This window comes from Paraburkholderia sp. WC7.3g (genome assembly GCF_050436345.1).
Lineage (GTDB): Bacteria > Pseudomonadota > Gammaproteobacteria > Burkholderiales > Burkholderiaceae > Paraburkholderia > Paraburkholderia podalyriae.
Genome location: NZ_JBNDMA010000002.1, coordinates 680884 through 1603629 on the forward strand (window position 1 = coordinate 680884; position 922746 = coordinate 1603629).

808 protein-coding genes, 4 tRNA genes, 1 other RNA gene, 31 pseudogenes and 2 riboswitches (2 of these 846 cut by a window edge) are annotated in these 922746 nt (G+C 63.1%); of the genes and pseudogenes, 424 read left to right on the forward strand and 420 right to left on the reverse strand.

Annotated elements, in window-relative coordinates; genetic code table 11:
* From OKW43_RS14680 to OKW43_RS14695, 4 genes are all read right to left on the reverse strand, one after another.
* Positions 1 to 2984, reverse strand: partial view of a type I restriction endonuclease subunit R gene (locus tag OKW43_RS14680; protein WP_429448097.1) — the 5' portion only. It extends 16 nt beyond the left edge of the window; the window shows 2984 of its 3000 coding nt (coding positions 1–2984); it begins with the start codon at positions 2982 to 2984; its stop codon lies off the left edge, out of view.
* Positions 2968 to 4371 carry a restriction endonuclease subunit S gene (locus OKW43_RS14685; RefSeq protein ID WP_429448099.1) on the reverse strand — a complete coding sequence of 468 codons (1404 nt, stop codon included), beginning with the start codon at positions 4369 to 4371 and terminating at the stop codon, positions 2968 to 2970. The genes OKW43_RS14680 and OKW43_RS14685 overlap by 17 nt, the downstream gene beginning before the upstream one ends.
* Positions 4371 to 6761, reverse strand: coding sequence for a type I restriction-modification system subunit M (locus tag OKW43_RS14690; protein ID WP_429448101.1), 2391 nt, complete (start codon positions 6759 to 6761; stop codon positions 4371 to 4373). Before OKW43_RS14690 ends, OKW43_RS14685 begins: the two co-directional genes overlap by 1 nt.
* 352 nt (positions 6762 to 7113) lie before the next feature.
* Positions 7114 to 7944: a helix-turn-helix transcriptional regulator gene (locus OKW43_RS14695; protein WP_429448103.1), complete on the reverse strand. Its 831-nt coding sequence runs from the start codon at positions 7942 to 7944 to the stop codon at positions 7114 to 7116.
* Between the two features lie 135 nt (positions 7945 to 8079).
* Here OKW43_RS14695 and OKW43_RS14700 point away from each other — a divergent pair, with 135 nt between their 5' ends.
* A complete protein-coding gene (locus OKW43_RS14700; RefSeq protein ID WP_429448105.1) occupies positions 8080 to 8574 on the forward strand; it encodes a CRISPR-associated endonuclease Cas3'' in 495 nt (164 codons plus the stop codon).
* Between the two features lie 14 nt (positions 8575 to 8588).
* Here OKW43_RS14700 and OKW43_RS14705 read toward each other — a convergent pair whose 3' ends face one another.
* The gene (locus OKW43_RS14705) at positions 8589 to 9611 is read right to left on the reverse strand and encodes an IS30 family transposase (RefSeq protein ID WP_429445436.1); all 1023 of its coding nucleotides are present in this window, start codon (positions 9609 to 9611) and stop codon (positions 8589 to 8591) included.
* Positions 9612 to 9743: 132 nt separating this feature from the next.
* On the opposite strand from OKW43_RS14705, the gene cas3 reads away from it, so the two are divergent.
* From cas3 to OKW43_RS14765, 12 genes are all read left to right on the forward strand, one after another.
* Positions 9744 to 11660, forward strand: a complete 1917-nt coding sequence (gene cas3, locus OKW43_RS14710) for a CRISPR-associated helicase Cas3' (protein ID WP_429448107.1) — start codon at positions 9744 to 9746, stop codon at positions 11658 to 11660.
* Between the two features lie 25 nt (positions 11661 to 11685).
* A complete protein-coding gene (gene cas5c / locus OKW43_RS14715) occupies positions 11686 to 12420 on the forward strand; it encodes a type I-C CRISPR-associated protein Cas5c (protein ID WP_429448109.1) in 735 nt (244 codons plus the stop codon).
* Entirely contained in the window at positions 12417 to 14297 is a 1881-nt protein-coding gene (gene cas8c / locus OKW43_RS14720) for a type I-C CRISPR-associated protein Cas8c/Csd1 (RefSeq protein WP_429448111.1), read from the forward strand. Before cas5c ends, cas8c begins: the two co-directional genes overlap by 4 nt.
* A gap of 22 nt (positions 14298 to 14319) precedes the next feature.
* A complete protein-coding gene (locus OKW43_RS14725) occupies positions 14320 to 14526 on the forward strand; it encodes a type I CRISPR-associated protein Cas7 (protein WP_429448113.1) in 207 nt (68 codons plus the stop codon).
* Positions 14526 to 15377, forward strand: a complete 852-nt coding sequence (gene cas7c, locus OKW43_RS14730; protein WP_429448115.1) for a type I-C CRISPR-associated protein Cas7/Csd2 — start codon at positions 14526 to 14528, stop codon at positions 15375 to 15377. The genes OKW43_RS14725 and cas7c overlap by 1 nt, the downstream gene beginning before the upstream one ends.
* Positions 15378 to 16721: 1344 nt before the next feature.
* Complete coding sequence (locus tag OKW43_RS14735; protein WP_429451678.1) at positions 16722 to 17582, forward strand: transporter substrate-binding domain-containing protein; 861 nt, start codon at positions 16722 to 16724, stop codon at positions 17580 to 17582.
* Between the two features lie 88 nt (positions 17583 to 17670).
* Positions 17671 to 18393 (forward strand): ABC transporter permease, encoded by a 723-nt coding sequence (locus OKW43_RS14740; RefSeq protein WP_429448117.1) that lies wholly within the window; start codon positions 17671 to 17673, stop codon positions 18391 to 18393.
* A 13-nt stretch (positions 18394 to 18406) separates the two neighbouring features.
* Positions 18407 to 19162, forward strand: a complete 756-nt coding sequence (locus OKW43_RS14745) for an ABC transporter permease (RefSeq protein ID WP_429448119.1) — start codon at positions 18407 to 18409, stop codon at positions 19160 to 19162.
* Positions 19163 to 19195: 33 nt separating this feature from the next.
* Positions 19196 to 19987: an ABC transporter ATP-binding protein gene (locus OKW43_RS14750; RefSeq protein ID WP_187632267.1), complete on the forward strand. Its 792-nt coding sequence runs from the start codon at positions 19196 to 19198 to the stop codon at positions 19985 to 19987.
* A gap of 61 nt (positions 19988 to 20048) precedes the next feature.
* On the forward strand, positions 20049 to 21695 hold the full coding sequence (locus OKW43_RS14755; protein ID WP_429448121.1) for an HAL/PAL/TAL family ammonia-lyase: 1647 nt from the start codon (positions 20049 to 20051) through the stop codon (positions 21693 to 21695).
* A 47-nt stretch (positions 21696 to 21742) separates the two neighbouring features.
* A complete protein-coding gene (gene hutC / locus OKW43_RS14760; RefSeq protein WP_376776246.1) occupies positions 21743 to 22537 on the forward strand; it encodes a histidine utilization repressor in 795 nt (264 codons plus the stop codon).
* 198 nt (positions 22538 to 22735) lie between these two features.
* A complete protein-coding gene (locus tag OKW43_RS14765; RefSeq protein ID WP_429448124.1) occupies positions 22736 to 23734 on the forward strand; it encodes a helix-turn-helix domain-containing protein in 999 nt (332 codons plus the stop codon).
* Between the two features lie 6 nt (positions 23735 to 23740).
* Here OKW43_RS14765 and antC read toward each other — a convergent pair whose 3' ends face one another.
* The 3 genes from antC to antA are packed head-to-tail and all read right to left on the reverse strand — an operon-like array spanning position 23741 to position 26661.
* Positions 23741 to 24769 (reverse strand): anthranilate 1,2-dioxygenase electron transfer component AntC, encoded by a 1029-nt coding sequence (antC, locus tag OKW43_RS14770; RefSeq protein ID WP_429448126.1) that lies wholly within the window; start codon positions 24767 to 24769, stop codon positions 23741 to 23743.
* Between the two features lie 15 nt (positions 24770 to 24784).
* Positions 24785 to 25273: an anthranilate 1,2-dioxygenase small subunit gene (antB, locus tag OKW43_RS14775; protein WP_429448130.1), complete on the reverse strand. Its 489-nt coding sequence runs from the start codon at positions 25271 to 25273 to the stop codon at positions 24785 to 24787.
* Positions 25270 to 26661 (reverse strand): anthranilate 1,2-dioxygenase large subunit, encoded by a 1392-nt coding sequence (gene antA, locus OKW43_RS14780; protein ID WP_429448134.1) that lies wholly within the window; start codon positions 26659 to 26661, stop codon positions 25270 to 25272. The genes antB and antA overlap by 4 nt, the downstream gene beginning before the upstream one ends.
* A gap of 231 nt (positions 26662 to 26892) precedes the next feature.
* Here antA and OKW43_RS14785 point away from each other — a divergent pair, with 231 nt between their 5' ends.
* Together OKW43_RS14785 and OKW43_RS14790 are read left to right on the forward strand one after the other, a co-directional pair.
* Positions 26893 to 28425, forward strand: coding sequence for a sensor domain-containing diguanylate cyclase (locus OKW43_RS14785; RefSeq protein ID WP_429448136.1), 1533 nt, complete (start codon positions 26893 to 26895; stop codon positions 28423 to 28425).
* A gap of 123 nt (positions 28426 to 28548) precedes the next feature.
* Positions 28549 to 29856 (forward strand): solute carrier family 23 protein, encoded by a 1308-nt coding sequence (locus OKW43_RS14790; RefSeq protein ID WP_429448139.1) that lies wholly within the window; start codon positions 28549 to 28551, stop codon positions 29854 to 29856.
* A gap of 59 nt (positions 29857 to 29915) precedes the next feature.
* On the opposite strand, the gene OKW43_RS14795 is transcribed toward OKW43_RS14790, so the two are convergent.
* Entirely contained in the window at positions 29916 to 31571 is a 1656-nt protein-coding gene (locus OKW43_RS14795; protein WP_429448141.1) for a Na+/H+ antiporter, read from the reverse strand.
* 364 nt (positions 31572 to 31935) lie between these two features.
* Between OKW43_RS14795 and OKW43_RS14800 the strand changes: the two genes are divergently transcribed.
* Positions 31936 to 33225: an EAL domain-containing protein gene (locus tag OKW43_RS14800; protein WP_429448143.1), complete on the forward strand. Its 1290-nt coding sequence runs from the start codon at positions 31936 to 31938 to the stop codon at positions 33223 to 33225.
* A 35-nt stretch (positions 33226 to 33260) separates the two neighbouring features.
* A complete protein-coding gene (locus tag OKW43_RS14805) occupies positions 33261 to 33971 on the forward strand; it encodes a copper homeostasis protein CutC (RefSeq protein ID WP_429448145.1) in 711 nt (236 codons plus the stop codon).
* Between the two features lie 23 nt (positions 33972 to 33994).
* On the opposite strand, the gene OKW43_RS14810 is transcribed toward OKW43_RS14805, so the two are convergent.
* Complete coding sequence (locus tag OKW43_RS14810; RefSeq protein WP_429448147.1) at positions 33995 to 37582, reverse strand: indolepyruvate ferredoxin oxidoreductase family protein; 3588 nt, start codon at positions 37580 to 37582, stop codon at positions 33995 to 33997.
* Between the two features lie 252 nt (positions 37583 to 37834).
* A complete protein-coding gene (locus OKW43_RS14815) occupies positions 37835 to 38812 on the reverse strand; it encodes an ion channel (RefSeq protein ID WP_429448149.1) in 978 nt (325 codons plus the stop codon).
* A gap of 430 nt (positions 38813 to 39242) precedes the next feature.
* Here OKW43_RS14815 and OKW43_RS14820 point away from each other — a divergent pair, with 430 nt between their 5' ends.
* Both OKW43_RS14820 and OKW43_RS14825 read left to right on the forward strand, forming a co-directional pair.
* On the forward strand, positions 39243 to 39494 hold the full coding sequence (locus OKW43_RS14820; RefSeq protein ID WP_429448151.1) for a hypothetical protein: 252 nt from the start codon (positions 39243 to 39245) through the stop codon (positions 39492 to 39494).
* 11 nt (positions 39495 to 39505) lie between these two features.
* Complete coding sequence (locus OKW43_RS14825; protein WP_429448153.1) at positions 39506 to 39967, forward strand: DUF3828 domain-containing protein; 462 nt, start codon at positions 39506 to 39508, stop codon at positions 39965 to 39967.
* A gap of 101 nt (positions 39968 to 40068) precedes the next feature.
* On the opposite strand, the gene OKW43_RS14830 is transcribed toward OKW43_RS14825, so the two are convergent.
* From OKW43_RS14830 to OKW43_RS14860, 7 genes are all read right to left on the reverse strand, one after another.
* The gene (locus OKW43_RS14830) at positions 40069 to 40314 is read right to left on the reverse strand and encodes a hypothetical protein (protein ID WP_187632254.1); all 246 of its coding nucleotides are present in this window, start codon (positions 40312 to 40314) and stop codon (positions 40069 to 40071) included.
* 76 nt (positions 40315 to 40390) lie between these two features.
* The gene (locus OKW43_RS14835) at positions 40391 to 40621 is read right to left on the reverse strand and encodes a hypothetical protein (RefSeq protein WP_429448156.1); all 231 of its coding nucleotides are present in this window, start codon (positions 40619 to 40621) and stop codon (positions 40391 to 40393) included.
* Positions 40622 to 40775: 154 nt separating this feature from the next.
* A complete protein-coding gene (locus OKW43_RS14840) occupies positions 40776 to 41684 on the reverse strand; it encodes a carbohydrate kinase family protein (RefSeq protein WP_429448158.1) in 909 nt (302 codons plus the stop codon).
* Entirely contained in the window at positions 41681 to 42982 is a 1302-nt protein-coding gene (locus OKW43_RS14845; protein WP_429448160.1) for an AGE family epimerase/isomerase, read from the reverse strand. The genes OKW43_RS14840 and OKW43_RS14845 overlap by 4 nt, the downstream gene beginning before the upstream one ends.
* Positions 42979 to 43965, reverse strand: coding sequence for a LacI family DNA-binding transcriptional regulator (locus OKW43_RS14850; RefSeq protein ID WP_187632251.1), 987 nt, complete (start codon positions 43963 to 43965; stop codon positions 42979 to 42981). The genes OKW43_RS14845 and OKW43_RS14850 overlap by 4 nt, the downstream gene beginning before the upstream one ends.
* A gap of 371 nt (positions 43966 to 44336) precedes the next feature.
* Complete coding sequence (locus OKW43_RS14855; RefSeq protein WP_429448162.1) at positions 44337 to 45362, reverse strand: bile acid:sodium symporter family protein; 1026 nt, start codon at positions 45360 to 45362, stop codon at positions 44337 to 44339.
* A 227-nt stretch (positions 45363 to 45589) separates the two neighbouring features.
* The gene (locus tag OKW43_RS14860) at positions 45590 to 45868 is read right to left on the reverse strand and encodes a hypothetical protein (protein ID WP_187632249.1); all 279 of its coding nucleotides are present in this window, start codon (positions 45866 to 45868) and stop codon (positions 45590 to 45592) included.
* 52 nt (positions 45869 to 45920) lie between these two features.
* Here OKW43_RS14860 and OKW43_RS14865 point away from each other — a divergent pair, with 52 nt between their 5' ends.
* From OKW43_RS14865 to icmF, 4 genes are all read left to right on the forward strand, one after another.
* On the forward strand, positions 45921 to 46355 hold the full coding sequence (locus tag OKW43_RS14865) for a hypothetical protein (RefSeq protein ID WP_429451680.1): 435 nt from the start codon (positions 45921 to 45923) through the stop codon (positions 46353 to 46355).
* A 517-nt stretch (positions 46356 to 46872) separates the two neighbouring features.
* Positions 46873 to 47958, forward strand: coding sequence for a porin (locus OKW43_RS14870; protein ID WP_429448164.1), 1086 nt, complete (start codon positions 46873 to 46875; stop codon positions 47956 to 47958).
* A 152-nt stretch (positions 47959 to 48110) separates the two neighbouring features.
* Positions 48111 to 49043 (forward strand): LysR family transcriptional regulator, encoded by a 933-nt coding sequence (locus OKW43_RS14875; protein ID WP_187632247.1) that lies wholly within the window; start codon positions 48111 to 48113, stop codon positions 49041 to 49043.
* A 117-nt stretch (positions 49044 to 49160) separates the two neighbouring features.
* A complete protein-coding gene (gene icmF, locus OKW43_RS14880; protein WP_429448167.1) occupies positions 49161 to 52541 on the forward strand; it encodes a fused isobutyryl-CoA mutase/GTPase IcmF in 3381 nt (1126 codons plus the stop codon).
* A 38-nt stretch (positions 52542 to 52579) separates the two neighbouring features.
* Here icmF and OKW43_RS14885 read toward each other — a convergent pair whose 3' ends face one another.
* Positions 52580 to 53539 (reverse strand): NAD(P)H-dependent flavin oxidoreductase, encoded by a 960-nt coding sequence (locus tag OKW43_RS14885; RefSeq protein ID WP_429448169.1) that lies wholly within the window; start codon positions 53537 to 53539, stop codon positions 52580 to 52582.
* A 358-nt stretch (positions 53540 to 53897) separates the two neighbouring features.
* On the opposite strand from OKW43_RS14885, the gene OKW43_RS14890 reads away from it, so the two are divergent.
* Positions 53898 to 54788, forward strand: a complete 891-nt coding sequence (locus tag OKW43_RS14890) for an alpha/beta fold hydrolase (protein WP_187632244.1) — start codon at positions 53898 to 53900, stop codon at positions 54786 to 54788.
* 49 nt (positions 54789 to 54837) lie between these two features.
* Here OKW43_RS14890 and OKW43_RS14895 read toward each other — a convergent pair whose 3' ends face one another.
* Positions 54838 to 55308: an Lrp/AsnC family transcriptional regulator gene (locus OKW43_RS14895; RefSeq protein ID WP_187632243.1), complete on the reverse strand. Its 471-nt coding sequence runs from the start codon at positions 55306 to 55308 to the stop codon at positions 54838 to 54840.
* 113 nt (positions 55309 to 55421) lie between these two features.
* Between OKW43_RS14895 and OKW43_RS14900 the strand changes: the two genes are divergently transcribed.
* Positions 55422 to 56360: a DMT family transporter gene (locus OKW43_RS14900; protein ID WP_429448172.1), complete on the forward strand. Its 939-nt coding sequence runs from the start codon at positions 55422 to 55424 to the stop codon at positions 56358 to 56360.
* Positions 56361 to 56659: 299 nt separating this feature from the next.
* Here the strand turns inward: OKW43_RS14900 and OKW43_RS14905 are convergent, their stop codons facing one another.
* The 6 genes and pseudogenes from OKW43_RS14905 to OKW43_RS14930 all read right to left on the reverse strand — a co-directional run bounded on the left by OKW43_RS14905 (position 56660) and on the right by OKW43_RS14930 (position 60833).
* Positions 56660 to 57577, reverse strand: coding sequence for an MBL fold metallo-hydrolase (locus OKW43_RS14905; RefSeq protein WP_429451682.1), 918 nt, complete (start codon positions 57575 to 57577; stop codon positions 56660 to 56662).
* 84 nt (positions 57578 to 57661) lie between these two features.
* A pseudogene (locus OKW43_RS14910) lies at positions 57662 to 58039 on the reverse strand (MaoC family dehydratase); the annotation flags it as partial.
* A complete protein-coding gene (locus OKW43_RS14915) occupies positions 58036 to 58281 on the reverse strand; it encodes a DUF1289 domain-containing protein (RefSeq protein ID WP_429448174.1) in 246 nt (81 codons plus the stop codon). The pseudogene OKW43_RS14910 and the gene OKW43_RS14915, both read right to left, overlap by 4 nt.
* Before the next feature lie 5 nt (positions 58282 to 58286).
* A complete protein-coding gene (locus OKW43_RS14920) occupies positions 58287 to 58808 on the reverse strand; it encodes a YbaK/EbsC family protein (RefSeq protein WP_429448176.1) in 522 nt (173 codons plus the stop codon).
* Between the two features lie 34 nt (positions 58809 to 58842).
* Positions 58843 to 59769, reverse strand: a complete 927-nt coding sequence (locus tag OKW43_RS14925) for a hydroxymethylglutaryl-CoA lyase (protein ID WP_429448178.1) — start codon at positions 59767 to 59769, stop codon at positions 58843 to 58845.
* 122 nt (positions 59770 to 59891) lie between these two features.
* On the reverse strand, positions 59892 to 60833 hold the full coding sequence (locus tag OKW43_RS14930; protein WP_187636990.1) for a 2-hydroxyacid dehydrogenase: 942 nt from the start codon (positions 60831 to 60833) through the stop codon (positions 59892 to 59894).
* Between the two features lie 314 nt (positions 60834 to 61147).
* Between OKW43_RS14930 and OKW43_RS14935 the strand changes: the two genes are divergently transcribed.
* Positions 61148 to 61750 (forward strand): RBBP9/YdeN family alpha/beta hydrolase, encoded by a 603-nt coding sequence (locus OKW43_RS14935; protein ID WP_429448180.1) that lies wholly within the window; start codon positions 61148 to 61150, stop codon positions 61748 to 61750.
* 157 nt (positions 61751 to 61907) lie between these two features.
* Here OKW43_RS14935 and bioB read toward each other — a convergent pair whose 3' ends face one another.
* The 11 genes from bioB to OKW43_RS14990 form a co-directional block, all read right to left on the reverse strand.
* Complete coding sequence (gene bioB, locus OKW43_RS14940; protein WP_429448182.1) at positions 61908 to 63008, reverse strand: biotin synthase BioB; 1101 nt, start codon at positions 63006 to 63008, stop codon at positions 61908 to 61910.
* Positions 63009 to 63059: 51 nt separating this feature from the next.
* Positions 63060 to 63800, reverse strand: a complete 741-nt coding sequence (gene bioD, locus OKW43_RS14945) for a dethiobiotin synthase (protein WP_429448184.1) — start codon at positions 63798 to 63800, stop codon at positions 63060 to 63062.
* The gene (gene bioF / locus OKW43_RS14950) at positions 63797 to 64981 is read right to left on the reverse strand and encodes an 8-amino-7-oxononanoate synthase (RefSeq protein ID WP_429448186.1); all 1185 of its coding nucleotides are present in this window, start codon (positions 64979 to 64981) and stop codon (positions 63797 to 63799) included. The genes bioD and bioF overlap by 4 nt, the downstream gene beginning before the upstream one ends.
* Positions 64981 to 66342 carry an adenosylmethionine--8-amino-7-oxononanoate transaminase gene (gene bioA / locus OKW43_RS14955; RefSeq protein WP_429448188.1) on the reverse strand — a complete coding sequence of 454 codons (1362 nt, stop codon included), beginning with the start codon at positions 66340 to 66342 and terminating at the stop codon, positions 64981 to 64983. The genes bioF and bioA overlap by 1 nt, the downstream gene beginning before the upstream one ends.
* Positions 66343 to 66681: 339 nt before the next feature.
* A complete protein-coding gene (locus tag OKW43_RS14960) occupies positions 66682 to 67989 on the reverse strand; it encodes a dienelactone hydrolase family protein (RefSeq protein WP_429448190.1) in 1308 nt (435 codons plus the stop codon).
* Positions 67990 to 68531: 542 nt separating this feature from the next.
* On the reverse strand, positions 68532 to 68987 hold the full coding sequence (locus tag OKW43_RS14965) for a YchJ family protein (RefSeq protein WP_187636983.1): 456 nt from the start codon (positions 68985 to 68987) through the stop codon (positions 68532 to 68534).
* A 7-nt stretch (positions 68988 to 68994) separates the two neighbouring features.
* Positions 68995 to 70125 carry an acyl-CoA dehydrogenase family protein gene (locus OKW43_RS14970; protein ID WP_429448193.1) on the reverse strand — a complete coding sequence of 377 codons (1131 nt, stop codon included), beginning with the start codon at positions 70123 to 70125 and terminating at the stop codon, positions 68995 to 68997.
* Positions 70126 to 70136: 11 nt separating this feature from the next.
* A complete protein-coding gene (locus tag OKW43_RS14975; RefSeq protein ID WP_187636981.1) occupies positions 70137 to 70814 on the reverse strand; it encodes an SDR family oxidoreductase in 678 nt (225 codons plus the stop codon).
* Positions 70815 to 70841: 27 nt separating this feature from the next.
* Positions 70842 to 72050 (reverse strand): acetyl-CoA C-acetyltransferase, encoded by a 1209-nt coding sequence (locus OKW43_RS14980; RefSeq protein ID WP_187636980.1) that lies wholly within the window; start codon positions 72048 to 72050, stop codon positions 70842 to 70844.
* 72 nt (positions 72051 to 72122) lie between these two features.
* On the reverse strand, positions 72123 to 73940 hold the full coding sequence (aceK, locus tag OKW43_RS14985; RefSeq protein WP_187636979.1) for a bifunctional isocitrate dehydrogenase kinase/phosphatase: 1818 nt from the start codon (positions 73938 to 73940) through the stop codon (positions 72123 to 72125).
* 39 nt (positions 73941 to 73979) lie between these two features.
* On the reverse strand, positions 73980 to 74384 hold the full coding sequence (locus tag OKW43_RS14990; protein WP_187636978.1) for a MerR family transcriptional regulator: 405 nt from the start codon (positions 74382 to 74384) through the stop codon (positions 73980 to 73982).
* 159 nt (positions 74385 to 74543) lie between these two features.
* Between OKW43_RS14990 and OKW43_RS14995 the strand changes: the two genes are divergently transcribed.
* A complete protein-coding gene (locus OKW43_RS14995; protein ID WP_429448196.1) occupies positions 74544 to 75617 on the forward strand; it encodes an MBL fold metallo-hydrolase in 1074 nt (357 codons plus the stop codon).
* A 132-nt stretch (positions 75618 to 75749) separates the two neighbouring features.
* Here the strand turns inward: OKW43_RS14995 and OKW43_RS15000 are convergent, their stop codons facing one another.
* The 8 genes from OKW43_RS15000 to argS form a co-directional block, all read right to left on the reverse strand.
* On the reverse strand, positions 75750 to 76193 hold the full coding sequence (locus OKW43_RS15000) for a lysozyme inhibitor LprI family protein (RefSeq protein ID WP_187636976.1): 444 nt from the start codon (positions 76191 to 76193) through the stop codon (positions 75750 to 75752).
* Positions 76175 to 76921: a LysM peptidoglycan-binding domain-containing protein gene (locus tag OKW43_RS15005; RefSeq protein ID WP_429448199.1), complete on the reverse strand. Its 747-nt coding sequence runs from the start codon at positions 76919 to 76921 to the stop codon at positions 76175 to 76177. The genes OKW43_RS15000 and OKW43_RS15005 overlap by 19 nt, the downstream gene beginning before the upstream one ends.
* A 230-nt stretch (positions 76922 to 77151) precedes the next feature.
* Positions 77152 to 78738 (reverse strand): ABC transporter substrate-binding protein, encoded by a 1587-nt coding sequence (locus OKW43_RS15010; RefSeq protein ID WP_429448201.1) that lies wholly within the window; start codon positions 78736 to 78738, stop codon positions 77152 to 77154.
* Between the two features lie 180 nt (positions 78739 to 78918).
* On the reverse strand, positions 78919 to 79737 hold the full coding sequence (locus OKW43_RS15015; protein ID WP_187636974.1) for a cobalamin-binding protein: 819 nt from the start codon (positions 79735 to 79737) through the stop codon (positions 78919 to 78921).
* 3 nt (positions 79738 to 79740) lie between these two features.
* Positions 79741 to 80514, reverse strand: a complete 774-nt coding sequence (locus tag OKW43_RS15020; protein WP_187636973.1) for an SDR family oxidoreductase — start codon at positions 80512 to 80514, stop codon at positions 79741 to 79743.
* 15 nt (positions 80515 to 80529) lie between these two features.
* On the reverse strand, positions 80530 to 81168 hold the full coding sequence (locus OKW43_RS15025; RefSeq protein WP_187636972.1) for a thiol:disulfide interchange protein DsbA/DsbL: 639 nt from the start codon (positions 81166 to 81168) through the stop codon (positions 80530 to 80532).
* 187 nt (positions 81169 to 81355) lie between these two features.
* Complete coding sequence (locus OKW43_RS15030) at positions 81356 to 82159, reverse strand: SPOR domain-containing protein (RefSeq protein ID WP_187636971.1); 804 nt, start codon at positions 82157 to 82159, stop codon at positions 81356 to 81358.
* A gap of 80 nt (positions 82160 to 82239) precedes the next feature.
* Entirely contained in the window at positions 82240 to 84030 is a 1791-nt protein-coding gene (argS, locus tag OKW43_RS15035) for an arginine--tRNA ligase (protein WP_187636970.1), read from the reverse strand.
* A 462-nt stretch (positions 84031 to 84492) separates the two neighbouring features.
* Here argS and OKW43_RS15040 point away from each other — a divergent pair, with 462 nt between their 5' ends.
* Complete coding sequence (locus OKW43_RS15040) at positions 84493 to 84819, forward strand: DUF1840 domain-containing protein (RefSeq protein WP_187636995.1); 327 nt, start codon at positions 84493 to 84495, stop codon at positions 84817 to 84819.
* A gap of 125 nt (positions 84820 to 84944) precedes the next feature.
* Here OKW43_RS15040 and OKW43_RS15045 read toward each other — a convergent pair whose 3' ends face one another.
* The 7 genes and pseudogenes from OKW43_RS15045 to OKW43_RS15075 all read right to left on the reverse strand — a co-directional run bounded on the left by OKW43_RS15045 (position 84945) and on the right by OKW43_RS15075 (position 93077).
* Positions 84945 to 85142: an acid-shock protein gene (locus tag OKW43_RS15045; RefSeq protein ID WP_187636969.1), complete on the reverse strand. Its 198-nt coding sequence runs from the start codon at positions 85140 to 85142 to the stop codon at positions 84945 to 84947.
* 200 nt (positions 85143 to 85342) lie between these two features.
* A pseudogene (gene metH, locus OKW43_RS15050) lies at positions 85343 to 88072 on the reverse strand (methionine synthase); the annotation flags it as partial.
* Positions 88073 to 88130: 58 nt separating this feature from the next.
* The gene (locus OKW43_RS15055; protein WP_429448206.1) at positions 88131 to 89201 is read right to left on the reverse strand and encodes a homocysteine S-methyltransferase family protein; all 1071 of its coding nucleotides are present in this window, start codon (positions 89199 to 89201) and stop codon (positions 88131 to 88133) included.
* A gap of 316 nt (positions 89202 to 89517) precedes the next feature.
* Positions 89518 to 89775 carry a BTH_I0359 family protein gene (locus OKW43_RS15060; RefSeq protein ID WP_062125693.1) on the reverse strand — a complete coding sequence of 86 codons (258 nt, stop codon included), beginning with the start codon at positions 89773 to 89775 and terminating at the stop codon, positions 89518 to 89520.
* A 119-nt stretch (positions 89776 to 89894) separates the two neighbouring features.
* On the reverse strand, positions 89895 to 90683 hold the full coding sequence (locus OKW43_RS15065; protein ID WP_429448208.1) for an alpha/beta fold hydrolase: 789 nt from the start codon (positions 90681 to 90683) through the stop codon (positions 89895 to 89897).
* Between the two features lie 151 nt (positions 90684 to 90834).
* The gene (locus OKW43_RS15070) at positions 90835 to 92109 is read right to left on the reverse strand and encodes a DUF3108 domain-containing protein (protein WP_429448210.1); all 1275 of its coding nucleotides are present in this window, start codon (positions 92107 to 92109) and stop codon (positions 90835 to 90837) included.
* A gap of 41 nt (positions 92110 to 92150) precedes the next feature.
* Positions 92151 to 93077 (reverse strand): IclR family transcriptional regulator, encoded by a 927-nt coding sequence (locus tag OKW43_RS15075; RefSeq protein WP_187636964.1) that lies wholly within the window; start codon positions 93075 to 93077, stop codon positions 92151 to 92153.
* A gap of 187 nt (positions 93078 to 93264) precedes the next feature.
* Here OKW43_RS15075 and OKW43_RS15080 point away from each other — a divergent pair, with 187 nt between their 5' ends.
* The 5 genes from OKW43_RS15080 to rfaE2 all read left to right on the forward strand — a co-directional run bounded on the left by OKW43_RS15080 (position 93265) and on the right by rfaE2 (position 98409).
* Positions 93265 to 94248 (forward strand): fumarylacetoacetate hydrolase family protein, encoded by a 984-nt coding sequence (locus OKW43_RS15080; protein ID WP_429448212.1) that lies wholly within the window; start codon positions 93265 to 93267, stop codon positions 94246 to 94248.
* A gap of 398 nt (positions 94249 to 94646) precedes the next feature.
* The gene (locus OKW43_RS15085; protein WP_429448214.1) at positions 94647 to 95504 is read left to right on the forward strand and encodes an enoyl-CoA hydratase/isomerase family protein; all 858 of its coding nucleotides are present in this window, start codon (positions 94647 to 94649) and stop codon (positions 95502 to 95504) included.
* 82 nt (positions 95505 to 95586) lie between these two features.
* Positions 95587 to 96354 carry a PhaM family polyhydroxyalkanoate granule multifunctional regulatory protein gene (locus OKW43_RS15090; protein ID WP_187636961.1) on the forward strand — a complete coding sequence of 256 codons (768 nt, stop codon included), beginning with the start codon at positions 95587 to 95589 and terminating at the stop codon, positions 96352 to 96354.
* Positions 96355 to 96894: 540 nt separating this feature from the next.
* On the forward strand, positions 96895 to 97773 hold the full coding sequence (locus OKW43_RS15095; protein WP_187636960.1) for a ferritin-like domain-containing protein: 879 nt from the start codon (positions 96895 to 96897) through the stop codon (positions 97771 to 97773).
* A gap of 153 nt (positions 97774 to 97926) precedes the next feature.
* Positions 97927 to 98409 carry a D-glycero-beta-D-manno-heptose 1-phosphate adenylyltransferase gene (rfaE2, locus tag OKW43_RS15100; protein ID WP_429448217.1) on the forward strand — a complete coding sequence of 161 codons (483 nt, stop codon included), beginning with the start codon at positions 97927 to 97929 and terminating at the stop codon, positions 98407 to 98409.
* A gap of 50 nt (positions 98410 to 98459) precedes the next feature.
* On the opposite strand, the gene OKW43_RS15105 is transcribed toward rfaE2, so the two are convergent.
* The 3 genes from OKW43_RS15105 to OKW43_RS15115 form a co-directional block, all read right to left on the reverse strand.
* Positions 98460 to 98699, reverse strand: coding sequence for a hypothetical protein (locus tag OKW43_RS15105; protein WP_187636958.1), 240 nt, complete (start codon positions 98697 to 98699; stop codon positions 98460 to 98462).
* Between the two features lie 93 nt (positions 98700 to 98792).
* The gene (locus OKW43_RS15110) at positions 98793 to 99623 is read right to left on the reverse strand and encodes a type III pantothenate kinase (protein ID WP_429448219.1); all 831 of its coding nucleotides are present in this window, start codon (positions 99621 to 99623) and stop codon (positions 98793 to 98795) included.
* Positions 99620 to 100558, reverse strand: a complete 939-nt coding sequence (locus OKW43_RS15115) for a biotin--[acetyl-CoA-carboxylase] ligase (protein ID WP_429448221.1) — start codon at positions 100556 to 100558, stop codon at positions 99620 to 99622. Before OKW43_RS15115 ends, OKW43_RS15110 begins: the two co-directional genes overlap by 4 nt.
* Positions 100559 to 100704: 146 nt before the next feature.
* Here OKW43_RS15115 and OKW43_RS15120 point away from each other — a divergent pair, with 146 nt between their 5' ends.
* From OKW43_RS15120 to OKW43_RS15165, 10 genes and pseudogenes are all read left to right on the forward strand, one after another.
* Positions 100705 to 101838: an MlaE family ABC transporter permease gene (locus tag OKW43_RS15120; protein ID WP_187636955.1), complete on the forward strand. Its 1134-nt coding sequence runs from the start codon at positions 100705 to 100707 to the stop codon at positions 101836 to 101838.
* Positions 101835 to 102713, forward strand: coding sequence for an ABC transporter ATP-binding protein (locus tag OKW43_RS15125; RefSeq protein WP_187636954.1), 879 nt, complete (start codon positions 101835 to 101837; stop codon positions 102711 to 102713). Before OKW43_RS15120 ends, OKW43_RS15125 begins: the two co-directional genes overlap by 4 nt.
* Before the next feature lie 31 nt (positions 102714 to 102744).
* The gene (locus OKW43_RS15130) at positions 102745 to 103716 is read left to right on the forward strand and encodes an MlaD family protein (RefSeq protein ID WP_429448224.1); all 972 of its coding nucleotides are present in this window, start codon (positions 102745 to 102747) and stop codon (positions 103714 to 103716) included.
* A 29-nt stretch (positions 103717 to 103745) separates the two neighbouring features.
* Entirely contained in the window at positions 103746 to 104372 is a 627-nt protein-coding gene (locus OKW43_RS15135) for an ABC-type transport auxiliary lipoprotein family protein (RefSeq protein ID WP_187636952.1), read from the forward strand.
* 31 nt (positions 104373 to 104403) lie between these two features.
* Positions 104404 to 105561: a VanZ family protein gene (locus OKW43_RS15140; protein ID WP_187636951.1), complete on the forward strand. Its 1158-nt coding sequence runs from the start codon at positions 104404 to 104406 to the stop codon at positions 105559 to 105561.
* Positions 105562 to 105698: 137 nt separating this feature from the next.
* Positions 105699 to 106022: a (2Fe-2S) ferredoxin domain-containing protein gene (locus OKW43_RS15145; protein WP_187636950.1), complete on the forward strand. Its 324-nt coding sequence runs from the start codon at positions 105699 to 105701 to the stop codon at positions 106020 to 106022.
* A gap of 32 nt (positions 106023 to 106054) precedes the next feature.
* A complete protein-coding gene (locus tag OKW43_RS15150; RefSeq protein WP_429448227.1) occupies positions 106055 to 106699 on the forward strand; it encodes an alpha/beta hydrolase in 645 nt (214 codons plus the stop codon).
* Between the two features lie 323 nt (positions 106700 to 107022).
* Positions 107023 to 108252 (forward strand): D-alanyl-D-alanine carboxypeptidase family protein, encoded by a 1230-nt coding sequence (locus tag OKW43_RS15155; RefSeq protein WP_429448229.1) that lies wholly within the window; start codon positions 107023 to 107025, stop codon positions 108250 to 108252.
* Between the two features lie 13 nt (positions 108253 to 108265).
* Positions 108266 to 109226, forward strand: a pseudogene (locus OKW43_RS15160) (D-amino acid aminotransferase).
* On the forward strand, positions 109198 to 109467 hold the full coding sequence (locus OKW43_RS15165; RefSeq protein ID WP_187636946.1) for a DUF493 family protein: 270 nt from the start codon (positions 109198 to 109200) through the stop codon (positions 109465 to 109467). Before OKW43_RS15160 ends, OKW43_RS15165 begins: the two are co-directional and overlap by 29 nt.
* Before the next feature lie 19 nt (positions 109468 to 109486).
* On the opposite strand, the gene OKW43_RS15170 is transcribed toward OKW43_RS15165, so the two are convergent.
* A complete protein-coding gene (locus OKW43_RS15170; RefSeq protein WP_187636945.1) occupies positions 109487 to 110470 on the reverse strand; it encodes a transcriptional regulator GcvA in 984 nt (327 codons plus the stop codon).
* Between the two features lie 98 nt (positions 110471 to 110568).
* Between OKW43_RS15170 and OKW43_RS15175 the strand changes: the two genes are divergently transcribed.
* From OKW43_RS15175 to OKW43_RS15205, 7 genes are all read left to right on the forward strand, one after another.
* Positions 110569 to 110895, forward strand: a complete 327-nt coding sequence (locus tag OKW43_RS15175) for a DUF2917 domain-containing protein (RefSeq protein ID WP_429448232.1) — start codon at positions 110569 to 110571, stop codon at positions 110893 to 110895.
* Between the two features lie 131 nt (positions 110896 to 111026).
* On the forward strand, positions 111027 to 111752 hold the full coding sequence (lipB, locus tag OKW43_RS15180; RefSeq protein ID WP_429448234.1) for a lipoyl(octanoyl) transferase LipB: 726 nt from the start codon (positions 111027 to 111029) through the stop codon (positions 111750 to 111752).
* A 13-nt stretch (positions 111753 to 111765) separates the two neighbouring features.
* Positions 111766 to 112773 (forward strand): lipoyl synthase, encoded by a 1008-nt coding sequence (gene lipA, locus OKW43_RS15185; protein ID WP_429448236.1) that lies wholly within the window; start codon positions 111766 to 111768, stop codon positions 112771 to 112773.
* A 97-nt stretch (positions 112774 to 112870) separates the two neighbouring features.
* Positions 112871 to 113623 carry a glycerophosphodiester phosphodiesterase gene (gene ugpQ / locus OKW43_RS15190; protein WP_429448238.1) on the forward strand — a complete coding sequence of 251 codons (753 nt, stop codon included), beginning with the start codon at positions 112871 to 112873 and terminating at the stop codon, positions 113621 to 113623.
* A gap of 376 nt (positions 113624 to 113999) precedes the next feature.
* A complete protein-coding gene (locus tag OKW43_RS15195) occupies positions 114000 to 115280 on the forward strand; it encodes a dicarboxylate/amino acid:cation symporter (RefSeq protein ID WP_429448240.1) in 1281 nt (426 codons plus the stop codon).
* Positions 115281 to 115325: 45 nt separating this feature from the next.
* Complete coding sequence (locus tag OKW43_RS15200; protein WP_429448242.1) at positions 115326 to 117431, forward strand: sensor histidine kinase; 2106 nt, start codon at positions 115326 to 115328, stop codon at positions 117429 to 117431.
* Positions 117432 to 117462: 31 nt separating this feature from the next.
* Positions 117463 to 118812, forward strand: coding sequence for a sigma-54-dependent transcriptional regulator (locus OKW43_RS15205; protein WP_187636938.1), 1350 nt, complete (start codon positions 117463 to 117465; stop codon positions 118810 to 118812).
* A gap of 60 nt (positions 118813 to 118872) precedes the next feature.
* Here OKW43_RS15205 and OKW43_RS15210 read toward each other — a convergent pair whose 3' ends face one another.
* Entirely contained in the window at positions 118873 to 119409 is a 537-nt protein-coding gene (locus OKW43_RS15210) for a TlpA disulfide reductase family protein (RefSeq protein ID WP_187636937.1), read from the reverse strand.
* A gap of 186 nt (positions 119410 to 119595) precedes the next feature.
* Between OKW43_RS15210 and OKW43_RS15215 the strand changes: the two genes are divergently transcribed.
* Positions 119596 to 120279, forward strand: coding sequence for a hypothetical protein (locus tag OKW43_RS15215; RefSeq protein WP_187636936.1), 684 nt, complete (start codon positions 119596 to 119598; stop codon positions 120277 to 120279).
* 330 nt (positions 120280 to 120609) lie between these two features.
* On the opposite strand, the gene OKW43_RS15220 is transcribed toward OKW43_RS15215, so the two are convergent.
* Positions 120610 to 122226, reverse strand: coding sequence for a YifB family Mg chelatase-like AAA ATPase (locus tag OKW43_RS15220; RefSeq protein ID WP_187636935.1), 1617 nt, complete (start codon positions 122224 to 122226; stop codon positions 120610 to 120612).
* A 116-nt stretch (positions 122227 to 122342) separates the two neighbouring features.
* Positions 122343 to 122597: an accessory factor UbiK family protein gene (locus OKW43_RS15225; protein ID WP_187636934.1), complete on the reverse strand. Its 255-nt coding sequence runs from the start codon at positions 122595 to 122597 to the stop codon at positions 122343 to 122345.
* Between the two features lie 385 nt (positions 122598 to 122982).
* On the opposite strand from OKW43_RS15225, the gene OKW43_RS15230 reads away from it, so the two are divergent.
* The 7 genes from OKW43_RS15230 to ptsP (OKW43_RS15260) all read left to right on the forward strand — a co-directional run bounded on the left by OKW43_RS15230 (position 122983) and on the right by ptsP (OKW43_RS15260) (position 130752).
* A complete protein-coding gene (locus OKW43_RS15230; protein ID WP_006048089.1) occupies positions 122983 to 123321 on the forward strand; it encodes a P-II family nitrogen regulator in 339 nt (112 codons plus the stop codon).
* A 46-nt stretch (positions 123322 to 123367) separates the two neighbouring features.
* Positions 123368 to 124876 (forward strand): ammonium transporter, encoded by a 1509-nt coding sequence (locus OKW43_RS15235; protein WP_429448247.1) that lies wholly within the window; start codon positions 123368 to 123370, stop codon positions 124874 to 124876.
* A 253-nt stretch (positions 124877 to 125129) separates the two neighbouring features.
* Positions 125130 to 126419, forward strand: a complete 1290-nt coding sequence (gene gshA, locus OKW43_RS15240) for a glutamate--cysteine ligase (protein ID WP_018434736.1) — start codon at positions 125130 to 125132, stop codon at positions 126417 to 126419.
* Between the two features lie 103 nt (positions 126420 to 126522).
* Complete coding sequence (gene gshB, locus OKW43_RS15245; protein WP_187636932.1) at positions 126523 to 127479, forward strand: glutathione synthase; 957 nt, start codon at positions 126523 to 126525, stop codon at positions 127477 to 127479.
* Positions 127480 to 127722: 243 nt separating this feature from the next.
* Entirely contained in the window at positions 127723 to 128250 is a 528-nt protein-coding gene (locus tag OKW43_RS15250) for a PTS sugar transporter subunit IIA (protein WP_187636931.1), read from the forward strand.
* A gap of 124 nt (positions 128251 to 128374) precedes the next feature.
* Entirely contained in the window at positions 128375 to 128644 is a 270-nt protein-coding gene (locus OKW43_RS15255; RefSeq protein WP_187636930.1) for an HPr family phosphocarrier protein, read from the forward strand.
* Positions 128645 to 129006: 362 nt separating this feature from the next.
* Complete coding sequence (ptsP, locus tag OKW43_RS15260; protein WP_187636929.1) at positions 129007 to 130752, forward strand: phosphoenolpyruvate--protein phosphotransferase; 1746 nt, start codon at positions 129007 to 129009, stop codon at positions 130750 to 130752.
* Positions 130753 to 130789: 37 nt separating this feature from the next.
* On the opposite strand, the gene OKW43_RS15265 is transcribed toward ptsP (OKW43_RS15260), so the two are convergent.
* The 3 genes from OKW43_RS15265 to gpmA all read right to left on the reverse strand — a co-directional run bounded on the left by OKW43_RS15265 (position 130790) and on the right by gpmA (position 134460).
* Positions 130790 to 131548 carry a HesA/MoeB/ThiF family protein gene (locus OKW43_RS15265; RefSeq protein WP_187636928.1) on the reverse strand — a complete coding sequence of 253 codons (759 nt, stop codon included), beginning with the start codon at positions 131546 to 131548 and terminating at the stop codon, positions 130790 to 130792.
* A 235-nt stretch (positions 131549 to 131783) separates the two neighbouring features.
* Entirely contained in the window at positions 131784 to 133361 is a 1578-nt protein-coding gene (locus OKW43_RS15270; protein ID WP_187636927.1) for a S41 family peptidase, read from the reverse strand.
* A 352-nt stretch (positions 133362 to 133713) separates the two neighbouring features.
* On the reverse strand, positions 133714 to 134460 hold the full coding sequence (gpmA, locus tag OKW43_RS15275; protein ID WP_187636926.1) for a 2,3-diphosphoglycerate-dependent phosphoglycerate mutase: 747 nt from the start codon (positions 134458 to 134460) through the stop codon (positions 133714 to 133716).
* 137 nt (positions 134461 to 134597) lie between these two features.
* Here gpmA and OKW43_RS15280 point away from each other — a divergent pair, with 137 nt between their 5' ends.
* The 5 genes from OKW43_RS15280 to OKW43_RS15300 all read left to right on the forward strand — a co-directional run bounded on the left by OKW43_RS15280 (position 134598) and on the right by OKW43_RS15300 (position 137586).
* Positions 134598 to 135023 (forward strand): rhodanese-like domain-containing protein, encoded by a 426-nt coding sequence (locus tag OKW43_RS15280; protein WP_187636925.1) that lies wholly within the window; start codon positions 134598 to 134600, stop codon positions 135021 to 135023.
* A complete protein-coding gene (gene grxC, locus OKW43_RS15285) occupies positions 135020 to 135280 on the forward strand; it encodes a glutaredoxin 3 (RefSeq protein ID WP_187636924.1) in 261 nt (86 codons plus the stop codon). The genes OKW43_RS15280 and grxC overlap by 4 nt, the downstream gene beginning before the upstream one ends.
* Positions 135281 to 135430: 150 nt before the next feature.
* Complete coding sequence (gene secB / locus OKW43_RS15290; RefSeq protein ID WP_187636923.1) at positions 135431 to 135907, forward strand: protein-export chaperone SecB; 477 nt, start codon at positions 135431 to 135433, stop codon at positions 135905 to 135907.
* Positions 135908 to 135929: 22 nt separating this feature from the next.
* A complete protein-coding gene (locus tag OKW43_RS15295; protein WP_187636922.1) occupies positions 135930 to 136928 on the forward strand; it encodes an NAD(P)H-dependent glycerol-3-phosphate dehydrogenase in 999 nt (332 codons plus the stop codon).
* Between the two features lie 97 nt (positions 136929 to 137025).
* Positions 137026 to 137586 (forward strand): O-acetyl-ADP-ribose deacetylase, encoded by a 561-nt coding sequence (locus OKW43_RS15300; RefSeq protein WP_187636921.1) that lies wholly within the window; start codon positions 137026 to 137028, stop codon positions 137584 to 137586.
* On the opposite strand, the gene trmL is transcribed toward OKW43_RS15300, so the two are convergent.
* The gene (gene trmL / locus OKW43_RS15305; protein ID WP_187636920.1) at positions 137559 to 138029 is read right to left on the reverse strand and encodes a tRNA (uridine(34)/cytosine(34)/5-carboxymethylaminomethyluridine(34)-2'-O)-methyltransferase TrmL; all 471 of its coding nucleotides are present in this window, start codon (positions 138027 to 138029) and stop codon (positions 137559 to 137561) included. The genes OKW43_RS15300 and trmL overlap by 28 nt on opposite strands.
* Positions 138030 to 138047: 18 nt before the next feature.
* Positions 138048 to 138749 carry a ComF family protein gene (locus tag OKW43_RS15310; RefSeq protein ID WP_222945724.1) on the reverse strand — a complete coding sequence of 234 codons (702 nt, stop codon included), beginning with the start codon at positions 138747 to 138749 and terminating at the stop codon, positions 138048 to 138050.
* A 166-nt stretch (positions 138750 to 138915) separates the two neighbouring features.
* Between OKW43_RS15310 and OKW43_RS15315 the strand changes: the two genes are divergently transcribed.
* The 8 genes from OKW43_RS15315 to OKW43_RS15350 all read left to right on the forward strand — a co-directional run bounded on the left by OKW43_RS15315 (position 138916) and on the right by OKW43_RS15350 (position 146278).
* Positions 138916 to 139881, forward strand: a complete 966-nt coding sequence (locus OKW43_RS15315) for a methyltransferase domain-containing protein (protein WP_187636918.1) — start codon at positions 138916 to 138918, stop codon at positions 139879 to 139881.
* Between the two features lie 396 nt (positions 139882 to 140277).
* Entirely contained in the window at positions 140278 to 140754 is a 477-nt protein-coding gene (locus tag OKW43_RS15320) for a DUF2244 domain-containing protein (RefSeq protein ID WP_429448254.1), read from the forward strand.
* Positions 140755 to 140818: 64 nt separating this feature from the next.
* A complete protein-coding gene (gene coxB / locus OKW43_RS15325; RefSeq protein ID WP_429448256.1) occupies positions 140819 to 142453 on the forward strand; it encodes a cytochrome c oxidase subunit II in 1635 nt (544 codons plus the stop codon).
* 43 nt (positions 142454 to 142496) lie between these two features.
* Entirely contained in the window at positions 142497 to 144110 is a 1614-nt protein-coding gene (ctaD, locus tag OKW43_RS15330) for a cytochrome c oxidase subunit I (RefSeq protein WP_187636915.1), read from the forward strand.
* Positions 144111 to 144219: 109 nt separating this feature from the next.
* Entirely contained in the window at positions 144220 to 144354 is a 135-nt protein-coding gene (locus tag OKW43_RS15335) for a cytochrome oxidase small assembly protein (RefSeq protein WP_222945723.1), read from the forward strand.
* 42 nt (positions 144355 to 144396) lie between these two features.
* On the forward strand, positions 144397 to 145035 hold the full coding sequence (locus tag OKW43_RS15340) for a cytochrome c oxidase assembly protein (protein WP_429448258.1): 639 nt from the start codon (positions 144397 to 144399) through the stop codon (positions 145033 to 145035).
* 50 nt (positions 145036 to 145085) lie between these two features.
* Positions 145086 to 145295 carry a DUF2970 domain-containing protein gene (locus OKW43_RS15345; protein WP_429448260.1) on the forward strand — a complete coding sequence of 70 codons (210 nt, stop codon included), beginning with the start codon at positions 145086 to 145088 and terminating at the stop codon, positions 145293 to 145295.
* Between the two features lie 125 nt (positions 145296 to 145420).
* The gene (locus OKW43_RS15350) at positions 145421 to 146278 is read left to right on the forward strand and encodes a cytochrome c oxidase subunit 3 (RefSeq protein ID WP_429448262.1); all 858 of its coding nucleotides are present in this window, start codon (positions 145421 to 145423) and stop codon (positions 146276 to 146278) included.
* 156 nt (positions 146279 to 146434) lie between these two features.
* On the opposite strand, the gene OKW43_RS15355 is transcribed toward OKW43_RS15350, so the two are convergent.
* On the reverse strand, positions 146435 to 146644 hold the full coding sequence (locus tag OKW43_RS15355) for a twin transmembrane helix small protein (RefSeq protein ID WP_008921867.1): 210 nt from the start codon (positions 146642 to 146644) through the stop codon (positions 146435 to 146437).
* 111 nt (positions 146645 to 146755) lie between these two features.
* Between OKW43_RS15355 and OKW43_RS15360 the strand changes: the two genes are divergently transcribed.
* The 6 genes from OKW43_RS15360 (at position 146756) to OKW43_RS15385 (ending at position 152186) form a co-directional block, all read left to right on the forward strand.
* Positions 146756 to 147472, forward strand: coding sequence for an SURF1 family protein (locus OKW43_RS15360; protein WP_429448264.1), 717 nt, complete (start codon positions 146756 to 146758; stop codon positions 147470 to 147472).
* Between the two features lie 51 nt (positions 147473 to 147523).
* The gene (locus tag OKW43_RS15365; protein ID WP_429448266.1) at positions 147524 to 148198 is read left to right on the forward strand and encodes an SCO family protein; all 675 of its coding nucleotides are present in this window, start codon (positions 147524 to 147526) and stop codon (positions 148196 to 148198) included.
* 21 nt (positions 148199 to 148219) lie between these two features.
* Positions 148220 to 149329 (forward strand): COX15/CtaA family protein, encoded by a 1110-nt coding sequence (locus tag OKW43_RS15370; protein WP_187636909.1) that lies wholly within the window; start codon positions 148220 to 148222, stop codon positions 149327 to 149329.
* A 5-nt stretch (positions 149330 to 149334) separates the two neighbouring features.
* A complete protein-coding gene (cyoE, locus tag OKW43_RS15375; RefSeq protein ID WP_187636908.1) occupies positions 149335 to 150240 on the forward strand; it encodes a heme o synthase in 906 nt (301 codons plus the stop codon).
* 4 nt (positions 150241 to 150244) lie between these two features.
* Positions 150245 to 150874 carry an SCO family protein gene (locus OKW43_RS15380; protein ID WP_187636907.1) on the forward strand — a complete coding sequence of 210 codons (630 nt, stop codon included), beginning with the start codon at positions 150245 to 150247 and terminating at the stop codon, positions 150872 to 150874.
* Between the two features lie 181 nt (positions 150875 to 151055).
* Positions 151056 to 152186, forward strand: coding sequence for an IS110 family transposase (locus OKW43_RS15385; protein ID WP_429448269.1), 1131 nt, complete (start codon positions 151056 to 151058; stop codon positions 152184 to 152186).
* Between the two features lie 317 nt (positions 152187 to 152503).
* Here the strand turns inward: OKW43_RS15385 and OKW43_RS15390 are convergent, their stop codons facing one another.
* Entirely contained in the window at positions 152504 to 152794 is a 291-nt protein-coding gene (locus OKW43_RS15390) for a YciI family protein (RefSeq protein ID WP_187634017.1), read from the reverse strand.
* 265 nt (positions 152795 to 153059) lie between these two features.
* Between OKW43_RS15390 and OKW43_RS15395 the strand changes: the two genes are divergently transcribed.
* Positions 153060 to 153872, forward strand: a complete 813-nt coding sequence (locus OKW43_RS15395) for a MetQ/NlpA family ABC transporter substrate-binding protein (RefSeq protein WP_429448271.1) — start codon at positions 153060 to 153062, stop codon at positions 153870 to 153872.
* Between the two features lie 80 nt (positions 153873 to 153952).
* Here OKW43_RS15395 and OKW43_RS15400 read toward each other — a convergent pair whose 3' ends face one another.
* Positions 153953 to 154879 carry a bifunctional helix-turn-helix transcriptional regulator/GNAT family N-acetyltransferase gene (locus OKW43_RS15400; RefSeq protein WP_429448273.1) on the reverse strand — a complete coding sequence of 309 codons (927 nt, stop codon included), beginning with the start codon at positions 154877 to 154879 and terminating at the stop codon, positions 153953 to 153955.
* Between the two features lie 367 nt (positions 154880 to 155246).
* Here OKW43_RS15400 and OKW43_RS15405 point away from each other — a divergent pair, with 367 nt between their 5' ends.
* The 5 genes from OKW43_RS15405 (at position 155247) to nagE (ending at position 162725) form a co-directional block, all read left to right on the forward strand.
* Positions 155247 to 155981 carry a GntR family transcriptional regulator gene (locus OKW43_RS15405; protein WP_187634014.1) on the forward strand — a complete coding sequence of 245 codons (735 nt, stop codon included), beginning with the start codon at positions 155247 to 155249 and terminating at the stop codon, positions 155979 to 155981.
* Positions 155982 to 156056: 75 nt separating this feature from the next.
* Positions 156057 to 157160, forward strand: coding sequence for an N-acetylglucosamine-6-phosphate deacetylase (gene nagA, locus OKW43_RS15410; protein WP_429448276.1), 1104 nt, complete (start codon positions 156057 to 156059; stop codon positions 157158 to 157160).
* Positions 157144 to 158160 carry an SIS domain-containing protein gene (locus tag OKW43_RS15415; protein WP_429448278.1) on the forward strand — a complete coding sequence of 339 codons (1017 nt, stop codon included), beginning with the start codon at positions 157144 to 157146 and terminating at the stop codon, positions 158158 to 158160. The genes nagA and OKW43_RS15415 overlap by 17 nt, the downstream gene beginning before the upstream one ends.
* A 38-nt stretch (positions 158161 to 158198) precedes the next feature.
* Positions 158199 to 160778 carry a phosphoenolpyruvate--protein phosphotransferase gene (ptsP, locus tag OKW43_RS15420; RefSeq protein WP_429448280.1) on the forward strand — a complete coding sequence of 860 codons (2580 nt, stop codon included), beginning with the start codon at positions 158199 to 158201 and terminating at the stop codon, positions 160776 to 160778.
* A 132-nt stretch (positions 160779 to 160910) separates the two neighbouring features.
* Complete coding sequence (nagE, locus tag OKW43_RS15425) at positions 160911 to 162725, forward strand: N-acetylglucosamine-specific PTS transporter subunit IIBC (protein WP_429448282.1); 1815 nt, start codon at positions 160911 to 160913, stop codon at positions 162723 to 162725.
* A 144-nt stretch (positions 162726 to 162869) separates the two neighbouring features.
* Here nagE and cydB read toward each other — a convergent pair whose 3' ends face one another.
* The 4 genes from cydB to rpoH all read right to left on the reverse strand — a co-directional run bounded on the left by cydB (position 162870) and on the right by rpoH (position 167162).
* Positions 162870 to 164006, reverse strand: a complete 1137-nt coding sequence (cydB, locus tag OKW43_RS15430; protein ID WP_429448284.1) for a cytochrome d ubiquinol oxidase subunit II — start codon at positions 164004 to 164006, stop codon at positions 162870 to 162872.
* A 34-nt stretch (positions 164007 to 164040) separates the two neighbouring features.
* The gene (locus OKW43_RS15435) at positions 164041 to 165633 is read right to left on the reverse strand and encodes a cytochrome ubiquinol oxidase subunit I (protein ID WP_429448286.1); all 1593 of its coding nucleotides are present in this window, start codon (positions 165631 to 165633) and stop codon (positions 164041 to 164043) included.
* Positions 165623 to 165883, reverse strand: coding sequence for a cytochrome oxidase putative small subunit CydP (gene cydP, locus OKW43_RS15440; protein WP_429448288.1), 261 nt, complete (start codon positions 165881 to 165883; stop codon positions 165623 to 165625). The genes OKW43_RS15435 and cydP overlap by 11 nt, the downstream gene beginning before the upstream one ends.
* 343 nt (positions 165884 to 166226) lie before the next feature.
* Positions 166227 to 167162: an RNA polymerase sigma factor RpoH gene (gene rpoH, locus OKW43_RS15445; RefSeq protein ID WP_176109632.1), complete on the reverse strand. Its 936-nt coding sequence runs from the start codon at positions 167160 to 167162 to the stop codon at positions 166227 to 166229.
* 383 nt (positions 167163 to 167545) lie between these two features.
* Here rpoH and OKW43_RS15450 point away from each other — a divergent pair.
* A pseudogene (locus OKW43_RS15450) lies at positions 167546 to 167640 on the forward strand (acyloxyacyl hydrolase); the annotation flags it as partial.
* Between the two features lie 41 nt (positions 167641 to 167681).
* The gene (locus OKW43_RS15455) at positions 167682 to 168065 is read left to right on the forward strand and encodes a nuclear transport factor 2 family protein (protein WP_062125919.1); all 384 of its coding nucleotides are present in this window, start codon (positions 167682 to 167684) and stop codon (positions 168063 to 168065) included.
* Positions 168066 to 168279: 214 nt separating this feature from the next.
* Here the strand turns inward: OKW43_RS15455 and OKW43_RS15460 are convergent.
* Positions 168280 to 168462, reverse strand: a pseudogene (locus tag OKW43_RS15460) (2-isopropylmalate synthase); the annotation flags it as partial.
* Positions 168463 to 168679: 217 nt separating this feature from the next.
* Positions 168680 to 169651 carry a DNA-binding protein YbiB gene (gene ybiB, locus OKW43_RS15465; RefSeq protein WP_187634006.1) on the reverse strand — a complete coding sequence of 324 codons (972 nt, stop codon included), beginning with the start codon at positions 169649 to 169651 and terminating at the stop codon, positions 168680 to 168682.
* Between the two features lie 221 nt (positions 169652 to 169872).
* Here ybiB and OKW43_RS15470 point away from each other — a divergent pair, with 221 nt between their 5' ends.
* Entirely contained in the window at positions 169873 to 170571 is a 699-nt protein-coding gene (locus OKW43_RS15470) for a fumarylacetoacetate hydrolase family protein (RefSeq protein ID WP_187634005.1), read from the forward strand.
* Positions 170572 to 170605: 34 nt separating this feature from the next.
* A complete protein-coding gene (maiA, locus tag OKW43_RS15475) occupies positions 170606 to 171250 on the forward strand; it encodes a maleylacetoacetate isomerase (RefSeq protein ID WP_187634004.1) in 645 nt (214 codons plus the stop codon).
* Positions 171251 to 171336: 86 nt separating this feature from the next.
* Here maiA (OKW43_RS15475) and ftsY read toward each other — a convergent pair whose 3' ends face one another.
* Complete coding sequence (gene ftsY, locus OKW43_RS15480) at positions 171337 to 172509, reverse strand: signal recognition particle-docking protein FtsY (protein WP_187634003.1); 1173 nt, start codon at positions 172507 to 172509, stop codon at positions 171337 to 171339.
* 250 nt (positions 172510 to 172759) lie between these two features.
* Between ftsY and rsmD the strand changes: the two genes are divergently transcribed.
* The 3 genes and pseudogenes from rsmD to OKW43_RS15495 all read left to right on the forward strand — a co-directional run.
* Entirely contained in the window at positions 172760 to 173374 is a 615-nt protein-coding gene (rsmD, locus tag OKW43_RS15485; RefSeq protein WP_187634002.1) for a 16S rRNA (guanine(966)-N(2))-methyltransferase RsmD, read from the forward strand.
* A 108-nt stretch (positions 173375 to 173482) separates the two neighbouring features.
* A complete protein-coding gene (gene coaD / locus OKW43_RS15490) occupies positions 173483 to 173992 on the forward strand; it encodes a pantetheine-phosphate adenylyltransferase (RefSeq protein ID WP_027199615.1) in 510 nt (169 codons plus the stop codon).
* Positions 173993 to 174221: 229 nt separating this feature from the next.
* A pseudogene (locus OKW43_RS15495) lies at positions 174222 to 174464 on the forward strand (hypothetical protein); the annotation flags it as partial.
* Between the two features lie 16 nt (positions 174465 to 174480).
* Here OKW43_RS15495 and OKW43_RS15500 read toward each other — a convergent pair.
* The gene (locus OKW43_RS15500; protein WP_187634001.1) at positions 174481 to 174828 is read right to left on the reverse strand and encodes a winged helix-turn-helix domain-containing protein; all 348 of its coding nucleotides are present in this window, start codon (positions 174826 to 174828) and stop codon (positions 174481 to 174483) included.
* A 93-nt stretch (positions 174829 to 174921) separates the two neighbouring features.
* On the opposite strand from OKW43_RS15500, the gene OKW43_RS15505 reads away from it, so the two are divergent.
* Together OKW43_RS15505 and OKW43_RS15510 are read left to right on the forward strand one after the other, a co-directional pair.
* Positions 174922 to 175476 (forward strand): hypothetical protein, encoded by a 555-nt coding sequence (locus tag OKW43_RS15505; RefSeq protein ID WP_187634000.1) that lies wholly within the window; start codon positions 174922 to 174924, stop codon positions 175474 to 175476.
* A gap of 319 nt (positions 175477 to 175795) precedes the next feature.
* Positions 175796 to 176053, forward strand: a complete 258-nt coding sequence (locus tag OKW43_RS15510) for a YfhL family 4Fe-4S dicluster ferredoxin (protein WP_187633999.1) — start codon at positions 175796 to 175798, stop codon at positions 176051 to 176053.
* 74 nt (positions 176054 to 176127) lie between these two features.
* On the opposite strand, the gene hisC is transcribed toward OKW43_RS15510, so the two are convergent.
* From hisC to OKW43_RS15550, 8 genes are all read right to left on the reverse strand, one after another.
* Positions 176128 to 177207, reverse strand: a complete 1080-nt coding sequence (hisC, locus tag OKW43_RS15515; protein WP_429448294.1) for a histidinol-phosphate transaminase — start codon at positions 177205 to 177207, stop codon at positions 176128 to 176130.
* A gap of 50 nt (positions 177208 to 177257) precedes the next feature.
* The gene (pth, locus tag OKW43_RS15520) at positions 177258 to 177863 is read right to left on the reverse strand and encodes an aminoacyl-tRNA hydrolase (protein ID WP_187633997.1); all 606 of its coding nucleotides are present in this window, start codon (positions 177861 to 177863) and stop codon (positions 177258 to 177260) included.
* A 149-nt stretch (positions 177864 to 178012) separates the two neighbouring features.
* Complete coding sequence (locus OKW43_RS15525; protein WP_187633996.1) at positions 178013 to 178630, reverse strand: 50S ribosomal protein L25/general stress protein Ctc; 618 nt, start codon at positions 178628 to 178630, stop codon at positions 178013 to 178015.
* A gap of 163 nt (positions 178631 to 178793) precedes the next feature.
* A complete protein-coding gene (locus OKW43_RS15530) occupies positions 178794 to 179750 on the reverse strand; it encodes a ribose-phosphate pyrophosphokinase (RefSeq protein ID WP_062125957.1) in 957 nt (318 codons plus the stop codon).
* Positions 179751 to 179812: 62 nt separating this feature from the next.
* Positions 179813 to 179889, reverse strand: a tRNA-Gln gene (locus OKW43_RS15535).
* Between the two features lie 52 nt (positions 179890 to 179941).
* On the reverse strand, positions 179942 to 180823 hold the full coding sequence (ispE, locus tag OKW43_RS15540; protein WP_429448297.1) for a 4-(cytidine 5'-diphospho)-2-C-methyl-D-erythritol kinase: 882 nt from the start codon (positions 180821 to 180823) through the stop codon (positions 179942 to 179944).
* A gap of 91 nt (positions 180824 to 180914) precedes the next feature.
* Positions 180915 to 181547, reverse strand: coding sequence for a lipoprotein insertase outer membrane protein LolB (gene lolB, locus OKW43_RS15545; protein WP_187633994.1), 633 nt, complete (start codon positions 181545 to 181547; stop codon positions 180915 to 180917).
* Entirely contained in the window at positions 181547 to 183385 is a 1839-nt protein-coding gene (locus OKW43_RS15550; RefSeq protein WP_429448299.1) for a tetratricopeptide repeat protein, read from the reverse strand. Before OKW43_RS15550 ends, lolB begins: the two co-directional genes overlap by 1 nt.
* A gap of 87 nt (positions 183386 to 183472) precedes the next feature.
* Here OKW43_RS15550 and mutM point away from each other — a divergent pair, with 87 nt between their 5' ends.
* Entirely contained in the window at positions 183473 to 184303 is an 831-nt protein-coding gene (mutM, locus tag OKW43_RS15555; protein WP_187633992.1) for a bifunctional DNA-formamidopyrimidine glycosylase/DNA-(apurinic or apyrimidinic site) lyase, read from the forward strand.
* A 67-nt stretch (positions 184304 to 184370) separates the two neighbouring features.
* Positions 184371 to 185432 carry an A/G-specific adenine glycosylase gene (gene mutY / locus OKW43_RS15560; protein WP_429448302.1) on the forward strand — a complete coding sequence of 354 codons (1062 nt, stop codon included), beginning with the start codon at positions 184371 to 184373 and terminating at the stop codon, positions 185430 to 185432.
* A gap of 68 nt (positions 185433 to 185500) precedes the next feature.
* Here the strand turns inward: mutY and OKW43_RS15565 are convergent, their stop codons facing one another.
* The 11 genes from OKW43_RS15565 to kdsD all read right to left on the reverse strand — a co-directional run bounded on the left by OKW43_RS15565 (position 185501) and on the right by kdsD (position 194940).
* Positions 185501 to 186136, reverse strand: coding sequence for an LON peptidase substrate-binding domain-containing protein (locus OKW43_RS15565; protein WP_187633990.1), 636 nt, complete (start codon positions 186134 to 186136; stop codon positions 185501 to 185503).
* 39 nt (positions 186137 to 186175) lie between these two features.
* Positions 186176 to 187069 (reverse strand): RNase adapter RapZ, encoded by an 894-nt coding sequence (gene rapZ / locus OKW43_RS15570; RefSeq protein ID WP_027199627.1) that lies wholly within the window; start codon positions 187067 to 187069, stop codon positions 186176 to 186178.
* A 97-nt stretch (positions 187070 to 187166) separates the two neighbouring features.
* Entirely contained in the window at positions 187167 to 188135 is a 969-nt protein-coding gene (hprK, locus tag OKW43_RS15575; protein ID WP_008921706.1) for an HPr(Ser) kinase/phosphatase, read from the reverse strand.
* A 76-nt stretch (positions 188136 to 188211) separates the two neighbouring features.
* A complete protein-coding gene (locus OKW43_RS15580) occupies positions 188212 to 188727 on the reverse strand; it encodes a PTS sugar transporter subunit IIA (RefSeq protein WP_083421008.1) in 516 nt (171 codons plus the stop codon).
* Positions 188728 to 189073: 346 nt separating this feature from the next.
* Entirely contained in the window at positions 189074 to 189430 is a 357-nt protein-coding gene (gene hpf, locus OKW43_RS15585; RefSeq protein ID WP_027199628.1) for a ribosome hibernation-promoting factor, HPF/YfiA family, read from the reverse strand.
* Positions 189431 to 189600: 170 nt separating this feature from the next.
* Complete coding sequence (locus tag OKW43_RS15590) at positions 189601 to 191118, reverse strand: RNA polymerase factor sigma-54 (protein WP_187633989.1); 1518 nt, start codon at positions 191116 to 191118, stop codon at positions 189601 to 189603.
* A 189-nt stretch (positions 191119 to 191307) separates the two neighbouring features.
* Positions 191308 to 192084 carry an LPS export ABC transporter ATP-binding protein gene (lptB, locus tag OKW43_RS15595; protein ID WP_187634028.1) on the reverse strand — a complete coding sequence of 259 codons (777 nt, stop codon included), beginning with the start codon at positions 192082 to 192084 and terminating at the stop codon, positions 191308 to 191310.
* Between the two features lie 17 nt (positions 192085 to 192101).
* Positions 192102 to 192773, reverse strand: coding sequence for a lipopolysaccharide transport periplasmic protein LptA (gene lptA / locus OKW43_RS15600; protein ID WP_187633988.1), 672 nt, complete (start codon positions 192771 to 192773; stop codon positions 192102 to 192104).
* 39 nt (positions 192774 to 192812) lie between these two features.
* Positions 192813 to 193400 (reverse strand): LPS export ABC transporter periplasmic protein LptC, encoded by a 588-nt coding sequence (gene lptC, locus OKW43_RS15605; protein ID WP_187633987.1) that lies wholly within the window; start codon positions 193398 to 193400, stop codon positions 192813 to 192815.
* Positions 193397 to 193957, reverse strand: a complete 561-nt coding sequence (locus tag OKW43_RS15610) for a KdsC family phosphatase (protein WP_429448305.1) — start codon at positions 193955 to 193957, stop codon at positions 193397 to 193399. The genes lptC and OKW43_RS15610 overlap by 4 nt, the downstream gene beginning before the upstream one ends.
* A complete protein-coding gene (gene kdsD, locus OKW43_RS15615) occupies positions 193957 to 194940 on the reverse strand; it encodes an arabinose 5-phosphate isomerase KdsD (RefSeq protein ID WP_187633985.1) in 984 nt (327 codons plus the stop codon). Before kdsD ends, OKW43_RS15610 begins: the two co-directional genes overlap by 1 nt.
* A 206-nt stretch (positions 194941 to 195146) precedes the next feature.
* Here kdsD and OKW43_RS15620 point away from each other — a divergent pair, with 206 nt between their 5' ends.
* The 5 genes from OKW43_RS15620 to purU all read left to right on the forward strand — a co-directional run bounded on the left by OKW43_RS15620 (position 195147) and on the right by purU (position 200485).
* Positions 195147 to 197144, forward strand: a complete 1998-nt coding sequence (locus OKW43_RS15620) for a cation:proton antiporter (protein ID WP_187634027.1) — start codon at positions 195147 to 195149, stop codon at positions 197142 to 197144.
* A gap of 82 nt (positions 197145 to 197226) precedes the next feature.
* Positions 197227 to 197793 carry an adenine phosphoribosyltransferase gene (locus tag OKW43_RS15625; protein WP_429448308.1) on the forward strand — a complete coding sequence of 189 codons (567 nt, stop codon included), beginning with the start codon at positions 197227 to 197229 and terminating at the stop codon, positions 197791 to 197793.
* A 172-nt stretch (positions 197794 to 197965) separates the two neighbouring features.
* Positions 197966 to 198580: a LysE family translocator gene (locus OKW43_RS15630; protein WP_187633983.1), complete on the forward strand. Its 615-nt coding sequence runs from the start codon at positions 197966 to 197968 to the stop codon at positions 198578 to 198580.
* Between the two features lie 72 nt (positions 198581 to 198652).
* Positions 198653 to 199549: an NUDIX hydrolase gene (locus OKW43_RS15635; protein WP_429448310.1), complete on the forward strand. Its 897-nt coding sequence runs from the start codon at positions 198653 to 198655 to the stop codon at positions 199547 to 199549.
* A 66-nt stretch (positions 199550 to 199615) separates the two neighbouring features.
* Positions 199616 to 200485 carry a formyltetrahydrofolate deformylase gene (purU, locus tag OKW43_RS15640; RefSeq protein ID WP_187633981.1) on the forward strand — a complete coding sequence of 290 codons (870 nt, stop codon included), beginning with the start codon at positions 199616 to 199618 and terminating at the stop codon, positions 200483 to 200485.
* 52 nt (positions 200486 to 200537) lie between these two features.
* Here the strand turns inward: purU and OKW43_RS15645 are convergent.
* The 3 genes and pseudogenes from OKW43_RS15645 to uvrA form a co-directional block, all read right to left on the reverse strand.
* Positions 200538 to 201047, reverse strand: a pseudogene (locus tag OKW43_RS15645) (PepSY-associated TM helix domain-containing protein); the annotation flags it as partial.
* 272 nt (positions 201048 to 201319) lie between these two features.
* The gene (locus OKW43_RS15650; RefSeq protein ID WP_187633980.1) at positions 201320 to 202405 is read right to left on the reverse strand and encodes an AI-2E family transporter; all 1086 of its coding nucleotides are present in this window, start codon (positions 202403 to 202405) and stop codon (positions 201320 to 201322) included.
* Positions 202406 to 202439: 34 nt separating this feature from the next.
* The gene (uvrA, locus tag OKW43_RS15655) at positions 202440 to 205313 is read right to left on the reverse strand and encodes an excinuclease ABC subunit UvrA (protein WP_187633979.1); all 2874 of its coding nucleotides are present in this window, start codon (positions 205311 to 205313) and stop codon (positions 202440 to 202442) included.
* Positions 205314 to 205614: 301 nt separating this feature from the next.
* Here uvrA and OKW43_RS15660 point away from each other — a divergent pair, with 301 nt between their 5' ends.
* Together OKW43_RS15660 and OKW43_RS15665 are read left to right on the forward strand one after the other, a co-directional pair.
* The gene (locus OKW43_RS15660) at positions 205615 to 206802 is read left to right on the forward strand and encodes an MFS transporter (protein WP_429448313.1); all 1188 of its coding nucleotides are present in this window, start codon (positions 205615 to 205617) and stop codon (positions 206800 to 206802) included.
* Between the two features lie 146 nt (positions 206803 to 206948).
* Positions 206949 to 207491: a single-stranded DNA-binding protein gene (locus tag OKW43_RS15665; RefSeq protein WP_187633977.1), complete on the forward strand. Its 543-nt coding sequence runs from the start codon at positions 206949 to 206951 to the stop codon at positions 207489 to 207491.
* Between the two features lie 109 nt (positions 207492 to 207600).
* Here the strand turns inward: OKW43_RS15665 and OKW43_RS15670 are convergent, their stop codons facing one another.
* Positions 207601 to 208401: a hypothetical protein gene (locus tag OKW43_RS15670; RefSeq protein ID WP_187633976.1), complete on the reverse strand. Its 801-nt coding sequence runs from the start codon at positions 208399 to 208401 to the stop codon at positions 207601 to 207603.
* 265 nt (positions 208402 to 208666) lie between these two features.
* Between OKW43_RS15670 and OKW43_RS15675 the strand changes: the two genes are divergently transcribed.
* Positions 208667 to 210313 carry a methyl-accepting chemotaxis protein gene (locus OKW43_RS15675; protein WP_187633975.1) on the forward strand — a complete coding sequence of 549 codons (1647 nt, stop codon included), beginning with the start codon at positions 208667 to 208669 and terminating at the stop codon, positions 210311 to 210313.
* A 45-nt stretch (positions 210314 to 210358) separates the two neighbouring features.
* Here the strand turns inward: OKW43_RS15675 and OKW43_RS15680 are convergent, their stop codons facing one another.
* The 7 genes from OKW43_RS15680 to OKW43_RS15710 form a co-directional block, all read right to left on the reverse strand.
* Complete coding sequence (locus OKW43_RS15680) at positions 210359 to 211165, reverse strand: c-type cytochrome (protein ID WP_187633974.1); 807 nt, start codon at positions 211163 to 211165, stop codon at positions 210359 to 210361.
* Complete coding sequence (locus OKW43_RS15685) at positions 211162 to 212787, reverse strand: b(o/a)3-type cytochrome-c oxidase subunit 1 (RefSeq protein WP_429448316.1); 1626 nt, start codon at positions 212785 to 212787, stop codon at positions 211162 to 211164. The genes OKW43_RS15680 and OKW43_RS15685 overlap by 4 nt, the downstream gene beginning before the upstream one ends.
* Complete coding sequence (locus OKW43_RS15690) at positions 212774 to 213346, reverse strand: cytochrome C oxidase subunit II (protein WP_187633972.1); 573 nt, start codon at positions 213344 to 213346, stop codon at positions 212774 to 212776. The genes OKW43_RS15685 and OKW43_RS15690 overlap by 14 nt, the downstream gene beginning before the upstream one ends.
* A gap of 2 nt (positions 213347 to 213348) precedes the next feature.
* On the reverse strand, positions 213349 to 213525 hold the full coding sequence (locus OKW43_RS15695; protein ID WP_187633971.1) for a hypothetical protein: 177 nt from the start codon (positions 213523 to 213525) through the stop codon (positions 213349 to 213351).
* Between the two features lie 51 nt (positions 213526 to 213576).
* Positions 213577 to 214926, reverse strand: a complete 1350-nt coding sequence (locus OKW43_RS15700) for a c-type cytochrome (RefSeq protein ID WP_187633970.1) — start codon at positions 214924 to 214926, stop codon at positions 213577 to 213579.
* The gene (locus tag OKW43_RS15705; RefSeq protein ID WP_187633969.1) at positions 214923 to 215648 is read right to left on the reverse strand and encodes a c-type cytochrome; all 726 of its coding nucleotides are present in this window, start codon (positions 215646 to 215648) and stop codon (positions 214923 to 214925) included. Before OKW43_RS15705 ends, OKW43_RS15700 begins: the two co-directional genes overlap by 4 nt.
* A gap of 302 nt (positions 215649 to 215950) precedes the next feature.
* Positions 215951 to 216841 (reverse strand): LysR family transcriptional regulator, encoded by an 891-nt coding sequence (locus OKW43_RS15710; RefSeq protein ID WP_187633968.1) that lies wholly within the window; start codon positions 216839 to 216841, stop codon positions 215951 to 215953.
* Positions 216842 to 216937: 96 nt separating this feature from the next.
* Between OKW43_RS15710 and OKW43_RS15715 the strand changes: the two genes are divergently transcribed.
* The 8 genes from OKW43_RS15715 to OKW43_RS15750 all read left to right on the forward strand — a co-directional run bounded on the left by OKW43_RS15715 (position 216938) and on the right by OKW43_RS15750 (position 228279).
* Positions 216938 to 218302, forward strand: coding sequence for an MFS transporter (locus OKW43_RS15715; RefSeq protein ID WP_187633967.1), 1365 nt, complete (start codon positions 216938 to 216940; stop codon positions 218300 to 218302).
* A gap of 272 nt (positions 218303 to 218574) precedes the next feature.
* Positions 218575 to 219243: a response regulator transcription factor gene (locus OKW43_RS15720; RefSeq protein ID WP_187633966.1), complete on the forward strand. Its 669-nt coding sequence runs from the start codon at positions 218575 to 218577 to the stop codon at positions 219241 to 219243.
* 135 nt (positions 219244 to 219378) lie between these two features.
* The gene (locus OKW43_RS15725; protein ID WP_429448320.1) at positions 219379 to 220068 is read left to right on the forward strand and encodes a response regulator; all 690 of its coding nucleotides are present in this window, start codon (positions 219379 to 219381) and stop codon (positions 220066 to 220068) included.
* Between the two features lie 107 nt (positions 220069 to 220175).
* On the forward strand, positions 220176 to 220820 hold the full coding sequence (locus OKW43_RS15730; protein WP_429448322.1) for a response regulator: 645 nt from the start codon (positions 220176 to 220178) through the stop codon (positions 220818 to 220820).
* Between the two features lie 251 nt (positions 220821 to 221071).
* Positions 221072 to 221818, forward strand: coding sequence for an aquaporin Z (aqpZ, locus tag OKW43_RS15735; protein WP_429448324.1), 747 nt, complete (start codon positions 221072 to 221074; stop codon positions 221816 to 221818).
* Positions 221819 to 221949: 131 nt separating this feature from the next.
* Positions 221950 to 226362, forward strand: coding sequence for an ATP-binding protein (locus OKW43_RS15740; RefSeq protein WP_429448326.1), 4413 nt, complete (start codon positions 221950 to 221952; stop codon positions 226360 to 226362).
* A 382-nt stretch (positions 226363 to 226744) separates the two neighbouring features.
* Positions 226745 to 227179: a CHRD domain-containing protein gene (locus OKW43_RS15745; protein ID WP_187633961.1), complete on the forward strand. Its 435-nt coding sequence runs from the start codon at positions 226745 to 226747 to the stop codon at positions 227177 to 227179.
* Positions 227180 to 227310: 131 nt separating this feature from the next.
* A complete protein-coding gene (locus OKW43_RS15750; RefSeq protein ID WP_429448328.1) occupies positions 227311 to 228279 on the forward strand; it encodes an alpha/beta hydrolase in 969 nt (322 codons plus the stop codon).
* Here OKW43_RS15750 and OKW43_RS15755 read toward each other — a convergent pair.
* Positions 228246 to 229085, reverse strand: coding sequence for an EcsC family protein (locus OKW43_RS15755; RefSeq protein WP_187633959.1), 840 nt, complete (start codon positions 229083 to 229085; stop codon positions 228246 to 228248). The two genes, OKW43_RS15750 and OKW43_RS15755, sit on opposite strands and share 34 nt — an antisense overlap.
* A 139-nt stretch (positions 229086 to 229224) precedes the next feature.
* On the opposite strand from OKW43_RS15755, the gene OKW43_RS15760 reads away from it, so the two are divergent.
* Positions 229225 to 230820: an MDR family MFS transporter gene (locus OKW43_RS15760; protein ID WP_187633958.1), complete on the forward strand. Its 1596-nt coding sequence runs from the start codon at positions 229225 to 229227 to the stop codon at positions 230818 to 230820.
* Between the two features lie 30 nt (positions 230821 to 230850).
* Positions 230851 to 231336 carry a MarR family winged helix-turn-helix transcriptional regulator gene (locus tag OKW43_RS15765; RefSeq protein ID WP_429451685.1) on the forward strand — a complete coding sequence of 162 codons (486 nt, stop codon included), beginning with the start codon at positions 230851 to 230853 and terminating at the stop codon, positions 231334 to 231336.
* A gap of 127 nt (positions 231337 to 231463) precedes the next feature.
* Here OKW43_RS15765 and OKW43_RS15770 read toward each other — a convergent pair whose 3' ends face one another.
* On the reverse strand, positions 231464 to 232741 hold the full coding sequence (locus OKW43_RS15770) for an amino acid deaminase (protein ID WP_429448330.1): 1278 nt from the start codon (positions 232739 to 232741) through the stop codon (positions 231464 to 231466).
* 155 nt (positions 232742 to 232896) lie between these two features.
* Here OKW43_RS15770 and OKW43_RS15775 point away from each other — a divergent pair, with 155 nt between their 5' ends.
* From OKW43_RS15775 to OKW43_RS15785, 3 genes are all read left to right on the forward strand, one after another.
* On the forward strand, positions 232897 to 233787 hold the full coding sequence (locus OKW43_RS15775) for a MurR/RpiR family transcriptional regulator (protein ID WP_429448332.1): 891 nt from the start codon (positions 232897 to 232899) through the stop codon (positions 233785 to 233787).
* A gap of 3 nt (positions 233788 to 233790) precedes the next feature.
* Entirely contained in the window at positions 233791 to 235272 is a 1482-nt protein-coding gene (locus OKW43_RS15780; protein ID WP_429448334.1) for an N-acyl-D-amino-acid deacylase family protein, read from the forward strand.
* Positions 235273 to 235342: 70 nt separating this feature from the next.
* The gene (locus tag OKW43_RS15785) at positions 235343 to 235729 is read left to right on the forward strand and encodes a RidA family protein (RefSeq protein WP_429448336.1); all 387 of its coding nucleotides are present in this window, start codon (positions 235343 to 235345) and stop codon (positions 235727 to 235729) included.
* 92 nt (positions 235730 to 235821) lie between these two features.
* Here the strand turns inward: OKW43_RS15785 and queF are convergent, their stop codons facing one another.
* Genes queF through ilvA form a run of 3 tightly spaced genes read right to left on the reverse strand, consistent with a single transcriptional unit; the run spans position 235822 to position 239092 of the window.
* Entirely contained in the window at positions 235822 to 236646 is an 825-nt protein-coding gene (queF, locus tag OKW43_RS15790) for an NADPH-dependent 7-cyano-7-deazaguanine reductase QueF (RefSeq protein ID WP_187633953.1), read from the reverse strand.
* A complete protein-coding gene (locus OKW43_RS15795; protein ID WP_429448339.1) occupies positions 236643 to 237545 on the reverse strand; it encodes a 5'-nucleotidase in 903 nt (300 codons plus the stop codon). Before OKW43_RS15795 ends, queF begins: the two co-directional genes overlap by 4 nt.
* 23 nt (positions 237546 to 237568) lie before the next feature.
* Entirely contained in the window at positions 237569 to 239092 is a 1524-nt protein-coding gene (gene ilvA, locus OKW43_RS15800) for a threonine ammonia-lyase, biosynthetic (protein ID WP_222945528.1), read from the reverse strand.
* A 546-nt stretch (positions 239093 to 239638) separates the two neighbouring features.
* Between ilvA and OKW43_RS15805 the strand changes: the two genes are divergently transcribed.
* The 18 genes from OKW43_RS15805 (at position 239639) to OKW43_RS15890 (ending at position 261991) form a co-directional block, all read left to right on the forward strand.
* A complete protein-coding gene (locus OKW43_RS15805; RefSeq protein ID WP_429448341.1) occupies positions 239639 to 243745 on the forward strand; it encodes a DUF3683 domain-containing protein in 4107 nt (1368 codons plus the stop codon).
* Between the two features lie 33 nt (positions 243746 to 243778).
* Positions 243779 to 244207 (forward strand): HIT family protein, encoded by a 429-nt coding sequence (locus tag OKW43_RS15810; protein ID WP_187633949.1) that lies wholly within the window; start codon positions 243779 to 243781, stop codon positions 244205 to 244207.
* Positions 244208 to 244305: 98 nt separating this feature from the next.
* On the forward strand, positions 244306 to 244719 hold the full coding sequence (locus OKW43_RS15815; RefSeq protein ID WP_187633948.1) for a gamma-butyrobetaine hydroxylase-like domain-containing protein: 414 nt from the start codon (positions 244306 to 244308) through the stop codon (positions 244717 to 244719).
* A gap of 66 nt (positions 244720 to 244785) precedes the next feature.
* Positions 244786 to 245517, forward strand: a complete 732-nt coding sequence (ubiE, locus tag OKW43_RS15820; protein WP_187633947.1) for a bifunctional demethylmenaquinone methyltransferase/2-methoxy-6-polyprenyl-1,4-benzoquinol methylase UbiE — start codon at positions 244786 to 244788, stop codon at positions 245515 to 245517.
* 37 nt (positions 245518 to 245554) lie between these two features.
* On the forward strand, positions 245555 to 246553 hold the full coding sequence (locus tag OKW43_RS15825) for a Tim44 domain-containing protein (RefSeq protein WP_187633946.1): 999 nt from the start codon (positions 245555 to 245557) through the stop codon (positions 246551 to 246553).
* 174 nt (positions 246554 to 246727) lie between these two features.
* Entirely contained in the window at positions 246728 to 247372 is a 645-nt protein-coding gene (locus OKW43_RS15830) for a ubiquinone biosynthesis accessory factor UbiJ (RefSeq protein WP_429448344.1), read from the forward strand.
* A gap of 15 nt (positions 247373 to 247387) precedes the next feature.
* Positions 247388 to 248965: a ubiquinone biosynthesis regulatory protein kinase UbiB gene (gene ubiB, locus OKW43_RS15835; protein ID WP_429448346.1), complete on the forward strand. Its 1578-nt coding sequence runs from the start codon at positions 247388 to 247390 to the stop codon at positions 248963 to 248965.
* Between the two features lie 6 nt (positions 248966 to 248971).
* Entirely contained in the window at positions 248972 to 249595 is a 624-nt protein-coding gene (locus OKW43_RS15840; RefSeq protein ID WP_429448348.1) for a methyltransferase domain-containing protein, read from the forward strand.
* Between the two features lie 181 nt (positions 249596 to 249776).
* Entirely contained in the window at positions 249777 to 250109 is a 333-nt protein-coding gene (locus OKW43_RS15845) for an FmdB family zinc ribbon protein (protein ID WP_187633942.1), read from the forward strand.
* A gap of 75 nt (positions 250110 to 250184) precedes the next feature.
* Positions 250185 to 250841, forward strand: a complete 657-nt coding sequence (locus OKW43_RS15850) for a DUF502 domain-containing protein (protein WP_187633941.1) — start codon at positions 250185 to 250187, stop codon at positions 250839 to 250841.
* A gap of 75 nt (positions 250842 to 250916) precedes the next feature.
* Positions 250917 to 252716, forward strand: coding sequence for an aspartate--tRNA ligase (aspS, locus tag OKW43_RS15855; RefSeq protein WP_187633940.1), 1800 nt, complete (start codon positions 250917 to 250919; stop codon positions 252714 to 252716).
* 198 nt (positions 252717 to 252914) lie between these two features.
* Positions 252915 to 253430 (forward strand): dihydroneopterin triphosphate diphosphatase, encoded by a 516-nt coding sequence (gene nudB, locus OKW43_RS15860; protein WP_429448351.1) that lies wholly within the window; start codon positions 252915 to 252917, stop codon positions 253428 to 253430.
* A complete protein-coding gene (gene clsB, locus OKW43_RS15865) occupies positions 253427 to 254686 on the forward strand; it encodes a cardiolipin synthase ClsB (protein ID WP_187633938.1) in 1260 nt (419 codons plus the stop codon). Before nudB ends, clsB begins: the two co-directional genes overlap by 4 nt.
* A 180-nt stretch (positions 254687 to 254866) precedes the next feature.
* Positions 254867 to 255466, forward strand: coding sequence for a TetR/AcrR family transcriptional regulator (locus OKW43_RS15870; RefSeq protein WP_429448353.1), 600 nt, complete (start codon positions 254867 to 254869; stop codon positions 255464 to 255466).
* 100 nt (positions 255467 to 255566) lie between these two features.
* Positions 255567 to 257354 (forward strand): acyl-CoA dehydrogenase C-terminal domain-containing protein, encoded by a 1788-nt coding sequence (locus tag OKW43_RS15875; RefSeq protein WP_429448355.1) that lies wholly within the window; start codon positions 255567 to 255569, stop codon positions 257352 to 257354.
* Positions 257355 to 257439: 85 nt separating this feature from the next.
* On the forward strand, positions 257440 to 259875 hold the full coding sequence (locus tag OKW43_RS15880; RefSeq protein WP_429448357.1) for a 3-hydroxyacyl-CoA dehydrogenase/enoyl-CoA hydratase family protein: 2436 nt from the start codon (positions 257440 to 257442) through the stop codon (positions 259873 to 259875).
* A 28-nt stretch (positions 259876 to 259903) separates the two neighbouring features.
* On the forward strand, positions 259904 to 261103 hold the full coding sequence (locus OKW43_RS15885) for an acetyl-CoA C-acyltransferase (protein WP_429448359.1): 1200 nt from the start codon (positions 259904 to 259906) through the stop codon (positions 261101 to 261103).
* A 117-nt stretch (positions 261104 to 261220) separates the two neighbouring features.
* Complete coding sequence (locus OKW43_RS15890) at positions 261221 to 261991, forward strand: enoyl-CoA hydratase (protein WP_429451687.1); 771 nt, start codon at positions 261221 to 261223, stop codon at positions 261989 to 261991.
* Positions 261992 to 262057: 66 nt separating this feature from the next.
* Here OKW43_RS15890 and fdhD read toward each other — a convergent pair whose 3' ends face one another.
* Complete coding sequence (gene fdhD / locus OKW43_RS15895; RefSeq protein WP_429448361.1) at positions 262058 to 262942, reverse strand: formate dehydrogenase accessory sulfurtransferase FdhD; 885 nt, start codon at positions 262940 to 262942, stop codon at positions 262058 to 262060.
* A gap of 158 nt (positions 262943 to 263100) precedes the next feature.
* Between fdhD and OKW43_RS15900 the strand changes: the two genes are divergently transcribed.
* Both OKW43_RS15900 and OKW43_RS15905 read left to right on the forward strand, forming a co-directional pair.
* Complete coding sequence (locus OKW43_RS15900; RefSeq protein ID WP_187633931.1) at positions 263101 to 263577, forward strand: nitrate reductase associated protein; 477 nt, start codon at positions 263101 to 263103, stop codon at positions 263575 to 263577.
* Between the two features lie 225 nt (positions 263578 to 263802).
* Complete coding sequence (locus tag OKW43_RS15905; RefSeq protein WP_429448364.1) at positions 263803 to 266970, forward strand: sensor domain-containing protein; 3168 nt, start codon at positions 263803 to 263805, stop codon at positions 266968 to 266970.
* A gap of 83 nt (positions 266971 to 267053) precedes the next feature.
* Here OKW43_RS15905 and OKW43_RS15910 read toward each other — a convergent pair whose 3' ends face one another.
* Complete coding sequence (locus OKW43_RS15910) at positions 267054 to 267665, reverse strand: glutathione S-transferase family protein (RefSeq protein WP_187633929.1); 612 nt, start codon at positions 267663 to 267665, stop codon at positions 267054 to 267056.
* Positions 267666 to 267787: 122 nt separating this feature from the next.
* Positions 267788 to 268183 carry an acyl-CoA thioesterase gene (locus OKW43_RS15915; RefSeq protein ID WP_429448366.1) on the reverse strand — a complete coding sequence of 132 codons (396 nt, stop codon included), beginning with the start codon at positions 268181 to 268183 and terminating at the stop codon, positions 267788 to 267790.
* A gap of 165 nt (positions 268184 to 268348) precedes the next feature.
* On the opposite strand from OKW43_RS15915, the gene OKW43_RS15920 reads away from it, so the two are divergent.
* Entirely contained in the window at positions 268349 to 270247 is a 1899-nt protein-coding gene (locus tag OKW43_RS15920; protein WP_429448368.1) for an ABCB family ABC transporter ATP-binding protein/permease, read from the forward strand.
* A gap of 3 nt (positions 270248 to 270250) precedes the next feature.
* Here the strand turns inward: OKW43_RS15920 and murU are convergent, their stop codons facing one another.
* Entirely contained in the window at positions 270251 to 270964 is a 714-nt protein-coding gene (murU, locus tag OKW43_RS15925; protein WP_429448370.1) for an N-acetylmuramate alpha-1-phosphate uridylyltransferase MurU, read from the reverse strand.
* A gap of 3 nt (positions 270965 to 270967) precedes the next feature.
* Positions 270968 to 272047, reverse strand: coding sequence for an aminoglycoside phosphotransferase family protein (locus OKW43_RS15930; protein ID WP_429448372.1), 1080 nt, complete (start codon positions 272045 to 272047; stop codon positions 270968 to 270970).
* Positions 272048 to 272271: 224 nt separating this feature from the next.
* On the opposite strand from OKW43_RS15930, the gene OKW43_RS15935 reads away from it, so the two are divergent.
* From OKW43_RS15935 to rsmA, 4 genes are all read left to right on the forward strand, one after another.
* The gene (locus OKW43_RS15935; protein ID WP_187633925.1) at positions 272272 to 274644 is read left to right on the forward strand and encodes an LPS-assembly protein LptD; all 2373 of its coding nucleotides are present in this window, start codon (positions 272272 to 272274) and stop codon (positions 274642 to 274644) included.
* A 65-nt stretch (positions 274645 to 274709) separates the two neighbouring features.
* Positions 274710 to 276074: a peptidylprolyl isomerase gene (locus OKW43_RS15940; RefSeq protein ID WP_429448375.1), complete on the forward strand. Its 1365-nt coding sequence runs from the start codon at positions 274710 to 274712 to the stop codon at positions 276072 to 276074.
* Positions 276075 to 276087: 13 nt separating this feature from the next.
* A complete protein-coding gene (gene pdxA, locus OKW43_RS15945) occupies positions 276088 to 277098 on the forward strand; it encodes a 4-hydroxythreonine-4-phosphate dehydrogenase PdxA (protein WP_429448377.1) in 1011 nt (336 codons plus the stop codon).
* Between the two features lie 108 nt (positions 277099 to 277206).
* Positions 277207 to 278055: a 16S rRNA (adenine(1518)-N(6)/adenine(1519)-N(6))-dimethyltransferase RsmA gene (gene rsmA, locus OKW43_RS15950; protein WP_187633922.1), complete on the forward strand. Its 849-nt coding sequence runs from the start codon at positions 277207 to 277209 to the stop codon at positions 278053 to 278055.
* 14 nt (positions 278056 to 278069) lie between these two features.
* Here rsmA and OKW43_RS15955 read toward each other — a convergent pair whose 3' ends face one another.
* Positions 278070 to 279044 carry a DMT family transporter gene (locus OKW43_RS15955; RefSeq protein WP_187633921.1) on the reverse strand — a complete coding sequence of 325 codons (975 nt, stop codon included), beginning with the start codon at positions 279042 to 279044 and terminating at the stop codon, positions 278070 to 278072.
* 136 nt (positions 279045 to 279180) lie between these two features.
* Positions 279181 to 279576 (reverse strand): lactoylglutathione lyase, encoded by a 396-nt coding sequence (gene gloA / locus OKW43_RS15960; RefSeq protein WP_187633920.1) that lies wholly within the window; start codon positions 279574 to 279576, stop codon positions 279181 to 279183.
* Between the two features lie 354 nt (positions 279577 to 279930).
* Here gloA and OKW43_RS15965 point away from each other — a divergent pair, with 354 nt between their 5' ends.
* The 5 genes from OKW43_RS15965 (at position 279931) to OKW43_RS15985 (ending at position 283799) form a co-directional block, all read left to right on the forward strand.
* Complete coding sequence (locus OKW43_RS15965; protein ID WP_429448380.1) at positions 279931 to 280767, forward strand: transporter substrate-binding domain-containing protein; 837 nt, start codon at positions 279931 to 279933, stop codon at positions 280765 to 280767.
* Between the two features lie 51 nt (positions 280768 to 280818).
* Positions 280819 to 281535, forward strand: a complete 717-nt coding sequence (locus tag OKW43_RS15970) for an amino acid ABC transporter permease (protein ID WP_187633918.1) — start codon at positions 280819 to 280821, stop codon at positions 281533 to 281535.
* A 21-nt stretch (positions 281536 to 281556) separates the two neighbouring features.
* A complete protein-coding gene (locus OKW43_RS15975; protein WP_429448382.1) occupies positions 281557 to 282201 on the forward strand; it encodes an amino acid ABC transporter permease in 645 nt (214 codons plus the stop codon).
* Positions 282198 to 282950 (forward strand): amino acid ABC transporter ATP-binding protein, encoded by a 753-nt coding sequence (locus OKW43_RS15980; RefSeq protein ID WP_312892583.1) that lies wholly within the window; start codon positions 282198 to 282200, stop codon positions 282948 to 282950. Before OKW43_RS15975 ends, OKW43_RS15980 begins: the two co-directional genes overlap by 4 nt.
* Positions 282951 to 283049: 99 nt before the next feature.
* Positions 283050 to 283799, forward strand: a complete 750-nt coding sequence (locus tag OKW43_RS15985; protein WP_187633916.1) for an IclR family transcriptional regulator — start codon at positions 283050 to 283052, stop codon at positions 283797 to 283799.
* Positions 283800 to 283850: 51 nt separating this feature from the next.
* Here OKW43_RS15985 and OKW43_RS15990 read toward each other — a convergent pair whose 3' ends face one another.
* The 8 genes from OKW43_RS15990 to OKW43_RS16025 all read right to left on the reverse strand — a co-directional run bounded on the left by OKW43_RS15990 (position 283851) and on the right by OKW43_RS16025 (position 293136).
* Positions 283851 to 284744, reverse strand: a complete 894-nt coding sequence (locus OKW43_RS15990; protein ID WP_429448385.1) for a M48 family metallopeptidase — start codon at positions 284742 to 284744, stop codon at positions 283851 to 283853.
* 48 nt (positions 284745 to 284792) lie between these two features.
* Complete coding sequence (locus OKW43_RS15995) at positions 284793 to 285551, reverse strand: lysophospholipid acyltransferase family protein (protein WP_187633914.1); 759 nt, start codon at positions 285549 to 285551, stop codon at positions 284793 to 284795.
* A 39-nt stretch (positions 285552 to 285590) separates the two neighbouring features.
* Complete coding sequence (gene gmhB / locus OKW43_RS16000) at positions 285591 to 286145, reverse strand: D-glycero-beta-D-manno-heptose 1,7-bisphosphate 7-phosphatase (protein WP_429448387.1); 555 nt, start codon at positions 286143 to 286145, stop codon at positions 285591 to 285593.
* A gap of 10 nt (positions 286146 to 286155) precedes the next feature.
* Entirely contained in the window at positions 286156 to 288258 is a 2103-nt protein-coding gene (gene glyS / locus OKW43_RS16005) for a glycine--tRNA ligase subunit beta (protein WP_429448389.1), read from the reverse strand.
* A gap of 15 nt (positions 288259 to 288273) precedes the next feature.
* On the reverse strand, positions 288274 to 289281 hold the full coding sequence (gene glyQ / locus OKW43_RS16010) for a glycine--tRNA ligase subunit alpha (RefSeq protein WP_187633911.1): 1008 nt from the start codon (positions 289279 to 289281) through the stop codon (positions 288274 to 288276).
* Positions 289282 to 289462: 181 nt separating this feature from the next.
* Positions 289463 to 291073, reverse strand: coding sequence for an FMN-binding glutamate synthase family protein (locus OKW43_RS16015; RefSeq protein ID WP_187633910.1), 1611 nt, complete (start codon positions 291071 to 291073; stop codon positions 289463 to 289465).
* 271 nt (positions 291074 to 291344) lie between these two features.
* On the reverse strand, positions 291345 to 292598 hold the full coding sequence (gene mnmA / locus OKW43_RS16020) for a tRNA 2-thiouridine(34) synthase MnmA (RefSeq protein ID WP_187633909.1): 1254 nt from the start codon (positions 292596 to 292598) through the stop codon (positions 291345 to 291347).
* Between the two features lie 58 nt (positions 292599 to 292656).
* Complete coding sequence (locus OKW43_RS16025; RefSeq protein WP_187633908.1) at positions 292657 to 293136, reverse strand: NUDIX hydrolase; 480 nt, start codon at positions 293134 to 293136, stop codon at positions 292657 to 292659.
* 340 nt (positions 293137 to 293476) lie between these two features.
* Between OKW43_RS16025 and OKW43_RS16030 the strand changes: the two genes are divergently transcribed.
* The 3 genes from OKW43_RS16030 to OKW43_RS16040 are packed head-to-tail and all read left to right on the forward strand — an operon-like array spanning position 293477 to position 296428.
* Positions 293477 to 294619, forward strand: a complete 1143-nt coding sequence (locus tag OKW43_RS16030; protein WP_187633907.1) for a Re/Si-specific NAD(P)(+) transhydrogenase subunit alpha — start codon at positions 293477 to 293479, stop codon at positions 294617 to 294619.
* 12 nt (positions 294620 to 294631) lie between these two features.
* A complete protein-coding gene (locus OKW43_RS16035) occupies positions 294632 to 294970 on the forward strand; it encodes an NAD(P) transhydrogenase subunit alpha (RefSeq protein ID WP_187633906.1) in 339 nt (112 codons plus the stop codon).
* Positions 294971 to 296428 carry an NAD(P)(+) transhydrogenase (Re/Si-specific) subunit beta gene (locus OKW43_RS16040; protein ID WP_187633905.1) on the forward strand — a complete coding sequence of 486 codons (1458 nt, stop codon included), beginning with the start codon at positions 294971 to 294973 and terminating at the stop codon, positions 296426 to 296428. It abuts the gene before it with no gap.
* Between the two features lie 53 nt (positions 296429 to 296481).
* Here the strand turns inward: OKW43_RS16040 and OKW43_RS16045 are convergent, their stop codons facing one another.
* From OKW43_RS16045 to OKW43_RS16075, 7 genes are all read right to left on the reverse strand, one after another.
* Positions 296482 to 297225, reverse strand: coding sequence for a helix-turn-helix transcriptional regulator (locus OKW43_RS16045; RefSeq protein ID WP_187633904.1), 744 nt, complete (start codon positions 297223 to 297225; stop codon positions 296482 to 296484).
* Positions 297226 to 297263: 38 nt separating this feature from the next.
* Entirely contained in the window at positions 297264 to 297647 is a 384-nt protein-coding gene (locus tag OKW43_RS16050; protein ID WP_187633903.1) for a VOC family protein, read from the reverse strand.
* A 164-nt stretch (positions 297648 to 297811) separates the two neighbouring features.
* Positions 297812 to 299098, reverse strand: coding sequence for a THUMP domain-containing class I SAM-dependent RNA methyltransferase (locus OKW43_RS16055; protein ID WP_429448394.1), 1287 nt, complete (start codon positions 299096 to 299098; stop codon positions 297812 to 297814).
* 145 nt (positions 299099 to 299243) lie between these two features.
* The gene (locus OKW43_RS16060; protein ID WP_429448396.1) at positions 299244 to 300017 is read right to left on the reverse strand and encodes a PqiC family protein; all 774 of its coding nucleotides are present in this window, start codon (positions 300015 to 300017) and stop codon (positions 299244 to 299246) included.
* Positions 300014 to 301675, reverse strand: a complete 1662-nt coding sequence (locus OKW43_RS16065) for an intermembrane transport protein PqiB (protein ID WP_429448397.1) — start codon at positions 301673 to 301675, stop codon at positions 300014 to 300016. The genes OKW43_RS16060 and OKW43_RS16065 overlap by 4 nt, the downstream gene beginning before the upstream one ends.
* A complete protein-coding gene (locus tag OKW43_RS16070) occupies positions 301668 to 302318 on the reverse strand; it encodes a paraquat-inducible protein A (protein WP_187633899.1) in 651 nt (216 codons plus the stop codon). Before OKW43_RS16070 ends, OKW43_RS16065 begins: the two co-directional genes overlap by 8 nt.
* Before the next feature lie 7 nt (positions 302319 to 302325).
* Positions 302326 to 303129, reverse strand: coding sequence for a paraquat-inducible protein A (locus OKW43_RS16075; RefSeq protein ID WP_429448399.1), 804 nt, complete (start codon positions 303127 to 303129; stop codon positions 302326 to 302328).
* Between the two features lie 449 nt (positions 303130 to 303578).
* Here OKW43_RS16075 and OKW43_RS16080 point away from each other — a divergent pair, with 449 nt between their 5' ends.
* From OKW43_RS16080 to OKW43_RS16095, 4 genes are all read left to right on the forward strand, one after another.
* Positions 303579 to 304139: a cytochrome b gene (locus OKW43_RS16080; RefSeq protein WP_187633897.1), complete on the forward strand. Its 561-nt coding sequence runs from the start codon at positions 303579 to 303581 to the stop codon at positions 304137 to 304139.
* Positions 304140 to 304147: 8 nt separating this feature from the next.
* Positions 304148 to 304711, forward strand: a complete 564-nt coding sequence (locus tag OKW43_RS16085) for a YceI family protein (protein WP_429448401.1) — start codon at positions 304148 to 304150, stop codon at positions 304709 to 304711.
* A 111-nt stretch (positions 304712 to 304822) separates the two neighbouring features.
* Positions 304823 to 305392 (forward strand): YceI family protein, encoded by a 570-nt coding sequence (locus OKW43_RS16090; RefSeq protein ID WP_429448403.1) that lies wholly within the window; start codon positions 304823 to 304825, stop codon positions 305390 to 305392.
* A 252-nt stretch (positions 305393 to 305644) separates the two neighbouring features.
* On the forward strand, positions 305645 to 306922 hold the full coding sequence (locus OKW43_RS16095) for an MFS transporter (RefSeq protein WP_429448405.1): 1278 nt from the start codon (positions 305645 to 305647) through the stop codon (positions 306920 to 306922).
* Between the two features lie 97 nt (positions 306923 to 307019).
* Here OKW43_RS16095 and secF read toward each other — a convergent pair whose 3' ends face one another.
* From secF to queA, 5 genes are all read right to left on the reverse strand, one after another.
* The gene (gene secF, locus OKW43_RS16100) at positions 307020 to 307970 is read right to left on the reverse strand and encodes a protein translocase subunit SecF (protein WP_187633894.1); all 951 of its coding nucleotides are present in this window, start codon (positions 307968 to 307970) and stop codon (positions 307020 to 307022) included.
* 18 nt (positions 307971 to 307988) lie between these two features.
* On the reverse strand, positions 307989 to 310082 hold the full coding sequence (gene secD, locus OKW43_RS16105) for a protein translocase subunit SecD (RefSeq protein WP_429448407.1): 2094 nt from the start codon (positions 310080 to 310082) through the stop codon (positions 307989 to 307991).
* Between the two features lie 116 nt (positions 310083 to 310198).
* Positions 310199 to 310528, reverse strand: a complete 330-nt coding sequence (gene yajC / locus OKW43_RS16110; RefSeq protein WP_018419452.1) for a preprotein translocase subunit YajC — start codon at positions 310526 to 310528, stop codon at positions 310199 to 310201.
* 196 nt (positions 310529 to 310724) lie between these two features.
* Entirely contained in the window at positions 310725 to 311924 is a 1200-nt protein-coding gene (tgt, locus tag OKW43_RS16115; RefSeq protein WP_187633892.1) for a tRNA guanosine(34) transglycosylase Tgt, read from the reverse strand.
* A 114-nt stretch (positions 311925 to 312038) separates the two neighbouring features.
* Positions 312039 to 313097 carry a tRNA preQ1(34) S-adenosylmethionine ribosyltransferase-isomerase QueA gene (queA, locus tag OKW43_RS16120; protein ID WP_429448409.1) on the reverse strand — a complete coding sequence of 353 codons (1059 nt, stop codon included), beginning with the start codon at positions 313095 to 313097 and terminating at the stop codon, positions 312039 to 312041.
* A gap of 190 nt (positions 313098 to 313287) precedes the next feature.
* Here queA and recG point away from each other — a divergent pair, with 190 nt between their 5' ends.
* From recG to ubiA, 6 genes are all read left to right on the forward strand, one after another.
* Positions 313288 to 315636: an ATP-dependent DNA helicase RecG gene (gene recG / locus OKW43_RS16125; protein WP_429448411.1), complete on the forward strand. Its 2349-nt coding sequence runs from the start codon at positions 313288 to 313290 to the stop codon at positions 315634 to 315636.
* A 103-nt stretch (positions 315637 to 315739) separates the two neighbouring features.
* Positions 315740 to 316699 (forward strand): LysR substrate-binding domain-containing protein, encoded by a 960-nt coding sequence (locus OKW43_RS16130; RefSeq protein WP_187633889.1) that lies wholly within the window; start codon positions 315740 to 315742, stop codon positions 316697 to 316699.
* 413 nt (positions 316700 to 317112) lie between these two features.
* Complete coding sequence (locus tag OKW43_RS16135; RefSeq protein ID WP_429448413.1) at positions 317113 to 318567, forward strand: catalase; 1455 nt, start codon at positions 317113 to 317115, stop codon at positions 318565 to 318567.
* Between the two features lie 29 nt (positions 318568 to 318596).
* Positions 318597 to 318761 (forward strand): hypothetical protein, encoded by a 165-nt coding sequence (locus OKW43_RS16140; protein ID WP_187633887.1) that lies wholly within the window; start codon positions 318597 to 318599, stop codon positions 318759 to 318761.
* Positions 318762 to 318915: 154 nt separating this feature from the next.
* A complete protein-coding gene (locus OKW43_RS16145; RefSeq protein WP_187633886.1) occupies positions 318916 to 319410 on the forward strand; it encodes a Dps family protein in 495 nt (164 codons plus the stop codon).
* A gap of 186 nt (positions 319411 to 319596) precedes the next feature.
* Positions 319597 to 320460 (forward strand): 4-hydroxybenzoate octaprenyltransferase, encoded by an 864-nt coding sequence (ubiA, locus tag OKW43_RS16150; RefSeq protein ID WP_187633885.1) that lies wholly within the window; start codon positions 319597 to 319599, stop codon positions 320458 to 320460.
* 69 nt (positions 320461 to 320529) lie between these two features.
* Here ubiA and proC read toward each other — a convergent pair whose 3' ends face one another.
* The 6 genes from proC to OKW43_RS16180 form a co-directional block, all read right to left on the reverse strand.
* Entirely contained in the window at positions 320530 to 321345 is an 816-nt protein-coding gene (gene proC / locus OKW43_RS16155) for a pyrroline-5-carboxylate reductase (protein ID WP_187633884.1), read from the reverse strand.
* Between the two features lie 84 nt (positions 321346 to 321429).
* Complete coding sequence (locus OKW43_RS16160) at positions 321430 to 322152, reverse strand: YggS family pyridoxal phosphate-dependent enzyme (protein ID WP_187633883.1); 723 nt, start codon at positions 322150 to 322152, stop codon at positions 321430 to 321432.
* Positions 322153 to 322188: 36 nt separating this feature from the next.
* Entirely contained in the window at positions 322189 to 323415 is a 1227-nt protein-coding gene (glcF, locus tag OKW43_RS16165) for a glycolate oxidase subunit GlcF (protein ID WP_187633882.1), read from the reverse strand.
* 8 nt (positions 323416 to 323423) lie between these two features.
* Positions 323424 to 324512 carry a glycolate oxidase subunit GlcE gene (glcE, locus tag OKW43_RS16170; protein ID WP_429448417.1) on the reverse strand — a complete coding sequence of 363 codons (1089 nt, stop codon included), beginning with the start codon at positions 324510 to 324512 and terminating at the stop codon, positions 323424 to 323426.
* 182 nt (positions 324513 to 324694) lie between these two features.
* The gene (locus tag OKW43_RS16175) at positions 324695 to 326188 is read right to left on the reverse strand and encodes an FAD-linked oxidase C-terminal domain-containing protein (protein ID WP_187633880.1); all 1494 of its coding nucleotides are present in this window, start codon (positions 326186 to 326188) and stop codon (positions 324695 to 324697) included.
* A gap of 48 nt (positions 326189 to 326236) precedes the next feature.
* Entirely contained in the window at positions 326237 to 327655 is a 1419-nt protein-coding gene (locus tag OKW43_RS16180; protein ID WP_429448419.1) for an FAD-linked oxidase C-terminal domain-containing protein, read from the reverse strand.
* 262 nt (positions 327656 to 327917) lie between these two features.
* Between OKW43_RS16180 and OKW43_RS16185 the strand changes: the two genes are divergently transcribed.
* Positions 327918 to 328472 carry a cob(I)yrinic acid a,c-diamide adenosyltransferase gene (locus OKW43_RS16185; RefSeq protein WP_187633878.1) on the forward strand — a complete coding sequence of 185 codons (555 nt, stop codon included), beginning with the start codon at positions 327918 to 327920 and terminating at the stop codon, positions 328470 to 328472.
* 54 nt (positions 328473 to 328526) lie between these two features.
* Here the strand turns inward: OKW43_RS16185 and OKW43_RS16190 are convergent, their stop codons facing one another.
* From OKW43_RS16190 to OKW43_RS16215, 6 genes are all read right to left on the reverse strand, one after another.
* The gene (locus OKW43_RS16190) at positions 328527 to 328859 is read right to left on the reverse strand and encodes a helix-turn-helix domain-containing protein (RefSeq protein WP_187633877.1); all 333 of its coding nucleotides are present in this window, start codon (positions 328857 to 328859) and stop codon (positions 328527 to 328529) included.
* Positions 328856 to 329200, reverse strand: coding sequence for a type II toxin-antitoxin system RelE/ParE family toxin (locus tag OKW43_RS16195; protein ID WP_429448422.1), 345 nt, complete (start codon positions 329198 to 329200; stop codon positions 328856 to 328858). The genes OKW43_RS16190 and OKW43_RS16195 overlap by 4 nt, the downstream gene beginning before the upstream one ends.
* 203 nt (positions 329201 to 329403) lie before the next feature.
* Complete coding sequence (gene aroG, locus OKW43_RS16200; RefSeq protein ID WP_187633875.1) at positions 329404 to 330477, reverse strand: 3-deoxy-7-phosphoheptulonate synthase AroG; 1074 nt, start codon at positions 330475 to 330477, stop codon at positions 329404 to 329406.
* A gap of 324 nt (positions 330478 to 330801) precedes the next feature.
* Positions 330802 to 332268 (reverse strand): metalloprotease TldD, encoded by a 1467-nt coding sequence (gene tldD, locus OKW43_RS16205; protein WP_187633874.1) that lies wholly within the window; start codon positions 332266 to 332268, stop codon positions 330802 to 330804.
* Between the two features lie 87 nt (positions 332269 to 332355).
* Positions 332356 to 333219 carry a carbon-nitrogen hydrolase family protein gene (locus OKW43_RS16210; RefSeq protein ID WP_429448425.1) on the reverse strand — a complete coding sequence of 288 codons (864 nt, stop codon included), beginning with the start codon at positions 333217 to 333219 and terminating at the stop codon, positions 332356 to 332358.
* A gap of 152 nt (positions 333220 to 333371) precedes the next feature.
* Positions 333372 to 337634, reverse strand: coding sequence for a YhdP family protein (locus OKW43_RS16215; RefSeq protein ID WP_429448427.1), 4263 nt, complete (start codon positions 337632 to 337634; stop codon positions 333372 to 333374).
* Positions 337635 to 337902: 268 nt separating this feature from the next.
* Between OKW43_RS16215 and glnE the strand changes: the two genes are divergently transcribed.
* A complete protein-coding gene (glnE, locus tag OKW43_RS16220) occupies positions 337903 to 340698 on the forward strand; it encodes a bifunctional [glutamate--ammonia ligase]-adenylyl-L-tyrosine phosphorylase/[glutamate--ammonia-ligase] adenylyltransferase (protein WP_429448429.1) in 2796 nt (931 codons plus the stop codon).
* A gap of 106 nt (positions 340699 to 340804) precedes the next feature.
* Here the strand turns inward: glnE and recN are convergent, their stop codons facing one another.
* Together recN and OKW43_RS16230 are read right to left on the reverse strand one after the other, a co-directional pair.
* Positions 340805 to 342472, reverse strand: coding sequence for a DNA repair protein RecN (gene recN / locus OKW43_RS16225; RefSeq protein ID WP_187633870.1), 1668 nt, complete (start codon positions 342470 to 342472; stop codon positions 340805 to 340807).
* Positions 342473 to 342539: 67 nt separating this feature from the next.
* Positions 342540 to 343442 (reverse strand): NAD kinase, encoded by a 903-nt coding sequence (locus OKW43_RS16230; protein WP_187633869.1) that lies wholly within the window; start codon positions 343440 to 343442, stop codon positions 342540 to 342542.
* A gap of 211 nt (positions 343443 to 343653) precedes the next feature.
* On the opposite strand from OKW43_RS16230, the gene hrcA reads away from it, so the two are divergent.
* From hrcA to OKW43_RS16245, 3 genes are all read left to right on the forward strand, one after another.
* Positions 343654 to 344673 carry a heat-inducible transcriptional repressor HrcA gene (gene hrcA, locus OKW43_RS16235; RefSeq protein WP_187633868.1) on the forward strand — a complete coding sequence of 340 codons (1020 nt, stop codon included), beginning with the start codon at positions 343654 to 343656 and terminating at the stop codon, positions 344671 to 344673.
* A gap of 178 nt (positions 344674 to 344851) precedes the next feature.
* Entirely contained in the window at positions 344852 to 345916 is a 1065-nt protein-coding gene (hemH, locus tag OKW43_RS16240; protein ID WP_429448432.1) for a ferrochelatase, read from the forward strand.
* Positions 345917 to 345930: 14 nt separating this feature from the next.
* Complete coding sequence (locus OKW43_RS16245; protein WP_429451689.1) at positions 345931 to 346338, forward strand: RNA-binding S4 domain-containing protein; 408 nt, start codon at positions 345931 to 345933, stop codon at positions 346336 to 346338.
* Here the strand turns inward: OKW43_RS16245 and OKW43_RS16250 are convergent.
* Positions 346310 to 346471, reverse strand: coding sequence for a hypothetical protein (locus OKW43_RS16250; protein WP_162842037.1), 162 nt, complete (start codon positions 346469 to 346471; stop codon positions 346310 to 346312). The two genes, OKW43_RS16245 and OKW43_RS16250, sit on opposite strands and share 29 nt — an antisense overlap.
* A gap of 372 nt (positions 346472 to 346843) precedes the next feature.
* On the opposite strand from OKW43_RS16250, the gene grpE reads away from it, so the two are divergent.
* From grpE to pabB, 4 genes are all read left to right on the forward strand, one after another.
* Complete coding sequence (gene grpE, locus OKW43_RS16255; protein WP_429448434.1) at positions 346844 to 347422, forward strand: nucleotide exchange factor GrpE; 579 nt, start codon at positions 346844 to 346846, stop codon at positions 347420 to 347422.
* A gap of 298 nt (positions 347423 to 347720) precedes the next feature.
* Positions 347721 to 349670 (forward strand): molecular chaperone DnaK, encoded by a 1950-nt coding sequence (gene dnaK, locus OKW43_RS16260; protein ID WP_429448436.1) that lies wholly within the window; start codon positions 347721 to 347723, stop codon positions 349668 to 349670.
* A 268-nt stretch (positions 349671 to 349938) separates the two neighbouring features.
* Entirely contained in the window at positions 349939 to 351075 is a 1137-nt protein-coding gene (gene dnaJ, locus OKW43_RS16265) for a molecular chaperone DnaJ (RefSeq protein ID WP_187633864.1), read from the forward strand.
* A gap of 18 nt (positions 351076 to 351093) precedes the next feature.
* Complete coding sequence (gene pabB, locus OKW43_RS16270) at positions 351094 to 352980, forward strand: aminodeoxychorismate synthase component I (RefSeq protein ID WP_429448439.1); 1887 nt, start codon at positions 351094 to 351096, stop codon at positions 352978 to 352980.
* A gap of 48 nt (positions 352981 to 353028) precedes the next feature.
* Here pabB and panB read toward each other — a convergent pair whose 3' ends face one another.
* The 6 genes from panB to hda are packed head-to-tail and all read right to left on the reverse strand — an operon-like array spanning position 353029 to position 358205.
* A complete protein-coding gene (panB, locus tag OKW43_RS16275) occupies positions 353029 to 353844 on the reverse strand; it encodes a 3-methyl-2-oxobutanoate hydroxymethyltransferase (protein ID WP_187633862.1) in 816 nt (271 codons plus the stop codon).
* 36 nt (positions 353845 to 353880) lie between these two features.
* A complete protein-coding gene (locus OKW43_RS16280; RefSeq protein WP_187633861.1) occupies positions 353881 to 354561 on the reverse strand; it encodes a deoxynucleoside kinase in 681 nt (226 codons plus the stop codon).
* Positions 354558 to 355100, reverse strand: a complete 543-nt coding sequence (folK, locus tag OKW43_RS16285) for a 2-amino-4-hydroxy-6-hydroxymethyldihydropteridine diphosphokinase (protein WP_187633860.1) — start codon at positions 355098 to 355100, stop codon at positions 354558 to 354560. Before folK ends, OKW43_RS16280 begins: the two co-directional genes overlap by 4 nt.
* 51 nt (positions 355101 to 355151) lie before the next feature.
* Complete coding sequence (pcnB, locus tag OKW43_RS16290) at positions 355152 to 356777, reverse strand: polynucleotide adenylyltransferase PcnB (protein ID WP_187633859.1); 1626 nt, start codon at positions 356775 to 356777, stop codon at positions 355152 to 355154.
* Positions 356774 to 357460 carry an HAD family hydrolase gene (locus OKW43_RS16295; RefSeq protein ID WP_187633858.1) on the reverse strand — a complete coding sequence of 229 codons (687 nt, stop codon included), beginning with the start codon at positions 357458 to 357460 and terminating at the stop codon, positions 356774 to 356776. The genes pcnB and OKW43_RS16295 overlap by 4 nt, the downstream gene beginning before the upstream one ends.
* Positions 357453 to 358205 (reverse strand): DnaA regulatory inactivator Hda, encoded by a 753-nt coding sequence (gene hda / locus OKW43_RS16300; RefSeq protein WP_187633857.1) that lies wholly within the window; start codon positions 358203 to 358205, stop codon positions 357453 to 357455. Before hda ends, OKW43_RS16295 begins: the two co-directional genes overlap by 8 nt.
* A gap of 275 nt (positions 358206 to 358480) precedes the next feature.
* On the opposite strand from hda, the gene purM reads away from it, so the two are divergent.
* Entirely contained in the window at positions 358481 to 359548 is a 1068-nt protein-coding gene (purM, locus tag OKW43_RS16305; protein WP_429448443.1) for a phosphoribosylformylglycinamidine cyclo-ligase, read from the forward strand.
* Positions 359549 to 359687: 139 nt separating this feature from the next.
* Here the strand turns inward: purM and miaA are convergent, their stop codons facing one another.
* Together miaA and mutL are read right to left on the reverse strand one after the other, a co-directional pair.
* On the reverse strand, positions 359688 to 360629 hold the full coding sequence (gene miaA / locus OKW43_RS16310) for a tRNA (adenosine(37)-N6)-dimethylallyltransferase MiaA (RefSeq protein WP_429448445.1): 942 nt from the start codon (positions 360627 to 360629) through the stop codon (positions 359688 to 359690).
* A gap of 47 nt (positions 360630 to 360676) precedes the next feature.
* On the reverse strand, positions 360677 to 362755 hold the full coding sequence (mutL, locus tag OKW43_RS16315) for a DNA mismatch repair endonuclease MutL (protein WP_429448447.1): 2079 nt from the start codon (positions 362753 to 362755) through the stop codon (positions 360677 to 360679).
* 194 nt (positions 362756 to 362949) lie between these two features.
* Here mutL and OKW43_RS16320 point away from each other — a divergent pair, with 194 nt between their 5' ends.
* Positions 362950 to 363621: a VTT domain-containing protein gene (locus tag OKW43_RS16320; RefSeq protein ID WP_187633853.1), complete on the forward strand. Its 672-nt coding sequence runs from the start codon at positions 362950 to 362952 to the stop codon at positions 363619 to 363621.
* Positions 363622 to 363740: 119 nt separating this feature from the next.
* On the opposite strand, the gene OKW43_RS16325 is transcribed toward OKW43_RS16320, so the two are convergent.
* The 7 genes from OKW43_RS16325 to OKW43_RS16355 form a co-directional block, all read right to left on the reverse strand.
* Positions 363741 to 364559, reverse strand: coding sequence for a mechanosensitive ion channel family protein (locus OKW43_RS16325; RefSeq protein ID WP_429448450.1), 819 nt, complete (start codon positions 364557 to 364559; stop codon positions 363741 to 363743).
* A gap of 153 nt (positions 364560 to 364712) precedes the next feature.
* Entirely contained in the window at positions 364713 to 365669 is a 957-nt protein-coding gene (locus OKW43_RS16330) for an amidohydrolase family protein (protein WP_429448452.1), read from the reverse strand.
* Complete coding sequence (locus OKW43_RS16335; RefSeq protein WP_429448454.1) at positions 365650 to 366594, reverse strand: YncE family protein; 945 nt, start codon at positions 366592 to 366594, stop codon at positions 365650 to 365652. Before OKW43_RS16335 ends, OKW43_RS16330 begins: the two co-directional genes overlap by 20 nt.
* A 91-nt stretch (positions 366595 to 366685) precedes the next feature.
* Positions 366686 to 367978, reverse strand: coding sequence for an MFS transporter (locus tag OKW43_RS16340; protein WP_429448456.1), 1293 nt, complete (start codon positions 367976 to 367978; stop codon positions 366686 to 366688).
* A 100-nt stretch (positions 367979 to 368078) separates the two neighbouring features.
* On the reverse strand, positions 368079 to 369251 hold the full coding sequence (locus tag OKW43_RS16345; protein ID WP_429448458.1) for an L-rhamnonate dehydratase: 1173 nt from the start codon (positions 369249 to 369251) through the stop codon (positions 368079 to 368081).
* A 52-nt stretch (positions 369252 to 369303) separates the two neighbouring features.
* Positions 369304 to 370350: a 4-hydroxythreonine-4-phosphate dehydrogenase PdxA gene (locus OKW43_RS16350; protein WP_429448460.1), complete on the reverse strand. Its 1047-nt coding sequence runs from the start codon at positions 370348 to 370350 to the stop codon at positions 369304 to 369306.
* A 110-nt stretch (positions 370351 to 370460) separates the two neighbouring features.
* Positions 370461 to 370685 carry a hypothetical protein gene (locus tag OKW43_RS16355; RefSeq protein ID WP_429451834.1) on the reverse strand — a complete coding sequence of 75 codons (225 nt, stop codon included), beginning with the start codon at positions 370683 to 370685 and terminating at the stop codon, positions 370461 to 370463.
* On the opposite strand from OKW43_RS16355, the gene OKW43_RS16360 reads away from it, so the two are divergent.
* Positions 370581 to 371459 (forward strand): LysR family transcriptional regulator, encoded by an 879-nt coding sequence (locus OKW43_RS16360; protein WP_429451691.1) that lies wholly within the window; start codon positions 370581 to 370583, stop codon positions 371457 to 371459. The genes OKW43_RS16355 and OKW43_RS16360 overlap by 105 nt on opposite strands.
* 103 nt (positions 371460 to 371562) lie before the next feature.
* Here the strand turns inward: OKW43_RS16360 and OKW43_RS16365 are convergent, their stop codons facing one another.
* A complete protein-coding gene (locus OKW43_RS16365) occupies positions 371563 to 372225 on the reverse strand; it encodes a hypothetical protein (protein WP_187633845.1) in 663 nt (220 codons plus the stop codon).
* A 331-nt stretch (positions 372226 to 372556) separates the two neighbouring features.
* Between OKW43_RS16365 and OKW43_RS16370 the strand changes: the two genes are divergently transcribed.
* Entirely contained in the window at positions 372557 to 372880 is a 324-nt protein-coding gene (locus OKW43_RS16370) for a hypothetical protein (protein ID WP_187633844.1), read from the forward strand.
* A gap of 157 nt (positions 372881 to 373037) precedes the next feature.
* On the opposite strand, the gene OKW43_RS16375 is transcribed toward OKW43_RS16370, so the two are convergent.
* The 10 genes from OKW43_RS16375 to ydfG form a co-directional block, all read right to left on the reverse strand.
* Positions 373038 to 374648, reverse strand: a complete 1611-nt coding sequence (locus OKW43_RS16375) for a hypothetical protein (RefSeq protein ID WP_429448463.1) — start codon at positions 374646 to 374648, stop codon at positions 373038 to 373040.
* A gap of 241 nt (positions 374649 to 374889) precedes the next feature.
* Positions 374890 to 374965 (reverse strand) — tRNA-Lys (locus OKW43_RS16380).
* A gap of 184 nt (positions 374966 to 375149) precedes the next feature.
* A complete protein-coding gene (ybgF, locus tag OKW43_RS16385; RefSeq protein WP_187633842.1) occupies positions 375150 to 375899 on the reverse strand; it encodes a tol-pal system protein YbgF in 750 nt (249 codons plus the stop codon).
* A 20-nt stretch (positions 375900 to 375919) separates the two neighbouring features.
* Positions 375920 to 376426, reverse strand: a complete 507-nt coding sequence (gene pal, locus OKW43_RS16390) for a peptidoglycan-associated lipoprotein Pal (protein ID WP_187633841.1) — start codon at positions 376424 to 376426, stop codon at positions 375920 to 375922.
* 32 nt (positions 376427 to 376458) lie between these two features.
* The gene (tolB, locus tag OKW43_RS16395) at positions 376459 to 377751 is read right to left on the reverse strand and encodes a Tol-Pal system beta propeller repeat protein TolB (RefSeq protein ID WP_187633840.1); all 1293 of its coding nucleotides are present in this window, start codon (positions 377749 to 377751) and stop codon (positions 376459 to 376461) included.
* 137 nt (positions 377752 to 377888) lie between these two features.
* Positions 377889 to 378932, reverse strand: coding sequence for a cell envelope integrity protein TolA (gene tolA, locus OKW43_RS16400; RefSeq protein WP_429448465.1), 1044 nt, complete (start codon positions 378930 to 378932; stop codon positions 377889 to 377891).
* Complete coding sequence (gene tolR / locus OKW43_RS16405; RefSeq protein ID WP_187633838.1) at positions 378929 to 379375, reverse strand: protein TolR; 447 nt, start codon at positions 379373 to 379375, stop codon at positions 378929 to 378931. The genes tolA and tolR overlap by 4 nt, the downstream gene beginning before the upstream one ends.
* A gap of 10 nt (positions 379376 to 379385) precedes the next feature.
* Positions 379386 to 380063, reverse strand: coding sequence for a protein TolQ (gene tolQ / locus OKW43_RS16410; RefSeq protein ID WP_187633837.1), 678 nt, complete (start codon positions 380061 to 380063; stop codon positions 379386 to 379388).
* A gap of 187 nt (positions 380064 to 380250) precedes the next feature.
* Positions 380251 to 380715: a tol-pal system-associated acyl-CoA thioesterase gene (ybgC, locus tag OKW43_RS16415; RefSeq protein WP_187633836.1), complete on the reverse strand. Its 465-nt coding sequence runs from the start codon at positions 380713 to 380715 to the stop codon at positions 380251 to 380253.
* A gap of 117 nt (positions 380716 to 380832) precedes the next feature.
* Positions 380833 to 381579: a bifunctional NADP-dependent 3-hydroxy acid dehydrogenase/3-hydroxypropionate dehydrogenase YdfG gene (gene ydfG / locus OKW43_RS16420; protein ID WP_187633835.1), complete on the reverse strand. Its 747-nt coding sequence runs from the start codon at positions 381577 to 381579 to the stop codon at positions 380833 to 380835.
* 247 nt (positions 381580 to 381826) lie between these two features.
* A riboswitch (ZMP/ZTP riboswitch) is annotated at positions 381827 to 381953 on the forward strand.
* Between the two features lie 178 nt (positions 381954 to 382131).
* Here ydfG and glyA point away from each other — a divergent pair.
* The 7 genes from glyA to OKW43_RS16455 all read left to right on the forward strand — a co-directional run bounded on the left by glyA (position 382132) and on the right by OKW43_RS16455 (position 386950).
* Positions 382132 to 383379 carry a serine hydroxymethyltransferase gene (gene glyA, locus OKW43_RS16425; RefSeq protein WP_429448469.1) on the forward strand — a complete coding sequence of 416 codons (1248 nt, stop codon included), beginning with the start codon at positions 382132 to 382134 and terminating at the stop codon, positions 383377 to 383379.
* 6 nt (positions 383380 to 383385) lie between these two features.
* Positions 383386 to 383868, forward strand: a complete 483-nt coding sequence (gene nrdR / locus OKW43_RS16430; protein WP_008919734.1) for a transcriptional regulator NrdR — start codon at positions 383386 to 383388, stop codon at positions 383866 to 383868.
* A 213-nt stretch (positions 383869 to 384081) separates the two neighbouring features.
* Positions 384082 to 384648, forward strand: coding sequence for a GspH/FimT family pseudopilin (locus OKW43_RS16435; protein ID WP_429448471.1), 567 nt, complete (start codon positions 384082 to 384084; stop codon positions 384646 to 384648).
* A complete protein-coding gene (locus OKW43_RS16440; RefSeq protein ID WP_187633832.1) occupies positions 384645 to 385094 on the forward strand; it encodes a hypothetical protein in 450 nt (149 codons plus the stop codon). The genes OKW43_RS16435 and OKW43_RS16440 overlap by 4 nt, the downstream gene beginning before the upstream one ends.
* Positions 385091 to 385897, forward strand: a complete 807-nt coding sequence (locus tag OKW43_RS16445; RefSeq protein WP_429448473.1) for a PilW family protein — start codon at positions 385091 to 385093, stop codon at positions 385895 to 385897. The genes OKW43_RS16440 and OKW43_RS16445 overlap by 4 nt, the downstream gene beginning before the upstream one ends.
* A 158-nt stretch (positions 385898 to 386055) precedes the next feature.
* Entirely contained in the window at positions 386056 to 386496 is a 441-nt protein-coding gene (locus OKW43_RS16450; protein ID WP_429448475.1) for a pilus assembly PilX family protein, read from the forward strand.
* Between the two features lie 22 nt (positions 386497 to 386518).
* Complete coding sequence (locus OKW43_RS16455; RefSeq protein ID WP_187633830.1) at positions 386519 to 386950, forward strand: type IV pilin protein; 432 nt, start codon at positions 386519 to 386521, stop codon at positions 386948 to 386950.
* Positions 386951 to 387035: 85 nt separating this feature from the next.
* Here OKW43_RS16455 and OKW43_RS16460 read toward each other — a convergent pair whose 3' ends face one another.
* From OKW43_RS16460 to OKW43_RS16470, 3 genes are all read right to left on the reverse strand, one after another.
* On the reverse strand, positions 387036 to 387539 hold the full coding sequence (locus tag OKW43_RS16460; RefSeq protein ID WP_429448477.1) for a DUF3318 domain-containing protein: 504 nt from the start codon (positions 387537 to 387539) through the stop codon (positions 387036 to 387038).
* Positions 387540 to 387596: 57 nt separating this feature from the next.
* The gene (locus OKW43_RS16465) at positions 387597 to 387986 is read right to left on the reverse strand and encodes a phage holin family protein (protein WP_187633828.1); all 390 of its coding nucleotides are present in this window, start codon (positions 387984 to 387986) and stop codon (positions 387597 to 387599) included.
* A 132-nt stretch (positions 387987 to 388118) separates the two neighbouring features.
* Entirely contained in the window at positions 388119 to 388421 is a 303-nt protein-coding gene (locus OKW43_RS16470) for a DUF883 family protein (protein WP_026225611.1), read from the reverse strand.
* 348 nt (positions 388422 to 388769) lie between these two features.
* Here OKW43_RS16470 and OKW43_RS16475 point away from each other — a divergent pair, with 348 nt between their 5' ends.
* Positions 388770 to 389408 carry a peroxiredoxin gene (locus OKW43_RS16475; protein WP_429448480.1) on the forward strand — a complete coding sequence of 213 codons (639 nt, stop codon included), beginning with the start codon at positions 388770 to 388772 and terminating at the stop codon, positions 389406 to 389408.
* 74 nt (positions 389409 to 389482) lie between these two features.
* Here the strand turns inward: OKW43_RS16475 and OKW43_RS16480 are convergent, their stop codons facing one another.
* On the reverse strand, positions 389483 to 390673 hold the full coding sequence (locus OKW43_RS16480) for an acyl-CoA dehydrogenase (RefSeq protein WP_187633825.1): 1191 nt from the start codon (positions 390671 to 390673) through the stop codon (positions 389483 to 389485).
* A 95-nt stretch (positions 390674 to 390768) separates the two neighbouring features.
* On the opposite strand from OKW43_RS16480, the gene OKW43_RS16485 reads away from it, so the two are divergent.
* Positions 390769 to 391554, forward strand: coding sequence for an IclR family transcriptional regulator (locus OKW43_RS16485; RefSeq protein ID WP_187633824.1), 786 nt, complete (start codon positions 390769 to 390771; stop codon positions 391552 to 391554).
* Between the two features lie 41 nt (positions 391555 to 391595).
* Here OKW43_RS16485 and OKW43_RS16490 read toward each other — a convergent pair whose 3' ends face one another.
* Entirely contained in the window at positions 391596 to 392429 is an 834-nt protein-coding gene (locus tag OKW43_RS16490) for an EAL domain-containing protein (protein WP_429448483.1), read from the reverse strand.
* A 301-nt stretch (positions 392430 to 392730) separates the two neighbouring features.
* Here OKW43_RS16490 and hmgA (OKW43_RS16495) point away from each other — a divergent pair, with 301 nt between their 5' ends.
* The gene (gene hmgA / locus OKW43_RS16495; RefSeq protein WP_429448485.1) at positions 392731 to 394077 is read left to right on the forward strand and encodes a homogentisate 1,2-dioxygenase; all 1347 of its coding nucleotides are present in this window, start codon (positions 392731 to 392733) and stop codon (positions 394075 to 394077) included.
* On the forward strand, positions 394074 to 395372 hold the full coding sequence (gene fahA / locus OKW43_RS16500) for a fumarylacetoacetase (RefSeq protein WP_429448487.1): 1299 nt from the start codon (positions 394074 to 394076) through the stop codon (positions 395370 to 395372). Before hmgA (OKW43_RS16495) ends, fahA (OKW43_RS16500) begins: the two co-directional genes overlap by 4 nt.
* Before the next feature lie 63 nt (positions 395373 to 395435).
* Here fahA (OKW43_RS16500) and OKW43_RS16505 read toward each other — a convergent pair whose 3' ends face one another.
* The 3 genes from OKW43_RS16505 to OKW43_RS16515 all read right to left on the reverse strand — a co-directional run bounded on the left by OKW43_RS16505 (position 395436) and on the right by OKW43_RS16515 (position 399816).
* Entirely contained in the window at positions 395436 to 397208 is a 1773-nt protein-coding gene (locus OKW43_RS16505; RefSeq protein WP_429448489.1) for a PQQ-binding-like beta-propeller repeat protein, read from the reverse strand.
* Positions 397209 to 397615: 407 nt separating this feature from the next.
* Positions 397616 to 398773, reverse strand: a complete 1158-nt coding sequence (locus OKW43_RS16510; protein ID WP_429448491.1) for an MFS transporter — start codon at positions 398771 to 398773, stop codon at positions 397616 to 397618.
* A gap of 209 nt (positions 398774 to 398982) precedes the next feature.
* Positions 398983 to 399816: a crotonase/enoyl-CoA hydratase family protein gene (locus OKW43_RS16515; RefSeq protein WP_187634021.1), complete on the reverse strand. Its 834-nt coding sequence runs from the start codon at positions 399814 to 399816 to the stop codon at positions 398983 to 398985.
* 140 nt (positions 399817 to 399956) lie between these two features.
* On the opposite strand from OKW43_RS16515, the gene OKW43_RS16520 reads away from it, so the two are divergent.
* A complete protein-coding gene (locus tag OKW43_RS16520; protein WP_376776341.1) occupies positions 399957 to 400538 on the forward strand; it encodes a plasmid fertility inhibition factor family protein in 582 nt (193 codons plus the stop codon).
* 44 nt (positions 400539 to 400582) lie between these two features.
* Here OKW43_RS16520 and OKW43_RS16525 read toward each other — a convergent pair whose 3' ends face one another.
* Positions 400583 to 401578: a 2-hydroxyacid dehydrogenase gene (locus OKW43_RS16525; RefSeq protein ID WP_429448493.1), complete on the reverse strand. Its 996-nt coding sequence runs from the start codon at positions 401576 to 401578 to the stop codon at positions 400583 to 400585.
* Between the two features lie 270 nt (positions 401579 to 401848).
* On the opposite strand from OKW43_RS16525, the gene OKW43_RS16530 reads away from it, so the two are divergent.
* The 5 genes from OKW43_RS16530 (at position 401849) to OKW43_RS16550 (ending at position 408348) form a co-directional block, all read left to right on the forward strand.
* On the forward strand, positions 401849 to 403072 hold the full coding sequence (locus OKW43_RS16530) for a pyridoxal-phosphate-dependent aminotransferase family protein (RefSeq protein ID WP_187633816.1): 1224 nt from the start codon (positions 401849 to 401851) through the stop codon (positions 403070 to 403072).
* 717 nt (positions 403073 to 403789) lie between these two features.
* Positions 403790 to 404779, forward strand: coding sequence for a carboxylate--amine ligase (locus OKW43_RS16535; protein ID WP_429448495.1), 990 nt, complete (start codon positions 403790 to 403792; stop codon positions 404777 to 404779).
* 38 nt (positions 404780 to 404817) lie between these two features.
* Positions 404818 to 406071, forward strand: coding sequence for an FAD-dependent oxidoreductase (locus OKW43_RS16540; RefSeq protein WP_429448497.1), 1254 nt, complete (start codon positions 404818 to 404820; stop codon positions 406069 to 406071).
* 55 nt (positions 406072 to 406126) lie between these two features.
* Entirely contained in the window at positions 406127 to 407011 is an 885-nt protein-coding gene (locus OKW43_RS16545; protein WP_429451693.1) for a polysaccharide deacetylase family protein, read from the forward strand.
* A gap of 92 nt (positions 407012 to 407103) precedes the next feature.
* Complete coding sequence (locus OKW43_RS16550; protein ID WP_429448499.1) at positions 407104 to 408348, forward strand: glycosyltransferase; 1245 nt, start codon at positions 407104 to 407106, stop codon at positions 408346 to 408348.
* A gap of 454 nt (positions 408349 to 408802) precedes the next feature.
* Here OKW43_RS16550 and OKW43_RS16555 read toward each other — a convergent pair whose 3' ends face one another.
* A complete protein-coding gene (locus OKW43_RS16555; protein WP_429448501.1) occupies positions 408803 to 409186 on the reverse strand; it encodes a hypothetical protein in 384 nt (127 codons plus the stop codon).
* A gap of 218 nt (positions 409187 to 409404) precedes the next feature.
* Here OKW43_RS16555 and OKW43_RS16560 point away from each other — a divergent pair, with 218 nt between their 5' ends.
* The 6 genes from OKW43_RS16560 to OKW43_RS16585 all read left to right on the forward strand — a co-directional run bounded on the left by OKW43_RS16560 (position 409405) and on the right by OKW43_RS16585 (position 418259).
* Positions 409405 to 411624 (forward strand): GNVR domain-containing protein, encoded by a 2220-nt coding sequence (locus OKW43_RS16560; RefSeq protein WP_187633811.1) that lies wholly within the window; start codon positions 409405 to 409407, stop codon positions 411622 to 411624.
* A gap of 141 nt (positions 411625 to 411765) precedes the next feature.
* Positions 411766 to 412866 carry a glycosyltransferase gene (locus OKW43_RS16565; RefSeq protein ID WP_429448503.1) on the forward strand — a complete coding sequence of 367 codons (1101 nt, stop codon included), beginning with the start codon at positions 411766 to 411768 and terminating at the stop codon, positions 412864 to 412866.
* Positions 412863 to 414068, forward strand: coding sequence for a hypothetical protein (locus tag OKW43_RS16570; protein WP_187633809.1), 1206 nt, complete (start codon positions 412863 to 412865; stop codon positions 414066 to 414068). The genes OKW43_RS16565 and OKW43_RS16570 overlap by 4 nt, the downstream gene beginning before the upstream one ends.
* A gap of 156 nt (positions 414069 to 414224) precedes the next feature.
* On the forward strand, positions 414225 to 415139 hold the full coding sequence (locus OKW43_RS16575; RefSeq protein ID WP_187633808.1) for a glycosyltransferase family 2 protein: 915 nt from the start codon (positions 414225 to 414227) through the stop codon (positions 415137 to 415139).
* A gap of 58 nt (positions 415140 to 415197) precedes the next feature.
* The gene (locus tag OKW43_RS16580) at positions 415198 to 416934 is read left to right on the forward strand and encodes a hypothetical protein (RefSeq protein ID WP_429448506.1); all 1737 of its coding nucleotides are present in this window, start codon (positions 415198 to 415200) and stop codon (positions 416932 to 416934) included.
* A gap of 35 nt (positions 416935 to 416969) precedes the next feature.
* The gene (locus tag OKW43_RS16585) at positions 416970 to 418259 is read left to right on the forward strand and encodes an oligosaccharide flippase family protein (RefSeq protein ID WP_187633806.1); all 1290 of its coding nucleotides are present in this window, start codon (positions 416970 to 416972) and stop codon (positions 418257 to 418259) included.
* 101 nt (positions 418260 to 418360) lie between these two features.
* On the opposite strand, the gene OKW43_RS16590 is transcribed toward OKW43_RS16585, so the two are convergent.
* A complete protein-coding gene (locus tag OKW43_RS16590; protein ID WP_429448508.1) occupies positions 418361 to 419572 on the reverse strand; it encodes an MFS transporter in 1212 nt (403 codons plus the stop codon).
* Positions 419573 to 419800: 228 nt separating this feature from the next.
* On the opposite strand from OKW43_RS16590, the gene xdhA reads away from it, so the two are divergent.
* From xdhA to xdhC, 3 genes are read left to right on the forward strand one after another with little or no spacing between them, the layout of a single operon-like run.
* Positions 419801 to 421318: a xanthine dehydrogenase small subunit gene (xdhA, locus tag OKW43_RS16595; RefSeq protein WP_429448510.1), complete on the forward strand. Its 1518-nt coding sequence runs from the start codon at positions 419801 to 419803 to the stop codon at positions 421316 to 421318.
* A gap of 36 nt (positions 421319 to 421354) precedes the next feature.
* The gene (gene xdhB, locus OKW43_RS16600) at positions 421355 to 423724 is read left to right on the forward strand and encodes a xanthine dehydrogenase molybdopterin binding subunit (RefSeq protein WP_429448512.1); all 2370 of its coding nucleotides are present in this window, start codon (positions 421355 to 421357) and stop codon (positions 423722 to 423724) included.
* A gap of 30 nt (positions 423725 to 423754) precedes the next feature.
* Positions 423755 to 424327, forward strand: a complete 573-nt coding sequence (gene xdhC / locus OKW43_RS16605; RefSeq protein ID WP_187633802.1) for a xanthine dehydrogenase accessory protein XdhC — start codon at positions 423755 to 423757, stop codon at positions 424325 to 424327.
* On the opposite strand, the gene OKW43_RS16610 is transcribed toward xdhC, so the two are convergent.
* The 3 genes from OKW43_RS16610 to OKW43_RS16620 all read right to left on the reverse strand — a co-directional run bounded on the left by OKW43_RS16610 (position 424260) and on the right by OKW43_RS16620 (position 427615).
* A complete protein-coding gene (locus OKW43_RS16610; protein WP_429448515.1) occupies positions 424260 to 425207 on the reverse strand; it encodes a LysR substrate-binding domain-containing protein in 948 nt (315 codons plus the stop codon). The genes xdhC and OKW43_RS16610 overlap by 68 nt on opposite strands.
* 198 nt (positions 425208 to 425405) lie before the next feature.
* Positions 425406 to 426056, reverse strand: a complete 651-nt coding sequence (locus tag OKW43_RS16615) for a 2-hydroxychromene-2-carboxylate isomerase (RefSeq protein WP_429448517.1) — start codon at positions 426054 to 426056, stop codon at positions 425406 to 425408.
* Between the two features lie 155 nt (positions 426057 to 426211).
* Positions 426212 to 427615 (reverse strand): TAXI family TRAP transporter solute-binding subunit, encoded by a 1404-nt coding sequence (locus tag OKW43_RS16620; protein ID WP_429448519.1) that lies wholly within the window; start codon positions 427613 to 427615, stop codon positions 426212 to 426214.
* A gap of 510 nt (positions 427616 to 428125) precedes the next feature.
* On the opposite strand from OKW43_RS16620, the gene OKW43_RS16625 reads away from it, so the two are divergent.
* Positions 428126 to 428473, forward strand: coding sequence for a BON domain-containing protein (locus tag OKW43_RS16625; RefSeq protein WP_187633798.1), 348 nt, complete (start codon positions 428126 to 428128; stop codon positions 428471 to 428473).
* A gap of 265 nt (positions 428474 to 428738) precedes the next feature.
* A complete protein-coding gene (locus OKW43_RS16630) occupies positions 428739 to 428987 on the forward strand; it encodes a hypothetical protein (RefSeq protein WP_187633797.1) in 249 nt (82 codons plus the stop codon).
* Positions 428988 to 429036: 49 nt separating this feature from the next.
* On the opposite strand, the gene OKW43_RS16635 is transcribed toward OKW43_RS16630, so the two are convergent.
* On the reverse strand, positions 429037 to 429825 hold the full coding sequence (locus OKW43_RS16635) for a sulfite exporter TauE/SafE family protein (RefSeq protein ID WP_187633796.1): 789 nt from the start codon (positions 429823 to 429825) through the stop codon (positions 429037 to 429039).
* A 255-nt stretch (positions 429826 to 430080) separates the two neighbouring features.
* Positions 430081 to 430728, reverse strand: coding sequence for a LysE family translocator (locus OKW43_RS16640; protein WP_429448523.1), 648 nt, complete (start codon positions 430726 to 430728; stop codon positions 430081 to 430083).
* Between the two features lie 312 nt (positions 430729 to 431040).
* On the opposite strand from OKW43_RS16640, the gene OKW43_RS16645 reads away from it, so the two are divergent.
* The 8 genes from OKW43_RS16645 to OKW43_RS16680 all read left to right on the forward strand — a co-directional run bounded on the left by OKW43_RS16645 (position 431041) and on the right by OKW43_RS16680 (position 439920).
* Positions 431041 to 431472 carry a hypothetical protein gene (locus OKW43_RS16645; protein WP_429448525.1) on the forward strand — a complete coding sequence of 144 codons (432 nt, stop codon included), beginning with the start codon at positions 431041 to 431043 and terminating at the stop codon, positions 431470 to 431472.
* A gap of 2 nt (positions 431473 to 431474) precedes the next feature.
* On the forward strand, positions 431475 to 432422 hold the full coding sequence (locus OKW43_RS16650) for a 3D domain-containing protein (protein ID WP_429448527.1): 948 nt from the start codon (positions 431475 to 431477) through the stop codon (positions 432420 to 432422).
* Positions 432423 to 432905 carry a hypothetical protein gene (locus OKW43_RS16655; RefSeq protein WP_429448529.1) on the forward strand — a complete coding sequence of 161 codons (483 nt, stop codon included), beginning with the start codon at positions 432423 to 432425 and terminating at the stop codon, positions 432903 to 432905.
* A 77-nt stretch (positions 432906 to 432982) separates the two neighbouring features.
* On the forward strand, positions 432983 to 433402 hold the full coding sequence (locus tag OKW43_RS16660) for a hypothetical protein (protein ID WP_187633792.1): 420 nt from the start codon (positions 432983 to 432985) through the stop codon (positions 433400 to 433402).
* Positions 433403 to 434954: 1552 nt separating this feature from the next.
* Positions 434955 to 435848: a LysR family transcriptional regulator gene (locus OKW43_RS16665; RefSeq protein WP_429448531.1), complete on the forward strand. Its 894-nt coding sequence runs from the start codon at positions 434955 to 434957 to the stop codon at positions 435846 to 435848.
* Between the two features lie 245 nt (positions 435849 to 436093).
* The gene (locus tag OKW43_RS16670; protein ID WP_429448533.1) at positions 436094 to 437110 is read left to right on the forward strand and encodes a hydroxymethylglutaryl-CoA lyase; all 1017 of its coding nucleotides are present in this window, start codon (positions 436094 to 436096) and stop codon (positions 437108 to 437110) included.
* Positions 437107 to 438357, forward strand: coding sequence for a CaiB/BaiF CoA transferase family protein (locus OKW43_RS16675; RefSeq protein WP_429448535.1), 1251 nt, complete (start codon positions 437107 to 437109; stop codon positions 438355 to 438357). The genes OKW43_RS16670 and OKW43_RS16675 overlap by 4 nt, the downstream gene beginning before the upstream one ends.
* A 60-nt stretch (positions 438358 to 438417) precedes the next feature.
* The gene (locus tag OKW43_RS16680; RefSeq protein WP_429448537.1) at positions 438418 to 439920 is read left to right on the forward strand and encodes an MFS transporter; all 1503 of its coding nucleotides are present in this window, start codon (positions 438418 to 438420) and stop codon (positions 439918 to 439920) included.
* Positions 439921 to 439936: 16 nt separating this feature from the next.
* Here OKW43_RS16680 and OKW43_RS16685 read toward each other — a convergent pair whose 3' ends face one another.
* Positions 439937 to 440086: a hypothetical protein gene (locus OKW43_RS16685; protein ID WP_429448539.1), complete on the reverse strand. Its 150-nt coding sequence runs from the start codon at positions 440084 to 440086 to the stop codon at positions 439937 to 439939.
* A gap of 880 nt (positions 440087 to 440966) precedes the next feature.
* Here OKW43_RS16685 and OKW43_RS16690 point away from each other — a divergent pair.
* The 5 genes from OKW43_RS16690 (at position 440967) to OKW43_RS16710 (ending at position 448567) form a co-directional block, all read left to right on the forward strand.
* On the forward strand, positions 440967 to 441962 hold the full coding sequence (locus OKW43_RS16690) for a GlxA family transcriptional regulator (RefSeq protein WP_187634018.1): 996 nt from the start codon (positions 440967 to 440969) through the stop codon (positions 441960 to 441962).
* A 91-nt stretch (positions 441963 to 442053) separates the two neighbouring features.
* On the forward strand, positions 442054 to 443655 hold the full coding sequence (locus OKW43_RS16695) for a sugar phosphate nucleotidyltransferase (protein WP_187633785.1): 1602 nt from the start codon (positions 442054 to 442056) through the stop codon (positions 443653 to 443655).
* Between the two features lie 54 nt (positions 443656 to 443709).
* The gene (locus OKW43_RS16700; protein WP_187633784.1) at positions 443710 to 445095 is read left to right on the forward strand and encodes an undecaprenyl-phosphate glucose phosphotransferase; all 1386 of its coding nucleotides are present in this window, start codon (positions 443710 to 443712) and stop codon (positions 445093 to 445095) included.
* 39 nt (positions 445096 to 445134) lie between these two features.
* A complete protein-coding gene (locus OKW43_RS16705) occupies positions 445135 to 446274 on the forward strand; it encodes a polysaccharide biosynthesis/export family protein (protein ID WP_429448541.1) in 1140 nt (379 codons plus the stop codon).
* Positions 446275 to 446323: 49 nt separating this feature from the next.
* Positions 446324 to 448567 carry a polysaccharide biosynthesis tyrosine autokinase gene (locus OKW43_RS16710; protein WP_429448543.1) on the forward strand — a complete coding sequence of 748 codons (2244 nt, stop codon included), beginning with the start codon at positions 446324 to 446326 and terminating at the stop codon, positions 448565 to 448567.
* A gap of 59 nt (positions 448568 to 448626) precedes the next feature.
* Here OKW43_RS16710 and OKW43_RS16715 read toward each other — a convergent pair whose 3' ends face one another.
* Together OKW43_RS16715 and OKW43_RS16720 are read right to left on the reverse strand one after the other, a co-directional pair.
* Positions 448627 to 450027, reverse strand: a complete 1401-nt coding sequence (locus OKW43_RS16715) for a hypothetical protein (RefSeq protein ID WP_429448545.1) — start codon at positions 450025 to 450027, stop codon at positions 448627 to 448629.
* 87 nt (positions 450028 to 450114) lie between these two features.
* Positions 450115 to 450666 carry a hypothetical protein gene (locus OKW43_RS16720; RefSeq protein WP_187633780.1) on the reverse strand — a complete coding sequence of 184 codons (552 nt, stop codon included), beginning with the start codon at positions 450664 to 450666 and terminating at the stop codon, positions 450115 to 450117.
* 281 nt (positions 450667 to 450947) lie between these two features.
* On the opposite strand from OKW43_RS16720, the gene OKW43_RS16725 reads away from it, so the two are divergent.
* Positions 450948 to 451337, forward strand: a complete 390-nt coding sequence (locus tag OKW43_RS16725; RefSeq protein ID WP_187633779.1) for a hypothetical protein — start codon at positions 450948 to 450950, stop codon at positions 451335 to 451337.
* Between the two features lie 464 nt (positions 451338 to 451801).
* Here the strand turns inward: OKW43_RS16725 and OKW43_RS16730 are convergent, their stop codons facing one another.
* A complete protein-coding gene (locus tag OKW43_RS16730; protein ID WP_376776337.1) occupies positions 451802 to 451927 on the reverse strand; it encodes a hypothetical protein in 126 nt (41 codons plus the stop codon).
* A gap of 322 nt (positions 451928 to 452249) precedes the next feature.
* Positions 452250 to 452531, reverse strand: coding sequence for a hypothetical protein (locus tag OKW43_RS16735; protein WP_187633778.1), 282 nt, complete (start codon positions 452529 to 452531; stop codon positions 452250 to 452252).
* Between the two features lie 97 nt (positions 452532 to 452628).
* On the opposite strand from OKW43_RS16735, the gene OKW43_RS16740 reads away from it, so the two are divergent.
* Positions 452629 to 453291: a 4Fe-4S dicluster domain-containing protein gene (locus OKW43_RS16740; RefSeq protein ID WP_429451696.1), complete on the forward strand. Its 663-nt coding sequence runs from the start codon at positions 452629 to 452631 to the stop codon at positions 453289 to 453291.
* Here OKW43_RS16740 and OKW43_RS16745 read toward each other — a convergent pair.
* The 7 genes from OKW43_RS16745 to OKW43_RS16775 form a co-directional block, all read right to left on the reverse strand.
* Positions 453251 to 453682, reverse strand: a complete 432-nt coding sequence (locus OKW43_RS16745; RefSeq protein WP_429448548.1) for a DDE-type integrase/transposase/recombinase — start codon at positions 453680 to 453682, stop codon at positions 453251 to 453253. The two genes, OKW43_RS16740 and OKW43_RS16745, sit on opposite strands and share 41 nt — an antisense overlap.
* A 248-nt stretch (positions 453683 to 453930) precedes the next feature.
* Positions 453931 to 456423, reverse strand: coding sequence for a DUF3772 domain-containing protein (locus OKW43_RS16750; RefSeq protein ID WP_429448550.1), 2493 nt, complete (start codon positions 456421 to 456423; stop codon positions 453931 to 453933).
* Positions 456424 to 456471: 48 nt separating this feature from the next.
* Positions 456472 to 457098, reverse strand: a complete 627-nt coding sequence (locus OKW43_RS16755) for a PqiC family protein (RefSeq protein WP_429448552.1) — start codon at positions 457096 to 457098, stop codon at positions 456472 to 456474.
* Complete coding sequence (locus tag OKW43_RS16760) at positions 457095 to 458756, reverse strand: intermembrane transport protein PqiB (protein ID WP_429448554.1); 1662 nt, start codon at positions 458754 to 458756, stop codon at positions 457095 to 457097. The genes OKW43_RS16755 and OKW43_RS16760 overlap by 4 nt, the downstream gene beginning before the upstream one ends.
* Positions 458753 to 459376, reverse strand: coding sequence for a paraquat-inducible protein A (locus tag OKW43_RS16765; protein ID WP_429448556.1), 624 nt, complete (start codon positions 459374 to 459376; stop codon positions 458753 to 458755). Before OKW43_RS16765 ends, OKW43_RS16760 begins: the two co-directional genes overlap by 4 nt.
* Positions 459373 to 459939, reverse strand: coding sequence for a paraquat-inducible protein A (locus tag OKW43_RS16770; protein WP_429448558.1), 567 nt, complete (start codon positions 459937 to 459939; stop codon positions 459373 to 459375). The genes OKW43_RS16765 and OKW43_RS16770 overlap by 4 nt, the downstream gene beginning before the upstream one ends.
* Positions 459940 to 459997: 58 nt before the next feature.
* Positions 459998 to 460960: a LysR family transcriptional regulator gene (locus OKW43_RS16775; RefSeq protein ID WP_429448560.1), complete on the reverse strand. Its 963-nt coding sequence runs from the start codon at positions 460958 to 460960 to the stop codon at positions 459998 to 460000.
* Between the two features lie 199 nt (positions 460961 to 461159).
* Here OKW43_RS16775 and OKW43_RS16780 point away from each other — a divergent pair, with 199 nt between their 5' ends.
* The gene (locus tag OKW43_RS16780) at positions 461160 to 461783 is read left to right on the forward strand and encodes a TetR/AcrR family transcriptional regulator (protein WP_429448562.1); all 624 of its coding nucleotides are present in this window, start codon (positions 461160 to 461162) and stop codon (positions 461781 to 461783) included.
* Positions 461784 to 461843: 60 nt separating this feature from the next.
* On the opposite strand, the gene OKW43_RS16785 is transcribed toward OKW43_RS16780, so the two are convergent.
* The 4 genes from OKW43_RS16785 to OKW43_RS16800 all read right to left on the reverse strand — a co-directional run bounded on the left by OKW43_RS16785 (position 461844) and on the right by OKW43_RS16800 (position 467329).
* Complete coding sequence (locus OKW43_RS16785) at positions 461844 to 462899, reverse strand: AI-2E family transporter (protein WP_429451698.1); 1056 nt, start codon at positions 462897 to 462899, stop codon at positions 461844 to 461846.
* Between the two features lie 123 nt (positions 462900 to 463022).
* The gene (locus OKW43_RS16790; protein WP_429448564.1) at positions 463023 to 464564 is read right to left on the reverse strand and encodes a DHA2 family efflux MFS transporter permease subunit; all 1542 of its coding nucleotides are present in this window, start codon (positions 464562 to 464564) and stop codon (positions 463023 to 463025) included.
* A gap of 12 nt (positions 464565 to 464576) precedes the next feature.
* The gene (locus OKW43_RS16795; protein ID WP_429448566.1) at positions 464577 to 465800 is read right to left on the reverse strand and encodes an HlyD family efflux transporter periplasmic adaptor subunit; all 1224 of its coding nucleotides are present in this window, start codon (positions 465798 to 465800) and stop codon (positions 464577 to 464579) included.
* A 17-nt stretch (positions 465801 to 465817) separates the two neighbouring features.
* Complete coding sequence (locus OKW43_RS16800; RefSeq protein ID WP_429448568.1) at positions 465818 to 467329, reverse strand: efflux transporter outer membrane subunit; 1512 nt, start codon at positions 467327 to 467329, stop codon at positions 465818 to 465820.
* A 186-nt stretch (positions 467330 to 467515) separates the two neighbouring features.
* Between OKW43_RS16800 and OKW43_RS16805 the strand changes: the two genes are divergently transcribed.
* Positions 467516 to 468136: a TetR/AcrR family transcriptional regulator C-terminal domain-containing protein gene (locus OKW43_RS16805; RefSeq protein WP_429448570.1), complete on the forward strand. Its 621-nt coding sequence runs from the start codon at positions 467516 to 467518 to the stop codon at positions 468134 to 468136.
* A gap of 478 nt (positions 468137 to 468614) precedes the next feature.
* On the opposite strand, the gene OKW43_RS16810 is transcribed toward OKW43_RS16805, so the two are convergent.
* Entirely contained in the window at positions 468615 to 468809 is a 195-nt protein-coding gene (locus tag OKW43_RS16810; protein ID WP_429448572.1) for a hypothetical protein, read from the reverse strand.
* A 58-nt stretch (positions 468810 to 468867) separates the two neighbouring features.
* Positions 468868 to 469239 carry a hypothetical protein gene (locus tag OKW43_RS16815; protein ID WP_429448574.1) on the reverse strand — a complete coding sequence of 124 codons (372 nt, stop codon included), beginning with the start codon at positions 469237 to 469239 and terminating at the stop codon, positions 468868 to 468870.
* 380 nt (positions 469240 to 469619) lie between these two features.
* Between OKW43_RS16815 and OKW43_RS16820 the strand changes: the two genes are divergently transcribed.
* On the forward strand, positions 469620 to 469802 hold the full coding sequence (locus OKW43_RS16820; RefSeq protein ID WP_187638475.1) for a hypothetical protein: 183 nt from the start codon (positions 469620 to 469622) through the stop codon (positions 469800 to 469802).
* Positions 469803 to 470018: 216 nt separating this feature from the next.
* Here the strand turns inward: OKW43_RS16820 and OKW43_RS16825 are convergent.
* The 10 genes and pseudogenes from OKW43_RS16825 to OKW43_RS16870 form a co-directional block, all read right to left on the reverse strand.
* Positions 470019 to 470262, reverse strand: a pseudogene (locus tag OKW43_RS16825) (transposase); the annotation flags it as partial.
* 260 nt (positions 470263 to 470522) lie between these two features.
* Positions 470523 to 471512: a dihydroxyacetone kinase subunit DhaK gene (gene dhaK, locus OKW43_RS16830; RefSeq protein ID WP_187638476.1), complete on the reverse strand. Its 990-nt coding sequence runs from the start codon at positions 471510 to 471512 to the stop codon at positions 470523 to 470525.
* Between the two features lie 2 nt (positions 471513 to 471514).
* Positions 471515 to 472156: a dihydroxyacetone kinase subunit DhaL gene (dhaL, locus tag OKW43_RS16835; protein WP_429448576.1), complete on the reverse strand. Its 642-nt coding sequence runs from the start codon at positions 472154 to 472156 to the stop codon at positions 471515 to 471517.
* Entirely contained in the window at positions 472153 to 473190 is a 1038-nt protein-coding gene (locus OKW43_RS16840) for an ABC transporter ATP-binding protein (protein WP_429448578.1), read from the reverse strand. The genes dhaL and OKW43_RS16840 overlap by 4 nt, the downstream gene beginning before the upstream one ends.
* The gene (locus OKW43_RS16845) at positions 473183 to 474286 is read right to left on the reverse strand and encodes an ABC transporter ATP-binding protein (protein WP_429448580.1); all 1104 of its coding nucleotides are present in this window, start codon (positions 474284 to 474286) and stop codon (positions 473183 to 473185) included. The genes OKW43_RS16840 and OKW43_RS16845 overlap by 8 nt, the downstream gene beginning before the upstream one ends.
* Before the next feature lie 4 nt (positions 474287 to 474290).
* Positions 474291 to 474485 (reverse strand): hypothetical protein, encoded by a 195-nt coding sequence (locus OKW43_RS16850; RefSeq protein ID WP_429448582.1) that lies wholly within the window; start codon positions 474483 to 474485, stop codon positions 474291 to 474293.
* On the reverse strand, positions 474482 to 475435 hold the full coding sequence (locus tag OKW43_RS16855) for a carbohydrate ABC transporter permease (RefSeq protein ID WP_187638497.1): 954 nt from the start codon (positions 475433 to 475435) through the stop codon (positions 474482 to 474484). The genes OKW43_RS16850 and OKW43_RS16855 overlap by 4 nt, the downstream gene beginning before the upstream one ends.
* Positions 475432 to 476388: a carbohydrate ABC transporter permease gene (locus tag OKW43_RS16860; protein WP_429448584.1), complete on the reverse strand. Its 957-nt coding sequence runs from the start codon at positions 476386 to 476388 to the stop codon at positions 475432 to 475434. Before OKW43_RS16860 ends, OKW43_RS16855 begins: the two co-directional genes overlap by 4 nt.
* Positions 476389 to 476454: 66 nt before the next feature.
* Positions 476455 to 477786 carry an ABC transporter substrate-binding protein gene (locus tag OKW43_RS16865; RefSeq protein ID WP_187638482.1) on the reverse strand — a complete coding sequence of 444 codons (1332 nt, stop codon included), beginning with the start codon at positions 477784 to 477786 and terminating at the stop codon, positions 476455 to 476457.
* 113 nt (positions 477787 to 477899) lie between these two features.
* Positions 477900 to 478919: a LacI family DNA-binding transcriptional regulator gene (locus OKW43_RS16870; protein ID WP_187638483.1), complete on the reverse strand. Its 1020-nt coding sequence runs from the start codon at positions 478917 to 478919 to the stop codon at positions 477900 to 477902.
* Positions 478920 to 479705: 786 nt separating this feature from the next.
* On the opposite strand from OKW43_RS16870, the gene OKW43_RS16875 reads away from it, so the two are divergent.
* The 3 genes and pseudogenes from OKW43_RS16875 (at position 479706) to OKW43_RS16885 (ending at position 482487) form a co-directional block, all read left to right on the forward strand.
* Entirely contained in the window at positions 479706 to 480416 is a 711-nt protein-coding gene (locus OKW43_RS16875) for an alpha/beta fold hydrolase (protein WP_429448587.1), read from the forward strand.
* Between the two features lie 357 nt (positions 480417 to 480773).
* On the forward strand, positions 480774 to 481121 hold the full coding sequence (locus OKW43_RS16880) for a hypothetical protein (RefSeq protein WP_429448589.1): 348 nt from the start codon (positions 480774 to 480776) through the stop codon (positions 481119 to 481121).
* A 360-nt stretch (positions 481122 to 481481) separates the two neighbouring features.
* Positions 481482 to 482487 (forward strand): annotated as a pseudogene (locus tag OKW43_RS16885) (CobW family GTP-binding protein).
* Positions 482488 to 482918: 431 nt separating this feature from the next.
* Here the strand turns inward: OKW43_RS16885 and OKW43_RS16890 are convergent.
* Positions 482919 to 483653 (reverse strand): hypothetical protein, encoded by a 735-nt coding sequence (locus OKW43_RS16890; RefSeq protein ID WP_429448591.1) that lies wholly within the window; start codon positions 483651 to 483653, stop codon positions 482919 to 482921.
* Positions 483654 to 484099: 446 nt separating this feature from the next.
* On the opposite strand from OKW43_RS16890, the gene OKW43_RS16895 reads away from it, so the two are divergent.
* Complete coding sequence (locus OKW43_RS16895) at positions 484100 to 484975, forward strand: tyrosine-type recombinase/integrase (RefSeq protein WP_429445530.1); 876 nt, start codon at positions 484100 to 484102, stop codon at positions 484973 to 484975.
* A gap of 23 nt (positions 484976 to 484998) precedes the next feature.
* Positions 484999 to 486168 (forward strand): IS91 family transposase, encoded by a 1170-nt coding sequence (locus OKW43_RS16900; RefSeq protein ID WP_429445528.1) that lies wholly within the window; start codon positions 484999 to 485001, stop codon positions 486166 to 486168.
* Positions 486169 to 486719: 551 nt separating this feature from the next.
* Here the strand turns inward: OKW43_RS16900 and OKW43_RS16905 are convergent.
* From OKW43_RS16905 to OKW43_RS16945, 9 genes and pseudogenes are all read right to left on the reverse strand, one after another.
* The gene (locus OKW43_RS16905) at positions 486720 to 487112 is read right to left on the reverse strand and encodes an SOS response-associated peptidase family protein (RefSeq protein WP_312892971.1); all 393 of its coding nucleotides are present in this window, start codon (positions 487110 to 487112) and stop codon (positions 486720 to 486722) included.
* Positions 487113 to 487182: 70 nt separating this feature from the next.
* The gene (locus tag OKW43_RS16910; protein ID WP_429448593.1) at positions 487183 to 487833 is read right to left on the reverse strand and encodes a hypothetical protein; all 651 of its coding nucleotides are present in this window, start codon (positions 487831 to 487833) and stop codon (positions 487183 to 487185) included.
* 73 nt (positions 487834 to 487906) lie between these two features.
* The gene (locus OKW43_RS16915) at positions 487907 to 488908 is read right to left on the reverse strand and encodes a glycosyltransferase family 2 protein (RefSeq protein ID WP_429448595.1); all 1002 of its coding nucleotides are present in this window, start codon (positions 488906 to 488908) and stop codon (positions 487907 to 487909) included.
* Between the two features lie 59 nt (positions 488909 to 488967).
* On the reverse strand, positions 488968 to 489906 hold the full coding sequence (locus tag OKW43_RS16920) for an ATP-grasp fold amidoligase family protein (RefSeq protein ID WP_187638488.1): 939 nt from the start codon (positions 489904 to 489906) through the stop codon (positions 488968 to 488970).
* A 4-nt stretch (positions 489907 to 489910) separates the two neighbouring features.
* Positions 489911 to 490291 carry a hypothetical protein gene (locus OKW43_RS16925; RefSeq protein ID WP_187638489.1) on the reverse strand — a complete coding sequence of 127 codons (381 nt, stop codon included), beginning with the start codon at positions 490289 to 490291 and terminating at the stop codon, positions 489911 to 489913.
* An 864-nt stretch (positions 490292 to 491155) separates the two neighbouring features.
* The gene (locus OKW43_RS16930; RefSeq protein ID WP_429448598.1) at positions 491156 to 492526 is read right to left on the reverse strand and encodes an FAD-binding oxidoreductase; all 1371 of its coding nucleotides are present in this window, start codon (positions 492524 to 492526) and stop codon (positions 491156 to 491158) included.
* 935 nt (positions 492527 to 493461) lie between these two features.
* A complete protein-coding gene (locus tag OKW43_RS16935; RefSeq protein ID WP_429443877.1) occupies positions 493462 to 494604 on the reverse strand; it encodes a hypothetical protein in 1143 nt (380 codons plus the stop codon).
* 307 nt (positions 494605 to 494911) lie between these two features.
* Positions 494912 to 496178: pseudogene (locus tag OKW43_RS16940) on the reverse strand (IS256 family transposase).
* Between the two features lie 685 nt (positions 496179 to 496863).
* Positions 496864 to 498330: a hypothetical protein gene (locus OKW43_RS16945; protein WP_187637322.1), complete on the reverse strand. Its 1467-nt coding sequence runs from the start codon at positions 498328 to 498330 to the stop codon at positions 496864 to 496866.
* Positions 498331 to 499178: 848 nt separating this feature from the next.
* On the opposite strand from OKW43_RS16945, the gene OKW43_RS16950 reads away from it, so the two are divergent.
* The 3 genes from OKW43_RS16950 to groL all read left to right on the forward strand — a co-directional run bounded on the left by OKW43_RS16950 (position 499179) and on the right by groL (position 501788).
* On the forward strand, positions 499179 to 499307 hold the full coding sequence (locus tag OKW43_RS16950; RefSeq protein ID WP_281394051.1) for a hypothetical protein: 129 nt from the start codon (positions 499179 to 499181) through the stop codon (positions 499305 to 499307).
* 496 nt (positions 499308 to 499803) lie between these two features.
* On the forward strand, positions 499804 to 500094 hold the full coding sequence (gene groES / locus OKW43_RS16955) for a co-chaperone GroES (RefSeq protein ID WP_008923887.1): 291 nt from the start codon (positions 499804 to 499806) through the stop codon (positions 500092 to 500094).
* A 53-nt stretch (positions 500095 to 500147) separates the two neighbouring features.
* Positions 500148 to 501788: a chaperonin GroEL gene (gene groL, locus OKW43_RS16960; protein ID WP_187637323.1), complete on the forward strand. Its 1641-nt coding sequence runs from the start codon at positions 500148 to 500150 to the stop codon at positions 501786 to 501788.
* 200 nt (positions 501789 to 501988) lie between these two features.
* On the opposite strand, the gene cysC is transcribed toward groL, so the two are convergent.
* The 3 genes from cysC to OKW43_RS16975 form a co-directional block, all read right to left on the reverse strand.
* Complete coding sequence (cysC, locus tag OKW43_RS16965) at positions 501989 to 502627, reverse strand: adenylyl-sulfate kinase (protein ID WP_187637324.1); 639 nt, start codon at positions 502625 to 502627, stop codon at positions 501989 to 501991.
* A 26-nt stretch (positions 502628 to 502653) separates the two neighbouring features.
* Positions 502654 to 503865 carry a chondroitin 4-O-sulfotransferase gene (locus OKW43_RS16970; RefSeq protein WP_187637325.1) on the reverse strand — a complete coding sequence of 404 codons (1212 nt, stop codon included), beginning with the start codon at positions 503863 to 503865 and terminating at the stop codon, positions 502654 to 502656.
* Between the two features lie 306 nt (positions 503866 to 504171).
* A complete protein-coding gene (locus OKW43_RS16975) occupies positions 504172 to 505035 on the reverse strand; it encodes a hydroxymethylpyrimidine/phosphomethylpyrimidine kinase (RefSeq protein ID WP_187637326.1) in 864 nt (287 codons plus the stop codon).
* 304 nt (positions 505036 to 505339) lie between these two features.
* Here OKW43_RS16975 and OKW43_RS16980 point away from each other — a divergent pair, with 304 nt between their 5' ends.
* From OKW43_RS16980 to OKW43_RS17015, 8 genes are all read left to right on the forward strand, one after another.
* The gene (locus OKW43_RS16980; RefSeq protein WP_006047743.1) at positions 505340 to 505510 is read left to right on the forward strand and encodes a rubredoxin; all 171 of its coding nucleotides are present in this window, start codon (positions 505340 to 505342) and stop codon (positions 505508 to 505510) included.
* Positions 505511 to 505857: 347 nt separating this feature from the next.
* On the forward strand, positions 505858 to 507264 hold the full coding sequence (locus tag OKW43_RS16985) for a hypothetical protein (protein ID WP_187637327.1): 1407 nt from the start codon (positions 505858 to 505860) through the stop codon (positions 507262 to 507264).
* A gap of 308 nt (positions 507265 to 507572) precedes the next feature.
* Positions 507573 to 508151: a YqgE/AlgH family protein gene (locus tag OKW43_RS16990; protein WP_027196846.1), complete on the forward strand. Its 579-nt coding sequence runs from the start codon at positions 507573 to 507575 to the stop codon at positions 508149 to 508151.
* 10 nt (positions 508152 to 508161) lie between these two features.
* Entirely contained in the window at positions 508162 to 508602 is a 441-nt protein-coding gene (gene ruvX / locus OKW43_RS16995) for a Holliday junction resolvase RuvX (protein WP_187637328.1), read from the forward strand.
* The gene (gene pyrR, locus OKW43_RS17000) at positions 508589 to 509128 is read left to right on the forward strand and encodes a bifunctional pyr operon transcriptional regulator/uracil phosphoribosyltransferase PyrR (RefSeq protein ID WP_187637329.1); all 540 of its coding nucleotides are present in this window, start codon (positions 508589 to 508591) and stop codon (positions 509126 to 509128) included. The genes ruvX and pyrR overlap by 14 nt, the downstream gene beginning before the upstream one ends.
* A 68-nt stretch (positions 509129 to 509196) precedes the next feature.
* Positions 509197 to 510222: an aspartate carbamoyltransferase catalytic subunit gene (locus OKW43_RS17005; protein ID WP_187637330.1), complete on the forward strand. Its 1026-nt coding sequence runs from the start codon at positions 509197 to 509199 to the stop codon at positions 510220 to 510222.
* Positions 510223 to 510281: 59 nt separating this feature from the next.
* Positions 510282 to 511562 carry a dihydroorotase gene (locus OKW43_RS17010; protein WP_187637331.1) on the forward strand — a complete coding sequence of 427 codons (1281 nt, stop codon included), beginning with the start codon at positions 510282 to 510284 and terminating at the stop codon, positions 511560 to 511562.
* 38 nt (positions 511563 to 511600) lie between these two features.
* A complete protein-coding gene (locus tag OKW43_RS17015; protein WP_429448604.1) occupies positions 511601 to 512437 on the forward strand; it encodes a lysophospholipid acyltransferase family protein in 837 nt (278 codons plus the stop codon).
* 33 nt (positions 512438 to 512470) lie between these two features.
* On the opposite strand, the gene OKW43_RS17020 is transcribed toward OKW43_RS17015, so the two are convergent.
* Positions 512471 to 513343, reverse strand: coding sequence for a symmetrical bis(5'-nucleosyl)-tetraphosphatase (locus OKW43_RS17020; protein WP_429448606.1), 873 nt, complete (start codon positions 513341 to 513343; stop codon positions 512471 to 512473).
* A 232-nt stretch (positions 513344 to 513575) separates the two neighbouring features.
* Between OKW43_RS17020 and OKW43_RS17025 the strand changes: the two genes are divergently transcribed.
* The 18 genes from OKW43_RS17025 (at position 513576) to OKW43_RS17110 (ending at position 533682) form a co-directional block, all read left to right on the forward strand.
* Positions 513576 to 514487: a GDP-mannose 4,6-dehydratase gene (locus tag OKW43_RS17025; protein WP_429448608.1), complete on the forward strand. Its 912-nt coding sequence runs from the start codon at positions 513576 to 513578 to the stop codon at positions 514485 to 514487.
* Between the two features lie 296 nt (positions 514488 to 514783).
* A complete protein-coding gene (rfbB, locus tag OKW43_RS17030; RefSeq protein WP_187637335.1) occupies positions 514784 to 515845 on the forward strand; it encodes a dTDP-glucose 4,6-dehydratase in 1062 nt (353 codons plus the stop codon).
* A gap of 10 nt (positions 515846 to 515855) precedes the next feature.
* Positions 515856 to 516749 carry a glucose-1-phosphate thymidylyltransferase RfbA gene (gene rfbA / locus OKW43_RS17035; protein WP_187637336.1) on the forward strand — a complete coding sequence of 298 codons (894 nt, stop codon included), beginning with the start codon at positions 515856 to 515858 and terminating at the stop codon, positions 516747 to 516749.
* Entirely contained in the window at positions 516734 to 517285 is a 552-nt protein-coding gene (gene rfbC / locus OKW43_RS17040) for a dTDP-4-dehydrorhamnose 3,5-epimerase (protein ID WP_187637337.1), read from the forward strand. Before rfbA ends, rfbC begins: the two co-directional genes overlap by 16 nt.
* Positions 517286 to 517294: 9 nt before the next feature.
* Positions 517295 to 518221 carry a dTDP-4-dehydrorhamnose reductase gene (gene rfbD / locus OKW43_RS17045; protein WP_429448611.1) on the forward strand — a complete coding sequence of 309 codons (927 nt, stop codon included), beginning with the start codon at positions 517295 to 517297 and terminating at the stop codon, positions 518219 to 518221.
* Positions 518222 to 518446: 225 nt separating this feature from the next.
* Positions 518447 to 519862, forward strand: a complete 1416-nt coding sequence (locus OKW43_RS17050) for a mannose-1-phosphate guanylyltransferase/mannose-6-phosphate isomerase (protein ID WP_429448613.1) — start codon at positions 518447 to 518449, stop codon at positions 519860 to 519862.
* 1 nt (position 519863) lies between these two features.
* A complete protein-coding gene (locus tag OKW43_RS17055; protein ID WP_429448615.1) occupies positions 519864 to 520682 on the forward strand; it encodes an ABC transporter permease in 819 nt (272 codons plus the stop codon).
* Positions 520683 to 520686: 4 nt separating this feature from the next.
* Positions 520687 to 521463: an ABC transporter ATP-binding protein gene (locus OKW43_RS17060; protein WP_429448617.1), complete on the forward strand. Its 777-nt coding sequence runs from the start codon at positions 520687 to 520689 to the stop codon at positions 521461 to 521463.
* A 96-nt stretch (positions 521464 to 521559) separates the two neighbouring features.
* Complete coding sequence (locus tag OKW43_RS17065; protein WP_429448619.1) at positions 521560 to 522942, forward strand: phenylacetate--CoA ligase family protein; 1383 nt, start codon at positions 521560 to 521562, stop codon at positions 522940 to 522942.
* Positions 522939 to 524516, forward strand: a complete 1578-nt coding sequence (locus OKW43_RS17070; RefSeq protein ID WP_429448621.1) for a polysaccharide deacetylase — start codon at positions 522939 to 522941, stop codon at positions 524514 to 524516. The genes OKW43_RS17065 and OKW43_RS17070 overlap by 4 nt, the downstream gene beginning before the upstream one ends.
* Positions 524513 to 525634 carry a non-hydrolyzing UDP-N-acetylglucosamine 2-epimerase gene (gene wecB / locus OKW43_RS17075; protein WP_187637344.1) on the forward strand — a complete coding sequence of 374 codons (1122 nt, stop codon included), beginning with the start codon at positions 524513 to 524515 and terminating at the stop codon, positions 525632 to 525634. Before OKW43_RS17070 ends, wecB begins: the two co-directional genes overlap by 4 nt.
* On the forward strand, positions 525627 to 526880 hold the full coding sequence (locus OKW43_RS17080; protein WP_429448623.1) for a glycosyltransferase: 1254 nt from the start codon (positions 525627 to 525629) through the stop codon (positions 526878 to 526880). Before wecB ends, OKW43_RS17080 begins: the two co-directional genes overlap by 8 nt.
* Positions 526877 to 528010: a glycosyltransferase gene (locus OKW43_RS17085; protein WP_429448625.1), complete on the forward strand. Its 1134-nt coding sequence runs from the start codon at positions 526877 to 526879 to the stop codon at positions 528008 to 528010. The genes OKW43_RS17080 and OKW43_RS17085 overlap by 4 nt, the downstream gene beginning before the upstream one ends.
* 117 nt (positions 528011 to 528127) lie before the next feature.
* Entirely contained in the window at positions 528128 to 529552 is a 1425-nt protein-coding gene (locus OKW43_RS17090; protein ID WP_187637347.1) for a UbiA family prenyltransferase, read from the forward strand.
* 2 nt (positions 529553 to 529554) lie between these two features.
* On the forward strand, positions 529555 to 530871 hold the full coding sequence (locus tag OKW43_RS17095) for an FAD-binding oxidoreductase (protein WP_187637348.1): 1317 nt from the start codon (positions 529555 to 529557) through the stop codon (positions 530869 to 530871).
* Positions 530868 to 531608, forward strand: a complete 741-nt coding sequence (locus OKW43_RS17100) for an SDR family oxidoreductase (protein WP_187637349.1) — start codon at positions 530868 to 530870, stop codon at positions 531606 to 531608. Before OKW43_RS17095 ends, OKW43_RS17100 begins: the two co-directional genes overlap by 4 nt.
* Before the next feature lie 133 nt (positions 531609 to 531741).
* Positions 531742 to 532140 carry a GtrA family protein gene (locus tag OKW43_RS17105; protein WP_429448628.1) on the forward strand — a complete coding sequence of 133 codons (399 nt, stop codon included), beginning with the start codon at positions 531742 to 531744 and terminating at the stop codon, positions 532138 to 532140.
* 27 nt (positions 532141 to 532167) lie between these two features.
* Positions 532168 to 533682 carry a hypothetical protein gene (locus tag OKW43_RS17110; RefSeq protein WP_429448630.1) on the forward strand — a complete coding sequence of 505 codons (1515 nt, stop codon included), beginning with the start codon at positions 532168 to 532170 and terminating at the stop codon, positions 533680 to 533682.
* An 81-nt stretch (positions 533683 to 533763) separates the two neighbouring features.
* Here OKW43_RS17110 and OKW43_RS17115 read toward each other — a convergent pair whose 3' ends face one another.
* The 3 genes from OKW43_RS17115 to OKW43_RS17125 all read right to left on the reverse strand — a co-directional run bounded on the left by OKW43_RS17115 (position 533764) and on the right by OKW43_RS17125 (position 537090).
* Positions 533764 to 534939 (reverse strand): methyltransferase domain-containing protein, encoded by a 1176-nt coding sequence (locus OKW43_RS17115; RefSeq protein WP_429448632.1) that lies wholly within the window; start codon positions 534937 to 534939, stop codon positions 533764 to 533766.
* A 77-nt stretch (positions 534940 to 535016) separates the two neighbouring features.
* A complete protein-coding gene (locus OKW43_RS17120; protein WP_429448634.1) occupies positions 535017 to 536090 on the reverse strand; it encodes a zinc-dependent alcohol dehydrogenase in 1074 nt (357 codons plus the stop codon).
* Positions 536091 to 536133: 43 nt separating this feature from the next.
* The gene (locus tag OKW43_RS17125; RefSeq protein ID WP_429448636.1) at positions 536134 to 537090 is read right to left on the reverse strand and encodes a class I SAM-dependent methyltransferase; all 957 of its coding nucleotides are present in this window, start codon (positions 537088 to 537090) and stop codon (positions 536134 to 536136) included.
* Positions 537091 to 537601: 511 nt separating this feature from the next.
* Here OKW43_RS17125 and OKW43_RS17130 point away from each other — a divergent pair.
* Genes OKW43_RS17130 through OKW43_RS17145 form a run of 4 tightly spaced genes read left to right on the forward strand, consistent with a single transcriptional unit; the run spans position 537602 to position 541149 of the window.
* Positions 537602 to 538591: a glycosyltransferase family 4 protein gene (locus OKW43_RS17130; protein ID WP_187637354.1), complete on the forward strand. Its 990-nt coding sequence runs from the start codon at positions 537602 to 537604 to the stop codon at positions 538589 to 538591.
* A 49-nt stretch (positions 538592 to 538640) separates the two neighbouring features.
* Complete coding sequence (locus OKW43_RS17135) at positions 538641 to 539651, forward strand: glycosyltransferase (RefSeq protein WP_429448638.1); 1011 nt, start codon at positions 538641 to 538643, stop codon at positions 539649 to 539651.
* A 5-nt stretch (positions 539652 to 539656) separates the two neighbouring features.
* Positions 539657 to 540247, forward strand: coding sequence for a histidine phosphatase family protein (locus OKW43_RS17140; RefSeq protein ID WP_187637356.1), 591 nt, complete (start codon positions 539657 to 539659; stop codon positions 540245 to 540247).
* Positions 540244 to 541149: a hypothetical protein gene (locus OKW43_RS17145; protein ID WP_187637357.1), complete on the forward strand. Its 906-nt coding sequence runs from the start codon at positions 540244 to 540246 to the stop codon at positions 541147 to 541149. Before OKW43_RS17140 ends, OKW43_RS17145 begins: the two co-directional genes overlap by 4 nt.
* A 15-nt stretch (positions 541150 to 541164) precedes the next feature.
* Here the strand turns inward: OKW43_RS17145 and OKW43_RS17150 are convergent, their stop codons facing one another.
* Genes OKW43_RS17150 through OKW43_RS17165 form a run of 4 tightly spaced genes read right to left on the reverse strand, consistent with a single transcriptional unit; the run spans position 541165 to position 548687 of the window.
* Entirely contained in the window at positions 541165 to 542280 is a 1116-nt protein-coding gene (locus OKW43_RS17150) for a glycosyltransferase family 4 protein (protein ID WP_429448640.1), read from the reverse strand.
* Entirely contained in the window at positions 542277 to 545531 is a 3255-nt protein-coding gene (locus OKW43_RS17155) for a glycosyltransferase family 4 protein (RefSeq protein ID WP_429448642.1), read from the reverse strand. The genes OKW43_RS17150 and OKW43_RS17155 overlap by 4 nt, the downstream gene beginning before the upstream one ends.
* The gene (locus OKW43_RS17160) at positions 545524 to 547719 is read right to left on the reverse strand and encodes a glycosyltransferase family 2 protein (RefSeq protein WP_187637360.1); all 2196 of its coding nucleotides are present in this window, start codon (positions 547717 to 547719) and stop codon (positions 545524 to 545526) included. Before OKW43_RS17160 ends, OKW43_RS17155 begins: the two co-directional genes overlap by 8 nt.
* On the reverse strand, positions 547716 to 548687 hold the full coding sequence (locus OKW43_RS17165) for a glycosyltransferase (RefSeq protein WP_187637361.1): 972 nt from the start codon (positions 548685 to 548687) through the stop codon (positions 547716 to 547718). Before OKW43_RS17165 ends, OKW43_RS17160 begins: the two co-directional genes overlap by 4 nt.
* 675 nt (positions 548688 to 549362) lie before the next feature.
* On the opposite strand from OKW43_RS17165, the gene OKW43_RS17170 reads away from it, so the two are divergent.
* From OKW43_RS17170 to OKW43_RS17205, 8 genes and pseudogenes are all read left to right on the forward strand, one after another.
* Entirely contained in the window at positions 549363 to 549494 is a 132-nt protein-coding gene (locus OKW43_RS17170; protein ID WP_281394052.1) for a hypothetical protein, read from the forward strand.
* A pseudogene (locus OKW43_RS17175) lies at positions 549491 to 550452 on the forward strand (UDP-glucose 4-epimerase family protein). The gene OKW43_RS17170 and the pseudogene OKW43_RS17175 overlap by 4 nt, the downstream one beginning before the upstream one ends.
* A 49-nt stretch (positions 550453 to 550501) precedes the next feature.
* On the forward strand, positions 550502 to 551524 hold the full coding sequence (locus OKW43_RS17180; RefSeq protein WP_429448645.1) for an MraY family glycosyltransferase: 1023 nt from the start codon (positions 550502 to 550504) through the stop codon (positions 551522 to 551524).
* Between the two features lie 11 nt (positions 551525 to 551535).
* Positions 551536 to 553416 carry a polysaccharide biosynthesis protein gene (locus OKW43_RS17185; protein WP_187637364.1) on the forward strand — a complete coding sequence of 627 codons (1881 nt, stop codon included), beginning with the start codon at positions 551536 to 551538 and terminating at the stop codon, positions 553414 to 553416.
* A gap of 459 nt (positions 553417 to 553875) precedes the next feature.
* Positions 553876 to 554394, forward strand: a complete 519-nt coding sequence (locus tag OKW43_RS17190; protein ID WP_187637365.1) for a DUF2778 domain-containing protein — start codon at positions 553876 to 553878, stop codon at positions 554392 to 554394.
* Positions 554375 to 554632: a hypothetical protein gene (locus tag OKW43_RS17195; protein ID WP_187637366.1), complete on the forward strand. Its 258-nt coding sequence runs from the start codon at positions 554375 to 554377 to the stop codon at positions 554630 to 554632. Before OKW43_RS17190 ends, OKW43_RS17195 begins: the two co-directional genes overlap by 20 nt.
* Before the next feature lie 365 nt (positions 554633 to 554997).
* Positions 554998 to 555516: a DUF2778 domain-containing protein gene (locus OKW43_RS17200; protein ID WP_187637367.1), complete on the forward strand. Its 519-nt coding sequence runs from the start codon at positions 554998 to 555000 to the stop codon at positions 555514 to 555516.
* Positions 555497 to 555751 (forward strand): hypothetical protein, encoded by a 255-nt coding sequence (locus tag OKW43_RS17205; protein WP_187637368.1) that lies wholly within the window; start codon positions 555497 to 555499, stop codon positions 555749 to 555751. The genes OKW43_RS17200 and OKW43_RS17205 overlap by 20 nt, the downstream gene beginning before the upstream one ends.
* Before the next feature lie 165 nt (positions 555752 to 555916).
* Here OKW43_RS17205 and OKW43_RS17210 read toward each other — a convergent pair whose 3' ends face one another.
* A complete protein-coding gene (locus tag OKW43_RS17210; RefSeq protein ID WP_187637369.1) occupies positions 555917 to 557017 on the reverse strand; it encodes an MraY family glycosyltransferase in 1101 nt (366 codons plus the stop codon).
* Positions 557018 to 557265: 248 nt separating this feature from the next.
* On the opposite strand from OKW43_RS17210, the gene OKW43_RS17215 reads away from it, so the two are divergent.
* Complete coding sequence (locus OKW43_RS17215; protein ID WP_187637370.1) at positions 557266 to 558831, forward strand: methyl-accepting chemotaxis protein; 1566 nt, start codon at positions 557266 to 557268, stop codon at positions 558829 to 558831.
* A gap of 184 nt (positions 558832 to 559015) precedes the next feature.
* The gene (locus tag OKW43_RS17220) at positions 559016 to 560569 is read left to right on the forward strand and encodes a DUF3488 domain-containing protein (protein WP_187637371.1); all 1554 of its coding nucleotides are present in this window, start codon (positions 559016 to 559018) and stop codon (positions 560567 to 560569) included.
* 155 nt (positions 560570 to 560724) lie between these two features.
* Here the strand turns inward: OKW43_RS17220 and galE are convergent, their stop codons facing one another.
* The 4 genes from galE to OKW43_RS17240 all read right to left on the reverse strand — a co-directional run bounded on the left by galE (position 560725) and on the right by OKW43_RS17240 (position 565075).
* Positions 560725 to 561747, reverse strand: a complete 1023-nt coding sequence (galE, locus tag OKW43_RS17225) for a UDP-glucose 4-epimerase GalE (protein WP_187637372.1) — start codon at positions 561745 to 561747, stop codon at positions 560725 to 560727.
* Positions 561748 to 561759: 12 nt separating this feature from the next.
* Positions 561760 to 562908, reverse strand: a complete 1149-nt coding sequence (locus tag OKW43_RS17230) for a glycosyltransferase family 4 protein (RefSeq protein WP_187637373.1) — start codon at positions 562906 to 562908, stop codon at positions 561760 to 561762.
* Positions 562909 to 562985: 77 nt separating this feature from the next.
* Positions 562986 to 563816, reverse strand: a complete 831-nt coding sequence (locus OKW43_RS17235; protein WP_187637374.1) for a glycosyltransferase — start codon at positions 563814 to 563816, stop codon at positions 562986 to 562988.
* Positions 563813 to 565075: an oligosaccharide flippase family protein gene (locus OKW43_RS17240; RefSeq protein WP_429448650.1), complete on the reverse strand. Its 1263-nt coding sequence runs from the start codon at positions 565073 to 565075 to the stop codon at positions 563813 to 563815. Before OKW43_RS17240 ends, OKW43_RS17235 begins: the two co-directional genes overlap by 4 nt.
* A gap of 356 nt (positions 565076 to 565431) precedes the next feature.
* Here OKW43_RS17240 and OKW43_RS17245 point away from each other — a divergent pair, with 356 nt between their 5' ends.
* From OKW43_RS17245 to waaA, 4 genes are all read left to right on the forward strand, one after another.
* A complete protein-coding gene (locus tag OKW43_RS17245) occupies positions 565432 to 566826 on the forward strand; it encodes a phosphomannomutase/phosphoglucomutase (protein ID WP_429448652.1) in 1395 nt (464 codons plus the stop codon).
* Positions 566827 to 567062: 236 nt separating this feature from the next.
* Positions 567063 to 568004, forward strand: a complete 942-nt coding sequence (waaC, locus tag OKW43_RS17250; protein WP_246530257.1) for a lipopolysaccharide heptosyltransferase I — start codon at positions 567063 to 567065, stop codon at positions 568002 to 568004.
* A gap of 96 nt (positions 568005 to 568100) precedes the next feature.
* Entirely contained in the window at positions 568101 to 568985 is an 885-nt protein-coding gene (locus tag OKW43_RS17255; protein ID WP_187637378.1) for a Kdo hydroxylase family protein, read from the forward strand.
* A gap of 97 nt (positions 568986 to 569082) precedes the next feature.
* Positions 569083 to 570396, forward strand: a complete 1314-nt coding sequence (gene waaA, locus OKW43_RS17260; RefSeq protein ID WP_429448654.1) for a lipid IV(A) 3-deoxy-D-manno-octulosonic acid transferase — start codon at positions 569083 to 569085, stop codon at positions 570394 to 570396.
* 1171 nt (positions 570397 to 571567) lie between these two features.
* Here waaA and OKW43_RS17265 read toward each other — a convergent pair.
* The 8 genes and pseudogenes from OKW43_RS17265 to OKW43_RS17300 all read right to left on the reverse strand — a co-directional run.
* A pseudogene (locus OKW43_RS17265) lies at positions 571568 to 572071 on the reverse strand (IS6 family transposase); the annotation flags it as partial.
* A gap of 64 nt (positions 572072 to 572135) precedes the next feature.
* Positions 572136 to 572279 carry a pyrroloquinoline quinone precursor peptide PqqA gene (gene pqqA, locus OKW43_RS17270; protein ID WP_429448588.1) on the reverse strand — a complete coding sequence of 48 codons (144 nt, stop codon included), beginning with the start codon at positions 572277 to 572279 and terminating at the stop codon, positions 572136 to 572138.
* A gap of 187 nt (positions 572280 to 572466) precedes the next feature.
* Positions 572467 to 573797 (reverse strand): annotated as a pseudogene (locus OKW43_RS17275) (IS110 family transposase).
* Positions 573798 to 574324: 527 nt separating this feature from the next.
* A complete protein-coding gene (locus OKW43_RS17280) occupies positions 574325 to 575344 on the reverse strand; it encodes an IS110 family transposase (RefSeq protein ID WP_429448656.1) in 1020 nt (339 codons plus the stop codon).
* Positions 575345 to 575468: 124 nt separating this feature from the next.
* Positions 575469 to 575613: pseudogene (locus OKW43_RS17285) on the reverse strand (IS6 family transposase); the annotation flags it as partial.
* Between the two features lie 323 nt (positions 575614 to 575936).
* Entirely contained in the window at positions 575937 to 577988 is a 2052-nt protein-coding gene (locus tag OKW43_RS17290; RefSeq protein WP_429448658.1) for a hypothetical protein, read from the reverse strand.
* A gap of 333 nt (positions 577989 to 578321) precedes the next feature.
* Positions 578322 to 578789, reverse strand: coding sequence for a transposase (locus tag OKW43_RS17295; protein ID WP_429448660.1), 468 nt, complete (start codon positions 578787 to 578789; stop codon positions 578322 to 578324).
* 119 nt (positions 578790 to 578908) lie between these two features.
* Positions 578909 to 580009, reverse strand: a complete 1101-nt coding sequence (locus OKW43_RS17300; protein ID WP_429448662.1) for an IS630 family transposase — start codon at positions 580007 to 580009, stop codon at positions 578909 to 578911.
* Positions 580010 to 580273: 264 nt separating this feature from the next.
* Between OKW43_RS17300 and OKW43_RS17305 the strand changes: the two are divergent.
* Positions 580274 to 580444: pseudogene (locus OKW43_RS17305) on the forward strand (IS21 family transposase); the annotation flags it as partial.
* A 108-nt stretch (positions 580445 to 580552) separates the two neighbouring features.
* Here the strand turns inward: OKW43_RS17305 and OKW43_RS17310 are convergent.
* Both OKW43_RS17310 and OKW43_RS17315 read right to left on the reverse strand, forming a co-directional pair.
* Positions 580553 to 582577: a hypothetical protein gene (locus tag OKW43_RS17310; RefSeq protein ID WP_187639404.1), complete on the reverse strand. Its 2025-nt coding sequence runs from the start codon at positions 582575 to 582577 to the stop codon at positions 580553 to 580555.
* Between the two features lie 84 nt (positions 582578 to 582661).
* Positions 582662 to 582873: pseudogene (locus tag OKW43_RS17315) on the reverse strand (IS3 family transposase); the annotation flags it as partial.
* Positions 582874 to 583022: 149 nt separating this feature from the next.
* On the opposite strand from OKW43_RS17315, the pseudogene OKW43_RS17320 reads away from it, so the two are divergent.
* A pseudogene (locus OKW43_RS17320) lies at positions 583023 to 583124 on the forward strand (IS6 family transposase); the annotation flags it as partial.
* A 603-nt stretch (positions 583125 to 583727) separates the two neighbouring features.
* On the opposite strand, the gene OKW43_RS17325 reads toward OKW43_RS17320, so the two are convergent.
* Positions 583728 to 584285 (reverse strand): TonB family protein, encoded by a 558-nt coding sequence (locus tag OKW43_RS17325; RefSeq protein WP_312893018.1) that lies wholly within the window; start codon positions 584283 to 584285, stop codon positions 583728 to 583730.
* A gap of 19 nt (positions 584286 to 584304) precedes the next feature.
* Positions 584305 to 585036, reverse strand: coding sequence for an alpha/beta fold hydrolase (locus tag OKW43_RS17330; RefSeq protein WP_187639407.1), 732 nt, complete (start codon positions 585034 to 585036; stop codon positions 584305 to 584307).
* A gap of 269 nt (positions 585037 to 585305) precedes the next feature.
* Here OKW43_RS17330 and OKW43_RS17335 point away from each other — a divergent pair, with 269 nt between their 5' ends.
* From OKW43_RS17335 to OKW43_RS17370, 8 genes are all read left to right on the forward strand, one after another.
* A complete protein-coding gene (locus OKW43_RS17335; RefSeq protein WP_187639408.1) occupies positions 585306 to 585704 on the forward strand; it encodes a VOC family protein in 399 nt (132 codons plus the stop codon).
* Between the two features lie 358 nt (positions 585705 to 586062).
* Complete coding sequence (locus OKW43_RS17340; RefSeq protein WP_187639409.1) at positions 586063 to 586644, forward strand: RNA polymerase sigma factor; 582 nt, start codon at positions 586063 to 586065, stop codon at positions 586642 to 586644.
* Between the two features lie 12 nt (positions 586645 to 586656).
* Positions 586657 to 586965: a hypothetical protein gene (locus OKW43_RS17345; RefSeq protein ID WP_187639410.1), complete on the forward strand. Its 309-nt coding sequence runs from the start codon at positions 586657 to 586659 to the stop codon at positions 586963 to 586965.
* A 2-nt stretch (positions 586966 to 586967) separates the two neighbouring features.
* Entirely contained in the window at positions 586968 to 587264 is a 297-nt protein-coding gene (locus tag OKW43_RS17350; RefSeq protein ID WP_187639411.1) for a 4Fe-4S dicluster domain-containing protein, read from the forward strand.
* A gap of 105 nt (positions 587265 to 587369) precedes the next feature.
* Positions 587370 to 588086 (forward strand): O-methyltransferase, encoded by a 717-nt coding sequence (locus OKW43_RS17355; RefSeq protein ID WP_429448666.1) that lies wholly within the window; start codon positions 587370 to 587372, stop codon positions 588084 to 588086.
* Between the two features lie 389 nt (positions 588087 to 588475).
* Positions 588476 to 591100 (forward strand): glycoside hydrolase family 19 protein, encoded by a 2625-nt coding sequence (locus OKW43_RS17360; RefSeq protein ID WP_429448668.1) that lies wholly within the window; start codon positions 588476 to 588478, stop codon positions 591098 to 591100.
* Between the two features lie 734 nt (positions 591101 to 591834).
* Positions 591835 to 592200 (forward strand): hypothetical protein, encoded by a 366-nt coding sequence (locus OKW43_RS17365; protein WP_429448670.1) that lies wholly within the window; start codon positions 591835 to 591837, stop codon positions 592198 to 592200.
* A gap of 300 nt (positions 592201 to 592500) precedes the next feature.
* Entirely contained in the window at positions 592501 to 593013 is a 513-nt protein-coding gene (locus OKW43_RS17370; protein WP_187639096.1) for a hypothetical protein, read from the forward strand.
* A gap of 322 nt (positions 593014 to 593335) precedes the next feature.
* On the opposite strand, the gene ureG is transcribed toward OKW43_RS17370, so the two are convergent.
* The 15 genes from ureG to urtA form a co-directional block, all read right to left on the reverse strand.
* Positions 593336 to 593992 (reverse strand): urease accessory protein UreG, encoded by a 657-nt coding sequence (gene ureG / locus OKW43_RS17375; RefSeq protein WP_429448672.1) that lies wholly within the window; start codon positions 593990 to 593992, stop codon positions 593336 to 593338.
* Between the two features lie 20 nt (positions 593993 to 594012).
* The gene (locus OKW43_RS17380; RefSeq protein WP_429451701.1) at positions 594013 to 594693 is read right to left on the reverse strand and encodes an urease accessory protein UreF; all 681 of its coding nucleotides are present in this window, start codon (positions 594691 to 594693) and stop codon (positions 594013 to 594015) included.
* Positions 594680 to 595321, reverse strand: coding sequence for an urease accessory protein UreE (gene ureE, locus OKW43_RS17385; protein ID WP_429448674.1), 642 nt, complete (start codon positions 595319 to 595321; stop codon positions 594680 to 594682). Before ureE ends, OKW43_RS17380 begins: the two co-directional genes overlap by 14 nt.
* Positions 595322 to 595323: 2 nt before the next feature.
* A complete protein-coding gene (gene ureC / locus OKW43_RS17390) occupies positions 595324 to 597030 on the reverse strand; it encodes an urease subunit alpha (RefSeq protein WP_429448676.1) in 1707 nt (568 codons plus the stop codon).
* Between the two features lie 76 nt (positions 597031 to 597106).
* On the reverse strand, positions 597107 to 597412 hold the full coding sequence (locus OKW43_RS17395) for an urease subunit beta (protein ID WP_187639092.1): 306 nt from the start codon (positions 597410 to 597412) through the stop codon (positions 597107 to 597109).
* Positions 597413 to 597436: 24 nt separating this feature from the next.
* Positions 597437 to 597739, reverse strand: coding sequence for an urease subunit gamma (gene ureA / locus OKW43_RS17400; protein ID WP_008923043.1), 303 nt, complete (start codon positions 597737 to 597739; stop codon positions 597437 to 597439).
* A gap of 202 nt (positions 597740 to 597941) precedes the next feature.
* On the reverse strand, positions 597942 to 598754 hold the full coding sequence (locus tag OKW43_RS17405) for a transporter substrate-binding domain-containing protein (RefSeq protein ID WP_429448678.1): 813 nt from the start codon (positions 598752 to 598754) through the stop codon (positions 597942 to 597944).
* A 216-nt stretch (positions 598755 to 598970) separates the two neighbouring features.
* Entirely contained in the window at positions 598971 to 599840 is an 870-nt protein-coding gene (locus OKW43_RS17410) for an urease accessory protein UreD (RefSeq protein ID WP_429448680.1), read from the reverse strand.
* A gap of 70 nt (positions 599841 to 599910) precedes the next feature.
* Positions 599911 to 600108, reverse strand: a complete 198-nt coding sequence (locus tag OKW43_RS17415) for a hypothetical protein (protein ID WP_187639089.1) — start codon at positions 600106 to 600108, stop codon at positions 599911 to 599913.
* Between the two features lie 371 nt (positions 600109 to 600479).
* The gene (locus tag OKW43_RS17420) at positions 600480 to 600839 is read right to left on the reverse strand and encodes a hypothetical protein (RefSeq protein WP_246530462.1); all 360 of its coding nucleotides are present in this window, start codon (positions 600837 to 600839) and stop codon (positions 600480 to 600482) included.
* Positions 600840 to 600914: 75 nt separating this feature from the next.
* Positions 600915 to 601607 (reverse strand): urea ABC transporter ATP-binding subunit UrtE, encoded by a 693-nt coding sequence (gene urtE / locus OKW43_RS17425; RefSeq protein WP_187639088.1) that lies wholly within the window; start codon positions 601605 to 601607, stop codon positions 600915 to 600917.
* Between the two features lie 50 nt (positions 601608 to 601657).
* Entirely contained in the window at positions 601658 to 602521 is an 864-nt protein-coding gene (urtD, locus tag OKW43_RS17430; RefSeq protein WP_187639087.1) for an urea ABC transporter ATP-binding protein UrtD, read from the reverse strand.
* The gene (gene urtC / locus OKW43_RS17435) at positions 602521 to 603726 is read right to left on the reverse strand and encodes an urea ABC transporter permease subunit UrtC (protein ID WP_429448684.1); all 1206 of its coding nucleotides are present in this window, start codon (positions 603724 to 603726) and stop codon (positions 602521 to 602523) included. Before urtC ends, urtD begins: the two co-directional genes overlap by 1 nt.
* Before the next feature lies 1 nt (position 603727).
* Positions 603728 to 605371, reverse strand: coding sequence for an urea ABC transporter permease subunit UrtB (gene urtB, locus OKW43_RS17440; protein ID WP_187639085.1), 1644 nt, complete (start codon positions 605369 to 605371; stop codon positions 603728 to 603730).
* A gap of 132 nt (positions 605372 to 605503) precedes the next feature.
* Positions 605504 to 606802, reverse strand: a complete 1299-nt coding sequence (gene urtA / locus OKW43_RS17445; RefSeq protein WP_187639084.1) for an urea ABC transporter substrate-binding protein — start codon at positions 606800 to 606802, stop codon at positions 605504 to 605506.
* Between the two features lie 409 nt (positions 606803 to 607211).
* Between urtA and OKW43_RS17450 the strand changes: the two genes are divergently transcribed.
* The gene (locus tag OKW43_RS17450; protein ID WP_429448687.1) at positions 607212 to 608543 is read left to right on the forward strand and encodes an aspartate aminotransferase family protein; all 1332 of its coding nucleotides are present in this window, start codon (positions 607212 to 607214) and stop codon (positions 608541 to 608543) included.
* Positions 608544 to 608647: 104 nt separating this feature from the next.
* Here OKW43_RS17450 and OKW43_RS17455 read toward each other — a convergent pair whose 3' ends face one another.
* Genes OKW43_RS17455 through OKW43_RS17465 form a run of 3 tightly spaced genes read right to left on the reverse strand, consistent with a single transcriptional unit; the run spans position 608648 to position 610374 of the window.
* Positions 608648 to 609463 carry a BPSL0067 family protein gene (locus OKW43_RS17455; RefSeq protein WP_429448689.1) on the reverse strand — a complete coding sequence of 272 codons (816 nt, stop codon included), beginning with the start codon at positions 609461 to 609463 and terminating at the stop codon, positions 608648 to 608650.
* A gap of 32 nt (positions 609464 to 609495) precedes the next feature.
* A complete protein-coding gene (locus OKW43_RS17460) occupies positions 609496 to 609897 on the reverse strand; it encodes a hypothetical protein (RefSeq protein WP_429448691.1) in 402 nt (133 codons plus the stop codon).
* A gap of 6 nt (positions 609898 to 609903) precedes the next feature.
* On the reverse strand, positions 609904 to 610374 hold the full coding sequence (locus OKW43_RS17465; protein WP_187639080.1) for a hypothetical protein: 471 nt from the start codon (positions 610372 to 610374) through the stop codon (positions 609904 to 609906).
* Between the two features lie 71 nt (positions 610375 to 610445).
* On the opposite strand from OKW43_RS17465, the gene OKW43_RS17470 reads away from it, so the two are divergent.
* The gene (locus tag OKW43_RS17470; protein WP_429448693.1) at positions 610446 to 611252 is read left to right on the forward strand and encodes an IS5 family transposase; all 807 of its coding nucleotides are present in this window, start codon (positions 610446 to 610448) and stop codon (positions 611250 to 611252) included.
* 158 nt (positions 611253 to 611410) lie between these two features.
* On the opposite strand, the gene OKW43_RS17475 is transcribed toward OKW43_RS17470, so the two are convergent.
* The 3 genes from OKW43_RS17475 to OKW43_RS17485 form a co-directional block, all read right to left on the reverse strand.
* On the reverse strand, positions 611411 to 611638 hold the full coding sequence (locus OKW43_RS17475; protein WP_429448695.1) for a hypothetical protein: 228 nt from the start codon (positions 611636 to 611638) through the stop codon (positions 611411 to 611413).
* A gap of 173 nt (positions 611639 to 611811) precedes the next feature.
* Positions 611812 to 612183, reverse strand: a complete 372-nt coding sequence (locus OKW43_RS17480; protein WP_187636670.1) for a hypothetical protein — start codon at positions 612181 to 612183, stop codon at positions 611812 to 611814.
* A 17-nt stretch (positions 612184 to 612200) separates the two neighbouring features.
* A complete protein-coding gene (locus OKW43_RS17485) occupies positions 612201 to 613046 on the reverse strand; it encodes a hypothetical protein (RefSeq protein WP_429448698.1) in 846 nt (281 codons plus the stop codon).
* 189 nt (positions 613047 to 613235) lie between these two features.
* Here OKW43_RS17485 and OKW43_RS17490 point away from each other — a divergent pair, with 189 nt between their 5' ends.
* Complete coding sequence (locus OKW43_RS17490) at positions 613236 to 613376, forward strand: hypothetical protein (protein WP_429448700.1); 141 nt, start codon at positions 613236 to 613238, stop codon at positions 613374 to 613376.
* Between the two features lie 3 nt (positions 613377 to 613379).
* On the opposite strand, the gene OKW43_RS17495 is transcribed toward OKW43_RS17490, so the two are convergent.
* Positions 613380 to 613703: a rhodanese-like domain-containing protein gene (locus tag OKW43_RS17495; RefSeq protein WP_368590219.1), complete on the reverse strand. Its 324-nt coding sequence runs from the start codon at positions 613701 to 613703 to the stop codon at positions 613380 to 613382.
* A 74-nt stretch (positions 613704 to 613777) separates the two neighbouring features.
* Positions 613778 to 614431 (reverse strand): protein-L-isoaspartate O-methyltransferase family protein, encoded by a 654-nt coding sequence (locus OKW43_RS17500; protein WP_429448702.1) that lies wholly within the window; start codon positions 614429 to 614431, stop codon positions 613778 to 613780.
* A gap of 286 nt (positions 614432 to 614717) precedes the next feature.
* Here OKW43_RS17500 and OKW43_RS17505 point away from each other — a divergent pair, with 286 nt between their 5' ends.
* From OKW43_RS17505 to OKW43_RS17530, 6 genes are all read left to right on the forward strand, one after another.
* Positions 614718 to 615806, forward strand: a complete 1089-nt coding sequence (locus OKW43_RS17505; protein ID WP_429448704.1) for a LacI family DNA-binding transcriptional regulator — start codon at positions 614718 to 614720, stop codon at positions 615804 to 615806.
* Between the two features lie 3 nt (positions 615807 to 615809).
* Positions 615810 to 617297, forward strand: a complete 1488-nt coding sequence (locus OKW43_RS17510; RefSeq protein WP_429448706.1) for a sugar ABC transporter ATP-binding protein — start codon at positions 615810 to 615812, stop codon at positions 617295 to 617297.
* The gene (locus tag OKW43_RS17515; RefSeq protein ID WP_429448708.1) at positions 617278 to 618291 is read left to right on the forward strand and encodes an ABC transporter permease; all 1014 of its coding nucleotides are present in this window, start codon (positions 617278 to 617280) and stop codon (positions 618289 to 618291) included. The genes OKW43_RS17510 and OKW43_RS17515 overlap by 20 nt, the downstream gene beginning before the upstream one ends.
* Before the next feature lie 148 nt (positions 618292 to 618439).
* Entirely contained in the window at positions 618440 to 619402 is a 963-nt protein-coding gene (locus OKW43_RS17520; RefSeq protein WP_429448710.1) for a substrate-binding domain-containing protein, read from the forward strand.
* Between the two features lie 67 nt (positions 619403 to 619469).
* Positions 619470 to 620519: a sugar phosphate isomerase/epimerase family protein gene (locus tag OKW43_RS17525; protein ID WP_429448712.1), complete on the forward strand. Its 1050-nt coding sequence runs from the start codon at positions 619470 to 619472 to the stop codon at positions 620517 to 620519.
* 56 nt (positions 620520 to 620575) lie between these two features.
* Complete coding sequence (locus OKW43_RS17530) at positions 620576 to 621727, forward strand: Gfo/Idh/MocA family protein (protein WP_187636661.1); 1152 nt, start codon at positions 620576 to 620578, stop codon at positions 621725 to 621727.
* Between the two features lie 42 nt (positions 621728 to 621769).
* Here OKW43_RS17530 and OKW43_RS17535 read toward each other — a convergent pair whose 3' ends face one another.
* The 4 genes from OKW43_RS17535 to OKW43_RS17550 form a co-directional block, all read right to left on the reverse strand.
* The gene (locus tag OKW43_RS17535) at positions 621770 to 622030 is read right to left on the reverse strand and encodes a hypothetical protein (RefSeq protein ID WP_027196949.1); all 261 of its coding nucleotides are present in this window, start codon (positions 622028 to 622030) and stop codon (positions 621770 to 621772) included.
* A gap of 37 nt (positions 622031 to 622067) precedes the next feature.
* Positions 622068 to 622832, reverse strand: coding sequence for a ParA family protein (locus tag OKW43_RS17540; RefSeq protein ID WP_187636660.1), 765 nt, complete (start codon positions 622830 to 622832; stop codon positions 622068 to 622070).
* A 96-nt stretch (positions 622833 to 622928) separates the two neighbouring features.
* Positions 622929 to 624098 (reverse strand): ABC transporter substrate-binding protein, encoded by a 1170-nt coding sequence (locus tag OKW43_RS17545; protein ID WP_429448714.1) that lies wholly within the window; start codon positions 624096 to 624098, stop codon positions 622929 to 622931.
* Positions 624099 to 624137: 39 nt separating this feature from the next.
* On the reverse strand, positions 624138 to 625079 hold the full coding sequence (locus OKW43_RS17550) for a CysB family HTH-type transcriptional regulator (protein WP_187636658.1): 942 nt from the start codon (positions 625077 to 625079) through the stop codon (positions 624138 to 624140).
* A 225-nt stretch (positions 625080 to 625304) separates the two neighbouring features.
* On the opposite strand from OKW43_RS17550, the gene OKW43_RS17555 reads away from it, so the two are divergent.
* The 6 genes from OKW43_RS17555 to cobA all read left to right on the forward strand — a co-directional run bounded on the left by OKW43_RS17555 (position 625305) and on the right by cobA (position 631533).
* On the forward strand, positions 625305 to 626984 hold the full coding sequence (locus tag OKW43_RS17555; RefSeq protein ID WP_429448716.1) for a nitrite/sulfite reductase: 1680 nt from the start codon (positions 625305 to 625307) through the stop codon (positions 626982 to 626984).
* Between the two features lie 22 nt (positions 626985 to 627006).
* Positions 627007 to 627549 (forward strand): DUF934 domain-containing protein, encoded by a 543-nt coding sequence (locus OKW43_RS17560; RefSeq protein WP_187636656.1) that lies wholly within the window; start codon positions 627007 to 627009, stop codon positions 627547 to 627549.
* Positions 627546 to 628292, forward strand: a complete 747-nt coding sequence (locus OKW43_RS17565; RefSeq protein ID WP_429448719.1) for a phosphoadenylyl-sulfate reductase — start codon at positions 627546 to 627548, stop codon at positions 628290 to 628292. The genes OKW43_RS17560 and OKW43_RS17565 overlap by 4 nt, the downstream gene beginning before the upstream one ends.
* Before the next feature lie 101 nt (positions 628293 to 628393).
* The gene (gene cysD / locus OKW43_RS17570; RefSeq protein WP_429448721.1) at positions 628394 to 629356 is read left to right on the forward strand and encodes a sulfate adenylyltransferase subunit CysD; all 963 of its coding nucleotides are present in this window, start codon (positions 628394 to 628396) and stop codon (positions 629354 to 629356) included.
* Between the two features lie 25 nt (positions 629357 to 629381).
* Entirely contained in the window at positions 629382 to 630698 is a 1317-nt protein-coding gene (locus OKW43_RS17575) for a sulfate adenylyltransferase subunit 1 (protein WP_429448723.1), read from the forward strand.
* 79 nt (positions 630699 to 630777) lie between these two features.
* A complete protein-coding gene (cobA, locus tag OKW43_RS17580) occupies positions 630778 to 631533 on the forward strand; it encodes a uroporphyrinogen-III C-methyltransferase (RefSeq protein WP_429448725.1) in 756 nt (251 codons plus the stop codon).
* A 55-nt stretch (positions 631534 to 631588) separates the two neighbouring features.
* On the opposite strand, the gene OKW43_RS17585 is transcribed toward cobA, so the two are convergent.
* Genes OKW43_RS17585 through lptF form a run of 3 tightly spaced genes read right to left on the reverse strand, consistent with a single transcriptional unit; the run spans position 631589 to position 634257 of the window.
* Complete coding sequence (locus tag OKW43_RS17585; RefSeq protein WP_429448727.1) at positions 631589 to 631969, reverse strand: sirohydrochlorin chelatase; 381 nt, start codon at positions 631967 to 631969, stop codon at positions 631589 to 631591.
* Positions 631970 to 632007: 38 nt separating this feature from the next.
* Positions 632008 to 633156: an LPS export ABC transporter permease LptG gene (lptG, locus tag OKW43_RS17590; protein ID WP_187636650.1), complete on the reverse strand. Its 1149-nt coding sequence runs from the start codon at positions 633154 to 633156 to the stop codon at positions 632008 to 632010.
* 3 nt (positions 633157 to 633159) lie between these two features.
* Positions 633160 to 634257 carry an LPS export ABC transporter permease LptF gene (gene lptF, locus OKW43_RS17595; RefSeq protein ID WP_187636649.1) on the reverse strand — a complete coding sequence of 366 codons (1098 nt, stop codon included), beginning with the start codon at positions 634255 to 634257 and terminating at the stop codon, positions 633160 to 633162.
* A gap of 137 nt (positions 634258 to 634394) precedes the next feature.
* Between lptF and OKW43_RS17600 the strand changes: the two genes are divergently transcribed.
* The 3 genes from OKW43_RS17600 to OKW43_RS17610 all read left to right on the forward strand — a co-directional run bounded on the left by OKW43_RS17600 (position 634395) and on the right by OKW43_RS17610 (position 637274).
* Positions 634395 to 635906: a leucyl aminopeptidase gene (locus OKW43_RS17600; protein WP_187636648.1), complete on the forward strand. Its 1512-nt coding sequence runs from the start codon at positions 634395 to 634397 to the stop codon at positions 635904 to 635906.
* Between the two features lie 52 nt (positions 635907 to 635958).
* Positions 635959 to 636375, forward strand: coding sequence for a DNA polymerase III subunit chi (locus OKW43_RS17605; protein WP_429448730.1), 417 nt, complete (start codon positions 635959 to 635961; stop codon positions 636373 to 636375).
* Positions 636376 to 636455: 80 nt separating this feature from the next.
* Positions 636456 to 637274 carry a DUF2486 family protein gene (locus OKW43_RS17610; RefSeq protein ID WP_429448732.1) on the forward strand — a complete coding sequence of 273 codons (819 nt, stop codon included), beginning with the start codon at positions 636456 to 636458 and terminating at the stop codon, positions 637272 to 637274.
* Positions 637275 to 637298: 24 nt separating this feature from the next.
* Here the strand turns inward: OKW43_RS17610 and OKW43_RS17615 are convergent, their stop codons facing one another.
* Both OKW43_RS17615 and ilvD read right to left on the reverse strand, forming a co-directional pair.
* On the reverse strand, positions 637299 to 637637 hold the full coding sequence (locus OKW43_RS17615; protein ID WP_187636645.1) for a c-type cytochrome: 339 nt from the start codon (positions 637635 to 637637) through the stop codon (positions 637299 to 637301).
* A gap of 148 nt (positions 637638 to 637785) precedes the next feature.
* A complete protein-coding gene (gene ilvD / locus OKW43_RS17620) occupies positions 637786 to 639459 on the reverse strand; it encodes a dihydroxy-acid dehydratase (protein WP_429448734.1) in 1674 nt (557 codons plus the stop codon).
* A gap of 159 nt (positions 639460 to 639618) precedes the next feature.
* On the opposite strand from ilvD, the gene OKW43_RS17625 reads away from it, so the two are divergent.
* Both OKW43_RS17625 and lgt read left to right on the forward strand, forming a co-directional pair.
* Positions 639619 to 640599, forward strand: coding sequence for a LysR family transcriptional regulator (locus tag OKW43_RS17625; RefSeq protein ID WP_429448736.1), 981 nt, complete (start codon positions 639619 to 639621; stop codon positions 640597 to 640599).
* A gap of 47 nt (positions 640600 to 640646) precedes the next feature.
* Positions 640647 to 641552 (forward strand): prolipoprotein diacylglyceryl transferase, encoded by a 906-nt coding sequence (gene lgt / locus OKW43_RS17630; protein WP_429448738.1) that lies wholly within the window; start codon positions 640647 to 640649, stop codon positions 641550 to 641552.
* 100 nt (positions 641553 to 641652) lie between these two features.
* Here the strand turns inward: lgt and OKW43_RS17635 are convergent, their stop codons facing one another.
* The 5 genes from OKW43_RS17635 to OKW43_RS17655 form a co-directional block, all read right to left on the reverse strand.
* A complete protein-coding gene (locus OKW43_RS17635; RefSeq protein ID WP_429448740.1) occupies positions 641653 to 642378 on the reverse strand; it encodes an SIMPL domain-containing protein in 726 nt (241 codons plus the stop codon).
* A gap of 244 nt (positions 642379 to 642622) precedes the next feature.
* Entirely contained in the window at positions 642623 to 643081 is a 459-nt protein-coding gene (locus OKW43_RS17640) for an EVE domain-containing protein (RefSeq protein ID WP_429448742.1), read from the reverse strand.
* A 141-nt stretch (positions 643082 to 643222) separates the two neighbouring features.
* Positions 643223 to 643404, reverse strand: a non-coding RNA gene (gene ssrS, locus OKW43_RS17645) — 6S RNA.
* 81 nt (positions 643405 to 643485) lie between these two features.
* Positions 643486 to 643800, reverse strand: coding sequence for a cell division protein ZapA (locus tag OKW43_RS17650; protein WP_187636639.1), 315 nt, complete (start codon positions 643798 to 643800; stop codon positions 643486 to 643488).
* Positions 643797 to 644156 (reverse strand): ATPase, encoded by a 360-nt coding sequence (locus OKW43_RS17655; protein ID WP_187636638.1) that lies wholly within the window; start codon positions 644154 to 644156, stop codon positions 643797 to 643799. The genes OKW43_RS17650 and OKW43_RS17655 overlap by 4 nt, the downstream gene beginning before the upstream one ends.
* Positions 644157 to 644376: 220 nt before the next feature.
* Positions 644377 to 644641: riboswitch (cobalamin riboswitch) on the forward strand.
* Positions 644642 to 644729: 88 nt separating this feature from the next.
* Between OKW43_RS17655 and OKW43_RS17660 the strand changes: the two genes are divergently transcribed.
* The 6 genes from OKW43_RS17660 to cobC all read left to right on the forward strand — a co-directional run bounded on the left by OKW43_RS17660 (position 644730) and on the right by cobC (position 651137).
* Positions 644730 to 646664, forward strand: a complete 1935-nt coding sequence (locus tag OKW43_RS17660; protein WP_187636637.1) for a TonB-dependent receptor domain-containing protein — start codon at positions 644730 to 644732, stop codon at positions 646662 to 646664.
* Between the two features lie 39 nt (positions 646665 to 646703).
* The gene (locus OKW43_RS17665) at positions 646704 to 647768 is read left to right on the forward strand and encodes a FecCD family ABC transporter permease (RefSeq protein ID WP_187636636.1); all 1065 of its coding nucleotides are present in this window, start codon (positions 646704 to 646706) and stop codon (positions 647766 to 647768) included.
* Positions 647765 to 648607 carry an ABC transporter ATP-binding protein gene (locus OKW43_RS17670; protein ID WP_429451704.1) on the forward strand — a complete coding sequence of 281 codons (843 nt, stop codon included), beginning with the start codon at positions 647765 to 647767 and terminating at the stop codon, positions 648605 to 648607. Before OKW43_RS17665 ends, OKW43_RS17670 begins: the two co-directional genes overlap by 4 nt.
* A 43-nt stretch (positions 648608 to 648650) precedes the next feature.
* Positions 648651 to 649712, forward strand: a complete 1062-nt coding sequence (gene cobT / locus OKW43_RS17675) for a nicotinate-nucleotide--dimethylbenzimidazole phosphoribosyltransferase (RefSeq protein WP_429448745.1) — start codon at positions 648651 to 648653, stop codon at positions 649710 to 649712.
* A gap of 73 nt (positions 649713 to 649785) precedes the next feature.
* Positions 649786 to 650562, forward strand: coding sequence for an adenosylcobinamide-GDP ribazoletransferase (locus OKW43_RS17680; RefSeq protein WP_429448747.1), 777 nt, complete (start codon positions 649786 to 649788; stop codon positions 650560 to 650562).
* Complete coding sequence (cobC, locus tag OKW43_RS17685; protein ID WP_187636633.1) at positions 650547 to 651137, forward strand: alpha-ribazole phosphatase; 591 nt, start codon at positions 650547 to 650549, stop codon at positions 651135 to 651137. The genes OKW43_RS17680 and cobC overlap by 16 nt, the downstream gene beginning before the upstream one ends.
* Positions 651138 to 651188: 51 nt before the next feature.
* Here the strand turns inward: cobC and OKW43_RS17690 are convergent, their stop codons facing one another.
* From OKW43_RS17690 to cobU, 4 genes and pseudogenes are all read right to left on the reverse strand, one after another.
* Positions 651189 to 652139 (reverse strand): cobalamin-binding protein, encoded by a 951-nt coding sequence (locus OKW43_RS17690; RefSeq protein WP_429451706.1) that lies wholly within the window; start codon positions 652137 to 652139, stop codon positions 651189 to 651191.
* Between the two features lie 53 nt (positions 652140 to 652192).
* Positions 652193 to 653270 (reverse strand): annotated as a pseudogene (cobD, locus tag OKW43_RS17695) (threonine-phosphate decarboxylase CobD).
* A gap of 33 nt (positions 653271 to 653303) precedes the next feature.
* Positions 653304 to 654245, reverse strand: a complete 942-nt coding sequence (gene cbiB / locus OKW43_RS17700; protein ID WP_429451708.1) for an adenosylcobinamide-phosphate synthase CbiB — start codon at positions 654243 to 654245, stop codon at positions 653304 to 653306.
* Positions 654245 to 654799: a bifunctional adenosylcobinamide kinase/adenosylcobinamide-phosphate guanylyltransferase gene (gene cobU / locus OKW43_RS17705; protein ID WP_429451710.1), complete on the reverse strand. Its 555-nt coding sequence runs from the start codon at positions 654797 to 654799 to the stop codon at positions 654245 to 654247. Before cobU ends, cbiB begins: the two co-directional genes overlap by 1 nt.
* 118 nt (positions 654800 to 654917) lie before the next feature.
* On the opposite strand from cobU, the gene OKW43_RS17710 reads away from it, so the two are divergent.
* Positions 654918 to 656444 carry a cobyric acid synthase gene (locus OKW43_RS17710; protein ID WP_429451712.1) on the forward strand — a complete coding sequence of 509 codons (1527 nt, stop codon included), beginning with the start codon at positions 654918 to 654920 and terminating at the stop codon, positions 656442 to 656444.
* A gap of 57 nt (positions 656445 to 656501) precedes the next feature.
* Here OKW43_RS17710 and OKW43_RS17715 read toward each other — a convergent pair whose 3' ends face one another.
* Complete coding sequence (locus OKW43_RS17715) at positions 656502 to 656921, reverse strand: PaaI family thioesterase (RefSeq protein WP_187636630.1); 420 nt, start codon at positions 656919 to 656921, stop codon at positions 656502 to 656504.
* 263 nt (positions 656922 to 657184) lie between these two features.
* Here OKW43_RS17715 and OKW43_RS17720 point away from each other — a divergent pair, with 263 nt between their 5' ends.
* The gene (locus OKW43_RS17720) at positions 657185 to 657823 is read left to right on the forward strand and encodes a ParA family protein (protein ID WP_187636629.1); all 639 of its coding nucleotides are present in this window, start codon (positions 657185 to 657187) and stop codon (positions 657821 to 657823) included.
* A gap of 48 nt (positions 657824 to 657871) precedes the next feature.
* Here OKW43_RS17720 and panD read toward each other — a convergent pair whose 3' ends face one another.
* The 4 genes from panD to OKW43_RS17740 form a co-directional block, all read right to left on the reverse strand.
* On the reverse strand, positions 657872 to 658258 hold the full coding sequence (panD, locus tag OKW43_RS17725) for an aspartate 1-decarboxylase (protein WP_018431692.1): 387 nt from the start codon (positions 658256 to 658258) through the stop codon (positions 657872 to 657874).
* A gap of 42 nt (positions 658259 to 658300) precedes the next feature.
* The gene (gene panC, locus OKW43_RS17730) at positions 658301 to 659134 is read right to left on the reverse strand and encodes a pantoate--beta-alanine ligase (RefSeq protein WP_187636628.1); all 834 of its coding nucleotides are present in this window, start codon (positions 659132 to 659134) and stop codon (positions 658301 to 658303) included.
* Between the two features lie 270 nt (positions 659135 to 659404).
* Positions 659405 to 660304: a segregation and condensation protein A gene (locus tag OKW43_RS17735; protein ID WP_429448751.1), complete on the reverse strand. Its 900-nt coding sequence runs from the start codon at positions 660302 to 660304 to the stop codon at positions 659405 to 659407.
* 20 nt (positions 660305 to 660324) lie between these two features.
* Positions 660325 to 660510 carry a DUF3460 family protein gene (locus OKW43_RS17740; RefSeq protein WP_429448753.1) on the reverse strand — a complete coding sequence of 62 codons (186 nt, stop codon included), beginning with the start codon at positions 660508 to 660510 and terminating at the stop codon, positions 660325 to 660327.
* Between the two features lie 264 nt (positions 660511 to 660774).
* Here OKW43_RS17740 and OKW43_RS17745 point away from each other — a divergent pair, with 264 nt between their 5' ends.
* Positions 660775 to 662634: an autotransporter assembly complex protein TamA gene (locus OKW43_RS17745; protein ID WP_429448755.1), complete on the forward strand. Its 1860-nt coding sequence runs from the start codon at positions 660775 to 660777 to the stop codon at positions 662632 to 662634.
* Positions 662635 to 662691: 57 nt separating this feature from the next.
* Complete coding sequence (locus OKW43_RS17750) at positions 662692 to 667059, forward strand: translocation/assembly module TamB domain-containing protein (protein ID WP_429448757.1); 4368 nt, start codon at positions 662692 to 662694, stop codon at positions 667057 to 667059.
* A gap of 110 nt (positions 667060 to 667169) precedes the next feature.
* Here the strand turns inward: OKW43_RS17750 and metG are convergent, their stop codons facing one another.
* Both metG and OKW43_RS17760 read right to left on the reverse strand, forming a co-directional pair.
* The gene (metG, locus tag OKW43_RS17755) at positions 667170 to 669302 is read right to left on the reverse strand and encodes a methionine--tRNA ligase (RefSeq protein ID WP_429448759.1); all 2133 of its coding nucleotides are present in this window, start codon (positions 669300 to 669302) and stop codon (positions 667170 to 667172) included.
* A gap of 394 nt (positions 669303 to 669696) precedes the next feature.
* The gene (locus tag OKW43_RS17760; protein ID WP_429448761.1) at positions 669697 to 670350 is read right to left on the reverse strand and encodes an OmpA family protein; all 654 of its coding nucleotides are present in this window, start codon (positions 670348 to 670350) and stop codon (positions 669697 to 669699) included.
* Between the two features lie 339 nt (positions 670351 to 670689).
* Here OKW43_RS17760 and apbC point away from each other — a divergent pair, with 339 nt between their 5' ends.
* The 5 genes from apbC (at position 670690) to OKW43_RS17785 (ending at position 676302) form a co-directional block, all read left to right on the forward strand.
* A complete protein-coding gene (apbC, locus tag OKW43_RS17765) occupies positions 670690 to 671778 on the forward strand; it encodes an iron-sulfur cluster carrier protein ApbC (protein WP_187636621.1) in 1089 nt (362 codons plus the stop codon).
* A 130-nt stretch (positions 671779 to 671908) separates the two neighbouring features.
* Entirely contained in the window at positions 671909 to 672445 is a 537-nt protein-coding gene (locus tag OKW43_RS17770) for a superoxide dismutase family protein (RefSeq protein ID WP_187636620.1), read from the forward strand.
* A 162-nt stretch (positions 672446 to 672607) separates the two neighbouring features.
* Positions 672608 to 673177, forward strand: a complete 570-nt coding sequence (gene dcd, locus OKW43_RS17775) for a dCTP deaminase (protein WP_187636619.1) — start codon at positions 672608 to 672610, stop codon at positions 673175 to 673177.
* Positions 673178 to 673267: 90 nt separating this feature from the next.
* Positions 673268 to 675553, forward strand: a complete 2286-nt coding sequence (locus OKW43_RS17780) for an arginine/lysine/ornithine decarboxylase (protein WP_187636618.1) — start codon at positions 673268 to 673270, stop codon at positions 675551 to 675553.
* An 11-nt stretch (positions 675554 to 675564) separates the two neighbouring features.
* Positions 675565 to 676302: a lysozyme inhibitor LprI family protein gene (locus OKW43_RS17785; protein ID WP_429448764.1), complete on the forward strand. Its 738-nt coding sequence runs from the start codon at positions 675565 to 675567 to the stop codon at positions 676300 to 676302.
* A 107-nt stretch (positions 676303 to 676409) separates the two neighbouring features.
* On the opposite strand, the gene OKW43_RS17790 is transcribed toward OKW43_RS17785, so the two are convergent.
* The 3 genes from OKW43_RS17790 to zwf form a co-directional block, all read right to left on the reverse strand.
* A complete protein-coding gene (locus tag OKW43_RS17790) occupies positions 676410 to 678326 on the reverse strand; it encodes a bifunctional transcriptional regulator/glucokinase (protein WP_429448766.1) in 1917 nt (638 codons plus the stop codon).
* The gene (gene pgl, locus OKW43_RS17795) at positions 678304 to 679020 is read right to left on the reverse strand and encodes a 6-phosphogluconolactonase (protein ID WP_429451714.1); all 717 of its coding nucleotides are present in this window, start codon (positions 679018 to 679020) and stop codon (positions 678304 to 678306) included. The genes OKW43_RS17790 and pgl overlap by 23 nt, the downstream gene beginning before the upstream one ends.
* 194 nt (positions 679021 to 679214) lie before the next feature.
* A complete protein-coding gene (zwf, locus tag OKW43_RS17800; RefSeq protein WP_187636615.1) occupies positions 679215 to 680678 on the reverse strand; it encodes a glucose-6-phosphate dehydrogenase in 1464 nt (487 codons plus the stop codon).
* A 499-nt stretch (positions 680679 to 681177) separates the two neighbouring features.
* Between zwf and OKW43_RS17805 the strand changes: the two genes are divergently transcribed.
* The 4 genes from OKW43_RS17805 to OKW43_RS17820 all read left to right on the forward strand — a co-directional run bounded on the left by OKW43_RS17805 (position 681178) and on the right by OKW43_RS17820 (position 685637).
* Positions 681178 to 682425, forward strand: a complete 1248-nt coding sequence (locus OKW43_RS17805) for an ABC transporter substrate-binding protein (protein WP_429448769.1) — start codon at positions 681178 to 681180, stop codon at positions 682423 to 682425.
* 217 nt (positions 682426 to 682642) lie between these two features.
* Positions 682643 to 683581: a carbohydrate ABC transporter permease gene (locus OKW43_RS17810; RefSeq protein WP_187636613.1), complete on the forward strand. Its 939-nt coding sequence runs from the start codon at positions 682643 to 682645 to the stop codon at positions 683579 to 683581.
* Complete coding sequence (locus OKW43_RS17815) at positions 683571 to 684428, forward strand: carbohydrate ABC transporter permease (RefSeq protein WP_187636612.1); 858 nt, start codon at positions 683571 to 683573, stop codon at positions 684426 to 684428. Before OKW43_RS17810 ends, OKW43_RS17815 begins: the two co-directional genes overlap by 11 nt.
* Positions 684429 to 684521: 93 nt before the next feature.
* On the forward strand, positions 684522 to 685637 hold the full coding sequence (locus OKW43_RS17820; protein ID WP_187636611.1) for an ABC transporter ATP-binding protein: 1116 nt from the start codon (positions 684522 to 684524) through the stop codon (positions 685635 to 685637).
* A gap of 69 nt (positions 685638 to 685706) precedes the next feature.
* On the opposite strand, the gene OKW43_RS17825 is transcribed toward OKW43_RS17820, so the two are convergent.
* The 4 genes from OKW43_RS17825 to trxB all read right to left on the reverse strand — a co-directional run bounded on the left by OKW43_RS17825 (position 685707) and on the right by trxB (position 689486).
* Entirely contained in the window at positions 685707 to 686627 is a 921-nt protein-coding gene (locus OKW43_RS17825) for a LysR family transcriptional regulator (protein ID WP_187636610.1), read from the reverse strand.
* Positions 686628 to 686760: 133 nt separating this feature from the next.
* Positions 686761 to 687420 carry a glutathione S-transferase family protein gene (locus OKW43_RS17830; RefSeq protein ID WP_187636609.1) on the reverse strand — a complete coding sequence of 220 codons (660 nt, stop codon included), beginning with the start codon at positions 687418 to 687420 and terminating at the stop codon, positions 686761 to 686763.
* 114 nt (positions 687421 to 687534) lie between these two features.
* Complete coding sequence (locus OKW43_RS17835; RefSeq protein WP_187636608.1) at positions 687535 to 688302, reverse strand: Smr/MutS family protein; 768 nt, start codon at positions 688300 to 688302, stop codon at positions 687535 to 687537.
* 182 nt (positions 688303 to 688484) lie between these two features.
* On the reverse strand, positions 688485 to 689486 hold the full coding sequence (gene trxB, locus OKW43_RS17840) for a thioredoxin-disulfide reductase (protein WP_187636607.1): 1002 nt from the start codon (positions 689484 to 689486) through the stop codon (positions 688485 to 688487).
* Positions 689487 to 689875: 389 nt separating this feature from the next.
* Between trxB and OKW43_RS17845 the strand changes: the two genes are divergently transcribed.
* The 3 genes from OKW43_RS17845 (at position 689876) to OKW43_RS17855 (ending at position 693611) form a co-directional block, all read left to right on the forward strand.
* Positions 689876 to 692185: a DNA translocase FtsK gene (locus tag OKW43_RS17845; RefSeq protein WP_187636606.1), complete on the forward strand. Its 2310-nt coding sequence runs from the start codon at positions 689876 to 689878 to the stop codon at positions 692183 to 692185.
* Between the two features lie 135 nt (positions 692186 to 692320).
* Positions 692321 to 693052, forward strand: coding sequence for an outer membrane lipoprotein chaperone LolA (gene lolA, locus OKW43_RS17850; RefSeq protein ID WP_429448774.1), 732 nt, complete (start codon positions 692321 to 692323; stop codon positions 693050 to 693052).
* Positions 693053 to 693380: 328 nt separating this feature from the next.
* Entirely contained in the window at positions 693381 to 693611 is a 231-nt protein-coding gene (locus OKW43_RS17855) for a hypothetical protein (RefSeq protein ID WP_246530205.1), read from the forward strand.
* A gap of 237 nt (positions 693612 to 693848) precedes the next feature.
* Here OKW43_RS17855 and cytX read toward each other — a convergent pair whose 3' ends face one another.
* Positions 693849 to 695165 carry a putative hydroxymethylpyrimidine transporter CytX gene (gene cytX / locus OKW43_RS17860; RefSeq protein WP_429448776.1) on the reverse strand — a complete coding sequence of 439 codons (1317 nt, stop codon included), beginning with the start codon at positions 695163 to 695165 and terminating at the stop codon, positions 693849 to 693851.
* A gap of 245 nt (positions 695166 to 695410) precedes the next feature.
* On the opposite strand from cytX, the gene OKW43_RS17865 reads away from it, so the two are divergent.
* The 4 genes from OKW43_RS17865 to OKW43_RS17880 all read left to right on the forward strand — a co-directional run bounded on the left by OKW43_RS17865 (position 695411) and on the right by OKW43_RS17880 (position 700647).
* Positions 695411 to 696724 carry a replication-associated recombination protein A gene (locus OKW43_RS17865; protein ID WP_187636603.1) on the forward strand — a complete coding sequence of 438 codons (1314 nt, stop codon included), beginning with the start codon at positions 695411 to 695413 and terminating at the stop codon, positions 696722 to 696724.
* Between the two features lie 64 nt (positions 696725 to 696788).
* Positions 696789 to 698102, forward strand: a complete 1314-nt coding sequence (serS, locus tag OKW43_RS17870; protein WP_429448779.1) for a serine--tRNA ligase — start codon at positions 696789 to 696791, stop codon at positions 698100 to 698102.
* Between the two features lie 111 nt (positions 698103 to 698213).
* Positions 698214 to 698303 (forward strand) — tRNA-Ser (locus tag OKW43_RS17875).
* A 736-nt stretch (positions 698304 to 699039) separates the two neighbouring features.
* Positions 699040 to 700647 carry a hypothetical protein gene (locus OKW43_RS17880; protein WP_429448781.1) on the forward strand — a complete coding sequence of 536 codons (1608 nt, stop codon included), beginning with the start codon at positions 699040 to 699042 and terminating at the stop codon, positions 700645 to 700647.
* 132 nt (positions 700648 to 700779) lie between these two features.
* On the opposite strand, the pseudogene OKW43_RS17885 reads toward OKW43_RS17880, so the two are convergent.
* A pseudogene (locus tag OKW43_RS17885) lies at positions 700780 to 700923 on the reverse strand (methyl-accepting chemotaxis protein); the annotation flags it as partial.
* A 172-nt stretch (positions 700924 to 701095) separates the two neighbouring features.
* Here OKW43_RS17885 and map point away from each other — a divergent pair.
* From map to minE, 5 genes are all read left to right on the forward strand, one after another.
* The gene (gene map, locus OKW43_RS17890) at positions 701096 to 701881 is read left to right on the forward strand and encodes a type I methionyl aminopeptidase (RefSeq protein WP_187636599.1); all 786 of its coding nucleotides are present in this window, start codon (positions 701096 to 701098) and stop codon (positions 701879 to 701881) included.
* Positions 701882 to 701972: 91 nt separating this feature from the next.
* Positions 701973 to 702506 (forward strand): GNAT family N-acetyltransferase, encoded by a 534-nt coding sequence (locus OKW43_RS17895; protein WP_429448783.1) that lies wholly within the window; start codon positions 701973 to 701975, stop codon positions 702504 to 702506.
* Positions 702507 to 702712: 206 nt separating this feature from the next.
* On the forward strand, positions 702713 to 703546 hold the full coding sequence (gene minC / locus OKW43_RS17900) for a septum site-determining protein MinC (protein ID WP_187636597.1): 834 nt from the start codon (positions 702713 to 702715) through the stop codon (positions 703544 to 703546).
* A gap of 106 nt (positions 703547 to 703652) precedes the next feature.
* Complete coding sequence (gene minD, locus OKW43_RS17905; RefSeq protein WP_429448785.1) at positions 703653 to 704468, forward strand: septum site-determining protein MinD; 816 nt, start codon at positions 703653 to 703655, stop codon at positions 704466 to 704468.
* A gap of 14 nt (positions 704469 to 704482) precedes the next feature.
* Positions 704483 to 704737, forward strand: coding sequence for a cell division topological specificity factor MinE (minE, locus tag OKW43_RS17910; protein WP_090542927.1), 255 nt, complete (start codon positions 704483 to 704485; stop codon positions 704735 to 704737).
* 345 nt (positions 704738 to 705082) lie between these two features.
* Here the strand turns inward: minE and OKW43_RS17915 are convergent, their stop codons facing one another.
* On the reverse strand, positions 705083 to 706519 hold the full coding sequence (locus OKW43_RS17915; protein WP_429448787.1) for a chloride channel protein: 1437 nt from the start codon (positions 706517 to 706519) through the stop codon (positions 705083 to 705085).
* Between the two features lie 215 nt (positions 706520 to 706734).
* Here OKW43_RS17915 and waaC (OKW43_RS17920) point away from each other — a divergent pair, with 215 nt between their 5' ends.
* Both waaC (OKW43_RS17920) and OKW43_RS17925 read left to right on the forward strand, forming a co-directional pair.
* Positions 706735 to 707739, forward strand: a complete 1005-nt coding sequence (waaC, locus tag OKW43_RS17920; protein WP_429448789.1) for a lipopolysaccharide heptosyltransferase I — start codon at positions 706735 to 706737, stop codon at positions 707737 to 707739.
* Positions 707740 to 708261: 522 nt separating this feature from the next.
* Positions 708262 to 708393, forward strand: a complete 132-nt coding sequence (locus tag OKW43_RS17925; RefSeq protein WP_281394031.1) for a hypothetical protein — start codon at positions 708262 to 708264, stop codon at positions 708391 to 708393.
* A 34-nt stretch (positions 708394 to 708427) separates the two neighbouring features.
* Here the strand turns inward: OKW43_RS17925 and OKW43_RS17930 are convergent, their stop codons facing one another.
* From OKW43_RS17930 to ppc, 6 genes are all read right to left on the reverse strand, one after another.
* The gene (locus tag OKW43_RS17930) at positions 708428 to 708607 is read right to left on the reverse strand and encodes a hypothetical protein (protein WP_429448791.1); all 180 of its coding nucleotides are present in this window, start codon (positions 708605 to 708607) and stop codon (positions 708428 to 708430) included.
* A 181-nt stretch (positions 708608 to 708788) separates the two neighbouring features.
* Entirely contained in the window at positions 708789 to 710096 is a 1308-nt protein-coding gene (locus OKW43_RS17935) for an MFS transporter (protein ID WP_429448793.1), read from the reverse strand.
* Positions 710097 to 710468: 372 nt separating this feature from the next.
* A complete protein-coding gene (locus OKW43_RS17940; RefSeq protein ID WP_429448795.1) occupies positions 710469 to 711002 on the reverse strand; it encodes an energy transducer TonB family protein in 534 nt (177 codons plus the stop codon).
* Positions 711003 to 711320: 318 nt separating this feature from the next.
* Entirely contained in the window at positions 711321 to 712727 is a 1407-nt protein-coding gene (gene argH / locus OKW43_RS17945) for an argininosuccinate lyase (RefSeq protein ID WP_429448797.1), read from the reverse strand.
* A gap of 140 nt (positions 712728 to 712867) precedes the next feature.
* Positions 712868 to 713680 carry a helix-turn-helix transcriptional regulator gene (locus OKW43_RS17950; protein ID WP_429407085.1) on the reverse strand — a complete coding sequence of 271 codons (813 nt, stop codon included), beginning with the start codon at positions 713678 to 713680 and terminating at the stop codon, positions 712868 to 712870.
* Positions 713681 to 713843: 163 nt separating this feature from the next.
* Positions 713844 to 717074, reverse strand: a complete 3231-nt coding sequence (ppc, locus tag OKW43_RS17955; RefSeq protein ID WP_429448799.1) for a phosphoenolpyruvate carboxylase — start codon at positions 717072 to 717074, stop codon at positions 713844 to 713846.
* A 547-nt stretch (positions 717075 to 717621) separates the two neighbouring features.
* Here ppc and hemC point away from each other — a divergent pair.
* From hemC to OKW43_RS17980, 5 genes and pseudogenes are all read left to right on the forward strand, one after another.
* Positions 717622 to 718620: a hydroxymethylbilane synthase gene (hemC, locus tag OKW43_RS17960; RefSeq protein WP_429448801.1), complete on the forward strand. Its 999-nt coding sequence runs from the start codon at positions 717622 to 717624 to the stop codon at positions 718618 to 718620.
* Positions 718620 to 720608, forward strand: coding sequence for a fused uroporphyrinogen-III synthase HemD/membrane protein HemX (gene hemDX / locus OKW43_RS17965; RefSeq protein ID WP_429448803.1), 1989 nt, complete (start codon positions 718620 to 718622; stop codon positions 720606 to 720608). The genes hemC and hemDX overlap by 1 nt, the downstream gene beginning before the upstream one ends.
* Before the next feature lie 2 nt (positions 720609 to 720610).
* Entirely contained in the window at positions 720611 to 721801 is a 1191-nt protein-coding gene (locus OKW43_RS17970) for a heme biosynthesis protein HemY (RefSeq protein WP_429448805.1), read from the forward strand.
* A gap of 201 nt (positions 721802 to 722002) precedes the next feature.
* A pseudogene (locus OKW43_RS17975) lies at positions 722003 to 723036 on the forward strand (SDR family oxidoreductase).
* A gap of 110 nt (positions 723037 to 723146) precedes the next feature.
* Positions 723147 to 724886, forward strand: a complete 1740-nt coding sequence (locus tag OKW43_RS17980) for a SulP family inorganic anion transporter (RefSeq protein WP_429448807.1) — start codon at positions 723147 to 723149, stop codon at positions 724884 to 724886.
* Between the two features lie 41 nt (positions 724887 to 724927).
* On the opposite strand, the gene OKW43_RS17985 is transcribed toward OKW43_RS17980, so the two are convergent.
* The 7 genes from OKW43_RS17985 to exaC all read right to left on the reverse strand — a co-directional run bounded on the left by OKW43_RS17985 (position 724928) and on the right by exaC (position 734358).
* Positions 724928 to 725530 (reverse strand): hypothetical protein, encoded by a 603-nt coding sequence (locus OKW43_RS17985; RefSeq protein WP_187636672.1) that lies wholly within the window; start codon positions 725528 to 725530, stop codon positions 724928 to 724930.
* A 279-nt stretch (positions 725531 to 725809) separates the two neighbouring features.
* A complete protein-coding gene (locus OKW43_RS17990; RefSeq protein WP_429448809.1) occupies positions 725810 to 726412 on the reverse strand; it encodes a hypothetical protein in 603 nt (200 codons plus the stop codon).
* Position 726413: 1 nt separating this feature from the next.
* Positions 726414 to 730274, reverse strand: coding sequence for a type VI secretion system Vgr family protein (locus OKW43_RS17995; protein WP_429448811.1), 3861 nt, complete (start codon positions 730272 to 730274; stop codon positions 726414 to 726416).
* A gap of 41 nt (positions 730275 to 730315) precedes the next feature.
* Positions 730316 to 730543 carry a PAAR domain-containing protein gene (locus OKW43_RS18000; protein ID WP_429448813.1) on the reverse strand — a complete coding sequence of 76 codons (228 nt, stop codon included), beginning with the start codon at positions 730541 to 730543 and terminating at the stop codon, positions 730316 to 730318.
* A gap of 402 nt (positions 730544 to 730945) precedes the next feature.
* Positions 730946 to 731431 (reverse strand): hypothetical protein, encoded by a 486-nt coding sequence (locus tag OKW43_RS18005; protein WP_187636581.1) that lies wholly within the window; start codon positions 731429 to 731431, stop codon positions 730946 to 730948.
* A 23-nt stretch (positions 731432 to 731454) separates the two neighbouring features.
* Complete coding sequence (locus OKW43_RS18010) at positions 731455 to 732306, reverse strand: hypothetical protein (protein WP_429448815.1); 852 nt, start codon at positions 732304 to 732306, stop codon at positions 731455 to 731457.
* Between the two features lie 525 nt (positions 732307 to 732831).
* Complete coding sequence (gene exaC / locus OKW43_RS18015; protein WP_429448817.1) at positions 732832 to 734358, reverse strand: acetaldehyde dehydrogenase ExaC; 1527 nt, start codon at positions 734356 to 734358, stop codon at positions 732832 to 732834.
* A gap of 311 nt (positions 734359 to 734669) precedes the next feature.
* Here exaC and OKW43_RS18020 point away from each other — a divergent pair, with 311 nt between their 5' ends.
* Complete coding sequence (locus tag OKW43_RS18020; RefSeq protein WP_429448819.1) at positions 734670 to 736688, forward strand: sigma-54-dependent Fis family transcriptional regulator; 2019 nt, start codon at positions 734670 to 734672, stop codon at positions 736686 to 736688.
* Positions 736689 to 736892: 204 nt separating this feature from the next.
* On the opposite strand, the gene OKW43_RS18025 is transcribed toward OKW43_RS18020, so the two are convergent.
* The 3 genes from OKW43_RS18025 to OKW43_RS18035 all read right to left on the reverse strand — a co-directional run bounded on the left by OKW43_RS18025 (position 736893) and on the right by OKW43_RS18035 (position 738858).
* Entirely contained in the window at positions 736893 to 737321 is a 429-nt protein-coding gene (locus OKW43_RS18025; RefSeq protein ID WP_187635144.1) for a YciI family protein, read from the reverse strand.
* A gap of 125 nt (positions 737322 to 737446) precedes the next feature.
* On the reverse strand, positions 737447 to 737848 hold the full coding sequence (locus OKW43_RS18030) for a hypothetical protein (protein WP_429448822.1): 402 nt from the start codon (positions 737846 to 737848) through the stop codon (positions 737447 to 737449).
* Between the two features lie 83 nt (positions 737849 to 737931).
* Positions 737932 to 738858: a LysR family transcriptional regulator gene (locus tag OKW43_RS18035; protein WP_429448824.1), complete on the reverse strand. Its 927-nt coding sequence runs from the start codon at positions 738856 to 738858 to the stop codon at positions 737932 to 737934.
* Positions 738859 to 738986: 128 nt separating this feature from the next.
* Between OKW43_RS18035 and OKW43_RS18040 the strand changes: the two genes are divergently transcribed.
* Entirely contained in the window at positions 738987 to 739919 is a 933-nt protein-coding gene (locus OKW43_RS18040) for a DMT family transporter (RefSeq protein WP_187635159.1), read from the forward strand.
* Between the two features lie 164 nt (positions 739920 to 740083).
* Here OKW43_RS18040 and OKW43_RS18045 read toward each other — a convergent pair whose 3' ends face one another.
* From OKW43_RS18045 to OKW43_RS18055, 3 genes are all read right to left on the reverse strand, one after another.
* Positions 740084 to 741403 carry an MFS transporter gene (locus OKW43_RS18045; protein WP_187635141.1) on the reverse strand — a complete coding sequence of 440 codons (1320 nt, stop codon included), beginning with the start codon at positions 741401 to 741403 and terminating at the stop codon, positions 740084 to 740086.
* A gap of 140 nt (positions 741404 to 741543) precedes the next feature.
* On the reverse strand, positions 741544 to 742302 hold the full coding sequence (locus OKW43_RS18050; RefSeq protein ID WP_187635140.1) for an SDR family oxidoreductase: 759 nt from the start codon (positions 742300 to 742302) through the stop codon (positions 741544 to 741546).
* A 49-nt stretch (positions 742303 to 742351) separates the two neighbouring features.
* A complete protein-coding gene (locus OKW43_RS18055) occupies positions 742352 to 743791 on the reverse strand; it encodes an aldehyde dehydrogenase family protein (RefSeq protein ID WP_429448827.1) in 1440 nt (479 codons plus the stop codon).
* A gap of 297 nt (positions 743792 to 744088) precedes the next feature.
* Here OKW43_RS18055 and ppa point away from each other — a divergent pair, with 297 nt between their 5' ends.
* Both ppa and OKW43_RS18065 read left to right on the forward strand, forming a co-directional pair.
* Positions 744089 to 744616: an inorganic diphosphatase gene (ppa, locus tag OKW43_RS18060; protein WP_187635138.1), complete on the forward strand. Its 528-nt coding sequence runs from the start codon at positions 744089 to 744091 to the stop codon at positions 744614 to 744616.
* Between the two features lie 301 nt (positions 744617 to 744917).
* Positions 744918 to 747014, forward strand: a complete 2097-nt coding sequence (locus tag OKW43_RS18065; RefSeq protein WP_187635137.1) for an FUSC family protein — start codon at positions 744918 to 744920, stop codon at positions 747012 to 747014.
* Between the two features lie 6 nt (positions 747015 to 747020).
* Here the strand turns inward: OKW43_RS18065 and OKW43_RS18070 are convergent, their stop codons facing one another.
* From OKW43_RS18070 to OKW43_RS18080, 3 genes and pseudogenes are all read right to left on the reverse strand, one after another.
* On the reverse strand, positions 747021 to 747335 hold the full coding sequence (locus OKW43_RS18070) for a GIY-YIG nuclease family protein (RefSeq protein ID WP_429448830.1): 315 nt from the start codon (positions 747333 to 747335) through the stop codon (positions 747021 to 747023).
* 10 nt (positions 747336 to 747345) lie between these two features.
* Positions 747346 to 748251: pseudogene (locus OKW43_RS18075) on the reverse strand (GNAT family N-acetyltransferase); the annotation flags it as partial.
* A 127-nt stretch (positions 748252 to 748378) separates the two neighbouring features.
* On the reverse strand, positions 748379 to 748714 hold the full coding sequence (locus OKW43_RS18080; RefSeq protein WP_429448832.1) for a helix-turn-helix domain-containing protein: 336 nt from the start codon (positions 748712 to 748714) through the stop codon (positions 748379 to 748381).
* Positions 748715 to 748984: 270 nt separating this feature from the next.
* Between OKW43_RS18080 and OKW43_RS18085 the strand changes: the two genes are divergently transcribed.
* The 4 genes from OKW43_RS18085 to OKW43_RS18100 all read left to right on the forward strand — a co-directional run bounded on the left by OKW43_RS18085 (position 748985) and on the right by OKW43_RS18100 (position 751998).
* Positions 748985 to 749191 carry a hypothetical protein gene (locus tag OKW43_RS18085; protein WP_429448834.1) on the forward strand — a complete coding sequence of 69 codons (207 nt, stop codon included), beginning with the start codon at positions 748985 to 748987 and terminating at the stop codon, positions 749189 to 749191.
* Between the two features lie 667 nt (positions 749192 to 749858).
* On the forward strand, positions 749859 to 750494 hold the full coding sequence (locus tag OKW43_RS18090; protein WP_429448836.1) for a hypothetical protein: 636 nt from the start codon (positions 749859 to 749861) through the stop codon (positions 750492 to 750494).
* A 197-nt stretch (positions 750495 to 750691) separates the two neighbouring features.
* On the forward strand, positions 750692 to 751201 hold the full coding sequence (locus OKW43_RS18095; protein WP_429448838.1) for a hypothetical protein: 510 nt from the start codon (positions 750692 to 750694) through the stop codon (positions 751199 to 751201).
* 176 nt (positions 751202 to 751377) lie between these two features.
* Positions 751378 to 751998 (forward strand): hypothetical protein, encoded by a 621-nt coding sequence (locus OKW43_RS18100; protein WP_429448840.1) that lies wholly within the window; start codon positions 751378 to 751380, stop codon positions 751996 to 751998.
* Between the two features lie 209 nt (positions 751999 to 752207).
* On the opposite strand, the pseudogene OKW43_RS18105 reads toward OKW43_RS18100, so the two are convergent.
* Positions 752208 to 752408 (reverse strand): annotated as a pseudogene (locus tag OKW43_RS18105) (HU family DNA-binding protein); the annotation flags it as partial.
* A gap of 128 nt (positions 752409 to 752536) precedes the next feature.
* Between OKW43_RS18105 and OKW43_RS18110 the strand changes: the two are divergent.
* The 3 genes from OKW43_RS18110 (at position 752537) to OKW43_RS18120 (ending at position 756323) form a co-directional block, all read left to right on the forward strand.
* A complete protein-coding gene (locus OKW43_RS18110) occupies positions 752537 to 752776 on the forward strand; it encodes a hypothetical protein (protein WP_018419007.1) in 240 nt (79 codons plus the stop codon).
* 688 nt (positions 752777 to 753464) lie between these two features.
* A complete protein-coding gene (locus OKW43_RS18115; RefSeq protein WP_429448842.1) occupies positions 753465 to 755342 on the forward strand; it encodes a potassium transporter Kup in 1878 nt (625 codons plus the stop codon).
* Positions 755343 to 756056: 714 nt separating this feature from the next.
* A complete protein-coding gene (locus OKW43_RS18120) occupies positions 756057 to 756323 on the forward strand; it encodes a hypothetical protein (RefSeq protein ID WP_429448844.1) in 267 nt (88 codons plus the stop codon).
* Between the two features lie 238 nt (positions 756324 to 756561).
* Here OKW43_RS18120 and OKW43_RS18125 read toward each other — a convergent pair whose 3' ends face one another.
* From OKW43_RS18125 to OKW43_RS18140, 4 genes and pseudogenes are all read right to left on the reverse strand, one after another.
* Complete coding sequence (locus tag OKW43_RS18125; RefSeq protein ID WP_429448845.1) at positions 756562 to 756897, reverse strand: hypothetical protein; 336 nt, start codon at positions 756895 to 756897, stop codon at positions 756562 to 756564.
* Positions 756898 to 756899: 2 nt separating this feature from the next.
* A complete protein-coding gene (locus tag OKW43_RS18130) occupies positions 756900 to 757070 on the reverse strand; it encodes a hypothetical protein (protein ID WP_429448846.1) in 171 nt (56 codons plus the stop codon).
* Positions 757071 to 757431: 361 nt separating this feature from the next.
* Positions 757432 to 757890 (reverse strand): PRC-barrel domain-containing protein, encoded by a 459-nt coding sequence (locus OKW43_RS18135; RefSeq protein ID WP_429448847.1) that lies wholly within the window; start codon positions 757888 to 757890, stop codon positions 757432 to 757434.
* A 252-nt stretch (positions 757891 to 758142) separates the two neighbouring features.
* Positions 758143 to 758479, reverse strand: a pseudogene (locus OKW43_RS18140) (DUF305 domain-containing protein); the annotation flags it as partial.
* A gap of 1172 nt (positions 758480 to 759651) precedes the next feature.
* Here OKW43_RS18140 and OKW43_RS18145 point away from each other — a divergent pair.
* The 6 genes from OKW43_RS18145 to OKW43_RS18170 all read left to right on the forward strand — a co-directional run bounded on the left by OKW43_RS18145 (position 759652) and on the right by OKW43_RS18170 (position 762850).
* The gene (locus OKW43_RS18145) at positions 759652 to 760029 is read left to right on the forward strand and encodes a response regulator (RefSeq protein WP_429448848.1); all 378 of its coding nucleotides are present in this window, start codon (positions 759652 to 759654) and stop codon (positions 760027 to 760029) included.
* A 323-nt stretch (positions 760030 to 760352) separates the two neighbouring features.
* On the forward strand, positions 760353 to 760625 hold the full coding sequence (locus OKW43_RS18150; protein ID WP_429448849.1) for an XRE family transcriptional regulator: 273 nt from the start codon (positions 760353 to 760355) through the stop codon (positions 760623 to 760625).
* Between the two features lie 165 nt (positions 760626 to 760790).
* Positions 760791 to 761171, forward strand: a complete 381-nt coding sequence (locus OKW43_RS18155; protein ID WP_429448850.1) for a hypothetical protein — start codon at positions 760791 to 760793, stop codon at positions 761169 to 761171.
* Positions 761172 to 761233: 62 nt separating this feature from the next.
* Positions 761234 to 761974 carry an acetoacetyl-CoA reductase gene (gene phbB / locus OKW43_RS18160; protein ID WP_429448852.1) on the forward strand — a complete coding sequence of 247 codons (741 nt, stop codon included), beginning with the start codon at positions 761234 to 761236 and terminating at the stop codon, positions 761972 to 761974.
* A 250-nt stretch (positions 761975 to 762224) separates the two neighbouring features.
* Positions 762225 to 762428 (forward strand): cold-shock protein, encoded by a 204-nt coding sequence (locus tag OKW43_RS18165; RefSeq protein WP_187635655.1) that lies wholly within the window; start codon positions 762225 to 762227, stop codon positions 762426 to 762428.
* Positions 762429 to 762514: 86 nt separating this feature from the next.
* Positions 762515 to 762850 (forward strand): hypothetical protein, encoded by a 336-nt coding sequence (locus OKW43_RS18170; RefSeq protein WP_429448854.1) that lies wholly within the window; start codon positions 762515 to 762517, stop codon positions 762848 to 762850.
* A 343-nt stretch (positions 762851 to 763193) separates the two neighbouring features.
* Here OKW43_RS18170 and hfq read toward each other — a convergent pair whose 3' ends face one another.
* Both hfq and OKW43_RS18180 read right to left on the reverse strand, forming a co-directional pair.
* A complete protein-coding gene (hfq, locus tag OKW43_RS18175) occupies positions 763194 to 763457 on the reverse strand; it encodes an RNA chaperone Hfq (RefSeq protein ID WP_429448856.1) in 264 nt (87 codons plus the stop codon).
* A gap of 76 nt (positions 763458 to 763533) precedes the next feature.
* Entirely contained in the window at positions 763534 to 763743 is a 210-nt protein-coding gene (locus OKW43_RS18180; RefSeq protein WP_429448858.1) for a hypothetical protein, read from the reverse strand.
* Positions 763744 to 764285: 542 nt separating this feature from the next.
* Between OKW43_RS18180 and OKW43_RS18185 the strand changes: the two genes are divergently transcribed.
* From OKW43_RS18185 to OKW43_RS18205, 5 genes and pseudogenes are all read left to right on the forward strand, one after another.
* Positions 764286 to 764975: a Uma2 family endonuclease gene (locus tag OKW43_RS18185; RefSeq protein ID WP_429448860.1), complete on the forward strand. Its 690-nt coding sequence runs from the start codon at positions 764286 to 764288 to the stop codon at positions 764973 to 764975.
* Positions 764976 to 765467: 492 nt separating this feature from the next.
* Positions 765468 to 765692: a dodecin family protein gene (locus OKW43_RS18190; protein ID WP_018419043.1), complete on the forward strand. Its 225-nt coding sequence runs from the start codon at positions 765468 to 765470 to the stop codon at positions 765690 to 765692.
* A gap of 215 nt (positions 765693 to 765907) precedes the next feature.
* Positions 765908 to 766072 (forward strand): DUF2934 domain-containing protein, encoded by a 165-nt coding sequence (locus OKW43_RS18195; RefSeq protein WP_187635659.1) that lies wholly within the window; start codon positions 765908 to 765910, stop codon positions 766070 to 766072.
* 492 nt (positions 766073 to 766564) lie between these two features.
* Positions 766565 to 766948, forward strand: a pseudogene (locus OKW43_RS18200) (Ku protein); the annotation flags it as partial.
* Positions 766949 to 767304: 356 nt separating this feature from the next.
* On the forward strand, positions 767305 to 767499 hold the full coding sequence (locus OKW43_RS18205; RefSeq protein ID WP_429448862.1) for a DUF3562 domain-containing protein: 195 nt from the start codon (positions 767305 to 767307) through the stop codon (positions 767497 to 767499).
* An 89-nt stretch (positions 767500 to 767588) separates the two neighbouring features.
* Here OKW43_RS18205 and OKW43_RS18210 read toward each other — a convergent pair whose 3' ends face one another.
* The 3 genes from OKW43_RS18210 to OKW43_RS18220 all read right to left on the reverse strand — a co-directional run bounded on the left by OKW43_RS18210 (position 767589) and on the right by OKW43_RS18220 (position 769436).
* Positions 767589 to 767807: a hypothetical protein gene (locus OKW43_RS18210; RefSeq protein ID WP_429448864.1), complete on the reverse strand. Its 219-nt coding sequence runs from the start codon at positions 767805 to 767807 to the stop codon at positions 767589 to 767591.
* A gap of 430 nt (positions 767808 to 768237) precedes the next feature.
* The gene (locus OKW43_RS18215; RefSeq protein WP_429448866.1) at positions 768238 to 768711 is read right to left on the reverse strand and encodes a PRC-barrel domain-containing protein; all 474 of its coding nucleotides are present in this window, start codon (positions 768709 to 768711) and stop codon (positions 768238 to 768240) included.
* A gap of 458 nt (positions 768712 to 769169) precedes the next feature.
* Positions 769170 to 769436, reverse strand: coding sequence for a response regulator (locus tag OKW43_RS18220; RefSeq protein WP_429448868.1), 267 nt, complete (start codon positions 769434 to 769436; stop codon positions 769170 to 769172).
* On the opposite strand from OKW43_RS18220, the gene OKW43_RS18225 reads away from it, so the two are divergent.
* Positions 769426 to 769572, forward strand: coding sequence for a hypothetical protein (locus tag OKW43_RS18225; RefSeq protein ID WP_429448870.1), 147 nt, complete (start codon positions 769426 to 769428; stop codon positions 769570 to 769572). The two genes, OKW43_RS18220 and OKW43_RS18225, sit on opposite strands and share 11 nt — an antisense overlap.
* Positions 769573 to 770469: 897 nt before the next feature.
* Here the strand turns inward: OKW43_RS18225 and OKW43_RS18230 are convergent.
* The gene (locus OKW43_RS18230) at positions 770470 to 770727 is read right to left on the reverse strand and encodes a hypothetical protein (RefSeq protein WP_429448872.1); all 258 of its coding nucleotides are present in this window, start codon (positions 770725 to 770727) and stop codon (positions 770470 to 770472) included.
* Positions 770728 to 771143: 416 nt separating this feature from the next.
* On the opposite strand from OKW43_RS18230, the gene OKW43_RS18235 reads away from it, so the two are divergent.
* Together OKW43_RS18235 and OKW43_RS18240 are read left to right on the forward strand one after the other, a co-directional pair.
* Positions 771144 to 772094 carry a Ku protein gene (locus OKW43_RS18235; protein WP_429448874.1) on the forward strand — a complete coding sequence of 317 codons (951 nt, stop codon included), beginning with the start codon at positions 771144 to 771146 and terminating at the stop codon, positions 772092 to 772094.
* Positions 772091 to 772933, forward strand: a complete 843-nt coding sequence (locus OKW43_RS18240; RefSeq protein WP_429448876.1) for a tetratricopeptide repeat protein — start codon at positions 772091 to 772093, stop codon at positions 772931 to 772933. Before OKW43_RS18235 ends, OKW43_RS18240 begins: the two co-directional genes overlap by 4 nt.
* Positions 772934 to 773872: 939 nt before the next feature.
* Here OKW43_RS18240 and OKW43_RS18245 read toward each other — a convergent pair.
* The 7 genes from OKW43_RS18245 to OKW43_RS18275 all read right to left on the reverse strand — a co-directional run bounded on the left by OKW43_RS18245 (position 773873) and on the right by OKW43_RS18275 (position 782078).
* Positions 773873 to 775870 (reverse strand): acyl CoA:acetate/3-ketoacid CoA transferase, encoded by a 1998-nt coding sequence (locus tag OKW43_RS18245; protein ID WP_429448878.1) that lies wholly within the window; start codon positions 775868 to 775870, stop codon positions 773873 to 773875.
* A gap of 273 nt (positions 775871 to 776143) precedes the next feature.
* A complete protein-coding gene (gene maiA / locus OKW43_RS18250; protein WP_429448880.1) occupies positions 776144 to 776791 on the reverse strand; it encodes a maleylacetoacetate isomerase in 648 nt (215 codons plus the stop codon).
* On the reverse strand, positions 776788 to 778170 hold the full coding sequence (fahA, locus tag OKW43_RS18255; protein WP_429448882.1) for a fumarylacetoacetase: 1383 nt from the start codon (positions 778168 to 778170) through the stop codon (positions 776788 to 776790). The genes maiA (OKW43_RS18250) and fahA (OKW43_RS18255) overlap by 4 nt, the downstream gene beginning before the upstream one ends.
* On the reverse strand, positions 778170 to 779504 hold the full coding sequence (hmgA, locus tag OKW43_RS18260) for a homogentisate 1,2-dioxygenase (RefSeq protein WP_429451717.1): 1335 nt from the start codon (positions 779502 to 779504) through the stop codon (positions 778170 to 778172). The genes fahA (OKW43_RS18255) and hmgA (OKW43_RS18260) overlap by 1 nt, the downstream gene beginning before the upstream one ends.
* Before the next feature lie 150 nt (positions 779505 to 779654).
* Positions 779655 to 780611, reverse strand: coding sequence for an MBL fold metallo-hydrolase (locus OKW43_RS18265; protein WP_116117929.1), 957 nt, complete (start codon positions 780609 to 780611; stop codon positions 779655 to 779657).
* A gap of 656 nt (positions 780612 to 781267) precedes the next feature.
* The gene (locus OKW43_RS18270; RefSeq protein WP_429448885.1) at positions 781268 to 781597 is read right to left on the reverse strand and encodes an IclR family transcriptional regulator domain-containing protein; all 330 of its coding nucleotides are present in this window, start codon (positions 781595 to 781597) and stop codon (positions 781268 to 781270) included.
* Entirely contained in the window at positions 781575 to 782078 is a 504-nt protein-coding gene (locus OKW43_RS18275) for an IclR family transcriptional regulator (protein WP_429448887.1), read from the reverse strand. Before OKW43_RS18275 ends, OKW43_RS18270 begins: the two co-directional genes overlap by 23 nt.
* Before the next feature lie 97 nt (positions 782079 to 782175).
* Here OKW43_RS18275 and OKW43_RS18280 point away from each other — a divergent pair, with 97 nt between their 5' ends.
* Positions 782176 to 783009, forward strand: coding sequence for an IclR family transcriptional regulator (locus tag OKW43_RS18280; protein ID WP_429448889.1), 834 nt, complete (start codon positions 782176 to 782178; stop codon positions 783007 to 783009).
* Positions 783010 to 783091: 82 nt separating this feature from the next.
* On the opposite strand, the gene OKW43_RS18285 is transcribed toward OKW43_RS18280, so the two are convergent.
* A complete protein-coding gene (locus OKW43_RS18285) occupies positions 783092 to 784261 on the reverse strand; it encodes an MFS transporter (RefSeq protein ID WP_429448891.1) in 1170 nt (389 codons plus the stop codon).
* 456 nt (positions 784262 to 784717) lie between these two features.
* Between OKW43_RS18285 and OKW43_RS18290 the strand changes: the two genes are divergently transcribed.
* Positions 784718 to 786061, forward strand: coding sequence for an MFS transporter (locus tag OKW43_RS18290; protein WP_429448893.1), 1344 nt, complete (start codon positions 784718 to 784720; stop codon positions 786059 to 786061).
* Positions 786062 to 786269: 208 nt separating this feature from the next.
* On the opposite strand, the gene OKW43_RS18295 is transcribed toward OKW43_RS18290, so the two are convergent.
* Positions 786270 to 787028, reverse strand: coding sequence for an EthD domain-containing protein (locus OKW43_RS18295; RefSeq protein WP_429448895.1), 759 nt, complete (start codon positions 787026 to 787028; stop codon positions 786270 to 786272).
* Positions 787029 to 787237: 209 nt separating this feature from the next.
* Here OKW43_RS18295 and OKW43_RS18300 point away from each other — a divergent pair, with 209 nt between their 5' ends.
* Together OKW43_RS18300 and OKW43_RS18305 are read left to right on the forward strand one after the other, a co-directional pair.
* Complete coding sequence (locus tag OKW43_RS18300) at positions 787238 to 789001, forward strand: FAD-dependent oxidoreductase (protein WP_429448897.1); 1764 nt, start codon at positions 787238 to 787240, stop codon at positions 788999 to 789001.
* Positions 789002 to 789157: 156 nt separating this feature from the next.
* The gene (locus OKW43_RS18305) at positions 789158 to 789946 is read left to right on the forward strand and encodes an IclR family transcriptional regulator (RefSeq protein WP_429448899.1); all 789 of its coding nucleotides are present in this window, start codon (positions 789158 to 789160) and stop codon (positions 789944 to 789946) included.
* Between the two features lie 228 nt (positions 789947 to 790174).
* On the opposite strand, the gene OKW43_RS18310 is transcribed toward OKW43_RS18305, so the two are convergent.
* The gene (locus OKW43_RS18310) at positions 790175 to 790951 is read right to left on the reverse strand and encodes an SDR family NAD(P)-dependent oxidoreductase (protein WP_429448901.1); all 777 of its coding nucleotides are present in this window, start codon (positions 790949 to 790951) and stop codon (positions 790175 to 790177) included.
* Positions 790952 to 791491: 540 nt separating this feature from the next.
* Between OKW43_RS18310 and OKW43_RS18315 the strand changes: the two genes are divergently transcribed.
* The 7 genes from OKW43_RS18315 (at position 791492) to OKW43_RS18345 (ending at position 800193) form a co-directional block, all read left to right on the forward strand.
* Complete coding sequence (locus tag OKW43_RS18315) at positions 791492 to 792703, forward strand: porin (RefSeq protein WP_429448903.1); 1212 nt, start codon at positions 791492 to 791494, stop codon at positions 792701 to 792703.
* Positions 792704 to 792766: 63 nt separating this feature from the next.
* Positions 792767 to 793963 (forward strand): ABC transporter substrate-binding protein, encoded by a 1197-nt coding sequence (locus OKW43_RS18320; protein WP_429448905.1) that lies wholly within the window; start codon positions 792767 to 792769, stop codon positions 793961 to 793963.
* 53 nt (positions 793964 to 794016) lie between these two features.
* Positions 794017 to 794940 carry a branched-chain amino acid ABC transporter permease gene (locus tag OKW43_RS18325; RefSeq protein WP_429451719.1) on the forward strand — a complete coding sequence of 308 codons (924 nt, stop codon included), beginning with the start codon at positions 794017 to 794019 and terminating at the stop codon, positions 794938 to 794940.
* Positions 794937 to 796718: an ABC transporter permease subunit gene (locus OKW43_RS18330; protein WP_429448907.1), complete on the forward strand. Its 1782-nt coding sequence runs from the start codon at positions 794937 to 794939 to the stop codon at positions 796716 to 796718. The genes OKW43_RS18325 and OKW43_RS18330 overlap by 4 nt, the downstream gene beginning before the upstream one ends.
* A gap of 13 nt (positions 796719 to 796731) precedes the next feature.
* Entirely contained in the window at positions 796732 to 797442 is a 711-nt protein-coding gene (locus tag OKW43_RS18335) for an ABC transporter ATP-binding protein (RefSeq protein ID WP_429448909.1), read from the forward strand.
* A 42-nt stretch (positions 797443 to 797484) separates the two neighbouring features.
* A complete protein-coding gene (locus OKW43_RS18340; protein WP_429448911.1) occupies positions 797485 to 798174 on the forward strand; it encodes an EthD domain-containing protein in 690 nt (229 codons plus the stop codon).
* Positions 798175 to 798324: 150 nt separating this feature from the next.
* A complete protein-coding gene (locus tag OKW43_RS18345) occupies positions 798325 to 800193 on the forward strand; it encodes a CocE/NonD family hydrolase (protein WP_429448913.1) in 1869 nt (622 codons plus the stop codon).
* A gap of 209 nt (positions 800194 to 800402) precedes the next feature.
* Here the strand turns inward: OKW43_RS18345 and OKW43_RS18350 are convergent, their stop codons facing one another.
* From OKW43_RS18350 to OKW43_RS18360, 3 genes are all read right to left on the reverse strand, one after another.
* Positions 800403 to 801416 (reverse strand): EthD domain-containing protein, encoded by a 1014-nt coding sequence (locus OKW43_RS18350; RefSeq protein ID WP_429448915.1) that lies wholly within the window; start codon positions 801414 to 801416, stop codon positions 800403 to 800405.
* Positions 801417 to 801685: 269 nt separating this feature from the next.
* Positions 801686 to 802816 carry an alkene reductase gene (locus tag OKW43_RS18355; protein WP_429448917.1) on the reverse strand — a complete coding sequence of 377 codons (1131 nt, stop codon included), beginning with the start codon at positions 802814 to 802816 and terminating at the stop codon, positions 801686 to 801688.
* On the reverse strand, positions 802813 to 803856 hold the full coding sequence (locus OKW43_RS18360; protein WP_429448919.1) for an LLM class oxidoreductase: 1044 nt from the start codon (positions 803854 to 803856) through the stop codon (positions 802813 to 802815). The genes OKW43_RS18355 and OKW43_RS18360 overlap by 4 nt, the downstream gene beginning before the upstream one ends.
* 93 nt (positions 803857 to 803949) lie before the next feature.
* Between OKW43_RS18360 and OKW43_RS18365 the strand changes: the two genes are divergently transcribed.
* The 6 genes and pseudogenes from OKW43_RS18365 (at position 803950) to OKW43_RS18390 (ending at position 809446) form a co-directional block, all read left to right on the forward strand.
* Positions 803950 to 804870 (forward strand): LysR family transcriptional regulator, encoded by a 921-nt coding sequence (locus OKW43_RS18365; protein ID WP_429448921.1) that lies wholly within the window; start codon positions 803950 to 803952, stop codon positions 804868 to 804870.
* A gap of 708 nt (positions 804871 to 805578) precedes the next feature.
* Positions 805579 to 806082, forward strand: a complete 504-nt coding sequence (locus OKW43_RS18370) for a hypothetical protein (RefSeq protein ID WP_429448923.1) — start codon at positions 805579 to 805581, stop codon at positions 806080 to 806082.
* A 181-nt stretch (positions 806083 to 806263) separates the two neighbouring features.
* Positions 806264 to 806802 (forward strand): annotated as a pseudogene (locus OKW43_RS18375) (SOS response-associated peptidase family protein); the annotation flags it as partial.
* Positions 806803 to 806935: 133 nt separating this feature from the next.
* Positions 806936 to 807208: a hypothetical protein gene (locus OKW43_RS18380; protein ID WP_429448925.1), complete on the forward strand. Its 273-nt coding sequence runs from the start codon at positions 806936 to 806938 to the stop codon at positions 807206 to 807208.
* A 571-nt stretch (positions 807209 to 807779) separates the two neighbouring features.
* Entirely contained in the window at positions 807780 to 808697 is a 918-nt protein-coding gene (locus tag OKW43_RS18385; RefSeq protein ID WP_429448927.1) for an H-NS family nucleoid-associated regulatory protein, read from the forward strand.
* A gap of 605 nt (positions 808698 to 809302) precedes the next feature.
* Entirely contained in the window at positions 809303 to 809446 is a 144-nt protein-coding gene (locus OKW43_RS18390; protein WP_429448929.1) for a hypothetical protein, read from the forward strand.
* A 111-nt stretch (positions 809447 to 809557) separates the two neighbouring features.
* Here OKW43_RS18390 and OKW43_RS18395 read toward each other — a convergent pair whose 3' ends face one another.
* A complete protein-coding gene (locus tag OKW43_RS18395) occupies positions 809558 to 811420 on the reverse strand; it encodes a DUF262 domain-containing protein (RefSeq protein WP_429448931.1) in 1863 nt (620 codons plus the stop codon).
* Positions 811421 to 811661: 241 nt separating this feature from the next.
* On the opposite strand from OKW43_RS18395, the gene OKW43_RS18400 reads away from it, so the two are divergent.
* From OKW43_RS18400 to OKW43_RS18415, 4 genes and pseudogenes are all read left to right on the forward strand, one after another.
* On the forward strand, positions 811662 to 814508 hold the full coding sequence (locus tag OKW43_RS18400) for a DUF4011 domain-containing protein (RefSeq protein WP_429448933.1): 2847 nt from the start codon (positions 811662 to 811664) through the stop codon (positions 814506 to 814508).
* A gap of 26 nt (positions 814509 to 814534) precedes the next feature.
* Positions 814535 to 815638, forward strand: a complete 1104-nt coding sequence (locus tag OKW43_RS18405; protein WP_429444494.1) for an IS5 family transposase — start codon at positions 814535 to 814537, stop codon at positions 815636 to 815638.
* Positions 815639 to 815664: 26 nt separating this feature from the next.
* Positions 815665 to 819615 carry a DUF3320 domain-containing protein gene (locus OKW43_RS18410; protein ID WP_429448935.1) on the forward strand — a complete coding sequence of 1317 codons (3951 nt, stop codon included), beginning with the start codon at positions 815665 to 815667 and terminating at the stop codon, positions 819613 to 819615.
* 131 nt (positions 819616 to 819746) lie between these two features.
* Positions 819747 to 819845, forward strand: a pseudogene (locus tag OKW43_RS18415) (DUF4236 domain-containing protein); the annotation flags it as partial.
* A gap of 147 nt (positions 819846 to 819992) precedes the next feature.
* Here the strand turns inward: OKW43_RS18415 and OKW43_RS18420 are convergent.
* The 6 genes from OKW43_RS18420 to OKW43_RS18445 form a co-directional block, all read right to left on the reverse strand.
* A complete protein-coding gene (locus tag OKW43_RS18420) occupies positions 819993 to 820370 on the reverse strand; it encodes a hypothetical protein (protein ID WP_429451836.1) in 378 nt (125 codons plus the stop codon).
* Positions 820371 to 820870: 500 nt separating this feature from the next.
* On the reverse strand, positions 820871 to 822712 hold the full coding sequence (locus OKW43_RS18425) for a KAP family P-loop NTPase fold protein (RefSeq protein WP_429448937.1): 1842 nt from the start codon (positions 822710 to 822712) through the stop codon (positions 820871 to 820873).
* Between the two features lie 335 nt (positions 822713 to 823047).
* Positions 823048 to 823416, reverse strand: coding sequence for a helix-turn-helix domain-containing protein (locus tag OKW43_RS18430; RefSeq protein ID WP_429448939.1), 369 nt, complete (start codon positions 823414 to 823416; stop codon positions 823048 to 823050).
* A 137-nt stretch (positions 823417 to 823553) separates the two neighbouring features.
* Positions 823554 to 824402, reverse strand: coding sequence for a hypothetical protein (locus OKW43_RS18435; protein WP_429448941.1), 849 nt, complete (start codon positions 824400 to 824402; stop codon positions 823554 to 823556).
* Positions 824403 to 824679: 277 nt separating this feature from the next.
* On the reverse strand, positions 824680 to 825717 hold the full coding sequence (locus OKW43_RS18440) for a toll/interleukin-1 receptor domain-containing protein (protein WP_429448943.1): 1038 nt from the start codon (positions 825715 to 825717) through the stop codon (positions 824680 to 824682).
* A 148-nt stretch (positions 825718 to 825865) separates the two neighbouring features.
* Positions 825866 to 826474, reverse strand: a complete 609-nt coding sequence (locus OKW43_RS18445; RefSeq protein WP_429448944.1) for an ImmA/IrrE family metallo-endopeptidase — start codon at positions 826472 to 826474, stop codon at positions 825866 to 825868.
* Between the two features lie 172 nt (positions 826475 to 826646).
* Here OKW43_RS18445 and OKW43_RS18450 point away from each other — a divergent pair, with 172 nt between their 5' ends.
* The 4 genes from OKW43_RS18450 to OKW43_RS18465 all read left to right on the forward strand — a co-directional run bounded on the left by OKW43_RS18450 (position 826647) and on the right by OKW43_RS18465 (position 829372).
* Positions 826647 to 826853, forward strand: a complete 207-nt coding sequence (locus OKW43_RS18450; RefSeq protein WP_429448946.1) for a hypothetical protein — start codon at positions 826647 to 826649, stop codon at positions 826851 to 826853.
* A 135-nt stretch (positions 826854 to 826988) separates the two neighbouring features.
* Complete coding sequence (locus tag OKW43_RS18455; RefSeq protein ID WP_429448948.1) at positions 826989 to 827444, forward strand: hypothetical protein; 456 nt, start codon at positions 826989 to 826991, stop codon at positions 827442 to 827444.
* 257 nt (positions 827445 to 827701) lie between these two features.
* Positions 827702 to 828106, forward strand: coding sequence for a hypothetical protein (locus OKW43_RS18460; RefSeq protein WP_429448950.1), 405 nt, complete (start codon positions 827702 to 827704; stop codon positions 828104 to 828106).
* A gap of 114 nt (positions 828107 to 828220) precedes the next feature.
* Positions 828221 to 829372: a GNAT family N-acetyltransferase gene (locus OKW43_RS18465; RefSeq protein ID WP_429448952.1), complete on the forward strand. Its 1152-nt coding sequence runs from the start codon at positions 828221 to 828223 to the stop codon at positions 829370 to 829372.
* On the opposite strand, the gene OKW43_RS18470 is transcribed toward OKW43_RS18465, so the two are convergent.
* From OKW43_RS18470 to OKW43_RS18490, 5 genes are all read right to left on the reverse strand, one after another.
* Entirely contained in the window at positions 829338 to 830738 is a 1401-nt protein-coding gene (locus OKW43_RS18470; RefSeq protein ID WP_429448954.1) for a hypothetical protein, read from the reverse strand. The genes OKW43_RS18465 and OKW43_RS18470 overlap by 35 nt on opposite strands.
* A complete protein-coding gene (locus OKW43_RS18475) occupies positions 830735 to 832840 on the reverse strand; it encodes a hypothetical protein (protein ID WP_429448956.1) in 2106 nt (701 codons plus the stop codon). The genes OKW43_RS18470 and OKW43_RS18475 overlap by 4 nt, the downstream gene beginning before the upstream one ends.
* A gap of 403 nt (positions 832841 to 833243) precedes the next feature.
* A complete protein-coding gene (locus OKW43_RS18480) occupies positions 833244 to 833855 on the reverse strand; it encodes a hypothetical protein (RefSeq protein ID WP_429448958.1) in 612 nt (203 codons plus the stop codon).
* Entirely contained in the window at positions 833852 to 836227 is a 2376-nt protein-coding gene (locus tag OKW43_RS18485) for a hypothetical protein (protein ID WP_429448960.1), read from the reverse strand. The genes OKW43_RS18480 and OKW43_RS18485 overlap by 4 nt, the downstream gene beginning before the upstream one ends.
* The gene (locus tag OKW43_RS18490) at positions 836175 to 837284 is read right to left on the reverse strand and encodes a hypothetical protein (protein ID WP_429448961.1); all 1110 of its coding nucleotides are present in this window, start codon (positions 837282 to 837284) and stop codon (positions 836175 to 836177) included. The genes OKW43_RS18485 and OKW43_RS18490 overlap by 53 nt, the downstream gene beginning before the upstream one ends.
* Before the next feature lie 178 nt (positions 837285 to 837462).
* Here OKW43_RS18490 and OKW43_RS18495 point away from each other — a divergent pair, with 178 nt between their 5' ends.
* Positions 837463 to 838728: an IS256 family transposase gene (locus tag OKW43_RS18495; protein ID WP_429444807.1), complete on the forward strand. Its 1266-nt coding sequence runs from the start codon at positions 837463 to 837465 to the stop codon at positions 838726 to 838728.
* Here OKW43_RS18495 and OKW43_RS18500 read toward each other — a convergent pair.
* Positions 838707 to 839654: a hypothetical protein gene (locus tag OKW43_RS18500; RefSeq protein ID WP_429448963.1), complete on the reverse strand. Its 948-nt coding sequence runs from the start codon at positions 839652 to 839654 to the stop codon at positions 838707 to 838709. The two genes, OKW43_RS18495 and OKW43_RS18500, sit on opposite strands and share 22 nt — an antisense overlap.
* 151 nt (positions 839655 to 839805) lie before the next feature.
* A pseudogene (locus OKW43_RS18505) lies at positions 839806 to 840072 on the reverse strand (peptidogalycan biosysnthesis protein); the annotation flags it as partial.
* A 149-nt stretch (positions 840073 to 840221) separates the two neighbouring features.
* On the opposite strand from OKW43_RS18505, the gene OKW43_RS18510 reads away from it, so the two are divergent.
* Together OKW43_RS18510 and glnK are read left to right on the forward strand one after the other, a co-directional pair.
* Complete coding sequence (locus OKW43_RS18510; protein ID WP_429448965.1) at positions 840222 to 841922, forward strand: NAD+ synthase; 1701 nt, start codon at positions 840222 to 840224, stop codon at positions 841920 to 841922.
* A 103-nt stretch (positions 841923 to 842025) separates the two neighbouring features.
* Positions 842026 to 842364, forward strand: coding sequence for a P-II family nitrogen regulator (glnK, locus tag OKW43_RS18515; RefSeq protein WP_013088783.1), 339 nt, complete (start codon positions 842026 to 842028; stop codon positions 842362 to 842364).
* Positions 842365 to 842548: 184 nt separating this feature from the next.
* On the opposite strand, the gene OKW43_RS18520 is transcribed toward glnK, so the two are convergent.
* The 5 genes and pseudogenes from OKW43_RS18520 to OKW43_RS18540 form a co-directional block, all read right to left on the reverse strand.
* Entirely contained in the window at positions 842549 to 843706 is a 1158-nt protein-coding gene (locus OKW43_RS18520; protein ID WP_187635132.1) for a porin, read from the reverse strand.
* Positions 843707 to 844321: 615 nt separating this feature from the next.
* A complete protein-coding gene (locus tag OKW43_RS18525; RefSeq protein WP_187635131.1) occupies positions 844322 to 845101 on the reverse strand; it encodes an ABC transporter ATP-binding protein in 780 nt (259 codons plus the stop codon).
* Positions 845102 to 845140: 39 nt separating this feature from the next.
* Complete coding sequence (locus tag OKW43_RS18530) at positions 845141 to 845854, reverse strand: ABC transporter permease (protein ID WP_187635130.1); 714 nt, start codon at positions 845852 to 845854, stop codon at positions 845141 to 845143.
* Entirely contained in the window at positions 845851 to 846540 is a 690-nt protein-coding gene (locus OKW43_RS18535; protein ID WP_187635129.1) for an ABC transporter permease, read from the reverse strand. The genes OKW43_RS18530 and OKW43_RS18535 overlap by 4 nt, the downstream gene beginning before the upstream one ends.
* 280 nt (positions 846541 to 846820) lie before the next feature.
* Positions 846821 to 846922 (reverse strand): annotated as a pseudogene (locus OKW43_RS18540) (ABC transporter substrate-binding protein); the annotation flags it as partial.
* 476 nt (positions 846923 to 847398) lie between these two features.
* On the opposite strand from OKW43_RS18540, the gene OKW43_RS18545 reads away from it, so the two are divergent.
* Positions 847399 to 848109, forward strand: coding sequence for a pirin family protein (locus OKW43_RS18545; protein ID WP_187635128.1), 711 nt, complete (start codon positions 847399 to 847401; stop codon positions 848107 to 848109).
* A gap of 139 nt (positions 848110 to 848248) precedes the next feature.
* On the opposite strand, the gene OKW43_RS18550 is transcribed toward OKW43_RS18545, so the two are convergent.
* Positions 848249 to 848782 carry a periplasmic heavy metal sensor gene (locus tag OKW43_RS18550; protein ID WP_429448969.1) on the reverse strand — a complete coding sequence of 178 codons (534 nt, stop codon included), beginning with the start codon at positions 848780 to 848782 and terminating at the stop codon, positions 848249 to 848251.
* A gap of 218 nt (positions 848783 to 849000) precedes the next feature.
* Between OKW43_RS18550 and OKW43_RS18555 the strand changes: the two genes are divergently transcribed.
* Entirely contained in the window at positions 849001 to 849726 is a 726-nt protein-coding gene (locus tag OKW43_RS18555; RefSeq protein ID WP_008918153.1) for a response regulator, read from the forward strand.
* Positions 849710 to 851026, forward strand: a complete 1317-nt coding sequence (locus OKW43_RS18560; RefSeq protein WP_187635126.1) for an ATP-binding protein — start codon at positions 849710 to 849712, stop codon at positions 851024 to 851026. The genes OKW43_RS18555 and OKW43_RS18560 overlap by 17 nt, the downstream gene beginning before the upstream one ends.
* Before the next feature lie 76 nt (positions 851027 to 851102).
* Here OKW43_RS18560 and OKW43_RS18565 read toward each other — a convergent pair whose 3' ends face one another.
* Both OKW43_RS18565 and OKW43_RS18570 read right to left on the reverse strand, forming a co-directional pair.
* Positions 851103 to 851369, reverse strand: coding sequence for a hypothetical protein (locus OKW43_RS18565; RefSeq protein WP_187635125.1), 267 nt, complete (start codon positions 851367 to 851369; stop codon positions 851103 to 851105).
* Between the two features lie 155 nt (positions 851370 to 851524).
* A complete protein-coding gene (locus OKW43_RS18570) occupies positions 851525 to 853216 on the reverse strand; it encodes a sensor domain-containing diguanylate cyclase (protein ID WP_429448973.1) in 1692 nt (563 codons plus the stop codon).
* A gap of 783 nt (positions 853217 to 853999) precedes the next feature.
* Here OKW43_RS18570 and OKW43_RS18575 point away from each other — a divergent pair.
* The gene (locus OKW43_RS18575) at positions 854000 to 855751 is read left to right on the forward strand and encodes an ABC transporter permease (protein ID WP_429448975.1); all 1752 of its coding nucleotides are present in this window, start codon (positions 854000 to 854002) and stop codon (positions 855749 to 855751) included.
* Positions 855752 to 855770: 19 nt separating this feature from the next.
* The gene (locus OKW43_RS18580) at positions 855771 to 857117 is read left to right on the forward strand and encodes an AAA-associated domain-containing protein (RefSeq protein WP_187635122.1); all 1347 of its coding nucleotides are present in this window, start codon (positions 855771 to 855773) and stop codon (positions 857115 to 857117) included.
* Positions 857118 to 857183: 66 nt separating this feature from the next.
* Here OKW43_RS18580 and OKW43_RS18585 read toward each other — a convergent pair whose 3' ends face one another.
* The 3 genes from OKW43_RS18585 to OKW43_RS18595 form a co-directional block, all read right to left on the reverse strand.
* Positions 857184 to 857720 carry a hypothetical protein gene (locus OKW43_RS18585; RefSeq protein ID WP_429448978.1) on the reverse strand — a complete coding sequence of 179 codons (537 nt, stop codon included), beginning with the start codon at positions 857718 to 857720 and terminating at the stop codon, positions 857184 to 857186.
* Positions 857717 to 858295, reverse strand: a complete 579-nt coding sequence (locus tag OKW43_RS18590; RefSeq protein WP_187635120.1) for a hypothetical protein — start codon at positions 858293 to 858295, stop codon at positions 857717 to 857719. Before OKW43_RS18590 ends, OKW43_RS18585 begins: the two co-directional genes overlap by 4 nt.
* 285 nt (positions 858296 to 858580) lie before the next feature.
* Positions 858581 to 859636, reverse strand: coding sequence for a sigma-54 interaction domain-containing protein (locus tag OKW43_RS18595; protein ID WP_187635119.1), 1056 nt, complete (start codon positions 859634 to 859636; stop codon positions 858581 to 858583).
* A 400-nt stretch (positions 859637 to 860036) separates the two neighbouring features.
* On the opposite strand from OKW43_RS18595, the gene OKW43_RS18600 reads away from it, so the two are divergent.
* The 6 genes from OKW43_RS18600 to otsA all read left to right on the forward strand — a co-directional run bounded on the left by OKW43_RS18600 (position 860037) and on the right by otsA (position 864854).
* Complete coding sequence (locus OKW43_RS18600; RefSeq protein WP_187635118.1) at positions 860037 to 860354, forward strand: DUF883 family protein; 318 nt, start codon at positions 860037 to 860039, stop codon at positions 860352 to 860354.
* A 100-nt stretch (positions 860355 to 860454) separates the two neighbouring features.
* Positions 860455 to 860706: a hypothetical protein gene (locus tag OKW43_RS18605; protein ID WP_187635117.1), complete on the forward strand. Its 252-nt coding sequence runs from the start codon at positions 860455 to 860457 to the stop codon at positions 860704 to 860706.
* A gap of 300 nt (positions 860707 to 861006) precedes the next feature.
* Positions 861007 to 862407 (forward strand): sigma-54-dependent transcriptional regulator, encoded by a 1401-nt coding sequence (locus tag OKW43_RS18610; RefSeq protein WP_429448981.1) that lies wholly within the window; start codon positions 861007 to 861009, stop codon positions 862405 to 862407.
* Between the two features lie 129 nt (positions 862408 to 862536).
* A complete protein-coding gene (locus tag OKW43_RS18615) occupies positions 862537 to 862785 on the forward strand; it encodes a hypothetical protein (RefSeq protein WP_429451721.1) in 249 nt (82 codons plus the stop codon).
* Positions 862786 to 862985: 200 nt separating this feature from the next.
* Positions 862986 to 863198: a hypothetical protein gene (locus tag OKW43_RS18620; RefSeq protein WP_187635115.1), complete on the forward strand. Its 213-nt coding sequence runs from the start codon at positions 862986 to 862988 to the stop codon at positions 863196 to 863198.
* Between the two features lie 228 nt (positions 863199 to 863426).
* Entirely contained in the window at positions 863427 to 864854 is a 1428-nt protein-coding gene (otsA, locus tag OKW43_RS18625) for an alpha,alpha-trehalose-phosphate synthase (UDP-forming) (RefSeq protein WP_187635114.1), read from the forward strand.
* A 146-nt stretch (positions 864855 to 865000) separates the two neighbouring features.
* Here the strand turns inward: otsA and OKW43_RS18630 are convergent, their stop codons facing one another.
* The 5 genes from OKW43_RS18630 to OKW43_RS18650 all read right to left on the reverse strand — a co-directional run bounded on the left by OKW43_RS18630 (position 865001) and on the right by OKW43_RS18650 (position 869706).
* The gene (locus OKW43_RS18630) at positions 865001 to 866419 is read right to left on the reverse strand and encodes an MFS transporter (protein ID WP_429448984.1); all 1419 of its coding nucleotides are present in this window, start codon (positions 866417 to 866419) and stop codon (positions 865001 to 865003) included.
* A 118-nt stretch (positions 866420 to 866537) separates the two neighbouring features.
* Positions 866538 to 867041: a YbhB/YbcL family Raf kinase inhibitor-like protein gene (locus OKW43_RS18635; protein ID WP_187635113.1), complete on the reverse strand. Its 504-nt coding sequence runs from the start codon at positions 867039 to 867041 to the stop codon at positions 866538 to 866540.
* A 243-nt stretch (positions 867042 to 867284) separates the two neighbouring features.
* Entirely contained in the window at positions 867285 to 867731 is a 447-nt protein-coding gene (locus OKW43_RS18640) for a very short patch repair endonuclease (RefSeq protein ID WP_429448986.1), read from the reverse strand.
* 30 nt (positions 867732 to 867761) lie between these two features.
* Positions 867762 to 869066: a DNA (cytosine-5-)-methyltransferase gene (gene dcm / locus OKW43_RS18645; protein WP_429448988.1), complete on the reverse strand. Its 1305-nt coding sequence runs from the start codon at positions 869064 to 869066 to the stop codon at positions 867762 to 867764.
* 313 nt (positions 869067 to 869379) lie between these two features.
* On the reverse strand, positions 869380 to 869706 hold the full coding sequence (locus tag OKW43_RS18650; protein WP_429448990.1) for a hypothetical protein: 327 nt from the start codon (positions 869704 to 869706) through the stop codon (positions 869380 to 869382).
* A gap of 199 nt (positions 869707 to 869905) precedes the next feature.
* On the opposite strand from OKW43_RS18650, the gene OKW43_RS18655 reads away from it, so the two are divergent.
* The 5 genes and pseudogenes from OKW43_RS18655 to OKW43_RS18675 all read left to right on the forward strand — a co-directional run bounded on the left by OKW43_RS18655 (position 869906) and on the right by OKW43_RS18675 (position 873564).
* Positions 869906 to 870097 carry a CsbD family protein gene (locus OKW43_RS18655; protein WP_187635110.1) on the forward strand — a complete coding sequence of 64 codons (192 nt, stop codon included), beginning with the start codon at positions 869906 to 869908 and terminating at the stop codon, positions 870095 to 870097.
* A gap of 230 nt (positions 870098 to 870327) precedes the next feature.
* Positions 870328 to 870549, forward strand: a complete 222-nt coding sequence (locus OKW43_RS18660) for a hypothetical protein (protein ID WP_187635109.1) — start codon at positions 870328 to 870330, stop codon at positions 870547 to 870549.
* 129 nt (positions 870550 to 870678) lie between these two features.
* A pseudogene (locus OKW43_RS18665) lies at positions 870679 to 871387 on the forward strand (glutathione S-transferase C-terminal domain-containing protein).
* A gap of 125 nt (positions 871388 to 871512) precedes the next feature.
* A complete protein-coding gene (locus tag OKW43_RS18670) occupies positions 871513 to 872589 on the forward strand; it encodes an acyltransferase family protein (protein WP_429448993.1) in 1077 nt (358 codons plus the stop codon).
* A 135-nt stretch (positions 872590 to 872724) separates the two neighbouring features.
* A complete protein-coding gene (locus tag OKW43_RS18675) occupies positions 872725 to 873564 on the forward strand; it encodes a hypothetical protein (protein WP_187635106.1) in 840 nt (279 codons plus the stop codon).
* A 61-nt stretch (positions 873565 to 873625) separates the two neighbouring features.
* Here the strand turns inward: OKW43_RS18675 and OKW43_RS18680 are convergent, their stop codons facing one another.
* The 6 genes from OKW43_RS18680 to selD form a co-directional block, all read right to left on the reverse strand.
* A complete protein-coding gene (locus OKW43_RS18680) occupies positions 873626 to 874564 on the reverse strand; it encodes a class I SAM-dependent methyltransferase (protein WP_187635105.1) in 939 nt (312 codons plus the stop codon).
* A gap of 399 nt (positions 874565 to 874963) precedes the next feature.
* On the reverse strand, positions 874964 to 875926 hold the full coding sequence (locus OKW43_RS18685; protein WP_429448996.1) for a DNA adenine methylase: 963 nt from the start codon (positions 875924 to 875926) through the stop codon (positions 874964 to 874966).
* A gap of 6 nt (positions 875927 to 875932) precedes the next feature.
* Positions 875933 to 876490 carry an adenylyltransferase/cytidyltransferase family protein gene (locus tag OKW43_RS18690; RefSeq protein WP_429448998.1) on the reverse strand — a complete coding sequence of 186 codons (558 nt, stop codon included), beginning with the start codon at positions 876488 to 876490 and terminating at the stop codon, positions 875933 to 875935.
* The gene (locus tag OKW43_RS18695; RefSeq protein ID WP_429449000.1) at positions 876480 to 877307 is read right to left on the reverse strand and encodes a hypothetical protein; all 828 of its coding nucleotides are present in this window, start codon (positions 877305 to 877307) and stop codon (positions 876480 to 876482) included. Before OKW43_RS18695 ends, OKW43_RS18690 begins: the two co-directional genes overlap by 11 nt.
* Before the next feature lie 14 nt (positions 877308 to 877321).
* Positions 877322 to 878260: an HTH domain-containing protein gene (locus OKW43_RS18700; protein WP_429449002.1), complete on the reverse strand. Its 939-nt coding sequence runs from the start codon at positions 878258 to 878260 to the stop codon at positions 877322 to 877324.
* Positions 878257 to 879327: a selenide, water dikinase SelD gene (gene selD, locus OKW43_RS18705; protein WP_429449003.1), complete on the reverse strand. Its 1071-nt coding sequence runs from the start codon at positions 879325 to 879327 to the stop codon at positions 878257 to 878259. Before selD ends, OKW43_RS18700 begins: the two co-directional genes overlap by 4 nt.
* Positions 879328 to 879669: 342 nt before the next feature.
* Here selD and OKW43_RS18710 point away from each other — a divergent pair, with 342 nt between their 5' ends.
* The 3 genes and pseudogenes from OKW43_RS18710 (at position 879670) to OKW43_RS18720 (ending at position 882061) form a co-directional block, all read left to right on the forward strand.
* Entirely contained in the window at positions 879670 to 880248 is a 579-nt protein-coding gene (locus OKW43_RS18710; protein ID WP_429449005.1) for a recombinase family protein, read from the forward strand.
* Between the two features lie 407 nt (positions 880249 to 880655).
* Positions 880656 to 880928, forward strand: a pseudogene (locus tag OKW43_RS18715) (VF_A0006 family four-cysteine protein).
* 281 nt (positions 880929 to 881209) lie between these two features.
* Positions 881210 to 882061, forward strand: coding sequence for a hypothetical protein (locus OKW43_RS18720; protein ID WP_429449007.1), 852 nt, complete (start codon positions 881210 to 881212; stop codon positions 882059 to 882061).
* Positions 882062 to 882763: 702 nt separating this feature from the next.
* On the opposite strand, the gene OKW43_RS18725 is transcribed toward OKW43_RS18720, so the two are convergent.
* A complete protein-coding gene (locus OKW43_RS18725; protein ID WP_429449009.1) occupies positions 882764 to 883627 on the reverse strand; it encodes a hypothetical protein in 864 nt (287 codons plus the stop codon).
* Between the two features lie 123 nt (positions 883628 to 883750).
* Between OKW43_RS18725 and OKW43_RS18730 the strand changes: the two genes are divergently transcribed.
* On the forward strand, positions 883751 to 885016 hold the full coding sequence (locus OKW43_RS18730; protein WP_429445585.1) for an IS256 family transposase: 1266 nt from the start codon (positions 883751 to 883753) through the stop codon (positions 885014 to 885016).
* Between the two features lie 12 nt (positions 885017 to 885028).
* Here the strand turns inward: OKW43_RS18730 and OKW43_RS18735 are convergent, their stop codons facing one another.
* From OKW43_RS18735 to OKW43_RS18770, 8 genes are all read right to left on the reverse strand, one after another.
* Positions 885029 to 885280: an NINE protein gene (locus tag OKW43_RS18735; protein ID WP_429449011.1), complete on the reverse strand. Its 252-nt coding sequence runs from the start codon at positions 885278 to 885280 to the stop codon at positions 885029 to 885031.
* Between the two features lie 377 nt (positions 885281 to 885657).
* On the reverse strand, positions 885658 to 886692 hold the full coding sequence (locus tag OKW43_RS18740) for an IS630 family transposase (RefSeq protein WP_187639016.1): 1035 nt from the start codon (positions 886690 to 886692) through the stop codon (positions 885658 to 885660).
* A 303-nt stretch (positions 886693 to 886995) separates the two neighbouring features.
* On the reverse strand, positions 886996 to 887193 hold the full coding sequence (locus OKW43_RS18745; RefSeq protein WP_429449013.1) for a transposase: 198 nt from the start codon (positions 887191 to 887193) through the stop codon (positions 886996 to 886998).
* Positions 887194 to 887525: 332 nt separating this feature from the next.
* Positions 887526 to 889670, reverse strand: coding sequence for a phage/plasmid primase, P4 family (locus tag OKW43_RS18750; protein ID WP_429449015.1), 2145 nt, complete (start codon positions 889668 to 889670; stop codon positions 887526 to 887528).
* Between the two features lie 197 nt (positions 889671 to 889867).
* Positions 889868 to 890134 (reverse strand): helix-turn-helix transcriptional regulator, encoded by a 267-nt coding sequence (locus OKW43_RS18755; protein ID WP_429449017.1) that lies wholly within the window; start codon positions 890132 to 890134, stop codon positions 889868 to 889870.
* Positions 890135 to 890918: 784 nt separating this feature from the next.
* Entirely contained in the window at positions 890919 to 892139 is a 1221-nt protein-coding gene (locus tag OKW43_RS18760; protein WP_429449019.1) for a tyrosine-type recombinase/integrase, read from the reverse strand.
* Between the two features lie 162 nt (positions 892140 to 892301).
* Positions 892302 to 892376: transfer RNA gene (locus tag OKW43_RS18765), tRNA-Arg, on the reverse strand.
* Positions 892377 to 892614: 238 nt separating this feature from the next.
* Positions 892615 to 892806, reverse strand: coding sequence for a rubredoxin (locus OKW43_RS18770; RefSeq protein WP_312892707.1), 192 nt, complete (start codon positions 892804 to 892806; stop codon positions 892615 to 892617).
* Positions 892807 to 893113: 307 nt separating this feature from the next.
* Here OKW43_RS18770 and OKW43_RS18775 point away from each other — a divergent pair, with 307 nt between their 5' ends.
* From OKW43_RS18775 to OKW43_RS18795, 5 genes are all read left to right on the forward strand, one after another.
* On the forward strand, positions 893114 to 893515 hold the full coding sequence (locus OKW43_RS18775; RefSeq protein ID WP_187635104.1) for a DUF4399 domain-containing protein: 402 nt from the start codon (positions 893114 to 893116) through the stop codon (positions 893513 to 893515).
* Positions 893516 to 893674: 159 nt separating this feature from the next.
* A complete protein-coding gene (locus OKW43_RS18780; RefSeq protein ID WP_187635103.1) occupies positions 893675 to 895609 on the forward strand; it encodes an ATP-binding cassette domain-containing protein in 1935 nt (644 codons plus the stop codon).
* A gap of 436 nt (positions 895610 to 896045) precedes the next feature.
* Positions 896046 to 898031, forward strand: a complete 1986-nt coding sequence (locus tag OKW43_RS18785; protein ID WP_187635102.1) for a DNA topoisomerase IV subunit B — start codon at positions 896046 to 896048, stop codon at positions 898029 to 898031.
* A 60-nt stretch (positions 898032 to 898091) separates the two neighbouring features.
* Positions 898092 to 900413, forward strand: a complete 2322-nt coding sequence (parC, locus tag OKW43_RS18790) for a DNA topoisomerase IV subunit A (protein WP_187635101.1) — start codon at positions 898092 to 898094, stop codon at positions 900411 to 900413.
* A 139-nt stretch (positions 900414 to 900552) separates the two neighbouring features.
* Positions 900553 to 901011 carry a CopD family protein gene (locus OKW43_RS18795; protein ID WP_026225677.1) on the forward strand — a complete coding sequence of 153 codons (459 nt, stop codon included), beginning with the start codon at positions 900553 to 900555 and terminating at the stop codon, positions 901009 to 901011.
* A 108-nt stretch (positions 901012 to 901119) separates the two neighbouring features.
* Here OKW43_RS18795 and OKW43_RS18800 read toward each other — a convergent pair whose 3' ends face one another.
* The 5 genes from OKW43_RS18800 to OKW43_RS18820 form a co-directional block, all read right to left on the reverse strand.
* Positions 901120 to 903483, reverse strand: a complete 2364-nt coding sequence (locus OKW43_RS18800) for a bifunctional diguanylate cyclase/phosphodiesterase (RefSeq protein WP_429449023.1) — start codon at positions 903481 to 903483, stop codon at positions 901120 to 901122.
* Positions 903484 to 903924: 441 nt separating this feature from the next.
* On the reverse strand, positions 903925 to 904824 hold the full coding sequence (locus OKW43_RS18805; RefSeq protein ID WP_429449025.1) for a PhzF family phenazine biosynthesis protein: 900 nt from the start codon (positions 904822 to 904824) through the stop codon (positions 903925 to 903927).
* Positions 904825 to 905019: 195 nt separating this feature from the next.
* On the reverse strand, positions 905020 to 905484 hold the full coding sequence (locus OKW43_RS18810) for a RidA family protein (protein WP_429449027.1): 465 nt from the start codon (positions 905482 to 905484) through the stop codon (positions 905020 to 905022).
* A gap of 103 nt (positions 905485 to 905587) precedes the next feature.
* The gene (locus OKW43_RS18815) at positions 905588 to 906784 is read right to left on the reverse strand and encodes a PLP-dependent aminotransferase family protein (RefSeq protein ID WP_429449029.1); all 1197 of its coding nucleotides are present in this window, start codon (positions 906782 to 906784) and stop codon (positions 905588 to 905590) included.
* Between the two features lie 116 nt (positions 906785 to 906900).
* Complete coding sequence (locus tag OKW43_RS18820) at positions 906901 to 907593, reverse strand: VOC family protein (protein WP_429451723.1); 693 nt, start codon at positions 907591 to 907593, stop codon at positions 906901 to 906903.
* A 234-nt stretch (positions 907594 to 907827) separates the two neighbouring features.
* On the opposite strand from OKW43_RS18820, the gene OKW43_RS18825 reads away from it, so the two are divergent.
* The 4 genes from OKW43_RS18825 (at position 907828) to OKW43_RS18840 (ending at position 912710) form a co-directional block, all read left to right on the forward strand.
* The gene (locus OKW43_RS18825; RefSeq protein ID WP_429449031.1) at positions 907828 to 909285 is read left to right on the forward strand and encodes a PLP-dependent aminotransferase family protein; all 1458 of its coding nucleotides are present in this window, start codon (positions 907828 to 907830) and stop codon (positions 909283 to 909285) included.
* Positions 909286 to 909419: 134 nt separating this feature from the next.
* A complete protein-coding gene (htpG, locus tag OKW43_RS18830) occupies positions 909420 to 911318 on the forward strand; it encodes a molecular chaperone HtpG (protein WP_429449033.1) in 1899 nt (632 codons plus the stop codon).
* 199 nt (positions 911319 to 911517) lie between these two features.
* On the forward strand, positions 911518 to 912234 hold the full coding sequence (locus OKW43_RS18835; RefSeq protein ID WP_187635093.1) for a chorismate--pyruvate lyase family protein: 717 nt from the start codon (positions 911518 to 911520) through the stop codon (positions 912232 to 912234).
* Positions 912234 to 912710, forward strand: a complete 477-nt coding sequence (locus OKW43_RS18840; protein ID WP_187635092.1) for a DNA-deoxyinosine glycosylase — start codon at positions 912234 to 912236, stop codon at positions 912708 to 912710. Before OKW43_RS18835 ends, OKW43_RS18840 begins: the two co-directional genes overlap by 1 nt.
* A gap of 63 nt (positions 912711 to 912773) precedes the next feature.
* Here OKW43_RS18840 and OKW43_RS18845 read toward each other — a convergent pair whose 3' ends face one another.
* From OKW43_RS18845 to OKW43_RS18855, 3 genes are all read right to left on the reverse strand, one after another.
* Entirely contained in the window at positions 912774 to 913250 is a 477-nt protein-coding gene (locus OKW43_RS18845) for a GNAT family N-acetyltransferase (RefSeq protein WP_187635154.1), read from the reverse strand.
* A gap of 8 nt (positions 913251 to 913258) precedes the next feature.
* Entirely contained in the window at positions 913259 to 913660 is a 402-nt protein-coding gene (locus OKW43_RS18850; protein WP_429449036.1) for a cupin domain-containing protein, read from the reverse strand.
* Positions 913661 to 913739: 79 nt separating this feature from the next.
* Entirely contained in the window at positions 913740 to 914567 is an 828-nt protein-coding gene (locus OKW43_RS18855) for an AraC family transcriptional regulator (RefSeq protein WP_429449038.1), read from the reverse strand.
* A gap of 316 nt (positions 914568 to 914883) precedes the next feature.
* Here OKW43_RS18855 and OKW43_RS18860 point away from each other — a divergent pair.
* Positions 914884 to 917123, forward strand: a pseudogene (locus OKW43_RS18860) (NADP-dependent isocitrate dehydrogenase).
* A 109-nt stretch (positions 917124 to 917232) separates the two neighbouring features.
* On the opposite strand, the gene OKW43_RS18865 reads toward OKW43_RS18860, so the two are convergent.
* The 3 genes from OKW43_RS18865 to OKW43_RS18875 form a co-directional block, all read right to left on the reverse strand.
* Positions 917233 to 917919, reverse strand: a complete 687-nt coding sequence (locus OKW43_RS18865; protein ID WP_429449040.1) for an OmpA/MotB family protein — start codon at positions 917917 to 917919, stop codon at positions 917233 to 917235.
* Between the two features lie 59 nt (positions 917920 to 917978).
* Positions 917979 to 918743 (reverse strand): flagellar motor protein, encoded by a 765-nt coding sequence (locus tag OKW43_RS18870; RefSeq protein ID WP_429449042.1) that lies wholly within the window; start codon positions 918741 to 918743, stop codon positions 917979 to 917981.
* A 64-nt stretch (positions 918744 to 918807) separates the two neighbouring features.
* Positions 918808 to 920058 carry a Crp/Fnr family transcriptional regulator gene (locus OKW43_RS18875; RefSeq protein WP_187635086.1) on the reverse strand — a complete coding sequence of 417 codons (1251 nt, stop codon included), beginning with the start codon at positions 920056 to 920058 and terminating at the stop codon, positions 918808 to 918810.
* Positions 920059 to 920081: 23 nt separating this feature from the next.
* On the opposite strand from OKW43_RS18875, the gene OKW43_RS18880 reads away from it, so the two are divergent.
* The 4 genes from OKW43_RS18880 to mctP all read left to right on the forward strand — a co-directional run.
* A complete protein-coding gene (locus OKW43_RS18880) occupies positions 920082 to 920354 on the forward strand; it encodes a hypothetical protein (RefSeq protein WP_429449044.1) in 273 nt (90 codons plus the stop codon).
* A 77-nt stretch (positions 920355 to 920431) separates the two neighbouring features.
* Positions 920432 to 921367: a spermidine synthase gene (locus OKW43_RS18885; RefSeq protein WP_429449046.1), complete on the forward strand. Its 936-nt coding sequence runs from the start codon at positions 920432 to 920434 to the stop codon at positions 921365 to 921367.
* A gap of 213 nt (positions 921368 to 921580) precedes the next feature.
* On the forward strand, positions 921581 to 921820 hold the full coding sequence (locus tag OKW43_RS18890) for a DUF3311 domain-containing protein (protein WP_187635083.1): 240 nt from the start codon (positions 921581 to 921583) through the stop codon (positions 921818 to 921820).
* On the forward strand, positions 921820 to 922746 hold the 5' portion of the coding sequence (gene mctP, locus OKW43_RS18895) for a monocarboxylate uptake permease MctP (protein WP_187635082.1). 624 nt of this gene lie beyond the right edge of the window; the window shows 927 of its 1551 coding nt (coding positions 1–927); the start codon lies at positions 921820 to 921822; the stop codon falls past the right edge of the window. The genes OKW43_RS18890 and mctP overlap by 1 nt, the downstream gene beginning before the upstream one ends.

Consider the following 922746-nt stretch of genomic DNA (forward strand, 5'->3'; position numbering starts at 1 on the left):
GCCTGCGGCGGTGTCTTGGGAGGCACGGCTCCTGGATGATACGTCGAGTCGAAAACCATATCTGTCAGCCAGCGCTTAAAGCTGGGGTTATCGCTGAACTGCTTGAATAGTTCCGTATGATCAGAGATCAGTTCCAGCACCACGCGATTCAGTGCCTTGTCGTGTTCCAGCTTTGCGTTTTGCTTGTCGGAGTTGGCCTGCGCGTTTTGGTAGGCCTTGTCCTGCGCCACGCGGGCGGGAATGTCCTCGGTGATGACCTTGCGAATCTTGTCGCCGTCCTTCCACTCGATATTGCCGAACATGTCGTTGAAGGCCTTGATGATATTCGACAGCTTGTCGATATCGGGCGTGCCACCACCGCCACCACTACCAGGCGGCGGCGGTTCGATGAAGGCATCCGCATCGTCCATCGACATCTTCAGCGACGCTTGTGCCTCCACCCGATAGCTGTCCATGTCTATGGCTTCCAGCACGCCCATCGAGAGGTCTTCCTCCTTCGGGGCAGGGAGCTTTGGGATCAGGAGGTTCAGGAAGATCGCGAGCTTCTCCCAAGCCGGGTGACCGTAAGTCAGGATTGCCGCGAGGAAGCCATAGCTGCGCACAAATGCCTTGGCTTTGCCCTTGAACTCAACTTGGTCGTCTTCGTTCAAGTCGTCGATGTACTCGGCAACGCAGGCGTCGAGAATGGGGTCGAGCTCGTCCCGGTCTGAGCCGGTTACGTACAGCGCGACCAAGTCCTCGACCTGCTGCCAACTGTACACCTGTTTCGCATCGAGATCGTTCTTCAGATCGTGCAGTTTGTTGGGGTCTGTTTCGCCAGTCTGGATCGTGGCACGGTAGTAGTCTTGGAATGCCGCTTTGACCGCCTCGGCGTTATCAGCAAAGTCGAGCACGAAGGTATCGCGCTTCTGCGGATGGGCGCGGTTCAGCCTTGAGAGCGTTTGCACCGCCAGCACGCCCGCAAGCGGCTTGTCCACGTACATCGAGTGCAGCAGCGGCTCGTCAAAGCCGGTGACGAACTTGTTAGCAACGATCAGGAAGCGATACGGATCTTGCTTGAGCTTGGACGGAATGTCTTTGCTTGGGAATTCATTAAGGTCGGCCTCGGTCATCTCTACTCCGCCAATTTCGAAATCGCCCGAGTACGCAACGATGGCTTTGCACGGGCTCTTGATCGTGGCGAGGTAATCTGACACCTCGCGGTAGTAGTCGATGGCCCTTGCGATCCCGTTGCATACGATCATCGCTCGCGCCTTCCCACCGATCTTCTGCTTGCCAATTACCTGCGCCACGAAGTGATCGACCATAATCTCGGCCTTCTTGCGGATCGCCTTGTCGTGCGATTCGACGTAGTGGCGAATCTTTTTCAGTGCCTTAACCTTTTCAAAGTCGGGATCGTCCTCGACCGTCTTGGCGACGTGGTAAAAGCTGTCCACCGACGTGTAGTTCGCAATCACGTCGAGAATGAAGCCCTCCTGGATCGCCTGCTTGGTGGTATAGGTCAACTCCTCCGGTGAGCGGAAGCATACTTCGCCACCCTCCACGTAGCGCTCGCCGAATAACTCGAGCGTCCGGTTCTTCGGCGTGGCGGTAAAGGCGAAATAGCTGGCGTTCGGCAACATCTTGCGCGACTCAATCAGTTTGTTGACGGCGTCCTCGACGGATTCTTCGTCACCCCCGCCATTACCCGGAGCTCCCGATAGGGCCATGTGCATCTTGGCCGCGGTCTTGCCGCCTTGGCTGGAGTGCGCCTCATCGATCAGCAGCGCGAATTTCTTGCTCCCCAGATCGCCCAGCTCATCGAGGATAAACGGGAACTTTTGCACCGTCGTCACGATAATCTTTTTGCCTTTGCGCAGGAAGGTACGCAGCTCCGCCGCATCCTCGGAGTGGCCGAAGATGGACGCCACATGGTCGTAACTCTTGATAGTGCGGGCAATCTGGGTGTCGAGCGCACGTCGGTCGGTGATAACGATGACCGAATCGAACTGAGTCAGCATCGCATTAGCGACGGTCTTGAGTTCCACTAACTGATGAGCTAGCCACGCAATGGTGTTGCTCTTGCCGCTGCCCGCCGAATGCTGGATCAGGTAGCGCTTGCCGACCCCATCCTCGCGCGAGCGCCGTAGCAAAGCGCGAACGGTACGCAATTGGTGGAAGCGGGGAAACACTTGCTTGCGCCGCTTCTTTCCCTTTTCGTCGTCCTCTTCCACTACTTGAGTAAAGTTCTCGATGATGTTCGCCAGCGAGTCCCTTAGCAACACCTGCTTCCACAGATAGTCGGTCTTCAAGCCGTATGGGTTAGGGGGATTGCCCGCACCGCTGTTCCAGCCTTGGTTGAACGGCAGGAACCAAGAGGTCTTGCCTGTGAGGTGCGGGCAGAACTGGACCTCGGCATCGTCCACCGCCATATGTGCCACGCACCGCCCGGGCTGGAACAGCAACTCGTTCGGATTGCGGTCAGTCTGGTACTGCGTGATGGCGTCGGCCACGGTTTGTTTCGTCAGCGAGTTTTTCAACTCGAACGTCAGCACCGGCAGGCCGTTGATGAAGATCACCATGTCCAATGAACGCTGCGCCTCGTCGTTGCTATAGCGTAGCTGCCGAGTGACGCTGAAAAGGTTTTTGTCGAAGTTTTCGGCCGCGCTGACGTTGCCCGGCGTCGGCAGCAGCTTGTACAGGTCGACGTGCACCGGGCCGTGGCTGACGCCTTTGCGCAGCACATCCACCACACCGCGCTTGGCAATCTCGCCCTGGATGCGATGCAGGAACTGCGTGCGCTTGATGCCCTCGTTTGCCAACTCCAGTTCCGTGATCACTGTGGGCTGGGTGGCTTGCAGAAACGCCAACAACTGCACCACATCCACCGCTACGTCGGGGTTGTAGTCGGTGGCCCGGCCTTGCATGTAGCCCCCGCTGGTGCAGAGATCACGGACGATCAGGGCTTCCAAACCCTTTTCACTAGTGTCAGTCGTCGCCATCATCTTCCTCTCCAACTGTATCGTCTTCTTCGTCGCTGTCCAGTGCCGCCAGGTCTTCCTCGGAAACGACGTCGTCCGGACTCGGCGCCCAGTCGCGTACATCTATCTGGCCAGTGACAACGTCGGCGATCTGCCGGTCGCGGTACTCGCGAATGAGCTTTATCTCATTCATCGCCTGTTCGATGGCTGTGTCCAAAGGGGCGCTCTCGGACTTGATGTGACTCACGATGGCCTGCTGCTCCGTCACGGTGGAAGGCATTGCTACCGGAAATCGACCGAGCACGGTCTCCGCGATAGCCGGGTACGCAATCCCGATGGAATTGGCTGTTACGCGATTAACGAAACTACTGCTCTGAATGACGTAGCCAAGATATTCCGGTTCAACGTTCCTGCCGGGCGTCAGCACTGCAAAGCCGGTCGAAGCGATCAGGTCGTTTGCATCCTCATCGACGTACCAAATCGCCTTCAAATAGGTCCGCACCGTCGAAATGATGGTGTCTCCGCGTTTCAAGATTCGCCGTGCGCGGGATGGCGCACTCGCGAAACGAATCCGATCCAGTTCCTTTACCAGCCGGCCTGTTTTCACAGAACCGATGTCAACGTAACGGAACTCAAACTCCGGGTCGGTTTTTTCTCCGAGGACGCTGCCGTTGAGACCCACCCAGCGTTTGAGAGGCTTGGCGATCCAATGCTCCGGAATCTCGCCTAGCCATTCGATGCCAGATGGCTGGCGCCTGACAGACGGGTCGAGGCCGCGTGTGACGGCGTGATCGATGATGCGCAGCTTCTGCTCGGTGAGCAAGCCGATGAGTTCGCGCTTGGCCTTGATGAACCGGGCGATGTGGACATCCTTCGACCGCAGGTATGCGACGATCTTGTCTTGTTCAGGGCGCGGCGGTTGCAGCAGCGCAATGTCGAGAAACTGATTTGGGTACAGGCGCAAACGCGAGGATCTGATGCCAGTCGAGCGCCCGATGTATTCCGCAACGTAGGCTCGGGTGCGTAGCAGGTAGTCGAGATACGTAGGGTTGAAGCTGTCGGCGCGGCGCGGGCGGTACACGCCGTAGGCCGGACTGACAATGCCAACGTGCCCGCTCGCGCCAAGGGCCGCCATCCACGCCCATAGCGTGTTGATCACGATGTCACCGGGACGGCACAGCTTGGAACCAACATAGCTTGCAGCCTTGAACATCGTGACTTTCTTCTGGCTACGCGGCGTGACGCCCGTCAGATGCGAAACCGACAGCAGTTCTTCACGTCCCGTCTCGGAGCGCTCGTCCACCTCGCGGAAGAAAATCTTGGCGCGCTCCTCGTTCCAATGTTCCGGCACAGGCGGGAGCCAGCGCATTCTCGCTTTGCGGTACCCCGAATAAACGTTCGCGCCGGTCATCATTCCGCTCCCACGATCTTGTGCAGCAGGCCGTCAGTTTGCTTCTCAAGCTTGAGGATGTCCCTCCGAATTTGATCTAGCGTGCGTAGTGGCGCGGGCTTGTAGAAGTAGCGGGCAAAGGAGATTTCGTAGCCGATTTTGTTTGCGTCCGTCGCAATCCATGCATCCCGAGCGTGCGGCGCCACTTCCCGCGCAAAAAACGCTTCGATGCCACCTTGCTCCTTGAGTGGTATCTGCTCGGTATCACGCAGGTCGGTATCAGCCTCGTATTCGACTATGAAGCGATCCTTGCCCACGGCTTCCAGATATGCGCCGTCGTAGCCTGGTTCGAACTGGTCGGCCGCCTTGAGCTTGCTGCGCTTGGCGATAACAGGGGGTGCCTTTTCATCGCGCCAGCTTACCGCCTTGTAGATGGCTCTTTTCTCGGGCGCGCCCAGCTTCTTGCCGTGTGCCTTCATCGCGCTGTCAAAGCGCGTGCGGAACTCGTTGTGGTTGTCGAACACGCCTTCGCCAAGTTCTTGCTCCGCCAGCCTCGCCAGTTCCATTAGGGTCTTGTCGCGCAGCCACGTTGCGGGGTCAAGCAGCTTCTTTCGCCGCTTTTCCGGCACCGCCTTCTTGGCGGTATTCGCATCATCGTCTGCCTCGTCGTCGGGATCCTCGTCGCCATCGTCACCTTTCAGCCACGCTTCGATTTCGCCCCTGATGGCGTTAAATTCCGTGTACAGCTTGTCGCCGTACCTGACGTAAATCTCACTACGCAGCGCCTCATCGCCCGTGGCAAAGCGCAGGCTCTCGATGGCGCTGCGCTTGAGCTGGCTTTTGAGTCGCAGCGGACGTTCGACCGTGATCTTCCAGTAACCGAAGTCGGCGTTGTCGAACCACTTGCACTCGGGCGCAGCCTCCGGAGTCTCCGCATCGGTGAGCGGCTGTTGGAGGTAATGCTTCAGAATGCGTTCAATGTCTGCGTCCCCCAGTTCACAGTTCTTGTTACCGAGGTTGCGCCGCATCGGCAGGAACCACTGCGAAGCGTCGATCAACTGCACCTTACCCCGCCGGTGTTCGGCCTTGCGGTTTGCCAGAACCCAGATGTAGGTGGCGATGCCAGTGTTGTAGAAGATGTTGAGCGGAAGCGCGATGATGGCTTCGAGCCAGTCGTTCTCCAGCACCCATCGGCGGATATTGCTCTCGCCCTGACCCGCATCGCCGGTGAACAGCGCCGAGCCGTTATGCACCAGCGCAATGCGGCTGCCCAGCGCTGTGTTGTGCTTCATCTTCTGCAGCTTGTTCACCAAAAACATCAGCTGCCCGTCACTGGACCGTGTGATTAGCTTGAACTCCGGATCGCCGCCGTGATTGACGATGAAGCGCGAGTCGCTGAACTCCTTCTTGCCGCCCATCCGGTCGAGGTCGGTCTTCCAACTCTTGCCGTACGGGGGATTAGAAATCATGAAATCGAACTCGCGCGACCCGAACTGATCGGCGGACAGCGTCGACTTGTCCGCGCCGCCGACAATGTGCTCTGCCTCATCGCCTTCGCCCTTGAGCAGCAGGTCGGCCTTGCAGATGGCGTAGGTCTCCGGGTTGATCTCCTGCCCGAACAGGTGAATCGAGACTTCCTTGTCGTGGCTCATTGCCAGTTCGTGCAGCGCTTCCTCGGCCACGGTCAACATGCCGCCCGTGCCGCAACTGCCGTCATACAGCAAGTAGGTGCCGGACTGGATTTGGTTTGCCACCGGCAGGAACAGCAATTTGGCCATCAGTTTGACCACATCGCGCGGGGTGAAGTGTTCACCAGCCTCTTCGTTGTTTTCCTCGTTGAAGCGGCGGATCAGTTCCTCGAACACCGTGCCCATGCCGTGGTTGTCCAGCGCGGGCAGCTTGATCCGGCCGTCGGCGTCCTTGACTGGCAGGGGAGAGATGTTGACCTCGGGGTCGAGGAAGTCCTCGATGAGGTAGCCGAGGACGTGCGCATCAACCAGCGTTTGGATTTGTTCGCGGAATTTGAACTTGGTCAGGATTTCCTGGACGTTGGGCGAGAAGCCGTCGAGGTAGTCGATGAAGTCGTCGCGCAGACGCTGGCCGGCACTGCTGGCTTTAAGCTTTTCGAGCGTGAATTCAGAGGTGTTGTAAAACGCCTGCCCGGCAGCCATCCGCAGCGCGCCATCCTGCTCGGCTACATGGTGCGTATCGAGGAACTTCTTGCGCTCCAGTACAGCCTGCTTGGTCGATTCCAGCACGGCGTCGAGCCGCCGCAGGACCGTGAAGGGAAGGATCACGTCACGGTACTTGCCGCGCACGTACACATCGCGCAGACGATCATCAGCGATGTTCCAGATGAAGTCAGCAACCCACTTCAGGTTACTTTGATCTTGTTGTTTTACGGCTTTCATCAAACCTGCCCTTGCATAGCTGTTGTGGTGTCAGGCGCATTAATGACTGATTCGGTTGGCGACGCGGTTGTTCGGTGGTTCATGAAGTGTGTGGGGTTCTGTTCTGTTCCGTACGGTGACAATCGTAGGGCTAATTCCTGCATTTCGCCGTACTCCGGCCCGGGGCATCGAGCCGCGCTGGCTGAGTTGTGAGCGGGGTTGGATTGAATTGCACGCAGCGTTGTCATCTACGACGAAGCGCAGAAGTGCTACCTTAAACTTCTGTTGCTCGTGTCACCATGCTCGGCCGACTCTCGCGACATTATCGTTGCGGCGTTGTGCGGTGCCGTGTTGCTCGCGGACGATGCATTAATCAACGCCGCTTTTTGGGATTCATGTCTTGGCGCCCAACGACAATCTGGTGCGCAACAGGGTTTGGATCCGTTTCCGGGTCAAATTTCGCTTTCACGTAGAACAGCATCGACTCTCGCAACCCGAGTGTCAGCTTCAGCGTCTTTGGGGGAAGATCGTATTCCGCCGCGATGGCAGCACGCTTGTCCGCGTCGAGACCCGGATTCGGCATCACCGTGACTTCAACTGTGGTGTTCCACTCTCGATCGAACGTGGGGTCCTCGCCGCCGGGCTTCCCGTGGCGTGTCGACAGAATGCGGCCTAGCGCGAAATCCCGGAAGTCGCCATGTGTATGACAGAAAGCCCGCACGTGCCACCGTTCACCATCATTAGCAAACGCGTGCGGCGACAGCCATCGCCAAGTTGGCGTTTCACCGGTCATCGACTGATATTTCACCTCGATCTTTTGCCGTTCCCTGACCGCCGTCACCATTGCAAGCAGCACATGGGGGGTGGCTCGCCTTTTCGGCAGTGGCCATGTGGCGACGGGAATCCGGGGCGACGTCATCGGCACAAACTCGTCAAGCGTTGTCGGCTCAATCAATTGCGGCTGGAAACCAGATAGCGGCAGATAACGTTTCCTGGACTTGTTGTAGTCCATGTTGCCGGGGTGGCGTGCCATGTAAAGTCGGAAATCCATTGCTGCCTGGGCGGGATTGATACCAAACGTATTCACGAGATCGGCGCGCCGCAGTTCCCCTTTCCAGAAGAGACAGCGCTCGATGTGTGCGAGACGCTGCAGGATTGTCGGCGGCAATTCGTCAGGATTGGACTTGTGGGGCTTCTGTGCCATGACACTTCGCAATTATCGATGTTGACAGCCTATCATCCAAGAATTAGGCTGTGCAACATGTCGTACAAGGCGATGTATTGCCGTGCGGAATAGCCGTGATTTGCCGCTGTTCTACACAACTGCACAGAGCCAACTATGGATGGACTGGAAAGCCCCGCCTCTAGCGACCCGCACATCGTCGCGCACTACAGGCAGTCAGACCGCCAATGGCAGCCCCTTGCCGATCATCTATGGGCGGTAGCGTTCTGGGGAAAACTTTTTGGCGGTAAGATCGGTATGCCGTTGCTCGGCGAACTGCTCGGCCTGCTCCATGATCTGGGAAAGTACGGTCACGACTTCCAGAATTATCTGAAATCTGCAACCGGGCACCTAAATTCCGACGAGGACGAAACATGGGTCGATGCCGGCAGGCTCAAAGGCAAGATCGACCATTCCACTGCTGGCGCGCAGTTCGTCTGGCAGCATTCAGCCGGTGCGCGTCATGACATTGACGTAAACTGCGCCGCTCAGTTGGCTGCGCTCTGTATTGCATCCCATCACTCCGGGTTAATAGACTGCGTGGCGCCAGACGGTGACGACAACTTCATGCGCCGTATGGGAAAGGATAATGACCGGCGGTTTCAAAGGTGAAGCGCAACAGCGGGTTAATGAACGGAAGCTGAAGTTATGGAAGCGGTTGCGAGCATACGTTCGAACACCTCGAATGGCGAATGAAATGCATGCGTAGCACGCGGTCGGCTGTTGAGGCTGTCGGCGATGGCATCGAGTTCGTCCTGGCTGTAGATCGAGAGGTCGGTGCCTTTTGGCAAGTACTGACGCAGCAGCCCGTTGGTGTTCTCACAGGTGCCGCGTTGCCAGGGGCTGTGCGGATCGCAGAAGTACACGCGCACGCCGGTGGCGGCGCTGAGCTCCTGATGGCGGGTCATTTCCTTGCCCTGGTCGTAAGTGAAGCTCTGGCGCAGGGGCGCAGCGATCGAATTCAGCTTCGCAGTGAAGCCGGCCAGGGCCGAGGCGGCGGTGGCGTCGTCCATCTTCGCCAGCAGCACCAGGCGACTGGTGCGCTCAACCAGCACGCCGACGGAAGACTGGTTGCCGGCACCCTTGATAAAGTCGCCTTCCCAATGGCCTGGCATCACCCGGTCATCGACCTCAGGCGGGCGCACATGGATGCTCACCATGTCGGGGATCTGGCCGCGCCGGTCAGTGCCCCGCTTGCGTGACATACGCGTGCTGTGGCCGTGGCGCAGACAGGCGATAAGCTGGCGGCGCAGCTCGCCGCGTGGCTGGGCATAGATGGCGGTGTAGATGGTCTCGTGCGAGACATGCTGGGTCGGATCGTTGGGCCACATGCGCTTGAGGGTACCTGAGATCTGCTGGGGCGACCACTTCCATTCCAGCAGGGTGAGTACCACGCGCCACGACACGCTTTGAGGGTGCAGCTTGGGACACGGGCGCGCAGCCTCGCGTCGGCTCGTGCTGAGCGCCTGCGCTGGTGCAGACGCATAGCCCACGGCAGAACACGTGTTCCTGGTCAGCTCGCGGCTCACGGTTGACGCCGCGCGCCCGAGTGTTCGGGCGATGACCTGAACGCTCGAACCCTGCTGCTTCATGCTTGCAATCGTCATGCGTTCTTCAGGCTGCAGTTGTTGGTAACTTCTTTTTTGCATTGGCACACCTTACACGAGCAAGGTGTTGCACTTCAAATTTGATCGCGCCACCTTACCCATCTGGACGAAGTATGCAAGGTCGCAGATGCCAATATCCTCTCGCGCGGTCGAGAAGTACTGAATGATCCTCAATTGCTGGCAGACGTCAGGCGCATAAGGGAGCGCATCAAGAGCGCGAATTCCGGTGCCCTGATTCCGCGTTTCCAGCAATTTGGCCTGCTTGTGCGTTTCCTGTTCAGTTGCCTGATTGCAGGCGATCGCATCGACACCGCCGACTTTGAGAAGCCGGCCCGGATGGGATTGCGCCAGCATGTCGAAGATGCCCGGTGGCCGGACCTGATACGGCGGCTGGAGCGTTATCTTTTCGCGCTCGAAGCGCCACAGCCGATCGATGCGTTGCGTCGCGGCATTTCTGACTGGTGTCTGGATGCGGCGACGAGGGATAGGGGCATTTATCCGCTGACCGTCCCGACCGGCGGCGGGAAGACGCTCGCCAGCCTTCGCTTCGCATTGCATCATGCGCAGCATCGCAAGCTCGATCGCATCATCTACGTCATACCCTTTACTTCGATTATCGAGCAGAACGCGGGCATCGTGCGCCAGGTCCTTGAGCCTGTTGACATGCCGCACGATGAAGGTCGTGTCGTCTTGGAGCACCACAGCAATCTCACGCCGGAACGGCAAACCTGGCGAGAGAAGATTCTGAGCGAAGACTGGGATGCGCCGGTCGTATTTACGACGATGGTGCAGTTTCTCGAAACGCTGTTTGGTTCCGGTACGCGCGGCGCACGGCACATGCACCAGCTCGCCAACAGTGTGCTGGTCTTCGATGAAGTCCAGACGCTGCCCGTGCGCTGCGTGCACCTGTTCAACAACGCGATCAATTTCCTGGTCGAGCAATGCAACAGCACCGCGCTGTTGTGTACGGCCACGCAACCATTGTTGGATAAGGTTGAGCCGGAGAAAGGCGCGGTGCGGATTTCGCCAGAGTCGGATCTGATCCCTGACGTTAGAGCCCTGTTCGACGAGCTCAAGCGTGTGGAGGTCGACGACCTGCGCAAACCCGGCGGATGGGGCGACGAGGAAATTGCCCAGCTTGCGTTAGCTGAATTTCGCAACACCGGACGTTGCCTGGTGATCGTGAACACCAAGGTGCACGCGCGAAGCCTGTTTGACCTGCTAAGCGCGGACGTCGGCGAGGACTGTCTTTACCATCTCAGTACCGACATGTGCCCCGCCCATCGCCAGCTGGAGCTTGGCAAGGTGCGCGAACGGCTCGAGTCCACGAAACGGGCACCGGTGCTGTGTATCAGCACGCAGTTGATCGAGGCTGGTGTCGATGTGGATTTTGACGTCGTGATCCGCAGTCTGGCGGGTCTCGACTCAATCGCGCAGGCAGCCGGCCGGTGTAACCGCAATGGCCGTCTTGAAAAAGGACACGTCTATGTCGTTGATCCCGTCAATGAGCGGCTGGCCATGCTACCGGACATCGCGATTGGTCGGGAGCATGCGAAGCGCGTACTGGACGACTATCGCGCCGATCCAGGCCTGTATGACGGCAACATCCTCGGCACGCAGGCCATGCGCGATTACTACCGCTACTACTTTTTCGAGCGTGCCGCGGACATGAGCTACGCCGTGCCGGGTGACACGGTAGGTTACAGAGGCACGCTGCTGGAGTTGCTTTCCACCAATGAGCGCCTGGTCGATGAGTACAAGCGCCGTCAGGGCAAGCCTCCTCCGTATCTTTTCAGGCAGCCGTTCATGACGGCCAGTCAGCAGTTCAGTGCCATCGATGCGCCGACGCAGGGCATTGTGGTGCCTTACGGGAATCAGGGCATGGCGTTGATAAACGACCTGTGCAGCTCGCCCGACCTGTCCAACGCGTCTTCCTTGTTGCGGTCGGCGCAGCGGTACTCCGTGAATGTCTTTCCGTACGTTTTCGAGAAATTGAACCGGCTGGGTGCCTTGCATCTCGTCAGCAAGGATCTGCGCATTTACAGCGTGAATCGTCGCTACTACAGCGAACGCTTCGGGTTGTCCGTCTAAGCCGTCAAGGTAAGGAGGTCCTGGTATGAGATCACAGGCAATTCCGCGCAATACGATTGAGTTCTCGCTACGTGGACGGTATGCGCTGTTCACGGATCCGCTGACGAAGGTGGGCGGCGAGAAATGCTCATACCACGTTCCGACCTACGAAGCGTTGAAGGGGGTGGTCAAGTCGATTTACTGGAAGCCCACCCTGATCTGGTTTATCGACGAGCTTCGAATCATGAAGCGCATCCGCACCCAGACCAAAGGTGTCAAACCGCGGGTATATGGCGGTGGCAACGACCTTGCAATCTACACGTTCCTGGCCGATGTCGAATATCAGGTGCGCGCGCACTTCGAATGGAATCTGCACCGTCCGGAGCTCGCGAAGGATCGAATCGACGGCAAACATCGCGCGATTGCCTTGCGGAGTTTGGAACGAGGTGGCCGCCAGGACATCTTCCTGGGTATTCGTGACTGCCAGGGCTATGTCGAGCCCTGCGTCTTCGGCGAAGGCGACGGTGCGCTTGATCACGATGGCGAGCTGGCGTTCGGCGTGATGTTTCACGGATTCGATTATCCCGATGAAATCGGGGTTCCGGAGTTTCGTGCACGCTTCTGGCGTCCCGTCATGTGCGACGGCCACATCCGGTTCCCGCGCCCGGAAAAATGCGATGAGCCCAAGCTACTGCGCAGCATGACGTGCAAGCCGTTCGGCCTCGGCAGTAACGTGCTCGACGTTGATGTAGAAGCGGCCGCATTGGGAGTGGGGGCATGAGCTGGCTGCAGAAACTCTATGAGACCTGCGAGATCTGTTATGGCCACGAACCGGATGGCTCGGGTCGTATCCTGCCGACCGGGCATACCACGCAGCAGGCCCAGGTGGAGATCGTTCTCGACGGTCGGGGCCGGCTCCGCCGCGCTTCTATGCTGGAGAAGGAGCACGGCACGACGCTCATACCATGCACCGAGGCCTCGGGCGGTCGCTCAGGTAGCAAGCCGGTCAGTCATCCGCTGTGCGACAAGCTGCAATATCTGGCAGCCGATTTTGTTGCCCACGGCGGGGAAGTCACATCGGGGTTCGCCCACGACCCGGGCGAGCCTCACCGCGATTACCTGTCGCAGCTTTCGGCTTGGGCCGCGTCCGCGTACGGGCATCCGAAGCTCGAAGCGATCCTCCGGTACGTCAGGCGTGGCCGCGTCATGGCGGATCTGGTTGAAGCAAAGATTCTTCCTGTCGATCGTGCCGGCCAGCTTGCCAGGCAATGGGCTGGCGACAAGGATCGTGCTCCGCCGATCTTCAAGGCGCTCTCGCCCGGCCGGTTGCCCGCGGATGCGTTCGTCCGCTGGCGAGTGGAGGACAAAAGCGAGGCTTCCGGTACCTGGGAGGACGTCAGTTTGCGGGATGCGTGGATCGAGTATTACGCGACCACGCCGGCGGTACAGGGTTACTGCATGGTAGCGGGGAAGGTCACCCGGCTTGCTGGGCAGCATCCGGCCAAGCTACGCCATGGCACCGACAAGGCCAAGCTGATTTCTACCAACGGCACGTCCGGCTTCACTTTCCGCGGCCGGTTCACCGATGCTGCGCAGGCGGTCGGAGTAGGGTATGAGGTCACCCAGAAGGCTCACAACGCGTTGCGCTGGCTTATTGAACGCCAGGGCTCTCGCCGGGGTAGTCAGACCATCGTGAGCTGGAGTATCGAGGGGATCGATGTTCCCGACCCAATGATGGACACGTTTCAGGGTCTGGCCGTGTCCGTCACGCCGGCGGGAGATCCCAGTGCCGGCGAGATTTTCGCGAAGCGACTCCGGCTGGCGATCAACGGATACCGTGCGCGCCTTGACGGCTCGGAGGGGGTGCAGATTTTGGCGCTCGATTCAGCCACGCCGGGCCGGATGTCAATTACGTTCTACCGGGAACTGTCCGGGTCTGAATTTCTGCAGCGTCTGGAGGACTGGCACCAGTCGTTCGCCTGGCCGCAAGACTTCGGAAAGGACCTCAAATTTATCGGCGCCCCGTCGCCCCAGAGTATCGCCGAGGCTGCGTATGGGCAGCGCGTCGACGAGAAACTGGAAGCGCTAACGCGCGAGCGGCTATTGCCCTGCATCGTGGAAGGGGTTCCGGTTCATCGAGATCTCGTCGATGCCACCCGACGCCGGTTTGTTGCAAACCGGGTCGCCATGGTGCCTCGCTGGGAGTGGGAAAAATGCCTTGGAATTGCCTGCTCACTGTTCAAAGGCCTATATCGGGAGAGGGCCTACCAGATGACACTCGAAACTGACCGTACCAGCCGCGACTACCTGTTCGGACGTCTGCTTGCTCTCGCGGAGAACATCGAAGGCTTCGCTTTGCGCGACGCGAGTGAACAGCGCGCGACCAATGCCGCCCGGTTAATGCAGCACTTCGCTGACCGGCCGTACACAACGTGGCGCACGCTGGAGCTGCAGCTGTCGCCCTACAAGATTCGGTTGCGCTCCCGTGCGCCAGGCTTTCTGATTAGTCGGGAACGCCAGCTGGATGCCGTTCTCGCGTCATTCGATCCGGAGCAGTTCTGCAGTAATTCCCCGCTCACTGCGGAATTCCTGCTCGGGTATCACTGTCAGCGAAGTCATCTTTATGCTGGTGTCGAGGAAGACGCGCCCCCGAAGTAACCTTGACCTGAGAGCAAACAAAATGACGAAGTTGAGGAAGATTGACTTCGCTGTCGTCTTCCGCATCATGCACGCCAACCCCAACGGCGATCGGCCACGAACGGATTATTCGGGCGGGGGTGAGATTTCCTACGTTTGCCTCAAGCGCATTTTGCGCGACCGTTGGCAGGAAACCGGCCGGACGATCTTCTCCCCGGCAGACGACCGCAAGCCTGAGAGGCAACCATAATGACCACGTTGAAAAACAAGATTGACTTCGCTGTCGTCTTCCGTGTCAGGAACGCCAACCCCAACGGCGATCCGCTTAATGGCAATCGGCCACGAACGGACTATTCGGGCAATGGTGAGATGACCGACGTTTGCATCAAGCGGAAATTGCGAGATCGTTTGCAGGAAACCGGCCACGCGATCTTCGTCCAGGCAGACGACCGCAAGACCGATGGCGAAGTCAGCCTGCGTAGCCGTTTTGAAACCGCGCTCGGAAAGGGCACGCTCAAGCCAGGTTGCAACAGGGATGAAATCGTCCGGCTGGCCTGCGCACGATGGTTTGACGTACGTGCGTTTGGTCAGATCTTCGCTCGCGGCAAAGAGAACGATGCGGATGGTGTTTCGGTCGGTGTCCGTGGGCCGGTCACCATCCATTCAGCCTTCAGCAAGGAGCCCGTGACGATCACGAGTACCCAGATCACAAAAAGTGTGAGCGGCAGTGGTGATGGAACCAAACGCAGTTCCGATACGATGGGCATGAAGCACCGGGTGGATTTCGGCATCTACGAAACCTACGGCAGCATGAATCCGCAACTGGCTGAGCGCACCGGCTTCAGTGATGCGGATGCCGCGCTCATCAAGGCGCAGCTTTCCCGGCTGTTCGAAAATGATGCCGCTTCGGGGCGGCCAGAGGGGAGTATGCATGTGCTCAAGGTCGTATGGTGGAAGCACAGGTCGAAGCTGGGCCAATACTCGTCAGTCAAGGTTCACGACACCTTGCGTAGTCTGCTGCAGCCCGACGGATGTTTTGACGAGAAGGCGCTGTGTAAGGCGCTGCCAGGGCTCAAGCCTGAGATTATCGAGGGGTTTTGAGTACAAGTCGCGCTCCGCCGGAGGCGCGTGGATTGAAACTGCTCGCCACCCGCACCGCCGCCCGAGCCCGTGCCCTACGCGGGCGTGTGGATTGAAACTTGTCGTCGGCCTGGAACAACAGGTTCATGAGGCGTGTCGCGCCCTCCGCGGGCGCGTGGATTGAAGCAACTGCTACCCGGTGGTGAAGAAGAAGCGGTACTAGTTGCGCCCTACGCGGGCGTGTGGATTGAAACATGACGCTGACATCGGAAGGAGGTACGGGCCTTATGTCGCATCCCGCGGGGACGCGTGGATTGAAACCCAATGCTCGACTATATCGACGACGTACGTGAATTGGTCGTGCCCCGTGGCGCATGGATTGAAACATGAACTACCAGCTGCAGACGCTGCAGCAAATCGCGTCGCGCCTTAAGACGGCGCGTGGATTGAAACATCCACACCGACTGCGAATCGGACGTGCGCAACGTTGCGCCCTACGTGGGCGCGTGGATTGAATCACGCGCGAAGGCTATACAGGCGTGGCCGAAGCTGAGTCGCGCCCTATGCGGGCGCGTGGATTGAAACGAGGCCGCAATCGGCTCAACGTCGGGGCACAACCCGTCGCGCCTCACGTGAGGCGCGTGGATTGAAACAGGGCGGGGCGAACCTGATTCATAGTCGACCCGCAGGTCGATCCTCACGGGCGCGTGGATTGAAACCACTGGTGCTTGCACTGGTTAGTGCCGCCAAAAGCAATAGCAACTTGAAGCACGGGGGCAGATGTGCCTACTGGACTGATGACGGTTTAACCGTCCTCGAGACTCTGGGCCAACCTCGCGGCAGGGAGCCGCCGACGCAGATCCACGCGCTACGGCTTTACCGCGCGGAGTCACCTAGCAAATGCAGCCTAGCCGATCGAGGTGGGGGCAACTATGGGGGCAACTTCACCGGCGGAAAACCGTGGAGCTGCGCTGGTTAAGCATCTGTGAGGTTTGTTTGATAGTCCTCCTCGCCGAACAACTCCACAGCTATACCGGCTACATGGCGCGCGTGCGCTTTCGCTTCGTTTCTTTCGTCTGGTAGACGCAACAGCCCTGCACTTTGCGGGGCCTACATCAACCTGTCTAGACATAATGCGCCGTTCGAAGCATCCCGCCTCGCTGACGGAATGCGCACAGTCGTGCGCAACCATCTCCACGAGCCGCGTCGTACAGCCACATCTAGGGGCTTACCCGATAATCGATGCAATTTTTCGCGAATCCGCTTGCGACAGCTTTTTGACTCATGCAGTCTTGTCTATACAAATTGGCGACGGTTAAACATTCGACTCGACGGTTTCCTCAATTAAGGAGTTTCGACGTGAAAATGAAACGCACCACGGCAGCAACAGCATTGATCGGCGCCCTGCTTGGCGCCGCGGCGATTTTCGCGGCACCGGCACCGGCGCAGGCAAGGGACTGGAAGACGGTGACGATCGCGCTCGAAGGCGGCTACGCACCGTGGAACCTGACTTTGCCGGGCGGCAAGCTCGGCGGCTTCGAACCGGAACTGGTCGCCAACCTCTGCGAGCGCATCAAGCTGCAATGCAATCTGGTTGCGCAAGACTGGGACGGCATGATTCCGGGCCTGCAAGCGGGCAAGTTCGACGTGCTGATGGACGCGATCTCGATCACGCCGGAGCGCGAAAAGATCATCGCGTTTTCAAAGCCGTATGCGGCCACGCCGGCCACGTTCGCCGTTTCCGACGCGAAAGTGCTGCCCAAGGCGGCGTCCGGCGCCGCCGTCGTCAGACTCTCGGGCGACCCGAAAGCCGATCAGCCGACTGTCGACGCGTTGCGCAAGCAGTTGAAGGGCAAGACCATCGGCATCCAGTCGGGCACCGTCTATACGAAGTTCATCAACGACGGCTTCAAGGACGTTGCCACGATCCGCGTCTACAAGACCTCGCCGGAGCGCGATCTCGATCTGGCGAACGGCCGCATCGACGCTTCGTTCGACGATGTCACGTACTACGCCGCGAACATCGACAAGAAGGAAACCGCGTCGATCGCGATGGCGGGTCCGAAGATCGGCGGCCCGATCTGGGGCCCGGGCGAAGGCCTCGCGTTCCGCAAGCAGGACGCGGACCTGAAGGCCAAGTTCGACGCGGCGATCAGCGCGGCGCTCGCCGACGGCACCGTCAAGAAGCTGTCCGCCAAGTGGTTCAAGACCGACGTGACGCCTTGATTCGCGAGGCGTTGAACGAATGCGGCACGTGCGGGGCGAGTTCGCGCGTGCAGCAGTTTCATCGGCCGTGGTGAATGAGAGGTAAGGAATGGCTCTGATACAGATGCTCGGCTTCGGGCGGGAAGGCTGGGGCGGCGTAGTGCTGCTCGCGGCGTTGATGACCGTCGCGCTCACGCTGGCCGCGCTCGCGCTCGGCGCGGTGTTCGGCGCGCTGGTCGCGGCGGCCAAGCTGTCGCGCCTGCGCACGCTGCGCGTGATCGGCGATATCTATACGACGGTGTTTCGCGGCGTGCCCGAACTGCTCGTCATCTATCTCTTCTACTTCGGCGGCTCGACGCTCGTGACCACGGTCGGCCAGTGGTTCGGCGCCGAGGGTTTCGTCGGCGTGCCGCCATTCGCGATCGGCGCGCTCGCGGTCGGCATGATTTCCGGTGCGTATCAGGCTGAGGTGTATCGCTCGGCGGTGCTCGCGGTGTCGCGCGGGGAACTGGAAGCAGCCCGTTCCATCGGCATGCCGACCTTGACCATGGCGCGTCGCATCCTCATTCCGCAAGTGCTGCGTTTCGCGCTGCCCGGCATCGGCAACGTATGGCAATTGAGCCTGAAGGACTCCGCGCTGATTTCGGTCACGGGTCTCGCCGAACTTTTGCGCACGAGCCAGGTGGCGGCGAGCTCCACGCATCAGTACTTCACGTTCTTCGTGGTCGGCGGCGCGCTGTATCTGCTGATGACCAGCATCTCGAACCGCGTTTTCAACCACGCCGAGGCGCGCGTGGGCAGGTCCTTCAAGCGCAACTTCGCGCGCAACTGACGGCGACGGCATCATGAACTTCGACTTCGACTTTCTGTTCGATACGGTCAAGCAGCTGCTCGCCGCCGTGCCGACCACGCTTGGCCTCTTCTTTTGTTCGCTGATTCTCGGCGGTCTGCTCTCGCTCGTGATCGTCACGATGCGCGTGTCGCCGCACTGGCTGCCGAACCGCTTCGCACGCGCGTATATCCTCGTATTTCGCGGCTCGCCGCTGTTGATCCAGATGTTCCTCGTGTACTACGGCATGGGCCAGTTCGGCGTGATTCGCGAGAGCTTTCTGTGGCCGGTACTGCGCGAGCCTTATATGTGCGCCGTCTTATCGCTTGCGCTGTGCACCGCCGGCTACACCGCGGAGATTATTCGCGGCGGCTTGATGGCGGTGCCCGTCGGGCAGATCGAGGCCGGCTATTCGATCGGCCTGTCGGGTTTCGCGCTGCTGCGCCGCGTGATCGGCCCGATTGCAGTGCGTCAGTGCCTGCCCGCTTATTCGACGGAAGCCGTGCTGCTCGTCAAGTCGACGGCGCTCGCGAGTCTCGTCACCGTGTGGGAAGTGACCGGCGTCGCGCAGCAGATCATTCAGCAAACATATCGCACGACGGAAGTGTTTATCTGCGCCGCGCTGATCTATCTGTTTCTGAACTTCATTATCGTGCGCGCCCTGAGCCTGCTAGAGACGCGTCTGTCGCGGCATCTGCGCGCGGCGCCGAAGTCGTCCGCGCAGAGCCGCCCGGCGTCCGCCACTACCGAAGCACGCCGCGCCGCGCCCTGAGCGCCGGCCATTTCGGATGAACTGGAGAATTCCATGAACGCTACGGCACCCGTTGCACTGTCGGTCAAGAACATTCATAAATCGTTCGGCGATCATCACGTGCTCAAAGGCATTTCGCTCGACGCCCATCAAGGCGACGTGATCTCGGTTCTCGGCGCGAGCGGCTCGGGCAAGAGCACGTTCCTGCGCTGCCTGAATCTGCTCGAAACGCCGGACGACGGTTCGGTCGCGCTCGCCGGCGAAGAGCTGAAAATGAAACGTCGCGGAGACGGCAAGCTGCAACCGAGCGACCGCCGCCAGGTGGACCGCATTCGCTCGCAACTCGGCATGGTGTTCCAGAACTTCAACCTCTGGTCGCATATGACGGTGCTCGAAAACCTGATCGAAGGGCCGATGCGCGTGCAGAAACGCAGCCGCGCGGAGTCGGTTGAAGAAGCCGAGGCGCTGCTCGCGAAAGTCGGTCTCGCGGAAAAGCGCGGCCACTATCCGGCGCACCTGTCAGGTGGCCAGCAACAGCGCGTGGCGATTGCGCGCGCGCTGGCCATGCATCCGAAAGTGATGCTGTTCGACGAACCGACTTCGGCGCTCGATCCCGAACTGGTCGGCGAAGTGCTGCGCGTGATGCGCTCGCTTGCGGAGGAAGGCCGCACGATGCTGGTCGTCACGCACGAAATGGGTTTTGCGCGTCACGTGTCGAATCGCGTGATGTTCCTGCATCAGGGCCAGGTGGAAGCGGATGGTACGCCCGACGAAGTCTTCGTCGAGTGCAAGTCGGAGCGCTTCCGGCAATTCGTGTCGAGTCACCAGGACCGCACGACGAACTGACGCGCGCAAAGACGCTGCGTCGCCACCTCACATCACGTTACTTACCGCGCAGAGCACTATCATGGCCGTGATCCGTTCCGATCGTCCTCTCAACTGGGCACAGGTGGCGGCGGTCGCCGCCGGCGAGCCGCTCGAACTTTCCGCCGACGCCCGCGCGCGCATCGCAGCGGCACGCGTGCTCGTCGAACAGATCGTCGAGCGCCGCATTCGCGCGTATGGCGTGAATACCGGAGTCGGCGCATTGTGCGACGTGATCGTGTCGCCGACCGAGCAGCGCACGCTGTCGCGCAACATTCTGATGAGTCATGCGGTCGGCGTCGGCGCACCGCTCGGTGTCGCCGAGACGCGCGCGATCATGGCCGCTGCAGTGAACAATTTCGCGCATGGGCATTCGGGCATCCGTCTCGAAGTCGCGGATCAACTCGTAGACTTACTTAACGCCGATTGCTTGCCCGAAGTGCCGGCGTTCGGCTCGGTCGGTTATCTGAGCCATATGGCGCATATCGCGCTGGTGTGCATCGGCGAAGGATATGTGCGGTATCGCGGCGAGCGTCTGAAGGGTCGCGAAGCACTGCGCATGCTTGGCCGCGAACCGCTCGTGCTTGAAGCGAAGGAAGGGCTCAGCCTCATCAACGGCACGCCATGCGTGACCGGACTTGCCGCGTTGGCGCTGGCGCGCGCGGTGCGTCTGCTCGATTGGACCGATGTGGTCGCGGCGATGAGCTTCGAGAATCTGCGCGGCCAACTCGCCGCATTCGACGAAGACTCGCTCGCGTTGCGCATTTCACCGGGCCTCAACCTGGTCGGTGAACGCATGCGCACCGCGCTCGCCGACAGCGGCATTCTCGCGGCAGTGGTCGGCCAGCGCACGCAGGACCCGCTCTCCATGCGCACCATCCCGCATGTACACGGCGCCGCGCGCGATGTGCTCGCCGCGACCGCCGACGTGGTCAACCGCGAACTGGCGTCGATTACCGATAACCCGATCGTCGCCGGCACGCCGGAAGATCCGCGCGTCTATTCCCAGGCGCATGCGGTGGGCGCATCCATCGCGCTGGCCATGGACAGCCTCGCCACCGCGATCGCCCAGCTGGCCGCGATGGCCGAGCGGCGGCTCGACCGTCTCGTCAATCCGCTCGTGAGCGGCTTGCCCGCGTTTCTCGCGGAGCCGGGCGGCACGTGTTCCGGCTTCATGATCGCGCAGTACACGGCGGCCTCGCTCGTCGCGCAGAACCGGCGCCTCGCGCTGCCCGCCAGTCTGGATGGCGGCATCACGTCGGGCTTGCAGGAGGACCACCTGTGCCACGCGACGCCCGCCGCGCTGAAAGCGCTGGAGATCGTCGACAACGCGGGGCGCATCGTCGCGATCGAACTGTTGGCCGCGGCGCAGGCCTACGATCTGCAAGCCACGGACGCGCCGCGCGCGCCGCATACGCAGGCACTGTGGCAACGCGTGCGGCAGATCGTGCCGACTTATCGCGACGACCGTCCGCTCGCCGACGACATGAGCGTCGCCTTCCGGATGATCGCGGGCGAGGCGCCGCCGCTGTTGCCGCGCCCCGGTAAGATGAGGCCGCGCGACGCGACGCCGGGCAGCGGCGCGGAGTTTGGTGCGGGTGCATCCACTGCGAGCCTGGCGGCTGCGGACAAATTTCCTGCAGCCGCGAACAGCGCGAGCAACACACTGGGCGCAGCGCGCGTGGCCTGAGGCAGACATAGCCGGTGCGCGGGCCGCAACCCACCCACGAGGTCGGAATGAACACAATTACAGATAATCAAAAACAAGGGCAAATGCAGGCGCAACCCGGCGCGCAAAGCGCCGGCACCGCGGAGCGCGCCGCTTGCAAGGAGACCCCGGCGAGAGCAATGCCCGCTTACGAGCAGATCAAGCGCTACGTGATCCGGCGCATCAGCGAGGGCGATTGGAAGCCGGGCGGTCTGATCCCATCAGAAGCAGAACTGGTGAAAGAGTTCGGCGTCGCGCGCATGACGGTCTCACGCGCGCTGCGCGAATTGACCGCTGAACGCGTGCTGGCGCGAGTGCAGGGTTCCGGTACGTTTGTCGCGCCGCAGCGGTACGAATCCACCGTGCTCGAAATCCGCAATATCGCCGATGAAATCGCCGCGCGCGGTCATCGTCATTCGGCGCGCGTGTTGACGCTCGAACCGAGCGGCGATCCGCAGGCGCTCGAAGCGCTCGGTCTCTCGAGCGGTCCGGCCTTTCACTCGTGCATCGTGCATAGCGAGGAGGGCGAGCCGATTCAGTACGAGGACCGATACGTCAATCCCAAGGTGTTCCGCGAGTATCTGCAACAAGACTTCACCGTCGAGACGCCGAATCACTACATGGTGCGTCTCGCGCCGATTCAACGCGCGGAGTTCCGCATCTACGCTCAAAAGCCGGATGCGTATGTGCGGCGTCATCTGTCGATGGAAATCGGCGAGCCGTGCTTGCAACTATGGCGCCGTACCTGGGTGGGCGACGACGTCGCGACGTCCGTGCAGTTGTGGCATCCGGCGTCGCGTTTTCATCTGGCGGGGAAAGTCTAGCGGGGAATGCGCAACCAGTACGCGGCGGAAGCCCTTCTCAATGCGAGCGCAACAGCGACTTGTCGGAGGACAACATTTCATTCATCCGCCCGCAGCGCCCACGGTTGATGTAGTCTTAGCGAACCCCACAAATGTCCCCGTTTTGCGCCCCGATGAACGGCCTTGGGGCGCGCATCCTCGGTACTTCGCTTTCTACGTATGCGATCAACTTCGGACCCCGGCAATCGCGATCTCCGCGCCGCATTAAGCGACCTCGACGGCGCGCGCGACTGGATGGCCTCCATCTGCGGCCCGCACGGGCTGCAGGTCAGTCATCCGGAGCGGCTGCGGTTTCATCAGTCCGGCACGGTGCTGCGTTCGATGGCGACGACGATCGGCTACGTCGAGTACGGCACCGACGTGACGGTCGCGGTGAGCGAGAACAGCCCGCTGAACTGCTACAGCGTGAGCCTGCCGATGGTCGGTCATCAGGAACTCGCCGTGCATGGCAAGAGGTGGTTATCGGATCAGGATCGCGGTTTGATCGTCAGTCCGCAGCAATCGCAGGATCTCGCGATCACCGGCAATTGCCGCAAGCTGCACGTCGCGATTCCGCGCTCCGCGCTTCAACAGGTGCTGCAGACAATGCTGCAACGCACCGTCGAAGCGCCGCTCGTGTTCCAGCCCGACATGGATGCGGCCGCCGGCGACCAGGCCTCGTGGTGGCGCATGGTCAAGTTCCTGGCCGGCGAAATCGAACGCTCGGGACCGTCGCTGGGGCAGCTCTACATGTCCAGCGAACTCGAACTGACGTTGCTCAAAGGACTGCTGCTGTCGCAGCCGCACAACTACTCGGAGCTGCTGGCCAACGCGTCCGCGCCGACGCCACCGCATTATCTGACCCGCGCGCGCCAGTTCATTCACGACAACGCGCGCGAGCCCATCGCGCTCGAAGACATCGAGCGCGCCTCAGGTGTGTCGCGCTTCAAGCTGTTCGATGGATTCCGGCAGTACTTCGGCTGTGCGCCCATCGCGTATCTGAAACGCTATCGGCTCGAATCGGTGCGGCGCGATATTCTCGAAGACCGCTCGGTGCGCAATATTTCATCGGTCGCGCTGGGCTGGGGGGTGTCGCATCTCGGCCGTTTCTCGACAGAATACAAGGCGTTGTTCGGAGAGTCGCCATCCGAGACGCTGAAGCGCACGGCGCGGCGTTAGAACGTCCTATCGAGCGTTGCTTTCGCCGAACTTCTCGTAAAACAACCGGTAGTCGTGAATACCCTGCTCGGTGAGCCAGGTCTTGATTGCTTCGACCATCGGCGGCGGTCCGCACACGTACATGTCAAAGCCGTTCGATTCGAGGAACGAGCGGTCGAGATGTTCGGGAATCAGTCCGGTCTTGCCGGACCATTGCGGCGCCGGATTCATCACGACCGTTTCGATCGCGAATTCTTCGATGCTCGCCTTGTAGCCGGTGATGCGCTCGGTCTCGCATAGATCCGCCGCATTCGTGACGCCGTAGTACAGATGCACCGGATGCGCGACATTGCGTTTCGCCGTGATGTCGTCGAGCATGCCGAGGAAGGCGGAGAGTCCCGTGCCGCCCGCGACCATCACGACCGGTCGTTCGACCTGGCGCAGATAGAACGCGCCGAGTGGCGCCTCGAACTCGACCGTGTCGCCGACCTTGCAACGCTCGCGCAGATAGTTGCTCATCACGCCGTCGGGCAGCAGGCGGATCAGGAATTGCAGCGCGTTGCGCGCGTTCGGATGATTCGCGAACGAATACGATCGCCATTCTTCGGTGCCCGGCACTTTCATGCGCGCATACTGGCCCGGCAGAAAATCGAGCTGACGGGCATGCGCGCTCGCATCGATACGCAGGATCGCGGTCGTCGCCGACACCAGCTCGACGCCGGCCACGCTCGCGGATACGGTGTTCGTGCCGGCACCTTCACACAGCGTCGAGTCGAAGTCGAAATAGAACGACGCGTCCGACTTCACGCGGGTCTGGCACGACAGGATCTTGCGCTGCGCGAGGTCTTCTTCGCTGAGCGTTTCCTCGTCGACGTAATCGAGCGTGTAGTCGCCCGATTCGCAGCGCCCCTGGCAGGTGCCGCACACGCCTTCGCGGCAGTCGAGCGGAATGTTGACGCCGTTGCGCAGTGCCGCATCGAGCAGCAGCTCGTTCGGGCTCACATCGACAAACGCGGTTTTGCCATCGGCAAAGCTCAACGCGACTTTATGTTTCATCGTCGTGCTCCCGGCTCACAGATGGTAGAAATCCAGCACCGCGTTGATGTGGTCGTTCAGCAGCAGCACGTGCTTGCGCCTGATCTTCCAGCTATCGCCCGACGGTCGCAGGTCATACACCGCGCGTCCATAGAAGTAGTCGGTCGAGCCGTGACGCGTGTAGAGCGTCGACCAGTTCACGTTCGCTTCGATGCTCGAATCGTTGCGCTCGCTCAGGCGCACGTTGCTGATCTGATGCATCGTGCGCGGCAGCGGTGTCGACGCGGCCGACTTGCCGGTACGCAGCCGGAACACGCGGTCTTCGAGACCGGCGCGATCCGGGTAGTAAATCAGCGACATGCCCTGCTTCGGATCGGTCGTGTACACGTGCTCCGAATCCCACTGCGGCACATGGAACATGCTCTGCGGATCGAACAGGTCGAGATATTCGTCCCATTGCTGCTTGTCGCACAGATCGGCCTTCAGATACAGAAACTGCTCGACGGAGTGTTGGAGTTGGCTCATGCCTGCTCTCCCTGCGATTCGATGGATTTATCCAGTCCCTTGAGGATCGTGTCGCGCCAGGTGCCGTGCTGGTTCACGTAAAGCCCTTCGTGGGTCAGCTCGGTGCCGGTCAGATTCGGCGCGATGCCGAGCAGCGTGGTGTTCGCGGTCGCGCCACTGGCCCACTTGTGATGCCCGCGCGAGATGTCGCTCCAGCGTTCGAGGCGCGCCTGGAAGCCGCGCTGCTGCTCGCGGAATTCGACGAGGTCGTCGGGGTTGCCCATGCCGGACACGTTGAAGAAGTCTTCGAACTGACGGATACGGTTCTCGCGGTCCTTCGCCGCCTCATCCTTCACGCCAATGCACTGGCTGATGATCTCGGTCTTGTTCCACGCGACCGGACGCACGATGCGCAACTGCGAGCTGATCTGGTCCATGAAGAACAGGCTCGGGTAGACATTCAGGTTGCGCAGCCGGTGCATCATCCATTCAGCCTTGTCCTGACCATAGGCTTCGACGAGGCGCGGCATCACGCTTTCGTAGCCGGGACGCACTTGCGGATTCGGCATGTCGCTGAACAGCACGCTGTGGCCGTTCCTGAATGCGAACCAGCCGTCGTCGGTTTCGCCGTCGCCGGCGCCGAGCTTGCTGTAGTCGAGCGTGCCGCTCGGGCTATCACCCTTTTTCGCGTTTGACTCGTGGCGGTGCTGCACGGTCGCCACGTAGTTGTAATGCACGGTGCTCACGTGATAGCCGTCGAGACCGTTTTCGTTCTCCAGCTTCCAGTTGCCGTCGAACGTGTAGGTCGACTTGCCGGGCAGCACTTCGAGCTCGCCGGTCGGCGACTGGGCCACCATCATGTCGAAGAAGATGCGCGCGTCGCCGAGGTAGTCTTCGAGCGTATCCGAGCCGTCGACGTCGAGGCTCACGAACACGAAGCCCTTGTAGCTCGCGATGCGCGCTTTCTTCAGGCCGCGCACCGACTTGTCGAAGTCGTCGCGGTATTCGCCGGGCGCCTTCACCTTCACGAGGCGACCGTCGTTCTTGTAGCACCATGCGTGGAACGGGCACGTGAAGGTCGACTGGTTGCCCTTGGTCATACGTGTGAGCGTCGCGCCGCGGTGCTGGCACGCGTTGATCATCGCGTTCAGGTTGCCGGCGCTGTCGCGCGAGATGATCAGTGGCTGGCGGCCCGCGCGCATCGTCAGGAAATCGTTGTTGTCGGGGATCTCGCTTTCGTGGCACGCGTAGATCCAGGCCTTCTCGAAGATGTGCTCCATCTCGAGCGAGAACAACTCGGGCTCCGTGAACATTTCGCGGGCGATCCGGTACACGCCTTCCGCGGGGCGGAAGTCCAGACAACCGCTAACGAATTCGCGCCATTCGGCGGCGCTGCGCTTGTCGCTCATGTTGTGTCTCTCCTTGTATCCAATCGTTTGAACGTGACAGGTTCGATTGAATACCCAAGTGGCGACGCGAACTATCCAGCCAATTTGCATTCGCTATCCGAATAATTGGGCGGCGGCTGGGGCACCGGGTCTGCTACCCTAGCGTTTCGTAGGTCGCGTTTTTGACGGTTATTTCCGAGGCGTGGCCGTTTTTTCACGCGCGACATTCAGCGCACGTCAAACGAAAAACGCATGGTGACGCGCCGACCGAATACCGTGATTGCGATCAGCATCGTGCTGGCTGGCGCGATCCTCGCGATCGCCGTGGCGCTGCTCGCACAGATGCGCGAGGACGCGTTGCGGCGCGCGCAGGACTCTGTGGGCAACATCTCGCTGCTGGTCGAGCGCGACGTGTCGCGCAATCTCGAGATCTACGACCTGTCGCTGCGCGCGGTGATCGACGGACTGAAGCAGCCGGGCGTGCTCGATCTGCCGCCGCAGATCCGCCAGATGGTGCTGTTCGACGGCTCGGTCAGCGCAAAGGACATGGGCTCGGTGTTCGTGCTCGACGAAAACGGCAACGTGCGTTTCGATTCACGCGCGTGGCCGCCGCGCGCGAATAGCCATGCCGGGCGCGATTACTTCAAGGTGCAGCGCGCTTCGCCCGACGTCGGCCTCTTCATCAGCCATCCTTTCAGCCCGAGCGGCACCGACGAAGACTTGCGCATCGCGCTGAGCCGGCGCATTTCGAGGCCAGACGGCAGCTTCGGCGGCGTGGTGGTCGGCACACTGCGCCTCACGTATTTCCATCGGCTGTTCGACGGCATGAAACTCGGGCCGAGCGGCTCGATGGCGTTGATGCTTAGCGACGGCACGATGTTGATGCGTCGTCCGTACGATCCGAAAACGATCGGCATCAACCTGACCGGCACCGCCAACTACTCGCGCTTCATCACGCAGCCGAGCGGCGAGTTTTTCGGCACCGCGGCAATCGACGGCGTCTTGCGCTGGTACGCGTTCCGCCATATCGACGACTATCCGCTGATCCTCGACGTCGCGCTGTCGACGCACGACATCTACGTCGAATGGCGGCGGCGCGCATGGATCATCGGCACGCTGATCGGCGCGCTCGACGTGACGATCATCGCGCTGGCGTTTCTGTTCTCATATCAGTTGCGCCTGCGCCGCGCGGCCGAGGAAGAACTGCGCGAACTGGCGCGCACGGACGGGCTGACCGGCCTGTACAACCGTCGCGCGTTCGAGGAGCACGCGAACGACGCGTGGCGGCGCGCGCAGCGCAACAGCCGGCCGCTGTCGCTGCTCCTGATCGACGTCGACAACTTCAAGGGCTTCAACGACCTGTACGGCCATTCGGCCGGCGACGAAGCGCTGATCGTCGTCGCGCGCTGCATCGCGCAGAACGTGCGGCGTCCGGGCGACACGGCCGCGCGCTTCGGCGGCGAGGAGTTCGCGGTGCTGCTGCCGGATACCGATGCGACGGGCGCGGGGCGGATCGCCGAGCAGATCCGCGCGGCTGTGCAGGCGCTGCAATGCCGCCATGTGGCAAGCGCGCATCACGTGCTGACGGTGAGCGCCGGCGTGGCGACCGCGCAGGGCGCGGCGATCGCGACGAGCCGCGCGCTGGTCGACGCCGCCGACCAGGCGCTGTATCGCGCGAAGGATGCCGGCCGCAATCGGGTGATCGCGTATGGCGCGACGACGGACACCCCCTCGCGGGACGGCGCCGCGCTGACGCCGGACACGGACTCGCGCGGCGCGAATTGACCCGCTTGCCAGCCCTTATTGCTCTCCGTAAACTCGCGCGTGACTTTGCCGGACCCACGCCGCAGCGCGTGATCGGCACACCTCGCCGCATACACCACGCCGACCCTGAGGAGAATCCCCGCGATGGCCGCATCCTATTTCCCCCGCTGGCGCCGCCAGCCTGCCGCCGCCGAGGGCGGCATCGTCGGCATCGACGAACGGCTCGCGTGGCCGCCGATGTTCGCGATGGGCATCCAGCACGTGGTCGCGATGTTCGGCGCGACCGTGCTCGCGCCGCTGCTGATGGGCTTCGACCCGAACCTTTGCATCTTCATGTCGGGGATCGGCACGCTGCTGTTCTTCGTGCTCGTCGGCGGCCGCGTGCCGAGCTATCTCGGGTCGAGCTTCGCGTTCATCGGCCTCGTCATCGCGGTGACCGGCTACGGCGGACACGGCGCGAATCCGAACATTCCGGTCGCGTTGGGCGGCATCATCGCGTGCGGCGTCGCGTATGGGGTGATCGGCCTGATCGTGTCGGCGGTCGGCACCGGCTGGATCGAAACGCTGATGCCGCCGGTCGTGACCGGCGCGGTCGTCTGCGTGATCGGCCTGAACCTCGCGCCGATTGCCGTGCGTGGCGTGAGCGGCAGTAATTTCGAGTCGTGGATGGCGCTGGTCACAGTGCTGTGCGTCGGCGCGGTCGCGGTGTTCACGCGCGGCATGCTGCAGCGTCTGCTGATCCTGGTCGGCTTGCTGCTCGCCTACGTCATCTATGCGATCGTCACGAACGGCCTCGGCATGGGCAAGCCGATCGATTTCTCGATCGTCGCGAACGCCGCGTGGTTCGGCATGCCGCACTTCATGTCGCCGGTGTTCGAGCCGCACGCGATGACGCTGCTCGCGCCAATCGCGGTGATTCTCGTCGCCGAAAACCTCGGCCACATCAAGGCCGTCAGCGCGATGACGGGCCAGAACCTCGACCGTTACATCGGCCGCGCGTTTCTCGGCGACGCGCTCGCGACGATCGTGTCCGGCTTCGCGGGCGGCACCGGCGTGACCACCTACGCGGAGAACATCGGCGTGATGGCGGTCACGAAAATCTATTCGACGCTGGTGTTCGTGATCGCCGCGTTGATCGCCCTCGTGCTCGGCTTCTCGCCGAAGTTCGGCGCGGTGATCCAGACGATTCCGGGACCGGTGCTGGGCGGCGTGTCGATCGTCGTATTCGGGCTGATCGCGGTGACGGGCGCGCGCATCTGGGTCGTCAACAAGGTCGACTTCTCCGACAACCGCAACCTGATCGTCTCGGCCGTCACGCTCGTGCTCGGCGCCGGCGACTTCTCGCTGAAGCTCGGCGGCTTCGGGCTCGGCGGCATCGGCACCGCGACGTTCGGCGCGATCATCCTGTACGCGCTGTTGAGAAGAAAGCCGACGCAAGGGCCGGTGGCCTGAGCGTCGATCGGCATCGGCGTTTCAGGCGCCGGTGCCGATGTCGATGCAGCAGCCAACTCCTACCCTTTGCGCGCGGTTAGCGCCGTCTCCGACAGATCCACCTCACGCATCAGCTTGTTCAACGTCTCGTCGTTGATCCGCTGCGTGTCGCGCAAATCGAGCAGCGTCTTGCGCTCGGCACGCATCGCCGCGAGCTTCATGCGGAATTCGATCGCATCGGCACGGCGCGCGAGTTCGCGCGGCGCCTGCTCGTCGTCGAGCGTCGCGAGGCGGCGGCGGTACACATCCATCACGCGCGCGGTCACATCGGTCGCATACGCCTGAGCCGATTCATCGAGGTCCGCGCACTCGATGTCGTGCAGATGATCGACCGCGCGAATCGCCGACTGCGCGGCGAGCGTACGCGCAAGTGCTTCCTCGGCCGCGTGCGGGTCCTTGCCGCGCCGCCAACCGCGCAGCAGCAGCGGCAACGCGGCCACCGCCACCAGCAGCGACAGCAGGATCACGCCCGATGCGATGAAGATCGCGAGATCACGTCCCGGCAGCGGCGTGCCGTTGGGCAGCAACTCCGGCAGCGACAGCACGCCCGCGAGCGTCACCGCGCCGCGCACGCCGGCCACCGTCGTCACCGACACCATGCGCAGCCCCGGCACCGCGTTCGCGACGCCGTGCTTCGCCGCGCCACGGCTCGCGAACCAGCGCAGCAGCCACACCCACACGAAGCGCATTGCGTATAGCGCGATCGCCACCGCGACGATATAGCCGATCAACAGCGCAACCTGTGCGTCGTTGGTTTGGTGCGCGTCGAGCAGCGCGCGGCCGAGGATGTGCGGAAACTGCAGCCCGAGCATGATGAACACCATGCCGTTGAACACGAACTCGATCATCGTCCACGTGCTGGTGGCCCGCACGCGCGAGGCGACCTGCCACTTTTCCGCGATGCTCGCGTAGTTCATCATCATGCCGGCGGAGACCGCGGCGAGAATGCCCGACAGTTCGAAGCGCTCGGCGCTCAGATAGGCGGCGAACGGAATCAGTAGCGTCATCACGACGCCGGGCGCGGGATCGCCTTCCTCGGTGAGATTGAGAAACCGCGCGGACACGAAGCTGAACACCGCGCTCACCGCCGCGCCGACCGCGAGGCCGCCCACCGCGATGATCACGAAGCTCACCGACGCTTCACGCAGCGAAAAGGCGCCGGTCAGCGCCGCGGCGATCGCAAACTTCAGCGCGACGAGGCCCGACGCGTCGTTCATCAGCGCCTCGCCTTCGAGGATATGCATCAGCTGCCCCGGAATCTTGCCCTTGCCGGCGATGCCGGACAGCGCGACTGCGTCGGTCGGCGACAGCACCGCGGCGAGCGCGAACGCGACCGGCAACGAGATCTGCGGCACCAGCGCGTGCACGAAGTGACCGACCACCAGCACAGTCATGAACACGAGGCCGAGCGCGAGCATCAGGATCGCGCGGCGCGCCATGAAGAACTCGCGCTTCGGCATGCGCCAGCCATCCGCGAACAGCAGCGGTGGAATGAACAGCAGCATGAAGATTTCCGGATCGAACGCGACGTGCAATTCGAGGCGCGGCCACGCGAGCATCGCGCCGATCGCGATCTGCACGAGCGGCAGTGGCAGCTTGAACGGCAACGCGCGGGTCAGCATGCCGGACGCGGCGACAGCGAGCAGCAGGATCAGGACGGTGAAGACAATTTCCATCGTGTGTTCCGGGTGGATGAAGGGGTGTCCTGGGAAGGGGTGTCCTGGGAAGGGGTGTCCTGGGAAGGGGCGCGATGCGCAGCGTCGAGTGTAGCCCGGCGTCGCGCGCACTTGCGGCGCGCTTCGCAGCGAGGCTCACGGCGAGCATCACTGAAGCGACGCACCGCAACGGTGCGCGCCATGCCCTCGGACGGCGCATCAGCGCTGTCGCCGGTGCAATCTTTCGGGCGAGTTACAGCGCAATGTGCGCCAGCGTGCGCATGGACCTTGCTTAACCGGTAACGATGACGCACATTTTGAGGACCAGCGTCGGTTTCGGCGCTTTTCGCGTTCGGAACGGCTGGCTCTCGCGTGAGAGGACTGGATGAGGATTGCGCAACAACAGGACAGGTCGGCGAGCGTGCCGCACGGCTTCGAGGTCGAGGTGACCTCGGGCCTTCAACGCTATTCGGTGCAGCATGGCGAGGTGACGCTGACGAGCGTGTTCCAGCCGATTTTCAGTCTGTCGCACCTGCGCGCGGTCGGCTATGAGGGCTTGCTGCGCGCGCACGACGCGCTCGATCGCGCGGTGTCGCCGCTCGACGTGTTCGGCGAGGCCGCGCGCCTCGGCGACGCGCTGCAGATCGACCGGCTCGCGCAGACGTTGCATCTGGAGAACTTCAAGATGCTCGGCGCCGAGCACGAATGGCTGTTCCTGAACGTGCATCCAGGCGTGCTGACCGACCCGTATCTCGCGGCGGCGCTGCTCGCGAATCTGCGGCGGCTCGATCTGTCGCCGCGACGCGTCGTGCTCGAAGTGCTCGAGCAGAGCGCCGGCGATCTCGACCGACTCGCCGACGCGGTGCGCGAGTTCCGCGAGCGCGGCTTCCTGATCGCGCTCGACGACTTCGGCGCCGGTCATTCGAACATCGAGCGCATCTGGCAGCTGAATCCCGACATCGTGAAACTCGACCGCATCATGCTGTCGCACGCCGCGCATCGCGCCGACATGGCGACCATCCTGCCGGGGCTCGTGGCGCTGCTGCATGAGGCGGGCAAGCTCGTGCTGATCGAAGGCGTCGAAACCGAGCACGAAGCGCAGATGGCGCTCGCCTGCAATGCCGATTTCGTGCAGGGCTTTTTCTTCGGCCGGCCGAATCCGGGTGTCGTCGATGCGAGCCACGCGGCGGCTTGCATCGGCGAAGTCATCGAACGTTATCGCGAGCAGGCCGAGGCGCGCGAGCGGCGCAACGCGAGCCGGCTCGCGCCGTATCTGCGCGCGTTCGAGCGCGCCGCGGAGCGCCTCGCCGCCGGTGAGCCGCTCGACGAGGTGTGCTGGAATTTCCTCGCGCTCGATCACGTGGCGCGCTGTTTTCTGCTCGATGCGAAGGGCCGCCAGGCGGGCCGCAACATCGTGCTGCGCGCCGATCGCGCGGCGCGCGAAACCCGCTTCTTGCCGCTTGCCGACGCGCAGGGCGCGAACTGGTTGCGTCGGCCGTACTTCAGCGTCGCAATCCATGCGCCGGAGCGTGTGCATGTAACGCGGCCGTATCTGTCGATCAACGAAGCGTTGCCGTGCGTGACGCTGTCGGTGGCGACGCGCGTCGGCAGCGAAACCTGCGTGCTGTGCGGCGATATCGATTGGGTCGAGGACGAACGCGACGCGCGCATCTGACATGATGCCGTTTTCAATGACACCAGGTTGCGCTCATGTCCGTGCTACTCGAAGTGATTGCCACGACCGTCGCGGATGCGCGCGCCGCCGCGCAGGCAGGTGCGGATCGTCTGGAACTCGTGACCGCGATGGGCGAGGGCGGTCTGACGCCGAGTGTGGGATTGATCGAGGCGGTGGTTTCTGCGGCCGGCGTGCCGGCGGCCGGCGTTCCGGTCAACGTGATCGTTCGACCGCATAGCCGCACGTTCGTCTACGACGCCGACGACTATGCGGTGATGCTGCGCGACATCCGTGCGGTGAAGGCGGCCGGCGCGAACGGCATCGTGATCGGCATGCTCGATGCCGAGCGCGCGATCGACCGCGAAGGTCTCGCGCGCGTGTGCGAGGCCGCCGATGGACTCGCGATCACCTTCCATCGCGCGTTCGACGAGGCGCGCGATCTGCGCGAAGCGCTCGATGTATTGCTCGGTTTCGAGGCGGTGACGAATGTGCTGACGTCGGGCGGAAAGCCGTCGGTGCTGGAGGCGCGAGCCGTGGTCAGCGAACTGGTGCAGCAAGCGTCGGGATCGCATTGCACGGTGCTGGCGGGTGCCGGTTTGACGGTCGAAGCGGTCGCGAACTTCGTCATCCAAACGCACGTCGAGGCGGTGCATTTCGGCTCGGGCGTGCGTGTGAACGGCAACGGTCTTGCGCCAGTCGATCCCGCGAAGGTCGCGCAGGTGAGGGCGCTGCTCGATGCGACGTAACGCCGGGCAGCGCAGCGAACGACTTACTTCGCGACCACCACCGGAATGCCGCGCAACTGCCCGGCGCCCTTCAGCTCTTCCAGCGACTTCTTCACCGCCGTACCCGTCGCCGCATCGATGCCGAGACGCGCGGCGAGCTCACGCTCACCACGCTTGACCCCCGCCAGGTTCGCCAGCTTCACGTGTCCATAACCGCGCACGCGCGCATGCAGTTCGGCGAGTTTCGCGGCGTCGTCGAGATGGCTCGCGTCGAGCTTCGCTAGCGCGCGTTGCAGCGTGGTTTCGTAATCGCTCGCGAGCTCGCGCTCCATCTTGCGCTCGAGCGTGCGGCCGAACGGATCGAGCGCCGAGCCGCGCAGACCGCGCCACTTCGCGAGCAGGCCGAGCACCGACCACATCCACTGACCATAAGTTTTCTTCGTGGGTACGGCGCCGGCTTGCGCGCGCGTGAGCGTCGGCGGCGCGAGGTTGAAGCGAATCGTGAAGTCCTTGCCGGCGACGCCCTCGAACTGCGCTTCGAGCGCTTCACGAAACGCGGCATCCGTATGCAGACGCGCGACCTCGTATTCGTCCTTCACCGCGAGCAGCCGATAGAACGTCGTGGCGACCGCGCGCGTCACGGGCTCGCTCGTCGCGTCGACGGCGGCTTCCGCGCGCCGCGCCGCATCGATGAGCGCGCGATAGCGCTTCACATAAGCCGCGCCGCCATACCCGAGCAAGCGTTCTTCGCGATGGGCGATCAACTCATCCAGCGTATCGACGCGCACGCCCGGCTTCGGCGCATGACGCGCCTGCCACAGCGATTCGAGCGCGGTGGGATCGGCCGCGGCCATGCGGCCGATCGAGAACGCGAGCTGGTTCATCTGCACGGCGACGTTGTTCAGTTCGATCGCGCGCATCATCGCGGCGAACGACACCGGCACGAGACCGAGCTGCCACGCGAAACCGAGCATCAGAATGTTCGCGCCGATCGTATCGCCGAGAAAACGCGTCGCGAGCGCTTGCGCGTCGCACGTCGACATGCGCTCGGCGCCCGCCGCGTGACGCATCTTGTCGATCAGCGCATCGGCATGCAGCGTCGCGTCCGGGTTCTGCACGAAGCTCGCGTTCGGAATCGCATGTGTGTTGACGACGATGCGGGTACGGCCGTGGCGGACCGTTTGCAGCGCATCGGCGCTCGCGCCGACCACCATGTCGCAGGCGAGCAGCACGTCGGCCTGCTGCGTGTCGATGCGTACCTGGTTCAGCCATTCGTCACGCGCGGCAAAGCGCACGAACGACAGCACCGCGCCGCCCTTTTGCGCGAAACCCATGAAGTCGAGCACCGACGCGCTCTTGCCTTCGAGATGCGCGGCCATGCTGATCAAAGCGCCGACCGTCACGACGCCGGTGCCGCCCACGCCGGTGACGAGGATGTCATACGGCGCGGCATCGAGATGGGTCGCGGGAATCGGCAACGCATTGACGTACGTGGCGAGCGCCTGCGGATCGAACGCGGCGCCCGCGGCCTTTTTCAGCGTGCCGCCTTCGACGGTGACGAAGCTCGGGCAAAAGCCGTTCACGCACGAGTAGTCCTTGTTGCACGACGACTGATCGATGCGGCGCTTGCGACCGAGCGCGGTTTCCACCGGTTCAACCGACAAACAGTTCGACTGCACGCCGCAATCGCCGCAGCCTTCGCAGACCTCCTCGTTGATGAAGAGCCGCTTGTTCGGATCGGGGAATTCGCCTTTCTTGCGGCGCCGGCGTTTTTCGGCCGCGCAGGTCTGGTCGTAGATCAGCACGGTCACGCCGTCGGTATCGCGCAACTCGCGCTGCACGGTGTCCATCTCGCTGCGATGGTGAAACGTCGTGCCCGGCGGAAACTGGCTATGATTGCCGTCGTATTTCTCGGGCTCGTCGCTGACCACGACGAAGCGCGACACGCCTTCGGCTTCGACCTGACGCGCGATCTGCGGCACCGAGATGCTGCCGTCGACGGGCTGGCCGCCCGTCATCGCGACCGCGTCGTTATAGAGGATCTTGTAGGTGATCGTCGCTTTCGCGGCGACCGCCTGGCGGATCGCGAGAATGCCGGAGTGAAAGTAGGTGCCGTCGCCGAGATTCTGAAACACGTGGCGCGTCCTGGTGAACATCGAATGCGCGGCCCAGTCGACGCCTTCGCCACCCATCTGGATCAGTCCGGTCGTATCGCGCTCCATCCACGACGCCATGAAATGACAGCCGATGCCCGCCTGCGCGATCGAGCCGTCCGGCACTTTCGTCGACGTGTTGTGCGGACAGCCGGAGCAGAAGTACGGCGTGCGCTTCACGCTGTCCGCCGCGTTCGACAGGATCTGCGGCGCGACCAGATCGACGACGCGTTCGCGGCGATCGAGCGCCGGCTTGTGCTTCGCGAGCCAGTTCGCGAACACGGGCAGGATGCGCGACGGCCGCAATTCGCCGAGCGACGACAGCAGCAACGTGCCATCTTCGGCGTGCTTGCCGATCACGACCGGCCGGGTGCCTTGTGTGCGGTTGTACAGATAGTCCTTGATCTGTTGCTCGATGACGGGGCCCTTCTCTTCGATCACGAGCACTTCGGACAGACCCGACACGAACGCATCGATGCGCGTCATCTCCAACGGAAACGACAGCCCGACCTTGTAGATGCGCACGCCGGACGCGTCGAGATCGGCGAGCGTCAGGTCGAGCCGGCGCAGCGCTTCCATCAGATCGAGATGTGCTTTGCCGCACGTGACGATGCCGACGTTCGCGTGCGGGCTCGGCGCGATCCATTTGTCGATGCTGTTCGTTCGCGCGAAGTGACGCACCGCGTCGAGCTTCGCATGCAGACGCGCTTCGATGGTCAGGCTTGGCAGATCGGGCCAGCGGTTATGCAGGCCGCCGGCCGGTGCATCGAACGCGTGAGGGATGGTCCATTCGATTTGCAGCGCGTCGAGATCGACGGTCGAGCCCGATTCGACGGTCTCCGAAATGGCCTTGTAGCCGACCCACGCGCCTGAGAAGCGCGACAACGCCCAGCCGTACAGGCCGAATTCGAGCATGTCTGCGATGTTCGACGGATTTACGACCGGCATATGCCACCCGATCATCGCGAAGTCGCTCTGATGCGGCATCGACGACGACACGCAGCCGTGATCGTCGCCCGCGACGACCAAGACGCCGCCGTGCGGCGACGAGCCGTAGGCGTTGCCGTGCTTCAGCGCATCGCCCGCGCGGTCGACGCCCGGGCCTTTGCCGTACCACATGGCGAATACACCATCGACGGTGCGCTCGGGATCGGCTTCGACGCGCTGGGTGCCGAGCACGGCCGTGCCGCCGAGTTCTTCGTTGATCGCGGGCAGGAAGCGGATGTCACTCGCGTCGAGCAGTTTGTTCGCTTTCCACAACTGCAGGTCGACCATGCCGAGCGGCGAGCCGCGGTAGCCGCTGATGAAGCCGGCGGTGTTCAGGCCGCGGGTCTTATCGAGCGCGCGCTGCATCAGCGCGAGGCGCACCAGCGCCTGGGTGCCGGTCAGAAAGATCCGGCCGCGCGTCGCGGTGAGATTGTCGGACAGCTTGTAGTCGGCGAGAGCGGGCGTGCCGTCGATGGGCAGGCGGGCGGTCATGGGCGAGTCTCCAATGTTCTGGCTTCGCGCGCGGGTGATGGGCTCACCGAGACCACGCAGCGAAAGAGACTCTATTTTTTAGCGCTCGTGAGAGTGATTTATTTCTTCTTTAATCGGGCGTGCGCGAATGAGCGCGAAGAGTTGCGCCTTTTGGCCCGCTTTTGAGCCGGATTTGCCGTGCGGCGGCGCGCTTCGGGTATGCCCTGGGGTGTCGACGAGACGGATGGGGCGGCAAATGGACTGTGGCGATTGCTATTGCGCCGTGTTCGCCGCGATGTCCGGTGCGAGCGGTGCCGCATCGAGCGGCGCGATTTCGTCGAAGTGCGCGTAGTCGATGTGGCTCACGCCGTCGCGCTCGCTCATGATGTCGACGAACCGGTGCTGCCAGACGATCTGGTCGCAGGTCCACATGTGGCGCGCCTGCATGGTCTGCGACGTCGATTCGTCGATGCCTTCGAGCGTCAGCAGCAGCGACACGTCGCGGCCCTTCAACGATTCGGCGGTTTCGCCGAACAGCGGACTCGCTTCGTCGATGATGTGCATCAGCGTCCAGCCGAGCTTGAACACCGGATGCTGGTCGCGCACCAGCGCGAGGTCGTAGAGCTTGCGCAGCGTATAGCCTTCGATCGACGTCTCCTGACGCATGATGCGCAGCCGCGCGCGCGCCTCGGCGATCACGTTCTGACGCGCGTTGGCCGAGCGCACCATCAGCGTCATGCGGCCGTCGATCGGCCGGATCACCGCGTAGCGCGCGAACATGATCTTCGCGTGCGGCCGCGAAAAGCGCGCGAAGATCAGCCCGGTCGCCAACGCGATGCTCGACATCCCGACGAAGATTTCGAGCGTCGCGATCCAGTGCGCGTACGCGGTTTGCGGATGCATGTCGCCGTAGCCGACCGTCGCGAGGGTTTCGACGCTGAAGAAGAACGCGCCGCCGAAGCCCTTCGGAAACTGATTCGCGATCGGTGCGTCGCCGAGCACGTAGAGCGTGGCGAACACGATGTTGAGCAGCAGGAACAGCAGCGCGAGCGACACGAAGAACACCGGCCAGCGCACGCCGAGCGCACGGTGATACAGGTCCTGCCACAGCGGCGTCGGTATGCCGTGCGCGATCACCACGCGATCGTCGAGACGCATCTCGCGGCTGCCGCGCGCGCGGCGCTTCCGCGCGCTCGTGCCGGTGTCGGCATCGTCGAGCGTGGAAAAACGGTCTGACGGTTCGCTTGCCATCACGCGCTCGTGTGGATGAAAACGCGTACAGCGTAGCATGGCGCGTTGCGCGCGCAGAGGGTTCGGAGCGGCGTGGCAGGGCGGGGGGCATTGGCCTTTTAACGTGTTATGACAACGCTCGTGCAATTGACTGGCGCGTGCTGATTACCTTGAATTTTTTGTCTTAAAAATTAGTGCGACGCGGACTGTCTTTTTATTCAAAATAACTATCTCATTTTAGATGATATTCGGATTAGTTAGAAATTAGGTCTTTTGTTTAATTTACTTTTTTCTGTTGTATCATGCCAAAATCAAAACATGGTTGAGATAATTTAATATGCCGTGGGATCAGAACGCTGCCGTAAAGCATCTACAATCACATGCCAAACCAATGAGTCGCGGAGAGTGCGCCCGGTACGTCCGGGAAGCGATTGAAAGAGGCGGAATTATATTGAAACTCACGCGATCCGCGAAAGACTACGGTCTTTCGCTGGCTTACGCTGGCTTTCGCGCGGTCTCGACCACTGATCCGCAACCGGGCGACGTAATCGTGATCGAAGGCATACATCTGCATCCGCACGGACATATGGCGATGTACGATGGAGAATACTGGATCTCCGATTTCAAGCAGTGGCACGGCTTCTATCCCGGTCCGGATTATCGGTCTGCGCGACCGAATTACAAAATCTATCGCCACGACTGAGGGTTGCATCCATGCGCAAATATCTGGCGGTTTTCGTTGCCATGCTGTTGCTGACTTTCAACGGCGTGTCATATGCTGGCAACGCGACGCACGCCCAACAGGCAACTCCCGAGACCCGCGTAAAAGATTTCTATACCTGGTTTATTCCGCGCCTGGCCGCAGATGATGCCTATCCAATCACGGACAAGGAAATATACAGGCACGTTGCAAAAGAAACGGTTCATTTTTTAAGAAGCCAATATCAGGCCAACAAATTACCGGAAGATGCGGAGTACTTCACGAAAGTGCAAGACTTCGACGAGAAAGATTGGGGCGCGCACATTGAAGTGCATCCAGCCGTCATGCTCGGTAGCGTGGCGCTCGTGCCCGTTACCTTCGGCTCGAAAGACAAACAGACCAATATCGTGTTTTTGCGCCAGGAAAATGGCATCTGGAAGATCACTAAGGTCGTGGATACACTCGACTATCGGTAGCTACTCATACTTTGCCTCGCCTGGCGGCGCGCAAAGCTGAACCGCGCCGCGCCGCGTCGCACCGAATCCCGCTGCGCCCGAAAAAGCCCGTCGCCAATCGCTCACGGAAACGCGTGTGGCTTCGGAATTCCCGCGCCGTGCTCGATATCGTCGACTGCCTGGCGGTGCGCGCTGTCCACCGCTTCGGCCTGATCGGCATAGCCCGCGTCGCCGCCGACCGTGGTCCACGCCTTGACCGCTTTCTCGCGATGACGGATTTCGTACTCCGCGTCCCAGCGCGCGCCGCTGAGTTCGAGCGGACGAACGTGAATCGAATACACGCCGTATTGGAACAGCTGTTCAGCCATGATCGCCTCCAGCCGGTCGAGCCGGCAGCGGCGCGCCGATGCGCGAGCGCGCGCGACGCGCTGCCCCAGCTTCGGCCTACAGTTCGATTTCCCCGAGGATACGATGTGCGAGCGCTTTGGCTTCTTCGAGCGCTTCTAGCGGCGTCGACGACGTCGAGTCGACTTCATAGAGCGTGGTTTCCTGTTCGTCGCGGGCTTCGCCTTCGTCGCGCGCGAGAGTGACGACACCCTGCCAGGCGTCCTGTCCGACTTCTCTTATCGACGCAGTAGCCGTGTAAAGCCCTTTGGTGTAGGTGACGTCCTCCATGGCCTCGCTCCTTTTCGCAAAGGTTTCGATGATTTTCATCCTAGCACGGCGTGGCGAGATCGGTTGCCCGATGGGGCGGTTTCGCGCGACGCCATGTGCCAGATATCCGTCACGCTACGCGCGCCCCAAGGCAGCAGAATTACAGCGACGCGGTTTACAGCAGCGCGACCACTTCGTCGAGCGTCGGCGCGTGCGCGCCGGCGTGGCCGCACGCCGCCGCGCCGGCCGCGAGTGCGAACGCGAGATGCTCGGGCCACGCGCGCTGCGGCGCGCTCATCAAGCTGAACAGCAGACCGCCGATCGACGCATCGCCCGCGCCGACCGTATCGACCACTTCGACGCGCGGCGGCTTCGCCTCGATTACCGCGTCGCCCTCGAGCAGCATCGCCGATGCGGGGCCGCGCGTGACGAACACGGTGGCGGCCGGGTTCATCGTGCGCAATTGCGCGAGCGCGGCGGCTTCGTCGCTGGTCTTGAAGATCATGCGCAGGTCTTCGTCCGAGACCTTGATCAGATCCGCAAGCGCGGCCATCTTGCGCAGCGTCGACTCGTAGCCGTGCTCCATCAGGTTGCGATAGTTCGGATCGAAGCTGATCTTCACGCCGTGCGAACGCAATTCGGCGGCGAGCGTCGCGAGCGTATCGCCGAGCGGCTGACGCACGAGGCTGATGCAGCCGAAGTGCGCCCACTTCACCGCGTTCATCCAGCCGGCCGGCAGCCTGGTCGGTTCGAACGCGAGATCGGCGCCGTTTTCACCCATGAAGAAGTACGCGGGTGGATGCGTCTGATGCACGATCGCAAGCAGCGGCGGGCGCGCGACGCGCTGCAGGAAGCGCATGTCGAGACCGGCGGCGACGCTCGCATCCCACAGTTCGTCGGAGAAGTTATCGACGCCGAGCGAGCCCGCGCACGCGGTCGGCAGGCCGAGCCGCGCGACACAGCGCGCGACGTTCCAGCCCGCACCGCCCGGGCGCGACAGCCAGTGCGATGCGCCGGTGCGCACGAGATCGGTGAGGATGTCGCCGGCGGATACGAAAACGGGGAGGTCGGTCGTCGCGTTCATTGTGTTTTCTCCGCGGAAGCCGCTGCGGCGGGAGCGGCCGGTTCTACCGCCGCTTTTTCGCCGAGCGCATGGGCGAGCACTTCGTAGCACGCGCCCATCGTGTGATAGTCGGTCTTGCCGGCCGGGCTCTTTTCGTCGCTGTACTTGCGATTGTCGCAGGTGAGGATGCGATACCAGGCGCCGAACTTGTGGTCGACGAAATGCGTCCAGCTATAGCGCCAGATCTCGTCGTACCAGTCCCAGAAGCGCTCGTTGCCGGTGCGCTTGCCGAGCAGCGCGGCCGCGGCGAACGTCTCGGCCTGCACCCAGAAGTACTTGTCGTGATCGCACACGGTGCCGTCGGGGCCGAAGCCGTAATAGAGGCCGCCGTGGTCTTCGTCCCACGCGTGCGCCATCGCGGCGTCGAACAGTTCGATCGCGCGCGGCAGCAGCCACGGCAGCGGCCGGAAGCGTTCGAGAATCAGCAGCAGCTTCGCCCATTCGGTCTGATGGCCCGGCTGGAAGCCCCACGGACGGAAGATGTTCGAGCTGTCCTCCTCGTTGTAGTGCCAGTCGACCGACCAGTCCGCGTGAAAGTGCTCCCACACGAGCCCTTGCGACAGCTTCGCCTGGCGCAGCGTGATGTTCGACGCGACGCGCTCGGCGCGGTCGAGATACACCAGATGACCGGTCGCCTCGTGCGCGGCGAGCAGCGCCTCGGTGGTATGCATATTCGCGTTCTGCCCGCGATAGGTGCTGACGCGCCATTCGGGCGACGCGTCGTCGGCATAGAGGCCGGCGGCGGCGTCCCAGAAGCGGCGCTCCATCAGCTCGAAGGTCGCGCCGATCATCGGCTTCGCTTCCTCGATGCCGGCCATCGCCGCGTGCGAGTACGCGAGCAGCACGAAGGCGAGGCCGTAGCAGTGGCGCGTCGCGTCGAGCGTGCGCTTTCTGCCGTCGCGCCATTCGATTTCCCAGTCGTAGCCCTCTTGCTGCGAGTCCCAGTGCGCGTCGCGCAGAAAGCGCAGGCCGTGGCGCGCGTATTCGAGGTGCTTCGGGTCGCCGAACTGCCGGTATGCCATCGCGTAGTTGAACACGTAGCGGCAGGTGCTGACCAGGTGGCGGGTGGTGCGGTCGTAGATCGAACCGTCGTCGCGGAAGAAATGGTAGAAGCCGCCGCTCGGGTCGAGCACGTTCGGCGCGTAGAAGCGCAGCGTGTCCTCGATGTGCGAGAGCAGGAACTCGCGATTGCGGAAACTGGCGACAGGCGGCGCCTTCACGGCGTCGACGGAAGAGTTGAGCGGATCGGTTAGCGTCATGGCGTTTTCACCAAAGTACTGGCACGGGCAACAAGTTGAACGGGCAAGCGGACTTCGAGCTCGGCGGGGGAGTCTTCCAGCAGCAGTTCCACGCCGCGTCGGCCGAGCGCTTCCTTGTCGACCGCGATCGTCGATAGGGGCGGGGTGGCGTGGGCGGCGGCGGGGATGTCGTCGAAACCGATGATCGCGATGTCGTCGGGCACGCTGAGGCCGCGCGCGAGGCACACGCGCAGCGCGGCGAGCGCGGCGGCGTCGTTGAACGCGAACACGGCGTCGGGGTGCGGACCCGGCGCGTCGAGCAGGCGCTGCATCGCGCGCGCGGCGCCGGTGTCGGGATCGAGCCCGGCGCCGATGTTCACTTCGAGCGACGGATCGAACAGCAGCCCCGCTTCGAAGAACGCGCGCCGGTAGCCGAGCGCGCGCTCGGCAATGCTGAAATGCGCGAGCGAGCCGCCAATGAACGCGACCCGCTTGCGCTGCTGCTCGAACAGATGGCGCATCGCGAGCGTGGCGCCGGCGGCGTTGTCGAGATTGACCGAGCGCAGGCCCGGCGACCACAGATCGATCAGCACCAGCGGGCGCTGCATCGCGACCAGCGTGGCGAGCGTTTCGGGCTCGACGAAGCCGGCGATCGCCACGGCGTCGGGCGCGTGCAGGCGCATCTGATGAATTACGTCCTCGGTCGGCCCGGCGGTCAGCACCGACGGCACGATGCCGCGCTCGCGGCAGGCGTCTTCGACACCGTGCAGCACATGCGAGAAGAACGGGCTCGCGGCGAAGTTGTTGTGCTGACGATGCAGCAGGAAAGTTAGCCGGCGGATGCGCGGACGCAGCTGCGCCGAGTCGTAGCCGAGCTGGCGCGCCGCTTCGACGACGCGTTCGCGCGTGGCCTCGGAAAGGCCCGGCTGATTTTTGAGCGCGCGCGATACGGTGCCGATCGAAACGCTGGCCGCGCGGGCGACGTCGCGGATGGTTGTGGCCATCGAATAAAGCTGCCGCGCGAGGCGGAGCAGCACGGTTCAGGTCGGGCGATTGTATAGTAAAACGCAGCTAAAACAGCCCGGAAAACGCCTATGTGACACCGGTAAATACCCGTATTTTATGGGATTATTGGCAATCTAATTGTTTAGTAAAAAGACACTAAACAGTAGGCGGGACGCCGTTTTCGAGACATTTCCGGAATCTTCCTATGCCATCCGGCCGAGGCGACAGCGCGAGCGTTTGCGCGTGAAATAACGACAAGGCCAATCACGAGCCGAATGAAACAAGCCGCCCCAAGGCGGCTTGCTCCACTCGATCAAAACGACGCTCAGGGAGGGCGCTTATGAATGTCCTGTTTGCATTGCGCGTGTTGTCAACGGCGCGCGACGGCGGCGGGGGGGCGCCGTGCCGCGGTGTCGCTCTCGCCGCTGAGGTCGCGGGCGCCCCAGCGTTGCGCGAGCGCGGCGCAGACCATCAGCTGGATCTGGTGGAACAGCATCAACGGCAGCACCACGGCGCCGACCGCGTGCGACGCGAAGATCACCTTGGCCATCGGCACGCCGGCGGCAAGGCTCTTCTTCGAGCCGCAGAAGATGATCGTGATCTGGTCCGCGCGGCTGAAGCCGAGCCGCTTGCTCGCGAAGATCGTCGCGGCCAGCGCGAGCGCGAGCAGCACCGCGCTCACCACGACGAGGCCGCCGAGCGCCGACAGCGGAATCGTGTGCCACAGGCCTTCGGTGACGGCCTCGCTGAAGGCGCCGTACACGACGAGCAGGATCGAGCCTTGGTCGACGAACTTCAGCACGCCGCGATTGCGCTCGATCCACTTGCCGATCAGCGGGCGCAGCAACTGGCCGGCGACGAACGGCACCAGCAACTGCAGCACGATGTTGCCGACCGTATGCCACGGCGACGCGCCGCCGCTCGCGGCCTGATTCGTGACGACGACGCTGACGAGTGCTGGGGTGATGAAGATGCCGAGCAGGCTCGAGGCGGACGCGCTGCATACCGCGGCCGGCACGTTGCCCTTGGCAATGGACGTGAACGCAATCGACGACTGGACCGTCGATGGCAGCGTGCAGAGGAACAGGACGCCGGCGTAGAGCGACGGCGTGACCAGCGGCGAAAGGACCGGTTTAAGCGCGAGGCCGAGCAGCGGAAACAGCGCGAACGTGCTGAGCAGCACTACAACGTGAAGGCGCCAGTGCGTCGCGCCCGCAATGATCGCTTCGCGTGACAGCTTGGCGCCGTGCAGGAAGAACAGCAGGCCGACCGCGATGTTCGTCACCCAGTTGAACCCGACGGCGGCTTGCCCGTGAACGGGCAGGAAGCTGGCGAGGATTACGGTGCCCACTAGGGAAAGGGTGAAGTTATCGGGCAGGAATTTCGGGCGAGCCATGTCGGAATCTCGAATTCAATGACGCTGTGTAAGCACGAGACGCGTCTGTTGGGCGCGGTCTGCGGCAATGGAAAACGGCTATTGTTGTCAAAAGTCGATTGAAAAGGCAAATTCATTTACCGAATCGATTAATGATGTTTGCGCATTGACTTGCCAGGTCGTGCGACGTCCATCCACGCGACACCCAGGTTTCAGTATTGGTGACGCAATTCGTCGCGACAAACCGTTTAACCGTTGACGGTGCAAGCGGCGTTTATCTGCAACAAACCGCGCTTGCGCGGTATAGGGGAAAACGCCCGCCAGCAGTCCGCCGCGGCGCGCCCGCGGAGCGGCTCCGGCGTCGAAAAACGCCGCAGTAACAAGGTGTTACATCCGCCGACGAGACCTAACACTTTTTGGCTCGACACCCTCTGCCGGCGACCATAAATTACCTCTTCAAAGGCCGTAGGGATTTCCTGCGCCGCGACAGGAACGCGGTGTTTTTCGTCCTCCCGCAACAGGTCCATCGCAGCTCGAACGGTGGATTTCAGGCAAGTCTTCGGGCGTGAGAGTCACAAGGTGGACGGGTTGTCGAGAACGAAGCACTGGGCGTGGGGCGCGGTCATCGCCGTGCTGTGCTCGTTCGCCTATGCGAAGGGGCTCGGTGCGGGCGGCGTGCCTGATCATCGCGCCTCGCGCAATGAGATGGCTTCTCGTGATGCGCGCGTGCAGCGCGGCAACCCGAATCTCGCGGTTGCCAATTTCGGATATGGCTTCGGCAACTCCAAGTCCGGCATGCGCCGTGTCGGCAATCCATCCGCCTATGCCGGCGCGATCACACGGGTCAGTGCGGAGTCGCGTCCGGTGCCGCATCCCCCGGCCAATATGCCGATGCGCAACGGCTCGATCCGCGCCGACGTGGCCCGCTACAACGAAGAGCGCGGCGCCGCGCGTCCGATGCAACGCCCAACGGATGATCCGCGGCAGCCGGAAGGCTCGCCGTACCGGAATTAGCTGAGCGCGATTTACCTGATCGTTCTGCGTCACGTGGGGCAGGTTCGCCGCCAGCTGAACGATCCCTTCTCCAGTTCCCCTCCCGCGATTCCCGCACGGCTCCCTACGCCTTCCGCTACAGCCGAATCCCGAATCTGACGTTTCGACGCCACACTTTTTTGAAAACGCTCGGCATCGAAGTGTCGGTCAGCGTCAAATCTTGGCATTCCGCCGCGTCGCGTCATCGGCCTGTCATTTGAGGCGTTCATGCGCGCTGCGGCGCGCCGTTCGCCATATCCCGCATTGCGTTCGAGGGGCCGGCGGCAGTCCGGCCGATAGCGCCGTATCAGGCCGATAACCGACCAAACTAATCAGACCGATATACCGGCAATAAGCAGCGATATTTTTGTTTATAAAAATGGTCCGCAAAGATAGACCAGCCCCAGATTGACTCGACGGTCGAACGGATAACAACAACGTTTCGCGCGAGCGCCCCCTTTCGCACAGCCACACCCTTTTGACAAAGATTGGAGAACCCATGAACAAAAGCCTCAGCAGCGCGCTGAAGACTACTCTGAAGGTCACCGCATGCGTCGCCGCGCTGGCGGGTGCATCGTCGGCGCTCGCGCAATCGAGCGTGCAACTCTACGGCCAGGTCGACGAATGGGTCGGCTCGCAAAAGTTTCCTGGCGGCAAGACCGCGGTGGTGGTGTCGGGCGGCGGCATGTCGACGTCGTACTGGGGCTTCAAGGGCACAGAGGATCTGGGCAACGGCTACAAGGCGATCTTCACGATCGAAGGCTTCTTCCGTGCGCAAACCGGCGAGTACGGCCGCTTCACCGGCGACACGACGTTTTCACGCAACGCGTACGTCGGCATCGAATCGCCGTACGGCACGGTGACCGCCGGCCGTCTGACGACGCCGCTGTTCGTGTCGACGATCCTGTTCAACCCGTTCGTCGATTCGTACTGGTTCTCGCCGATGGTCTATCACGTGTACCTCGGCCTCGGCACGTTCCCGACCTACACGACCGACCAGGGCGTGACCGGCGACTCGGGCTGGAACAACGCGGTGTCGTATGCGTCGCCGAACTTCAACGGTCTGTCGGCGACCGCGATGTACGCGCTCGGCAACACGACCCAGAACGGCGCGAAGAAGTGGAGCGGCCAGGTGCTGTACTTCCACGGCCCGTTCGCGGCGACCGCCGTGTACCAGTACGTGAACTTCAACAATGTGCCGGGCGACCTCGGCAGCTTCGAAACGTCGGGCGTGCCGGGCCTGCGCAGCCAGAGCGTCGCGCAGGCGGGCGTGTCGTACGACCTGAAGTTCGTCAAGCTGTACGGCCAGTACATGTACACGTACAACGACCAGCAGGTCACGAGCTGGCACGTGAACACGGGCCAGGGCGGCGTCACGGTGCCGCTCGGGACAGGCTCGGTGATGGCGTCGTACGCGTATTCGCGCAACGGTGGCGGTTCGAACCAGACGCGCCAGACGGCGGCGCTCGGCTACGACTATCCGCTGTCCAAGCGCACCGATGTCTATGCCGCCTACCTGTATGACCATATCACCGGCCAGTCGAGCGGCAACACCTATGGCGCGGGGTTGCGCGCGAAGTTCTGAGCTCGGCCCACGGTGTCACCGCAAAGCCCGCGTTCCGGTCCGGAGCGCGGGCTTTGTCGTTTTCGGGTGCCGTCGAAAACGCGCGTTTGTTGCCGTGTTTTTGATAAACCCGGCAAAATGGCGTCGATTGATTCCCGAAGCGAGCGATCGAGATGGACACCCTCGTCAGCATGAAAGTGTTTCGCCACGTGGTCGAAGCCGGCAGTTTCGTCGGCGCGTCGGAAAAGATGGAGATGTCGGCGGCGATGGCGAGCAAGCACGTGATGCATCTGGAGCAACAGCTCGGCGCGCGGCTCCTGAACCGCACCACGCGCCGCGTCGCGCCGACCGAGGCGGGCCGTGAATACTACGAGCGGCTGAGCCAGGCGCTGACCGAACTCGACGAAGCCGGCCAGGCGGTCGGCGCGGCGAGCGTCGTGCCGCACGGGCGGCTGCGGGTGTCGTCGCTATCGGCGTTCGGCCTGAATCACGTGATGGCCGCGGTCGCGGACTATGCCGCGCAGTATCCGCAAGTAACAGTCGACATGACGCTGTCCGACCGTGTTGTCGAGCTGATCGACGAGGGCTTCGACGTTGCGATCCGCGCGTCGCCGGGCGGCCTCAAGTCGTCGTCGCTGATCGCGCGGCAGATCGCGACCGCGCATCTGGTGCTGTGCGCGTCGCCCGCCTATCTGCGCAAGCATGGCACGCCGAAGCGCGTCGCCGATCTCGCCCGCCACAACTATCTGCAGTACGCGGGCGTGTCCGCGCTCGAAGTCGCGACCGGCGACGCGGGCTCGCGCGTGCGTCTGTCGGGCAACCTGATCGTCAATCAGCTCGAGGCGCAGCGCGTGGTCGTACTGCACGGCGCGGGCATCGCGATGCTGGGCACCGAGGTGATCGGCAGCGATCTCGCCGACGGGCGGCTCGTGCCGCTGCTCGTCGACGAAGTGCCGCCGCGCGAACTGCCGATCCACGTGGTCTACACGAGCCGGCGGCATCTGTCGGCCAAGGTGCGCTCGTTCGTCGATTTTCTGGCGGCGCGGTTCGCGAACGAGTCGCTGTGGCCGTCGCTCGACCAGATCAAGGCGTTGGCGGTGCGCTAGGGTTTCGCGGAGCACCGAACAAACGCCGCCAATCGCCCGCCCCGCGCGGCGCTGCCGTCTTACCCCGTTTCTATATACTGACTGTCACACCCGTCAGTTAAGTGATCTGGGGGAGACATGACCGATCTGTCCACGCCGCAGCGTGCCGGCAGCCACGAACTGCCCGCGGGCCGGCGCCTGCGCTTCGTCACCGCCGCCGCACTGTTCGACGGCCACGACGCGTCGATCAACATCATGCGGCGCATCCTGCAGGCAAGCGGCGTCGAGGTGATCCACCTCGGCCACAACCGCTCCGTCGCTGAAGTCGCGACCGCCGCGCTGAACGAGGACGCCGACGGCGTCGCCGTGTCGAGCTACCAGGGCGGCCACAACGAATACTTCCGCTACCTCGTCGAGCTGCTGCGTGCGCGCGGCGGCGAGCGCATCAAGGTATTCGGCGGCGGCGGCGGCGTGATCGTCCCCGAGGAAATTGCCGCGCTCGAACGCGACGGCGTCGAAAAAATCTACTCGCCTCACGACGGCCAGCGGCTCGGTCTGCAAGGCATGATCGACGACATGATCGCGCGCTGCGTCGATGCCGCGCGCGCGGCCGACGCGGCGCGGCCGACGCCGGTGCGCGAATGGCTCGCCGAACTGGCCGCGCGGCCGTTGCCGCGTTGCGATGAGGCCAATGCTGCGCGCGCCGGCACGGCGCCTGGTTCGCACGCCGCCGATCCTGTCGCGCCGATCTTCCGCCGCCTCGCGCAACTGATCAGCGCGTTCGAAACGAACACCGTCGACGCCGCCGCGCGCGACCAGCTATCGACGCTCGCAGAAGCGTCGCGGGTCCCCGTGCTCGGCATTACCGGCACCGGCGGCGCGGGCAAGTCGTCGCTGACCGACGAGCTGATCCGCCGCTTCCGGCTCGACTACCGCGACACGCTGACCATCGCCGTGCTCGCGATCGATCCGTCGCGCCGCAAGTCCGGTGGCGCGTTGCTCGGCGACCGCATTCGCATGAACGCGATCGGCGATTGGAGAGACGGCGCCCGCATCTATATGCGCTCGATGGCGACGCGCGAGGCATCGAACGAAATTTCCGACTCGCTGCCCGCCGCGCTAATGCTGTGCAAGGCCGCGGGCTTCGATCTGATTGTCGTAGAGACATCGGGGATCGGCCAGGGCGATGCGGCGATCGTGCCGATCGTCGACGAATCGCTGTACGTGATGACGCCCGAGTTCGGCGCCGCGAGTCAGCTCGAGAAGATCGACATGCTCGACTTTGCGAGCTTCGTTGCGATCAACAAGTACGATCGCAAGGGTGCGCAGGATGCGCTGCGCGACGTTGCGAAGCAGGTGCAGCGCAATCGCGGGGACTTCGCGACATCGCCCGACGCGATGCCGGTGTTCGGCACGATCGCGTCGCGCTTCAACGACGACGGCGTGAGCGCGCTGTACCGGTGCATCGCTAATGCGCTGCGTGCGCACGGCCTGCGCGAGGGTGGCGCACGGCTCGGCGCGACCGAAGGTCTGCGCTTTTCGAGCAACCTGCACGCGATCGTCCCACCCGCGCGTGTGCGCTATCTGGCCGACATTGCGCAGACGGTGCGCGGCTATCGCGAGCGGGCCGACGCGCAGGCGCAAATCGCGCGCGAGCGCTGGCAGCTGATCGAGACGCGCCGCATGCTCGGCGAAGCGGGCAACGGCGCGGCCTCGCTCGATGCGCTGATCGACCAGCGCAGCGGCGCGCTCGGCGAGCGCGAACGCAAGCTGCTCGACGCGTGGCCGCAAACGGTGGCCGCGTATTGCGGCGACGAACATGTGGTGCGCATCCGCGAACGTGAAATCCGCACCGCGCTAACGGTCACGACGCTGTCCGGCTCCGCAGTCCGCAAAGTGTCGCTGCCGAAATTCGTCGATCAAGGCGAGATTCTGCGCTGGCTGATGCTCGACAATCTGCCCGGCTATTTCCCGTTCACCGCTGGCGTGTTTCCGTTTCGCCGCGAGACCGAAGACCCGACGCGCATGTTCGCGGGCGAGGGCGACCCGCAGCGGACGAATCGCCGCTTCAGGCTGCTGTCGGAGGGAATGCCGGCCAAGCGGCTATCCACCGCGTTCGACTCGGTGACGCTATACGGCGAGGAGCCGCATGAGCGCCCGGACATCTACGGCAAGGTCGGCAATTCGGGTGTGTCAGTCGCGACGCTCGACGACATGAAGACGCTGTACGACGGCTTCGACCTGTGCTCGCCGAACACGTCGGTCTCGATGACGATCAACGGCCCCGCGCCGACGATCCTCGCGATGTTCTTCAACGTCGCGATCGACCAGCAGATTGCGCGAAAGGAAGCGGAGCAAGGCCGAGCGCTGAACGCAGGCGAACTCGCCGCAACCCGCCGCGCCGCGCTCGAAAACGTGCGCGGCACCGTGCAGGCCGACATCCTGAAGGAAGACCAGGGGCAGAACACCTGCATCTTCTCGACCGAATTTAGCCTGAAGGTGATGGGCGACATCCAGGCGTATTTCGTCGAGCACGGCGTGCGCAATTTCTATTCGGTGTCGATTTCCGGCTATCACATCGCCGAGGCGGGCGCGAACCCGATCTCGCAGCTCGCGTACACGCTCGCGAACGGCTTCACGTACGTCGAGGCGTATCTCGCTCGCGGCATGTCGATCGACGACTTCGCGCCGAATCTGTCGTTTTTCTTTTCGAACGGCATGGACCCGGAGTACACGGTGCTCGGCCGCGTCGCGCGACGCATCTGGGCGATCGCGATGCGTGAGCGCTATGGCGCGAACGAGCGCAGCCAGAAGCTCAAGTATCACGTGCAGACGTCGGGCCGCAGCCTGCACGCGCAGGAGATCGATTTCAACGACATTCGCACGACGCTGCAGGCACTGATCGCGATCTACGACAACTGCAACTCGCTGCACACCAACGCGTTCGACGAAGCGATTACGACGCCGACCGAGGAATCGGTGCGCCGCGCGGTCGCGATCCAGCTGATCATCAATCGCGAATGGGGGCTCGCGAAGAACCAGAATCCGAATCAGGGCAGCTTCGTGATCGACGAACTGACCGATCTGGTCGAGCAAGCGGTGCTCGCCGAGTTCGAGCGGCTCACCGAGCGCGGCGGCGTGCTAGGGGCGATGGAAACCGGCTATCAGCGCGGGCGGATTCAGGACGAGTCGATGCTGTACGAGCATCGCAAGCATGACGGCTCGTATCCGATCGTCGGCGTCAATACGTTCCTGAGCGCGCATCCGCGTGAAGCGCCGCGGCCGTTGGTGCTCGCGCGTTCCACCGACACGGAAAAGCAGAGTCAGCTGCGGCGGTTGCGTGACTTCCAGACGCGCCACCGCGACGCCGCGCCCGAGGCGCTCGAACGCCTCAAGCGCGCGGTGATCGACGACGGCAACGTGTTCGCGGTGCTGATGGACGTGGTGCGTGTGTGTTCGCTCGGGCAGATCACCCACGCGCTATTCGAGGTGGGCGGGCAGTATCGGCGCAATATGTAGGCCGCGAGCGGGCGGCCCGGCCCGCCCCGTTCTTCACCTCAGCGCGCGATGCCGAGCCGCGCCTTCGCGTCGTTGTATTCCTGCTTCAGACGCCGCACGAGTTCCGCGACGTCCGGCACGTCGTCCATCAGGCCGACGCCCTGGCCCGCGCCCCAGATGTCCTTCCACGCCTTGGCCTTATCGCCGCCGAAGTTCATCCTGGTCTTGTCCGATTCGGGCAGCGCATCGGGATCGAGCCCTGCGTTCGTAATGCTCTCGCGGATGTAGTTGCCGTGCACGCCCGTGAACAGATTCGTGTAGATGATGTCCGACGCCTTCGCGTTGATGATCGCCTGCTTGTAGCTGTCGACCGCGTGCGCTTCTTTGGTGGCGATGAAGCGTGTGCCCATGTACGCGAGGTCCGCGCCCATCGCCTGCGCGGCGAGAATCGAGCCGCCGTTCGCGATCGAGCCCGACAGCACGATCGGGCCGTCGAAAATGCGCCGCACCTCACCGACCAGCGCGAACGGCGAGGTCGTGCCCGCATGGCCGCCCGCGCCCGACGCGACGAGAATCAGCCCGTCTACGCCGGCTTCCAGCGCCTTCTGCGCATGGCGCAGATTGATCACGTCGTGCAGCACGATGCCGCCATAGCTATGCACCGCATCGACGATTTCGCGTGCCGGCGCGCGCAGGCTCGTGATGAAGATCGGCACCTTGTGCTCGACGCAGACGCGCACGTCGTGTTCGAGCCGCGCATTCGACTGATGGACGATCTGATTGACCGCGATCGGCCCGATGACCGTATCGGGGTTCGCGGTCTTGTGCTCTGCGAGTTGCGTCTGGATCTGCGTCAGCCACTCGTCGAGTAGCTCTGCCGGGCGCGCGTTGAGGGCCGGAAACGAGCCGACGATACCGGCCTTGCACTGTGCCAGTACGAGTTCGGGATAGCTGACGATGAACATCGGCGAGGCGACGACGGGCAGCGCGAGGTTTTGCAGAGCGGCGGGCAATGCCATGGTGCGGGTCTCCTGTGTCGACCCGAGTCAGCGCCTTAACGCTGACTCGGGTCCCATGAATTTTCAACTTGCCGGTGCGACGCGCGCCCGGCCTGAGGTGAGTTTAGCGGCACGCGGCTTGCGGAATGTGGACCGACGACTGCATCATGCAATCGCACGAAACCGGCATGCCGAAGCCCCGCGAATATTTAAGAACGATCGTTCGATTATAGGCGAAGCGTGAGGCTCGCGAGCGGCAGGCCCGTTTGAAACGGTTCGAAGAAGTATTCAGGTTCCACGTTTGCGTGGGTTATCCCACCTCGCGTGGACTTGTCGGCCTCCTACAATGCACGAACCCTCAAACGACCAACGAGATGTCATGGCCTTCGAGAATTTCACGCCTTTTCGCGTCGCCGTGGGCGATGTCGATATTTTCGGAGTGAAGGGCGGCGCCGGGCCGCCTCTGCTGCTGCTGCACGGCCATCCGCAATCGCATCTGATCTGGGAGCGCTGCGCCGCGCGGCTCGCTCGGCACTTCACCGTGATCGCGACGGATCTGCGCGGCTACGGCGCGTCCGGCAAGCCGCCGAGCGATGCGGCGCACACGCCGTATTCGAAACGCGCGATGGCCGCCGACCAGGTCGCGGTGATGCGCCACTTTGGCTTCGAGCGCTTCCTCGTCTGCGCGCACGATCGCGGCGCGCGGGTCGCGCACCGAATGGCGATCGATCACGCCGACGCGGTCGAGCGTCTGATGCTGCTCGATATCGCGCCGACGCTCGCGATGTACGAGGCCACCGATCGCACGTTCGCGACGCATTACTTCCACTGGTTCTTCCTGATTCAACCTGAACCGCTGCCCGAAACGTTGATCGGCGCCAATCCGGCCGCCTATGTCGACGCGGTGATGGGCGGCCGTCACGCGGGCCTCGCACCGTTCGATCCCGGCGCGCTCGACGCCTACCGGGCGGCGCTCGCACAACCGGGCGCGGTGCATGCGATGTGCGAGGACTATCGTGCGTCGGCGGGCATCGACCTCGAACATGATCGCGCCGATATCGAGCGCGGCAACAAGATCGGCTGTCCGCTGCGGGTGCTGTGGGGGGACAAGGGTGTGATCGAAAAATGCTTCGATGCGCTCGACGAATGGCGACATGTCGCGCGCGACGTGAGTGGCCGCGCGCTGTCGTGCGGGCACTATCTGCCCGAGGAAGCGCCGGACGAACTGGTCGCCGAGATGCTGTCGTTTTTCGAAGCGGTCGAACGATAAGCGACGGGCCGCTTCGCGCGGCCTTCGTTGGACCTTCGATGGATCTTCGCTAGCCGAGCGGCGGCAACCGCCGCGCAACCGGCGTCGACTTGACGATCGCGGTGCTGGTCTCCGCGCGCTCGGTCACTTTCGACAGGATCTCGTCGAGCTGCTCGATCGAATGCAGGTACAGGCGGCAGATGAAACAGTCGTCACCGGTCACCTTGTCGCATTCGACGAACTCCGGAATGCGCCGGATCACCTCCTCCACCAGATGCAACTGGCCGGGCAGCGGCTTCACACGCACGATCGCCTGCAGCGCGAAGCCGAGCGCGCGCGCATCGATTTGCACGGTGAAACGCTCGATCACGCCTTGCGCTTCGAGCCGTCGCACGCGTTCGGCCGTGCTGGGCGCCGATAAGCCGACGATGCGCGCGAGTTCGCTGACCGGTTGGCGCGCGTCCTGCGCGAGCGCGGCGAGCAGCGCACGGTCGGTGTCGTCGAGGGCGATCGGTGCGGTCGACGCAAGGCGTTTGCTCATGATGGCCTTCGTTTATCAGGTGAAAACGCGGAAACGCTTAAGTTTAGCCATGTATTCGCGCGGGCGGATTAATTACACTGCCAGTCATGCAGGCATCAATCCCGGATCGAATCATGGCTTCGAACAAGGCTTCCGCGCCCACCGCAAGCGGTACGTCCAGCGACATCCGCCGCGGCGCGGCGGAGATGAGCATCGCGATGCTGATGTCGGGCACGATCGGCTGGCTCGTCGTGTCGTCACAGCAAAGCCCTTTCAACGTGGTGTTTTTCCGCTGCATCTTCGGTGGCGCGACGCTTGCGCTCGTGTGCGCGGTGCTCGGACTGTTTCGCCGCGAGCTGTTCTCGTGGAAGATGCTCGGCCTCGCTTTACTCGGCGGCGCGGCGATCGTCGTGAATTGGGTGTTGCTGTTCGCCGCGTATTCACGCGCGTCGATTTCGATGGCGACGGCCGTCTACAACACGCAGCCGTTCATGCTGGTCGGGCTCGGCGCGCTGGTGTTTCGCGAGCGCATCAGCGCATCGACGATCGCGTGGCTCGTGGTCGCGTTCGTCGGGCTCGTGTTCGTCGTGAAGGTTGAGCCGGCCGTGCTCGCGGTGCCGGGGCAGTATCTGGTCGGCGTGGCCTACGCGGTCGGTGCGGCGGCGATGTACGCGGTGTCGTCGATCATCACGAAGCGGCTGAAGGGCACGCCGCCGCATCTGCTCGCGCTGATCCAGGTCTCGCTCGGCGTGCTGTTGCTCGCGCCGTTCGTGCGCTTCGATGCGTTGCCGGCAAGCGGCGCGCAGTGGCTCGAACTCGCCGTGCTCGGCGTCGTCCACACCGGGCTCATGTACGTGCTGCTGTATGGCGCGATTCAGAAGCTGCCGACGTCGATGACGGGCGCGTTGTCGTTCATCTATCCGGTGGTCGCGATCATTGTCGACCGGCTTGCGTTCGGACAGACGCTTGCATGGATTCAGGTGCTCGGCGCGGCGCTGATTCTGCTGGCGGCGGCGGGCGTCAATCTCGGGTGGCGGATCGTGCCGCAGAAAAAGCGTTTGCCGTCCACGTGATGCCGATTCGACATTCGATCGTATATTGCTACGGATTCCGGAATAACGTGTACACATTCGAGCGCCTAACGCCGTTCGATGACAGATCGTGTGTGCATTGGTAAAACGTGGCGTCAAATTTCCGTAGGGAAATCACCGATGCGATGCAAAAACCCACACGCGTATCATTGATAGCGACGCTGATCACGTCCAACAGATGTTCCGCCGCTCGCTTCGTCGAGCGGTTTTCTTTTTGGGCGCACGGTTTTGCGTTCCGGTGCGCTGTTCCGCCGCGCCGGCCGAACCGGTCACATCATGGTTCAACGCCGCGCGAGAATGCGCGTGCCGTCCACTTCGAGCGGCCCATCGTTCGCCGCGAGTTCCCCGATCATTCCCTTCAGCAACGCGGGCCATTCGCCGCGCGGCTTCAGCATCGACGCGGCCGCGCGCATCACGGTCGCGTCGTCGAGCATGCGCAGCAGCGCGTCCTCACTCATCTCGCGGACTTCGAGTAGCCTGAATACGATTAGCACTTTCAGCGCATTCTTTGCGTTGCGCGCGGGATCGGCGCGCAACCATGCGACGCGCGACATCGCGCGTTCGAGCGCCGTTTCGACATGCGCGAACGGCGCGCCGTGGCCCGGGATGACGACGCGCACGTCGAGCGTTGCGATCAGGTCGAGCACCGCTTGCTGCTCGGCGAAGCCGCTTTCGCCTTCGAGTTCGGGAAAGATCACGCCGAAGCCGTTTTCCCACAGCGCATCCGCGCTGATCAGCAAGCGTTCGTCCGCGCAATAGAGCATCAGCGAATGCGGATCATGGCCGGGCGCGCCGAGCACCTGCCAGTCGAGCGCGCCCAGCCGCAAGCGTGCGCCGGGTGCCAGCGTGCCGGTGAAGCCGAAGCGCTCGCAGGTTTGACCAGTCGCGCGAAAGCTGAGGCGCGTTTCGTCCCAGTCGCGCACGGCAGCGGCTTCGGATGACGGAATCAGCGTGCGGCACGGCCACGTAGCCTGCAACAGTGCGTTGCCGCCGCAATGATCCGAATGCAGGTGCGTGTTGACGATCAGATCGAGCGGCCGCGTGCGCAACGCATTGCGTACCAGCGCGACCGTTTGCGATGCGTGCGTCGCATAGCCGGTATCAACCAGCGCGGCGCATGTGTCGTCGACGAGCAGCACGTTGTTCGACGACAGCCAGCCGCGCTCGAAAACCCGGATCGATGCGGGCAGCGCGATCATGGCGTGCGCGTGCGCGTTTGCGTCTGCGTCGGGCTTCGGCATCACGAGGATCGTCGACGTGCCCGTCAACATCAGCTCCCCACGCTGATTGACCACCGAGCCTTCGAGGAAGGTCAGGTCGCCGTTCAGGCTCGGCTTCCAGTGAGCGTCGCGCACGCGCCACGTGATCGTCAGCGTGTCGTGCGCGTGCACGGCCTTCTTCAGCTTGATATCGAATTCGAGACCCAGCGGCTGCGCGTAGGTCGAGAAATGCGTGGCGAGCAGCGCCATGAAATACGCGGTGGGTTGCGTGCCCGACGCGATCAAGCCGCCAAAGCGGCTTTGCGCGGCATACGCTTCGTCGTGATGCAGCGGGTTCAGATCGACGACGAGCGTCGCGAACGATTTGATTGAATCCACCGACAACTCGAGCGTCGAGCTGAACGTCTCACCGGGCGTCACGATGCGCGGCGCGGCGTTCATTGCTTGTCCTTCGTCGTCGATGGTGTGCGCGTCGCCATGAATTCCGCGTGGCGCGCTTCGATCGCGTCCCACACCGCGCGCTTCGCGTCGTCGTCGAGCATCGACCAGCCGGCGATTTCGTCGATCGTGCGCAGGCATCCTTCGCACCAGCCCGTCGATGCATCCATTCTGCACACGCTGATGCAAGGCGACGGCACGCAACCGCCGTCGCCCTTGTCATCGTAATCGTTGCAGCTCGCCATCGTGTTCAGGCCGGCTCACGCAACGCGACATCAACGACCGGCGCGCCCGTCAATGCGATCAGCTCCTGCGCGGTCAGATTGAACACCGCATGGGGATGACCGGCGGCGGCCCACAGACTCTGCAGCGCGAGCAGATCGGCATCGATCAGCGTGACGGGCTCGGTCGCATGACCGACTGGGCACACGCCACCAATCGCATAGCCGGTTTTTTCGCGCACGAACTTCGCGTCCGCGCGGCCGATCTCGCCGACCTGCGCGGCCACTTTCTTTTCGTCGACGCGATTCGCACCGCTCGCGATCACGAGCACCGGGGCGTCGTCTTCGCGGCGCCGGAACAGGATCGACTTCGCGATCTGCGCGACCGAGCAGCCGAGTCCGGCGGCCGCTTCGGCGGAAGTCTTGCCGGTGTCCGGCAGCATCACGATCCGCCCCGCGTGACCGCGTTCGCGCAGTAGCAGTGCGACGCGGCGGGCCGAGTCGGGCAGCGCGGCGAGATCGTCGGAGTCGAAGGACGTGAGGTCGTTCATCGTTTGGGACCCTGAATGAAAATGGATGCTGCGGTTATACGCAGGTGTTCGCTTCGCTGCGCGCCTTCGCGAGCAGCGCTTTACCGGCGCGCGACACGTTGGGCCGGCCGATCGCGTTCGAAATGAAGTCGCCGATTTCAACCACTTGCGCGAGGTCGATGCCGGTCTCGATGCCGAGGCCGTTCATCAGATACAGCACGTCTTCGGTCGCGACGTTGCCGGTCGCGCCCTTCGCATACGGACAGCCGCCGAGCCCCGCGACCGATGCATGAAAAATCTCGACTCCTTCGAGCAGCGCTGCATAGATGTTCGCGAGCGCCTGGCCATAGGTGTCGTGAAAGTGCCCCGACAGGCGCTCGCGCGGAAACACCTGGGTCACCGCCTGGAACACTTCGCGGGTGCGCCTGGGCGTGCCGACGCCGATCGTGTCGGCGATATCGATCTCGTCGCAGCCGAGCGCCGCGAAGCGCTTGACGACGTCGACGACCGACGCGACCGGCACCTCGCCCTGATACGGACAGCCGAGCGCGCACGACACGCTGCCGCGAATGCGCAGCTGATGTTCTTTCGCCGCTGCGGCAACCGGCGCGAAGCGCTCGATGCTCTCCGCAATGCTGCAGTTGATGTTCTTCTGCGAGAACGCCTCGCTCGCCGCGCCGAAGATCACGATCTCGTCGGCGCGCGCGGCGAGCGCGCCTTCGAAGCCGCGCAGGTTCGGTGTCAGCACTGAGTAGATGGTGCCAGCGCGGCGCTCGATGCCAGCCATCACGTCGGCGCCGTCGGCCATCTGCGGCACCCATTTCGGCGAGACGAACGACGCCGCTTCGACGTTGCGGAATCCCGCCGTCGACAGTCGGTTGATCAGCTCGATCTTGATCGCCGTCGGCACGAAGTCCTTCTCGTTCTGCAGCCCGTCGCGCGGACCCACTTCGACGATTTTCACTTGCTTCGGTAAGGCCATGATGTGTCTCCGATCCGATGCGGTTTATCGCTGTCCCATCGAGGATGGGCGTTGCCGTGTTGCGGCAATTCAATTCAGCCCGCGCGCGTGCGACGCGCGCGAGCGCGGGGTTCACTCTTCACTCAATAGCCGCGTTCGAGCTGCACTGCGCCGCTCACCTGTTCACCGCGCATCATCGCGCCGATCTTGTCCGCGACCTGCGCGACGCTGTCTTCGCGCAACGTCAGCGCCGACGTATGCGGCGTGATCGTGATGCGCGGCTCGCGCCAGAACGGATGATCGGCGGGCAGGGGTTCTTCGCGGAACACGTCGAGCGTCGCGGCGGCGAGCTGGCCGCTTGCGAGCGCGGCGAGCAGATCCGCTTCGACCAGATGCGCGCCGCGCGCGACGTTGATCAGATACGCGCCGCGCGCGAGCTTCGCGAAGGCTCGCGCGTTCAGCACGCTTTCGGTGTCGGGCGTATGCGGCAGCAGATTGACGAGCACCTTCACGCCGTCGAGAAAGCTATCGAACTGCGCATTGCCGGCGAACGTCGCGATGCCGTCGATCTGCCTGGCGCCGCGGCTATAGCCGCGCACCGGCAGGCCAAACGAAGCGAGCGTTCGAGCGACCTGCGTGCCGAGCACGCCGAGGCCGAGCACGCCCACCGTGAACGTTGCGCGCTGATGCGGCTCGAGCACTTGCCAGCGGCGCTCGTGTTGCAGCATCTGATATTCGTCGAAGCGGCGCAGATAGCGCAGCACCGCATGCGTCACGTATTCGGCCATCTGCGCGCCCATGCCGGTATCTTCGAGGCGAATCAGCGGCACCTTCGGCGGCAACGTGCCTGGGTGCGCGCGTTCGAGCGCGAGAATCGCATCGACGCCCGCGCCGAGATTGAAGATCGCGCGCAGCGCATTGCGGCCGGCCAGCATCTCGCGCGGCGGACGCCAGACCACCGCGAAATCGGCTGGGGCGGTGTCGCCGGGCTGCCATTCGCGCAGCTCGGCCGCGGGCAAGGCGCGCGCGAAGTCGTGCAGCCACGCGGCGGCTTCGGTGTGCGGTGCGTAGAAGAGTATTTTCATGCGGTCCGGAATGCGTCGGCGTCGATGTGAGCATGAGCGGGGCGGACCCGGAGCGCGCCATGGCAATGGGACGACGCGTGCGGCATCGGGACTCCTCCCGTTCTGGATAGGCTTCATTCTACTTTTTCGACGCAAATCGCGTGCGTTTGTGCACGGACATGCGCTTTGAGATGGACTCCGTCGTGGGTGTCGACCCCGCGCGCACCGCGCATGTCTTCGTTTGCCCGATAACTAAAGCACAAAAACTTGGTTCATCGACGCGCGACCGAGCGGGACAATGATTGCCCGAATTCCCTGCGCAGCGAGGCACGCACATGCTTTCATGCACCCGTTCGAACTGGCCGCCGCGGCTCGTCACCGTTCCCGGCCTGCACGGCAGCGAAGGCGCGCATTGGCAAACATGGCTGGAGCGGCAGTTCGCGCACTCGTTGCGCGTCGAGCAGGCCAATTGGGACGCGCCCGATCTCGCGCTATGGGCGAAGTCGATACGCGATCTGCTCGCGCGCGAACGCGGTCCGTTCGTGCTGGCCGCGCATAGCTTCGGCTGCCTCGCGACTGCGCATGCGTTCCAGCAAGGCGCGCTCGTCAGCGACGTGGTCGGCGTGCTGTTCGTCGCGCCGGCAAGTCCGCGCAAGTTCGAATTCGCGGGACCGTTCGACGCGCGACGGCTGGGCGTGCCGTCGATCCTGATCGGCAGCGAAACCGATCCGTGGATGACGCTCGCCGACGCGCGCGATCTCGCGCGGCGCTTCGGCAGCGCGTTCGTCAATCTCGGCGACGCGGGGCATATCAACACGGCGGCGGGCTTCGGTCCGTGGCCGCGTGCGAAGTATTTCGTCGATACGCTCGTGCATTGCGCGGCGCCGCTGCGCTTTCGCGAAGAGGCCATCGAAAGGCCACAGCATGCGCTCGTGTGAGCGCCGTGTGGCGCTGCGCGCGAGGGCAGCAATCGCTAGAATCCCGCTTCACGCCGCGCCTGATGGGGGGACGTTCGATCAGGTTACTGTTGATCGGAAGTAAGCACCAGATTTCTCGTCTGGCGCATGCGACTTGGCGGCGCAGCGATTCCGCGACTCAATTCGCCACGCCATGTTCCCCATGCTCATGAGCACACGCACGCTCGCACCCACTCTGCTCGACCGGCATCTGCTGCGCGGCTTCAGCGTGAATCCCCAGACGCGCGAGCAGCTTGCGATCCGCTTCCGCCTGCGGGTTGCTGGTGGTCAACAACTGGTCGCCGTAGAAAATCGAATTCGCGCCCGCGAGGAAGCACATCGCCTGCAACGCCTCGTCCATCTGCTCGCGGCCGGCCGACAGACGTACCATCGCGCGCGGCATCGTGATGCGCGCAATCGCGATCGTGCGCACGAATTCGAACGGATCGATCGCTTCGGTCCCCGTCAGCGGCGTGCCTTGCACCTGCACCAGATTGTTGATTGGCACCGATTCCGGATACGGTTCCATGTTCGCGAGCTGCGCGATCAGCCCCGCGCGTTCGCGGCGCGATTCGCCCATGCCGACGATGCCGCCGCAGCACACGTTGATGCCCGCGTCGCGTACGCGTTCGAGCGTGTCGAGCCGATCCTGGTACGTGCGCGTCGAAATGATCTGGCCGTAGAACTCTGGCGACGTATCGAGATTGTGGTTGTAGTAGTCGAGGCCCGCATCGCGCAGTGCTTGTGCCTGGTGTGCTTCGAGCATGCCGAGTGTCACGCAGGTTTCGAGGCCCATCGCCTTCACGCCGCGGATCATGTCCTTGATCGGCTCCAGGTGGCGGTCCTTCGGATTGCGCCACGCGGCGCCCATGCAGAAGCGCGTCGCGCCGTTCTGCTTTGCGACCTGCGCGGCGGCGAGCACGTCGTCGACGGCCATCAGCTTGTCGGCCGCGAGACCCGTGTCGTGATGCACCGATTGCGGACAGTACGCGCAATCCTCTTCGCAGCCGCCGGTCTTGATCGACAGCAGCGTCGACAGTTGCACCGCATTGGCGTCGAAATGCTCGCGATGCGTTTGCTGCGCGCGAAACAGCAGGTCGTTGAACGGCAGTTCGTACAGCGCGACGATATCGGCGACGCGCCAGCGCGCGAGCGGCTTCGCTTCGGTAGCGGCTGCGGTCGGATTGCTGTTGGCGGCGCTCGCTTCGGCGGTGCCCGCTGCGATGTTCAGTTTTGTCATGTGATCGATCCTCGTAAACGGATGAATTGGGTTCGGTGCTGCGGGGCAGCGCTATGCCGCGCGCAATTGGCGCAGCGTTTGCAGAAGCCGTCGAATGTCGAGCTGTTGCGCCGCAAGTTCCGGCGACGGCGGGCTGATATGCGGCACGACGCCGAGCAACGGTGCGTCGTACGCTTGCGCAAGATGTGCGCGAATCGACGCGATGTTTTCGTCGGGAAAGGTCATGTCCGGGTCGATGCGATTCGCGACCCAGCCCGCGAGCGTGAGACCGCGCGCGACGATCGCTTCGGCGGTCAGCAGCGCGTGGCTGATGCAGCCGAGCCGCATGCCGACCACCAGCACGACCGGCAGCTTCAGTGCGACGGCGAGATCGGCGGTGTCCCGCGTCGCGGTCAACGGCACGCGAAAACCGCCGACACCTTCGACCACGACAACCTCGGCGAGCTTCAGCGCCTGGCTGTGGCACGCAACGATGTGCTCGAGATCGAACGACACGTTTTCCAACGCGGCCGCGATGTGCGGCGCGGCCGGTTCCTTCAGCAGATACGGCGTGCGCATGGCGGGCGGCAGCAGCACGCTCGACGCGGCATCGAGCAGATCCGCGTCCTCGTTGTGCAGCACGCCGTTCACTTCGAACGCGCCCGCCGCGATCGGCTTCATCGCGGCTGCCTGCAGGCCTTCGCGCACGAAGCCGCGCAATAGCGCCGACGACACGAAGGTCTTGCCGATTTCCGTATCGGTGCCGGTGACGAACAGCGACAGCGTGCCGTCATCGTTATTCAGATTGCTCATGCCGCGCGCGTTCCAACCTGTTGCAGGCCGGCTTCGAGCCGGTCGAGATCCGCATGCGAGTGCGCGGCCGACAGCGAGATACGCAGGCGCGACGTGCCGGTCGGCACGGTCGGCGGACGGATCGCGGGCACCCACAACCCCGCGCGATCGAGCGACGCGGCGATGTCGAGCGTCGCATCGTTCGCGCCGATGATCAGCGGCTGAACGGCCGTATGCGAATCGACGGGTAACCACTGCGTCGCCTTCAGCATCGCGCGCGTGCGTTCGATCAGTTGCTGGAGATGCGCGCGGCGCGCATCGCCTTCCTCGCCACCGATGATGCGCAGACTCGCCGACACCGCATGCGCGGCCGCCGGCACCGACGCGGTCGTGAAGATATACGGACGCGCGCGCTGCACGAGCCATTCGATCACGGTCGCATGCGCGACGACGAACGCGCCGGAGACACCCGCCGCCTTGCCGAGCGTGCCGATCGAGATCAGATGCGGCGAGCGCAGCGCGGCTTGTGCGATCGCGCCACGGCCTTGCGGGCCCAGTACGCCGAAGCCGTGCGCATCGTCGACGATCAGCCATGCGCCGTGCCGCTCGGCGAGTTCAAGCAAACGCGGCAGCGGCGCGATGTCGCCGTCCATGCTGAACACCGTGTCGGACACGATCACCTTGACGTCCGCCTCCGACGCTTCGAGCATCGCGCTCAATGCATCCATGTCGCAGTGCGGATAGATCTGCACATCCGCGCGCGACAGCCGCGCGCCGTCGATCAGCGAAGCGTGATTGAGCGCATCGGAGAACAGCGTCGTGCCGCGGCCCGCGAGCGCGGTCAGCGTCGCGAGATTCGCCATATAGCCGGTGCTGAAATACAACGCGCGCGCATCATCGACGAAGCCGCCGGCAAATTCGGCGAGATCGTCTTCGAGTTGCGCATGCGCACGCGAATGACCGCCGAGCAGATGCGAGCCGCCGCTGCCCGCGCCGTACAGGCGCGCGCCTTCGCCGATCGCGTCGATCAATCGCGGATGCGCGGCAAGGCCCAGATAGTCGTTGCTCGCGAAGCCGATGATGTCACGGCCGTCGACCGTCATGTGCGCGGCGCATGGTGTGTCGGCGGTGCGGCGGCGTCGGCGCAGACCTCGTGCGTCGAGTTCCTTGAGCCCTTCGGCGAGCGTATCGAGCAGATGCATCAGCGGGCCTCCGCGAGCGTGGCGCCGAAGGTGTCGCGCGTGCGTGCGGCGAGCAGCGCGAGTTCTTCGTCGTCGAGGATGTACGGCGGCATCAGGTACACGGTGGTGCCGATCGGGCGCAACAACAGCTCGCGTTGCAGCGCGTTGTCGAAGAAGCGGCGCGAGAACGTTTTGGCTTGCTCGGGATCGTCGATCATCGCGTCGAACGCGAAGATCGTGCCGCGCTGACGCAGATTGCGCACGTGCGCGTGCTCCGCGAGCGGCGCGAGCGCGGCCGCGAGCGTCGCCGATTTGCGTGCGTTGGCGGCGAGCACATCGTCGCTCGTGAACAGATCAAGCGTCGCGAGCGCGGCGCGGCACGCGAGCGGATTGCCGGTGTACGAGTGCGAGTGCAGGAAGCCGCGCGCGGTGTCGTCGTGATAGAAGGCCGCGAAGATCTCGTCGCGCGACAGCACGATCGACAGCGGCAGATAGCCGCCGCTGATGCCTTTCGACAGACACAGGAAGTCGGGCCACACGCCCGCCTGTTCGCATGCGAAGAACGTGCCGGTGCGGCCGCAGCCGACCGCGATTTCGTCGGCGATCAGATGCACGCCGTACTGGTCGCACAACGCGCGCAATCCGGCGACGTACGACGCGTCGTGCATCGCCATGCCGGCCGCGCACTGCACGAGCGGTTCGACGATCAGTGCGGCGATGCGGTTCGCGCGCGCCTCGAACAGCGCGCGCACGTTGTCGAGCGCGCGGCGCGCGACGTCGGCGGCGGTTTCGCCCGCTTGCGCGAGTCGCGCATCGGGCGACGCGACGACGTGCGCGTGACGAATCAGCGGGTCGTATGCGTCCTTGAACAGTGCGACATCGGTCACGCCGAGCGCGCCGATCGTCTCGCCGTGGTAGCTGTTGGCGACACAGACGAATTCCTGTTTGTCGGCGTAGCCCCGGTTGCGCCAGCTGTGAAAGCTCATCTTCAGCGCGATCTCGACGGCGGACGCGCCATCCGAGGCGAAGAACGCGTGGCCGAGCGTGTTGCCGGTCAATGCGTGCAGACGTTCCGCGAGTTCGACGGCGGGCTCGTGCGTGCAGCCGGCGAGCATCGCGTGTTCGAGCGTATCGAGCTGGTCTTTCAGAGCCGCGTTGATGCGCGGGTTCGCGTGACCGAACAGATTGACCCACCACGAGCTGATCGCGTCGAGATAGCGATGACCCGCGCGATCGAACAACCATGCGCCTTGACCGCGAGCGACGGGGATCAGCGGCAGACGTTCGTGGTGCTTCATCTGCGTGCACGGATGCCACACCGCGCGCAGACTGCGGGCGACCCAATCGTCAGGGGCGACGGGGGGAACTGCTGACTTTTCCAAAGAGGTACTCCAGGATGCTTTTTTGCCACGCGCGCAAGCCTCGGCGAGTGCGCGGGGTCGAGATTAGCGGTTTATTGCGTCGCGCGCATCACCCGCGGGACCCGCATTTTTCGCGGTGGCGTCGAGGTTTGGCGCCGTTCGATGCAGCTTGTTCGATTTCGTGAGGGAAGCTCGCCAATCGACGGAGTTAGCGACGTCAAAGTAATGAGCTATTACTGGCCAGAATTTGGGTGACGAGGTGTTTTTTGCGGGGGAACCGAGGGCACAAGAAAAAGCCCGCCGATACGGCGGGCTTGCGGCACATCAAAATCAGCGCGACTTTAAGGCTCTATGCGTACTTCACTCCCGGCTCGCCATTGCTGGCCGGCCGTTGGCATCGGCACCATCCGCATCCGCCGTCTGCGAGCTCTGGTTGCCCCACACGACCGCGTTATCGACCGCATACAGCCGGCACGGATCGGAGCTCTGTTTCTGGCAATTCGCCACCGCCACCGACATCGGATTGTCGCCGCCCTCGGCCCACGACCACGCGCCCGAATCCGACACCGCGAACGCGCGGCTCGGATACTGATGCAGGAAGTTGCGATAGCCATTGCGGCCCTCGTTGTCGAGGTACGGCACCGCATCGACCGCGTCGAGCGCGGCGAAGCCGGTCGCCTTCGGCGCGGCCGGATCGGCGACGTGATATTGCACGGCCGTCGGCATACCGGCGCGCGCCAGGAATGCTTCGACGGTCGGCCACCACACGTGCACGCCGTCGCGGTCGCCGATAAGCCGATGCGCGTCGTTCTTATAGTTGCCGAAATCGATCATCTTGACGCTCGCGCCGTGCGCGCGATACGCGGCGTACATGCTCGCGACGAGCGGCGCGTTCCATACCGAATCGTTATTGCCATAGAGCCACAGCGACGGCACCGTGGTTTTCTCGCCGTATGCGCCGAATGCGCGCGTCAGATTGCCCTGCCAGTCCTCGCAGGCGTCCTGACGCAGGCCGCCCGAGAAATTGATCAGCGCGCGCACGCCGGGCGCCGCTTCGGTGCCGTACGCGATCGTCGCCAGACCGCCATGTGAAGTGCCGGCCACCGCGATGTGCGTCGCGTCGACATAAGGCTGCTTCGACATGTAATCGATCGTCGCGGCAACGTCGCCGGCCTGGCCGAGGCCATTGCGCTCGACGTCGCAGCCGTCCTGCTCGTACACGCCGTCCGAGTGGCCGAAGCCCTGGCGGTTCGGCGCGACGACCACGTAGCCGCGGCGCACGAATTCGCGCGCGAACGGCAGTGGGTCGCTGCGTTCCTGGGTGCGCGGGTCGCCCGGAATCTTGCCGTGGTTGAACACGATCATTGGGAACGGGCCGGGCCCGTCCGGCTTGTAGATCGTGGTTTCGAGCGTGACCGCGCCGGCGGCGTCGACCGGCACGCGGATGACCTTTTCGTTCAGGCGCGCGGTGGGCAGATAGACGTCGTCCTCGAGCGCGAGCCGCGGCACGCGGGCGCGCGACAGCGGCCCTTGGGTGTCGCTTAGCGGCGTCGCATTCTGTGTCGAAGCAGACGTGTAGGTGAGCGAATCGGCGTGCGCGATCGCGACAGCGCACGTGGCCGCGGCGCAGATCACCGCACATTTCGTCAGAACCTTGCTCAACACCATCGACGTACCTTTTTCGACACAAAAAGACCCACTCGCGTACGTTGTGCGGGAAGCGCACGCACGCCAATCGAGATTGCACGGGATGAACCCAACGGCCGGCGCGACCCCACGCGCCGAAGATGAGCGTCACTCGATGCCGCCGGAGTCCGCGGCCCGCATTCGATCGGCGGCCCGTCAGGCTTCCTGCGCATGTTGCGGAGCCGGCATGACCGGCTCTCGCAATGTGACGTCATGAAACAACGGACTCATCCTGGCACGCCAATTTTGTTTTGTGCAATCAAGGAGAACCCGCGAGGAAAAAATTGCTGCATGTGCGAACGAGGCTTCAAAGCCTTGCGGGGCAAAGGCTGCGGACGTATGGCGGCAAGCGGCGGGTAAAGGCCGTGTAAGTGCTGTGGTGCTCGGCCAACAAAGAGCACAGCGGAGAAAAACGAAAAAGGCCCTGTCCAAGGGCCTTTTATGAATCTCGTCGCGAGGGACGAAAGACGTCGGAAAGCTTCGTCGTGCAATGTAGCGACTACTTAATCGCCGCTTGCTCGTCGTCACTCGTTGACGTCGCCATCGACATAACGCCAGCGGCCATCATCGCCGCGCAGGAAGCGGCTCACTTCATGCAACCGTTGCGCACGTCCCCCCACCTTGTAGCGGGCGACGAATTCGACGGTCGCGTGATCGGCATCGCTTTCGGCGAACGCTTTGATCTGCAGTCCGAGCCAACGGGGCGCGTCGGGCGCGGCAGGGTCGGCGTCGAGAGCGGCGGGGCAGGTGCGGGCGTCCCACGTCGCGCGCAGATAGTCCGTTGCACCGAGCACGTACGCGCTATAGCGCGAGCGCATCAGTTCCAGCGCGCGCGGCGCCGCGTCGCCGCCGTCGATATAGCGACCGCAGCATTGCGCGAAACGCGGCGCTTTGGTCGCGGTGCCGCCGCGTGTGTCGGGCGTGGCGCCGCCGCACGGACAGTCGGCGGGTCTTTGCAGTGACAACAATGGTTTGTTCATCGAAATTTCAGTTGAGCGCGCGAGCGATCAGCATCTTCTGAATGTCGCTCGTGCCTTCGTAGATCTGGCACACGCGCACGTCGCGGTAAATCCGCTCGACCGGGAAGTCGCTCAGATAACCGTAGCCGCCGTGAATCTGCAAGGCGGCCGAGCAGATGCGCTCGGCCGCTTCGGAGGCGAACAGTTTTGCCATCGCGGCTTCGGTCAGACACGGCTGGCCTGCGTTCTTCAGTGACGCCGCATGCCAGATCAATTGACGCGCGGCTTCGAGCTGCGTCGCCATGTCGGCGAGACGGAACTGCACCGCCTGATGCGAAAACAGCGGGGCGCCGAAGCTCTCGCGTTCTTTCGCGTAATTCAATGCCGCCTCGAACGCGGCGCGCGCCATGCCGACGCTTTGCGCGGCGATGCCGATGCGCCCGCCTTCGAGACCCGACAACGCGATCCGGTAGCCTTCGCCCGGCGCGCCGATCAGGTTCGCGGCCGGCACGCGGCACGCCTCGAACACGATCTGGGCGGTATCCGACGAATGCTGTCCGAGCTTGTCCTCGACACGCGCGACCACGTAGCCCGGCGTGCTGGTGGGCACGATGAACGCGCTGATGCCGCGCTTGCCGGCGGCCTTGTCGGTGACGGCCATCACGATCGCGACGTCGCCGTTCTTGCCGCTTGTGATGAACTGCTTGACGCCGTTCAGCACGTACGCGTCGCCGTCGCGCGTCGCGGTGGTGCGCAGCGCCGACGCATCCGAGCCCGCCTGCGGCTCCGTCAGGCAGAACGCGCCGAGCATCTCGCCGCGCGCGAGCGGCGTGAGCCAGTCGCGCTTCTGCGCGTCGTTGCCGTAAGTCAGCAGGATGCTGCATACCGGGCAGTTGTTCACCGAGATCGCGGTCGATGTGCCGCCGTCGCCAGCCGCGATTTCTTCGAGGATCAAGGCGAGCGCGAGCGCATCCATGCCGGCGCCACCATACGTTTCGGGCACCAGCACGCCATAGGCGCCCAGCTCGGCGAGCTGCCGGTGCACGTCGCGCGGAAAGGTGCGCTCGCGGTCCCATTGCGCCGCGTACGGCGTGATCGCTTCGCGCACGAAGGTGCGCAGCGCGTCGCGCACCATCAAGTGATCCTGATCAAGCACCATGAACGTATCTCCTACCAGTCGAGCTGCGTACCGTCGTGCTGAAAGAAGCGGCCGTGAAAAGCGTCGCGCGATGCGGCCGCCTGCGCCAGCACTTCGCGCATGCCCGCGACGCTGCGCGCCGGATCGAGCGCGGCCTGCGCGCCGCCCATGTCGGTGCGCACCCAGCCGGGATGCAGCGACACGCAGGTCGCGCGCTGCGCGTCGAGCGACGCGAGCTTCAGCACGTCGTTCAGCGCCGCCTTGCTCGCGCGATACAGCCAGCCGGTCGTGCCGCTCGCATCGGCGATGCTGCCCATGCGGCTCGAAATCACCGCGAACACGCCGTCCGTTTCCTCGACGAGCGGCAGCAGGATCGGTAGCAACTGCATCGGGCCGCGCACGTTCGTGTGCATCACGTGATCGAAGTCCTCGGCGCTGACCGTCTCGATACCTTCGGTGCGCGGGCCGTACACGCCCGACACCAGGATCGCCGCATCGAGGCGTTCGCCGTCGAGCTTCCAGCCGAACGCCGCGATCTCCTCGGGCACGGTGACGTCGAGCGCGAAGGTTTCGGCGCCCAGTTCGTTGAGCGCGTCGAGCGCGGCGCCGTCGCGCGCGGTCGCGAGCACGCGCCAGCCGCTCTTGCTGTACTGCCGCGCGAATTCGCGGCCGAGGCCGCGCGACGCGCCGACGATCAATACTGTTTTCATCGTATGCCTCGAAGTTTTGCCGACGCGTCAGATCAATTCGATACCCATCGCGGTCGCCTCGCCGCCGCCGATACACAGCGTCGCGACGCCGCGCTTCAGACCGCGCTTTCTGAGCGCGCCGATCAGCGTAACGACAATGCGCGCGCCCGAGGCGCCGATCGGATGGCCGAGCGCGCATGCGCCGCCGTTCACGTTGACCTTGTCGTGCGGTAAATCGTGCTCTGTCATCGCGGCCATCGTGACGACCGCGAACGCTTCGTTGATCTCGTACAGGTCGACGTCGCCGGCGCGCCAGCCGTTCTTCACGAACAGCTTGCGGATCGCGCCGATTGGCGCGGTGGTGAACTTCGCGGGCTCCTGCGCGAACGTCGAATGACCGACGACGCGCGCGAGCGCCTTGACCCCGAGCCGCTTCGCGGTGGACTCGCGCATCATCACGAGCGCGGCCGCGCCGTCCGAGATCGACGACGAGTTCGCCGCCGTCACGGTGCCGGTCTTGCTGAACGCGGGTTTCAGCGTGGGGATCTTGTCGAGGTTGGCCTTGAACGGCTGCTCGTCGCGCGCGATCGTGACGTCGCCTTTGCGGCCCGCTACGGTGACTGGCGCGATTTCCCAGTCGAACGAGCCGTCCTCGTTCGCGCGCTTCGCGCGGTTCAGCGACTCGATCGCGAACGCGTCCTGCGCCTCGCGCGTGAAGTCGAACGACGCCGCGCATTCCTCGGCGAACGTGCCCATCAGACGGCCTTTGTCGTACGCGTCTTCGAGGCCGTCGTAGAACATGTGGTCGAGGACCTGGCCGTGGCCCATGCGCATGCCGCCACGCGCTTTCGGCAGCAGATACGGCGCGTTCGTCATGCTTTCCATGCCGCCCGCGACGATCACGTCGAGGGAGCCGGCGGCCAGCATGTCGTGCGCGAACATCGCCGCGCGCATGCCGGAGCCGCACATCTTGTTGACCGTCGTGCAGCCGGTGGCGAGCGGCAGACCCGCGCCGAGCGCGGCCTGGCGCGCGGGCGCCTGGCCGAGGCCGGCGGGCAGCACGCAGCCGATCACCGCTTCGTCGATCTGCTCGGGCTTCAGACCCGCTCGTTCTACGGCCGCCTTGATCGCGACCGCGCCGAGTTGCGGCGCGCTCAGCGACGCGAAGTCGCCCTGAAAGCCGGCCATCGGCGTGCGCGCCGCGCTGACGATCACGATCGGATCGGCATGGATACCACTGTGGTTTGCGTCACTCATGTTAGAGCTCCTTGGTCATAGCTTGGATGGCTACCGCCGCGCGTGGCCTGATGCGAACCCTCGTGGGATTCATCAAGCCACGCGCACATCTGGTTCGTCCGCCTGCGCATCGGTCGCTGCGGCGAACCGCTCGGGATAACGCACGCAAAAGCGCACGCTCTGGTCATACGGGAAAAAATCGGGCAGCTCGCCCTTTAGCAGAGAATCCTTGTATCGTTGCCACAGCTCGGGCTCGAAGAAATCCGCGTGATGCCGCATGAACGACCGGCGCACGCGCGGATCGCCGAGCAGGAACGTGCCGTACGTCTCGGGAAAAATGTCGTGTGGACCGACCGCGTACCAGGGCTCGTCCGACATTTCGTCTTCCTCGTTGCGCGGCGGCGGCACCGCGCGCACGTTGCAGTCGGTCAGGTATTCGATCTCGTCGTAGTCGTAGAACACGACGCGGCCATGTCGCGTGACACCGAAGTTCTTGTACAGCAAGTCGCCGGGGAAGATGTTCGCCTGGATCAGTTCCTTTACCGCGTTGCCGTATTCCTTGATGCCGTGCTCGACGTCGTCGTCGTTGCCGTTCTGCAGGAACAGATTGAGCGGCACCATGCGTCGCTCGATGTACATATGGCGAATCACGAGGTTGTCGCCGTCGTATTCGATCAGCGACGGCACTTCCTTCTCGAGTTCACGCAACAGCGTTTCGTCGAGCCGCGCAAGCGGCAGCGCAACGCTCGAATATTCGAGCGTGTCGGCCATGCGGCCCAGGCGGTCGTGACGTTTGACGAGTAGGTACTTCTGCTGGATCTGCGCGCGCGTGGTTTCCTTCGGCGGCGGAAAGTTGTCCTTGATCAGCTTGAACACGTACGGAAACGACGGCAACGTGAACACCAGCATCACGAGCCCCTTGATGCCGGGCGCGACGATGAAGCGGTCGCTCGAATGCGACAGGTGATGCAGCAGGTCGCGATAGAACAGATTCTTGCCCTGTTTCTGCAGACCCACCGACGTATAGATTTCCGCCTTCGGTTTGCCCGGCATCACCGTGCGCAGAAACTCGACATACGCGGACGGCACTTCCATGTCGACCAGAAAATACGAGCGCGAGAAGCTGAAGATGATCAGCAACTGCTCGCGCCTGAGCAGCACCGTGTCGAGCGCAAGCACGCCCGGTTTCACATGACGCAGCGGCACCGCGAACGGCAGCAGCGCGTCGCCGTTGATGATGCGCCCGACGATATACGCGGCCTTGTTGCGATAAAACAGCGACGACAACACGTGAATCTGGAAGTTCGGCGCTTCGTCGAACACGCCGAACGCGTCGCGAATCGACTGCATCACGCAGGCGACGTCGCGCGTCAGATCCTCGAACGGCGGATCGAGCTGGAAGTTCGTGACGACCCGCTCCAGGGTCGCGGCCAGTCCGTCAGTGCCGGGGTAGTACGCGCGATAGGTCGGCTTGGCGGCCAGTTCGTCGTTCTCGAGGTATTCGGTCGAGATCGCCGGACGCACGAAAATGAAATCGTTGTTGAAATACGAGCGGTGCAGAATCTTGCAGCACACCGAATTGAAAAACGTTTCCGCGCATTCGGGCTGGCGGTGCGTAGTCAGAAGACCGATGTAGTGCAGCTTGATCTGCTGCCACACTTCGCTGTCGATCTTCTCCGCGTCGTACTCGTCTTCGAGCAGATGCACGCATTCCTGCACACGATCGTCGTACGACGTGATGCGCTCGCGAGCGAGCCTTTGCAGGCCATGCCAGTCGCCGGCTTCGAACAGCGTCTTCGCGTGGATCGCGGCGTCGCGAAAGACCCGGTAGTGACGGTCGAACCCTTCGAGCATCGTCTGCGCGACGTCGAAACCGATTTGCGACGATAACAGCTTGGGGAAGTGATTCATCACGCGCGCTCCGCAAACGCCGGTCAGAGTCAGACAACTTCAGGCAGGCTTCGCGTCGTGCCTGGCGCCATCGAGCAGCGCGCGCGCCTGCGCTTCGTACTGCGCGAGATCTTCGAGCGTCGCGTCGAGATCTTCGCGCTGGCGCTCGAGCACTTCACGATGACGCGTGACCGTCGCGAGAAACGCATGCAACTGCGGTACGGTGTCGGTTGGCGACTCGTAAACGTCGAGCAGGTCGCGGATCTCCGACAGCGTGAAGCCGAGCCGCTTGCCGCGTAGCGTGAGCTTCAGACGCGTGCGGTCGCGGCCTGAATAGACGCGCCGCAAGCCGCTGGAACCCTCGCGGCTCGGCGAGAGTAAACCCTGGTCTTCGTAGAAACGGATCGCGCGCGGCGTGACGTCGAATTCGCGCGCGAGCTCGGTGATCGTGAATTGCGTATTCATCGGAACATCTCGTGGACGCATGGCCGGGCACAAATATGGATTGGACGATAGAATCGACGTTTACGTTATCGTCAACCTGAGCGGAAAGCAACCACAACCTGGCCGACCGGCATCGCACACCTCGCCGTGCCGGAGAGTCGTCGGAGGAAGACAGTCCCCATGAATGCACTCGAACACCAACTCCAATACCCGTTCAACGACACGTTGCCCGACGCGGGCCGCACGATGGCAGTCGCGCCCGGCGTGCTATGGCTGCGTATGCCGCTGCCATTCGCGCTCGACCATATCAACCTGTGGCTGCTGCGCGATGAAATCGACGGCCAGCAGGGCTGGACCGTGGTCGATTGCGGCATCACGTCGGACACGATCAAAGTGAATTGGGAGAACGTGTTCGACTCGGTGCTCGACGGTCAGCCGGTGCTGCGCGTGATCGTCACGCATTGCCATCCTGATCACATCGGCCTCGCGCACTGGGTGTGCGGCGGCGGCAATAAGAAGCGCTGGGACGCGCGGCTGTGGATGACGCTCGGCGAATACATGCAGGCGCGCGTGATGGCGACCGGCGACGGCTCGAACGCGGGCGGCGAGGCCGCGGCGCGGCACTTCGCGCGGCACGGACTGAACGACGCCGAATCGCTCGATAAACTGCGCAATCGCAACAGCTATTACTCGAGCCTCGTGCCGGCGATTCCGGGGCAATACCGCCGTTTGCGCGAAGCCGAGGACGTGAGGATCGGCGGCAGGACATGGCGTGTGGTGACGGGCTTCGGCCATTCGCCTGAGCACTGCGCGCTGTACTGCGCACAAACCAGCACGCTGATTTCCGGCGACATGGTGCTGCCGCGCATTTCGACCAACGTGTCGGTGTTCGATATCGAGCCTGAGGGCTCGCCGCTCGAACTGTACCTGGAGTCGCTCGGCCGCTACGAGACGATGCCCGACGACACGCTGGTGCTGCCGTCGCATGGCAAGCCGTTTCGTGGCGTTCGCACGCGGATTCAGCAGTTGCGCGAGCATCACGACGCACGGCTCGCTGAAGTGCGGGAGGCTTGTGCGGAAAAGCCGCGCAGCGCCGCCGATATCGTGCCGCTGATGTTCAAGCGCCAGCTCGATATCCATCAGATGACGTTCGCGATGGGTGAGGCGCTCGCGCATTTGCATCTGCTGTGGCGGGCGGGGGATTTGAAGCGTACGCAGGATGCGGATGGGGTGATTCGGTTCGCGGCGGTGTGATCTCGACCCTTTGTCCGGCTCTGCTTCGATACGCCGATAGAAGAGCCCGGCTGCGTATAGCGGGCCTTTTTTTGAATAATTCAGCACTGTTAGTTGCTGGCGGCGCAACGGTGCTGGGTGTGTTCATACGAACTACTTCAACGGCAAGTCAGATGCAGCGTCGCGGAGTTGCTGGGCACGCCGGTTATTCAGTTCCGAAACGCAAGCCAAATGACCCATTTCGTGCGCATTGCCGGCTCCGCCACCACTTAATGAAGCTGAGAAGTCGCATTGAGTCTCGCGGTACTCGGCGAATTTCCGGTTTGAGGCGGCGAGTTTTGTCCTGGCCTGGTTGACGTACTTGTTGTCTTCATCCCATTTGGAGAGGGTGCCAGCCATCTTCTCCTCGGCTCGTCTGAGGGCCTTCTGACTGGCCTCTGCTTTTTCTGCCAGACAGTCCCGCATTCCCGCTTGCGAGAACGCGCTGCATTCCTCGCGCAAAGTTTTCTCGCTCGCAACGGGAGCAGTTGAGGCCGCAGGGACCATTGTTGGCAGGCAGGCGACCAGGCCGAAACAGATCAACTTGATTGTGCGCATAGGGCTGCCTTTCCTTTACGAACCAATGACAACGCGTAATCAAGCTTTCTGGCGTAGTTTGGGTCGCGGCGTCCCTTATAGCGCTGCGCTATCAATGTCGTGGAGATGGGGTGCCAGCCTGCAATCACGTTTTGAACTGACGCTTTCCGGTACTTCAACACTTGTCCAGGGCGAAGAACAGTGGCCGTCGGGTTCAGTTTTCTCAACGTCTCGATTGTGGTGCCTTGAGCCCTCGCCATCTTGTCCATGCTATCGCCTGGCTTGACACCGATTTCATAGACTTTAGGGTCAGCGTCAAGTACGCTTCGGTGCTCGAAACGTGCCATGCGCATGAGCAGGTAGCCAATCCCGGCGCGGATGTTATACGCCGGTATCGTTCTGACTGAGGCTACTGTCAGTTGTCTTTTCCAGCCTGGAACCAGAGTGAGATCGCCGCCTTCTTTGCCCGAAAGCAGCGATGCTAGTCCGGGATCTCCTGAAACCCCAATTTGCATCGGCTTGGCGTTCCACTGAGGATCGTGCGCACCTGTTTCGACCCACAACATCGCCTTGATAAGCTGCCAGTCCAAGGGCACGTACCCGGATGTGCCGCGAAGATGGCGGTTGTACTCATTGACTGCCCTCTGGATCTCGCAGTCCCAGGAATTCCATTTGACATCGCTTACAGCCTTGCTAACGCCATCCTGCCACCGTTCAAAACCTGTCCTCGTCGGAGCTTGCATTGCCATAACCATTCCTTCTGTCAAAGTGTAGGCGGCTACTTCGCAAGCAATTATCAGCTTCTTGCCAGAGGAAAATTGCATTAGGAATAGGTCTGGCGGGCAAAGACCCGAAATCACGTCGGAAAAAGGTTACGCAGTGTTAGATGCAACCAGCCAATCCGTGCGTTGAACAAAAAAAAGCCCGGGCAAAAACCGGGCTTTCTTGCAGGGTCGGCGGCGTCAGCCGCGGCGCAGAATCACCGTACCGCCACCGCCCCAAAATTCTGCCGCCCAAACGGACTCACGCGATACCCGCTCACGTTCGTGCGCGTGATTGCGGCAGCGGTTGGATAGCCGAGCGGAATCCACAGCGCTTCGTCGTGGATGATTTGCTGCGCGGCTTCATACGCTTTCGTGCGCCTGGCGATATCGGCCGTGGCTTTGCCGTCGGCAATCAGCTTGTCGAGATCCTGATCGCAGAATCGCGCGAAGTTGATGCCCGACTTCACCGCATTGCAACTGAACAGCGGCGACAGATAGTTGTCCGGATCGCCGTTGTCGCCAGCCCAGCCCATGAAAAGCGAGTCATGCTGTCCTTGCTTCGCCTGCTTGATCAGCTCGCCCCATTCGATAACCTTGACTTCCGCCTTCACGCCGATCTTCGCAAAGTCGGCCTGCAGCATTTCGGCACCGGCCTTCGGATTCGGATTCAGCACGCTGCCATTCGGACGCACCCAGATCGTCGTTTCGAAGCCGTTCGGATAGCCCGCGTCGGCGAGCAGCTGCTTCGCCTTCGCCGGATCGTACGGCCAGCCCTTGATCGACCGGTTGTAGCTCCACGTGTTCGGCGGATACGGGTTCACGGCCGGCGTCGCGGTGTTGTCGAACACGGTCTTCAGATACGAGGTGCGGTCGAACGCCATGTTCAGCGCGGCGCGCACCTTCTGGTTGTCGAGCGGCTTCTTCTGCGTGTTCAGCGCGACGAACGCCGTCATGAACGCGGGCGTTTGCACGATCGCGAGAGACTTGTCGTTCTTCGCGTCGGCAAGATCCTGCGGCTTCGGCGACAGCGCGATCTGACATTCGCCAGCCTTCACTTTCTGCGCACGCACGGTCGCGTCCGGCGTGATCGCGTAGATCAGGCGCTCGATCTTAGGCTTCGGCCCCCAGTAGCTCGGATTCACGTCGTAGCGGATCACCGCGTCTTTCGTATAGCTCTTCAGCACGAAGGGCCCGGTGCCGATCGGCTTCGCGTTCAGGTCGACCTGCTTGCCGGCCTTCAGCAACTGGTCCGCGTACTCGGCCGAATAGATCGATGCAAACCCCATCGTCAGAATCGACACGAACGTCGCGTTCGGCTCGTTAAGCTCGAACTTGACCGTGTTGTCGTCGACCTTGGTAATCGCTTTGATCAGCTTCGGCAGCCCCATCGACTGCGCGTGCGGGAAGCCGCTCGCGCCCGCCACCTTGTGCCACGGATTGCTGTCGTTGAGCATGCGGTCGAACGTGAAGATCACGTCGTCGGCATTCAGCGCGCGGGTGGGCTTGAAGAAGTCAGTGGTCTGGAACTGCACGTTCGGGCGCAGGTGGAACGTGTAGGTCAAGCCGTCGGGGCTCACTTCCCACTTGTCGGCGAGCGCGGGTACGACCTTCTTCGCGGCTTCATCGAACGACACCAGCGAATTGAAGATCACATCCGCTGATGCATTGGTCGTGACGAGCGAATTGAACTGCACGACGTCGAAGCCGTCGGGGCTCGATTCGGTGCAGACGGTCAACGGCTTGGCGAGCACGAGCGCGGGCGCGGTGAGCAGGATGGCGGCTGCGAGCAGTTTGAAGTGCATAGGATCTCCGGTAACGAGCGCAGTCAGCGGTGCGTGTGGTTGTGTTTATGGCGGCGATGCGTAAGCCGACCTTCGAGGCCTGGCTGGCGGCGCGCCTTCGCGAAAGCTTATCGAAGGGCCATTATGGCGACAACCATTTAATCGACATATCCATATGCGGCGGCGCGCCATGTTGCCGCGTCAAGCCGCCGCCGTCTGGCGCAGCAGATAGTCGATGCCATAGATCGCGCGCGCGCCGTACCACGACGTCATTTCCCCATCGATCAGCTCGATGCGTTTGCCAGAGAGACGCGGATCGCGCGCGAGCGCATCGCGATGTGCGGCCGTGAAGCGGTATGGCTCGCTCGACAGCAGCACGCGGTCGACTTGCGCGAGCCACGGCGCGTCGTCGAAGTCGAGCGTGGGGTAACGCGCGGCGCCCACGCGGCCGCCGTACACGTCGGGCAGCGTGTGCCAGTTCACGAGACGCAGCATCGCGGCGATGTAGGTGTCGCGCGCGACGCTCATCCACGGTTCGCGCCAGATCAGGTACAGCACGTTCTGCGCGGCGAAGCTGTGAGCGGCGGCTTCGTGCAGACGCGCTTCGAGCGCGGTGCTCAGGCGCTGCGCTTCGTCCTCTCGTCCGAAGATCGTGCCGAGCAACGTGTACAGCGCGAGATTGTCGCGCGGCGTCTGCGGATGGGTGACGACGATGTGCGGCACGAACGCGCGCAGTTGCTCGACGGTGTCGCGTTCGTTCTCATCGACATTGACGATCAGATGGGTGGGGCGCAGCGCGCGGATCGCGTCGAGTTTGACGGCTTTCGTGCCGCCGACCTTCGGCACCGCGCGGACCTTGTCGCGCGGATGCACGCAAAAGCCGGTGCGCCCGACGATCTGCCGCTCGAGGCCGAGCGCGAACAGCGTTTCGGTGATGCTCGGCACCAGCGATACGATGCGCGCATCGGCGCCTGCGACACTGTGCGCGGCGCCGGCTGCATCGACCGCACGGGGCTGCATGATTTACTCGGTGACAACGCGCGGCTTGCGCGGCGCGCGTTCGAACACGCGGTCGTAGAGCCGGCGCGGCAGCACATGCAGCAGCATCGCGGCCACGCGCATCTGCCACGGAAACACCGCGAACGACGTCTGCCGTTCGATCGCCCGCGCGACCTTCGCTGCGAAACGGTCGGCGTCCATCAGGAACGGCATGTCGTACGGATTGTGCTCGGTCATCGGCGTGCGGATATAGCCGGGCGCGATTGTAACGACCCCGACGCGGAACGGCCGCATCTCGACGCGCAACGCTTCGAGATACTTCAGGGCCGCCGATTTCGACGCGCTGTACGCGCCCGAACCCGGCAAGCCGCGCACGCCCGCGACGCTCGCAATGCCGACCAGCGTGCCGCGCTTCGATGCGGCCATCGCGGCGGCAAATGGCTCGAACGTCGCGACCATGCCGAAGTAATTGATGTCCATCACCTCGCGGAAGGTGCGCAGTTCGCCGTGGCCCGTCAGTGCGCCGCGGCTGATGCCGGCGTTGGCGATCACGACGTCGGGCAGGCCGTGCGCGGCGATGAAGCGCGCGGCCGCATCGGCGAGCGCTTCCGTGTCGCGCACGTCGACTGCATAGACCGAGACGGTGTTCTGGGGATGGGACTGCCGGAACGCGGCGAGCGCGTCGCCGCGGCGGGCGACGAGGCCGAGAATCGCGCCGCGCCGTGCGTATTCGCCGGCGAGCGCGAGGCCGATGCCGCTCGAAGCGCCGGTAATGAAAACCTTCAGCGGTGAAGTCATACCGGCGCCTCGTGATTACATCTTCTTGGCGCGGACTTGCGAGACGAGGTAGTCGAGCACCTGGATCGTGCCCGGCAGGGTGCCTGTCGCGGCCGGGCCGGTTTCATACTTGCCCTGGACCGCGAGCGTCGGCACGCCGTCGATCTTGTAGTCGTCGAGCAGCTTCTTGTCCTTCTGCAGCGCGCTTTGCGTCGAGAACGAGTTGTACGCTTCCATGTACTTCTTCGGATCGACGCCGAGCTTCGCAAGGAACTTGGTCTGATCTTCCGGCGTCAGCAGGTAGTTCTTGTTGACGTGGATTTCGTTGAAGACCTTCGGCGTCAGTTCGTCCACGACGCCGAGCGCGTCGAGCGCATGGAACATCTTCGAGTGCGGGATGAAGTCGTCGCGGAAGGCGACCGGCACGCGGCGGAACACGACGTCCTTGCCCTGCTTCTTGACCCACGCGTCGAGGAACGGGTTGAATTCATTGCAATGCGGGCAGCCGTACCAGAAGAATTCGATGACTTCGATCTTGCCGGCCGGCACGTCGGTCGGCTGCGGCGAGGCCAGCACGGTGTAGTCCTTGCCGGCGACCGGCGCGGCCGGCGACGCGTGCGCGCTGGCCGCGATCAGGCCCAGCGACAGAAACAGGATGCTCAGCAGTTTTTTCATGTTGTGTAGACCCAGATAAGGCGGAGCGCGGTGACGCGATACGAAAGGCCCGTCACCACTGGTCGGATTCGGCGTGGCCGCCCGACACGAAACAGGTCGAAGCGGAGGTCGAAGCGGCCATCGTGCTTGTGACCCGCGCGCCGCGCCGATAGTTCGACGCGCCGCGCGAGCCGGCGTTACCGTTTATTTATTGTTTGGTGAAGCGGATCACCGCGGTATCGACACCGGCGTCCGACAGACGCTGACGGCTCGAATTCATGTCCTCGAACTTCGAGAACGGCCCGATGCGCACGCGGAAGTACGTGACGCCGCCGGCATCGCGCTGCGTGACCTTCGATTCGAAGCCCTGGAACGCGAGACGCGCGCGCTGCTGTTCGGCGTCGGCGGCGGTCTTGTACGCGCCGACCTGCAGGAAGTAGCCGGTGTTCGCGTCGCCCGGCGCGGGCGCGGCGGCCGAGCCCGGCTTGGTGTTGGCCGCGGTGGTCGTGCTCGGGCCCTTCGGCGCGGAGCCTTCCGCGGTGGCGGCCGGCGCGCTCGACGTCTGCGGCTTCCTGGCCGGCGCCGGCGCGATGGTGCCGCCGGTGCCGTTTTCCTGCGCGGGATTCGGCGCGACCGCCGTGCCGTTGTTATTCGCGTTCCCGGCCGACGGCGGCACTTCGACGATCTGCGGTTCTTCGAGCATGCCCGACTGGGTCTGCGCGTTGGTCTGACCCGGCGCGGTGTTCGGCGGCGCGGGTTGCGCGGCCTGCGGCACCGGCTGGCCCGGCGTCTTGCCTTGCAGCGGACGGTTCGGATCGTATTGCGCCTGGCTCGCGCCGTTGTCCGTCGCCGCCGGCGGCGCGACCTTCGACACAAACGGCGTCGGTGCACGGGTGATATACAGCGCCACCACTACCGCGATCGCCAGGCCGACGATCAGGCCCAGCACGAGACCGAGAAAAGTGCCCCCGGTTTGCTTCGATTGCTTTGTTGTGCGGCGTGGTTTTGCCATCGTACGAATCACCTGCAAAAAGAATCCAGGAACGGGCCGTCGATTATAACGACGGCCGCGTGCATATTGCGCCGCAGGAGTTACATCTTGACGGGAGCGGAGACGCCGATCGTCGCGAGACCGTTGGCCAGCACCTGGCGCGTGGCCGCGAGCAGCGCGATGCGAGCGTTGCGTTCGGCCGCATCGTCGACCAGCACGCGCTCGGCACGGTCATTGTAGAACGAGTGAAATTCTCCGGCGAGTTCGCGCAGGTAGAACGCGACCGCGTGCGGCGCGAGCTCGTCGGCGGCGTGCTGCAGCATGTCCGGGAATTCGGCGAGCTTGTTGAGCAGCGCCATCGAGCGCTCGCTCGTGAGCGGCGCGAGATCCACGCTCGCGAGCGCGCTGTCGTCGAGCCCGTAGCGCGCGTTGCACTCGGCGATCACCGAGCAGATGCGCGCGTGCGCGTATTGGACGTAGTGCACCGGGTTCTCGTCGTTCTGCTTCAGCGCGAGGTCGATGTCGAACACGAACTCGGTGTCCGCCTTGCGCGAGATCAGGAAGAAGCGCACCGCGTCGCGGCCGCGGCGAATGGTCTCCTCGTCGATCAGATCGACTGCCGCTTCCGAGCCCGGCGTCGCGCCGCCCGACCATTCGATCAGATCGCGCACCGTCACGTAGCTGCCCGCGCGCTTCGAGATCTTCACCTCTTCGCCGTTGCGCATGACCGTGACCATCTTGTGCAGGATGTAGTCGGGGTAGCCCTTCGGAATGCCGATGCCGAGACCCTGCAGGCCCGCGCGCACGCGCGCGATCGTGCCGTGGTGGTCCGAGCCCTGCACGTTGATGACCTTCGTGAAGCCGCGCTCCCACTTCGCGACGTGATAGGCGACGTCCGGCACGAAGTACGTGTAGGTGCCGTCGGTCTTGCGCATCACGCGGTCCTTGTCGTCGCCGTCGTCGGTGGTGCGCAGCCACAGCGCGCCTTCCTGCTCGTAGGTCTTGCCCGCGGCGATCAGCGCGTCGACCGTTTTCTCGACGCGGCCTTCCGTGTATAGCGACGATTCGAGGTAGTACTGGTCGAACTTCACGCCGAACGCCTGCAGGTCCATGTCCTGCTCGCGACGCAGATACGTGACCGCGAAGCGGCGGATCGCTTCGAGGTTCTCGACGTCGCCCGCGCCGGTGACAGGCTCGCCGTCGCTCGCCTCGACGGTGATGCCGTTCAGATAGTCTTTTGCGATGTCGGCGATGTACTCGCCGTTATAGGCCGACGCGGGCCAGCCTTCGTCGCCGGGGGCGAGGCCGCGTGCGCGCGCCTGGGTCGACAGCGCGAGCGTTTGGATCTGCACGCCGGCGTCGTTGTAGTAGAACTCGCGGTGCACGTCCCAGCCCTGCGACGCGAGCACGTTCGCGAGCGCGTCGCCGAGCGCGGCCTGACGCCCGTGGCCGACGTGCAGCGGGCCGGTCGGGTTGGCCGACACGAACTCGATCAGCACGTGCTTGCCGGCATCGTGCTGCGAGCGGCCATACGCGTCTTTCCCGGCGAACACGGCGGCGATCACGCCTTGCTTGGCTGCAGCCGTGAGCCGCAGGTTGATGAAGCCGGGGCCCGCCACTTCGGCGGTCTCGATCAGGCCTTTGGCCTGCGGATTGACGAGCAGGGCATCGACGATCTGCTGCGCGAGCTGGCGCGGATTGGCGCGCAGCGGCTTGGCGAGCTGCATCGCGACGTTGCACGCGACGTCGCCGTGCGCGGCGACTTTCGGGCGCTCAAGCGCGATGGCGGGCGAGACGAAGGCGGCTTCAGTCGCGCCTTGCGTGGCAGTCGCGACCTGCTTCACCGTCTCGGCGAGCAGTGTTTCGAGTGTGTGTTTGTGTGCGGGCAGCATGCTTGTTGCGAGTCCAGTGAGGCAATCCGGTAAGGCGGAAGAGGTGCCGGCCGCGCCGGTGTCGCATGCGTGGAACGCGGCCCGCGCGCGTTGCGGCGCTAAAGGCGGCGCCGCCGGCAGGCTGTCCCCGAGACGATGCGACAACACGCGACGCAAGCAGCGCAACGCGGCGGGCGCCGCACGGCGGCTCGCGATTATGCAGGCTCGCGCGGCATGCCGGTTGCGACCGATGCTTCGACGCCCGGTCGCACACGTGCGCGATGCTCGTCGAGCCTCGCCGTACATGGCGCTGGCGGCGCGCTTTTCCGTTCAGACGGAATTTTAGCAGGTGCTAATATGTTCAATGAGTTGCCCGCGAGGGGCTGTGGCCGCCGCGCGTTGCCGGCGCCACGTCAGGCGCGCGCTGCCGCCGCCCGTGGGACGCTCGTGCGTCAACCCGACATAACGAAAAAGGGAGCAGTCATGCTGATTACTTTCAAGTGCCACGCCTGCCCGGACGTCATGATGCTGGAGAATCTGGCGCAGTATCTGGTCGGCATTGTCGGCAAACGCCTTGGGCAGCGCGGCGTCATCACCCACGAGGAACTGGGCTCGGCCATCGAAAAGCTGGAAGCGGCGATCACCTTCGACAAGCAGGAGCGCGCCGAGCACGAGGGCCATTTCCACGAGGGGGAGGGCGGCCACGAACGTCACGAGATTCCACCCGGACTCGCGCAGCGCGCCTATCCGTTCCTCGACATGCTGCGCGCGGCGCAGAAGGAAAACGCGGATATCGTCTGGGGGCTCTGATTTCTGCTGGGTTCCGGGTGCCGCGGCCCGTTCGCAGCAGGTGGTGGGCGCTTCTGGCGCAGACAAGAAAAGAGCCCGCTCACCGCGGGCTCTTTGTCATTCGGAACGCTCGTCCGCTGTGCCGCTTATTGGCTCGCGGAATCTGCCGACGCCGCCGCGCCTTTCTTCTTCTTTTGCTTCTTCGCCTTTTTGACGTGTGCCTCGGTCGGCGGCGAGTAGGAACTGACCGCGCTCGAACTGGCCGGCGCGGCGGGTTGCGCGAGCACCACGGAAGCGCCTGCGGCCAGCGAAACAGCGGTCAATAACAGCGTGAGCTTCTTCATACGATTTTCTCCGTTGACAGTTGCAATCTGGATGAGCCGGCGCGTTGTGCTCGCGCCTGACGGGATGAAAGCCGCATCAGTCTACAAAGCCCAAATTGCCGTGGCGGAAAATATTCAGTCTTTCGGACTCGATATAGTGGCGCACGCGCTGGCGCACGCGCGGCCCGGGCCGCACGGCCACGCCACGTATCGCTTCACGCTTAAAGCAACGGTGCCAATGCGCGCTCGGCGTCCGCTTTCGTCAGCGACATCCGCTGCGCGTAATCGTCGAGCTGATCCGCGCCGATCTTGCCGACCGAGAAATAGGTGCTGTCCGGATGCGCGAGGTAGAAACCCGACACGCTCGCGGCCGGCAGCATCGCCAGTGATTCGGTCACGCTCATGTCGATTTCGTTCGCCTGCAGCACGTCGAACATGTCGCGCTTGACGAGGTGGTCGGGGCAGGCCGGATAGCCGGGCGCCGGGCGGATGCCACGGTATTTCTCGGCGATCAGTTCGTCGTTGGAAAGGGTTTCGCTGTTCGCGTAGCCCCACAGGTCGCGCCGCACGCGCGCGTGCAACGCTTCGGCGAAGGCTTCGGCGAGCCGGTCCGCGAGCGCCTTGAGCATGATCGCGCTGTAGTCGTCGTGATCCTTCTCGAACTGGCGCTCCTTCACGTCGACGCCAAGACCCGCCGTCACCGCGAACATGCCGATGTAGTCGGCGACGCCCGAGTCCTTCGGCGCGATGAAGTCGGCAAGCGAGCGGTTCGGCCGCATCACACCGTCGACCACCGGCCGTACGCTCTGTTGACGCAGATTGCGCCACGTCAGCGCGACTTCGGTGCGCGATTCGTCCGTGTAGATTTCGATGTCGTCATCGTTCACCGTGTTGGCCGGCAACAGCGCGATCACGCCGTTGGCGTGCAGCCAGCGGCCCTGGATCAGGCGCGCGAGCATCGACTTGCCGTCCGAAAACACGCGCCGCGCCGATTCGCCGACGATCTCGTCGTTGAGAATCGCCGGATACGGGCCGGCGAGATCCCACGTCTGGAAGAACGGACCCCAGTCGATATAGTTCGCGAGCTCGTTCAGATCGAAGTTCTTGAACACGCGCCGGCCGATGAACTTCGGCTTGACCGGCTGGTAGCCTGCCCACTCGATCTTGGTTTTATTGGCGCGCGCTGCGGCGAGCGTGACCATCGGCTGCGCCTTTTTGTTCGCGTGCTGAGCGCGGATGCGGCTGTAATCGGCGTTCAGTTCATCGATGTACTTCGCGGCGCCCTCGTCGGACAGCAGGCTCGAGGCGACGGATACCGAGCGCGACGCGTCCGGCACGTAGACCACCGGCCCGTCGTAGTGCGGAGAGATCTTCACCGCCGTGTGCACACGCGAGGTCGTCGCGCCGCCGATCAGCAGCGGAATCTTCTTCACGCGGAAGTAGTCGTCGCGCTGCATTTCCGACGCGACGTAGGCCATCTCTTCGAGACTCGGCGTAATCAGGCCCGACAGCCCGATGATGTCCGCGCCCTCGACCTTCGCCTTCGCGAGGATCTCGCTGCACGGGACCATCACGCCCATGTTGACCACTTCGAAGTTGTTGCACTGGAGCACGACCGACACGATGTTCTTGCCGATGTCGTGCACGTCGCCCTTCACGGTCGCGATGACGATCTTGCCCTTCGCGCGCACGTCGCCGCCGGCCGCCGAGAGCTGGCGCTTTTCTTCCTCGATGAACGGGATCAGATGTGCGACTGCCTGTTTCATCACGCGCGCCGACTTCACGACCTGCGGCAGGAACATCTTGCCCTGGCCGAACAGGTCGCCGACGATGTTCATGCCGTCCATCAGCGGACCTTCGATCACGTTGATCGGGCGGCCGCCCGCGGCGGCGATCTTCGCGCGCACTTCCTCGGTGTCTTCGACGATGAACGTGTTGATGCCGCTCACGAGCGCATGCGCAAGACGCTTCTCAACCGGCTGGTTGCGCCATTCGAGGTTCTCTTCCTTCTTCGCGGCCCCGCTCTTGAACTTGTCGGCGATTTCGAGCAGGCGGTCGGTGCCGTCTGCACGGCGGTTCAGCACGACGTCTTCGACGAGTTCGCGCAGTTCGGGATCGAGTTCGGCATACACGCCGAGCTGGCCCGCGTTGACGATGCCCATGTCCATCCCCGCCTGGATGGCGTGGTAAAGGAACACCGTGTGGATCGCCTCGCGCACCGGGTCGTTGCCGCGGAACGAGAACGACACGTTCGACACGCCGCCGCTGATCTTCGCGTACGGCAGGTTCTGCTTGATCCAGCGGGTCGCCTCGATGAAGTCGACCGCATAGTTATTGTGTTCCTCGATGCCGGTCGCGATCGCAAAGATGTTCGGATCGAAGATGATGTCTTCGGGCGGAAAGCCGACTTCGTTGACGAGCACGTCGTACGAGCGCTTGCAAATGCCGGTCTTGCGCTGGAACGTGTCGGCCTGGCCCTGCTCGTCGAACGCCATCACGACGGCAGCCGCGCCATAGCGGCGAATCAGCTTCGCATGATGAACGAACGCTTCCTTGCCTTCCTTCAGCGAGATCGAGTTGACGATCGCCTTGCCCTGCACGCACTTGAGGCCCGCCTCGATCACTTCCCACTTCGACGAGTCGATCATGATCGGCACGCGCGCGATGTCCGGCTCCGACGCGATCAGATTCATGAAGCGCACCATCGCCGCTTTCGAATCGAGCATCGCCTCGTCCATGTTGATGTCGATCACCTGCGCGCCGTTCTCGACCTGCTGGCGCGCGACGGCCAATGCTTCGTCGAACTGATTGTTCAGGATCATTCGCGCGAACGCTTTCGAGCCTGTCACGTTGGTGCGTTCGCCAACGTTGATGAAAAGCGTCCCGGACGTGACGTTGAACGGCTCGAGGCCGGCAAGGCGCATGGTGTGATCGGTCATGGCGTGTGTGCGAGTCGGGTGCGTGCGTTAAGGGGCGTGCTGGGCTTCGGGTGAAGTACGTGAGGCCGGCTCAGGCCGCGTCGCGATACTGGCTGGGCCACTTGCGCGGCTTCAGCTCGGCGAGCGCCTTCGCGATCGCCGCGATGTGCTCGGGCGTCGTGCCGCAGCAGCCGCCCGCGACGTTCACGAGTCCCCCTTCTGCGAACTCCTTCAGCAGGCCCGAGGTATCCGCTGGCAATTCGTCGAAGCCGGTGTCGCTCATCGGATTCGGCAGGCCGGCGTTCGGGTAGCACGACACGTAGGTGTCGCACAGTTTCGCGAGCTCGGCGATGTACGGGCGCATCAGCGCTGCGCCGAGCGCGCAATTCAGGCCGAACGTCAGCGGTTTCGCGTGACGCAGCGAGTTCCAGAAGGCCTCGACGGTCTGGCCCGACAGAATGCGGCCCGACGCATCGGTGACGGTGCCCGAGATCATGATCGGCAGACGCTCGCCGGTGTTTTCGAACAGCTCGTCGAGCGCGAACAGTGCGGCCTTCGCATTCAGCGTATCGAAGATCGTTTCGACGAGGAACAGGTCCGCGCCGCCGTCGAGCAGCGCTTTCGCCTGCTCGTAGTACGCGGCGTGCAGTTCGTCGAAGCTCACGTTGCGCGCGCCCGGATCGTTGACGTCCGGCGAAATGCTCGCGGTTTTCGGTGTCGGGCCGATCGCGCCAGCGACGAAGCGCGGCTTGTCCGGCGTCGCGTATTTGTCACATGCGGCGCGCGCGAGTTTCGCCGATTCGACGTTCATCTCGACGGCGAGCGATTCCATGCCGTAGTCGGCCTGCGCGACCGTGGTCGCGCCGAACGTGTTGGTTTCGATGATGTCCGCACCCGCCGCCAGATACTGCTCGTGAATCTCGGAGATGATCTTCGGCTGGGTGATCGACAGCAGTTCGTTGTTGCCTTTGATGTCGCGCGCGTAGTCCTTGAAGCGCTCTCCGCGATAGCGGGCTTCGTCGAGCTTGTAGCGCTGGATCATCGTGCCCATCGCGCCGTCCAGAATCAGGATGCGCGAGTTCAGCAGCGCGGGCAGCGCTGCGCCGCGGGTGTAGGCGGGCTCGGAACGGACTGGCGTGACGGATTGAGCAGGCTGGGTCATGGCGGAAGAGGGCTTGCGCCGGCGTTGGCGGAAAGCCTGTCATTGTAGCCGCTGCCGGACGGATGCGCCCGGCGCGGCGGGCCGGCGCAAAGGGCGGCCGGCAAAATCGACGTATAAGAGCGCGCCGCGCCAGGAATCCGGCAACGCGCTAACAAACGAAGCAAGCGAAGCAATGAAATGACGCGATAAGAAACGGCCCGGGAAGCCAAAGCCTGCCGGGCCGTTTCGCTGCCGCCGACCGCCTGATGGAACCCGCCGGCAAAGCCGCGCGGTGCGGTCGATCGATGTTGCCAGAGTGTCAGCTAAATCCCTCCGGTCAGTGCAGGACCACCGGTTGATGCATCAGACTGTCGAACTGGCCGAGGAACTCGTCGACCTCGTCGAGCGTCGGCTCGCCTTCGATCAGCTTTTGCACATGCTCGCGAAAACGCGCCGCCATTGCCCCGTCGATGTAGATCTCGCGCTGCATGTTCTTGTCGACAATCTCGTAGCCGCCCGACTTCATGGCCAGCAGACCTTCTTGCGGAGGAAACTCGACGACGCAATAGTTAGGGCTGTTATAGATCATTTGCATGGCGACACTCCTTATTTCCGTTGGGCTCCTGCCGTTTTCTGCACCATAGGTGGAGCATGTGGGATGGAATTCAAGGGGTGGGTCCGGACGACGCAAGTAAAAAGCTCCGGACCTGAAGGTTAGACCCGCCGCTCCAGAAACGATTCAAGCAAGGCGGCAAAACGGTGAGATTGCTCGATTGGCGCGAGATGCGCGGCGTCCAGCAACTCGAAGCGGGCGCCCTCGATCGCCTCCGCTATTGCCTGAGTAGCAGCAGGGGGCGTGCCCGTGTCGTGACGTCCGGCCACCGTCAGCGTCGGACAGCGGATCAAGCCGTGGCGGCCGCGCAGGTCGAAATCGCGCAGCGCCTCGCAGGCCATCGCAAAACCTTCCGGCGGCGTGCGCGCAAAGGTCTCACGGATCGGCTCGACCGCTTCGGGATGCCCGGCATGAAAGTTGGGCGTGAGCCAACGCGCGAGCGTCGACGGCAACAGCGCCGCCATGCCCTCGCTGCGCGCGGTGTGAGCGCGCTGATCCCATAACGCGTGGCTATCGGGCGGGGTGCCGCCGGCGCTATCGGCAATCGTCAGTGTGTCGATGCGCGACGGATGGTCGAGCGCGAATTGCTGCGCGATCATGCCGCCGAGCGACAGGCCGACCAGGTGCGTCGTCGGCGCGCCGAGGGCATCGAGCAGTTTGGCCAGATCGTCGGCCAGATCGCGCATGCCGAACGGCTCGCGCGCGACCGCGCTGTGGCCGTGGCCGCGCACGTCGTAGCGCAGCACCGCGTAATCGTCGCGGAAATAGCCGGCCATCTGATCCCAGATGGAAAGATCACCGCCCAACTGGTGGATGAAGGTGAGCCACGGGCCGCCGCCTTCGTTGCTCAGCACGTAGCGTGTTTCGATACCGTTGATGTTCACCTGCATGCGGACTCCTTTGAAGGAAACGCAGTGAAAAAGCGCGGTAGGTCGCCTCGTTCTCGCGAACGGGCGCTCCATTGAGGTGCGAGTCAGCGTTGCAAAGGAAGTTTCGCCGATCTTGAGCGAATCTGCTCGTGACACTCTGTCACGAAACATGTCACGGTTTGATGATGGCCGGAGCGGTCGAATCGACCGGTGCGGCGGGGGCGGTCTCGGGCGTTACTGCCGATGCATCCGCCGGCGCTGGCGTTGCGGCCGCCGCGCCGTTGTCACCGCCGTGATCCGGCGACGTCTCATCGGCACTGAGCTTGCCACGCCACACCAGTTCGAACTGGGAGCCGTTCGGCTCCGTCTGCAGGATGCGCGCGGGCAGCCAGCCGAGCGACGGCGCGAGCCACACGTCGATACGGCGCTGGTCGCCGTCGCGCCGCGGCAGACGTTTGAAATGACGCGTCTGCAGATAGCCCTGCGCCGCGCGGATCATTTCGTCGCCGATCGTCTCGATCGGCCAGTTCTCGCCGCTATCGGTATCGACGACGAAAAACTGTCGCGCGACGCCAGGCTTATAGGCGTCAGGATCGCCGCGCACGAGGCTCGCGAGTTGCATCACGACGCTGAAGCGGTCCTGCGCGCCGTCGGGCAACGGCAACGTGGCCGGCGTGCGCGTGAAGCCGATTTTCCTGTCGTTGCGACTGAAGATCGCGATGTCTTCCGCGCGACGACCACGCTTTTCGCTGTACTGCGCCGGCGCGAGGCCAAAGGCATCGATGCCGCCGTGGCTCGAAAACACGAACGGACCGACGAACGGCAGCGGCACCGACACGATCATTTCGTAGCCGTGCGCATCGCTCGCCCAATGGATCGTGCCGGGCGCGTTGCGCACGCCGTTGTAGAACGTGTCGTATTCGAGCTCGGCCGATGGCGGTACCGAAAACTTCACGCCCTGCGACGCTTGCGGCGCGCTGGCCGCGGCCGGGGCGCTCGCGGCGTTGCCGCTGGCGTTCGCTTGGGCCGATGCATTCGCGTTCGCAGCGGCGGGCGGCGCGCTCGCCGCCACCTCCGATGCCGGCGTTGCCGCCGGCTCGTTCGGCCTGGCCGGCTGCAACGCGGTCAACACATGCTGCTCGCGCGGCTGATTCACCGCGGGCTTGCGTGCGGGCGCGGGCGGATGCCGTGCCGGCGCGGCCGGCTGTAGCGCCGGTTGACGCTCGACCTTCTCGGGCGTCAGCAGCGCGACCTGCACCGGCACATGCTCGTGATCCGCGGGATTGAGATTCACGCGATTGCGCTCGAACCATTGCGCCGCGATCCAGTGCACGACCGCCACGGCCATGAGCACCGCGATCCAGCGCCACGCGCGCGCGCCGCGTCCCGGCCCCTTGCCAAATGCTGGCAGGCGATCACGACGGCGGGTGGCGGAAGCAAAGTCCATCGGCGCTTGAATGGGTGGAGGTCTGGAAGGTCCGGTCCGTATCAACCGTGTTCGCTGCGTGGCGTCGCGCTGTAGCCGAGTTCGTACGACAGCTTGCGCGCGCATTCGCGCAGCGCGGTATCGATCTCGCCGCCCCAGCGGATATCGAACGCGCCCTCATGGCCGAGCGCGACCAGACCGAGCGCGAGTTCGCCGGTCGAATCGAACACCGGCATCGAAAACGCGTGGATCGTCGGGAGCAGCATGCCTTCGACGCGCGCGGCCTCGTGTTCGCGCACCTCGGCGAGAACCTTGTCGACGTCTTCGCGAGTGCGCGGCACGCCGCTATACGACGAGCGCCGCGAGTCGGCCAGCTCGCGCTCGAGCATCGCGGCGGTCTTGCCGGACGGCAGGTAGGCGGCGAACAGCAGACCGGTCGCCGAGCTGAGCAAGGGCATCACGTCGCCAAGTTTCAGCGATGCCTTGGCCGGATAGCTCGACTCCATCCAGTGCACCATCGTTGGTCCCTGATTGCCCCATACGGCGATGCCGACCGTCAGATCGAGCCGGTCGCGAAGCGTGGCGAGGGCGATGCGCGCGAGCTTCACACCGTCGACGCGCGCAAGCCGCGCGAGCCCCAACTGCAAAGCGAAGCCGCCGAGTTCGTAGCGGCCCGACAGCGGGTCCTGCGCGACCACCCCGAGGCGCAGAAAACTGACCAGATAGCGATGCGCCTTCGCCGGACTCATGCCCGCGCGCTGCGCGAGATCGCGCAGCATCATTGCGCGCGGTTCGTGGGTCAGAACGTCGAGCAGCCTGAATCCGACCTCGATCGACTGGATGCCCGAGCGTAGTTTTTCTTCGCCGGGTTCGCCGGTTTCGTCATCGGCGCCGGTTGCGTCGGTGAGATCGGCGTGCTCGAGCAGATCGTCGGCGGATGCCGGGTCGGTGCGGGTGCGGATCGTGCCGGAGCGGGCGTTGGCGGACATGGGCAAAAGGCGCGGGCGGCGCATTCGGTAAAAATAAATGGCGGTAGTGCCTGTGGCAACGACGACCAGCGACGAACGGCGACGAACAGCGACGAACAGCGACGACGAACACTCATACTGGGCCGCGCCGATTCACCATCGTAGAATAGATTCCTTCCATCGTCACTCTTACACGGTTCACAGCACTATGAAACTTGCCTCGCTGAAGGACGGCACGCGCGACGGTCAACTGATCGTCGTGTCCCGCGACCTGCACACGGCGGCCATTGCCGACGCGATCGCGCCCACGTTGCAGCGCGTGCTCGACGACTGGGCCTTCTACGCGCCGCAACTGCACGACCTCTACGATGCGCTGAACCAGGGCCGCGCGCGCAACAGCTTTTCGTTCGACGCGAAGGAGTGCATGGCGCCGCTGCCTCGCGCGTTCCAGTGGGCCGACGGCTCGTCGTACGTGAACCACGTCGAACTCGTGCGGCGCGCGCGCGGCGCGGAAATGCCGCCCGAAATCTGGACCGACCCGCTGATGTACCAGGGCGGCAGCGACGACTTCATCGGTCCGCGCGACGACGTCGTGTGCGCATCGGAAGAGTACGGCATCGACTTCGAGGCCGAAGTCGCGGTCATCACCGGCGACGTGCCGATGGGCGCGACGCCCGAGCAGGCGCTGCGCGGCGTGCGGCTGGTTGCGCTGGTCAACGACGTGTCGCTGCGCAATCTGATCCCCGCCGAACTCGCGAAGGGCTTCGGCTTTTTCCAGAGCAAGCCGGCCACGTCGTTCGCGCCGGTCGCTGTGACCCCGGACGAACTCGGCGAACACTGGCGCGATGGGCGCGTGCATCGGCCGATGATCGTCCACTGGAACGGCAGAAAGGTCGGCCAGCCCGACGCGGGCACCGACATGGTGTTTCACTTCGGTCAGCTGATCGCGCATGCGGCGAAGACGCGCAATCTGCGTGCCGGTTCTATCGTCGGTTCGGGTACGGTGTCGAACAAGGACGCGAAGCGTGGCTACTGCTGTATCGCCGAGAAGCGCTGCCTCGAAACGATCGAGCACGGCGCGCCGCAAACGGAGTTCATGAAGTACGGCGACACCGTGAAGATCGACATGTTCGACGACGCGGGCAAATCGATTTTCGGTGCGATCGAGCAGAGCATCGCGCCGCTCGACTGAAGCGCGGCGGTGATGCCGTCGTGCCTTGACGCGGCGGCACGCGCGAAAGGGTTTCGCCCGATGCCGCCGCCAGCGTGCGCGGCTACACTGACTGGCGCGCCGGCTGGGACGGCGCGAAATGCGCGAGTTTCGGATGGCGTGCAGCAACGCATCGGTAGCACATCGGCAATACATCACAATGAAACCCGACGTGAGGAAATAGCATGCCGCGATTGGACTTCTCCACAGCTGAACATCGGCGTGCTTGCGCGTCTTCCGTTCAGGCGCGTACGAGCGCGCCTCGCTCGAGCGCCCGCGTGATGGTCGAAATCAGTAATGGCAAGTGGCTTTATCAGCCGCATTGAATGGGTCGCGACGTTGCGCGCGCGACTGGATGAATCTTTCACGGATTGCTCATCATGTCTCAGCCATCGCAACCGAACGACGCGTGCTACGCGCACTATCAGTCGCTGCGCTTGCAGCGTCATCCGCACGGCGTGCTCGAAGTCGTGATGAGCGGCGAGGGCGCGAACAGGAGCGGTCTCGCCACCGCGAACGCGCGCATGCATTACGAACTCGCCGAGGTCTGGCGCGACATCGATCGCGATCCCGACACGCGCGTCGCGATCATTCGCGGCGAGGGCAAGGGCTTTTCGGCCGGCGGCGATCTGCAACTCGTCGAGGACATGGCGAACGATTTCGAGGTGCGCACGCGCGTGTGGCGCGAAGCGCGCGACCTCGTCTACAACGTGATCAACTGCGGCAAGCCGATCGTCTCGGCGATGCATGGTCCGGCGGTCGGCGCGGGGCTCGTCGCGGGGCTGCTCGCCGATATCTCGATCGCGGCGAAGACGGCGCGCATCATCGACGGACACACGCGCCTCGGCGTCGCCGCGGGCGATCATGCGGCGATCGTGTGGCCGCTGCTGTGCGGCATGGCGAAGGCGAAGTACTACCTGCTGCTGTGCGAGCCGGTGAGCGGCGAGGAGGCGGAGCGCATCGGGCTCGTGTCGCTCGCCGTCGACGAAAGCGATCTGCTGCTGAAGGCGTTCGAAGTCGCGCGCAAGCTCGCCGACGGTTCGCAGACCGCAATCCGCTGGACCAAGTACGCGCTGAACAACTGGCTGCGCACGGCGGGGCCGGCGTTCGATGCTTCGCTCGCGCTCGAATTCATGGGCTTCGCGGGGCCCGATGTGCGCGAGGGCCTGAGCTCGTTGCGGGAGCGGCGCGCGCCGGATTTTGGCGCGGGCGATCCACGCAACGACGAGCGATCCTGATGCCACAGTCGGCACGGTATGATCGAATCAACGCGCGCGGCTGCGCGCACCCCACCAATCTTCAGGCACCGAGGCGACAAGCATGACCGACACCACTGGCTCCGCGCCGCCCTTTCCCGGTTTTCCCGGTTTCCCGCCCGCTGAAATGCTCGATCGCATGTGGGCCATGATTCGGCTGTCGCCGTTCGGCGCCGCCATGACGGGCGCGCAGCCGGGGGGCGGCACGAGCCCGTCGCTGTCGATGATGACCGACATGATGGCGCCGCTCACGAGCGTCGAGGAGCTCGACAAGCGCATCACCGACATGCGCGCGGTCGAGCAATGGCTGAAGCTGAACCTGAGCATGCTGCAGTCGGCGACCCAGGCGCTCGAAGTGCAACGCGCGACACTCGCGACACTGCGCGCGTTCGGCGCGTTCGCGCAGTCGTCGATGTCGCAGCCGGCGGCGGCTGCGTCGAGTTCCGCCGCGACTGACGCGCCGGCGCGGAGTTGGACGAAGCCGGCCGAGCTCGCGCCCGAAAGCGCCACGCAGGCCGACAGTGACGAAGAGGAAGCGCCAGCGGCGCCCGCTTTCGATGCATCCGCGTGGTGGAACCTGCTTCAATCGCAGTTCAACCAGATCGCGCAGTTCGCGGTGACGCAGCCGTCCGTCGCGGTCGCCGCGGCGGGCGGGGGCACGCAGGGAAAGCCGGAGCCGTCGAAGGCCGCCGATGCGCCGGGCGCCGATGCATCGGGCGCCGCCGCGCAAAACGCGAAGCCCGCCGCCAAACGGCCGGCCGCGAAGCGCGCAGCCACGTCAGCCAAACGCGCGGCCGGAACGAGCGCGGCAACGCCGAAAAAGTCGACGTGAGCCGGACGGCGCGCCGGGAATCAGTGGCCGATGATGAAGGCGACTGATCGGCTGCGTTTTTCCCTATTCCAACGCCGTCGATTTCCGCGCGCGCGAATCGCCGAATTTCTTGAGAGAAGTCAATGCCACAGCGCACTCGCGCGGCTTCTGTCACGGGTTTGGTGGGAAGCGCATGCTATCATTGTGTAAGCTTGATCTGGCTTTGGGGCGCGCGCTGAAAGCAACCAATCCCGCCACCCTGGCGTCATTCGCCGCCGGCACTACCGGTGCAGGGCTGGACGGGGTGGTTTGTCGACCCAGACTGGCTCGACCTCAGGCAAAGGGTATTCCTCACCCACGGTTGGCTGCGGCGGCTGGATCACGCTTCAGACGACAATACAACAGCCCGGACTTCTTTGCTGCCCGATGCTTCTGGGCGGCCGGTTAACGCGTAAAATTGAACGCTTGGCCGATAAACGGCAGATCCGTTCGTCGTAGGTAAAAACGACTACACGTAGCAGCAACAGACACACACAGTATGTGCAGAACAGGGGTGGGACTATGAACACCATGCTTTATCCGGAACTTTATAGATCGCTCGAATCCGTTCGATGGGACATGGAGAAGGACATTCCCTGGGACAAATTCGATGCATCGCTGTTGACCGACGAGCAGGCCGCGACGATCAAGATGAACGCGATCACCGAATGGTCGGCGTTGCCCGCCACGGAAATGTTTCTGCGTGACAATCATCACGACAGCGATTTCTCCGCATTCATGAGCGTGTGGTTCTTCGAGGAGCAGAAACACTCGCTGGTGCTGATGGAGTACCTACGCCGCTTCAAGCCGGAACTGGTCCCGACCGAAGAGGAACTGCATGCGGTGCGCTTCGAGTTCGATCCCGCGCCGCCGCTCGAAACGCTGATGCTGCACTTCTGCGGCGAAATCCGCCTCAATCACTGGTATCGCCGCGCTGCTGAATGGCACACCGAGCCGGTCATCAAGCACATCTACGAAACCATCTCGCGCGACGAAGCGCGCCACGGCGGCGCGTATCTGCGCTACATGAAGAAGGCGATGGCGCAAACCGGCGACATCGCGCGTGCCGCGTTCGCGAAGATCGGTGTGCTGATGGCGTCGGCGCGTCGCACCGAAAAGCCGCTGCACCCCACCAACCTGCACGTGAACCAGGCGCTGTTCCCGCGCGACACGATTCAGTCGCGTCTGCCGGATCCGGAATGGCTCGAGCGCTGGCTCGACGAGCAGATCCGTTTCGACGACGGCTGGGAAAAGAAGGTCGTCGAGCGCATTCTGCACAACCTGTCGCTGCTGTTCGAACGCACGTTCAACACCGCGCAGGAATTGAACCGTTATCGCAAGGAAGTGGTCGCGCGCCTGCAGGCCGCTGATCAAAACTCGGCGCATCAGCAGCCGGCGTAACGGCTCGGGCGGTTTCAATACCATTTGAAAAGGCGGTCCGGCAGGCGCGAGCTTGCCGGACCGTTTTGCTTCGCGCGGTCCAGCGTGTATCGTGACGGCACCTGACATTCCCGTTCCCGTAACTCCGTAACTCCGCAACTCTGTGACTGTACGATGACCGCCATCTTTGAACGCAAGATTCTGACGCGCGATGCCCTCGCGAAACTGCGTCCTTCGCTGCGCGCGCCCGTCGTGTTTACGAACGGCGTGTTCGATATCCTGCATCGCGGTCACGTGACCTATCTGGCTGACGCGAAGGCGTTGGGCGCATGCCTTATCGTCGGGGTCAATAGCGACGCGTCGGTTCGGATGCTCGGCAAGGGCGACGACCGGCCGATCAACAACGAGGCCGACCGCATGGCCTTGCTCGCGGCGCTGGAAAGCGTCGACTACGTGGTCGGCTTCGGCGAGAAGACGCCGGTCGAGCTGATTGCCGCGCTGCGCCCGGACGTTCTCGTCAAGGGCGGCGACTACGACATGGACGCGCTGCCTGAATCGGCGCTCGTGCGTGGCTGGGGCGGCAAGGCGCTCGCGATAGCGTTCGAGCACGATCGCTCGACGACCGCGCTGCTGAAGAAGGTACGCACGCTGGGTTGATGCTGCTGATTGCCGCGGGCAAGCGCGGCGGACTGCGGAACCTCGCCTCGCTACTGCGGCAACTCCGATGTCGAAATCGGCGCCTCCGGCGCGGGTCCGCCGACCACCGCCTGATCGGCGGCATCGGCGGCGCTGACCGGCTGCACCTTCAGCCAGCTCGGATGAATCTGGCGGTTCAGACGGTTTGGTTCGCGTCCGCCCGCGGTGGGTGTCGGGCCAAAGGTGCCACGCAGCGCGACGAAAGCCAGCACGTTGACAACAATCAGAATGGCGATCGGCCAGCGAAGCATTATGGGTGTTTCCAATCCAGATACGAGTTGAGCCTGGGTTGTGACGGAGAAGCGCTGGCGCGAAAAATACACGGCGATATGCGCGCGAGGCAATCAGACGCGCTGCCGCGCCGTATCCTCGGCCGCGATCAGCGCAAGCCCCGACAGCACCAGCGAATCGTGGCGAGTATGCGGCACTTTCAGCGCGCTCGCCACTTCGTCGGCGGCGCCGCCGCTGACCACGAGACGCACCGGCACCTGCCACTCCTCCTGCAGATCCCGCCACATCCGCTCGATCAATCCCGCCTGCGCCAGCGTGCAGCCCGCCGATAGTGAGCGTGGCGTATCCGTCGCGAAGAACGGGCCGCGACGGGCCAGGTCGGCCGCGTCGAGCAGACTGCGCGCGTGTGCGGCGTCGAGCGTCGGCAGTTGCGCGGTGTACTCACCGAGCGAGCGCATCATCAGCGTCCAGCCCGGCGCAATCAATCCGCCGATGAATGTGCCGTCCGCGCACAAGGCCTCGAGCGTTGTCGCGGTGCCGAAGGTCGCGAGCAGCAGATGCTCGCCGGGAAAGGTCGCGTGCGCGCCGATCATGCCGGCCCAACGATCGCTGCCGAGCGAGTCCGGTGTCGTGTAGCAATTGGTCACGCCGCATTGGCGAGCGCTCGCGCGGATCGTCGCGAGCGGCAGTCGCGGCCAGTGCACGTCGACGAGCGTCGCGATGTGCGTCGCGACCTCCGCGCCCGCCACGTTGGAGAGCCACGCGCCGCATGGCGCCGGCCAGTCAGTCCAACCGGGTTGCGCTCCCGGCCGCGCGCGTGGCCCGGCAAGGTCGTCATGCGAGAGCGCGCCGCTCGCCAACTGCGTCCCATCGGACTGCACCAGCGCCCACTTGATCCGGCTATTGCCCGCGTCGATCAGCAGATAGGGCGCGCGCTGCGTCATACGACACCGTCGGCGAGGCGCAGCGACACGTCGCCGGTCGCGATGCTCTGGCGGCCCTCAGCCGTATCGAGCAGCAACTGGCCCCGTTCGTCGACGCCCGCCGCCACGCCGCGCGCGAGTTCCTCGCCCTGCTCGAGCAGCACGACTTCGCGACCCGCGTAAGCATGCACCGCGTTCCAACGCGGCTGGAACGGCGCGAAGCCTTCGGCGCCGAAGCGCTGCAGCATCGGCTCGAGCGCGTTCAATTCGGCGGCGAGCGTGTCGGTCAGATTCGCATTCGGCAGCGCGCGCTGCAACGCGGTGGGCACCGTGCCGCGCGCCTGCGGCGGCACGTCGGTGTTCAGCGCGCCGACCTTCGCCGCGAGTTCATCGGCGCCCTTCACGTTGGTGCCGATGCCGATCACGACCGCGCTCGCATCGTCGGTGCTCCACGCGGTTTCGATCAGGATGCCGGCGAGCTTGTCGCCTTCGAGCAGCACGTCGTTCGGCCACTTCAGCGCGATCTGTCCGGGACCTGCGACCGGCAGCGAGCGCAACCCGTCGACGAGCGCGACGCCCACCGCGAGGCTCAAGCCCGCGAGCCCTTCGAGCGGGCGCGGCAATACGCACGCGACCGAGAACAGCAGCGCGTTACCCGGCTCCGCGTACCACGGCCGGCCACGGCGGCCGCGCCCCGCGGTCTGCAGATACGCGACGCGCACGATCGGCTGCGGCAGCGCGTTCGCGCGGCGCGGCAGTGCTTTCACGCGCGCCATCAGGTCGGCGTTGGTCGAGCCGGTTTCTTCGACGATTTCGATCGGCCAGTCATGCGCATGCGCGCCGAACAGTTTGACGGCGCGTTCGCGATCGATGCGCCAGTCGGTCGAAGCCGACGACGAGACTGGTGCCGCGCTTGTCGCAGCGGGCGGGGAGGCGGGAGTCCTGGAGGCATTCATGACTCGTATTGTAGCCACAGCGAACCCGCCCGAGACCCGAATGCGGACCGGTGAGCGGCGACGCCGATCGATGTGCATCAGTGCGGACCGACGGCCGAGCCTTCGCTACAATGGCCGCTAATCCGATAACCAGATTCACGCGATCCTTGAACTACGACACTCCGCCCGGCCTTGAAGTCGCGGCTGGCAGCCAAGGCAAGATCGTCCGTCTCTCGGGCCAGTGGACGGCGCTCGCGCTCGCGCGCGATCGCGACACCGGGCATGTGATCCCGTTGCTGCGTTCGCTGACCGGCGCGCAGGGCATCGGCGAGTGGGACCTGTCGCGGGTCGACAGGATGGACCACGTCGGCGGCCAGGCGCTGTGGCGTGTGTGGGGCCGCACGATGCCGCCCGGCACCGCGCTTACCGACACGCAGCGCGACATCTTCGAGCGCATCGCGCTGCTCGACGCGGGGCGCGAGAGCGCCGAGCCGGTCACCCGCCTCGATCCCTTTACGCGTCTCGGTCTCGGTCTCTTCTCGTTCGTCGAGCATATGCAGGGCGGCGTCACGATGCTCGGGCGCGTCGTGCTCGATCTGCTCGCGATCGTGCGCAAGCCGAAGATCACGCCGTGGACCGAAATCTCCGCGAACATCTACAACGCCGGCGCCCGCGCGCTGCCGATCACCGCGCTGGTCGCGTTCCTGATCGGCATCGTGTTGAGCTATCTGTCGGCACAGCAATTGCGTATCTTTGGCGCGAACCAGTTCATCGTCAATATTCTGGGCCTCGCGGTGATTCGCGAGCTCGGCCCGGTGTTGTCGGCAATTCTGGTGGCGGGCCGCTCGGGCTCGGCGATCACCGCGCAGATCGGCGTGATGCGCGTGACCGAGGAACTCGACGCGATGCGCGTGATGGGCATCCCGCACGGCCTGCGCCTGATCCTGCCGCGCGTGATCGCACTGGCCGTCGCGATGCCGCTGCTCGTGATGTGGACCAACGTGATCTCGTTGACGGGCGGTGCGCTCGCTGCGAAGCTCGTGCTTGGCATCGACATGAGCTTCTTCGCGCGGCAACTGCCGAACGTCGTCCCGATCGCGAACCTGTGGATCGGCCTTGGCAAGGGCGCGGTGTTCGGTATGCTGATCGCGATCGCAGGCTGTCATTTCGGCTTCCGTATCAAAGCCAATTCGCAGAGTCTCGGCGAAGGCACGACGACCTCGGTGGTCACGTCGATCACCATCGTGATTCTCGCGGACGCGGTGTTCGCGATCCTCTTTCAGAACGTGGGGCTAGGATGATCGCGCCACTGACCGAGGCCGTGCGCGGCCAGCCCGTACCGTCGATCGCCGAGCCGGTGATCGAGGTGATCGACATCACCAAGCGCTACGGCCGCAACATCGTGCATCAGCATTTGAACCTCGACGTGCGGCGCGGCGAGATCGTGTCGATCGTCGGCGGCTCGGGTTCGGGCAAGACCACGCTGGTGCGGCAGATTCTCGGCCTCGAACGGCCGTCGAGGGGCACCATCAAGCTGTTCGGCGAAAATCTCGCCACGATCTCCGCCGACACCGCGCTGCTGATGCGCAGCCGCTCCGGCATGCTGTTCCAGCGCGGCGCGCTGTTCTCGTCGCTGTCCGTGTTCGACAACGTCGCGCAACCGGTGCGCGAGCTCGGCAAGGTGCCCGAAGACCTGCTGCGCGACATCGTGATGCTGAAGCTCGAAATGGTCGGGTTGCCGTGCAAGCACGCGTCGAAGATGCCGTCGGCGCTGTCGGGCGGAATGATCAAGCGGGTCGGCATCGCGCGCGCGATCGCGCTCGAACCCGAGCTGTTGTTTCTCGACGAACCGACCGCCGGCCTCGACCCGCAGGCGTCCGAAGAATTCGTCGAGCTGATCTCCGGGCTGCATCGCGCGCTCGGTCTCACGGTCGTGATGGTCACGCACGATCTCGACACGATGGTCGCGCTGTCGACGCGCGTGGCCGTGATCGCCGATCGGAAGGTGCTGGTGAACGCGCCGGTCGAACAGGCCGCGGGCATTGACCATCCGTTCATCCGCGAATATTTCCTCGGCCTGCGCGGGCGCCGCGCGTTGCAGGCGCTGCCGCCGGAGCGCCGCGCGAAGCTGCCGCGGGCGGCGCTCGAGCCGGCGTCGTCCGAGTTGCCGCTGTGAGGCCGGCCGTCGTGAACCAGGAAAACTGACAATGGAAAACAAATCGCATGCATTCTGGGCCGGGCTGTTCACCGTCGTGCTGATGGCGGCGATCGGGCTGGCCGCGTTTCTGTTCAACGTTGACCGCACGGTGCGGGTGCCGTACGACCTGATCGCGCGCACCAACGTGACCGGCCTCTTTGCGGACGCCGCGGTGCGCTTTCGCGGGCTCGACGTCGGCCGCGTGCAGTCGATCAAGTTCGATCCGACACATCCGGGGCAGATCCTGATCCGCATCATGGTCGACGAGCACGCGCCGATCACGCATTCGACGTTCGGCAGTCTCGGCTTGCAGGGCGTGACCGGCATCGCGTTCATCCAGCTCGACGATACCGGGCGCGATCTGACACCGCTGCCGTCGTCGGCGCAGAAGGTCGCGCAATTGCCGATGCGCCCGGGCCTGTTCGACCAGTTGCAGCAACGCGGCGACGTGCTGTTGCGCAAGCTCGAAAAAGTCACCGACAGCGTAAACAACATGCTGTCGCCGGAAATGGTCGCGCAACTGCACGATACGGCGGCGAACATCGCGCAGGCCGCTTCAGGCGTCGCGGCGCTGACTCAACAGTTGGGGCCCGTCGCCAGCAAGCTGCCCGGCACGATCGACCAGTTGAACCGCACGCTCGCCTCGACCAACCAGATGATTACGGGCCTCGAACGTCCCGACGGGCCGTTCGAGCGCAACCTGAACAAGGTCGGCACGGCCGCGCAGCAGGCGGGCGAAGCGCTCACGCAGATGAACTCGTCACTGCAGGATCTGTCCGCCCGGGTCGGCTACGACACGCTGCCGCGCGTGAATTCGCTGACCGAGGAAGCGCGCTCGGCCGCACAATCGATCGACCGCGCCGCCGACACCTTCAACACCAATCCGCGCAGCGTGCTGTTCGGCGCGCCGCGCGCGGCGCCGGGTCCGGGGGAGGCCGGCTTCGCGTGGCCCGCCGCTGCCGCCGCGCCCGCAGCCCACTAACTCCGCAGGCTGGAACACAGGAAGATGCTATGTCACGCTCGATTCACCGACTGTTGTCCTTGCGAGCCGCGCTCGCGGCGCTGCTCGCGTTCGGCGTGCTGGCGGCGGGCTGCGCGGGCACTTCCGCGGTGGTCTCGGACCTCCGCTACGACTTTGGGCCACCGCCGCAGAGCGCCGCCGCGAGCCGGCTGCCCGCCGTCAAGGTGCTCGAGGTCGGCGCGCCGTCCGTGCTCGAATCCGACCGGCTGATCTATCGGCTGAGCTACGCCGACGCGCAGCAGACGGCCGCCTACGCCAACAGCCACTGGACGATGATGCCGTCGCAACTGCTGACGCAGCGCCTGCGCAATGCGCTGAGCGAGCGCGGCACCGTGCTGACGGGCGCCGACGGCGTGGCCGCGCCGGTGCTGCGGGTCGATCTGACCGAGTTCGAGCAGGTGTTCGACAGTCAGACCGACAGCCACGGCGCGATCGCCGCGCGCGCGACGCTGATGCGAGGCGGCAAGGTGATCGGTCAGCAGACGTTCGTCGCGCGCGCGCCAGCGCATTCGGCGGATGCAGCCGGCGGCGCGCGGGCGCTCGCCGCGGCCAGCGACGACCTCGTCGCGCAGATCACCACGTGGCTCGGCTCGCAGGCGCTGGTCGCCGCGCAATGACGGGCGGGCAGCGCACGCATCGGAGCGCCGCATGAGCGAACGCCCCTGGCTGCGCCGTCCGTCGGCGCTGGCTCGTCAGGCGCTGCTGCTGTACACGGCGCTGATCATCTACGGGTCGTGGTATCCGTTCTCGGGCTGGCGCTCGCTCGGCATCACGCCGTTTGCCTATCTGTTCGATCCCATGCCGCAATACCTGACGGCGTTCGACGTCGTCACCAACGTGCTCGGCTATATGCCGTTCGGCGCGCTGGTGGTGCTCGCGCTATATCCGCGCTGGCGCGGCGCGCTGGCCGTCGCGCTCGCGTTCGTGTTGGGCGGCCTGCTGTCGGGCACGATGGAAGCCGTGCAGACCTATCTGCCGACCCGCGTCGCCTCGAATCTCGACCTCGCTGCCAACACGCTCGGCGCGCTCGTCGGCGCGGCGATGATGTCGCCGTTGACCGGCGCGCTGCTCGATCGGGGGCTGCTCAGGCGTCTGCGGCTCCTGTGGTTCGAGCGCGACCATGCGACGCTCGCGTGCCTCGTCGCCGCGTGGCCGTTCGCGACGATGTTTCCGGCGCCGCGCCTGTTCGGCCTCGGCAACTGGCCGCGCGCGCTGTGGCTGAGCTTCGATCCGACCATCCAGGACGCGCTGCTCGCGTGGACGCCGTTCGCGTGGCACGTCGGCGCATGGCCGGCGGCAGCCGCCGCGTGGCTGCCCGACGACACGTGGGAAGCGCTGATCACGACGCTGAACCTGTTCGCGGCGCTCGCGCTTGCGTCCGTGCCGGTGCGCCGTCATGCGCCGCGCGTGCGACTGCTGTTCGTGTTCATCGTCGCGACCTTGTGCGTGAAGGCCGGCGCGACGTTCCTGCAATCGCAATCGGGCCTCGCGTTCGACTGGGCGACGCCCGGCGCGTTGACAGGACTCGCGTGCGGCAGCGTCGCGGCGGTCGTCGCGCTGCCGCTGCGGCGACCCGTGCGCGTGACGCTCGCGGGAATCGCGCTCGTCGTCGCACTCGTGTTCGTCAATCTGCTGCCCGTGAACCCGTATTTCGACGCCGTGCTCGCGGACTGGCGGCAGGGTCGCTATCTGCATTTCAACGGACTCGCGCGCTGGCTCGCGTGGATGTGGCCCTATGCGGCGCTCGTGTGGCTCGCGTTTGCAGTCGAGCGGGCGTGGCTGAAGCGGCGCGCCAAGCCGGTGTGACGCGCTTGCGCGCCGGCCGCCGGGCCCCCGACGCCTCCACGGCCCGGTCGCTATAATCGTCCGCACGATGGGCGCCGCGGCATATCGCGTGCTGACAGCGCCATTGCACTTCCTTTCAGTCTCGCCTCCCGGACATCATGGATTCCTTCTACAAGCACCACGTTTTCTTCTGTCTGAATCAACGCGAGCCCGGTGCCGAGCGCCCGAGCTGCGCGAACTGCAACGCGCAGGCGATGCAGGAGTACGCGAAAAAACGCGTGAAGCAACTCGGCCTCGCCGGTCCCGGCCAGGTGCGCATCAACAAGGCCGGCTGCCTCGATCGCTGCGAACTGGGCCCGACGCTCGTCGTGTATCCCGAAGGTGTCTGGTACACCTACGTCGACGAGAGCGACATCGACGAGATCGTCGAATCGCATCTTGCGAATGGCAAGGTCGTCGAGCGTCTGAAGATCGATCAATAAAGCGAACCACGAAACGATCCACAGGCATCCCGATGAACGTCAACACGAAGAAGTATCTGATCGACGGCCCGGTCGGCAAGATCGAGGTCGCGCTGGACCTCCCTGACGACGTGCGCGAAACCGGCGCCGCACCGCGCGGCATCGCGCTCGTCGCGCATCCGCATCCGCTCTTTGGCGGCACGATGGACAACAAGGTCGCGCAGACGCTCGCGCGCACGCTCGTGCAACTGAACTACGTCACGTACCGGTCGAACTTCCGCGGCGTCGGCCAGACCCAGGGCGAGCACGACGCGGGCGTCGGCGAGCGCGATGATCTTCGTGCGGTGCTCGAGCACATGCGCGCCGACGCGGACTACGGAGATCTGCCGCTCGTGCTCGCGGGCTTTTCGTTCGGCACCGTGGTGCTGTCGCACGTCGCGGCGAAGCTGCGCGACGAAGGGCGGGAAATCGAGCGCATCGTGTTCGTCGGTACCGCGGCGAGCCGCTGGGACGTCGCGCCCGTGCCCGAGGGCACGCTCGTGATTCACGGCGAAGTCGACGAGACCGTTCCGATTCAATCCGTATTCGACTGGGCGCGGCCGCAGGAACTGCCGGTCGTCGTGATTCCGGGCGCGGAGCATTTTCTGCACCGCAAGCTGCATATCCTGAAGCGCATCATCGTCGACGCGTGGCGCTAACACGCGCGCCGCACGCGTTTTGCGGGGGACAGGTGCGCGCAAACGTGTGCAAATCGGTGCCGCGCGCGCGAAACTGACCAGGTAGCGCGCGTATAATGGGCGCTCTTTTTTTGGGCACAGCGCCGTCGAGCCGGCAGAATCGCGCGCCGCGGAGTCATTTCGCGAGGGGGCGCGGCCGGATGCGCAGCGCTGCGCTCGCGAACCGTTTGCGTCGCCATCAGTCCAACGGGCGCCCGCCGTTTTACGGCCAGATGCCCCGCCGACCGGCTCCCCCCAACTCCGCGCGCTGTCGCGCAACGTATTTTTCGGCACGAATCGACCCTATGCGTTTCTCCTCCTCTGGCCGTACGTCATTCCCGTCAGTCGCTTCTTTCGTTCCCACTTCGCTTCATCGTGCCGTCGCCGTCGGCCTCGTGCTGCCGGCCACGCTGGTCGCGAGCAGCGCGTTCGCGCAGGTGCCGCCGCCGGGCGTCAACGCGCGCTCGTGGGTGCTCGTCGACGCGACCAGCAACCAGGTGCTCGCGTCCGCCAATGCCGACGAACGCGTCGAGCCTGCGTCGCTGACCAAGCTGATGACCGCGTATCTGGTGTTCGAAGCGCTCGACACGAAGAAAATTACGATGGACCAATCCATCGAGCCGAGCGAAGCGGTGCGCCGCGTGCGCAACGACGAATCGCGCATGTTCGTCGAGGCGCTCAAGCCGGTGACCGTGCACGACCTCGTGTACGGCATGATCGTGCAGTCGGGCAACGACGCGGCGATCGCGCTGGCCGAACTGGTGGGCGGCAGCGAAGCGCAGTTCGTCAACATGATGAACAACGAAACGCAGAAGCTCGGCATGAAGCACACGCATTTCGCCGACGTGAATGGCATGCCCGACCCGCAGCACTACACGACCGCGGGCGATCTCGCGATCCTGTCGGCGCGTCTGATCCGCGACTATCCCGAGTACTACAACATCTTCTCGGTCAAGGAATTCACGTACAACAAGATCAAGCAGCCGAACCGCAACCGTCTGCTGTGGATCGACCCGACCGTCGACGGTCTGAAGACCGGCCACACGCAAGCCGCCGGCTACTGCCTGATCGCGAGCGCGAAGCGTCCGCTGCCGGGCACGACCGACGCGTCGCGCCGTCTCGTCTCGGTGATGATGGGCGAGACCAAGGAGCACGACCGCGTGCAGGACAGCCTGAAGATGCTCAACTACGGCTATACCGCCTACGACACGACGCGTCTGTACAAGGCGAACCAGGTCGTGGCCACGCCGCGCGTCTACAAGGGTTCGCAGGACAGCGTTCAGGTCGGCGTGAAGAGCGACCAGTACATCACGCTGCCGAAGGGCGCGGGCGACAAGGCGAAGCCGCAGATCGAACTCAACGATCCGCTCGTCGCGCCGCTCGCGAACGGCCAGCAGGTCGGCACTGCCAGGCTCGTCGCCGACGGCAAGGTGCTCGCGCAGTTCCCGGTGGTCGCGCTGCAGCCGGTGCCGCAAGCCGGGGTGGTCGGCCGCGTGTGGGATTCGCTGATGCTGATGTTCAACAAGAAAAAGTAAAGGCCACGTCGCAATGACCGCTGTCTCCGATGTTTCGTCGGACCCGATCGTTTATCTGAACGGCGAACTGGTGCCGCTGTCCGAAGCGCGCGTGCCGGTGCTCGACCGCGGCTTCATTTTCGGCGACGGCATTTACGAAGTTGCGCCGTTGTACGCGCACGCGAGTGGACGCCGCACCGCGTTTCGTCTGAAGCAGCATCTGGCGCGTCTCGCGCGCTCGGTCGGCAAGATCGGCATCGCCAATCCGCTCGACGACGCCGGCTGGCGCGAGCTGATCGCACGCGTGGTCGAGGCCAACGAAACGAACGGCGGCTTGCGTGCCGATCAGAACGCGATCGCATATATCCAGGTCACGCGCGGCGTCGCGAAGCGCGCTCACGCGTTTCCGGCCGGCGTGAAGCCGACCGTGCTCGTGATGGTCACCGCGCTGAATCTACCCGACGCCGCGCAGCAGTCGAGCGGTGTCGCGTGCGTGAGCGCTGAAGATCGTCGCTGGCTCAATTGCGACATCAAGTCGGTGTCGCTGCTCGGCAACGTGCTGATGGCCCAATACGCGGCCGAAAACGACGCCTTCGAGACCCTGCAGTTCCGCGATGGTTTGCTGACCGAAGGGGCGTCGTCGAACGTGTGGATCGTGAAGAATGGCGTGCTGGCCGCGCCGCCGCGCAGCAACAAGATTCTCGAAGGGATCCGCTATGGGCTCATCGAGGAGCTGACGGCCGAATGCGGCATTCGGTTCGAGGCGCGCGACATCACCGACGCGCAAGTGCGCGCGGCCGATGAAATCATCGTCAGCTCGGCGACCAAGGAAGTGCTGCCGGTCACGCGGCTCGACGGCGCACCGGTTGGCGCGGGCCGGCCGGGGCGCGGTGTTTGCGGCGCTGCACGCGGCGTATCAGCGAGCCAAGGCAGCGGCAGCTAGCGCGGCGCAAGAAGGAGTAAAGAATGAATCTCGAGAACGACTCACTGTTTGACTTCCCCTGCGATTTCCCGATCAAGATCATGGGCAAATCGCACCCCGAGTTTGCCGCGACGATCGTCGAAGTGGTGCGTCAGTTCGACGGCGATGTCGATGCGTCGCGCGTCGAGACGCGGCCGTCGAGCAGCGGCACGTACACGGGGCTGACCGTCCACGTACGCGCGACGAGCCGCGCGCACCTCGACGACATCTATCGTGCGCTGACCGGCCATCCGATGGTCAAGGTCGTGCTGTAACAGCGCGCGATCTGTCACCTCACGGCGCGACGCGCAACGCGTCCGCCGGCGTTTGCTCCGCCGCGAGGCGCGCAGTCGCCGCGGGACCCGCCTCACAGGCGAGATCGAACAGCTGCCTGAAACGTGTCACCTCGTCGAACACCCAGTCGCGAAACGCCTTGACCCGCGCGGTCTCCAGCGTTTGCGGCAGGCAGATGAAATAGTATTGCCACGGGCTTGGCCCATCCACATCGAACAGCCGCACGAGCCGGCCTGACGCGATTTCGTGCATCGCGAGCGAGCGGCGCGTCAGCGCGACCCCCTGACCGTCGACGGCCGCCTGCAGCAGATTCGACGAATCCTGGTACAGTACACCGCGCTTCGGCTCGGGCCAGTCGGCGAGGCCGGCGGCGTCGAACCACGGGCGCCATAGTTCGTCGGCGGAGCGCAGCAGCGGGACTTTGGCGAGATCGGCCGGGGTTTGCGGCAGCTTGCCGCCGTTGAAGTTGGGCGAGCAGGCCGGGAAGAAAATCTCGTCGAGCAGCAGCTCCGCGTGCAGCCCCGGATATTTGCCCAAGCCGAAGCGGATCGCGACGTCGACGTCGTCGCGCGCGAAGTCCGTCAGCGCATTGGTGGACAGCAGCTCGAGATCCCACTGTGGATGCGTCTCGATAAAGCTGCCGATGCGTGGCGTCACCCAGCGCGCCGCGAACGACGACAACATCGACACCACGAGGCGCCGCTCACGGTCGCTGGCGCGGATCGCGCGGGTCGCGTCGGCGAGCTCCGTCAGCGCGGCGCGCACCTGGGCGGCGTAGCGGCGGCCGGTTTCGGTGAGGCGCACGCGCTTGCCGTCGCGCGCGAACAGCGACACGCCAAGCTCGGCCTCGAGCGCGCGGATCTGGTGGCTGACCGCGCCGTGCGTGACGAACAGCTCGTCGGCGGCGCGCGAAAAGCTCTCGTGGCGAGCGGCGGCTTCGAACGCCTTGATCGCGTTCAGCGCGGGGAGTTGACGAAGATCCATCGCAATATTTCTCACATAGCCGTGAAAATTGATCGTTTTGCCCAAGTCCTTGGTGCACCTAGGATTCTAGTCATGAAACGATTTTTGGCGAGGGCATTATGCGAGAAATTTCCTCTAGCATTGCGTATGAAATCCGCACTGGCGACACGCTGCCGCTGAAGGTGGCGCGCAGCACCAAGCTGCGAGTGCATGGCGGCGCGGTGTGGCTCACACGCAGCGACGACACGATGGACTACTGGCTGCAGCCGGGTCAGACGCTGCATCTGCGGCGCGGCGAGCGGCTCTGGCTCAGCGCCGAGGGCGCCACGTTCGCGAAGGTTACGTTCTCGGTGCCGACGCGCCGCGACGAGCGCGCGCTGAACTGGCTCGCGCGCATCGGGGAACGCTGGATGATGCGCGTGCGCGGCGGCTGGCGCACGGTTTGAAGGTGGCGCGGCGCCAAAGCCGCGCATGACGCGACGGGGCCTGCGGCATGCCGGCTGCGTTCGGGCTGCGCTGTCCTGGTTCCCGGTGCGCTCGGGCGCGGTTTCGCAGATTTCGGTAAACTCCCGAAATCATGTGCGCCGCCCCGGTTTCTCCGACCCCTTCGCCTGCCATCGAGCCGCCCAAGCTGCGCTGGCTCGGCCGCGAACCCTACGAAGCCAGTTTCGGCGCGATGCGCGCGTTCACCGACGCCCGCACCGCCGACACCCCCGACGAGATCTGGCTCGTCGAACATCCGCCCGTCTTCACGCTCGGCCAGGCCGGCGATCCGGCCCACCTGCTCGCGGCCGACAGCGACATTCCCCTCGTCAAGGTCGACCGCGGCGGGCAAATCACTTATCACGGCCCCGGACAGGTGGTCGCTTATCTGCTGCTCGACCTGCGCCGGCGCAAGCTGATGGTGCGCGAGCTCGTCACCCGGATCGAGCAGGCCGTGATCGACACCCTGGCGGCGTATAATCTCGCCGGAGAACGCAAGGCGGGCGCCCCCGGTATCTACGTGGCGCCCGGGCCCGACGCCGGGCCGCATGCCGGCGCCAAGATCGCGGCGCTTGGCCTGAAAATCCGCAATGGCTGCAGCTATCACGGCGTCAGTCTGAACGTGAATATGGACCTGCGACCGTTTCTGGCGATCAATCCATGCGGCTACGCGGGGCTCGAAACAGTCGACATGGCGACGCTCGGCGTCGCCGCCGGCTGGGACGACGTGGCCCGCACACTCGCAGCAAGCCTCACCGCAAACCTCGACGGCAATCCCGCGGCCGTCGCCCAACCGCAGGCCGGTGCGCTCACCGCCTGACTGGATCGAACGAATGACTGACGTAACCGCGAACCCCGCAGCAGCCACCCTCACGCCCGAAGGCGTGCCGGCCCCCGCCGCCTACGACGCCACCGCGAAGCAGAAAGCGCAAGCCAAGACCGCGCGCATCCCGATCAAGGTCGTCCCGATCGAAAAGCTGAAGAAGCCGGAATGGATCCGCGTGAAGGCGGCCACCGGCAATTCGCGCTTCTACGAGATCAAGCAGATCCTGCGCGAGCACAACCTGCATACGGTGTGTGAAGAAGCGAGCTGCCCGAACATCGGCGAATGTTTCGGCAAGGGCACCGCGACCTTCATGATCATGGGCGACAAGTGCACGCGCCGCTGCCCGTTCTGTGACGTCGGCCACGGTCGTCCCGATCCGCTCGACGCCGACGAACCAGCCAACCTCGCACGCACCATTGCGGCGCTGAAGCTGAAATACGTCGTGATTACTAGCGTCGACCGTGACGATCTGCGCGACGGCGGTGCGGCGCACTTCGTCGAGTGTATTCGTCAGACGCGCGAGCTGTCGCCAGAAACTCGCATCGAAATCCTGACGCCGGATTTCCGCGGCCGCCTCGATCGCGCGCTCGGTATCCTGAACGCCGCGCCGCCCGACGTGATGAATCACAACCTCGAAACGGTGCCGCGTCTGTACAAGGAAGCGCGCCCGGGGTCGGACTACGCGCATTCGCTGAAGCTGCTGAAAGACTTCAAGGCGCTGCATCCGCACGTCGCGACCAAATCAGGCCTGATGGTCGGTCTCGGCGAAACCGAAGAGGAAATCCTGCAGGTGATGCGCGATCTGCGCGAGCACGACGTCGACATGCTGACGATCGGCCAGTACCTTCAGCCGTCGGAGCACCACCTGCCGGTGCGCACGTACGTGCATCCGGACACCTTCAAGATGTACGAGGAAGAGGCGTACAAGATGGGTTTCACGCACGCCGCGGTGGGTGCAATGGTTCGTTCGAGCTATCACGCCGACGTGCAGGCGCATGGAGCCGGCGTAGTCTGACGCGCGGCGCCTCGCTTCACGCTCGCAAAATCGAAAAAGCCCGCCGATGTGCGGGCTTTTTACTTGAACCGCTGTTCTATCAGCAAGGAAGCGACACGTGGCAACTGGGATCGATCGCGGGAGCTCCGCACCATGGCCTTATCCGCGGCTGGTCGCCCATCGCTGCGGCGGTACGCTCGCGCCGGAAAACACGTCGGCCGGTTTCGACGCGTGCGTGCGCTACGGCTATCGCATGGTCGAGTTCGACGCGAAGCTGTCCGCCGACAATGTGCTGTTTCTGCTGCACGACGACACGCTCGATCGCACGACCAACGGCCACGGACCGGCGGCCGCGCACACATGGCCGGAACTCGTCGCACTAGATGCCGGCGCGTGGCGCGGTGCGGAGTTCCTCGGCACACGGCTGCCAACGCTGGCCGACGCAGCCGAGCGTTGCGCGCGCGACGGCATCGCCGCGAACATCGAGATCAAGCCGTGTCCGGGCCGCGAAGTGATCACCGGCACGCTGGTCGCCCAAGGCGCGCTCGCGCTGTGGCAAGGGCGGACGCCGCCGCTGTTGTCGTCGTTTTCGTTCGACGCGCTCGCCGCCGCGCGCGATGCCGCGCCGTCGCTGCCGCGCGGCATGCTGTTCGAGCAGGTGCCGGCGGACTGGCTGCGCATCGTGAGCGAACTCGACTGCGTGTCCCTGCACGCGAGTCACCGTTATCTGAGTGAGCCGCTGGTCGCGCAGATCCGCGCGAGCGGGCTGCGCGTGCTCGCCTATACGGTGAACGACCCGACGCGCGCGCGGTTGCTCGCACAATGGGGTGTCGACATGATCTGCACGGATCGCATCGACCTGTTGACCTGACCTCGCGCTCGCAAGCTGCGCGCAAACCCTTGCGGGTTTCCACTCAATCGCGCGCGCATCGGATTCCGGATTCCCCGACAGCGGTCGTCCGGATTTCCGGAAACCCGGACGACGCGCGCCGAGCCTTGCCGGAAAACCCATAAGAATCAAGCCTCCATGGTCGATATCGAACTGGCATCGACCTTGCGAAACAAAGGCGTGGCCGCCACGGCCCGACAAAAAAGCAAGGAGACAACGATGTCCGATTTCCCTTCCCGGTATTTCTGAATTCGTCGTCTTGCAGCGGTCCGCTAACGGGCGCCCGCGCGACGACGTTTCGTTCGCGTGTCGCGCCTCGCGGCGGCTCATCAGCTCATTTCCCCTCGCAGGAACTATCGTGAAGAAACCTATCCATAAAGTGCTGTACGTCCAGGTGATCGTGGCGATCATCATCGGTATCGTACTGGGGCATTTCTACCCGAACCTCGCCGTCGACATGAAGCCGCTCGGCGACGGCTTTATCAAGCTGATCAAGATGGTGATCGGGCCGATCATCTTCTGCACGGTCGTGACAGGCATCGCCGGCATGGAGGACATGAAGAAGGTCGGACGCGTGGGCGGCAAGGCGCTGTTGTATTTCGAAATCGTGTCGACGTTCGCGCTGGTGCTCGGCCTCGCCGCCACGCACCTGCTGCGACCCGGCGCCGGCTTCAACGTCGACCCGGCTTCGCTCGACAGCCGCGCGGTCGCGTCGTATGCAGCGAAGGCACACGGCCAGTCGACGGTCGACTTCTTCATGCACATCATTCCGGACACGATCACGTCGGCGTTCGCGCAGGGCGAGATCCTGCAGATCCTGTTGATCGCGCTGCTGTTCGGCGCGGTGCTCGCGACGGCCGGTGAGAAGGGCAAGCCCGTAATGAACATCATCGAAGGGATCTCGCACATCCTGTTCGGCATGGTGCGCATCATCACGAAGCTCGCGCCGATCGGCGCGTTCGGCGCGATGGCCTTCACGATCGGCAAGTACGGCATCGGCTCGCTGTTGCCGATGCTCAAGCTGGTCGGCACGTTCTATCTGACCTCGATCGTGTTCGTGGTGGTGGTGCTCGGCGCGATCGCGCGGATGGTGGGCTTCAACATCCTGCGTTTCGTTGCGTACATCAAGGAGGAAATGCTGATCGTGCTCGGCACGAGCTCGTCCGAAGCCGCGCTGCCGCAGCTGATGCTGAAGCTGGAAAATCTCGGCTGCTCGCGCTCGGTGGTGGGCCTCGTGGTGCCGACCGGCTACTCGTTCAACCTCGACGGCACCAACATTTACATGACGATGGCGGTGCTGTTCATCGCCCAGGCGACCAACATCGACCTCACCTGGGGCCAGCAGCTGACGCTGCTCGCAGTGACGATGCTGACCTCGAAGGGCGCGAGCGGCGTGACCGGCGCGGGCTTCATCACACTCGCGGCGACGCTTGCCGTCGTGCCGACGATTCCGCTGTCGGGCATGGTGCTGATTCTTGGCATCGACCGTTTCATGAGCGAATGCCGCGCGCTGACGAACATCGTCGGCAACGGTGTCGCGACGGTCGTCGTGTCGGCCTGGGAGAAGGAACTCGATCGCAGCAAGCTGAACAAGGTGCTGCGCGGCGAGGTGGCGGTCAAAGAGCCGGCCGGCGTTTGAGCCGCGCCTCGCCGACCTTGTCGTGATTAGCGCGGACGCTTGCTGATGAATCCGGCGTCCGCGCGTCCTCCCGAGGCATCTGCTGTTGCTCCGGCCGCACCGGGGCCTTCGGCGCTTACCTTTGGCGAGACTGCCAGCGCAACCCGCGGCCCAGCCCGCGACGCATCTCGCGGCGAGCCCTTGCCGCCCTATGCCACAATGTCCGATCCCCATCGACCGGACCTTGCCAACGTGACCCGCCGCCTGCTGATTCTCTTCGCGCTCGCAGCCGGGCTCGCGGCGGCATGCTGGCTCACCTACAGCCTCGCGTGGAAAAGCGGCGTCGACACGCTGCGGCGCAATGCCGCGGTGCGCGCCGAGCGCACCGCGAGCGTGCTGAAGAGCACACTCGAGCGCTACGAATCGCTGCCTTATCTGCTCGCCGAGCATCCGATCGTGCAGGACGTGCTGATCGATCCGACGCCCGCCAACGCCGCGCGCGCGAATCTCTATCTCGAGGATCTGAACCGCCACGCGCGCGCGACGGTCACCTACGTCATTTCGCTCGACGGCTACTGCGTCGCCGCGAGCAACTGGCGCGGGCCGGGCAGCTTCGTCGGCGCGGGCTATCAGTTCCGGCCGTATTTCGTCGATGCGGTGAAGGGCGGTGTCGGCCGCTTCTTCGGCATCGGCACGATTTCGCAGGCGCCCGGCTATTACATCTCGCAGCCGGTGCGGCGCGACGGCAAGATCGTCGGTGTGGCGGTCGTCAAGCTCGATCTCGAATGGTTTCAGGGCGCCGACGCGTCCGAGCCGCTCGTCGTCACCGACGATCATGGCGTGATCTTCCTGTCGTCGGTGCCGGCATGGAAGTACCACACGATCCGGCCGCTGCCCGGCCAGATCGCCAATTCGATCTACCAGGCGCGCCAGTACGCGCAGCAGCCGATCGAGCCGCTGCCGGTGGCGGTCGAGCGCATCCTAAAAGGCAATGCGCAGATCCTGCGCGTCGGCGGCGGGCGCTCCGCGCCGCGCTACCTCGCGTCGCGGCACGCCATGGGCGAGCCGGACTGGCATCTGATCACGATGTCACCGGTCGATCCAGTCGATGCCGACGCGCGCAAGGCGACCATCGTCACCGGCTTCGGCTATGTGTCGCTGGTGCTGCTCGCGTTCCACTGGCGCATGCGGCGCGCGCGGCTGCGCGAAATGATGCGCAGCCGCGCGCTGCTGCAAAAAGCGTATGCCGAGCTGAACGAGCGCGTCGCCGAGCGCACCGCCGATCTGTCCGAGGCGAACGAGCAGTTGCACAGGGAAGTCGTCGAGCGCACGCGCGCCGAACAGGAGCTGCGCGCCGCGCACGACGAGCTGATCCAGGCGAGCAAGCTCGCCGCGCTCGGTCAAATGGCGGCCGGCATCACGCACGAGCTGAACCAGCCGCTCGCCGCGCTGCGCAGTTTCTCGGACAACACGCGCGTGCTGCTCGAACGCGGCGATCAGGCATCGGCGCGCGAGAATCTCGAAGCGATCGCGGCGCTCACCGAGCGCATGGGCAAGATCACGAACCAGCTGAAGCTGTTCGTCGGCCGCGCGCGGCCGCGCAGCGCGCGCGCGTCGATCGTGCGGGCGCTGCGCAACGTCGTCGGGTTGCTGCAGAAGCGGCTGCAGGGCGTCGAGCTCGAGTTCGTGCTGATCGATGCCAGGGCCGGCACCGACACCGCGGCCGCCGATGCGGCAGGCGGCGCGCACGCACCGCTGAATCTCGCCGACGATCATCCCGAGCTGGTCGCGAATTGCGACGATCTGCGACTCGAACAGGTGCTGATCAACCTGCTGGGCAACGCGCTCGATGCGACCGCCGGCATCAACCCGCCGCACATCACGGTCGAGGTCGCGGCCGGCGACGCGAACCTGTCGATCGTGGTCGGCGACAACGGCCCCGGCATCCCCGACGACGTGCTGCCGCATCTCTTCGAGCCGTTCTTCACGACGAAGGAAATGGGTCAGGGGCTCGGCCTCGGCCTCGCGATTTCATCGTCGATCGCGCGTGATTGCGGCGGCTCGCTGGCCGCGCGCAACGCGCCGCAAGGCGGTGCATTATTCGTGTTGACGCTGCGTCGCGCTCGCGTGCAGTCGAGCCCCTCGCACGATCCGCTGACCGCGGGCTCCTGATTTCACCCCGAAGCATCACCCGGAACACGCAATGAACGACGGCCTGCAAGTGCTGTATATCGAAGACGACGAACTGGTGCGGCGCGCGAGCGTGCAGAGCCTGCAACTGGCTGGCTTCGACGTGATCGGCCTTGCGTCGGTCGAGGCGGCGGCGAAGCTGATCAGTGCCGACTTTTCCGGCGTGATCGTCAGCGATATCCGGCTGCCCGGCGCGAGCGGTCTCGATCTGCTCGCGCAGTGCCACGAGCGCGCGCCCGACATGCCGGTGATTCTGGTCACCGGCCACGGCGATATCTCGATGGCCGTGCAGGCGATGCGCGACGGCGCCTACGACTTCATCGAAAAGCCGTTTGCGTCGGAGCGGCTGATCGAAGCCGTGCGGCGCGCGCTGGAGCGCCGGACGCTCGTGCTCGAAAACCTCGCGCTGCGCCGTGAACTGGCCGGGCAGAACGCGGTTGCGCCGCGCATCATCGGCCGCAGTCCGGCGATCGAGCAGGTGCGGCGGCTGATCGCCAACGTGGCGCCGACCGATGCGTCCGTGTTGATCAACGGCGATACCGGCGCGGGCAAGGAGCTGATCGCGCGCAGCTTGCACGAGCTGTCGCCGCGGCGCGACAAGCCGTTCATCGCGGTGAACTGCGGTGCGCTGCCCGAGCCGATGTTCGAATCGGAGATGTTCGGCTACGAACCGGGCGCGTTCACCGGCGCGGCCAAACGGCGGATCGGCAAGCTCGAACATGCGTCGGGCGGCACGCTGTTTCTCGACGAGATCGAGAGCATGCCGCTCGCGCTGCAGGTCAAGCTGCTGCGCGTGCTGCAGGACGGCGTGCTGGAACGGCTCGGTTCGAATCAGCCGATTCGCGTCAATTGCCGCGTGATCGCGGCCGCGAAAGGCGACATGGCGGAGCATGTCGCGGATGGCTCGTTCCGGCGCGACCTGCTCTATCGTCTCAACGTGGTGACGATCGCGCTGCCGCCTTTGAGCGAGCGTCGCGAGGACATCGTGCCGCTGTTCGAGCATTTCCTGCTCGATGCGGCCGTCCGTTATCAGCGGCCGGCGCCGATGCTGACCGATCGGCAGCGTGCGAGTCTGATGCAGCGCGACTGGCCGGGCAACGTGCGGGAACTTCGCAATGCCGCCGACCGCTTCGTGCTCGGCATCGCCGACGAACCGGTGCTGTCCTTCGCCGATGACGGCGAGGCCACGCACCCGCTGAAGGAGCGTGTCGAGCAGTTCGAACGCGCGATGATCGCCGAGGCGTTGGAGCAGGCGGGCGGCGTGGTCGCGGTCGCGGCGGACCGTCTGCAGCTCGGCAAGGCGACGCTCTACGAAAAGATCAAGCGATATGGCCTCGCGGCCAAGGGGGAGGGGGAGCGGTGAGGAGGGGTGACGCCGGCGGCGGGAGAGTGCGCCGGCGCGTGCGGATCTGCTTGACCCGGCTTAAGCCGCGCTAGCCTTCAGCGCCTTCGCGAGCAACTGGTCGAGTTCCGCGAACTGCGGCTCGCCGACATAGCGCTTCAGGATCCTGCCGTCTTTATCGACGACGAAGGTGGTCGGCGTGAGTTGCACGTTGCCGAACTGCCTGGCGGCCGAGCCGTCGTCCATGGCGACCTTGAACGGCAGCTGACGCGTTTGCGCGTAGTTGGTCACGTACATCGGCGCGTCGTAGTTCATCGCCACTGCGACGAATTCGAGGCCCTGGCCCTTGAAGCGGTTATAAGTCTCGACCATCTGCGGCATTTCCTTCATGCAGGTGTCGCAGTTCGTCGCCCAGAAGTTGACGAGATAAACCTTGCCTTTCAGGTCCGCGGTCGTGAGCTTCTGCCCCGACAGCAGCGTGAAGCTTGCATCGGGGACGCGCTGCTGGCCGGCAAACGCGAAGTAACCGGCGACGGCGAGCGCGATGGCCACGGCCGCCGCAATCAGGTAGCGAAGTGGGTTCGTGCGCCGGGCGGCGGTCGGTGAATTGGAACTCATGAACGGAACCTCGTGAGTCGCGCGCGGCGCGGAACAATGGGTCGATGCGATGGCGCTCGGGCCGATGCTGAATAGCGTTTGTATTGTAGCGCCAAGGCGGCGATTGCGCCGAAATCGCGCGCCGGCCCGGCGGCCCGATCAGCGGATAATGACACTTTGCGCTCCGCAAGCCCGATCTTTCGTCACATGCTCCGAACCGTTCTTCGCGTCTGCTGTTTAATTGCCCGCGTTTCGTGCCGTCTTCCGTTGATCAGCCGATTGTCCGCCCGCCGCGCGGGCGTCTTCTTGTCGGTGAGTCCTTTTCCTCGTGCCTTCACGCCGCCTGGCCGTGGCCGAACCGCGATCGGCGCAGCGGCGGCCGCGCTGGCTCTCGGCGTCGCGCTCAGCGCCTGCTCGCCGACTTTCGACTGGCGCACGGTGATGAACAACGACAACGGCTACACGGTCGACTTCCCGGCCAAGCCGGGCAACGATCGGCGCGCGGTGCAAATCGACGGCACGCCGATGCAGATGGCGATGCAGACTGCCGAAGCCGGCAATGCCGTATTCGCGGTCGGCACCGTGATGCTGCCCGACGACAGTGACGCGACGCAGCGCGCCGCGCTTGATTTCCTGCGCGCGGGATTGGCGCGCAACGTCGGCGCAACGCCAGAGGCTCATGCAGTGCAGATCCCGCTGGCGGCGGGCGGCAAGACACCAGGCCTGGAGATGACGGTGAGCGGCGCGGCGGGCGCCAAACACGAGACGCGCACCGTGTATGCGCGGCTCGTCGCGCGCGGCCGGCACGTGTACCAGGCGGCGATCATCGCCGATCAACCGCTGCCGGAAGACCAGGTGGATCAATTCTTTTCGTCTTTCCAACTGCACTAATCGCGGTATTTTTGGCCGATCGGGCGCACCTAGAGGGTGGAACGCAGTGAAAGTTCATTCGCAGGTTTGCGCGCTAATTGCCGGTTTACGTTGAGGTTTTCGAGTTGCCCGCGCGGCCTGTGGATAACTCTGTTGAGAAGTCGGCCTTACTGGCGGCAAAAGCCCATCGGGCGGGGCCTTTCGTCAAATTCGGCGAGCGTGGGGTATTTTAAAAGTCAATAAAATCAATGGCTTCGCGGGATGCCCGTCCGCGCGCCATTGAGTTGTATCAAAATCTATCAGGATCGCGGGCGTGTGAATAAGTCAAGACTTGACAGCAGATTTTTCTCCTCATAACGAGCCAAAAGCGCGGCGGTATTGAATCGCCTCGGCGACTTGCGCGGCGCTCGGCATTGCCGCGCCAGCCAGGTCCGCGACGGTGCGCGTGACCTTCAGCACCCGGTAGTACGCCCGCGCCGACCAGCCGAAGCGCTCGCCCGCTTCGCGCAGCAGCGCTTCGCCCGATGCGTCCGGGCGGCACACATCGTCGACTTCGCGTCCGTCCAGCTCGCGGTTGGTCTTGCCTTGCCGGGCGAGTTGCCGCTCGCGTGCGGCGCTCACGCGCTGTGCGATCGCCGCGCTCGCTTCGCCAGCGGTGGCGGCGCGGGCCGCGAGTTCGGCGGCGGTCAGCGCCGGAATTTCGAGCTGGATGTCGATGCGGTCGAGCAGCGGGCCCGACAATTTACGCAGATAGCGCGCGGCAACTTCCGGCGTGCAGCGGCAGCGCCCGCCCGGATCGCCGCGCCAGCCGCACGGGCACGGGTTCATTGCGGCGATCAGTTGGCAGGCGGCGGGGAAGTCCGCTTGCCAGGCGGCGCGCGAAATCGTGATGCGGCCGGCTTCGAGCGGCTCGCGCAGCGTTTCGAGCACCACACGATCGAATTCGGGAAGCTCGTCCAGAAAGAGCACGCCCAGATGCGCGAGCGTAATCTCGCCGGGCTGCGGCGGATTGCGTCCGCCGACCAGCGCCGCCGCGCTCGACGAATGGTGCGGCGCGCGAAACGGCCGCTGCCGCCACTGCGACGGCCTGAAGCCGATCCGGCTCGCAGACTGCAACGCGGCGGAGGCGAGCGCTTCGTCGTCGGTCATCGGTGGCAGCAGGCCGGGCAGGCGTGCAGCGAGCATCGACTTGCCGGCGCCGGGCGGCCCGATCAGCAGCGCGTGATGACCGCCGGCCGCGGCGACTTCGAGTGCGCGCCGGGCCGCCCGCTGGCCGATCACGTCGGCCATGTCCGGCACTGTGGCGGCGGCGTGCTCGCCGGGCGCGGGTGCGGTGACCGGGCTCAGACGCGCGTCCAGCGAGCCCGCGAGGTGCGCGCATAGCGACGGTAAATCGGCTGCGCCGAATACGTCGACGCCGGGCACGAGAGCCGCTTCCGCCGCGCTCGCGGCGGGCAGGTAAAGCTGTGGGGTGTGGAACGGTTGTCCGGCTGGTCGATCGAAGAGGGCCGGCAACGCGGAACGCGTTTCAGATGAAGCGCCGGTGTCGGCGGCGCCGGCGCTCGCCACAGCGCCGCGCGCGGTGCCACACGCCATCGCGAACGCGCCGCGCATCGGCCGCAGCGCGCCGGTCAGCGACAGCTCGCCGGCAAACTCGCGATGGAGCAGCGATTCGGCCGGAATCTGCCCGCTCGCGGCGAGGATGCCGAGCGCAATCGGCAGATCGAAGCGACCCGATTCTTTCGGCAGATCGGCGGGTGCCAGGTTGACTGTGATGCGGCGGACCGGGAAATCGAAACCGCAGTTTTGTAGCGCCGCGCGCACGCGCTCGCGGCTCTCGCGCACTTCCAGGTCGGGCAGGCCGACGATCGAAAAGGACGGCAGTCCATTGGCGAGGTGAACCTCGACGGTCACTTCGGGCGCGCGGCCAGCGGCCGGCGCGCGGCTGCGCACCACGGCAAGCGACATATTCTCTCCCGTCGGACGATGCGCTGACGACGCGCGAAAGTCCCTAAAACGCTGATGACGTCACGGCTCGCTTGCCGGTGATGTGCGGCACTGCGCAGCTTGGCTGCGAGCAGCGCTTACGACGTCTGCGCGAGCGGCAGCTTTTGCTCGAGCTCGGCGACGCGGCGCTCGAGTTCCTCGAGGCGCGCGCGCGTACGCACGAGCACCTGGGTCTGCGTATCGAATTCCTCGCGCGTGACGAGATCGAGCTTCGAAAAGCCCTGCGACAGCATTGCCTTGACGTTGCGCTCGACATCCTTGGCCGGCGAGTTCTTGAACAGATCGCTGATGCGAGCCTGGAAGTCGTTGAAAACGTCGTTCGGTTGTTTCATCGTGTTCCCCTTTCTGCACAAAAAAAGTGCATGTTTCGTTGCGCCCGTGCCCCGTTGCGGCGAATGGGCGATCCTGGTGCGCGGCGCATGCGCTGCCCGCAGCCGCGTGAGCGTGTTTGGTGCGCGCCGTCGCGCCAGAACGTTCGAACACTCTAGCAACGATCCCCCCGCCGCGCCACCGCCCGCCGCGTCGCTGGCCGTTTGGACAAGGGCGTCCTGGCGCACTGCGCCACGCGCGCGAGGCCCAGTTTGACACAATATGGCATGGAAGTTGCTGTTACTGCCCCGCGCGCACTTCCAGGGCACTTTTACCGGTGGTGCGGGAGACCGCGATCACGGTACGCGACGAGTTAGCAACGGATCAGCAACAACTAGCGAGGATTTCATGAAACTCATTACCGCAATCATCAAGCCGTTCAAGCTGGATGAAGCGCGCGAAGCCTTGTCGGCGATCGGCGTGTCGGGCATCACGGTGACGGAAGTCAAAGGTTTCGGACGGCAGAAGGGCCACACCGAGCTCTATCGGGGCGCCGAATACGTCGTCGACTTTCTGCCGAAGGTGAAGATCGAAGCGGCGGTGTCGGACGACATCGTCGACCAGGCGATCGAGGCGCTCGAGCGCGCCGCGCGAACCGGCAAGATCGGCGACGGCAAGATCTTCGTCACGCCGATCGAGCAGGTGATTCGGATCCGCACCGGCGAGACCGGCGCGGACGCACTGTAAAAGATCAGAACATAGCGATACGGATAGCGACAAGAGGAAAACCAAGATGCGAAAACTAATGATGTCCCTGCTGATGGCCGGCTCGCTGCTCGCGGGCGGTGTCGGCACCGCCCTCGCGGACGATGCGTCCGCTCCCGCAGCCGCCTCCGCTGCCGATACGACGGCGAGCGCGCCGGCACCGGACGCCTCCGCCGCAGCCGCTGCCCCGGCGGCCTCGGCTCCCGCCGCCGATGCGTCCGCCGCGCCGGCCGCAAGCGTACCGGCCGCGGCCGATGCATCGGCCGCCGCCGCCGCCGCGCCGGCCACCCCGACTGCGCCGTTCTCGGTCGATTCGTCGAAGATCAACTCCGGCGACACCGCGTGGATGCTGACCTCCACCGCGCTCGTGCTGTTCATGACGATCCCGGGCCTCGCGCTGTTCTACGGCGGCATGGTGCGCAAGAAGAACGTGCTCGCGACGCTGATGCAAAGCTTTGCCATCACCTGTGTGGTGACGATCGTCTGGACCGTGATCGGCTACAGCATCGCGTTCACGCCGGGCGGCTCGTTCATCGGCGGCTTCTCGCGCGTGTTCATGACGGGTATGAACTACATCAAGGGCGACAAGGCCACGACGCTGACCGTCAGCCATCTCGCGCCGACGATCCCCGAGACGGTCTACTTCGTCTACCAGATGACCTTCGCGATCATCACGCCGGCGCTGATCACCGGTGCGTTCGCGGACCGCATGAAGTTCTCGGCGATGCTGGTGTTCATGACGCTGTGGTCGATCATCGTCTACTCGCCGATCGCGCACATGGTGTGGGAACCGAGCGGCTGGCTGGCTAGCGCGGGCATCCTCGACTTCGCGGGCGGCACGGTGGTGCACATCAACGCCGGTATCGCGGGTCTGGTCTGCTGTCTGGTGCTCGGCAAGCGCGTCGGCTATGGCAAGGAAGCCATGGCGCCGCACAACCTGACGCTCACGCTGATCGGTGGCGCGATGCTGTGGGTCGGCTGGTTCGGCTTCAACGCGGGATCGGCCGTGGCAGCGGACGGCCGTGCCGGCTTCGCGATGTTCGCGACGCAGGTGGCGACCGCCGCGGCGGCGCTCGCGTGGATGTTCGCCGAATGGGCAGCCAAGGGCAAGCCGTCGGTGCTCGGTATCGTGTCGGGCGCGGTCGCGGGTCTGGTGGCGGTGACGCCCGCGTCGGGCTTCGTCGGCACGCTCGGCGCGCTCGTGATCGGTATCGTCGCGGGTGTGGTCTGCTTCTGGGCGGCCACGTGGCTCAAGCACAAGTTCGGTTACGACGATTCGCTCGACGCGTTCGGCGTGCACTGCATCGGCGGGATCATCGGTGCGCTGCTGACCGGCGTGTTCGCGGTCAAGGACATCGGCGGCGCGGACGGCAGCGTGATCCTGCAGGCGAAGGGCGTGCTGACGACGCTGGCCTACAGCGGCGTGGTGAGCTTCGTGCTGCTGAAGATCATCGACATGGTGATGGGCATCCGCGTGACCGAAGAGCAGGAGCGCGAAGGCCTCGACGTGAGCCTGCACGGCGAGCACGTCGAATAACGAAAAACCAGCAAGGCTTCGCGGGCCCGTGCTCCCGGGCCTGCCGGATCACGAAATGGTTGGCAAGCGCAGCGATTTGGCCCGTCTTCATGGCGGGCTTTTTTCTTGCTGATCGGGTTGCGGACAGCAATTTTCCGCGCCTATCATCGAGATAGGGAGAATGCATTCGAGTCTGCTTGCGAATGGAGAAACCGTCCCCAAATGGACAAAGCATTTGCTCTACAATCTTTTTTCTCCAGTCTGCGAGTGATCAATGGTTCCGCACCTAGTTACGGCGTTAAACGGCCCGCTGCTCGACCTCGAGCGGAAGATCCTCGACGCCACGCCCGCTATCGAACGCTGGTTCCGGCTCGAATGGCAGGAGCACACGCCGCCGTTCTACTGTTCCGTCGATCTGCGTAACGCGGGCTTCAAGCTCGCGCCGGTCGACACCAATCTGTTTCCCGGCGCATTCAATAACCTGCCGCAGGAAGTGCTGCCGCTCGCGGTGCAGGCCGCGATGGCCTCGATCGAAAAGATCTGCCCGGACGCGAAGAATCTGCTCGTCATTCCCGAGCGTCACACCCGCAACGCGTTCTACCTCGAAAACGTCGCCCGGCTTGCGTCGATCATGCGCCAGGCGGGTCTGAACGTACGCTTCGGCACGCTCGACGAAACCATCAACGGCCCGGTCACGATTGCGCTGTCGGACGGCCAGAAGCTGGTGCTCGAACCGCTCGAGCGCTCGCAGCGGCGCCTTGGTCTGAAGAACTTCGACCCGTGCTCGATCCTGCTGAACAACGATCTGTCCGGTGGCATTCCGCCCGTGCTCGAAAATCTGCACGAGCAATACCTGCTGCCGCCGCTGCATGCGGGCTGGGCGGTGCGTCGCAAGTCGACGCATTTCTCGTGTTATGACGACGTCGCGAAGAAGTTCGCGAAGATGGTCGAAATCGATCCTTGGATGATCAACCCGTACTTCGCGCACGTCGAGGGCGTCGACTTCCAGCAGCGCACCGGCGAGGAAGCCCTTGCCGATGCGATCGACGGCGTGTTGAAGAAGATCGCGCGCAAGTATCGCGAGTACGGCATCTCCGAAAAACCGTATGTCGTGATCAAGTCCGATGCGGGCACCTACGGCATGGGCGTGATGACCGTGCACGATGCGTCGGAAGTCGCCGCGCTCACGAAGCGCGAACGCACGCGCATGGCGGCGACCAAAGACGGCCTCGAAGTGCACGACGTGATCGTGCAGGAAGGCGTGTACACGTTCGAGCGCATCGGCGAGGAAGTTGCCGAGCCGGTCGTCTACATGATCGACCGCTATGTGGTGGGCGGCTTCTATCGCGTGCACGGCAGCCGCGAGCGCGACCAGAACCTGAACGCGCCGGGCATGCACTTCGTGCCGCTCGGCTTCGAACATACGGCGCTGCCCGATGCGCACGCCAAGCCCGGCGCGGCGCCGCCGAACCGCTTCTATATGTATGGCGTCGTGGCGCGGCTGGGGTTGCTGGCCGCATCGGTCGAACTCGAAAAGACCGATCCCGAAGCGATCCAGGTCTAAGCCAGCCCGCGCGGCAAGATGGCGGCACACGTGCCGCCATCGCCGTCTTCACAGACTATATTGACGAACAATGTCACGCCTGTCAGGGCGCACCGGAACCTTCATGGACATTCTTTTCATCGCCGATCCGCTCAACCATTTCAAGATCTACAAAGACACGACCTACGCGATGATGGCCGATGCGGCGCGGCGCGGTCACACGGTGTACACCTGCGAGCCGAAGCATCTGGCGTGGACGGGCGGCGATGTCGAGGCGAACGTGCAACGCATCGCGATCACCGGCGATACCACCGATCTGCATCGTGACGTGTGGTTCGCCGCCGATGCCGCGGCGCCGCGCGCGCTGGCGAGCTTCGGCGCGGTCGTGATGCGCAAGGACCCGCCGTTCGACATGGAATATGTGACGTCGACGTGGCTGCTCGAGCTGGCCGAGCGCGGCGGCGCGCGGATCTTCAACAAGCCGCAGGCGATTCGCGATCATTCGGAGAAGCTCGCGATCGGCGAGTTCGCGCAGTTCGTCGCGCCGACGCTGGTCACGCGCGACCCGGCGCGTCTGCGCGCGTTTCACGAACAGCACGGCGACGTGATTCTGAAGCCGCTCGACGGCATGGGCGGCATGGGCGTGTTCCGCGTGAAGGCGGACGGCATGAACCTGGGCTCGATCATCGAAATGCTGAGCCACGACGGCGCGCGCTCGGTGATGGCGCAGAAATTCATCCCCGAGATCAAGGAGGGTGACAAGCGCATTCTGCTGATCGGTGGCGAAGCGGTGCCGTACTCGCTCGCGCGTATTCCTCAGGGTAATGAGGTGCGTGGCAATCTGGCAGCCGGCGGGCTGGGAGTGGCGCGGCCGCTCAGCGGGCACGATCGCAAGATCGCCGATACCTTGGCGCCGGTGCTGGCGGCGCGTGGCTTGCTGCTGGTTGGGCTCGATGCGATCGGCGACTGGCTCACCGAAGTGAACGTCACGAGCCCGACGTGTTTCCGCGAGATCATGGACCAGACCGGCTTCGACGTCGCCGCCATGTTCGTCGACGCGCTGGAGCGCGCGGTCGGCTGACGCGTGGCCCTCGTGAGGCAGGTCGACGCGGCGGCCTTGATTGGCCGGTCCTACCCCCAATCTGTGTAGTAAACCCGCATCAGGCGCGCCGTCGGGATTGGCGCGAAAATGAGGCTGCTACAATGCCCGCTCGCCCGACGATGCATTCCCGCCCTCGCGATCCACGGCCGGTCGTGGGCGATGGCGAACCGGGCTCGAGTCCCGGTCCGCGGTTTGGGGCCGTTCTTTTGCAGTAAGGCTGACATGGCAGGCATTCTGATCATTGCGCACGCTCCATTCGCCACCGCGTTGCGCGATTGCATTTCCCACATCTATGGCGGTTTGCCGGCGCGTATCGGCGTGATCGACGTGTCGCCGGATTGCGATCCCACGCAGGTCGTTGCGTTTGCGAATTCGGAAGTCGCGCGGCTGAAGGAAGAGAACGGCGCGCTTGTGCTGACCGACATGTTCGGCGCGACGCCGGCCAACATCGCGGGCCGGCTCGCCAACGTGCCGGACGTGCGCGTGCTGTGCGGCGTCAATCTGCCGATGCTGGTGCGCGCGGTCTGCTATCGCGCCACGCCGCTCGACACGCTCGTCGACAAGGCGCTCGCCGGTGCGACCAAGGGTGTGCACGCGATCGGACCGGCGACGCCGGAAGCGGTCGCGTCGCCAGTCTGCTCGGCCGCTTGCCTGCCGGCGCTGCCACCCGACGCGGCGCCCGCCGATTGTGTTCCCGCGTTACCGCCCGATGCCGATCTGACGCAAAAGACGGACGCGCCCGGCCTGTAAATCGGGCTGGTTCGCAGGCAAGCTTTGACAGATTCAAACGGCTTCGCACTGGCTTCAATCGCATTGCAGCCGCTTTGTGGTTTCACCTTTCACCATTTCATTCACCCGCGCTTCGGACCATCACATGCTGCAACAGGAAACGACTATTGTGAACAAGCTGGGGCTGCACGCGCGCGCGTCGGCCAAGTTGACGCAACTCGCGGGCAACTACCAGGCGGAAATCTGGATGAGCCGCAATGGCCGTCGTATCAACGCGAAGAGCATCATGGGCGTGATGATGCTGGCCGCTGGCATCGGCAGTACCGTGCTGATCGAAACGGAAGGCGCCGACGAAAAGGAAGCGATGGACGCGCTGTTGAAACTGATCGCCGAAAAATTCGGCGAAGGTCAATAAAGCCGCGCGTTTTGCGATCGACGAAATGCCGCGGCTCAGTCCGCGGCTTTTTTTCGCAGCCGACATTTGAATATCAGATGAGGCGCCTGTTAATCGACATTGAAGGGATCTAGAAGCGGAGCGAAAGCCATCGGGAAAAGTGTGTAAGGCGACATGCGTTTTCAATGTTTAAACCATATATTTTGCGCGACGCGTATAAAGCGAAGCTTCGCTCGGTACGACGACACCTGAATACGATGATTCGTGCTGCGCTGCACACACCCCGAACATACATTACGAAGGCGCGGAATTTATAATGCCTGGTACAGTCTGAGAGCATTGCAGCGCTTTGCCGCGGCATCACACAACTAGAGGAGGTGCGCGTGTCATTCACGCTGCATGGAATTCCCGTGTCACGGGGTATCGCCATCGGGCGGGCCTATCTGATCGCCCCGGCAGCACTCGACGTAGACCACTATCTGATCGAACTTGCCCAGATCGAAGGGGAGATCGAGCGTTTTCGCGCGGCTCAGCAACGCGTGCATGAAGAACTCAACGTATTGCGCGCCGATCTCGCCGCCGATGCCCCTAGCGAAGTGGGCGCATTCATCGACGTTCATACGATGATCCTGAACGACGCCATGCTCGTGCAGGAAACCATCGACTTGATCCGCACGCGCCGCTACAACGTCGAATGGGCGCTGACCGAACAGCTCGAAAGACTGTCGCGCCATTTCGACACTATCGAAGACGAATACCTGCGCGAGCGCAAGGCCGACATCGAGCAGGTCGTCGAGCGCGTGTTGAAGGCACTCGCGGGCGCGCCGGGCATCGTCAACAACGTGCATGGCGCATGCGACGAGATGATCGTGGTCGCGCACGACATCGCGCCGGCCGACATGATGCAGTTCAAGACACAGACGTTCCAGGGCTTCGTCACCGATCTGGGCGGGCGCACGTCGCACACCGCGATCGTCGCGCGCAGCCTCGGCATTCCGGCCGCGGTCGGCGTGCAGCATGCGAGCGCGCTGATCCGCCAGGACGATCTGATCATCGTCGATGGCGACCACGGCATTGTGATCGTCGATCCCGCGCCGATCGTGCTCGAGGAATACTCGTACCGGCAAAGCGAGAAGGAGCTGGAGCAGCGCAAGCTGCAACGGCTCAAGTTCTCGCCGACGCAAACGCTGTGCGGCACGCGCATCGAACTGTGCGCGAACATCGAATTGCCGGACGACGCGCGCGCGGCGATCGAATCGGGCGCGACCGGCGTGGGTCTGTTCCGCACCGAGTTCCTGTTCATGAATCACAAGCACCGGATGCCCGAAGAGGAGGCGCAGTTCAGCGCATATCGTCGCGCGGTCGAGCTAATGAACGGCTTGCCGGTCACGATCCGCACGATCGACGTCGGCGCCGACAAGCCGCTCGATTCGATGGCCAGCAGCGACGGCTACGAGACCGCCGCGAATCCGGCGCTCGGTTTGCGAGCGATTCGCTGGAGCCTGTCCGAGCCGCAGATGTTCCTCACGCAGCTGCGCGCTATCCTGCGCGCGTCGGCATTCGGCAAGGTGAAGATCCTGATCCCGATGCTCGCGCACGCGCAGGAAATCGACCAGACGCTCGATCTGATCCGTGAAGCCAAGCGTCAACTCGACGACGCGGGTATCGCTTACGATCCGAACGTGCAGGTCGGCGCGATGATCGAGATTCCGGCCGCCGCGATCGCGTTGCCGCTGTTTCTGAAGCGGCTCGATTTTCTGTCGATCGGCACCAACGATCTGATTCAGTACACGCTCGCGATCGATCGCTCGGACAACGCGGTCGCGCATCTGTACGATCCGCTGCACCCGGCCGTGCTGCATCTGATCGCGTTCACGCTGCGCGAGGCGAAGCGCGCGGGCGTGCCCGTGTCGGTATGCGGTGAGATGGCGGGCGATCCGGCGTTGACGCGTCTGTTGCTCGGCATGGGCCTGACCGAGTTTTCGATGCATCCGAGCCAACTGCTCGAGGTTAAGCAGGAGGTACTGCGCTCGCATCTGAAGACGCTGGAGAAGCCGGTGGCCGATGTGCTGGCTTCGTTCGAGCCGGAAGAGGTGCAGGCGGCGCTCAAGCGGGTCGCGCTGGTTTGAACCCGAGGCGCTTCGTCGCGAGTAGCATGGAACCGCCTCAGGACCCGTGCGCGTGGCCGCACACCGGACAATCCAGCTGACGTCCGATGCGCATCGTGTTCCATTCCATCCGCAGCGAATCGAGCATCGTCAGGCGTCCCACGAGCGGCGTGCCGATTTCGCCGATCAACTTCAGCGCTTCGGCGGCCTGCATCGAACCGATGATGCCGACCGTCGGCGCGAACACGCCCATCGTCGAGCATGCGACTTCCTCGAACGGCTGGTCTTCGGGAAACACGCACGCGTAGCATGGCGACGCTTCGTTGCGGAAATCGAAAGTGCTGATCTGGCCGTCGAAGCGCAGCGCCGCGCCCGACACGAGCGGCACGCGATGCTTGACGCACGCGCGGTTGATCGCGTGACGCGTCGCGAAGTTGTCGGTGCAATCGAGCACGACATTGGCGTGCGGCACCTCGCGATCGAGCCACGCATCGTCGACGCGTTCGGCCACCGGATTGACGACGACCTCGGGATTGATCTGCGCGAGCAGGTCGCGCCCGGACTCGACCTTGCTGCGTCCAACCGACGCGCTCACGTGCAGGATCTGCCGCTGCAGATTGGTCAGGTCGACGGTATCTGCATCGACGAGTGTCAGACGGCCGACGCCCGCCGCCGCGAGATACAGCGCGACCGGCGAACCGAGCCCGCCCGCGCCGACGATGATTGCATGGGCGTCGATAAAACGCTGCTGCGCCTCGATGCCGATTTCGTCGACGAGGATATGGCGGGAGTAGCGAAGGAGTTGATCGTCATTCATGGCGGGCGCGTGAGTGTGTCGCTATGTCGCGCAGGGAGAGGCAGACCGGGGGTCCGCGGCGCGCATTCGTGGCTGTTATTTTAATCGCGCGGGGAGGGTGGCTGTTGCGGCTTGCCGTGAGACGCCGCCGGCTATGCGGCGGCCTTTGCCGAGACTCTTGCGGCGTGTCTTCGCAGGCTATCGTGCTGCGAAGACACGCGCGGTTCGTTGCTTATTTTCCAGCTTATTCTCGAACTTACTTGCCAGCGGGTGCCGGTGCCGAAGCCGGCGCCGGTCCCGATGCGCCCGGCACCGGTTGCGTCGGCTTCACCGCCACCGGCGCGGAGGCCGACGTGCCCGGCTTGTTCTGCGCGAGCCGGCGCTCCATCAGCGACTTGGATTCCTGAACCGGCTTGCCTTCGAGCTTGTCGACCGCCTGTTGCAACATGAAGTCGTCGGTCGAACCGAACTCGACCGGCTTGCGGTCGCGCTCCTTCTGACGCTGTTCCGGCGTCTTCTTGTCGTTCTGCTCTTCGAGCTGACGCAACTGATCCATGCGCTCCTGCTCGCGTTGCTCCGCTTCCTTCTTCTCGTTCGGGTCCTGCGTGTTCGCCAGGTGATTCGAGTAGTCGACCTCGCGGGTTACGAGCGCGTCGTCCGGATCGCCGTCCGCGTATTGATCGACCGGAAGGTCCGGGCGGATGCCCTTGTTCTGGATCGAACGGCCGCTCGGCGTGTAGTAATACGCGGTGGTCAGGCGCAACGCGGTGTCGGCCGTCATGGGACGCACGGTTTGCACCGAGCCTTTGCCGAACGTGGTCTTGCCGAGGATCAGTGCGCGGTGCTGATCCTGCAGCGCGCCCGCGACGATTTCCGACGCCGACGCCGAGTACGCATTGGTCAGTACGACCATCGGCACGGTCTTGAAGATGGCCGGGACGTCCTTGAGCGGATCGCTGTCGAACGATTGCAGGCGGTAGTTATCGTAGGTGTCGCGATAGATCTGCTTCGAATCCGGAATCTGACCGTTGGTCGACACCACCACCGAACTCGGCGGCAGGAACGCGCCCGCGACGCCGACCGCGCTCTGCAGCAAACCGCCGCCGTTGTTGCGCAGGTCGAGGATCAGGCCCTTCAGGTTCGGCTCCTGGCGCGCGAGATCCTGCAGCTTGGCCGCGAGGTCGGGCGTGGTGCGTTCCTGGAAGCTCGTGATGCGCACATACGCGAAGCCCGGCGCAACGATCTTGCCCTTCACGGACTGCACCTTGATGATCGCGCGTGTGACGGTGAGCGGGAACGTGCGGTCGTCGGTCTTGCGGAAGATGGTCAGCGTGACCTTGGTGCCCGGGTCGCCGCGCATCTGCTTGACCGCCTGGTCGAGCGTCATGCCGCGCACGGGCTTGTCGTTGATGCGCGTGATCAGGTCGCCCGGACGGATGCCGGCGCGGAACGCGGGCGTGTCTTCGATTGGCGAAATCACCTTGATCAGGCCGTCTTCCGACGAAATTTCGATGCCGAGGCCCGCGAAGCGGCCCTTGGTCTGCTCCTGCAGCTCTTCGTAGTCGGTCCTGTCGAGGTACGACGAGTGCGGGTCGAGGCTCGACACCATGCCCTTGATCGCTGCGGTGAGGAGCTTCTTGTCTTCGACCGGTTCGACGTATTCGTGCTTGATCTGCCCAAACACTTCGGCGAAAAGCCTGAGCTGGTCTAGCGGCAGCGGGGCGACCGCGGCGCTAGCGGGTTGCTGGGCCGAGGCGGAGTATTGCAGGGTGGCAAAAACACCGGTAGCAAGGCCCGCGGCAATCAGGCCGATATTTTTCAGGTTCTTTCGCATAGAGTCTGTTGCGGTCGGATGCGCGTGGCAGCGTCGATAAAGATTGGACGGACAAGTATAACTGCACACCCGCCTGCTCAGGGCGCGGTGCAGGCAATCGTGCTTCGACAGTACGGGAAGGCCCTGGTTCTTGCGATCCGGACAGCGGATGGCGAGCCGTGCGACATGACTCTCGGCGGCTCGAAACCGAGACCTGCCGCGCAAGACCTACGGATGCGGTCGCCGCCACGCTGACTCCTGCAGCGGCCCGACTCCGGCCACCGGGCGCAATACAGTATTTCTTGCCGGCCCGGTTGTCTGCGTGCGACCCCGCGCGTCTTGGTGGCGCGGGGCCGCGGCCGGCAACGCTCGATCAGCCCGCCTTGCCCTGGCTCGCGACCGCGGCTTGCGCCTTGGCGATCGCGTCCTGGTCGCCGAGATAGTAGTGCTTGATCGGCTTCAGGTTGTCGTCGAGTTCATAGACGAGCGGCACGCCGTTCGGAATGTTGAGGCCGACGATGTCGCTGTCCGAGATGTTGTCGAGGTATTTGACCAGCGCGCGAATCGAGTTGCCGTGCGCGGCGATCAGGATGCTGCGGCCCGACGTGATGGCCGGCGCGATCGACTCGTTCCACAGCGGCAGCACGCGCGCGACGGTGTCTTTCAGGCACTCGGTCAGCGGCAGCTGCTCGCGCGGCACCTTCGCGTAGCGCGGATCGGCATAGGGCGCGCGCTCGTCGGTCGGCTCGAGCGCGGGCGGCGGCGTGTCGTAGCTGCGGCGCCAGACCAGCACCTGCTCGTCGCCGAACTTCGCGGCGGTTTCGGCCTTGTTCAGACCCGACAGCGCGCCGTAGTGGCGTTCGTTCAGGCGCCACGAATGCACGACGGGCAGGTACATCAGATCCATCTGGTCCTGCACGTGCCACAGCGTGCGGATCGCGCGCTTGAGCACCGACGTGTAGGCGATGTCGAACGTGTAGCCCGCTTCCTTCAGCAGCACGCCCGCCTGCTGGGCCTCGAGATTGCCCTGCTCGGTGAGGTCGACGTCGACCCAGCCGGTGAAGCGGTTTTCCTTGTTCCACGTCGATTCGCCGTGGCGGATGAGAACGAGTTTGTACATGAGAATTGCCGGTCGGTAGTGAGGAAGCGGTCTCGCGCTGTGCGGCGCCTCTAGCGGCGCATCGCCATCGCATCAGACGGTTATTTTATAATGGTCAGGTTGACCTTTTCGATTTCTCTCTTTCCGGCGGATCCTCCGTGAAGTTTTTCACCGAATACACAAACCTTGTCCTGATCGCAATCGTCCTTATCTCCGGTGGATTGCTACTGTGGCCGACCATCACCCGGCGTGGACGCGGCGGCCTGTCGGCCGCTGAAGCCACCCAACTAATCAACCGGCGCAACGCGGCGGTCATCGATCTGCGGCCGTCCGCCGATTACGCCAAGGGGCACCTGCCCTCGGCGCGGCATTTCGAATTCGCGGAGTTGCAGGCGAAGGCCGCGCAACTCCCGAAGAACAAGAGCAACCCGGTGCTGCTGGTGTGCCAGACCGGCCAGCAGTCGAACAAGGCCGCGCGTATCGTGCAGGAAGCGGGATACGCGGAAGTCCATGTTCTCGAGGGCGGCGTCGACGCCTGGCAGAAAGCCGGTATGCCGGTTGTGAAACAAGGAGCAGCCAAGTGAACAAAGTGATCATGTACAGCACCCAGGTGTGCCCGTATTGCCAGATGGCCGAACGTCTTTTAAAGTCGCGCGGCGTCGAGCAGGTTGAGAAAGTACTGATCGACAAAGACCCGGCCCGTCGTGCGGAGATGATGACCAGGACCGGTCGTCGCACGGTGCCGCAGGTGTTCATCGGCGAGACGCATGTCGGCGGCTATGATGACCTTTCCGCGCTCGATCGCGCGGGCGGTCTGACGCCGCTGCTCGAAGCAGCCTGAGTTCGCGCGTTTCGCGCCGCGCGAGCGGGCGGACCACTCGATAAGCCGGCGCGTGCGCGCTCCTCGTGGAGCCGGCGGGCCGGCGCAATAATCTGGCGGCCCATGCGCACATCGGCCGCCGCCACGCATACCTATCAGGGAATCACCATCATGTCCGACGAGAATAACCAGCCGTTCTTCAACATCCAGCGCATCTATCTGAAGGACATGTCGCTCGAGCAGCCGAATTCGCCGGCGATCTTCCTCGAGCAGGAAATGCCGTCGGTCGAAGTCGAAGTCGACGTGAAGGCCGAGCGCCTCGCGGAATCCGTGTTCGAAATTCTCGTGACGGGCACGGTGACGGCCAAGGTGTCGGACAAGGTCGCGTTCCTGATCGAAGCGAAACAGGCCGGCATTTTTGACATTCGCAACATTCCTGCCGAGCAGATCGATCCGCTCGTCGGGATTGCATGCCCGACCATCCTGTTCCCGTACCTTCGCTCGAACATCGCCGATGCGATCACCCGCGCCGGCTTCCCGCCGATCCACCTCGCCGAGATCAACTTCCAGGCGCTGTACGAGCAGCGTCTCGCGCAAATGAGCGCGGCACAGCAGGACGGCGCGGCGCAAAAAGGCGTCACGCATTAAGGCGCCGCGCGCAGTGCCGGCTATGAAAGTCGCCGTTCTCGGCGCTGGCGCTTGGGGCACCGCCCTCGCCGGCCATCTGGCCTTAAGGCACGACACGGTGTTGTGGGCGCGCGAGTCCGCGCTCATCGCCGAGCTTTCCACTTCGCATCAAAACGCCCGCTATCTGGCGGGCGTCGCGTTGCCGCCCGCGCTTCGCTATGAAGCGGATCTCGGCGCGGCGCTCGATCACGCGCTCGCCGACGCTGCGCTATGCGTGATCGCGACGCCGGTCGCTGGCCTGCGCGGTCTGTTGCGCGCGATGCGCGACGCGGGCAAGGTGCCCGCGCATTTCGTGTGGCTATGCAAGGGGTTCGAAGCCGATTCGCAACTGCTGCCGCATCAGGCGGTCGTGGCGGAATTGCCCGAGCATGCGAGCAACGGCGTGTTGTCCGGACCGAGCTTCGCGCGCGAAGTCGGACAGGGGCTGCCGGTTGCGTTGACGATCGCGAGTTCGTCGGCGGCGTGCCGCGAACGCACGGTCGCGGCGTTCCATCACGGCGCGATGCGCATCTATACCGGCGACGACGTCGTCGGCGTCGAAGTGGGCGGCGCGGTGAAAAACGTGCTCGCCATCGCGACGGGCATCGCCGATGGCCTCGGCCTCGGCCTCAATGCACGCGCGGCGCTGATCACGCGCGGCCTCGCCGAAATGTCGCGTCTTGGCGTGACGCTCGGTGGCCGCGCGGAAACCTTTACCGGGCTCACCGGCCTCGGCGATCTGATTCTGACCGCTACCGGCGATCTGTCGCGCAACCGCACCGTGGGCCTGCAACTCGCCACGGGCCGCACGCTGGACGACATCCTCGGCGGCCTCGGTCACGTGGCCGAAGGAGTGCGCTGCGCGAAGGCGGTACTCGCGATCGCACGTGCTCATGCGATCGAAATGCCGATCACGCAAGCGGTCTGCGCGGTGCTGTTCGACGGCGTGGCGCCGCGCGATGCGGTCAGCGCGCTGCTGCGGCGCGATTCGAAGGCCGAATAAAGCCTTTTCCCTCAGCCGTTTAGCGCAAACTCGCGGTGAACGGCTGCCTCACCTGGCGGTCCACTTCGTAAACGACGCTCGGATCAGCGAGGTATCCATGCCCACTTTCAATCTCAGTCACGGCACGTGCATGCTTGAAGCGCGCGTGGTCGATATCACGACGCTGGCCGTCGATGCGATCGTCAATGCCGCGAATACTTCGCTGCTCGGCGGCGGCGGGGTCGATGGCGCGATTCATCGCGCGGCCGGCAACGAGCTGCTGCGCGAATGCGAAACGCTCGGCGGCTGCGCGACCGGCGACGCCAAAATGACCGCTGGCTATCGACTGCCCGCCAGGCATGTGATTCACGCGGTCGGTCCAGTGTGGCGCGGCGGCACGCATGGCGAGGCCGACCTGCTCGCTTCGTGCTATCAGCGCTCGCTCGAAGTCGCGCGCGACACGCATTGCACGAGCATCGCGTTTCCGGCGATCAGTTGCGGTATCTACCGTTTTCCCGCTGACGATGCGGTGAGCATCGCGGTCGCGACCGTGCTCGACACGTTGCCGCGCACACCGCGCATGAGGCACGTGACGTTCGCGTGCTTCGACGACGCGATGCTCGCGCGCTACGAGGCCGAGTTCGAACGCCGTCAGGCGCCGCCCTCGAAGCCGGCCTGACGCCATGCTTCGAACACCACGATCGCCACCGTGTTCGACAGATTCAGACTGCGATTGCCGGGACGCATCGGCAGACGCACGCGCTGTTGGTTTGGAAAGCGCTCGAGCACCGTGTAGGGCAGGCCGCGCGTTTCGGCGCCGAACACGAACCAGTCGCCCCGTTGAAACGCGTGGTCGTGAAAGCGCCCCGCGCCGCGGGTCGTGAATGCGAACATCCGCGACGGGTCCGGTGTTTCTTTTGCGACGAACGCGTGCCAATCGGCATGCACGTTCATTTCCGCATACTCGTGATAGTCGAGGCCGGCGCGCCGCATCTTCGTATCGTCGAGTGGAAAGCCGAGCGGCTCGATCAGGTGCAGCCGCGCGCCGGTGTTTGCGCACAGGCGAATCACGTTGCCGGTGTTCGGCGGAATTTCGGGTTCTACGAGAACGACGTTGAACATAAGGAGACCGCGTAAAAGCTAGTTTTTCGGAGTGCGCAGCGCGACGAAGTTGGTGACCCGCCGCGCGCCGGCGGCCTTCAGCGTATGCGCGAGCGCTTCGAGCGTCGCGCCGCTCGTCATGACATCGTCGACGATGCCGACATGCAGGCCGCGTACCGTGCGCGCGACCCGAAACGCGCGGCCGACGTTCTGCCGGCGCGCATCGAGATCGAGGCGCGATTGCGGCGCGGTGTCGAGCGGTCGTTCGAGCAGCGTCGCGTCGCTGGGCACGCGGAGCGCACGGGCGAGCGGCCGCGCGATCTGCCACGCCTGGTTGTAGCCGCGTTCGACGAGACGGCGACTCGCGAGCGGCACTGGCGCGATCACGTCGGGCCGTTCGGCCGCATCGTGCCAGTTGTCCTGAGCGAGCCGCGCGAGGCGTTGTGCGAAGTCGCGCCCGAGCATCAGCCGGGCGCGGAACTTCAGGCCGACCGCGAGCGTATCGAGCGGCGCGTGATAGTCGGCGAGCGCGAAGCTCGCGTCGAACGGCGGCGGCTCGGTCACGCAATCCGCGCAGCGATACCGCGCCTGAGCGACCCAGCGTGACGCCGGCAACGGCACCGCGCAAACGGTGCAGCGCAGGCGGCTCTCGTTCCAGTAGGCCGCGTCGCAACCGTCGCACAACGTGTTATGCGACAAATTGCCGCATAACGCGCACAGGTTCGGCAGCACGGCGTGCATGGCGCGCGGCCATGCCGAATGCAGACCGCGCGCAAAACGCGCCACCTGATTTCGACACGACGAAGAAAATGACTGGACTCGCACGAGTTGGTGCCGGTGAAAGCCGTTCACGCTGAATGGATGGGAGCGAACGAGTATACTTCGAGCTCACGCCAGCACGACACACATGTCCCCAACATCCGCTCAATCTGGCCGTCCGGCCTACGATTCACGGCGCCTCAGGCGTATTTTCGACCGTCGCGCCGCCACCTTCGACGAAGTTGCGTTCCTGCCGCGCGAGATTGCGCAGCGCATGCGCGAGCGTCTCGATTACATCAAGGTTTCGCCCGCGAGCGTGCTCGACGCCGGCTGCGGCGCGGGCGAGGACATCCCCGCATTGCGCGAACGCTTTCCCGAGGCGCCGGTTTTCGGCGCTGATCTGTCACACGGCATGCTGATGCGCGCGCTGCGCCACGATGCCGGCGACACCAGTTGGCGGCGCTTTCTTCCAGCCTCGCTGGGCAAAGCACTCGGCGCGCGCGGCCCGCGTTTCGCGCAAGCCGATTTCTCCGCGCTGCCATTCACGGCCGGCGCATTCGAATTCATCTGGTCCAACCTCGCGCTGCACTGGCACTCGCGGCCCGATCTCGTCTTTCCCGAATGGCAGCGCGTGCTGAAGGTCAGCGGCCTGCTGATGTTCAGCACGCTCGGCCCCGATACACTGAAGGAATTGCGCGGTGCGTACGCCGAGATCGAGGCCGCGCACGGCGTTGCGTCGCGCAGGCATGTGATCGACTTCGTCGACATGCATGATCTCGGCGATATGCTCGTCGAGGCCGGCTTCGAGATTCCGGTGATGGACCAGGAGACACTGACGATCACCTACAAGTCGCCCGAGTCGCTGCTCGCGGACGTGCGCCGCTGGGGCGCGTATCCGTTCGAGCGCGACACGCATGACGTCGCGCACGCGCGCCGCTTGCGCAAAGCTCTGCTCGCCGCGCTCGAAGCGCGCCGGCGCACCGACGGCACGATCGCGCTGACCTTCGAGGTGATCTACGGGCACGCATGGAAAGCCGTGCCGCGCACCACGGCCGAAGGACATGGCATCGTGCGGCTCGAGGACATCGGGCGAGGTCCGGCGAAGCGTGGGTAGCAGATTGCGGCGCTGTCATCAACTGCTTGCCGGGGGTCCGGTCGACGTGTTGCAAAAGCGGTAAGGAGGACATCCGTTATGCCTGGGATTTGCCCTTCCAGAGAGCTTCAAAATGCCGGGCAAAATGGCGCGAAGGCTTGTCGCGCCTGGCTTGTGAGCCGATCTGGGCTTGCTTGTCGATGCTATGGATCGCGCCTATAATGCGTCAGTTTGTCACCCGAGGTTCCCACATTTAGGGGTGACAAGCCCGAGACGCAGGGCTGCAAAATGAAGTGATGCGGTAGGAGTTGGCGCGGTCGTGAGTGGTGCTGACAGCAGCGACACGAGCGGCGGCCGCAAGATGCATCCGGAAGTAAAAGAAGGCAGGCCGGACGCGACGATTCGCAGGAGGCAGCGATGGGCGCATTAGATCATCTGCTGGCGGATTCTGAACCGGTCCTCAGGGACTGGACCATGAAGCGCAACTGCTCGATATCGCCGCGGCAGTTCGTTTGTCTGTACGTGTCGCTTGCGTTGTTCTCGTTGGCAATTGCTTTCATGCTGGTTCTGGTCGGAGCCTGGCTGGTGTTGCCGTTCACCGGAATCGACTTGCTGGCGGTAGGTATCGCGTTTGCAATATATGCGCGTCATGCTGTCGATTACGAGCGCATCCGGTTGTTTCCGAACCGGCTCGTGATCGAGCAGGTCAGCGCCGAGCAGATTACGCAGTTCGAATTCAATCCGCGCTGGGTGCGGATAGAGCCGGGCGCAACGCCGCGCGATCAGATCAAGCTGGTCTCGCGCGGGCAGACGGTCATGATCGGGCAACATCTCGCGCAGAATCGGCGCGCGCAGTTCGCAGGCGAACTGCGTATGTGGCTGGCACGTTGCTAGGTGGTGCCGGACACGCGGCGTTCAAGGGGGCGCGACACGCTGCCAGCGGGGTCGAGGGGTTTGAATGGAAAATTTGGGTAAGGAAGCTATGAAAACAATCAAGCGAGCGCTCATGAGCGTGCTGGCGACGAGCGGACTGCTTTTCGCCGGTGCCGCCCTGGCAGTGGGCGATGCTCCGGGCGGCCCCGCCGTCAACGCGATCAACCTCCAGCCGCCTGCAAGCAGAATCGCTGAGGAGATGTTCAGCCTCCACATGTTCATGCTGGGCCTTTGCACCGTGATTTTCATCGGTGTGTTCGGCGTGATGTTCTATTCGGTCTTCGCGCACCGCAAATCAAAAGGCCACAAGGCAGCCAATTTCCACGAAAGCACCACCGTCGAAATCATCTGGACGATTGTGCCGTTCATCATCGTCGTGCTGATGGCGCTGCCCGCCACCAGGACCGTCGTCGCGATGAAGGACACCTCGAACGCCGACCTCACGGTCAAGGTCACCGGCTACCAGTGGAAGTGGGGGTACGACTACGTGAAGGGTCCGGGCGAGGGCATCAGCTTCCTGTCCACACTCGCCACGCCGCGTGCGCAAACCGAAGGCCGCGAGCCGATCTCCACGCTGTATCTGCAGGAAGTCGACAACCCGCTCGTGGTCCCGGTCGACAAGAAAATCCGCATTATCACCACCGCCAACGACGTGGTCCACTCCTGGTACGTGCCGGCCTTCGGCGTGAAGCAGGACGCGATCCCCGGCTTCGTGCGCGACACGTGGTTCAAAGCTACCCGCACCGGCACGTTCCGCGGCTTCTGTACCGAACTGTGCGGCAAGGAACACGCGTTCATGCCGGTCGTCGTCGAGGTGCTGTCGGTCGACGACTACGCGAAGTGGGTCGACGAGCAGAAGAAGAAAATGGCCGCCGGCCAGGACGATCCGAACAAGACCTACACGATGGCCGAGCTGATGGAACGAGGCGGCAAGGTCTACTCGGCGAACTGCGCGGTCTGCCACCAGCCGACCGGCAAAGGCGTGGGCGCATTTCCGGCGCTCGACGGCAGCAAGATCGCCAACGGTCCGATGGGCCAGCACGTGAGCCTCGTGCTGAAGGGCAAGAATGCGATGCCTTCGTGGGCGCCGACGCTGAACGACGTCGAAATCGCTTCGGTGATCACGTACGAACGTAACTCGTGGGGCAACCACACGGGCGACATCCTGCAGCCGAAGCAGATCACTGACGCGCGCAACGGCAAGCTGCCGGAAGGCGGCGACCATCTGGCCAACGCGGGAGCCGCGGCAAGCGGCGCCGCTGCGGCATCGGGTGCGGAAGCGGCTTCCGCACCGGCTGCATCTGGCAACGACGCCGGCGCGGCTGCTTCGAATCACGCAGAGGCCACGCTACCGGCGAGCATCTACTTCGAGACTGGCAAGAGCACGCTGCCGGCCGACGCGAAAGCGGCGGTCGACGCGGCCGCCGCCTACGCGAAGGCGCACCCGGATGCAAAATTCACGCTGTCGGGCTTCACCGACGCAACCGGCTCCGCCGACGTCAACGCGAAGCTCGCGAAGGGTCGTGCCGAAGCCGTCCGTGACGCGCTCAAAGCAGCCGGCATTGCCGAAGACCATATTGTTTTGAAGAAGCCGGAAACGATCACGGGCGGCACCGACGCGAAGCAAGCCCGGCGTGTACAGATCAGCCCCGCAGCCTGACGTGTCATGGTCAGCACCGCAGAATTCGCTTTAGGAGATTGTCATGTCTAGCATCGGACACGATGTAGTCGCGGGCCACGAGCACGTGCACGGCGACCATGCCCACGAAACGCCGCATGGCTGGCGTCGTTGGCTGTTCGCAACCAACCACAAGGACATCGGTACGCTGTACCTGATCTTCTCGTTCACCATGTTCCTGTCCGGGGGCGTGATGGCGCTGATGATCCGTGCCGAACTGTTCGAGCCCGGTCTGCAAATCATGCGTCCCGAGTTCTTCAACCAGTTGACCACCATGCACGGGCTGATCATGGTGTTCGGCGCGATCATGCCGGCGTTCGTCGGCTTCGCGAACTGGATGGTGCCGCTGCAGATCGGCGCATCGGATATGGCTTTCGCGCGGATGAACAACTTCAGCTTCTGGCTGCTGCCGGTCGCCGCTGTCCTGCTAGTCGGCTCGTTCTTCGCACCGGGCGGCGCGACCGCCGCGGGCTGGACGCTGTACGCACCGCTGTCCACGCAGATGGGCCCGGGCATGGACTTCGCGATTTTCGCGATCCACCTGATGGGTGCGTCGTCGATCATGGGCGGTATCAACATCGTCGTGACGATCCTGAACATGCGCGCACCCGGCCTCACGCTGATGAAGATGCCGATGTTCGTATGGACCTGGCTGATCACCGCGTACCTGCTGATCGCCGTGATGCCGGTTCTCGCGGGCGCGATCACGATGGTGCTGTTCGATCGTCACTTCGGCACGTCGTTCTTCAACGCGGCAGGCGGCGGCGATCCGGTCATGTACCAGCACATCTTCTGGTTCTTCGGGCACCCCGAGGTGTACATCATGATCTTGCCGGCGTTCGGGATCGTGTCGCAGGTGATCCCGGCGTTCTCGCGCAAGCCGCTGTTCGGCTATAGCTCGATGGTGTACGCAACGGCATCGATCGCGATCCTGTCGTTCATGGTCTGGGCGCACCACATGTTCGTGACCGGCATGCCGGTGACAGGCCAGCTGTTCTTCATGTACGCGACGATGCTGATCGCGGTGCCGACCGGCGTGAAGGTGTTCAACTGGGTCGCGACGATGTGGCGCGGTTCGCTGTCGTTCGAAACGCCGATGCTGTTCGCGGTGGGCTTCCTGATCGTGTTCACGTTCGGCGGCCTGTCGGGTCTGATGCTCGCCATGGCGCCGCTCGACATCCAGTATCACGGTACTTATTTCGTCGTCGCGCACTTCCACTACGTTCTGGTCGCGGGGTCGCTGTTCGCGCTGTTCTCCGGCTGGTACTACTGGTCACCGAAGTGGACCGGCTGGATGTACAACGAAACGCGCGGCAAGATCCACTTCTGGGCGTCGATGTTCTTCTTCAACCTCGCGTTCCTGCCGATGCACTTCGTCGGTCTCGCCGGCATGCCGCGTCGTTATGCCGACTACCCGGCGCAGTTCACCGACTGGAACCAGGTGATCTCGATCGGCGCGTTCGGCTTTGGCCTTTCGCAGGTGTACTTCCTGTTCGCGGTGGCGCTGCCCGCCTACCGTGGAGGCGGCGAGCACGCAGAGGCGGGCGACAAGCCATGGGAAGGCGCAACGGGCCTCGAGTGGACCGTGCCGAGCCCGGCTCCGTTCCACACGTTCGAGCATCCGCCGACCGTCGAGTAAGCCTGTCCCGGCGAGGTGCCGGGCTCTGGCGGCGCGGCATGCGGCCACGGGAATCCGGCGCTTCGCGAGGCGGCCTCGCCAGTCAAGAACAGTATTCAGAAAGTCGAGCATGACGCGCAATCCACAGGAAAGACGTACGCCGGAGCAGATTCGCGCAGGCAACAGGCGGATAGGGCTCGTGATGTTCGCGATCGCCGCGGTGTTTTTCGCGAGCGCGATTCTGAAGCAGTACTGGTTCAGCTGACGCCGCGTTGGCAGTCTGTTTGCAGGTTTGGTGAGGATTCAGATGTCGACGCAACCGCCGGCCGGGACCGACCGCTCTTTCAACCGTTCGATGCTGATCAAGCTTTTCGTCGTCGCGTTGATGATGTTCGGTTTCGGTTTCGCGCTGGTGCCGATGTATCGCGCGATCTGCCAGATCACTGGCGTGAACAACCTCGTGCAGCGCGACGTGTCGGCGCGCGAGGCGAAGAATACGCAGGTCGACATGAGCCGCACGGTTTCGATCGAATTCGATGCGAACGCGCGCGGTCTGTTGGGTTTCAAGCCGGAGCAGCGCAGTCTCGACGTGCATCCGGGTGAAGTGACGACGGTCATGTACGACGTCAGCAACGAGCAGTCGCGCACGATCCGTGCGCAGGCCATTCCGAGCTACGCGCCGAAGCAGGCGACTGGGTACTTCAGGAAGATCGAGTGTTTCTGCTTCACGCAGCAGACGTTGAACGCGAACGAGACGAAGCGGATGCCGGTGGTGTTCGTGGTCGACCCGAAGTTGCCGAAGGACGTGAAGACGATCACGCTGTCGTACACGTTTTTCGAGTTGAACACGCCGGCGGCGGCGAGCGCGGATGATGCGGTGCCGAAGGCGAACCCAGCGGCAAATGCAGCGACCAGCGCGGCAGCTACGCCCGCGAGGCCGGCCTGAAGCAGATTTGATGGTGCGAGCCGCGGACTAAACGAGGAAGACGAAGCGAGATGAACGATAACGGCGGCAAACCGCGCAAGAGCAGTTTCGGTCAGTCGATGCGCGCGGTGTTATGGTCGTTTTTCGGCGTGCGCAAGCGCCGCGATCTCGAAGCGGACGCCACGCAGCTCAACCCGGTGCATGTGATCGTGGCGGCGCTGATCGGCGCGGCGGTTCTGATCGGGGTGCTAATTCTGATCGTGCGCCTCGTGGTCGGTTGACGCAGTGCCGGGGCACGGCAGCGGAGCGGAGCCCACGAATTAGAGAGAAGCGGTGCGGTATCGACGCGCCGCCGAAGATACAGCCGGAGATTCCGGAACAACTGGACTGAAGTGGAGAATCAAGAATGAGCGGTCAAAACGAGAGCCCGTACTATTTCGTACCGCATCCGTCGCGGCATCCGATCAGCGCCGCTACCGGGTTGCTGGTCATGCTCGGATCGCTTGCGGCCTGGATCAACGACCACACCTGGGCGCCGCTCGGCGTGCTCATCGGTCTGCTGTGGCTGCTCTTTACGCTGTGGCACTGGTTCGGCGACGCGATCGCCGAGTCGGAAGGCGGTATGTACGGCAAGAACGTCGACCGTTCGTATCGCTGGAGCATGAGCTGGTTCATCTTCTCTGAAGTGATGTTCTTCGGCGCATTCTTCGGCGCGCTGTTCTATGCCCGCGAAATCGCGCTGCATCAGCTCGGCAGTCTCGACTACAAGCTGATCTGGCCGGACTTCTCGGCGGTGTGGCCGAACAACGGTCCTGCCGAGCTCGTGGGCACCTACAAGTCGATGCAGCCGTGGCCGGTGCCGACCATCAACACGGCGCTGCTGCTGTCGTCGGGTGCGACGCTGACGGTGTCGCACCATGCGCTGCGCGACGACCATCGCAGGAAGGCGATCGCGTGGCTCGCGGCGACCCTCGTGCTGGGCGTGAGCTTCCTGTTCCTGCAGGGCTTCGAGTATTTCCACGCGTATAACGAGCTGAACCTGACGCTGTCTTCGGGCATCTACGGTTCGACGTTCTTCTTGCTGACTGGCTTCCACGGCTTTCACGTGTTCCTCGGCGGCACGATGCTCGCCGTCGTGTTGGCGCGCCTGATCCGCGGCCACTTCACGCCGGAACATCACTTCGCGTTCGAAGGCGCGGCCTGGTACTGGCACTTCGTCGACGTCGTGTGGCTCGGTCTGTACGTCGTCGTGTACTGGCTGTAACGCGCTCAAAACCGCGCGCCGCTCGTCGGCGCAGGCGTGCACGGAGCAGTATGCAAGGATCAACGCAGCGCCGCCCTCGATCTGTCAGGGCGGCGTTTTGTTTGGCGGCGAGAACATTTGCCGCGGACGGATGCGCCGCCGACCTTTCCGCGAGCGTCAGCGCCCGTACGGAATCCCGGTCGATTGAATCCAGCCCATCCAGTGCGCGAACAGGATGAACAGGAACAACGAGATCGACAGGCCCACCCGCGTGGCCAGCGACCAGACCATCCGCTTGGTCTTGCCTTTGTCGTGCATCATGAAATACAGCGCCGACACCATGCTGGCGATGATCAGAGCAAAGGCGATGGGAACGATAATGTGCATGGAACCAACTGAAACCGGAAAGCGCAGTGGCAAAACATTTATTATCGCACCGCGCGCGGGCATCTGCCGCAGGTTCCCGGCGGCCCTGAACGCGATGCCGGAGCGCCTGCAATGAAGTTTCGCCTGATTCCCGTGCTGCTGATCCTGTTGGTCGTCGTCGTGACGATGCGGCTCGGCTTCTGGCAGCGCGATCGCGCGCATCAGAAGGAAGCGCTCGAGGCACGTATCACGCAGTTCGAAAACGCGCCCGCGCTGCCGGTCAGCGCGGCGCCGCTCGCGCTGAAGGAGGTCGAGTTTCATCGCGTGAAGGCGCGCGGCCGTTTCGTCGCGGACCAGGTCGTGTACCTCGACAATCGTCCGTATAACGATCAGCCGGGCTTTTACGTCGTGATGCCCTTTAAACTTGCCGACGGCGGCTACGTGCTCGTCAATCGTGGTTGGCTGCCGCGCAACCTCAGCAGTCGCGAGACCATCGCGCCGTACACGACGCCGTCGGGCGAGCTCGAGATCGAAGGGATTGCGCGCGCCGATGCGTCGCGCGCGTTCGAGCTCGGCGAGGGCGGATCGGCCGCGCATCGTCTGATCCGGCAGAATCTCGATGTCGCCGCGTACGCTGCGGAAACCGGGCTGCCGCTGCAATCGTTCGTGATCCAGCAAACCGGCGACGAACGCGATGGTCTGGTGCGTGACTGGCCCGCGCCGACCATCGGCGTCGAGCGCAACTACGGCTACATGCTGCAGTGGTGGGGCATGGCCGCCGCCGCGCTCGCTTTCGGTCTGTATGCGGCGCGCCGCGCGGGCAAGAAAGAACATGCGCCTGGCGCATGACGAAGTGAAGGCGCGGCCCGCCGTCGTCCAAACATTGAAAGAGGTTCCGTAGTGTCGACTCAAACTCCCCGTTCGCCGGAAGCTGGCAAACCCGGCGGCAAACCCGCCGCGGCCAAGGCGATGCCCGGCCAACCCAACGGCCCGGGCTCGTGGCGGCGCGGCCGCTGGGTGCTGTTGCTGCTCGCTGTGATCTGCGCCGCGCCGATCGCGATCTCGTACTTCATGTACTACGTCGTCAAACCGACCGGCGGCAGCACGAACTACGGCGCGCTGATCGAGCCGCAACGGCCGATCCCCGACTCGCTCGTGGTCACCGGCGCCGACGGCAAGCCGCTGAAGCTCGCGTCGCTGCACGGCCGCTGGCTGATGATTTCGGTCGACGACAGCGCGTGCGACAAGGCCTGCGTGACGAAGCTCTACTTCATGCGACAAATCCGCACAGCCCAAGGCCCGGAACGCGAGCGCGTGGTGGAAGTGTGGCTTCGCACCGATGCAGGCAAGGTCGCGGACGTGATACAAACCGCCTACCCCAACACCAACATGCTGATCGCCGATCCGGCGCAGCTCGTCGGGTGGCTGCCCGCCGACACCGGCATGCGGATCACCGACCACATCTATCTGGTCGATCCGAATGGCAATCTGATGATGCGTTTTCCGAAAGACGCGAACCCGAGCAAGATCAAAGGCGACGTGACCAAGCTGCTCAAATGGTCGACCATCGGCTGACGCCGCAACTGGGTAAATGTGATGTTCGTATTGCAACTGGGCCTGATCGGCTTGTGTATCGCGTTGTTGCCGCTGTCCTACGTGTGGGTCAAGGCCGACGACAACAAATTCCGCAAACTGGTCTGGCTCACCACCTTCCTGACGCTCGATCTCGTGATGTTCGGCGGCTTCACGCGCCTCACCGATTCGGGCCTCGGCTGCCCGGACTGGCCCGGCTGCTACGGCACGTCGTCGCCGTTCATCGCGCACGCGGCGATCTCCGCGGCCTATCATGCGATGCCGAGCGGTCCTGTCAGCATGACGAAGGCGTGGATCGAAATGATCCACCGTTATTTCGCGATGGCGATCGGCGTGCTGATCATCGCGCAGACGCTGATCGCGTGGACGGCGCGCATCAAGCGTCGTCCGCTGCATGTGTCGCCGTGGTGGCCGACTTCGCTGCTGCTGCTGATCGTCGTGCAGGGCGCGTTCGGCGCGTGGACCGTGACGATGAAGCTGCAGCCGATCATCGTGACCACGCATCTGCTGCTCGGCCTCGCGCTGCTCGGCACGCTCGGCTGGCTCGCTGCGCGCTTGACGCCGCTGCCGGCCTACGAGCCGGAGACTGCGCGCTGGCGCGCTGCGGCGCTCGCGGGCCTGGCGCTGCTGGTGCTGCAGATCGCGCTCGGTGGCTGGGTCAGCACGAACTACGCGGTGCTCGCGTGCACCGACTTCCCGACCTGCAACGGCCAATGGATCCCGCCGATGGACTTCGCGCACGGCTTCCACCTGTGGCGCGCGCTCGGCATGACCGGCGACGGCGACGTGATCACGCAGGATGCGCTGGTCGCGATTCACTGGACACATCGCACGTTCGCGTTCGCCGTGATCGGCTATCTGGCGTGGTTCGCGTTGAAGATGCGCCGCTTCGAGTCGCTGCGGCGACCCGCGAACGGTGTGCTGCTGGTGATGCTAATCCAGTTCATTACCGGGTTGTCGAATATCGTGCTGCAATGGCCGCTGCCGATCGCGGTCGCCCATAACGGCGGGGCCGCGATCCTGCTGCTGCTGCTCGTTATGTTAGACTTTCGAATCGCTTATAGCCGTCCCGGCCGCGCCACGATCCCTGCGCGCGATGCCGCGCCAGCGTGACTCACATGGACAGCACAACACTCTCCCAAACACCCGGCAGCCGGGTCTCCCAATACCTCGCCCTGACCAAGCCGCGCGTTACGCAACTCGCGGTGTTCTGCGCGGTCATCGGCATGTTCCTGTCGACACCGGGCATGGTGCCATGGACCGTACTGATCGGCGGCACCGTCGGCATTTGGCTGCTGGCCGGCGCCGCGTTCGCGATCAACTGCCTCGTCGAACAGCAGATCGACGCAAAAATGCGCCGCACGTCGTGGCGTCCGTCGGCGCGCGGCGAAATCACCTCCCCGCAGATATTGCTGTTCTCGGCCGTGCTCGGCGGCCTCGGCATGTGGACGCTGTACACGTTCGCCAATTCGCTGACCATGTGGCTTACGCTCGCCACGTTCGTCGGCTATGCGGTCATCTACACGCTGCTGCTTAAGCCGGCCACGCCGCAGAACATCGTGATCGGCGGCGCGTCGGGCGCGATGCCGCCGGCGCTCGGCTGGGCCGCGGTCACGGGCCACGTGCCCGGCGACGCGTGGATCCTCGTGCTGATCATCTTCGTGTGGACGCCACCGCATTTCTGGGCGCTTGCGCTGTATCGCCGCAAGGACTACGAAAACGCCGGCCTGCCGATGCTGCCAAACACGCACGGTGAAAAGTACACCCGCCTGCATATCCTGCTCTACACGGTGATCCTGTTCGCGGTCACGCTTATGCCGTTTATCTCCGGTATGAGCGGCGTCGTGTATCTCGCGGCGGCGGTGCTGCTCGGCGCGGTGTTTCTCGCGTATGCGTGGAAGATCTACCGCGAGTATTCGGACGATCTCGCGCGCAAAACCTTCCGTTATTCGATCGTCTATCTGTCGCTGCTGTTCGCCGCGCTGCTGATCGACCACTACGCCCGCGTCGTGATCGGCGCGTAACACCATGCTCAACAACCGCTTTGCGCGCGTCGCGCGCGCTGCTGTGATGGCTTGCGCCCTCGGCGCCGCACTCGGCGGCACGCTGCTGATGGCGGGGTGCGGCAAGCAGCCCCCGGCCTTCTCGAATCTCGACATCACCGGCAATACGCAATTCGCCAGCGATTTCTCGTTGCCCGACACCTCCGGCAAGATCCGCACGCTTGCCGACTACAAGGGCAAGGTCGTCGTGCTGTTCTTCGGCTATACGCATTGCCCGGACGTCTGCCCGACGACGATGGCAGAACTGTCGCAGGCTTTGCAGCAACTCGGCCAGGAAGACGCGAAGCGCGTGCAGGTGCTGTTCGTCACCGTCGACCCCGCGCGTGATACGCCGCAGTTGCTCGCGCAATACGTGCCGGCGTTCAATCCGAGCTTCGTCGGCCTGCGTCCGGCCAACGAAGAACAGCTCGCGAAGGTTGCGAAAGACTTCCGCGTCTACTACGCGAAGGTGCCGGGCAAGACGCCCGACAGCTACACGATGGACCACACGGCCGCGAGCTACGTGTTCGACGCGGACGGCAAGCTGCGTCTGTTCGCGCGCGATGGCCAGGGCGCGACGCCGTGGGTGCATGACATCAAGCTATTGCTTGATTGATGCGCATCGCGGGCCGCTTTTTATAGCAAAGCCGCTCCCGCATCCGCTCCCCAAGGCAGTATGACTTTCCGTGAGGCAGGGGCTGGCCAGCCGTGACGAATCAGACGCGGGTTAGCATTGCTGCCAGAGCCGCACGGTGTGGACAGCGCCACACCCGGCGATTTCCGGCACGGAGGCCAGCATGGAAAACGATAGCACGGTGTACGTCGGTCTGGATGTTCACAAGGATTCGATCACGGTCGCCTACGCGATCGGCATGGGCGAGGTGGAACTGCTTGGCAAGATCGGTACGACGAAGGCAGATATCGACCGCCTGTGCAGGCGCCTGCAGTCAAAAGGGCGACACGTACGCATCGTCTACGAAGCGGGTCCGTGTGGTTATGGGCTTTACCGGCAGCTCGTCCAGAAGGGATTCGACTGCATCGTGTGTGCACCATCGCTGATTCCGAAGAAGCCCGGCGAGCGCGTGAAGACGGATCGGCGCGATGCGATCAAACTGGTGCGAGCGCTGCGCGCCGGTGACCTGTCAGCGGTCTATGTCCCGGGCGTCGAGGATGAGGCATTCCGGGATCTGGCGCGGGCATGGGCCGGTGCCAGAGACGATCTGAAGCAGGCGCGGCAGCGGCTGAAGTCGTTCCTGCTCTCGCATGGCGTGCACTATACCGGGAACGCGAACTGGGGCGCCGCCCATCGGCGCTGGCTCAGCGCATATTCATTCGGGCACCCGTGGCGGCAACTGGCGTTTGACGAACACCGGCGCACGATCGAGGACCGACTCGCGCAGTGTGATCGCCTCGAAGCAGCGCTACGCGAGGCAGTCGTCAACTGGCGGTTTTATCCAGCCCTGCTGGGACTGCAGGCGATGCGGGGCGTGCAGTTCGTCACGGCCGTCGGGATACTGTCGGAACTGGGCGACCTGTCACGCTTCGAACATCCACGTCAACTGATGGCATGGCTGGGGGTGACGCCGTCGGAACATTCCTCGGGCGACAAGCGACGTCGGGGTAGCATCACCAAGACCGGCAACAGCTACGCCAGAAAGCTGCTGGTCGAGGCGGCCTGGAGCTACCGGCATCCTGCGCGCGTGAGCCGCGACATCCAGCGTCGGCACGAAGGTATTCCGAAGGCCATTATCGATCGCGCCTGGGACGCGCAGGTCCGGTTGTGCCGGCGATACCGGAAGCTGGCAGTGCGCGGCAAACACGTCAATATCGCGACGGTCGCCGTCGCCCGTGAACTAGCGGGCTTCATCTGGGACATCAGCCGCCTGGCGATGTCGCTTGCCACGTCACGCAGCGCACAGACCGCGTAAGCCGCCCGCCACTCAACGCAAGACAACAAGTGGAGGAGTTTCCTGAAGGCGGCGTAGCCCGGCACTCGAGTAACCCGCGAAGATATTTCGCAACGGGCATCACCAATTTGCGGCCCAAGACAGCGGCAGGCTCATGAGGCGGACCTCTGTAATGCGGTAGCCAATCCGCGGATATCAGTGTGATCCACCGTCGACCTTACTGCTACGCCGCCCTCAGGGAATTCTCGCGCCTATGAAAAAGCGAAAAATCAAGCAAAAAAAATCAACATCGCGATTGACATGGAAAGTCATATCAATATCCTCTTCGCAACTCGCGCTCAAACCGGAATCGGCAGATTCAGCCCCGGCGCGAGACGCGTCGTCTTGAATTCCGTCACCTCATAGCGCGCGAGCTGCTGCTCGGCGAACGGATCGCTCGCGAGAATCCGATCGAGCCTGTCGCGCTCGATACGCATCGCGAGAATGATCCCGCCGTCGCGCGGCACCTTCGGGCCGGCCGCCAAGAAGATGCCGGCTTCGAACTGCGTCGCGAGAAACGCGCGATGGGCGTCGAGCGCGTCATCGATGCGATCGAGCGAGGCGGTGTAGATAACGTTGATCACGTACATGGTCGCTTTCACTGGGGGTTAACTGGGCCGTGTCCGGACAAGGCTCTGGATTATCAGTCAGCCGCGGATTCGGCGTCGCGCTAGCGGTTGCGCTCCGCATAACCCTATGCGCTGAGGATATTTCCCAACTTGCCGCCCCTATGAAACAATTTAGGGCTTGGCCGACGGCACACCGGCACGAACCGGGGCGCCGCCCATTTTCATCCGACTCCGGCACCGATCGGAGCCATCGACTCAAACGTCGATCAGCAACAGCGAGAATCACATGCAGCGCAGAAATGTCCTCAAATCCCTCACCGCAATTGTGGCCGGTGCAATGATCCTGACCAGCTTCGGCGCGCACGCCGACGACAAGGTCATCAAGGTCGGCACGATCGGCGGCCCGGACTCGCAGATCTGGGAAGTCGTCACCAAAGTCGCGAAGCGCGAAGGCCTGAACGTGAAGGTCGTCGAGTTCAACGATTACATCCAGCCGAACGCCGCGCTCGACGCGGGCGACCTCGACGCAAACAGCTTCCAGCACCAGCCCTACCTCGATAGCCAGATCAAGCAGCGCGGCTACAAGCTCGTCAACGCGGGTCTCACGTACATCTCGCCGCTGGGCGCGTACTCGAAAAAGCTGAAGTCGTTGAAGGACCTGCCGCAGGGCGCGAAGGTCGCGGTGCCGAACGATCCGTCGAACGAAAATCGCGCGCTGCTATTGCTGCAGGCGCAGGGGCTGATCAAGCTGAAGGCCGGCGCGGCCACGGGCGGCAACAACGCGACCCCGCTCGACGTCGTCGACAATCCGAAGAAGATCAGGTTCGTCGAGCTCGACGCCGCGCAACTGCCGCGCTCGCTCGCCGATGTCGATGCCGCCGTCATCAACACGAACTTCGCGCTGGCCGCCGGCCTGCAGCCGACCAGGGACGCGATCGCGCTGGAAGACATCCATAGCCCGTACGCGAACCTGATCGCCGTGCGCGCGAAGGACAAGGATCAGCCGTGGGTCAAGAAGCTGGTCGCGGCGTATCAGTCGGAAGATGTGCGCCAGTTCATCAAGACGCAGTTCAAGGGTTCGATGGTGCCGTCGTTCTAAACGACGCGTGCAGAGCGGTTGCGCTGGCAATCGCATCGCATCATCGGAAGAGGCACTCGCCGCCCGGGCGAGTGCCTTTTTTATAGCTCCAACTCCCATCTTTCGATCACCAGATCGTGGCCGAAGCGGCGTTGTGCCGCGCTGCCGGCCAGCTTGAATCCGGCGCGCTCGCAAAGCCGACGCGGCTCCGCCAACGCGCTCGCGGTGGTCAGCGTGAGCTTCGTGTAGCCCGCGCGAAGCGCGAAGCGCACGCATTCGCCGAGCAACTGAGTGCCGATGCCGAGCCGCCGTACGTCCGGTTCGACCCACAGCATGCGCAGTCCGGCGACCGTCGTCGAGACCCCGACGAGGCAAACCGAGCCGACCACCAGACCTTCCTGCTCGGCGACCCAGCATTTCTCGCGCAACGTATCGTTGCGCTGCGCGTACTCGGCGACGATGCGCGCGAGCAAGCCCTCGAACGTGTGATCCCAGCCGTACTGTGCGGCGAACCACTGCGCCTGACGATGCACGAGCCAGCCGCATTCGCCCGCGCGCGGTTGACGCAGCCTCACGAGCTCGTGCTTCGGCTTGTCGGCGAGCAGACGCTCGATCAGCTTCATCGCGCCGATCAACTGCTCCTGCGACAGCGCGCTGAGCCTGTCGAGCAGGCCGAGCGCTTCGTGGACGGCGGCGGCGTCGAGCGGCGCATAGGTCGCGTGTCCGTGCTCGGTCAATGCGATCAGCGACTGGCGCGCGTCGGTGTCGGACGGGCGGCGTGTGATCAGGTTGCGTCGCTCGAAACTGGTCAGCAGGCGGCTCAGATAGCCGCTATCGAGCCCGAGCGAGCGCCCGAGCACCGACGCCGTCTGCGCGCGCACGCGCGATAGCTCGTGCAGCACACGCACTTCCGTCAGCGAGAACTGGCTTCGGGCCAGATGCTCGTGCAGGGCGCCGATGCATTGGGTATAGAAGCGGTTGAAATGGCGAACGGCCTGAGCGCGCCGCAGCGCCTCGGAATCTGTCAAGGGGACTCCCCGGGACTCTTTATGGTATGTACACGCACTATATCGGCACGCCTGTTATTTACAAAACTTGCGAATCGCAGCGATGCGCAAAGTGGTATTGAACAGGTATTGATCGATGAGGTTTTTCCGATACCACTGTGGTACGCGGACCGCTTGCTGGTATCGCCCAGCGAGTTCGATACGGGTAACTCCTGGTCTCCGAATTCCCGTCGACACAGCGCCCGGAAAAGGCGATGAGCCTTGTGCGGCAAGGCTTTGCGGCTTGCTGGACTGACATAGAACCACTCGATTGACTGGTATTATGTTGGTTATATAATGGGCTCTCAGTTTTCCTAGGCCGTGCTGCTCGCGGCGTCCTTGGAGCCCCATGGAAACTCGCTGGTCCGCATTGATGCCTGACGTGCGCAACGTCACGCCGCTCTACCTGCAACTCGCGCGCAACCTGGCGACGGCGATCCATTGCGGCGTCTGGTCGGCCGGCGAGGCGCTGCCCTCCGAACGTACGCTGTCCGACGCTATCGGCGTGTCGCGCATCACCGCGCGCAAGGCGATCGAGCTGCTGGTCGAGCAGGGGTTGATTCGGCGCTCGCGCGGCGCGGGCAGCTTCATCACGCCGCGCGTCGAGGATCCGCTATCGCGTCTCACCGGCTTCACGAAGAAGATGCAGCAGCGCGGTTTCCGCCCGGATTCGGTGTGGCTCGAACGCGACGTGCGCGCCGCCAACCGCGACGAGCTGCTGCACCTCGGCCTGTCACCGGGCGCGGCCGTCACGAGCCTGCGGCGGCTGCGGCGCGCGGACGGCATCGTGATGGCGGTCGAGCATTCGGCGCTGCCGGTCGCGATCGTGCCCGATCCGCTCGTGATCGGCGACTCGCTGTACAGCTATCTCGAGCAACGCGGCGCGGCGGTCGTGCGCGCGTTGCAGCACTTTCGCGCGGTCAACGCGTCGAGCGAAATCGCCGCACTGATGGACATCGAACCGCGCACCGCGTTGCTGGTCATTACCCGTATCGGCTACAGCGCGGATCAGCGCGCGATCGAGCTGACCGACACCTATTGCCGCGACGACTACTACGACTTCGTCGCTGAATTGCGCACCTGAATTGCGCGGTCCGCGTCGGCCCTAAGTCCGGCGGACGCACATTTGCCGCATCCGTATCACGCACCAGAGAGACTCATGCTGACCGGAAACATACTCACCACCGAAGGGTGGATCCACGGCACGCTCGAATTCGAAAACGGCCGCATCACGGCGCTGTCCGGCGAGCGCGCCGATCCGTCGACGAACGACGCACCGTACATCCTGCCCGGCTTCATCGATCTGCACGTGCATGGCGGCGGCGGCGCCGACGTGATGGAGGCAGGCGACGCGATCGAAACGATCACGCGCACGCATGCGCGCTATGGCACCACGAGCCTGCTCGCGACGACGATGACCGCGCCGCGCGACGAACTGATGAACGTGGTGGCCGGGCTCGGCAACGTCACCCGCGTGCGCACGCCGGGCTGCGCGCGCGTGCTTGGCGTGCATCTGGAAGGGCCGTACATCAACCCCGGCAAGCTCGGCGCTCAGCCCGACGCGGCGGTATCGGCGGTGATGGACGAGGTGCTCAAGTATCTGTCGATCGCGCCGATCCGCGTGGTCACGCTTGCGCCCGAGATCGCCGGCCACATGGAGATCATCTCCGAGATGGCGGCGCGCGGCGTACGCGTGCAGCTCGGCCATTCGCTCGGCACCTACGACGACGCGGTCGCCGCGCTAAAGCACGGCGCGTGCGGTTTCACGCATCTGTTCAACGCCATGTCGCCGCTGCATCACCGCAACCCTGGTCTGGTCGGCGCCGCGCTCGCGCACGCCGAATACGCCGAAATCATTCCCGACCTGCTGCACGTGCATCCCGGCGCGATCCGCGCCGCTCTGCGCGCGATTCCGCGCCTGTACGTGGTGACGGACAGCACGTCGGCCACCGGCATGCCCGACGGCGAATATCGCCTCGGCAGCCAGCACGTGACCAAGTGCCTCGGCGGCGTACGTCTGGCCGACGGTACGCTCGCGGGCAGCACGCTGACGATGGATCAGGCGCTGCGCAATCTCGTTTCGATCGGCCTGCCGATCGCCGATGTATCCCACCGTTTGTCGCGTTACGCCGCCGACTATCTCGCCATCGAGGACCGCGGCCGCATCGCGCGCGGTGCGTGGGCCGACGTGGTCGTATTCGATCGCGAGCTGGCGCTGAGCGCGACCTATGTCGAAGGAGAAGCCATTGTCGAATATGCTTAAGGAAGCGCTCGCGTCCGCCGCAACGGTCGCTGAGCAGCTCAAGGACACCTCGCGCGTCGCGGCGCTCGCCGCGACGCTTGCGCAACAGCCGCGCCATGTCGCGCTGACGGTCGCGCGCGGCAGCTCGGACCATGCCGCCAGCTACTTTGCGTCCCTGACGATGAGCCGCCTCGGCGTGCCGGTCGCGTCGCTGCCGATGTCGGTCGCGACGCTGCAGCAGGCGCCGCTGCAGGTGCGCGATCAGCTTGCGCTCGCGTTTTCGCAATCGGGCAAAAGCCCCGACCTCGTCGGCACCATGAACGCGCTGCGCGCGGCCGGCGCATTGACGGTCGCCGCCGTGAACGCGCCGTCGTCGCCGCTCGCCGGCGCGTGCGAGTGGCATCTGCCGCTCGTCGCCGGTCCCGAACTGAGCGTCGCGGCGACCAAGAGCTATATCGCGATGCTGTCGATCTCCGCGCAGCTGGTCGCGCATTGGCAGAACGACGCCGAGCTGCTCGGCGGACTGAGCGCGCTGCCCGATGCGCTGGAACGCGCGGGCCGGCTCGACTGGTCGATGGCCGTGAAGGAGTTGCGCGGCATCGAGCGGATGATCGTGATTGGCCGCGGCCTTGGCCTCGCGATCGCGCAGGAAGCCGCGCTGAAGCTCAAGGAAACCTCCGGCATTCAGGCCGAAGCGTTTTCGAGCGCGGAAGTGCGTCATGGTCCGATGGAGCTGATCGACCGCGACTATCCACTGCTCGTGTTCGCGCCGCGCGGACCGGAGCAGGCCGGTCTGCTGCAACTCGCGCACGACATGCGCGCGCGCGGCGCGCGCGTGCTGCTCGCGGCGCCGGACGACATCGAGGAAGCTTCGCTGCCGCTCGTCGCCACCGCCCACGCGGCGCTCGATCCGATCGCGGCCATCCTGTCCTTTTACGTGATGGCCGCGGACCTTGCCGCCGCGCGCGGGCGCAATCCCGACGCGCCACGCCATCTGAACAAAGTCACCGAAACTCACTGACGAGAATGACGATGCGACGTGTCGAGAAGTCAAATCTGATGAGCCATTCCGAAGATCACATTGTTTTGCTTGCACCGCTGACCGGCCCGGTCGTGCCACTCGCGAACGTGCCGGACCCGGTGTTTTCGGGCGGCATGTTCGGCGACGGCATCGGCGTCGATCCGCTCGAGGGCCGGCTCGTCGCGCCATGCGACGGCGTCGTCACGCATCTGGCGCGCACCGGCCATGCGGTGACGCTCGAGAGCGCCGAAGGCGCGCAGATTCTGCTGCATATCGGTATCGACACGGTCGGGCTGAACGGCAAGGGTTTTGCGCCGATGGTCGGGCAGGGCGCGCACGTGCACGTCGGCGACGTGCTGATCGAGTTCGATCAGGATCAGATCGCGCTCAATGCGCCGAGCCTCGTGTCGGTCATCGCGATTGCGAATTCGGATGCGTTCGAGATCATCGAGCGTGCACCGGCCGGCCACGCGAAGGCCGGCGAAACGCCGCTGCTGGTGCTGCGCGCGCGCGAGGGCGTCAGCCACGACGCGGTGCGCGAGGCGAGCGCTGCGCACATCATGGACGAAGCGCGTCGGCAGGTCACGCTGACGCACGCGGGCGGCTTGCATGCGCGGCCCGCGGCGCGAGCGCGTGAAGCGGCGCGCGGCTTCGACGCGCGCGTCGAGGTGCGCTACGACGGGCGCAAGGCGCCGATCGAAAGCGTAGTGGGTCTGCTGGGACTCGGTGCCGGCGAAGGCGCGAGCATAGAGCTGCTCGGCGTCGGTCCGCAGGCGCAGGCGGCGGTCGATGCAATCGCTGACGAACTGACGCGCGAAGCGCATGGCGAGGTCGAGCAGATGCGCGAGCAGAAGCCGGCGCGGCAAGCGACACCAGCGGCGGCAGTCGTTGCGGCGCCCGCTGCGGGCGAGCCGCTCGCGCCGAATACGCTCGCTGGCGTGTGCGCGGCGCCGGGCGTCGCGCTGGGCAAGCTGGTGCGCTGGGACGACGCGGATCTCGATCCGCCGGAGCAGGCGAGCGGCACGCCGGCGGCGGAGAGCCGTCTGCTCGACAAGGCGATCGCGACCGTCGACGCCGATCTCGACACGATCGTGCGCGATGCGTCGCAACGCGGCGCGGTCGGCGAGGCGGGGATATTCGCGGTGCATCGTGTGCTGCTCGAAGATCCGACGCTGCTCGACGCCGCACGCGATCTGATCAGCCTCGGCAAGAGCGCCGGTTTTGCGTGGCGCGAGGCGATCCGCGCGCAAATCGGAATCCTCAGTAACGTGGAGGACGCGTTGCTGGCCGAGCGTGCCGCCGATCTGCGCGACATCGAAAAGCGCGTGCAGCGCGCGCTCGGTTACACCAGCAGCGCGGCCCGCACGCTGCCAGACGAGGCGGTGCTCGCGGCCGACGAATTCACGCCGTCGGATCTGTCGTCGCTCGATCGCACGCGCGTCACCGGGCTTGTGATGGCACGTGGCGGCGCGACCTCGCACGCGGCGATTCTCGCGCGTCAGGCGGGCATTCCGGCGCTGGTCGCGGTCGGCGACGCGTTGCACGCGATACCCGAGGGCACTCAGGTGGTGGTGCATGCGAGCACGGGCCGGCTCGAATTCGCGCCGACCGAACTCGACGTCGAACGTGCGCGCCGCGAATGCAGCCGCCTCGCCGACGTGCGCGAAGCGAATCGCCGCACGTCGCAGCAGTCAGCCGCGACCTCCGACGGCCGCGCGATCGAAGTGGCCGCCAACATCGCCACACTCGACGACGCGACGGCCGCCGTCGACAACGGCGCCGACGCGGTCGGACTGCTGCGCACCGAGCTGCTGTTCATCCACCGCCCGACCGCACCGAGCGCGGACGAGCATCGCCACAGCTATCAGGCGATCGTCGATGCGTTGCGCGGCCGCACCGCGATCATCCGCACGCTCGACGTCGGCGCGGACAAGGAAGTCGATTATCTGACGCTGCCGCCCGAGCCGAACCCCGCGCTCGGCCTGCGCGGCGTGCGCCTCGCGCAGATTCGCCCCGATCTGCTCGACGACCAGCTGCGCGGCCTGCTCGCCGTGCGTCCAGTCGGCGCCGTGCGCATCCTGCTGCCGATGGTCACCGATGCCGGCGAACTGATCCGCATCCGCAAGCGTATCGACGAGCTCGCACGCGAAGCGGGTGGTACCGAGCCGATCGAAGTGGGCGTGATGATCGAAGTGCCGTCGGCTGCATTGCTCGCCGATCAGCTCGCGCAGCACGCTGATTTCCTGTCGATCGGCACCAACGACCTGACGCAATACACGCTCGCGATGGACCGCTGCCAGCCCGATCTCGCGGCGCAGGCGGACGGCCTGCATCCGGCGGTGCTGCGCCTGATCGCGGCGACCGTCGAAGGTGCCGCGAAGCATGGTAAATGGGTCGGCGTATGCGGCGCGCTCGCCGGCGACCCGCTGGCGATGCCGCTGCTCGTCGGCCTCGGCGTGACCGAGTTGTCGGTCGATCCGCTGTCGGTGCCCGGCATCAAGGCACGCGTGCGCACGCTCGACTATCAACTGTGCCGCCAGCGTGCCCGCGATGCGCTCGCGCTCGACTCCGCGCAGGCGGTCAGAGCCACGAGCCGCGCCACGTGGCCGCTCGATTGAAAAATTAACGAACTCAAAGACCCGCACGCCGCGCGCACGGCAGCACGTCTGCCCGCGCGCGCGACACGATTCACTGCATTGCTGCACCACTCCCCCAAGCCGTACCCCTACGAGACAAAATTGGAGATACCGATGGATGGAAATCCGTTTCTGAAGATTCAGCGCCTGGGACGCGCGCTGATGCTGCCGATCGCGGTACTACCGGTTGCCGGCCTGCTGCTGCGGCTCGGGCAGCCCGACGTGTTCAACATCAAGATGATCGCCGATGCGGGCGGCGCGATCTTCGACAACCTGCCGCTCTTGTTCGCGATCGGCGTGGCGGTCGGCTTCGCGAAAGACAATAACGGCGTCGCCGGTCTCGCCGGGGCGATCGGCTATCTGGTGCAGATCGCGGTGATGAAGGACATCAACGACAAGCTCAACATGGGCGTGCTGTCGGGGATCATCGCCGGGATCGTCGCGGGGCTGCTGTACAACCGCTACAAGGACATCAAGCTGCCCGACTACCTCGCGTTCTTCGGCGGCAAACGCTTCGTGCCGATCGTGACAGGCGTGGTGTGCGTGGGGCTAGGCATCGTATTCGGCCACGTGTGGGAGCCGGTGCAGAACGCAATCGACGTGGCCGGCCACTGGCTCACGACGGCCGGTGCACTCGGCGCGTTCGTGTTCGGCGTGCTGAACCGGCTGCTGCTGGTCACGGGCTTGCATCACATCCTTAACTCGCTGACGTGGTTCGTGTTCGGCACCTTCACGCCGGCGGGCGGCGCGCCGGTCACGGGAGACCTGCACCGCTTCTTCGCGGGCGACCCGACCGCGGGCACCTTCATGACCGGTTTCTTCCCGGTGATGATGTTCGGCCTGCCGGCCGCATGTCTCGCGATGTATCACGAGGCGCCGAAGGAGCGTCGCGCGATGGTGTTCGGCCTGCTGTTCTCGATGGCGCTCACGTCGTTCCTGACCGGTGTCACCGAGCCGATCGAGTTCAGCTTCATGTTCCTCGCGCCGGTGCTGTATGCGATCCACGCGCTGCTGACGGGGCTGTCGCTCGCGATCTGCTCGGCGCTCGGGATTCACCTCGGCTTCACGTTCTCGGCGGGCTTCATCGACTACGTGCTGAACTTCGGTCTGTCGACCAAGGGCTGGTGGGCGATTCCGATGGGCGTCGTGTACTCGGTCCTGTACTACGGTCTGTTCCGCTTCTTCATCCGCAAGTTCAACATGGCGACGCCGGGCCGTGAGCCCGCCGCTGCCGACGAGCAGGTCGAGTCGTTCGCGGCCGGTGGTTTCGTCGCGCCGGCGGCCGGTGCGGCCGTGCCGCGTGCGCAGCGTTATATCGCGGCGCTCGGTGGCGCGGCGAATCTGTCGGTCGTGGATGCGTGCACGACGCGTCTGCGTTTGTCGGTCGTCGATGCGAACAAGGTCTCCGACAGCGAGCTGAAGTCGATCGGCGCGCGCGGCGTGCTCAAGCGCGGCGCGAACAACGTGCAGGTGATCATCGGACCCGAGGCGGACATCATCGCCGATGAGATGCGTACGGCGATCGCGCAGGGTGAGGGTAGCGCGGTGAAGGCGGCGGGTGCTGCTGCCGTGTCGGCGCCAGCTGCTACTCCGGCAGCTACCGCGGCCGCGCCGGTCGCGCAAAACGCCGCGCACGCTCACGACGCGCAAGGCGGTCCGCTCGATCCCGATCCGCTGCGCTGGCTCGCCGTGTTCGGCGGCGCGGGCAACGTGGTGTCGCTCGATGCGGTCGCGGCGACGCGTCTGCGAGTGGTCGTGCGCGATCCGTCGGCGGTCGATCGTCAGCGCCTCGCGACGCTCGATACCGCGTGGGTGTCGACGAACACGTTCCATATCGTCGTCGGCGAAGCCGCGCAGCGCTATGCGCAGAAGCTGGCCGGGCGACTGTCATCGCAAGGCGGCGGGGGCGCGGCGCCGGTGCCGGCGTGATCGGTTGATGGCTGTGCAGCGCTGTTGAGTCGCGCAGCGATCACAGCACGGCAATAACAAAGCGGCACCTTGTTCCAAGGTGCCGCTTTCGCGTTGACGCGCAACGCGTGGCGCCTGGCGAATCGCCCGCTGTGGCAGTGCCGCTCAATACATCGAATGATGGTTTTCCTCGATCGCCGCGGCGGTCACCTTGCCGCGCATCACCCGATACACCCAGCCCGTATAGAGCAGGATGACCGGCAGGAACACGATCACCGCGAACAGCATGATCTCGAGCGTCATGCGGCTCGACGCCGAATCCCACAGGGTCAGGCTGCTGCGGCCGTCGAGCGACGAAGGCATGATGAACGGGAACATCGAGAAGCCAGTGGTCAAGATCACGCCGACGATCATCAGCGACGTCGACAGAAACGCCGTCGCCTCTAAGCGCGAACGCGCGAGCAGCGCCGCGAGCACCCCGCCGACGAGAGCCGCGAGCGGCGCCATCACCATCCACGGATAAAGCGCGTAGTTGGTCAGCCACAAACCCGGCGCGCCGATCACGGTCTTCATCAACGGATTGGAGACGGCGTCGAGCGGCGGCGCATCGACGATCTGATAGCCGCCGATCATCGTCGCGACGAGCGCGCCCGCGACGAGGAACAGCACCACCGCGCACAGCGCCGCGAGCCGCAGCGCCTTCGACGCGCGCTCGTGAACCACGCCATCGGTTTTCCACTTGACGAACGCGGCGCCGTGCGCGGCCAGCATCGACACGCTGACGAGACCCGTCAGTAACGCGAACGGATTGAGCAGGCCAAAGAAGCTGCCGTGATAGGTGACGCGCAGGTCGGTATCGAACGAGAACGGCACGCCTTGCAGCAGATTGCCGAACGCGATGCCGATCACGAGCGCCGGTACGAAGCCGCCGATAAAGAGGCCCCAGTCCCACGCGTTGCGCCAGCGCGGATCCTCGCGCTTGCCGCGATAGTCGAAGCCGACCGGGCGGAAGAACAGCGCGAACAGCACGAGCAGCATCGCGAAGTAGAAGCCCGAGAAGGATGCCGCGTAGGCGAGCGGCCACGCGGCGAACATCGCGGCCGCCGCGGTCACGAACCAGACCTGGTTGCCTTCCCATGTTGCGCCGACCGTGTTCACGACGATGCGGCGCTCGGAGTCCGTTTTGGCGATGAACGGCAGCAGGATCGCCGCGCCCATGTCGAAGCCGTCGGTGAGCGCGAAGCCGATCAGCAGTACCCCTATCAAGACCCACCAGATCAGTTTGAGGGCTGCGTAATCCATATGGGTTTCTCCTCCGAGGCGGTGTAGCGGTGCGTCATGCTGCCGTGTTCGACAGTGGCCGCGTCACCGGCTGTTCGTTCTCGTGGTGATAGCGGCCCGTATGCAGCGACGAGGGGCCGAGCCGCGCGTACTTGAACATCAGCATGATCTCGATGACGAACAGCGCCGTGTAGAACAGCACGAAGCCGCCGATGCTCAGATACAGATCGCGCGGCGTCAGCGTCGACACGGCCAGGTTGGTCGGCAGAATGCCCGCGATGCTCCACGGCTGGCGGCCCATTTCGGCGACGATCCAGCCGAGCTCGGCGGCGAGCCACGGCAGCGGAATCGCTATGACCGCCCAGCGCAGGAACCAACGGCGCTTTTCGAGCAGCAGCGTGCGCTGCGCGCAGAACCAGAATGCGAGCACGAAGGTCGCGAGGAACAGCAGCCCAAGGCCGACCATCATGCGAAACGAGAAGAACAGCGGCAGCACCGGCGGAACCGTGGCTCTTGCCGCGGCGGCGATCTGGACTGGTGTCGCGTCGGTGACGTTCGGCGTGAACTGCTTGAGCAGCAGGGCGTAGCCGAGATCGTCCTTGTACTTGTCGAAGGCGGCATGCGCCTCGTCGCTGGAGTCGCCGCCCTTCAACCGCTGCAACGCCGAATAGGCGAGCATGCCGTCCTTGATGCGACCTTCGTTTTCGGCGATCAGGTCGCGCAGGCCGACCACGGGTTCGTCGAGCGAGCGGGTCGCGATGATGCCGAGCGCGTACGGCACACGGATCGCGTAGTCGGTGCGTTGCTCCTTCTGGTTTGGAATACCGAATACCGTGAACGGTGCCGGCGCGGGCGCGGTCTCCCATTCGGATTCGATCGCGGCGAGCTTGATCTGCTGGACTTCACCGGTGCGATAGCCGGATTCGTCGCCGAGCACGATCACGCACAGTGCCGACGCGAGGCCGAAGCCGGCGGCGATTGCGAACGAGCGCAGCGCGAACTCGGTGTCGCGGCGCTTCAACAGATACCACGACGACACGCCGAGCACGAACATCGCCGCGGTCACATAGCCGGCCGACACCGTATGCACGAACTTCACCTGCGCGACCGGATTGAAGATCACCGCGCCGATGCTGTCGAGCTCCATGCGCATCGTCTGGTAGTTGAACTTCGCGCCGACCGGATTATTCATCCAGCCGTTGGCAATCAGAATCCATAGCGCCGACAGGTTCGAACCGAGCGCGACACAGAACGTGACGATCAGATGCTGGACTTTTGACAATCTGTTCCAGCCGAAGAAGAACAGACCGACGAACGTCGATTCGAGGAAGAACGCCATCAGCCCTTCGACGGCTAGCGGCACACCGAAAATGTCGCCGACATAATGCGAGTAATAAGCCCAGTTGGTGCCGAACTGAAACTCGAGCGTGAGGCCGGTCGCGACGCCCATCGCAAAGTTGATGCCGAACAGCTTGCCCCAGAACTGCGTCATGTCCTTGTAGATCTGCTTGCCGGTCATCACATAGACCGACTCCATGATGACGAGCAGCCAGGCGAGGCCGAGCGTCAGCGGCACGAACAGAAAGTGATAAAGCGCCGTGATGGCGAACTGGAGCCGCGACAGTTCTACGACTTCGCTAACGGGCATGTTGATCACCTCGAGACGGATGCGGGACGGGCACCGACAGCAGCGCCTGCGCGACCTGCTCAGGCGGCAGCATCATGTGCTCCGCCTGTGGATGATTGAAGAATGTGAACTTGAGCGCCATCAGCAGTGTGAACTTGATGGCGAGGATGATGGCGATATCGCGCGCGAGCGCTGGATCGCGTACCCACCTGGTGAACCGGCCGCGCCAGCGCGACCGGACAGAGCTGCTGCGATTCAGGGCTATGGTCATGATCGGTCGAAGACGACTTCACGCCGGTGAGCCGGCTGGATCCAGACCGCGCTGGCCGTCAGGCAGTCTGGCGAATGCATGCCGATTGTAGGAGGTGAGCCTCGCGCGCTCCAGTTTAGCCATGCGGCGTCACATCGCAAAACTTGCCGCGTTCACGCAGTATTGCTACCGGATTCTCGATACGTCAAGAAAGGCTTACCGGCCTCGCCTGGGCAACTCGCGGGTCGGCCGACGTGAATGCGCGGCCGCGCGGACCAAAGAGTGGACGAAACGAATAAAAAACCCCGCCGTCTTGCGAGGGCGGGGCTTTGAGCGCCATTTACGCGCGCATGGCTTCGACGCTTTATGCGTATTCGGTCAGCGCACCGCGCATCTTCTTCATCGCGCTGGCTTCGATCTGGCGGATACGTTCGGCCGATACGCCGAATTCATCGGCCAGCTCATGCAACGTCGAGCCGCCCGAGCCGTCGTCAGCCACCTTCAGCCAGCGCGCTTCAATGATGCGGCGGCTGCGCGGATCAAGCGCATCGAGCGCGCTTGCGATGCCGTCGCTTTGCAGCCGGTCGCGCTGGCGCGAAGCCAGCACGGCGGTCGGCTCGCTGTGCGAGTCGGCCAGATAGGCGATCGGCGCATACGACTCTTCACCGTCTTCGACCTGACCTTCGAGCGCGATGTCGCCGCCCGACAGACGCGTTTCCATCTCCGCGACCTCTTCGCGCTTCACGTTCAATTCCTTGGCGAGACCCTCGATCTCATCCGGCGTGAACGCGCCGAGACCTTGCTTGTGGCTGCGCAGGTTGAAGAACAGCTTGCGCTGCGCTTTGGTGGTGGCGACCTTCACCATGCGCCAGTTGCGCAGGATGTATTCATGGATCTCGGCCTTGATCCAGTGCATCGCGTACGACACGAGGCGCACGTTTTGCTCGGGATCGAAGCGCTTGACCGCTTTCATCAGGCCGATGTTGCCTTCCTGGATCAGGTCGGCGTGCGGCAGCCCGTAACCGAGGTAGTTACGCGCGATGGACACGACGAGTCGCAGGTGCGACAGAACGAGGCGGCGCGCCGCCTCCAGATTGTCGTGTTCGCGCAATTCGGTGGCGAACTGGCGTTCTTCCGCCGGCGTCAGCATCGGGATCCGGTTGACCGCCTGGATGTAGGCGTCGATGTTGCCCAGTTGGCCGGACAGCAGCGAGGAATGCGAGAGCGCCAGTGCACCTGCCGAAGCGGCCTTAGCCGACGACGGGCTCAAAGTACTCGGAAGGGTCATTGCATGGCTCACGTGTGAAGCTCCTTTGGAATCAGACAATAGCGTACTCAGTAAACGACTCCAGCGTTGGATGTTAGCACTCTGATCTGCCGAGTGCTAATACTTAGAGGTCGCAGGGGTATCCAAGTTCCCGGAAATCCTATTGACTTTCGTATTTTGATAGTCATCATACGCTCTATTCGGTCTGCCTGTTTGATCTGTAAAAATGAGCACCTCGGGCCACCATCACTCTAATAATCGACTTACGTTTGCTCGCTTCCAAGCGGTTAATTTCATGAAAATCAGCGTTGTTCGTGCCTTGAACGCTGCTCAGCTTGCGCCAAAAATAAAGGAAGCAGTCGCTTAATACGCGCCGGGAGTGAAGGCCGGATTATCCGCGAGGCAGACCACACGTCGCCGGCTATCGCTTCCAGCAAGCTTCAATGGCGGTATCAAAGAGCCGAATCCTGGTATAAATTTCAGCCAGCTATATTTGCAATATCACTTCTGACCGTGGCCGCCTGCGGCTCGCGGTGTGCGAGGGTCTCTGCAATGGCGGCAAAGATGATCGAGGCGATCCGCGGGCTCGAGCGAGAGCGTTTTCGCGCGATGGTCGACGGCGATGGGCAGTCGCTCGACACGCTGCTCGCGGACAATGTGAGCTACGTCCATACGAACGGCAAGCGGGAGACGAAACGGCAGTTCATCGACGGGATCATCGCGGGGCGCCGCCGTTATCGGCAGATCGAAGTGCAGTCGCAGGACGTGTTGCCGGCCGGGCGGGAGACCTACGTGGTCACGGGCCGCGCGCTGATCGAGATGGAGGCGAACAACGGCGCGCTACTGTTTCCGATTGCCTATACCGCGATCCATACGCACGAAGACGGGCAGTGGCGGCTGATCGCATGGCAGGCGACGCGTTGCGCGCTGGAGTGAGATTTTCCTGACGCGGGCGCGCGTCGCGAGCGCGTCCGCGGCGGCAGCGGAATCGGGGTGCGCACTCCGCCGCTGAAGGCTCAACGCTCAGTTCAGACTCAGTCCAGATTTGCGCGCTCACGCCGCTCACGCATTCGTCAGCTTTGTCGCGCCTGTTTGCGGCGGGCTCATCAATGTCCGCATGCGCGTCGCGAGGCTCCCGCACGCCGCGCATCACCAGCTCTCCCGCATACGGATGCCGCGCGGCCACCGGAAGCCGCGTGCAACGCTCCGCCACGCGCCTGACCGTCGTCAGATCCGACAAATCCAGACCGCTGTCGATGCCCATCGCGTCGAGATTCATCGCGAGCGTGACGAGATCGACGTTGCCGGTGCGCTCGCCATTGCCGAACAGACAGAGAACTGCGACGGGGGTGAAGCGAAACTGCGGGAACTACGGGAAGGACCGCCGACGGCAACCGGAGCTGCCAGCGCGCGGCGCTACACGTGACTTACGCCAGGTGTAGCGATAGGGGCCGCGCCAGGCGGCCGGAGATAATTCGGAAGGTGTTCGGAAGGGAATGCATGAGGACAAATGTATGACGGTGTATGTCGGCCTGTAAACCGGCGGGCCGTCAGGCCGCCGTCTTCGCGATATCGACGATCAGCTCGACCTGCCGCTCGATCGCGCCTGGCACCGGCGCTTCGCCGCGCAGCACGGCGTCGATCCAGGCGGCCGTGGTCGCGGCGTCGCGCGCCTCGGGCAGTTCGACTTCGGGCGCATCGGGCGACGAGCGCGCGTGCGGCAGCCGCGTCTCGCAGATGCCGTCATGCAGCCAGTCGACCTGCACCTGGCGGCGCGTATCGGCGACCGCCTCGCCTTCGGTGCCGCGCGCGAGCAGCGCCCCGCCGACGGCCGCATCGGGATGCGTGATGAACAGCTGCGTGAGGCTGTCGCGATACGGCGGATGCGTGTAGTTGACGAGCCGCAGTCCGGCGGGCGCGAAGGGCTGCAGCAGCTTCACGAGCGTATGCGTCGAATTGCGCACGCCCATGCGCCGGCGCAGCGCGAGCAGTCGCGCGAGCTTGGGCGCGAGCACGTCGACCGATGCGAACGCGACGCGGCGCTCGGCGAGTCCCGCTTCGATCTGCGCGCGCGACTGCGCATGGGCGATGCGCAGATGCGTGAAGATTTCCGCGCTCGTCACGCGACCCGGATCGTCGGTGACGCCGTGCACGAGCACGGGCACGCCTTCGCGCGCGAGCAGCAGCGCGAGCAGCGGCACGAGGTTCGGCTGCTTGCGCGCGCCGTTGTACGACGGAATCGATACTGGCCGGAACCGGCCGGGCGGCAGCCGCACCGGCTCGAACGACGTATGCGCGGCGGCCAGCATCGCGGCGAGTTCGTCGGCGGTTTCGCCTTTCACGCGATACGCAAGTAGCACCGCGCCGAGCTCGAGATCGGCGACGCGGCCGTCGAGCATCGCGGTGTAGAGCGCGCGGCTATCGTCGGCGGTCAGCGCGCGGGCGCCGTTCGGGCCGCGGCCGATTTCCTTGATGAATCGGGCGCAGGGGAAGGGGGAAGTGGTATCGGTAGAGTCGGTCATCGGGCGCAAGAGGCGGTGGCGTGCCGCGCTGGGGCGGATCGCTACGCCATTCTGGGAACTGGTCGGTGTGAGTATCGCATCTATGGCGAGCGGGGCGAACAGCAACGAAGCGGGAACTCAGCGACGCGCGACAGTCCGCCTGACACGCACTCGCACGGTGCCGCGCGTTACACTCGATCTTTATCGGCGCGTTGCGGCGTCCATCGGAAACGGAGAACGGGATGAGTTACGTATTTGCACCCTCACCACAGGTCGCGGTGCCGGTCGCGGGGTCGAGCGAGCAGTTCGCGGTGCGGCGCATCTACTGCGTGGGGCGCAACTACGAGGCGCATGCGCGCGAAATGGGCCACGATCCGGACCGCGAGCCGCCGTTCTTCTTCACGAAGCCGGCCGATGCGATCGTCTACGTCGCGCCGGGCACGACCGGCGAATTCCCGTATCCGTCGCAGACGAAGAACGTCCATTTCGAAATGGAAATGGTCGCGGCGATCGGTGAGGGCGGCAAGGACATCCCGGTCGACCGCGCGCTCGGCCACGTGTACGGCTACGCACTCGGTCTCGACATGACGCGCCGCGACCTGCAAGGCGAAGCGAAGAAGATGGGACGTCCGTGGGATACCGGCAAGGGCTTCGATCACTCGGCGCCGCTCGGCCCGATCCATCCGGCCGCGACGGTCGGTCATATCGGCAGGGGCGCGATCTGGCTGTCGGTGAACGGCGAGGACAAGCAGCGCGCGGATGTGTCGCAGCTGATCTGGTCGGTGGCCGAGACGATCGCGTATCTGTCGACGCTGTTCGAACTGCGGGCCGGCGACCTAATTTTCACCGGCACGCCGGAAGGCGTCGGCGCGGTCGTGAAGGGCGACTTGATGAAGGGCGGCGTGGACGGACTCGGCGAGTTCAGCGTGCGCGTCGTCTGAGACGGCTCGCGGGTAGGTGGAGGAGGCAGACAACATGAAGCTCTACAGCTATTTCCGTAGCTCGGCGTCGTATCGCGTGCGCATTGCGCTGAACGTGAAGAACCTGCCGTTCGAGTACGTGCCGGTGCACCTCGTGCGCGAAGGCGGCGAGCAGCTGAAGCCCGAGTATCGCAAGATCAACGCGGACGGTATCGTGCCGACGCTCGCGGACGGCAGCCATTTGCTGCCGCAGTCGCTCGCGATCATCGAGTATCTGGAGGAGACGCATCCCGAGCCGCCGCTGCTGCCCAAGGCGCCGCTCGATCGCGCTTATGTCCGCTCGGTGGCGCTGCAGGTCGCGTGCGAGATTCATCCGCTGAACAATCTGCGCGTGCTGCGGTATCTGAAGCACACGCTGCGAGTCGACGACGACGCGAAGGACGCGTGGTACCGGCACTGGATCGACGCGGGCTTCGCGACGCTGGAGACGCACCTCGCGGGCGACGCGCGCACCGGCAAACTGTGTTTCGGCGACGCACCGACTCTCGCCGACGCGTGCCTGATTCCGCAGGTGTTCAACGCGCAGCGCTTCAAGGTCGACACCGCAAAGTTTCCGACGATCCAGCGCATCTACGATCACGCGATGCAACTCGACGCGTTCGCGCGCGCCGCGCCGGGCGTGCAGCCAGATGCGGAGTGATCGCGTGATCGCGTGACACATCGACTGCGGCTCGAAATGAAAAAAGGGCACTCAACGTAGTGCCCTTTTTCGTTTGTCCGTCGCGATCAGCCGCCCAGCAGCGCGTCCGAAAACTCCTCCGCGCTGAACGGCTGCAGATCTTCGACCTTTTCGCCGACGCCGATGAAATACACCGGAATCGGCCGCTGCCGCGCGATCGCCGCGAGAATGCCGCCCTTCGCGGTGCCGTCGAGCTTGGTGACGATCAGACCGGTGAGGCCGAGCGCGTCGTCGAACGACTTGACCTGGGTGAGCGCGTTCTGACCGGTGTTCGCGTCGATTACGAGCAGCACTTCGTGCGGTGCGCCGTCCTGCGCCTTGCCGATCACGCGCTTCACCTTGCGCAGTTCTTCCATCAGATGCAGCTGCGTGGGCAGGCGGCCGGCCGTGTCGGCCATCATCACGTCGATCTTGCGCGCGCGCGCGGCGCCGACCGCGTCGAAGATCACTGCGGCAGGATCGCCGCTTTCCTGCGCGACCACGGTTACATTGTTGCGCTGGCCCCAGATGGCGAGCTGTTCGCGCGCGGCGGCGCGGAACGTGTCGCCGGCGGCGAGCAGCACCGACTGGTCGAAGCTCTGCAGATGCTTGGCGAGCTTGCCGATGCTCGTGGTTTTGCCCGCGCCGTTGACGCCGGCGATCATCATCACCAGCGGCTGCGCGCGGCCGAGCATCAGCGATTTCTCAAGCGGCTTCAGCAACTCGACGAGCAGCGTGCGCAGCGCGATTTTGACCTGCTGCGGGTCCGTCAGGCGTTCGCTGCGCACTTTCTCGCGCAGCGATTCGAGCAGGAATTCGGTCGCCTCAACGCCGGCGTCCGACATCAGCAGCGCGGTTTCGAGTTCCTCGTACAGGTCCTCGTCGATCTTGGCGCCGACGAAAATGCCGGTCAGGTTCGAACTGGTTTTCGCGAGTCCGGTCTTCAGGCGCGTGAGCCACGAGCGCTTCGCACCGGCGTCCTGCATGGGCGGCGGAACGATTTCGACGGTGTCGAGCGCGGCGTCTTGCGGCTCGGGCTGCGGCTCGATGATGGTCGTGGCCACCACAGGCGGAGCGGCGGCCGCGCCACGCTCGACGGGTTGGACGGGTTGGACGGGCGCAACCGGCTCGACGGGCGCAGCCTCGGCCTCGGGCGTCGCGCCGTCTTGCGCCGCCAGCGATTCGTCTGCGGCGGTATCGGACTCTTTTGAGCCCTTGAATCGTTTGAAAAAGCTGAACATGATCTGACGTATTGGAGGACGCGCCGATGGGCGCAGCCGGCACGGGACCGGCGAAGCGGTGGGCAGCGCCGGAATGCGAAAAGCCGGGGCGCTGGCAGCCGCACATTTTATCAGGCGTGCCGCGGCGCGTCGTATCGGCCGCTCGGCCAGGCTGGACGCGCGCCGCCCCTGTGGTAACGTGGGTGCTCCGGTCCGCGCGCATTGGCGCCGCGGGCGTATTCATCACTCAGCTGAAACTGCACGATACCGCATGCCCCGTTTAGCACCTTCACGCGCTGCTGGCGCTTCGTCCAAAAGCGGCAAGCCGCATGCCATTCGCATCATCGGCGGCGACTGGAAACGCACGCCGCTGCCCGTGCTCGATCTGGACGGTTTGCGCCCGACCCCCGACCGCGTCCGCGAAACGCTGTTCAACTGGCTCGGCCAGCGTCTGGACGGCCAACACTGCCTCGATCTGTTCGCCGGTAGCGGCGCGCTCGGCTTCGAAGCCGCGTCTCGCGGCGCGGCTCGCGTGCTGATGGTGGAGCGCCATGCGCGCGCCGCCGCCCAGTTGCGCGCGAACCAGCAGCGGCTCGATGCACGCATGATCGAAATCGCCGAGGCGGACGGCTTGCGTCTTGCGGCGAGTCTTGCGCCCGCCTCGTTCGACGTCGTGTTCATCGATCCGCCGTTCGATGCCCACCTGCTCGGCAAGGCGCTCGCGGTGGCCGTGCCGCTGGTGCGCGCCGACGGCTATCTTTATGTCGAGGCCGGTGAAGCGCTCGAACCGGCCGCTCACGAGCCGCTCACGGGCTGGGAGGTCGTGCGGGAGGACAAAGCGGGCGCTGTGCACTTTCATTTGCTGCAGCGCGAAAATAAGGAATAATGCGCGTTCCAAAAAAGGGCCGGGCGGTTTATCGTCATCCGGGCCGGTGCCAGATGCGTCGCGTGGACGCTTGGACGTGCCCTTTTGTCTGAAAAGAGGAGAAGTCTCATGGTAGTCGCCGTGTACCCGGGCACGTTCGACCCGCTGACGCGCGGTCACGAAGACCTCGTTCGGCGCGCGTCGAGCATTTTCGACACGCTGGTGGTGGGTGTGGCGGACAGCCGTGCCAAGAAGCCGTTTTTCACTCTCCAGGAGCGCCTCGCGATTGCGCATGAAGTGCTCGGCCACTACCCGAACGTCCAGGTAATGAGCTTCAAGGGATTGCTCAAGGACTTCGTGCGGACCAACAACGCGCGGGTGATCGTCAGGGGTCTTCGCGCGGTGTCGGACTTCGAATACGAGTTCCAGATGGCCGGCATGAACCGCTATCTGCTGCCCGACGTCGAGACGATGTTCATGACGCCGTCCGATCAGTACCAGTTCATCTCGGGCACGATCGTGCGCGAGATCGCGCAATTGGGCGGCGACGTCAGCAAGTTCGTGTTCCCATCGGTCGAAAAATGGCTGAAGGAGAAAGTCGCGTCGCTCGATCCGCAGGATGGCGCTCAAGCGACGTGAGCACGAGTCGCGCGAACGGCCCGTTTTGACGGATCAAAACCGGCCAGGCCCCGGAAAATTCATGGCTGCCGTGGGCACTCGAAGCAGGGCTCGCCGTCGATAACTCGATCCGTTACCCGGGCTAGTTCGGTCGGCTGTACATCGGCGCCATGTACTCGTTCGGTAACAGCGAGAAGATAACCGGCGCCGATGGCTTCTCTGGCGGATCGCTGCTTCGGTGCTGCTATCCACCGCGTGCTATTACGATCACATGCGCAACGGGGCTACGACAAGCGGGATATTGGGCGAGGGCAATCGATATGCCTTTGTCCAATTCGCCGGGTATGAACTGACGAAGTGCACAGAACTTTACGGTACGGTGGATTTCAACAGGATGACAGGTGCCGCGTACGTGGAATTGCCCGGGCCGAGTAACCAGACGGGCGTTGCAATCGGAATGAGGAGCTTTTCTAGTCGGACAGTGCCGGCATAACCGACGCAGAGCAATGTCAGCTACCCTTCGCGGCTTTGGTGAACGCCTCGGCAAGTTTGTCAAAGTGTTTGAGGGCCGCGGGCGTTAGCTCGACCTGTTTGCGGCGAGCGTCTTCAGTGTCGTTGAGAAGGAGCCAGCCCTTTTCGCGCATTGACGTGATACGGGCATGCAAGGTCGCCGGCGATCCGAGCGCGCTTTGCGCCATCATGTCTCGGACCGACAGCCGCTCGTTTTTTTGCCTCACGCGAGCAACGAATTCCAGGATTCTTTCTTCGAGGGGATCGAGCGCGGGAAGTGAGGGAAGACCTCGCAGTGCTTCGGTCAGTTGAAGAAATCGAAGATAGATATCAGCAGGGCGGGTCATGACCATCGCTCCAACGAAAACGCCGCTAACCCGAGCGCGGAAAGCGAACCGTGATGCTGCCCAGCGACAACCGGGCTCACCTATTTTATCTCCATGTCTAGCTTACGTTTACGTTTCCTCTCGGTCGTGGGCACGGCCATCGTGTTCGTGTTGTCGCTGTGGATCAACCAGGAAGTCTTCACGCATACCGAGTTCGTCCGGGGCGTGAACTGGATCTACCTGCCGTCAGGCGTCAGACTGCTGAGCACCCTGCTTTTGGGCGGTGATGGCGCAATCGGCTTGCTATTGGCGAGCTGGCTCGTCGACTTTTTCTACTTCTTCCCGCACGACCCTGTTCGATCAATCGCCGGCGGAATCATCGCCACCGTGGCGCCGTACGCGGTGTATCGCCTCGCAAGGGAGTGGTATGGATTGAATGCTTTGCTGACCAACCTCACCGCGAAGCGACTACTCGTACTGGCGCTCGCGTATTCGATCGCGAATCCGCTGTTACATCACATCTGGTTCGCGTTGCAGGGAAACACACACGAGCTTGTCCAAAGCTTCTTCCTGATGTGTGCCGGCGATCTGTCCGGCGCGCTCATCATGCTGTACGTCGTGAAGGGCGTCCTCGCGCTGCTGCCGACGCAAGGAACTTCGCGCGCCTGAGTCTGGCGTCGGCTTTTGCCGCCAGATTGGCGCTGACGGACCGTGGGTCGATGATCGGCTTGCCGAGCGTGACGGCTTGATAGGTCACACGTACCTGCACGGCATCACCGCCCTGATTGACGACGGTGCAAAGGGCGCGTGGTGATGAATGGATATGAAAATCGCCTTCGGCGCGTCCTCGCTATCGAACAAGTATCGACGTACTTCTTCCGCTACGCGTGTGCTGCGAAGTTCCAGGATGCTGGCGCGAGATTGCACCAGCGTGCGGCAGGCGGAAAAGCTATAATATGTTGTTTTTTCGACGAAAGTTGGTGGCAGCATGGCTCTGATGATTACCGACGAGTGCATCAATTGCGACGTCTGCGAGCCCGAGTGCCCGAACGACGCGATTTCGATGGGCCCGGACATCTATGTGATCGACCCGAAGAAGTGCACCGAGTGCGTCGGTCATTTTGACGAGCCGCAGTGCATTCAGGTGTGCCCGGTCGAGTGCATCCCGCGTGACCCGAACCACCCGGAAACGCGCGAAGGCTTGATGGCGAAATATCACGCGTTGCAGGCTGCCAAGGGCGCCTGAAGTTCGCGGGTAACGCATAAAAGAAAACGGCGAAGGCTTGCGGGCCTTCGCCGTTTTTTTCGGCGGCGTTTCCGTTATCCGACGTAAGCGCTGAAAATGCCGCGCAGTGCGTCGAGCAGGATGTCGCATTCGGTGTCGGTGCCGACCGAGATCCGCAGATGTTGGTCAATGCGCGGTGCGTTGAAATGCCGCACGAAAATTTCCTTTTCCCGCAGCCGCGACGCGAGCGTCGCCGCGTCGTAGCCTTCATGCCGCGCGAACAGCAGATTCGCGGCCGACGGTACCACCTCAAAGCCGAGCGCGGTCAATTCCGCGGCGAGCCGTTCGCGGCTCGCGATCACTTTCGCGCAGCATTCGCGAAACCACGCGTCGTCTTCGTAGGCTGCGGTAGCCGCGGCTTGCGCGAGCTTGTCGAGTGGGTACGAATTGAAGCTGTCCTTCACGCGATTGAGCGCATCGATCAGCGCCGCGTCGCCAAACGCAAAGCCGACGCGCATGCCAGCGAGTGAACGCGACTTCGACACCGTCTGCACGACGAGCAGATTCGGATAGCGGTCGATCAGCGCAATCGCCGACTCGGCGCCGAAGTCGACATAGGCTTCGTCGATGACCACGACCGAATCAGGATGGCTCGCGACGAGGCGTTCGATTTCCGCGAGCGGCAGCGGACGGCCGGTCGGCGCGTTCGGATTCGGAAACAGGATGCCGCCATTCGGCACCGCGTAGTCGTTAATGTTGATCGCGAAGCGGTCGTCGAGCGGAACGGTGCGGTAGTCGACTTCGAACAGCTTCGCGTAGGTCGGATAGAAGCTGTAGGTGATGTCGGGAAACAGCAGCGGTTCGTCATGCTTGAGCAAAGCCTGGAACGTCAGCGCGAGCACTTCGTCCGAGCCGTTGCCCGCGAATACCTGATCGGCGCGGATGCCGTGATACGCGGCCACCGTTTCGCGCAGCTTGCGCGCGCTCGGATCGGGATAGCGGCGAAGTGCGTCGGCCGTGTCACCGAGCTCGCGGCGGATCGCGTCGAGCACGCGTGGCGACGGCGGATACGGATTCTCGTTGGTGTTCAGCTTCACCGGATGCGCGAGCGCGGGCTGCTCGCCCGGCACATAAGGCGTCAGACGGTGAACGATGTCGCTCCAGTAGCGGCTCAAGCGATTCTCCTCGCGAGGTCGATTGCGGATCTCGATGAATGCGGCGCGCGTCAGCTGTTGTTGCGATGCAGTTGCATCATCGCGCGTTCCAGCTCGCCCTTGATGACCTGCGGCATCACCGCGAGCGCACGCTCGATCGACGCATCGATCACCTCCTGCTCTTCGCGCCGCGGCGGCTTTAGTACGTAGTTCGCAACGTCCGGCTTCGCGCCGGCGCGCGCGCTCTCGGGAATCAGATCGCGCGGATGGCCGATGCCGATCCGCAGCCGCCAGTATTGCTGGGACGACAGATGCGCGCTGATGTCCTTGAGCCCGTTATGCCCGCCGCTGCCACCGCCGAGCTTCAGCTTGACGCTGCCGGGTGGCATGTCGAGCTCGTCGTGCGCGACGAGGATCTCGTCGGGAAGGATCTTGAAGAATTGCGCGAGCGCGACGACCGATTGGCCAGAGCGGTTCATATAGGTCTGCGGCTCGAGCAGATGCACTTCCTCGCCATGCAGCCGCGCCTTCGCGTAGAAGCCGTGAAAGCGTCGCTCGTCGCGCAGCGTCGTGCCTGACTCCCGCGCGAGTTGATCGACCAGCCAGAAGCCGGCGTTGTGACGCGTCGCGGTGTATTCGGCGCCCGGATTGCCGAGCCCGACGATCAGCTTGATCATGATTGCGTGAGTCCACCAGGTCTGGAAGTGAAACAGCAGCCGGAATGAAAAGCCGAAAAAAAACCCGCCAGGGCGAACCTCGGCGGGTCACATCGACCGTTTCATCGGAAACGGATCGAGAGGATTGCTTGCTTCGAACCGGAAGGCTCTCAAGCAGCCGGCGTTTCGCCGCCTTCAGCAGCAGCCGCGTCTTCAGCGATTGCGCCAGCCGGAATCGTTGCAGCAGCGACCACCGGGTTTTCCGCGTCGACGTGGGCGACGAGCGCCACACCTGCCGGCAACGGGATGTCCTTCGCGTGAACCGATTGACCTGCTTCGATCTTCGCGAGGTCGACTTCGATGAATTCCGGCAGCGCCGACGGCAAGCACTCGATTTCGATTTCGTTGATGATGTGCGAAATCACCGCGCTCGACAGCTTCACTGCAGGGTTGATTTCCTGGTTCAAGAAGTGCAGCGGCACCTTGGTGTGCAGCTTCTTCGTCGCGTCGACCCGCTGAAAGTCCACGTGCAGCACGAGCTGACGGAACGGGTGGTATTGCACGTCGCGCAGCAGAACCTGTTGCGACTTGCCGGCCACTTCCAGATCGAGGATCGACGAGTGGAAAACTTCTTTCTTCAGCGCGTGCCACAGGGCGTTGTGATCGAGTTCGATCAGTTGCGTGTCAGCACCGGCGCCATAAACGATACCCGGGGTCTTGCCCGAGTTACGCAGGCGGCGGCTCGCACCCGTACCTTGCAGGGAACGCTCGAAAGCGACTACTTTCATGTTGAATCTCCAATGCACTGCCCGCGACCAGGCAGCAAAAACAAGGCCTCGAAGCCGTAATGGCTGAGGCCCGGGATAGCGGCACGAACCTTCGTTCGTTCATGCCGATTGTGCAAAAACGCCGCGTGTCGCACGAAGCGGTACGCGGCATCTTCACAAATGCTTAACTTTCAGCGAACAGCGACATCACCGAATCGCCGCGGCGGATGCGCGAGAACGTTTCGGCTAGCAGGCCGGCGCTCGTCAGCGAACGGATCTTCGCGCACGAACGGGCTTCTTCGCCGAGCGGGATCGTGTCCGTGACCACGAGTTCGTCGAGTGCGGAAGCGGCGATGCGCTCGCCCGCGCCGCCCGACAGAACCGGGTGGGTAGCGTACGCGAACACCTGCTTCGCGCCACGCTCCTTCAGAACCTGCGCGGCCTTGCACAGCGTGCCTGCCGTGTCGACCATGTCGTCCATGATCACGCAGGTGCGGCCTTCGACTTCACCGATGATGTTCATCACTTCGGCGACATTCGCCTTCGGGCGACGCTTGTCGATGATCGCGAGATCGCAATTGAGCTGCTTCGCCAATGCACGGGCGCGCACCACGCCGCCGACGTCCGGCGAAACGACCAGCAGGTTCTCGTAGTTCTGCTTGCGCAGATCGCCAAGCAACACGGGCGTTGCGTAGATGTTGTCGACCGGGATGTCGAAGAAGCCTTGAATCTGGTCGGCGTGCAGATCCATCGTGATGATCCGCTCGACGCCGGCGATTTCCAGCATGTTAGCCACGACCTTCGCCGAAATGGCGACGCGCGCCGAGCGCGGGCGACGATCCTGACGGGCATAACCGAAGTAGGGGATGGCTGCGGTGATCCGGCCTGCGGATGCGCGTTTGAGCGCATCGACCATGATCATCAGTTCCATCAGATTGTCGTTCGTCGGTGCACACGTGGATTGCAGGACGAAGACATCCTTGCCGCGCACGTTTTCCTGAATCTCAACCTGGATTTCACCGTCCGAGAAACGGCTAACCATTGCTTTGCCGAGGGGAATACCGAGGTTTTTGACGACTTCCTGAGCAAGCGCGGGATTTGCGTTGCCAGTAAAAACCATCAGGCCGTCATGGCTGCTCATCGTGCACCTACTTCAGGCTGGGGGCGGGAGAAATGCGAACTACAGCGAACTACGAGAATTTTTGGCAGGGGAGAAAGGATTCGAACCTTTGCATGCCGGAATCAAAATCCGGTGCCTTAACCAGCTTGGCGACTCCCCTACACTGACTTTGAGCTCCGCCGAACGTGGAGTTTCGTTCGACGATGCAAAACTTATGACGCGAAAGCAAAGAGTGGATGCAAATCCAGGCCCGCTGCTACTGCACTGTTCCAATCGCCGGGCAGTTTGGCTTGCGCCGCTTCTGCTTCAGCTTTACTACGGAACGCTGCAAAAACACTTGCACCTGATCCGGACATCCGCGCTGGAGCGATGTTTTCAAACCACCGCAACACTTGCGCCACCTCCGCGTACTTTCCTACGACAACCTGCTGCATGTCATTCCGGCCGAAGCTTTCTGGCCATTCAGTGTTGCAGCTATGTTCTGCAGGAAAGTCCGTAATTATGAGAGGCTTTGTATCTCTTGTCAACGCTTTCTGGGAAAAAATCGCTGCAGTTGGAACCTGCACCCTCGGCGTCACAACCAGGAAGTAACGCGGCGGCAATTGTACAACGTCTAAAGATTCTCCGACACCCTCTGCGAACGCATTTCTTCCAAATACAAAGAAAGGTACGTCCGCGCCGAGCTTCAACGCGAGATCCTGCAATTCCTGGCGCGGCAGATTGAGCTTCCACAAGCGATTGAGCGCGAGCAGCGTCGTCGCCGCGTCGGAGCTGCCGCCGCCGAGACCCGCGCCCATCGGCAGGCGCTTGTCGATTTCGATATCGACGCCTTCGCCGGAGTTCGTATGCGCCTTCAGCAACGTCGCGGCACGCACGGTCAGGTCGTGCTCGGGCGGGACGTTTGCGATTTCGGTGCGGCGCGTGATGAGACCGTCGTCGCGTCGCGTGAAGTGCAGCGTGTCGCCCCAGTCAAGCAACTGGAAGACCGTTTGCAGCGTGTGATAACCATCCGGCCGACGACCAGTGATGTGCAGAAAGAGATTGAGTTTCGCTGGCGCGAAACAGTCGCGCAGCGAATTGCTTGTTTCGATCATGAGTGAAGGCTACATGCGCCACAGTGGCGCCAAACGGGTAGCAAGGTTACGTGAGCGAATGCCGGGGTAAAAGCCCCACAGCAAAGACGATTCACTGATCCAGTACGAGCTTGATGTCGAGCGGCGGCTCCGAGCGACTCAGATTGAGCCGCTTCACGCCGGTGGCTGGCGCATCGGCATAGGCGAGATAGTCGATCGTCCAGCCGTCCTGGGTGATCTGCTTCAGGCGCGACGGCTGCTCCGGGTCCTTCTCGGTCGTCGCGCGCGACGTCGGCGCCGGCGACGGCTGCAGCCAGTAGCGCAGCCCTTCGACCGGCAGCGTGAAGCCGAGCGCGTTCTGCATTAGTGTCGACACGTTGTCGGCGGTGAGCGGCGGGCGGTTCGGCAACTCGAGCGTGGCCGTAGCCGGCGACGACGTCACGATGGCCAGCGTCTGGCCGAGCGGATTGCGCAATTGCAGTGTGACAGTGTCGCCCGTCTCCTGCCACGAGAAATTGCCGTAGGCGTTACGCTGCTGACCGTTCTGGTCGTTGTACTGGATCGCGAAGCGGCCCTGATACGAGCGGCTCGTCTGCGCGGTGACTTCGGTTGCCGCGTTCGACGTGGACGGCCCCTGCGGCTTCACCGACGCGCAGCCGGCCAGCGCGACAACCGCTGCCGCCGCGAGCCCGAGCGCGATGCCGCGTGGCGCCCTGGAAAAAGAAATCAAACGGGAAAGACGCATCAAAGATCGTTTACCTGAAGACGTTGCAACGTTTTGACGAGAGTCTCGTTGTCGGGTTCTAGTTTGCGTGCCTCGCGGAACGCGGCGCGCGCCTGTTCGCGATCGCCGGCCTTCCACAGCACTTCGCCCAGGTGCGCGCCGATTTCGGCGTTCGGCTGGAGGCTGTATGCCTTGCGCAGCAGCTTGATCGCGTCGGTCGTGTTACCCATCCGGTACTTGACCCAGCCGACGCTGTCCATGATGAACGCATCGTTCGGTGCAAGCGCCGAGGCCTTCTCGACCAGTTTATCCGCCTCCGGCAGGCGCTGGTTGCGATCGGCGAGCGAATAGCCGAGCGCGTTATACGCCTGCGGGTTGTCCGGCTGCGTCTGGATCAACTTGCGCAACTGCGCTTCCATGACGTCGTAATGGCCGGTTTTCTCGGCGGCCATCGCGTAGTCGTAGGTGAGATCGGGGTCGTCGGGGAAGTTCGCCGTGGCTTGCTGCAGGCGCTGTTCGGCCTCCGGGTAGCGCTTCGCGTCGAACAGGATCGCCGCATCGGTGCGCGCGATCAGCGCCACGTCACGTGGATCAGAGGTCTGCAAATTGGCCAGCAACTGGCGCGCCTCATCGGTCTTGCCCTGTTTCGCAAGCAATTGCGCGCGCGTGATCTGCGCGGCCAGGTATTGCTGACTCGCCGGCGAGATCTTGTTCAGCCAGCCGTCGGCGGCCGCTTCGTTCTTCTGTTCGAGCGCCAGCTGCGCGAGATAGATGTAGGCCTGGCCTGCATCGGCGCCCGGCGTCTTCTCGGCCTGCTGCGCGAACTGCATCAGATAGGTCTGCGCTTCGGCCAGATTCTTCTGCTGGATCTTGATCAGCGCAAGCGCCATCAACGGCGTCAGGTCGTTGGAGTTCGCCTTGCGCATGATCTCGAACTGCTTCTGCGCGTCGTCGAGACGGTCGCTCGCGAGATACATCTGCGCGAGCGCGAGCCGCGCGTCATGCGATTTCGGGTTCTGCTGCACGTACTTTTCGAGCGACGCGATGCCTTCCTTACGCTCTTCCGGGCCCATCTGCGACAGCATCAGCGCGGCCGGCAGATAGTCGGGCTTGATCGCGAGCGCCTGCTCGAGCGACTTGCGCGCTCCCGGCGCGTCGTCGGCCAGCAGCTGCTGGCGCGCGACGGCCAGTTGCGCTTCCGGCCGGTTCATGTCGTTCTTCACCAGCTCCTGCAACACGTGCAGGCCACCGATTCGGTTCGGGCCGCGCGACAGCAGCAGTTGCAGCGCGAGCATAGCGCTGCCGCGATTTTCTTCAGGTACCTTCGCGAGTTCTTGCGACAGGATCGGCGACGCATCATCGGGCTTGCCCGACAGCACGAGCAGGGATGCGTCGAGCTGGGCGGCGCGTTCCGAGCTCGGCGCGTACTGTTGCCACAGTTGCGCGGCGGCCAGTGCGTCCGACGGGCTCTGCGCGGCCAGCGCGATTTCGGTGGCGCGTTGCGCCATGCGCGGGTCGTGCGTATCGCGCGCGAGCGCGAGGTAGGTCTGATAGGCGGGTGCCGGTTGGTCGCGCTGCAGCGCGATTTCGGCGGCCAGCACCTGGAAGACGATCTGGCTCGACAGCGGCACGTCGGGCAGCGACTTTTCCTCTTCAGGCGTTGCCGGGCCCAGCGGGTCCGGCATCGTGACCGACGTGTCGTCGGAATCCGGCGACGGGTCCTGCGCATGCGCGGGCACAGCGGCCAGCGCCCACAATGCAAGCGCGGCTGCACCGAGCATCCGCCGAGCGGAGCCGAGCGGCACGTGGGACACGCGCGCGCGGCGCTTTGAAAGCAGCTTCACGAAGGACACGTTCATGGAAATCCGTTCAATGTTTCAGTCGATTGTAACGCGCTCGCTACAATACGCGCACAACCACTCACGCAAGTAGCAGACCACTCAGCCATGCCAGAGTTGCCAGAAGTCGAGGTTACCCGACGAGGGATCGAACCGTATGTGTCCGGGCGCAAGGTTGAGCGCGTCGACGTGCGCACGACCGCGCTGCGCTGGCCGATTCCGACCGATCTTGCGAAGACCTTGTGCGGCCATGTGGTACGCAAAGTCGAGCGGCGCGGCAAGTATCTGCTGTTCGAAATCGACGCAGGGTGGTTCATCGTGCACCTCGGCATGACGGGCACGTTGCGCGTTCTGCGTCACGTGCCGCATCCGCCGGCCGCGGCGAAGCACGACCATGTCGATTGGATCTTCGATGACTTCATCCTGCGCTATCGTGATCCACGCCGCTTCGGCGCGGTGCTGTGGCATCCGCGCGAAGAAGGCGACATCCTCGACCATCCGCTGCTCGCGAGCCTTGGCGTCGAGCCTTTCTCGCCGGCGTTTTCGGGCGCGCTGATGCATCGGCTGACGCGCGGGCGCAAGGTGTCGGTGAAGCAGGCGCTGCTGGCGGGAGACATCGTGGTCGGCGTGGGCAACATCTACGCGTCGGAAAGTCTCTTTCGTGCGGGCATCCGGCCGACCACCGCGGCGGGCCGTGTGTCGCTCGTGCGTTATGAACTGCTGGCCGATGCCGTGCGCGTAACGCTCGCCGCCGCGATCGACAAGGGCGGCAGCACGCTGCGCGATTTCGTCGGCAGCGACGGCGAGAGCGGCTATTTCCAGCTCGACTACTTCGTCTATGATCGCGCTGGCCTGCCATGCCGCGTATGTGAAACGCCAGTCAAACAGATCGTGCAGGGGCAACGCTCCACATACTTCTGTCCCACCTGCCAGCGCTAGATTCTCGATGCCTTCCCGCCCGACTCCAACGACCAGCGCGTCCGATTCCACACCCGCGATTGCGCCGATGCCGGATTTTGCCGCGCGTCTGATCGCATGGCAGCACCAACATGGGCGCCATGATCTGCCGTGGCAGAACACGCGCGATCCGTACCGCATCTGGCTGTCCGAAATCATGCTGCAGCAGACCCAGGTGTCGACGGTGATTCTGTACTACGCGAAATTTCTCGCGCGTTTCCCGGATGTCGCTGCGCTCGCCGCCGCGCCGTCCGATGAAGTGATGGCACTGTGGGCCGGCCTCGGCTACTACACGCGCGCGCGCAATCTGCATCGCTGCGCGCAGGTGGTCGTCGAGCAGCATGGCGGCGTGTTTCCAGCGTCGGTCGATCAGCTCGCCGAGTTGCCCGGCATCGGACGCTCGACGGCCGCGGCGATCGCGTCGTTCGCGTTCGGCGCGCGCGCGACGATTCTCGATGGCAACGTGAAGCGCGTGCTTGCACGCGTATTCGGCGTCGAAGGTTTTCCGGGCGAGAAGAAAGTTGAGAACGCAATGTGGACGCTCGCGGAATCGCTGCTGCCGTCGAATGCGTCGAACGCGGAGGTCAGCGCGTACACGCAGGGCTTGATGGATCTTGGCGCGACGTTGTGCGGGCGCGGCAAACCGGACTGCACGCGCTGTCCGTTCGCGCCGGACTGCGTCGCCAACGTCACCGGCCGTCAGCGCGAATTGCCGATCGCGCGCCCGAAGAAAGCGGTGCCGACACGCCGCACGTGGATGCTGGTGCTGCGCGACGGCAATGCGGTGATGCTCGAGCGGCGTCCGCCGTCGGGCATCTGGGGCGGTCTGTGGAGTCTGCCCGAAGCCGCCGACGAAGCATCGCTGGCCGAACGGGCGCGCTCGTTCGGCAGCGACGGAGAGGTGTCACCGCTCGCGTCGTTCTCGCACGTATTCACTCACTTCAAGCTCGATATCGAACCGCGGCTCGCGGAGCTCGATCGCGGTGTCGGCGCCTTGGCCGCGCTCAACGATGCGCACACCGCCTGGGTAGCGCTCCGCGATCTGGATGCGTTCGGCGTGCCGGCGCCGGTGCGCAAGCTGCTCACCAGTCTGCGTGGCTCGTTGATCTAGCGGAAGGGATCGGCGGCATTGCGTGCGCAACCTGCGTTGCGCGCGGCCGCCTTCACGCCTTCAGGATTTCACAGCAACTGATGCTGCTGCATGTAGTGATGCACGATGTCGATGCGCGCGCCCGCATCGGTCAATTCCATCAGCTTTTGCCGCGCGCGCAGCGCGATCGGCAGCACCTCGGCGAGACGGTTCGACACCCACGACGGATCGGCTAGCCGGAACGGCTCCGCGAACGGTAGGCTGTCCGGATCGCGTTCGCGGATCGTCGCAATGATCCGCTCGAGCACTTCGGCGCACGCGCCGAATTTGGCCAATAGCTCGTTGCCTTCGAGCGGCAGGTCGTCGGCGAGCGGCTCGGCCATGCCGACCAGCAGACCATCCGCTTCGACGCGATGCGACAGCAGACGAAAGCGCTTCGTACCGCGCGCGCGAATCAGCAGCATGCCGAATGCTTCGACGTCGCACTCGTCGATTTCGGCGAGACAGCCGATCGTTTCGGGCACCGAAGGTTCTTCCTCGCGCGCGACTTCAGCGCCGCTTTTCAGCATGCACACGCCGAACGGTGCTTTTTCGCGCAGACAGTCGCGCGCCATGTCGAGGTAGCGCGCTTCGAAGATTTTGAGCGGCAGCAAGCCATCGGGAAATAGCACCGTATGCAGCGGAAACAGCGGCAAATCGGCGTACACAGTAGGCGTAGAGGACATGGCGCAACGCTTCGGGTTAAGGCCGCGCGATGCGGCCGGTTAAGCCACCAGCTTCGATGATTCGCCGACGTCGACCGGCGCATCGCGGTGCCGCACAATCACATTCGCCGATGTTGCGAGACGCGCGGCAAGCGTCTCCGCGATGAATACCGAGCGGTGCTGGCCGCCCGTGCAACCGATTGCGACGGTCAGGTAGCTGCGATTGTCGTCGCGGAAATGCGGCAGCCACTTGGACAGATATTTCTCGATGTCGTCGATCATCTCGTGGACGACGGGCTGCGCATCGAGAAAATCCATCACCGGTTTGTCGAGGCCGGTGAGCGGCCTCAATTCATGATCGTAGTATGGGTTCGGCAGCGTGCGTACGTCGAATACGAAATCCGCGTCGAGCGGTACGCCGCGTTTGAAGCCGAACGACTCGAACATCAGCACGAGCCCCGCGTCCTCCTGCTCGATGAAGCGCTTGACCCATGCGCGCAGCACATTCGCGCGCAGATTGCTCGTGTCGATCTGATGGCCGAATTCGGCAAGTCCCGCGACCAGTTCGCGCTCGCGTTCGATCGCTTCGGCGAGCGACGTGAGCAGGCCCACGTCCGCGTCGTGCGCGGGTGAGCCGGACAGCGGGTGGCGGCGACGTGTTTCGGAAAAGCGTTGAATCAGCGACTGCGTGCTCGCGCTCAGGAACAGTACACGCACGTCGTGTGAGCGCTTGAGGTCGTGGATCATCGCGGGCATTTCGTCCAGCGACGAACTGGAGCGCGCGTCGATCGCGACCGCGAGACGATCCTGGCCATCCGCGGCGAGGTACGTGGCGAGTTGCTGCAGAAAACGCGGCGGCAGATTGTCGACGCAGTAATAGCCCGCGTCTTCGAGCGCGTTCAGGGCAACCGATTTGCCGGAGCCGGAGATACCGGTGATCAGGATTATGCGCATGGAGTCGTCGAAAGCGTAGATTTCATCATAGCATCTGGCCTCCATGCGCGTGCCCGCGACCTGCCTTCCGCGGGCGCTTCATGGCGCTGCGCCGGCTTCAGATCAGCTTGCCGGGAAACTGGCTATCGGGATCCTGCATTGCGAGACGTTGCCGATCCATGAAGTCGCGCAGCGTGTCGATGCCGCGCAGCTGCAGGATCGTGTTGCGCACGGCCGCTTCGACCAGGACCGCGAGGTTGCGGCCCGCGGCCACCTGGATCGTCACCTTGCTGATCGGCAGGCCGAGCACGTCGACAGTCTGGCTTTCCAGCGGCAGCCGCTGGAATTCGCCGTCGGGGCGGCGCACCAGTTGCACGATCAGCTTCAGCTTCATTTTGCGGCGCACCGCCGTTTCGCCGAAGATCGTCTTGATATCGAGCAGACCGAGGCCGCGAACTTCGAGCAGGTTCTGCAGCAGCGGCGGACAGCGTCCTTCGACGAAGTCCGGCCCGAGGCGCACGAAGTCGACCGCGTCGTCGGCGACCAGACCGTGGCCGCGGCTGATCAGTTCGAGGCCGAGCTCGCTCTTGCCGAGACCCGAGTCGCCGGTCAGCAGCACGCCCATGCCGAGGATGTCGAGAAACACGCCGTGCAGCGTCGCGCGCGGCGCGAGAATGCGCGACATGTAAAGACGCAGACTATCGATTACCGCGGCCGCCGAGGTCGGCGTCGTGAACAGCGGAGTCGACGAGCGCGTGCAGCGCAGCACTAGCTCCGGCGGCGCCGCGACTCCCCCCGCGACGACGAGAAAGGGTGGCTCCAGTGCGATCAGCTCAGCCATGTGGCGCGAGCGGTCTTCGTCGGTCTGACGTTTGTAGTAGTCGATTTCAGCGTCGCCGAGTACCTGGATCCGGTTCGGGTGGATCAGGTTCAAGTGGCCAACAAGGTCGGCGCTCGACGTGGCATTGGCGACCGATTCCGAAGAAAAGCCGCGCTCCCAGCCTTCATGCCCCGTGAGCCAGCTGAGCTTCAGCATGGCGGCGTTGTCGTCGAAAATGCTCTGGGCGTTGATGCTGGACGTATCCATGAGTCAGTGACTCCAGTGTGAGCCGCTTGCCGGGCCTTACCTGTGTGTGCGCGTACGAACTACCGCCGCCGTTGCATCAAGGTTGCCACTGGGTGAGCAGGCGATGCAACGATTCGCGGTCTTCTTCCGTGTGCAGCCGCTCGCGGGCGTCGCGATCGGACAGCAACTGCGCGATCTCGGAAAGAATTTCGAGGTGCTGTTGAGTGGCCTGTTCGGGGACGAGCAGGAAGATCAGCAGCGAGACCGGCTGGCCGTCCGGCGCTTCGAAGGGGATGGGTTCCGCGAGTCTGACGAATGCGGCGAGCGGCTGCTTGAGGCCCTTGATCCGCCCGTGCGGAATCGCGACGCCTTCGCCGAGCCCGGTCGAGCCGAGTCGTTCTCGCGCAAAAAGATTGTCTGTGACAGTGCTGCGGGCGATGCCGTTCTGGTTCTCGAAGATCAGGCCCGCTTGCTCGAACACGCGTTTCTTGCTGGTGACCGATAGTCCGATGACGACGTTCTCGAGGGGAAGAAATTTGGCTAAACGATTCATGTTGACAGGCGAAAACGTGGCCTGAGTTCTCCCCACCGGGGCGGTTGAGTGGCGTTCCATTCGTTCGATGCTGGCGAAGATGGGCGGTGAGAGTCGATCGAGAAAGCCTGACGCTTCGGCCGGCCCCACTTCGTCAGAACTGGCTTGACCCCGATGGTAACCGGAACATTATAGAACAGGGCGACGGTCGATGGTGCGGCGCGCCATCTATGCATATCAGGTTTTTCACCGCTTGCGGCGCGGCTCATGTCGCGCTGCGCAACCGACTGCGGGAACGGTTGAAATCGGCCTCGACGACGCGCACCGGCGGGCGGTGAGCGGAGAGCGGGCGCCGAAACGAAAAACCGCCCGGTCGCGGGCGGCTTGACGAGTTCAGGCGAAATGAGGGAATTCCCTCTAATTTCTCCTATTGCGGCGGCACGTCTAGTTGCGGCGCCGGCTGATACTTGATCGCTTCGTGCTGATGGCCTTGCAGACGATCCTTGTGGCGTATCACCTGCCTGTCGAGCTTGTCGATCATCAGATCGATCGCAGCGTACAAATCACTGTCACAACTCTCGACGAAGATATCCTTACCCTTCAGATGGAGGTTGATTTCCACCTTTTGACGCTTGTCCTTTTCCTTATGGTTGTCGACCGAGAGGACCACACTGCCGTCGATGACCTGATCGAAATGTCTTAGCACCCTATCCAGTTTGGTGATCACGTATTCGCGCAACGCAGGCGTTACTTCGAGGTGGTGTCCACTGATCTTGAGATTCATAGTGCTTCTCCAAGCTAATGGCCGCTTGGTCCGCACGATGACGAAGGTCCGGTCGATCTGACGGCTTGCCTGTGTCGCCCCCCGGTGACCGACATCTGGCAGGTCGCAGCGGCCGGCCTGTCCGCCAGGTGCGGAGCGGCCGGTAAATGCCCGCTGCCAAACGCGGCGGGCTACAGAGACTTGCGCAGGTTGACTGCCGGGATTCTGAGCGCCTCACGGTATTTCGCAACGGTGCGCCGTGCGACCACGAAGCCCTGTTCCGCCAGCAGTTCGGCTATGCGACTGTCTGAAAGTGGCGATTTGGGGTTTTCCGCTCCTATCAGTTGTTTGATCAGCGCGCGAATGGCCGTGGACGAGGCTGCGCCGCCGGTGTCCGTCGAAACGTGTGAGCCGAAAAAGAACTTGAATTCCAGCGTCCCGAATGGGGTCAGCATGTATTTACCGGTTGTCACACGCGAGACAGTCGACTCGTGTAGGCCCAGCGTATCAGCTATTTCCCGCAAAACCAAGGGGCGCATGGCAATTTCGCCGTGCACAAAAAAGCTCTTTTGACGCTCGACAATTGCTTGTGCAACTCGCAGGATCGTCTCGAAACGCTGCTGGATGTTTTTGATCAGCCAGCGTGCTTCCTGCAGTTGCTGGCGCAACGACCCACTGCCGGGATCGCCGCGGTTATTACGCAAAATATTCGCGTATAGATGGTTAATGCGCAGCTTCGGCACCACCTCGGGATTTAACTCCGCCTGCCACCCCTGTGCCGTTTTGCGCACCATGATGTCGGGCACCACGTAGTCCGCTTCTGCCTTGCCGTAGGCGGCGCCCGGAAATGGTTCGAGCGAGCGGATCAGCGCATGCGCGTCGCGCAGATCGTCGTCGCTGGCCTTCAGGTGCTTGCGCAGCCGCGTGAAATCGCGCGCCGCGAGCAGTTCCAGGTAATGGCCGACAATGTCTAGCGCGAGCGTGCGTGTGGGCGATGGATCGAGCCGCAACAATTGCAGCTTCAGACATTCGGACGCCGACCGCGCGCCGACGCCGGCCGGGTCGAAGCTATGCAGCAGCGCAAGCGCGGCGTTCAATTCGTCGAGATCGACTTCGAGCTCTTCGGGCAGGTCGGCCAGCACTTCTTCGAGCGTGGCGGCGAGGTAGCCGTCGTCGTCGAGCGATTCGATCAGGAACGTGCCGAGCGCGCGGTCGCGCTGGCTCGCCTGGGTAACGCGCAGTTGCGCCATCAGGTGGTCGCGCAGCGACGTGCTCGATTCGTGGATTTGCAGCGGGGGCAGGTCGTCGTCGTCCGACGCGTTGCCGGAGCGGCCGTAGTCGTCGAGGTTCCACTGCGACATATCGCCGCCACCGTCGCCCGAGATGCCGTTGTATTCGTCGACACCCTGCGGCTCGCCACTTTCGGCGCGCTCGCCGTTGCCTTCGGACGATGTCGAACCGTTGCTGGCCATCGGATCGGCCGGCGCCGCGGAACCCGGTGTCTGGGCGATCACCGAACCGTCGGCTGCCACTCGCAACGGGCTCGAGATCCACTCGTCTTCGTTTTCGAGGAGCGGATTCTGCGAGATCGCCATCGCGACTTCCTGCTGCAGTTCGAGCGTCGACAACTGAAGCAGCCGGATGGACTGCTGCAGTTGCGGCGTGAGCGCAAGATGCTGCGATAGGCGGAGTTGGAGGCTGGCTTTCATGGCAGGTTGAGATTCATTGTAGAGAGTTTGCCACGACCGCGATACCTTGCGGCACTCGCAATTTGCGGATACGCACCGATCGGCGCGCCGCGCGGCGCCAGCCTGCGCCGCCTGGGAAGGATGTGCGGGTGCCGCAAAAACGGTGTCCCCGTTCGCGCGAACTCGCGTGGCCGGGAACGCCGTGTGTGCTTACATGCGGAAGTGCTCGCCCAGATAGACGCGCCGCACGCTTTCGTTTTCGATGATGTCGCTCGGCGCGCCGGCAGCCAGCACGCTGCCGTCGCTGATGATGTACGCGTGATCGCAGATACCGAGCGTTTCGCGCACGTTGTGGTCGGTAATCAGGACGCCGATATTGCGCTGCTTCAAGAATTTGACGATTTTCTGGATTTCCAGCACCGCGATCGGGTCGACGCCGGCGAACGGTTCGTCGAGCAGAATGAAGCTCGGGTTGGTCGCCAGCGCGCGCGCAATTTCAACCCGACGACGCTCGCCGCCCGACAGCGACAGCGCCGGATTTTCGCGCAGATGCGAGATTTGCAGCTCGTCGAGCAGCGCTTCGGTGCGCGACGTGATCACGTCTTTGCCGAGGCGCTTGCCGTTTTCGTCGTGCTGCAATTCCAGCACCGCGCGAATATTCTGCTCGACGCTCAATTTGCGGAACACCGACGCTTCCTGCGGCAGATACGACAGGCCGAGCGATGCGCGCTTGTGAATGGGCAGCAGGCTGATCGACTTGCCGTCCAGGTCGATTTCGCCGGCGTCGAGCGGCACAAGGCCGACGATCATATAGAACGACGTGGTCTTGCCGGCGCCGTTCGGGCCGAGCAAACCAACCACTTCGCCGCTTTTTACGTCGAGCGATACGTCCTTGACGACGGTGCGCGAGCCATAGCGCTTCTTCAGATTACGCACGGCCAGCGAACTACTGGTCCCGGCCGGCTTGCGATGGGGGAGGGGCGCGATTGTGCTGCTGATGGTGCTCACTGGTTCGGCGCTCCCTGGATCGAGTTGGACGGCGCGAGCGCGGCCGACGCGCCGGTCAGCGGCGCAGCGCCGGCGTTGCGCGGCGACAGCATCGCGCGCACGCGACCGGTCGGGTTGCCCGGACCTGCGACGTCCTTGCCCGCCTTCGCGGTGTAGAAGTCGTTCTGGCCGTCGTACGTGATCACGCTGCCGTGCACCTGATCGAGCAGCGTCGTCATGCCCTGCAGGCGGCGCACCGTCGCGTTGGTGGTCAGCGTGGTCAGATCCTGCTTGCCGTCGTAGTCGATGCGGATGGCCGTACCCTCGATGTATTCGTCCAGCCCCTCACGCTTCTGGCGGAAATACGACAGATTGCCGCCGCTGGAGGTGCCGGTCGCATACTGGTAGCCCTGCGGGTCTTGCGACACTTCGACGCGATCGGCCTTGATCAGGATCGTCCCTTTGGTCGCGACCACGTGGCCAGTGAAAATGCTGACCTGCCGCAGGTCGTCGTAGGTCATGTTGTCCGCTTCGATGTTCAGCGGCTTGTCCTTGTCGGCGCGGTCCGCGTGCGCGAGCGGCGCGAAGCCGACGAGCGGCAGCGCGATGACTAGCGCGGCGAGTCCGGCGCGGCACGCCGACAGCACGCGCGGACGGCCGGTATCAAAACGGGGGAGCGATTCGTTCATGCAGTCACGCCTGGAATGGATTACCCGGTATGCGTTGGCTTAGTGGCCGGAATCGGACGCGGCAATTGCGCCTCTTACATTGCCGAACAGCTGCATAAACCGGTTGACATTGTTGTATTTCATGCCGCTGGCAGTCATTACGGACATGCCGCGCTGAAGTTTAACTGGCTTTTCAGTCTCGATCACATCGTCGTTGACGAGGACCCTGAAATGCTCGGAATCGGCCTGCATCGGCGGATCGCCGCTGCCGGGCGCGCGCAGGATGCGCGCGTTCTGGTACAGATTGACGATCGACGCATCCGCGTTGACCGTGCCCGTATCGCCGGTCGCGGTGACGATCGGCTTGCCGGGCTGGAACGCCCGCATTGCCGGCTTGACGAGGTCGCTCATTTCGTCGTCCTCGTAATGGACCAGCGACTGTGCGGTCAACCGGTACTGCGTCGCGCCCGACTGATCGAGTTCGGACACCGAGAAATTGTCGGCGAAGTAGTCCGGCGTGTGTTCCTTCGACCGAACCTCGTCGTCGGTCTTACGCGGCAACGTGGCTTGCAGCAGCCACCACGTGATGCCGGCGAGCGCCGCCATCGCGATGAGCGGGATCAGCGAAGTCAGGCGAAACTGGTTCATCCCACTAGGCCTCGTTGCTCGCCGCTGCACGCCGCCGCCAGCAGTGCTTCATATTTGTGCTGCGCACGCAGTAGCGTGTCGCACACTTCGCGCGCCGCGCCGTGGCCGCCGCGCGCCTCGCTGACCCAGTGCGCGCGTGCGATCACTTCGGGATGCGAATTGGCCGGCGCGGCCGCGAAGCCGACGCGCAGCATCACCGCGAGATCGACCCAGTCGTCGCCCATGTAGCCGCACTCCTCGGCGGTGAGGCCGGTTTGCTGCAGCAGATCGCCAAACGCCTGGGGCTTGTCCTGCACGCCCTGATAGACATGCGCGATGTTCATTTCTTTCGCCCGCGCCGCCACGATGCCGGACTTGCGCCCGGTGATGAGCGCCGTTTCGATGCCGGCCTGGCGCAGCAGCTTCATGCCGTGGCCGTCCATTGAATTGAAGCCTTTCATCGTGTCGCCTTCCGCCGTGAACAGCAGGCCGCCGTCGGTCAGTACGCCGTCGACGTCGAAAATCATCAGCTTCACGCGGCTTGCGCGTTCGGTGGCGGTAGGAGGGGCAACGGCCATCAGATCACCTTCTTCGAGAACAGGTCGTGCATGTTGAGCGCGCCGATCAGCTTGCCCGTTTCGTCGACGACCAGCATCTGATTGATGCGGTAGCGCTCCATCAGTTCCACGGCTTCGACCGCGAGATGGTCTGGGCCGATCGTGCGCGGGCCGGCGGTCATCACCGAGTCGATCGGCAACTGGCGGAAATCGCCGTCGCGTTCAAGCACGCGGCGCAGGTCGCCGTCGGTGAAGATGCCGGTCACACGGCCCTCGTGGTCGACGATCGCGGTCATGCCCATGCGCTTCGCGGTCAGCTGGAAGAGCGCATCGCTGACGGTCGCCTCGGGTGTGACCTGCGGCAACTGGTCGCCGGTGCGCATCACGTCGCGCACGTAGGTGAGCAGGCGTCGGCCGAGCGCGCCACCGGGATGCGAGCGCGCGAAGTCGTCGCGGCCAAAGCCGCGTGCGTCGAGTACCGCGACCGCGAGCGCGTCGCCGAGCGCGAGCGCGGCGGTGGTGCTGGCGGTGGGCGCGAGATTCATCGGACAGGCTTCCTTTGCGACGCCGGAATTCAGATGCACGTCCGCGAGTTGCGCGAGGCTGGAGCCCGGACGGCCGGTCATCGCGATCAGCTTCGCGCCGATCCGCTTGATCAACGGCAAGATCGCGATCAACTCCTCGGTTTCGCCCGAATTGGACAGCGCGAGGAATACGTCCTCGGCGGTGACCATGCCGAGATCGCCGTGGCTCGCTTCCGCCGGATGCACGAAGAATGCGGGGGTGCCGGTGCTTGCCAGCGTAGCCGCGAGCTTGCGGGCCACATGGCCCGATTTACCGATGCCGGAGACGACCACGCGGCCACGGCAACCCAGGATGAAATCGACCGCGCCGACGAAACTGCCGTCGAGCTGGTCGCGAAGCGCGCGCACGGCGTCCGCTTCGATGTCGAGTACGTCGCGAGCAAGCGTGAGTGCCCTGTCGCCATTGATTTTCGCTATCATTCGCGGAGTATAGCAAAGGCGCCTGTTCGCCGCGCCGGGCCTGCTGTGCCGAGCCGCTGTCTGCATCGGCCTGTCGATAATCCCTTTTTCAGCTGCTTTGCCGTCTTTTGGCAGCTTTTTTACCGGCCCAATCAATCATCTCGCACGGCGTTCTCGTGCGCGGTTCCGCTGACGAACGAGGACGCTTCACCCATGCGTTTTTGCCGATGATCTCCCCGCTCGAAATGACGCTGTTTCTGCTGCTGGCATCGGTGGCGGGCGTGGTGATCTTTCGCTTCCTGAACTTGCCGCCGATGCTCGGCTACCTGACGGTCGGCATCGTCGTCGGGCCGCATGCGTTCGGGTTGATTCCCGATTCGGCGGGTGCGCAGAATCTCGCGGAATTCGGCGTCGTGTTCCTGATGTTTTCGATCGGGCTCGAGTTTTCGCTAGCCAAGCTGCGCACGATGCGCCGACTGGTGTTCGGACTTGGCTTGCTGCAGGTGATCGGCACGGTCGCGGTGGCCGTGTCGGTCGGCTTCCTGATCGAGCGTTGGGTGCATATCACGTGGCAGGCGAGCGTCGCGCTAGGCGGCGCGCTGGCGATGTCGTCGACGGCGATCGTCAGCAAGATGCTCGCGGAGCGGCTCGAGATCGAAACCGAGCACGGCCGCAATATCTTCGGCGTGCTGCTGTTTCAGGATCTCGCGGTGGTGCCGCTTTTGATCATCATTTCGGCGCTCGGCGGCCGCTCGGAGAATCTGGTCAGCGCGCTCGGCGTCGCGGCGATCAAGATCGTCGTGGCCCTCGCGCTGCTGCTGATCGTCGGGCAGCGCTTCATGACGCGCTGGTTCAACGTGGTCGCGCGGCGGCGCTCGCAGGAGCTGTTCGTCCTCAATCTGCTGCTGGTGACGCTCGGCGCCGCGTTCATCACCGACAAATTCGGGCTGTCGCTCGCGCTCGGCGCGTTCATCGCCGGCATGCTGATCGCCGAGACGCCGTACCGGCATCAGGTCGAAGAGGACATCAAGCCGTTTCGCGACGTGCTGCTCGGGCTCTTCTTCGTGACGACCGGCATGCTGCTCAATCCGCGCGTGATCTGGGAGCATCCACTCGTCGTGCTGGCCTTTTTCCTCGGCCCGGTGCTGCTGAAAGCGGTCATGATCACCGGCCTTGCGCGGCTCTTCGGCGCGACGCCGGGCGTCGCGATGCGTACCGGTATCGGTCTCGCGCAGGCGGGCGAGTTCGGCTTCGTGCTGCTGAACCTGATTCTCGACCGGCATCTGGTCGACGCGACGCTATTGCAGGCGATTCTCGCCGCCATGCTGCTGTCAATGCTCGCCGCGCCGTTCATGATCCAGAACGCGGACCGCGTCGTGCTGCGGCTGTCGTCGACCGAATGGATGATGCAGTCGCTGCAGATGACGCGCATCGCGACGCAGAGCCTGAAGCAGAGCGGCCACGTGATCATCTGCGGCTATGGCCGCGCCGGGCAGAACCTCGCGCGCATGCTCGAGCATGAAGGGCTCTCGTATGTCGCGCTCGACCTCGATCCCGACCGTGTCGCGGCGGCCGCGGCGGCCGGCGAATCGGTCGTGTTCGGCGACGCGGGGCGGCGCGAGTCGCTGCTGGCCGCCGGCCTGCATCGCGCGGCCGCGATCGCGATCACCTACGCGAACACGCCGTCGGCATTGCGCGTGCTGCACAACATTCACGAGATGGAGCCGACGCTGCCGGTCATCGTGCGCACCGTCGACGACGCCGATCTCGAGAAACTGCTCGCCGCCGGCGCGACCGAGGTGATTCCGGAGATCGTCGAGGGCAGCCTGATGCTCGCGTCGCACACGCTGGTCGTGATGGGCGTGCCGATGCGGCGCGTGGTGCGGCGCGTCGAGGAGATGCGCGACGAACGCTACTCGCTGCTGCGCGGCTATTTCCACGGCGCCGACGACATCGACGACGACGACGGCCACGAGCAGGTGCGGCTACAATCGGTGCCGGTCGACGAGAGCGCCGACGCGGTGGGCCGCACGCTCGCCGAATTGGGCCTGTTCGAGCTCGGTGTCGACGTGACCGCGATCCGCCGGCACGGCATCCGCGGCGTCGAACCGGACCCGTCGACGAAACTGCGCGCGAGCGACATCGTGGTGCTGCGCGGTCTGCCCGAGCAGCTGGCGCAAGCCGAGGAGCGGCTGTCGAAGCATCGCCGCGCGGCCGCGGCCTGAACCCGTGAAGCAAGCCCGTTCTGTCGGGCCACCCTGATTCAAAGCTTTTCACCGGACCCGTCGAGGTCCATCCGGAGACATCATGTCCAACGCGCTCGCGAGCGCGCCGCTCGATGCGGCCGACTACGTCAGAAGTCACATTCGCACGGTGCCCGACTGGCCGCAGCCGGGTGTGCAGTTCCGTGACATCACGCCGCTGCTGCGCGAGCCGAAGTCGTTGCGCGTGCTGATCGACCTGTTCGTGCAGCGCTATATCGACGCGAAGCTCGACTACATCGCTGGACTCGATGCGCGCGGCTTCATCATCGGGCCGATCGTCGCGCACGAGCTGAGTATCGGCTTCATCCCGATCCGCAAGGCGGGCAAGCTGCCGTACAAGCGGATCTCGCAATCGTATGAGCTCGAGTACGGCACCGCGACCGTCGAGATTCACGAGGACGCGTGCGAGCCGGGCGACCGCGTCGTGATCATCGACGATCTGATCGCGACCGGCGGCACGATGATGGCTGGCAAGCTGCTGCTCGAGCGGCTCGGCGCGGTCGTAGTGGAAGGCGCGGCGATCGTCGATCTGCCAGAGCTGGGCGGCTCGAAGCTGCTGGGCGAGGGCGGCCTTGCGCTCTATACCGTGACGAGTTTTGACGATCACTAAGCTGGGAGACGGTCCGCGCGCGCCGTGACGCGCGGTCAGGTTTGCCGCCGTATGAGCAGCCAAAGCCGCGCAAGCCGCACGATCCCCCAAACCGCGCAATGCCAGGCGGGCCCAACAGCCGTGCCCAACAACAGGGCTCACCATCCGCGAACCAGATCAGAAGGCCACCACGATGCCCAACTTCCTGCTGTTTCTCGCCACCTCGATCGCGATCACCGTGGCGCCCGGCCCGGACAATCTGCAGGTGCTCGCGCGCGGCATCTCGCAGGGCCGCGCGGCCGGCTTCGTCGCCGCGCTCGGCTTTGCCGCCGGCATCACCTTTCACACGACGCTCGCCGCGCTCGGCGTCGCTGCACTGCTGCGCTCGTCCCCGCTCGCGTTCGAGGTGATCAAACTCGCCGGCGCCGCGTATCTGGTGTGGATCGGCATCAAGGCGCTGCGCAGCCAGGGGCTCGCGACCGCGCACGAGCGCGCGCGGCAGCCACTGTCGACGGTGTTTCGCCAGAGCGTGCTCGGCAATCTGATGAACCCGAAGGTCACACTGTTCTTCATCGTGTTTCTGCCGCAGTTCGTGCAGCCTCACGGCGCGCAAAGCGTAACCGTGCAGATGCTGGAGCTCGGCGCGCTGTTCATGCTGCAGACCGTCGTCGTGTTTTCGCTGTTCGGCGTGTGCGCCGGGATCATCGGCGGCTGGCTCAGACGGCGGCCGCGCGTGGGCTTGTGGCTCGATCGCCTGGCCGGCGCGACGTTCATCGCGATCGGAATTCGCGTCGCGTTGCGCGACTGACGCGCGTCACGCAACACGCCCGCTTCCGGTTTGCCCCGGTTCGCCGCGACGGCGGACAGTTTGGAGTATTCGATGACTTTGCCTTGCATCACCGCCGCGCGCCGCTTCGACGCGGCCGCGCATCGGCCGTTCTGGATCGGCGCCGACCAGGTCGGCTGGATTCGCGAGCGCGACGTGCCACTGCTCGCGCGCTGGCCCGACGTGTTCGAGATTGCGAACGACAGCGTGACGCTCGCCGCCACGTTCGATACCGTCGATCTGCGCAGCGCGGCGCTCGCTTCCGTGATCGGCGCGCTCGCCGCCGATGGCCGCATCCCCGGCTGGCGCAACGAAACCTACGCGATCCGCAATGCGTTCGACGCGCCGCCGCTTGCGTATATCGAGCGCGCGGCGTCGCGCTTCTTCGGCACGATGACCTACGCGGTGCATCTGAACGGCGTCGTAGAATATGCGGATGGCGGAGCGCCCTTTGGCGGGGCGCCCCTTGGCGGAGCGCCCTTTGGCGGAGCGCCGCAATTGTGGATCGCGCGCCGCAGCGACACGAAGGCGACCGACCCCGGCATGCTCGACAATGTCGTTGCGGGCGGGATCGGCTGGGGCTTCGGCATCGCCGAGACGATCGTCAAGGAATGCTGGGAAGAAGCGGGCATTCCGGCGCAGATCGCGGCGAGTGCGGTCGCGGGCCGCACCGCGCACGTGCTGCAATCGCTGCCGGAAGGCACGCAGGCCGAGCAGATTTTCATCTACGACCTCGCGCTGCCCGCCGACTTCGCGCCGCGCAACCAGGACGGCGAAGTGGGCGAACACCGGCTCGCGCGCATCGACGAAGTCGCGCGCTGGATCGAGGAAGGCGCGCTGACCGTCGACGCCAGCCTCGCGACGCTCGATTGCCTGCTGCGCCGCCGCTGGATCGACGAGGACGCGTGCGAGGGCATCGACACGCTGTTCGCGCCGCCCGCGCTGGGCTAGCCTGGGCCTTTGCAGCCAGTACGCACTGAAACAAACCATGCATTGAAGAAGGGAGTCACCGAGGTCATGTCGACCGATCACAGCTTTATCCTCAAACTGTCGTGCGCCGACCGGCCCGGCATCGTTCACGCCGTGTCGGGCTTTCTGTTCGAGCGTGGCAGCAATATTCTCGACTCCGCGCAGTTCGGCGACAGCCGCACCGGCGAATTCTTCATGCGCGTGCATTTCCAGCAGGTGGGCGGAGATCCGGGGCTCGACGCGCTGCGCGCGTCGTTCGTGACACTTGCCGAACAGTTCGGCATGAGCTGGGAGTTGCACGACGCGAGCGTGAAGCCGCGCGTCGTGATCATGGTGTCGAAGATCGGCCACTGCCTGAACGATCTGCTGTTCCGCTACCGCACCGGTCAGCTCAACATCGACATCCCGGCGATCATCTCGAACCACAAGGAGTTCTACCAGCTCGCCGCGAGTTACGACATCCCGTTCCATCACTTCCCGCTGCTCGGCGGCACGCCCGAAGCGAAAATCGCGCAGGAGGCGCGCGTGCTCGACGTGATCAACGAGCATCAGGTCGACCTCGTGGTGCTCGCGCGCTACATGCAGATCCTGTCGCCGAAACTGTGCGAGGCGCTCGCCGGCCGCGCGATCAACATCCATCACTCGTTCCTGCCGAGCTTCAAGGGCGCGAAGCCGTACTACCAGGCGTTCGACCGCGGCGTGAAGCTGATCGGCGCGACCGCTCACTACGTGACGACCGATCTCGACGAAGGCCCGATCATCGAGCAGGAGGTCGAGCGCGTGGACCACAGCATGACGCCGGAACAACTGACGGCGATCGGCCGCGACGTCGAGTGTGTGACGCTTGCGCGCGCGGTGAAGTGGCACGTCGAGCATCGCGTCGTGTTGAACGGCAGCAAGACGGTGGTGTTCCGCTAAACGTTGCGCCGATGAAGACCGCGCCGGTCGAGGCCGGCGCAATCCTTTCCTTGCTATCAAACAGCCACACGATGCCGACGATCCCCATCAGCCACGTGCCGATGTCGATGCCGCCGGTAAACGGCAGCTGCAGCGTGTAGTGCAGCTTGTAGGTGAACGGAATCAGGTTGAGCCGCGTGAGCGACACGGCGCCCCATTCCCGACGTCCCTGGATCTCGCCGGTGACGGGATCGACGGCGATCTGGTTGAACTCGAGCGGATAGGGCCGTTTCGTCGCCGGATCGGTGCGCGGCAGCACCATCATCTGCAGCGTGTGGCCCGGTTCGACCGCGAGCGGCAGATAGGTCACCTGAACCCGCGGATCGGCGGTTTCGACGCGATTCGCCAGTTCGAGGCCGGACAGCGTCGGCCCGGCCGTGCGGGCCCGGTAAAACGACGGGTTCAGCGCGGCATCGAGCTCGTGGTCCCGCGCGATGATCGCGCCAGTGAGGCCGGCGACGAACAGAAACAGCGCGATTGCGACGCCGAACCAGCGGTGCAGGCGGACAAGCGGGCGCCTCATGCGCGAGCCGGCAACGAGTAACAGGGATTCAGGCGCAAACCCGAGCGGGAAAACAGGGGTAACGTCACAATGCGGATCAGCTGTAAATAGGAATTGTTCGCATCTTAGGGGGCGCCATGTGCTGCAAGTTTTCTGTCGGCGAGAGACGGCGACTCAGCGCCGCGGGAAGCAAAAAAAGCGGCACCGAAGTGCCGCTTTTGCTTGCGTGGCCTGAATGGCCCGCTCGGTGAGCGCTAGTGGGCGCTGACTTGTGCTACTCGAGCCCGTGCCGCTCACACCATCCGCAAATAAATCAGCTCCCGCTTGATATACGCATAAAAAATCGGCGCAGCGACGACCCCGGCGATACCGAACGCCGCTTCCATCACCAGCATCGCGATCAGCAGTTCCCACGCGCGGGCCTCGATCTGGCCACCGACGATCCGCGCGTTCAGAAAGTACTCGAGCTTGTGAATCAGGATCAGAAACACCAGAGACATGATCGCCGCCGGAAAACTCACCGACAGCGCGACCGCGACGATGATCGTGTTCGAGATCAGATTGCCGATCACCGGCAGCAGACCCACGATGAACGTGACGAGCACGAGCGTCTTCGACAGCGGTAGCCGGTCGTGGAAGATCGGCAGGATCACCAGCAGGAAGACCGCCGTGAATACCGAGTTGAGCGCGGAAATCTTCACCTGCGCGAACACGATGCGGCGAAACGCGTCGGCAAAACGCGTCACGCGCGTGACGAACGCGGTGGACAGCGGCAGCCGTTGGATATGCTTCTGCGCGCCGACCGCGATGATTGCGCCGATGATCATGCCGAGCAGCACGTGCGTGAATGCGCGCGCCGCGGTCGTGCCGCTTTGCTGCAGCATGTTGGCGTGCGTGTGCATCAGTTCCGCGGCCTTCGCCTTCATCTGCTCGGTGTCGACTGGCAGATAGTTCGCGACGAATTGCGGAATCCTGCCGCGCGCCTGGTCGATCAGCTGCATCGCCTGATCGAGTAGCGCCTGCACGCTCGGTACGTCGTTCTCGAAATGCGAGGTGATGCCGAGGGTGAGCGCCGTCAGCGCGCCGACGATCACCGTCGACAGGATCACCACCGCAAGCCAGCGCGCCCGCTTGCTCGACATGTGACGCTCGATGCGCGGCGCGATCGTATGCACGAGCTGAAACACCAGCAGCCCGGCGAGCAGCGCGCCGAGCAGCTTCAGTTCGATCACCGCCCACATGCCGAACAGCATCACCACGTAGCTGCCGATTTCGACCGCCGACAGCTTTGGCAGACTCATGTCGCTGGTCAGCCTGACCGGGCGCGGGCGCAGGTCCTGCACCCGATCTTCTTCGCGCGCCTGATTACGCTTGGTCATGGCTTATCCCGTCTCCAACCTCGGTAGTGCAGCGTTACTTTATGCTGGCGGCGCGCTTGAGCAGCGGCGCCAGATATTGGCCGGTAAAGCTGGCCTTCGACTTCGCGACCTGCTCGGGCGTGCCCTGGGCGACGATCTGCCCGCCGCCGGCGCCGCCTTCGGGACCGAGATCGATGACCCAGTCCGCAGTTTTGATTACATCGAGATTATGTTCGATGATCACGACAGTATTACCCTGGTCACGTAACCGGTGAATGACTTCCAGCAGCAGCGCGATATCGTGAAAATGCAGGCCGGTGGTCGGTTCGTCAAGAATGTACAGCGTGCGACCGGTATCACGCTTGCTCAGTTCCAGCGACAGTTTCACCCGCTGCGCCTCGCCACCCGACAGCGTGGTCGCCGACTGACCCAGGCGGATATAGCCAAGACCCACGTCCAGCAAGGTTTTCAGCTTGCGCGCGACGACCGGCACGACCTTGAAGAACTCGTACGCGTGCTCGACCGTCATGTCGAGCACTTCGCTGATGTTGCTGCCTTTGTACTGAATGTCGAGCGTTTCGCGGTTGTAGCGCTTGCCGTGGCACACGTCGCACGGCACGTACACGTCGGGCAGGAAGTGCATTTCGACCTTCAGCACACCGTCGCCCTGGCACGATTCGCAGCGCCCGCCCTTCACGTTGAACGAGAAGCGGCCCGGATCGTAGCCGCGCTCCTTGGCGGCCGGCACACCGGCGAACAACTCGCGGATCGGTGTGAAAAGGCCCGTGTAGGTCGCCGGATTCGAGCGCGGCGTGCGGCCGATCGGCGACTGGTCGACGTTGATCACCTTGTCGAAGTGCTCGAGGCCCTCGATCGACTCGTACGGCGCCGGCTCCGTGGCCGAGCCGTACAGGTGATGCGAGACCGCGTGATAGAGCGTGTCGTTGATCAGCGTCGATTTGCCCGAGCCGGACACGCCCGTCACGCAGGTCAGCAGACCCACCGGCAGATCGAGTGTCACATTGTGCAGATTGTTGCCGTGCGCTTCGACGATGCGCAGGCGCCGCTCGTCGGGTTCCTTGCGCTCGTCGGGGTATTCGATCGTGCGCGCGCCGGACATGTACTGGCCGGTGAGCGACGCCGGGTTCTTCTGCACCTCTTTCGGCGTGCCCTCGGCGATCACCATGCCGCCGTGCTCGCCCGCGCCCGGACCCATGTCGACCACGTAGTCGGCCATGCGGATCATGTCTTCGTCGTGCTCGACGACGATCACCGAGTTGCCGAGGTCGCGCAGATGCTTGAGGGTCGAGATCAGCCGGTCGTTGTCGCGCTGATGCAGGCCGATCGACGGTTCGTCGAGCACGTACATCACGCCGGTCAGGCCCGAGCCGATCTGGGAAGCGAGGCGAATGCGCTGCGCTTCGCCTCCCGACAACGTTTCCGCGCTGCGTTCGAGCGACAGGTAGTCGAGCCCGACGTTATTGAGGAACATCAGACGCGCGACGATTTCCTTGACGACCTTGTCGGCGATCTCCCGCTTCGAGCCTTCGAGGCGCAGGGTCTGGAAGTAGCCGAGCGCATCGCGCAATGGCCAGCCGCTGATCTCGAAGATGCCGCGCGCGTCGCCGTCCGCGCCGATGCGCACGAAACGCGCCTCGCGACGCAGCCGCGTGCCCGCGCACGCCGGGCATGGCTGGTTGTTCTGGTATTTGGCGAGTTCTTCGCGCACCGCGGACGAATCGGTTTCGCGGTAGCGCCGCTCCAGATTCGGGATGATCCCTTCGAACACGTGCTCGCGCACCGACGTGCGGCCGCGCTCGTTGATGTACGAGAACGGAATTTCCTGCTTGCCCGAACCGTACAGCAGGATCTTGCGGACTTTCTCCGGCAGGTCCTCGAACGCGGTGTCGATGTCGAAGTCGTAGAACGCCGCGAGGCTCTGCAGCATCTGGAAGTAGAACTGGTTGCGCCGGTCCCAGCCCTTCACCGCGCCCGCCGCGAGCGACAGCGACGGATGCGCGACCACCCGCTTCGGATCGAAGAACGTAATCTGGCCGAGGCCGTCGCATTCGGGGCACGCGCCCATCGGGTTGTTGAACGAGAACAGGCGCGGCTCGAGTTCCTGCAGCGAATACGAGCAGATCGGGCAGGCGAACTTCGAGCTGAACAGGTGCTCCTTGTCCGTGTCCATTTCGAGCGCGATCGCGCGGCCGTCGGCGAGGCGCAGCGCCGTTTCGAACGATTCGGCGAGGCGCTGCTTCATGTCCGGGCGCACGCGCAGGCGGTCGATCACGACATCGATCGTGTGCTTGTCGTTTTTCTTCAGCTTCGGCAGTGAATCGACTTCATAGATTTTCGCGCTGCCTTCGTTGGCGGTGCCGCCGCCCGAGCGCACACGAAAGCGTACAAAGCCTTGCGCCTGCATGTCCTCGAACAGATCCGTGTGCTCGCCCTTGCGATCGCTGACGACCGGCGCGAGGATCATCATGCGCGTTTCCTCGGGCAGCGCGAGTGCCGCGTCGACCATCTGCGACACGCTTTGCGCTTCGAGCGGAATCTCATGATCGGGGCAGTAGGGCGTGCCGACGCGCGCGAACAGCAGACGCAGATAATCGTGGATCTCGGTGACGGTGCCGACCGTGGAGCGCGGATTGTGCGAAGTCGCCTTCTGTTCGATCGAGATGGCCGGTGACAACCCTTCGATCAGGTCGACATCCGGCTTTTCCATCAGCTGCAGGAACTGCCGCGCGTAGGCGGACAGACTTTCGACGTAGCGCCGCTGCCCTTCCGCATACAGCGTATCGAACGCCAGCGACGATTTGCCGGAGCCGGAAAGCCCCGTGATAACGACGAGCTTGTGACGCGGTAGGTCGAGATTGACGTTCTTCAGGTTGTGGGTGCGGGCCCCACGAATACGAATTTGTTCCACGGATCTATTCCATGAACTGCGGAAAGGGAAAGAGGCTAAACCTGCTACTATAACGACTTTTCCAGACCGCCGTTACGGCATGCTGACAGCGGGAAAGAGGCCTAACTGGGGAAGTTTTCCGTGAGTACAAGATGCCGCAAGGGGCGAGCGGGGGCGATAGGGCACGGGGTTTGCGCGTCTCGTCAGCGCAAGTCGGTCGGCATCCGGGGTTAGCCGCCAGCCCGTTCGTCGCGCTCCACTGTGCCGGCGGCCAGGGCTGTCCACACGGGCTCGCCGCCCGGTTCATTCAAACCACGCTTCGATGTCCAATCCGTCCGCCATCTCCACACGCATGAGCGCGCCCGAATTGCGCGCGACCGTGTCGCTTGCCGCCATCTTCGCGCTGCGCATGCTGGGTCTGTTCATGATCATGCCGGTGTTCTCGATCTACGCGAAGACCATTCCCGGCGGCGAAAACGTGCTGCTCGTCGGCATCGCGCTCGGCGCGTACGGCGTCACGCAGTCGATGCTCTATATCTTCTATGGCTGGATCTCCGACAAGATCGGCCGCAAGCCGGTGATCGCGACGGGCTTGTTGATCTTCGCGATCGGCAGCTTCGTCGCGGCGGCCGCGCACGACATGACGTGGATCATCGTCGGCCGGGTGATACAGGGGATGGGCGCGGTATCGTCGGCGGTGATCGCGTTCATCGCCGATCTGACCTCGGAGGAACATCGCACGAAGGCGATGGCGATGGTCGGCGGCAGCATCGGCGTGTCTTTCGCGGTGGCGATCGTCGGCGCGCCGATCGTGTTCCACTGGCTCGGCATGAGCGGGCTGTTCACGCTGGTCGGCGTCTTCGCGATTGTCGCGATCGGCGTCGTGCTGTGGATCGTGCCCGATGCGCCGAAGCCGGTGCACGTGCGCGCGCCGTTTGCCGAAGTGCTGCACAACGTCGAACTGCTGCGTTTGAATTTCGGTGTGCTCGTGCTGCACGCGACGCAAACCGCGCTGTTCCTGGTCGTGCCGCGCATTCTCGAAGCGGGCGGGCTGCCGGTCGCGTCGCACTGGAAGGTGTATCTGCCGGTGATGGGGCTGTCGTTCGTGATGATGGTGCCGGCGATCATCGCCGCGGAAAAGCGCGGCAAGATGAAGATCGTGCTGCTGTCGGCGATCGCTCTTATCCTGATCGGCCAGTTGTTATTGGGCGTTGCTGCGCATACGATTCTGAGTGTGGCGGCGATCCTGTTCGTGTACTTTCTCGGCTTCAATATTCTCGAGGCCTCGCAGCCTTCGCTGGTGTCGAAGCTGGCACCCGGCACCCGCAAAGGGGCCGCGGCCGGCGTGTACAACACCACGCAGTCGATCGGTCTTGCGCTGGGCGGCATGGTCGGCGGCTGGCTGCTGAAAGTGAACGGCCAGAGCGCGGTTTTCTTCGCTTGCTCCGGGCTGGTATTTTGCTGGCTTATAATCGCCGCAAAGATGAGACAGCCGCCGCGCAAGGCATAACACAGCGTACTCGGGGCATCTCCCGAATCATCCAGAACTCACCCGGCGGCGGGCAGAGGCGCTCTTCTGGTCTCGGGCCTGCCGGCCGTGAGACGCGAACCGCGTAGTGCCGCGCCGCCTGCAACAGGAATCAACAGGAGAAATTCATGGCATCCGTGAACAAGGTCATTCTAGTCGGCAACCTCGGCGCCGATCCGGAAGTCCGCTATCTTCCGAGCGGCGACGCAGTGGCGAACATCCGCCTTGCGACGACGGACCGCTACAAGGACAAGGCGTCGGGCGAGATGAAGGAAGCCACCGAGTGGCACCGCGTCGCGTTCTTCGGCCGCCTCGCGGAAATCGTGGCGGAATATCTGAAGAAGGGCTCGTCGGTGTACCTCGAAGGGCGCATCCGCACGCGCAAGTGGCAGGCCCAGGACGGCACCGATCGTTACTCGACCGAGATCGTCGCGGAGCAGATGCAAATGCTCGGCGGCCGTGGCGGCGCGTCGATGGGTGGCGGCGATGAAGGCGGTTATAGCCGCGGCGAGCCGTCGGAGCGTAGCGGTGGCGGTGGTGGCCGCGCGATGTCGTCGGGCGGCGGCTCGCGTGGCGGCAGTGGCAGTGGCGGTGGCGGTGGCGGCGCGAGCCGTCCGAGCGCGCCGGCCGGCGGCGGTTTCGATGAGATGGATGACGATATTCCGTTCTAAAACCCCCTCGTTGTTTTTTGCTGATTGAGGCCCGCTTTCGTGAGGAAAGCGGGCCTCTCTGTTTCCAGACATTTTTTACGTCATCCGCGCCGAGCATTCCCTCGGAAACTCACCGCCTTAAATGCTCCAACGTATCCCGCAACGGCAGGCTCGAAACCACGATCGGCCCGGTAAACGGCGTGTCCAGATCGACGATCACATAAATCGCTGAAGCAATCGACACCGCCCCCAGCGTTATCGTCACCAGCGCCAACGCATTACGCGGCGCGATCAACCCAAAACTCAGAAAAATCACGCATAGCCAGAACGTCAGCGTCTTGAAGAACGGCTGCGAAATCGAGCTGTGCGCTTCCTCGATGATTTTCCAGCGTGCATCGACGACGCGCCGGTACTGCGTCAACGCGTCATCGAGCGCGCGTTCCTGCAACGAATCGTGCGCTCGCAGTTGTCGCAACTCGCGTCCCACCGTGCTCAGCATGTCGCCGAGCCGCACGTTTTCCAGTTGCTCCGGATTGTCCGGTGCGCCGAGGTCGCGCGGATAGTCGCCGCTCGGCGCGGGTTCCCGCGGCCACGTCGACGCGATCGCCGCCGCCGTGTACTGGCGCAACAGGCGCCGCGATTCGTCGGCCGCGCTGCCGAGTTCGCGCAGCGTCGAGTCGAATTCGATCAGTTCGGCCGCATAGCTGCGCAGATCGTTCGACGCGGTGTCGAAGCCCGCTTTCGCCGATGCGGTCATCAAACCCAGCACCAGCGCGGCGAACGTCACCAGCATGCCGATCACGAGCTGCACGAGCTGCACGGTCTCGTGCGCCTTGTGCTCCTCCGGCAGCAGCGGCCGCACTCCAACGCCGAGGCCGGTAGCGATCAGCAGCAGCACGAACACGAGTACGGCCGAACCGATTTCCGACATGCGTGCGCTCCGGGCGGGAGGGGGCTTCGACAGAAGGTGGCTTCAGCAAACGGGCTTCGAGACATCTATTGATGTAGCGCAAGCCGCGCGAGCGATCAACCATAAAGTTTTTGGACCATCTGCCGTTGACCTTCAATGCACTGTTTGCTTAATCTCAAGCCAAGTTGCGGACCGGGCCGAACGGCGTGGGCGCAGCCTGCGCGGCCGTGCGGGTATCGTGAACGATACGGAACCATCGGCCGGCCAGCCCAAGGAGACCAGTCCGATGTTGAAAAAGCTGTCGATTCGCACCAGCCTCACCGTGATGATCGTGTTCTTCGGCATCGTGCTGCTGCTCGGCGCGGCCGCGGGATTGTTGTCGCTGCGTTCGTCGAATGCGTCGCTGCAGCAGATGTACACGATCGACACCCCCGCCGTCGCCGACCTCGAAGGCAGCGCTGGCCAGCTGTTGCGTCTGCGTCTGGCGCTCGCGACGTACGCGTCGCTCGTCGCGCTGAACGATCAGGACGGCGCGAACGCCGTGCTTCAGCGCCTCGATCAGTACCGCAAATCCTCCGATGACCGACTTGCCCACTATCTGAGCCACGCGGGTACGGATGCCGACGAGCAGCGTCTGATCGCCGACATGCAGCACAAGCGCGACACCTTCCTGCACGATGGCGTAGAACCGACGCTCGCCGCGCTCAAGTCGAGCGACACCAACGCCTTCGAGCAATTGCAGGCGCACAAGCTGCCGTCGCTGTACAGCGCGTACGAAAAGGCCATGCTCGCGCTCGAGCAGTTGCAGCTCGATCACGGCGCGCAGCGCTATCAGGATGCGCAGGACCTGTTCTACGCGATCAGTATGGCGGTGGCGATCGGCATTGCGCTGTCGCTGGTCGGCGGCTTTCTCGCCCGCTTCGTCCTCGTGCGTGCAATCGTCGCGCCGGTCGATGCGACGATCGCGCAGTTCCAGCGGATCGCCAACGGCGACCTGAGCGGCCGCATCGAAGTGCTCGGCGACAACGAAATGGGCCGTCTCGCGGCCGCGCTGCGCAGGATGCAGGAATCGCTGATCACGACCGTCAACGCGGTTCGCCAAGGCACCGAATCGATCGACACCGGCGTCAGCGAGATCGCGGCCGGCAATGCCGATCTGTCGCAGCGCACCGAGGAGCAGGCCGCGGCGCTGGAGGAAACGGCCGCGAGCATCGAAGAGTTGACGTCGACGGTCAAGCAGACGGCCGACAACGCGAAAGAGGCGAGCTCGCTCGCGCAGGGCGCCTCGACGCTGGCCGCGCAGGGCGGCGAACTGACCGAGCAGGTGGTCGGCACGATGCACGGCATCGTCGACGATTCGCGGCGGATTGCCGACATCGTCGGCGTGATCGAGGGGATCGCTTTCCAGACCAACATCCTCGCGCTGAATGCCGCAGTCGAGGCGGCGCGCGCGGGCGAGCAGGGACGCGGCTTCGCGGTGGTCGCGAGCGAAGTGCGCTCGCTCGCGCAGCGCAGCGCGGCGGCGGCCAAGGAGATCAAGGGCTTGATCGATGCGTCGACCACGCGCGTGGAGCAGGGCTCGCAGCTCGTCGAACGCTCGGGCACGACGATGAACGACATCGTCGTGGCGATCGCGCGCGTCAGTTCGATCATGAACGAGATCGCGGCGGCGGCGCTCGAACAGAGCACCGGCATCGACCAGGTCAATCTCGCGGTCAGTCAGATGGACGAGGTCACGCAGCAGAATGCGGCGCTCGTCGAGCAGGCGGCCGCGGCGGCGAGTTCGCTGGAAGATCAGTCGCGGCGCTTGTCGGCGGCGGTGGCGGTATTCCGGACTGGCAGCGAGTCGCGCGGCGGTGCTTCGGCGACCGCGGTGAAGCTGGCCGGCGTTGCCGACGCGCGGAGAGTGGAGAGCGAGCTTGTCGCGGCGTGACGCGAGCCGTCGCGCCGCGTCACCTCGCGACCTGACACTGTCCCACTACTGGATGGCCGCGTAATACCTCGCCACGGCATCGATTTCCTCGGGCGTCATCTGCCGCGCGACATTGCGCATCTGCTCGTTGATGTCGTTGCGCCGCGCGCCCGAGGCGAACGCGTGCAACTGCGCGGCCAGATAGAGCGCCGACTGTCCGCCGAGCCAAGGCGCTGCGCCCGTGCGATCGAGTTGACCATGACATGCCGCGCACGGCGCGATATTGCGTTGCGGATCGCCCTGCATCACGAGCCTGATTGCGGTCGCATCCGGTGCTTCGCCGGCCCGGGTTTTCTCGGCCGCTGGGGCGAGCGGGAGCGATGCGTAGTAGACCGCCAGATCGTGCAGATCCTGGTCGCTGCGTGCTGCGATGATCGGCTTCATGACCGCGCTTTGCCGCTGGCCGCTCTGGAAGTCACGCAGTTCCTTGTAGGTCACGTCGGCGTACTGCCCGGCCAGCGCGGGCGCGGTGACCTGCTCGGTGCCGAGTACACCGTGGCACATCGAGCAGTGCTGTGTCGCGATCGTCGCGCCGCGGCCGATCGCATCCGCCATCGGCTGAATCGTGCCCGAAGGCGGCAACACGACGACGTCGCTCGGCACCCAACTGGTCGCGTTGCCGCCGTACCAGCTCGACGGCACGCCGGCGGCGCCGCAAATCCTCGCCCACAGGCCGAGGTCGCGGAACGCGCTGCTCGCCGACGGCAGCCACACGAAGCCGATCAGGATCGCAACGATCGCGATTGAGAGCGTGCCGCCGACGCCCCACACGAACCACGGGTTGCGCAGCGTGAACATGCGTTCTTCGTTCATCGCTGTGCTCCGATGACGACTGCCGGCACCGACGTCTGCGGCAGTCTGAGCAACTGGACGATCGGCACGCTGTAGTTGACGACCGTGAGCCCGATCATCAGCGCGACCCATAGGCCAAAGCTGTTGAGCGCGACGGGCACGCGCTCGACCGGGTGCGCGGCGCTCGCGAAGCGGAACGTCTGCGGCTCCGCCACCGGTCCGAATTGCGACTTCGCGAGGATATAGACGAACAGCAGGCCGGACACCGTGAGGATCAGCCCGCCGATCGCCGACGTGCCGACCCAGAACGCCTGGTCCTGGATGCCCGTCATGCCGTAGTCGTAGTAGGCCATGCGGCGAGGCGCGCCGAGCAGGCCGACGTAATGCCACGGTATCGTGACCACCATCATGCCGATGAACCACAGCCACAATTGCGTGCGCAACAGTTTCGCCGACACGAGCGCGCGGCCGGTCAGCTGCGGCCACAGTTCGTACGCGATCGCAAAGTACATGATGACGATCGCGCCGCCGAAAATCAGGTGGAAGTGGCCGGTCACCCACTGCGTGTTGTGCACGGTCGAGTTCAGCTGATAGCTCATGTTGATGAGTCCGCCCGCGCCGCCGAAGCCGAGCATGACGAACGAGAACGCGATCACCAGCATCATCGGATTGCGCCACGGCAACGCGGTGAGCCAGCCGAGCGCGCCCTTGCCGCCGCGCAGCCGGCCGGCGATTTCCACCGACGCGCAGATCGTGAACACGGTCAGCAGCGTCGGCACCGACACCATGCCGGTGAACACCGCATGCAGGAACTTAAAGCCGGCGCCGACCTGCGGATCGACGAACAGGTGATGGATGCCGATCGGCATCGCGAACACGAGGAACAGGATGAACGACACGCGCGCCATCGAATCGCTGTAGATCCGTCCGCCGATCGCGCGCGGCACCAGCGTGTAGTACGCGATGTAAGCGGGGAACAGCCAGAAGTAGACGATCGCGTGCAGCGTCCACGAGAACAGCACGCGCGCGAGGCCGGCGTCGATCGTGTGGGCGAAGCCGAGTGCGACCGGCAGGATCTGGAACAGGATCTCGAGCGCCGCGCCGACCGCGGTCCACGCCCACAGATATGCGCCGGCGACGTTCGCGAACATCGCGAGCGGCACGGGCCTGCCCGGATTCGCGCGCTTCCAGACGCGCAGGTTCACGTGCATCAGCGCGACCCAGATCCACGAGCCGACCACCACGAGCACGACGCCGAGGTAGTAGAACGGACTGCCGATCATCGGCGGATAGAACGTGTAGAGCACCGATGCCTTGCCGAGCGCGACCGGCACCATCGCCATCACCGCGCCGACCAGCAGCATCAAGAACCCGGTCCATGCCCATTTGAGACCGACGAGGCGCTGCGCGAGTGCGAGCTCGACGATCGCGTAGCCGAAGCCCATCGCGACCAGCGTCGGCATCACGTAGGCCATCACGGTGCCGTGTGCGGTCACCGATCGATAGTACAACTCGGGATCGCTGACCCACGGCAACAGCGGACTGCGCACCAGCATCTGCCACGCGCCGAGGCACAGCGCGATCGCGAACGTGATGAAGGCAAGCCAGAAATGCGCGAGTACGAGTCGCTTAGCGTGGAACACAGCTCAGTCTCCGTGATTGTCGGGCCTGTTCGAAGAAGGCGGCTTTGTCGATCACCTTCACGTGCGCCCACATCGTCTGATGGCCGAAGCCGCAGAATTCGTGGCATGGCATCGCGTGATCGGCGGGATGGTCGAACTGCGTGTTCAGCGTCGCGACGTAGCCGGGCACGACCATCGTATTGATGTTGGTGTCGGTGACGAGCAGGCCGTGCACGACGTCGGCGCTGGTCGTGCGGATCGTGATCGGCGTATCGGCGGGCACGAGCAGACATTGCGGCGTGAACGAGTACTGCTGCGCGATGAAGCGCACGATCACCGAGCCGTCCGGCTGCACCGCGCTGCCGAGATTGTCCTCGGCGAATTCGCCGGAAAGCTGCAGGCGCGACGGATCGATCGTCTCGACGCGCGACGGCGGCATCATCGCCCAATGCACGCCCGAGAACACGATCACGGCGAGCATCAGCAGGATCAGCGCGACCGTGTAGATGGCCCAGCGCCGCTCGGCGCGCAAGGCGACCGCGTGGCCGCTACCGGGTTGATGAGAAGAGTCGGTCGACATGGTCAGTGGATGATGCCGCGCGGCAGAAACGCGAAAAAGTAGAAGGAGAACCAGATCAACATCACGATGACCGTGGCGACGCCGGCCAGCGCGATCGCGCCGCGCGGACCGGCCGCGACGACCTGTTCGACTTCGTGGTCGGTCGGCGGGGCGGCGCTGTGCGGGTCGTTCGCTTTCATGTCGATGGATCTCCTATGCGGCGCTTCAGCACGGCGTTTGGGAACGGCGCCTCAGTGCAGTGGCGCCTTGCGCAACGCGTTGACATCGCGGGCCGTGACCGGCAGGCCGTGATTGCCCCACGCCGTGCGGATGAACGTGACGACGGCGGCCGCCTCGGTGTCGTTCAGCTCCTGACCGAACGGCGGCATGCCGAACGGCTGCGGATTGTGTTTGGTGCCGGGTGGAAAGCCGCCGTTCAGCACGATCCGGATCGGATTGACGTTCGAGTCCATTTCGATCGACTGGTTGCCCGCGAGCGGCGGGTAATGCGGCAGCTGTCCCTCGCCATTGTCACCGTGGCAGATCGCGCATTTGTCCGCGTAGATCTGCTTGCCGAGCGCGAACACCTTCGGGTCGGGCGTCGCGCTCGGGCCGGTCTTGCGGCCGCCCTGGGCCGGCAGCGATTTCAGATAGACGGCCATCGCGCGGATGTCTTCGTCGCTCAGATACTGCAGGCTGTGATAGGTGACCTCGGCCATCGGACCGTAGACGGCGCCGCGATCGGAGATGCCGGTTTGCAGCAGATCGACGGTGTCCTTGATGCTCCAGTCGCCGAGGCCGCCGTCCTTGTCCGAGGTCAGCGACGGCGCGTACCAGTTCTGCACCGGAATCAGCCCGCCCGCGAACTGCTCGCGCGGCGACGAGCCGCCCAGCATGTTGATGCGCGTGTGGCACATCGTGCAGTGCCCGAGCCCTTCGACCAGATACGCGCCGCGATTCCATTCGACCGATCTGGTCGGGTCGGGCTGGAACTCGCCCTCGCGGAAATACAGCGTGCGCCAGCCGTATAGCAGATCGCGCTGATTGAACGGGAAGCGCAGCGTGTGCGGGCGGTTCGGCTGACGCACCGGCTCGACGGTCTTCAGGAACGCGAAGATCGCGTTCGAGTCCTCGCGCGTGACCTTCGTGTACTGGGCGATCGGCATCGCCGGATAGATCAGCGCACCGTCCGGCTTGCGGCCCGTGCGCATCATGTTGAAGAACGCCTGCTCGCTCCAGGTGCCGATGCCGTACTGCGCGTCCGGCGTGATGTTCGGCGAGTACAGCGTGCCGAACGGCGTTTCCATCGCGAGGCCACCGGCGAACAGCCGCCCGCGCGGCGCGGTGTGACACGCGATGCAGTCGCCCGCGCGCGCGAGGTACTCGCCGCGTCTGACGATCTCCGGGCGGGTGTCGGGGCCGGCTCCAGCTGTCGCTGCGGTGGCGGCCGGCTCCGCGCCTTGGGACGCGACGGTCGCGGCACGCGCGGTCGTCGCGAACGGTGCAAGGACCAGCAACGCGAGCGCGAGGCTGCCGATCGCAAGGACGCTAGCCATGCTTGCCGGGCGCAGCCAACCGGGCGGGCGAAGTGTCGGCTTCATTGCGGTTGGCTCCCGCAAGCGAGGGGCAGCCGCTCGGCGGATGCCGGTGCGGGCCGGGGATCGGCGGGACGCGGCTGGCGCGCGAGCCAGTTCGATACCGCGGCGATGTCGTTGTCGTTCAGCTTGAGCGCGATCGTGCGCATGCAGTCCGGCGCGAGCGCGTGGCGGGTGCCCGAGCGCCACGTGCCCATCTGTCCGGCGATATAGCTCGCATGCAGCCCGAGCAGGCCCGGAATACCCGGCTGCGTGCCGGTCATGCGCGCGCCGTGACAGGCGATGCACGCCGGTATGCCGCGCGCAGGGTCGCCATGCATCACGAGCTTTTCGCCGGCGGCAAGCAGCTTCGGCGGCAGCGCGGCGTGGTCGGATTGGGGATAGGGCGGCTGCAGGGCCGCGAAATACTCGCTGATCTGACGCAGGTAGTCGTCGGGCAGGAACGCGAGCAGATAGCCCATCGGCGGATAGGTGCGGCCGCCGTCGCGAAAGGCGATCAGTTGATTGAACAGATATTCGGCCGGTTTGCCGGCGATGCGCGGGAAGTAGTCGTTATTGCGGCCCTGGCCCTGCACGCCGTGACACGACGTGCACGCGCGTATGCGCTGGTCCATCGACTGGGGCATCGCGCCGGCCGCGTCGGTGGCCGCGAACGCCGCGCCGCTCGATAGCGCGTGAAGCGCGCACAGCACGAACAGAACCGCGGAGCCGATCGTTTTGCGATACACACCGGGCCTCGTTGGGGACTATTGACCGCTATTCGGAACGGGCTTGCTCGGGACCGCGAAGTACTGAAGCGCAATGATGATGCAATTGTCCGGCCAAAACCTTGATCTGTGACAATGATCCGCGCTGGATGCGCCTGGGACGGCGGCTTTCGGGCTGCAAGGAGCGACGCGTGAGGCGCGGGAAAAACGCGCGGTAGCGTGTAGCAGCCTGCAGCAATTCATCGGACGCGTCAATAGAGAATACAAAGGCAACGAGCGATCCGACAATCGCGGGCGGGCATGGGTGCGGGCGCTGGTGCGCGTCACGCGAAGAGCCGCACGAGCGCATCACGTGCATTGCTGACCAGTTCGCTTTCGCCCGGACGCCCCGGCAGCAGATGAAACTCGATGGCGGGCAGCGGCGGCAAGCCGATGTTCGCGGCACACGCGACCACGCCGCCGCCGAGCGACGACTCGTTCAGACAGGAAATGCCGAGCCCGGCCTTCAATGCGAGCTGCAGTCCCGCGACGCCCGACGCCGAATGCGACACCACGTAGGGCACCTTGTGTTCGTCGAGCAGTTTGACGACGAAGCGCTGCAACTGACATGTCGACGGCAGCAACACCAGCGGGTACGGCGCGGCGGGGCGGGCGGCATCGGCGCAACTGACCCATAGCAGCTTTTCGCGCCGCACGACGATGCTCGCGCCACTGGCACCGGCCCCCGCGCGCCGCGCGCGCGTTTGGCCGGTAACGAGCCGCGCCGACAAACCGATGTCGAACGACGCGTGATCGTCCGCGCCGCTGTCGATCGCCGCGCTCGGCAGCACGGTCACGTGCAGCTTCAACCGCGGATGCTGTTCCGAAAACGTCTTGAGGATGCGCGCGATGTCGTGCGGCCGGTAGTAATCGGTGATCGCGATGCGTAGCTCGCCGTCGAGCGAGCGACCTTGCAGGTCGTCGAACGCCGCTTCGCTCATCGCGATGATGCGCCGCGCATGCTCGAGCAGACGCTCGCCCGCGGGCGTCGGGCTCACGCCTTGCCGACCGCGCACGAAGAGCGGCTGGCCGGCGCGCTCCTCGAGCTTCTTCAACTGCTCGCTCACCGACGACTGCGACAGGAACACGCGCTCGGCGCCTGCTGACACGCCCCCCGATTCGGCGACCGCGACGAAGGTCCGCAACTGTGCAAGGTCGAAACCACGCTGGCTCATGATTCGGTTTTTCCGATGGCGATGATCTAATTTTCCGGCTTTTCCGATGGAAGGCGCAGCCGTAGCATACCCCCGAACCGAAATACGGAGGGTGTGATGGAAAACGGACCGATGACAGCGTCGCGCGGCGCGGGCGAACGCGGCGCGCAGCATCGCTGGAAGGTGTTGGGCGTGGGCTTTGCCGCGAACGCGAGTTTTTCGGCGGCATTTTCGGGTATCCCGACGACCGCCGTGTTGCTGCGCTCGGACTACCATCTCGGCAACCATGGGCTCGGCCTCGTGCTCGGCATGCTCGGGCTCGGCATCGCGGTTAGCGAGCTGCCGTGGGGGCTGCTGACCGACCGCTGGGGCGATCGTCGCGTGCTGTTGCTCGGGCTGCTGTCGACCGCGGCCGCGCTCGCCGGTCTCGCGCTGTTCGTGTCGCCGGGCGGCGCGCATGTGCCCGGCATCGTGCCGCTCGCGCTCGGCTTGCTGCTGGTGGGGCTGCTGGGCGGCAGCGTCAACGGATCGAGTGGCCGAGCGGTGATGGCGTGGTTTCGCGAAGGCGAGCGCGGCCTCGCGATGAGCATCCGCCAAACCGCCGTGCCGGCGGGCGGTGGACTCGGTGCATTGGTGCTGCCGGTGCTCGCCTCGCACTTCGGTTTTGCGAGCGCCTATGCGGTGCTGGCGTTGGCGTGCGCGGTCACCGCATGGTTCGCGTGGTGCTGGCTGCATGAGCCCGCGCACGCGAACGACGCGCTGGCGGCCAAAGGAGCGCGCGCGACCGCGACGGCCCGTGCGGCGGCGGCCAGCGGGCGGCATGCGGACGCCTTCAACATCAGCGCGCCGCGGCCGATGATTTCCCCATTGCGTCACATCGCGATCTGGCGCGTCGCGCTCGGCGCGGGCGCGCTGTGCATGCCGCAGATTGCCGTGATCACGTTCGGCACCGTGTTCCTGAACGACTTCGCGCGCGCCGGCATGTTTGCGATCAGCGCGACGATGGCCGCGGTGCAGATCGGCGCCGCGATCGCGCGGGTCTGGAGCGGCGCGTGGACCGATCGGCGCGGTAATCGTCGCGCGTATATGCGGGCCTGCAGTCTGTTGACCGCCGTGTTGTTCGTGCTGCTCGCGCTCGCGACCGGGCTCATCGGCATGCATCGCGCTGTGGCGGTCGCGCTGTTCGCGCTGATGATCGTGCTCGGCGGAGTCAGCGCGTCGGCGTGGCACGGCGTCGCGTTCACCGAACTGGCGACGCTGGCCGGTACGCACCGCGCGGGCACCGCGCTCGCAATGGGCAACACCTGCGTGTTCCTCACGCTGTTCCTGACGCCGCTCGCGATTCCTGCGCTGCTGTCGATCGGCGCGTGGCCGCTCGTGTGGACGGTGGCGAGCGCCTGCGCGTTGCTCGCGTTGCCGGTGTTTCCGCGCGCCGCGTCGACGCGACCACTGCGCCCGACGCGTGCATGTGATGCGGCGTGAGACATTGGGAACAACGCCGGCGCCCGCGTTGCGCCGTCGACTCGATTTGATTCGATTCGATTCGAATTGCGGTTCCTATCGTTTGGTAGAACTATGAAATATCCCAATTCTTAAGCCGGATTAGGAACGTTCCGATTGTCGCGAATTCGCGAGGGTGATCAGATGGTCTTACTGGCACGTCGCTTGAGTGCCGTGACGCAGATCGACGCATGCCGCATGCACAGTCATTGCTGCGCACATTCCGACCATTCTTATAACGAGCGAGACTCATCGTGGCGAATCTTCGAATCATTCTGGCGGACGATCATCCGTTCGTCCTGCTCGGCCTGAAATCGACTCTGGAGAGACACGAAGGTCTGTCTGTCGTCGGTCAGGCGCAGATGCCCACCGCGTTGATCGCACTGCTGCAACACACGCGGTGCGACGTGCTCGTCGTTGATCTTTCCATGCCCGATCCAGGCGGCGAGATTGGCGACGGACCCGGCCTGATCCGGCGCATTCGCGGCGAGTGGCCGTCATTACGGGTCGTCGTCGTGACCGCGCAGACGAATGCCGCGATGTTGCGCGTCATCGCCGCCGATGCCGCGGTCAGCGTGCTGGGCAAAACCGATTCGCTCGAAGAACTGCCGCAAGCGGTCCGTGACAGCGCGCGCGGCGCGCGCTACCTGGGCCGCTCAGTGGTCGAAACGCTCGCGCGTTCGCAGCAGGACAACGGTCTGTTGGTGTCGGCCCTGCTGCTGTCGAAGCGGCAGACCGACATCCTGCGCAGGCTGGTGAGCGGTGAGTCCATCGTGCAGATCGCGGCGGCGCTCGGCTGCCACCGCCGCACGGTCAGCCGGCAAAAGCGTGAAGCGATGGCGCGGCTTGGCGTCAACGACGATCCCGCGCTTTTTTCCTGTGTGCGCGCATGCGGCACGCTGCTGCTCGAACCCGAAAACTAGGCATCAGGCCAATGTCATTCGGTCCATTTCAGAGCGCTCTTATGTTTGTCGCAAAAGAAATGCTCGACCATTGCGAGAGCGCCGGTCACACACAACAGGGTGTCGGGAAATGAAAGTATCGAGGAGCGCCAGACGATGAACCTCATGGCTGCATCAGGCACGCCCGTTCGAACGATCATCGCGGACGATCATCCGCTGGTTCTGCTGGCTATCGAAAATCTGATTGGCAATTATCCCAACCTGAAAGTGGTTGGCCGTGCGGCGGATGTCGCCGAACTGTTCATCGAAGTCGATCGCAGTCCCTGCGATATCGTGCTGATGGACCTTTACATGCCAGGAGGGCACAACGACAACCGCTTCGACGTCGTCAGGCAGTTCAAGGCGCGCTATCCCAACGTGGCGCTCGTCATTCTGACAATGGAAACGGAGGCGGCGACGCTGCGCAAGGTGATGTCACTCGGCGTCGATGGGCTGCTGAGCAAGCGCGATCGCATCGACCTGATTCATGTCGCGGTGGTCATGGCGCTGGCTCGCGAGTGTTATGTCGGTCCGGCGGTGCGCGCCATGCTTACCGACGTCACGCTGACGCAACGTCTCGACTTCGTGCGCGCCACGCTGTCTCGCCGCGAACTCGAGGTATTTACGCAGTACGCGTCAGGACTTGGCGTCACGGAAATCGCCACGCGGCTGGGACGCAGTGTGAAGACGATCAGCGCGCAGAAGTGCATGGCCATGCGCAAGCTGTCGCTGAATAGCGACGCTGAACTGTTTCGCTACGCCGTCGAGTATGGAGTCGTACCGGAAGCGTTTGGTAAGAACCGCTAACCAGGCGGCAACATCCCGCGCAGGCGCGCGGCGAATGCATCGGCATAACCGGGGGTCACGTTTCGTGCGGTATGCCGATCGACAACATAAGAAAGTCACGGGAAAGAATGACAAACAAGATTCACGTCGTCGTGGCGGACGATCACGACTCCATTCGTGCGGGCGTCCGATTTCTGCTGCGCGATAGGCCGAATATCGAAATTGTCGGCGAAGCGGCCGACACCTCGGGTCTCGCCAAGCTGCTGGATGCCTGTGCATGCGACGTCGTCGTGTCGGACATTGGCATGCCGGGACTCGACGGAGACACTAGCGCGGTGCCACTATTGCGTCGGCTGTTACGGCGCATGCCGCATCCGCACGTGGTCGTGCTGACCATGATTGGGCGCGAGCATATGCTGGCCGGCTTGCGCAATATCGGTGTCACTGGAATCGTCGACAAGCGCGACGCCGTGGCCGCATTGATCGACGCAATCGAAGCCGTTGCGGCCGGGGGCACCCATCTATCGGAGCAGGTTCAGGCCGCACTCGCGGCTGCGGAACCTGCGCCGCCCAGGCGCGGCGGTGCGATGAGCGCGCGCGAGTGGGAAGTGTTTCAACTCTATGTGCGAGGCCTCGCGGTGCACGAGATCGCCACCCGCCTGCGACGTAGCGACAAAACCATCAGCACGCAAAAGCGCAGCGCGATGCGCAAGCTCGGACTGGAAACAGAAGCCGACCTGATCAACTACGCCACTCAGATCGGGCTGATATGAGGCTGAGGCGCCGCAATGGTCACAACTTCCTGTTTTCGATGGGTCTGGTGGGGCCGATATCAGACTATTCCGATTGGCGTGGCGTGGGGGCACTCAATAATTCTGACCGCCGCCCCTCATTGCGCTTTGCGCCGCAACTGTCGCCTTGGCTAGTTCGTGATCCGATTACCGATGGATCAGGGGAATCCGGTGCAGACCTCTTCGCGCGATCGTTCGGCGTCTGTGCCTCGTACTTGATGGATGGGATAAAGATGGTTGCGTTAGGCAAGCGATTATGGAGTGAGGGTGTGGGTACGGCATGGCTCGTGTTCGTCGGCTGCGGCAGTACGGTGCTGGACACCACGGGTGTGCTGCAGGCCAGCGGCGCGCTGCAAATGTCGTTGGCGTTCGGTCTTGCGCTCGCTACCGGCAGCTATGCCTTCGGCAAGATTTCCGGCGCGCATTTCAATCCTGCCGTCACCGTCGGCCTCACGGTCGCGCAGCGCTTTCCCGTGCGTGATGTGTTGCCCTATATCGCCGCGCAAATCGCGGGCGCAATCGTCGCCGCGGCGCTTCTTGCCTACCTGGCCAGCGGCCGACCGGGTTTCGAACTCACCGCGAGCGAATTCGCGGCGAACGGCTTCGGCGCTCATTCGCCCGCCGACTATCCATTGCATTCGGCGCTGATCGTGGAGTTCGTGCTGTCGGTCGTGTTCGTCGGGGCCTGCCTGCTGGTCGTCGTTCGAAAAGAGATGGCAACGGTTGCGCCGTTCATCACCGGCGCATGTCTGATGCTCGTCTACCTCGTGTCGATTCCGGTCACCAATGGAGCAGTCAATCCCGCCCGCTCGACCGCGCAGGCCCTGTTCGTCGGTAACTGGGCGCTGGATCAGTTGTGGCTGTTCTGGGCCGCGCCGTTGGCCGGCGCAATCGCCGCTGGCGTGCTGTTTTCGTTTCTGGGCGGCCGAGCCGATTCGTCCCCGGTGTCGTTAGTGGACGGGCAGGGTGACGTTTCGTGAGCGAGGGACGGTACTCGCCACTGCCGTTGGGGATGCGGTGGAGGTTGCGGTGTCTGTGGCCGCGCTCGCCGCGCCACTCAAAGATGCGTTGGCTCGCATTATGTCTGCTGGTGGCTACGCATGCGGTTTGCATGGCCGTGCCTGCCCGCGCCGCGTCAGACTCACCCGTCATCTCCGCCGTGAGAGCCGGCTCTTCCGCGTCGTCACCCATTGCATTTCCTGCCAGATTGACTGTCGGCATACTCGAAGGCGGCTGGCCGCCGTTCGACATCCCACAGGGCGGGCGGCTTGCCGGCGTCAGCGGCGACCTGTTGCGCGCACTCGTGGGGCCGAACGTCGTCATCGAGACGAAGCGCTTTCCCGACATGGCCAAACTGCTCGCCGCGGCTTGCGCCGGCGAGGTCGACCTGCTGACGAGCCTGGCGCGCACGCCGGAGCGCGAGCGCTGCCTCGGCTTTACGGCTCCCTACTTCCGCTCGTTTGCGTCGGCCGTCGTGCGTCGCAACGACGTTCGGTACGTGAACCCCGCCGACGTCGCCGGCGCGCGCATCGCGATCGAGCGTGGTTTTGCGCGTGAGCGATTGTTGCGCGCCGGTTTTCCGCGCGCGACGATCGTCTCATTCGCGAGCACACGCGAAGCGCTGAACGCGGTACTGCATGGCGATGCCGATCTCTACTTCGGCTTCACGCCGGTCGTGCAATACGAACTGGCGACCCACGCGTATCGCAGCCTGCGCGTGGCGTTCGAGCAAGGCGGCAAGGCGCTCGACCTGCGCTTTGCCGTCTCGCCTCGCCAGCTTGCTTTACGCGATCAACTGAACCGCGCGCTGGTGTCGATGAACCCCGCCGAGGCCGCCGCGATACGCGCGCGCTGGCTGTCCGGCAACTTCAACGCGGCGCCCGCGCCGGATGCGCCGGGCTTCACGCTAACGCCGGAAGAAAAGAACTGGCTGCGTGCGCTGCCGCCATTGCAGATCGGCTTCGACAATGACTGGGCGCCGTTCAGCTATGTTGACGCCGCCGGTCGCCCCGTCGGTCTGACAGCCGATTACCTCGCGTACCTGAGCAGCACGCTCGGTGTCGTGTTCAACCGCGCGCGCATGGCCGACTGGGCCGCCACCATCGAAGCGTTCCAGCGCGGCGAGCTCGCGATGCTGTCCTCCACATCGAGTCGCGCTGCGCTTCTCGATGGCGCCGAGCGCAGCCGCGTGTACGACAGCGATCCGCTGGTGATCGTCGGGCGCAGCGGCGCGCCGCCCCCATGCTCGTTCAACGATATCGCGTCGTGCCGCGTCGTGATGTCGCCGCACGTAGCCGGCTCGGTACCGCTCGCGTTGGAGGCGGTGCCGGTCGATCACATCGTCGTCGCGGCGAGCCTGGGCGATGCGCTGCGCATGGTCGCGAGCGGCGAGGCCGACGTGCTGGTCGGCAACGCTGCCGCGATCAACGTGCAGCTGCGGCAGCACTATGTCGGCGCGCTCAGGGTGCTCGACTCGCTCGGCGAATCCGACTCGTTGTATTTTGCGGTGCGCGAGGATCTGAGCCCGCTCGTCAAGCTGATCGATCGCGCGTTGCAGGCGATGCCGGCAACCGAAAAGCAGCGCATCCGGCGCAAGTGGGTGAGTCCCGCCGCGCCGGACGACACGATCTGGAGCGTGACCGCGGTGCGGCTGCTGCCGGTGCTGATCGGCATCGGCGTCGTGCTGCTGGTCACATTGCGCGCGTACGTGCTGCTGCAACGCGAAGTCCGGCTGCGCAAGCAGACCGAGCGCGAGCTCGCGCTGCAACTGAACTTCCAGCAAACGATGATGAAGACGGTGCCGTATCCGCTCATCGCGAAAGGCCTGGACGGACGCTACATCGCGATCAACGAGGCCTATGAGAAAGCGTGCGGACTGGAGCGCAAGGACGTGCTCGGGCGTACGACGGCCGAGGTCGGCACTTGGGGCGACGCAAACAGCCGTGTGCTCGACGACATGACGCGCGAGATCCTGCGAGGCGGCGGCATCGCGAAAGTCGAACTGCAGTTCGAGGACCGCGCTGGCGAGTCGCGGCATGGGATTTTCTGGACCAGCGTCTGCGAAGGCGGCGACGGGCAGCCGGCGTACGTGCTCGGCACGATGGTCGACATCACCGACATCCGGCGCGCCGAAATGCGCGCGCGCGAAACCGAACGGCGCCTGTTCGACGTCACGCGCTCGTTGCCGGCCGTCGTGTTCCAGTTGCGACGCGCGCCGGCCGGCGCGTATTCGTTCCCGTACATCGGCGGCGATACGCGGCATCTGCTCGGCGAGGGTGATGCTTCGCATCGGCGCGCGCGGGTCGATTTCCAGCGCGTGTCGGAGCTGGATCGGCCGCTCGTTCTCGCCGAGCTCGAGCGTTCCGCGACCTGTTGCACGCCGGTGCATATGGAGTTCCGCCTCGAAAGCGCCGGTCAGTTGAAGTGGCTGCGGGCCGAGCTGGTGCCGCGGCGCGAAGCCGATGGCAGCGTCGTGTGGAGCGGTTATTGGGTCGATGCGAGCGTCGAGCGCGCGCGTTCGGAGGAGCTGGCGCGAGCACGCGATGTTGCCGAGGCGGCCTCGCGCGCGAAGGACGGCTTCTTCGCGATGATGAGCCACGAAATCCGCACCCCGATGAACGGCGTGCTGGGTCTCGTCGAAGTGCTCGAGCGCACGCCGCTCAGTACCGATCAGAGCGAAATGCTCGGCATGATCCACGAGTCGGCGGGCGCGCTGCTGCAGATTCTCGATGATTTGCTCGATTATTCGAAGATCGAGGCGGGGCGGCTCACGCTCGAAGCGGAGCCGATCGATCTGCGCGAACTCGTCGATAACGCGGTCGGCCTGCTCGCGGGGCGCGCCCACGAAAATGGGCTCAAAGTGCGCGTCGACATCGCGGCCGACGTCGCTGCGACGCTGAGCGGCGATAGCGTGCGTCTGCGGCAGATCCTGTTCAATCTGCTCGGCAATGCGATCAAGTTCACGCCGAAGGGCGAGGTGGGTGTGAGCGTGGCGGTCGTCGCAGATCGCGCGGATTCGCAGACGTTCGAGCTAACCGTGCAGGACACCGGCATCGGCATCGCGGCGGATGTGCAGTCGCGTCTGTTCGAGCCGTTCGTGCAGGCGGAATCGTCCACCACGCGGCGCTTCGGCGGCACGGGCCTTGGGCTGACGATCTGCCGCAAACTGATCGACCTGATGAACGGCACGCTCACGCTGCGCAGCGAACCCGGCCACGGCACGAGCATGATGGTGCGACTGACGATGCCGATCGTCGCGCAGCGCTATCCGGTCAACGATCTGCGCGGCAAACTCGGCGTGGTGATCACGCGTGATCCGCGCATCGGTCGAGCCCTCGCACACTTCGGCGAGGCGCTCGGGCTCGAACTGAGCAGCCTCCCGCCCGATGCGGCGACACTGCGCAAAAGCGCTGTGCTGAGCCGCGCAGATCTGCTGTTCGTCGGCGAGGACGTCACATTGCCCGTCCCTATCGGCGCGAATACGCGCGTCGTCACGCTGACCGAAAAACCGAAGCCGACGGGTTACCGCATCCTCGACGACAAGGTGCGCGTGAGCATCAATCCGATTTCGTGGCGCGGCCTCGACGCCGCATGCGCGGCCGCGATGACCGGCCTGCCGTCGATGGCTCCGACGGCATTGCGTGCGGCAGGCATGCCGTTCACGACCGATGGCGTCGCGAACCCGCCCGATCGTGAACGCGCGATCGCGAGCGGGCGGCTGATCCTCGTTGCGGAAGATCATCCGGTCAATCAGGAGCTGATCCGCCATCAACTCGCGCTGCTGGGTTTCGCGTGCGACGTCGCGAACGACGGCGCCGAGGCGCTCGCCGCGCTGGAGAGTACGAGCTATGGCTGCCTGATCACGGACTGTCACATGCCGAACCTGTCCGGCTACGAATTGACCCGCCGTATCCGCGAGGCGGAGGCACTGCGCGGCGGCGCGCAGCGTCTGCCGATACTCGGCATCACGGCCAATACCGCGCCTGACGACCTGAGTCTGTGCCGCGAAGCCGGCATGGACGACAGTCTGACCAAGCCGACCCGGCTCGCCACGTTGCGCGACTACCTGAGCCGCTGGTTTGGGACCGACAGCGCGCGGCACTCCGCACCGGCGGAAACATCCGGTCGCGTTTCGTCCGCGCCAGCCGGCGAGCGGCCGGCCACGCTGCGTGTCGGTCCTGAACCGTTCGTGCCCGTCGAACTCGCGCACATGACGCAGTTATGGGGAAGCGAGTCGACAGTCAAGGCGTTGCTCGGTTCATTCGTCTCGTCGCTGCGCGACGACATCAACGCGCTTGCGACGTTGCTCGAACGCGCGGATGTGCGACGGGTGCACGAGTGGCTGCATCGTGTGACGGGAGCGGCGAACGTGCTGCAGTATCCGCCGCTCGTACAGGTACTCGAAGCCTATTGCCGCGACATTGCTGCGAAGCCCGAGCAGTTGCGTGACGGGGGGCATGCATTAATCCGCCGATGCGAGGCGATGCTCGATGGCATCGAACAACAGGCCGCATTGCTCGACTAACAAGCGGTGCGCCGTAACTTTGCGCAAATGCGCGGGCAATTCAAACGGCCTCGACCAAAAATCGAGACGAAAAAAAACGCGGCCGAAGCCGCGTTAAAGATTTGGAGACATCCTTCGATGAAGGAGTCACTTCTCGCGAATCGAAGCATACCAGGAATGACCTGATTTATTCATTACGAATCGCGCAACTAACTTTTCGGTTAAATCGATTAAAACGGTCTTGCAGCAGGCCTTGCGTTTGAATTACGCCCGGTTCGAGTTAAAGCGGACTAACAAACCACCGTCCCGGCGTCACCGGCTTCAAATGAATTGCACTAGTATGTGGAAGCTCCGCACGGCCGACACTGGCGCCGCGGCGGCGCGTCAATGTCCGGAGAAGACCATGATTTCGCTGCGAAAATTGAATCTGGCCGTGGTGTTGTGGGTGCTTGCATCGGGCGCTGCGTTCGCAGACGCCGTTGCGCTAAAAGCGGATCTCGAGCCGTCGAGCGAAGTGCCGCCGCGCGTGAGTCACGGGCACGGCACACTGAATGCGACCTTCGACACGTCCACCCAATCGCTGCAGTGGACCGTTACTTACGACGGCTTGAGCGGTCCGGTCACCGCCGCGCATTTCCACGGTCCCGCGCCGGTCGGCCAGAACGCGAAGATCCAGGTGCCGATCGACAAGCATGCGCTCGCGAGTCCGATCAACGGCACGACGAAGCTGACCGAGCAGCAGGTCACCGATCTGATGGCGGGGCAGTGGTACTTCAATATTCATACCGCGCAGAATCCGATGGGCGAAATTCGCGGGCAGGTGTTGCCGGCGAACTAGGCGCGGCACTCGCGGGCCGAGCGCGCGAGCCACGGCCCACGACCACCGTCGCGCGACTAGAGCCCGCCGTCCAACGGCGCCCCCGCCAACGCACGTACCATGACGGGACTTCAACGAAGGGGCATGTCCCGATGAGCTGGCAAAGCGCGCTCGCGTGCTGGTACTTGCGCAGGCAGTTCCGGCCCGAAACTCTCAAACCGTTGATCAACGTCGAACGGGCGCGCGCGCTGACCTCGACGCGCGTATGGTCGCCACGCGTGCCTCGCGGCTGGCATCTGCGCGAAACGTATGGCGTGAGCGACGCACCGCTCGTCGGCGAATGGCTGGAGCGCGTGGACGGCGGCACGGCCGGCGGCGCGGAGCCCACGGTGCTGTATTGCCACGGCGGCGGCTACTATTTCTGCTCGCCGCGCACGCATCGGTCGCTGACGTTCGCTCTCGCGCCGCGCGCCGACGCGCGGCTCTTCTCCCTCGACTATCGCCTCGCGCCCGAGCATCGCTTCCCGGCCGCGCTCGACGACGCCACCGCCGCCTATCGACAGTTGCTCGCGATGGGCATCGCACCGAGCTCGATCGTCATCGCTGGCGACTCGGCCGGCGGCGGTCTCGCGCTCGCCACGCTGGTCGCGCTGCGCGACGCCGGCGCGCCGATGCCCGCCGGCGGCCTGCTGTTCTCGCCGTGGACCGATCTCGCGGCGACCGGCGCGAGCCTGCGCACCAACGACAGCGTCGATCCGATGTTCTGCGGCGCCTCGATCGAGCGCGCGGCCAAGGTCTATCTCGGCGACGCGTCAGCCACGCATCCGTACGCATCGCCGGTCTACGCGGACCTGCGCGGTCTGCCGCCGCTGTTCGTCCAGGCGGGCAGCACCGAGGTGCTGCTCGACGACGCGCGCCGCGTCGCCGACAACGCGCATGCGGCGGGTGTCGATTGCGAATGCGAGGTGTGGAATAACGTGCCGCACGTGTGGCCGATGTTCGCGCCGTTCATGCCGGAGGCGAACCGCGCGCTCGACCGCGCGGCGGCGTTCGTGCGACGCGCGACGAGCCGCGCCGCGAATCGGGCTCAGGTGTCGAGCGTGACGTCGAGCGTCCGATAGACGGCCTCGATCGTTTGCTGGCCGTATTGTCGCTCGAGCCGCCGCACGGTGAAGTGGCCATGCGCGACCTGCTGGAAGTGATCGATAAACACGGTGTTGACCATCGCGCCGAGTACCGCGCCGATTGCCGGAATCGACTTGGCCGCGATCTGTTCGCTGACCTGCACCGAAAAGCGCGCGGCGATCGCGTTGAGCAGCCGCAGCAGTGCCGCCGTGCCGTGTGTCGTGAAGCCCTTGCTGGCCACTTCGGACGACGCTTTCGACACCGCCTGCGCTAGCGCGCCACGCATGAAGAAGTAGCCGAGGTCGGCGTCGTCGTCCTCGCTCGATGTGCCGCCCATGCCGAGTACGGTCAGGCATTGCAGTTGCGTTTCGACCGAGCTCAGGTCCTCGCCCTCGCTGCGCGCGATGTCGCAGATCGAGCGGAACATCAGCGTGGTCGTGACCGGCAGCTCGACCGGCAGCGCGACCAGTCCAAACGCACCGCCGGCCGCACCAGTCGTCGCGACCGCGAATTTGTGCAGCAGGTTGTTGGGCTTGTCAGGCGCGAGCAGCTTCGCGTCGTCGCGCCGGCCGAGCGTGCGCAGTGCGATCGACAAACATTTGCGCAACGCGGCCTGCGTCGCATCGGACACCTTTTCGTTGGCGAACGCCGGGATGCGCGACAGCAGCTTCTCGATCGGCGCGCCGACGACGCTCGCGAGCTTCATCGTGAGCGCGGGGCTTTCGAGCTGGTGTTTCGCCCGCCGCAGCGCGGTGAGGTCCTGCTCCGATAAGGATGGTGCTGCAAGCGAATTCGGCTGCATGAGCCTCCCTGGCATGTCGTGTCGTCGGGTACTTCGGGTCAGTCTACCGCGTTGCAAGCCGCGTTCCGGTCACGCCTGGAGCATCGCGCCGTGATATGATCCACAATTCTTTGACACGTCAACTTTTGCTCCATCAAAAATGGCTGTCCATACCGCCGCCCCTCACTCGAGCGGGCAAGTTTTACCGTTCCGCGAATCCCTGCTGGCCATGCTCGGCATCTCGTTCGTCACGATGCTGGTCGCGCTCGACCAGACCGTGGTCGGCACCGCGCTGCCCACCATCGTGTCAGAACTCCGCGGCTTCGAACTGTATGCGTGGGTCGCCACGTCGTACCTGCTGACTTCAGTGATCACCGTGCCGGTCTTCGGGCGGCTCGGCGATTACTACGGGCGCAAGCCGTTTGTGATTGCGTCGATCGTCGTGTTCACCGGCGCGTCGGTGCTATGCGGTGCGGCCAACAACATGCTGAATCTGGTACTCGCGCGCGGGCTGCAGGGTATCGGCGGCGGTATGCTGGTCGGCACCGCGTTCGCGTGCATTCCCGATCTATTCCCTGATTCCGTCGTACGGCTGCGCTGGCAGGTGTTGATGAGCTCGGCGTTCGGCATCGCGAACGCGGTCGGGCCGTCGCTCGGCGGTTTTCTGACGCAGTACTACGGGTGGCGTTCGGTGTTCTACGTGAATCTGCCGGTCGGCCTGCTATCGCTGTTTTTCGTGTGGCGTTTCCTGCCGCATCTGCGACACGTCGAGCACACCGGCAAAATGCGCCTCGACTGGCCCGGTGCACTGCTGATCGCGATCGCGCTCGGCTCGCTGCAGCTGTTCGTCGAATTGCTGCCGAAGCACGGCATCACGCTGAGCGCGTTCGCGCTGCTCGGGCTCGCCGTCACGTCGGCCATCGCGCTGTGGAAATGGGAAAAGCGCTGCCCGACCGCAATCCTGCCCGTCGACATGTTCCGCAACCGCAGCCTCGCCGCGCTGTTCACACTGGCAGTGCTCGGCGGTTTCACGATGTTCTCGCTGCTGTTCTACGCGCCCCTGCTGTTCCAGGGCGGCTTCGGCATGTCGCCGAAAGAGGCGGGCATTGTGATCACGCCACTCGTCGTGTTCATCACGATCGGCAGTATCGCGAACGGGCGCGTCGTGTCGCGGGTGAAGAATCCGAACCTGATGCTGTACGTCGGCTTTGCAATGGTCGCGCTGTCATGCCTTGGCATCGTCGTCGCGACCCGTTCGATGCAGCAATGGGTGCTGATGTCGTTCATGGTCGTCGGCGGCCTCGGGCTGGGCTTCGTGATGCCGAACCTGACGATCTTCGCGCAGCAGACCGCGGGCCGCGAACATCTCGGCATCGCGACCGCGCTGCTGCAGTCGCTGCGGATGATCGGTGGCATGATCGGCACCGCGTTGACCGGTACGCTGGTGACTCACATGTACAAGAGCGGCGTGCGCAATGCTCTCGAAGGCGCGGGCGCGTCGCACTGGTTCGCCGATCTCGGCGATCCGCAGATCCTGATCAATCGCGATGCGCAGACCACGCTCGTCAACCAGTTGACGCACGCGGGCCACAACGGCGCGATGCTGCTCGAAAGCGCGCGCGAGGCGCTGGTCGCGGCGATTCATCTGGGTCTCGCGGTGGCCGCGGTGATCGCCGTCGTGTCGGTGTGGCAAACCCGCCGCGTACCGCCGATCAAGCTGCAGCGCAAGCTCGAGCCGGTGATTCACGCAGACTGATTTTTGGACTTGGGGTTGGACAGGCAGATTATGGAAGAACAGGACCGCGTCGCCATCATGCAGCAATTCGGCCGAACGTATCGGGCGTTTATGTCGGCATTCGAGGCCCAGGTGGGTCATCCGTTGCCACGCTGGCGCATTCTGCTCGCGCTGCACGAGCAGGCCGGCGAGTCGTCGCAGAAGCGGCTGGTCGAGCGGCTGCGCGTCGATCCGGGTGCGTTGACGCGACAATTGAAGGCGCTCGAAGGCATGGGCTGGATCGCGCGCAGCATGGATGCACGCGACAACCGCGTGACCAACGTGCGCCTGACCGAAGCGGGGCACGCCGCAACCGAGGAGAGCCTGCCGCGTCGCAATGCGTTTTTGCACGACACGATGGCCGGGTTGCCGGATGAGGCGCTCGGGGCGTTGTCGAGCGCGCTGAAAATGCTGGAGACGCGCATCGGCGAAGTGACGGCCAACGCCAGCGCCGCGAGCGTGGACGTCGCGGCGGCGCAGCAGAGCGCTGGCGACTAGGCGGCGCAACGCGTGTGATCTTCTGCTCCGGGCGGGGCGATAAAAAAGGCTGTGAGCCCAAGGGCGCACAGCCTTTTTTTTGGTCGAACAACTCGCGCTTCAATGAGCGCGGCGCAATCCAGGCCAATCAGAAGAACGTCTCGATCACTTCCTTCACGCGATACTGCGGATCGACGACCAGCACCTGCTTCCACTTGTCGAACGTCAGGCATGGATGCGAGATGTCGAACGCGATCATGTCACCCACTTTCAGATCGGCGCCAGCGGGAATCCGCAGATACGCGTGCTGATCCATCAGGCCGAAGATTTCCCAGCCCTCGCTCGCGGCGATGTCGCGCGGCGCTTGCTGGCCCGGACGATAGTGACGCGCGGGCTCCGGCATGCCAGCGTCGAACGCGGAGTCGCGTTTGCCGAGGCCGATGATCGCGCGATCCGGCTCGGGAATCGACTGCACGTACGCCCACAATTGCAGCGCCGGCAGCAGCCCTTCGCCCATTTTCTTCGCGACCGGATTGCGCTTGAAGATGTCGGTCTGCGCCTTGCGATAGATGCCCACGTCATGCGTCAGATAGCAGCCCGGGCGCAGCACGACCTCGACCTTGCCGGTTTGCGTCGCCTGCGCGAACTCTTCGGCGACCACGTCGTACCACGCCGATCCCGCGCCCGATAGCACCGCCGGTGAGCGCGCGAAACGCCCTTGCTCGACCAGTTCGCGCGTTACCGCGACCGCGCCTTGCAGGAACGCGCGGACCTCGGCTTCTTCCTTCAGCACGCCTTCGTACAGTTCGACGCCCGCGAGCTTGAGCACGTCCGGATAGCGCGCGATCGCGTCCAGCACCGCGTTGCGCTGCGCTTCATCGCGCACGCCGGTGCGCCCGCCCGGCACACCGAGTTCGAGCAGCACCTGCAGCGGCTTTTTCACCGACGTGAAGAATTCGCCGAGTTGCTCGACGCCTTCGACCGAATCGACGAGGCAGAAAAATTCGAAATCCGGATCGCTGAGCAATTCGGCGATCATCATCATGTTGCGGCGGCCGACCAGTTGGTTCGCCATCAGGATGCGCGACACACCGCCGTGGTACGCGGCGCGCACCTGATGAGCGGTGGCGAGCGTGATGCCCCACGCGCCGGTTTCGAGCTGACGGCGAAACAGTTGTGGCGCCATCGTGGTCTTACCGTGGGGCGCGAGCTTGACGCCGTATTCGGCGACGAACGCCTGCATCCACTTCAGGTTGTGCTCGACGCGATCCGCGTACAGCACGGCGGCCGGCAGGCTGACGTCTTCGGCGAGCAGGTTCCACTCGAGGCGCGTGGCGTCCGTCAGTTGGATGCTCGTGCCCGGAACCATGCCCAAGCCCTTGCTATAAGGATCAATCGTCGCGCTCTGATAGTTTGTAACTTTCATGTCTCCGTGCTCCATCGTCCGGGTAAATCGAGTCAGATTTGACTTTATCATGTTACCGAAAGTACGATGTCTGAAGGAATGTTATTTAGTACCATGGGTTTCGAAGGCTGCCGGAAAGGGCCGCGAAAGCCGTGCCGCGAACCCTACCGCCTGCCATGAACAGTAGCGCCGAACCGCTCGCTTTCGACATCGTCGCGCGCATCGCCGAATGCGCGCCGGAGTTGCGCTCGGCCGAACGCAAAGTCGCCGCGCTGATACTCGACGATCTCACCGGCGCGTCGCGCGCGAGCATCGGCGCGCTCGCGCAGCAGGCCGAGGTCAGCATCGCGACCGTCACGCGCTTCGCGAAGGCGGTCGGCTGCCGCGACGTGCGCGAACTGAAGCTGAGGCTCGCGCAGGCGGCCGCGGTCGGTCAGCGGTTTTTCGATCGCGACACCGCAAGCGACGCACCCGAGCCGATCGCCACGCGCGTGTTCGACGAGCTGCAAACGGCGCTCGCGCACAACCATCAGCTACTGCGCGCGGCGCCGCTCGCCGAAGCGGCGACCGCGCTGCGCAATGCGCGCATGATCTACGTGTTCGGCATGGGCGGCGGCTCGACCGCGCTCGCCGACGAAATGCGCTTTCGGCTCGTGCGCCTCGGCCGCCCGGTCGCGACCTATCAGGACGGGCTGTTGCAGCGCATGGTGGCGAGCACGGTGTCGCGCGAGTGCGTGGTGATCGCGCTGTCCGCCACCGGCCGTGTGCCCGAGATGGTCGAGAACTGCGAGATCGCGCGCAGCTACGGCGCGACGGTGGTCGCGCTGACCGCGCCCGCGTCGCCCCTGGCGAAGCTCGCCGACTGGCTGATCCCGATCGTCGCGTTCGAAACCGATTTCATTTACAAGCCGTCGTCATCCCGTTACGCGCTGATGATGGCGCTCGATGTGCTCGTCACCGAACTTGCCGTCAGTCAGGGCGACGAGAGCCGCGAATTGCTGCGCCGCATGAAGCACGCGCTCGACGCGCACCGCGGCGGCGGCGATCGACAACCGTTAGGAGATTGATCCATGCACTCGCATCCCGAAGCCGCCGACACGCTGATCGTCGGCGCGCAACTGTACGACGGCACCGGCGCGCCGCCCGTCGAGCGCGACGTGGCGATTCGCGACGGGCGCATCGCCGCGATCGGCAATCTGTCGAACTGGCTCGCCGAAGAGGTGATCGAGGCCGAGGGGCGCGCGCTTGCGCCTGGCTTCATCGACGTACACACGCACGACGATACGCACGTGATCCGCTCGCCGCAGATGCTGCCGAAGATCACCCAGGGCGTGACGACGGTGATCGTCGGCAATTGCGGGATCAGCGCGTCGCCGGTATCGCTGAAGGGCGATCCGCCCGATCCGATGAACCTGCTCGGCGAGCGCGACGTGTTCCAGTACCCGACCTTCGCCGACTATGTGAACGCGGTGGACGCCGCACGGCCGGCGGTGAACGTCGGCGCGCTGATCGGGCACACGGCGTTGCGCAATAACCAGATGGACCGGCTCGATCGCGCGGCGACTGCAAAGGAAATCGAAGGCATGTGCGCGCAGCTCGAGGAAGCGCTCGCGCACGGCGCGCTCGGTCTCAGCTCAGGGCTCGCATACGGTTCGGCGTTCGCCGCGCCGACCGAGGAAGTGATGGCGCTCGCCGAGCCGCTCGCCGTCGCGGGCGCGCTGTACACGACCCACATGCGCACCGAGTTCGACGCGATTCTCGACGCGATGGACGAGGCCTATCGCGTCGGCCGTCATGCGCGCGTACCGGTCGTGATCTCGCATCTGAAGTGCGCGGGGCCGTCGAATTGGGGGCGAAGTGTCGAGGTGCTGAAGTCGCTCGAAGGCGCACGCGGCGCGCAGCCGGTCGGTTGCGACTGCTATCCGTATAACCGCAGTTCGTCGACACTCGATCTGAAGCAGGTGACGGGCGACATCGACATCACGATCACGTGGTCCGAGCCGCATCCGGAGATGGCGGGCAAGCTGATCAAGGAAGTCGCGGCCGCATGGGGCGTCTCGCAGCAGGAGGCGGGCAAGCGCCTGCAGCCGGCCGGCGCGGTCTATCACAACATGTCCGAAGACGATGTGCGACGCATCCTGTCGCATCCGGCGACGATGGTCGGCTCGGACGGCCTGCCGAACGATCCGCTGCCGCATCCGCGGCTGTGGGGCGCGTTTCCGCGCGTGCTCGGCCACTATGCGCGCGATGCCGCTTTGCTGCCGCTCGAGGAAGCGGTGCGCAAGATGACGAGCCTGTCCGCGCGCCGCTTCGGACTCGCTCAACGCGGCGAAGTGCATATCGGCTATCACGCCGACCTCGTGCTGTTCGATCCGGCGAAAGTCCACGACATGGCGACGTTCGACAAGCCGCAGCAGCCCGCTGCCGGCATCGACGCGGTGTGGGTCAACGGCGTGCTGTCGTATCGCGACGGCGCGGTGACGGGCGAGCGGGCTGGCCGGTTCGTCTCGCGCGGCGCGCCGTCGAAGGGCGATGCGCAGGGCGCGTTCTAATTTTTATCGATTGATGGTGGTACGCGCGGCGAGGGCGCCGCGCGTACCCGACTTTTTAAGGAGTGTGACGATGAAGCGATATGGCGTGGAAGGCGGAAAGGGAACGGGCGGTCAGGTTATGCCGTTCGCGCGTGCGGTCGAAGCGGACGGCTGGCTGTTCGTGTCGGGCCAGACGCCGATGGAAAACGGCGAAGTGATCAACGGCGGCATCGTCGAGCAATCGCGCAAGGCGATCCAGAACGTGTTCGCGATCCTGAAGGAAGCCGGCTATGGCGCCGAGCACGTCGTGCGCTGCGGCGTGTGGCTCGACGATGCGCGCGACTTCGCGTCGTTCAACAAGGTATTTCGCGAGTATTTTGGCGAGAATCCGCCGGCGCGCGCGTGCGTGGTGTCGTCGATGGTGATCGACTGCAAGGTCGAGGTGGACTGCGTCGCTTATAAGAAGCCGGCGGTCTGATCGCTTTGATGGCTTTCATGCGACGAGGGCGCTGCAGGCCGTGATGGCCTGCGGTGCCCTCGTCGCGTTTACCGCTGTTATTTGTGTTCCAGTTACTGCCGCGCAAGCCGCATGTTGTCCGGCATCGGCAAGTTGTAGTTGGTGCGGAATGGGTTGATGTCGAGCCCGCCACGGCGCGTGTAGCGCGCGTACACCGCGAGCTTCAGCGGTTTGCACATCTTCATGAGGTCGACGAAGATCCGCTCGACGCATTGCTCGTGAAAGCCGGTGTGATTGCGATACGAAATGATGTAGCGCAACAGGCCCGCGTGATCGATCTGCGGCCCGGCGTAGTGGATCTGCACGCTGCCCCAGTCCGGCTGACCGGTCACCGGGCAGTTCGACTTCAGCAGGTTCGAGAACAGCGTTTCCTCGACCGGCGCTTCGTCGTGCGCCGCGCTGAGCAGCGACGCGTCCGGCTGATAGACGCTCGCCTCGAGTTCCAGCCGGTCGAGCGACAGGCCGTCGAATTCTTCCATTTTCAGCCTGCCGAATTCGTGCGGCGTGCTCAGATGTGCCGACACCGTCGCGCCGCACGACGCGGACACGTCGCGCTTGATCGTGTCGCGCACGCTCTCGGCCGAGTCGAACGCAGTCTGCGCGAACGAGCCCAGATACAGCTTGAACGATTTCGACTCGACGATGTTCGGCGAGTCGGCCGGCACGAAGAACGTCGCGACCGCGATCTGCGGCTTGCCGCGCGCGTTCAGCCACGACAGCTCGTAGGCGTTCCAGATGTCGGTGCCGAAAAACGGCAGTCGCGCGCTGATGCCGATCGCCTCGCGGGCATGGCTGCGCGCGATCGGAAACAGCAGCGTCGGATCGTATTGTTCGGTGTAAGTCGAGGACTTGCCGAGCGGGGATTGTTCGGGTGTCATGATGCGTTCACGATGCCACTCAGCACGTGCCCGGTCGCCGTTACGACGCGGGCCGATTCGCAGTGGCCGATCTGGTCGTCGAAGAAAAAGTCGGGCTCGAACTCGCGCAGAAATGCGCTTTTGTCGAGGCCGCCGAGGAACATCGCTTCGTCGATTTCGATGTTCCATGCCATCAGCGTGCGGATCGCGCGCTCGTGCGCGGGGGCCGAGCGCGCCGTGACCAGCGCCGTGCGAATGCGCATCGGCGCGGCCGCGTCCGCGAGTTTTTGCAGCCGGTGCAATGCTTCGAGCAGCGGCTTGAGCGGACCGTCCGCGAGCGGCAGATGCTTGTTGTCGATCTCGTGACCGACGAAGGCGCGCAGGCCGTCAGTCTGGAAGATGCGTTCCGCTTCGTCGGAAAACAAGACCGCGTCGCCGTCGAACGCAATGCGGATTTCGTCCGGGTACTTGCTCGCCATTTTCGCCGATTCCGGCAATACACGTGCGGACGGGAAGCCAGCGGCGAGCGCATCGCGCACGTCCTGCTGATTCGCCGACAGAAACAGCGACGCGTTCAGCGGCTTCAGATAACCGAATGGCGCGCGGCCGCGCGTGAACACGCCGCGCTCGATCGCGAGCCCGTGTTCGCGGCAGGAATGAAACGCGCGCAGACCGCTGATCGGATCGCTGCGCGACAGGATCACCACTTCGACGCGATGATCGCGGGCGTTCAGCGCGAGCAGTTTGCGGATCAGCGCAAACGCGACGCCCGGTTTCGCGGGCACGTTCAGGCGCTCACGCTGCAATGCTTCGTAGGCCTTCAGGTCGCCCGCCTCGAAGACGCAGTTTTCTTCCTCGAAGTCGAACAGCGCGCGCGACGAGATTGCGACCACCAGTTTGTCGACAAGCGAAAGCGCCATCGGTGCATTCCGGTCCGAAGAGATCACGCGAGGAAGAGGCGATAGACAGGATTTTTCGTCTCTTCCCAGCACGGATAGCCGAGCGTTTCGATGAAGCGCTCGAACGCGTGGTGGTCGCTTTCGGGCACCTGAATGCCGACCAGAATCGAGCTGTAGTCCGCGCCCTGGTTGCGGTAGTGGAACAGGCTGATGTTCCAGTTCGGCGCCATCGACGACAGGAATTTCATCAGCGCGCCCGGACGCTCGGGAAACTCGAAGCGGAACAGACGCTCATCGCGCGCGAGCGGCGAGCGGCCGCCGACCATGTAGCGGATGTGCTGCTTCGACAGTTCGTCGAAGGTCAGGTCGACGGTCGCGAAGCCGTGCGCTTCGAATGCGCCGGCGATCTGCGCCGACTCGCTGCGATTGCGGATCTGCACGCCGACGAAAATATGCGCCGAGTTCGCGTCGGCGATCCGGTAGTTGAATTCGGTGACGCTGCGCGTGCCGACCAGCTCGCAGAAGCGCCTGAAGCTGCCGCGCTCTTCGGGGATCGTCACCGCGAATACCGCTTCGCGCGCTTCACCCACTTCCGCGCGTTCGGCGACGAAGCGCATGCGGTCGAAGTTCATGTTCGCGCCCGACGTGATCGCGATCAGCGTCTGGTTCTCGATGCCTTCGCGTTCGGCGTACTGCTTCGCGCCGGCCACCGCGAGTGAGCCGGCCGGTTCGAGCACGCTGCGGGTGTCCTGGAACACGTCCTTGATCGCGGCGCACAGCGCATCCGTGTTCACGAGCAGCACTTCGTCCAGATATTCGCGGCACAGGCGGAAGGTTTCTTCGCCGACGAGCTTCACTGCGGTGCCGTCGGAGAACAGACCGACTTCATTCAAGGTCACGCGCTCACCTGCCTTCAACGACGCGGCCATCGCGCATGAATCATCGGTCTGCACGCCGATCACCTTGATCTCGGGGCGCACCGATTTGACGTACGCGGCGACACCGGCCGCGAGACCGCCGCCGCCAATCGGCACGAAGATCGCGTGAATCGGCCCCTGGTGCTGGCTCAGGATTTCCATCGCGACGGTGCCCTGGCCCGCGATCACGTACGGATCATCGAACGGATGCACGAAGCTCAGGCCGCGTTCTTCCTGCAGCTTGACCGCATGGCCGTAGGCATCGCTATACGATTCGCCAAACTGCACGATCTCGACGGTCGGCCCGCCATGCGTGCGGATCGCGTCGAGCTTGAGCTGCGGCGTCGTCACCGGCACGACGATGATCGCCTTCACGCCCATGCGTGCCGCCGATAACGCCACGCCCTGCGCATGATTGCCCGCCGACGCGGTGATCACGCCGCGTCCGAGCGCCTCGGCCGGAATATGCGCCATCTTGTTGTACGCGCCGCGCAGCTTGAACGAGAACACCGGCTGGTTGTCCTCGCGCTTCAGATAGACCGGGTTGCGCAGGCGTGCCGACAGGTTCGGCGCGCGTTCGAGTTCGGTCTCGCGCGCCACGTCGTAGACGCGCGCGGTCAGGGTCTTTTTCAGGTAGTCGTGGGAAGCCATGCGGGTGGCGCGGTGCGCTGTGTAAGACGGGAAAGCGTCAATGATAGCGCCAACGGTGCCCGCTCTGGCCGTTCCGCGCACGGCGGGGAAGGATGCCGCGCCGCTGACCCGGGCATTTCGGAACCGCGTGATCGCAGTTGACCAAACCGTCCGGACGGTCAATCAGGCGGCATGCGAATCGTCGCCGGATTCCCCCGCCAAAACCCCCGAATCGCCGCCGCCGCCCCGCTTCCCGCCGTCAACGCGTGGTGGAATGATGCGGTAGAATTCCATTTTGGAATAAGGATCGGAAGATGCACTGGCAGCCTCGGATCGCCCATTTGATGCCGGTCCCGCGCGAATCGTGCCCCGCGGCGGAGCGGCATGTCCGCCACGCGCGATCGTGTAGCTGTCTCTGAGTGCCGCGAAGCGACCGCCGTGAGTTGGCCGCCGGTCGTGTTCGCTCCCCTGGAAGCCCTAGAAGATTTCAAGCATTGCGCCCCACGCGCACTGTCGGCCGACGCCTCGTGACGAGCGCGTCAGGCTGACCTACCGAGTCGTCCAAACATGAACGCACCTCAAGTTTTCGATCCGCACGGCGCCACTGCTGCGGTGGCCGCCGATCCCGAAGCGCGTCTGCGCGAAATTCCCTACAACTACACGTCGTTCTCCGACCGCGAAATCGTCATCCGGCTGCTCGGCAACGACGCGTGGGACGCGCTCGCCGAACTGCGCGCCGAACGCCGCACCGGCCGCTCGGCGCGGATGCTGTACGAAGTGCTCGGCGACATCTGGGTCGTGCGTCGCAATCCGTATCTGCAAGATGATCTGCTCGACAACCCGAAGCGCCGCGCGCTGCTGATCGAGGCGCTCAATCACCGCCTCGCCGAAATCGAGAAGCGCCGTCGCGCCGATCTGCGCGAACACGGCGACGAAGCTGGCGTCGATCGCGCCGCGCGCGTCGAAAAGCTGGTGCAGGCCGCGCGCCGCGCGATCGACGAGTTCGCCAGCGAATTCCAGCAGACCTACGACCTGCGCCGCCGTTCCACGCGCGTGCTCGGCAAGGTCACGCAGAAAGACAACATCAAGTTCGACGGCCTGTCGCGCGTCTCGCACGTGACCGACGCGACCGACTGGCGCGTCGAATACCCGTTCGTCGTGTTGACGCCGGACTCCGAAGCCGAGATCGCCGGCATGATCAAGGCCTGCTTCGAACTTGGCCTGACCGTGATTCCGCGCGGGGGCGGCACGGGCTACACGGGCGGCGCGGTGCCGCTCACGCCGTTCTCGGCCGTCATCAACACCGAAAAGCTCGAACAGCTCGGCCCTGTCGAAATGACCCAACTGCCGGGCGTCGATCGCAAGGTGGCGACGATCTTCTCGGGCGCGGGCGTCGTCACGCGGCGCGTGACCGAGGCGGCCGAGCAGGCCGGCTTCGTGTTCGCGGTCGACCCGACCTCGCTCGACGCGTCCTGCGTCGGCGGCAACGTCGCGATGAACGCGGGCGGCAAGAAGGCGGTGCTGTGGGGCACGGCGCTCGACAACCTCGCGTGGTGGCGCATGGTCGATCCGGAAGGGAACTGGCTCGAAGTCACGCGTCTCGCGCACAACATGGGCAAGATCCACGACATAGACGTCGCGCGTTTCGAGCTCAAGTGGTTCGACGGGGACTACGCGCCGGGCGAGAAGCTGCTGCGCACCGAAGCGCTGGACATCAAGGGCCGTGTGTTCCGCAAGGAAGGCCTCGGCAAGGACGTCACCGACAAATTCCTGGCCGGTCTGCCGGGCGTGCAGAAGGAAGGCTGCGACGGGCTCATCACGTCGGCGCGCTGGGTGCTGCACAAGATGCCCGCGCATACGCGCACCGTCTGTCTCGAGTTTTTCGGCCAGGCTCGCGAGGCGATTCCGAGCATCGTCGAAATCAAGGACTACCTGTTCGAGACATCGCGCCAGGGCGGCGCGATTCTCGCGGGTCTCGAGCATCTGGACGAGCGCTATCTGCGCGCGGTCGGCTATGCGACGAAGAGCAAACGCAACGCGTTCCCGAAGATGGTGCTGATCGGCGATATCGTCGGTAACGATGCGGACGCGGTCGCGCAGGCCACGTCGGAAGTCGTGCGCATGGCCAACGGCAAGAGCGGCGAAGGTTTCGTCGCCGTCAGCGCCGAGGCCCGCAAGCGCTTCTGGCTCGACCGCAGCCGCACCGCCGCGATCGCCAAGCACACCAACGCGTTCAAGATCAACGAAGACGTCGTGATTCCGCTCGACCGCATGGGCGAGTACACGGACGGCATCGAGCGCATCAATATCGAGCTGTCGCTGAAGAACAAGCTGCAACTGGTCGACGCGCTCGAAGTGTTCTTCAAGGGCGGCAAGCTGCCGCTCGGCAAGAGCGACGACGCGAACGAAATCCCGAGCGCCGAGCTGCTCGAAGACCGCGTGCAGCAGGCGCTCGATCTACTCGCGCGTGTGCGCACGCGCTGGCAATTCGTGCGCGACAAGCTCGACCTGTCGCTGCGCGAGGCGCAGCACTATCTGGTCGGCCTCGGCTACGAATCGCTCGCCGAAAAGTTCGCCGATCGCGTCGACGCGCAACCCGACGCAACCGTGTTCCACCTTGCGCAGGACCGCACGATTCGCGTGTCGTGGAAGCAGGAAATCCGCGCCGAATTGCGGCAGATTTTCAACGGCGGCGAGTTCGAGCCGATCCTCGACGAAGCCCAGGCGATCCACAAGCAGGTGCTGCGTGGCCGCGTGTTCGTCGCGCTGCACATGCACGCGGGCGACGGCAACGTCCACACGAACCTGCCGGTCAACTCCGACAACTACGAGATGCTGCAGGACGCGCACACGGCGGTCGCGCGCATCATGAAGCTCGCGCGTTCGCTCGACGGCGTGATCTCCGGCGAGCACGGCATCGGCATCACGAAGCTCGAATTCCTGACCGACGACGAGATCGGCGAATTCCGCAAGTACAAGCAGCGCGTCGATCCGCATGGCCGCTTCAACGCGGGCAAGCTGCTCGAAGGCGCGGACCTGCGCAACGCGTACACGCCGAGCTTCGGCCTGATGGGCTACGAATCGCTGATCATGCAGCAGTCCGATATCGGCGCGATTTCCGAGTCGATCAAGGACTGCCTGCGCTGCGGCAAGTGCAAGCCCGTCTGCGCGACGCACGTGCCGCGCGCGAACCTGCTGTACAGCCCGCGCAACAAGATTCTCGCTACGTCGTTGCTGGTCGAGGCGTTCCTGTACGAAGAGCAGACGCGCCGCGGCGTGTCGATCAAGCACTGGGACGAATTCAACGACGTCGCCGATCACTGCACCGTGTGCCACAAGTGCGTGACACCGTGCCCGGTGAAGATTGACTTCGGCGACGTGTCGATGAACATGCGCAACCTGCTGCGCAAAATGGGCAAGAAGAAGTTCAACCCGGGCAACGCGGCGGGCATGTTCTTCCTGAACGCGACGAATCCGCAGACCATCAACCTCGCGCGCACCGCGATGATGGGCGTCGGCTACAAGGCGCAGCGCCTCGGCAATGAAGTGCTGAAGAAGTTCGCGAAGAAGCAGACCGCGCATCCGCCCGCCACGGTCGGCAAGCCGGTGATCACGCAGCAGGTGATCCACTTCATGAACAAGAAGATGCCGGGCAACCTGCCGAAGAAGACCGCGCGCGCGTTGCTCGATATCGAGGACAATAAGATCGTCCCGATCATCCGCAATCCGAAGACGACCACCGCCGACACCGAAGCGGTGTTCTACTTCCCGGGCTGCGGCTCCGAGCGGCTGTTCTCGCAGGTTGGTCTCGCGACCCAGGCAATGCTGTGGGAGGCGGGCGTGCAGACCGTGCTGCCGCCGGGCTACCTGTGCTGTGGCTATCCGCAGCGCGGCTCGGGCCAGTACGACAAAGCCGAGCAGATCGTCACCGACAACCGCGTGCTGTTCCACCGCGTCGCCAATACGCTGAACTACCTCGACATCAAGACGGTGGTGGTGTCGTGCGGCACGTGCTACGACCAGCTCGCCGGTTACGAATTCGAAAAGATCTTCCCGGGCTGCCGGATCATCGACATCCACGAGTATCTGCTGGAAAAAGGCATCAAGCTCGATGGCGTGAACGGCGTACGCTACATGTACCACGACCCGTGTCATTCGCCGATCAAGACGATGGACCCGGTCAAGCTCGTCAATCAGCTGATGGGTTCGGAGCAGGACGGCTACAAGATCGAGAAGAACGACCGCTGCTGCGGCGAATCGGGCACGCTCGCGGTCACGCGTCCCGACATCTCGACCCAGGTGCGCTTCCGCAAGGAAGAAGAAATCCGCAAGGGCGCGGCGAAGCTGCGCGGCATCCCACTCCTCGCGGAAGCGGGCGCGAACGCGATCAATCCGGCGAATGCGTCGGCCGGCGCCGCGGGCGCGCCGAACGGTTCCGTGCTGAAGGCCGGCGACGGTCCGCAGCCCAATCACGGGAACGCGGGCGCGACCGACGTGAAGATCCTCACGAGCTGCCCGTCGTGCCTGCAAGGGCTGTCTCGCTACAACGAAGACGCGGGTACCGAGGCCGATTACATTGTCGTCGAGATGGCACGCCACGTGCTTGGCGAGAACTGGATGGCGGATTACGTTCAACGGGCGAACAATGGCGGAATCGAGCGCGTGCTGGTTTAATGGCACGACCAACGATTTTTGCCGAGGACGACGATGGACTGCGTTTTTTGCCGTGAAGACGGCGGCGATGTGCTGTGGCAGGACGACTCGTTGCGCGTCGTCCTCGCCGACGAACACGACTACCCGGGCTTTTGCCGGGTCATCTGGAATGCCCACGTCGCCGAGTTTTCGGATCTTTCGGTCGACGAGCGCGATCACGTGATGAAGGCCGTGTACGCGGTCGAGCGTGCGCAGCGACGCGTGATGCAGCCCGCGAAGATCAACCTCGCGAGCCTCGGCAACCAGGTGCCGCACGTGCACTGGCACGTGATTCCGCGTTTTTCGAACGACGCCCATTTCCCACTGCCGATCTGGGCGCCGCGCCAGCGCACGGTGTCCGAGGCGATGCTGTCGTCGCGCCGTGCGCAAGCCACGCTGCTGCGCGAAGCCGTACGGCAGGAAATCGAACAGGCGCTGCGCTGAGCGTCGCTGAAATCCGTCGCCGCGCACCGCCGGGCTCCCGTCGGCGTGTGGGGCGGCCGACCCGCCGTTATCACCCGCCGTTATCTGATGAGGCCAACATGAGCGGATTGACTCCCGAGACGCCGGTGCCGACCGGCGTGGTCGTGCATTCGAAGTCACGCGTGCTCGAACTGCAGTACGCGAACGGCGAAGCGTATCGGCTGCCGTTCGAGCTGCTGCGCGTGTATTCGCCGTCGGCGGAAGTGCAGGGCCACGGGCCCGGCCAGGAAACGCTGCAGACCGGCAAGCGCGACGTGACGATCACGATGATCGAAGGCGTCGGCAATTACGCGCTGCAGCCGACCTTCTCCGACGGACACGCCACCGGCATCTACTCGTGGGACCTGCTGTACGACATGGCAGTGCGTCAGGATGAACTCTGGCGCGCGTATCTCGCCAAACTGGCAGCGGCCGGCATCGACCGCGATACGCCGATGGTACCTGCCGCTGCTGCGCACGGGCACTGTCACTGATACGATTCGCCCCCGAACGCCGCTCGAGCGGCGCAACATTCAAGAACACGCGAAAGGACGAGCGCGATGAGCAAAACCCACTTCGGCTTTCAATCGGTCGACGAACAGGACAAGGCGCAGAAAGTGGCGGGGGTGTTCCACTCGGTGGCCGCCAACTACGACTTGATGAACGACCTGATGTCGGGCGGATTGCACCGGGCGTGGAAGGTGTTCACGATCGCCCAGGCGAACGTGCGGCCGGGCTACAAGGTGCTCGACCTCGCGGGCGGCACCGGCGACCTGTCGAAAGTGTTCGCGAAACAGGCGGGCGAGACGGGCGAGGTCTGGCATACCGACATCAATGAATCGATGCTGCGCGTGGGCCGCGACCGGCTGCTCGACAAGGGCATCATTACCCCGACGCTGCTCTGCGATGCCGAGAAAATCCCGTTTCCGGACAACTACTTCGACGTCGTGACCGTGGCTTTCGGGCTGCGCAACATGACGCATAAAGACATCGCGCTCGCCGAAATGCGTCGTGTGCTGAAGCCGGCCGGGCGGCTGCTCGTGCTGGAATTCTCGAAGGTTTGGGATCCGCTGAAGAAGGTCTACGATCTGTATTCGTTCAAGGTGCTGCCGTGGCTCGGCGAGCGCTTCGCCAAGGACGCGGAAAGCTACCAGTATCTGGCGGAGTCGATCCGCATGCATCCGGACCAGGAAACCCTAAAAACGATGATGGAACAAGCTGGTCTCGACGGCGTCAAATATTACAATTTGTCAGCTGGCGTGGTAGCTTTACATGTGGGGACCAAATACTAGGTTTCCTAACCCATCGTTTTTTAAAGGAAAGTGCGAAATGCCCGATTCGATTGTGTTATCTACTCGTAAGGTAAGGGGGGCGCTGGCGAGAAGAATCGGACTGATCGCGATGGTCGGTCTGCTCATGGCCGGCACCCTTGCCTCCCTCGACGCCGAAGCGCGCCGCATGGGCGGCGGTCGCAGCTTCGGCCGTCAATCGAATAGTCTGCAGCAGCGCCAGACGACCCCGCCAACCCAGCCGGCGCAGAACAATCAGGCCACGCAGCAGCGCGCGCAACCGGCGCCCGCGACTACGCCCACACCGCCCGCCGCGCCGAACCGTAATCGCTGGCTCGGGCCGATCGCCGGTATTGCGGCCGGCCTTGGCATCGCCGCGTTGCTGTCGCATTTCGGGCTCGGCGAGGCATTCGCCGGCATGTTCGCCAATGTGATCGTGATCGCGTTGATCGCGATGGTCGCGATCTGGCTCATCCGCCGCTTCATCGCCCGCAAACGCAATGCGGCGCAGCCGGCCTACGCGGGCACGGCGCCGTCGCTGAACGCCAACAGCACCGGGTATATGCAGGAGCCGCAGTACACCGCGCCGCCCACCGGCGCGTATCTCGAGCCGCAAGGCAATCCGTTGACCACGCCGTCCGTCGGCGCGACGCCGTCGGTGCCGGCCGGCTTCGATTCGGAAGCGTTCCTGCGTAACGCGAAGGTGTACTTCGTGCGCCTGCAGGCCGCGTGGGACGTCGGCAACGTCGAGGACATCCGCGAATTCACGACGCCGGAAATGTTCGCCGAGGTGCGCGTCGATCTCGCGTCGCGCGGCACGCAGCCGAACCGGACCGATGTCGTGCAACTGAACGCCGAGCTCCTCGGCGTCGAGGAGCGCGCGAACGAGTCCTTCGCGAGCGTGCGCTTCTCCGGTTTGATCCGCGAGGAGCCGGGCGCGGCGGCCGAGCCGTTCGTCGAGGTATGGAACCTGTCGAAGGCGAACCGCGCTGGCGAAGGCTGGCTGCTTGCCGGCATCCAGCAGGTCGAGCAACACTGACATGCCGAAGCATCGAGTCGCGTTTGCCTCGCAAAACGCTGGCCGCGGCACGGCGATTCCTGGCCTCGCGCATGGCTTAGGCCGTTCGGCATAGCAGGCCGCGAAGCGAACGGACGCTACAATGGGAACCCGCGCAAGCACCTCGCTCGCGCGGGTTTTTTCTTGCCACTTTCGATGACCCTCGCCGCCAAGCCCTTCGCTGCTGCTGTCAATCATCTGCTCGCCCGCGAATCGTGGGCCCGAGAGCGCCTCGCCCCGTACGCGGGCAAGACCGCTCACCTGTCATGTCCACCGGTTGTCCTCGCGCTGCTCGTGCAGCCCGACGGTTACCTCGGCACGCTCGACGAAGCCGATGCGCATCAGTTCGACGTGACGATCTCGGTGCCGTCCGACGCACTGCCGGCCTTCCTGCAAGGTGGCCAGGCCGCGGTGATGAAGCACGTGAAGATCGAGGGCGACGCCGAGTTCGCGACCGTGATCGCGAAGCTCGCCGAGCATCTGCGCTGGGAGCCGGAGGAAGATCTCGCGAAGCTGATCGGTGATGGTCCCGCGTGGCGCATCGCGTCGCTCGTGCGCTCGGTCGGCGAGCAGGTGCAGCGCACCGGCCGCAACCTGCTCGACACCGCCGCCGAGTATCTGCTCGACGAAAATCCACAGCTGGTACGCCGCACCGCGCTCTCGGACTTCAACCTCGAGCTGGCGCGCGCACGCGATTCGCTCGCGCGCGTCGAGAAGCGCATCGAGCGTCTCGAACAGAAGGTCGAAGCCCGCGGCGCGCAAGCGCCGGGCGGCGCCGCCACGTCGCGCGGCACGCGCTAGTCACCGGGCCCAGCCATGCGTTTTCTGCGTTTCCTCAAGATATTTTTTACGGTCATCCGCTTCGGCCTCGACGAAATGATGTTGAGCCGCATCAACGACCGGCGCGTGCGTCTGCTGCTGCGTATCACGACGCTCGGCCGTAAGTTCGATGCGCCGCCGGGCGTGCGTCTGCGGCTCGCGCTCGAAAGCCTCGGGCCAATCTTCGTCAAGTTCGGCCAGGTGCTGTCGACGCGTCGCGATCTTCTGCCGGTCGATATCGCCAATGAACTCGCCAAGCTGCAGGACCAGGTGCCGCCGTTCGATTCGGCGGTCGCGATCGCGCTCGTCGAGAAGTCGCTCGGCGCGCCGGTCGACGTGCTGTTCGACGATTTCGAGCGGGTGCCGGTCGCGAGCGCATCGATCGCGCAGGTGCATTTCGCGAAGGTTAAGGCCGGCCAGCATGCGGGCAAGGCGGTCGCCGTCAAGGTGCTGCGCCCGAACATGCTGCCGGTGATCGAATCCGACCTCGCGCTGTTGCGTGACATCGCTGTGTGGGCCGAGCGTCTGTGGGCCGACGGCAAGCGCCTGAAGCCGCGCGAGGTGGTCGCCGAATTCGACAAATACCTGCACGACGAGCTCGATCTGATGCGCGAGGCCGCCAACGGCAGCCAGTTGCGGCGCAACTTCCAGGGGCTCGACCTGCTGCTCGTGCCCGAGATGTACTGGGAGTTCTGCACGCCCACGGTGCTCGTGATGGAGCGCATGGTCGGCGTGCCGATCAGCCAGGTCGAAACGTTGCGCGCGGCGGGCGTCGATATTCCGAAGCTCGCGCGCGAGGGCGTCGAGATCTTCTTCACGCAGGTGTTCCGCGACGGCTTTTTCCATGCCGACATGCATCCCGGCAACATCCAGGTGAGCCTCGATCCCGCGCACTTCGGCCGCTATATCGCGCTCGACTTCGGCATCATCGGCGCGCTGTCGGACTTCGACAAAAACTACCTCGCGCAGAACTTCCTCGCGTTTTTCAAGCGCGACTACCATCGCGTCGCGACGCTGCATCTGGAGTCCGGCTGGGTGCCGCCGAGCACGCGTGTCGAAGAACTCGAAAGCGCGATCCGCGCGGTCTGCGAACCGTACTTCGATCGCGCGCTGAAGGACATTTCTCTCGGCCAGGTGCTGATGCGCCTGTTCTCGACATCGCGGCGCTTCAACGTCGAGATTCAGCCGCAGCTCGTGTTGCTGCAAAAGACGATGCTGAACGTGGAAGGCCTCGGCCGCTCGCTCGATCCCGAACTTGATCTGTGGAAGACCGCGAAGCCTTACCTCGAGCGCTGGATGAACGAGCAGATTGGCGTGCGCGGCTGGTACGAGCGTCTGAAGATCGAGGCGCCGCAGTGGAGCAAGACGCTGCCGCAGTTGCCCCGCCTCGTTCATAACTTGCTGGCCGAACGTCACCATCCGGTGGGCGGCGCGAACGACGACGTGATCCGCCAGATCCTGCTCGAGCAGAAGCGCACTAACCGTCTGCTGCAAGGCCTGCTGCTGTTCGGCGTGGCGGTCGGCGTCGGCGCGATGCTGGCGCGCGCGTTCTTGGTACTGGCTTATGGTGGATAGAACCCGATGAGCGATCCGACCCAACCCTCCGGGCCCGATTTCGCGACCCGCGATCCCAACTCGCCCGAGTTCTGGGACGAACGCTTCGAGCACCATTTCACACCGTGGGATCAGGCGGGCGTGCCGTCCGCGTTTCGCGCGTTCGCCGAACGGCACCGCCACGCCGCCGTGCTGATTCCAGGCTGCGGCAGCGCGTATGAAGCGGTATGGCTTGCGCGTCAGGGCAACCCGGTGCGCGCGATCGATTTCTCGCCGGCCGCCGTCGCGGCGGCGCGCGAGCAACTCGGCGCACAGCATGCATCGCTCGTCGAGCAGGCGGATTTTTTCACCTATATACCGCCGTTCGCACCGGCGTGGATCTATGAGCGCGCGTTCTTCTGCGCGCTGCCGCCGGCGCGCCGCGCGGACTACGCGCAGCGCATGGCCGCGTTGCTGCCGGCCGGCGCGTTGCTCGCGGGCTTGTTTTTCATCGGCGCGACGCCGAAAGGGCCGCCGTTCGGCGTCGAACGCGGCGAGCTCGACGCGCTGCTCACGCCACACTTCGAGCTGATCGAAGATGAAGCGGTCGACGACTCGATCGCCGTCTTCGCCGGACGCGAGCGCTGGCTTACCTGGCGACGTCGCGGATAACGCCACGCGCGACGCGCGCCGCTCTTGAGAGGTCCGCGGGTCGCCCCCATCTGCCGCGCTGGTGGGCGCGGCACGCGTCGGCTTCCCCGAAATGCGGGGAACGGACATCGTTTGCGGCTATAATTCGAGGCTTTGCAAGCGTTTACAAGATTTCAGTAGGGATTTGGAGTAGGAAACGATCATGCCGATCTACGCTTATCGATGCGGGTCATGCGGTTTCGGGAAGGACGTGCTCCAGAAGATGAGCGACCCCCAGTTAACGCAGTGTCCCGAGTGCGGAAAAGACACTTTTAGCAAACAACTCACCGCCGCCGGCTTCCAGTTGAAAGGCTCCGGCTGGTACGTGACCGATTTCCGCGGCGGCAAGAGCACGCCGGCCGCCTCTGAAGCGTCGGAAGCGAAGTCCGAGCCGGCCGCAGCCGCTGCCCCGGCTACATCGGCTGCCCCGGCCGCTCCCGCAGCCCCTGCCGCTGCGCCCGCCGCTGCGAGCCCGAGCGGTTCCGGCAGCGCCTAGTGGGACTGCCGCCCCGCGCGGGCGGCGTATCTACCGCGCATGGGCTTCGGCCCGCGCAGCTTTCTGGCGGTACACATGACGACGAAGAAATTCACGCTCAAATCGGTGTTTCTGACCGGCCTGCTGGTGCTGGTGCCTCTGGCCATCACACTGTGGGTGCTCGGCCTGATCATCGGCACGATGGACCAGACCTTGTTGCTGCTACCGAGCTCATGGCAGCCGGAGCGCGCAATCGGCTATCGTTTGCCCGGCCTCGGCGCGGTGCTCACGCTCGCGTTCATCTTCGTCGTCGGGCTGTTGACGCAGAACTTCATTGGGCAGAAGCTCGTGAAGTGGTGGGAACTGCTGGTCGCGCACATTCCGGTGGTCGGCCCGGTCTACACCAGCGTCAAGCAGGTGTCCGACACACTGCTGTCGAGCAGCGGCAATGCATTCCGCAAGGCGCTGCTGATCGAGTACCCGCGCCGTGGTTCCTATACGATCGCGTTTCTGACCGGCATTCCGGGCGGCGACGTGGTCAACCACCTGAAGGAAGACTACGTCAGCGTCTATGTGCCGACCACGCCGAACCCGACGTCCGGCTTCTTCCTGATGGTGCCGAAGAGTGAAGTGATCGAGCTCGACATGACGGTCGACGCTGCGCTCAAGTACATCGTCTCGATGGGCGTCGTGGCGCCGTCCGCGCCGCCGCCGGCGCCGGTGCGCCGCACCACCGTCGAGCCTCCGCTGTAATGCCGGCGCGCAACGCTTCATGCAGGATCGTCTGCGGCGCGCCGTTCAACCAATGCATAACGAAAGACAAACATCATGTCGATGAGATCTGAATACTGCGGTCTGGTGACCGAAGAACTGCTGGGCCAATCCGTCTCGCTGTGCGGCTGGGTCAGCCGCCGCCGCGACCATGGCGGCGTCATCTTCATCGACCTGCGCGATCGCGAAGGGCTCGTTCAGGTCGTCTGCGATCCGGATCGCGCTGACATGTTCAAGATCGCCGAAGGCGTGCGCAACGAGTTCTGCGTGCAGATCAAGGGCGTCGTGCGCGGCCGTCCGGAAGGCACGACCAATGCCTCGCTGAAGAGCGGCAAGATCGAAGTGCTGTGCCACGAGCTGATCGTGCTGAACGCGTCGGTCACGCCGCCGTTCCAGCTCGACGACGACAACCTGTCGGAAACCACGCGCCTCACGCATCGCGTGCTCGACCTGCGCCGTCCGCAGATGCAGCACAACCTGCGTCTGCGCTACCGCGTCGCGATCGAAGTGCGCAAGTACCTCGACGAGCAGGGCTTCATCGACATCGAAACGCCGATGCTCACGAAGAGCACGCCGGAAGGCGCGCGCGACTACCTCGTGCCGTCGCGCACGAACCCGGGCCAGTTCTTCGCGCTGCCGCAGTCGCCGCAGCTGTTCAAGCAGCTGCTGATGGTCGCGAACTTCGACCGTTACTACCAGATCACCAAGTGCTTCCGCGACGAAGACCTGCGCGCCGACCGTCAGCCGGAATTCACGCAGATCGACTGCGAAACCTCGTTCCTGTCGGAACAGGAAATCCGCGATCTGTTCGAGGCGATGATCCGTCACGTGTTCAAGACGACGATCGGCGTCGAGCTCGACCAGAAATTCCCGGTCATGGAATACGCGGAAGCGATGCGCCGCTTCGGTTCGGACAAGCCGGACCTGCGCGTGAAGCTCGAATTCACGGAGCTCACCGACGCGATGCGCGACGTCGACTTCAAGGTGTTCAGCACCCCGGCCAACACGAAGGACGGCCGCGTCGCGGCGCTGCGCGTGCCGAAGGGCAGCGAGCTGTCGCGTGGCGACATCGACAGCTACACGGAGTTCGTGCGCATCTACGGCGCGAAGGGTCTCGCGTGGATCAAGGTCAATGAAGCGGCGAAGGGCCGTGACGGTCTGCAAAGCCCGATCGTCAAGAACCTGCACGACGAAGCGCTGAAGGCGATCATCGAGCGCACCGGCGCGCAAGACGGCGACATCATCTTCTTCGCGGCGGATCGCGCGAAGGTCGTCAACGACAGCCTCGGCGCGCTGCGTCTGAAGATCGGTCATTCGGAGTTCGGCAAGGCCAACGGTCTCGTCGAGTCCGGCTGGAAGCCGCTGTGGGTCGTCGACTTCCCGATGTTCGAATACGACGAGGGAGACAACCGCTACGTCGCCGCGCATCACCCGTTCACGAGCCCGAAGGACGAGCACCTCGAGTACCTCGAAACGGACCCGGCGCGCTGCCTCGCGAAGGCCTACGACATGGTGCTGAACGGCTGGGAAATCGGCGGCGGCTCGGTGCGTATCTACCGCGAGGAAGTGCAGAGCAAAGTGTTCCGCGCGCTGAAGATCAACGCGGAAGAAGCGCAGGCGAAGTTCGGCTTCCTGCTCGACGCGCTGCAATACGGCGCGCCGCCGCACGGCGGTATCGCGTTCGGTCTGGACCGCATCGTCACGATGATGGCCGGCGCCGACTCGATCCGCGACGTGATCGCGTTCCCGAAGACGCAACGCGCGCAGGATCTGCTCACGCAGGCGCCTAGCGAAGTCGACGAGCGTCAGCTGCGCGAGCTGCACATCCGTCTGCGTACGCCGGAACCGAAGGCGTAAACCGCGGCCGCTTCGCGCGACCGGCCAGCGGGCCGGCGGCCGCAAAAAAGCCACACAAGCGAAACGAAAAGGCGCTGAGGTGATCTCCACCTCAGCGCCTTTTTCATTTTTTGCGTTACAGTGAAGCCACCGCTTTCCAGACCCTTTCGACCGTCATCCGACATGTACCGCGCGTCTCGTCGCGCCCAGTTTTGAGCCATGCCGAAACCGCCGAAAATTCCGCAGTCCGTCCTCGTCATCATTCATACGCCCGCGCTCGACGTGCTGCTGCTCGAGCGCGCTGATCATGCGGAGTTCTGGCAGTCCGTGACGGGTTCGAAAGACCGGCTCGACGAACCGCTCGCCGACACGGCGGTGCGCGAAGTCGGCGAGGAAACCGGCATCATGATCGGCGGCGCGCTAGTGCCGCGTAGCGCGTTGTTCGACTGGCAGTACTCGATCGACTACGAGATCTACCCGGAATTTCGTTACCGCTATGAAGCAGGCGTGCTCTACAACACCGAGCACTGGTTCAGCCTGCAGGTGCCCGAGCGCATCGACGTGACGCTCGCGCCGCGCGAACACACCGCTTATATGTGGCTGCCGTATGAAGAAGCCGCATCGCGCTGCTTTTCGGCGTCGAATGCCGATGCGATCCTGCAGTTGCCGCGCCGGCTCGCCGCGCGCCCGGACGACCCGCAATCCGGTTCGCTGGCCGGGGAGCGTGGCCGGTGAGCGCAGGCGGCTCGGGCCGTTTCGCGCGTCTGCGGCACACGTTGCTCGGCCGTCGCTACTGGCAGCGCTACCGCTTCACCGGTAACAACGAGGTCGAGCTGCTGCGCTCCGGCGACGATTTCTTCGACGCGCTGATCGGGCGCATCGACGCCGCCGAGCACGACGTCGCGCTCGAAACCTACATCTTCTGCGACGACGAAGCCGGCCGCGCGGTCAGCGAGGCGTTGCTGCGCGCTGCCGCGCGCGGCGTCAGAGTGCGCGTGATCACCGACGGCGTCGGCACCGCGCGCCTGAAGATGTTCGAGCAATGGCCGGCTGGCGGCATCGAGCATCGCATCTATAACCCGCATCTGTTCGGCCGCTTCGGCTTTTCGCGCACGCATCGCAAGCTCGCCGTGATCGACGATCAGATCGCGTATTGCGGTGGCATCAATATCGTCGACGATTACGAGAACAACGGCGAGAAGCTGCCGTACCGGCGATGGGACTTCGCGGTCGAACTGCGCGGGCCGGTGGTCGCCGACGTGCGCGACGCCATCGAGGTGCAGTGGCGGCGGATTCGCGTCGGCCATCGGCCGCTCGATTCGATGAAGCCCGACTTGTCGCCGCAGGGCGCCAACTCGCTCGGCAGTCTGCGCAGGCGCCGGCGGCGCCGCAACGAAGAGCGGTGGGCCGGCGGCGAGCCGTGCGTCGCGTTCGTCGCGCGCGATAACCTGATCAACCGCCGCGCGATCGAAAAAGCCTATCTGGTCGCGATCGGCCAGGCGCGCCACGAAATCCTGCTGGCCAATCCGTATTTCATGCCTGGGCGCAAGCTGCGTCGCGCGCTGGTGTTCGCGGCGCAGCGCGGCGTGCTCGTGAAGCTGATCATCGGGCGCAAGGAGTTCAAGGCGCTCGATTACGCGGTGCCGTTTCTGTACCACGCGCTGCTGCGCGCGGGCGTGCAGATCGCCGAATATGAGAAGACGCTGCTGCACGGCAAGGTCGCGGTGGTCGATTCGAACTGGGGCACGGTCGGTTCGTCGAATCTCGACGCGCTCAGCCTGATGCTGAACAACGAAGCGAACGTCGTGCTCGTGAACGATCCATCGATCGCCAAACTCCGCGACGCCATTCTCGACGCGTTCACTGACGCACGCCCGATCGATGAAGCGCACTACGAATCGCGACCGGCACGCGTGCGCGCGCTGAGCTGGATCGCGTACACGAGCTACCGCGTCGCGATGAAGCTGCTGACGGTAGGCGGCTACGACTAATACCGGTCACAAGGCGAACGCCTCTAAAAATCTGATTGATCTGATGGTCGAAAGCCGCCAAATTAAAACGCGGTTAGAAACCGGTTTCTAATAAAGTGCTTGTTTCGCGGACGGCAAGCACTCAATAATAGTACGGCCGTTCGATTTTAAATTCGGTCACGTTAGAACAGTAAAACAGCTATGCGAAAAGGCGAACAAACCCGAGCCGCGATTCTCGATGCAGCACTCGATCTGGCAAGCCGGGACGGACTGGAAGGTCTGACCATTGGGTTGCTGGCCGAGCGCATGCAGATGAGCAAGAGCGGTGTGTTCGCGCATTTCGGATCGCGCGAGGATCTGCAGCTCGAGGTCGTGCGCGAATATCACCGCCGTTTCGAAGACGAGGTGTTTTTCCCGAGCCTGCGTGAGCCGCGCGGTCTGCCACGCTTGCGCGCGATGATCTCCCGCTGGTACGAGAAGCGCATTCAGGAAGTCAAGACCGGATGCATCTACATCAGCGGTGCCGTCGAATACGACGATCGCGCGGACAGCCAGGTGCGCGAGCAACTGGTGTCGAGCGTGACGATGTGGCGTGCGGCGCTCATGCGCGCGATTTCGCAGGCAATGGAAGAAGGGCACTTGCGTGCCGATACCGATCCGCAGCTGATGCTGTTCGAACTGTATAGCGTCACGCTCGGCCTGCATCACGACGCGCGCTTCCTGCATCTGCCGGACGCGGTGCGTCTCACGTGGGCCGCGCTGGAAAAACTGATTAATTCGTACCAGAGCGAAAGCCGTTAGCGGTGTCGCCGGAACCTACCGGAAGCGCGCGGCGCAGAAGGTCCGACCACGGACCCGGCCAACGGCCTGGCCTTTTGTCAAAACAGGGAGAGAGAGAGTCATGGGACAGTACGCCGCGCCGCTGCGCGACATGCAATTCGTGTTGCACGAACTGCTCAACGTCGAGGCCGAACTTCGGCACATGCCGAAGCACGCCGAACTCGACACCGACACGATCAACGCGGTGCTCGAGGAAGCCGGCAAGTTCTGCTCCGAAGTGCTGTTCCCGCTCAACCACAGCGGCGACCAGGAAGGCTGCACGTATGCCGGTGACGGCGTCGTGACCACGCCGAAGGGCTTCAGGCAAGCCTATAGACAATACGTCGAAGCCGGCTGGCCGGCGCTCGGCTGCGACCCGCAATACGGCGGCCAGGGACTGCCCGCGTTCGTCAACAACGCGCTCTACGAAATGCTCAACTCGGCGAATCAGGCGTGGACGATGTATCCGGGCCTGTCGCACGGCGCTTACGAATGCCTGCACGCGCACGGTACGCACGAGCTGCAGCAGCGCTATCTGCCGAAACTCGTCGCGGGCGTCTGGACCGGCACGATGTGCCTGACCGAGCCGCATTGCGGCACCGATCTCGGCATTCTGCGTACCAAGGCAGAGCCGAACGGCGACGACTCGTACTCGATCAGCGGCACGAAGATCTTCATCTCGAGCGGCGAGCACGATCTGGCGGAGAACATCATTCACCTCGTGCTCGCGCGTCTGCCGGATGCGCCGACGGGCACCAAGGGCATTTCGCTGTTCATCGTGCCGAAGTTCGTCCCGAACGATGCGGGCGAGCCCGGCGAGCGCAATGGCGTGAAGTGCGGCTCGATCGAGCACAAGATGGGCATCCACGGCAACGCGACCTGCGTGATCAATCTCGATAACGCGAAGGGCTGGATGGTCGGCGAGCCGAACAAAGGCCTGAACGCGATGTTCGTGATGATGAACGCCGCGCGTCTCGGTGTCGGCATGCAGAGCCTCGGTCTCACCGAAGTCGCGTATCAGAACTCGCTCACGTACGCGAAAGAGCGACTGCAGATGCGTTCGCTGACCGGTCCGAAGGCGCCGGAGAAGGCCGCCGATCCGATCATCGTGCATCCGGACGTGCGCCGCATGCTGCTCACGCAGAAGGCCTACGCAGAAGCCGGCCGCGCATTCTCGTACTGGGCGGCGCTCCATATCGACAAGGAGCTGTCGCACGCCGACGAAGCCGAGCGCAAGCAAGCCGCCGACCTGGTCGCGCTGCTCACGCCGATCCTGAAGGCGTTCCTGTCGGACAACGCGTTCGAAAGCACCAATCACGCGATGCAGATCTACGGCGGTCACGGCTTCATCGCGGAATGGGGCATGGAGCAGTACGTGCGCGACGCGCGCATCAACATGATCTACGAAGGCACCAACGGCATCCAGTCGCTCGATCTGCTCGGCCGCAAGGTGCTCGGCGACATGGGTGCGAAGATGAAGAAGTTCGGCAAGCTCGTCGCCGAATTCGTCGAAGCCGAAGGCATCAAGCCGGAGATGCAGGAGTTCGTGAACCCGCTCGCGGACATCGGCGAAAAGGTGCAGAAACTGACGATGGAAATCGGCATGAAGGCGATGCAGAACCCCGACGAAGTCGGCGCCGCGGCCGTGCCGTATCTGCGCACGGTCGGCCACCTGGTGTTCTCGTACTTCTGGGCGCGCATGGCTCGTATCGCACTCGACAAACAGGCGTCGGGCGATCCGTTCTACAAGGCGAAGCTCGCGACCGCACGTTTCTACTTCGCGAAGCTGCTGCCCGAAACGGCGATGACTATCCGCCAGGCGCGCGCCGGTTCGAAGCCGATGATGGACGTCGAAGAAGCGTTGTTCTGACGCTCGCACATCGAGCGAGGCCACACACATCGCGCGAAGCATGGCTGACGCTTCGCGCCATCGCACTACTCCCCGGAGAAACGACGTGAGCAATCTGATCATTCGCAAGGTAGCCGTGCTCGGCGCCGGCGTGATGGGCGCGCAGATCGCCGCGCACCTGATCAACGCCAAGGTGCCCGTGCTGCTGTTCGACCTGCCCGCCAGGGAAGGCCCGAAAAACGGGATCGCGCTGAAGGCGATCGAGAATCTGAAAAAGCTGTCGCCGGCGCCATTCGGCGTGAAGGACGACGCGCAATACATCCAGCCCGCGAACTACGACGACGACATCGCGAAGCTCGCCGAATGCGACCTCGTGATCGAAGCGATCGCCGAACGCATGGACTGGAAGCACGACCTGTACAAGAAGGTCGCGCCGCACCTCGGCCCGAACGCGATTTTCGCGACCAACACGTCGGGGCTGTCGATCACCGCGCTGTCCGAAGGTTTCGCGGACGACCTGAAGGCGCGCTTTTGCGGCGTGCACTTCTTCAATCCGCCGCGCTACATGCATCTGGTCGAACTGATCCCGACCGCGACGACGCGTCCGGAAATTCTCGATCAGCTCGAAACCTTCCTGACCAGCGTGGTCGGCAAGGGCGTCGTGCGCGCGAAAGATACGCCGAACTTCATCGCGAACCGCGTCGGCGTGTTCTCGATCCTTGCGGTTATTGCCGAAGCCGCGAAGTTCGGCCTGCGTTTCGACGAAGTGGACGACCTGACCGGCGCGCGCCTCGGCCGCGCGAAGTCGGCGACGTTCCGCACCGCCGACGTGGTCGGTCTCGACACGATGGCGCACGTGATCAAGACGATGCAGGACACGCTGCCGGACGATCCGTTTCTGCCGGTCTACGAAACGCCGGCCGTGCTCGCCGAACTGGTGAAGAAGGGCGCGCTCGGCCAGAAGACCGGCGGCGGCTTCTACCGGAAGGAAGGCAAGGCCATCAAAGTGCTCGACCCGCAGACGGGCGAGTATGTCGACGGTGGCGCGAAGGCCGACGAAATCGTCGGCCGCATCCTGAAGCGTCCGGCCGCCGAGCGGCTGAAGCTGTTGCGCGAAACGCAGCATCCGCAGGCACAGTTCCTGTGGTCGATCTTCCGCGACGTTTATCACTACATCGCCGTGCATCTGGAATCGATCGCCGACAATGCGCGCGACGTCGATCTCGCGATCCGCTGGGGCTTCGGCTGGAGCGAAGGCCCGTTCGAAGGCTGGCAGACGGCCGGCTGGAATCAGGTCGCCGAGTGGGTCCAGGAAGACATCGCGGCGGGCAAGGCGCTCGCCAACGTGCCGCTGCCATCGTGGGTGCTCGAAGGCGCGGTTGACGAGAAGGGCGGCGTGCATACGGCTGAAGGCTCATGGTCGCCGGCCACTAAGACCTTCGTGCCGCGCTCGTCGCTCGACGTGTACCGCAAGCAGGTGTTCCGCGCGCCGCTCGTCGGCGAAACCGGCGCCGATCCGAAGACCTACGGCAAGACGCTGTTCGAGACCGATGCGGTGCGCGCATGGGTAGACGATCGCGCGGGCGAGAACGACGTGCTGATCGTGTCGTTCACGAGCAAGATGAACACGATCGGACCGGCGGTGATCGACGGTCTGACGCAGGCGATCGAATTGGCCGAGAAGGACTACAAGGGCCTCGTCGTATGGCAGCCCACATCGCTGAAGCTCGGTACGCCGGGTGGTCCGTTCTCGGCGGGCGCGAACCTCGAAGAAGCGATGCCCGCGTTCATGATGGGCGGCGCGAAGGGCATCGAGCCGTTCGTGAAGAAATTCCAGCAGGGCATGCTGCGCGTGAAGTACGCGAACGTGCCGGTGATCTCGGCGATCTCGGGCATCGCGCTCGGCGGCGGCTGCGAACTCGCGCTGCATAGCGCGAAGCGCGTCGCGCACATCGAGAGCTATCTGGGTCTCGTCGAAGTCGGCGTGGGTCTGGTGCCGGCGGGCGGCGGCCTGAAGGAAGCGGCACTGCGCGCGGCCGAAGCGGCGAGCCAGGTCGGCGCCACGAACGACCTGCTGAAGTTCCTGCAGAAGTCGTTCGAGAACGCGGCGATGGCGAAGGTGTCGGCCTCCGCGCTCGACGCCCGCGCGATGGGCTACCTGAAGCCGTCCGACACGATCGTCTTCAACGTGTTCGAACTGCTCGACATCGCGAAGAAGGAAGCGCGCGCGCTCGCCGCGGCGGGCTACCGTGCGCCGCTGCGCGCGACCCAGGTGCCGGTCGCGGGCCGCTCGGCGATCTCGACGATCAAGGCGTCCCTCGTCAACATGCGCGACGGCCGCTTCATCAGCGAGCACGATTTCCTGATCGCGAGCCGCATCGCGGAAGCGGTGTGCGGCGGCGACGTCGAAGCGGGCAGCCTCGTCGACGAAGAATGGCTGTTGCAACTCGAGCGTCGCGCGTTCGTCGAGCTGCTCGGCACGCAGAAGACGCAGGAACGGATCATGGGCATGCTGCAGACCGGCAAGCCGGTGCGCAACTAAGCGGCTTGCCGACAAAGGAGATTCCCAAATGGCAAAGCAATTGCAGGACGCATATATCGTCGCCGCGAGCCGTACGCCGATCGGCAAGGCGCCGCGCGGCGTGTTCAGAAACACGCGTCCGGATGAGCTGCTGGTTCACGCGATCAGGTCGGCCGTCGCTCAGGTGCCCGGCCTCGACACCGGCGTGATCGAAGACGCGATCGTCGGTTGCGCGATTCCGGAAGCGGAGCAGGGTCTGAATGTCGCGCGGATCGGCGCGCTGCTCGCCGGACTGCCGAACACGGTCGGCGGCGTCACGGTGAACCGCTTCTGCGCGTCGGGTCTGACCGCGCTCGCGATGGCCGCGGACCGCATCCGCGTCGGCGAGGCGGATGCGATGATCGCGGGCGGCTGCGAATCGATGAGCATGGTGCCGATGATGGGCAACAAGCCGTCGCTGTCGCCGCATATCTTCGATCGCGACGAAGACGTCGGCATCGCGTACGGCATGGGCCTGACCGCCGAGAAGGTCGCCGAGCGCTGGAAAATCAGCCGCGAAGCACAAGACGCGTTCTCGGTCGAATCGCATCGCCGCGCGATTGCCGCGCAGCAAGCCGGCGAATTCAACGACGAAATCGCCGCGTACACGCTCACCGAGCGTTTCCCCGATCTCGCGACCGGCGAAATCAGCGTGAAGGCGCGCGAGGTGAAGCTCGACGAAGGTCCGCGCGCGGACACGTCGATGGAGGGCCTCGCGAAGCTGCGCGCGGTGTTCGCGAACAAAGGCTCGGTCACGGCCGGCAACAGCTCGCAGACGTCGGACGGCGCGGGCGCGTTGATCGTCGTGTCGGAAAAAATCCTCAAGCAGTTCAACCTGACGCCGCTCGCGCGCTTCGTCAGCTTCGCGGTGCGCGGCGTGCCGCCGGAAATCATGGGCATCGGCCCGAAGGAAGCGATTCCGGCCGCGCTGAAAGCCGCGGGCCTGAAGCAGGACGATCTCGACTGGATCGAGCTGAACGAGGCATTCGCCGCGCAGTCGCTCGCGGTGATCCAGGACCTCGGCCTCGATACCTCGAAGATCAACCCGCTCGGCGGCGCGATCGCACTGGGCCATCCGCTCGGCGCGACGGGCGCGATTCGTGCGGCGACCGTGGTGCACGGCCTGCGCCGCCGCAACTACAAGTACGGCATGGTGACGATGTGCGTCGGTACTGGCATGGGTGCGGCGGGCATTATCGAGCGCCTGTGAGCCGGTGATCGACCGGGGGATCCTTCAGTGATCCACTCAGCACCGCGCAACGGTTCGCAGGCCGCCCGGCTCGCGGACCGTTTTTACATTCAGCAGGAGCACAAGGAGATGAACGGGATGACGACGGATATTCTGGTCGAGCGCGCGGACGGGGTGCTGACCATCGGCTTGAACCGGCCCGGCAGGAAAAACGCGATCACGGCCGCGATGTATCAGACGATGGCCGACGCGCTCGTCGAAGCGCAGGGCGACGCGTCGGTGCGGGCGATCCTGATTCGCGGCAGCGCGGGCATTTTCAGCGCGGGCAACGATCTCGAAGACTTCATGAAGTCGCCGCCGGTCGGTGAAAGTCCGCCGGTGTTCCAGTTCCTGCGCGCGATCAGCTCGGCGGAAAAGCCGGTGGTGGCGGCGGTCGCGGGGCCGGCGATCGGCATCGGCACGACCCTGCTGCTGCATTGCGACCTGGTCTACGCGGACGATACCGCGAGCTTTTCGCTGCCGTTCACGCAGCTCGGGCTGTGCCCGGAGGCAGCGTCGAGCCTGCTGCTGCAGCGCGCGGCGGGCTATCAGGCGGCGGCGGAAAAGCTGCTGCTCGGCGAGGCGTTCGACGCGGCCGAAGCGCACCGCATGGGCTTCGTGAATCGCGTGCTGCCGGCGGGCGAAGTCGACGCGTTCGCGGCGTCGCAGGCCGCGAAGCTGGCGGCGCTGCCGGCGTCGTCGTTGCGCGTCACGAAGAGCCTGATGAAGCGCGCAAGCCAGCAGGAACTGCAGACGCAGATGACCGAGGAAGCGGTGCACTTCGGCAAGATGCTGCTTGCGCCCGCAGCGCGCGAGGCGTTCAAGGCGTTCTTCGACAAGCGCAAGCCGGATTTTCGGCAGTTCGACTAGCGGCGGGCGGCGCAGGCGGGATTCGGGTGCGTTGCCGGTGAATCGCCGCTGCGCAGCTTCAATCGCTTAAACCTGCGGCTGCCACGTGTCGTAATCGACGTAGCTGCCTTCGCGGCAGAAGCTCACGAGCCGCACGCCTGCCTCACGCGCGATCGCAATCGCGAGCGACGACGGCGCCGAGATCGTCGCGACCATCGGCACGTCGACGCGCGCGGCCTTGCGTACCAGCTCGTAGCTCGCGCGGCTCGATAGAAACACGAAACCGTCGCGCGTATCGGCGCGGTCGAGCACGAGCTGGCCGATCAGCTTGTCGAGCGCGTTGTGGCGGCCGACGTCCTCGAATGCATAGTGGATCGCGCCTTGCGCATCACACCACGCGGCCGCGTGCAGGCCGCCCGTCAAACGAGTGAGCGCCTGGTGCTCGGGCAGCGCGCGCGCGGCGCGTGCGATCGCATCGGGCGCGAGCCGCTGCAAGAAGCCAGTGTCGGGTACACGCTGCGGTTTCAGATCCAGCAGATCGATGCTTTCGATGCCGCACACGCCGCAGCCGGTGCGCCCGGCGAGCGCGCGGCGCCTTTCCTTCAAACCGGCGAACGCCTGCTGCACGACCTGCAATTGCACCTCGGCATGCGGCAGCTCGCCGTGCTCGTGCAGTTCGACCTCGATGTCCTGAATGTCGCTGCCGCGCTCGACGATCCCCTCCGAAATCGCGAAGCCGACCGCGAACGCTTCGAGATCGCGCGGCGTGCACATCATCACCGCGTGCGAGATGCCGTTGAACACGAGCGCGACCGGCCACTCCTGGCCGACGTGATCGGTGGCGGTTTCAACCACCGCGCCGCGATGGCGGCGCACTTCGAGTTGCATCGCGCCGGGTTGTTCGTCGGTGTCGAGGGCGTGGGGCTGATCGTTCGCCCGCCCGGTCTGGCGCCCGTTTTGCTGTCCGTTCAAGCTGCTTCACTCCTGTACCATGCCGCGCGTTCAAGTGCCCGCCGGGCTCGCCGTATGCTCTGCGGCGGCCGTCGCGCGGGCCGCCGTCGCGCGAATAAGGTTCTAAAATACCTCAAGCGACGCCCGCACGCTGTCCGCCATCGACAAGGAGCACTGACATGGGACTCAACGAAGCACCGCTTCTGTTCGACTTCGAAGTCGCGTCTTCGGAGAATTTCACTTATATCCCGATGTCGGTGCGCTTCAATCTCGACCGTTTCGGGCTGCGCATCACTCTCGCGCAATGGCAGCAGCTGCCGCTCGAAGACCGCAAGCTGCTCGCGCGTTTCCCGGTCGAAGACGATACGCAGATCGAGCCGAATTTCGATCACGCGCTGTTCGAAATGCTGCGCACGCACGCGAACGTCGAACCCGAGTGGTTCACGCCGGAGGAGTCGCCGGCCTGGCGTCAAACCGACAGCGTGCCCGACGGTGTCGCGCATCAGGCGGGGCTGGCGGGCCTCGCCGCGCCGAGCGTCGTGCGCTGGGCCGAGCTCGATCCATTCAAGCGCTATGTGCTCGCGAAGCTGTCGCGCAAGCCCGAGGCGAACCACGATTTCGTGCCGGCGATGAAGGAATTTGGAGCGGCCGGCTAGGTGCGGCCGGCTAGGCGCGGCCGGCTAGGTGCGGCCGGCCAGGCGCCCCGGAACTACGTGCAGCCTTTCCCCAATCCTCAGTTTTTTTCACGCCGACCCTCAACCCGCTTCCGATCGCTGCCGATATCCAAAGGTTGGCGCGTAAAAGAATTGCATCGATGCGGCCCGACGCACCGACCGCGAGCGCGCGCTCCCGCCCTCGGAACGATTGAACGTTCGGAACCCATGATTCCTTATTTTTCGAAGCGGCTGCTGATCAATATCGCAGTCGTGGTCGTCGCGGTCGGTGCGAACGCGTTCGTCGCGTACACGCAGATTCGCGGGCAGCGCGACGCCGATGCGCGCCTGCAGCGCTCGACCAGCGTGCACCAGAACCTCGATGCGTATCACGCCGCGCTCGCTAATGCGCTAGCCGCGCTGCACCGCCTGAAGGCATCGGGCAAGCCGGTGCCGCCCGACGCGGCCGCTTCGATGACGGAAACACTCGCGAGCCGCGAGCGCGCACTGCGCGACGAACTCGCGAGCGAGCCGTACATGTCGGCGGCGCTCGCCAGCCTGAGCGCGGCGCGGCACGGGTTGCAGGACGATATCGAGCACGCGCTGCGCAGCGACGCGAGCGGTGTGCGCGGCGCCGCCGGCGCGGCGTCGGACGCGGCCCCTTTCGACGCGCCATTCGACGCATCCGTCGACCGCTCCGTCGACACCGCGCCGCCAGATTCGCATCTCGGCCTCGCGCTCGAGCGTGTCGAAGTCGCGCTCGCCACGTTGCGCAGCGAGGAAAACCGCTCGTTGCAGACCTCGCTCGCGGCATCGGCGAGCGACAGCGAGCGCGCGATGTTCGTGCTGCTCGTGACGATGCTCACCGGCAGCGCGCTACTGTTCCTCACCTTCGGCGCGCGCGAGAACAGCGCTCGCGAGAAGCTGCGCAGCGCCCGCGCGCTGGTGCGCAACGACGAGCGTTTTCGCAGCCTGTTCGACGATCACACGGTGCCGATGTACATCATCGATCGCGACACGCTGCGCTTTCTCGCCGTCAACAAGGCCGCGATCCAGCAATACGGCTACACGGAAAGCGAGTTTCTCGGCATGACGATCCGGGCGATCCGCCCGAACTCCGGAATCGGCCGCCTGGAGACGCATCTGCACCGCAGCGCCGACCTCCGTCAGAGCCACACGATGGCGGGCGTCTGGCGGCATCGGCGCAAGGACGGCTCGATCTTCAGCGTGAACGTGTCGTATCACGCGCTGAACTTCATGGGCCGCGACGCCTCCTTCGTGCTGGCGGACGACGTGACCGACCAGATCAACGCCGAAGCAGAAGCGCAGCGCTCGAATCAGATGCTCGAAGCGGTGATCGACAACATTCCGCAGCGCATCTTCTGGAAGGACCTGAACTCGCGCTATCTCGGTTGCAACATGGCGTTCGCGCGCGATGCGGGGCTCGCGTATCCCGAGCAGGTGGTCGGCAAGACCGACGCCGATCTGGCGTGGCGCGCGTTCGCCGATCTGTTGACCGGGCACGATCGCGAAGTCGTGAGCACCGGCGTGCCGAAGATGAACTTCGAGGTCGACTTCGTGATCGACGGCGTGCATCGCACGACGGTCACGAGCAAGCTGCCGTTCACCGACGGCGACGGCCAGGTGATCGGCGTGCTGGGCTCGTACACCGACATCACCGAGCGCAAGCGCGCCGATCTCGCGCTGCGTCTGCAAAGCCGTGCACTCGACGCGAGCGTCAACGCGATCCTGATCACCGCGCCGTCGCCGTCGGGCAATCTGATCGAATACGTAAATCCGGCGTTCATGCGCATCACCGGCTACGATCCCGCCGAGGTGATCGGCCACGACTGCCGCGTGCTGCAACGCGACGACCGTGACCAGGAAGGCGTCGCGTTGATCCGCGAGGCGCTCGCGGCGAATCGCGAGGTCAGCGCGGTGGTGCGCAACTATCGCAAGGACGGCGCGCTGTTCTGGAATCAGCTGTTCATCGCGCCGGTGCCGAACGCGGAAGGCGTGATCACGCATCATATCGGCGTGATCAACGACGTGACCGAGCTGATCCGCTATCAGGAACAGCTCGAATACCAGGCCAACTACGACGGCCTCACGCGGCTGCCGAATCGCAACCTGCTGCGCGACAGACTCGAACATGCGCTCGTCGTCGCGCAGCGGCACCATACGGGCGTCGCGGTCGTGTTCCTCGATCTCGACGGCTTCAAGAACGTCAACGACAGCCTCGGCCATAGCGTCGGCGACCGGCTGCTCGGCGTGGTCGCCGAACGGCTCGCGCGCTGCTCGCGCACCAGCGACACGGTTGCGCGCCACGGCGGCGACGAGTTCGTGATCGTGATGACCGACACCGTCGACGAGCAATCGCTGATCACGTGGATGGAGCGCGCGCGTGCGTCGATCGCCGAGCCGGTGTGGCTCGACGGCACCGAGCTGTACGTCGGCTGCAGCATGGGCGCGAGCCTGTTCCCACAGGACGGCGAGGATGCCGAAACGCTGATGAAGAAGGCCGACGTCGCGATGTACCGCGCGAAGGACATGGGACGCAACACTTTCCAGTTCTATCAGCCGGAGATGAACGCGAGCGCGGGCGCGCGCCTGAATCTCGAACGACGCCTGCGCCGCGCGCTGCGCGACAAGGAGTTCTTGTTGCACTATCAGCCGCAGGTCGATATCGGCAGCGGACAGATCGTCGGTATCGAGGCGCTGGTGCGCTGGCACGATCCCGAGGTCGGGCTCGTGCCACCGTCGTCGTTCATTCCGCTGGCCGAGGAAAGCGGGCTGATCGGGCCGCTGTCGGAGTGGGTGCTGCGCGAGGCATGCCGCCAGAACAAGGCGTGGCAGGATCAGGGCTTGCCGCCGGCACGCGTGTCGGTGAATCTGTCCGCGCGCGTGTTCCAGCAGCGCGATATCGCGAAGCTCGTCATGCAGGTGCTCGACGAGACAGGGCTCGAACCGAAGTACCTCGAACTCGAGCTGACCGAAAGCACGATCATGCGCAACGCGGAAGAAGCGGTGTCGATGCTCAACGAGCTGCACGCGCTCGGCATCGGTCTCGCGATCGACGACTTCGGCACCGGCTATTCGAGCCTCAGCTATCTGAAGCGCTTCCCGGTGGACCGGTTGAAGATCGACCGCTCGTTCGTATCGGATATCGGTGTGTCGGGCGACGACGAGACGATCACGTCGGCGATCATCGCGCTCGCGCATTCGCTGAAGCTGCAGGTGATCGCCGAGGGCGTGGAAACGTCCGCGCAACTCGACTTCCTGAAGGAACGCGCGTGCGACGAGATGCAGGGCTTCTATTTCGCCAGGCCGCTATCGACGGAAGCGATTTCCGAGCTGCTGCACGGCGGGTTGGTGCGGGAGCTGGAGCCGGCGTGAGGCGAGCGTGATGCGCGGCGCCCGGTGTCGCCGTGGGGCGCCGCGTAGTGCCGCGTGTTGCCGCGTGTTGCATTAGCCGCCGGTCACTCCGCCGGTGTGTCCTTGAACACTGGCAGGCTTTCCGCGAACGCGGAAAACTTCTCGAGCCGCGGATGATCGTCCTTGCTGACCGTCTCCGGCAGCATCATGTGCGTGAACTGCCATGCGACGGCGACGGCCACGTCCGCCGCGCTGAACTGCTGCTGTGCATCGGGCAGTGGCCCTTCTCCCAACTCGTGTTCGAGTCCGGCATAGGCGGCGAGCAGTTGCGCGCGCACGCGCTCGACCCACGGTTCATGCTGCTTCTCCTGAGGCCGCAGATTGCGCTCATAGACGATCTGCACGCTCTTTTCGCACGCGGCGAGCGCGAGACCCGTCAGACGCGCGGCGCGCAACGCCGCGTCGGCTTGCGTCGGGAACAGCTGGGTGGGACCGGCGAGCGTCGCCAGATACTGCAGGATCACCGTCGAGTCCATCAGGATCGCGCCGTTTTCGGCGACGAGCGTCGGCGCCTTGACGACCGGGTTGATCTTCGCGAATTGGTCGTAGGTGCGGAATACCGAAATCGACTGGTGTTCGAAGTCGAGCGCGAGCAGCTTCATGCAGATGGCGACGCGCCGCACGTAGGGCGAGTCGAGCATTCCGATCAGTTTCATCTCGTTTCCATTAGAAGAGCGACTATGGGGCGCCCGGGCCTCGTGCGCTGATCGGCTGAAACGGCTAGCGGGTGGCGCGGCGCGTGACGCGTGGAACCGCTAGCTTAAGCATCCTCGCTGACTCAGTCCAGCACGGGCAGCGCGCGCGGACGGCGGTCGCTGTCGGTGGCGACGTAGGTGAGGATCGCTTCCGTGACCTTGACGACTTCCTGCGAGAGCCTCATTCGCTGCGCGTAGACCTCGACCGACACCGTCACCGACGTATTGCCGGTCTTCACGATGTCCGCGTAAAAGCTGAGCAGATCGCCGACGAACACCGGCTGCTTGAACAGGAAAGAATTGACCGCGATCGTCGCGACCCGCCCATTCGCGCGACGGCTTGCCGGAATCGAGCCGGCGATGTCGACCTGTGCCATGATCCAGCCGCCGAACACGTCGCCATGAATGTTCGAGTCCGATGGCTGCGGCATCACGCGCAGCGCGCACGGCTTGGACGGAAGTTGAAGAAGATCGGTCATCGGGACATCCTTGGGAAACGTATTCGACCGTGGGCCATGAAAAGCGGCACCAGCCGGCTTCTGCGACAATACGAAGATCAGGAATTGTACGGGAAAGCGCCCAGCGAAGCGCGCGAGCCGCGCGCCGCTGCGAACTCTGGCAGTTCCACACTCTCCTCACGATTTATGCGCCGCACGCCTTCGTCCGAACCCTCGCCGATTTCCACCCAACCCCGCAACGACTGGCAGACGATCCTGTCGCTGCTGCCGTATCTCGCGACCTACAAATGGCGGGTCGGCTTCGCGCTCAGCTGCCTGATCGGCGCAAAGGTCGCGAACCTCGGCGTGCCGATCGTGATGAAGCGCATCGTCGACAGTCTCGCGTCGGTCCGGCATCTGACCGCGCTCGGCCGCGCGCAGGACGCGCCCGGCATCGTGCTGCTCGGCGGCGTCGGATTGCTGGTGGTCGCGTATGCGGTGGTGCGGCTATCGACGTCGCTCTTCACCGAGTTGCGCGAAATGCTGTTTTCGAAAGTGACCGAAAGCGCGGTGCGCCAACTCGCGCTGAAGGTGTTCCGCCATCTGCACGGGCTGTCGCTGCGCTTTCATCTGGAGCGGCAGACGGGCGGCATGTCGCGCGATATCGAACGCGGCACGCGCGGCATCACGCAGCTGATTTCCTATTCGCTGTACAGCATCCTGCCGACGCTCGTCGAAGTCGGTCTCGTGCTCGGCTTTTTCGTCGTCAAATACGAGGCCTATTACGCGATCGTCACGTTCGTCGCGCTCGCGGTGTACATCGCGTTCACGGTGAAGGTCACCGAGTGGCGCACGCACTTTCGCCGTACGATGAACGAGCTCGATTCGAAGGCGAATTCGCGCGCGATCGACTCGCTGCTCAACTACGAGACCGTCAAGTACTTCGGCAACGAGGAGTGGGAAGCGAGCCGCTACGACGAAAACCTGAAGCGCTATCGCGCGGCGGCGATCAAGTCGCAGCGCTCGCTGTCGGCGCTGAACTTCGGGCAACAGGCGATCATCGGCACGGGGCTCGTGTTCATCCTTTGGCGCGCGACGCAGGGCGTGATGGCCGGGCGTCTGACGCTCGGCGACCTGGTGCTGATCAACACCTTCATGCTGCAGCTGTATATTCCGTTGAATTTTCTCGGCGTGGTCTATCGCGAGCTGAAGCAGAGCCTGACCGACATGGACCGCTTGTTCTCGCTGCTCGGCGCGCCGCAGGAAGTGCCGGACGCGCCCGACGCGGTGGCCTTGCAGGTCAGCGGCGCGCAGCTGCGCTTCGACGACGTGAGCTTCGCGTACGAGCCTGCGCGGCAGATTCTGCACGGCGTGAGCTTCACGATCGCGGCCGGCACGACGACGGCGGTGGTCGGCCACAGCGGCTCGGGCAAGTCGACGCTCGCGCGGCTGCTGTTCCGCTTCTACGATCTCGACCGCGCGACGGGCGGCGCGATCCGGATCGACGGGCAGGATATTCGCGACGTCACGCAGGATTCGCTGCGCGCGTCGATCGGCATCGTGCCGCAGGACACGGTGCTGTTCAACGATTCGATCTACTACAACATCGCGTACGGGCGGCCGTCGGCGACGCGCGACGAAGTGATCGCGGCGGCGCGCGCCGCGCATATCCACGAGTTCATCGAGAGTCTGCCGAAGGGCTACGACACGCCGGTTGGCGAACGCGGACTCAAGCTCTCCGGCGGCGAGAAACAGCGCGTGGCGATCGCGCGGACAATACTCAAGAATCCGCCGATCCTGCTGTTCGACGAAGCGACGTCCGCGCTCGATTCGCGCTCCGAGCGCGCGATCCAGCATGAGCTGGACCTGATTGCGCGCGAACGCACGACGCTGATCATCGCGCACCGGCTGTCGACGGTCGTGCACGCGCAGCAGATCATCGTGATGGACAAAGGGCGCATCGTCGAGCGCGGCACGCACGCGGAGCTGTTGCGCGCGAACGGTCTGTTCGCGCAGATGTGGGCGTTGCAGCAGCGCGCCGCGCAGACACCGGAGGTGGTGGAAGGGGCGGAAGCCGTCGGCGCGAGCGAGAGCCCGGCGAAGTAAAGCTCAGCGCGAGCGCAACAGCCGATCGAGCACTTCCAGCTGCGCCCGCGTGCCGACGTTCTCCCACACGCCTTCATACAGCTCGCCGCTCGCGAGCCCACGCGCGATGGTCCCGCGGTAATACGGGCTCAGCGCGCGCCGCGTGCCGCGCGGCAGATCCCGGAACATGCGCGTGTCGTACAGCCCGAAACTGCCGAACGTGACGCGCGGCTGCGCCTCGAGCGACAGCATGCCGTCGACGAGACCAAAGTCGCCGTTCGGGTGAAACGCCGGATTCGGCACCATCACCAGATGCATGCCGGGCTCGGGCAGCGCCTTCAACTGGCCGGCGCGTGCGTGCAGCGCGGCGTAGTCGTACTCGCTGTACACGTCGCCGGCCACCGCGACGAATACGTGGTCCGCGCCGTCGTCTGCTAGTAGCGGCAGCGCCTGCGCGATGCCGCCCGCGGTCTCCAGCGCCTCGTGCTCGGGCGAGTAGCGCAACTCGACGTGCCAGCGCGAACCGTCGCCGAGCGCGGCTTCGAGCTGCGCGCCGAGCCACGCATGATTAATCACGATGCTGCGGATGCCGGCGCGCGCGAGCCGTTCGATCTGCCACACAATCAGCGGCTTGCCGCCCACTTCGAGCAAGGGCTTCGGGCACGCGTCCGTCAACGGACGCATGCGCTCGCCGCGGCCCGCGGCGAAAATCATCGCTTTCTTTACGGACATCGTCATCGGTCAGAAGGTGTAGCCGATTTCCTGCGCGCGGCCGTCGAGGTCGTCGAGCAGTTTCGCGAACCCGCGCAGCGGCGCGTAACGCTCCGCCACCTTGCGTGCATAGCCGATGAAGCGCGGCAGGTCGTTCATGTAGTGCGCCTTGCCGTCACGGTAGTTGATGCGGCAGAACAGGCCGAGCACCTTGATGTGCCGCTGCAGTCCCATCCATTCGAGCTGGCGGTAGAACTCGCCGAAATCGGCATCGACCGGCAGGCCGGCTTTTTTCGCGCGCTCCCAGTAGTACGCGAAGCAGTCGAGCTCGAACGCCTCGTCCCAGCTGAGGAACGCGTCGCGCAGCAGCGATACGACGTCGTACGTAATCGGTCCGTACACCGCGTCCTGGAAGTCGAGCACGCCGGGGTTCGCCGGGTTGGGCGCCGAGGCGATCATCAGATTGCGCGGCATGAAATCGCGCAGCATGAAGCTTTGCGGCTGCGCGCGCGCGCTCGCGATCAGCAGCGCGAACGTGCGATCGAGCTGCGCGCGCGTGGCGGCGTCGACCTCGCGGCCGAGGTGCCGGCCGATGAACCACTCGGGCATCAGCTCCATCTCGCGGTGCAGGAACGCTTCGTCGAACGGCGGCAGCACGTCTTCGCGCGACGTGAGCTGCCAGCGGATCAGCGCGTCGAGCGCGTCGCGCATCAGCGTGCGAGCCGCGCGCGTGTCGCCCGCGGCCTGCGCGTCGGTTAGCGCGCCGAGGTACGACGCGGTGCCGAGATCGGTGACGAGCATGAAGCCCGCGTCGAAGTCGACCTCGAGCACGCGCGGCACGTGCACGCCGGCGGCCTCGAGCAATTGCGCGATCTGCGCGAATTCGCGGCATTTTTCGGGCGGCGGCGCGTCGACGGCGATCAGCGTGGCCGCGCCATTGCCTTGCGCCGCCTTACCGGCGAGCCGGAAATAACGGCGGAAACTGGCGTCGGACGAGGCCGGAACGAGGGTGTCGGGCTCGAGCGCATGGCGCGCCGCGTGGCCTTGCAACCAGGCCTTGAGCAGGGAGAGACGGGTGTCGGTGAAGTCTTGGGTGGAAGGCAGCGTCATGAAAAGCGGCGGCAAATTCTTGGGGACAACGTCTTGCCATATAATACCCCACGACTTTTTTGACGCGACTCACACGCCAGCTTTCGCGTGCACCGTTTTACCGCCCGCCTTATCACTCGGCAAATTGGGAATCCAGACATGCAGCCGACTCTTCGGGTCGCGGTGTGCAGGCGGTGGATCGTGACGACGGAAGCTTGCGCACGGGTCGACTCGCCAAACGATACATGCCGCCCAGACAGCTTTCCGATACCACTCCTTCCTGTGCAGTAGTGCCGCGCAAAAGGCGGCTCGTCGCGGCGTTGATCGCCGTTCCGGGTCTGATGCCCGCGCTTGCGCACGCCCAGTTGACGGGGGAAGCTGCGCAACCGCAAGCGGTCTACCCGCCGTGGGGCATGCAGCTTGCCCCGCAGCTCGAAGAGCATCCGTTGCAAACGGGCCAGCGGCCGGCCACCTTCGTGCTCGGCGACCACGCGAGCGGCACGATCGACCAGGATCTGGCCGCCAAGGGCTCGGCCGAAGTGCGCCACAACACGGCCGTGATCAAGGCCGACGCGCTGCACTACGACCAGGACACGGACATGGCCGATGCGTACGGCAATGTCCACGTGATCAATACCGGCAATACCTTCATCGGACCCGAAGCGCATCTGCGCGTCGATTCGACCGAAGGCTTCATGACCGCGCCGAAGTATCGCTTCACGCTGACGGGCGGCTCGGGCAGCGCGCAGCGCGTCGACCTGCTCGACGCCGAGCGCTCGGTGTTCACGAAGGGCACCTACACGGCGTGCGCGTGCACGGACAATCCGGCCTGGTACATCAAGGGCAGCGAGTTCGATTTCGACACCGGCGCGGACGAAGGCGTCGCCTATAACAGCGTGCTGTTCTTCCAGGGCGTGCCGGTGTTCGCGTCGCCGTGGCTGTCGTTCCCGCTGTCGGGCGATCGGCGCAGCGGCCTGTTGCCGCCCACGTTCTCGCTGAGCTCGACGAACGGTTTCGAGCTGTCGGTGCCGTATTACTTCAACATCGCGCCGAATCGCGATCTGACGGTCACGCCGCGTCTGATCTCGAAGCGCGGTGTGCAGTTGCAGAGCACGTTCCGCTATCTGTCGCCGACGTATTCCGGGTCGATCACCGGTGAATTTCTGCCCGACGATCACCTGACGAAGACCAACCGCTACGCGCTGTACATCCAGCACAACCAGAATTTCGGTAACGGCTTCGGCGGCTACATCTATTACAACAAGGTTTCGGACAACACCTATCCGGAAGACCTGTCGTCGTCGGTCAACCAGTTCATGAACGGCACCCAGCTCCTGTATCAGCAGGAAGCCGGGTTGACCTACAACAACGGACCGTGGTCCGTGCTCGCGCGTGAGCAGCACTGGCAGACGCTGCAGCCGTCGGTCGCGCCGTACGGCCGCGAGCCGCAGTTGAACGTGAAGTACGCGAAGTACAACATCGGCGGCTTCGATTTCGGCGCCGAGGCCGACTACACGAACTTCCGCATCACCACCGCGGATCTGAGCGAAGGCCAGCGGGTGCTGTTCAACCCGTACCTGTCATATTCGGTGGTGGGGCCGGGCTACTTCGTCACTCCGAAGGTGCAGTGGCACTTCGCGTCGTACAACCTGAACAACATCGGCACCGATCTGGCGAACGTGCCGGGGGCGCAGAAGAATTTCACCGAGTCGATCCCGACCTTCACGTTCGACACGGGACTGATCTTCGAGCGCTCGGTGCGCATTTTCGGCGCGGACTATATCCAGACGCTGGAGCCGCGCCTGTACTACGTGTACACGCCGTACCGCAACCAGAACAACGCGCCGCTGTTCGATACCGCCGAATCCGACTTCGGTCTCGCGGAAATCTTCACGCCGAATACGTTCGTCGGTAACGACCGGATCGCCGACGCGAACCGCGTGACCGTCGGTCTCACGACGCGCTTCATCAACCCGTCCACCGGCGACGAACGCGCGCGCTTCGTGATCGCGCAGCAGTATTACTTCCAGGATCAGCGCGTCACGCTGACGCCGACCCAGACCAGTACCCAGGCCACGCACTCGGACCTGATCGCGGGTGCGTCGATCAAGCTGGGCGCCGGTTTCGCTTCGGAAACGGCGTTCCAATATAATGCGGACAATAACCAGCTCACGAAAACGAGTGTCGGTTTCGGGTTCAGTCCGGAGAGCGGCAAGGTCATCAACGTCGCATACCGCTATACGCGCGCCAACACCACGCTCGACAACCAGCCGATCAATCAGGTGCTGATTTCGGGCCAATGGCCGCTGTCGCACCGGATGTACGGGGTCGGCCGGTTCAATTACGACCTGGGTGGCCACCGTGTCGTCGACGGCCTGATCGGCCTCCAATACGACGCGGACTGCTGGACGCTCGGCGCCGGCATCCAGCGCTATGCGAACGGCCTGAACACGTCGGGACAGAATCAGTCGAGCACGCGGTTTCTGGCGCAGTTGACGTTCAAGGGCTTGTCGAGCGTCGATAACGGGCTGATGACCGCGTTCCGCAGCAGCGTGGCCGGCTATACACCGCTGCCGCCGCCGCCGCCGCCGGAGTCGCGGTTCACCAATTACGAATGACGGTCGCCCGGTCATTCACGGCTTGCGAAAAGACGGGCGAAGCGCCCGACATCATTGGAGTATCTGTGGCAATCATGAAACAGCTTCGCTTGGCAATACTCGCGGCGGGTCTCGCCGCCGCGGCGTCCTTCGTTCCAGTTGCGTCGGTACAGGCGCAGGCATTGGGCGGCAATAGCGGCCAGACGGTCGATACCATCGCCGCGGTAGTCAACAACGGTGTCATCACGCAGCGCGAACTCGACGAACGGGCCAGCCTGATCGCGCACCGGCTGAACCAGCAGAACGCCCCGGTGCCGCCGGCGGACCAACTGCGCCAGCAGGTGCTCACGCAGATGGTGCTCGAGCGCATCCAGCTGCAAAAGGCCAAGGAAGACGGCATCACCATCGACGACGCAGCCGTGCAGCGCACGCTCGAGCGTCTCGCGCAGGCGAACAACATGTCGGTCCAAATGTATCGCGCGCGCATCGAGGCGCAAGGCGTGCCCTGGACCACCTTCTCGAACGACGCCCGCACGGAGCTGACGCTGTCGCGTCTGCGCGAGAAGGAAGTGGATAGCAAGATCACGGTGACGGACGCCGAGGTCGCGAACTACATCGCCAGCCAGCGCGGCCCGGGCGTCGGCCAGACGAACGACCTGCACGTGCAGCACATTTTCGTGAAGGCGCCGCTGAACGCGTCGGAGACCGACATCGAGGCGGCGCAGAAGAAGGCCGAAGGGCTGCTCGCCGAAGCGAAGGGCGGCGCGGATTTCGAAAAGCTGGCGAAAGCCAATTCGCAGGCGCCGGACGCGTCGAAAAACGGCGGCGATCTCGGCTTCCTCGCGCCGTCGAAGCTGCCGCCCGAGTTCGTGAAGGCCGCGTCGGCATTGCGTCCGGGTGAGGTCAATCCGGATCTGGTCCGCACCAACGACGGCTTCGAAATCGTGCGCCTCGTCGAGCGCCGCGCCGGCCAGGGCAACAGCTCGGACGCGCCGAAGCTCGTGCAGACGCATGTGCGCCACATTCTGCTGCGCGTCGGCGACGGTCTATCCGAACCGCAGGCACGCCAGAAGCTGCTCGACATCCGCAACCAGATTGCCGCGGGCGGCGACTTCACGAAGTTCGCGCGCACTTACTCGCAGGACGGCTCGGCGTCGCAAGGCGGTGACCTCGGCTGGATCAGCCCGGGCGAGACGGTGCCCGAGTTCGAGCGCGCGATGAACTCGCTGCAGGACAACCAGATCAGCGAGCCGGTGCGCAGCGAATACGGCTACCACCTGATCCAGGTGCTCGGCCGCCGCGATGCGGAAGGCTCGGTTGCGCAGCAGATGGATCTCGCGCGTCAGGCCATTGGCCAGCGCAAGGCGGAACAGGCTTACGCCGACTGGCTGCGCGAGCTGCGCGACACCGCATACGTCGAAGTGAAGCCGACCACGGCGAGCGTGCAGTAACGGAGCGAAGGCCATGACGAGCGCTACCCAGTCCACCCTCCGCCCGCTGCAGATCGCGATCACGACCGGCGAGCCCGCCGGCGTCGGTCCCGAGCTGACCGCGCAGGCGCTGGCGGGCGCGGCGGCGCATTGGCCTCACGCGCAGTTCACCGTGCTCGGCGATGCGCGGCTACTCGCTGAGCGGGCGGGCGCGGTCGGCGTCGATTGGGCCGCGTTGCTCGCTCAGGGTCCGCGCGTGCGGCTCGAGCATCACGCGCTCGGCACACCAGCGCGGGCGGGCAAGCTCGACGCCGCGAACGGCCGCTATGTGCTCGATCTTCTCGATGCGGCGATCGACGGCGCGGTGGCCGGCACGTTCGACGCGATCGTCACCGCGCCGCTGCAAAAAAGCACGATCAACGACGCCGGAGTGCCGTTCACCGGACACACCGAATATCTGGCCGGGCGCACCCATACGCCGCGCGTCGTGATGATGCTCGCGGGCATCGGCAAGCGGCCGCTGCGCGTCGCGCTCGCGACCACGCATCTGCCGTTGAAGGACGTGTCGGCCGCCCTGACGATCGAAAGCCTCGTTGCAACGCTGCGCATCATCGATCACGACCTGCGTCACCACTTCGGCTTGCCCGCGCCGCGCATCCTCGTGACGGGGCTCAATCCGCACGCGGGCGAAAACGGCTATCTGGGCCGCGAGGAAATCGACGTGATCACGCCGGCGTTGCAGCAGGCGAACGGCGAGGGCATCGACGCGCGCGGTCCGTATCCGGCTGACACGCTGTTCCAGCCGCGCTATCTCGACGAAGCCGACTGCGTGCTCGCGATGTTCCACGACCAGGGCCTGCCGGTGCTGAAATTCGCGACGTTCGGCGAAGGGATCAACGTGACGCTCGGCCTGCCGATCATCCGCACGTCGGTCGATCACGGCACCGCGCTCGATCTGGCCGGCACCGGCCGCGCCGACGCGGGCAGCCTGATGGCCGCGATCGACACGGCGGTGTCGATGGCGCAGCATCGTCGCGCGGGCTGACGCGCGGGTGATGTGAGCGGGTGCGGCGCGCGTGACGCGCCGCGCGGCGATGGGTTCCCTCCGGTACGTCTTTCATTCTCAAGCAGTTTTCTTTCTAGCGTTTCTTCGATGTCCACCAGCAGACAGCAAGGCCGGCACCAGGGCCATCTCGCACGCAAGCGTTTCGGTCAGAACTTTCTGGTCGACATGGGCGTGATCGATTCGATCGTCAACGTGATCCGGCCGCAGCGCGGCGAGCGCATGGTCGAAATCGGTCCGGGCCTCGGCGCGCTGACCGAGCCGCTGATCGAGCGGCTCGCAACCCCCGAGTCGCCGCTGCACGCGGTTGAACTCGACCGCGATCTGATCGGCCGTCTGAAGACGAAGTTCGGCGACCTGCTCGAACTGCACGCGGGCGACGCGCTCGAGTTCGACTTCGGCTCGCTCGCGGCACCCGGCGACAAGGCGTCGCTGCGCATCGTCGGCAATCTGCCGTACAACATTTCGAGCCCGCTGCTGTTTCATCTGGCGACGTTCGCGGAGCGCGTGATCGATCAGCACTTCATGCTGCAGAACGAGGTGGTCGAGCGGATGGTCGCGGAGCCGGGCACGAAGGCGTTCGGCCGCCTTTCGGTGATGCTGCAATACCGCTACGTGATCGACAAGCAGCTCGATGTGCCGCCCGAGTCATTCCAGCCGCCACCGAAGGTCGATTCGGCGATCGTGCGGATGATCCCGTACGAACGGCACGAACTGGCGGTGGTCGATGAAAACGTGCTCGGCGAGGTGGTGACGGCGGCGTTCTCGCAGCGTCGCAAGATGCTGCGCAACGCGCTTGCCGCACTGCGCGATACCGTCGATTTCGACGCGCTCGGCTTCGATCTGCAACGCCGCGCGGAGGACGTGCCGGTCGCCGAATACGTGAGCGTGGCGCAGGCGGTGGCGGCGCACTCGGCGGCTGCGGCTGCGCCGGAATAAGCGCGGCGCCGCGCTCAAGCCGCTTGCCGCTTCGCCGGCGCATTGACCAGCGCGATGCCGGCCAACACGAGCAGCGCGGCGATCAGAAAGCGCGCGCTGAACGACTCGCGCAGAAGCAGTACGCCGAAGGTCACGCCAAAGAGCGGCGTCAGAAACGAAAACACCGACAGACGCGACGCAATATAACGCGTGAGTAGCCAGAACCACAGCAGATAGCTGACGAACGCGACGATCACTGCCTGATACGCGAGACTCGCGAGCGCGAGCGGCGTCACGTTTTCCACGCGCACCTGGCCGAGTCCGAACGCCAGTGCGAGCAGCACCACCGCCGACACCATGAGCTGATAGAACAGGGTCTTGCTCGCGCTCGTATGCGCGAGCCGCGAACCGCGCACCACGACGGTAGTCGCGGCCCATGCGATGCCGGCGAGCACACCGAGCGCATCCCCGGCGGCGCCCGCGAGCGTCGAGCCGTGAGACGCGCTTGCGCCCGGACCTGCGCCAGGACCGGCGTGTGGACCGGCATGCAGGAAGCCGTCCGCGAACGCGAGCGCCATCCCGGCAAACGCGACGATAATGCCCAGCCACTGAATGCGGCGCATCCGTTCGCCGTCGACAAACCAGTGCAGGCCGAGCGCCGTGAAGCACGGTGCCGTGTAAAGAAACACCGCCATGCGTGACGCGCTCGTCAGCGTCAGGCCGAGAAAGATGCAAATGAATTCGGTTGCGAACAGCATGCCCGCGAGCAGGCCCGCGCCGAGCGTGCCGTCGTCGCGAAAGAGCGGTGTGCCGCGCGAGCGCGCCCACGCCCACACGAGCACCGCCGCGATCGTCGAGCGCAGCCCCGCCTGAAAGACCGGCGGCACCGCCGCATTGGTGGTCTTGATCGCGACCTGCTGAAGTCCCCAGATGGCACAGAGGCCGACCATCAGGAGGATCGCAAAGCTATCCGGGGCGCGGCGCGTGGGCAGGACGGTGGTGGTGCTCATGGACGATGTGGTGGCGATGCGGCGACGTGAAGAGGGCGCGGCGAGCCGGCGGGTCCGGTGCGCGACGCAGGCCATACGATAGCAAGCACCGGCGGTCAAAGTCGATCGCAGCGCGACTCCTGCGCGCCACCGGGCATCAGTCGACGCGTCCCTTCTTCTGGATCAGCTCGATCTTGTAGCCGTCCGGATCGGCGACGAACGCGATGACCGTCGTGCCGTGTTTCATGGGTCCCGCCTCGCGAGTCACCACACCCCCGCGTTTCTTCACTTCATCGCACGCCGCATACGCGTCGTCGACCTCGAGCGCGATGTGGCCGTAGCCGGTTCCGAGGTCGTACTTGCTCGTGTCCCAGTTGTGAGTGAGTTCGATCGCCGCGCCTTCCGATTCGTCCTCGTAGCCGACGAATGCGAGGGTGAACTTGCCGTCCGGATAGTCGCTCTTTCGAAGCAGGCGCATGCCGAGAACTTCCGTGTAGAAACGGATCGACGCGTCCAGATCACCGACTCGAAGCATGGTATGCAAGATTCGCATGAATAGTCCTTTAGTGGTTGGTCGATAAATGCATTGACTTGCGGCAATTGTAAATGATTGCCTCAAACCTCGGCGCGAAGCGGCGCGGCGCGGCCGTCCCGCGGATTCCAGCACCACGCTCCGCGTCCCTGCTTCGAATCCGACATATTCGGACAAAAAACAGGCGGCAATAGGGGTTGTGTCCAGTTGCCCGATTGATATTCGTGCCCAAAACTCATCTTCAATCCGATTTGTCAGATCGTGGTCTGATATATCGGACAACCCAGCGTGACCCGGCGAGTTTCGAGCGTGCCGAAAGGCGCTGAAGCCGATTCGTCCGCTCCGGAATACTCCTCTGCGCTTAGGACCCTGCACATGAAACTTGCCCAACGAGGCGCCAAAGCCGCCTTTCCGTTCGCAATCGCTGGCTTGCTGGCAATCACTGGCTGCACCAAGGTCTCCACGCCGGAGCAGAGCGCAGCGGCATCGCCGTCGACGCTTCAGGCCGTGTTGCAGCGTGGCACGCTGCGCGTCGGCGACTGCCTGACGTTCGCGCCATTCGGGTTCTATAACAAGGACGGCCAACCGGACGGCTATGACGTGGACCTCGCGAAGGAACTCGCGAAGCAGATGGGGGTGAAGCTCGAGGTCGTGAATACGACGAGCGCGAACCGGATTCCGAACCTGCAGACCAGCAAAGTGGACGTCGTGTTCTGCAATTTCACGCGGAATCTGGAGCGCGCGAAGGTGATCGAATTCACGGCCCCCTACGTGGTGGCCAGCGAAGCGCTGCTGGTCAGAAAAAATAGCGGCGTTCAGTCGGTCAAGGACATGGGCGGTCGCACGATTGCGACGGTCAAGGGCTCGACCAACGGCGACGAAGTTCGCTCGTTGAATATCCCGATCAAGATCCAGGAGTACGACAGCTCGCAGGCCGCGATTCTCGCCGTTAAGCAGGGGCAGGCCGACGCGATGATCGAGGACAACAACTTCCTTGCGTATCAGGCCAAGCTCGACCCTGAACTCGCGGTGACGAACGAAGCGCTGGTGCCGCTCGAATACAACGCGTTCGGGGTCAAGGCCGGTGATCAGGAATGGCTCAATTACCTGAATCTGTTCCTCTTCAACATCAATGGATCGAAGCTGAACGCGCAGCTCTACAACAAGTGGTTCGGCACCGATCCGCGCTACCCGCTCAATCCGCAATTTTAACGAGCGGCAGATGCCGATATCTGACGAAGCCCGAACGGTGGAGAGTACGCGATGAGTTACGAGTGGCTGACTTTGTGGGGCTACGTACCCGAGTTCCTGAGCGCGAGCTGGCTGACCTTGCAGGTGACCGTGCTGGCATTCGTCCTGGCGGTACTGCTTGGTTTGCTGACCGCGCTCGCCAGTGCTTCTCCGCTCGCGCTGATTCGGTGGATTGCTCGTGGCTACGTTGAGATCATCCGCAATACGCCTGTGCTCCTGCAGATCTTCATCGTTTTCTTCGGCTTGCCATCGGCGGGTATTTCGCTCGACGCATACTGGGCGGGCGTCATTGCACTCGGCGTGAACGTTGGTGCCTACCTGTCGGAAGTGTTCCGCGCCGGCATACAGTCGGTGCCGCGCGGCCAACTCGAGGCCGCCGGCATTCTCGGACTGGAGCCCGCGCAGATCTTCGCCGAGGTCGTGCTGCCGCAGGCCACCCGCGCGGTCTATCCGGCCATCGTCAATTACCTGATCCAGTTGCTGCTCGGTACCTCGCTGCTGTCCGCCATTGCGTTGCCCGAGTTGACCGGCACGGCGACCGTGATCAACTCGCGCACGCTTCTCTACCTTCAGACGTTCAGCGTGACGCTCGTCGCGTATCTCGTGCTCAGTAACGTACTGTCCTGGCTTGCGGGCCAGCTTGGAGCGCGGATCTTTCATCCTCCCCTCGCGATGCCGGCGCGCACCGGTTTCGGCGGAGGTTTCATGCGCCGGACGAAGCGGGCCTGATTACCGGATTGGAGTTGGATCATGTCAGTCGAATTGCTGAAAACCAGTTTCTCCATCCTGCTGCAAGGTCTGTTGACGACGCTGCTGCTCTCCGTTGCGGCCATCGTGGGCAGCACGCTGATCGGCCTTTTCGCCGCGGTATTGCGCTCGTTCGGACCGTGGGGCACGTCCCGCATCGCCCGACTCTATACCGAGCTGTTTCGTGGCACGCCGGTACTCATCACGCTGATGTTCATCTATTTCGGCGTGTCGTACTTCGGTTATGCGATCGACGTGTTCGCAGCTGGCGCGATCGGCTTGAGCGTGTACCAGGGCGCGTACATCGCCGAAGTCTTCCGCTCAGGGATCGAGTCGGTACCCAAGGGCCAATGGGAGGTATCGCAAATCCTTGGCTTGACGCGGGCTCAGGCGTTCTCGTTCGTCGTGCTGCCGCAGACCGGCAAGATCGTGCTGCCGCCGCTCGTCGGTCAGTATCTGTCGCTGATCAAGGACACGTCGATCGTCAGCATGATCGGCATGTCCGAGTTGATGCACGGTGGCCAGGCCATCGTCGACCGGATCGGAAAGCCCGTCGAAATCTACGGACTCGTCGCGCTCGTTTACTTCGCCGTGTGCTTCCCGCTCTCGCAATGGGTACGCCACCATGACCGCAGGAGATTGTCGTGAGTAACCAAAGCCAACCCAGACCCATCATTTCACTGACGGGCGTCAGTAAAGCATTCGGTTCGACCCGCGTGTTGAACGAAATCAACCTCGAGGTGCGCTCGGGTGAAGTGCTGGTGCTGATCGGCGCGTCCGGCTCGGGCAAGAGCACCGTGCTGCGCATCATGGCGGGACTGGAGACGACCGACTCCGGTGAGGTCTGGGTCAACGAGGTGCCGTTGCATGATCCGCGTCGGGCACGGGAGATTCGTGGCCACGTCGGCATGGTCTTCCAGCAGTTCAATCTGTTTCCTCACAAGACCGCGCTCGGCAACGTCACGCTCGCGCTGATCAAGGCGCGCCGCATGCGTCCGGCCGACGCGCGCAAGCGCGCGATGGACGCGCTCGAGCGTGTCGGGCTCGCGGACCGCGCGGAACATTATCCGAGCCAGCTGTCGGGCGGTCAGCAGCAGCGCGTGGCAATTGCGCGAGCGCTCGCGGTCGAGCCCGGCATCATGTTCTTCGACGAGGCGACGTCCGCGCTGGACCCGGAACTGGTCGGCGAGGTCACCGAGGTGATGCGCGGACTCGCGCGCGACGGCATGACGATGGTCGTCGTCACGCATGAAATGGGCTTTGCCCGCAAGACCGCCGACCGTGTGGTGTTCATGGACAAGGGCGTCATCGCCGAGCAGGGCGACCCGGAGCAGATCTTCGTCAATCCCGCGAACGAACGCACCCGGCAGTTTCTGCATAGAGTTCTCGACCATTGACCAGCGCGGTGTGAAAGTCGCTTTCGCGGGTCTGCCGCGCGATAGACTCACGTCGCTTGAAAGACAACCGGTCGAATGAACGCGTTACGGAGTGAATGCATGGCTGTTACAGAATCGTCACGGGCGAGAGGCGTGGACCGCGTCATCGCAATGTTCAGGCAATTGCATATCGCCCAACGCCCACTGACGATGCGCGAGTTGATTGAGGCGACCGGTGCACCGCGTTCGAGCATCTACGAGCTCGTTGCGATTCTCGCGGAGGTGGGCTGGCTCGAAACGGCCGCGGATGGGAGCGTGTTCTTCGGGCGCGAGATGCACTACTATGGGTCCGACTATGCAACGCACAACGATCTGATCAGCCGCGCGCATCAATCCATTCTGGCATTGGTGAGGAAGTACGACGAGACCGCGCAGCTGTGCATGCTGGAAGGCAACAAGTACACGGTCGTGTTGTCCGAGAACAGTGCGCGGCCATTCAACATCAGTTCGGACATCGGCGTCAGAGTGCCGATTCCATGGACCGCCACCGGACGTCTGCTGCTAGGTCACCTGAACGCCGACGAGATTCGCGCACTGATTCCGGCCGAAGATTTCATCCTCGACAACGGGGTGAATATCGAATTCGACGAATTCCTGAAGGACGTGCAGGCCGCCAAAGAACAGGGCTATTGCTGCACCGAAGGACTCTCGAATGCGTTCAGGCTTTGCATGGCGGCGCCGATTCGCGATCGCGCGAGCCTGCCGATTGCGGCGCTGTGTTTCATGACCGGCCGCGACACGAGCCCGGACAGACGCGGCGCGATGCTCGACGATCTTTTGCAGTCCGCGAAGGCGCTCTCGCAGCGATAGCGGGTTGCGTTCGATGCGCGGGTGAGCGGGTGAGCGGTTCGCTGCCCGGCCTCAAAGCGTCGGCAACAACTCCGGCGGATGCGACTTCAGTGTCTGCCGCGCCTCGCGGAATTCCGGAAAAATCGATTCGACCGTCTGCCAGAAGCGCGGACTGTGATTCATCTCGCGCAGATGCGCCAGCTCGTGCGCGACGACGTAATCGATGATCGGCAGCGGGAAGTGAATCAGCCGCCAGTTCAGGCGGATCTTGCCGTCGCTCGAACAACTGCCCCAGCGCGTCGCCGCCGAAGACAACGCATACGCGCGATAGTCGACGCCGAGCTTCTGCGCGTAAATCGCCAGACGCTCGCCAAACAGCCGCTTCGCTTCGCCTTGCAGCCAGCCCTGCACACGATCCTTGATCTGCTGCTGATCGGCTTGCAACGGTAGCGGCAATTGCAGCGACCCGTGTTCGGCGCTGAACGCGAGCATGCCTTGCGGCGCGCCGAGCGTCACGCGCACCGGCTGACCGAGGTAGGGCACTTCGGCGCCGTCTTTCCAGTCGATCTTCGGCAGCGCGCGCTGCTCGACGCGCGTTTGCCATTCGATCAGCTTCGTAAAAATCCAGCGCTGTTTTTCGGTGATCGCGGTTTCGATATCGGCGAGCGTGACCCAGCGCGGCGCGGTGATCGTGAGGCCGCTGCTGTCGATCGCAAAGCCGATCGAGCGGCGCGCGGAACGCTTGAGCGCGTAATGCAGCGTGCGTGAGCCGATGGAGAGACTGCGCAGCTTGCTGCCGTCTGGCGCAAGCGGCGCGGCGGGCGGCAGGGCCGGCGCTGAGCCCAATGAACCCGGTGCGGAAGGTGAAGGAGACGACGACGTCGACCCCGGCTCGGCGAAGAGCGGGAGATCGAGCTGCCGGTTTTCGAGCGCCGCGGCGGGCTGCGGCGTGGGAGACTTCTGCATCGGCTTCGCTTCGCGCAATACGCCTTCGGGCTTCGAGGGCGTGGCGCGTCAGATGGGAGCGGCGGCGGAACCATTGGCCGCCGCGCTATAGGCAGTCGGATCGATGCGGCGCATCTCGGCTTCGATCCACTGCTCGACGCGCGTGTTCACTTCGTCGGGCGTGAGCCCCGTCGTGTCGATCGGCTTGCCAATCGACACCGTGACTATACCCGGATATTTAAGAAACGAGTTGCGCGGCCACACGCGGCCCGCGTTGTGCGCGATCGGCACGACGGGCGCACCGGTCGCGATCGCGAAGCGCGCGCCGCCGGTCTTGTACTTGCCCTGCTTGCCGGTCGGCGTGCGCGTGCCTTCCGGAAACATGATGACCCATGCGCCTTCGGCCATGCGGGCCTTGCCCTGGTTCGTGACCGATACGAACGCGTATTTGCCTTCCTTGCGGTTGATGTGAACCATCTTCAGCATGCCGAGCGCCCAGCCGAAGAACGGCACATACAAAAGCTCGCGCTTGAACACATAGCACAGCGGGCGCGGCATGATTGCCGGAAACGCGAGCGTTTCCCACGCCGACTGATGCTTCGACAGCAGCACGGCCGGGCCGTTGGGCAGGTTCTCGAAACCTTCGATACGGTAGCGGATGCCATTGAGGTAGCGCACCGCCCACAGCGTGAGGCGACACCAGCCGGCCGCCATCCAGTAGCGGTTTTCCGCGCGCAGGAACGGGAAGGCGATGAAGCACGCGGTCGCGTACGGCACCGTGACCACAACGAAATAGATCAGCAGCAGCAGGGAGCGGATAAAGCGCATCGGCGTGGTCGGAGAGGGTTGGGAGCGCGGTGCGCGCGTTTATTCCTGAGCGTCGGCGAGAAAGTCGAGCGCGAACGCGCGCAGGTCGTCGTGAACGATCGTGCCTTCGGGCAGGCCGCCCGCGGCGAGGGTCTTGCGACCCTTGCCGGTCAGCACCAGATGCACCGGATGACCGAGCGCCGCGCCCGCCTGCAGATCGCGCAGAGAATCGCCGACCGTCGGCGTATGCGCCGGATCGACCTCGAACCGCTCGGTGATCATCTTCAGCATGCCGGGCTTCGGCTTGCGGCATTCGCAGTGATCTTCCGCCGTGTGCGGGCAGAAGAACACCGCTTCGATGCGCGCGCCGACCGCTGCCGCCATCCGGTGCATCTTCAGATGCATCGCGTTCAGCGCGTCCATGTCGAACAGACCGCGGCCGATGCCCGACTGGTTCGTCGCGATCGCGACGCGATAGCCCGCCTGGTTCAGGCGCGCGATCGCTTCCAGCGCGCCGGGCAGCGCGACCCATTCATCCGGCGACTTGATGAACGCGTCGGAGTCGACGTTGATCACGCCGTCGCGGTCGAGGATCACCACTTTCTTGATCGGCATGGCGCGGTGCTCAGGCGGCGAGTCGGGAAATATCGGCGACGCAGTTCATCTGCTGATGCAGCGCGCCGAGCAGAGCCAGGCGGTTCGCGCGCAACGCCGGATCTTCGGCGTTGACCATCACGTCATCGAAGAACGTGTCGACCGGCTCGCGCAGCGCGGCCAGTGCGGTCAGCGCGCCGGTGTAGTCGCGCACGGCCAGTTGCGATTGCACGCGCGGCGTCACCTGTTCGAGCTGCGCGTTGAGCGCCTTCTCCGCTGCTTCGGTGAACAATCCAGGCTGCACGGCGCCGTTCGTCACGCCTTCCGACTTCTTCAGGATGTTCGAGATACGCTTGTTGGCCGCCGCCAGCGATGCCGCTTCGGCGAGCAATGCGAATTCGCGCACCGCGTCGAGGCGCGCGACGATGTCGTCGAGCCGGGTCGGGTTCAGCGCGAGCACCGCGTCGATTTCGCCCGCCGCATAGCCGCGTTCGCGCAGCAGGCCGCGCAGGCGGTCCATGCTGAACTCGTAGATCGCGTCGGTCGAATCGGCGACGTTCGGCACGCTGGCGAATTGCGCATAAGCGGCGCGCAGCAGCTCGACGTAGTCGACGTTCAATTGCTTCTCGACCAGAATGCGCAGCACGCCGAGCGCATGACGGCGCAGCGCGAACGGGTCTTTCTCGCCGGTGGGTTGCAGGCCGATGCCCCAGATGCCGACCAGCGTTTCGAGCTTGTCCGCGAGCGCGACGACGGTGCTGGTCGCGGTGGTGGGCAAAGCGTCGCCGGAGAAGCGCGGCTGGTAGTGTTCCGAGCACGCCAGCGCGACTTCTTCCGGCTCGCCGTCGTGGCGTGCGTAGTACGTGCCCATCGTGCCTTGCAGCTCGGGGAATTCGCCGACCATGTCGGTGATCAGGTCGGCCTTCGCGAGGCGCGCGGCGCGCTTCGCGAGCGCGACGTCGGCGCCGATCAGTGTCGCAATCGCGCCGGCCAGTCCTTCGAGCCGCTCCACACGTTGCAGCGCCGAGCCGAGCTTGTTGTGATAGACCACGTTCGCGAGCAGCGGCACGCGATCCGCGAGCGGCTTCTTCTTGTCCTGCGTGAAGAAGAACTTCGCGTCGGCGAGACGCGGACGCACCACGCGCTCATTGCCTTCGACGATCTCGACCGGCGTCGCGGTCTCGATGTTCGACACGATCAGGAAGCGCGAGCGCAACTTGCCGTTCGCGTCGGTCAGCGCGAAGTACTTCTGGTTCGTTTGCATCGTCAGGATCAGGCATTCCTGCGGCACCTGCAGGAATTCGTCCTCGAAGCGGCACTCATAGACGACCGGCCATTCGACCAGCGACGTCACTTCGTCGAGCAGCGCTTCGGGCATCACGACCTTGTCTCCACCGGCTTGCGCGAGGAGTTGCGAGCGGATCGCTTCCTTGCGCTTCGCGAAACTCGCGATCACGCGGCCCCTGTGTTCCAGCGTTTCAGCGTACGACTGCGCGTGCTGGATCTGCACGAAGCCTTCGGACAGGAAGCGGTGGCCGAGCGTGGTGTCGTCGGCGTCGATGCCGAGCGCGCTGACCGGCACGATTTCCTCGCCGTGCAGCGCGGTCAGACGATGCGCCGGACGCACGAACTGCACGCTCGAACCGTCCGGACGCTGATAGGTCATCGGCTTTGCAATCGGCAGCTTCGCGAGCGTCTCGTCGAGCGCGCCTTGCAGGCCATCGGCGAGCGTCGCGCCCGGCGCCGCGTAGCGCAGGAAGAACGCTTCGGCCTTGCCGTCCGGCGCGCGTTCGAGGTCGCCCACCGTGAAGTCGGCGAAGCCGAGCGCGGCGAGCTTTTTCGCGAGCGGCGCGGTGGGCTGGCCGTCTTTGTCGAGCGCGACGGAAACGGGCAGCACTTTTTCGCGCACGTGTTTTTCCGGCGCGACCGCGCGCACGTTGTGAATCGTCACCGCGAGGCGACGCGGCGTCGCAAAGCGTTCGAACGACGGCTGCTCGCCTTCGATCAGGTCGCGCGCCGCGAGGCGCTGCGCAATGCCTTCGGCGAAGGCGTCGCCGAGACGCGCGAGCGCCTTCGGCGGCAGTTCTTCGGTCAGCAGCTCGACGAGCAGGGTAGCGTGTTGAGATTGAGTCATTGGTTGAAGTTCTCGTCAGTCCTGGTCGATCTTGCGTTCGACTTTCAGCGGCGGCGCCCACGCGGGCATCGCGGCGTCCTGCGCGTCGGTGGTGAGGCCGGGCACACCGTGCACCGGATTGCCGAGCATCGGAAAGCCGAGCTTTTCGCGCGAGTCGTAATAGGCCTGTGCGACCACACGCGACAGCGCGCGAATCCGGCCGATGTACGCCGCGCGTTCCGTGACCGAAATCGCGCCGCGCGCGTCGAGCAGGTTGAACGTGTGGCCGGCCTTGAGTACGAGTTCATAGGCGGGCAGCGCGAGCTGCGCATCGATCATGCGCTTCGCTTCCGCTTCGTAGCTGTTGAAGAACGTGAACAGCAGATCGACGTTCGCGTGCTCGAAGTTATACGTGGACTGCTCGACCTCGTTCTGGTGATACACGTCGCCGTAGGTCAGGCGGCGGAGTTCGGGGCCGTTCGGGCCTTGTTCTTCCCACTCGGTCCAGACGAGGTCGTAGACGTTCTCGACCTTCTGCAGATACATCGCGAGGCGTTCGAGACCGTAGGTGATTTCGCCGAGCACCGGCTTGCAGTCGAGACCGCCGACCTGCTGGAAATACGTGAACTGCGTCACTTCCATGCCGTTCAGCCACACTTCCCAGCCGAGACCCCATGCGCCGAGCGTCGGGTTTTCCCAGTCGTCCTCGACGAAACGCACGTCGTTCTGCTTCAGGTCGAAGCCGAGCGCTTCGAGCGAGCCGAGGTACAGGTCGAGAATGTCTTCCGGCGCGGGCTTCAGCACCACCTGGTACTGGTAGTAGTGCTGCAGACGGTTCGGGTTCTCGCCGTAGCGGCCGTCCTTCGGGCGGCGCGACGGCTGCACGTAGGCGGCGCGCCACGGCTCGGGGCCGATCGCGCGCAGGAACGTGTGGACGTGGGACGTGCCCGCGCCGACTTCCATGTCGATCGGCTGGAGCAACGCGCAGCCCTGCTTGTCCCAGTAGGACTGCAAGGTCAGGATGATTTGCTGAAACGTGAGCATGAAGTGCCTTTCGGGCATGGGGCCGTGCCGCGTGCGCGTAAGCGCGCGAGGGGGCCGTGGAGCGAAGTGCTAAGCCCGAGATTTTAACGGAAAGGAAGGGGGGCGGCCCGTTTTGCGGGTCGGACGGGCCGCGATGCGGCTTTTGGGCGACAGGCGGCGCGGCAAGCCGCCGCGCGTACGCTCAGCTCGCCGCCAACTCCGCCTTCGGCGAGAAAGAATCGCTTTGCGCGATCGGCCAGTACGTCTCGAACAGCGTATAGCGATAGTTGCCGTTGAGCAGATCGTTCGGTTCGAGATACTTGAGCAGATCCGACATCAGCCGCACCTCATGCGAGGACACGCGCCGCACGATGTGATGCGCGCGCAGTTCCGCCGGATGCCGGAGCCCGGCGGCCTGGATGATTTCCCGTAACGCGTGTAGCGTGTTGTGGTGGAAGTTGTACACGCGATCGGCCTTGTCCGGCACGACGAGCGCGCGCTGGCGCACCGGGTCCTGGGTCGCGACGCCGGTCGGGCAGCGGCCGGTATGGCAGGTCTGCGCCTGGATGCAGCCCACCGCGAACATGAAGCCGCGCGCCGCGTTGACCCAGTCCGCGCCGATCGCGAGCGTTTTCGCGATATCGAACGCGGTGATCATCTTGCCGCTCGCGCCGATGCGGATGCGCTGCCGCAGACCGATGCCGACCAGCGTGTTGTGCACGAGCAGCAGCCCTTCCTGCAACGGTACGCCGACGTGATCGGTGAATTCGAGCGGCGCCGCGCCGGTGCCGCCTTCCGCGCCGTCGACGACGATGAAGTCCGGCAGGATGCCCGTTTCCAGCATCGCCTTCGCGATACCGAAGAATTCCCAGGGATGCCCGATGCAAAGCTTGAAACCGGTCGGCTTGCCGCCCGACAGCGTGCGCAGCCGCTCGACGAATTCGAGCAGCTCGCGCGGCGTCGAGAACTCGGAATGTGTCGCCGGAGAGATGCAGTCGCGGCCCATTGGCACGCCGCGCGTCTCGGCGATTTCGGGCGTGATCTTCGCGGCCGGCAGCACGCCGCCGTGACCGGGCTTTGCGCCCTGCGACAGCTTCACCTCGATCATCTTTACCTGCGGTTCGGCGGCCTGCCTGGCGAATTTTTCGGCGTTGAAGCTGCCGTCGTCGCTACGGCATCCGAAATAGCCGGACGCGATTTCCCAGATGATGTCGCCGCCATGTTCGCGGTGATATTTCGACATCGAGCCTTCGCCGGTGTCGTGCGCGAAGTTGCCTTTCTTCGCGCCGAGATTCAGCGCCATGATCGCATTGGCCGATAGCGAGCCGAAGCTCATCGCCGACACGTTGAAGATCGACATCGAATACGGCTGCGCGCGATCGGGTCCGACGACGATGCGAAAGTCGTGACCGTCGAGCGTGGTCGGCGCGAGCGAGTGGCTGATCCATTCGTGCGCGACCGCCTTCACGTCGATCCGCGTGCCGTATGGGCGGCTGTCGACATCGTTCTTCGCGCGCTGATAGACGATGCTGCGTTGCGCGCGCGAGAACGGTTTCTCGTCGGTATCGTCTTCGACGAAATACTGACGGATCTCGGGACGGATGAATTCGAAAATGAAACGCAGGTGGCCCCACAGCGGGTAATTGCGCAGGATCGCGTGGCGCTGTTGCGTCAGGTCAAACACGCCGAGCGCGACGAGCGCGGCCGGCACGATGATCCAGAACCACGACAGACGATGCGTCGCGGCGAGCGCGGCACATACCGCGGTGAGCGCGATGGCGCACCACATGGCCAGATAGCGTCGAGAAAACATGGGGACTCCAGTGCGGTGAAGATCATTGCGGCGGGCTCGTCTGCGCGAGGGGCGCGGACGGAATCCGTCGCGAAGGGAAACTGGCGGCCGCAGGTCGCGGCGTGACGCGGAGCGGGGAAGCCCGAAGATAAGGCCTGAGAATGAAGGCCAGCGTTGCACGCGAAGGTGAAGCGTGTGTGACTGCATCGAGTGGGGGGCGCGAGGCGAATGGCGTGTGCAGCGCGCGCGTGTCGGCGTGGTGCGACCCGCCGCGCTCGCCGTGATGCATCGCTCAACGCGCGCCGAGCAGCGCCGCTTTTTGCCGCGGGGTTTGAGGCTCGTCCTGAGATGGGCCCTGCGGCTGCTTTGGCTTGTGCGCCTGCTTGCGACGCTGCGCGCGGGTCTGTTTCGGCGCCTGATCCTGCGGCAGCTCGGCCGGCTGCCCGGTTATCGCGCGTTCGATGATGCCGCCGCCGAGGCACACGTCGCCGTCGTACAGCACCGCCGATTGCCCCGGCGTGACGGCCCATTGCGCGGCGTCGAAGGTCAGCTCGAACAGGCCTTCGCCCGAACCGCCAGCCGTCGCGGCGTTGAACGTGCATCGCGCGTCGGCCTGCCGGTAGCGCGTCTTCGCGCCGCACACGAAGCCGTCGGCCGGCGGCTCGCCCGCGACCCAGCTCGTGTTGCCCGCCGACAGCGTATCGCACAGCAGCCACGGATGATCGTGCCCCTGCGCGACGTACAGCGTATTGGTCGGAATGTCCTTGCCGGCGGCGAACCACGGCTCGCCGCTGCCGTCCTTGCTGCCGCCGAGCCCGATGCCCTTGCGCTGGCCGAACGTGTAGAACGCGAGGCCGATGTGTTCGCCGACGATCTTGCCGTCGATGGTCTTCATCGGCCCCGGTTTGGTCGGCAGATAGCGGTTCAGGAAGTCGCGGAAAGGCCGCTCGCCGATGAAGCAGATGCCGGTCGAATCCTTCTTCTTCGCGTTGGGCAAGCCGATCTGCGCGGCGATCTCGCGCACTTTCGTCTTGGGAATTTCGCCGAGCGGGAACAGGGTTTTCGACAACTGCGCCTGGTTCAGCCGATGCAGGAAGTACGACTGGTCTTTCGTATGATCGAGCGCCTTCAGCAGCTCGAAGCGGCCGTCGTTCTCGCGCACGCGCGCATAGTGGCCGGTCGCGATGGTCTGCGCGCCGAGCGATATCGCGTGATCGAGGAAGGCCTTGAACTTGATTTCGGCGTTGCACAGCACGTCCGGGTTCGGCGTGCGGCCGGCCGAATATTCGCGCAGGAACTCGGCGAACACGCGGTCCTTGTACTCGGCCGCGAAGTTGACCGCCTCGACGTCGATGCCGATCAGATCCGCCACCGACACCACGTCGATCCAGTCCTGGCGCGTCGAGCAGTATTCGCTGTCGTCGTCGTCTTCCCAGTTCTTCATGAACAGGCCGACCACGTCGTAGCCCTGTTCCTTCAGCAGCCACGCGGTAACCGACGAATCGACGCCGCCCGACATGCCTACTACGACTTTACGCTTGCTCATAAGGTACTCACTGGGTGCTGCATGACTGCATGGATCTTGGGGGCCGCTAGTGACGGCCTTACCGCTTCGGCCCGACCGAATGCGTATGCACGAAGTCGAGCGGGAAACGCCGGCCGGCCAGGTAATCGTCGATGCACTGCATCACGAGCGGCGTGCGATGCCGATCGGGGCACGCGCGCAACTCTTCGGCGCTCATCCACAGCGTGCGGACAATGTCCGCATCGAGCGAGCTCGCCGGGTCCGGCTCGCCGCCCGCGCCGCAAAAGGTGAAGCGCAGGTAAGTGGTGCCCGCGCGGTCCGGTCGCTCGATGTGGGTCATGTACATGCCGACGAGCGCCTCGGGCGCGAACGGATGGGCGGTTTCCTCGAGCGTTTCGCGGACCACCGCTTCCAGCAGCGTTTCGCCCGCCTCGAGGTGGCCGGCGGGCTGGTTCAGGCGCAGGCCGGCGGTGGTGTGTTCCTCGACCAGCAGGAAGCGCCCGTGACGCTCGACGATCGCCGCGACGGTCACGTGCGGCACCCAGGTTTCCGGTTTCATGGGTGCGCATTTTACCGGTTATGCGCGCCGGCTGCCGGGCGGCGGGCGGGCGCTGGGGCGGGGCGGCGACCACTGGTGGCTAGCAACAGGTTCACACCGGGTTCACAGCAGGTTCAGAGCAGGTTCAGAGCAGGTTCAGAGCAGGTTCACACCGGATTCGCGGCCGGTTCGCGGCAGATCGGCAACAATTTGGCGGTCTACCGCGCATTCGCATCGACCCCGATTTCTGCGCCGTGGCGGTTTCGGTTAAAGTGAGGCCCTGCATTAGCCGTTGCATCTGCAAGCCGGCGAGCCTCGTCGGCGGATCTGCCGTCAAACAGGAAGTCGAGGAGGAACCACGATGCACATCGGAGTGCCAGCCGAGACGCGCGCGCATGAAACCCGCGTTGCCGCGACGCCCGAAACGGTCAAGAAGTACGTGGCGCAAGGGCACCGGGTCACGCTCCAGAGCGGCGCGGGCGCCGGCGCGAGCTTTCCCGACGACGCCTATACGGCCGTGGGCGCGGAAATCGTCGATGCCGCCACCGCGTTCGGCGCCGATCTCGTCCTCAAAGTCCAATCCCCCACTGATTCCGAACTGCCGCTTCTGAAGCGCGGCGCGACGCTCGTCGGCATGCTCGACCCGTTCAACGCCGACAATACGGGCAAACTCGCCGCGGCCGGCGTGACCGCGTTCGCGCTCGAAGCCGCGCCGCGCACGACACGCGCGCAGAGCCTCGACGTGCTCTCGTCGCAGGCGAATATCGCCGGCTACAAGGCGGTGCTGCTCGCGGCGACCCTTTATCCGCGCTTCATGCCGATGCTGATGACCGCGGCCGGCACCGTGAAGGCCGCGCGGGTGCTGATTCTGGGCGCGGGCGTGGCCGGCTTGCAGGCGATCGCGACCGCGAAGCGCCTCGGCGCCGTGCTGGAGGCGTCCGACGTGCGCCCAGCCGTCAAGGAGCAGATCGAATCGCTCGGCGCGAAGTTTCTCGACGTGCCCTATGAAACCGACGAAGAACGCGACGCCGCGCAGGGTGTCGGCGGCTATGCGCGGCCGATGCCGCCGTCGTGGCTCGCGCGCCAGTCGGCGCTGGTGCACGAGCGTGCAAAGCAGGCCGACATCGTGATCTCGACCGCGCTGATTCCGGGCCGCCCGGCGCCGACGCTGCTGTCGGTCGACACCGTGCAGGCGATGAAACCAGGCTCCGTGCTGGTCGACCTCGCGGCCGGCCGCGGCGCGGAAGTCGATGGCCGGCGCGGCGGCAATTGTCCGCTGACCGAGGCGGACCAGGTGGTGGTGCGCCATGGCGTGCAGATCGTCGGCTATACGAATCTCGCCGCGATGGTGCCCGCCGACGCGTCGTCGCTGTACGCGCGCAACCTGCTCGACTTCCTGAAGCTGATCGTCACGAAGGAAGCCACGCTGAACATCGATCTCGCGGACGACATCGTCGCGGCCACGCTGCTGGCCCGCGACGGCCAGGTCACGCGCAAAGCCTAGGAGGCAACGGCGATGGAAGTCATCAATCACACGGTGATCAATCTGATCACCTTCGTGCTGGCGATCTACGTCGGCTATCACGTGGTCTGGAACGTCACGCCCGCGCTGCATACGCCGCTGATGGCCGTGACCAATGCGATCTCGGCGATCGTGATCGTCGGCGCGATGCTTGCGGCGGGGCTGACGGTCGGCGGCGCGGGCAAGATCTTCGGCACGGTCGCGGTCGCGCTCGCGGCGGTCAACGTGTTCGGCGGCTTTCTCGTCACCCGGCGCATGCTGGAGATGTTCAGGAAGAAGGAACCCAGGAAGCTGGAATCCAAACCCATGGCTGGCGGCAAGGAGGGTACGTAAATGAGCCTGAACGTCGTCACGCTGCTGTATCTGGTCGCGTCGGTCTGCTTTATCCAGGCGCTCAAGGGACTATCGAATCCAAAGACCGCGCGCGTTGGCAATACCTTCGGCATGGTCGGCATGGCGATCGCGATTCTGACGACCATCGCGCTGATCTCGCGGCAGGCCGAAGCGCTCGGCTCCAATCTCGGTCTCGGTCTCGGCCTGCTGCTGTTCGGGCTCGTGATCGGCGGCGCGATCGGCGCGTTCGTCGCCGCGCGCGTCGAGATGACGAAGATGCCCGAGCTCGTCGCGGCGATGCACTCGCTGATCGGTCTCGCGGCCGTGTGCATAGCGTATGGGGTGGTGTCGGAGCCGGCCGCGTTCGGCCTCGTCGATCCCGACGTGCCGATCGAGGGCTTCCTGCCGTACGGCAATCGCATCGAGCTGTTCATCGGCACGTTCGTTGGCGCGATCACGTTCTCCGGTTCGGTGATCGCGTTCGGCAAACTGTCGGGCAAGTACAAGTTCCGGTTGTTTCAGGGCGCGCCGGTCGTCTACGGCGGCCAGCATCTGATCAACCTGATGCTCGCGCTCGCGATGTTCGGCTTCGGCATCCTGTTCTTCCTCACGCAGTCATGGCTGCCGTTCATCATCATGACGATCATCGCGTTCGTGCTCGGCGTGCTGATCATCATTCCGATCGGCGGCGCGGACATGCCGGTCGTCGTGTCGATGCTGAACTCGTACTCGGGCTGGGCGGCGGCGGGCATCGGCTTTTCGCTGAACAATCCGATGCTGATCATCGCCGGCTCGCTGGTCGGTTCGTCGGGTGCGATCCTGTCATACATCATGTGCCGCGCGATGAACCGCTCGTTCTTCAACGTGATCCTCGGCGGCTTCGGCAACGAGCCGGGCGCGGGCGCGGCCGCGGGCGGCGCGGCCGAGCAGCGTCCGGTGAAATCGGGTTCGGCGGACGACGCGTCGTTCATGCTCGGCAACGCCGAAACCGTCGTGATCGTGCCGGGCTACGGGCTGGCCGTGGCGCGCGCGCAGCATGCGCTGAAGGAGCTGACCGACAAGCTGGTCGAGAAGGGTATCGAGGTGAAGTACGCGATTCACCCGGTGGCCGGCCGCATGCCGGGTCACATGAACGTGCTGCTCGCCGAGGCCGAAGTGCCGTACGACATGGTCTACGAGATGGAGGACATCAACGGCGAGTTCGGCCAGGTCGACGTGGTGCTGGTGCTTGGCGCGAACGACGTGGTGAATCCGGCGGCGAAGAACGATCCGCAGTCGCCGATCGCCGGCATGCCGATTATCGAGGCATACAAGGCCCGCACCGTGATCGTCAACAAGCGCTCGATGGCGGCGGGCTACGCCGGGCTCGATAACGACCTGTTCTACATGGACAAGACGATGATGGTGTTCGGCGACGCGAAAAAGGTGATCGAGGATATGGTGAAGGCGGTCGACTAGTTCGTTAGCGCTGAACAACCTAAGATCGCGGTGTGTCGCCGCCGCGATCCTTTTCATCTTTTCGGCCTCGCGTCCACATGCCGCAGCAAATCCGCGAGCCGCCTGCCTTCCTGATCCGGATAAGTGTCGAGCACTTCGAGATCGCGCATCTTCTCCAGTCCGAAGTTGCGGAAATCGCCGCGCAGTTCGCACCATGCGCCGAGCGTCCAGCGCGCGCCCCAGTACGCGAGCGCGAGCGGCCAGACGCGGCGCTCGGTGTCGGCGCCGTTCGCGTCGGTGTAGGCGAAGCGCACCACCTGGCGCGTATCGATCGCGCGATGCAGCGTGTCGAGCTGCGTCGAAAAATCTCCCTTGATGTGAAACGACGGCGCAAAGATGGCGAGCCGTTCGAGCGCCGCGCGCTTGTCGGCGGGCATTGCCGATGCGATTTTGGCCAGCGCGCCGCGCGCGCCGCTCGCGAAGCCCGCGCCGCCCCACGACTCGAGCATGCGCGCGCCGGCGGCGAGCGCGGCGAGTTCGTCGGCGGTGAAGGTGAGCGGCGGCAGACTCGCCGAGCGCGACAGCCGATAACCGATGCCCGCTTCGCCTTCGATCGGCACCCCTGACAATTGCAGATCGCGCACGTCGCGATAGACCGTGCGCGGCGAGATGTTCAGCCAGTCGGCCAGTTGCTGAGCGGTGGTCAGGCGCCGGCCGCGCAGCAGTTCGGCGATCTGGAACAGGCGGTCGGCGCGGCGCGTCATCGTGGGCGTCGGGTAGAGGAGGAGGGGGACGGTCCCGCGATGATAGCGCCGCATGGCGGCCTTCGGTTGGGGCGCGGCGGCTTCAGGCGCGCTTAGCCGTTGGTGCGCGAATGCAGACCGACGCGGTTGCCTTCGGTATCGGTGAAGAACGCGATATAGCCGATGTCCTGCGGCAGCTTGATCACCGGGCCGTCGGTCTTGCCGCCCGCACGTTCGATGCGCGCGAGCGTCGCGTCGACGTTGGGCAGCGCGTTCAGGTAGACGGTGACGCCGTCGGCGCCGGGCGTCATCGACGGATTGTGAACGATCGCGCCGCCGGTCGCGGGCTCCTCGTAGCTGAATACGGCGATCGGCTGGCCGCCGATCTCCTGGCGATTCAGGGGGGCGTCGAGCGCGGCTTCGTAGAAGCGCACCGCGCGATCGAAATCGATCGACGGGATCTCGAACCAGGCAACGAGTTTGGGCAATGCGGACATGACATTCTCCTTCGGTTGGCAGTAGGCCGTTCAAGCGCCGGATGGCGTGGGAAGGAGTGTGCGGGGGTGCTGCTGACAGCGTGGTGGCAGTAGGGTGGGAAGACGCCGCGACGACAGGGCAACCACAGGGCGACGACAGCGCGCGCCGCCCGCTAGAAACTACCTCAAGCCGCCGGCGTATCGCCCTGCGGACGCTGCCGCACGCTGCCAGCAATCAGATCGAAGCGGAACAGCCGGCATTCGAGCGCGCCGTTGAACAGCGGGGTCTTCGTCGATTCGCGCAGCCGCAGTTGACCCGGCAGCTTGCGATCCGATGTCAGGATAAACGCATGCCATCCGGCAAAGCGCTGCTTCAACGCATTGCCGAGCAACTGGAAAAATTCGCTGTCCGGCACTTCTTCCTGAACGCGGCGGAAGCCGTCGTCGTCGCGATTGCCGCGGCCTTCGCGAAGCTCGCCGCGCGCATTGCGGCCGCGCACTTCGATCCGCTCGCCATACGGCGGATTCGCGACGAGGATGCCCGGCGTCGATGTCGGCGGCGTCATGTCGCGCGCGTCGAGCTGCTTCAGCGCAATGGCCGGCAAGCCGGCGCGCTCGAAATTCGCGCGTGCTTTTTCGAGCATGTCGCCGGAGATATCGCTGCCGAAAATCTGCAGATCCGTGCCGCGCGAGCCGCGTGCCGCGTTTTTCGCTTCGAGCGCGGCGCCCTTCAGCGCTTGCCAGATCCGCGCGTCGAACTGTTTGAGCTTTTCGAAGCCGAAGCGCCGCTCGACGCCCGGCGCGATGTTCAGCGCGACCTGCGCCGCTTCCGCGAGAAACGTGCCGCTGCCGCACATCGGATCGTAGAGCGGCGTGCCGGCCTGCCAGCCGGTCAGTCGCAGGATGCCCGCGGCGAGATTTTCGCGCAGCGGTGCCGCGCCCTTGTCCAGGCGCCAGCCGCGCTTGAACAGTGGATCGCCCGAGGTATCGAGGTATAGCGTGCAGTCGGTCGCGGTCAGGAACGCGAACACGCGCACGTCGGGCATCGCGGTGTCGATGTTCGGTCGCGCGCCGCTCTTTTCGCGCAGACGATCGCAGATCGCGTCCTTCACGCGCAGCGTCGTGAACTCGAGGCTGCGCAGCGGCGACTTGATCGCGGTGACGTCGACGCGCAGCGTCTCGTGCGCGGAGAACCACTGCTCCCAGCGCTGTTCGAGCGCGAGCGCGTAGATGTCCTGCTCGCCACGATAGGGCCGCTGCGCGATTTTCAGCAGCACGCGGCTCGCGAGACGCGAGTGCAGGTTGGCCGCCATGCCGGCGGCCCAGCCGCCGCTGAAATGCACGCCGCCCGGCACCTGGACGCCGGCTGTGAATGCGGCGCCGTTCAGATGTTCGGCGGCAATTTCGGCGAGTTCGGCCGCGAGCGGAGCTTCGAGCCCGCGCGGGCAAGGAAGGAAGAAATCGAAGGACATTGAGGTTGCCGCAAGGCGTTGGATAAGGCGCTATTGTACGCGGTCAGGGTCGGCGGGCCGGCGCGATTGGCGCGCCGGCCCACGGCGCGACCCGCAGGAACACGCGTGTGCACGCGCGCACCGGGCTGCCGCCAGCCAGGCCCTGTCAGGCGCCGGCTCCCGTGGCCGTTTCCGCGGAAGGACAGGGCGGCACGACCGGCGCCACAGCCGGCCTGGCGGAAGGCGAAGTCCGGCCTGTTGTGGCCGTGGTAGCGACGGCCGCGGCCGCCATCGCGCGAACCCCGATCGCGATCTGCGTCGACACTTCCGCAAGCGCGCGCCGATGTCCATCGACGAGCGCGTCGTACCCGCCACCAACCGTTTCGCTGACCACGCTGCGACACGTCATCACCGCATTGCTGCGCACGGCCCGCACGCTCCACACCGCGTCGATCAACGCATGTGAGCCAGGCCACGACTCGAAGCGCTGCACGGTCATCGCGATCCGGTAGACGGCCACGTCGTCGGGGTGCGCGGTGCCGAACGTATCGAGGGTGCCGAGCTGCTGCGTCAGATTCGTCGACAGCGCGCGGCGGATTTCATCGCCGGGCAGCGACGCCCAGCGTTCCTGTTCGAGCAACTGCACCTGAGTCGGCCCGCTCTGCACGACCAGCTGATTTCTCGCCACCTGCGGCGGCACGTTGACCGGCGCGACTTCGATCAGCCACGCGGGCGCGGCGCCCGTGCGCGCGACGGCCGGCGCGGCGCCATTCGCGCCGGCCGCTGCGCTATCCGCGCCGCCCAGCGTATAGAAACGGCTCGACGGCGACGAGCACGCCGCGATGGCGAGCGCCGCGGCCAGCGCGGTGCCATACACGACGCCGCGTACGGCGGCGCGCACGAGCGCGCGCGGCGGACGGGGGAGCCGGGCAAACATCATGGTTTATCTCCTGATTTACCGCGCAACAGCGATTCGGGATGACGTTCCAGGTAGTCCGACAGCGCGTTCAGCGACTGCAACGTGCGCGTCAGTTCCTGCAACGCCTGATGAACGTCGGACTGCATCGGCGAATCCTGCTGCAAGGTTGCCTGGGCCGAACTGAAGGTTTGCTTCGCGGCCGTCAGCGTGTCGCGCGCCTGCGGCACGACTTCCTTGTCGAGACGCGAGAACAGCTGGTCGGCGTTCTTCAGCGCGGTGTTCAGGTTCGCGCCGATCTGGTCGAACGGCACCTTGTCGAGCTTCTTCGCGATGTCGGCGACTTGCAACTGCAATTCGTCGAGCGTGTTCGGAATGGTCGGCAGCTCAAGCGGATCGGTCGTCACGTCGACCTTGGCCGGCGGCGCTTTCGGGAAGATATCGAGCGCCACGTACAGCTGGCTCGTGATCAGGTTGCCGGTGCGCAACTGGCCGCGCAGGCCGTGCCTGACGAGTTCCTGCAGCAGGTTCTCGCCGGCGAGCGTGCCCGCCTGCGGCGCGCTCTCGCGGAAGCGCTTGCCGAGGCGGTCCGGGTACAGGTTCATCGTGACCGGCATCGTGAAGCTCTGCGTCTTCGGATCGTAGTCGATGCCGATATTGGTCACCTGGCCGAGCACGATGCCGCGGAAGTCGATCGGCGCGCCGATCGACAGCCCGCGCAGCGACTGGTTGAAGTTCATCACGACGCGCAAGGGGACGCCGTCCGGTTCGCGCATTGCGTCCCCTTCGTCCGAGCCGAGGCGGAACGTCTGGTCGTTGGGCGCCTGCGGGCCCATGTTCTGTCCCGGCGGCGACTGGAACGACAGCCCGCCGACGATCACCGTCGCGAGCGACTGCGTATTCAGCTTGAAACCGCTCGAATCGAGCCGCAGATCGACGCCGCTCGCATGCCACCAGCGGGTGTTGGTGCCGACGTACTGGTCGAACGGCGCGGACACGAACACCCGCATCGTGACGCCGGTGCCGTCCTTGTCGAGCGAGAAGCCGACCACCTGGCCGACCTGCACGCGCCGATAGAAAATCGGCGAGCCGATGTCGATCGAGCCGAGCGAATCGCCGTGCAGCGTGTACTGACGGCCTTTTTTATCGCCGGTAACGGGCGGCGGCGTTTCGAGGCCGACGAAGTCGCTCTCGCTGTCGGTCGAGCGGCCCGCGTCGGCGCCGATGTACGAGCCCGACAGCAGTGTGGTCAGACCCGACACGCCGCTTGCGCCGACGCGCGGACGCACCACCCAGAAGCGCGAGTCCTTGACCGCGAACTTTCCGCCTTCCTTGGTGAGCTGCACCTGCACCAGCACGTGCGACAGATCCGGCGCCAGCGTGATCGTCTTCACCGCACCGACATCGACGTCCTTGTACTTGACCTTGGTCTTGCCCGGCTCGAGCCCTTCCGCGCTGACGAAGCTGATCGTGATCACCGGCCCGCGCTCGGTCACCGACCTGACCACGAGCGCGATGCCGATCAGCGCGGCAATCAGCGGAATCACCCAGACGAGCGACGGCAGCCAGCGGCTGCGTGGTTCGATGTCGGGGTCGGGCAGTTGGGGCGGCAGTCTGGGTCCGTTCGAATCGTTGCGCGGCGCGTCATCGGAAGCGGGCGTCGGTTCTTGCGGGCTAGTCATGGTCGAGATCCTGAGGTGTTGGAGTACTGCTTTCCACGGGGTCCCAGATGAGTCGTGGATCGAATTGCATGGAGGCCAGCATCGTCAGGATCACGACCGAGCCGAACGCAATAGCGCCTGGCCCGGCCGTGATCACGGCCAGCGATTTGAAACGCACGAGCGCTACGGTGAGCGTGACGACGAAGACGTCGAGCATCGACCAGCGGCCGATCCGCTCGACCATCCGGTACAGTGTCGTGCGCTGTTGCGGACGCCAGTGCGAGCGGCGCTGCGCGCTGACGGTGAGCAGCACGAGCACCGAGAGCTTCAGCATCGGCACCATGATGCTGGCGATGAACACGATCATCGCGAGCGGCCAGTCGCCGGAGGTCCAGAAATAGACGACGCCGCTCATGATGGTGTCGTCCTCGGAGCCGAGCAGCGACGACGTGTGCATCACCGGCAGCAGGTTCGCCGGAATATACAGCAGCGCCGCGGCGATCAGCAGCGCCCATGTGCGCATCACGCTGTCGGGGTTGCGCGAGTGCAGACGCGCGCCGCAGCGGCCGCAGTGCTGCGGCGTGACCGAGCGGATGCGCGGTTCGACGCGACCGCACGAATGGCAGGACAGGAGGCCCGCGCGTTTCGCGGTGACGTATTTCATCGCGGGCTCATCGTTCGCGCCGCGTGGGCGGCAAGCCGGGCGCGGCGCTGCCCGCTGGGCCGTGGGTTGAGTCACCCGCGGTGCCGCCAGCGGTGTCACCGGTCGAGGCCGCGATGCTGGCGGACGGCGCCGGCGGACCGGCGAGTGAGCCGACCGCGACCGCCGCGCTGTCGGCCGACGTGCGCGGCAACGGCCGGTCGCCGCGCGCGTCGAGCTCGTCGGCGACATCCCACAGCACGCGCGGATCGAATGTGACGACGACCGCCAACATCAGCGTCAGCGCGCCGAACGCGAACAGCGCCGCCTCGGGAATCACGCGCGCGATGCTCACCATCTTAACGATCGTGATCAGCACGCCGAGCATGAACACTTCGATCATGCCCCACGGCCGCACGAACTGGATCGCGCGCAGCACGCGATTGAAGTGCGCAGGCACGTAGCCCGCGCGCAGCGGCACCAGCACGTATAGCAGCGCGACGAGTTCGGTGAGCGGAAAGAGGAGGGTCGAGCAGAACACCATCACGGCGACGATCTCCATGTCCTCGCCCCACAGCGCGATGAGCGCGCCGAACAGCGTGGTCTGCGACGTGATGCCGTTGGTTTCGAGTTCGACGATCGGAAAGCCCTGCGCGATCAGGAACGTAAACAGCGCGGCGAGCGTCAGCGCGCAGATCGCGTCGAGCTTGCGCGAGACGCCGCGATAGAGCGTCGCGCCGCAGCGCGGACAGCGCGCGGCGACGCGCCCGACAAGCCGTGGCTTGCGGAACAGCGTATCGCATTCATGGCACGCGATCAGGTTGTCATGTTCCATGCGGCAGATGGGCTAACGACGTAGTAGCGGCGTGCAAGGCCTGCTCTTTACGAGGGGTCGGGCGGCGGTGAGCAGCAATAGTACCAAACGCGGCCTCGCGACCGACGCGAGCCGCGCGCGGCCCGGGGCGTGGCGCCGTCCCGCCGCGCGCTGGTCCGGGCCTGAGATGGCGTCGCTTCGGGGCTTTCCGTCCCCGAATCGTTCAACGCAAGGGCGGTGACGCGACGCCTTGGGGCCATTGCAGCACAAAATTCGGGCCCGTTCCGCCGACGCGCTCCAGCCAGCTTTTCGCGCTTGGGGTAGCATGGCGCCCGTGGCATGCCCGGCGGCCTTTTGTGGCGATGATGTCCGCCGCATCGGCCGCGCGCGCCGCGCCGATGCGCGGCGGCGATCGCGGAATAGCTGGCCGCGGCGCGCCGTTAACTTCTAACTGCCTGCGTTGATCTGTCATGACACTCAATCCATCGTTCGGTACCCGGGAGTCGTACACGCGGACCGCCATCGCGTTTCACTGGCTGATCGCACTGCTGATCGTCTGCGGCTTTGCGCTCGGCTGGGTGATGACCGACATCCCGGGCTTCACGCCCACTAAGCTGCGCTATTTCTCGTGGCACAAATGGATCGGCGTGACCGTGTTCGCGCTCGCGATCGTGCGCATCCTGTGGCGCGCGACCCACGCCTCGCCGCCGATGCCGCGCCGCATGCCCACCTGGCAACGTGGCGCCGCGCATGTCACACATCTGTTGCTGTACGTGCTGATGATCGTGATTCCCGTGTCCGGCTATCTGTATAGCTCGGCGGCGAACGTGCCGGTCGTCTACCTCGGGCTGATTCCGCTGCCGCGAATCATCGCGCCCGATCCGCACCTGAAGGAAGTGCTGAAGAACCTGCACATCGCGTTGAATTACACGTTGCTCGTGCTGGTCGCGCTACACACCGCGGCGGCGCTCAAGCATCAATGGTTCGATCGCGACGGCCTGCTGTCTCGCATGCTTCCTTTCCTCAAATAAGGACATCCATGAAGGTTTCGTTTTATCGCTACATGCTGGCCGCGTTCGCGGCGGCGTCGCTGAGCGCCGCGGGCGCGGCGCTCGCGCAGGTCGACGTCGTGAAGAGTTCGGTGACGGCTACCTCGAAGCAGATGAACGTGCCGGTCGAAGGCAAGTTCAACAAGTTCACGGCGCAGGTCAGCTTCGATCCGGCCAAACCGACGGCCGGCAGCGCGCAGCTCAACATCGACGTCGCCAGCTACGATCTCGGCGACGAGAGCTACAACGAGCAGGTGCGCGGCAAGGAATGGTTCGACGCGAAAACCTTTCCGAGCGCGACGTTCGTGTCCAGCGCGATCGCGCCGTCCGGCGGCAACCAGTTCAAGGTGACCGGTAAGCTGACCATCAAGGGCAAGTCGGAGACGGTCGTGGTGCCGGTCACGGTCGGCCAGCAGGGCGCGATGCAGACCTTCGACGGCGCGCTGCCGATCAAGCGCTCGCAGTTCGACATCGGCACCGGCGAATGGAAGGACACATCGGTCGTCGCCGACGAGGTCGTGATCAAGTTTCATATCGTCGCCGCGCGCAAGTAACGCGCACGGCGCTCGCGAGGTCCGCCGCGCCACGTGGGGTGCGGCCGCTTTCCCACCGCAGGTTGCACCGCGATTTTCAACACAAAACAGGAGCACGAATTGAAAACGTCCATGTTGATCGCTGTTGGCGCGCTGGCTTCGTCGCTGTCGCTTGGCGCCTTCGCCGCCGATACCTATTCGCTTGATCCGATGCATACGTTTCCGAGCTTCGAGGCCGACCACTTCGGCGGTCTGTCGATCTGGCGCGGCAAATTCACGAAGACCACGGGAACGGTGACGCTCGATCGCGCGGCCAAAACCGGCACCATCGACGTCACCGTCGATCCCGCTTCGGTCCAGACCGGCAACCCGAAGCTCGACGATCACCTGAGGGCCGCCGAGTTCTTCGACGTCGAGAAGTATCCGACCGTGACCTACAAGGGCACCGAGATCAAGTTCGACGGCGACAAGCCCGTCGGGGTGATCGGCACGCTGACGATTCGCGGCATCACGAAGCCGGTGAATCTGAAGATCGATTCGTTCAAGTGCATGCAACACCCGGTCCTCAAGCGCGAAGTATGCGGCGTCGAGGCAAGCACCGAATTCAATCGCGCCGATTACGGCATGGAGTTCGGCGCGAAGTACGGCTTCAGCATGCAGACGCGCCTGCATATCCAGTCGGAAGGTATCAAGCAGCAGTAAGCGCGTTCGCGCTGCGCCGCAGCCAGAAAACCGCTTCGGTCGTTCACCGACGAAGCGGTTTTTTATCGCCTGTTGCGAACGCCGCGGCCATGCGTGGCAGCCATCGGCCCATCTGGCGCTCGCTTCATTTTTATTTTTTCAGTTAAATAGAGCGCATCGAGTCATGCCGGCGGTGCGCGCGTTGCCGGGGTGGCCAGCGCGGGCGCCAGGCGTTCGCGTCGATAAATATCTCGCGCGGGACAGGAGATCTGGATGAATTCAACGACAGCAGCAAGCGTCGCGGGAAGCCGGCAGAATTCGTGGCGCGCGGTGGTGGCCGCCTCGATCGGCAACGCGCTCGAATGGTTCGATCTCGTGGTGTACGGCTTTTTCGCCGTGACCATCTCCAAGCTGTTTTTTCCGGCCGGCAACGAGACCGTATCGCTGCTGCTCACGCTCGGCACGTTCGGCGTGTCGTTTTTCATGCGGCCGCTCGGTGCGATCGTGATCGGCGCGTACTCGGACCGCGCCGGGCGCAAGGCGGCGCTCACGCTCTCCATCTTGCTGATGATGAGCGGCACGCTGATCATCGCGATTCTGCCGACCTATCAGAGCATTGGCCTCGCCGCGCCGTTGATCCTCGTGCTCGCACGGCTGATGCAGGGCTTCTCGGCTGGCGGCGAGTTCGGCAGCGCGACCGCGTTTCTCGCCGAGCACGTGCCGGGGCGGCGCGGCTTCTACGCGAGCTGGCAGATGGCGAGCCAGGGTCTGACGACGCTGCTCGCGGCAGGCTTCGGCGCGTTGCTGACTGGCCGACTGTCGCCCGAGCAAATGGCGTCGTGGGGCTGGCGCGTGCCGTTCTTCTTCGGTCTGCTGATCGGGCCGGTTGCGTTCTACATCCGCACCAGGCTCGACGAGACGCCCGAATTCCTGGCCGCCGAAACGACGCAGACGCCGCTGCGCGATACGTTCGCGACGCAGAAGCTGCGGCTCGTGATCGCGATGGGCGTGGTGATCCTCGGGACCGTGTCGGCTTATCTGATGCTGTTCATGCCGACCTATGGTGTGCGGCAACTGGGGCTCGCGCCGTCGGTCGCGTTTGCGGCGATTGCGGTGACGGGCCTGATCCAGATGGTGTTCTCGCCGGTGGCCGGGCATTGGTCGGACCTGCATGGACGCACGCGCATCATGCTGAGCGCGGCGGTACTGCTGTTCGTGCTCGTCTATCCTGCGTTCGCGTTGCTGATCGCGCATCCGAGCTTCGGCACGCTGATCGTGTGGCAGATCGTGTTCGGCTTTCTCGTCAGCGGCTACTTCGGCGCGACGCCGGGGCTGCTGTCGGAGATGTTCCCGGTGCAGACGCGCACGACCGGCATGTCGCTCGCGTATAACATCGCGGTGACGATCTTCGGCGGCTTCGGGCCGTTCATCATCGCGTGGCTGATCAGCGCGACTGGCTCGAAGGCCGCGCCGAGCTACTACGTGATGTTCGCCGCGCTGCTGAGCATCGCGGCGCTGATCGGCGCGCGGCGCAAGCTGGGGTTCCGCTAGGAATGAGGCGGTAACGACGGTGTAGGTAAACGCAAAAGGCCGGTTCGTAATGAACCGGCCTTTTTTATTTGCGCAATCCTCAGCGACTACGCGCGCATCAAACCTGCGCGCCCGCGTTCGGATCGCCGGGGTCGTGGCTTTCCTTCTTGTCCTTCAGCAGGTCTTCGCGTTTGACGCCGAACCACATCGCGAGCGCCGCGGCGACGAACACCGACGAGTAGATACCGAACAGAATACCGACCGTCAGCGCGAGCGCGAAGTAGTGCAGCGTCGGGCCACCGAACAGGAACATCGACAGCACCATCATCTGCGTACAGCCGTGCGTGATGACGGTTCGCGACATCGTGCTGGTGATCGCGTGGTTGATCACTTCGATCACGGTCATTTTGCGTTCGCGGCGGAAGGTCTCGCGAATCCGGTCGAAGATAACGACCGACTCGTTGACCGAATAGCCGAGCACCGCGAGCACCGCGGCCAGCACCGACAACGAGAACTCCCACTGGAAGAACGCGAAGAAGCCAAGAATGATCACGACGTCATGCAGGTTGGCGATCACGCCGGCTACCGCGTACTTCCATTCGAAGCGGAACGACAGGTAGATCACGATACCGGCGACCACGCACGCGAGCGCGAGCAGACCGTCGGTGGCGAGTTCCTTGCCGACCTGCGGGCCGACGAACTCGACGCGCTGCAACTGCACTTGCGGGGTGTCGGCCCTCAGCGCGCCCATCACCTGCTCGCTCTGCTGCGCGGACGTGTAGCCGGCCTTCAGCGGCAGACGGATCAGCACGTCGTGCGAGGAGCCGAAGTTCTGCACCTGCGCGTCGGCATAGCCGAGCTTGCCGAGCGTGTTACGCACCGGGTCGAGCGGCACCGCGCCCGGATACTGCACCTCGATCACGGTGCCGCCGGTGAATTCCACCGACAGATGCAGCCCCCGATGCACGAGGAAGAACACGGCGGCGAGGAAGGTGATCAGCGAGATCGCGTTGAAGATCAACGCGCGCTGCATGAACGGAATGTCTTTACGGAAACGGAAAAATTCCATGGTCTAGTTCTCCGGGACTCAGCGGGATGAACCCGGTTTCTGCGGCGTCGAGTCATTCGACGTCGGCGTACCTGGCGAATTGCGACGGCGCACGGTCGGCTTGGCGCGACCCTGCGCGCCAGGCGCGGCCGGTGCCTTTCGGCTAGCCTTCGCGCTTGCCTTCGCCGTGGCGATGGCCTGGGCGGTGTCGGTCGCGGCGTCGTTGCCGCCGAGGCTGTTGCCAACATACGCGGCCGAGCCTGCCGCCGCCGTTTGCGGACGCCACACCTGGCCGATCGACAGCGACTTCAGCTTCTTCTTGCCGCCGTACCAAAAGTTGACGATGCCGCGCGAAAAGAACACCGCCGAGAACATCGACGTCAGAATGCCGATACAGTGGACGATCGCGAAGCCGCGCACCGGACCCGAGCCGAACGCGAGCAGCGCGAGGCCGGCGATCAGCGTGGTCACGTTCGAGTCGAGAATCGTCGCCCATGCATGCGCGTAGCCGTTCTGGATAGCCAGTTGCGGCGGCGCGCCGTTGCGCAGCTCTTCGCGCACGCGCTCGTTGATCAGCACGTTCGCGTCGATCGCCATACCGAGCGCGAGCGCGATAGCGGCGATACCCGGCAGCGTGAGCGTGGCCTGCAGCATCGACAGCACCGCGACCAGCAGCAGCAGGTTCACGGACAGGCCGATCATCGAGATCACGCCGAACAGCATGTAATACGCGATCATGAACACGGCGATCGCCGCGAAGCCCCACACGACCGAGTGGAAGCCCTTCTTGATGTTGTCGGCGCCGAGGCTCGGGCCGATCGTGCGTTCCTCGATGATTTCCATCGGCGCGGCGAGCGAGCCGGCGCGCAGCAGCAGCGCGAGGTCGGCGGCCGCTTGCGGGGTCGGCTGGCCGGTGATCTGGAAGCGGTCGCCGAGTTCCGATTGGATCGTTGCGACCGTCAGCACTTCGCCCTTGCCGCGTTCGAACAGCACCATCGCCATCGGCTTGCCGATGTTGTCGCGCGACACTGCGCGTACCGCGCGGCCGCCGGCCGAGTCGAGACGGATGTTGACCGACGGACGCTGATGCTCGTCGAAGCCCGCCGACGCGTCGATGATGCGGTCGCCGGTGAAGATCACCTGCTTGCGCAGCAGCACCGGCGCCTGGTTGCCTTGCGTGAAGAGTTCATCGCCCGGCGGCACCGGGTCGTTCGGATTCGGATGCGTGTTGACCGGGTCGGCGAGACGCGCTTCGAGCGTGGCCGTACGGCCGATGATGTCCTTCGCCTTCGCGGTGTCCTGCACGCCCGGCAGTTCGACCACGATGCGGTCCGAGCCCTGTTGCTGGATCACCGGCTCGGCCACGCCGAGTTCGTTCACACGGTTATGCAGCGTCGTGATGTTCTGCTTGAGCGCGGCGTCCTGCACCTCGCGCTGCACGGCCGGCGTGAAGGTACCGACCAGCTGCACGCCGCCGTCCGCGCCGGTGTTCGGCTGCGACGCCCACTGAAGTTCGTTGACGCTGCGGCCGAGCAGCTTGAGTGCCGCGTCCGCCGTGGCCTGGTCGGCCAGATTCACCACCACCGACTGGTTCACGCGATTCACGCCGCCGTCGCGGACGTTGTTGTCGCGCAGCAGCGTGCGTACGTCCGAAGCGTCCGAATCGAGCTTCTTGTTCAGGGCGCCGGCCATGTCGACCTGCAGCAGGAAATGCACGCCGCCGCGCAGGTCGAGACCGAGGTACATCGGCAGTGCGCGCAGCGCGGTCATCCAGGTCGGCGACGCGCTTTGCAGGTTCAGTGCGACGATGTACTGCGGATCGTTCGGGTCGCTATTGAGCGACTTCTGCAGCAGATCCTTGACGCGCAGCTGCGTGTCCGTGTCCGTCAGGCGCACGCGGATGTTCGCGTTGGTCTGCGAGTTGTCGAACGTGATCGCGGTCGGCTTGATCTGATTGTCCGCGAGCGCGGCTTCGACCGACGCGAGCGTGGTGGCGTCGAGCTTGACCGTTGCCTTGCCGCTCGACACCTGCACCGCCGGCGCTTCGCCGTACAGATTGGGCAGCGTGTACACGAGACCGATGACCAGAGCCACCAGCATCACGGCGTATTTCCAGAGGGGGTAGCGATTCATGAGTGGTCCAACGGGAAGGTTGGCTTGGATGCGATGCGTCCGGCGATGAGCGCGGGCTGTTCAGCGAAGTGCATGAACTGCCGGCGAGGCCGCACCGGACGCGAGGAGTGCAGGCCTTACAGCGACTTGATCGTGCCCTTCGGGAGAATCGTCGTGACCGACGCCTTTTGCACGGTGATTTCCGTGCCTTCCGAAATTTCGATGCCGACGTAGGCTTCGCCCACCTTTGTCACCTTGCCGACGATGCCGCCGTTCGTCACGACTTCGTCGCCCCTGGCCATCGCTGCGAGCATGTTGCGATGTTCCTTCTGGCGCTTCATTTGCGGGCGAATCATGATGAAGTACAGCACGCCGAACATCAGGATCAGCGGCAGGAAGCTCATCAGGTTGGATTCGATACCGCCTGCTGCAGCGCCTTGCGCGAAGGCATTGGAAATGAACGACACGTTGGTCTCTCCGTTATCAGTCAAACGAACAAAAAAATCAGCCGGTTATTCTACCACCGGCCAGATGCGCGCCGGCGCGGCGAATCGGCTTTGCGATCAACCGTTTAAAGCTCCGATTCGGCACAAATTCACTGGCCGGCGAAAGTGAATTGTAAGTTGTCGGCGTGTGGCACGCGAAATCCGCCTGCCGGGGCCGTCAGGAGGACGGTTCGACGCCGCGCGCGCGGTCTTCGTGGAAGCGCTTGCGGAATGCGTCGAACAGCTTCGCCTCGATCGCATCGCGCATTTCCTGCATCAGCTCCAGGTAGTAGTGCAGGTTGTGGATCGTGTTCAGCTGCGCGCCGAGGATTTCGCCGACGCGATGCAGATGGTGCAGATAGCCGCGCGTGAAGTTGCGGCAGGTGTAGCAGCCGCATTGCTCGTCGAGCGGGCGCAGTGAGTTCCTGTGCGTCGCGTTGCGGATCTTGACGTCGCCAAAGCGCGTGAACAGCCAGCCGTTGCGCGCGTTGCGCGTCGGCATCACGCAGTCGAACATGTCGACGCCGGCCGCGACCCCGGCCACCAGGTCTTCCGGCGTGCCGACGCCCATCAGGTAGTGCGGCTTGTCGGCCGGCATCCTGGGGCCGATGTGGTTCAGGATCCGCATCATATCTTCCTTCGGTTCGCCGACCGACAGACCGCCGATTGCGAGGCCGTGGAAGTTTTTTTCGGCGAGGCCGGCGAGCGACTCGTCGCGCAGATCCTCGAACATGCCCCCCTGCACGATGCCGAACAGCGCATTCGGATTGCCGAGGCGCTGGAATTCGTCGATCGAGCGTTGCGCCCAGCGCATCGACATGCGCATCGATTCTGCCGCTTCCTTGTGCGAGGTCGGAATGTTGTTGGTCGCATACGGCGTGCATTCGTCGAACTGCATCACGATGTCCGAGTTCAGCACCTTCTGGATCTGCATCGACACCTCCGGCGACAAGAACAGCCGGTCGCCGTTGATCGGCGACGCGAATGTGACGCCGTCCTCGGTGATCTTGCGCAGATCGCCGAGCGAGAACACCTGGAAGCCGCCCGAGTCGGTCAGGATCGGCTTTTTCCAGCCCATGAAGCCGTGCAGGCCGCCGTGCGCGTCGATCGTTTCGAGGCCGGGGCGCAGCCACAGGTGAAACGTGTTGCCGAGGATGATCTGCGCATGCATTTCCTCGAGCTCGCGCGGCTGCACCGCCTTCACGGTGCCGTACGTGCCGACCGGCATGAAGATCGGCGTTTCGACCACGCCGTGATTGAGCGTGACGCGGCCGCGGCGCGCGGGGCCGTCGGTGCCGAGCAGTTCGAATTTGAGGCCGCTGATGTCGTTTCGGGGGTGCTCGTGGCCTGGCTGTTGCGAGGGATGACCAAAGGTCATGGGGATCACTCCTGTGCTACCGGAAAACAGTCCGGCGCAATCAATGAAAACCGCCACGAGCGATCGCAGCGGCTAGGAAAATTGCCAATACCTTGAAACGGTGCCCGCACTGGGTTAGGCATCGCGCCGCGTGAGCAGCATCGCGTCACCGTAGCTGAAAAAGCGATAGCGCTCGTCGATCGCATGACGATACGCGGCGCGAATCGTCTCGACGCCCGCGAATGCCGACACCAGCATCAGCAGCGTCGACTTCGGCAAATGGAAGTTCGTGACCAACCGGTCGACCACACGAAACCGGTAACCCGGCGTGATGAAGATGTCGGTTTCCGCGCTCGCCGCGGCGAGCGGATGGCCGGCGGCTTCGGCGTCGCGCGCGGCGGCTTCGAGCGCGCGCATCGAGGTCGTGCCGACCGCGATCACGCGGTTGCCGCGCGCTTTCGTCGCGGCGATCTTGTCCGCGAGCGCTTGCGGCAGGTAATACCGCTCGCTGTGCATCTTGTGCTCGGCGATGTTCTCGACCCGCACTGGCTGGAACGTGCCCGCGCCGACGTGCAGCGTCAGCGTTGCGCGTTCGACGCCATGTGCGTCGAGCCTGGCGAGCAGTGCGTCGTCGAAGTGCAGGCCGGCGGTCGGCGCGGCGACCGCGCCCGGATTCTGCGCGAACACGGTCTGATAGCGGGTTTCGTCGGTCGCGTCGGGGTCGTGCTCGATGTACGGCGGCAGCGGCAGACGGCCGTACTGCTCGATCAGCGTCAGACAGTCGTCGGGGAAATGCAGCGTGTAGAACTGATCGACGCGCTCACCGACGGTGACGTCGAACGCATCGGCGAGACGGATCGTCGTGCCCGCCTGCGGGCTCTTGCTCGCGCGGATCTGCGCGAGCACGCTGCGCTCGCCGGTCAGGCGCTCGACCAGCACTTCGATTCTGCCGCCGCTCGCTTTCTGGCCGAAGAATCGCGCCTTCAGCACTTTGGTATCGTTGAAGACCAGCAGATCGCCCGGCGCGACGCACTCGGGCAGCTCGGTGAAGCGGCGGTCGGTCAGGCGCGCGGCGCCGTCGGCGGCGCCTGCGGCGTCGACGTCGAGCAGACGGCTTGCGCTGCGCTCGGGCAACGCGACTTGCGCGATCAGCTCGGGCGGCAGATCGAAATCGAAATCGGAAAGCGTAAACATGCGAACGACTGGAAGCGGGTTGGGACTGATTTGGGACTGAATCGAGCCGAAGCCGGAGCCGGGCGGCTATGATGGCGGGACGCCGAAGCGGCCCGCGCGCCCCTAGAGCCGCGTCCTGCCCACGCTGGATGCGCGATGCGCGGCACGACTTTTTTCGACAGAAGCCGATATTGTACTTGCGAAGCAGCCCATGCCTTTGTCCGACCGCCGATCGTCCGTTGCCACCCTCGAAGCGGGCGCCGAACCGCGGCGCCGCGGCGCGCGAGCGGAGGCGAGGCAACGGGATCAGGCGCAAGGGGGCGCGCATGGCGACATGACGGCGGCTGGTCACGATGTCGGGCGCGACGGCGACCACACCGGAGCGGCCGCGGGCGACCCGCCGGATGAATTCGCGGCCGACCACGCGAGCGACGACAAACCCGCGCCCAAAACCAGAGCCACGGCGAAGGCCGCCGCCAAACCCGCAGCCAAAGCCCCCGTCAAAACCGCCGACAAGCTCGCCAAGCTCGGGCTCACGCGCGACATCGACCTCGTGCTGCATCTGCCGATGCGCTACGAAGACGAAACCTCGCTGACGCCGATCGCTCACCTGCTGCCCGGCGGCATCGCGCAAACCGAGGGCGTGGTGTTCGACAACGAGATCGCCTATCGCCCGCGTCGGCAGCTCCTCGTGAAGCTGCGCGAAGCCGAAGGCGACGAGCTCGTGCTGCGCTTTCTGAATTTCTACGGTTCGCAGGTCAAGCTGATGGCGCCCGGCGCGCGCCTGCGCGTGCGCGGCGACGTGCGCGGCGGCTTTTTCGGCATGGAGATGGTGCACCCGACCGTGCGCGTCGTCGATGAGGACACGCCGCTGCCGCAGGCGCTGACGCCGGTCTACCCGAGCACAGCGGGCGTATCGCAGGCGTATCTGCGCAAGGCGATCGACAACGCGCTCGCGCGCACGTCGCTGCCGGAGCTGCTGCCCGCGCCGGTCGCGCGCGCGTTTCTCGAGCCGCTTGGCGTGCCCGCGCTGATGGACGCGGTGCGCACGCTGCATCATCCGGGCGCGCAGTCGGACGAAACGGCGCTGATCGACGGCACGCATCCGGCCTGGGTGCGCATCAAGTTCGAGGAATTGCTCGCGCAGCAGATGTCGCTCAAGCGCGCGCACGACGAACGTCGCACGCGCGCCGCGCCGGCCATGCCGCGCCGCAAGCTCGGCGACGAGTCGGCGCTGGTCGCGCGTCTGCTGAAGGCGCTGCCGTTTTCGCTGACGGCCGCGCAGCAGCGTGTCGGCGGCGAGATCGCGCTCGATCTGACGCAGCCGCATCCGATGCAGCGGCTGTTGCAGGGCGACGTCGGCAGCGGCAAGACGATCGTCGCGGCGCTTGCTGCCGCGCAGGCGATCGACGCCGGCTACCAGGCCGCGCTGATGGCGCCGACCGAAATCCTCGCCGAGCAGCACGCGCGGAAGTTGCGCGGCTGGCTGGAGCCGCTCGGCGTGAACGTCGCGTGGCTCGCGGGCAGTCTGAAGACCAGGGAGAAGCGCGCCGCGATCGAAGCTGCCGCGCTCGGCACCGCGCAGCTCGTGATCGGCACGCACGCGATCATCCAGGACGCGGTCGAGTTCGCGCGCCTCGGGCTCGTGATCGTCGACGAACAGCATCGCTTCGGCGTCGCGCAACGGCTCGCGCTGCGAGCGAAGGCGCAAGGCGCCGCCGACGGCGCGCCCGACTTCCAGCCGCATCAGTTGATGATGTCCGCGACGCCGATTCCGCGCACGCTCGCGATGACCTACTACGCGGACCTCGACGTTTCCACGATCGACGAATTGCCGCCCGGCCGCACCCCGATCCTTACGAAGCTCGTGTCCGACGCGCGCCGCGAAGAGGTGATCGGCCGCGTGCGCGAGGCGGCGCTGACGGGGCGCCAGGTGTACTGGGTGTGTCCGCTGATCGAGGAAAGCGAGACCCTGCAGCTGCAAACCGCGGTCGAGACCTACGAGACGCTCGTGGCCGCGCTGCCCGAGCTGAAGGTCGGGCTCGTGCACGGGCGCCTCGCGCCCGCCGAAAAGGCCGCGGTGATGGACGCGTTTTCGCGCAACGAGATCCAGCTGCTGGTCGCGACCACGGTGATCGAGGTGGGCGTGGACGTGCCGAACGCGTCGTTGATGGTGATCGAGCATGCGGAACGCTTCGGTCTCGCGCAGTTGCATCAGTTACGCGGACGGGTGGGGCGCGGCAGCGCCGCGTCGGTTTGCGTGCTGCTGTACACCGGTCCGCTGTCCATGACCGCCCGCGCCCGCCTGCAAACGATGCGCGAAACTACCGACGGCTTCGAGATCGCCCGCCGCGACCTCGAAATCCGCGGGCCCGGGGAGTTTCTCGGCGCCCGTCAGTCGGGCGCGGCGATGCTGCGTTTCGCCGACCTGCAGAACGATCAGCACCTGATCGAGCCGGCGCGCGAAGCCGCCGCGACGCTGCTCGACCAGTATCCGGACGTCGTGATCCAGCATCTGGCGCGCTGGCTCGGCGCGCGCGAGCATTATCTGAAAGCCTGAGCGCGAGCCTGCGCCGCAAGTGGAACGGCTAAAAGGTTGGCGAACCGACCCTATCGGTGTATAACTAGAATCTATCAAATCCCTCATACTGATTGATCCCCGAATGACGCTCACCGAATTGAAATACATCGTGGCGGTGGCCCGCGAGCGGCACTTCGGCCGGGCCGCCGAAGCCTGTTTCGTCAGCCAGCCCACGCTGTCCGTGGCCATCAAGAAGCTCGAAGACGAGCTGAACGTGCAGATTTTCGAGCGCGGCACCAGCGAGGTCAGCGTCACGCCGATCGGCGAACAGATCGTCACGCAGGCGCAACGGGTGCTCGAGCAGACGCTTGCGATCAAGGAAATCGCCAAGCAGGGCAAGGACCCGCTGGTCGGTCCGCTGCGCCTTGGCGTGATCTACACGATCGGGCCGTACTTGCTGCCGACGCTCGTCAAGCAGATGATCCGGCGCGTGCCGCAGATGCCGCTGATGCTGCAGGAAAACTACACGCTGAAGCTGATCGAGCTGCTCAAGCAGGGCGAAATCGACGTCGCGATCATGGCGCTGCCATTTCCCGAAACCGGTTTGATGCTGCGCCCGCTTTACGACGAGCCATTCGTCGTCGCGCTGCCGTCTGGTCACGCGTGGGAAAGCCGCCCGAAGATCGACCCCGACGATCTGAAGCAGGAAACCATGCTGCTGCTCGGCAGCGGCCACTGCTTCCGCGATCATGTGCTCGGCGTGTGTCCCGAACTGATGCGCTTTTCGCAGAACGCGGACGGCATCCAGAAGACCTTCGAGGGCTCGTCGCTCGAAACGATTCGTCATATGGTCGCAAGCGGCGTCGGCATTACCGTGCTGCCGCGCATGTCGGTGCACGAGGTCAAGCCGCATGCGGGCGGGATCGACGCGGGCCTGCTCAGCTATGTCGCGTTCGACGAGCCGGTGCCCGATCGCCGTGTCGTGCTGGCATGGCGCAAGAGCTTCACGCGCATGCCCGCGATCGACGCGATCTGCGACGCAGTCGCCGCCTGCGACCTGCCCGGCGTCAACAAGCTCGATCTGCCTGCCGCCGTCAACTGAGTCGCCGTCGTCCCCCAGCCGCCCCAGACACCGGGGCGGCCTGTCGCAACAAGGGCGCAAGTCCTATCGAATAGATTAAATTAATCAAATACGATTATTCGATAGCTGTTGCTATAGTTTCCTCCACGGATCGCCCGATCCCCTTATTCGATTAAGGCTCAGCGCCCAGACCCCGAGTCAGGGCGCGAGACAGGCCAGGAGGAAAACACCATGCAAACGGATTCACAGCCCATCCACGCTTTTCCTGCACAAGCGGCCACGACTGCGGCCGCGCCGAGTATCCATACGGTTGCCATGTCGTTGCTGGCCGACCGGGTGCTGGCCGCCTGACGCGCCTACCCGTGACGGCGTCCGGCACGCACGGATGCCGCGCGCTTTCCCTTTGATTCGATAAAAACCACGCAGGAGTGCCCATGTCCGAACGTAAGCTCACCCATGCCGCCGGCGCGCCCGTCGCCGACAACCAGAACTCGATGACCGCCGGCCCGCGCGGCCCGGTCGTGCTGCAGGACGTCTGGCTGCTCGAAAAGCTCGCGCATTTCGATCGCGAAGTGATTCCCGAACGTCGCGTTCACGCGAAGGGTTCGGGTGCGTTCGGCACGCTGACGGTGACGCACGACATTTCGCGCTACACAAAGGCGAAGGTATTTGCGCAGCCTGGCAAGGAAACGCCGCTTTTCATGCGCTTTTCGGCGGTGGCCGGCGAGCGTGGCGCGGCCGACGCCGAGCGCGACGTGCGCGGCTTCTCGATCAAGTTCTACACGGAAGAAGGCAACTGGGACGTGGTCGGCAACAACACGCCGGTGTTCTTCATCCGCGATCCGCTGAAGTTTCCGGACTTTATCCATACGCAGAAGCGTGATCCGTACACGAATCTGCGCAGCAATGTCGCCGCGTGGGATTTCTGGTCGCGTCATCCGGAGTCGCTGCATCAGGTGACGATTCTGATGAGCGATCGCGGCATTCCGAAGAACTACCGGCAGATGCATGGCTTCGGCTCGCACACGTACTCGTTCATCAACGCGAACAACGAGCGTTTCTGGGTCAAGTTCCACTTCAAGTCGCAGCAGGGCATCGAGAATTTCACCGACGCCGAAGCCGCGCAGGTGGTCGCCAATGACCGCGAAAGCGCGCAGCGCGATCTGGTGAACAGCATCGACGCGGGCCACTTCCCGAAGTGGCGCTTCGCGATTCAGGTGATGCCGGAAGCGGATGCGTTGAATTACCGCTTCAACCCGTTCGACATCACGAAGGTGTGGTCGCAGAAGGACTATCCGTTGATCGACGTCGGCACGATCGAGCTGAACCGCAACGCGGCGAACTATTTCGCGGACGTCGAGCAGGCGGCGTTCACACCCGCGAATGTGGTGCCGGGCATCGGCTTTTCGCCGGACCGTCTGTTGCAGGGGCGTCTGTTCTCGTACGGCGATACGCAGCGTTACCGGCTCGGCATCAATCACCACCAGATTCCGGTGAATGCGCCGCGCGCGCCGGGCGCGCATCCGTTCCATCGCGACGGCGCGATGCGCACCGACCGCAATCTCGGCGGCAACGTGAATTACGAGCCGAATCGCTTCGGCGACTTCGCGCAGGACGCCAACGCGTCGGAGCCGCCGCTCGCGGCGGGCGCGGTCGAGCGTTACCCGCATCGCGAGGACGACGACTACTACACGCAGCCGCGCATGCTGTTCGCGCTGTTCGACGACGCGCAGCGCGAGCGTCTGTTCGGCAATATCGCGCGACATATCGACGGCGTGCCGCAGCAGATCGTCGCGCGTCAGATCGAGCATTTCCGCCGCGCCGATCCGGCTTACGCGCAAGGGGTGATCGCGGCGCTCGCCGCGTTGCAGGAAGGCAGGAATCGTTAGGCGTCACGATACGCACCGGGAGTACGATCATGATTCAGATGGTGATGGCAAGCATCGGTGGTTCGGCCGCGACGCGAAGCATGCTGGCGCAACGGCGGGCGTTCATGCTGCGTAAGGTGGTGGGTTTTGCGATCGTCGCGAGCGGCTTCGCGGTGATCGCCGCGCAGGCGTTGCAGCATGCGCTGGGCGGCTGAGCGCAGTGCCGCCGGAATCGCCGCGCAGCAAGGCTTCCGGGCACCTGTTGCGCAAACGTTGCGGCATTTCACGCTACACTGTCGAACGTTTTATTTTTGTTTCCGCAGACCGTTATCTGCCGACCGGTTCGTATCACTCTTCGAAGGAGTCGTCATGGCCAAGAAAGAAGCCGCTGCCGTACAGCACGTCAACATCGGCATCAGCGACAAGGATCGCAAGAAGATCGCGGAAGGGCTGTCGCGTCTGCTCGCCGACACGTACACGCTATACCTGAAGACCCACAACTTTCACTGGAACGTCACGGGTCCGATGTTCAACACGCTGCACCTGATGTTCGAAACGCAGTACAACGAACTCGCGCTCGCGGTCGACTCGATCGCCGAACGCATCCGCGCATTGGGCGTGCATGCGCCGGGCAGCTATAAGGATTTCGCGAAGCTGTCGTCGATCCCCGAAGCGGACGGCGTGCCGCTCGCCGAAGACATGATCCGCCAGTTGGTCGAAGGCCAGGAAGCCGTGGTGCGCACCGCGCGCGCAATCTTCCCGTCCACGGAAGCCGCCAACGACGAGCCGACCGCCGACCTGCTCACGCAACGCATGCAGACGCACGAAAAGACCGCGTGGATGCTGCGCTCGCTGCTCGCTTGATTTGCCGTGACTGAGCCGGTCGAGTCAGGTCCGATGCCGGCGCGGGCAACGCCCACGCCGTGCTAAAAACGCACAAGCCTCCCTGCACGGGGGGCTTTGTTTTTTGCGCGGCCGTGCGAATCCGGGCGCGCCGTGTGCTTCCCGTAAAATAGGTGCACCGTGTTCGCACTTCACCGAATTCGTCCCATGTTCGCCCGACTTCCCCTGTATCTGCGCCTCGTGCGCATGGATAAGCCGATCGGCAGCCTGCTGCTGCTGTGGCCGACCCTCAACGCACTGTGGATCGCATCCGGCGGTCATCCGTCGTGGCAATTGCTGGTGATCTTCACGCTCGGCACGGTGCTGATGCGCTCGGCCGGCTGCGCGATCAACGACTATGCGGACCGCGATTTCGACCGTCACGTGAAGCGCACCGAAAACCGGCCGCTCACGTCCGGCAAGATCAACGCGTGGGAAGCGGTTTTGCTGGCCACGGTCCTGTCGTTGATTGCGTTTGCGCTGATCCAGCCGCTCAATGCGTTGACCAAGGCGTTGTCCGTGGTGGCGCTATTCGTCGCCGGCACGTATCCGTTCATGAAGCGCTTCTTTGCGATTCCGCAGGCGTACCTGGGCATCGCGTTCGGCTTTGGCATTCCGATGGCGTTCGCCGCGGTGCAGGATCACGTGCCGCCGCTCGCGTGGGTGATGCTGATCGCGAACATCTTCTGGGCCGTTGCGTACGACACCGAATACGCGATGGTCGATCGCGACGACGACATCAAGATCGGCATCCGCACGTCGGCGCTGACGTTCGGCCGCTTCGACGTGACCGCGGTCATGCTGTGCTATGCGGTGACGCTCGGGATTTACGTCGGCATCGGCGTAACGCTCGGGTTCGGTCTGCTGTACTGGCTCGGCTGGGCGGTCGCAGTGGGTTGCGCGATCTATCACTACACGCTGATCCGCCATCGCGAGCGCATGCCGTGCTTCGCCGCGTTCCGTCACAACAACTGGCTCGGCGGCGCGTTGTTCGCGGGGATCGCCGCGCATTACGTGCTGGCTTCGCTTTAATTCGCGTCAGCGCTTTGCGGGCTTCAGACCGCTGCTGTTTCCGCCGTTTCTTTTCGACGCCGGTTCGCGTTACTGCTTGCCGAACTCGTCGCCCATTTCGCGCGCCCGCGCGTCGGCGGCCAGCGCGCCGCGCACGATTGCATCCTTGATACCGCTCGCGTCGAACGAGGCGAGCGCCGCCGCGGTCGTGCCGCCCTTCGATGTCACGCGCTCGCGCAACACGCTCGGCGGCTCGTCGGAATTGGCTGCGAGTTGCGCGGCGCCCGTGAACGTCGCGACCGCGAGCGCGCGGCCTTGCGCTTCGTCCATGCCGAGCTGGCGCGCGGCTTCCTGCAGCGCTTCGATGAAATAGAACACGTAGGCCGGCCCGCTGCCCGAGATCGCGGTCACCGCGTCGATCTTCGCTTCGTCATCGAACCAGACGGTTTCGCCGACCGCGCCGAGCACCTGCGACGCGAGCGCGCGACCCGCTTCGTCGACGCTGCCGCTTGCGACCAGACCCGTCACGCCCATGCCGATCAGCGCCGGCGTATTCGGCATCACGCGCACGATGCGGCTGTGGCCGTCGAGCCAGCGCGACATGTCGCCGATGCGAATGCCCGCGACGATGCTGACGATGAGTTGCGACGCGCGCAGATGCGGCGCCACCGTCCCGGCGACGCTCTTCAGGATCTGCGGCTTTACCGCGAGCACGACTGCGTCGTAATCAGCGAGCGCGCCGTCGGCGGCCACGCCGGTGCGGATGCCGAACTGTTGCTGGTTGCGCTGGCGCGCGTCTTCGTTCGGATCGACCGCGTACAGGTCCGAGGGCGCCACGCCCCGCTTGATGAGGCCGCCGATCAACGCCGCGGCCATGTTGCCGCCGCCGATAAACGCAATTTTCATGATGGTCAGGACAGGTTCAGTTGAGATGCGGAAATGCGGTGAGGGCGTCGCGCGGCCAGGCTCGCGCGACGCCCGTGCAAATGCTCAGCGCGAGTAATCGCGCGCGCCGAAGATCGCGGTGCCGATGCGGACGATCGTCGCGCCTTCGAGCACGGCTGCTTCGAGATCGGCCGACATGCCCATCGACAGCGTATCGAGCGCAAGTCCGTCGACACGCAAGCGCTCGAACAGCACGCGCAATTGGCGATGCGGCGCGCGTTGCGCGTCCAGATCGCCGAGCGGTTCGGGGATCGACATCAGTCCGCGCAGCTTCAGCTTCGGCAGCGCGGCGATCTGTTGCGCGACGGCGGCCGCGTCGCCGACCGTGACACCGCTCTTTGACGCTTCACCGCTGACGTTGACCTGCAGGCACACGTTGAGCGGCGGCAGGTCGTCGGGGCGCTGTTCCGACAGTCGCTGCGCGATCTTCAGCCGATCGACCGAATGTACCCAGTCGAAATGCTCGGCGACGGCCCGCGTCTTGTTCGATTGCAGCGGCCCGATGAAGTGCCATTCGAGCGACGCGCGCAGATCGGCGAGCGTCTGGATCTTGTCGAGTGCTTCCTGCACGTAGTTTTCGCCGAATGCGCGCTGACCGGCCGCACGAGCGGCGCGCACCGCATCGGCGCGAAACGTCTTGGAGACCGCGAGCAGCATCACGGACTGCGCGTCGCGGCCGGCCGCTTGCGCGGCTCGGGCGATGCGCTCGTGAACGTCGGCGAGATTGAGAGCCAGGTGCTCGGCGAGACGGTGAGGCAGATCGGACATGGAACGAACCGGTGTTCAGCGAAGACGATGTCCCGATTATACGGACAGCATGTGCTCGACCAGTTCGATCCAGTGCGCGACCGGCGTCGACGTGCCGCTTTGCAAATGCGCGATGCAACCGACGTTCGCCGACAGGATCACCTGCGGCTCCTGCGCCTGCAAACGCTCGAGCTTCTGGTCGCGCAGCGCGTACGACAGGCGCGGCTGCAGCAGCGAGTAGGTGCCGGCCGAGCCGCAGCACAGATGGCTGTCGGCGGGCAGGCGCACTTCGAGGCCGAGCGCGCCGAGCAGTTGCTCCACCTTGCCGCGGATCTGCTGCCCATGCTGCAGCGTGCAGGGCGGATGAAATGCGACCGTGTGCACGGCCCGGCGGCGCGTGATCGCGACAAGCTGCGCCTCGAACTCAGGCAGGATCTCGCAGACGTCGCGCGTCAGTTCGACGATGCGGCGCGCTTTCTCCGCATAGTTGGGATCGTGGCGCAGCAGGTGCGCGTATTCCTTGACCGTCGCGCCGCAGCCCGACGCGTTCATCACGATCGCTTCAACGCCCTGTTCGACGTAGGGCCACCATGCGTCGATGTTCGCGCGCAGGTCGTCGAGCGCCTCGTCGTGGTAGCCGAGGTGCAGGCGGATCGCGCCGCAGCAGCCGGCTTCGGGCGCAACCAGCGTTTCGATGCCGAGCGCGTCGAACACGCGCGCGGTCGCGATGTTGACGTTCGGCATCATCGACGGCTGCACGCAGCCCGCGAGCATCAGCACCTTGCGTTCGTGTTGCGCGCTCGGCCATTCGAGCGGGCGTTGACGCGCGGGCACCTTGTCGCGCAGTTTCTTCGGCAGCAGGCCGCGCACGTGCTGGCCCAAGCGCATCGCGGGCGTGAAGATCGCGCTGTTCGGCAGCACGCTCGCGAGCAGGCGCCGCATCAGCCGCTGATTGAGCGGACGCTTGACTTTCTCTTCGGTGAGCTTGCGGCCGATTTCGACGAGCCGCCCGTATTGCACGCCCGACGGGCAGGTCGACTCACAATTGCGACAGGTGAGGCAGCGGTCCAGGTGAACCTGCGTGCTGCGCGTGACCGGCGCGCCTTCGACCATCTGCTTGATCAGATAAATGCGCCCGCGCGGGCCGTCGAGCTCGTCGCCGAGCAGTTGATAGGTCGGGCAGGTGGCCGTGCAGAAGCCGCAATGCACGCACTTGCGCAGGATGGCGTCGGCTTCGTTGCCATCGGGCGTATTGCGAATGAAGTCCGCGAGGTTGGTTTGCATCGCATCGCTCAGAAGTCGGGGTAGAGACGGCCGCGGTTGAATATGCGGACCGGGTCGAATGCGTGTTTGAGGCCGCGATGGATTTTCATCAGCGGCGCGGGCAGCGGTGTGAATACGCCGGCGCTGCGGTCGTAGCCTTGGCCGCTGCGGAAGATCGTCGCGTGGCCGCCGGCCTGCTTCGCGCTGATGCGCACGGTTTGTGCGTCGGTGTCGGTGATCCACCAGCGCTGGCCGCCGCCCCATTCCATCAGTTGCGCGCCGGGCAGTTGCAGCGGCTCGGTGATCGACGGCAGCGCGAGACGCCACAGCGCGGCCTTCGGCGGAATGCCCGCAAAAAACGAATCGGTCTGTTCGCGCAGTCCGGCCCAGAAGCGTTCGGCTTCGACCGCATCGACGACTTCGCCGCCGAGCCCGGTGCGCGCGGACTTGACCGCGGCTTCCGCGCCGCCCAGGCGCACCGCGAGCGTGCCGTTGCGCCATGCGCTCGCGGTGATCGGCAGCGGCCGGCCGCCCCATTCGTTGAGCTTGCGTACCGCGTCGGTGCCGTTCATGTCGAACTTCAGCGTGGCTTCGGCCTGCGGCCGCGGCAGCACTTTGACCGATAGCTCGAGGATCAACCCGAGCGTGCCGAGCGAGCCCGCGAGCAGCCGCGACACGTCGTAGCCCGCGACATTCTTGACGACCTGGCCGCCGAAGCGCAGCACCTGGCCGTGGCCGTTCATCACGACGGCACCGAGCACGAAGTCGCGCGCGGCGCCGACGGCCGGCCTGCGCGGCCCCGAAATACCCGCGGCGATGCAGCCGCCGAAGGTGGCCTGCGGACCGAAGTGCGGCGGCTCGAACGGCAGCATCTGGTCGTGCTCGGCGAGCGCGGCTTCGATTTCCAGCAACGGTGTCCCCGCGCGCGCGGTGATCACGAGCTCGGCCGGATCGTACGCGATGATGCCGCGATAAGCGCGCGTGTCGAGGATCTCACCTTCCAGCGTCTGACCATACCAGTCCTTGGTGCCGCCGCCGCGGATGCGCACCGCGCCTCCCTCGGCGCTGGCCGAACGCACGCGTTCGGACCATCCGGCGACGATGTCGTCCTCTTCCATGGTGTCCTGCTCGTTGTGTGTCGTTTGATTGTACCGGGCGGCGGCTCGCTGGCAAGCCGGAGCGCACCCGCATGACGGGGCGCGGAGCATTGGTCTGAAGGGGACGGAGCGAGGCGCCGCGCACGCCGCGCCAGCATCAGCGCGCGCGGCGTGCGGCGGATGCGCAATGCCGACGCCAGCCGCTAGAAGCGAGGCAGCTCCGGATGCGGCAGCAGCCCGCCGCGCACGTGCATCTTGCCGTATTCGGCGCAGCGCGCCCGTGTCGGGATGCCCTTGTCGGGGTTCAGCAGGCCGGGCGCGTCGAAGGCCCGCTTGACCGCGTGGAACGTATCGCGCTCCTCGGGCGAGAACTGCACGCACATCGAATTGATCTTCTCGATGCCGACGCCATGCTCACCCGTCACCGTGCCGCCCAGCTCGACGCAAGCTTCGAGGATGTCGCAACCGAACAACTCGGCGCGGTGCCACTCGTCCTTGTCGTTGCCGTTGAACAGGATCAGCGGATGCATGTTGCCGTCGCCGGCATGGAACACGTTGATGCAGCGCAACTGGTACGTTTTTTCCATCTCCTCGATGCGCGCGAGCAGCGGCCCGATACTGCGGCGCGGCACGGTGCCGTCCATGCAGTAATAGTCCGGCGAGATGCGGCCGGCGGCCGGAAACGCGTTCTTGCGCCCGGACCAGAAGCGTAGGCGCTCCGCTTCCGTGCGCGAAATCTGGATACGGGTCGCGCCGTGCTCGCGCAGCACCGCGGTCATGCGTACGATCTCGTTCGCGACTTCCTCGGGTGTGCCGTCCGATTCGCACAGCAGGATCGCCGCCGCGTCGAGATCGTAGCCTGCGTTGACGAACTCCTCGACCGCGCGCGTGGCGGGCTTGTCCATCATCTCGAGGCCGGCCGGAATGATGCCCGCCGCGATGATGCCCGCGACCGCGTCGCCGCCTTTGACGACGTCGTCGAAGCTGGCCATGATGACCTGCGCCGTTTGCGGCTTCGGGATCAGCTTGACGGTGACCTCGGTGACGATCGCGAACATGCCCTCGCTGCCGATCAGCACCGCGAGCAGATCGAGCCCCGGCGCGTCGGGCGCGAGCGAGCCGAATTCGACGATTTCGCCTTCCATCGTCACCGCTCGCACGCGCAGTACGTTGTGCACGGTGAGGCCGTACTTCAGGCAATGCACGCCGCCCGAATTCTCGGACACGTTGCCGCCGATCGTGCACGCAATTTGCGACGATGGGTCGGGCGCATAGTAGAGGCCGTACGGTGCCGCGGCCTCGGAGATCGCCAGATTGCGCACGCCCGGTTGCACGGTCGCGATGCGCGCGTACGGGTCGACCTCGACGATCTTGCGAAAGCGTGCGAGCGACACCACCACGCCGAGCCGGATCGGCATCGCGCCGCCGGACAGCCCGGTGCCCGCACCGCGCGGCACGATGGGCACCTCGAGGCGATGGCAGATCTGCACGATGCGCTGCACCTGCGATTCGGTTTCCGGCAACGCGACCGCGAGCGGCAGACGCCGGTACGCGGCGAGGCCGTCGCAGTCGTACGCGACGGTGTCTTCCTCGCGATACAGCAGACAGTGGGTCGGCAACACGGCCATCAGCGCCTGCACGACTTCGCGCTGACGCTGCGCGAGGACTTCAGCCGACAGTTCAGCGGGTGCGTTCATGTGAGTTGTCTCCTCGTGGCTTGCCGCGGCCAGCCTTCGCAACGTCGGTCAGGCCGCCGCCCACGCGAAGATCTTGCCCGGGTTCATCAGATTGCGCGGGTCGAGCGCGTGCTTGATCGAGCGCATCGTGTCGACCGCGACGTCGCCATGCTCCTCGAGTAGAAAGCCCATCTTGTGCAGGCCGATGCCATGCTCGCCGGTGCAGGTGCCGTCCATGCGCAGCGCGCGCTGCACGATGCGATGGTTCAGGCGCTCGGCTTCCTCGAGTTCCTCGGGCTTGTTCGGGTCGATCAGGATTGCGACGTGGAAGTTGCCGTCGCCGACATGGCCGACGATCGGGCAGGGCAGCGGCGAGGCCAACAGATCCTGCTCCGTTTCGACCACGCACTCCGCGAGACGCGAGATCGGTACGCAGACGTCGGTGGTCACCGCGCGCGAGCCGGGCTTCAGTTGCAACATCGCGAAATAGGCGTTGTGACGCGCGTTCCACAGACGGCTGCGGTCTTCGGGGCGCGTCGCCCATTCGAAGCCTTCACCGGCGTTCTGCGCGGCCAGTTCCTGCACGAGCTGGGCCTGTTCCTTGACGCCCGCCTCGGTGCCATGAAATTCGAAGAACAACGTGGGTGCTTCGCGCAGCGTCAGATTCGAATGGCGATTGATCGAGCGGATCGCCAGCGAATCGACGAACTCGACACGCGCGATCGGCACGCCGATCTGGATCGTCTCGATAACCGCGCGCACCGCATCGCCCATCGACGGGAACGTGCACACCGCGGCCGACACCGCCTCCGGCTGCGGATACAGGCGCACCGTGATTTCGGTGATCACGCCGAGCGTGCCTTCCGAGCCGACGAACAGGCGCGTGAGGTCATACCCCGCCGCCGACTTGCGCGCGCGCGAGCCGGTCTTGATCACGCGGCCATCGGCGAGCACCACCGTCAGGCCGAGCACGTTCTCGCGCATCGTGCCGTAGCGCACGGCGTTGGTACCCGACGCGCGCGTGGCCGACATGCCGCCAATGCTCGCGTCCGCGCCCGGATCGATCGGGAAGAACAGGCCGGTGTCGCGCAGTGCTTCGTTCAGTTGCTTGCGTGAGATGCCGGGCTCGACGGTGACGGTCAGGTCTTCGGCGTTGATCGACAACACGCGGTTCATTTCCGACAGATCGATCGACACGCCGCCTTGCACCGCAAGCAGATGTCCTTCGAGCGACGAACCATTGCCGTACGGAATGATCGGCACATCGAACTGGCCGCACAGCTTGACGGCGGTTTGCACGTCTTCGGTCGTGCGCGCGAACACGACGGCGTCAGGCAGTTGCGGATCGAATGGCGATTCGTCGCGGCCGTGATGCGCACGCACGGCTTCGGCAACGGAGACCCGATCGCCGAAAGCGGCTTTGAGCTGGTTCAGCAATCCGGCGGGAAACGGCCGGCGCAGCGGGGCCGGCGGCACGGGATGGTTCACGCATGTCTCCTGTGTCGACCGGAGTTAGCGCTACAGCGCTTACTCCGGTCCAATGCTTTAGCTCGATCGGTTTAGCGCTACAGCGCTTGCTCCGGTCTCGTGAAAGTTTCTTTAGGTGCAGCCTGTTTGCAGCAGGTGTTTCATTTTACGCCGCCAGCCGGCGCGGCGCCGACTAGCGCTCATATAATGGCGGCGATTTCGCGATGCGAGCAATATGGATAAACGTGGTGGCCGCATCGCCACCGAATGCATGGGAGATATCATGGGCAATCGCCTCAGCAAGATCGCCACTCGCACCGGCGACGACGGCACCACCGGTCTCGGCGACGGCCGCCGCGTGCGCAAGGACAGCACGCGCATCGCCGCGATCGGCGACATCGACGAACTCAATTCGAATCTGGGCGTGCTGTTGTGCGAGAAGCTGCCCGAGAACGTGCGCGCGGCGCTGGTCGCGATCCAGCACGACCTGTTCGATCTTGGCGGCGAGCTGTGCATTCCCGGCCACACGATGCTTACCGACCAGCATCTCGCACAGCTCGACGGCTGGCTCGCCGACTACAACGCCGCGCTGCCGCCGCTGAAGGAATTCATTCTGCCGGGCGGTTCGCGCGCGGCCGCGCTCGCGCACGTGTGCCGTACCGTTTGCCGCCGAGCGGAGCGCGCGATCGTCGCGCTCGGCGAACACGAGGCGCTGAACGCGGCGCCGCGTCAATACGTGAACCGGCTGTCCGATCTGTTGTTCGTGCTGGCGCGCGTGCTCAATCGCGCGGACGGCGGCACCGACGTGCTGTGGCAGCACGATCGCGGCGCGCCGTGAATGGCGACGCGCATGCGCGTATCGACACGCACGGTGCTCTGCACGAGCCGACGCTCAACCGACGGCGAGCGTGACCGGCTTGCCGATACGGCTGAGCATTTCCACGAGCGTGTCGATCGTGAACTTGGTGGTTTTCTTGTTGACGACATCGGACACGCGCGGGCGCGACACCATCAGAATTTCAGCCGCCTCGGCCTGCCTCAGATGATGCTGTTCGATCCACGTGGACAGCTCGGTCATCAGCTGTTCCTTGAGCAGCCGCGTGTCGTTGATCTGTTTTTGCGACGCCGCGTGAAGACGCTTCGCTTCCTCGGCGGAAAAACCGAGTTCGACAAACACGTTCGCGCCGGCTCGCGTTACGTGACGAATGTTGGTGTCGATCGTCATGGCTGGGTGGTCCTGTAATGGATGATGGCGCGGTAGCGCGTTTCGGCAATTTTTCTGTCGTGCGGGCCGAGCTTCTGCGTCTTCTTCTGAAAGCAATGCAGCACGTACAGCGCTTCGGCGTATTTGGTCACGTACATCACGCGAAAAATGCCGTCTTCGTCTCTGATGCGAATTTCGCGCGTTCCCGCGCCGATCGAGTCAATCGGTTTCCAGTCGTCGGGGTCGAGTCCTGACTGAATCTTGTGAAGCTGAAACCCTGCGAGACGACGCGCTTCGTCGGGAAAAGCGAGCAAATCACGGTAGCTGGAGCCTAACCAGCGAATTTCCTTTTGCTGCTCCATCGCCACCTCATGTATAAAATCTTATACGCATCCTCCAACCCGGTCAAGTCGTGCGAACGACCAGGCAACGAGCTATGACGATAGCGAGGCGGCAGGCTCAGTACCGTTCGTCCGACTGGCCAATAAAAAACCCGGTTCGAAATCGAACCGGGTTTTTTCTACCAACTGCAGACAAGTCGCCAAAGTGGCGACGGGGCGAGTGTTCAGTTGCCGCTGCCGCGCGCGACGCGGCGCTGCCTGACCGCTTCGGCAAGGCCTTCGAGCACGGCGACGCTTTCATCCCAGCCGATGCATGCATCGGTAATGCTCTGCCCGTACGTGAGCTCGCAGCCTTCCTGCAGATCCTGGCGACCCGCGACGAGGTGCGACTCCACCATCACACCGACGATCCGCTCGTCACCCGCGGCGATCTGACGGCCGACGTCCGCGCACACCGGAATCTGGTTCTCGTGCTTCTTCGAACTGTTCGCGTGGCTCGCGTCGATCATCAGACGCGCGGCGAGACCCGCTTTGCCGATGTCCGCGCAGGCCGCGTTGACGCTGTCGGCGTCGTAGTTCGGCGTTTTGCCGCCGCGCAGAATGACGTGGCAGTCCTCATTTCCCGCGGTCGATACGATCGCCGAGTGGCCGCCCTTCGTGACCGACAGGAAATGGTGCGGCTGCGAGGCCGCCTTGATCGCGTCGACGGCGATCTTCACGTTGCCGTCCGTGCCGTTCTTGAAGCCGACCGGGCACGACAGTCCCGACGCGAGCTCGCGATGCACCTGCGATTCGGTCGTGCGCGCGCCGATGGCCCCCCACGAGATCAGGTCCGCGATGTACTGCGGGCTGATCATGTCGAGGTACTCGGTGCCGGCCGGCAGGCCGAGTTCGTTGATGCGCAGCAGCAGCTCGCGCGCGGTGCGCAGGCCTTCGTTGATCTTGAAGCTGTTGTCCATATGCGGGTCGTTGATGAGACCCTTCCAGCCCACCGTCGTGCGCGGCTTTTCGAAGTACACGCGCATTACGACTTCGAGTTCGCCGGCAAAGCGCTTGCGCTGCTCGATCAGACGCCCCGCGTATTCGATCGCGGCCTTCGGATCGTGAATCGAGCACGGGCCGATCACGACGATCAGACGGTCGTCCATGCCGTGCAGAATCCGATGCATCGCGGTGCGCGAGTCGTAGATCACGTTGGACACCGTCTCGTCGCACGCAAATTCGCGGATCAGGTGAGCGGGCGGCGTGAGTTCCTTCAATTCGCGGATGCGGACATCGTCGGTATTGTGCGGGGGCATGTGGTTCTCCTGAATCGGTTCGTAGCGTGTTCGGGTCAAAAGCGTGAGACGAAAAAAAACCGCCAGGCTGGCTGGCGGTTTTTCGTGAATTCCTGGTGTCCTGCGTGCACTAACACCCCTCTCGATCCGCCAGCGGTCTGAGATACCAAAAAAAGTAAAAATAAAATTTGGCGGACATGGCGAAGTGAAATGCGTCGCTGATCAAAAAAGGTGAGTGCCTTTATAACCCGGTACAAGCTCGGCTGACAAGCCGGGGCATCGAAAAATGCGGGAAATCCGCACGCTTGGCGACATGCGTGCGCGAAGCGTGCATCAGTCGCGCAATCAGGCCGTACCGCCGACCGTCATCCGCTCGATGCGCAGCGTCGGCTGACCGACGCCCACCGGCACGCTCTGGCCTTCCTTGCCGCACACGCCGACGCCGGAATCGAGCTTCATGTCGTTGCCGATCATCGTGACGTACTTAAGCGATTCCGGGCCGCTGCCGATCAGCGTCGCGCCTTTGACGGGATACGTGATCTTGCCGTTCTCGATCATGTACGCCTCCGAGGCCGAGAATACGAACTTTCCGTTCGTGATGTCGACCTGACCGCCGCCGAAATTCACCGCATACAGGCCGTTCTTCACGGACGCGAGGATTTCTTGCGGGTCCTTGTCGCCGTTGAGCATGTACGTGTTGGTCATGCGCGGCATCGGCAGCGCCGCGTACGATTCGCGCCGTGCGTTGCCGGTGACCGGCATTTTCATCAGACGCGCATTCAGCGTGTCCTGGAGGTAGCCCTTCAGGATGCCGTCCTCGATCAGCGTCGTGCACTGCGTCGGATTGCCTTCGTCGTCGATATTGAGCGAGCCGCGGCGGTTCGGCAGCGTGCCGTCGTCGACCACGGTGACGCCCTTCGCGGCGACCTGCTCGCCGATGCGTCCCGCGAATGCCGACGACCCCTTGCGGTTGAAGTCGCCCTCGAGCCCGTGGCCGATCGCCTCGTGCAGCAGCACGCCGGGCCAGCCCGGCCCGAGCACGACGGTCATTGCGCCGGCCGGTGCCGGGCGCGCGTCGAGATTGACGAGCGCGGCGTGTACCGCGTCGTCGACGTAGCGCGACAGCACTTCATCGGTGAAATAGCCGTAGTCGAAACGCCCGCCGCCGCCGCCGCTGCCGATTTCGCGGCGGCCGTTCTGCTCGGCGATCACCGTCACCGACACGCGCACCAGCGGCCGGATGTCGGCCGCGAAGCCGCCGTCGCTGCGCGCGACGAGCACCACGTCGTATTCGCCGGCAAGACCCGCCATCACCTGCTGGATGCGCGGGTCGCGGCCGCGCGCCATCTGCTCGATGCGCTCGAGCAGCTTGACCTTCGCGGTGGCGTCGAGCGAATGCAGCGGATCGGACGGCAGGTACAGATCGCGCCCGGCGATGCCGGTCAGCGACGACGCCACCTTGATCTTCTGCTTGCCGCCGCCCGCCCTGGCGATCGCGCGCGTGGCGATGGCCGCCTGGCGGATCGCTTCGGGCGACAGGTCGTCCGAGTACGCGAACGCGGTGCGCTCGCCCGACACGGCGCGCACGCCGACGCCCTGATCGATGCTGAAGCTGCCCGACTTCACGATGCCTTCCTCGAGACTCCACGCTTCGCTGCGGGTGGCCTGAAAGTACAGGTCCGCGTAGTCGACGCGGTGCGTGAAGATTTCGGCGAGCGTGCGCGTGAGCAGCGACTCGTCGAGACCATAGGGCGTGAGGAGGATGTCCTTGGCGGCGGCGAGATTACGGATACCGGGTTCGATGATGTTCATGCGAAGTATGTTCTGCTCGATACGGAGGGGTCGGGGAGCGCCTGCGTCGCTATATGCGTGGCAGGCGCCGCAGTTTCAATGTCGGTTTCAGCTCAGCACGCGATGACGCCATGCCGGCAGGCTCTGCCGCACTTCGTCGATGCGCGCGCGTTCGAGGTTGCCCGCAACCACGCCGACGCCCTCGTCGCGCACCGCGACGATCTCGCCCCACGGGTCGATCAACATGCTGTGGCCCCAGGTGCGGCGGCCGTTCTCGTGTTTGCCGCCTTGCGCCGCGGCGAGCACGTAGCACTGATTTTCGATCGCGCGGGTGCGCAGCAGCAGCTCCCAATGCGAGCGGCCGGTCGTGTAGGTAAACGCGGACGGCACCACGATCAGCGCGCAGTCGCCCAGGCGCCGGTACAGCTCGGGAAAGCGCAGATCGTAGCAGACCGACAGGCCGACCCGGCCGAACGGCGCCTGGAAACCTTGCACCGCGGTGCCGGGCCGAATCGTGCGCGCTTCGTCGAACGATTCTTCGCCCTTTTCGAAGTTGAACAGGTGGATCTTGTCGTAGCGCGCGGCTTCGTTGCCGAGCGGGTCGAACACGAGCGTCGTGTTCAGCACGCGCGATGCCTCCGGCGCATTCAGCGGCAGCGTGCCGCCGATCACCCAGATCTGGTGGCGGCGCGCGGCGTCGGCGAGAAAGCGCTGGATCGGGCCATCCCGATGCGGCTCGCGCACGGCGAGCTTGTCGGTGTCCTTGAAGCCCATGAAGCAGAAATACTCGGGAAGCAGCACGAGTTGCGCGCCGTCGGCGGCGGCTTCGGCGATCAGGCGCTGTGCGTCGGCGAGATTGCGATCGCGATCCGGCGTGCTGACCATCTGCAGCGCGGCGACCCGGAAGGAGCTGGCCAATGGCCCGCCCGATGCATCGGCGGACGGAGAAGGAGAGATGTGTATTTCGCTCATGAGCGTGTCGAAAGGCTCCCGGCAGGGCGGCGGTGCGAAGCGCCGCGCCGCATGCATGATTGTGGGCTGGCTCGGCCCCGTTGGCGCATTGATTCGACGAAGTGGCACGAGCGGCCGCGTAATTCGCGATAGCGGCGCCGGGAAACCAAAGCTCAGTGCGCTTCCACGGTCGAAGCCGGAGCGTCAATCTTACCCCGTTCGGTCGTCACCCGCTGGACGTGCGGTTTCGACCACGAGCCGGTGATCGCATAGTCGCGCGCGAACACCTGCGACACCCCGTGCGTGAGCGCGAGATCGGCGATCAGTGCGCCGAGGCCGATCAACGGATTGACGATCGCCGCCGCGATCACCGCCGAGCCGGCGCTGACGGTCGGCACCACGTGCAGGTGCAGATCCTGGCTCTTCTGCGCGATGTCGACCGAGCCCACCATCTCGGCGCGCGCCGGCGCGGTCACCATTCTGAAGTCGTCGATGCGGGCGATGCCGTCATGAATCTGCGCGGTCCCGGTCACGCTCGAAAACGGCAGGCCCTCGCCGATCACGTCGCGGAAATCGAGCGTGGCGATGCGTGCGAGGCTTTGCAGGCTCAGCACGCCGAGCAGTGTCGCGACGCCTGGATCGACCTTCAGGATCTGGCCGTGGCGCAGATCGAGCGCGAGATTGCCGTTCAGCGTCGAATAGTCGATCGTGGTCGGGCCGCCTTGCCACACCGCCTTGCCGGCGATCGAGCCGCTGCCGCTCCTGAGCGTCCTCGGCAGACCGAGGCGATCCAGCATTGCGCCGGCATCCTTGATGTCGAGCTTGAAATCGAACACGGTGCGGCGCGGCGTGGCTTCGTCGGCCGAGGTGGCCAGCCCGGTCGACGTGCGCCAGTTCGCGGTCGCGGTGAGCGTCGCGGTCGGGTTCGTCACATCGAGCTTGTCGAGCTGCCAGACCGGCACGCCGTTCTCGTCGAAGTTGTGAGCGTCGACCTCGAGCCGGCCCACGTTGCGATCGTGCACGATCAGCTCGTCCACGACCATATCGATCGACGGCATGTTCAGCGCCGGCGCCGACATCGCCGGGCCGAGCAGGTCCTTGTCCGCGACCGACGGAATCACGAGGCGCGCAAAACGCGCCTGCAGCTCGCCCGGCGATTCGCGGGTCGCGCCTGGCAGCCACGACACGTGGCCGGACACCTGATTCGACGCGATGTTCGCCTGCCATGTGCGGTCCGTGTGCGACGCACCGACGATCACGTTGTCCCAGTGGCGCTTGAGCAGCGTCAGCGTGTCGATGTGCAGCGCGAAGCGATTCGGCATGAACTGCGTGAGCATCGGATTGGGCGCGGCGGCGGGGGTGGCCGCGTTGCTCGTGTTGGTGGCGCCGCTGGCGGTACTGCCGCCGTTCGCCCCGCCGTTCACGCCATTCGCCCCGGCCGCGCCCCCGCGCAACTGCGCGGCGAGCGCGCGCCAGGCGTCGGCATTGAACTCCTTGACGTCGACCGCGGCAACCACGCCCTCGGACGGCAGATCGGCCGGCCGGTTCACGCCGATCGCGCCGCGCACGACGGCCGGTGGCGTATTCGGCTGCACCTTCGGCTGATAGCGCAGCAGATACGCGGCGGCGACCGGCCCGAACGTCAGGTCGGCGCGTTCGAGGCCGGCTTCGCCGGGCACCGTCGACGGATTGACCGAGAAGTGCAGCGGCATCGGCGTGCCGACCGGCTTGTTGAACGGTGCGGGAAAATCGAGCGCGAGGCCGCTCAGATCCGAGTTGGCGCTGACTTCCGGCAGGCGGCCCCTCGCGCCGCTGACGTTCAACGCATACGGCGCGCTGCCACGCATGTGCGTGAGCACCTGCGCGGCCGGGCCATGCAGATGCAGCTCGCGCGCGGCATCGACGGCGATGTGGCCGTTGAGCGCGAGCGCGTACGTGCCGTCCTGACGCAAGCCGCCGTTCGCGTGCACGTCGCCGCCGAGGAACCGGCCGGACAGCCGGTCGGCCTCGGCCGTGTGCTCGGTGAAGCGCACCCGGCCGGTCAGCTGCGACAGCGGCGGCACGTTGTTCGCGCTCAGGCGATTGTTCTGAAAGCCGAGCGCGCCTTCTACACCGACGTGCGGCTTCGGCGTGCGCGGGATCGTCAGCTTCAGCGCGAGCGCCGCGGGCCCTTCCGCGCGGATCTTTTCGGTCTGGTGCCGCGCCATGATGCCGAGCGAGCTGCCGTTCACGTAGTCGAGCATGTCGGCGAGGGGGCCGCGGCCGTTGCCCTGAATGACCAGGTTCGACGCTTTGGTGCCGAGATCGTCGATGTGGCCGTTGACGTCGGTCAGTGCGATGCGCTTGTAACGCCCGCGGTCGATGTCGAAGCGCAGCACATTCTGCTTGAGTTCGAACACGCCGTCGATGCCGTCGAGCGGCGGCCAAACGTTTGGCGTGCCGTTGCGCATATTGCGCGGCGGAAACGGCGTTGGATCGAACTTGCCGCCGGTGAACGGCGCGACGATGTGGAAGATGCCGGCGTCGGGGTCGCGCGCGTAAGGGAACTTGGTCAGGTCGCCGTGCACTTCGATCATGCCGCCACGCGACACGCCAGCCTGCAAGCCGTGGCCTAGGTAAACGCGCAGCTTTTCGCTGACCGCGGTCGGCAGATAGCGGGCGATGTGTGTCACCTGCGCGCGCTTGAAGTCGGCTTTCAGGTCGAGCGAGCCGCGGCCGTGGCCGGGATTACTGTAGCTCGCGGTCGCGGTCGCCTCGACGTCGGGGTCGGATATCCCGAAATCGTTGAGCTTGATCGCGAACGCGGGCCGGGTGTCGCCCGGCGCCTTCGCGCCCACCGTCCAGTCGGCGCGGCCGTGCAGACGCGCGAGCGTGAGACGCGGATCGTCGAACACGCCCGGCAGCGTGATCGCCACGTTGGTCGTATCGAGGTTCGCGTGGCCACCTTTTTCATCGGCGTCGACGTTGCCCCACAGGTTTTCGATGCCGGGAACGCCGGCGCGCGGGTGGCCGCGCGGCGTCAGGCCCGGCCCCGGCTCCTGGGCGGCGAAGCTGATGCCCTGTAGATCGCCCTTGAAGCGATAACGCTCGATCGGTTCAGCACCCGTCGGCCGACGGTCGCTGCCCACTTCTCCGGATTCCGGCTTGCCGCGCTCGACCTCGATCACGTAGTTCGCGACGAGCCCGCGCGGATTGATGCGCACGAGTTCATTGAGAAAGTGCCGCGGCAGCGGCAGCGCGCGGCTGAATTCGGCGAGGATGCCGAGATCGACGCGATCGCCGCTGATGCTCAAAAGCTGCCCATGCTGCTGCGACGCCATCCGGTAGCGGCTGTCAAGGGTCCGGAAGCGCAGGATGCGCGTGAGCGGCGTGCCGTCTTCGAGCGGCGGCTGGCCGAGCTCGGCCCGCAGGTCCGACAGCTGCAGCCGGTACTCGCCTTCGTTTGCCTCGACGCGCCACAGAAAGTGGGTGATCGGCACGAGCAGCCTTGGCTGGGTCGGGCGCACGCGCATCGCGACGTCGTAACCGCTCAACTGGCCGGTCGCCTGGGTCATGCGGCCTTCGCTGAAGTCGATCCAGATTGCATTGTCGATGCGGCCGGCGAACGTCTCGATCGGGAACTGGATGTAGCGCGCGAGCGTCGGCAGATCGACCGGGCCCGTCGACATGTACACCTGCCCGCTCCAGTTTATCGGCTTGCCGAGCGCCGAGAGCGGCGCGTGGCGGAAGTGCGTGCGGAAGTCGAGCGGGCCTTTCAGCACCTGGCCGTCGGGTGGCGCCTGCAGCGCCATGCGGTGATCGCGGCCGTCATTGAGGATCGCGATGCGGATGTCGCGCAGCGCCAGTTCGGGTTCGTTGCGCGTCGCGTCACGCCAGCGCAGCACGCCGCCGCGCACGACGATCGCCTGCTGGCGCAACAGCCAGGTGGACAGCGCGTCGTTGCCGCTGTGGCGCGTCGGCACCGGCACGCCCGCGACCGACAGCACGCCGTCCTCACTGCGCGACACCAGCACGTCCGGCTGATCGACGATCAGGCTCGACAGCGCGGGATGAAACTGCCACAGCGAGCGCCAGGATACCGTCGCGGTGGCGTGCGGAATCGTCAGCGCGGGTCGGCCGTCGTGGTCGCGGATGACCAGATTCGTAACGTCGAGCCCCGGCTGGAAGCCGCTCCAGTGCGGCGCGAGCCGGCCGATCGTGAACTGGGTGCGCAGCTTGTCGGAGACCGCGGCTTCGATGCGTGGGCGGAACGAGTCGGCGCGCGGCAGCACCACGTAGCGCAAACCCAGAAACAGTCCGGTCGCGATGAAATAAAGGACGAGTGCGAGCGTGACGAGCACGCGCAACGTCCGACGCAGCACGATGTGGTCGCTTCCGCTCACATGCCGGACCTGCGATGGGGCTTGCGGGTCGGCGGATTCGTTTCGCTCGGACATGCTGCGGCGACTGGGCGTATGGTAGTTTTGCGAGTTAACGACGAAATGTAACACACGGGAAAGCGTCGGCGGACCTCCTGCAAACCCTGTCCGATAGCCCGCGACGGCGTTTGGCGAAGCCGTCCGGCACCGCGTTCGGCACGGGTTCGGCACGCGTGTCGCCGTGTGCCGATGGCGCAACGGAACGGCACGACAACGACCCCGGAACGACACCCGTCAGATACCGCCGCACCCAATTCGATCAAGCAACGAGCGAGCCAGATTTTTGATGACTGACGCCACCCTCCTGAGTTCCAGCTATTCGCACTATGCCGCGCGCGCCGCCGCGGCCCGCCCGCAACTCGTCGCGCATGTCAGCGCGCTGGCCGATGAACCGCTGACGCGGGAGCGCATCGACGCGCGTCTCGACGCGCTGTGCGCCGAGGCGGCGGGCCCAGCCGGTGCGCCGGTCAACGAAGATGCGCTGAAGCGCGCGCTGCGCCAGCTGCGCACCGAAGTCTTCTGCGCGGTGATGGAGCGCGACCTGGCTGGCGAGGCCGATATCGCCGAAGTCACCGGCGCGATGACCGATCTGGCGGAAACGACGATCCAGCGCGCGCTGACGGTGCTGAGCGCCGAGCTCGAAGCGTTGTATGGCGAGCCGCGCGGCCAGCAGGGCGAGCGGCTCACGCTCGGCGTGGTCGGCATGGGCAAGCTCGGTGGGCGTGAGCTGAACGTGTCGTCGGATATCGACCTGATCTTTGTTTACGAGGACGACGGCGAGACCATCGGCGGCCAGCGCTCGCCGCTCGCGACCCAGGAGTTCTTCACGCGCCTCGGCAAGCGGCTGATCGGCGCGCTCGCCGAAGTCACCGCCGACGGCTATGTATTTCGCGTCGATATGCGTCTGCGGCCGAACGGCGATTCGGGGCCGCTCGTGTGCAGCCTCGGCATGCTCGAAGAGTATTTCTACGTACAGGGCCGCGAGTGGGAGCGCTACGCGTGGATCAAGGGCCGACTCGTGTCCGAGGGCACGAGCGCGTCGGCCCAGCGGCTGCGCAAGCAACTCGACGCGATCGTCACGCCGTTCGTCTATCGACGCTATCTGGATTTCGGCGTGATCAGCGCGATCCGCGCGCTGCATCTGCAGATCCGTCAGGAGGCGCAGCGCCGCGCGTCGATGCGCCCGGACAAGGCCGACGACATCAAGCTCGGCCGTGGCGGCATCCGTGAAATCGAATTCAGCGCGCAGGTGTTCCAGCTGATCCGCGGCGGCCAGGACGCCGGCTTTCGTGTGCGGCCGACGCTCGCCGTGCTGCGCCACGCGGCCACGCATGGGCTGATGGACTCGTCGGTGTGCGTGAAGCTGTCGCAGGCGTATCGCTTTCTGCGTGAGCTCGAGCATCGTTTGCAATATCGCAACGACGCGCAGACCCACGCGATGCCCGTCGATGCCGAAGACCGCATCGCGCTCGCGCGCGCGATGGGCTGCGACGACTACCCGCAACTGATGACGAAGCTCGACGCGCATCGCGAGTTCGTGGAACAGCAGTTCGACCAGATTTTCGCCGACAAGGTGAACGGCCGCGACGGCTGCGGCGCGCCCGAGGACGGCGCGGCCGCGTGGGTATGGAGCAGCGCGCTCGCCGACGACAGCGCCGACGACGCGCTGCGCGCGCGCCTCGTCGAGCTGGGTGTGGCCGAACCCGGCGAGCTGCTCGCGCGGCTGCGGGGGGTATGGCGCTCGTCGCGCTACACGGGCCTGAACGAGCGCAGCCGGCAGCGTTTCGACATCGTCGCGCAGCGCGCGCTCGATGCCGCGCGCACGCTGGAGCCGGCTGCGCGGCGCGCCGATACGGTCGCGCGCTTTTTCGATCTGCTCGAAGCGGTGAGCCGGCGCGGCGCGTATCTCGCGCTTCTGACCGAATATCCGCAGGCGCTGCACCAGGTGCTGTCGGTGTTAGGCGGCTCGCGCTGGGCGGCGGGCTATCTGATCCGCCATCCGCAGCTGCTCGACGAACTGCTCGACGGCGAGGCGATCAACAGCCCGTTCGACTGGGCCGAATTCAAGCGTACCTTGCGTTTGCGGCTCGCGGCCGCCGATGGCGTCGAGCAGCAGATGGATCTGCTGCGTCACGCGCATCAGGCCGAGGTGTTCCGCATTTTGCTGATCGATCTGGCCGGCAAGCTGTCCGTCGAGCACGTCAGCGACCGGCTGTCCGAACTCGCCGACGCGGTGCTCGACGTGACGATCGAAGCCGTGTGGAAGCAACTGGCCAAACGTCACCGCGACGCGCCGCGCTTCGCGGTGATCGCCTACGGCAAGCTCGGCGGCAAGGAGCTCGGCTACGCGTCGGACCTCGACCTGATCTTCCTGTACGACGATTCCGACGATGCCGCCGCCGACGTCTACGCCACCTACACGCGGCGCCTGATCACGTGGCTGACAACCGCGACCGGCGCCGGCACGCTGTTCGACATCGACCTGCGACTGCGGCCCAACGGCGAGTCGGGCCTGCTCGTCACCGATCTCGACGCGTTTCGCCGTTACCAGTTGCGCGAGGGCGACGCGGCGAATACGGCATGGGTGTGGGAGCATCAGGCGCTGACGCGCGCGCGTTACTGCGCGGGCGATCCGGAGATCGGCGCGAAGTTCGAGGCGATCCGCAAACAGGTGCTGACGATGCCGCGCGAAGCGCCACCGCTCGCGAAGGAGATCGTCGAGATGCGCGCGCGTGTCGAGGCGGGACATCCTAACCAAACGCCGGCGCTGTTCGATCTGAAACACGACCGCGGCGGCATGGTCGATATCGAGTTCACGGTGCAGTACTGGGTGCTGCTGCATGCAGCGCGCGATCCCGAGCTGATCCGCAATACCGGCAACATCGCGCTATTGCGCGAGGTGTCGCGTTTCGGGCTGATGAGCGAGGCGGAAGCGGAGACGGTCGGTGCCGCGTATCGACGGTATCGCAAGTTGCAGCACACGCTGCGGCTCGATGGGATGGAGAAGGCGCGGGTCGATCCGGCGCTGGTCACGACCGAGCGCGAGGCGGTGCTGGCGTTGTGGAACAGGGTGTTTGGGTGATGGCGCTGACACACTTCGCGTAGCGCATCATGCGTGGCCGGGATCGTTGTGACGTCCCGGCCGACCCGACTCGGGCCGTATGCGGCGGACCAGGCTCGGCGCAAACTCAAGCGGCCAGCATTTCCTTCGCGTGCTTGCGCGTGGTCGCCGTGATTTCGAGGCCGCCGAGCATCCGCGCGACTTCCTCGATGCGGCTTGACTTGTCAAGCGAGGTCACGCTGCTGAGCGTGCCGCCGTTGCCGTTGCTCAACTTTGCGACCTGGAAATGATGATCGCCGCGCGCGGCGACCTGCGGCAGATGGGTCACGCACAGCACCTGGCGCGCCTCGCCGAGCTGATGCAATAGCCGCCCGACCACTTCTGCCACGCCACCACCGATGCCGGTATCCACTTCGTCGAAGATCAGCGTCGGTGTCGGGCTGGCCGCGCTCGCGATCACCGCGAGCGCGAGACTGATACGCGCGAGTTCGCCGCCCGACGCGACCTTCGCGAGCGGCCGCAGCGGCACGCCGGCATGACCGGCGACGCGGAACTCGATCTGTTCGAGCCCATGCGCGCCGCCTTCAGGCAGCGGTACCAGCGCGACTTCGAAGCTGCCGCCTTTCATCGACAGTTCCTGCATGCCGGTCGTGACCGCTTCGCCGAGCGCCCTGGCTGCTTTGGCGCGTGCTTTCGACAGTTTTTTCGCCTCGCCGACGAACACTTCCTTCGCTTGTGCCTCGGCGGCGCGTAGACCGTCGAGGTCGGCGGCGGCGTCGAGCGCGGCCAGTTGCTGGCGCCGCGCCGCGTGTTCTTCCGGCAGCATCCCGGGTTGCAGGCGGAACTTGCGCGCAGCCGAGTGCAGCGCGTCGAGGCGTTTTTCGACCTGCGCGAGCCGCTCCGGATCGAGCTCGAGTTTCTGCGCGTAGTGGCTCAGCGAATGCGCGGCTTCCTGCAACTGGATTTCGGCCGGTTCCAGCGCGGCGAGCACGTCGTTCAGCGCCGGATCGATGTCCGCGAGGTCGCGCATCTTCGACGCGATCGAGCCGAGATGCGTGATCATCGCGTCGTCCGATTCGGACAGCGCGCCGAGCACGCCCTGCACGCCGTCGATCAAATTCGCGGAATGCGACAGCCGCCGATGCTCGGTGTTGACCTCTTCCCATTCGCCCGGCTGCGGCGCGAGCTTGTCGAGCTCGGTGAGCTGCCACGCGAGTCGCTCGCGCTCGAGTTGCAGCTCGCGATCGCGCGTCTGCGCGTGCTCGACCGCCTGCGCCATGTCGCGCCACGTGCGCCAGGCGCGCGTGACGGCGCCGGCCATGTCGGACAGGCCCGCGTGCGTGTCGAACAGCTCGCGCTGCGCGTCCGGGCGCATCAGCAACTGGTGCGCGTGCTGGCCGTGAATGTCGACGAGCATTTCGCCGACCTCGCGAAGCTGCGCGAGCGTGGCCGCCGTGCCGTTGATGAACGCGCGCGAGCGGCCGTTCGCGTCGACCAGCCGCCGCAGCATCACGGTGCCGCCGTGCGGGCCGTCGTCGGCCGCGCCGAGCGCCTGCGCGTCGAGCCATTGATCGACCTGCGCGTGCGTTTCGAACTCCGCGGTGATGTCGGCGCGACTCTCGCCGGTGCGCACGACGCTCGCCTCGGCGCGCGCGCCGAGCGCGAGCGCGAGCGCGTCGATCAGGATCGATTTGCCGGCGCCGGTTTCGCCCGAGAAAACGGTGAAGCCGCTGTCGAATTCGAGGTCGAGCGCGGCGACGATGACGAAGTCGCGTATCGAGAGGTGGCGAAGCATGGGAGTCTTCGGGTGAGCTTGGGATTCGGGTGGCGGCCGCGGCGGCGTGCGCAATTCAAAGCGCCGCTTAAGGCCTCGGGTCTTCTTCGTGCGACGGGTACTCGTGCCAGTGCAGCTTCTTGCGCAGCGTCGCGTAATAGCTGTAGCCGACCGGATGCAGCATCGGCACCGTGTGGCGCGAACGGCGCACCTCGATCGTGTCGCCGAGCTCCAGCGACGTGAACGACTGCATGTCGAAATTGACGTTCACCTCGCGCCCGGAAACGATCTGGATGCTGACCTTCGATTCGTCCGGCAGCACGATCGGCCGGTTCGACAGCGCGTGCGGCGCGATCGGCACGAGCACGATGCCCTGTAGTTGCGGATGCAGGATCGGCCCCTGCGACGACAGCGCGTACGCGGTCGAGCCGGTCGGCGTCGCGACGATCAGGCCGTCCGAGCGCTGGTTGTACATGAAGCGGCCGTCGACCGACACGCGCAGCTCCGCCATGCCCGAGAAGCCGCTGCGGTTGACCACCACGTCGTTGAACGCGAGCGCGTGGTAGATCGGCGTGCCGTCGCGCACGATGCGCGCTTCCAGCAGCACGCGCTCCTCGCGCTCGAAATTGCCGGACAGCATTTGCGGCACGATCTCGCGCATGTCGGAGATCGGAATGTCCGTGATGAAGCCGAGCCGTCCGTGGTTGATGCCGATCAACGGCGTGTGATACGGCGCGAGCTGGCGGCCGATGCCGAGCATCGTGCCGTCGCCGCCTAGCACCACGGCGACGTCGGCACGCGCGCCGATCTGGGCGGGATGCAGCGCCGGATATTCGATCACGCCGATTTCGGCGGCGGTGTCGGCTTCGAACACGACTTCGAGGCCGAGCTTCGCGATGCACGCGGCGAGCGCGGTCAGCGGCTCGCCGATGCCTGGCGTATTGCTGCGCCCGACGAGCGCGACGGTCTTGAACTGGCTGGTCACTTGCATGCCGGCATTACACCATAGGTAGGGCCTGAAAAGAACCGCCGACCAACCCGGTTGTGGGCCGGCGCACGCAGGGCGTCAGCGCATGTCGCGATTATCGTTAGAATGGTGAAGACCCGATGACATGCGAGCCCGCCGAAGGCGGCGCATTCGCCGGGGGCGGGCGCCGCGGGGCGCTCGCGGCTGCGGTGCCATTGAGCTAAAATTTTTCGTCATGCTAGATCCTCGCGCACAAACCCTCCTCAAAACGCTGATTGAGCGCTACATCGCCGAAGGTCAGCCGGTCGGCTCGCGCACGCTGTCACGTTATTCGGGCCTCGAACTGAGCCCGGCCACGATCCGCAACGTGATGTCGGATCTCGAGGATCTGGGACTCGTGATCAGTCCGCATACGTCGGCGGGGCGCATTCCGACGCCGCGCGGCTACCGTCTGTTCGTCGACACGATGCTGACGGTCGAGTCCGCCGCCGACGAGGAAGCGGTGATGCGCACCGTCAAGACCACGCTGCAGGTGAGCGAGCCGCAGAAGATCGTCGCGGCGGCGGCGAGCGTGCTGTCCAACCTGTCGCAGTTCGCCGGCGTCGTGCTCACGCCGCGCCGCAGCCACGTGTTCAAGCAGATCGAATTCATGCGCCTGTCCGATCAACGCATTCTGCTGATCATCGTGACGCCCGAAGGCGACGTGCAGAACCGCATCCTTGCCACCCAGCGCGACTTTTCGCCTTCGCAACTGGTGGAAGCCTCCAATTACATCAACGCGCACTTCGCGGGCCTGTCGTTCGACGAAGTGCGCCGCCGCCTGCGCGAGGAAATCGACGAGCTGCGCGGCGACATGACCTCGCTGATGCACGCGGCCGTCACCGCAAGCACCGACGAATCCGACACCGGCGAGACCGTGCTGATCTCGGGCGAGCGCAATCTGCTCGAAGTCGCCGATCTGTCGTCGGATATGGCGCGCCTGCGCAAGCTGTTCGATGTGTTCGACCAGAAGACCAGCCTCCTTCAGTTGCTGGACGTGTCGAGTCATGCGGCGGGCGTGCAGATTTTCATCGGCGGCGAATCGAATCTGGTGCCGATCGAGGAAATGAGCGTCGTCACCGCGCCGTACGAGGTGAACGGCAAGATCGTCGGCACGCTCGGCGTGATCGGGCCGACCCGCATGGCCTATAACCGCGTGATTCCGATCGTCGATATCACCGCGCGGCTGCTGTCCTTGACGCTCAGCCAGCAGTAGCCCCCGCGCTCCCCGGAGCCGTCATCGCAACTCGTGCCGGCCATGATGCGCGAACCCGCGACGTCTGCCAATCGTCCGAATGGCCAGGGGTGTCTGGCGGCGCCGGGCAGGACCCGCGCCGCTATAATGAATCTCCACTGAATCGACTCGCCGCGTGAAGCGGTGATTTCTGCTGCCTATGCGCTTCGACCTCGAGCGGCCTTCACAGAACGCCACGTCGCATCGCGTCGCCGTATTGCTGATCAATCTCGGCACGCCGGACGCACCGACGCCGCGTGCGGTGCGCCGCTACCTCGCGCAGTTCCTGTCCGATCCTCGCGTGGTCGAAATTCCGGTGCTGTTGTGGCAGTTGATTCTGCGTCTGCTGATTCTGCCGTTTCGCGGCCGCAGCTCCGCGAAAAAATACGCCGCGGTCTGGATGCCCGAGGGCTCGCCGCTGCGTGTCCATACGGAGAAGCAACTGGAGGGTTTGCGCCACCTGCTGCAACTGAACGACTACACGGTACTGGTGGACTACGCGATGCGCTACGGCACGCCCGGCATTCCGGCGATGCTCAATCAGCTGAAGCTCGCGGGCGCCGAGCGCGTGCTGCTTATGCCGATGTATCCGCAATATTCGGCATCGACCACCGCGACTGCTTTCGACGAAGCTTTTTCCGCACTCAAGCGCATGCGCAACCAGCCGGAAATCCGCACCGTGCGCCAGTATGCCGATCACCCGGCGTACATCGCGGCGCTCGCCGCGCAGGTGCATCACTACTGGCATCAGCACGGCCGCCCCGACTTCTCGGCGGGCGACAAACTGGTGCTCAGTTTCCACGGCGTACCCAAGCGCACGCTCGACCTGGGCGACCCGTACCACGAGCAATGCCAGCAGACCGGCGCGCTGCTGATGCAGGCGCTCGGGGTGACGCCGGTCGAATGCCGCATCACGTTCCAGTCGCGCTTCGGCAAGGCCGAATGGCTGCAGCCCTATACGGCGCCGACGTTGAAGGAGCTCGGCGCGGCAGGCGTGCGGCGTGCTGACGTGTTTTGTCCGGGTTTCATCGCCGACTGCCTCGAAACGATCGAGGAAATCGGCATGGAAGTACGCGACGAATTTCTGCGGGCGGGTGGCAAGGAGTTTCACCGGATCGCCTGTCTGAACGCGTCCCAGCCGTGGGTTGCCGCGCTCGGCGAAATCGTCGCGCAGCATCTGCAGGGCTGGCCGGTGCAGGCAGTGCCGGTGCCGCACACGACATGAGCTTGAATACGCAGATGAACTACCGCATTTCAACCGAACCGGGCGCGAAACTGCGCATCGACAAATGGCTGTGGGCCGCGCGCTTTTTCAAGACGCGTTCGCTGGCCGCGGAGGCGGTCGAGAAGGGGCGGGTGCGCATCGGCGGCGCGGCCGTGAAACCGGCGAAGGACGTGCGTGTCGGCGATCTGGTCGAGATCGAGATCGAGCGGTACGTGTGGCAGGTGGAGGTGCTGGGCCTGTGCGAGGTACGCGGTCCGGCGAGCGTCGCGCAGACGCTTTATGTGGAAACCGCGGACAGCAAGGCGAAGCGGCAGGTCGAGCAGGAGCGGCGCCGGGAGTATCACGAGCCGGCCGCCGCGCTGCACGGGCGACCGACCAAACGCGACCGGCGCACTATCGACAGATTTTCAGGTGGGGATTGAAAAACTGCTCCATCGTGGCGTGCACGCCGCCGTACTCGGTGGTGTGGTCGTTGACCGCACCGGACATGCAGATGGTCGTGGTGCCCGCGATCAGTACCAGTGCGACCACCCCGATTGCAAAGGTCAGTTTCACGGTACTCCCTTGGGAAGGTGATGAGCTGAAACAGGCTTTCGGAAAGACTGTCAGGCGTTGGTAAGGCTTACGTCGGATTAGGGTTAACGTGCGTTGCCGCGCCATGACTGGAGAATAGGTCAGTTGCGAGCCGCACTCAATCTCTATCTGATCGCGCCACGTTAATGCTTGTTACGGCGCATTTCGCCTGCACGACGGTGGTGCGAAAAAACCCTCGGAGCCGCTTGAAACGGCTCTTGCAGGCCCCATCTGGGGTCGGGACTGGCGGTTCGGCGCGACGACGCGTGGCGCGATTTTGCAAAGCACAGATCGCCGCGTGTCGGAACGGCTTTCACCGCCTTTGGCTTTTACTTTTTAACGACTTTCAGCGACATGGAAAACACGCAAGAGAACCCGACGAGCCAGAATTCCACGCCCGCCGACGAAGCCGCGCGCCAGGCCGCCGAGGCCGCTGCTCAACAGCAGGACACCGGCGCGCAGGTCGAACCGGCTCAGGGTGCCGACGACCAGGCGCTGGCCGACGCTCAGGCGAAGATCGCCGAACTGCAGGAAAGCTTCCTGCGCGCGAAAGCCGAAACCGAAAACGTGCGGCGTCGCGCTCAGGAAGACGTCGCCAGGGCGCACAAGTTTGCGATCGAGAGTTTCGCCGAGCATCTGCTGCCGGTGGTCGACAGTCTCGAGGCGGCCATTGCCCATTCATCCGACGACCTGCAGAAGGTCCGCGAAGGCGTCGAGCTCACGCTGCGTCAGTTGAGCGGCGCGCTCGAGAAAGGCCGCGTCGTCGCCATCAATCCGGTCGGCGAAAAGTTCGACCCGCATCGCCATCAGGCCATTTCGATGGTGCCGGCCGATCAGGAGCCGAACACCGTCGTCGCGGTGCTGCAAAAGGGCTTCGTGATCGCGGATCGGGTGCTGCGTCCCGCGCTCGTGACCGTCGCGGCGCCGAAGTAAGCGCGGCGACGCACGCCCGGCATCGCCGCCTGGCGTGGCGAAAGATCCCGTCGATTCAGGCACTTACGGCGAGCCACGCCGGGGCGTCGCGCAGGCTGACGGGGCGGGCTCGCAGCGAAGATTCAGGAGCCCGTCGCGTGATTGAAAAAAATTAAAGACCGCATCGCAAAAGAGGTCTTGAAAACGATGTGGCCGCACTTACTTTCAGTGCAGGTATGAATTGAGAGCGGAACGTCCCGCCGCCAGTTGGGCCAACCGGGCGCTTTCCGCAGCGATCAAAGTCAGGAGATTTGTAAAAATGGGCAAAATCATCGGCATCGACCTCGGCACGACCAACTCGTGCGTGGCGATCATGGAAGGCAATTCGGTCAAGGTCATCGAGAACTCGGAAGGCGCGCGCACCACGCCGTCGATCATCGCTTACATGGAAGACAGCGAGATCCTGGTCGGCGCGCCGGCCAAGCGTCAGTCGGTCACAAACCCGAGGAACACGCTGTTCGCGGTCAAGCGCCTGATCGGCCGCCGCTTCGAAGAGAAGGAAGTGCAGAAGGACATCGGCCTGATGCCCTACAAGATCATGAAGGCCGACAACGGTGACGCATGGATCGAAGTGCGCGACCAGAAGCTTGCGCCGCCGCAAATCTCCGCCGAAGTGCTGCGCAAGATGAAGAAGACCGCTGAGGACTACCTCGGCGAGACCGTCACGGAGGCCGTGATCACGGTGCCGGCGTACTTCAACGACAGCCAGCGTCAGGCAACCAAGGACGCCGGCCGCATCGCCGGTCTGGAAGTCAAGCGGATCATCAACGAACCGACCGCAGCCGCATTGGCATTCGGCCTGGACAAGGCTGAAAAGGGTGACCGCAAGATCGCCGTGTTTGACCTCGGCGGCGGCACGTTCGACATCTCGATCATCGAAATCGCGGACGTTGACGGTGAAATGCAGTTCGAAGTGCTGTCCACGAACGGCGACACGTTCCTCGGCGGCGAGGACTTCGACCAGCGCATCATCGACTACATCATCGGCGAGTTCAAGAAGGAGCAGGGCGTCGATCTGTCGAAAGACGTGCTCGCGCTGCAGCGCCTGAAGGAATCGGCTGAAAAGGCGAAGATCGAACTGTCGTCGAGCCAGCAGACCGAAATCAACCTGCCGTACATCACGGCCGACGCATCGGGTCCGAAGCACCTGAACCTGAAGATCACGCGCGCCAAGCTCGAAGCGCTGGTTGAAGAGCTGATCGAACGCACGATCGAGCCGTGCCGCGTCGCGATCAAGGACGCAGGCGTGAAGGTCGGCGAAATCGACGACGTGATCCTGGTCGGCGGCATGACCCGTATGCCGAAGGTGCAGGAAAAGGTGAAGGAATTCTTCGGCAAGGATCCGCGCCGTGACGTGAACCCGGACGAAGCCGTGGCCGTTGGTGCCGCGATCCAGGGCCAGGTTCTGTCGGGCGACCGCAAGGACGTTCTGCTGCTCGACGTGACCCCGCTGTCGCTCGGCATCGAAACGCTCGGCGGCGTGATGACGAAGATGATCAACAAGAACACCACGATCCCGACCAAGCACGCGCAGGTCTACTCGACGGCTGATGATAATCAGGGCGCCGTGACGATCAAGGTGTTCCAGGGCGAACGCGAAATGGCAGCGGGCAACAAGCTGCTGGGCGAGTTCAACCTCGAAGGCATCCCGCCGGCACCGCGCGGCGTGCCGCAGATCGAAGTGAGCTTCGACATCGACGCGAACGGCATTCTGCACGTCGGCGCGAAAGACAAGGCGACCGGCAAGGAAAACCGCATCACGATCAAGGCGAACTCGGGTCTGTCCGAAGCCGAAATCGAGAAGATGGTGAAGGACGCCGAAGCGAACGCGGAAGAAGATCACAAGCTGCGTGAGCTGGCCGACGCCCGCAACCAGGGTGACGCGCTCGTCCACAGCACGAAGAAGGCGCTGACCGAGTACGGCGACAAGCTCGAAGCCGGCGAGAAGGACAAGATCGAAGCCGCGTTGAAAGACCTCGAAGACACGCTGAAGAGCAACTCGAGCGACAAGGCCGCGATCGAAGCGAAGATCGAAGCGGTGGCCACGGCCTCGCAGAAGATGGGCGAGAAGATGTACGCCGACATGCAGGCTACGCAAGGTGCCGATGCGGCAGCGGGCGCGGCGGGCGGTGCCGGTGCATCGGCGGGCGCGAGCCAGCAGGCCGACGACGTGGTCGACGCGGACTTCAAGGAAGTGAAGAAGGACTAAAGCCAGGTCGGCATCCGACCGTAAAGCCGTGCACAGCAATGTGCGCGGCCCGGCTGCACGAGAACGGCGCCTCTGGGGCGCCCAAAGTGCAAGAGCGGTTTTCGCGCCTGGCGAGCCTTTTTGGGCTCTCCGGGCACGTTCGTTTTATGGAGGGCGTTGTTTTGAACCGTGCCTTGGCGCGGCGCAGGCAGCGGCCGCACGAGTCGTGAGACTCCACAGCATTCACAAGGAGCTACCGCGTCGCTTTGCGCGGCGGCGTTGAACCGATATGGCGAAACGGGATTACTACGAGGTTCTGGGCGTCGCGAAGAACGCGAGCGACGACGAAATCAAGAAGGCTTATCGCAAGCTCGCGATGAAGCACCACCCCGACCGAAATCCGGGCCACAAGGATGCGGAAGAGCATTTCAAGGAGGTGAAGGAAGCCTATGAAATGCTGTCGGATTCGCAAAAGCGCGCCGCGTACGATCAGTACGGTCACGCGGGCGTCGATCCGAACATGGGTGGGGCCGGCGCACAGGGCTTCGGCGGCTTTGCCGATGCATTCGGCGACATCTTCGGCGACATCTTCGGCCAGGCGGCCGGCAGTGCACGCGGAGGTGGCCGCGCGGGTCCGCAGGTATATCGCGGCGCCGATCTGCGCTACAGCATGGAAATCACGCTCGAACAGGCCGCGCACGGCTACGACACGCAGATTCGCGTGCCGAGCTGGGTCTCGTGCGAAGTCTGTCACGGCTCGGGCGCGAAGCCGGGCACCAAGCCGGAAACCTGCCCGACCTGTAGCGGCTCGGGCTCTGTGCGCATGTCGCAGGGCTTCTTCAGCATCCAGCAGACTTGCCCGAAGTGCCACGGCACTGGCACCTACATCCCCGAACCGTGCAATCACTGCCACGGCGCGGGCAAGGTGAAGGAAACCAAGACGCTCGAAGTGAAGATTCCGGCCGGTATCGACGACGGCATGCGCATCCGCTCGGCCGGCAACGGCGAGCCGGGCATCAACGGCGGTCCGTCAGGCGATCTGTACGTCGAGATTCATATCAAGCAACACTCGGTGTTCGAGCGTGACGGCGACGATCTGCATTGCCAGATGCCGATCCCGTTTACTACCGCGGCGCTCGGCGGCGATATCGAGGTGCCGACGCTCGCCGGCCGCGCGAGCTTCACGGTGCCGGAAGGCACGCAGTCGGGCAAGACGTTCCGTTTGCGCGGCAAGGGTATCAAGGGGCTGCGTTCGAGCATCGCCGGCGATCTGTACGTGCACGTGCAGGTCGAAACGCCGGTCAAGCTCACCGAAGCGCAGCGCGATCTGCTCAAGCAGTTCGAAAAGGCGCTCGTGGAAGGCGGTTCGCGGCATAGTCCGCAAAGCAAGAGCTGGTTCGATCGCGTGAAGAGCTTTTTCGATTGATCTGATGTGGCGGTCAGTATGACGGTGGACAGGCGCGGCGCGATGTTCGCGCTGCTCGACGATTGCGATGCAACGGCGGCGCGCCCGTCGAGCCGCTTGTACACGGGTTTAGTGCGCGAGCGGGTCTGCACGGAGGCCGCGCAGCTCGAAGCTGTGTGCGACAACGTCGCGGCGGATGCCCGCAACGGTCTGCACGCTGTCGTGCTCGCCGACTATGAATTTGGCCGCGCGCTGATGGGTTTCGATGCGCGCCGGTCTACCGAAACGCAGCGTGGCAATGCCGCGCTGCGTTTTTTATTGTTCGAACGCTGCGCGAAGCTTTCGCGCGACGAGGTCGACGCGTGGCTGATGGCGCGTGACGACGGTGCGCCCGAACCCTCGGTCGCGGGCACGGCGAACGTGCGCGAGAGCGTCGACCGCGCGCAGTTCGACGCGGCGATCGGCGCGATTCATGCCGCCCTGCGCGCGGGCGACTCCTATCAAGTCAACTACACGTACCGGCTCGGCTTCGACGTGTTCGGTTCGCCGCTCGCGTTCTATCGGCGTTTGCGCGTGCGCCAGCCGGTGCGGTTCGGCGCGCTGATCGCATTGCCGGACGATGCGTGGGTGCTGTCGTGTTCGCCTGAACTATTCGTCGAGAAGCACGGCGCGACATTGCGCGCGCGGCCGATGAAGGGCACGGCGCCGCGCTCGCAAGATGCTGCCACCGACCGGAGCAACGCCGAGTTCCTCGCCAACGACCCGAAGAACCGCGCCGAGAACGTGATGATCGTCGATCTGTTGCGCAACGATCTGTCGCGGGTCGCGCAGATCGGCTCGGTCAACGTGCCGGCGCTGTTCTCGGTCGAGCCGTATGCGTCGGTGTGGCAGATGACCTCGACGGTGGAGGCGACGTTGCTCGGCGGCACCTCGTTCGCGACGATCCTGCGCGCGCTGTTTCCATGCGGCTCGATTACCGGTGCGCCGAAGCATCGCACGATGCAGTTGATCGACGAACTGGAAAGCACGCCGCGCGGGCTTTATACCGGCGCGATCGGCTGGCTCGATGCGCCTGGCGATGATCACGATTGCGGCGACTTCTGCATGTCGGTCGCGATCCGCACGCTGACATTGACTGCGTCGACGGCGCAAGCCGGCGGCACGGACGGTCTGCGCGGCAGCATGGGCATCGGCGCGGGCATCGTGCTCGACAGCGTGGCCGCCGACGAGCACGAGGAGTGTCGATTGAAAGGACGTTTTCTGACGGGCGCCGAGCCGGGTTTCGAACTGTTCGAAACGATGTACGCCACGCGGGAAGATGGCGTGCGGCACGTCGAGCGGCATCTGCGGCGCCTGTCGTCGAGCGCCGCGACGCTTGGCTTCGGGTTCGACGAGAAGCGCGTTCGCGAGGAATTTTCAGCGCGGTGCGCCACGCTGCCGGCGCAGACGCCGCATCGTATGCGTCTTGCTTTGAGCAAGAGCGGCGCGACGCAGATCACCGCCGCGGTACTTGCGCCGTTAGCGGATGCGATCGTTGGCGTTCTGCTCGGCTCCGAAGCCCGCTTCGCGCCGACCCGCGCCGCCGATCCGCTGCTGCGCCACAAGACCACGCGCCGCGCCGACTACGACCGCGGCTGGCGCGAAGCCGAAGCGAAGGGCGCCTTCGATACGCTGTTCTTCAATGAACGGGGCGAGCTGACCGAAGGCGGCAGGTCGAACGTGTTCGTGAAGCTCGCGGGACAATGGTGGACTCCGCCGCTCGCGTCAGGCGTGCTGCCTGGTGTCATGCGAAGCGTGCTGCTCGACGACACGTCGGGCCTGCGGGCAGGTGAAAAAGTGCTGACGCGGGCGGATGTGCTGAACGCCGAAGCGCTGCTCGTGTGCAACGCGTTGCGCGGCGCGGTGCCGGCACGGGTTGTTGGTTAGAGCGCGGAAACAAACGTGAATGCCGCGCGCTCGCGCGGCAATAAAGCATCAGAACGTGTGCTCGGCGCCGGGAAACGTCCCGTCCTTCACCGCTCGCACGTACGCCTCGACGGCCGCCTGAATGTTCGGCTGCCCCTGCATGAAATCCTTCACGAAGCGCGGCCGCTTGCCGGGAAAAATCCCGAGCATGTCATGCAGCACCAGCACCTGACCCGAGCAATCGAGGCCCGCGCCGATCCCAATCGTCGGAATGCGCAGCAACTGCGTGACCTCGTCCGCGAGTTGCGACGGGATCGCTTCCATCACGATCAATTGCGCGCCGGCTTCCTGCACGGCGAGCGAATCGCGCAGCAGCTGGCTCGCGCCCGCTTCGGTCTTGCCCTGCACCTTGAAGCCGCCGAACGCATGCACCGACTGCGGCGTGAGACCCACATGCGCGCACACCGGGATCGAGCGCTCGACCAGAAACCGCACCGTGTCCGCGACCCATTCGCCGCCTTCGAGCTTGACCATCTGCGCGCCCGCGCGCATCAGTTCGACCGAGCTCCTGAATGCGTCTTCGCGCGTGCCGTACGTGCCGAACGGCAGGTCAGCGACGATCAGTGCCGACGGCTTCGCGCGCGCGACGCTCGCCGTGTGATACACGATGTCGGCAAGCGATACCGGCAGCGTGGTCGGCTGGCCTTGCAGCACGTTGCCGAGCGAGTCGCCGATCAGCAGCACGTCGACGCCCGCGCGCTCGAGCAGTGCGGCGAAGCTCGCGTCGTAACAGGTGAGCATCGCGATCTTCTCGCCGGCGTCGCGCATTGCCTGCAGTTTCGGCACGGTGATCGCGCTCCGGCTCGCTTCCTGCAAATAAGTCATGGTCAATCCAGTGAGAAAGAGAGTTGGCCGCGCCGCTTACAGCGACGTGCCTTTGACGAAGAATTCCTTGCGGCCGCGCATCGTCTCGATGCGTTCGACGAGCAGCGCAAGGTCCGCGTCGGAGTCGAACGGGTTCAGGTGTTCGGCGTTGACCGTCAGCACCGGCGTGCGGTCGTAGTGGTAGAAGAATTCGTTGTATGCGTCGCACAGCGCGCGCAGATACGCATCGGAAATCTGCAGTTCCATTGGCACCGCGCGCTTCTGGATGCGCGCGAACAGCACCTCGGGGCTCGCCTGCAGGTAGACGACGAAGTCAGGCGCCGGCGCGCTGACGTCGAGGCGGGCGGCAAGCGCGCGGTACAGTTGCCACTCGTCGTCCTGCAAGATCAGACGCGCGAAGATGTCGTTTCGCTGCGTGATGAAGTCGGCGATCAGTGGCGTGCCGCTCGCCTGCGCGGCGTTCACTTCCTGCGCCTGCTGCGCGCGTTGCAGCGCGAAATGCAGCTGCACGGGCAGCGCATAGCGCGTGGTGTCGCGATAGAAGCGTTCGAGAAACGGATTGTCTTGCGAGCGCTCGAACAGTTCGTGCATCGACCAGCGCTGCGCGAGGCGCCGCGCGAGTGAGGTCTTGCCGACGCCGATCGGCCCCTCGATCGCGATATAGCCGAACGGCGGGCGCAGCTGCGGCGCGGTGACCGTGAGCGGCGTCGAACTCATTCGCAGCGGCCTTTTTCGGCGGAAGTGCCGCTCAGCGCATTGAGCATCGGGCACTGGCAAAGCGACTTCACCTTCTCGATGCGCTGCTCGCTGACGCTGTCGAGCAGCGCGGCGGCCCGGCCATGTTGCGGTATGACGATCGCCGCGTCGATCTCGACGAGCGGCACCAGCGCAAACGCGCGCTCGACGAGGCGTGGATGCGGCACGATCAGATCGGCTTCGTCGATCGATTGATCGCCATACAGCAGGATGTCGAGATCGAGCGTGCGCGGCGCATTGCGGAACGGCCGCTCACGGCCGAACTGATGCTCGATCTTGTGGCACAGCGCGAGCAGATGCCGCACGGGGAGCGTCGTTTCCAGTTTCACGACGCAGTTGAAATAGTCGTCGCCGCCCGCGTCGATCGGGGCGGTACGATACAGGCTCGATTTGGCGAGCACGGTGATGGTGTGCTGTTGTGCGAGGCACACCACCGCGTCTTTCAGGGTCTGGCGCGCGTCCCCGAGGTTCGCGCCGAGGCCAAGATAAGCAACCGTCATGGCATAACTTCCTGCAACTATCGGTTTGACGGCTTTTCCGCGAACGCCGGGTCAGTCTTCGTGCGAGCCTTCAAGGCCCGCGTCGTTGTCCGTGCGTTCGGCGGACGAGCCGCCCTCCACTCCGTCACCTGATTTGCGGCTTCTGGCGCCACCGCGCCGCCGTCGTTTTCTTGGGCTCCGGTCCTTCCCGCCTTGCGTGAGCAATGTTTCGCGCGCGACGGAGTCTCCTTCGATGAACTCCGTCCACCACGCACCGACCGACTCGTCGAGTTCGCCCGATGCGCAGCGCAACAGGAGGAAATCATACCCCGCTCTAAATCTTTGGTGTTCGAGCAGCTTCAGCGCGCTGCGGCCCGAGCGTTTTTCGAGGCGCAGTTGCAGGCCCCAGATCTCGCGCATGTCGGCCGAAAAGCGCTTGTGAATCGCGAGCTTTTCGGTCTGCATGTCGAGCACTTCGTCCATCGCGCGATGCAGCGCGGGCACTGGATACTCGCCTTCGGCCTCGAACTTCTGCCAGCGCTGCTGCACGTCGTGCCACAACAGCGTCGCGAACAGGAAACCCGGCGAGACCGGCTTGCCGGCGAGCACGCGTGTGTCGGTGTTGGAGAGTGCCAGCGAAATGAATTTTTCGCCGGTCGGCTGTTCGAGCACGACGTCGAGCAGCGGCAGCAGCCCATGATGCAGGCCTTCCTGGCGCAGCCGTTTCAGGCACGCGAGCGCGTGGCCCGACAGCATCAGCTTCAGCATTTCGTCGAACAGTCGCGCGGCCGGCACGTTGTTGATCAGATCGGCCATCTTCTCGATGGGTGCGCGCGTGGCGTCGTCGATGTCGAAGTCGAGTTTGGCGGCGAAGCGCACGATGCGCAGCAGGCGCACCGGATCCTCGCGATAGCGCGTGGCCGGGTCGCCGATCATGCGCAACAGGCGCGCGCGCATGTCGGCCATGCCGTTGTGATAGTCCAGCACGGTTTGCGTGGCCGGATCGTAGTACATCGCGTTGATCGTGAAGTCGCGGCGCGTGGCGTCCTCGTGCTGCTCGCCCCACACATTGTCGCGCAGCACGCGCCCGCTTGCATCGACCGCATGGGTGCGGCGGTCGAGCTCATCACGCTTCAGGCGCTTCGGCGGCGGCGCGTCGGCCGCGGGCGGATCGACCAGCGCGCGGAACGTCGAGGTTTCGATGATTTCCTGGCCGAACTGCACGTGCACGATCTGGAAGCGCCGGCCGATGATGCGCGCGCGGCGGAACAGCTTCTGCACCTGTTCGGGCGTCGCGTCGGTCGCGACGTCGAAGTCTTTCGGCTTCACGCCGAGCAGCAGGTCGCGCACCGCGCCACCGACGATGAACGCGCGGAAGCCCGCCTGTTGCAGGCCCTCTGTCACGCGGATCGCGTTGCGCGAGATCAGCGTGGGATCGATGCCGTGCACGTCGTGCGGAATGATGACGGGGACGTCCGGTTCGCGCGGCGCTTGCGCGGCGGCGGCACCGGCGGGCTTGCGACGCGGCCGCGCGGTTGTGCCGGAAGCGGTCGTGCCGGAAGCGGACTTGCGGCGCGCCGGCGGATTGCCATTAGCGTTGCTGTCGGCGCTGGCCTCGGCATGGGGGTCGGCGGAGAGCGTGTCGTCAGCGGTCGCCGAGTCCTGGCCGAATAGCTTGCGGATGAGTTTCTTGATCACGAGGGTTGGAAAAGTTCGAGGATGCGCCAGCCTTTGGCCTGCGCATGGGCACGCAACGTGTCGTCCGGATTGGTCGCGATGGGATCGGTGACTTTATCGAGCAGCGGGATGTCGTTGTGCGAATCGCTATAGAAATAGCTGTGCTCGAAGTCGCTCCAGCTCTTGCCGAGCGACGCGAGCCACATTTCGGTGCGCACGATCTTGCCCTCCTTGTAGCTCGGCGTGCCGGTCGGGCGGCCGGTGTAGGCGCCGTGCGGCTCGCCGCCGACCGTCTCCGCCTCGCACGCGATCAGCGTGTCGACGCCGAACGCTTGCGCGATCGGCCGCGTGATGAACTCGTTGGTCGCGGTGACGACGCAGCACAGGTCGCCCGCTTCGCGATGCTGTTTCACCAGCTCGAGCGCCACCGGCTGAATGGCCGGCGTGATGACCTCGTGCATGTACTGCGCGTGCAAGTCGGCAAGCTGCGCGCGGGTGTACTTCGCGAGCGGCGTCAGCATGGCGATCAGATAAGCGTGAATGTCGAGCTTGCCGGCCTTGTAGTCGGCGTAGAAGCGGTCGTTGTCACGGGCGAAATTTTCGGCGTCGACCATGCCTTTTTTCACCATGAAGCGGCCCCATTCGTGGTCGCTGTCGGTGGGAATGAGCGTGTGGTCGAGATCGAAGAGTGCAAGATTAGCCATGGGGGCCTATTTTACTTGAAGCGGGAAGGGCGGCGTATGAACCCGGCGCGGCGGCGGGGTCGGGCGACGCGAGCATCGTGCGCAACAGCGGCAGCGTGACCGCGCGCTTCTGTTCGAGCGAGAAGCGATCGAGCGCGTCGAGCAGCGCCATCAGGCTCGGCATGTCGCGGCGAAAGTGCGTGAGCAGGTAGGCCGGCACGTCGTCGGCGAGCATGATGCCGCGCTCGCGCGCCGCGCGTTTCAGCACCGCGGCCTTCGCGTCGTCGGGCAGCGGCGCGAGATGAAACACGAGACCCCAGCCGAGGCGCGTGCGCAAATCCTCGCGCACGGTCATGCCGATCGGCGCCGCGTTGCCCGCGGCGACGAGCGCGGTGGTGGGATGCGCGCGCACTTCGTTGAACAGGTTGAACACGGCGATCTGCTGCGCGGCAGACAGCGCGTCGCAGTCGTCGATCGCATAGAGCGCGACGCGCGGATCGAAGCCGAATGCGGCGAGGCTGCTCTGCGGACCGGCAAAGCGCGCATGTCCCGGCGGCGCTTCGTGGACGAGCGCCTGCAGCAGGTGCGTGCGGCCGCTGCCGGCTTCGCCCCAGATGTAGAAGGTGCGATCGGCGACCGGCCCGGCGGCGAGCGCGTTGTCGAGCTCACGCAGGCGCGTGACCAGCTCGGCGTTCGCGCCGGCGAAGAAATTGTCGAATGTCGATGGCGGCGGGGTGCCGAGATCGAGCGTCAGTTGACGAAGCACAGTAGGTTAATGCCGAAAATGAGGCTCAGGCCGCGAATGGCCCGGACCTCGGCGCCTGGAACGTCGCCAGGCGGTCAGTTGTCGTAAAGCGTGCTCGCCGGAACGTGAGGCCGCGCGTCGCGAAGCGCGGCGGGACGGAACTTCGCGGGTAGGCGACGCCGGAATCGGGGGCGTGCTGCAAAGTCGTTTCCAGGATCCCGTCGGAACGCGCGAATTCCAGCCAGCCGGCCAGCATCGGGTAAAATCGCATTTTACCGACCTTCGAGCGTTTCCCCATGAATCAACCGAAATCCGCCCAGCATTCAACCGATTCGGCCCAAGGTTTGTCGTATCGCGACGCCGGCGTGGACATCGATGCGGGCGACGCCCTCGTCGACGCCATCAAGCCCTTTGCCAAGAAGACCCTGCGCGACGGCGTGCTGGGCGGCATCGGTGGATTCGGCGCGCTGTTCGAAGTGCCTAAGAAGTACAAGGAACCGGTGCTGGTGTCCGGCACCGACGGCGTCGGCACCAAGCTGCGTCTCGCGTTCCAGCTGAACAAGCACGACACGGTCGGCCAGGATCTGGTGGCGATGAGCGTCAACGACATCCTCGTGCAAGGCGCCGAGCCGCTGTTCTTCCTCGACTACTTCGCGTGCGGCAAGCTCGACGTCGGCACGGCGGCGACCGTCGTGAAGGGCATTGCGCAGGGGTGCGAGCTGTCGGGCTGCGCGCTGATCGGCGGCGAAACCGCGGAAATGCCGGGCATGTACCCGGACGGCGAATACGATCTGGCTGGTTTCGCGGTCGGCGCGGTCGAAAAGAGCAAGATCATCGACGGCAGCAGGATCGCTGCGCGCGACGTGGTGCTCGGTCTCGCGTCGAGCGGCATCCATTCGAACGGCTTTTCGCTGGTGCGCAAGATCATCGAGCGCGCCAATCCGGATCTGAACGCGGACTTCGACGGCCGGCCGCTCGCCGACGCTCTGATGGCGCCGACGCGCATCTACGTGAAGCCGCTGCTCGCGCTGATGCAGCAGATCGAGGTCAAGGGCATGGCGCACATCACGGGCGGCGGCCTCGTCGAGAACATTCCGCGCGTGCTGCGCGAAGGTCTGACTGCCGAGCTCGATCATCGCGCGTGGCCGCTGCCGCCGCTGTTCTCGTGGCTGCAGAAGCACGGCGGTGTTGCCGATGCGGAAATGCACCGTGTGTTCAACTGCGGTATCGGTATGGCGGTGATCGTGTCGGCGGCGGATGCCGCAGCGGCGATCGGTCTGCTGTCCGCGGCGGGCGAGCAGGTCTGGAAGATCGGCACGGTCCGTGAAAGCGCGGCGGGCGAAGCGCAGACGGTCGTGGTCTAAAGATTGACAAGGGTTCGCGTGGCGTGCCGCAACGGTGCGCCGCGCGAGCTTCGAGTCCCTTGCTTCACATCCCCGCTTTGAATCCACCGCTTTAAATCCCGGCTTCACACCCTCTGATTCGCCCACGCTGATCGGCGCCTCAAACCAGCGTCTCGATCAACTCCATCACCCGCGCCGTTGCGTGCGGATCGCAGCAATCCACCACCTGTCTTTCCGGCATGCTGCGTAGCCACGTGAGCTGCCGCTTGCAGAGTTGCCGCGTCGCGAAGACGCCCTTGTCGCGCATGGTCCGATAGTCGACCGCGCCATCGAGGTATTCCCACACCTGCCGATACCCGACGCAGCGCATCGACGGCATGTCGGGCAGCAGGTCGCCGCGCGCGCGCAGCCGCACCACTTCATCGACGAAACCGTGCGCGAGCATCGAATCGAAACGCTGCTCGATGCGCGCGTGCAGCACGCCACGCTCGGACGGCTCGAGCGCGACCGGCACGAAGCGCCAGGCCGACGCGGCGTCGGTGCGCGCGGGCGCGGCGAGCAGCGTCGACATCGGCTGGCCAGTCAGCATGAACACTTCGAGTGCGCGCTGGATGCGCTGCGAATCGTTCGGCGCGAGACGGGCGGCCGTGACCGGATCGAGCGCGGCGAGCCGCGCGTGAAGCGCAGGCCAGCCGTCGCGGGCGGCGTCGGCGTCGAGTGTCGCGCGTACTTCGGCATTGGCGGCGGGCAGGTCATTGAGTCCCTGTGTGAGCGCCTTGTAATACAGCATGGTGCCGCCGACCAGCAGCGGCAGTCGCCCGCGCGCATGAATCTCGCCGACGAGCCGCAGCGTATCGGCGCGAAACTGCGCGGCCGAGTACGAGTCGGCCGGATCGACGATATCGATCAGATGATGCGGCGCTATCGCCCTTTCTTCCGCTGTCGGCTTCGCGGTGCCAATGTCCATCTCGCGATAGACGAGCGCCGAATCGACGCTGATGATTTCGACCGGCCGCCGCGCGGCCAGCGCGAGCGCGGCGGCGGTCTTGCCGGACGCGGTCGGGCCGAGCAGGCATGGGACGGGGGTAGGGCGAGACATCATGGGCAAGCGGGCGCGTGGGGCGCAACGGAGTGATTCAACGCGGCGCGTTACTGCCCGCGCATGAATAGCCGATCGAGATCGGCCAGCGTCAGCTGATACCAGGTCGGACGCCCGTGGTTGCACTGATCGGCGCGCTCGGTCGCTTCCATCTGGCGCAATAGCGCGTTCATTTCGTCGAGCGTCAGACGCCGGTTCGCGCGCACCGCGTGATGGCACGCGAGCGTGCCGAGCAGTTCGTGCTGACGCTCGGTCAGCACGCGCGAGCCGCCAAACGCGTGCAGATCGGACAGCACCGCGCGCGCGAGCGCTTGCAGGTCGGCGTCCTTCAGCAATGCGGGGACCGCGCGGATCGCGAGCGTGGTGGGCGACAGCACCGCGAGGTCGAAGCCGAGCGTATCGAGTGTGTCGCGCTCTTCTTCGACCGTGCCGATTTCGACCGGGTCGGCTTGCATCGTCTGCGGGATCAGCAGCGGCTGCACGGCGATCGCGCGGTCGGCGAGCGCGTTCTTGAATTGTTCGTACAGGATGCGCTCGTGTGCGGCATGCATGTCGACGATCACGAGTCCGTGCCGGTTCTGCGCGAGCACATAGATGCCGTGGACCTGGCCGAGCGCGAAGCCGAGCGGCTGGTCGTCGGTGGCGTCGAAAGCGGGGGGCGTCGGGCGCGACGCGAACGGCGCTGCATCGTACGGCGAGGTCGTGTCGGTTGCAGAGTCGCGTGCCTCGAACAGCGACGCGCCTTCGACGCGGCCGGCCAGCGGATCCTTGCGGCCGAACAGCGCGTCGTAACCCGCTAGCGGTTGCGCAACCGGCAGCGTGCCTTGCGTCATGCGCGCCTCGCGCATCCACGTGTTGCCCGGCTGCGAGCCGCCGAAGCCGCTGAATCCGCTGCCGCCGCCAAAGCCGCTACGGCTTCCCGCGCCGCTCGAAAGACCCGCGCCCGCACCGATGCCGTCGCCTACGCCGCTCGTGCCACCCAGCGGCGCCGAACCGAATGAAGCCGGTCCGCCGGCCGACGGCTCCAGATGCGCGGCATGCCCGCCCGCCGTCGTTTCCGGCGACGCGCCCGCATGCCGCGCGAGCGCGCGCTGCACCGCATGGAATACGAACTGATGGATCGAGCGCGAATCGCGGAAACGCACTTCGATTTTCGACGGGTGCACGTTCACGTCGACGCCTTCGGCCGGCAGATCGAGAAACAGCACGTACGATGGAAAGCGTTCGCCATGCAGCACGTCTTGATACGCGGCGCGCACCGCGTGAGTGAGCAGCTTGTCGCGCACGAAGCGGCCGTTGACGAAGAAAAACTGCTGATCGGCGCGGCCGCGGCTCGCGGTCGGCAGACCGGCGCAGCCGTAGATCGCGAGCGGACCGGCGGCTTCGTCGAGCGGCAGATGGGCGGTCGCGAACGTCTCGCCGAGAATCTTCGCGACACGCGCGGGCGGCTCGCTCGCGTTCCAGTGTTCGACGGCCTTGCCGTTGTGCAGCACCGAAATCGCGACGTCGGGCCGCGCGAGCGCGGCGCGGCGGATCTGTTCGAGGCAGTGGCCCAGTTCGGTCTGTTCGCTCTTCAGGAATTTGCGGCGCGCGGGCGTGTTGAAGTACAGCTCGCGAACTTCGATCGTCGTGCCTTGCGTGCCGGCCGCGGGGCTCAGCACGCCGGTCTGCTCGTCGATGCGCACCGCGTGCGGCACGTCGGCGGTGCGGCTCGTGATGCTGATCTGCGCGACCGACGCGATCGACGCCAGCGCTTCGCCGCGGAACCCGAGCGTCGCGACCGCTTCGAGCTCGGCAAGCGAGCGGATCTTGCTGGTCGCATGGCGCGTCAGTGCGAGCACGAGTTCGTTCTCGGGGATGCCGCAGCCGTCGTCGGTGATCGAGATGCGTTTGACGCCGCCTTCGTCGAGCAGGATGCGCAGCGTCTGCGCACCCGCGTCGAGCGCATTCTCGAGCAGCTCCTTGACCACCGACGCCGGCCGCTCGACCACTTCGCCGGCGGCGATCTGGCTGATCAGTTGATCGGGGAGGGGCTGGATTGCGCGCATCGGACGCGGCACGGGCGCCGCGCTGGGGGCGTCGGACGATGCGGCCGCGGCGCCCGCAGGCGTTTCGGAGAATTCGGACATGGCGAAATTATAGCGACTCGGCGCACGCGGCCCGCGCATGCGCCTCACCAGTACATTTTTAATCGATCCGAGGCACTTTCTGTATCATGTCGCGGTCAGTTCGCAGCGGTCGGCCCGCCGCTTGCTGCCCCTGTTCCAGGGGCGCCCGTCGGCCGTTTTCCCTCTACGCATACACTGGTCTAAAAGGACGTTCCTTGGATACGTTGCTACATTTCGCCAACCTTGTCCTGCACATCGACAAGTTTCTCGGGGACTTCATTCATATCTACGGCGCCTGGGTCTACGCGGTGCTGTTCGTGATCGTGTTTGCCGAAACGGGGCTCGTGGTTCTGCCGTTTTTGCCGGGCGATTCGCTGCTGTTCATCGGCGGCGCGTTCTGCGCGACCGGGCAGATGCATCTCGGACTGCTGATCCTGTTGCTGCTGGTGGCGGCGGTCGTCGGCAATACGACCAACTATCTGATCGGCCGTGCGATCGGAGCGCGCGTGTTCAATTCGCACATTCCGGTGCTCGAGCGCTTTCTCGATCGCGCCGCGCTGCAGAAGACTCACAACTTCTATGAGAAACACGGTGGCAAGACGATCGTGCTCGCGCGTTTCATCCCGGTCGTGCGAACGTTTGCGCCGTTCGTCGCGGGCGCGTCGTCGATGACGTGGAGCCACTTCCAGATGTTCAACGTCGTCGGTGCGCTGCTGTGGGTGCTGCTGCTGACGCTGCTCGGCTACTTCTTCGGCAACATCCCGTTCATCCGTCAGTATCTGAACGTGATCGTGCTGGTCGGTATCGGCGCGGCGATCGTGCCGGTTGTGCTCGCCGCGCTGTGGAAGATGCTGCGCAAGAACGACGCGAACACGAGTACGCGTTGACGACCGGTCGTTTGCCGTATTCCGAGCCTTGAAAACACCAAGGCGTCGCGAATCTCGCGACGCCTTTTTTAATGCCGCCGTGCCGATGCGGGCCGGGCCCGCGCGAAGGTTCGATCCGATCAATCGCGCGTGATCGCGCGCGGCGCGAGCGGCGTTTCCGGCGTCGGATAGCCGGCTTCCTTGAAGGTCTGCACGATCGCGCGATTGGTGTCGAAGTAGACCTGCCAGTAGTTCTGGTTGGACGAGTAAGGGCGCACGCACAGCAGCGGTCCTTCTGGCGTGAAGCTCAAGACCTCGATATCCGGCGCGGGGTTTTCGGTCACGTTCGGAATCTTCGCGACGGCGGCTTTCAAACGCGCGATCGCATCGGTCGGATCGACGCCATTGGCGATCTTGGCGGTTAGCTCGACGCGCCGGAACGGCAGCACGCTGTAGTTCGAGATCGTATCGGAGAAGATCTTGTTGTTGCCGATGATGGTCGTCACGTTGTCCGGTGTCACGATCGTGGTGCCGAACAGGCCCAACTCCGTGACGGTGCCGGTGACGCCCGCGGCCATGACGAAATCGCCGACCTTGAACGGCCGCAGCACCTGCATGAACACGCCGGCCGCGAAGTGCGCAAGCAGGCCGCCCCACGCAGTACCGATCGCGAGGCCGAGGCCGGCGAGCAACGCGGCGAACGACGTCGTCTGCACACCGAAGATTTGCAGGATCGCGAGGACGAGCAGCAGGTTCAGCAACCCGGCGAGAATCGACGCGAGGTAGTGGGCGAGCGTCGGGTCGACCCGGCCATTGCGTGCGAGCATCTTGCGCAACAGGCGGGAGATCAGCCCGATGACCCAGCGGCCGCCGATCCACAGCACGATTGCGCCGATGACCTCCGTGCCGATGTCGATGCCGCGGGTCATGACGAATGCACGTACGGTTTCGATATCCAAGATGTTTCCTCGTTATAGGTTGTCATCAACGGATTGAACGACGGTGGTGCCATGACCCACAGCGCGCGGTCTTCGGGAGTTATAGCCGACGGCGCCCGCATCTGCAAGGACCGTTCCTGCCCTGCTCGCGGCTGGTGATAGGTGGATTTGGCTTTACGGGGTATCGATGCGATACACACGCATTGCGTTGTCGTGCCACACCGCGCGAGCCGACGACTCATCGAGTCTTGCCAGCGCCTCGGCGAACGTCTGAATCAGCATGGAATAGGTTACCCGCAGACTGGCCACCGGAAAGTTGCTCGCGAACATGCAACGCCGCCACCCAAAGATCGCAAGCACTTCCTGGATTATTCGAACATTCTGTGCGGTGTCCCACGCCGAGTTGCGCAGCCCGAACTCCGACAGCTTGACGAACACGTTGGAATTCTCCGCCAGCGCTGCCATACCACGACGCCATAGCGCAAGTCCCTCGTCGGTACGGTCCCACGGCAGGCCGGCATGCTCGAGAATGACCGTCACACCCGGCGAATCAGCGACCAGCGCAGCTGCCTCCTCCAGATGCCAGAACGGAAGACGCAGGTCCCACGACAGTCCGTGCACCGCAAGCCGTTCCAGAGCGGCTGACCAGCCGGGATCGCTCAAAGTGCCGTGCCCGATTGCGCGCGGATGGCCGGGGCCGCCTGTCGTCACCGGCTTGAAGCGGATTCCACGCACGAGCGGCCAGGCGGCCTGTTCCGCAAGCCGGTCGGAGGCGTCGCTCGCCAGCAGATCGACCCAAGCAACGATCGCCGAGGGCAGTCCGTCGCGGGCCACCGTGTGCAGCCATTGCGTTTCCGCGAGCGCCTGCGATCGGGCACACTCCGCCTCCACATGAACACTGGCGACAACGGGCGCGGGTTGAGTGACCTGGCGAAACGCCGCGACATCGAAATCGTTGCGCAGCGCTTGGTACGATCCCAGCATGAAGCGGTTCGGATCGTAGGCATCCTGCAGCCATGGATACTGCACGCCCGACGAGGAGAGCCGCCACAGGTGATGATGCGCGTCGACGATCGCGTCGGGCATCCGCAACATGGTTCGTGTCGACGGGTCAGACGCTGCTGAGCACATAGGACGCGTCCGGTTCACGTAGCGTTGGCAACGCCTCGACGAACTGCCAACGTTCGAGGTCGAGTTCCCGGACGAAGTCGTCCTGAAACGATACGAACGATGAACGACGGGCAGGGTGAAACGACAGAGCCGTGGGATTCGCAGGCAATCCGACCCGCTCCATCTCTTCGAGATGTTCGGCGTCGAACACGGAAATGGAGCGCTCGCCGGAATTCGTGAGCAGCAGCAGATCGCGCCCATCTGCGGCTTGCGTACGATAGATCCGGTTCGGATCGCTACGCGTTTTGACGCGGCGGCCGCAGGCCATCGTGGCGGTGTCGATTGCGACAAGCGTGTCGTCGCCGCGGTTCGCGACGTACAGCGTTTTCTCGTCGCTCGAAAGCGCATTTCCCTCGGGGCGCGGACCCGGCATGACGGCCACCGGAGTCACAGTCGCGTCGCGCGGATGAAACCGGGTGACCGTATTCGACAGCAGGTGAATTCCGTACGCCACGCTCGCATCGCGAGTCAGGGTCACAAGATGAGTCTTGACTCCGCCGGAAGGCAGCGCCATGTTCGGCACCTCCTGCTCGCGCGGACGATCGAATACGAGGAGCAGGTCGTCGGCCTCGCTCATCGCATACAGACGCCCCTCGCTGTCCGTCGCCATTCCGTGCGGCCGGTAGTGCGGCCACAGGTCGAGCATTCGCGTGAGCCTGCGCTCATGCAAATCGATCTCCGCTATCCGGTGATCTCCGCGGTGGCCGCGCGACCATGCGGTCTCGATCCCGAAGATGCCGACGTATGCGTAACGCTGTTCGGCATCGACGGTGAATTCGTGCGGAAAGTTGGGCAGAACAATGTGTTTGAGTGCCGCCTTGGTGGCGAGATCGTAGAAGCTGAAGGTGTGGGCGCATTTCTGTACCAGCAGCAGGATGTCGTTCATCGTGAATCTCCGTCATTTTCAAGGTTCGCCGCAGCGCACGGATTGGGCCGCCGCGCGCTCGTATCGGTCGTCGTCAAACATGCGGCGCGCGTTAGTCCTCGCAACGCCGCGGCAGCGTCAGGGACAGCAGGCCCGCCATCGCCAGCACGAAGGCGAGGCAGTACACGCCGGCGGCTGAGCTGACGTGCTGGGTCAGCAGGCCCACCGCGTAGGGTCCGCAGAAGCCACCGAGATTGCCAAGCGCGTTAATGAGGCCGCGCGCGCTGCCGGCCGTTTCGACGCTGCAGAGTTTCGGCGGAATCGCCCAGAACACGCCCGCGGCAGCCTGCAGGAAGAAGCCGCAACCGATCAGGAACGAGAACGAAACGAGCATCGTGGGGCGCGTCAGCACGGACAGCGCCAGACACGCGGCGAAGCCCACCAGCGGCAGCAGCACGAACAGGCGGCGCTTGCCGGTCAGATCGGACAGATATGACGTGGCGAACATGCCGGCGATCATCGCGACATAGGGGATCATCGCGAGCATACCGATCTTGCCCATTCCCGTGTGCGTGAGATCTTTCAGCAGCGTCGGCAACCACATCGTGTAGCCATAAATGCCGGCCTGGTAGCAGAAGTTGATCGCGATCAGCAGCCAGATCGTAGGATTGCGCAGGAGTGCGCCGAACGACTCCGCGCCCGGCGAGCCGGTCGCCTGCTTGCGCTCCTGCTCAGCGCGCAGTGCGTCGAGGATGTATGTCTTCTCCCGGGGCGACACCCAGCGAGCGGTCTTGGGACCGTCGTCGGCGAACGCGAGCCACACGCCGAGGAAAAGCACCGACAGCACCGCTGTGCTGAAGAAAAGATGACGCCAGTCGTAAGCGGCCAGAATGAAGCCGGACAGCGGCGCGGTAATGATTCCGGCCAGCGGAACGAACATGATGACCATCGCGTTCGCGCGACCGCGCTCGCGATCGGGGAACCAGTTGCTGACCATCGTGAGCACGACGGGCAGCATGCCGCCTTCTGCGACGCCGAGCAGGAAACGGAGCCCGAGTAGTTGCCACGTGTGAGTGACCAGACCCGTGAGCGCGGAGAGCAGCGCCCAGCTGACGAGCGACCACGCGATGAATGTCTTGCCGCTGCCGAGTGCCGCGCGCCGGCCCCCGGGAATCTGCAGAAACAGGTAGCCGAAAAAGAAGATGCCGCCGGCGAGGCCGGCCATCGTCGCATCCATTCCGAGGTCCGCGTTCATCCCGCCTGGCATCGCAAACGCGATGTTCACGCGGTCCATATACGAGATGATGCAGGCCAGTAGAAGCGGCGGAATCACGCGCAGCCAGCGGCGGCGAGGAATGGCTTCGCCGGCTTCATAGGGCGGATTGGCCGGGCTCAGGGTGGTCATGATGTCTCCAGTCTTTTAATGTTTGGTGTCGGCCTTCTGATGGGGACTCAGCGCCCCCAGCGCAGCACGAGCGGATCGAGCCGGCGTGCCGCGTCCAGAGTCACTCCACGATCTCGAACTGGTCGAGAAACTCGGTCTTCAACGTAAGGCCCAAACCGGGCACGTCGTCGCGCAGTTGCAGAAAGCCGTTTTCGGCGACGGGCTCGCCGTCGAAAATGTAGTAGAACAGTTCGTTGCCGACCTCGACGTCGAACATCGGGAAATACTCGCTCATCGGCGAGGCCAGTGTGCTCATCGTCAGGTGATAGTTGTGCATTTGCCCGGCGTGTGGAATCACAGGGACGCTGTACGCCTCGCACAGCGCGTTGATTTTGTGCGCCATCGTGATGCCGCCGACGCGGTTCGTGTCGTACTGGACGACGGACACGGCCCTGCGGTCAAGCAACTGCTTGAAGCCGTACAGCGTGAATTCGTGCTCTCCGCCGGAGATCGGAATGCTCGTCAGGCGGTTGAGCTCGGCATAGCCGTCGATATCGTCGGCGATCACAGGTTCTTCCAGCCAGCGTGGCTGATACTTGTCGAGCTTGGGCAACATCCGTTTCGCGTACTCGAGGTTCCAGCCCATGTAGCACTCGAGCATCAGGTCGTTGTCATAGCCGATCACCTCGCGGATCGCTGCGACCGACTTGAGGTTCTCGAGCACGCCCTGTTGACCATGATTGGGCCCATAGCCGAAGCGCATCTTGAACGCACGAAAACCCTGGTCGAGATAGCGCTGCGCTTCGGCCTGCATGTCCTTCAGGTCGGAGCGGTACAGCTTCGAGTAGTAGCACGGAATGCGCTCCTTGGTTCGTCCGCCAAGAAGCTTGAAGACAGGCTTGTCGACACTCTTGCCGAGGATGTCCCAGATCGCGATGTCGATCGCCGAAATCGCCGCCATGCCGACGCCCTTGCGTCCCCATGCGTGGGTTGCGCGGTACATGCGCTGGCTCAGGTACTCGTAGTCCCAGGGATCCTGGCCCATGACAAGCGGTGCGAGATACTGATCGATGATCACTTTCGCGACGTGCGGCGCGAGCGCCACGTTGCCCAGCCCGACGATGCCGGTGTCGGTTTCGACCTCGACAACCGTCCAGGCATGGAAGCGGAAGGTGCTCATGCTTTCCTGCGGCGCGTAGAGCATATCCATCGCGTTCGAGCAGAAGTTGCCCTGCGGCGGCACCGTCTTGCCTTTCCACTCGTAGACACGGGCACGCACAGACTTGATTTTCATTCGGATGTCTCCATTAGTTCGTTATGGTCAGAGAATCGAGAACCGCGTGCGCTCAGGCCGCGATAAAGTCGCGCCGGTGGGCGGTGCCCATGCGGCATGCGATCTGAAACGCTTGCCACGTCGCGCCGACGTCTGCACAGCCGCGTCCGGCGATGTCGTACGCGGTTCCGTGAGCGGGAGTCGTGATCGGCACGGGCAGACCGCCCTGCACCGTGACGCCGCGCGAAAAGCCCAGCAGCTTGATGGCAATCTGCCCCTGGTCGTGGTACATCGTGACGATCGCGTGATACTCGCCGGCCTGGGCCTTCAGGAAGATCGTGTCGGCCGGAAACGGCCCGTGAAAGGGCGCGTTGGTGGGCCAGGCCCTTGCCTGAAGCGCCCTTACCGCGGGAACGATCACGTCGACTTCCTCACGGCCGCAAACGCCGCCGTCGCCGCCGTGCGGGTTGAATGCCGCAATCGCCACCTTCGGCGCGCTGACATCGTTTGCGCGAAGGGACTGGTACATCAGTTCCGCTGCCTGCGTGATGCGCTCGACGCTCACGTAGCTCGCCGCATCTTTCAGAGGGATATGCGACGAGATGCGTGCGGTCCACAGGTCGCCGAGTGTGTTGAACTCGCAGAAGTAGCCGGTCACGCCGAGATACTTCGCGAAGTGATGGAGTTCGTCTTCGTGTTCCAGACCGCCTAGCTTCATTGCCCGCTTGTTAAGCGGCGCGAAGCAGATCGCGTCGACGTGGCCGGCAAGCGTGGCATCCATGCACAGGTCGAGTACGTGGAGCACGGAGCGGCCGCCCGCTGCGCGGGCTTCGCCGCTTACCACGTCGGCTGGATTCACGGTGTCGACGGCGACGAAGGCCGGCAGGCTTGTCGATGTGCGCAGGCGCGCATCGGCCAGCGAGTCGAGCGGCTCGACGTCCACTCGCACCCGCGCAATGCGCTGGCCGTCTTCCCACAGCCAGCGGTCGCCGACCAGCACGATGTTCGCGTGCGTGGTTGCATCAGGCCGGGCAAGCAGCTTCGCAATCAGCTCAGGGCCGATGCCCGCCGGATCGCCAAGCGTCAGCGCAATGACGGGGAGGCCGGAAATGGCGGTCATGCGTTGTCTCCCGCCGCAATGGACCGCGATTGCGCGGTCAGATGTTCGATTCGCATGGTGCGTCTCCTCATGGCGGCCGCGTTGCGGCCCGGTGTCGTTCAGGGTTCATACTAGGTAGACGTCACCACCCCGTAAATTGAAAACTGCTGATGAATTGATAACTGCAGGTAATCAGAATGGGTTCGATCGACAGACGGGACACGACGCCGCAACTGCTGAACCGGCTGCGAATGCGCCAGATTGCGCTGCTGCTCGCCGTCGAGGAATACTCGACGCTGCGCGGTGCCGCGGGTCAACTCGGACTCACGCAGCCCGCCGCGACGAAAATGCTGCACGAACTGGAAAGCGCCTTGGGGCAGCCACTTTTCGAGCGCGCGGGCCGCGGCTTGCGGCTCAATCCGGCGGGCGAGCGGGTACTCGGCTACTTCCGTGGAATACGCGGCAGCATGGAAGCTCTCAATCGTGAGCTGGCGGAATTGCAACTGGGCAGCGCGGGGCGACTTGCGATCGGCAGCATCATGGCGGCGACGCCTGGCCGACTGACCGAGGCGCTGGTGCAGTTGAAAGAGCGCTTTCCGCTGATGGCTGTCGAAATCGCGGTGGATACCAGCGACCGCCTGATGCCTCAACTGAACGAGGGCGTGCTCGAGGTTGTGATTGGTCGTGATGTCGGCGCAGGCAGTGAATCGCTGTTCCGCTCCGTCGATGACGAAGCCCTTGCGATCGTCGCTGGATGTGAGCATCCCCTTGCAGAGCAGCCATGCGTCGAGTTCGAGACGCTGGCTTCCTACCCGTGGATCCTCCAGCCGGCAGGCAGCCCTGCCCGCGAAGTCGTCGAGCGCGAATTTCAGGAGCACCACCGGCCGTTACCGCGCGGCCTGATCGAAACCGGCTCCATCCTGACGACGATGAGTCTCGTTGCGCGCTCGCAGATGCTGGGCGTCATTCCCGCAACGGTGGCGCAACGCAACGCGGAGCACGGACTCGTGGCCGCGATCGGCTATGCGTTCGCGCACAAGCTTCCCTCGTATGGGAGCATCGTGCGTCGCGACAGGCCATTGAGCGCGCCCGCAAGGCATTTTCTGGCGCTATTTCATGGCGATGCCTGACAGGCCCGCAGTGCCGATCGAGCGCGGCCGGCACGGCGTTCTGTCGTTGCCCTGTTCCGAACCGATACTACGTACACCTATTTGCGTCTTGAGGCTCTAGTGCCTAGTTGAAGCGATAAGAAATGCCGACCTGCAACGTCGGATACCATCGATAAGGCGACGCCTTGTCGCGCAGTTGCTGCAATCCGGTATTGATGATCTGCTGACTCATCTGCGGTCCCGCCGCCTGCGACAGTGCCGGCGACAGCGTGTACGAGGACTTCGGAATGCCGTACGCAACACCGAGATCGACCACGAGCCCCCAGCCTTTGGCTCTCGGGTGCAAGCCATAGCCGATGCCGAGGTAGGGCATCGCGCTCGGGTATCGCGCGCTCGCCGTCGCGTATTCGCCAGGAAAGGCTGGCGAGGCTTTACCCTCGAATACGTACATGCCGTTGGTCGGAACCGAGTTGCCGCTGACTTCGTTGTCGGTTAGACGCAGGCCCGCGGTCACGCGAAAGCCGCTGCCGGACCACGGGAACAGATCGCCGTACAGACCACCCTGGCGCAGCCGTATGCCGTCTTCGTAGCGGTTGCCGCCTACGTCGAAGTTGTGCGACAGATCGATCGCGTTGAAGTCCGCGTGCACGCCGAACCACGACGTGACGCTCCACGCCGCGCCAACCCCGATGCCTAGCGTGCCGCCTTGTAGATAGACCTCTTGCGCATGCGAGGTTTCGATCAGACACGGCAACGCCACTACCCAGATCACCTTTCCAGCTTTCATGGGCACCTCCTGAGCGAGGCAGCCCGATCGTTGCGGGACGCGCTCGCCGTTTTTCTCTCTTGTTTGTTTTCAGAACGCTCTAAGGCGTCGTGAAGTGATCATGTGAGCGGAGGGCGCAGACGGTCTGTGAGGTGGCGAACCATCCGGTCAAATGAATGGGGTCGGAGGGCGTGAAGCCGAAGAGATCTTTCGCATGCGGGAGTCGCTCCGCTGTGGCGAAAATACCAAATCAGGTTTGTTTCAATTTTGACGAGTCGCGCCGTGCGTTTATACGTGCGAGGATGAAATCGTCAATGTTCCTGACGTGAAGATCCAGACTTACGGGGGCTCCATGAGTAGCATTCCGCTTATCTGGGCAGCGGTGCCGCATAACAGCGACGGTGTTGTCTTTCAGATCCGGCTTGGCCGCGGACTTCAGCGTTTTCACGTGTCGCGGCGCGTGCTTGAGGATGTGTTCGAGCTCGAACGAAGATCGTCCGATGCGCGCCAACTCGAATTCTTCTACGTGCACGAGCAGCGAATCCTCGCGCGCGCCAGCGCAAAGCGTTCGACGGCCTGCTCGGCTACCGTTTCACTACAGGCCGCCGATTTCGGCGTGTCGAACGACAGGGAGCGTTGGACGAGGCCGAGCGGCATTGCGCACGGCCTCATTTAGTCGAACCGACGATTCGCCCGCCCCTGCAGTTCGACGCGCGATTGCCGGCGCGTTCAGGTGCGACGGGCGGTATGTCGCGACGGCCTCTACCCAGCAGCGTGCAAGAAAAAACGACCTGCCGGATCGCAGGTCGTTTGTATAGACTCTACCAGCCCGTTCAGGACTTCGGCACGAGTGCGACGCCGCGCAGCGCCTGGCCATACGGCGCGGTCTGCATCACGGTGAAGCCCTTCGCCGAAGTCACCGTCGAACCGCTGATGCTGACCGTGATCTTGACCAGCTGGTTCGAGTCGGCGCCCGCATCGAACGCGGTGCCGAGGCTGTTGCCGATCGTCGAGGTCACTGCGTAGATCGTGAACGAACCGTCGCTGTTGACCTGGCCCGTGAGGTTGCGCAAGCCGTCAGGCGTGGTCGTATAGCTCGCGCCCTTCGTACCATACACGCCGGTGGTGTCCGTCGCGGTGTAGGCCGTGCCGAGGTTCAGGCCCGTCGTCAGGTTGGCGAGCGGCTTCCATGTGCCGTTCTGGTTCTGATAGACCCACAGGCCACCGCTGCCGCTGACCTGGTCGCCCGCCGTGCCGTCGCCTTCGTCGGCGACGAACATGATCGACGGATTCGACGCGGGGATCCACATGCCGAACGGATACACGGTGCCGGTCACCTGGCTAGGCGACGTGAGCGCCGTCAGATTGGTCGCGAGGGCGGTCGGGAAGCCCGGCACGATCGTCGTCGCGGCGTTTTGCGGCAACTTCCCGCCATTGGCGAGCGCACCCGTCGCGCCCACCTGATACATGGTGTTCACCCCATTACCGCCGCTGCCCTTGGAGACATACATGGTGCCGTCCGGACCGACGAACAGGCCGCGGTAGTTGGCGTCCTTGCCGGTTTTGTCGGCGGCCGTTGCGGGCGTCGTCGGCAGACTGGTGATCGAGAATCCGAATTGATCGCCGGTCGAACTGCCGCCCGTGATCGAACCCATCGACGCCAGCGAGCACGCCGTTCCAGCCGGTGCGACCGTGTACGTGCCGGTGCCCGTACCCGACTGGAATGCGCCGATCACCTGCGTGAACGCGCATTGGCTGCCCGGAGCAATGCTTTGCACGCCGGTATCCATCGTCAGCATGTCGAGCTGCGCGGTAGTCGGCTTCGGATTCTTGCCCGAGTTGCCGGCATTGCCGACGATGTAGTACAAGCCGTTGACCAGCACCGCCGCGCGGCTGTTGTTGCCGGCGTAAGCGTTGGTGTTCGTGAACGACAGGCTGTTATCGGCGAAATTCAGCTGCGCGACGGTACGGTAGGTCGGCGTTGCGACGTCGGTATTCGTCGTGTCGACCACGCCCGGCGTATTCGTGTTCGAGATATCGACCTGGTCGATCGACGTGTTGTAGCCGGTGAAGGTCAGCGATTTCTGATCCAGCGACACGTTCAACGCGAGCTCCGACTTCGAGGCGAAGCTGGTGGCGAAATTCACGTTGCTTTTCGCGGCCTGGGCGGTGACATCCAGCGTTTGCGACGGGCTCGCCGCATTCGGTGCCCATTGATCCAGATACGCTTCCGACGTCACGCCGAAGTTGGCGTCGTTCGAATCGTTGGTGAACACGTTCGGAAAGCCGCCCGGCGTGACGGCCGTCACGGGCGATGCATTGGTGGTCGTGGGCGCCGCGTTATAAGGCAGCGTGCCGCTCACGACGTACGCCGGATCATAAGCCGTGCGCGAGACCAGCAGGTTGCCCGCCGCATAGTTGCTGGTGGAGGTCGGGTATTGCAACTCGCGAGGCTACAAACCACCTGCGGCACAAACATGAATGCGAAAATACAAAAGATTAAGAATGTGGCGGCGCGTGGGTGCTTTTTGATTGCGTGTTGTGTCGTTGGAGAGGGGCTGAAAGCGCCTGGACGGAACGCCTTTTTTGGGGAGGGCAGGAAGAGGCGGGCGCCGCGCGTACCTGTTTTGCGTGCGGAAAAAGAAAAGGGCTGACATGCATTTGCATGTCAGCCCTCGAATCTTTTGGTAGGCCGTACGGGATTCGAACCTGTGACCAACGGATTAAAAGTCCGCTGCTCTACCAGCTGAGCTAACGACCCAAAAGAGAAGCAAAATTATATCGGCGCACCCATGCCCTGTCAACTCAGCAAGACCATCAGCCCAAAATGAAAAGCCCGGGCATCACTACCCGGGCTTTCCAGCGAGAGGCGCGCGTGGCTATCACTTCGGGCACTGCGCGCTACTGCCAACTACATCAAAACGTGATCAATCCAACACCACGATCTACTTGATCTGCGACAGCTTGCTCTGCGCCGACTGCGCGACGTCCGAGCCGGCGTATTGCGCGACGATCTGCTCGAGCGTCTTTTTCGCCGCGGCCTTCTGACCTTGTTCGAGCTGATTGTTCGCGATCGCGAGCAGCGCTTCCGGTGCACGCGGATGCTGCGGATAGTTCTTCACGACACTTTGCCAGATCGCCGTCGAACCCTTGTAGTCGCGCATTGCATACAGCGCATTGCCGAGCCAGTATTGCGCGGTTGGCTGATAAGGGCTGGTCGGATATTTGGAGATGAAGCTACGGAACGACGTCGCCGCGTTCTTGAAATCGCCGCTGCGGAATTGCTGTGAAGCCGCGTTGAACGCCTCGGTTTCACCCGGCTGCACCTCGCCCTGGACGCCGTCCACCGTCTGTTGCTGCGGCTCGAATTTCTTCAGGCGCGTGTCGAGATCGGTGTAGTAGTCCTTCTGCTGCTTTTGCAGCGTCGTGAGCTGGTTCGCCATGTCCTCGTTCTGCCCACGCAGCGTCGCGACCTGCTGGTTCAGCTGGTCGAGACGGTTGGACTGATCGAGGATCGTGCGTTGCGCCGCCGACAGCTGGCTCGACAGACTATCGGTCTTCGAGCGCAGATCGAGAATGGCCTGGCGGGCCTGATCGTCGTCGAACATGCCCGCATGGGCGGGCACGGCCGCGAGCGCCGTGCCCGCGACGCAGGCCGCTGCGGCCAACCGCAGCCAGGAGAAACGATGCGTCATTCGGCTTACCACCCGTTGGCTTACTGTTGATACACGAGGTCAGCGCGGCGGTTCTGTGCCCACGACGCTTCGTCATGACCCGTTGCCAGCGGCTTTTCCTTGCCGAGGCTCACGGCTTCCATTTGCGAGTCCGCCACGCCCATCAGAGACAGCGAACGACGCACGGCTTCAGCACGCTTCTGGCCGAGTGCGAGGTTGTATTCGCTGGTGCCGCGCTCATCGGTGTTGCCCTGGATCAGCACGTGACGCTGCGGGTGGCTCTTCAGATACTGCGCGTGTTGTTGCAGCAGCGGTTGATAATCGTCCTTGACCGAGTAGGCGTCGAAGTCGAAGTATATGCTGCGCTTGGCAAGCGGGCTGTTCGGATCGTTCAGCGGGTCGACGTTGACAGTCGCGACGTCGTTCGGGTTCGGTTGAGCCGAGCCTGCGCCCTTGTTGGCGTTTTCGTCGAGCTTGACGCCCGAGTGACATGCGGCCAATGCGCCGACCATCACGACGGCGAATGCGAAACGAAGTTTGGACATCATTTGAATACTCTCCTTGTGTTATTGCATCAACGTTATTGCATAAACGGGCCCCAGGACGGCTCGCGTACGCTGCCGCCCTGAACGGACAGGACCTGCCGAGTGCGACCATCGGTCGATACTGCGGCCAACACGCCACGGCCGTTCACCTGAGTGGCGTAAAGAATGTACTGACCGTTCGCCGCGAAGCTCGGCGATTCGTCATGTGTCGTGTCCGTCAGGCCCGTGGCGGTTCCGCCTTGCAGGTCCTGGATGTACAGCTTGAATGCACCGCCGACGCGCGAGATGTAGGCAAGCTCCTTGCCGTCAGGACTCACACGTGGGCTGGTGTTGTAGCTGCCCGTAAACGTGACGCGTTGCGCGCTGCCCGCGCTTTCACCTTGCGCCGGCATCTTGTAGATCTGCGGTGCGCCGCCGCGGTCGCTCGTGAAATAGATCGACTGACCGTCAGGAGAGTAGGTCGGCTCGGTGTCGATCGAGCTGCCCTGCGTGAGGCGACGCAGACCGCTGCCGTCCGCGTTGACCGCGAAAATCTGCGTATTGCCGGTGCGCGACAGCGCTACCGCGAGCGTGCGGCCATCCGGTGACCACGCCGGCGCACTGTTGTTGCCCTTCTGGTCCGATACGACGATGCGCCGGCCCGTGGGCAGGTCGTGGATATAGACGATCGGCTTCTTCTTCTCGAACGACACGTAAGCGACCTTGGTGCCGTCCGGCGACCAGGCCGGCGAGATGATCGGCTCGGGGCTCGACAGCGCGATGTGCGCGTCCTGACCGTCCGAATCCGAGATCTGCAGCTGATAGCGGTTGCCCGACTTGATCACATACGACAGGCGCGTCGCGAACACGCCGCGATTGCCCATCAGTTTTGCGTAAATGTAGTCCGCGACCTTGTGCGCGCTCATGCGCAGACCGCTTTCCGGGCTCACCAGCACGAGGCCGCCGAGGCTTTCGCCCTTGACCGTGTCGTACAACTTGAAGCGCACTTCGTACTGGCCGTTCGGCAGACGGTTCACGCTGCCAGCGACGAACGCGTTGGCGCCCTTCGCCTTCCATGCGCCGAGATCGACGGAATCGGTCTCGGAGACCGGCGTCGAGCCCGCGTCGATATTCGTGAATTTGCCGCTGCGTTGCAGATCCTGACGCACGATCGTGCTGACCTGCTGCGGAGAGTTCGCTTCATTGGCGAAATTCGCCGTTGCGATGGGAAACTGTGTGGATCCGACGCCCGTCACGAGGACGTTGAGTTGTGCGTTGGCGGCGCCGCCGACGGCGATCAGGCACGTTGCCACGAGTGTTCGCAGGCCTAGCTTGGTCATCAAACTCATGCTGTATGGGTTCCTCAAAACGGTTTTACTTAAAACTCGAGACAGCAGACAGACCGGAAAACGCCTATTTCGTTCCCACCTGACCCCGCGCCGGGTGGGGCGCGGCGTTGGCTGTCGGTCGGCTGTCAGACTGCACATCAACTTGCCGGGCGCAGCGTGACAAGGAAGTAGTCGGGCGTCTTGCCATTGACGTCCCGAGGCATCGGATCGGAGGCTTTCACCGCCCGCAACGCGGCGGCGTCCCACGCGGCGTTGCCGCTGCCATGGGTAATGTTTGCGCTCAGCTGATTGCCGTCCGGCGAACAGCGCACGGCGATCACGGTCTCGAGACCTTCCGTTTCGCCGCCCCAGTTCACATGCTGAAGCACCAGCCGGCGCACCTTGTCGGCGTAACCGGGCGATGCCGCCGTGCCCCCCGAGCCACTTCCCGTTCCGTTCTTCCCGAGTCCGTTGCTGCTGGAGCTGCTGCCGCCCACGCCGCCAGCCAGACCCTGCATCTGCGCAAGCCGCGTGCGACGTTCGTTGTCGAGCTGCTTCTTCGCCTGCGCCGTCGCATCGGCTTGCGCCTTGGTCTTCGCCGCTTTCTCGGCGTCAGCCTTCTTCTGCGCTTCTGCCTGAGCCTGCTTTTGCTGCTGCTCCTGCTGTTCTTTCAGTTGCTGCTGCTTCTGCTGCTCGGCGAGCTGCTGTTGCTTGAGCTTCTCGGCCTGCTGCTGTTGCTGCTGCTGCTGTTGCGCCTGCTGCTGCTTGAGCTTCGCGGCCTTCTGCGCCGCGAGCTGGGCCGCCTCATCTGCCGCCAGCTGTTGCTGTCGCTTCGCTTCCGCTTCCTGCTGCTCTTTCAGTTTCAGCTGGCGCTGCTGCTCGGCCAGTTGCGCGGCGCGAGCCGCTTCCTGCTGCTGGCGCTTCTTTTCCTGCAGCGCGATGTCGGCCTGCTCGTCGCGCACGGGCGGAGCAGGGGCGACCGGCGCGGGCGGCGGCGTGACGACGGGATGCGGGATCGCCGAATCCGGTACCTCGGTCCACAGTTCCGCTTGCTCGCCTTCGGGCGTGCTGTTTTGCCACTGGATGCCCTGATACAGGAAGAATCCGAGCAGCGCATGCATCACCAGCGCGAACAGAAAAGCTCGCCCGGTGCCGCGTTCACGCGGCGGCTGAAGCGGGTATTCGGAATTCTTGCGGATCATTGCGATTTGACGAGCAATCCGACGCGCTTGACGCCCCGAGCCTTCAACTCGGACATCACGTTCATCACGACTTCGTACTTCACGGTTTTGTCGGCGGCGATCACGACGGGCTGATCGGGGTGCGATTGTGCCCGATCGGCGATGAAACCGTTGAGGCCAGCCTTCGTCATGTCTTCCTGCTGCTGCGTGCCGGAGTCGTCCTTGTACTTGACGCTCATGTTGCCGTCCGCGCGGATGTTGACGATCACGGGCGGCGTCTGCTGCTGCGGCGCGGCGCCGCCGACGGTCGGCAGATTGACGATCGACGGCGCGACGAGCGGCGCCGTGACCATGAAGATCACGAGCAGCACGAGCATCACGTCGATATACGGCACGACGTTGATGTCGGCCATTGCGCGACGCGAGCGCGAGCCGCGCATGCTGGAGGAACTGGAGCCTGCCATCGTGGCCTCCTCAGTGTGCCTGGCGCTGCAGGATGTTCGAGAACTCTTCAATGAAGGTTTCGAAACGGATCGCCAGACGGTCGATGTCGTGCGCGTAGCGGTTATACGCGACCACGGCCGGAATGGCGGCGAACAGGCCGATCGCGGTGGCGGTCAGCGCCTCGGCGATGCCCGGCGCGACGTTCGCGAGCGTAGCCTGCTGCACGTTGGCGAGGCCGCGAAAGGCATTCATGATCCCCCAGACCGTGCCGAACAGACCGATATACGGGCTGACCGAACCGACCGACGCGAGGAACGCGAGGTTCGCTTCGAGCACGTCCATTTCACGCTGGAACGCCGCGCGCATCGCGCGCCGGGCGCCGTCGAGAATCGCGCCGGAATCGTTCAGGCGTTTCTCTTTGCCTTTCAGGAATTCGCGCATGCCGGATTCGAAAATCCGCTCCAGCGCGCCGATCGTGTAGCGGTTGTTCGCGGCGCTCTGATACAGCGCCTGAAGGTCGCCGCCCGACCAGAAATCACGCTCGAAACGTTCAGTTTGCGCGCGCGCCCGGCGAATCGCAAACCACTTGCGGAAGATGAAAGTCCAGGAGAGTAGCGACAGCAACAGCAGCAGAGCCATGACGGCCTGGGCCAGCAGGCTCGCGTTGAGGACGAGTGAAACGATCGACAGATCTTGTGTAGTGTTCATAAAGGTTCGTTTTAACGTCCCGGGAAGGGCGCGTCCGGCTGCAAGGCCGCTTCAAGCTTGCCGTGGGCAAAACGGAAGCTTCGGCGATATCGAAGCCGAACCATGCTTGGTGTTACCTGACCGGTATGTATTCACTGGCCCCGTAACAACGAGGCTCAGACATCGTTCGTTGACATGCCGCCGCTGTTCAGTCCGCGCTCTCGCTGACGTCCGGCCCGCGCCGCAGCGCGGCGAGGATCGAAGGTGGGATCCCGGCCGGCCGCAGCGTCGCGCGGTCCACACAACCAACCCGGACCGAGCCGGTGGCAAGCAACGTGTCTTCGCGCCACGCTTCCTGGACGAAGTCTACCGAAGCTCGGCCAAGACGTTCGATCCGGCTGACAATTTTCACGATGTCGTCGAGCCGGGCCGGCGCCCGGTAATCGACTGCGGTACTGCGCACGATGAAAATCGCATCGCTTTGTGCCGCGAGCCGATGCTGGTCGACGCCGCACGCGCGCAGCCATTCGGTGCGCGCCCGTTCGAAAAATCTCAGGTAGTTGGCGAAAAACACGATGCCGCCGGCGTCGGTATCTTCGTAGTACACGCGGATGGGCCACGTGTAGCCGATTTCCGCGCCGGGCTGGCTGGTCGACATATTCATGCGGCGCATTCTACCGGAACGCACACCCCGGGGTCTGTTTCGAAGTGTGAGTTGCGTGCGGGGGCGTCGGCGGCGATAGTCGGCGGCGCGAGCAATCGTAGCGGCCGCCGCCGCCCGCCGTCACACTCAGCCGCGATGCACGGACAGACCGCCGAACGACTGCGCGACCGGCATCAGCTCGATCGTGTTGATGTTGACGTGGGCCGGGCGCGTGGCGATCCAGTAGATCGAATCGGCGATGTCTTCGGCCGTCAGCGGCTGCACGTTTTCGTAGACCTTGGCGGCTTTGTCGTCGTCGCCGCGATAGCGTACGTTCGAGAATTCCGTGCCGCCGCACAGACCCGGCTCGATGTCGGTCACGCGCAGCGCAGTGCCGGCGAGATCGGCGCGCAGGTTCAGGCTGAACTGGCGCACGAACGCCTTGGTCGCACCGTACACGTTGCCGCCCGCGTACGGCCAGCGGCCCGCCACCGAGCCCAGATTGAAGACATGCCCGCGATTGCGCTCGACCATGCCGGGCAGCAGCGCATGCGTGACCTGCACGAGGCCCGTGCAATTGGTCTCGATCATCGTGTTCCATTCGTCGAGGCTCGCCTTTTGCGCCGGCTCGGTGCCGAGCGCGAGGCCGGCGTTATTGACGAGCACGTCGATCGCGGCGAAGTCGGCCGGCAGCGAGCCGGGCACGGCTGCGACGGCGGCGCGATCGCGCACGTCGAGCTCGTACGGCAGCAGCGCGTCGCCGAACTCGTCGGCGAGTGCCTGCAGGCGGTCCTTGCGGCGAGCGGTGGCGACGACACGATGGCCGCCCTTGACGAACGAGCGGGCGATGGCGGCGCCGAAACCGGCCGACGCTCCTGTGACAAACACGATCATTGCAGTTCCCTGGTCGGTGACAGACAAAGGCCCCAAGCCTACTTCCAATGCCGCGCTGCGGCAAGGCTGCACGAGCCGGATCGGCGGCTGCCGCGGCGACGCGCAACGGGTGCGCGGCGCGGCGCGCGCGCTTTCGTCGGACGGTTGCGCAGCGGGGCCGCCGGTATGTCCGGAGGCCCCGCCAGCGGCGGCTGGAGCAGCCGCAAGTCGGTTGCCTATTCGGGCCTCTTCCAATACACTAACGCGCTCGACCCTGCGTGACTGGCGATAGAACCGAGTCGTCCGACTCAGCCGATTCAACCAATCGGGTTCAAGGTGGAACAACCCACCGTGAAGCGCGGGGTGCCGTTTTGCCGTTCGCCTGGGCAGCCGTGAACCGCGCGCATTAATCTGCGCTGACGGTGGCTGGCCTGCCTCGCGTATGCGGCGACTCTCCACTCGCCACGTCAGGGCAAGCCTCGCCGCCCACAGCGCTGCGTACCCCGCTGTGTACCCTCTACGCAGGATTCGGCGCACGATCCGGTCAACCTGAAAACACTCAACGGAACCCGTATGTTTGACAGAGCCCAAAGCACCATCGCCAACTTCGATCCTGAACTCTGGAAGGTCATCGAGCAGGAAAACCGCCGTCAGGAAGAGCACATCGAACTGATCGCGTCGGAAAACTATACGAGCCCGGCCGTGATGGCCGCGCAAGGCTCGCAACTCACGAACAAATACGCCGAAGGGTATCCGGGCAAGCGCTACTACGGCGGCTGCGAATACGTCGACGTCGCCGAGCAACTGGCGATCGACCGCGTTAAGCAGCTGTTCGGCGCCGAAGCCGCGAACGTGCAGCCGAACTCGGGCTCGCAGGCGAACCAGGGCGTGTTCTTCGCGATGCTCAAGCCGGGCGACACGATCATGGGCATGAGCCTCGCGCACGGCGGTCACCTCACGCACGGCTCGCCGGTCAACATGTCGGGCAAGTGGTTCAACGTGGTCAGCTACGGCCTGAACGAAGCCGAAGACATCGACTACGACGCCGCCGAGAAGCTTGCGCACGAACACAAGCCGAAACTGATCGTGGCGGGCGCGTCGGCGTTCGCACTGCGCATCGATTTCGAACGCATGTCGAAGATCGCGAAGTCGGTTGGCGCTTACCTGATGGTCGACATGGCGCACTACGCCGGTCTCATCGCCGCGGGCGTGTATCCGAATCCGGTGCCGCACGCCGACTTCGTCACCACCACCACGCACAAGAGCCTGCGCGGCCCGCGCGGCGGCGTGATCCTGATGAAGGCCGAGTTTGAGAAGCAGATCAACTCGGCGATCTTCCCGGGCATCCAGGGCGGTCCGCTGATGCACGTGATCGCGGGCAAGGCCGTCGCGTTCAAGGAAGCACTGTCGCCGGAATTCAAGGCATATCAGCAGCAGGTCGTCGAGAACGCGCGCGTGCTCGCTGAAACGCTGGTCAAGCGTGGGCTGCGCATCGTGTCGGGCCGCACGGAAAGCCACGTGATGCTGGTCGACCTGCGCGCGAAGAAAATCACCGGCAAGGCTGCGGAAGCGGCGCTCGGCGCGGCGCATATCACGGTCAACAAGAACGCGATCCCGAACGATCCGGAAAAGCCGTTCGTCACCAGCGGCATCCGCCTGGGGTCGCCGGCGATGACCACGCGCGGCTTCGGTGTAAAGGAAGCCGAACAGGTCGGCAACCTGATCGCGGACGTGCTGGACAACCCGGAGGACGCTGCGACGATCGAGCGCGTGCGCGCGCAAGTCGCCGAGCTGACCCAGCGCTTCCCGGTTTACGGCTAAGCCGTCATGCATTGCCCCTTCTGTCGCCACGCCGATACGCAGGTCGTCGACTCGCGCGTATCCGAAGACGGCGCGACGATTCGCCGGCGCCGCCGCTGCCCGGCCTGCGACAAACGTTTCACGACGTATGAGCGGGTCGAGCTGGCGTTGCCGTCGGTCGTCAAGAAGGATGGGACCCGCACGGAATTCGATCGCCGCAAGATCGTCGCGAGCATGCAACTGGCGCTGCGCAAGCGTCCGGTGGCGGTGGACGCGATCGAGGCGGCGGTCGCCCGCATCGAGTATCAGCTGCTCGGCAGCGGCGAGCGCGAGGTGCGCAGCGAGCGCCTCGGCGAACTTGTGATGAACGAGTTGCGTGCGCTCGACACGATCGCCTATGTTCGCTTCGCTTCCGTATACCGGCGCTTCGAAGACGTCTCCGAATTCGAGGACGTGATCGAGGAATTCCGCCGCGCCTCTTCCCCGCCCAAGCCTTCCCGCAAGCGCTGAGCGCACGCGTGCCGCACCTGAGCCGCGGTCGTTCGCACGCATCGCCTCGCGCATTTCGCGCTTCTTTTCACGCATTGCTTCTCCCGTCTCCGTGATCGATCGTCACGTGCATTGTTGCGCGCGCTAGCGTCTGAATGCCACCTGGCCATTCGGACGATGGTCGCATCGCTCGCAAATCGCTAGATTGACTGCATCTGTTCGAAACGCTCAGGGATGCAGATGAAATGCAAGGGGATTCGCCGGCCGTCACGCGCCGGCTTCACGCTCATCGAAACGCTGGCGGTGATAGCGCTCGTGATGCTGACCACCGTGATGGCGATGCCGTCGTTCGCCGCATGGCATATGCGCGATCAGGTCGACGCGCGCTCGAAGGCGCTTCTATCCACGTTCGCCTACGCGCGCAGCGAGGCGCTGCGGCGCGGCACGCGCATCACGGTGTGTCGCGTCGATGCGGCGCGACTCTGTCTGCCGTCGGGCCAACCCTGCGCCGACGGCATCGGCGACTGGGCCTGCGGCTGGGCCGTATTCGCCGAGCACGGCGGCAAGCCGTCGTTATTGCGCGCGCAGCCGGCGCTTGCGGCAGTGAGCATCACCGGCGTGCAGACGGACATGACGTTCACACCGCCGGCTGGGCAACTGATCGGCTCGTTTCGAAGTTTCGATATAGCGCCGCGAAGTCCATCGAAATCGATGCAGGGAAATCCATGGCGGCGCTGCATCAGCGTCGCGGCAGGTGGTCGCGCGCGGATCTCGGAGGGCGCGTGTGGAGCGACGTCATGAGACGGCCCGCACTCGACATCGGTTCGCATGGGCGCGCATCGGCATGCGGCGGCAGCTCGCTGATCGAGGTGATGCTGGCGGTCGTGTTGGTCGCGGTGAGCGCGCTGGGTCTGGTCGCGGCTCAGGTATGGACCGCGCGCGAGGCGCGCGCAATGACGCTGCGCGAGAGCGCCGCGTGGATAGCCGACTCGATTGCCGAAGCGACGAGCACGCCGTCTTCGGGCGATGCCGCGCTCAATCAATGGAGAGTGCGGGCGAGCGCTCTGCTACCGCACGGCGAGGCATCGATCGGCGCCAGCGGCGAGGTCGCGACGGCGCGGGTGACGTGGGCGTCCGTGCGGGACCGGCCCACTGCGGGCGACATGATTGCCCAACCAGCGCAGCCTTGCGGCGACGTCGATGCACCAGTCGGGTCGTCGTGCGTCGCGTTGGCGTTCGCGAAATGAAGCCGCCGCATTGCGCACGCGGTCATACATTGGTCGAATTCCTGATCGCGATGACCCTTGGACTGATCGTGAGCGCGGGCGCCGTGTCCCTCTACACGGCGCAGCGCAACGCGTTCGTGCAGGCAAGCAACACGAGCCGGATTCGCGAAACCGGGTTGACCGCGCTGATGCTGATCGGCCAGCAATTGCAGATGGCAGGCTTCGTCCCTGCCGATGTCGTTGGCTATAACGCGGCGCCCGCGCTGTTCGGCTGCTCGGGCGGTCGCCCGATCGGCGCCGACGACAGCCTCGCCTGCTCCACGTTGAGTAACGGTTCGGATGGCGTCGCGATCCGTTACGTCGCAGACGTCGTATCGACCTGGGCATCGTCGAGCGGGCAGGTCACCGACTGCGTCGGGCAGGCCGTTAAGAGCAGCGTTGCGGTCCTTGGCGACCAGGGCGCGCCGGTGGTCAATCGCTACTTCGCCAACGTCAGCGGCTCGACCGGCGAGCCGGAGCTTTACTGCGTAGGCAGCGGCAATGCCGGATCCGCGCAGCCGCTGGTCGAAGGCGTAGAACGCGTGCGGTTGCGCTACTGGCTGGACGGTGCCGCGGATACGGTGGATGCATCGGCCGTGTCGGCGGATCAATGGACGAACGTCGTCGCGGTCGATGTCTGCGTGCTGGTGCGCGGCGCGCCGCAAGGGCAGCGGTCGAAGTACGTCGATTGCGACGGCGTGAGTACGCTCGGCACCGACCTGCGGCCCCGGCAGGTGTTTTCGCGCAGGGTTGCGCTGCGCAATCGCGTGGCGGGGTCGTCATGATGGACCGTGACGCAGCAACGCGATGCCGCCGCGCATACGATCTATGCGGCGGGGCAGACAGAGAACCGAAATACTTAGGCAAGCGGAATTGTCGGAGCGGTGCCCGACGGGCGGATCAACGCGGTATCGTCCTCGCGATCGTGCTGTTGATCTCGGCCATGATGCTCGCCACGTCCGCGATCTGGTTCGAAACATCGCTCGCCGCGGCTCGCGCGGCGACCAATGTGCGCGACTATCTGCAGGCTTTCCACGCGGCGGATTCGGCGCTGACCTTGTGCGTGCGCAACATGCTATCGACAAGTGGCAACGCGCCCAATATGCCGCTCGCATCCGGCGAGCCGGCTCAATGGAGACTTGAAGCCGCGTTCGACGCGAGCGCCATCACGCCTGTCGCGCGATGGCCGGGATCATCACGCGGGCCGCAATGCCTGATCGAGCCCTGGCGTCTTGCGAGTCGACCCAACGCCACCGCTTATCTGCTGAGCGCGCGCGGCTTCGGGCAGAGCAGCGAGTCGCAGGTCTGGTTGCAGATGGAGTTGGTGATCGAGGATGGCGCGATCGAACGTCATTGGCGGCGCGTTGCCGCAAGACCATTCTGAGGAACGAACCGACTGGATACGCATGAAAAGGCCGAACACATCCGCATTCACGCTGCTCGAACTCGTGATCGCGCTCGCGATCGGCGCCACGCTCGCCGCGTTTGCGATCCCTTCGTATCGCAGCCACATCGCACGCACACATCGCATCGATGCGGCGTCGGCGTTATATCGGGCCGCGCAATTCGTCGAGGGCGCGGCGAGCGATGGGGTGTTGGCCTTGCCACCGGGCTTCGATCAGGCGCCGCAGTTCGGCACGCCGGTGTATCGCGTGCGCATGCTGCCCGCGGACGACACGAACGGCGGCTATTCGATCGAAGCGGCGCCCGCGGAAGCGGGCCCGATGCGCGACGACCCGTGCGGCACGTTCACGCTAGATGCGACAGGTCAGCGAGGCAATAGAAACGAAGTGGGCGGCTCGACACCGACAAGCAGCGAATGCTGGAATACGGGTTAGCGGTCGTCGAAACCCGGCGTGCGGCCTTGCGGAAGGAGGGCCCAGCGATCATGCCCAGACCCGCGGCGACGACGTCAATAGCCCTTCACATCGACTCGGTCTGAGCCGCCGCCGACTGTACCGTAGCGGAAGCCGCCGCGGCCGCCGAAGCCGCCGCCGACTCGTTCTTCATCTGTTGCCAGATCCGGAACGCTTCCCACGCGCCGAGCGCAAGGCCCCCCCACTTGAGCGCGGGCTTCGCGCTCGCGAAGACGGTCGCGCGCAGCGGTTTGGCGAGCAACAGCGAAGCGATCGAGCTGATGAGCGGATACTGCTTGAGCAATGCGCCGATGGTGCCCGCGTTGAGCACGCTCGCCTTAGGCCCTCTGCCCACGCGTACGCCGCCGAAGCCCGGGATCACGAACCTGAGCCAACTGAAATGCGTGACGGCCTGGCGAAGTTCGAAGGTGGCCTGCGCGAGTTCGACGCGCTCGACGTCCGCGCGCACCAGCAGCAATTCCTTGCGCAGCGCCCGCAGATGCGGCGCGCTTAGATCCTTCGACGGATGGCGCTTGTTACGAAAGGCGGTATCGGGACGGGACTGGCTCATGGCGTGTCGGCGGCAGTGGAGTTGAGGCGATGGATCGGATGCAGACAAACTTACGCATCAGTCGCGGCTGCGGAACGCGTCGCGATCCTTTTCGAACTCGGCGATGGTCGCTTCGAATACCATCGGCGCGTTGCGCAGACCACTGCGCGCCTTCAGCGCGCAGACCAGGCCGGCAATCGCGTAGACCGCGGTGATGCCAGCGAGCGCCTGCCATCGGTAGGTGTCCCAGAAGGCAATGGCGATCAGTGCGGTCAACGCGATCAAGGCCATCGTGGCGAGCATCATCGCGGCAAGGCCGAGAAACAGCACGCCGAGCAGGCGGTCTTTTTCCTCGGCGAGTTCGATGCCCACCAGTTCGAGGCGTGTCTGCAGGATGGCAAAAACGGAACTGAGAATACGGCGCAACGGGCTGCGTTCCGCGCGCTGCGAGTGTGTTTCGGTCGTCATGGCTGTGGGCGTTGCGCGTGAGGGCCTGGCTAGCGCGCACGCGCGCCAGCGGAAGGGGACCGGCGAGGCTTGCGCCGGTCCGCCCGTGTCGCCGGTGCGCCGGACATGCCTGCTCCGGCGGCCTACCGGCCTTTACTTGCGATTGATCAGCAGACCGACCACCACGCCGATGCCGGCGGCGATGCCGATCGACGCCCACGGATGTTCGTGCACGTAATCGTCGGTGGCGCGGGCGGCCTTCTTGCCCTTTTCGACGACCACGACCTGAACGTCGGCTGCTTTTTCTTTCGCCTGCTTCAGGCGCGTCAGCGCGGTTTCGCGCAGTTCCGACGCGCGTTCGCCGGTAGCGCTCGCGGCCTGTTTCAGCAGGTCTTCAGCGTCCGCGAGGACGGTTTTGATATCCGACATCAATCTCTCCTTGTTGACTTCCGACATTGACAGCTCCCTTTGTCTCACGCTGCGCGTAAATCGTAACCAAAGAAACGGTCGCTGGCGAGCGTAGTGCCGGGTTACATGCCGCCGCTGCACAATCCGTTCCCGGCAGCGCGTGGCGTCGAGCCACCCGTTTTAGGGCACTCTGCTCCAGACCGGTATCGAATTGAGTTGATCTGTCCCGCAAAGTTTCCGTCAAACGCGAGAAAATTACAAAAACGCATAAAGTACTGACGCGATGTTGGTTCGCCATATACCACCGCAGCCTTATGCTTTATCGTGACGGGCCGCCGCGGGCACACGCCCGCGACCTTATCCGGATACCTTCCGAATACCTACAGGAGATGCACTATGAGTCTACGTCTTGGCGGCATTGCGCCGGATTTCGAACAGGAGTCGAGCATTGGCCGCATCCGGTTTCACGAGTGGCTCGGCCATAGCTGGGGCGTGCTGTTCTCGCATCCCGCCGACTTCACGCCGGTGTGCACGACTGAACTGGGCCTGACCGCGAAGCTCGCCGGCGAGTTCGAAAAGCGCAACGTGAAGACGATCGCGTTGTCGGTCGACAGCGCGGAGTCGCACAAGGAGTGGATCAAGGACATCAACGAGACGCAGGCCGCCAACGTCGGTTTTCCGATTCTCGCGGACGGCGATCGCAGGGTGTCCGCGCTGTACGACATGATTCATCCGAACGCGAACGAAACGTTCACCGTGCGCTCGCTCTTCGTCATCGATCCGAACCGGAAGGTGCGCCTGATCATCACGTATCCGGCGAGCACCGGCCGCAACTTCGACGAAGTGCTGCGCGTGATCGATTCGCTGCAACTGACCGACAGTCACTCGGTCGCGACGCCGGGCAACTGGAGGCAGGGCGATGACGTCGTCATCGTGCCGTCGCTGAAGGACGAGGAAGTCATCAAGCAGAAATTCCCGAAGGGCTACAAGGCGCTGCGTCCGTATCTGCGCCTGACGCCACAGCCGAATCGGTAGGCGGCGCGGCATAAACCAACAAGCCGGTCCCAAGGGACCGGCTTGTTGGCATTACCGATACATCAGCATCGGAATCAGAAGAACGCCTGAATACCCGTCTGCGCCCGCCCGAGGATCAACGCGTGAACGTCGTGGGTGCCTTCGTAGGTGTTGACGACCTCGAGGTTCACCAGATGACGCGCGACGCCGAACTCGTCCGAAATGCCGTTGCCGCCGAGCATGTCGCGCGCGAGGCGGGCGATGTCCAGCGCCTTGCCGCACGAATTGCGCTTCATGATCGAGGTGATTTCGGCAGCGGCCGTGCCTTCGTCCTTCATGCGGCCGAGGCGCAATACGCCTTGCAGCCCGAGCGTGATTTCGGTCTGCATGTCGGCGAGCTTCTTCTGGATCAGCTGGTTCGCGGCGAGCGGCCGGCCGAACTGCTTGCGATCGAGCACGTACTGACGCGCGGTGTGCCAGCACGCTTCAGCCGCGCCGAGCGCGCCCCAGGCGATGCCGTAGCGCGCCGAGTTCAGACACGTGAACGGCCCGCGCAGACCGCTCACGCCCGGCATGATGTTCTGTTCCGGCACGAACACTTCGTCGAGCACGATTTCGCCGGTGATCGACGCGCGCAGACCCACCTTGCCGTGGATCGCTGGCGCCGACAGACCCTTCCAGCCCTTCTCCAGAATGAAGCCGCGGATGTTGTCCTTGCCGTCTTCCTCGAGCTTCGCCCACACGACGAATACGTCGGCGATCGGCGAATTCGTAATCCACATCTTCGAGCCCGACAGCGAATAGCCGCCGTCGACCTTCTTCGCGCGCGTGACCATGCCGCCCGGATCGGAGCCGTGGTTCGGCTCGGTCAGACCGAAGCAGCCGATCCACTCGCCGCGCGCGAGCTTCGGCAGATATTTTTCCTTCTGCGCGTCGGAGCCGAATTCGTAGATCGGCACCATCACCAATGACGACTGCACCGACATCATCGAGCGATAGCCGGAGTCGACGCGTTCCACTTCACGCGCGATCAGCCCGTACGCGACATAGTTCAGACCGGGGCCGCCGTATTGTTCGGGAATCGTCGGACCAAGCAGGCCGAGCTCGCCCATTTCGCGAAAGATCCCGATATCGGTCTTTTCGTGGCGAAACGCCTCCAGCACGCGCGGCAGCAGCTTGTCCTGCGAGTAAGCCGCAGCGGCGTCGCGCACCATGCGTTCGTCTTCGGTGAGCTGCTGATCCAGCAGCAACGGGTCTTCCCAGTGAAACTGCGCGGCTACGGCCATCACGTATCTCCTGATCTCTCGCCCGGAACAAGCTTGACTTGAGTTCCGCGTTGCGAAACAATGTTTTGCAAAACGACGCCCGAGTGTATCACCCTATGACGCTGCCATCCACTTTCTCCGCTCCGCTCGACGAACGCAAATTCGTCGTTGCCCTTGCTCGCGGGCTGGACCTGTTGCGCGCGTTCCGGCCGGGCGAGACGATGCTCGGCAATCGCGATTTCGTCGAACGCACGGGTTTGCCGAAGGCAACCGTAAACCGTCTCGCCTACACGCTGACGGTGCTCGGCTATCTGCGGCTCGACGAAACACACGGCAAATATGCGCTCGACGCCGGCGTGCTGTCGCTCGGCTTCGCGCTGCTGTCGGGCACCGACACGCTCGAACTGGCGCGCCCGCACTTGCGCAGCTTCGCGCGCGAGGTCGGCGCGGCGGTCTCGCTCGGTTGCCGCGACGGGCTCGACATGGTGTATCTGGAGACGATCCGCAGCGACACCGCGCTGACGCTCGGCCTCGCATCCGGCTCGAAACTGTCGATGCTGACCAGTTCGATGGGCCGCGCCTATCTCGCCGTGCAGCCGCTCGACGCCCGTACCGCACTACTCGCGGATCTGAAAAAAGCGGCCGGCAAGGCGGGGGCGATGCTCGTCGCCGAAGCCGAAAAGGAGATCGCCGCGTTCGCGACCGCGCGCTGCTGCTACTCGTTTCGCGCGTGGCATGACGACGTGAACGCAGTCGCGGTGCCGTTTCGCGAGCCGCGCGAACAGCGCTGGCTCGTGCTCAGCTGCAGCGGGCCGGCGTCGTCGATGGGGAAGGAGGTGTTTCGCGAGAATGTCGCGCCGCGCCTGAAGGCGCTCGCGGCGCGATTGGGGGAGCCGGGCTGAGGTCAGGCCCGGGCAACCCGGCTAACCGGGCCTGCAACGTGTCACGCCGCCCGGTCGTGGTAATGCGCGTTGAACAACGGTCCCTGCACGAATCGCACGTCGTACTGCTGGAGCGCGGAGAACTGTGCCTCATCCGTCACGTGACTGAAAATCAGCGGCACCCGCAGCCGGCCCGCGTAGCCGACGAGCGGCTTCACGGTCGCGTCGCGCAAGGCGACCACCGCATCCATCTTGAGGAAGTCGAGCCGCGCGGTTTCCGATACCGACAGAATCTGCCCCGCGTTCGACAGATTGCCCGCCACCTTGAATCCGTAGTGCTGATAGCTGCGCGTCAGATAGCCGAGAAATGTCTTGTGCGCGACCGCCGCCGCCGGCAGCTCGATCACGATGCGCGCCGGGCTTAGATTGAACGACGTCAGCACGCTCGAAAAATGCTGGCCATGGTCGTATTTCACACTCTTCAGCAGCCTCTCATGCACCCGCAAGAACAGCAGCCCATGCCGCTGCGCGCCGAAGAAGTTGATCGCGTGCAGTGCGCGCGACATGCGATCTAGCGCCACCAGCTGCTGATCGTCGGCGATCTTGTCGAACGGATCGAACACGTCGAACGGCGGCGCGTCGAGCCGGTGCGTGACCGCCTGAAAGCCGAGTTCGTCGCCGAACCGGTCGACTCCTTCCGCGCCGCATGACAGCGACTGCGCGAGCGCGTGCACGCTGATGTCGAAGATCGGTTCGTAGGCGCTCGTGAGCTCGATGCCGTCGAAGTGCCCGAGCGCGATGCCGGCGTGCGCGCCTTGTCCCAGTGCGAGATGCTCGCCGAGAAACGGGTGATCACCGGCACGGGCGATCAGATTGGGGATGGTCGGCGAAATCATGAAGGCGAATGAAAGGCGACGATGAGCGCGCACCGGGCGCGTGGCAACGCGACTCAATGGCCGCTTTCGTTGATGGTAGCAGTAGGCGCCGTGCGCAGATTAACAAAATCTTCATAACGTTATTGGCCGCACGCTTATCGGCCGGGGCTGAGCGCGGAATGACGAGCTTGGCGCGTGCAATTCCAAGGGTATACGTTAGTTTCACTATTCGTAATTCGTTTTACTATTCGTAAAATGCCAGCCTGGGCGCAAAGATCACGTATCAACGGGAAAGAACAGAGCAACTCGCGGAGAACCTTGTATGGAAATCTCAACACGTACGCCGGCTGACGAACACCTGCGGCCCGACATCGAACCCGGCTATCAGTCGGGTTTCGCGAACGAATTCGCGACCGAGGCGTTGCCGGGCGCGTTGCCGACTGGCCGCAATTCGCCGCAGCGCGTGGCCTATGGTTTGTATGCCGAACAGATTTCGGGCACCGCATTCACGGCGCCACGCGGTCATAACCGTCGCTCGTGGCTATATCGGATACGCCCGGCGGCCATGCACAAGCCGTTCACGTCGATGCCGTCGGAGCGGCTCGTCGCGAACTTTGCCGAGGTGCCGCCGACGCCCCCGAACCAGCTGCGCTGGGACCCACTGCCGATGCCGGGCGCGCCGACCGATTTCATCGATGGCTGGGTCACGATGGCGGGCAACGGCTCGGCTGAAGCGATGAGCGGTTGCGCGATCCATCTGTACGCGGCGAATCGCTCGATGCAGGAGCGCTTTTTCTACAGCGCCGATGGTGAACTGCTGATCGTGCCGCAACAAGGTCGCCTGCAGATCGCGACCGAAATGGGGCGCGTCGATATCGAGCCGTTCGAGATCGCGGTGATTCCGCGCGGCGTGCGCTTCGCGGTGAGCCTGCCGGATGGCAGCGCGCGCGGCTATATCTGCGAGAATTTCGGCGCGCTGCTGCGCCTTCCCGAACTGGGGCCGATCGGCTCCAACGGTCTCGCGAATCCGCGCGATTTCCTGACGCCGCACGCCGCGTACGAAGACCGCGAGGGCGCGTTCGAACTCGTCGCGAAGATGAACGGCAATCTGTGGCGCGCGGACATCGGTCATTCGCCGCTCGACGTGGTCGCGTGGCATGGTAACTACGCGCCGTACAAGTACGACCTGCGCCGCTTCAACACGATCGGCTCGATCAGCTTCGACCATCCGGATCCGTCGATCTTCCTCGTGCTGCAATCGCAAAGCGACACGCCGGGCGTCGACACAGTTGACTTCGTGATCTTCCCGCCGCGCTGGCTCGCCGCCGAAGACACGTTCCGCCCACCCTGGTTCCATCGCAACGTCGCGAGCGAGTTCATGGGTCTCGTGCATGGCGTCTACGACGCGAAGGCCGAGGGTTTCGTGCCCGGCGGCGCGAGCCTGCACAACTGCATGACAGGCCACGGCCCGGACGCGGACACGTTCGAGAAAGCGTCGCATGTCGATACCTCGGTGCCGAAGAAGGTCGACGACACGATGGCCTTCATGTTCGAGACCCGCACGCTGATCAAGCCGACGCGCTTCGCGCTCGAAACCGCGCAATTGCAGGCGCATTACTACGAGTGCTGGCAAGGCCTCAAGAAACACTTCAATCCGGAGCAACGATGAACGCGGTGAATGATCTTCCGTCGACGTTCGATGCGTCGCGCAAGAGCTGGATCGAGTCGGCCAACGACCCGCTTGGCGATTTCCCGATCCAGAACCTGCCGTTCGGCATTTTTAGCGACCGTGACAACGACACGCGGCGCGTGGGTGTCGCGATCGGCGATCAGATCGTCGATCTCGCCGCGTTGCAGGCCGCGGGCCTGCTGAGCGTGCCGGCGCCGAACGTGTTCGCGCGCGATGCGTTAAACGATTTCATCGCGCTGGGCCGCGACGTATGGCGCAGCGTGCGTATCCAGCTGAGCCGACTGCTCGCGCGCGACACCGCGACGCTGCGCGACGATGCCGTGCTGCGCGCCACGGTGCTCGTGCGCGCGGCCGATGCGCGTCTGCATCTGCCGGTGCAGATTCCGGGCTACACGGACTTCTATTCGTCAAAGGAACATGCGACCAATGTCGGCTCGATGTTCCGCGATCCGAAGAACGCGCTGCTGCCGAACTGGTCGGAGATGCCGATCGGCTACAACGGACGGGCCTCGTCGGTGGTGGTCAGCGGCACGCCGGTTCGTCGTCCAAATGGTCAACTGAAACTGCCGGATCAGGAGCGCCCGGTGTTCGGCGCGTGCCGCAAGCTCGATATCGAGCTGGAGACTGGTTTCATCATCGGCGCCGGCAATGCGCTGGGCGAGCCGATCGCATGCGAGGATGCGGAGGCGCACATCTTCGGCATGGTGCTGTTGAACGACTGGAGCGCGCGCGACATCCAGCAATGGGAATACGTGCCGCTCGGCCCGTTCAACGCGAAGACCTTCGCGACGACGATCTCGCCGTGGGTCGTCACGCTCGATGCGCTCGAACCGTTCCGCATCGCTCAGCCGGTGCAGGAGCCGCAGCCGCTCGCGTATCTGCGGCATCGAGGCGAGCATGCGTTCGACATTCACCTCGAAGCGACATTGCGTGCGCTCCACGCGCGGCAAGCGAGCACGATCGCGCGGACCAACTTCAAACACATGTACTGGACGATGGCGCAGCAACTCGCGCATCACACGGTGGCCGGCTGTAATACCCGGGTGGGCGACCTGATGGGCTCGGGGACGATCAGCGGGCCGACCGAGGATTCGTACGGCAGCCTGCTCGAGCTGACATGGAACGGCAAGAAGCCGCTGGAGTTGAAGGAGGGCGGCACGCGCACGTTTATCGAGGACGGCGATGAATGGTCGCTCGTCGGCTGGTGTCAGGGCGATGGATACCGCGTGGGGTTTGGCGCGTGTACCGGGGAGATTCTGCCGGCGCTAGCGTGAGCGCGCGGCAGTTGCGACGACCGAGTGCGCACCGTGTCGCGATGACCCTGCTCGCCGTCCGCTTCATCCACCCAGCAACCCGAACACCGCTACCCCATTCGTCGTGCCGACATACACCTTGCCATTTGCGATCATCGGCGTAATGAACTTGTTGCCCGCGCCGAACTGATCGCGCGTGCCCATCTGATTGCTGTTGTACAGCTCGTTGAGCGTGACCGGGTCGAACGCATGCAGCGCCGCGATGGTGCCGTTTTCGGCGGCCCACACGATGCCGTTCGTGGCGCCACTCGCCGAGATGCTGGGTGTGGTGCCGGGATAAGCGAACGTCATCGCGCTTTGCGCCGTCGGTGTGATCGACAGCTTCGCGTTGGTCACGGTGAACGCCTTCAGATGATCGCCGACCGAGCCGAAATACACGCGCCCGTTGAAGTAAGCGGGCATGCCGAACTCGCCGCCGGCCAACTGCGCGGGAATCTCCTGATAGATGTTGTCGGCCGTCGCATTGAACTTGCCCATCGAGTCGCGATTCAGCACGTAGATGGTGCTGTCCTTGCCCGCGCCGAGCGTCAGATGCTGTACGGCGCCGCTCGCATCGGTCAGGTCCGGCAGCACGAGTGCGCCGCCGGAGCCGAGGTCGATGTCGTCGTTGGCCTCGTGCACGACGTTCGTCATCGCGAAGTAGTCCGCGACCGACAGACCACCCGACGTGCCCAGCTTCAGGAACGTATTGCCGAAGTCGTTGCTGGCCGGAAAGCCGTTCGAGGTCATCGTGGTGTCGAAGGTGCCGTTGGCATCGAGCAGATAGATCGATGAGCCGTCCGACGCCGGTCCCGCGCCGCTCATCCAGATCGCGCCGCCGATGCCGTTGGGCGTCACGTTGAGCACGGTGGTCTGCTTCAACGTGTCGGCGGCGTAGCCCATGATCCAGCCCGTGTAGCCGCCGTCGTCGCAGTGCGAGGTCCACGTCGTATAGACGGTGTTGCCGAGCAACAGCAGCCCCGCGCGCTCCGCATACAACGACGGTGTGAACGGCAGGACCCCGTTCGTATTGCCCGCGCCTTGGCCCCGATAAGAGGCGGCGATTTCGGTGGGACCGTTCAGCAACTCGGCGCCGGTCGCGAGGTCGAGCGCGTGAATGCGATGATGGTAGCCGCCGGCCGCGTCCTTCGACATCGCGACGACGTAGATCGTGCCGTGCGTGCCGCGCGAACGGTCGATCACCGGTGTCGACGTGATGCCGATGACGTTCATGATCTGCGTGCAGCCGAGGTCGTCGCTCGGGGTTTCGCCGGTGCCGAGCGTGCTGACCTGCCACAGTGTCGCGCCGGTGTCGGCGTCGAATGCGAACAGACTGTCGTTCTCGGTCGCGACGTACAGCACGTTGTGCGTGCCGCCCGCGATCGCCAGTGCGCCGACGAATAGCGGCTGTGCGTCGACCTTGCCGTCGACGGTGAAGAAGCCGACCTTGCCGAACTTCGAGGCCGTCACGTTGGCGGGCGTCAGCGTGGTTTCGCCGAGGTTCTGGCCGGTGCGCGCGATGTCGTCGTGATAAGTGAGCACGTCCTGCACGGCTGCCGTCGATGTGCCGCTCGTCGGCGTGCCCGAGCCGCTGCCGGTGCTGCCGGCGGTGGCGCCGCCGCTGGTGGTGCTGCCGCCGCTCGCCGCGCTCGGACTCGATGCGCCCGATGCGCCGCTACCGCCGGCGCCGACACTGGTGCCCGTCGGGGTACTGCTGTTTCCGCCTCCGCCGCCTCCACAGTTCGCGGCGACGATCGCGGCTACCGTGATCGCCGCGCCCAACAGGCTGACACGGAGCAACAGTGGCATCGACACCATGGCGGACTCCCCGTTGCTTGCGGCGGCGCCACAAAAATATGGGCCGTTTGTCGAGTGCCCGCGCAACGTGGGTTGAGAGTATCACCCTGCGTATAGATCGTAAAAGCCAGCAACTAGCGTCTAATCGTCAACTCGCCGCGCGCGCAGCAGCGCCCATAGCCACAGGTTCGCGGTGCGCTCCATCAACGCGGTAGCGCCAATCGCGGGTGAACGACTTTCATCGGCGGGGGAGGCTACTACGGGCAGAATTTTGATTCGATATCCGAGGATTTCCTGCGCCGCGGCGCAAGCGTGAGACCGTGCAGACGGATCTGCGCGAGGCGGTTGTCGTCAGCGACGCCGATCGCGAGCGCTGCCGCAGCAGCGTACCAGTGAGACGCGGCGCCCCACGACAGGACGCGGCAAGCTTACCCCGCCACCGCCATCCGGCGCTCGATCGACACCGACCACAGCGTCAGCATCAGCGCGCCGAGCGCGGTCACGACGCCGACCCACGGCAGCGTCGTCAGAGGCGCGCCCGCACCGATCGCCATGCCGCCGAGCCACGCGCCGGTCGCGTTGCCGAGATTGAACGCCCCCTGATTCAGCGTCGACGCAAGATTCGGCGCGTAACTTGCCCGATCGACGATCAGCATCTGCAGCGGTGGCACGATCGCGAAGGCGAGCACGCCCCACACGAACACGGTCAGCATCGCCGGCATGCGCGCGTGCATCGTGCCCGCGAATACGCACAGGATCACGACGATCGCCATCAGAAACGCGATCAGCGACGGCATCAGCCGCCAGTCCGCGAGCTTGCCGCCCAACGTGCTGCCGACCGTCAGGCCGAGGCCGAACAGCAGCAGCACCAGCGTCACCGCGTGCGGCGTGAAGCCGGTCACCTCCTCGAGGATCGGCGTGATATAGGTGAAGGTCGAAAACAGGCTCGCCGACGCGAGCACGCTGATGCCGAGCACCATCAGCACCTGCGGATTCTTCAGCACGCTGAATTCGCGCACGAGGCTCGCCTTGTGCATTTCGATCTTCGCGGGCAGGCATACCGCGAGCGCGACGGCCGCCAGCACGCCGATGCCGGTCACGGCCCAAAAGGTCGCGCGCCAGCCGACCGCCTGGCCGAGCGCGGTGCCGAGCGGCACGCCGAGCACGTTGGCGAGCGTGAGGCCGGTGAACATCAGTGCGATGGCCTGCGCGCGGCGATGCGGCGCGACCAGCCCCGCCGCGACCACCGAACCGATGCCGAAAAACGCGCCGTGGCAGAACGCGGTGACGATGCGCGCGGCCATCAGCACTGCGTAGCCCGGCGCGATCGCGCACAGCAGATTGCCGACGATGAACACGCCGATCAGGCTCATCAGCGCCCTCTTGCGCGGCATGTTGGCGACCGCGATCGCGACGATCGGCGCACCGATCGTGACGCCGAGCGCATACGCGGACACCAGCATGCCGGCCGCCGGAATCGACACGGACAGATCGCGCGCGACGTCGGGCAACAGCCCCATGATGACGAACTCGGTGGTACCGATTCCAAACGCGGCAACGGCAAGGGCAAGCAGAGGCAAAGGCATGGCGATGATGGAGTGTGACGCATGAAGCAGCGCGAAAAAACGGGCGCCGGGCGCGCGATCTCGAAGGCGGGGAACGCTGTCGCCGGATAGGGAGAAAACAGTAGGGGATTCTACCTAAGCCAATTCAGGCTTGCTGACTGGCGGGCAAGGTGTTGTTTTTTGTGGAAAGCAACGCGCGGCCGGCGTCGCGACGAGCGATTGCAAGCCAGTCAACGATCGCGCGGCGCCGCGTTGTCCGCGTCGAACGTGTCGCCATGACGGCCGGCGCCGGACGCAAAGCGCGCCGCGCCCGCGATGCCCTCGGCGAAGACGGCCGCGTAGCCGCCCGCGCCTTCGCGCCGCAACGCCTGCGCGAGATCGTCGAGCGCGCTGTTCTCGAGCGCGGAGCGGCGATCGGCGAGCAGCGCCGCCTGCGGAAAAGCGGCGAGTTCCGCGGCCAGTTGCTCGGCGGCCGCGCGCGCTTCGCCGTGCGGCACCACGCGGTTGGCGAGCCCGAACGCGAGCGCTTCGCGCGCATCGACCGCGCGGCCGGTCAGGATCAGATCGAGCGCGCGCGACAGACCGATCAGTCGCGGCAGCCGGATCGTGCCGCCGTCGATCAGCGGAATGCCGACACGCCGGCAGAACACCCCAAGCACCGCGTCTTCCTCGACGACGCGCAGGTCGCACATCGCGGCAAGTTCGAGTCCACCCGCGACCGCATAGCCGGCAATCGCGGCGATCACCGGCTTGCTGAAGCGCATGCGCGTCGGTCCCATCGGACCTGGGCCGCCGCCGTCCGGGTGCAGTTCATTGCGACGCGCGCCGTCGGCGAGCGCGCTCAGGTCCGCGCCAGCGCAAAACGTGCCGCCCGCGCCGAACAGCACGGCCGCGCGCCACGCGGGTTCCCCCTCGAAGCGGCTGAACGCGGCGCTCAACGCGTCGGCCACCTGGCGATCGACGGCGTTGCGCCGCGCGGGCCTATCGAGCACGATCGTGGCGACTCCTTGGTCGTTATTCGACTCGATTCGCACATGGTGATTGAAATGCTCGGTGGCTATCATCGTCATAAACTTGAAGGGTATCTGAGGCTCGCTGCCTGCCTGTCGATCCGCCGATGTTGGACCACGCTCATGCAGCGTAAGTAATCCGGTGGGCTGTCATGTTTCCGTCACATCTGGCTCGTAGCGTGAGCGCTCTATTGATGCGCTGGTGTCCTGTCGCCGGCTTGCCGAGTGTGCCTTTGTCCTTGCCTTTGCCCAATTCATCGCCGGCCTGCGCGCCGGGCTGCGCCGACACGGTCTGGATCGTGCCGTTGAGCGAGCATTCATGGTACGACCATGTGCGCCTGAAACGCGTATTCGTCACCGACGGCACACGTCACCAGGTCGTGCTCGTCGATCTGCGCAAGCTGCTGCAATGCGCGGATCGCGACAACACCGATTACGTGCTGAAGCCAGTCGCCGAATGGCACGCGGGCAAGGTCCGCGGCATTCGCGAGTTTCTGGATCCCGAAAGCCCGCGCGTTCCACAGATGCCCTACGTGACGATCTCCACGCGTCGCGCGCCGGGACTGCTCGGGTGGATCGGCATCGAGCGCGAGGGAGTGGTGGCGTTTCGCAACGGCCAGCATCGCGCCCGCTATCTGGCCGACGCGGGCGCGCGCTGGTGTCCGGTCGAAGTGCACGAGCGCGAGGCGATATTGTTGCGCGAAATATGCGGCGCTACCGATGACGCCCGCACCGCGATTCGCGCGACCTCGGCGGGCGGCGAGAACGACGTCTAGTTCCCGCGGTCCGCGGTCATTCGCGGGCGCCGCGGTTATCACAGCTACCCCGCCTGCACGACGTTGCGTGGCGTGCCCGCCTGCCACGCCGCGATGTTCGCAAGCGTGGTCTGCGCGATCTCGGTCATCGCCTCGCGCGTGAAGAACGCCTGGTGCGCGGTGACGATCACGTTCGGGAACATCAACAGACGCGCGAGCACGTCGTCCTGTAGCGGCAGGTTCGAATGATCCTCGAAGAAGATGCCGCCTTCTTCCTCGTAGACATCGAGTCCGAGATGGCCAAGCTGGCCTTCCTTCAACGCGGCGATCAACGCATTCGCCTCGACGAGCCCGCCGCGCCCGGTATTGATCAGCATCGCGCCGCGCTTCATCTTCGCGAGCGCCGCGCTGTCGATCAGGTGATAGGTGTCGGGCAAGAGCGGGCAATGCAGACTGACGACGTCCGACTCGGCGAGCAGCGTATCGAGCGGCACATAGCGCGCGCCGAGCGCGAGCAGTTCGTCGACGGGCGTGCCCGGATCGTAGGCGAGCACCTGCATGCCGAAGCCGGCCATGATGCGCGCGAATACCCGGCCGATGATGCCCGTGCCGATCACGCCGACCGTCTTGCCGTGCAGGTCGAAGCCGAGCAGCCCATGCAGCGAGAAGTCGCCTTCGCGTGTGCGCGCGACCGCGCGCGGCAGGCGCCGGTTCAGCGCGAGGATCAGCCCGACCGCATGTTCGGCGACCGCGTACGGCGAGTAAGCCGGCACACGCGCGACCGGCATGGCGAGCCGCTCGGCCGCCGCGAGGTCGACGTGATTGAAGCCCGCCGAGCGCAGCGCGATCATCCGCGTGCCGCCCGCATTGAGCCGCTCGAGCGTCGCGGCGTCGACGTGGTCGTTGACGAACGGGCAGACGACGTCGTAGCCATGCGCGAGGATCGCGGTCTCGCTGTCGAGAGGGGATTCCTGGAAATGCAGTTCATAGCCTTGCGCGGCGTTGGCCTCGGTGAATGTATCGACGTCGTATTGACGACTGCTGAACAGGATTATGCGCATGTCAGGCTCCGAAGAAGCGTGCTCCAGACGTGTTTTTGCGAGGCAAACAGCAGATTATCTTTCTCACGATGTTAGGCGACTTCGCGATGAAAGAGTAACTGTCGGTGCTCGGTGGTGAACGGCGGTGCCGCTCGCGCGTGAGGGCGGGCTAGCCTGGCCAAAAAACTTGCGCAATCGCACGGTTCAGTGAATGATCGGACGAACGGCCTCGAGCGGCGTACCTGCCGCGAGGCCGTTCGTTCCTCTGCGCTCCACATTCACACACCGATCATGCCGACTTCAACTTCCACCACCGTTGCTTCGTCTGTCCCCTGTCCGATCGTCGAATCGCTCGACGCGATCCTTCCCGAAGAACCGCTACTGATGATGGGTGCCGGCCCCGTGCCGATTCCCGCCGCGGTCGCGAAGGCCAATGCGATCGTGATCAACCATCTCGGCGGCACGATGGCGAAGGTGGTGAACCAGGTGAAGACGATGGCGCGCTACGTGTTCCAGACCCAGTCGAAGTGGGTGCTCGGCGTCGCGGGACCCGGATCGGGCGCGATGGAAATGGCGATCTGCAATCTCGCGTGGGAAGGCACGCGCATGCTGTGCATCAAGAACGGCTTCTTCAGCGACCGCATGGCCGAAATGGGCCGGCGCGTCGGCGCGCGCGTGAGCACGCTCGAAGTCGCGGACCGCACGGTCGCGAGTCTCGACCAGGTCGCCGAGGCGCTGCGCCGCGAGCGTCCCGAGGTTGTCACGGTGGTGCAGGGCGAGACGTCGAACACTGTGTGGAACCACCATCTGAAAGACATCGCCGCGCTCGCGAAGGAAGCTGGCGCGCTCGTGATCGTCGACGCCGTCTGCACGCTGAGCACGATGCCGCTCGAAATGGACACCTGGGGTATCGACGCGGTGATTACCGGCGGCCAGAAGGGCTTGTCGTCGATTCCGGGCGTGTCGCTGATCGCGTTTTCAGACGCGGCGTGGGCGCGCGTCAAAGGCCGCACGGTGCCCAATACGCACTGGTGCCTCGATGCGTCGCTGGCGGAAAACTTCTGGCACAACGCCGGTTATCACTATACGGCGCCTGTGTCGGGCGTGCTCGCGCTGCACGAGGCGCTGCGGCTCGTCTGCGCGGAGACGCTGGAGAAGCGCTTCGCGCGCCATCTGAAATGCTCGCTCGCGTTGCAGCAGGGCGTCACTGCGATGGGCCTGCGGCTATATGCGCCCGAGAATTGCCGCCTGAATTCGGTGGTCGGCATTGAAGTGCCGGACGGCCTGAGTCCCGCCGACGTTTGCGCGCATATCTCGCGGCAGCATCAGGTGGAAATCTCCGGCTCGTTCGGTCTGCCGATCGTGCGTATCGGCCAGATGGGCGAGCAGTGCCGCGAGCACAACCTGTTTCGCACCGTGCATGCGCTCGGCCGCACGATGGTCGATCTCGGCGTCAAGGTGGATCTGCCGGCGGGTGTCGCGGCGCTCGAGCGCGGCTTGAGCGAAGGTAAATAAATGCATTTCAGGACGCGATGCAAATAGCATTCACAGCGCGTCTATTTTGTGCGGTCCAGCATTTTACAACCTGGTTAGAAAGTATTTTTCCGCCATTATCGCGTTGTAATAAATTAATGCTTCGCAAGATTTTTACATACTAATGGCGGCCTCTGCGAAACCCTTACGGAATAAGGCTCTCCGCCTTTCGAAAGGGTTTTTTCCTTCCTGCTTTCTATTGCTCTCTGTGCGCCGGCGCACGTATCGAGATCAGGCGGAAACGTAAAGTAGGTCACGGCGAGAGCAGCGCAATGCTCACGCTGCGGTAAATCGCAAGACCATGATTCGACACACGGCGCGTGCCAGGACGCGCCTGCCGCGCTCATGCACGCTTTCCGCCGAAACACAGCTTTAACGCCGAAGCGCCCCCGCGAGGCGACAAAAAGGTTTTCTACCCAATTCGATAATTCGATCGCGTGGAGTCTCGGGGCTGGTCTTCGAGGGTGCACGCACGTACGGAGCAAGGAAATCGATACTATGGCGAGCGCATACGACTCAGGTCAATCGGCAGGAGTTATTGTTGGAGCAGAGTTGAACGGACTGGGGGTGGCGCGATCGCTCGCGCAAGCCCATGTTCCGGTTATCGCAGTCGATACGAGGACCCGCGCGGCGTCGTGGTGCCGACACGTTCACGCGTATCAGGTAAAGAGTTTTGCCGGGAAAATATTTGTTGATGAAATGATCGAACTCAGCAAGCGGTTCGATCGTCCGCCGGTTCTGATTCTGACCGACGAAGACGCGGTGCATGCGGTGTCGGAAAATCGGACGGCACTGTCGCACTGGTATCGCTTCCGCCTGCCGACAGACGACACCGTCAACATGTTGTCGAGCAAGACGCGCTTTCACGAGTTCGCGCAGCGGCATGGCTTTCCGGTGCCGCGCTCGGTCGTGCTCGACAGGCTTGCCGACATCGAACGGCTGTCCGAATTGCGCTACCCGTGCGTGCTGAAACCGGACGACAAGCGCAACGTGCTGCGAGGCGAGAAAGAACGCGCGGTGCGGGTCGACACGCTGCAGCACGCACGCGATCGCGCGATCGCGATGCTCGCGACGCCGGGCGGCATCATCGCGCAGGAGTGGATCGAGGGGCCTGACAGCAATATCCACTTCACGCTGTTCTATCGTGGCGCCGACGGCAACATGGTCAGCATGTTCACCGGCCGCAAGGTGTTGAGCTCGCCGCCGGGCATCGGCAATACCGCGATCTGCGTGGCTGCGCCCGAAGCGCGCGGGACGCTCGAACCGCTGACGCGGCGATTCGCCGAGCTGGCCGATTTCGACGGCATGGGCAGCATGGAATACAAGTGGGACGACAACTACGGCGAGTTCGTGATGGTCGAGCCGACGGTTGGCCGCACGGACTGGCAGGAGGAGATCGCGACGCTGTGCGGCGTCAACATTCCGCTTGCCGCGTACCGCCATGAACTCGGCCTGCCGCCACCCGCCGAGCGCCCGAGCCGTGTGCCGGTCGCGTGGCGCGCAACCTTTTCCGATCACCTGCCGCCGGAACTGCTGAGCGAGCGCACGAAAATTTTCGATGGCTATTTCCGCTGGAGCGATCCGCTCCCGGCGTTGCAGCACTATTTGGTGATGAATCCGCTGCGACGCATGAAGCGCAGCTGGAAAAAAGCGATCAGGGCACCCGAATCGCGGCAGGCCAAAGCCTGACGCGTGGCGACGAAAGACGTTCCCCCTGGAGACCAGCAATGTCTTTGACCGATACCATAATCATTGGCGCGGGGCCCTACGGGTCATCTCTTGCCGCGCATCTGAGGGCCGCCGGCATGGATTACCAGATCCTCGGCGAACCGATGGGCGCGTGGCGCAACTTGATGCCGCCCGGCATGCTGCTGCGCTCCGAGGCGTTCGCGTCGAGCCTGCATGCACCGCGCAGCGGCTTTACCGTCGAAGACTACTGCCGCCTCAAAGGGCTGCCTTATCGGCCGCTCGGCATGGCGCTGCCGCTCGAAACGTTCGTCGAGTATGGACTGTGGTTCCAGTCGAATCTGGTCGGCGAGATCCAGCCGGTCGACGTGCTCGCGTTGCGTCGCGTCGGAGATCAGTTCAAGTTGTCGCTGAGCGACGGCCGCTCGCTCGCCGCGCGCAAAGTCGTGATCGCGCTGGGCCTGAAGGGCTTCGCGCAAACGCCGCCGGCGCTGCGGGCTTTGCCGGCGCAGTATGCGACGCATTCGGAGCTGTACGGGAACCTCGAGTGGGCGCGTGGCAAGGACATCGCGATCGTCGGCGGCGGGCAGTCGGCGCTCGGGCTGTCCGCGCTGCTCAACGAGCTCGGCGCGCGCGCACACGTGCTGATGCGCGAGAGCAGTGTGGTGTGGCACGAGCGGCCGCAGGGCGGGCGCCACATCCTGTCGCGCATCAAAGGGCCCGACGCGGGACTTGGGCGCGGCTGGCGGTCGCTGTTCCTGTCCGAATTTCCCGGCGTATTCCATATGCTCGACCCGAAACGCCGCAAGCAGATCATGGAGCACACGTACGGCGCGTCCGGTGCATGGTGGCTGCACGATCGCGTCGTCGGCAAGGTACAGATCTCGCATCGCACCGAGGTGCGCTCCGCGGCGATCGAAAACGATCGCGTCGTGCTGAACGTGCTGACCGACGGCAAACAGGCGCGGGTGAGCGCCGATCACGTGATCGCCGCGACCGGTTTCAAGACCGACATGCGGCAGCACGCGTTCCTGTCGAAAGATCTGGCGGATGCGATTTCGAATCAGGGCGGCATGCCCGACCTGACGTCGCACTACGAAACGCGGGTGCGCGGCCTCTATGTGGTCGGACCCGCGTGCGCGCACAGCTTCGGGCCCGTGATGCGTTTCGTCTACGGCACCAAGCACGCGTCGCCGACCGTGGCGCGGCACATCGTCGGTTCGTTGAAGGCGGGTGCGCGGCAACGCGCGTGGCCGATCGCTCATGCACCCATGCCGGAGCGCTCAGGTGAATAAGACCCATGCAATGGGCGCGCGCTCGCGCCTGTCCGATAGCTATCGCGGGCGCCGCATGAAGCGCTTCAAGGCGCTCGTGAAGGAGATGCTTGCGGGCCTGATCGTGATCGCGGGGCTCGCGTGGCTCACGCGCAAGCTGCTGTGGCGCGACCGCGTGGCCGTGCTGCTTTATCACGATCCCGATCCCGCCACGCTCGACCGTCACCTGACCTATCTGCGCAAGCTGTGCGAATTCGTACCGTTGACCGACGTCAGCGCACCCGGCCGCGGCCGCCCGCGCGTCGCGATCACGCTCGACGACGGCCACGCGGGCAATGCGCAGCTGTTGCCGGTGTTCATCAAGCACAACGTGCAGCCGACGATCTTTCTGTGCAGCCGCATCGTCGGACGGCCACGCAGTCACTGGTGGCTGCATCCGGGTTCGTTGCGCGTCGGCCACGAACGTCTGAAGCGGATGACCAACGACGAGCGCCTCGCCGCACTGGCGGCGCAAGGCTACCAGCAGGACGGCGATGACCGGCCCACCGGCCTGTCGATCGAACAGATGCAGGCGATGCGCGAGCACATCGACTTCCAGGCGCATACGCGCTTCCATCCGATTCTCACGCATTGCAGCGACGCCGAAAGCGCGGCCGAAATCAGCGACAGCCGCCATGAGATCGCGGCGCTGCTGCAGCAGCCTTGCGAGCACTTCGCCTATCCGAACGGCAATTACGGCGATCGCGAAGTGGAGTTCGTGCGGGCGGCGGGCTTCAAAACCGCGCGCACCTGTGACATCGGCTGGAACGATCAGCACACCGATCCGTACCGGCTGCGCACGATCATCATCGACGATGCGGCGTCGACGCTGCGTTTCGCCGCGCAATTGAGCGGCATTGCGCTGTTTCTCCATTATCTGCGCGAGGGTGGCGGCTGGCGCGGCAAGTTTCCGCAGTTTTGAACACAAGGAGCGCCCGGACGAAGCGATCCGTCCGGGCAAGCCGTCCGGGTCTTTCGCGAGACGGCACGAGGGGCATACGACAGGAGGGGCACATGCAGCGCTGCAGAGTACTGGTGATCAACGATTATGTGCAGATGGGCGGCGCGGAAGTCGTCTATCAACAATCGGCCGAGCTGTTGAGCACGCTGCCCGGCGTCGAGGTCGAACGTTTCGACGATAGCCAGTTTTCCGCGCGCTCGACGATGCTGTCGCGCTCCTGGAACGCGACCGCCGCGCGCGCGCTCGAAAAGACGCTGCACCGCTTCCGGCCGCATCGGCTGATGGTGCACAACTACCACAACGTGCTGTCGCCTTCGATCCTCAGCGTGATCGCGCGACAGCAACGCCAGCTCGGTTACCGCGCATATCACACCTGCCACGACTACCACCTCGTCTACTACAACCCGTCGCTGCAGTACTTCGACAAGGACAGGCATCCGATCATCCTGCCGCTCGACGTGCTGCGCACGCGCGCAGCCTTGACGTTGCGGCCGACGCCGAAGGGCCTCGTGCACGACCTGATGACGAAGGCGTGGTGGCACGCGATCCGCTCGGCCTACCATCCCGCGCGCGTGTTCGACAGGATTCTGTGCCCGAGCCTGTTCATGGAGCAAGCGCTGCACCGCGTCGGCATTAAAAACACGGTCATCGTGCACAATCCGTCGGCGGTGCCGATCGCGATGCCGTGCGTCACGGCGCGTAACAAGGAGCGCTTCAACCTTGCCTTCGTCGGACGGATCTCGCCGGAGAAAGGCCTGCTGCAATTTCTGACGCTCTGCGAAGCGGCGGGCTTCGAGCGCATCAATTGCATCGGCGTGTACGGCGATGGCCCGGATCGCCGGGCGATCGAGCAGCGCTACGCGTCGCTGATCGCCCAGCGCAAGCTGATTCTGTTCGGCACCATGCCGCAGCAACAACTGTTTCCCGCCATACGCGAGTTCGCCGATGCGGTGGTGGTGCCGTCGGTGGGCGCGGAGAACGCGCCGCTCGTCGTGATCGAGGCGGCGATGCTCGGTCTGCCGGTGCTGGTTCGCGATGGCGGCAGCATGGCGGTGACCGCGGAAGCGGTCGGCAACAAGATCAAGTTCATGTTCGATCCGCACAGCCTGAAACGGGCGCTCGGCGAACTGGCTATTCATCTTGCCGATGAGCACAGAAAGTACGACGTCGACGAATACCTTCCCGAGCATTACGCGCGGCGTCTCGCCGAAATCATGCACATCGGCGAACGTCCGGCGCACTTCGCGCTGTCGCGCCGGCGTGCGCGTTATGCAGATAATCCGCGTCCGGCGCCGTGAAAATAATCGGCGCTGATGGCGACAAACGGCATGTATAACAGCGCCGTTATCATGATTTTAAAAGCGCGTTTTTTTATCGCCTGTTTTGTCTGAAGCAATCCGTAGCAATCGGCTTTTGTGTGCGCTGCCGAACGTTGAAAGACCCGCTCTCTGAATACTATGATCGCCAAGGAAAGGCATTTTATCGAGCGCTGAAGCGCACGGTTTGACAGAGTAAACGAGGCCGCGGTGACGGCACAGAGCTGGCGATGATCGGCTTAATGGCCGACGCAAGGCCAGACACTTTAGAACAAAAGCATGTGCATGTCGTGCGCGTTTGCGGAAATCGGCGGACGAGACGCGGCTAATCGGGGAAACATCACTACCGGCCCGACAGTCAGTTCAACCAAACAGGAATGTGGCCGCAAGCGGCCACATCGCGAGCCGGGGAATCCAGACCGTGATGCGCTTCAGTTCAGCGCGCGCTGTATGGATCGGAGGTGTCGGGAGACGCGTAGGTCTGGTCTGAATTCCACAAATCGTTGCCGTAGGGGTCCGCTGAATTCTTCCCGCGGACATGCTGCGTAACGCTTGAACGTTTATGTTTCGGAAGGCTGGTTTTCGTTTCGGTGTACACGTTGGGCGCGACATAGAGGTTCTTTTTAGCGTACGTGAAATCCGACGGCGAGCCGTAGAGCGTAGTGGAACTGGCGGCATGCGGCGTCATCGCGTCGAGTTGCGAGTGTTTGGCGACATATCGCGGCGCATAAGCGGAAGAGGCCGCGGACACGATGCTCTGGGCGTAGGTCAGCTGGGCGGTCAGCAATACCGGCAATACGGCGGCAAAAAGTATTTTCATTTCGGTCTCCATAAGAAAGCGTGTGGTGCGATGTTAGGGAAAAGAGCCGAACTCGCATAGGCGCTGTTACACACAAAGGTAGCCGATGTGGCGTAAATCAGCTACCCCGTCCGATCGAGCCGGTCAACTCGATGGATACAGGCGTGACGCAATGCGGCGACGAGCTGATCCGGCGCCGCGAAGAAGTGGCAAACCGTCGAGACTTTGGGAGAACCCGCATGAACCAAAGCAGTGCACCATTCGATAGCCGGAACAACAACAGCGAACATCCGCCGGCGGGCTTCGCGAATTATCTGGATGCGCTGTACGACAATCGCAAGCTGATTGCCATCACGACGGCCATCGCGGTCGCACTCGGCATCGGTTATTCGGTTTTCTCCCAACCCGTGTATCGCGCGGACCTTCTCGTGCAGGTCGAGGAAAACGCGGGTACTTCGTCCAAGAGCGTAATCGGCGACGTATCCGCGATGTTCGATGTGAAGACCGCGGCGTCCGGCGAGGCGCAGGTGATCGGCTCGCGCATGGTGGTGGGCCAAGCGGTCGACAAGCTCAACCTGGACATCCAGGCGACGCCGCGCTACTACCCGCTGTTCGGCAGCTGGCTCGCCCGCCATTCGGATCATCTGTCGACGCCGGGACCGCACGGCTACGTGTACGGCAACGAGCGCATCGACGTGTCGAAATTCGACGTGCCCGAAGAGCTGTTCGACCGTCCGTTCGTGCTGAAGAAGGGCGAGGGATCGAGCTACGAGCTGCAATACGGCAAGCTGAAGCTCGAGGGGACGGTCGGCCAGCCGCTGAACGCGACGACCAACTACGGGCCGCTCACGCTGGTCGTCGACCGGATCGAGGCGGAGCCGGGCGCGACCTTCGAGGTGCGGCGCCAGTCCGAGCTGACGACGACCGAAAAGCTGCGCAAGGAACTGACGATCTCGGAAAAAGGCAAGGAATCCGACATCCTCGGCGTGTCGCTCGAAGGCAGCGAGCCGAAGAAGATCAGCGCGATTCTCGCGACCATCGCGGGCGAATACGTGAGCCAGAACCTGAAGCGCAAATCCGAGGAAGCGGAGCGTTCGATCCGTTTCCTCGAACTGCAGCTTCCGGAAATGCGCCAGCAGCTTTCCGATTCGGAAACGCGCTTCAACGACTTCCGCGCGAAGCATGGCACCGTCGATCTCGGCGAGGAAGCGACCAACCTGCTGCAACTGTCGGTTCAGGCGCAGACGCGGCTCGCGGAACTTCAGCAGAAGCGCAATGAACTGCTGTCGCGCTTCACCGACCAGCATCCGGCCGTGCAGTCGGTCAACGCGCAGTTGCATGCGACGCAACAGGAAGCGAAAGATCTCGCGAGCCGGACGCAATCGCTGCCGCCGCTCGAACAGAACGTGCTGCGCCTGCAGCGCGACGTGCAGGTCGGCACCGAACTCGACACGTCGCTGCGCAATACGCTCGAACAGCTGAAGCTGATCAAGGCGGGCAAGGCCGGAAACGTGCGCATCGTCGATGGCGCCGTCGCGCCCGACACGCCGGTGCGGCCCAAGCCGCTTCTGATCATCACCGCGGCGCTGATGCTGGGCGTGTTCGTCGGCGTGGTGATCGCGCTCGTGCGTCAGCGTCTGTTCGACGCGATCGACGATCCGTACGAAGTAGAGCTGTGCACCGGTTTGCCGGTCTATGCGAGCGTGCCGTTCAGCCGTCAGGAAGAGCGGTTCGCGCAAAGCCGTCGCCGTCCGGAATCGAAGGCGCTGGTGCTCGCGGGCGAAGCGGTGATCGATCCGGCCATCGAAAGTCTGCGTGGCTTTCGCACCGCGCTCGAATTCACGATGACCAAGGCGCGCAACCACATCGTGCTGATTACGGGCCCGACGCCGGGCATCGGCAAGTCATTCGTGTCGTTGAATCTCGCCGCGGTGATCGGCGCGACCGGCAAGCGTGTGCTGCTGATCGACGGTGATCTGCGGCGCGGTTTCCTGCATCGGCATCTCGGCGGCGATCGCGGTCCGGGCCTGTCCGATCTGATCCAGGGTGCGTACCGCCCCGACGAACTGATTCGCGCGACCCGTTTTCAGGGCGTCGACTTCATCGCGAGCGGCCGCCAGGTCGCGAGCCCGAGCGACGTGCTGTCGAACACACGGCTCGATGCGGTGCTGCGCCAGGTCGCGACCGGCTACGACGTCGTGCTGCTCGACGGACCGCCGGTGCTGCTCGCCTCGGATGCGGTGCGGCTCGCCTGCGTGGCCGGTACGACCTTCTTCGTCGCGCGTCAGGGTGTCACGGGTATCGGCGAGCTGCGCGAGTCGGTCCGCCAGATGCAGAAGGTCGGCCTGCCGGTGCGCGGCGTGATCATGAACGGACTGCGGATGCGGCCGGGACGCTATAGCTACGGCTATGGACGCTATCGCTACGCAGCCTACATCTACAAACCGTACGACAGATAAGCCCGGGCGCTTTGTTCGCTACGCGCCCGCGGTGCGGGGCGTAGCGCGCGAATGGACCGATCACAAGACCAATATGCGATGCGAAGGGATCTTACGGCCGCGCTTGCCGAGCGCGTACCGTACAGGCAAGGGACTACTCGGATGAAACAGCTATTTGTCACGCCTTTTCTGCCCCAGAAAAACGCGCCGCAAGCTGGCCACCGTCTGGCATACGATTACCTGATCAAATTGAGCTCGGAATCGGAGCTCGACGTGCTGATCGTGTCGCGCGTGCCGGTCGACGAAAAAGACGTCGAGTTCCGCGCGAACGTTCGCAACGTCTACGTCAAGTACGTAAGCCGGTTCGACCTGGTTCCATCGTTCCTCGCGAATCCGCTGATTTTTTCGCCACGCCTGTGCTCGCGCTATAAACCCGCGATCGGCAAATTCATCTGCGAGCTCGTCGAGAAGAACCGTTATGACACGGTGCGACTCGAGTTCTCGCAATCCTTTGCGTATGCGCAGAATCTGCGCGACCGTTTCCGCGACGGCGTGAAGATCGTGATGTGCGCGCATGACGTGCAGATCCAGGCCATGTTGCGCGTCAAGTCCATCGAGGGATGGCTGTTTACCCGGCAGACTTTCGTGCTCGAGCAGCGTCTTCTGAAGCTGGCCGACAAGGTGCTCGTGCTGTCCAGCAAGGACGCGCAGCTGATCAACGGCTTGTACCCCGGGGTCGGCACGTTGCAGGTCGTGCCGATCTCGCTGCCGGCGTTTCTGCAGGACGTGCGGCGCTCGAAAGACACGGTGAAGAAAGGCAACATCCTGTTCTGGGGGGCGATGCAACGCCGCGAAAACGAAGAGGCGCTGCTCAATTTCATCGACACGATTTTTCTGCCGCTGCGCCGCCGCGGCCTTGACCTGAAGCTGTTCGTGGTCGGCTCCGATCCGAGCGAGCGCGTGAAGCGCCTGAATTGCGACGATATCTGCGTGACCGGCTTCGTCGAAAATCCGGGCAAGTACTTCGAGTCCGCCGATATCGGCGTGGTGCCGCTGCTGTCGGGCGCCGGCGTCAAGCTGAAGACGCTCGAGATGCTCGCGGCGAAGCTGCCGGTCGTCTCGACGCCGCTCGGCGCGGAAGGCGTCGAGTACGACGGCACCTTGCTCAACGTGTGTGAGATCGACGCGTTCCCGGACGTGATCGAACGCATCTACCGTGGTGAGCCGCTCAACGCACACGCCTGCGTGGCGCTGACGCCATGATCGCCACCATCGCCTATCTGCTTGCCGTCGTGCTGTGCGCCACGCGCGGCGTTCTCGAGTACCTGATCGGCAAGGACGCCGCCTATCTCATTCAGGTCGGCGGCATCGTCGGTCTGCTCGTGTGGTACATCTCGCCGACGGCGATTGCCGCTTACTTCCGCGACGAAGGACGTCTGTCGTTCGGCTTCGTGGTGGGCATGCTGTTCTCGGTGGCGCTGTCGATCGTCGCGACGCTCGAAGTTACCGATCAGCTCGGGCGGTCCTATCTGCTCGTCTTCGTCTTCACGCTGTTCGTCTATTTCTACGCGATCTCGAACTATCAGAAGCGTTTCGTGCGGCCGCGCATCGCGTATGCGGGGCTCGTGCTGATCGCGCTGATCGAGGCGGGCGTCGCACTCGCGCAGCAGCAGAACGTGTTCCCGATCGATCTGCCCGGCGCGACTTACGGCTTCGACAATCTGCGCGCGCCGGCGCTGACCGGCAGTTATCTGCATTACCCGCTGTTCGCCGCGATTGCCGCGTCGCTGTGCGGCGTCGATTATCTGGTGCGCAAGAACGTGCTGTCGGGCCTCGCGTGCGCGGTGCTCAGCTTCGCGATTTTCTCGGCGCTGTCGCGCAGCGGCATGCTGATCATTCTCGGCACCTTCGGGCTCGCGTTCGTGCAGGGGCCGATCCAGTTCATCACGAGAAACGCGAAATTGATCGTCGCCACCGTGTTCGCGACGATGGCGATCCTGATCTTCGGCGTCGCGGTGAGCAGTCAGAACGATAGTGTCGTCAACGCCGGCACCGAACGGATCATGGGTGCCACGAATCTGGAGTCGGACGGCAACGACGGGCGCACCGAAGCATGGGACAAGGCGAGGGCGCTCGCATTGCCGGCCAACGTAATCGCCGGCACCTACTTCGGGCTCGTCACCAACTCGGCACCCGACCCGGTGAAACAGGAGTTCGGCGTCGTCGAATCGAGCGTGCTGCAGCAGATCCTGAACATCGGCCTGATGGGCGCGATCTTCTATTACGGCGTGCTGGTATCCGTGACGAAACTTGCAAGCAGCGAAAGCCGGATTTCTCTGTGCGTGTGGGCCGCGTTATTTCAAACGTTCTTCTATCAATCGATCGAAGTGATCCCGTTTGTCTTCATCCTGATGACATTGCCAGTGTTCGATTACGTGGGCGGACCGCGTCGAAACAGCACGTAGCGAACGCAAGGCAGTGCGTGCCGGATCGTTTGCCTCGCGCAGACGAGTAGTGGGGAGTCGGTAGTGCGCGCGAAAGGCGCGCAGCAAAGGTGCAAGAACAAAGATGCCGTGTTTGGGGGTATTCCACGAACACCTGATGTAAAGCAGGAGGTGGGGATGAACCTGAAGGGAACGTTTAGCGTTGTGATCGTCAATTACAACACGCCAAAACTGGTCAGAAATTGCGTGCGCTCCGTGCTCGAACTTTCGATTGCGGATAAGGAGGACATCGTCGTGGTGGATAACGCGTCACCCGACAATTCGTTTTCCTATCTGAGGGAGACGCTTCCGACGGGAGTCAGACTCGTCAGAACGTCGATCAATCGCGGCTTCGGGGCCGGCGTCAATTTCGGCATGGTCGGTTGTCTGCGCGAGCTCGTGCTCGTGCTGAATCCGGACACCTATTTCGTCGATGCTTCGCTCGAAAACGCAGTGAAGCTGTTCAGAACGGAGATGGATGTAGGCTTGATCGGTCTCGATCTAATCTATCCGGATGGCGAGCGGCAGTTTTCCGCCCGGCGCTTCTATTCACTGCTCGACATACTCGGCCGGCGTTCGCCGCTCGGGCGGCTCGAAGCGTTCAAGCGCCGCATCGACAACCACATGATGCGCGAAGCGTGGGGCGCGGGCACGCCGTTCGAAGCCGATTGGGTGGTGGGCACCGGCTTTATCGTGCGGCGCGCGCTGTTCGGCGAACTCGGCGGCATGGACGAGCACTTCTTCCTCTACATGGAGGACGTCGATTTTTGCGCGCGCATCTGGCAGGCGGGCTACCGCGTGCTGTGCGTGCCCGGCGCGCGACTCACGCACGAGCATCAGCGCGCGTCGGCAGCGGGCGTCCTGAGCAAGGCGGGGCGCCGGCATATGAACAGCTTGTGGCGCTTCAGCCGCAAGTATCGTGTGCCGCTGTTCAGACCGCCAGGCGTGCAGGGCCTGATTCGCGGCGCGAAGGCGCGTGCGGTGCCGGTCCCGGTGACGGTGAGCGCGCGTCCGTCGGCCGCCGAGCAGGCGCAGAGCATCACGGTGGAGTGACGCCTGTCGACGTGTCGACTTGAGAAAAGAAGGGAGTCATGCCATGGGAGAGGGGTAGATGAAGACCCGGCGACAGGCGCTCAAGACGTTCCTGCTCGGCGGCCTGGCCGGGGCCAGTGCAAGCACGGCCGATCTGGGCATCGCGCACGCGACGGGGCACGCGCTGCGCGAGCGCGGTGCGTTCGCGAGTATGGGTAACGGCGCGGGCGACGGCGCGGGCGGCATCCTGCGCGTCGCCGCGTCAGTGCCCGAGCGCGCCGCATCGGAACCGGTTGCGCCGAGCTATCTGAAGACGCTCAGCGACATCGTCGCGGGACAGGAGGTCAGCGTCGCGCGCTTCGTCGATCCGCACAGGCTGGCGGCGATCCAGCGCGGCGCGTCCGGCTACGATTGCGGCGCCGAGCTCAGGCAGGCGTTCGCGAGCGGTGCGCGCGGGCTTTATCTGCCGCGCGGCATCTGGCGTTACACCGGCGACCTGACCACGGCGAACGGCTCGCAACTGCGCGGCGACGGCGGCGGCGAATACGTGACGATCACCGACATCGCGATGGGTGCGACCGTGCTGGAGCGACAGGACACCGGCGGCCCGAAGTCGGCGGCGCTGACTCTGGGCGAGGCGGCGTTCGTCGAGCATGTGCAGGTACGGCCCGCGCATTACGACAAGGTCATCTACCACCTCGCCAACTATCCGGTGCATACCGGCAACACGGCGATTGGCATCCATTTCGGCACGTCGGCCGGCGCGCGTCGTTGCACGGCGATCGGTTTTTCGCGCGCGGGCTACGAGCTCGGCACGACGTCGACACTCGAGCGCTGCTATGCGTACATGTGCGAGCGCGGCTTCTACGCGACCGAGCACACCGACGGCTCGCTGATCAATTGCATCGGCATGTTCTGCCACACGGCCGGCGCGGATATCGTCGACAACTTCTGGCAGGTGATCGGCGGACGCTGGGAATGGAACGCGCGTCACGGCGTGATTCTGGGCGCGGAGTCGCTGATCGTCGGCGCGGTGTTCGATCGCAACGGCTTTGCCGGCGTCTGTATGAAGAGCGGCAACTGGGGCAAGGTGGTGAGCGGCAATTACTTCTCGCGCAACGGTTGCGGCGGCGACGGCAAGATCGGCCGCTGGAAGTTCTCGACGCGCGGCCATCCGTCGTACGTCGACGTACCGCCCGGTCAGAGTTGCCATATCCAGATCGATTACCAGCAGGCGGCCACGATCGTCGGCAATCGCTACCGTCCGGGCCAGGACGACGAGAACGCCGGCTGTGAAGGTCCGCAGTTCGTCTACGGCAGTTCGACCACGCCGGGAAGCACGCCGCTGAACGGCATCACGATTCAGGGCAATTTCGGCGATCGCGCGGGCGATTCGATCGTCGGTTACGCGAAGGCGTATCCGGGCGGCGGCGCGATTGCCGGCGGCAAGGATTCGAGCCTCGTGCACGCACTGAATCTAGGCCTCGGCTATGAGCGCGGCGGCATCGCGGCGGCGCTGCATAGCGGCGACCAGACGGTGTCGCCCGAAACGACGCGCATCTCGGTCAACGTGCTGCGCTCGACCTCGGGCCGCGTGGTGTTGCGTGCGGCCACACGCGGCCATGCGCTACTCGCCGAAATCCTGTTCGCAACCGATGCAAGCGACGCCAACTACAAGACCGTGGTCAGCAATCTGATCGGCAATGCGGTGAAGAGCGCGGTGTTGAGCGCAAACGGCGAAGACGATCGCTACAACAAGATTGACATCGCGCTAAGCGAACCTTCGTTCGTGTCGTATTCTGTTTTTTCGACTTGAGTTCTTAACCGCCGCCTACTGGAAACAGGACGATTGTGTCGACGAGAAACGTCATCATCGCGTTGTATTCGGTGTACGCGCTGAACTACGTGCTGCCGCTCGTTACGTTGCCGTATCTGTCGCACGTACTTGGGCCGGCCGGGTTGGGCGTGATCGGTTACGCGCAATCGATTGCGCAGATTCTTCTCATCATCGTCGACTTCGGCTTCGGCCTGTCCAGCGCGCGCAAGGTGGCGGTGCACATCGACCAGCCTGAGGTCGTGAACCGCATCTACTGGTCGACCACGATCGGCCGGGCGATTCTCGCGTTGCTGTGTTCGCTGGTGCTGGTCGGCTGGGCGTTCGCCGCGCATATGTCGCCGCAGGAACGCGGTGCGACGCTGCTCGGCTCGCTCGTGATCTGGGGCGGCGTGGTGACGCCCGGCTGCTTCTACGAAGGCACGCAGCGCCTGCCCGTGCTCGCCGGCACGCTGCTCGCCGCGCGCGTGGGTCTGCTGATTCCGCTGTTCCTGTTCGTGAAGACGCACGACGACGTGATGCTCGCGGCCGCGCTGCAATATGCGCCGACCTTCGTGTGCGGCCTGATCCTGACGGGCGCGCTGATCTGGAAGCGCGAGATTCTGCTGACCGTGCGGGTCGGCTGGCGCGACGTGATGGCCGAGGCGAAAGAGGCGTATCACATCTTTCTCGGCTCGGCGCTCACGTCCGTCTACATGTACGCGAACGTGATCATGTTGCGCATGATCAGCGGTCCTGGCGCGGTCGGCTATTACGTCGCGGCCGAGCGGCTCACCAATGCGCTACGCGCGTGCACGGCGCCGGCCATCCAGGCGTTCTTCCCGAAGATCTGCGTCGCCTACGAACGCAACGACTTCGCCTATATCCACAAGGTCAACCGCGGCTTCATGCTGGCGTTCGCGGCGTCGGCGGTGCTGATTCTGGTCGGCTTCACGGTGCTTGGCGAATGGTTCGTCGGACGTTTTCTCGGCGAGGCGTTCGGCGAGACGTTCCGGATTTTGCGCATCCTCGTGTTCGTGCCGGCGATCGTCGGCATGACGACGACCCAGGTGATGCTGACGATCATCGCGTCGGGCAATCAGTCGTTGCTCAAGCGGATCTATATCTACGGCGTGCTGTTCCATCTGGTGCAGGCGCCGATCAGCATTTACTTCTGGGGCGGTGTCGGCACCGCGTGCTCGGTGGCCGCGACCGAGCTGTTCATGCTGATCGGCGTGTACAACGTGTCGAGCAGGATCAATCACGGACAGATTGCGGTGCGCCCGCAGACGACGATCAAGCGGGAGATGGCGGCGGAGCGAGATTAGCCGCCCGGACGGACAGCGGGAGTGAAGGGCCGCGGCGCGCGTTGTGAAAACATCGCGCGTCGCGGCCTTGTTGCGTCAGCGCCGCGCGCTCATTTGCGCATTCATTGCGCGGCGGACAGGCTGGTCGGTTTCGCGTTGCGCAGATACAGCACCGTCGACAGCACGACCGCCGCGGCTGCCGCGATCGCGGCAAACAGGAACACCGAGCCGTAACCGAACTCGCCGGCGATATACCCCGCCAACGGCCCGGTAATGCCGAGCGACAGATCCAGAAACACCGAATACGCGGACAGTGCCGCGCCGCGGCTCGCTGGTGGCACGAGCCCGACCGCCTCGACGCCGAGCGCCGGAAACACCAGCGCGAAGCCGAAGCCGGTCAGCGCCGCGCCCGCGAGCGCGATAGGCGGCTCGGGCGCGAGCCACAGCATCAGCAGTCCCGCGCATTCGAACGAGAACGACGCGATCGCGACGCGAAAGCCGCCGTAGGTCTTGATCGTGTTCGCGAACAGCAGGCGTGCGCCGATGAACAGCGTGCCGAACACCGTCAGTGACAGCGCCGCGTTCGGCCAGTGCTTCGCCGCGTAGAACAGCGTGATGAAGGTCGCGATCGAACCGAAGCCGGCTGAGCCGAGCGCAAGCCCCATGCCGTGCGGCAGCACACGCGTCAACACGCTGCGGTACGACATCCGCTCGCCGTGCACGACCGGCACCGGCGCGATCAGACGCGCGAGGTAGTAGCCGAGCGCCGCGAGCGCGATCACCAGAATACCGAGCGCGGTAAAGCCGATGGAGCGCGAGATCATCACGCCAAGCGGTGCGCCGATCGCGAGTGCGCCGTAGGTCGCGATGCCGTTCCACGAAATCACGCGGGCGTTGTTGGACGTGCCGACCCGGCCGATTCCCCACAGGATCGCGCCGGTGCCGCACAGACTCTCGCCGAAGCCGAGCACGAGGCGGCTGCACACGAGCAGCGCGAGGCTCAGCCCCGGCCAATGACCCGTCAGCGCGGCGAGCAGCAGCAGCACACCGCTCGCGCCGCAGCCGAGCAGACCGATCGACACCGTGCGCTTCGGCCCGAGCGTATCGGCCGAGCGGCCCGCGAGCGGCCGCGACGCGAGCGTCGCGAGGTACTGCACGCTGATCGCCGCGCCGGCCAGCACCGCGCTGTAACCGAGCTCGGCGTGCACGTAGCCGGGCAGCACCGCGAGCGGAATGCCGATCGTGAGGTAGCAAAGAAAAGTGAAAAAGACGACCGGAATGATGTGCAGGGTCGTCGCAAATTCGCTGCGGGCGGGCGCGGAGTCGGTGGACATCGGGAAAACGAGACTTGAAATCGGCAGGAAAGCGTGATTCTCCCATGGAACCGATTCCCTTGCAGAGTTTGCTTAAAAAATGGGACGAATCGATGGCGGGTCATATCGCGCGAACAATATGTCCCCCATGCGATTCAGGCTATGGGTTAGGTTTATTGACGGTGATAGCTTTCGAACCATCAACGCGGCGCGTTCGCGCGCACCCAGAACAGACGAGAGCAACGACACATGACTGAGCCGATTCGTTTCTATCACCGCAACGCGATCCGCGAAATCCAGCATGCGCCCGTCACCCGGACGGTGCTGCAGTATCTGCGTGAGGACGCGCATTGCACCGGCACCAAGGAAGGTTGCGCCGAGGGCGACTGCGGCGCCTGCACCGTCGTGATCGGCGAGCGCAACTCGGGCGGCGGCGTCGACTTCAAGGCGGTCAACGCCTGCATCCAGTTCATGCCGACACTCGACGGCCGCGCGCTCTTCACGGTCGAAGACCTGCGCCAGCCGGACGGCTCGCTGCATCCGGTGCAGCAGGCGATGGTGGACTGCCACGGCTCGCAGTGCGGCTTCTGCACGCCGGGCTTCGTCATGTCGATGTGGGCGCTCTACGAGAAGCATGGCCACGAGCATCGCTGCGCGAACCGCACGGTGCCGTCGCGCGAGGCGATCGGCAATGCGCTGACCGGCAACCTGTGCCGCTGCACCGGCTACCGGCCGATCGTCGACGCGGCCGAACGCATGTTCGAGGCGCCGGCGCCGCGGGCGCCGGTCGACGTCAAGGCGCTCGCCGACACGCTCGCGGCGCTCGAACGGCGCGACACGTTTCAGTATGAGCACGCGGGCCAGCGCTTCGCCGCGCCGCGCACGGTCGACGCGCTCGCGCGGATCAAACAGGAAGAACCGGCCGCGCGCCTTCTCGCGGGCAGCACCGACATCGGCCTGTGGGTCACGAAGCAGATGCGCGAGCCCGGCAACCTCGTCTATGTCGGGCAGATTGCCGAGTTGCAAAAGCTTGAAACCAATGACGACTGGATCGAGATCGGCGCGGGCGTCAGCATCGAAAAAGCGTATGCCGAAATCTCGAAGCAGTACCCGGAGCTGACCGAAATGTGGCAGCGCTTCGCGTCGCTGCCGATCCGCAACGCTGGCACGCTCGGCGGCAACATCGCGAACGGCTCGCCGATCGGCGATTCGATGCCGGGGCTGATCGCGCTCGGCGCGCGCGTGATCGTGCGTGGCGGCGATATCGAGCGCGAGATGCCGCTCGAAGACCTCTACCTCGGGTATCAGAAGAAGGACATGGCCGAGCACGAGTTCGTCGTCGGCCTGAAGGTGCCCACGCGCGGCGGTGCGCGCGTGAACCTGCGCTTTCGCACCTACAAGCTGTCGAAGCGCTTCGATTCGGATATCTCGGCGGTCTGCGCGGCGTTCTCGTTCATCGCCGACGCCGGCGTGATCCGCGAGCCGCGCATCGCGTTCGGCGGCATGGCCGCGACGCCGAAGCGCGCGCTCCAGGCCGAAGCCGTGCTGCGCGACGCCGAATGGCACGAGGCGAGCGCGCAGGCCGCGATGCTCGCGCTCGGCACTGACTACGCGCCGCTCACCGACATGCGCGCGAGCAGCGACTACCGCCTCGAAGCGGCGAAGAACACGCTGTACCGCTTCTGGCTCGAAACGCGCGCGCATCAGCCGCTGCCGAAGTGCGCGCTCGACGTGCGCGCGGTCGCGCCGGCCGGCGCGAGCGCCTGAGCGCCGCACGTCCCCGAGGATACGGAGAACACAACCATGAACCAGCAAGCCGAACCGTTCCTGCAAGAGATTCAGGATCTCGACGACTTCACCCAGGTCCACGTGTCGCGTCCGCACGAGTCCGCGCATCTGCACGTGAGCGGCCGCGCGACCTACACCGACGACATCCCCGAGGCGGCCGGCACGCTGCACGCGGCGCTGGGGCTGTCGGCGAAGGCGCACGCGAAGATCGTGTCGATCGCATTCGACCAGGTGCGCGCGACACCCGGCGTCGTCGCGGTCTTCACCGCCGACGACATACCCGGCGTCAACGACGTCGGCCCGATCATTCATGGCGACGATCCGATCCTCGCCGACGGCGTCGTGCAATACGTCGGCCAGCCGATGTTCATCGTGGTGGCGACGTCGCACGAGGCGGCGCGTCTCGGCGCGCGGCTGGCCGACGTGGTCTACGAGGAACTGCCGGCGGTATTGACCGCACAGCAGGCGCGCGCCGCGAACCAGTACGTGTTGCCGCCGATGAAGCTCGCGCGTGGCGACGCCGGGACGAAGATCGCGCAAGCCACGCATCGCGAGACCGGTGAGATGCTGCTCGGCGGCCAGGAGCAGTTCTATCTGGAAGGGCAGATCTCGTACGCGGTGCCGAAAGACGATGACGGCATGCACGTCTACTGCTCGACCCAGCATCCGACCGAAATGCAGCATCTGGTCGCGCACACGCTGGGCGTGGCCTCGCACAACGTGTTGATCGAATGCCGGCGCATGGGCGGCGGTTTCGGCGGCAAGGAATCGCAGTCGGCGCTGTTCGCCTGCTGCGCCGGACTCGCCGCGTGGAAGCTGCTGTGCCCGGTCAAGCTGCGCCCGGATCGCGACGACGACATGATGGTGACGGGCAAGCGCCACGATTTCCACTACACGTACGAAGTGGGCTACGACGAGCAGGGCTGGATCGAAGGCGTCGCGGTCGACATGACCTCGCGCTGCGGCTTTTCCGCGGACCTGTCGGGCCCGGTGATGACGCGCGCGCTGTGCCACTTCGACAACGCGTACTGGCTGTCCGACGTCTCGATCGAAGGCTTCTGCGCCAAGACCAACACCCAGTCGAACACGGCGTTTCGCGGCTTCGGCGGCCCGCAGGGCGCGTTCGCGATCGAGTACATCCTCGACAACGTCGCGCGCTCGTGCGGCATCGATGCGCTCGACGTGCGCCGCCGCAATCTGTACGGCAAGAACGAGCGCAACCAGACGCCCTATGGCCAGGTGATCGAAGACAACGTGATTCACGAGCTGATCGACGAACTCGAAGCGACCAGCGACTACCGCGCGCGCCGCAAAGAGATCGACGAATTCAATGCGAACAACGAGATCCTGAAGAAGGGCATGGCACTCACGCCGGTCAAGTTCGGCATCGCGTTCAACGTCACGCACTTCAACCAGGCCGGCGCGCTCGTGCACATCTACACGGACGGCTCGGTACTCGTGAACCACGGCGGCACCGAAATGGGCCAGGGGCTGAACACGAAGGTCGCGCAAGTCGTCGCGCATGAACTGGGCGTCGCCTTCAAGCGCATTCGCGTGAGCGCGACCGATACCAGCAAGGTCGCCAATACGTCGGCGACGGCCGCGTCGACCGGCTCGGATCTGAATGGCAAAGCCGCACAGGACGCCGCGCGCCAGCTGCGCGAGCGGCTCGCCGCATTCGCCGCCGAACGTTTCGGCGCGGGCAGCGTGAACGCGCGGGACGTGCGCTTCGCGCACGACCGCGTGGTGGTCGGCGAGGTCGCCGTTCCGTTCGAGGAAGTGGTCGCGAAGGCTTATCTCGCGCGTATCCAGCTTTGGTCCGACGGCTTCTACGCGACACCGAAGCTCTACTGGGATCAGTCGAAGCTGCAAGGCCGGCCGTTCTACTACTACTCGTATGGCGCGGCGGTGTCGGAAGTCGTGATCGACACGCTGACCGGCGAACTGCGCGTGCTGCGCGCCGATGCGCTGCACGACGTGGGCGCATCGCTGAATCCGGCGCTGGACGTCGGCCAGGTGGAAGGCGCGTTCATTCAGGGCATGGGCTGGCTCACCACCGAGGAACTGTGGTGGAACGCGGGCGGCAAGCTGATGACGCACGCACCGTCGACGTACAAGATCCCGACCGTCAACGACGTGCCGCCGATCTTCAACGTGAAGCTGTTCAAAAACCGCAACGCGGAGGACAGCATTCATCGTTCGAAGGCGACCGGCGAGCCGCCGCTGCTGCTGCCGTTCTCGGTGTTCTTCGCGGTGCGTGACGCGGTGTCGGCGGTGGGCGGCCACAAAGTCAATCCGCCGCTCAATGCGCCCGCAACCAGCGAGGAAATCCTGAAGGCGGTCGGCGCGGTGCGGGCCGCGACGGCGGCCGCGCGGCAGGCGTGACGGCGAGCGGCAAACGAGTGGGAGCGCACTATGGAAGCACGCCTGAATTATTGTCCGGGCGGGACCGGACCCGAGCTTGCGCCGCGGCCGGCGCCGATGCATATCGTGCTGTTCGGCGCGGGACACGTCGGCCATGCGCTCGTGCAACTGCTCGGCAGCCTGCGGTGCGTGGTCCAATGGGTCGACGAACGCGACGAGTTGTTCCCCGACGAAACGCCGCCCAACGTGCAGGTCGAAGCGACCGACACGCCCGACGCGATCGTCGACGCGGCGCCGCCCGGCGCGTGGTTTCTGGTGATGACGCACAATCATGCGCTCGATTTTTCGCTCGCCGCGCGCATCATGCGACGGCGCGATTTCAGCTACTTCGGCATGATCGGCTCGAAGACGAAGCGCGTGAAGTTCGAGCGGCGTCTGCTCGCGCGCGGCGTCGAGCTGGAGCGGCTCGCGGAAATGACCTGTCCGATCGGCGTGGAGGGGATCGTCGACAAGGCGCCGGCGGCGATCGCGATCGCGGTGTGCGCGCAATTGCTGGTTATCGCTTCGCGCGCGGCGTCCTGCGCGCGACCAGCTCACGCGACACCTCGGACATCAACGTCCTGAGCCAGCCGATATCGCTCGGCCGATCCGGCTGCGGATGCCACAACTGATAGCAGCGGATGCGCGGGAACGCGATCGGCACGTCGACGACCGCGAGCGGCAACATGCTCGCGTAGTGCATCGCGAAGCGCCGCGTCGTCGTGAAGATCAGATCCGATTGCAGAAGCGTCTGCGCGACGAGGCCGAAGTAGGGCAGCGTCGCGACGATGCGCCGGCTCGCCTTCGCACGCGCGAAGCCGGTATCGATCGCGCCGCCGCGCGCGCCGCTGTAGGGTGTCGGCGCGAGGTGCGGCGCGGCCAGATAGGCGCCGCGTGTGAGCGGCTCGCGTGTCAGTGGATGGTCCGCGCGCATCATGCACACGACGGTATCGGCGAACAGGTCGCTGCGCTCGAAGCGCGGATCGGGCTTCGGCCAGTTGCCGATCACGAGATCGAGTTCGCCGGCGTCGAGCGCGGCCGAATGATCGAGCAGCGGCCCCAGCGATCCGATTTCGAGCCGCGCATGAGGCGCCGCTTCGCGAAACCGCGCGATCACGGTTGGCATGAAGAAGTCGTTCAGATAGTCGGGCGCGGCGACCCGAAACGTGCGGCGCGAGCGGCCCGGGTCGAAATCGCCGTGCGGCGTCGCGACGAAATCGACGTCGCGCAGCACGCGCTGCGCGGCCGCGAGCAGCGACTCGCCGTATTCGGTCGGCACCATGCCCGACTTGCCGCGCACCAGAATCGGATCGCCGAGCGTTTCGCGCAACTTGCGCAGCGCGGTGCTGATCGCCGGCTGGGTCTGGTTCAGCCGCAACGCGGTCTGCGTGACGCTGCGCTCGACCAGCAGCGTGCGCAACACGCGCACGAGCCAGATATCGAGTGAGGCGGCGGTGTCGTCCATGATCGAAGCGTGGTGGCGCGAGCGCAGATAAGCTCGCCGCGCGGCGCGCGGGTGGGGTGCAAACGCCTATAACCATAGGCCCGTTTGCGCTTCGCCGGCATAGGGGGGCGCGCTATGGACGGCATCAGCGCCGCGCCTGCCGGCGTGGATTCTTTCGCGCCGGCCGCAAGCATCGCGCGGCCGGCTGCGGTTGCCGTGTTATGCCGGCTTGTCCGCCAGCCCCCACGGCAGCGAACTGATCCGCTTCACCTCGCGCGATTCGAGCCAGTTCGGCGTGCGCGCGCAATAAAGCACCATCGGCAGCGCGTCCTCGCCCCAGAACAACTGATCGTTCAGACGAAACGTCGGCACGCCATAGACGCCCAGACCGATCGCATCGGCGGTATTGCGTTGCAGTTGCGCCTTCACGGCTTTTTGCCGGATCAGCTCCGGGCCGTCCGGCTTGCCGACGCGCTCGCACAGTTCGGCGAACGCTTCGTCGCTCGACGGGTCGCGCCCGTCGCGCCAGATGAAGCGGAAAATCTCGCGCACGAATTGCACGTCGCCGTTCGCGGCGGTCGCGAGCAGCAGCGGCTTCATCGAATCGAACGGATGGGCGGGCGGCATTTTGTACGGAATGCCGAGCTGCTCCGCGCGAAACAGCGCGTGCCGGTACATGAAGGTGCGCTTGGCGGGCACGCTGTACGCGGAGCGCTGGCCCCAGTGGCGATACAAATCGTTCAGCACGACCGGCGTGAACGCGAAGTCGAAGCCGGGCCATTTGTCGTATTGCTCGAGCAGCAGATAGGTGAACGGAGAGACGAAATCGTAAAACCACTGCCGCTGTTGGGCGTCGATGCCAACGGTCATAAATGTCTCCCGGATTGCCTGTGTCGGACGACGCGGAGGCCGCGTCCGTTATCTGATCAAAATTGTAGCGATCTTACGCGGTCGTGGCTTGCACCGGTCGATATCCCCTGGTGGCGGGCGTTGGGTGTGAGTCTCTGGCGGTGTCGTCAGGGCGCTCAGCCTCTGACTTTATCGGTCGCCTGCTCGTCGGCCATCTCCAGCCCGCCCTGCGTGTCGCGGCTTTCCGCGAGTCGCCGCCGCACGAATCCGATGTGCTCGCGCAGCACGTAGAACTGGTCCGCATACGCGAGCGGCATCTTCATGCCGTTGACCGACTCTTCGATCGTGTCGAGCCGCCCGATCAGCGACGCGCGTTCGGCCGACGAATGTTCGCTGAGCGCGCTGCGCTCGATCGCAATCAGCGAGCCGTACCAGCGATAGATGCGCGACTTGACCCGCCACGCGTACAACCCCGGCACGACGCGCAGCGCCGGCACCAGCAGCACGATCAGCGGCACGACGATCACCAGCAGGCGGTCCGCGAGACTCGCGATCCAGAACGGCAGCGTCCGGTACAGGAAGCTCTTGCCCGACTTGTAGTAGCGTGCGGCGTCGTCGGAAAGCGGGAAGTCGTGCGCGAGCGGCGCGGGGAATTCGCCGGCGCGCTGCATCGTCGTTGCGCCGCCGTGCACCTCGCGGGCGGCTTCGATCAGCAGATCCGACAGCGCCGGATGCAGTGAATCGCGCGCGACCAGCTCGGCGGTCGGCGCGACGATGTTGATCGAGTTCGCCGGCAGGTTCTTGCCGAGGTCGAAGGCGCCCATCGGCACCTTCAGCTGCGTCAGGTACGGAAAGCGGCGCGTGTACGCGTCGGCCTGCGTGAAATCGTAGAAGCGCACGTTCTGCGTGCGGTAGAGCTTGCCCATCACGGCCGGCTGCGCCGAGTCGCCGGCGAGGAAGGTCGCGTCGATCGTTCCGTCGATCAGCGCGTTGGCGGCGGCGTCGCCCGTCAGCGGCAGCAGTTGGGTCGGACCGCCCGGCACGATGCCGTTGGCCTTCAGCAGCGCGAGCGTGAGCTCGCGCGTGCCGCTGCCCTCGGGGCCGATCGCGAGGCGCGCGCCCTTGAACCCGGACAGCCAGTCGACCGGTGCGCCACGATAGAAGATCGCGAGCGGCACGTAAGCGACGCTGCCGAGCGACATCAGGTCTTTGTCCTTGTCCACCCCGGCCGGCGCTATGCCGCCCTGCACGAAGCCGACGTCGACGTTCGCGTTCGGGTCCAACAGCCGCTTCAGATTTTCCTGCGAGCCCTGCGAGGCCAGCACGTTCACTGTAATGCGGTTGCGCGCAAGGATCGTCTTGTACTTCTGCGCGGCGATCCAGAAGGTGCTGCCGACGGGACCGGCGCTAATCGTCAGCGTATTCGGCGGGGCGGGCTGGATCAGCCGCACGGCGGCCCAGATCGCGACGATCACGAGCAGCACGAGCGGGCCGAACGAGACCGCCAGGTCGCGCCACGAGATCGCGACAAAACGGGCGACGAGGCGGGTAGGGCGGGTGCGGCCGGTGTCAGGCTTCATCGGATCATCTGGGAGCGGCGGTCGATAGGGCTCGAATGCGCGGCGGGGCGGCGCGCCAGCACGCGTCGCGCCGATGGTACCTGAGATTGGCGCGGCCGCGAAACGCGCGGCCGCCCGTCGCGCCGACAAACGAGTAACAAATGGTGAACGCCGGGTGGACGTCGCGGTCAACGCCGCAACGAACGCCCGCTGTCGGCGCGCGACGCCGCGTGGTAAACCCTTTGCGCTTCTGTGCCGGCTAGATTAAATTGTGCATCGCTACCGCGATCCAACGTTTGCGGCGCGAACCCGGCAAGACGGACAAGAACCGGGTGCGTCGGCGGACTTCGCGGTTTGCCGATTGCCGATTGCCGATTGCCGGTAATCAGCCTCTCTCGCCTCTTGCACATCGTGTCACAGCCGTTGCCGGCCGTCGCTCACGCGCGCGTTCGCGCGATGATGGCCGCCCGTTGTCGTAACGAAGCCGCTTATTGATGCGGTCCAATGTAGAACCAAGGGGAGAAGAGAGCTATGAAGACGGTCGGTTTTCTGAAAGCACTGGGTCCGGTTGTGGCAATGGTGGTGGCGTGCAACGTCTACGCGCAGACGAACGCTCCCGCAACCGATACGGCGTCCGCGGCAGCCTCCGTCAAGGCCGGCAAGCACGCGAATCACGAACTCGGCCGCAAGGTGCGCGGCGCGCTGGCCAAGACCCAGGGTCTTGACGTATCGAACATCGCCGTGCGCGCGCGCGGCGGCGCGGTGACGCTGACCGGCACGGTGCCGAGCCAGGATCAGATCGATTCGGCCGGCGAGGCCGCGAAGGGCGTTGCGGGTGTGACGTCGGTGTCGAACAAGCTGACCGTGATGCAGCAGTAAGCGATGGGCGGGCGCGGCGCCGCAAGGGCCGCGTCGCGAGACCTATCTATCGATTCGGAAGCTCCGACATGATTGCCGGGGCTTTTTTTTCGCCGCTGGTCTTGGAGCGTGGTACTTCGCCAGATTTTTGCGGGACCGCAGCAATGCGGCTTGCCGCACGCACGGGTCCTGATGACGGCGCGGCCGCCGCGGATTCGTGCGCTGCGACACATTGATGACGTAGCGCGGGGCGTACTGTGACGAGGAGGAACCGGGAGCCAAGGTCATGGGAACCACGCTGTTTCGCTATATCGATCTGCCGATCGGCGATCGCGCGGCATTCGAACTGGTGTGCGCGCGACACGGTTTCGCGCCCGCGCATTTCGACATCAGCGCGAGCGCGGCACCGGATGAGCCGGCGCACGAGCGGGTCGTCACGGTGCGGCGCGGCAGCTGGTCACAGTCGTATCACGACCGCCACGGCCAGTGGGTCCGGCAGTTCGAGGCGGATCTGACTTGTCGTTTTTTCAAATAGAGAGACGGGGTGCGCGGGCGCTGCGCGCGGTTCACGTGTCGTCAGCGGATCACGCCAACACCAGCCGCACGCCGACCAGCGTCAGCGTCGCCGCGAGCAGATTGCGCAGCAGCGCGTCGGGCGCGCGCGACGCCAGAAAGCTGCCGATCGCGATGCCAGGCAGCGATCCCACCAGCAGCGATACCAGCATCGACCAGTCGACCGAGCCGAGCAGCCAGTGTCCGGCGCCAGCAAGCAAGGTCAGCGGCACCGCGTGCGCGATGTCGGAGCCGACGATGCGCGTCGTCGGCAGCATCGGATACAGCAGCAACAACACCGTCACGCCGATCGCGCCCGCGCCCACCGACGTCAACGACACCAGCACGCCGAGCACCGCGCCGGTCAGGATCGTCAGCCCGAGCGTGCGTGCCTGGCTCGGCGCGCGTTGCTTGCGTGCGCCGAGCGCCGCGAGCTGCGGACGGAACACCAGCGCAACTGCGGTAATCAGCAAGGCCGCACCGAGCACGACCTGGATCAGCCGGCTCGCGCCCGGCGTGTCCATCCCGTAGCGATGCAGCAGGATCAGCGTGATGGTCGCCGCGGGCACGCTACCGGCCGCGAGGCGCAGCGTGACCTGCCAGTCGACCGAGCCCTTCAGGCCGTGCACCAGCGTGCCGGTTGCCTTGGTGGCGGCCGCGTACAGCAGGTCGGTCCCGACCGCGGTGGCAGGGTGCACCTTGAACAGCAGGACGAGGATCGGCGTCATCAGCGAGCCGCCGCCGACGCCCGTCAGCCCGACCAGAAATCCGACGAACAGGCCGGAGACGGAGTACAGCAGATCGATGTGGGGTAGAGCCATTTAGCGGACAGCTGACGCAGCGCGGGTGAAGGGTTGGGCGGCAAAGCCGGCGTGTGCGCCGGGGCGGGTGGGTGCCGCGGCGTGCGGTGCGCTGCACGGTCGTGTCGACCGTCGCCGGTGCGGCGAAAGGCGCTATTGTCGCAAAACTGCCGCGCCTGCGTGCGGCCGTTGCTCAGGGCGAGCGCGTCGCGGCATGCGCCGGGCTGTGTTCGGCATGTGCGGCGCGGGTGTGTCGCATGGCGAGCGAGGTGGCGTTCACAGCGCGCGGCGGATTTCGACGACGCCGAACGCCGCGAGCGTAAAGCCGACCACGCGATCGATCGCGACGCGCAGCCTGCTGCCGATCGCGTGACGCGCGAGCGACACCGCGCTCACCAGACAACACCACCACGCGATCGAGCCGGCGAACACGCCGCCGACCGTCGTCAGCGCGATGGCCGGCGAGAACGCGCCGCGCGGCGCGAGTGTCGTGAACAGCGCCGCGAACATGATGACGGTCTGCGGATTGGTCAGCGTCAGCAGCAGTGCGCTCGCGTACGCACGCAGCGCGCCGGCGCGGCCGATCTGCGCGAGCTTGCCGTTGCCGTTGCCATTGCCGTCGGCGGGTTCAGCGGGCGGCTTCTGCAGCAGCGCTCGCACGCCGAGATACAGCAGGAACAGCCCCGCGAGCAGATGCAGCGGGCGGTCATACGCGAGCATGAATTGCGAAATGCCGACGAGGCCGAGCGCCGCGATCAGCCCGTAGGCTGCGTCGCCGCTGGCGATGCCGAGGCCGATCGCAAGTCCCGCTCGCGGGCCGCCGCTCAGCGTTCGGCGGATGCACAGCATGCCCATCGGGCCGACCGGCGCGGCGATCGCGAGGCCGACGCCGGCGGCAGTGAAAAACAGACTGGTGGTGGACATGGGCTGGTTCTCGAGCGGTTGTTCCGGGTGGGGCGGTCGCTTGCGGGTAGCCGGCGCACCCGCCAGCATAGCCAGACCGGAAATCGCGAGCAAGGGCGGGGTGGGTGAGACGCGCGGTTCGATGATCTTCTCAGCGGCAATGCCGCCTTTTATGTTGGACGGTGATATCGGAAAGATGCGCCTGAAAATGAGATAGCCAGAGCAATTGTGAATATCTGTCAAAGCAGCTTTGTCTCAAATTAAACTCGTTGACCGTGACCCGTTTAAATGGTTTATTCGATGGGTGTTTTCTGGAAAATCAGAAGAGGTCAAATGGGACAACAGAAACAAGGTGATACCGTGGGCAAAGAAGAGTGCGAGCTTTGCCGCATCACCTATTCAATATACTCAAACTTCCCACCAATGCCGTCCGCAATGGCGCTGAACGCCGAAACCGGCGAATGGTTTCCGTTCGATCGGCTGAAGTCGTATTCAAACGGTTACGACATGGCCGAAGCTCTGGGCTACGCATGGGCGTGTAATTGTCGCGAGCGCAAGGCAGCGTCAGCGCTGACGCCGAAGGTTGGCACTCACGACGAGTATTACGTGCTCAAAGATCGCAACGGTCAACCGCTCGCTAATGTGCGTTACCGGATCGTCGTTGACGATGAGCGGGTGATAGCTGGAACCACAAGCAATACCGGACACACCGTGCGCGTAGTTACGCGTGGAACAGCTAGTCTTAAACTTCAATTGGAGAAGTAGGAATGCCGGACAGTACAGATTGGCTAACGATTCACGACACCGCATGTACGAGCACAAACCCGGACTCATGCGTTGAAGTTAGGATTGCAGCGAACCTGTTGTCGTGGAATATTCCAGACAACAATTTCGGCGACAAGTTGCCTGTCATTCCCTCGTCCTCGCGAGTGTTGGGCGGGAAGATTCTCTACCATCTGACTATCCAAGCCACAGTGAAAAGTCGTCGAAGAGATTCGGTTTTCGGGCGAACCCTATCGATCACGAGCAGCCGTCCGAGCGACACAATACAGATTTCGGGTCCGACCGATTTAGATGGTTGCGCGACGGTTATTCTAGAATCGCGCGAATCAGGAGACTTGACACTTACGGTAGCCGGCGAAGATATAACGGCGATTCCTCTGCGCATAACGCTGGCGCAAGCATGGTACGAAGCTGGTTTTGAGGTTACGCATTACATCATTGCAGACGAACATGATGCGCACGGCCCAATGGCTCAGGCGCCTGGCGTGTCCGGAAGTCATCGGCAAGACTTCCTATATGGTGCAGCCGGCGTACCAATGCAGGGAACAGGCGAGACCCTGGATCATCGTTTCGTCCGGTGGAATGGCGGCGGCGGATGGCATAAAAATGCAGCCGGACATCCGGATATCCTTAACAAGCCTGCACAAGCGCGCCTCAGTGAAACTGACGCCGCACATGGTTGCTTTGCTGATGTAGTGGCGAATCGTTCGATAGCTATTGATCCTACCGTTATTCCCGGGCGCTCGCGGGTTTATATTGCCTCTAGCGACGGTAGACGAGTAGTTGGCGAGCGATCTGCCGATGATACGAGCGGTGGCATTCGCGGCGCACATATCGACCACTTCAGTGGTCCCGGAAGCGCAGCGACGCGCGCATGGCAAGCATCGGGAGGGGATCTCCAAAACGCCCGTGTCAAATTCCTGGGCTATTAAATGAAAAAAGCTTTTTTTCTCTTGTTGTTTTTTCCGTTTGTCTCCTTTGCGCTAGATGGGACGGGGTCGGTCGATTTTTATTCGACAATCATTCCGCTATTGAATAAAAACGCAGTCTTGAGAGAGCTGGTGCTTTGCAACTTCGATATCGTTGGCGATCCAATGGGGACGCGAATCGGCGACATTCAATCGAAGGCGCTAGGAGGAGATCGAATTGGGCCTTACTCAATGTGGGCAAATTGGCACGGGAATTCAGGTGTAAAGCCGGTGATTCTCACTATCAATACGCACACTGATTTTGTCGACGCGCACGGAAGGAAGGTGGGAGGCGATTTGCAAAAGGCGGTTCGCATTGAAGAATACATCGAGAGCGTAACGATAGAGCCGCCGGAAAAAGACCAGCCGGAATCTGTGCCCGGTGGACTAAAGCACAGTATCGAGCCACAGACGTGCTCGGCAAAAAACGGCCAACGCGGCAGATAGCGCGATGCTGCCTCGTTCAGGCGGGGCTCCGCGCAGCCGGGTCACGCAAACCAGCACCGCCATTGAGAAATAGAGTTATGGCTAAACGACGTTTAGCGCAGGCACTCAGCGCCTGGTTGTTCTGTACCTTGCTGGTTCCGATCGCCTACGCAGAAGGGGCGATTAGCTTCACCGATAACATCATGCCGATGCTGAAGGATCGTCCGCAATTCAAGGAATTTATATTGCAATCGTTTTCGGTCACAGATACCGGGTGGGGAGTACGAGTAGATAGTCTGACAATGCCCCATATGGGCGGCGCGCGAATGGGGCCATACAGGTTCCAGGCTATCTGGCATAGTCCGCAAGGCGACACTCCCGTTACCCTTGTAATCGATACTAAAACAGAGTTTTTTGATAGCCACCGTCGGCAAATAACCGGCAGTGATCTACGCAGAACCACTTCAATTACGGAAACACTGGACTGTATCGAAGTCGAGCCACCCGAAGCACAATAGCTTCGAAGCTTCGAACCGTACTACTGCAATAGTCGCCCCGTTTCGCTGTGCTTTCCATTTGAGCGTCAAGCGTGGGAAGCATGAGCGCCCGCAGGTGCGCTTCGTTGATGCGTGGCCGGGATACGTTCAATTCAGATGAATTTGCGGAAAAGTAGATTTGGTAATCTGATGAAAAAAATTATTTTATCCGTTTTTTTGTATTCTCTTTTGCCATGTCGCGGCAAGTGATCGCTTGTACCGTATCAGAAGATTTGACCGAAAGCGTTCCACTGAACTACCAGGGAATTCCAAATTCCTACCGTCTAAAAATGGTGGGCATGGTATTGAATGCCCGGCAATGGCCCGATGTTGAGATTCAAGCCCAAATCGTCGCAAACGCTTACGTTGGGGAAACCAATGCTAAATAACTGGCAGAATCGCGCGGTAAGCAACTAAAAGAATTTTTGATTCAACTTCGTATAAAACCGCAATATATATATGTTGATACTCATCTGGAGACGTTGCCTTATCCAGAAGATAGTACTGGGCGCAGTGGATATTTACAGCTTAGCGTGGGTCTCATGCCGTTATGCAAGGGTGGCTGCCAGCGACTGTGCGACGATCCGCGCGTGACGCCGACAAGCAAGGCAATCAAATAATCGAAGTCGAGCCAGCGAAGCACAGCTTCCAGGTAACAAGGCGACCTGGAATGACAGCCTGGACGCGGCGGGGGAAGCCTATTACGCTGCGTCCGCTTCCAATCCGATACCAGGGGCGACGCATTATTACAGCCCTGATGCGCAGGCCCAGCTACATAAAAAAATCCGAAGATGTATCCAGCGGTGCCCCGCTTTCTTACACCGGATGCTATACAAGTCCCAAATCCTTCAGGGGTTTTCGAACATGACCTCAAGTTTTACAAGAACGTGCGCTAGCATCATTCTGCCGTGTTTGGCTACTGTCAGCTACGCTCTCCCTTTGGCGGCATATGGTCCAGATAAGCCTGTCAATGATCTGCATCGAGGTCCCGCTGGATGGGCGATATCCATGAAATGCAAGCACAACGGAGCGTCCGATGATTGTGTTGTCTCTGCGTTAAAAAACGGAAAACCAACACAGACAATCATCAAGACATCAGTCCGACCGGGAATTCAATGGTACGGAGACATCGCAATGATGCGGTTCCCTTGTGGTACTGGCTGCCGCAACGATATGTTTTTCAGTCCGCCGAACAAGGTTGACGGGCATGAGTTAGTCGCGCAAGACGCGATTGACATCAAGCGCCGTCTGGTTGTTAGTGTGGCGTCTAACCCGCTCGAGGTTTTTAGACTTTTTGCGGGCAAGGCACCTGTGGCAACACTGCACCTTGCGACTTCGTACACTCGACCGCACGTTGAAAGACTTCGCTGGGAACGTGATCGCCTCGATGTCTGGTATCGAGACGATTCGGGGGCGTTGAAACGAGCGTCGGTCGCAATTCCGCGAAACTAATCTGCCGGCTCGCGATGGCTGCTAAAGACGTCGCGATCAACCATAATTCCCCCCACCCCCAACCCACGAATCCACTGCGCCGATGTGGCAAATCGATCAGGTGACACTGCGCTTGTTCATCGCCGTATGCGAGGAAGGCACGATCGCGCGCGCGGCCGAGCGCGAGTTCATCGCGCCGTCGGCGGTCAGCAAGCGACTCGCCGATCTCGAAGCGCTCGTCGATGTCGCATTGCTGTCGCGCAGCCAGCGCGGCGTGCGCACGACCGCCGCCGGCGAAGCGCTGTTGCGCCACGCGCGGCTCATCATGCGCGGCCACGAACGCCTGCAGGCCGAACTCAGCGAGTACGCGGCCGGCGCGCGTGGGCATGTGCGCGTGCTCGCCAACGTGTCGTCGATGGTGGAGTTTTTGCCCGAGGCGTTGTCGGCGTTTTTGCGGGCGAATCCGGCGATTCGGGTCGACGTCGAGGAGCGCGTTAGCGCGGACATCGTGCGTGGGCTCGAAGAGGGCGTCGCCGATCTGGGCATCTGTCGCGACACGGTGCCGCTCGGCAGTCTCGACACGTTGCCGTATCGCGCCGACCATCTCGCGCTGATCGTGCCGCGTGCGCATCCGCTCGCGGGCGAGACGCAGATCGGCTTCGAGCAGACGCTGTCGTTCGATCATCTGGGCCTCGCATCGAATGCGTCGGTCAACGCGCTGATGCAGCGCATCGCGCTGGAGAAGGGCAGCGAGTTGAATTACCGCACCTATGTGTCGACGTTCGATGCCGCATATCGCTTCATCCAGGCGGGTCTCGCGGTCGCGATCCTGCCGCGTGAGGCGCTCCCGCGCCATGCCGCCGACGAATACGGCATCGTCGCCGTGCCGTTGCGCGACGCGTGGGCCGAGCGGCGCTTCGTGATCTGCATGCGCGATCGCGCGGCGTTGACGCTGGCGGCCTCGCGTTTGCTGGAGCATCTGCTGGGCATGATGTAAGACGGGCGACGCGCGTCGTCACCCGCGCCTTCGCCACGTCCCCAGACAAACCCCTAGGCATTTCACCCAGGCAAGCGTCAAAGCCCGCCCCATCGGCCTGAGCGGCCATCGCGAGCGGCGATGGTGTGCGTCGTCAAAGCAGACTTTGCCGCGCCCCAGCACGCGGGCACGCTGTGATCCAGTTAGCGCATCACTTCTATCCAACGGGCCGCCCTGGCCCGCGTACACGATCAGGATTCAAACCGATGAATGACACCCGCGAGCGCGTCGTCGTGACCGAAGTCGGTCTGCGCGACGGTCTGCAAAGCATTGCCCGCATCATGTCCACCGACGACAAGCGGCGCTGGATCGACGCCGCCTACGCGGCCGGCGTGCGCCACATGGAAGTCGCGTCGTTCGTGCCGGCGAAGCTGCTGCCTCAGATGGCCGATGCCGCCGACGTAGTCGCGCACGCCCTCAGCTACGACGATCTGAGCGTGACCGCGCTCGTGCCGAATCTGAAGGGCGCGCAGCGCGCGCTCGACGCCGGCGTGCAGCGCATCGTCGCGCCGATTTCGGTGAGCGCCGCGCATAGCGCCGCGAACGTGCGCAAGACACCCGCGCAGATGATCGACGCGTTCGCCGCGATGCGCGCGCTGATCGATGGCGCGTCCTCGACAACTGGCCGCCGCGTCGAGTTGATCGCCGGTTTGTCGACGGTGTTCGGCTGCACGCTGCAGGGCGCGGTGCCCTACGCGGATATCGCCGCGATCGCGCGCGCCGCGGTGCAGGCCGGCGCCGACGTGATCGCGCTCGGCGACACGACCGGCGAAGCGACCCCGCGCCAGGTCGCCGAGGTCATCGAACTGGTGCGCGGCGTCGCCGGCGACAGGCTGCGCTCGCTGCATTTCCACGACACGCGCGGCCTCGGTCTGGCCAACACGCTGGTCGCGCTGCGTCACGGCATCCGCGAGTTCGACGCGTCGCTGGCCGGACTCGGCGGCTGTCCGCATGCACCGGGCGCGACCGGTAACGTCAATACCGAAGACCTCGTGTTCATGCTCGAAAGCATGGGCTACGACACCGGTATCGACATCACACGGCTGCTCGCATCGCGCGCGGTGCTGGCGCAAGCGCTGCCGGGTGAGCCGCTGCACGGCTATCTCGCGCGAGCGGGATTGCCGAAGCAGTTCGCGCACGCGCAAGCGGGTGCGCGCGAACCCGTCGAGTACTCTGAATCTTTGCGTCGTCCCCATTCTTCCGTTCCGCAGGTGCCGCAATGACTCCGCTTTCTTCCACCCCCTCCGCTTCGTCTTCGTCGTCAACGTCTTCGCGGCAGCCGGGCGCGTTGCCGCTCGCGGGCATCCGCGTGATCGAGTTGTCGCATATGGTGATGGGTCCGACCTGCGGCATGATTCTCGGCGACCTCGGCGCCGAAGTGATCAAGGTCGAGCCGCCGCGCGGCGACAGCACTCGCCGGCTGCTCGGCACCGGCGCGGGCTTTTTCCGGACCTTCAATCGCAACAAGAAGAGCGTCGCGCTCGATCTCGACAGCGAAGCCGGTCTCGCCGCGCTGAAGCAACTCGTCGATACCGCCGACGTATTCGTCGAAAACTTCAAGCCCGGCCGCATGGCGAGTCTCGGCCTCGATTACGCGACGCTGCGCGAGCGTAACCCGAAGCTGATCTATGTGTCGCACAAGGGCTTTCTCAATGGTCCTTACGAACATCGTCTCGCGCTCGACGAAGTCGTGCAGATGATGGCGGGGCTCGCATACATGACCGGGCCGGTGGGCCGTCCGCTGCGCGCGGGCAGCTCGGTCAACGACATCATGGGCGGCATGTTCGGCGCGATCGGCGTGCTGGCCGCGCTGCACGAGCGGCACGCGAGCGGCCGCGGCAAGGAGGTGCAGAGCGCGCTGTTCGAGAACTGCGTGCTGCTCTGCGCGCAGCACATGCAGCAGTTCGCGGCGACCGGCGTGGCCGCCGCGCCGATGCCGGAGCGCATCAGCGCCTGGGCCGTCTATGACGTGTTCACGCTCGCGCACGGCGAGCAGATGTTCATCGCCGCGACGGGCGACGCGCAGTGGCGCGCGCTGTGCGCGATTCTCGAACGCGACGATCTGCTCGCCGATGCGCGCCTCGCGACCAACAACGACCGCGTGCTCGCGCGCGGCTGGCTGCTGCAGACGCTCGGCGAAAGCCTGAGCCGTCTCGACGGCGCGACGCTCGTGCCGCTGTTCGAGCGGAATCACATTCCGTTCGCGTCGATCACGAAGCCCGAAGAACTGTTCGACGATCCGCACCTGAACGCCAGCGGCGGCCTCGTGCCGCTGACGCTCGAGGACGGCAGCGAAACCGCGATGCCGTTGCTGCCGATTTCGATCGACGGTGCGCGTCTTGGGCCCCGTCGGCCCATCGCGAGAATCGGCGAGCACACCGTCGACGTGCTGCGCGAACTCGGCTTTGACGACGCGCGGATCGCGGAGCTAGGCGGCGACATGCAAGCGCGGCCGCGCGCGGCCGCGTGAGCGTCGTGCCGCGCTTCATTCGCTTCAACCGGCAATAGACCAAAAATTCGGAGACAGACGATGAAATCGTCGAATCAGGCGGTATACGCATCGGCGCTCGGCGACGCCGGTGCGCTGGGTGACTCACGCACGGACGCGGGCGCCGATGCGGCAGGCTCGGGCCGCGCCGGCGCGATCGCGCTCGACGGCGCGCGCATTTCCGCACGGCTCGACCGGCTACCCGCGACTCGCACGATCTGGCAGCTCGTGATGCTGCTGAGCTTCGGCATGTTCTTCGAACTCTACGACCTGATGTACTCCGGCTATATCGCGCCGGGACTCGTGCACAGCGGGCTGCTGACGGCCACGACGCGCGGCCTGTTCGGCACGAGCGGCGTCGCGAGTTTCATCGCCGCGCTGTTCGCGGGACTTTTCATCGGCACGGCGGCCTGCGGCTTTCTCGCCGACCGCTTCGGCCGGCGCGCGATATTCACCTGGTCGCTGCTGTGGTACACGGCCGCCAACATCGTGATGGCGTTCCAGCACACGGCGCTCGGATTGAACTGCTGGCGCTTTATCGCGGGAATCGGCATCGGCGTCGAGATCGTCACGATCGGCACATATATCTCCGAACTCGTGCCGAAGTACATTCGCGGCCGCGCTTCAGCGTGCTCGCAAGCAGTCGGCTTCTGCGCGGTGCCGATCGTCGCGTTCCTGTCGTATCTGCTGGTGCCGCAGCACGTGTTCGGCCTCGACGGCTGGCGTGTGGTCGTGCTGATCGGCGCGCTCGGCGCGATCGTGGTGTGGTGGATTCGCCGTGGCTTGCCGGAGAGCCCGCGCTGGCTCGCGCAAAAAGGCCGCCTCGACGAAGCCGACGCGGTGATGACGCGTCTCGAAGCACGCGTCGCGCGCGAATATCAGCGCCAATGCGGCCTGCCGTTGCCCGAGCCCGCGCGGCCCGAACCGGTGCGCGCGCGGGCGGCGTTTCGCGATCTGCTGGTGCCGCCGTATCGCAAGCGCACGCTGATGCTGATCATCTTTCACGTGTTCCAGACGATGGGCTACTACGGCTTCGCGAACTGGATTCCGACGCTGCTGATCAAGCAGGGCATCACGGTGACGACGAGTCTGATGTACGCGAGCATCATCGCGATCGCGGCACCGCTCGGGCCGTTGCTCGGGTTGCTGATCGCCGATCGCTTCGAGCGCAAGACCGTCATCATCTGCATGGCGGCGGTCAACGTCGTATGCGGAGTTGCGTTCAGCCAGGCGCGTGAGACGGTGCTGCTGGTGAGTCTCGGCGTGTGCCTCGTGCTCGCCGGCAACATCATTTCATATAGCTATCACGCGTACCAGGCGGAACTGTTTCCGACCGGCATCCGGGCGCGCGCGGTCGGCTTCGTTTATTCGTGGAGCCGGATTTCGGCGATGTTCTCGGCGTTCGTGATTGCCGCCTGCCTCGGTCGCTTCGGCGTGAACGGCGTGTTTATGTTCATCTCCGGCGCGATGGCGATCGTGATGGTCGCGATCGGTACGCTGGGACCGAAGACGCGCGATGTCGCGCTCGAGGATATTTCGAAGTAGCCAGGATTCGAAGTAGCTAGGAGTCCTGGCGGGTCTCGTCGTTGCTCGACAGCCGGTCCGACACGTTGCCGAGCAGCAGCGCGAGCAGCACCATGCCGATCATCGCGAACAGCAGCCCGCCGATCATCGTGGCAAGTATCAGCGTGGCCCATGAAATGCCGTTCATGTGTGCGGTTCCAGCGCGTTTGTCGGGGGCATCGTAAACCGTTCAAGCTTGACTTCTCTGTGCGCTTGCCCGCCGTAAACCTGTCAGTCGACGCCGAATTCTCGCCGGATCGTGCCATTGCGCGGCGCATTCTGATCGGGCGTCATCATCGTTGCCTAAGGCGATGGCGGACTTCGTCCGCTATGCGCAACCCGCCTGGCGGAAACTTCATAGCGCATTTCCGCAACCGGGTTGGCGGAATGGGACCCGGTCCATCCGACATATTCCGCCATTCGCCCGCCTATTGCGGGGCACGCTAAAGTCGTCCGATATCGATGTTTCAAGTTTGAAACGTCAATCGCCGCGTTTATATTCCTGATAGAAATAAAAAATGGATTAAATAATTTTTTCAGGCGCGTCGAATGCTTATTTGGACGCCGGAAGGATCAGTTGGGCCGCGCTGCCGGCACTGTCAGCGAAAGTTTTCGATCAGGCCCGAGTATGCCGGGGAGGACGGGGGTGACTTCGACTCATCGAGCCGGCGTTCTCGCAAAAAATAACTTTCAAAATACGCGCCATCGGGTGGATAAGGCGAAGGGACGCCGTTTTTCGAGTGCCCCGCAGTGTGCGGTGGCGTACGCATTCAATTCCCGAATTGCATTAAGCTTCGCGAGTGCATATTCAACCATATGCGGATAGACGATTAATCCATTCAAAAGGCGGTCGTTCGGTATTGCGCCGAATTGCACTGGCCGATCACGTAGTCATAGTGCCAATATGTCTGCACTTTCGGACACGGCGGCGGAGTGCTGGAGGCCGTCGCTATGATGCACTGCGCGGAGTTCGCATTGTGCGTGATCGTAAAAGGTGTAGTAGATCGTTTTCTGTCGAGAGGATGACTATGACCTGCGCGAGTCTCGAGTCTGCAATGCTGCGCTGGGTGCATGCGCCGAACAAGGGCGTGCGTCGTGTCGCGATTCTGATGTTCAACGACTGCTCGCTGCAGGGGGCGGGAGTTATCGCCGAGGTGTTTCAGGCTGCCAACGAACTTGCCACTTCCGGTTCGGGCGCGTGGCTCTACGACGTGTCGTTCCTGTCCGCCGACGGCGGCATGGTGACTTCATCGTCGGGTTTGCGCGTATGGACCGACGGCCTCGACGCGCGCCATTACGGCGGCTTCGACGCGCTCTATGTGGCGGGCGGCAAGGGCGCCGCATCGGCGGCGCGCGATGAGCGGCTGCTCGGGTGGCTGCGGCGCGTACGTCGCAACACCGCGATGATCCGGCCGATCGCCGAAGGGCGCTCGGTGCTCGACGCGGCGTCCCTGCCCGAGGACAAGGACGCGAGCAGCGCGCGCCAGCCAACCCTGGCCACGAATGGCGGGCGCGCGGCGGAGCAGGGCGTCGTCGAAGTCAGCGACCGGCTCGAATCGATGCGCAGCGCGCTCGCGATGATCAAGCGCGATCTCGGCAACGCGACCGCACGCTCGGCTGCCGAACGGCTGCTGTCCGACTCGTCGACGAACCTCGCGCCGTTGCTCGGCGAAGACGGCGGCATGAGTCCTGGCGACAAGGTTCGCGCGGCGGCGCGCTGGCTGCAGGAAAACTGCCAGCAGGCGATTTCGATTGCGGATGCCGCGCAGTTCGCGGCGATGAGCGAGCGCAACTTTCTGCGCCGCTTCAAGTTGGAAATGGGTATCACGCCGTCGAGTTTCCTGCTGCACGAGCGCCTCGCGGTGACGTGCAGCCTGTTGACCGAATCGGAATTGCCGGTCGACAAGATCGCCCGCCGCACCGGGATGGGCAACGGCGACCGGCTCGCGAAAGTGTTTCGCAAGCGGATGAGGATTTCGCCGACTGAGTTCAGGATTCAAAGCCGCCGCATGGCGGGCGAGTAGCGCATACGGGGCCAATCAGGCAGCCGCGCAGCACAGGCGGAGGCCGGGCCCGTTGTTTGTCGTACCGTGCAGAACGATGAGGATGCCCGATATGTTGACGCAGGCAGGTGTGAGCGCCCGATCCGTCGAGCCGAACGGCGCAAGCGCCGGGGTGGCTGGCGCGCGCTGCGCGCACATCGTCCCCGTCATTCTCGCGGGCGGCTCGGGCACGCGGCTTTGGCCGGTGTCGCGCGAAAACTTTCCGAAGCAGCTGATCGACGTGGTCGGCTCCGACTCGCTGCTGCAGGCGACTGCGCGGCGGCTCGATGGCTTCCCCGCGGGCTGGAGCGTCGACGCATCGCCGATCGTCGTGTGCGGCGAGGAGCATCGTTTCGTGATCGCCGAACAACTGCACGAGAACGGCGTCGACGCGCGTCTGATCGTCGAGCCCGCGCGCCGCGACACGGCGCCCGCGCTGACGCTTGCGGCATCGCTCGCGTGCGCGGGCGGCGACGACGCAATCCTGATCGTGATGCCGGCCGACCACGCGATCGCCGACGTGCCCGCGCTGCAGCGCGCGCTCGTGTGCGCGGCGCATCACGCGAGCGAGGGCGCGATCGCGACGCTCGGCGTGCCGCCGACGCGTCCCGACACCGGCTTCGGCTATATCCGCATCGGCGCGGCATTGGCCGCCGGGGGCCATGCGATCGACGGTTTCGTCGAGAAGCCCGCCGAGGAAATCGCGACGCAGTACGTTGCGGCGGGCACCTACTGGTGGAACAGCGGCATCTTCATCGTGCGCGCGCGCGTGTGGCTCGACACGCTCGCGTCTCTGCGGCCCGACATGCATGCGCCGTGCGCAAGCGCGTTCGCGAGCGGCCGCCAGGACGGCGACGTGTTCCGGCCGTCGCACGACGGCTTCCTCGACGTGCCCGCCGATTCGATCGATTACGCCGTGATGGAGCGTCTGGCCGAGGAGCCGTCGGCCCAGGGCGACAGCGCGAGCAAGCTCGAAACGCCAGCCGCGGCACCGACCGATGCGCAGGCTCAAAGCCCGGCCGCGGCCATGCCCGCCGGTGTCGTGGTCCCACTCGAAGCCGGCTGGTCCGACCTCGGCTCGTGGGACGCGGTATGGGCCGCAATGGAGAAGGACCCGAATGGCAACGCCGGCCGCGGCCGCGTGACGTTCGAAGGCGCGGTGTCCTGCTATGCGCATTCGGAAGGGCGGCTGGTCGCGTGCGTCGGCACCGCGAACGTCGTCGTGGTCGAGACCGCCGACGCGGTGCTGGTGGTGGATCGCTCGCACGTGCAGGACGTTAAGGGGCTGGTGTCGCGCATCAAGGCGCAGCACGCGCCGGAGGCCGACGCGCATCGCAAGGTGCGGCGCCCGTGGGGCTTCTACGACTCGATCGATCGCGGCGAGCGCTTCCAGGTCAAGCGCATCGTCGTGACGCCTGGCGCACAGCTGTCGCTGCAACTGCATCATCACCGCGCCGAGCATTGGGTGGTGGTGCGCGGCACCGCGCTCGTCACGCGCGGCGAAGAGCAGTTCCTGCTCAGCGAAAACGAATCGACTTACATTCCGCTCGGCACACGTCACCGGCTGGAAAACCCCGGCAAGGTGCCGCTCGAAATCATTGAAATCCAGTCGGGTACCTATCTCGGCGAAGACGACATCGTGAGGTTCAACGACAACTACGGCCGCTGCCCTTAGGCAGCCCATGCACGCCCCATTTGCGAACAGGAACGGCAGAACGAGGTAAGTGAAATGCGCAAGTTTCAGGATCTGCTGGCGCGGATTTTCGATGTCGCTTTGGTATTGACGGGTGCGACCGTGGCGTCGCGCATCCGCTTTGACTATCTCGGCCAGTCGGGTTTCTACTGGGCGCTGGCGATGTTTTCGGCTGCGTTCGCGCTCGCTATCTTCCCCGCTTTCGGCGTCTACGAATCGTGGCGCGGCCGCTCGAAGCTCGGGCTCGCCGGTCAGGTGTCGCTCGCGTGGCTGATCGTGCAGGCCTGCGCGCTGGTGCTGATGTACTCGCTGCATCGCATCGACATCGTGTCACGGTTGTGGTTCTCGTACTGGACCGCGACGACGGGCGGTCTGCTGATCTCGAGCCGGGTGATCACGCACGCGCTGCTGGCGCGGGCGCGCGGCGCGGGCATGAACCTGCATCAGGTCGCGATCGTCGGCAGCGGTTCGCAGTGCGATGCGATACTGCGCCGCATCGAGTCGGCGCCGGGCGCGGGTTTTCGCGCGACCGCCGTCTACAACACGCGCCCGGACGACTCCGGCGTGACGAATCCGCGCGTGCCGGTGTTCGATCGCGTCGATCTGCTGGCGGACTACATTCGCACCAACGACGTGCACGAGTTATGGCTGATGCTTTCGCTGTCCGAGGAGCCGCTGATCTGCGCGCTGATCGACGAGTTTCGCGATGACCTCGTGAATATCCGTTTCATGCCGGACGTGCGCAGCCATGCGCTGTTCGAAGGCAGTGGCGTCGTCGATCTGCTCGGCGTGCCGGCGATCAATCTGGTCGCGTCGCCGCTGTCGGCCAACGCGATGCTGAAGAAGGAAATTTTCGACCGGCTGTTCGCGGCGGTCGCGCTTTTCGCCCTCGCGCCACTGCTGATTGGCATCGCGATCGCGGTCAAGCTGTCCTCGCGCGGACCGGTGCTGTTCAAGCAGAAGCGCAAGGGCGCGGACGGCCGTGTGTTTACGATCTACAAGTTCCGCTCGATGCGCGTGCATACCGAAGCGAAGGGCACCTTGAGCCAGGCGACGCGCAACGACAAGCGCGTGACGAAGGTGGGCGCGTTCCTGCGTCGCACGAGCTTCGACGAGCTGCCGCAATTTTTCAACGTGTTGCGTGGCGACATGTCGGTCGTAGGACCGCGTCCCCATGCGCTCGAGCACGACGACCTCTATCAGAAGGTGGTCGCGGGCTATATCAATCGCTACCGGATCAAACCGGGAATCACGGGCTGGGCTCAAATCAACGGCTTCCGTGGCGAGACCGACCGCATCGAGAAGATGGAGCGCCGCGTCGAACATGACCTGTACTACCTGGGTCACTGGTCGTTCGCACTCGACATGCGGATCATCGGCGCGACGATTGTCGCCGGACTGGTGCATCGAAACGCTTACTAGAAGTCGATAACAACGCCTCGGGGCGAAGGAGGAAAGATCATGAGCTCGCTTGGTTTTCGCACAGGAAGTCTTGTGGTTTTCACTACAGCAGCACTGCTTTCCGGATGCTCGATCGTACCGGGACAACGGATGATCACGCCGGCCACGATTCAGGACACGGGGGGCGAATTCAGTACCGAAGCTGCGCAGCAGAAGCAGATTCCGATTACCGATATCAATCTGGAACTGCTGAAGAAGATGAGCGCCGACCAGAAGGCCTCGGTGCTGCCGCCGGGGACGACGTCGTTGTTCGGCAAGCCGGCCGTCTACCGGGCCGGCCCGGGCGACGTGCTGCAGATCGTCGTGTGGGATCACCCGGAACTCGCTGCCGCGCTCGGCCAGCCGCCGAGCAACTCGCGCATCTCCGATGCGATGCCGGGCTTTCTGATCGACGAGAAAGGCGACATCCAGTTTCCGTATGCGGGCAACCTGCACGTCGCGGGCAAGGACGCCGCGACGATTCAGCGCGAGCTGTATGCGCGGCTGAGCAAGGTCTATCAGAAGCCTGAAGTGACGGTGCGCGTCGCGTCGTTCCGTAACGCGACGGTGTATATCGACGGCGAAGTGCGCACGCCGGGCACGCAATCGATCAACGACATTCCGATGTCGCTGACCAACGCGATCGGTCTGAGCGGCGGCTTCACGACGACCGCGGATCGCAGCCGCGTCGATCTGATTCGCAACGGCACGACCTATTCATTGAACATCGACGACCTCGTCAAGCGCGGCCACAATCCGTCGGATATCTATCTGCAGCCCGGCGATACCGTGCGCGTGAACGCGCGCGAAGACAGCGGCGTCTACGTGATGGGCGAAGTCAACAAGCCGGCCACCGTGCTGCCGTTGCGCAACGGCTCGCTGACGCTGTCGCAGGCGATCTCCGACGGCGGCAGCTTCGACTCGAACACGGCGGCGGGGCAGCAACTGTTCGTGATCCGCGATTCGACCAGCCAGTCGCCACAGATCTATCACCTCGATGCGACCTCGCCGGTGGCGATGCTGCTCGCGAACCAGTTCGAGCTGCAGCCGAAGGACATCGTGTACGTCGGTCAGGGCGGTCTGGTTCGCTTCAACCGTGTGCTGAACCTGCTGTTGCCTGCGATCAACGCGGCGGTGACGGGAGTCGTCGTGTCGAAGTGACGCATGCGTGACGCGATATCTGAACCGGCAGGCCTTGTTGGGTGAAAACATGGCAATCAATTACGAAAACCGTTACGCCGGCGTGTATGAACCGGGGCAGTCGCACCTGTCGGACTACGTGCGCACGATCGTGCGCGGTTGGCGCACCATCGTGACGGTGACGCTGATCGCGCTCGCGCTCGGTTGCGCGTATGCGTTCCTCACGCCGCCGGTCTATCGCTCGGACGTGCTGTTTCGCGTCGAGGACAGAACGGCGAACGCGGCCAACGTCAATGCGAACGGCCGGGATGCGGGCTCGCCGCTTCCCGGCGCGTATGGTTCGAAGCCGTCGACCGCGGCGCAGATCGAGCTGCTGAAGTCTCGTCTCGTCACCGAGGAAGCGGTTCGCGCGCTGCATCTCGACATCACGGCGAAACCGCGGTATCTGCCGGTGATCGGTAGCAGGATCGCGGGACTCGTGAACGGGCACTGGTGGTTCCGGGTGCCGTCGTTCGTCGACCTGCGCGGCTTCGCGTGGGGCAACGAGAGCATCGCGGTGTCGCGCTTCGACACGTCGAAGGACTTGTATGGCGAGACCTTCACGCTGGTCGCGGGCGCCGGCAACACCTACATGCTGCGCGATCCTCACGGCAGCGCGATTCTGTCGGGGCGGGTCGGCGAGACCGTGCAGACCGATACCGCGGTCGGCCCGATCACGCTGCACGTCGACACACTGGTCGGGGCGCCCGGCTCGCGTTTCGAGCTGACGCGCGCGTCGACGCTCGGCACGGTGGAGCGTTTGGCGAAGACGATGGTCGTGCAGGAAGCGGCGGAGGACTCCGGCGTGATCCGGGTGAGCCTCGAAGGCGCCGACCCGGCGCTGACCGCGGCGATCGTCAACAACGTGGCGCGTCAGTTCGTGCGGCAGGATCTCGCGAGCCGTTCGACCGAGTCCGAGCACACGCTCGCGTTTCTCGAGCAGCAACTGCCCGACGCGCGCAAGGCGCTCGACGACGCGGAAGAGCGCTACGGCAAATTCCGCAATACGCATGGCACCGTCGATCTCGGCGAAGAAAGCAAACTGCTGCTGCAGCAGATCGTCGACAACAAGACCAAGCTGCTCGATCTTCAGCAGCAGCGCGCGGACATGTTGCAGCATTTCACGCCGAACCATCCGATGGTCGCCGCGCTCGATGCGCAGATCGCCGCGTTGCAGGGCGCGCAGAGCACGATGAACCGCAGCGTCTCGACGATGCCCGACACCGAGCAGACCGCGCTGCGTCTGCAGCGTGACGTGCACGTGAACACCGAGCTGTACATGAACCTGCTCAACGGCGTGCAGCGACTGCGGGTGGCGCAGGCCGGCCAGGTTGGCGGCGTGCGCGTGGTGGACTTCGCCGAAACGCCCGACGATCCCGTGCGGCCGAGGCGCATGCTCGTGATCCTGATCTCGCTCGGCGGGGGCCTCGGGCTCGGCTTGCTGCTGATCTTTCTGCGGCGCGCGATGCGCGGCGGCGTGGAGCGCCCGGACGAACTCGAGGGGATGCTCGGCGTGCCGGTATTCGCGGTGGTGCCGCGCAGCCAGACGCAATTGCGGCTGCAGGAGAAGGTGTCGCTGCGCCAGCTCGGGCAGCATGTGCTCGCGCAGCAGGCGCCCGAGGATATCGCGGTGGAAGGCGTGCGCAACCTGCGCACCTCGTTGCAGTTGTCGCTCGATCACGCGGCCAACAACGTCGTGATGATCACCGGCTCGCGGCCCGATGCGGGCAAGTCGTTCCTGTCGGTGAATCTGGCGACGCTGGTCGCGTCGGCGCACAAGCGGGTGCTGATCATCGACGGCGACATGCGGCGCGGCGACGTGCATTCGCATTTCGGCGTCAGCCATCGGCCGGGATTGTCCGACGTGCTGTGCGGCGGCGATCTCGACGCGATGATCCAGCGCGACGTGCTGCCCGGCCTCGACGTGCTCGCGAAGGGCACGCTGCCCACGCACCCGGCCGAGCTGCTGATGAGCAAACGCTTCGAAGCGATGCTGGAGGTGCTGAAGCCGCAATACGACGTCGTGATCATCGACACCCCGCCGGTGCTCGCCGTGACCGACTCGACGCTGATCGGCAAATACGCGGCGACGACGCTGCTCGTCGTGCGGCATGGACGTCAGCCGCTGCACGAGATCATCGAAACCGCGAAACGGCTGCGTAACGGCGGCGTCGGCCTGCGCGGCGTGCTGCTCACCGACGTGCCGCAGGAAGCCGCGTTCCTCGGCTCGGGGTATCAGGGCGGCTATTACGGCTACGACAGCATCGCCGGCTGACACTGCTGCCCGCGCGGCGCGTCCGTGGTGCCGCCGTCCCGCGAGATACCTCGAAGTCCTTAGTGATGACGCAGCAGATCGCGCAGATCGCCCTGATCGCCCTGATCGCCCTGATCGCCCTGATCGCGCAATTCGCGCGACTCTTGCAGCGGCGGCGGTAGGGTTTGCCACGCCGACTCCTGCGACGCGAGCGCGACGAGCCGCTGCGCGGCCTTACTGCTCGAATCGATCCGCAACGCTTCGTTTGCGTTGTGCGACGCGCACTCCCAATGTCCGATGGTGCTGCAGCCGCGCGCGAGACTCAGCAACGCGTCGCGTTGCTGCTCTAGCGTGCTCACGTGGGCGCGCATGCTGCGCGCGTCGCGATTGTCCGGCTGTGCGGTGATTGCCGCCGCGAGGCGCGCTTTGGTCGCCGACAGATTGCCTCGTTGCAGATAGCCGTGCGCGGCTTTCAGATGACGCTCGGCGTCGGCGCGGAGCTGGTCGGCTCGAGTGAGCGTGGCGGCCGTCGTGTCGGTGCTGGTGTTGGTGCCGGTTTTGATCGACGCGACTGCCGTGCCGCGCGGTGTGGGCGCGGTGATGGCAGCACTCGATTTCGTCGTTGGCGCTGCGGTGGGCGTGGCCGCAACGACGGGCGGTGACAGTCGCGCTGCGGTGGGGGCGGCCGCAACGACCGGGGGTGACGATGGCGCGGCACTCGGCGCAGTCGCCACGACGCGCGATGACGATGGTGCTACCGCAGGCGCGGTCGCCACGACGGGTGGTGTCAATGGCGCGGTGCTCGGCGCAGTCGTAACGACGGGCGGCGACGATGGCGCGATCGCGACGATCGGGGGTGCCGGTGGCGCGACGGAGGCCGCGGGCGCGGGCGCCGGTTGCTGCCGCACGACGACAACGGGACGCGGCGGTTGCGCGACGCTCGACGCGGGCTTCGGCGCGGCCGGCTGCGGCGCGGCCGACTGCGCCGCCACGGCGACAGACGGCGCCGCATTCGGCGCGACGTTCTGCTCAGGCTTCTCCGAGTGCACCGTGCCGAAAGCCGTGACCGGCGTGTCGACGCTCGCATCGTCGCCGTTGACAAGAACGAAGCCGACATACGCGGCGCCCAGCGTCGCGAGCGCGAATGCGGCCAACGCGAGCGGGTGCCGCCGTCGACGGCCGCTGGGCTCGAAGGTCGCTTCGTCGACCAGATCGTAGGGGCTCATCTTCGTTTGCGCGGAGCGTCGCGACGAACGGTCCGCCGGCAAGCTCGCGGCTGCTGGCAGCGGTTCGAACTGCATGCCTGGTACGCTCAGCGCTCGGGATCGCGCGGTGCGCTCGCCGGGCTTGTCGGCCGAATCGAACGAATCAATCGGCAGCGCATGGCACGCGGGACACGGCGAAAAGCGGCCCGGCAGCGGCACGCCGCAGCATGCGCAGTGGTGAAAGAATGGCTGATCGGAGGTCGTGTCGCGCGGCATGGCCGTGTCGCTCCACTGGCGCCGAAGGCCGGCGCCATCAAAGAAAGAGAATGAATGCAACGACGCTCGCAGGCGGCGTCGCCTGGACTACTGGACGACGTAACCGCGCGCCTGCATGCACGCGCCGTAGGCGGCCCAATAGCGCGTCATCGGCGGCTCGGGCGCGGGCAGCGGCGGCAGCTTCACGTTCGATGCCGCATTGGCCTGCATCGAAGCGGCCGCCCCATCCGACGCGCCGGGTGCCGCGCTCGCGCTGGCGCCGGCCGCAGCTTCGTTGACGGGTTTCGCCGACGATGCGCCGCCAGGCGCTTGCTCGCCCGCCATCGGCGCGCTCGCGGCTTCGGGCGCGCTCGCGCTCCACGGCAGCGGCGCGGCTGAGAAGGAACTGGGTGGAAGCGGCGGCTTCGACGGTACGCCGGTCGACGCACCTTTGGCCGCCGGCGGCCGACGCTGCGGAATCTGCGACTCGTGGGCCATGTTGACCCCGGTCGACCGGTTCGCCTCGGCGTAGCACATCGCGTTGTCGACGCCGCGCTCGTAAGGGCTCTGGCTTCGAATCGGATAGGTGACGGGCCGCCACGCGAATGCGGCAGTGCTCATCACCAACAGCGTCAGTACGGTATATGTTCTAAATGCCATCGCAGTCACTCCCGCAGCGATGTCTCGCCTTTTTGTGTTTGATTTCGTGTCGTGCTTTCGTTATGTGCTTGTTGCGCGTCCGGTTCGAGCTGGTTGTTCGCCCCCGGACGGGCACGTCGCGAATGCTGCTTCAACGAGCGTAGCACCGCGGCTTGACCACGCGATGCATCCGATAGCGCGCGAAAACGCCATCGTGCAGTGCAATCAGGACACAATCAGCGAGGCGGCGTTGAAGATCGGGACAATCCCTGGTCGCCACGAAGGATCGTCAGGAGTCGAACATGAAGAACCTATCGTATCGCTACCGGCCGTTTTGCGCAGCGCTCTGTCTGTCGATGCTGTCGCTCGCCGCGCCGCTCGCGAACGGCGCGAGCAACGCCGACATGAGCGCGGAGACAGCGGGCGAGCGCGCGAGCTTCGCGCAGGCGTTCTGCGACGTGTCGCCCGAGCGCATCGGCGCCTACAAGGAGCGGCTCCGAAGGGTACTGACGGGTGTGACGGATTTCGATCAGCATTGGGACACGGGCTGGCAGCGCGCCGACAAGACCAATAGCCAGATGAACGCGCTGCGTGAGCGCGATCCGCAGGAATTCGCGGCGCGCATCAAGGTCAACTGCGAACGGCTCAAGTGGATGGCGGGTAATGCGTTGCACCCGCGCGCGCAGAAGTGAGTTGGGAAGTGAGCTGAGCGGGACGAACCGGTTGTTGTCGCGGCTCGTTGGACCTTGCAGGCTTATGCTTAATCAGGTGAGGGTTTCCCCCGGGGATGGGAAATCCGTCGACACGGATTGCCGTGCACGGCTGACGTTTGGCTGCGGTATTGCCCCTTTGCGGCCCGGCGTCAATCGTTGAATCTCGTCGCAAGTGTTTGTTTTTGCTGGAATCGCTGCCGGCGCCCACGACTGCGCCGCGGCGCGCGCGTAGCCCCGGTCGCGGCAAAACCTCGCCAGCTGTCGAGATTCATTTAATTTTGAATTGGTCATGCCGCTTTGATAATGCTTTCGGGGCGTACTGCTCAGCCAACTCTGAACCTGCGGTTCACTTAAGTTTGAACTATCTGGAGTTTGGTTCGCTTAACTCTGAACTTTCTGGAGCGCACCTGAAACTATAACGGCCAACGACCAATATCGGCGCATTAGTCCTGAGTGGCCACATCGGGAGCGTCGGTCTGCATCAGTGCGCGCACGAGCAGGTACACAGTTGGCAAGCTGTCGTCGTCACGTCGCCAGTCGACGGGTTCGTCGAGATCCATCCCGGACAAACGACTGTCGCAAAATCGGACAAACGTCGAGCGCACTTTCTCGTTGTGCCTCGCCGGAAGCCCCGATTCTCAAAGACCTGTTCGTCGATTGTCAGCGGCGTCCGCCAGGTCGGCAATTGCGCGCCGCTTTAGTTTTAGTAACGGTGACGGTCATTGTTGAGGTAACGACTTGCGACCGTTGCAATGATCTGTTGGAGATCCAGCGACGCGCTGCGGAGTACGCGTTCGAGGGAGACAGGATTGATATCGTGGACATCCATATCAATCACAGAGTCGTTAATCATTCTGTTATCTGCCGGAAGATTCGCAGCAACTCGCATCATCAAGGTTGACGCTTCAACAATGCCTGGTTTCGCGGTTCCAGCAACTGGCGGATCTGGGCAAGATAGTTATCACCGACCGTGCAGTCTTCAACAGGCCGGCTATGTTGATGAGGATTTGGTGGACGTACTCCGAGATAGCGGCACACCGCAGACAGGTACGGTTTGCCGTTGCCTGCCAGATGTCGCGCAGCAGCAGCCACGCGCACGTCTCCGACATGCTTGCGCAACCACGCAAGCGTTTCGCGGTCACCGTCGTTCAAGATGCGGATGAGCTGGTTCATGACCGATCCTGTATATAAAAACAGTACTGTTAATTTATACAGTATTTGATCGCAATGCAAGTCAATTCGCAGGATGTTGACCACCCATCTGCCGGTCATGTGCAACCGCTGCGACGAAGCGCCCTGCATGCGGGTGGGCGGCGACGTCATTCGCAAACGCGCCGACGGCATCGTCATCATCGATCCGGACAAGGCGCGGGGCCGGAAGGACATCGTGAAGTCCTGCCCGTACAAGGCGATCGTCTGGAACGATGAGCTGCAACTGCCGCAGACCTGGATTTTCGATGCCCATCTGTTCGACCAGGGCTGGCCCCAGCCGCGTTGCCAGCAGTCATGTCCCACCGACGTCTTCGAGACGGTCAGGCTCGATGACGCAGCGATGGCCGAGAAGGCCCAGCGCGAGGGACTCAAGGTACTGCGGCCAAACCTGGGTACGAAGCCGCGCGTGTGGTACAGCGGCCTCGAGCGTTGGGAAACCTGCTTCATCGGGGGAAGCGTCAGCGCCCGGGTGGGAGACATGGTCGAATGCGTCACGGATGCGGTCGTCGCACTTTACGTCGGTAATCAGAAGGTAGGCGAAACCGTGTCCGACCAGTTCGGCGATTTCCGGTTCGACGGTCTCGTGAAGGACAGTGGCGGCTACCGGGTCGAAATCCATCACGCCCTCGGCAACGCGTGGCGCAAGTGCGAATTGGGCGAAAGCGTTTACCTTGGTGAGGTCAGCCTCGCCAAGTCGACAAACAGCATGGAGGTCGCGTGATCATGAGCACAGCGACGAAGCTGGATGCGTATCCAATCCTGAACAGAACGAATGAAGCCTGCGTGCTGTCAGGAACACGGAAGCCCCGCATGCGCCGCTCGCGTTCTCGGGTAGGCTGGTGGCTATTCTCGGCTCTTGTTGTTGACCCGAGCGCTGGCTTTGACGAACACGTGCCTGACGTTTGCCAATTCGGGGATCTCCGCTTTGGCGGCCGGATATAACTGCGCAACTGATCGGTGACGATCTTGCGTGGCACTTCGCCACATGAGGTGAGTACGCGTTTGAAGAAGCGCTTCGCTGCACTCTTGTCGCGCCGCTCCTGTAGCAGTATGTCGAGTTCAATGCCGTGCTGATCGACAGCGCGCCATAAAAGGTACGGCTCGCTCGCCACCCCGCGTCACGTACATTTCGTCGAGGTGCCTTATGGTACCGGGCTTGCGACGGGCAGCTTTGACCAGATGCGCGAAGCCGTTGCCAAATTTGTCGCACCAGCGGCGGATCGTTTCATAACTGACGACAATCCCGCGCTCGAATAGCAGCTCCTCGATGTCGCGGAGGCTGGTTTGGCGCTCACCTCCTGGCATTGGCCCCGGCGCCGACTGGCTCCTTGTCCACATGTAGTCGCGAGGATCTTTCTACCTACACGTTCACATATCCGCCTCCCGTGCGGACAACGCCTTTCCGGTCAGGAGAGCGGTCATGGACGAAGGTGTCAGCTTCCCGCAGATCTCGAACGATCACAGTCTGCGGGGTCGCCAACGTAATGGCCGCTGCACGCAACCGCTTGAGAATGTCGAACAGCAGGTCGCTCTTCGTATCAGCCGTTACCCTGGGGCTGCGAACGTAGCCGGTGACACTCAATGTGATGCCGTCGGCGGCGAGCTGACTGAACATGACCGACGGTGCCGGATGATCAAGTATCGACGGGTGCGCTTCGTACGCCGCGAGCAGCAGATCGCGCACCTGTTCGGGATCGATGTTCAACGGGAAGGTGAGCGTGAGGGTCGTGACACCCTGGGTCCGGTTTCCCATCGTCACATTGCGCAGGTTCTGCGAGATGAGGTGGGAGTTGGGAACGATGACCGTGGACCGGTCGGCGAGCTGGATTTCGGTAGCGCGAACGTTGATGCGGCGGATGTCGCCCTCGACGCCCGCAATACTGACCATATCCCCGACCTTGACCGGGCGCTCGGTCAGCAGGATCAGCCCGGAGATAAAATTCTTGACGATTTCCTGAAGCCCGAAGCCGATGCCAACCGACAGCGCGCTGACGATCCATGCGAGGCTGGTCCACCGCACACCCAGTATCGACAGCGTCAGCAGCGTGATCAGCACGCGGCCCGTGTTGACTAATAGCGCGAGGAGGGTGGCTCGCATGCCGGCGCTCATACCGGTTTTGGGCAGCAACTCCTGATCCAGCCATTTGCGCACGGACCGAAGCAGGTACAGGCCAATACCCAGAGCGAGGAGCGCGTTGAGGATGTGATCCGGAACGATGTTCAGCCCGCGCAGCCGGTTGCCGCCGACGATCTCGAGGATGCTGCTAGCCAGGCCGGCGGGCGTGGTGCCGAAGCCGCCGGTCAGCAGCGCGACGACCGCGACCGCCAGCAGCAGGCTGCGGCCCACCGCGGACATCACCGTCGAAGCCTGTTCGAGGTGAATGTCGTCCAGCCCGAATAGCTGCCTGATCGTTTGCCCGCTGGCGTGGCGCGCCGAGAAGAGGTTTTCGCAGATGTCCTGGGTTAGCCTGCTCAGCAGGTAGAAGCTGCACAGGACGAGGTCGACCCAGACGAGTTCATAGGTCAGGAATCGAGCAACCGAAATGTAGCCGGTCAGCAGCGAAAACAGCGCGCCCACGACGGCAATGGCGACACCGGCGTGGATCAACCCGGCGACGGTCGAGCGGGCCTCCGGCGGTTCTCCTGCGGCGGCCAGCGCACTACGCACGCGGTTCGCCCGCAGCAGGGCAGCGCCGATGGTCAGTGCGACCACCAGCGACACCAACCCGCGACCGAGCAGCGTCATCTGCAGACTGGTATCGACTGTTCTGTTGAACTGCTCCACCGTGCCGGAGAGCATGAGCAGGGCGGCAAGTATCCTGGGAAATGGCTGGATGGCGCGCGCCACGGGATCGGCCATGCCTATCAGGCGCCACGAGGGCCGCTCACTGCACAGCAGCGCCCGGCCCAGTCCCGCGATCATCGCGCAGGTCAGGGCGAGCGTAATCAGTTCGCTGGCGAAATCCTGCAGGTTGGCGTTGAGTGGCTGGTGATGAGTCAGGGCAAGATAGATGAGCCGGACTGCGCATGCAGCGCACGCCACGCTGGTGAGCGTGGTCGACAGCGCGATCGCGCTGCGTCGCAAACGGCCCTCGGGAAGGCGGTGCAGGCAGAACCATACCAGTGCGCTTTCGAGCAGATGGGCGCCTGCTGTCCATGTTCCGAGCGCGAGCAGCAGCATCAGTACGATCGTGAGTCGCTCGCCCGGTTGCCACGCCGACTGCAGTTGACCGGTAATCAGTGAATTGAATACCTTGAGCCGGTCAAGGTCCGTCGGTTCAGTCTGTAAGAGCGGGGCCCAGAACGCACGGCCCAGAATGCTGCCGGAGCGAAAGGCGAGCTGGTTTTTTAGATAGTCATGCTGCAGCCGGCCAATCTGGGTAGTCAGCTTCGGCAGGTTCTCCCTGATGGTTTCCACCTGCCTGAATTCGGCGTCGAGCCGCGCCCGCTGTGCCGCAATAGCGACCCGCTGCTCGGCGACCGCCGGTGTTTCGACGGTGTTGCCCGGAACCGGCGCAGGACCGAGCACGTCAAGCTGGGCCTGTAATTTCGCGCGCCCGGGCTGCAATGACGTCGCCAAAAGATTGTCCACCCGAGCTGAAAGCTGCTGGATTGCTGTCTGCAGCTCGACGAATTGCGCGTCGCTTGCCGCCGTTGATGCCCGCTGCTTGATCTGGTCCTGTTGAGTCTGCAGCTTCCCCAGGATTGCCAGGGTCTCAGTGTCATCGCCAGGCGATGCCAGAGGCGCAATTGCGATGAACTCCGACGGAGTGGCTGCCCAGACTGTCGGGAGAATCAGGCTGAATAGTGCCAGCAGGGCAAGACGAAAGACGAAGTACGGTACTTTGCGCATGATGGTGGACCCGGCAAGGGCACGTAATTGGGTATGGGGTGCGATGGCTCAGGCCTGTGGCGTGCAGCCGCGCTGTCGCGACTGCGCCCAGCCTCGCGCATCCTCCGCGATGCGGCCGGCCAGGCTCGCAATGGCGAGTTGCTGAGCGCGCACCAGGTCCGCGTAACCACCCGGCGCCGCCTCCTGCAGCTGCGTATGGCAGGCCAGGCGGGCACCGTTGGGGTCTTGCGCGAAACCGAGGCTCCAGTCAGCCTCGAGCTGCACCGCGTGCCCCGGCCAGGCGTCGAGGCGCCGGATCTGCAGCCTGATGCCCAGCACCGGTTGATTGATCGGCCGGGTGAGACCGGCCACGTCCTGGGTGCCCAGGCGGCGCACCAGTTGGGTGGATAGCGCGGCGCGCAGTTGATCGCCCAGCGGTGCGACCCAGCGCTCGTCGTCGAGCACGGCAACGCCGCTGTCGCCCTGCCGTACGACCATCGCCTGCTGGTCGAGCTCGGCGGGAACACCCACTGGCAGCACGTCGATCGCGAACGGCGCGGCTGGCTGGGCCGAAGCGGGCTGTGCTGCCGGGGAAACCAGCGTGTAGTAGTGCACTGGCGCGGACGCGCAGGCGCTCAGGGCCAGCGCGACGGTGAGCGTGACTGCGCGCAGGCTGGCGCGGGCTGAAAAACTCATTGTTTCGACTCCTGTGAAGCGGAGGGGCTGGCCGCGGTTACCGGGGCCATGGCTGACTGATCCGCTGCATGGCCGCGCAGCAGCGCTTCGGGATGGCGGCCGAGCAGATCAGTGAGCGTGCGCAGCGAGCGGGCAGTGCGCTGCACTTCCTGCAGCGTCTGGCCCAGGTTTTCCTGGAGCGGCCCGTCTTCGGCCAGCATGCCCTGCGCGGCGCCGAAGGTCTGGCGAGCCTGCTGCAGGGTTTGCGTGGTCGCCGGCAGCACCTGGCCGTTGATCTGCTTCAGGGTGCTGTCCAGGTCCGCCAGACCCGTGTCGAGATGGCGTGCGATGGAGTCGAGCGGCATTTTGTCAATCTTGCCGACGATGCTCGCCACCTGCTCCTGCAACTGGTCGAAGCCGCCGCTCACGGTCGGCAGCGTCAGCGGTCGCGCATCGGCGTCGTATGAGACCTTCGGGGCGTTCGGTACGAACTCGAGCGAAATATAGAGCTGTCCGGTCAGCAGATTGCCGGAGCGCGCCTGTCCGCGCAGACCGTGCGCGACCATGGTGGACAGGAAATCCGCGACCTTTTCGATATCGCCATTTATTCTGGGCAGCTTGTCGAGCACCGGTCCGAGCCGCTGCGGATAGACCTCGATGCCGACGATCATAGGGAAACGCTGCGTGGCCGGGTCGTAATCGAGTTTCATGGAAACCACCCGCCCGAAGTTGATTCCCGAAAACACCACGGGAGCGCCCCTGGACAGGCCGCGCAGCGACTGTGCGAAGCGCAGCTCGATGTACTGGGCCGGACCGTCTGGCGGCGCCATCGCCGTCTCTTCATCTTTCGCCAGATTGAACCGGCTGCCGCCTGCGCCGGCGGTCGTGCTACCGACGGGCGTGGCGAACGCAATTCCGCCGCCAACGATCGCGGCCACGGATTGCGTCTTGAGCTTGAAACCGTCGGCGCCCAGCGAGAGGTCGACCCCGCTCGCATTCCAGAAGCGGGTATCCGCCGTGACAAACCGGTCGTACGGAGCATCGACGAAGATCTGTACGCTGACGCCGTGGCCATCGGCGTCGAGCCTATACGACGCGACGCGGCCGACCTGAATGCGCCGGTAGTAAACGGGCGAGCCGATGTCGAGCGAACCTAGGTCGTCCGCATGAATCGGGAAACTCGATCCCGGCGTCCCACTGATGACGGCGGGAGGCGTCTCCAGCCCCGTGAACGCTGTGCGCGCGACCTCCGAAGCGCCGGTGTCCACGCCGATATAGGCGCCGGACAGCAGCGTGTCCATACCCGAGACACCGGTCATGCCCAAACGAGGCCGGACGACCCAGAAGCGGCTGTCCGCGCGCGCCAGGCTCCGCGCGCTTCTGGCAAGCGAAACCGAGGCGACCACGTGTGAGCCATCGTCGCTGAGCGCGACCGTCGATACGGTTCCGACCGTCACGTCCTTGTATTTGACAGGGGTCTTGCCGGCCTCCAGCCCCGCCGCCGTCCTGAACGAGATGGCGATTTCCGGGCCCGCCGAGAGCCACGCGTGGATCACCATCGACAGCCCGATCAGCGCGGCGATGAGAGGTACGAGCCAGACGGGCGATAGCCGCCAGCGGCCGTAGGTGACGACGGGATCCCGGGGTTCGGGTAGCGGCTTGCTTGATACAGGATTCATGTTTCCTCAGCGTCCCAGATGAGTCGGGGATCGAAGTTCATGGCGCAGAGCATGGTGAGAATCACCACAAGGCCGAAAAAGAGAATGCCGATGCGCGGCTCGCTGTCGGACAGCGCATGGAAGCTGACCAACGCACAGACGATTGCCACCACCATCACGTCGAGCATCGACCAGTAGCCGACCGCTTCGACGAGCCGGTACAAACGGGCACGCTCGCTCATTGCCCAGCGACTGCGACGTTGCGTGGTCGCGAGCAGCATGCTGAGGATCAGGAACTTGGCGCACGGCACGACTACGCTTGCAATAAAGATCACCGACGCAATGCCCCAGGACCCTGCTTTCCAGAACTCCACGACGCCGTAGAGAATCGTGCTGTCGCTGCCGTGTCCCAGAAGGCTCGTGTGCATGACCGGCAGCACGTTGGCGGGGATGTAGAAAATCAGGGACGCGATCAGGAACGCCCACGACCGTGCGATGCTGTCCGGGCGCCGTCGATGCAGGGCTCGTTTGCAGCGCGGGCATTGGGCGTGTCGGTCCACGCGCGGCATATGTGCGCAAACCAGTCTGCATCCATGGCAGGAAATCAGGCCTAGCTGCCCCGCGCGAGGAGGTGGCTTCATGCTGTCTCCGCGTCGGTCCATTCCCACAGCAAGTGGACATCGCGACTGGCGATCACTGGGATCAGCACCATCAGCGTTGCCGTGGCCCAGATGCCGGGACCGGCTGCCACCTGCACGAAGCTGGAAAGTTTGATGACGGCTACGAGCATGCCAAGTACGCCGACCTCGACGATGCTCCATGGGCGCAGCATCGCAAGCAGCCTCATGCTCCACGCGAAACCCGGCGCCCGGCGTGCGGCGCGGGCAAATGCCAGCACCCAGCCGAGCAGCGCGATCTGCAGAAGCGGCACCACGACGATCATCGCCGCAGTGGCGAGCGCAATCGGTGCAACCGCGCCGTGCGCCAGCGCTGCCGCGGACTGCCAGAGCGTCGTCTCGCTGTGCAGGCCCCGCAGGGAGATCCGGATCACCGGGCAGACGTTGGCGATCACGAAGACGATGGCTGCGGCGACGGTTAGCGCGAGCCACCGATCGACATCGAGCTGGCTTGCGCGATACAGGACGGCCGAACATTGCCCGCAGCGCGCCACCTCGCGCGTGGCCAGCGCGCGGCGGCGGTACACGCCGTCACAATGCTCGCAGACGACGAGATCAGGGAAGGTTTGCATGAGCATCTGGCAGTCAGGACGGCCTGTCACTGCCGGCGGCCACCGTCTTCCGCCGTTGCTGCGCGTGGTCCACCTGAGTGGCGCGCGCGTCGAAGTACGACGTCGCATAGTCGATGAACGCCCGGACCTTCGCCGTCATCAGGCTCCGGTCGCGATATGCGAGCCTGAGTTCGGCGTCCCCGCTCATGAGTTCGAAGTCGGGCAGCAGCTGGACGAGGCGCCCATCGTCCAGCTCCTTGCCGACCATCGTAAGAGGCAACACGCCGAGACCAGCACCGCTCATCACCAGTTCCTTGTTCAACGCGGCGTTGTTGGTCGACACGTCGTGTTCCAGTGGCACGGCAATCTGTTCGCCACCGCGCCGGAACCGCAGTTGTGGTTCGCTGATCGATGCCAGCATTGTGACGAAGCGGAATGCGGCGAGATCGTTGGGCCTTTGCGGTAGCTGGCGCCCCCGCAGATAGCTGGGGGAGCCCACCACGGCGAGGGGCAGGCGGCACAACGAACGGGTGATCGTCAGCTCGCTCGTGAGCATGAACGGCAGCACGATGCCGAGATCAAAGGCTTCCTTGATCAGATCGACTGGCCGTTCCGCCAGCGTCAATTCGAGCTGCACGGCTGGATACCGGGCACGGAACCCGGCGATCAGCGGTGGCAGCTCTATCAGCGCCGCGGTGGTGTGGGCGACGAGCCGCAGTACCCCCGCAGGCTCGCGTGCGCGCTCTCCGGTACCGGCCTCGAGCACGTCCAGTTCAGCAACCACGCGCGAGCAGCCGCCGTAAAACTCCTCCCCGGATTCAGTGAGTGCGAGGTGACGGGTCGTGCGCTGAAAAAGACGCACACCGAGCCTGGTTTCGAGCCCCGTTATCGCGCGCGAGACGACTGTCTTTGAGATGCCCAACGCATTCGCGGCGTGCGTGAAGCTCTGCATTTCGACGACGGTACAAAAGGTCCGCAGCGTTTCGAGATGGTCCATAAGTGTTCGCAATCCAGAGTGAATCAAAATTCAAAACCATACGGTTCAGTATAGTGAAAACATACTGTTGCTGTCAACGTAAATAAACCATACAGTTTAGTTATGTTAAAGTCCAAACCTGTAAAGATGGAAGCTCGGTCAGGTGCGTTGCCGCCGGCGGCGTCGTCGATCGATCGCATAAACAAAAGGAGAGCCCGAGATGAGGGGGAAAACGGAAGCAAAGCGGCAGGCGATTGTTGACGCCGCGTTCGAGGTGTTCAGTGAGGTGGGGTTCGAGCAGGCGTCGATGTCCGAGATCGCGGCACGGGCAGGCGGGTCCAAAGCCACGCTGTACAGCTATTTCGAGTCGAAGGAAGAGATGTTCACTGAGTTCATGACTGCCGCCGCGCAGGAGGAAGTCCGAGCGGGGTTCGAACTGCTCAAGACCTCGGCGCCGGTTCGCGATGCACTGGTGAGCTTCGGCACGCACTATCTGGTTGCGGTGCTGCAACCGCAACTGCTCGCGGTACGCCGTCTCGCGCATCGCGAAGGCGGCCGGTCGAATGTGGGCGCCCTGTTCTATGAGCGCGGGCCGAAGCTCGGCTGGCAAACGGTGGCTGTCTTCCTGCAGCAATTGATTGACACCGGGCAGCTGCGCAGCTGTAACGCAGCCATCGCGACAGCGCATCTGCGCACGCTGTATGAAGCGGAGTTGATGGAGCTTTGCCTGTTTGGCGTGCCGGCCGATACCAGCCCCCGCAACATCGCGAAGGTCGTCCAGAGAGCGGTCGACGTGTTCATGGCCGCATACGGGCCGACGGACGCCGCACAAACCACGCACTGATCATCCGGCTGCCGCCCGCATTGTCCGGGCGGCAGATCCGCATCCAGGGCAAACCGGCGGTCAATCCTTATACAGCGCACTGGCCACATAGCGGCGCCGCAAGTCGCCCAGCAGCGCTGCAAGGATCGCACTGACCGGCAGCGCGAGCAGCACGCCAAAAAAGCCAAAAAGTTGGCCGAACGCAAGCAGAGCGAAGATCACCGCGAGCGGGTGTAGACCGATGCGGTCACCCACGAGTCTGGGAACAAGAAAAGAACTTTCGAGAACCTGCCCAACCCCGTACACGGCTGCGACTGCAGCCAGTCCGTACCAGCCGCCAAACTGCAGAAGCGCGGCAAGAAGGGCAAGGGCGAGTCCCAGGGCGAAACCCACGTAGGGGATGAACACCGCAAAGCCAGTGAAGAGTCCGATGGGCAACGCGATGTCGAGGCCGGCCAGCGTCAACGCTACCGGGTAGAACACGGCGAGCACGCCCATCACGAGCAACTGGCCGCGTAAGTATTGCGACAACATGTGGTCCATCTCGGTCACGAGTGCCCGGACCTTGCCGACCCAGCGCCGCGGCACAAGGCTTTCCATCCGCGCGAATATCTGGTGCCTGTCGTAAAGCTGATAGAAAAGGACAAGCGGCACCAGTATGACGTTGCTTGCAACAGGAAGCACGACGTTGCTGCCTGTACGCGCGTACCGCCAGGCGGCGAGTATGACGGTCTGGCCGTTGCCGATCGTGTCGCCCGTCAGCAAATCGCGGACTCCGGGCAGGTCGAGTGAGTAGCTGACGCCCAGCAGTGCCAGCTTCGGTTGCAGCCACGCGTTCAGGCCGGCGATGAAGACGGGAATGTTCTTCGCGAGCTCGGGCCCTTCCTTGTGGATCACGGCGAACGCAAGTAGCGGCAGTAGCGTCAGCATCGATGCGAACAGGAGCATCATCAGGAGCACGGCCACCGTACGCGGCACACGCTGGCGCACCAACCACTCGACGCCCGGCTGCAACATGTACGCGACGAGCGCGCCGAGCAGGAATGGCGTGAGAACCGGTCGTAGGATCCATAGAAGGATACCGAGGCCAGCGGCGATGGCGCTCCAGACGAGAGCCTGGCGCCGATAGGGAGTCATGGGCATGGTTTGAGAATCGTATTCGGGTGGCCCGCAAGCGACACCGCAAAAAAGACTGCGGCGTATCGAGCAGGGTCATCAGTGTCGCCATTCAATCAGCGGGGGCGCACGCGCCCCCCGCGCTCAATGCGCCTGCGACGTATCGGCCACACGCGTCGGTTTGGGCGCAATCCAGATCGCCAGTGCGCCGACGACGAAGCAGCATGCGATGCTGAAGAAAAGCTGGTTGGTGGCGAGCATCACCGCCTGCGACTCGACCATGTTGCTGATCTGAGCCTGCGCCTGATGTGCGCTCCAGCCTGAGCCCGTTAGCGAGGCCGCATAGTGGCCAGCCTGATCGACCAGGCCCGACAACTCCGCGCGGTTGTACTTGGTCTTGTTCTCCCACAACGTGTTGACGACCGACGTGGCAATCGCTCCGCCGAAGGTCCGGCAGAAGCTCATCAGCCCCGCCGCCGAAGCCGTTTCGGGCTCGTCGACACTGCTCAACCCGAGGCTCGTCGTCGGGACGAAGAAGAACGGAAGTCCGACGCCTTGCAGCAACAGCGGCAACGCCACCTGCCAGAAGTCCATGTCCGAATTCGCGTGGGTGCGGAACAGCGTTACCGAGCCGAGCCACATCACCCCGGCAAACACGAGCCAGCGTCCATCGAACTTCGTTGACAGTTTGGCCGCAAGCGGCGCGGAGACGACCGCGAAGATGCCGGTGGTCGCCGTGGCGTAGCCGGCCCACGTGGCCGTGTACCCCATATTGCTCTGCAACCACAGTGGCGTGAGCACGGTGGCGCCGAAATACGCGCCGAACGCCAGCGTCATGGTGACCACGCTCGCACCAAAGCCACGATGGCGGAACACCCGTAGATCGACGATGGGGTTACGCTCGGTCAGCTCCCAGATGAGGAAGGCGAGGAAGCCGATCACCGCAGTCACCGCCAGTACGCGAATTTCCATCGAGCTGAACCAGTCCTGGTCCTTGCCCTCATCGATCATGATCTGCAGGGCCGAGACCCAGATGACCAGTAACACCAGTCCAACGGTATCGATCCGCATCCGGATCTTCTCGGATTCATAGCGCTTGAGCAGCATCCATCCCGCGTATGCGCAGATCAGCGACACCGGCACGTTGATGAAGAAGATGTAGGACCAGTGATAATCGTCGCAGATGACGCCGCCCAGCACAGGACCCATCACCGGCGCCAGCAGTGTCGTCATGCTCCACAGGCCGAGCGCGGCGGCGGTCTTCTCCTTCGGGAAGATGCGCAGTAGCAACGTCTGCGAGAGCGGCATGAGCGGGCCGCCCGCGAGCCCCTGGAGCACACGGAACAGCACCAGCGTGGTGAGGGAAGTCGCCATTCCGCACAGTGCCGAACCCAGTCCGAACATGATCAGCGCCGTGATGAACACGCGCACCGTTCCGAAGCGACTCGCCAGCCAGCCGGTTAGCGGCACGGTGATCGCTTCGGCCACCGCGTAGGACGTGATCACGTACGTGCCCTGGCTCGTCGAGGAGCCGAGTGCACCGGAAATAGTCGCCACGGACACGTTTGCGATCGTGCTGTCCAGCACCGCAACAAAGTTGGCGGCGGCGATCATCAACGCCGCGAGAATCAGCATGGGGCCGGACAGCGGCGGCAATGCTATGTCATTGGCCTGACTGGAAGACATGGTGGCGGATCCTTAGTGAGCGGGCGCGTCGTTGCCGCTGCGCGTGTCGACCGTCGCGGCCATCGAAAGGCTGATGCCAAGCGGGTGCGCGCGAAGCTCGGCCGGGTCGATCCTGACGCGCACCGGCAGGCGCTGCACGACCTTGATCCAGTTGCCGGTCGCGTTCTGCGCGGGAATCATCGCGAACGCCGAACCTGAACCGCCCGCCAGGCCCGCGACCTTGCCGTGATAGACGACCTTGCTGCCGTACAGATCCGACTCCAGTTCGACCGGCTGACCGATGCGCACCTTGCCGAGCTGCGTCTCCTTGAAATTGGCGTCGACGTACACGGATTCGATCGGTACGACCGACATCAACGCCCCGCCGGTCTGAACGCGCTGCCCCACCTGGACCTGGCGGCTCGCGACGACACCGTCGACCGGCGCGCGCAGCACGGTGCGCTCGAGATCGACGCGTGCCTGATCGCGCTTCGCGCGTGCGAGCAGGACCTCCGGATTGGTATCGACCGTCGTGTCCGCAATCAGCACCTTGTTCGCCTCGAGCGAGCCGAGTGCGGCGTCGCGGCTTGCCTTCGCCTGCAGGGCCGCAGCGCGGGCTGCGTCGAGCGCCGCCCTGGCGGTGGCAGACGCAGCGCGCGCGTTGCTCAGCTCTTCGCCCGATACGCTGCCGCTGTGGGCTAGCACTTCGCGGCGCTGCAGGTCGATCGCCGCGCGGTCAAAGTCGGCCTGGGCCGACGCGATCTGTGCGGCCATGCGGGTTTCGTCGGCTGCGTGCGCACTGACTTGCGCGCTCAGCTGCGAATCCGTTGCGACATAGCCGCGGACCTTGCGTTCGGCGCGGCCCAGATCGGCCTCAGCCTGCGCGAGCGCAATCTTCGCGTCGGTGTCATCGATGACGGCCAGTACGTCGCCCTTGTGGACCTGCTCCGTATTCACGACCGGCACGCTTTTGACGATGCCGCTGACCGCCGGCGTGATCGATGCGACTTCGGCCGCGGTGTAGGCGTTATCGGTCGACACGTAATGCGACGCGACGAAGTGCCAGTAGCTCGCGTAGCCGAGACCGGCGACGAGAATGGCGCCGCCGAGCAGCGCGAACAGCTTCTTGCGGTTCGAAGGGGGAGCGCCGGCCGCAACGCCGGTATCGGCGGGAACGGCGGGAGCAGCGGGAGCAGCGGAAGCGGGCGAGTCCGGCATCAGCGACTCGCTGGTTTTGACGAATTGCGTTTCAGACATGATCGGAGTCCTTGAAATCAGCTTTGCTTGTTGGGATGGGTTGCGTCGGTTGCGGCCGGCGTGCTGGCCTGATATCCGCCGCCGAGTGCGCGCACGAGCGCGACATCGAGCGAGAAGGTGCGCGACTGGATATCGGCGAGCTGGCGCTGCGCGGAAGTCATCGTATCGGCGGCGTTCAGCACTTCGAGGTAACCGGCAAGGCCGGCGCGATAGCGATCGAGGGCGACCTGGTGCGCCTGGGCGGCGTCGTCGTAGGCGGCCTGCGTCGCTTGCAGCCGGTCCGCCAGCGCGCGTTTGCTTGCGGCCACGTCGGCCACGTCGTGCAGCGCCTTCGTCAGCGTTTCATCGTAGTTCGCGACCGCCTCGTCGTAGGCCGCCCGCTTGCCGCGCAGTTCGCCGCGCAAACGTCCGCCGTTGAAGATAGGCAGCGTGATCGCCGGACCGAAGTTGCCGGCCAGCGAAGCCGCGTTCGTCAGCATGTTCAGGCCAAGCGACTGGAAGCCGATCGACGCGCCAAGCGTGATGTCCGGATAAAACCCGGCTCGCGCGACGTCGATCCGCTTCGCCGCCGCCTCTACGCGCAGGCGTGCAATGACCACGTCCGGGCGGCGGCCAAGCAGGCCGAGTCCAAGGTTGGCGGGCATGCCGGCAGGCTGCGTCAGATCGACGGCCGGCGGTGCGATGCGCAAGCCGCGGTCGGGCCCGGCGCCCATCAGCGCGGCGATCTGGTTGCGCTCGAGTGCAACCGATTCATCCAGCGCGAGCAGGTCGGCCTGCGCGCTTTGCTGCTTCGACTCCGCCTGCTTCACACCTGCCTGCGTTTCGAGCCCGTTGGCGAAACGCTCCCGGAACAGCTGTGCGGATTGCGTGCGGACCTGCAGTGCCGCCTGCGCACTGTCGCGCTCGGCGAACAGACGCGCGAGGTCGGCATACGCTGCGGCGATCGACGCGGACAGCACCATGCGGGCCTGTGCCGCATCGGCGCGCGCCGCTTCGAGTTCCGACGTGGCGGCGGCTAGCGAAGCGCGATTCTTGCCCCAGAAGTCGATTTCGTAGCTGAAGTCGAGTTCGGCAGTGCCGTAGGGGCGCCATCCGTGGGGAACGAAATCCGAGGGAATACCGTTGTTGTAGCTCTGCTTCTTCTTTTCAACCGAGCCCTGCGCGCTGACTTCGGGCAGCAGCGCCGCGCCGGCCACCTGCGCCGACGCCTCGGCGTTATGCAGCCGCGCCTGGGCGGCCGCCAGCGTCGGCTCATCCTGGAGCGCTTCTCCGATCAGCGCGTTCAGTTGCGGATCGTTGTAGCCGAGCCACCACTGATCGGTGGGCCACGCAGACGCCGTGCTGCCCTGCTTGCCACCGTCCGCACTGAGACTCTGCGCCGTCTCATATCTGCTGATGTCCTTCGTGACCGGCTTTTGCGGCATGTCAGGCAGTTGCGCGCAGGCGCTCACCACCATCGTGAACGCGAACGCGACGGCCAGCCTCACCGGTTTCACCTGACTCCGAATGTCCGTGCTCTCTTGCATCATCGCCTGCTCCCTTCGCTCTTTTACAATACTGGACAGTCTAGTTATGAGAGCCGTGCCTGTCAACACAAATAAACTGTACGGTTCAGGTATGGTAAGATCACAACATTGAAGGTCGAAGGCCGGTCACGGGCGTCGCCGCCGGCCATGTCGTTGATCGGTCTTGCAGACCGGAGGAGGGCATTGAAAATGAGAGTGAAGACAGAAGAAAAGCGGCAGGCGATCGTTGACGCCGCGTTCCAGGTGTTCAGCGAAGTGGGGTTCGAACGGGCATCGATGTCGGAGATCGCGGCGCGGGCAGGCGGATCAAAGGCCACGCTCTACAGCTATTTCGAGTCCAAGGAAGTGATGTTTGCGGATGTCATGATGGCCGCCGCGGAGGAAGCCAAAGTGGCGACGGAGCTACTCAAGACCTCGCTGCCGATTCGCGAAACACTGCTGAGGTTCGGCAAACAGTATCTCGCCGCGACGCTCAAGCCGCAGGTACTGGCGGTGCGCCGTCTCGCGCATCATGAAGGCGGCCGATCGAACGTCGGCGCCCTGTTTTATGACCGTGGGCCGAAGCTCGCCTGGCAAGTGGTGACTGACTTCCTGCAGCAAGCGATTGACGGCGGGCAACTGCGCAGCTGTAACGCAGATGTCGCGACCGCGCATCTGCGCGGGCTATATGATGCGGAGTTGCTGGAGCTATGCCTGCTGGGCGTGCCCGCGGATACCAGTTCCCGCAACCTCGCCAAAGTTGTTCAAAGAGCGGTCGACGTCTTCCTGGCCGCATACGGGCCCACGGACAAAGGTGACGCCGCCGCATAGGCAGGCGCCTGGACGGGTCGCGGAAGTCGGGAGACGGCAAGCGAACCGCCACCGTGTCGCCAGGTGGGCGGTTCAGCCTACACCGCGTCGGCAAAATCCGCCGCTTGCAACGCCTGACATGGATATCCGCCTGCTAGCCTGTACTGGGGCCAATTGTCACTTGAATCGGCCAGTGGCTGGCTACCCTGAAACATGCCCGGATGGCGGGGCACGCCGATCTCGGTCCATGCGATCGCCGAAACCCGAAGGCGGCCGGCGAAGATGCAGCGCCTCATCGAATTGCTGAGGGGAGCGTTGAGCGCAGTCTATTGCTCAATCAACCACAGTCTCACGGCCAGCGATTTGCCGGCGCCATGAACGAATCACCGGCAAACGCCGTCGCGCATCGCATGCGCCTACGGCGATGAACCGAATCCGGCTAGCCGCGACAATCGCCGGTCTCTCAGGTACGGCTGCGCGGGTTGCGCAGCCGTACGGGTTATTTCGGAAGCTGGGTCGGAACTTGCATCGACGCTTGTGCCGGAAGCTGCGGCCCACCCTGTGAAAGCTGCTTCGTGGCGGGTTGCCGGGCGGAGGCTAGCTGCTGCTTCGGCAATTGCTGCGGCAGATTGCTTTGCGCAAGCACGGATGTGCTGGTAACGAATGCGAACAGTACGGGGAAGGTCTTTTTCATTCCGATTTTGTTCAGCTGGTTGTCTTGATCTTGATGCGATTGGCAGCCGCAGGCCGTATCAACGCGCGGCCATAGTTGCCTTGTAACGCCAGGCCGCCGTTGCGGTACTGAAGTCGACGGGGCTGCCCGACGCTACATTGTCTGACGGGAGGGGAGCGGACGAACTATTCACACCACCACAGCTGTTGAACGCCTGTCGTTGTGCTTCCACGCGGGCTAACACCGCCTGAAAGTCCATCGCATGTTGTGTAGCGGCGCTCGTGCGGTCATGGTAGCCGACCGTTTGACGCTGAACCGTTTGACGCTGAACCGGTTGCGCGGCCGCTTGCTCATAGGTTTGGGGACCGCTGCTGCTGGCGAATGCGGGGGTCGAAAGGGACAAGATCGACGCGACAACAGGGACGGGGATGAAGGTCTTCGACTTTTGCATGATCAGACTTCGTATCGAGCGTCGGATGCAGGAGACGCGGTGTTTGGGGAACAACGGTCTGGCGAGGCATGAGTGCTGTTTGCCAGTTCGTTGGTGCCAGTTTAGTCACTTACCGTCGGCTTACAAGCATCTCCGGGGCAACGGATAGTTGCCGTCGCTGGAAGGTAAAGTGTGCAAGCTTCAATCGAAGTCCGTTGCCAAGACGCTACTTGAATATCGGAATACCTTTCGCTTGTTGTCCTGATGCCAGCGATTCGCGGTTCCCACAAACCCGTATATTGGAGATCTCGCAACTCATAATTGCGCGCCTCAAATGGCAGCGCGCTTTGCTTATACTGCATCCATCTGACACACACTTCGCTATTTACGCAGGAATACTTATGGCACACCAACTGACGTTCCAGATCGGATCATCGAACACGGAAGTCATTCATGAGGTCGTTCAGCATGCGTTGCGCAGCGCTGCTACGGCCTCCACCACGAATGGGGCTATCGATGTGCTCGGCCAGGCGCTACTCGAGGTCGAGCGCCTCGCCGCGCACACGACCGTCCTGACGCACTGAGCCCTCTGCGCGCAACGACGAAGGCCACTCGATCACTCGCCCAATGGGGGCGCTTATGGCGGTTCTGTTGGCTGGTAGAGATACCGCCTGATGTCGCCGACTCCGTTTTGATCCGGATGCCGAGATTCGCATGAACCTGTTCGATGCCCAATCTCATCTCCGAACGGACGGCTTTACGTGCTTGCAGCCCGGCTCATCGGTGCGTCGGCAACTGGCTCATTTTTGCACCGGCGAGAACAACACCAGATTCTTTGGTCGCCGCTTCATCGTCTGCTCGACCCACTCGCCGGGCTCCTTTGCGTTCTCTATTACGCTACGCGCGCCGTGGATCATCAGTGTGCGTAAATAGGTGTCGCCTCTCTTGCTTGCTGATCCTGTGCAGGTTCACCTTTCCGCCTGAGCCGGTCTGCTTCGGCACGATGCCGACCCATGCGGCCAACTCCCGCCCCGAACTGAATGCTTAGTGTCTTAACAGGAGTGTGAGTTCGCTGATGCGGGAAGCTGACGTCCGGCGGTGCGGTGTCGCGACCGTCAGCAATCCGCCGATCAATGCGAGACGTTCGCTTACCAGGATGCGAACCACAGCCTTTCGGTCCTCATGAAACTCTCGCATGATCGGACCTTGCAGACAGTGACGCCGCTTCAATCAGACCCTCTCCCGACTATGCGCTTTCGAGCGCCGAACGCTTGCTATCGCCCCGGCACATCATCGCCTTGGTGCTATACACCCCACCTTAGCGCCGGCGTGTGCACGGCGCTGTCCCAATGCTTCGTCATCTCTTCGTCGAGCATGCAAAGTGTGATTGAAGCGCCTGCCATCTCGAGCGAAGTGGTCAGCGTGCCCACCTGCACGCGCGCAATTTTCAGATCGCGCTTTTGAAGCCACGCGCGCGTTGAGTTGAAGAGAAGATAAAGCTCGCCAAGCGGCGTGCCACCAAGGCCGTTCACAAGCACCAGCAAGCCAGCCCCCGCAGGCGGCTTGAGATCGTCGACGATAGCCGTTAGCAACTCCCCCGCAATCGTGTCGGCCGACGCAAATTTTGCGCGCCGCCTGCCCGGCTCGCCATGGATGCCGACGCCGACTTCGATCTCGTCGTCGCCGATCTTGAACGTCAGCGTACCAGCTGCCGGCACCGTGCAACTGGAGAATGCGACACCCATCGAAGCCGTGTGCTTGTTGATTTGGTCGCCAAATAACTTGCATTCATCGAGGCTCGCACCGCTTTCAGCCAGGCTGCCCACCAGCTTCTCGACGATCACCGCACCCGCAACGCCGCGCCGTCCGGTCGTATAGCTGGAGTTCTCTACCGCGACGTCATCGTTAATGAGGACCATTGTATTCGGCACCTCGGACATCTCCGACGCCATTTCGAAGTTCATCAGATCGCCCGAGTAGTTCTTCACGATGAAGAGCACGCCCGCGCCGGTATCGACGGCCTTAGCGGCAGCCATCATCTGGTCGGGTGTCGGCGATGTGAAAATCTGACCTGGGCAAGCGGCGTCGAGCATGCCATGGCCGACAAATCCTGAATGGAGCGGTTCGTGCCCCGAGCCGCCGCCCGAGATCAGCGCGACCTTGCCGGGCTTCAGGTCCTTGCGCCGCACGAACACCGGTTCGCGATTGAGTACGACCAGGTCGGCATGCGCCGCGGCGAATCCCGCCAGGCTTTCGGTGAGAAAATCGTCCACATGATTGATGAATTTTTTCACCGTCACGCTCCTTGTCCATTGTGTTGCACGAGCCGCGCGCATACCGAAGCAATCATGATCTGACTGGAGCGCGCGCCCGGATCGATATGCCCGCGCGAGCGCTCGCCGAGAAACGATGCGCGCCCCTTGGTTGCCAGCATGTCGCGGGTCGCCAGCATGTTTTCCTCCGCGACGCGCGGCAAAGTGTCAAGCACCGCGCGCGCCGCTGCGCTTTCTGTAGCCAGTTCCTCGAAGCGCTGCGCGACCGGTATCAACACGTCCATCATCGTCTTGCTGCCGAGGCCGGTCTTGCCTCGTTGTCCAACGGCCTTCACTCCCGCCGCAAAGACGCGGGCGAAGCCAGCCAGATCCATTGCATTGTTCGCGGACGCTTTCGCCATCCCGTTCAGCAACGAGAAAAATAATGGCCCGGACGATCCCCCCACCGTGGACAGCACCTTGGACGCCGCGATCTCGAGCGCGGGGCCGAACGCTTTCGCCTCGATCTCCGCGCGCGTCGCGAGCAGCGCTTCCATGCCGCGCAGCAGATTGAAGATGTGATCCCCATCGCCGATCTGCTGGTCGAGCGAAGCAATCTCGTCGGTGTGCTCCTTCAACGCCGCATACGCGGCGTCGATGCACGTCATGACCGTTTTGCCGTTCATGTCGGGATCCTTCTGCCGTCGGCATGGAAATATAGAAGGCTGCGTGGGGGCAGCGACACGCCGACCCGTTGGCCCGGCGAAAAATTGCGCTCGGTGACGGTCGTCGCGACCACGGCGGTTCCGGCGCGATCGAGAATCAGCAGATGACGTAGCGGCGAATATTCGAGCACCGTCAAATTGAGTGCATCCTGTGCGCCATTCGCGTCGCCCTGAGCCGGGTCGTGCAGCACGATATCCTCGGGACGGATCGCGACAGTCGCCGTGCCCGCCGGCATGTGAGCCGAGTCGAACAGTGCGGGCGGCAGCAGGTTGATCGGCGGGGAGCCGAGCCGCTGCGCGGCGCTCAGCGACGCCGGATTGCCATACACCTCGCGCGGCGTGCCGAGCTGCACGAGACGCCCATGGTCGAGAATGCCGATGCGATTCGCAAGCGTGGTCGCTTCGACCTGATCGTGCGTGACGTAGACGATGGTCGCGCCGATCGTACGATGCAGGCGCTTTAGTTCGATGCGCAGTTCTTCACGCAGCTTCGCATCGAGCGACGACAGCGGCTCGTCCATTAGAAACACCTTGGGCTGCCGCACGAGCGCGCGCCCAATCGCCACACGCTGCATCTCGCCGCCGGACAGATGTGTGGCCATGTTGTCGAGTTTCGCTTCCATATGCAGCATTTCCGCGACCGCGTGAACACGCGCACGCACATCCGCCTCGCTGCTGCGCCGTCTTGGCGAGCGCAACGGAAAGGCCAGGTTGCCGAACACGGTCAAATGCGGATACAGCGAGTATTGCTGGAAGATAAACGCGACGTCGCGATCGGATGGATGCACGCCGGTCGCTATCGCCCCGTCGATCAGCACGTCCCCCGCATCGGGCCGCTCCAGCCCGGCGATCAGACGCAGCGTCGTGGTCTTGCCTGCGCCGCTCGGTCCGAGCAGCACGACGAACTCGCCGTCGGCCACGTCGATCGAAATATCGTCGACCGCGGCGATGTCGCCGAACCGTTTTGACACATTGCGCAACTGGATTTCAGCCATGAGCTTCTCCGTGTGCAGGAACCGTGCGAGCAGCGCCCGGCAGCAGCCGGCCGCTCTGCGCGTCGTACAGCAATGTGCGTTCCTTGCGAAACGACAAGCCGACCGGTGATCCGGCCGGCAGGCCATCGTCTTTGCCGACCCGCACTCGCACTGCGCCCAGCGCGGTCTCGACCACAAGCACCTGATGCGAACCGAGATATTCATCGGCGGTGACCTTGCCGCGCAGCGGACCGTGCTGGTCGATCGCGACATGCTCGGGACGAATACCCAGCAGCACGCGTTCAGCGGCGGCGACAGAGCGCGGCACCGGCACCGCTGCCCCATGCAAACGGACTTGTTCGTCGCCAGCGTCCAGGCCGCCATCGATAGGGAGGAAATTCATCGGCGGACTGCCGATAAAATTGCCGACAAACACCGTCGCCGGAAAGTGATAAATCTCCTGGGGCGGCCCGGCTTGCAGCAACTCTCCCCTGTTCATCACGACGATGTCGTCGGCCATCGCCATCGCTTCGCTCTGATCGTGCGTGACATAAACGGTCGTGGCACCAAGCGCGTTATGCAGCTTGCGCAACTCGAGACACATCAGCTCGCGAAAATCCGCATCGAGCGTGCCGAGGGGTTCGTCCATCAGGAACGCCTTCGGCTGCCGAACGATCGCGCGGCCCAGCGCCACGCGCTGCCGGTCGCCGCCGGACAGGCCGCCCGTCTTGCGATCGAGAATGTTCTCGATGCGCAGCATGTGGGCGGCGGTGTCCACGCGCGCCGCGATCTCCTTGCGCGGCACATGCTCGTTCTTGAGCGGAAAGGCTATGTTGTTGCGCACTGTCATATGCGGATAGAGCGCAAACATCTGGAACACAAATGCGATGTCGCGCTGACGCGCGCGCAATTGCGTCACGTCCTCGCCGTCTATCAGGATCTGTCCAGAGGTGGGCAATTCAAGGCCGGCTATCATGCGCAGCGTCGTGGTTTTGCCGCAGCCCGACGGACCCAGCAACACGACAAAGCGCCCGGAGCCAATGGTCAGACTGGTGTCGCGCACCGCGACGAAGTTGTCGAAACGCTTGTGAAGGCTGGCAAGAACGATCGTCGACATGGCGTCAGTCCGGGAAATGACTGGTAACGACAAACGCCAGCGCGCCAACCAGGATGACGGAAAACGACCACGTGAACAGTGTCAGTGAAAACGGCTGCACCAGCATCGCCATGCCAAGACCGATCAGTGCAGTCGACACTGCTTCGCTGTAGCCACGGCGCAGATAATGTCTTTGCGGCAAAACGGAATTTCGTTTCATTTGCGCACCGCTCCGAAGGTGATGCCGCGCAACAAATGTTTGCGCAGCACGACAGTGAAGATCAGGATAGGCAGCACGAAAAGTGTTGTCGCGGCCGCGACGGCCGGCCAGTCCTGCCCGCCCTCGCCAATGATGAACGGAATGAACGGCGGCATTGTTTGCGCATCACCGCTCGTCAGCAGGGACGCGAATGCGTACTCGTTCCACGCGAAGATCAGACAGAAAATCGCAGTCGCGGCAATGCCGGTGATGGCCTGCGGCAGCACTACCTTGACGAAAGCCTGGAGCCGCGTATAGCCGTCCACGAGCGCGGCCTCCTCGTATTCGCGTGGAATCTCGTCCATGAAGCCCTTCAAAAGCCAGACTGCCAGCGATACATTTACCGCCGTATAGAGCACGATCATGCCGACATAGCTGTCGCTCAGCCCGAGCGCCCGATACATCAGGTAGATTGGAATGGCGACTGCAATCGGCGGCATCATGCGCGTCGACAGAATGAAGAACAGCAGGTCGTCGGCGAGCGGCACCTTGAAACGCGAGAACGCATAAGCCGCCAATGTGCCGAGAAATACCGCGAGAAAGGTCGAGCCGAAACCGATCACGAGCGAATTTACAAAGCGCGGCAGAACTTTGGAAGGCCCGGCAATCACCATGTTTCGCTTGTGCACATCGCGCTCATACCAGGTCTTCGCGGGCGGCAGGCTGGCGATGAACTCCGGTGTTTGCCGCGAACGGATCGTGAACAGGTTCACATAACCTTCCAGTGACGGTTGAAACAACACGACAGGTGGATAGGCGATGGCATCTTCCTGCGTTTTGAAACTGGTCAGGCAGATCCACAGCATCGGCAAAGTTGCGAGCAATGCGTAAGTGATGACAACCGCCGCGGCGAAGCGCTTGCCGCGAGGCGAAGAGGCCACCACCGAATGTTGTGCGGTAGTCGGTCTCATCGCTGTTTCACCCGGTTGAGCGCCTTGACGTAGATATTCGCCGCACCGAATACCGTCACGAACAGAATGATCGCCAGTGCGGAAGAGTAGCCTGTCTGCCATTTCTCGAAAGCGGCGCGCTTCAATGTGATCGATACCGTTTCGGTCACCGAACCTGGGCCGCCCGAAGTCAGCAGGTTCACCATGTCGAACATCTTGAAGTTCTCGATGCCGCGAAACAGCACGGCGAGCATCAGGAATGGCAAAGTCATGGGCAAGGTAATCGACCAGAACTGCCGCCACGGTGTGGCGCGATCCACCTCGGCGGCTTCGTAGATATAGTCGGGAATCGAGCGCAGGCCCGCGAGGCAGATGAGCATCACATACGGTGTCCACATCCACGTATCGACCATCACGATGGTCCACGGCGCGAGCGACACGTCGCCGATCATCTGGAACGAGCCGGGCGCAATGCCGGTGAAGAAGCCGACGATATCGTTGAACAGTCCCGTTTGCGGTTGCAGCAGAAAGGTCCAGAAGTTGCCAACCACTGCGGGCGACAGCATCATCGGCAGCAGGATCAGCGTGGTCCAGAAGCTATGACCGCGGAACTGCCGGTTGATCAGTAACGCGAGGCCGAAACCCAATAGCACTTCGAGGCCGACCGACCAGAACACAAAACGCGCCGTTACCTGCATCGCGTACCAGATGTCTTCGTCGGTGAGAATGTCGACGTAGTTTTCGATTCCAACGAAGCGCGCCGGCACACTCGGCATATTCGACTTGAAGTTGGTAAACGACAGACGTAACGCCCAGATCAACGGAAAGATGTTGATTGCGAGCAACAGCAGGATTGTTGGAAGGATGAACAGCCACGCAATGCTTGTGTCCGACAGTCCAGCCAGACGCGTGCGCGCGCGCACCGTCGCCGGGGATTCCAGCCCCGCCGACGAAAAAGGCTTGTTTGCCAGCATGCCTCGCTCCTTTAAAGGCATCGGCGGCATCCGTGCAGGAGCCGCCGGTCCCGTCCTCGATACGCGCTAGTTCTTGCCTTCCGCCTTGAATACCTTGTTCCAGTCTTTGACCAGCAAGTCCAGCGCTTCCTTGGCCGTGCCCTTGTCGGCCACCACGTAGTCATGCACGCGCTTTTGCATGTCGAGCAGCAGTTCCGCATAGGTGGGTTCAGCCCAGAAGTCCTTTACTATCGACATCGACTTCAGGAATGCCGGCGCAAAGGGTGCGCTCTTCTGAAAGTCGGGTGCATCTACTACCGACTTCGCCGCCGAATAGCCGCCCAACTGCCACCATTTCTTCTGAACATCCGGCTGCGCGAACCATTTGATGTATTCGAGCGCGTCGTCCTTATGATCCGAATAAGAGACGACTGAAATGCCCTGTCCGCCAAGCTGCGTGTACTGCTTCGATTCCCCCGGGTTAACGAAGAAACCAATCTTGTCGCCGCCGACATTCGGGTCTTTGTAGAGCCCGGGGAAGAATGCAAACCAGTTCATCTGCATTGCCACCTGGCCGGACTTGAAGGCGTCCAGTCCTTCCTGCATGTACGCGTTGGTCATGCCGGGCGCCGTGCAGCACTTGTAAAGCGCCTTGTAATACTCCAGCCCCTTGACCGCGCCCGGCGAGTTGACGAAGCCATCCAGGTGATAGGGTTTTTTGGGGTCTTCATACTCGAAGCCGAAGTTGTAAAGCGCATTGGTCACCCCCATCGTGATGCCTTCAGAACCGCGCTCTGTAAAGATATAGGCACCGTATACGGTCTTACCATCGATCTTGCGGCCCTGAAAGAACTCCGCGGTTTGCTTGAGTTCATCCAGTGTGGTCGGCGGTTCGAGTTCGCGTTTATATTTCTGCTTGAACTCGGCACGCAATTCCGGACGGGCGAACCAGTCCTTGCGATACGTCCAGCCCACTGCGTCCGCCATGGCCGGCAAGGCCCAGTAGTTAGGTGTATTCTTCGGCCACTCCGCATAACCGACGACGGTCGCCGGCACGAAGTCGTTCATCGAAATCTTGTTCTTCGCGAAGAAATCGTTGAGCTTCACGTAGTGCCCGTTGACTGCCGCGCCGCCGATCCACTGACTGTCGCCAATGATCAGGTCACATAGTTTGCCATGCGAATTAAGTTCGTTGATAAAGCGATCCGCGTAACTCGTCCACGGCACGAACTCGAATTTCATCTTGATGCCGGTTTTCGTGCTGAAATCTTTCGACAATTCGACGAGTGCATTGGCGGGGTCCCATGCTGCCCAACATAACGTCAACTGCTTGCCCTGTGCCTGCGCGCCGGTTGCCGTGCCGAGCCCCAACGTGATGATGCCCGCCGCTATTACCCTTGCTGACGTAAGACGTAACATTTGTCTTCTCCTTGTCTTTCCCGGGTCTCCAACCTGCTATGGAACAGCGCCCATGCGCCGGGTGCTGCGTTTGAGCTCAGCGGATTCAGACTGCAATCCACGTGTCGCGAGCTTCAGGCATGCGCATTCTCACGAAGATAGATCCTGGTCTCCGGCGTTGGAATGGCGAGCGCGCCACGCACGTTGTTAAGACAATTGATTGCGACGAGGCCCGACCAGTGGACGATGCCGCGCACGTCCTGATCGAGGATTACGTCGATCGCACGCTCGGACAGTTGCGCGCGAGTCTCCACGGTGCATTCATGCCCGATCAGTACCAGGCGTGCCTTGTCGCCGGATTCCTGCAATGCGGTCGCGATGCCAGAGATGCCGCCACCCGTCACATAAACGCCGACCAGATCCTGGTGACGCGCAAGGAGCCCCTGCACGGCAAGACCCGCGCCGTCGTCATCTTCGGCGAAGTCTGGTTCGGCAATCCAGCGCAGGTTGCGAAAGTCCTCTTCCAGCACCTGCGAAAAGCCCGTGCGTCGTTCCAGTTGATCGTGCAGGCGCGACGAGGCCGATAAAATCGCCACCGTGCCGAGTCGCGCGCCGAGAAAACGGCCCATCAAGAGTCCTGCGGTGCGTCCAGCAATCCTGTTATCGACGCCGACATACGCCGCGCGGCGACTTGCAGGCAGATCGGAGAACACCGTAACAACGGGCACGCCCGCATCGCTCGTATCTTCAATGAGGCGTTCGACTCCGGGGTAGTCGAGCGGCACAAGCACCATTGCGTCGTAGTCGACCGCCTGCTCGGCGAAAGCAATGGTGTCGCGATGAGTGGAGAAATCGCACCGATAGAACGACGGAATGATGCGGTGCTCGCGAAAGAAACTTGCGGACAGCGCAATGTCGCGCTCGACCTGGTCGAGGAACCGCGAATTGACCTGAGGTAGAACGAAGGCCACGCGATACGTGTTGATCTTGGCAGGGCGACCGCGACTGGCGCGGTCGTCGCGCAGGGCCGAGAGCGCCAGATGGACGCGCTCTGCCGTTTCGGGACGCACGGCCTGGTCGTCGCGCAACACACGATCGACCGTAGCGACGCTCACGCCCGCACGACGCGCAATCATCATACGTGTAGCCGGCATGTGTCTCCTCCAGTGCCGAGCCAGAAGCTGCTTTGTTTAATGAAGGTAGTTTTTCCCGCGGGAAATGCAAGTTTTTTTGCGACGATAAACGCATCATTTTTGACGGCATTAATGAATCGCGTTTAAGCGTGCATGTCTGAATGCATGAATTGCCTAAATCAGAAGGCGGTGCTTGGCACGAAAGGTATCGGGGGCAACCGCCTTGCGTCGAATACGGGGAACACTGCACAGAACGCGATGGGTGCCGTGCCCGCGAGCTTCGTAGCGAGCAAGCGGGTGACCGCAATCAAGGCATTGTCGCTCGATCGCTCGCATCTGGCGCAGCGCGCGTGGATCGGTAAAGACGTCCCGCTATACGGATATCGATAGAGGGTCGTCGCCGCCGTTGACGCGTAGCCGAGAATCCGCACCCATCATTCGCTGGTTGTCAGGCACCAGCACGGTCCAACGGATAGCCGAACTCATCCGTGTATTTGGTGCGCCTTAAACTACTGCCGCGCCGATCGACCATTACCCGTTGCTGCGCCGACGGGCCGCTGGTACCTCGTGAGCGGATGTGCGTGAACCGAGTGAGAAGGACCGTATATGGACTCCTATCAAGCCTCATTGTGGATCGCTCACGTATATCCGGTCTCGTACAAATGTGCCTCTGCGAGGCAACGGACCATGATGGGCTATTCGCGCGCTGACTCCCAATCGCTCCTACGGGCTCGAGGCCTCGGTCCTTCGCGGGTTTGATCAGCGCCGGTTCGACCTGTTGGCCATCGTGCGGCTTGTTTTGCAATCGTGGATGAAGGTACAGCTGGGTTCGGCGATCAGGCGCGGCCAAAGGAAGAATGGTCGCCGGAGCTTCTCTCGGAGTTTCTTAACTGGTTTCCAAGCGACATCGTGGCACCACCGCACGCCATTGTGGCGGCCGGACATGCAGCCACCTATGCGCTTTACCAGGCCGTCTTGCGGTCAGGTACGGTTGATCGCCTGGTCCTCGTCGCACCGACATGGCGCGGCCCGTTGCCGACGATGATGGGCGGCCAGCGGGCCTGGTTCTCCGGTGTGCGCGCTGCGATCGATCACCCCCTCGCTGGCCCGCTTCTCTACCGGCTCAACGTCAGTCGCCATGTCATCACCATGATGGCGAGAGAACACATTTACAGCGATCCTGACTGGCTTGACGGCGATCGTCTCGCGGCCAAACTCGCCGTCACCCGTGCGCCCGGAGCCCGGCACAGTTCGGTACGCTTTGTGACCGGTGCGCTAGACCGGGTCGTCAACCGTGCGGCGTTCCTTGATCTTGCGCGCCGAGCCAACATTCCGATCCTCGTGATCTACGGCGATCAGACGCCGCCGAAATCGCGTGTCGAAATGGAGGCGTTAGGACAATTGCCAAATGTTCAGGTTGAATGGGTCATGAAGGGCAAGCTCGCGATTCACGAAGAGTTTCCAGAAATCGTCTCCATTGCCATCAGGCGATTTTTGACGAAGGAATCGCCGCTTTAGACAATCAACGACAGACGGGCATAGCCAGACGCTCTGGAATGCTTTCCCCTATCAACTGTCTGACCGTGCATCAACTATTCGCGCGTGTTGTCGGGCGCTGCGTGAAATCCATTTGCTCAACGCTCGCTTCGATCGCATATGCGGTAACCCGCCAGTTCGCTCCTGGGCGCCGACAGTTACTTGAAAGCCGCCACCAATTCGCTTCCATCGATCGGTGGATTGAGAGATCATGGAGCGAGTCCGTGTGAACGGGTTCGATGCTGTGCTCAAGCTGCCAGACAGTGTGTTTACCCAGGCGGAAGAGCCGAGCCCGCGCGCGGAAAAGAAGGCCCCCCATCCACCGCGAGGAGAGTCACCATGAGCACCTGTCACGAACCACACCATGCGCATCACGATCATCAGCATAGTCCGGATTGCGGCCACACAGCGATCAGGCATAACGATCACGTCGACTATCTGCATGACGGTCATCTGCATCACCCGCACGGCGATCATGTAGACGAGCATAGGCTCGAAGTGAGCGCGAACAATCCCGATCAATGTACGCCGGGCTGCGGCGGCCACGCGCCGGGCCACGTCCATGGCCCCGGGTGCGGCCACGAACCTGTACCACATGGGGACCACGTTGACTATCTCGTCGACGGTCACCTGCATTATCCGCATGGAGATCATTGTGACGATCACGGCCCGGTCGAACTCGCCTGAGCGAGCGATGAAAGGCGATTGATGCCTTTGAAAGCGAACTGATCTCAGTCGAGCAGAGTCTGCCTGCGGATTGCTGCTCGCCACGGCGGGATACGCGTCACCCCTGCACCGCAGCACGTCGCCGTTCAGGCACAGACGCGGGCTTCACCTTTGGTCACAGGAATCCGTGTTCCATTTGCCGCGGAGCTACGATTGCCGGTGGCTGTTTATTACCGCGCAATGACTTGCGTGTCGCCGGCGATTTTCATGCGCGACGCAGACAGGCGACGCGCATCTACTTCATCGTGTGAATTTGGACGCGTGGATATTCGTTGCCCGACTCGATTTGCAGCACCAACAGTCAAAGAGGCTTGATCTGCGATGACCGCCACAAACTCCACCCATCTGATCTCTACGACGATGCTGACGGGCTTCCTGGGTAGTGGCAAGACCACCCTGCTCAACCGCATCCTGTCCGAACATCATGGCGGCCGCGTCGCCGTGATTGAAAATGAATTCGGGGAGACCGGTATCGATAATGAACTGCTCGTCCAGGACGGCGACGAGCAGATCGTCGAGATGAACAACGGCTGTATCTGCTGCACGGTGCGGGGATCTGGTGCGCATCCTGTCGACACTCGCCGAGAGGCGCGCGAAAGGGGAGTTGAACTTCGAACGCGTGATCATCGAGACGACCGGCCTGGCTGACCCCGCGCCGGTTGCGCAGACGTTCTTCGTCGACGACACGGTGCAGGCGTCATACATGCTCGATGCAATCGTCACGGTGGTTGACGCGAAGCATGCCGAGGCGCAATTGAGCGAGCATCACGAAGCGCAGGAGCAGGTCGGATTCGCGGACCGCATCCTGATGTCGAAGGTTGACCTCGTATCGCGAGAGGAGGCCAGTCAGCTCGCTGCGCGACTGCGGCAAATGAACCCGCGGGCACCGATCAGGCCGGTGCATTTCGGTGCGACCGACCTCAGGGAACTGCTGGATATTCGAAGTTTCGACCTCAACGCAATCATCGACATTGAACCGGACTTCCTCGCGGACCTGGCACACGAACACGATGACGACGTTGCGTCGTTTGTCTACCGCACCAAGGTTCCGCTCGATCGGGACAAGGTCGAGGAGTTCTTTAGCGAAATGGTCGCCACTTACGGCCCGGCCATGCTGCGCTACAAGGGGGTGCTCGATATCCATGGCGTTGACCGTCGCACCGTCTTCCAGGGCGTGCACATGATCTTCGGTGCGAGCACCGACAAGCCGTGGGGTGGGGTTGACGAGCGTGAAACGAAGATCGTTTTCATCGGCAAGCAGCTGCCAGCCGATCTTTTCAGGTCGGGGCTCGACAATTGCATGATTCGCGACGACCTGCGGCAGTGACCTGCGCGGTCATCTCCTGATGGACGTTCGGAGTTGTACGGCGTGGCTATACCACCGCTTTCGCGGTACAGCCCAGAGTGGGAAGCAGACTACGTCGTGTCGACGGACCTCGGAACTACGTTGTGCAAGCGGCAGTCCCAGGACTTCGGCAATTATTAGTTGTATCCCAACGGCCGATGAACAGTGCGCAACGGCCGGTCGCGGCGCACTGTCGAATAACCCTTAACGAGAGCACCAGTTCAATGAAGGTCCTGTAGAGCGACCGTTGAAAATCGTCGACGGCCGCTTTCGGGCGGCTTCTGTGGATGAGTACTGTCGGCCAGTTTCGGACGGTCGACGGCGTCGCCTAAATTGCCGACAATTGTGGTCGTGAAGGACTCGGGAACGTCACCGCTGTCGCAATCACCCGGCGACGATGCCCGCTTTACCAACTACGGAACATAGACCACACGGTGATCTACAGCATAGAGCTTGCATCCCTGCAAGCCACTGTCGCGGCAGTGTTTCAGTGCCCTTTCGGCCGCGTCAGGCGGCTCGTTTTGAGACGTGGGTGTGCCCCACGTAGCATTAGCTTGGCCGCTATCTGAGACGGCAAACGCTCGGGGAATGGGCTTGTCGAGCCATGCGGCGTAGAGTTCTCGGACATGTTGATCGTGTGTAGGAACAGCGGACACGTCTCCAATTGCAGCGAAATTGCTTTCCGGATAACGCGTTGTCGATGTGTCTGCATCGCGCGCAACCAAGTGCGCGGCGGTGGTAGATGAACCGTTGGCGAGCACCTTGCTCAAGCCATCAAGAATGATTTGCTCCCAATTGGTAGCGAGGATATTCGTCGCCATCGCCCGCTTCGACACCACCTCGACGATCGTCGTTGACGCGGTGCGTCCCGGCTCTACGAAGATGGCAACGTTCTCCCCATAGCTCAGAACATTGATACCGTGTTGAGCAAGTGCATACCCCGCCGACTGGTTTTCGTCGATGAAATCGAGCCCGGCAGTCGTAACGACATTGGGCAATGACCTCCAGACTATATCGGGTGTCACTGAGTACAAGCGCGTCGTGCCAGTTCCGCGCGCCAATTTTGCATCCGCCAAAGTTGTGCAGCCAGATACCAACGCCCAGAGCATCAGCAGCAAATACATACACAGAACACGGCTCTTCGTCATCTTTTGGTCTCTTGTTTTGGCCGAAGCACGCTAAATTGCGATCTTTAACTTGATTCTTTCCCCGTGACGCTCTGAACCCGCCGGGCTTGGGTCAATGCGACAAATAGGGCGCCCTAGTATCGGCGATCAATGCGACTCCATGCCGCCAAAACAGAGTGCCGAGTGACCGCTCCAGGCGGACTAACTCGTCCGCTCAGGGTCGGGAGGACCCGTTTGCGCGACGCGAGTGCGACATTCGCCACGGTCGACAGGCGAATGTCGGAAATCCGACGCGGAGCTGCCTCATCATCGCCGACTGCCGAGCGTCGGCATTGGCCGAACGGACTAAACCGCTCGCGCGGTAGGGGGCTACGGCCCGACTCTGGCGGCGAATGGGAGGCGAGTGGCGCCGGTGCTTATGTTGGTGGTTGAGGCAATCCGCCTCGTCCTCCAGCAGGAGTCCCATCATGACCTCCTCCGATCCGGGCATCAGCCCGCTGCGCCGCCGTATGCTTGAGGACTTGCGCATGCGCAAGTTCGCACCCAAGACCCAGGCCGCCTATCTGCGTGCCGTACGTCAGTTCGCCCGATACCTCGGGCGTTTACCCGATACCGCCACTGTCGAGGACCTCCGGGACTACCAGTTGCATCTGGTCGATCACGGCGCGTCGCCGGTGTCGCTGAACGCCGCGATCAGCGCTCTGAAGTTCTTCTTCGAAGTCACGCTCGGCCGGCCTGAGCTGATGGCGCGGATGCAGCCGGTACGCGTGCCTCGCACGCTCCCGGTTGTGCTCAGCCCCGAGGAGGTGCGTCGGCTCATCGCGGCAGCCGGAAACCTCAAGCATCAGACCGCGCTGTCGGTCGCCTATGGCGCCGGGCTGCGTGCGAGCGAAGTGGTCGCGCTCAGGGTCAGCGACATCGACAGCCAGCGCATGACCCTGCGCATCGAGCAGGGCAAGGGCCGCCGTGACCGCTACGCGATGCTCTCGCCGGTCCTGCTCGAACGTCTGCGCGTCTGGTGGCGCGTTGCCCGTGCCCAGGGCTGCATGCTCGATGGCGGGTGGCTCTTTCCGGGCCTCGATCCGATCGACCCGCTCAGCACGCGGCAACTGACCCGCGCCATCCATGCGGCCGCCGAGACCGCAAACATCGACAAGCGCGTATCCATGCACACGCTGAGGCATTCCTTTGCCACGCACCTGCTGGAACAGAAGGAGGATATCCGCGTGATCCAGGTGCTCCTTGGGCACAGGCAGATCGAGACCACCACGCTCTATACCCAGGTTGCCACTGACCTCCTGCGCAAGGTGGTCAGTCCGCTGGACCGCCTGCCCGCCGGCTAGCCCGGCCGCACGCGGAGCACCCCGTGCTGGAGGTCGCGGATATCTTCCGCGCCTGCGGGCCGGCGTGGCGGCGCACGGTAGCGCTGAGCCTGGGGCAGTTGAAGGTCATGTCGGCCATCGAACAGTGCCGCAGTGCGGCACTGGGGGGGCATGTGCTGCGCTGCGCCGGCTGCGACCGGATCGAGGTTGCCTACAACTCCTGCCGCAACCGTCATTGCCCGAAGTGCCAGGGCAGTGCTGCGCATCGCTGGCTCCAGGCACGCCAGGCCGATCTGCTTCCGGTCGGGTACTACCATGTCGTCTTCACGCTGCCCGCGCCCATCAGTGCCATCGCCTGGTACAACAAGGCCGTCATCTACGGGCTGCTGTTCGATATCGCCGCCGAAACGCTATGCACCATTGCCGCTGATCCGAAGCACCTCGGCGCCCAGATCGGCGCGACGCTCGTGCTGCACACCTGGGGCTCGGCACTCACGCATCATCCGCACGTACACGGTATCGTCCCCGGCGGTGGGCTGTCGCCCGATGGTCAGCGGTGGATCGCATGCCGGCCCGGCTTCTTCCTGCCGGTACGTGTGCTCTCGCGCCTGTTCCGCAGGCGCTTCCTCGAAGCGCTCACGGACGCGCACCGGCATGGCCACCTGCAGTTCTTCGGCCAGTACGCTGAACTTGCCGACCCAGCTGTCTTTGACGTGTGGCTTGCGCCGCTGCGTGCCTGCGAATGGGTCGTCTACGCAAAGCGTCCCTTTGCAGGACCCGAAGCAGTGCTCGCGTACCTGTCGCGCTATACGCACCGCGTCGCGATCTCCAGCCAGCGCCTGCTTGCATTCGATGAACGCGGCGTGACCTTCCGCTGGAAGGACTACCGTGCGAAGGGGCACACCCGCTACAAGACCATGACCCTCGAAGCCGGCGAGTTCATGCGCCGCTTCATGCTTCATGTGTTGCCCGGCGGGTTCCATCGCATCCGTCACTACGGGCTGCTCGCCAACCCGGTGCGCCGCACCAGTCTCGCGAAGGTCCGCGAACTGCTGCACGTCGCGGCGGAGGTCAACACATCACCCGAAGAGACTCTCGTTGAAACTCGGCCGGCCTTCATCTGCCGGCACTGCGGCGCGCCGATGATCGTCATCGATATCCTTGCGCGCACTGCACCGATTCGCGCACCACCCACGCGCCGGGGCGAGATATGAGCGCCACTGTTCCAGGACGAACAACCCGACCCTCGGCTTTGCGGCAACGCGGCCCACGAGCAGACCTTTGCGTCTGTCGCTTCGCACAGGCCCTTGCACGTCCGTTCCGCCATCACGACGGCGCCACTGCACCGCTTCGGCACAGCATCAGCCCTCAGCCAGCATCCCGCCTGACCACGCATCCCGCAACACCGCTCGCCATCCCGGGCAATCAATCGCCATAGCCCCGAAGACTCCCATTGCATCAGAGCACTCCGCGGTTTCCTCCCTTCAGGTTTATTCAACGCCTGCCTGCACGCGCCGGCGCGCACCCCGAGTCCACGGACATGGGCAGGCATCGAACAAACCTCAAGACAAGCGCGCGTCGCGCATCGGGCGGGTTTCGAAGTGGACCAGCCGTTCGAGTGACCGGTGGTGCATGGCTCAGACGAGCGGCAGAAAGTGGCCGACTACTGCCTGTCGGCAAGTGGTCACCCCGGAAAATCCGCGAAGAACGATCTTTTTTGGCCCGACGGTGCGAGAAATGCACGGATTGGAGTCGGCCCTGCCAGCTAGATAAGGGACGGTTGATCGCCCGCTTCGGGAGCGAGCGCGGTTCGTCCGCGCGGCGGAAGCGGGTACGGTTCCGCGTGCAAGGCGTCGGCCGGCAGCAATCGCAGGAACGATCTGGCTTCGTCCGTACTCCTGCACGAAAGCCAGTCAATGTGATCGGATTGCGGGAGCACGACGACAGCGCGCTTTTCCGCTCCGGGTTTGTGAAACCGCGTCATTAACGGATGCTCGTCGGCGTTGAGCGTAAGCATCGTCATGCTCATGGCTTGCGTGCCGTCCGGGTTTTCCCACGTGCGCCATAGGCCCGCTATGGCACACGACACCTGATCGGCCAGACCGATCCGCCAGCGCACGGGCTTGCCGGTTTCATATGATGGCTTCCCCGGCGACACCCGCCCGTCTTTGCGTTGGCAACAGTTCGGGCCGTGAGTGCGGATGTGTGGGCGCCAGGCACAAGAGCACTCAAGCAATGACGCTATGGAGGATAGCGCGCTGGCGCGCGTCTCGAAACAGGGTCGAGGTTATTTCAAGCCGCATGCCCTTTGACGACGTGCGCTCCGCGGAGGCCTCGAGAAAGTATCGGACATTACGCCGGATCGCTTCCATATCGATTCCATAGATGTTGTAGCAGCATCTTCTGCCAGGCGGGAGTGACGCGCGCGATTTACAGGTTCCACATGGTCTCATGTATGGATTGGGCGCTGTCTCTCGCAGTGAAAAACCTCTCCCTTTAATATTTTCATTTGATGGGGCATTGTCTGGCTTGATGAACGTATAAACACGATCTGGAATCGATTCCGGGTAGAAGAGGACAACGAAGCAAAAACGTGCCGAAGTGAATATATCCTGAAGATCGAAGCCTCTGAACGGGCGCGTCACGATCGTGCCGCCATATTCGAAGTACAGTTCTTCCCTGAAATGTATTGCGAACGCGCCTGAAGCGGCCACGATCTGATTACGCTCCAAAAACAGAAAGATGGCGCCAAGATCGACGGCATTGGCAACTTCACGCGCGCTGCGCCGAAGGATATTAGGATCGCTTTCCCGTTCGTAGAACGCAACAATGCCTGGAATGTCGCTGTGTTCTGCGCGTCGCAATGTGATGTCCATCATATGCGCTTTGTTGCGCCCTCCGCAATGTAATATTGGATCAGCCTTGGAACAGGGCACACACGTCTTCAGTTGACTAAAGGCGACGTCTCGCGAGCGGGTTCGAAATATAGCGAACCGCGAAATCGGAAAGCGGTGAGCAAGGCAACAGGCAAAGACTGGACAGCGCGAGCGTGCCTATCTTCTTCTTATAGCTCCAGAACGGATTGGCGACTATCGAGCGCAAATAACCATGCGACTGCCGGCTGACCCATCCCCAGCGCTTCGCGAACGAAGCCTGATAAACAGCAGAGCAAAAATACGCTTTCTCGAGTGAGAAGTCGTGAAACGATGGCGGAAGCTCTATGCCGAGCCGCGAGCGCGCCATCTGCCGAAGGATCGACCAACGCTTGGTCAGCGCCTTGGGCGCCTTGTCGGTGCTGTACGAATTGGCGAAATCGATTCCTGTGTTTTCGGTCCGATGCACGCGGTATGCACCTAACGATTTCGGGATCGTCGCGATTGCTCCCAACAATGCGACCCCGTAGATCGCGTAGAAGTCTGCGCCGTAGCGATTACTGCTTGCTTCCGGCACGGGAAAGATTTTCTTTAATGCGCTGGTCCGGTAGGCGTTGCCTGACGCTGGCGGCGACGGATAGAGCCAACCCCGGCGCAGCAGGCTACCGCAGTCGACTGGCGCGGCGGAGTGAGGTACGTATGTACCCGAGGGCTTCCCGGCTGAATCCACAACGTCGAGACGGAACTGAACCTTGACGGAGTCGCCGGCCTCGAATGCTTGCATGACCTCGGACACCGCACCCTTGTACAGTAGATCGTCGGAATCGAGCAGGATCACGAATTCCGTGTCGATCATATTGACTGCATCGTTATATGCGGAGACCTGGCCGCCGTTCTCCTTATAGAACGCCTGGATGCGGCCGGCATAACTTTCTGCGATTTCGCGTGAGCCGTCCGTCGATCCGTCGTCGATCACCAGAACACGCGTTTCCGGGTAGTCCTGAGAAAGAGATGAGTCAATTGCGTCGGCCAGAAAGCGACCGTGGTTGTAATTGCAGATCACGATTGTGATTTTTTGCATGGCGCTTCACCACTGTCGTTACCGCTAATGGAGAGTTCGCGAAAAACATCGGCAGGAAACTACGGTGCCCCGGGCGAAGTTGCTCGTAAGGAAGGCCTTATCGACAGGTAAGCGTCTGGTATCAGGCTTCCCCACTCGTAGTCGATCCTGTCCGGCATGAATGGCAGAACGCCCGCACCCGGCGTGAAAGTAAGTTCACCAAAATAAATCTGGTTATTGGGCGAATACAGGTCAACGCGGACATAGTCGAAGTCCGCCGAGAGCTTGATCCCAGCGTCCACGATCGCGTCGAGATTGTCCGGGCGAGGCGGCGGGTTTTCACTGGGTTTGTACTCGCCAATGACTACGTCCAGATGGTTCCAGTTGACGTCGTACAGATCGCCGCGCGTATCAGCGCCGAATCTGTCCGAGATGACGAGAATGTAGATGACCAGCCGGCCTGATTTGGCACCAAAGCACTGCAGCTTATAGTCGGGGGGAACGTTGCCGCTCTCATCGAGCAGCAGTTGCTCGAAGAAGATACGCGGCTTGATGGGGCGATAGTGCTTTTCCCGACCGATCTTGTAGAAGTCGAGGGACATCCAATGGTTCGCGAGATCCCGCAATTCCTCGAATGAGGTTGCCGATTTGTTTCTGACCACTTTGACATAAGTGCTGCCGTGATTCGCCTTCATCACGAACGAGTCCGGCAACGCATCGAATACCTCTTTCGTGAAGGTCTCGGGGGCGGCAAGCAACGGTATAAGATGGCTCTCGCCAAGCTTTCTCGCAACATAGTCCCTGACCGTAAGCTTGTCGGTCAACTCCGTGAGCCACGGATCCGGCCGCAGGCTTTTCTGCAAAATTTTCTCGTTGAATGTTGTCGGACGAAGCAGGTTCGGATAACGGCCAATGTACTTGTGATGCAACAGGCTCAAGAACAATGGCGCAGGCAGCATCGACTTGGCCGCGTCTTTCAGCTTGCGCAGAGTTGGGTTGGTCGTCGTCATGGTTCCCATCCCGTCAGATAGTCTTGCCGTATGTGAGGCCAGGCCAGCCTTCCAGGTACGTCACTGCGGAGGTTAGCGCACAGAGTCCGTCGTGATTGACGGCGTCGCTAAAGGAAGGTACTTTGGCCCATTTTCGCGAAAACGGCGGCTTCTGCAGGGCTCTTTCGGGATGAAAAGGGTCTGGAGCCTTCTCAACGGCCAGAGATGGAAACTGCGTCCGCAAGATGGCTGGCGTGCGCGGCGATTCGTTCAGCAGCGAATTCAGCCCGCACCGGTCTGCCGTGAGGATATCCCTGCGCATGCGGGTACGCCCGCCGTCAGCAACGACGCGATCCAGAACCAGGTCTACCGATCGAACGAGATCGTCGCCGGTCAGTTGCTCGTAGCGCTTCACCGCAGGGCTAACGTAGTATTCGCACCTGTGCCATCGCAGTCGAGCGCTACGGTCCCTAGCAGGTCCAGAAGTGCCGCTAGGCGTTGCCGGTCCTGAGCGGTAATTCCCGGCCGGACGAGCACGCCTTCAACCTCCGATACGCAGTAATCCCGGCGGATAACCCGCGGACGGCGCACCAGGGTGTTCACCGCAGCTTCCAGCTGTCCTATTTCGTTACGCACGACACCCATTTGCCTCTCCGCAATCCCGAACTGAAATCCGACCTGCTGAGACATCTCTCTCATGCGGTCGCCTGCAAATTCCGACAACGCCCGTCCCCGCTCTACCTGGGCGTTACAACGAGCCATATGACCAGAACAACACCCGTCAGCACTGCGACCAACAGGCGCAACGTCGGCACTTTTGGGTGAGGTCTGCACTAGGGAAAACACCAGATGCGCACTCGCCCATAGGCTGCTGGCTGAGCCCTACGTCTCTCTTCATTAGAAACTGCATATACCCTTTGCATGCGGCGAGCATGCAAGGCGGCCGATCGTCTGCGGCCCGGGGACGCAGTGCGGCCAGGAACGGACGTCGAGGTACCAGCTTGGGATCGCTCCGAAGCGGACTTTCGCGAACTGTTTCGCGTAGCTTGCACGCACCGAAGAGGTCACAGGAACCTCGAGTGCGGGGAACGTGAACCCCGCGGAGTTCGGTTAGCCCCGATTTGATTCACGCGTCGCGCTGATCAGGTTCGGCGCGACGTGGGCCCTTCAAGCGCGCACGACCCAAGCAATCGCCCGGCAACGACGACGGCAATGCCGGCAGCGCGTTCGCGCTGAACATCGCCACGCGGCGCGGGCGCGCGAGGTCGCGCGCGTCGATTCACGCTTTCGGCTTAATGTTCTGGTTGACTCGCAACAGGTTATTGGGATCGTACTTCGCCTTGATCGAGGCAAGGCGCGTGTAGTTCTCGCCGTAGCTTAGTTCTACTCGGTTCTCGGCCTCGTCGGCGTCCAGGAAGTTGACGTAGGCGCCCTCCAGATTGAACGGGTGGATAGCCCCCCAGTAGGCACGGCCCCAGGCCTTAAGCGCCTCGGCGTCCTGGGGATCCGGGCTGATCGCGGCAATTACCATCGAAAAAGACGCGTCCCGCGCGCTCCACGGCGTGGCATCCTTGGCGACCCGCCGAACGGCGCCGTCTATGGGGTAAAGGTGCATGAGGCAGAAGGGGGACGGTGCCTTGAGCGCGTTGGCGATGTGCACGTCGATCGCCTCGTCAGGCAGCGCCTTGACAAAGTCGCCCTTCCAGTACCACTGCAAGCCTTTAGGGAAGAACGGGTCGAACAGACTGTTGATGGCGGTCCACGGCATCTCGCCCATCCAGTTGAACAGCGGGGCGGGCAGTTTCTCGAGCAGCGAGCCCATGAGCTTCTGACCCTCTGCGATCGGCCCGTTGAAAGCGCCGATCAGAGCACAGGCGCGTTTGTTCCAGTGCTCCTTAGGGAAGGGATCGGTTGGAGGCACGGTTTTCAGGCCGACAAATAGACCAAGCTCTTCGGGGGCGTCTGGGATGAAGTCGCGATACAGCGCCATAACTTGCCTGGCTTCCTTGGCGTCCCAGAAGATCGGACCGGCGAACACCATCTTGGCCCGGTGGGCCTGAAAGAGAAAACTTGTGACCACGCCGAAGTTACCGCCGCCACCGCGCACCGCCCAGAAGAGGTCAACGTGCTTGTCCTTGTTAGCGGTGACAAAAGAGCCGTCGGCCAGCACTACATCCACTTCGAGCAAATTGTCGACCGTGAGGCCGTGCTTGCGCGTGAGGTAGCCGGTTCCTCCGCCCAAGGTCAGACCTGCGACCCCCGTGCTGCCGACGATGCCGAGTGGTACGGCGAGGCCAAAGGCGTGGGTCGCGTGATCTAGATCCGCTGCAGTGCAGCCTGGATCGACACGCACGGTGCGGCTCGCTGGGTCAACGCGCACGCTGCGCATCTGCGACAGGTCGATGACCAGCCCACCGTCGCAACTGCCCAAACCGGGGCCGTTGTGTCCGCCTCCGCGGATTGCGAGAAGCAGTTTGTTATCTCGCGCGTAGTTGACCGCCGCTATGACATCGGCGGCGTCGGTGCAGCGAGCGATCACCTTGGGCCGCTTATCGATCATGCCGTTGTACAGCGCTCGCGCCTCGTCGTAGTCCTTGTCTGACGGACCGATCAGCCTCCCGCGAAATTCCTGAATCGCAAACTCGTCCATGACGCTGCCTCTTTAAAGAGTTAATCCATCGCGCGCCCGCGCGACGACGCGCTGCCGTACCAAGAAGCCTCGCGCCGAACTGTCGACAAGAACGACATCGGGCGCGTGGGATCAATCGGCATCTACGCACCTATCCGGTAGCCGGTCGCGAGCTTAGCCTCGCACCTCACTTGATGAAAAGCATAGTGCTCCGACGCAATTGCCGGAAGGAACTTCCGATTGACGACACTGACAGCAAGACGAGCGAGCAACCAGTCGAATGAAACCCGACCAATCGGCGGCCGCTCTTTAGTCCAGGAGAAAAAAGGGGCGCGTCCAACCGGAGACTTGACCGGCCAGACGGCATTGAAGCGTCCGACGCAGCTTCAAATGGCCATTTGAATGGCCGCTACCGGGAATTCCGAAGGTCTCTTTCGGGTCGACATGCGCCCGATGCGTCCGGCAGCATGCGGCCGAGGGTGCGTCAAAACTCAAATTCACTAGGTTTTAGTGGGTCGCTTTGCCCCTCCCGAGGTGCCGCGAGGCCGGTATAGGTCGTTTTGACAAGCCGTTTTTTGCGGTGCGCCGAAGCGACGTGCGTTTTGACACAGTCTGGGCCATCTCCAGCAGTTCGCCTGCACGCCCAGACGGACGCTCATGCGTCAGCTTCATCCAGACAGCGGATCTTCGCCCGCCGATTACAGGCGTCGTGTCATCGGCCATAACAGCCGCTCGTGGCAGCAAGACGATGTCGGCGAATGATGTTGCCGTTCGACGCGTTGACGGGCCGCTTTATGGGTCGGCGGTCGGTCTCGACCTTCACAGTCGGCGAGGAGCAGACAACCCAATGCATTCTTGCGCAGCGCGAACGCGCTCCTTGAAGCCCCCAAGCTTCAAGGAGCGCTACCGGCGAGGATCGTGCCGCAACCTCCACGCCGGCAGCGGTTCATACGTCCTCAATGCGTAGTGATGACATGAATCCCGCCATTCGGGAAAGCCGCGACCCCTGGCTGGAAGGGCACGTACACCTGACCCGAGGCGCCATCCACCGCGACCGAATGTACACCGTTGCCGACCGCCAGCTTGTCGATGAGTGTGCGCGTCGACGCGTCGACTGTGCCGAGTATCGGCGTGAAGCCGGAGGCGGCCGCGATGCCGGTCGCGGTCTCATGACGAGCCGGGAGAAAATAGCGGTTCGACACTGCGTCGTACGCGACCTGATCGACTCCGCCGAATGGAATGCTCGCAAGCGTGGCGCCCGTCGTCCGATCGAGGATCAACGTGATAAGCGGCTTCCCGGCGGCCGGATCGCAGCCCACCAGCATGTCGTTGTTCGGACCGAGTTCGAGTCCTGTTGGCCCGCATGCGCCAAGCGGGAATACTTTGCTCACCGCGGGTGCGCCTGCGACCACCGTATTCGCGGCAATCACGTTCACCTCACCTGCCGGATTGGTAGGCGTGCCGTCGTTGTTGACGATGAAGCTCTTCGACTTCGAGTCGTACACGCATGCCTCGAGGCCGGACGACGTCGTGAACCTATACGTCGCGACGATCGAGTTTGTCTTCGTCGAAATGAAAGTCGCAATCGGGGGCGTCTCCCCCGGACTCGAAAACATCACCAGGTTGTCGTCCGGGTCGTAGCAGCCTTCGTCGACGCGGTGCGGGGCCGTGTTGAGTGGTGGGACTGCGATGGTGCTGACGACTTTCTGCTGGGCGACGTCTATGACCTTGATCGAGTTGACATCGCCGGCATAGAGGATGTTTGTGCCGGGGATGCCGACGAGTCCATCAGGGCCGGCCACATCGGTGTTCGCATTAAAGCCGGTGAAGGCGGTGGGGCCACTGCCCTTGATCTGCGCGATGAGCGTGTTGCTCTTCGTGTCGACCACGTCGACCGCCGCGTTGTTGCGGTCGGCAAGATAGTATTTGCCACTATCGGCGTAGCTGATGTCGAAACTGAACGGCGGGGTGGCTGAATTGGGTACCGAGATGGCAGTCTTGATGGTCGGCGAAGTGGAGGTGACTTCCGAGCCTCCCCCGCACGCGGTGAGCAGAACGGACGCGCCAAGCGCTAACGCGAACCCAAGCTGTCTTTTCATTGTTGTCTCCGGAATAGGTCCGCATGTTCGGTCAGGAACGGGGACCATTTTTGGTTGCAAGGTTGCGAGACCACGCCATGAGTGGACGAAGCCTCCGCATGCACAATAGGACGAGCAACGCGTAAAGTCGAAGACGTAATTTTGCTGCGCGCAACAAAGCATGCCGTCTGGCGTATCAGGCGGACTATTTCATTGCAAATTCAACCAGTTATGCGATTCCTTCGAGTTAGTAGACTCAGAAGTTACTTTTTATTTGCAATGAGCTAACGTCAAGAGTGGTGTATGGGCAACTTGAAGGCAGGCGCTTTCAGGCGGCGAGTTTCTGCTGAACCCGTTGATCGTCTTTCACCTGTTCGCCGTCCTTGAAGGCAATGCCCTCCAGCAGCAGCTTGATCTGTGCAGGGCCGTTGATACGGCGCCAGGTTTTCTCGGCTTCCTCGATCAGCTTGAATGCCAGACCCAGGAAGGTCGCTCGCGACACGCAGTTGCGCGTACGCGTGGTGCGGTGGCGCACGGTCGCGAACGTCGACTCGATCGCATTTGTCGTGCGCAGATGCTGCCAGTGTTCCGCCGGGTAATCGTAAAAGGCCAACAGGCTTTCCCGGTCCTTCTTCAACGTTTCGGTGGCTTTCGGATACTTCGCCGCGTAGACCGTCACGAAACGATCGAAGGCGGCGTATGCGTCAGCGCGCGTCGCGGCCATCCAGATCGCCTGCAGGTCTGCTTTGGCTTTGCCTTGCTGCGACTTCGGCAGCGCATTGAGCACGTTGCCCATCTTATGGAACCAGCAGCGCTGGCCTCGCGTCGCAGGAAACACTTCTTCCAGCGCGGCCCAGAAGCCCATCGCGCCGTCGCCGATCGCCAGCAGCGGACCAGCCTGCAGGCCTCTCGATTTCAGGTCGAGCAGCAGTTCCTGCCAGGACGCCTTTGACTCCCGGTACCCATCGCCGATCGCCACGCGCTCCTTGCGCCCATCCGGCCTCACGCCGATGATCACCAGCAGGCACTGGCCGTCCGAATTCTCGCTTCGCAGCCCCGTGTGGATCCCGTCGACCCACCAATACACGTAGTGCGATTTCGACAGATCACGTTGGCTCCAGCTGGCATGTTCGTCGGCCCACTGCGCCTTCAGGCGGCTCACCACATTGGCCGACAGAGACCCTTGGCATCTTCGCCTAGCAGGACGCTCAGAGCCTCGCTCATGTCGCCTGTCGAGATGCCTTTCAGATACAGCCACGGCAGCGCAGCACTCACGCGTGGCGACTTCCTCACATACGGCGGCACAATCGACGAATTGAACTTCACACCAGATCCTGATCGATCGCGAACCTTCGGGACCTTCACGGCAATTGGCCCAGCCGCCGTCAACACTTCGCGCTCAGGCAGATAGCCGTTGCGCACCACGGCGCGCTGGCCGTGCAAGTCTTGACGTTCTCGAACCGCTCCAGCAGCGCCGCGAGCTCGGCTTCGATCGCCTGCTGGATCACCTGCCGGGCTCCGTGCCGCACCAGTTCGTCCAGACCCAGACCGGCTCCCGATAGACCAACGACTTCTTTTTCCGTAAACTTGTTCATGGTGGATGGTTTGTTGTTTGCTGGTTTCCGACTTCGACAATCAGATTCTCAGCTGAAACCTCCACCGCCTACAATCTCCCGCCTCAACTCCCCCGTACACCACTTCCGACTTTAGCTCTTCTGCAATCCGGCATTTCTGCTGCCTGTCCTTGAGCGGACGGCTCGCCTCGGAAGGCGAATGTTTATACAGGGTCGACTTCTGCCGGACACAGAACGTCGACGGCGGCTACCTCGACTGTCTCGGCGTCGGACCGGGTTCGGCCAACAACGGACCTTCGCCCACGCTTGTGCACGGACGTTCGAGCGTCGGCTTCGACCCAGGCAACGGACGTTAGCGTGCCAATTGCGTCGGTTGTGTCGTCAGCCGAAGCCGACATTGGGGGCCGAGCGGTGCGACATTATGGAGTGTCCGCTATCAAGATACGGAATGCGCTCGACTGTTCAGCGTGAAGCCTGCGGAGAAACTCAATCTTTGCCTTCCGGTGCTGCCAGCCCACGAAGGTTCCACAGGGGAACAAGGACTGTCTTGTCTTCGCTATTTTCCGTTGAATGATGAGCATCAACGGAAGGCGACAACAATAGGGCCGCCTTTTGGGCGGCCCTATTGTCTACCTGCAGAGCGCACGATACGGTTTGAACGCCTCTCGCAACTCAGGAGACAGCCCGTCAGGTCGACGAGTTGCCTTCAACGGTCGTCGCCATCGCGACCCGCAGACGCCGGCCGCGGCGGGCTTACGGTAATGGCGGCGCCAGTCAGTACCCAAGCCCGCTGGCTGGGCGCAAACCGCGGCGCCAGGGAGCCGTCATTGATTTCGCGCGTCACGGCAAAGCGACGGAACGAAGTCGCCGGCAAGAACAGACGGGAATTGTCCGGGAACCCATCGCTGGCCGTATCCACGTCTCCCTCGCGTGCCGAAATGACGCCGTCGCCATTGGTATCGACCCGTTTGACTTCGGCCACATAGGCGTCGTACAACCGCTGCGGGAATGGCGTGCCCTGCTCGAACGATGCCACTCGCACGTAGGTGTCCAGGTAGATTTCGTGGGCCAGTCCGCTCGGGATGAAGCGCTGGCGGTATTCCCGCTGGTTATCGACTGTGGCATCGAATCGGTCGGGGTCGCGCGGACCTGCACCACCCAGCGGGGCCGCATTGTTCGGATCGTCACCATAGTCGATCGGACTGTTCTTTACGCCTGCCGGTCCAGAGCCGGGAATCAGTGACGAGAGCGCGCCAACTTTGCCGGCTTCAAAGGTACCGGGGATACCGCCGGTAAAAGGCAACTCGTAGAGTGGATGGATCCAGTTGGTCGTGTAGTTGAATTCCCAGTAGCCGTGACAATCAGACTGCTGCATGCAGTTGAGCGCCCCCATGCTCAGCTGGATCGGCACGATATTGGTCTGGCGGTCGGGGAAGTGGTCTGAAGCTTCGGGCAAATGCGGTGCCTTGCCATCCATTGTGAATAGCTGGCCCGGCACGTTGTGGTGCGTGCCCATCGCCCGCAAGGCGGCCGCGTCCGCGACTGTCATTGTGCCGAACTGGGCGTGCCCGTCGGGACGGGGTGGTGCGACATTCGGCACTTGCAAATCGTGGATCATCCAGCCCTCGTACCAGCCGCTTTCGTTGTTAATCACAAACAGATATGACAGGTCGGTAAATACATCGATGAAGGCGCGAACGTTATTGGGATCAGTGGGCAACCCCGGCTTCGGCTCGACCACCAGGCGTACCGCACCGATGGTTGGCAAGCCGCAGTTGGCGCCAGTTGCCGTCAGCATCGCCTTGTCGTTGATGCCCGGGAATCGTGTCGTGAACGGATTGGGTTCGAATCCTACTGTGGACAGCAGGTAATACTGGAACAGCTGGCTCGGTTTGTCGGCCTCGGCATAGGCCTGAATCGGCAAATAGGTATGGGGCCGCTCGGCTATCCTTTGGAGGAGATCCTGCAGCGGATCTGGCAGGTGCGCGATGTCGCCGCGCTGGCGCACCAGCGCGGCGTCAGCGGCAGCGTTCGGATTCGGATGGCAAGGTGGCGGCGGCTGTTCTGCGCATGCCTGGCCTGCGGCCAACGCGCCGATGAAGGCGGCAGCGGACAGACTGGCAGCTCGAGAAGCCAGTGGTCTGAAGCTGCGGGGCTTGAATAGCGATTTCATGATTGCTCCTGAGGTTGACCCGCTTCGACGGACAGATCTGCGGTTAGGTATTGATGTGTGGCTTAACCTCCTTTGAAAGTTGAGTCGCGGGTTGTCCATGGCCGGGCAGCGGGTCGCCTGTCTCGACCATGACGCTGCCTCGCGGTGGGCAACCCGCGAGGCGATGTGACTGGGTGAAATCGGCAAATCGGATGCCGCGAGAGAAGTGTCGAGTAAACGGGTTGGAGGAAGAGATATTCCGGGCGCAGCTAAGGAATGCAGCGGCAGTCATGCCTGTCGGATCCATTGCGCGCGTACTAGCCGCAACATCCGGCTGTATTCGCGCACTACCTTAAGGCAGGCTGAAGAAGTCGCCGTTCGTCGTTGCCGCAGCAGCAAAGTTGCGTCAAGTTGCAGGCGTAACGGCATCGCCGTCGTTTGATCGCGCCACGCCGCCCTCGGAAGGCCGATGGCGTCCAATAGCGCATTTGCGCGCGCGGTGAAATCCGGACTTGCTTGTCCCGCGATTCATTTTCGTCGCACCGCCAGAGCGGACGCTCGACATGGGTTGTTACGGCCGTGCAACCAACGACAGCGATGGCCGTTCATGTCGCTCAGCGCGGGATGTCGGATGATCGCTGTTCCGGAGTAAGCTGCCGTTGAGGTGACGGAGCTTCGAACGACGGCAGTGCGTCGAAAGTACGCGTTCGCCGAACGGAGCACGAGATTCAGAGCGGATGGTTGGCGAATGCCCGGTTAGCGTGCTTCAGCCGACTCCCGCACGCCCACACATCAATGACCGCAAAGGCCGACAGAACAAACCTCAAGACACAAGACAGGATGACTTGCCGGCTGGCTCCGAGGGATGAATGACCGCCGCATCCTCAAAAGCTGCACATGATGTGGTGCTTGGCCCGGTGTCCGGAGTGGGCGAATCCGCCCAGTCGCGATATGGGGCAACTAGCAATGTGCTGTTCGATGCGCCGCGTGATGCGTGATCTACACATCCTTTGAAAACTGATCGTTGCAGGCAGATCGAATGGCAGCGCGTTGGTCCACTCTGACAACCCTGCGGACGTTTCATGGAAACGTGAAGTCTGGCAGACTCTTCTGGCTACTAGCGGATAGGGGTTTTCCCTGATGGGGCAATCGGGCATCTAATTGTGATGCACAGATTCCATGAGTGGCCGTCCGCGCCGGAGCCGACAACAGCCGATGGATCTCCGAGAAAATAGTTTAAGTATTTGTTTTTAATGTAAATTATCCGGCGACCTCGAATTTTTGTTGCGTTGCAAGATTCAGACTTAAGCGAACAAAGTTCAAACTCAAGCGAATCTCGAGACCAGCACTGCCGCTACTCCTCACTTCTTGAATTTGTCACTACCCGTCCATATAATTAGCACTCGCTGCACGAGAGTGCTAACAACATCTCCGGTTGGCTCAGCCAGCCGGGTTTTCTCAGCGTTCTTCAGTCTCAATCAGAGAGGAGTATGTATGAACCTTCGTCCTTTGCATGATCGCGTGATCGTCAAGCGCCTGGATCAGGAAACCAAGACTGCGTCGGGCATCGTGATTCCCGAAGCCGCAGCGGAAAAGCCGGATCAGGGCGAAATCCTCGCAGTCGGCCCGGGCAAGCGCGACGACAAGGGCGCAGCCATTGCGCTCGACGTAAAAGTCGGCGACCGCGTCCTGTTCGGCAAATACGCAGGCCAGACCGTCAAGGTCGACGGCAACGAATTGCTGGTAATGCGCGAAGAAGACATCATGGCCGTGGTGCAGAAGTAAGCGCAAGGTCGCTACTTCCCCGGTTACATCCAAAGTATTCAAGGAGTTAGAAGATGGCAGCTAAAGACGTCGTATTCGGAGATTCCGCCCGTGCCAAGATGGTCGAAGGCGTGAACATTCTCGCCAACGCCGTGAAGGTCACGCTGGGTCCGAAGGGCCGCAACGTGGTCCTCGAGCGCAGCTTCGGCGGCCCGACGGTCACCAAGGACGGTGTGTCGGTCGCAAAAGAGATCGAACTGAAAGACAAGCTCCAGAACATGGGCGCGCAAATGGTCAAGGAAGTCGCTTCCAAGACCAGCGACAACGCAGGCGACGGCACGACGACCGCTACGGTTCTCGCGCAATCGATCGTCCGCGAAGGCATGAAGTACGTCGCATCGGGCATGAACCCGATGGACCTGAAGCGCGGTATCGACAAGGCCGTTACAGCCGCAATCGAAGAACTGCGCAAGATCAGCAAGCCGTGCACGACCAACAAGGAAATCGCCCAGGTTGGCGCGATCTCGGCGAACAGCGATTCGTCGATCGGCGAGCGCATCGCTGAAGCAATGGACAAGGTCGGCAAGGAAGGCGTGATCACCGTCGAAGACGGCAAGTCGCTGCAAGACGAGCTGGACGTCGTCGAAGGTATGCAATTCGACCGCGGCTACCTGTCGCCGTATTTCATCAACAACCCGGACAAGCAAGTCGCCGTGCTCGAGAACCCGTTCGTGCTGCTGCACGACAAGAAGGTGTCGAACATCCGTGATCTGCTGCCGGTGCTCGAGCAAGTCGCGAAGGCTGGCCGTCCGCTGCTGATCATCGCTGAAGACGTCGAAGGCGAAGCGCTCGCAACGCTGGTCGTCAACAACATCCGCGGCATCCTGAAGACCGTTGCCGTCAAGGCTCCGGGCTTCGGCGATCGTCGTAAAGCGATGCTGGAAGACATCGCGATCCTGACCGGCGGTCAGGTCATCGCTGAAGAAACCGGCCTCACGCTCGAGAAGGCAACGCTGGCTGAACTGGGCCAGGCGAAGCGCATCGAAGTGGGCAAGGAAAACACCACGATCATCGACGGCGCTGGCGAAGCTGCAAACATCGAAGCACGTGTGAAGCAGGTTCGCACGCAAATCGAAGAAGCGACCTCGGACTACGACCGTGAAAAGCTGCAAGAGCGCGTTGCCAAGCTGGCAGGCGGCGTTGCAGTGATCAAGGTCGGTGCTGCGACCGAAGTCGAAATGAAGGAAAAGAAGGCACGTGTCGAAGACGCACTGCACGCAACGCGCGCGGCTGTGGAAGAAGGCATCGTGGCCGGTGGCGGCGTCGCGCTGATCCGTGCACGTAAGGCAATCGATGGCCTGAAGGGCGCTAACGCCGATCAGGACGCAGGTATCAAGATCGTTCTGCGCGCAATGGAAGAGCCGCTGCGCCAGATCGTCACCAACGGTGGCGAAGAAGCGAGCGTCGTCGTGGCAGCGGTTGCGGCTGGCAACGGCAACTACGGCTACAACGCAGCGACCGGCGAGTACGTCGACCTGGTTGACGCAGGTGTCGTGGACCCGACGAAGGTGACGCGCACGGCGCTGCAAAACGCAGCTTCGGTTGCCGGTCTGCTGCTGACGACCGACGCAGCTGTCTGCGAACTGCCGAAGGAAGATGCTCCGATGCCTGGTGGCATGCCCGGCGGCATGGGCGGCATGGGCATGGACATGTAATTCCGCTCGGGCCTCGTGGTCCGGCCGCGTGGTTGACCACAGCGGCCGGGTCACGGACGAGGCCCGGCTGGAAGTCCATGTGGGGAGTGCGCCGCGAGGCGTGCTTCCCAAATGAACAAACCCGCTTATGCGGGTTTTTTCGTTTGGGGTCGGCGTTGACGTGGGGACCGGGGGGCGCTTGTGGATGCCCGCCGTGCGGATCAGGCGCCTGCCGTGTGAGCGGAACGATCAGTCGACGTTCCGAGGCACTTTTCGCGCAGGTAGTCGAAGATCTGCGCGACGCTTTCCTCGCGGGGGAGCGTTCCCGTATCGACGTACAGGTCGGGATCGATCGGCGCTTCATAGGGCGCTGATACGCCGGTGAACGAGCTGATTTCGCCAGACCTCGCTTTCGCGTAAAGACCTTTGGGATCGCGGTTCGCGCAGATGGCGAGCGGGGCGCACACGTAGGTCTCGACGAACTTGTCGGGTCCGATGATCTCGCGCGCCATCGCCCGGTCTTCGCGTATCGGCGAAATCAGCGCGGTAATCACGATCAGGCCCGCGTCGTTCATCAACTGGGCGACGTGCGCGACGCGGCGGATGTTTTCGCGCCGGTCGTGGCGCGCGAAGCCGAGGTCGCTTGCCAGACCGTGGCGGATATTGTCGCCGTCGAGCACATAGCAGGCATGACCGAGCGCGATCAGCTGCTCCTCGAGCGCGAACGCGAGCGTCGATTTGCCGGCGCCGGACAGGCCGGTCAGCCAGATCGTGGCCGGCGTCTGATCGAATAGGCGTATGCGGTCTTGCACCCCAATGTTGCCGTGGAAGCGTTGCACGAAGCTCGGCGGCTCTTTCATGGATAAGTTCTCCCGACTCTTCTGGCTCACTCGCAGTGCCAGCCTTGCCGCCACGTGCCGGCGTTGTGCAGGCGTTCGGTGGAATTGGCGATCGTAACGCAAAAGCCTTCCGGGATGCCGTCCGGCAGTGGAATCGAAAATCCGCTGTTCGAGCTGGGATAGCCGGCGCTCGCTACATCGGGCCGCGGCTCGCCGCTGTAGCCGGTCGCGACGATCTGCGCGCCGACCCGCACTTCGAGCGGCACCTGTCGCTCGGGCCGGCTCAGATTGACCGCCCAGCCCGACACCCCGGCGTCGCTCACCGTGTCGACGAAGCCCTCGAAGAGGTCGATCGGCGCGCGCTGGCAGCTTTGCGCGAACTCCAGATAGGCGTCGATCGGCGCGAGATCGAAGCGGCGGATCACCTGATGCACGCGCGACAGGAACGAGCCGTCGAAGCCAAAAACCGGCGAGCTATAGACGTGAGGATTCTCGAGCTGATTGATTTCGGACTGAATCAGCCGGACCAATTCGAGCGCATTCGAAAAGACGCTGCCTGTATCTTTCGCATAAGCTTCGACGATCCGATTCGCGTCGTCGAACAGCTCGTAATCAAAGCGATTGTCCGCGATAAACTTTTTTCTTGCTGCCTCGCTGATGTGAGCCTTGCCTTTCGACGCGCCATTGGTGCGATTCGTTTCGAAATAAAACGGTAGTTTCATCCCGGTCGAACCGCAAAGCCGCAGTAAGAATTCACTCATCTCCTCACAGGCGCCGACGGTCTCGATCTGCTCACGCAAATGGATTTGCGCGACAGCGAGGCTCGCTTCGTCGACCACCGGTTCGCCGCTCAGCATCTGCACGAAAAGGTTCTTGCCGGCGAGCGATTCGCTGACCCACTCATCCAGCGACAGCGCGCCTTGCTGCGCCAGAGCCTCGGGCGTCGACACGCTGACGCCGCGCGTGACCTCGCCGTTCTTGCCGTTCGCCGCATACCAGTAGTGCGAGACTTGCCGTGCGAGCGGATCGCGCAGGATCGTGCAGTAAGTGAGCGGATGTTTGATCGCCCGATGAATGCCATACGGTTGATGCCCGCCGCCGACCTGCGTTTCGAGCAGCTTTGCGCGGCAGTTTCCCCACCCATCCTGATCCCAGATAAAGCTAATGAATTGGTCACTACCTTTATTCAAATCAAAACACGAAATTACGGTCGAGCCGCCGCATTTCGGTGGATGGATGAAAAAGCTAGGGAAAGACATGTGGTGACATATGACAGTTCGCGATCTGTAAAGTCTAGCCAAAGGGTGTCGCGGAGGTTGTAACGTTTAATTACGCGGCAAAACGTCTGTTGCCGCGGCGCCAGCATCATTTCATGCTGTCATGCGAAATGGATTGGCCAGAGCGTCCACAATAGGCGCGGGGCGCGGCAGTAGCGATAGCGGGCATCGAATTGCGCTATTCATTTGGAATAAATCGAATGAAAATTCGCCGTAACCACGAAAGAGGCATGTAATAAAAAACCCGCCAAAAAGCGGGTTTTCAATCAATACAAACGAATGACGGGGTCAGTGCCGTGCTTCTCCGGGCGCCGCACCCTTGCCTTGCGCTGGCGGGGTTTCATCGTCGTCGCTGCTGCGCGCCCAGAAGAAGCGATCGGGCATGTATGCCCCCATGCCGGGCCGGAACGCATTGCGCACCGCCTGATACAGATACTCCTGGCTTTCGCGCACCGCTTCCGCCGGCTCCTGGCCGTTAGCGAGCAGCGCGGCGATCGCCGCGCCGAGCGTATCGGTCAGTCCGGTCAGCCGATGAGGCGCGCGGTCCCACATGTCCTGACGCAACTGGCCGTCCTCGCTGAACAGCGTATTGACGAGCCGATGCGTGCCGGTTTCGGTCGACAGAATGTACTCGCAGCCCTGCGACAGCAGATGCGAGATCGCCGCGTCGAGGCTCGGCGCCTCGGCGTCGCCGTCGGGCTGCGCGAGCGCGAGCAGCGTGGACGAGTCGGCGACCAGCAGCGTGGTTTGCGGCGCGAGCAGATCGGCGATCGCTTCGCGCAGTTCGTCGGCGGCGAGCACGTGTTCGTCGTCGAGCGTGAAGTCGGGGACGAGGATCAGCGGGATGTCGTCGTAATCGGCGACCACTTCGGCGATCGCGCTGACCACTTCGGCGCGCGTGCACGCGCCAACCTTGAACGCGGCGATCGGCATGTCCTCGAGCAGCATGCGCGCCTGCGTCGCGACGACGTCCGGGTCGAGCCCGGTGACTTCGTCGCAGTTCGCCGAATCGCGCACGGTATAGCCCGTAAGCACCGAAACGCCGTGGCAGCCCATGCTGGCAAGTGTCAACAGGTCCGCCTGCAGGCCTGAGCCGCCGGTGGGATCGGAGAGGCCGAAGGTGAGGACGATCGGAGGCGTGTCGCTGGGCATGAAAATGGATAAAGAAAGCAGGATTTCGGCGCGCAATGCGCAATTGGCTCAATTATGCGGCCTAAACCGTGGAGAGGGCGTTTTTTCGCGCGGCGGGGATCGCGAGAGGCTGGCTCGCGGCCCGCTGACGCGGGGCGGACGGGGATTGCTTCGAGGTTGCCACGCTAGCGCCGCGAGCGTCGCCCGCACACCGCTGAAAGCCGGTCCACGTTACGGTTGCGCGTTTTCGATTGCTAGGCATGGGGGCGGCAACACGGTACCATCATGGCTCCCGCTTCCACGGACTCAACGACGCGACAAAAGAATGGAATATCAAAGCTGGATGTGCCTGATTTGCGGCTGGATTTACGACGAAGAGGCCGGCTTGCCGGACGAAGGCATTGCGCCGGGCACGCGCTGGGAAGACGTGCCCATCAACTGGACGTGTCCGGAGTGCGGAGCGCGCAAGGAAGACTTCGAAATGGTCCAGATCTGAAGTTGGGCAAGCCACCGGCGTCGGCTGGCCGGCCGTTGCCTGGCTGATCGATGGTTCCGGCGCCGCGGTTTGACGGGTTCATGCGACACGCCGCATGCGGCGCCGCCAAAACCTCGTCCCGAGGTTCGATCCCGAAATTCAGCGGCGTCATTCGCCGCGTAATTCCTGCAATCGCTTGAAGCGTCCGGCGCGGCCGGTGCCCGTCTGAGCGCGCCGGCGCGGAACATCGCAGCGCGCGTCGTGTCGCAACGGTAGTCTGTCATTGTCCTGTCGCCGGTTCGCGCGTTGGCCGATCACTCAGCACGCGGCGCGAAGCGACGGCCCCGTCAGCTTCGTGTCGCCTGCCCATGACTTTTCGATCCGCAGCACCCGTTTCCATCGATGCACTGCCGAACCCGCGCGGCGGCGCGGTCCGCCCCGCGGAACTGGCGCTCGCCGAGGCGTCGCTCGCGTTCGAGCAGCGCGACGAGAGCGGTGCCGCGCTGCTGCGCGCGTCGCACGCGCTGCGCACGGCGGGCTGGCTCAGCGCCCAGCGTTTCGCCGACACGCTCGTGCGGCTGTCGCCGCTCGCGTGCGGCGAGCCAACCGAAGCGGAAGGCGCGCGGCCGGTGTTCGGCGCGGCGCTGCACGACTTCCGCGCGGCGCTCGAGCGCCACAACCTGCGCGAGCTCAGTTGCTCGCCGACGCTGTTCGACCACTATCGCGAGCTGTGCGCGCAACTGGTCGAACCCGCGCCGGGCTCCGCCGTCGCGTTCGAAGACCTCGCGCTGTACGGGCGGCCGGTGCCGCCGGCGTCGCTGCACGTGCAATCGGCCGATCAGCTTGCCCATCTGCGGGCACGCTACGAGCGCGCGTTGCTGCCGGTGCTGCGCTCGCAGGCCGACACGGGCAGCGCGGTGGCGCTCGCGGTCACGAATGCCGCGCTCGACGAGCTCGACGCCGTGTTCGTCGAACTGGCTGGCCCCGATCCCTATGATTTCTGGCGGCTCGCGCGCGCCTGCGCCAAGGCGCTGCGCGCGCGCGGCCACGCGATCCGCGATATCGAGGCACGGCGCTTTTACGCGCGCTGCAACCTGGCGCTCGCCGATCACGCGCGCGGCATCGAGCGCGCGCCGCGTTCGCTGGTGCGCGCGACGCTCGCGCTGCTGTGGCGCGATTACGCGCTGTTCGGCGCGGCGCCGCAAGACGCCGACCAGGTCGAGGTGTTGCACGACTACGGCTTGACGGTCGACTGGCACGTCGCCGGCACGCAGTCCTCGGAAGCGCTGTGGGAGGCGGGCGCGCTCGAGGCGCAGGCGCTGCCGCACACGCGCGATCTCGGCGTGCTGAGCGTCAACGCGAGCGCGTATGAAGACTTCCTGCAGAGCGCCGACGCGTCGATCGAGGCGCTCGCCGCCCATGCCCGTGCGGCCGATCAGCCGGAGAAGGCCGACCCGAGCGAAGCGCTGCAGGCGGGCGACGCCGCCTACCGGCTCGGCTCGGCCGCTTGCGCGCTCGGCCTCGGTCACGTCGCGCTGCTTGCCGATGCGCTCGGTCTCGCATGGCGGCGTCGCGCGCATGCGGGCGTCGCGACGCCGGCGGTGCGCGCGCACGTGATCGTCGGCGCGCCGCCCGCCGATACGCTCGAACAGGCCGCCGAGGCCTTGCGCGCGACGCTGCACAAGGTCGCCGCGGGCGTCGCGCCGGTCCGCGGCAGCCTCACGCAGGCGGCGCTCGGCGCGCTCACGCGCGCGATCGAGCAGGGCGGCGCGTGAAGCGCGGCCCGCGCCGCGCCGAACGCGCGACGTGGCCCGCGACTTGCGTCCGTAACGTCTCGACTCACGCGCACACGACGGGCAGAAGCCCATTGTGACAACACACCTTCCCGCCGCTTCGCGACGCCCGCCGAACGCGCCGTTCTGCGCGGTGTTTCGGCGCCTGATCGCGAGATGGCGCGAGTCGCGCGCGTGATAGAGTGCAACTTGATCCGGCGTCGATGGCGCGGCACGTCGCATGCAGCGCAACGCGCTGCAGCGCTCAAAGCAGCCCGCCATCCCGCATCGTCTTTGCTAAAATCCGAACTATGTCCAAGAGTACCGATCGCATCAATCTGACCAACCAGTTCCTGATCGCCATGCCGAACATGGCCGATCCGACATTTTCAGGAACGGTGGTCTACCTTTGCGATCACAGTGAGCGCGGCGCGCTCGGCCTCGTGATCAACCGGCCGACCGATATCGACCTGCAGGCGCTCTTCAATCGCATCGATCTGAAGCTCGAGATCGAACCGCTTCTCCATGTTCCCGTGTATTTCGGCGGCCCGGTGCAAACCGAGCGCGGTTTCGTGCTGCACGATCCGAAAGGCGGCAGCGCGTACACGTCGTCGATGTCGGTGCCCGGCGGGCTCGAAATGACCACGTCGAAAGACGTCCTCGAAGCCGTCGCGAGCGGCACCGGCCCGGAACGCTTTCTGTTGACGCTTGGCCATGCCGGTTGGGGCGCCGGTCAGCTCGAGGACGAAATCTCGAAGAATGGCTGGCTGACCGTCGAGGCCGATCCGAAGATCGTCTTCGACGTGCCCGCTGAAGATCGTCTCGAAGCGGCGCTCGCGCTGCTCGGCGTGTCGCTGTCGATGCTCTCGGGCGAGGCCGGGCACGCATGAGGGGCCGCGCATGACTGTGCCGGCCGGACGTGAGGCGACGCTGCTTGCGTTCGACTACGGAGAGAAACGCATCGGCGTCGCGGTCGGCAATTCGCTGACGCGCCGCGCGCGGCCGCTCGTCGTGGTGCAGAACCGCAGCAAGGAGTATCGCTTCGAAGCACTCGGCAAGCTGATCGCCGAATGGAAGCCCGATGCGCTGGTGGTCGGCTTGCCGATGCACCCCGACGGCACGCCGCACGAACGCACGCAACTCGCGAAGCGCTTCGGCAACCAGTTGAACGGCCGCTTCAATCTGCCGGTCACGTGGGTCGACGAGCGCTACTCGTCGGTCGAGGCCGAGGCGGAAATCCGCGCCGGCAACGCCCGCGCCGACATGCTCGATGCCGAAGCCGCGAGCATCATCCTCCAGCAATATCTTGACGGACTTTCCGACGATCATGAGTTCCATTGACGCCGAAGCGCTGTATCGCGCGTTGCTCGACCAGATTCGCGCGGCGTACGGCGACCATCTCGCCGCCACGCAAGACGGTGCCGAAGCGGCGGTACTGGCCGGTATCCATAGCGGCGGCGCGTGGATCGCCGGGCGGCTCGCGCGTGACCTGAAGCTGGCGAGCTTCGGCGTGGTGAACGTCGCGCTGCATCGCGACGACTACGCGAAGAAAGGGCTGCACGCGCAGGCGAGCCCGACCTCGCTGCCGTTCGCGGTCGACGGCCGCCGCATCGTGTTGGTCGATGACGTGCTGTACACGGGCCGCACGATTCGCGCGGCGGTGAACGAGCTGTATGACTATGGCCGGCCGGCATCGGTCGAACTCGCGGTGCTCGCCGATCGGGGCGGACGCGAGTTGCCGGTGGCGGCGCGCTTCGTCGGTGGCGTGGTCGACGTACCCGCCGACGCGACGCTCGTACTGGCCCGTGAAGACGACGGCGCCGGCGGCCAGCGGTTTTCTTTTCACACTGAGGCACGCGTCGATTGAAACGCGCGTGAGCGGCGTGTCGACGCGACCTCGATCACGTCGAAGCCCGTATTTGACGCAGGTACATCATGAACACGGCCACCCAGGCTCCGCAAGATTCCTCCGCCAGCGCATCCGAGCGCTTCCGCTACGGCTTCCTGAAGGGCAACCCGCAGCTCACGAAGAACGGCGAGCTCAAACATCTGCTGTCGATCGAGGGGCTGCCGAAGGCCATCGTCAATCACATTCTCGAGACCGCCGACCAGTTCGTCAGCGTGACCGATCGGGAAGTGAAGAAGGTGCCGCTGTTGCGCGGCAAGTCGGTGTTCAACCTGTTCTTCGAGAACTCGACGCGCACGCGCACCACGTTCGAGATCGCGGCCACGCGGCTGTCGGCCGACGTGCTGAACCTGAACATCAACGCGTCGTCGACGAGCAAGGGCGAATCGCTGCTCGACACGATCAACAACCTGTCGGCCATGCACGCGGATCTGTTCGTCGTGCGTCATGCGTCGAGCGGCGCGCCGTTCCTGATCGCGCAGCACTGCGCGCCGCACGTGCACGTGATCAACGCCGGTGACGGCCGTCACGCGCACCCGACGCAGGGTCTGCTCGACATGTACACGATCCGCCACTACAAGAAGGACTTCACCGGGCTGCGCGTGGCGATCGTCGGCGACATCCTGCATTCGCGCGTCGCGCGCTCGGACATTCATGCGCTGACCACGCTCGGCGTGCCCGAGGTGCGTGCGATCGGGCCGCGCACGCTGCTGCCGGGCGGCCTCGAACAGATGGGCGTGCGCGTGTTCCACAACCTCGACGAAGGCCTGAAGGACGTCGACGTGATCATCATGCTGCGCCTGCAGAACGAACGCATGAGCGGCGCGCTGCTGCCGTCGTCGCAGGAGTACTTCAAGAGCTGGGGGCTCACGCCCGAGCGTCTCGCGCTCGCCGCCCCCGATGCGATCGTGATGCACCCCGGCCCGATGAATCGCGGTGTCGAGATCGACTCGCAGGTCGCGGACGGCCCGCAATCGGTGATCCTGAATCAGGTCACGTTCGGTATCGCGGTGCGCATGGCGGTGATGGGGATCGTCGCGGGCAACAACGACTAAGCAACGACTGATCAGGAAGCCGAACATAGGCTGAACCGCAGGTTTAACAAAGGCAGCGCATGAAGATTCATATTCAAGGCGGCACGCTGATCGATCCGGCAGCGGGCACCGAACAGCAGCAGGACGTCTTTATCGAGGCGGGCAAGATCGCCGCCCTCGGCAACGCGCCGGCCGGCTTTCAGGCCGAGCGCACGATCGACGCACGCGGCCTCTTTATCGCGCCGGGTCTCGTCGATCTATGCGCGCGTTTGCGCGAACCGGGCTACGAGCACAAGGCGACGCTCGGCTCCGAAATGGCCGCGGCGCTCGCGGGCGGCGTGACGAGTCTCGTGTGTCCGCCGGACACCGATCCGATGCTCGACGAACCGGGCCTCGTCGAGATGCTGAAGTTCCGCGCGCGCAACCTGAACAAGGCGCACGTGCATCCGCTCGGCGCGCTGACGGTCGGTCTCAAAGGGCAGGTCATCACCGAGATGGTCCAGCTGACCGAGGCGGGCTGTGTCGGCTTTTCGCAGGCCGATACGCCGATCGTCGACACCCAGGTGTTGATGCGCGCGCTGCAATACGCGAAGACTTATGGCTTCACTGTCTGGCTGCGTCCCGTCGATGCGTACCTCAGCAAGGGCGGCGTCGCCGCGAGCGGCGCGCTGGCGTCGCGGCTCGGGCTGTCGGGCGTGCCGGTGGCGGCCGAAACGATCGCGCTGCATACGATCTTCGAACTCGTGCGCGTGACCGGCGCGCGCGTGCACGTTTCGCATGTGTCGTCGGCGGCGGGCGTCGCGCTCATGCGCGAGGCGAAGGGCGAGGGGCTGCCGGTGTCGTGCGACGTCACCGTAAACCACGTGCATCTGATCGACCTCGACATCGGTTATTTCGACGCGCAGTTCCGGCTCGATCCGCCGCTGCGTCAGCAACGCGACCGCGAAGCGATCCGCGCGGGCCTCGTCGACGGCACGATCGACGCGATCTGCTCGGCGCACACGCCGGTCGACGACGACGAAAAACTGCTGCCGTTCGCCGAAGCGACGCCGGGCGCAACCGGCCTCGAGCTGTTCCTGTCGCTGACGGTGAAGTGGGCCGACGAAGCGGGCGTGCCGCTCGCGAGCGCGCTCAATCGCATCACGGCGGCGCCGGCGCAGGTGCTCGGCCTCGAAGCGGCTGGCCGCATCGCGCCCGGCGCGGTGGCCGACCTCTGTGTGTTCGACCGTCACGCTCACTGGCGCGTCGAGCCGCGTGCGCTGAAAAGCCAGGGGCACAACACGCCGTTCCTCGGCTACGAGCTGCCGGCGCGGGTGCGCGCGACCGTGGTGTCCGGTCAGCTCGCGTACGAACAGCGCTGAACGGTATCGTTTCGGTCTAGTCAAGGAAAGCTCCGGCCATGAAGCTCGCGTTACGCAAGGTCCGTCTGATCACGCATCTGCTGCACGGCATGTGGACCGTCGCGACGCGCTTTCCGAACGCGAGCGCCGAGCGGCGTCACGCGCTCAACCGCGCGTGGTCGCTGAAGATGCTGCGTCTGTGCGGCATGCGCCTCGTCGTGCATAACGACGCGGTGCGGCTCGATCGTGGCGCGCTCGTCGTCGCCAATCACATCTCGTGGATCGACATCTACGTGATCAATGCGTGGCGGCCTACGCCGTTCGTGTCGAAGGCGGAGATCCGTCAATGGCCGGTGGTCGGCTGGCTCGCGCAGCAGCTCGACACCGTGTTCATTCAGCGCGACAAGCGCAGCGACGCGAAGCGGATCATGCACGAACTCGCCGCTCGGCTCAGCGCGGGCGAGCTGATGTGCGTGTTCCCCGAAGGCACGACGTCGAATGGCCTCGCGTTGCTGCCGTTTCACGCGAACATGTTCCAGGCCGCGGTGTCGGCTGGCGTGCCGGTGCAGCCGCTGTGCATCATGTACGAGGACGCGCAGGGCCGGCAGTCGACGGCACCGGCGTATATCGACGATCTGTCGTTGTCCGATTCGCTCGACATGCTGTTGCGCGGCGCTCCGCTGACCGCCCACGTGTATGTCGGCGCACCGCTCGCGCCGGACGCGGACCGGCGTGCGCTCGCGGCGCGAGCGCAGCACGTGGTGGCGGGCGCGCTGCGGGAGATGCAGGCTGGCAACGCGGTGGCGGGGACGGTCGCGGAAGAGGGCGAGGTTGCGGCTGCTGCGTCGCCGGAAACGTTGATCGAGCCCGTCGATCAGCCGCGCCGCTCGGCCTGAGCAGCGGCGCTGCCGCGCAGCGCCGTTTTCCGTTTAATTTGCGCCGCGCTGCACGCCGCACGAACCGCAATCGACCTGCGTCAACGTCCGCTCGGCCGGATCTCGCGCGAGCCGTACCGCCGACAGCTTCGCTCCCCACACGCAACCCGAGTCGAGGCCGATCAGGTTGTCGCGCAACACCAGGCCGAGCGCGGCCCAATGACCGAACACGACGGTCACGTCGGCGGTCTTGCGCGACGGCACGTCGAACCACGGCATGCAGCCGCTCGGCGTGCAGGCGAGCGTGCCGCTGCTGCTGAAATCCATCACGCCATCGGCGTTGCAAAAGCGCATGCGCGTCAACGCGCTGCACGTGACACGAAGACGCTCGATACCCTTCAGGCCCGGCGTCCAGCGATTCGGCTCGTTGCCGTACAAGCCGGCAAGCGTCTCTTTCCAGCTCGGCGCGCGCAGCGCGCGTTGCAACTCGTCGGCGAGTTCGAGCGTCAGCGTCGCATCCCATTGCGGCAGCACGCCTGCATGCACCATCAGCATGCCGTTGTCGAAATGCGCGAGCGGCCGGTGGCGTATCCACTCGATCAGGTCGGCGGCGTCGGGCGCGGCGAGAATGTCTTCGATGGTGTCGCCTTTCTTCGACTTGCGAATCCCCGCCGACACCGACAGCAGATGCAGATCGTGATTGCCGAGCACCGGCACCGCGCGTTCGCCGAGCGCGATCACGTCGCGCAATGTGTCGAGCGAATCGGGGCCGCGGTTGATCAGATCGCCGGCGAACCACAGCGGCGTGCCGTCCGGCGGCGCGGCTTTGGCGAGCAGTTGCTGAAACGGTCCGCGGCAGCCTTGCAGATCGCCGAAAGCAAGAGGGACGAGCGGAGCGGACGGGCTGGAAGCGTTGAAGGGTGTCATCGAGGAAATCAAAAACGATTCGGTACGCGCGGTGTTGCACGACGCGTGCCACGCTGGGCAGCCCAGCAAGCTAGCGTGACATAATAGCCCGTTTGGGGTTCGGATATCGCGCGGTCCCGTCCCGGGACGCGGCTGGAACGCCGCCGCGACTCGGCAAGGCGGCACCCACGCATCGACCGCGCGCGCTATTCCAATACAACAACAGGATGACTCTCTCGTGAACGAAGCCAGCATGTCGTCTCCCGCGGTGAAGCAATCATTTCGCACGCTCGTCACCGGTGCGAGCGGTTTTACCGGCCGCTATCTGGTCGAGAAGCTGAACGGGCGCGGCCATACCGTGATCGAAGCGGTGTCCGGGCGCGACGAGCCCGATACGCCGACACGCGTCAAACTCGACATCACGTCGCCGGATGCATGCCGGCGCGTGCTCGATACCGTGCGTCCCGATTACATTGTGCATCTGGCCGCAATCAGCTTCGTGGGTCACAACGATCCGCTCGACTTCTATCGCGTCAACGTGGTCGGCACGCAGAATCTGATCGAAGCCTGCGCAGCGATCGGCCATGTGCCGCGCAAGCTGCTGATCGCGAGCAGCGCGAACGTGTACGGCAACGTCAGCAGCGCCGCGATCGACGAGAGCTTCCCGCTCACGCCGGTCAATCACTACGCGGCCAGCAAGGCGGCCATGGAAGCGCTGGTGCGCACATGGTTCGACCGCCTGCCGATCCTGATCGTGCGGCCGTTCAACTACACTGGCCGCGGCCAGGCCGTCAACTTCCTCGTGCCGAAGATCGTCAGCCACTTCGCGCGGCGCGCGGCGTCGATCGAACTCGGCAATATCGACATCGCGCGCGACTTCTCGGACGTGCGTTATGTGGCGAGCGCGTACGAGGCGCTGCTCGACGCCGACGTCGCCGCCGAAATCGTCAACGTCTGCACCGGCACACCGTATTCGTTGCGTCAAATCCTCACGACCGCGAGTGAACTCACCGGTCACGACATCGAAGTCCAGGTCAATCCTGCCTTTGTCCGGCAAACGGACGTCAGGATGCTCGCCGGCTCGCCCGCCAGATTGCGCGCGCTGGTGCCGGCGGTCGAATCGATTCCGTTCATCGATACGCTGCGCTGGATGCTCGCGGCCTGAGCCCCGTCGCACACGACGCGGCGCGCATCATGAAAAGCATCAAAATGCGCGTAACCGCACCGAAAAATCGCATTTGATGGGATAACGGCAACGAATTCTGTCAAGCTGTTTCAAGTTGTTAGGGTTCTAGTTTTTGCACTGGGCGGCTTTATAATTGGGGCTTCCTAAAATTGGCGTTTGAGTGTCCACGCTCCGGGCGGGCACGACAGGCGGCTACAGAAACGGACACCACCATGCGGGGTGAGGCAGGCTGCAAGCTCTTGGCTGCCTGTCACTAACATCGACAAGGGAATTACATGATCCTGGTAACGGGCGGTGCCGGCTTTATCGGCGCCAATTTCGTGCTCGACTGGCTGAATGCGTCGGATGAAGCGGTGCTCAACGTAGACAAGCTGACCTACGCGGGCAACCTGGGCACGCTGAAGTCGCTACAGGGCAATTCCAAACACATTTTCGCGCGCGTCGACATTTGCGATCGCGCCGCGCTCGACGCGCTATTGGCCGAACACAAGCCGCGCGCCGTGCTGCATTTCGCGGCCGAGAGCCATGTGGATCGCTCGATTCACGGTCCGGCCGATTTCGTGCAAACCAACGTGGTCGGCACCTTCACGCTGCTCGAAGCGACGCGCAGCTACTGGAACACGCTGGGCGAAGCGGAGCGCGCCGCGTTCCGCTTCCTGCACGTGTCGACCGACGAAGTGTTCGGCTCGCTGTCCGCTACCGATCCGCAATTCTCCGAAACCACGCCGTACGCGCCGAATAGCCCCTATTCGGCGACCAAGGCCGGCTCGGATCACCTCGTGCGCGCCTATCATCACACGTACGGCCTGCCGGTGCTGACCACCAATTGCTCGAACAACTATGGCCCGTACCAGTTCCCCGAGAAGCTGATCCCGCTGATGATCGCCAATGCGCTCGGCGGCAAGCCGCTGCCGGTGTATGGCGATGGGCAGAACGTACGCGACTGGCTGTACGTCGGCGACCATTGCAGCGCGATCCGTGAAGTGCTCGCGCGCGGCACGCCGGGCGAGACGTACAACGTCGGCGGCTGGAACGAGAAGAAGAATCTCGAGGTCGTGCACACGCTGTGCGACCTGCTCGACCAGCAACGTCCGAAGGCGGCCGGCTCGTATCGCGACCAGATCACCTATGTGACGGATCGTCCGGGTCACGATCGCCGTTACGCAATCGACGCCCGCAAGCTCGAGCGCGAACTCGGCTGGAAGCCGGCGGAAACGTTCGAGACGGGCCTCGCCAAAACGGTCCAGTGGTATCTCGACAACCATCAATGGGTCGACGAAGTCGCTTCGGGCGAATACCGGAAGTGGGTCGAGACCAACTACGCGCAGCGCGCGTAAAGGCACGGCAATGGCGCGCAAAGGCATTATTCTCGCGGGTGGTTCGGGCACCCGCCTGTATCCGATCACGCACGTCGTCTCCAAGCAGCTGCTGCCGGTGTACGACAAGCCGATGATCTACTACCCGCTGTCCACGCTGATGGTGGCGGGTATTCGCGACGTGCTGATCATCTCCACGCCGCAGGACACACCGCGCTTCGAGGCGATGCTCGGCGACGGCAGCCAGTGGGGCATGAACATCCAGTACGCGGTGCAGCCGTCGCCGGATGGGCTCGCGCAGGCGTTCATCATCGGCCGCAAGTTCGTGAACAACGATCCGTCGGCGTTGATTCTCGGCGACAATATTTTCTACGGCCACGATCTCGCGAAGCAACTCGAGCGCGCCGACGATCAAACCGACGGCGCGACCGTGTTTGCCTATCACGTGCAGGACCCGGAGCGCTACGGCGTGGTCGAATTCGACCAGCAGTTCCGCGCGTTGTCGATCGAGGAAAAGCCCGCGAAGCCGCGTTCGAACTACGCGGTCACCGGTCTGTACTTCTACGACAAGCAGGTCTGCGACATCGCCGCCGACATCAAGCCGTCGCCGCGCGGCGAGCTCGAAATCACCGACGTGAACTCGCGCTACCTCGCGAACGCGGCGCTGAACGTCGAGATCATGGGCCGCGGTTATGCGTGGCTCGACACCGGCACGCACGATTCGCTGATCGAAGCCGCGACCTTCATCGCGACGCTGCAAAAGCGCCAGGGTCTGGTGGTCGCGTGTCCGGAAGAGATCGCGTACCGGCGTCAGTGGATCGACGGCGAGCAGCTGCTCGCGCTCGCCAAGCCGCTCGCGAAGAATGCCTACGGGCAATACCTGCAAAACATTCTCACGGATCACGTCGCATGGCCATCCAGGTAACCGCTACCGCGCTGCCCGAAGTCAAGATCATCGAGCCGAAGGTGTTCGGCGATGCGCGCGGCTTCTTCTTCGAAAGCTTCAACGCGCTCGAATTCGCCGAGAAGGTCGAGGCGGGCGTCGAGTTCGTGCAAGACAATCACTCGCGTTCGGCGAGAGGCGTGCTGCGCGGTCTGCACTATCAGATCCAGCACGCGCAGGGCAAACTCGTGCGCGTGGTCGAGGGTGAAGTGTTCGACGTCGCCGTCGACATCCGCAAGCGCTCGCCGAACTTCGGCAAGTGGGTCGGCGTGACGCTGTCGGTCGAGAACCATCGGCAACTGTGGGTGCCGCCCGGTTTCGCGCACGGCTTCGTCGTGCTGTCGGAATCCGCGCAGTTCCTCTACAAGACCACGGATTATTGGTTTCCCGAGCACGAGCGCAGCATCGCGTGGAACGATCCGGCGATCGGTATCGAATGGCCGATCGACTTCGAGCCGTTGCTCGCGGCCAAGGATGCGGCGGGCAAGCGTCTCGCCGACGCCGAAGTCTACGCATAAGGGGATCGCATGAGCGCACGTGAAGCGAAACGGACGATTCTCGTTACCGGTGTAAATGGCCAGGTCGGTTATGAGCTCGCGCGCACGCTGCAAGGGCTCGGCAACGTGGTCGCGGTCGACCGCTCGCGGCTCGACCTATCGAACCTCGATCAGATTCGCTCGGTGGTGCGCGACGTGCGTCCCGCGCTGATCGTCAATCCGGCCGCTTATACCGCGGTTGACAAGGCCGAAGAAGAGCGCGATCTCGCGATGCGGATCAACGGCGAAGCACCTGGCGTGCTCGCCGAGGAAGCGAAAAAGCTCGGCGCCGCGCTGATCCACTATTCGACCGACTACGTGTTCAACGGCACGAAGGAAGGCGCGTACGTCGAAGACGATCCGACCGATCCGCAGAACGTCTACGGCCGCAGCAAGCTCGCGGGCGAGCAGGCAATCGCCGCGAGCGGCGCGAACCACCTGGTGTTGCGCACGAGCTGGGTGTACGGCACGCGCGGCAAGAACTTTCTGCTGACGATGCTGCGGCTCGGCGCCGATCGTCCCGAGTTGAAGGTGGTGGCCGACCAGTTCGGCGCGCCCACCTGGTGCAACACGATCGCGACGCTGAGCGCGCATCTGTGCGCCCAGTCCTTCGCCGCCGAAGACGGCGCGAAGTGGTGGAGCGAGCGCTCGGGCGTCTATCACCTGTGCGCGGGCGACTCGACGTCGTGGCACGGCTTCGCGTCGGCGATCTTCGAACTCGCGGATTTGCCGAACAAGCCGACCACGCTGCCGATTCCCGCCGCGGATTACCCGACGCCCGCGAAGCGCCCAGCCAATTCCAGAATGTCGAACGACAAGCTGGCGCGCGTGTTCGGGCTCGCCGCGCCGCATTGGCGCGACGCGCTGAAGCTGTGTCTGACGGACGGTTTTCCGAAGTCGCCGGCGGTGCGCGCCTGATTCGCGGATTCGACGCGGGGGCGCGAGCGCCGCTGTGGCAAACGAAACACAATCGGACGATCGTTCCCTGACAATGATGAAAGGGGGCAGCGGTAGAATGTTGCTCGACTGAAGGGCGCGCTGGGCGCGGATTCGACGGTCTATGCGCAGAAGATTGCAAACGTGTGCGTCAACCGTGCGCAAGCCAATATGGCCACGTAATAAATACGGTATCGAGAGGGAGCTGTGAGTTTGTTACCGATCATTCTGTGCGGCGGAGCGGGATCGCGGCTGTGGCCGGTTTCGCGCGAATCCCACCCGAAGCCGTTCATCCGTCTCGCGGACGGCGAAAGCCTACTGCAGAAAGCCTTCCTGCGCGCGGTCGCGTTGCCCGACGTGAAGGAAGTGCTCACGGTAACGAACCGTGAGCTGTTTTTCAAGACCGAAGACGATTTCCGCGAGGTGAACGGCAAGCACATCGCGATCTCGTTCATTCTGGAACCGTTCGGCCGCAACACGGCCGCGGCGGTCGCCACGGCGGCCTTGCATATCGCGAAGGTGCATGGCGAAGACACGGTGATGCTGGTGCTCGCCGCCGATCATCTGATCGCCGATCAAACCGCCTTCGCCGCAGCGGTCGCGCGTGCGCAGACGCTGGCGCAGGCCGGCAAGGTGGTGACCTTCGGCATGCATCCGGACACGCCCGAAACCGGCTACGGCTATATCGAAGCCGATGGCGAGCGGGTCGTGCGCTTCGTCGAGAAGCCGTCGCTGGAGAAGGCCCGCGAGTATCTGGCGTCGGGCAAGTTCGTGTGGAACTCGGGCATGTTCTGCTTCACCGCGGGCACGATCCTGAAGGAGATGCGCGAGCACTGTCCGGACATTCTCGATGCCGCGGCCGAATGCATGGACAAGTCGCCGTCCGCCGAAGGCAAGAGCGGCGCGCAGGTGCGTCTCGATCCGGGCTGCTTCGGCGCGGTGCCGGAGCTGTCGTTCGACTACGCGGTGATGGAGAAGTGCGAGCACGCGGCGGTCGTGTGCTGCGACCTCGGCTGGACCGACGTCGGGTCGTGGACCGCGCTGTCCGACCTGTCGCCGGCCGATGCGAGCGGCAACCGCGTCGAAGGCGAGGCGCTGCTGGTCGACGTGAAGAACTCGTATCTGCGCAGCGGCGGGCGCCTGATCGGCGCGATCGGCGTCGATGACCTGATCGTGATCGATACGCCCGACGCGCTGCTCGTCGCGCACCGGGACCGCGCGCAGGATGTGAAGCAGATTTTCGCGGAACTGAAGTCGCGCGGGCACGAGACATACAAGGTGCATCGCACCGTGCACCGGCCGTGGGGCACCTACTCGGTGCTCGAAGAGGGGCCGCGCTTCAAGATCAAGCGCATCGAGGTGAAGCCGGGCGCGAGCCTGAGCCTGCAGATGCATCATCACCGCAACGAGCATTGGGTCGTGGTGAGTGGCATGGCGAAGGTCGTCAACGGCGAGAAGGAATTCTTCGTGTCGACCAACGAATCGACCTACATCCCGGCGGGTCACAAACATCGCCTCGAAAATCCGGGCGTCGTCGAGCTCGTGATGATCGAAGTGCAAAGCGGCGAATATCTGGGCGAAGACGATATCGTTCGCTTCGAAGACATTTACGGACGTACTTGAGATGGATATCAGTTTCACCAACGACTCGGAAGACCTGACACGTCACAACGAGCACGACGATCTGCTGGTCGGCATGAAGGCGGTGCGGGTCTGGGGCACGCTCGGCTGGCACGACATCCGGCAGCGTTATCGCCGCTCGGTGCTCGGGCCGTTCTGGTTCACGCTGAGCACGATCATCATGGTGGTCGTGCTCGGCGCGTTGTATTCGACGCTGCTGCACCAGGAACTCTCCGACTACCTGCCGTATCTCGCGGTGGGTCTCGTCGTGTGGGCGTATCTGGCGTCGGTCGCCAACGAAGGCTGCATGGCCTTCATCGGCTCGGCGTATCTGATCAAGCAGATCAGGCTGCCACTGACGGTCCACGTTTGCCGCATCGCGTGGCGCAACTTCGTGATCCTGCTGCATAGCCTGCCGGTCGTGGTCGTGCTGCTGATCGTGTTCGGTCACTGGCCGGGCTGGGAAATCGTGCTGGTGCCGTTCGCGCTCGTGATCCTGCTGATGCACGGCGTGTGGCTCGGCGTCACGCTCGGCGTGCTGTGCGCACGCTTTCGCGACATTCCGCCGATCGTCACGAACCTGATCCAGGTCGTGTTCTTCTTCACGCCGGTCATGTGGTCGCCGGAAATCCTGAAGGACCGCGCGTGGGTCGCCGATTACAACCCGCTGTATCACCTGATCGAAACGGTGCGCGCGCCGCTCACCGGCCGCCCGACCTACTGGGACTCGTGGGCGTGGTCGATTGGTCTCCTGATCGTCGGTTTTGCGTTCGCGCAGTTCCTGATGAAGCGTTTCCGTAATCGCGTTCCTTACTGGCTTTGATATTGTGAGTTCTTCATCGATTGTCGCTCGTAACATCTCCGTCGAATTTCCGATTTACGAGAACTCGCATCGCTCGCTGAAAAAGGCGGTGCTCAATCTGACGACGGGCGGCCGGATCGGCCAGGACGCGGGTCGCCATGCGATCGTCCGCGCGATCGACGACCTGAGCTTCACCTTCGGCGAAGGCGAGCGCATCGGCCTGATCGGCCACAACGGCTCGGGCAAGACGACGCTGTTGCGCACGCTGTCGGGCGTCTATGCGCCGGTGCGAGGTGAGCTGAAGGTGCAGGGCAAGGTCGCCTCGCTGCTCGACGTGTCGATGGGCCTCGACCCCGACGCAACCGGCTTCGAGAACATCTATCTGCGCGGCATTCTCGATGGGCTGAAGCCCGCGCGCATCCGCAGCAAGATCGACGAGATCGCCGACTTCAGCGAACTGGGCGACTACCTGAATCTGCCGGTACGCACCTATTCGAGCGGGATGATGCTGCGCCTCGCGTTCGCGATCTCGACGAGCGTCGAAGCCGACATCCTGATCATGGACGAATGGCTGAGCGTCGGCGACGCCGAGTTCAGCGTGAAGGCGGCCGAGCGTCTGGAAGGTCTCGTCGGCAAGGCGGCGCTGCTGGTGGTGGCGTCGCACGATCCGTCGCTGGTCGCGCGCGTGTGCAACCGCAAGATCTCGATGGAGCACGGCAAGATGGTCGCCGACGAACCCGTGCTGCCGCCGGAAAAAACCGACGAGCCGCTCATCAGCCACGCCGCGCAGTTGCCGCACTGAGCACGCGGGCGCGCGGCCGGCGCGGCGCCCGCGCCAGTCCCGCAGTTCAGCAACACCCTCGGGGCAGGCCCCGAGGCGTAACAAGGTTCGAATTCGATGCGAGCTAATCACCCATTTCTGCGCTACTCCGAATGCCTGCTCGTGCGTCAGCCGTTTCGCACGCTGAAGGGTTTCGCCGGCGGCTATATCGCGTATCCGATTGCGGAGAACGCCGAAAAACGCAACGTACGCCCGAAAATCCGCGAACTGCGCGAGCACTATGCGCTGCCGGTGCCGCATCGCCGCGGCATTGCGCTCGAACGGCTGGTCGCCACGCTCGAATTCGCCGGCGCGAAGGTGCCTTACTATCGCGATCTGTTCCAGGCGAAGCAGTTCGATCCCGCCAGGGTCAAGGACGACCCGCGCTACCTGCAAGAACTGCCGTATCTGACCAAGGACATCATCCGCGAGCAGGGGCCGCGTCTGTTGTCGGGGCCGCTCGTGGCGGGCAAGCACCACGCCTGCAAGACCGGCGGCTCGACCGGCCTTTCGACGACGATCTACTACGACCAGCAAGGCGCCGATTATTCGTCGGCGGTCACCAACTATTGCCGCGAGCGGATCGGCAAGCTGCGCCATCGCTCGGAGTTGCACTTCGCATGCCGTTTCCCGGATCAGGCCGTGCCCGAGTGGCCATCGCGCGAAGACTTCAAATGCTTCGCGATGAATCGCAGCAATGTCTTCTTCGACCGCATCGACGATCAGGGTCTCGAGGAAATGTGGCGCACGCTGAAGCGTCGCCGTCCGTACCTCGCGCACTCGCATCCATCGACGATGTACGCGCTCGCCTGCTACGTCGAGCGCAAGTACGGCGGCGGCAACGCGTTCCAGGTGTTCGAGTCGAGCGGCGAGCTGCTCGAGCCGCATGCGCGCGAGATGATCGCGAAGGCGTTGCGCTGCCGCGTGATCGACCGCTACGGTCTCGCCGAGCTCGGTGTGATGGCCTATGAGCTCGACGGTCACGAAGGCGGCTTCCAGATCCTCGAATCGGAAGGCTGGCCGGAAAGCCGCGTCGCGCCCGACAACCCCGACGGCGCGCATGAGCTCGTGTTCACCGGTTTCCGCAACCGGCTGATGCCGTTGATCCGCTACACGACCGGCGACCTAGCGCGCGTGCAGGAGACGGACAAGGGCTTCTTCCTGACCGACGTGGTCGGCCGGATTCACGACGTCGTGCCGATCAACGGCGTCGCGCATCCGACGCACCACATCCAGGACATGCTCGATCACCGCGTCGGAGGCATCCAGGAATTTCAGATCGATCTGCGCACCGCGCCGCCCACGCTGCGCATCGTGCTCGAACCGCACGCGAACGCGGAGGACACGACCGCGAAGCTGCGCCACTTCTGGCAGGACGCGTTCACGATCACCTACGTCGGTCACGACGATTTCGTACGCGTGGGCAGTCGCGCCAAATTCCGTCACGTGGTGAGCGCATGATCGGCGTCGCGTTTCCCGACGCCCGAGCCGACGCCGGCCAATACGTGCTGGCGGCGCTGCGGCGCTCGGTCAGCGCGACCCAGGCGCAGGCGATCACGCGCAATATGCTGCACGAGATCGCGCCCGACGTCGTGGTCGCCGTCGACGCGCCCGACGCGTGGAGCGCCGACCTGATCGCGTTCGTGAATGCACGGCCGCGCAAGCTGATCGTGTTCGGCCATATGCCGATCGCGCTCGCGGACTATCTGCGTTATCGGCCCGCGGCCTTGCCGCCCGAACTTGCAGCGGCGAGCCGCAGCGCATCGGCGCCTTCCGGCGAGTCGCGCGAAAGCGCGGCGGCGGTGCGCTACGGCGCGCTCGCGCAGACGCTCGGCGGCGCGGCATGGCATCGCCCGTTCGAGCGCTTCGATTTCACCGACGAATGGAACAACCTCGGCTACGGCGCGATTCGCGCCGACGGCTCGATTTGGGCGCTCTCGGAAGCGCCCGACGTACCTGCCGAAGCGGAACTGGCCTCGGTCGTCGTGAACGGCGATCGGCAGTTCGCGTACGCGGCGCTGTGGGATGCCGGCGCATCGGGCGTGCTGTGGTTCAACCGGCCGGTCGGCCCGTGCGATTCGTTCGAATGGCGCCTCGTCGAGCAGTTCCTGTGCGGCTACCGGGGCGATGCGCTGCCGTGTCAGCCGGTGCTGAGCGAACTGCCGTGGGGCTACGACGCGGCGATCACGTCGCGGCTCGATTGCGACGAGGACGTCGAATCGGCGCGTCCGCTATGGCACGCGTATCAGCGGCTCGGCGTGCCGTTCACGCTCGCGGTGCATACGCACAACCTGCAGCGCGGCGGCCAGCACGACATCCTGCGCGAGCTGCTCGCCGACCGGCAGCAGGGCGCGGTGCTGTCGCACACGGCGACGCACTCGCCGAACTGGGGCGGCAGCTACGACACCGCGCTCGCGGAAGGCGCGCAATCGGCCGAACTGCTCGAACACGCGACCGGCGTGCCGGTGCGCTACGCGGTGTCGCCGTTTCACCAGTCGCCGCCGTACGCGATGCTCGGCCTGATCGACGCGGGCTACGCGGGCTGCATCGGCGGCATCATCCGCAACGATCCCGAGTTTCTGAGTGCGCGCGGCGGCGCGTTGGCGGGACTGCCGGCGGGTTTCGTCGGCCATAGTCAGCAGTGCATGCTGCACGGCGACTGCATGCTGAAAGAGGGCGACCCGCTCGCGATCTTCAAGCAGGCCTTCGACACCGCGTACGCGACCAACACGCTGTTCGGCTATCTCGACCATCCGTTCTCCGAGCGCTACGCGTACGGCTGGTCCGGCGAGGCGGCGCGCATCGACGCGCACGAACGGTTCATCGCCTACATGCGCGGCAAGGCGCAACGGCCGCTGTTCCTGCACGAGGAAGCCGCGCTCGATTTCCTGCGCTTCCGGTCGTTCGCGCGGATCGTCGAACACGACGGCGCATTCAGCGTCGTCACGCCATATGCCGACACGACGCCGCTCGCGCTCGGCGTCGAGTTCCGGGGCGCTCATACCAAGGTCGAGGCGGGGAAAGCACTGCAATGAAAGTCATGGTGGTGATGGGCACGCGGCCCGAGGTGATCAAGCTCGCACCGCTCGTGCGAGCGCTGCGCAGCGAGTTCGACACGATCGTCTGCGCGAGCGGACAGCACAAGGACATGGCTGCGCAGGCGCTCGAATTCTTCGGCATCGAACCGGACATCACGCTCGAAACGATGCACCCTGGCCAATCGCTGAATGCGCTCGCGTCGCGCCTGATCGCCGCGCTCGACCGCGCGCTCGACGAAACGCGTCCAGACTGGGTGATCGTGCAGGGCGACACGACGACCGCGTTCTGCGCGGGCTTCGCGGCGTTCCAACGCGGCATTCGCGTCGGTCACGTCGAGGCGGGGCTGCGCACCGGCGATCTCACGAGTCCGTTTCCCGAGGAAGCGAACCGCAGCCTGCTCGGTCGCATCGCGACGCTGCATTTCGCGCCGACCTCGCGCGCGCGTGACAGCCTGCTTGCTGAAGGGGTCGCGGCGGAGAAGATCGTCGTAACCGGCAACACGGTCGTCGATGCGATCGGCGAAGTGCGCGCGAGCTGGAACGTCACGCCTGCGGCGAGTCCGCTGCCCGCATGGCACGGCGCGCAGCAGCAGCACGTGCTGGTCACGTGCCATCGCCGCGAGAATTTCGGCGACGTGCTGCAGGACATTTGCCGCGTGCTGCGCGATCTATGTCAGCGCTATAGCGACTACCGCTGGGTGTTCCCTGTGCACCTGAACCCGGCCGTCCGCGAGCCCGTGCATCGCGAGCTCGATGGCATCCCGAACCTCGCGCTGATCGAGCCGGTCGACTATCCGACGAGCCTTTATCTGATCAGCGGCAGCGCCGTCGTGGTCAGCGATTCGGGCGGCATCCAGGAAGAAGCGCCGACCTTCGGCGTGCCAGTCGTCGTGATGCGCAACCACACCGAGCGTCGCGAAGGCGTCGACGCCGGCTTCGCGACGCTCGCGGGCCAGAGCGCCGCGAGCATCGAAAGCGCGGTGATCGGCTGGCTCGACGATCCCGCGCGGCGCGCCGCGCTGCGCGATCGCGCCAATCCGTATGGCGACGGGCTGGCGTCGCGGCGCATCGTCGACAGCTTGCGCGGCCGACCGGTCGAGGTGTTCGTTGGTTGACGGCGTGAACCCCGTGCTTGCCCCGCAAGACTGCGTGCTCTTTTCGACCGCCGACTGGGACGAGCCGTACTGGACCAACAAGCAGCACACGGCGAGCATCCTCGCCGCGCGCGGCTGGCGGATTCTGTATGTGGAAAGCGTCGGATTCCGCTCGCCGAAAGTGGCCAGCGGCCGCGACTGGTCGCGACTGTGGCGGCGCCTGTGGCGCGGCGTGCAGTCGCTCGTGCTCGGGCCGCCGCGCCGCGCCGACAACATCTGGGTGCTGTCGCCGCTGATGGTGCCGGCGGGGCATCATCTGCCGTTCGTGCGCTCGCTGAACCAGGCGATGCTGCGCTTTTCGGTGAACCGCTTCGCGAGGTCGCATCGCTACGACAAGCCGGTCGTGTGGACGTACCACCCGTACATGCTCGATGCGATCGCGACGCTGCCGCGCGGGCCGCTCGTCTACCACTGCGTGGACGATATCGCGGCGATTCCGGGCGTCGACGTCGATGCGTTCCGCAACGCGCAACGCGACCTGCTCGGCCGCTGCGAGGCGGTGTTTACGACCGCGCAATCGCTGAAGGACGTGTGCCTGCCGTTCAATCCCAATACGCATTTCTTCGGCAACGTCGTCGATGAAGCGCACTTCGGCGCAGCGCGCGCGGACGGCCCGTTGCCCGCCGAGCTCGCCGCGATCCACGAGCCGCGGCTCGTCTATCACGGCGTGCTGTCGGACTTCAAGGTCGACCTGCCGCTGCTGCTGCAAACAGCGCAGGCGCGGCCGCAGTGGCAATGGGTGATCATCGGCGAGGAGCGCGAAGGACAGCGCAGCGACCTGCTCGCGGAGCTCAAGCGTCTGCCGAATGTGCATCTGCTCGGCTACCGGCCGTATCGCGTGCTGCCGCAGTATCTGCGCGGCATGCGGGTCGGCGTGCTGCCGACGTTGATCAACGAGTACACGCACTCGATGTTTCCGATGAAGTTCTACGAATATCTCGCGGCCGGTCTGCCGGTCGTATCGACGCCGCTCGATTTCGCGAAAGAGCCGCGCGCCGGGCTCGAAGTGGGCGGCGATGCCGACACGTTCATCACGGCGATCGAAAGGCAGCTGGCACGCGGCAAGCTGAGCGCGGAAGAAGCGCGCGCGGCGGTTGGCGAAAATACGTGGGAGGCACGGCTCGACAAGATGCTGGCGATCACGTTCCACTCCCGCCAGGCGGACGGCAGTAGCGCGCAGCAACACGGCGCGGAGGTGCGCACGTGAGGGTCGTTCATGTGTACCGCACGTACTTTCCCGACCCGCCTGGCGGCCTGCAGGAAGCGATCCGCCAGATTGCGCTATCGACGCGCGAGCGCGGCGTCGAACCGCGCATCCTTACCCTGTCGCCGAGCCCGACGCCGACCGTCGTCGAACGTCCCGAAGGGCAGGTGGTGCGCGAGAAATCATGGGCGGCGCCGGCATCGTGCGATCTCGGCGGTCCGTGCGCGGTGATGAAGTATCGCGAGATGGCCGACTGGGCCGACGTCGTGCACTTCCATTTTCCGTGGCCGTTCGCCGATGTATTGCATCTGCTCGGACGCACGAACAAGCCGACGGTAATGACGTATCACTCCGACATCGTGCGGCAGAAGCTGCTCGGCGCCGTCTATGGACCACTGATGCGGCGCACGCTGCGCAGCATGTCCGCCGTGGTCGCGACGTCGCCGGCCTATGCGCGGACCAGCGAGGCGCTCGCCGCCTGCGTGTCGAAGGAGCGGCTGAAGACGATTCCGCTGGGCATCATCGACTATCGCGACGAGCCGCAGCCGCTCGACGCGCAGCGCAAGCTCGAGAGCCGGCTCGGTCTGGCGCCAGGCGAGCCTTATTTTCTGGCGCTCGGCGTGTTGCGCTACTACAAGGGGCTGCACACGCTCGTCGAGGCAGCCCGGCATGTGCGGGCGAAAATCGTCATCGCGGGCTCGGGACCGGAGCGCGAGCGGCTCGCCGCGTTGGCGCGGGAGCATGGCGCGAGCAACGTCGTGTTTGCCGGGCAGGTCACGCATGACGAAAAGGTCGCGCTGCTCAAGGGCTGTCGCGCGATGGTGCTGCCCTCGCATTTGCGCTCCGAAGCGTTCGGGATGGTGCTGGTCGAAGCAGCGATGTTCGGCAAGCCGATGGTGTGCTGCGAGGTGGGGTCCGGGACGTCGTTCGTGAACGAGGATGGGGTGACGGGGTTTGTCGTGCCGCCCGAGGCGCCGGAGCCGCTGGTCGCCGCGATCAACCGGCTGGCGCTCGATGAAGCGCTCGCGCGCGGTATGGGGGCGGCGGCGCGGGAACGGTATGAGCGGTTGTTTTCGGGGCCGGCGTTGGGAAGCGCATATAAATCGCTGTATGAACAGGTATTGTGTTCGTGAGTCGTTATTTCCTCGGTCCATTTCGGCCATACAGTCGCGAGAAATCGGTAATATCTGCGCAAATTAGACGGGCACACTGCCTTCCACACTCTTTTCTGCCTTGCGGCGGCTCACTGAATGAGTAGCAAACCCCTCGTTGTCGACCTTGATGGAACACTCATTCGCTCGGACGTCCTGATTGAATGCGGGTTTGCTTTCACCAGATCTGCACCGCATCGGTTCTACGAGCCGTTTCTCTGGTTCCTGCGCGAGGGCAAAGCCGGACTCAAAGCCCGGTTGGCCGAAGCGACCGATATCGACGTCACCGTCCTGCCGTACGACGCCACGGTCATCGAGTGGCTGAAGGAGGAGCGGGCCGCCGGGCGTTCGCTCGTGCTCGCGACTGCTAGCCATGAACGCTACGCGAATGCGATTGCCGATCATCTTGGGCTCTTCGACAAAACGTTCGCCACGCATAGCGATATCAATCTGTCCGCGCATCGTAAGCGCGACAGGCTCGTGGCGGAGTTCGGCGAGCAAGGCTTCGACTATGCAGGCAATTCGCACGACGATGTCGCGGTCTGGGCCGCCGCTGAGCGTGCCTATGTCATCAATCCGTCCAGCGGCGTAGAGCGCGCGGCGCGCAAGCAGGGCAACGTCGAGCGCGTCATCGGCCAACGGTCCGCGTGGCCGAAGACGTGGGCAAAGTCGTTGCGACTGCATCAGTGGCTGAAAAATCTGCTGATCTTCGTGCCGCTGCTCGCGGCGCATCAACTGTCGGACGCCGCGCTGGTCATTTCCGCGCTGCTCGCTTTTTTTGCCTTTGGTATCTGTGCATCGAGCGTCTACCTGTTGAACGACCTGCTCGATCTCGAGGACGACCGGCATCATCCGACCAAGCGCAAACGCCCGCTTGCTTCGGGCGCGTTGCCGCTGGTTTGGGGCGCGGCGCTCTTTCCGGTTCTGCTGGTCGCGGGTGGTGCGATCGCGTGGCTCTGTCTGCCTCATAAATTCGCCCTGGTTTTGCTCGGCTATTACGTACTCACGCTGGCCTATTCTTTCCATCTGAAGCGGCGAGTCATGATGGACGTGGTCGTGCTGGCCTTGCTCTATACGACCCGGATCATCGCCGGAAGCGCAGCGATCGACGCGCGGCTCACCTTCTGGCTGCTGGCGTTTTCGATGTTCATTTTTCTCAGCCTTGCGCTCGTCAAGCGGTATGCGGAACTGCACGCGTTGAAGGAGCGCGGCCTCGCCAAGTCACGCGGCCGCGGCTATGTGGCGAGCGATCTGCCGTTGATTTCGTCGCTCGGCGCGGCCTCGGGCTATCTTTCCGTGCTGGTTCTCGCGCTTTATATCCAGGATGGCAATACCACGAGCCTCTATCGGCATCCGCAGTACATCTGGCTGGCCTGTCCTCTGCTGCTTTATTGGGTGAGCCGCACATGGATCATCGCGCATCGCGGCTCCATGCATGACGACCCGATCGTATTCGCGGCCAAAGATCGGAGCAGCTGGCTGATCATGGCACTATGCGGCGCCGTGTTCTGGATGGCGACCTAGCCATGTCCAAAGTTCAGTCCTGGGGGCGCTATCCGTATGCGCTGCAAGATGCCCATCCGATCGCATGGCGTGATACGGCCGCGGCGGTATGGCGAAGTGTCGGCAGCGCGGAGCGCACGACCCTTGCCTTTGGCAATGGGCGCAGTTACGGCGACAGTTGCCTTGCGTCGTCAGGACACGTGGTCCACATGCTGCCGCTGGACCGGATGATTCTGGCTGACTGGCAAAACGGCGTATTGCGTGCCGAACCAGGCATGACGCTCGAGCAGATTCTTGACGTGGCGATTCCACGTGGATGGATGTTGCCCGTCACGCCGGGGACGAAGTACGCGACGTTGGGCGGCGCAATTGCCAACGACGTGCACGGCAAGAATCATCATGTACGCGGCACTTTTGGCCGACACGTGCGGCGTTTCTCCCTACTGCGAAGCGACGGTACGCAGTTCGAATGTACGCCGGAATCGCACCCGGAGTTCTTCGCCGCAACGATTGGCGGCCTTGGCATGACAGGGCTGATCACGTGGGCTGAAATCCAGTTGATACCGATCAAGTCGAGCATGCTCGACGTGACCAGCATCCGTTTTGCCAACCTCGACGAGTTCTTCGTGCTGTCCGAACGACTAGACGACCTGCATGAGTACAGCGTGGCCTGGGTGGACTGTCAGAGCCGCGATGCCGCGTTGGGCAGAGGCATCTTCATGGTCGGCGATCACGCTTCCGATGGGGGGCTCAAGGTCGGGCGCCGCAAGACGCGTACGGTGCCGTTCACGTCGCCGATCCCCGTTTTCAACCGGCTGACCCTGCGCGCCTTCAACGAGTTGTACTATAGGCGGCAACGCGCGGACGAGGTCCGTTCGACGGTCAGTTACGACTCGTACTTCTATCCGCTCGACAGCCTGCTCGAATGGAACCGTATCTACGGCCGCTCGGGCTTTCAGCAGTATCAATGCGTGATACCGGCGCCCGTTGCGCGTGATGCGACGCGGGCCATTCTCGACGCGATTGCCCGCAGCGGCACGGGATCGATCCTTGCCGTGCTGAAGCGCTGCGGCGACATCAAATCGCCGGGCTTGCTGTCTTTTCCGCTCGAAGGCACATCGCTCGCGCTTGACTTCCCGCAGCGCGAGGAATCGAATCGCAAGCTCTTCGACCGGCTGGATGCGATCGTGCGCGAGAGCGGCGGCCGTTTGTATCCCGCCAAGGACGCGCATATGTCGGGCGAAGATTTTCGCGCTGCCTATCCGCAGTGGGAGCAGGTCGAAGCGCTGCGTGATCCGGCCTTGCTGTCACGCTTTTGGGAACGAACCACTCGAGTATGAAAAACATCGTTATCGTTGGCGCCACTTCGGCGATCGCCATTGCCTGTGCACGGCAATGGGCAAAACAGGGCGCGCGGTTCTTTCTCGTCGCGCGCAACATGGAGCGCCTCCAGCAGGTTGCTGACGACCTCAAGGCACGTGGCGCGCAAGACGTGCTGTGCCAGCAATTGGACATCGATCAGCTTGGTGAACACGCCGCCATGATGCAGCGCTGCTCGGCCGAGTTCGGCGCGCTCGACATCGTGCTGGTGGCTCCCGGCACGCTGCCTGATCAGCAGGATTGCCAGAACGATGCCAACGTCGCAGTCCGAGAGTTCAACACCAATGCGGTCTCGATTATCGCGTTGCTGACGCGTTTTGCGAATGTGATCGAGCAGCAACGGCGCGGCACGATTGCGGTCATTTCGTCGGTGGCCGGCGATCGCGGTCGGCAGTCGAACTATCTGTACGGCAGCGCGAAAGCAGCGCTCTCCGCGTTTTGCGAGGGCCTACGGGCGCGCCTGTTCAAAGCGGGCGGGCACGTGGTGACGATCAAGCCTGGCTTTGTCGCTACGCCAATGACAGCGGGACTCCCTTTGCCGGGACCGCTTGTTGCCACGGCGGATAAGGTCGCAGGCGATATCGTGCGCGCGGTGGAAAAGGGCAGGGATGTCATTTATACCCCCTGGTTCTGGTGGGGCATCATGCTGATCATTCGCTCCATTCCTGGCCGCGTGTTCAAGCGGCTCTCGTTGTAATGCATTGCATGCATCGCGACCGGTCTGCCGTGCTCCACGGCAACCGTCGCCGCGCAGCGAGCGCATGGTGCGGCGAACGTTTGTCTGACCTTTCTGATTTGGTGTGCCTTTCGTGAACTCCTCGGCAACTTCCATGAGCGCGTCGCGCCTCGTGATTTTCTACGCGATATTCGCGGCGATTTCGATCGCCGCGAATATCGGTCTTCAGAAGCTCTCGCTGATGACCTATTCGGGAGCGTTCAGCGTGCCGCTGTCCGTGGTCGTCGGAACGGGTGGTGGGCTGGTGGTGAAGTTCGTACTCGACAAGCGCTGGATCTTCCGATACCGCCATCGCGATCTGTCGCACGGCATACAGAGTTTTCTGCTGTATACGGTGATGGGGCTCGCAACTACCGCGATTTTCTGGGGCTTCGAGTTCGGCGCGGACGCGATCTATCACTCCGAGCCTGCCCGCTTTACGGGCGGCGTGATTGGACTCGTGATTGGTTACATCGTCAAATATCGGCTCGACAAGAAGTTCGTTTTTGCCTGATTCGGGCAATGCGTCGATTTTTAGAAGTTGCGTCGCTGCTGGACGAGCGCAACCAGAACTTATTGGCCAATGAACATGCAACGATTGAGGCGGTACCTTGCGGAGAATGCGCTTCTATTGGTGATCACGATTGCCGTGAGTGGCTGTCTCGCATGGAAAACGCGCAACTATCAGCTCGATGATTCGCTGATCTACCTGCGATATCTGCGCAATCTGTTTGACGGAAATGGCCTGACCTACAATGCCGGCGATCGCTTCAACGGGCTGACGTCGCCGTTGTATTCCTACATGCTGATCGTCGCCAACGCTGTGTCGGGGAATCTGCAATATACGGCGATCTTCCTGTCGTTCGTCTTTCTGTGCGCGGCTGCAATCACGGGAGCGCATCTGCTGGCGAGCGGGAAATACGAACAGACGCTGTGCGCGCTGATCGTTGTTTCCTTCAATTATTTTTACTACACCTTCGGGATGGAGACTTCGCTGTTTCTGTTCCTTTCCGCGCTCGCGTTGCTGCTCTATCGCAGAGAGCAATTTTTCGGCCTTGGCGTTGTGCTGGGCCTGCTGTTCATTACGCGCAGTGAAGGTGTGTTCGTTGGCCTCGTCGTGGTCGTCGATTACTTTATCAGGAACAGAAAGCTGCCTCATGTTAAGTATTTGGTCGCGCCAGTCATTTTGCTCGCGGCCAATTTCATATTTAACTACTACTACTACGGCGCGTTTCTTCCGGCTACCGGTAATGCGAAGCTCGGCCAGGGCAAGTCAGGGTACTGGGGCGAAGGACTGATTTTTCTTCACGTACAGTACATGAAGAATGCTTTCTTCGGCGGCGATTTCCGGCTGCTCGCGTTCATGCTGCCGGTCGGTCTTGTCGGCGTGGTGTCGAGTCTCGGCAAAAGGATCGGGTGGCTCACCATGGTCTATCTGGTGCTGCTGGGCTCGTTTTATGTGTTTATGCAGATTCCAAATTACCACTGGTACTACGCGCCGTTCTTTTTCTTCGGCTTGTTGTTCGTTGGTGTCGGCGCGTGGAAGCTGCTCAACTTCACGTATGAGCGGTCCCGGGAGAGTTCTGTTTTCCTTACGCTGTTCCTTGCGTTTTTTCTTGTCACGAGCGGATTCGTTTATCACAGTTTTCGTATTTCGAATGTCCAGCGCGGCCCGATTGACGCCTACAAGAATATCGGTGAATGGATAAAAGCCAACACGCCAGGTAATGCGGTAGTCGCCAGTGTCGAGATCGGGACCGTCGGCTGGTACTCCGACCGATACATCATCGACATTCTCGGTCTGACTAATCGCTATAACGCGGACTATATTGCCCGCAGAGATCTTTACTCGTGGCTCACGAAGTACAGCCCGGATTACATTCTCGTGCATCAGCCGCTCTGGAGTTTCGAGGCAAGCGCGAATTGTTTGCTTGCGAGCCAGGCCTATGCGCCCGTGGACGCATTCAATTTTGCTGGTTACCTCCTGCTACGGCGGAGTGACGCCGCGGGCACGCAGCAGCAGATTCAAACATGCGCAAAAGGGCCACAGACCTGAAGCTCGCGCCGAACGGGGCGGTTCAGATTCCTGATCGTCCACCCGGCCATTAGGTCCTCTGGAATTCCCTTGTCGCGATTGTTACCTCGTTTCAGTGGCAACCGCAGCAGGGGCAACCGCAGCGGGGGCAGCGTGAGACTCGGGGGACCGCCGCAATGCCCGTCCCTCCCGCCACCCATATTGCAGGTAATGCTGACCCGCATCCACTCCCGCCGCCGCCACGTCCGTATTGACGGCGAGATATTCCTGTTCATTGAAATCCGGCGGCAATTTGATCGCTGTGTCGGGGTCCAGCTCGCTACGCTGTCCGCATACGCGCCGCGGGCTCTTACCGGCGTCCTCCCCGGAGCATAGCTCCCGGAGTTTGCGGTGCGTGCGCCAGAACGGCACGGCCGGCGTTACGTCGCTGGCCTGCCGCTCCATACGCCGCCAGCTCTCGGCAATATATTGCGAATCGCGCGAGCGCCTCATCACGACGGAAAACTCAATATCGTTGCGCATCGTGTCGCAGAAGTCTTCACAGGCGAAATCGATCAGCTCCATTTCGCAAAGATCGGCGATCAGTTTTGCAAACGAGCGCGGCGTGAACACCCAGCAGTGAACGTCGTGATACGTGCCGTTTTCGAATGCGTCGCGCGCCAGATGCAGCGCGCCTTGCCATGTGTGATGCCGTCTGACCGAGTGCGGATCGATCCGCCTTTGCCACGCTTCCTGCGTCGACACCTCGGCGGCGGACAGGCAGTGATCGAGCAGCGAGTAGGGCTGCGGTACCCGCGCACGCGCGATATAGCTGGCCAGTACTTCGGGCAGCCGGCTTTCGCGACGGAAATAATCGAAGGTGTAGCGTCGGTCGGGAACGACGAGACGCACTTCGCCGGTCGGTTTGAGGACCGCGCCCAGTTCTCTGAGCCACGTCACGAGATCGGGAACATGCTCGACGACATGAGAGGCCACCACGTAGTCGACATAGCGGCCCCTGATCGCTTCATGCAGCGTGTTGCGCCCCCACACCGCATCGACATCGACGATCTCATTGACGTTGAGATGAGGATCGTCCTTGTACTTCTGACGCAGGTGCGGCGTGTCCGTATGGTCGACGTAGATGATTTCACCGGCGTCGCTGCGTCGCACGAGAGGCCAGCACAACGGGCCGATCTCGACGCCTACGCTTTCCTTGACGTTCAGTCCTTTCAGCAGACGGCAACGCCGCTTATCTCGAATTTCATCGATGCTGAGAGCATTGTCTTCCTTCGCCATGTTGCCTCCTCGTATTGGACGGCACAGCTTCCAGTTATGACCGATGTTCACCGCATTGCGCGAGACCGCTCACACCACTAGGTTCGCATCTGCACCTTGATGGAGTGTGAACTTTTATCACTGGCCAGACGGAAGGCCTCGTCAACATCGTCGAGGCTCAGTTCGTGCGTGATCATTGCGCGCAACGTATCGCCCTTGCGCGCCAGCAGATCGATTGCGAGCGCGAAGTCGTGTTGACCGTCGATATAGCCGTAACAGTTCGGCAGATGAATCGTCAGTTCCTTGATGTGCGGCTTGATGATTTCAATGTTCTTGAAGCCGTGATCGAAAGCGCCGAGCACGCACACGTGACCGAGCGGGCGCACGAACTGACACGCGAAGTCGAATGTGTCGGCCGTGCCGCCGACGGCTTCGATCGCATAGTGCGCACCCAGTCCGCCGGTTGCCTGTTCGACGATGGCGAGCGCTTCGGCGCGATCGGCCGGCAGGATCGCGGTGGCGCCCATCGCCAGCGCGGCGCGCGCCTGAGCCGCGTGTCTTGCGACCACATAGACTTTATCGCTGCCGGCGTCCAGCGCCGCGGCGAGTGCCGCGAGGCCGATGGTGCCCGCGCCGATCACGACGCCGACCGAGCCTCGCGCAATCGGCATCTTGCGGCAGCCGTGGATGCCGACCGCCACCGGTTCGACGATGGCGCCGAGCTGATCGTCGACGGCATCGGGCAGCGGGAACACGCCCGGCTCTTTGCTGCGCACGTATTCGGCAAAGCCGCCGCCGAACGGAAACTCGCGCGCGCGGCAGTGAATCGGCGTGCCGTGCTTGCAGTACTCGCATTTGCCGCACGCGGTGCCCATCACCATGTCGATCGTGACGCGCTGGCCGACGCGCACGCTCGTCACGCCCTCGCCGATCTCGACCACGGTGCCGCTCAGTTCGTGGCCGTTCGGAAAGCTTTGATGGACGTCGACGTTCCGGTAGGCGTGCAGATCGCTGCCGCAGATGCCGACGCTCGCCACCTTGACGATCACGGTGCCGGGTAGTAGCTCAGGCACCGGGATGCGGCCGACCTTCATCGTGCGGAGGCCGTCTTGCAAGCCGGCTCGCATGGACGCGCCTTCGGTGCGATGCTCGAGCGCGTGCGTCGAAGTCATCGATGAATCTCCTCAAAACATCAAACGTTTTGCGTTGCGACGCCTAACGGGTCTTGCGAATCCAGAAGCTCGCACCGGGATTGCGCATGAAAAGCGGCATCCGCGCGTTCATCAGGTCGGCGTGGAAGTGTCCCATGAAGGTATTCATCAGCACCACTTCGAAAGCGCTGTTGTACTGAAGGAAGGCACGCAGCAAATACGCTTCGTTCCATGCGCGGCCCTCGTAGATCCACTGCGGCGGGTATTCGAGCGGCAGGAACACGTCGTGAAAGTGCACGTGCACGCCGGGCGCGAGGATCGGCAGTATCTCGAAGACGATGCGGTTCACGTCGCTGCCGATCTTGCTCACGTGCGACGAGTCGACGAACAGAATGTCGTTCGCTTCGAGCTCCGCGAATACCGACAGGTCGACGTCCTGCGCGAGCGACTTGACGATCTTCGAGGTGACCTTGTCCTTCTCGGTCAGTAACGACAGCAGGCGTTCGTTGTTCGGCTCGACGAAGGTGCACTGGATCTGGCCGTCGAAGAACAGGTCGTTGGTATCGAGCGAAACGGCGGACGAAAAACCCGAGCCGATCTCGACGATGCGGCGCGGCCGCAGATGACGAATCATGCAGTAAAGCGACGTCGCATCGCCATACGAGAACATCACGTTTTCGAAGTAGAAGCGCAGGCCATCCTTCTTGTGCGGCTCGAACGGCATCTCGCCGTAGTACTTGTCCGCGAACTCGCCGACGAGGCGCACCTGCGCCTCTTCGTTGAACTCGATGCCGGGCAGCGTGCGCGAGACGTTGCCGAACAGGCGTGCTTCGTCCTGTTTGATGTCTTGGATCGACGGGATCGGCGAATAGTAGTGGCCAGGGGGCACGTCGCCGAGATTCGAAAAGTGCGGAACGTTGACCTGAAGCGCGTCGCGATACTTGTCCCGATCAGCGATCAGTTCTGCAATCTCGGGATGCTGCGCGGCAAGTGAATCGAGAAGCTCGGGCGATGCCGACATCTTGTTTCTCCGCTTGAAATAATTTGCGAAAAGCTATGTCAGAAAGGCGAATCGATAACGATATGCCGAATGGCTGGCGGCCCGGCATTTCCGGCCGGCCAATCTATCGTACCGCGAGTATTCTGCACGCCCAATATGCGCTGTTGTTTCAACATGAGCCAGCATTTACCGTTACTTACAAATTATTCGTCGTAGCAATCCACACAGCCACGAGCGCAAAGGGTACGTGCCCTTCGCTTCGCGCGGAAGGGCGCGTGTGGGTCGCGATTGAGGGCGGGAAGGGCTGGACGGCGACTGTTTCCGTAAGCCACGTAAGCTGACGAAAGCGTGGAGAGGGTGCTCGCCGGGTCGCCCGGGGCGGTCGTTAGCGTTACGATTTGGCGTAAAATCAAGCCCTGCCAATAGTGGTCTGCGCCTGTTTCGCGCGTGGCGCGAACGCGTGAATTCCGCACCGTCCAGCGGACGGCAGCAGCACCCACGATACGGGACGATTCGGGACGGAGCCCGCAATATGCATTTTAAAATTCTCCTGACCACTCACAGTACCGCGTTCATGACGAGCGGTGGTGGTGAGTCGGAACTCGTGCAGGTCGCCGAACTTCTGAACGATTCGGACGTACAGGCCGACATTTACGGCATTCGCAGTCGGCCGCTACGCTTTTACGACGCGGTGATGCACTTCTCCGTTCATGCGGACGGCGAAGCGATCATTCGCGAAACGGTGAATCAAGGCAAGAAGCTGTTCCTGTGGCCGAACGTCTGGTGGTTGAGCGCGCCCGACGCGGCGGAAATCAGCCGCATCGAGGCGCTCGTGCAGCGTGCCGAGCGGCTGCTCTTCAAGTCGTCGACCGAGCTGGCGCACTTCAACACGTACATCACGGTCGATCCGGGCAAATGCGTGGTGGTGGGCTCCGGCATATCCGACCGGTTCCTGTTGCCGGCCGATAAGGATTTGCTCCCCACGGTCTGCGACGTGTCGGATTACGTGTTGTGCCTCGGCTTGATCGAGCCGATCAAGAATCAGCTCGAACTGATCCGCGCGCTGAACCAGCTCGACATGAACGGCCTGATGGTCGGCGGATTCAGGGACGAGGCGTATTACCGGCAGTGCGTTCGCGAAGCGCGTCGCGGCATTCATTTCCTGCCGTTCATCCAGCCGTGCAGCGCGCTATTGCGCTCCGCGCTCGCCAACGCGCTGGTGGTGGCGGAGCCGAGCTTCGATCCGCCCGGGCGCTCGTGCCTCGAAGGCGCGTTCGTGAAAAAGCCGCTCGTTATGGTTGATGGGGATTGGCAGCGCGAACACTTCGACGACAATGTCTGGTACCCGGCTTCCACCCGCGCGCCGGACATCGTTCCCGCCATTCAGGCCGCCCTGACCGACCCGGACAGGGATGAAAAGATTGAAAGTAACTACGAACGCGTCTATGCACGGCACTCGTCGAGCACGGTAGCAGCAGACCTAATCAGACACCTGATCGATGCCGGCCTCACAAATTACTAAAATTCCCCGACTGCTCGTCGTTCAGCGGCGCTCCATGACCGATGGGCGGATGAATTCGCGCACCATCGGCGCGCGCTTCGCGCCTTTGCTTTCGTACATGCAGCGCCATCAGCTGATCGAGTGGGAGCAGATCTCGGAGGCGGACGTCGGCGTCAGCCACCTGCATCGCTTCGACGTCGTGCTGTTCAACAAGCACGTGTCGAACCTGTCGCTGAAAATCATGCGGATGGCGAACGAACTCGGCCTCCATACGATTTACGATCTCGACGACTGGCTGCTCGATCTGCCGTCGTGGAGCGTGCTCGAAATGAACGAGGACGTGCTCTACAACGTGCTCGCGATGATTCGCGAAGCGAGCGCGGCCACCGCGTCGAACCCGCTGTTGCAGGAGCGTATGCGCAAGGTGCGTCGCTCGGACGACGTGCTGATCATCCCGAACGGTTTCGACGATCAGGCGTTCGACCTGTCGCCGGAACTGTGGACCGAAAAGCAGCCGCCGAAAATCATCTTCTCGAATCTCGACGGCATCAAGCTCGTGAGCTTCCGCAAGGCGTTTTTCGACACCTTGCGCAACTTCCTTGCGCGCCACGAAAACGTATCGATCGACTTCTGGGGCGATCCGTTTCCGGAACTCAATACGATTGACCGCATCACGCATCGCGGCAGCCGCGGCAACCTCGAATACAAGAAGGCCATTCGCGACGAAGGCTACACGTTCGCGATCGTGCCGCTCGGCGCCGAAGAGGATCCCGAGACGCTGTTTTTCAACTCATGCAAGTCGCCGATCAAATACGCGGATTACGGCAGCCTCGGCATCCCGAGCATTTACTCCGATTGCCCGACCTACCGCGAGAACGTCAGACATCGTGAGACGGGATACATTGCGTCGAACACGGCTGAGAGCTGGGCACGAGCGCTGGAGGACATGCTGGGCGACCCGCGGCTTCGCCAGTCGATCCGCCGCAACGCTTATGCCGACGTGTTCGACCGTTTCAGCGTGCGACGCATCTCGTCGATGTTCCTGAAGGCCTTGCCCGACCCCAAGCCCCAAAGCAGCTAACACCTATGGATCTTCTTCTGATTCGCCACGGCCAATCGCACGCCAACGTGGCTGGCCTGTTGAACTCGACCGAGCAGGACGAGTTGACCGAACATGGCCTGCGGCAGGCCGCGAAGCTACGCACGCTGATGGAAAGCCACGGTTTCGTGCCCGACCGCGTTTTTTCCAGCCCGTGGCGGCGCGCGTTGCAGACCACAGAAGTGCTGTTCAAGGACAAGGCCGACTGGACCGTCGACGCCCGTCTCGGCGAAACCAATGCGGGGCGGTTCGCAACCTGGAAGGCCGAAGACTTTCGCGAGGCGTTTCCCGACTGGGGCAAACATCTATCGGACCGTTACGAGGGCGGCGAGTCGCATCTCGAGTTGGCCGCGCGTTCGGTGAACTGGCTGGAGGAGGAGGTGCTGCGGCACGCCGAGCAGTCCGGCCTGGTCGCCGCCGTATGCCACGCGGGACCGATCTCGGTGATCTCGCAATACCTGCTGAACGTGCCGTTGTCCCGCTTCCCCAACGTGCTGGTGCCGAACGCATCCGTCACGCTATTCCGGCGCAACCCGCATACCGGAAACTTTTATCTGCAGATCGCAGGGCTGTCATGAGTGCATCGATCAAGATTTTCGAGCCGCTTTACGCGCCCGGGCAGGTGCTGTCCGAACCGGTTTTTCACCCACTCGAGTTGCGCGACAACGCGCACGCCGCGTGGCGCGAGTTCTATATTCTCGTCGACATGTACCGCAAGGGCATGCATCGGCAGCAGCAGATCACCGGCCTTTTTTCGCCGAAATTCGCACTGAAGGCGCGCATCGACGGCAGCCGGTTTCTGGAGTTCGTGCAGGCCAATGCCGACGCCGGCGTCTGGATGATCAATCCTTTTCCGCAGCTCGCGTATTTCTCGTACACCGCGTGGATGCAGGGCGAGCATGCGCATCCGGGACTCGTCGAACGCAGCCAGCAACTGCTCGACGCCTGCGGCATTGCGTGGAATCTGCGTGAGGCGCCCCGGCAGTCGCCGCACACGCTGTGCTACTGCAATTTCTGGGTCGGTACCCAATCGTTCTGGGACAACTACGTCGGCAAGGTGCTCGAGCCGATTGCCACGTTCCTCGAAACGCGGAGCGACACTGAAGCTGCGCGCGGTGTGCTGGAGCCCACGATCCACTCGGACGACGCACCGTTCCTGCCATTCGTGGCCGAGCGTCTGTTCAGCACGTATCTGTCGCTGCATCCCGGGCTGAAGGTGGCCGCCTATCCGATCGAAGGCGACCAGGTGCTGGACTATTGCGTCAGTGACTTCGAAAAAGACATCGTGCGCTATATGCAAAAACCGATCGACGCGGCGGATCGCGCGCCGGTGTTTCCACCCGAGCAGATTGCGTTGATGGATTTGCTGTGCACGCTATCGCAGAAGTACGTGCGCGCGCATTTCTCGTTCACTCCGCACCCGCATACGGGCCAAACGATCGACTTCGACAGGACCGGTAAGTCGTTTGCGAACGAGTGAGGCGGCGCCGACTAGCTATCTCTTCTCGGAGGAAACGGTCTTGGCACCCGCGCGCGCATGCCTGGGCGCGCCCGCCATGCCGACACCGACGCCGATGAAGATGTTGCGCCACACCTCGTCGCTGGCACGTTGCAGCATGCCGTCGGCGTGTTTGACGAAGGCCGCGTCGATCGGACTGCGGCCGTGGGTCTGGCCGAGGCGCTGCGTGATCGCCGGTATCCAGGCGGCGAGTTCGGCATTGGCGTCGAACACGCAGTCCGGCGGACAAATCTCCTGAGCGGCCGTGCCGCCGCGCACGAATACCGGCTTGCCGTAATGCATCGCTTCGAGCACCGGCACGCAGAAGCCCTCGTGGCGGCTCATCGCGAGCAGCGCGTTGGTGGATTCGTAGCACTCGAACAGATCGGCGTCGTCGAGCATGCCCTTGAAGTCGACCTGCTCGAGCACGCCGAGGCGCCGCGCGTGATTGATCAGAAACTTCAGATAATCGTAGTTCGGCGTGCTGCCGACGATGCTTAGCGTCGCGCCGAAATCACGCTGTTTCAGCAGCGACAGAATTTCGATGCCGTCTTCGATGCGTTTATGCGGCACCACGCGGCCCACCATCAGCAGGTTCGGCTCATGGCGCTTGCGGCCCTTGCGCGGCCCTTCGCGCCGGAACACGTACATGTCGGGAAAGATCGGCGGCACGACCTTGATGGCGTCCGCGGCGACGATACCGGCGAGGCTCGCAGCCGTGCTGCGCGAATTCACGACGACGGCGTCGAAGCCCGTGAGCAGCGGCAGTTGCGCGAGTGCCCTGTCGCACAACTGCGCAGTGCGTGGTTCCAGCGCGCGCAGCAATTGCGGGTCGGTCACGCCGTGGAAGTAGCCGATCTTCCGGCAGTCGAGCGCGAGTATCCGCTCGAGGTACGGATCGTAGATCGAGTAACTCAGCAGGACCACATCGTCGCGAGTGACCTCGTCGAATAATGCGTCAAGCGGTCGCACTCCATTTGTTCCCTCCTCGAAACCGCTTGCATACAGCTCGGCCCTCATGCCGAGACGTTCAGCCATGCGTACGAAACCGATGCAGTGATTACCCACCGCATCGCCCGAGAAAATGTCCGGAGCACATACCCGCAGCGTCATGTTTTCTTCGCCTCCGCAATGTCGGTCAACCGTCGCGCATATGCGCGTGCGACTGCTTCAACTGAGTAGTCGCGCTCGATGCGCGCCTTCCCCGCCAGGGCGATGCGCTCACGCAGCGGCGCATCGTCGATCATGCGTTTGAGCTGTTCCGCCGCGATCGACACGTCCGGATCGCACCAGTACTGACCTTCGGCGAACAGGTAGTCGCCGGGGCGCAACGGCACGAGTTCGCCGTCCACGAGGAACGCGGTGTCGGATTCGCAGAAGTCGACGTTGCCCGAGAAATTCGTGACCACGGCGGGCTGCCCCAACGCCATCGCCTCGGCGATCACGCGGCCGAAGCCTTCACTACGGTGCAGCGAGATGTAGGCATCGCAGCAGGCCATGAAGTCGGTCGAATCCTGGCGGCTCAGCCGCTCTGACACGATGTGGATGCGGCTATCGCCCGCGGTGAGGTCGAGCACGGCGCGCCACACCGGGTCGTCGTCGCGCACGTTCATCGCCTTGATGACGAGCCCGACGCCCGGCGAGCTGTTGCCGAACGCCTGCTTGAACGCCTGGACGCCGGCGAGCGGGTTCTTGCGGCTCAGCCACGAGTTGCCATCGAACATCAGGTAGAACAGGAACTCGTTGGTCGGCAGACCAAAGCGCTCGCGCTTCGGCTCGACCGGCGCGGGCACCTCGACCGCCATCGGCATCCGATAGACCGGCGTATTGCCGAGCCGGCTGTAGACGCTCTGTACGAAGCGGCTCTGCGCCCAGATTTCGTCGACCATCTGATGCACGTTGCCGAACGCGTTCGGCCAGTGGGGCAGCTCCCACGGCCATGCGCCGATCTTGTGCGTGGGCGCGTCGATCAGCTTGCGGCCACCTTCCAGCGCGAGCCGCACCATTTCCGGGGCCGGCAGGCAGATCAGGCTGATGTTGTACTTGAGCTCGTCGCTGATCAGGTGGTCGACCGAGTGGTCGAGGCGCGCGGGCCCCGCCATCGGCGCGTTGAGCAACGTGACCGGCGTCGAGCCGAGTTGCAGCACGCGCGCGGCCATGCGCGCGTCTTCGCCGAGGCCGAGCACGCCTTGCGGGAAGCCGATGATGTTGACGCCGAAGTCGTAGCCGACGCCTTCGACGCGCGCGTGATAGCGGGCGGGCTCGCGTGCGTCGTCATCGGCTTCGTCGTCGGCGGTGTCGGCGCCATCGGCGCTTTCGGCCCAATGCACTTTCAGCGAGCCGACGAGCGGATATTCGGTCGACGCCCACTCGTTCCACCAGCGCACCAGCTGGTCGCGGCCTGCCTCGGTGTTCAGATCGTACGCTTCACGCAGATCCGGGCGGTCGCTCGCGATCATCGTCAGGAAGCGCGGCAGCAAGGTGTCGTCGGCCGGCTGCTCGTCGTCGATTCTCGCGAGCTCTTCGGCGAGATGAGTTGGCGACCACTTGATCGCGTAGTACTCGTCGTGCCCATGCTTGTCCCACCACGAGATGAAGCCGAGCCGCTCGCTGAAGCTGTTCAGATTGAACGATGCCTGCAGGTCGGGCCGCTCGTTCCAGATCAGCAGCAGAAAGCGCGGCAGCAGCGGCAGCGCGCCTTCCTCGCCGGCTTCCGCGGCGAACAGGCTGTCGGGCAACGGCGGGATGGTCCACTGAAGTGCCGGATACTGATGCTGCCCGTGTTCGATCCACCACGACAGGCACTTCAGGCGTCCGGTGAAGCTGTCGAGCGAGCAGAGTGCCTGCAGATCCTCGCGCTCGCCATGCAGCAGCCGCAGGAAGCGCGGCACCGGCAGCCAGTCGGCGTGCGTGCCCCATTCGGGCTCGAACATCAGTGCGGGCGTGGAGGGCGGCACCCATTTGATCGAGGGTTCTTCGGCGAGATGAGTCGGCGACCATTTGATCGCGTAGTACTCGGCGTGTCCGTGCTTCTCCCACCACGAAATGAAGCCGAGCCGCTCGCGGAAGCTGTTCAGATTGAACGACGCCCGGAGGTCGGCCCGCTCGTTCCAGATCAGCAACAAAAAGCGCGGCAGCAGCGGCAGCGCGTCTTGCGCACCGGCTTCCATGCTGAACAGGTTGTCGGGCATCGGCGGCACGCCCCAATGAAGCGCCGGATACTGGTGCTGACCGTGCTCGATCCACCACGACAGGCACTTCAGGCGCCCGGTGAAGCTGTCGAGCGAGCAGAGCTCCTGCAGGTCCCGGCGTTCGCCGTGCAGCAGCCGCAGGAAACGAGGCACCGGCAGCCAGTCGGCGTGGGTGCCCCATTCGGGCTCGAACATCGGCGCGGGCGTGGTGGGCGGCACCCATTTGATCGAGCGGTACTGATGCTGGCCGTGTTCGATCCACCACGACAGGCAGCTGAGCCGCCCACGCAGGGACTGCAGCTCGAAGGTTGCCTGCAGGTCCGGCCGGTCCCTGTAGATCTCACAAAGAAAGCGCGGCACGTAAGGGCCGCCGTCCGCCGGCGGCGCTTCGGGCTCGAGCATAAAGCCACCGATCGGCGGCTGCGACCACTTGATGCGCGGATACTCGCGCTGGCCGTGGTCTTCCCACCAGCTGAGCGCGTTGAGCCGCGACGTGAAGCTGCTCAGATTGAACGCGCTGCTCAGATCGGGCCGCTCGGTCGTGATCAGCGCGAGGAAGCGCGGAAACGGCATCGCGTTGGAACCGGCTGCGTCGATCGGTTCCAGCAGCCCGGGCCACGCAATCGGCGGGCGCCACGTCACGCGCGGACAGGTGACCTGGCCGTACTGATCCCACCAGTCGAGGCAGTTCAGATAGCCGGTCAGCGTGTTCAGGTTGAATGCCTGGGACAGATCGCCGCGATTGCGCACGATCATCGTCATCAGCTTCGGCAATTGCAGGCTGGCTTCCGCGAGCACGGTGACAGGTTCGTGCAGCGTTTCGCTCAGGTGCTTCGCATCGAGCACGCTCGGTTTGGTCGAGCCGAGCCAATACGTGACGGCGTCCGGGTGGCGCTCGATCAGCGTGTCGTTATCGAGCTGACGCAAATATTCGAGGTCTTCCTGACGCAGTACCCAGTCGAAGTCCGGATACGTTTCGCGCGCCGACATTTCCCACCAGAAATACAGCGTGACCCGGTCATCCAGCACTTTGGAATTGAAGCGCGCAAGATCGGCTCTGAACTTCATCAGAAAGTAGATCGCGCTCGGCAGGCAGAACAGTTCCCCCGGCGATGGATGGCGGTACTCCGCCAACCATCCGGTCTTGTTTTTTTTGGGTCCCAGATTAATCAAGATTTGCAATCCTTGAAGGCCAAGCAAAGGAAAAATCGTCGGCAGTCAGTGTCAGATTGGGCGAATAGCAGGGGTCGTTCATCAACAGATGCCCCCAGCGCTGTCTGACCAACTCAGATTCCTGGTTGAAGCGGCTGATTTTTTCCGGTGTGTCTTCGGCGCCGCGGGTTGCCGATTCGTGATGATAAAGCTCCGCGTAGGGCGTCCACACATTGCGGTAACCCGCTTGCCGCACACGCAGGCAAAAATCGATGTCGTTGTAAGCGACGTGTAACTGTTCGTCGAGGCCGCCGACTTCCTTGTAGATCGACTGGCGGATCAGCAGGCACGCGGCGGTCACCGCGCACATCACGTTGCGCAGGCGCGCACGCGCGAAGTAGCCCGGGTGCGAATTGGGGAAATGCTTGTGCGCATGGCTCGCGATACCGCCGACGCCGAGCACCACGCCGCCATGCTGGATCGTGTCGTCCGGATACAGCAGTTTCGCGCCGACCGCGCCGACGTTCGCCTGCAGCGCGACCGACACCATTTCCCCGAGCCAGTCGGCATTGATCACTTCGATGTCGTTGTTCATCAGGCAGACGAAGTCCGCCGTGCTCGCGAGCGCGACGCGGTTGTTCAACGCCGAGTAGTTGAACGGCGAATCGTCGCGCACGACCTTGATCCGCTCGTCCTGCTGCAAGCTCGCGAACAGCTCAAGCGTTTCCTGCCTGACCGAGCCGTTGTCGATGATCGTGATGCGGAAGTTCGGGTAGCCCGATTTCTGCCGCACCGATTCCACACATTGCTCGACGAGTCCGGCGGAATCGCGCGTCGGAATGATGATCTCCACCGACGGCAGCACCTCGGGCAGTTCGTACACGACCTTGTTGAACGCGTCCGTGCCGGGCGCGTGCTCGGTGTGGGCGGTGATGCCGTTGCGCGCGAGGTGTTCGTCGAGCGCGCGCATCGCCGCGATATGCGCGTACGGCTTGGCTTCATGGCCGGCCGCGGTGCTTTCGGGAATCATGCGCCAGTGGTACAGCGCGCGCGGCACGTGATACACCGTGTGATGACCCGCGCGATCGATCACGCGCAGCGCGAGGTCGTAATCCTGCGAGCCTTCGAAGCCGGTTCTGAAGCCGCCGACCTCCTTCATGACCGAAGTCTTGTACACGCCGAAATGCGAGATCATGTTCTGGCTCAGGAACAGATCGTAGTTGAAGTCGCATTTGAAGTACGGGTCCGAGCGGACCCCGTCGATCGAGATCTTGTCTTCGTCGCTGTAGATCACCGTCGCGTCCGGATGCGCGTTGATCAGTTCGGCGACGCAGTAGAGCGCGAGCGGATGCAATTCGTCGTCGTGGTCGAGCAGGCCGACGAATTCGCCGACGGCAAGCTCCAGCGCCGTGTTGCTGGAGTTGCTGATGTGGCCGTTGGTCGTGCGGTACGCGACCTTGATGCGCGGATCCTTCGCGGCGTAGCTGTCGAGCACCTGCTTGACCTCGGGGTTCGTCGAGCAGTCGTCGGCGATACAGAACTCCCAGTTTTCGTAGACCTGGTCGACGACCGAGTCGATCGCCATGCGCAGCCATCTCGCCGGCGTGTTGTAGGTCGGCATCACGATGCTGATCAGCGGCTGCAACGCCCACGCCTTCGAGCGCGCGCGCAGTTCCGGGTAATGCGACGCGGGCGGCTCGTGCCGCTCGATCCATTCCTGATACGTGTGACCCACGGTTGCCGGCGGCGCGGGCTGCGCGCCGCCGCCCCATGACGCCATCCGGCGCGCGCGTTCGAGCAGTTCCGTCGGGCACTCGGCGTCGGCCACCAGTTCGACGTTGAAGCCGTTGACCGAAAACAGTCCCGAGCGCGCGATCGGATCGAGGCGCAACGGACCGACGAGCGGGGGAAACGCGACGACCTGATCCACCTTGCCGTCGGCGTCGACCAGCAGACCGATCGTCGCGTGCTCCGACATGCCCGCGCCCGCATCGAAATAGATCATGCACGGCGAAGACGGCATGTCCGCTTTCGCGAGTTCGAACGAAATACGCGCGGCGCGACCCGACAGATCTTCCCATCCCGTCAGCTCGAACTGCGGATCGCTGTTCGTCGCGTGCCACGCGAAGCCGGAATTCGAGGACGCCTCGACGTTATTCAGGGGACGAAGTTCGAAGTTCTTCATGAGGTTCGTCACGGGTTTTGTCATTTCGTCAGCAGGGAATCGTAGAGGTCTTTCAAGGGCGACAGGACGGCCTGCCAGGTCAGATCTCGCGCCGGGGCCGCGGCAGCGCCGCGTGGTTGCGCGAGCGCCGCGCGAATCGATCCGGTGATGCTGTCGACGTCGAACGGATCCAGGTAGGCGACGTGCTGCGCGAAATATTCTTCGGTAGAGCCAACTTTTGTCACCGCGATGCGAGAGCCCGCGGCGTGCGCTTCGAGCGCGGCAAGCCCCGGCGTTTCCAGCGTGCTCGGCAGCACGAACGCTTCGCAGGCCGCGTAGGCGGAGCGCAGCAGCGGCGAATCGTGAGGCAGCGTGCCGGCGTAGACGACCTGCCCGCCGCCTTCGTCGAAGCACGCCTTCGCGTATTCGGGATCGCGCTGATGGCCGATCAGCACGAGCTTCAGTTCGGGGAACGACTTCATCGCCCGGATCAGCGCGAGCTGGTTCTTGCGCGGTTCGATGTTGCCGACGTTCAGGATGAAGTGTCCGTCGATGCCGGACTCACGCCGGAACAGCTCCGCCGCGACTGGCTCGTAAAAGCTCGGTTCGACGCCGTTCAACACGCTCGCGAACTTCTCACGCGGCAGATCGAAGATGCGCGCGAGCGTGTCGCACTCGATCTCGGAGTTCGCGACCACGCGGTCCGCGAGAGAAAACTGGTGATGAATCTCGCCGATCGGATACAGATGCCTGGTTTCCTCCGTCACCCACAGGCTCGACGACACGACGAGCGGCAAGCCGAGCTGCTTGATGAAGTTGCAAAAGTGCACCGAGCCGCCGACACACGAGAAGAAATGCACCACGTCGTGTTCAAGAAAACGCGGCTTCCACGGATCGAACAGCGTGACGTCGACGCCATGCGCGGGCAGATGCTTGTGATACGCAAGCAACTGGATTTCTCCGCCGCCGGGGGTATGGAAAGCCATCGGGTAGGTGGCGAACAACACTTTCATAGGTGGGACTCTAGGGTCTGTTTACATTTGGAACACACGTGCGTTGCCGCGAGAAGGGCCGCTTGCAAGGACTGCGACGCCGCGAATACTCGACGTATTCGCAAGGAGCATGACGCAGCGAGCGGCCCTTCTCGCGGCAACCCCATTGCGTGGAATATTTCAGGGGAATGCCCACTATCGGCCTCATGGCGGCGTCGCGCGTCGCTCACGTGGCGAGGCCACGCGGCGCTCCTTACTCCTTGCCATGAGGCCGATAGTGGGCATTCGCACGTGCGTTCCATATGTAAACAGACCCTATCGCTCAAACAGTTCTTTTCTTCAGACCAGCATGCGTGGCCCGCCGCTCGCGCGCAACGCGCGGGCTCGGCGGCGAGACCGGCAGGTTTCGGGGCATTCACGTAGATGCTCGCCGCGCGCTTGCGCGGCCTTCAGGCGCCGGCTCGCCAGTGCGCGGGCCGGGGCCGGTTCGCGCGGCCAGCAAGCAGGCCTGAGTGTGCTGTTGTCGAGCACGTCGGATCGATACCACGAATTCCACATGCGCGAATATGTTTGAGTTGTTACGAAGTGTACGAACGACGCGCCAGCAGGCGCCGGTCCGTTTTATTATCACGGCCCGAATACAATACGTTCCAAGCCAGACTTCCTGAGAAAGCACCGCCGATGCCTGATTGTATCGTGTCTGATCCGCCTTTCCCGCCGTTGGCGGCCGCGTCGAATGCTGACGGCGACCGTCTGTTTGCGTGGGTCGCGCGGCAGGGCGTGGGCGCGATCGTGCGCCGCGAAGTGCGTGACGGAGCATCGCGATGAGTCTGCAAATTCTCGTCACTGGCGCCAACGGCTTCGTCGGCCAGGCGGTATCGCGCGCGTTGCTGCGGCGGGGCGATCGCGTGATCGGCGCGGTGCGCCGGCCGCAGACGGCCGCCGAGGGGGCGTGCGCGAATGGCTGCTCGATACCGAAGACTTCGCGGGCATCGACCAGCGCTGGCCGGTCACGCTCAGTTGCGATGCGGTGATCCATCTGGCGTCGCGCGTGCACGTGATGCGGGAGACCCTGACCGAGCCGCTCGCCGCCTATCGCGCGACCAATGTCGAGGGCAGCTTGCGCGTCGCGGCCGCGGCGCGGCGCGCGGGCGTGAGGCGCTTCGTGTTCGTCAGCAGCATCAAGGCGATGGGCGAGGCGAGCACCGGCCAGCCGATCGCCGAAACGGATCGGCCCGCGCCGTCCGATGCTTATGGCATCTCGAAGCTGGAGGCCGAGCGCGCGCTGTTCGACTACGGCCGCTCGGCGGGTCTCGAAGTCGTCGTCGTGCGGCCGCCGCTGGTCTACGGGCCGGGTGTGCGCGCGAACTTCCTGCAACTGATGAACGCGGTCGCAAAGGGCATTCCGTTGCCGCTCGGTGCGGTCAATGCGCGCCGCAGCCTGGTGTTCGTCGACAACCTCGCGGACGCGCTCGTGCATTGCGCGACCGATCCGCGGGCGGCCGGCGAGACTTTCCACGTGACCGACGGCCGCGACCTCAGCGTGCCGGAACTCGCGCGGCTGCTCGCCACACAGCTGCACGTGCCCGCGCGGCTGGTGCCGGTGCCGGCCAGCGTGCTGCGTGTCGCGGGTCGCCTGACCGGCCGCTCGGCGCAGATCGACCGGCTGGTCGGCGAGTTGCGCGTCGACAGTTCGCATATTCGCGAATGTCTGAACTGGGATCCGCCGCATACGGTCGAGCATGGGCTGCTCGAAACCGCGACGTGGTATCGCTCCACGCATTGACCACCTGTTGAACCCGGCTTGACTCCGACCTGAACCGCTTACCCTATCGATGCCGCTCGCTGCACATTCCGCCTCTTCCGTCGTCTCTCTATTGCCGTGGGGCGCCGCCGCGCTCGCCGCATGCGCGGCGATCCTGTGGACGCTGCTGCGCACCGGCCTCGCGTGGCGGCTCGCCACCGACGTCCCCAACGACCGCTCGCTGCACACGCGCCCGACCCCGCGCGTCGGCGGCTGGGGCATCGTGCCGGTCGCGGTGCTGCTGATCGCGCTCGCGGCGCCGTCGCTGTGGGTGCCCGCGCTTGCCGCGGCGCTGCTCGCGGCGCTGTCGCAGATCGACGATCGACGCGGCCTGCCCGCTCGCGTGCGCTTCGGCGCTCACGCGGCGGCGGTGGCGGCGCTGATCGCCGTCTATCCGGCCGACGTGCCGTGGTGGGCGCTCGCGTGCATGGCGGTTCTACTCGTGTGGCTCGTCAATCTTTACAACTTCATGGACGGCTCGGACGGCCTCGCGGGCGGCATGGCGTTGTTCGGCTTCGGCGGCTATGCGGTGGCCGCGTCGCTGTCGTCGCATGCGGACCCGGCGCTCGCGACGGCGAGCCTGATCGTCGCGGGCGCGGCGGGGGGCTTTCTGCTGTTCAACTTTCATCCGGCGCGCGTCTTTCTCGGTGACGCCGGCTCGATCCCGCTCGGCTTTCTGGCTGGCGCGCTCGGCTATTGGGGCTGGCGCGACGGCGCGTGGCCGGTGTGGTTTCCTGCGCTGTGCTTCGCGCCGTTCATCGGCGATGCGTCGGTCACGCTTGTTAAGCGTCTGTTGCGCGGTGAAAAATTTTGGCAGGCGCATCGTGAACACTACTATCAAAGACTGGTGCAGTCGGGTTGGGGGCACGCGTCGACCGCGTGGATTTGGTATTTGTTCATGGCGGTGGGCATAATGCTTGCTGTTTGGGCGCTGCAATTCGCTCTTCTGTATCAATGGCTGGTTGTCGTCGCATGGGCTGCCGTGCTGGTCATCGCGGGGCTGTGCATCGATCGCCGCTGGCGGCGCCATGTGTCCCGTTCCGGGCCAATCTGAGGTTCTGCGCAATGAAAAGCTTCAAAGCCAGATGGCTTTCGTTCAGTGCGTTTGCGTTCGACCTGTGCGCGGTGGCGATGGCTTGGCTGCTGGCCTATGTGATCCGGTTCAACGGGCCGGTGCCCGCGCCGTTCTGGTCGAGCGGGCTGCATGCGCTCGTCTGGGTGCTGCTGATCTACGCGGTGATGTTTCGCAGCTACGGCCTGTATCGCGGCATGTGGGTGTTCGCGAGCCTGCCCGATCTCGTGCGGATCGCGAAGGCGATCGGCGTCGGGGCGCTGGTCGTCGTGATCGGCTCGGCGCTGTTGCAGCCGGCGCCGGTCGTGCCGCGTTCGGTGCTGATCGTGTCGCCGATGCTGCTGTTCCTGACGATGGGCGGCTCACGCGCGCTGTATCGCGCGGCCAAGGAGTTCTATCGCTACGGCGGACTCGTCGGCCAGGGCAAGCCGGTGCTCGTGCTCGGCGCGGGCAATGCCGGCGCGAACCTCGTGCGCGAGTTGAAGCGCTCGGGGCAATGGCGCCTCGTGGGTCTGCTCGACGACGATCCGATCAAGCAGGGCCGTGAAATCTACGGCTATCGCGTGCTCGGTGCGATCAGCGATCTGCACCAGATCAGCGCGGAACTGAAGGTCGAGCATGTGATCATCGCGGTGCCGTCGGCGTCGGTGGAAGCGCATCGGCGCATCGCCACGCTGTGCGTGCGCGCCGGCGTACGCGCGATGACGCTGCCCGCGCTCACGCCGCTCACGCAGGGCCAGGCGTTCCTGTCGCGGGTGCGGCAGATCGATCTGGAAGACCTGCTCGGCCGCGACCCGGTGACGATCGACACCGAGCACGTCGCCGCGCTGCTGAAAAACCGCGTCGTGATGGTGACGGGCGCGGGCGGCTCGATCGGCTCGGAGCTGTGTCGGCAGATCCTGCGCTTCGGGCCGGTGCAACTGGTCGCGTTCGACATCTCCGAGTTCTCGATCTATCGGCTGAACGAAGAGCTGCGCGACAAGTATCCGGAAGTGTCGGTGGTGCCGCTCGTCGGCGACGTGAAGGACTCGCTGCTACTCGACCAGGTGATGGCGCGCTATTGTCCGCACATCGTGTTTCATGCGGCGGCCTACAAGCACGTGCCCTTGATGGAAGAGGTCAACACGTGGCAGGCGGTGCGCAATAACGTGCTTGGCACGTACCGCGTCGCGCGCGCCGCGATCCGCCACGACGTCGCGCATTTCGTGCTGATCTCGACCGACAAGGCCGTCAACCCGACCAACGTGATGGGCGCGAGCAAGCGGCTCGCGGAGATGGCGTGCTCGGCGCTGCAGCAGCAGGGCGCGCGGCGCACGCAGTTCGAAACCGTCCGCTTCGGCAACGTGCTTGGCAGCGCGGGCAGCGTGATTCCGAAGTTCCAGGAGCAGATCGCGCGCGGCGGGCCTGTGACGGTCACGCATCCGGAGATCACGCGTTTCTTCATGACGATTCCCGAGGCGTCGCAGCTCGTGTTGCAGGCGTCGAGCATGGGGCGCGGCGGCGAGATCTTCATTCTCGACATGGGCAAACCGGTGCGAATCGCCGATCTCGCGCATGATCTGATCCGGCTGTACGGCTTCACCGAAGAGCAGATTCGCGTCGTGTTCACGGGCCTGCGCCCGGGCGAAAAGCTCTACGAGGAATTGCTCGCGGACGACGAAACGACCACGCGCACACCGCACCCGAAGCTGCGCATCGCGCAGGCGCGCGAGGTGCCGGACAGCCTGATCGACAACCTGCTGCCGTGGCTGATGCAGCATCGCGTGCCGGCCGACGATGAAGTGCGGCGCGATCTGCGGCGCTGGGTGCCGGAGTACCTGCCGGCGACGGCGACTACGTTGCGTAGCGTGGCGCCGGCGACGCGGGTGTCGTAGGCGTTCCGCTGCCGCGAGTCATCGGAGTAGTCGAAGCATCAGTACTCGCGAAGGCAGGTCATTCGACCCGTTGAAATTGGCCGTCGGATGTTTATCGATAAAAGCCCCTACAGACCTGCTGGGGCTTTTTTATTTTTGCCCAGGAGAGTACGACCATCGCGCACGCCCCGGCTTTCGGAGTTGTCTGAAGCCTGTGCCCGGCACATACGCCCAGCATTGAACCGTCGCCGCCCGGTACGTCAGGTGGCGGCTCTGTTGGCTCTTTTTCTGTGATGCAAAGGCTTTGGTTTTGCGCGCCCTTCGGGCGCGTTTTTTTGTCCAGGCGAAAGAGGCGGCAAATCCGGAATCGACCTGTAGCGCGCCAGCGGCACGCGCGCGCTCACGGTCAAGGTTCACCAACGGAAGGAACCTATGCTGGGCGCAATGACCTGCAGCCAGCGCAATCAGGAGGCGTGAAACATGCCCTACACCGGCAAATTTCTCGTGAATAGCGAGCCCCTATCACCGCTCACGATTTTTGGCATCGGCACATTCAACGCGTATTCAGGCAACAATCAATACCGCAATCGGGGCGGCTGCACGATGGTGCCTAATGATGGGCCGCTCCCTGCCGGTAAATACTGGATCGTGGACCGCCCCACGGGTGGCATCCGTTCTCAGGTGTTTGCATGGACAAAAGATGAGTGGAATGCAGCAATGGGTCACCCATCGGATCACGGTGAATGGTTCGCGCTATATCGTGATGATGGGACGATTGATGATGTGACGTGGATTAATGGCGTCAAACGCGGGCAGTTCCGTTTGCATCCGACAGGCGGACGCGGGATTTCGCTTGGCTGCATCACCCTGCCGAGCCATAGCGATTTCATGACAATCCGCAACGCGCTGCTGCACACCGTCAAAATTCCCGTGCGCAGTTCGGGCCTTCTCGCCTACGGAACAATTGAGGCCATCACATATGGCAACACTTGCCCGTAGGGTGTTCAAGGTCGCCCTGTTTATCGGCCTGTGCTATCTCTCCCTGCTCTATGTCCGTCCATACCATTATGAGTGGACAGAAAGCGAGTCGCGCGCATGGTTTGCTGCTTCGCGCTGGCTTGGTGTCCGCGATCCCGAAGACTTGTATTTCGTGGTGTGGGTAACGATTGAACTGATCGCGGCGGCGCTGGCGTATGTGGCGATCGTGAAGCTATGGCGGTGGTATCGCACGACGTAGATGAAAGCCCCGGCGACCGGGCTTTTGTATTTTTGCCCAGGAGAGTTGACGACCATCGTGCACGCCTCGGCGTTTCGGAGTTGTCCGAAGCCTGCGCCCGGCACATACACCTAGCATTGAGCCGTCGCCGCCCGGTATGTCATTCCTGCTGAGGTGGCGGCTCTGTTGGCTCTTTTCTGTGATGCAAAGGTTTTGATTTTGCGCGCCCTTGGGGCGCGTTTTTTGTCCAGGCGAAAGAGGCGGCAAATCCGGAATCGACCTGTAGCGCGCCAGCGGCACGCGCGCTTGCGGTCAAGGTTCACCAACGGAAGGAACCTATGCAGAACGCAATGACCTACAGCCAGCGCAATCAGGAGGCGTGAAACATGGCTTACTTCGGCAAATTTCTCGTGAACAACGCGCCGCTGTCACCGCTCACCATTAATGGCATCGGCACATTCGACGCGTTTTCGGGTGATCAGCAATATCGCAATCGGGGCGGCTGCACGGCGGTGGTGGGCAAAGGGCCAATTCCCGCTGGTAAATACTGGATCGTCGCGCGTCCTGCTGGCGGTGTAGGCTCCACGGCTTTAGCGCGGATAAAAGATGCGTTTAATGCCTATGATGGGAGGCCAACCGATCACAACGAATGGTTCGCGCTATATCGTGACGATGGTGTGATTGATGACTGGACATGGGTCAATGGCGTCAAGCGTGGCCAGTTCCGGTTGCATCCGGCAGGTGGTCGGGGTGTTTCGCTTGGCTGCATTACCCTGCCGAGCCGTACGGATTTCCTGAGAATCCGCAACTCACTCCTGCGCACCATGACGATCTCTGCCGGCATGTCGGGGCTTCGCGCCTACGGAACAATCGAGGTCATCACATATGGCAACACTTGTCCGTAGGCTCTTCAAAATCGCGCTGTTTATCGGGTTGTTTCTTCTTTCATTTCGTTATGTCCGGATATCCCATCAGTGGACAGAAGGTGAAGCGCGAGCGTGGTGGGGGGCTTCGGATTGGCTCGGTGTCCGCGACCCCGAAGATTTGTATATCGTGGTGTGGGTGACGATTGAACTGATCGCGGCGGTGCTGGCGTATGTGGCGATCATGAAGCTATGGCGGTGGTATCGCAAGAAGTAGACGAAAGCCCCGGCGACGGGGCTTTTTTTAATCCCGCGCATTGATGAATTTCGAGGAATCTCGGTGACGAGAGGGGTTTCATGTACATATGAACCACCTTTCGAGGCGGCTAAGGCTATTTCGACCAACAAAAAAAGGTGCCCTCGGTGTCTTTGTCGCTTCTGCTCACCGCTTACCCTTCCTCACCACCATCCACCGCGGCGACTTGAACCGCACGATGCTCACATAAAGCCACACATAAGTCGCCGCGAACACCACAACGAAGCAGAACAGATGCAGCGTGTGCCGCCAGAACAGCGTCGCGGGCACGACCGCGATCAGGCACAGTAGCCACAAATAGGGCGACGTCAGCGAGTTGCGGCGCGTCAGTTCGCGCGCGGTGCGCGCGCCGACCGCCCAGCGCATCAGCCGCTTGTAGACCAGCATGTGCAGATGCACACCGTCCGGAATGCCCGGCGACATGCCGCGAATGAACTTCTTGCGGTAGATCGAGAAGCAGGTCTCGAAGATCGGGTACATGAAGAGCAGCACCGGATACCACGCGGATACGTCGCGATTGCGCATCACGAGCAGGATCGACAACTCGGCGAGCATGAAGCCGATGAAGTAAGCGCCGCCGTCGCCGAGAAAAATCAGTCCGGCCGGGAAGTTCCAGATGAAGAAGCCGAGCACCGCGCCCATCATCATGAACGACGCGGACAGCACGACCGGGTCATGCACCTGGAACGCCACATACGCGAGCGATGCGAACATCATGCACGCGACCATCGACGCGAGGCCGTTGAAGCCGTCGATGATATTGATCGCGTTGGCGAGCGCCGCGACCGCGAGTACCGTGACCACGAACGAGATCGCCGCATACGACAGCAGAAAGTCGAGCGGCGGCACGCTGATGCGCGTGACCGCGATGTCGAGAAAGAACCAGGCGAGCGCGGCGGCCGCCATCGTGCACACGAGGCGCGCGAGCGGCGACACGCGCTTGGTCAGATCCTCGGCGAGCCCCGAGCCGAACGCCGGCATGCCGCACGCCATCAGCCCCAGAATGCCGCCCGACACGGCCGGATACGCGCGATGCAATTGCGCCGCGGAGACGATCAACCCGACCAGAATCCCGGTCCCACCGATGCGCGGCACCGGACGCACGTGGAATTTCTGCACGCCGGCCAGATCGGTATCGGTCGAGAATTTTTCATGCAGATGCGCATAGCGCACGATCAACAGCGTGATCAGCAGGGAGACGAGAAAGCCGAGCGCAAAACTGAGCATGAAAGTGGGCCTGAGCGAAGACGCGGAATTATACAAACGAAACACGCGGCGGCCGGCGTGCGGCCGCCGCGCAAGGTTTTCAGGCGGGACAGCAAAAAATCCCAGATAGCGAGACCGAAGCCGCCCGCCGAGGCCCGCGAGCGCTCGCTCGTCATGGATTCCCCCTATGCGGCGCGCGCGCGCAATGACCGTAAACCTGGATGCGACGAAGTGTAAGTCGCGCGAAACACAGGCGTTCCGGAGATCCAATGCTAAATAACATCACAATTCGTGGCGGACTGACGCTCGTGATCAGCGTATTCGTCGCCTTCCTTCTGACGGTGATCGCTGTCGGTTACGGCGCGCTGAAGCTCGCCAACGGCAGCCTCGACGACACGCAGCGCAGCGCCGCTGCGCTGTCGCATCTGAAGGCGAGTTCGGAGAAGCTTTTGCAGGTGCAGCTCGCATTGGGCACCTATCAGACGCTGTTCAGCGTCGGCAAGCAGACCGACGATCTGCTGCCGGCCGCGCACAAGGTGCTGGTCGAATCGAACAACGACTTCCGCAACTACATGGCCAGCCCGTTCGCGAGCGACGCCGAGCGTAAGTTCGCGCAGAGCGTCGGGGATGCGCGCGCGGCGCTCGTCGACAAGGCGATCGAGCCGGAATTCAAGGCACTGACCGACTTCGACTTCAACACCTTCCGCAACATCCAGGGCGATACCGCGAACAGCCTGTACGCGTCGTACTCGAAAGCGATCGACGCGCTCGAAAGAGCGCAGATGGACAATCGGCATCAGCAGGCCGCGACCGGCGCGCGACGCTTCCAGCTCGCGACGGCGCTGTTCGGCGCGATTGCGGTGATCGCGCTCGCGATTGCCGTGGGCGCGCGCGTCGCGTTGTCGTCGGCGCTGATCAAGCCGGTCAACGCGACGGTCAAGCACTTCGAGCGCATCGCCGCTGGCGACCTGAGCGTCGCGATCAAGGTGAAATCGCGCAACGAGATGGGCCAGCTGCTCGGCGCGCTGACGCGGATGCGCGACGGCCTCGTCGAAACGGTCGGCAAGGTGCGCGGCAGCACGAGCGCGATCACGCAGGGCGCGAACGAAATCGCGTCGGGCAATGCCGATCTGTCGGCGCGCACCGAGCAGCAGGCGGCCGCGCTGCAGCAGACCGCGGCGAGCATGGAGCAGCTGTCGGCGACCGTGAAGCAGAACGCCGACAACGCCAAGCAGGCGAACCGTCTCGCGCACGGCGCACTCGATACGGTCACGCGCGGCGGCAAGGTGGTGTCGCGTGTGACGGAGACGATGGACGGCATCAGCGAGTCGTCGCGCAAGGTCACGGAGATCATCGGCATGATCGAGGGGATCGCGTTCCAGACCAACATTCTCGCGTTGAACGCGGCCGTCGAAGCGGCGCGCGCAGGCGAGCAGGGGCGCGGCTTCGCGGTGGTCGCCTCGGAAGTGCGTAGCCTCGCGCAGCGCTCCGGCGCGGCGGCCAAGGAGATCAAGGAGCTGATCGGCGAATCGGCGGCGAAGGTCGAGGAGGGCGCGTCGCTGGTGTCGGATGCGCAGAAGACGATTCAGGAAGCGATGAAAGCGGTCGAGCGCGTGACCGGCGTGATGAGCGAGATCGAGGCGTCGGCGCTCGAACAGAGCGATGGTATCGAACAGGTCAACAAGGCGGTGTCGCAGATCGACGAGGTCACGCAGCACAACGCGGCGCTCGTCGAGCAGGCGGCGGCCGCGGCGAAGTCGCTGGAGGAGCAGGCCAATGTTCTGAAGGAGGCCATTGCCGTGTTTCGGCTCGAAGAGTCGCGGGTGCCCGCTTAGCGCCTGGCCCGCAGAAATGGGAGCTGTCGATCGCATAGCGCGCCGATAGCTACCTTAGAATCCTGCTTTCCATCCTGACCTCCGCTTTGGCTGCCAGTTTCTTCCACTTTCTTCATCAAGTGGTTTGCCGGGAAATCGCGCCAGATCACAGCAAAGTGTTGGATAAAGCGAAAACAGGTGTTCGATGCTCAAGGGTTTGGCAGCATTTTTTATTTCGGCGCTGTGTGTCGGGATGTTCATTATCGTGTTCGGTCAGACCTTTGCGTCCGTTCCGCTACACGAAGTCGGAGACTTTGCGGCGAACTCGTTGCTGATCGCCGACGCGAAGCATCTGAAGCTGCTCGTCGGACATTACTCGCGCGTCGGGTTCAATCATCCTGGCCCCGCGTTTCTGTACGTGCTTGCCGCGGGCGAGATCGTATTTTCCGACCTGATGCACTGGGTCGCGTCACCGTTTTCCGGTCAGATCTATGCGGTTGCGCTGCTTTCCGGTTTCTGGATCGCGGCAATCGGGACGCTTTTGATCAGGATGCAGTGGGCGACCCGGAGCGGCACTGCGGCGGCCGTCGTCACGACGGCCTTATTCGTTGGTATCACCGCTTACATCAGCTACCAGGCCTTCGCGGGTCCCTGGTTCCCCCATCTTTACTACTTCGCTTTTGCGGCCTTCACGGTGTCCGTGGGCGCATTGATCATGGGCCGCGCAGACGGGCTTGTGCTGCTTGCCGTGAGCCTTGGATTTCTTCTGAATGGTCACGCCTCTTTTCTTGGAATGACTATCGTCATGCTGGCGTGCGCGCTGATAGCCAATAGCTGGCTTTCGCGCAGGTCGGGTTCCAGTGAAACCTGGGTGCTGAGCCGCCAATACCTCGCGGCCAATTTCCGAACCATCGCTGTTGCATTGGCGATTGTGGTGCTTTTCCTTATTCCTCTCGCGATCCAGACGATCCTTCATTTTCCTGGCCCCCTCGCTGAATATGCCGCTTTTGGGCGTGCCCACAAAGCCAACCGTTTCGTGGACGCCGTGCGCTTTGCCGGTCTTTTCTGGAGTAACGGAATCTTCGGCATTTTGCTGGGCGCGGTGGCTTGTGCGGTTCTCGTGACCAACGATCCCGCGCGGGACAATGAAGGCCGTGACATGCCTGAGCGGGCATTGTCGTTGGCACTGGCCAGTGCGACGGTCGCCTTTCTGTTTTATGCGGTTTTCGGAGTCGACGATCTTTCGCTGACCTATGTCGGGATCTTCTACTATGCCGTGCCTGCTCTGGCGCTCACGTTGCTGGCGAAGCGCGTTCTCGACAATGTGACGGTTGCGAGTCTGCCCATTGCCGTGATCGTTTGCGTGGCCGTTGGGGCGTTCACTGCGATCCGGATTCATCAGCCGCCTGAAAACGTTTCCCAATACAACGATCCGCAAATTCCCGCTGCTTACGCAGCTATCCGCAATCTCGACGCGGGGGGCGGCGTGCCTGTTTTCGACCTCGATGGCTCCGCGGATTGGGAACGGCTGTGGCCTGTTCTGGTGGGCATCGAAGCGTATGCCAAACGCCAGGGCAGCGTACCGTTTTGCATCGCGCAAAACTGGCAGCTCGTGTTCACTCGATCGGCGCGTTGCACGCCTGACAAAATTCGAAGCGCCCACCGGCGCTTTCTCGTGTCAGCAGTGCCGAAGGAGGGGTTGACAAGTGTGGTGAACGTTTCGGGATTATATTTTTATCCGCGCGAATCCGCGCAGTAAGCAGTAAGCAGTTCGCCGCGGAGCGCGACCCAGCGCACGCGCCAGCGGCGCGTGAGCGATCCAGGCTGTGATGCGGGCTGTGATGCCGGCCGTGATGCGGGCCGGCCGCCGGCCTCATCTGTCAGGCCGGCGCGACGGAGATCGCGCCGCGAACGTCAGGCAAACCCCTGCGGATTCATCGACTGCCAGCGCCAGTGGTCCGCGCACATGCGCTCGATGCCGAACTGCGCGCGCCAGCCGATGATCTTTTCGGCGGCGCTGGGGTCCGCGAAACACTGCGCGATGTCGCCCGGGCGGCGCGCGACGATTTCGTACGGCACCGGCCGTCCCGACGCCTGCTCGAACGAGCGCACCACGTCGAGCACGCTATAGCCCTGCCCCGTGCCGAGATTGACGACGAAGCTCGCATCGCGCTTGACGAGCCCATCGAGCGCGGCGAGGTGCCCGCGCGCGAGATCGACCACGTGGATGTAGTCGCGCACGCCGGTGCCGTCGGGCGTCTCGTAGTCGCCGCCGAACACGCGCAGGCGGTCGAGCTTGCCGACCGCAACCTGCGCGACGTACGGCATCAGGTTGTTCGGAATCCCGGCCGGATCTTCACCGATCAGGCCGCTCTCATGCGCGCCGACCGGATTGAAGTAGCGCAGCGTCGCGATGCGCCACGACGGGTCCGACACTTCGAGATCGCGCAGGACCTGCTCGGCGATCAGCTTCGATTGACCATACGGATTGGTCGCCGACAGCGGAAACGATTCGTCGATCGGCGAGCTTTTCGGCACGCCGTATACCGTTGCGGACGAGCTGAACACGAACTGCCTGACGTTGCGATCGCGCATCACGCCGAGCAGCGTCAGCAGGCTGCCGACGTTGTTCGCGTAGTACTCGATCGGCTTCGCGACCGATTCGCCGACCGCTTTCAGCGCGGCGAAGTGGATCGCGCCGGTGATCGGATGCGCGTCGAAAATCCGCTGCAGCGCGGCCGCGTCGCGCGCATCGTTGTCGTAGAAGCTCACCGAACGGCCGGCAATTTGTTCGACGCGCCGCAGCGATTCGCGCTTGCTGTTCACCAGGTTGTCGATCACCACGACGTCGTAGCCGCCGTTCAGCAGTTCGACGCAGGTGTGCGAGCCGATGAAACCCGCGCCGCCCGTTACCAGAATCGTGCCTTTCGTGGTCATGCTGTTACTCCGTTAAAGTAAAACGCCCGTGATTTTTTGCACCAGATCTTTATAGGTTTCGATGACCATGCGTTCGTCGAATTCGGTCGCGACCTTCTGCCGGCCGCGTTCCGCCATCGCGCGCCGCTCCGCGCCGCTCATGTCCAGCATGCGCGCGAGGCTCGCGGCGAGGCTCTGCGCACTGCGCACTTCACACAGCAAGCCGTTGACGCCGTCGGCCACCACTTCGCGGCAGCCGGGCACGTCGGTCGCGACGATCGGCCGGCCCATCGCCGACGCTTCCATCAGCGTGCGCGGCACGCCTTCACGATACGAGGGCAGCACGACGCAATCGGCATCGGCGATCAACGGCCGCACGTCGTGCGCCTCGCCCAGATACTCGATCACGCCTTCCTGTTCCCACGCGGCGACTTCATCGCGTGTGATCGCGCTCGGATTGTCGACGCCGACCGGCCCGAGCAGCTGGAAGCGCGCATGCGGATAGCGCGCACGCAACTGCCGCGCGGCCTCGACGTATTCGCCGACGCCTTTATCCCACAGCAAGCGCCCGATCAGCAAGAAGCGAAACTGCGCGCGCTCGCGCAGCGGCGTGAACGGGAACTGCTCCAGATCGACGCCCTCGCCATGCAACAGCCGCGCGCGCTCAGGATGCGCGAGCAGCTTGCCGTCGATGAACGCGGCCTGGTCGTCGCGATTCAGGAACCACACTTCACGCGGAAAGCGGAACGCGAAACGATACAGCCTTTTGGCGATCTGCGCGGCGCGGCTGTGCTGGATGAACACATAGCCGAGCCCGGTGGTGACCGCCACCGATTGCACGCCAGCCAGCTTCGCCGCGATCGAGCCGTAGATGTTCGGCTTTATCGTGTAGTGAAACACGACATGCGGATGAATCGTCCTGTACTGCCGATAGAGCGCGACCAGCGTGCGCAGATCCTCGCCCGGACTCGTGCCCTTCGACGCAACCGGCAGTTCGATGCAACGGCAGCCCATCGCGGCGAGCAGCTCGAACGTGCGGTCGCGCGGCGCGAGCACCGTCACGTCGACGCCGCGTCCGATCAGTGTGCGGATCAGCCCTTGCCGGTACGTATAGATTGCCCAGGCCGTGTTGCAGACGAGTGTAATGCGCAGCGCGGGCGTCGACTTGAAAGAGGGCTTCATGCGGAAAGGGGCCGGGCGTTGAATGAAATGTGGACCAGCGATACGAATACAGCGGCAGCGCTCATACGCAGCGCGACTCAACGGCTCGCGCGCGGCGTGAGCAGTGCGCGCTTGACCCGCTGCAACGTGCGATAAGGCAGCATCAGATGCAGCAGATTCTTCGCGAGACCCAACCAGTCGTACGGATTGGCCACGTTGAAGTAGCGCAACTGCAAACGCAGCGTCGAGCCGATCTGCCGCCGCCGCTTCGTCGCGCTGATGCCGCCTTCGTTCAGCTCATAGAAAAGGCCGAGCTCCGGCAGATTCGCGCAGTCGTAGCGTTCCATCAGACGAACGAACAGATCGAGGTCCTCGGCTGAACGATACGCGGCGCGATAGTTGCCGACTGTGCGCACGGCATCGATACGCAGCATCATCGACGGATGCGCGAGGCACGAACGGAAAAAGCGCTGGCGCCGGATCGCGTTCGGCTCGGCCGGCGGCGTCAGCATGAATAGCGGTTCGCCCGCGCGCGTGACGACCTGGGTCCACATGCCCAGGCCCGCCACATTGGGATGCGCTTCCATGAAAGCGCGCTGCTTCGCGAGCCGTCGCGGCGCCGGGCGATCGCCGGCGTCGATGCGCGCCGCATAGCGAAAGCCGCGCTGCGCGAGCGCGTCGATGCCGGTTCGCAGCGCGCGCTCGATGCCGCCGTTCTGCGCCATGCGCAGCACTTCGATCTTCAGGTTCGGCAGCGTGGGCGCGACGATCGGCGGCGTGCTGCCGTCATCGACGATCAGTACGTGCACCAGCGCACTTTCTTCGAACGACGCAAGCGTAGAATCGACGTCCGACTGGCCGTTGTACGCGGGCATCAGCACCGCGACGTCGTCGAGCGTGGTTTGCGCGGTGGCGGATGAATTCGTCATGGGCGCAATTTGAGACGGATGTAATAAAGATTGACGGAGGCGGCCGCCAGATAGCCGGCCGCGAGGCCGACGAGCGCGCCGTAAGCACCGAGTCGAGGAATCGCCAGCAGATTGACCGCGAACGCGATGGCGAGCGCAAGCAGCCACTTCGCGAGCAACACGAACCTGGCCTGATACTTGAGCACGACCAGATTGCCGATCGCCTCGATACCGGCGGGCACCGAGAGCCAGACGGCCACGCGGAAGATGTCGATCGCGCCTTCGAAGTCCGGGCCGAACACGCGGCGGATGATGAAACCCGCGAGCAGATCGAGCATGAGCGCGCCGCCCACCATCAGCACGGCGGTCAGCGCGGTGAGCCGCCACATATTGCGGCGCAGTTGCGCGATGCCCTGCACGCGATAGACGAAAGCGGGCGCGATGGTTTGCGCCAGCATCAGCGCGAGCGTGATCCAGTTTTCGTTGAGTTGCTGGGCGGCCGAGTAGCGTCCGAGGTCGGCGAACGAAATCGCGCGCTCCAGCATCAGCCGGTCCAGTTTCAGAAAAAGATACATACAGATGAGCCCGAGCCAGAACACGGTGCCAGCGCTCGCGAAGTGCCTGAACAGCGAACGTTCGACATGCCAGCCGAGCTTGCCGCCATGCCGGCGCATGAAGTAGAGCAACAGCACCGCGCCGATCGCCGCCGATTCGAGCGCCCACAGCCAGCCGAAGCGCGCGGGCGCGGCCATCGCGCGCACCAGCAGATAGACGAGGCCGGCCTTGATCACCGCGGTGCTCATGCTGGTCAGCAACTGCGGCTTGCTGTAGGTCATGCTTTGCAGCCACGCGTTGATCACGCCGACGAACGGCTCGCGAAACAGCATCGTCACCGCGAGGCCCGCGAGCATCGCACCGACGAGCGGGTCGAACCAATGCAGCGCAATGCCGAGCCATGTCAGCATCAGCGCAACGGCCGACACCGAAAAGCGCAACGCGAACGCGCTGCCGAGTACGGTGCCGAGTTGTTCGGGCGACCGGTTGACGATGGTCGGTACGAGGATTTCGGCGCCGCAGACCCACGTGATCGGCGACAGCACCAGCAGCAGCGTGTTCGCGTACTGCCATTTGCCGAACGTATCGGGCCCGAAGTAACGGGCGAGCATGCCGCTGATCACGATCGCGACGCCGATCTGCGTGAGCCGCTCGAGACCCAGCCAGACGATGTTCGCAAATGCGCGGGTGACGTCGGGATTGGCGAAGCGCTTGAGCGTCAGCATCCGTTGGCCGCTCGCCGCCGTGCGTCGGTCGAGCCGCCTTTTGCGGCCGTGCCTGCGGCGCTATGCGGGTTCGCCCGCCCGGCCGGCAGCCACGGCAACTTTGCAAAAGGAGGGCGTCTAAGCATTAGAATGGCGGTATTCAGGCTGGTCAGAAGAACGCAATTATAAGTTGGAACCGGACCGCTTCCGGCAAGGGTGCATCGAGGCGGTAACACGCATTTTTAACGCGAGTATGACTTCGGCTTTTTAACGCGAGTTTTTACCGCGATTTTTTTACGGCGATTGTTCCCGGCGATTGTTACCGGTTGCCGTCGGTGCGCAGGTCAAAATTTTCCATTGCACGCAAGTGAGCCAACATGATCTCCAAATCCATTTTCAAGGCCTATGACATTCGTGGCGTCATTGGCAAGACGCTCGACGCCGACGCCGCGCGTTCCATCGGTCGCGCGTTCGGCAGCGAAGTGCGCGCGCAGGGCGGCGACGCGGTCGTGGTCGCGCGCGACGGGCGCCTGTCGGGTCCCGAGTTGATCGGGGCGCTGTCCGACGGTCTGCGTGCGGCCGGCGTCGATGTCGTCAACGTGGGCATGGTGCCCACGCCGGTCGGCTACTTCGCGGCAAGCGTACCGTTGACGCTCGCGGGCGGCGAGCGTCGCGTCGACTCGTGCATCGTCGTGACCGGCAGCCATAATCCGCCGGACTACAACGGCTTCAAGATGGTGCTGCGCGGCGCGGCCATTTACGGCGAGCAGATCCTCGCGCTGCATCAGCGCATCGTCGACGAGAACTTCGCCGACGGCAGCGGCAGCTACGCCGAGTACGACATCGCCGACGCGTATCTCGAGCGCATCGTGAGCGACGTGAAGCTCGCGCGTCCGATCAAGATCGTCGTCGATACCGGCAACGGCGTGGCCGGTGGGCTCGCGCCGAAGCTGTTCAGCAAGCTCGGCTGCGAACTCGTCGAACTGTTCACCGAAGTCGACGGCAACTTCCCGAATCACCACCCGGACCCGGCCCACCCGGAGAACCTCGAAGATGTGATTCGCGCGCTGAAGGAAACGGGTGCGGAAGTCGGCTTCGCGTTCGACGGCGACGGCGACCGCCTCGGCGTCGTCACCAAAGACGGCCAGATCATCTACCCGGACCGTCAGCTGATGCTGTTCGCCGAAGAAGTGCTGTCGCGCAACAAGGGCGCGCAGATCATTTACGACGTGAAGTGCACGCGCAATCTCGCGAAGTGGGTCAAGGACAAGGGCGGCGAGCCGCTGATGTGGAAGACCGGCCACTCGCTCGTGAAGGCGAAGCTGCGCGAAACCGGCGCGCCGCTGGCTGGCGAAATGAGCGGCCACGTGTTCTTCAAGGACCGCTGGTATGGGTTCGACGACGGCCTGTACACGGGAGCGCGTCTGCTCGAGATCCTCACGCGTGTCGCCGACCCGAGCAAGCTGCTGAACTCGCTGCCGAACTCGCACTCCACGCCCGAGTTGCAGCTGAAGCTCGAGGAAGGCGAGAACTTCGAGCTGATCGCCCGTATGCAGCAGAACGCGAAGTTCACCGGCGCGGACAACGTCGTGAAGATCGACGGTCTGCGCGTCGAGTATCCGGACGGCTTCGGCCTCGCGCGTTCGTCGAACACGACGCCGGTCGTCGTGATGCGTTTCGAAGCCGACAACGACGCGGCGCTCAAACGCATCCAGGACGACTTCCGTCGCGTGATTCTCGCGGAGAAGGCCGATGCGAAACTGCCGTTCTGACGGCTGACGCGGCGGCGCGCTTCGAAGCCCGTTCAGACGGATCGAAGCGTCGCCGCTACCGAACGCGGCGCGGGTTGCCTTACCGCGCCGCGTTTTTCATGTGTTTTACCGATGACGCGCTAGAATTGCGGTCCTTTCAACGCATCTTCGATGCCGGATAGCCGGTTTTCCCACTCTTGAGCGCGCAAAAGATACTGATCGTGAGGGTGTCGTCGCTGGGCGACGTCGTTCACAACATGCCCGCAATCGCCGACATCCGTCGCCGCCATCCCGACGCGCAGATCGACTGGCTCGTCGAGGAAAGCTTCGTCGGGCTCGTGGAACTCGTGAGCGGCGTGCGGCGCGCGATTCCGGTGTCGCTGCGGCGCTGGCGCAAGCGCATCCTGTCCGTCGACAACTGGCGCGAGATCGGTGCGTTTCGTCGCGCGCTCGCCGCCGAGCACTACGATCTGGTGATCGACTGCCAGGGGCTCATCAAGACCGCGTGGCTCGCGAGCATGGCGCGCGGACCGCTCGTCGGCCTCGGCAATCGCACCGAAGGCGCCGGCTACGAATGGCCGGTGCGCTTTTTCTACGGGCGGCGAGTGCCGATCGCGCCGCGCACGCACGTGGTCGAACGCACGCGGCAACTGGTGGCCGCGGCGCTGAACGATCCGCCGCCGCAAGCCACCGACGACATCGACTTCGGTCTCGATACGGGCCGTGCCGCGCTCGCGCTGTCGCAGGCGAATCTGAATCTGCCGGTGCCGTACGTGGTGTTCGTGCACGCGACCTCGCGCGCCGACAAGCAGTGGCCCGATGCCGCGTGGATCGAGCTCGGGCAGTCGCTGGTGCGGCGCGGCGCGTCGATCGTGCTGCCATGGGGCAGCGACGCCGAGCGCGCGACCAGTGAGCGGCTCGCGAAGGAGTTCGGCGCGGCCGCGATCGTGCCGCCGAAGCTGTCGCTGGCGGCGGTGGTCGGGCTGATCGATGGCGCGGCCGCGACGGTCGGGGTCGACACAGGTCTGGTCCATATCGCGGCGGCGCTGAAGCGGCCCACGGTCGAGTTGTACAATTTCTCGACCGCGTGGCGCACCGGCGGCTACTGGTCGCCGAACGTCGTCAATCTCGGCGCGGCCGGGCAGCCGCCCACGCTGCGGCAGGTCAAGTCGACGCTGGCCGACTTCGGTTTGTTGTAACCCGGGTCTGCGGTAGCCCGGGCCGGCAGTCATCAGCACGGGCTGCAACCCGCCGGTGCGCTTCGCCTTGCGCACCCTCCGTTCCCAAGGGCGATCATGAACGAAACCCAGATCATCGAAGTAGCGAACGCCGACTGGCACGGGCGCAACCTGTCCGTGCCACGCGAGACGCTGCTCGGCGGCGTCGAGCGCGGCAAGGTGCTGTACTTCCCGAACCTGCGCTTCGCGATCGACGGCGGCGAGCAGGCGCTGCTGGACCCGGCGCTCGCCGATCCCAACCGCAAGAACATCAGCCTCGAACCGAACGGCGGTGCGCTACATGGCGTGGCCGGCGATGCGGTCACGCAATCGGCGGTGCGCGCGTTGATCGCGCGTTATCAGGCGAATGCGCGCACGCTCGTCGACGGGCTGTTTCCCGAGTACAGCGGCAAGCTGCGGGTCGCGCCGACGAGCCTGCGGCTGCATCAGGTCGAGACACGCGAAACCTCGTGGCGCAAGGACGATAGCCGCCTGCACATCGACGCGTTTCCATCGCGGCCGAATTACGGCGAGCGCATCCTGCGCGTGTTCACCAATGTGAACCCGCATGGCGTGCCGCGCGTATGGCGCGTCGGCGAGCCGTTCGAGGACATGGCGCAGCGCTTCCTGCCGCGCATCAAGCCGCAGATGCCGGGCACCGCGTGGCTACTAAATTTGCTGCACGTCACCAAATCGCTGCGCAGCGAATACGATCATTTGATGCTCAGTCTGCACGACGGCATGAAAGCCGACCTCGACTATCAGAAGACGAGTCCGCAGCAGACCATGCCGTTTCCGCCGGGTAGCGTGTGGGTGTGCTTCTCCGACCAGACCTCGCATGCGGTGATGTCCGGCCAGTTCATGCTGGAACAGACTTTCTTCCTGCCGGTGAAGGCGATGGCGCAGCCGGAATGCGCGCCGCTCGGCATTCTCGAGCGCCTGAAGGGCAGGGCGCTGGTTTGAGCGCGGCGGTTGATTCGAGAGCTCGGCAGGCGCCGGCCCGCAGGGCGCGCATGAGCGCCGTGGGCTTGCCGAGGCGGGCGAACCACGCGGAGCGCCGATGCTAAGAGCGATCTATCGCGCGCTCTGGTGGCTGATCGCGCCGCTTGCGGTGCTGCGTCTGTTGATCCGTTCGCGCAAGGAGCGTGGTTATCGCGAGCATATCGGCGAGCGCTTCGGTTATTCGCGCGGACGCTTGCCTGATGACAGCGCGCCATTGATCTGGGTGCATGCGGTATCGGTCGGCGAGACGCGCGCCGCGCAGCCGCTGATCGATGCGCTGATGAAAGCGCGCCCCGACGCGCGCATTCTGCTCACGCACATGACGCCGAGCGGCCGCGCGACCGGCATCGAGATTTTCGGCGACCGCGTGTTGCGCAGCTATCTACCGTACGATATACCGCACGCAGTTCGGCGTTTTCTGCGCGCATGGCGACCGTCGCTCGGTCTCGTGATGGAAACCGAGGTGTGGCCGACGTTGATCGACGAATGCCGGCGCGCCGAGGTGCCGCTCGTGCTGACCAACGCGCGGATGTCGGCGCGATCGTATAAGCGTGCGGCGAAGTTCGGCGGCGCGACGAAGGACGTGTTCGGCGGCTTTGCGCGCGTGCTCGCGCAGAGTCCATCCGATGCGGAGCGCTTGACGTCGCTCGGCGCGCGCAACGTCGCGGTGCTCGGCAATCTGAAGTTCGACATGAGCACGCCGCCCGAACTCGCGGCGCGAGGCCACGCGTGGCGCGCGGCGATCGGCACGCGGCCCGTGTGGGTCGCGGCGAGCACGCGCGAGGGCGAAGAAGCGCTCGTGCTCGACGCGTTCGCGGCGCTCGGCATCGACGATGCGCTGCTGATTCTGGTGCCGCGTCATCCGCAACGCTTCAATGAAGTCGCGGCGCTCGTCGAGAAGGCGGCGATGCGGCTCGAACGCCGATCGAACTGGGCACCCGACGCGAAGGTTGCCTCGGCGGCGCTTGGCGCCGACGACGGCGTGCCGCCGTTGCGTCACGATGTGAATGTGCTGCTCGGCGATTCGATGGGCGAGCTGGGCGCTTACTATGCGGCGTCGGATCTGGCGTTTATCGGCGGCAGTCTGTTGCCGCTCGGCGGACAGAACCTGATCGAAGCGTGCGCGGTCGGCGTGCCGGTACTGATCGGGCCGCACATGTTCAACTTCACGCAGGCCACCGCCGATGCGGTCGCGGCCGGTGCCGCCGTGCAGGTGCAGGACCCGGCGGATCTGGCGCGCGCGCTGCGCGAGCTGTTCGGCGACAAGTCGCGGCGGCTCGCGATGGGCGGTGCGGCTGCCGCGTTTGCGGCGAGCCATCGCGGGGCGACGGCAAGGACGGTCAATGTGTTGGCTGCGTTGTTGCCGGAGTAGGGTTGGGCGGCTGCCGTGCAACGCGGTGTAGTGCTTTGTCGGACGACGCAGAAAGTGCAGACCGTGCTGGTTAAATGCGATGGTGGTGCCGCGGATAGCGAACAAATCTGGCTAGCGCTGGAAAACAAGCGCCCGGAATCCCGGGTTTTGTTTTTGATGCGCAGTTTAAAAATGCTCATTGCGCGGTGCAGGGGCCAACGGTGGCCGCTGCGTCCTCGCACTCGTCGGGCGGCTGTCGACCCTCTGCGGACCTTGAACCCGGTGACGCCTCTACGGCCGCTTTGCGGGGTTCAACGGTCATCCACACCTCGAGTCGTCTGGCAAATCGTTGCCCATAACTGTTATTCGCAGTTTCGGAAAACCGGCTGAATCTCGTCAACCCAAATTCTCGGACCAACCGAGGCCTCAGCGCGTCGTTGCGATCAGCATGGCCTCCGTGCTCGCGTCCGAACGCCGTCAGTCAGTCTTCGCCATTCCGGAACTCATCGAGGCACCGTCCTGGCAACTCGACGTCCCTGGACCACGCGCTCATTGACCGGCCTGAAGTTCAGGTGTCTTACATGTGTCCGTCACCTGGTCCGCGCGTGCGGAACCTCCCCTGACCGGCGGATTCAGTTTTATCGAGCGGGTTGAGGCCGACAGCGATTACGACTCAACCCGCGTGATCAGACAGTAGTGGAATGGCAGACGACGTCACCTGCTGGCAAGGTTGGCCATCCTATGCCGCGCGTGTTGACAGAAGCGATGCTGCCAACCTCGCGCCGGTGCAGTTCGTGCATAGCGACAAAAGCAGGTGGTTTTCGACGTTCAGCAGCGCTGGCCTGAACGCCGACATCAGGACGACGACCGGAAGGAGCGACGGCAGGGTGATCCCAGTCGTGTACGCACCCGCTCGGGAAGGCTCCTTTGCATGCCACCCGGCGAACCGCGAATATCCTGGTCCCCGCTGCAACAAGAATCGTAGGGAGAGGGCAAACATGGACTGGAATCGCTGGTACAGCTTAAGGAGCTACCTAAGGTCTTCGCTGTGGACCGTGCCGCTCATCGCGATCGCGATCTATGCCGTGGCGAAGCCCTGTGGCTGAAATGGTAGACAGATGGATGACTAGGCAAGGGGGTTGTGTCGCAGTAAGACGGGAGGGACGAGAAAATGCGATATCCAAAGGATACCTTATGAAACGAGCGAGTAGAACTGCTGTGCAGCGGACAGCGGGATTTTACCCCGGCATTTCATCTGCCCTTTCTTGATCATGTGCAAGGTCTCAATGCCACTGAGAATAACGCGAGCGCAGTCAAAGTCCTTGAACCCCTGCATCGGCCGAGTGATGCGTTTGATGGCCCGATGGTCCTGTTCGACCACGTTGCTCAAATACTTGACTTGACGAATCTTGATGGGCTTCTCGCGCTCGGCATTCACCGGATGAAGCGCTGCCAGATTGGAGCCGCTCTTGTCGATGGTCACCGTCTCGGGCGAGCCGTTCTGACCGATTGCCTTTTCAAAAAACCGCCGGGCAGCAGTCTTGTCCCGCTTGGCTCTAAACAGAAAGTCAATGGTGTTGCCCGCCTTGTCCACGGCGCGATAAAGACATTTCCACGAGCCTTTGACCTTGATATAACTTTCATCCATGCGCCAACTCCTGCCCACCGGGCGCTTGTGCTTGCGAAATGTCTTTTCGAAGCAGAGGTCAAACACAAACCGAAACCGCAAGGGGGCCGCGGCGTGCGGCCCGGTTGCGGGCTTAACGCGTAGCGACATACATTACGATTTCAAAACCGAGGCGTACGTCGGTGTAGCTCGGAGTCGTCCATTGCATACGTGCTTTCTCCTTCGGTTGAAACAGCGGTTGGAACAGCGTTGCGCCGGCGGCCCGGCGAAATTTCATACCCGGTGTCGACAGCAGCCGGCATCACGCAAACTCCATGCCCACGTTTACCGGCCAGCCAGGCGGGCGTTAAGAAAGCACCAACTGGATGACCCAACGATGCACTGTTGAACGATCCAAGCCAATGGCGCGCTCAGCCATCATCTCTCAATAAACACATCGCAAGGTCTTGATTTTGCGAGTGGTTTTATGCAGCCTCCGAAACAGGGGTAAGTTTGAAACCCAGTTTTTCGGCCCGACGGGCAAGATGATGCATGACGCGTTGACGGTAACGCTCCTCGTAGTAGTCTTGCCCTTGATCGATAAATTCGCCGCCTTTCGTCAGCATCGCATAGATCAGACGCGCCAGCTTATGCGCGGTCGCCGTGATGGCCTTGGGTCGGTCCAGTCTGGCGCACATGCGCCGGTAGTAGGCGCCCAGTGCAGACTGGCTGGTACGCAGTGCTGCGGCTGCCAGACGTAAAGCGTGTGCCGCACGGTTAGTAGTACGTTTGCTCGCGCTGGACAGCACCTTGCCCCCGGAGATCTTCGTTCCAGGACACAGGCCGAGCCATGCTGCAAACTGCTTGGCGCTTCTGAAGCGCGAGAGGTCCGTGCCTGTTTCGGAAATCACCTTCAGTGCGGTTGCCGTGTCGATGCCGTTAATGCGCGTCAGATCAACACCGCACAGGCCAATCAGGTACGTGCGTAAGTCGAACCGTGGAGCATTCTTGCCGCGCGAACGACGCTGAGGCTTATCCAGGCTTCCAGCATGCTTTTGCAGCGCGGCCAGCATGGCCTCAAGCTGCTGGTCACACACCATCAGTTGCGTACTGTATGCGTCATACAATGACATGGCCTGCTTCAGTGTGAACAGGTGCTCGTCGCGCCAGTTGCCCTGCAATGACTTGACGATGTCCTCTTCACTGGCGCGGATGCGGGCGTGTTTCATTCTGGCCAGGGTCACGGCGTCCCGCTCGCCGGAGATGATGGCGCGCACAATCTTCTGTCCCGTTTCGCCCATGATGTCGGAGATCACGTTGGCGAGTTGAACGTTCATTTGCGATAAGGCTTTTTGTATATGCTGGACGTGTCGCGCCTGATAGCGCAACAGCATATCCCGTTGCCGTGAAACAGCCCGCAAGGCGCAGATTTCGTCTGTCGGCCGAAACGCTCCCGACAGCAACCCGTAGCTCATCAGTTGTTGCAACCACTGGCAGTCAAGACATCGCTCTTGCGGCCCGACACATTCTTTACGTGCCGGGCATTGACCAGATGGACCGTGAAACCCCGTGATTCCAGCAACTCGTACACGGGTATCCAGTAGACTCCGGTCGACTCCATTGCCACAGTGTCGATGCCGCAGGCTGTCAGCCAAGTGGCCAGCTTCTCCAGCTCACAAGTGAAACTCTTGAACTCGCGCACAGGTTCGTCGTCACGATCAGCAGGCACCGCCACATAATGGCTTGCCGAACCAATGTCGATGCCCGCCGCGTTCGGACAGGCTATCTCCAGCGTTGTTCTTGTGCGCATTGCCATGACTTTCGTCCTTTGGATTCGAGGTTGCCGCACAGGTTCGGGTACGTCGTTGTACTCACTCTCTCAAACGGGATGGCCGTTCATCACGGTCTCACCAGTGTCGCCGACGTGACCCAGGACCACGCTCTATCGCGGGCTGAGATGCACCATTGATGAATCGGTCTTCTCCCGCGCGGAATTCAACCTTACCGCAAGGGCGTCGCCACATGTTTATTGCAAACGCCTTTCGGCCGGCGCGCCGATTATTTCGCTCTATATGAACGCGTCCCTTTGCGCTAGTTCTCGCTTGTGTGACAGACAGGATGGGCTGCTGCTCTATATCCGGGCTTGTTGCAGCCCAATAGGCTACGGCCCCCTATGAAATCCGCTGGCCCGCGCCTCACTCCTCAAACGAGCTCGAAGCTCTGGAAATGATTCAGGCTTGGCGGGCCCCGGTCCTACCTGGCTTGTCATCACACTCGTTTGCTGCGCAACCTTTCGACGTTCACCCTGTGTCAAACGTTGATCTTCTACATCGCGTGAGCCATTCAGGCCGGATTCACGCTGACATAGTCCTTCCGGTATGGCCGGTTATGGGCCAGTACGGCCCAGATCGTTCGCGCCATCTTGTTGGCCAGTGCGACGACCACGACATTCTTTGGCCGCCGCTTCTTCATCTGCTCGACCCACTCACCCGGCTCCTTTGCGTGCTCAAGGACGCTACGCGCACCGTGGATCAGCAGTGTGCGCAGATACGTGTCACCCCTCTTGCTGATCCCGTGCAGATTCACCTTGCCGCCCGAACCCGTCTGCCTCGGTACGATCCCAACCCACGCGGCAAACTCCCGCCCCGAACTGAACGCTTTCGGATCGCCCATCATCGCGACTGCCGCCGTTGCCGTCAGCAGTCCGACGCCGGGAATCTCGCCGATTGCCTTTACCGATTTGTCTTCCTTCTTCCACTCGCGCATGCGGCGCTCAATCTGCGCTACCTGTTCGTCCAGCTTCGCCAGTCCGTTCCACTGCTCGCGAAACGTGTCAATGATCACAGCAGGCAGACGCTCAGCGAGCCGTTCGAGCACCACTGGTATCTCCTTGTCCAGCTTGCTTCGCCCCTTGCTCATCACCTCGCCGTATTCCGTCAGCAGTCCTCGCAGGCTATTGGTCTGCATCGTTCGGAACTTGAGCAGTTGCTGCCTCATCCGGTGCAGCCCAAGCATCGCCTGCTGCATCTCAGTTTTTACCGCTACCGGCTTGCCTGGCTGCTGTACTGCCAGCCAGATCGCCCAGGCGTCCGCCGCATCGCTCTTGTTGCGGACATTGAACGCTTTCACAAACTCCCCCGGCATCAGCTTCACCTCGTGGCCCATCTTCGTCAGTTGCCGGGCCCAGTGGTGCGCACCACCACACGCTTCTATCCCGATCAGGCACGGCGCACGGTTCGCGAAATGTTCAAGGAACTTTGCCCGCTTGATCGGCTTGTTCACGATCTCGCCGGTTTCCTGATCGATGTAATGCACCTGGAACACGTTTTTCGCGATGTCCACGCCGACTGCTGTACGATTCACGACTGGATCCTCCGGTTGCCTTGGGAAACTTCCTATTTTCCACGTGGGTACATCGATGCCGTTGGCCAGTGAGGATCCACCTTGATTTGCTCACTCGGTCACGGGGTGGGACGCGTTCATTTCATTCCTCAAGATTCCGATGACTTAGCGAATAGGCCCACATACCACCGTACGCACAACAACATCACGTCCAGCGGATAGTGCAACCGCTGCAGCACCTTGGCAACGCCAGCAGCAAGGGCCATTCGTGGCTTTGCGGTCTTGTTCATCGTGGGCACAAGCAAAGTTTTGGCACCTCACTTTACCGCAGCATCGCTATTGCGACAAAACCCACGACCGAGCAGCGCCGCGCAGTCAAGGTCCTCGAGTTGGAGAGGTGAGCCCCTCGTTATTTCATGTATGACCTATCAGCCTTTTCGGCCATGTCTGTCTGGCGAAAACCATCGATCCGGCGCTTCGCCATGCGAAGGTAGGGCTAGCCCTTATGTAAATGGTGACCACCAGTCTTTGCCTCGTTCAGATTGAAACCGATTGGAGCAGTTCTTCCAATAGCGCCAATCGGTTTCGGCACAAAGTCGGGTTGGCAAGGGCGTCAGTTCGTCGGCACCCAGGATTCAGGGGAGTCCTTAGCACGAAGAATTCTTTCCGCGTGCCACGCTCCACTGCTGAATGAGCCGAAGACGTGGACGGCCTTTCCGACCACGAGCGGAACGCTCAAGTTAGCCTGTTCGGCAGCAGAAGTATCAACCAGCACAGGGACTCCGGTTTGAGGTTTGATTGTTATTTGCAACCTGTCTACCGAAGTGATAGTTCCGTAGATTTGGCTGGGCAGCGGTGCTGGCGGAGCAGGCGGGGGCAGGACTACGAGGGGAGCGCGCGTCCCGCCCGGAGCGAAGATGTTCAGGGCCGCGAAGCTGGCGACAAAGACCTTGCCGTTGGCGACAGTCGGCACGATGTTGGCGTTGGAGTTGGGGCCAGGCCAGGAGCCGGCGACGGACGAGAAGATCGGTGTTGTGCCACCTGAAGCTGAAGCGTCGAAGGCGTATAGCGTCACGTTGGCCGGTGCAGCAGTGCTGGTGGGGCGACCGACGGCCCAGATGATCGCGGACCCGGCTGATGTGCCGTTCGATGAAATCGTCGTAAAAAAGCCACCATCCTGGCCGGATGCGATGCTAGCAAACGTTTTTTCCCATTGCAGCTGCGGCGGGTTTGGCGGAACCTTCCATACACTTATGCTTCTGCCGCCGCTGCCGACAACGCGGCGGACGCCGTCCGATCCCATAAAATACGATGGACCGCACCAGCAGGAACCGAAACCGCCGATGGAAAGCGCTCTGCCCGAGTCGTTGTGACCCATCGAGCTCCGGTTGATGAGGTATAGACGGCCGCGCTTTCCTCCGGCAACGACCGTACCAACCGATTCTCCGGGGATGGCCGGTATAACCATGGCGCCACCAGAACCGAAATCGTCGTCCGCGGCATCTAGAGATGCGACGCCATTAGTACCTGAAGGTGTGAAATAGTCCACCAGCCCGGTCAAGTCGGCAGAGAGCTTCACCACGCTTTCCTGGATATTGTTTGGAGGAGCGTAGGTCGTACCGGCTGGGTCTGCGTTTCCAGTGATGAAGTACAGCTCCCCCGACGGACCCGCGGCAATGCCATACCCGGACATCCAGACGGACGACAGGAAAAACGTGTTGGGGGAAGTCGACAGCTTGTTCATCAACTGATTCGCAACATTCGACCCATTCGCAGGAAGCGGTGACAGCGTGTTCGCCTTCCATCCCAACACCCAGCCGCGCGACTGGTCGGCGCGTATGTCGCAGAAGCTGCCGAAACCGGCGTAGATGTTTCCGTTCGCCAAAAGGAGACCGGCACGTTGCCGGCTGAACTGTGCGGCGAAATGGTAGGTCGTGCCATTCGTCAGGGTACGCGAAGCCGAGACCGGGGTCGGAGAACCCGCTTTGTCAGCCAAGGTGGTGATGTCAAGAGCGTGGAGCTGATAGGTTGGCATGCCGCCCAGCATCTTGAACGAGACCACGTACAGTGTTTGGGCACTCCGATCGATCACCGGCGTGGAGTTGATTCCCACGGTCGGGCCGTTGTTGTCACAGCCGCCGGGAAGCCTCGATCGCGGTACCGGAGTCCCGAGGTTCCTCTGGAGTAGCAGCGCGCCCGTGGAAGCCGAGTAGGCGTAAATGTTGTTGGCTTCGGTGGCAACGTATACGACGTCCTGTGTTGTCCCTTTGAGGCTCAGCGCGGAAACAACCAATGGCTGCGCGTCGACCCAGTCGTTCACTCGGTCGCCGAGCGGGATTGAATATAAGACGCCGAACGAACCGGCTTTGACGTTGGAAGGGGTAAGGGTCGTCTCGTTCGAATTCCAACCAGTACGATTCGTGTCGCCATGATAGGTCAACACGTTCGCGGACGTGGCCGCCAACGTATTGATCGGAGATGCCGTCGCGGCAGGTCCTGTGTCGGTGACTTCTGGAGACAAAGGCTGTCCAACCGACTGCCCGGACGCGACGGACATCCAGGCACCTAAAAAGACGGCGGCGAACAAATAGGATAGCAACGAAAAATGCTTTGCCGAAATTGCGCCGGATCCTTCGTTGTTAGGATTAAGCTTCGCGTTTTTCATGACAAGTCCTGCCTTCTTTCAAGGGACGTTGTGTAGCGGTTCGCTGGACGCATATATTTCGTGTTTGGTCAAACTTACTGTCTCAGCAATCCTGCGCCAGTCAGGACATAGGTGGCGTCCGCCATCCACCGTACGTTGGGCGCTTCGGCGCTGACTTGCCGGCGCACCGGATCGGGCGCGCGCCGCGCACCCGGGTGCTGCCGCGTGGTGCGGGCCAGCGCCGCCGCCCTACGCCGCACGGACCGGCAAGGCGCATCAGGCGCGCCACGCGCTTGCGTCCCACATGCAAGCCCTCGCGGGGCCAATCCACCCAAGTTAAGAAATGGAGATCTTTCAGCAAGGTTTTTGCGTCATGGATTTGTGGGGTTTCGAGCGGGGTTTCCGTTGCTTTGAGATGCCTGGTCGATGACGGAAGGTATGGCTTGCGATGAGGGCCAGGGCGTCCGCCAGCGAGGTCGCCGCGGCGATGCCGAGCAACAGGGATGGCAGTAGAGGCTTGAGCACGGAATGCACGTACGCGCGGTTGATGCGCCGGTCGGGTGGCAATTCATGGCAGGCGTGGGCCGTCAAGGTGGTCAATGCCTGCAGGTTGTCGCACAGCACTCTGGCGGCGAGATCTTGTACCACCGCCCGTTGTGATAGTCCCGAAACATGCTCGAGGTTCAAGCGGTGCTTGAGACGCTTGTACGCTTCCTCTATTCGCCAGCGCTGATGGTAGAGATCGCCAAACTGGCAGGCCGGATAGCGTGCGCTGTCGAGTAAATTGATCATCACGACGCGCACCTTGCCGGTGGATACCACGTGACTGCGTGACGGACCAGGCGCACGGTCAGCGCCATGGTGCGAACTGGTCGCTCTCAGGCGGCGTGAAGTGGCGCCGCAGCCAGGCGAATTTTTCCAGTCGGTGCTGATCTATGCACCTAGTGTCCCGAGTTAGAAATTCGTAGACAAAATCGCTTGACGCTGGCGAGGATGTCGTCGGCCGATTTGGTCCAGTTGAAAGGTCTCGGATCAGTGTTGTTGATCTGGATGTATTGGCGAATCGCCTGTTCGAGTTGCCGGGTGGAGCGATGAGTGCCACGGCGGATGTATGTCTCGCTGAGCGTGGCAAACCAGCGTTCGACTTGGTTGATCCACGAAGCAGAGGTCGGGGTGAAATGCACATGAAAACGCGGATGGCGCGCCAGCCAGGTATTGATCGAGGAGGTCTTGTGCGTACCGTAGTTGTCCATCACCAGATGCACGTCCAGTTGGGGTGGCACGTTAGCCTCGATGGTGCGCAGGAACTGCAGGAATTCACTGCTGCGATGACGTCGATGCAGTTCGCCAATGACTTCGCCAGTGGCGATGTCCAGCGCCGCAAACAGTGTGGTCGTGCCGTGGCGCATATAGTCGTGCGTGCGTCGCTCAGGGATGCCCGGGGCCAGCGGCAGCATGGGCTGGGTGCGGTCCAGCGCCTGGATCTGGCTCTTCTCGTCCACGCACAACACCATGGCCTTCAGTGGCGGATCCAGGTACAGCCCGACGATATCGCGCACCTTGTCCACAAAAAATGGATCAGTGGAGAGCTTGAAGGTCTCCTGCCGATGCGGCTGCAATCCGAAGGCACGCCAGATCCGCGACACGGCTGTCTGCGACATCCCCATCTCGTGGGCCAGGGTACGCGTGCTCCAGTGAGTCGCGCCCGTGGGTACGGATTCGAGCGTGCGTGCGACGACCGCCTCCACCTGCGCGTCCTCGATCGTCCTCGGCGCTCCCGGGCGAGGTGCATCAAGCAACCCGTCCACACGGTGACTGATGAATCGCGAACGCCACTTCGAGACGGTATGCGAGGTGACACGTTGTCTTGTCGCGACCGTCTTGTTGTCGACGCCCTCGGCGCAAGCCAGCACGATGCGCGCTCTCAGGGCAAGCGCCTGTGCCGTCTTGCGCCGCATCGTCAGTGCAGTCAGCTGTCCGCGTTCCGCTTCACTCAGGATCAGTGGCGTCTTGGGTCTTCCTCTCATCGTTGCCTCGCTCATTTGCGAACCCTGGAACCCAGGTTAGTACATAACGCAAATAAGGCAACTAATTTCTAACTCGGGACACTAGCAGGCTGAACCCGAACTACATGATGAACGTCAACCAGACGCTGCGGTTCGTGCTTCAGTTAGGTCTCTCTGAGGACCAGACCGCCTCCGGGTGGGGTAAGTGGCAGTTGCTTCAAGGGCACGGCGTGCACCCCGTGCCTCAGGGACCGGGACGGCAGTTTCATCTGGGCAATGTGTGGACCGTCGACGGCGTCTGAAGGCCGTCGACGAACCTCGCTACTGCCGGGCCATCGCCGCTCACACGACCGTCAGAAACAGGCAACCCAGCATGCCGCACCACTGCCGGCGACGCCGGTTGCGCGTCGCCCGCTGGCGTTTTATGACCAGGTGGCCAAACGTCTGGCCGGTGCAGGGAGGCCTGCATGAACAGCATGCCATCATCGACACTCGAACTTCGTTCAGATTGAAACCGATTGCAGCAGTTCTTCCATTAGCGTCAATCGGTTCCGGCACAAAATGGAACTGGCAAGGGCGTCAGTTCGTCGGCACCCAAGATTCAGGGGAGTCCTTAGCACGAAGAATTCGTTCCGCGTGCCACGCTCCACTGCTGAAGGGGCCGAAGACGTGGACGGCCTTTCCGACGACGAGGGGAACGCTCAGGTGAGCCTGTTCGGCAGCCGAAGTGTCAACGAGCGCAGGGCCTCCGGTCTGAGGTTGGATGGCTATTTGCAAGGTGCCTACCGAAGTGACAATTCCATAGATTTGGCTGGGTAGAGGTGCCGGCGGAGAAGCTGGCGGTGGGACTACGAGAGGAGCGTGCGTCCCGCCCGGACCGAAGATGTTCAGGGCCGCGAAGCTGGCGACAAAGACCTTGCCGTTGGCGACAGTCGGCACGATGTTGGCGTTGGAGTTGTTGCGAGGCCAGGAGCCGGCGACGGACGAGAAGAGCGGTGTTGTGCCACCTGAGGCGTCGAAGGCGTATAGCGTCACGTTCGCTGGCGCAGTAGTTTGGGTGGGGCGACCGACGGCCCAGATTATCGCGGACCCGGCTGTTGTGCCGTTCGATGAAATCGTCGTGAAAAAACCACCGTCCTGGCCGGAGTGGATGCTAGGGAAAGATTTGTCCAGTTGCAGCGCCGGCGTTGCAGGAACCTTCCATACGTTGATGGTTCTGCCGCCGCTGCTGACGATGCGGCGGACGCCGTCCGGTCCCATAAAATACGATGGACCGCACCAACAGGAACCGAAATCGACGATGGAAAGCGCTTGGAACGAATCGTTGTGACCCATCGGAGCCCGCTTGATAAGGTACAGACGGCCGCGCTTTCCTCCAGCAACGACGGTGCCAGTTGATTGACCGGGGATATCCGGTATAACCATGGCCCCACCAGAACCGAAATCGTCGTCCCTCGAATCTAGCGACGCGACGCCATTAGTACCTGAAGGGGTGAAATAGTCCTCCAAGGTGGTCAAGTCGGCAGAGAGCCTCACCACGCTTTCCTGGATGTTATTTGGAGGTGTGTAGGTCGTACCAGATGGGTCCGAGTTTCCAGTGACAAAGAAAATTGAGCCCGTAGGGCCTGCGGCAATGCCATACCCGGACATCCAGATGGATGACAGAAAAAAGTTGTTGGGTGAAGTCGACAGCTTGTCCATCAACTGATTCGCAGGCAGCGGTGACAGCATGCTCGCCTTCCATCCCAACACCCAGCCTCTCGACTGATCGGCGCGTATGTCGCAAAAGCTGGCGAAAGCGGCGTAGACGTTGCCGTTTGCCAAAAGGAGACCGGCACGCTGCCGGCTGAACTGTGCGGCGAAATGGTAGGTCGTGCCGTTCGTCAGGGTATGCGAAGCCGAGACCGAGGTCGGAGAACCCGCTTTGTCAGCCAAGGTGGTGATGTCAAGAGCGTGGAGCTGATAGGTTGGCATGCCGCCCAGCATCTTGAACGAGACCACGTACAGTGTTTGGGCACTCCGATCGATCACCGGCGTGGAGTTGATCCCGACGGTGGGACCGTTGTTCCCACAGCCGCCGGGAAGCTTCGATTGCGGTACCGGAGTCCCGAGGTTCCGTTGGAGGAGCAGCTCGCCGGTGGAAGCCGAGTAGGCGTAAATGTTGTTGGCTTCGGTAGCGACGTATACGACATCCTGTGTTGTCCCATTTACGCTCAACGCTGAAACAACCAATGGCTGCGCGTCGACCCAGTCGTTCGCTGCGTCGCCGAGCTTCTTTGCAAACAAGACGCCGAACGAACCGGCTCTGACGTTGGAAGGGGTGAGGGTCGTCTCGTTCCGATTCCAACCGGTACGTTGCGTGTCGCCATGATAGGTCAATACGTTCGCGGGCGTAGTTGCCAACGTATTGCTCGGAGATGCCGTCGCGGCAGGAGCTAAGTCGGTGACTTCTGGAGATAAAGGCTGTCCAACTGACTGCCCGGACGCGACGGACATCCAGGTACCTAAAAAGACGACGGCGAACAGATAGGATAGGAACGAAAAATGCCTCGGCGAAATTGCGTCGGATCCTTCGTTGTTAGGATTAAGCTTCGCGTTTTTCATCACAAATCCTGCCTTCTTTCCAAGGACGTTATGTAGCAGTTCGCTAGACGCAAAAATCTTCGCGTTTGATTAAACTTATTGTGCAAGCAATCCTGCGCCAGTCAGGATATAGGCGGCGTCCGCCATCCACAGTACGTTGGGCGCTTCCGCGCTGAATTGCCGGCGCACCGGATCGGGCGCGCGCCGCGCACTCGGGTGCTGCCGCGTGGTGCGGGCCAGCGCCGCCGCCTTACGCCGCATAGACCGGCAAGGCGCATCAGGCGCGCCACGCGCTTGCGTCCCACATGCACGCCCTCGCGGGGCCAATCCACCCAAGTTAAGAAATGGAGATCTTTCAGCAAGGTTTTTGCGTATGGATTTGTGGGGTTTCGAGCGGGGTTTCCGTTGCTTTGAGATGCCTGGTCGATGACGGAAGGTATGGCTTGCGATGAGGGCCAAGGCGTCCGCCAGCGAGGTGCGTGGCGAGGTGGGTTCGACCTCGCACCTCGATGAAGTGTTCGTGAAGCTGCGCGGCGAGCCGTACGTGCTGTGGCGCGCGGTGGACGAACAGCGCGCACATTGTCGCCCTTACTCGAAAGCATCACGGCAATGCGGTCGATGCTCGCGCACATCCAAAATGACGAGGATAGACACATGTTGTGGGACTCGATATGCCGCAAGCCCGGCTACGACACTGTACTTTCGAACCTAGGAATTCTCCCCTTTAGGCGTCCGTGTCAGCGCAGCCTGTCTGTTGCTGAATGTGGAAGCAGTACCCGTTTTGGGCATTGCAACAGTCGGGGGCCGTATATCGGTCACCATGAGCACGTCGGATGGCAATGACCATATACCGTGGTTCCGGCAATTCGAGCAACTGTTGTCCGGGGCGACGAACTCTGCCCGCTGAAGTGAGAGCGCCGTCCGATGTACTCGGTTTGCGCCATTGTGAAGCGTGTAGCGCGCTGTTACCGGGTGCAGAATCATGAACGGCACGCGCGCCCCTAACCGTACGACCGTTGCCGGAATGACAGCCGACGCTCAGATGTCCACACAACCTCGCAGCCGAAAGGCTGAAAGTGGCCGTACCCGGCCCGACGGCGAACGCAGCAAACTGACCCCGGAGCAGTCAACCAGTTCGCTGCAAGGCAGACGTGCGTGCTCGATCGAAGACTTAGTTCGCGCGGAAGTACTTATAGTCGGGGTCGAGCGTGCTGTGCTGTGGACGAACGACCAGATTGAATTTCAAGGGAGCACCTTCTGGAGGTCTCGGGAGCCCGGTTTTTTTAATGATTTCCATGCACGCGCTATCAAACTTAGGATCGCCGCTTGATGTTTTAACCGCGATTGATAGTACGTTCCCATCCGCGTCAACCTCAACCGGAAAAACGGCCTCAATATTCTTGTCGCCCTCTGTGACCAAGGCGTTTGTTACGGGCACGATACGCTTCTGGATTGCTCGGGCGAACGCTTCGACGGTAGCCGACGAATTTTGCGAACCTGGTTGCTGCGGTGACGAGCTCGTCAACCCCGCTGCCCAACAGGGGGCCTCAGCAGCACAACCACAACTGCGACAAGAAGTGCGGTCCTGCCTGGCGACGCCTGTACCTTGCTCATTATGTTTGTGGGGCTCGTATGCGCAACTTGTGTGTGAGCTTGCGATGTTGTTTGAGAGTGTCGACGATCTCGGCATAAGTGTCGATTGACTGTTCATGTCCGACCGCCGTCCCATGGAATCCGCAGCAGCCGACCTATTCGGCCAGGAACCGCTTGATAGCAGCTACAAAAGCAACCTCGTCGTCGAGCATCATCAGATGGCCGCTGTTGGCCAGTGTGTGATCTCCGGCGGATTTTTCCAGTGCCCAGTCCGGTACGTTCCAACCCTTGCGTGAATGCTCACCGGAAAGCAGATACACCGGACGCCGATCGAAGACCTGTTCGAGTATCACAAGGTAGTCCTCGTCGCCTGTTGTCGCGACAACCGACTGCCCCATCGCGCGAAGCGTCGAAGCTGGTTGGTGAGCAAGCCAGCGGATGGCGACCTCACGCAGATGGGGTGCAGGTACGGTGACTGAATCACTGATCCACGCGAACGGGTCGGAGCGGAAGCGGTTCATCATGGCGTCGGCCTCGCTCGGGCTCATCCGTCCGACCGACGCCGACCAGAACGCATCATCCAACGTGAAGTTCCCTTCGACATTGACAATCCTGCGGACGTACGCAGGGTACGTATGGGCAAACAGCATGGCGATCGCACCGCCAACGGAATGGCCGACTACGTCGACGGGCTTGCTTCCAAAGCGGGCGTCGACAAAGGCTCGCAGGTGTTCGACCTGGCCGGGTAGCGATATGGCATCCAGGGACACGGATTGGCACCGGCCGTAGCCAACCAGATCCGGGGTCGCGTGCTGAGACTCGTAGCTGGCGACATCCAGTGTGCCGATGAAGCCATGAATGAAGACGACTGGTAAGGGATTGCTCATGCTTGGTAGATGGGAGCGCTATATATCGTCAGGTCAGTATCCGCGAATGGACACGAGGTAAAGCCGTTGCGGAAATTGTCACCAATTTTGGCCGCAGTGTCGACTGTCCGCAGCCGACCACTGCTGAATGCGATCAGCGTGCTCGACCCAAAAGGACGCTCGCGGTTTCCGATGGCAGCGGCTCATCCTCGATGTCACAACGGATACGGAACGCAAATCTACCGTGCTAATGTGCCAAGACATCGCAGGCTGAACAGGAACAGACCAAGATGATTTCGCACGTTTTCGTTGGAGTTAATGACTTTGATCGAGCCTTTAAATTCTATTCGGTCATCATGAGCGAACTGGGGCATAAGCTGAAGTTTTGTGAGTCGGATCGACCGTGGGCGGGTTGGATGGCTGAGGGTATGGCGCGTCCGCTCTTCCTTATTGGCACGCCACATGACGGCAACTCAGCGGAACACGGAAACGGGCAAATGGTGGCGTTGCTCGCGCCTGATCGTCGTTCAGTCGACAAAGCATACGCGAGCGCACTGGCAAATTCAGGGTCTTGCGAAGGCCCTCCCGGCCTACGACGGCACTACCACCCGGACTATTACGGGGCGTACTTCCGGGACCCCGAGGGAAACAAGATTTGCGTTTGTTGTCACGTTCCCGTGACCCAGTAGGTTTTGGTGCGTTCCGCCAAAGCGCCCGGTAGTGACGGAGCCCCGCGACCGTCACTTCATGGCCGTACTCCGCCCGGTCAACCGATCGTGCCGTCCCGCCCGGAGCGAACGCCTGGGCACGCTTAAAATCGCCGTTGCGGCTCCTTCCGAAACGAGCGCAGCGCTGCGTCGATCGGGCATTGGGCCCATGGGCGTTGATTGGATTGCGCGGCATCGCTACGGAAACGCACCCACGTCTGCTGGTTCATCAATGGTCACAACCCTGTTACGCTCCGCCTCAAGCGAACCCGCGGTTGCTCAAGCAAAGATATTTTCGCGCTCGCCACAATATTTGCGCGTCTGAAACGTCTTCAGACGCATGGAACCGCCACCCACCCCGCACCCGATGACCGACCGAGACAGCGACATCACTGCGACCGTGGTGCGTGAGCGCACGAGGCTCGTCAATTTCATCCGGCGTCGAATACGCGACCCGGACGACGCCGAAGACATCCTGCAGGATGTGTTCCACGAATTTGTGCAGGCTTACCGGCTTCCCGCTCCGATCGAACAGGCGAGCGCGTGGCTTTTCCGTGCCGCAAGCAACCGCATCATCGATCGTTTTCGCAAGAAGAAAGAGCAACCGCTGACAGACTTGTCTGAGGCCGAGGACGACGCCAGCAGTGAGTATCGCCTCGACCTCGCCCTGCCGGCGCACGATGCAGGTCCCGAAGCCCTCTACGCTCGCGCTCTATTGCTGAAGGCCTTGCAGGATGCGCTCGATGAGTTGCCGCCGAATCAACGAGAGGTATTTATCGCGCACGAACTGGAGGGGCGGCCTTTCAAAGACATGGTGGCGCAAAGCGGTGTCACGCTCAATACGCTGCTTGCGCGCAAACGCTACGCGGTCTTGCATCTGCGCGCCCGACTGCAGGCCATTTATGACGAACTGGATATTTAGAGGAGTCGACGGATGAATTTTCGAATCAGATGTGCGGGCAAAGCGCTGCTGGTGGTGGTCGCCATAGGCGTGCTCGGATGGGTGGTCATGACTCTATGGAATTGGGTGATTCCGGCGCTATTCGTTGGCGCCCGTGCGATCGACTTCGCACACGCGTTAGGCCTGCTGGTATTGAGCCGCATCCTGTTTGGCGGATTCCGCGGACACGGCGGCTGGCGCGCACGGCGTCACTGGCGCAAATGGGAAGCGATGACGCCCGAGGAACGGGAGCATTTCAAGACGGCATGGCGATCGGGCCGCGCACCGCGCGCGGGAGACTGACCATGCGCGAGAAATCAACGGGCGACTGCAAACAGAAGCCGGGCGTGATTGCGCCAGTCGTCGACCTGAAACGTTGCGAAGGCAAGGGCGATTGCCTGGAGGTTTGCCCTGAGAATGTGTTTGAGATCCGGCGCATCGATGAGGTCGATTATCTCAGCCTCGATTTGATGCACCGCTTCAAGCTACGCGTGCATGGAATGAAAGTCGCCTACACACCGAACGCGCACGCCTGCCGCTCGTGCGGTCTTTGCGTGCCGGCGTGCCCTGAACGCGCGATCAAACTCGCCAGAACGGCATAGCGTTACACGTTTTCGCTGATCGTGGAACGACAGCGCAGGCCGCTTAACGTCGTGGTCAGTCGTTGCATACGTCATCGGCATTATCGGTCTTGTCAAGGAGCGCACATGACATCATCAACCACAGCTCTACTGCGGCGGCTTCACGAACAGAGCCAGACAGAAGTGATAGCCCGCGCACAGGCGCAATTCCGAGGATCGAGCGAAGAGTTTCTGATTCTCGCGGACGAATACGAAACGCTCGCACCTCGACTGCGTGGACGGTTCCTCGAAACGCTCGGGCTATCGAGCGAAGATTTCGAATCCTCGCAAGGTACTCCTCTATCGTTAGCCGTATCAGCGGAAACGGGACGGTTTTTGCGCAACATGGTGCTTTCACACAAGCCGGCTCGAATCCTCGAACTCGGCAGTTCCCGCGGTGTGTCCACGCTGTATTTCGCCGAGGCCCTTCGCACGTTGGGCAGCGGCATGGTTGTAGCGACTGAACTCGATGTTGTTAAGTGCGCACATCTTCGGGCACACGTCAGAACCGCGGGCGTAGACGCTTATGTTGACCTGCGGGAGGGCGACGTCTTCCAGACCGTTTCCGAACTGGACGGCACTTTCGACATGGTGTTTATCGATGTATGGGCCAACAGCTATCTGAATCTGTTCAAGCGAATTGAGCGCCTGCTGCGCCCGGGATCTATCGTTCTCGCCGACAACATGTACACAGCCGAGGACGCCGTTCGGCCCTACAAGCACTACCTCGACGGCAATCCGCGCTATTCGACCACGACGCTGGACTTTGAATCAGGGGTCGAATTTACAGTCGTCGTTTCTTAAGCTGATGAAGGGCTTTTCGGCGTGTGTCGGTGTGGATGATGTTGGTCACCGCGTATGGCGGGTATCGAAGCGATCATGCTGACAGGGTGCCGCTTCGACCGGCTGCTGTTCGAGGCGAGCCCGCCAGGACGATGGCAAGCCGATGTCCGTGGGGCGCGCTAGGACACGGCGCGGCGATACCCGAATTTGCGTGTCCTGCGTGCGCATCTTCATTTCCAGGGCAAGCACCCGCGCGACTGAATTTCTGTAAAGCGTGACCGAGCGCGCTGCAGGTCGCGGCAAAAGCGTTTGACGATTGTTTGCATAAATTCAGAGCGCGCCGCATTGATGCTGGCCCTCGATCCGTCATAAGGTGGTGCGACCTCATCTATAAGGAGTGCACCGAATCCATGACGAGCAAGTCGGTACCGCATAACCCGCAAAAGCCACCGCCGCCCCGCCTCAAGCAACTGGCATTCGCCTTTCCCTTCCTGCACAAGGCGCAAGGCAATGCCCGACTGTCAGTCCAGTTCACCGATGAGCACGATATCTACCGGCTGCTCGCCGCAAGCGAGCCGTCCGGCGCGTATCTCGTCAGCCGCAAGGGCATGTGGCACGGCGGGATTCACATCACCGAGGCCGGCGCTGGGCAGGCGCTCGACCTCGACGCGGGACTACGCTGCATCGCAAATGGTGTGCTGGTCGCCTATCGCGCCGACAGCGACTATCCAATCAGCGAAGTGAGCGTGGACGGCAGTGACGTACCGCTTCGAGCCCCCTACAGTACGGGCTTTGCCCTCGTGCGGCACGAGATGGAGTTTCCGCGCGGCACGAAGCTGACGTTCTACAGCCTGTACATGCACCTGATGTCGAACGCCGACTACGACAGCAACTTCCCGAAGCGGCAGAAACCGGCGTACTGGTCGCGGCAGTGGCGGGTGACGCAGCACGCGCAGGACAAGCCTCTGCGGGGTCGTGCTGGTCAGCTCGCGGACCCGTCGCAGGTCGGTTTGCATGTACGCAAGACGCCTAACGGCTCCGTTCTTGGCATCCTGCCGCAGGGTGCGAGCGTCAGCATAGGCAAGACGGAGACGGTACAGGGTGCAGCATGGGGCCAGGTAACGCACCTGAATGGAGCAACGCTGTATCCGCCTGAGGCAGGCGGCTATGTCGCGCCTTCCGTGGCTATCAATGGCTGGATTTACCTGGGCACGCAGAATGGCGGCCCGGTCGCCGAAGAGCACATCCCTGAATCGAATTTCGACCGTGTGATTGTCACAACGGATCAGACATGCAGCCCGGGCGATCCTCAGGGAACACAAGGCGGCGTCCCGATCAAGGCGGGCGACCTGATCGGCCACCTCGGCCGGTATGACTCGCTGAACGGGTGCACGTCCGGGACGCGGATGGCGCACATCGAGGTGTTCTGCGACGACAGCATCCAGCCGTTCCTCGAACAGGGCCGCGCGTGGGTCAACCAGCACGGTCCGCACAAGGAGGACTGGGCGGCACTGGGCCTGCCGTCCGGGCCGACGATCCTGCGGATCGCACCGGGCACGGTGCTGTATCAGCGTACTGAGGACAACAAGTTTGTCCCCGGCGCTGACCCGCAGTCGAGAAAGACGGACGCCGTCCAGGTGTATTCGCTCGCCGAATTGGCGCGCGATTCGAATCGACGGGTCCCCGAGCCGCATCCGCATCCCGATCCGGGTTACCCGGTGAGCTGGTGGCACGTCGACGGGGTGAATGCACAGGGTCAACCGGTCGATGGCTGGGTGTGCGACTTCAACCACCCGGGCGGCCGGGTGACGCCGGAATTCGCGCAGAAGTGGATCGACTTCGAGTGCCTGGCGGATGCCCATGATCCGGCGCATACGATTTTTGCGACCACCCGGAAGTGGGTGGATTATGCGAGCGGCGCCAATGTCGCGGACCTCGCTTCGCGTTCGAATCTCAGTCCGTTGATGCTCAAGGCGTACGACGCGCTGTTCAGGAAAGGCGACGGAAAGCAGGCGGCTGATGAGCTATGCACGCTGTCACAGTCTGAGCGTGGCGGGTATCCGTGGCTGATGCAGGCGGCGTCCCGGCTGATCGTCAAGCACGAGAGCGAGTGGGCGAAACCGGGAAAATGGAAGCAGTTGATCGCCGAGCTGGAGAAGCAGACGGGGCCCAAGCCGCAGCACGAGGAAGAGCAGAAGCGGATCGGGAAGCTTGCGTGGTGGGATGAGGTGAAGGCAGCAGTGCCGTGCTTCCCAAGGCCGGAAGTTTTTCATGTCAATCCTATCGGCCTGGTTGGAAATTTCTACGGAAGCAAATTTCGATTCACCCTGCAGATGATGGAACGACTATTCCCCAAAGCTCGAATAGAAGACCTTCAAGGCTTGGTCGATGAATTCAATGCACACATCGATATTTACAAATTAGATTCGCCTCTCCGAAGAGCTCACTTCTTTGCGCAGGTAATGCAAGAGACGGGGCCATCTCTAACGCTAGAGGAAGGATTTGTTTGGAAAGCAAGCTCCTTGATTTCTAGTTTCTCTTACTTCAAACGAAATCCAAAACAGGCTATAGCTCACGGCTACGAGAAAGTGAGGCCAATCAAGGCGGACAGCACTCAAATGACGCAAAAGGATTTCGAGGCTATCGCGAACGGCGCCTATGGCGGACGCGCTGAATTGGGCAATGGGGACTACGAAAGTGGTGATGGATGGAAATACAGAGGAAGAGGTATGAAGCAGCTCACGGGCCGTACCAACTATCGCCGGTTTACAAATTGGAATACAGGTCATCAGAATGAATGGCCAAAGGACGTTGCAAATTTCGAAGAAAATCCGGATCTCTTGACGCAACCCAAGTACGCCGCAAGATCAGCAGCTTATTTTTGGGTGGCGAATCGCCTTCCTGAGATAGCCGACCGAGGGGCAACAGGAAATCAAGTAAATGCGATTACGGCAATTGTCAATTTGCACACTGACAGCTATGCTGCACGGGTTGCGAACTTTGAGAAGATTACTAACCTCGGAGATTTAAATTGAGACACATTTTATCCAGAGTGATGTCGCGCCTGGTAACCCTCTTGTTTATAGTGAGCATTGGGGTGGATGCGCATGCAGGCGAAACTACTCTATGCCAATCACACGAAGAGGTATATTTCAGCTGCACAGCTGGCAATAAGATAATCTCATTATGCGCTTCCGGTAATATATCGTCCAACAATGGATACGTTCAGTATCGCTTTGGTACGCTCGATCAAATTGAGCTTCAATATCCCGATAAGCCATATCCACCAAAAAGTCTTTTTTTGATCAGCGATATTTCCGAGGGAAGTTTGAGCTATACGCACGTAAGATTCAAATCTGGAGAATACAACTACGTTATCTACCAAGGTTTCCCTGGTGGCTTATACATAAAAAAGAAAGGGAAGCTTGTTTCGAATCTAACTTGTGGTGATGGGATCTATCAACGGCTAAGTCAGCGAGCATACCGCGGAATACGAACAGCTCCGCCGGTTGCTGATATAGATAATTAACCAGATTTACCGGGTGCTGGCCGAGTGTGTCTATTCGGCTAGCACTTCGTCACCCAAAGGGGGCGTTGTTGCGTAAATTCAGGTGCATTCGCTCGTCGAACTGGCGCGCGATTCGAATCGACGGGTCCCCGAGCCGCATCCGCATCCCGATCCTGGTTACCCTGAAAGATGAGTTGGCTGGAGAGAGTGATTTGGCTGTGCCGATCGGTGGCATCGATGATTTGATTAAGTGAGACGAAAATGAAAGCTATATTTCGAGTCTTGATGGTTTTTTTTGCTAGTGAATGTGCCTTTGTTCACGCAGCTGACAACGGGGCGCTGCCGAACTTTTCGGACTATTCCATTGATGTTTACCATGGCACGCTAAAGATTCCGACTTACTATAAAAAAGTGGATGACGCGTGGCGTGATGATGTGGGAAAAACGGTCGCCCCAATTGGGATAAATTTTGCTCGTAAATATTATATCGGAACTCATAGCTGTGGGGCGAGTTGTAGGTATTATACGCTTTCGAACTTGGTAAGCGGATCGGAATCAAACGCGCTTGATATGTTTTCGAATGATGAGGACCCCCTCAAAAAACCAATGATGGACGAAATTATGTAACCAGTCTCGTTAGTCGACCCAATAGCAAGATGTTGGTCGCGCGATATCATATTGATCGAAGTGCAACATCTAAAGAAGAATGTCGGGAAAGAATTTTCTATCTTAGTAATGATGGGAAGGAAGTTCTGCCGATAACGACAACCGTCAATTCTTGCGGCGAGCGTCATTGAAATTTGATTGCGGGTGACTGATTGATATCACCCTTTCATCGAAAAAATGCAACTTTCATGCTATATGGAACAACGGAATCTTCAGTGAGGTCAGCCAATGAGAAGATATGTTTCAGCAACATTTGTGCGAATGTTCGTTCTGAATTTGGGACTCACCTTTTTCTGGTCCGGTTTATCTAACGCAATCGAACAGTTGAGTTATCGAATTCCATTTTTTAATGATAGAGCAAGCATCGAGTTTAGATCGGAGCGGAGAGAAGATGGAGACGGAGTCCGGGCATATTTAACAGGTATTAGAGAAACAGGTAGTATTTTTGTTGATCTGTATGAAGCAGAGGGTGGAGTCACCCCGGAAATCAAGAGCGTATTTGTGACTGGCAAAAATCCGAAGAAGCTTTTTATCATAGTGGCATGGGCTGCCGATAATCCATCCATCGGAACCGGCGGAAGTGTTTATCAGGTGTTTGTCTACGACGAACGGATCGAACAAGGCGGGCCATTGCCGAAGTTGAAACAGGATACAGGACTGTCCAACCGCTTTGGCGTTGGCTTCGACGGTACGCGCGAAGGACAACTCTTAATATACAGATATAAGAACGCATCAGCGGTAAAACGTCAGCTATTTGAATGGGGCTACAAATGATCTCATTGTACCGACCCCGGACTTACGGCCATTGCTAATTCCGATCCGGGTGTCGGCGCCGGAGCATGCTTGGGTTGCCGATTGCTTTAGTCGACGCATCGGTATCCTTCAACAGAATACGTTCGCATATTCGGTCTATGGTCACAGGAAGCGCCGCATTAACCCAAATTTCCATTTGATCTCAAAGGATGCGTCAACTTTTGTGTGCGACCCGGCGGCGGCGTGACCCGCGAGTTTCCGCAAAGCTAGATCGATTTCGAATGTCATAGCGTAGACCACGATCCGGCGCATCCCATTTTCGCGACATCAGGCATTGCCAAACTCACACCATCAACAACCCCTTCTTCTCAATAAACTTCACCACCTCGCCAAGCCCCTCCAGCACCTTCAGATTACACATCACAAACGGCCGCTCGCCGCGCATCTTCTTCGCGTCCGATGCCATCACATCGAGGTTCGCGCCCACCATCGGCGCGAGATCCGTCTTGTTGATCACGAGCAGGTCCGACTTCGTGATCCCAGGTCCGCCCTTGCGCGGAATCTTCTCGCCGCCCGCGACGTCGATCACGTAGATCGTCAGGTCCGACAGTTCCGGGCTGAAGGTCGCCGCGAGGTTGTCGCCGCCCGATTCGATGAACACGATGTCCGCGTCCGGAAAACGCGTCAGCATGCGGTCGACCGCTTCGAGGTTGATCGACGCGTCCTCGCGGATCGCGGTGTGCGGGCACCCGCCCGTCTCGACGCCCATGATGCGCTCGGCCGGCAGCGCGCCCGCGACCGTCAGCAGACGCTGATCCTCTTTCGTGTAGATGTCGTTCGTGATCGCGACAATGTCGTACTGGTCGCGCATCGCCTTGCACAGCATTTCGAGCAGCGTGGTCTTGCCCGAGCCGACCGGGCCGCCGACGCCCACGCGCAGCGGCGGCAGCTTCTTCGTGCGGGTCGGGGTAGCGGAAGCGGAATGATGAGGTGCGTTCATGATGGATCGTGGGAATCGTGCTACGAGCGGAAGAGCCGCGAATACTGCGACTCGTGGCGCGCCGACAGAATGCCGAGCTGCGGCGCGAACGTGTTGAGGTCGTCACGCGAGGTCGCGAGCGCGCGTGCGACGGCTGCGTCGATCGGCTCGCGCAGCGCGACGATGATGCGCTGCCCCGCGAGCTGGCCGAGCGGCACCGCCTTCAACGCGGCGGCGGCCTGGTTCTCGACCCAGCTGAACGCATAGGCGGCGAGCGCGGCATCGACCGGAACATCGTGCGCATAGGCGGCGAATGCGAACGCACTCGGCTGCGCGAGCGGCGTGAGCGACGCGAGCGTCGCGCGTCTTGCCGCGTCGCCCCATTCGAGCGACACGCATAGCTGTCGCAGCGACCAGCCCATCTGCCCGGTTTCCCGGCGCAGTTCGGCGGACTCGCGACTCGCGAGGAATTCGGCGTTGGCGTCGGCCAGTTCCCCGGCATCGTGCGTGCGCCAGCGTTCGATCTGCTGCGCGAGGAACGGCAACTCGCCGCGTGCGAGCACGTCGGTCAGGCCGCGTTCGATCCATATGCGCGCGGAGTCGGCGTCGGTGATGAGCTGCGCTTCAATCGCCGCTTCGAGACCCTGCGAATAGCTGAACGCGCCGATCGGCAGCGCCGGCGACGCGAGATGCAACAGCGCGGTGAGTTCAGCGATGCGCATGACGATGCGGGTGATGCCCATGTCCGCACGATTCGTCGTGCACGTGGTCATGGTCGTGATCGTGCGAGTGCGAGTGCGAAGAGCCCGCATCGGCCTGAGCATGCTCTTGCCCATGATGCTCACCAAACACCTGCTGCGCGATCGCATAGTCCTCGGCGAACGTCTCGTCGTGCCCATGCTTATGTCCACCGCCATACGCACCGGTTTCAGGCTGAAACGGCAGTGACACCTGCTCGACCGTCGCGCCGATGCGCGCCAGCATGTCGGCCAGCACCGGATCGTATTCGAGCTTCAGATAATCGGCGCCCACCTCGACTGGCGTATGACGATTGCCGAGGTGATACGCGGCGCGCGTCAACGTCAACACATCCGGCGCTCGTACGTAAAGCACCGCTTCATGCGCCGCCACCACACGCACGAGCCCGCCATCATCGGCGACGAGCACGTCGCCATCGCGCAGCACCGTGCCGCGCGGCAACAGCAATGCGACTTCCTCGCCGTTATCGAGCGTCGCGGCAAGACGGCTCCTGCGACGTTCATCGAACGCGAGCGTCAAGCTCGGCGCGCGCTTGACGAGTACCGGCGCAATCTTCAGATGCGGCGCGACAAGTTTGTTCAGTGTACGCATGATCAGAACAGGAAATAGCGTTGTGCCATCGGCAGCACGGAGGCTGGATCGCAGGTCAGCAACTGGCCGTCGGCGATCACCTGATAGGTTTCCGGATCGACGCTGATGGTCGGGCGCCACGCGTTGTGAATCATGTCGGCCTTCGTCACGTTGCGGCAATTCTTCACCGCGACGATGCGCTTGTGCAAACCGTAGCGTTCGGCGACGTTCGCATCGGCGGCGAGTTGCGATACGAAGGTCAGCGACGTGCGGCCCAGCGCGCCGCCGCGCGTCGCGAACATCTCGCGATAGTGCACGGGCTGCGGCGTCGGAATCGATGCATTCGGGTCGCCCATCTGCGCCATCGCGATCATGCCGCCCTTCAGGATCAGCGACGGCTTGATGCCAAAGAACGCCGGCTCCCAGAACACGAGGTCGGCCCACTTGCCAGGCTCGATCGAACCGACTTCATGCGCGATGCCATGCGTGATCGCCGGATTGATCGTGTACTTCGCGACATAGCGTTTCGCGCGGAAATTGTCGTGTCGCGCGTTGTCCTCGGGCAGCGCGCCGCGTTGCACCTTCATCTTGTGCGCGGTCTGCCATGTGCGGATGATCACTTCGCCGACGCGGCCCATCGCTTGCGAATCCGAAGAGAGCATCGACAGCGCACCCAGGTCGTGCAGGATGTCCTCGGCGGCGATCGTCTCGCGGCGAATCCGCGATTCGGCGAACGCGATGTCTTCGGCAATCGACGGATCGAGGTGATGGCACACCATCAGCATGTCGAGATGCTCATCGAGCGTGTTGACCGTATAGGGCCGCGTCGGATTCGTCGACGACGGCAGCACGTTCGCCTCGCCGCACACCTTGATGATGTCCGGGGCGTGGCCGCCGCCCGCGCCCTCGGTGTGATACGTGTGGATCGTGCGGCCCTTGAACGCGGCGACGGTCGCTTCCACGAAGCCCGCTTCGTTCAGCGTGTCCGTGTGGATCGCGACCTGCGTGTCGGTATCGTCGGCGACCGAAAGGCAGTTGTCGATCGCCGCGGGCGTCGTGCCCCAGTCCTCGTGCAGCTTCAGGCCGATCGCGCCCGCGGCGATCTGTTCGGTGAGCGGTGCCGGCTGGCTCACGTTGCCCTTGCCGAGAAAGCCGAGGTTCATCGGATAACCGTCGGCCGCTTGCAGCATGCGTTCGAGATGCCACGGCCCCGGCGTGCAGGTGGTCGCATTCGTGCCGGTCGCGGGGCCGGTGCCGCCGCCGAGCATCGTCGTCACGCCGCTCGCGAGTGCTTCGTCGATCTGCTGCGGGCTGATGAAGTGGATGTGCGTATCGACGCCGCCCGCGGTCACGATCAGCCCTTCGCCCGCGATCACTTCGGTGGCGGCTCCAATCGCGATCGTCACGTTCGGCTGGATGTCGGGATTGCCGGCCTTGCCGATCGCGGCGATGCGGCCGTCCTTGATGCCGATGTCGGCCTTCACGATGCCCCAGTGATCGAGGATCACCGCGTTCGTCACGACGGTATCCACGACATCGGCGTGCACGCGCTGCGACTGGCCCATGCCGTCGCGAATCACCTTGCCGCCGCCGAACTTGACCTCTTCGCCGTAGGTCGTGAAGTCGCGTTCGATCTCGATCAGCAGTTCGGTATCGGCGAGGCGCACGCGGTCGCCGGTGGTGGGGCCGAACATCTCCGCGTACGCGCGGCGGCCAATGCGTAGTGTCATGGTGTGGGTCCGGAATGAGCTACAGGCAAGGCACGGGGGAGCAGGGCGGTCGAAACGCCAGGGCGCGGGCGTCGCATTAGAGCTTGCCCATCACCTTGCCGTTGAAGCCGTAGACGATGCGCTCGCCCGCCAGCGCGACGAGTTCGACCGTGCGCTGCTGGCCGGGCTCGAAGCGCACCGCGGTTCCCGCCGCGATGTTCAGGCGAAAGCCGCGCGCCGCTTCGCGATCGAACGACAGCGCGTCGTTCACTTCGTAGAAGTGATAGTGCGAGCCGATCTGCACCGGACGGTCGCCGGTATTCGACACGACCACCGTGAGCGTCGCGCGGCCAGCGTTCAGTTCGTGCTCGCCGTCGTCGATGAGGAGTTCGCCGGGAATCATGGGCCTGCCTTGACGGTGATGAGTTCAGGGTATCGGATGATGGACGGTCACGAGCTTGGTGCCGTCGGGGAACGTCGCTTCGACCTGGATGTCGGGGATCATCTCGGGCACGCCCTCCATCACGTCGGCGCGCGTGAGCAGCGTGGTGCCGTAGTGCATGACCTCGGCGACGCTCTTGCCGTCGCGCGCGGCTTCCATTAGCGCAGCGGTGATGAAGGCGACCGCCTCCGGATAGTTCAGCTTGAGGCCGCGCGCGCGGCGCCGTTCGGCAAGCAGCGCGGCGGTGAAGATCAGCAGCTTGTCCTTCTCGCGAGGTGTCAGCTTCATCGGGTGTGGGTCTCGGCGTTGATGTGTCGTGGCGGCGTGGCGCAGTGGGCGTGTGGCGACGCGGTGACGGGGTGACGGGGTCCCCGCGTCGCGCCATCAGCCGGTCACGTTATCAAGCCCGGCTAACGGCGCGCTTACAACGACGCTTGCAACCGCGTTTGCAACCGCGTTTGCAACCGCGTTTGCAACCGCGCTCGCAACATTACAGATCGGCGGGCAGCGGTGCGCCGAACCACTTCTTCGACATCGCGGCGAGCGTGCCGTCGTTTTTCGCCTGCGCGATCGCGGCATCGACCTTCTGTTGCAGGCGCGGCTCGTTCTTGTTCATGCCGACGAAGCACGGCGAGTTCTTGATCACGAACTTCGGCTCCGGACGGCGCGGCGGATTCTTCGCGAGGATCGCGGCCGCGACGATGTTGCCGGCCGCGATCAGCTGCACCTGGCCGGACAGGAACGCGGCGATCGTCGCGTTGTTGTCCTCGAAGCGTTTGATCGTCGCGTTCGGCGCCATTTGTGTGAGACCGATTTCTTCGAGCGCACCGCGCGTCGCGCCGACGGTCTTGCCGGTCAGGTCGGCGGGACCGCTGACCTTGATATCGGTGGGACCGAACACGCCCTGGTAGTACGGCGCGTACGCGCTCGAGAAGTCGATCACCTTCTCGCGCTCGGGCGTTTTGCCGAGCGACGAGATCACGAGGTCGACCTTGCCTGTTTGCAGATACGGAATGCGGTTCGCGCTGTTGACCGGGACGAGTTCGAGCTTCACGTTCATCGTTCGGGCGAGCAGCGCGGCCGTGTCGATGTCGTAGCCCTGCGGTTTCATGTCGGGGCCGACCGAGCCGAACGGGGGATAGTCCTCGGGCACGGCGACCTTCAGCACGCCGGCCTTCGCGATGTTGTCGAGCGTGTCGGCGCGCGCGTCGGCCGCATGAAACGCGAGGCTGGCGGCGATGGGCAGGGCGAGCAAGGCGGTCAGCAGGGCGCGGCGCGCGGGGCGGGGGAGAGTACGGATCATGGGGCGTGAGCGGTGGTGGGGTGTCGTTGGTGTCGGGTCGTCGCTGGCTTCATGACGGCCGGCCGCGAAGTGGCGAATGCCATGCAAGCTATGTGCCATCGCGCTGCGCTGAGGCGGGCGGCGCGCTTCGGCGGCCCGTGCACAGTGTTGGGGCGTACGGTTGCGCCAGCTTGGTGCGCGAAGGATGCGATCAAGAAAAAACGGGGAACCGCGCGCTCAGGTCGACCAGATTCGCAACGGCACCGCCGCAACGCCATGCACGACCGGCCGCAATTGCAGCCAGCAGTGCGTGAGCGCGTGCTGCAGCGTTTCCATCGAGCGCGACACTGCGCGCACGAGCAGCACGCCGTTCGTCACGCACGAGGCGGCCGCTCGCAACGTGTCGTCGAACGGCAGTTGCGCGCTCAGCGATTCGGCGAGCGCGTCGTCGCACGCGGCGCCTACGGCCCACAGCGTGCCGTAGGCCGGAAAGCCGGCGAGGCCCTGCGGTGCGTCGCGCAGCGGATCGTCGGCGGTGAGGCTCGCGCGTTCGAACCACAGCAGCTCGCCGTTCACGCCGACGATGCGCGACAGCGTGCGCAAGCTACCCGCCGACCAGCGTTCGCCGGCCGCCTGCCGTCCGAGCTGCGTCGCGTCCCAGCCGATCGCGCTCGCGCCGTCGGCGAGCGTCAGCGAAAAATCGAGTTGCGCGTTCGCGTGATCGAACACGAGGTTATTCTGCGGCAGCCAGTCGAGCTTCGCGTGTTCGCCGACCTGCAGCGCGACGCGCTGCCGCGCCGCCCGGCCGTTCGACTTGTACCACTTGGTTGCGCCCGGCGTCGTCAGCACCGCATGGGTCTGCGCGGCAAGCGTGATGTCGATGTCGAGCTGATCGCCACCCGCGACGCCGCCGGGCGGATGCACGATCACCGCGTGACAGATCGCCGGGCCTTCCGGATAGAGCGGCCGTTGCACGCGCAGCGGCCCATCGTGGAGCCGGTGCGCGAGGGTCGTGCGAGCGCCGTCGCCGACGAAGCCGAGTTCGAGACGCGCGCGCCACGGCGCGGGCGCGGCGGCGAGCGTGGCGTGGTTTTCGTGAAGCGACATGCGGATAGATGGTGGAATCGGCGTGCGGCGAGGATAGCACGCGTGTCCAGGCGCGGAACCCACGGTAGGACTACGACGCGGTGTCTTCAGGCGAAGCCTCGGTCACTGACAGCACCTTGATGCCCTCCCAATGCGGATGCAGCAGTCGCAGCAACGCAAGAATCGCGCGGGGGGTGTTCTCCTGGACGGTCAACGAGTCGCTGCCTGTCTGGACTGCTTTCTTGCCATGTTGGCAGTACTGATACTCGACGTGAACCGTCACGGACATGCTTTTCTCCTTTCTCGATCGATGTTGTGTTGCTAAGCCGCGCCGTATCGTGGCCGCGCTTAGGGTCTGTTTACATATGGAACGCACGTGCGTTGCCGCGAGAAGGGCCGCTCGCAAGGACTGCGACGCCGCGAATACTCGACGTATTCGCAAGGAGCATGACGCAGCGAGCGGCCCTTCTCGCGGCAACCCCATTGCCTGGATTTCTTTCAGGGGAATGCCCGCTATCGGCCGCATGGCGGCGTCGCGCGTCGCTCACGTGGCGCGGCCACGCAGCGCTCCTTACTCCTTGCCCAGCGCCCCGAAGGAAGTCCCCTTGGGGGACGACCGATAGCGGGCATTCGCACGTGCGTTCCATATGTAAACAGACCCTAACGTGCGGGTGTCGGCTCGGCGTGATCGTCCACACCCCGTTCCGCGCGATTGATGAATCCGCATTCGAGCAAAAGCTGACAGAATGCTTCCGGCGAACACGACGGACCGGTTGTGTCGGCCATTCTCGCGAGAACGTCGGGGAACGACGCGAGCACGTGCCAGCTGTCGTAGTACGCGTGCAGTTGTGGCGCGAGTTCGTTGCCGAGCTTCTCCCAGCGCACCGACAGCATGCCGACCGTACCGCCGCTATCCACCTCGAATAGCCCAAAAGTGACCGCCGACACGACATTCATCACCCTGCAATAGGAGGCGGGGTTTCTGTAGAACTCGCGTCTGACCTGCTTTTTGTCGTCCATGGTGTCCACCTGATCGAACCGTTGCGGCGCTGCCTAGCCTGTGTAACGGTTGCGCGGCGGATAACTTGAGCTTGCTTACACGGCAATCAACCCCCTTACCCCATCCGCGTCCATGTTCGCCCCGTCGCCGCCCGCGATGATTTCGCCGCGACTCATCACCCAATAGTGATCGGCGATCGCTTTTGCGAAGTCGTAGTACTGCTCGACGAGCAGCACCGTCATGCCCATGTCCTCGACGAGCTGCCGCAGCGTGCGGCCGATGTCCTGAATGATCGACGGCTGGATGCCCTCGGTCGGCTCATCGAGGATCAGCAGTTGTGGCTCGCTCATCAGCGCGCGGCCAATCGCGAGCTGTTGCTGCTGACCGCCGGACAGATCGCCGCCGCGCCGGTTGCGCATGTCCTTCAGCACCGGGAACAGCGCGTAGATGCGCTCGTGGACTTGCTTCGGCGCCTTTCTGCTGGCGGCGCCCACCAGCAGATTTTCCTCGACGCTCAGGCGCGGGAAAATATCGCGGCCCTGCGGCACGTAGGCGAGCCCCTGGGCGACGCGCGCATGGGTCGGCAGTTTCATCAGCGGTGCGCCGCGCCACGCCATCGCGCCGCTTTTCGCGGGCACGACGCCCATCAGACAGCGCAGCAGCGTGGTCTTGCCGACGCCGTTGCGCCCGAGCAGCACCGTCAGCTTGCCATCGGGCACGGTCAGCTTCACGTCGCGCAGAATATGGCTGCCGCCGTAGTACTGGTTCAGTCGGTCCACTTCGAGCATTGCCTGGTCATCCTGTCGAGTTGACGATGCGGTTGCGCCGCTAGCCGCCGTCAGCGGCCAAGATAAGACTCGATGACGGTCTCATCGCGTTTCACTTCGTCGAGCGTGCCGTGCGCCAGCACGCGTCCTTCGGCCATCACCGTCACCTTGCCCGTGTCGCCCGCGAGCGCCGCGACGAACTCCATGTCGTGCTCGACGACCATCATCGAGCAGGTGCCGCGCAGGTGATTGAGCAACTCGGCGAGCTGCATCGTTTCGTCGTCGGTCATGCCGGCCGCGGGTTCGTCGAGCAGCAGCAGCGCCGGTTGCTGCATCAGCAGCATGCCGATTTCGAGGCGCTGCTTCTGGCCGTGCGACAGCTCGCCGGCGAGCCGTCGCGCCTCGCTTTCCAGCCCGATCAACGCAAGCGTTTCCTCGATGCGCGCCTGCGCGTCGCGATCGAGCCGCGCGCGCAGCGACGCCCACCAGCCCTTGTCGGCCTTCATCGCGAGTTCGAGGTTTTCCCACACCGGATGCTGCTCGAACACGGTCGGCTTCTGGAACTTTCGGCCGATACCGGCGCGAGCGATCGCCGGTTCGTTCATTCGCGTCAGATCGATCGACTGGCCGAGAAACACCTTGCCGTGATCGGGCGCGGTCTTGCCCGTGATCACGTCCATCATCGTCGTCTTGCCCGCGCCGTTCGGGCCGATGATGCAGCGCAATTCGCCCGCGTCGATTGCGAGCGTCAGCGCGTTCAATGCGCGAAAGCCGTCGAAGCTGACCGTCACGTCTTCGAGATACAGGATCGTGCCGTGCGACACGTCGATCTCGCCGGGCACGACCGCGTGCCCCATGTTCGCGACGCCGCTCAACGAGCGTTGCGCCGGTGCTTCGGGCAAATCCAGATCGGGAACCATCGGGTTCAGGTTCATCAGCGGTTCCTTTTACGCGTCAGCAGATCGACGAGACCCATGATGCCGTTCGGCAACAGCAGCGGCACCAGCACGAAGATCAGGCCGAGAAAGAACAGCCAGTATTCCGGAAAGTTCGCCGTGAAAAAGCTCTTCGCGCCGTTCACCGCGAACGCGCCGATGATGGGTCCGATCAGCGTGCCGCGTCCGCCGACCGCAACCCAGATCGCCATTTCGATCGAGTTGCCCGGCGACATCTCGCCCGGATTGATGATGCCGACCTGCGGCACGTACAACGCGCCCGCGATGCCGCACAGCACCGCCGACACCGTCCACACGAACAGCTTGTACGCGAGCGGGCTGTAGCCGACGAACATCAGCCGCGTTTCGCCGTCGCGCACGGCGGTCACGACGCGGCCGAGCTTCGACGTGACGATCGCGCGCGCGCCGACGAACGCGGCGATCAGCACCGCGAACGTGATCAACAGCAAGGCGGCGCGCGTGCCCTGATGCGTGATCGGAAAACCGCCGATGCGCTTGAAGTCGGTGAAGCCGTTATTGCCGCCAAAGCCGGTTTCGTTGCGATAGAACAGCAGCATCGCGGCGAAGGTCATCGCCTGCGTGATGATCGACAGATAGACGCCCTTCACGCGCGAGCGGAACGTGAAGAAGCCGAACACCCATGCGACCACGGCGGGCACCAGCACGACGAGCAGCAGCGCGTAACCGAGATGCTGCGTGCCGTGCCAGTACCACGGCAACTGATGCCAGTCGAGAAACACCATGAAGTCGGGCAGATCGCTGCCGTACTTGCCGTCGTGGCCGATCGCGCGCATCAGGTACATGCCGATCGCGTAGCCGCCGAGCGCGAAGAACAAAGCGTGACCCAGACTCAGGATGCCGCAGTAGCCCCACACGAGATCGAGTGCGAGCGCCGCGATCGCGTAGCACATGAATTTGCCGGTCAGCGTCATCGCGTACGCGGACAGATGCAATGCGCTCGTCTCCGGAACCACGAGCGCGGCGAACGGCACGCCGAGGCCGAACACGATGATCAACGCGATCAGCGCGAGCCACGCGCGACGCGACAGCAGCGCGGGCCGTATTGGCAGGCCGAGCGCGAAGCCGCTGTTGGACTCGCGCGCGTCGCCGGCATCCGCGCCAGCAACACCGACGCGCGACGACGCAGCGGAAGGCGGTTTTGCCGATGAAGTAGCCGGTGTCATCTCACGCCTCCGCGCTACGGCCCTTCAAGGCGAACATGCCCTGCGGACGCTTCTGGATGAACAGCACGATCAGCACGAGCACCGCGATCTTCGCCAGCACCGCGCCCCAGAACGGCTCGATCGCCTTGCTGACGAGGCCGAGGCCAAAGCCGCCGAGCACCGTGCCCGCAAGCTGGCCGACGCCGCCGAGCACGACCGCCATGAACGAATCGATGATGTAGCTCTGGCCGAGGTCGGGCCCGACATTGCCGATCTGCGATAGCGCGCAGCCGCCCAGCCCCGCGATGCCCGCGCCGAACGCGAATGCATACGAATCGACGCGCGCGGTTTTCACGCCGACGCACGCGGCCATGCGGCGGTTCTGCGTGACCGCGCGCACGAACAGACCGAGTCGCGTGCGCGTGAGCACCGCCCACGCGATCGCGACGACGATCAGCGAGAACGCGAGAATCGCGAGCCGGTTGTACGGCAGGATCAGGTTCGGCAGCACGGTCACGCCGCCGCTCATCCACGACGGATTGACGACCTGTACGTTCTGCGCGCCGAACAGCATGCGGGTCGCCTGAATCAGGATCAGGCTCACGCCGAAGGTGGTCAGCAGCGTTTCGAGCGGGCGACCATACAGGTGCTTCAACACCAGCCGTTCCAGCACGATGCCGACCAGCGCGGCCGCGACGAACGCGGCAGGAATCGCGAGCAGCGGATACCAGTCGAATGCATTGGGCGCGAAGCGCTGAACGAGGTTCTGCACGACGTAGGTCGCGTACGCGCCGATCATCAGAAACTCGCCGTGCGCCATGTTGATCACGCCGATCAGCCCGTACGTGATCGCGAGGCCGAGCGCGGCGAGCAGCAGCACGCTGCCGAGCGACAACCCCGCGAACAGCGTGCCCGCGATCTGGCTGCGGCGCTGGATCGCATCGAGCTCATCAATGCCGCTTTGCGCGGCCACGCGCACGCGTTCGTCGGTTTCGGCAAACGTGCCGTCCGCTTTCTTCGCGACGAGCGGGCGCAGCAGCTCGTTCATGTCGAGGTCGTGGCGCGCGGCGACCAGTTGCACCGCCTGGAGACGCTTCGCCCGATCCGGGTCGTGCAAGGCGCTCATCGCCCACAGCGTGTCGAGACGTTTCTTCAGCGCGGGATCGGTTTCTTTCGCGCGCGCCGCGTCGACGAGCGGTTTGAGCGACGGATCGGGATTCTGCAGCAGCGCGTCAACGGCGGCTGCGCGTGTCGCCTGGTCGGGTGAGGCGAGTTGCAGGCCCGACATCGCGCCCGCTACTTTCGAGCGCAACAGGTTGTTCAGCGTGAGCGGCTGTGCGTCGCTCGCGGCGACGGGCTGGCCAGTGACGGCATCGCGAGTGGCGTCGCCGTCTTGCAGCAGCACTTCGCCCGAGTCGGTGGCGAGCGCGCTGTCGTCGGCGAGTGCCTTGAGCACCGCGAGCGACGCGCTATCGTGCGCGGCGATCAGCTTGTCGATCGCGGCGGACTTCGCGTCGAAGTCGTCGCCGGCGAGCGGCGCGACGTCGGCCTGGGTCAGCGCGAACGCGGCGCCGGGCGCGGCGGCGAGCAGGACCGCGAGGACCGCGAGCGGCACCAGCAGCGCCGCGCCGCGCCGCCGGACGGAAGTCGAAAATGAAAACGCCATGATGGCCTTTTGCACTGGGTTGAATCGATGAGCCAGCCAAGCGCGCCAAGGCGCCGCGTGAGGCGTCGCCGCAGCTTCAGCGTGACGTCGGCGCGCGCCGCCGCGCGCCGCAGCAAGGCTCACTCCGACACGTCATGCGACGCGCGAGCGCCGCAGGAACGCCGGAATCGAGCTGACGACATCCGGCTTGCCCGCATTGCCGGCGATGAACGGGCTCCACGGTTGCGCGCGAACCGGTCCCTTGGTGCGCCACACGACGTTGAACTGGCCATCCGCGCGCACCTCGCCGATCATCACCGGCTTGTGCAGATGGTGGTTGCCGTCCATCTCCAGCGTGAAACCCGACGGCGCCGCGAAGGTCTGTCCGATCATCGCGACGCGCACCTTGTCGACGTTGGTGCTTTTCGCTTTCTCGACCGCCTGCTTCCACATATGAATGCCGACGAAGGTCGCTTCCATTGGATCGTTGGTCACGCGCTTCGTGCCGCCCGGCAGGTTGTTGTCCTTGACCCACGTGGCCCATTGCTTCTTGAACTTCTCGTTGGCCGGGTTGCGCAGCGACATGAAGTAGTTCCAGGCCGCGAGATTGCCGACGAGCGGCTTCGTGTCGATCCCGCGCAGCTCCTCCTCACCGACCGAGAACGCGACGACCGGCACATCCGACGCCTTCAGCCCCTGGTTGCCGAGCTCTTTGTAGAACGGCACGTTCGAATCGCCGTTCACGGTCGAGATCACCGCGGTCTTGCCGCCCTGCGAGAAGGTCTTGATGTTCGCGACGATGGTCTGATAGTCGCTGTGGCCGAATGGCGTATAGACCTCCTGAATATCGGCTTCCTGCACGCCCTTCGATTTAAGGAACGCGCGCAGGATCTTGTTGGTCGTGCGCGGATACACATAGTCGGTGCCGAGCAGGAAGAAGCGCTTCGCGCCGCCGCCTTCGGCGCTCATCAGATATTCGGTCGCGGGAATCGCCTGCTGGTTCGGCGCGGCGCCCGTATAGAACACGTTGCGCGACATCTCCTCGCCTTCGTACTGCACCGGATAGAACAGCAGGCCGTTCAGCTCCTCGAACACCGGCAGCACCGACTTGCGCGACACCGACGTCCAGCAGCCGAATACGACCGCGCACTTGTCCTGGGTCAGAAGCTGGCGCGCCTTCTCGGCGAAAAGCGGCCAGTTCGACGCCGGGTCGACGACGACCGGCTGGATCTGACGGCCCATCACGCCGCCGTTCTTGTTGATGTCGGCGATCGTCATCAACGCGGTGTCTTTCAGCGACGTCTCGGAGATCGCCATCGTGCCGGACAGCGAATGCAGGATCCCCACCTTGATCGGGCCGCTATCGGACTGCGCGTGCGCGAACGGCACGCGGCCCGCGAGCGCGAGCGCGCCGGACATGGAGCCGAACTTCAACAGACTGCGACGTTTCATGTGCTTTCCCCTTGCCAGTGATGGTTACTGTTTATGAGCGTCGATTTCAGCCAGCTGGGCCGAGCTCGCACGACTTGCCGTTCGTCTACTGCAAGGCACGTGCCATGTGACACATTCGACGCGATGCACGTGCGATGCTCGCTGCGGTGCGGCGGTCGGCGCGCCGCGGCGAACCGGCTAATTGCTGACAGGGCGCAAAACTGGTGCAGTCGCGCGCGTCGCGCTTCGTTCGGGTGCGCATCGCGCCGCGACGAAGCGTACTTCGCCGCCAGCGGAGCGCCGCTGGCTCACACGGACCGTTGGCGGCGCATCGGCGGTGCATGGGCGGCATCAATGCGCCGCGTCTTTGTGCATGACGCGCGCTCTGCCTACACTGAAAGACCACCGACGCATAACAAGGAGACCCGACATGAGCGAAGGCGCTGCCGTCAGCCCACCCGATATGTCCGCTTTCTGGATGCCCTTCACCGCGAACCGCCAGTTCAAGAGCGCGCCGCGGCTGCTCGCGAGCGCGAAGGGGATGTACTACACGACGCACGATGGCCGCCGCGTACTCGACGGCACGGCGGGCTTGTGGTGCGTGAACGCGGGCCATTGCCGCGACGAGATCGTCGCGGCGGTGCAGGCGCAGGCCGCGGAAATGGATTTCGCGCCGACCTTCCAGATGGGGCATCCGAAGGCCTTCGAGGCGGCGACGAAAATCGCGCGTCATACGCCTGGCGATCTGAAGCACATCTTCTTTGCGAACTCGGGTTCCGAAGCGGTCGATACCGCGTTGAAGATCGCGCTGGCCTATCACCGCGCAAAAGGCGAAGGGCAGCGCACACGGATGATCGGACGCGAGCGCGGTTATCACGGTGTCGGCTTCGGCGGGATCTCGGTCGGCGGTATCGCGCCGAATCGCAAGGCGTTTTCAGGCGGGCTGCTGCCCGCGGTCGATCATCTGCCGCACACGCTGAATCTGAAGGAGGCGGCGTTTTCGAAGGGGCAGCCGGCGTGGGGCGCGCATCTGGCCGACGAACTCGAGCGGCTCGTCACGCTGCACGATGCGTCGACGATCGCCGCGGTGATCGTCGAGCCGGTGGCGGGCTCGACCGGCGTATTGATTGCGCCGCAAGGCTACCTGCAGCGTTTGCGGGAGATTTGCGACAAGCACGGCATCCTGCTGATCTTCGACGAAGTGATTACCGGCTGGGGACGCCTCGGCGCACCGTTCGCCGCGCAGTACTTCGGCGTGACGCCCGATCTGCTGACGATGGCCAAGGGCACCAACAACGCCGCGGCGCCGATGGGCGCGGTCGCGGCGAGCGCGAAGATTCACGACACGATCGTGGGCGGCGCGCCGGGCGGCATCGAACTATTCCACGGCTATACGTATTCGGGGCATCCGATTGCGGCGGCCGCCGCGTGCGCGACCATCGATCTGTACGAACGCGAGCAGCTATTCGAACGGGCCGCGCGGATGGCGCCTGTCTTTGAACGCGCGATTCACAAGCTGCGCGGCGAGCCGCATGTGATCGATGTGCGCAATCTGGGGCTCGTCGGCGGTGTGGAGCTGGCGTCGCGCGACGGCGCGCCGGGCGCGCGGGCCTACGATGTGTTCGTGCGTTGTTTCGAGAAGGGCGTGCTCACGCGCTATACCGGCGATATTCTCGCGTTCTCGCCGCCGTTGATCGTCGATGACGCGCAGATCGACGAGATCTTTGGGACGGTGGCGGAGGTGTTGAGGGAGACGACGTAGCGGGAGGTGGGGGCGTGGGCACAAAAAAAGCCGACTTGTGAGGGTCGGCTTTCCGTATGCGAGTGTCTTAAACCGATGGTTCAGGTTCGACTTCAAGCGGCTGACTAGTCGCAGCTAATCTTCTTGACGACCTCACCGGGGCCATAAACAAGCCGGCATTCTTTATAGGAAGCTGGCAGTTGCCTTGTAAGCACGATGCCAGTGCCTTCATATCGACACCCGAGCCAGATCGGGACACCGCTTGATCGAAAGCGCCACCGGGCTATTCGCTCGTGGCCCGACAATGCGGTGTCGCTAGTCGGGGCGATGCTTGCGTTCTTTTTCGGATCGTCATCGAAGAATGTTACTCCCTGCAAAAAGCGAGGTGACGTATCCATCCGGGGCGTCCATTCTTGGGATATTGGTTGACTCAATGACTCATTGACTGAAATTGATGTCAAGCACGCCAATTCTGTTGCGCAAGCCTGATTCGTGAGAAAGAGGCCGAGTGACGCGATCACCGCCACTACCGGGAGATTTGATTTCACCATTCGATCACCGAGAAAGCATTCGCATTGTTGCCCCAAGCCCCCGGAATGGGGATGCCAATAAATTGTTCGCCGGCGTACCTGATTCTGGCTGTTCCACTGATCCATGACCTGAATACCAGTGGCGTCCTGTCCGAGATAGATAGCCGCGTGCTTGCCGGTACTTCCATGGTGCGGATACCTGCCGCCCACAAACGTGGCAATGGCGGTTCCCGACGGGATCGGGTCTGTTTGACCGGAGGCTATCCTCACGATTTTCGTACCCTCGCGCCACACCGCTGTATTGGGTGCGTTCACGGTTTGCCGAATGAACTCAACGCACTCCGTATGACCTTTCGCATTGGGAAAGCGTTTCCCGCTGTAGCTCGCCGCGTTAGCTAATACGTGACTCATATCGATTGACCAAAAACTATGAATGTTCAAAGCTACCCGCGAAACGCCCATCGTCCATTTGGGCATAGTCTGAAAAGATGTGGGGGCGGCAGTATGTCTTGAGTGATCTTTTCTGCCTGCTCCTGAGATACAAGCGCGGGTTTGGAGTCGGTCCAGCTACGGATCCATCCGATGATTGTCCTCACGTCGCTGACAGAAAATGAATGCTTCGGCGACAGCAATACGCGTGAGACAACGTTTTGCTCTGCGAAGTCCAGCATCCGCAGGGAAATCACCCGCTTCAAAAGCAGAATCTCAATTTCACCGTTGACGCGATTAGAGCCAAGCTCGAACTCGCGCTCGTCGCGACGATGCTCAATCCGAAAGAGCTCTGCATCGTGGAAGCTTGGGAAATTCTGGATATCCCGCACGTTTGCGTAATTTGATTCTTCCATTTCATTTCATCGCGTCATGCCGGCACAGTCGAATGATTCGGGAGCGACTGTCCCGCCTTCAATCACCAAATGTTTCGCGTCGCGCTTCGACCCGAAGAACCGCCAGTTCTCGTGATCCGATGTTACGTCCGGCGCGACAATCAAACGCAACGCTTGCGACAAAGACACGACCAGGCAGCAGTCAGAGTTGGCCGATATGCTCTCGACGATGATGGGTGCATTTCGCGCTAACCATTGCCGCAGACGCAGCGCAAATGCGTTAGCCTCCTCGTCGGGACCCCTGAGAGACTCTTCGGTTGCGATGACTTTGCCCGCCTCGCTCAGCGTCCAGGCGCACTGAATATGAAGAGCCCATGCGCTGACCTGCCTGGGCAAACCATAAAAGTTTTTCTCTTCGTGCTTCGGGCCAAAACCCAAGGTAAGCATATCCGCTGCACGACTGACGCTGCTCCATTCCAAGCCGCGAAGTGCTGACAAGCGGCGCTCGATTTCTCTCTGATCGTTAGAGGGTGTTAGGCACTTTCTGTCGGACCTGGTATCCTGGCAGGATGAAGAAACGCAGACCCTATCCAACGGATGTATCGGATGAAGAGTGGTATTTCGCCGCTCCGTACCTGACCTTGATGAACAAGGACGCACCGCAGCGGCGCTACGAACTGCGCGAGATGTTCAACGCGTTGCGCTGGATCGTACGCGCGGGTGCACCTTGGCGCTTGTTGCCCAATGATTTTCCACCGTGGGAACTGGTGTACCAGCAAACGCAACGCTGGATTCAGGCCGGCTGTTTCGAGGCCATGGTAAATGACCTGCGTTCGATCATCCGGGTCGCGCAGCAGCGCCGTGGTCAACCCAGCGCAGTCATTCTCGATGGGCGGACCCTGCAGTCGACCTGCGAGAGTGGGCCTCGCGCCGGATACGACGGCTACAAACGCAAACGCGGCAGCAAGGTCCACATGGCGGTTGACACTCTGGGGCAGTTGCTTGCTGTGCATGTCACGCCGCCCAACGAACAGGAACGCGCGCAGGTCGGAGAACTGGCGCGTCAGGTTCAGCAGGCCACAGGCCAGACGGTCAAGGTGGCGTTCGCCGATCAGGGATATACCGGCGAAGAGCCTGCGCAGGCAGCCCTCGACGAAGGAATCGAGCTTCAGGTGATCAAGCTGTCGGAGGCGAAAAAGGGCTTTGTGCTGTTGCCGCGCCGCTGGGTGGTCGAGCGCAGCTTCGGCTGGCTCAATCGCTTCCGCCGACTGGCCAGAGACTACGAACGATTGCCCGAGACCCTAGCTGGTTTGCACTTCGTCGTATTCTCCGTGCTTATGCTTGTCCACTTTGCAGCCCTTAACAAAAGTGCCTAACACCCTCTAATCGTCAAAATTCCTCTCAAACTGTCTGGTCTCACTCACCCAACTGACGCACTGATGATCCACCGGCCATCGGTGTCGGGGTTCCGGTTCTGGACACCATGAAACGTCAATCAGAGACGCTTTTGTAGGCTTGCGACGGACGCGCGAGCTTAGCCAGGAGCAATGATTGAGTCGATCAATTCGGCGCCGCCTTCGATATCTTCGTGCCCAATAAAACGCGACACTTCCATATGCCCATCGTCGAATACATCAATTTCGACGCGCTGGCCGACGACGGTTATGGAAAGAAGCACGCTACCCGGTCGTTGGCGGCTTAAGGCATAGTGAATTTTGGCATCGTCAAGCTTGTCGAGCAGGTCATACAGTGGATGTGGCATGGCTATCGTTCCATTTCTTGGATCGTCCGTCACCCGCGGTCCGTTGGGCAGAACAGATATGTCGGGCCTGTTCATGTTTCGACGATTGGCACGTCGCGGCACGAACAGATAGCTGAGAGAAATGGCACAAAAATGCCGACTTGTGGGGGTCGGGTTTCCGTTTTCCAAGGATCCTAAACCGATGGTTCGGTTTCTACATGAAGGGAATCAAACTCTATAAGCAATTCAGCGCCTAATGTGGCCTCAACAACCGCAATTTTTCTCAACGGCTTCCCTTTTTCCCAAGGGTAGGTGTTGTCCAGCGAGGCTAGCGCCTTCCGGTGCCCGTCCGAATTGAAATCGGTCAGTACCTTGATCGAGTAGATAATGTTCTGTATCAGAAAGTCATTGACCCAACATCGGGTGGCCCCGCTAAACGACAGCCGTACGCGGTCCTTCTTGTTGTCGAACATCAGGCGAAGTTCGACGACCTGTTTGTCCATGTCTGCTGCTATGCCGAGCAGGTACCAGTCGTGAAACGATTCATACTTTTCGATAATTTTCATTTTGGATCATCCATCCATCAGGGGTTCCATGGACTGAAGGGTACAACCAAGTCCCCACCGTCTCTCGCGCCGCCATTCCAGTTATGTGCGTGCGGTTTCATGCCATTATGAAAATGGTCGAAATCTAGGTCTACAACAGGTTTTCCATCATCTCCGAATAGCCGCATTTGACCGCTGCCTGGATTGGTGTGCCACGTACCAGGTTCGCCATAGTTTGGCGTTTTGCCAATGTCGAATGAGTCCCCGTCAGGCATACCCGACCGGTACTCGAACGGCTGCGCGTTACCAAGTAGCGTTGAGGCGTCGCCCGCCGACGTCCCGACCAAGGCGACAGCCACACCGAACAGACCGCCGTCACTGCTGCCGCCAGACATGGCTGCTTGCGCGGCGAACAACCCCGTTTGCCGTGTGGCCGGATCGTACCGGCCGACCGGCATGGGTCCGCCGTTCGTGAGATAGACTGCCCGCGCCGCGAGATTCCCCAGCGGCGTGCCGTGTGACTGCGGAAACAGGTCAGCACGACGCCCTTTAATCGCAAGCAGCGTGCCCCTACGCACCTCGTCGAGAAGCGCACTGATAACCCACCAGCCATCTGTCTCGGGGTTCCGGTCCCGCACGTTATGAAACCACAGCCAGCGATGCTTGATGATGCGCTCGACCAGCCCCCGGTCCTCCCCCCACTTGCGACGGTTCAGTCCGGCAATACCGAGAAATTCCCGCGTTTCTGCTTTGGCCTTCTCGAGGTCGGCTGCCTTGCGCAGGCACGCCTTGTAGTGCCACTCGTCGCAGATGACATAACAAGCACCCGGAGGCCTATGGCAAAACATCTCCACGGAGTGCATCTCGAATACGGACAAGGACATAGGTGTGCCGACGATCCATTTGAAGTCGCTGCCCGGATCGGCAGCGACCAGATGATCACCGTGCGACAGGGTTGTCCGTATATGGGCGACAGCCCAAAATTTCCGCCGCTTTCGCCAGCGCGCGCAACAGTCGTCGCGCAGCAGAGACGTACGCGAAGAACCGTTAGTCCCTGCTTAATGATGGGCTGAATGATCGCGCCGAAAAAGCGAACACCCCGCAACCGGTCGATCCTGCGGGGTGTTCGTCACCGTTTCTGGCGTAGCGCCAATGAAAAGCGGCGCAAGGACCGTCAGCCCTTGCGCCGCTTCAACGCGCTGCCTTCGCGGTGAATTTCAGTAAGTCGGAACCGACGGATCGACCTGACGCGACCACGCGTCGATGCCGCCTTGCAGATTGAACACGTTGGCGTGTCCGCGCGATTCGAGGAACATCGCGACCTGCGCACTACGCGCGCCGTGATGGCAGATGCAGACGATCTGCGCGTCGTCATCGAGCTCTTCACTGCGCGCGGGAATCTCGCGCATCGGAATCGACACGACGCCGGCCATCGACGCCGTTTGCAGTTCCCACGGCTCGCGCACGTCGAGCAGCACGGGTGCGGGGCGCGAGGTATCGGCGAGCCATTCGGCGAGCGCGGGAGCGGTCAGATTTTGCATCAGCAGGACATCCAGTTCAAAGGACGGCGGCTCACTAGGCCCGTCCGGATCAACAATACACCTCGAAGCGCAGCTTAGAACCGGAACCGCGGCGGCTGCACTGCATTGGCGAGCGGCTCGACGTAGATTTCGAACACGTCGGAGATGCGGTATTGCTTCTCGTCGATGCGCGTGATGATTTGCGCCTTCATCACCGGCGCGCTGCCGACGAACGCCGCGAGACGGCCGCCGACCTTCAACTGTTCGAGAATTTCCTGCGGCAGCACCGGCAAACCGCCCGACACGCAGATCACGTCGTACGGCGCCGCGCCGCTCCAGCCGCGCGCGGCGTCACCGGTCGCGACTTCGACGTTCAGCACGCCGTTGGCGATCAGGTTGGTTTTCGCGAGTTCGGCCAGTTCCGGTTCGATGTCGACCGTCAGCACATGTTGCGCGCGATGCGCGAGCAGCGCCGCCATGTAACCCGAGCCCGCGCCGATTTCGAGCACGCTTTCGTGCTTCTTCACCGCCAGTTCCTGCAGCACGCGGGCCTCGACGCGCGGCGCCAGCATGTGCTGGCCGGCCGGCAACGGCACTTCGAAGTCGGCGAAAGCGAGGTTGCGGTAAGCGGCGGGGACGAAATTCTCACGTTTGACGATCGACAGCAGATTCAGCACGTCCTGGTCGAGCACTTCCCAGGGGCGGATCTGCTGTTCGATCATGTTGAAACGCGCTTGCTCGATGTTCATGGTGGATTCGGCGGTTTTGGTTTGGCGAGCGGGCGGCGGCTGCCGCTGACGTTTGTCCTGACCCGGCCCCGGCGGATTGCCGCGACCGCGGCTTCGGAGCAAGGCGTTCGCTTGCAAGCCGCGTCAGGGGAACGGCGGGATTGTACCAAATGGCGCACACGCCCCGGACGCTCGCGGGCAAGCGCGAGGCCGGGCGGCCCCGTGTTAATCCCTAGCGATCCGTCCTTGCGATTCGCCTCGCCATCGCCAAAAAATGTAATCGATTACATTCCCGTTGCGAGGCCGTGTGTCCCGAACGCCATCCCGATCGTCGCCGGCCGTGTTGTCCGGCGCGGGCAGTCAACCTCAACCCCAGTCGCAGGCGCCGCCGCCGCGCGCGGCCGAGGGGCCGTCGATTGCCGGCGTCGCCGAACAGGCGGGCGTGTCGGTCGCGACGGTGTCGCGCGTGCTGAACGGCCATCAGAATGTGCGGCCCGCCACGCGCGACAGGGTGCTTGCCGCGATCGACGCAAGCGGCTACCGCGTGAACGAACTCGCGCGCAATCTGCGCACCGCCGAAAGCCGCCTGCTGTTGACGATGGTGCCGGACTTCGGCAATCCGTTTTACGCGGAGATCGTGCGCGGCATCGATAGCGTCGCGCGTCAGCACGGCTATTTCATGCTGCTATGCGACACCGGCGCGGACCCGGGGCGTGAGCGCAGCTACTTCGACATGCTGCGGCGCCGCCGCGCGGACGGCGCGATCTGCCTCGATCCGGCGACGATCCAGCAGGCGCTCGGCGAGGCATCGCAGGCGCTGCCGTGGGTCGCTTGCTGCGAGTTCGATCCGCAGATGGGCGTACCGTACGTCGGCATCGACAACTACCGCGCGGCGGGCGACGCCGTGCGCCATCTGCTCGCGCGGGGCCACCGGCGCATTGGTCTCATCAATTCCGACGTCGACTATCTGTATGCGCGCCAGCGTCAGCAGGGTTACCTCGACGCATTGAGCGACGCGGGCATCGCGCCCGATCCGCGCTGGCGCATGAATCTGAACAGCCTCGATTACGAAGCGGGTGCTTCGGCCGCAGCTGGGTTGATGCGGCAGTCCGATGCGCCGAGCGCGATCTTCGCGGTGTCGGACACGCTCGCGATCGGCGTGATCCACGGCTTGCGCGGGGTCGGCAAGCGCGTGCCCGACGACGTCGCCGTGGCCGGCTTCGACGACATCTCGCTCGCCGCGCAGATCGATCCGCCGCTCACGACGATCGCGCAGCCGATGCGCGAGCTCGGCGAGACCGCCGCGCGTCTGCTGCTGCAACGCCTCGCGAATCCGCAGGCCAACGTGCCGGGCGTGCTGCTGCCGCATCGTCTGGTGATCCGTGGGAGTGCGTGAGCCATGAGCCTCGCGATCCGCTTCGACGACATCCGCAAGGACTTCGGCCCGGTGCGCGTGCTGCACGGCGTGAGCTTCGAGCTGGCGCCCGGCCGCATCTACGGTCTGCTCGGCGAGAACGGCGCGGGCAAGTCGACGCTGATGAAAATCCTCGCCGGTTATGAAACCGCAACATCGGGCAGCGTGCTGGTCGAAGGCCACGCGCAGCGCTTCGCCGGTTCGCGCGACGCCGAGGCGCAGGGCATCGTGCTGATCCACCAGGAGTTCAACCTCGCCGAGCATCTGACGATCGCGCAGAACATGTACCTTGGTCACGAGAAGCGCCGCGGCTGGCTCGTCGACGATGTCGCGATGCGCGGCGACGCCGCCCGCTATCTCGCGCAGGTCGGACTCGAGCGTGCGCCGGACACGAAGGTGCGCGAACTGATCGTCGCGGAAAAGCAGATGGTCGAGATCGCGAAGGCGCTGTCGCGCCGCGCGCGTCTGTTGATCATGGACGAGCCGACCGCGACGCTGACGCCCGCCGAAACCGAACGGCTGTTCGCGCTGATGCTGAAGCTCAAGGCCGACGGCGTGACGATCGTCTACATCTCGCACAAGCTCGATGAAGTCGAGCGCATCACGGACGAAGTGATCGTGATGCGCGACGGCCGCTTCGTCGCGCGCGGCGAAACCACGGGGCTCGCGCGTCAGCAGATGGCGAATCTGATGGTCGGGCGCGACGTGTCCGACATGTTCCCCGACAAGCAGACGGTGCCCGCCGACACGCCGATCGCGTTGCGCGTGAGTGGCCTCGCGGTGCCCGACTGGGTCGAGGATCTGAGCTTCGAGGTGCGCACGGGCGAAGTGCTCGGCTTCGCGGGGCTCGTCGGCGCGGGGCGCACCGAGGCGTTCGAGGCGATCATCGGCTTGCGCAAACGCACCGGCGGCAGCATTGAAATCGCGGGCCGGCCAGTCGATCTGAAGAGTCCGCGCGACGCGATGCGCCACGGTCTTACGTATCTGAGCGAGGACCGCAAGGGCAAAGGCCTGCACGTCGACCTGAGCCTGCAGGACAACGTCACGCTGATGACGCTCGAACGCTACGCGCATCCGCTGCTCGACATCAAAGCGGGACGCGCGGCTTTGCAGAAGGCCGTCCGCGAATTCGGCGTTCGCACCGGCGAACTGTCGAGCCGCGCGCGCATGCTGTCGGGCGGCAACCAGCAGAAGCTCGCGCTCGCGAAGTTCCTGCAGCCCGACCCGAACGTGATCGTGCTCGACGAGCCGACGCGCGGCGTCGACGTCGGCGCGAAACGCGACATCTACTTCCTGATTCATCGGCTTGCCGCGCAGGGCCGCGCGGTGATCGTCATCTCATCCGAACTGATCGAGCTGATCGGCTTATGCCATCGCGTCGCCGTAATGCGCGCGGGACGCCTGCAAGCGACGCTGACGCTCGAGCATCTGACCGAAGAGGAGTTGATCGCTCATGCGACCGGCACCCACTGAAGCCGTGCAATCACGCCGCGCGCTGCGCGTCGCGCAGCGGCTCTACACGCTCGGGCCGCTTGCCGGGCTGATCGTGCTGTGCATCGTCGGCACGCTGCTCAATCGCGACTTCGCGACGCTCGGCAACCTGATGAACGTGCTCACGCGCACGTCGTTCATCGGCATCATCGCGGTCGGCATGACCTTCGTGATCATCTCGGGCGGCATCGATCTGTCGGTCGGCTCGATGGCCGCGTTGATCGCGGGCACCATGATCTGGCTGATGAACGGGCTCGCAGCCGGTGCGGCCGGTCATGCGTTGCCGCCGCTCGTGATCGTGACGATCGGCATCGTCGCGGCGCTCGTGCTCGGTGCGCTGTTCGGCTGCGCGCATGGGCTGCTGATCACTAAAGGCCGCATCGAGCCATTCATCGTCACGCTCGGCACGCTCGGGATTTTTCGCGCGGTGCTGACATGGCTCGCCGATGGCGGCGCGCTGACGCTCAATGATTCGCTATCCGATCTCTACGGTCCCGTCTATTACGCGAGCCTGTTCGGCGTGCCGGTGCCGATCTGGGTGTTTCTCGTGGTCGCGGCGGGCGGCGCGCTGATCCTCAATCGCACCGCGTTCGGCCGGCACGTGCAGGCGATCGGCTCGAACGAACAGGTCGCGCGGTATGCGGCGATTCGCGTCGATACGGTGAAAATCGTCACGTATGTGCTGCTCGGGATTTGCGTGGGCGTGGCCACGGTGCTCTACGTGCCGCGCCTCGGCTCCGCCACGCCGACCACGGGCCTGTTGTGGGAGCTCGAAGCGATCGCGTCGGTGGTGGTCGGCGGCACCGCGCTGAAGGGCGGCGAGGGACGCGTGATCGGCACCGTGATCGGCGCGATCCTGCTGTCGGTGATCGCGAACATCCTGAACCTGACCAGCATCATCAGCGTGTATCTGAACGCGGCGGTGCAGGGCGTGGTGATTATTTTCGTCGCGTTCGTGCAGCGTGGGCGGCGCTAGCCGCGCGCTTCCAGGCGGCGCGAGCGCAGTGAAAAAAGCGCGGTGAACAAATCGCAGCAAAGCAGGCACAGTAAAGCAGGCGCGGTAAACCAACGGCAGGTCCGAAAAATCGGGGCGAGCGAACGCCTCATGATTGGAGACACACACCATGAAGCAAGTCATTCGAGCGATCGGCGCCGGCGTGCTGGCGTTGGGGATACTGGGCACGAGCGGCGCGGCGCGCGCCGACGACAAGGTCACGCTGGGCGTTGCGATTCCGACGGCCGATCACGGCTTCACCGGCGGCATCGTCTGGTGGGCGAACAAGGCGAAGGAGGACCTCGAGAAGGCGCATCCCGATCTGAAGGTGATCGTGAAGACCGCGGCCAACGCGCCCGAGCAGGCGAACCAGTTGCAGGATCTCGTGACGGTCAACAAGATCAACGCGCTCGTGATCTTCCCGTACGAATCGGCGACGCTGACCCAACCGGTCGAGCAGGTGAAGCGAAGGGGCGTGTACGTGACGGTAGTCGATCGTGGCCTGACGAACACGAGCGCGCAGGATGCCTACGTGGCCGGCGACAACACCGCGTTCGGCAAGATTCCAGCCGAGTACCTGGCGAAGGCACTCGACGGCAAGGGCAACGTCGTCGCGCTGCGCGGCATTCCGACCACGCTCGACAACGAGCGCTGGACCGCCTTCACCGGCGTGATGAAAAACTATCCGGACATCAAGATCCTCGACGCGAAGTACGCGAACTGGAATCGCGACGACGCGTTCAAGGTGATGCAGGACTACCTGACGCGCTTCAAGCACATTGACGCCGTATGGGCCGCCGACGACGACATGGCGGTCGGCGTGTTGAAGGCGATCGATCAGGCGAAGCGCAACGACATCAAGATCGTGTTCGGCGGCGCGGGCTCGAAGGGCATGGTGAAGAACGTGATGGACGGCGCGCCGATGATCAAGGCCGACGTGTCGTACTCGCCGAAATTCATCTACGACGCGATCAAGCTGACGGCCGAAGCGCGGCTGAAGGGCGACAAGCTGCCGGCCACGACGATCATTCCGTCGGTGCTGATCACGAAGGAAAACGCCCAGCAGTTCTACTTCCCGGACTCGCCGTTCTGAGCGGCGCTCCGGGCATCGTCTAGCGTGCGTGGGCGCGACCCCCGCGCAAAGTTCGAGGAACCGTACGATGAAAACCATCAAAGGGCCGGCGATTTTTCTCGCGCAGTTCCTGGGCGACGACGTGCCGTTCGACAACCTCGCGCATCTCGCGGATTGGGCCGCGGGTCTCGGCTTCAAGGGCATCCAGGTGCCGTGCGACCCGCGCCTGATCGATCTCGACAAGGCGGCCGCGAGCGACGCGTATTGCGACGAACTGCGCGAGAGCGCCGACAACGCGGGCGTCGCGATCACCGAACTATCGACGCATCTGCAGGGGCAACTGGTCGCCGTGCATCCGGCTTACGATACGTTGTTCGACGGCTTCGCCGCGCCGCACGTGCGCGGCCATCCGGCGGCGCGCACGGAATGGGCGATCGCGCAGATGAAGCTTGCGGCGCAGGCGTCGCGTCGTTTGGGTTTGCGCACGCACGTGTCGTTTTCGGGCGCGCTCGCGTGGCCGTATCTGTACCCGTGGCCGCAGCGGCCGGCCGGTCTCGTCGAACTCGCGTTCGATGAACTCGCGCGCCGCTGGACGCCGATTCTCGATGCGTTCGACGCGGCCGGCGTCGACGTCTGCTACGAACTGCATCCGGGCGAAGACCTGCACGACGGCGTGACGTTCGAGCGTTTTCTCGCAGCGGTCAAACAGCATCCGCGCGCGAACATCCTGTACGACCCGAGCCACTTCGTGCTGCAACAGCTCGACTATCTCGCGTTCATCGACATCTATCACGAGCGCATCAAGGCGTTTCATGTGAAGGACGCGGAGTTTCGTCCGACCGGCAAGCAGGGCGTGTACGGCGGCTATAGCGGCTGGGTCGAGCGCGCGGGGCGCTTTCGCTCGCTCGGCGATGGGCAGATCGACTTCGGCGCGATCTTCTCGAAGATGGCGCAGTTCGATTTTCCGGGCTGGGCCGTGCTCGAATGGGAATGCGCGTTGAAGCATCCGCACGACGGCGCGCGCGAAGGCGCCGAGTTCATCCGCCGGCACATCATCCGCGTGGCCGAGCATGCATTCGATGACTTCGCGGGCAGCGGTGTCGATACCGCGCAGCTAAAGAGCGTGCTGGGCATCTGACCGATGGGCGGTACCTGTCGGTGCAACGGAGGACGCAAAAGAGGGGAGCGCAAGCGATGCAGCGAAGAAGGCTCAGGCTGGGCATGGTCGGCGGCGGGCAGGGCGCGTTCATCGGCGCGGTGCATCGGATCGCGGCGCGGCTCGACGATCGTTTCGAACTGGTGGCGGGCGCGTTGTCGTCCGATCCCGAGCGCGCGCGGGCGAGCGCGCTCGAAGCGGGCGTCGCGCGCAGCTACGCGGACTGGCGCGAGATGGCGCGCGCCGAGGCCGCGCGCGACGACGGCATCGACGCGGTCGCGATCGTCACGCCAAACCATCTGCATGCGCCGGTCGCGACGGCGTTTCTCGAAGCGCAGATCCACGTGATCTGCGACAAGCCGCTCGCGGTTTCGCTCGCTGAAGGCGAAGCGCTCGCGAAGCTTGCGCAGTCAAAAAAGCGGCTGTTTGCGTTGACGCATACCTATTCGGGCTACCCGCTGGTGCGGCATGCGCGCGAGCTGGTCGAACATGGCGAGCTGGGCGAGATACGCGTCGTGCAGGTCGAGTATGCGCAGGACTGGCTCGCCGAGCCGGTCGAAACCGGCGGCGCGAACAAGCAGGCGGGCTGGCGTACCGATCCGGCGCTGGCTGGTCCGGCCGGGTGCCTCGGCGATATCGGCACGCACGCGTATCAGCTGGCCGCTTTCGTGACGGGAATGACGCCGCGGGCGCTGTGCGCGGAGTTGCACACGTTCGTGCCGGGACGTCGTATCGACGATCACGTGCAGGCGATGCTGCGTTATGCGAACGGCGCGCGCGGCATGTTGTGGGCGAGCCAGGTGGCGAGCGGCGCGGAAAACGCGCTGCGCTTGCGCGTGTATGGCACGAAGGCGGGACTCGCGTTCGATCAGGAGGAGCCGAACGCGTTGTGGTTCACGCCGTTGGGCGGTGCTGCCGAGCGCTTGACACGCGCTCGTGTGAAAAGTCCGGTTGCCGCGCATGCGACGCGCGTGCCGGCCGGGCATCCGGAAGGCTATCTGGAAGCCTTCGCGCAGTTGTACAAGGATGCGGCATTGCAGATCGATGCGCTGAACGAAGGTCGCGCGCTGCCACCGGAAAGCCTGTTGTTGACGACGGTCGATGATGGCGTCGACGGTTTGCGGTTTATCGAGGCGGTGCTGAAAAGCAGTGCGGCGGATGGACGGTGGGTGGAGATCGCAAGGGCGTGAAGCGTTGAACTGAAGCGCAAGGCCGGCGAAGCTGCCGAAGCGTCAACCGCCCTTGCTTTTCTTGATCTGCGCTTCGAATGCGATATCGAACTTGCTGGCCTTGCGCGGTTTCTGCGGGCCATAGGCATCGACGAACTTGACGAAGTCGTCGAGTGTCAGCGGGTCGGACACTTTCTTGTCGACCCCGCCCGATTTGTCGACCAGATAGAACAGGCCGCCGGACAGACTGATCGCGGCGAAGCGCGGGTTGCCGGTACGCGTTTTCAGGCGCTCGACGGCGTGAATGGCTCGGGTAGTGCGCATGATGGGGCCGCGGGTGCTGATTGGGTAGAGCGCTACTTTAGCAGTTCAACTCCCGATGCAACGCCCGATACTCCTGCGCCAGCTTATGCCCCGGATCGAGATGAATGACGGGTGTCGCCAGCTGATGCGATTCACGGATCTTCACCGACGATGACAAGCGCGACCCCAGCACCGGCAACCCTTCGCCGATCAGTTCGTCGACGAGCTTCTGCGGCAGGCTCGCGCGAGGCTGGAACTGGTTGATGACGATGCCTTCCACCTCCAGCGCGGCGTTGTGATCCTGCTGGATCTCCTTGACGTTTTCGAGCAGCGTATAGAGCGCGCGACGCGAAAAGTCGTCGCAGTCGAACGGAATCAGGCAACGCTCGACGGCGATCAGCGCCGAGCGCGTGTAGAAGTTCAGAGCGGGCGGCGTGTCGATGTAAATCGCGTCGTACATGTCGAGCTCGTTCAGCGCGTCGCGCAGCTTATAGATCTTGTAGCGCGATTCGAGCTTGCCGTGCAGCGTGTCGAGGTCGGGATGGGCGGGCATCACGTCGAGATTCTCGAAGCGCGTCGGATGGACGAACGAGGTGGCTTCCACAGGCCTGAAGCTGAAGCCGAGCGCTGTTTCGAAGAAGCCGGCGACGGTGGGGTTGACCTCGCTCGCCTGCGCGCCGAGCAGGTACTGGGTCGAATTCGCCTGGGCGTCGAGGTCGATCACCAGCGTGCGCAATCCTTCGCTCGCGCTGATGGCCGCCAGGTTGCAGACGATGGTCGATTTGCCGACGCCACCTTTCTGATTGAATACAACGCGCCGCATGGTCTCCCCTTGAACGGAAGCGATTACAAAGCGCCCAGCATACCTGAGTCGGGTGACGGCAAAGATTTTGACGGGTCGCGAGGCCCCGATGCAAGATTACTGGCTCAGATAAACAAACTTGCCATTCTTGATGGTGCCCATCACGCTCGCCCGCTGATCGAGACCGACGTGATCTTTCGGGCTCGTATTGACGACGCCGTTCGGCACCACCAGTTCATGCGCGTGCTCGAGCTCGTCGCGCAACGCGACGCGAAACGCCGGCGTGCCCGGCTGCGCGGTCTTCAACGCGCGCGCGACGGCGTCCTGCAGGCGCGGGTATACGCCGGCCGCGTCACCCGCGAACTGCGTGACGCTGCCGGGACCGTACTTCGCCTCGTACGCATCGACGAATGCGAGCGCCGCCTTCTTCGACGGATGATCGGCCGGCAGCGTGCGCGCGACGACGACCGGCTGCGTCGGGAACAGCGTGCCTTCCACGTCTTTGCCGCCGAGCTTGATGAACTCCGGCGTCGCAATGCCGTGCGTCTGATAGATCGGCCCCTTGTAGCCGCGCTCGATCAGCGTGCGCTGCGGCAGCACCGTCGGCGTGCCCGCGCCGGCGACAAGGATCGCGTCGGGTCTGGCGGCCATCAGCTTCAGGATCTGGCCGGTCACGCTGGCGTCGGTGCGGTTGTAGCGCTCGGTGGCGACGAGCTGGATATGGCGCAGCGCCGCGAACTTGCTGAACTCGTTGAGCCAGCTTTCGCCATAGCCATCCGCGAAGCCGATGAAGCCGACCGTCTTCACGTTGTGGTTCGACATGTAGCGCGTCATCACATCGGCCATCGCGCGATCGGTCTGCGCCATCTTGTAGGCCCAGATTTTTTTGCCTTCCTGCGGCTCGACGACGCTTGCCGAGCCGATCAGCGTGATCATCGGCGTCTGGCTCCCGGCGACCGGATCGAGCGCGGCCATCGCGGCGGGCGTGATGTTCGGGCCGACGATCACGTCGACGTGGTCTTCGTTGATCAGCTTGCGGATGTTGCGCACCGCGTTGCCGGGGTCGGACGCGTCGTCGAGGAAGATGTAGTCGGCTTTCTGGCCGGCGATCGTCTGCGGCCACATCAGCATCGCGTTCTTGCTCGTGATGCCGATGACGGCGGCCGGCCCGGTGGACGACAGATCGACGCCGACTTTCAGGTCGGCGTGCGCCGCGCTGGCGACGAGTAGCGCCGCGGCTGCGAGGCCGCGCAGGGTGTTGCGTACTTTATTGTTATGCAACTTCATCGGAAGGTCTCCGTAGCGAGAGAGCGGTATGGAAGCGGTTCAAAGTTCGTAGGTTTCGTGTTCGCCCTTCAGCGCCTGCTCGATCAGCTTGCGGTTCAGGCTCGGCGACAGCAGCTCGACGAGCGTGTACACGTAGCTGCGCAGATACGCCCCCTGTTTCAGTGCGACGCGCGTCACGTTGCTGCCGAACAGATGGCCGACCGGCATCGCGCGCAATTGGCGGTCGCGCTCGGCGTTGAACGCGATGTCGGCCATGATGCCGACGCCGAGACCCAGCTCGACATAAGTCTTGATCACGTCGGCGTCGATCGCCTCGAGCACGATGTCCGGATGCAGACCGCGCAGGCGGAACGCCTCGTTGATCTTGGTGCGGCCGGCGAACGCGTTGTCGTAGGTGATCAGCGGGTACTGGGTCAGGTCGTCGATCGACAGCAGCTTGCGCTCGAGCAGCGGATGGTCCGGCTGCATCACCGCGACGTGGTGCCACTGGAAGCAGGGCAGCGACACCAGATCCTTGTAGTTCGAGATCGCCTCGGTCGCGATCGCGAGGTCGGCCTGGTCGTGCAACACCATTTCGGCGACCTGGGTGGGACTGCCTTGCAGAATTGAAAGGTGAACCTTCGGAAAGCGCTTCTTGAACTCGGCGATCGCCGCGGGCAGCGAGTAGCGTGCCTGCGTGTGGGTCGCGGCGATCGTCAGGTTGCCCTGATCCTGCGCCGCGAAGTCCTTGCCGACCCGCTTCAGGCTTTCCACTTCCTGCAGGATTTTTTCGACCGACTCCAATATGATGCGGCCCGGCTCCGTGAGTGAGCGCACGCGCTTGCCGTGGCGGGTGAAGATTTCGACGCCGAGTTCGTCCTCCAACTCGATGATCGCCTTCGAGACGCCCGGCTGGCTCGTATACAGCGCCTTGGCGGCTTCGGTGAGGTTGAAGTTCTGCCGCACAGCCTCGCGAACGAAGCGGAATTGGTGCAGATTCATATATAACCTCGCCGCATATAAAAAGAATTTTTTAGTCGTTTGAAATATAAGGCGAGTTTATTACGATCTGTCCATCTTTTTCAATATGGATATCTGTATTTGTTATAAGCAAATGAGCGATGGGTCTAAACGCTCGCTTGCGATAGCTGACAAAGCGGATATTCAAGCCGCGGCCGAGCCGGACGGTCGCGTGTCACGCAAGTTTCAAAAAATTGGGGTCCCCGAATGTACCAATACGATCAGTACGACCAGACCATCGTCGATGAACGGGTCGCGCAGTACGCCGATCAGGTTCGCCGCCGCTTGTCGGGCGAATTGAGCGAAGAGGAATTCCGTCCGCTGCGTCTGCAGAACGGCCTGTACTATCAGCGCCACGCGTACATGCACCGCATCGCGATTCCGTACGGCAACTTGCGCAGCGATCAGATGCGCGTGCTCGCGCTGATCGCGCGTGAACACGACCGCGGCTACGGCCATTTCTCGACGCGTTCGAACATCCAGTACAACTGGATCAAGCTCGAAGAAACGCCGGAGATTCTGCGCAAGCTCGCGTCGGTGCAGATGCACGGCATTCAGACCTCGGGCAACTGCATTCGCAACATCACCGCGGATCAATTCGCCGGCGTCGCGCCCGACGAAGTGGTCGATCCGCGTCCGTGGGCCGAAATCCTGCGTCAATGGTCGACGTTCCACCCCGAATTCGCGTGGCTGCCGCGCAAGTTCAAGATCGCCGTGTCGGGTTCGAAGGAAGACCGCGCGGCTGTGCAGATCCACGACATGGGCGTGTATCTGCGCAGGAACGAACAGGGCGAACTGGTGGCCGACATCCTCGCGGGTGGCGGTCTGGGCCGCACGCCGATCGTCGGCGCGGTGATCCGCCGCGATCTGCCGTGGCAGCACCTGCTGACCTATAGCGAAGCCGTGTTGCGGGTGTACAACCGCTACGGCCGCCGCGACAACATGTACAAGGCGCGTATCAAGATTCTGGTGAAGGCGCTGTCGCCGGAGAAGTTCGCCGCGCAGGTCGAAGAAGAGTGGCAGCACCTGAAGGACGGCCCGTCGACGCTCACGCAGGCCGAAGTCGATCGCGTGACGCAATACTTCGCGCCGCCCGCTTACGACAAACTGCCGGACACCGACACGTCGTTCGAAAAACATCTGCTCGAAAACCGTGCGTTCGCGCGCTGGGTCGAGCGTAACGTGCGTCCGCACAAGGTGGCGGGCTACGCGTCGGTCACGCTGTCGCTGAAGCCGACCACGGTCGCGCCGGGCGACGCGACCGATGTGCAGATGGAAGCGGTCGCCGACTGGGCCGACGAGTACTCGTTCGGCAAGGTTCGCGTGTCGCACGAACAGAACCTGATCCTCGCCGACGTCAAGAAGCGCGACCTGTTCGCGCTGTGGGAAAAGGCCAAGGCGCAGGGTTTCGCGACGCCGAACATCGGCCTGTTGACCGACATCATCTCGTGCCCGGGCGGTGACTTCTGCTCGCTCGCGAATGCGAAGTCGATTCCGATCGCGCTCGCGATCCAGGAACGCTTCAACGACCTCGACTACGTGTACGACCTCGGCGACGTGTCGCTGAACATCTCGGGCTGCATCAACGCGTGCGGTCACCATCACGTCGGCAACATCGGCATTCTGGGCGTCGACAAGGACGGCTCCGAGTGGTACCAGGTGACGCTCGGCGGCGAGCAGGGCACGGGAGCGACCGGCGCTCACCTTGGCCGTGTGATCGGCCCGTCGTTCTCGGCCGAGGAAATGCCCGACGTGATGACGAAGGTGATCGATACGTTCGTGGAAAACCGCCACGAAGGCGAACGTTTCATCGATACGTACACCCGCATCGGCATCGCGCCGTTCAAGGAGCGCGTGTACGCCGCGCGTCAACCGGCTCACGCGTAACCGCGAAAAGGATACTGAACAGATGGCTTCTATCATCAAGAACCGCGCGATCGTCAACGACGACTGGAGCGTCGTGCGTCCCGCGGAAGATGGCGCTTTGCCCGCGGTGAGCGAACTGCCGGCCGGCAAGGTGATCGTGCCGCTGGCGCTGTGGCAGGCCGAGCGCGACGCGCTCGTTGCCGCGCGTCAAGCCGCCGACATCGGCGTGTGGCTCGCGCCGGATAACGAACCGGCGGACATCGTCAGCGACTTCGACAAGCTCGCGCTGATCGCCGTGGACTTCCCGGTGTTCCGCGACGGCCGCGGCTACAGCATCGGCCGTTTGCTGCGCGAGCGCTATGGCTACACCGGCGAACTGCGCGCGATCGGCGACGTGCTGCGCGACCAGATCACCTTCATGTTCCGCTGCGGCTTCGACGCGTATGCACTGCGCGCCGACAAGGACATCAACGACGCGTTGAAAGCGTTCGACGACTTCAGCGTGCAGTACCAGGGCGCCGTGGACACGTCGCCGCTATTCCGCCGCCGTGCGACGCAGACTGGCGCCGCCAAGGTGCCGGCATGAGCGCCGCCCAATCGTTGAGCCCGGAGCTCGCAGCGAAGGTCGAGCGTCTCGACGCGCTGCTCGACTCGATCGCTGCGCGTCACGCGAACGTCAAGCTCGCGAGCAGCCTCGCGGCCGAAGACATGCTGCTCACGCACGCGATCCTGTCGCGCGGCGTGAAGATTGGCGTCTTCTCGCTGAACACGGGGCGTCTGCATGCGGAAACGCTGGGCATGCTGGATCGCGTGAAAGAGCGCTACGGCTACGACATCGAGCAGTTCCATCCGCAGGTGGCCGCGGTCGAGCAATATGTGAGCGAGCACGGCCTGAACGCATTCTATGAAAGCGTCGAGCTGCGCAAGCGCTGCTGCGAGATCCGCAAGGTCGAACCGCTCAATCGCGCGCTCGCCGACGTCAGCGCCTGGGTGACCGGGCAGCGCCGCGAGCAGTCGGTCACGCGTACCGAGCTGCACGAGGAAGAGCACGACGGCGCGCGCAACATCGCCAAGTTCAATCCGCTCGCGGACTGGACCGAAGCCGAAGTCTGGGATTATCTTAAGGCGTTTGATGCGCCGGTCAATCCGCTGCATGCGCGCGGTTATCCGAGCATCGGCTGCGAGCCTTGTACGCGCGCGATCCGCCCAGGCGAGGACAGCCGGGCGGGGCGCTGGTGGTGGGAGTCGCGCGATACGAAGGAATGCGGCTTGCATATCACGGCGATTACTCCGATTGCGGTCGAGCGCAACGAAAACGCGTCGGCCTGAGCGCTGCGTACCGAGCTTGCGGCGCACTACCGCCGAAACCGATCTGAATACTTTCGCCCGTGCGAGAAGCGCTTGCCGGGCGAACCAACGAAGGACCCGCTATGAGCACCACGCTCGATTCCACTGTCAACGCTCCGCTTGCCAACACGGTCAACCGGATGGATCACCTCGATTGGCTCGAGGCCGAGTCGATTCACATCCTGCGCGAACTGGTCGCCGAATGCAGCAAGCCGGCGCTGCTGTTTTCGGGCGGCAAGGACTCCGTCGTGGTGCTCGCGCTCGCACTGAAGGCGTTCGGCCTCGGCGCGAACCGCAAGACGCAGCTTCCGTTCCCGCTCGTGCATATCGACACGGGCCATAACTACGGCGAAGTGATCGACTTCCGCGATCGTCGCGCACAACAGATCGGCGCGGAACTGGTGGTCGGCCACGTTGAAGATTCGATCAAGCGCGGCACCGTGCGTCTGCGTCGCGAAACGGATTCGCGCAATGCCGCGCAGGCGGTGACGCTGCTCGAGACGATCGAGAAATACGGCTACACGGCGATGATCGGCGGCGCGCGCCGAGACGAAGAAAAGGCCCGCGCGAAAGAGCGTATCTTCTCGTTCCGCGACGAATTCGGCCAGTGGGACCCGAAGGCCCAGCGCCCGGAACTGTGGAGCCTCTACAACGCTCGTCTGCACAAGGGCGAACACATGCGCGTATTCCCGATCTCGAACTGGACTGAGCTAGACGTGTGGCAGTACATCGCGCGTGAACAGCTCGAACTGCCGTCGATCTACTACGCGCACCAGCGCGAGATCGTGCGCCGCAACGGCCTGCTCGTGCCGGTCACGCCGCTCACGCCGATGCGCGAAGGCGAGACGAGCGAACAGACGCTCGTGCGCTTCCGCACGGTCGGCGACATCAGCTGCACGTGCCCGGTCGAAAGCGACGCGGACGACATCGAGAAAATCATCGCCGAAACGGCCGTCACTGAAATCACGGAACGCGGCGCGACGCGGATGGACGATCAGGTGTCGGAAGCGGCGATGGAGCAGCGCAAAAAGCAGGGTTATTTCTAAGCACGACAGAGGGACAAGGAAAATCATGAGCAGTATTCATCAACCAGAAGACCTCGGCGTGCTGCGTTTCATCACCGCGGGCAGCGTCGACGACGGCAAGAGCACGCTGATCGGCCGCCTGTTGTACGACAGCAAGGCCGTATTGAGCGACCAGCTGTCGGCGCTGTCGCGCGCGAAAAACAAGCGCACGGTCGGCGACGAAATCGATCTGTCGCTGCTGACAGACGGCCTCGAAGCCGAGCGCGAGCAGGGCATCACGATCGACGTCGCGTACCGCTACTTCGCGACCGCGAAGCGCAAGTTCATCATCGCCGATACGCCGGGCCACGAGCAGTACACGCGCAACATGGTGACGGGTGCGTCGACCGCGCATGCCGCGATCATCCTCGTCGACGCGACGCGCGTGACGTTCGAAAACGGCGTCGCGCAACTGCTGCCTCAAACCAAGCGTCATAGCGCGATCGTCAAGCTGCTCGGTCTGCAGCACGCGATCGTCGCGATCAACAAGATGGACCTCGTCGACTACAGCGAAGCACGCTTCAACGAGATCCGCGACGCGTACGTCGAGCTCGCGCGTCACCTCGGTCTGCAGGATGTGCGCTTTGTGCCGGTGTCGGCGCTGAAGGGCGACAACATCGTCACGGCGAGCGAGCGCATGCCGTGGTACGCAGGCGAGCCGCTGCTCGACGTGCTCGAAGCGCTGCCGGTCGAAACCGCGAGCGGCGAGGCGCTGCGCTTCCCGGTGCAGTGGGTTGCGCGTCAGGACGGCAGTCAGGCCGACGATTTCCGCGGCTACATGGGCCGTGTTGAATCGGGTGAAGTGAAGCTCGGCGACACGATCGTCGTGCTGCCCGCCAATCGCGAGGCGACCGTCGCCGAGATCATCGCGCCGGTGGTTGGCGGCACCGCCCAGGTGGACCGCGCGTTCGCCGGTCAGACGGTGACGATCCGTCTTGCGGAAGATGTCGACGTGTCGCGCGGCGACACCTTCGTGCTGTGCGAAGCGGCACCGGAACCGGCGAAGAAGCTCGAAGCGGACCTGTGCTGGTTCGACGACACGCCGCTGTCGACGCAGCGAAAGTATCTGCTGAAGCAGACCACCAGTACGGTGTTTGCGAAGATCGGCGCGATCAAGGAAGTGCTCGACGTGCATACGCTGTCGCAGGCGACCGATCGCAACGAACTGGCGATGAACGACATCGGTCGTGTCGCGTTGACGCTGCAGAAGCCGCTCGTGTGCGACGCGTACGACTCGCATCAGGGTACCGGTGCGTTCGTGCTGATCGACGAGGCGACGAACCACACGGTCGCGGCCGGCATGATCCGGGCGTTTTCCGCCTGAGCACGACATAAGCAAGGCAAGGGCGACGCAGGCGGCGCAACGCGCGGCCGCGTACGCTCCAATGAACAGGTTGATGCCAATGGGTAAGGTTTATCTGATCGGCGCGGGACCCGGTGCCGCGGACCTGATTACGGTACGCGGCGCGCGGCTGCTCGGCGCCGCCGACGTCGTGCTGCACGACGCGCTGGTCGAGCCGGCGATGCTCGACTACGCGCCCACGCGCGCGAAGCGCATTGCGGTCGGCAAGCGCTGCGGCCAGCTATCGACGGCCCAGCAGTTCATCAACAAGCAGATCGTCGATGCGGCTTTGGAGCACGACGTGGTCGTGCGTTTGAAAGGCGGCGATCCGATGCTGTTCGGCCGCGCCGACGAAGAGATGCGCGCGCTCGAAGCCGCGGGCATCGAGTATGAGGTCGTGCCGGGCATCACCGCCGCGCTGGCGAGCGCGGCAACGCTGAAGCGTTCGCTGACGCTGCGCGGCGTGTCGCGCAGCGTCGCGCTGGCGACGTTTAGCCGCGCGCCTGGTTCCGATGAGATCCGCGAGCAGGTCAACGCCGATTCGCTAGTGTTCTACATGGGGCGCGACAGCGGCGTCGAAATCGCGCAGCAACTGATCGACGCCGGCAAGCCCGCGACGACGCCCGTGGCGATCGTCGAGGCGTGCAGCACGCCGCGCGAACGCATGCTGACGTTGACGCTGGAAGATCTTGCGGCCGGCGAAGCGCAGCGCTGGGTCGATGCGTCGCAGCCGAGTCTGTTGATGATCGGCGAGGCGTTCGCAGAGCGGCAGATCGACGCGAAGTGCCCGTCGAATGGGATGCTGGTCGCGGCTTGAATTGTCCCGGCAGGCCGGCCTGACAGCGGCGAATGAGCCAAGCAGAACGAAAAAATCAGATCTGCCGCAAGCAATACTGCGCGAGCGCATCCAGCACCGAATCATCCTCACCGACCGCCACCGCGCAGCGAATCTCGACACCGGGGTGCGCGGCGCGGCATTGATCGACGATCGCGGGCAAGTCCTCGCGGACATGTCCGCCTTGCCCGAAGAACACCGGCACCACGGTGATCGCATCGCAGCCTTGCGTGGCGAGTTGCGCGACGGCCGTCGGCAGATCGGGCTCCATCAGTTCGAGAAAGGCGAGCGTAACCGCCTGAGCTTCGCCCGTCGCCGCGCGCGCGGCGCGCAGCTTGTCGGCGAGCCGCTCGAACGGCTCGCGCCAGCGCGCATCGCGCGCGCCGTGACCAAACAGAATCAGTCCGTGCATAGCCATCACGTCAGCTCCTGACGATGCCCCTCAACGCACTGGCGTTAGTGCCGGTCGACCCACTTCAACCCGACGAGTCCCAGCACCAGGTAGACGAGCCCCGGCGTCGCGGCGGTCAACGGCGCGGGCCACGTGTTGAGCGTGCCGATGTGCGAGAACAGCGTGTTGAACAGCTGGAAGCTCATACCGAGCATGATGCCGCCGAACACCTTCATGCCGACCACGCCCGCACGCGTATGCAGATATGCGAACGGCAGCGACAGCACCAGCATCACGAACACCGCGAACGGATACAGCACCTTGCGCCACAGCGCGATTTCATAGCGCTGCGTGTCCTGATGATTTTCGGTCAGATGCTGGATATAGCGGAACAGATTGAACATCGACATCCGGTCCGGCGACACCAGCAGCACCGACAGGATCTGCGGTGTCAGTTCCGAGCGCAGCGAATACTCGGGCAGCGTGACCTGATTCGCGCGATAGACCGGATTGAGCACATCGGCCGGCGTGCCGGGAGCCGGGGCCACGTCGAGCAGTTGCGTGTCGGTCACGCCGGTCAGCAGCCAGTGGCCCGGCGGCTGATAATGGCCGCTTTGCGCGATGCGAATGTTCGACAGACGGAACTTCGAATCGAACTCGTAGATGCGCACGTTGCTGATCGTGGCGTCGGGCTTCAGCTCGCCGACGTTGACGAAGCGCGTGACCTGCTCGCCGTCGGCGCGCTCGGTCAGCGTGTCCTTGACCCAAACGCCCGACTGGAAGTTGCTCGACACCGACGAGCCGAGCGCCTCGAGCCGTACCCGCTCGGACAGCTGATCCGTGTACGGGCCGACTACTTCGCCGATCAGATAGGTGAGGATGACGAGCGGAATGCCGATCTTCAGCAGCGAGCGCAGCGCCCGGTTGGTGGCGAGGCCCGACACGCGAAAGATCGTGTATTCGGAGTTCGCCGCCATCTGCGCGAACACGTAAATCGCGCTGATCAGCGCCGCGACCGGAATGATTTCGTAGAAACGCGACGGCGTTTGCAGCGCGACGCGCAGCACCGCGTACTGAAACTTGTAGTTGCCGTGGCCGACCGAGTTCAGTTCATTGATCAAGTCGAAGAAAAAGAACAGACCTGAAAAGGCAAACAGAATGAACACGAACGTGAGATAGATCTGACGCGCGAAATACCTTTCATAAATGCGCATCGCTCAGGCTCCCTGCGAACGGCTGAACATGGCGCGCGTGAACAGCGGCCGGTTGCGCACGCGCAGCCAGAAGATGAACGCGACGATCCCAAGCACGATCACGTGCAGGATCACGAGTCCGACGCCGAACGACATCTTGCCCTGCTCGATCCATGCCTGCACGACGTTCAGCAGATTCGAATAGGTGAGGTAGATCAATACGGCCATCACGAGGTTGATGGTGCGGCTGCGCCGCGGGTTCTGGTGCGCGAGCGGAATCGCGAGCAGCATCAGGTTGATTGCGATCAACGGAAGACCCGCGCGCCACGCGAATTCGGCGAGGTTCTCTTTAGTGGGATTGCGCAGCAGCGTGAGCGTCGGCAAGCCGGTGGTGGTCGGCGTATTGACGACCGGCTGGCTCTGGATCTTCACGCCGTAGCGCTCGAACTCCATGATGCGGAAATCGGGGTGGCCCGGCTCGCCGTCGTAGCGGCGGCCGTTTTCCAGCACGACGAAACGGTCACCATTCTTGTGCGTCTCGATGTGGCCGTTCTTCGACACGACGACGTTGACCTTGCCGCCCTCGGTGCTCGTCACGAACACGTTCTCGACGTGCCCCTGGTCGGGCGACATCTTCTCGATGAAGAACACGCGGTGGGTGGTCGGCGATTCGCGGAACTGCCCCGGCGCGAGCAGCGAGACTTCGTCGCGCTGCTGGAAGCGCGCGCGGATCAGCTTGCTCTGCTGGTTCGACCAAGGCCAGCCAACGAACACGAAGAACATGATCAGGATGATGATCGGCGTGGCGAAAATGCCGATCGGCTTGATGAATTGCGCGAGACTGACGCCCGAGGACAGCCACACGACCATCTCGGAGTCCTTGTACCAGCGCGTGAGCACGAACAGGATCGACACGAACAGCGTCGCGACGAGCATGATGGCCAGATAGCCGATCACGGTGAGGCCGATCAGGACCAGCACGTCGCGCGGGTCGATCTCGCCCGAGGCCGCGAAGCCGACGATGCGGATCATCATCGTCGTCAGCACTAGCGTGAGGAGAACCATGAACACGGCGCCAGCCGTGTACGCGAGCTCGCGCTGGAGGGAGCGTTCAAAGATCATTATTGATGACGAGAGGGGGCGCTCACGGCGACGCGCGGGTTCGTTCCCGTCACGCCTCCGGTGCAGCCGCCGCGGGAAAAATAGCGGATAATTGCGGCTTTCATCCTAAGCCCAGATTTTATCCGAGGACAAGCGCGATGGACTTTAGCATAAAAGCCTGTGATTGGACCAAAGGCTCGACGAACGGTTTCCTGACCGGCAAATCCGATTGCATCGTGATCGGCGTGTTCGAGTCGCAAACGCTGTCGGGCGCCGCGCTGGAGATCGACGCGGCCACCAAGGGCCTGCTCACGCGCATCATCAAGGCGGGCGACATGGACGGCAAGGCCGGCACCACGCTGTTCCTGCACGAAGTGTCGGGTATCGGCGCGTCGCGCGTGCTGCTCGTCGGTCTCGGCAAACAGGACGCTTTCAGCCAGAAAGCTTACGGCGAGGCGGTCCGCGCCGCGTGGCGCGCGCTGCTCGGCACGAAGATCGTGCAGGTCACGTTCACGCTCGCGCAACTGCCGGTGCTCGAGCGCACCTCCGACTGGTGCGTGCGCGCCGCGATCCTCGCGCTGCGCGAGCTGACCTACCGCTTCACGCAGATGAAGAGTAAGGCGGACAACGCGCCACGCGCGTTGAAGCGCGTCGTGTTCAGCATCAACACCGGCGACGAGAAAGCCGCCAAGCTCGCCGCGAAGCAGGGCGCCGCGCTCGCCAACGGCATGGACCTGACGCGCGACCTCGGCAATCTGCCGAGCAACGTCTGCACGCCGACCCATCTGGCGAACACCGCGAAGAAGCTCGCGAAAGACTGGAAGCTGAAAGTCGAGGTACTCGGCGAGAAGCAGTGCGAAGCGCTGAAGATGGGCTCGTTCCTGTCGGTCACCGCGGGCGCGGTCGAGCCGGCGCAGTTCATCGTGCTGCAGTACCAGGGCGGCGCCGCGAAGGCCGCGCCGGTCGTGCTGGTCGGCAAGGGCGTCACGTTCGACACGGGCGGCATCTCGCTGAAGCCGGGCGAGGGCATGGACGAGATGAAGTACGACATGTGCGGCGCGGGCTCGGTGCTCGGCACGCTGCGCGCGGTCGCCGAGATGGGCCTGAAGATCAACGTGGTCGGCATCATCCCGGCCGTCGAGAACATGCCGTCGGGCACGGCCACCAAGCCGGGCGACATCGTCACGAGCATGAAGGGCATCACGATCGAGGTGCTGAACACCGACGCCGAGGGCCGCCTGATTCTGTGCGACGCGCTCACCTACGCGGAGCGCTTCAAGCCGGCCGCGGTCATCGACATCGCGACGCTGACGGGCGCCTGCATCATCGCGCTCGGCCATCACAACAGCGGCCTGTTCTCGAAGAACGACGCGCTCGCGGGCGAGCTGCTCGACGCGTCGCGTGAAGCGGCCGACCCGGCATGGCGTCTGCCGCTCGACGACGAGTACCAGGAGCAGCTGAAGTCGAACTTCGCGGACGTCGCGAATATCGGCGGGCGTCCGGCGGGCAGCGTGACGGCCGCGTGCTTCCTGTCGCGTTTCACGGATTCGTACCCGTGGGCGCATCTGGACATCGCGGGCACCGCGTGGAAGAGCGGCACCGCGAAGGGCGCGACGGGCCGTCCGGTGCCGCTGCTCGCGCAGTTCCTGATCGACCGCGCCGGCCAATGACGCGCTGCGGTAAGCGCGCGCACGGCGCGCGGCAAGCGGGGCGGAGCGGCCGATGACGAGAATCGACTTTCACTCGAACGTCGGCGATTCGCTGCTGTACGCCTGCCGCCTCGCGCGCAAGGCATATCTGGCGGGCCAGTCGCTCGTCGTGCTGGCCGAGTCCGCGCGTCTGCTCGCCTTCGACGAAATGCTGTGGACCTTCTCGCCGCTCGACTTCGTGCCGCACTGTATGGCAGCCACGCCGCTTGCCGCCGACACGCCCGTCGTGCTGGCCACGAATCTCGACGACGTGCCGCATCATCAGGTGCTGCTCAATCTGGGCGCAACGGTGCCGGCGCAGTTCGCGCGCTTCGAAAGATTGCTCGAAGTGGTCGGTAACGCACATGAAGAACTCGCCGCGGGCCGCGAGCGCTATCGCTTCTATCGCGATCGCGGCTATGCTTTGAATAACTACAAGCAGGGCGGCTAGTTCGTTGCGCTGCGCGTCATTGCCGCGAGGAACGCGGCATGCGGGCCGCCTGCCCTGTCTTCGACTCACGGAGAGCGCACGTGTCCGATCCCCACGACAATTCGATTCCGGTCCTGAACGAGGTCCTCGTGCCGGGCCGCGCGCGCGAGACGCACGAGGCGTCGGCCGATGCCGCCGCGCCCGCGCCCCAGCCGGGCGCCGAACCCGCAACCCCACCCGCCGCGCAACCGGCGGCGGCGCGCGAACCTGCTTCCCGCACGGAACCCGCGTTCGTGCCGACGCCCGCGCACCAAGCCGACCCGACGCTGGCGCCCGAGCCGCTACTCGCGCCCCAACCGGTGCCCACGCCCGAGCAACTGAGTTCGCCGGAGCCCGTGCTCGTGCCGGAGCCGATGCCGACGCGAGAAGCCGCGCATGCGGCGGAGCATGAGCCTCTCGCGCAGACCGAGCTTCATCAGCCGCGCGTGGCCGATCACACGCACCCGAAGAAGCACGCACGGCCGCATCACGGCGTTCATGTGCGACATGGGCATGATGACTTGCAAGAGGACGTGGAGGTGTCGCCCGGCGTGTTCGATCGAACCGAGCCCTTCATACCGCTCGAAGCCGGCGCGACCGTGCCGCCGGATATCGGCCATGACGGCGCGAACGAAGCCGCGCCCGCGCAGCCCACATTCGATGCCGACGCGATCGCCGCACGTTTGCACGGACGCTTCCAGGGTTTTCTGACGGGCGAGGGGCGCGGCATCATCGAGGCGCGCTGCCGCGATGCGGTGCAGCAGCACACAAGCCTGCTCGTGAGTCAGATCACGCGTGAGGTCGCGCAGTCGCTCGAAGTCGCGATGACCGATTGGGTACGCGAAGCGGTGGAAGAAGAAATTGCGCGGCGCTCGAATTGATGCCGCGCTGACGGCAGACGTCCGTTATTTGAGCGTCAGCACCCAGGCCGCCAGTGTGGCCGCCTGATCGGGCGTCAGTTGCGTGTTCGCGGGCATCGGCACGGTTCCCCATACGCCGGTGCCGCCATCGAGGATCTTGTGCTTCAGATAGGTGGCGGCGTCGTTGCGTCCCGCATAGCGGGCTGCAACGTCGTGCAGCGCCGGTCCCATGAACGGGCGCGTGACCGAGTGGCAGCTCATGCAGTTCTTCTGCTGTGCGAGCGCGAGGCCGGCCGCTTCGGCACGGGCTGCGGGACTGGCGGCGCTCAATGCGGCGGCGAGCGCAACAGCGGCTGCTACGGCCGCGTACGACATCGATTTCATTATGGTCTCCGCCAGTGCAGATGCCCGGCTCGTGGTGCACGCATTATAAGAGCAAAGGGGCGCACGGCTTTTCGTGCGCCCCTTCGCGTTTTTTGCGTAGCGCGGCCGGCGGGTTCATCGGTCGAGCCGGCCACGCCCGCCGCGGTGATCAGCCCGTCACCGCCCCCCGGTTCGCCGGCTGCGCAAGCGCGAAATACTTCGCCATCACGCCGCGTGTGTAGCGCGGCTTCGGCGCCTGCCATGCGGCGCGGCGGCGCTGCAGTTCGGCGTCGTCGATGTTCAATTGCAGCAGCAGCCTGTGCGCGTCGATCGTGATCGAATCGCCTTCCTGCACGAGCGCGATCGTGCCGCCGACGAACGCTTCCGGTGCGACGTGCCCGACCACCATGCCCCACGTGCCACCCGAGAAGCGGCCGTCGGTGATGAGCCCGACCGACTCGCCGAGTCCCTTGCCGATGATCGCCGAGGTCGGCGCAAGCATTTCCGGCATACCGGGGCCGCCCTTCGGGCCAAGATAGCGCAGCACGATGACGTCGCCGGCGACGATCCTGTCGGCGAGGATTGCTTCGAGCGCGCTTTGCTCGTCGTCGAACACGCGCGCGGGACCCGTGATGACCGGGTTCTTCAGCCCCGTAATCTTGGCGACCGCGCCGTCTTCGGCGAGATTGCCTTTCAGGATCGCGAGGTGCCCTTCGGCGTACAGTGCCTTATCGATCGGGAAGATCACCTGCTGATCGCTGCGCGGTTTGGCTGGCACGTCCTTCAGTTCCTCGGCGATCGTTTTGCCGGTGATCGTCATGCAATCGCCGTGCAGAAGTCCGGCGTCGAGCAGGATCTTCAGCACCTGCGGGATGCCGCCCGCCTTGTGCAGATCGGTGGCGACATACTGGCCCGACGGTTTCAGGTTGCAGATCACCGGCACTTTCTTGCGTATGCGCTCGAAGTCCTCGATCGTCCATTCGACCTCGGCCGCGTGCGCGATCGCCAGATAGTGCAGCACCGCGTTGGTCGAGCCGCCGGTCGCCATGATCAACGCGACCGCGTTTTCGATCGACCGCTTCGTGATGATGTCGCGCGGCTTCAGATCCTGCTTGACCGCTTCGACGAGCACGCGCGCCGATTCGGCGGCCGAATCGACCTTCTCCTGATCGGGGTTCGCCATCGTCGACGAATACATGAGCGACATGCCGAGCGCCTCGAACGACGAGCTCATCGTATTGGCCGTGTACATGCCGCCGCACGAACCGGTCGACGGACACGCGTTCTTTTCGATGCCCTCGAAATCTTCCTGCGACATGCGGCCCGCCGTGAATTCGCCGACCGCCTCGAACGACGACACGATCGTCAGATCGGTGCCTTTCCAGTTACCCGGTCGGATCGTGCCGCCGTACACGTAGATCCCCGGCACGTTCATGCGCGCGAGGCCGATCATGCCGCCCGGCATGTTCTTGTCGCAGCCGCCGATCACGACCACGCCGTCCATCCATTGCCCCTGCACGCAGGTCTCGATGCAGTCGGCGATCACCTCGCGCGATACGAGCGAGTACTTCATGCCCTCGGTGCCCATCGACATGCCGTCCGAGATCGTCGGTGTGCCGAAGGTCTGCGGGTTCGCGTCGGCGTGCCTGATCGCGGTGACGGCCGCGTCGGCGAGAGGCTGCAGGCCGGCGTTGCACGGCGTGATCGTCGAGTGGCCGTTGGCGACGCCGATCATCGGTTTGTCGAAATCCTCCTTCTGGTAGCCGAGCGCGTAGTACATCGAGCGATTCGGTGAACGCGCGATGCCTTGCGTGATGTTCTTCGAACGACGGTTGTAGGCCATGGGAAGCTCCAGGTCTGGCTGTTCTGATGAACGCGCGCGGTGGCGTTCGCGCGCGCATCCGTTCAGTGTAGTTCCGCCGGACCGTGCGAACCGGCGGTTTTGCGTGACACGCGTCGCGTGTATTATTCGCGGTTGTTCAGGTCGTAAAATGTATTAATCATGCTGCCGACCATTCCCGACCTGCGCCAGTTGCGCTATTTCGTCACCGTCGCCGAGGAAAAGCACTTCGGACGCGCGGCCGCGCGTCTGTCGATGACGCAGCCGCCGCTGTCGCAGGCGATCCGCGCGCTCGAGGAGACGCTCGGCGTCGAGCTGTTCGCGCGCACCAAGCGCTCGGTGGAGTTGACGGCGGTCGGCGCCGATCTGCTGCCGGAGGTGCAGCGGCTGCTAGCGGCCGCGGAAGGGCTGAGGCCGCTCGCGCAGAGCCTCGCGCGTGGCGAGGCGGGTGTGCTGGCGCTCGCGTTCGTCTCGACCGCCGATTACGGCCTGCTGCCGCTGCTGCTGCGCGATTTCGGCGCGCGGCATCCGCGCGTGCGGCTCGAACTGACCGAGGCGACCAGCGACGTGCAGGTCGAGGAACTGGTGGCCGGGCGTATCGACGCCGGTCTGGTGATCGCGCCGCTGCCGTCCCGGTATGTGGCGCGGCTGTCGTGGCTGCCGATCGCGCGCGAGCCGCTCGTGATCGCGATGTCGACGGAGATGGCGCAGCGGGTGCCGGGCGGCATGAACGCCGACGGCAACGCCAATGAAGACGCCGCTGCCGAATGGCTCGACACGCCCGTCAGCCTGCGCGATCTCGCCGACGCGCCGCTCGTGATCTTCCCAAGGCGTCTCGCGCCAGGCTTTTATGACATCATTATGGATTGCTACGGCGTCGCGGGCCTCGCGCCGCGGATCGGCCAGGAGGCGATCCAGATGCAGACCATCGTCAGTCTCGTGTCGGCCGGCATGGGCGTCGCACTGGTGCCGCAATCGTTGCGTAACCTGCGCCGCACCGGCGTCGTATACCGGCCGCTGTCCGAGTCGGTGCCCGCGATCGAGACGGGCCTCGTCTGGCGCACCGACGAGGTCAGTCCGGTGCTGGCGGGCTTCATCGATATCGTGCGCGCGCATGCGGCGAGCGTGGCGTCGCGCGTGTGATCCGCTGTAAAAACTGCTTCCGAACCTGAACTGCCCATAACTACACGATGCTCATTCACCCCAATTTCGACCCTGTCGCCATTCATCTGGGGCCGCTCGCCGTGCGCTGGTACGGCTTGATGTACCTCGTCGCGTTCGTCGCGGCGATCGTCGTCGCCCGGCTGCGTCTGCGTCTGCCGTACGTCGCCGCGCAAGGCTGGAGCGCGAAGGATATCGACGACATGCTGTTCTTCGGCGTGTTGGGCACGATCCTCGGCGGCCGGCTCGGCTATGTACTGTTCTACAAGGCGAGCTTTTATTTCGCGCATCCGCTCGACATCTTCAAGGTGTGGGAAGGCGGCATGTCGTTTCACGGCGGCTTTCTCGGCGTGACGCTTGCGATGATGCTGTTCGCGTATCAGCGCAAGCGCTCGTGGCTGCAAGTCACCGACTTCGTCGCGCCGATGGTGCCCACGGGCCTTGCGGCGGGGCGTCTCGGCAACTTCATCAACGGCGAGCTGTGGGGCCGCGTGACCGAGCCGTCCGCGCCGTGGGCGATGCTGTTTCCCGGCGCCGCGCCTGACGACGCCGCGTGGCTCGCCGCGCATCCGCAACTGGCCGCGCAATGGCATCTGAACGAAGTGTTCGCGCAATATCACATGCTGCCGCGGCATCCGTCGGAACTGTACGAGATCGCGCTCGAAGGTGTGGCGCTGTTCTTCGTGCTGATCTTCTTCTCGCGCAAGCCGAAGCCGCTCGGCGCGATTTCCGCGATGTTCCTGATCGGCTACGGCCTCGCGCGCTTCACGGTCGAATTCGCGCGCGAGCCGGACGATTTCCTCGGCCTGCTCGCGATGGGTCTGTCGATGGGTCAATGGCTGTCGCTGCCGATGATCCTCGCGGGCATTGGCCTGATGGTGTGGGCGTATCGCCGTGGGCGTCGCGAGCCGGCGCAGGCGGTTGGCGCGAACTGAGCCGCGCTCCGGTAGCGTGGCGAGCGCTGCGTGAAAAAAACGCCACGGCATCGACAGATGCCGTGGCGTTTCCCTTTGAGCTTGCGTTCGCGCTTGCGCGTCACTTCATCTGCACCGACCCCGACACGTTGACGGTCACCGTCGACGTGCCGCCTTCGAGCGACAGCGGCGCGCTCTTCGCGTCGGCACCCATCGCGCGCGCGCTCATCATCATCATCGGACGCGGCATCGCGCCGCTGTGATTCACGTTGACCTCGCGAATCGAATAGCCGCTAAAGCCGAACGCCTGCGAGGACGACGCGGCCTGCTCGCGAAACGATTTGATCGCCTCGCCGCTGAGCCGCTGCTCGGCCGCGCGCTGCGCTTCCGGCGACAGCGAGAAACGCACGTTGCCCACCTGCATGATCGATGCCATCTGTCCGGCGAGCTTCGATGCCGCGGCGAAGTCGCGCGATTCGAGCACGACTTCCGTACGGCCGCGCCACGCCGAGATGCGTCCGTCCCGGTCCGTCGACGGAAAGATCGAGAACGCGCCCGAGCGCGCGGTCACGCCGCTGACGCCGCGCGCTTTCTGCAACGCCGCGTCGGCGCGTTCGTTCAGCGTCGACGTCAGCGACGACGGCTCGCTCGCTTCCTGCTCGTAAAACAGCGTGATCTCGACCTCGTCCTGCGGGACTTCGGCGCTCGCCTGCGCATTCAGCGACAGCACGCCCGAAGGCTGCGGCATCATGCTCTGCGCTCGCGCTGGAGCCGGGTTCAGCGCGAGCGCCACAGGCGCGCCAAAGGCGAGCGCGAGTGCGACGGCCCGTGCGGTTCTTTTCGTCATGGCTGGACTCCTGGTTTGCACAGGTTGTGCACGTTCGATGCGAGCACCGCGTGGCGGCGCGCGGTTTGACGGATGCGTTGGCGAATGGCTTCGGGTGCTGGAGAGCGGTCGGGTTGAGCCCACGCTTTCGTTGACCGATTAGGCGCGCTCGACTGGCGCTTGGTTCCCCAATTAGTGTTTTGCGGCCGGATTGGGCTGATGACCCGCGTGCGCTCACGACACGTGCCGCGCCGCGAGTTCACCTTTAAACGAGCCGTTTAGTGATGAATCGCCATTCGGCGTCGGTCACCGGCATGATCGATAGACGGTTGCCTTTGGCGAGCACGCGCATGTTCTGCAATTCGGCATGCTCGCGCAGCGCGGCAAGCGGAATCAGCGCAATTTTCTTCTTGAACACGACGTCGACGAGCATCCAGCGCGGCGTTTCCGGCAACGATTTCGCGTCGTAGTACGGACTCTTTTCATCGAACTGGCTCGGGTCCGGATACGCGGTCGACGAGACCTCCGCGATGCCCGCGATGCCGGGCTCCGGACAGCTCGAATGATAGAAGAGCACGCCGTCGCCGATCTGCATCACGTCGCGCATGAAGTTGCGCGCCTGATAGTTGCGCACGCCGGTCCACGGCAAGGTGCGATGCGGTGCGTTGGCGAGGTCGTCGATGCTTGCTTCGTCCGGTTCGGACTTCATCAGCCAGTAGCGCATGAATCGGAGTCAGCGTGTGAGATTGAACGACGCGCAACAACAGCAGGCGCGTGCGGAAAAGCCCCTGAAAAAGGCGCTCAAACGAAAAAACGACGACCAAAGAAAAACGGCATCGAACCGAAGTCCGATGCCGTTCCAGATAAGGTCCCCGCCTTAGCCGCTAGGCCGGCATCCTGAACCGAGGGTTCAGAATTGGTCGCAGTTAGCAACACTTCGGGTACATCAGACTGAGTGACGCGCACGCCCGTGCTACAAATTTCCGCAACCGTGCACATGGCATTGGTTCAAGGAATATATGACCTTGGCGAACCAGGCAGGGAAGCTAAACCGATGAAGCTACAACACATACCTTTGAACTTGCGACCGGTTCGAAACCGGCCCACTACTAACTAACCCAATACTGCTTACTGCACGCTGTACTGCTCAATCACAGTACCTAGCTGTTCGTTCATTTGCTGCATTGTACGCCGGATTTCTTCAGCGGGAAATGCTTCTCCGTGTCGCACGCTGCTTTGCAATTTAAGCAGTTCCGATGCCAGCGACAGCGCAGCCATCACCGCGATGCGATCCGTGCCCCGGACGTTGCTGTTACCGCGGATTTTCTTCATCTCCGCGTCGACGCGCGCGACCGCCTCGAGCAGCGCGCCTTCCGTTTCCGGCGAACAGGCGAGACGATAGGGTACTTCGAGAATCGATACCTCGATCTGCTTGGTGGTCATGCGCTTTCTCCGTGTCGGCTCACGTCGCTTTCCGCTTCCTCGTGTTCGGGCTGGGCGGGCTCGAGCAGATCGAGCTGGTTATCCGGTTCGCTGCTCGCGCGTGCGCGCGGCAATTTTTCGAGAATCGCATTCAGGCGCACCTGAGCGTCGTCGATCTTGGCGGACAGTGCGTCGCGTTCGGCCTGCAGTGTGTCGCGCTCTTCGCGCAATTGCGCGAGCTCCGCGTGCGTGGCTTGTACCTCGGCACGCGTTTGCGCGAGTTGCTCTTCGAGCGCGAGCCGCGCTTCGTTGTGGCGCTGGCTGATCGCAATCAGTTTGCCGATGTTCTGGGAGAGTGATTCGAGTTCGGTGAGCATGTGCTGCGTCCTCTAAAGACATCGCATTTTAGCGCGGAATATTACAGGTTCCGACAATTGTCTCGTTTCGAGACGTAACAGCATCGCTTCATGCACGTTCGTTGCATGTCGTGTCGTCGACCATAAGATAAAAAACCGGCAATCCATCGGACAATAACCTGCATTCAGCAGAACGGATTGCGCTCCGAATGACCTCTCTTGACGCTCCGCGAGGCCGCTCCTAAACTTCCCGCACTCTGGTGCCCGCGCGCGCTTATCGGCGCGCGCAGTTAAACGGGAAGCAGGGCGCGCGCGGTGCCAAAACCGGATGCGCGAACCTGCGCTGCCCCCGCAACGGTAAGCGACCGCATGTGATGTGCTCATGCAGGTCGGTCCTGATCGCAAGGTTGGAAGTTCAACGTGCGAGTGTGCCACTGCGCGTCACGCGTGGGAAGGCGGGATCGATGTGTCGTAGCCCGGATACCGGCCAGAAAAGAGGGACGTCCCCGCGAAAACGTTAAACAAGGGACGCCTCGTGACGCGTCGGCCTGCGGGGAAGCAGGCCGCGCACGCTAGCCACAGGAATGTCATCCCATGTTGTCCCCCATCGCCCGCGCGATGCTCTTCGCGTTCGCGAGCCTGCCGCTCGTCGTGCATGCGCAAAGCGCCGAGCCCGCGTCTTCATCGTCCGCTTTGGATGCAACCGCTGCGAATGCCGCAAACGTCATCAACAACGCCGCCAATATCACCTCAGCCGATGCCGCGGACACCGCGCTGTCGCCGATCGTCGTGACCGCGCAACGCGGACCGCAAGCGCTGACCGAGGCGATCCCGCAGACCACGCGGTTCGATCAGCAGGACATCGCCGACACGAGCGCGACCGATCTGCCCGGCCTGCTGCAATTCGCGCCCGGCGCGCAAATCTCGCGTACGGGTGGCCCCGGTTCGACCACGAGCCTCTTTTTGCGCGGCGCGTCGGCGACGCAATCGTTGCTGCTGATCGACGGCGTGCGCGTCGATTCAGTGAGCCTCGGCTCCGCTCAGCTCGCGCAGATTCCGCTCGATCAGGTCGATCACGTCGAAGTGGTGAACGGCAACGTGTCGGCGTTGTACGGCTCGGGCGCGATCGGCGGCGTCGTGCAGGTGTTCACGAAAGACGGCGGCGATCATCCGCCGCGGTTCAATTTTTCGGTCGGCTACGGCAGCTATCACACGCAGACGCAAACGGCCGGCGTGAACGGTGCGCTCGATCAGGACGGCCGCACGACTTTCAGCATCGCGCTTGCGCGCACCAAAGACGACGGATTTTCGTCGCTCAATCCGCTCGAGGCGCCGAACGCGAATCCGAACCCGAACGGCAATCTGAACGAAAGCATCACCGCGTCGCTGCGTCACACGTTCAACGACAAGTGGGACGCGGGCGTCAGATACTTCCAGTCGAACAACAACAACAGCTACGACAATGCGTACGGCGAGCCCACCGATCTGAACAACCTCTACAGCAAGGTGCGTCAGGTGTCGGTATTCGCGAACGGCAAGTTGACCGACTGGTGGACCACCCACTTCACGCTCGCGGAGGGCGACGACCGCAGCGTATCGAACACCAATGGCATCGACAACGGCCGCTTCAATACCGACAATCGCCAGTACACGTGGCAGAACGATTTCGCGCTCGCCGCGAACCAGAAGCTGCAACTCGGCTACGAGCATCTCGACCAGACGCTCGACTCCGACACGTTCGCCGCGCCCGAGCGTCACGTCGATTCGGTCTTCGCGGGCTACAGCGCGCGCTTCGGCCGCAACCAGATTCAGGCCAACGTGCGACGCGACCAGTACTCCGATTTCGGTGGAGCGAACAGTTACTATCTCGGCTACGGTTTCGACATCACGTCGCACTGGAAGGCAACCGCAAGCTATTCGGATGCGTTCCGCGCGCCCAGCTTCGACGATCTGTACTATCCGATCAGCGGCAATCCGTCGATCCAGCCCGAGCGCAGTCATTCTGTCGAAGCCGGTTTGCAGTACGCGACCGATGCGCTCGGCGTAATGCGGTTGAACGCCTTCCAGACGCGTTATACGAATCTGATCGACTACGTGCAGACGATCCCCGGCATCTATCTCGCCGAGAACGTCGGCCATGCGAAGGTGCAGGGACTCGAAGGATCGTGGAGCGGTCATGTCGGCAAGACCGACGTGCGCGCAACGGTGACGCTGCAGAATCCGGTCGATCTCGACAACGGCACCGACCTCGTGCGGCGCGCGCGACGGTTCGCGTCGTTCGCGGTGAATCGCGGCATCGGTGGATGGCGCGTTGGCGGCGAGTGGATCGTCAGCGGTCCGCGCACGGATAGCACTGGCAACCTCGGCGGTTATGGCATCGTGAATCTGTCGGCGCGCTACAACATCACCAAAGCGTGGTACGTCAGCGCACAAATCGACAATCTGTTGAACAAGGATTATGAAACGGCCTACTCGTACAACTCGCCGCGACGCGGTGCGTATCTCACGCTCGGCTGGCAGCAGCAATGACGCGCGCGCCGGATTGGCCGCGTGCGTGAGCGCCCGCGGATGAGTCGCGCGTCCACTTCGCTGTCCGCCGCGATGGCGACGCCGCGCCCGATGAGCGCGAAGCGCGCGGCCGCGATCTGGCTCGGCCTCGCGCTCGCCGCCGTCACGGTGCTCGGCGCGTCGCTGGTGCTCGGCAGCGTGCCGCTCGCGCCGTCGCGCGTGCTGGCGGCGCTCGCGCCTACACACACGTTCGGCGGCACGGGCAGCGACGATCTCGCCGGCGAAATCGTGCGCACGTTGCGTTTGCCGCGCGCACTCGCGGGCTTCGCGTGCGGCGCGTTGCTCGCGCTTGCCGGCGCGCTGCTGCAGGTGCTGCTGCGCAATCCGCTGGCCGAGCCGTACGTGCTCGGCGTGTCGGGCGGCGCGGCGACGTTCGCGCTCGTCGCGATGATCGCGGGCGGCGCATGGTGGATCGTCGATGCGAGCGCGTTCGCGGGCGCGTTCGTGTCGATCCTGCTGGTGCTCGGCCTCGCGCGTCGCGAGCTATGGCGCGGCGAGCCGCAGGACACGTCGCCGCGTTTGCTGCTGACCGGCGCGGTGATCGCGGCCGGGTGGGGCGCGTTGATCACGCTGCTGCTCAATCTCGCGCCCGATAGCCGCCTGCGCGGCATGCTGTTCTGGCTCACCGGCGACCTCAACGGCGGCGCGCTGCCGTGGACCGCGCTGATTGCGCTCGCGCTCGTGTTGCTCGCGATCGTCCCGGCCGCGCCGCGTCTGAACGTGCTGCTGCGCGGCGACGCCGCCGCGCAGGCGTTGGGCGTCGCGGTGATGCCGCTGCGTTTGCGCGTGTACCTGGTCGCGTCGCTGGCGGCGGCCGCGGCGGTGACGACCGCCGGCACGATCGGCTTCGTCGGTCTCGTCGTGCCGCACGTGCTGCGGCTCGCGTTCGGCAACGATCAGCGCATGCTGCTGCCGGCGGCCGCGCTCGGCGGCGGTGTCGCGGTGATGGGCGCGGATCTGATCGCGCGGACCGTGATCGCGCCCGCGCAATTGCCGGTCGGCGTGATCACGTCGCTGGTCGGCGTGCCGGTGTTTCTGTGGATGCTGCTCAAACGCCGCCGATGATGCGAGCCGAACCCAGCCCCACCGGTTCGATGCTGAGCACGCAGCGCCTGACGTTGCGCGCCGGCGCGCGCACCTTGCTCGAGGCGTTCACGCACACGTTCCATGCGGGCGAAATCTGGTGCATCGCCGGGCCCAACGGCGCGGGCAAGACGACCTTGCTGTCGACGCTGGCGGGCCTGTTGCATCCGGCGGCGGGCCATGTCGAACTCGATGGCGTGCGCGTAGCCGACTGGCAACCGCTGCCGCTCGCACGGCGCCGCGCGCTGATGCCGCAAAGCGCGGCCGATGCGTTCAACGCAAGCGTGCTCGACATCGTGCTGCTGAACCGCTTCCCGCATCTTGGCGGCTGGGGCTGGGAGCGCGACGAGGATCGCGCGGCCGCGCGGGCGGCGCTCGAACGGCTCGGCCTCGCGGACTTCGCGGCGCGCGACGTGCTGTCGCTGTCGGGCGGCGAGCGTCAGCGCGTTGCCCTCGCGGCGGTGCTGTGCCAGGACGCGCCGCTGTTGCTGCTCGACGAACCGTTGTCGCATCTCGACCTGCATCATCAGATCGACTGTCTCGAAGCGCTCGTCGCATGGACGCGCGAACCGCGGCGTAGCGTGCTGTTCTCCTGCCACGACCTGAACCTCGCGCGCCGCTTCGCGACGCACGCGTTGCTGCTCGACGGCGCGGGCGGCGCGTACGCCGGTCCGGTGCGCGACGTGCTGACGCCTGCGTTGACGAGTCGCGCGTTCGGCTATCCGCTGATTCTGATTCGCGACGGCGAGCACGAGGCGCTGATTCCCGCGCCGCGCGCGCGTCACGAATCGCCTGCCGGTCATGACGCACAGCCAGGTTGATTATCGACTCCTATTACCCCCCTATTCCTTTTCGACCGCACCTATGACTCACATCCCACTCCCGACCGGTTTGCCCGAAGTCGCCCCGCTCGATCAAACGCTGCGCGCCGAGCTGCAACGGATCATCGATACGCGCACCAAACCGCCCGGCAGCCTCGGCCGGCTCGAAACGCTGGCGCGCCAGATGGGCCTGATCCAGCGCAGTACACGTCCCACCGTGCGGCGTGCCGCGATGATCGTTTTCGCGGGCGATCATGGCATCGCCGCCGAGGGCGTGAGCCCGTATCCGCAAGCGGTGACCGCGCAGATGGTTGCGAATTTCATCGCGGGCGGCGCGGCGATCAACGCGCTCAGTCGTGTCGCGGGTCTCGAACTCGAAGTGGTCAACGCGGGCATTGCGACGCCGCTGCCATCGACGCACGGACTCGTCGACATTCCGGTCGGCCCCGGCACGCGCAACTTCGCGCACGAAGCCGCGATGACGCACGCCGAAGCGCTCGCCGCGATGCAGGCGGGCGCCGCGCGCGTGCGTCATCACGCGGCGCTAGGCACGAACGTGATCGGCTTCGGCGAGATGGGCATCGCGAACACCTCGGCGGCCGCGTGTCTGATGAGCCGTCTGTGCGGCGTGCCGATCGACGACTGCGTCGGCCGCGGCACCGGTCTCGACAACGCCGGCCTCGCGAAGAAGCGCAACGTGCTCGCGTCGGCGCTCGCGCGTCATGCGGACGCAAGCGCGCCGCTCGACGTGCTCGCGACCTTTGGCGGCTTCGAGATCGCGATGATGGCGGGCGCGTATCTGGCCGCCGCCGAGGCGCGCATGACGATCCTCGTCGATGGCTTCATCGCGACATCCGCTTTGCTGGTGGCCGATGCGTTGTCGCCCGACGTGCGCGAGTACTGTGTGTTCGCGCATGCGTCGAACGAGGCCGGGCATCGGCGCATGCTCGATCATTTTGGCGCGCAGCCGCTGCTATCGCTCGACATGCGGCTCGGCGAGGGCACAGGCGCCGCGCTCGCGGTGCCGTTGCTGCGCGCGGCGGTGGCCTTCTTCAACGAGATGGCGAGCTTCGATTCGGCGGGCGTCGCGGATCGCGAACCGTGAAGCGCGCGAGCACACGCTTCGCGAGAACGCGAAGCTCGGCCTGCATCGCTGTGAACCTGCACTCGCCACGTCCATGAACCCGCTCGCGGAACTGCGCTATTTCTTCACGGCGCTCGGTTACTTCACGCGCGTGCCCGTGCCGCGCTGGGTCGGCTTCGAGCCGCATTATCTGAATGCCGCGGCGCGCTATTTTCCGCTCGTCGGCGTGTTGGTCGGCGGCTTCAGTGCGCTTGTCTATCTGGCCGCGCTGCGCGTATTTCCGGCGAGTGTCGCGGTGCTGCTGTCGATGGCCGCGTCGCTCGTCGTGACGGGCGCGTTTCACGAGGACGGTCTCGCCGATTGCATCGATGCGTTCGGTGGCGCCTATACGCGAGAAGATGCGCTGCGCATCATGCACGACTCGCGCATCGGTCCTTTCGGCGCCATCGCGCTGGTGATCGCTCTGACGATCAAATGGCAAACGCTCGAGGCGTTGCCACCGCTGCGCGCCGCGAGTCTGATGCTTGCGGCGCATGGCGCGAGCCGCGCGTGCGCGATCAGTTACCTGGCGACGCTCGACTACGTGCGCGCGGCCGGCAAGGCCAAGCCGGTCGCGCAGCGTTTGAGCGGACCGGCGCTGCTGTGCGCCGTGCTGTTCGGGCTGCCGTGGCTGCTGTGGCCGAACGGCCCCGGCGCCCCCGACTGGCGTTTCGCTGCGCTCACGTGTGTCGTGCTGTTCGCGCTGCGCTTCGCGATGGGCCGCTATTTCGCCCGACGCATTGGCGGCTATACCGGCGATTGCCTCGGCTTCGCGCAGCAGATCTTCGAATTGAGCATCTATCTGGTGGGGCTTGCATGGATATCGTCCTGATTCGACATCCCGCTGTCGCGCTCGAGGCGGGTGTCTGTTACGGCCATAGCGACGTCGCGTTGGCGGAAGACGCCGAGCTCACGTCCAATGCGCTGGCGGTAAAGCTCGCGAACTTGCAGGTGCCGGCGCCGCGCGTGTTGATCACGAGTCCGCTCACCCGCTGCGCCGCGCTCGCGGCCGAGATCGCGAACGATTTCGGCTGCGTGGTCAGCCACGACGAGCGTCTGAAGGAAATGGATTTTGGCGCGTGGGAAGCGCAGCGCTGGGACACGATCGATCGCGCGCTGCTCGACGACTGGGCCGCCAATTTCGAACATGCGCGCTCGCATGGCGGCGAGAGCGTCGCGCAATTCGTCGCGCGTGTGCGGGCGTGGTTCGATGCGTTCGCGCAGACGCGCGAGTTGTCGCCCGCGTACGTGGTCACGCATGCGGGCGTGATGCGCGCGATCGCGTCGTGGGTGCTGGAAGTGCCGCTCGCGCGTTGCCTGCAGTGGTCGCTCGATATGACCGGGATCGTCTGGTTGCGACGTAACGACGAGACGCTGCAGTGGTCGCTCGTGCGATGGAATGCGTGAGCCGCGTTGTCATGCTGAGAACCGCTCGGTTTTTGCGCGACACGCGGCGCATTATGGCGCGGACGGCTTTCTGCGCGAGCGCGCGAGTTCGAGGTCCTCGCAGAGTTGCCGCGCGCCTTGCGCGATGCGCGGTGCGGGGCGGTTGATCAGATCGCCGTCGATCGCAAACAGGTTGTGGTTCGCGACGGCCGCGAGTCCCGGCCACGCGCGCCATGTGTCGAGTTGCGGCAGCGCCGTGTCGGGCCGCGTCGCGCCCGGTGCGGCCGTGACGATCGCCTCCGGGTTCGCCGCGAGCACCGCTTCGGTCGACACGGTCGGCACCAGCGGCTGCAGGTCCGCGAATACGTTGCGGCCGCCGCATAGCGCGATCACATCGCTGATCATGTGCTCGCCGTTGAGCGTCATCAGCGGCCGGTCCCATACCTGATAAAACACGCTGACGATCGGGCGATTCGCATACCGCGCGCGCAGACGGGCGATGTCGTCGCGATAGGCGGCGGCCGCCGCGTCCGCGCTCGCTGATGTGCCGAGCAGCCGGCCGAACCTGGTCAGCGATACGGCGACGTCATCGAGACGGCGCGGCTCGCTGAAAAAAAGCGGCACGTGTAGCTCGCGCAAGCGATCGAGCTGACGCTGCGCATTGCCATGCCGCCACACGACGATCAGGTCCGGTTTCAGCGCGACGATGCGTTCGAGATCGAGCGCCTTGTTGTCGCCGACGCGCGGGAGTTGCTTCGCTTCGGGCGGATAGTCGCTGTACGACACGGCGCCGACCATCTTCGGGCCGCCGCCCGCGGCGTACAGCAACTCGGTCACGTGCGGGGCGAGGCTGATCACGCGCTGCGCGGGCTCGGCGAGCGTGACGGTCGCGCCGCTGTCGTCGGTGACGGTGATCGCGGCGTGCGCGCCCAGCGCAGTCAGCGCGAACACTGCAACGCCGAACCGACGGAGGACGCGACGCGCGGGCGCGGCACAGGGGCTGGAGCGAGTCAAGCGGATCATCGGGCGAGGACGGGTCATGAAGCGTTGAGCGGCTGGCTTTGAAGAACAGTGTGCTAACCCGACCGCGCGACATCGAGCGCGTGAACCGCCTGTTGCAACTGCTGTTCGAAGCGGGTCCATTCGGCATCGTCGCCCGGTAATCCGAAGCGGACACTGGCCGATGGCACACCGGGCGATGGCGGAAAAAGACGCGTCCACACGCCGCGCCGCGCGAGCGCTTCATGCAGCGCGGCGGCGCGCGCATCGTCGGTCCATGCGAAGAGCGGCGTGCCGCGTGTCGCGAAGCCGTGCCCCTGCAACAGCCCGGCAAGCCGCGTGCTCTCGCCACTGAGCCGCTCACGCATGCGGGTCTGCCACGCGGCGTCGGCGAACGCGGCGCTCACTGCATGACGCGCGGGACCGCTGACCGTCCACGCGCCCAACCGGTCGCGAAGCGCGGCGAGCAATGCGGGCGCGCCCAGCACGAACCCGGCGCGCACCCCCGCGAGTCCGAAGAACTTGCCGGGCGAGCGCAACACGACGAGCCCGTTCCGATGCGTGTGCGCCACCAGCGACGCGAACTGCGCGGCCGGCAGCGTATCGGCGAACGCTTCGTCGACGAGCAGGGTGCCGCCTCGCTCGCGTAACTGCGCGTGCCAGTGCAGCAGCCTCGCGGCGTCGACATGCGCGGCTGTCGGATTGTCGGGATTGACGATCGCGACGTGCGACAGCGCGGCGGGCAGCGTGTCGCTGTGCACGTCGAGCGGCGCGACCTCGTGTCCCGCGCGCGCGAACGCGGGCGCGTACTCGCCGTAAGTCAGCGGTGCGATGCCGACCGTCGCGCGCGGCAGCAACCCGGGCAGCGCGCGAATCGCCGCCTGGCTGCCGGCCACCGGCAGCACGTGCGCGGCATCGGGCGCGCCATAGTAGCGCGCGGCGCGTTCGGCGAAGCCGTCGCCTTCGTCGGGCAAACGGCGCCATGCGTCGGCGGGGAGCGCGCGGCACCGGATAGCCGTGCGGATTGATGCCGGTCGACAGATCGAGCCACTGCGCGTACGGAATGCCGTAGCGCGTCGCCGCTTCGTGCAGGTTGCCGCCGTGCGCGATCGGGCCGCTTGCGGCGTATTCAAGCGGCGGTATCGGGTCGGTCATACGCTCATCCCACTCCAACGCGCGTCGTTCCGCTCAGCCATGAAACGGCACGCTCAATAACGCCAGCACGATCAGCACGGCCAGCCACAGAATCACCGTGCGTTCGACCAGCATCAACGCGGCGCCCACATGACGCGCCTCGGCGGGATGCCCGAAGCCCAGCGTCGGCCGATGCTCGAGTGCGCCGTGATACACGGCCGGCCCGCCGATCAGCACGTTCAGGCTGCCGGCGCCGGACGCCATCACCGGGCCCGCGTTCGGGCTCTCCCAGCGTGGCGCCTGTTCGCGCCAGCAGCGCCAGGCGGTCAGCGTGTCGCCAAGCAGCGCGTAGCTCGTGGCGGTCAGGCGCGCGGGAATCCAGTTCAGCACGTCGTCGATGCGCGCGGCGGCCCAGCCGAAGCGCAGATAGCGCGGCGTGCGATAACCCCACATCGCGTCGAGCGTATTGGCGAGGCGAAAGCCGAGCGCGCCTGGGCCGCCCGCGAGCGCGAACCAGAACAGCGCGCCGAAGATCGCGTCGTTGCCGTTTTCGAGCGCCGATTCGACCGCGGCGCGCGCGAGCGCGGCCTCGTCGGACTGGGCGGTGTCGCGCGAGACGATCCGCGCGGTCAACTCACGTGCCGTGGCGAGATCGCGTTGCCCAAGCGCTCGCGCGATCGGCTCGATGTGGTCGCGCAGGCTGCGCGCGCCGAGCGCGAACCACAGCAGCGCGACGTGCAGCGCGCAGGCCGCGAAAAGCGGCAGGACGACGACGAGCCACCACGCGATCAGCACCGGCGGCAGCACCGCGAGCGCCCATGCGAGCAGACCCTTGAGCCGCAGACGCCGGTCGTGATTGAAGCGCGCCTCGATGCGCACGGCCCAGTTACCGAAGCCGACGAGCGGATGCCGGCGGCTCGGCTCGCCGAGCCAGCGATCGACGGCGACGCCCGCGACCGCGAGCGTCGCGACGAGCGGCATCGTCAGCGGCGGCATCACGCGCGGCGCGCGCTTTTCAGCGCCAGCGGCAGACCCGCGACCATCAGCGTGGCCGCGCTGCTCAACGCGGCGATGCGCTGATTCAACCGCCCGAGTTCGTCGACGTAAAGACGCGTGGCTTCGCCGAGCGGCACGACGCCGAGGCCGATCTCGTTGCTGACGACGATGAGCTTGCCGCGCGCGCCGACGAGCGCCGCTTCGAGCGCGGCGGCCTGCGCGTAGTAGTGCGGCAGCGGCGGCGTGACGCCGTCGGCCGGACACAGCAGGTTCGCGAGCCACAGCGTCAGGCAGTCGATCAGCAGACACTGGCCCGGTGCGTCGTGCTGCGCGAGCGCGCCCGCGAGGTCGTCGTCCGATTCGACGAGCCCCCAATGCGCGGGCCGCCGCTCGCGATGATGCGCGATGCGCGCTTTGAATTCGGCGTCGTCGGTGATGCGGGCGGTGGCGATGTAGGTGACGGGGAGGGCGCTGTCGCTGGCGAGCCGCTCGGCGTGCGCGCTCTTGCCCGAGCGGGCGCCGCCGAGGACGAAGGTGAGGTCGCGGGGAGTCATCATGCGATTGTACCGGCGCGATGGGATAATGCCGCTCGATTGCATCGCACTGCGCAGCGTGCGCCATGCGCTGCATGGCAACGCCACTGTCCACATTCCACCTGCATCCCCGACCCGAATGGCCGCTCTCCCCGACCCCCTGCCCGTGCCGCGCGGCACGCTGATGATCCAGGGCACTACGTCCGACGCGGGCAAGAGCACGCTGGTCGCGGGACTGTGCCGGCTCGCGCGGCGCGCGGGCGCGCGGGTTGCGCCGTTCAAGCCGCAGAACATGGCGCTGAACAGCGCGGTGAGCATCGACGGCGGCGAGATCGGCCGCGCACAGGCATTGCAGGCGCTCGCCGCGGGCATCGACGCGCACACCGATCTGAATCCGGTGCTGCTGAAGCCGACCAGCGATCGCGGCGCTCAGGTGATCATCCACGGCAAGGCGCGCATCAATCTCGACGCGCGCGCGTATCACGACTACAAGCCGGTCGCGTTCGAGGCGGTGCTGGAGTCGTATGCGCGGCTGCGCGCGTCATACGACACGATTTTCGTCGAAGGCGCGGGCAGTCCGGCCGAGATCAATCTGCGCGAGCGCGACATCGCGAACATGGGCTTCGCGGAGGCGGTCAATTGCCCGGTCGTGCTGGTCGCCGACATCGATCGCGGCGGCGTGTTCGCGCATCTGACCGGCACGCTCGCGTGTCTGTCCGACAGCGAGCAGGCGCGCGTGCGCGGCTTCATCATCAACCGTTTTCGTGGCGACATCGGCCTGCTAAAGCCCGGGCTGGACTGGCTCGAGGCGAGGACCGGCAAGCCGGTGCTCGGCGTCGTGCCTTATCTGCATGGCCTGACGCTCGACGCCGAGGACATGCTGCCGCCCGAGCTGCGCGCGGCGGCAAGCGGCGATTCGCGCCGTCTGCTGCGCGTGGTCGTGCCGGTGCTGCCACACATCAGCAACCACACCGATTTCGACGCGTTGCGCGCGCATCCGCAGGTCGATTTTCACTACGTGCGCGCGGGCGCGCCGGCGCCGTCCGCCGATCTGATCATCCTGCCGGGTTCGAAAAACGTGCCGGACGACCTCGCGTTTTTGCGCGCGCAAGGCTGGGGCAACGTGCTCGCGCGGCATCTGCGCTACGGCGGCCGCGTGATCGGCATTTGCGGCGGCATGCAGATGCTCGGCCATGAGATCGCCGATCCGGATGGCGTCGAGGGCGCGCCGGGCACCTTCGCCGGCTTCGGCTGGCTCGACTATGCGACGGTGCTCACGCGCGACAAGACGCTGAAGAACGTGACCGGGCGCCTTGCGCTGCCCGGTGCGCCGGACCTCGCCGGCTACGAGATTCATATGGGCGAGACGCGCGGCCCGGCACTGGACACGCCGGCGCTGCGACTAGACAGTGCGACCGCAGGCGAGGGCGGCGTCGACTGTGGCCGTCCCGATGGCGCGTTGTCCGCCGATGGCCAGATTCTCGCGACCTACGTGCATGGCCTGTTCGACACGCCGGCCGCCTGCGCGGCGCTGCTCGCGTGGGCGGGTTTGAGCGATGCCGAGGCGGTCGACTATCCGGCGCTGCGCGAGGCGTCGCTGGAGCGGCTGGCCGATACGCTTGCCGCGCACGTCGATATGGGCAGACTGTTCGCGGCGATGGGGTGACGCGTTACGCCGGGCTGACTCAGCGGATCGAATGCAACGGCCGCGCGGACCGTGCGCTTAGTACAACACCATCTGCGTGCAACGAAACAGTGCGATGGTTTTGCCATCCGCAGCGGTGACCGTCGCGTCCCAGACCTGCGTGCTGCGCCCAAGATGCACGCCCTTCGCGACCGCGCGGATCGTGCCCTGCGTCGCGGTGCCGAGGAAGTTGCTCTTCAGCTCGATCGTCGTGAAGTTGCGCGCGTTGTCGGGCAGATGCGCGAGGCACGCATAGCCGCAGGCGGTGTCGGCGAGGCCGATCACGGTGGCCGCGTGCAGGAAGCCGTTCGGCGCGAGCAGCGCCTCGCGCACGGTCAGCTCGGCGAGCAGCGTGCCCTGGTCCACGGTCAGCACGCGCAGGCCCAGCAGGTCCGGCAGCTTGCCCTTCTGGCGCTCCTGCAGGCGTTCGACGGTGTATTCCGGGCGCAGTTTGCTCATCAGATTCAGGTCCTTGTTAAAAAAAACGGTGCGTCGGAGCGGCCGATTCGCGATGCGGGGGCTTCGGCCGCGCTGGATTTGTCGATATTATCAACGGCTGGACCGGGGGCGTACCTGAAAGGACCGGGGGCGTACCTGAAAGCCGAACTTCGAACGGCAGCGACTGTGGAGCCCGCCGGCGCCGGTCACAGTGGATCGGCGGGAACAGAGCAATAACGCGGCAAACCGGCTGGCAGCGTCCAGCCTTCTTTCCGGGAGATTTCATGTCGGTGATCGTGGTGGCGAATCCGAAGGGCGGCGTGGGCAAGAGCACGCTATCGACCAATCTGGCCGGCTATTTCGCCGCGGAGGGCGAATGGGTCGCGCTGGCCGACCTCGACAAGCAGCACTCCGCGCAGGCGTGGCTCGATTTACGACCCGCCACGTTGCCGGTCATCGAGACCTGGGAGGTCAATCCGGATACGCCGGCCAAGCCGCCGAAGGGCCTCGAGCACGCGGTCGTCGACACGCCAGCCGGCCTGCACGGCAATCGCCTGAACCTCGCGCTCGATCTCGCCGACAAGGTGATCGTGCCGTTGCAGCCGTCGTTGTTCGATATTCTTGCGACCCAGGAATTTCTCGAGCGGCTCGCGAAGGAAAAGGCGGTCAGGAAGGGTGCGATCGAGATCGGCGTGGTCGGCATGCGCGTCGATGCGCGCACGCGCTCGGCCGAGCAGCTGCATCGCTTCGTCGAAGGACTGAAGCTGCCGGTGCTCGGCTTTCTGCGCGACACGCAGAACTACGTGCAGCTCGCGGCGCACGGCCTGACGCTGTGGGACGTCGCGAAAAGCCGCGTCGAGAAGGACCTGGAGCAGTGGCAGCCGATCGTCGAGTGGACGAACGGCGCGGGGAAGAAGGGCTGAGGCGGGAGGTGACTACCCGCCATCAGTCCGGCCGCAAACCGGCCTCGCTCAGCTCCAGGCCTGCGTGGGCACGTGGTCGCGGCTGCCCTTGATCTTGTTGTTTTCATCGACGAATACGAGGTCCGGCTTCCAGCCCGCCTTCAGCTCCGCCTCGTCGACCACCGCAAACGCCGCGATGATGACCAGATCGCCCAGTTGCGCGCGACGCGCGGCCGAGCCGTTCAGCGAAATCATGCCGCTGCCGCGCTCACCCTTGATCGCGTAGGTCGAGAAGCGCTCGCCGTTGTTGATGTTCCAGATGTCGATGCGCTCGTTTTCGACGATGTTCGCCGCTTCTAGCAGATCTTCGTCGATCGCGCACGAGCCCTCGTAGTGGAGCTCGCAGTGCGTGACCGCGACGCGGTGAATCTTCGACTTCAGCATATTGCGTTGCATGATCAATCCTGTGTGGCTGCGGTGGCGCCGACGATTGCGGCGTCAGATTTCGAGGTTGTCGATAAGCCGGGTCGTGCCGAGCTTCGCGGCGGCCAGCACGACGAGCGGTGCGTCGGCGTCCTGCGGGCCCGGAGCGATCAGGTTCGAGCGCTTGCGGACCGCGATGTAATCGGGATTCCAGCCGCGCGCCGCCAGCGTCGCCTTGGCCGCCTGTTCGAGTTTCGCGAAGTCGCGCTCGCCCGCGAGCACCGCGTCGCGCACGCGATTCAATTCGGCGGCCAGCATCGGCGCCTCGGCGCGCTCGACGGGCGACAGAAACCGGTTGCGCGAGCTGAGCGCGAGGCCGTCGGTGTCGCGCACGGTTTCGGCGGCGATGATGTCGGTCGGCAGCGCGAACTGGTGGCACATCTGGCGCACGATCATCAGCTGCTGGTAATCCTTCTTGCCAAACACCGCGACGCGCGGCTGCACGCACGACATCAGCTTCATCACCACGGTACAGACGCCGTGGAAGAAGCCGGGGCGGAATTCGCCCTCGAGGATGTCGCCGAGATCGTGCGGCGGATGCACGCGATACTCCTGCGGCTCCGGGTACATGTCCCTTTCGGTCGGCGCGAACAGCACATAGACGCCTTCCTTTTGCAGCTTCTCGATGTCGGCTTCGAGCGTGCGCGGATATTTGTCGAAATCCTCGTTCGGGCCGAACTGAAGGCGGTTGACGAAGATGCTCGCCACCACCGGGTCGCCGTGTTGGCGCGCGAGGCGCATCAGCGACAGATGGCCGTCGTGCAGGTTGCCCATCGTCGGCACAAAGGCCGTCCGATTCTGGCCGCGCAACTGGTCGCGCAATTCATGGATCGAGCTGATGACTTTCATGATCGGACAGGGATAGGCTCGCGCGGCGCGCGAATCCGGTTGGCGCAAGACCTGCCGGAATCGCGCGGGCCATCGCCTCACCGGCAATGACGGGTTCGGAGCGCGGATTGTAGTGGATTTGGGCAGCGGGCGCACCGAAACGCGGTTGCGGTCCACAGCGGCGCGCCGCGCGCTCGCCACGCACTTCCCGCTGAGGCCCGCCAGGCTTCGCTGCGACGGTTGGTAACGATTTTCCCACGGTCCAGCCGTCGTGCGTCCGTCATTCAGCACTCAGGCCGGCAGGTACGCCAGCCGCACATAGATCGGCGCGAACGGCTCCGCCTGGGTGATTTCGACGAGCGATTCACGGCACAACTCGAGCACGGCGATGAAGTTCACGATGACGACCGGCACGCCGCGGCTCGTGTCGAACAGATCGGAAAACTCGATGAAGCGCGCGTTCTGCAACTGCCGCAGGATCATGCTCATGTGCTCGCGCACCGACAGCTCCTCGCGTGAAATCTTGTGATGCTGGACCAGCTTCGCGCGCTTGATCACGTCGGCCCAGGCGGCGCGCAGGTCTTCGCTGTTCACGTCCGGGAACCGCGGCGTGACGCTCTGCTCGATGTAGACCTCGGCGCGCAGGAAATCGCGCCCGAGCTGCGGCAACTGGTCGATGCGTTGCGCGGCGAGCTTCATCTGCTCGTATTCGAGCAGGCGGCGCACCAGTTCGGCGCGCGGATCTTCGGCTTCCTCGCCGGTATCGGCCTTCTTGACCGGCAGCAGCATGCGCGACTTGATCTCGATCAGCATCGCGGCCATCAGCAGATATTCGGACGCGAGTTCGAGATTGGTCTTGCGCAGTTGCTCGACGTAGCCGAGATATTGCCCGGTGACATCTGCCATCGGGATGTCGAGCACGTTGAAGTTCTGCTTGCGGATCAGGTAGAGCAGCAGGTCGAGCGGCCCCTCGAAGGTCTCGAGGAACACCTCGAGCGCGTCCGGCGGGATGTACAGGTCGTTCGGCAGCTTGAACAGCGGCTCGCCATATAGGCGCGCGAAAGCGACGCCGTCGACCGTGTCGGGCGTCGAGTCGGTGGCAGGCGTGGAGAGTGCGGCGTCGGACGGTGCCGGCGCAGTGCCGTGAACCGGACCGTGAGCCGGGCCGTGTAGCTCGTCAGCGTGACTCATCGTCGGCGCGACTGGCGAGCTTAGAAGTTCTGGTAGTACGAGTAAGGCGTCTGCGGCACGCGCGAAACCTTCTGCTCGGCGCGCTCTTCCAGATCGATCGGTTGTTTGTCCCACAGCAGTGCGCGGCCTTTGCGTTGCTCGGTCTCCAGATCGGGCTTCTGTTGCTTCAGCTGGTTCAGGAACTGGGTGATGTCCGATTGATACATGGCTCGACGTCCGTGGTGGGTAGGGTGGCGGCTCTTGGGTCGCTGCGGGGCGCCGCGAGGAGGGCACCGTCGTCCGCGATTTTAACGCATGCGCCGCGCGCGGTCGAACAACGCCGCGGGCGGATCATTTTTGAGACCAGGCGCGGAGCTCCGCCGGGGGCACGAGAGAGGCCGGCGAGGGTCGCGTTGTGGTCAAATAGCATGCCTCGATCGCTTGCGCGGCCGGGGGCGCGAGAATTCACTCATTGAGGCCGGAGGTCCTGTTTGGCGGGAGGTACGATCGACACGCCGCGTGCGTCGCGCGGCGAGACCGGCCAGGCGCAAGGGCGCGGGCACGCGCGTGAGCGCGAGGCGCTCGCGCAGCGCTGGCTGCGCGTGTCGCTCGCCTACAGCATCGGCCTGCTGATGCTGCTGCTGGCCGCGGGCCACGCCCACGCGGCGCGCACGGCGCCGAGCTACAAGATCGAGGTGATCGCCGAGCCGCGCTCGCTGCGCCGGTTGCTCGAACAGCACCTCGATATCTCGCGTTTCGCGAAGCGGTCCGACGTCACCGACGACCAGTTCTCGTTCCTGCTCACCGCGACGCCGCAACAGGTGCGCGATCTCGCCGCGACGCAGGGCTATTTCTCGCCGCTGGTCAGCACCGACGTGCGCACCGTCGACAACGTGCGGCAAGTCACCGTGCGCGTCGAGGCGGGCCCGCAGACCAAAGTCACGTCAGTCGATCTGTCGTTTCGCGGCGCGGTGTTGACCGAGGACCCGTCGCGCGAAAACGCCACGCGCTTCGCGTTCTCGTTGCACGAGGGCCAGCCGTTCTCGCAGGGCGACTGGGACGACGCGAAGAACGCGTCGCTGCGCGAGCTGCAATCGCGCCGCTACCTCGCCGCGAAGATCTACCACTCCGAGGCGCTGGTCGATCCGCGCACGCACACGGCGAAGCTCTCGGTGATCTACGACAGCGGGCCGACCTTCACGATGGGCGAACTCGACGTGCAGGGCACGAAGCGCTACCCGGAGCGCATCGTCCGTAACGTCAATCCGATCTCGCCGGGCGACATCTACGACACACGCACCGTCGCCGAGCTGCAGCGACAACTGCAGAACACGCCGTACTTCGCGAGCGTCGCGATCGACCTCGACAACGACCCGACGAAGCCCCTGAACACGCCGGTACACGTGAAGGTGTCGGAGTTTCCGTACCACAGCTTCCGCGGCGGCGTCGGCTATTCGACCGACAACGGCGCGCTCGTGCAGGGCGGCTACACGTATCTGAACACGTTCGGCGCGGCGTGGCCGTTCACCGTCGAGGGACGCGCCGACCAGACGCAGCAATACGGGCAGATTCAGCTGTCGATGCCGCCGGGCCAGCGCGGGTGGACCAACAGCGTGCTCGCGTCGTACACGACCACCGACGTCTCCGACACGCGCATCTACAGCATCCGCGGCGGCGTGCAGCGCTCGCGTACGTCGCAGTTCCTCGACTACAGCTACTCGCTGCTGTTCTACGACGATAAGCTCGACCAGAATGCGGCGCCGCCGACCCGCGCGCACGCGTTGGTGCCGGCATGGTCGTGGACGCGGCGCGACACCGACGACCCGCTGTTCCCGCGCCGCGGCAACCTGGTCCACGTCGAGGCGGGCTTCGCGGTCAAGGGGCTGCTCGCCGACCAGTCGTTCATCCGCGGTTACGCGCGCGGCCAGCAGTATTTCCCGATCGGCGAGAACGACATCGTGCTGATCCGCGCGGAGCTCGGCGGCGTCTTCACCAGCGGCAGCTCGAGCGGCATTCCGGCGTCGCTGCTGTTCCGCGCGGGGGGCTCGAACTCGGTGCGCGGCTACGGCTTCCAGAGCATCGGCAACGACGTCGCTGGCTCGATTCTGCCGACCAAATACCTGCTGACGAGCGCGGCCGAATACCAGCACTGGTTCTCGCACAACTGGGGTGCGGCCGCGTTCTTCGACATCGGCACGGCGACCGATACCTGGGGCGAAAAAATCTTCTATCCGGGCGTCGGTGTCGGCGCGCGCTGGCGCAGCCCGGTCGGCCCGGTCAACCTCGATCTCGCCTACGGCATCCGCAACAACAGCGTGCGGCCGTATATCACGCTCGGCATCGCGTTCTGACGTCTCGACGACAACCCGCTACCTCATCCGCCACCTTATTCGCCACCGCATTCACGCATGACCACCGACGTCACCGACCCGCCCTCCGCGCAGCCGCCCGGCGCCACGCCGCCAGGACCGCCGGACGGCCAACAGCCGCCCGACACGCCGCCGCCGAAGCAGCGCTGGGGCCGGCTGCTGCTGAAAACGGTCGCGGGCACGGTGGCCATGCTGGTGCTGCTCGGCGCGCTCGCGCTCGGCCTGCTGTACGGCGCGCTGACGACCGAGCGCGGCACCGCCTATGCGTGGCACGCGGCCGTCAAGCTGCTCGGCGGCCGGCTTGCCGGCACGCTCGACGGCGGCACGCTCGCGCACGGCGTGCAGCTGCGCGACGTGCGCTGGCGCAGCCTCGACGGCAGCGGCACCGACATCGAGATCGACCGCGTCGCCGGCAGCTGGGCGCTCGCGCGCGAGCCGTGGCGGTTCACGATCGATTACCTGCACGTCGGCACGATCGAGGCGCGGATCGGCGCGTCGTCGAGCAGCAATGAGCCGCTGAACCTGCCGCAGGATCTGCAACTGCCGATGCAGCTGGAGATCCGCGACGTGCAGGTCGAGCGGCTACTGCTGCACCAGGGCGCATCGACGACGGAGCTGTCGCGCTTCGCGTTTCATGGACGCAGCGACGGGCGTCATCACGAGGCGGCGATCGATCGGCTCGATACGCCGTTCGGGGCGTTGACGGCTGCGGCGAAGCTCGATGGCGTGCGGCCGTTTCCGCTCACGGGCGAGGTCGGTTATTCGGGCAAGGTCCGCGATGAAGCGGTGCAGGTGGCCGGCCACCTGAGCGGCACGCTCGAACAGCTGGTCGCCGAACTCGATGCCAGCGGCATGAAGCTCACCGGCCACGCGCGGGTCGAGGCGGCGCCGTTCGCCGCGGTGCCGCTGCAACGCGCGACGCTGAGCTTCGATCATGTCAATCCGCAGGCTTTCGCGCCAGCTGCGCCGCTGGCCGATCTGGCGGTGCGCGCGGAGTTGCAGCCGGTGGAGCCAGGCGCGGCGGCGGCCGGCGGCGCCAGCGCGGCCGGGCCTGCCGCCGCCAGCCATCCGCACCACGGCATCGGGGGCCACCACGCGCCGGCCGGACCGGCGACAGGTTTCGCCGTCGCCGGCCACATCTCGATCGTCAACGCGAAACCCGGCGCAATCGACCAGAAACTGCTGCCGCTGATCGACGCGAACGCGGACGTGCGCGTGGACGCCCGCGCGCAGAGCATCTCGAACCTGAACGTGCGGCTCGTGCGCAACGCGACGCTCACCGGCGGCGGCGCGCTGAGCGGCCGGCACGGCCAGCTCGATCTGAAGGTCGCGCGGCTCGACCTGAACGCGCTGCAGAGAACCGTGCGGCCGACGCAACTATCCGGTCCGATCGAAATCCGCCTGAACGACGACATCCAGACCCTGACGCTGGATCTCGCCGACCCCGCCGCCGCGCTGCGCGCCCAGGGCAAGATCACGTTCGACCCGGCGCGCATAAGCTTCAACGACGTGCGTATCACGTCGGGCCGCGGCCGCATCGACCTGTCCGGCGCGCTGAAGCACGATGCGAACTCGACTTATAACCTGAAGGCGCAGCTGACCGATTTCGATCCGCTGTCGCTGGCTTCGCAGATGCCGGCGCGCGTGCCGGTCGCGACATCCGGTGCGCCAGGGGCGAGTGGCGCGCAGCGCGAGCGGCACGCGCGGGCCGCGGCGCTCGTGGGTAGCACCGCTGGCGCGAAGAGCGCGGCGCCCGGCGATCAGGCCGCGGCCATCGCGAAGAACACCGCGCAAGCCGCGGTGCAGACCGAGGTGCTCGAGCGCAGGACGCCACCGCCCGCGCATCGCGCGACCCCCGCGCCACGCGCAGCCGCGCATGCAGCGGCGCACGCAGCCCCGCACGCAGCCCCGCACGCAGCCCCGCCAGCGCGCAGGATCGAGGCGCGCGTGAACGCCACGCTGACGGCGGTCGGCGTGCTCGCGCCGGTCTTCACGACGCGCGCCGAATTCAAGCTCGGTCCGAGCGTCTACGACGACCTGCCGCTCACGGGCGGCGGCACGATCCAGCTGGCCGGCTCGCGAATCCTGCCGAGCCGCGCGAATCTTTCCGTGGCGGGCAACCAGGTGAGTCTGCAAGGCAGCTTCGGCGCGGCCGGCGACCGGCTGCGCTTCGGCATCGACGCACCGCAACTCGACCGGCTCGGCTTCGGCCTCGCGGGCGCAGTCGCGGCCGACGGCGACCTTACCGGCTCGTTCGCGCATCCGAACGTCGCGCTGCATTACAAGGCCGACAGCGTCGTATTCGCGAGCAACCGCATCGGCCACGCGGAAGGCCACGCCGAGTTGCACGACGGCGCGAACGGCGCGCTCGCGTTCACGACCGACGCGCGCAATGTCAGCGCGGGCGGCGTCGACCTCACCACGCTGAGCGCCCGGTTGTCCGGCACGCGCGCGAATCACACGCTCGAAGCCGCCGCGACCGGCAAGCTGCAGGAGCGTCCGCTCGACCTGACGCTCGCCGCCAACGGCAGGCTGACCGACACGCGCGACGGCACGCGCTGGGACGGCACCGTCACGCGTCTGCAGAATCGCGGCACGCCGGCGCTCAATCTCGAAGCGCCGCTCGCGCTCAGCGCCGGGCCGGGGCAACTGACGCTCGGCGCGACGCGCCTGACGATCGAGGGCTCGGTGCTGACGCTGAAGTCGTTCGCGTTCGATCGCGGCCGCATCCAGTCGACTGGCAGCCTGACCGACGTGTCGCTCGCGCGCTTGCAGGAACTGCGTCAGGAGATCACCGGCGAGCCGCCTGCCGCGCGCACCGACCTCGTGTTCGACGGCGACTGGGACTTTTCGCTCGGCGCGACGGCGAGCGGCCACATCGAACTGCGCCGGCGCAGCGGCGACGTGACGGTCGAGATCGGCCGCGGGCTCGCCTCGATGGGCATCGGCGACATCCGCGCGCGCGCCGAATTCACCGGCGGCAACCGGCTCGACGCGACCGTGCATGCGCAGGCGAGCCGCGTCGGCGTGATCGACGCCGACGCGCACACCCCGCTCGTGCTGCGCGACGGCATGCTGAGCTTCGATCCGCAAAGCGCGCTGTCGGGCAACGTAGACGCGAACGTGCCGTCGCTGCGCACGACTGGCGGCCTGCTCGGCCCGAGCTATCTGCTCGAGGGCCGTCTCGCGCTGAAGCTCGCGCTCGGCGGCACGGTCGCGAAGCCGAACGTGACCGGCGCGCTGACCGGCGACGGTTTGTCAGCGACGGTCGTGAGCCAGGGCGTGCAACTGAAGGACGGCGTCGTGCGCATCGCGATGTCGCAGAACGTGGTGGACTTCCAGCAGGTCGAGTTCCACGGCGCGAGCGGCACGCTGCGCGCGACCGGCCGCGTGCGCCTCGACGGTTCGGAGCCCGATCTGAGCGCGAGCATCGTCGCGGACAAGCTCGACGTGTTCGCGTCGCCGGACCGTCATCTGTCGCTGTCGGGCAGCGCGAACATCGCGAACGGCGGCCCGGAGCGCGGCCCCGTGATCGACGGCAAGTTCGTGGTCGACAGCGCGCTGTTCGATATGCCCGAGCAGGCTGCGCCGAGCCTTGGCGACGACGTCGTGATCATCCGCCCGGACGGCACGCGCACGGGCGGCCGGCCGCGTCCGAGCGAAGGCCAGCAGCGGCCGGCGAGCCCGTTCGCGCCGCGCGCCAACATCGAGATCGGCCTCGGCAACAACTTCCGCTTCCGCGGCCAGGGCGCCGATCTCGGCCTCGCCGGAGCGATCACCGCGACGAGCGCGCCGAACACGCCGCTGCGCGCGGTCGGCAACGTGCGCGTCACGCCGGGTTCGACCTATACCACGTTCGGCCGCAAGCTCGCGATCGAGAACGGTTTCTTCACGTTCAACGGTCCGGTCACGAATCCGGGCATCAACATCCTCGCGATGCGCCGCAACCAGCAGGTCGAGGCGGGCGTGCAGGTGACGGGCACGCTGCAGGCACCGGTCGCTCGGCTCGTGTCGGAGCCGAGCGTGCCGGACAACGAGAAACTCTCATGGCTGCTGTTCGGCCACGGCACCGACCAGGGCAATAACCTCGGCCAGCAGAGCACGATGACGACGGCGCTGGCGCTGCTCGGCAGCGCGACCGGCAAGCGGATTGCGCAGACCGTCGGGCTCGACGAGTTTTCGATCGGCCGCAGCGACGTCGGCCTGACCGATCCGCAGGTCGTGATGGTGTCGAAGGCGATCAACGAGTGGCTCGTGATCGGCTACGAGCAGGGGCTGCAGTCGGCCAGCAACGCGATCAAGGCGACGATCAATCTGACGCGGTACTGGTCGCTGGTCGCGTATGGCGGCACGTTCTATGGCGCCGACGTGCTGTACACGCGGCGCTTCGATCGGATCAAGTGGTGACGCGGGCGGCGTAACAAAGCATAACGGCACGCTTTGCAGCGTGCCGTTATCGTCATACATGCTTGTCGAGGTGCGAGGTGCGAGGCGCCCGCGGGCGCCTCACGTCGGCGTTACTTCACGCGCATGCCGGGCTTCGCGCCGCTATGCGGCTCGAGCACGTAGAGGCCCGGTTCTGCCTTCTCGTCCACCGCCGATGCCGCCAGCACCATGCCCTCGGACATACCGAACTTCATCTTGCGCGGCGCCAGGTTCGCGACCATCACGGTCAGCTTGCCGATCAGCTGCTCGGGTTGATACGCCGACTTGATACCCGAAAACACGTTGCGGGTCTTCTCTTCGCCGACGTCGAGCGTCAGTTGCAGCAGCTTGTCGGAGCCTTCCACGGCCTTGCAGTCGACGATCTTCGCGATGCGCAGATCGACCTTCGCGAAATCGTCGATCGTGATGATGGCGGGCTCTTCTTCCTTCGCGGCGGGGGCCTTGGCGGTTTTCTTCGAGGTGGCCTTCGCGTCGGCCGGCGCGGCTTCCGGCGTGGCCTGCAGCGAGTCACGATTGGCCGCGAGCAGCGCCTCGATCTGCTTCGGATCGACGCGCGTCATCAGATGCTTGTACGCGTTGATCGGGCGCGCCGAGCTGAGCGGCACGGTGGCGTCGGCCCACACGAGAGGCTCGATGCCGAGGAAGGCCTCGACCGCTTCGGCGAGCTTCGGCAGCACCGGCTTCAGTGCCAGCGACAGCAGACGGAACGCCTCGATGCTGACGCTGCAGGTCTCGTGCAGCGCGACCGCGTTGGCCGGGTCTTTCGCCTGATCCCACGGCTTCGCGGTATCGACGTAGGCGTTGACCGAGTCGGCGAGCTCCATGGTCTGACGCAGCGCGCGGCTGTACTCGCGCGCCTCGTAGTGCGCGGCGATCTGCGGAAGCGCCGCGCGCAGCGTGCCGAGCAGCGGATGATGCATCGCGCTGTCCTGCACGCGGCCGTCGAAGCGCTTGATCAGGAAGCCGGCCGCGCGGCTCGCGATGTTCACGTATTTGCCGACCAGATCGCTGTTCACGCGCGCCTGGAAGTCGTCGAGGTTCAGGTCGAGGTCTTCCATCGTGCTGTTCAGCTTGGCCGCGAAGTAGTAGCGCAGCCATTCCGGGTTCAGGCCGGTGTCGATCACGCTTTGCGCGGTGATGAAGGTGCCGCGCGACTTCGACATCTTCGCGCCCTCGACCGTCAAAAAGCCGTGCGCGAACACGTTGGTCGGCGTGCGATGGCCGGAGAACTCGAGCATCGCGGGCCAGAACAGCGTGTGGAAATACAGGATGTCCTTGCCGATGAAGTGGTACTGCTCGGCCATCGAGCCCTTGCGGACCCACGCGTCGAAGTCGATGCCGCGTTTTTCGGCGAGGTTCCTGAAGCTCGCGTAATAGCCGATCGGCGCGTCGAGCCACACGTAGAAATACTTGCCGGGCGCGCCCGGAATCTCGAAGCCAAAGTACGGCGCGTCGCGCGAGATGTCCCAGTCGGCGAGTCTGGCTTCGCCGGCGTCGCCCAGCCACTCGCGCATCTTGTTGGTCGCTTCCGGCTGCGCGAGGCCGCCGACCCACGCGCGCAGGAAGTTCTCGCAGCGCGGATCGGACAGGCGGAAGAAGTAGTGTGTCGAAGTCTTGCGAATCGGCGTTGCGCCCGAGACGACCGAGTACGGATTGACGAGCTCGGTGGGTTGGTAGGTCGAGCCGCAGACTTCGCAGCTGTCGCCGTATTGATCTTTCGCGCCGCACTTCGGGCACTCGCCCTTGATGAAGCGGTCCGGCAGGAACATTTCCTTGACCGGGTCGTACGCCTGTTCGATCTCGCGCGCGTCGATCAGCCCCGCTTCCTTCAGCGCGAGGTACACGTTTTCGCTGAGCACGCGGTTTTCGTCGGAATCGGTCGAGTAGTAGTTGTCGAACGAAATGCCGAAGCTGTCGAAGTCGCGCCTGTGTTCCTGCCACACGCGATCGATCAGCTGTTTCGGTGTCAGGCCTTCCTTTTCCGCGCGCAGCATGACCGGCGTGCCGTGCGTGTCGTCGGCGCCGACGTAGTAGACCTCATGACCGTGCATTCGCAGCGCCCGGACCCAGATGTCCGTCTGGATATATTCGACCAGATGGCCGATATGAATCTGGCCGTTCGCATACGGAAGGGCCGACGTGACGAGAATCTGACGACGGCCGCAGAGCGCGCCTGCTGGGAGATCGGTGGCGGGTGCTGACATAGGGATCGAGGGTGCCTGCGATGGGACGAAACGGTGATTTTAGCAGGGCGCACGCCGCAGGCGGGCCGGGCGCGGCGGGCTGGACGAGCGCAGCAGAAGGGACGGGCGCTGGGGTGGCGGACGGCCAGCGACGCTTTGCGAAGCAAGTGCAAAACCGCGCGGGCAAAAAAAACCGGGGTCGCTAAACCCCGGAGCAACAACGACAAGAGGAGAATGGTGCCGTGACGGCTTCGCCAGCCACGTACCGTAAAGAGAGACCGCGGATTTTCGGCAGAGTTCGAAATTTTTTTTTCGAACCGTCGACAAACCAGTGCAGCGGCCCGCTCCGCCCGCCAGGCCTGCGCGGCTGAAAAGCCCGGCCAGCCCGGCCGCTCCTGCTCCTTGAGACCTGCCCTTATTGCGTCGCGTGTTGGGCGGTGGCGCGCAGATAGATTTCGACGCGACGGTTGGCCGCGCGGCCGGCTTCGGTGTTGTTATCGGCGATCGGCTGGTTCGGGCCCATGCCGGTGGCCGACAGGCGCTGCGGCGCGATGCCGCGTTGCGCCAGATAGCCGGTCACGCTCTGCGCGCGATTGACCGACAGCGTCTCGTTGTATTGCAGCGAGCCGGTGCTGTCCGTGTGGCCGACGACCGAGGCGACCACTTCGGGATTCTGCTGCAGCGTCTGCGCGAGCTGGTCGAGCACCGGCGCGAACGACGGCCTGACCGCGTAACTGCTGGTGTCGAACGTGACCGAACTCGGGATGTTCAGCTTGAGCGAGCCGTCCGGCTGCTCGGTGATCTGCGTGCCGGTGCCCTTGGTCGCGCCCGACATGCGGTTGCGGATGTTGTCCCAGTTGTAGCCGGTGACGCCGCCGACCGCCGCGCCGGCGGCCGCGCCGATTGCCGCGCCCTTGCCACCGCCGAAGATCGCGCCGAGCGCCGCGCCGGTGCCGGCGCCCACGCCGGTGCCGACCGCGGTGTTGGTGCCCTGTTGGGTCGCGCAGCCTGCCATCAGCGAGCCGGCGACTGCGAATACGGCCATGCGAGTCATGATTTTTGCGTTCATCTTCGTTTCCTTTTTAGTGCGAATAAACCAGCGGGTGGCGATCAGCCTATGCAGCGAATATGACGGCCCTGCAGCGACCACCCAGAAAGTTCGGCGACGACTCCCGCGCCTTGCTCCGCGCGGTCCGACAGCGAAGAAGGGTCTTCGGGCACCGTCTGCCGTCAGACACTACAATAATGCCTGAACCGCGCAGCGATGCGACCCCACGGCGTCCCGGTGCCCCGAAGGGTGCCCGGCCCGTCCGGTTTTCGCAATCCTGCATAACAATTTCTTGCAAATTCCGCCGCGTGGCCGATCGGTCCATCTCGCCGCGCCGCACCTATTCCCCACGGAGTTTCAATGAGCATTGATCGGGCTTTGGTCGACGCCGCCATCGCGGCCATCGCTGACCCTAACACCGGCGCGCCGTACGCGGCCGCGAAGAGCATTCGCAACGTGGCCGTGGAGGGCGACGCGGTCAGCCTTCAGGTGACGCTCGGCTACCCGGCGAAAAGCCAGTTCGACGCGATCCGCCAGCAGTTCGCCGACGCGCTGCGCGCGGTGCCCGGCGTCGCGAACGTGCGCGTCGAGGTTTCGCAGCAGATCGCCGCGCACACCGTTCAGCGCGGCGTGAAGCTGCTGCCCGGCGTGAAGAACATCGTCGCGGTTGCCTCGGGCAAGGGCGGGGTCGGCAAGAGCACGACCGCGGTGAATCTCGCGCTCGCGCTCGCGAGCGAGGGCGCGTCGGTCGGCATTCTCGACGCCGATATCTACGGCCCGTCGCTGCCGACGATGCTCGGCATCGAGGGACGCCCCGAATCGCCCGACGAAAAATCGATGAATCCGATGACCGGCCATGGTGTGCAGGCCAACTCGATAGGTTTCCTGATCGAGGCGGACAACCCGATGGTGTGGCGCGGCCCGATGGTGACCTCGGCGCTCGAGCAACTGCTGCGCCAGACCAACTGGCACGAACTCGATTACCTGATCGTCGACATGCCGCCCGGCACCGGCGACATCCAGCTGACGCTCGCGCAGCGCGTGCCTGTCACGGGCGCCGTGATCGTCACGACGCCGCAGGACATCGCGCTGCTCGACGCGAAGAGGGGCCTCAAGATGTTCGAGAAGGTCGGCATCCCGATCCTCGGCATCGTCGAGAACATGGGCCTGCACATCTGCTCGAACTGCGGCCACGAGGAGCACATCTTCGGCGCCGGCGGCGGCGAGCGCATGGGCAAGGAATATGGCGTCGACGTGCTCGGCAGCCTGCCGCTCGACATCACGATCCGCGAGCAAGCCGACTCGGGCAAACCGACGGTCGTCGCGGACCCGAACGGGCGCATCGCGCAGATTTATCGCTCGATCGCGCGCAAGGTCGCGGTGCATATCGCCGAGCGCGCGCGCGACATGAGCTCGAAGTTTCCGAACATCGTCGTGCAGAACACCTGAGCGGCCGCTCGGACAAGGGATTAGGGGCGATCTCGATCCCTATTTTCATGGGCTCTCGCGGTATCATGTCGACTTCACAAGTCCGGCTCGGCGGCCGCAGGGGCGGCCGCCAGGCCGACAAGAGGATCGCATGGGAAAACGAATCGACGGGCACGCGGTACATGCGTTCATCGTCCTGACTGCCAGCTGTGTGCTGTTCAGCGGCTGTGGCGTCTTCCTGAGGCCACAGGAAAAGCGCGCCGACGCGCAACTGCTGCCCACCGTGGGCAATCAGGCGCACGGCCTCGTGACCTTTATCGAGCGCTCGGACGGCGTCCAGGTCACCTACAATCTCACCGGCTTGCCGCCCAATAGTGACCACGCGCTGCAGGTGCACGAGCGCGGCGACTGCAACGCCGCCGACGGCTCCAGCGCCGGTCCGGTATTTTCGCCGGCGGCCGAGCGGCTCAAGGCCGGCGCGCGCGTCGAGGGCGATCTCGGTAACATCCATGCGGACGCGAACGGCGTGGCCACCGGCTTCATCGTCGCGCCGGACGTGTCGCTCGACGGCATCCGCTCGGTGCTGCAGCGCGCGGTGCTGCTGCACCACGACGCGACCGATCCCTACGCGTACCCTCAGCATGGCGCGGGCGCGGCGATCGCCTGCGGCGTGATTCGTCAGCAGTGAACGGCGAGCGCGCTTTGGCCGCTCTGCCAACGGGCAGCGGCGGCAGCATCTCCGTGTTCGCGTAAAATAGCGGCCTTCGCCGGCTGGGCGCCGAAGCGCCGGCCGGCCGTTTTTCATCTATCTTTCGTCACACCTGATATTCACGCCGAGCAGCGTTCACCTATGACCATCAAATCTGACAAGTGGATCCGGCGCATGGCCGAGTCGCACAATATGATCGAGCCGTTTGCGCCCGATCAGGTTCGCGTCTCCGAAGACGGCCGGAAGATTGTCAGCTTCGGCACGTCGAGCTACGGCTACGACATCCGCTGCGCCGACGAATTCAAGATCTTCACCAACATCAACTCGACGATCGTCGATCCGAAGAACTTCGACGAGAAGTCGTTTGTCGATTTCAAGGGCGACGTCTGCATCATCCCGCCGAATTCGTTCGCGCTCGCACGCACGGTCGAGTATTTCCGCATTCCGCGCAGCGTGCTGACCGTGTGTCTCGGCAAATCGACGTACGCGCGCTGCGGGATCATCGTCAACGTCACGCCGTTCGAGCCGGAATGGGAAGGGCACGTCACGCTCGAATTCTCGAATACGACACCTTTGCCTGCGAAAATCTACGCGAACGAAGGCGTCGCCCAGGTGCTGTTTTTCGAAAGCGACGAGATTTGTGAAACGTCGTACGCGGATCGCGGCGGCAAATACCAAGGTCAACACGGCGTCACGTTGCCGAAAACGTGACGTCGGCAGCGTCTTGACCGACCAGTTATTCGGGTGACCGCTGCGCTTTCCACGTAACGCAGCGGTCGTTTTCTTTTTGGAGAATCGCCCATGAAGTTCCGTTTTCCCGTCGTCATCATCGACGAAGATTTCCGCTCCGAGAACATCTCGGGTTCCGGCATCCGGGCTTTGGCCGAAGCCATCGAGAAAGAAGGCGCGGAAGTGCTCGGGTTGACGAGCTACGGCGATCTGACTTCGTTCGCGCAGCAGTCGAGCCGCGCGTCGTGCTTCATCCTGTCGATCGACGACGACGAACTGCTGCCGTACGTCGATAACGTGGTCGTCGAAGGCGAGACGCCCGAACTCGCGGCCGCGATCGTCGCGCTGCGCGCGTTCGTGACCGAAGTGCGCCGCCGCAACGCCGATATCCCGATCTTCCTGTACGGCGAAACGCGCACCTCGCGGCATCTGCCCAACGACATCCTGCGCGAACTGCACGGCTTCATCCACATGTTCGAGGACACGCCGGAGTTCGTCGCGCGCCATATCATCCGCGAGGCGAAGGTCTATCTGGATTCGCTCGCGCCGCCGTTCTTCAAGGAGCTGGTGCAGTACGCGGAAGAGGGTTCGTACTCGTGGCACTGCCCGGGTCACTCGGGCGGCGTCGCGTTCCTGAAGAGCCCGCTCGGCCAGATGTTCCACCAGTTCTTCGGCGAGAACATGCTGCGCGCCGACGTCTGCAACGCGGTCGACGAACTCGGCCAGCTGCTCGACCACACGGGTCCGGTCGCAGCCTCGGAGCGCAACGCCGCGCGCATTTTCAGCGCCGACCACGTGTTCTTCGTGACCAACGGCACCTCCACGTCGAACAAGATCGTCTGGCACGGCACGGTCGCGCCCGGCGACATCGTGCTGGTCGACCGCAACTGCCACAAGTCGATCCTGCACGCGATCACGATGACCGGCGCGATTCCCGTGTTCCTGACGCCGACGCGCAACAACTTCGGCATCATCGGCCCGATTCCACGCAGCGAGTTCGAACCGGAGAACATCCGCAAGAAGATCGAGGCGAACCCGTTCGCGCGCGAAGCGCTCGCGAAGAACCCGAACCTGAAGCCGCGCATCCTGACGATCACGCAAAGCACGTACGACGGCGTGATCTACAACGTCGAGATGATCAAGGAGATGTTGGGCGAATGGCTCGACACGCTGCACTTCGACGAAGCGTGGCTGCCGCACGCGGAATTCCACGAGTTCTATCAGGACATGCACGCGATCGGCGCGGGCCGCCCGCGCATCGGCGCGATGGTGTACGCGACGCACTCCACGCACAAGCTGCTCGCCGGCATCTCGCAGGCATCGCAGATCGTCGTGCAGGATTCGAAGAACAGCCGCTTCGACAAGCACCGCTTCAACGAGGCATATCTGATGCATACGTCGACGAGCCCGCAGTACGCGATCATCGCGTCGTGCGACGTGGCCGCCGCGATGATGGAAGCGCCGGGCGGCACCGCGCTCGTCGAGGAGTCGATCGCTGAAGCACTCGACTTCCGCCGCGCGATGACCAAGGTCGACACCGAATACGGCGACGACTGGTTCTTCAAGGTGTGGGGCCCGGACCAGTTCGCCGAGGAAGGCATCGGCTCGCGCGAGGACTGGATGCTGCGCCCGAACGACGCGTGGCACGGCTTCGGCCCGCTCGCCGAAGGCTTCAACATGCTCGACCCGATCAAGGCGACGATCGTCACGCCGGGTCTCGACATGGACGGCGGCTTCGGCGAAACCGGCATTCCGGCCGCGATCGTCACGAAGTACCTGGCCGAGCACGGCATCATCGTCGAGAAGACGGGCCTGTACTCGTTCTTCATCATGTTTACGATCGGCATCACGAAGGGCCGCTGGAACTCGATGGTGACCGAGCTGCAGCAGTTCAAGGACGACTACGACAACAACCAGCCGCTGTGGCGCGTGCTGCCCGAGTTCGTCGCGCATCATCCGATGTACGAGCGCGTCGGCCTGCGCGACCTGTGCCAGCAGATCCACAGCGTGTATCGCGCGAACGACATCGCGCGTCTGACGACCGAGATGTACCTGTCGAGCATGGAGCCGGCGATGAAGCCGTCCGACGCGTTCGCGAAGCTCGCGCACCGCGAGATCGACCGGGTTCCGATCGACGAGCTGGAGGGCCGTGTCACGTCGATCCTGTTGACGCCGTATCCGCCGGGTATTCCGCTGCTGATTCCGGGCGAGCGTTTCAACCGGACCATCGTCAACTATCTGCGTTTCGCGCGCGAGTTCAACGAGCGCTTCCCGGGCTTCCACACGGATATCCACGGGCTGGTCGGCGAAATGGTCAACGGACGCATCGAATACTTCGTCGATTGCGTGCGCATTTGACGATGCGGCGGATGAAGTTCCTGCCGGGCCTGCCAGCGATCGGCCGCTGGCGGCGCGGGGCCGGCGTGCTGGCCTTCGCGCTGGTGGCCGGCGCTGTGGTGTTCGGCGGCATCGTGAGTCCGGCCGCGCATGCCGAGGTGGCCGCCGCCGATCCCATCGACGCGTCGATGCGCGCGTGTCTCGCGCGCGCCGACATGTCGACGACGATGGGGCAGGTGCAGTGCATGGACAATGCGCGCATCGGCTGGAAGGCCGCGGTCGATAACGCGTACCAGCAGTTGCTCGCGAAGCTGCCGCCCGCGCGGCGCAGGCTGTGGGAAAAGAACCAGTCGAGCTGGCTCGCGTCGCACGATGCCGAGAAGCAGTTGCTCGCCGCGGTCTTCGCCACGACCCAGGGTTCGACGTACGTGCTTTCCGAAGCCGACATGCAGCTGCAGCCGGTGCGCGACCGCGCGCTCGTGCTGCGCAGCGCGCTCGCCGATGCGAGCGGACCGGTGCCGCGCCGGCCGCGCGCGTGCAACGCCGATGCGCGTTGCGAACACGCGATGTTCGACCTGAACCGCTACTACCGTGTGCTCGAATCGAAGATGCCCGCGCAATCGCGGCCGACGCTCGCGCACGCGCAACGCGCGTGGAGCGCGTATCTGAGGACGTCGACGCCGCTCGTCGACGAGCACGGGCGTATCGACATCATCGGCGCGCGCGTCGCGACGATCAAACGGCTCTCCGAAACGGCCGGCAACCACTGACGGCAGCGTCCCCCAAACAGAAAAACCCACGGCGGGCGCATCGAAGACGATGCGCTCGCCGCGGGTTCGTTCACCGCAAGCGGACCGGCACGGCCGCTAACGCAGCCTCAGTCGCGCGCCGACGAAGCCGCGCCGTGGCTGAGCCAGTCGAGTACGGCCGTCGCGTCGTCGTCGGCGCCTTCGCGCGCTTTCTCGACGGTCTCGGCTACGTCGTCGCTCGGCATCGCGCGCCGAATCGCCACACCGACAGCGAGAATGTCGATCATCACGAGGTGCAGGATGCGCGAGATCATCGACAGCTGCGACTCGCGAATCTCGATGTGGTCGGTTTCCAGCGCGACGGTCGCGCGCTTCGCGAGCGGTGTGTTGCTCGACGTGATCGCGATCACCTGCGCGCCGGCCTGCATCGCGACGTCGAGCACGCGCAGCAGCTCGGGCGCACGCCCCGACTTCGACACCGCGACGATCACGTCGCCCTTGCCGAGCAGCGCTGCCGAGGCCGCCTGCATGTACAGGTCACCGTACGCGATGGTCGGAATGCCGAAGCGGAAGAACTTGTAGTGCGCGTCCTGCGCGACGATGTTCGAATTGCCGAGTCCGTAGAACTCGATGCGCCGCGCGCCGTTCAGCAGGTCGATGGCGCGTTCCACGTGCTCGAAGTTCAGATGCTCGCGCAATTGCAGAATCGCGGACACGGTGTTGTCGAGCACCTTCGCGCCGAAGTCGGTCGCGGTGTCGCCGAGATGCACCTGGCTGTGGCTGACCGGAATCGTGCCGGTCAAACCGGTCGCGAGCTTCAGCTTGAAATCCGACAACCCCTGGCAGCCGAGCGAACGGCAGAAGCGGATCACGGTCGGCTGACTGACGTCGGCCTTGCGCGCGATGTCGACGATCGGATCGTTGATGATCGAACGCGGATGGTTCAGCGCGAGTTCGGCGACGCGGCGCTCGGCCGGCGTCAACGCGTCGCGCATCTGGCGAATCCGCTCGAACACCGCCGACGAGCTGCCGCCCGCGCGGTTCGACAGCTGCTCCGCGAGAATCGCCGATACGCCGAGAAACGCCGGATATTCGGCGGTGATCACATAGGTCGGCACGTTCTGCAGATACGCTTCGAAGCGGCCCTTCGCCTCGAAGCGCTGGCGGAACGACGAGCGCACGAAGAACTCGCCGAGGCGTGGCACGACACCGCCGCCGATGTAGATGCCGCCGAGCGCGCCGAGCGTCACCGCGATATTGCCGGCGAAGGTGCCGAGAATGCCGCAGAACACGTCGACCGATTCGGCCGCGAGCGGCTCGCCATCGAGCGCGCGCTTGACGACCTCGGCCGTATCGACGCTGGCCGCCACGCGCTTCTTGTCGCGGCCCGCGAGCGCGCGATAGATGACCTCGATGCCCGGACCCGCGGCCACCCGTTCGAACGACACGTGCGACCACTTCTTGCGCGCGTACTGCAGCACGATATCTTCACGCTCGTCGGCGGGCGCGAACGTGGCGTGGCCGCCTTCGCTGCCGAGCGCGATCCAGCGGTCGTCGGCGGGGATCAGACCCGACACGCCCATCCCGGTGCCGGGCCCGAGCAGGCCGATCACGCTGTTCGGCCGGCGCTGGCCGCCGCCCACCTGCACGCGCTGCGCGTCAGTGAGGCCGGGCAGCGCCATCGCGAGCGCGGTGAAGTCGTTGACGACGAGTAGCGTGTCGAAGCCGAGCGCGCGGCGCGTCGCTTCGATCGAAAAGGTCCAGTCGTGATTGGTCATGCTCACCTGGTCGCCGTCGACCGGGTTCGCAATGGCGATCGCCGCGTGATTGACGCGGCCGATCTTCATGTCCTTCAAAAACTTGTTGATGACGTCGGCGACGCTCGGGTAGTCGGCGCAAGGATAGACCTGCACCGAGCCGATTTCGCCGGGGCCTGTCTCGAGCGCGAAACGCGCATTGGTGCCGCCGATGTCGGCCAGCAGTCTCGGTCCGTCGGCGTGCTGGCCCGCGCCCGGCACAGCTTTAGTTTGCACACCAGTAGACATCGAGTCTCACTCCCTTGTCGTTTGCCAGCTGCGAGATGGCATTTTTTTGTAGCGCAGCGGACGCGGCGTTGAGCACGTCCAGCTTGCGCGGTCCTGCGATCAGCAGAAACAGATGCTTCACGTCCTTCAGCGCGGACAGCGACCAGCTCACGCGCGCGTGCGGTGCCGCGCCCGGATGCACGGCGACGAAGCGCTCGCTCGTGGTGATCGCGTGATCCCATTCGGGCGCGTCCGCGAAGATCGACGCGGTGTGGCCGTCTTCGCCCATGCCCAGCACCGCGACGTCGGGCGCCGCGGCAAAGCGCGCGTCCGCGTTCAGCGCGGCGACGTGCGAGTGCAGATCCTGCGTGGTGTCGACGAGCGGCCAGAAGGTCGCGTGTTGCGCGGCGTTCTGCAGCAAGGTGGCGCGCGCGAGCTGCGCGTTGCTCGCGCTATCGGTCTGCGGCACCCAGCGGTCGTCGACCAACGTGATTGCGATACGGGTCCAGTCGAACGTTTGCATCGACAACGTTTGCAGGAACGGACGCGGACTGCTGCCGCCGGACACGGCTAGCATGGCCGGGCGCGCGAGTGGGGTTGACGCGCCGGTGCCGGCCGCCTGTGCGGCAAGCGACGCATGTAACGCGTCGCCCACCGCTTTCGCCAGCGCGTCGGATTGGGCGCGCTGGTCGTCGAAAGCGTGAAGCTCGATCACTTCTCCTCCGTGCTGCATTCTTGTTAGGTCTGCGGAATCAGCCTGACTGCTCTCGCGCGATGCCTGCAAGGCGGGGTGGCCCGCAGACGCCTGACGCGATACCGGCGCGACTCCGTTCAGTTCGTCGGTGGTGTTGCCGGCGCCGCGCGCCCAGGTGTTCATCGCGCGCGGCACCGTCCGTCAATTCATCAAACTCAATTCTCTTCCTCGAGCCAGCAGGTGTCGTGCTGGGCGAGCATCGCGCTCGCCGCGGCCGGTCCCCACGTGCCCGCCGCGTACGGCTTGGGCGGCTTGGTCGAGGCCTTCCATTCGTTCAGGATCGGCTCGACCCAGCGCCACGCGGCTTCCTGTTCGTCACGCCGCACGAACAGCGCGAGGCGCCCGTTGATCACGTCGAGCAGCAGGCGCTGATACGCCTCCATCTGAGCTTCGCGGAAGAACTGGTCGAACGCGAGATTCAGGTGCACGCTCGCGAGGTTCATGCCCTCGCCGGGCTGCTTCGCGAGACAGTACAGACGGATCGTCTCGTTCGGCTGCAGACGCAGCACGAGGCGGTTCGCACCGGCGCGCAGCGCCGATGCGCCGAGCGCCGAATGGGGCACCGGGCGGAAATTCACGACGATCTCGGCGACGCGATCGGCGAGCCGCTTGCCCGTGCGCAGGAAAAACGGCACGCCGGCCCAGCGCCAGTTCTCGATCTCGACCTTCAGCGCGACGAAGGTTTCGGTCGAGCTATCCGGTTTCACGCCGTGCTCGGTCGCGTAGGCCGGCACCGCGTTGCCGCGGATCACGCCAGAATGATACTGGCCGCGCACCGCGACCTTGCCGATTTCGCGTGGATCGATCGGTTTGAGCGCGCGCAGCACGCGCAGCTTTTCGTCGCGCACCGAGTCGGAATCCATCGAGTGGGGCGGCTCCATCGCGACGATCGACAGCAACTGCAGCAGGTGGTTCTGCACCATGTCGCGCAGCGCGCCGGTATTGTCGTAGAAGTCGCCGCGCGCTTCGACGCCGAGTTCCTCTGCGATCGTGATCTGGATGCTCTCGACCCACTCGCGGCGCCACAGCGGCTCGAACAGCGCATTGCCGAAGCGCAGCGCGAGCAGGTTCTGCACCGGCTCCTTGCCGAGGTAATGGTCGATCCGGTAGATCTGTTCTTCCGCGAAGATTTCGCCGACCGCATCATTAATTGCGTTCGACGACTTCAGGTCGTAGCCGAGCGGCTTCTCGAGCACGATGCGCGCGTTGTGGTTCAGACCCACCGCGGCCAGCGCATGGCAGATCGGCACGAACAGCGACGGACCGGTCGCCAGATAGAACACGCGGATGCCGGGCAGGTCCTGAATCGCGTCGCGCAGTTGCGCGAAGTCGTCCGGGTTGCCGAGATCGATTTTCACGAACTCGATGCGCGCGAGGAAACTCGTCCACGCGACTTCGTCGAGGCCGTTCTTCGATACATACGGCTTGACGTGCGCGTCGACCCACTGCAGGTACTCGCCGCGATCCGCCACGTGCCGCGCCACCGCGACGATCTTGCCGCTGTCGGCGAGCATGCCGCCCGCGCGGTGCGCCTCGAACAGCGCGGGCAGGATCTTGCGCATCGACAGATCGCCGGTTCCGCCGAAGAGAACGAAAGTGAAGCTAGAGTCGGTTTGCATGAGTCTCCGTCGATGTCCTGAAGGGCCGCCGCGCTGATGGACACTGCACACGCAGCGTCCCGGAAGAGCGACCGTAGTCCGATAAAATATTTTTTGACACTGAATTGTAGTTTAACTACAATCCAAATCAAGAGGTAGCGTTAATTCGATGAAAAAAGCGTGCGCTGTAGAGGCGGAATACACGTTTTTGCGAATCGGCGGGCGTCCCCGGTCAAGCTACGGACAATGGGACAACGCCTTCCGGTGCGTATCAGGCACCTCGAGTCTGCAGCGCGATGCGGGCAGGCAAAAATCAAAAGAGGAGACAGTCAGTTGCATCCCGAATCACTCACCTCTTGAGCGTCCAGCGGCCGGACAACGGTCCGCCGGCACATGCCGTCGCGCATGCGCCCGACCGTGCTCGATCGCCCAGTGTTTTGCCTGTTTGAACCAACCACAGCACCCTGGCGACATCAGGGGCCATTCGTTTTTTTGTTCAGGTGTCTGGAGGAGATAAGCAATGAAATTTCGCGCGATCATGGGCGCTCTGTGCGCTGCGGGTCTGATGTCTGGCGTGTCGGCCGTGCAGGCGGCCGAGTCGGTCGAAGTGCTGCACTGGTGGACTTCGGGCGGCGAATCCAAGGCCGTCGGCGTCCTCAAGGACGACATGACGAAGCAGGGTTACACGTGGAAGGACTTCGCGGTCGCGGGCGGCGCTGGTGCGGCTGCCATGACGGCGCTGAAGACGCAGGTGATCTCGGGCAATGCGCCGAGCGCCGCGCAGATCAAGGGTCCGCTGATCCAGGACTGGGCTTCGCAGGGCGTGCTGGTGCCGATCGATTCGGTCGCGGGCGACTGGAAGAAGAACCTGCCGCCGCAAATCGACAAGATCATGCAAGCGGACGGCCACTACGTCGGCGCGCCGTTCTCGGTGCATCGCGTGAACTGGCTCTACATCAACAAAGCAGCGCTGGACAAGGCAGGCGGCAAGGTGCCGACCACGTGGCCTGAGTTCTTCGCGGTGGCCGACAAGATGAAGGCCGCGGGCATTCAGCCGATCGCGATGGGCGGCCAGCCGTGGCAAGACCTGACGCTGTGGGAAGACGTCGTGCTGTCGCAGGGCGCGGACTTCTACAGGAAGGCGCTCGTCGACCTCGACGAGAAGACGCTGACTTCGGACAAGATGGTTGGCGTGTTCGACACGGTCCGCAAGATCCAGGGCTACTTCGACGCGGGCCGCACGGGCCGTGACTGGAACCTCGCAACGGCCATGGTCATCAACGGCAAGGCCGGCATGCAGTTCATGGGCGACTGGGCGAAGGGCGAGTTCACCAACGCCGGCAAGAAGTCGGGCACGGACTACATCTGCGCCGTGGTGCCGAACACGGACAAGGCCTATACGTTCAACGTCGACTCGTTCGTGTTCTTCCAGCAGAAGGGCCAGAAGGCCGCGACGCCGGGTCAGCTCGCGCTCGCGAAGACGATCATGTCGCCGGAGTTCCAGGAGCAGTTCAGCCTGTACAAGGGCTCGATCCCGGTGCGTCTCGGCGTGCCGATGGACAAGTTCGACGACTGCGCGAAGAAGTCGTACGCGGATGAGCAGACCGCGATCAAGGCCGGCGGTTATGTGCCGTCGCTCGCTCACGGCATGGCTCAGCCGGATGCCGCGGCAGGCGCAATCTCCGACGTCGTCACGAAGTTCATGAACTCGCAGCAAGATTCGAAGACCGCGGTTCAGGCACTCGCGAAGGCAGCGAAGACCAAGTAAGCGTCAGTACGAGGCGTTGCGCCCGGCGGCTTGCATCTGAAGCACCGGGCGCACCCTTCGGGCCGTGTCGGGTCGGACCTCGAGCTGCTCTCGTTGGCAGCGCAGTCCGGCGTCACGCGGCTCACCCTGGTTTCATGGAGTCACACCCAGGCCGTCGCGGTCCCGCGCCATGCGCGCACGGCAAGCCGGACGGTACAGTTTCAGCAGGAGTCGAGTAGTGACTGCTTCCATCAGCGGGAACGGGAAAACGGCCACCGCCACCCGCCGCACGTCGCCCATGGCGGCCCTTGCCGATCGCTGGATTCCGAAGCTGGTGCTCGCACCCAGCGTCGTCATCAGCCTGATCTTCGTGTATGGCTTTATCGCAATCACCGGCTATCTGTCGCTGTCTACTTCGCGGCTGATGCCTCGTTTCGAGTTCGCCGGTCTCGACCGCTATCGCGAGCTGTTCCAGAACGACGTGTTCTGGACCTCGGCCGCGAACCTCGGCTGGTTCGGCATCCCGTTCATCGGTTTCTGCATCGCTCTGGGTCTGTTGCTCGCGATCCTGCTCGATCAGCAGATCCGCAACGAAGGCGCGCTGCGCGCCGTGTTCCTGTATCCGATGGCGCTGTCGTTCATCGTGACCGGCACCGCGTGGCAATGGATTCTGACGCCGAGCATCGGGATCGAGAAAGTGTTTCACGACTGGGGCTGGACGAGCTTCTCGTTCAACTGGCTCGGCGATCCGGACAAGGCGATCTTCTGTATCGTGATCGCGGCGGTCTGGCAGTCCACCGGCTTCGTGATGGCGCTGTTTCTCGCCGGTTTGCGCGGCGTCGACAGCGAAATCTTCAAGGCCGCGCAGATGGACGGCGCGAGCCTGCCGACCATCTACCGCAAGATCGTGATTCCGAGCATGCGGCCGGTGTTCTTCTCCGTGCTGCTGATTCTTTGCCACATCACCATCAAGACGTTCGACCTGGTCGTCGCGCTGACCGCCGGCGGTCCGGGCACGTCGTCGTCGCTGCCGGCCATCTTCATGTACACGTTTTCGTTCAATCGCGGGCAGCTCGGCGTCGGCGCGGCATCGTCGATCATGATGCTCGCCACCGTGGTGGCCGTGCTCGTGCCGCTGATGTATCTGGAATCGAGGAGCACCCGCAATGCAGCCTAAGATGACGATTAGCCGTGCCGTCATTTACGCGGCCCTGGTCCTGTTCGCCCTGTACTTCCTGTTCCCGCTGTACGTGATGCTGTCGACGTCGTTCAAGGACATCGACCAGCTGCGCACCGGCAACCTGCTGACGCCGCCGACCAGCTGGACCGTCGCTCCGTGGCTCAAGGCATGGAGCGGCGCCTGCACGGGCGTGCGCTGCGACGGCATGCAGCCGTTCTTCATGAACTCGGTGCGGATGGTGATTCCCGCCGTGCTGATCTCGTCGATCATCGGCGCGTTCAACGGTTATGTGCTCACGCACTGGCGTTTCCGTGGCGCCGATCCGATCTTCACGATGCTGCTCGTCGGCTGTTTCATTCCGTTCCAGGCGATCCTGCTGCCGATGGCGCGCTTCGAAGGCTCCATCGGCCTGTCGAACACGGTGAGCGGCCTGGTGCTGGTGCACGTGATCTACGGTATCGCGTTCACCACGATGTTCTTCCGCAACTTCTACGTGAGCGTGCCGGCTGAACTCGTGAAGGCCGCGCGTATCGACGGCGCGGGTTTCTTCATGATCTTCACGAAGATCCTGCTGCCGGTGTCGCTGCCGATCTTCATGGTGTGTCTGATCTGGCAATTCACGCAGATCTGGAACGACTTCCTGTTCGGTATCGTGTTCTCCGGCGTCGATTCGATGCCGATCACCGTCGCGCTGAATAACCTCGTGAACACCTCGACCGGCGTGAAGGAATACAACGTGGACATGGCCGGCGCGATCATCGCGGCGCTGCCGACGCTGCTCGTCTACATCATCGCCGGACGTTACTTCGTGCGCGGCCTGACCGCGGGCGCGGTGAAGGGCTAAATCATCGTAGAGCGACGGCGTTTCACCGAACGCGTGCCGCCGTCACCTGACAAGACGTTTTCAAGCAGTACCAGAGACTAGAGGATTCACAGCATGGCAAGCCTTTCCATCCGTGACGTGTACAAGACCTACCCGAACGGGGTGCCGGTTCTGAAGGGTGTCAACATCGACATCGAAGACGGCCAGTTCCTGATTCTGGTTGGCGGCTCGGGCTGCGGTAAGTCGACGCTGCTCAATATGATTGCCGGTCTCGAAACCGTGACCAAGGGCGACATCCAGATCGACGGCAAGACCGTCAACAACCTGTCGCCGAAAGATCGCGACATCGCGATGGTGTTCCAGTCGTACGCGCTCTATCCGTCGATGACGGTGCGCGAGAACATCTCGTTCGGCCTGAACATCCGCAAGGTGCCGAAACCGGAGCAGACGCAGATCGTCGAGCGCGTGTCGAACACGCTGCAGATCAAGCATCTGCTCGATCGCAAGCCGGGCCAGCTGTCGGGCGGCCAGCGTCAGCGTGTCGCGATGGGCCGCGCTCTCGCGCGCGATCCGGTGATGTTCCTGTTCGACGAACCGCTGTCGAACCTCGACGCGAAGCTGCGTATCGAGATGCGTTCGGAAATCAAGCTGCTGCATCAGCGCCTCGGCACGACGATCGTCTACGTCACGCACGACCAGATCGAAGCGATGACGCTCGGCGACCGCATCGCGGTGATGAAGGACGGCATCGTCCAGCAGTTCGGCGCGCCGCAGGAAATCTACGACTCGCCGTCGAACCTGTTCGTGGCGGGCTTCATCGGCGCGCCGCCGATGAATTTCATCGAAGGCAAGCTGGTCGAGCAGGGCTCGGGCGTCGGCATCGAACTCGATACGGGCGTCGCGCGCAAGGTGCTGGTGCTGCCGTTCGATTCGGCGAAGGTGCGCTCGCACGTCGGCAACAACGTGATCCTCGGCCTGCGTCCGGAGCGCATCACCGACGCGCGCGGCGCGCATGGCGACGACTCGAAGCTGCAGCCGGTCGAAGTGAAGGTCGACGTGATCGAGCCGACGGGTCCGGACACGCTGGTGTTCGCGCAGATCAACGGCAAGCGCATCGTGAGCCGCGTACACCCGGCGTCGAACCCGCAACCGGAGTTGAACGCGACGCTGTTGTTCGATACGTCGAAGGCGGTGCTGTTCGATCCGGCGAATGAAGAGCGGATTGCATAAGCGCTGAATCCGTCGCGCAGAAAAGCCCCATGCGTTGGGTTGCGCACGGGGCTTTTGTTTTCGCAGCCGCTAAGCTGCCTTGGGCAAGCGCAAATCCGGATGACTGCGCGCAAGCTCGCCGACCCAATCGATGAACGCGCGCAACCGTGAACTCAGATTGCGGCGATGCGCATACAGAATCGACAGCGGCGTGCCGGGGCTCGTGTAGTTGCCGAGAATTTCCGTGAGCGCGCCTTGCTCGATCAGCTCCGCGACCATGAAGCGCGACGGCTGGATGATGCCGTGGCCCAGCACGCCCGCGGTGATGTACACGGAGCCGTCGTTCACGGCGAGCGTGCCTTGCATCGCGACGCGCTGAATTTCGCCGTCCACTTCGTATTCGAACGGGAAGGTCCTGCCGCTGCGCGCGGACACGTAGTTGACGGCGCGATGCTCGCCCAGCTCCGCCAGTGTGGTCGGCGTGCCGAACTTGCGCAGATACGCGGGCGATGCGCAGGTGACGATGCGCGCAAGCCCGATGCGCTTTGCGACGAGGCTCGATTCTTCGAGCGTGCCCATGCGGATCACGCAATCGACACCGTCCTGGATCAGATCGATGTTGCGATCCGCGAGACCGAGGCGCACGTCGATCGCGGGGTATTGTTCGTAGAAGTTATCGAGCGCGGGCAGCAACAGCGAGCGCGCGAGCGTGCCGGACGTATCGACGCGGATCGTGCCGGCCGGATTCTCGCGCTTGTTCGATAGCGACGATTCGGCATCGGCGACGTCGGCGAGAATGCGCACGCAGCGCTCGTAGAACGATGCGCCGTCTTCGGTCACGCTGACCTGGCGCGTCGAGCGGTTCAGGAGCCGCACGCCGACGTGTTCCTCGAGCGCCTGGATCGTACGGCTGACCTTCGCGCGCGGCAGATCCAGCGATTCCGAAACCTTGGTGAAGCTGTTCGCTTCGACCACGCGCGTGAAGATCTCCATCGCTTCAAAGCGGTCCATGGTGTGCCTTGTGAGTGGTGAGCCGAAAGAAGGGCGGGGCAGGCTTGCGACACGACAGGAAGTCTACAGCCAGCTAAACGGGTTGTCTGCCGGCGCGCCTCGTTCGCGCGAACCTGCCGCCGCCGCTCGCGGCTCAGTCCCGCTCCGGCGCGCCCAGTGGAAATAGCGGCCGATACGGCCGCGCCTCGTCGACCGCGCGTGCGAACGAGGGCCGCGCGAGCAGCCGCTGCCGGTACGCGCGCACGTGCGCGAACGCGGGGTCGATCGGATGCGTCCAGTCGGCGTAGAAGAGGGACGGGGCGGCGCCGCAGTCGGCGAGGCTGAAGCTGTGGCCGGCGGCCCATTCGCGTTCGGCCATGTGCCGGTCGAGCCATGCGTACGCGGTGTCGAGCAGCGCGCGCGCATCGGCGACGCCGCGCGTGTCGCGCTCGGTCTCGGCGCGCAGACTATCGAAGACGATCTTCTGCTGCGGCGTCGATATGTAGTTGTCGAAGAAGCGGTCCATCGCGCGCACGTCGAGCGCGGCGCGCGGATCGGCCGGCAACAGCGCGACGGGCCCCGGATAATGCAGGCCCAGGTATTCGATGATGATGCTCGCCTCCATCACCGTGCGCCCGCCGTCGACCAGCACCGGGAAGCGCTTGATCGGCCACAGCGCGGCGAATTCGGCCATGACGAGCGGGTCGTCGTGCGCGAGCACGCGCATCTCGAACGGCGTGCCGTTTTCGTACAGCGCGGTCAGGGCCTTCTGGCAGTAAGACGAGAACGGATGGGCATAAAGTTGCAGGGGCATCGCGATCACCTTGGACGGTTGCGCAGCACGAGTGCACGGCGACGCCGATGGTCACCGCGCGACGGCCAGGCTGGCCGTTTACCCCACGACGAACGACGGCCGAAAAAATCGACCTCAGACCTTCACGTTCGCCCCATGCGGCGGCAACGACCCCGGCTGCAACAGCACGACCACCGCGCCGGCGCCGCCGTCGTGCGGACGCGCCTGACAGAACGCGATAACTTCGGATTTTTGCACGAGCCACGCGCGCACCTTGCCCTTCAGCACCGGCTCCTTGCCGATCGACCCCAATCCCTTGCCGTGAATCACGCGCAGGCAGCGCAGGCCACGCTTGACCGATTCGCGGATGAATTCGGCGAGCGCCTCGCGTGCTTCCTCGCGCCGCATGCCGTGCAGGTCGATCTGCGACTGCACGATCCAGTCGCCGCGCCGCAGCTTGCGCACGACGTCGCGGCTCACGCCGGGGCGGCAATACGACAGCGTTTCGTCCGTTTCGAGCAGCACTTCGGGGTCGAACTCGTCGGAGATCGCTTCGTGAAGCACCGCTTCCTCGTCGAGCAGCGTCTGCACCGGCAGAGGCGGAGGGGGATTGCGCGTGAGCGTCGCGCGCGGCGGAATCGCGAGCGGCGCAACTTCGCCGATCTCGCGACGGAACAGATCGGCATCGGCGGCCGCTTCGCGCTGCGCGGCTCGCGCCGCCGCCTGTTTGCGCGCGCGCCGCTCGGCGTCGCCCTTCAACGCTTCGCGCAACGCGCCAAGTCCGGCGAGCCCCGACGCGCGATCGAGCTTCGGCGCGACGGCGGGCACGGCCGCTGCGGGCGCGGAACGCGCGGCGGCTTGCGGGCGTTTCGGTTCGTTCGGATGGGGCTGATTCTTCGGCATATCGGCAAACAGGCGGAAAGGTCGATCGGTGGTACGAGGCTGGGCGGCAAAAACGACGAAGGCCGCGGGCATTGCAGCCGCGGCCTTCGTGAGCCGATCACGGCTGCGCTGCGCGCCACCGTCATTTTACTGTCGCGCCTGCTGTCGCGACCTGGCGTCGCCATACGGCAGCGCGCTGCGGATCAGCGCTCCGCTTCCGCGCTCATCGCGTGCTCGCCGGCCATCTCGTTGATGGTCTCGAGATAGCGCTGCGCGTCGAGCGCGGCCATACAGCCGGTGCCCGCGCTCGTGATCGCCTGGCGATAGATGTAGTCCTGCACGTCGCCGGCGGCGAAGACGCCCGGCACGCTCGTCGCGGTCGCGAAACCGTTCAGACCGCCCTTCGTGATGATGTAGCCGTTCTTCATCTCGAGCTGGCCTTCGAAGATGTCCGTGTTCGGCTTGTGGCCGATCGCGACGAACACGCCCTGCAGCGCGATGTCGGTGGTCTCGCCAGTCTGCGTGTGCTTGATGCGCAGGCCGGTCACGCCGGAGGTGTCGCCGGTCACTTCGTCGAGCACGTGGTTCCATTTGATCTCGACGACGCCTTCCTTTTCCTTCGCGAGCAGACGGTCGATCAGGATCGGCTCGGCGCGGAACTTGTCACGGCGATGGATCACCGTCACCTTCTTCGCGATGCCGGCGAGATACAGCGCCTCTTCGACGGCCGTATTGCCGCCGCCGATCACGGCGACGTGCTGCTGACGATAGAAGAAGCCGTCGCAGGTCGCGCAGGCCGACACGCCCTTGCCCATGAACGCCTCTTCCGACGGCAGGCCGAGATACTGCGCCGATGCGCCGGTCGAAATGATCAGCGAGTCGCACGTGTATTCGCCCGAATCGCCGATCAGGCGAATCGGCTTCTCGTCAAGCTTCGCCGTGTGGATGTGGTCGAAGATGATCTCGGTATTGAAGCGCTCGGCGTGCTCGAGGAAGCGCGCCATCAGTTCCGGGCCTTGTACGCCGTTGGCGTCGGCGGGCCAGTTTTCGACGTCGGTCGTGGTCATCAGCTGGCCGCCTTGCGCCAGGCCGGTGACCAGCACCGGCGCGAGGTTGGCGCGCGCTGCGTAAACCGCCGCCGTGTAGCCGGCGGGACCGGAACCGAGAATCAGAACTTTGGCGTGTTTCGTTGCAGTTGCGGGCATGATCGAATCCTTGTACGGCGCGCGGCTCGCCGCTGCGTAGCCGTGCGTTTTGAACTGAAACTGTAGATGGGTATCAGCCCGGCATTATAAAGGGCGGGGCACACGGCTGCGCCATCAAGCTTTCTGATCGCCGCGATAGCGTGGCCGGAAGGGGCGCGGCGCGGGCAGGCGGCGCAATACGACGAATTCAGCGCGCCTCGCGCATGCATCTGTGGCCAAACAGCCAGGTTACCGTCATTTACAGCCTCGCGCGGGGCACAGCGTTTACAATAGCCCGGATCGAAGTTTCCGGTAGCCGGGATCGGGCCCGAAGCCGCGCGCGGCGAGGCTCGAGCCGCGTTCCCGGCGGCAGTTTCAGCCTGAACCGGCTACCCCAGGCAACAGGATCAATGGCAAAAGCTCCTTATACCGCGAGCGCGCAGGCATTGCCGCACCGCATGTCGCGCCTCTTCACCGAAATCCGCTGGATTCTGCAGGTGGCCCTCGGCGTCTTCCTTCTGATGTCGCTCGTCAGCTACAGCAGGCACGATCCGAGCTGGACCCACGCCGCGCAGGTCGACCATATCTCGAACTGGGCGGGCCGCGTCGGCGCGTGGACCTCCGACATTCTGCTGCTGCTGTTCGGCCTGTCCGCCTACTGGTGGATCGTGCTGCTCGGCCGCCACATCTCCGCGAACTACAAGCGCATCACCCGCAACGAAGAGCCGCGGGGCGACGGCGCGCCGCGTGGCGTGAGCTGGCTCGCGGACGCGTTCGCGTTCATGCTCGTGCTGCTGTCGTGCAACGGCCTCGAGGCGCTACGCATGTGGTCGCTGAAAGTGCAGTTGCCACGCGCGCCTGGCGGCGTGATCGGCGAGGCTGTGGCGCGCGGAATATCGCATGCGCTCGGCTTCACCGGCGGCACGCTCGCGCTGTTGCTCGGTCTCGCGATCGGGCTGTCGCTGTATTTCCGCTTTTCGTGGCTGTCGGTCGCGGAGAAGGTCGGCGAGTCGATCATTTCGGCGGTGACGTTCGCGAAGCTGCGCCGCGAGGCCGGGCGTGATCGCAAGCTCGGCGAAGCGGCCGCCGTGAAGCGCGAAGGCAAGGTCGAAAAGGGCCGTGTGCGCATCGAGGAGCACGAGCCCGTGATGATCGTGCCGCCTCTCGTCACGCCGGCGAAGTCGGAGCGCGTCGAAAAGGAGCGCCAGGTTCCGCTCTTCACCGATCTGCCTGGCGACTCAACGCTGCCGCCCATCTCGCTGCTCGATCCCGCGCCCGCTGCGCAGGAAACCATCTCTGCAGACACGCTCGAATTCACGTCGCGTCTGATCGAGAAGAAGCTGAAGGATTTCGGTGTCGATGTGAGCGTGGTCGCCGCGTATCCGGGTCCCGTCGTCACGCGCTACGAAATCGAGCCGGCCACGGGTGTCAAGGGCAGCCAGATCGTCAATCTCGCGAAGGACCTCGCGCGTTCGCTGTCGCTCGTGTCGATCCGCGTCGTCGAAACGATTCCGGGTAAGAACTACATGGCGTTGGAGCTGCCGAACCAGCGCCGTCAGACCGTGAGCCTTTCCGAAATTCTCGGCTCGGCCGTGTATGCGGATGCCGCGTCGCCGCTCACGATGGGTCTCGGCAAGGACATCGGCGGCAAGCCGGTGTGCGCGGACCTCGCGAAGATGCCGCACCTGCTCGTCGCCGGCACGACCGGTTCGGGCAAGTCGGTAGGTATCAACGCGATGATCCTGTCGCTGCTGTACAAGGCGAGCGCCGAGCAGGTACGCATGATCCTGATCGATCCGAAGATGCTCGAAATGAGCGTCTACGAAGGCATTCCGCATCTGCTGTGTCCGGTCGTCACCGACATGCGGCAGGCGGGCCATGCGCTGAACTGGGCGGTCGCCGAAATGGAGCGCCGCTACAAGCTGATGAGCAAGGTCGGCGTGCGTAACCTCGCCGGCTACAACAACAAGATCGACGAAGCGGCCAAGCGCGAAGAGAAGTTGCCGAATCCGTTCAGCTTGACGCCGGACGATCCGGAACCGCTGACGCGTTTGCCGAACATCGTGATCGTCATCGACGAACTGGCCGACCTGATGATGGTGGTCGGCAAGAAGGTCGAAGAGCTGATCGCGCGGATCGCGCAGAAGGCGCGCGCGGCGGGTATTCACCTGATTCTCGCGACGCAGCGTCCGTCGGTCGACGTGATCACCGGCCTGATCAAGGCCAACGTGCCGACGCGCATGGCGTTCCAGGTATCGTCGAAGATCGACTCGCGCACGATTCTCGACCAGCAGGGCGCCGAGTCGTTGCTCGGCATGGGCGACATGCTGTATTTGCCGCCGGGCAGCGGTTTGCCGGTGCGCGTGCACGGCGCGTTCGTGTCGGATGATGAAGTGCATCGCGTCGTCGACAAGCTCAAGGAGCAGGGCGAGCCGAATTACATCGAGGGCATTCTCGAAGGCGGCGTGAGCGGCGAGGGCGACGAAGGCTCGGCGGGAACCGCGTCCACCGAAGGCGAGTCGGACCCGTTATACGACCAGGCGGTCGATGTCGTGCTGAAGAATCGCCGCGCGTCGATTTCACTCGTGCAGCGGCACCTGCGCATCGGCTACAACCGGGCGGCGCGTCTGCTGGAACAGATGGAGAATTCGGGCGTAGTGTCGGCGATGTCGTCGAACGGCAATCGCGAGATTCTGGCGCCGGCGCGCGAGGCGGAATAGCCGTAGCCATAGCAGCCATCGCGTGCACCGTCGTGTGCACCATTGCGACTCGATGCCGGGCCAGTCACTTTGTGTCTAACGAGTGCATTGACCCGGCGCGGCTCACCACCGAATTCAATCAACGGAGAAAAACCTATGCAAGCAATCGCGCAGCAGCATGCCCGAGAGCGTCAAATGGGCCGCCTCGGTCGGCTCGCGGGCAAGCTCGCGCACACTGCGGGCAGTGTCGCGATCGGTGCGTCGCTGCTGGTCGCCTCGCATGCGTTCGCGAGCGGCACCGAGCAACTGAAGGCATTCGTCGCACAGGTCCATTCGGCGCGCGGCACCTTCGTGCAGCAGGAAGTGCGCGCGCCGAGCAAGGCGCCGGGCGCGAGCGGCGCGCTGTCCACCGCGAACCCAGGCAAGCCGACCACGTCGAGCGGCACCTTCATGTTCGCGCGACCCGGTAAGTTTATCTGGCAATACGAGAAGCCCTACTCGCAATTGCTGCAGGCGGACGGCGACAAGCTTTACGTCTACGACAAGGATCTGAACCAGGTCACGGTGCGCGCGCTCGGCAATGCGCTCGGCGCGAGCCCAGCGGCGATCCTGTTCGGCAGCAACGATCTGGACAAGAACTTCACGCTGCGCGACGCGGGCGTGAAGGCCGGCATCGACTGGCTCGAACTGACGCCGAAGGCGAAGGACACGCAGTTCGAACGCGTAGGCATCGGCTTCAAGGACGGCAATCTCGAAGCGATGGAATTGCACGACGTGTTCGGCAACGTGACGCTGCTGACGTTCTCGAACATTCTGAAAAATCCGCCACTGCCGCCCGATGCATTCAAGTTCACGGTGCCGAAGGGCGCGGATGTGATTAACGGATAAATCGCGTGTAGGCGTCGACGCGCAGCGTCTTCGCAAGGGCCCGCAAAGCCGCACTCGTCGAGTGCGGCTTTTTATTTCGCTCTGCGCGTGGCGCATGGATTGCTAAAGATGCGCGCGCCGAACGCGAAATCGCCTCGCCGGCAGATGTAATGATTTAGTGCGAGACTAGAAGCATGGGCATCGCTGATGGGCTCGAGTTAGCACATCGATCATTTCCAAAGATTTGGTAAACACTCTCTAACAATTTTTTGCTGCGGCGCAACAAAATAACGCCTAAACTGGTCGAAGCTGGTTGTCGCTTCGGATGTCTGGAAAGGTGAGGCATGTCATGAGATTGTCTTCTTCACACGATTCGCGCGTGTCCCCGTCCCTCCATGTGTTCGAACAGGAGGGCGGATGGCATTGGGGAATCACGGTTCCAAGGTCGGCAGGAAGTGGTTTCAAGGTCGTTGCATATAGCGAAAAAACCTTTATCGATGAGGCCGAAGCCCATCGGGAAGGCAATCGCGCGCTTGCACGTTTCGCCGATGTGCCGGCGGTTTCGCATGAACGGCAATAACGCCACGAGATTTTTGACGCATGTAACAGCCCATTATGTGGGTTCTGAGCAACCGCACGCTTACCCGCCGTTATTAATTCGCTTTGCAAGTTTGCAAACTTTTTCCGAAAAATCGTAGCGATAATGTCTCGTTGGCGATCGGCGATCGGCGGTCATAAAAAAGACCTGCATTCGCATTGCAGGTCTTTTATATTTTCTGGCATCTGCGTCTAAAGCGACGCGCTCAGGACAACGCGCTCACGCATACGCGGTCTTGCGCGCCGATACGAACACGTAGTAGCACACCGCGCCGATCGCGAGCGACGGCAGCGTCGCGCCGAGATTCGGCAGCCATTGATTGATGACCTGGTATGAAGCGATGCCGATCGCCCACGCGACGAACGCGCTCAGGTGCCAGCCACCCGAGAAGCCGTAGCGGCCGCGCACATCGGCAAGCACCGCGGCGTCGATGCGGCGCTTGCGCACGATGAAGTGATCCATCAGCACGACGCCGAACAGTGGTGCGAACACCGAGCCGATCAGCAGCAGGAAGTTCTGATACTTCGTCATCGGCACGAGCAGCGCGATCAGCGTGCAGAGTGCGCCGAACGCGGCCGACAGCAACGGCACGCTCGCACGCGTCCAGAACGTGCCAGTCGACACCGCGGCCGAGTGGATGTCGGCGAACGCATTGTCGATCTCGTCGATCAGGATCAGCAGCAGCGCAAAGCCGCCGCCCGCTTGCGCGAGCGCGCCGGTCAGCAGCGCATCGCCGCCGCCGGCCGCGAGGCCATAGACCGCGCCGAGCGCATAGAACCAGATGTTCGCGATGCCGTAGCCATACAGCGTGCCGCGGAACGTCTCGCCGGCGCGGCGGCCGAAGCGCGTGTAGTCGGCGATCAACGGCAGCCACGACAGCGGCATCGCGACCACGAGGTCGACCGCGCCGCCGAACGACATCTCGCCGGTGCCCGGACGATGCATCAGGTCCGCGAGATTGTGGCGCGCGAGCAGGTTCCACGTGAGCCACGCGGCGCCCGCGAGCAACAGCCAGATCCCCCACTTGCGCAGAAAGCGCCGCACGAACGACAGCGGGCCGCTGATCGCCAGCAGCGTCGCGAGCAGGCCGAAGATCACGGTCCACACGAGCGGCATCGACAGGCCAAACGCCTGTTTCGCGAGCGCATCGGCGGAATCGCGCATCACGATCACCTCGAACGAGCCCCAGCCGACCAGTTGCACCATGTTCAGCACGGCCGGCACTGATGCGCCGCGCACACCGAGCGTCGGACGCAGCGACGACATCGCCGCGAGCCCGGTGTCGGTGCCGATTACGCCCGCGAGCGCGAGCAGCACGACGCCGATCACGCTGCCGAGCACGATCGCGACGAGCGCATGCGGCAGCGACAGCCCCGGCACCAGCAGCGCGCCCGCCTGGGCGACGAGCAGCCCGATGCCGAGCGAGAACCACAGCGCGAACGCATCGCCGGTACGGAACGCGCGGCGCACGTCGGGCACCGGCGTAAGCGGCGCGTAGGTGGAGCCGGCGTTGCCGGCGACAGAATCTTGAGCCATCTGAAGTGGGTTCCCTCTCGGTGGTGCTGTGAGCTCTTTTGCTGTGATTGTTTGCGCTGCGCGCGCGTCGTGCGCAACCAGCGCGCCGGGTCGGCCATCGCGCCGCCGCCGTCACTGTCATAATGCAGGACGTTGTTCGCGTTCGTGCCTGTGCCTGCGGCCGTGCGCGGGCTTTGCGCATGTGCCGCGAAGCGTCGCTCGGCAGCGGCGCGCGACCGGAAAGCCGAGATTATCCCCAAAACGTCATGTTTGAAGAAACCCGTGCCAATGTTCCGCTCGCCGAACGCCTGCGGCCACGCAATATCGACGAAGTGATCGGCCAGACGCATCTGCTCGGTCCGAACAAGCCGCTCAGGGTCGCGTTCGAATCGGGCGAGGCCCATTCGATGATTCTGTGGGGCCCGCCCGGCGTCGGCAAGACCACGCTCGCGCGGCTGATGGCCGATGCGTTTCACGCGCAGTTCATCGCGTTGTCCGCGGTACTGTCGGGCGTGAAGGATATCCGCGAGGCGGTCGAGACCGCGCAGATCCATCGCGCGAACGGCCATCAGACGCTGGTGTTCGTCGACGAAGTGCATCGCTTCAACAAGAGCCAGCAAGACGCGTTCTTGCCGCACGTGGAGTCGGGCCTGTTCGTGTTCGTCGGCGCGACGACCGAGAACCCGTCGTTCGAGGTCAATAGCGCGCTGCTGTCGCGCGCCGCGGTCTACGTGCTGAAGAGCCTGACCGACGACGAACAGCGCGAGCTGCTCGAGCGCGCGCAGAAGGAGCTCGGCGGCCTCACGTTCACCGATGAAGCGCGCGCCGCGCTGATCGGCTCCGCCGACGGCGACGGCCGCAAGCTGCTGAACAACCTCGAGATCGTCGCGCGCGCGGCGGCCCAACAGAAGACGACTGAAATCGACGGCGCGTTATTAGGCAGCGCGCTTGCGGAAAATCTGCGCCGCTTCGACAAGGGCGGCGATGCGTTCTACGATCAGATCAGCGCGCTGCATAAATCCGTGCGCGGCAGCAATCCAGACGGCGCGCTGTACTGGTTTTGCCGCATGCTCGACGGCGGCGCGGACCCGCGCTACCTCGCGCGGCGCATCGTGCGTATGGCGTGGGAAGACATCGGCCTCGCCGACCCGCGCGCCGCGCGCATCACGCTCGACGCCGCCGAAACCTACGAGCGTCTGGGCTCGCCCGAAGGCGAACTCGCGCTCGCACAGGCGATCATCTATCTGGCGGTCGCGCCGAAATCGAACGCCGGGTACAACGCGTACAACGAGGCGCGGCGCTTCGTCGGCAAGGATCAGTCGCGCGCGGTGCCGGTGCATCTGCGCAACGCGCCGACGAAGCTGATGAAGGAACTCGGCTATGGCCACGACTACCGCTATGCGCACGACGAACCCGATGCGTACGCGGCCGGCGAGACCTATCTGCCGGACGGCATGCGCGAGCCGCATTGGTACGAGCCGACACCGCGTGGTCTCGAAGGCAAGATCGGCGATAAGCTCGCGCGCCTTGCCGAGCTCGATGCCCGGTGGCGCGTCGAAAACAAGCCGAAGAAGGCTTGAGGCGTTTCGCCTTTGCCGGTGCGCTAAAATCGCGTTTTCATACAACGAACATCCGTCCCATCCCATGCTCGACATCCAGTTGCTGCGCAAAGACCTCGACGGCGTCGCGAAACGCCTCGCCGACCGCGGCTATACCCTCGACGTCGCGGCCTTTACCGCGCTCGAAGCGGAACGCCGCGATACTCAGACCCGTACCGAAGAACTGCAGGCGCGCCGCAACAGCCTGTCGAAGCAGATCGGCGCGATGAAAGGGCGCGGCGAAGACACGTCGGCGGTGATGGCCGAAGTCGGCGGCATCGGCGACGAGATGAAGGCGTCGGCGGTCAAGCTCGAAGACATCCAGAAGCGTCTGTCGGATCTGCTGCTCGGCGTGCCGAACCTCGCGCACGAAAGCGTGCCGGTCGGCAACGACGAAACCGGCAACGTCGAAGTGCGCCGCTGGGGCACGCCGCGTCAGTTCGACTTCGAGGTCAAGGATCACGTCGACGTCGGCACGCCGCTCGGTCTCGATTTCGAGACCGGCGCAAAGCTGTCGGGCGCGCGCTTCACGGTGCTGCGCGGCCAGATTGCGCGGCTGCATCGCGCGCTCGCGCAATTCATGATCGACACGCACACGCAGCAGCACGGCTATACCGAGATCTATACGCCGTACATCGTCAATCCGGACATCCTGTACGGTACCGGCCAGTTGCCGAAGTTCGCGGACGACATGTTCCGCGTCGAAAAGGGCGGCGGCGAACACACGGTCACGCAGTACCTGATCTCCACCTCGGAAATATCGCTGACGAACACGGTGCGGGAGAGCATCGTCGAAGCGGACGCGCTGCCGATCAAGCTGACCGCGCATTCGCCGTGTTTCCGCTCGGAAGCGGGCTCGTATGGTCGCGACACGCGTGGCATGATCCGCCAGCATCAGTTCGACAAGGTCGAGATGGTGCAGGTCGTTGCGCCGGACGCATCGTACGATGCGCTCGAGCAGATGGTCGGCCATGCCGAGGCGATTCTGCAGAAGCTCGAACTGCCGTATCGCGTAATCACGCTGTGCACCGGTGACATGGGCTTCTCTGCCGCAAAGACCTACGACCTCGAAGTGTGGTTGCCCGCGCAGAACACGTATCGCGAGATTTCGAGCTGTTCGAATACCGAGTCGTTCCAGGCGCGACGCATGCAGGCGCGTTTCCGCAACGCGCAGGGCAAGCCCGAGCTCGTGCATACGCTGAACGGCTCGGGGCTCGCGGTGGGGCGCACGCTCGTCGCGGTGCTCGAGAACTTCCAGAACGTCGATGGCTCGGTGGCGGTGCCGCCGGCACTGCGGCCTTACCTCGGCGGCGTGGAGCGACTGGAGGTGCCGGCGTCCAGGCTCCGAGAAAGAACGTAGAAGTTTTTTCGCGGAGGGGCTTGGAAAATTAATTCGAGCTGTTCTATAATCTTGTTCTCCCAAGCAGCGGCCCGCTTGGATCCGACGAAGTGGTAGCAAGTTGGGATACCCGGAAAGGTGGCAGAGTGGTCGAATGCGCTGGACTCGAAATCCAGTGTACCTTTAGGGGTACCGTGAGTTCGAATCTCACCCTTTCCGCCAAATTCTGAAAACCCCTTGATTTCACCGAGATCAAGGGGTTTTTTGCTTTAAGTTACCGTATTGCTTTGCCAGGGCAATACGAGGTTGTTCAAGCATCATTTCTATTGGCGAAATCCATTGTTTCGATTTTGTGCACGCGAGCTAATTCATTGCTCGCGTTCATTTTTATTCTGTTTTCATACAAATACCTTAAGCAATACCTGCTGCACTGTCCCCCTATTCATATGCCGGACATACCAGGAGCTTGGCGGTCTCGTGCTATTGGGGGTCGAAGTACAAAAATTTTCGGGCGACCTGCCCCCTGATCGACTTCTGAAAGTGCGAATCTTCGCCGACCCCACAGATCTCGGCAAGATCTGCCTTTTTTTACAAATAAATACGATTTTTAGTTGGGCTCAGTCATTCATTCAGGGTACGATTTACGCCGTCAGCAGCTTTTACGGGAAGAATTTTCCTAAGAACGACATCTGCGGCAACAATCGGTAAAAGGTTCGCGGGGCAAACAATCGCGATCCGACACGCACCCGGCCCTGTCAATCTGGACCACCGCGAGAAGCACCTTCGCGAGCATCGGTTCAATCGGACATCACAAACGTGCGTTCAAGGCACTTCAGGACAGCTGTTTTTAAGAACTGCAAATCTGTCTTTGCATGAATCCTTATTGTCCGTCCGAATCAAAGCAAATCCTTTTTGGTCTTTTTATCGGGAATTTTCCCGACATTTGGAATTACTCCGCATGTTAAAACGACGTCAATTTCTCGGCGGCCTGACGGCCCTCAGCGCAAGTTACCTTTTGGCCGCATGTGGTGGCGGCGGTGAATCCTCAAACGCTAGCGGCAAGGCTGCCGCCGCGACTGGCGCTTCCGGTGCTGCTGCAGCTTCGGGTGCGTCCGGTACCTCGAGCAATACAACGCCGACTGCGAAGGCGAGCGATCCGAACAGCATCTCCATGCCGCCCGCCACGTCCATCACGGACAATTCCGGCAACGTCTGGACCCTTTCCGGAGGTTCGGTCTACCGCAACGGGTCGGCGGCAGGCAACACCTACAACGTCTCGCTCGTGCTGTTTTTCGGCGGCGTGATTTATCACGAAGGCACGGGTGGTCAGTTCTACCAATGGACGGGCTCGGGCTGGACGGGCTCCAACGACCCGCGCCTTGGCGGCACCTCGGCCGATGGCACCTCGCTGCCCGATTCGCCGTACATCATCGACAAGTCCGGCGCGATCTGGACGCTGAGTAATGGCGTCATTTACCGCAACGGGGCGACGGTTGGCGATACGTACAACGTCTCTCTCGTGTTGTGGTACGGCGGCAAGATCTGGCATTGCGGCACGGGTGGCCAGTTCTACGTGAACAACGACACCGCCGGCCATTGGCTGCCCTGTAACGATCCGCGCACCGCGATCGCACCGCCCGCCGGCATGTTCTACGGCATGAACGGCCACTTCGACTACAACTACACGCCCCAACAGATCGTGTCGATCCTGAAGGGCATGGGTTGCACGAGCTATCGCGTCGGCTGCGCCAACGCGTCGAACCAGTTGAACGCGGTGATCGGGCTCGCGCAGGCTTTCCAGTCGGCGGGGATGACGCTGATCGTGCTGATCACTCAGGGCGTCTACGACTCCAACGGCAACCTGCTGGCTGGCGAGAATGCCGCTTACAGCCAGGGTTACGCGGTAGCTCAGGGCATCGCGAACGCACTGAAGCCGTATGGCGTCACGATCTACGAATGCGGCAATGAGCTGACGCGGACGAACGCCACCGTGCTCAACTTCACCTATGCGGGCACGAGGGCGTCGGACTTCAACAACGCGAACTGGCCGGTGATGCGCGGCGTGATGCGCGGGATGATCGACGGCGTGAAGTCGGTTCAGTCCAACGCCAAATGCGGCATCAACTTCTGCGTGAACGATGTCGGCGCGGCGGACGCGCTGTGGGACGGTATGCAACCGGATGGTAGCGGCGGTTACCCGACCGTGCGCTGGGACATCACCACGTGGCACAACTACGAGGTGTATGGCGATCTGTTCGACGTCGGGACGGACGGCGCGCAGCCAGGCTTCGATCTGCCGACCTATTGCAAGGCCCGGTATGGCGTGCCGTTCATCGTCACCGAGTGGAACACCGGACCGGAGCAAACTCAGGCCTATCGTTCGAACTACATCTCGACGAAGCTCGGCGAGTTCTATCAGAACCGCAAGACGCACAATATCCAGTCCGTCATGTATTACGTGCTCGACAGCGGCAACGAGACGTACGGCATCATGCTCAACGGTTCACCGTTGAATCCGTCATACAGTGCTTTCCAAAGCTTCACGGCGGCCCATCCCGACAACTAGGCCGCGGCTGTCGACGCAAGCAGTTCCGTCCTCCGTAGTCGATGCTGCCCGGTGCCAGTAGCGGCATGTCGCCGGGCCTGACGGCGGCGCCCAATCTTCCCTTCAGAGTATCGAGGCGGGGGTGCGGGCGCCTCATCCACACCCCTCCATCACCTCCCTTAACGCCCGCGCCTGATCCGCGAGCGACGCGGTCGCCGCCGCGCTTTTCTCGACGAGTGCCGCGTTCTGCCGCGTGACCTCGTCCATCTGCGTGATCGCGATGCCCACCTGCTGAATCCTGTCGATGCCGTCGTGGCGTACCGCTTCTGCCGGTTTTCGGGGGATTCATTGGCGTTCCTCTGTACAATTGCCCGAAATCGCCCGATCGAGCGGCGGTTGCGGGCCGCCGGGCTCTCGGGCGCGGCGGGTCATCTCGCGCTTGACCCCGCGACTCACATCGACTGAATTCATGGCCATTACCTACAAGACCTCCGACGATCTCGCGAAGCTGCGCATTGCAGGCCGCCTCGCGGCTGATGTGCTGGCCATGATCGGCGAGCACGTCAAGGCAGGCGTCTCCACCGACGAGCTCGACGCGCTGTGCAACGACTACATCGTCCACACGCAAAAAGCGATTCCGGCCAACGTCGGCTATCTGGGCTTTCCGAAGACCGTCTGCACGTCGGTCAACCATATCGTGTGTCACGGCATCCCGAATCGAAGCGAGGTCCTGAAGGACGGCGACATCATCAACATCGACGTCGCGATCATCAAGGACGGCTATTTCGGCGACACGAGCCGCATGTACTGCGTCGGCCAGCCGAGCACGGTCGCGCGCGCGCTGATCGACACGACCTACGAGGCGATGGTGGCCGGCATCCGCGAGGTGAAGCCGGGCGCGACGCTTGGCGACGTCGGCCACGCGATCCAGAAGGTCGCGCAGCGCGAGGGCTTCTCGATCGTGCGCGACTACTGCGGGCACGGCATCGGCAAGGTCTATCACGAGGACCCGCAGGTGCTGCACTACGGACAGCCGGGTCAGGGTGTGCGCCTGAAGCCGGGCATGGTCTTCACGATCGAGCCGATGATCAACGCGGGCCGCGCCGGCACGTCGGTGCAGCGCGACGGCTGGACCGTGATCACGAAAGACCGCTCGCTGTCGGCGCAGTGGGAGCACATGGTCGCGGTCACCGACGACGGCTATGAACTGCTGACGCCATGGCCGGACGGCACTGGCGACTATGAGGCGCCGTGAGCGAGACCGCATGTTCGGGTCAATAATAATTTGACTCGCCGGCCGGTTCGGTTAAAGCTATGCGTTAGGGTTTCCAGGGGTTTTCGTCTGCATGAGTCCGTCATTGACCGTTCGCCGCATCACCGCTGATCAGGGCGCCGTTTTTCGCGAACTCCGCACGGCCTCGCTGCGGGAGGCGCCGTATGCCTTCGGCGCGACGCTCGAGGACGCGTTGTCGGCCGATGCCGCCAGTTTCGACGCGACCGCGGCGGTCCACGCGGTTTCGCAATCCGTCGGTACGTTCCTCCTCTACACCGAGGGCCATCCGGCAGGCCTGATCGAGGCGCATTTCGACGACACCGCCTCGCGCCGCGCGTTCGTCTGCGAATTGTGGGTGGCGCCGGCCGTGCGTCATCTGCGCGCCGGCGAGTTGCTCGTCGATACCGCGAGCAACTGGCTCGCGAATGCGGGCGCCACGGAAATCTACGCCTGGGTCTCCGACGCCAACCGCAACGGGATGCGCTTTTACGAGGCGCTCGGCTTTGGCCCGACCGGCGAACATCGGCGCGTCGAGCGCGCACCCGAGCAGGTGGAAAGTCTGCTGGTGCGGCACGTGCCGGCCACCTCGCGGGTGTTTCAGCAGTGATCGCCCAGGCGGCGCGTCGCGCGCGCCGCTCTTCATCGCCGTCCCTTCATCGCGGTCTTTTCCCGCCAGCATTTCTTTCGCGCCGTCGCGCGTCGATCACCTCGACGGCACGCATTGCGTCCGCGCGCGAGCACCGATTCTCCCGGGAAAAATAGTGGCCGCACGCGTGTACGCCTGTAAAATACGCAAAAATTTTTGTCGAACCTATGTCGCCCAAGAAATCGCCCTTTTTCGAACTGCGCAGCGGCTCTGTCGACACGCTGATGTTCGTGGTCAAAACGACCGACCTCGATTCGATGCGTGCCGAACTGACGCGACGCTTCGAGGCGACCCCTGAATTCTTCGCTAACGACGTCGTCGCTATCGACGTGCGGCGTCTCGCCGACAACGAGCGCGTGCCGCTCGCCGACATCGCGCAACTGCTCGACAGCGTGCGCATGCGTCCGGTCGGCGTGGTCGCGAATGCGGAGCAGGGATGGGCGTCGGAGTTGGGATTGCCGCTGCTCGAAGCGCGCGACCGCCGCGGCGCGCCGGCGAAGCAGACCGATGACGACAGCACCGCGACGGCGGCGGACACGGCACCTGCCACCGAGACGAGCCCGGGGACGAGCACTGCGTCCGCAACCGCCAGCGCGGCAGCCGGCACGGCCGCGGCCGCCGCCGATTCCACATCCGCCGCCGAGCCGGTGCGCCTCGCCACGTCGCCGCAAACGATGGTGGTCGACAAGCCGCTGCGCTCCGGTCAGCGCATCTACGCAAAAGGCGATCTGGTCGTGCTCGGTCTCGTCAGCAATGGCGCCGAGGTGATCGCGGAAGGCAACATCCATATTTACGCGCCGCTGCGCGGCCGGGCATTGGCCGGCGTGCAGGGCAATCACGACGCGCGCATCTTCTGCACGTGTCTCGAACCGGAACTGATCTCGATCGCGGGCATCTATCGAACGACCGAGAACCCGCTGCCCGCCGACGTGCTCGGCAAGCCGGTGCAGATCTGGCTCGAAGAAGAAAAACTGATGATCGAACCGCTGCGGCTCACGTAAAGCGCCGCGAAACGCGCGCTGCCCCGAGCGATTGCGGCACGTGGCGTTTCACGGCGACGCGGGCCGTGCATCAATTGACGCATTTGACGAACACAAGGTAAGGGTAATGGCAAAAATCATTGTGGTGACTTCGGGCAAGGGTGGCGTGGGCAAGACGACCACGAGCGCGAGCTTTGCGTCGGCCCTCGCGTTGCGCGGCAGCAAAACCGCCGTGATCGACTTCGACGTCGGCCTGCGCAACCTCGACCTCATCATGGGCTGCGAGCGTCGCGTCGTGTACGACCTGATCAACGTGATCCAGGGCGAAGCGAATCTGAACCAGGCGCTGATCAAAGACAAGAAATGCGAGAACCTGTTCATCCTGCCGGCCTCGCAGACGCGCGATAAAGACGCGCTGACGATGGAAGGCGTCGAGAAGGTCATCAACGATCTGATCAAGATGGACTTCGAATACGTCGTCTGCGATTCGCCGGCCGGTATCGAATCGGGCGCGCTGCTTGCGATGCACTTCGCAGACGAAGCGCTGATCGTGACGAACCCGGAAGTGTCGTCGGTGCGCGACTCCGATCGCATTCTCGGCATCCTGTCGTCGAAGACCAAGCGCGCGATTGAAGGCAAGGAGCCGATCAAGGAGCATCTGCTGATTACCCGCTACAACCCGAAGCGCGTCAGCGAAGGCGAAATGCTGTCGCTTACCGACATCCAGGAAATTCTGCGCATCGATCTGATTGGCGTGATTCCGGAATCGGAAGCGGTGCTGCACGCGTCGAACCAGGGTCTGCCGGCCGTGCATATGGACGGCACCGATGTGGCCGAAGCCTATAAGGACGTCGTGTCGCGTTTCCTCGGCGAGCAGAAATCGCTTCGCTTTGTCGATTACCAGAAGCCCGGGCTGCTGCAGCGCCTCTTCGGCACCAAGTAAGGGGAGCGCACGTAATGTCGATTCTTTCGTTTTTGCTGGGCGAGAAAAAGAAGTCCGCGTCGGTAGCGAAGGAACGCCTGCAGTTGATCATCGCGCACGAGCGCGCCGGCGGTCATCCGCCCGCCGATTATCTGCCTGCGTTGCAACGCGAACTGGTGGCCGTGATCTCGAAGTACGTGAAGATTTCCGATGACGACATTCGCGTGAGTCTCGAGCGTCAGGACGATCTCGAGGTGCTCGAAGTCAAGATCGAAATACCGCAGGCCTGAGCTTCGGATGGACCGCGGTCCATCTCGCATCATGTGCAGGACGTCGCATGGCGTCGCGTCGGAGCGACGCGATGCCGTGCGGCGTTCGGCTCGTTCTCTGGCTTCTGTCTGAAGCCGTCTCTTCGCATCTCCACGGCGCTCGCCATTTCCCGGTCGAAAATGAACCGTTGCACTCCAGCGGTGCCGTTACACGCGCAACGTCAGCCTAGCGTCGCCCTCGCGCATTTAACCGGTTACGCCGCATAAAAAGATTCTGCTCGCGCTCGCCGCCCTGGCGGTGATGCTGGCCGGCTGCGTCGTCGTGCCGGCGCGGCCGCCGTATGTGCATGCGCCGCGCGTGGTCGTCTACTGACGCGGCGAGTCGGAGGTATCCGTCTTGATGCCGTCTGCGGCATCGTCGGCGCGCGGCTCGCCGTCCTCGCTTTCCGCTTCAGGCGCCTCGACCTCGGGCACTTCCGGCACTGGCGCGGGCGCGGGCTGCGGTAGCGGCGCCATGTAGCGCTTGGCGAGCGACTCATAAAGCGGCGGCGCGAACAGGCGCGACACGCGGCTCGCGATCAACGCGGTGGCCATCAGCGAAATCACCAGCGCGTGGCCGTCGATCATCTCCATCACGATCACGAACGACGTGATCGGCGACTGTGTGACCGCGGCCAGATAGCCGACCATCGCGAGCGCGATCAGCATCGGCAATTGCATCGAATCGAACACCATGTGCAGCAGATTGCCGAAGCCCGCGCCAATCGACAGCGACGGCGCGAAGATGCCGCCCGGAATGCCGGGCAGGTACGAGCCGACCATCGCGATCATCTTCAGGAACGGATAGAACACCGACAATTGCTCGTGTCCCTCGAGCAGGCCGCGCGCTTCCGTATAGCCGCTGCCGAACGTCGTGCCGCCCGAGATCACGCCGACCACCGCGATCGTGAAGCCGCACAGCGCGGCGAACACGACCGGCCGCTCGCCATGCAACTGACGCAGCGGCGCCGGAATCCAGCGCGCGGTATTGAGCAGCAGCCAGCCGAATAGGCCGCCCGCGATTCCCGTGACGATCGCGGTGAGCACCACCGCGACGGCGAGCAGATCGGGAAAATGCGCGCCGATCTGGATCGTGCCGAAATACGTGTAGTTGCCGTTCAGGCCAAGCGCGACCACGCCCGCGACGATGATCGCCGTGATCAGCACGCCGCTCGTGCGAGCCTCGAAGCTGCGCGTCAATTCCTCGATCGCGAACACGACGCCCGCGAGCGGTGTATTGAACGCCGCCGATAAACCCGCTGCCGCGCCCGCCAACGCGAGCTGCCGCTCGATCTGCGCATTCGAGCGCGGATAGAACCGGCGCAAATTGAACATCAGCGCGGCGCCGACCTGCACGGTCGGTCCTTCGCGGCCGATCGTGAAGCCGCCGAGAATCGCGAGAAACGACACGCCGATCTTGCCGAGCAGAAGCCGCAGCGACAGCAGCCGCGTGCCGTACCCGCGCTGCTTCGTGTGCAGCGTCGCGATCACCTGCGGGATGCCGCTGCCCTCTGAGCCGCGAAAGAACTTGCGCGTGAGCCAGACCGCGAGCGCGGCGACCGCGGGTGTGATGATGAGCGGCGCCCACGCGTACCGATGCTGGACGTCGAGAAACGCGTCATACCCCCAGTCGATCAGACGCGCATAGAGCACCGCGACCAGACCGACGGCGATCGCACCGAGCCAGAAGATACCGTATTGCCGCCACAGGCGTTTCGCGCGACGCGCGACGGCGGGCGAACGGGAAAGGAAGGGCCGGGACATGAATGAGAGTCGTGCAAAGAGCCAAGTATAAAACGTGGGCGCCGACCAGAAGGCGTGGAAGATGATTGAAATAACCATGTACGATGGATCGTCAGGCGATTTTCTTTGCTGTAACGCGCCGTATTGAGAACCGGACCGCTGGCGATGCCCATTTGGCAGGGATCGGTAAATACGTCAGCTAGAATAGTTTCAACTTCGAACAACGAAAAACCTCAATGAAGCGAATCCTTATCGTCAAGGTCACTTCACTAGGCGATATCGTGCAGGCGTTGCCAGTCGTTGCCGATATCAAACGCGCGTTTCCTGGCGTTCAGGTGGATTGGGCGGCGGACGAAGCATTTGCGGAAGTCGTGCGTTGGAGCCAGGGCGTCGATCGCGTGCTGTGCGCGCCGCTGCGCCGCTTCAAGCAGACGCGCCGCTGGAGCGATCTGAAGGCGATCTGGGCATCGATCGCCGAGTTGCGCGCGTATCGCTACGACTACATCATCGATATCCACGGCGTCTACAAGAGCGCGATCATCGCCTTCCTTGCGCGCTCGTCGCGGCGCATCGGCTATCAGTCGCAGAATCTGGGCGAGCGCGGCGCCGCGTTCGCCTACACCGGGCGTTTCGGCCCACGTCCACCAGGCAGCGCGTGGCACGGCATGCGCATCAGCGCCAGCGAGGCGCTCGGCCACGAAGTGGCAGGCCCGCCCATCTACAACCTGCAGCTACCCGAACCCGTCACGCAGCCGTTCGCAACGCAGGACGGGCCTGTCGCGGCGCTCTTTCACGCCACCTCGAAAGCCGACAAGAAATGGCCGCTCACGCACTGGGTGGCGGTGGGGCGCGAGTTGAGCGAGCGTGGTTTTCGTGTCGTGCTGCCGTGGGGTTCGGACGGTGAGCTTGCCGAAGCCGGGCAAATCGCCGCGCAGGTGCCGGGCGCGAGGGTGCTGCCGCAAATGAGCGTGACGGAAGTCGCGCAGATGATCGACGCGTGCGCGCTCGTGGTTGGTACCGATACGGGCTTCGTGCACCTCGCGCATGCGCTGCAGAAGCGCACCGTGATGATCTTCGTCGCGACGTCGCCATCGCATTGCGGCATCGAGGCGCCGCATCGCTCGACCTCGATCGGCGACGGCCACTCGGTGCCGCCCATCAGCGCGGCGCTCGAAGCGATCGACTACGTGCAAGCGGCAGAGCCGGTGCTTGCGATGCAGCAAAGGTCAGCGGCCGCCTGAGTTGGTTCGCGCGATCGCGCAATCGTTTGCGCCAAAGAAAAGAGGCGCGACGCGCAGTCCGCCCTTACGGGCAGCGAGCGCATCGTCGCGCCTCGAAGAACGCCCGTGTCGGGGAACAGCGGGCGAAGAGGAATCGATTACACGTCTGTTAAAACTGTCGCTTTTCGTTGGGCACCGAAGCGTCAGGTGCGCAGACGCAAAGGCGGCAGGCTGGCATGCCGCGGTGCGTCGAGGCTTGCGCGGCGCGCCTTGAACCGCTCCATTGCGGCGAGGCTGGCACGGCCAGCAAGGCTTCCATCGCGCTAGTGCGCTCAATGGAGTATAGGCGGTGTTTTCCGCCATGGCGGCGCGATCCGGCGGCGAGCGAGGCGCGTCGATCATACGCGTCGATCCAGTGCGTAGATCCTGTAACAGCTCGGTGATCTTCCCTTACAAATGGCAACGTTCGCCGCGGCGCGCATCGTGTCCAATCGGGTCATTCGGGGTTTGCGCTCGAATCAATCTGACTCGATGGAGAACAACATGAAACGCTTGATCCTGACTCTCGTGGCCGGCACGCTGCTCGCATCGGCACTCGGCGGCTGTGTCATCGCGCCGGCGCCGGGTTACTACTACGGCGGCGGTGGCTACTATCATCACGGCTACTACCGCTAAGCCGCGCGCCGCGCTCAGGCTCGAAGCAGCGGCCTCAGGCGACGAGCATTTCGAACGCGACCACCGCGGCAATGGCCGCGGCGTTCGCGGCCAGCGCCTCGACGACGATGCCTTTCCATGTCGACGGACGGAAGCGCAGCGCGAGCAGCAGCGAGCCGAGCAAAGCCAGCGCGATGATCAGGACGATATCGGCATTGTGAAGATGGACGATCATGCGAGTCTCCCCTGCTTTTTTTAGGGTTATGCAGGGAGTATAGGCAAGTCAAAAAGTCGCGCAAGGCAGGGGATATACCGGACCGGCTTGCGGAAATAGCGAGGACGGCATCGAGCTGGCATCGCCCGGGCATCGGCAAACGCGCATCGATGGAAGCGTTAGCCCGTCGATGCGTGTTGCATCACTTCATCAGACTCTCATTGCGCGTTTCGCGCATGCACAGCACGCCGACCAGGCTCACGGCCGCCGCGACCGACACGTACGCGCCGACCCACGGCAACCCGCCGTGCGCGGCGAGCACCTGCGCGATGTACGGCGCGACCGACGCGCCAAGAATCCCGCCGAGGTTATAGGCGACGCCGGCGCCCGTATAGCGCACGTTGGTCGGAAACAGCTCCGGCAGCAGCGCGCCCATCGGCGCGAACGTCACGCCCATCAGGAACAGCTGGATCACGAGGAATAGCAGCACCAGCAACGGCTCGCCGCTGCCGAGCAGCGGCGCCATCGTGAAGCCCGACAGGATCGCCGCGATGATGCCGACGATCAGCACCGGCTTGCGCCCGAAGCGGTCGCTCGCGCGGGCCGACAGCGGTGTCGCGAGCGCCATGAACACGACGGCGATGCACAGCAGGCCAAGGAAGGTTTGCCGCGGAATATGCAGCGACCCGACGCCGTACGACAGCGAGAACGTCGTCGCGTTATAGAACAGCGTGTAGCAGACCACCATCGCGAGCGCGCCGAGCACGGTCGGCACCCAGTGCTGCGAGAACAGCGTCGCGATCGGCACGCGCACCCGTTCCTTGCGCTCGATCGCTGCCTGGAACGCGGGCGTCTCGGCAATCTTCAGCCGCACGTACAGGCCGAGCGCAACCAGCACCGCGCTGACGATGAACGGCACGCGCCAGCCCCAGCTGCGGAACTGCTCGTCGGACAGCGACAGCGCGAGCGCGAAGAACAGGCCGTTGGACGCCAGAAAGCCGACCGACGGGCCAAGCTGCGGGAACATGCCGAACCAGCCACGCTTGCCGGCCGGCGCGTTTTCGGTGGCGAGCAGCGCGGCACCGCCCCATTCGCCGCCGAGGCCGATGCCCTGGCCGAAACGCAGCACGCACAGCAGGATCGGCGCGAGGCTGCCGATCGCGTCGTAGCCCGGCACGAAGCCGATCAGCGTGGTCGACAAGCCCATCACGAGCAGCGAGACAACCAGAGTCGATTTGCGGCCGATGCGGTCGCCGAAGTGGCCGAACAGGAACGAGCCGATCGGTCGCGCGACGAACGCGATGCCGAACGTGACGAACGCCGACAGCGCCTGCGCGGTGGCCGAGCCATGCGGGAAGAATACCGGTCCGATCACGAGCGCCGCGGCGGTCGCGTAGACATAGAAATCGTAGAACTCGATCGCGGTGCCGATGAAGCTCGCGAAGATGATGCGCGCGCTGCTGTTTTGCCCGCTTGCGGGCTGGGCCGCGGAAATCGGCGAAGTGGACATGCAGGGTCTCCATTTGTCGTGACGCCGCGCGGCGCTGTGCCGTGCTTCGCAGACACGCGGCGCGCAAACGCGGCATCCTCGTTGAGGTATAGGTTTGGTGGGCGCCGCGCGCGGGTGGCGGCGCAGCACTGCAGTCGGCTCGTGCGCCGCGCCGGCGGGTGTGCGGACGGCGTGAGCCATGCCGGAAGGCTCCGGCGCGGGGAATCGGAAAATTATAGCGAGCGTGCTTGTCGCGCAGCAATGGCGGCGTAAGCTTGTGCGGCAACGAAGGGCGTGCCATGCGCTATGCGCGATGGCCTGACTGGGTCATGCGTGGCCGACCCATGCGGTGATGCGCGGGGCGGTGCTTGGGATCGCACGCGCAAACCGCGCTCAGTTGAAGGTTTCCGCTTGCGGCGAGGCGAGTTCGCGCAACTGGAATTTGCCGTTATCGTTGAACAGCCAGTCTTCGAACAGCTCGAGCTGGCCGCGGCCGTTCAGCAGCTTGCCGGGCGGTTGCGGCAGCGGCGCCGAGCGGCGCAGCGACGCGAGCGCGGTGCTCTCGGCTTCGTCGTCGCCGTTCGTGCGATACACCGACGACTCGATGATGTGTCCATTACCGTCGACCGTGAACGACACCACCACGAGCGAGCGCAGCATCGCCTGCGGCTTGCCTTGCAGCACGTACGACGGATTGCGCTCGACGATCCGCCGCGCGACCGCATCGCGGTATTGATCGAGCGTTGCGCTGTTGATCGCGGCCACCGGTGTGTTGACGGTTTCGCGCGGCGCCGGCGGCGTGATCGTGCAGCCGGCCACGGCGGCAACCGCGAGCGCGCAGAGCCATAGCCGATACGGGCGCGCCGCCGTGGCGAAGTGCCGAGCCACACGGCGAGGAACGGGAGGGGGAGAAGTGCGAGTGAGCATCGTCGACGAACCGCGATGAGAGCATGATTGAATGGTAGTCAAAAACCGCTGGTATTCAATTGGCGTTCGCCCATGTAAGGGCGGGAAATATGCGCGCATTGGTCGCCGGACGAAACCCGCTTACACTCTGATGGCCTCTTGATGAGGCATCGGTGGAAGTCTTTTCAGCCCGCTTCTGGCGGGCTTTCTTTTGCCTTCGATTTCCCATTCACGCGCGTGCAATAAAAAAGGCGAACCCGTCAAACGGATCCGCCTTTTCGATCCCGGTTCAAGCCGCGACGCCGCAAGCCCAGGCTCACAGCGCTGGCCAACCATCGATCACTTCAACGCCGCACGCGCCGCCTTCACCGCGGCGAGCACTTGCTCGGGCGCGGTGCCGCCCGGATGATTGCGGCTCGCCACCGAGCCCTCGAGCGTCAGATACGAGAACACGTCGTCGCCGATCAGATGCGCGACGTTCGGCAGTTCGCCGCGCATTTCGTCGAGCGTCAGGTCCGCGAGATCGCAGCCGCGATCGGCGCACACGCGCACCGCGAGCGCGACTGCTTCGTGCGCGTCGCGAAACGGCAGGCCGCGCTTGACGAGATAGTCGGCGAGGTCGGTCGCGGTCGAGAAGCCTTGCAGCGCGGCGTCGCGCATCGCTTGCGGCTTGACCGTGATGCCGGCGACCATTTCAGCGAAGATGCGCAGCGTGTCGGCGACCGTATCGACGGTGTCGAACAGCGGCTCCTTGTCTTCCTGGTTGTCCTTGTTGTACGCGAGCGGCTGGCCCTTCATCAGCGTCAGCAGCGCCATCAGATGGCCGTTCACGCGGCCGGTCTTGCCGCGCGCGAGCTCGGGCACGTCCGGGTTCTTCTTCTGTGGCATGATCGACGAGCCGGTGCAGAAACGGTCGGCCAGATCGATGAAGCCGACGCGCGGGCTCATCCACAGCACGAGTTCTTCGGAGAACCGCGACACGTGTGTCATCACGAGCGCGGACGCGGCCGTGAATTCGATCGCGAAGTCGCGGTCGGAGACGGCGTCGAGCGAGTTCGCGCAGATGCCGTCGAAGCCGAGCGTCTTCGCCACGGCGTCACGGTCGATCGGATAGCTGGTGCCGGCGAGCGCGGCCGCGCCGAGCGGCAGACGGTTCACGCGCTTGCGGCAGTCGATCATCCGCTCGGCGTCGCGCGAGAACATTTCGACGTACGCGAGCAGGTGATGTCCGAACGTGACCGGCTGCGCGACCTGCAGGTGCGTGAAGCCCGGCATGATGGTCGCGGCGTTCTTCTCCGCGATGTCGAGCAGCGCCACGCGCAACCCGGTGAGCAGTTCGCCGATGCGGTCGATCTCGCCGCGCAGCCATAGGCGGATGTCGGTCGCGACCTGGTCGTTGCGCGAGCGGCCGGTGTGCAGGCGCTTGCCGGCGTCGCCGATCAGCGCGGTCAGGCGCGCTTCGATGTTCAGGTGCACGTCTTCGAGATCGAGCTGCCATTCGAACTCGCCACGCTCGATTTCGCCCTTGATCTGCACCATGCCGCGCTGGATCGCGGCGAGGTCGTCGGCGGAAATGATCTTCTGCGCGGCGAGCATCGACGCATGCGCGAGCGACCCTTCGATGTCGACGAACGCCAGACGCTTGTCGAAGAAAACCGACGACGTGTAGCGTTTGACGAGCTCCGACATCGGCTCCGAGAAGCGAGCCGACCAGGCTTCGCCTTTTTTGTGCAGTTGGGACGTCATGGTGTTGGGCGGTAAAAACGAGCGGTGAAGAGGCTGGCAACGCGAGTGCGCGAATCGTGCAAAAGCGCCGCCGCAGCGAAGAAAGACGAAGATTTTAACACCGGGTGAGGGCGGCCAAAGCGCTGCCGCCCATCGCGGAGCTATTCGCGCACCAGCACCACCAGCTTCAGATCTTCGCGATGCGCGGGCTTGAACGTGATCTGGTCATAGACGATGCGCCCGTCGCGCGGATGGTTGAACTCGCGCCTGCCGCCCTCGCGGCCGCCGACATCCTGCGAGGCCCAGTAGCGCGCGAACTCGTCGCTCGCTGCCGACAGCGAATCGATCAGCCCACGCGTCGGCGCATCGTTCAGATGGCGGATCGAGTCGGCGCGGAACTCGGCGGCGAGCCGCCGCGCGCGCGTTTCCCAATCGACGATCAACGCGCGCGCGGCCGGCTCGGTGAACGTGTAGCGCAACAGGTTGCGGTCGTGCGCGCCGTCGAGCCAGCCGACGAACAGATCGGCCGCGCGCTCGTTCCACGCAAGCGCATTCCACTGCCGGTCGAGCACGTAGGCCGGCGTGTCGATGAGCTGCACGGTTTGCAGCAGCGTGGCGGGCGCATCGGCGGCGGCGGGGTCGGGCTCGGCCGGATCGCGTTGCGCGGCCAGCTCGAACAGATAGGCGCGCTCGGCGCGCGACAGCTGCAACGCGACCGCGATGCGCGCAAGCGCATCGGCCGAAGCGGACACCGGCCGACCCTGCTCGATCCACGTGTACCAGGTCGGGCTCACGCCGCACAGCTGCGCGACTTCCTCGCGCCGCAGACCGGGCGTGCGGCGGCGCGGTCCCGGCGGCAGACCGACCGCCTGCGGCGACAGCCGCTCGCGATGGGCGCGGATGAAGTCGCCGAGCGCGCGGGCCGGCGTGGCGTCGAGCGGCGGCGGGTGATCGGCGGAGGACGGCGTCGTCATGCTATCGGCTGCGCGTGGAGGGGTAGTAGAGATACCGGAATACTTGCCTGGTTTGTACTGGTACATGGCGGGCTCCATTGTAGCGGCTGGGTGGGCGCAATGAAAAAAGCCGGGTGTGGCCTTCGTCGGCCACACCCGGCTTGGGTCCGCTTCGGCGCCAGCCTCAACCGGTATTGCGCAACCCCGCCGCGATCCCGTTGATGCTCAAATGAATGCCGCGCCGAACGCGCGCATTCGTGTCGCCCGCGCGATAGCGTTTGAGCAGTTCGACCTGCAGATGATTGAGCGGATCGAGATAGGGAAAGCGGTTCTTGATCGAGCGCGCAAGCAGCGGATTCTCGGCGAGCCGCTCGCTCCTGCCGGTGATCTCCGACAACACTTTCGACGTGCGCTCCCATTCCGCGACGATGCGCTCGAACACGTGCTTGCGCAGCTTCTTGTCGCTCACGAGCGCAGCGTAACGCGACGCGACCGCGAGGTCGGTCTTCGCGATGACCATGTCCATGTTCGACATCAGATTCGAAAAGAACGGCCAACTCTTGTGCATCTTCTTCAGCAGCGCGAGACGGCGCGCGCGTTCGGCGTCCGACGGCGCGCTGTCCAGATGCTCGGCGACCGAGCTGCCGAAGCCGTACCAGCCCGTCAACAGCAACCGGCATTGACCCCACGAGAAGCCCCACGGAATCGCGCGCAGATCCTCGATCTTGCGCTGCTTCGGATCCTGCAGCTTGCGCGCCGCGGGGCGGCTGCCGATGTTCAACTCGGCGATCTCCGCAATCGGCGTCGACTCGAAGAAGTACTCCTTGAAGCCCGGCGTTTCATAGACGAGCGCGCGATACGTGGCCATCGCCGTATCGGACAACTGCTGCATCGTTTGCTCGAACACGGGCAGCTCCGCCAACGTGTGGTCGTGCGGCAGCAGCGACGCTTCGAGCGTCGCGGCCACGACGGTTTCCAGATTGCGCCGGCCGATTTCCGGATTCGCGAACTTGCTCGCGATCACTTCGCCCTGCTCGGTCAAACGGATCTGACCGTCGACGGTGCCCGGCGGCTGTGACAGGATTGCCTGATAGGTCGGGCCGCCGCCGCGGCCGACGGTGCCGCCGCGTCCATGGAAAAGACGCAGCGTCACGCCACGTTCGTTGAACAGCGACACCAGCGCAAGCTCTGCGCGATACAGCTCCCAGTTCGACGTCAGGAAACCGCCGTCCTTGTTGCTGTCCGAGTAGCCGAGCATGACTTCCTGCTCATTGCCCTGATGTTCGATCAGCGCGCCGATGCCCGGCAGCGCGATCAGATCGCGCATGATGTGCGGCGCGTTGCGCAAATCGGGGATCGTCTCGAACAGCGGGATCACCATCAGGTCCGCGCGCGCGGGGTCGTGCTCGTCGCCGAGACGTCCGCGCAACAGGCCGGCTTCTTTCTGCAGCAGCATCACCTCGACCAGGTCGCTGACGGTCTCCGTGTGCGAAATGATGTAGTTGCGCACCGCGCGCGCGCCGAATTTCTCGCGCGTGACGCGTGCTTCCTCGAGCACCGCGAGCTCGCTCTTCACGAGCTCGGAGTACTCGGCGTAGGGCACGCGCAGCGCGCGCGGCTGCGCGAGTTCGGCGAGCAGCACGTTCAGCTTGTCCGCTTCGGACAGCGCCGCGTAATCGGCCTCGACGCCGGCGCGCTTGAGCAGCTCGGCGATCACCGCTTCGTGGATGTCGGAGCTTTGCCGCAGATCGATGCTGGCGAGATGGAAGCCGAACACTTCGGCCGCGCGCGCGAGCGGCGCGAGACGCGGCGCGGCGAGCGGCGCGCCGTGATGCTCGGCGAGCGAATCCATCAGCACGTGCAGATCGCGCGCGAAGTCGGCGGCGTCGTCGTAGGGAATCGCGCGGATCGGCGCCGCGCCGCGGCCGGCGCTGCGCAGCGGCACGGTGCCTTCGCCCAGGCGCACGCGCGCGCTCGCCGCGAGCCGCGTGTAGATGCCGATCAGCGCGCGACGATACGGCTCATCGGTGCGATGCGGCGAACGGTCGGGCGAGGCGGCCGCGAGCTCATTGAGCGCATCGCTCGCCCCGGCGAGCAGGTTCGATACCGACAGCTCGGCGCCGAGCTTGTGCACCTGCTCCAGGTAGTGCTCGAAGATCACCGCGGCCTGACGCGTGATCGCGTTTTCGAGCGTTTCGGCGGTGACGTTCGGATTGCCGTCGCGATCGCCGCCGATCCAGCTGCCCATCTGGAAGAATGGTGGCAGGCGCGCCTCGAGGCCATGTTCCTTCAGCGCTTCCTCGATGTCGGCGTAAAGCGCCGGCAGTTCTTCGAGGAAAGTGCTTCGGTAGTACGACAGCGCGTTTTCGATTTCGTCGGCAACTGTCAGACGCGAGTCGCGCAACATCCGCGTTTGCCACAGCGATGTGACGCGCGCGCGCAGCATCGCTTCGTTGTGCGCGCGCTCGCGGTTCGTCAGCGGCTGGTCGCGCTCGGCGAGCAGTCGTGCGATGTCGTGCTGTGCGTCGAGGATGCTCTTGCGCTGCACTTCGGTCGGGTGCGCGGTCAGCACCGGCATGATCAGCGCGTCGTCGAAAAACCGCTGCAGCACCGGCGTCGCGGCGGCACCGGCCGCGCTGAGCCGCTCGAGCGCATGGGCGATCGTGCCCGGCTGCGAGGCCGAGCCCGCGAGCGCGTGAATCCGGTGACGGCGGTTGCGGTGACGGTCCTCGGCGATGTTCGCGAGATGCGAAAAGTAGCTGAACGCGCGTACGACGCTGACGGTCTGCTCGGGCGTCAGCGTGCGCAGCTTCTTGTCGAGCGTCTGCGCGGCGGCGCTGTCGTCCTCGCGACGAAAACGTACGGCGGTCTGCCGGATCGTCTCGACGACGTCGAACACCGCGTCGCCTTCCTGCTCGCGCAGCACGTCGCCGAGCAGACGCCCGAGATAGCGGATGTCCTGGAACAGCGGGTGGTCCTTGTCTTCGCGCGTGCGGCCGCCGCTCTTCACGGCGGGTGCGGCGGCGGACGCGGCCTGCGACACGGTTTGCAGCTTCGGCGTTTTCGCGGCGCGCGGGCGCATCGCGTCGCCCTCGGGCTTGGCCTTGGCCGGCTTGCGCGTGGTGGCCGATGTCGCGGCCTGCTGGGCCTTGGCGGCTTTCGTCGCTTTATGCGCCTTGTCCTGCTTGACGGGCACTGAGGCTTGCGCGGCCTTCGGGGCCTTGCTTGCTCGCGCGGCGAGGGCGCGGCGCTTCGCTCGCCGGTCGGCGCGCGTGTCGCCGGGTTGAGCGACGCTCGACGACAGACCGCGCGCGGCTGCGTCGAACAGGGCGTCAGGCGCGGCGGCGTCGGCCGGGCGAGCGGTGGGCAAGGCAGTGTTGCGGCGCTCAGGGCGCGCCGATCCGGAAGACGTCACGATCAGTTTCCTCAGGGAAGCCAGATTCTGTTGATTGATGAACTGCGACTGCGGAACTGCAACCAGCAATGTGCAACGGAACTGCGTGCAACAGGGACTGCGGGGCGTACCACAAGACGGACTACGCTTCCAACTGCAAAAGAGACTCGAAACGGCGACTGCAAACGGCGATTTCCCGGCTCAGCCGCGAGGCCACCTGCGCGTGCTGCGCCACGGACGATGGAACGACGCACGCGCTGCCGATCGCGCGACGCGCCGACGACCGAGGAGGGAGCCACGGGCCGCCAGCCCGTACCGGGACCGAACACGCGGCACGCACTGCCGCAGCATGTTCGCCGCATTGCATCATCGCGCATGCCGCCGCGCGGTGCGCGAACGACCGTGCGTGACAGGCGGAATGGGAGCCTACGCGCGCTGCGCGAAGCCCGTCTCCTCCGTCGATACCGCCTCTGCACAACGCTCCGCTATGCCTTGGAAGCCAACGGCGAGAATGAGGGCGCGTGCTAACATTGATTGTTATTCCATCCCGAATTCAAGCAGCAAGCTAATGAACACCGAGACGTTTTCCACGCCACCCCACACGCTTGTGATTGCGTCGCGAGAGAGCCGCCTTGCGATGTGGCAGGCCGAGCATGTGCGATGTGCGCTGCACAAATTATATCCATCTTGTGACGTAAAAATCCTCGGAATGACGACACGTGGTGATCAGATTCTCGATCGCACGCTGTCGAAGGTGGGTGGTAAAGGGCTGTTCGTCAAAGAGCTCGAAGCCGCGCTCGCCGATGGCCGCGCCGACCTCGCGGTGCATTCGCTCAAAGACGTGCCGATGGAACTTCCGGCGGGCTTCGCGCTGTCCACCATCATGGAGCGCGAGGACCCGCGCGACGCGCTCGTGTCCAACCAGTACGACTCGCTCGCCGCGCTGCCGGCCGGTGCCGTGGTCGGCACCTCGAGCTTGCGGCGTGAAGCGATGCTGCGCATGCGCTATCCGCATCTCGACGTGCGGCCGTTGCGCGGCAATCTCGATACACGACTCGCCAAGCTCGATCGCGGCGACTACGCGGCGATCATTCTGGCCGCGGCCGGTCTGAAGCGCCTGGGTCTCGCCGATCGCATCCGCGCGCTGCTCGATCCCGACGATAGTTTGCCCGCGGCGGGCCAAGGCGCGCTCGGCATCGAGATTCGCGCCGATCGCGCGGACCTGGCCGCATGGCTCGCGCCGCTGCATCATCAGCACACCGCGGCGGCCGTCGAAGCCGAGCGCATGGTGTCGCGCGCGCTCGGCGGCAGCTGCGAGGTGCCGCTCGCCGCCTACGCAAGCTGGCGCGATGGCGCGCTGCATCTGCGCGGCATCGTCGCGACGCCGGACGGCCAGCGCGTGCTGAGCGCTCAGGCGTCGGCGCCGGCGCCCACGTTGGAACGCGCGCTCGCGCTCGGCGAGCAAGTGGCGCATTCGCTCGCGCAGCAGGGCGCGCTCGACATCGTGCGCGCGCTCAGTACGGCGAGCGGTCCCGCGGCCGGCCCCGGCGTGGCGGCCAGCGAGTGATGGCCGCCACGCCGCCGCAGAAGGCGCCTTTCACGGTCGTGATCACGCGGCCGGCCGGCCAGTCGAGCGAACTCGTCGAACAGCTCCACGCAGCCGGCCTCGCGTCGCTCGATTTCCCTCTGATCGACATCGCGCCCGTCAGCGACGACGCGCCGTTGTGCGACGCGCTCGCATCGCTCGAACGCTATGCGCTCGTCGTGTTCGTGTCGCCGAATGCGGTCGATCACGCGTTCGCGCGCCACCACGATATCTGGCCGCACGCGTTGCCGATCGGCGTAGTCGGCCCGGGCAGCGTGCATGCGCTCGCGCGCCACGGCGTCAGCGCGCCCGAGCATCGCGTGATCAGCCCCGTGGCGGGCGCCGACGACGAATCGACGAGCTTCGACTCCGAGAGCCTGTTTGCCGCGATCGATGCGCAACTCGGCACCGCGAACCTTGAAGGCAAGCGCGTGCTGATCGTGCGCGGCGATGGCGGCCGCGAATGGCTCAGCGAGCGCTTGCGTGAGGCCGGCGCCGAAGTCGACGCGGTGGCCGCCTACCGACGCATCGTGCCGGAGCCGTCGATCGCCGCATGGGCGCGCGTGCACGAACTGCTCGCTGGCGCGCCGCACGCGTGGCTTGTGACCAGCTCCGAAGGCGTACGCAATCTGCACGAACTCGCGCACGAGCATCTGACCGTCAGCGAGATCGCGCAGCTCAAACACGCGCCGCTCGTCACGCCGCATCCCCGCATCGCGCAGACCGCGCGGGCATTGGGTTTTGATAGGATTACGGTGTCCGGCGCGGGCGACGAGCGCATAGTCCGAGCCCTCGTTGTTGCCGCCGTGCCTCCCGCCGTCCAACCGGTATCGTCCAACCCGGCTCAACCACGCATGACTGAAACGAACGCATCCACGAACGCCTCATCCCAGCCGCCGGCCAGCGCCGCGTTGCCGCCGAACCAACCCTTCACGCCGTACGAAGCGCAAAAGCGCCGCAGCACGAGCGGACCGCTGCTGTGGTTTGTCATCGTGGTCATCGCGTGCGCGGCAGGCGTGGGCGGCTTCGCGATGAACCGCAAGCTGGTGCGCACCGAGCAGCAACTCGCGCAGCGTCAGCAGGCCAACGACACGCAGAGCAACGAGCTGCGCATCAAGATCGACCAGGCGCTCGCCACCGTGCATCAATCGGACTCGCAGGTCGCGCAGCTCGAAGGCAAGCTCGCCGATGCGCAGGCCGCGCAGCAGGCGCTGCAACAGCAATACGCGGATCTCGCGCGCAATCGCGACGACTGGACGCTCGCCGAAGTCGGGCAGATGCTGTCGGCCGCGAGCCAGCAGTTGCAGCTGACCGGTAACACGCAGCTCGCGTTGTTCGCGCTGCAGAGCGCCGATACGCGCCTCGCCGCGTCGGACAGCCCGCAGGCGCTCGCGGTGCGCAAGGCGATCGCGCAGGACATCGACAAGCTGAAGGCCGCGCCATCCACCGATCTCACCGGCTTCGCGATCAAGCTCGACACCGCGATCGATCACGTCGACAGTCTGCCGCTGTCGGGCGAAGCACCGGTGCCGCATGCCACGCCGCATGCGACCACGTGGGCCGACACCGCGAAGGTGGCCGCCGCCACCGGCAAGCCGCGCTGGCAAGTGTGGATCGACGAGGTCACGCACGGCATCGGCGAGCAGCTGACGAGCCTCGTGCAGGTGCGCCGTATCGATAACGCCGACGCGATGCTCGTTACGCCGGATCAAGGCTACTTCGTGCGCGAGAACCTGAAGCTGCGTCTGTTGTCGGCGCGCCTCGCGCTGCTGTCGCGCAACCAGACCACGCTGAAGTCCGACCTGCAGGCGGCGCAGTCCGCGTTGACGCGCTACTTCGACGCGTCGTCGAAAGACACGCAGACGGTCGTCGATCTGGTCAAGCAGGTGGACGCCGGTTCGGCCGCGGTGGAACTGCCGAACCTCGATACGAGCCTGCAGGCCGTCAATCAATACCGGAACCGGGGTTAATCATGGCGATCCGGGGACTTCTATGGCTCGCGGCGCTGTTCGCCATCGCGGTCGCGCTCGCGGTGGGTGGGCGCTTCGACGCTGGGCAGGTGTTGCTGATCTATCCGCCGTATCGCGTCGACATGTCGCTGAATCTGTTCGTCGTCGGGCTGGTGGTGCTGTTCATCCTGCTCTACGCGCTGCTGCGCATCGTCCGCAATATCTGGCGCATGCCGCAGCGCGTCGCCGCCTACCGGGCGCGCGCGCGAGTCGCGAAGGCGCACGCGGCGTTGCGCGACGCGATCGGCAACCTGTACGCGGGGCGTTTCTCGCGCGCGGAAAAGGCTGCCAGGGACGCGCTGTCGAACGGCGACAACAAGGGCGCGGCCGGCTTGATCGCGGCGAGCGCCGCGCATCGCATGCATGAGTACGCGCGGCGCGACGAATGGCTCGCGCAGATCGATGAAGCCGACTGGCAGGACGCGCGCCTGATGGCCACCGCCGACATGCGCGCCGACGGCCGCGACGCCGACGGCGCGCTCAATGCGCTGACCGAGATGCAATCGCAGGGCGCGCGGCGCATCCACGCGCAGCAGATCATGCTGCGCGCGCAGCAGCAACTGAAGAACTGGGGCGAAGTGCTGAAGCTCGTGAAGACGCTGGAGAAGCGCGAGGCGATCCATCCGGCGGTCGCGGTGCGGCTGCGTCAACTGGCGGCGGAGAATCTGCTGCGCGATCGTCGTCACAATGCGGACGCGTTGCTCGAATTGTGGCATTCGCTGTCGGCGACCGAGCGTCATTCGCCGCGCCTTGCCGACACCGCCGCGGAACTGCTGGTCGCGCTGAACCGTCCGCAGGAGGCGCGCAAGATCGTCGAGGAAGCGCTCGCGCAGAACTGGGATGCGCGCCTGCTGCGCCGCTACCCGGACACGGCCGGCGGCGATGCGCTGCCGCTGATCCAGAAGGCCGAGGCGTGGCAGAAAGACCGGCCGGAAGATGCGGACCTGATGTTCGCGTTGGGGCGCCTGTGCCTGCATCAGCAGTTGTGGGGCAAGGCGCAGTCGTTCCTCGAACGCGCGCTGAAGCTGGCCGACAACGAGACGCTGAAAATCCGCTCGCATCGCGCGCTCGCGCGTCTGCACGAGCAGCTAGGAGACACCGACAAGGCGAGTCAGCACTATCGCGAGAGCGCGTTGGCAATGAACGTGACGTGAGTCCGGCGGTTTCGGTCACGCGCTGAGCCGCGAAAGCCTGTGAAACCGCTTGATGGCCGCAGCCTCGCGCTGCGGCCATTTGTTTTTCCGGCGGCCGGCGTTCCGGCGGCCGGCGCCCGGCTCGAATCGGCGGGTCTGCGCTTTGCTTCGCCACGTCACTGGATGCGCAACATCGGAGGTGTTCAAGTGGCCAGCGACGCTATGACGGTGCATACCGATACCGGCAGCGGCGACGTCGAGCGCAAGGGCGTCGTCGTAATTACAGGAGCAAGCGCCGGCGTGGGGCGCGCGAGCGCGTCCGAATTCGCGCGGCAAGGCTATGACGTTGGGCTGATCGCGCGCGAGCCTCGGCGGCTCGCGCGTGCCGCCGTTGAGATCGCCGCGACCTATGGGGTGCGCGCACTCGCCTTTGCGGCCGATGTCGCCGATGCCGACGCGATCGAGCGCGCCGCGCAGCACGTGAATCGCGAGCTGGGCGGCATCGACGTGTGGGTCAACGTCGCGATGGCGACCGCATTCGCGCCGGTGTCCGCGCTCAGCGCGCGCGATGTCGAACGAGGCACGCAGGTGACCTATCTGGGGCAGGTCAACGGCATGCTGGCCGCGCTTGGCGTGATGCGTCCGCGAGGGCGGGGACGATCGTCAATGTCGGCTCGGCGCTCGGGTACCGGTCGGTGCCGTTGCAGTCGATCTATTGCGGCGCGAAGTTCGCGGTGCGCGGCTTCACCGATTCATTGCGCTCCGAGTTGCTGCACGATGGCATCGATATCCATCTGACGATGGTCGACCTGCCCGCGGTCAATACGCCGCAATTCGACTGGGCGCTCAATCGCACAGGGCGCAGGGCACGGCCGGTAGCGCCGGTTTTTCAGCCGGAAGTGGCGGCGCGGGCGATCTACTTCGCGGCCACCCATCGGCGGCGGCAGGTGTGGGTCGGGTGGTCGACGGTCAAGGCGATTCTCGCGAACCGGGTCGCGCCGACGCTGCTCGATCGCTATCTCGCGCGTGCGGGTTACGACGGTCAACTGACCGACGAACCGTTGCCAGCCGATGCGCCCGCGAATCTCTATGAACCGGTACCGGGTGACTACGGCGCGCATGGTCGCTTCGATGATGAAGCGCGTGCGTACTGCTGGGAGATGTTTACCGATCGGCATCGCGATGCGGTGTACGGCGCGGCGGTGCTGGCGCTGGCCGGCGGTGTTGCGTGGCTGGCGAGGCGCAGGCGGCCTTGATGCGCAGCCGCTCTGCCGGTTCACTGTCGCCGACGAGACGACTGGACTATTCTACGAATGACGTACCGCCCACGATCCGTGGCGCGGCGTCTCGACGCGAACATTCCAAAATGGAAGCGCACAGGCCAGTTCCTCCCAACGAACAGACTGCTGTGATCAGCGCGCGCCGCTGGATGCGCTGGCTGCCGGGGCTGACGGTGCTCAAGGCGTACCGTTTAAGCTGGCTGCCGAGCGATCTGACGGCGGGCCTGGTATTGACCACGATGCTGGTGCCCGTCGGGATCGCCTACGCGGAGGCATCCGGCGTCCCGGGCGTGTACGGCCTCTACGCGACGATCGTCCCACTGTTGGCGTATGCGCTGTTCGGCCCGAGCCGGATTCTCGTGCTCGGCCCCGACTCTGCGCTCGCGGCTCCGATTCTCGCGGTCGTCGTGCAAATCGCGGCCGGCGACCCGTCGCGCGCGATTGCGGTGGCCAGCATGATGGCGATCGTGTCCGGCCTGTTCTGTATCGTGATGGGCTTGCTGCGGCTGGGATTCATCACCGAGTTGTTGTCGAAGCCGATCCGGTACGGCTACATGAACGGCATTGCGCTCACCGTTCTGATCAGCCAGTTGCCCAGACTGTTCGCCATCCGGATCGAAGAGCGCGGGCCGTTGCGGGACATCGTGAGCCTCGTGCAGGGCGTCGCCGCTGGCCACGCCAACTGGTACAGCTTCGCGGTGGGCGCGGCAAGCCTTGCACTGATCCTGTTTCTGAAACGCTTCGAAAAGCTGCCGGGCATCCTGATCGCCGTGATCGTTGCGACGTTGTGCGTGACCGTCTTGCACCTCGATAGCGTCGGCGTGAAAGTGCTCGGCAAGATTCCTCAAGGCCTGCCGACCTTTGCGCTACCCTGGGTCAGCGACGCCGATCTGGTCAAGATACTGCTCGGCGGCTGCGCGGTCGCGTTGATTGCGTTCGCTGATACCAGCGTGCTGTCGCGGACTTTCGCGGCACGTTTTCGCAGCCGCGTCGACCCCAATCAGGAGATGGTCGGGCTCGGCATGGCCAATCTGGCGGCCGGCCTGTTCCACGGCTTCCCGATCAGCAGCAGTTCGTCGCGCACGCCGGTCGCCGAGGCCGCGGGCGCGAAGACGCAACTGACGGGCGTCGTCGGCGCGCTTGCAGTCGCGGCGCTGCTGATGGCCGCGCCCAATCTGATGCGCTACCTGCCCAACAGCGCGCTCGCCGCGGTCGTCATTGCTGCGGCGCTCGGTCTCTTCGAGATCACGGACCTGAAGCGGATATTTCGCATCCAGCAATGGGAGTTCTGGCTGTCGATGGCCTGCTTTGCCGGCGTCGCGGTGTTCGGTGCGATTCCCGGCATTGGCTTCGCGGTGGTGATCGCGGTCATCGAATTTCTGTGGGACGGCTGGCGACCGCATTATGCGGTGCTCGGTCGCGTCGAGGGTTTGCGCGGCTATCACGACGTGCAGCGCTACCCGGATGCCGAGCGTATCGCTGGACTCGTGCTGTTTCGCTGGGATGCGCCGCTGTTCTTTGCGAACGCCGAGCAGTTTCAGCAGCGCCTGCTCGAAGCCGTCGCCGAATCGCCGTCACCGGTACGGCGCGTGGTGGTGGCAGCCGAACCGGTGACGAGCGTTGACGTCACCTCCGCCGACATGCTGCGGGATCTGACGCGCACGCTCGACGAGCGCGGGATTGCGCTGCACTTTGCGGAGATGAAGGATCCGGTTCGCGACAAGCTCAGGCGCTTCGAGTTGACCGATCTGATCGGCGATGCGTGCTTTCATCCGACCGTGGGCAGTGCGGTTGATAGTTATGTCGAGATGGTTGGGAAGGAATAGTGTTCGAATCCGGCACGACCTCACCTGCTTCAAGACTGGCTCTATTCACCGCGTTGCCGTTTCAACTCGGAATAGTCACGATTGAGGAGAACGTCCATCAGGACCGGCGTTTTCGATTCGTCCGGAGCTGGATTCTGTGGGTCGGGGTCGCCGAAAGCAAATTCGACGTCCACCGGAAATCGGCTCGTCGGCAGGTTCGAAGCACGATAGCGATAGTGATGCAGACGAACCTGCGGCGGCACTGCTCCCATATCATTGCCGGGCCGCCGCTCGCCGTTGCCGTCGACCCAGTAACCAATATCGACCTGGAGGAGGTCTTCCAGCGTCGAGCGGCTAATGTCTGTCAATAGTGGATTGAAGCGGATCGTGAAGTGCGTCGCGACTTGCTTGGCCTTCGTGCGGTCGGCGGAGGGGTCGAGCGGATCGGGTACCACAACTACGATGATTTGCGTCCGCGGGAAAGCCGGATTCACGAAGGAATACTCCGTAACACCTACGACGCCGCGCTCGGGTCGCGCCGCGAGAATGCGGCCGAATATCGTATGTGCGGGATCGAAGGGCTGGTCGTCCCGCAGCATCGCCATTGCCGTGGTCAATATCCTGAAGGCCATATCGCGCTGAGCGTCAGTCACAGTCGGTCTCATTTCAGCTCCTGGCCCCGACGCTTCCGACAGCGTCGGCGTACTGAGCTGTGCATGTACCGGGATTGCGAACGAGAGGATCACCAGGATTGCGCCAGTACGCCTGAACCACTTCCGCGCAGGCGTAGGCATCTTCTTCATGAGGTTGGCTCCTATAGCCGGTTTCGAATTGCGCCATTTTTTGTGCTGTTTCAGCGGAGACGTTCAGCAGCTCGCTACCGTCCTTGATCCCCTTCTGGGGCGGAAGCGTCGGGCAGGACCTCATCTGCTTCAAGACTGGCTCTATTCACGGCGTTGCCGTTTCAACGCGGAATAGTCACGATTGAGGAGAACGTCCATCAAGACCGGCCTTTTGGATTCGCCCGGAGCTGGATGCTTTGGATCGGGGTCGCCGAAAGCAAATTCGACATCCACCGGAAATCGGCTCGTCGGCAGATTCGAAGCACGATAGCGATAGCTATGCAGTCGAATCTGCGGCGGCGTCGCTCCCATATCGTTGCCGGGCCACCGCTTGCCGTTGCCATCGACCCAGTAACCGATATCGACCTGGAGGAGGTCTTCCAGCGTCGAGCGGCTAATGTCTGTCAATAGTGGACTGAAGCGGATCGTGAAGTCCAGCATGACTCGCTTGACCTTCGTGCGGTCGGCGAAGGGGTCGAGCGGATCGGGTATCACAACTACGATGATTCGTGTGTCCGGCAACACCGGATTCTCGAAGGAATACTCCGTAACACCTACTACGCCGCGCTCAGGCCGCGCCGACAGAACGCGGCCGAATATCGTACGCGCGGGATCGAAGGGTTGGTCGTCCCGCAGCATCGCCATTGCCGTGGCCAAGATCCGGAAGGCCATGTCGCGCTGAGCATCGGTCACAGTCGGTTCCATCTCAACTCCTAGCCCCGACGATCCTGAGAGCGTCGGCGTACTGAGCTGTGCATGTACCGGGATTGCGAACGAGAGGATCATCAGGATTGTGCCAGTAGGCCTGAACCACTTCCGCACAGGCGTAGGCATCTTCTTCATGAAGTTGGCTCCGATAGCCGGTTTCGAATTGCGCCATCTTTTGTGCTGTTTCAGAAGAGACATTAAGCAGCTCACATACCTTCCTTTCGGCAAGGGGAAGATCTCGCCTGACGAACTCCCAGCCCGGCTTGTCCTGCATGTAGGAAATTAGCCAGTAGTAGTGGAATACAAGCATCCTGTGCAGACCGATGTGAACGCGATGATCGTCGGGCAGCGTCGTGTTTCCAGCCGCTGCATAGGTTTTTTTCAGAGTCGTCGACCTATACACCAATTGGATATTCGGCAGGTCCCTGTAGTCGTCTGGAAAGTGCTGAAGCAAAGAGAACATCCAGAAGTACTGCTGGCAGTGGCGAGACTCGTGATACAGCGTGTCGGCAAATGCCCTGAGACGGTTATCCAGCGAGGCCGGCTGGTCCCTGAGCTCGATGATGCGCGCGATTTCGCTCTCGTTGACGGCGATGAGCCAGTACTTCCCAAGGAATGCGGCGCTGACATCCTGTCGCAGGTTGTACTCCGTTGCCCGCTTTGGATTAGTAATCACAAGCTTTGGCATGGCACTACCATTTTCCGAGTTGGCGGTATCCGGTCGTGGCAATCCAAATGGCCCGGCGCTAAGCGCGTCTTCCAATTTCGGCATGACTGCGTTTTCGATCATCTCTCTCGAACTGAGCGTCAACGGCCACGTCACCCCGGCCCAATCGATTCCCTGCAACACAGTCTTGATCGCAGCCGTATAAGTCTTAGTCACCGGGTATTCGACATCCTTGCGCATCGACATGCCTGCTGGCGTGTCGGCCTCGGTCGCACCGTTGATGAAGTGATAAAAGCGCAGCCCGAAGTTTATCGGATCGCACGAGACGAATTCGGGCGGCTTGTCTTCCGTCGTCGCGCTCGGATCGGGAGAGGCCACGGCCTTTCCGGCGACCCTGGCACTGCGCTTCTCGGCGTTGGGTAGTGCGCCCGCAAACGGCTCGTTCGCCTCCCTGATCACCGCACCTTTGCTCACCGCAATGACTTTGTCCGGCTCACTCGCGGCAAACAGTTCGACCGTCGCGAACGCAAGCATATTACTGGTGACGAGACTCATCTCTCCAAGCGCGTTGGTTACACCCTGAATCAGCTGACCATCGTCGAGTGTGATGCGGTACGGCTGATTCGGCAGTGCGAAGCCCGAATCGTGTTCGATCAGAACATGATGTGCCGCAAGCTTGCCGGGATTGCCTGGCGTAACCGGCACATTGACAGGGCGGGCCGCTGGCCCGTCGGTCCGATGACTACGCGCATGAACCCGATGCTCCCCATCCGTGTAGACCTTGTACCCCTCCGAACTGATGACCACCTTCGTGTTACCGGCATGGAAAACGATTTCCTTGCTGGCCATCAGGTTGATCGAATCGGTTCTACTGATAATGCTGACGACTCGTTGCGCGATAACCTCGACATCATCGCTTTGCGCGTCGATCTGCACCTTGCCTGACGCAGCCTTCAGCCTGATGCCGAGATGTTGCGCGAACACCCGCACGCCGTTGACCGCCGACGCCAGCAGCGATTTCACCGCTGCGATGCTGACGTGTCCGCCCGCGGTGAGCGCGACGTGATCGACACTCGCCACGTGCGTGCTTTGCGCTGCGGTGAGACCGACCCCCGCCGCGCTGGCCAGCACTATGTCGGGCTGGGCAAGTTGCGGAAAGGGCCGCTCCGCGCTCGCCGCACCGCCGCGTATCGCGTCGTTCTGCCGTTTGATGGTCCGCGATACGTCGCTTTGGCTGGTCTGCGGTTCCTGTGCGTCGTATTGTCGAGCGAGACCCGCGAGGTTCTCGTGGATACCGCACGCCTGTGTGAGGCGCGCCACGGTCTCGCCGATATCCTTTGCCGGCCCGGTCGAGCCGTGACGCGCGTCGGTGCTGATCAGCATGCCCCTGTTGGCGCGCGCGACACCCCATGCGTCAGTGGCCAGTTCCCAGCCTTCACCGCGCGCTTGCTGTCGGCCGACCTCGCGCACGACGCGCGTGTTGTAGCCCAACACGAGGCGCGACTGCGCGTGATCGCTGGCGAGCTGCGCCTGGAGTTGGTCCGGTGTGTCGTCCAGTACGACGTGATTGCTCTGGCCGGCGCGGCCATCCTTGAGCTCATTGCTCAGGACGCCAGAGAGTGCCTGGTTATCCGGTAGCTTCCAGGGCGGCTGGTTCCGGTCATTGACCATCCTGTCCGATACGTATGGCTTATCCGGGTCCCCTTCGTGGTAGCTGACCGAGACCTCCTGACCGACACGCGGCGGATAAATCGCGCCGAAGCCATTGCCCTGCCACGGTGACGACACGCGCACCCAGCAACTGGCGCTTTCGCTTGTCGGGCCAAGTCGGTCCCATACGAAACGCACCTTCACCCGCGCGTATCCATCGACCCATATCGGCTGATCCTCGGCCGCCACCACGATTGCCGTTTCCGCCGCGCAGCGCGGCTTCTTCTTCGGGCAGCTTCTGAAGAACGAATTGGCGGGTTGAAGCACGAAGTCGGTCATGCACTGGCGCAGCGCATCGTTAGTGTGGTCGCCGGGCGACTGTGTGTTCTGCGGCGCATTGCGAATGTCGAGCGTGGTCGACACTACCAGGTACTCCGCGTTGATCTCCCGCTGTGGATGGTCGTTTAGCCAGAATGTTTTCCCCGTTGTCAGGCCGCGTAGATTTCCTTGCCCCTTCAGACGCAGATGACGGCTGCGCATTGCATCGACGCGCACGCTCGCGAGGTGTTCGGCTTCATTGCGGAAGTGGTTTCGCTTACCTGACAATCCCGCCGCTCCAGCGAGCGGCTGCGAATAGTCGCCCCAGCGGTGTTGCTCGATGTTGTCGTAGGACCAGTCGCTGTGGCTGTTGTACTCGCCCTCGAAGCGCTCGCCGGAGCGCGTGTAGTCGTAATCGATCAGACTGACCTTGCCTGTCGTGATCTGGCGCGAGACCTCGATCTTGTGAATGTGCTCTTCGTCCACGTGCCGGTCAGCGCGCGCGTGATAGCGTAGCGAGTCGTACGCGTTGTCGTGCTGTTTGTGCGAGCCGGGTGAATCGCACAGTACCAGCGTCATACCGTCGAACAGGTAGTAGATTCCCCATTCTCTCCAGACGCGAGTCAGGAACTCGAAGTCGGATTCCCACATCTGCCGGACATAGTCCCGCTTCGGGTAGCCGTCGCACAGGCCGGGCGCGCCGAGTTCCATCAAGACCGGAAAGTGATACCGCTCCTTGAGTATCCGGTCAGTGATGTCCATCACGCTCGCGTCGTGAAAGATCCTGCTTTCGCAGGTTTTCGTGGCCAGCCACAGCCAGGGACGGACGACGAATCGGTAATAAGCGCGCCGGCCGTCGGTGCCTGTCTGTGTGATGCCCGTTATGAGGCCCGAAATCGTGCGGTTGCCCGCGCCCGCGCCCGCGCCCGCGCGTGCCGCGTTGCCGGGTTCAAACACCTGCCGGTCGAATAATCCGTTGCCGTCGAAAGCGATCGAAACATCGATGACCTTGCCAATCAGGCTATCGAGTACGACGAGTTCCTGTGCTTGCCACAATCCGAGCGTCTGACTTTCGATCGTCGCCACGTCGAGCGTGTATCGATAGAGTTTGCCCAGGGCTTCGGTACCGCGTAGGCGTAGCGGGGCCAACAATGGCTCATCGCCCCATGTGGGCAGCGCGTCACTGGAAAGACCTAAAGTGCGGTTCTGTGCGGTTTTGAACATGCTTGCACGAATGCGAATGGGTGGCGGCAATCAGCAAGCGATCAGCACGCAATCAGAATCGCGCCGCAGCCAGTGCTGTCGCCGGCATAGCTGACGCGCCTGCCGTGATGGGTTCGCTGGCCGGTCGCGATGATCGGATAGACCCCGCCACACTTCGGACAATCGACGCCGTGCCCATCGAGTGCAACCGGGACGCCCATATGCATCAGGTCTGGCGCGGCCTCGATGACCGTGCCGTCGTGGGTCGTCTTGTCTGCGAGTCGCGTCATTGGTTGGCCGTTACCGATCTTCATCGCTCTTCCCTTGTTATGTGCGAACGACAGTATCGGGAGTGGCGTGGCCTGGGGCTTTCGGAATTGGATGAATTTGAGCCCGGATAGGATAATTATTTAATTTATCGGGCGAACAGGGCCTTGGTGCGCGTTGCGCTTGCTGGCCGGGCCCGTGTTGTCTGCTGTGGATCGTTATTCCGCGGTTTTTGCGGAAGACACAGGGGAAGGGGATGCCCCGAGTGACAAGCGGGGAGCCGCGCGTACGTAATATGTGAAGCCCGCGCGGGGGTTACAACATGCATCGCGAGTTGACGACGCGCGCCTCGGCAGCGGTCAGCACCGCGCTCCTCGGGCGGCATTCGCGGGGCAAGCGCCCGAGGCGGCGGCCGTCAAGGCCGCTTAAGGTTTAAAAGGCTTGATCGTGAAGTGCTCGCCATGCGCGGCACAATCGTTGACTACCGCGTACCACCAGGCGCGGGTGACCACGTCATTTCTGCCGTTGATGTCGTTGGGCGTCGCCACAGTGTTTTCTTCCAATGCGAAATCAGCTTGCGCCGTGATCAGACCAGCTTCGCGTCTTTTCCGGTCAGAAAATCCACGCCATTGCAGTAACCGCTTCTCGTCCGCCCAATACACCCAGATATCAAGACCATTGTTTGGCCACGCGTAGCCAACGACACAAAAGTGGTTGGTGCCTCGATTCTTCTTCTCAGATGACAGCAATTTCCTGATCGCAACTTCCGGCGGCCCGTAGTAAGGATCGTTGTCCGGGAGGGTGCGCTTCAACGGTTTTGGGTCGAATTCGGGCGGGAAGTTATCCGTTGCCTGGGCAGGCGATACAAGTACCAACAGGAAAAAACAGAAAAGATGTACAAGCTGTTTCATGCCTGAGTTCCTTCAGGGTAGGGCTACTCGTGTGAGCGCAGTAGCGGATCTTTTATGAAGGCGTCGCTCAATGTGTAAAAATCTTGGCCACCTCTGGTCTCGTATAAGACGAAATTCGCTCCCGGCGACCCTCTACCACTCGTCCGCCACGCGAATAAGCCAGTGGGGCAGGGATCACTTCCCAACTTAACACCTCTGGCGACATCGACAGCGTTTTGAACATATTGTCGATAGACGAGGAAACTTGTGTTGGTCGAGTCGTTGGCCATCTTCAGAACGTCGTCGATTACGATCTTTTGTCCCGTCTCGATGGACGGATAGCGCTCGAAGCCTTTTACCTGATTAGGGGCCTTGATCAATTCAGTGAGCGTTGTTGCCGCCTTGCTTGAGCCGAAATGCGCCGAGCCAAAGCGCAAGCGATTCGCCAACACCCAGCGCATCCATTGCATACTGGTCAATGTCTGATCCACGGAAACGAAACTACGCTGTCCCGGCGTGACATTCTCCACAATCAACATGCTGGCCAAGATATTCTCCTCCGTGCCCACGGGCGGGAGTTCAAGGCGGGGCTCGACGGTCGCGAAAATGTCTGAGACCGCCTTCTGGCCAGGTTGACTGGCTAAATAGGTGGACAGCGTGCTCCGCTCACTGGCACGGATGACGGATCGCGCGTCGAGCCTGAGTGTTTGCTCTCTATTGTGCGGGTTGGCGCTTACCACAACGACTTTCACGCAAGAGGACGAGGACTTGACGACTACGTGTCGGTGGTCTGAACCGAAGCCCGATACCTTGAAAGGAAATGCATTGCCTGCAACTAGCGTGAGATTGCGCGGCAAGGGAGCGCGGTTCATTCGTTGGAGTGTGGGAGTAGACATGGTGTTCGTGGTCAGATTGTCATGTGTTCAAGGGCATGATAATCGGCGGGTGCATATCCCAACTAGAACGCCTGTCTCAGATTTCACAGCTTTAGTCGGGAGAATCAACCATTTTTTGCTGATTTGATGAATGGTTACAGGGCAGACGTGCTGAAAGGAGGATAGTGGCGAATTAATTTATGGTTAAAAAGAGTTAACTCCGATTCATCTCGAATTGAGTTGATGTCGCGCTGACTGATCGCAGCATGTGGGGTGTCGCGCCCTGGAGCCAACTTTGTTGCTGCCGGAGACGAGTCTCCGCAACGAGCGAGTCGCTAGACGAAGTACTTTCCTGGATTCGTGCGCGGATGCTTCCGGTCTTAGAAAGACTGATGACGGAATGCGGGTTTGGATGAGAAGTTGAGGCAGACTAAAGTCTGAAGCGAGCTTCGTAATCGCGCATCGATTGATGCAGTCGGAGCGGCCTGCACTCCGCCCGGCCAAATTCGTCGGCACGCGTCGCCGGTTGACGACGCGCGCCCCCACTTAAAAGAACCCAAGCGCCTCCGCCTGATAGCTCACCAGCAGACACTTCGTCTGCTGATAGTTCGACAACGCCGTCTTGTGCGTTTCCCGTCCGATCCCCGACTGCTTGTATCCGCCGAATGCCGCATGCGCCGGATACAAGTGGTAGCAGTTGGTCCACACGCGTCCCGCCTCGATCTCACGTCCCATCCTGTATGCGCGGGTGCCGTCGCGGGTCCACACGCCGGCGCCCAGGCCATAGTACGTGTCGTTCGCGAGTTCGATCGCTTGCTGTTCGTCCTTGAACGTCATCACCGAGGCCACCGGCCCGAAAATCTCCTCCTGGAACACGCGCATATCGTTGTTGCCGAACAGCATGGTCGGCTTCACGTAGAAGCCCTCGCCGAGACCGGCGCCGGGCGTCGTGCGCTCGCCACCGACGAGGCACCGCGCCCCTTCGTCCCGGCCGATGTCGATATACGACAGGATCTTGTCGAGCTGTTGCTGCGACGCCTGCGCGCCGATCATCGTGTCGAGGTCCAGCGGGTGGCCGGCCTTGATGCGCTCCACGCGGGCGATCGCTTTCTCGATGAAGCGCTCATAGATCGACTCCTGAACCAGCACGCGCGACGGGCACGTACACACTTCGCCCTGATTCAGCGCGAACATCGCGAGACCTTCGAGCGCCTTGTCGAGGAACGCGTCATCGCGATCGAGCACGTCGGCGAAGAAGATGTTCGGGCTCTTGCCGCCGAGTTCGACCGTCGACGGAATCAGGTTCTCCGCCGCCGCATGCAGGATGCGCTTGCCGACCGGCGTCGAGCCCGTGAATGCGATCTTCGCGATGCGCTTGCTGGTGGCGAGCGCTTCGCCCGCTTCCTTGCCGAAGCCGCTGACGATATTGATGACCCCTGCCGGGAACAGGTCGCCGATCAGTTCGATCAGCACGAGGATCGAAGCGGGCGTCTGTTCGGCAGGTTTCATCACGACGCAGCAACCGGCCGCGAGCGCGGGCGCGAGCTTCCATGCGGCCATCAGCAGAGGGAAATTCCACGGGATGATCTGACCGACTACGCCAAGCGGCTCGTGAAAGTGATAGGCGACCGTGTTGTCGTCGATCTCCGAGATGCTGCCTTCCTGGGCCCGGATACAGCCCGCGAAATAGCGGAAATGATCGACGGCGAGCGGCAAGTCTGCGGCCATCGTTTCGCGGAGCGGCTTGCCGTTGTCGATCGTCTCCGCGACCGCGAGCAGCTTCAGATTCTTTTCCATGCGCTCGGCGACCGCGAGCAGCAAGTTCGCGCGCTCCGTGACTGACGTCTTCGCCCATTTGCGGCGCGCCGCGTGCGCGGCGTCGATGGCGAGATCGATGTCGGCGGCGTTCGAACGGGGCACGCGACAAAACGGTTGCCCGTTGATCGGCGATACGTTGTCGAAATAGTCGCCGCCGGCCGGCGGCACCCACTTGCCGCCGATGTAGTTTTCGTATCGCTGGCGATAGGGATACTCGATATCGATGCCGAGGGCTTTCAGGTCGAAGGGATTCATCACTTGTCTCCGTTTTGTGATGGTGATCGGGTGACTGCGCGGGACGACATCAGGCACGAACCGTACCAATGCGTCGACATACGAAATTTGCGGGGACGCCCCGGGGCTGCGCATGCAGAAGTGTTCCGTTTCGGAACAGTCATACGGGCAGCAGGTGTTCAAAAACGCCGCAGACCGGGCCGACGCTGACGCAGATCAATGGCGCTGGCGTGCGCGGATCGTCGCGGGCGGCGGGCGGGCTATCAAACGGAGTATCCTGTCGACACGCATCGAAGCGTCCGGCATGACCCGGATGCCCTCAGGAGGAGACAATGCGCGACGACGTACATCCGGTCAGCCTTACTGCGGCCAACCGCTCCAATGGCTGGCCCGCACCGGCCATTCAGAAAGCCCACGAACGCTCGGAGACATTCGGCCTTCGCGCATCGATCCGACCGGATTACGACATCCTCTCCGATACGGGCCTCGTGCTGAAGCGTGAACAGAACCAGACGCTGTGCGCGCATGCAATGCCCATCATGGAGACGCTGCGCGAGCAGATCGTCAACACGCAAAGCATGATTGTGTTGACCAACACCGAAGGCTTGATCCTGCATTCGATCGGCGATGACGACTTCCTGCATCGCGCCGAAAAAGTGGCGCTGCGGCCCGGCGCGAACTGGGCCGAGGATCGCCAGGGCACCAACGCGATCGGCACCTCGCTGGCCGAGGGCTGTGCGATGGTCGTGCATGGCGACCAGCACTATCTGGCGGCAAACCGCTTCCTGACCTGTTCGAGTGTGCCGATTCTCGATCCGTACGGCGATCTGATCGGCGTGCTCGACGTGACCGGCGATTACCGCAGCTATCACCAGCACACGATGGCACTGGCGAAGATGTCGGTGCAGATGATCGAAAATCATCTGTTCTCGACCGCGTTTCGCGACGTGCTGCAAGTGTCCTTTCATGGACGGCCGGAGTTCCTTGGCACGCTGATGGAAGGGATCATCGCGTTCACGCACGATGGCCGCTTTCTGTCCGCGAATCGGAGCGCGCAGTTTCAGTTCGGCTTGCCGCTCGCCGCGCTGCGCACGCATACGCTGTCGTCGCTGTTTCAGATCTCGTATGCGCAATTGATCGACCGGTTGACGCATGGCGTCGCGCCGCATTTGATGTTGAATCTGCACAACGGTGCGGTGGTATGCGCGCGTGCGCAGTTTCAGCGGACTTCATTCAGGCAGGGGCATGGGGCGGTCGATGTTGATGCTGCGGCCGCATCGCGACCGGCGCGAGCGAATGGGCCGCGCCCGGAGACGGGACTGTCGCGTCTCAGCGATCTCGACACTGGCGATGCTCGCGTGTCCGCGCTGATCGCGAAGCTTCGCAGGGTGCTCGGCAAGGACATTCCGATTCTGATCGCCGGCGAGACCGGCACCGGCAAGGAGTTGCTCGCGCAGGCGATTCACAACGATTCGCCGCGTCGCGACAGGCCGTTCGTCGCGGTCAACTGTGCGTCGATTCCCGAGTCGCTGATCGAATGCGAGCTGTTCGGTTATGAAGAGGGCGCGTTCACCGGCGCGCGGCGCAAAGGATCGATCGGCAAGCTGATGCAGGCGAATGGCGGCACGCTGTTTCTCGATGAGATCGGTGATATGCCGTATTCGTTGCAGGTGCGGCTGCTGCGCGTGTTGCAGGAGCGGCTTGTGACGCCGCTTGGGGCGACGAGAGCGCTTCCTGTTGATGTTTCCATTATCTGCGCGACACATCGAAACCTGCGCGAGATGATTGCGCAAAACCAGTTTCGTGAGGATCTTTACTATCGGATCAACGGGCTTGCGGTTCGGTTGCCGTCGTTGCGTGAGCGGAGCGATCTCGCGGTCGTGGTTGAGAAGATGTTGCAGCGGGAATCAGTCGAATGCGGGGGGCGGCGCTCGCTCAGTGTTGCGCCGGATGTGATGGCCGAGTTCGCGCGGCATGCGTGGCCAGGTAACTGCCGGCAACTGGCTAATCTGCTGCGCACTGCGGCGGCGATGGTGGAGGACGATAGAGAGATCCGGTGGGAGCATCTGCCGGATGATTTTCTGGATGATGTCCGTGGCGCGCGTTGCCGCAGTGGCGAGGCTGATCACGGGGAGGCCGCTGCATCGGCTGCGGACACGCTTGCTGCTGGCGATGCGTTGGTGCCCGACGGCGCACGGTTGCAGGATGTCACCGCATCGGCGGTCGCGATGACGGTAGCGCGCTATGGCGGCAACGTGTCGGCCGCGGCGCGTGCGCTTGGGGTGTCGCGGAACACTATTTATCGCAAGATGCCGGCGACGCAGTCGGGACGCCCGGGGGGTGATGATTGACGCGCGAGCTTTCTGCTTGCGGCCGAAACCTGCGCTGTCTTCGACGCATCCGCTCGGCGAATCAGTGACCACCGCACACTACCGGTGACTTTCCGATCGATTCGAACCCGGTGCGTATGTGGGAGCGTATCGGGGAGTTCATTGGCTAGCCCGTCCATGACCGCTGTCACAGCGGTCATGGACGGCCAAAAGAAAACAAAATTGTCAGCGGGTCTGCCCTTCGATCTGTTGTCGCAGACGCTTTTCCTGTTCCTGGAGTTCAGGCGTAAAGGCCTCGCCAAAGTCCGCGGGTTCAAAGAAAGGCCGAATCTCGATCTCTGAATCACTCACCATTGGATTCGGACAACGCTTCACCCATTCGATTGCTTCGTCCATCGATTGAACCTGCCAGAGCCAATACCCCGCGATCAATTCCTTGACCTCGGCAAATGGACCGTCAACGACGGTTCTGTCTTTCCCGGAAAACTTCACGCGTACGCCTGCGGAACTCGGTTTGAGCCCGTCGCCGCCTTGCATGATCCCTGCCTTCACGAGCTCCTCGTTGTATTTGCCCATCGCCGCGATGAGTTCCATGCCTGGCATTTGCCCGGCTTCGGATTCGGGGGTTGCCTTGATGATGACCATGACACGCATTCGGGTCTCTCCTTTGAAGACGATATTGTTCGGAGGCAAAGCCGCCTCCCGTGACTACGACGAATGATCGTGGGAGAAATCGACATGCGCAAGTCGAGTCTCCGCGACATGCAAGCGGGGTTGAATTATCCGAACAAGCGCGACCATAGCGTGCGTACGCGGCGCGCGCGGTCCTCGAACACGTACGACGCAAGGAGCGCAAACAGACCTGACATCACCCCCGTCGCAATGTGTTCGAGAGCATGAATGCGATACTGGCTAAAGTGAGAGTAGGCATCGCCGATTGCGGTCAGACAGCCGACGAGCAGTGCGTTGCCATAGCGATTCCCGTACCACTTCGCCGCTGGCGTGAAGGTGAGCAGCAGGGCCAGCAGACCGGTGAACAGGCCGGTTTTGAATGCGATCGCCCAGTGAGTCAGGCTCAGGACGTTGCCCCAGCTCCCGGGCATGCAGGTCATGCATGCGCTAGTTGGCTGCCAGAAACGCTGGATAAACAGTTTGAAGCGGCGTTTCAGTGCACTTCTCATGAAATACTCCACGATATCTCCCGCGCCCAGCCGCGGACGGTCGTCCGAGATGCGTTGCATGCTGAAGGCACGACCCAAAACATTCATTCATTCGTGGTGTCGACCAGGTGGCTGGCGAGGTAATCGATCAGCGCTCGCACCTTCGACGGAAGGAAGCGATTAGGCGGATACAGCAGCCAGACGGGACCCATATACGGGCGCGCCTCGAATTCCCAATCGACGAGAATCTGAACGAGACTGCCTCGCCGCAGTGCCTGCGCAGCGGCAAAGTCGGGCAAGCTCGCAATGCCCCAATCCTGCAACGCTGCATCAAGACGGGCCCCTGCATGATTCGCGATATAACGCCCCCTCACCTCAAGCGACTGAGTTTCTGTGCCGCGCCGGAAATGCCATCGATTGTCATCGACCGTTTCCCCCAGGTAAAGACATTCGTGGCGTGCGAGATCACGCGGCTCGACTGGCTCCCCGCGTGCGTCGAGATAAGCGGGCGACGCGCACAGCAGCCATTTCACGGTTCCGAGTCGCCGGGCAGCCAGGCCCAACGGAGGCGAACGGGTCAGTCGAATCACAATATCGACGTCCTCACGTAACGGATCGACTTCGCGGTCCTCGAACATCAGCTGCACGTCCACGTCCGGCCAGCTACGCAGAAACTCGGGGATCAGCGGATGAACGACGGATCGTGCGAATGCGATCGGTGCACTGACTCGGACCTTACCTGTCGGCTCGCCAACCCCTTGTCCGGCGATATCGACGGCCCCCGATGCCGCTCCGACCATGTCGCTGCAATACCGGTAGACCTGTGCGCCCGTATCGGTCACCCGGATGCTGCGCGTCGATCGCTCCAGCAATCGCGTGCCAAGCGCTTCTTCAAGGCGTTTGATCTGCCGGCTGACTGTCGACGGCGTGCTGCCTAGCCGTCGCGCGGCTACCGAGAAGTTGCCGGCATCGACCACGCGCGCAAAAGTCGCCATGTCAGGTAACAGCGCAAAAAGTTCAACGGGATTCATTGGCATACTCGCGACGACGGCCGCATCTGTGCGTTCTCGACATAACTGATGTGCGGCATGCACCGATTATGGTTCAGTTCGCAATACTCGACAATCAGGGTTCCTCGACCAGAAACGGAGAATCCATCGTGTCGCATCAAAAACGCTGGCTCTGGATATCGGACCTGATGCTGCTGGCAGTCGCGATGGTGTGGGGCACCAGCTACGGGGTCGTGAAAGGCGCCCTCGCGTTCTATCCCGTGTTGGGGCTGCTGGCACTGCGCTTTGGGTTGACGTTCTTTTTGTTGTTGCCTGCATTGCGTTCGCTCCGGTATGCCAAGGCGTCCGCGATAGTCGGTAGTTTGGGGACGGGCGGACTACTGCTAGGCATCTTTTTGTCGGAGACGTTCGGAATATCAATGACACGCGCGTCAAACGCGGCGTTTCTCATCAGCTTGTGTGTCGTGCTGACGCCAATCGTCGAATGGGGGCTGCTGCGAAGAAAGCCGTCGAGCGGCGAGTGGTTGGCCGTTGTCTTGTCGTTGGCGGGCGCCTCATTGGTGAGTGGTGGCGTGTTCATCCCGACGGCGGGCGACGCGCTGATTCTTCTGGCTGCACTGCTCCGTGCATTGATGGTGTGCGTGACCAAGCGTGTGATGCGCGACTCGGCGCTTGCGCCCTTGTCGGTGACGGCGGTTCAGGCAGGCACGGTCGCGCTCGGCAGTCTTGTCGCTGCTCTGGTGTGCGCGCCTCAACAATGGCGTCCGCTGCCGACGCTGGCCGGGCATGGCATGTTCTGGGTGAGCATCGGTTATCTGGTGCTCGCATGCACGCTGTTCGCCTTCTTCGCGCAAAATTTTGCCGTTAAACGCAGTAGCCCAACTCGCGTGGCGCTGTTGATGGGAAGCGAACCGGCGTTTGGCGCGCTGTTCGCGTACACATGGCTTGGGGAGCAGCTTTCGATATGGGGCTGGCTTGGAGGGGGGCTGATGGTATTTGCGTCTGTACTGGCGACAGTCCCCTGGCAAAGGAGCGTCAACCCCCCTGTCGATATGCATCCGGTGGTCTCTAACGACGCGTGACGGCGCACATCGTCCGCTATGGTTTAGCGTCACGCGAGACGAAAAGCGGCTGCCGACGATGTATACAGCCCCGTCGAGCGTCCCTTGGTGGCCGACCCATGCCTCATGCTGTTGGCAAAAGTCGGCCTGCATCTGTGATTCGATGTTACTTCGGCGAACCCGGTTTATTTATCAACCATCTTCGCCGGCACACTAATAGCAAGCAAACCGCCGAGCACCATAAAAGCCGCGAGCATATACATTCCCGAATCATTAGCTGCGGTAACCTGCTTCAACCACCCCACAGCGTAAGGACTCAGGAAACCCGCAAGATTCCCGATCGAATTAATCATCGCAATCCCGGCAGCGGCGCCGGTGCCCGCCAGAATCGCCGTAGGCAGACTCCAGAACAACGGCAACGTGGTCAGGATGCCCATCGTAGCCAGCGTCAACCCCGCCATGGCCAGCACGGTGTTATGCGTCCAAACGACGGAAAGCACGAGCCCGACAGCCCCAGCAAACGCCGGCACCGCAATATGCCACCGACGCTCCCGCGACCGATCCGCACTTCGCGCCACGAACACCATCGCCACGACGGCTGCGGCAAACGGCACCGCCGACAGCAGGCCGATCACGAACGCATCGGTGACGCCGGTGGATTTGATAATCGTCGGCAACCAGAAGCTCACCCCATAAAGCCCCATCACAAACGAGAAATAGGTGAGGCTCAACATCAACACTCGCCCACTAGTGAGCACTTGCCGAATCGGCATATCGTGCTTGGTCGCTTCTTCAGCCGATACTTGACTCTCAAGCAACTGCCGCTCTTCACGAGTGAGCCACTTCGCCTTCGAAATCCGATCATCGAGCATCACAAACACGATGATCCCGACGAGCACCGACGGCACCCCTTCGAGCAGAAACAGCCACTGCCACCCGTGCCACCCATTCACGCCGTTGAAGTTCTTCAGGATATAACCCGAAACAGGTCCACCAATCACCCCCGACAACGCAATCGCGGTCATAAACCAGGTCGTCATCCGCCCGCGCCGATGCGCCGGATACCAGTAGGTGAGGTACAAAATGATGCCAGGAAAGAACCCCGCCTCGGCCAGCCCGAGCAGAAAGCGCATCACATAAAACATCGTCGGCGTGGTGACGAGCATCGTCAGCATCGAGATCACGCCCCACGAAATCATGATCCGCGCGATCCACACGCGCGCGCCGACCTTGTGCAGGATCACGTTGCTCGGCACTTCGAAGATGAAATAGCCGAGAAAGAAAATCCCCGCGCCGAAGCCGTACACCGCGTCGCTCAAGCCGAGGTCGGTGCTCATTCCCAACTTGGCGAAGCCGACGTTCACGCGGTCCAGATACGCGACGATGTAGCAGAGCATCAGAAGCGGCGCGAGCCGCCACGAGACCTTGCGGTAGGTGGCTTCTTCGAACGTCGAACCCGGCGCGCCAGCGCCGGGATGGTGCAGCGGATCTGCAGGACTAGCCATGACTGTGTCTCCTCATTTTTATGGAATTGAAGTATCGCCGCCGATCGATTCTAGCCGCGCCGGCTCTTTTGCACGACGAATGCATATTGGGGGGAAACACTGACTGCGCACGCAACGCATGCGCAGCGCTTCGCTTACCGCTACACGCAGCGCCCCCCATCCACTTCGAGGCACACGCCGGTAATAAACTCCGCCTCATCCGAAGCCAGATACAGCGCGGCATTCGCAATGTCCTGCGGCGTCGAAAACCGCCCGAGCGGAATCCCCGCCAGAAACTTCTGCCGATTCTGCGGCGTATCCTCGACGCCCATGAATTCGGCCAGCAACGCGGTCTCACCGATCACCGGATTCACGCAGTTCACGCGAATCCGCTCCGGCCCGAGCTCGACCGCGAGCGACTTGCTCGCGATGATCACCGCGCCCTTGCTGCCGTTGTACCAGACGAGCCCCGGCCGCGGCCGCACGCCCGCCGTCGACGCGATATTGATGAAGCTGCCGCCGCCTTGCTCGCGAAAATACGGCACGAACTCCTGCACGCTCCAGTAGATGCTCTTCACGTTCACCGCATAGACGCGGTCGAACTCGGCCTCGGTCACTTCGAGCACCGGCTTGTTGCGATGCGTGGTGCCCGCGTTGTTGACAATGATCTGCACGCTGCCGAAGTCTTCGAGCGCGGCCTCGCGCAGCGTGCGCCAGTCGTCGCGTTGCGCGACGTTGCCGGGCACCGCGATCGCCTTGCCGCCCGCAATCGCGATCTCGCTCGCGACGCGTTCAGCGGCCGGTCCGTCGAGGTCGTTGACCACGACGTTCGCGCCTTCGCGCGCAAAGGTCTTCGCGATGCCTTCGCCGAAACCCGAACCGCCGCCCGTGACGATGGCCGTTTTACCTGTCAGCCGCATGATGTCTCCGTTGTTTGTGATGGATAGAGCGCTGCGTGTGCCGGATCCGCTAGCCGTGCCGGATCGCAATCGTCTTCAGCACCGTAAAGCCATACAGGGCCTCGAAGCCTTTCTCGCGACCATGCCCCGAATGCTTGACGCCGCCGAACGGCAACTCGACGCCGCCGCCCGCGCCATAGTTGTTGATGAACACCTGGCCCGAGCGCACGCGTCGCGCGAGCCGCATCTGGCGCGCGCCGTCGCGTGTCCAGATACCGGCGACGAGCCCGAACTGCGTGCCGTTCGCGAGCGCGAGCGCTTCGTCTTCGTCGCGGAACGACATCGCGGCGAGCACCGGACCGAATACTTCGTCGCGCGCGAGCCGGTGGCTCGCGGGCACGTCGCGCAGCAACGTCGGCGCCTGATAGAAGCCGCTTTCGGGCGCTTCGGGAACCACTTCGCCGTGCGCGGCCATCGCGATGCCGTCGTGCTGCGCATCGGACAGGAAGTCCCACACGCGCTGCTGTTGTTTCGCGCTGATCAGCGGCCCGCAGTCGAGATCGGCAGTCGATGGCCCGACGCGCAGCGCCTGGAATGCGTTGGTGAGCCTGTCGAGCAGCGGCTCGTAAATCGCCTGGTCGATCAGCACGCGGCTGCCCGCCGAACAGGTTTGCCCGGCGTTCTGCACGATCGCGGAGATCAGCACCGGCAGCGCGGCGTCGAGATCGGCGTCGGCGAACACGATTTGCGGCGACTTGCCGCCGAGTTCGAGCGTGACCGGCACATGGTTCTCGGCGGCCATCTGGGTGACGAGCTTGCCGGTTTCGGGCGATCCCGTGAACGAGATGTGATCGATGCCCGCATGACGCGCGAGCGCGGCGCCCGCTTCGTGTCCATAGCCGGTCACGATATTTAGCGCGCCAACCGGCAGGCCGGCTTCGGCGGCGAGTTCGGCGACACGCAGCACCGACAGGCACGCGTCCTCGGCCGGTTTGACGACGCACGCGTTGCCGGTTGCGAGCGCCGCGCCGACGCTGCGCCCGACAATCTGCATCGGATAGTTCCACGGCACGATGTGGCCGGTTACGCCGTGCGGTTCGCGAAGCGTCAGCACCGTGTAGCCGGACTGGTAGGGCAGGGTTTCGCCATGCAGCTTGTCGGCCGCGCCGGCGTAGTACTCGAAATAGCGGCTGAGGGCGGCGGCGTCGGCGCGCGCCTGCCTGAGCGGCTTGCCGGTGTCGCGCGCTTCGAGCTGCGCAAGGTCTTCCTGGCGCGCGGCCACCAGCAGCGACAGCCGGTACAGTACGCGGCCGCGCTCGGCGGCGCTCAGCGCGCCCCATGCGCCGTCGAACGCGCGGCGCGCCGCGTGCACGGCGGTGTCGATATCGGCCTCGGTGCCGCGCGCGATGCGCGTGAACGGCTGGCCGTCCGACGGATCGAGTACGGCGATCGATTCGCCGCCGGAAGCGGCGCACCACTCGCCGCCGATGAAATGCCGGGCTTCTTCCATGCATGCTCCTTGAAGATGGCGCGGCCGGCGTGCGGCGGCGCGGATTCGAAGGGGAAACACAAAACGATAGAGACGGGAAGCGTGAGTCGCCAGACGATTATCGCGCCGATCCAACCGCGGTTGCCATCTGCCGATTGGCTATAATGGCGCATTCCGCACGGTCCGGTGCGTGGCCCCGTCGTTCGTTGCAACAGGGTTTCAGGGTTCGGCGTTTGCGGTTCGCACACAGTTCGCACCGTATCCGCAGCCCGCGCGCCGTTCGCCGCCTTCCGATTTATTCCCCTTCAGAGAGCGCTCATGAGCTTCAATCACGTTCCCGCAGGCAAAGACCTTCCGCACGATTTCAACGTCATCATCGAAATCCCGGCGCAAAGCGATCCGGTGAAGTACGAAGCCGACAAGGACCTGGGCCTGCTCGTGGTCGACCGTTTCATCGGCACCGGCATGCGCTATCCGGCCAACTACGGCTTCATTCCGAAGACGCTGTCGGGCGACGGCGACCCGGTCGACGTGCTGGTGATCACGCCGTTCCCGCTGCTGGCAGGCTCGGTCGTGCGCGCCCGCGCGCTCGGCATGCTGCAGATGACCGATGAGTCGGGCGTCGACGCGAAGCTGATCGCCGTGCCGCACGACAAGATCTGCCCGATGACGGCGAACCTGAATTCGGTCGACGACGTGCCCGCGTACCTGAAGGACCAGATCAAGCACTTCTTCGAGCAGTACAAGGCGCTCGAAAAAGGCAAGTGGGTCAAGGTCGAAGGCTGGGCCGACGTTGATGCCGCCCACAAGGAAATCAGCGAAGGCGTGGCGAACTACAAGAACTAAGCCGCGCCGCGGTTCGTCCGCTCGCTGCATGCAGTACGAAAACCGCGCGAGTCCGCAAGGACCGCGCGGTTTTTTCATGCGATTTGTGCGGCGTTCGACTAGCGTGAAATGAGCGCCCACCATTTTCGTGTCGCACGCTTCGTGTTGCACATAATGCGCATAACCCGAATGCATCGCCACGATGAACGGAACGCATTTTTATATTTAGGTGTAAACCCTTATCATTCGCCGCACGACCTCGCGCGCGAACTCACTGCTCGATCCCCGCGGGTTTCCATCACTTCAAAAAAGCACTGTCCGGATGATGAACCGCAGCAAGTCCCACTCGACGTCGCCGCGCTGGTCGACCCGGCTGCACTCGGTCGTCACCGCGATCTACCGCAAGCGGCCGGTCTGGATGGTGTCGTTCGCGGCGAGCGAGGCGAGTCTGTCGGAGGGCCTGCGAGCGGCGTGCGCGTCGACCGCGATGCTGGCGCTCGGCAACCTGCTGCACGATCCGGTGTTCGCATGGGCCGCGATCGGCGCTTTCTGGACCTGCCTCGCCGATGCGGCTGGCTCGAACCGCGCGCGCTTCATGTCGATGATGAGCTTTGCGCTGCTGTCGACGCTGTGCGGCGGCGTCACCGCTTTCGCGTCCGCGTCGGGCAACGCGCTGGCAGCGCTCGCGGTGCTCGCGTTCGCGACGCTCGGCGCGTTCGGCCGCATCTGGGGAGCGGCCACCTCGCAGGTGACGATCCTCGCGGCGACCGCCTGCGTCGTGATGGTCGATCGGCCGATGCACGACGCGCGCGCGGGTGTCGCGTTTCTCGGCGTCTATCTGGTCGGCTGCCTGTTCGCGATCGTGCTGAGCCTGACCGTGTGGCGCATCCATCCGTTCGGCACGAGCCGCGCGTCGTTGCGCGCGGTGTATCTGCGCCTCGCCGATGTCGCCTTCGATAGCGCGCGTCTGGTCGGCGAACGTGCCGCGCCGCGCGAATGGGCCACGCATGCCGCGCGCTTTCGCGCCGATGCGCGCGCGTCGCTCGAACGTTCACGCGACGCGCTCGCGAGCGTGCCCGCCTCGAAAGCGGGCGGCGCTGCCGTCTATGACACGTTGCTTGGCTTGTTGACCGACGGCGAAGCGTTGTTCGCCTATCTGATCGCGGTGTCGGGCGCGGGCGAGAAAGTGCCCGACGATCGGCGCCGCACGCAACGCGCGGCGCGCTTGCTGAATGCGATCGGCGTAGTGCTCAGCGACATCGGCAGCGCGACCGGCGACGCGCGCTGGGAACGTCTCGCCGATCCGCAGGCGCGTCTGCGGCGCCTCGCGGATCGGCTCGAAAGCGCGTTGCCCGAACCGGTGAAGCTGTTATCCGGTTTCGAGCTCGTCGATTTCGCACCGCGTGAGGTGCACGTCGAGCCGTGGGGCGCGTGTGTCGCGCGTTACACCGCGCGCGCCTGGTCGACGCTGAAGGCGAACCTGTCGTGGCAGTCGGTCGGCTTGCGCCATGCGGCGCGTGTCGGCGTGACGACGACGGCGGGCTTCGTCGTGATTCGCGCGCTTGGTCTGCCATTCGGCTACTGGGCGACGATGGCGACGGTGCTGATCCTGCAGCCGTCGATTGCGGCGACGTGGCCGCGCAGCGTCGAGCGCGCGGCGGGCAGCATCGTCGGCGGCGTGCTTGCGGCGGCGATCGGCTATGCGATTCATTCGCCGCTCGGCATCTCGCTCGCCGTGTTCCCGCTCGTGATGGCGACGATGGCGCTGCGCCCCGTCAGCTACAGCCTGTTCGTGCTGTTCCTGACGCCGGCCTTCGTGCTGGTCGCCGACTTCGCGACGCCGGGCGCCAACGAGTTGGCGTTCGCGCTGACGCGGCTCGGCAACAACGTGCTCGGCTGCGTGCTCGCGCTGCTTGCGACGTTCCTTCTATGGCCGACGCGCGAGAAGCTCGACCTGCGCGTTTATCTCGGCGACGCGGTGCGCGCGAATCTCGCGTATCTGCGCGCGTCGCTCGAAGCGCCTCGGCACAGCGGCAAGGAGATCGAGCAGTTGCGCCGCGCCGCGGGTCTCGCCAGCAACAACGCGGAAGAAGCGATCGGCCGCGTGCGCCTCGAAAAGCTCGAGGACTCGATGGCCGATACGGTCACGCTGACGATGCTGAGTCTGCTGCGGCGAATGGCGGGCACCGCGACGCAGCTGCGCCTCACCGCGAACCGTCGCGACATGCATAACGAACTCGACGAATGGGTCGCGGCGATGAGTGCGGCGATCGAGGCCGCGTTGAACCGCACGTTACGGCCGGTCTGGCTCGAATTGCCCGCGCGCGAGCAGTTGACGTCGCTGGAGGCGGACGTGGTTGGCGAACTGGCGCGTGTGCATCGGCTGTTGACGGAGAGGATGCGGGAAGCGAGGGGATAGCCCGACTCAACTGGAACTATCGCCGTCTTCGGCGTCAGCATTTGCCGCCACCACCGGCAACACCGACTGCAGCGTGAACACCCCGGCGGCCAGCGCGCGCTTATCCGCCGCCGTGAGCCGCTTGACCCAATACTCGGCGCTCGACGCGCGCGACCGGTCCGCCAGCTCGAACGACGCCAGCAGCCGCACCGGCTTGCGCGAGCGCGTATAACGCGCGCCCGTGCCGCTCACGTGTTTGTCGAAGCGCGCGGCGACATCGGTCGCGATGCCGGTATAGACGCTGCCGTCCGAGCATTCGAGCAGATAGAGAAACCACGCCATGACCGCGCTTCTAGCCTTTGAACGGATTGTGTTCGCGCAGCTCGTCCACGTACGCGTGGATGCTGTTCTTTTCGTTATCGAGGAAATGACCGACCGCGTCGGCGAACGCCGGATGCGCGAGCCAATGCGCCGAGCGCGTGACCGTCGGCAGAAAGCCGCGCGCCATCTTGTGCTCGCCCTGCGCGCCGCCTTCGAATGCGCCGAGCTTTGCTTCGATGCAGAATTCGAGCGGCTGATAGTACGCGGTTTCGAAGTGCAGACACGGCACGTGTTCGAGCGCGCCCCAGTAGCGACCATACAAGGTGCCGCCGGTCTTGTCGTCGCGCTGATAGACGACGAGCGAGCTGGCGATCGGCTTGCCCTCGTATTCGGCGATCACGAGCAGCAGATTCTCAGGCATCGACGCGCCGATCATCCGGAAGAAATCGAGGTTCAGATACGGACTCGAGAAATGCTCGCGATAGGTTTGCCGATAGCACTTGCTGAAGAAGCGCCAGTCGGCATCCTTGATGTCTTCGCCGCGGATCCTTCGCATCGTGACGCCCGCGTCGCGCACCTTGCGACGTTCGGCGCGGATGTTCTTGCGCTTCTTCTGTTCGAGCGTCGACAGAAAGTCTTCGAAGTCGCGATAGCCGTCGTTGAGCCAGTGAAACTGCACGCCTTCGCGTTGCATCATGCCGATATCGGTGAGCGCGTCCGCTTCGCGTTGCGTCGGAAACAGCACATGCAGCGACGACACTTCGGCCTGCTCGGCGAACGCCATCAACGTGGCCGCGAGATGACGCAACGCGTGCTCATTCGTCGACAGCAGCCGGTTGCCCTGCACCGGCGTGAACGGCACCGCGCACAACAGCTTCGGGTAATAGGGCAGGCCGTTGCGCTTGTACGCGTCGGCCCAGGCCCAGTCGAACACATATGTGGCCGGGGGCATTTTGGGGTTTTTTTGAACGGGTAGGGCGAGGTAGTTTCGTGGCATTTATGTGTCAATTACCTTTCAAATCTCACCGTGGCTCGCGAAATTACATAACTTGCATCTGCCTTACTCATCTTGCCGTATGGCTGGCGATAGTCGCTTCGACCATCTTTCGGAGCTGCTTACGTTCCGACTTTCGCAAGAGACCCCAAGCAAGGACCAACTCTGCTAGGTCGTCGTCTTCACAATAGAAATAAGCAGTCGGCAACTGTAGCGCGTTTGCCAATTTCTGGGCCACGACAAAGGATGGTTCGTGCACGCCCGTTTCGTATCGGCTGATACGCGCACTTGCCGTATGTTCGTCGAGCCCAATCTGGACACCCAGTTTGTCTTGAGGAATATCCGCTTGCAGTCGCGCACCCCGAAGCCGCCGACCAAAGAGAGAGGCTGATTGCTGTCTTGTCATTCCACGAATATCGTAGGATTCGCTTGTCGAATCTCTACGTAATTCGTAGAATTGGAATCTGCCGTGGCATCTCGTTGACGTATAGGGAAAATCGATAGTACGTCAAGGTCCCCCATCGGACTGACCGTGCCCCGGTAACTACGAAGCCTGTTAGTTATCTGGCGCGCGCAGACGTGCGCATGCAGGAGACGAACTGTTAACTAGGACAAACGTCGATGCTGTCGGGACGACCGTCTCGGCCTTCCTAGGCCAGCTTTGCATGATGGAAGGATGGCACCGCAAAGCAGCCGTGCTGGCGCCAGCAAAGTGGCGCGCGCAACAATCAAGGATATTTTGATGCCGATTCAGCCCATTCCTCTCGTCGCGGTCGAGCCTGATGTCTCCGTGCCGCGCTTGAAAATCTTCGAACCCGATGACGGTTTTACGCCTCTTGTCGGTTCCGACGCCTTGTGCGCCGGAGCCGTTGTTTGTATCTGAGCGTGCGGGCATGCACGAGCCCTGTCATCATTTTTGGCCAGTCCGATGTTATTTACTGACTCCAGTTGGGAAGAGCCACATCCCATAAAGAAGAGGCTCATGCAGCCACTTCTTCCGTGGCGCTGCGTTGGATGGTCGGACCTCACGCTAAATTTCTTTGTCGTTGCCTCATCTGGCGGTGCTGACTGCGCGAGCCCGGACGGTTGGGTGGTGGACGGTGCCGAGGCGCTGATTGAACTGGTATTGCATCTTGGCGATGTAACCTTTTCGGTTCACCTGTTGGCTCGCAGTGACGCTGACGCTTCCGTCACGCTCTGTCGAGTAAGTGGGCTGTGGCAGGAGGTTCAAGCCAAAGGTTCGGACGTCGTGCACTACTGGTATTCGACCACCGACGGAGAGACAAGACGGTGTTCGCCTGTCGCATCCGGTAGGCGCGTTGAGAGGCCACGGTTGATAAACGTATTGAGCTTCGAGAACGGGTGAGTAAGCGAGATTCGAAATCTACGGCCGGCACCTGAGCAAGCACATCTCGGAAGGACGTGGCCTGTCGTCAAAAGTGGGCGTGGAGGTCGCCTCAGTCCTGCGCCCACAGGTAATGAAGTAGCAACACATAGGGATGGATATGCCGCGGTCCGGAAGTAATACGAGCACTCACGTGCGACATGTCATGCGCAATGCCGCCGTTGCGGCGATGCTGTCGGACCCAACAGGCGCTGAAGCAAGTCTTTTCCTGTCGGATGCGGAAGTCGGGCGCCTTTTCAAAGCACACCTCATCCAGGTCATTGGCACCGCTACGTTGGCGAACTTGGACCTATGCTCGACTCTTGAGGAAGACGAGAAGCGAGGCCGCCTGACCAACCGCCGAGCTTCGGAATTCCCGGGTTTGACTAACGTCTCTGCGGCCAACATAGAGCGGTACTCCCTTGTTCTACAAGGAAGGCTGCTACCTGCAGAGGACTTTTGCAAAGCCGCAGGCATCACCGAGCAGAAACTAAGCGAAGAAGTTGCGTCGTGCAGAGTGTTCACTGTGGAATTCGAGTCCAACCAGTATTACCCAATTTTTGCCTTATCGAGTCTAGTCGACCGCAGGGATTTCGCGAAGGTCGTACGGCGCTTGGGTGACTCAACCGGTTGGAGCAAATGGAAATTCTTCACGACGCCATCAGAGTCGCTTGGAGGGCTCACGCCACTGAAGCTTCTGATGCGCGAGGAAGTGGAGCGAGCACTAGCTGCAGCCGCAGATCTCAAAGCGCTAAGTGCGACGTTTTTTAGTATCACAAGAACGACACCGGTCTCCAACTAACACCTACCGCCATGAATCCAATCACAACCAATGGAGTACCGCGGCCCTCTCGTCAAAAACGAGAAGCTCTTTCGCCTGAAGAAGCACGGCTGGCACTGATAGACCACGCGATTCATCGTGCAGTTGTCGCTGCCCTCCTAGGTGACCCTATAGGCTGGAACGCACTTCTCGAGCTCCCCGCTGAGGAGCTCGGGCGTATGTTTAAGAATCAGCTGTGGAGAGTCATCGGCGTGTCTACGATACTCAACCTAGACCTCCCCGCGTTGCATCAAGAGGGCGAGGATTTACGCAAGCGCATTCGTCGGCAATCGAAACTGCGTACACACGAGGATGCGATACAGAGTGAGTCGGCAAATGCCGAGCGCCACGCTCTCGTGGACCATGGAAAGTTGCTACATATGGAAGACTACATTGGAGCGGCAGGTGTCACAGAGAAGAAACTGAGCAAATCCCTCGCTTCAGGGAAAGTCTTTAGCGTTGAGCTCGAAGGAGAGGCGTACATCCCTGGATTTTTTCTCTCCCCCATGATTCATCACAACGACTTCGCGAAGGTCTTACGTAGCTTGGGCGATACATCCGGTTGGAGCAGATGGGATTTTTTCACAACTCCGACAGAGGCTCTTGGTGGCGCCACGCCGCTCCAATTTCTCGCGATAAAAAAGGTCAAGCCTGTGCTGAAAGCCGCTGAAGAATTTACGAAGCGCTGAGCACAGCTCCTTTCGAGGCCGTGGAAGAAATTCTGGAATTCGTTCTCCGAAACTTACCGCTACTGCATCGGCTCCAAAATGTTGAGCCGGTAGTTGAGGAAGCCGCGACCTTTGCAGAGCAATACGCGCGGCTGCTTACGTAGGCACGAAACCGCAGTTTCTTACGTCTGCTCGCCATGAAAGAACTCCTGACCTTCGCGCTCAATAACCCCGCACTTCTGGTCGTGCCGGCAGTCGGGTTCGTACTCAGCCTGTTCGTGGTGCGCATCAAAAGGAGATACGTGAACGAAGCGATTTTGTTCAGGCGCAAGCCTGCTACGGAGCGCGACAACTGCGCATCAAAATCAGCGGAACAAGACATGAACGCGGATAACGATATTGACCTTGAGATTGCACTTCGCAAGCTTCACGAATTGGGCTTGGCGGACGGGGACTTAGGATATGCCTACTGGTATGAGGTCGGACAGCTACTAAAACGAGCGGCCGGCATGCAAGCACAAATTGACGCACTCAGCAAGGAACTGGAGCAGTTGTGCGCCACGCGGCCGATATCAACGCCGAAGAGCACGCAGGAGGCGGGTGGCGTGTCTGCGATGCAGATTACTTGCCTTTATCCACCGCTCTTGCTGTATTCGGTGAACAACTCAACGCTGCTTCCCTCAACGACATCACGAAAGCTCAGGCCCGGATGGTTGAGGGTCTTCCTGGTTCGGAGCGGGCGACGCGACAGGTTAAAGAGCTGGCCTGAAGGCTTTTCATCGCCAGGCTTGCCGCCGTCGAATGACGTCGCACCGTAGTGAGGCTTTCGGCCCGGACGAGAAGTGTCGTGCGTCATACTCACGCGCGAGCTGGTCCTTCAGAAGGAAATGGCGGGCGCTCAACCAGAACCGGTTCACTCACAAAACGACGCGCTATTCAATTGCTACGCCGACGTCGTGCGTCGCAAATCAAAACGCCCCCCGGGATTTTGGTCGCGAGGGGCGCTATCACGTCAGAACACTTTCGCTTACAGTGCGGCGTCCTTCAGCTTCTTCAGCGGCCGCACTTTCAGACGCATTGAAGCAGGTTTCGCGGCGAACCACTTGTCTTCACCCGTGAACGGGTCCTTGCCGAAGCGCTTCTTCGTGGCGGGCACGCCCTGAGCCACAACCTTCAGCAGACCGGGCAGTGTGAACTCCTTCGCGCCCTTCTTGTGGACCGATGTCAATCAAGTCGAACGAGTGTGCAAGTCATCGAGCGTCTGATTGATGCCCGGTGGTTTGCTGCAACGCACCTACCGCATCGCGACCATCATGCTAGGATTTCTGCGTACAACGCAGGCGTCAGGAGGGTGGCATGGACGGCTTCGTCAGGCATCAGATAGAAGGTGCGTCCGTCGACATCGACGTGATACCGGCTACGCCACGTGGCTACTGCGCGCGCTTTCGCATTTTCCGTGACGCGTCTGATAACCCGGAGTGGCACAGGGTGTATGTGTCGGGCAGTGTGTTCGATACGGCCGAGCAAGCGGAGGAAGCGGCCAGGTCGATGGCGCTCGAACGGGTGCTGGCGGGGGCGGCTAAGCCGCACCCATGAAAATTGCCGACCAACGGTCGGCAATTGAGTCTCTTGCGGTCCAGGACACGCTCTCGGCGGGGGACGCCGACGCCATACGCACGGCGCGCAGGTGCTACGAAATCGGAGGTGGTGACCAGTTTGTCAGCGCGGCGGGAACGCTCATTCCCCCCGGTGTCCCCAGGAGGCACGCCTGCTGTTTTGTCAGTCACCTACGGACGACGCGTATCCGTCCGCGCCCGAAGCGTGCCCGGGACCAGGCTCGTGCCGGTCTGGGCCGTCACGGAAAGTGACGGCTGAGCTGCGACCAGTTGTCGAATGGAATTCAATTGAGATGCGAGCTCTTGTTTGTACCAGTCCGGAGCCGTATTGCTAATAAAGGGCTCCCGAGAAGACCTCCATCACCGCCATGAGTTATCAGCAAGCCAACGTCTTGCTTTAGAGTGCGCATACTTCCATGCAGCGTCCTGCCAACCCGAATGCATAGACTTGCGCGAACTTCGCGGCTACGGATTCGGAGCGGGCAAGAATGGCACCCGCCTATAATGACTATCACAAGGTGGGAAGCGCCGTCGCGGCGAACTGCCGGAACGTAAGCGGAGGTCGGTTGCGGTCGGATGCGATGCGACGGTTGCAGAAGTTGTAGTGAGCTGGAGCAGCAGTTTGCTCCGCAGTTACATGCTTTGAGGCTCAACAATGAGGCGGCGTCGTGACTACAGACTCCAATAAAAGTAGCATTGCTGCGCTGACGCTGGCTGCCATTGGAATTGTGTACGGCGACATTGGAACCAGTCCGCTTTACACAATGAAGGAGGTATTCGCGAAACATCACGGTCTTTCGCTTGTCCCTGTCAATGTGCTGGGGGTGGTCTCGCTGATTTTGTGGGGCCTCATAATCGTGATTTCGCTCAAGTACGTAACTCTTGTTTTGCGGGCGGACAACCGAGGGGAAGGCGGCATTATGGCGATGACCGCGTTAGCGCTATCGTCGGTCACTCACAAATCCCGTTGGTACTATCCGGTGATGCTGCTTGGCATGGTCGGCGCAGGGCTGTTTTTCGGCGACGGTGTGATTACGCCAGCCATTTCAGTCTTGTCGGCCATTGAAGGGTTGGAAGTGGCCGCGCCGGCTCTTAAGCCGTATGTTATCTCTGTGACATTGGCCGTTCTGGTTGCACTGTACTTGTTGCAGCGCAGGGGCACAGCCGGTATCGGAAAATGGTTCGGCCCGATTGTGCTGGTCTGGTTCATTACGCTTGCTGCGATGGGCGTTGCTAATATCGCTAAGAACCCGGTCATTCTGATTGCCTTCAATCCGCTCCACGCCCTCGGCTTTCTCATCCACAACGGGTGGTTGGCCTTCGTCGCCCTCGGTGCGGTTGTCCTGGCGCTCACCGGTGCGGAAGCGCTGTATGCTGATATGGGCCATTTTGGCAAGAAGACAGTTCGCCTGGCCTGGTTCTCTATCGTCGCTCCCGCGCTGGCACTCAATTACCTCGGGCAAGGCGCCTTGTTGTTATCGAATCCGGCAGCGGTTTCGAATCCTTTCTTTCTGCAACTTGGCCCTTGGAGCGTTTATCCGCTCGTAGTGCTCTCGACGATGGCGACCGTTATCGCATCGCAGGCGACAATCTCTGGTGCATTTTCAGTGACTCAGCAAGCTATTGCGCTGGGCTTCCTGCCCCGTATGCGCATCCGCCAGACCTCTGAAAGTCAAAAGGGGCAAATCTACATCCCACTCGTCAATTGGCTCCAGCTCACGGCTGTCATATTGGCCGTTGTGGGATTCGGCTCGTCTTCCAATTTGGCTTCGGCCTATGGCATTGCTGCGACCGCTACGATGTTGACGACGACGCTGCTGACGTTCTTCGTTGTTCGTTTCGGCTGGAAATTTCCGCTGTTGCTGTCGGTCGCAGCGACCGGATTCTTTTTGATGATTGACGTCGCTTTGTTCTCTTCCACGAGTTTGAAAATCATTAGCGGCGGCTGGTTTACTCTAACAATCAGTGCGCTGATGGTCATGCTCATGCTGACGTGGCGAAGGGGGCGCGAACTGGTATTCCAAAGCCTCCAACGCCAACTCATCCCTCTCGACGACTTCCTCCAGTCGCTCTTCATCAATCCACCGCTACGCGTCCCCGGTACGGCCGTCTTCTTCCGTGCAGAAGGTGACGGCGTACCCCATGCGCTGTTGCATAACCTACTGCATAACCAAGTGCTGCATGAACGAACGATATTTTTGACTGTGTACGCCACCGACATCCCCAGAGTTCCGGATAGGGAACGCATCAAGGTGGTCCCGCTTGGACACAACTGCTATCAAGTCAACGTCTACTATGGGTTCTCGGATGAGCGCGACATACCGCGCGCTTTGCAAAAAGGTCGGCATGCTGGACTCTCGATTAACCCGATGCAAACCTCCTTCTTTATCGCCCGCCAGACAGTCCTCGCCACGCCGAAAGCCGGCATGGCGCTATGGCGGGAGGCCTTGTATTCCGCGATGTCTCGCAACGCTCGCGACGCGGCTGATTACTTCAAGATTCCGCCCAATCGGGTCATCGAACTGGGAGCGCAGGTAGAGATTTGAAGGGTAATGCCGACTCGAGCGAAGAGTTTCGGCTCCGTCCTTGGCAACATCACGTTGGGAAAAGTGGCGATAGTTGCCTGTACAGCGCTCGGAACGAGGCCAATCGCTCCACGAGCATTGAGCGCCGGCCTTCGTTAGGAACGAACGCCTGCGATATAGGTGGCGGGCGCGCAAAATCCGAAAAATCTCCACCGGCCGCTAACCAGCCGAGACGCGCGGCTCCGAGGGCAGCCACGACGGTTGGCACGTCGGGCCCTATGATGAAATGACCGAGGTGCGGGAATCGCGCCTCCTAACCGAGAGGAGTGGAAATCATGGCCACGCGCATCCCTTCGGCTTCGGTGTTCTCATCGTAGGGGCCCCACCTGAGCGGCGTGCGCGGAGCGTGGGTGGGCATCCGGACGGCATTCCAGCCGATGACTTATTCAGGGCCCGCGATGACTCGCGCTGGCGCGTACGGGCGGGCTGCTCATAGACGGCAGAGGTAAGCGGTGGCGCATACACAGGCGGGCGCCACATAAACGGCTGCCGGAAACCCGATAGTTTGTCCCACATCGACGTGAGCCACCGCTGCCCCTGAAAGTGCAAGCGCGGTGGCTCCAAGGCCTAATGAAAGCGTCAGGTGTCTCGCTTAAACCTTGCCGAGTGCTGCATTCGAGCTGCATTAGCGTGCGGTGAGTGTGCAGGAGAGGGGGCTGCCGCGCCAGAGTGCGCATGAACGACCTCAAGGTATTCCAGCGGAACCCGCTCAAGCCGTTCAGGCCGCCGCTCACCATCCACCGGGAATTCGACGCTTACGTGCTTTCCCGTGGGCTCATGCGCTATGACCTGCCCGACCCGACCTCGAAACCGGCTTGCCGAACGGTCGTCGAGTGCACTCAGGCGAGCAGCAGTGAATATCACGGAAATCTTTTTTCTTATCTGGGACACAAGAAGCTCCTTAATTCCATTGTTCAGAGGATAGGAAACAGGCGTAGGTAACGCAAGGAAAAAAAGGGTCCCCACCCAAGCCGTTTTGGCATACGGCGGCTGCTAGCGCATGCCTGCAGGTTCGGTGAACGCGTGGACCAGTCGACGGCTTCGTCCCGCGGAAGAGTCGTCAAATTTGTCGCCGGTTCGTTTCACGAGACAGACTTCGTCGTTGACGATGATGTCGCCAAGGCTGAGCCGGGGCGCGCTGGTGACCTTGAGTCTGGCAGAAACGTCGCGACGGCATCGGTCAGGTCGTCGGCTTTGGTTCGGGACAAGGCCCGCCCTTCAGCTCGCCGGGCGCATCCCGCTCCGCGGGCGAAGCGACCCCGACTGGACTCTTTTCCTCCGCGGCGTCGTGCAACGGCTCGGCCCACGCGTCCCTTCTCAGCTGGGGAAGCCCGGTCCCAAACCACTTCACCTTCTTCTGCATGTGAGCGACGTACGCCTTCCAGCCGTCAGGGTTGCCGTCAAAGAGGTCATGCTGAACGGTTGACGCGAGCGCATTGCGGTTGAGTTCAGTATCGAGCAGCTCCTTTGGCCACAGGAAGAACGCACTAGCGACGCGTGCGCTGAACTCGCCCACTGTCATCTTCCGCGCAAGTGCGCGGAGAACTCAAAGTCCTGTAACAAATCCTGCTCCTTCGCAAGCTGCACCACCAGCGCCTCCGGCCGACCTGTCCTGGCTAAACAGCTCAAAACTTCGAGCATGTCGCCGAGGTGAAGCAGCAGTTCGCGTCGGTCAAATCGGTCGTCCATTGCAGCTATCTCCGCTCGTTGCGTGCCTGGCTGGAAACGGTCTGTTCCGGCGCAACACCGCGCCCCGGCGACTCCTGCCCCGGCGCGTCTTCGTCAACCATTGCGTCATCGTCCTCTGACTGCACGAGTGGGGGAGCGCTGTCAGGCACCGGTGAGCCAGAGGCGTTCGGGGCGTCTCCAGGCCGTTCATCTTTATCATCGTCGCGGCGCACGTCGCGTGTCTGTCTCTTTCGTCGATTCGTCATGGTGGTCCTCCGTGAGGGAGGCAACGACCCGATGTACCGGGTCTGCCTGTCCGACTGTCTGACAGGCGGCAGCAGCTTCGCATGCTGCCGGCCGCGGACGGAACTCTTAAATGTCGTTACGTCTCCTTCGCTAACAGCGCGGGCGCAGACCAGTACGGGTCGCGGTTGTAATACTGATGGACCGTGGCGCCCCATTGCGCGTCTGCCATGGATGGCCAGTGGTCCTTGTCGAAACCAGACTCATTTTTGATTTGTGCGGCCGTTATGTCGACGAAGAAGCACTTCTCGTCAGTGTCCAGTGTCAGCGCACTCGACGGAATCGCGTGCAGGGTGCTGCCCATGCCGAGGAAGCCACCCTCCGAGAGCACCGCACATGCGACACGGCCGCTGCGCACGTCCAGCATGATGTCGGATATTTTGCCAATCTCTGCTCCGTCCGACGAGACCGCCTTGTTGCCATCCAGAGTCGACGCTGCCATCACCTCCGGCTCTGGCCCCGCACCCGCTCCACCGCCGACAATGTTTGCAACGGCACCGCCCGTGCGCGACGGTATTTTGGGGTCGTAGATTGCCATCAGCAATTGTTCTGGCCGGAAATCGATGAGGATGTCAACATCCCCGCGTTGATTTCATTCCAGTCCGGGAGTGCGGCGCGCCAGTGTTGTTCGCCAGAGGGAGTGTTCCCGGCCTGGCCGCCCGGGTGACTTTGCTGACAGTGAGTCCGGGTTCAACTGCATGCTCACATCACGGGGAAATCGCGGACCAATGTCAGCGGTGCATCATCCGCCTCGCGGCCGACAACCTCTTACGAAGGCGCAAACCCCATTCTCCTGCTGTTGCTCGACGACGATTTCCTGGGCGATACGACGCAGTTGCTCGCTATGTCCGTAGCGCAGTTCGGCCTGCGCCATGTCGATGGCTTCCTGATGATGGGGCACCATCATCGCGACGAAGTCCCGGTCGACATTGCCAGCCGGCTTGACGGACATGTCTGTCATCATCTTCCGTCATTGCCGCATCGTTTTCATCCATGAACGGCGCCTCGTTTGGGTTTGTACCCTGTGCACCAGCGGCGGATGCAGTCGGTGCGCCAAGTCCCGATATGGAAAGTGCGACGGCTGCCGACAGTACCAGTGGTCCAGACAGACGGATTGGGATGCGCATACACGTCCCCTTTTTCTCTTTTGGATTGCAGTCTCTTCTATTACGCCGCGCGATTGCCGAAACTTGGTGGTTCAATGGCCATGGCCTCCCCCGTGCCCGCCATGACCGCCCCAGTGGCCATGTCCACCGCCCCAGTAGCCGAAGCTGAACGACACCGACGGCCCCCACCAGCCCGGCCAGCCATACCACGGGTAGGGGGATAGTACGCAGGGTAGTAGGCGGGCGCGACGTACATGGGCGCCGGAGCGACGTGCGAGGGTTCACCCGGCGACGCGGGCCGGATGTTCTGGGCGTCGGCGCCGTTCGGCAAGCCGTAACCTTGAGCAGGGACTTCGTGCTGGGTAGCGACAGTAGGAACGGCGGGATAGTAGCCGTATGGATAGTAGCCGGAGCCGACGTAGTAGCAGCCGGACAGCGCAAGCAGTGCAACGGCGCTACCGGCGCGCGCCGTTGCGGCGAAGGGCTTCATGAGATGCTCCTGTCTCGTTGCGACGCCACGATGCGGCGCGCACTCATGAGCTCACTTCAGCGCTGGAATAGAGGGAACGAAGCGTATATGGCCGGACGCGTCCGAATCCGAAGGTCATCTCGAAGTGGGTTTCTTCGCGGCTGGGTGTGACGCTCAGCAATTACGTCGCGCGAACAAAGCGCGGCAGGTACCCATTCGCATATTCCATGGCACGACGGGCTCGTGTTGCGCAGTTCAGTATCTTCCGTCCGGCGACGACCGCGACTCGCTTGCTTCCGTCAGCGAACGCCCTCGGAAGCCGCGCGTCGTCGGCGTCGTCGGGCCCCAGAAATACCTGAACCACGAACTTTTTGTCCAATAACGCATTCCACCGTCCGCCGGTGCGAGGAAATCCGGAGGATAGCGGTTATCAGCGGAAACAGACGGTTCGTCGCGTGAAGTTTCCATGATGCGCAAGGCGTGTTATCAGTTTTACCGGGGCGGCTAAATAGTGCCGGTCACGAATGTGCGTCAACGTACATACATAATAATTTTGGGAGTGCCGTCGCCAAACTCACGGACGTTCGTGCTGCTATTTTTAAGCTAAAGCCTAGTGGAGTTGGGTGTAACCATTTAACATACGTAAGCCATCCAAAACAATTAGGATAATATAATAATACGAATCAATGTTAACCCGAGTTTTTGGCATTTAAGGAGACATTGAATGGACGTGCTGGTCGTCGAAGATAATGAGGTGGTCGCGGACAGTCTGGCTTTCCTGCTTGATTGCTATGGTCACCGCGCCACCGTGGTGGAAGACGGAGAAAGCGCGCTCTCGCTGCTGTGCTGCCGCGCTTTCGAACTGGTCCTGCTTGACGAGAACCTGCCCGGAATTAAAGGAAGTGCTGTCGCACTGTCGATTGTCAATACGCCTTTCGCTGACCGGCCCTTCATTGTCTCCATGACTGGAGACAGTGAGGATGGCGGACTCACGCGGCTTTTCGATGTCTGTCTGCAGAAGCCGTTCTGCCTCGAGGCACTTTTGCAAGTGATTGAAGATGCTCAAAGCTGTGGTGATGCGAGCGCTCGCCTGGCCGCCTAGGCATTGCTTGGCTGTCAGATGCGGTCACCCCAAGGCCGAGCTATACGCAAGCCAGGGTTGTGCTCGTCCGGATGGTCTGGACGACCTTTTTGTCGTATATGTGCAACGGCAAACGTGAATATTTATTTATTGGTTGGCGCCACTGCACACGCGAAGGAATAGTTGTTCTCGCAACTATAACGCCAACCACAGTCGCATCCGGCGTGCCGGCGAAAAGGCAACATGGCGTCATGAGGCCGTCATGACAAATACGTAGATTTCGGCCGGCACCGAAATAACTGGTGTTGAATTGCAAAAAATATAATCTGAGAGAAGTTAGACAAATGAATCAACATACTCAAAGTATCGGTCATCTCGAGCGCAGTGTCGGCAATGACCGTCTGACGCGCGCTTTGGCCGCACGCCTCGACAAGGCATTGACACGCGCCGGCATCAGTTCGGCACGCGCAGCGAAGTGGCTGGGTGTGAGCGAATATGACGTGCAATATTGGCGACGCGGAATCACCGTGCCGCCGCTGAACGCTTGTACGCGCCTCGCCGCCGTCCTCCATCTCGATGTTCACTGGCTTTGCACGGGGCAGCCTCCGGTCGCCTGATTCGCAGTTCGCGGGAAACGCGGGCCAGGGGAGTTTGTGTTCCGTGGATTCCTGTAGGTTCTGAAGTTCGCAGCCCGGTCGGCATCGCACTCGCAATGATGCAGTTGTACGCATTTCGGATGCGGCACAGCAGGCGTCTCTTCCGCAAACCCGGAGGGAATCGATGTGAAGGCAGTTAAACAAGATGCGGCGTTCGACCAGGCACCGCGCCTCAATAAGTACGAGATGGAGTTATCGCGAGGCGCCTCGCATATCGCGAGCACGCTGTACGAGGAAAGCATGCTCGCTGCGGTCTCGGAAACCATTCTGGCCTTCGAGGCCGCGCACGGACGCGACGACCTGAAATCATTTGCGCACACTCTGCTCAGAAGACTGGAGCAGCGCGGGAAGCCGCTGGCGGGCAAGGTGCTCCAGCTCTTTATTGAGCGCGGCCGTTTGCCAGAGGAGGTACCCAGCGCGCCAGTACCTGTGTCTGCTCGCAAACCTGCCGCCCGGAAGCGGCAAAGCGCGGACTCACGGGAGGCCAGAGCGCGCGAAGCAGCGTGAGCCGGATGTATGTTGGCGAACCACAAGTTTCAATCCTTAACCGCAACAACCGAGGGAAGAACATGTCAAAGCGAATCGCTTATGTCACCGGCGGCATGGGTGGAATTGGTACAGAAATTTCTCAGCGGTTGTTCAAGGACGGCTTCACGGTCGTCGCCGGTTGTGGACCCAACTCTGCCCGGCGGGAAAGATGGCTGAAGGAGCAGGAGGCGCTTGGCTTTTCCTTTACCGCGTCCGAAGGGAATGTCGGTGACTGGGAGTCTACGGTGGCGGCATTTGCCAGGGTGACGAAGGACGTCGGCGAGATTGACGTGCTGGTGAATAACGCCGGCATTACGCGGGACGGCACGTTTCGCAAGATGTCGATGGAGAACTGGAACGATGTCATTGATACGAACCTGACCAGCCTCTTCAATGTGACCAAGCAGGTCATCGAGGGGATGGTGAGCAGGGAGTGGGGGCGAATCATCAATATCTCATCCGTGAACGGTCAGAAAGGGCAGTTTGGCCAGACCAATTACGCCACAGCGAAGGCGGGCATTCACGGCTTTACGATGTCGCTTGCCCAGGAGGTAGCGACCAAGGGCATCACGGTGAATACGGTTTCTCCCGGGTACATCGGGACGGATATGGTTCGTGCGGTGCGTCCTGAAGTACTGGACGCAATCATTCAGGGCATTCCGGTGCGCCGTCTCGGAGGGGCCTCGGAAATTGCTTCAATTGTTTCGTGGCTCGCCAGCAATGAGTCCGGCTTTGCGACCGGTGCTGATTTTTCGCTCAACGGTGGGCTTCACATGGGTTGAGACCTCGATGGACGCGTGCTTTACGCGGGCCGCTAGCTGTCCAGGCCTGCGTTCCCGTCGAAGTGGCGACGAGACGCAAGCGGCTTCGCGGCGCCCACACTGATGGCGTAATACTGGGCCGGTCGCGCACATCGACGACCGATGTGACTCGCGAAGACAGTGTCAGCGTGGTGAGACTCTTCCTCCTGATTCGCCGCGCTGTGAAAATACAGCAAACGCGAATGCGACATTAAACTTTTGTGGAGTGAATATGGCAACCGGAACTGTAAAGTGGTTTAACGACGCCAAGGGCTTCGGCTTTATCACGCCGGACGACGGCGGAGAAGACCTGTTCGCCCACTTCTCTGAGGTTCAGGGCAGCGGCTTCAAATCATTGCAGGAGAATCAGAAGGTCAGCTTCGACGTGAAGCAGGGGCCGAAGGGCAAGCAGGCTGCCAACATCAAGCCGCTGTAACAAGCCCGACGCTTGCCTCGTCGCGATGAATGGGACGTTACGCAGCCCGTTTTGCAAAACGTACGGACAACCAGCTGGAGACCCGCATGCACGATGTGTCGCATATCGAACCCTCGTCCTACCAGGGTACCCGCAAGACGTTGCGCTTTCTCGCACGCGACGCCCGAAATCCTGGCGCAGCCCTGGTTTACTGGCTGGGTGTGAGAGAACCTTCATTGGAGTCCAGCTTCTTCCACGCCATGCAGAAGTACGGTCCGCTGATGCAGCTGGTTCTGCCCGATGAACGTCCAGGCGTCTTCGTGAAACGGGACGCCGTTCAAAAAGTCCAGGATTCCGGAGTTGTAAAGCGACTCGTTTTCAAGGACGAGTCATCGCTCGACGTTCGATATGACGGGCCGTGCCGCGACCTCTTTAACGAGTGAATGACGCTGGCGTGCCTCTGTTGTCGCGGGAGACGGATAGCGTCCGTGAATACGGCAACGGAACGGTGATGCGACTTCGCAGCTAGCGGCGCCATTGTTCCAGGCGAGCCTTCGCTGCACGGCTGGACATAACCATCAAGCGTGCAAAGGTGATTTCCAGTCGGGTGGCCAGGTCACTCGGCGTACCAGAACGCGACGTGACCCTTTGGCGCGCCGGAGTTATCGTTCCGAAGAGTACGGATTGTGCGCGCCTGTCTGACCTTCCCGACGTGGACGTCGCCTGACTATGCGCAGGTCAAGCGTAGACCACAGCATGTCATGACAGTTCTCATCGGACGCGAACTCACAAGTTGCTCGGCTTGTCCCGACTCACCGCCGCGCCGGAATCGCGTGCCGGGCCCCTGCCATTGGCCGGCATCACGGTCGAAATGGCATGCTTGAAAACAAGTTGCACGCCCGAGCCAGACTCCAGCAGCACTACAAACTGGTCAAAGCCGGCCAGTTGACCACTCAGTCTGATGCCGTTCACGAGGAACACGTTGACGGTGGTCTTGGCCTTTAAGAGCGTCTGCAGAAAATCGTCCTGTACGCATGGGCGTGCGGTCATGTTCTGGGCCAAAGCGATAGGTTCTTTGATTGTACGGGCGATACCTGAAGCCGCGAGCCAGTCCAGAGGAAGTGTGTTACCGCGACTCGAGGGCGTCGAGGCATGCCTGCTCCGTATCGTTCGGATGCAAGTGGCGGTATGCGTCGAACAATTGTGAGCACAGGGTTGCCAATGCAGTGAGATTCACAGCCTGGTCTGCATACTCGACCTCGCCTGCGTTAATGACGTCGTCGAGGACGGGAGCCAGGCGACGCAATTGCCGGAAAGTGGCGGCGTCAAGTTTCATATCGGAACTCCTCAGCGGCAGAGCTCACTCTAAGCTGACTGCCTCGAGGCGCTGCCCGGCCCCGCCAACTTGCGTGCGTCCCCGCCAGTTCAGTTAAGCACCCGCTTCGGCCTCCGACGGACACGAATCTCCGTTGACGGCTCATGTGACTCGCGGTGCTGGACGTCGTGTGGCAAGGCGGCCTCGGTGGTGCCTTCCGTTGCTGCCAATCGCATTGTATTCCGGGTCGCGACCGCACTCAGCACCGCGCAGGTGCGGACGCGGTTGACGCCACCCAATGTCCTTTCAGCACGTCGTGTCCTGGCTCTCATCGGTTGCCTCCTGCGGCAGTGCACAGCGAACCTGAGAAACTACTTGAATACTAGACTGCAAGGCCTCCAGGAGCAAGGAAACCGACAGTCCGCAGTGTGCGGCTGCCGACACTCGATAACGGCTGCTCGCCGGGCTGTAATTGTGCACTGCACAGCACCAAAGAAGTGTTACACGTTGTTAAACCACAGAGAGAGGGTATACGCTTAAATGAATGCCACTGCGAGACAACCATGGACACGCCCATCCTGCTGGACCGCAACGGATTGCTTGCCGCATGGCATCGCCTTGTCGCGACCGCGCAACATGCCGCGCGCGACCGGTACGAGTTGAACGAGTTCGGCGAGGTGGTGGCGAATGGTTGCCCGTCGGGGACGCGCCAGCTGGCCTTCACAGACATTTACTGTCAGCTGTCCGAACAGATGGGGCACCTTGCCGCCATGGCAGTGCCGGTGGTGACGCCATCGTTTGGTATCAGGGTCCCGGACGTGGTATGGATGGCGCCCGAAAAATGGGAAGGTCTTGATGGGGACACCCCCGTGCCGTTTGTACCCGACCTTTGCGTAGAAGTGCTGCTCGATAGCGACCGGCAGCGCGAGATGGACCGTAGGGTCGCGTCGTACCTGGAAGGCGGCGCGAAGGAGGTGATTGTGGTCAGACAGAATGGGGGACTTGAATTCTGGGGAGCCGAGGGCCGACGCCAGGCTTCCGCGTTCGCGATAGCACTCTCGCTCGAGCCCCTCTATTGCCAGGTCAGTGCGTCGGTCAGCACCATCGGCAGCCAGGTCTGCGACGATATACACCATCGAGTTGCGGAAGTGACCTGGGCTCGGGATGTCAGCCATGACTCGGTGCAGTGGGAGGCGAAGCAGGCCAACGCTAATGCGCCGCTGCTGAATCGCGCGACATCGGCGCAGTCATAATCCGTGAGCATCAACTCGTCTTGATGTCGGCCCGGGTACGTGTGGAAACCACGCGGGCGCAGAACTGTCGTTCCTCGATGCGGACTTCCGCTTTTTAGCCATCGCCAACTCCAACCTCTGCGGCGTCCGCATTTCTTGCTCGTGACGGGCCGCTATGGGACGCATTGTTGCTGAAGCCCGCCCCTATAGGCCGGTTGATAAAGGCGATTCATAATCTGCCCGACAACAGCTCGGCGTGGTGCCCCCAATCTACTCCGCTTCTGCAAAAGCTAATGTGGAATCGATGAACGTCTCGTTGGCGCCTGGCCGCCAGCGTGTCGGCGTTTCGCTGTGCAATCGAACATGGCTTCCCCATTGGAAATTGGCCCGCATCCTGGCGGGACTATGGCAACGCGCGTTGCTACTTCAAGCGACGCGTGGCACGCAGGACGGCCTATGATGAAATCATTGAGGTGCGGAAACCGTGCCTCCTAACCCAGAGGAGCGAGAATCATGGCCAAGCAAGACACCGAATCCAGCGTCTACAGCGTCACGGAAATTATCGGCACCAGCCCAACCTCCTGGGAGGATGCGGCGAAAAATGCTGTGGAAATTGCAGCGAACTCGCTGCGTGATTTGCGAGTCGCCGAAGTCTGCAAGCTCGACATGAGGGTCGATAGCGGCAAGGTCGTTGAATACCGGGCGCGAGTATCTTTGTCCTTCAAGTACGAAGCATGAAACGGCGACCCCGAACCACGGCAAAGAACACGCTTCCGACACTGCAAGTTTGCGGCATCGAGCTTGTACGGCAGTTGCGGACGGCGCAACCACGGTCCGTGCCAGACTGAGACGGTGAGTCGCCGACGACCAGCGACATCAAGCAGGCGCCTTGCTACCATCGACTAGCCGTAATTAGCCTGCCCGCCCGGGCCACTTTCTTTAAGGAGGTTGAGATGGACGTGCCAGTCACTGAAGAACAAATCCGAACACTTGCTTTCTATCTGTGGGAGAAGGACGGCTCTCCCGAAGGACGCGCGGACGAGTACTGGGAGAAGGCTCGACAGCAGTTGGGTGCGGACCAGTCACCGGCAGCATCTGAGGGCGACACAGTAGCCTGAGCGGCGCGCGCCAAAGGCAATGCGGGCGCCAGAGCAAGGGTCCTCACGCGCCTGTCTTGGCGATTGACCGGACTGGTCTCAGGTACTCCGACAGTCCGGGTGTCGCCTTGCTCCTTACCAGTTCGAGTGCTTTATCCGCCAGTGAGCCAAAATCGGCGCCGCTAGCAGTTAGCAAACCTGGATACTCTGCGAAAACAACTGGCGGTTCGCGTATGACCGAGCGCGAGGCGCGCAACGTCTCGGAGTTAGACTGACTCTGCGAAAGCTCTGGACGAACAGAAAGCTCAGTTCGCGTGCAAACGGCGGGTCTGTGCGACTGAAGGCAGCATCAGCATCGACGGGCATTTCGCTTGCTCTCGCCTCCGGGAACTGGTGTCCCGGTGCTAAGCTTCCGAAAGCCGGGAGGGTATCGGCTAGCCTCCGACAGCTGGCTGGTCCAGCCGTAATAAGAAGCCGCGCGAGCTTCCTGCCGCCGGCTACGAGGAGAAGTCCATGACAGCGCGCTCAATCGCATCGTTGACCCTTTTCTTCGGCTGGTTTCCATTCCGGTCAAACTGTATTCGGCCACCGAGAGTGCCTCAGGGGTAGGCTTCAATTTCCCGTCGCCGGAAGGCGGCCGGGTGAAGCAGCAATACGTTTGTGAAGCCACCGGCAAGGTCGTGGCACGTGCCGACATGAAGAAGGATTACGAGTTTGAGAAAGGGCGGTTCATTGTATTCACTCCCGACGAACTGAAGGCGCTGGAAGAAGGTGCCACTCATGTTGTCGAGATTGTCTCCTTCATGCCGGAGGAATCGGTCGACCAGCTGTACTGATAAGGCCTATTTCATTGCACCGGACAAGTGGGGAGCCAAACTCTACAGTCTGCTGCGGCAAAGGCAGGGCTTAGTGCGCCACTTGAGCGGCTATCGTCGTCTCAATACCTGAAGCGCGTCTAGCGCGAAACACCGCCGCTGCGCTCTCGCGCGCGGTGTTTGACGCAGGTCGCCGTCGCGACGGCCGTCAAACGCGAACGTCAAGTGAATCGAAGCCTCATGGCGAGCTAGGCTGCCGTCGAATCTCACCGGCGATGCCTCGTGACCGCGTGCGCTAAGGGATACGTGTGGCACTGAATATGCATGTCAGCATTCGAGGATGCAGGCCTGTGGCATACGCTTCATTGACCGATTCAATTTGCGATTTCCACGGTCGCGACCTTCACTACACTTCTATTAGTAGTAGATGGAGGACATATGAAGACAGCCGCCGACCCGCAGAAAATTGTCCATGACATCGCCGAGTCCACGCACAACGACGAAGAATTGGTGTCGAAGATGTACGCTGACGCCGTTGCAGATTATCAGCGTGAAGCGCGCATTCTGGATTACGTTCCTCTTTTTGCAGCAAAGCGCGTACGGGAAGGCCTGAAATCCCGAACAGCAACGTAGTGCAGAATCTTCCGTACACTGCCGAGTCAGCTTGCCCGAGTTCGGGGCGAGCTAAGCCTTGGATGTCGCGCACTCCGGGCCTCGAGGACTCAGCAGTGGCTCTCCACCCAAGCACGTGCCCAGTCTAGACCGACTAGCTCGGCCTCTTCTTCGGTCTCAAAGCTGCCGAGGACGCCCGAGGCTTTAACAAGCTTGTTGTGCTGGGTGATGGTGCCGCTTGCCGCATATCGTTCCTGGTCAAGAATGTCGTCCTGTTGAACGATGGCGTGGCCCCAGATGCGGAATCCCTTGTAGCTCTCAGCTTCCACTAGCGCGTAACCTCGACAGTTGAACGGTGCGAATTCACGCGATGTACGTTTCGAGTTATCTGTCGTGGAATTTCTTATACGTCTGGCGCAACAACTCGCGCACCATCACCGACGATATGCTGCGTTGTGGCCTGCTGATGTATCCCGCACCGCGCCTCTGGTGGGTCCCAGACCTCGATATAGTGCTCGCCGGCGAATGCGGTCGACATGCAGGCTAGCAACATCAATCCGCCGCCACACAATTTCACAGTTTCTTCTCCACATTGCGACGCTTCAGCGAATCGCTGCAGCGGACAACTTCTCCCACGCACGAGCTATCGCAGCCTTGGCAGTAGTGACGGTCGCGCACCGTACGGTCAACGCACCACACGCCGTGGCATAGACACTAAAGCGACTGACTGACAGAACACCGGCTTAACGGATATGTTTTTCAGTGCTCACTCGGCCGGAAAGCTGAGTCACTCTCCACCACCTCCTGGGTCGCGGACCAATACGGCTGCCGGTTGTAGTAGCTGTACGTTGACTGTCCCCATATCGCATCTGCCATGGCGGGCCAGTGGTCCTTGTCGAAGCCAGGGTCCTCCTTGAGGCGCTGTGCCGTAATGTCGACGAAGAAACACTTCTGGTCTGTATCGAGGGTCAGCGCGCTCCATGGGATGGCATGCAGGTTAGACCCCATCCCAAGGAAGCCGCCTTCCGACAGCACTGCATAGGCGATGCGTCCGTTGCGGACATCAAGCATGATGTCTGAAATCTTTCCCACGTGTTCGCCGTCTGAAGACATCACCTTGGTCCCGTCGAGCGTCGCGGCAGCCATGACGTCTGGTCCCGGTCCTTCGCCAACGCCACCGCCCACGATATTCGCTCCGCCTCGGGCAGCACCTTGCGGGTTGATTGAGCCCATGATTCACCTCCATCGAAAATGGTGCCTCCGTAACAAGCAAGCAGCATACCTCCGCAGGCGGGTGCCCACGAATTCGGCGCGAAAGGCTGGATGGTCTCCGGATGCGCAATTTCAGTGCAGACGTTCGCGCTAAGCCCGCAGGACCAACGACTCGACTATCGCGAGCGCGTCAGGTCCATTCGTCGCCCGCTTGACCTCATGTCCTGCCAGTTCCAGCAACGTTGATTTTTCGATACGAGCACGGCGCGACCCATGCCCACGATACTTCCTGTTGATGACAACCCGAACATTCTGCGACCTCTGCGGTGGTTGATTGAGCCTTCAGGCAGATTCACGGAGGCATTTAGTGATGCGCCCGACATCTCGCCGCTGACGCCTATCGCACCGACGTGAACTTCGGCACATGGCGCCCTCAAGAGAAGACGCGAGGCGCTCTCGGAATGCCGTTCGTTCACCGGTTACGCCCAATACCTTGAGGGCATCGGGGCCCAACGCGAGGGCGCCGGAGCCGGCGCATTGACGCGCTGTTTGGAACAGCACAAACGCCGGGCCAGGAGCGAGCTGACGGCAGACTCAAGGGCTTTCAGGTCGACGGGCTTGCAGAAGAACATGTTCCACAGCGCGGACTTATCTTTGGGCGGCAACTCGCCAGATGTCATCACCACCGGAATCTGCGCAAGTGAAGGGTAAAATTTCAGCCGCTCGCAGAGGGCGATGCCGTCCATTCCCGGCATGTTCCAGTCGGTGATAAATCAAATCAGGCAGATGGCGCCCCGCCAACGCCAGCGCCGGTTCACCGCTATCCGCGAGCAGCACCCGGTGACCACTTCGCTCGAAAACCAGCTGAAGCATCCACAGTGATTCACCGTCGTCGTCGACCAGGAGAATGAGAGCCATGGCGCAGCAACCCGGGACATATCGATTTTGCGCATCAAGCGTGCCGCCTTGCACAACCGCCGGCGTGCGCCCTCGAAGACACTTTGTTGTTCGTCGTACTCGGCGGCCGTGCGCTGAGAGCGGCGCTCTATCGTCAGTGCATTCGGCGTTTTAACGGGAGCGTGACAACGCTGTCGCCGAGGCCAGGCTGGAGCGCCCTGGGACCGACATACGCGTTCCAGCCGTCACGGTTGCCGCCAGAGCTTTCCGGTTGAGTCCGGTGGCATGCGGCGCCTGCTGCCAGTTCAGCGACGCGTGCCGGCTCGTGCGACGCCGCCGGAGTCGAGATGCACCGGGAGTAAGTCGTTCAACTACATCCGCGTTCGAAATTTCAAGGTCAGAATTGGCGTTGCTTCAAGCGCGAAATAACTTCGGTGTGGCGAGCGTATTGAGGGGACAATCCCAAAGAGATGCGAGCATGCAGGCCAGGCGACCGGTCGCTCATCGTCGGCCTGTTCAACCGATGTGCGGCTCGAAAACCGTCGGTATTCTAGCCGGTGCGGCTCGGTGTCAGATTCCAGTCACCCGGAGGCATACGAAGTCAGGACGATTGTCGCGCATCGCCACCGCTGCATTTCAAAACCAGCCGGAGGCGGAATCATCCGCCGCACCGACATTTGGGTGGGCTAGCAGGTCAGGGGAAGAGCTAGCGCCGCTCGGGGCCGTTGATTCCGCACGGTGTATTCACATCGCCGACGGCGGGCCCACGGGACACTGCTTCGGCGCGACGCATCCAGCTCATGCCCTTTACTGCCAGCCCGGATGGGCCCACCGCAAATCGGGCGAGCCTCGGGTCTGGTTGCACACGCGGATATATACCCGTCACGGTGCCTTTTCGTCCGGCGGCTGGTCGCCGGGAGACGGCTCCGGAGGCGTCTCCTCGTCGGGAACGTCTTCGTCCGGTTCTGTTCCTGGAACGTCGCTGTCTGTCTGCGTTCCAGCATTCTCGTCCGGCCCGATTTCCGTCGCTCCACCGGTCGACGGCGGGTCGCTCGCAGCGAACGTATCTTCGACGGCTGTATCGACGTCCTTTTCCGATTTGTCGTCGGCCGCGCGTTGCTCGGTAGGATGGGTAGCCATTTCCAACTCCTGATGGTTTGTGTTCCGAGAGGCCGCAACGGCTGTTCCTGAAGCGGCATCAGCCTGCGCGGCAAGAAGGCGAGCGATGGTAGAGCCGCGCCAGGAGCGCAAATCAGCGCAGACCCTCCGTGCGGGGAAGAACCGTCAATGCATTGGCATTCCAAAAATCCGGACCTCCAGGGGAGCAAATCCGCTCCGTCCGGTCGTATCCATTGTGAGTTGTCGTCTGACCGAATGTTCTTCAATGGGAAGGGGCATCCGTAGCCGCACTTGTTTTCGGCTTTCCAGAAACTGGTTTTCCGGTGCTAAGCTTGCAAAAAAGCCGGGAGGATAGCGACTGACCTCCGACCGGTGGCTTGTGCAGCCGTAATCAGAAGCCGCGCGACCTCCGGCCCGCCGGCTACGAGGAGAAGTCCATGGCAGCTCGTTCCATCGCGTCTCTGACGCTTTCCTTCGGCCTGGTTTCCATCCCGGTCAAACTGTACTCGGCCACGGAGAGTGCCTCAGGGGTTGGCTTCAATCTCCTGACGCCAGAAGGCGGGCGGGTGAAGCAGCAGTACATCTCTGAGGCGACAGGCGAGGTGGTGCCTCGCGCCGACATGAAGAAGGGTTACGAGTTTGAGAAGGGACAGTTCGTCGTCTTCGCTGCGGACGAGCTGAAGGCGCTTGAAGAGGGTGCTACGCACGTTGTAGAAATTGTCTCCTTCGTGCCGGAAAAATCGGTCGACCCGCTCTACTACGACAAGGCGTATTTCATTGCGCCGGACAAACGGGGTGGCAAACCCTACAGTCTGCTGCAGCAGGCGATGCGCCAAAGCGAACGGTGTGCACTCGCCAAATGGTCCTATAAAGGCAAAACCCGCATCGTCCAGATACGGCCCGCTGAAGACGGTATGGTTTTCCAGCAGCTGCTGTTCGCAGATGAGGTGCGTGCATTGAGCGATTTGCATATCGAGCAGGCGCCCGTAACCGCCACGGAACTCAAGCTTGCGCTGCAAATCATCGACCAGGTCTCCGAAGACGCTTACGACCCGTCGGCTTATGAGGACGAGGAGAAAAAGCGGATTCTCGAGGCCATCGACCGGAAAATCGCGGGCAAGCAGATTGTGTCTCCAGAGGAGTCCACGAGTGAGTCGGGCGGCCAGGTAATTGACCTGATGGAAGCGCTTCGGGCGAGTCTCAGCGCCAACAAGGCGAAACGGGACGTACCGGCGAAGACGGCGCCGGCCAGGACAACGGCAACGAAGAAGACCACCGCCGCTGACGTCGAAGTGTTGGCAGCCAAACCAAGGCGCCCTGTCAAACGAGCCACACCGAAAGCCGACATCAAAGAGGCGCAACCGGCAAAGGTTCGAGCACGCAAGTGACCAGACCGAATCAGTCAAACGATTACTCGTTGCGCAGCCTTCAATCGCTGCTGGGCGTGTCGCGTCGGGTGCTTTCCGGACTAATTGACGCTGGATTCGTTCACCCGGCGCGCGGTCGCAGAAACGAGCTTCGATTCTCTTTCCAGGATGTCGTTGTCTTGCGCACAGCATTTCAGTTGCAATCAGCCAAAGTCTCAACACGGAAGATTCTGAGGGCGCTTGCCAAGCTGAAAGCGGAACTCCCTGATGAGCTTCCCCTGTCTGGCATCCGAATCACATCGGTAGGCGAGACCGTGGCTGTCAGGTCAGGACAGGCCCAATGGGACGCTGCCTCGGGCCAGCACCTGCTCGACTTCGAGGTCGCACCTATTCGTGGCGATGTCGCGTTCCTCGACTCGGCACCGCGAAACCTGGCGAGTCGGGAACAGCAAGCGGAGGAATGGTTTGCACTCGCCGAACAACTGACCGGAACCGATGCTATTGGCGCAGAGCAGGCCTACCGGAAAGTGCTGGAGCTCGCACCATCACCGCATTACCACGCTTTTACCAATCTGGGCGTATTGCTGTGCGAGGCAGAAACCCGCTGCGATGAGGCATTGTCCGTTTTTGAAGGGGCTTTAGAGCACTTCCCGGATGACGCGTTACTGCACTTCAACCGCGCGGTCGTTCTCGAAGAGCTGAAACGTTACGACGCTGCAGCGACAGCCTATCAGCGATGCATAGAACTTGACCCGACGCATGCCGACGCTCACTTCAACCTCGCCCGGCTGAGCGAGATTCGTGGTGACAAACAGGGTCTCGTTCGGTACCTTAGTGCTTATCGCCGGCTGGTTGGCTGAACCGGGATTCGCCGGCGAATCATCTGGTTCAGAGCACGGCTTGCGGCCTATCAATTCGTACATGAGGATGCTGAAACCTTGCGGCATGTCCAAGGCGACGGCCTGATGAGAGCACGTACAAAGCTGCAGCTGCGTTCCGCATCGTACTCGTGACGCAACTGTTCTGTCGAAGTTCATCGACGCGACTTGTCCTCCACCCACGTTTTACTTGTCCTCCACCCACGCGCAACTTGTCCTCCACCCACGTTTTGCTTGGCCTTCACACACGGAAAATGGGTATCCACTTCCGAAAACTATGCTGCAGGCAAGACGTTTTCTCGGTCGAGCACTCCGGTAATCTTATAATCTTTAATCTGTGTAACCCTATGCGTGAGCGAGGAGCCCCTAAGATTGGCTCAAGACAGCGATTCCGATGAATCTTCTCGGCCTTGTTGTACGGCTCCGAATATCCCCGCGGGTAGCGCTTATGGCAACCAGGACGAAGGGCTGTGCGCACGAGCGGCGTTTCTGCTATCAAGCCGGCCCCCCTTAAGGAAGCGTCAAGCTGTTCGGAAGTCACCGCTGTCCAGTGGACTCCCTGGCTGTCCTCTGCCCAGTCTCGCGAAGGAGCCCGCCGAGCCAGTGACCGGGGCGACTACTCCGTGCTGAGACGACCTGGCGTCGTACGTTCCTAGGGTCCTCGTTGGTTCGCAAGCGGCTCACGCCGGCGCAACTCGTCTATTCTCGTTGGAGTGGCTTAGCCGGTCTTCCGACGATTCGATTCGAACAGTCATTGCCAACTAGCTGGTAACAAGACGGCGGGTTCTTTCTCTGAACGGGTCGGGCGAAGCGCTGATTGAGGGCGCATAGCTACCGCCGGCGGCTCCAATTCCATTTCTCCGCAACGACGCCCATTGGCGAACTCGCCGGCACGGGCTGCCGCGCATGGATTGAAGCCAGTCATTTCTCGCGCGTTTCATGGGACGACACCTCTTCTGGACTCTCGTAGATATATGTGGCGACGCTACGCTGTTGCAGCGCATTGCCCAATTTCATCCGCAGAAAGCTGCTTGTCGTATACCGAGTCACATCTGAGTAAAATCTTGCGACAAGACCGGTCACCATTTCGGAGTACGCGTCGATGACCTCGGGCGCTATCGAGAAGTTGTCGTAGTTGACTATTGCATGGGGTCTGACTTTGAGCCCGGAGAGCGAATGTTCAACCTCGGCGCGGATTGCTTCAACATCGTCCCCCGTCAATACCTTGTGTCCTTCGAAATTGATGAAAAACATGTTCTTTTCTGAGTCGTAACTGAACCGCTCGTTGAGTTTCAGCCGCAGCAACATTGCCCGCAAGCCCATCGGCCGTTCTTCAAAGATGCGCGCGTCCATGAGGCGGGGAGTACCTTTCATGATGGGAGCGAAACCCATCTGAGAGACGATGTCGCGGCAGAGGTCGACCCCTGGTGCAACCTCAACGAGTTCGAGACCATCACGGGTAAGAGAAAAGACGCAACGTTCTGTGATGTACAGGACCGGTTGTTGGCGTTCAATGGCGTAGAGGCCACCGAAGGTTCGATGCTCCACTGCGTCCACAAACTTCTGGCAAACACCTTCCTTGAGAATCTGCAGACGTCCATCTTTGATACTCACGTTGAGCTGGCCTGCATTGAACGTTCCGACAAAGACGACCTTCTTCGCTGCCTGCGAGATATTTATAAAACCGCCGGCGCCAGAGAGCTTTGGCCCAAACTTGCTGACGTTGAGGTTACCCTCGCGGTCAACCTGCGCAAGACCAAGAAATGCGATGTCGAGACCGCCGCCATCGTAGAAGTCGAACTGGTACGGCTGGTCAATGATGGCATCGGTGTTGGTTGCTGCGCCGAAATTCAGCCCGCCTGCCGGTATCCCGCCAATGACACCGGGCTCGGTCGTCATCGTGAAAAGGTCGCATACCTTCTCTTCGTTAGCAACGCTCGCAATTCCTTCGGGCATTCCGATGCCGAGGTTGACGACGCTATTGGCCATCAGCTCGAAAGAAGCACGTCTGGCGATGATTTTTCGCTCACTCATCGTCATCGACGGAATTGAACTTGTCGCGATGCGAAGCTCACTCGCGAAGCCTGGGCTGTAGGGCTCAGTGAACGTTTGCCAATGGTTTTCCTGTTTTGCAACCACGACGCAGTCGACCAGAATCCCAGGTATTTTGACCTGTCGTGGATTCAGAGTGCCTGACTCGGCGATACGCTCGACCTGGACTATCACAATTCCGCCAGAGTTACGCGCGGCCATCGCGATGGCCAGTGATTCGAGCGTGAGTGCCTCCTTCTCCATTGTCACATTCCCGTCCGCGTCGGCGGTGGTTCCACGCACGATGGCGACATCGACCGGAAAAGTTTTATACAGAAGGCAATCAGCGCCGTTGACGGATATGAGGCTTACCACGTCCTCCGTCGTTCGGGCGTTAAGCTTGCCGCCACCGTTGCGTGGGTCGACGAACGTGCCGAGTCCAACTGTGGACAAGTGACCTGGCCGATGAGCGGCAATGTCGCGGAACAGTTGGGAAATGACGCCTTGCGGAAGGTTGTAGGCTTCGATGAGACCTTCAACGGCCAGGCGTTGGAGGCCAGGAACAAGTCCCCAGTGGCCACCGACAACCCGCCGAACGAGTCCTTCGTGGGCGAGGTGATTTAAGCCTTTACTGGCTCCGTCGCCCTGGCCACCCGCGTAGACCAGTGTTAAGTCTCGAGCCGTGTCGCTTCCGCTGCGCCCTGAGTCAAGGAACAGTTGTTCCAGCGCGATGGCGACTTCTTCCGCGAACCCGATACCAACGAAGCCACCGGTTGCCACGGTGTTTCCTGGTCGAATCAGTCTGACGGCTTGTTGTGCGCTAACGATTTTGCCTCGCGCGACACTATTGGCGGCCGCGGGGAATGGGTGTTGAAAGCCTGCACTCATGATGTCTCCAAACTGCACCATGGAGCCAGGCTCCGGCGCTATGTAGTTGTTGCGACCATTCGTAACTCGACCACAGCCTTCATTCTTGGTTAATGATGAATTATCTATCAGCTACGGACGGCCAGTGGAAGACCGTAGGTTCATTCTTAACGAGTGCCCGCGTTGCCGTCATGCTCTCCCATGCCTTACAGCCACGACCGCGGCGGGTAAGCTCCCATGGACAAAACAGAGACGGTTGACCCCGCACCATCAAGCGTGGGATGAACGGTCAGTTCAACCCTCCGCGTCCGGTTGGCCGGAGGGTTCGGCTTGCCTGAAGGCTTCCAAATCAGACGCATTGTCCGCAATGCGTTTGATTGTCGGATAGCTGTCCAGCGGGATGTCAAATCGGCGGGCGTTCCAGACTTGTGGTACCAGGCAAATGTCAGCAAGAGTTGGTGCGTCGCCGAACGCGAGATTTCCAACGCGTCTTTCCGCTTTAAGCCGCACCTCCAGTGAACCGAAGCCGACATCAATCCAATGCCGGTACCATTGCGACTTCTGCTCATCAGATATGCCGAAGTTTTTCTTCAGGTACTGGAGTACCCGCAAATTATTGACCGGATGTATTTCGCAGGCGACCTGAAGCGCAACGGAGCGGACGTAGGCCCGGTCGGTGGGGTCTCCGGGAAGAAGCGGCGGGTCGGGATACATCTCCTCGAGGTATTCGATTATCGCCAGAGACTGTGTCAAAACCTCCGGTCCGTCCTCAAGCGCTGGGACGACACCGTCTGGATTTACCCGACGGTATGCCGGTGAGAGCTGTTGGCCGCCATCTCTGAGAAGATGAACAGCCTCGTACTGAAACGGCAGCTCTTTCAAGGCGAGTGCGATACGAACCCGATAAGACGCTGAGCTGCGAAAATAGCTATACAGCTTCATTCACCGTCCTCCTGGACGGGGACCTCAAGCGCGGGCAGTATGGCACCGACGCATGAACCGAACCCGACGCGATAGCCATCGCCTTGACACCAGCCAGTCAGAGTAAGTTCGTCGCCATCGTCGATAAAGCCCCGTGTCTCGCCATCGTCGAGCTTGAGGGGTGACTGCCCATTCCATGTCAGTTCGAGCAGGCTGCCGAACGTCCCAATCTTGTCATCGCTCGACTCAGATTTCGGTCCGCTGATGGTCCCCGAGCCTAGAAGGTCTCCGACCCGCGTGTTGCAGCCAGCGGAGGTGTGGTGCACCAACTGCTGCGCCATCGACCAGTACATGTACTTGAAGTTGGTCTTGGCAATAGTCGTCGGCGACGCAGCAGCTTTTGGCTTCAACTGCACCTCAAGGTGTAAGTCGACGCCAGCGCGCGTCGCACCCCGCAGATATGACAGGGGCTTCGGCATCTGCGATGGTTGTTCGACGCGAAACGGCTCGAGTGCTTCCATCGTCACGACCCAGGGAGAAATGGTCGTAGCGAACCCTTTCGAGTTGAACGGGCCGAGGGGCTGGTATTCCCACTGCTGAATGTCGCGCGCGCTCCAATCGTTGAGGAGGACCATTCCAAAGATATGACCATCCGCGTCCGCGGCGGTAATCGTTGTGCCTAGGGTGTTACCCACGCCGACAAAAAACCCGGTTTCCAGCTCGATGTCGAGCTTGCGGCACGGTCCATAAGTGGGGCGCTCATCCTCGGGGCCCTTGCGCTGTCCATTCGGGCGGCGAATCGGTGTGCCGCTCACTACTACCGAAGACGCTCGCCCGTTATATCCGATTGGAATCTCGAGCCAATTTGGCATCAGCGCGTTCTTCGGGTCACGAAACATCGCCCCGACGTTGGTCGCATGTTCTCTCGATGAATAGAAATCGGTGTAACCGGGTATGTCGAAGGGGAGACGCATGACCGCGTCGCTTTGGCGCACGAACGCTTGCTCTCGCAGTTCGGGGTCGTCCCGAAGCGTCGCGTTGTCCGCGGACAGTAGCGTCGACAGCTGAATCCGGATGCTGCTCCAGGTCGCTTTCCCCAAGGCTACGAAATCATTGAGCCGCGATTGGCGGAAGACGCTTTTAGGTAGGCCGTCATCGTCCGTGACCACGTAAGGTACGGCAAGCAGTCCAGCGGACTCAAGCTCGCAAAGGTCGACAATCAAGTCTCCGATTGCAACACCGACCCGCCCTCTGTCGGACTTGTCGTCGGAGAACACGCCGAAAGGAAGGTTCTGGATGGGAAAGTCGGTATCGGCAGAATTCGCTGACTCGACCCAGCTTCGGAGGCTCGGGTCAGTCGTCCGACTAAGCATCAGGGTATCGTCTGTATTGACTGGCATCACTTGACGTCCGGATTGAAGTTGTTTTTGAGGCCTTGCCAGCACTCAAAATACTGCGCCTGCAACTGTGAGGTCTCTAGGGCAAACTGTGTTGGCTTGATGAGGTTGCGAGTCTCGAACATGAAAGCCATGGTTGAATCGACCTTCATGGGCTTTGTTGTGTCAGACACCGATGCCTTCTCAAAGGTGCCGGCGTCGGGCCCGTGGCCTGACATGCAGTTGTGCAGGCTGGCACCGCCGGGCACGAAACCCTCAGCTTTAGCGTCATACTCGCCGTGGATTAGCCCCATAAACTCGCTGGCGAAGTTTCGATGGAACCAGGGCGGCCGGAACGTATCTTCGGCCGCGAGCCACCGTGGCGGGAAGATGACAAAGTCGATGGTGTCCACGCCGGGCGTGTCACTCGGCGAGTGCAGCACCAGAAAAATCGACGGGTCCGGATGGTCGAAGCTGATTGAGCCAATCGTATTGAAGAGTCGGAGGTCGTATTTGTACGGCGCATAGTTGCCGTGCCACGCTACGACATCGAGCGGCGAGTGGCCAATATCTGCGCGCCACAGATGCCCGTTAAGCTTTGCCACCAGTTCAAAATTGCCCTCGCGGACTTCATATGCTGCAAGTGGCGTCAGGAAGTCGCGTGGATTGGCAAGCCCGTTCGAACCAATAGGACCGAGGTCCGGCAGGCGTAACAGGGCGCCGAAGTTCTCGCAGATATAGCCGCGGGCTTCGCCATCGGGCAACTCGACGCGAAAGCGTACGCCTCGCGGAATGACAGCGATTTCTTGTGGCTCCACGTCGAGGAGACCCAGCTCGGTCGCAATGCTCAGGCGACCGGCCTGGGGAACAATCAGCAGTTCTCCGTCGGCGCTGTAGAAGAACCGGTCTGTCATCGACCGGTTCGTTGCGTACATATGGATAGCACAACCCGACATCGCCTCCGCCGAACCATTGCCTGCCATGGTTACCAGACCGTCAATAAAATCTGTCGGCGTTTCCGGCATCGGAAGCGGGTCCCAGCGCAACTGATTTGGAGGCGTTGGGGGCACACTCGAGAAGTCGCTAACGAGTTTGTCGCTCTGTAACAGCGTGAACGGCATATGGACCGCAGCTGGTCGCACTCGATACAGCCACGAACGACGGTTGTGGGAGCGAGGAGCAGTGAATGCCGTGCCCGACAGTTGTTCGGCGTACAGCCCGTAGGGCGCACGCTGAGGTGAATTTCGACCAACCGGGAGAGCACCGGGAAGTGCTTCGGTGGCGAACTCGCTGGCGAATCCCGATTGGTAGCCAACTGGATGGGCAGAGAACGGAGACGCGGACGACGCGCGTTCCAGTAACGGATTGCAGGGCGCGCCCGCCTGAGCAGGCTCACGGCGACTTGGTATGTCTCGCGTCGGTTGTTGCACTTTGGAAACTCCAGATTGAGCTTGTCTTTGAAGCGACCTGTGCGTTCCTGATGCACACAGGCCGGCGCGCGATGCAGGTCAGCCCTCGAGGGTTTCCCACATCTCCTTGTCGCGCTGCGCGGTCCAGATGCGAGGGTCGGGGTACTGTGTTGCTTCGTCGTGCGCTCGCGTGACGTCGAAGGGCATGCAATGGTCGAAGATGACCCAGTCGCCAAACTTCGGCTTCAGTGTGGCGTAAGTCTCTTTGTAGATGGCGTTCAAGTCCTTGCCTTCGCTGGAACCGGACTTGACCTTGCTGTAGAGCTCGCTGACGAAAGCGCGGGTTCCTGCCAGACCGTCGGCCACTTCCTGCGGCGTCTTGAGAGCAGCGCCTCGGCCAGGAACCAGCTTTTCGGGCTTCAGTGCGGCGATTGCATCGAGCGTGGCAGGCCAGTCCTGGAAATACGCATCACCTGCATATGGAGTTGCTCCGTACTCGACCAGGTCGCCGGAGAGCAGAGTCTTTTCCTGAGGAAGCCAGACAACCGTATCGCCCTTGGTGTGCCCACGACCAAGCTGCAGAATTTGCACTTCGAGCTTGCCCATCCAGAGCGTCATCTTTTTCTGGAAGGTAAGCGTGGGCCACGTCAGGCCGGGCACCGATTCAACCGCATTGAAGAGGCGCGGGAAGCGCTCAATTTCGCTCTTCATGTCCTGCTCGCCGCGCTCGACAATCAGGTCGTAGGTGTCCTGACTGGCGATGATTTGCTCAGCGTTATACGCCGATGCTCCAAGTACGCGGACCGCGTGATAGTGGGTCAGCAGGACGTACTTGATAGGTTTGTCCGTGACTTCGCGAATGCGGCGAATCACATCCTGAGCCATCACCGGCGTCGCTTGGGTGTCGGCAACGAGCACGGCGTCGTCCCCGATGATGATGCCGGTATTGGGGTCGCCTTCAGCGGTGTATGCGTACGCATGTTCAGAAAGCTGTTCGAACGTGACCTTCTTTTCTTCAACGTCCGCGTGGGAAGCAAACTTCTTTTCTGTCGCCATGGCAGAAGACCTCTACAAAATTGATTGAAGGGGACAGGGTGGGTTTTGGCCAGCAACCCCGGCATTGAGAGAATTATACATAAGCGAATCAAATCGCATATAGATAATTTCCCGTACGCCTTAAACTGTCCCCAAAACCTGGGCTGCCAGTCCTGCTTGGCCTCTGCAATCACAGACATCCGAAGCATGTTGGTACATGGGGGCGCTGGCCGCAGACGAGCGGCGGAAAGCGGGGATGAACTGGCGCGACGCCAAGACGCAAGCTTGGATTCATTTCGTGTGATTGTCGGACGGCACACTTGCGCCCGTGGATGTCTTCGGCACTGGGAGGACGCGTTGCGGCGAACTACCGTGAAGCCAACACGCGTGTTGATTGTTCTTGGCGGCCGAATGGGCCGACGTGCCGCACTGATGTGTGCTCGACGTCAGGGCTTCTGTGTTTCGAAGGGTTTCAGAGAGATGGCCCCGCAAGTGAGCCCAGGTTTTTCAGGGTCGCCTGCGCCATGCGCATCAAAGCGATGCAGGGATTTGAAGGGGGGCTTGCGGGAGCGCCGCCGGCGTGCGTTGGAAAGGTCTCAAGTCGCTGACTGGCGACGCCCGAGGCAGCCGCGAATTGTCTTTTCATGTCTCGGGCGTTGCTGTCGCATCGCGATGAACTAGGCCTCGTCGCCCGGGACGGCCGAGTAGCCTAGCCGGTAGGACAGGTCCAGTGTGGTCTGGCGCAGGGTCAACGCAAGTTCCCCATCCCAACTTGTATCGAACGTACCTGCGGGCCCGACCAGAGTGATGGCGAGCGCTATGGACCCCGTGAACAGGAATACAGGTGCCGCGATAGCATTTACACCCGGCAAAGGATGGCCCGAAGTTCGCGTCATGCCTTCCTCGCGAATCTTCCGATACTCCTGGAACAGGTCCTGCTTTTCCGATGTCTTCAGTGCGGTTGCACCGCTGAGCCGTATGCTCTCATCCGCGAGAGCCTTCTGCACCAAGGACTCTGGCATATAGGCCGCCAAAAAGTCGTCCCGTTGCCGTGTTGACGAGCGACATGACCGTGCCGACTCGCAAAGTGAGATGCAGCGGATATGAAGGGTCTTCCTGCCTGACGACGACCGGTCCGTTTGGCCCCCAAGTCGTCAAAAAAACGCTTTGTCCGGTTTTCGATGCTAGCGCCAATACGTCTGCCTCGGCTTCGCGCAGAGGATTCAATCGTTGCAGCCCGTACAAGCCAAGGCGCAGCGCGAGGGGACCTGGGGCATAATCGCCTGATGGCTCCATTCGCTGTACCAGTTGAAGCTTGATGAGGCTCACCAGATACGGGAAAAGTTTGGCCGGAGACATGCCGGTGACCCGCGAAATTTCTTTGAGCGGCATGGGCGAGTCAGATTGCGTGAGTGCCAGCAGAATTTCGCTGCCCACTTCAACTGACTGGATTCCCCGCTGGGCTTTTTCGGTGCTTTCGGTGTCCATTTGCGTATCTTGTTGGATTCAGAATCCAAGTGCCTTACGGTGACCAGGAAGCCGGTAAAATCGGCGAAACATAATGTGTTCGTGCACAGAGGATTGCATGGTAACGAAGCAGCGGGCAAAAGAAAATCCGGAAAGCCTCGATTCAAGTGCCCGGAAGGAGCAACGCGGCATCCAGAGCATGGAAGTTGGTGGCCGCTTCCTTCAGTATCTCGCGGACGCTGGCGAACCAGTGACACTTGCGGAGCTCAGCGCGCGCAGCGGCATCCCCACGAATCAGGTGTTCACCTATATGGTGAGCCTGCTTCGTACCGGCCTCGTCAAACGGGACCCCGTCACCTCGCGCTTCGAGCCAGGGCCTTTGTCTCTCCGCATGGGGTTGCATGCGCTTCGCATGGTGCCCGCAGTCCGTAACGCAATGCAGCCTTCCACCGACCTTGCGACGCGCGTCGAGCAAAGTGTGCTTCTCGCCGCATGGGGAGACCGTGGTCCAACCGTTCTGCAAAGCATTGAGCCCGCCGCCTCGCTGCATGCTGGTGTTCACGTCGGCACAGTGATGTCGCTCACGCATTCGACGACTGGCCGGGTGTTTGCTGCATACAAGCAGAGTTCCACGCTCGGCGAGCTCGTTGGTGCGGACTTCGGGTCGCAAACGCCTGATGGCGAGCGTCTGACTATCACGCAGTTCGACGCCATTCTGGCGGATATTCGAAAGCGAGGCGTCGCGCGAGGAGAGGGCATGCCGATTCCAGGTATCAACAGCATCAGCGCACCGGTTTTTGACAACAACGGAGAGATTGTTCTTGTTTTGACGCTCTTCGGAGTTGCCGGGAATTTCGACGTTTCCTGGAAAGGCCCGCTGGTTACCAGTCTTCTTGCGACCACCAAGCTGTTGACCGAACAGAATTCCGCGCCGACTGTACCGGCCGTCTAGGCACGCTCGTTCCATCTGATTCGCCGTGCGCTTCCTTTGCCAGCTGGCGTCCACCCCGGTTATGTGCTCCGCCGGCATTCCGTTAGGTCCTTGCCAACTGTGCGGTTTGGCGAGAAACCAGCGACGAAAACACGACTGCGACTAGAAAAAGGCCGAAAGCACAGCCTATAAAAACGGGCGGCGCTGAAAATCTGTCGATAAACCACGCGGCGCAAGCAACGCCTATTGATTGCCCAAAGAAAAGAAAGCACGAAAAGAGTGACACGGCGGTTCCGCGCACGCTCGGTGCCATCTGCGTGGCATGGGTCTGCAGCGTGTTGTGCAACGCGTAGAAGCCAAATCCAGCCATGAAGCACGCGGGCAACGCGAGCAACCAGGTGTTGAGAAGCGCGAGTCCGCCGTATGACACTGCGAGACAGGCACCGCCAAGCCTCGCCAGATTGGCTTCTCCCAAGCGACGGACCAGGACGCGCGCGCATCGGCTGTACGTTAAGCCGCCAACCCCATAAAGGGCCACAATCGCGCCCGCCCTCGACATCGGAAGTTCGAAGGTCCCGTGCAGATAGGTCGGGATGAACGATAGCGCGCTGAACGCGAGCGAGCCTTCGATGAAGGTGACGAGGAGCACTGTTCGAGCCCAAGGAATCGCCAACACCTCAAAAGCACGGTACGCGAAACGGCCGGGGGGCGATTTTCCCGTCATGTCCGACGAATTGACTTCTCGCAAGACGAAGAGCCCCGCAACCAGATAAATCAGGGCCAGCGAGGCAAACGAGATTCGCCAGGCAGCGGCGTCGGCGAGTAATGCCCCTAGCCACTGACCGGCAATCATCCCGAAAACCGTCGCGCCGAGCAGCCGTGCAAGGACTTCCTGACGCCGTTCATAAGGCACTGTGTCGCCAATCCACGCCATAGTTAAAGGCACTATTCCCGCGGCCGCAGCCCCGGACAATACCCGGGCCACGACTAATTGGCCCATATGAACGGACAATGCTGCACCAAGGTTACCTACCGTGCAGGCGAGCGTGGTCAGAGCGATTACGCGAACTTTTCCGAACTTGTCTCCCAAGGGCCCGAAGACGAGTTGCGTAAGGCCGTATGCGAGGGCGAACGCGGAAATTGCCAGGGCGGCGCGCCCCATGTTCACACCAAACTCCGCCTGCAACGACGGTAGCAGCGAATCGCAGACCCGCATTGACGCCATGCTGGCAAAGCAGCACGCGCTCAGAAGCCACAACATTCTCGCGGACAAACCGGTCTCCTCAACGATGCAATCGCTGTACGTAGCAGCTCACTCGCACTTTATTATATATACGCAATCATATGCGCGTAAAACAAAACTGCTTGATGGTGCTGCGGGCCGCCAGGCAAAGCGAATTTCGAGGCAAGGCCGGCCAATTCGAACTTGCTGGTCTGGGCCTCTGCGACGCATAGCCCGAGTTCCGGTAGTTCTGAGACTCATCTATCGAACCAGTCGCAGGCACGGTAAGTGTTTACCAGCACTTCGAAGCCGTTTACGGTCTAGGCCGACTTAGATAGGTACAAACGAGAATTATATATTGGCGAAGTGAAACGTTAATATGTAATCAAGAAGCGTGGACCTGCCATGATGCGGTTGCCTTCTGAGTGGGTTGGCGGTCAGTGAGGTTGCGTAGGTACTTCGACTGACAGCGGACCACAACTGAAAACAACTGCACTGGAGTTTCTGATGACAACGCGAAGTTCAGTCGGCACGGTCCCTGCACCGACGAATCCCCCATCTGTCGGCACCTCGGATGACAGTCTGTTTCGCAAGGTGACGCTGCGAATCATTCCGTTTCTCTTCTTCTGTTACGTAATTGCAATCCTGGACCGGAACAACATCGGGTTCGCTCAGTTGCAGATGAAGCACGACCTTTCCTTTACTGACGCCGCGTACAGTTTGGGCGCAGTGTTCTTCTTTGTCGGCTACGTTCTCTTCGAAGTGCCCAGCAACATACTTTTGCATAAGTATGGAGCCAGGAAGACCTTCGCACGAATCATGGTGTTGTGGGGCGCGTGTTCGGTGGTGATGGTCGCGGTATCCAACAGCACGCAGTTTTACGTCTTACGCTTTCTTCTCGGTGTATTCGAGGCCGGCTTCTTCCCAGGCATCGTTTTATATCTGACGTACTGGTTCCCGGCACGCCGTCGCGCAGGAGCGCTATCCGTCTTTTATGCTGGTGTCGCCGTCGCCGGTGTGCTTGGCGGTCTGGTCTCAGGCTGGATTATGCGCGGCATGGATGGGGTCCATGGTGTCCACGGGTGGCAGTGGATGCTGGCCATCGAGGGTGCTCCCGCAATCCTGCTGGGTGTTATCGCATTCTTCTTCTTGAAGGACAGGCCGTCCGCTGCACCGTGGCTTAGCGCAGGTGAGAAGCGGCGGCTGGAAGACGTGCTGGCGAATGACGGAAAGCCTGCTGAGCATAGCCATTCCCTGCTTGCGGCAGTGGGTAACCCGTACGTCTATGTGTTCGCGTTTGTGTACTTCTGCCTGACCTCGGGCATCCTCCTGTTGCTGTTCTGGATGCCGACGATGATTCGCGAATTCGGAATTACCGACATCGTTCAGATTAGTCTGTACTCGGCAATCCCGAATGCAATCGGTGCTGTGGGCGTTATTTTGATTGCTCGTCGTTCCGACCGACGGAACGAACGCAAATGGCATTTCATCGTCTGTGGCGCTGGCGCCGCTGCAGCGCTGGCGCTACTGACTTCGCATGGCCTGGGCTTCGCACTATCCATGGCGCTGTTGACTGCGGCGGCCGTATTTATTTACGCGGCTCATCCCATCTTCTGGTCTGTGCCCGCTAGCTTCTTTCGCGGTTCCAGCGCTCCTGCGAGCATCGCGCTGGTCAGCACTATCGGGGTAACCAGCGGAACCATCACCCCGTATCTAATCGGTCTTATCAAGACCTACACCGGAAGCATGAACAACGCGTTCTATTTCATTGCATTCATGCTGCTTCTTGCCTGCACAGCGATGTTTTTTGCGTTACGGTCCGAACGGGCGAGGAATTTGCATAAAGCGTGAACTGGGAGCCGAAAATGAGATGCACCGGGCGCTCGGAGCTCCAGCGCCCGTTTTGTTTTTTGGTACGGGCTAACGGCGCGGTTTCGTAGCAATTTCCGAATCGCAGTGCGCTATGGTTTCGCTAGAGAGAGAGGGGGGGCGACGCGCCCACCAAACTGGCTACCGGTCTGAAATGGTCACCAGCATGAGATGCCGACGACCATTCGGATTACCTGACCACGAGCGGGTTGATAAGGTACGCAGCCGCACGGTCGGCTAAGCCGTCAATGCTTTGCACGAGGCTGCTCTCAACTCGAAACGCGTCATGCGCTTCCGCAAGATTCTTGAACCACAGCGCGGCAAGCACGGTGGGCACTACCGGCTCTGCCCATAGGCGTTCACGCTTCGCGGTTTTGGTCGTCCAATTGAGCGATGTTGTCGCAGGCGTCGGTTGTTCCTTGTCGGATTCGACCATTACCTTCTCGAACTCGATTCGTGAGACACCTGCCTTTAGAGCGGCGACGACGATGACCTTCACGCCTGTGTGCTCTTCGGCTCCATCCTCGTGGTCGACCACGCAAAGCGTCCATCCGCGCAGGAAGTTTGGCTCATCTTCGGGAATGTATCGACTCCCGACCGCGGAACGTTGTGCTTCGGACATGAGCTCATCGCTTTCGAAGCAGAGCTCGACGATGCCATCGACATCAAAACATCCCGAACTACCTCCGGACTTCCAGAGAGTTTTCTCGACCCTGTTTTGCGTGTATTTCGAAATGCCATCCATGCACAAAGCGAGTTGAGCATGGCAGCCAGACCAGTACGCACGGAAGTCGCTTACCGAAGTGCCTTCCTTGCGCGCCAGCAGAGTCATACGTTTAATCATGTCGTCTCCAGAGTAGGTGAAGTAAGCGGTACCGGCGACAGACCGCCGCGTCGCCAGAAATTCGATGACAAAGGTGGCGAGCGCAGCGCCTGCATACAAGGCCACCAACCGCATCCAAACACAAGGGCACACGCGTTTCCCATCGAGTCCTCAATCTACATCCGCCACAACGAAATCCGGTATAGGGATTGTACCTACGCAAATATGTACGCGTATATGTAATTACGGCGTATGATTTGACCATGGCCCAGAAGACGGGGAATGATTATGAGGACGCACCTGAAGGGGTCGCGCCTCGCTATCGGAGATGCGTGATGGAGCAGGAAAGCGAATACAGCTGTGACGTGCTTGTTATTGGTTCGGGATGCTCGGGAATGTCCGCGGCAATCACGGCCGCGTCTGAGGGGCTCAATGTTCTCGTTATCGAGAAAGAGCCCAAGTTCGGCGGCTCAACAGCTCGCTCGGGCGGTTGGCTCTGGATTCCGAATACGGCACTTGCAAAGGTGCAAGGAATTTACGAGGCAGAAGATGCGGCGCGAACGTATCTCCAGCACGAGGCGGGTTCGAGCTTTGATGGTGAGCGCGTCGACGCCTTCATCAAGAATGGGCCGGAAGCTGTGGACTTCTTCACAGCGAAGACAGCTGTACGCTTCGACATGCCTCTCGTGTTTCCCGACTATCACGCCGAGGCGCCCGGCGGTACGCAAGGTGGTCGTTCCATGGTCACTCGTCCGTTTGACGGCCGTGAACTCGGCACGGCAATCAAGGACCTCGCTCCTGCGCTGCCCGAACTCACCGTATTCGGAATGATGCTTGGTTCGGGCAAGGAAATTGTGCACTTCATGCGGGTGACGAAGTCAATCAAGTCCGCCTGGTACGTCACCAAGCGTCTGTCGCGCCACTTTGCAGACGTTTCGAAGCATGGTCGCGGCATGACGCTGACGAACGGCAACGCGCTTGCCGGGCGTCTCGCGAAGTCGCTCTTCGACCTGAACGTTCCTCTTTGGCTCAACACCAAGGCGCTCAGCCTCACCAACGACAATGGCCGAATCACCGGAGCGGTCCTTGACCGGGCCGGTTCGAAAGTACGGGTGACCGCGAACCGTGCTGTTATTTTGGCGAGCGGCGGTTTTCCGTACGACATCGAACGTCGCAAGCAACTCTTCCCCCACGCTCCGACAGGCTCCGAACATTTCTCGCCTTCTCCGACCGGTAACACGGGCGACGGATTGCGCATGGCTGAAGCAGTCGGCGGTCAAGTGACGACAACGCTGCCGAACGCGGCTGCCTGGGTGCCGGTTTCGACGCTGACCAGAAAGGACGGAACAACAGGCATCATGCCGCACTTTATCGACCGCGCGAAGCCGGGCGTTATCTCCGTGCTACGTGACGGCCGTCGGTTCACGAACGAAGGCCACTCGTACCATGACTTTGTGCAAGCGCTGGTGAAGTCGACGCCGGCGGGAGAGGAGATTTCCGCTCATCTCATCTGCGACCACAAGACTCTCCGAACGTACGGCCTGGGTAGTGTTGCTCCGTTCCCAATGCCCATTGGCCGCTATCTGCGCGTCGGCTACCTGACGAAAGCATCAACCGTAGACGAGCTGGCCGAGAAGATTGGCGTCAATGCGCTCAACTTCAAAGAGACGGTGCGAGGCTATAACGCCGAGGCGCGACTAGGTCGCGACTCACTCTTCGGGAAGGGAAGCACAGCATATAACCGTTATCAGGGTGACGCTCTTCATTCGCCGAATCCGTGTGTAGCGCCTATCGAGAAAGGCCCTTTCTATGCTCTCAAAATTCGCATCGGTGACATTGGCACATTCGCTGGCCTGAAGACTGATTCTTCATGCCGCGTGCTCAGCTCCGACGGCGCGCCAATCCACGGGCTGTTCGCGGTTGGCAACGACGCATGCAGCATCATGGGCGGGAACTACCCCGGCGCCGGCATTACGCTGGGACCGGCGCTGACTTTCGGCTACATCGCAGGCAAAGCAATCGCATCTACCACGGAGGTTCGGAAGGAAGACACTGTGATGGACGCTCCGGCTACCAAATTTGCAGTGGTGTCCCATTAACGAAGCGTAGGAATTCCGATGGGTGTGCATTGCCGCGGTTGCTGTTGCCCAGCGGCCGCGGCTTTTTTTCGCATGTCGGACCTTGTCGAGAAAACGCGACGTGCCGACCGGTTGGCATCACCAGGTCCGGGACGATGCTCGCAAAGGAGGGGAGATATGGAGGCTGCCGAATGCGTCGAGCAACTTGCTCCGGGAAGAACTAGGAAGCAGCGTGGAATCCATGCGATGGAGGTTGGAGGGACGCTTTTGCAGCATCTGGCTGACGCCGGAAAACCTGTTTCGATGCTGGGGCTGAGCGCTGCAACCGCCTTACCTTTGAATCAGGTCTTCACATACATGGTCAGCTTGGTTCGCACAGGACTGGTTAGACGTGATTCAACGACCCACAGCTTTGAGCCCGGACCACTTGCGTTGAAGCTTGGCCTGCGAGCTTTAGCGCAGCTCCACCCATTGCATAAGACGGTGGAGTTGGCCATTGAACTGCTTAAAGACGATAATCACGGCGCGTTTGTGGCGATATGGACAGACCATGGCCCCACCGTCATTCGATACCACGGCCCCGAAATGTACCTGCATGTCGGCTTGCATGTGGGGTCGGTAATGTCCATCGCCCACAGCAGCACAGGACGACTGTTCGCCGCGTTCCTTCCGAGGCAGACGATAGAACCGATGCTTGCTCGTGAAGTTGCGAAGGCCGATGCGGTCTCAGCGCGATGCTTTGTCGAGGTAATTGAGAACTTCGCAGGAGATGTGCGGGGCACACATCTGTCACGAACGCTGGGTGTGCCAATCCCTGGCGTCGACAGCCTGAGCGCGCCTGTTTTCGACCGCGGGCAGATGGTGCTTTCAGTTACCATTTTCGGCCCGTCAAGCACGCTGGATACCTCTGATACCGGAACCGTTGCGAGCGGACTGCTTCAGCTTTCTGAAAAGCTGTCTTCGTAACGCCTTGGGAATCGAAGACCCGGGTGTCCATGCCTGCCCAGCAAGCTGGTGGAAAGGATGATTGGAGGGAGGTTCTCGAAAATGTGCAGCCTCTGGTGCTGGCGTCGGCACGTGCTATCTGCAAACGGATTTCGCCGCGAGAACAGCGAAGGACTCGCTTCTGACTGCTCCGGCGTAGACGCTGTTGTGTCAAAAAAGCCCGATGGGCGGGCTTTTGCAAGATAGACCTTAGATAGCTAGAAATCCACCATCTACCGCGAGGGTTACCCCCGTCACGTAGCGCGACATTCCAGACGCCAGGAATATCGTCGGGCCGACGAGGTCCTCCGTTTGGCCAACCCGACCCATAGGGATGCGTGACATAAACGCCTCGAGACGCGCCGGATTCTCGCGTGTCGCAGCCGTCATAGGGGTTTCGATGACGCCGGGCGCCAATGCATTTACGCGTACCCCGTGAGGCGCGAGTTCGGCCGCTAGCGACTGCGTGAACATCTTGATTGCACCTTTGGACGGGGAATAGCCGAGGCTAGCGCCTTGTCCAGCATAAGCGGCGATAGACGCAACGTTGATAATCACGCCTTTGGTCGTCTTGATAGCCTCAAGAAACGCGTGAGTGACATTGAACGTCCCTTGAACGTTCACGTCCATCACTTTCTTCCAGTTCTTGACTGCATTCGGGCTTGTCGAGTTCTCACGAATAATGATGCCCGCATTATTCACAAGCAGGTCGACACAGCCGATGTCGTTGGAGACCTTTTCGGCAAGGGTGTAACAAGCGTCTGCGTTGGTGACATCCAGCTCGAACGGCCACGCTTTCCCACCTTCCTTCTCAATGAGCGCGGCGGTTTCCCTGACGTGTTCGAAAGCAATGTCGCTAACCACAACCTTGGCGCCGGCCTGAGCAAGGCCGAGCGCGAGTGCACGGCCATTGCCTTGTCCTGCGCCGGTTACGAAAGCCACGCGGTCTTCGAGCAATCGTGGCGCGACGTATTGAGGGAACGACATGATTTCTCCTTGATGTCTGATGGATATACGGTTAGCAATGCTGCTGCGTTAGTGTTTCACATAAACATATATGGTTGCATTGGTGTAATTACCCACATCCAGACACCACATCGCCATCGATATTGCGATAGCGCTGATGCGTTGCTTGCGACTTAGCGTATGGCTCCGGCTGGAACCCGCATGGTGTGTGGGTTCTCGCCGTCCGATGGTCTTTGAGATGAATGTGAAGCTGCGAGATAGCGATTTGCACCTATGCAAAAGCAGTGGCGAATGTTTAATTTTGTGGCGTAGTATCTGGGCTATCGGGGGAGGCAGCCCTCCCTCAAGACAACGAGCGCCGCAAATAGGTCAATCATGCGCGCCGCGCGTAACACGGTGCATTTCTCTCGAATCCAGTGAGAGTAAATCGCTACACCGATTCGTTGTCCTACATATAGAAAGCCGAATTGTCCGTGTTGCCCACGACAGGCCGCGACAAGTGATGGCAATCAGACGCCGCCGCTGACGACTCGGACTAGAAAATTATTAAGGAGACTTTTAATGGCGAAGAAGAGAGTTGTTCGATGTGCAGTAGGTGCGAGTCTTGGTTTGGCTGTTCTTCCTGCATTTGCTCAGTCGAGCGTGATTCTGTACGGCATTGTCGACACGTCTATCACCTATCAAAACAGTCAAACAACTCTCGGCTCGACGACGCCAGGAAGGTCCAACGTTCGCATGCAGTCGGGTGTGTGGAACGGAGACCGTTGGGGGCTTCGTGGCACAGAGGACCTCGGTAACGGTTATCAGACGTTGTTTGTCCTGGAGTCGGGTTTCAATCTCGCGAACGGCGGGCAGCAGTTCACGAATGCCATGTTCGGTAGGCAGGCACGCATCGAGTTGTCGAACCCTGCCTATGGTGCCCTGTCAGTGGGCCGTCAATATAGCGCTTACTACGTGATGCTTTCGCCGTGGGTTCCCGCGTTCTATCAGACCGGGTACGGTTCGCATCCTGGCGACCTTGACGGCTTGGATACCTACTATCGCTCCAACAACGCGATTTCCTATACGACGCCGACGTTCTACGGCATTACAGCAAGTGGCCAATTCGCACCTGCCGGCGTGCCCGGGAGCTTGAATCAGGGGTCGACTTGGAGCGGTGGACTTCAGTACAAGGGTGGGAACTTCGGTCTTGCTGCAGGCTTCTGGCGCATCAATAACTCAACTCCTGGCGGTGGCCCATACGGCGCGGAATCTTCAGTGAACTCGTCCGGTCAGCAGGGGGTATCAGCCATCACAAATGGCTACAGCCAAGCCCAGGCTCAGCAGCGTTTTGCTGTCAATGGCGGCTATGTCTTCAACCAGAACTGGGACATCTCGTTCGCATATTCGAACGTGCAGTACATCCCGGGCGTGAATTCCAAGTTCACCGACACGGCCGTCTGGAACACGGTAGGAAGTGTGCTCCATTGGAAGCCGGCCGTTGCGTTCGATTTGGCACTTGGCTACAACTACACGTGGGCTTCCAAGGCGAACAACGTCTCGGACGCAGCCAGGTATCACCAGGTCGTTCTCTCCCAGTATTACGCGCTTTCGAAGCGTACAGGTTTATACGCGCTCGAAGGATACCAGCGTGCGTCGGGCCAGACGCTGGGTAACCCGGGAACCGGCGCAATTATTAATGCCACACCGGCCATCGGTGACAGCTTCCAGACTACCCCGGGGGCGAGCCGCTCCTTGGTCGCGGTCAGTCTGGGTGTCGTGAGCAAGTTCTGATTGATTGAAACGACGATGGGATGAAACGCCCATCGAATGCTGAAGCAACAGGTTGGAGACATCATGAAAGCAATTCGTGTCATCGCAGGAATCGTAGCCTCGCTCAGTTTTGCTGCGGCGGCCCCCGCCGCGTCGGCGCAGGAAATAAAGATTGGCTTTAACGGCGACCTTTCTGCGTCGCCCTCGGCACAGAGCGGACAAGCCGCTGTCCTAGGCATGCAAGCTGCAATAGCTGATGTAAATGCGGCGGGTGGACTGCTCGGCAAAAAACTGACGCTCGTCGTGCGCGACGACGTATCACAGCCGCCCAAGTCCATCCAGAACATGACGGACCTCATCGACAACGAAAAGGTCGTTGCCGTCTTCGGTCCGACGAACTCTGGAAACGCAATGGCATGGAAGCACATCGTCAATCAGAAGAAGATGCCGGTGATTGACAATGTCTCGTCGGGAACGGACATCACCAAGCCGATGAGCCCCGGTGCGGACAACTACATGTTCCGCGTCTCGATGGTCGACCGTGAGCAAGTCGCGGCGCTGATGGCGTATGTGAAGAAGACGGGTAGTGCGAAGAAGGTTGGCTTCATGACCGAGACGACAGGCTATGGTCAAGGTGCTCTCAAAGACATGAAGTCCATCGCCGAGATGCAGGGAATCACTCCCGCTGCCATCGAACAATTCGGCGTCAGCGACACAGACATGACTTCCCAGTTGAACAAGCTCAAGGAAGCAGGTGTCGACACAGTCATCATCTGGGCGCAGGGTACTCCTATCGCTCAAGTCATGCGGAGCATGGAGAAAATCAACTACTACCCGCGTACGCTCAGTTCCTGGGCGGCGGACAACATAACTTTCTATGATGCAGCCGGAAAGACGTTGGCAGAGAAGCCACTTTTTCTGCGTACCGTCAGTGAAAATCGGACCCCGGCCCAAGACAAGCTGTTCACCCGCGTTGGGTCTCAGCTGAAGGCTCCGGGTTCGTTCTCGTTTGCGCTGCACGGCTACGACTCCGTGATGATTCTAGTTCAGGCAATCAAGCAGGCGAACAGTACAGACGGCTCGGCAATTCGTGTGGCGCTCGAGAACCTCAATGCACCGGTGCAAGGTCTGCTTAAAACCTACAACAAGCCTTTCAGCAAGACAAATCACGAAGCACTGGTAGCAAAGGACTTTGTTTGGGTGCACTGGAAAGATGGCCGACTCGTGCCGTACAGCGATGCGCTCGTTGCGTCCCTGACCCCGGCCGACTACAAGCAGTAACGGTCCCATTGATGATGGCGGCACCGCAGGTGCCGCCACAGCGGAGAACACTCATCATGGAAGCTATCTTTCAGGCGTTAATTAGTGGATTGGCGGTCGGCGGCGCATATGCGCTTGTGGCGCTGGGCTTCAGCATTACGTTCACTACGACGAAAACGCTCAACTTCTCGCACGGCCAGTTCGTATCGAGCGGCGCATTCGTTGGAATGAGCGCGATGCTGCTCCTCTTGGGCAAGCCAATCACCTCGACAAGTTTCGGCGGGGTAGTTCCTGGCGTGAGTGCGCAATTGTTGGCGCTGGTTGCCGCACTCGTCGTGATGGGCGCGCTCGGTTGGTTGTTGTATGCCATCGGCGTGCGTCCTTTCGCAAAACAGCCTGGAATGGCGTGGGTCATGAGCACTCTCGGGTTCGGTGTGGTCCTGGACAGCATCGGGCTGGCCATCTGGGGCCCCAAACCGGTTGTGGTGCCGTCCCCTGTTGGTGACTCCGTGATTCAACTTTTCGGAATCGGCGTGCGTCCGCAAGAGCTGCTTCTCCTGGCGGTGGCCGTCCTCGTGATGATTGCCTTTGACATCGTCATGCGAAAGACGATGGTTGGAAAGATGATGCGCGCTGTCGCCGCCAACGGTAACGTCGCGAGCCTGATGGGCATCAACACGAATGCAGTGATGATTGGTTCCTTTGTGGTGAGCTCGGCGTTGGCTGGACTGTCTGGCTTTCTCATTGCACCCATCACGCAGGCGTCTCTCTTCATGGGCCTGGCCATTGGGCTGAAGGGCTTTTCTGGCGCGATGGTAGGTGGTCTCAACAATCCCCGCGGTTGCGTTATCGGTGGCTTTGCTCTCGGAGTGTTCGAGTCAACGGTCAATTTGTGGCAGGCGCAGTGGCGTGAGATTGCGGTGTTCGCTGTGGTGATTCTCGTCCTTGCTTTCAAGCCGACGGGCCTCTTTGGCAGCCGCCTCGTGGAGAAAGTATGAAAAAGTACAGCCATTTGGCAGGCGTATGCGCCATCGCGGTCGTGCTTGGCGCCGCCGCGCTGTCCGTCGGGAATGACTATTACCTGCATATCGCGTTCATGATGTGCGTCTACTACCTGTGCGCCGCCGGCATGAACGTCCTTGTCGGCTTCGCAGGGCAGAAATCGCTCGGTCAAGCTGGGCTCTTCGGAGCGGGAGCTTACGCAGTCGCACTTCTCACATCGCAGACGGAAATCAATCCGTGGGCAGCCATGGCCATCGCAACGGCCATCTCGGGCGTCTGCGGGGTGCTCATCGCGCTGCCGTCGCTCCGCGTCAAAGGGCCGTATCTGGCCATGGTCACACTCGCGTTCGGTATCGTTGTGGAACGGCTGGTCAGCGACTGGACGGATGTGTTTGGCGGAGCCCAAGGCATCTACGGGATTCGTAGCCCGGAAATGGGTGGGCAGCCGATGTCGCTCGGTCAATGGGTGTGCGTCGGGCTCGTTTTCTGTGCGGTTACTCACCTGTTGCTTCGCAACCTGCTGAATGGAAGGTTTGGTCGTGCATTCCTCTCGCTTCAGGCTGACGAGATTGCATCGTCGTCGGTGGGCGTTCGTGTCTATCGAGGCAAAGTGATTGCCTTCGTGATTGCGGCGGTCACGTGTGGACTTGCTGGCGCAATGGTCGCTCAGCAAAACCAGTACATCAATTCCGATTTTATTTCGTTTCAGCTCTCCATCTTCATCCTGTTGCTCGTCCTTTTTGGCGGAGCGGGAACGAAGCTTGGACCCGTGGTTGGCGCAATCGTCCTGACCCTGCTAGACGCACTTCTTGCACGTTGGCCTTCAGTTCAACACACGCTGTATGGGCTGCTTCTCCTGTTTGCGCTCTATGTGATGCCCGGGGGAGTTGTCGGCGCGCTGTCGAAGCTGGTCGGACGCAAGAGTCGAGACTCGAAGGAAGAATACGCTGCCCCGGGCGGGCAGGTTACGACGCTCTTGCGCGGCGGTCGGCCGAACAGCGCAGAACTGCTGACAGTCACGAAGCTCTCGAAAGCATACGGTGGCGTGAAACCGGCTCAAGACATTTCGTTCGCCTTGAAGCGGGGTCATATCCACGCGCTCATCGGCCCGAATGGTGCCGGGAAGAGCACGATGATTAACATGGTAACGGGGGTCGTCCGTCCGGACAGCGGGTCGATTCGCTTCAACGGGAAGGAGATTGGCGGAAGCGCGGTTCATTCCATCTGTTGCCAGGGGATGGGTCGTACTTTCCAGAACCTGAGGCTCTTCGCCGATTTGTCGGTTCTCGACAACGTAATGCTCGGTCGGCACAGCCGGATGAAAAACGGCATTTTTGCTTCCTTGTTTGCGACCCCGAAGGCGCGTCGCGAGGAGGAAATTACGAGGCTACGTGCCCTCGAACTCGTTGAGCTCGTTGACCTGGGCCACCTGGCGAGTCGCCCCGCAGGGAGTCTGCCGTATGGCCTGCAACGCCGGGCCGAGCTCGCCCGTGCACTCGCCACAGAACCGCAGTTGCTGCTCCTCGACGAGCCGGCAGCGGGCTTGAACCCGCAGGAAACGGCCGAGCTTGGGCAACTGCTCCTTCGTATCAGCAAATATGGCGTGAGCATCCTGATGGTCGAGCACCACATGGACCTCGTCATGTCGATTTCCGACCACGTCATCGTGCTTGACTACGGCATCAAGATTGCCGAAGGCAAGCCTGCAGACGTCCAGGCCAACCCCCGCGTCGTCGAAGCATATCTCGGCGTCGACGAAGCTGAAGCCGCGTGAGAGAGGAGCAACGATGCTCAAAATCGATTCAGTAAAGGTCTCTTACGGCGCTATTCAGGCCGTGAAGGGTGTGAGCCTCGAGGTGAGGGAAGGCGAAGTCGTCACCATCATCGGCGCGAACGGTGCCGGGAAAAGTAGCCTTCTAAAGAGCATCGCGGGGCTGCAGGCGGTCTCCTCTGGCCGCATCACGGTTGGCGGTCGCGACTGCACCCAGTTGCCTGCACACATGCGCCTTGGCCTCGGGATTGCCCTGTCGCCTGAAGGTCGCGGCGTGTTTCCCGACCAGACCGTGCGTGAGAATCTTCTTCTCGGAGCCTATTCCCGCAAGCAGCCGATGTCCGCGACCGAAGCGGCGATGGAGCGTGAGTTCGACCGGTTTCCACGTCTTCGCGAACGCCAGAACCAGCTCTCGGGAACGCTTTCCGGGGGCGAGCAGCAAATGCTCGCCATTTCGCGCGCATTGATGAGTCAGCCGCGCATGCTTCTTCTCGATGAGCCTTCGTTGGGCCTGGCTCCGCTGGTCATCCGCGACATTTTCGATGCCATCCGTAGTCTGCGCGAGGAGGGCCTCACCATTCTGCTGGTCGAGCAGATGGCGAAGCAGGCATTGGGCGTCGCTGACAGGGCATATGTACTTGAGGTTGGCAACATTACGCTGGAGGGGTCTGGGCGCGACTTGCTGAACGACCCAAAAGTCAAGGCGGCATATTTGGGCGCGCATTGACCGCGCCGAGCTTTCGACCTAAGTCACGACATTGGAGGATTGATGAGCACGGTACGCATGGGGCTTATTTCAAAGAAGCCCGAATGGTCGAACGATGAGTTTTACAAGCATTGGCTCGGCCATCACGGCCCGTTGGTGAAAAACGCACCTGGACTTAGTCAGTATTGGCAGAACCACATTGTCGACCGTGTTCAGCGCGGAATCGACTTCGAGCGGGAGCCGTGGGAGTTCGACGGTTTCTCGCAACTGTGGATTTCGGACCCGAACAAGCCGTTCGGAGAGGGGGAGCTGCCGCAAAGTATCATCGAAGACGAGAACCATTTCCTCGGCCGCCTTCATATCCTGACCGTCAGGCAGACGACGGTAGTAGAAGTGCCGGAAGACGCGTCTCGTGCAAAGCTCAAGAAGCGGATTTCTCTCATCCGCCGTCGCCCCGAGCTTTCGGAGCAGGACTTTCTGAACGAGTGGAAAGTACATGCGGATTTCTTTCGCACGATGCCTGGCGTCAAAGGCTATCGGCAGAACGCGGTAGTGCAGCGAGAGCTTCAGAAAGGCACGCCTTGCAGTTACGACGACCTACCCATTGATGGGGTCGTTGAGTTCTGGTTCGAAAGCACTGAGTCGCTGCAAAAGGCATTCGAATCAGAGGTCGGCTTGAAGACGATGGAACATGCGAAGACATTCCTCGCCGGCATCACTGCGTTCCTGGTCGAGGAGCACCGAATCATCTGACGTCGCCGGAATTGAGTGGGCACCCGCGTCCCGGCGATGGCGCGGGCTGCGGTTGTGGTGCTGGCGTAAGTGGATTACGTTTTGTAAATTAAGTTAGGAATGCAGAATCAAGTTCATCAAGCAATTGGCGAAACACCGATGGAGGTCGTCATGAAGCGTTCAAGTCGTGCAGGGCTGCTTGCAGCCGTGGCAATTCTGTTATCCGGTGCGGCAGCTCCCGCGCTTGCGTCCACGCCATTTCCGGGTGGAGTATGGAGCCCGGGCAATCCGACTTACGGGACTGCATTAGACAAAAGCGTCCCGGTCACGATGAGCGATGGAACAGTGCTCATGGTCGATGTGTCCTACCCCACCGACTTGCATACCGGTGCTCGGGCGAAGGGTCCGTTCCCTGTCATTCTCACTCAAACGCCATACCTCACGAATCCGTCCACGGCTGGTGATTACTTCGTTCAGCGAGGCTACATCTATGTGACAGCGTCGGTCAGAGGGACACGGAATTCAGGCGGCGAATTTTCCTTCTTCGGGAGCGACGGGAAGGATGGTGCCGAGATAGTCCAATGGGCTGCCACGAAGCTGCAGAACTCTAACGGCACGATTGCTCTGCAAGGCGGTTCTTGGTCAGGACTGAACCAATATACGACGGCGCTGGCAGCCGGAAAAAATTCACCAATCAAAGCTCTGGCGCCGTTTTGTGCAGGGGCGGAGTTTTACCGTGAGACGTATTTCGCGGGCGGCATCCCGACTCAAACGGGCCAATTCCCATTGGGTTTCGGTGCGGCGGTTGGTAACAATCATGGCGCGACCGCCTATGGCCAGTCTATGGTCGACGAAATCAACGCGGGTGGTCCCAGGGCTTATGACAGAGACTTCTGGAAGGTGCGCTCTCCCGGCACGTTCGCTCGGCAACTCGCAGACCTCGACATTCCGACTCTGATTTGGAGCACGCACCAGGACATTTACGCGGAGAGTTCTATGTCCATGTACGCATATCTGCAGAACGCAAGAAGCAGCCAATACGTCTACGGCCCTATGCGTCCGAATCAGGATGTCACCGGCCGCTATCAGGTGATTATCAGCCAGGGCGGTCACTGTCAATTTGACGAGCAGACGACCGGGCAGAACATTGCAAACAACATCACGCTGGAATGGTTCGACACCTGGCTTAAAGGTAAAAAGACGGGGATGGCCGACACGAAGCAGCCGGTCCACGTCCACGAATTAATTTCCAACAACTGGATTAGCACCTCGGCTTACCCTGTTGCGCCTGTGTACAAGCAATACTTCCTGACGCCACGGGGAGTTCTATCGAAGAAGCCTTCGAATCAATCCGCGGAAGTTAATCTACTTTGGGCGCAGCCAGGCGCCGGTAGCACGGCCCAATTTGATGGGCCGGTTCTGAAAAAGGGAGCGACGCTTGCCGGCCCGATGAGCGCGTCATTCTACGCCTCGTCAACAACGCCGAATCTGGAACTCATCGCGACGGTGCAACTGGTGGGTCCGGATGGGACTGTTACTCCGCTTTCCAGTGGTACCGTTCTTGGCAGTCTCTCGAGGAACGACCCGAATCGCTCGTGGCTCGATAAGAACGGCGTGCCTGTGAAGCCTTACGGCGAATACTTCGCAGACCACTACGTACCCGCCGGTAATATTGGTCGTTACGACTTCGTCATTTCGCCGAAGTTTGCCTCAATTCCGGCGGGAAGCAAGGTCCGACTCATTGTCAGCACTCAGACTCCGACGCAGCAGTCGAATGGCATCGGGACGCCGCCTCCGGCAAACTCGCAATGCTCGCCCGTACTCGGCACGGATGCGTGCTTTCCGACGCATCCTCAGGTGGTCTCTCTGACGGGAAGTACCGTCTCACTGTATGTTGGCGCAAGCCTCCCGTCGTCCTTGAATTTGCCTTTGCTCAAAGCAGGCTGCTTCAAGTCTGAAGGCAACACGAGCCTCCCATACTGGGACTCTGGTTCGGCGAAGAAGGAAGGTCCCGTGTGTCAGGAGGCAGACGACGACTGAGCGGGGTTCGATGCGGTAGGTAGTTCGCCCCGTCCTAAGGGACGGGGCGTTTCGCGGGGGTCGGAAATCTTCGATTCAACGGGTCGTCGCAAAGCGGTCAACTCCCTTGGTGCGTTCGGTCCATATGGCATGGCGAGCGAATCGACTACACGGCGCCTATTCAGATGTCTGGGTGTCGGCTGCTCGCCCCAACACCGCGGCGGCAGTCGTTACCGGGTGCGAACCTCAGGGCGGATTCGATTCACAATCACTATGCCGATGGTGGTCCAATATTCTGACGCTGCTTGCTCAATCTTCATGGACTCGTGGTCGACGATACTTGCGTTCATCGGGCTCACCAGAAAATCTTCAAGGTCTGCGAGGCTTGAAAAGCTCATAAGGCTTATTCCATCAAGCGTCGCGGCGTCAGGGTGAAAAAACGGCTGGCCGGGTTCCTGACCACCGATGTTGTGAAGCTGGGCATAACGTTTCACCAACTGACCGCCTTGGCAGTGACTGCCGGCATAGGTGCCATGGTCCTCGAGCCACCACTGCTGGAATGATTCGCGCGCCTCGTTTTTTCGACGCACATGTAGCTTGACCAATGTGACTGCTTCATTTCCCGATTCACTGGGAATGATGATGTGCTGCCGGGCAAGTACCGGCGCGATGTCACGAAACATGGTCAAGTCTTCGGGAAGAATTTTGGTGCGCACTCGCTCGTTAGCGAACACAGCTGCGATGTCATCGATGCTCTCAAAGTTGAGATACGCGACGCCGTCCCAGCGCGGCCGTTGATACGGTTCAATGTGTCCGAGAATTGTCGGCCAGAGCATCCCGCTTTCGTCGACTGGAGCGCGGTATGGGGGCGCGTTAAAGCTTGTTGGCCCTGGAGCGAATCGATGCAGTTGTTCATAACGCAGCAGTCGCTCCAAGCTGCGGTCGTCGTGCTCTTCGATGTAGGTGAAACGAACGCCATGCACCTTTCGCCAATACTCGCCCCAATGCTCGAAGCTGACGTTGGGATTACTCTCGAAACCAACGGCGGAAGAGTTTTTCGCCGGGTCTCGTAATGGACGGCCAGACGTGTCGAGCGTGTAACCATCCCCCACTCGACGTACGTCGGGTGGCGTCGTATCCGCACGGGAAAGCAACGAAAAGAGAACTGTCAGCGGCTCGCTTCCACCTGGTCGAGTTTGGACGTAGGGCGGTCGATACAGCTTTTCGACAACGAAGTTAGACATGGGTTGACCTTCGAAGGATTTAACAGACAAAAGTGGGAAGCGAGGCGTCTACCGCAACCACGCTGACATCTCATCGGCTAGCGCGCTTCCTTCAATACGGGTAAACGGCGTTAAGGCTGAGCCGGCGGAGACTCGACACCGACACACTGACGAAGGTCCATTTTTTGTTCACTGTCACTCGCTGTTCGCGCCTTTGGTCTCGGTCTGGAAGATAGAGTCTCGAAATCTGCCAAGGTCGATAACCCTAGCATCTGGCACCACGATTGCCCTCAAGACGGAGCGTAGGGAGCGTAATCCACGTAACCCTCTGCGCTGCCACCATAGAAGGTCGCCGGATTCGCGGGGCTCAATGGCCAATCATTCTGAAGGCGGGCAACGAGGTCAGGGTTGCTGATGAATGCTGCGCCGAATGCGACGAGGTCGATGACGTCAGCGTCAATCATTTCCTCCGCAAGTTCTCGCGACATACCACCTGCAAGAATGAGCGCAGTATGTGGCAAAAAGCCTTTCAGGAGACGCAGGAGGGCCATGAATCCCGACTCGGCTTCCGGTTCGAGAGCGTTGTCCAGGCGCGAGTATCCCGACTGATTCATGACGTGAACATACGCGAGCTTTCGCTTCCCGATTTCGCGGCAGAGCTCAGTGTATGTCGCATCAATGGTCGGATAGAAGGGCATGTCGAATAGCTTGCCGTAAGGCGAAATTCGAATGCCGACCCGCGCAACACCGATACGCCCAGCAACGGCATCGATGACTTCGAGAGTGAAGCGCAACCGATTCGCAATGTTGTCGGCTGAGTAGCAATCGCTCCGGTCATTGACGAGCGGGTTCATGAACTGCTCGAACAGATAGCCGTTCGCGCCATGAATTTCGACTCCGTCAAAACCTGCCCTCATAGCATTCTCGGCAGCCTGAGCAAAATCCTGGACGATACGCCGAACTTCCTGCGTCTCGAGCTGACGAGGCGTGGGCGTATTTACGGGGTTGGGCCTCCCGTTATCGTCGTAGGCGAAGGCCTTCGCGTTCACTGCCTGTTTGGAACTGGGGCTGACGGGCACCTTCCCATCATCCTGAATCGAAGGGTGGGAAACGCGACCGACGTGCCAGAGCTGCGCGAAAATCTTTCCTCCGACGGCGTGAACTGAATCGGTAGTCAGGCGCCAGCCGGCGATTTGCTCCGGCGTGTAGATGCCTGGGTTGAAGAGATAACCCGTTCCTTCTCGCGAAATCGATGTGCCTTCGCTGACAATCAGGCCAGCAGTAGCGCGCTGCGTGTAATAGAGGGCGATGCGTTCATCAGCGACTTCGCGCGACGCGCGTGCTCGCGTGAGCGGAGCCATGACGATGCGATTCTTTAGTGCGGTGCCAGAGAGATTGAATGGTTCGAAAATGGTTTTCATAGATGGATTTGCATGACCACGTCAGGGAGCCAGCGTGCATTCGGACTCGGGTGTGAAGGAAAGTGCGGGAGGACTTCGGAAGCGAGCTCTTCCATCAGGTCAGCGTACGGGCGTCGACTAACCTTGGGATTCAGCGCGATGTGATTCACGCCCGCCGTTTGAGCGTCGTGCAGAAAGTTCGCAAGGCCTTTGCTCCCGGCTCGAAATCCGCCGCGCGTGCGGATAAGCGGCTCATTCTGGTCCTCTACCAAGTCGAGAAATCCACCAATACCAAGAGGCTTGAATTCTTCGGGACCGCAGGTCTGTTCAACCTGAGCGTGCCATTGTTTCGCGAACGATGGCAGCTGTTCGGGCACCGGGGAGGAGCCAATGAACCCGTCCATGTTCTCAGCAATCCAGGCCAAGCTTTGTTGTGCTCGCCCGATTGCAACGGTCGGCGTCCCACCGAATGGCGGCTTCGGTACAAGGTCGTGCGTTCCACTCGAGCTTCCGAATCTGGGCGAAGAGAACCGGGGAAAATCGTCGTGCAGCACTCTGGTGAAGACATCGAAAGCATCACGGAAGCGCTCGCCTCTTGTCTCAAAGTCGATGCCGAAGAGAGGGTACTCGGCCGGGCGGTCGCCAGATGAGAGGCCCAAGACCATGCGCCCGCCCGATAGTTGGTCAAGCGAAGCTATCTGCTTGGCAAGAATCAACGGCTCACGCATCGGCAAGACGATTCCTGCCGTTCCGAGCGCTATTTTCCCAGTAAAGGCAGCGAGATAGGCGATGTACGGAATGGGGTCGAAAACCTGACCGACATCGCCGTAGTCTGGGTCATAGAACGGGACGTCGCGCATCCAGAGGGCAGCAAAGCCGAGACTATCGGCTTTCTGAGCCATCGTAACGTGGTCTCGCATCGTCGGCGCCGGCCTGTTCGGGTGGGTTTCAAGCGGCAGAATTAGGCCGACGGTCAGCTTCTCTCGCAAAAAGAGCCGCGCATAAGCACGCTGTTCAGAAAGCTGGGCGCGGCTCAAGCCCTGTTCAACGTTGGCGTTCATACGGGTTCTCCATGTTGGCTCCATTTTAATTTCGTCCGAGAAGGCCATTAACCGCCTAGAATTCCATTTACTTAATCCCCCGATTCTCAAATCATGTCGAAAGATAGATTCGATGGACTCAACGAGTTCGTCCTGTCAGCCCAGGAGGGAAGCTTCACGGCGGCCGGCGCTCGGCTTGGTTTGACCAGCAGTGCGGTCGGCAAAGCCGTCACGCGGTTAGAGGGACGTATCGGGGCCAAGCTGGTTCATCGAACCACGCGGCGGCTCACCCTAACGAACGAAGGAGAGGCTTACCTGGCCAGCTGTCTGCGCGTGCTTGAGGATTTGGACGAGACGGAGAGCTTTTTGGCCACAGGACACCAGGAACCGGTGGGCCGGGTCAGAATTGAGTTGCCGGCCACCTTTGGCCGGCGACACGTGCTTCCGTCGCTGCTCGAACTTTCGCGCCGCTATCCTCGGCTGGACATCTCGGCGAATTTCAGCGAGCGGCTGGTCGACCTTATCGCCGAAGGCGTCGATGTTGCCGTTCGAATCGGCCAATTGAAGGATGACGCTGACATTGCCGCGCGACGACTTGGGGAACAGCGTCTGGTGATTTGCGCCTCGCCTCAATACTTTAAAGAACACGGGAAGCCTAAAGACAAGGCAGACCTGATTCTGAATCACGACTGCATTGCGGGGTTACAGCGAAGTCGCCGGCCCGCGTGGCTGCTTCGGAATGACGCTGGCGAATTTGAACTCACGCCGGTGAGAGCGCGGCATGAGTGGGGAGACGGTGAGGCGATGCTAAATGCTGCGGTAGCGGGTTGCGGCGTGGCTCAGCTTCCAACCTGGCTTGTGGGTGCGCATCTTCGCAACGGGGACCTGATTGAAATCCTCAACGAATGGTCTGGGGGGGAGATGCCGGTTCATGTCATCTGGCCGAGAACAAAATATGTCCAGCCACGAGTCCGCGTGGTGATTGACGAGCTCATCCGGTTGTCCAACGACGTTAGCTCCGGGTTCAAGCCTTGAATATCAGGCGTCGGATGGTCTCGCGGTACTCGGTACCAGACCCGTGCTGTCGCCAGATACGGCGAAGGCTGGGTGCGTCTCGACCCGAAGGACCCAGCGTCGCTCTTCGCCATCCGGCACGACCGCCGCCGGCCGAGCTGCAAGCATCGTCTCGCACCGTCAGCGCTGCAACCCCGTAGGCTCTTTGTTTCACTTCGCAACTTTGCGCATTCTCTCAAGTGAACATCTCTTGTTTTTGTGAATGCCCCTTGGTGAAGTTGAGCCCCGCCTTATCCATAGCGAGGCCTTCAGACACGTTCCAAGCATCATGAGATGCCCCTCGGAGCCAGCGTCGCCCGTCAGCCGTTCGCCTCAGGGCGCTAACTTCGCCACCCTGTCCGGTGTCTCAAGGCTATCCCACAGTACCGGTTGTCCCGCGGCCGCTGCCGTTGATGTCCGACCAGTCGCGCGGCTGCACGCGGAACGCGCAGCAGTATGTATACCGCGATGGAGGGGTGATGATTTCGCATGGGACACGCTGCGTGCGGGAATCTGGCCACGTGCTTGGAAGATTTGCGCACGAAAAAAATTTTGAGTCTGCAGCTGACACCCAACGATACGCCTACTCTTGACGAGCGGCATGCGCCAGACGGGCCGCATGCACTGAGTTGGTAAAATCACCATGTATCTATCTATCTATCAACCAACCGAACAATCAAGCGTCGTTGAATGGACATCTTCTACTACTGGCAAAAGCTCGAAACCAAGCTCAAGAACCGTGAGGTCGGGTACTTTGGTTCCAACAACCCAAAGCTCTCGGAACTCGCGGGACGATTACCCGAGCGAATCTGGGTATTCAAGACGCCGAAGGGCATGAAAGGTTCAATTCAGCTAGTTGGGTCGCTGATGGTCTGCGATGAGCCGCGCGTTGCAGTCAACACTGACTACCCGAACGTGATTTACTACGACCCGTTCTCGCCCGAGTCCGTCATCTACACGGACTCAAAAACGCCTGAGCGAATAGCCGAAGTCTCAGGATACTTTCAGTATCGGTTTCACTCAGCGTTCAGTGCCAACTTCAACGGTGACGCTGGAATACAGCCGCTGGAAACCAATGTGGTGCGGGGCCTGGAGGCAAAGGTGGCGGACTGGTCTAAGGTCCAGATGCTCGAACGGGTCAAGGAACCCGAGAAGGTGTACCCCATCAACCCCTTCGCTCAGCAAACCCGGTGACAAATGCGACACGGCAATGCGGCGTCGGGCCCGCTCTATGTGTCGCCCTACGTTAGCTGACGCAATCGACGGCGAAGCGCCTTGCCCCTCACTACTCGTGGCTATCGACCCACGCGCGACACCACGCAAGACCTGCTGATTCTGCCTCTTCATCAGTATCGAATGCGTCGAGCACCCCAACTACGCACCCGTGATGGTTATGGAGAATGGCCAACGGGTCGTGAAACCCATGCGTTATCAGTGCCGGATTGCTGGAAAGCCCTCGTTTTACGACACTAAATACCCCGGGACTTACAATGCGCGCCGGGATAGTCTTGAAGGTTTCTGGGCACCATGCTTTGGACGTACGCATGCCGTCCTTCTTGTTGAAGTTTTCTACGAAAATGTGAGCAAGGCGAAGTTCGAAGGCACGTTACAGGAGACGAGCGCGATGAAAATGTCGTTCTCGAGTTTCGTCCGAGCAACGGCGAGCTGATGCATGTCGCGTGTCTGTGGTCACGATGGAGCGTGCCGGGGCAGCCAGACCTGCTTTCATTTGCCGCCATCACGGATGAACCTCCTCCAGAGGTAGCCGCCGCAGGACATGACCGGTGCATCATTCCTCTCAAGCCGGAAAACATAGATGCATGGCTCAACCCAGACCCGAAGAACCTGGCGGCGATGTACGGAATTCTTGATGACCGGCACCGGCCATTCTACGAGCACCGACTTGCGGCATAGCGATTGGCTAGGCAGACATCGTACCCCGGCGAACCAAGGCGCCTGCCCCTCTCAGACATTTTGCATTGCAGCGCAAGGTCACAGAACGCCTCACCTGCGTTAGACTGGCTTGAGCAACTGGAAGGAGACTTGGATGATACGCAAAACGCTCAATGCCTCGCAGCTTCAGCAGGAGGTCAACCGGCGAATCCATCGACTGCAGGAAATCGTCGAAGATGGCGTGAAGACTCGTGTGCCGCGGCCGCAGTTGCAAGAGGCTGACGAGACAGGCTGCAACTGGAGCATGACCCACTTCGGCAACGCGGTCGGCTTCGAGCGCGACATCGAGGGCGTGCTCAAGGTCACGCGTGCGGAATACAACCTCAATACCGAAGTCAAAGAGACCGGCGACCCGTTTGGGGACTAACCGCGAAAGCCATCGATTCGTTGTTCGCTTTTGATGGTGTGAGCACTAGCGATGCGCTTACCTCATCAACGTACCTCATCGCGGAATGCCGGCAGACGTCTTGTAGTGCCCAAGTCAGAAATCGCGGCTCATTATGCGACGATGCTGCCATCAGAACCGTAAATCTCGCAATCATCGCCTTGCACCCGAGCGCCCGGTTTCTGGGCGACTTGCCACATCTTGCTGAGAATGGCGGCATCGGGATTCCTGACGACAACATTAGCTTCTGCTCCTTCTAGCGCAAGTCAATCCAGTAGCGCGACCGGCATGAGCGCCGACCTGATGACGGCCTTGCTTGTCGCGGTCGGATTCGGCGCTCTCTTCCAACGCCGAAGGAGGAGCGGTGGAAGTACCCGAGAACCACCAGGCAATGTTAGCGGCAAGGACAAGCCGTGAGCGGGCCGCATTGAAGAGCCTGGAGGGCAGCGACGCAGTGCTGTGATTTTTGGTGACACACCGCTTTAGTCAATGCACTAGCCTTTTCTAGCGCGACCGTGGCATATTGCAACCACATTTATGAGGAGGCCACTTGATGGCAACGACTTTGGAAGCAATGCAGGCGAAGATTAAAAAATTGCAGGCCCAAGCGGATGCGCTGATTGCAAAGCAATCGTCGGGCGTCATCGAAAAGATTCGCGAGTTGATGGCGAAGCACGGCCTGACCACCGCTGACATTGACGCACACGTTGGCAGCAAGCGGCGCGCCACGAAGGCAGTTGCTAAGACCATGAGCAAAGACAGTGTTGCTGTGGTCAAGTATCGCGACCCGAAGAGTGGTGCAACCTGGACCGGACACGGTCGGGCACCAAGTTGGATTGCCGCCGCGAAGAACCGAGACAAATTCTTGATTGACGGAAGTACAGCGACGGCGAAGCCGGCTCCTGCCAGCAAAGCGAAGGCGGCTGGCAACTTTGTCCGTGGGCCGCAACCAGCGATGTACCAGAACCCAAAGTCAGGCGCGACGTGGAGTGGACGCGGCCGTGCGCCGGCGTGGATTGCCGAAGCCAAAGACAGGAGTAAGTTCCAGATTGCAAGTGGTGCTGAAGCGACAGTTGCGGCGAACGCGGGTGGGACGAGCAAGGCAAAGACTGCGGTGAAGAAGACCCCGAACGCGATTGGTGCGACCTCTACCAAGGGTCAGCCGAAAGGTCCGCAGCCGGCTAAGTATCGCGACCCGAAGTCCGGCGCGACCTGGAGCGGACGCGGTCCGGCTCCGGCGTGGCTAGCCAGTGCGAAAGACCGGACGAAGTTTTTGATTGGCGCCAGCGCGGCGGCCGATTTGAAACCGACGGTCACAAAGGTTGTGGCGAAGAAGGCCCCGGCGGCGAAGAGAACTGCTGCCAAGAAGGCCGTGGGCGCGAAGGTACCGGCAAAAAAAGCGCCGCGCAAGAGCGTGGCTGTGCCGGCTCCGGTGGCCACGGTCGAGTCTGATGTCGTGTTGACGACCTAAACGTAGTTGTCAGGTGCCCGGTGGACCAGCGATTTTGTGGTTCCACGGGGTACACCAAGCTGACGACGTTTAATTGCGCTGTGTTGCCTGACGTTGCGATGGCCAGCGTCGTTTCAATACCCGCGCCAATCACGACGCTCGCGCCACTCGTGCTCACGCCATTCCAGGCGGCGCCATTCATGTTCACGCCACTCGCGACGTTCGCGTGCTCGCCAGTCGTCGTCACCGCCGTACGCGACGGCGACAGATGCCCTCCTTAAATTTCTCGGCGTTGTCGACGACTCCTGGCGAATGGTGAGGGAGGGCGTCCCGCCGCCGTGGACAAGCGCTGCGCAATCGGGTTCGGTGCCACACAAGGCCGGAAAGTATTCATGCTGACGCGAGGTGGTTACACACTGCACGCGCCTGCTACGCTTAACGCACAATAAAACGTTTGAGGGTCTTCATATGAGTCGAGCGACATCCTGTCGGCGTTTACAGTCAGTCGGCCCGAGCTTTGCGCCGAAGCGCGAGCCGATGGCTATTCGTTCTATCTTTGTCCTAGGTCAACGGGCTCAGCGGGTTCTAATCGCGTCGTTCGCGTCAGCTGTACTTCGTCAGGTCGCTTGACGAAACTTAAGCGGGCCGCGACAGCGCTTGCCTATCCATATCAGCCGGCAGAGCAAGAGTTCCGCGGCAATATCGACGAGCTGCTGGTCATTGTTGATGCTGAAATCGCTTTGGTACGCAGTCGGGAACGAACAAAATGAGGTGGGCGGAGATTGTCGGCTCTCTTTGCCGCGGATTCGTCGGAAAGGTTGGGGTTTTACGGGGCCGATGGGGCGCCATTCGGCCCCATCGAGGATTTTCGCTGACCGAAGCTAGCCGCGTGGCCAGATTTTCAACGCGCGTTCAAGCAGTTCCCTCCCGCGCTTCTCGATAGCGACCTCATCCCAGATTTCGTACTGGTGCAGGTGGCCATTGATAGGCAGGAGTGAGTGCGTGAGAATCTCGGCGCGCTTATTTCCCCAAGGACCGTTCTTGATTGAGCTGTTTAGACTGCCGGTGACAAGAGTTAGATTGCCGAAAGTCTGAACGATGTCGTCTCGGCGTTGGCTTGCCGAAACAGCGGCGTCGTTCTCGTCGCCAAGCCAGGCATCCTCGATGCCCTTCGAGCCGTCCGGCAGGGGCCAATGCGCGACCCAGCCTTGCGGCATAATGTGCTCGACGGTTACCGGCGAATCGAAGCTTACGACCTCTGTTTTCGAGGTCCTATAAGTCTCACTCAGGCGTCCGAGTATATGGGTAATGCGAAGGTTATTGAGTTGAGAATACGCGTTCCTGCTCGTCCAGGCGCGAGAAAACGCGTCGTCGCTGGGCCATTCATCCGTCGAATTGTGCAACGCCGTTAGGTGTCCGATTACCACGTCGGCCGTCGCGCCGCTGCGCCGGATAGCTCGAGTCAGACCCATAAACATGCGGTTATAGGCCTTTGTATCGGCGCCGCATACTGCGCGACGTACCAGGTAACTTTCCAAAATCTTTGCCGCGCGTGACATCTCCGCGTCGTTTGCGGACTGGTCAAGCATTGCCAGCAACGGTGGGTATGCCGTGCTTACGTCGAACACATTCAAAAAGTGAGCTAGCCCTCCAAGCACGTCGCACTCGCTGCCGACGGCTATCCTTCGGAAATCGCCGCGCTGTTTTGCCAAAGCTTTCAGTTCGTCTTCGACGCGCTCAAATGGTTTGGTTCGCTCGACCCAGTATTTGTATTCGACAAACAGATGTTTGATGGGGATGTCGCGCGCCTGTTTGCTGGCAAGAAAATGTTGAATGAAAAGGTCACTTCTAGGTCGGCGAAGTCGGCCTTGTGTAACTTCCTCTCTCCAGAACGCCTCGTCAAACTCCGACCAGTGTCGCTTATAAAGCTCTTCCTGCTGCTCTCCTTGCCGGGCCGCGCGCAAAAAAATGTAATTTCGCAATAGGTCTGCCGGCAGCAGCGGTTCGCCTCTGGCATTGAGCGTTTCGAAAATTACTTGGGCATCGTCGTCACGGTCCAGGTCAATTGCTACAATCTTTAGGGCTGTCTTCAGTGCTTCAAAGCACTCCTCCAGACGGGCACCGAGCGGCATATCTGGGCCCGTTAGAGGGGTGCCGTCGATGCCCTTGAAGAACTCAACGAGTTGGTCATAGAAAAAAAGGTACGCTTCGACCATGCGAGGCCGAGGGTCGTACTTGCGAGCGTATGGTCGGCGCGTTAGCGGATGCACCTTTTCCAATGCGGCCTTTGAGCCGGCCGTCAGAACGTCCCTGAATTGCGCTCGGTCGGCGAGAGTCGGCCAAACCTTGAACTGTTCGACTTCTGGTTCGGCCATGCGGCCGGAATTGAGGGTGAACTTTTCGCACTCGTCGGCGAACTCGTCGAAACTCTCTTGCCTACAAAAGTCCCGGAACGCTGCGAGGAAAATCTGGAGTGTTGTCAGACGCTGCTGCCCATCGATAACGCTTCTTCGTTCCACGCGTCCAGTTTGCGTTTGTTTTTGGTCGAGGACCATGGCGCCTAGAAAATGTACTGGCGCGTCTTTCCGATTTTCAATGAATTCAGTGAATTTGCGGGAAATGTCTTCCCAAAGCGGCTCCCATTGGTGCTCTTGGTTCCAGACGTACTGTCGCTGGAACATTGGGATTTCGAGTCGCATCTTTTTTTCAAAGATGTCGAGCAAGGCGATTGCATTTGCATCCATCAGCTGGGTCTCTCTTTTTCGCGGCTTCGACAACGATGTGCAGGAAGAGCAGCGATGATACCTGCAGTTCGGGCGCGATTTATGCGAAGATGTCGCGGGGCGCCGCCGTCGAATCATGCATGCTGACTCATTCAGCAATCAGCGGGTAATTCCACGGCCTTATCGGTCGTTTAGAATCGGACGAGCGGCAGCAGAATCAAAAAACGAGAGTGAAGTCGGTAAAGTCGATTTTGGGGGCCAGATGGACGAGACTATAGTCGAGCCGGCGGACACGCCGGAGGAGCCGCGTTGCGTGCAGATTAGGGCCACGCTCGCCGGCAAAATAAATCTGGCCGACTTCCAAAATGCCATTCCGGTCGTCCACGAGCTTTCGCTCGCTAATGAGACCGCCGATGACATTAAAGAGTTGCGGCTCACCGCTTCGTCTGAGCCGTCATTTTTCAAGACGAAGACATGGAACCTAGACTACGTCGCCGCCGGAAAAGATATACGCATCAGTGACCTCGACCTTTTGCTCGACGGCGCGCTTCTCGGCCGTCTGACCGAGTCAGAAAAGGCACTCATAACGTTCAAGCTTACGGCGGGGTCAGCAAAACCTCTCGAGCTTGCCTCGTTTGAATCAACTGTCGAGTTGCTGCCACGCAACCAATGGGGCGGCCTGGCGGCTTTACCCGATATGGTCGCGGCATTCGTTCAGCCGAACGAACAGGCGGTGGAGCGGGTCTTGAAGAAGGCCGCGGACGTCCTTCACAAAGCAGGCAAGTCAGGGGCTATCAACGGGTATCAGGAAGGTGCAAAGCGAGCTTGGGAATTGGCATCCGCCATCTGGAATGCCATCGGCTCGATGGGCATTGACTATGCGGTGCCGCCGGCAAGCTTCGAACAGTCTGGGCAGAAGGTGCGTAGCCCCAGCCAGATAGCCGACTCGGGCCTTGGGACCTGTCTCGACCTCGCTTTGTTTGTGTGTGCCGCGCTCGAACAGGCCGGTCTCAACGCTGTGCTTATTTTCACGGATGGACACGCATTCCCAGGCGTCTGGCTGAAACCCGAAGAATTCTCGACGTCCGTTATCGACGATGTTACGGCGCTCCGGAAACGCGTGAAATTGAAGGAGATGGTGCTGTTTGAGTCGACGATGCTCACGCATCGCCCCCATCCGGCATTCAGCTTTGCTATTGCGAACGGCGAGGAGCAGATTTCCGAAGAGGCGGAGCGAAAATTCCATTTGGCTATCGACATCCGCCGCGCGCGAATGCAGCGTATCAAGCCGCTTGCCAGCGAGCAGGCGATTGAACGTGGGACTGTCGGGACGGACGAAGTCAATCTCGAGAGAGGGTTCGAGGTCGCTCCGGAACTGCCAGAAGAACTGGAACGCTCCTTGGAAGACAAGGCTGTCGAACGCCCGGAGGACCGGCTGACTCGTTGGCAACGGAAGCTGCTTGACCTGTCACTTCGCAATAATCTGCTCAGTTTCAAGGCCGGCAAGAAATCTCTGAAGCTAGAAGCGCCAGACCCCGGCCAACTGGAAGATATTCTGGCGGAGGGGCATGCCATCAAGCTGCTCACGCGTCCCGACCTGATGGACGGCAACGACCCACGTAGCCAGGCAATCCACGAAGCTCGGGAGCGCGAAAACATTCGTCGTTCCCATGCGATTGACGCATTGAAGCGAAAAGAAGTTTTCGTCGGGCTCTCGCAAGACGAGATGGATACTCGTCTTGTCGAGCTCTTTCGGACCTCACGCACAAACTTGCAGGAGGGTGGTTCCAACACCTTGTATCTGGCGCTGGGCTTTCTTTCCTGGACACGTGAAGCGAAGGACGACAAGAAGTATCGCGCGCCACTCATTCTTGTTCCGGTGTCGCTTGAGCGGCGAAGTGCGCGCTCAGGGTTCAGCCTGACTTTGCACGATGACGAACCGCGCTTCAATCCGACGCTGATTGAAATGCTTCGCCAGGATTTCGAACTGGAGCTGGGTATCCAGGACACCGAGCTGCCGAAGGATGATTCGGGCTTGGATGTCGCGGGAATCTGGAAAACCGTATCCAGTGCAGTCAAGGACATCAAGGGTTGGGAGGTAGTCGAAGAAGTCGTTCTCGCGACGTTCTCGTTCGCGAAGTATTTGATGTGGAAGGACTTGACTGAGCGAACCGAGCAGCTCAAACAGAATGCGGTCGTACGGCACCTCATTGAAACGCCGCGCGATTCCTATGAGAGCGCGATTGAGTTTCCTGACGCCAGAAGGCTCGACGTAGAACTGCCGGTGAAGAACACCTTCTGCCCATTGCCGGCCGATTCGTCGCAGCTTTCCGCGGTCGTGGCGGGAAGCAAAGGAAAAGACTTCGTCCTGATTGGGCCCCCGGGAACCGGGAAGAGCCAGACCATCTCGAATCTGATTGCGCAGTGTCTAGCGGAAAGAAAGCGTGTGCTATTCGTCTCAGAGAAGATGGCGGCGCTTGATGTAGTGTACCGGCGCCTCGCCGATGTTGGTCTTGGCAACTTCTGCCTCGAATTGCATTCCAGCAAAGCACGTAAGACGGAAGTGCTCGAGCAGCTACGTACTTCGTGGGATTCCGCTGCGGCCATGGAACCCGATGAATGGCATGCAGAAGCCGCTCGATTGGAGGGATTGCGCAACCAGTTGAATGGGTATGTTGAACGTCTGCATCTGAGATACCCGAACGGGCTTAGCGTATATGAGGCAATCGGCCGCGTTGTCGCCGGGCATGACTTGCCCGTCCTGCAGCTGTCATGGCCGTCCGCTCGGGTTCACGATTCAGTCGCTATGCGAACGCTGCGCGAGACGGCCGAGCTTCTGGATGTTCACGCAAAAGTGATGGGAGAAGGGCAACTGACGTCCAGCCCGCTCGCCCACGTGGTTCAAACCGAATGGTCGCCGCTGTGGCAAGCCGCGCTCCTCGATTCGGCCCGAGCTATTGGTCCGGTTGTCGCCGGCTTTGATGCAGCGACCGAGCAGTTGCGTGCGGCCGTCGGTCTGCCGCCGCTTATTCTCGATTCGCGGGTTAGCAGGTTGCGGAAATACCTCGCACGGAAGTCATCGCGAAGGATGGTAAAAGCGTTGATCTAGTAAGTTCACCCACTGGCCAGGAGATCATGCGCGGCGCCGACACGTTCACCGAGAGTCTGTTTTCCGTGCGTAAGCTCAACGATTTCGTTCCGAGCTCACATCCGCTGCGCTCGATTCGCGTCATGGCGAACGAGGCGCTGGCGAAGATGGATCGGTTGTTTGCCGGGATGTACGAGGCCGACATCAAGGGAGGCCGGCCGAGCATCGCGCCGGAGAAACTGCTGCGGGCCATGCTGCTTCAGGTGCTGTACAGCATCCGGTCTGAACGCCAGCTCATGGAGCAAACTCAATACAACCTGCTGTTTCGATGGTTTATCGGTCTGTCGATGGACGATTCAGTGTGGGTGCCGACGGTGTTCACGAAGAACCGCGAGCGTTTAATCCGGCACGATGCGGTGGTCGAATTCTTCAACGAAGTGCTGTCCATCGCGCAGAAGCAGAACTGGTTGTCGAACGAGCACTTCAGCGTGGACGGCACGCTGATCCAGGCGTGGGCGGGCCACAAGAGCTTCGTGCGCAAGGATGGCGAGGATGGGGATAACGACGGTGGCAGCGGCGAGAGTGACTTCAAGGGTAGCAAGCGAAGCAACGAAACGCACGAGTCGAAGACCGATCCCGATGCACGGCTTTACCGTAAGGGCAAGACGGCCAGTGAATTGCGTTATATGGGCCACACGCTGACTGACAACCGCCATGGGCTGGTGGTCAACGCCCGTGTGAGCCGGGCTGACGGACATGCAGAACGTGAAGCGGCCAAGGTCATGATCAACGACGCGCGGCAAGTTGCGGACGATGCCGCTGCGCAAATCACGCTGGGGGCGGACAAGGGTTACGACGCACAGGAATTCATCGAAGCTTGCCAGCAGATGAAGGTCACGCCGCACGTGGCGCAGAACACCTCGGGTCGGCGTTCGGCGGTGCCCGATGCGATTGCGCGCAGCGTGGGCTACGCGATATCGCAGCAAAAGCGCAAGCTGATCGAACAAGGTTTTGGGTGGGCGAAGACGGTAGGCCGCATGCGCCAGGTGATGGTGCGCGGGTTGAAGAGAGTCGACCAGATGTTCGTGTTGAACATGGCGGCCTACAACCTCGTGCGCATGCGCTCTCTGGGACAGGTCCGCCCGCAGTAGCCAAAATCGCGGTAATGGGGCGAAAAATGCGCCTCAAGCCGTCGAAAAAGAGCGGAACCGGCGTTGAAATTTCGCAATGCATAAAATCTGTGGCTGTAACCGCTCAGCAAGAGGGACGTTGCTTCTGCTGGGGTGTATTTCCGCAGCCTGTTAGGGAAGGCCTGCGTCTTTTGTCTGCGACGTTGCCGTTCGCGTCTGGGCACGACTGGCAATTTGTTCTGCGTCCGGATGCAAAAACAATCGCAGATAACCTGCGCGTCGCGAAACCGCTGGTCGAGCGCCATCGTGAACTGCACGCGTCGCTCTCTGCGCCCCGGGGCAACCAGGTTTTGGAGGACGTACGACAAGGTATCGTCCAGCTCACTCGCTATCACGAACTCCATTCGCAGCTTTCACAGGCCTGGAATGAGTCATTGCGGTCGCGCCTCGCCGCTGGCATTGAACTTTTGCGGAAGCGCCAGGACGTGATTGACCAGTTGTCGCTCAGATACAAAGAAGGCATCTCGACGGCAACAGTTCGACAGCTTGAACTGGATTGGCGGGAACTGCAGGATTCATCCTGGCCAATGAGCATGATGCGCCGCCGCGCTCTTACGAAAAAACTCGTCGACCTGTCGATGGGCGGAGGCGAGCCGGATATTGGCGGTGATATTGAACGCCTCAAGCAGATTGATGCGCTTCAGGATGAAATTAAAGCTCTTGACGACCTATCACTGCCGACATCAAACGCATGGCTGGGACTAAAAACGGAGCTCGACGTCGCGCGAGCTTCGCTTGGTTTCCAGACCGCCCTCGAACAGGCTCGCATACACGCTGCTTGGGATGATGTTGGACTTGACCCGGTTAGCCGGGGTCAGTGTGGCGAGACGGCGCGTGAAGACCTCGCACGCATCAGGGAACTTCGTCAGATTGACCAGACAATCAATCGGCTGTCGGGGCTCGAAGAAGAGACGGACGCGGTTTGGGTTGGATACAAAACGGATTTGGCTGTCGCAAAGACATACGTCGTGTTTCAGGGCGCGCTTGCGGCCGCAGTCGCTAGCAGCCCTTGGCAGGATGAGGGCTTCGGCGCTATCGAGCGTGGCAGCGCGGGTGCTGTCGCGGCGGCAGACCTGAAGAAGATGCGCGACCTGGTTGCCCTTGCCGGTCGTCTCAAGGAGTTCGACGACCTTTCCGCAAAGACCGGCGGGCTCTGGAACGGGTTGCAGACGAAACTGGAGGGCATCGACCCGGCTCTCGGCTTCTTCGAGGCGCTGTCGGGAGCGCTCGCCTTGTTGGCAAGTTCGCCTGAAGCGCTGGCGGCAGTAAAGAGCCCAATTGCTCTGCTGCTGGGCGATAACAATGTCCTGCTTGAGCCAACGGGAGCGATTGCGGGTGCAGGACGTATGTACACTGAGGCACTTCAGGCGTTTAATCAGGCAGTCGCGCAATTCACGGTCGCGAGCGGCTTGCCAGGTTCTGATACCGCGACGCTTGGTGCGCTTCTCCCTATGGCACTGGCCGCGCGTGCAAGCGACGTCCTGACCAGCTCGAACCGGCTGAACGCCTGGTGTGCGTGGCGCAAGACCCGCGCGGCGGCTCTCGCGCTGGGACTTGCCCCCGTCGTGGCTGGTATCGAACAGGGCGCAATCCAGCTCGGACGGGTGAAGGAAGCGTTTGAGACCGATTATTGTCGGTGGTGGTTGAATGCGGTCGTCGACGTCGACGACGTGTTGCGCACTTTTGTTTCCGCGGAGCACGAGAAACGCATTCGGGATTTCCGGGAGCTTGATGAACGGTTCATCGGCCTAACCCAGGCGTGGGTGCGCGCGCAGTTGTCGGCAGGGCATCCTTCGCCCGACCGGGTCTCGCGAGGCTCTGAATGGGGCCTGCTGCGATACGAGATGCAAAAGAAGACCCGGCACTTGCCTCTTCGGGAATTGATGTCTCAGGCTTCGAGCGCCGTGATGCGCCTGACGCCGTGCCTTCTCATGAGCCCGTTGTCGATTGCGCAATACCTGCCGGCCGAAACGGCGAATTTTGATGTGGTCATCTTCGACGAGGCATCACAGATTCCAGTTTGGGACGCCATTGGCGCGATGGCCCGTGCAAAGCAGGTCATCATGGTTGGTGACCCCAAACAGCTGCCGCCGACAAGTTTCTTTGACCGCGCGGAATCGGACATTGACGACACGGACGTCGAGACAGAGCTGGAGAGCATTCTCGAAGAGTGTATCGGTGCCAATCTGCCGACCATGAAGCTGTCGTGGCACTACCGTAGCCGCCATGAAAGCCTGATTGCATTCTCGAATCATCGTTACTACGACGGGGACCTGGTGACGTTCCCGAGTCCGGTCACAAATGACCGTGCTGTCAGCTTCAATCATGTTGCAAATGGGCAATATGAGCGCGGCGGTGCGCGGACAAACAAGCCAGAAGCGAAAGCGCTTGTAGCGGACCTGGTCGGTAAGATGAAAGCGCCGGGCTTCCGCGACAGCGGATTGACCATCGGTGTTGTTACGTTTAACTCTGAACAGCAATCGCTCATCGAGGATTTGCTTGACGAAGAACGCCGCAAGGACCCGTCTATTGAGCATTTCTTCGTGGAAACGCAGCTTGAGCCAGTGTTTGTGAAAAATCTGGAGAGCGTGCAGGGCGATGAGCGGGACATCATGTACTTCTCAACGACCTACGGTCCGGGAGTTGACGGCGCCATGCCGATGAACTTCGGGCCGATGAACCAGCAAGGTGGCGAGCGCCGGTTAAATGTCGCGATTACCCGCGCAAGACAGGAGCTCCGCGTCTTCGGTAGTTTCCGTCCGGAGCAGATGGACCTGACGAGAACCCAGGCCTTCGGCGTACGTGATTTGAAGCACTTTCTGGAGTTTGCAGACCGTGGTGCACGTGCTCTTGGTGAGGCTGTCGCAGGCAGCGTCCGCGACTTCGAGAGTCCGTTTGAAAAGGCAGTATCGAATGCACTCACCGAGCGGGGGTGGACTTTGCATCCGCAGGTCGGCGTTTCGGCGTTCCGCATTGATTTGGGCGTAGTTGACCCGGATGCACCTGGGCGGTACCTCGCCGGCGTTGAGTGTGATGGTGCGACCTACCATCGCTCGGCAACGGCGCGCGACCGAGACAAATTGCGTGAGCAGGTCTTGCGTGGCCTCGGTTGGGACATACTGCGCATCTGGTCGACCGACTGGTGGATTGACATGCAGGGAACCGTCGAGAAAATTCATCGTCAGCTCGAGGAATTGCTCACCGAACAAAGGGCACAGCGAGCGCAGGCGGAGAAGGAGGCGACAGTCCTTGCGGAGCAGGTCATCGCGGACGTTATGGCAATGCCGGATGAACAAGCGGGCCACTCGGTGGAGTCCGCAGCTCATATGTCGGTGGATGTGGATGCTGCAGTTGATGCTACCGCGCTTCCTGTCACTTACGCACGAAATGCCGCCGTTTCATATTCGGGCGACTCGATTGAGGGGCGTTTCATTGAGGTCGATTTGACGCTCGAGGGTTACGCCGTTGATGCTAACGCCTTCTTCGACGTCGTCTACAACCCGACGCTTTTGCGTTTGATTGAGCACGTTGTGCGCGTGGAAGGACCCGTCCGCGACGAAGTCCTCGCGCGTCGTATTGCACGGGCTCATGGCTGGGTTCGGACGGGCGCAAAAATCCAGGACCGGGTTGTACGTCTGGCATCCCAGCACTACAGCGGCGACACAGAGGATGTAGGTACGTTCTTCCGTGCCAAAGATGATTCTGCTCAAACGCAGATTCGATTCCGACGACCTGTCGATGGTACAGCACGGGCAGTCGATGAAATATCGCTTGCCGAGCTTCGGGCGCTCGCGTTCGACATGATGCGGGCAGGGCACGACGGAGAATCTGGCGTACCCGCAATGGCCCGTGAAGTTGGTCTTCGCAAGCTTAATGCGGGCAGCAGAACGCGCCTTGAGATGGCTTGGCAAGATGCTACAAAGGCCAATTCTCTCTGAACGCTGACGTTTGAGGCTGAAACAGACCGATGACCGACACGGCAAGTGTCCGGTCATCGGAACAACGGGCAGTATTTTGCCTTGTCGGACAGGCGGCATAAGTTCGCTGGACAAGGTGTTCGGGGGATGACATGGGTTGGGGCTTCAGGAAAAGCATAAAAATTGCGCCCGGTATTCGCATCAATCTCAGCAAGAGCGGAATTAGCACCTCTGTTGGTGGAAAGGGCGTCACTTACAACACACGTGGCCGCATCACCACAAGTATTCCGGGAACCGGAATCAGATATACGACGAGTTTGAAAGGCAGGAAATCCAGCCATCGGGGAAGTCACGCCACGTCTGCGAGCACGGGTATTGGATATATGAATACTGAGAATCTATCTAAAAGAGAGCAGGCCACGCAGGACGTCGCGCGCAAGTCCATGGGTGTCTACCGGCCGTGGTCCCAATTTGTCGAGCTCTACTCGGACGAGCCCATGGACGTATTCACGGACATCGTTCCGTTGCATTTGCACTTGCTGGGGCGTGTACTTCAGCTTTTCGTAGGTTTGGCCGAGCAGCAGGTCCATTCGGTTGCAGATGTCGTTGGCGACGGTGAAGCCGATGACGTCTGCGATTTGCTGGTCGGTGAGACCAAAGACGTCCACGTCGGGAGACGTCTCGTACAGCATTGAGAGAGTTTCCGTCGCCGCGTTGCGAAGCGACTCTTCGTCGACGCTTCCAGAGTTGGGTATGACCTCTCGCACCACTTCCAAGATGAGGTCGTTGGCAGAGAGATTCGCAGCGCGAACGCGCGCGACCCAATCTACGACTCTTGGATTTGTCCCATCACGTGCTTGGGTAAGGAATTGACCCAACGCCCCCGCGCCCTGCGCAGTTGCACGCATGGTTCTTGCCGCGCGGGCTGGGCCACCCATCCCCCGACTAACCATGCGCCTTGCAGCCGACTTGATTTGGTCTCGTCCACCCCCTCGCAACGCACCTGCCAAGGCGCTGCGAGCCCCGGCGAGGCGTCTCGCCGGGTTGAGCGGAGGAGGCGGCGGGTCTGCCGGCGCGTTAGCGCCGTTGTCTCCCACCTGACCATCGTCGTCTGCGCCGAGGTCTCCTTCATCCGCGCCGTCTCCACCGTCGTTGTTGTGGTCGTTGTCTCCGCCATCGATGTCGCCGTTACCGCCACCTGCGGCGGGCCCCTCGAGCCATTCCGGGTCAAATGGCGAGCGTGGGCCGCCACCTTTGCTCGACGTTGAGGTCCCCATTATTTATTCCTCTTTTCTTGGTTCTCGATTGCACGTCTAGCCTGCTTGTCGAAGGCGGGGTCGGCTGACCACCTATCTAGTACGTCCTTCGCCCATTGTTGTGCTTGCAGTTCGGGAATGATGCCAACACCGATTTGCCTGACGGGAGCGGCGAACAGTAACTCCTTGGCCTTTCCAGCATGTTGCGGGAACACTTTGCAGGTCTCGATGAGCATCAACACGTCCTCACGCTTTTTCCACGAGCGCTTCGGTGCCTTAAGCACCCACGCACGCGACATTGCCAGTCCAGCTTGTACCGGACCGGCCGTGGTGATTGCGGAGGTAAGTTGAACATTTTGCGCTGTAGCCGCGACAAGCGCGTCACGCAAATCGCGGCCACCCGCTGTCAAATCGTCCACGCCAAAGTCACGGGTTGCCGTGTCGCGACTGAGGTGAAGAAGAGGGCGGAGGTCAACTTCACCCAAGGGTGGCGCAAGCCCGAGCCATTGGGATACGAACGCGTCGTCGGAAATGAAAAGTTCGTCCAGCGGCTCTCCCTTTTCATTAGCTTCTTCAGCAAGTCGCAAGGCGTCCACGCGGCCGTCATGCTCTGACGTCACAAGGTTTGCGAGCGCCGTTGCAAGCGTTGGGGCGCAACGTTCGACGAGATGCCATTTTGCGAGAGCCTGAAGGTCAAGCTTGATGCCTTGCGGCTCAGCCAAGCTGGAGCGAAGGAAAACCGTGTTGAGAAATCGCTTCATTAGGCGAGGGTTTCCGTCGACTGCACCTGACCTCGTCAGCAATGGCGCTAACCCGTCGGCAAGCCGCATCAGCTCGACCATGTCCAGGCTACCGGAAGCCTGCGCCTCTAAAAAGTCCAGTGTGACGGAATCCCCACGCCATGCTTCTCTCAGCCTTTTGGACATAGCGGCTTGGGCAGCGGCGAATTTCTCGTCCTCGAACTGGCCGTCCTGACATGCTCTCTGCAACAGCAAGAGCGCGATATATGCTTTTGCTTCGTTCACGCCGAGCCGCGGAACATGCAAAGGAACCTGAATCAACTTGTCGAAGTAGTTCGTCGCTACCTCGTCCTTGATTTCCGTGCCAGCAAAATGAATGCGGACTGCACCCTTGATGAAATCGTTGTCGGCTGCAATAACGAACGCGCTCCGCTTGATAAAGAGTAGCAGCCGGATGGATTCGAGCGTGGAAATAGCGGTCTTGGGCAAGCATCGGTCAAGGTCATCCACGAAGACGACCAAAGTGATTTTTAGCTCCTCCAATAAGGCTTCGAGCGCCACACGAAACTCATGTATCTCGTTCGGCAGTGAAAACGGCTCCGCTTTTTTGAGAAGTCCATCGTCCTTGTCGTCGTGCTTCTTATCCTCGTCGTCTTTCTTATCGCTGTCGAGCAGGCCGAATTTCTTCATGGCTCGGCCAATCATCCCAACAGGGACACCGGTGAAATAGGTGGCGGCGGCTTCACCACCCAGTTGTACGAGACGAAGCACGTTTATGCGTTTCAGAAGGCGTAGCGCTTTGTCGCGCAGCCCTTCTCGCTCGCTGGCTTCTTCGAGAATTTTGTCGCCAACTAACTGCAAAAGAGCGCTGCGAGCGCTATCGAAGTCCTGATAAAGCCAAGGATTGAACGTGACAAAAACGTAGCTGTTCTCGCCGGGCTTGTTGAACCCTTCGAGACGTTGTGCGACCATCTTTACGAGCGAGCTTTTGCCGGCGCCCCATCCACCGGAAATCCCGACAGAAATCGGCTCGCCGCGAGCTTGTTGGAGCAACTTCGCGCAAGCATCCGCTACGATGCCGAAATTTAGATAGTCAACGGTAGTTTCGTTGTCATGCCACACAGGTTTGGCCTCTTGATGTCGCAGCTCATTTTTGCGTTAGCCCGCTAAAACGTTTTGTGTTGAATTCGATGCGTTGGTATAAAGCGCAAATCACATAAACGCTCGGTTATACCAGATTTCTCTTTTATAGAGACGGTAAAGCGATTTGGGATTATCGTTACATAAGCTAGTGGAAGTCGTACGATTCGACGCGCAACCCGCCGAAAGGGTCGGTGCGGGACCGATACCTGCGAAAGGCGGCACCAACACTGAACTGAGGCGGCCGTCGCAGATGTTGCCGTCGCAGGGCGCACGTTGAGCAGTGAAACGAATACGCCCCTCACCGCGCGCGCTCATCAGTGCCAGAGAGCAAGCACCAACTGGGAGCTGCTCGACTCGCGTATGGGCTTCACTTTCGCGCCCATGTTGATGTCGGTTGCATTGGCGGCGAGCGTGTACAGCCCGACATTGTGGAGGCGGCCACACTCTGACGACTGGCTTACCCACGAGGTGACGATGCGATAACCCTCTTTGCGGAGCTCAACCACTCGCGCCCGAGGGTCAATGATGTCAAGGAACCGCGTCGCTTCCAATGTCGTTATCCCCGCGAACAGCCTCATTGCATCGAGCAGGCGCCCACGCTGATGCTCGGCGGTGTTGTCTGGCCAGTTGGCGATGATGCGCTCGAAGGACTGGACGTTCTGCGGTTTGATGTGTTTTTGCATTCGATGCAGTGCGAGTTGTGACAGAACGTATTGTTCGCCAGTCGGCTCGAAACACTGCTACCAATATACGAAGCCAATTTAGCCGCAAAAAATCCGGAGGAAATAGGCCGGAAAACGGGCCCAATTTCCTCTGGTTTTTACTGCTCGACCGAATCCGGCTCTATCCCGAGTTCGGCGGCCGCGGTGCTGAGCGCGTCGTGAAGCACGATGGCCGCGGTCTCATCCGCGAATCCGCCTACAATGTCGAGAGCCTGAGCCAGCCGCTGGCTGTCGGTCCTGGTATCGGGCATTGGCGAAGTGCGGTTTCGCACAACGCTTGCCCGGCTCATCGCCAGATGGGCTGTGTTCTCGCTGTCGGCTTGATTCCTGCGCTTCGCTTCGACGAGCGCCCGGATACTGTCGCGTTCGGCGGCAGTCAGCACTTCGTAAACTTGACGCTCTAATGTCTCTTCCCATGCGCGCGCGACGACCGCCGTAATGAGTCGAATAGGAATTTCGTCGCAAACCTCACAGATGGAGTGGGCGAGCCGAAAAATCAGCGTTCGGCGCTGTGTCATCGGCAAGCGACCAGCGGTCCTAGCCGGCACAATCGACGGCATGGTCTGGAGCGTCCGCAGCGGCTCTTGGAAGCCGCGTGTTCGGGCGCCCGGGGTAAGCCAGGAAGATGGCGCCGCAGTCAGCTTTGTTGCTAGGTCTGTCGCGCTCTTCATGATGTCGCGCACTTCAGCACCAGTCGGTGCGAGGTCAGGCTCGCCTTCCTCGATACAGTCGACAACTGCGCGGGCAATCTGTGAAATAACCGTGACCTGCAAGCTTGTGCCTTTTGCAAGCAGCTTCTTCTTCTTGAAGAAGCTGCGGACATCTTTGTCGTCACGAAAGCTTTTGAACCAGTCCGACTGCGCGCGAGCCGCTTGGTCGAGGTTCAGGAAAGCGCTTGCCTGTTCATACATCAAGGCAAGATGCGAATTCTTCGTCAGAGTGGTCATGGGCAATAACAAGGGCGATTCACGCTAGTTGTGGGCATATTGTAGCTGCGTGCTATACGCCGACCGAGCACGTAAAGGGAGATTTCCGGGCGTGCAGGAGCGTTGTTGTTACCGCGCGTGCGGCACGTCATCCGGCGCATCCCGCGAAGCGCTAGAAGAAACGGCGAAAGAGCCGTTCCATAAGCTGCTGAGCTTCGTCGGGAGGTGGGTGAAGCTGCGCCGCCGTCGGTCCCGAACCGGCAACTGCCGAGCTACTGCCGTGGTCGGTCGCAGCGAATCACCGTTGTATCCGCTCGATAAGCATCGACCACAGATATTCAGCCGCTCCAGTGTCAGACAGCTTTTCGGAAACGCCTCTCGCCATGCTCATCATCGGCTTCAGGTACAGCGTCTGGCTATCTTCGGTCAGCGTGAGCGCCTCGTTGTAGCTGTTCATGTGCGAGGAAATCTGGCTCGAATACGTTATCTCGCGATTGCTGTGTCCGCCGAAAGCCCCGCCGTGCGTAACGGTGCACTGCGACACGCTCTTTCCGTCCTTGTAGATGCTCGCGGTGAACTGGCGCGCATCGATGCGCGAAAAGCGTCCTTGGAACTGGCCGTGCCGCTTCTCCAGCTCCTGGAGCGAACCCTCGAAGAAGCGGACGATGAAGTCGAACGTCTCCGAAACGAACGTGTCCTTGTCGAGGTCCGAGAACTCATGCTTGACGCGAAGGTTGCTCGACCGCGGCAGTTGCGCGGCCGCGGAAGGTTCTACGGCTGCAGGCCGGGGCGCTGAGCTTCTCGCTGCCGATGCCGCCCCCACCTTGGGTGCGGCCGCCGAGGCTGTCGCGGCCATGGCTTTACGAATCGACTTTGCAATGTCGGCGAACGCTTCGTCCTGGTTGGCCCAGGATGTTACCGGCCGACCGTCCGTCGGGACCGCATTCAGTTTGCCGAACGGAGCACTGTGCCAGTCACATGCTCGCAGGATGACGGGGATGACGCGCACCTCGCCGGCCTTATGCCGCTCCAATGCACGCGTCATCTCGGTCGCAAAGCAATATTCTGACGCGATGAAGTTTGCGCTGACCAGTAGCAAGATGATGTCGGCCTTCTCGAGCTGCTCATCGATACTGTCGTCGAGGTTGTCGCCTGCGACGATGCGCCTGTCGTGCCATGCCGAAATCAGGCCCTCGCGCTTCATCAGCGACAGGTGGATTTCGAGCTGGTCGCGCAGCGACTCGTCTACATGCGTGTATGAAAAGAAAACTGATGCCATCCCGTGTCCAGCCGAAGAATTCAGGTCATTTGTTGTAGCCGCAAAAGCCACCGTCACAATAGCACGGGGCGTGTCGTCCGCGCGACCGCGTGTAGCCGAATGAGGTGTCTGTCAGCACGACCATCATCAGTAGCTGACTAGGTCAAGTTCCCGGATGCGAATCGCCATTGCTGTCGGTGACATACCGAACTCTTCCGCGAGCGATTTAAAGTGGTTGCCGATACCGAATTTCCGCGCGTTTTGCCACTGCACGCGGGAACTCGAGGGAGCCGGTTTTCGACCGTAGAAGGTCCTGAGCGCCATTGCCTGCGATAGCGAACGCAACGCGGTCGTCGAGATGAAGAATCTCGCAGCCGAATCGTTCTTGGAACGCTCGTCTGACCAACTTTTCTGGAGCGAGGAAGCACGCGGCAAAGTGATTAGCTTCTCGCTCACGGCGGTCTGGAACAGGGCCGTCGCCAAGAAGCGGGCGGTCGCGATGAAGCGAGAGCCCGGGGTGGAGCACGATGTGTCCCAGTTCGTGTGCCCCAGTGAAGCGCTGAACCTCATAAGGAAGGTTGCCGGCGATACGAATCGTTGAACGTTGGACGTCGACCAAGCCCGCCACTTGATACTGCGCCTCGCCAACGTCGTGCACGCTCAGCGAACCTGCCGCTACTTCGTATTCAATTCCATGGACCGTTGCTGCATGGTCTGGCCGGAAAAGCTGGAGCAGATGGGGGATAGTGTTGATGGTAGTCCCAGCCCGTTGCCAGATTTCATACTGGAAGCGTCGAACTTCAGCCGCGATGGCTATTTTGTCAATTTCTTGCATGTGGGACCCCGAGCGAGGATTTATGTTGTTCGACTTTTCATTGTCATCCTTCCCTAAATATTTGACCACTTTGCTGCGGCTTGCGGCGTTTGGGATTTAGCGCCGACTGAATCACAGACGGAGGTCTCAGGGAGCCACTATGATTCAAACCTGAACTCAGCTGGGGCACGCAATGACGACAGTCGCAGTAGCGCCGACACAAGCCCGCAAATTCCGTTCCCTTTTCGCGGCCTGGCGTCACGAGCAGGGTGCGCATATCTTCGTGGAACCGCCGGAGAGTGCAGGGGCGAACGGTGCGGTCAACTTCTCTCAGGTGCCAGTGGAATTCCTGACGGTGCTCGATGGTGCCGGCATTCAATACACAAAAATCTTGTCCTGACGAGGATGGTGATGGATTCCGAAGACTGGCAGCCGTGCATCGTTACTATGTTCGACCTTATAGGAACTCGAAGCCAGGCAGCTACGGGCAAAGCCTCGACTGCTATGAGGCTCCTGCAGGCGGGCGGTGTGGAAGATGAACCATGGCATGGGCAACCATCGCCACTGCTATGTCTGGAATGACTCCGTTTTGCTGCTTTCGTATCAGTCTAGGCCGGCGGTCGCGCGCAGACGAGTTCTCGAGGAACTAGACGAGTGCAAGCAATGGTTGGAGCGGGAGCGCGCGAGCAAGTTGTACGCCATTTGCGTTAAGGGCCTGGCGTTTCCTCAGGACGAAATGCTGAACCCGACCGTTGACGGCGAATTGGGTGGTCAGGCGCGAGCCGTTGTCCTCAAGACCTCAAGCTGGGCGATGGCGAATTGCTTCGAGATTGAGAAGAAGCTCAAGCATCATCGGGCGGACTGGTATATCGATAGCCGAATAACCAACGACGTTGACGTGATGCCAGCGTTCGCAGTCGAAGAAGTGCAGCTATTGCCATCGGCCGAGTCGCGACGAGTAGATATGTTTCGCGGCAGCCTGTTCGGCTAGTTCGCTTTGTCGCTGCGCGTCGCGTTGTGTAGGCAAACTATTCCAGGAAATAAGGCACGATTGATTGCGAGTGAGCACGTGGCCGACATATGTTCGCATCCTGTCTCTCGGCTCGGTTTTTTTCGCGAGATAGTTGGCCGGCCGCGGCCTCCCAGCCCTTTGTGTGCGTGTGATTCGGCGTTTTATCTCCTATGCTGTTCTCAGCGGCGTTCAATTGACGCAGCTTTCCTTTTCACGCTTACGGACAGGAGATAGCGATGACGAGGCGAGAGACCGATGTATTGACGAAGACTCAGGTTAGGCGTTTTCAAGCTGCGCTCGCCGTCGAAATGTGTATGCGGACAGGATGGCGCGTCGGTGAGGCGTTGCCAATGGTAAATAAGTTAATCGCGGAGCGGCTCGCGCATTCCCAAATCGAGACCACGATGCGCTATTTGTCTGATTCGGGAAGGAGCGGCAGGGAGCGCGCAAAACGGCGAGAGATGTTTGATGCAGCCGAACTTGCGCCTTACATCACGGTTGGGCATAGCCACCAAAACGCCATAGTCGGTCGAACCCGAGAGGAACCCCCCTCGCCGTACAGTCGCGTCTACCAAGACCAAGGCCGCGTGGATGCGTTGTCCGCTCATCTCAGCGCGCTGCGCGAGCAGCTCGAAGACTGAATCCCGGCACCTGGGAGCCGTCGACCTCGGTGCCGCCGCCTGACGACTTTTCCCGTATGCGCGACAATGCTGCTTGCGGCGTAGGGCCGCGCTGGGAAAACCGTCGGGGGCAGGGTGAGCAGCAAGGTCGAGATTCTGGTTGTCGATTCGCTTTCAGAGGTGCCTGCGGAGGAGTGGAACGCGCTCGCCGCAGGCAATCCCTTCGTCGCGCACGAATACCTGTCGGCAATGCACGATTGCAAATGTGCATCGAAGTCGACCGGCTGGCAGCCGACCTATTTGCTGATGCGGCGCGGGGGGGAACTTGCCGGCGCCATGCCGTTGTACCTGAAATCCCATAGCCGCGGGGAATACGTCTTCGACCATGTCTGGGCAGATGCTTTTGCCCGGCACGGTATCCAGTATTACCCCAAGCTCCTGTCCGCAGTACCGTTCACGCCCGTTACGGGCCCGCGGCTGCTGGCGCCGACCCATGCAGACAGGGTGTTGCTCGCACGGGGTGCCATCGAGTTTGCGAAGCAGCTCGATGTGTCGTCAATCCACGTCCTTTTCTCGCACGAAGACGACCTTGAAGCCCTGACTGACGCCGGCTTCATGCTGCGAGAAGGCGTCCAGTTCCACTGGGAGAATTTCGGATACAAGACCTTCGATGAGTTTCTCTCGAAGATGTCGCACGACAAACGCAAGAAGGTCAAGCAGGACCGCCGAAGGGTCCATGACGCTGGTGTTACCTTTCGTTGGCTACGGGGACAGGAGATTGGCCAAGACGACCTCGACTTCTTCTACGAGTGTTACGAGAACACCTATCGGGAACACTGGAACCCGCCCTACCTGACTCGCAAGTTTTTCGGGCTCGTTCATCGGACGATGCCTGATGCGCTGATGCTCGTTATTGCTGAGGCAGACGGACAGCGACTAGCGGTAGCATTGAACGTCGTGCAGGGCGATACGATGTATGGCCGCTATTGGGGCACCAAGGAGTTTGTCTCAGGCCTCCACTTTGAAACCTGCTACATGCAGGGTATCGAGTATGGCATTGCCAAGGGGCTGAAGAGCTTCGAAGGCGGGGCACAAGGTGTGCACAAGATGTCGCGCGGGCTGATGCCGACCCCAACGTGGTCCGCGCACTGGGTTGCTGACCACAGGTTTGCGCACGCCATCAGCGAGTTTCTGGACCAAGAGACGGCGGCGATGGATGAGCACATTGATGAGCTCGAGGCACATACGCCGTTCAAGCGGCATCAATCTCAGTCATCAGATTCATGATGTTTTGGCGCAGCGGTGAGTCTGCTACGCTCGCATAACCTGCTGTCTCAACGCATTTTGCAAGAGTGTCGCGCAGCCGCGCAATGGTGCTCATCTGGACCGCAACGGTGTCATTGAGCTCCGCAATCCGGTTCTTCAGTACCTGTTCGACACTCAGTTTTCGTATCCTGCTCATAACTCTATGATAAGAGTCTTGAGAGATAATCGATGCGTGACCCAAGATGTCGGCCACAGCCATTGCGACATCCTCGTATGCGAGGGACAAGCCCTCGCGCTGACGAAACTCAATCTCCTCGGCCCATGTGGACTCAGCAAACTTGCGACGGAACGAATGCGTGTTCGCTCCAATATCGCTGCCAATCGCGCGAAACGCAGCCCGAAAGATTTCCGAGACCGCCGGATGTGTAAGAGGTAGGCCGGTATTTATTGAGAGGAACAAACGCCCCTGATGTATCTTGGTGTCTAACTCGCTCAAGCCATGCTTCGCCAGCAACTCGGAACGCTCCTCGCTGATGTATCGCTTGATGGACAACGCAAGGTTTAGTGGCACAGGGAAGGCGCGCTGATAGCCAAACTTTTGCTCGGGTGGGACTATTGAGATATGGGTCTCACCTGTACCAACTGCCTCGTCGATGATTGAGTCTGAGAATTGGTCAACAGTAAGGCTATTCACGCTCGCACGTCGCCAACCGACGCCTTCGAACAAGCGTAAGAACAAGTCATTCCTCGCGGCGGTAGCTGCGCCACCAGATGACCAGAAGAACTGTCGAATCGCTTCGAAATCTTCGTCGGTTGCCCAATACTGCCTGTCACTCGTACGCGACGTCTCGCCCACGTCTTGAAACTGCTTCGGAAACTTCAGCTTTGGGTCGCGCAGATTCTTATGTCCGGTGTTTTGGTGTTTGGGCAATGAAGACCGTACTGGAAAAATTCCAGAATTGCCGACGACCGACTGAATGAGTAGTGCGTCTTCCTGTGCCCATGTCAGGAACTCATAGACGACGCGCAATCTCGAATTTGCGGTTTTTTTCGCAGTTTCCTCGTTTCTTGAGCTCGCTTTTAGTCTAGCCTCATCTTTAACCCAGTTGCGAAATGTAACCAGGGTTCTGTCTGTAAGTCCTTCCCAGGTCAAACCATCGGATGCGAGGAAGCGCGCTAGAGCGAGAAGGGCATAGCCAACGTGTTCCATACCAGAATGAAAAGCTCCGTCCTTGACGTTGGCGTCGCACTTGTCGTGGGCGACTCGTAACGTGTAATCGAGGAAGGCTTCTGACAGGTTGAGATGAGCGTCCCGAATAACTGGAATCCGCCGACCATCTTTCCAGTCGACCCACATCATAGAAACGGGAAAAGTTTTCGATTTCATATCTTGCAGAGATTTAGCGAAGGTACATACCTAGACTCAAATTTCCGACGGCACAGGGCATCTTCGAACACTCCCTCTGCGGCCAGAACAACAATCTCCCTGTCGGCGCGCGTTAGCGCATCCCGGCACCAAGAGTGGTTGAGAATTTTGGACGACTCCATCGCAACAATGAGCTTCTTCCATCGCGAGAGCATCGCGTGTTGGACCTGCACAGCATGACCCAGCGATATAAGTTCGCATTCTTGCGAAGTGAGGTCGACGTAGCCGGCCGTGTCGAAAAGTACGCGCGCGGCGCTCGTCGAACGGCCGGCCGACCTAGAACGACCGCTTTGGCTTATCCGGGCGATTACGCCGCGGCTTCCTGGAAATAGCCCCTTGGCGTAGTCGCGGCTGAGGAAAGTTACAATGTCGCCGACCGTAGCCTCCTGCTTGTTTCGCAGCTTCAATATAGGAGGCTCAGGGTCAGTCGTAGCGAGATACTCCATCACCTCTTCGTGGACACGATGATTAATCTCTGTCGCGAGATTATGTGACGAGGCCACTATGACCCCATCATGGGGCTCGGTCTCGAAAACCGCGCGATAGGATTGGAGTGTCAGGTCGACTAACTCATCGCGCTTTCCTGCCCGCACAAACCGCAACGCTTTCAGGCGATAGTCGGCCGGCCGGGATGTCCGTGACAAAATTGCTGGTAGGTGCACAAACGGAGTCGTGCGCTCAAGTTGCTTGAGGAAGGGGGAAATGTTCTCGTGTACAAGTTCGGGTTCGGAAAGGAGGGCGTTGAATATCTCTCCGGGACCGGAGCCGGGTGTCACGCTAGGGTCGCCGATGAAAATAAGGCGGCCCGCTTCTTGAACGTTGCGAAGCAACTTGTTGATAAGCAACATGTCAATTGCCGCGCAGTCGTGAATGACAACGGTCATACCGTCGACGGGTCGCGGTGACGTGTCGTAGACGATGAACTCACGCAGCAGATACCAGTCGAGTCGGAGTCTTCCTGTGTTGGCGAACAGCGCGGGCGTCGGCGAAATGTGAATGGCTTTTGGGAAGCACCTTGCGACAACCTCGGCCGCAATGGCCGCAGAGGCCCCAGGCGCTTCGATAGTCGCTACGCGCGCGTCAGCAAGGGTTTCGAAAAAGCGTTGCTCGTGCTGCCGCAATTCGGCGCTCTGATTCTGTGAACTGCTCGAATGAGGCCGAGCGTCTTGGTCTGGCTGCCTATTGAGAACGGACATGATGTGATGGCGTATGGTCGACTCGATGTCAGTCATGCCAGCGCCTTGGACAAAGTCGTGTCCCTGAGCTCGGACACGTCGAACTGAGCCGCCAGCTCTCCACGGACCAATCGCGGCATTTGGACAAATGCTCATCCCTATCCGCGCCTGAAAGGCCTGCTCGAAAGCTTTGAGAGCTACAGCTGCTTTCCGGTGTGCCACCCCCGTATTGCAAATGGACTCGCAGCAACCGCGGATTCTTCGCGGACAATCGAAGGCGACCCCGAAAAATTGAGTTGCGGCGGCATCGACTTCGTCCCAATCGCAAATCGCTACTAACACATAAGGGTCGGCCGATATGACGCTCACGGCGGAACTGTCCCACAACTCGGCTGCCAAGGCTGCGGTTGACGAAGAGAAGCCGCGCTCGAGCAGGAACCGGCAAGTCTGGATTCGAGTCTTGTAGTCGGTCCACGCGATGGTGATTCCGTTGGCCATTCCGCCATCTGCACCAGCACTCTTCAGCGCCGGAAAGTCGTCCGTTTCTAGCACGGAAAGCAACTGCTCGCCAATCTTCCGGCAGATGGTGCTGATACGACGCTTACCGAGGGCTGAGAACGCGGGGTGGTTCAGCAGTAGTTCCGGAGCTGATTTCGCAGTTGGCAGCTCCGGCAGTACGAGTGTTGGAACAAACTGCTTACCGTACACGTCAAGCCGGAAGTCGCCGCTTAACGTCAGACGTTCGCCGATAGACGGAGCGTCGTACAGTACGGAATAGTCAGCCTTTACACGAATTGGCTCGGCGCGCAACTCAACTTGCAAGCTGAAGATTGCCCCTCCTGTTGGAGATGCAGAAATCACACGACGAACTGTGCCCGTGATTTTCATTTCTGTCGCTACTGGTCTCGGATTGAGGTGCCAGTGTCGTCGCCCCATTGTAAGCGGCGCAACCTAGCGCGCAACGCTGCATTCTCGCTTCGCAGTGCGAGAACGACCTCAAGAAGTCCGTCCGTGTCGCCTGTCTGGTTCTCGGAGGACGCTGGTGGTGAAGTGTCTTGACCGAGCAAACGTTTGTCGAGCTGCTCGAAGAGCTCAGCAATTCTTGGATTGCTGTGCGCGGTGGAGCGGGAGGCCCCAATCAACTTAAGAATGGCTGTCCGTGATGCCCCGCCCGACTGATTCGTAGGGATGCTTTCCAGCCTTCTTCCTTTGGCCCATTTCCGTAGCTGCTCTTCGTTCTCATGCCCTTGCGCTCGAGTCGAAAGTCGACGGGATACCATCTTGAACTCCCTCACTTAAGGGGCGCCACCTTGGCCAAAAGGCCGGTCAGGTTTGCAACTTTAGCGTTCAGATTGTCAATGACCCTTTGGGCCTCGGTCCTATTATTCTCCAGTGCCAGCGTCGCCGCACGTAGTTTTACCTCTGTCTCAGACATTCGCTCACGCAGGGCGATGATGTCGCCTTCCTGCTTGTGTGCTAGCGTTTGCCAATAATCGGCGCCCGCCTGTAGTGTTTCAATACGAGAAGTCTTGTTCGTTAGCAGTAACTGCTCATGACCTTTGGCGCGGAGCACTTCAAGCACAGCTTGGACCCTAGACTGGATGTCGCTGTGATAGGGTTCTGACAAGGTTGAGCGTCGAGTCGCCTTGATAGACGAGAGTTCAGGAAACAGCTTATGTGTTGTCTGACAGTTCTGTGTGCCATTCCAACTGGCGAAATCAATTGGCCGTGGTGGAAAATAGTCCAACAGTTGCTCACCGTCAGAATCCCGAGCTTCATTGCCATCAGCATCTCGAAGCCACGGGATTCCTGTTCGTGACCAGGTCTCCAGAATTTCCAGTTTCGCCGTGATGTTTGCCCGAGCTATCTGTTTATTTCGTTCGGAGATATGCGATGCGGTCATTCTTTGTCCTCATCCAGAAGTTCGGACCAGTGGCGTACCAACTTGACGACTATCTCTTGATTTCCGGCCGCGACCTTCTCGTCGGCTTCGAGATACGCGTCAATGATACGGACGTCCTCTAGCAATTGCTCCCGATGTGCTCGAGACAAAGACATATCTTGTACGTCGGCCATCAGTTCGTCTCGCTCAGACCGCATGTATTCTCGGTAGCCTTCCGAAGTCAAAAGATTGATACATCCCGAGCAAATTTTAGGACCAGCTAGTTCCGGATGCACTGTGTTGCCGTCAAAGCAGTGAGCTTTCCGCGCAGTATGTCGGGCCTTGCCGGCCATACAGATGCCGTTATCCTTCTCGTTTGCCTCAAATCCGCGTTTGCGCACCCGCTCGGTGACGAGCTGAGCTTTAACTTCTACCGGGCTAGCGACGAATTTCGCGTCAGCGGAGAGCCGCGCCATCAGTTTGAGGAGAAGGCGGGCGAATGGTCCACCAATGTTCTCTCCCTTGAGCAGTCGAACGATTTTGTCCGCAAGGTGCTCATCGCGAACCTGGGACAAGACAGTACGAAAATTCAAATCGTCCTCTTGGATGCGCTTGAGGACTTTGGCTGCTTTCTTGTCGGGCTTCCGCCCATGCGGGTCAAGGCCGTAGATAGAAGTCTCGTAAACGGTGGAGTGATTAAGCTGATAGCGCAGCGCAGCTAGGACCGGGTTATCGTACCGGTTGACGTATACTAAGCAGTAAAAGCGCCGGAAAACATTCCGATTTTTGCCGAAAATCTCATTCTCATCAATCTTTCCAAGTTCGAAAAAGAAATCACAATTTTCTGGCAAGTCAAATCCAATAAGGTTGTCGTCAACGAATCCCGCATATGTAAAGTTTCTCGATGAGAAAAGCTTGTCGCTACGAGCGACTTCTATCTCGTCAGAATATTGCTTTTCTGGGGTGTGAAGTGGCCGAAAAACTTGCGACAGCTCCTCAAGAGCGTGAATGGATTTGACCGCGATGTTGGGAGCCCAATACTCCGTGTAATCGAAGAGTGTCTTTTCGATATAAACGTCCACCTTGTACTGTTCGCTACCCTCGACGATTTCCCGCAAGCATCCAAAGTAGAGTCCGTAGTCTTTCCCGTGTCCTATCAATTCATTTCTTCGACGCGCGCAACATGCAGCAATGTTGAAAAACATGGCGACTTGATAAGTGAGTACAAAATTTCTTATTGACAAAGGTCCGAATACGGGGCGAAATGCCCCGGTTAGCGGGAAATTGTGGATTGACTGAAATTCTGCAAATGCCGCATCGCACGTAGAATTCAAAAATCGCGTATGCGCGTTCGAATCCACCACAAACTCTTTTTCGTTCGTTTCGAGCTTCGCCCGAATCGCTTTCAGCATTGTTATGAGTGATGGTCCATAGTCGTAAAGCCAGCGCAAAGATAGCTCAACAATTTTAACGACCGTCGTAAGTGACAAATTGCCAGTTCGACCGTCTTTTGCTGATGGTCTTCCAAAGTGTTTGTCTGCTATGTTTGCGGGTCGGGGATACGGTTTGAAGGGCAACGAATCAAACCCATCCATACTAAAGTAAATCTTGTTGACGGCATTAAATACAGTTTGGCAGGCTGAGTGCGAGGCAACGATACCGGACGTGCTACCAGTCTTGTATGGCTTGCTCTCACCGGTTATGCGCTGGAACATCCCATAAAACCAACCGGGTACTAAATGCCCAGCAATGGGGAGTCCGAGAGCTTGTTCCAGCACTACGATGTTGAGGGTAAAAAAAGTGTTATTAAGACTTCTTCCTCTTAGTTGGACTTGAAGAGCTGCGTCGCTTAGAAGTCGCCTTAGTAAGCGTCGAAACATGACGTTATAGCAGTTTGCCTCCCACCACCCAAATTGTAATATTCGGTGTTTGTATCGCTCGCAAACTTCCCTATTGACCTGCGCAAGGCTGTAAATCCCTTGGCCTATTAGGAAGGAAAAAAACCTGAGAAGCTGGTTAACCGTGCTTGTAACTTGGTCTAATAGACTCGTTCTGAATTCGTATAGTGTGCGCTTTACTGCGATTTTTATGGCCAGAACGAATTGGGGGAAGGTGGTTAGTGGGACGATTTGACCTCGATACAATCCCAAATTCCCCGCCGTTCCGAGATAGATTGCGTTCAGGTCAATCGACTCAATCCGTGAGTTTTTGGAGCCTACGTCTCTTACATCGAATTTTATGATGTTGTCATCCCAATCGCTCAGGTACCGTGCGTCGGCATCCGAGACGAATGGGTCGGTTTCAATGAAGGCGTCGTCTGTCTTTTTTTGTTCGACGGCGTCACGGCTTATTAGATTCGTCTCTGCGATGATTCCTGCGGGTTGCTTTTTCATCGAGCTTTGCCTCCAAAGAGTGAAGTTCGCCACCGAGCGGGCTGTCGAGTATGACGCGACGCAGCGCTTCGCAAAACAAGATTCGTGGAAGGTGATGAAGGTGAAATCTTTCCCCATTCGCGGCCATGAGTTTTGCTGTGTTCTTCAAGTAATAGTGACGTTGATATACACACTGCTGCAACTCTGCTGCACCGATTTCGAATGCGATGGTGCCGCCCGATTTCAGCCATTTATCTGCGACCGAATCACCGTCCTCAGGGTGTTGTGAGGACGGAGGGAACAGCAAAAGTGTTTTAATGAGCTTGCTCTTCCGGTCGGTCTGATTGCGATTGAACTTGAGGCGGCCAGCCGTGTATTCAAAGGCGGAAGAAAGGATGTCGCCATAATCTTTGATAATTGCTTCGTGCGAAATACGTAACGCGGTGCCATCGATGTAGCGCATAGTTGTCTTGGCGCTCACGTGATTGGCTCTTGCTTGTGTGGCGCGAATGTCCCGTCCGTTGGCTAGGTAAAAATGCGAATTTGTCTGTTTGCGCAAGTCATCTGCATGAAATCTCGGATGACTAATGAAGTCGCAAAATTCATTGATTCCGTCTGAGCGCAACTTGAGTCGGAAATTGCGAGACCGGAGTTCGGAAAGTGCGAGGGTCACGAAAAGACTGTCGTCTGTTGAATCACCATGCTTGTCGACGTTTTCGCGATGCTGTAACAGCATTTCGATTGCACGCACGGACGACGAGTCCAACACTTCGCGGTCGCCATTCTCGTCATCATCGGAATCTTCATCGGTTTTGAGAAGTGAAGGAATGACACCTTCTGCTGTAGTCGAAGTTGCTTTCTTTTGGCTCTTCAAATCTGCGGGAACTAAAGGTTTGAGTTCCTCTGACTCATTCTGGTCAGACCTCGTTTTCAAGCCTGCTAACCTATATCCGTCAGGAATTTTTTTGACTCGGTCCTTCGACAAAGTAATGACCGTACTCTTATTCCAGCCCGTCGCGAGCATCAGTATCACGAAGCAGGCCGCAACCACGATGCGTGATAGATAGAACTCACTCAAGAGAATGCCGAATCTCTCCTCGAATGTGTTGTGGGACAGTAGGGGTTCGAATTCCGCAATGAGCTAAAGTCGGAAGTGGTGTACGGGGGAGTTGAGGCGGGAGATTGTAGGCGGTGGAGGTTTCAGCTGAGAATCTGATTGTCGAAGTCGGAAACCAGCAAACAACAAACCATCCACCATGAACAAGTTTACGGAAAAAGAAGTCGTTGGTCTATCGGGAGCCGGTCTGGGTCTGGACGAACTGGTGCGGCACGGAGCCCGGCAGGTGATCCAGCAGGCGATCGAAGCCGAGCTCGCGGCGCTGCTGGAGCGGTTCGAGAACGTCAAGACCTTGCACGGCCAGCGCGCCGTGGTGCGCAACGGCTATCTGCCTGAGCGCGAAGTGTTGACGGCGGCTGGGCCAATTGCCGTGAAGGTCCCGAAGGTTCGCGATCGATCAGGATCTGGTGTGAAGTTCAATTCGTCGATTGTGCCGCCGTATGTGAGGAAGTCGCCACGCGTGAGTGCTGCGCTGCCGTGGCTGTATCTGAAAGGCATCTCGACAGGCGACATGAGCGAGGCTCTGAGCGTCCTGCTAGGCGAAGATGCCAAGGGTCTGTCGGCCAATGTGGTGAGCCGCCTGAAGGCGCAGTGGGCCGACGAACATGCCAGCTGGAGCCAACGTGATCTGTCGAAATCGCACTACGTGTATTGGTGGGTCGACGGGATCCACACGGGGCTGCGAAGCGAGAATTCGGACGGCCAGTGCCTGCTGGTGATCATCGGCGTGAGGCCGGATGGGCGCAAGGAGCGCGTGGCGATCGGCGATGGGTACCGGGAGTCAAAGGCGTCCTGGCAGGAACTGCTGCTCGACCTGAAATCGAGAGGCCTGCAGGCTGGTCCGCTGCTGGCGATCGGCGACGGCGCGATGGGCTTCTGGGCCGCGCTGGAAGAAGTGTTTCCTGCGACGCGAGGCCAGCGCTGCTGGTTCCATAAGATGGGCAACGTGCTCAATGCGCTGCCGAAGTCGCAGCAAGGCAAAGCCAAAGCAGACCTGCAGGCGATCTGGATGGCCGCGACGCGCGCTGACGCATACGCCGCCTTCGATCGTTTCGTGACGGTCTACGCGGCGAAGTATCCGAAAGCCACCGAAACGTTGAAGAAGGACCGGGAAAGCCTGTTGGCCTTTTACGATTACCCGGCGGAACACTGGCAGCATCTGCGCACGACAAATGCGATCGAGTCGACGTTCGCGACCGTGCGCCACCGCACCACGCGTACGCGCAACTGCGTGTCGCGAGCGACCTTCCTGGGCCTGGCATTCAAGCTGATCGAGGAAGCCGAGAAAACCTGGCGCCGTATCAACGGCCCTGCACAGATCAAGCTGCTGCTGGAGGGCATTGCCTTCAAGGACGGCGAACAGGTGAAAGACGATCAACGGGTTCAGCAGAAACTCGCCGCCTGAAAGCGCCTGCCTTCAAGTTGCCCATACACCACTCTTGACGTTAGCTCTTCCGCAATGGCGTGCACTTGCAGCTTGAGGTAGCTCGGCTTATGCAACTGATACTCGTGAAGCATGTAGGCTGCCACGGCTAGTTGCGATGCGGGCGGTATCGTAGGATGCCTGTGCTTGTATGCGGTTCCTCTCCTAAGCGCGGCCTTCGTTTGCGCGGCCAGCGGAACATCTGAAATTTCTGCATTTTTTGCGTCGCGAATTGCACGGACGATGTTGTCGTGCACGTCGAGGATTGAAACGCAGGACGACCTGAGAACCTCTATTCGGCCGGCGAAGTGTGCGAGTTGCTTCTTTTGGAGGTCATTTGTGTCGGTGAAAGCAAGGGAGCCCGCTGGTCGTACCAAGTCGGGGTTGTGCAAACCCGGGTGAGTCCTGTCACTTAGTGTGTCATTCGCTCCGTCCGGCGGCGGCTGGAGTTTCGAACGGTAGTCGATGTCACACAGCAAAGTGCCGTTGCGAATCGGAATGACCGGGCGCTTCAAGAAGGTCCGAGTGTTCCTTGCGTATCCATGCGCCGCGGAGACTGAACGTGCCAAAGCGTCAGCGTCCACTGTTGCGAGAACGTCTATTACGTTGGCTTCACTCAAGCGCGCAGATGGATTGTTCAAGAGCACGCGTAGAGCTTGTTTCGTCGCAAGCGACACCAAGCCGTTGACGATTGCAGAGGCTTGCACGAAGTGCAGTTGGCTAGGGGCTGCATCGACTGCCTCGCTTAGCCATCCACCCGCAATCAATTGCAAGACAACGGTATCAAGTACATACGTCCTGTAGGTGGTCGTGCCGTCCAACCTCTGCTTGGCAGCCAAACGCAATTGGCCATCCCGCCAAATGTGCTTGTCGAGTGCGCCGGGCTCTGTCCAATGCGCCACTGCCATTTCTTTGTCTCCGCTAGAAATCTTTCGAGCATCTTGACAGATTTTGTACGGGAAAGAAATTGAGGTGGCTACGTCAACTTATTCTTTAAAAAACAGCTAGATAGCCATTATCAATCAGTCGGGCAAATATCGCGCTGCCACATAATACGGCGTACTCGCCGTACGAATGGCCTTTCAGGTAGACGGGTGCCGCCGCCGCGAGCTTGCCCGTGCGCGCGTTGGTCAGCGTGACGAATTGCGGCGCCCAACCGGTGCCGGGAACCGCGCATTGCGTCGCGTTCAGCGCGCTCAGAAATTCGTGCCGCAAAAACGGCGTGGGCTGCGGCTGCGCGGCGAGGAGGGCGTTCCACTCGGCGGCGTCCACCTCGGAGGGCGATGCCAGAATGCCCGTGCGATAATCGATACGTTGCTGGTTCAATCTGAGTGACTGTTTGCAATGAGCGGCGCGGCGCTGTGAAGCTGAAGCGGCCACATCGTTCGTTAAGTTCGTTTATCCGGTTGTCCAATTCCGTCGAGCCATCGAGCCGCGGTACCGCGAGCCGTGAAGGCTTGCCTGTCGATCCTGCCATGAAGACCCGAATCGCTCTTGCTCAAATCAATGTCACCGTCGGCGACTTCGCCGGCAACGTCGCGAAGATCGTGGCGGCCGCGCGCGCCGCGCACAGCGATGGTGCGAAGCTGCTGGTCGCGCCTGAACTCGCGCTGTCGGGTTATCCGCCCGAAGACCTGCTGCTGCGCCCCGCGTTCTATACCGCGAGCGCGGCCGCGTTGGCCGATCTCGCCGCGCAGTTGAAGCCGTTCACTGGCCTGCATGTGATCGTCGGTCATCCGCTGCGCGACGGGTCGGACAACCTGGCGCACGGCCATGGTAATGCAAACGCGCCGATCGAGCGCGGCGTGCCGCCGGTCGATACGTTCAACGCGGCGTCGCTGATCGTCGACGGCGAAGTGAAGGGCACCTATCGCAAGCAGGATCTGCCGAATACGGAGGTGTTCGACGAGAAGCGCTACTTCGCCTCCGACCCGCAGCCGTTCGTGTTCGAACTCGACGGTGTCAAGTACGGTGTCGTGATCTGCGAGGACGCGTGGCATGCGTCGGCCGCGCAGATGGCGAAGGCCGCGGGCGCGCAGGTGCTGCTGATTCCGAACGGCTCGCCATATCACCTCAACAAGGAAGCGGTGCGCTTCGACATCCTGCGCGCGCGCATTCGCGAGACCGGTATTCCGATGGTCTACGTGAACATGGTCGGCGGGCAGGACGAACTCGTGTTCGACGGCGGTTCGTTCGTGCTCGACGCGCGGGGCGAACTGGTCGCGAAGCTCGCGCAGTTCGAGGAAACCACGGCAATCGTCGAGTTCGACGACGGCACGCCGCTGGCGGCCGCGCTCGCACCGGAGCAATCGCTCGAAGCGCAGGTGTACGCGGCGCTCGTGATGGGTGTGCGCGACTACATCGGCAAGAACGGTTTTCCGGGCGCGCTGATCGGTCTGTCGGGCGGCGTCGATTCGGCGCTCGTGCTGGCCGTGGCGTGCGATGCGCTCGGTGCCGACAAGGTGCGCGCGGTGATGATGCCGTCGCGTTACACCGCCGACATCTCTGCCACCGACGCCGCCGAGATGGCGCGCCGCGTCGGCGTGCGATACGACGAGATCGCGATTGCGCCGATGTTCGATGCGTTCCGCGGCTCACTCGCCGAAGAGTTCGCGGGCCGCGCCGAAGATGCGACCGAAGAAAACATTCAGGCGCGCATTCGCGGCACGCTGCTGATGGCGCTGTCGAACAAGTTCGGCTCGATCGTGCTGACCACCGGCAACAAGAGCGAGATGGCGGTCGGCTACTGCACGCTGTACGGTGACATGGCCGGTGGCTTCGCGGTCATCAAGGACATCGCCAAGACGCTCGTGTACCGGCTGTGCCGCTATCGCAACGCGGCCACCACGTTTGCGACGCGCGACGTGATTCCCGAGCGCATCCTGACGCGCGCGCCGTCGGCGGAGCTGCGCGAGAACCAGACCGATCAGGACAGCCTGCCCGAATATGAAGTACTCGACGCGATCATGCGCATGTACATGGAAGAGGACCGTTCGCTCGCGGAGATCGTTGCCGCGGGCTATCCGGTCGATGACGTGAAGCGCGTCACGCGCCTGATCAAGATCAACGAGTACAAGCGCCGCCAGGCGCCGATCGGCATTCGCGTCACACATCGCGCGTTCGGCCGCGACTGGCGTTATCCGATCACGTCGCGTTACACCGAGCCGATCGAGTGAAAGACCATACGCGCGCGCGGATGCCGCAATGCATCCGGCGCGGCGTAGAATAAAAATCATCCTTCTCCTTTCCACTCTTCCCCATCAAGAGACGAGGTTCGCCATGAAGCGCATCACCGCAGTCATCAAACCGTTCAAACTCGACGAAGTGCGCGAGGCGCTCGCGGAAGTCGGCCTCACGGGCCTGACCGTTACCGAGGTCAAGGGCTTTGGCCGCCAGAAAGGGCATACCGAGCTCTATCGTGGTGCAGAGTACGTGGTCGACTTTCTGCCGAAAGTGAAGATCGAAGTCGTGGTCGCGGACAGTCAATGCGATCAGGTGATCGACGCGATCATCGGCGCGGCGCGTACCGGCAAGATCGGCGACGGCAAGATCTTCGTCGCGGACGTCGAGCGCGTGATCCGTATCCGTACCGGCGAAGAGAACGAAGCAGCGGTATAAGCTGCGCAAGCACGCACCGGCCTGGTGCGCGCAACGACTCAAAATCGCGCGCCGAATAAAAAACGGTGCAATACCCTCGCGGATATTGCACCGATACGCGCCTCTCGCAGCAGCGTGAAAAAGATTCTCTTGGAGAATTCTGTGTTACGCCCCGAGGGAAAGACCCTCGGGGTGCACGGTTCGATTAGAACGAGTGCTGGATACCTGCGTACACGCCGCTTTGCTGGCGGCCTTGCAGCGGGTTGTCCGTTGCAGCGGCGAAGCCCGCATTGTTCGCGTTCAGACCGAAGTTAGCATTACGGCTGTTGCGCACCGTCGCTGCCTGCAGGTCGAGCAGCGTGCGCTTCGACAGGTTGTACGAACCGCCGACCGTGTAGATCGTCGCATTGCCCGCGCCGTGGTTGCCGTTCACGTGGTAGACAGCCGCGATCAGCGCTGCAGCCGGCGTTGCCTGCCACGTTACACCGCCCCATTCGTGATCGAGCGTGGTCGGCTGACCGGGCAGAACGCCCGTTGCGCTTGCCGAACGGACTGCCTGGTAGGCGGCCTGAATCTTGAACTGGCCGAGGAACACGTTCAGCAGAGCCGAGTATTCGCGCGATGCCGCAAATACGCCGTTGCCCGTGTTAGCCGTATTGATGCCGTTGTTGGCAACCGGGCCACCCCACAACTGGCCGTTTGCCGGGTTGCGGATTTCGTCGTACAGACCGCGGATCTGGAACAGCGAGCTCGTGTAGGTGATCTGCGCGCCAGCTTCGCGACCTTGTGCGGTCGAGCCATTGCCGTTCCAGTTCGTCGCATTCGACAGCGCGTACTGGCCGTAGAAGTCAAAGCCTGCGATCTTCGGCGACTGGTACGCGAAGTTGTTGCTCGACTGCGGCCAGTTGCGACCACGCACGAGCGATGCCGACGACCAGTTGGACTGACCGAACGGGTCGAAGTCCCACACGCCGTTCGAGATGAACAGCATGCGGCCCATCGTGAACGTACCGTACTGGTTGTTCGAAATACCGACCGTTGCCCAGCGATTGAAGAGACCGCCGCCGCCAGGACCCGCGCCCGTCATCGTGTTGAACGAACCTTCCAACTGGAACAGAATCTTGTTGCCGGCGCCGATGTCCTCGACACCCTTCATGCCCCACAGGCTGGTACCCCAGTCACCGCTTTCCGCCTTGAAGCGGTTCGAGCTGGTGTTGGCCGCGCCGTTCGCATTAGCGCCGGTCGGGACGCCCGACATGTACTCGAGGCCTGCATCCAGGCGGCCATACAGTGTGACGCTGCTCTGAGCGTGGGCAACAACGCCGGCCGACATCAGCGCAGCGGCGAGCAAAGCTTTCTTCATCTTCTCCTCCATACCCTGTCAAAAAAGAAACCCAGTACTGCGAGTGGTGTTCGGACGCGATTAGCACCGAACAGGAAGCGGTACCAGGGAGAGTGGCGGGTGGATAGGGATTCTCCTGCCATGACGCGTAGCGTCGAGCTATCTTTGCGTCACGCCGATCCCCACGCCGACCGGGTTCTCCTCTGTGTTTTGAAGTGAAACTACTTTTAATCAACTTTGTTTTGCTACTTTCGTTACCAATTTATCAAAAATAACTTTGACTGGGAGAAGAAATTAGTACCGCCCACACGTGGTGTCGCCAAATTGCAATACCAATGTGAGCCGAGACTCGGGGCAGTCCCTCACGAAATCGCGCAAAGCCTTGCCTGGCAAGGGAATCGCGGCTCGCGACGGGCCGTATCAAGGATTGCCACTATTGACGAGTCAAAAGTGACAGGCTAGGGCGGAAATGCGGCTTGAATGGCCCGTTTTGTGGGATTTCGGGCGCTTTTCAGTGGGCCGAATGGCCCGAAGGAAGGAGGCAGCAAAAACGGAAAAGGCGCTCGTAAGCGCCTTGTAAAACTACATCGACTACATTTTTAATGCCATTCACATCATAAGTCGCGGGTAATTTTATTACTTGAGACTGCCCGACAGGAATTGCTTCAGACGTTCGCTCCTGGTGTTCCGGAACACTTCGTCGGGATGCCCTTCTTCCTCGACGCGCCCTTGGTGCAGGAACATCACATGGTTCGACACATTGCGCGCGAAACCCATTTCGTGCGTGACGACGATCATCGTGCGGCCTTCCTCCGCGAGCTTCTGCATCACCTTCAGCACTTCGCCGACGAGTTCCGGGTCGAGCGCGGAGGTCGGTTCGTCGAACAGCATCACGTCGGGATGCATCGCCAGCGCCCGCGCAATCGCCACGCGCTGCTGCTGGCCGCCCGACAGATGCGACGGATACTGCTTCTCGAGACGCGGCGCGAGACCGACCTTCTCCAGATACTCGCGCGCGCGATCCTCGGCTTCCTTGCGTTTCAGACCGAGCACGTGCACCGGCGCCTCGATGATGTTCTCGAGCACGTTCATGTGCGACCACAGGTTGAAGTGCTGGAACACCATCGACAGCTTCGTGCGCACGCGCTGCAACTGCTTCGGGTCCGACACGCGCAACGCGCCGTCCCTGGCGGTCTGCGTGCGCACTTCCTCGCCGTCGACGAAAATGCGTCCCGCGTTCGGCTGTTCGAGAAAGTTGATGCAGCGGAGCATCGTACTCTTGCCCGAACCGGACGAACCGATCACGCTGATCACGTCGCCGGCATTGGCTTTCAGCGACACGCCCTTGAGGACTTCGTTGTCGCCGTACTTTTTGTGAAGCTCGTCGACGAAGAGCTTCTGCTTCTTGGAGTTCATCAGGATCCTTAACGAGCTTGCTTGTCCACGGACGCGCAGTTACTTGCCTTGCGGCCGCAGGTAAGCGAGCCAGCGACGCTCGGCGCGGCGGAACAGCCACACGAGCGCGAAAGAAATACAGAGATACAGCAACGCGGCGATGCCGAACGCGTTGAACGACTGATACGTCGCGGAGTTCACGTCGCGTGCGATCTTCAGGATGTCCGGCACCGTGGCCGTGAACGCGACGGTGGTCGCGTGCAGCATCAGGATCACTTCGTTGCTGTAGTAGGGCAGTGCGCGGCGCAGCGCCGACGGCAGAATGACGCGGCGGTACAGCGTGAACGACGACATGCCGTACGCGCGCGCCGCTTCGATCTCGCCGTAGGGCGTCGCCTTGATCGCGCCCGCGAAGATTTCGGTGGTGTACGCGCAGGTGTTCAGCGTGAACGCGAGCAGCGTGCAATGCATGCCGTCGCGGAAGAACGCGTTGGTCAGCTCGTTGTTGCGGATGATCTCGAGGCTGTAGAGACCCGTGTAGCACAGCAGCAGCTGCACGTAGAGCGGCGTGCCGCGGAAGATATACGTGTACAGCCACACCAGGCTCGCGAGCCATTTCTTCTTCGACACGCGCGCGACCGCGAGCGGCACCGACAGACAGAAGCCCAGGCCGATCGATACGACCAGCAGCCACAACGTGATCGCGACACCGGTGAAGCGATAGCCGTCGGTGAACAGATAGTTGCGCCAGTATTGCTGAATGATCTCGATCATAGATCCGCCTTTCGCACGCCGGTCGAGTAACGCTTTTCGAGGTACATCAGCACGAAGTTCGACACTGTGGTGATGACGAGATAGATCGCCCCCGCGAGCAGGGTAAAGAAGAAGAACCGCAGCGTGCCCTTGCCGGCGTCCTGCGAGGCCTTGACGACGTCGGCGAGACCGATGATCGACACGAGCGCGGTCGCCTTGACCATCACCTGCCAGTTGTTGCCGATGCCCGGCAGCGCGAAGCGCATCATCTGCGGGAACATCACGCGCGAGAACACCTGCCAGCTCGTCATGCCGTAGGCTGCGCCCGCTTCGAGCTGGCCGCGCGGCACCGCGAGAAACGCGCCGCGGAACGTCTCGGTGAAGTACGCGCCGTAGATGAAGCCGAGCACCGCGACGCCGGCCACGAACGGATCGATGTCGATCTGCTCCCAGCCGAACGCGTCGGTCAAGTTGTTTAGCCAGATCTGAATGCTATAGAACAGCAGCAACATCAGCACGAGATCGGGCACGCCGCGCACGAGCGTCGTGTACACGGTGCCGACGCCGATCGACAGGCGGTTCTTCGACAATTTCGCCGCCGCGCCGAGCAGGCCGAGCACGAAAGCGAGCACGAGCGAAAACACCGCCAGCTTGACGGTTTGCCAGGTGCCGCTGAGAAGCAGCGGGCCGTAGCCTTGAAGGAACATAGGGGGTCCTTGACCATGCGCTTCTCGCGCACCGCGAAAGACGCGGCCCGCGTTGCGCCGCGTCAGGGACGAGCGCCTGGCTCGCCGTGACGCGCGGCGCACAGCGTGCCGCTGTGCAAATCATGCCGCAGAAACGTTGGTGCTCCTGCAGCGCGCTTTTGGGACTTTCGTCTCGGATTGTTTTGAATCTACTGCCGGGTGTCGCCACCTTCGTTGCTTCTTTCACGGCCACTGCCGCCGGCCTGCGCCGGCTTGCTACCCAGTATCCTGCCTGTTTCGCTCAACGGTCAGAATAAATGTCGAAGTCGAAGTCGAAGTACTGCTTTTCGAGCTTCTTTAACGTGCCGTCCTGATGAACCTCAGCGAGCGCCTGGTTGAGCTTTCGTCCGACGCGGTGCGTTGATCCGGCGCGTTCGGTACGTGTCGGGCGCGCCTCGCACGGCTGTGGCGCGGAGCCGAAGCACGCCGCGCGCCGGTCGCGGCCGGCCCGGCGAGGCTTGCCGGCGCGGCCTGCACGTCCCGCGGGAGGTCCACGCGGCTTGAAAAGCGCGGTATTTTACCCGAACAGCGGCAAGGTGCCAGCGTGGGACGGCAGCGAGCGGCAAGACGCCGTGCAGGGCGTTGTGCGTGCGCGACGCCGGCGCGGTTTTTCGGGCGCCGGGCTGCCGGGCGCCGGGCTGCCGGGCGCCGGGCTGCCGGGCGCCGGGCCTCCGGGCGCCGGGATCGCAGCTTGCGCCGTGCGCGCGATTGCATGCATCGATGGAACGCTCCGGTGCGGCCGCGCACGATTGTTAAGTGGGCGCGGAGCCCCTACATTCCCGACATCGCCATGATTGACTACTTACCGGGAGACTTTCCATGATCGAGATTCGCCGCTCCGCCGAACGCGGCCATGCCAACCACGGCTGGCTCGACTCGTATCACAGCTTCTCGTTTGCCGACTACCGCGACCCGCAGCACGTGCACTTCGGGCCACTGCGCGTGATCAATGAAGACCGCATCGCGGGAGGCCAGGGTTTCGGCACGCATGGCCATCGCGACATGGAGATCGTCACTTATGTGCTCGAAGGTGCGCTCGCGCATCGCGACAGCATGGGCAACGGCTCGACGATCCGCCCCGGCGACGTGCAGCGCATGAGCGCGGGCACGGGCGTGCAGCATAGCGAGTTCAACGCGTCGCGCGACGAACCCGCGCATCTGCTGCAGATCTGGATCATTCCGCGCCGCGCGGGCGATCAGCCCGGCTATGAGGAAAAGCGCTTCGACGCCGACAGCAAGCGCGGTCGCCTGCTCGTGATCGCGTCGCCGGACGGCCGCGACGATTCGGTGACGATCCATGCCGACGCGTCGATCTACGCGGGACTGTTCGACGGCCCCGAACGTGCGACGTTCGCGTTGCCGGCGGGGCGCCTCGCCTATGTGCACGTTGCGCGTGGCACGTTGAGCGTGAACGGCACGGTGCTCGAGGCGGGCGATGCCGCCAAGCTCAGCGATGTTGACACCCTGACGCTGGAACAGGGCGACGACGCGGAAGTGCTGCTGTTCGACCTCGGTCAGTTGAACGGCTGATTCAAGCGGTTGATTCGCGCCGCGCGCGGATCAAGCAGCGAGCAGCGCCAAACAGCAACGCCACGGAAAACTTCTTCCGTGGCGTTTTTCTATCAGCGAAGCGTCCTTCCCGGCGCGCCTCGCGGATGCATCGCGCCGCTTACTGATTGGCGGCCGGCGCCGACGCCGCGTCCTTCTGATGCTCCCAGCGCTCGCGCATCTTCTCGTGGCGCTGTTCCATCCGCGCGAAGCGCTGCTTCAGCGCCGTGCTGACGGTGGTCTTCTGCTGGTCGTTCAGGCCGTTATAGAACTTGAGCCATGCATCGGTGGTTTGCTGACGCAGTTGCGCGTCCTTCTGCTCGATCTGCTGATGCGTCGCGGCCATCGCGTTCAGATCGAGGATCGGCTGCTGCTGCGCGGCCTTGAACTGGTCGTGAACCTGCTTGTGGTTGGCGCGCATCGCTTCGCGGTTCTGCTTCATCGTATCGAGCGCGTTTTGCCACAGCTTTTCCTGATCCGCGTTCAGCTTCAGCTGATCGTGGAGTTGGGTCAGTTCCTGCATGAAGTGGCCGTGCCAGCCGCCGGGACCGCCGCGCGCATGCTCGGCGGGTTGAGCGGCATAAGCGGCGCCCACGCCGACGGCCAGAGCGGTGGCAGCAACGGCGAGAACGCGCGACATCTTTTTGGTGGACATATGAGGCTCCTTGTAATTGAATAGCCGACGATGCAACCGGTCGTGGGACTGCCTGCACTCGGTAAGCCACAGCGTAGAGAACCGCCAACGCCGCTGTGTTACGCGCCCGGACGCCGCCATTACCAGCAATTACGTGCGCCTTTCACGGTAACACCCGGTAACCCTTCAGACGGTTCGGAAAACGAAATCCCTTTTAGCTGCGCGTTAAACTTCATTCCATGGCTACTCAAATCCTGGTCGTCGACGACGACGTCGAACTGCGCGATCTGTTGCGCGACTATCTCGCCCGTCAGGGCATCGAAGTTTCGGTGCTGCACGACGCGGGCTCGCTCGAACGGCGCCTCGAGCGCGAGCGCCCCGACCTCATCGTGCTGGACCTGATGATGCCCGGCGTGGACGGCCTCACCGCGTTGCGCAAGCTGCGCGCGTCGGGCGACGATATCCCCGTCATCATGCTGACCGCGCGCGCGGACGACGTCGACCGTATCGTCGGGCTCGAACTCGGCGCGGACGACTACCTCGGCAAGCCGTTCAATCCGCGCGAACTGCTCGCGCGCGTGCAGGCGGTGCTGCGGCGGCGCCGCACGCTGCCGTCGGCGGCCGCGCCCGAGCAGCGCGAGCCGTTCAGCTTCGGTCGCTTCACGCTGGATTTCCAGTCGCGCACGCTGCATCAGGAAGACAAGCCGCTCACGCTGTCCGGCAGCGAGTTCGCGCTGCTGAAGATTTTCGTCAATCACCCCATGCGCACGCTCACGCGCGAGCGCCTGCTGGAACTGCTGCACGGTCCCGAGTACGACGGCACCGACCGCGGCATCGACGTGCAGGTGTGGCGCCTGCGCCGCATTCTCGAAACCGATCCATCCACGCCGCGCTTCATCCAGACGGTGCGTGGCCGCGGTTACGTGTTCGTGCCGGACGGCGAGCAGCATGCGTCGGCCCATTGATTCGCTGTTCGGGCGGCTCGCGCTGCTCGTCGTCGCGGTGCTGATGCTGTCGCATTTCGCGTGGTATGCGCTGATGCGGCTCGAACGTTCGCAACTGCAAACGCGCTACGCGGTCGAGGAAGCGACTTTTCTCGTCGACGCGGTGCGTCAGCACGTCGCCCGCACACCGGATCAACCGTTGCCATCACGCGTGAAGCTCGTCGACCCGGCAAGCCCCGACGTGCCGGCGGCCAGCAGGAACATGCCGCCGCCGCTCGCGCGTTTCGCCGACGACGTGCGCGACCGCATGCCGGCCGACACCCAGGTGCGCGTCGGTCCACCCGGCGCTCCGCCCACGCTATGGGTGCGCGCCGCGACCGATCAGAACTGGATCGTCGTGCCGGTGCAGCCGCTGCGCACGCCGCGCTCGCTCGACCGCACGGTCTTGTGGCTCGTCACTATTTTCTCGTTCGCGGTGATGGCGGCGCTGTTCGCCGCGTGGGCGCTGCAGCGGCCGCTGCGCCTGCTCGCGCAGGCGGTCGCGCGCTTCGGCCGCGGGCTGCCGGTGCCGCCGGTGCCCGAGCGCGGGCCGCGCGAGTTGCGGCAACTCACGCACGGCTTCAATCAGATGGTGCAGGAAGTCGCGCGTACCGAGAACGATCGCGCGGTGATGCTGGCCGGTGTCGCGCACGACCTGAAGACACCGCTCGCGCGTCTGCGGCTGCGCGCCGAGATGATGGACGACGCGAAGACGCGCGACGGCGTCGTGCGCGACGTCGATTCGATGACGCATATCGTCGAGCAGTTCCTGCTGTTCGCGCACGACGGCGCGGACCGCAGCGAAGCCGTGGAAGTGGATGCGCAGTGCGAGCGTGTCGTGCGCAGCTATCGGGCGGTGGCCACCGGCGCGCCGACCGTGCAGACGGAACTGAACGCCGGGCCGTCGTTTCTGCTGCCCGCGGCCACGCTCGACCGGATCCTGTCGAACCTGCTCGACAACGCGCATGCGTATGGCGCGCCGCCAGTGATCGTCGCGACCGCGCGAACACCGCAGGGCTTTACGCTATTGGTTAGCGACAACGGCAAGGGCATCGCCGCCCAGGATCTGATCAACGCGAGCCGGCCATTCGTGCGCCTCGATCCAGCGCGCGGCGGCAACGGCCATAGCGGACTGGGCCTTGCGATCGTCGAGCGACTCGTGCGGCGCGCGGGGGGCGAATGGGAAATCGGCAATCACGGCGGCTGCGGTTTGCGGGTGCTGATGAGCTTTCCGTTCGAAGTGCTGCCGCGGGTCGCGACCGCCTCGGAAAACGCCTGGTAGAAGCAAGGGGGGGGTTGGAGTCGCGATCCGGGTTTGAGGCGTCGGCATCGCGAGCGGGGAGAGGAGCGGGAAGAGGTCAGTCCGAGAACAGCGTATTCAACGCGTTCGCGGTTTCGCTATCGACGGTATTCCACGTCACCGTTTCCGCCTCGAAAATGTAGTGCGTCGTATATTTGCCGAGGCGCGCGAGTATTTCCTCCTGAATCAGTTCCGGCGCGACCTCCAGTTTCAGATACCACGCGGTCGACGACAGACGCGTCTGGAACGCGCCGTATTCGGCGAGCAGTTGGTCGAACGCATCAGCGTCCTGATCGCGACAGACGATCACCAGATTTCCCTTCATGCGAATCTCCCGTTAGTGCGGTAGTGACAACCCGATATCAGGATTGATGATACCTGCTTCGTTGCGGGACGCCGGGCGTCGTTTGCGGCGTAGGTTGGCTGGGGCAGAGGGGGCAATGCCGTCGCACGCTGAGTGTTTCGGCGACGTCAAGCCAATTACCAGGCGTTCACCGCCGTGCGCGTGGGCGGCGCGGTATCGTCGGGCGGCAGTGCTTCGGTGCGGTCGCGGCCGCCGGTCTTCGCCGCGTACAGCGCGGTATCGGCGCGGCTCATCAGACGCTCGGGCAGATCGTCGGGCGACAGCTCGGTAATGCCGATGCTCACGCTCAGCCCCACCGAGGCCGGCAGCTTCGGCGAGGGCACCGCTTTCAACCGCAGCCGCAGACGCTCGACGACTTCGCGCCCGCCCGTCAGATCGGTGGCCGGCAGCAGCAGGCCGAACTCCTCGCCGCCGAGCCGGCCGACCGCGTCGGAGCTCCGTAGCTCGGCGCGGCACGTCTCGACGAAATGTTCGAGCGCGCGGTCCCCGGCGGCGTGGCCGAAGCGGTCGTTGATCTGCTTGAAGTGATCGAGATCGGCGATCGCCATGCACAGCGGCTCGTGGCCCGCGTGCGCGCGATCGATCGCGTGGCGTAGCAGGTCGAGGAAATAGCGCCGCGACAGCGCGCCGGTCAGCGCATCGTGCCGTGCCTCCGCCGACAGCAGCGTATTGGCCGACTGCAACTGCTCGGCGAGATCGCGTGTCGCGCGATGGTGGCGCCGCTCGCGCACGTAGGACACGGTGATCACCCACGCGAGCGCGACGGTGCCGGCCAGCGTCAGGAACACCAGCAGATGGTCGCGCTTGTGATTGCGCAACAGCTCCGGCCACGCGGCGAGCGGATCGACCAGATGCGCGGAGAGCCCCGAGTTCAGGCCGCCGCGGTTCTGATAGAGCGCTGGGGCAGGCTGTTCGACCATGCCGAATAGCTGCGCGGCGACCGACGCCGGCACCCACGGCGCCTGCTCACGCACTTGCGTGTCTTCGCGGATCAGCATGTCGGGGAACGTATCGCGGCGGTAGACGATGCGCCGCTCGGCGGGGCTCATCTGCGTGACGCGCGAGTTCGGCAACGCGTGGCCTTCGAGCGTGCTGTTGTGCGCCATGATGATGACGCCGTTGTCGTCGGAGACGAAGGTGCCCGCGTGCGCGACCCAGTGGCGCAACCGCGCGATGCCGACCTTGGCGACCACCGCGCCGACCAGCAGCCCGTTCGCGTACACTGGCGCGGCGATGAAGATGCCCGGCTCGCCGCTCGCGCGACCGACGCCGTAGGCTTCGGAGAATCCGCCGAGCAACGCGTTGGTCAGATAGCCGCGCGCGCGCATGTCCACACCGACAAACGACTGCTGCGCAGCGTCAGGATTCGACATCGTACTGCTCGACGCGACGCAGATCCCGTTCGCGTTGACGATCCAGACCTGATCGAGCCCGGAGAAGCCCTGCGCCTCATGCAGGAACCTGCTGACCGCGGCCATCTGCGGATCCTTCAGCAAGGCGGCTCTCAACGCGGGTTCCGCCGCCTCGCTGTTCGCGGCATAATTCTGCGATTGCACCAGGGCACGCTGGACCACGTCCATTTCGGACATGGTCGCGGGGATGGCGCGGGACATCGCGAGGTCGCTGGCAATCACTTGCGCCATGTTGTCGACGATCGACGTGGACATTTGCCGCTGCGTGCGCAACGCCGCGTCCAGCTCTTGTTGTACCATCCGGTCCGCGACCATGCCAGCCACGAACCAGCAAACCACTACGATCAGCACGAAGCTGACCGGCCCGGCTATCTGGCGCAAGGTTGTCCCGTTCATCGACCCTCTGATCCGTCTGGCTGTGACATGCAACTTGCTCGTTCGTGGCAGCGCGCTCACGACGCTGTGTCCGTTACCTGCGTCGGCTGCGGTGTCGTCCCATCGCGAGCGACGGGCGCTTTGCCGCCGCCAGAGCCCGGGATGAACCGCTGATAAACAGGTACGTCGTTTCCAGATTTTAACCGTCGCGAGGCGCGATGCCACCGTTATTGCTGGGATGCGGCACGCATATGCCGTGCCGATCAGGTTCTTAACGGCAGCCGCGCCGCATTCTTGATAGCTGTGCTGCCTGATGGGGCGATTCAGCGATGATCGCCGATGCGACGCGCCGATGTGGCTTGCGCGCCACGCCGCCTGGCGGCTTCGCGACGTGTCACGCTGAAGTACGCGGGAGCAGGGTAGGGCGCGGCGCGACGACGTGAGCCGGGGCTTGCTGACGGCTTACGCCACGGCCTCGCGATGCCGTGTCGCAATTTGCGGCGAAAGGTTGTGCCTGAAACATAGGATGGTGTAGTGTCGTGCCGTCCAAAACGAGGAAAGACCGCCAGCCCTCGGGCGGCGCCCGCGGCGACAGGAGTCCGGCGTGATGGTTGTGGTCGTGGGCGATGCGTCCACGAACCCGTCGATTGCCGGCTCCACGTGTCTCCAACGCTAACGATTTACCACGCACGCGCGTTTTGCCATGCCTGATTTCCGCTTTCCGGACCGACCCATAGACCGCCGCGGAGCAGCCGCGGCCTCCTTCGAGCGTTCGAATGCCTGTTTCAAGGGGGAGGGCATCTGATGGATTTCAGCTTCGACCTGAAGCGCACCGCCAATGCATCGGCATGGCGCGTGTTGCCCAACCGCTGGGACTTCGTCGCGTTCCCGCTGATCATCTGCCTGATCGCGATGGCGTCGATCGGCTTTCACGAGACGCTCGCGCCGATGTCGACGCTCAAGACACAGGCGATCTCGCTCGATCCGGCCAACCTGCCCGAGTACGCGATGCGCACCACGCTGCGCATGCTCGCGGCGATGGTCGCGTCGCTCTTTTTCACGCTGAGCTACGGCACGCTCGCCGCCAAGAGCCGCCGCGCCGGTCTCGTGCTGGTGCCGATTCTCGACATCCTGCAATCGGTGCCGGTGCTCGGCTACATCTCGTTTACGGTCACGTTCTTCCTCGCGATGTTCCCGGGTCGCGTGCTCGGCGCCGAGCTAGCCGCGATCTTCGCGATCTTCACGAGCCAGGCGTGGAACATGACGTTCAGCTTCTATCAGTCGCTGCGCACGGTGCCGCGCGATCTCGATGAAGTGTCGCGCGGCTTTCATCTGACTTCATGGCAGCGCTTCTGGAAACTCGAAGTACCGTTCTCGATGCCGGGCCTGATCTGGAACATGATGATGTCGATGTCGGGCGGCTGGTTCTTCGTCGTGGCTTCGGAAGCGATCACGGTCGGCAATCACACGATTACGCTGCCGGGCATCGGTGCCTATCTTGCGCAGGCGATCAGCGACAAGAACCTGCACGCGATCGGCTGGGTGATCCTCGCGATGACGGTCGTGATCCTCGCCTATGACCAGTTGCTGTTCCGTCCGCTCGTCGCATGGGCCGACAAGTTCCGCATGGAGACCACGAGCTCGGGCGACGCGCCTGAATCGTGGCTGCTCGACCTGATCCGCCGCACGCGGCTGATTCACCGGCTGCTCGTGCCGCTCGGCTGGATGTTCGCGCGCGCGGCTCGCGTGCGCTTTCAGCTGCCGGCGCTCAGCGCGGCGCGCTTTCAGATCCCGCAGCGCGAGAAGAACGCCAGGATCGGCGACATCATCTGGGCGACGATCGTACTGGTCGCCACGGTGTACGTGGTGTATCGCGTGTTCCTGTATGTGCGCACCGGCGTGTCGCTCGACGAGATCGGCCACGTGTTCGTGCTCGGCCTGATCACGCTGTTGCGCGTGGTCGTGCTGATCGCGATCGCTTCCGTGATCTGGGTGCCGGTCGGCGTGCTGATCGGCCTGCGCCCGGCGCTTGCCGAAAAGGTCCAGCCGCTCGCGCAGTTCCTCGCCGCGTTCCCGGCGAACCTGCTGTTCCCCGTGTTCGTGATCGCGATCGTGCGCTTCCATCTGAATCCGGACATCTGGCTGTCGCCGCTGATCGTGCTCGGCACGCAGTGGTATATCCTGTTCAACGTGATCGCCGGGGCAAGCTCGTATCCGAACGACTACCGCGAGGCGGCCAAGAATTTCCACATTCGCGGCTGGCAGTGGTGGCGTCAGGCGATGCTGCCGGGCATTTTTCCGTATTACGTGACCGGCGCGATCACCGCGTCGGGCGGCGCGTGGAACGCGAGCATCGTTGCAGAGTTCGTGCAGTGGGGCGATACCAAGGTCGCCGCGCATGGCCTCGGCGCCTATATCGCGCAGACCACCGCGGCGGGCGACTATCCGAAGATCATCGTCGGCATCGCCGTGATGTCCCTGTTCGTGACCCTGTTCAACCGTCTGCTGTGGCGTCCGATGTACGCCTACGCCGAAGGCAAGCTCCGTCTAGATTGAGAAATGAAGGCTTAACGCGATGCAAAATCCTAAAGCTGCTATGACCGCCGCGCCGATCCAGACGCCGCCGAAGCCCCCGCGCCTCGGCGAGGAAATCCTGCGCGTGAAGGACGTGTGCCGCGGCTTCAACAAGACGCAGGGCGAACTGCTGGTCCTCGACGACGCGAATCTGTCACTGCGCGAAGGCGAGATCGTCGGTCTGCTCGGCCGTTCGGGGTCGGGCAAGTCGACGCTGTTGCGTATCATCGCCGGTCTGATCGAGCCGACCGACGGCGAAGTCACGTACATGGGCAAGCCGCTCGCAGGCCCGGCGAAGGGCGTCGCGATGGTGTTCCAGACCTTCGCGCTGTTCCCGTGGCTGACCGTACTGCAGAACGTGGAGGCGGGGCTCGAGGCGCAAGGCGTCGGCGCGTCGGAGCGGCGCACGCGCGCGCTCGCCGCGATCGACCTGATCGGTCTCGACGGCTTCGAAAACGCGTATCCGCGCGAGCTGTCGGGCGGCATGCGCCAGCGCGTCGGCTTTGCGCGAGCGCTCGTCGTCGATCCGACGCTGCTGCTGATGGACGAGCCGTTCTCCGCGCTCGACGTGCTGACTGCCGAAACGCTGCGTACCGACCTGCTCGATCTGTGGACGCAGGGCCGCATGCCGATCAAGGCGGTGCTGATCGTCACGCACAACATCGAGGAAGCGGTCTTCATGTGCGACCGCATTCTGGTGCTGTCGTCGAACCCGGGCCGCGTGATCGCCGAGATCAAGGTGCCGTTCAAGCATCCGCGCAACCGTCTTGACCCGGCGTTCCGCCGCCTGGTCGACGAGATTTACGCGAAGATGACCGCGCGTCAGACCGACGAAAAGACCAGGAAGGGGCTCGAGCTCGGTAGCTGGCTGCCGCACGTGTCGACCAACCTGATGGCGGGTCTGATCGAGACGCTCGCCGCTGCGCCGTATCACGGCCGCGCGGACATGCCGGAAATCGCGCGCTCGCTGCATCTGGAGGTCGACGATCTGTTCCCGATCGCCGAAGTGCTGCAGCACCTCGGTTTCACCGACGTGCGCGAGGGCGACATTTTCCTGACGCCGCCGGCGCGCGTGTTCTCCGAGTTCGGCACGCAGGAACGAAAGATGATGTTCGCCGAGCATCTGCTGCGGCACGTGCCGCTCGCGGCGCGAATCAAGAAGGTGTTGAACGAGCGGCCGGGACATCGCGCGCCGCGCGTGCGCTTCGAGCAGGAGCTCGAGGACTTCCTGTCGGATAGCGCCGCGGAAGAGACGCTCGACGCGGTGATCAACTGGGGCCGTTACGGCGAGATCTTTTCGTATAACGACCAGAGTGAAATCTTCAGTCTGGAAGACGTGGAGTCTTAAGCCTAGGGTTTCCCGCAAAAGACTGCGGTTCAGACAAAAAGCGGCGAGGAAAATCTCGCCGCTTTTTTATTGCAGATTGCCCCAGCGTGCGACCGCCGGCTCGGCCGTCGCCCACTTCCAACCCTTGTCCTGCTGGCACGCGCTCGCCGTGAACCACATCTCGGGCGCGTTCGGGCCGTCGCCGTCCTGGACCGAGAATACGAAATCCTTGCACAGCGCGAGCGCCGAGCTGAACGCGCGGGTCACGCGCACCTGGCCGTGGCCGTTCTCGATCGGCAACGTATGCTTGACCGACCACGGTTTCGTTTCGCCGACCGGCATCGTGCCGACCAGCGCCGCCATCAGATCTTGCTGATCCTGATGCATGCTGCGCATGTAGCGCGCGACCGCTTCGTCGGTCGCGGCTTGCACGGCCACGCCGACGCCGAGTGCGACGGCCGGATTGCTGGTCACGATGCCCGACGCGAGACCCGCCGCCGCGCCGCTCGCGGCGCCGATCGACGAGCAGCCGCTCGCTAGCAGGCTCGCGCCGACGCACAGCGCGCCGGCCGTGATGAGCCGCAGCGGACGCCTGATCGGAACGCCAAGCGAGCGCGCCTTCATTGCAGCGCACCCCAGCGCTCGGTGGCGGGTTCGGCCGATGCCCAACGCCAGTCCTTGCCATCACGGCAAACCGATGCGATGTAAAACGCGCTGCTCGCGGGCTTGTCGCGCGTCGCGGTCTGATCGACGGAAAAGACGATTTCCTTGCAGTCGAGCGCGCCGGTGCTGATCAGACGGCTGACGGTCACGCGGCCGTGTTCGTCGTCTTCGATCGGGAAAGAGTGGGTGATGCTCCACGGCGCGACGGCGCCGACCTCGAGCGGACCGGCCGCCTGCGCGATGCTGGTCTGCGTATTCGTGTGGACCACACGCTCCGAATACTGCACGCCGGCGCGCGCGGCGGCGACCGCGCCAAGACCGATACCGGTCGCTACCGCCGCGTTGCTGGTGACCTTGCTGGCGACCGCGGCACCCGCGATACCGGCACCCGCGACCGCGCCTTCGGAGTACAACGAACTGCAGCCGCTCAATGCCGACGAAACCGCCAGCGCCAGCGCAATCAGCGCCGTAACGTGGGGGCGTTTGCCTGCGGCAACGGACTTCGCGTTGCCAGCCCACACTATGTTCTTTTGCATTTCTCCCGTCCCCGCCCGTACAGGTGCCTGCGTTCACGCGTCGCGCGTGTAAACGAAGGACACGTCGTTTATTACGCTGCCGCATTGTGCAGGATGCGTTTTGTAATTGGCAGCGAAAAAATGCAAGAAATTGCAAAACCTCGTGCGTTGCGATGTTTTCTGTTGCACCGGTGGGACGATTTGCCTGGCTGTGCCAGGTTTTTGGGACATTTGGACAAATTTGCCGTCGGCGTGCGCAACAGCGGGCCGCCACCATCGACGAACGGCCCCCCGTTGCACTGGCTATCACTCGGTCTCGTCTTCCCCGCTTTCGTCGCCGTATGCGCTTAGCCGGTTGTACAGCGTTTTGAGGCTCACGCCGAGCGCTTTCGCCGCCCGCCGCTTGTCGCCGCCGCAGTACTTGAGCGTGCCGAGAATGATCTGCTTTTGCGCGTCGGCGAGCGGTGTGCCGATCCACACGCTCATCGCATCGCCTTGCGTGACCGCTTTCTTGACTCGCGACGCAAGATGCGGATGCGGCAATTCAACGGTCTTCTCCGCAAGGATGAATGCGCGATACACGGCGTTCTTCAGCTCGCGCACGTTGCCGGGCCACGACCATGAACGCAGCGTCTCGAGCGAGCGTTTGCTGAAGCTCTTGTTCGTGCCTTCCTGCTGATTCAACTGCGCGAGGAAGTGTTGCGCGAGCAGCTCGCGATCGTTTTCGCGCTCGCGCAGCGGCGGCGCGCGCAGCGGAAACACCGCGAGCCGGTACATCAGATCCTCGCGCAAGCCGTTTTCCTTGACGGCCACCGCCGGATCGCGATTGGTCGCGGCGATCACCCGCACGTTGCCGCTGATCAGCTCGTTGCCGCCCACGCGATAGAACGTGCCGGTTTCGAGCGCGCGCAGCAGCTTGACCTGGCGCACCGGCGCCATCTCGGTGATTTCGTCGAGAAACAGCGTGCCGCCGTTCGCATGTTCGAAGTAGCCGACGCGGCCCTGGACCGCGCCGGTAAAGCTGCCCTTTTCGTGGCCGAACAGTTCGGCTTCGATGAGCTCATCTGGAATCGCGCCGCAGTTCACCGCGACGAACGCGCCGTCCTTGCGGCTGCTGTGTTCGTGGATGGTGCGGGCGATCAGCTCCTTGCCGGTGCCGGATTCGCCGATGATCAGCGCAGTCGCGTCGGTATCGGCGACGCGTTCGATCTGCTCGTACAGATCGAGCATCACCGGCGACGAGCCGTACAGCAGCCCGTACGATTTCAGTCCCGCGACGCCGTCCGCGACCCGCTGCTTCGCTTGTGGCGAAGCATTGCCGCCGGCGGACACGGTCGGCGAGTCCAGATCGATTGACGCCATAAAAGGGAAAGTCCCGTGCAAATGAAGTTCATGTTGCGGCGCGCAGGCCTTGAATGCGAGAGACCGTACAGCCACTATCTCATAAAGACGATTTAACCACTTCGACGCTGATTCCGGCAATGGAACCGGCAGCCGCTGAAATAATCGTGCGTGCAGTCGGTCGAAAGTGCTTGAAATTGGCCTTTTCTGCGTGCATAAGCGGTAAATATACCGGGCACATGCTTTGCAACGTTGACCGTTTGATCGAGTCGTGCGAGCTTTTGACCGCTACGTCGCATCGCCAACCGGCCAGGGCAAAAACCGGCAACCCGCATCACCCGGCAAAGCGCGAACGGTTGCACCGTTCCCACGCGCCCATTGCGCGACATTCACGAACGCCGACTCAGACGAGGAGTGAACGATGACTGACACCACGCAACAACTTGCACTCGGCGGACAGAAGATCGTCGACGATCTCCGGGTGCTGCTGAGGGACTCCGAGGAAATGCTGCGGCTCGCCGCCAACGTCCCTGGCGAAGGCGTCAATGCGTTGCGCGACCGGCTCGGCACGCATGTCGAAACGCTGCAATCGACACTCGGTGACGCGCAACGCAACGTGCATCGTCGGTATCGCGAGGCGGCGGTCGGCACCGAGCATTATGTGCGCCATAACCCGTGGCGTTCGCTCGCGCTAGCGGCGGGCACCGGTCTTCTGCTCGGCGTGCTGGTCGCGCGGTAGACGCGGCGCATCGCGCGACGCTCGCATCGGCTCGCAACAAGGCGCGGCGCGCACTTTGCGCGGCCAGCGCTCATCTGCATCACGATCCAGGGAGTTCATGATGGCACGACCCATGATTGGTATTTTCGGCGCATTGATGGCACTCGGCGGCTTCCTCGCGGTTCGCTATGTGCAGGACAAACGCACCGGCCAGATTTCCCCGGCGCGCGATCTCAGCCGCTGGGAAAACGAGGGTGGCGCGGTGGCCGCGCCGACCGCCTCGTCGACGGAGCTGGCGCCCGCCTCGCACAGCACCAACGGCTCGGGACAGGTCCACGGCGAGCACCGCGCATGGCCGTTTCCGCGTGGCTGACCCGATGTGCTTGCAGGCGAAGGCGACCAGCGACCGGAGGGCTCCGCCGCAGCCGGATCGGCGGTCAGCGGCTGGAAGGGGATTGTTAAATGAATCCTATAAAGCCGTATAATAGGCAAATAGACAACAATGACACGGAAATTTGCGTGAATACACGTGTTATTGTTGCGTTTTTCCACTAAATGGTTGGCGGAACCGGGCGCACGGCAATTTCGCGTCATGCAGCCGACTGTTTAGCGGCATGCCCATTGGCATGTTCCGCTTATTCTCTGACCCACGCTTGCAGGCTTTCGAAACGCGATGCCACATGTACTGATTGTCGATGACGACGCAAGTACCCGCGAGGCGCTTTCCGCCATCATCGGGGAAGACGGGCTGACCACCGCCACCGCGGGCGATCTGCGCGAAGCGCGCATTCAACTGATCCGGCAGATGCCGGACGTCGTATTCACCGATCTGAAGCTGCCCGACGGCAGCGGGGTCGATCTGTTCGAAGATCTCGACCCGCGCTCCGGCGTCGAAGTGATCGTGATCACCGGCCACGCGACGGTCGAGTCGGCGGTCAGCGCGCTGAAAATGGGCGCGGCCGACTACCTCGTGAAGCCGATCAACATGCAGCGCGTGAAGGCGATCCTGTCGCGCTTGCCGCGCGCCGGCGACCTGAAAGCCGAGATCGGCACGCTGCGCGGCGAATTGCGTCGCATGGGCCGCTTCGGCCTGATGCTCGGCAATTCGCCGGCGATGCAGGAGGTCTACGACCAGATCAGCCGCGTCGCGCCTACCGCGGCCTCGGTGATGCTCGTCGGCGAATCGGGCACCGGCAAGGAAGTCGCCGCGCAGACGCTGCACGAGCTGAGCCTGCGCCGCAAGCACGCGTTCCTCGCGGTCAACTGCGGCGCGATTTCGCCGAATCTCATCGAATCGGAAATGTTCGGTCACGAACGCGGATCGTTCACCGGCGCGGACCGGCAGCACAAGGGCTATTTCGAGCGCGCGAACGGCGGCACGCTGTTCCTCGACGAAATCACCGAGATGCCGATCGAGCTGCAGGTCAAGCTGCTGCGGGTGCTGGAGACCGGCATGTTCATGCGGGTCGGCACGACCAGGGAGATCGAAACCGATGTGCGCCTGATCGCGGCGACCAATCGCGATCCGGAGCAGGCGGTGCTCGAAGGCAAGCTGCGGCTCGACCTTTACCACCGGCTGAACGTGTTTCCGATCAGCCTGCCGCCGCTGCGCGATCGCGGCAAGGACGTCGAGCTGCTCGCACAATCGTTCCTCGATGAGCTAAACGAGCGTCACGGCACGAAGAAGCATTTCCCGGTCGCAATGAAGGAGATGTTGCTGTCGTATCCGTGGCCGGGCAACGTGCGCGAACTGAAGAACTACGTGCAGCGTGCGCACATCATGTCGAGCGCCGATTCGGACAGCACGGCCACCGTGCCGTTGCAGATCACGTTGTCGAAGCCCGCGGCCGGCACCGCGATCACGATCCCGTTCGGCACCTCGCTCGCGGAAGCCGACCGTCAGCTGATTCTGGCGACGCTCGAGCAATGCGGCGGCGTGAAGACACGCGCCGCGGAGATTCTCGGCATCAGCCTGAAGACGCTGTATAACCGGCTCGTCGAGTACGGCAACGATGCCCGCGAAGACGGCGATCCCGCCGACGAATCGCGCGCGCTCGGCGGCGCGGACCTCTGATCCGCGCTCGTTCGCACGTTGTCTGCCGCATCAGCAACCGCCCGTCCGGGATGCCGGGCGGGCACGCTAACGGCACAGGCCTTGCTGCGCTCCTAGGGAACGCACAACGAGGTCATCGACATGCCGCACATGCCGCATTCCGCAGCCGTTCCGGCGCCGTCTCAGCCGATGCGTGCTCACCGGCCCGAGCCGATCGAGCCGCCCACTCCGCCTCCGACCGCGCCACCGGATCCCGGCGAACCCGACACGGTTCCCGGCCCGACACCGGACCCCGTTGAACCCTTCGAACCGGTCACGCCGCCCATCGGTGATCCGCCGCCGCAGCCGACGCAAACGCCTCAGGCCGGCGAGCTTCGACACCGACCGCTGCAATGCTGATGCGACGCTCGGTGTCGGCGCACCGTCCCGCCCCGATCCGACCGCTGCCGCATCGCACGGGGTCGCCTATCCCGGTCCGGTGCGGCCGATTGCTGTATTTGTTACAAAGCCGGCGCATGTTTTACCGGCAATATACGATTTCGCCCCCTAGACTGTAGGGGTGCCGCGACAGGCGGCAGGCTTGCGCCGGAGACACGATCATGAGACATCCCGCATTGCGACGTTCCGCGCGGCACTCCAAACGTGAACCCCGGCCGGCTGACGTCAAGACCGAGCCGGCGGAGTCGCCGGACCCGGCCGCGCAGAATCGGATCGCTCCGCATACGCCGCCGGACGGCGAGCACAACCAGGGCGGTGTACGTCAGGAAGGCCTTGAATACCAACGCGATCTCGGCTCGGAGCAGGACGCCTGAAGCAGCACAGCACCGGGCGAGGCGCCGCGACGACCGCGATTTCGGTAAAAAGACCTTCTTTCGTCACATAAAAAAGAAAAATCTCCTTCGCGACCGATGATGCTCGCGGGGTTTAGCTCGTCCGTCACATTTTCATACAATTTAATTTCCGATATCTCATATATCGGCACGTCATTTGCATGCACCGTTTTGGCACATTTCCGCATACAACGAAACAATGGAGCACTAATGAGCAGATTGATCGTGGTATCGAATCGTGTCGCACCGATTCAGGAAGCGCGTCCGGCCGCAGGCGGACTCGCGATCGGCGTGCTGGACGCATTGAAGGAAACCGGCGGCGTCTGGTTCGGCTGGAGCGGCGAAACGGTCAGTGAGCCATCCGCGCCCGTCATCGAGAAGCAGGGCAACGTCACCTACGCGACGGTGGGCCTCACCAAGCGCGATTACGACGAGTATTACCGCGGCTTTTCGAATACCACGTTGTGGCCGACCTTCCACTATCGCAACGACCTGTCGCGCTACGACCGCCAGGACTACGCCGGCTACCAGCGCGTGAACGCGACGCTCGCGAAGCAGCTCAAGGAACTGCTGAAGCCCAGCGACATCATCTGGGTGCACGACTACCATCTGCTGCCGTTCGCGCATTGCCTGCGCGAACTCGGCGTGAAGAATCCAATCGGTTTTTTCCTGCACATTCCGTTTCCGGTGCCCGAAGTGTTGCGCACGATTCCGCCGCATGAGGAACTCGTCAAGGCGATGTGCAGCTACGACGTAATCGGCTTTCAAACCGAGGCGGATCGCCAGTCGTTCGTCGACTATATCGAACGCGGTCAGCACGGCACGTCGAGCGAAGACGGCATGGTGCACGCGTACAACCGCTTCCTGAAGGTCGGCGCGTATCCGATCGGCATCTACCCCGATGCGATCGCGAAAGCCGCCGAGCAGTTCACCGACCGCAAGGCGGTGCGCAGCCTGCGCGACGGCATGCGCGGGCGCAAGCTGATCATGAGCGTCGACCGGCTCGATTATTCGAAGGGACTGGTCGAGCGCTTTCAGGCTTTCGAGCGGCTGTTGCAGAACGCGCCCGGCTGGCATGGCCGCGTGTCGCTCGTGCAGATCGCGCCGCCGACGCGCGCCGACGTGCAGACCTATCAGCGCATCCGGCAAACGCTCGAAGGCGAGGCGGGCCGCATCAACGGACGGTTCGCGCAGCTCGACTGGACGCCGATCCAGTATCTGAATCGCAAGTACGAGCGCAATCTGCTGATGGCGCTGTTCCGCCAGTCTCAGGTCGGCTATGTGACGCCGCTGCGCGACGGCATGAATCTGGTGGCCAAGGAGTACGTCGCGTCGCAGGATCCGGCCGATCCGGGCGTGCTCGTGCTGTCGCAATTCGCGGGCGCGGCCGAGCAACTGCCGGGCGCGCTCGTCGTCAATCCGTTCGATCTGTCGCAGATGGCCGAAGCGCTCGAACGCGCATTATCGATGCCGCTCGCCGAGCGTCAGGCGCGCCATGCGGACATGATGGAGCCGATGCGCGAGAGCAACCTGTCGGTATGGCGCGATACGTTGCTCGATGATCTGCGCCACGTCGCGACCGCGTCTTCGGTGACGGCCAAAGCGGTAAAGCTCGCTGACGTGACGGCATCGTCCTGAGCGGACAGTGCGGCCCGCGTGAGCGGGATGCGTGCGCGCCGGTCACGTCGTGAATGGAATGGCAGCGAAGATCGAAGCAAAAAGGGCGCGCGTCGCGCAATGCGCGCCCTTTTTCGTATGCGTTGAGCGTGTAACGATCCCAGCGCTCAAGCCGGCTGCGTCACCTTCTGCATGACCCGCATCGTGCTGACGACCGCCGCGAGCGCCGAGAACCCCGCGGCCACATACAGCGCAATGATCGTCCCGTTCTGCGGCGCAACCCCAAAAATCAGCGCGACCAGCGCCGCGCCGAGCGTTTGTCCGGTCAGGCGCGCGGTGCCGAGCATGCCGCTCGCGCCGCCGCTGCGTTCGCGCGGCGCGGACGACAGCATCGTGCGATTGTTCGGCGACTGGAAGATGCCGAAGCCCGCGCCGCACAGCGCCATGCGCCACGATATCTGCAGCGCGTCGGGGTGAGGCCCGAGCGTCGCGAGCAACAGCAGACCGACCGTCATCGCGGCGAGCCCGACACCGCCGAGCCAGCCGGCCGAGATCCTGTCCGACAGCACGCCGGAAACGGGCGCCGCGATGATGATGATCGCGGGCCACGGCGTCATCAAAAGACCCGTCTCGACCTGCGACAGGCCGAGCCTGTCCTGCAGCAGGAACGGCAGCGACACGAACGCGAGCATCTGCGCGCAGAACGAACAGACCGACGTGCCGACCGACAGCGCGAACACCGGAATGCGTAGCAGATCGATCGGCAGCAGCGGCGCGGGCCGCGTCAGTTGTCGACGTACGAAGAAGTAGCCGATCACGAGTGCGCCGAGCGCCTCGAGCGTCACGTAGCCGAAACGCTCGCCGTGGCCGAGGCCATCGACCGCGAAAATCAGCAGGCCGAACACGAACGCGTTCATCACCGCGCTCAGATAGTCGTATGGCGATTCGTGGCCGGGGTTCATCGGCAGCGCCTTGAAGCCGCCGACGATCGCCGCTATCCCGATCGGCACGTTGATCGCGAACAGCCACGGCCACGTCGCGACGGCGAGCACGCCCGAGGCGACCGTCGGTCCGACCGCCGACGACACCGCCACCACCATCGCGTTGATCGCGACGCCGCGCCCGAGCTGCGACGGCGGATAGATCATGCGCACGAGCGCGGTGTTCACGCTCATGATGCCGGCCGCGCCGAACCCCTGAATTACGCGCGCGAGCGCGAGCATCGCCAGCGAGTTCGACAGCGCGCAGCCGAACGACGCGACCGTGAACAGGATCAGGCCCGACAGATAAATGCGCCGGTAGCCGATGCGGTCGCCGAGCGACGCGAGCGGCAGCAGCGTGATCGTGATCGCGAGCTGATACGCGTTGACGACCCAGATCGACGCGGCGGCGCTTGCGTGGAGGTTGCGCGCGATCGTCGGCAGCGCGACGTTCGCGATCGCGCTGTCGAGCACCGCGAGCGTCAGCGACAGCGCGATGACGAGCATCGCCCAGTAGCGTTGTGGAACCGGCAGGCCGAGGTCCTTGCCTTCGAAGCGGGAAGCGGAGGCGGTCGGGCCGTCCGTGCGCGGGGAGGGTGCGTGCATCGATTGTTTGATTTGTCGGAGATGTTGGCGCGCCGGTGCGCGGCTCACACGCTGGCCGCTGCGGGCGTATCGGTCGGCCCGGCGCCGGCGTTATCAGAGCGCCGGCGCCGCCTGCGCGTTATTTGAGTTCGTAAAGGCCCGTGTGGGTCGTCGAGTCGATTTCGTTGAGGTGCGTCATGAAGCGCGCGACCGCGTTGGTGGTGTCCGCGCTGACCGGCAGATGCGGCACCTTCAGCGCATGCAGCCGGAAGATGTAGCGATGCGTGCGATCGCCGCGCGGCGGCGCGGCGCCGCCGAAGCCGACCGTCCCGTAGTCGTTGCGCACCTGCATCGCGCCCTGCGGCAATAGCGAGCCGTCGGCCTTGCCGGCGTTGCGCGGCAGCGAGCGCGCGTCGGCCGGAATGTTGACGACGACCCAGTGCCAGAAGCCGCTGCCGGTCGGCGCGTCGGGGTCGTGAACGGTGAGCGCGAAGCTTAGCGTATCCGCGGGCGGCGCTTCCCATTGCAGCGACGGCGAGATGTTCTCGCCGTCGACGCCGAACGCCTTGTCGTTGTACTCGTGGGCTTTCGGCATGAAGCCGTTGGTGGGAAATTCGTCGGACCAGAGACGGAAGTCAGCCATGATGTGCCTCCCTTGTTGATTGGTTCTGGGATCGTCGGAGTGCGCGATGTCGCGGCGGGTGACGCGCATCTCGTGGCATGCCGACATGCGTGAGGATGTGCCGTGAAAGCGCCGGGAAAGCCCCCGAAAAACGCCGCCGAAGCGTGCCTGAAAAGGCACCTCGAAAGCGCTCCGGGTAAGCTTTTCGAGTGTATCACCAGCGGCCGCGAGACTCGCGCGAGCCGGGCAGCTCGCGCGTGGTTTTCAGCCGCGTTCCTCGAACTCGGGTGCGTCGCTTCTGATCCACGCGACGAGCCGCTCGATCACGCCCGCGATATCGCGATTCGCGCCCCGCAAAGCGCATTCCCACACGACTGCGACGCGCCAGCCGCTCGCGAGCAGCGCGGCGCGCACCTTGTCGTCGTTGCTGCGATTGCGGCCGATCTTGTCGCGCCAGAACTCGGGCCGCGTCTGCGGCCATTTGAACAGATGACAGTCGTGGCCATGCCAGAAGCAGCCGTGCACGAGCACCACCGCGCGATAACGCGGCAGCACGATGTCGGGGCGGCCGGGCAGATCGCGCGCGTCGAGCCTGAAGCGCAGGCCCTGACGATGCAGCAGGCTGCGGATCAGAACCTCGGGCTTGGTGTTGCGGCCGCGAATGCCGGACATCATCCGACTGCGCGTCGCGTTATCGACGATATCGATCATCGTCAGCGGGTCAACGAGTCGCGCGGCCGCTCATGCGTGGAGCGGCAGCGGGTGTTTCGACGCATCGCGGGTCGGGTGGGCGAGCAGGGTTTGCACATGCGGCAGCATGATACGCGCCACTTCGCGCATCACCGGCATCACGACGCTGTTGCCGAACTGACGGTAGGCCTGCGTATCGCTGACCGGAATCCTGAAGGTGTCGGGAAAGCCCATCAGGCGCGCGCATTCGCGCGGCGTCAGACGACGCGGGCGCAGCGCCTCGCCCTGATAGACCAGAATTTCGGAGCCGTCCTTGTGATAGCGCGCCGACAGCGTGCGCGTCACGCTATCCGGATACGCGATGCCGAAACCGAAGCCGTTGCCCGCCGCGCGATGCTTGGCCGCGTAGTTCTGCAGATACGCCCACAGCTTTGGGGTGAGCGTGTACTTCGGCTGCACGCGGCGCGCGACATGGTCGAAGAAGCGGTCGTGGTCCCACGGCAGCACCGGTTCCGTGCCGTCCGTGCGATGCAGGATCGCGCCGAGCCGCGGAGCCTGCTCGGGTAGGCGCAGGTCGTCCCATGTGAACGAGGTTTTGCCGCGAAAGCCGACGATGATGATGCGTTCGCGATGCTGCGGCGTGAAATGCTGACCATCGATCACGCGGTAATGCACCTCGTAGCCAAGCTCGTCGCGCAACGTTTGCAGGATCACGTCGAAGGTGCGGCCTTTGTCGTGCGACAGCAGGTTTTTCACGTTTTCAAGCAGGAACGCGGCGGGGCGTTTCGCGGCGATGATGCGCGCGACGTCGAAAAAGAGCGTCCCCTGGGTCGTGCATTCGAAGCCGTGGGGCCGGCCCAGCGCGTTTTTCTTGCTGACGCCGGCGATCGAAAACGGCTGGCACGGAAAGCCGCCGAGCAGCACGTCGTGGCTCGGCACGTGTTCGGCGGGAAAGGTGACGATGTCGCCGATCAGCGTGTGCGCGCTGCTGCTGGCGACGTTGCCGACGTAGTTTTCACCGTAGTTTTCACGATACGTGCGCGTGGAGAACTCGTTCCACTCGCTGGTGAACACGCATTCGCCGCCGTGCGCCTCGAAGCCCATGCGAATACCGCCGATACCCGCGAACAGATCGATGAAGCGAAACCGCGCCGCCTCGCCCCCGTGTTGCGCCTCACGCGCGCCTTGCCGCAGCAGATCGCGCAACGCGGGCTCCAGCATCGCGGGACAAGGCGTTTCACCTTTTTCCCAGCGACGCACCGTCTTGATGTCCTTGCCGACATGCGCGGCGATTTCGCGTTGGGTGAAACGGGCGCGCGCCTGCTTGAGCAGGTCGAACGGGGCGACGAGGGTCACGTGGCGTCCTTGCGGGGAATTTTTGCGGACATTATGACCTAAGGTCGTCCCATTTCCCTATTTTTAGCGCCAATTGATCAGGATTTTTTCGCGATACGGCGCGGCGCCGCGTTTGTCTGCGGTGAAACATGCCTGTCACGAATGCGCATGTACGCTTGTCGGGTGACGCTCGTTTCCTGCGTTGCGACGTGTGTTGGCGGCCGCGACTTCGTGCGCGGCCGTTTTTTTGCGGCGTGCACGACGAGCCGGGTGCCGGCTTGGCGGCACGCGCGCGGGTTCGGCGGGTGTAGAGGCGGTGAAGCGGACGGGCGAGCTAGGCCGGCTTCACTTTCTTCACCGGGGCAGCCGGCCGGAAAGGCGTGGTCGGGGCGGGTGCAAAGCGTTCCCATTCGGGCAGCGGCGTCGAGGCAAGCCGATCGAGCTGCAGCAGCAGGCTGTCGACCTTGTGCGATTGCGCGGCAGAGAGCTGGCCGCTGTCGAGCAGATCGGTCAGCCGTTTGCGCCAATAGGTGGCCGGCAAGATCGGACCGCCAAAATCGCCACGCAGCGATACGTGCATGGCGCGCGTGATGTGCGCAATGTCGTGGTCGACCAACGCAGCCTGCGATGATCCCGAAATCGTAGTCCCAGTGCGGTCCATGGCTCCTCCCTGAGCGCATTTACGGCGGTCCGCGGCAGGACTTTAGGGCTTTTTGATAAAAATTTTGCTTGATCGCGTGTTGGCGCTCATCAATGACGAGGTCGCCGCGCGGACCACCCCGGGAACAGCCGTTGCTTGGTACCAGCTACCGGCGGAATCCGCGCCGGCATCTTTGTCGACTATGCATAGGAAGCCGAACATGAACAAGGATCAAGTGAAGGGCGTTGGCAAGCAGGTCAAGGGCAAGGTCAACGAGGCCGTCGGCAAGGCCACGAACGACCCTGCGAAGGAACTCAAGGGCGACGTGCAGCAGGGCGCCGGCAAGGTGCAGAAGACCTATGGCGACGCGAAGGAAGACGCCAGGGACAATGCAAAGCGCGGTCATCACTGAAGCCCGATCGGTGTAGGTGGTCGTAACGACGGAGGTGTCGCGACTGTCGCGGCGCCTTTGTTTATCGTGGGGCGCGGGTCGGGCACAGCGCCTCGGCTTTCACAGTCGGGGTCGCCGCTGCCGTACACGCGGCGGCCGGCCTGGGAGTAACCCGTGATCGCGAGCGTGGGCATTCCGCGTGCGCTGCGGGCGCTTTAGACTTGGCGCAATCCCATCAGGAGGCCGCGCCAATGACACCCGAAAAAATACTTTCGATGTTCGAACGGCAGTACCTGGAAGGCAAGGCGCCGCCCGATCTCGAAGCGACCTGCGCGAACTTCGCGACGTGGTTCGCGGCCGCGTGGGAACTGCTCGACGGCACCGAGAAGACGTTGCTGCTGGCGGTCGGCGCGGCGCTGTGGCGTGAAGGCTTCACTGTTCGCGCGGGCACGGCGACGAAGGACTTGTGGTGAACCACTGATCGCGAACGGCGGCGGTGTGGCGGCGTTTGTGAGGTCTACGCGCGGCCGCGCACGCGTTGTGCCGAGTCGGTTTATATTGGGCGGTCTTGCAATTTCTGTCCCCTAGGGCGACGCGAACCCATGACCGATCTATCCGCTTTTGCGATCACGAAGAATTGGCCGGCCGAGCATCCGGACCGGATTCAGCTCTATTCGCTGCCGACGCCCAATGGCGTAAAAATCTCGATCATGCTCGAGGAAACCGGCTTGCCATACGAGCCGCATCTGGTGCGCTTCGATACCAACGATCAGATGACGCCGGCGTTTCTGTCGCTGAACCCGAACAACAAGATTCCGGCGATCCTCGATCCGAACGGTCCCGACGGCAAACCGCTGCCGCTGTTCGAATCGGGCGCGATCCTGATTTATCTCGCCGACAAAAGCGCTCAGCTGATCCCGCGGGACGCCGCGGGGCGCTACGAGACGATCCAGTGGGTGATGTTCCAGATGGGCGGCATCGGTCCGATGTTCGGCCAGGTCGGCTTCTTCCACAAATTCGCCGGCAAGGAGTACGAGGACAAGCGTCCGCGCGATCGCTACGTCGCCGAATCGAAGCGGCTGCTCGGCGTGCTTGGAGCAGCGGCTCGAAGGACGCGCATGGGTGATGGGTGATCACTATTCGATCGCCGATATCGCGATCTTCCCCTGGGTGCGCAATCTGGTCGGCTTTTACGAGGCGGGAGAACTGGTCGGCATTCAGGACTTCCCGAACGTGAGGCGCGTGCTGGGCGCGTTCGTCGAGCGTCCAGCGGTGGTGCGCGGCCTGAATATTCCGCAGCGGCCGGCTTGATGGCCTGAGCGTTTCGCGAGCTTGACCGCTCGGCCGGGCGGGCGTGCATTGGACGCGCCCGGCCGAGCTGCATCGTGTGACGCTCGGCGCTACCATGCCTCCCACACTCTGTCGGATCGAAGGGTATGACAGGCATCAGGAAGTATCGATCAATCCAGGCGTTGCGCGCGCTCGCCGCGCTGGGCGTCGTCGCGTTTCATACGAACGGCATCGTCGCCGCGCATGGCTGGCTCGTGCATGTTTTTCCGCGGGTGTCGCGCTATGGCGAAATCGGCGTCGACGTGTTTTTCGTGATCTCCGGCTTCGTGATGGCGCTGGTGACTCACGGTTTGCCGCCGGGAATCGAGTCGGCGCGCTCGTTCATTTGCGCCCGCATCGCGCGGGTCGTGCCGCTCTACTGGATTCTCACCGCGTTGTTTATCGCGCTCGTCGCGTTCCTGCCGGGCGTTCCCGAAGCGTTCGATCATGCGCGCGTGAGCGCGTGGCATGCGCTGTCGTCGTTTCTGTTTCTACCGTCGACGAGCTGGACCGGCATCGCCGCACCCGTGCTGGGCGTCGGCTGGACGCTGAACTACGAGATGTGGTTTTACGCTGTGTTTGCCGTGGCGATGAGCGTGACAAGGCGTCGTCTGCTGGCGGTGGGTGCGTTTCTGCTGGTGACGTCCGCGTTGCACCTGCTGCCCGGCGAGGGCGTCGCGTTTGCGTTTTACACGAATCCGCTGGTGCTGGAGTTTGTGTTCGGGTGCTGCGTCGGCGCGTGGTATGCGTCCGGGCGGACAGTGCCGCTGGCCGCGGCGGCGGGACTGCTGGTGGTGGTCGCCGCAGCGGGCGCATTCGCGCCGAGGTTGACCGATGCGAACCGTTTTCTCGTCTTTGGCTTGCCGGCGTTGGCCGTCGTGGTGGCGGGCTTGTCAGTCGAGAGCAAGGTACGGTGGAGCAGGTGGCTCGAGCGCATTGGCGATGCATCGTATTCGCTATATCTGACGCACCTGCTCGCGATGCCGGTGGTGATCGGGCTCTTGCAGATGATCGATGCCCGGCATCGGTGGCCGGGGGATCTGGTGGGCGCGGTGGTCGTAGTGGGGTCGTCGGTGGTGGCGCTCGGGTCGTATCGATGGGTCGAGCGGCCGGCTAGTCGGGCCGTCGCCAGGTGGATCGCCGGACTGTCGTGGGGAAGTGCGGTAGCGGGAGCGAAGCGCTAACAGCGCTTCGGCAGGTTTTTAGCATCCTTGAAATTGATACTGCTCACCGCGTATAACCTTTGAGGTAAGCAAGGTTTTTACCAGCTTTCGGGCGAGTTTCGCGCGACAGCGCTGTTATGCGGCCAAGATGAAGCAATGAGCGCCGTTACATTGTTCGCATGGACGGCTCCGGCGTATTTTCAAGAGTCCGCCGTTGATCACACATGGGTGACGACTTATGACAGCCGGGTGAAGATTTACCCGGCGCTGGCGGACGTTTTGATCGCTGGAGAGCACTATTGGTACAGCTGGGGCAGCTTCCACGCCAGAGGCGGGACGCCGGCCAGTGCGGATGGTTTCTTGGCTTCCGCCGGGGCCAATCTGCCTTATGCTAGTTGTCTATGTCGGCCCGATGTCGATCCGAACATCGAACCGGCCGGTCGTGGAACGATTTTTAGCTATGGTCGCGATGGCGTGTGCCATCAGCTGTCAAACCAGATTCTTTGGGCTACCGGCAGCGGTGGAGCGGCCGCTGCTACGGTCCGCATGTCCAGGGGTTACTGGTTGAGCAACGCGATCTTCGGAACATACGGCAAGCAGCATGCTGCATGGGCGAGCAAAAGAATTCAGTGCTCAACCCCAGGCGGGAGTAACGCCATGAAGCCAGGACATCCGCAAGCCGATGTCGATGATTTTCAGGAGCATCTTCAGGCGACCTTGACCGGTCCGGACGCGGACGCAAAGATCAAGTCGTTGATGAAGCATCGACGCGCGTTTATGGCGCGGGTCGAACGTTTGCAATACGTGCCGCCGGGCAGCGACGCACCGTCGGCCTCGAAACTGAACGAGGCCTATTCGTCTTTTCTCCACGACGCTGCTGACATTCTGGGTCCCGAAGACTTCGAGCGAGTTTTCGGCGAACGCCCGAAAGACGAGATGAACATCGTCGATCCGTCGATATACGAGCCGACTATCCATCGGCCGATTCCAAAATAACGGAGCCGTAGAACCTGCATGTGTTTCGAAGACGAAGTTTGAACTCTGCGGGGAGCGCGTCTCAGACGCGTTTTGCAATCACGGTCGTCGAACTCGCAATGTCGAGATTCTTTTTTGCGCTTAGCTGCTTAACAAACGATCGATCCAGCAACGTCGGTGGTCCCTGCAGAATGTCTTCGACCGTGAGTGCCTTGAATTCTTTCAGTGCATTCTCGTCGAGACCTTCGGCCCACTCGCTCATGATCCAGTAAATCGACCATATGGCTGTTGTCGATTCCGGCACGTACACGCGTTCGACATCGATCGCAGATCCGAACAGATTGAGAATCCCTTCGGCTGTCATGTTGTAGTAGTGATGCGGATAGCCATGAGTGGGCTGGGTAAGCGGAACCACCACGACCAGATCGCCGCCCGGCTTCAACACGCGAAGAATTTCTTTGGCAGCGGTGAATGGATCCTTCACGTGTTCGAGAACATTCAACGACAAGACGCCATCGAACGACGCATCTTTGAACGGCAGAACTTCGCCGACACCTCGAACATCGGTGGATGGGTAATTGCTGATGTCGAAATTGACCACGTTTTCGTAGACCGCGGGACGGCTGCCGGCTCCACAATCCAGAATCATCCCCGACGGGTGGCGCTCGATCATCGCCAGTGCATCCTGATCGTACAGATTGCTTCCGGCCAGTTCCGAGTCGTAAATGTCGAATTGGGAACGTAGATCGGGCGACAAAAAATCGAAAAACTTACCGTCGTCACTAAATGGCATGTCAGTGCGAAGGACAGACTTTATTCTTTTTCTTCGTTGTTGCCTGGATTGAGCGGCCACCTTTGCGTCCTGCCTGCGATGACTTTCGGAGACGCCGAATACTTCGAAATGCGATCTTCCCGATCGCAACGCACCGAGCCTGACAGCTTCAGCGACGTCCGGATTGGCGGCGAGATAGGCCTGCTCGCAAAAGTTCAACGCGGTAACGCATTCAAGGGCTTGATCCATGTGGGTCCTCGGAAACGTTTCGAAGTCGGCTCGCAGATTATAGCGATCTGACGTTTCCGGAAGGGCGTGGTTTTTCGCTGTCTTCGACGGGGTAGGTCGCGCAAAGCGCAGGGACGGCTCCGATCGGGCCTGGAAGGCAGATCGGCAGCAAAAAGCCCCGCAGCGCAACGCATACGGGGCTTTTGTGAGCGAACCTGGGAGCCGGGTGAGCTCTACTTGGTCCCCTGACAGAACTCATATTGTCACCGTAAATTAATGAATTCTATACCTTTATTTTTCTTCTATCAAAATAGATACCCCCTAAAGTACCCCCAAGGGCGATTCCCTTGGGGGGGCGCATCTGACGCATTAAGGAGTCGGGGGCCTACCGCTCGATGTTCAAGCGACAGTGATCGTATGTTAGGCCGTGATCACCAGTTCTTCGTACCTGTTCCTGCTCTCGCTGCATGCCGCTATTGGGCTGAACCTTGAAACGATGAACTGTTTGAATCCGTTTTGATATAAATTTCGAAGGGATTCATGGTTCGCGTTCGTTACCAAGATGCGAACATTGCGATTTTTTGCGCGCTGCAAACAATCGCGCAATCGAACTTGATCATCCCATGAGAAAAGAATTTCATTGTATTTAATAAATCCATTTTCATTATGTCGAACCGTGTATGGTGGATCGGCGAATATAAAATCTCCTTCTCTCGCCTCATCAATTACTGATTCGAAATCGCAATGCTTTATTTGGGCGCGCCGAAGAGCGGTAGACCATGCTTGAAAATCATCATCTGGACGAATTACCGATGTCTTAGAGCCAAGTGGAACATTAAATTTTCCTTGACGATTGACTCGATATATGCCGTTGAAACAGGTGCGATTCAAATAAAGAAGGCGCGCGGCACGCTCGGCGATGTGTTCTGGCTCGCTCTGACGGACTTTATAATAATAGTCTCGACTGTGATTTTCCGCGTGGATAGATAAAATGCGAGAGACCGCTTGGTGCTGATTGCGAATTCCTCTGTAAACATAAAATAAATCAGAGCATAAGTCTGAAAGAATCGCCTCACGGGGATTTAATGCGAAAAACATTGCGCCGCCGCCCAAAAATGGTTCGATATAGCGGCCATCAAGCTGTTTCGGAATCAATGCAGGACATTGTTCAAAAAGCCAGCGCTTACCCCCGGGCCATTTCAAGAAAGGCAGGAGGTTTTTTTCGATAGATTTTTTGGGTTTCGCTGATCTTACTCGACCCAATGGGAGTGCGAGGGTAGCTCTTGCACCGGAGATTGGCGTCGATTTCTGTTCGGTATTTCCGTCGAAAATTATCGGGCTTGTCGTCTGTTCAACGAATTTCGATGACTTATCGTAATTCACAGATAGTCACCCGAGTTTAATCCGATCTACCAGATGCTCGGAGTTGAGATACCCTGCGACTGCGGGATGGACGCTTTCTTCCCATGCCGCGTCGGAAGATCGCATTTTTTGTCTAATTTTGGTGCCGGAAATACCTTGAACCGCGCTTTCCCAAAGCACCTTCACGTCGTAGCCATGTTGCCGCAGAATTTCGATTTTTTTTCGATTCCAATCGTCGCGAATTGTAGTAAAGCAAACAACGGAGCACGGAATGATGTCAAGTAACTCGTCTGGACGGTCAATTGGAAAACGAGAAAATGAAAACTTATCGCGAGAGACGCCTTCGCCTGTGAGCATTCGTTCCATAGCAACGCATCGCTCAACGTATGTGAGCGGATTGTCGGCTTTTTGTGATCGATGTGGGTCCGCCTCGCAGTCATCCAAATATGGCGCGTCTGGTTGAGCAATTCCGATGATCAGATGCTCCACTTTAGCCAAGGCAGCTCGAATGTATTTCAGGTGGTCAAGATGTGGAGGCTGAAAGCGGCCGTGAACACATCCTTGTGGAAAAAGTTTAGTTTGCATTGTCTTTTTTCTCCTCTGCTTCGTTCCAATTTTTCTCGAAGTATTTCTTTAAAGATACGTAAAGCGTTGGTTCGCTTGCATTCGGAAACCCAACTGCCGATATCCGCAACTGCGGCAAATTCCGACCTTGATCTTTCTCGCCCGTGCTGGGAGAGAATGGGCTTACGAGGCAAGCATTATCGGCGAAAAAAAGCCGGAATGGCTTGACATCTTCCATCGTAATCGGTTGGTAGAACCGCAACTTCATGAAATTTTCGTTGTTTTGTGCTAGGGTCTCTAGAAATAGCACGGATCCTTTGACATTTGCTGCGTACCCCGTCGTCCCGTCCATTTTCTCCAGACCTTGAAATATTGACTTAGCATCCGGATCGACCAATAACATCTTAATTGGCTCGCTAGAACGCGCGGCGATTCGAATCGCCTCTCTTAGCTCAGGCTCTTCTGCCGTGAGTTTTGAAGCGCCTATCCCCAAAAACTGGAACCCGGCTCGGGCGCTTTTAAGGGCCGCCTTGTAGTTAATGCCTGTAGCGACGCTATAGTCGGCGTCAGTGATGCCAAAACGACGAAGCTTCACAATGTAAACGATTGGCACAAATGCCAAGACGAGTGGCAGCACTACCATAAAAATTTGTAAAGGTTCAATTGCGGAGGATCCGCGCCATCCAGTGAATATATGTAGTGCCGCTGGTACTATCGTCAATAGAGACAGGATCGCAGTTGCGCCCATGGCGGCCTGAAAGTCTCTGATGCCAATTTTCCTATGGCTGGAAGCCAAAAAGAAAATCAGTTTTAGCGCATATTTGAGAATGAAATGCATATTTATTTATTTTTTTAAAAAGAGTCCATCAATATCCATGACCAGTTTTCAAAATCTTCCCTTCGACTTTGAATTTCGCTAAGCGTTTCGAATTTTGGATGTAGGAGGAAGCCTCTTTCGCCGATTGTGAAAGAGGGAATGTCAATCGAAACCTCATACACCAATCCTAGGTGCTGGGTGCTGACAACACGGGAGTCATCATAAATAAAACCCCGGGATGAAACGGATAGATTCGTGTCAACAATCAGTTCCTCGCTTAATTCGCGGAGAATATATGTGCAATCCGAAAGGTCATCGTCCTCCGAAAACAGATCCAATGTAAGCTGAGCAAAGTCATCCATTGAAAGATGACCTCCTAGCATCATTGAATATTCTCCCCGTAGTCGACTTTCTGGAAGCCGAGCACTTCTCATGTGCGTCAAAAAAGCTGAGCCACATCTTACCAAGAACACAGAAACCAATTGAACGCAATCGAAGGTCTCCTCTGCTTCACGTCTACGCATCGGCTTCGCAAGCGTAGATAATTTAAACCTGTCAATTACACCCGGGAAATAGCCAACTCCAGGAATAATTTGAGATAGATCATTGCGTGATATGACAGCGATATCTTCGTCAAGCTTGCTCTTGACAAAACGGGTTGCGATATATTCGTCGGCATCGTAGTCGCGAAGCGCAAACGACCCTTGGTATACACGCTTGAACCGCGATCTTTCGCCATTATTAAGGATGTCAGTAGAAAGCTTTGACTTCATTGTTTGCCAAGGCGTCTTCCCCGACGAGACTAGCATTCCTTCAGCCATAGCTCGGCCGACGATATCTCGCGCTGATAATGGACGATTTTCTGCTTTCAAATAATATTCAGCGACATCGAGAAAGCTTAAAGACTCTTCGCCACTAAGCTGGAAGTGATCTTGATCGGCGCTTGCTTTCTCAGTGAGACTACGGTTACTCATAAAATGGTGACCTCGCCGATCTTGCCCTTTTTGAGGTTGCCGATTTTGAATAATTCAATGCCTGCTTGTTCGAAGTCTTGCTCAAGCTCCTGTGATTGCTCGCGTGGATACGTGAACAAAAGGCCGCCCGCGACTTGGGCATCAAAAAGCAGCGCCGACTTCTTATGTGCGCAAGCGCTGAGAGCATTCGAAAATCGCGAAGCAAATTCCACGTTTTGGAAATAGAGACTCGAAGTCGGATAGCCTGCCTCCTCAATCGGAGTCACGGATGCAAAAGCGGGCAGTAGGTCAAAGAAAATTTTGGACGCGCTTTCGGTACGCAGCATTAGGCGATGGAGATGATTGACCAAGCCGAACCCAGTTACGTCTGTGCAGTACGTTACACCGGACCGATACAGAAGTCGCGCGGCCGTCAGGTTGCTTTGTAACATCGAGGATTTTGCGTCTTGGAACGAGTCATCCTGCGCATCTTCCGTCTTCCAGAGCAGCGTCGCCACACTTGTGCCGAGACGCTTAGTGACAAAAATCGGGTCACCATGACCAGTAGCGCGGACCGTTTTTCTCTCACCTCTCATGGGGGTGCCAACTACGGTGAATCCAAGCGAGAGATCCGATTGCTTTGCCAACGTGTGGCCACCTATTAGGCAAGCGCCAGCGTCTCCCAATTCGCGCACAGCACCGGACATCATTTCAGTGACTTCGTTTCCTGACGCCTCGACCCCATAGGGGATTCCGACGACAGCAAGTGCGAACGTGGGGAGGCCAAAAGCAGCGTAGATGTCACCCAGTACGTGGTTCGCGACTATACGGCCAAAATCTTCGGGTTCGTGGACCATTGGGAACAATACGTCGACGGTAGCCATGCATTCCGCGTCGCCGACCCGAGAGCGTCCGACATCGGGAAAAGTCTCACCTAGTTTTCTTATGCTAGATGAGTTTGTATTGGCTGCAACGCTCCTCAGCATTGCCGTCAGTTCGCCCGCATCTGCTTTTTTTGAACATCCGGCATCAGTCGCAAGGTCTATAAATCGTTGCGCGATTTGTTGTATCGCCATCTTGTCTTTCAATCCCGTAAGCTCTGTGCGATTGGAAAAGTAGTGAGAGTTTAATGCGTATGGGCGGTTCCAGTGATGGAAAGCGTTGCAAACACAGACGGAGCTAGCACGACGCGTCGAACTGCCCCGCAGATATCGCTTTCGTCTGCGGTCAACGGTTGGTGAGCGATGTTCGCTGTTAAGTTTTTGGCTACGTTGAGCCGATTGAATTGAATTGTGGCTGGGTACGGTGGAAAAGAAACGACCGTTTTCTTGCCGGGTTAGAACACGGCGGAAATGTGGAAATAAAGTCCTTGTTTCTGGATTTGTTTACGCATGATATTATTTCCACGTTATCTTTCCATTGAGCGCGCCATGTCCAAGACCTTCCTTTACGCCCGCGTCAGCACCAACGAGCAGACGACTGCGAATCAGGTTTTGTTGGCCGAGAAGGCAGATTACGTTGTCGCTGACCGTCACGTGTATGCGGAGACGATCAGCGGTACGGTCGCGGCTATGGATCGGCCAATGTTTGCCAAGCTGGTCGGCAAACTCGACGAAGGCGACAAGCTTGTGGTCACAAAGCTGGATCGACTCGGACGGAACGCGCGCGACATAGATGCGACGGTTGCGATGTTGCGAGACATGAAGGTCGCGGTCATTGTGTTGGACCTGCCGGTAATGGAAGTAACGAGTGCAGCCGGCGATCTCGTAATGCGCATGTTTGCGGCGTTCGCTCAGTTCGAACGCGATCAGCTGGTCGAACGCACGCATGCTGGTCTCGCACGGGCCAAGGCAGAAGGCAAGATTTCCGGCCGCCCGTTGTCGCTGACGGCCACGCAACGCGCAGAAATCAAAGTTAAGCTCGCAGCGGGCGCGACCGCGCGCGGACTTGCGAAAGAGTACGGCGTGAGCCATCCGACAATTACGAAGGCCGCGGCCCACATCGCGTAATTGGCCGAGCTTTCGCTGCTCCCGTAAATGCATGCGACGGTAGATCGATGGAGCGCGAGGGCAATACTGCCGGATAGCCTGACAACGATCCATCACGTTCACCCACTCGGATCAGACTTTGCTCGCGCAGGCACATCCATTGATTCGTTACCGGGTTTGGGGGCTTCGGTGTCTGGCGCAAACGCGACTGCTTCAAATACAGAGATGTGCATGAAGCGTCTAGTCGTATCGCGCCGAGCCCGGACGGACTGCTAATGGGCAACTGCCGAATTTTTCGTTTCGGCCACCCTGAGACGTTCAGACGTTCGACATTGGGGGCCCGAATCGTTGACAATCGGTGACTGCCCACTGTGATATCTCCGAGTCTCGGCCACAATCATGCTCAACTCGCTTAACGGTTTCTCTCGATCACGCTCGCCACCCCGCTCTCGGCCCTAGCATAAGGTGGTGATAATTCAGACTACGATCAATGCATCCTGCATTCATTGGCAAATAGTCAGAGCAGCTTTGCGGCTCGCGAGATTAGCAACTCGTGCGACGCGCTTTACAGAAATGGCGCAATGCTTTTGCCGCGCGAAAGAGCGTATCACTTGTGTGATCTGCAAAATATGCAGAGCGTGAGAGGAGCATTCGCGGTCAACGAGATACTGCATGCATGCCGACGTCAAAATCAGATGTAGGACCGACGACGTTTGGCAGGGACCGGAGGGAGAAGGCCGGCGAGGGGTGATTCAAGACTCCTTTGGTCATGCCCTCACTGGGTGCCTTTCGTGTAGCGCAAACCAAATTTCTTGAAGCTTTTTGGGCAGCGGGCAAGAAGCCGGATCCGGACCTTATGTGCGCCTCCGCTCGGGCTCGGAAGCATTCCTGAGCCGGCATTGCGGGTTGCGTTGCCCAGCGAACAGTTGCAGGCGCAACCAACTGTAGACTCGGCTCGATCCGATCATGACAAGTAACAATCATGAAAACTGCCTTCGCCGCGATAACAGCTACCGCCGTAGCAGTTTTAATCGGTGGGTGCGCGACAAATCCATCGAGTGGCAAGGTGACAACAAGCCACGCGGCAGCTAAACCCACCGCGTCCTGTCCCGATTGTCTGACCTGGGTGATTTATACGGTCCCCGAAGGGGCAAGCATTTTCACAGCAGGGACGTATATCGGAGAGTCGCCATTGGCCGTGGCAACATTTCCACTCACGCCATACGAGAAAGCGTCCGGTATCGTGCAGTCGCCGTTTACGGTGGTGTGGCCCAGCGGTGCGATATGGGATGGAAATATTGCTGAGTACACGCCACCCGGACAGCCTCTCAAGCCCGCCGCGGTGTCGCTAAAAGAGCCGGCCAAGCTGGACGGCCCTTATCAGGACTCCCTGCACGCACTAATGATGGAACCGCTCCTGTCGCAGGAGGACAAAAGGCTGCGCGCTCAGCAGCAACAACGTATCGCACAGAAGGAGGCGCAGCAGGAGGAGGTGGAGCGGCAGGCGCAGCAGGAGGAGGCACGTCGACAGGCGGAGGAAGAGCGATTGGCCGGACAGGCGGCCGCGCGAAGGGCCTGGCTACAAGCTCAGCGGCAGGCGCAGCAGGAGCGGCAGGCGCAGCAGGAGCAACAGGCTCAGCAGCAGCAACAGGCTCAGCAGCAGCAACAGGCTCAGCAGCAGGCAAATTCCGGCCCCTCAGGCGCGGATATTGCCCTCATGCTGCTCGGAGGTTTCGTGTCCGGTGTTGTGCAGGGAATGAATCATCCCGCTCCGCAAATGTTCAATTGCAGGTCCGATACCAACGGAAATACGACGCGCACGAACTGCTACTGACAGCGCCCCCATCCGATTGCGCCAACTGGGTTCGACTCACCGGAATCGGGACAGCGAGTACGGGTCCGAAGCGAACTTGTCGATGAGTGCCGCGTCCGGGATATCCGGCCTGCTGGTCCCAACCGCCGGCTGCGGGTCAGGAAACTCGCAGAGCGCTGGCCACCTGTCCATGCTGGTTAACATCGCGTCGATCCGCGATTCAACGTGTTCCGTTTTGTTCATTTCGCTACCTCGATGCGCGCGGCGCTCAACAGTTGACGATTGCAGCCCTGAGATTCGCAAGATTTAATTTCGATTGCATTCATTGACCTCGCCCCGTCGAAACGTACGGTGAAGGGTTGCCAGGTTGCCAGGTTGCCAGGTTGCCAGGTTGCGGTGGGCAGGTGCCTGTAGGATTTCGAGCGTCCTGCCCCACAGGTGTTTTCGAGACCCAGCGTAAGCACTTGATTTTCAACAGCCAGTTCCGCGCCGGGTCAAACTCAGAACTACGACAGTTGCTAGGTGCCTAGGAAGCCTTCGATCCCGAAACCATATGTCAGGTGACAAGCTTGCCACCCGCTAGGCGCAGGCGCGGCGCTAGCTCCGACCGCGCCCCACACGCCTCGGGGCATTACTCTCATATCGGGCTTGCTTGGCGCGGTCTTTGGTCGCGTTCCATACCCGGTACTGAATTTGTCCTGTCCCATTGCCTCTGATTGGCTATCAGTTTTGTGTGGTATCCAAGCGAGCCGCAACGTTCTGGGTCTGTGTAATGAGGGTCATCGTATTGATCTGATAGGTGTACCACGTATTCAGACAGGCGACGTCGTTGCAACGCTTCTCCCGGAAGTTCCACTGCCCCCGCATCCTTTCCTTTAGAGCATCCAAATCTACAGGAGGAATTGCGTTTTTGGCCGCCGTTACGGAGTTAGCGAGCTTCACGTCTGCGATAGCAAGTGCTGGCGTGTGGCAAATCAAATATTCATTTTGCGAGTGGCTCTGTCCGCAGTCAAAACTCGCTTCATAAACCTGATTTGGATTCGTGTTGAAATTCGTAGCAGGGTCTGTCTGTTGAGTAGCAGGGGGTTGTGTAGACTGAACCTGTACTGGCGGTTGCTGCTCCTGTGCTTGTACCGCGTCTGCCCCAGTCGCCACCTGCGAAGAAGCCTCAGCCGCATTGGCTTGTGGCTGAGTGCTGTCCTGTTCGACGTTCGCCGCAGGCGCGCTGCTAGCGCTCTCTGGATTGGCTTGCTGTACCGCAGACGTCCGCACAGTCGTATCCGGAGTCGTGGACAGTTCGTCATGTGCCGGAGCCCTTACCGACGTCGAAATCGGTACATCCGACAGTAGAGTAGCGAAGATCGCGAACGCACCGACCGAAATAATGATAACCAGACGTTCAGTAACGCGCGTGAGTCTCGTCTTCTGCCCAGCCAGTCGCAACGCAGAGTCCTCGTTACAGTAGTTCACCTGCGCAAACAGGATACACATGCCGAGGAAGCTGAAGGTGCCGAACGGCAGGAACGCGCCCCAGAGTGCCGCAAATCCAACGGCCAGGCTGTGGATTCCATCATTGTGGAAGACCATGCCAAGAGCTAAAGTCGGAAGTGGTGTACGGGGGAGTTGAGGCGGGAGATTGTAGGCGGTGGAGGTTTCAGCTGAGAATCTGATTGTCGAAGTCGGAAACCAGCAAACAACAAACCATCCACCATGAACAAGTTTACGGAAAAAGAAGTCGTTGGTCTATCGGGAGCCGGTCTGGGTCTGGACGAACTGGTGCGGCACGGAGCCCGGCAGGTGATCCAGCAGGCGATCGAAGCCGAGCTCGCGGCGCTGCTGGAGCGGTTCGAGAACGTCAAGACCTTGCACGGCCAGCGCGCCGTGGTGCGCAACGGCTATCTGCCTGAGCGCGAAGTGTTGACGGCGGCTGGGCCAATTGCCGTGAAGGTCCCGAAGGTTCGCGATCGATCAGGATCTGGTGTGAAGTTCAATTCGTCGATTGTGCCGCCGTATGTGAGGAAGTCGCCACGCGTGAGTGCTGCGCTGCCGTGGCTGTATCTGAAAGGCATCTCGACAGGCGACATGAGCGAGGCTCTGAGCGTCCTGCTAGGCGAAGATGCCAAGGGTCTGTCGGCCAATGTGGTGAGCCGCCTGAAGGCGCAGTGGGCCGACGAACATGCCAGCTGGAGCCAACGTGATCTGTCGAAATCGCACTACGTGTATTGGTGGGTCGACGGGATCCACACGGGGCTGCGAAGCGAGAATTCGGACGGCCAGTGCCTGCTGGTGATCATCGGCGTGAGGCCGGATGGGCGCAAGGAGCGCGTGGCGATCGGCGATGGGTACCGGGAGTCAAAGGCGTCCTGGCAGGAACTGCTGCTCGACCTGAAATCGAGAGGCCTGCAGGCTGGTCCGCTGCTGGCGATCGGCGACGGCGCGATGGGCTTCTGGGCCGCGCTGGAAGAAGTGTTTCCTGCGACGCGAGGCCAGCGCTGCTGGTTCCATAAGATGGGCAACGTGCTCAATGCGCTGCCGAAGTCGCAGCAAGGCAAAGCCAAAGCAGACCTGCAGGCGATCTGGATGGCCGCGACGCGCGCTGACGCATACGCCGCCTTCGATCGTTTCGTGACGGTCTACGCGGCGAAGTATCCGAAAGCCACCGAAACGTTGAAGAAGGACCGGGAAAGCCTGTTGGCCTTTTACGATTACCCGGCGGAACACTGGCAGCATCTGCGCACGACAAATGCGATCGAGTCGACGTTCGCGACCGTGCGCCACCGCACCACGCGTACGCGCAACTGCGTGTCGCGAGCGACCTTCCTGGGCCTGGCATTCAAGCTGATCGAGGAAGCCGAGAAAACCTGGCGCCGTATCAACGGCCCTGCACAGATCAAGCTGCTGCTGGAGGGCATTGCCTTCAAGGACGGCGAACAGGTGAAAGACGATCAACCGGTTCAGCAGAAACTCGCCGCCTGAAAGCGCCTGCCTTCAAGTTGCCCATACACCACTCTTGACGTTAGCTCCCATGCCAACGCCGACACCTGTCAGAACCAATAGCAGGTAGTGGGCTGCGAGCATGACCCAGCGGCGCGTGTACATCAGGTGCGCACCGACCGAACCTAGGAAAAACCAGAGGAGGTAAGCGGCAAAAGCAGAGCGGGTCTGTGCCTGCTGGAGATTGCGGTGGAAGGCGTGGTCGCCGATGGCTTGCGCCGTGGTTTGCAAAGTATTTTCGTTCATATAAATCTATGGCTTCTCTTTAGTTGATTGAATCGACTGGCGGCCCAGCTGCGATAACGGCAACAAGAAGCCATTTCTTTAGCCTTGACGTGATCCATGGCCCACGTATCCATTAGAGGCCTGAATCATTTTTGGGAGTTTTGGCCGCAACATATTCGCAAATAACTCTTTGCCGAAGTAGACTCGATATAAGCGAGCGTCTATATGGTCAGAGTGCGCTCGCAGACAAATCAAGCCGATACCAAATTTGGGGGAATCACCTTGACTTTCAGCGATGCTTGGATCGGCTCAGTCGACGATCAAGAGTTTGCCGCTTTCTTGGCGCAGTCACCGCGCTTTCGCTTTCTCCCTCCGCCACCAAGTCCCTATTGGATTACTCATACGTCAGAAATATAGCGGACAGATTGATGCCTAAAAAATGAGCGAACAAGGCACGGATCGCGGCTAATTTGTGAAAGCTGCTCGTGAATTTTTGAGCCCAACTTTTCACCTTTTTGAAGTGGGCGTCGCGCGACGCCGGTCCGCTTGACGTGACTCCACACCAGTTCATCCGGATTGAGGTCCGGTGCGTAACCGGGCAGGAAATGTAAAGTCAACTTGCCCTGCGTACTAGCGGCATAGTCCTTAACGACGGCTTTCTTATGCGCTGGCAATCCGTCGACGATCAAATGAACCGCTCTTCTCCGATTGAACATCAACTTCTTGAGCAGTTCCACGAACAACTCGCCGCTAAGTGCCCCTTCATACGTTGCAAACCAAAAAGCGCCCTTCGAATTAACAGCGGACGCGGCGCTCATGCTTTGCCGTTCGCCGGGCCGCTCGACCACCGGCGTCTCACCGCGCGGCGCCCACGTCCTGCCATGCACCGAGTCAGCACGGAAGCCCGATTCATCCCAGAAGAAGATGTCCGCCTTCTGCTCGCGAGCCTGCCTGGCAATGCTCGGATAGGTGTCTCGCTGCCAACGCTCGATAGCTTCCGGATCACGCTGGTAAGCACGCTGCAACGGCTTTTGCGGCGTCAGGTTCAGACGGGCGAGCATCGCACCGATCGAAGCCAGACTCAGCGTGACGCCGAATTTCTGTCGTACCAGCTCACGAACCAGGTTGCGCGTCCACAAGCCAAAATCAAACCCGTACTGCATTGGATTCTTGCCATTAACCCAGCGCATTACCCGCTGCTCCTGCGTCGCAGTGAGCGTACGTGGGCGACCTGTGCCCTTGGTCGAGCGCAGCGCTCGCACACCATGACCACGGCCTCGCGCCTGCGCCCTAATCTTGTACGCCCACGAGCGATGCATCCCAAATGACGCGGCAACATCATTTGGATGCTCGCCTTCAGCCATACGCTGAACTGCAAGGATACGCATCTCTTCGAGCGTGTTGTGAGCCAGACTCCGGCCATCTCGTTTCATGGGCGATGCTCTCAATAGCTATCGCTCAAGCATAGACCATCTGTCCGCAAAATTCCTGACTTATGAGTAATCACGTACGGGGGTGGGCAACGAAGCAGGGCCTAGCGGTTGGATACCCAGGGGACGACAGCCTGGAGATCCATGTGCTGGTCACGCGGCGGCAATTGATGCGGTTCTTCGATGACATGTTTGGGCCTTTGAAACCAGGCGTCGATTGCTCGGCCTTACGCGGGTACATTGTTAACAAGTGCCGAGACGACCGTAGCTACTTGATCGCCGCGGACGAGTTTTAGGCTGAACGCGTTAGACGTCATTGGTTTGTTGGCGAAGCACCTTCCTGCAAGGTACCTGATTCGCGTTCACCGCGTGAATGCGCGCAATCTCCGCTACGGAACGTCCACTGGATAACGTCTCTTCGACGATCTGGCGCTTCTCGTCCTGCGTACGCCGACGATACTTGCGCGGGCCATTGACTTCGGTGGATTCGGTCACTGTGTCCATGATTCCTTTGTGGACACAGTCACACTCGTGCCCCGTGGATAGCATGGCGTCGCCCCCGTCAGGCGTCTATGCGGTCACGGTCGGACGCTTACCCCAGGAACAGGTGGCAGAGCGTTTGGGTATCGAAAATGAGGCGTTCTCGGTTTTTGGAACTCTGTACATTTGGTCCATACTTGCCTTTGACAGCGCACTGATGAATATCTCTTCGCGCGAGACTGCGCAGCAGTCTCGCTTAACCCTTATCCGGTCACTGCTCGGTGATGCGAAACCCCTGATAAACGTTGCTCACCTTTGTCTTTCGCCAACGAAATCCTCGTGCGTCGAGGACTTTTTTAAAGTCCGTCGTTTTCTGAGGGCGCCGCTGCTGTTTTTTCATAAATTCTGCGTAGGATGTATATGCGATGCTCGCCTGTTCTGAATACCCGGGCGTCCATTTCACATTCCGCGTCGAGCCATTCCTTGATGGAATCAATGCTGTTTCGTAGGCGCTTCGTTTCCTCCATGACCAATGTGCAATGCGGCAAGCCCGATGTCACGTAGTCTCGTGCACCTCGTAGCGTCCAATTTAGTATTCCGGGAAATTCGTCGTTGAGTTTGTCTGCGAGATGATGATCGGCCTGATCGCCGGTGAACGAACGTCGAAATGCAATCGGCACAATACGGCGCCACATCGCGTCGTCATCGAATCGCACTTCCGGAAAGCTGTTGACGGCAAGAAATAGCTTCGCAACCGGGACAAATTCGATCTGGTCACTATAGAGGCCGCGCGCGCTGACGGCGTCGTTGCCTGACAGTTGCTTCACAAATGCTTCATCGAAGCCTCGTCCTCGCGGCATCTCAGAGCAAGCAATCATGCGTCGACCCTCGATCTTTGCGAGTGCGGGGGACGGGCCATTCGCATTATCGCCCATCCGTTGCAAAAGGCTGTTTTGGACCGTGACTCCGTAATCTCCGAGCATTGTGCGCAGAGTGTTCAAAAAAACGCTTTTTCCGTTGGCTCCATTGCCGATCAAAACAAAGAAAAGCTGTTCCCGCGCATGCCCGAATAGCGTGTAGCCGGCTATAGCGCGAAGATACCGGACAAGTTCGGCGTCGCCATCCGTAATCTGGTCGACAAAAGAAGTCCACACCGGGCATTTCGCGTTAGGGACGTATTCAACGTGCGCGCTTCGGCTGACCATGTCTTCGGGGCGCCCAGGTCGGAAAGTCTGTGTGGTCAAATCTATAACACCGTTTTTTACCGGGAGCAAATTAGGATTCGCGTCAAACTGAGATTTTGTCGCTGACAAGCTTTGCTCGTATTTCGCGAGCTCGACGAGGGTGGTCAGCGCTGCGCGCGTCTGCCACCTGTCCACAGAACTGCCACTCTTCGACGAATCTGACCTGGTTGTATCAACCAATCCTTTCACGAACTCGCGAGCCCGACGGTGCGCAGATGCTTCGTCGACTTGCCAACGATTGTCCACCCATTCGTACCATTTTCGATCTGCATAGCGAAGCTCAGACTGATAGGTTGCGGCAAACATCTCGCATAATTCGAGCTCGTTTTGCGGCATGCAAGCTTCGTTGGCGCCGGTACCCCCTCGCTGTTTTTCGCTTGCCATCCAGAAGATCGTATTGACCGAGACGCCGCTTCGCTGGCCCAGTCCGTCCCACGTCGTGCGCTGATCGTCGGCATCGTATTTCGATGACTGACGGGCCCATTGACACCACAGATCGAATCCAAAAGCATCGGGCCATTGAGAGTGGAGAGCCATTCCGACCCGCAGCCACTTTTCCCGCGGTTCGGCTGAAATCAGTTTCAGTGCTTCGGCTACGCGTGCAGCCAGATCGTCGTCAGGCTTCTTACTGACAGGCTCGCTGGCTTTGATGAGTACCGGTTTTTTGTCGGCTGGAATTTTCAATTCCATGTCCGCAACGAACTCCGTCCACGGAACGGCAGGAGCGTCTTCGTCAATGTCGACGATTTTCGCGAACGTCGGCTGCCCGTACTTCCAGTTGCGGGTCCCAGGTACACGCATTACGCGCGGCAGATCGCAGACGCTAGGGTCGCTGCCAAACTTGTGAGCTAATGCCTTCTGCAACTCCGCGAACTTTTCGCATGGCAAGTCCTTCACGCGCCAGTATGCGTGATAGTGCCCCGGAGAAGACTTCACGATACAGTGGGGCATGACAGGGCTTTTTCGGACATCACTGAGAGCAACGTCTCCATCGGTATCAATAAAGCAAGCAGTCGTTTTTAAGACGTGTTCAGCTTTCCTACCCTGACCATTGCCACGGTTGATCATAAGAGTCACGTTGTAGCCCTCCTGATTTGCTTTCGATAGGCGATCCAAGACGCTACGCGACAATTTTTTGTGAATCCTGAAATTTCGTTTATCGGGAAGTGCTGGCTTCGTAAAGAAGAACAGCGTTGCTGCTTCCTCCCCGTGAATGAATTGCTTGAAACGGATGACATCGTCTTCGTCGAAGTTCATGGTCTGTGTCCTGCGGCTGTTTCCGCCTCACTCGATCAGTGATGGAGGAGGTGGAGGCACCTACTTGATATTTTGTTAGAATAGGAAGAGAGAGAACCCCCTCCCCTCGTACAGGGAAGCGCCCGTCGATCTGCTCCACCTGCTCCACCGACGGCCACGGGTCCGATTCCTTGGTAGCCATTGTCGGTTGTCCGCTTTTACGCAGCCTGCACTCTGGTGAGCAGCCAACTTTGGATGTCATGCTCGAACCAGCCCACGCATCGAGCCGATAAGCGCACCTGGCGTGGGAAGGCCTGAGCTGAGACCGCTGCGTAGATGGTGGATCGTGACAGCCCCGTTAGTTGGATGACGTCGGGGAGTCGGAGAATCGAAAGCTCGTGGCGTGAATCGTTCATAATCTGATCAGGCATTGTTTTGCTCCGGAAGTGAAGGGTGTCAACCACGCGAAAACTTGGTGGTCTCATGCCTTAATTACTGAAGCGAACCGGACTCACGAAATTTTTTTGTGTTTTCTTCGTGCCCGAGCAGAGTGACGTGAACAACCGCGGCCAGTAGTCTTGTTATCTTCGCGCGCAACGGTATACGGGCGCAATTGGAACTCGCTTTGCTCGACTACGGTGATTGGCTGCTCATTACTGGGGCCGTACGTAACGTTGACGTACGGTGGCCGCGGTACAGGCCGAACAGTTATTTACTCTTCGGTAGGAGATTTATGCGGTGCTGTCCGCGAGTTAAAGGGTTCCGGCGCTTGGGATGTCGACGTTAGTTCGCGAGTGCAAGAACGTCGGTGTCGTTGAATCGAAACGAATTGAACAAGAGAAATCGTCGACGCAGCACGCTTGCGCGTCGCGCGAAAATGAAGGGTGGCGGAGATCGGGAAGGGCAGGATCGATATGCCAACGGCCGGTACGCGAGGACGCTGGATTTTTTGATCGAGACTGTGGACGGACGGTGATAAGCGACGGAGTGTGTTCCCGTCCACCGAATGTCGGTGCCGCAGTCCCGAATACGGCAAGTAGCTCGCTGCTGAAGTTGGAGAGCGAGTTAGTGCGCAAATCGTGAATGACGCGCGGGCGCTTAGACGCTAAATTCAACCTGGTTTGCCAGTCGGAACAAGCCGGCCTATACCACGGCCCGCTCGCTCAAATCATCGGCGACGACGAAAAACACCTGTTTCCGTGATGAATAGGAAGTGTACGTCGTCAACAAGCGTCTATAACCGTGGCGTCGGATGGGTGGACAAATAACTTACGCTGTCGCCTCACGACTGCGGGCGACTTCGTCCGCGCCCGTGCGGGCCGCCTCCACATGGTCGGCCCAACGCTGCATCATTTGACGGCGTTCTTGCAGGTATTCGGCGTGGACATAGGCTGCAGTGACCTGATTGCGTTCAGCGTGCGCTAACTGGCGGTCCACTACATCACGTGAGTAGCCCATTTCGCGGAGTGCTGTCGCCGCTAATCCTCGGAAGCCGTGCCCGGTCATTTGGCCCTTGTATCCCATTCGATAGAGCGCGTACAGCATAGTGTTGTTTGAAATGTAGCTCCGGCTCTGAGGGCTATAGAAAACAAAGTCGCGCGTACCGTTGAATGTGCGCAGTTGTGCAATGATGGCGAGCGCTTGCTGGCTGAGCGGAACGATGTGCGGTGTGCGCATTTTCATCCGCTCGGCGGGGATGCGCCACTCAGCCAAATCGACATTGATTTCGTCCCACCTCGCGCCAATCAATTCGGTGGTGCGCACAAACGTCAGCGCCATCAACTCAAGTGCCAGTCGCGTTACCGGGTCCCCTTCGTATGCGCCGATGTCCGTCATCAGCCGTGGCAGTTCAGCCGCTTTTACGCGGGCCATGTGCTGCACAGCGGGTCCCTTCTTGAGGATGACCGCGGAATCTATCTCACTTGCCGGATTGCGGGTGCACCGACCGGTCATGATGCCGTACTGGAAGACCGAGCGGCAACGCTGCAGGATACGCTTTGCCGTCTCACGAACGCCGCGCGCCTCAATCGTGCGGATTACCTGCACGAGATGGTGCGCTTCAATTTCGGTAATGGGACGGCCACCCAGCGTCGGAAACACGTCGATTTCCAGCGAAGCGATGACCTTGTCAGCGTAGACGCTAGACCACCCGTCTTTCTGTCCAGCGAACCACTCCCGTGATACGGCCTCGAAAGAGGTCGCCGCAGCCAGAATACGAAGGCGTTTGGCCTCTTTCTTTTCTTCTCCCGGATCGGTCCCGCACGCCAAGACCTCGCGCGCCTCGTCGCGCTTCCTACGTGCCGTCGCCAATCCGACCTCCGGATAAACGCCAAGCGCCAGCAACTTCTCTTTTCCAGCAAATCGATATTTGAGACGCCACCACTTTTTGCCAGCAGCGGTCACAAGAAGGTACAGGCCGCCGCCGTCGAACAGCTTCAAGGGCTTCGAATCGGGCTTTGCGTTCCGGATGGTCGTGTCAGTCAGGGGCATGGGGGTATCAAACGCGGGCGGTATCTCAATACCCCCTAAAATACCCCCAGATACCCCCGGCTGTAAATGGCTGCGGTCGGACGCTGCCGGAAATAAAAAACCCCGCCAGGCCAAGCTTGACGGGGTTTCTTGGCTTTCGCTGGATAGCTTCGGAAGCTTTTGTGGTCCCCCTGACAGGAATCGAACCTGTATCTAGCGCTTAGGAGGCACTTGTTCTATCCATTGAACTACAGGGAGAGGACCGAGCCGGACAAATCGGCGAGGACTCGGTGAGTCCCAGAGCTTGACCAGCGAGGGCAGAGTATATCAAACCGGCGCGGGCAAAAGGAGAGCCCGGCAAGGGGTGGCACGCGCAGCGACCAATTCCACAAAAACAAACGGCCCCACAGACATCGACTGCCGAGCCGCACGAACCATCCTGGCCATCTGGCGAATCGCACGTAACCGCGCCCATCGCCACAAGGTCATTTCACGGTTAAAACTCCACCACCGCGAACTCCGCCTTGCCCACGTCGCACAGCGGACAGCGCCAGTCTGCCGGGATGTCGGCGAAGCGCGTGCCCGCTGCGATGCCGTCTTCGGGCAGCCCGTCTTCCTCGTTGTAGATCCAGCCGCAAATCAGGCAGACCCAGCTCTTGTATTCCGTCACTTCGATTACTTCGCTCACGACACACTCTCTCGTTCAATGCAATGGCCGGCTTGCTTTGCCCCTTTCTGGGGCGCGCGGCGACGCGCAATATTACCGGAATTTGTCAATTCGCCCCCGGAAGACCGCTGCGGCGCGGCCGCAATGCATCCGGGGGCGTGCCCAGGCTCGCGCGGCCGGCTTCGTCACATATAGCGTCTATGCTTGGGTCTGCAGCGATTTGATTAGACAGACGCGGCGCACATGACGCCTGCATCGCGACGATCGGTCTCAGGCGAGGCCGCTGGCGGCATCGCGTGGCCGGATTTCGTTCCCAAAGGAGAGAACAATGTTTAAAAGCACATGGTTGGTCGGCATCGCGACGGCTGGGCTGCTCGCCGCGTCAGGCATGGCGCAGGCGGCGGGCGTGTACTTCGTGCAGCCGGCGGACGGCGCGACCGTCAGCAATCCGGTGCATGTCGTGTTCGGCCTCGACGGCATGAAGATCGCGCCTGCCGGCACGATGACGGAGGGCACCGGGCATCATCATCTGCTGATCGACGGCAAGCCGCCGGCGAAGGGTGAGGTCATCGCCGCGACCGACAAGTCGCTGCACTTCGGCAAAGGCCAGACCGAAACCGATCTGACGCTGCCGCCGGGCGACCATACGCTGACGCTGCAATTCGGCGACGGTGCGCATCGCTCGTACGGGCCGGACATGAGCAAGACGATCACGGTGCACGTCAAGTAAGCCTCTGATCGACAGGGCCGGGCCGGCGCGCATCGCCTGCCCGCCCCGATGACGCTGCGCGCTCCATTGCACGTGTCGTCCCCCCGGCATCCCTGCGACCGGCCCCGCGCCCGGTACAATGAGCAGTTCCGACTCATCGCTGTCTTCCCCCCAATTCCCATGTCGCTTTACACCATTACCGGAGCCCAGCTGGCGTTCGGTCACGTCGCGCTGCTCGACCACGCGGATTTCTCGCTCGAAGCGGGCGAGCGCGTCGGGCTGATCGGGCGCAACGGCGCGGGCAAGTCGTCGCTGTTGAAGATCGTCGCCGATCTGGCCAAACCCGATGACGGCCTGGTCACGCGTCAGCAGCATCTGAGCACGGTCTACGTGCCGCAGGAGCCCGAGTTCAACGCCGACGACACCGTGTTCGACGCAGTCGCCGCCGGTCTCGCCGAGGCGCGCACGCTGCTCGACGAATACGACGCGGTCGCGCATCAGCTCGCCGACACACCCGAGGGCGCCGAGCACGACGCGCTGCTCGCACGTATGAACACGCTGCAATCGTCGCTGGACGCCGCGGACGCATGGAACTGGAGCACCCGCGTCGCGACCACGCTTCAGCAGATCGGCCTGAACGGCGAAGCGCGCATCGGCTCGCTGTCGGGCGGCATGCAGAAGCGCGCGGCGCTCGCGCGTGCGCTCGTCGTGCAGCCCGATGTGCTGCTACTCGACGAGCCGACCAACCATCTCGACTTCGACGGCATCCGCTGGCTCGAAGATCTGCTGGTGTCGCTGCGCGCGGGGCTGCTGTTCATCACGCACGATCGCGCGTTTCTCGACCGCGTCGCGACACGCATCGTTGAGCTCGATCGCGGGCGGCTGCTGTCGTATCCGGGCAATTTCTCCGCGTACCAGACGCGCAAAGCGCAGCAGCTCGAAGTCGAGCGCATCGAGAACGAGAAGTTCGACAAGCTGCTCGCGCAGGAAGAAGTGTGGATCCGCAAGGGTGTCGAGGCGCGCCGCACGCGCAGCGTCGGGCGCATCTCGCGGCTCGTGCAGATGCGCAACGAACGCGCCGAGCGCCGCAACGTGCTGGGCAACGTGAAGCTCGACGTCGGTCAGGGCGAAAAGTCCGGCAAGATCGTCGCGGAACTGACGGACGTGACGAAGCGCTACGGCGAGCGCACGGTGGTGGACCGCTTCACGGACACGGTGATGCGCGGCGACAAGATCGGCTTCGTCGGTCCGAACGGCGCGGGCAAGACCACGCTGCTGAAGCTGATTCTCGGCGAACTCGCGCCGGATGAGGGCAACGTGCGCGTCGGCACGAATCTGCAGGTCGCGTATTTCGATCAGATGCGCGCGGCGCTCGATCTTGAAAAGAGTCTGGCGGACACGATCAGCCCCGGCAGCGAGTGGGTCGAAGTCAACGGCCAGAAGAAGCACGTGATGAGCTATCTCGGCGACTTCCTGTTCGCGCCGGAGCGCGCGCGTTCGCCGGTCAAGTCGCTGTCCGGCGGCGAGCGCAACCGGCTGTTGCTGGCGCGTCTGTTCGCGCGTCCAACCAACGTGCTGGTGCTCGATGAACCGACCAACGACCTCGACATTCCGACGCTCGAACTGCTCGAAGAACTGCTGATCGATTATGACGGCACGGTGCTGCTCGTCAGCCACGACCGCGCGTTTCTCGATAACGTGGTGACGTCGGTGATCGCATCGGAAGGCGGCGGCAAGTGGCGCGAATACGTCGGCGGCTTCACCGACTGGCAGACGCAACGCGATCGCTCGGAACAACTCGCGCTCGACGCGCAGAAAGAGGCGAGCAAGGAAGCGCCGAAAGAACCGGCGCCGAAGGAAAGCGCCGGGGGCCGCAATGCGCAGCGCACCGTGAAGCTGTCGTTCAAGGAGCAGCGCGAACTGGAGGCGCTGCCGAAACAGATTGCGGACCTCGAGGCCGAACAGAAGGCGATCGGCGCGCAGCTCGAAGACGGCTCGGTGTTCGCGAAGGATGCGCGCGAGGGCGCGCGTCTGACGGAGCGCTATGCCGAGATCGACGAAGAGTTGATGCTCGCGCTCGAGCGTTGGGACGAGCTGGAAAACCGCGTCAAGTAATGCGGCGTGTGCGGCCGGCACAAAAAGCAACAGATAAGGCCGCCGCGCACCGCACCGAACAATGCAACGGGCGCACGTCCGTCAGTTGCGCCGATACCTATCGCGCAGCCGTCGCGCGAGCCTTCCATCCTTCGGCGCATGTCCCCCGGCGCCCGCCGCGCCTTGTCCGGTCGGCCAATTCAGCGCGACGTCAATTGCCGGCGTGATCGAAATCAGTACAATACCCCGCGAACAGGCTTCTCCCGGCGGGCTATGCGTCCATGTCCGGCTTTCTGGCGCGCCAGCGGGAGCCGCGCGACAAAACAGCTTGCCCGCATCGCGGGCACCCCGCCTAACCCCGTTGTTTCGTTTCGCTTTTTTTGAAAACTCAACGCCATGTCCACGGCCCTGTCCACAGGATCCGTGCACAACGATGAACCGACGCACCGAGTCAATCATGTCTACGAAAAAGCCAAACGCCGCGTATAGCGAAGCGTCGATCAAGGTGTTGAAGGGTCTGGAGCCGGTCAAGCAACGACCCGGCATGTACACCCGCACCGAGAATCCGCTGCACATCATTCAGGAAGTCATCGACAACGCATCGGACGAAGCCCTCGGCGGCTACGGCCGACAAATCACGGTCACGCTGCACGCGGACCATTCGGTCTCGGTCGACGACGACGGCCGCGGCATTCCGTTCGGCCTGCATCCCGAAGAGGGCGTGCCGGTCGTCGAAATCGTTTTCACGCGCCTGCATGCGGGCGGCAAGTTCGACAAGGCCGCCGGCGGCGCCTACACGTTCTCGGGCGGCCTGCACGGTGTGGGCGTGTCGGTGACGAACGCGCTGTCCACGCGACTCGACGTCACGGTGTGGCGCGACGGCAAGGTCGCCGATTTGAGCTTCGCGCACGGCGACGTCGCGAAACCGCTCGAAGTGCGCGCCGCCGCCAGGGGTGACAAGAAATCCGGCACGCGCGTGACCGCGTGGGCCGATCCGAAATACTTCGATTCGCCGAACCTGCCGCTCGGCGAACTGCAGCGTCTGTTGCGCTCGAAGGCGGTGCTGCTGCCGGGCGTCGAAGTCACGCTCGTCAACGAAAAAACCGGCGAGCAGCAAAGCTGGAAATACGAAGACGGCCTGCGCGGCTATCTGCTCGAAGGCATGAACGGCAGCGACCTGCTGATTCCGCTGTTCGAAGGCGAGCGCTACGCGGAAAGCTCGCGTTCGAGCGAAGAGACGTTCGCCGAAGGCGAGGGCGCGACATGGGTCGTCGCGTGGAGCGAGGAAGGGCCGCTCACGCGCGAGTCGTACGTGAACCTGATTCCGACGCCCGCGGGCGGCACGCATGAGTCGGGCTTGCGCGACGGTCTTTACCAAGCGGTCAAGAGCTTCGTCGAGTTGCACAACCTGCAGCCGAAGGGCGTGAAGCTGCTCGCCGAAGACGTGTTCGCGCGGGTGTCGTTCGTGCTGTCGGCGAAAGTGCTCGATCCGCAGTTTCAAGGCCAGATCAAGGAGCGCCTGAACAGCCGCGATGCGGTGAAGCTCGTGTCGTCGTTCGCGCGGCCGGCGCTCGAACTCTGGTTGAACCAGCACGTCGAGCACGGCAAGAAACTCGCGGACCTCGTGATCAAGCAGGCGCAGGCGCGCACGCGCGCGGGGCAGAAGGTCGAGAAGCGCAAGAGCTCGGGTGTCGCGGTGCTGCCCGGCAAGCTGACCGATTGCGAATCGACGGAAATCGGCCGCAATGAGCTGTTCCTCGTCGAGGGCGACTCGGCGGGCGGCTCCGCGAAGATGGGCCGCGACAAGGAGTATCAGGCCATCCTGCCGTTGCGCGGCAAGGTGCTGAACACGTGGGAAACCGAGCGAGATCGCCTGTTCGCGAACAACGAGGTGCACGACATTTCGGTGGCGATCGGCGTCGATCCGCACAGTCCGGACGACAAGGTCGATCTGTCGAATCTACGCTACGGCAAGATCTGCATTCTGTCGGACGCGGACGTCGACGGCTCCCACATTCAGGTGCTGCTGCTCACGCTGTTCTTCAAGCACTTTCCGCAGCTGATCGAGCGCGGCCATGTGTGCGTCGCGCGGCCGCCGCTGTTTCGCGTCGATGCGCCCGCGCGCGGCAAGAAGCCCGCGCAGAAGCTCTATGCCCTCGACGAAGGCGAGCTCGAGGCGATTCTCGACAAGCTGCGCAAGGACGGCGTGCGCGACAACCAGTGGTCGATCAGCCGCTTCAAGGGTCTCGGCGAAATGAGCGCGGAGCAGCTGTGGGATACGACGATGAATCCCGACACGCGCCGCCTGCAACCGGTCGCGCTCGGCGTACTCGACTACGACGCGACCGTCGCGCGCATGACGATGCTGATGGGCAAGGGCGAGGCGGCGTCGCGCCGCAGCTGGCTCGAAGAGAAGGGTAACGAAGTGGAAGCGGACATCTGAGCGCCGCGCGCTGCACCACCGCATATGACACTTCAAGCCAAACACGGACACGGAATCTAGATGGACGACGATAACACTCTCGACCTTTTCAACGAGCCGCCGTCGGACAGCGACGTGCTGACGCTCGGCAACTACGCGGAGCGCGCGTACCTCGAGTATGCGGTCAGCGTGGTCAAGGGCCGCGCGCTGCCGGATGTTTGCGACGGCCAGAAGCCGGTGCAGCGCCGCATCCTGTTCGCGATGAACGAGATGGGCCTCGGCGACAACGCGAAGCCGGTCAAATCGGCGCGCGTGGTCGGCGACGTGCTCGGTAAGTACCACCCGCATGGCGACCAGTCCGCGTACGACGCACTCGTGCGTCTCGCGCAGGACTTCTCGATGCGCTATCCGCTGATCGACGGCCAGGGCAACTTCGGCTCGCGCGATGGCGACGGCGCGGCGGCGATGCGTTACACCGAAGCGCGCCTGACGCCCATCGCGAAGCTGCTGCTCGCCGAAATCGACCAGGGCACGGTCGACTTCATGCCGAACTACGACGGCTCGTTCGAAGAGCCGAAGGTGCTGCCGGCGCGTCTGCCGTTCGTGCTGCTCAACGGCGCATCGGGCATCGCCGTCGGCCTCGCAACGGAAATCCCGTCGCACAACCTGCGCGAAGTCGCGGGGGCGGCGGTCGCGCTGATCCGCAACCCGAAACTCTCGCACGCGGAGCTGATGCAGCATGTGCCAGGTCCGGACTTCCCCGGCGGCGGCCAGATCATTTCGAGCGAGGCGGAAATCGCCGCCGCGTACGAAACCGGCCGCGGCAGCCTGAAGGTCCGCGCGCGCTGGAAGATCGAAGATCTCGCGCGCGGCCAGTGGCAACTCGTGATCACCGAAATGCCGCCGAATACGGCCGCGCAGAAGGTGCTCGAGGAAATCGAAGAACAGACCAACCCGAAGATCAAGCTCGGCAAGAAGGCACTGACGCCCGAGCAGTTGCAGACGAGGCAGACGCTGCTCGCGCTCGTCGACGCGGTGCGCGATGAATCGGGCAAAGACGCGCCGGTGCGTCTCGTGTTCGAGCCGAAGTCGAGCCGCATCGATCAGACCGAGTTCGTCAACACGCTGCTTGCGCACACGAGCCTCGAATCGAACGCGCCGCTGAACATGGTGATGGTCGGCGGCGATGGCCGGCCGCGTCAGAAGGGGTTGAGCGAAATCCTGCACGAGTGGATCGCGTTCCGTTTCACGACGGTGACGCGCCGCACGCGGCATCGTCTGTCGAAGGTCGACGACCGGATTCATATTCTCGAAGGCCGGATGATCGTCTTCCTGAATATCGACGAAGTCATCCGCATCATTCGCGAATCGGACGAGCCGAAGGTCGCGCTGATGGCCGCGTTCGGGCTGACGGACCGCCAGGCCGAGGACATCCTCGAAATCCGGCTGCGTCAGTTGGCGCGCCTCGAGAAGATCAGGATCGAGAAGGAGCTGGCCGAGTTGCGCGACGAGAAGGCCAAGCTCGAAGAGCTGCTCGGCAGCGAATCGGCGATGAAGCGGCTGCTGATCAAGGAAATCGAAGCCGACGCGAAACAATATGGCGACGAGCGCCGCACGCTGATCCAGCAGGAAAAGCGCGCGACGTTCGAAGCGCGCGTGGTCGACGAGCCGGTGACGGTCGTGGTGTCGCAGAAGGGCTGGGTGCGCGCGCTGAAGGGCCACGGCCTCGACCCCGCGGGCTTCAGCTTCAAGGCCGGCGACGGCCTCTATGCGGCGTTCCAGTGCCGCACGCCCGACACGTTGATCTCATGGGGCAGCAACGGGCGCGTCTATTCGGTCGCGGTGGCTCAGCTGCCGGGCGGACGCGGCGACGGCGTGCCGGTCACGTCGTTGATCGAGCTCGAATCGGGCAGCCATCTGATGCACTACTACGCCGCGCCGGCGGAACAGGCGCTGCTGCTCGCGTCGAGCAACGGCTTTGGCTTTATCGCGAAGGTCGGCGACATGGTGAGCCGCGTGAAGGCCGGCAAGTCGTTCATGACGATCGATGCCGGTGCCGCGCCGCTCGCGCCGATGCCGATGCTGCCGGATGCGGCGCAGGTCGCGTGTCTGTCGTCGGGCGGGCGTCTGCTCGTGTTCGGCCTCGACGAGATGAAGACGCTGTCGGGCGGTGGCCGCGGCGTCACGCTGATGGCGCTCGACGACAACGAGACGCTCGTGCAGGCGCTTGCGATCAACAAGGCCGGCGTGATGCTGATCGGCACGCGCCGTGGCGGCCGCGTCGACGAAGAGAAGCTTGCCGGCGCCGGGCTTGCCGCGCATGTCGGCAAACGCGCGCGCAAGGGACGCGCGCCCGACAGCAAGCTGAAGCTCGACAGCATGCGCCCGGTCCTACCGGCTTAGTGGAGTCTCGACAAAATACGATGCAATCGACGTCGATATCCGGAACTGCCCGCATCACGCATGGTCGAACGCGCTCGGTTGCTGCTGAGCGGGATCGAGTGTCCTAAATGGTGTGGCGTCGTCGGGAGAGGAAAATTACATGAACAAAGCTATCGAAGTCGCGCTTTTTCTGCATCTGCTCGGGGTGGCGGTGTGGGTCGGCGGTATGGTGTTCGCGCATTTCTGCCTGCGTCCGGCGCTCGGCGATCTGTCGCCGCAACTGCGCCTGCCGCTATGGGAGTCGGTGTTCGGCCGCTTCTTCAACTGGGTCGGGGTGTCGGTGCTCGTGATCCTGATCAGCGGCGGCTTTCTGCTGATGCAATTCGGCGGCGGTCATGCCAGTTGGCCTCTGCATGCGATGGCCGGCCTCGGCATCGTGATGATGCTGATCTTCGGGCATATCCGCTTCGCGGTGTATCCGCGCATTCGCCGCGCCGTGCAGGCGCAGAAGTGGCCCGATGGCGCGCAAGCGGTCGGCACGGTCCGCCGTCTGGTGCTGATCAATCTCGTGCTGGGTGTGGTGACGATCGGCGTCGCGGTGCTGTCGCGCGGATTCTGATCTGCCGATATCGCCGATCGCCAGCGGCGCGGCTGGCGTGGTGTGGCGTGAGCCGCGACACGTCACGTCGCGGCGCCGTACGCGAGCCACGAACCGCACGCCCGCCCTTTAATTGTTGGTGCTCGATACGCTGCTTGTGCTGTCGGCTTCGTGCGCGGCGCGGCGGGCGCTCAGCTTGTTCATACCGCATATCCCGAAGCGATCGAGCAGTGCGGGGATCGCCTCCACCGGCACCGGACGCGAGAACAGGAAGCCCTGTGCCTCGATATTGCCGAGCGCGGCCAGCCACGCGATCTGCTCTTCGGTCTCCGTGCCTTCGACGACCACCGTGAGCCCGAGCGAGCGCGCGAGGTTGACGATCGCGGTGACCATCACGCAGACGCTGCGATCGCCGGGGATCGCCTGGACGAACGAACGGTCCACCTTCAGCGTATCGACGGCGAAGCGGTTCAGATAGGACAGCGACGAATAGCCGGTGCCGAAATCGTCGAGCGCGATGCGTACGCCGAGACGCTTCAACGCGAAGATTTTTTCGGAGACGACTTCCGGAAATTCCATCATCGTCGTTTCGGTGATTTCGAGCTCGAGGCGGCGCGCGGAGATGCCGGTTTTCTCGATCGCGCGTGAGATCGTTTCGAACAGGTCACCGCGCCAGAACTGCACCGCCGAGATATTCACCGCGAGCGACAGCGTGTCGTAGCCCTGCTGCTGCCATTGCGCGAGCTGACGGCATGCGGTCTCGATCACGAAGTCGCCGATCGGCACGACCAGGCCGGTCGACTCGGCCACGGGGATGAATTCGCTGGCCGCAATCAGTCCATGTTGCGGATGGTTCCAGCGCACGAGCGCTTCGAAGCCGGTAATGCAGCGACGCGCCAGATCGATCTTCGGTTGGTAGGCGAGGAACAGTTGCCCCTCGACGAGCGCGACGCGCAACTGCTGCTCCCACTTCATCAGATGGTCGGCGCGATGCGACAGATGCGGCGAATAGAACTGATAGCAGTTCTTGCCCGCGTCCTTCGCGCTGTACATCGCGAGGTCGGCTTTTTTCAGCAGGTCGATCTCGCTTTCGTTGGCGACCGAGTACAGCGCGATGCCGATGCTCGCATGCAGCACGAACGAGCTGCCGCGCACCTCGAACGGCTTCGAGAACGCTTCCGCGGCGGCTTCGGCGAGCACGACCGCGCGCTTCTCGACATCGTCGCCCTTGATCACGACGACGAACTCGTCGCCGCCGATGCGGCTCAGCGTGCCGTTCTCGCCGACCGCGGTGGCGAGGCGCGAGGCCGTCATCTGCAGCACGATGTCGCCGGCGTTGTGGCCGAGCGTGTCGTTGACGGTCTTGAAGTTGTCGAGGTCGATAAAAAGAATCGCGAGGCGGCCGAGACTGAACGGCTGCGCGACGTCGTGGCGCAGCGCCTGCAGCGTCGCATAGCGATTGCGCAGGCCGGTCAACAGATCGTATTCGACGAGTTGCGTCATCTCGCGCTCGCGACCGAGCAGCTTGCCGATCAGGCCGGTGGCGACCGCGAAGAAGCTGAGCATCGCGAGCGAGATGAAGCCCGCCATCAACAGATAGACGTTGCGCGTGTGGTTGTAGTCGGCGAATTCTTCGCCCTGCGAAAGACCGACGAGCACGCCGAGCGGATAGCCGTCGATGTGCCGGTACGACACGATGCGTGTGACGTTGTCGATCGAATCGACGTAAGTGCCCGACACGTGCTCCGAAGTCGGATACGTGCCGCTCGCGGTGAACGTGCTGCTCGCCTTGCTGGTGTTGCCGGTGCGGCGCGCGAGCACGGTGCCGCGGTCCGAGATCACCGCGATCACGCCTTCGCGGCCGATCGCCGCGTTGTTGTAGAAGTCCGACGTGAAGTAGCCCGGATCTTCGGAGACCACGATGACGCCCGCGAAAGAGCCGTCCGGATGATTGAGGCGCCGCGTCATCTGCAGCGTCCAGTGACCCGACACGCGGCCGAGCACCGGCTTGCTGATGTACAGCTGGTCGTCGTTCTCGTGCTCGTGGACCTTGAAGTGCTCGCGGTCCGACAGGTCGATGTGAACGGGATTCAGTTCGGCCGTAGTGGCGAGCAGTCTGCCGTGCTCGTCGATTATCGACACCTGCACGAGCGTTTCGCTTTGCACGACGCCTTTTTCGACCGTGCTCGCGAGATCGAAATGATTGGGCGTCTTTTCGAACTCGTACTTGACGAAGCGCGTGATCTGATCGACCTGGTGTATCGCCTTGATGGTGTGCTGCTCGAGCGCCGCGGAAAGTATGGCGGAAGACGCCATCGCTTCGCGGTACGTCGCGTCCCTTTCTACCGACAGCCGCGCGAAGATCACGGTCCACAGCAGGATCAGTACGAGTACCCCGAGCGCAGGAATGACGAGCAACGCGCGCCGGCGCGTGACCATTGGATCGCGTCGCGGCCTGGTGTCGCGCGGCTCGGAGAAGCGGGACTGAGTCATCGTGCGGGCCTTGGCTGGGTGCGGGCCGCTTGCAAACGCACGGGCATCGACTGCGCGAAATAGATGGATGGCTGCATGGAGACCAAGGTGCCAAAGCTGCTGCGCAGGAGGAGAGAGCGTGGCGCCGCGCCGGACCGTCCACAGGTCATCGGACAGGGTTCGCTATATACGTCTCGATATTACTGAATGGCACTGGATTAAGGAAGCGTCCGGGCATGGGGTATACGCTGGCGCGGCGGCGCCTCTGTCCGGCTGTTCATGTGCGCTGCATCGCCGGTCTTGTGACGCGATCGATCGGTGGTGTGTCGAAGACTTCATCGACACCCGGCCCGCGATGAATTCGGAGAACCAGGTATGGCGACGTCATCGCGCTGAGGCTTTTTGTGGTGTGAAGTGGCGACTTGCGGCGTCTCGTGGCGTGTGCGCGAAGCCGCAATTCGCTTACGCGAGCCGGCACGTGCCGTCGACGATGGTCACCGAAGGCCCGCCGATCCAGATCTTGCCGCGCGCATCGTCGTAGTGGACCGACACGTCGCCCGCGCGGCCGAGCGCGGTGCCCTGACGCGCCGTGTAGCGCGCGCCGGGACGACGTTGTTGCAGGTTCAGCAGACCCGCGAGTGCGGCATTGGCGCTACCCGTCACTGGGTCTTCGCCGATGCCGAAGCCGCCGCCCGCCATCAGGCAACGGACTTCGAACGTCGCGGGGCCGTCGGCGTCGTGCGGCCCGTACACCGCAACACCATGTGTGTCGACCGCATGCACGAGCTCGGCGAGCGCCGCCGTATCAGGGTCGAGCGCGAGGCAGGCGCGCGCCGAATCGACGCGCACGACGAGCCACGGTGCGCCGTTGTCGACCGCGCACGGCGGCGCGCTGAAGTCGATCGCCTGACTACGTAAAGCCGTAGACAGCGCTGCGTAACGATGCTCGGCGAGTGGTGTCACGCGCGCGGGCGGCGCGGCGAACGCCCATGCGCCGTGCATGCTGTCGGCGCCGTCGAGCGCTTCGAGTTCGACGAGACCCACGCCGCATTGCTGGATCAGCTTGCCGGCCTGCTTCGGCCGGTAGCCGCTTTCACGCAAAGCATGTGCGGTGCCCAGCGTCGGATGACCCGCGAATGGCAACTCGCCGCCCGGCGTGAAGATGCGTACGCGATAGTCGGCGGCCGCATCGGTGGGCTTCAGCAGAAACGTGGTTTCCGACAGATTGGTCCAGCGCGCGATGGCCTGCATTTGCGCGGTATCGAGCGTGTCGGCATCGAACACGACGGCAAGCGGATTGCCCTTGAACGGTGTCGACGTAAACACGTCGACCTGTTTGAAACGAACGGTGTGAGCGGACATCGACAGGCCCCGGCGCAATGGACGTTAAGGGAATTCGCGGATTCTATCTGCCTGCGCGCCGGCGATCCACCGTCGCCATAAAACAGAAACGCGCCGCCGGTGCGTGACACCCGACGGCGCGTTTGAATCGCAATGCGGCGTGAATCATGTACGAATCCGACGCAACACCGCATGCGTCGTCACATTGCGTCGACGCTATTGGACCTCGGCGATCAGCTCGATCTCGACGCACGCGCCGAGCGGGATCTGTGCGACGCCGAACGCCGAGCGCGCGTGCTTGCCGCGCTCGCCGAATACGTCGGCGATCAGCTCGGATGCGCCGTTCGTGACCAGATGCTGCTCGATGAAATCGAGCGACGAGTTGACGAGGCTCATCAGCTTGACGATGCGCGTCACGCGGTTCAGGTCGCCGACGTGCGCATGCAAGGTGGCGAGCAGGTCGATCGCGATCGAGCGCGCCGCGGCCTTGCCTTCGTCGGTGCCGAGCGTCGCGCCGAGCTTGCCGACCCACACCTTGCCGTCCTTCTTCGCGATGTGGCCCGACAGGTACACCGTGTTGCCGCTTTGCGCGCTCATCACGTAGGCCGCTGCCGGCGCACCCGCCGCCGGCAGTTCGATGCCGAGTTCCTTGAGCTTGTCGTACACATTCGATTGAGCCATGTCTTGTCCTCGTTTCGGTGAGATTGGATGAATGCGGGCGGGGCGAAATCCGCACGCAACGCGCGTGGTAACTTCGCCCCGATGGCAGTGCGGCTAGCGCCGTTCAGATTTTTGCGCGCACGATTGCGGCCAGACGCGCCACGCCTTCGTCGATTTTAGCCGGTGGCACCGTGACGAACGACAGACGCAGCGTGTTGTGCTGCGCGTCGCTCGCGAAGAACGGAGCGCCCGGTACGAACGCGACGTTTTGCGCGACCGCTTCCTCGAGCAGCTTCATGGTGTCGATCGCCGCCGGCAGATTGACCCAGATGAACATGCCGCCTTCCGGGCGGTTCCAGCTGACGCCTTCGGGCATATAGCGTTCGAGCGCGGCGAGCATCGCGTCGCACTGGTCGCGATACAGCTCGCGGATCGTCGGCACGTGCGTGTCGAGGAAACCGTCCTTGACCACTTCGTGCACGATGCGCTGCGTGAAGCTCGGCGTGTGCAGGTCGGTGGCCTGTTTGGCCTGCACGAGTTTGAAGATCAGCTCTTCGGGCGCGATGATGAAGCCGACGCGCAGACCCGGCGCAAGCACCTTCGAGAACGAGCCGAGATAGACGATGTGATCGGGCGCCATCGACAGCATCGTCGGCAGCGGTTCGCCCGCGTAGTCGAGCGCGCCGTAGGGGTCGTCTTCGATCACCGGGAACGGCGCGGTCTTCGCGAACTCGGCGAGTGCGCGGCGGCGTTCGACCGGCAGACGGCGGCCCGTCGGATTCTGGAAATTCGGCTGCGAGTACAGCAGACGCGCGCCTTGGGTCAGTTCCGGCTGCAGACTTTCCGGGATCAGGCCCTGCTCGTCCGTCGGCACCTGCACGTAGTGCGGCTCGTACATCGAAAACGATTGCAGCGCGCCGAGGTAGGTCGGCGTTTCGACCAGCACCGGGCTATCCACGCAGACGAGCACCTTGCCGAGCAGGTCGAGCGCCTGTTGCGAACCGGTAGTAATCAGCACCTGCGACGCACGGATCTGCGCGCCGTTGAGCGAGTGGCGTTGCGCGACCCATTCGCGCAGCGGCAGATAGCCTTCGGTCGCGCTGTACTGCAGCGCCGCGGCGGGCGTGTCGCGCAGGATGCGGTCGGACGCCTCGCGCATGCGCTCGGCCGGGAAGGTGGCCGGCGAGGGCAGGCCGCCGGCGAAGGAGATGACTTCGGGCCGTTCCGTGACCTTGAGGATCTCGCGGATCGCGGAGCTCGTGAGCTTGCGTGCGCGTTCGGACAATTGCCACATCGGGGCTTTCAGATCGCTTTGGTCCATGATCTCCTCTACTGGTATTTCTGGAACCGGTCAAAACTTCGATTATCGCGTGACTCGGCAACCGTTGCCGCAGGCAGGCCAGCAGGGTGCCACCGGTCTGCCGAACCACGCGCTGCTTATCCGAGAGTTCGCGGACCCTCGGGTGTTTCAAATTCCGCGACGAGCGCCGCGGCGCCGTCGGTCGGCTGGACGTCGAGCAGGTGCGCGGCGCCGAGCCAGCGCAGTTGTTCGCCGATCAACTCCGGCCGTGGATGCACGGCTTTCAATGCCTTCAGCGCGAGGTTCGTCGGCGCGAGCAGCTGCGACGGATGACGCGTCGAGTCCCACTGGATCAGCGATGGCAGCACGCCGTCGCCGGCGCCTTGCCAGGCGGGGAACGACCCGTCGTCGGGCATCGTCAGGCCCCACGTGAAATCGCCGCGCGTCATCGGTACGACCGGCGCGATGCGCTGCGGGTACTGCGCCTGCCACGTCGCGAGGTGCTTCGGCCGCTCGACGCGCGCGACCCAATGCGACAGATACGGCCCGCCTTCGAGTCGCGCCTGCGTCGCCGGGTTGTCGAGCGCGAACAGGCGCGGGCGCGGCGTGGCGCCGTCGGCTGCGTCGGCCGCGGCTCGCGGATCGATCGCGATCACTTCAAGGTAGACGCCGGCCCACAGGCCGAGCAGGCGATTATGGGTGCGCATCAGCGGATGCGCGCCGCCGCCGGCCGGTGCGACGCCGAGCGTATCGGCGACGTACTGGACACCCTCGTCCAGCGTGCGCGCGGAGACGACGAGATGATCGAGACTGAGCGATTGAGCTGTCATGGCTGTCATGGCGGATCGACGGAAAACGCTGTTTTGCGCAAAGGCTAGCTGCGCGCCACGCGTAACGGCTGCGCTGCCGGGGCCGTAAGCATAACCGTTGCCGGATCGATCGGCGCGCCATGCGGATGGTTTTGCATGGCGTCACCACCGTCGCGGGATTCAAATGTAACGGCCGTGACCTGCACAGTAACGGTACAATCGGCGCGATACTGTTCGGTACAGTTGGAGCCCGTCATGTCCGTCCCGCTTGCCCAGATTCCCGCCCCGCACGACACCGCGTCGCTGACGCTGGTCGAACAGCTGGTTCAATGGGCGCGGCGCCGCATCGAGGAGCGCGTGTTCCGCCCCGGCATGCGCATGCCGTCGATCCGCAAGCTCGCGCTCGACAAGGGCGTGTCGCGCTTCACGGTGGTCGAGGCCTACGAGCGGCTCGTCGCGCAGGGTTTTCTGGAGTCGCGGCGTGGTTCCGGCTTCTATGTGCGCGAACGCCAGGGCGGCGCGGCGACGGTCTCCGAGCTGCGCCCGCGCGCCGAGACGCTGCCCGCGCCGGCCAATATCGACGTCGTCTGGCTGCTGCGCAATATGCTGCACACGGGCGCGCGGCCCGAGCGCAGCCCGGGGCTCGGCTATCTGCCGGCGCGCTGGCTCGACGGCGACCTGATCACCAACGCGCTGCGCACGCTCGGCCGGCAAAGCGGCATGCAGATGCTCGGCATCGGCACCGCGCAAGGTTTCCTGCCGCTGCGCCAACAGTTGCAGACGCGGCTCGAGGAGTTGGAGATCGGTGCGTCGCCCGAGCAGATCGTGATGGTGTCCGGCATCACGCAGGCGATCGACCTCATTTCGCGCATCTACGTGAAGCCGGGCGATGCGGTGATCGTCGGCGATCCGGCGTGGTTTCAAATGTTTGGCTGCTTCGCGTCGCAGGACGCGCGGCTCGTCGGCATGCCATACACGCCGGAGGGCCCCGATCTCGACACGCTCGAAGCGCTGGTCCAGCAATGGCGCCCCAAAATGCTGGTGATCAACTCGGTGCTGCAGAACCCGACCGGCACGTCGCTGAGCGCCGCGCAGGCGTTCCGCATCCTGCGGCTTGCCGAGGCGTACGACTTCATCGTCGTCGAGGACGACATCTACGGCGACCTGTGCCCGCCCGGCTACCCGGGCACGCGGCTCGCGAGCCTCGATCAGTTGAAGCGCGTGATCTACCTGGGCAGCTTCTCGAAGACACTTGCGCCGAATCTGCGCGTCGGTTTCGTCGCGTGCGCGCCAGAAGTCGCGATGGTGCTCAGCAATCAGAAGATGCTGGTCGGCATGACGAGCCCCGAGTTGAACGAGCGCGTGATCTACAAGATCCTGACCGAGGGCCACTACCGGCGGCACGTCGAGCGCATCCGCGCGCGCCTCGACGGCGTGCGCGAGAAGGCCGTGCGGATGATCGAGAAGACCGGCATGAAGCTGTTCCTGACGCCGACGGCCGGCATGTTCCTGTGGGCCGACACCGGCGTCGACGCGGGCGCGCTCGCCGCGGCCGCGCACGAAGCCGGCTATCTGCTGACGCCGGGCGGCCTGTTTTCGCCGCAGCAGTCGCCAAGCACGTGGATGCGCTTCAATATCGCCAATTGCGGCGATCCAGAATTACCAGCGTTTCTGAGCCGTTATCTCGACGGCGTCGCGCGCCGCGCCTCTTGAAACCGCGCCGGATCGTCCCCATTTGCGCGAACGATCCGGCGGTCCGGCGATCCGGCACGGCAGGCCCGAAGCGCGGTTTGAATCCGCTTCGGCCGCCGCCCATCCCCCATTCGCAACAGAGAGGAAGTCCGACCATGGCACAAGAAACCATGAGCTTTCAGGCAGAAGTGAAGCAACTTCTGCAACTGATGATCCATTCGCTGTACAGCAACAAGGAAATCTTTTTGCGCGAGCTGATCTCGAACGCGTCCGACGCGGCCGACAAGCTGCGCTTTGAGGCGATCGAAAACAGCGCGCTGTACGAAAACGATTCGAACCTGCGAATTCGCGTGTCGTACGACAAGGCCGCGCGCACCGTCACGGTCGACGACAACGGCATCGGCATGAGCCGCGACGAAACGATCGCGCACCTCGGCACGATCGCGCGTTCGGGCACGAAGGAGTTCTTCGGCAAGCTGTCCGGCGACCAGCAGAAGGACGCGGCGCTGATTGGCCAGTTTGGCGTTGGCTTCTACTCGGGCTTCATCGTCGCGGACAAGATCACCGTCGAGACGCGCCGCGCCGGTTTGCCGGCCTCGGAAGGCGTGCACTGGGAAAGCGCGGGCGAGGGCGATTTCGCGGTCGAGACGATCGAGCGCGCCGCGCGCGGCACGACCATCACGCTGCATCTGCGTGCCGATGAAGACGAGCTGCTGTCGTCGTATCGGCTGAAGTCGATCATCCAGAAGTACTCGGACCACGTCGCGCTGCCGATCCTGATGAAGAAGGAAGAGTGGGACGCGGAAAAGAGCGAGATGGTCACCAAGGACGAGGACGAGACCGTCAATCAGGCCAGCGCGCTGTGGACCCGTTCGAAGAACGACATCACCGACGATCAATACAAGCAGTTCTACCAGCACGTCTCGCACGACCATCAGGATCCGCTGACGTGGACGCATAACCGCGTCGAAGGCCGCAGCGAATACACGCAGCTGCTGTACGTGCCGGCGCACGCGCCGTTCGACCTGTGGAACCGCGAGCAGCGCGGCGGACTGAAGCTGTACGTGAAGCGCGTGTTCATCATGGACGACGCCGAGCAACTGCTGCCCACGTACCTGCGCTTCGTGAAGGGTGTGGTCGATTCGGCCGATCTGCCGCTCAACGTATCGCGCGAAATCCTGCAGGAAAGTCGCGATGTGAAGGCGATCCGCGAAGGCGTGACCAAGCGCGCGCTGTCGATGCTCGAAGAACTGGCCAACGCGGACAACGACGCCGATAAGGAAAAGTACGCCGGCTTCTGGAAGGAATTCGGCCAGGTGCTGAAGGAAGGCATCGGCGAGGACTTCGCCAATCGCGAGCGCGTCGCGAAGCTCGTGCGCTTTGCGACGACGCATACGGGCACGGCCGAGCAGACCGTGTCGCTGGCCGACTACGTCGCTCGCATGAAGCCCGAGCAGACGAAGATCTACTACGTGACCGCCGACACGTGGCAGGCCGCGTCGAACAGCCCGCATCTCGAAGTGTTCCGCAAGAAGGGCGTGGAAGTGCTGCTGCTGACCGATCGCGTCGATGAATGGATGCTGTCGTTCCTGAACGAATTCGACGGTAAGCCGCTGCAAAGCGTCGCGCGCGGCGACCTCGATCTCGGCGCGCTGAACGACGAGGAAAAAGAGGCGCAGGAGAAGATCGGCGAAGCGTTCAAGCCGCTCGTCGAGAAGATGAAGGAAGCGCTGAAGGACAAGGCGAAGGACGTGCGTCTGACGTTCCGCCTGACCGACTCGCCGTCGTGCCTCGTCGCCGACGACGGCGAAATGAGCGGCTACCTGCAGCGCATGCTGAAGGCCGCGGGCCAGCAGGCGCCGGAGTTCCATCCGATTCTCGAAGTGAATCCGGAGCACGCGCTCGTGAAGGGCCTGCATGCCGATAGCGCGAATTTCGGCGACTGGTGCCATCTGCTGTTCGATCAGGCGCTGCTTGCCGAAGGCGGCGCGCTGGAAGATCCGGCGAGCTTCGTGAAGCGCACCAATGCGTTGCTGCTGGCGCGCGCGGGTTGAGCGTCGGTGAAGGTGAGTTGGGCCCGTTGATGTCGCCGTTGTCGGATTGACGCTTCGTGGTTGAGAAATGCGCTGCTTCGGCAGCGCATTTTTTTTACCTGTAGTTTGCGTCGGCTTCCAGGCTGAAGGGGCGCGCACGATTGCCGCGGTCGTCGCCGCGACCAATTGCCGTCGGACCACGCCGCTATAATCCGACACCATGCCTATCCGTTTCGATCCCGCCGACGCCCACTGGCGCGTCGCGCCTTTGCCCACTTTCAGCGCTGCTGAGAAAGACTGGCTGACCCGAGGCGGTTCACTGACCGCGCATCTGCGTGCGCTCGGCGTGGTCACGGTGCGCGTGACCCGCGAAACCGTCGCGCTGCCGTGGCCCGACGAAGCCGCCGCGCTCGGACTCGCGCCGCGCGCGCCCGTGTGGGTGCGAGAAGTGGTGCTGTCGGTCGATGGTGTGCCGTTCGTCGCCGCGCATAGCGTGACGCCGCGCGCCGTGAGCGTCGGTGTCTGGCAGGCGACGCGGCGGCTGCGCACGCGGCCGCTCGCCGAGCTGCTGTATAGCGATAGCAGTGTCGCGCGCTCGTCGCTGGTGAGCCGCAGGGTCGGGGAGCGGCATCCGTTGTATCGGCTGGCCGCGCCTGAGATCGGCGGCGGCGCCCGGCATGCGCCGCATGGGCTGGTCGCGCGACGCTCGGTGTTCGAGCGGCATCGTGCGCCGTTGATGGTGACGGAGTGCATGTTGCCGGCATTGTGGGAGCATTTGCGTGCGTTAGACGCGGCCGATCGCGCGCAGCTGGCCGGCTCGGGCGCCCGCGCGGCGCAGGTCGCGCTCGCGCGGATACGCGAGCACGGTCGTCCGCTCGATCACACTGCGTCGCGGGCCCATGCCGCGGCGCGCACGTCGGGCGACCGGAGCCGCTGATGTTGCGCGGCTTTCCCCCGGTCGCCGCGGCCGACACGCACACGCTGATACTCGGCAGTTTTCCCGGCGAAGCGTCGCTGGCCGCGGCGCAGTATTACGCGCATCCGCGCAACCAGTTCTGGCGCCTGCTCGGCGCGGTGCTCGACGAACCTTCGCTGCACGAGTTGCCCTACGAAGCGCGCCTCACGCGCGTGCTGGCGCATCGCATCGGCATCTGGGACGTGCTCGACGCATGCCACCGTGACGGCAGCCTCGACTCGGCGATTCGCAATGCGCAGGCAAACGACTTCGACTCGTTGAGAGAGCATGCGCCGTTGCTGAAGAAGGTTTGCTTCAACGGCAAGACGGCGGGGCGGTTTGCGCCGGTCATCGGTGCGGCAGGCTATCAAACGCTCGTATTGCCGTCGTCGAGTCCGGCGCATGCTGCGCTCTCTTTCGATCAGAAGCTGCTGGTTTGGCGCGAGATCGTGTCCTGACCCCGGCGCAACACATCCTGTCGCCAGCCGGGGCTGCTGCGGCCGACAGCCGGCCATTCGCCGTCAAAGATCGAGCCCAAGAAACCGCGTGCCCTCGACGGGATTTTCGTAGTACGGCGCGATTTCGACGAATCCTGAGCGCTCGTAAATGCGCTGTGCGAAACGGGTTTGCGGAACCGAGTCGAGGACCAGCGTCGAGAATCCCAACGTCTTGGCCTTGCGGATCACCGACGCAATCAGCGCTTCGCCGAGAGACATCCCTCTGAATGCTTCGCGAACATAGAGCCGTTTGATTTCCGCGGTCCCGGCCGTATGACGAAGCAGCCCCGCGCAACCGGCAAGCTCGCCGCCGGCGTCGGCGACGAAGAACATGCCGGAAGGCAAGGTATAAACCTGTTCGAACGCGTCCATTTCGGCGTCGAATCCACGATACGACAGATCCATATCCAGCCAGCGGACATACTCGCGGATCAAGGCGACGAGGTTGTGCGTATCAGCAGGGAACACGGCTTCGCGAACGATCGGCGGCGACATTTGCATCGCGGCTCTCAGATCCATACGTCGTTTGCCGCCGTTCTTTCGTTGGTCGTATCGCCGGTGTTGACGACGCCGCGCGGTTCGATCAGCAGCAGCTTCACTTCGGACTCGGCATACGGCTTGTGCTCGACTCCCTTGGGAACCACGGCCATTTCTCCCGGCAACAACTCGATCGAGCGGTCGCGGAAGTCGATGCGCAACCGGCCGTCGAGGACGATGAACGTCTCGTCGGTGTCGGCATGCCGGTGCCAAACGAAGTCGCCGGCTATCTTCACGACCTTGAACTGATAGTCGTTCATTTCCGCAACGACGCGCGGCTGCCAGTGACCGTCGATCTGGCGGATCTTGTCGAGCAGGTTGATCGTCCTGGATTGGCCCCGTTGCTCGGGTGCCGGCGGGGAATCGGTGCGCATGGTTGCTCCATTCGGGTGATAGCTGGAATTGAGCTTAGGCCGGCCGCGGGCCCGTGTCTTGAACGATCGTGCACGCCTGCTAGCCTGCGCGCCGATCGCTCATCATCGCGAGCCAACGCGCGGGAGGGATCCCGTATGCGTGGCGAAAATGTCGGGTCATGTGGCTCTGGTCGGCGAAGCCGGCGGCGGCCGCGGTGTCCGCGAGGCAAACGCCGCGCAGCATCATCGCGCGCGCCGCTTCGAGCCGGCGCATGACCAGGTAGTGATAAGGACTGGTGCCGTAAAAGGTTCTGAAATCGCGCGACAGGCTCCAGCGGTCCTGTCCGCTGACGGCGGCTAGTTCATCGAGCGTGACGGCGCGGGTGCACGATGCAAGCAGATATTCCCGCGCACGCTGCGCCGCCGCGAAGTCCGCGGATTTGCGCGTCGATCGCGCGCCCGACGCGCTATCCAGCGCGAGCGCGAGGCCGGCAACAGCGTCGTCGCGTTCAAGCGGCTCCGCGTCGGCGCATAGCTGGCGCAGCGCTGTTTGCGTCGCTTCGAACAGACGCGGATCGTTGGTGACGCCGCCTTCGACGAACGGCAACGCCTGGCCACCAAGGACCTGTTGGATCGCGGCGGGCTGCACGTAAATCATCTGATAACGAAATCCGTCGTTCGTGCCGGCCTGACCGTCGTGGGCTTCGTCGGGATGCAGGACCATCGTCTGTCCGGGCAGGCTGGTGCGCAAGCCGCGCCGGTAATGGAAGCACTGAACGCCGGCGAGGGTCACGCCGATCGCGTACGTGTCGTGCCGATGCAGGGAATACGCGTTGCCGTGGAAAAAGGCTTCGATGCGTTCGACTCCGCCGATGGATTCCGAACGGGAAATCCAGTCGGATTGGGCTTTCGTGGTCACGCCGTCCATCACACTCTCCGGGCTCGTTTGCGCAGATCCGCGGGAACCTCCGTATCGGCTCATTGTATCTGTGTGGACGCTCGGCGCACGGTGGGGCAGCTCGCTGGCGTTGCGCACGTTCGTGCCAACCTGCGGCCGGTCAGTCCACCGCACCCCCGCCGACGCAACCCACCGGAATCCCGCTTTTGCGCCAGCACAAAAATGAGGCAGAATCAAACGTGCGACCCGCCCAGTGTTGTCGCTTTCCTGATCGACGTTCGTGCCTCCAGCCCAGCCCGCACCACGCGCGCGACATGCCTTTCAACTGCCCGCCCAGAGCCCAGCAATGACGACCCAGCAACCGACCATCATCTACACCCTCACCGACGAGGCCCCGCTGCTCGCGACCGCCGCGTTCCTGCCGATCATCCGGTCCTTCACGGCGCCGGCCGGCATCGAGGTCGAAACCAGCGACATTTCGGTCGCGGGCCGCATCCTCGGCGAGTTCCCCGAGTTTCTGACCGAAGCGCAACGGGTGCCCGACAACCTCGCGGAGCTCAGTCGCCTGACCTCGTTGCCCGACACCAACATCATCAAGCTGCCCAACATCAGCGCATCGGTGCCGCAACTGACGAGCGCGATCAGGGAACTGCAGGCGAAGGGCTACAAGGTGCCCGACTATCCGGAAGATCCGAAGACCGACGAACAGAAGGCGATCCGCCAACGCTACTCGAAGTGTCTCGGCAGCGCGGTGAACCCGGTGCTGCGCGAGGGCAACTCGGACCGTCGCGCGCCGGCCGCGGTGAAGAACTACGCGCGCAAGCATCCGCACAGCATGGCCGAATGGAGCATGGCGTCGCGCACGCACGTCGCGCACATGCGGCACGGCGACTTCTATCACGGCGAAAATCGATGACGCTCGATCGCGCGCGCGACGTGAAGATGGAACTCGTGACGAAGAACGGCAAGACGATCGTGCTGAAGCCGAAGGTTGCGCTGCAGGACGGCGAGATCATCGACAGCATGTTCATGAGCAGGAAGGCGCTGCTCGCGTTCTATGAAGAGCAGATGGAAGACGCGCGCGAAACCGGCATGATGCTGTCGCTGCACGTGAAGGCGACGATGATGAAGGTGTCGCACCCGATCGTCTTCGGCCACGCGGTGAAGGTGTTCTACAAGGACGCGTTCGCGAAGCACGGCAAGCTGTTCGACGAACTCGGCGTGAACGTCAACAACGGCCTCGCCAATCTTTACGAGAAGCTCGAGACGCTGCCGGAATCGCAGCGCGAGGAAGTCATCCGCGACCTGCACGCGTGCCACGAACATCGTCCGGAACTGGCGATGGTCGATTCGGCGAAGGGCATCTCGAACCTGCACGCGCCGAACGATGTGATCGTCGACGCGTCGATGCCGGCGATGATCCGCCTCGGCGGCAAGATGTGGGGCGCCGACGGCCGTCCGAAAGACACCAAGGCAGTGATCCCCGAGAGCACCTTCGCGCGCATCTATCAGGAGATGATCAACTTCTGCAAGACCAACGGCGCGTTCGATCCGGTCACGATGGGCACCGTGCCGAACGTCGGCCTGATGGCGCAGCAGGCGGAAGAATACGGCTCGCACGACAAGACCTTCGAAGTGCCGGAAGACGGCGAGGCGCGCATCGTCGATCTCGCGAGCGGCGAGGTGCTGCTCACGCAGAACGTCGAGCAGGGCGACATCTGGCGCATGTGCGAGGTGAAGGGCGCGGCGATCCGCGATTGGGTCAAACTCGCGGTCACGCGCGTGCGCAATTCCGGCACGCCCGCGGTGTTCTGGCTCGACCCGTATCGTCCGCACGAAGCGGAACTGATCAGGAAGGTCGAGACCTGCCTGAAGGATTACGACACCACGGGCCTCGACATCCAGATCATGTCTCAGGTGCGCGCGATGCGTTACACGCTGGAGCGCGTGGTGCGCGGGCTCGATACGATCTCGGTCACCGGCAACATCCTGCGCGATTATCTGACCGATCTGTTCCCGATCATGGAGCTGGGCACCAGCGCGAAGATGCTGTCGATCGTGCCGTTGATGGCGGGCGGCGGCATGTACGAGACCGGCGCGGGCGGTTCGGCGCCGAAGCACGTGAAGCAGCTCGTCGAAGAGAACCATCTGCGCTGGGACTCGCTTGGCGAATTTCTCGCGCTCGCGGTGTCGCTCGAAGAACTGGGCATCAAGACCGGCAACAACAAAGCGAAGATCCTCGCGAAGACACTCGACACCGCGACCGGCAAGCTGCTCGACAACAACCGCAGCCCAAGCCCGAAGACCGGCGAGCTCGACAATCGCGGCAGCCAGTTCTATCTGGCGATGTTCTGGGCGCAGGAACTGGCCGCGCAAACGGACGATGCCGCGCTCGCCGCGCAGTTCGCGCCGCTCGCGACGCAACTGACTGCCAACGAGCAGGTGATCCTCGCGGAGCTGGCCTCGGTGCAGGGTGCGCCGGCGGACATCGGCGGCTATTACAAGCCGGACTTCAACCTGCTCGGTGAGGTGATGCGGCCGAGCCGCACGTTCAATGAGGCGCTGAAGGCGGTTCGCGTCGAGTGACGCAACCGGAAGGGAAACGAAGGCGAGCCGCCGGCGGGCGGCTCGTCGCAGGCAACGGCGGCGAATGCTGCCGACGAATGCGGCCGACGAATGCTGCCAACCAACGCGTTCAGTACTGCACGACGATCGCGACCCGCCGATTCGCCGCTCGCGCGGCCGCGTCATCGCCCGCGACCAGCGGGAAGTTGTCCGCCCGCCCGATCGCGGCCAGCCGATGCGGTTCGATCCCACGTTCGACCAGATACCTGACCACCGCCCCCGCGCGAGCCGACGACAGCTCCCAGTTGGACGCATACTTCGCGGTCGAAATCGGCACGCTGTCGGTATGGCCTTCGACGAGCAGATTCCCCGTCGAATCCTTTTGCAGTACCTGCGCGATCTGATTCAGTACCTCGAACGAATCGGGCAGCAGCCGCGCATCGCCGGCATTGAACAGGATCTTCGCGTTGACGGCGAATTCGACGCCGTGCGGCACGTCCGTCACGGTGATCAAGCCTTTCTCGCGCAGCGCATCGAGCAGTACGGTCAGTTGCTTGCGCGCATCCAGTTGAGTGCCGCCGGCCGGCGCGGGCGCGCTCTGCTGCGCCGTTTTCGTTTCGAGCGTCTGATACCTGAGCTCGAGTTGCTTCGATTTCGCCAACTGCAACACGTACAGCGCAAGGAACAGCACCATCATCGTCGTGACGAGATCCGCGTACGAGATCAGCCAGCGGCCGCCCTCGGTGCCTTCGCCGCCGTGTTCGGCGTGATCGTCCGTGCCGCTGGCGAGGCGCTTGCCGCCAGACGTCGTTTGCATACGTGATAGTTCCGTTTCGAATGACAGCGCGCCGCAGAGCCACGCGCCCTATGACAGGCTCAGGCCAGCGACTCGGCCGCGCGCCCGCGCACTTCGCCCGTCAGGCGCGTCTCGATCGTATGCGGCGACTCCTTGCGCGAAATCGCGAGCAGTCCGTCGAGATAAAGCCGGCGGAACCGCACCTCGCTGTCGACCTGCGCCTGCAGCTTGCCGTACAGCGGCAGAAACACCAGATTCGCGAGCGCGAGACCATACAACGTGGCGACGAACGCCGTCGCGATGCCCGAGCCGAGTTGCGCCGGGTCGAGAATATGATGGGTGACCTGGATCAGCCCGAGCACCGAGCCGAGAATGCCGAACGTCGGCGCATAGCCGCCGGCCTGCTGCCACACGCGCGCCGCCGCCATGTGATTGCGCGCGTACGCATCGAGCTCGCGCTGCAGCGCATCTTCGAGCACGGCGGTCGATACGCCGTTGGCGAGCAGTTCGAGCCCGCGTCTGGCGAACCGATGAATGCCGCTCACGTCCATCGATTCGAACGCGAGCAGGCCGTTGAGCTTCGCCTGGTCACCCCATTCGAGCAGGTCCGACAGACTCTTCTGGTCGACCTGCCGAGCGCGCGTGAACGCGAGGCCGAGCAGCTTCATCGCATCGAAAAAACGTGCCCACGTGTTCTGGATCATCACCGCGCCGAGCGTGCCGCCGAGCACGATGACGAACGCCTCGTACTGGAACAGCGTCAGAAAATGCCCGCCTTCGAGCGCAAAGCCAAAAACGATTGCCGCTCCACCGAACAGCACACCCAATAACGTCAACAGATCCATGCTTTTCCTCGAACGGCGCCGCGCTCACGCTGCGCCCATCAGCGACGGCGCGCCGTCAAAGCGCTCAGCGCGCGGCGTCCTGCAGCGCCGCGTGCGGCGCGGGCGATGCCTTCAGCGTCTTCACCGCGTCGAGCAGCCGTTGCTCGATGTCGCCGACTTCGATCGCATCGATCTTGATATCGCGCCGCATCACCCACGACACTTCGTTGCGGCGCACTTCGGTCATCACCGACAGCAGGCGCTCCGCCACCGGCTGCCCGTGGAGGCTCGCGAGCAGCTTGGCGAGATCGTACGTATCGAAGCCGCTGACGACTTCGAACAGCGTGCGCTGATCGACGAACGCGAGGTCGTCGAGCGAATTCAGCGCGCCGCTCTGGCGCGTATTGCGTCGCGAAAAATACGCGACGCCTTGCTGCTCGACATAGGTCAGCACCTTCGACTTACGGAACGCGAAGACCTCGTCGGCGATTTCGCCGTGCGACAGCTTGTTCAGAATCAACGTCTTGTCGACGCCGATCAACGCCTCCAGATCGGTCAGCTCGATCAGTTCGAGCTCGCCGCTCACCGCGAGATCGAGGTCGCTGTCCGCCACCTGCTGCGCGCGATCGACGATGCGCGCGGCGTCGAACGTAACGACCTGACGCGCGGCCGCGCCGTCGTACGCCGAGTATTCGGTCGACACGTTATTCAGTTGTCCGGGCTGAGCGGCCTCGATCGTCACGAGGTTGAGCTTCTCCATCCGCTTGAGCATCGCCATCACGTGCGGACGCGAATGGCCGGCAATCGCGCGGCACTTCTTGATCACTTCGACGAGCGGCACCGAGATTTCCTCGGCCTGCCCTTGCAGCGGCCGGCGTCCCCAGCTGTCGTTGGCATCGCGCCGTTCGCCGTTCGACATCAGGGTCAGCACGTGCGCATACGACAGCACGCCGGGCAGAAAATCGGCGTGCGTGTAGGTTGCGAGCAGATCGTCCTTGCGCTTCACGCGACGAATCAGCGTGCGCGTGATATGGCGCAGCAACGGCGACACGCGCTCGATTTCGTCGTCGAGCATGCTGGCCGGCACGACGGTCAGTTGACAGAACGTCAGCGCCTTCGCGGTGTTGCTGCGCGGCTCGGCAGCAAGCAACGCGGCTTCGCCGAAGAATTCGCCTCGGCCCAGCGTCGCGACGACGACCTTCTTGTCGTCGCAGCGAGTGGAAAGTTCGACCTTGCCTTCCGTGATCAGAAAAACGACGGGCTCACCCGAGTAGCCCTCGGAATAAATGGTCTCGCCGGGCGCCGCTGTGCGCGTCCACGACTGTTGACGATTCAAAGTAATTCCCCTGCAGCGCGGTTTTGTGGTTGCGGCTGTGCGACGCGGCGCATTGCATCGCATGGGTCGGCAGCCATTCCCTGTACGCCCGTTTACGACATCGGGGCAGGGACTCTTTAACGGGCAATGCAGGGCCGGACTGGAAGCAAACGCGCCGCAAGCCGCGCCCGGATCAGAAGAACGGCGATAAAGCGATCGGTGAATCGTTTGCGCGCGGCAAGATGGCGCAAATATGGCTGGACATGGCGGCCGCAAAATTTTTTTCATTGCTGCGCAAGCAGATTGCCAACGGGTGATTCGAATGAGCGAGCGGCAGCGAATGCTATGCTCTCGGTCGACCGAAAATATTGCGCCCGTGGCGCGACATCCACACATGACAAAACTGATCAAGCGCGCTTCGGCCGAGGCGCGCGCTTTCCGTAACCGGGACGCTGAAATCATCGGCGGCAAGCAGAAATTGGCGCACAAACAAGGGCCCAAAGCCGCGCGCAACGCGAACCGCGCCGTCGATCACGACATCCACGACGCGCCGCAAATCGACACGCCGCGCAAGCCGCGTTTTGCGCCGGTGACGTTCTCCGAAGAGGGCGGCGTGCGCTACCTGCATTTCGGCACGGAATGGGTGCAAGGCGCGATGCGTCTGCGCAAGCCCGATCACATCGAACTCGAATACGCGCAGCAGATGATGGCCTGGCTGCTGTTCCTCGAAACGCCGAAGCGCATCGTGCAGCTCGGGCTCGGCGCAGCGTCGCTGACCAGGTTCGCGCACCGCTTTCTGAAGAGCGCGAAGATCGAGGCCGTCGAACTGAATCCCGCAGTCGTCGTGGCCGCGCGCACGATGTTCGAGCTGCCGCCCGACGACGCGCGTCTCACCGTGCATGAAACCGATGCGTGGGACTTCGTCAACGACAGCGCGAACCACGGCACCATCGGCGTGCTTCAGATCGACGTGTACGACGCGACCGCGCGCGGCCCGGTGCTCGACAGCGTCGGCTTCTACCGCGCGGCGCGCGCATGTCTGACCGAGGCGGGCATCGTCACGGTGAATCTGTTCGGCGATCATCCTAGCTTCGTGCGCAACATGAAGCGTCTGAACGAAGCCTTCGACGGCCGCGTCGTCGCGCTGCCCGAAGTGCACGATGGCAACCGCATCGCGATCGCGTTTTCGGGCCCCGCGCTCGACGTGCCGTTCGCCGCGCTCGAGGGGCGCGCGAAGCTGATCGAAGCCGAGCTCGGCTTGCCGGCGCGCAAGTGGATCAAGGGCCTGCGCGAATCGACGGGGCAGACGGGCGCATCGTTTGCGATCTGAGCGACGCGATCCGGCGTGCATCGTCGCTCTGGCCGACGCGTTGTCGCACGCCAGCGCGCCTCGGGTCGTCCCTGCTTGACCGGGCGTTCGCCGCTCCTATACTCTTTCGAAGCTTTCGGGGCGCCCGTGGCCAACCGCGGGACGACCACCCGCTGAGTTCCACCTGCCATCGACCACGGGCAGATAAATTCTAAATAGGAAACAGGAGACGTCATGGCTCACGACGCCGACGTGAAGAAGGCCAGCAAGCACTGGCTCTGGCTATTGCTGCTACCCTGGATCGCGATGGTCTGGGTCCCGTCGTACAACCGGATCGAGCCGCAACTGTTCGATTTCCCGTTCTTCTACTGGTATCAGCTGCTGTGGGTGCTGATCAGCGCGGTCATCACCGCGTTCGTCTACCTGAAGACCAGGTCCCGCTACACGGGTCGCACGAACGGGGGCGCGCAATAATGAACCCCATCGCAACTTTCGTCTTCGTTCTGTTTTTCATCGGCGTCACGGTTCTCGGCTTCGTCGCGGCCCACTGGCGGCGCGGCGATCTCGCGCATCTCGAAGAGTGGGGCCTCGGCGGCCGGCGCTTCGGCACGATCGTCACGTGGTTCCTGCTGGGCGGCGACCTGTACACCGCCTACACCTTCATCGCGGTGCCGGCGCTCGTGTTCGGCGCGGGTGCAACGGGCTTCTTCGCGCTGCCGTACACGATCCTGATCTATCCGTTCGCGTTCGTCGTGTTCCCGAAGCTGTGGAGCGTCGCGAAGCGGCACGGCTACGTGACGTCGGCGGACTTCGTGTCGGCCCGCTACGGCAGCCGCATGCTCGCGCTGGCGATCGCCGTGACCGGCATCGTTGCGACGATGCCGTACATCGCGCTGCAGCTGGTCGGTATCGAAGTGGTGATCGGCGCGCTCGGTTTCGACACGACCGGCTTCGTCGGCGATCTGCCGCTGATCATCGCGTTCGCGATTCTCGCGGCCTATACGTACACGTCGGGCCTGCGCGCGCCGGCCATGATCGCGGTTGTCAAGGACATCCTGATCTACGTGACGATCTTCGCCGCGATCATCGTGATTCCGCCGCAGCTGGGCGGCTTCGGCCATATCTTCGGCGCGGTGCCGCCGGCCAAGCTGCTGCTGAAGTCGCCGGACGTGTCGAGCCTGAACGGCTATAGCGCGTACGCGACGCTCGCGGTGGGTTCGGCGCTCGCGCTGTTCCTGTATCCGCACTCGATCACCGCGGTGCTGTCGTCGAAATCGGGCAACACGATCCGCCGCAACATGGCGCTGCTGCCGGCGTATTCGCTGGTGCTCGGCCTGCTCGCGCTGCTCGGCTTCATGGCGCTCGCGGCCGGCGTGAAGGACATGCCGGAGTTCGCGCCG

Coding starts and splice junctions, on each gene's coding strand:
- OKW43_RS18580 (WP_187635122.1), top strand. CDS start 855,771: ATGCAAAATCCTAAAGCTGCTATGACCGCCGCGCCGATCCAGACGCCG.
- OKW43_RS16280 (WP_187633861.1), bottom strand. CDS start 354,561: ATGAGTTCGACGCCGCTCACGGTCACCGCGCCGCAGCTGCGCCCGCCG.
- mutM (WP_187633992.1), top strand. CDS start 183,473: ATGCCAGAGTTGCCAGAAGTCGAGGTTACCCGACGAGGGATCGAACCG.
- OKW43_RS17670 (WP_429451704.1), top strand. CDS start 647,765: ATGATGCGAGCCGAACCCAGCCCCACCGGTTCGATGCTGAGCACGCAG.
- OKW43_RS17095 (WP_187637348.1), top strand. CDS start 529,555: ATGTCCAAAGTTCAGTCCTGGGGGCGCTATCCGTATGCGCTGCAAGAT.
- OKW43_RS16030 (WP_187633907.1), top strand. CDS start 293,477: ATGCACATCGGAGTGCCAGCCGAGACGCGCGCGCATGAAACCCGCGTT.
- OKW43_RS16515 (WP_187634021.1), bottom strand. CDS start 399,816: ATGATAGCCACCGAGCATTTCAATCACCATGTGCGAATCGAGTCGAAT.
- OKW43_RS15690 (WP_187633972.1), bottom strand. CDS start 213,346: ATGTCGACCGACTCTTCTCATCAACCCGGTAGCGGCCACGCGGTCGCC.
- OKW43_RS14815 (WP_429448149.1), bottom strand. CDS start 38,812: ATGGCAAGCGAACCGTCAGACCGTTTTTCCACGCTCGACGATGCCGAC.
- OKW43_RS14735 (WP_429451678.1), top strand. CDS start 16,722: ATGAAACGCACCACGGCAGCAACAGCATTGATCGGCGCCCTGCTTGGC.
- OKW43_RS16790 (WP_429448564.1), bottom strand. CDS start 464,564: ATGTCTTCCAGTCAGGCCAATGACATAGCATTGCCGCCGCTGTCCGGC.
- OKW43_RS14870 (WP_429448164.1), top strand. CDS start 46,873: ATGAACAAAAGCCTCAGCAGCGCGCTGAAGACTACTCTGAAGGTCACC.
- OKW43_RS16210 (WP_429448425.1), bottom strand. CDS start 333,219: ATGAGCGAAATACACATCTCTCCTTCTCCGTCCGCCGATGCATCGGGC.
- OKW43_RS14850 (WP_187632251.1), bottom strand. CDS start 43,965: ATGGCCACAACCATCCGCGACGTCGCCCGCGCGGCCAGCGTTTCGATC.
- OKW43_RS16350 (WP_429448460.1), bottom strand. CDS start 370,350: ATGACCGCCATTTCCGGCCTCCCCGTCATTGCGCTGACGCTTGGCGAT.
- OKW43_RS15335 (WP_222945723.1), top strand. CDS start 144,220: ATGACGCGCAATCCACAGGAAAGACGTACGCCGGAGCAGATTCGCGCA.
- cobT (WP_429448745.1), top strand. CDS start 648,651: ATGACTCACATCCCACTCCCGACCGGTTTGCCCGAAGTCGCCCCGCTC.
- secF (WP_187633894.1), bottom strand. CDS start 307,970: ATGGAATTTTTCCGTTTCCGTAAAGACATTCCGTTCATGCAGCGCGCG.
- tolR (WP_187633838.1), bottom strand. CDS start 379,375: ATGGCAGGCTCCAGTTCCTCCAGCATGCGCGGCTCGCGCTCGCGTCGC.
- pabB (WP_429448439.1), top strand. CDS start 351,094: ATGACGGTGGACAGGCGCGGCGCGATGTTCGCGCTGCTCGACGATTGC.
- OKW43_RS17415 (WP_187639089.1), bottom strand. CDS start 600,108: ATGTCCGTGACGGTTCACGTCGAGTATCAGTACTGCCAACATGGCAAG.
- OKW43_RS16130 (WP_187633889.1), top strand. CDS start 315,740: ATGACGCTCACCGAATTGAAATACATCGTGGCGGTGGCCCGCGAGCGG.
- OKW43_RS17940 (WP_429448795.1), bottom strand. CDS start 711,002: ATGCTCACTCGCACTTCTCCCCCTCCCGTTCCTCGCCGTGTGGCTCGG.
- OKW43_RS17780 (WP_187636618.1), top strand. CDS start 673,268: ATGAAGTTCCGTTTTCCCGTCGTCATCATCGACGAAGATTTCCGCTCC.
- exaC (WP_429448817.1), bottom strand. CDS start 734,358: ATGAATCCCTTCGACCTGAAAGCCCTCGGCATCGATATCGAGTATCCC.
- OKW43_RS16760 (WP_429448554.1), bottom strand. CDS start 458,756: ATGAATCCTGTATCAAGCAAGCCGCTACCCGAACCCCGGGATCCCGTC.
- OKW43_RS17560 (WP_187636656.1), top strand. CDS start 627,007: ATGGCTTCTATCATCAAGAACCGCGCGATCGTCAACGACGACTGGAGC.
- OKW43_RS18230 (WP_429448872.1), bottom strand. CDS start 770,727: ATGGCTACCCATCCTACCGAGCAACGCGCGGCCGACGACAAATCGGAA.
- OKW43_RS17345 (WP_187639410.1), top strand. CDS start 586,657: ATGAATTTTCGAATCAGATGTGCGGGCAAAGCGCTGCTGGTGGTGGTC.
- recG (WP_429448411.1), top strand. CDS start 313,288: ATGCCTTTGTCCGACCGCCGATCGTCCGTTGCCACCCTCGAAGCGGGC.
- OKW43_RS18620 (WP_187635115.1), top strand. CDS start 862,986: ATGAGACATCCCGCATTGCGACGTTCCGCGCGGCACTCCAAACGTGAA.
- OKW43_RS14795 (WP_429448141.1), bottom strand. CDS start 31,571: ATGGAAATTGTCTTCACCGTCCTGATCCTGCTGCTCGCTGTCGCCGCG.
- OKW43_RS18760 (WP_429449019.1), bottom strand. CDS start 892,139: ATGCCCCTGACTGACACGACCATCCGGAACGCAAAGCCCGATTCGAAG.
- OKW43_RS17015 (WP_429448604.1), top strand. CDS start 511,601: ATGAAGCTCGCGTTACGCAAGGTCCGTCTGATCACGCATCTGCTGCAC.
- ubiA (WP_187633885.1), top strand. CDS start 319,597: ATGTTCGCCCGACTTCCCCTGTATCTGCGCCTCGTGCGCATGGATAAG.
- pth (WP_187633997.1), bottom strand. CDS start 177,863: ATGATCAAGCTGATCGTCGGGCTCGGCAATCCGGGCGCCGAATACACC.
- ftsY (WP_187634003.1), bottom strand. CDS start 172,509: ATGTTCAGCTTTTTCAAACGATTCAAGGGCTCAAAAGAGTCCGATACC.
- OKW43_RS15810 (WP_187633949.1), top strand. CDS start 243,779: ATGGACTGCGTTTTTTGCCGTGAAGACGGCGGCGATGTGCTGTGGCAG.
- OKW43_RS14755 (WP_429448121.1), top strand. CDS start 20,049: ATGGCCGTGATCCGTTCCGATCGTCCTCTCAACTGGGCACAGGTGGCG.
- cydB (WP_429448284.1), bottom strand. CDS start 164,006: ATGGATTACGCAGCCCTCAAACTGATCTGGTGGGTCTTGATAGGGGTA.
- OKW43_RS18435 (WP_429448941.1), bottom strand. CDS start 824,402: ATGACCACTCTGACGAAGAATTCGCATCTTGCCTTGATGTATGAACAG.
- OKW43_RS15380 (WP_187636907.1), top strand. CDS start 150,245: ATGCTCAACAACCGCTTTGCGCGCGTCGCGCGCGCTGCTGTGATGGCT.
- cas7c (WP_429448115.1), top strand. CDS start 14,526: ATGACCACGTTGAAAAACAAGATTGACTTCGCTGTCGTCTTCCGTGTC.
- OKW43_RS18190 (WP_018419043.1), top strand. CDS start 765,468: ATGGCCAAGCAAGACACCGAATCCAGCGTCTACAGCGTCACGGAAATT.
- rapZ (WP_027199627.1), bottom strand. CDS start 187,069: ATGCGCATAATCCTGATCACCGGTATCTCCGGCTCCGGCAAATCGGTT.
- OKW43_RS16775 (WP_429448560.1), bottom strand. CDS start 460,960: ATGGACCATCTCGAAACGCTGCGGACCTTTTGTACCGTCGTCGAAATG.
- gshA (WP_018434736.1), top strand. CDS start 125,130: ATGGTTCCGCACCTAGTTACGGCGTTAAACGGCCCGCTGCTCGACCTC.
- OKW43_RS16855 (WP_187638497.1), bottom strand. CDS start 475,435: ATGAGACCGACTACCGCACAACATTCGGTGGTGGCCTCTTCGCCTCGC.
- glnK (WP_013088783.1), top strand. CDS start 842,026: ATGAAGCGCATCACCGCAGTCATCAAACCGTTCAAACTCGACGAAGTG.
- OKW43_RS14725 (WP_429448113.1), top strand. CDS start 14,320: ATGACGAAGTTGAGGAAGATTGACTTCGCTGTCGTCTTCCGCATCATG.
- OKW43_RS14745 (WP_429448119.1), top strand. CDS start 18,407: ATGAACTTCGACTTCGACTTTCTGTTCGATACGGTCAAGCAGCTGCTC.
- OKW43_RS16590 (WP_429448508.1), bottom strand. CDS start 419,572: ATGTCCACCGACTCCGCGCCCGCCCGCAGCGAATTTGCGACGACCCTG.
- OKW43_RS14885 (WP_429448169.1), bottom strand. CDS start 53,539: ATGGCATTGCCCGCCGCTCTGCAAAACCTCGCGCTGCCCGTCGTCGCC.
- OKW43_RS18870 (WP_429449042.1), bottom strand. CDS start 918,743: ATGGATCTGTTGACGTTATTGGGTGTGCTGTTCGGTGGAGCGGCAATC.
- OKW43_RS17540 (WP_187636660.1), bottom strand. CDS start 622,832: ATGCGGCGCGTTGTATTCAATCAGAAAGGTGGCGTCGGCAAATCGACC.
- OKW43_RS16850 (WP_429448582.1), bottom strand. CDS start 474,485: ATGAAACGAAATTCCGTTTTGCCGCAAAGACATTATCTGCGCCGTGGC.
- OKW43_RS18630 (WP_429448984.1), bottom strand. CDS start 866,419: ATGCACGCACCCTCCCCGCGCACGGACGGCCCGACCGCCTCCGCTTCC.
- OKW43_RS15530 (WP_062125957.1), bottom strand. CDS start 179,750: ATGAGCAGCCATGACGGCCTGATGGTTTTTACTGGCAACGCAAATCCC.
- OKW43_RS15770 (WP_429448330.1), bottom strand. CDS start 232,741: ATGAAAGTTACAAACTATCAGAGCGCGACGATTGATCCTTATAGCAAG.
- cydP (WP_429448288.1), bottom strand. CDS start 165,883: ATGACCATAGCCCTGAATCGCAGCAGCTCTGTCCGGTCGCGCTGGCGC.
- OKW43_RS18805 (WP_429449025.1), bottom strand. CDS start 904,824: ATGTCCGCTCACACCGTTCGTTTCAAACAGGTCGACGTGTTTACGTCG.
- OKW43_RS15670 (WP_187633976.1), bottom strand. CDS start 208,401: ATGTCGGAAATCGGTTCGGCCGTACTCGTGTTCGTGCTGCTGCTGATC.
- tolQ (WP_187633837.1), bottom strand. CDS start 380,063: ATGAACACTACACAAGATCTGTCGATCGTTTCACTCGTCCTCAACGCG.
- OKW43_RS17325 (WP_312893018.1), bottom strand. CDS start 584,285: ATGGGACGGCGGTCGGACATGAACAGTCAATCGACACTTATGCCGAGA.
- OKW43_RS17950 (WP_429407085.1), bottom strand. CDS start 713,680: ATGACGACGCCGTCCTCCGCCGATCACCCGCCGCCGCTCGACGCCACG.
- OKW43_RS16580 (WP_429448506.1), top strand. CDS start 415,198: ATGAAGACCCGGCGACAGGCGCTCAAGACGTTCCTGCTCGGCGGCCTG.
- OKW43_RS18820 (WP_429451723.1), bottom strand. CDS start 907,593: ATGACAGCTCAATCGCTCAGTCTCGATCATCTCGTCGTCTCCGCGCGC.
- OKW43_RS17715 (WP_187636630.1), bottom strand. CDS start 656,921: ATGAGCAAACTGCGCCCGGAATACACCGTCGAACGCCTGCAGGAGCGC.
- OKW43_RS14900 (WP_429448172.1), top strand. CDS start 55,422: ATGGCTTCGAACAAGGCTTCCGCGCCCACCGCAAGCGGTACGTCCAGC.
- OKW43_RS18195 (WP_187635659.1), top strand. CDS start 765,908: ATGGACGTGCCAGTCACTGAAGAACAAATCCGAACACTTGCTTTCTAT.
- panB (WP_187633862.1), bottom strand. CDS start 353,844: ATGACTTATTTGCAGGAAGCGAGCCGGAGCGCGATCACCGTGCCGAAA.
- aroG (WP_187633875.1), bottom strand. CDS start 330,477: ATGCCCCCGCACAATACCGACGATGTCCGCATCCGCGAATTGAAGGAA.
- OKW43_RS18225 (WP_429448870.1), top strand. CDS start 769,426: ATGCCGTCCATTCCCGGCATGTTCCAGTCGGTGATAAATCAAATCAGG.
- trmL (WP_187636920.1), bottom strand. CDS start 138,029: ATGTTCAACGTCGTTCTCGTAGAACCCGAAATTCCGCCGAACACCGGC.
- cobA (WP_429448725.1), top strand. CDS start 630,778: ATGGGTAAGGTTTATCTGATCGGCGCGGGACCCGGTGCCGCGGACCTG.
- OKW43_RS15385 (WP_429448269.1), top strand. CDS start 151,056: ATGGAAAACGATAGCACGGTGTACGTCGGTCTGGATGTTCACAAGGAT.
- OKW43_RS16505 (WP_429448489.1), bottom strand. CDS start 397,208: ATGGTGTCGATGCCACTGTTGCTCCGTGTCAGCCTGTTGGGCGCGGCG.
- OKW43_RS15500 (WP_187634001.1), bottom strand. CDS start 174,828: ATGACCCGCCCTGCTGATATCTATCTTCGATTTCTTCAACTGACCGAA.
- OKW43_RS15580 (WP_083421008.1), bottom strand. CDS start 188,727: ATGGAACGCCACTCAACCGCCCCGGTGGGGAGAACTCAGGCCACGTTT.
- OKW43_RS18670 (WP_429448993.1), top strand. CDS start 871,513: ATGACAGGCATCAGGAAGTATCGATCAATCCAGGCGTTGCGCGCGCTC.
- lptC (WP_187633987.1), bottom strand. CDS start 193,400: ATGAACCAGTTTCGCCTGACTTCGCTGATCCCGCTCATCGCGATGGCG.
- OKW43_RS17485 (WP_429448698.1), bottom strand. CDS start 613,046: ATGTCCTTGTCCGTATTCGAGATGCACTCCGTGGAGATGTTTTGCCAT.
- OKW43_RS17880 (WP_429448781.1), top strand. CDS start 699,040: ATGTTAAAACGACGTCAATTTCTCGGCGGCCTGACGGCCCTCAGCGCA.
- OKW43_RS15760 (WP_187633958.1), top strand. CDS start 229,225: ATGGCTGTCCATACCGCCGCCCCTCACTCGAGCGGGCAAGTTTTACCG.
- antC (WP_429448126.1), bottom strand. CDS start 24,769: ATGAAACATAAAGTCGCGTTGAGCTTTGCCGATGGCAAAACCGCGTTT.
- OKW43_RS18430 (WP_429448939.1), bottom strand. CDS start 823,416: ATGCAAAAACACATCAAACCGCAGAACGTCCAGTCCTTCGAGCGCATC.
- OKW43_RS15830 (WP_429448344.1), top strand. CDS start 246,728: ATGACCCTCGCCGCCAAGCCCTTCGCTGCTGCTGTCAATCATCTGCTC.
- tolB (WP_187633840.1), bottom strand. CDS start 377,751: ATGAGTTTGATGACCAAGCTAGGCCTGCGAACACTCGTGGCAACGTGC.
- OKW43_RS18610 (WP_429448981.1), top strand. CDS start 861,007: ATGCCACATGTACTGATTGTCGATGACGACGCAAGTACCCGCGAGGCG.
- mnmA (WP_187633909.1), bottom strand. CDS start 292,598: ATGAGCAAGCGTAAAGTCGTAGTAGGCATGTCGGGCGGCGTCGATTCG.
- OKW43_RS16840 (WP_429448578.1), bottom strand. CDS start 473,190: ATGGCTGAAATCCAGTTGCGCAATGTGTCAAAACGGTTCGGCGACATC.
- antB (WP_429448130.1), bottom strand. CDS start 25,273: ATGAGCCAACTCCAACACTCCGTCGAGCAGTTTCTGTATCTGAAGGCC.
- OKW43_RS18400 (WP_429448933.1), top strand. CDS start 811,662: ATGGACGAGACTATAGTCGAGCCGGCGGACACGCCGGAGGAGCCGCGT.
- OKW43_RS18150 (WP_429448849.1), top strand. CDS start 760,353: ATGAATCAACATACTCAAAGTATCGGTCATCTCGAGCGCAGTGTCGGC.
- nudB (WP_429448351.1), top strand. CDS start 252,915: ATGCCGAAACCGCCGAAAATTCCGCAGTCCGTCCTCGTCATCATTCAT.
- OKW43_RS16690 (WP_187634018.1), top strand. CDS start 440,967: ATGACCTGCGCGAGTCTCGAGTCTGCAATGCTGCGCTGGGTGCATGCG.
- hpf (WP_027199628.1), bottom strand. CDS start 189,430: ATGAATCTCAAGATCAGTGGACACCACCTCGAAGTAACGCCTGCGTTG.
- OKW43_RS16935 (WP_429443877.1), bottom strand. CDS start 494,604: ATGAAAAGACAGCTTGGGTTCGCGTTAGCGCTTGGCGCGTCCGTTCTG.
- OKW43_RS18585 (WP_429448978.1), bottom strand. CDS start 857,720: ATGAAGGCGCGCTCGCTTGGCGTTCCGATCAGGCGTCCGCTGCGGCTC.
- OKW43_RS16065 (WP_429448397.1), bottom strand. CDS start 301,675: ATGACTAGCCCGCAAGAACCGACGCCCGCTTCCGATGACGCGCCGCGC.
- OKW43_RS15680 (WP_187633974.1), bottom strand. CDS start 211,165: ATGAACGAAGAACGCATGTTCACGCTGCGCAACCCGTGGTTCGTGTGG.
- OKW43_RS15220 (WP_187636935.1), bottom strand. CDS start 122,226: ATGTCGCTTGCCGTGGTGCGCAGCCGCGCGCCGGCCGCTGGCCGCGCG.
- rfbC (WP_187637337.1), top strand. CDS start 516,734: ATGGCCATCCAGGTAACCGCTACCGCGCTGCCCGAAGTCAAGATCATC.
- OKW43_RS15870 (WP_429448353.1), top strand. CDS start 254,867: ATGCGAAAAGGCGAACAAACCCGAGCCGCGATTCTCGATGCAGCACTC.
- OKW43_RS14830 (WP_187632254.1), bottom strand. CDS start 40,314: ATGGCTGAACAGCTGTTCCAATACGGCGTGTATTCGATTCACGTTCGT.
- xdhC (WP_187633802.1), top strand. CDS start 423,755: ATGGAAGCACGCCTGAATTATTGTCCGGGCGGGACCGGACCCGAGCTT.
- OKW43_RS18485 (WP_429448960.1), bottom strand. CDS start 836,227: ATGAAAAAGCAACCCGCAGGAATCATCGCAGAGACGAATCTAATAAGC.
- OKW43_RS17555 (WP_429448716.1), top strand. CDS start 625,305: ATGTACCAATACGATCAGTACGACCAGACCATCGTCGATGAACGGGTC.
- OKW43_RS16820 (WP_187638475.1), top strand. CDS start 469,620: ATGGCACACCAACTGACGTTCCAGATCGGATCATCGAACACGGAAGTC.
- OKW43_RS16095 (WP_429448405.1), top strand. CDS start 305,645: ATGAATTCAACGACAGCAGCAAGCGTCGCGGGAAGCCGGCAGAATTCG.
- OKW43_RS17575 (WP_429448723.1), top strand. CDS start 629,382: ATGAGCAGTATTCATCAACCAGAAGACCTCGGCGTGCTGCGTTTCATC.
- pqqA (WP_429448588.1), bottom strand. CDS start 572,279: ATGAAATTTCGCCGGGCCGCCGGCGCAACGCTGTTCCAACCGCTGTTT.
- OKW43_RS15140 (WP_187636951.1), top strand. CDS start 104,404: ATGAGCGAACGCCCCTGGCTGCGCCGTCCGTCGGCGCTGGCTCGTCAG.
- OKW43_RS16295 (WP_187633858.1), bottom strand. CDS start 357,460: ATGGCTAATCTTGCACTCTTCGATCTCGACCACACGCTCATTCCCACC.
- phbB (WP_429448852.1), top strand. CDS start 761,234: ATGTCAAAGCGAATCGCTTATGTCACCGGCGGCATGGGTGGAATTGGT.
- ispE (WP_429448297.1), bottom strand. CDS start 180,823: ATGATCGAAACAAGCAATTCGCTGCGCGACTGTTTCGCGCCAGCGAAA.
- OKW43_RS15320 (WP_429448254.1), top strand. CDS start 140,278: ATGGGCGCATTAGATCATCTGCTGGCGGATTCTGAACCGGTCCTCAGG.
- OKW43_RS16335 (WP_429448454.1), bottom strand. CDS start 366,594: ATGAACGACATCCTGCTGCTGGTACAGAAATGCGCCCACACCTTCAGC.
- urtE (WP_187639088.1), bottom strand. CDS start 601,607: ATGCTCGAAGTGGACCGACTGAACCAGTACTACGGCGGCAGCCATATT.
- OKW43_RS17735 (WP_429448751.1), bottom strand. CDS start 660,304: ATGAGTCACGCTGACGAGCTACACGGCCCGGCTCACGGTCCGGTTCAC.
- OKW43_RS17895 (WP_429448783.1), top strand. CDS start 701,973: ATGAGTCCGTCATTGACCGTTCGCCGCATCACCGCTGATCAGGGCGCC.
- OKW43_RS15355 (WP_008921867.1), bottom strand. CDS start 146,644: ATGCACATTATCGTTCCCATCGCCTTTGCTCTGATCATCGCCAGCATG.
- OKW43_RS17805 (WP_429448769.1), top strand. CDS start 681,178: ATGAAATTTCGCGCGATCATGGGCGCTCTGTGCGCTGCGGGTCTGATG.
- OKW43_RS17915 (WP_429448787.1), bottom strand. CDS start 706,519: ATGTCCCGGCCCTTCCTTTCCCGTTCGCCCGCCGTCGCGCGTCGCGCG.
- OKW43_RS14875 (WP_187632247.1), top strand. CDS start 48,111: ATGGACACCCTCGTCAGCATGAAAGTGTTTCGCCACGTGGTCGAAGCC.
- pal (WP_187633841.1), bottom strand. CDS start 376,426: ATGATGTCCAAACTTCGTTTCGCATTCGCCGTCGTGATGGTCGGCGCA.
- OKW43_RS16620 (WP_429448519.1), bottom strand. CDS start 427,615: ATGAAGCCTGACACCGGCCGCACCCGCCCTACCCGCCTCGTCGCCCGT.
- OKW43_RS17455 (WP_429448689.1), bottom strand. CDS start 609,463: ATGAGTCACGTATTAGCTAACGCGGCGAGCTACAGCGGGAAACGCTTT.
- OKW43_RS18005 (WP_187636581.1), bottom strand. CDS start 731,431: ATGAAACAGCTTGTACATCTTTTCTGTTTTTTCCTGTTGGTACTTGTA.
- OKW43_RS16490 (WP_429448483.1), bottom strand. CDS start 392,429: ATGATTTCGCCGACCATCCCCAATCTGATCGCCCGTGCCGGTGATCAC.
- OKW43_RS15930 (WP_429448372.1), bottom strand. CDS start 272,047: ATGACGCTGCCTTCCACCCAAGACTTCACCGACACCCGTCTCTCCCTG.
- OKW43_RS18360 (WP_429448919.1), bottom strand. CDS start 803,856: ATGAACGCCAACGTTGAACAGGGCTTGAGCCGCGCCCAGCTTTCTGAA.
- secD (WP_429448407.1), bottom strand. CDS start 310,082: ATGAATCGCTACCCCCTCTGGAAATACGCCGTGATGCTGGTGGCTCTG.
- OKW43_RS16610 (WP_429448515.1), bottom strand. CDS start 425,207: ATGGACGACACCGCCGCCTCACTCGATATCTGGCTCGTGCGCGTGTTG.
- OKW43_RS18735 (WP_429449011.1), bottom strand. CDS start 885,280: ATGAACGAAAATACTTTGCAAACCACGGCGCAAGCCATCGGCGACCAC.
- gloA (WP_187633920.1), bottom strand. CDS start 279,576: ATGCGAATCTTGCATACCATGCTTCGAGTCGGTGATCTGGACGCGTCG.
- OKW43_RS16895 (WP_429445530.1), top strand. CDS start 484,100: ATGACCTCCTCCGATCCGGGCATCAGCCCGCTGCGCCGCCGTATGCTT.
- OKW43_RS15590 (WP_187633989.1), bottom strand. CDS start 191,118: ATGAAAGCCAGCCTCCAACTCCGCCTATCGCAGCATCTTGCGCTCACG.
- OKW43_RS15750 (WP_429448328.1), top strand. CDS start 227,311: ATGAGCTGGCAAAGCGCGCTCGCGTGCTGGTACTTGCGCAGGCAGTTC.
- OKW43_RS18290 (WP_429448893.1), top strand. CDS start 784,718: ATGACAACGCGAAGTTCAGTCGGCACGGTCCCTGCACCGACGAATCCC.
- OKW43_RS17855 (WP_246530205.1), top strand. CDS start 693,381: ATGAGATTGTCTTCTTCACACGATTCGCGCGTGTCCCCGTCCCTCCAT.
- OKW43_RS15370 (WP_187636909.1), top strand. CDS start 148,220: ATGTTCGTATTGCAACTGGGCCTGATCGGCTTGTGTATCGCGTTGTTG.
- OKW43_RS18455 (WP_429448948.1), top strand. CDS start 826,989: ATGAACCATGGCATGGGCAACCATCGCCACTGCTATGTCTGGAATGAC.
- OKW43_RS18010 (WP_429448815.1), bottom strand. CDS start 732,306: ATGTCTACTCCCACACTCCAACGAATGAACCGCGCTCCCTTGCCGCGC.
- OKW43_RS18885 (WP_429449046.1), top strand. CDS start 920,432: ATGACAAAACTGATCAAGCGCGCTTCGGCCGAGGCGCGCGCTTTCCGT.
- OKW43_RS15675 (WP_187633975.1), top strand. CDS start 208,667: ATGTTGAAAAAGCTGTCGATTCGCACCAGCCTCACCGTGATGATCGTG.
- OKW43_RS15070 (WP_429448210.1), bottom strand. CDS start 92,109: ATGGACTTTGCTTCCGCCACCCGCCGTCGTGATCGCCTGCCAGCATTT.
- OKW43_RS16545 (WP_429451693.1), top strand. CDS start 406,127: ATGAAGCGCTTCAAGGCGCTCGTGAAGGAGATGCTTGCGGGCCTGATC.
- OKW43_RS15970 (WP_187633918.1), top strand. CDS start 280,819: ATGAGTTACGAGTGGCTGACTTTGTGGGGCTACGTACCCGAGTTCCTG.
- OKW43_RS18365 (WP_429448921.1), top strand. CDS start 803,950: ATGTCGAAAGATAGATTCGATGGACTCAACGAGTTCGTCCTGTCAGCC.
- OKW43_RS15095 (WP_187636960.1), top strand. CDS start 96,895: ATGAACACCATGCTTTATCCGGAACTTTATAGATCGCTCGAATCCGTT.
- OKW43_RS16060 (WP_429448396.1), bottom strand. CDS start 300,017: ATGATGTTTGCCCGGCTCCCCCGTCCGCCGCGCGCGCTCGTGCGCGCC.
- OKW43_RS15730 (WP_429448322.1), top strand. CDS start 220,176: ATGACAAACAAGATTCACGTCGTCGTGGCGGACGATCACGACTCCATT.
- OKW43_RS18000 (WP_429448813.1), bottom strand. CDS start 730,543: ATGACGCGACTCGCAGACAAGACGACCCACGACGGCACGGTCATCGAG.
- lptG (WP_187636650.1), bottom strand. CDS start 633,156: ATGCGCATTTATGAAAGGTATTTCGCGCGTCAGATCTATCTCACGTTC.
- OKW43_RS18315 (WP_429448903.1), top strand. CDS start 791,492: ATGGCGAAGAAGAGAGTTGTTCGATGTGCAGTAGGTGCGAGTCTTGGT.
- lptA (WP_187633988.1), bottom strand. CDS start 192,773: ATGAACGAATCGCTCCCCCGTTTTGATACCGGCCGTCCGCGCGTGCTG.
- tgt (WP_187633892.1), bottom strand. CDS start 311,924: ATGACCTTTGGTCATCCCTCGCAACAGCCAGGCCACGAGCACCCCCGA.
- OKW43_RS16740 (WP_429451696.1), top strand. CDS start 452,629: ATGTGCAACCGCTGCGACGAAGCGCCCTGCATGCGGGTGGGCGGCGAC.
- OKW43_RS18725 (WP_429449009.1), bottom strand. CDS start 883,627: ATGGTCTTCCACAATGATGGAATCCACAGCCTGGCCGTTGGATTTGCG.
- OKW43_RS18810 (WP_429449027.1), bottom strand. CDS start 905,484: ATGGCTCAATCGAATGTGTACGACAAGCTCAAGGAACTCGGCATCGAA.
- OKW43_RS18660 (WP_187635109.1), top strand. CDS start 870,328: ATGACACCCGAAAAAATACTTTCGATGTTCGAACGGCAGTACCTGGAA.
- hemH (WP_429448432.1), top strand. CDS start 344,852: ATGCGCTTCGACCTCGAGCGGCCTTCACAGAACGCCACGTCGCATCGC.
- OKW43_RS16575 (WP_187633808.1), top strand. CDS start 414,225: ATGAACCTGAAGGGAACGTTTAGCGTTGTGATCGTCAATTACAACACG.
- glyA (WP_429448469.1), top strand. CDS start 382,132: ATGTTTGACAGAGCCCAAAGCACCATCGCCAACTTCGATCCTGAACTC.
- OKW43_RS17565 (WP_429448719.1), top strand. CDS start 627,546: ATGAGCGCCGCCCAATCGTTGAGCCCGGAGCTCGCAGCGAAGGTCGAG.
- OKW43_RS16345 (WP_429448458.1), bottom strand. CDS start 369,251: ATGAAAATCAAGTCTGTGCGTGCCCGTGTCTACGAGTGGAAAGGCAAG.
- OKW43_RS17990 (WP_429448809.1), bottom strand. CDS start 726,412: ATGGAACCGACTGTGACCGATGCTCAGCGCGACATGGCCTTCCGGATC.
- hrcA (WP_187633868.1), top strand. CDS start 343,654: ATGCTAGATCCTCGCGCACAAACCCTCCTCAAAACGCTGATTGAGCGC.
- OKW43_RS18695 (WP_429449000.1), bottom strand. CDS start 877,307: ATGCATTTCATTCTCAAATATGCGCTAAAACTGATTTTCTTTTTGGCT.
- OKW43_RS18205 (WP_429448862.1), top strand. CDS start 767,305: ATGAAGACAGCCGCCGACCCGCAGAAAATTGTCCATGACATCGCCGAG.
- OKW43_RS15175 (WP_429448232.1), top strand. CDS start 110,569: ATGCGAGAAATTTCCTCTAGCATTGCGTATGAAATCCGCACTGGCGAC.
- maiA (WP_429448880.1), bottom strand. CDS start 776,791: ATGAAGCTGTATAGCTATTTTCGCAGCTCAGCGTCTTATCGGGTTCGT.
- OKW43_RS14835 (WP_429448156.1), bottom strand. CDS start 40,621: ATGGAGGACGTCACCTACACCAAAGGGCTTTACACGGCTACTGCGTCG.
- OKW43_RS18595 (WP_187635119.1), bottom strand. CDS start 859,636: ATGGCGTCAATCGATCTGGACTCGCCGACCGTGTCCGCCGGCGGCAAT.
- OKW43_RS15990 (WP_429448385.1), bottom strand. CDS start 284,744: ATGCAGAAGTCTCCCACGCCGCAGCCCGCCGCGGCGCTCGAAAACCGG.
- OKW43_RS18235 (WP_429448874.1), top strand. CDS start 771,144: ATGGCAGCTCGTTCCATCGCGTCTCTGACGCTTTCCTTCGGCCTGGTT.
- OKW43_RS17585 (WP_429448727.1), bottom strand. CDS start 631,969: ATGGCTATGCACGGACTGATTCTGTTTGGTCACGGCGCGCGCGATGCG.
- rsmD (WP_187634002.1), top strand. CDS start 172,760: ATGCCCCGTTTAGCACCTTCACGCGCTGCTGGCGCTTCGTCCAAAAGC.
- OKW43_RS15300 (WP_187636921.1), top strand. CDS start 137,026: ATGCCCACTTTCAATCTCAGTCACGGCACGTGCATGCTTGAAGCGCGC.
- OKW43_RS15900 (WP_187633931.1), top strand. CDS start 263,101: ATGGGACTCAACGAAGCACCGCTTCTGTTCGACTTCGAAGTCGCGTCT.
- OKW43_RS16765 (WP_429448556.1), bottom strand. CDS start 459,376: ATGAAGCCACCTCCTCGCGCGGGGCAGCTAGGCCTGATTTCCTGCCAT.
- nrdR (WP_008919734.1), top strand. CDS start 383,386: ATGCATTGCCCCTTCTGTCGCCACGCCGATACGCAGGTCGTCGACTCG.
- OKW43_RS18700 (WP_429449002.1), bottom strand. CDS start 878,260: ATGAGTAACCGTAGTCTCACTGAGAAAGCAAGCGCCGATCAAGATCAC.
- OKW43_RS14925 (WP_429448178.1), bottom strand. CDS start 59,769: ATGGCCTTACCGAAGCAAGTGAAAATCGTCGAAGTGGGTCCGCGCGAC.
- icmF (WP_429448167.1), top strand. CDS start 49,161: ATGACCGATCTGTCCACGCCGCAGCGTGCCGGCAGCCACGAACTGCCC.
- galE (WP_187637372.1), bottom strand. CDS start 561,747: ATGACCACGAAAGGCACGATTCTGGTAACGGGCGGCGCGGGTTTCATC.
- rfaE2 (WP_429448217.1), top strand. CDS start 97,927: ATGACCGCCATCTTTGAACGCAAGATTCTGACGCGCGATGCCCTCGCG.
- OKW43_RS18865 (WP_429449040.1), bottom strand. CDS start 917,919: ATGCAAACGACGTCTGGCGGCAAGCGCCTCGCCAGCGGCACGGACGAT.
- OKW43_RS18035 (WP_429448824.1), bottom strand. CDS start 738,858: ATGAATCCCGTTGAACTTTTTGCGCTGTTACCTGACATGGCGACTTTT.
- OKW43_RS14805 (WP_429448145.1), top strand. CDS start 33,261: ATGTCCGTGCTACTCGAAGTGATTGCCACGACCGTCGCGGATGCGCGC.
- OKW43_RS16560 (WP_187633811.1), top strand. CDS start 409,405: ATGAACCAAAGCAGTGCACCATTCGATAGCCGGAACAACAACAGCGAA.
- OKW43_RS17820 (WP_187636611.1), top strand. CDS start 684,522: ATGGCAAGCCTTTCCATCCGTGACGTGTACAAGACCTACCCGAACGGG.
- OKW43_RS14840 (WP_429448158.1), bottom strand. CDS start 41,684: ATGAACGCGACGACCGACCTCCCCGTTTTCGTATCCGCCGGCGACATC.
- OKW43_RS15885 (WP_429448359.1), top strand. CDS start 259,904: ATGGCAAAGCAATTGCAGGACGCATATATCGTCGCCGCGAGCCGTACG.
- OKW43_RS18410 (WP_429448935.1), top strand. CDS start 815,665: ATGCGCCTCAAGCCGTCGAAAAAGAGCGGAACCGGCGTTGAAATTTCG.
- OKW43_RS18095 (WP_429448838.1), top strand. CDS start 750,692: ATGTTTAAGAATCAGCTGTGGAGAGTCATCGGCGTGTCTACGATACTC.
- OKW43_RS14785 (WP_429448136.1), top strand. CDS start 26,893: ATGGTGACGCGCCGACCGAATACCGTGATTGCGATCAGCATCGTGCTG.
- OKW43_RS14690 (WP_429448101.1), bottom strand. CDS start 6,761: ATGAAAGCCGTAAAACAACAAGATCAAAGTAACCTGAAGTGGGTTGCT.
- recN (WP_187633870.1), bottom strand. CDS start 342,472: ATGCTTCGCCACCTCTCGATACGCGACTTCGTCATCGTCGCCGCGCTC.
- dnaJ (WP_187633864.1), top strand. CDS start 349,939: ATGGCGAAACGGGATTACTACGAGGTTCTGGGCGTCGCGAAGAACGCG.
- ybgF (WP_187633842.1), bottom strand. CDS start 375,899: ATGACGCATCGTTTCTCCTGGCTGCGGTTGGCCGCAGCGGCCTGCGTC.
- OKW43_RS17010 (WP_187637331.1), top strand. CDS start 510,282: ATGAAGATTCATATTCAAGGCGGCACGCTGATCGATCCGGCAGCGGGC.
- OKW43_RS14705 (WP_429445436.1), bottom strand. CDS start 9,611: ATGCAAAAAAGAAGTTACCAACAACTGCAGCCTGAAGAACGCATGACG.
- zwf (WP_187636615.1), bottom strand. CDS start 680,678: ATGCAAACCGACTCTAGCTTCACTTTCGTTCTCTTCGGCGGAACCGGC.
- OKW43_RS18545 (WP_187635128.1), top strand. CDS start 847,399: ATGATCGAGATTCGCCGCTCCGCCGAACGCGGCCATGCCAACCACGGC.
- ureG (WP_429448672.1), bottom strand. CDS start 593,992: ATGAACGCACCTCATCATTCCGCTTCCGCTACCCCGACCCGCACGAAG.
- OKW43_RS17380 (WP_429451701.1), bottom strand. CDS start 594,693: ATGCGCATCGCTGAACTCACCGCGCTGTTGCATCTCGCGTCGCCGGCG.
- OKW43_RS16865 (WP_187638482.1), bottom strand. CDS start 477,786: ATGTTACGTCTTACGTCAGCAAGGGTAATAGCGGCGGGCATCATCACG.
- OKW43_RS15620 (WP_187634027.1), top strand. CDS start 195,147: ATGATCTCCCCGCTCGAAATGACGCTGTTTCTGCTGCTGGCATCGGTG.
- OKW43_RS15135 (WP_187636952.1), top strand. CDS start 103,746: ATGTCACGCTCGATTCACCGACTGTTGTCCTTGCGAGCCGCGCTCGCG.
- OKW43_RS16370 (WP_187633844.1), top strand. CDS start 372,557: ATGAGTAGCATTCCGCTTATCTGGGCAGCGGTGCCGCATAACAGCGAC.
- OKW43_RS16815 (WP_429448574.1), bottom strand. CDS start 469,239: ATGCAAAAGTCGAAGACCTTCATCCCCGTCCCTGTTGTCGCGTCGATC.
- glyS (WP_429448389.1), bottom strand. CDS start 288,258: ATGACTCAATCTCAACACGCTACCCTGCTCGTCGAGCTGCTGACCGAA.
- OKW43_RS15045 (WP_187636969.1), bottom strand. CDS start 85,142: ATGAAGAAGCTCACGCTGTTATTGACCGCTGTTTCGCTGGCCGCAGGC.
- OKW43_RS18775 (WP_187635104.1), top strand. CDS start 893,114: ATGTTTAAAAGCACATGGTTGGTCGGCATCGCGACGGCTGGGCTGCTC.
- OKW43_RS15975 (WP_429448382.1), top strand. CDS start 281,557: ATGTCAGTCGAATTGCTGAAAACCAGTTTCTCCATCCTGCTGCAAGGT.
- queA (WP_429448409.1), bottom strand. CDS start 313,097: ATGTTTACGCTTTCCGATTTCGATTTCGATCTGCCGCCCGAGCTGATC.
- OKW43_RS16485 (WP_187633824.1), top strand. CDS start 390,769: ATGACGCTGCCATCCACTTTCTCCGCTCCGCTCGACGAACGCAAATTC.
- OKW43_RS16710 (WP_429448543.1), top strand. CDS start 446,324: ATGGCAATCAATTACGAAAACCGTTACGCCGGCGTGTATGAACCGGGG.
- hutC (WP_376776246.1), top strand. CDS start 21,743: ATGAACACAATTACAGATAATCAAAAACAAGGGCAAATGCAGGCGCAA.
- OKW43_RS18050 (WP_187635140.1), bottom strand. CDS start 742,302: ATGCGGCTGACAGGTAAAACGGCCATCGTCACGGGCGGCGGTTCGGGT.
- cobU (WP_429451710.1), bottom strand. CDS start 654,799: ATGACTCCCCGCGACCTCACCTTCGTCCTCGGCGGCGCCCGCTCGGGC.
- OKW43_RS17635 (WP_429448740.1), bottom strand. CDS start 642,378: ATGACGAAAAGAACCGCACGGGCCGTCGCACTCGCGCTCGCCTTTGGC.
- OKW43_RS14800 (WP_429448143.1), top strand. CDS start 31,936: ATGAGGATTGCGCAACAACAGGACAGGTCGGCGAGCGTGCCGCACGGC.
- OKW43_RS18300 (WP_429448897.1), top strand. CDS start 787,238: ATGGAGCAGGAAAGCGAATACAGCTGTGACGTGCTTGTTATTGGTTCG.
- OKW43_RS17335 (WP_187639408.1), top strand. CDS start 585,306: ATGATTTCGCACGTTTTCGTTGGAGTTAATGACTTTGATCGAGCCTTT.
- htpG (WP_429449033.1), top strand. CDS start 909,420: ATGGCACAAGAAACCATGAGCTTTCAGGCAGAAGTGAAGCAACTTCTG.
- OKW43_RS17220 (WP_187637371.1), top strand. CDS start 559,016: ATGCTCAAGGGTTTGGCAGCATTTTTTATTTCGGCGCTGTGTGTCGGG.
- OKW43_RS14975 (WP_187636981.1), bottom strand. CDS start 70,814: ATGAAAACAGTATTGATCGTCGGCGCGTCGCGCGGCCTCGGCCGCGAA.
- OKW43_RS18450 (WP_429448946.1), top strand. CDS start 826,647: ATGACGACAGTCGCAGTAGCGCCGACACAAGCCCGCAAATTCCGTTCC.
- glyQ (WP_187633911.1), bottom strand. CDS start 289,281: ATGCTCACGTTTCAGCAAATCATCCTGACCTTGCAGTCCTACTGGGAC.
- xdhA (WP_429448510.1), top strand. CDS start 419,801: ATGACTGAGCCGATTCGTTTCTATCACCGCAACGCGATCCGCGAAATC.
- ubiE (WP_187633947.1), top strand. CDS start 244,786: ATGAGCAAAACCCACTTCGGCTTTCAATCGGTCGACGAACAGGACAAG.
- OKW43_RS16945 (WP_187637322.1), bottom strand. CDS start 498,330: ATGAAATCGCTATTCAAGCCCCGCAGCTTCAGACCACTGGCTTCTCGA.
- OKW43_RS17785 (WP_429448764.1), top strand. CDS start 675,565: ATGAAGTTCCTGCCGGGCCTGCCAGCGATCGGCCGCTGGCGGCGCGGG.
- OKW43_RS15005 (WP_429448199.1), bottom strand. CDS start 76,921: ATGGCAATGCAAGCTCCGACGAGGACAGGTTTTGAACGGTGGCAGGAT.
- OKW43_RS15295 (WP_187636922.1), top strand. CDS start 135,930: ATGAAAGTCGCCGTTCTCGGCGCTGGCGCTTGGGGCACCGCCCTCGCC.
- OKW43_RS14810 (WP_429448147.1), bottom strand. CDS start 37,582: ATGACCGCCCGCCTGCCCATCGACGGCACGCCCGCTCTCGCCGACTAC.
- OKW43_RS17925 (WP_281394031.1), top strand. CDS start 708,262: ATGAAACGCTTGATCCTGACTCTCGTGGCCGGCACGCTGCTCGCATCG.
- urtD (WP_187639087.1), bottom strand. CDS start 602,521: ATGAACCTGAACCCGATGGTTCCCGATCTGGATTTGCCCGAAGCACCG.
- OKW43_RS15995 (WP_187633914.1), bottom strand. CDS start 285,551: ATGCGCTTTATCCGCTCCCTGCTGCTGCTGATCTATTTCGTTGTGGTC.
- OKW43_RS17395 (WP_187639092.1), bottom strand. CDS start 597,412: ATGATTCCCGGCGAACTCCTCATCGACGACGGCGAGCACGAACTGAAC.
- OKW43_RS15905 (WP_429448364.1), top strand. CDS start 263,803: ATGATTCCTTATTTTTCGAAGCGGCTGCTGATCAATATCGCAGTCGTG.
- OKW43_RS16640 (WP_429448523.1), bottom strand. CDS start 430,728: ATGTCCACCACCAGTCTGTTTTTCACTGCCGCCGGCGTCGGCCTCGCG.
- OKW43_RS15550 (WP_429448299.1), bottom strand. CDS start 183,385: ATGAACGTGTCCTTCGTGAAGCTGCTTTCAAAGCGCCGCGCGCGCGTG.
- OKW43_RS18055 (WP_429448827.1), bottom strand. CDS start 743,791: ATGGAAGAAGCCCGGCATTTCATCGGCGGCGAGTGGTGCGCCGCTTCC.
- OKW43_RS16520 (WP_376776341.1), top strand. CDS start 399,957: ATGCGCTGGTGTCCTGTCGCCGGCTTGCCGAGTGTGCCTTTGTCCTTG.
- OKW43_RS18090 (WP_429448836.1), top strand. CDS start 749,859: ATGCGCAATGCCGCCGTTGCGGCGATGCTGTCGGACCCAACAGGCGCT.
- OKW43_RS18065 (WP_187635137.1), top strand. CDS start 744,918: ATGATGAACCGCAGCAAGTCCCACTCGACGTCGCCGCGCTGGTCGACC.
- OKW43_RS17930 (WP_429448791.1), bottom strand. CDS start 708,607: ATGATCGTCCATCTTCACAATGCCGATATCGTCCTGATCATCGCGCTG.
- OKW43_RS16780 (WP_429448562.1), top strand. CDS start 461,160: ATGAGGGGGAAAACGGAAGCAAAGCGGCAGGCGATTGTTGACGCCGCG.
- OKW43_RS18335 (WP_429448909.1), top strand. CDS start 796,732: ATGCTCAAAATCGATTCAGTAAAGGTCTCTTACGGCGCTATTCAGGCC.
- OKW43_RS15725 (WP_429448320.1), top strand. CDS start 219,379: ATGAACCTCATGGCTGCATCAGGCACGCCCGTTCGAACGATCATCGCG.
- OKW43_RS14695 (WP_429448103.1), bottom strand. CDS start 7,944: ATGGCACAGAAGCCCCACAAGTCCAATCCTGACGAATTGCCGCCGACA.
- OKW43_RS17330 (WP_187639407.1), bottom strand. CDS start 585,036: ATGAGCAATCCCTTACCAGTCGTCTTCATTCATGGCTTCATCGGCACA.
- OKW43_RS17660 (WP_187636637.1), top strand. CDS start 644,730: ATGTTGTCCCCCATCGCCCGCGCGATGCTCTTCGCGTTCGCGAGCCTG.
- OKW43_RS17740 (WP_429448753.1), bottom strand. CDS start 660,510: ATGTATCAATCGGACATCACCCAGTTCCTGAACCAGCTGAAGCAACAG.
- pdxA (WP_429448377.1), top strand. CDS start 276,088: ATGACGAGCGCTACCCAGTCCACCCTCCGCCCGCTGCAGATCGCGATC.
- OKW43_RS16910 (WP_429448593.1), bottom strand. CDS start 487,833: ATGATGGACATCACATTGCGACGCGCAGAACACAGCGACATTCCAGGC.
- OKW43_RS16090 (WP_429448403.1), top strand. CDS start 304,823: ATGTTGATCGCTGTTGGCGCGCTGGCTTCGTCGCTGTCGCTTGGCGCC.
- pyrR (WP_187637329.1), top strand. CDS start 508,589: ATGAGTTCCATTGACGCCGAAGCGCTGTATCGCGCGTTGCTCGACCAG.
- OKW43_RS15955 (WP_187633921.1), bottom strand. CDS start 279,044: ATGAGCACCACCACCGTCCTGCCCACGCGCCGCGCCCCGGATAGCTTT.
- ureE (WP_429448674.1), bottom strand. CDS start 595,321: ATGCGTACACTGAACAAACTTGTCGCGCCGCATCTGAAGATTGCGCCG.
- OKW43_RS17490 (WP_429448700.1), top strand. CDS start 613,236: ATGATCGCGCCGAAAAAGCGAACACCCCGCAACCGGTCGATCCTGCGG.
- OKW43_RS17185 (WP_187637364.1), top strand. CDS start 551,536: ATGAAAAGCTTCAAAGCCAGATGGCTTTCGTTCAGTGCGTTTGCGTTC.
- OKW43_RS18800 (WP_429449023.1), bottom strand. CDS start 903,483: ATGACTCAGTCCCGCTTCTCCGAGCCGCGCGACACCAGGCCGCGACGC.
- OKW43_RS18495 (WP_429444807.1), top strand. CDS start 837,463: ATGAACAAGTTTACGGAAAAAGAAGTCGTTGGTCTATCGGGAGCCGGT.
- OKW43_RS16050 (WP_187633903.1), bottom strand. CDS start 297,647: ATGTCCGCATTGCCCAAACTCGTTGCCTGGTTCGAGATCCCGTCGATC.
- rsmA (WP_187633922.1), top strand. CDS start 277,207: ATGTCCACCAGCAGACAGCAAGGCCGGCACCAGGGCCATCTCGCACGC.
- cysC (WP_187637324.1), bottom strand. CDS start 502,627: ATGAAAGAGCCGCCGAGCTTCGTGCAACGCTTCCACGGCAACATTGGG.
- OKW43_RS15785 (WP_429448336.1), top strand. CDS start 235,343: ATGAAGCGATATGGCGTGGAAGGCGGAAAGGGAACGGGCGGTCAGGTT.
- OKW43_RS16365 (WP_187633845.1), bottom strand. CDS start 372,225: ATGAAAGCTGGAAAGGTGATCTGGGTAGTGGCGTTGCCGTGTCTGATC.
- waaC (WP_246530257.1), top strand. CDS start 567,063: ATGCCCGCAATCGCCGACATCCGTCGCCGCCATCCCGACGCGCAGATC.
- OKW43_RS15090 (WP_187636961.1), top strand. CDS start 95,587: ATGACCGACACCACTGGCTCCGCGCCGCCCTTTCCCGGTTTTCCCGGT.
- OKW43_RS17290 (WP_429448658.1), bottom strand. CDS start 577,988: ATGAAAAACGCGAAGCTTAATCCTAACAACGAAGGATCCGGCGCAATT.
- OKW43_RS16540 (WP_429448497.1), top strand. CDS start 404,818: ATGTCTTTGACCGATACCATAATCATTGGCGCGGGGCCCTACGGGTCA.
- OKW43_RS17500 (WP_429448702.1), bottom strand. CDS start 614,431: ATGAACATCGAGCAAGCGCGTTTCAACATGATCGAACAGCAGATCCGC.
- OKW43_RS16800 (WP_429448568.1), bottom strand. CDS start 467,329: ATGATGCAAGAGAGCACGGACATTCGGAGTCAGGTGAAACCGGTGAGG.
- lptF (WP_187636649.1), bottom strand. CDS start 634,257: ATGATCTTTGAACGCTCCCTCCAGCGCGAGCTCGCGTACACGGCTGGC.
- OKW43_RS18135 (WP_429448847.1), bottom strand. CDS start 757,890: ATGGCAATCTACGACCCCAAAATACCGTCGCGCACGGGCGGTGCCGTT.
- OKW43_RS18265 (WP_116117929.1), bottom strand. CDS start 780,611: ATGGCGACAGAAAAGAAGTTTGCTTCCCACGCGGACGTTGAAGAAAAG.
- OKW43_RS18145 (WP_429448848.1), top strand. CDS start 759,652: ATGGACGTGCTGGTCGTCGAAGATAATGAGGTGGTCGCGGACAGTCTG.
- OKW43_RS16215 (WP_429448427.1), bottom strand. CDS start 337,634: ATGTCCGAGCGAAACGAATCCGCCGACCCGCAAGCCCCATCGCAGGTC.
- OKW43_RS14905 (WP_429451682.1), bottom strand. CDS start 57,577: ATGATCGCGCTGCCCGCATCGATCCGGGTTTTCGAGCGCGGCTGGCTG.
- OKW43_RS16045 (WP_187633904.1), bottom strand. CDS start 297,225: ATGCGGCGCTATCATCGCGGGACCGTCCCCCTCCTCCTCTACCCGACG.
- OKW43_RS15910 (WP_187633929.1), bottom strand. CDS start 267,665: ATGAAACTGATCGGAATGCTCGACTCGCCCTACGTGCGGCGCGTCGCC.
- OKW43_RS15270 (WP_187636927.1), bottom strand. CDS start 133,361: ATGCGAAAGAACCTGAAAAATATCGGCCTGATTGCCGCGGGCCTTGCT.
- OKW43_RS15920 (WP_429448368.1), top strand. CDS start 268,349: ATGCGCCGCACGCCTTCGTCCGAACCCTCGCCGATTTCCACCCAACCC.
- OKW43_RS16435 (WP_429448471.1), top strand. CDS start 384,082: ATGCAGATGAAATGCAAGGGGATTCGCCGGCCGTCACGCGCCGGCTTC.
- waaA (WP_429448654.1), top strand. CDS start 569,083: ATGCTAAGAGCGATCTATCGCGCGCTCTGGTGGCTGATCGCGCCGCTT.
- OKW43_RS17005 (WP_187637330.1), top strand. CDS start 509,197: ATGAACACGGCCACCCAGGCTCCGCAAGATTCCTCCGCCAGCGCATCC.
- aqpZ (WP_429448324.1), top strand. CDS start 221,072: ATGGTTGCGTTAGGCAAGCGATTATGGAGTGAGGGTGTGGGTACGGCA.
- lolA (WP_429448774.1), top strand. CDS start 692,321: ATGCAAGCAATCGCGCAGCAGCATGCCCGAGAGCGTCAAATGGGCCGC.
- OKW43_RS15255 (WP_187636930.1), top strand. CDS start 128,375: ATGCTGCAACAGGAAACGACTATTGTGAACAAGCTGGGGCTGCACGCG.
- OKW43_RS15000 (WP_187636976.1), bottom strand. CDS start 76,193: ATGCGCACAATCAAGTTGATCTGTTTCGGCCTGGTCGCCTGCCTGCCA.
- OKW43_RS18180 (WP_429448858.1), bottom strand. CDS start 763,743: ATGAAACTTGACGCCGCCACTTTCCGGCAATTGCGTCGCCTGGCTCCC.
- OKW43_RS16985 (WP_187637327.1), top strand. CDS start 505,858: ATGACTTTTCGATCCGCAGCACCCGTTTCCATCGATGCACTGCCGAAC.
- OKW43_RS18555 (WP_008918153.1), top strand. CDS start 849,001: ATGGCTACTCAAATCCTGGTCGTCGACGACGACGTCGAACTGCGCGAT.
- OKW43_RS16555 (WP_429448501.1), bottom strand. CDS start 409,186: ATGAAAATACTTTTTGCCGCCGTATTGCCGGTATTGCTGACCGCCCAG.
- OKW43_RS18855 (WP_429449038.1), bottom strand. CDS start 914,567: ATGGACGGCGTGACCACGAAAGCCCAATCCGACTGGATTTCCCGTTCG.
- OKW43_RS18475 (WP_429448956.1), bottom strand. CDS start 832,840: ATGAAAATCACGGGCACAGTTCGTCGTGTGATTTCTGCATCTCCAACA.
- OKW43_RS17680 (WP_429448747.1), top strand. CDS start 649,786: ATGAACCCGCTCGCGGAACTGCGCTATTTCTTCACGGCGCTCGGTTAC.
- OKW43_RS15755 (WP_187633959.1), bottom strand. CDS start 229,085: ATGCAGCCGAATTCGCTTGCAGCACCATCCTTATCGGAGCAGGACCTC.
- OKW43_RS17450 (WP_429448687.1), top strand. CDS start 607,212: ATGAGCGAAGGCGCTGCCGTCAGCCCACCCGATATGTCCGCTTTCTGG.
- OKW43_RS18025 (WP_187635144.1), bottom strand. CDS start 737,321: ATGCGTGTCATGGTCATCATCAAGGCAACCCCCGAATCCGAAGCCGGG.
- OKW43_RS16645 (WP_429448525.1), top strand. CDS start 431,041: ATGGGACAACAGAAACAAGGTGATACCGTGGGCAAAGAAGAGTGCGAG.
- OKW43_RS15250 (WP_187636931.1), top strand. CDS start 127,723: ATGGCAGGCATTCTGATCATTGCGCACGCTCCATTCGCCACCGCGTTG.
- OKW43_RS15510 (WP_187633999.1), top strand. CDS start 175,796: ATGGCTCTGATGATTACCGACGAGTGCATCAATTGCGACGTCTGCGAG.
- ppa (WP_187635138.1), top strand. CDS start 744,089: ATGAGCTTCAATCACGTTCCCGCAGGCAAAGACCTTCCGCACGATTTC.
- OKW43_RS15630 (WP_187633983.1), top strand. CDS start 197,966: ATGCCCAACTTCCTGCTGTTTCTCGCCACCTCGATCGCGATCACCGTG.
- OKW43_RS14930 (WP_187636990.1), bottom strand. CDS start 60,833: ATGAAAATACTCTTCTACGCACCGCACACCGAAGCCGCCGCGTGGCTG.
- OKW43_RS17210 (WP_187637369.1), bottom strand. CDS start 557,017: ATGCTCAGTTTTGCGCTCGGCTTTCTCGTCTCCCTGCTGATCACGCTG.
- OKW43_RS17970 (WP_429448805.1), top strand. CDS start 720,611: ATGGCGATCCGGGGACTTCTATGGCTCGCGGCGCTGTTCGCCATCGCG.
- OKW43_RS17130 (WP_187637354.1), top strand. CDS start 537,602: ATGCATTTTAAAATTCTCCTGACCACTCACAGTACCGCGTTCATGACG.
- parC (WP_187635101.1), top strand. CDS start 898,092: ATGGACGACGATAACACTCTCGACCTTTTCAACGAGCCGCCGTCGGAC.
- OKW43_RS15145 (WP_187636950.1), top strand. CDS start 105,699: ATGGATTCCTTCTACAAGCACCACGTTTTCTTCTGTCTGAATCAACGC.
- OKW43_RS18530 (WP_187635130.1), bottom strand. CDS start 845,854: ATGATCGAGATCATTCAGCAATACTGGCGCAACTATCTGTTCACCGAC.
- OKW43_RS15715 (WP_187633967.1), top strand. CDS start 216,938: ATGGAAAACGGACCGATGACAGCGTCGCGCGGCGCGGGCGAACGCGGC.
- hmgA (WP_429448485.1), top strand. CDS start 392,731: ATGGAAATCTCAACACGTACGCCGGCTGACGAACACCTGCGGCCCGAC.
- OKW43_RS18635 (WP_187635113.1), bottom strand. CDS start 867,041: ATGGCTGACTTCCGTCTCTGGTCCGACGAATTTCCCACCAACGGCTTC.
- OKW43_RS16470 (WP_026225611.1), bottom strand. CDS start 388,421: ATGTCGGAAGTCAACAAGGAGAGATTGATGTCGGATATCAAAACCGTC.
- queF (WP_187633953.1), bottom strand. CDS start 236,646: ATGACACCCGAACAATCCCCGCTCGGCAAGTCCTCGACTTACACCGAA.
- OKW43_RS16675 (WP_429448535.1), top strand. CDS start 437,107: ATGACTCCGCTTTCTTCCACCCCCTCCGCTTCGTCTTCGTCGTCAACG.
- OKW43_RS16750 (WP_429448550.1), bottom strand. CDS start 456,423: ATGCGCAAAGTACCGTACTTCGTCTTTCGTCTTGCCCTGCTGGCACTA.
- cobC (WP_187636633.1), top strand. CDS start 650,547: ATGGATATCGTCCTGATTCGACATCCCGCTGTCGCGCTCGAGGCGGGT.
- OKW43_RS16360 (WP_429451691.1), top strand. CDS start 370,581: ATGCGCCAGATTGCGCTGCTGCTCGCCGTCGAGGAATACTCGACGCTG.
- OKW43_RS16015 (WP_187633910.1), bottom strand. CDS start 291,073: ATGTTTTCTCGACGCTATCTGGCCATGTGGTGCGCCATCGCGCTCACC.
- OKW43_RS15235 (WP_429448247.1), top strand. CDS start 123,368: ATGCGAAAACTAATGATGTCCCTGCTGATGGCCGGCTCGCTGCTCGCG.
- OKW43_RS16535 (WP_429448495.1), top strand. CDS start 403,790: ATGATCGAACTCAGCAAGCGGTTCGATCGTCCGCCGGTTCTGATTCTG.
- OKW43_RS15075 (WP_187636964.1), bottom strand. CDS start 93,077: ATGTCCGCCAACGCCCGCTCCGGCACGATCCGCACCCGCACCGACCCG.
- hemC (WP_429448801.1), top strand. CDS start 717,622: ATGAACACCGAGACGTTTTCCACGCCACCCCACACGCTTGTGATTGCG.
- OKW43_RS15780 (WP_429448334.1), top strand. CDS start 233,791: ATGCACTCGCATCCCGAAGCCGCCGACACGCTGATCGTCGGCGCGCAA.
- OKW43_RS17405 (WP_429448678.1), bottom strand. CDS start 598,754: ATGATCCGTACTCTCCCCCGCCCCGCGCGCCGCGCCCTGCTGACCGCC.
- OKW43_RS16860 (WP_429448584.1), bottom strand. CDS start 476,388: ATGCTGGCAAACAAGCCTTTTTCGTCGGCGGGGCTGGAATCCCCGGCG.
- OKW43_RS17365 (WP_429448670.1), top strand. CDS start 591,835: ATGAAAGCTATATTTCGAGTCTTGATGGTTTTTTTTGCTAGTGAATGT.
- OKW43_RS18100 (WP_429448840.1), top strand. CDS start 751,378: ATGAAAGAACTCCTGACCTTCGCGCTCAATAACCCCGCACTTCTGGTC.
- OKW43_RS16870 (WP_187638483.1), bottom strand. CDS start 478,919: ATGCCGGCTACACGTATGATGATTGCGCGTCGTGCGGGCGTGAGCGTC.
- OKW43_RS17550 (WP_187636658.1), bottom strand. CDS start 625,079: ATGAATCTGCACCAATTCCGCTTCGTTCGCGAGGCTGTGCGGCAGAAC.
- aceK (WP_187636979.1), bottom strand. CDS start 73,940: ATGAATCACTTCCCCAAGCTGTTATCGTCGCAAATCGGTTTCGACGTC.
- coaD (WP_027199615.1), top strand. CDS start 173,483: ATGGTAGTCGCCGTGTACCCGGGCACGTTCGACCCGCTGACGCGCGGT.
- OKW43_RS17815 (WP_187636612.1), top strand. CDS start 683,571: ATGCAGCCTAAGATGACGATTAGCCGTGCCGTCATTTACGCGGCCCTG.
- OKW43_RS17760 (WP_429448761.1), bottom strand. CDS start 670,350: ATGAACGCAAAAATCATGACTCGCATGGCCGTATTCGCAGTCGCCGGC.
- OKW43_RS17770 (WP_187636620.1), top strand. CDS start 671,909: ATGGGAAAACGAATCGACGGGCACGCGGTACATGCGTTCATCGTCCTG.
- mutL (WP_429448447.1), bottom strand. CDS start 362,755: ATGTCCGAATTCTCCGAAACGCCTGCGGGCGCCGCGGCCGCATCGTCC.
- OKW43_RS18565 (WP_187635125.1), bottom strand. CDS start 851,369: ATGAAGGGAAATCTGGTGATCGTCTGTCGCGATCAGGACGCTGATGCG.
- OKW43_RS18020 (WP_429448819.1), top strand. CDS start 734,670: ATGCGCGACGACGTACATCCGGTCAGCCTTACTGCGGCCAACCGCTCC.
- OKW43_RS15985 (WP_187633916.1), top strand. CDS start 283,050: ATGGCTGTTACAGAATCGTCACGGGCGAGAGGCGTGGACCGCGTCATC.
- OKW43_RS17150 (WP_429448640.1), bottom strand. CDS start 542,280: ATGACGCTGCGGGTATGTGCTCCGGACATTTTCTCGGGCGATGCGGTG.
- OKW43_RS14990 (WP_187636978.1), bottom strand. CDS start 74,384: ATGAATACGCAATTCACGATCACCGAGCTCGCGCGCGAATTCGACGTC.
- OKW43_RS15115 (WP_429448221.1), bottom strand. CDS start 100,558: ATGAATGCCTCCAGGACTCCCGCCTCCCCGCCCGCTGCGACAAGCGCG.
- OKW43_RS18840 (WP_187635092.1), top strand. CDS start 912,234: ATGTTGCGCGGCTTTCCCCCGGTCGCCGCGGCCGACACGCACACGCTG.
- OKW43_RS16445 (WP_429448473.1), top strand. CDS start 385,091: ATGAAGCCGCCGCATTGCGCACGCGGTCATACATTGGTCGAATTCCTG.
- coxB (WP_429448256.1), top strand. CDS start 140,819: ATGGAAAATTTGGGTAAGGAAGCTATGAAAACAATCAAGCGAGCGCTC.
- miaA (WP_429448445.1), bottom strand. CDS start 360,629: ATGATGTCTCGCCCTACCCCCGTCCCATGCCTGCTCGGCCCGACCGCG.
- groL (WP_187637323.1), top strand. CDS start 500,148: ATGGCAGCTAAAGACGTCGTATTCGGAGATTCCGCCCGTGCCAAGATG.
- OKW43_RS18045 (WP_187635141.1), bottom strand. CDS start 741,403: ATGGCTAGTCCTGCAGATCCGCTGCACCATCCCGGCGCTGGCGCGCCG.
- OKW43_RS15125 (WP_187636954.1), top strand. CDS start 101,835: ATGATCGCGCCACTGACCGAGGCCGTGCGCGGCCAGCCCGTACCGTCG.
- OKW43_RS14750 (WP_187632267.1), top strand. CDS start 19,196: ATGAACGCTACGGCACCCGTTGCACTGTCGGTCAAGAACATTCATAAA.
- OKW43_RS18720 (WP_429449007.1), top strand. CDS start 881,210: ATGAAAACTGCCTTCGCCGCGATAACAGCTACCGCCGTAGCAGTTTTA.
- OKW43_RS15130 (WP_429448224.1), top strand. CDS start 102,745: ATGGAAAACAAATCGCATGCATTCTGGGCCGGGCTGTTCACCGTCGTG.
- metG (WP_429448759.1), bottom strand. CDS start 669,302: ATGTCAGCACCCGCCACCGATCTCCCAGCAGGCGCGCTCTGCGGCCGT.
- ureC (WP_429448676.1), bottom strand. CDS start 597,030: ATGACACTACGCATTGGCCGCCGCGCGTACGCGGAGATGTTCGGCCCC.
- OKW43_RS17545 (WP_429448714.1), bottom strand. CDS start 624,098: ATGAAGTTGCATAACAATAAAGTACGCAACACCCTGCGCGGCCTCGCA.
- OKW43_RS15650 (WP_187633980.1), bottom strand. CDS start 202,405: ATGACCAAGCGTAATCAGGCGCGCGAAGAAGATCGGGTGCAGGACCTG.
- xdhB (WP_429448512.1), top strand. CDS start 421,355: ATGAACCAGCAAGCCGAACCGTTCCTGCAAGAGATTCAGGATCTCGAC.
- OKW43_RS15845 (WP_187633942.1), top strand. CDS start 249,777: ATGCCGATCTACGCTTATCGATGCGGGTCATGCGGTTTCGGGAAGGAC.
- OKW43_RS15710 (WP_187633968.1), bottom strand. CDS start 216,841: ATGAGCCAGCGTGGTTTCGACCTTGCACAGTTGCGGACCTTCGTCGCG.
- OKW43_RS15935 (WP_187633925.1), top strand. CDS start 272,272: ATGCCGCCCAGACAGCTTTCCGATACCACTCCTTCCTGTGCAGTAGTG.
- OKW43_RS15080 (WP_429448212.1), top strand. CDS start 93,265: ATGAAACTTGCCTCGCTGAAGGACGGCACGCGCGACGGTCAACTGATC.
- OKW43_RS15205 (WP_187636938.1), top strand. CDS start 117,463: ATGAACGACGGCCTGCAAGTGCTGTATATCGAAGACGACGAACTGGTG.
- OKW43_RS18500 (WP_429448963.1), bottom strand. CDS start 839,654: ATGGCAGTGGCGCATTGGACAGAGCCCGGCGCACTCGACAAGCACATT.
- cysD (WP_429448721.1), top strand. CDS start 628,394: ATGAGCACCACGCTCGATTCCACTGTCAACGCTCCGCTTGCCAACACG.
- OKW43_RS17255 (WP_187637378.1), top strand. CDS start 568,101: ATGAACGAAACCCAGATCATCGAAGTAGCGAACGCCGACTGGCACGGG.
- OKW43_RS18445 (WP_429448944.1), bottom strand. CDS start 826,474: ATGCAAGAAATTGACAAAATAGCCATCGCGGCTGAAGTTCGACGCTTC.
- OKW43_RS18605 (WP_187635117.1), top strand. CDS start 860,455: ATGGCACGACCCATGATTGGTATTTTCGGCGCATTGATGGCACTCGGC.
- OKW43_RS16705 (WP_429448541.1), top strand. CDS start 445,135: ATGAGCTCGCTTGGTTTTCGCACAGGAAGTCTTGTGGTTTTCACTACA.
- OKW43_RS18755 (WP_429449017.1), bottom strand. CDS start 890,134: ATGAGACCACCAAGTTTTCGCGTGGTTGACACCCTTCACTTCCGGAGC.
- minD (WP_429448785.1), top strand. CDS start 703,653: ATGGCAAAAATCATTGTGGTGACTTCGGGCAAGGGTGGCGTGGGCAAG.
- OKW43_RS16975 (WP_187637326.1), bottom strand. CDS start 505,035: ATGCCCAGCGACACGCCTCCGATCGTCCTCACCTTCGGCCTCTCCGAT.
- minE (WP_090542927.1), top strand. CDS start 704,483: ATGTCGATTCTTTCGTTTTTGCTGGGCGAGAAAAAGAAGTCCGCGTCG.
- OKW43_RS16755 (WP_429448552.1), bottom strand. CDS start 457,098: ATGAGTTTTTCAGCCCGCGCCAGCCTGCGCGCAGTCACGCTCACCGTC.
- urtC (WP_429448684.1), bottom strand. CDS start 603,726: ATGACACCGGCTACTTCATCGGCAAAACCGCCTTCCGCTGCGTCGTCG.
- OKW43_RS15010 (WP_429448201.1), bottom strand. CDS start 78,738: ATGCACTTCAAACTGCTCGCAGCCGCCATCCTGCTCACCGCGCCCGCG.
- OKW43_RS15265 (WP_187636928.1), bottom strand. CDS start 131,548: ATGAATGACGATCAACTCCTTCGCTACTCCCGCCATATCCTCGTCGAC.
- lolB (WP_187633994.1), bottom strand. CDS start 181,547: ATGCGTCTTTCCCGTTTGATTTCTTTTTCCAGGGCGCCACGCGGCATC.
- nagE (WP_429448282.1), top strand. CDS start 160,911: ATGGATGGAAATCCGTTTCTGAAGATTCAGCGCCTGGGACGCGCGCTG.
- rfbD (WP_429448611.1), top strand. CDS start 517,295: ATGAGCGCACGTGAAGCGAAACGGACGATTCTCGTTACCGGTGTAAAT.
- OKW43_RS16190 (WP_187633877.1), bottom strand. CDS start 328,859: ATGACGATCGACACCAACATTCGTCACGTAACGCGAGCCGGCGCGAAC.
- OKW43_RS17710 (WP_429451712.1), top strand. CDS start 654,918: ATGGCCGCTCTCCCCGACCCCCTGCCCGTGCCGCGCGGCACGCTGATG.
- OKW43_RS15360 (WP_429448264.1), top strand. CDS start 146,756: ATGAAGTTTCGCCTGATTCCCGTGCTGCTGATCCTGTTGGTCGTCGTC.
- groES (WP_008923887.1), top strand. CDS start 499,804: ATGAACCTTCGTCCTTTGCATGATCGCGTGATCGTCAAGCGCCTGGAT.
- OKW43_RS15170 (WP_187636945.1), bottom strand. CDS start 110,470: ATGGATCTTCGTCAACTCCCCGCGCTGAACGCGATCAAGGCGTTCGAA.
- OKW43_RS15765 (WP_429451685.1), top strand. CDS start 230,851: ATGGAAGAACAGGACCGCGTCGCCATCATGCAGCAATTCGGCCGAACG.
- OKW43_RS16080 (WP_187633897.1), top strand. CDS start 303,579: ATGACACTCAATCCATCGTTCGGTACCCGGGAGTCGTACACGCGGACC.
- OKW43_RS17205 (WP_187637368.1), top strand. CDS start 555,497: ATGGCAACACTTGTCCGTAGGCTCTTCAAAATCGCGCTGTTTATCGGG.
- bioB (WP_429448182.1), bottom strand. CDS start 63,008: ATGACAAAACTGAACATCGCAGCGGGCACCGCCGAAGCGAGCGCCGCC.
- OKW43_RS17215 (WP_187637370.1), top strand. CDS start 557,266: ATGCTAAATAACATCACAATTCGTGGCGGACTGACGCTCGTGATCAGC.
- hprK (WP_008921706.1), bottom strand. CDS start 188,135: ATGGATACGTCCAGCATCAACGCCCAGAGCATTTTCGACGACAACGCC.
- murU (WP_429448370.1), bottom strand. CDS start 270,964: ATGACGATGTCCGTAAAGAAAGCGATGATTTTCGCCGCGGGCCGCGGC.
- OKW43_RS14855 (WP_429448162.1), bottom strand. CDS start 45,362: ATGGCTCGCCCGAAATTCCTGCCCGATAACTTCACCCTTTCCCTAGTG.
- OKW43_RS16930 (WP_429448598.1), bottom strand. CDS start 492,526: ATGGACGAGTTTGCGATTCAGGAATTTCGCGGGAGGCTGATCGGTCCG.
- OKW43_RS17470 (WP_429448693.1), top strand. CDS start 610,446: ATGAAGAAACGCAGACCCTATCCAACGGATGTATCGGATGAAGAGTGG.
- OKW43_RS14890 (WP_187632244.1), top strand. CDS start 53,898: ATGGCCTTCGAGAATTTCACGCCTTTTCGCGTCGCCGTGGGCGATGTC.
- OKW43_RS15395 (WP_429448271.1), top strand. CDS start 153,060: ATGCAGCGCAGAAATGTCCTCAAATCCCTCACCGCAATTGTGGCCGGT.
- bioD (WP_429448184.1), bottom strand. CDS start 63,800: ATGAGCAATCTGAATAACGATGACGGCACGCTGTCGCTGTTCGTCACC.
- OKW43_RS14895 (WP_187632243.1), bottom strand. CDS start 55,308: ATGAGCAAACGCCTTGCGTCGACCGCACCGATCGCCCTCGACGACACC.
- OKW43_RS16810 (WP_429448572.1), bottom strand. CDS start 468,809: ATGAAAAAGACCTTCCCCGTACTGTTCGCATTCGTTACCAGCACATCC.
- OKW43_RS15340 (WP_429448258.1), top strand. CDS start 144,397: ATGTCGACGCAACCGCCGGCCGGGACCGACCGCTCTTTCAACCGTTCG.
- OKW43_RS15625 (WP_429448308.1), top strand. CDS start 197,227: ATGTCCAACGCGCTCGCGAGCGCGCCGCTCGATGCGGCCGACTACGTC.
- OKW43_RS14845 (WP_429448160.1), bottom strand. CDS start 42,982: ATGACGCTAACCGATCCGCTCAACTCTTCCGTCGACGCCGTGAAGGCG.
- argS (WP_187636970.1), bottom strand. CDS start 84,030: ATGCTGCCCGCACACAAACACACACTCGAAACACTGCTCGCCGAGACG.
- nagA (WP_429448276.1), top strand. CDS start 156,057: ATGCTGACCGGAAACATACTCACCACCGAAGGGTGGATCCACGGCACG.
- OKW43_RS17480 (WP_187636670.1), bottom strand. CDS start 612,183: ATGAAAATTATCGAAAAGTATGAATCGTTTCACGACTGGTACCTGCTC.
- OKW43_RS18245 (WP_429448878.1), bottom strand. CDS start 775,870: ATGAGTGCAGGCTTTCAACACCCATTCCCCGCGGCCGCCAATAGTGTC.
- OKW43_RS17720 (WP_187636629.1), top strand. CDS start 657,185: ATGTCGGTGATCGTGGTGGCGAATCCGAAGGGCGGCGTGGGCAAGAGC.
- fahA (WP_429448882.1), bottom strand. CDS start 778,170: ATGCCAGTCAATACAGACGATACCCTGATGCTTAGTCGGACGACTGAC.
- OKW43_RS17200 (WP_187637367.1), top strand. CDS start 554,998: ATGGCTTACTTCGGCAAATTTCTCGTGAACAACGCGCCGCTGTCACCG.
- mutY (WP_429448302.1), top strand. CDS start 184,371: ATGCCGGATTTTGCCGCGCGTCTGATCGCATGGCAGCACCAACATGGG.
- cytX (WP_429448776.1), bottom strand. CDS start 695,165: ATGGCTCAAGATTCTGTCGCCGGCAACGCCGGCTCCACCTACGCGCCG.
- OKW43_RS17140 (WP_187637356.1), top strand. CDS start 539,657: ATGGATCTTCTTCTGATTCGCCACGGCCAATCGCACGCCAACGTGGCT.
- OKW43_RS14860 (WP_187632249.1), bottom strand. CDS start 45,868: ATGGACCTGTTGCGGGAGGACGAAAAACACCGCGTTCCTGTCGCGGCG.
- OKW43_RS18170 (WP_429448854.1), top strand. CDS start 762,515: ATGCACGATGTGTCGCATATCGAACCCTCGTCCTACCAGGGTACCCGC.
- OKW43_RS16455 (WP_187633830.1), top strand. CDS start 386,519: ATGAAAAGGCCGAACACATCCGCATTCACGCTGCTCGAACTCGTGATC.
- ptsP (WP_429448280.1), top strand. CDS start 158,199: ATGAGCCATTCCGAAGATCACATTGTTTTGCTTGCACCGCTGACCGGC.
- proC (WP_187633884.1), bottom strand. CDS start 321,345: ATGAAAATTGCGTTTATCGGCGGCGGCAACATGGCCGCGGCGTTGATC.
- OKW43_RS14980 (WP_187636980.1), bottom strand. CDS start 72,050: ATGAGTGACGCAAACCACAGTGGTATCCATGCCGATCCGATCGTGATC.
- dnaK (WP_429448436.1), top strand. CDS start 347,721: ATGGGCAAAATCATCGGCATCGACCTCGGCACGACCAACTCGTGCGTG.
- OKW43_RS16145 (WP_187633886.1), top strand. CDS start 318,916: ATGGCCAAGAAAGAAGCCGCTGCCGTACAGCACGTCAACATCGGCATC.
- OKW43_RS17530 (WP_187636661.1), top strand. CDS start 620,576: ATGCAGCGAAGAAGGCTCAGGCTGGGCATGGTCGGCGGCGGGCAGGGC.
- OKW43_RS18550 (WP_429448969.1), bottom strand. CDS start 848,782: ATGTCCACCAAAAAGATGTCGCGCGTTCTCGCCGTTGCTGCCACCGCT.
- OKW43_RS14995 (WP_429448196.1), top strand. CDS start 74,544: ATGAATGCACTCGAACACCAACTCCAATACCCGTTCAACGACACGTTG.
- OKW43_RS18165 (WP_187635655.1), top strand. CDS start 762,225: ATGGCAACCGGAACTGTAAAGTGGTTTAACGACGCCAAGGGCTTCGGC.
- OKW43_RS16195 (WP_429448422.1), bottom strand. CDS start 329,200: ATGGAGCAGCAAAAGGAAATTCGCTGGTTAGGCTCCAGCTACCGTGAT.
- OKW43_RS18845 (WP_187635154.1), bottom strand. CDS start 913,250: ATGCAAATGTCGCCGCCGATCGTTCGCGAAGCCGTGTTCCCTGCTGAT.
- OKW43_RS18310 (WP_429448901.1), bottom strand. CDS start 790,951: ATGTCGTTCCCTCAATACGTCGCGCCACGATTGCTCGAAGACCGCGTG.
- OKW43_RS15470 (WP_187634005.1), top strand. CDS start 169,873: ATGAGTTACGTATTTGCACCCTCACCACAGGTCGCGGTGCCGGTCGCG.
- OKW43_RS16890 (WP_429448591.1), bottom strand. CDS start 483,653: ATGACGAAGAGCCGTGTTCTGTGTATGTATTTGCTGCTGATGCTCTGG.
- OKW43_RS15775 (WP_429448332.1), top strand. CDS start 232,897: ATGAACAGTAGCGCCGAACCGCTCGCTTTCGACATCGTCGCGCGCATC.
- kdsD (WP_187633985.1), bottom strand. CDS start 194,940: ATGATAGCGAAAATCAATGGCGACAGGGCACTCACGCTTGCTCGCGAC.
- trxB (WP_187636607.1), bottom strand. CDS start 689,486: ATGCCCGCAACTGCAACGAAACACGCCAAAGTTCTGATTCTCGGTTCC.
- argH (WP_429448797.1), bottom strand. CDS start 712,727: ATGACGTCCCAACTGCACAAAAAAGGCGAAGCCTGGTCGGCTCGCTTC.
- OKW43_RS18395 (WP_429448931.1), bottom strand. CDS start 811,420: ATGGATGCAAATGCAATCGCCTTGCTCGACATCTTTGAAAAAAAGATG.
- OKW43_RS17535 (WP_027196949.1), bottom strand. CDS start 622,030: ATGCGCACTACCCGAGCCATTCACGCCGTCGAGCGCCTGAAAACGCGT.
- OKW43_RS16135 (WP_429448413.1), top strand. CDS start 317,113: ATGTCCGAACGTAAGCTCACCCATGCCGCCGGCGCGCCCGTCGCCGAC.
- OKW43_RS16450 (WP_429448475.1), top strand. CDS start 386,056: ATGATGCTCGCCACGTCCGCGATCTGGTTCGAAACATCGCTCGCCGCG.
- OKW43_RS16085 (WP_429448401.1), top strand. CDS start 304,148: ATGAAGGTTTCGTTTTATCGCTACATGCTGGCCGCGTTCGCGGCGGCG.
- OKW43_RS17230 (WP_187637373.1), bottom strand. CDS start 562,908: ATGAAGCCCTCTTTCAAGTCGACGCCCGCGCTGCGCATTACACTCGTC.
- OKW43_RS18525 (WP_187635131.1), bottom strand. CDS start 845,101: ATGAACTCCAAGAAGCAGAAGCTCTTCGTCGACGAGCTTCACAAAAAG.
- hfq (WP_429448856.1), bottom strand. CDS start 763,457: ATGACCGCACGCCCATGCGTACAGGACGATTTTCTGCAGACGCTCTTA.
- OKW43_RS17350 (WP_187639411.1), top strand. CDS start 586,968: ATGCGCGAGAAATCAACGGGCGACTGCAAACAGAAGCCGGGCGTGATT.
- OKW43_RS16525 (WP_429448493.1), bottom strand. CDS start 401,578: ATGCGCATAATCCTGTTCAGCAGTCGTCAATACGACGTCGATACATTC.
- OKW43_RS15875 (WP_429448355.1), top strand. CDS start 255,567: ATGGGACAGTACGCCGCGCCGCTGCGCGACATGCAATTCGTGTTGCAC.
- tldD (WP_187633874.1), bottom strand. CDS start 332,268: ATGAACATCATCGAACCCGGTATCCGTAATCTCGCCGCCGCCAAGGAC.
- OKW43_RS17525 (WP_429448712.1), top strand. CDS start 619,470: ATGAAAACCATCAAAGGGCCGGCGATTTTTCTCGCGCAGTTCCTGGGC.
- OKW43_RS15025 (WP_187636972.1), bottom strand. CDS start 81,168: ATGAAAAAACTGCTGAGCATCCTGTTTCTGTCGCTGGGCCTGATCGCG.
- secB (WP_187636923.1), top strand. CDS start 135,431: ATGTCCGACGAGAATAACCAGCCGTTCTTCAACATCCAGCGCATCTAT.
- ctaD (WP_187636915.1), top strand. CDS start 142,497: ATGTCTAGCATCGGACACGATGTAGTCGCGGGCCACGAGCACGTGCAC.
- OKW43_RS18080 (WP_429448832.1), bottom strand. CDS start 748,714: ATGACAAGACAGCAATCAGCCTCTCTCTTTGGTCGGCGGCTTCGGGGT.
- OKW43_RS15015 (WP_187636974.1), bottom strand. CDS start 79,737: ATGCAGCCCCGTGCGGTCGATGCAGCCGGCGCCGCGCACAGTGTCGCA.
- OKW43_RS18305 (WP_429448899.1), top strand. CDS start 789,158: ATGGAGGCTGCCGAATGCGTCGAGCAACTTGCTCCGGGAAGAACTAGG.
- OKW43_RS18220 (WP_429448868.1), bottom strand. CDS start 769,436: ATGGACGGCATCGCCCTCTGCGAGCGGCTGAAATTTTACCCTTCACTT.
- OKW43_RS15740 (WP_429448326.1), top strand. CDS start 221,950: ATGGCCGTGCCTGCCCGCGCCGCGTCAGACTCACCCGTCATCTCCGCC.
- lipB (WP_429448234.1), top strand. CDS start 111,027: ATGTGCGCCGCCCCGGTTTCTCCGACCCCTTCGCCTGCCATCGAGCCG.
- cbiB (WP_429451708.1), bottom strand. CDS start 654,245: ATGCCGCCGCTGACGATGCCGCTCGTCGCGACGCTCGCGGTCGCGGGC.
- OKW43_RS17160 (WP_187637360.1), bottom strand. CDS start 547,719: ATGACAAAACCCGTGACGAACCTCATGAAGAACTTCGAACTTCGTCCC.
- OKW43_RS15660 (WP_429448313.1), top strand. CDS start 205,615: ATGTCCAATCCGTCCGCCATCTCCACACGCATGAGCGCGCCCGAATTG.
- OKW43_RS15745 (WP_187633961.1), top strand. CDS start 226,745: ATGATTTCGCTGCGAAAATTGAATCTGGCCGTGGTGTTGTGGGTGCTT.
- OKW43_RS16565 (WP_429448503.1), top strand. CDS start 411,766: ATGAAACAGCTATTTGTCACGCCTTTTCTGCCCCAGAAAAACGCGCCG.
- OKW43_RS15105 (WP_187636958.1), bottom strand. CDS start 98,699: ATGCTTCGCTGGCCGATCGCCATTCTGATTGTTGTCAACGTGCTGGCT.
- OKW43_RS15210 (WP_187636937.1), bottom strand. CDS start 119,409: ATGAGTTCCAATTCACCGACCGCCGCCCGGCGCACGAACCCACTTCGC.
- OKW43_RS18570 (WP_429448973.1), bottom strand. CDS start 853,216: ATGAACGGGACAACCTTGCGCCAGATAGCCGGGCCGGTCAGCTTCGTG.
- OKW43_RS16570 (WP_187633809.1), top strand. CDS start 412,863: ATGATCGCCACCATCGCCTATCTGCTTGCCGTCGTGCTGTGCGCCACG.
- OKW43_RS17640 (WP_429448742.1), bottom strand. CDS start 643,081: ATGCGCTACTGGCTGATGAAGTCCGAACCGGACGAAGCAAGCATCGAC.
- OKW43_RS14960 (WP_429448190.1), bottom strand. CDS start 67,989: ATGGTGTTGAGCAAGGTTCTGACGAAATGTGCGGTGATCTGCGCCGCG.
- gshB (WP_187636932.1), top strand. CDS start 126,523: ATGGACATTCTTTTCATCGCCGATCCGCTCAACCATTTCAAGATCTAC.
- bioF (WP_429448186.1), bottom strand. CDS start 64,981: ATGCATCTGCTCGATACGCTCGCCGAAGGGCTCAAGGAACTCGACGCA.
- OKW43_RS16035 (WP_187633906.1), top strand. CDS start 294,632: ATGGAAGTCATCAATCACACGGTGATCAATCTGATCACCTTCGTGCTG.
- OKW43_RS17115 (WP_429448632.1), bottom strand. CDS start 534,939: ATGGCGAAGGAAGACAATGCTCTCAGCATCGATGAAATTCGAGATAAG.
- OKW43_RS18460 (WP_429448950.1), top strand. CDS start 827,702: ATGACGAGGCGAGAGACCGATGTATTGACGAAGACTCAGGTTAGGCGT.
- OKW43_RS18750 (WP_429449015.1), bottom strand. CDS start 889,670: ATGAACTTCGACGAAGACGATGTCATCCGTTTCAAGCAATTCATTCAC.
- OKW43_RS17240 (WP_429448650.1), bottom strand. CDS start 565,075: ATGCTGACGCTCAAGCGCTTCGCCAATCCCGACGTCACCCGCGCATTT.
- lgt (WP_429448738.1), top strand. CDS start 640,647: ATGCTCATTCACCCCAATTTCGACCCTGTCGCCATTCATCTGGGGCCG.
- OKW43_RS17600 (WP_187636648.1), top strand. CDS start 634,395: ATGGACTTTAGCATAAAAGCCTGTGATTGGACCAAAGGCTCGACGAAC.
- OKW43_RS15565 (WP_187633990.1), bottom strand. CDS start 186,136: ATGTCCTCTACGCCTACTGTGTACGCCGATTTGCCGCTGTTTCCGCTG.
- OKW43_RS16680 (WP_429448537.1), top strand. CDS start 438,418: ATGAAATCGTCGAATCAGGCGGTATACGCATCGGCGCTCGGCGACGCC.
- OKW43_RS16480 (WP_187633825.1), bottom strand. CDS start 390,673: ATGGCCGTAGCCGCGCAGTTTCACTGGGAAGACCCGTTGCTGCTGGAT.
- OKW43_RS16510 (WP_429448491.1), bottom strand. CDS start 398,773: ATGCCTTTGCCTCTGCTTGCCCTTGCCGTTGCCGCGTTTGGAATCGGT.
- OKW43_RS18690 (WP_429448998.1), bottom strand. CDS start 876,490: ATGCAAACTAAACTTTTTCCACAAGGATGTGTTCACGGCCGCTTTCAG.
- OKW43_RS18815 (WP_429449029.1), bottom strand. CDS start 906,784: ATGGACCAAAGCGATCTGAAAGCCCCGATGTGGCAATTGTCCGAACGC.
- OKW43_RS16990 (WP_027196846.1), top strand. CDS start 507,573: ATGTCCAAGAGTACCGATCGCATCAATCTGACCAACCAGTTCCTGATC.
- OKW43_RS17360 (WP_429448668.1), top strand. CDS start 588,476: ATGACGAGCAAGTCGGTACCGCATAACCCGCAAAAGCCACCGCCGCCC.
- OKW43_RS18070 (WP_429448830.1), bottom strand. CDS start 747,335: ATGGCGTGGTTTCTCTATCTGCTCGAATGCTCGGACGGCAGCGTCTAT.
- OKW43_RS15795 (WP_429448339.1), bottom strand. CDS start 237,545: ATGGCGCTTTCGCTTGTCGACAAACTGGTGGTCGCAATCTCGTCGCGC.
- OKW43_RS17055 (WP_429448615.1), top strand. CDS start 519,864: ATGGATATCAGTTTCACCAACGACTCGGAAGACCTGACACGTCACAAC.
- OKW43_RS17300 (WP_429448662.1), bottom strand. CDS start 580,009: ATGAGCGAGGCAACGATGAGAGGAAGACCCAAGACGCCACTGATCCTG.
- OKW43_RS16245 (WP_429451689.1), top strand. CDS start 345,931: ATGAACTACCGCATTTCAACCGAACCGGGCGCGAAACTGCGCATCGAC.
- OKW43_RS14765 (WP_429448124.1), top strand. CDS start 22,736: ATGCGATCAACTTCGGACCCCGGCAATCGCGATCTCCGCGCCGCATTA.
- rfbA (WP_187637336.1), top strand. CDS start 515,856: ATGGCGCGCAAAGGCATTATTCTCGCGGGTGGTTCGGGCACCCGCCTG.
- OKW43_RS16980 (WP_006047743.1), top strand. CDS start 505,340: ATGGAATATCAAAGCTGGATGTGCCTGATTTGCGGCTGGATTTACGAC.
- panD (WP_018431692.1), bottom strand. CDS start 658,258: ATGCAACGCAATATGCTGAAGTCGAAGATTCACCGCGTCGCGGTCACG.
- serS (WP_429448779.1), top strand. CDS start 696,789: ATGCTCGACATCCAGTTGCTGCGCAAAGACCTCGACGGCGTCGCGAAA.
- OKW43_RS17180 (WP_429448645.1), top strand. CDS start 550,502: ATGCCGCTCGCTGCACATTCCGCCTCTTCCGTCGTCTCTCTATTGCCG.
- OKW43_RS17090 (WP_187637347.1), top strand. CDS start 528,128: ATGAGTAGCAAACCCCTCGTTGTCGACCTTGATGGAACACTCATTCGC.
- OKW43_RS16465 (WP_187633828.1), bottom strand. CDS start 387,986: ATGACGACCGAAACACACTCGCAGCGCGCGGAACGCAGCCCGTTGCGC.
- OKW43_RS16160 (WP_187633883.1), bottom strand. CDS start 322,152: ATGTCCGATCTGCCTCACCGTCTCGCCGAGCACCTGGCTCTCAATCTC.
- OKW43_RS18850 (WP_429449036.1), bottom strand. CDS start 913,660: ATGCGCACCGATTCCCCGCCGGCACCCGAGCAACGGGGCCAATCCAGG.
- OKW43_RS16845 (WP_429448580.1), bottom strand. CDS start 474,286: ATGTCGACGATCGTTCTTGCCAGCCTTCACAAGCGTTTCGACAACTTC.
- OKW43_RS15405 (WP_187634014.1), top strand. CDS start 155,247: ATGGAAACTCGCTGGTCCGCATTGATGCCTGACGTGCGCAACGTCACG.
- OKW43_RS18780 (WP_187635103.1), top strand. CDS start 893,675: ATGTCGCTTTACACCATTACCGGAGCCCAGCTGGCGTTCGGTCACGTC.
- OKW43_RS17830 (WP_187636609.1), bottom strand. CDS start 687,420: ATGCCCCTGCAACTTTATGCCCATCCGTTCTCGTCTTACTGCCAGAAG.
- OKW43_RS16700 (WP_187633784.1), top strand. CDS start 443,710: ATGCGCAAGTTTCAGGATCTGCTGGCGCGGATTTTCGATGTCGCTTTG.
- OKW43_RS17100 (WP_187637349.1), top strand. CDS start 530,868: ATGAAAAACATCGTTATCGTTGGCGCCACTTCGGCGATCGCCATTGCC.
- OKW43_RS18680 (WP_187635105.1), bottom strand. CDS start 874,564: ATGGATCAAGCCCTTGAATGCGTTACCGCGTTGAACTTTTGCGAGCAG.
- OKW43_RS14790 (WP_429448139.1), top strand. CDS start 28,549: ATGGCCGCATCCTATTTCCCCCGCTGGCGCCGCCAGCCTGCCGCCGCC.
- glcE (WP_429448417.1), bottom strand. CDS start 324,512: ATGGAAGAGGACGACATCGTCGCCGGATGGTCCGAACGCGTGCGTTCG.
- OKW43_RS15350 (WP_429448262.1), top strand. CDS start 145,421: ATGAGCGGTCAAAACGAGAGCCCGTACTATTTCGTACCGCATCCGTCG.
- tolA (WP_429448465.1), bottom strand. CDS start 378,932: ATGATCCGCAAGAATTCCGAATACCCGCTTCAGCCGCCGCGTGAACGC.
- OKW43_RS18345 (WP_429448913.1), top strand. CDS start 798,325: ATGAAGCGTTCAAGTCGTGCAGGGCTGCTTGCAGCCGTGGCAATTCTG.
- OKW43_RS15030 (WP_187636971.1), bottom strand. CDS start 82,159: ATGGCAAAACCACGCCGCACAACAAAGCAATCGAAGCAAACCGGGGGC.
- OKW43_RS16920 (WP_187638488.1), bottom strand. CDS start 489,906: ATGGGAACCATGACGACGACCAACCCAACTCTGCGCAAGCTGAAAGAC.
- OKW43_RS17020 (WP_429448606.1), bottom strand. CDS start 513,343: ATGACACCCTTCAACGCTTCCAGCCCGTCCGCTCCGCTCGTCCCTCTT.
- OKW43_RS16040 (WP_187633905.1), top strand. CDS start 294,971: ATGAGCCTGAACGTCGTCACGCTGCTGTATCTGGTCGCGTCGGTCTGC.
- OKW43_RS15215 (WP_187636936.1), top strand. CDS start 119,596: ATGCTCCGAACCGTTCTTCGCGTCTGCTGTTTAATTGCCCGCGTTTCG.
- OKW43_RS14740 (WP_429448117.1), top strand. CDS start 17,671: ATGGCTCTGATACAGATGCTCGGCTTCGGGCGGGAAGGCTGGGGCGGC.
- glcF (WP_187633882.1), bottom strand. CDS start 323,415: ATGCAAACCAACCTCGCGGACTTCATTCGCAATACGCCCGATGGCAAC.
- OKW43_RS15840 (WP_429448348.1), top strand. CDS start 248,972: ATGAGCGATCCGACCCAACCCTCCGGGCCCGATTTCGCGACCCGCGAT.
- OKW43_RS18590 (WP_187635120.1), bottom strand. CDS start 858,295: ATGCAAAAGAACATAGTGTGGGCTGGCAACGCGAAGTCCGTTGCCGCA.
- OKW43_RS17120 (WP_429448634.1), bottom strand. CDS start 536,090: ATGACTTCGACGCACGCGCTCGAGCATCGCACCGAAGGCGCGTCCATG.
- OKW43_RS18710 (WP_429449005.1), top strand. CDS start 879,670: ATGTCCAAGACCTTCCTTTACGCCCGCGTCAGCACCAACGAGCAGACG.
- OKW43_RS15805 (WP_429448341.1), top strand. CDS start 239,639: ATGAACGCACCTCAAGTTTTCGATCCGCACGGCGCCACTGCTGCGGTG.
- OKW43_RS17105 (WP_429448628.1), top strand. CDS start 531,742: ATGAGCGCGTCGCGCCTCGTGATTTTCTACGCGATATTCGCGGCGATT.
- purU (WP_187633981.1), top strand. CDS start 199,616: ATGTCGACCGATCACAGCTTTATCCTCAAACTGTCGTGCGCCGACCGG.
- OKW43_RS16615 (WP_429448517.1), bottom strand. CDS start 426,056: ATGACCGTTGGCATCGACGCCCAACAGCGGCAGTGGTTTTACGATTTC.
- ureA (WP_008923043.1), bottom strand. CDS start 597,739: ATGAAGCTGACACCTCGCGAGAAGGACAAGCTGCTGATCTTCACCGCC.
- apbC (WP_187636621.1), top strand. CDS start 670,690: ATGAGCATTGATCGGGCTTTGGTCGACGCCGCCATCGCGGCCATCGCT.
- OKW43_RS14935 (WP_429448180.1), top strand. CDS start 61,148: ATGCTTTCATGCACCCGTTCGAACTGGCCGCCGCGGCTCGTCACCGTT.
- OKW43_RS16970 (WP_187637325.1), bottom strand. CDS start 503,865: ATGTCTTTCCCTAGCTTTTTCATCCATCCACCGAAATGCGGCGGCTCG.
- OKW43_RS15150 (WP_429448227.1), top strand. CDS start 106,055: ATGAACGTCAACACGAAGAAGTATCTGATCGACGGCCCGGTCGGCAAG.
- OKW43_RS15155 (WP_429448229.1), top strand. CDS start 107,023: ATGCGTTTCTCCTCCTCTGGCCGTACGTCATTCCCGTCAGTCGCTTCT.
- OKW43_RS16715 (WP_429448545.1), bottom strand. CDS start 450,027: ATGCCGCGCGACACGACCTCCGATCAGCCATTCTTTCACCACTGCGCA.
- OKW43_RS14970 (WP_429448193.1), bottom strand. CDS start 70,125: ATGGTGCTTGATCAGGATCACTTGATGGTGCGCGACGCGCTGCGCACC.
- OKW43_RS17665 (WP_187636636.1), top strand. CDS start 646,704: ATGAGTCGCGCGTCCACTTCGCTGTCCGCCGCGATGGCGACGCCGCGC.
- OKW43_RS17495 (WP_368590219.1), bottom strand. CDS start 613,703: ATGCAAAATCTGACCGCTCCCGCGCTCGCCGAATGGCTCGCCGATACC.
- ubiB (WP_429448346.1), top strand. CDS start 247,388: ATGCGTTTTCTGCGTTTCCTCAAGATATTTTTTACGGTCATCCGCTTC.
- OKW43_RS17165 (WP_187637361.1), bottom strand. CDS start 548,687: ATGAAAGTGTTGTTCGCCACCTACCCGATGGCTTTCCATACCCCCGGC.
- rfbB (WP_187637335.1), top strand. CDS start 514,784: ATGATCCTGGTAACGGGCGGTGCCGGCTTTATCGGCGCCAATTTCGTG.
- hemDX (WP_429448803.1), top strand. CDS start 718,620: ATGGCCGCCACGCCGCCGCAGAAGGCGCCTTTCACGGTCGTGATCACG.
- OKW43_RS15455 (WP_062125919.1), top strand. CDS start 167,682: ATGGCGGCAAAGATGATCGAGGCGATCCGCGGGCTCGAGCGAGAGCGT.
- OKW43_RS15635 (WP_429448310.1), top strand. CDS start 198,653: ATGACTTTGCCTTGCATCACCGCCGCGCGCCGCTTCGACGCGGCCGCG.
- OKW43_RS18215 (WP_429448866.1), bottom strand. CDS start 768,711: ATGGGCTCAATCAACCCGCAAGGTGCTGCCCGAGGCGGAGCGAATATC.
- OKW43_RS15815 (WP_187633948.1), top strand. CDS start 244,306: ATGAGCGGATTGACTCCCGAGACGCCGGTGCCGACCGGCGTGGTCGTG.
- OKW43_RS18405 (WP_429444494.1), top strand. CDS start 814,535: ATGCGCGGCGCCGACACGTTCACCGAGAGTCTGTTTTCCGTGCGTAAG.
- OKW43_RS18380 (WP_429448925.1), top strand. CDS start 806,936: ATGATACGCAAAACGCTCAATGCCTCGCAGCTTCAGCAGGAGGTCAAC.
- OKW43_RS18785 (WP_187635102.1), top strand. CDS start 896,046: ATGTCTACGAAAAAGCCAAACGCCGCGTATAGCGAAGCGTCGATCAAG.
- OKW43_RS16440 (WP_187633832.1), top strand. CDS start 384,645: ATGAGACGGCCCGCACTCGACATCGGTTCGCATGGGCGCGCATCGGCA.
- waaC (WP_429448789.1), top strand. CDS start 706,735: ATGAAGCGAATCCTTATCGTCAAGGTCACTTCACTAGGCGATATCGTG.
- OKW43_RS16915 (WP_429448595.1), bottom strand. CDS start 488,908: ATGCAAAAAATCACAATCGTGATCTGCAATTACAACCACGGTCGCTTT.
- OKW43_RS17070 (WP_429448621.1), top strand. CDS start 522,939: ATGATCGGCGTCGCGTTTCCCGACGCCCGAGCCGACGCCGGCCAATAC.
- OKW43_RS18275 (WP_429448887.1), bottom strand. CDS start 782,078: ATGGACACCGAAAGCACCGAAAAAGCCCAGCGGGGAATCCAGTCAGTT.
- fahA (WP_429448487.1), top strand. CDS start 394,074: ATGAACGCGGTGAATGATCTTCCGTCGACGTTCGATGCGTCGCGCAAG.
- OKW43_RS16530 (WP_187633816.1), top strand. CDS start 401,849: ATGCCGACTTCAACTTCCACCACCGTTGCTTCGTCTGTCCCCTGTCCG.
- OKW43_RS16655 (WP_429448529.1), top strand. CDS start 432,423: ATGAAAAAAGCTTTTTTTCTCTTGTTGTTTTTTCCGTTTGTCTCCTTT.
- OKW43_RS17790 (WP_429448766.1), bottom strand. CDS start 678,326: ATGTCTACTGGTGTGCAAACTAAAGCTGTGCCGGGCGCGGGCCAGCAC.
- OKW43_RS15165 (WP_187636946.1), top strand. CDS start 109,198: ATGAATCTCGAGAACGACTCACTGTTTGACTTCCCCTGCGATTTCCCG.
- OKW43_RS16460 (WP_429448477.1), bottom strand. CDS start 387,539: ATGAGCCAGTCCCGTCCCGATACCGCCTTTCGTAACAAGCGCCATCCG.
- OKW43_RS18355 (WP_429448917.1), bottom strand. CDS start 802,816: ATGAAAACCATTTTCGAACCATTCAATCTCTCTGGCACCGCACTAAAG.
- OKW43_RS17065 (WP_429448619.1), top strand. CDS start 521,560: ATGCGAGCTAATCACCCATTTCTGCGCTACTCCGAATGCCTGCTCGTG.
- ilvD (WP_429448734.1), bottom strand. CDS start 639,459: ATGGCCTACAACCGTCGTTCGAAGAACATCACGCAAGGCATCGCGCGT.
- OKW43_RS18510 (WP_429448965.1), top strand. CDS start 840,222: ATGAAGACCCGAATCGCTCTTGCTCAAATCAATGTCACCGTCGGCGAC.
- OKW43_RS16695 (WP_187633785.1), top strand. CDS start 442,054: ATGTTGACGCAGGCAGGTGTGAGCGCCCGATCCGTCGAGCCGAACGGC.
- OKW43_RS16805 (WP_429448570.1), top strand. CDS start 467,516: ATGAGAGTGAAGACAGAAGAAAAGCGGCAGGCGATCGTTGACGCCGCG.
- cas8c (WP_429448111.1), top strand. CDS start 12,417: ATGAGCTGGCTGCAGAAACTCTATGAGACCTGCGAGATCTGTTATGGC.
- OKW43_RS14920 (WP_429448176.1), bottom strand. CDS start 58,808: ATGAACGACCTCACGTCCTTCGACTCCGACGATCTCGCCGCGCTGCCC.
- OKW43_RS16795 (WP_429448566.1), bottom strand. CDS start 465,800: ATGTCTGAAACGCAATTCGTCAAAACCAGCGAGTCGCTGATGCCGGAC.
- OKW43_RS17235 (WP_187637374.1), bottom strand. CDS start 563,816: ATGACGAATTCATCCGCCACCGCGCAAACCACGCTCGACGACGTCGCG.
- OKW43_RS18130 (WP_429448846.1), bottom strand. CDS start 757,070: ATGGACGACCGATTTGACCGACGCGAACTGCTGCTTCACCTCGGCGAC.
- OKW43_RS16735 (WP_187633778.1), bottom strand. CDS start 452,531: ATGAACCAGCTCATCCGCATCTTGAACGACGGTGACCGCGAAACGCTT.
- OKW43_RS15020 (WP_187636973.1), bottom strand. CDS start 80,514: ATGACTTCACCGCTGAAGGTTTTCATTACCGGCGCTTCGAGCGGCATC.
- OKW43_RS18615 (WP_429451721.1), top strand. CDS start 862,537: ATGCCGCATTCCGCAGCCGTTCCGGCGCCGTCTCAGCCGATGCGTGCT.
- ydfG (WP_187633835.1), bottom strand. CDS start 381,579: ATGATCGTGTTTGTCACAGGAGCGTCGGCCGGTTTCGGCGCCGCCATC.
- OKW43_RS16720 (WP_187633780.1), bottom strand. CDS start 450,666: ATGGCATTTAGAACATATACCGTACTGACGCTGTTGGTGATGAGCACT.
- OKW43_RS16230 (WP_187633869.1), bottom strand. CDS start 343,442: ATGCAAGTGACCAGCCAGTTCAAGACCGTCGCGCTCGTCGGGCGCAGC.
- OKW43_RS18740 (WP_187639016.1), bottom strand. CDS start 886,692: ATGAAACGAGATGGCCGGAGTCTGGCTCACAACACGCTCGAAGAGATG.
- OKW43_RS17995 (WP_429448811.1), bottom strand. CDS start 730,274: ATGTTCAAAACCGCACAGAACCGCACTTTAGGTCTTTCCAGTGACGCG.
- OKW43_RS16650 (WP_429448527.1), top strand. CDS start 431,475: ATGCCGGACAGTACAGATTGGCTAACGATTCACGACACCGCATGTACG.
- OKW43_RS18110 (WP_018419007.1), top strand. CDS start 752,537: ATGGACGGCTTCGTCAGGCATCAGATAGAAGGTGCGTCCGTCGACATC.
- OKW43_RS18535 (WP_187635129.1), bottom strand. CDS start 846,540: ATGTTCCTTCAAGGCTACGGCCCGCTGCTTCTCAGCGGCACCTGGCAA.
- OKW43_RS15610 (WP_429448305.1), bottom strand. CDS start 193,957: ATGGCCGTTGCCCCTCCTACCGCCACCGAACGCGCAAGCCGCGTGAAG.
- OKW43_RS18385 (WP_429448927.1), top strand. CDS start 807,780: ATGGCAACGACTTTGGAAGCAATGCAGGCGAAGATTAAAAAATTGCAG.
- OKW43_RS17605 (WP_429448730.1), top strand. CDS start 635,959: ATGACGAGAATCGACTTTCACTCGAACGTCGGCGATTCGCTGCTGTAC.
- OKW43_RS16685 (WP_429448539.1), bottom strand. CDS start 440,086: ATGAACGGCATTTCATGGGCCACGCTGATACTTGCCACGATGATCGGC.
- gpmA (WP_187636926.1), bottom strand. CDS start 134,460: ATGTACAAACTCGTTCTCATCCGCCACGGCGAATCGACGTGGAACAAG.
- OKW43_RS18835 (WP_187635093.1), top strand. CDS start 911,518: ATGCCTATCCGTTTCGATCCCGCCGACGCCCACTGGCGCGTCGCGCCT.
- OKW43_RS17420 (WP_246530462.1), bottom strand. CDS start 600,839: ATGGACGACAAAAAGCAGGTCAGACGCGAGTTCTACAGAAACCCCGCC.
- OKW43_RS18330 (WP_429448907.1), top strand. CDS start 794,937: ATGAAAAAGTACAGCCATTTGGCAGGCGTATGCGCCATCGCGGTCGTG.
- OKW43_RS18470 (WP_429448954.1), bottom strand. CDS start 830,738: ATGAAATCGAAAACTTTTCCCGTTTCTATGATGTGGGTCGACTGGAAA.
- OKW43_RS18600 (WP_187635118.1), top strand. CDS start 860,037: ATGACTGACACCACGCAACAACTTGCACTCGGCGGACAGAAGATCGTC.
- OKW43_RS14915 (WP_429448174.1), bottom strand. CDS start 58,281: ATGGCGAGCTGCAACGATTACGATGACAAGGGCGACGGCGGTTGCGTG.
- OKW43_RS18560 (WP_187635126.1), top strand. CDS start 849,710: ATGCGTCGGCCCATTGATTCGCTGTTCGGGCGGCTCGCGCTGCTCGTC.
- OKW43_RS18795 (WP_026225677.1), top strand. CDS start 900,553: ATGAACAAAGCTATCGAAGTCGCGCTTTTTCTGCATCTGCTCGGGGTG.
- ybgC (WP_187633836.1), bottom strand. CDS start 380,715: ATGCGCCGCATGAATATGTCGACCAGCCAGCCCGGCGCGGAAATCGGC.
- OKW43_RS16660 (WP_187633792.1), top strand. CDS start 432,983: ATGGCTAAACGACGTTTAGCGCAGGCACTCAGCGCCTGGTTGTTCTGT.
- OKW43_RS16140 (WP_187633887.1), top strand. CDS start 318,597: ATGATTCAGATGGTGATGGCAAGCATCGGTGGTTCGGCCGCGACGCGA.
- OKW43_RS15435 (WP_429448286.1), bottom strand. CDS start 165,633: ATGCCCGTTAGCGAAGTCGTAGAACTGTCGCGGCTCCAGTTCGCCATC.
- OKW43_RS14965 (WP_187636983.1), bottom strand. CDS start 68,987: ATGAACAAACCATTGTTGTCACTGCAAAGACCCGCCGACTGTCCGTGC.
- OKW43_RS14700 (WP_429448105.1), top strand. CDS start 8,080: ATGGATGGACTGGAAAGCCCCGCCTCTAGCGACCCGCACATCGTCGCG.
- OKW43_RS15965 (WP_429448380.1), top strand. CDS start 279,931: ATGAAACTTGCCCAACGAGGCGCCAAAGCCGCCTTTCCGTTCGCAATC.
- OKW43_RS16550 (WP_429448499.1), top strand. CDS start 407,104: ATGCAGCGCTGCAGAGTACTGGTGATCAACGATTATGTGCAGATGGGC.
- OKW43_RS15225 (WP_187636934.1), bottom strand. CDS start 122,597: ATGAAACAACCGAACGACGTTTTCAACGACTTCCAGGCTCGCATCAGC.
- OKW43_RS17460 (WP_429448691.1), bottom strand. CDS start 609,897: ATGGAAGAATCAAATTACGCAAACGTGCGGGATATCCAGAATTTCCCA.
- grpE (WP_429448434.1), top strand. CDS start 346,844: ATGGAAAACACGCAAGAGAACCCGACGAGCCAGAATTCCACGCCCGCC.
- OKW43_RS16630 (WP_187633797.1), top strand. CDS start 428,739: ATGGGAACCACGCTGTTTCGCTATATCGATCTGCCGATCGGCGATCGC.
- OKW43_RS17650 (WP_187636639.1), bottom strand. CDS start 643,800: ATGACCACCAAGCAGATCGAGGTATCGATTCTCGAAGTACCCTATCGT.
- OKW43_RS15060 (WP_062125693.1), bottom strand. CDS start 89,775: ATGCAAATGATCTATAACAGCCCTAACTATTGCGTCGTCGAGTTTCCT.
- OKW43_RS17355 (WP_429448666.1), top strand. CDS start 587,370: ATGACATCATCAACCACAGCTCTACTGCGGCGGCTTCACGAACAGAGC.
- OKW43_RS17520 (WP_429448710.1), top strand. CDS start 618,440: ATGAAGCAAGTCATTCGAGCGATCGGCGCCGGCGTGCTGGCGTTGGGG.
- OKW43_RS17340 (WP_187639409.1), top strand. CDS start 586,063: ATGGAACCGCCACCCACCCCGCACCCGATGACCGACCGAGACAGCGAC.
- purM (WP_429448443.1), top strand. CDS start 358,481: ATGAATCAACCGAAATCCGCCCAGCATTCAACCGATTCGGCCCAAGGT.
- antA (WP_429448134.1), bottom strand. CDS start 26,661: ATGAGCGACAAGCGCAGCGCCGCCGAATGGCGCGAATTCGTTAGCGGT.
- OKW43_RS17980 (WP_429448807.1), top strand. CDS start 723,147: ATGGAAGCGCACAGGCCAGTTCCTCCCAACGAACAGACTGCTGTGATC.
- OKW43_RS14685 (WP_429448099.1), bottom strand. CDS start 4,371: ATGACCGGCGCGAACGTTTATTCGGGGTACCGCAAAGCGAGAATGCGC.
- OKW43_RS17845 (WP_187636606.1), top strand. CDS start 689,876: ATGGCAAAAGCTCCTTATACCGCGAGCGCGCAGGCATTGCCGCACCGC.
- OKW43_RS16175 (WP_187633880.1), bottom strand. CDS start 326,188: ATGAACGCACCCGCTGAACTGTCGGCTGAAGTCCTCGCGCAGCGTCAG.
- glnE (WP_429448429.1), top strand. CDS start 337,903: ATGACTGACGCCACCCTCCTGAGTTCCAGCTATTCGCACTATGCCGCG.
- OKW43_RS17615 (WP_187636645.1), bottom strand. CDS start 637,637: ATGAAATCGATGTCGTACGCGGCCGTAGCAGCCGCTGTTGCGCTCGCC.
- OKW43_RS18120 (WP_429448844.1), top strand. CDS start 756,057: ATGAACGACCTCAAGGTATTCCAGCGGAACCCGCTCAAGCCGTTCAGG.
- OKW43_RS17370 (WP_187639096.1), top strand. CDS start 592,501: ATGTTCGTTCTGAATTTGGGACTCACCTTTTTCTGGTCCGGTTTATCT.
- OKW43_RS16055 (WP_429448394.1), bottom strand. CDS start 299,098: ATGTCCTTCGATTTCTTCCTTCCTTGCCCGCGCGGGCTCGAAGCTCCG.
- OKW43_RS15055 (WP_429448206.1), bottom strand. CDS start 89,201: ATGACCCAGCCTGCTCAATCCGTCACGCCAGTCCGTTCCGAGCCCGCC.
- OKW43_RS15085 (WP_429448214.1), top strand. CDS start 94,647: ATGTCTCAGCCATCGCAACCGAACGACGCGTGCTACGCGCACTATCAG.
- OKW43_RS15665 (WP_187633977.1), top strand. CDS start 206,949: ATGGCATCCGTGAACAAGGTCATTCTAGTCGGCAACCTCGGCGCCGAT.
- OKW43_RS18640 (WP_429448986.1), bottom strand. CDS start 867,731: ATGATCGATATCGTCGATAACGCGACGCGCAGTCGGATGATGTCCGGC.
- OKW43_RS17025 (WP_429448608.1), top strand. CDS start 513,576: ATGTCGTCTCCCGCGGTGAAGCAATCATTTCGCACGCTCGTCACCGGT.
- OKW43_RS16185 (WP_187633878.1), top strand. CDS start 327,918: ATGGGCAATCGCCTCAGCAAGATCGCCACTCGCACCGGCGACGACGGC.
- OKW43_RS15390 (WP_187634017.1), bottom strand. CDS start 152,794: ATGTACGTGATCAACGTTATCTACACCGCCTCGCTCGATCGCATCGAT.
- OKW43_RS16070 (WP_187633899.1), bottom strand. CDS start 302,318: ATGAAATACGTCACCGCGAAACGCGCGGGCCTCCTGTCCTGCCATTCG.
- OKW43_RS18085 (WP_429448834.1), top strand. CDS start 748,985: ATGGCACCGCAAAGCAGCCGTGCTGGCGCCAGCAAAGTGGCGCGCGCA.
- OKW43_RS17510 (WP_429448706.1), top strand. CDS start 615,810: ATGAGCCTCGCGATCCGCTTCGACGACATCCGCAAGGACTTCGGCCCG.
- OKW43_RS18320 (WP_429448905.1), top strand. CDS start 792,767: ATGAAAGCAATTCGTGTCATCGCAGGAATCGTAGCCTCGCTCAGTTTT.
- OKW43_RS15700 (WP_187633970.1), bottom strand. CDS start 214,926: ATGAAGCCGACACTTCGCCCGCCCGGTTGGCTGCGCCCGGCAAGCATG.
- OKW43_RS16340 (WP_429448456.1), bottom strand. CDS start 367,978: ATGACCACCCTGAGCCCGGCCAATCCGCCCTATGAAGCCGGCGAAGCC.
- OKW43_RS16625 (WP_187633798.1), top strand. CDS start 428,126: ATGAAGACGGTCGGTTTTCTGAAAGCACTGGGTCCGGTTGTGGCAATG.
- OKW43_RS14825 (WP_429448153.1), top strand. CDS start 39,506: ATGCGCAAATATCTGGCGGTTTTCGTTGCCATGCTGTTGCTGACTTTC.
- OKW43_RS17835 (WP_187636608.1), bottom strand. CDS start 688,302: ATGCCGAAGAATCAGCCCCATCCGAACGAACCGAAACGCCCGCAAGCC.
- ruvX (WP_187637328.1), top strand. CDS start 508,162: ATGACTGTGCCGGCCGGACGTGAGGCGACGCTGCTTGCGTTCGACTAC.
- minC (WP_187636597.1), top strand. CDS start 702,713: ATGTCGCCCAAGAAATCGCCCTTTTTCGAACTGCGCAGCGGCTCTGTC.
- OKW43_RS18350 (WP_429448915.1), bottom strand. CDS start 801,416: ATGTCTAACTTCGTTGTCGAAAAGCTGTATCGACCGCCCTACGTCCAA.
- maiA (WP_187634004.1), top strand. CDS start 170,606: ATGAAGCTCTACAGCTATTTCCGTAGCTCGGCGTCGTATCGCGTGCGC.
- OKW43_RS17625 (WP_429448736.1), top strand. CDS start 639,619: ATGCTGCCGACCATTCCCGACCTGCGCCAGTTGCGCTATTTCGTCACC.
- OKW43_RS16635 (WP_187633796.1), bottom strand. CDS start 429,825: ATGGCTCTACCCCACATCGATCTGCTGTACTCCGTCTCCGGCCTGTTC.
- OKW43_RS17865 (WP_187636603.1), top strand. CDS start 695,411: ATGTTTGAAGAAACCCGTGCCAATGTTCCGCTCGCCGAACGCCTGCGG.
- OKW43_RS15850 (WP_187633941.1), top strand. CDS start 250,185: ATGACGACGAAGAAATTCACGCTCAAATCGGTGTTTCTGACCGGCCTG.
- OKW43_RS18480 (WP_429448958.1), bottom strand. CDS start 833,855: ATGACCGCATCGCATATCTCCGAACGAAATAAACAGATAGCTCGGGCA.
- OKW43_RS17690 (WP_429451706.1), bottom strand. CDS start 652,139: ATGATCCGCTTGACTCGCTCCAGCCCCTGTGCCGCGCCCGCGCGTCGC.
- OKW43_RS16075 (WP_429448399.1), bottom strand. CDS start 303,129: ATGGAACATGACAACCTGATCGCGTGCCATGAATGCGATACGCTGTTC.
- OKW43_RS15040 (WP_187636995.1), top strand. CDS start 84,493: ATGCTGATTACTTTCAAGTGCCACGCCTGCCCGGACGTCATGATGCTG.
- OKW43_RS18280 (WP_429448889.1), top strand. CDS start 782,176: ATGGTAACGAAGCAGCGGGCAAAAGAAAATCCGGAAAGCCTCGATTCA.
- OKW43_RS17245 (WP_429448652.1), top strand. CDS start 565,432: ATGATCTCCAAATCCATTTTCAAGGCCTATGACATTCGTGGCGTCATT.
- OKW43_RS17655 (WP_187636638.1), bottom strand. CDS start 644,156: ATGCTCACCGAACTCGAATCACTCTCCCAGAACATCGGCAAACTGATT.
- OKW43_RS15915 (WP_429448366.1), bottom strand. CDS start 268,183: ATGACCGATCTTCTTCAACTTCCGTCCAAGCCGTGCGCGCTGCGCGTG.
- OKW43_RS15230 (WP_006048089.1), top strand. CDS start 122,983: ATGAAACTCATTACCGCAATCATCAAGCCGTTCAAGCTGGATGAAGCG.
- cas5c (WP_429448109.1), top strand. CDS start 11,686: ATGAGATCACAGGCAATTCCGCGCAATACGATTGAGTTCTCGCTACGT.
- OKW43_RS16950 (WP_281394051.1), top strand. CDS start 499,179: ATGACCGCCGCATCCTCAAAAGCTGCACATGATGTGGTGCTTGGCCCG.
- OKW43_RS18730 (WP_429445585.1), top strand. CDS start 883,751: ATGAACAAGTTTACGGAAAAAGAAGTCGTTGGTCTATCGGGAGCCGGT.
- otsA (WP_187635114.1), top strand. CDS start 863,427: ATGAGCAGATTGATCGTGGTATCGAATCGTGTCGCACCGATTCAGGAA.
- OKW43_RS15315 (WP_187636918.1), top strand. CDS start 138,916: ATGTCCCCAACATCCGCTCAATCTGGCCGTCCGGCCTACGATTCACGG.
- lipA (WP_429448236.1), top strand. CDS start 111,766: ATGACTGACGTAACCGCGAACCCCGCAGCAGCCACCCTCACGCCCGAA.
- OKW43_RS17985 (WP_187636672.1), bottom strand. CDS start 725,530: ATGAGACCGACTGTGACTGACGCTCAGCGCGATATGGCCTTCAGGATA.
- OKW43_RS15825 (WP_187633946.1), top strand. CDS start 245,555: ATGCCCGATTCGATTGTGTTATCTACTCGTAAGGTAAGGGGGGCGCTG.
- OKW43_RS18650 (WP_429448990.1), bottom strand. CDS start 869,706: ATGGACCGCACTGGGACTACGATTTCGGGATCATCGCAGGCTGCGTTG.
- OKW43_RS15695 (WP_187633971.1), bottom strand. CDS start 213,525: ATGAAAGCGAACGACCCGCACAGCGCCGCCCCGCCGACCGACCACGAA.
- OKW43_RS18030 (WP_429448822.1), bottom strand. CDS start 737,848: ATGAGAAGTGCACTGAAACGCCGCTTCAAACTGTTTATCCAGCGTTTC.
- gmhB (WP_429448387.1), bottom strand. CDS start 286,145: ATGCCGATCAAGAAAGTGGTGATCCTCGACCGCGACGGCGTGATCAAC.
- OKW43_RS18675 (WP_187635106.1), top strand. CDS start 872,725: ATGAGCGCCGTTACATTGTTCGCATGGACGGCTCCGGCGTATTTTCAA.
- OKW43_RS18745 (WP_429449013.1), bottom strand. CDS start 887,193: ATGGACACAGTGACCGAATCCACCGAAGTCAATGGCCCGCGCAAGTAT.
- OKW43_RS15890 (WP_429451687.1), top strand. CDS start 261,221: ATGACGACGGATATTCTGGTCGAGCGCGCGGACGGGGTGCTGACCATC.
- OKW43_RS15110 (WP_429448219.1), bottom strand. CDS start 99,623: ATGACGCAGCGCGCGCCCTATCTGCTGATCGACGCGGGCAATAGCCGG.
- urtB (WP_187639085.1), bottom strand. CDS start 605,371: ATGGCGTTTTCATTTTCGACTTCCGTCCGGCGGCGCGGCGCGGCGCTG.
- OKW43_RS17515 (WP_429448708.1), top strand. CDS start 617,278: ATGCGACCGGCACCCACTGAAGCCGTGCAATCACGCCGCGCGCTGCGC.
- OKW43_RS16725 (WP_187633779.1), top strand. CDS start 450,948: ATGAAGAACCTATCGTATCGCTACCGGCCGTTTTGCGCAGCGCTCTGT.
- OKW43_RS18520 (WP_187635132.1), bottom strand. CDS start 843,706: ATGAAGAAAGCTTTGCTCGCCGCTGCGCTGATGTCGGCCGGCGTTGTT.
- OKW43_RS16475 (WP_429448480.1), top strand. CDS start 388,770: ATGAGTCTACGTCTTGGCGGCATTGCGCCGGATTTCGAACAGGAGTCG.
- OKW43_RS16880 (WP_429448589.1), top strand. CDS start 480,774: ATGAGCACCTGTCACGAACCACACCATGCGCATCACGATCATCAGCAT.
- OKW43_RS17125 (WP_429448636.1), bottom strand. CDS start 537,090: ATGTCGGCATCGCCCGAGCTTCTCGATTCACTTGCCGCGCAGCATCCC.
- OKW43_RS17190 (WP_187637365.1), top strand. CDS start 553,876: ATGCCCTACACCGGCAAATTTCTCGTGAATAGCGAGCCCCTATCACCG.
- OKW43_RS15310 (WP_222945724.1), bottom strand. CDS start 138,749: ATGCACGCCGTGCTGCCGAACCTGTGCGCGTTATGCGGCAATTTGTCG.
- OKW43_RS17935 (WP_429448793.1), bottom strand. CDS start 710,096: ATGTCCACTTCGCCGATTTCCGCGGCCCAGCCCGCAAGCGGGCAAAAC.
- urtA (WP_187639084.1), bottom strand. CDS start 606,802: ATGAAACGTCGCAGTCTGTTGAAGTTCGGCTCCATGTCCGGCGCGCTC.
- OKW43_RS15505 (WP_187634000.1), top strand. CDS start 174,922: ATGTCTAGCTTACGTTTACGTTTCCTCTCGGTCGTGGGCACGGCCATC.
- OKW43_RS15065 (WP_429448208.1), bottom strand. CDS start 90,683: ATGCAGGTGAACATCAACGGTATCGAAACACGCTACGTGCTGAGCAAC.
- OKW43_RS17135 (WP_429448638.1), top strand. CDS start 538,641: ATGAATTCGCGCACCATCGGCGCGCGCTTCGCGCCTTTGCTTTCGTAC.
- OKW43_RS16330 (WP_429448452.1), bottom strand. CDS start 365,669: ATGTGCTCAGCAGCGTCTGACCCGTCGACACGAACCATGTTGCGGATG.
- OKW43_RS16670 (WP_429448533.1), top strand. CDS start 436,094: ATGAATGACACCCGCGAGCGCGTCGTCGTGACCGAAGTCGGTCTGCGC.
- OKW43_RS17750 (WP_429448757.1), top strand. CDS start 662,692: ATGACCACCGACGTCACCGACCCGCCCTCCGCGCAGCCGCCCGGCGCC.
- ybiB (WP_187634006.1), bottom strand. CDS start 169,651: ATGACCGACTCTACCGATACCACTTCCCCCTTCCCCTGCGCCCGATTC.
- OKW43_RS15525 (WP_187633996.1), bottom strand. CDS start 178,630: ATGAAAGTAGTCGCTTTCGAGCGTTCCCTGCAAGGTACGGGTGCGAGC.
- map (WP_187636599.1), top strand. CDS start 701,096: ATGGCCATTACCTACAAGACCTCCGACGATCTCGCGAAGCTGCGCATT.
- ilvA (WP_222945528.1), bottom strand. CDS start 239,092: ATGGCTTCCCACGACTACCTGAAAAAGACCCTGACCGCGCGCGTCTAC.
- dhaL (WP_429448576.1), bottom strand. CDS start 472,156: ATGAACGGCAAAACGGTCATGACGTGCATCGACGCCGCGTATGCGGCG.
- OKW43_RS17195 (WP_187637366.1), top strand. CDS start 554,375: ATGGCAACACTTGCCCGTAGGGTGTTCAAGGTCGCCCTGTTTATCGGC.
- OKW43_RS15200 (WP_429448242.1), top strand. CDS start 115,326: ATGAATCCGGCGTCCGCGCGTCCTCCCGAGGCATCTGCTGTTGCTCCG.
- dcd (WP_187636619.1), top strand. CDS start 672,608: ATGACCATCAAATCTGACAAGTGGATCCGGCGCATGGCCGAGTCGCAC.
- panC (WP_187636628.1), bottom strand. CDS start 659,134: ATGAAAGTCATCAGCTCGATCCATGAATTGCGCGACCAGTTGCGCGGC.
- OKW43_RS18340 (WP_429448911.1), top strand. CDS start 797,485: ATGAGCACGGTACGCATGGGGCTTATTTCAAAGAAGCCCGAATGGTCG.
- OKW43_RS18890 (WP_187635083.1), top strand. CDS start 921,581: ATGGCTCACGACGCCGACGTGAAGAAGGCCAGCAAGCACTGGCTCTGG.
- OKW43_RS17410 (WP_429448680.1), bottom strand. CDS start 599,840: ATGTCGCTTCACGAAAACCACGCCACGCTCGCCGCCGCGCCCGCGCCG.
- OKW43_RS18185 (WP_429448860.1), top strand. CDS start 764,286: ATGGACACGCCCATCCTGCTGGACCGCAACGGATTGCTTGCCGCATGG.
- OKW43_RS16785 (WP_429451698.1), bottom strand. CDS start 462,899: ATGACTCCCTATCGGCGCCAGGCTCTCGTCTGGAGCGCCATCGCCGCT.
- OKW43_RS18825 (WP_429449031.1), top strand. CDS start 907,828: ATGTCCGTCCCGCTTGCCCAGATTCCCGCCCCGCACGACACCGCGTCG.
- wecB (WP_187637344.1), top strand. CDS start 524,513: ATGAAAGTCATGGTGGTGATGGGCACGCGGCCCGAGGTGATCAAGCTC.
- OKW43_RS18655 (WP_187635110.1), top strand. CDS start 869,906: ATGAACAAGGATCAAGTGAAGGGCGTTGGCAAGCAGGTCAAGGGCAAG.
- OKW43_RS16025 (WP_187633908.1), bottom strand. CDS start 293,136: ATGAAACCGGAAACCTGGGTGCCGCACGTGACCGTCGCGGCGATCGTC.
- OKW43_RS18575 (WP_429448975.1), top strand. CDS start 854,000: ATGGATTTCAGCTTCGACCTGAAGCGCACCGCCAATGCATCGGCATGG.
- OKW43_RS17310 (WP_187639404.1), bottom strand. CDS start 582,577: ATGAAAAACGCGAAGCTTAATCCTAACAACGAAGGATCCGACGCAATT.
- OKW43_RS18370 (WP_429448923.1), top strand. CDS start 805,579: ATGGACATCTTCTACTACTGGCAAAAGCTCGAAACCAAGCTCAAGAAC.
- OKW43_RS15345 (WP_429448260.1), top strand. CDS start 145,086: ATGAACGATAACGGCGGCAAACCGCGCAAGAGCAGTTTCGGTCAGTCG.
- OKW43_RS16665 (WP_429448531.1), top strand. CDS start 434,955: ATGTGGCAAATCGATCAGGTGACACTGCGCTTGTTCATCGCCGTATGC.
- OKW43_RS17825 (WP_187636610.1), bottom strand. CDS start 686,627: ATGGACCGCTTTGAAGCGATGGAGATCTTCACGCGCGTGGTCGAAGCG.
- aspS (WP_187633940.1), top strand. CDS start 250,917: ATGTCGATGAGATCTGAATACTGCGGTCTGGTGACCGAAGAACTGCTG.
- OKW43_RS17145 (WP_187637357.1), top strand. CDS start 540,244: ATGAGTGCATCGATCAAGATTTTCGAGCCGCTTTACGCGCCCGGGCAG.
- OKW43_RS17475 (WP_429448695.1), bottom strand. CDS start 611,638: ATGCCACATCCACTGTATGACCTGCTCGACAAGCTTGACGATGCCAAA.
- cyoE (WP_187636908.1), top strand. CDS start 149,335: ATGGACAGCACAACACTCTCCCAAACACCCGGCAGCCGGGTCTCCCAA.
- folK (WP_187633860.1), bottom strand. CDS start 355,100: ATGACGGTTGCTTATCTTGGCCTCGGCGCGAACCTCGGGGACGCGCGC.